The sequence below is a fragment of the Pseudomonas sp. JL23 genome (assembly GCF_056933585.1).
The window spans coordinates 5807672-6730417 of the sequence record NZ_CM167795.1 but is presented as its reverse complement, the minus strand read 5'-3'; the positions used below and the strand labels follow the sequence as shown (position 1 = coordinate 6730417).

Genomic DNA, 922746 nt, shown 5'->3' with positions numbered 1-922746 from the left:
CTGGACCTGTCCCGGGTACTGGCCGGTCCTTGGTCGGGGCAAATCCTCGCTGACCTTGGAGCCGACGTGATCAAGATCGAGCGTCCGGGCAATGGCGATGACACCCGTGCCTGGGGCCCGCCCTTCCTCAAGGACACCAACGAGGCGGCTTACTACCTGTCGGCCAATCGCAACAAGCAATCGGTGACCATCGACTTCACTCAGCCTGAAGGGCAAAGGCTGGTGCGGGAGTTGGCGGCCAAGTCCGACATTCTTATAGAAAACTTCAAGGTTGGCGGGTTGGCGGCTTATGGCCTGGACTACGAGTCGCTGAAGGCGATCAATCCGCAGCTTATATATTGTTCGATCACCGGCTTCGGCCAGTTCGGGCCTTATGCCAAGCGCGCCGGTTATGACTTCATGATCCAGGGGCTGGGCGGGCTGATGAGCCTGACCGGTCGCCCGGAGGGTGAAGAGGGTGCGGGGCCGGTGAAAGTGGGCGTGGCGCTGACCGATATTCTTACCGGGCTGTATTCGACCACGGCCATTCTTGCCGCACTGGCTCATCGCGAGCAAGGCGGCTCCGGGCAGCATATCGATATGGCATTGCTGGATGTGCAGGTGGCCTGCCTGGCCAACCAGGCGATGAACTACCTCACTACGGGAGTGGCGCCGCGTCGCTTGGGTAATGCCCATCCTAATATAGTGCCTTATCAGGACTTTCCGACCGCAGATGGCGATTTCATCCTGACGGTGGGCAACGACAGCCAGTTCAGGCGGTTTGCCGAAGTGGCCGGCCAGCCGCAGTGGGCGGATGATCCGCGCTTCCTTACTAATAAGCTGCGAGTAGCCAATCGTGCGCAGCTGATCCCGCTGATTCGCCAGGCGACTGTGTTCAAGAGCACGGCGCAGTGGGTCACTGAGCTTGAGGGCGCCGGTGTGCCTTGCGGGCCGATCAATGACCTGGCCCAGGTATTCGCCGATCCGCAGGTGTTGGCGCGGGGCCTGGCCGTGACCATGCCGCATTCGCTGGCCGGGAGCCTGCCGCAGGTGGCGAGCCCTATTCGTCTTTCCGAGACCCCCGTCGAGTACCGTATGGCTCCTCCTCTATTAGGGGAGCATACCCAGGGGGTGCTGCAGCGGGTACTGGGGTTGGAGGAAGGGGATGTCGTCAGGTTGCGTGAGGCAGGGGTGTTATAGAAGCAGCTGCAAGCTACAAGCTGCAAGCGGGTGTTCCTGGCCTTTCTCGCAGCTTGTAGCTTGCAGCTCGCAACTTTTTGAAGCTTTCTGAAATAACCTCTTGACGCCCCTCAGAATCTATCTATAATTCGCCCCACTTCCGGCGCAGACGAAACGGAAAACTTCTTGATAATCAAGCAGTTAACCGAAGTAAGCAGCGAGGAAGGGTTTCGGTTTTCAAGGTGAATTCGGAAGCGGTGAAGAAGGTGGTTGACAGCAGGTTGTAACGCTGTAGAATTCGCCTCCCGCTAACGTGAGACGCCAAGTCAAACGAAGCGCAAGTGGTTGAAGTTGATAAGGAAACTTTGAAAACTTCTTAAAATAACCGCTTGACAGATACAGAGGACGCTGTAGAATGCGCGCCTCGGTTGAGACGAAAGAATCAGCCAACCGCTCTTTAACAACTGAATCAAGCAATTCGTGTGGGTGCTTGCGCTGTAAGACTGAAGTCAACTGATTATCAGCATCGCCAGTTACTCCACGAGATATCATGGTTTAACCAACGATTGCTGAGCCAAGTTTATAAGGTTTTCTCAAAACCTAATTGCAGTATTGAACTGAAGAGTTTGATCATGGCTCAGATTGAACGCTGGCGGCAGGCCTAACACATGCAAGTCGAGCGGATGAAGGGAGCTTGCTCCCTGATTCAGCGGCGGACGGGTGAGTAATGCCTAGGAATCTGCCTATTAGTGGGGGACAACGTTTCGAAAGGAACGCTAATACCGCATACGTCCTACGGGAGAAAGCAGGGGACCTTCGGGCCTTGCGCTAATAGATGAGCCTAGGTCGGATTAGCTAGTTGGTGAGGTAATGGCTCACCAAGGCGACGATCCGTAACTGGTCTGAGAGGATGATCAGTCACACTGGAACTGAGACACGGTCCAGACTCCTACGGGAGGCAGCAGTGGGGAATATTGGACAATGGGCGAAAGCCTGATCCAGCCATGCCGCGTGTGTGAAGAAGGTCTTCGGATTGTAAAGCACTTTAAGTTGGGAGGAAGGGCATTAACCTAATACGTTAGTGTTTTGACGTTACCGACAGAATAAGCACCGGCTAACTCTGTGCCAGCAGCCGCGGTAATACAGAGGGTGCAAGCGTTAATCGGAATTACTGGGCGTAAAGCGCGCGTAGGTGGTTTGTTAAGTTGAATGTGAAATCCCCGGGCTCAACCTGGGAACTGCATCCAAAACTGGCAAGCTAGAGTAGGGCAGAGGGTGGTGGAATTTCCTGTGTAGCGGTGAAATGCGTAGATATAGGAAGGAACACCAGTGGCGAAGGCGACCACCTGGGCTCATACTGACACTGAGGTGCGAAAGCGTGGGGAGCAAACAGGATTAGATACCCTGGTAGTCCACGCCGTAAACGATGTCAACTAGCCGTTGGAATCCTTGAGATTTTAGTGGCGCAGCTAACGCATTAAGTTGACCGCCTGGGGAGTACGGCCGCAAGGTTAAAACTCAAATGAATTGACGGGGGCCCGCACAAGCGGTGGAGCATGTGGTTTAATTCGAAGCAACGCGAAGAACCTTACCAGGCCTTGACATCCAATGAACTTTCCAGAGATGGATTGGTGCCTTCGGGAACATTGAGACAGGTGCTGCATGGCTGTCGTCAGCTCGTGTCGTGAGATGTTGGGTTAAGTCCCGTAACGAGCGCAACCCTTGTCCTTAGTTACCAGCACGTTAAGGTGGGCACTCTAAGGAGACTGCCGGTGACAAACCGGAGGAAGGTGGGGATGACGTCAAGTCATCATGGCCCTTACGGCCTGGGCTACACACGTGCTACAATGGTCGGTACAGAGGGTTGCCAAGCCGCGAGGTGGAGCTAATCCCACAAAACCGATCGTAGTCCGGATCGCAGTCTGCAACTCGACTGCGTGAAGTCGGAATCGCTAGTAATCGCGAATCAGAATGTCGCGGTGAATACGTTCCCGGGCCTTGTACACACCGCCCGTCACACCATGGGAGTGGGTTGCACCAGAAGTAGCTAGTCTAACCTTCGGGAGGACGGTTACCACGGTGTGATTCATGACTGGGGTGAAGTCGTAACAAGGTAGCCGTAGGGGAACCTGCGGCTGGATCACCTCCTTAATCGAAGACTCAGCTTCTTCGCAAGTTCCCACACGAATTGCTTGATTCATTGAAGAAGACGATAGAAGCAGCTTAATGCTTTGCACGCCCGAATTCGGGTCTGTAGCTCAGTTGGTTAGAGCGCACCCCTGATAAGGGTGAGGTCGGCAGTTCGAATCTGCCCAGACCCACCAAATACTGGTGAGGTACTTGGCAAGAGCGCACCCCGCCTCCAAGGTAAAGAGCGGTGAGGTCAGATTTTGCAGTTCGAATCTGCCCAGACCCACCCATTTTGTGGAAAAGCCTGTAGCAATACGGGGCCATAGCTCAGCTGGGAGAGCGCCTGCCTTGCACGCAGGAGGTCAACGGTTCGATCCCGTTTGGCTCCACCATTTACTGCTTCTACATCTCGCTAAAGCTTAGAAATGAGCATTCCATCGGTTCGATGGTGAATGTTGATTTCTGGTCTTTGACCAGTTCGTTCTTTAAAAATTTGGGTATGTGATAGAAAGATAGACTGGAGAACACTTTCACTGGTGTTGTTCAGGCTAAGGTAAAATTTGTGAGTTCTCGAAAGAGAAGCAAATTTTCGGCGAATGTCGTCTTCATAGTATAACCAGATTGCTTGGGGTTATATGGTCAAGTGAAGAAGCGCATACGGTGGATGCCTTGGCAGTCAGAGGCGATGAAAGACGTGGTAGCCTGCGAAAAGCTTCGGGGAGTCGGCAAACAGACTTTGATCCGGAGATGTCTGAATGGGGGAACCCAGCCATCATAAGATGGTTACCTTACACTGAATACATAGGTGTATGGAGCGAACCAGGGGAACTGAAACATCTAAGTACCCTGAGGAAAAGAAATCAACCGAGATTCCCTTAGTAGTGGCGAGCGAACGGGGACCAGCCCTTAAGTGGCTTTGAGATTAGCGGAACGCTCTGGAAAGTGCGGCCATAGTGGGTGATAGCCCTGTACGCGAAAATCTCTTAGTCATGAAATCGAGTAGGACGGAGCACGAGAAACTTTGTCTGAATATGGGGGGACCATCCTCCAAGGCTAAATACTACTGACTGACCGATAGTGAACTAGTACCGTGAGGGAAAGGCGAAAAGAACCCCGGAGAGGGGAGTGAAATAGATCCTGAAACCGTATGCGTACAAGCAGTGGGAGCCCACTTTGTTGGGTGACTGCGTACCTTTTGTATAATGGGTCAGCGACTTATTTTCAGTGGCGAGCTTAACCGAATAGGGGAGGCGTAGCGAAAGCGAGTGTTAATAGCGCGTTTAGTCGCTGGGAATAGACCCGAAACCGGGCGATCTATCCATGGGCAGGTTGAAGGTTGGGTAACACTAACTGGAGGACCGAACCGACTACCGTTGAAAAGTTAGCGGATGACCTGTGGATCGGAGTGAAAGGCTAATCAAGCTCGGAGATAGCTGGTTCTCCTCGAAAGCTATTTAGGTAGCGCCTCATGTATCACTGTAGGGGGTAGAGCACTGTTTCGGCTAGGGGGTCATCCCGACTTACCAAACCGATGCAAACTCCGAATACCTACAAGTGCCGAGCATGGGAGACACACGGCGGGTGCTAACGTCCGTCGTGAAAAGGGAAACAACCCAGACCGTCAGCTAAGGTCCCAAAGTCATGGTTAAGTGGGAAACGATGTGGGAAGGCTTAGACAGCTAGGAGGTTGGCTTAGAAGCAGCCACCCTTTAAAGAAAGCGTAATAGCTCACTAGTCGAGTCGGCCTGCGCGGAAGATGTAACGGGGCTCAAACCATGCACCGAAGCTACGGGTATCATCTTTTGATGATGCGGTAGAGGAGCGTTCTGTAAGCCTGTGAAGGTGAGTTGAGAAGCTTGCTGGAGGTATCAGAAGTGCGAATGCTGACATGAGTAACGACAATGGGTGTGAAAAACACCCACGCCGAAAGACCAAGGTTTCCTGCGCAACGTTAATCGACGCAGGGTTAGTCGGTCCCTAAGGCGAGGCTGAAAAGCGTAGTCGATGGAAAACAGGTTAATATTCCTGTACTTCTGGTTATTGCGATGGAGGGACGGAGAAGGCTAGGCCAGCTTGGCGTTGGTTGTCCAAGTTTAAGGTGGTAGGCTGGAATCTTAGGTAAATCCGGGATTCTAAGGCCGAGAGCTGATGACGAGTCATCTTTTAGATGACGAAGTGGTTGATGCCATGCTTCCAAGAAAAGCTTCTAAGCTTCAGGTAACCAGGAACCGTACCCCAAACCGACACAGGTGGTTGGGTAGAGAATACCAAGGCGCTTGAGAGAACTCGGGTGAAGGAACTAGGCAAAATGGCACCGTAACTTCGGGAGAAGGTGCGCCGGTGAGGGTGAAGGACTTGCTCCGTAAGCTCATGCCGGTCGAAGATACCAGGCCGCTGCGACTGTTTATTAAAAACACAGCACTCTGCAAACACGAAAGTGGACGTATAGGGTGTGACGCCTGCCCGGTGCCGGAAGGTTAATTGATGGGGTTAGCTAACGCGAAGCTCTTGATCGAAGCCCCGGTAAACGGCGGCCGTAACTATAACGGTCCTAAGGTAGCGAAATTCCTTGTCGGGTAAGTTCCGACCTGCACGAATGGCGTAACGATGGCGGCGCTGTCTCCACCCGAGACTCAGTGAAATTGAAATCGCTGTGAAGATGCAGTGTATCCGCGGCTAGACGGAAAGACCCCGTGAACCTTTACTATAGCTTTGCACTGGACTTTGAATTTGCTTGTGTAGGATAGGTGGGAGGCTTTGAAGCGTGGACGCCAGTTCGCGTGGAGCCAACCTTGAAATACCACCCTGGCAACTTTGAGGTTCTAACTCAGGTCCGTTATCCGGATCGAGGACAGTGTATGGTGGGTAGTTTGACTGGGGCGGTCTCCTCCTAAAGAGTAACGGAGGAGTACGAAGGTGCGCTCAGACCGGTCGGAAATCGGTCGTAGAGTATAAAGGCAAAAGCGCGCTTGACTGCGAGACAGACACGTCGAGCAGGTACGAAAGTAGGTCTTAGTGATCCGGTGGTTCTGTATGGAAGGGCCATCGCTCAACGGATAAAAGGTACTCCGGGGATAACAGGCTGATACCGCCCAAGAGTTCATATCGACGGCGGTGTTTGGCACCTCGATGTCGGCTCATCACATCCTGGGGCTGAAGCCGGTCCCAAGGGTATGGCTGTTCGCCATTTAAAGTGGTACGCGAGCTGGGTTTAGAACGTCGTGAGACAGTTCGGTCCCTATCTGCCGTGGACGTTTGAGATTTGAGAGGGGCTGCTCCTAGTACGAGAGGACCGGAGTGGACGAACCTCTGGTGTTCCGGTTGTCACGCCAGTGGCATTGCCGGGTAGCTATGTTCGGAAAAGATAACCGCTGAAAGCATCTAAGCGGGAAACTTGCCTCAAGATGAGATCTCACTGGAACCTTGAGTTCCCTGAAGGGCCGTCGAAGACTACGACGTTGATAGGTTGGGTGTGTAAGCGCTGTGAGGCGTTGAGCTAACCAATACTAATTGCCCGTGAGGCTTGACCATATAACACCCAAGCAATTTGCTTAAGAAGCGAGTTGCGGTGTATGAAGACGCACAAACCGAAAGTTTGCGACTCACAAAACACCGATATCACATACCCGATTTGCTGAAGCGAGGCCATCTGGTCACGAGTCAGTACCCGAATTTCTTGACGACCATAGAGCGTTGGAACCACCTGATCCCATCCCGAACTCAGCAGTGAAACGATGCATCGCCGATGGTAGTGTGGGGTTTCCCCATGTGAGAGTAGGTCATCGTCAAGATTAAATTCCGAAACCCCATTTGCGAAAGCAAATGGGGTTTTGTCTTTTAAGTAGAGAACATCAAAATTCGTTGACACGTCACCTGATGACGGATCAGCAACCAGATTTCTTGACGACCATAGAGCGTTGGAACCACCTGATCCCATCCCGAACTCAGCAGTGAAACGATGCATCGCCGATGGTAGTGTGGGGTTTCCCCATGTGAGAGTAGGTCATCGTCAAGATTCAATTAAAAAACCCCGTTTGCGCAAGCAGACGGGGTTTTTGCTTTATGGGCTGCCAGCTATTGGAACAGATTACGCACGTTGTTCATGGCGTCATCAGCAAAGCCCTGCAGAAAGGCCTGAAACTCAGCGGTTGATGTCGGCCATTGCGCCGACGGCTCACCGATGATGCTCCAGGTCGCGCTGCAGTGCTGGTCACCCAGGGCCTCGACGCTCATGGCCGCCCACAAGTTGCCTATCGGCAACGAGGTGTAGATCAGCGTCCAGGTCATGCACAGGGCCTGCTCATCACGGCTATTGAGCTGTTCGATTACCACGTTACCGTCCTTGAACAGCTTCTTGCGTACCGACCGCACGCCTTCCCCCGTCATCTCACAGGACGCCAAGGCCGGAATGAATGCGGGAAAGCCTGCAAAGTTACCGACGATTGCCCACACGCTTTGCGCATCCGCAGCAACGTCCACACGGTATACAACCAGTGGGCCTTGCAGGTCTTTGATCAGGGTGTCGGGTTTCAGAGGGTTGTTCATGGTGTTCTCCTTGGATTTAGATGAATGCGATTTCTTTCAGGTAATCGCAGCCCTTGCGCAGCAGCGCCGGGGTCTTCTGCGGGTAGCGCTCGCCCATGCGCTGTATGCCGGCCTGGGCGTTGTGATGCTCGATCATCGAGATGTCGCCGATATCTTCTTCAAAGCCACCCAGATAGAAGCCCAGCACGCCGAACAGCGCGTTCTGGCTGTCGACCCGTCCCAACTGGCTCTGCCAGTGACTCACGCTGACAATCTCGAATTCGCGCCCGGCCTCACGGAACGCCTCGACATAGCCGTTCCAGCTCAGGGGCTCGGGGTTATGCAGGTTGAAGACGGCGTGATGGGCCTGATAACGGCTGGCATGAAAACCGATGAAGCGTGCGAGGAAGTCCACTGGCATCAGGTCGAAGTTCATGCTGAACTCCGGCACTTGGCCCAGTTGTAGCGAGCCCTTGAGCATCAGCATCAGGCGGTTCTTGTGCGGCTGGCAGACACCGGTGTGGCTGTTGAAGGCGATGTTGCCGGGGCGATAGATATTCACCCAGGCGCCCTGATCCCTGGCCCGTTGCAGGATGCGCTCAGCCACCCATTTGGACAGGTTGTAGCCGTTCTTGATGTAGATCGGCGGAGTAGCGGCCGCCGGTTGTTCCAGGACATTGCCACCGCTGTCGATGGCGCTGGAGGCGGACAGCGTCGAGACGAAGTTGAAGATCTTCTTGCTGCGCCCTTCGCACAGGCGCAGACACTCGAAGATCGGCGCCACGTTATCCCTGACCAGGCTTTCGTAGTCCTGCACATGGTTCACATTGGCGGCGTTGTGTACCAATACGCCAAAGTCCCGATCCAGACGCTCATAGGTTTCGTTGTCCAGACCCAGCTGCGGTTGGGTGATATCGGCCGCATGGACCTTCACCCGACTCAGATCCAGGTGCTCCAGGCGGTTCTCCTTCAAGGCGCGCATAAAGCGTTCTTCTGCGCTTTGCCCCGACCCCGCGCGTACCAGGCAAGCAATCTCGCTACTGCCCCAGTTCAATAGCGCTTCAACGATATGCACACCGAGAAAACCATTGGCTCCGGTGACGATGACCTTATGCACATCCCCCAGCCGGCTGAACGGCAGGATCGGCATCTGCAGATCGGCACTGGCATCAAAGATCGCCTGGGGGCTGATGCTGTAGGCCGCAGGCTCCTCGCTATCGAGCAAACTCGCCAGGGTCAGAATCGTCGGTGCTTCGATAAAACGATTGATCGGTATGCTGCGGCCAAAGCGTTCACGGATACCCAGCAACATCCGTGACAGCAGGATCGAATGACCGCCCAGATTGAAGAAGCTCTCGTCGGTGGAAACATCCCCTTCAGGCAGTTCCAGTAACTCGGCCCATAACTCCAGTAGTTGTTGTTCCTGCGCGGTCTGTGCCGGGCGATGAGGTTGAGCGTCGGTAAAGCTGATCGGTATTTCCAGCAATCGCGCGCGGTCGACTTTGCCGTTATTGGCGAAGGGCATGCTCGCCAGTTCGGTATAGGCCGTCGGCCGCATATAGTCGGGTAACAGACTCTCGACATGAGCCTTGAGCGCATCCCCGGCCTGGGCATCAACAGGCTGTGCCAGGAACGCAAGGATCCGCCGCTGCCCGTCGATCACCACCGCCACTTGCCGATACAGCTGACTGTCGCGCAGGCAATGCTCGATCTCCTCCGGCTCGACCCGGAAGCCGCGGATCTTCACCTGATTGTCACGGCGCCCGCACAGCTCAATACCGTCGTCGGTCCACTTGGCCATATCACCACTGCGATAAGCCGACAGTGACTCGCCGCCAGGCAGTTGCAGCGTCACATAACGTTCGGCGCTCAGGGTTGGGTTATTCAAATAGCCGAGGCAGACACCGGGCCCGGCGATATACAGCTCGCCCTGAGTCTGTTCCGGCACGGGCCGCCCCTGCTCATCGAGAATCAGCACCTGGCTATTGGCAATGGGCCGCCCCAGGTTTCGATTGCTGCTGCCCGGCCGGAACTCGCCTGCGGTGATCAAAACCGTGGCCTCGGTCGGGCCATACAGATTATGGAAGTGGCACTGACGGGTCAGTTGCTCAATGACACAGGGCTCGCAGACGTCGCCGCCAGTCATCAGGTGTTCGAGCCCGGTCAGTTGCTCCAGGGGCAGCACGCTGAGCAAGGCCGGGGGCAGAAAGGCGTGGCTGAGGTTATTGCGGATCAGCTCGACCAGTTGCAGAGGATCGCGCCGCTGATCTTCGCTAGCCACCACCAGTTCGGCACCGCTCAGCCAGGTCGGGAAAATATCGATCAGCGACGAATCGAAACTCAAGGTCGAGAATTGCAGGACCCGGCTGTGCTCTGACAGCGCCACATATTCGGCATACCAGGCGCTGAAGTGGCTGAGATTGCGCTGGCTGAGCAGCACGCCCTTGGGCTTGCCGGTGGTGCCGGAGGTATAGAGCGCCATGCACGGTGCGTCGCTGGGTGGTTGTGCCAGCATCAATGGCCGGAGGCTGGCCAGGGGCTCGATAGCGCTGATATCCAGTGCTGCAAACCCGCTTGCCGCCAAGGGATGTGTACCGTCATGCAGGAGCAGCACGGCCCCGGCGTTTTCCAGAATGTACTGTTGCCGCGCGACGGGCTGGCTCGGGTCCAGCGGCAGATAGATCGCGCCGCTGCCGAGGATTGCCAGGATGCCCGCGAACAACGCCGTCGACTTGGGCAGGCACAGGCCAATCACCGCCTGCTCACCTTCCGGCACCTTGAGCAATGGCAGCAACGCCTGCTGGATCGCCAGACTGTAGCCGTGCAGGTCGCGATAGCTCAGTCGCTGGCCCGCAATGCTCAGGGCAGGTCGCTCGGCGAAAGTCAGCAGACTGTCCTGCAGGCGGGCGATCAGGGGTGTTTCGGCCAGGGTCAGTAAATGGGCTTGCCGGGTCTGGTTGAAGCGGTGGCGCAATAGCAGACGGTCGATGGCGCATAGCTCGTCCTGCCATTCACTGTGCGGTGCCTCTACGGTTGGCGAGTGCTGCAAGTAATCGGCATCCCGTGATCGGCGGCTGACCTGCAGCGCGGCGATCTCGACCAGTGCCATTACTGCTGCATCATGGAGCATGCGGCCGTTGCCGAAGGTCCGGGCATCCAGCCATTGCCGCACGATCAGACGCTGCGCCGTCGCCGAGCCAAGCCAGCACAACAGTTCAAGCCGTGGCAGGCCTTCGACCTGCCCGGCGCCCTGGCCGACGCGCAATCCCAAATGCTCGGGCCGGCCGAATGCCTGCAGGCGCTGCTCCGACAGCTCCAGGCTGCCGTCCTCGATCAGCAGATCGGCGCCGGTGAGCTGCTCGCTTTCAAATGCTGACGCTTGAGAGAAATGATGCACCTGGTGGCCATGATCCAGCAGCTCGTTGCTCAGCTCACCGAGGGTCAGGCTCTGGCCGATCAGGACGATCTCCAGGCGCTTCATTGCAGCACCCCCTGGCCTGGCAGGTAGTCCGCCAGAGCTTGTTGTACGCACGGTGCATCGAGCATCGAGCTGGCCTTGAAGAAGCGGATGATGTTGCCAATCAACGGGTGATGGCGGTTGATCGGAAAGGTCATCGCGCTGGTTTCTTCCTTGAGGGCCTGCTTGACCGCCTCGCTCACGGCCAGGTGTTCGATCAACCTGAAGTCGAAGTCTTTCTGAATGGCATGAGTCAGGTATTGAGCGATAAACACCGGCATGATCCGCGCGATGCACTCGCGGTCGGCGTCCGTCGCGGTGTGCCAGTAGATACGCACCAGCCGCGACCAGAAGCCCGAGTGACGGCCCTCGTCCAGCAGGTGATCAGCCATCAGCCCTTTGACCGATTGCTTGACCGAGTCGTCCTTGGCGAAGGCGGCAACATCGTTGGTCACGGTGTTCTCGGCAATAGCTACGCAGATCAGCTCGACGGCGCTGAGCAGATGCTCCGGAGCCATGGCCAGTGCGGCGGGAATCGCCCGGCTCAGTTCTATTTCGCCGGGCAACTCGATGGGTTCGATACCGGTCATGGCAATGGTCTGCTGCATGAAGTCCATGGCCACCAGCGCGTGGTAGTCCTCATCGACGACCACGGTCATGGCGTCATAGCGGCAGGCGAACGGGAAACGGATGGCAAAGTGGTTCTTGGCGATACTGCGGGCGGTCTTGTCGACGATCTCGGTCTCGAAGATCACCACGTCGTTGATGAACTTGTAGAGGCTCTGCACCAGGGCGAAGTCGCGCAGCTGCGGGCATTCCCGGGTAAAGGTTTCGCTCAGCACCAGAGGCTGACGGCTCAGGGGGTAGATTAGTTTCTGATCATTCTCGACGATGCGGCGCGGGCGCGTACGAATGGTTGCGCGACCCTCCCAGGCATCGACGAACGACACATACTCTTCGCTTTTCATGATTGCGTCCTTTTAGGTCGTGTTCAGAAGCCAACGGCGTCGGATGCGCAGGCCGAAGATTCAGCGCGCATGCTCTGGCGCAGGGTGTCCCACAGCGTGATGCGGCTCTCCACAGCGGCAATGGCCGAGGCATACACCTCGTTCTGCCGCTGCTCGTCACCCTCGATCAGCCGCGCCAGCAGCTCCTCGGCGGCGGGCCCGTGATCTTCAGAGTCCACTTCGATATGGCGCTGCAGGTAATAGCGGAAAGTGGGTGCCTGATTACCGGTAATGCCCCAGTCATCGAGGATGCGTTGGAACATCTGCGGAATGACGCTCTCCCGGCCATGCAGAAAGGCCGCTGCAACGCAGTGCGCAGGTGCATGCAACGCGGTTTCCAGTGTGTGGATCACGAAGCCGCTGGCGGCATGGTCGGCGTCTACGTGATGCAGCGCGGTGCGGTAATGTGTGCCGGCCTGTTGCAGGGCGACGAAGTGTTCGATTTTCGTGGTGTCGGCGCCAATTTCACGCATCGCATCCAGATACAGCTCGAAATGGCTGTAATGTCCGTGCTGCAGTCGATCATCGGACTCTTCTCCCAGTACGATTTCATTGATCAGGCGTGCGGCCTTGGCATCTTTGGGCGGCAGCCAGGGCAGGGTCGTGCAGGTGAGTTCCTGTTGCAGGCGTTTGGTCAATGACATGAAATCCCATACAGCAAAAACATGGGTTTCCATAAAGCGCCGGAGAATAGTCAGTGAGTGTATTTCAGCGAAAACGGGGTGATTGCTGAGTTCGGATTTTTTGCGACTCAATAGCGTTTTTTGGCAATACATGGCGATCCCTCGATAAGTGTATTTTTAAACGGTTTGTTGCTTGGGTGACGCTTCAAGTTGTACGTGTATAAACATCATGATTCCGTCCGGCCGGGCACGGGGCTATTTCCTTGGTCGGAATCCGGAAAGCACGAAGTTTGATGCAGGTATAAATTGTTCGAATGAATATAAGTGGCCCGTTGAAAGATTTCAGGGGTCGCGATACTCGGTTTGTTGTGACGCAAATAAAAGTTAGAACACTTTCAATCCGTGCTGCAAACACTTTTTTATAATTTGTAAGTTGGTTGTTTTTGGGGTGTGAACGAGGGTAATAAAACTTTTATCTCAAGTTTTATTTGGCTGTAGGCAATCCTTCCAATCGATTAGGATCAGAATTATAAATAATGAACGAATGCCTCGTTCAGCATTGCCGTTATATGAGTGAGTCCGGTTTTTGTTTTTTTAAGGGGCGACCTTGAAACCCAGGTCTCAAGGTCTTTTCGCCCGTCAAGAAACTCCTTTTCCTACGCCGGTTGAGTAAAGAAACGTCCTGCTCCGATTCATGGCGAGGATTTTATCCGCGCTAACAGACACAGCAGCGGTCGACACCCGCGCCGACGCTGCCGAGTGTGCCTGATTCAATGAGGGGACCAATCGAGGACGTGTAGCTGAGGGAGGGCGTAGCAAGCAAGCGGGAGGTCATCGGCCTGAGGGCGACAGCCGCGCGTGGCAGCCAGTGTGCCTGGCTACCTGCGCGATTGCCGAGTGATCAGGGCCTGTTCAGGTGCTGGCTTTTTTGCGTGCGCGTACCGGTTTATCGCTGGGGGAGGGGCGGCTGGCAAGGTAGCGTGTGATCGCCTGGACGCCACGTTGCAAGTGATGCTGCAACGCCTGGACGGTTTGCTCGACCTGCTTGTCCCGCGCCAGTTCGAACAGATGCCAGTGATCTTCCTGGGACAGCTTGCCCAGGCCCATGTCCGACAGGTTGAAGCGCAGAAAACGCTCCTCTTCACTCAAGCCTTCGGCGACCAGGGCAAGCAAGCGCTTGTTAGGGGTCTTGGCATAGAGCGACATATGGAACAGCCGGTTGAGACGGCCCATTTCGCTGTAGTCGGTTTCGACTTCCAGCAACTCGATGTAATGACAGGCCTGGGCAAGATCCTGCTCGTCGAGCAGCGGGATCGACTGACGCAGGGCTTCGGATTCAAGCAGGCTGCGCAGGGCATAGGCATCGAACGCATCTTCGCTGATCAGCGGGGCGACGACGGCACCTTTATGGGTTTCGACCCGCAACAGCGACTGCGCTTCTAGCTGGCGCAGGGCTTCGCGCACCGGCATGCGGCTGACGCCGAACAGGGTTGCCAGTTCTTGCTGGCGCAACGCCGTACCACTGGGCAGGCGACCATCGAGAATGGCGCTGCGCAATTTTTCTTCAATGATGCCCCGAGCCAGGTGTGCGGGAGGTTGCTCATTCCCTAGCACCCGACACAGGAAGCTTTCCTTACCGGTTTCGCGCGTTACCATATTTTTCTATCTAGGCCAGGCTAAACATTGGATCCAAGTCACCCTAGGTAGTGCATGACTACTTGTCAAACCAAGGGTAGATGCGAGTTACACCTTCCGCCTCAACACGGTCGCCTTGTCGTCAAGGAACACTTAAAGGTCATTTATTTGACGTCGACAAGGGGGGAGAGGGTCAGAGGGCGCCATCTTAACCTTTTTTGACGCCGCTAACGGTAGGGCAAAAGGACGAGCGGAGGCGTTCGCCAGACTGGCTGGAGATGCGGTGGCTCTGGCACCGCATCCTCAGGGTTGCTCAGCGCTGTAAACGGCCTGAGACAAAATGTTGCAGGTCGTTGAAGCCGGGTGTCGAGGCGTGTCCCGGCGTTACCAGTGAGTCGATGAAGGCTTCATCTTCTGCGTTGATTTTGACTTCCAGCGCCTTGGTGTAGGTGTCCCACTGCTGCTCGGTACGCGGTCCGACAATGGCAGAGGTCACGGCCTGATTGTTCAGTACCCAGGCAATGGCGAACTCGACGATGCCGACGCCCTTGTCGCGGGTGTATTGCTGGATCTGCTGAGCGATCTGCAGTGACTCGGTACGCCACTCGGTTTCCAGGATGCGCTTGTCCTGGCGTCCGGCGCGGCTGTTACTGTCCGGCGTGGCGTCGGGCGCGTATTTGCCGCTGAGCACGCCGCGAGCCAGGGGGCTATAAGGTACGACGCCGAGCCCATGGTAGGCAGCTGCGGTGATCTGCTCGATCTCGGCCTGGCGGTTGACGATGTTGTACAGCGGTTGGCTGATCACCGGCTTATCCACGCCCAGGCGCTGAGCAATGTTGACGATCTCGGCGATGCGCCAGCCGCGATAGTTCGACAGGCCCCAGTAGCGGATCTTGCCCTGGCGGATCAGATCGCCGATGGCCGATACGGTCACCTCCAGTGGCGTGTTGTGATCTTCCTTGTGCAGGTAATAGATATCCACATAGTCGGTGTCCAGGCGCGTCAGGCTGGCATCGATGGCATTGAAGATATGTTTGCGGCTCAGGCCGGCACGATTGGGCACACCGTCCGCCGGGCCGATGGCCACTTTGGTCGCCAGTACCCAGTCACTGCGTCGCGAAGCAATGGCTTCGCCGACGATCTCTTCCGTGCGACCGGCGTTATACACGTCCGCCGTGTCGATGAAATTCACACCCTGGTCCCAGGCCTTGTCGATGATGCGCAGCGACTCTTCAGTACTGGTCTGTTCGCCGAACATCATGGCGCCCAGGGTGAGCGTGGAAACCTTCAGGCCTGATTGGCCCAGCGTGCGATAAATCATGCTCGATATCCTCATGGTCGTGAGTGGGAGAGACAGGACAGACGACATACTGGTCTCTTTGTCCCGGATCGGGAAGGAGCCTAGCCCACAGACGACGGCTCTGCGCCGGGCAGTCTGGCCCGACGTCCGCTGATGAAGCATAAGGCACCGCCCAACAGGGTCAGGCCGCTGAGCACATAAAACATGCTCGCCGGCGGTGTATTGATCAGCAGATAACCGCAGATCACCGGGCTCAGCGCGCCACCGAAGGCCGCCAGATTCTGCGCGCCGTAATAACTGCCGCGCAGGGCCTCCGGGGCAATGGTGTCGACGAACAGATACTCGGCCGGGTAAATGATCATCTCGCCGAGGGTGAAGACAAACATGGCGGCGCACCACGCCACCAGGCTGTGGGCGAAGCTGAAGCCGATCAGCCCGGCGGCGAACAGCACGGTGCCGAGGACGATCAGGTACGGCAGCTGCTCACGCTTGAGAAAGCGGCCGATCTGGTACTGCATCAGGATCACCGTGATGGCGTTGCAGGCGAGCACGGCGGAAAGAATTTTCAGCGCGTTGTCGGCGCTGTCAGTGACCAACAGGAACTGCGACAGGTACAGGGTGTAGCGCCCGTGCACGATGGTGCTGAGCAGGCTGCCGCCGGTGAACAGAATCAACGTGCGGTCGTTTTTCAGCGTGATCAGGGTGGCGAGAAAACTCTGGGGCTTTGCCTGCTCGTCACGTGGGCTCGGCGGGATGCCGATCATCAGGAAGATACTGCCAAAGGCAATGCCGCTGGCGATCAGAAAGGGCGCCAATGGCAGATGCCCGGCAATGATCACGCCCAGCATGGGGCCGGTGGCGTAACCGATATTGGTCAGGGTGTAGCGCAGGGAGAACACCTTGGCGCGCAGGCCGATGGCCAGGTTTTCACTGATGATCGCCTTGGAGCCGATCAGGAACAGCGCCGAAGCGGTTTCGGTGATCACCAGAGTCAGGGTAGTCAGGTACAGGTTGTGGGCAAAGGTCAGCAGGGCGAAGCCGATCGAGCTGGACAGCATGGCCATGATCAGCAGCTTGCGCTTTTCCAGGCGGTCGATGATGTAGCCGCCGTACAGTCCCAGCAGGGTTGCGAGGAACACCGCAATGCCCATCAGCAGTCCGACGTCCTGTTGATCCAGGCCCAGCCGTCTGCTGAGTAACAACGTCAGCAGGGGGCTGGTGATCGCCCGGCTGACCACGATGGTCAGCGAGCAAATCATCAGACGGCGGATGACCAGCGAGTAGGTAGCCACAGTGTTTTGAAGTCCTTGTCGTACGGCAACACCGTAGGACCGGCTTTAGCCGGGAGAGCGCCCTCCCGGCTAAAGCCGGTCCTACAGAACAAAGCGTTTATTTGCCGGGAGCCACCGCAGCAGCCCCGTCACAATCACTGCCCTTTATTCGTCTCGATCTTCGCTACTGCACCATCTTCCAGACCCCACTTCTTCAGGATCTTGCCGTAGGTGCCGTCATCGACCATGGCCTGCAGGGTCTCGGCGATGGCGGTCGCCAGTTCAGGATTGGCCTTGTTGACGCCAAGACCGGTGAACTGTTTGGAGATCGCCAGGCCGATGGGCTTGTAGGTGTCCTTCTCCAGGCTCATCAGGTATGGAATGGTCTCGCTGCCTTGCATGGCTGCGTCCAGACGGCCCTGGCGCAGTTGCGCGCGGGCATCGGCCGAACCTTCTGAACCGATCACTTCGATAGCCGGCTTGCCCACCGCTTCGCAGTTGGCCTTGCTCCACTCGGCGATTTCCGCTGGCCAGGTGGTGCGACGGCTGGTGCCGACTTTCTTGCCGCACAGGTCAGTCAGTTTCTCGATGTCGCTACGCTTGGCCAGGGTGTAGAGCTGCGGGCCGCTGGTGAAATAGTCGACGAAGGTTACGGACTTCTGGCGTTCAGCTGTATCGGTCATGCCCGACAAAATGATGTCGAAACGTTTAGTGACCAGGCCACTGACCATCTGCTCGAAAGCGGTTTCCTGCCAGGCAACCTTGACCCCGAGACGCTCAGCCAGGGTGTTGCCCAGATCGACATCCAGGCCGGTCAGGGTATTGGTGGCGGTGTCCTTGAAATCCATCGGCGGATAGTTAGGCACGATGGCGGCGATGATCACGCCCTTTTCCTTGATGCTGGCGGGCACTGCGGCGAAGGCCGTGGCGCAGCTCATCAGGCCGACGAGCAGGGTAGGGACGATCAGGTGTTTGAAGTTCTTCATGGGGCGTTCCCGTTTATTCTGAAATTTAAGTGCGAACGGCAGAAATGAAGCTTTGCGTACGAGGGTTTTGTGGACTTATTAGAATGTCTTCCGGGCTGCCGGCTTCCACTATCTGGCCGCCGTCCATGAACACCATGCGGTTGGACACTTCGCGAGCGAAGCCCAATTCATGGGTCACGACGATCATGGTCATGCCGCTGTGCGCCAGGTCGCGCATCACCGACAACACTTCGCCAACCAGCTCCGGGTCGAGGGCAGAAGTGGGTTCATCGAACAACATCAGCTTGGGCCGCATCGCCAGCGCGCGGGCAATCGCCACGCGCTGCTGCTGGCCGCCGGACAACTCCACCGGATAGGCGCCGCGCTTGTCGGCCAGGCCGACCCTGGCCAACAACTCCAGCGCATCTTCCTGGGCTTCCTTGGGCGAACGCTTGAGCACCTGGCAGGGGCCTTCGATGATGTTTTGCAGCACGGTCATGTGCGGAAACAGATTGAAACGCTGGAATACCATGCCGGTCGCCAGGCGCTGGCGGGCGACCTGGGCATCGGTCATCTCGTGCAGCTTGTTGCCGACCACGCGATAGCCGACCAGTTCGCCGTCGACCCAGAGGCCGCCCTTGTCGATCTTTTCCAGCTGGTTAACGCAGCGCAGCAAGGTGCTCTTGCCCGAACCGGACGGGCCGATGATGCACAGCACCTCGCCCTGGTCCACTTCCAGGCTGACGTCCTTGAGGGCGTGGAAACTGTCGTAATACTTATGCAGGTTGACGGCCTTGGCGATGCTTCTCATGGGTAAGTCTCCTCGGGCCGTCTTACGAGCGCTTGCCGGCGCCGCGCGCAAAACGCAGCTCCAGACGGCTCTGACCGAATGAAAGAACGGTGACCACGGCCAGGTACCAGATACCGGCGACGATCAGCAGCTCCATCACGCGGGCGTTGGCGTAGTAAATGTTCTGGGCGTTGTGAAGCAGCTCGGAGTACTGGATGACACTGGCCAGGCTGGTCATCTTCACCATGCTGATGAATTCGTTGCCTACCGGCGGCAGGATCACCCGCATGGCCTGGGGCAGGATGATGCGGCGCAGGGCCTGCAGGCGCGGCATGCCGATGGACTTGGCCGCTTCATACTGGCCGGTATCCACCGACAGCAGGCCGGCGCGCACCACTTCGGCGGTGTAGGCGCCCTGGTTGATGCTCAGGCCCAGCAGCGCAGCAACGAAGGGCGTCATCATGCTCACCGTATCGAACTGCAGCATGCCGGGAATGCCGATCACCGGGAAGATCAGCGCCAGGTTGAACCACAGCAGCAGTTGCAGGATCAGCGGCGTGCCGCGAAACAGCCAGGTGTAGGTGATGGCTACATAGCGCAGGATCGGGTTCTGCGACATGCGCATGATCGCTGCAATAACCCCGATCACTACACCCAAGGCCATGGCCAGGATCGACATGATGATGGTGTTGGCCAGGCCCCAGAGGATCGCCTGGGAGGTCAGGAATTCACCGATATACGACCACTCGATCTGCCCTTTGGCAAAGGCCCGGGCCAGGCCGAACAGGGCGATGACGATCAGGGTCGCGAAAAAAATCCGGCCGTAGTAACGACGCGGGACATGCTCGTACTGAGTGATATCGAACTGATCCTCAGTCTTTTTGCGTGCTTGCTGCAAACGCGCGGTTTCGTTTTGGTTCATGGGGTTCTCATCAAGCAAAAATAAAAGACACGCTCGGCCTCGAGGCTCCCACAGTCAGATCCGGAAACCTGAATAGGCCTCGGTCCACTGCTGCTGCCCGTCCAGCGCGGTCTTGAGCCTTTGCAACTGCTCGCGCACCCGCTCCGGGGCCGTGCCGCCGCGTCCGCTGCGGGCGGCGATGGCGGCTTCCAGGGTCAGGCAGTCGCGCACTTCGGGGGTCAGACGTTCGTCGACTTCGGCAAGCATGGCCGGGGTGACCTCCCACAGCTCCAGCTGATGCTGCTCACACAACTGCACCAGGGCGCCGGTGATCTCGTGGGCGACCTTGAACGGCACGCCACGCAGCGACAGCCAGTCCGCTACTTCGGTGGCCAGGGTGAAGCCCAGAGGCGCCTGACGGCGCAGCTCATCGACCTGGACCTGCATGGTCGCGACCATCCCGGCCATGGCGGGGAGCACCAGCAGCAGGGTGTCCACGGTGTCGAGGACGTGATGCTTGTCTTCGCTGAGGTCGCGGTTATACGACAGCGGCAGGGATTTGAGGGTCGAGAGCAAGCCGGTCAGATTGCCGATCAGGCGACCCGCCTTGCCCCGCGCCAGCTCGGCAATGTCCGGATTCTTCTTCTGCGGCATGATCGAGCTGCCGGTGGCGTAGCCGTCGTCCAGTTGCACCCAGCGAAACTGCCGCGAAGACCACAGGCAAAACTCTTCCGCCAGGCGGGAAATATTCACCCCCAGCATGCTCGCGGCAAACAGGAACTCAGCGACATGATCGCGGCTGGCTACGGCATCGATAGAGTTCTCGCAAGTACCGTCGTAGCCCATTTCCCTGGCCGACAATTCCGGCTGGCGGGCAATGGCGGAACCGGCCATGGCCGCAGCACCCAGCGGTGACAGCGCCGTGCGCGCATCCCAGTCGACCAGGCGCTGCACGTCACGCAGCATGGCCTGGGAGTGCGCCAGCAAGTGGTGGGCGAAGACGATGGGTTGAGCCTGCTGCAAATGCGTGAAGCCGGGGCAGATGCTCTCGATATGCTGCTCGGCCTGCATCACCAGGGCCTGTTGCAGGTTCAGTACTTCGCTGGCAATCAGGCGGGCATGGTCACGCAGGAACAGGCGCAGGTCGTTGGCGGTCTGGTCGTTGCGTGAACGCCCGGCGCGCAGCTTGCCACCCAGGGCGCCAAGGCGTTCGGTCAGCACGCGCTCGATAAAGGTATGCACATCTTCGTCGCCCGGCACGGGCTGCAGGCGGCCTTCGCGAAAGTCGTTACCGATGCCGTCCAGCGCTTCGAGCATGGCCTGGGTTTCTGCTTCGTCGAGCAGACCGGCGCGCTGCAATTCACGGGCATGGGCACGGGAGCCAGCGAGGTCGTAGGGCGTCAGGCGGAAGTAATCGTCTGGGCAACGCGACAACGCCGCCAGCGCTTTGGCCGGGCCGCTCTTGAAGCGTGCACCCCAGAGGCGATCGGTAGATTCGGACATTGCAGGTTCCTCTTTCGAAAACACGAATAAATAACAACAGGCCATGGCGGGTATGGCGTTGCCGGTTTCGGAGGGCAGTTGCGAAGGTTCAGGTCCTGATCGATATGTCAGGTTTTAATCTGCTTTACATCGGCGCTGTTCACGCTGATCGGAGAAGTCGATTCAAGGTTGCCAATGGCCATTATCTATGTTCATTATTGCGGCTCGGCTATGTTCTTGTTGTAGGTCAAAGCCTGTTGAATATGGCGAACGAGGTCAATCAGTTTTATGGAAACCCCACTTTCCACTTCTGGAAACTTGCCGCCCCGGCCGGCAAGTCGACCTCCGTTATCGCTCAGCGGGCTGGATTTCAAATTGCTGCGGGTGTTCAAGGCGGTGGTCGAAGCCGGTGGTTTCAGTGCCGCGCAAAACGAGCTGAATGTAGGCCTTGCAGCGATCAGCAAGCAGATTTCCGACCTGGAAATCCGTATCGGCATGCGCCTGTGTACGCGGGGCCGGGAGGGCTTTTGCCTGACCGAGGAAGGCAAACTGGTCTATCAGGCGTCAATTGATTTATTTGCCTCGGTGGACAGTTTTCGTGATCGGCTTAGTTCGGCACAAAACGAACTGATCGGTGATTTGAATATTGGCGTGATTGATAACACCCTGTCCGATGTTCATTCACCGCTTATTGCCGCACTGCGCAAGTTACATGATGAAGCGCCGAAAGTAAGACTGCGCCTGCATGCGGCGCAACTGGATGAAATTGAACGCGGCGTGGTGGAAGGGCGTTTGATTGTCGGCATCGTGCCGGTGTATCAGCGTCGTGAAGAGTTTGATTATTTCCCGTTGTATGAAGAACGATCCCTGGTGTACTGCGCCCGTGGTCATGGGTTATTTGACGTCGCTGCCGATCAGATCGATGGTGAAGTATTACGTCAGTACGAAGTGATCAATCACCGCTACGCCATTCACAACGACAAGGCCCAGTTCGTCAATTACAGCAGCCAGGCGCCTGCGGCTTCCCAGGTCGAGGCGGTGGCCATGCTGATCCTGACCGGACGCTTTATCGGCTTCCTGCCAGAGCACTACGCTGCGCCCCTGATCAGCAACGGCACCTTGCGCGCGCTGTGCCCGCAGACCATCAGCATCAGCACATCCTTGAGCCTGATCCTGCGCCACAACACCCCGCGCAGCCCTCAGGTCAAAGCCTTCGCGGCGGCGTTGGGGGTGGACCTGAAGGCCATCGCCTGAATTGGAATGATCTCTGTGGGACCGGCTTTAGCCGGGAAGGCGGTGTAACAGACAATAAAAATATATCGTTCCTGCCTGCGTCTTCCCGGCTAAAGCCGGTCCCACATCGGTAGTGTTTTTTCCACGTGATGGCGTGCCGCCTACGCCTTCATCCCCGGCAACCCCCAGGCCTGCAACGGAAAATCAGCCAGCGATCCCAGCACCAGATCCGCATGCTCGTACTGCTCAAGCGGCATATGCGAGTCCGGCACCGCCACGGCATACATCCCGGCAGCCTTGGCGGCGGTGACGCCGAAAGGCGAATCTTCGAAGACCAGGCAATCAGCGGGATCAACGCCGAGCTTGCTCGCCGCAACCAGGAAGATATCCGGCGCTGGTTTGGCCGCGCCGACTTCAGGGTGATCCGCCGTGACCACGGTTTCGAACAGTTCGAACCAGGCCTGATGGCGCTCGGTCTTGGCGTGGAAGTAATGGATCGACGAACTGGTGCCGACGGCGATGGGGATGCCACTGGCCGCCAGATGCCGTACCAGTGCTTCAGCGCCAGGCATCGGCAGGGCGAGGGGGAAGCGCTCGTCGAGCATGGGCTGGCGCACTTCGAGGAACTCGTCCACCGAGAGCGGTAGCTCCAGGGCATTGATCACGTATTCAGAGAAATCCCGGGCACCACGGCCGATGGTGTTCTGCTTGAGCGCCCAATCGAAGCTCTTGCCGTAGCGTTTTGCAATCAAATCGGTGACTTCGGTGTAGACACCCTCGGTGTCCAGCAGCAAGCCATCCATATCGAAAATCACCGCTTTGACCGGACCACGCGGGTTTTGCTGTGCGCTCATTATCGAAAATCTCGTGTTGTTTTTTGAAATAGGTCTCAGCCTACAACTTGCATAAAGAAAATGGCTAGCAACTATCCCTTCGTCGCCGCACGAAATGCCATCGCGCAGGTCACAGCTTCCGGAAAAAAGCGCAGTACGCCACACAACGGGCACAAGGCTGGGTGATGGCAAGCCCCAAGTGATAACCTCTCCCCCGATTTGCGGCAGCCCTACGGTTGCCCGGTCACCCCGGCCCACCGAGGGATCAGGGAAGAGTTTCCATCCAACATACGGACACGGTCGAGTTAACACATGAGCAAAACAGCAGGCATCGTAGTAGGCGTCATCGTCGTTGCAGGGGCATTGGCCACTGGCGGAGCGTGGTACACGGGCACACGCCTTGAAGGTGTGCTGCGAGACTCGATCGACAAGACCAACGCACAGATCAATGGCTCTCTGGGCCGCGATAACAAGATGAGCGTCGAGCTGACCTCGCTTGAGCGCGGCACCTTCAGTAGCGTTGCCCACTACAGCCTGAAGATTCATGACGAGAACCTGTCCGAAGGCAACAAAGACGTCGTCTTCCAGTTCGTCGATCATATTGAACACGGGCCGATTCCTTTCTCTCGCCTGAAGAAGCTGAACCTGGTGCCGGTCATGGCCCTGAGCCGGTTCGAGCTGGAAAAAACCGAGATGACCGAGAAGTGGTACGCCGTGACCAAGGGTGTAGCGCCACTGCACGGTGACGTTGTCGTCGGCTACGACCGCGCGGTCGCCGGTAACCTGCAACTGACACCATTGGAGATCAAGGACGCGGGCAACACCGTGAACTTCTCCGGCCTGAATCTCAACTTCGAAGGCACCGCTGAAGCCGAGAAAATCAAGGCTGTCGGCAATCTGGACAACCTGGTGCTGGATATCATCGGCGAAGATCAGCCGATGAAAATCGAATTCAAAGGCATGACCTTCGACACCGGCGGCACCAAGGGTAAATCCGGGTTCTACCTGGGCCACACCAACGTCAAATTCGACAACCTGTCGGTGGAAGCCGCCGGTACGCCGCCTGTTGTCCTCAAGAACTTCGCCAACACCAACCTGATGCAGGAAGAAGGCGGCAATCTGGCCGGGCAGATCAACTACGACATCGGCATGATCAGCTTCAACGGCAATGATATCGGTTCGGCTTCGATGGCCTGGAAGTTCAGCAACTTCGATGTCACCGCAACTCAGGCGCTGTACCAGCTGTACCAGACCAAGATCATGCCTCAACAACAGGCCGCAGCCCTGGCCGAACGCCCATTCGAGCTGAACCTGAGCAAGGCCGATCAGGACTGGCTCAACGCCGAGCTGGAAAAACTCCTGGCCGGCAAGCCTCACGTCGAACTGAGCAAGCTGGGCCTCAAGACCGCCAACGGCGAAAGCCATATGAGCCTGGCTGTCGACCTGGCCGATCCGGGCAAGCTGGATCAACAGGAAAGCTCGGCTGACCTGGGCAAGAACGCCATCTCGCAACTGGACGCCAAACTGGTCCTGTCCAAGCCGATGATGAAAGACCTGTCGATCCTGCAAGCCAAGTTCACCCTGGGTGACCAGCTCGATGCCAAGACCATGAACGAACAGGGCGATGCCGCAGCCGACATGGTCGCTGGCATGGCAACCGCCCTGCAGATCGCCAAGGTCGAAGGCGACAACGTGGTTTCCAGCCTGCATTACGCCGCGAACATTGTGGACTTCAACGGCGAGAAAATGCCGCTTGAGCAGTTCATCAACAATGTGACCAGCAAGGTTGGGCAGTTGGGTGGTAGTGGGGAGGCGGCGGAGTAAGAAGGTTTCTGTTGGAGCGAGGCTTGCCCGCGAAAAATGCGTCGGATGTTCCGGCCTCTTCGCGGGCAAGCCTCGCTCCCACAATCAGATATTCGTTGATCCTTGCTTAAACCCCGCTGATAAACCTCATCGCATCGCGCACCACCATCTGCTCGCGCATCCCGCCCATCTGCTGAACCACCAACTGCTCGATCAGGCGGCTGCCGTCGTCGTGGCTGGTATCGATGCTGTATTCCGGATTCAGCGGCGCTTCGTAAGGGCTATCGATACCCGTGAAGTTCTTGATCCGCCCCTCGCGGACGGCGCGGTACAGACCCTTGGCGTCGCGGCGGGCGCATTCGCTCAAGGGCGTGTTGACGTGGATCTCGATGAACTGATCGTCATTCAGATGCTGCCTGACGGGATCACGGTCGGCGCGAAAGGGCGAGATGGCCGAAACGATCACAATCAGCCCGGCATCGACCATCAACTTCGCGACTTCGGCAATGCGCCGGATGTTCTCGTGACGGTCGCCATCGCTCATGCCCAGGTCCTGGCAGAGCCCCTGGCGCAGGTGATCGCCGTCGAGCATGTAACTGTGCAGGCCGCTGGCTTGCAGAGACTGATCCAGACGATTGCCCAGGGTGGATTTGCCCGCGCCGGACAGCCCGGTCAACCATATACAGCAGGCGCGCTGTTGTTTCATGCCTTCGCGCTGGCTGCGCTCGACCATCATGACAGGCGCTATAAGGGTCGGGCGCCGTTCCGGGAGTTTGATATCAGTCATAGGCGAATAACTCGTAGTCTCGTGCATAGACATCCCGGACACGACGGCGCACGGCCGCGCTGGAGAACGAAGCCGGGTCGTGGGTCGGTGCCGGTGAACGGTTGATGTGGGGCAGTTCGGCCTTGACGTGCAGGTGCTCGCACAAGGTGCGGAAGTCGGCGTCGAGGTTTTCCTGGCGGCCGATGAAGTCAACTTCAATGCTGCCCATGGCGTTTTGCAGGAAGTAATACTGTGGCGCGAAGTGAATCTGTTTAGTCAGGTTTTCCGGGTGCAGCCAGTTATCGATAAAGGCATTGAAACTTGGGTACTTACTCACCAGTTCGTAGGCGGCCTTGTCACGAGTTTGCGGGTTCTGCAACAAGTAACTGTAAGCCGACCAGGCCCGCTGTAGCGGGTCGCGGACAAAGCCGAATTTGAAGTAGTGCTGATAACGATCGTTGAACTGCTTCTCGTACCAATACAGTGGCATGTGCCCGGTCGGCGTACTGCCGAACAGCGCTGTTGCCACGCTACTGCCCGCGCACTTGGGGACGTGGATAAACACGCACTCCAGGTGGTCAAAGGCCGCAGGGAAGCGGTTTCTGCCGGACAGCGTCTTGTTCACGACCTGCCGATCAATGACGGGAAGACGCTCAAGCAATAATTCACGCTGCGTCTTTGGAAGCAACTTCCAGAGTAAGCGATTCATCGGAGTGGCCTGTAGCGGGTGTGGAATAAGATCGAGAGCCTACGCCCTGAAATTAGTGGAGTGACAATCTTTTCATTAAATTTACGTTGGCTTGCCTAACGTAAACTTATGTTCATGTTTGTACGCGGTTAGTTACAGATGCTGTCATATCGCCGTCACTGTAATTGTATAAGGCTGGTACAGGATGGCCATCATCTTATTAAAGAAAGGCAAGGGTCGATTAAGGTGCTTTATATAGGTCGTTCAGTTGGTTGTGAGCGCCATTCAGGTGGCCGCATCCCACGGCACCACTTTTTGACAGGCACAAAAAAACCCGCCGAAGCGGGTTTTTCTCAAGACCATCCCGACATCCTGTCAGAAAGCCGTCCCGGCCATGGTCGATCGTCCCTGATCCTGATGCGCTCCCTGTGCATCAGTCGTTGGATCCAATCTTACTCAAGCCTTGTCGGACATGACAGGGTGAAATGCCGCGATGGCATGTAAGCCTTTCGCTATGGCTGCATCACTTCAGGGGCGATTGCCTACGTACATGGCTGCCTGATCCAGCACGTCATCCAGCAAATCTTCCTCGTCATTCGAGAAATCTTCGTTATGACCTTCATTACGGAACTCGGACAGGCCCTTGGCCGCCCGATTCAGGTCCCCGGTTTCCCGGATTTCGTCGGCTACTTTCTGCAACAGCCCCGCAGGCCCTTGCTTGCCGTCTTGTTTCAGCAAATCGATCAATGCTTCCAGAGCGGTCAACAACTCTTTCTGTGCCATACCGCGTGACTCCTTCGTCGATTACCTTGCCCGAGGGCAACTGATTCGCCCGCGCTGCGCATCATGCCCGATTGACTGCTTGAGTTGATAAATAAGTGTGACCCCGCTGCGGACATTTCGCTCACATCTGAACCGATTTACCCGATTCAGTGTCTCAAAGGCCTGCATGTTGACCCCTGATTGTGGCAAAAGCGAGACGCAGCCCATGCCCTGAGCACCCCGTCGTTGCTTGTTGCGACACGTTGCTCGAAAATTTCGCGCGTCACTCATCTCTATGGAAAGCGAAGCACTGTGGCCCAATACCGAATCCAGGAAGCCGATCTCGATATCCCTGATGCCTGGCAGGATCAGAGCATCAATATCTTCAAGCTGCCTGCGACCGGCAGTGCCAAGGAAGCCAGCTTTGTGATCAGTCGCGATGCCAGTCGTGGCACTACGCTATTTGCCGATTACATCGCCACGCAACTGGATAACGCCGGGCGTCAGTTGCCGGGCTTCCAGCTGATCAAACGCTGGGACTTTGTGCTCCACGGGCATACCGCGACATTGCTCGATTACACCTGGCAACGAGAAGGCCGCGAGCTGATGCTGCGCCAGGTATTTGTCGAGCGTCAGCCAGCGGTGCTGATCACCACTCTGACCACCACCACCGCCGATATTCCGTTCCACGAACCTGCCTGGAAACAGGCCATGCAAAGCCTGGTACCGCAACCTCCCGTCGCCTGATTACCGCTCGGATAAATACAGCTCATGGATCTTCAGGCAGCGGCCCGTCTTGGCGATGAAATAGCCCACGGCTTCGGCGTGGCAGCGATGGTGGCTGGCGCGGTGGCCGGAGCCTTGATCGGTGCGGCTGTAGTGGCTGCGACGGTTGCCACTGGTGGCGTAGCGCTGGCGATCATGGCCGGCTCAATTGCCGCAGGCGGTCTGTCGATGTTCCAGATCATCAAGGGTCTGAGCACCATATTCAGTCTTCCCGAACCCACCACGGGTGTACTGATAAGAGGCAGCTTCGACGTCTATATCAACAGCCGCAATGCCATGCGCGCCGGGGCGGACATCTCGGCAGCGTGCAGCGGCCTGCCACTGAACCATCCGATGTGGCCGTTCCCGGTGTTGATCGCCGAAGGTAGCGCCACCGTCTATATCAATGGCAAGCCTGCCGCGCGCCTGCACAGCAAGATGGTCTGCGGCGCCCATATCAAGACCGGTAGCCCGAATACTTTTATCGGCGGGCCGACCCTCGCCGTGGCCTTTGTGCTGGACATCGAGGGGTGGCTGCATACCGGCCTGGAAGCCCTGGGCCTGCTGGCGGCGGGTGGTGCGCTAGTATTGGCGGCCATGGCCGGGGCGGCGGCGCTGCTGTCGGCCCTGGCGATCGGCGTTGCCACCATGGCAGGCATGGCGCTGTTGGGCGACCTGGGTGACCGGCTGGGGCCGGGCTATCGCGACCTGCTGCAAGGCGTGGCGGGCATGGCGTTGCTGGGGATGGGGCCGAAGCTGGCGAAGTTGGGTAATGCCGCCGAGGTCCCGGTACCGAAATTCAAACCGGGCGTCACCGAGGCTGACATTCTGGCCATGCCCAAGGCTTCGCGACCCGATGCTGCCGAGTATCTTGAACCGGCCTATGTATCGGACCATCTCGCACAATTCGACAAAGGTGCCTCTCGGTTCATGACCAAGGCTAATCTCGATAAGTACGGAATAGGTCAGCGCGATGGCACGTCTTTCATCGTGCCCAAGCATGAAGCGGATCAACTTTTGGCCAGGACCAACGGCGACAAGCGCGCCTTGGAAAAAGCCCTGGGCCTGCCGGACAATGCTCTGGAAACCTCTACATTGGTACGTATCGACATACCGGCCCCACGTGATTTGAACCTGCGCATTCCTTCTGGCAGAGAAGCGGGCGCCAACGAATTCTGGATACCTGGCGGTAAACTCCCCGACGGTAGCAGCGAGGCGGTGATTGATGCAGGGGCCATCAACCCGTCACAGTTCAGCTGGAACCCATTGGTCTTTTAGAGGCAGACATGAAATTCAATGACGTATTCGTAAGCCGCGAGCATATGTTCTCCATTGGTATAGAGGAGACGTCGGGCAAGTTTTATGTCTCGATACCCGTAAGCAATGGCATGGTTGACTATGAGGAGTATTACGAAATTGACCGCGCTACCTTTGAGCTTTTTCAGCGAGATTTGACGATTGCCCTGGAGTTTGTAGAGCGCTGCAGAAGGAGAGAGCTTGACCAGTTGCTTATCGTCCAGCCGGGGACCAATCGTGGTACGGCAATTTAACTGCTGCGTACCGCTTTGATCGTGGCAGACAAACTCGCCGACCCGGACTTCGTGCCCGCCAATGCCTTAGGTGTTTAATGAATATTCTTGATGCTGCCGTTGCCCTCGCTTGCCGCGTTCATGCCGGGCAAGTGGATAAGTCCGGCAAGCCTTACATCCTGCATCCGCTGCGTCTGATGCTGAAATTTGATCAAACAGACGAACAAATCGTCAGCGTCTTGCACGATGTAGTGGAAGACGGTGATGTCACCCTCGACGATCTGCGTGCGCTGGGTATTTCCGAGGCGGCCGTGGCGGCGATTGATTGCCTGTCAAAACGTGATGGCGAGTCGTACGAGGACTTTATCGAGCGCATCAGGCCCAACGCCTTGGCCCGCAAGGTCAAGATCGAAGACATCAAGGACAACCTCGATCTGACCCGTCTTGCCGAGATTCAGGACAAGGACCTGCAGCGGGCGGCGAAGTATCATCGGGCGTTGAGGTATTTGACTGCTGCCGGATGAATCGCTATTGCTGACGCACGGATCACCAGACTCAAGCCGTTTCAATACCCTGTGATGCTTGAGCATCTATACCGTTCAGGCCATAGGCTTGGCAGTCGCGCAAGAATTGCTCTGATACGTAAAGGCGTAACTGGCTCTCTTCGAGCATGAATATATAGGCGTCTTTGACCGCTTCTCGTCGCAAGACGGGCCGGTAAAGTATGCGCGCGCCGTTTTCCAGGTCCCTGTATCTGGACTTTTCCCAGATGACTGCACCGGCCAGTACCGTGGTGACATGGAATCCAAAAAAGCCAGGAGTCGCTGCGCTGGTTACGACAAACTGACCATGGCCGTTGAGCGCCGACTCCATACATTCCTTTGCTTTCGCCGAAAAGATCATCAGCGAATACGAACCCATGGGCACGATGTCTCCCGGTCCTTTTTTGCGCTTTTCGTCAGGGTTCAGGATGAGGTTGAGGGGCACGAGCCGCGTATCAAGGCTTTTGCCAAAGCTACCTGCCAGCAAAGGCGCGTAACTGTCTTCCCAGTCCAGGGCGGGATTCTGGGAGTCGGCAAAAACAAAGCTGCGTAGTTTTTCGTCACCGGCGGGCTGAAAAATGTGGGGCACGATATCACCTAGTTAATTACGGTCGACCACGATGAAGTTCGGGGCGCAGTGCCCAACTCAAGTTTCAGCTGTTTGAGCTCACTGAGTACGCCCTGTTTCCCACCCGCGAGATCTGCATCAATTATTCGGTTGTTCACTGCGTCAAAGTACGTGTTTGGATGTTTCCCGTTGTGCAGGATCCAGGCAGGTTGTCAGTGTTTTTTCTATTTGGCAGCCATACGCCATTTTCGGCAGAGTCTACGTCGATCTTGTGCTTCTTCAATATTTGCCGGGCCACATCGGCTCTTGCTGAGGTATCTCCGACGATGTGGTGGGCGGCTGAGTTTTTGGGTCGGTTTTTCAAGTTTCGACCCAGTCTTTGCGAGCACCACCCCCACGGATCCACCCACCCAATCGGATTCGGCGCATACGCATACAGATTGATCCCGCCCGCCAACCCTATCGGGTCCGGGGTGGTGAAGCGGCCGATATCCGGGTCGTAGAAGCGGAAGGTGTTGAAGCGCAGGCCCGTTTCCCGGTCCAGATATTGGCCTTGAAGGCGCAGGTTCTGTTCTTCGATGAATAGGCTTCGCGTACTCCAGAGTATTGCCCCAGAAGGTTTCGCATTGGTCCCCAAGATCGAAGACATCGAGGACAATCTCGACCTGACGCACCTTGCCGAGGTCTAGGACAAGGACCTGCAGCGGGCGGCGAAGTGTCATCTAGCGCTGGCTTATCTGAGTGTGAGTCCTTGAGTTCAGGCCTGGTGTTTGTAAGGAACAAATCTGCGGTCGACGCTATAGAAACCCAGGCCTTTATCACCTTTGAATCCTGCGATGATGATTTTATCTGCGAGGGTTTGAGAGATCAGCAAATCATGGGACAGCGTATCTCTGGCTACCGTGGGAACCTGCGCTTCGTTGTCTGTGAAGTAAATTTTATTAAAGTAGATGATATCTCCCTCTTCATCCCGTTCGGCGTCAGAGCGCTGCTGATCCACGACACTTGCCTTGGTGATGGCATTTAAAACAAAAAAAGTTTCAGCGACATCAGACCCGGCGGCAAGGATGGCTTTTGGCCGAATCAACTCAAGCTCCTGTGCTGCCTGCTCTTGAAGGAAGCTAGCAAGCCTTGCGCTGATTAGAGGGGCCCCGCCCAGTAACCACAGGCAGTCGAGGCTGGAGAGTTTACTGGCCGGGCAGTTAAAGAAAATGCTCGGTTTATCCATGCTTGCTGGATAGCGCTCGCCCGCTGACAACGACAAATAGTTGAAATTGGAACCTCGGGTTTCATACGAGCCTTTTTCAACATCGTAAGAGCCGATCAGGTTCTCGTTGTAGTCGATGGGTGCCTTCCAGCTTAAAATCATTTCTGTTCCTCTAGTCATAATAAGCCCCCGGTCGGGCTGTCTTATTAAGCTGCCTTTCACCTGAGCGCAGCAGCTGACGCTCATTGGATATTATCTTGTCCAGAGATTGTCGGTATTGCTGCTGGTTCCAGTTTTTGGCCTGACCCATACGCTGTGCAGCGGACATTTTTTCAGACAGGTTCTCGCTCACCCTACCCACGTGCCGCCCTTCATGAATGGATCTGCGTGAATCAACCATCGATTGCGCCTTGTTGGGCAGGAAGATTTTGTTCTGCCTGCTTTGCAGATCGAAGCCCGCCAGTTTCAGCAGCGGATGATTTTTAGTGCTGGCATGCTTGTCACTGATGATGTGATGGTCCTGATAGCCTTTGCCGCGCATGCTCTTGATGCGGCGGTTGATCGAAGAGCTGCAACTCCACCCCCACGGATCCACCCACCCAATCGGATTCGGCGCATACGTATACAAATTTATCCCGCCCGCCAGCCCTATCGGGTCCGGGGTGGTGAAGCGGCCGATATCCGGGTCGTAGAAGCGGAAGGTGTTGAAGTGCAGGCCCGTTTCCCGGTCCAGGTATTGGCCCTGAAAGCGCAGGTTCTGGTCTTCGATGAAATAGGCTTCGCGTACCTCTTCCAGAGTATTGCCCCAGACCTGATAGCGCGCCTGCCAGACGGTGTGGCCGTCGCTTTCGGTGAGTTGTGCGGGCAGGCCGTTGAGGTCGTTGTGGTAGTAGCGAATCTTCTGCTGATCGCCAATGCCGTCGACCCGGGCCAGGGGCTCGTAGTTGTCGTCGGCGTAGAGATACAGGCTGGTTTGGCTGTGGCGGTGTTCCTGCAACAGGCGCAGGCCGTCCCAGGTGAAACGGGTTTCGCCGAGCAGCAGGCCGTTGGCGTCGTATTCGGCCTTGGCGACGCGCCGCCCCAGCGGGTCGTAGGTCATGCGTACGCTGTGGCCGTTCTGATTGCGTACTTCCTTGAGCCGGTGTTCGGCGTCATAGCTGAAATGCTGCAGACCGTGACGGCTGCTGCGTTTTTCGCTCATCCGGCCAAAGCCGTCGTACTCATAGCGTTTGTCCTGCCAGGTCAGCAGGCGGTTGTGCAGCACGCGCCCGGCGCCCAGCGCCGGGCCGTCGAGCAGGTTGGCGGCGGCATCATAGATGAAGGTTTCGCTGTGGCCGGTCAAGCCGTCCAGGCTGGCGATGATGCGACCGGTGGCGTCGTAGCCCATGACCTGACGGCGGTCGTGGGGCGCGCGGTTCTGGCGTTGCAGGCGGGCGATGAGGTTGTCGGCCGGGTCGTATTCGTAATCGCTCTGGGCCTGGGCTGGAAGGGTAGCCGGTTGCCCGATGGGACGGCAAAGACGGGCGCGCAGGCGGCCGCTGCGGTCGTATTGGCTGCGGGTGCCGAGTCGGCCCTGAGTGCGCAGCACTTCGCGATGCAGGCGGTCGCGTTCGAAGTCGCTGATGACCTGGCCGTCGAGATTGATCTGGTGCAGATGGCCGCTGCCGTAATACAGCCGATTCAGCCAGCGGCTATCGGGCAACTGAGTCTGAATCAGATTGCCCAGTTCGTCATAATGGTGGGCCAGGCTGCCCGAAGCGCTTTGTTCCTCACGCAACTGGCCAAGGGCGTCGTAGACAAAGCCCAGTTGCTGCTGTTGACCGTCAGGGGCGATAAAGACCGCTGCGGTCAGTTGGTCCAGCGGGTCGAGTTGGAAATCAGTGCGGCCGTCACCGGTGATTTTGGCCTGCAGCCGACCGACAGCATCGCGCTCCAGCTCATGCACGATAGGGGCGGTAGCTTTGGCATCGGGGGCGGGCAGATGCTCGACCCGTATCACGCCGCCCAGCGGGTCATAGCCATAGTGCCTGGCGCTGCCATCCAGGTCCTGCTGTTCGATCAACTGGTCTGCGACGTCCCAGACGAAGCAATACTGTTCGTTGTTCTCGTTGCTCAAGGCCTGCAAGCGGCCGTAGGCGTCGTAGCTGAATTGCACCTGCCGACCCTGGGCATCGATGCGCTGACGCACCTGGCCGCGGTGGTCGTAGTGATAACCGGTGGTTTGCCCGGCGGGGTCGGTGTAGCCGGTCAGCAGACCGCTGTGATCGCGCTGATAGTGCTCGCTGCGGCCATCGGGCAATTGCCGATACAGCAGGCGGCCCTGAGCGTCGTGCTCATATCGGGTACGTTCGCCCAGAGCGTCGGTGACCACCTGCAAATAACCGTGATGGTCATAGCCGAAGCGCGTCGGGTAGCCCGAACAGTCGAGATGTTCGACCAATTGGCCAGCGTCGTTCCACTTCAGGTGATTACTTTTGCCGCTGGCGTCGATGATCTCCACGACCTGGCCGTGGGCGTCGTAGCGATAGCGGGTGATCTGGCCAAGAGGATCGGTTTCCCTGGTGCAGTTGCCACGCGTGTCGTAGCGGTACTGCCAGCTGTTGCCAGCGGCGTCGGTCTCCATCAAGGGCAGTGCCCAGTGCTCTAGCCACAGGGTCGATTCACGGCGACCCAGCGGGTCAACGGTCTCGCTCAGGTTGCCCGCCTCGTCGTAGGCGAGGGTGTATTGTCCGCCCTGAGGGTCAGTGCTGCCGAGCAATTGGCGTTCGTCGTTCCAGACGAACTGCCAGGTCTGCCCGAGGTTATCGCGGTATTCGGTGATCTGATGCTGTGCATCCCAGCGCCGCGAGCTGAGCCGTTTCAGGCCGTCGGTGATCCACGTAATGCCAGCCTCGAGGTCATAGTCGAAAACGTACTCTTCGCCGTCATCGGTCCAGTGACGGACGACACGCCATTCGAGATTCTCGACCAGTGCCCAGGCATAGAAGCAGCGCAGCCCCGTGGGGAGTTGATGCTCGACCATGCGCCGCCCATGATCATAGGCAAAACGCCGCTGTACCTGACCGCTGGCATCCGCAACCTGGGCCAGATCGCCAACGGCATCGTAGTGATAGCTGCTCAGGACTTCGCGCAGGCCATCGGCATACAGGCGTTCGATACGTTCGACCCGGTTCGGCCAGCGGGCGCTATAGAGCAACTCGGCCTGCACGCTATCGAAGGTGTCACGCAGGCGCAGCAGGCGACCGGTGTCGTCATAATCGAGGTAGATGCGGTTATCGTTGCGATCGCCCAACTGGCTCAGGCGCAACAGCGACGGGTCCAGCGGGCTGACGTCGAACAAGCGATACAGGCCGTCATCGCTCTCGATTAACAGCTGGCCATTGCCGTGACGGCGCACGCTCAGGCCTTCACCTGCACTGAATACGGCGCCTCCCAAAGGGATCGCGCCCATATCGATACGCCGTGCCTGTTCGTCGATATAGATCAGTGATTCGCCGCCCTCGGCATGGGGCCGGATCAGCACCTGCACTTCGTAAGCCACGCTCCAGCCCGCGCCGAACAGCCCGTCCGTGCGTTCGTCACGGCTGTTGTAGAAGCGTTGCCATTCGATGGGCATTACGCCGGGCAGGACGAAATCCAGTTCATCACCGCCACCCAGCACCTTGGCGCCGGTCGCGGCGTGCACCGGGTTGGGCGAGCCGACAATGGCTTGGGTCAGCGCGCCCGTCGCCTGGCCTACGACAAAACCATTCACCATCCCCAGCAGCATGCACGGCAGGTTGGCGATGAATTTGCCTTTGTTGCCTTTGAGCATCATCAGCGCGCTGATTGCCAGGCCCACGCCGGGTGTCTTGCCGCTGCGAATCTCGCGCACCACCACTTTGCCGCCGCCGATGGTCACATCCGGCGAGATCAGCCCTGACGACACCACTTTCGCTTCGCACGTACTGCGGTCGCCGCTGCGCACTGCGGGCTGGCCATTGATTGCGACTTTTTCCGAGCCTTCGGCAAGAAACTGCGGCGGCATCGGCGGGTGTTTCAGGCAGGTGACCAGATCCAGCGGCTTGGGCACGCTGCCCGGCGCCGGTGAGGCTACGGTAGGGCGCCACATCTGGGCGAAAAAACCCTTGGCCATGTCGAGATAGCCGGGTTCTTGCTGTTCGCTCGGCGCAGGTTCCACCGAGTCGTGCGCAGCGGCTGCAGCAGGCGGCGCAGTTCCCGCCGCTCGCGCTGCCGGCGTGGAGTTGATCAGGGTGTCGGTGGAGCCAGTCAGGATCGTTGCCTGTACCGTCGGCGGAAACAGGCCATTGGCTATGTCCTCGCACATCTGGCTCAAGCCCTTGTCGGCGCCGGTCTTGCTCATGACCACACCGACGATCAGGCCGACTACCGCGCCCAGCACACAGGCACCCAGGCCGCCGGTGGCAACCGTGATACCCGTTGCGGCGACCACGGCCATGGTCGCCAGCGTGCCAATGGCCACGTTGGCCGCCACTTCGAGTACGCCGCCGAGGATGTCGGCCATCATCGAGGTGTGTTCGAGCCCGTCGCCCAGGCGGGCGGCCCAGAGTGCGTCAGACACGCGTGGCGCTCATCAGCCGGATGCCCGTCACGCGAGGGTCAGAGTCTGTTTGAGCGTGGCCCAATGAGCGCTTTCGAGATCGCCCAAGGGGTGCGCCTTCACATAACTCAGGGCCAGCATCGTGCGGGTGCCGGGCAAGATAAAGGCCAGCTGAAACTGGAAGACATTCTCCGAGCCTTTGCTGAACTGGCTGCGCAATTCGATGGCCTCGATCGCCTGATCGGCGCCAAGGCGAACGTCCTGGCGGGGTTGATAACGCAAGGCCTGGACTTGCTGCTCCAGACGCTTGATTTGCGCGTCGAAGTTGCTGTGCAGGGTTTCACCGTCCGCCAGCTGGCTGCGGCTGATGATCAGCGAAGTACCCAGAGCCGCGAACTTGAGAATGTTGATCGAGGCGTCCTGCAGTTCGCTGTCGGGCAACTGCAATTGCAGTTCGTTGATACGGTAAGTCATGGTGCTGGCGTCTCGTTACTGGGGCTTGGGAAAGGCGGCGGCGACGCTGGCATCAATGCTTGCCTTGACGCCCTGGCCTTCAGGCGTGGCATCCGGACCGTTGCCGTTGTTCAGATGGAGTACGCCGCCGGTGTTGAACTGCGCGTCACCACTGGCATAGAAGCTGATCTGCACACCGCTCAGATTGATCTGGCCGCTGGCGTTAAGCTCCAGCACGCTCTGCCCACAGACCAGGCGCAGGTTCTCGCCGACTTCGATCAGGTAGCTCTGGCTGATGCTGTCGGTCTTGCTTTTGCCGACCGCCAGCACGTCCTCCATCTTGACCACGCGCACCCGGCTGTTGCCGATGGTGACCCGTTCGTCATGGCCCACGTTTTTGCTGCGGTCATGCCCCACCGAATGGCTTTCATCGACCTCGACCACGATGTCCTGATTGCGCTCGGCGTGGATATACAGCTGCTCGACGCCCTTCTTGTCTTCCATGCGAATCTCGTTGAAATTCGCCGGGCTGCCGCCTTTGCTCGAACGGCTCTTCATGCCGCTCTGGGTCGCATTGGCAGGCAGGTCGTAGGGCACGGTCTGCTCGGCGTTGTAGACCCTGCCGGTGATGATCGGCCGGTCGGGGTCGCCTTCGAGGAAGCTGACAATGACTTCCTGGCCGATACGCGGAATCTGCATCGAGCCCCAGTTCTTGCCCGCCCAGGCCTGTGACACGCGAATCCAGCACGAGCTGTTTTCATTGGACTGGTCGTGACGATCCCAATGGAAATGCACCTTCACCCGGCCAAATTGATCGGTCCATATTTCCTCGCCTTTAGGGCCTACGACCAACGCGGTCTGCGGGCCCTGAACGATGGGCCGTGAAGTGTTGGGCTGAGGGCGGAAGCTTTGTTGCGCGTCGATGCAACTGAGCTGGCTGTTGAATTGCGCGCCGCTGCCAACGTCACCGGTTTCCAGGGACTCCTGAGTGAGGCTGTAGTCGGCACGCACGATCAGGTATTCGCGGTTCTGATCCTCGCGGCCGAAGCCGGTCATGCTGAACAGATGCCCGGCACCGATGCCCCGGGCATTCCCGCTCAGGGCGACGCGTTCGTGTTCGCTGTGCAGGGCTTCGATGCGGGTGCGGGCGTAGTGTTCGCCGTCTTTGTCCTGCACGTAGGTGCCGGGGTAATCGTAGAGCGGATAGTCCGCCGCGCTGTGCGGGCGCGGGATGGCCGAACGCACATTGATCTGCGCCGACGGGCGCTGGAAGTCGTAGTCATTGAGCTCAAGCGAGCCGGGCAACACCTGCTGGGCCAACTGCCAGTTATCGATATGGTCGCGCTCGCGTTGTTGCTCGTCCGGCGGAAAATACGGCACCGAGGCATAGCCGGGGGCGCTGTGATGGGCGCCGTAGGCATCGGCCAGCACCAGTACGTGGCGATCCTGCTCATGGCGGAAGTAGTAGTAGATGCCCTCCTGCTCCATCAGGCGGCTGACGAAGGCGAAGCTGGTCTCGCGATACTGCACGCAGTATTCCCACTCGCGATACGGGCGGCTCAGGGACTCTTCGAAGTCAGAGAAGCCCAGGTCACGGAATACCTGCTTGATGATCTGCGGAATGGTCAGGTTCTGGAAAATCCGGCAATCGGAGGTGCGGCTCAGCAGCCATAGCCATGGCCGCAGCGTTGCCTGATAACTGGCGAACTGACCGCGATTGACGCCCTGGCTGCAGCGGGCGACCAGGCCATGAAAATAACGCTCACTGCCATCGGCCAGCTTCAGCGACAGGCTCATGGGTTTGCCCAGCAACTGATTGAGATCGATGGCGCCATCGGCGGACGTCAGTTGCAGGTCGTACTCGTACAATCGCCCCAGCTCGTCGTGGCCGGTCATGGATTTGAGCAGCAGAACATCCGGGCCCAGGGGGCTGGTTATCTTGGTCTGGCGGGTGGATTGGGTGAAGGCCATGGGGGGTTCTCATTATTTCAATTGTGGGAGCGTGGCTTGCCCGCGAAAAGGGCGGCGCGGTAATTCAGATCCATCGCGTCATCGTTCTTCGCGGGCAAGTCGGATCGCCGCCTGCTCGCTCCCACACCTCAGGCATCAGCAAACTGATAATGAAACTCGCCGTTCTGTTCACCGATGCGCACGCTGGCCATGGCCTTGCCTTCCAGCATGCGGGTCAGGAATTCGCGGCTCATGTCCGGCAGCAGGGTGTTGGTCAGCAGGGTATCGATCATTCGTCCGCCGCTCTCGGTTTCGGTGCAGCGCGAGACGATCAGGTCGAGCACGGCATCGTCGTAGTCGAATGCCACCTTGTGGGTGTTTTCCACGCGCTTCTTGATGCGGTCCAGTTGCAGGCGGGTGATGGCCTTGAGCATGGTGTCGCTGAGCGGGTAATACGGGATCGTTACCAGGCGGCCGAGCAGGGCAGGCGGGAAGATTTCCAGCAGCGGCTGGCGCAGGGCCTTGGCGATGACCTCGGGGTCAGGCACGTTGTGGGCGTCCTGGCACAGTTGAGAAATCAACTCGGTGCCGGCGTTGGTGGTCAGCAGGATCAGGGTGTTCTTGAAGTCGATGACCCGGCCTTCACCATCCTCCATGACGCCCTTGTCGAACACCTGGAAGAAGATTTCATGCACGTCGGGGTGGGCTTTTTCCACTTCGTCGAGCAACACCACGCTGTAGGGTTTGCGCCGCACCGCTTCAGTCAGCACGCCGCCTTCGCCATAACCGACATAACCCGGAGGCGCACCCTTGAGCGTGGAGACGGTATGGGCTTCCTGGAATTCGCTCATATTGATGGTGATGACGTTCTGCTCGCCGCCATACATGGCTTCGGCCAGGGCCAGGGCGGTTTCGGTCTTGCCGACGCCGGAGGTGCCCGCAAGCATGAACACACCAATCGGCTTGTTCGGGTTATCCAGGCCTGCGCGGGAGGTCTGGATGCGCTTGGCGATCATTTGCAGGGCATGATCCTGGCCGATGATGCGTTTCATCAGGTGCTGATCGAGCTTGAGCACGGTTTCCAGTTCGTTGCGCGCCATGCGCCCGACCGGAATCCCGGTCCAGTCGGCGACCACCGAGGCCACGGCCTGATAGTCGACGGTCGGCAGGATCAGCGGCGACTCGCCTTGCAGGGCGCTGAGGCGGGTTTGCAGGTCGACCAGTCGGGTACGCAGCGCCTGGTTTTGCCCGGCCCCGGCATCGCTGTCCACCACACCGACGCTTTCGCGCAGTTGCGCGCGGACGTCGAGCAATTCGTCCACCAGTATGCGTTCCTCGGCCCAGCGGCTTTCCAGATCGATCAGGCGTTCGCGCTCGGCCGCCAGCAGCGCTTCGCTGTTGTTGCGGCGAGCGCCGATATCGATGCCGATGGCGTCTTCGCGAGCAATTATCTGCAGTTCGGTTTCCAGGGCTTCGATACGACGGCGGCTGTCGTCCACTTCAGCAGGGACGGCGTGCAGGCTGATGGCGACACGGGCGCAGGCGGTGTCCAGCAGGCTGACGGATTTGTCCGGCAACTGGCGCGCCGGAATGTAGCGGTGGGACAGCTTCACCGAAGCCTCCAGCGCTTCGTCGAGGACCTGTACCTTGTGATGCTGCTCCATGGTCGATGCCACGCCGCGCATCATCAGCAGGGCTTTGTCTTCGGACGGTTCGGCGACCTGTACGACCTGGAAGCGTCGGGTCAGGGCCGGGTCTTTTTCGATGTGCTTCTTGTACTCGGCCCAAGTGGTGGCGGCGACGGTGCGCAGGGTGCCACGGGCCAGAGCGGGCTTGAGCAGGTTGGCGGCATCGCCGGTCCCGGCCGCGCCACCGGCACCGACCAGGGTATGGGCTTCGTCGATGAACAGAATGATCGGCTTGGGCGAGGCCTGCACGTCTTCGATGACCTGGCGCAGGCGTTGTTCGAACTCGCCTTTCATGCTCGCACCCGCCTGTAAAAGGCCGACATCGAGGCTGCGCAGTTCGACGTCTTTCAGGGCCGGCGGTACGTCGCCTGCGACGATGCGCAGGGCGAAACCTTCGACCACTGCGGTTTTGCCGACACCGGCCTCACCGGTCAGGATCGGGTTGTTCTGGCGGCGGCGCATGAGGATATCCACCAGTTGGCGAATTTCCTCGTCACGCCCGACGATGGGGTCGAGCTTGCCGCTGCGCGCCTGTTCGGTGAGGTCCACGGTGAAGCGTTTGAGGGCTTCCTGCTTGCCCATGGCGCTGGGTGCCATGGCACCACTGGCCTCGCCGGGCACGGCACCGGCGTTGAAACCGTCGCTGGCGCCCAGGGCGTTTTCCGGTGAATCGCCGACGTATTCGTCAAAGCGCTCGCTGAGAGCTTCGACCTTGACCTTGTTGAACTCCGCCGACAGCCCGATCAGCGCATTGCGCAGGCTTGGGGTCTTGAGAATGCCGAGCAGCAGGTAACCGGTGCGCACCTGGCTTTCGCCGAACATCAGGCTGCCGTAGACCCAGCCGCGTTCCACGGCTTCTTCGACATGGGATGACAGGTCGGTGATCGAGGTCGAACCGCGCGGCAGGCGATCCAGCGCTTCGGTCAGGTCCCGGGCCAGGCGCGCAGGCTCGACGTCGAACTGGCGGATGATGCGATGCAGGTCCGAGTCCTGCAACTGCAGCATTTGGTGAAACCAATGGGCCAGTTCGACGTAGGGATTGCCCCGCAGCTTGCAGAACACCGTGGCCGCTTCGATGGCTTTGTAGGCCACGCTGTTGAGTTTGCCGAACAACGCGGCGCGACTGATTTCACCCATGTGCATGACTCCTTGAATGTGTGGCTGACGTGGCTTCTGCGGCCGTCTTTTGATCGGCGTAATGCCTGGCCAGAATCAGATCCCCAGCATCAGTGGCGGGCTGCCCCAGCCAGGTATTGAAACCCAGCCGCTGGCGCCCGTTGAGTTGGAATTTTGGTACTTCAGGTTGTTTCAGAACCAGGTTCAGGTCCCAGTCCAGTTCGTGGCCCAGGTACTCGGCGACCCAGGCCACCAGTTCCTTGAACGGCTCGCCATCGGGCAACAGCCCCATGTAGTCGTCGAGCTTGAGCGGACCGATACGGATACGAAATTTGTGCTGGCGATCCCAGACATGACTGCCCAGGCAAAAATCCACGCCCAACTGATGGGCCACGCGCCCGACCCGGCTGCGCTCGGGTAATTCCAGCCACTGGCCGACGTACTCTTCGATTTCCACCGGCAGGCCGAAGTAATGGCTGAGGATGGCGCGCAAGCCGTCGGGGTAGCGGGTTTGCGCCGCCAGATGGCCGCTGTAGTGCAGCTTGGCGGTATCCGGAATTACGCCGTGCTGGAGCAGGCTGGGCATGCCACGTCCGCTCAGGGCGGCCAGGCGCGCGGACCAGTAATCGTCATCCGGGCGGTCGTGGCTGACGGTCGGCCGAGCTTCGGCCCAGGCCCGGTAGAACAGGCTCAACAGGCGATGGTGGAAGACATCGAGGAAGCGCTTGCTGGTGGTGTCGGCGTTGTTGCGCTGGCGGTCGCGCACATACTCGGTGATGTGCAGCGGTAGCGGGCCGTTGGGGCCGCCGAGGCCAAAAAAGAACTGTTCCAGACGCGCCGGTTTGTCGTCTTCGGCGGGCGTCATCGAGGCCAGTGTCGACGGCGCAAAGGCGCAGTCCGGCTGTTGGCCGAGGCGCAACGGGTCATCGCTCAGGCGCAGCGAATGGCCCAGGCGCGGCAGCTCTGGCGATTCGCACTCGATACGGCGCAGCGCCTGGAAGAAATCATATTCCCAGGGCTGATCCTGCATGGCCGTCAATGTGTCTACAGGGTCGGACGGCGTCCGGGCTTGGCTTTCCATCGCATGATCTCGCCGCGTTCGGTGGTACGTATCACCGTCTCGGTAAAGCTGTTGATCGACACATAACGTGTCAGGAAACGCTCGAACACGGCGCCCAGGAGGAACACTCCGGTGCCACGGAAAGCGTTTTCGTCGAATTCCAGGGTGATCTCCAGGCCACGGCCAAAGACGATCGGGCCGGGCATGGGCAGGCGTCGTGTGCAGGGCTTGCTGCTGACTTCGCGCAGGCCTTCGATCTGCAGTTGCAGGGCCGGATCGTGACTGTCGCCGTACAGGCGCAGCAGTTCACGCAAGGCTGCCGCGCCCTGACCCTGTTCGCTCAGGGACAGGTAGTTCAGCGACAACTGGCTGATCAGGCGCCATGCCTTGTTGTCATGGGCGTGGCTGGCCCTTGGGCGGCTCGGCCCGGCGACGCAGCGCACCGAGGACACCGGCGCACTGTCAGCCAGAGTGAAGTCCGTGGTGCCGCCGCCGATGTTCATGAACAGCGGCAGGTCGCGATTGGTGCACAGGGCGCTGACGCCCAATTGACGCAAGTCGTGGCGGTACGGCGCTTGTTGGCTGTCTACCAGACTGACAAAGGTTTCGCTGCCGACATAAGTCGAGCGCGTGCCGGTGCGGCGTTGCTCGCTGGACAGTACCCGCGGCTCGCGGCGCAAGGTGTAATAGGCCTTGTCGCGGCCATAGCGGGACGGGTCGCGTACCGCGTAGAACGGCAGGAAACTCTGGTCCGGTCCGGTGCCATGACCGGTGATGCCGGTCAGGGAGTGAATCTCGAAATCCATCGGGCGGGTGCGGTCGGCGATCACATGATGCTCGTTGACCCGATCACTCAAGTGGATGCGGTCGACACGGCGCGGGAACAGATTGATCGCCGGGGTGCAGAACGGCAGAAACTGTGCGGCGCCGACGCTGCTTTCCAGACCCTGCTCGAAGCGTTCGAACAGGATGATCAATTCCAGTTCTTGCCCGGTGCAACGCTGGACGGCACGGGACAGTCCGGCGAATTCGACGAATAGAAAACGCTGGGGCAGGGCGAAGTATTCCTGCAACAGGCGATAACCCTGAAAGGCTTGCGGCACTACCGGTAAAGCCGCTTCGCGGTCATCGAACCCGCAGGCACGCAGGGCGTCCGGGGGCAGGCGCTCGACCCAGTCGCTGCCGGGCTGGCGGGCAAATACCGCGCAGGCATTGCCGAGCAGTTGCTCGTACAAACGGAAAGGCTGTTCGTCGTTGCCACTGAGGTAGAACGGCAGGCTGTCCAGGCTCAGGGCGTTGAACGGCAGCTCGGCGCCGGTACGCAGGGTAATGCGTAACCCGGCCTTGGCCTTGGGTTCGCTGGCGGCAAGACGGCCGAGCACGGCGGCGGGGTTGCCGAAATATTCGGCCTGGCTGACCTTCAGCGGCCACAGCGTCACCGGGTGTGCGGTGCGATACTCGCAGGAGGTTTGGGAGTCACGGCCCAGAGTCGCGCGCAACACGCTGTCACGGGGCAGGGTAAAGCCGCTGCTCAGGGAGCCTTCGTCGGTGTCGGCGTGCATCTGCACCACGGTCATCGACGGCGTGGGCGCCAGATAGTGCGGATAAGCGATTTCCAGCAGGTTATGGGTGAAGGTCGGGTACTCGGCGTCGAGCTTGAGCTGCACCCGCGCCGTCAGGTAGGCGAAGCCTTCCAGCAGGCGTTCCACATAGGGGTCGGCGCAGTCCAGCCCCGACAGGGTCAGGCGCCCGGCGATCTTCGGGTATTCCTTGGCAAACTCGGCAGCGCTTTCGCGCACGTGTTGCAGTTCCTGGTTGTACAGCTCCAGCAGGCGCGGATTCACGAGCGCCTCCGTTGCTCGGCAGGCACGACCTGCACATGCCCGGACTCCAGATCCAGATCGGTGCGCAGCAACAGCGGCAGGGCCACCGGCTGCGCCCACAGATCACCTTCGATCTCGAAGCTCAAGGCGTTGTGGTTCATCTCACCCGGCGCTACCCGTGCCCGCACGCGCAGGGTATGCCTCAGGATGCGCGGCTCGAAGGTGGCGATGGCGCGGTGAATCAGGGCTTCCAGCGCATTGATGTCGATACTCGACGCGCTGTTGCCCGCCAGGGCAGGCAGGCCGTAATTGACCACTGAAGTGCCCGCCGGGGTGTTGAGCGTGGCATCGGCGTCGAGCAGGGACGTGGTGTTGAGCAGCCAGGTCAGGTCGCGCAGCACCGAAGCCTTGAGCTGGCTCAGGGAAAGCACGCGCTTCTCGCTGCCTTCCTGCAGATTGCCGGGCTCGTCGTCGGTCAACCGGTCGAGCAGCGACGGTTGCAGACGTTCGCGAGAGGTCAGGTCGGTTACCAATGGAACACGCCTGTGTAATCTTTCTGGTCGCCCGCGCCTTTATTGCAACTAGCATTAGGCGAGACCACCGACAGCTCTAACTGGCCTTTGATCAGGCGGATCGCACGGTAGGCGGAACGGCAGAATTGGCTGTTCTCAGGGTCTACACCTACGTGCAGCGCGATCACGATCGGTACGCTTGCGAAAGTTTCGATATGTGGCTGGCCGTTTTTGTCGACGGCGAACTGGCAGGGCCAGGCCATATCCAGGGGCTGCACGCTCTGATCGGGCTTGCGCAGGATGCATCGTTGCTGGACATTTTCCAGCGTCAGCTTTTGTCCACCCAGAACGACAGTTTGTTCAGGCGCAGCCGGTTGATCTGCGCAGGCATACAGACTCACCAGCATGCCTGCGGCTACGGTCGCGTTGCGCCAGGACCTGATCATGCCAACTCCCAGAACCACACCGCACGAGAGCGGTAGGCCTGGTCGCTGAAGCGACCCACGGTCAGGCCGCGATTCCATAGGTCAATGTGGTCACCAGTGCGGTCTTCAGCGGCCTGACCGGCCTGCTGGAAACAGTCCTTGAAGAAAATCAGGCCGACCTTGTTTTGCAACTTGCGTCGCTCGACTTCGGAGCCGCCGATGATCAACGGGCGACCCAGATGATGTTTCCACAGCCAGTTGGCCAGTGACTCCGCGCCTCTGGCGTGGCCATGAGCACATTTGGGTTCGGTGTAGGTGGACTTGTTGACCTTGACGGTCAGCTCGGCGTTAAGGGCTATGCTCATGCGAATGGCGCATTGGTTTGCCCAAGGGCCGTCACAGGGCTTTGCATCCGGGTGGGCCACCAGCAGATCAGAATAGGCTTTCCACAGGTTGATAAAAGAAGGCTTGGCCATGACTCAGACTCTCTAATACGAAAGGGCGCAAAAAACGCCCCGGCCGTTGACGACCGGGGCGTACGCGAATCAGCGCTTGGTATTGGAGCGGATGTTCCAGCCATATTTGACCGGGCCGCCTTCCTTGGTGCCGTCTGCTTTCTGTGGCTGGTAGTCGACCAGCACCTGAGCGAAGTTCAAGGTGACAGTTTCGGTCAGGCGATCATCGCTACCCGAACCGCCGGTGCTCAGGGAGGTGACCATGACTTCTTCGAGGTTGATCACCAGGTACTCGACCTGGCTTTCGCCACCGGCCTTGCGCACGGTCAGCTTGACCTTGTCGATGTGCTTGCCGCTGCTGCAATGCATCATCAGGTTTGGCGAGGCCTTGTCGACGTACTTGGTGATCGACAGGTCGCGAATCTCGACCTTGCCCGCACCGCCACCGCTGCCGACGTGCATGTTGCCGGACTGGTTCATGCCCCAGCTCCAGTTCAGTACGTCGATTTCGTCCTTGTGGGCCTTGTCCTGGGACTCGCCCTTGATGTCACCGATCTTGATAAAAATATCGACAGCCATGTTCTCTCCTGATGTGGCACGGGCCACTGTGTTTATTTTTCAGAGATGCAATTTGTTGCAGCACACCTTGCGCAAGGGATCTTGTGGGACCGGCTTTAGCCGGGAAGGGGTATTTCCAAACGACAAAATTTGCGTTGGATGTGCCGACCTCTTCCCGGCTGAAGCCGGTCCCACAAATCAGGCGCTCTTCGCCGAAGGCAGCTTGGAAACCAGACGCAGCGACACGGTCAGACCTTCAAGCTGGTAATGCGGACGCAGGAAGAACTTCGAGGTGTAGTAGCCAGGGTTGCCTTCCACGTCCTCGACCACCACTTCGGCGGCGGCCAGCGGGTGCTCGGCCTTGGTGGTTTCGGTGGAGTGGGCCGGGTCGCCGTCGACGTAGTTGAGGATCCAGTCCTGCAACCAGCGCTGCATTTCGTCCTTCTCTTTGAAGGAGCCGATCTTGTCGCGCACGATGCACTTCAAGTAGTGGGCGAAGCGGCAGGTGGCGAACAGGTACGGCAGGCGCGCGGCCAGGTTGGCGTTGGCGGTGGCGTCCGGATCGTCGTATTCGGCAGGTTTCTGCAGCGACTGGGCGCCGATGAACGCGGCGAAGTCGGTATTTTTCTTGTGCAGCAGCGGCATGAAGCCGTTCTTGGCCAGTTCTGCTTCGCGACGGTCGGAGATGGCGATCTCGGTCGGGCACTTCATGTCCACACCGCCGTCATCAGTCGGGAAGGTGTGGGCAGGCAGGTTCTGCACTTCACCACCGGACTCGATGCCGCGAATCCGCGAGCACCAGCCGTAGTGTTTGAACGAGCGGTTGATGTTCACCGCCATGGCGTAGGCCGCGTTGGCCCAGGTGTACTTGGCGCTGTCGGCACCGTCGGTGTCTTCTTCGAAGGCGAAGGCTTCCACCGGATCGGTCTTGGCGCCGTACGGCAGGCGTGCCAGGAAGCGTGGCATGGTCAGGCCGATGTAGCGCGCATCCTCGGACTCGCGCAGGGAGCGCCAGCCGGCGTATTCCGGAGTGGTGAAGATCTTGGTCAGGTCGCGCGGGTTGGACAGTTCCTGCCACGACCCCATACCCATCACCGTCGGTGAGGCCGCGGAAATGAACGGCGCGTGCATGGCCGCGCAGACCTTGGACAGCTCGCCCAGCAGCTCGACATCCGGTGGCGACTGGTCGAAGTAGTAATCGCCAACCAGGCAGCCGTAAGGTTCGCCGCCGAACTGGCCGTATTCCTCTTCGTACATCTTCTTGAAGATCGGGCTCTGATCCCAGGCCGTGCCCTTGAATTTCTTCAGGGTCTTGTGCAGTTCCGGCTTGGAGATGTTCAGCACGCGAATCTTCAGTTGCTCATCGCTTTCGGTGTTGTTGACCAGGTAGTGCAGGCCGCGCCAGGCGCTTTCCAGCTCCTGGAACTGCGGGTGATGGATCACCTGATTGACCTGGGCGGTGAGCTTGGCGTCGATGGCCGCAATGATCGACTCGATGGACTTGATCGCATCGTTGGAGACCAGATTGGTCTGCGCCAGAGCCTGTTCGGCCAGGGTGCGCACGGCGGTCTCGACCGCTTCGCGGGCACGCTCGGTCTTGGGCTTGAACTCCTGCATCAGCAGGGACGCGAATTCGCTGGTCTGTTCGGTGGCGCCCAGAGGCACCTGATTGTCGCGCTGCAACTCGGTCATGATCGTTTGTCCTTAAGCGTTCGGCTCGGCGTCTTTAGGCTTTGGCGCGCTCGCCAGGGCTTGCAGCAACGCGGGGTCCTTGATCGCCTTCATGATGATTTCTTCGGCGCCAGTCTTGCCGTCCATGTAGGTCAGCAGGTTGGCCAGCTGGGTACGGGCTTCGAGCAACTGGTTCAGCGAATCGACCTTGCGCGCCACGGCGGCAGGGCTGAAGTCGTCCATGCTTTCGAAGGTGATATCCAGGCTCAGGTTGCCTTCGCCGGTCAGCTCGTTGGGCACGTTGAACGCTACGCGCGGCTTCATGGCCTTGAGGCGCGAGTCGAAGTTGTCGACGTCCACTTCCAGGAACTTGCGGTCAGCCACGGCGGGCAGCGGCTCGGCAGGCTTGCCGGCCAGATCGGCCAGAACGCCCATGACGAAGGGCAACTGGACCTTTTTCTCGGCACCGTACAGCTCCACGTCGTACTCGATCTGGACCCGTGGCGCACGGTTGCGCGCGATGAATTTCTGAGAACTGCTGTTCGCCACGTTGCTCCTCCTGGTCGCTGCTTGCGACGGTATTGGCGTCATCGGTCGTTGCCGGTAACGATGTGCGTGATCCTTGCCTGAGCCCGCCTTGCGGGTCAGTCAGCGTCAGGACCGCGCAAGTTTTCGAATTGCGACATGCCGTCGGGAATCAGGTTGCGCACGATGGTGGCAAAGTCCGCCTGGACCAGTTGCCGGGCCCGATTCAACAGCACCGGAAGCGGGCTGGAGGGCTCATGGCGGGCGTAATACGCCAGCAGGCGGTCGAGGCTTTGCGTGACGTCATCGCGGTTGCTGATTTCTCCAGACACAACAGGTCCGGAGCTACGGGCTGGCTTGGGAGCCTCGGCGGTGCCGGAAAGTTCTGCCGCACCCCCGATTTCGCTGGATTCTGTGACGGCCGTCTCGCTGCCGGGGGCATACTCGCCGAGGATTTGCAGAGCTTGGCGCAGAGGCTGTTTCAATGCGGTGAGATCGACGCCCTGGGCCGATCCGACCTGCTCGTTAACGAAGCGCTCGATGGCTTCGGCCGATTCCCGGGCTTCGCCAATGGCCGCGCGGACTGCGGCGAGGTGCTCGGCATCGCTGTCCTGCAGGGCTGCGCGCAGGGTGTCGGCGCCCAGGGATTCATCGCTGAAACTCTGCATGCCGCTGGCATTGAGCGCTGCGCGCAGGCTGACCGGACCGAACGCCCTTGAGCGGGTCAGGATGCTTTCGCGCAGCAGGCGCACATTGGTATCGCAGGCCAGGCCGACGAGCGCGTTGACTCGCACGGTGGGGTCGTTGTCGTCATCGGCGTCGAGCAGAGGGTAGAGGTCGGCCCAATAACTGGCGAGCAGTTCGCGGATCAGGGTCAGGCTGCTGGCAAGGCCGGCGAAACCGTCCTGAGCCAGGGCGCTTTGCAACAGGAAATGGGTAATGCGCAGGTCTTTGCTGCGTTGCAGGAGGGCACTGCTGGACTGCTCTATCACGCGCCATTGCGGTGGCTCGGCCGCCTGTACCGAATCGCCCATGGAGCGTTCCGGTTTACCTTGGGCGTCGCGTTCCAACTGCAAGAAATCCGCGTCATATTCCAGGTCTTCGCCGCACGGCAAATTCCCGGAAACAGGGGCGAGCAACAACGACACGTCCACCAACTCAGATCTCCTTATCAGCCTGCGGGTTGGTCAGTTAATACCGGTTAAAGTTCACATAGGAAATTATTATCGGTGTTGAACCAATATTTTTAATTGATGTCAGTGTGGCATCACGAATATAAAAGGGTCAGGCATTTTTGGTTTAGGCGTTGAGCCTTGTCAAGGTAAGCTCTCGGCCCCCGTAACAGTTGTGACGCAGCTAACAGGTTGCGCGACCAACCGGTCAGCGACGGTATTAAATTCACATAAGTGTGGTTAAATCCGCGCATTTTCAGCCAGTTGGCTGGGAAAACCATCTGTTTAAGTGGCGTTTATGCAAACGGGCGCCAGGTCTGGACAGCGCGGCATTTCTGCCCTGTAGACCACGCGCAATGTAAGCAAGGAGGCGCAATGGCGCTGTGTTTGACTATCACTAGTTATCACAAGATCACGCCCGGGCAATGTCCAGAGAAATCAATGGATAGCGGCGTGATGGCAATTGGCCGCAGTCAAGAAAATGACTGGGTATTGCCCGACCCTGAGCGCTTAGTTTCCGCTAAACATTGCGTCATCCAGTATAAAGATGGCCGTTACTATCTGACCGACACCAGCACTAATGGCGTTGAGCTATTACATGCCGGTATTCGCCTGCGTCGCGGTAACAGCGAACCCTTGCAGGACGGGGAAGTTATCCGTATTGGCGAATATGAAATCCAGGCACGTATCGACTTCAATCTGCAAGTGCCCGATTCCGCACTTCCCGGTGCCGATAATGCCAACAGTTTTGAGGCGCTGATGGGCCGCGCCAGCACGCCAATCGTGGCGCCGCCGGTTGTTGCGCAGACCGCGAATTTTCAGGGCGGATCGGCCAATGCGACGATGCCTGATCTGTTCGATTTTCTGACCCCGGCCGCCGTACCGCCGCCGACCCAGCCAGATCATGTGCCCGCCGAGCAGCATGATTTTCGCCCCCCCGCGCCATTCATTCCTGCGCCGCCCGTAGTTGCCCCTCCGGCCTCTACGCCACCGGTTGCACCGCTGTTGATTCCGGATGACTGGGACCTGCTGTCCGACCTGCCCGCGCCATCGGTTGATCTGTCCAAGCCAGTTGCGCCCGCGGAGCCAGTGGTAATGGCGCCGCCGAGCGTCGAGCAGGTGGTTTTCCCGCCTGCAACACCGCCTGCTCCGCCAGTTGTGACGCCCCCTGAACCACCGATTGCTGCGCCGCCTGTACCGCCCGCTGCACAACCTGCTGAAGCCTTGCGCCCTGAGTTGCTGCAAGCCTTCCTGCGCGGCGCCGGGCTCGATCAGTTGCGCATCGATCACGCCCAGGCCCAAGCGCAGATGGAAGCCATCGGCCGCAGTTACCGGCTGATGGTCGAGGGGCTGATCGACGTCCTGCGTGCCCGCAGCAGCCTCAAGGGCGAGTTCCGCATGCAGCAGACCTTGATCCGTCCCGTGGAAAACAACCCGCTGAAGTTCGCCCCCAATGCCGACGAGGCGCTGCTGTTGCTGCTGCGCCACAGCAATCAGGCGTTCATGGCCCCGGACCTGGCGATCAAGGACAGCTTCGACGACTTGCGCGCCCACCAATTGGCGGTGATGGCCGGGGTCGAGGCGGCCATCAAACACCTGCTCAAGCGCTTCGAACCTGCGGCGCTGGAGACGCGCATGGGCAAGCCTGGCGGCCTATCCAACCTGTTCGGTGGCTCGCGTCAGGCCCAGTACTGGCAGCAATTCACCGCGTTGTATTCGCAGATTTCCAGTGAGGCCGAGGACGATTTCCAGGACCTGTTCGGTCGTGAATTCAGCCGTGCCTACGAAGAACACAGTGCCCGGCTGCGCCGCACTTGACCCCCCAGGACCGTTTCGACATGCCATTGAGGCTCAGGATGATTCAACGTTTTTTCTTTTCAGCGCTGCTGGCCGTGCTGCTGAGCGCCTGTGGCAAGGACAAGCCTGCTGCACAAGTGCTGCCGCCCGCAGAGCCGGATAGCGCCACCATTACCCTGCATTTCCAGGCGGTGGCCGGGCTCAACCCTGGCGCTGACGGTCAGGCCGCGCCAGTTCGGGTGCGTCTGTATGAACTCAAGAACAGCGCCACTTTCACCCGCGCTGACTACTTCGCGTTGGCTGATCGCGCCCAGGCGACTCTCGGCGTTGACCTGCTCGATCAGGACGAAGTGCTGGTACGCCCCGGCCAGAGTCTGGATATCCGCCGCACCCTGACTGCGGCGACGCGGCAACTGGGGCTGGTGGTGAGCTATCGCGAGATCGATCAGGCGCGCTGGCGCACGGTCATCAGCGTGTTGCCGCGCCAGAGCACCGAATACACGATCAGCCTTGATGTGCGCGCCCTGCAAAGCACCCCAACCCCCGCCCAATAGGCACACGGAGAAGTCATGTCCTGGAACAATCGCGTGGTCTGGTCGGAAGGCATGTTCATCGGAACGCAGCACTTCCAGCAGCACGACCGTTATCTGGAAAACCTCATCGACGCACGCAGCCGTCCGCTGTCGGCGGGGGCCTGGGGTTTTTCCGAGTTGTCGCTGGATCAGGGCCTGCTGGCCCAGGGCAAGCTGGCGATCGTATCGGCGCGGGGCCTGCTGCCGGACGGCACACCGTTCAACATCCCTCAGGACGATCTGGCGCCCAGCCCGTTGAGCATCGACGACAGCCTGCGCGATGGCCTGGTCTATCTGGCTCTGCCGCTCAAGCGGGCCGGGGCACGGGATACGGTCGATGAAGGCGAAGAATTTGGCGCCGCGCGCTACGTCAGCCAGGTCCGCGAAGTCCGTGACGACAACGCGCCGTTTGAAAACCGCGCGCCGGTTGCCATTGGCGCGCGGGCCTTGCGCCTGCTGACCGCGCAGGACGGCCTCAGCGATTACGCCAGCGTCGGCGTGGTGCGGATCAAGGAAAAGCGCGCCGACCGCGCACTGATCCTCGATGATCGCTATATCCCGCCGTTGCTGGATGTCAGCGCCAGCCAGAGCCTGACGGCCTTTCGCAGCGAGCTGCTGGGCTTGCTGCATCAACGCGGCGAAGCCCTGGCCGGACGCGTAGTTGCATCGGGAGCGGGTGGCGCTTCGGAAATTGCCGACTTCATGCTGCTGCAACTGGTCAACCGCGCGCAGCCGCTGATCAGTCACTTGAATCAGCTCACGCCACTGCATCCGGAGCGCTTCTACAGCGAGCTGGTCAGCCTGGCCGGTGAGTTCGCCACCTTCTCTCGCGACGGGCGCCGCCCGCTGGAGTTTCCACGTTACCAGCACGACGACCTGATCGTCAGCTTCACCCCGGTGATGCAGGCGCTGCGCGAAGCCTTGGCGATGGTGATCGATAGCAAGGCGACGCCGATCCCGTTGGTGGAGAAGGCCTTCAATATCCGCGTCGGCATGCTCGCCGACCGCAGCCTGCTGGAGAGCGCCAGTTTCATCCTTGTGGTGCGCGCCGACATGCCCGGCGAAACCCTGCGCGGGCGCTTCGGCCAGCAGAGCAAAGTCGGCTCGGTCGAGCACATCCGCGACATGGTCAACCTGCAACTGCCGGGCATCGGTCTCATACCGTTGCCGGTGGCGCCACGGCAGATTCCGTTTCATGCCGGGTCCACCTACTTCGAGCTGGATCGCGGTAGCGAGCAATGGCAGAACCTGCAGAAGTCTGGCGGTTTTGCCTTCCACGTCGCGGGTGAATTCCCGGGGTTGAACATGGCCTTCTGGGCGATTCGAGGATAAGCCGCGATGAGTCCCAACGACGATCCGTCGAACCCGTTTGCCTCTGGCGGCGACCGCACCCAATTCATGCCGCGACCTGGTGGTCGTGGGCCGCAGCCTGCTGGCGAACGCCCGGAACAGGCGCCGCCGACGGTGGCCGTCGCGCCTCTGGCGACCGGCCAGGGCCAGGGTCTCAACCCTCTGGAAAACGCTGCCGGGCCTTTGCTGGCCTTGCTCACGCGCCTGCGCAACACCATCGCCCACCCGGCGCCGGCCAGCCTGCGCGCGCAGCTGCTGGCCTACCTGCGCCAGTTCGAAGAACGCGCCGAAGCGGCAGGCATTGTGCGTAACGATGTGTTGCTGGCGCGTTACGTTCTCTGCACCGCCCTCGATGAAGCCGTGCTGAGTACGCCATGGGGCAGTGCCAGCGAGTGGGGCAAACAGAGCCTGCTGATCACCGTGCACAACGAGTCATGGGGCGGCGAGAAAGTCTTTCAGTTGCTCGAGCACTGCCTGCAAAGCCCGCGCGAGCGCCTGTATCTGATGGAGCTGTTGTACCTGTGCATCTGCCTGGGTTTCGAGGGCCGTTACCGGGTCATGAACGATGGCCGCAGTCATCTGGAAGCCCTGCGTGAGCGCACCGCTGCGGCGATTCGCAGCGCCCGTGGTGAACACGAGCGCGAGCTGTCGCCGCACTGGCGCGGCCTGACCCTGGCCCGTGACCGCCTGACCCAATTCATGCCGCCCTGGGTCGGCCTGGCGATTGGTCTGGCCCTGTTACTGATGCTGTTGGTCGGCCTGCGCATGCTGCTGGCGGCCGATGCTGAGCCGGTGTTCAAGAATATCCATGCCCTGGGCGAAATCCCGGTGCAGACCATCGACCGTCCGGCCATCCAGCCCAAGGTTGTCGAGCGGCCGCGTCTGGCCGGTTTCCTTGCCGAAGACATCAAAGCCAACAAGGTCGCGGTGGAAGACGCCGTGGACCGCTCCATCGTGACCATTCGCGGTGACGAGCTGTTCTCCTCCGGCAGCGCCAACATCGTCGATGACTTCCAGCCATTAATGCTGCGCATCGCCGACGCCATCCGCAAGGTCAAGGGCTCGGTGCGGGTCACCGGCCATAGCGACAACCGCCCCATTGCCACAATTCGCTTCCCGTCCAACTGGGCGCTGTCCCAGGCCCGTGCCGAACAGGTTCTGCAAATTCTGGCGGCGAAAACCGGCCAGCCCCAGCGCTTCACGGCTGAAGGGCGCAGCGACACCGAGCCGCTGGCGTCCAACGCGACGGCCGAGGGCCGGGCGAAGAATCGTCGGGTTGAAATCACTGTATTGGCGGAGGGGGTCGAGTGAAGGCGTTTTTCGGTTTTGTCATTCGCTGGGTCATCCCCGTACTGGGCCTGATTGCCCTGAGCCTGATCATCTGGTTCCTCGGCCCGCTGCTGAGCGCGCTGGTGCCGGAAGGGCGGCGCTGGGCGCTGATTATCCTGTTGTTCGCGATCTGGATCGGCTACCGGGTATTCCGGCTGATCCAGGCGCGTCGCCATGCCAATAAAGTCCTCGAAGGGCTGGCTGCCGAAACCGCACCGGACCCTGCCAGCGTCGCCACCGCCGAAGAGCTGGCAACCCTGCGCCAGCGCATGGACGAAGCCCTGGCGCTGTTGAAAAAGGCGCGTCTGGGTGGCGACACCAAACGTAATCTGTACGAGTTGCCGTGGTACGTGATCATCGGCCCGCCGGGTTCGGGCAAAACCACGGCACTGGTCAATTCCGGCCTGCACTTTCCTCTGGCCGCGCAAATGGGCGCCGGGGCGATTCGTGGCGTGGGCGGTACGCGTAACTGCGACTGGTGGTTCACCGACGAAGCCGTGCTGCTCGACACCGCCGGGCGCTACACCACCCAGGACAGCCACGCCCAGGTCGACAAGGCCGCGTGGCTGGGCTTTCTCGATCTGCTGAAAACCCAGCGGGCACGTCGGCCTATCGATGGCGCCTTTATCGCCATCAGCCTGTCGGACTTGCTGCTGGGCACTGATGCCGAACGCGCTGCTCACGCCGCTGCGATCCGCGCGCGCATTCAGGAACTGCACACCCAGTTGGGCGTACGCTTCCCGATCTACGTGATGCTGACCAAGCTCGATCTGGTGCCGGGCTTCATGGAGTTCTACGACGCTCTGAGCAAAGAGGAACGCGCCCAGGTCTGGGGCATGACCTTTGCCCTGGACGACGACAAAAGCGCCGCAGGACCTCTGGCAGATTTCATGCGTGAATTCGACGCCCTCGAGCAACGCCTCAATGAGCGTCTGGTGGAGCGCCTGCAACAGGAGCGCGACCCGGCCCGTCGCGACCTGATCTACGGCTTCCCGCAACAGTTCGGCGCCCTGAGAGCTTCGCTGCAAAGCTTTCTCGACGGCGTATTCAAGCCCAATGCCTATGAAGAACGCACGCTGTTGCGCGGCGTCTACTTCACCAGCGGTACTCAGGAAGGCAGCCCCATCGACCGCCTGATCGGCGCCATGGCCCAGAGCATGAGCCTGGACCGCCAGCACCTGGCGCGGCAGAGCGGCACCGGTCGCAGCTACTTCATCGAGAAACTGTTCACTGCCGTGGCTTTTGCCGAGCAAGGGTTGATGGGGGTTGATCCCAAGGTCGAGCGGCGGCGCAAGTGGATTGCCCGTGGCGTACTGGCGGCGACCGTTGCCCTGGTACTGGTGGTCGGCACTCTGTGGCTGGTCAGCTATCGGGCCAACGAGGCGTATATCGCTCAGGTCGATCACAAAGTTGCGCCACTTGCGCAGAACGTGCAGAACCTCAGCCCGGCCATGCGCGACGTAGTGGCGGTATTGCCGCTGCTCAACGCGGTACGCCAGTTGGCCGGCGACCCGCCGAGCTGGTCGCAAGGCCTGGGGCTGTATCAGGGCGACATGCTTCAAGCCGAGTCGGCCAGCGTCTACCGCAAGCTGCTGATTGCCGTCTTTGCCCCGCGCCTGCTGACGCGTATCGAAGAGCAACTGCACAGCGGCGGCAGTTCCGACTATCTCTACGAGGGCCTGAAGGCCTACCTGATGCTGGCCGACAGCGAGCATTACGACGCCGACTTCATCAAGGCCTGGATCACCCTCGACTGGGATCAGACCCTGCCGCGCGACCTGCCGCCCGATCAGCGTCAGGCCCTGACTGCGCACTTGCAGGCGCTGTTCGACAAACAGCCGCCCAATGCGCGGCTGGATCCGCGTCTGATCGACGACCTGCGCCGCCAGTTGCAGCAATTGCCGGTAGCGCAACGGGTCTATGATCGGGTCAAACGGCAAAAGCTGCCGGAAGGCGTCAGCGATTTTCGCCTGAGCGAAGCGGCCGGGCGTGATGCCGCCTTGGTATTCACACGCAAGAGCGGCAAGCCGTTGGGCGATCCGCTCAGTGGTTTCTTCACCGCCAAGGGTTATCGCCAGGCCTTCCTCGCCACCAGCCTGAGCCAGGCCGGGACCCTGGCCGAAGAGCAATGGGTACTGGGGCGCGATCAGGCCGAGCAGCAGAATGTAGTCAGCCTCGCCGCCGATGTGCGGCGCCTGTATTTCCAGGATTACCTGCGCCAGTGGGATGCCTTGCTCGCCGATATCGACTTCGTGCCGATCACCAGCGTGGCCCAGGCGGCCGATGTGTTGCGGCTGATTTCCGGGCCGACTTCGCCGCTGAAAAAACTGCTGGCCGCAGTAGCCAAGGAAACCGATCTGCAACAGGAAGACAAACTTCTCGCGGCTCAGGGCGCCAAGGTCGATGGCGGCGTCGATCAGCTCAAGCAACGTCTGGGCTCGCTGCTCGGTCAGGAGCAGACGAGCAATAACAGCGCCCCCGTGGTCAGCGATGATCCGGTCACCGCGCACTTCGCCGAACTCAATGCCTTGGTAAACAAGGGCGAAGGCGAACCGGCGGCCATCGATGGTTTGCTGGCAGACATGAACGCTCTGTATGTGCAGGTCAGCGCCATGGTCGGTGCCAGCGGCGATGCCTTGCTCGGTGAGGCGAAGAATCAGGTCAGCGCCACTGCGCAGCGGGTCAGCACCAATGCTGATCGCCAGCCAGCGGTCGTGAAAGGCCTGGTCAAGTCGGTGGTCAATTCCACCACCGGCACGATGATGGGTGGGGTGCGCAATCAATTGAGCGCGGCCTGGACCACTGATGTGGTCAATGTCTATCGCCAGTCTCTCAGCGGCCGTTATCCGCTGACACCGGGCAGCAATCGGGACGCCACCCTCGATGACTTCGCCCGCTTTTTCAGCGTTGGCGGGGTGATGGACAGCTACTTCAACAAGTACCTGCAACCCTACGTCGATACCACTGCCGCCACCTGGCGCTGGCAGTCGGGCGCGGCGCAGAAGCTGGGGATCAACGCTGGCGTGTTGCAGACCTTCCAACGTGCGGCGGCAATTCGTGATGCTTTTTTCCGTCCTGGCAGCCCGCAGCCTTTGGTCCGTTTCGAACTCAAGCCGGTGGCCATGGACGCTTCGGTGACCCAGTTCCTGCTTGAACTCGACGGCCAGCAAATCAGCTATGACCACGGCCCGAGCCGCGCCGTGGCCATGCAATGGCCTAACCCCGGCAGCATTGGTGTGGTGCGCATGTCGATCACACCGCCACTGGCCAACGGTCGCTCCGGCATCACGCTGGACGGTCCGTGGGCGTGGTTCCGCCTGCTCGATCAGTCGGAGTTGGTGGCGGGCAATGGCCCTGACCTGTTCAACCTGCGTCTGCGCGTCGACAGCGCGAGCATTTCCTACGAGTTGCGCGCCAACAGCGCCTTCAACCCCTTCAAGAGCCGCGTGCTGCGTGGCTTCAGCTTGCCGGAGCGGCTATGACGACGCCCGGTTTCTACGGCAAATTGGCCAGCCGTGGCGACTTCGTCAGCCGTGGCCTGCCGCAGAGTTTTATTCAGCCCTGGGATGCCTGGCTGGCGGCGGGCGTGCACGCCAGTCAGCAGCAACTCGGCGGCGCCTGGCTTGATGCCTATCTGATCAGCCCGCTGTGGCGCTTCGCCCTGGCCCCCGGTGTTTGTGGGCCGGACGCGGTCACCGGCGTACTGATGCCAAGCATCGACCGGGTCGGGCGCTACTTTCCGCTCACCGTTGCGCGCCTGCTGGCGCCTGATCAGGCCATCAGCGACGTGGCCGGTGCTGCGGATGACTGGTTTGAACAGGTCGAGGCGTTGCTGCTGGCCAGTCTTGAACCGGGAAGCGTTTTCGAGACGTTTGAGCAGGCTGTACAAAATTTGACCGATTTGTCTGTCGCGGCGTCCACTCCAGTCGCTCAATTCGCCGGTTTGCAGCGCATTCCTGTCACCACCCCAGAGGCGCGTCACGCCGCACTGGCCGCCCTGGCCTGTGAAGGTGTCAGCCTGTGGTGGGGCAAGGGGTCCGAAGCCATCGAGCCGGGTCTGATGCGCTGCGCCGGGTTGCCTGCCGCCAGTGCGTTCGGCAGCTTTCTGCTGGGTCAGGAGGCGTCGAGCTAAATGGTCGCCATTGCCTATCGCTCCGCCAGCTACAGCCATGTCGGCATGGTCCGGCAGATCAACGAAGATGCTTGCCTGGAACTGCCTCGCGACGGCCTGTGGGTCGTGGCCGATGGCATGGGTGGGCATGCGGCGGGGGATTATGTCAGCAGTCTGATCGTCGACACCCTGCGCGGCATAACGCCTGGCTCGACTCTGGATATCTACGTCAGTGCCTTGCGCAGCCGTCTTGAAGAGGTCAACACGGCGGTGCGCGACGAGACCCGCTATCGCGGGGTCAGCCTGATGGGCAGCACCGTGGTTCTGCTGGCGGTGCGCGAAGACCAGGGCATCTGCCTGTGGGCCGGGGACAGCCGCCTGTATCGCCTGCGCGACGGTGTGCTGGACAGCATTTCCCGGGATCACAGCTACGTCCAGGACCTGCAGGACAGCGGCCTGCTCAGCGAGGCCCAAGCCCGTGTGCATCCACGCGCCAACATCGTGACCCGCGCCATTGGCGTCGAAGACCAATTGCAGCTGTCCATTGCCGCGCTGCAGATCCTGCCCGGCGACAGCTACCTGTTATGCAGCGATGGTCTGAACAAGACCGCCGAAGATCGTGAAATTCGCGATGTGCTGTGTCATGCCGACCCTTACACGGTGGTGCGCAGCCTGGTGCACCTGGGCCTGACCCGCGGCGCCCCCGACAACATTACGGCCATCGTCGTCAAAGCCAGTTGAAGAGCCCTGAATGGACATTGTGATTCCTGGATACGACATTGAAGGTGAGATTGGCGAAGGCGCCATGGCCACCGTGTACCTGGCGACCCAGCGTTCTCTCGAACGCAAAGTGGCGCTCAAGGTCATGGCGGCTGCGCTGGCGGCCGACCCGAGTTTTTGCGAGCGCTTCCTGCGCGAAGGCCGCACCCTGGCGCGCTTGTCTCACCCGCATACCGTGACCATCCACGACATCGGCAATGTCGGCCAGTTGTACTACATGGCCATGGAATACCTGCCCAACGGCACCCTCAAGGAACGCATCGCGGCGGGCCTGAGTGCCGAGCAGGGCCTGACTTACATTCGCCATATCGCCTCGGCCCTGGGCTACGCCCACGCTCAAGGGTTGGTACACCGCGATGTAAAACCGGCCAACATCCTGTTCCGCGCCGATGGCACCGCAGTGCTGTCGGACTTCGGCATCGCCAAGTCTCTGGACGACCGCACCCAGTTCACCCAGGCCGGTTTTGCCGTCGGTACGCCCAGCTACATGAGCCCGGAACAGGCCCGTGGCCAGGACATCGACGGTCGCGCCGATCTCTATGCCCTGGGCGTGGTGCTTTATGAAATCCTCGTCGGCGAGCTGCCCTATAGCGGCACCGATGCGCTGTCCACAGCCCTGGCCCACCTGACCCAGCCGCTGCCGGAGCTGCCGATCCATCACGGTCGCTATCAGGACATCCTGCGCAAACTGCTGGCCAAGGACCCCAACGAACGCTTCCCGGATGCCGCAGCCTTGCTCGCCGCCCTCGACAAGCTGCCGTCCGAGGCCTACGACGGCACGGTGGTCATGCCTGCGGCACCGGCCAAGCCTTTGGAGTTCGATCTGGCGGGCATGAAGCCCGAATCGATCAGCATTCCCGCGCCTGTTGCCGAACCGGCGCGCCCGCGGCCCACGCCGGTACTGGATAAGGCGCAAACCTCCGGGCAACGCCGTGGCCCGGTCATGGCCTTGCTCGCGGTGGCAATTGCTGCGGCGATCGGCGTGGGTGTTGGCGGTTACTGGTGGGTGAGCGGCCCGACGCCGGAAGAGAAGGTCAAGCCGACGCCGACGACCCCCGTTGCGACGGCCTCTACTGTGCCCAGTACACAAACCGGCACGCCAACGACTACGCCGACCAACACCACCCCGAGCCAGCCCGGCCAGCCATCGAGCCAGCCGAGTCAGCCCACCGGGCCAACGCCAAACCTGGTTACGCAGATGACGGCCGCCGCGCAGCTCCATCCACAGGTCGGCAAGCCCACGGGCGCCGTCGAGCAGAAGAGCAGCGACTCGCGCCCGCTGCTGATGCCCGGCAAGAAAACCCTGTTCCAGCGCGTGCTGAGCAAGCCTGGCGCGCGTTTCGCCAGTGTGCCGGGTGGTCCGGGGGATAAATCCCTGCCCGCCTTTACCGTGCTCTATGTCTACGAGCGCAAGAATTTCGACGGCAAGTCGTGGCTGCGCCTCGGTGCTGCCACTGACGGGCGTAGCTCCGGCTGGCTGGCCGAGGATCAGGTCAGCGACTGGAAGCAGAGCCTGGTGCTGAAATTCACTGAACGCTCCGGGCGCTCGCCCGTGATGTTCGTGCGTCAGGCCAGCGAGCTGGACAAGCTGCTGGCCAATCCGGCCTCGGCGAAAAATCTGCTGCTGGCGGCGCAGAAAAACCCTCAGGACGACAGTCAGGTGCTGGCCCTTGAGCCCGCCGCCAGCGCCGTGCCGCAAGACAAGTTCTACCTGCTGCCGATTTTCGATTCCCGCGAAAGCTTCGATCAGAACGGCCAGCCGGTGCAGTTGCTCAATATCGCCTCCATCGATCCGGGCGCCACGCCCGGCCAGACCGAAGATCGCAAGACCAAACAGTTCGCCAGCGACGCCTTCCGTACCGGCATCGTGCTGGTGGTGGACACCTCGAAATCGATGCAGCCCTATATCGATCAGGTGCGTGATGTGGTTCATGAGTTGCAAGCCAAAATCGCCCAGCGCGGCGACCTGGACAGCGTCAGCTTCGGTCTGGTCGGCTTTCGCAACAGCGTCACGCGCACGCCGGGCCTGGAGTACCTGAGCAAAACCCTGATCACTCTGGATCAAGGCCGCGATCCAGCGCGTTTCAGCGCCCTGATGGATCAGGTCAAGGCCACCAACGTGTCGAGCCAGTCGTTCAACGAAGATTCGTTCGCCGGGGTCATGCAGGCGGTCAATGGCATGGACTGGTCCGGCTACGGCGGGCGCCTGATCCTGTTGGTCAGCGACGCCGGTTCCCTGCGCAAGAACGACCCCGACAGCAGCACCCAGATGAACGAAGCCGAAGTGCGCCAGGCGGCGCTGGGCAAGCAGATCAAGATCTTCGCCCTGCACCTGCGCACCGATGCCGGCAAAAAAACCCACAGCTTCGCCGAGCAGCAGTACCGCACCCTGACCGCCGACGCCAACCCGCAGATCGGCGACCTGTACATTCCGATCCCCGGTGGCGATGTCGGCAAGTTCGGCGAACGTGTCAGCGAGATCGGTTCGGTGTTCGCCGATATGGTCCATGACGTGCGCAACCGTCCGTACCATCCGGCGCCGTTGCTCGGAGCGGCGCCGACCCTGGCCGACAAATCGGCGGCGGTTGGCTATGCGATGCATATGGATTTCCTCGGCCATAAATCGGCCAGCCAGGCGCCGCAACTGGTCAGTGCCTGGACGGCGGATCGCGACCTGACCAACCCGGCGCTGCCGGCGTTCCAGGTCTGCGTGATGCTGACCAAGTTGCAACTCAACGACCTGCAACAGTCGCTCAAGCTGATCGTCGACGCGGCGCGCAAGACCCAGACCTCGCCCAAGGATTTCTTCCAGGAAATCGCCAGCGCCAGTGCCTACATGAGCCGCGACCCGTCGGCCTTGCGCAAGGGCGCCAACCTGGCCCAGGGCGGCATCCTCGGTGAGTATCTGGAGGGCCTGCCGTATCGCAGCAAGTCGCTGAACATGACCCAGGACCTGTGGCTTTCCCTCAGCGTCGCCGAACAGGAAGACTTTATCGACGAGCTGGAATCGAAAATCCGCCTCTACGAAACCTTCCACAACGATCTGGCCAATTGGGTCCGTTTCGGCGATGCCGAGCCGGGTGATGCCTTGTACCGCGTACCGTTGTCGACCCTGCCATGATCAGCCTTCGTGATGTGCGCAAAAGCCGTGGCGAAGGGCTGCAACGCTACAGCCTGGTGATCCCGCGCCTGGAACTGGCGGCCGGGCAACAGGTTGCTCTGGTCGGTGCCAGCGGCTGTGGCAAGAGCACCTTGCTGGATATGTTGGCGCTGGTATCCAGACCGGATCAGGCCCAGCGTTTTGACTTCTTCCCGTCCCAGGGCGCCGTGGATATCGCCGGATTGTGGCGCGACAACGAACAGGACCGCCTGGCCAGCCTGCGCAGCAAGCATCTGGGCTACGTGCTACAGACCGGCGGCCTGCTGGGTTTTCTCAGTGTGCGCGACAACATCGCTCTGCCGCGCAAGTTGCTGGGGCTGAGCAATGACGGCAGCGTCGAGCGCCTGGCCGAGCAACTGGAGATCGGCGAACAGTTGAACAAGAAACCCCATGCCCTGTCAGTCGGCCAACGCCAGCGGGTCAGTTGTGCACGGGCTTTGGCTCATCGCCCGCAGTTGCTGCTGGCTGATGAACCCACCGCCGCCCTCGACCCGATCAACGCTAACCGTGTCATGCAACTGTTGCTCAGCCGGGCACGGGAACGCAATGTCGGCTGCCTGATCGCCACCCATGACGAGCGCCTGGCGCGCAGTGCCGGTCTGGCGATTTTGAGCATCGCCTGCGAGCGCGATTCCGATGGCGGCGTCACGGCCACCCTGGGCGAGGTGCTCTGATGCGCTTCGGATTGGTCATGAGCCTGGCCTGGCAGGACTACCGCGCTGATGCACGGCTGTCGGCCTGCGCCGTGCTGGCCTTGGTGGCGGTGATCGCGCCGCTGTTGGTGCTGTTCGGCCTCAAGTTCGGCCTGGTCAGCAGCCTGACCGAACGTCTGGAGCGCGACCCGCTGGTGCGGGAAATCATCCCGCTCGGCGGTGGCCGCTTCAATGCCGCCTTTATCAACGAACTGGCCCAACGCCCCGATGTGGCGTTTGCCATCCCGCGCACCCGGCAGATTGCCGCGACCGCCGACCTGTCGGTGCAGGCGCCGCAAGAGGCGCAGCAACAGGCTGCGCGGGTCAACGTGGAAATGATCCCTACCGCCATTCAGGACCCGCTGCTCGGCGCCATGACCGTGCCTGCCGGCCTCGACCAGATCATCCTCAGCCAGACCGCCGCCCATAAGCTCGGCGTCACGCCCGGCGACTGGCTCGACGCCGCGTTCACCCGGCAAATCGCCGGACAGGCCGAGGCTCAGCACACGCGAGTGCAGGTGTCCGGCGTGTTGCCTCTGCAAGCCTTCCCCCGTGATGCGCTGTTTGCGCCACTGGCTTTACTGGAAGCCGCCGAAGATTACCGCGACGGCCGCGCCGTGCCTGCTTTGGGTTGGGCCGGAGACCGCGCGCGGGCCGGTGAGCAGCGGGTTTACCCGGCGTTCCGTCTGTATGCCCAGACCTTGAACGACGTCGAACCGCTGCGCCGTTATTTCGCCGACAGCGACCTGCTGGTCTCGACCCAGGCCGCCGCCATTGCCCAGGTGCAGTCCCTGAGTCGCAACCTGAATATTGTCTTCTGGGTCATCGCCGGGCTGGCCGTGCTCGGCGCCTTCGCTGCCATTGCTGCCGGTGCCCTGGCGGCGGTGGAGCGCAAGCGTCATGAGCTGTCGGTGCTGCGTCTGCTCGGCCTGAGTACCGGGGCGTTGCTGTCTTTCGTCATGTGCCAGGCGCTGTACAGCGGCCTGATCGCTGCGGCGCTGGGCGGCGTCCTGTATGGCCTGGCCGAGCGCGGCCTGAATCTGTTGTTCATGCAGGAGCCCGGCGAATACGCCAGCCAACTGCTGCTGCGCCACTACCTGGTCGCCCTGGCTGCCCTGCTCGGGGCCAGCGCCCTGGCGGCGGCCCTCGGCGGCTGGCGCGTGGCCCATATCGAACCCGCTGAAGGAATCCGAGATGTTTGAGTTGCGCAGGGCCGCCCTGGCAGTGGTCATCGCCGCGTTGTGCGCGGTGTCGCTGGCCCATGCCGATGACACCGACCAACTGGACAACCCCAAGCCCTTGCCCGGCGACGTCGGCCTGCCGTTGCCCTGCGACGGCGAAATGGTTTTCCGCTACGTCTACGTATTGGCTCAGGGCGCTCTCGACGACCGGGAAATCAGCCTCGGCTACCCGTTCAGCGAAGACGAGCCAGGCTACAAGCAGTCGTTTATTTCCGGCTATCGCCGCGACTACATCAACGGCCCGTTCACTCTCAACGACCTGGCCTCGGACTGGACCAAAGTGATCGGCCCGCAACTGCCCAAGACCGACGCCAGTACGCCGCTCAAGCCGATGATGTACTTCATCGGCAAGTACGAAGTCACCGCGCAGCAGTATGCCGCCGTCATGGCTCAGGCCCAGTCTTTGGCCACCGGCGAAGCAGCCCCGGCCTGCGAAGCACCGGCAGGCATGGCCGGGCGCTTGCCCAAGGTCAAGCTGTCGCACTTCGAGGCCGAACGCTTTTCCGCCGTGTACAGCGCCTGGCTGATGAAGTACCACCGCGACTTGCTGCCCGTCAGCGGCAAGGGCAAGAGCGAAGATGACGGCGGCGTCGGCTTCGTGCGCCTGCCCACCGAAGTCGAGTGGGAATTCGCTGCTCGTGGCGGTCATGCGGTCAGTCGTCAGGAGCTGGAGGGGCGCCTGTTTCCGCGTCGGGTCGAAGGCAGCGACAGCGATGGCCCGCTGGGCGATTGGGCAGTATTCAATCAAGTGGCTGGCGGCACCGGCCAGGCCGCACGCCTGATGCCCATTGGCACCAAACGGCCCAACCCCATCGGCATGTTTGATGTGATCGGCAACGCCGCCGAGATGGTTCAGGAGTCGTTCCAGTTGGTCCACGCCGGTCGTCGTCAGGGCACCTACGGCGGCTTTATCACCAAAGGCGGCAACTACCTGGAAGGCGAGGGCACGCTGTTTACCGGCATGCGCCGCGAATACCCGTTGTTCGCCGCCGACGGCACCGAGCAACGCAACGAGACCACCGGTTTTCGTGTCGCCATCGGTGCGCTGTCGGCGCCGCGTTCACGCTACCCGGACCTGTTCACGCAATGGCAGAAAGAAGGCCGCCTGGCCTCCCTGACCGACGCCATCGACGATGTGCAGGACCCGACCAAGCGTCTGGACAGCATCATCGCCGCCAACACCGACCCGCGCGTGCAGGCCGAACTGGGCCTGGTCAACGAAGAGCTCAAGCGCAACGTCTCACTGATCGCCCGCCAGCGCGAAGAAGCCGCCGGCAACCTGATTCAGTCCGCCGCCCTGGTGGCCGAGACCATCAATAACTACAACATCCGCCTGACCAACCTGAAGAAAAGCCAGCAGAGCGCCATCGACGCCAAGGATGCCGCCAGCGCCAAGCTGTTCGGCACGGCGTTGGATAACGGTCGCAGCGCGCTCGACGGCGCCGTGGCGATCTACATCGACAACCTGGCGACCGGCACGCGCTACACCGATGCGGTGATTCAGGCGCAGTTCCAGCGGATCAAAGAAGAACTCAATCGCAAACCGATCATCGGCAAGAGCCTGGTGGCCCGGGCAACGATGTTCGTCAAGCACGTCGGCAGTTATCGCCAGCAACAGCGCGCCGACCCGGAAACCATTTTGAAAGAACTACTCGCCTCGGCCAGTCAACCCTGACTGGCCGAAGTGAGCGCGTGTAGAGGGAACTCGGACGGCGTCGGGCCGTTCCGGGATAGTTAAAACCAAAGAAGAGATCGCAAACATGCAAGTGTCCCGTAAAGCCCTTGTTTCAACTTCCAAGTGCCGTACGTTGTTGTGGGTAGCCGTCGGGTTCAGCACGGTGATGATGACCGGTTGCGTCAGCTCGCCGGTGTCCAAGGTCGCGGCGACGACCAAGGTCGAGTACTACCCGACTTGCTACGAGCCGGTGCAACACCTGCGCAGCACCGATAACGACATGACTAAGTCGGTTGCTACCGGTGCCGCCCTCGGCGCGCTCGGCGGCGCGGCACTGGGCGCCCTGACCGGCAGCTCCGAGCAGCGTGCACGCAACGTTGCCATCGGCGCAGCAGGCGGCGCTCTGGCAGGCGGCGCGGCGGGTTACTACACCGAGCGGCAGAAGCAGATCACCGATGACAACCAGCGCATCGCCTCCTACGGCACTGACATCAACAAGAGCGCTGCCGATATCGACCGCAGCACCTCTTACGCTCGCGCGTCGCAGTCCTGCTACCAGCGTGAATTCGCCAACCTGCTGTCGGGCCGCAAAGCCAAGACCATCAGCGACAGCGAAGGCCGCAAGCGTCTGGCTGAAATCGTTTCCGGCCTGAAAGAGTCCAACGACCTGATCGTCGCCGTGAACGGTCGCGCCAACGAAGACCTGAACAGCTACACCCAGGCCTACGAAAAAGACCTGCAGACCGTTGGCGTTCAACGCACTGACGTTGCCACCGTAGTCGAGGCCGATACCGCTTCCCCGGTTGTCACTACCAGCACCAAAAAAACTGGCGGCAAGGTCAAGCCACCGGCCAAGGCCAAACTGCCTGACGTGCCGAAAGAAGCCGTTGCCACCGAGAAAAACCTGAAAGACGCCAAAGCCAAGCAGGCTGAAAGCGCCCAGGTTGCTGCGGCCGGTCAGAGCTCCGTCAACAGCATGTGCAAAAACCCGGACGTGGGTGACTGGGCACCGGTGCCTTGCCCTAACGCCTGATTCAGGCTTAAAGCACTGGATCACTGTGGGACCGGCTTCAGCCGGGAAGACTACTTTGCAGGCGATAGAGATGTATCGATTCTGCTTGCGCCTTCCCGGCTAAAGCCGGTCCCACAAAAGGCAGTCCCGCATCATTCATCCGACCACCGCCCCTTGCACAAACCCGCCGCTGCGCTATCGTCTGGCCTTTGGCAACAACGCGACCGAACCCGATGGGTTGCTTTAGGCGCTTTCGAGCGATGGCATCTGATCGGGGGATTTGCATGCAAGACGTGAGGCGATATCACGCGCTGGACAGCCTGCGCGGCATCTGCGCGATTGCGGTTGTGCTGTACCACACCCATCTGGTCGGCAGCATCACCGACTGGACCTTCTTCGCCAACGCCGACCTATTCGTCGAATTCTTCTTTGTCCTCAGCGGCTTTGTCATGGCTCATGCCTACGGCAGCAAGCGGCATCTGGACTTCAGCCATTTTCTCGTCTCTCGCACCTTCCGCCTGTTGCCCCTGCATGCCTTCATGCTGGCGGTTTTCATCGCCCTGGAATTCCTCAAGTTTGCCGCCTACAAACAGGGTTTTGGCTTCAATCAAACGCCTTTTACCGGTATGTACGCGCCGTCGCAGATCCTGCCCAACCTTCTGTTGCTGCAAAGCTGGACCCCTCTTACGGAAAACCTGTCGTTCAACACCCCGGCCTGGAGCATCAGCATCGAGTACTGGACCTACATGGTCTTCGCCGCGACCATGCTCATGGCGTCCTCCGGCAGGTACTTGCTGTGGGCGGTGATTGCCCTGGCCGGGTTTACGCTGCTCTACAGCCAGGCCAATGTGCTGACGGTCTACGCGCAAAAAGGCTTGGGCTGCTTCTTCGCCGGAGCCCTGGCCTACGCCTTTTTCAACCGGCTCAGGCACTGGGTTGCGCCGGGTTTTGTCTTGCTCAGCGTACTGGAAGCTCTGGCCGCCATTGCTATCTGGGCGGTGTTGACCAGTGACTTGCCGCAAAAGGTATTGGCCGCCAGCGCGGTGTTCTGCGTGACCATCGTGCTCTTTGCCTTCGATGGCGGGGCGCTGTCGCGCGTGCTCAAACACGAATTCTTCGCCCGCTTGGGGCGCTTGTCCTACTCGATCTACCTGACCCATCTGGCGGTGCTGTTCTTCGTTATCTCGGCTTTTATGGTGGTGCAGAAAAAGACTGGCGCCGAGGTAGCGCCCATGCTTGGGGATATCCGCTATCTGGATACCGGACATGTCTGGCTGAATAACCTGATGGTGCTGCTGATTCTGTTGGTAGTGGTGAGCATTTCCAGCGCGACGTACCACTATGTCGAGCTCAAGGGGCAGGCGTTGGGCAAAGAGCTATTGCGGCGCAGGATGGCGATGCCCGTGAGCTGACCTGTGGGACCGGCTTTAGCCGGGAAGGCGTCCTGACCGAAGAGATGCGTTGGATGTCAGGGCTTTTCCCGGCTAAAGCCGGTCCCACATCAGGCCTGTATGTGTCACGAGAGGTTATGTGCACAGGCAACAAAAAACCCGCCGAAGCGGGTTCTTTTCTACAAGACCATTCCAACATCCTGTCAGTAGCCCTCCGGGCAATGGTCGGGACCGTCCTTGATCCGCTGGTGAACTCCTTGTTCGCCAGTTGTTAGGGGCAGATTACGTGGGAAACATGACAGTAAATAGAGCGAATCCACCTGCTGCGCTGTAGGAAACTAGCTATTGATCGTTTGCGCGAGGGTTGTTGACCAACGCCGCAAGCTTTTCTGCGCGCTCGATGCACTCAAGCGCACGCTCCACCATCAACGTGCCCATCTCCACCATATGCATGACGGTAAAGGCCAACTTGCGTTGCGAGCCTTGCAGGGCATCGCCGACTTCATAGGCCGTGGCGATGGCGCAACGCAGGAACTCGATGGCGTGGACGAGGGTGTCTTGCAGGTCGGCCATGTCCTGGGCCACGTAAATAGCCAGGGCGCGTTCGACCATCGTCGGTTCGCATTCTGTTGAATTGGAGTGGGGTGGATCGGGTGTGATTTTGACCATGGCTTAGCTCTCAAAAATGAGCAGCCACACGATCGCGACTAAACGATCAAAGGTGGCGGCTGTGACTTGCAGGTTAGTCGACCGGCGAGCTAAGAAACCGGCGCACCCGAGGGTGCCCTGCGCACAGCCGCCATAACGTACAACCGTCGAAAACGGTTGCTGATACAGCGGCAAGATGCGCCTTAGTTCGTGAAGCCAGGCGACTAAACCTGATCGCTGATGAGCAGCGACCGGCGCAGACTAGGCTCCCGAATTGACAGGCGCAAGTGGGTGCGGATTCTCTCGGAAATGTCCTTCAAAAGAAAGAGAGCGGGGCTACAACGAGGCTTTTTCAGGCAGTGCGATCACCCGTGGCACGTGCTTCAGCCACCCGATCCGGTCACGCCAAGCGATCTTGTCGGAGCGAGGCTTGCCCGCGAAGAGACCGACCCCGGTACGGCAGGCCCACCGCGTCGAGGCCTTCGCGGGCAAGCTTCGCTCCCACGGATGCTCATTAATTTCGAGCAATAAAAAACCCGCCGAAGCGGGTTCTTTTCTACAAGACCATTCCAACATCCTGTCGACGGCCATCCGGGCCATGGTCGAATCATCCGTAATCCGCTGGTGAACTCCTTGTTCGCCAGTTGTGGATCCAAGATTACGCAGGCCGAGGGTGAGTGAATAGGGCGAATGTACGTGGTGGCGTGTAGGAGATTGGCTATTGATCGTTTGCGCGCGGCCAATCAAAGCTGCGATATCACCACAAAATCGCCGCCCAGCTCGATTCAACTCAACCATTGGCGCGAAACATCACCGGTTTCGCAAAACTCTTTGAACATCTTCAAGACAAGGTTGAAATCTTGAGTCAGGTGCCGGGCGTCCCAGAAATCACCCAGGATATCGACCATTTCAGCCTTTGCGCATGTGTTGGTGTATGACCTGACCCAAGAATCATCTTCGGTCGTCTCAAACAGAGTGACCAGATAGTTTTTGTTCGAGGCGGCGACCTGCATACTGGCAGGTCCGGGGTCGGGGGCATCAATCAGGCCCAGACTCACAGTGCCAGCCCTGACTTTGAGCGCAACCAAAATCGCGCTTACCTCTGCCCAGCTTTGCACATACTTACTGCCACCTGGTGGTGTGTCTCTGATTGAGGTGGCCCACGAGAGAAGCTGGCGCAGCGCCGTATGGGTGTGTGGTGAGTCAGGCATCAGCATTCATTCCTCATATCGTCTGATCTCAGCGAGTACTTCTAAAAACTCACCTTCAGTCATTTCAAATTCAGGACCCTCATCCATGGCGATTAACACCATCAAGTGGTGGTCCAAGCCTTTTGATATTTCAAGGCAGTGATCCTGATAGATGTTGAACGCAACGTTCGCCACCTTTGCAGGGGAATATCCATCCAGAGTCGAATTTTCGAGCTCGGTTGCCATTTTTTGTGATGAGTAGGCCATTCTAGCTAACCTGTTTCTGTGTGTCGTTACATGTGCTGGACAGTGGGCTTGCGACGCTAAAAGTCTTGCAATTATAATTAAGCATACGAATTTTTGAACGGTTGACTAAATGAACGATAAGCAGCTGAATGAAATAAGTAAATTTTTGAGTTACATTTTACGTCATGAACCACATACGATCGGATTGCAGCTCGACACGGATGGCTGGGCAGATATTGAAGCGTTAATAGCGGGTGCTGCAAGCAAAGGGTATGTGATTGATCATCAGATAATTAATTGCATCATAGCCTCTAGTGATAAAAAGCGCTTTGCACTTTCCTGCGATGGCCAGAAAATACGCGCATCGCAGGGGCATTCGACGACAGACGTCAATATCGCTTATGCAGAAAAAGTGCCCGCCGACATACTTTATCATGGTACTGCTTCTCGTTTCCTTGAGAGTATCCTTCGCGTGGGTTTGATTCCGGGGTCTCGCCACCATGTGCATCTTTCAGAAGATATTCAGACGGCTGACGCGGTCGGTAAGCGTTATGGCAAACCCGTAATTTTAAAGGTCGAGTCTCTGCGAATGCATCAGCAAGGGTATAAATTCTTTCAGGCCGAAAATGGTGTTTGGTTGACGGATCATGTACCGGTCTCTTTCATACGCACAGATTAATCTTCATCGTCCATAAGGTCAGCTTTATAGGACGCAGATTCCTTCATGGCGGCTTTGAGCCAATCAGAAAACCCGGGATAGGCGTGATTGTCCCAAGGGCTGGATTTCGCTCTGCCATAATCAAAAATCCTGACACATGAGTCTTTCGCATCAAAGCAAGCGAGTACGACCCAGCCATCGTTGTAATATCCGGACTCATCATGAATGATTGCAAAAGGAATCAGCACGGCTTTCGGAAATTTCAAAAGCATGGCGCCGTAGTAATACAGCGAGGTTGCCATGTCTCTTGAGAGTAGCCGCCAGGGTGCGATATCCAATGATGTGTTTGAGGCAGCATTTAGATAGTCGGCTTGAAATTGAAAGCCTTCGGGTAAAATTGGAAAATCATAAAGAAAAGGCCTCATTTTGTGTTGCCTCCAGAAATGCGCGGTGGTTTTTCTGACCCGTAAGGATTGTTAGCGGCAAAAACACCAGACTGCTTGTTTATTCGAGCCATAATAGCGTCGCCCCAAGTATTATGGTCGGACCAGTTTCGCTTGTCTTGAACGCTCAGAGCAAGTTCTTCGTCGAAATTCCGAACCCGGCCTTTAACATAAATGCCAGCCTCTCTCGCGGCCGTAACTCTAGTATTATCCATGCTGGTCAATTTTCCATCAGGCATTTTAACCAAGTCTATTGGCTCACCCTTCCAGCCATTCATGCGCATACTCTGCACCAAATCATCATATGTATATTCTTTCTCTGTACGACGATCGACCTTCTTATAAGAAACGCTTCTTTGCGAGAACCGTATCTCTTCAGGTGCATGCTGGGTGATCTTGGGCCTACTTAGATTAGCCCCCACCCCCAACAACGCCATCCCCGCCACACCCTGCAACAAATCCCTATAACCCGGCCCCAACCGATCGCCCAGATCACCCAGCAGGACCATCCCTGCCATCCCCGCCAAGCCGATACCCACCGCACCGGCAAGCGTCGCAGCTCCCATCATTGCCGCCAGCACCAGCGCGCCACCTGCCGCTGCCAACCCGAGCGCGCCAAGGCCGTTATGCACCCAGCTTTCTATATCCAGCACAAAAGCCACTGAAACCGTTGGCCCGCCAATAAAGGTATTGGGGCTACCGCTACTGACATGTGCGCCGCATTTCATCTTGCTGTTCAGGCGTGCGGCGGGTTTGCCATTGATGTAAACGCTGGCACTCCCTTCGGCGATCAACACCTGGAACGGCCACATAGGGTGGTTTATGGGCAGGCCGCTACAGGACGAGGCGGTATCAACTCCCGCACGCATGGCGTTGCGGTTGTTGATGTAGACGTTGGCGCTGCCTCCACTCAATTCGCCAGTCGCGGGCAAGTTGAAGAGCGTGCTGAGGCCTTTAACGATCTGAAACATCGACAAGCCGCCCGCCGCAACGGTGCCGGTCATGGCGGCCAGTGCGACGCCGCCAGTCGCCACGGTTGCGCTAATGACTGCCACGCCGATCAGCGCTCCGGCTACGGCGCCAACAATCATCGCGCTCAGGCCGAAACCATGGGCGATTTCATCACCCAGGCGTGCGGCCGCTTGCGGGTTCACTCAGACGGTCTGTTGCTGAGGGACGAAGGACTGCATCACCGCCTTCCAGGCAGGCTCATGGTGATCAAGGTCGTCAGGCGTAGTAGTGAGAGTAACGATCAGTACTGCGGGCGTGAGGTCGATAAACACTTGCCGAAGTGCAATCGCGCGACCTTCGCTTCGCCAGTTGTAATCGAGCAGCGTGGCCACATGGTTGTAATGAACAAAGTCCCAGCGTTTGATCAGCTTGAAATGAGGCAGTTGCTCCGCACCGTTCAGTTGCTTGTCGATGTACTCAGCAAAGGGTGCTTCGCCTTTCGAGGAATCGCGGCTGATAACGAAGCTGGCTTCTTGAGCGGTCCCATTGGCCGGAAGTTTGAAGATATTGATGCTCTGGTCCTGCCAGGCATCGGGGATATGAAAATCGGCTTCCTGAATCTGGTAGTGCGGCATGGTGCAGATCACCCAATTTCCATGTTGGAGAATGTCGCGATGAGCGATGGATCCTCAAACAATGGAAAGGGGTGATAAATCAGGCAGGTCCTGTTCTGCTGTGGGGATAAGTGACGGGCTTTGTAGTATTTGTCTGACCGTTGTTATGTCCTACCTGGAAAGAGGCGATTTCCTCTACTCAGGCGGCTTGATGACTGCGATACATCGCCAACGTCAGGGCCTCACCATCATGAGACAGAAACGTCGCCGCACCCTCGGCTGACGCTTCGGCAGACTCCACCACCCGGACAAACATCAGCCGTTCATACTCGGCCACGGCATCCGCCCAGTGTCCGGCGCCAGCCAGCAAGCGGGCAAGTTCGACGGCGTCGAGCAGGGCGTTATTCACGCCTTCACCGCTGAACGGCGACATGACGTGGGCGGCATCGCCGAGCAGGGTCAGGCCTTTACGATTGCTCCAGCAATGGCCCACGGGCAGGGCGTAGATCGGGCGTACGGCGAATTCGTCGTTGCTGATGCGAAACAGGCTAAGGAACTCGTCGGCAAATCCTGCAAATTCATGTTCCAGTTTCTTACGCACCGCGTCAGGCGAAGAAAAGTCGAAGCGTTGTTCCGTCCAGCCCAGGGGGACGCGAAAGATGGCATAGCCGCGTACATGGGCGTTGCCGTTGCGTTGCAGGATCAGCGCCTTGCCGTCGGCTTCTACGCCGATCTTGCCGCGACCGATCAACTTTGATTGGACCGGATGGCTGCGGTCGATATCGTCGATGCCGAACTCAAGAAAACACACACCGCTGTACTGCGGCTTATAAGGCGACAGCAACGGCCTGACCCGCGACCACGCACCATCGGCACCGACCACCAGGTCGAAAGGGCCTTCCTGACCATGATCAAATATCAGGTTCCAGCGGCCGTCACCGTTGTCCTGCACCTCGCGTAGGGCCGCGCCCCAACGCACGCAGGAAGGTGGCAGCGCATCCAGTAGGAGGGCGCGCAAGGCCGTGCGGTCGACCTCGGGGCGGTTGCCGCTGGTGTCCTGATCATCGAACAGCATTTGCCCGTGTTTGTCGTAGAGGCGCGAGCCCTGGTCCTCATAACGGGCGACGGCATTGAAGGCCTCGAGCAAACCTGCGCGCTCCATTGCCAGCTGGCCGGAGCCTTCATGCAGGTCAAGCGTGCCACCTTGCGGTCGCTCCAGCGCATGGGCATCACGCTCAAACACAGTACTGGCAATGCCATTAAGAGAAAGGATACGGGCCAACGCCAGGCCACCGGGGCCTGCGCCGACAATGGCGATCTTCGGGTTCGCGTTCATACAGGAGATCCATTAAGATAGGTGCCTATGTAAAACAATATAGGCTCCTATATATATGTCAAGCGCGCCCGAAGTCCCTGATGCCAATCGCTCGATGCGTCTGATCGGCCAACTGAACCGGACTTTCGGCCGTTTGGTCGACGCACCCCTGCGCGAATTAGGCTTCGCCATGGGCCAACTGCCGGTGCTGGTTACCCTGAAACACGCTGGCAGTGCCTCTCAGATTGAGCTGGCGCGGATCGCTCAGGTCGAACAACCGAGCATGGCCCAACTGCTGCAACGCATGGAACGCGACGGTCTGGTCCAACGCGTGCCCGACCCTGCGGATGGCCGCAGCCGTCTGATATCCCTCACCGAACAAGCGTCGGAACGGCTACCGAAAAGTCGGGCAGTGATGGACAGAGTGTGTGAGAAAGCGCTGGCGGGGCTGACAGAAGACGAGCGGGGGCAGTTGCTGGGGTTGTTGCTGAAGATTGACGGGAATTTGAGTCGGGCGTTGGAGGAGATGACGGCGCCGCATTGATGAGACCGAACACAGGACTAATGTGGGACCGGCTTCAGCCGGGAAAGCACAGGCGGGATCGATACATTTCTATCGTCTGTCCCGTAGTCTTCCCGGCTGAAGCCGGTCCCACGAAATTGATATAAGCCAACTCGTACTTGAGCTGGCTTATATGGGGTGCTATTTCGAATCAGGAAACCTTACGCTGCGGTGCGCCATGCACCATGGTGTAAGCGTAATCAACACCCATGCCGTAAGCGCCGCTGTGTTCGCGCACCAGGTTCATCACGGCGTCGTAAGTCTCTTTGTGTGCCCAGTCACGTTGGTATTCGAGCAGCACTTGTTGCCAGGTCACCGGTACTGCGCCTGCCTGAATCATGCGCTGTACGGACATGTCGTGAGCTTCTTTGGTGGTGCCGCCCGAGGCGTCGGTGACGATGTACACCTCGTAGCCTTCAGCCAGTGCTTCCAGGGTAGGGAAGTTCAGGCAGACCTCGGTCCAGAGTGCGGCGATCACCAGTTTCTTGCGCCCGGTCGCCTTGACCGCTTCAACCAGTTTCTTGTCTTCCCAGGAGTTCATCGAGGTGCGTTCGATGGGCTGTTGATCCGGGAACACGCCCAGCAGTTCCGGCCAGATATAGCCGCTGAAGCTTTCGGTTTCAACCGACGTCAGGATGGTCGGCACGTTGAAGATCTTCGCGGTTTTGGCCAGGCCGACGGCGTTGTTCTTCAGGGTTTGACGATCAATCGACTGCACGCCGAAAGCCATTTGCGGCTGGTGGTCGATCAGGATCAGAGCGGAGTTGGTTGGGTTCAGCAGTTCGCGGATAGACATGGCATGTTCCTTTAGATGTCGATAACAGAGAGGTCGTAAATTTAGTTAGGCGCTTTGCTCGTTTGAGCTGTTTGCGTCTGGCTTGGGAGTAAATTTACGGGCTTGTGGTTATCGAGACAATTCCCTATAAATCGGATTCATTGTTTCTAAATCGGGGACAACTAGAAAAGTTGGGGTTTCCTGAACCCGTGGTCTGACTTAGGCTCGAATACGCCATCACCTGATCCCCCGCCAACAATGGAGCTGTTGTCATGCGTCATTCCCTCCTCGCTGCTGCTTTGCTCGTCGCCTGTTCCTCCTCTGCCGCCCTCGCCGAAACCAAAAGCTCCCCGGAGTACGACGCCTGCCTTGCCAAGGCCATGGGCGACGCCGCCATGAGCGACTGCACCCGCGCAGAAACCCGCAAGCAGGACGCCCGCCTGAACAAGGCCTACAAAGCCGCCATGGCTGCGCTACCGGCAGAGCAGAAAAAGCAGCTCAAGGACGCCCAGATGCTGTGGGTCAAATTCCGCGATGCCGATTGCGGGATGCAGTCCACCTTTACCGGCGGGACCATGGACATGATCAATGGCGCCAGCTGCGAGCTGAACATGACCCAGACGCGGGCGGATGCATTGGAGTGGTATGCAGAATTTGGAGCGGATGCGGCCCAGTAGACATCCGGCTTAACGACTTCCGGCAGGGGCAATCGAAAATGGCATGAGCTATTTCGATCTGTAGGAGTGAGGCTTGCCCGCGAAGGCTGCGGGACAGGCTCAAAAGATATGTCGGATGTACGGGCCTCTTCGCGGGCAAGCCTTGCTACCGCAAAGCGCGACTTGCACAGCCAAACACACCCACCTATAGTCGCGCCGTCGCTGCACAATCAGCGGCAGGGTTTGGTCACCCTTCAATAGCGCACAGCGCCAATCTACTTATCGCAGCCGCGAGGCTCGCGAGATGTATCTATGGCAGCTGTGTGTGGGACGCCTTCGGGTGTGCCGGTTGCTATTGTCCGGTTGACCAACCTGCGCACAGTTGCCACCCATCGTTTGGTCACGATGGCGGCGGCTTTTACCTACAATAGAGAGTCAAATTTATGCATACCAAAAATCCGTCTGAACCCGTTATCGTCCGCGCTCCCCAGGCCGAACGTACAGACCGCTACATTCCCCTGAGCACCAATTTCAGCAGCTCACCCTCATTGTTTATCGACAGCCACGCAGATAAAAACGACCTGCTGGGATGCGCCAGCATCCGCATTCATGCCGGGACGGAGCTGCTAGAAAGCCTGACGTGCATGAGCATCAGCAATACCTGTGATGAGGACTTTCGGCGGGTGGTGAATGCGGCTTATCTGTTGTTGAAGGATGGGGTGGAGTTGATGGGGGTGGCTAGGGGGTAGGGATCCAGCTCTTGGCTACCCGGCTATTTTATAAGCCGCAGAAAGTCCCGCTTGAAGATTCAGGGCGGGGTTTTTTGAGTGTTGTTGGTGGTAGTTTGTTTGTGCTGCTATCGGCCGATTGTATTTAAAGAATCGGCCATGGTTTCACCGCAAAAAGCGCATTTTCAGCGGTCAGCATGTGGACGGTTTGGAAGAGCCGACTTTTCAACACAATCTGTCGAAAGTGGTCAGTCGACGTCATGCTATTCAAAAGTGGCCCACTATCAGGATTGCTCGACAATGGATCTCGGGGCTATGTCGTTTTTCTCTTTGAGCTACCTTGGAGCGTTGTCGGGTTTAAGCATCTAGCTGGGCACTTGGAGAGTTCCATTTAGTCGTTGACCTCGAAAACATCGGCGCTCATAGTATTTGGACGGTAACTAACCCAGTGGCAACCAGCGTACTTATAAATATCAAATGTCACAGAGGATCGAGTGAGTATCTAAACCAATTTCGGAGTGTCACTAGGATTACCCATACTTGGTTCGCGGGTCAATGCCGGCATATCTATCACGAGCGTAAGCGCTCCATTAACCCCACATTCAAAGCCGCCCTCTGATCCCTGATGCTGTGCTCCAGATTCTCTCTGGAGCCAGCCCGCCATGATGCGACCCGACGCCAAAGTCGAAAAAGTCTATCTCTACCCCAAGCCCGTGGACTTCCGAAAATCCATCGACGGCCTCGCCGCGTTGGTCGAACTGGATATCAAAGTGGCGGTGTTCGATCCGGTGCTTTTCGTCTTTCTCAACAAATCCCGTAATCGGGTGAAGATTTTGTACTGGGAGCGCAACGGCTTCTGCCTTTGGCTCAAGCGCCTCGAATCCGAGCGATTCAAAACATCGCCCGATGCCACGGAAGAGGCGATTATCCTGACCGTCCAGGAACTCAACTGGTTACTGGACGGTTTCGACCTCTAGCGCAATCGTCCTCATCAGGTTTTGACGCCTCGATACGTGGCCTGATTCGGTATAATCCGGGCATGATTTCCGTGCCCGAAAACCTCCCCGACGATCCTGAATTGCTCAAGCAGCTGCTTGCGAAGATGCAGTCCAGAGTCGGTTTCCTCGAAGAAGAAAATGCGCTGCTGCGTCAGCGCCTGTTCGGACGCAAGTCCGAGCAAACGGCTGATCCGACAACGCCGCAGTTGGCCCTGTTCAATGAGGCGGAAAGCGTCGTCGAGCCCATTGATGAAGCCGCTGAAGAAGAGGTTGTTGCGCCAACCCAGCGGCGCGGCAAGCGCAAGCCGCTGCCCGCTGATCTCCCTCGCATCGAAGTCATCCATGAACTGCCCGAACACGAACTGACCTGTGCCTGTGGTTGCCGCAAACATGCCATCGGCGAAGAGGTCAGCGAACAGCTTGAAATCGTGCCGATGCAGATCCACGTGATCAAACATGTTCGCAAGGTCTACGGTTGCCGCGACTGTGAAAGCGCACCGGTCACCGCCGACAAACCGGCTCAGTTGATCGAGAAGAGCATGGCCAGCCCCAGTGTGCTGGCGATGCTGCTGACCACCAAATACGTGGATGGCTTGCCGCTTCATCGATTTGAAAAAGTGTTAGGTCGCCACGGCATCGATATCCCGCGCCAGACATTGGCTCGCTGGGTTATCCAGTGCGGCGAACACTTGCAGCCACTGCTGAATTTAATGCGCGACCGGTTACTGGAAAGCCGTGTCATCCACTGCGATGAAACCCGCGTGCAGGTGTTGAAAGAGCCTGACCGCGAGCCAAGTCGTCAGTCCTGGATGTGGGTGCAAACCGGCGGCCCGCCAGATAAGCCGGTGATCCTGTTCGACTACTCCACCAGCCGCGCGCAGGAGGTGCCGACACGCCTGCTCGATGGCTATCGCGGCTATGTCATGACCGATGATTATGCCGGTTACAACGCGCTAGGCGCTCAGGTCGGAGTAGAGCGTTTAGGCTGCTGGGCACATGCGCGGCGCAAATTCATCGATGCTCAAAAAGTACAGCCCAAAGGCAAGACGGGGCGCGCCGATATCGCGCTGAACCTGATCAACAAGCTTTACGGTATCGAACGCGACTTCAAGACCAGCGGCGATGCGGAACGCAAAGTTGGCCGGCACGAACACAGCCTGCCGGTGCTGGCTCAGTTGAAAAGCTGGATCGAAAAGACGCAGCCTCAGGTCACCGCTCAGAACGCGCTGGGAAAAGCCATCACCTACCTGGCCAATAACTGGAGCAAACTTGAGCGGTATGTCGAGGAGGGCTACTTGCCGATCGACAACAACTCAGCCGAACGAGCCATCAGGCCCTTCGTGATCGGAAGGAAGAACTGGTTGTTCAGTGACACGCCCAAAGGCGCGACGGCCAGTGCTCAACTGTACAGCTTGGTCGAGACTGCCAAAGCCAACGGCCAAGAGCCCTATGCGTGGCTGCGCCACGCACTTGAATGTCTGCCGATGGCTTCGTCGGTTGAGGATTACGAAGCCTTGCTGCCATGGAACTGTTCGCCGGTATCGCGTAGTTAAATACGCTATCCATCTTGATGACTGACAGGGCTTACGGGAAGTTAAAAAGTACGAGTGGAGCAACGATCATGAAATACGACGAAACCTTGATTGAAGAAGCCGTTCTTGCCCTGTTGGTAACCTTCAGTGCGGATAATGGCAATACTTGGAAAGGGTACGATTTCGAGATCACGAACCGATTGCATGAGCATGGATTCATCCGTGATCCGGTAAACAAGAGCAAATCCATCTGGTTGACGCCGGAAGGGATGGAACGAGGCCGACAAATAGCCGATCGGCTATTTGAGGCGAGAACTCAAGCGGAGCATGTCTCCAACTCGGGTACCTGATTCCATATCCTAGGGCATGCGGTAGGTGGGGTTTATGGAGCGCATACTCACGAGCAGTGTGCAAAGGAGAGTTTATTTGGAATGCGTCGGTTACGTGCAATAACCAGTCATCGTAGTGACGGTGGTCTCTAGCTGGTTCATCGGTTCGCAAAAAGCCTGCCTACGCATTATCGCTTTTTGTGATTCATCACAAGCAACGCGTTATGGTTGATCTGGGGATTTCACACTGATGTCTTTGCGCTGATCACCCTTGATTGTATACTTTTGGGGATGAGCGCCTGAGGCTTTAAAAACTTTGCTGGTCACCGTCAGTCCTCACACTGCTCGTTTTCCTTCCCTTTCGAGTTCTTCCTGAGCCCTGAAGGTTCATGAGAAAAAGGCAAACCTGCAAGACAGACGCATAACATATAAGAGAACCAACCAAGTAGTATTATATGGTCAGAGCTAAAATTGATGAGAATTCATAATCCCATCTCGTAAACTAGAAGCATGTGCGGCAATGAAAGGTGGGGGTAGCGCATTTCCTATCATTAAAGCGATTGACTCTTTTCCATGCGAAATATCAAATCGATAGTCAATCGGAAACCCTTGGAGAACTGCTGCCTCACGTAAAGTGATTGTGCGGTTCAGAGACGGATGTAAAAACCTACCTTTAGATGGGTTGAAGCAACCACTTGTGATAGTTGGTGAGACCTCGTCCCAAGACATACGACCGTACACATCAAAAAAGCCATTAACCTTTTTATGGCATTCTAATTGGAACTCGATAGGCAGATCTTTGCGGCTTCCTCCATTTTTTGGAATCCTCTTGATGATATCCATCACCTTTTCTGATCGGCGCTCTGGCATGGTATGCAGCAGATCTTTAGTACTCGACCTCGCACCAATTCCGGATATGGCTTGCCGAACCGTCACACGTTGCGAATTTTTCTCGGCAATAGCTGGCTGATGCACTCGTGACGCGAGAAGAATCAGCCGTTTGCGGCGCTGTGGAACGCTATAGTCGGCGGCGTCCAGAACCTGAACAACGTAGGAATAGCCAAGCTCTGCAATCGAATTGCAGAGATCGTTAAAGCGAGAGTCTGCAGCAAGCGCTGGGACGTTCTCCATCATGATGCTTTTTGGAAGCATTTCTTTAACGAAGCGCAGGAAATCGCTCACCAGATCATTGCGAGCGTCGAAGACAGAAGCTCCTTTATTTTTGGTTCGTAATCGAGAAAATCCTTGGCATGGCGGGCATCCAGCTAATAGATCGAGCTGCCCTTTTTGAAGACCTGTAGCTGACATGACCTCGGAGGCGTCAAGCTTGCGTATATCCTCGGAGAACAGCCTTACCTCTGGGTGATTCAGTGAGTACGTTGCTTGAGCTTTACGGTCTATTTCCACCGCTCCAAGCACATGAAAGCCCGCTTGATGCAAGCCAACGCTCAAACCTCCGCAACCGCTGAATAGGTCAAGCGCAGTGAGTTTCCGATTTTTAGTGGTAGCTAGCGTCATAAATTCACAATATTACGTGGATCAAAGTCATGGTAAGGACGGCTGAGAGGCCTATGCAGCGGTGTCTAGCCAACGTCTCAAGGTGGTTCGTATCGCCGTCAGGTCAGCATTATCATCCGACAGCTGCCCTAATAGATACCTTGCAACGCCAATTGAACCCTCAGGTGTCTGATTAACGCCAATTTTCTTGCGAAGTACCCGTTTGAACTCGACTGAGGTGCTGAGCCCTAGTCGTTCATCATCATTCAGTATTATCGCGTCAGGGCATTTTTGGGGCAAGAACGCCAAACGCTCACGGATCCAGCGCAGATAATCTAGATATTTTTGTATTTTATCAGCTGCCTTTCCTGCCACATCGTTCCCTCCATTGAACGCAAAATTCGGTTTGGAACCCACTTCCTCTTTTACTATTTCCTCTAGTTGCGCATAGTCATTCGGTGAGAGGGCGTCGGGATCCGTAAAAGTCGCAACTTTTTGCTGATCACCATCGAGTAAAACGTAACAGTCAGTTTCTGCTGTCATATGCGTAGGAATCTGATTTGCGAGAATTCCTGGAGCACCTCCGGGTGCCACAACAATTTCGAGAGCACCTCGTTCTCCAGCATCGAATCCCTCTACGGCACGCTCTACTGTCGCCTTAGCTAAGAGGTCTTCTACATATATGCGCTTTTTATTCGGCGCGGGCTTTCCTAAGCGATTGAGCGCCACAAAAGGGGAGCACTCATTTAATATGCGAGACTTACCCTCTCCATTGTCCTCGAAAACCTTAATAGCAGTATTAGACAATCCTTGAAGGAACTCTATTGAGTGTGTCGAAATTACTACCTGTAGGTGCTTTTTCTTTATCTGTGTTAAAAGAAAGAGTAACAATTCACGTTGAGCCCCAGGATGGAGAGAGGTCTCAGGCTCATCGAGCAAAACCAAAGCATAATTCGGTGCCTTATTTATGCTTACCACCAAACTTACTATCGCCACTTCTCCGCTGCCTGCAAATGCCTCGGAGTATTTGAACCCTCGATCAAATATGACGCTCACATCCCCGCCTTTCTGCTCTGGATACAGCGAATGCTTGATGTATTGAGCAGAAATGTATGTGCGGCCGAGAATCTGTGAAACATGTTTCAGCTCTTCTTGTGAAAGTTGGCGATTTTCAAACACACGCTCCGGCCCACCACCGAGCAACCAGCTTGAAGCTTGACGATCCACAACGCTTTTCAGCCTTTTTGCTCCGGTTCGCATCTCCGCGTGCTTAGCTGCAAGCTGTTCACTATCTTTACCAAAGTTAAACGTTCTATCGAAGGCGCCAATAACAACCTTCATATTTTTGTAAATCACGGTGCGCTCAACAGCGTTCCATCGGTCTTTGTCTTTTCGAGCATATGGCTCTTTAGGAATTGCCTGCATACTGTCACCCTTGGTTGCTTTGGTAGGCTCCCAATACTCATAGTCACGTTGTCGGCTATATACCCTTGCTTTACGTGTTTCTACCGATCCATTGAAGGACGTATTCCAATGCCCATATACATATCTAGGGGGATCTTTAACAATAGCCTTAATAGGGTCGAGTGCAGTTGCGAACCAAAACTTTGCAGTGCTTTCCCCCTCTGGCATACCGTGCAGAGCATGTAATATTGAACTTTTGCCAATGCCGTTAGCACCCACTAGTGCTGTAAAAGGGAAAGAGAAATCGATTCTAGCGTTGCGCTCTAGTCCTTTGAAGTTTGGGAATCTTGCATGTGTTATATAGTTGAGTAGAGGGACTCCAGGAGAAAATTTTTTAAGTTCGGTGACAATTTTTTTTATGGATTCTTCCGTCATTGGAGGCTTGCTCTCGAATCTGTATGTTTTTAATTGCTGATAGCTTTGATTATCAGCATTTCTCGTATTCATTGGCGAGACTTTTTCTAATCTTCTCACCAATCCCCCTAAATTGAGTAGGAATACAGTCGCCCAATTTAAGAGGATTTTTTAATGCTTAGTCAATACACCGTAATGTCGTATACACGAGCTTCTCCCACTCCATCAGAAAAACGCGCTTCATCGAATTTTGTGGGACTCAAATACCACGCCTGTGCAACTTTTCGGCGAGCGCTAAGGATAGCTGCTGCAACAGCTTGAATTTTCGATCCTGTTAGGCCTATTTCTATGTTTGCCCCAGCTGTGCCGTATATATCAAGATAGCGGGAATCTAGATACTCCATCATCGCTTTAAGATCGTAGCCTGGAACTCTTGTTACTTTAGAGTTCTGGAAGTTCTGGCACACGAACTCAGCCGCATAGTTGGCAACTCTTGCTCGAGGTTCCTCCCCCATTGGAGCTATAACCTCGACGTAATCAAATTCACGCTGATCGAGAAGGGAGGAGAGGCGTTCATGTTTGGCGGAAGCAAATGCTAAAAGAGCTCTACTTCTGGATAAGTCAACATCCTCGTCTAATAGTTTCATATCTTTATACGGGCCTTCTTCACCTTTTAGTACCTGGCCGAGGCTTTCCAGTAATGCAATTGGATCTTTAGCTTTCTCCGCAGTGAAAATACTTTCTAGGTCGGTCTGTAGCGGATAATGCTGCTGAGCGGACATATGGCAAACTAATACTCTTCCCTTTTCCTGAAGTTCTCGCCTTATCGCGGAAAAGATTAATGGCTTTGATAGCCCAGAAATGTCGATCAGTGCTAGTCCAGGGAACCGTGGTAGAGCTAGCATAGCTGTTCGGTATTCAACTTCGGAAACCTCTAATCCGGCAGTCTGCCAAGCGTTTTTTATCGCGACCGCGTGGCCTATATGGTCGTATCGAATCGTGTATACTAGTCCGCTTTTAACATTTGCCGCTAATAACTCATTTGATGCGAGGGTACGGGCTTCGAAGCCCAGTCCTACCAAAGTCCCGCCTATATTCATCCCCGAAATTACAGATACATCGATCTCTGCTACATTCACATTTATTGGTTTGGCCGCAGAACCGCCTGCTGGCGGCGTAAATAGTTCACTCTGACCGAGTTCGACTCCCTCCTGAAAAAGACTCGCTTGATAATTCGGCTCTGTTGAGATTGACTCTACAGCAGGTTGGATAGAAAGAGGCAATGTAGTTGCTCTGTCTAGCCCACTTTCTACTTCATTCTTAATTTGATTACGCAATAGAATGTCTTTGTCAGGATTTTCGAGCCAATCCCCAAGATCTTCTCCAGACAGCTCAAAACGGTCTCTATCAGCAAGCCCAATAAAAGCAGCCAAGCCATAGATTTTTCTATAGCTAAGCTTAAATTGCTGCATCGGGTTTGAATCTTTCGTTTTCGAACGAGGGGCGCCGCCAGCATACACGAATACGCCAGCGTCTATCAGTTCCCTAAGTTGATCTATTTGCTGTCTCAGGCTTTCTTGATTATCCGTGGTAACTCGTACATATAGCGATGAGTATTGACGCAACCTCGGCGGCGCCTGGTTGTTCTTAACTGCTTCTCTGTAAGATCGAGTCAATAGATCATGCGCTGCTTGCGCAAATGCCAAAGCATGATTTTTATAGTAACCGCCACGTCTATTGAGGTCGTACAGACGCCGCGAGCTTATGGCTTGGAAGCAATCTGCTTGTAAGGCCTCCGATATAGGGAGGGTCATTCGTGTTCTATTAGTTGATGCTCGTTTGATAATTTCTTCATAGAGTTTAATGACGTCCCCTATATCTCCAACACATACGCTAGTTAAACAAGAAAGGCCTCGATATGCTTGTTTTTTCTCTTTTGAAGTGGAGCTTGACGACGCAATCTCTTTCGCGACCTGTTCGAGTGGGACGTCACCTAATAAGTCCCTAGGACTATATTTTGGATGTGATATATGGAAGTTTGCCCGCTGCTGCAAAATTTTCTCGACAAAATCTTCTCCGCGGCCTTTGCCGCTAGAGTTGATTGTGTCGTAAACGTCTGCACCAAGATCAAATACAGCTAAGTCTCGATCTACTCTGATAGGGTGAATTCGACCTGGAGAGCGAAGGCCTAGCTCAATCGTTTGCCATTCTGAAGTAAATTTAAAAGCGCACGCTGGACTTTGAAACAATAGTGCAGACAATATCTCGTCAATGCGTTCTAGCTCAAGATAACGTGTTGATACGTCGTCTAGTAAGAAAAACACAGAAGAGTTGGCTGTTACTGTAGTGCAGCTCTTGAATTGCTCTGCCAAGTGTTGGAAAACATCTGCTGGCGACTGTTTAACCAGAAACTCGGTGCTTCCCCTTGATGTCATTACCGCAATGCGTTCAAGCCGTTGTTCTAAGTCATCAACTGAAGATGCCTCTTTCAGTGATTCAGCGCCCTCTAGAAAATCGGACACTGCGGATGATAGCTTGCTATGAGCATTGGGCAGGACGATTTGTGCATCTAAGTCACGCAAGTGCATTAATGCCCTTGCCGCTTGGAGTGAGTAGTATACAAAAAGTCTTGTCAGTCGATGCTCTAGTTTGGCTGTAGACTGTCTTAGATCCAATAGACGCTGAGCAGATACAAATAGCCCAACAAATCCGTCCTCCTTGATTCTGTCTATGGCTTTAACTGTGTCTTCACTCTTCCCAACAGATGCGCGAGCATGAATATCTAGTGCCCTGAGGAGCATTGTTTTACCGCAACCACGCATTCCTGTTATTATCTGAGGCCCCGGCTTGGTTACCTCTGATAACCATCGCCCTTCTGGATCTACCAACAATTGCGGTACATCCCACGATACGAGAGTTTGCGCATTATAGTGATCTCCGAATCCTTTCAGTTTGAAAGGTGCGCTCCATGGCTTCCATGGCTGGGCTGCGCGAGAAAAAGCGTCTTCTATCTGGCTTATAAGATCATTCGGATTAGGTTGGCGTAAATTTTGAGCATCGGACAGTATGCTGTGGATAATTCCTTGAAGCGCTAACGCAGTACGATAATCACGATCTTCTAGTTCCGCAGGGTTAATCAGTAGTTTATCTAATAGCCCGTCGACATGCTCTGCAATAAAGAGCAAGTCACCCTGACGACCATTACCACTTTTGCTCGCGTCGGATATACTTCCAAGGTCTATCGCTTTCACTCTGATCGAGTCGTCTATTGCATTTTGCCTACGTGCTGTAGGAGCTAGCTCTTCAACAATTAAATTTTCTGCGTGAAGATCGTTATGGTTTAGCTCGTTAGTCTCGAATTCTGCCCTGATTCTTAGAAGGTCTATCGCAATCTGACATATTGTTGCAGCAGTCGGTATTTTGGCTCCATCCAAGTAATCTCGAAGCAGGTCCCCATTCACAAAATCTAATACTGTTACGTGACATAGTAGTTTAGTACCGTCGGCAAAAACTATTTCGTCATCAAATCGATCATCAATCCCGACTACGTGTTCGGCAGCTTGAGAGAGACGTGCATGAAGCTGCGTCTCCTCCTCAAAAGATGTTTTGTTGAAGAAAGTATAAAAATCTACCGGCGCGATTTTTAGTACAAATTTACGTTTGAATGGCCCCCTCTCTGCGACAAATGCTGCGCCGTAGAACCCTCTTCCAAGGTCGCGAGTTACCACGTAATCACGGATCTGCGATGGACGAGAACTCAGAGGAAAACCATATGAGCGGTTACAATGCTTGCATAGGTCTTCTAACTTTTTTTCTGAGTAATCTTTCTCAGGGCAAAAGAAACAACAGTATTTACTCATCCAGCGCTACTCCCTCACCGCTGATGCCAAAAGGCATCGATGATGTTTGGCAAATCCCTAATCGCAGCTCTTGGATTATGGCTTGCGTATGTTGTTGGTCAGCAACGCGCATTGTTGCCAACGGTTGTCCTTTTTTAACCCACTCGCCGGGTCTTTTTATCAAAATAATACCAGCAGGATCTGGAAATGGATTTTCTTTATTCTCTACGAGTGCTTGGGAGGCAGTTAGAGCTTTCCTAATTCGCTCTAATGATATGGTGAAAAAACCATCCTCTTCAGCCGTAATCTCTTGGATATGTAAGGACCGCGTCTCTGCTATTTTTGTTTTGAATGATTTAATCGATCCACCTTGGGCTTTGATATTATCGAAGAAGCATTCTTCGAGTTCAGAGCATTCGGTATTCGCTATTTTTTCGTGTAGGTAGGACGGCGCTGTAGACATAGCTAACAATTTACATTGTTCAATATGTTCGGATAGCCAAGTCGAATCTGAACCTTGAAATACTTCTGATAACGCCAACAATGCTTCGCTTCGTCCTATATAAGGTTGGTAGGGGAATCTTGCATCAGTCAATACAGGAAAAGCTTTAATGTTACATAGCTTAGCAGCGTTAATATAAAGATGGGCATTCTCTTTCGCCGTAGTCCATGACGACCCAAAATTTCCGTGAGGTGCAACCCTGACGTCTAAGCCTGCTCGTGAAACTCCAACTGCAATTTTTTTTGAAATCAGGCTTGCGGCGACCAATGTCGGAACTTGTAGCGCTCCATGGAGTTTTCTTAGCGAAAATAACCTAGCATCAAGTGGAGCATACCTTCCGGCATCCAAAAAGTGAGCATAGCCATTTTTGTCCATTACATCGTGCAGTTCTTCGGTCGTGAGTTCAGTTTTATAACCACTGATTTGTGCTAAGCAGTCGACACCTCCCGCTGGGCGCCCTGGCACCGCTAATTTCGGCACTAGAAGACCTGCTGCTCGTAAGTACAGGGGGCATAGAAGGGTACTGAGGGATGATGGGCCGCCGGTTGAGGCGACGTCAGCGGCCTGTTGGGAGCGGGAGCAGAACGTTAATCCCGAACTGGATAGAGTTTTTGCTAGTTGTGCTGCGACCTCAACGTTCGAAAAAGCATCGTGTTTGATTTCCAGCAGAAATCGTGTGATCTCATCGTCGGTGGACCTAATGTTTATCATCAGCGCCCTACATCCATGTTCAGTTTCGGTGATCGTAACGAAAGACACGGGATTAGATATTCTGCGAAGCCGCGTCTACGGATATCCGGATACTGCCGCTTTGCAGGGGCGACGACAATGCCTAGATTTTAGTAAAGGGCAAAAAAGATGTCTTTTTGCCTTCATTGATGAAGTGGGTGGATGTCCCGAGCCCGAGTTTGTGCCCATTCCGTCCGTTTGAAGGCTGTAAACAGTGTTGACAAGTCTTCCTAGCCGGTTGTTTGTCGATGATCCTGCTGGTACTCGTCGCAGTGACGACCTTTTGCACATCGCGAAACCGGGTTTAATAGGCGATTTGAGCAAGGCGGCCAACTGCGCGCAATTTGTCAGAGGCATTTGATCGAACGTCCGCCACTGGCTGATTCTGTTGAAAAAGCCGGCTTGGGTTATCAGGGCGGAAAAGCTCGTGCCTGAAATTGAAATCTTTGCTTTCGGCAAGAGGTTAAGGGCTTAGATTTGACGTGGCAACGCGCAAAAATAGCTTTTAACCGATCAATGTATAGGCAGCCAGGCTGGGGCGATTTTCTTAACAGAATCGGCCGATTCCTGCTATTCAACAATATTCGAAAGCAATCAGCTGTGTCCTGCTGTACTCAGCCGACCCCTGCCAATTCTGAATGACAGGTTGTGCGCTGGCTCGGTCATCGTCCTCCGACGAATTTAACCTTTGCACAGGGCCTTACTAACATCCAAGCAGCACTCCCAGGCACAGCCAACTCGACCATTCCCATCAGAAACCCACCAGCCTAAAACAACAAAACCCGCACAAGGCGGGTTTCGTTTGACGCTTCAAGACAGTCCAGGACAGCTCAAAACAAGTAGATGGTGCACCAGACGGGATTCGAACCCATGACCCCTGCCTTCGGAGGGCAGTACTCTATCCAGCTGAGCTACTGGTGCAATGCGGGCGCCATGATACCCATGTCGGCCCGAGGCGTCCATGGCGGTTTTTATCCTGGCTTCAGGCTGGGCTAGTGGCCGCTGATGGCACCGTTGGGCGGTAAACGGGGTTGTGGCCTTTCGTGATGGCTTTTGCCGGGCTTACCTTGAGTGGCAGTTTTTTTGAACGTTGCCCACCCACGCCGATCAGAAAAAACTACTGATCTGGTAAAATCCGTTCTTTTTTTCGAACAGGCTATTGTCCTTTACCCCATCAGTCCCTAGGATTCGTTTGAGATTTCAAACGCTCTTGTCTGGTCTTTGCACATCTATATGCGGGCCTGGCGGATGTTTTCCTTGGTGGCAGCCTCGCCCGAGGCGCCTGCGAACCCACAATAAAACGCTGCGCCCATGCGCGGTGATGTTCAGGAGGCCGACATGCAGCTCAAAGATTCCCAGTTGTTCCGCCAACAAGCCTATATCGATGGCAAGTGGCTGGACGCGGACGGCGGTCAGACCATCAAGGTCAATAACCCGGCCACCAACGAGATTCTCGGCACTGTGCCGAAGATGGGTGCGGCCGAGACGCGTCGCGCTATTGAAGCGGCTGACAAGGCGCTGCCGGCCTGGCGTGCACTGACCGCCAAGGAACGTGGCAGCAAGCTGCGTCGCTGGTTTGAGCTGATGATCGAAAACCAGGACGACCTCGGTCGCCTGATGACCCTGGAGCAGGGCAAGCCGCTGGCCGAGGCCAAGGGCGAGATCGCTTACGCGGCTTCCTTTATTGAGTGGTTCTCTGAAGAAGCCAAGCGCATCTATGGCGACGTGATTCCTGGCCATCAGCCGGACAAGCGCCTGATCGTGCTCAAGCAGCCCATCGGTGTGACCGCCGCCATCACGCCGTGGAACTTCCCGGCTGCGATGATCACCCGTAAAGCCGGCCCGGCTCTGGCCGCCGGTTGCACCATGGTGCTCAAGCCTGCTTCGCAAACCCCGTACTCGGCACTAGCCCTGGCTGAACTGGCCGAGCGCGCAGGTATCCCGGCTGGCGTGTTCAGCGTGGTGACCGGCAGCGCTGGCGATATTGGCAGCGAGCTGACCAGCAACCCGATCGTGCGCAAGCTGTCCTTCACCGGCTCGACCGAAATCGGTCGCCAGTTGATGGCCGAATGCGCCAAGGACATCAAGAAGGTCTCCCTGGAGCTGGGCGGTAACGCGCCGTTCATCGTGTTCGACGACGCCGACCTGGATAAGGCCGTCGAAGGCGCGATCATCTCCAAGTACCGCAACAACGGCCAGACCTGCGTCTGCGCCAACCGTATCTACGTGCAGGACGCGGTCTACGATGCGTTCGCCGAGAAGCTGCAGGCCGCAGTGGCCAAGCTCAAGGTCGGCAACGGCATGACCGAAGGCACCACCACTGGCCCGCTGATCGACGAAAAAGCCGTGGCCAAGGTCAAGGAACACATCGCTGACGCCCTGAGCAAAGGCGCGAAAGTGCTGAGTGGCGGTAACGCGCTGGAAGGCAACTTCTTCGAGCCGACTATTCTGGTCAATGTGTCGAAAGACGCAGCCGTGGCCAAGGAAGAGACTTTCGGCCCACTGGCGCCGCTGTTCCGCTTCAAGGACGAGGCCGAAGTGATTGCGATGGCCAACGACACCGAGTTCGGCCTGGCGTCGTACTTCTACGCTCAGAACATGAGCCGCGTGTTCCGCGTGGCCGAAGCGCTGGAGTACGGCATGGTGGGTATCAACACCGGCCTGATCTCCAACGAAGTGGCGCCGTTCGGTGGCATCAAGGCCTCGGGCCTGGGCCGCGAAGGTTCCAAGTACGGCATCGAAGATTATCTGGAAATCAAATACCTCTGCCTGTCGGTCTGACCCGCAGAGGTGTTGCAGCCGCCGGGGCGCGAGAGCGACGTTTCGGCGGCTTTTAGTAGCACCCAAAAACCTTTTTGGTGGCCGGGACGTCCCGACAGTCGATCATCGCATGCTGTCGCGGGCAGACCCCGTCACTCGATCCTTGAGCTACGCCGACCGATGAGCGGCGAATGAGGAATACATGAGCAAAACCAACGCATCCCTGATGAAACGTCGCGAAGCCGCTGTACCCCGCGGTGTTGGCCAGATTCACCCGATCTTCGCCGAATCGGCAAAGAACGCGACGGTCACTGACGTCGAAGGCCGCGAGTTCATCGACTTCGCCGGGGGCATTGCGGTCCTCAACACCGGTCACCTGCACCCGAAAATCGTTGCCGCGGTGCAAGAGCAACTAACCAAGCTGACCCACACCTGCTTCCAGGTACTGGCCTACGAGCCGTACGTTGAGCTGTGCGAGAAAATCAACGCCAAGGTGCCGGGTGATTTCGCCAAGAAAACCTTGCTGGTCACCACCGGTTCCGAAGCGGTCGAGAACGCCGTCAAGATCGCCCGCGCTGCCACTGGCCGTGCTGGCGTTATCGCGTTCACCGGCGCTTACCATGGCCGCACCATGATGACCCTGGGCCTGACCGGTAAAGTCGTGCCTTACTCGGCTGGCATGGGCCTGATGCCAGGCGGCATCTTTCGCGCGCTGTACCCGAACGAGCTGCATGGCGTCAGCGTTGACGACTCCATCGCCAGCATCGAGCGCATCTTCAAGAACGATGCCGAGCCTAAGGACATCGCCGCGATCATCATCGAGCCGGTGCAGGGCGAGGGCGGTTTCTACGTCGCACCGAAGGCCTTCATGGCGCGTCTGCGTGCCCTGTGCGACCAGCACGGCATCCTGCTGATCGCTGACGAAGTACAGACCGGCGCTGGCCGTACTGGCACCTTCTTCGCCATGGAACAGATGGGCGTGACTGCTGACCTGACCACTTTCGCCAAATCCATCGCGGGCGGCTTCCCGCTGGCCGGTGTCTGCGGCAAGGCCGAGTACATGGACGCCATCGCCCCAGGTGGCCTGGGCGGCACCTACGCCGGTAGCCCGATTGCTTGCGCGGCTGCTCTTGCCGTGATGGAAGTGTTTGAAGAAGAGCACCTGCTGGACCGCTGCAAGGCTGTCGGCGAGCGTCTGGTCACCGGTCTGAAAGCGATTCAGGCCAAGTACCCGGTGATTGGCGAAGTGCGTGCCCTGGGCGCGATGATTGCCCTGGAATGCTTCGAAGGCGGCGACACCCACAAGCCTAACGCCGCTGCGGTGGCTCAGGTAGTGGCCAAGGCGCGTGACAAAGGCCTGATCCTGCTGTCCTGCGGCACTTACGGTAACGTGCTGCGCGTGCTGGTGCCGTTGACTTCGCCTGACGAACAACTGGACAAAGGCCTGGCCATCATCGAAGAATGCTTCGCTGAGCTGGCGTAAGGCCGCTATGGTCAGAAATTGACCATTTGCATGAAAAAAACCCGCCATGGCGGGTTTTTTTCGTTTTGAGATGAGCATTTGTCTTTTTATGTCTGTATCCAGAGCGGAGCATTGGCTAAGGTGCATGCAGTGAAGTCGGAGACTCCTGATGACTGTTGTAGACGTGCCCGCCATACCACGAGTTTTGATCGCAGAAGCTGATCCGTGGATTCGCGAAACACTCAGCGATCTGGTGCTGGGGGTTTGTGCCGAGGCCGAGCTCGAGGTCTGCACCGATGGCCGTCAGGCCGTGGAGTGGCTGAAGAAACAATTGCCGGACCTGATCATCGCCGCTAGAGAGCTGCCGATCATCGATGGCTTGAGCTTGCTGCGTGGTGTTCGTCAGTTGCGCCGCTCGCCGCCACTCGCCTTTATTTTGTTAAGCAGCCGCAATGACAGCGCCAGCGTGCGCGAGGTCTTGCCGCTGGCACCTACGGCCTACCTGACCAAGCCGCTGAACCTTGAGGGCCTGCGTCAACGTCTGGAAACCCTGCTGCGTGGTCGTGCTACCCATGCGCCGGGGGAAATTCCGCCCTTGTCCCCCGGCCTGACCCTGACCAAGTTCCTCGACAAGCGCCGCGAAACCGCCGACAACGCGCCGTTGTTCGTCGACGTGCCGTTGGCACTCAAGCGCAGTCAGCGGCCCAATGGCATTGATGTCCACTTGCTCGAGCAAGAGCTGCGCAGCGATCCGCATATCACCGCTGTGCTGATCGCGGCCGCCAATACCGCTGCACAGCATGTCGGCAAACCAATCCAGACCCTGGGCCCGGCACTGGCGATGCTTGGAGGGGTACAGAGCGCGCACATTATTTCGGGGCTGGCGAACAAGCGGGTCGCGGCCTTGAGCGACGATGCGCTGATCTTCCATGCCAATCAGTTCTGGGGGCTGTCCCAGCGCACCGCGGAATACGCCAGCGTGCTGGCGCGCATGCTTGAGCTGGATCAGGATCGCTGCTATTGCGCGGGCTTGTTGCAGAGTCTCGGCGACCTGGCGGTGGTGGCTTGCTTGCAGGAATGGTTGTTGGTGGGCGGCGTGCTGACCGAGGAAGTCATCGCCCAGTCTCTGGAACAGTACTCGGCAGCCTTCGGCTCGGCCTTGCGCACCCGCTGGCGACTGCCGCTGGAACTGCGCGAGCTGGTCGCGGCGGTGTATCAGTACAACACCGGGATCTTCACCCGTGAGGTGCTGGCCATGAACCTGGCCGGGCAAATGGCTTGCCTGGGTGAAAACGAAACCGTGGCGGCGCTGCTCAAGTCCAAGTCGGCCAAGCTGTTGAAGCTGGGTGTTGCCGACCTTGAACGCCTGCGCAAGAAGCTCACCGGCAGCGCCGGGCCGAGCCTGATCACCCCGCCTGCGCCGTCAGTGCCGGTTGAAGCGGGCGTGGCGGATACCGAACTGGATCTCCTCGATCAGATGGACGACGAACTGCCACCGCCGGGTGAGGACAGTTTGCTGATTGATAAGCCGTCTTCGGCGGCGGAGTCTTGAGCAGGCCGGTTCAGATTATTTGAATTGGAATGAGATTGTGTGGGAGCGAGGCTTGCCCGCGAATGCTTTTTTCCAGCCGGAGAGGATGCGGCGATTGCAGCGGCCTCTTCGCGGGCAAGCCACGCTCCCACGGGATTTGTATTGTGCTGCGTTTATTTGAATTGGAATGAGATGTTGTGGGAACGAGGCTTGCCCGCGAATGCGGTTTTTCAGCCGTGGAGGATGCGGCGGCTGCAGCGGCCTCTTCGCGGGCAAGCCACGCTCCCACGGGATTTGTATTGTGCTGCGTTTATTTGAATTGGAATGAGATGTTGCGGGAACGAGGCTTGCCCGCGAATGCGGTTTTTCAGCTGTAGAGGATGCGGCAGATGCAGCGACCTCTTCGCGGGCAAGCCACGCTCCCACGGGATTTGTATTGTGCTGCGTTTATTTGAATTGGAATGAGATGTTGTGGGAACGAGGCTTGCCCGCGAATGCGGTTTTTCAGCCGTGGAGGATGCGGCGGCTGCAGCGGCCTCTTCGCGGGCAAGCCACGCTCCCACGGGATTTGTATTGTGCTGCGTTTATTTGAATTGAAATGAGATGTTGTGGGAGCGAGGCTTGCCCGCGAATGCGGTTTTTCAGCCTTGGAGGATGCGGCGGTTGCACCGGCCTCTTCGCGGGCAAGCCACGCTCCCACGAGTTTTGTGTTTGGGCCGTGAGTATTTGAGTTGGAATGAGATGTTGTGAGCCAGCAAGCTGGCTCCGACATTACCCTTCGGTCACTCGATCAAACCAATACAATCTGATTCTTGCCCTGGCGCTTGGCCTGGTACATCCCGGCATCGGCTCGGGCGTAGAGGGTTTCCAGATTGGTGTCGGCGCTGCCCAGGTTGGTCAGGCCCTGGCTGGCGGTGATGCTGAAGCTGACGTCCTGATGCTGGAAGCTCAGGCGCTGGATTTCCCGCTGCAGCCGTTCAGCAATCTGCATGGCCATTTCCGGAGCGCAGCCGGGGAAGACTGCAGCGAATTCTTCACCGCCAATCCGACCAAACAGATCACCCCGACGCAGCGTCGAGCGGGCGCTTTCGGCCAGGCGTTGCAGCACCACGTCACCTTCCTGGTGGCCGTAGGTGTCGTTGATCAGCTTGAAATCATCGATATCCAGCAACAGAAATGACAGCGGCGTGCCATTCAAACGGGCCTGCTCGAACTCGCGCTGGGCGCATTCGAAGAAGTGGCGGCGGTTGCTGCTTTGGGTCAGCACATCGGTGGTGGCCAAGCGTTGCAGCTCGTCTTCGAGCTGTTTCTTCTCGGTGATGTCTTCCGCTATACCGACCACGATCAGCCGGTGCCCGGCCTCGGCCTGGTGGCTGACAAAGCACTTGTCGCTGAGCCAACGCACTTCGCCGTCGGCACGGATGATCCGGTACTCACGGTCTTCGACAGCGCCTTTCTCGATGACGTCGTTGAGGCTGCGTTCGGCGTAGTTCAGGTCGTCGGGGTAGATGCTGTCACGCCATTCGCTGTAGTCGGCCAACAACAGGCCGGCGGAGCGACCGAAGATGCGTTCATAGGCGGGGCTGACGTAGACCATCTTGCGGGTTTCCCAGTCGAACGCCCATAGCACGGCGTTGACGCTGACCAGCAGCGAGCTGAACAGCTGTTCGCGTTCACTCAAACGGGCGACTTCGGCCTGGGCGTGCATCAGCGCAATCAGCGTTTCGGCGGCGCCAGGGGTGTCGATCAATGGGGTCGTGGGAAGCGTCATAAGATTGTTCACGGCTCTGCGCTCCTGGGAAGTGCGGCGCACAGCCACAGCAAGACCCACTGGAGTGTGGGTCATATTCTGATCGGTTGCAGGGGGTGAAGTTCCAGCGGGCGCGCCCGCGAACGGGGCGCGCCGATCAACGGCATCAGGCGGTAGCGGGGCGCAGCGAGTAGGTTTTGAGCTGGTCGGCGAACTCGCGCAGGGACTGGATACCACTGGCCTCGGCTTCGTGGACCCATTCCTTGATTGCCGCGAGCATGTCGTGGCCGTTGCTGCTGGTCTTGACCCAGATCTGTTGCAGGGCAAGGCGTTTTTCGTAGATCACCTTCAGGGCCTGGCTGTGCTCGAGCATGCCCTGAATGCGCTGATGGTGGCCGTCATCCAGCAGGCTGGTCTCACGGGACAGCAGGCGCTTGGCACGGTGGAACTGGTGGCGTACCGAGGCATCGGCCTTGGCCAGCTCCTGACCCACCAGCGGCGCGATGACCAGCTTGCGGTACTGGGCCATGATCTGGAAACGGTTGTTGAGGATCGCCATGGCGGTGTCCATGTCCAGATGGCCCTTGCCGGCAACCCGGTGGGCAATCGGTGCGACGCGGGCGACCTTGGCCAGACGCAGCGCGCTGAGCACCTTGATCCAGGCCCAGCCCATGTCGAACTCCCAGGCCTTGACCGAGAGCTTGGCCGAATTGGGGTAGGTGTGGTGATTGTTGTGCAGTTCTTCGCCGCCAACCACGATGCCCCAGGGGATCAGGTTGGTTGCCGCGTCGCGGCATTCGAAGTTGCGATAGCCGACGGCATGCCCCAAGCCATTGATGACCCCGGCGGCCCAGAACGGAATCCACATCATCTGCACGGCCCACACGGTCATGCCCAGGGCACCGAACAGCAGCAGGTCGATCACGGCCATGAAGGCTATGCCCAGCAATGGGTAAGGCGTGTACAGCTTGCGCTCGATCCAGTCATCCGGGCAGTTTTTGCCATAAATACGCAGTGTCTCGGGATTTTCTGCTTCTGCGCGGTACAGTTCTGCACCTTTGCGCAGTACCGTGGACAGCCCTTTGATAACCGGGCTGTGCGGGTCATCAACGGTTTCGCATTTGGCGTGGTGCTTGCGGTGGATCGCGGTCCACTCGCGGGTGTTCTGGCCGGTGGTCAGCCACAGCCAGAAACGGAAAAAGTGCTTGAGGCCCGCGTTGAGTTCCAGGGCGCGGTGGGCCGAATAGCGATGCAGGTAAATCGTGACGCTGATGATGGTGACGTGAGTCATCACCAGAGTGATTGCCACTAACTGCCAGACGGAAAGGTCGAGCAAACCGTTGTACCACATAGGCTGTGTTGCCCTCGAAGATGACGCGGGATGAAGGATTTTTTATGAAAAAATCTGCAACGCATTATCTCTGAGTCAACGGATAAAACCAGTCGCGTATTTAGATAAGAGTCGCAGGATGTTTCTTACTCTATAATCCCGCAATTTCGTAAGGTTTTTCGCATTCTTATGTCCGATTCTTCACGTGATGCTCTGCGAACAGCCCTTGTTTATGGGGTGTTGTCCGTTTTATGGCTGGGGCTTTGCGATCTTCTGTTACCTGACCTGATCCCGGACCCGGTGCAATTGCAGCGCTGGCAGCTCCTGGCCGGGTATTTCTGGATGGCGATCAGTGCCGTGATGATCTACATCGCGCGGGCTCACTTGCTCAAGTTCATGGGGGTGGGTGCACGCCTGAGCACGCAGCGCCTGGACCATGAACGCGTGCGCATTGCCACCGCAGTGTTCGACAGTACTCAGGAAGGCGTGCTGGTTACCGACGAGCAGGGGCTGATTGTGCACGTCAACCGCGCCTTTATGGCGATTACCGGTTATCAGCGTGAAGAAGTGCTGGGTGACCGGCCGAACCGCTTCAAGTCCGGCCGCCACGACGCGCAGTTCTACCGCGTGATGTATGAGGCGCTGATGGAGAAAGGCCATTGGAGCGGCGAGATCTGGAACCGTCGTAAAAGTGGGGAAATCTACCCGCAATGGCAAAATATCCGCCGCGTCTGTGACGACGCCGGGCAGACCAGTCATTTTGTTGCAGTGTTCTCTGACCTCACGGCAATCAAGCGCTCCGAGCAGGAGCTGCAACAGCTGGCCCATTACGACCCGCTGACCGGTCTGCCCAATCGCCTGCTATTTACCGACCGTGCGGCCCAGGCGCTGACGTACGCCGGTAGCAGCAAGCGCGGTTGTGCCTTGCTGCTGATCGACCTGGACCACTTCAAGAACATCAACGACAGCCTGGGCCATAACGTTGGCGACCAGGTGCTCAAGGCTGTGGCCGAGCGCCTGCAGGGCCTGTTCGACAGCGGCATGACCCTGGCACGCCTGGGAGGTGACGAGTTCGCCCTGTTGCAGGAGAACTGCCAGCAGGTCATGCAGGCGGCCGGTCTGGCGCAACGCGTGCTCGATGCCATGAAAGAGCCCTTCGTTCTCGACAGCCATCCTTTATTTATTAGTGCCAGCGTCGGCATCAGCCTGTTCCCCAGCGATGCCCAGAGCGCCGAGCAATTGCTGCGTAACGCCGATTCGGCGCTGTTCAAGGCCAAGAGCGACGGCCGCGAAGGCTATGCCTTATATACCGAAGAGCTGACGGCCCATGCCCAGCAGCGGGTCGAATTGGCCAGCGACCTGCGCCGGGCCATCGACCGGCATGAGCTGCGAGTGTTTTATCAGCCGGTGCACGATCTGGAGAGCAGCCGGATTCTCGGCGTCGAGGCGCTGGTGCGCTGGCAACATCCTGAGCGAGGCATGGTGCCGCCGGGCGATTTCATCCCGATTGCCGAGCAGAGCGGTCTTATCGGCGAAATCGATGGTTGGGTGTTGAATACCGCCTGTCGGCAAATGTGCGCCTGGCTGGCGGCGGGTGTGGGGGTGTCGTTTGTTGCGGTGAACGTGTCCAGTCGTCTGTTCAGCCGTGGTGATCTGGATCGGCATGTGGCCGAGGTGCTGCGTGAAACAGGCCTTGATCCGGCCTATCTGGAGCTGGAAGTGACCGAAAGCGCGGTCATGGAAGACCCCGAGCAGGCTATCGAGCAGTTGCATCGCCTGCGCGAGCTGGGCATCAGCCTGGCCATCGACGACTTCGGCACCGGCTATTCCTCGCTGCTGCGGCTCAAGCGCATGCCCGTACAGAAGCTCAAGATCGATCAAGGCTTTGTCGCCGGGCTGCCCAGCGATGAAGATGACATTGCCATTGTGCGGGTGATCATCGCCCTGGCCCAGAGCATGGGCATGAACGTGTTGGCCGAGGGCATCGAGCACGCCGATCAAGCCGATTTTCTGCTGGCCAACGGCTGTGAGCTGGGGCAGGGCTACTGGTTCGCCCGGCCTATGCCTGCCGAGCAGATCGACTGGCTGCGCGCACCGGACTTTCGCCAGCCGGTGATTTGAGCCGGCACATCCCATCTTGATCGAATTGAACACCCTTTGTGGGACCGGCTTTAGCCGGGAAGACGTCGGTACGATCGACAGTTTTCCAGGGGCTGTTCAATGGCCTTCCCGGCTAAAGCCGGTCCCACAAAATAATCAGGCTGTTCCTCTACCGGCTTTTAATGCCTTTCAGTTCTATCTGCATTCTTAAATAGTATTTTTAAGAATATCCGCGTCTCTCTAAGATTGCCTTCACGCCACAAGCAGTTGCCTTGAATCGCCACTGCGGGCCTCTCTATTCGAAGGAGCATGATCATGAGCGCATCTCTACGTAGCGTTGACGGCCAGGACGAAGCAGCCATTCTGCGAGAAATTCAGAGTGCGCTACGTGACCTGCGCTTCGGCGCGGTGGAAATCACTGTGCATAACGCCCAAGTCGTCCAGATCGAACGCAAAGAAAAATTCCGTCTGCAGAACCCGGCAAACAAGACCGGTTAAAACTAAAAAATATAACGCCAACACCGAATTCCCCAGGAGCTTCATTCATGACCATCCGCCGTTATGCGCTGGCCGCACTCACCCTTGCGGTCTTTGCTGGTTCCGTTGTCGCCAAAGATTACACGCTGCTCAACGTCTCCTACGATCCGACCCGTGAGCTGTATCAGGACTACAACGCTGAATTCACTAGTTTCTGGAAGAAGTCCCACCCAGGCGACACGGTCAAGATCAACCAGTCTCACGGTGGTTCGGGCAAGCAGGGCCGTTCGGTGATCGACGGCTCGCCTGCCGACGTAGTGACCCTGGCCCTGGCTGGTGACATCGACGAAATCGCCAAGCTGGGCAAGACCATTCCGGAAAACTGGCAGACCAAGCTGCCGGACGCCAGCACCCCGTACACCTCGACCATCGTGTTCCTGGTGCGCAAGGGCAACCCCAAGGGCATTCACGACTGGGGCGACCTGATCAAGGATGGTGTGTCGGTCATCACGCCCAACCCGAAAACCTCCGGCGGTGCGCGCTGGAACTTCCTGGCGGCCTACGGCTATGGCCTGAAGTCGAATAACGGCGACGAAAAGAAAGCCAACGAGTACATCAGCAAACTGTTCAAACACGTACCTGTGCTGGACACTGGCGCCCGCGGTTCGACCATTACCTTCGTCAACAACGGTCAGGGTGATGTGCTGCTGGCGTGGGAAAACGAAGCCTTCCTGGCACTGAAAGAAGACGGCGGCGCCGACAAGTTCGATATCGTCGTACCTTCCCTGTCGATTCTGGCCGAGCCGCCTGTCGCGGTTGTGGAAAAGAACGCCGAGAAGCATGGCACCACCGAAATCGCCACCGAATACCTGAAACACCTGTACAGCAAGGAAGGCCAGGAAATCGCTGCGAAGAACTTCTATCGCCCGCGTGACACTGAGGTCGCTGCGAAATATGAAAAGCAGTTCCCTAAATTGAACCTGCTGACTATCGACAAGGACTTCGGCGGCTGGAAAACTGCCCAACCGAAATTCTTCAATGACGGCGGGATCTTCGACCAGATCTATATTCCGCAGTAATTGGATGGTGGCACCTGCTCTTTTGCAGGTGCTGCTGGCTTAATTGATGCGTTTTCCTGTGGGACCGGCTTTAGCCGGGAAGGCGCCTTCCCGGCTGAAGCCGGTCCCACATTAATCCTGTATTTGCTGCGCGATAGCGCAGAGTCAGGGACGCAGCGCAGGCTCCTACAGTAGTACTTCGAACCAAGGACTCGTATGTCACGACGCATATCCCCCGTCATACCCGGCTTCGGGCTGACGCTGGGTTACACCCTGGTGTACCTCAGTCTGATTGTGCTGATACCCCTGGCTGTCATGTTCATCCACGCCTCGCAACTGAGCTGGGCGCAGTTCTGGACCATCGTCACCGCACCTCGCGTGCTGGCGGCGTTGAAGCTGAGTTTCCTCACCGCGTTCTATGCCGCCATCATCAACGGCATCATCGGAACGCTGCTGGCCTGGGTGCTGGTGCGCTACACCTTCCCCGGCCGCAAGATCATCGATGCGATGATCGACCTGCCGTTCGCCCTGCCGACCGCCGTGGCCGGTATTGCCCTGACTGCGTTGTATGCACCCAATGGCATGGTCGGGCAGTTTGCAGCGGACCTGGGTTTCAAGATCGCCTATACGCCACTGGGTATCACCCTGGCGCTGACTTTCGTGACCATGCCGTTTGTGGTGCGTACGGTGCAGCCGGTGCTGGCGGACATTCCCCGTGAAGTCGAAGAAGCAGCCGCCTGCCTCGGCGCGCGGCCATTGCAGGTTTTCCGTTACATCCTCGCGCCAGCATTGCTGCCCGCCTGGCTGACCGGTTTTGCCCTGGCCTTTGCCCGGGGTGTCGGTGAGTACGGTTCGGTGATTTTCATTGCCGGCAACATGCCGATGAAGACCGAAATCCTGCCGTTGCTGATCATGGTCAAGCTCGACCAGTACGACTACGCCGGGGCCACGGCCATTGGCGTGATGATGCTGGTGGTGTCTTTCATTCTGCTGCTGCTGATCAACCTGTTGCAGCGCCGCATCGAAACCCCGGCCTGAGGAGCGTACGAGCATGTCCAATTCAACGCTTTCTGCCGCGGCTTCAGCCAATGCGGCCCGTCGTGGCAACGCAGTCTACCGGCGCATCCTGATCGGCCTCGGCTGGCTGGTGTTCGCGCTGTTTCTGCTGTTGCCGCTGTTTATCGTGGTGTCCCAGGGCCTGAAGAACGGTCTGGGCGGCTTCTTTACCGCGATCCTCGAACCTGATGCCTTGTCGGCGCTCAAGCTGACTGTGCTGGCGGTGGTGATTTCGGTACCGCTCAACGTGGTGTTCGGTGTCGCCGCTGCCTGGTGCGTGAGCAAATACTCGTTCCGTGGCAAGAGCTTTCTGGTCACCCTGATCGACCTGCCATTCTCGGTCTCGCCGGTCATTGCCGGTCTGGTCTACGTGCTGATGTTTGGCGCCCGTGGCGTATTCGGGCCGTGGTTGCAGGATCACGATATCCAGATCGTCTTCGCCTTGCCGGGCATCGTCCTGGCGACCATTTTCGTCACTGTGCCGTTCGTTGCCCGAGAGCTGATCCCTCTGATGCAGGAGCAGGGCACTCAGGAGGAAGAAGCGGCGCGCTTGCTCGGCGCCAATGGCTGGCAGATGTTCTGGCACGTCACGGTACCGAACATCAAATGGGGGCTGATCTACGGCGTGGTGCTCTGTACCGCCCGGGCCATGGGTGAATTCGGTGCGGTGTCGGTGGTGTCCGGGCACATTCGTGGTGTGACCAACACCCTGCCGCTGCACGTTGAAATCCTCTACAACGAATACAACCACGTTGCCGCCTTTGCTGTGGCGAGCCTGTTGCTGATCCTGGCGCTGTTCATCCTGCTGCTCAAGCAGTGGAGCGAAGCGCGTATTAACCGTCTGCGCCAAAGTGCGGCGGAGGAATAATCATGTCGATCGAAGTCCGTAACGTCAGCAAGAACTTCAACGCCTTCAAGGCCCTCAACAGCATCAGTCTGGATATCCAGAGTGGCGAGCTGGTGGCTTTGCTCGGCCCGTCCGGCTGCGGCAAGACCACCTTGCTGCGCATTATTGCCGGTCTGGAAACCCCCGATCAGGGCAGCATCGTCTTCCACGGCGAAGACGTCTCCGGCCACGATGTGCGTGATCGCAACGTCGGGTTCGTGTTCCAGCATTACGCGCTGTTCCGCCACATGACCGTGTTCGACAACGTGGCGTTCGGCCTGCGCATGAAGCCCAAGGGCCAGCGCCCTAACGAAACCCAGATCGCCGCCAAGGTTCACGAGTTGCTGAACATGGTGCAGCTGGACTGGTTGTCTGACCGCTATCCGGAGCAACTGTCCGGCGGCCAGCGTCAGCGTATCGCCCTGGCCCGCGCCCTGGCGGTGGAGCCCAAGGTACTGCTGCTCGATGAACCTTTCGGCGCCCTCGACGCCAAGGTGCGCAAGGAACTGCGCCGCTGGCTGGCGCGCCTGCACGAAGATATCAACCTGACCTCGGTATTCGTGACCCACGACCAGGAAGAAGCCATGGAAGTGGCGGACCGTATCGTGGTGATGAACAAGGGCGTGATCGAGCAGATCGGCTCACCGGGCGAGGTCTACGAGAATCCGGCCAGTGATTTCGTCTATCACTTCCTCGGCGACTCCAACCGCCTGCACCTGGGTGAAGACAACCACGTCCTGTTCCGCCCCCACGAAGTGTCGCTGTCGCGCCATGAACTGGAGGATCACCACCCGGCCGAAGTCCGCGATATCCGCCCGCTGGGCGCGACAACGCGGGTGACCTTGAAGGTCGAAGGCCAGAACGATCTGATTGAGGCCGAAGTGGTGAAGGATCACGACAGCCTGACCGGCCTGGCCAAGGGCGAGACGCTGTTCTTCAAACCCAAGGTTTGGCAGAAGGTTGCCAATATCTAAGGTTTGACAGGGTTTGTGGGAGCGAGGCTTGCCCGCGAAGGCGGTGTCGAATGTGCCGACTTCTTCGCGGGCAAGTCTCGCTCCAACGGATCCACTGCGCTTATATAGCAGCCTTGCGCTCGTGCCTCCCCGTCGGCCCCGCCCGCTCTTCGATGGCGTGTTGCAAGGTTTTGCGCAGCCCCAGCAAAAATGCCAGCTCGGCCACAACGAACAGCGGGCCGATGATCAGCCCTGTGACATCGTCGACAAAGGCGGGCTTACGGCCTTCCCAATAATGGCCGATGAACTGGATGATCCAGCCAATCACGAACAGGCCCACCCCGGTACCGAGCCAAGTCAGTGTCGATTGCTGTGCCAGGCTCGCCCCGGCCCAAACACACAGGCCAAGCAAAACGGCCATCAACACACCGAACCCGCGATCCAGACGCAGGTAGAATACGACGCTGGCCAGGCTTACCAGCAGGGCAGGCGAGAGCCATAGCCCGCCCACCGCCCAGCCGGGACGCGACAACAGCACCGCCACGGCGACGACAATCAGCGGGATGCCGATGAAGTGGCTGGCGATATTGCGGGTGTCACGGTGGTAAGCCGCGTATTGACTGAGATGATCGACGAGGTTTTTCATTTTTATGCCTCTGGGTGAATGCTGATCATGCCGCAGAGTCTGTCGGGATGGATCGGCTGAAAATGACAAAACCTGCAACAAAAGGGAGCAACACATGACAAATGGAGCGGGATGGCGTTCGCGTCTGCTTAACGATAGTTGGTTTGGCGCCTTGCCGGCCGGTTTGCAGGACGCCTTGCTGGCAGCAGCGCGGCAGCGGCGGATCACCCCAGGCAAGCTGCTCTTCGCCCGGGGCGATTCACCTTGCGGCCTGTATATCCTGGTCGAAGGCACATTGCGCGTGGGTGCAGTCGATGAGCAATATCCAATTGGCCACTTTGACGAGGTCTCACTGCCTTACTGGTTCGGCGAGGTGTCGCTGTTCGACGGCCTGCCGCGCACTCAGGACCTGTATTCCACAGGGCAAAGCATTCTGTTACAGGTGCCTCAGGCGACCCTGCTGACGCTGCTCGAGCAATATCCCCACTACTGGCGGCCCTTCGCCGAATTGCTCAGCCATAAACTCGGCCTGGCGCTACTGCGCGCTGATGAGCTGGCACGCCTGCCGCCCCGTACCCGCATCGCCCGCCGCCTGCTGTTGCTCAGCGAAGGCTATGGCGAACTCAATCATTCGCGCCGTTTGATTCCGTACGAAGACCTTGCCCTGGGCGATCCTGAGCTGCCGCAGATCCTGCAAACCCTGCATGAGCGCAAGGTGGTTTATCTGCGTCAGGAGCAGTTGCAGGTGATGAATATCAACCGGCTGCGGGAGATGGCCGGGGCGAAGTTTGTGCGGTCAATATCTTGAGCGCTCAGCCGCCCAGCCCATCGCGATACTGACTCGGCGTCACCCCGGTCCAGCGTTTGAACGCGCGGCTGAAGCTGCTGGTGTCGGCAAAGCCCAGCAGGTAGGCGATTTCGCTCAGTGAGCTGCGCGGGTCGCGCATGTGTTGCAGTGCCAGATTCTGTCGGCACTGGTTGAGCAGCAGGTCGAAGCGGCAGCCTTCGTCGGCCAGATGGCGTTGCAGGCTGCGCAGGCTCAGGTGCAGGCTCTGGGCGACGCGCTCGGCGGTGGGTTCGCCTTCGGGCAGTTGCGCCTCGATCACCGAGCGTACGCGGCGTTCCCAGGTCAGGGGCTGCAGTTGTTCCAGGGTGCGGTTGAGCACGGTTTCGTTGTGCTCGGCCAGTTGCGGGTTGCTGTCGTCCAGGTGGCTGTCGAAGTCGGCGCAGGCAAACTCCAGCAGATTCTCGGCCGCGTCGAAGTACAGCGGGGCGCGGAATACTTCCTGCCACGGTTGCGGGTCTTGCGGCGCGGGGCGTTGCAGGTGCACGGCCAGGGGGGCGTAGCTGCGGCCCAGACGGTTGCGGCAGGTGCGTACGTAGATGGCGGCAAAGGCGTCCAGCGCTTCAAAGGCCGGTACGGGCCCGTCGGGCGGGGCGTTGAAGCGGAATTCATAACGATCATCGACCCGCTTGAACTCCAGGGTCAGGGCGTCGCTGACCACCGGGTGATAGCGCACGATGCGTTCGAACACTTCGCGCAACGAGGCGCTGGCGACCAGGGCGTAACCCAGAGCGTGGAAGGTGGTCGGGCTGACGAATCGCGATACGCGCAGGCCCAGCGCCGGATTGCCGCTGGCAGCCACGGCCAGATGCCAAAGGCGCGTACTGGTGCTGACCGGATAGCGTGCGTCGGGATCGTCCATCAACTGTGGGTCTAGTCCCGCAGCCTGGCACAGCGCGATGCTGTCCAGCCCCAGCGCATTGATCTGTTTGCACAAGGCGCGAGTCCAACTGGCGAGAATACTGGGCTCAGTCATGATCATTGGCGCCTGCGGTCAACAGATTGGCGTACTCGGCAGGGCGCGCAGGGAGTGGGCTCATGCACAGTGAGATCCTCTTCACTTACCGTCATGATAGAGGATGTAAGCATGCACGCACCTTCTGCAAGCCCCGCGAGACTGAATGCACAGCAGCGATCAGCGCATATTCGCGCGGTGGTGGGCGCCAGGGGCGACGAGTTGCGTGCGCGCTACCCGATTCTGCGCCATCAGGACGCTATCGGCGTCGGCATCCTGGCCTTCGCCCTGGGCGGCATGCTGCTCAGTGCCGGGCTCTATCTTGCGGGTTACATGGCCTGGTGGGTGTGCCTGTTGCTTAATGCCTTCTTCGCTTCCCTGACCCATGAGCTGGAACATGACCTGATCCACAGCATGTATTTTCGCAAGCAACGTATCCCGCACAATCTGATGCTGGCCCTGGTCTGGCTGGCGCGACCGAGCACGATCAATCCGTGGATTCGCCGCCATCTACACCTCAATCACCACAAGGTCTCCGGCACTGAAGCGGATATGGAAGAGCGTGCCATTACCAATGGCGAACCGTGGGGCATCGCCCGGCTGTTGATGGTCGGCGATAACGTCATGTCGTCGCTGATCCGCATGCTGCGGGCGAAAACCTGGGCGCACAAATTCAGCATCCTCAAGCGCACGCTAAAGGTCTATGCGCCGCTGGCGCTGCTCAATTGGGGCAGTTGGTACGTGTTTCTCGGCTTTCACGCGGCCAACGGGATCGCCGCACTGCTGGGCACGTCGGTTGAGTGGTCAGCGACAACCCTGGAGGTGATGCCGGTGATCGATATTGCCGTGGTGGTGCTGGTCGGGCCTAATGTGCTGCGCACCTTCTGCCTGCATTTCGTCAGCTCGAACATGCATTACTACGGCGATCTGGAAGCGGGCAACGTGATTCAGCAGACCCAGGTGCTCAACCCCTGGTGGATGTGGCCGTTGCAGGCGTTCTGCTTCAACTTCGGCAGCACCCACGGCATCCATCACTTCGTGGTCAAGGAACCCTTTTATATCCGACAGATGACCGCGCCCGTGGCGCATCGGGTCATGGCGCAGATGGGCGTACGCTTTAATGATTTCGGCACTTTCGGCCGGGCCAATCGCTTTGCGGCGAAGGCCGATGAGGTGGTGGCGCCGGCCGAACCGGCGCGGGCCTGAGGCAATCAGGCCAGGCCGCCGTTGGCGCGCAGGACCTGGCCGTTGACCCAACCGGCATCCGGCCCGGCGAGGAAGGCCACCACACCGGCGATATCTTCCGGCTGGCCGAGGCGTTCCAGGGGCGGCATCTTGGCCAACTGCTGGATCTGCTCCTCGCTCTTGCCATTGAAGAACAGTTCGGTGGCCACTGGGCCGGGCGCGACGGCATTGACGGTAATATTGCGTCCGCGCAGCTCCTTGGCAAAGGTATGGGTGAAGGCTTCAACCGCCGCCTTGGTCGCGGTATAGACCGCATAGCCCGGCAGGTTCAGGCTCACCGTGGTGCTGGAAAAATTGATGATGCGCCCGCCGTCGTTGAGGCGCTTGCCCGCTTCACGCAGGGTATTGAAGGTACCCCGCACGTTGATGGCGAAGGTCCGTTCGAACAACTCGTCGCTGGTGTCGACCAGCGGCAGGATTTTCAGGATGCCGGCGTTATTGACCAGCGCATCGACCTTGCCGAGTTTCTGTTCGGTTTCATCAAACAGGCGCTGTACATCAGCGGCACTGGCCACATCGGCCTTGATCGCCAAGGCTTGACCACCAGCGGCGGCAAGCTGCGCGACCAGGGCATCAGCCTCGCTGGCGCTGCTGGCGTAGTTGATGACCACGGCGAAACCATCGGCGGACAGACGTTTGGCGATCTCGGCGCCGATACCACGGGACGCACCGGTGACGATGGCGACTTTACGGGTTGCAGTGTTCATGGCGAACCTCGGTTCTGAATGTGGGTTTACTTTCACATATCGATCTGAGGGGATAAACAGTCCAGAGTTGCCTTTACTGTTCGATAAAACCGAACAATTGGGCGGTATGCTTGGTGGGACCGGCTTTAGCCGGGAAGGCGTCTGTATGACCGATGCATTTCCAGCGTCCGTTATATTGTCTTCCCGGCTAAAGCCGGTCCCACAAGATACCGCCATCGCCTGCAAAACGGCGCCCACCCAATTTGCCGGAGCCGATCTGGTTTACGTCGGCAGGGAGCCGAGCCAGCCGGTCACCGCCGCGACCATTGCGGCGCAACAAGTGACCGCCGATCTGTTCCACGACAACCATCTGTTGCCCAAGCGGGTCGACATCCAGCAAGCCGTTTGGCAGAAGCCGGCGCCCTGACTCTTCACTGGACAACGCAAACGATTGCTACACACTGGTAATCGTCCGACAACATTCAACAAGAGAGGATCCGATGACGTATATCGCTGCCGAAAATCGTTACGAAGCCATGCCCTATCGCCGTACTGGCCGCAGCGGGCTGGTCCTGCCTGCGTTGTCTTTGGGGCTGTGGCATAACTTCGGCGACAGCACGCCGATCGATGTCCAGCGCGCCATGCTGCGCACCGCATTCGACCTGGGTATCAACCACTTTGACCTCGCCAATAACTACGGCCCGCCCTACGGCGCCGCCGAGATCAACTTCGGCCGTCTGCTGCGCGAAGACTTCAAGCACTACCGCGACGAACTGATCATCTCCAGCAAGGCCGGTTGGGACATGTGGCCGGGGCCTTACGGCCAGGGCGGCGGCTCGCGCAAGTACGTGCTGGCTAGCCTTGACCAGAGCCTGCAACGCATGGGCCTGGACTATGTGGATATCTTTTATTCGCACCGCTTCGACCCCGACACCCCGCTGGAAGAAACCGCAGGCGCATTGGCCACTGCTGTACAGCAGGGCAAGGCGCTGTACATCGGTATCTCTTCGTACTCCGGGGCGAAAACCCGTGAGATCGCAGCATTGCTGAAAGAGTGGAAAGTGCCGCTGCTGATTCATCAGCCGGCCTATAACCTGCTCAATCGCTGGGTCGAGAAAGACCTGCTGGACGCCACCGAAGAGCTGGGCGCCGGGGTGATTGCCTTTACCGCGTTGGCCCAGGGCCTGCTGTCGGACAAATACCTGAACGGTATTCCCAAGGATGCCCGGGTCAATCGTCCCGGTGGCGGCTCGCTGCAGGCCTCGCACTTATCGGAAGAGAACATCGCCCATGTGCGTGCACTCAACGAAATTGCCCAGCGTCGCGGCCAGAGCCTGGCGCAAATGGCCCTGGCCTGGACCCTGCGTGACCCACGGGTGACCTCGGCCCTGATTGGCGCCAGCCGCCCGGAGCAGATTGTCGAAAACGTCGGCGCCTTGAGGAATTTGGCGTTCAGCGCTGAAGAACTGGCTGAGATTGACCGTTTTGCGGTGGAAGGCGGGATCAATTTGTGGGAAAAGCCGTCGACGGCTGAATAATCCGCAATTCTCTGAGATTGCACAGAACCTGTGGGAGCCGGCTTGCTGGCGATGGCGTTGGGTCAGTCGACAGGGGTGTCGCCTGCAATACCGCTATCGCCAGCAAGCCGGCTCCCACAAAAGCTCATTTCAATTCAAGTTTGCTGGAAATGAGCCTCAGAACGCCTCCACCCGCAAAATCGCCCCATCCTGCGCCACCACCCGCACCTGGGCGCCCACCGGCGCATCAGGTCCGGTGACGATCCAAACGCCATCCCCCACCTTGATCTTGCCGCGTCCCTCGACAATGGCGGTGTGCACGGCGAAGGTACGACCGATCAGTTCCTGCCCACGCATGTTCAGCCCCGGCTGGTCGGACGGGCGATTGACGCTGCGCTGGCGCCGCCACCAGTACACCGCCGTGAGGATCGACAGCGCGGCAAACAGCAGAAATTGAATCGTCCAGTGCATGGGCAGCAGGAAGGTCAGCACGCCGACCCCCGCCGCCGCGATGCCGACCCACAGCAGATAGCCGCCGGCGCCGAACACTTCAAGAATCAGCAGCACCGTGCCCAGGCCCAGCCAGTCCCAGAACGACAGGTTTTGCAGGTAGTCCCACATCAGACTTTCTTGCTGTCGAAGGTGGCTTTGACGATCTCGCCAATACCGCCCACTGCGCCAATCACCTGGCTGGCTTCCAGTGGCATGAGGATGACCTTGCTGTTGTTGGCCGAGGCCAGTTTGCCCAGGGCGTCGATGTACTTCTGCGCGACAAAATAATTGACCGCCTGCACGTTGCCGTTGGCAATCGCTTGGGATACCACCTGGGTTGCACGAGCTTCGGCTTCGGCCTGGCGTTCACGGGCTTCAGACTCAAGGAAGGCCGCCTGACGACCGCCTTCGGCTTCGAGAATCTGCGCCTGCTTTTTGCCTTCGGCGGTGAGAATCGCAGCGGCGCGCAGGCCTTCGGCTTCAAGGATCTGGGCGCGTTTGATGCGCTCGGCTTTCATCTGCCCGGACATGGCCGCCATCAGGTCGGCGGGCGGGCTGATGTCCTTGATCTCGATACGGGTGATCTTGATGCCCCACGGCGCCGTGGCTTCGTCGACCGTGCGCAGCAGGCGTTCGTTGATGTTGTCGCGCTGGCTGAGCATGGCGTCCAGTTCCATGGAGCCGAGCACGGTGCGGATATTGGTTTGCAGCAGGTTGCGGATCGCATGTTCGAGGTTGTTCACCTCATAGGCCGCCTGGGCGGTGTTGACCACCTGGAAGAAACACACGGCATCGATCTGCACCGTAGCGTTGTCTGCGGTAATGACTTCTTGGGGCGGGATATCCAGCACGCTCTCCATCACGTTGATCTTGCGCCCGATGCGATCCATCACCGGCACGATGATATTCAGGCCCGGCTTGAGCGTGGTGGTGTAGCGGCCAAAACGTTCGACGGTCCATTGATAGCCCTGGGGCACCACTTTGAATCCCATGAACAGAATGACGATCGCCAGAACGACGAACAGCAGGACGACGGTACCTAGTTGCATAAACATTTCCCTGTTTTCATTTGAATCGCAGTGTGTTGTACCTGTGGGACCGGCTTCAGCCGGGAATGCGTCTTCCCGGCTGAAGCCGGTCCCACAGGTCATGCACGGTCTCAAAAATAGCGTTAGCGTTGCTCACTCTGCGGCGTAACCCGCAGCACTTCTTCCAGCGTCGTCAGCCCCGCCGAGACCTTTTGTGCGCCGGACAGGCGCAGGCTGCGCATGCCTTCCTTGAACGCCTGACGGCGCATGGCGGTGAGGTCGAGGTCGGCGCTGATCAGGTCGCGCACGCCATCGGACATCAACATGATCTCGTACACCCCGGCGCGACCGCGATAGCCGGTTTCCCGGCATTCGATGCAACCGACAGCGCGATGGGCGCCAGCCGGTACCGGAGCCTGCCACGGACGGGTGAGGGTCTGCCAGTCCACTTCGTTCAACTCGATGGGCGCCTTGCAATGCGGGCACAGGGTTCGCACCAGGCGCTGGGCCATGACGCCGAGGATGGTGGCCTTGAGCAGGTAGTGCGGCACGCCGAGTTCCAGCAGACGGCTGATGGCACTGGGCGCATCGTTGGTGTGCAGAGTGGACAGCACCAGGTGACCGGTGAGGGCGGCCTGGATGGCCATTTCGGCGGTCTCCAGGTCGCGAATTTCGCCGATCATGATGATATCGGGGTCTTGGCGCATCAGTGCGCGTACGCCGCTGGCGAAGGTCAGGTCAATGTTGTGCTGGACCTGCATCTGATTGAACGCAGGTTCCACCATCTCGATGGGGTCTTCGATGGTGCAGAGGTTGACCTCCGAGGTCGCCAGCTTCTTCAGCGTGGTATAGAGCGTCGTCGTCTTGCCGGAACCGGTGGGACCGGTGACCAGAATGATGCCGTTGGGCTGGCAGGTCATGTCCTGCCAGCGGCGCAGGTCATCGTTGGAAAAACCGAGCTGGTCGAAGTCCTTGAGCAGCACTTCCGGGTCGAAGATCCGCATGACCATTTTTTCGCCGAACGCGGTGGGCAGTGTCGACAGGCGCAACTCGACTTCGCCGCCATCGGGCGTGGTGGTCTTGACCCGGCCGTCCTGGGGTTTGCGTTTTTCGGCGACGTTCATCCGGCCCAGGCTTTTAAGGCGACTGACCACGGCCATGGTTACCTGGGGCGGGAATTGGTAGATGTTGTGCAGCACGCCGTCGATGCGAAAACGCACCGTGCCTTGTTCCCGGCGCGGCTCGATATGGATGTCACTGGCGCGTTGCTGAAAAGCGTACTGGAACAGCCAGTCAACGATATTGACGATATGCGCGTCGTTGGCGTCGGGTTCCTGATCGCTGGAGCCGAGCTTGAGCAACTGTTCGAAGTTGCCGATGTTGTTCATTTTCTGATCAACGGCATTGGCGCCGCTGACCGATTTCGCCAGGCGGAAGAATTCCACCGCCACCCGCTGGATATCTGCCGGGTTGGCCACCACGCGCTTGATCGAGCGCTTGAGGACGTGGGTCAGGTCGGCTTCCCAGGCTTTGACATAGGGCTGGGCGCTGGCGATGGTCACCGATTCGCGGTCCACCGCCACGGCGAGGATCTTGTGGCGCTGGGCGAAGGCGTAGGACATCAGCGGTGTCACCGAGGCGCTGTCGATCTTCAGCGGGTCTATGCGCATGTACGGTTGCCCGGCGCGGGCGGCCAGCCACACTGTGAGGGTCTCAAGGTCCAGTTTGCGCCCCGGACGCTTGAGGTCATCCAGTTGTTGCGCGGCCATGAACTGCAACGGGTGCAGCTGCATGTTGGCGGCACTGCGCCGCTGGGTCATGGCGTGCTCGGCGCTGGCCTGGTCGATGAAACCTTCGGCGACCAGATCGCGCAGCAGCTCGTTCAGATCCAGCCAGCGGTCCTGGGTTGATGATGCGAGGACGGACATGCAGCTTCCTTTGGGCGGTTCAGCTCATAACGATCAGCAAGAGTAGCCCCAAGCGTGCCAGTTGTTGCGCCCTCTGTGTGGTTAAGCGTTGCGATTATTTTCAGCGGTGCTCAGCTGGCGGCCAGGGAGACGGATTGAATTGAGACGTGGGAATGCCCGAGTTGTTCCAGTTCCACTGTACAAACATTGATCAAGTTGCGCATTTTTTCGCCAATCACCTGGGCTCGATGCCACGACAGACGGTCGATCTGCACATCGATCATCAGCATGTCCTCGGCCTGCTGCACGTTCACCTGTTGCGGGATCAGGTACTGCATGGCGAACAGATTGAGCACCCGGCACAACAGGTCGGGCTCGGCCTCGGCAAGAATCCGGTACCGGGCCAGGCAGTGGCTGTTATGGGCTGACCAGGTGTCCGGACGGTGTGGGGCGGTTTCCACGGCTTCGAGGTTGGGCATGGGGCGTCTCCTGTTTCGATTGGGGAAATTCTTGCATGTAGAAAAAGAAATTTCTGATCCATGATCGAATGAATTAGCCTTGTTTCGACTAGTTAATGCGTCAAAACCTAAAAAAGAGAAATAGTTATGTCTATCGAGCTGGATGGCTATGACCGCAAGATCCTCGCGCTGCTGCAAGAGGACGCCTCCTTGTCCAGCGCGCAGATTGCCGAACAGGTCGGGCTGTCGCAGTCGCCGTGCTGGCGACGGATTCAGCGGCTCAAGGATGAAGGGGTGATCCGCCGCCAAGTGTCATTGCTCGACCGCAAGAAAATCGGCCTCAACACGCAGATCTTCGCCGAGGTCAAACTCAACGCTCACGGACGCTCCAATTTCACGGAATTTACCGACTCGATTCGCGGCTTTCCCGAGGTGCTGGAGTGTTATGTGCTGATGGGGGCGGTGGATTTTCTGTTGCGGATTGTCACGCCGGATATCGAAGCCTACGAGCGCTTCTTCTTCGAAAAGCTGTCGATGGTGCCGGGGATTCAGGAAGTGAACTCGATCGTGGCGTTGTCGGAAATCAAATCGACGACGAGTTTGCCGGTGGGGTGACTTGCTCCTCGGGTTCAGCAGGGCGCTTGTGAATGTGGGAGCAGGCTTGCCTGCGAAGACGCCAGCTTTCGCAAGCAAGCTTGCTCCCACATGTTGTATTTGCAGCGCGAGGTTACATTTTCAGCAGCAATTTCCACGCCTTGTTCTGGAGCACGGCAATGGTCTGCTCAACGCGGGCGTCGATTACTTCATCGCTGATCGGCTGATTGGCCAGTTCTTCCAGTTTGTTCAGCTCGCCGTACAGGCGGTCGACTTCCGGCAGGTCCAGGACCTGGCGGGCGTGGTGCATCCAGGCCTGGATGCGTTCGATACGCGGCAGTTGCTCGGCGAGGTCCTCAGGCTGCTGCTGATAGCGATTCAGTTGCAGGGCCGTGGCTTCGTCCGCCAACAAACGTGGTAGCCAACTGGCGAGGAGGGCGGCGCCCTGGCGGTTGCCACGGTTGTTACGCTCGGCGGTCCAGCTACGGGCCAGCAGCCAGCGCGAGGTGTTCAGGGAGAACAGGCCCCAGCGTGGATCCTGCAGTTCTTCGATGAACTGCTCGTGGGCGGCGGCGCGGACGTCACCGTCTTCCTGGCCGGCCTGAACCAGCGGGCGCCAGTCTTCCAGCATGGCGTCGAGGGCGCCGCGCAGTTCGCTGGTAGCGGTGCGCGGGGCGGCCTGGCCGAGGCTGGTGGTCAGGGCACGCAGTTCGGCCAGTTGCTCGACCCAGTCCTGCAGCAGGCGCCAGTGGCCATTAAAGCGATATTGCTCGGCCAGGCGCTGGCTGCTGCCCAGCAGATGCCAGGCCAGGGCGGCGTAGGCGTCGTCCAGTGGCGTTTCGCCGTCGAGCTGCGGTGCTGGCAGGCTCAGGGAGTAGCTGTTGGCGTCGAACAGGCGGTAGCCGCGCTCGGCCTTGCTGATATCGCACGGCATCAAGGCCAGGGTCTGGGCCAGCTCGGCGGCCAGTTCCAGCAGCGCGGCAGGTTCGCCTTCACGCAGTTCCAGCTCCAGCTCGCAGATTTCTTCCTTCTGCTTGCCGACGATGACGTTGCCCAGATCCAGGGCGGCCTCGATCACGACCTTGGTCTTGCCGCGACCCCAGGCGATTTCGGCTTTTTCCCGGACGAAGTCAGTGGTGAACAGTGGCTTGATGGTCTTCTTGTCCAGGTCCGCCAACTGCTCGGGCCAGCATTCGCCGTCGAGCTTCTTGATATCGAGCTTGGCCTTGGCCAAGTCCCAGTTGTATTCGTTGCGCTCGGACAGCCCGGCCACGCTTTGCCCGCGGGTCTTGAGGGTCTGGATAATGGCATCGCCATCACGACGCAGGCGCAGGGCTACCTTGGCGTTGGCCAGGTCGCGCTCGGGGGTGTCGAAGTATTGGTTGAACAGTTCCAGGCGTTCCCAGCCACTTTTGTTGCGCTTTTTCAGCAACGGGTGTTCACGCAGCGCCGCCAGGGTTTCGCGGCTGACGCGCAGTTTGATTTCGGTTTCTTTGTGCATGGCCGGGAGTCCAGACGCTGTAAAGCTGATAACGGGAGGCGCAGCCGGGGGTGGCAGGGCTGCGCGATGGCGTGCAGTGTACAGGACATGCCCGGTAACGGTTTATTCCAGACAGCATCTGGCCCTATGATGAACCGGCGTGTCGCCCCGCCTTGAGGAATGTCTATGCCCGTGCCGTCGATGAAAGACCAGTTCGCCGCCCTGATCGCCGCACCTTCGGTGAGCTGCACCCAGCCGTCGCTGGACCAGTCCAACCGTGGAGTGATCGATCTGCTGGCCGGTTGGCTGGGCGACCTGGGCTTTGCCTGCGATATCCAGCAGGTCTCGCCGGGCAAGTTCAACCTGCTGGCCACCTATGGCACCGGCCCTGGCGGCCTGGTGCTGGCCGGGCACAGCGATACCGTGCCGTTCGACGAGGCATTGTGGAAAACCGATCCGCTCAAGCTGACGGAAGTCGACGGGCGCTGGGTCGGCCTGGGCAGTTGCGACATGAAGGGCTTTTTTGCCCTGGCCATCGAAGCGGTGCGCGGTCTGCTTGATCAACCCTTCAAGCAGCCGTTGCTGATTCTTGCGACTTGCGACGAAGAAAGCTCCATGGCCGGTGCCCGGGCTCTGGCCGAGGCGGGTCGGCCCTTGGGGCGCGCGGCAGTGATCGGCGAGCCGACGGGGCTGCGGCCAATCCGCCTGCACAAGGGCGTGATGATGGAGCGCATCGATATTCTTGGGCGCAGCGGCCATTCCTCCGACCCGAGCCTGGGGCACAGCGCGCTGGAAGCCATGCACGACGCCATCAGTGAGCTGAAAGGCCTGCGTGCGCAGTGGCAGCAGGAGTACCGCAATCCGCAGTTCAGCGTGCCGCAGCCGACCCTTAACTTCGGCTGCATCCATGGCGGCGACAACCCCAACCGGATCTGCGGCCAGTGCTCTCTGGAATTCGACCTGCGCCCGCTGCCGGGCATGGACCCGAACGTGCTGCGCGCGGCGATCCAGCAGAAGCTGCAGCCCCTGGCCGAGCGCCATAAGGTGCAGATCGATTACGCGCCGCTATTCCCTGAAGTGCCGCCCTTCGAACAGCTCGCCGATGCCGAACTGGTGCGGGTGGCGGAACGTTTGACCGGTCATACTGCCGAAGCAGTGGCATTTGGCACCGAAGCGCCTTATCTTCAGCGCCTTGGTTGCGAGACCCTGGTTTTAGGTCCTGGCGATATCGCTTGTGCGCATCAGCCGGGGGAATACCTCGAAATGTCACGCTTGCAGCCTACAGTGACGCTGTTGCGGCAGTTGATTGAGCATTATTGCCTGAGCCCGCAGTGAGCGGATTTGGATGTTGCGATGTAATGTGGGACCGGCTTTAGCCGGGAATGCGTCTTCCCGGCTAAAGCCGGTCCCACAGGAAAAAACCAGAGATAGAAGGAGAGTGCACGTGTTGCCAAGCCTGTTCCGACGATAACGACTACAGAGTTGTGCGTGTTGCTGTCCTTCGTCCAATTTTCTACAGGCTTTTCAGGTTATGCCCGATTACGTGAACTGGCTTCGCCATGCGTCTCCCTATATCAACGCCCACCGGGAACGGACCTTTGTCGTTCTGCTGCCCGGCGACGGTGTGGAACATCCCAATTTCGGCAATATCGTCCACGACCTGGTGCTGCTGCACAGCCTTGGCGTGCGCCTGGTGTTGGTCCATGGTTCGCGCCCGCAGATTGAAAGCCGCCTGAGCGCTCGCGGCCTGACCTCGCATTACCATCGCGACATGCGGATTACCGATGCGCCGACCCTTGAGTGCGTGATCGATGCCGTGGGCGCGCTGCGTATCGCTATCGAAGCGCGCCTGTCCATGGACATGGCCGCCTCGCCGATGCAGGGCTCGCGGCTGCGGGTGACCAGTGGTAACCAGGTCACCGCCCGGCCGATCGGTGTGCTCGAAGGCGTGGATTACCAGCACACCGGTGAAGTCCGTCGCGTCGACCGCAAAGGCATCAATCGCCTGCTGGACGAGCGTCATATCGTCCTGCTGTCGCCTCTGGGTTATTCGCCTACCGGTGAGATTTTCAATTTGGCCTGCGAAGACGTCGCCACCCGCGCCGCCATCGATCTGGGCGCCGACAAGCTGCTGCTGTTCGGTGAAGAAACCGGCTTGCTCGACGAGAACGGCCGACTGGTCCGTGAGCTGCGTCCGCAGCAGGTTCCGGCGCATCTGGCGCGGCTGGGCAACAACTATCAGGCCGAGCTGCTGGATGCGGCGGCCGAAGCCTGCCGCGGTGGCGTGGGCCGCAGCCATATCGTCAGCTACACCGAAGATGGCGCCTTGCTCACCGAGCTGTTCACTCGTGACGGTGGCGGTACTCTCGTCGCTCAGGAGCAGTTCGAACGGGTTCGTGAAGCCGCTATCGAAGATGTCGGCGGCTTGATGGATTTGATCACGCCCCTGGAAGAGCAGGGCATTCTGGTGCGCCGCTCCCGTGAAGTGCTGGAGCGCGAGATCGAGCAGTTCAGTGTGGTCGAGCGCGAAGGCCTGATCATTGCCTGTGCGGCGCTGTATCCGATTGCCGATTCCGAGGCCGGCGAACTGGCTTGCCTGGCGGTCAATCCCGAGTACCGCCATGGCGGTCGCGGTGACGAGCTGCTCGAGCGTATCGAAACACGGGCGCGGGAACTGGGCCTCAAGACCCTGTTCGTCCTCACCACCCGCACCGCGCACTGGTTCCGTGAGCGCGGCTTCGAGCCGAGCAGCGTCGAGCGGCTGCCGGCGGCCCGTGCGTCGCTGTATAACTTCCAGCGTAATTCGAAGATCTTCGAAAAAGCTCTGTAATTGACGGCCGTCGGCGCTGCCAGTCCAGGCGGCGCCGATAGCCTATAGTTTTGCCGTCAGACTCATCACGCGACCCATTCATTGCGATCCTTGTTGTGCAACCTGTTGTCGGGTCCTCAAACAAGGAATATGCCAATGGACCGAAGAGCAAAGCTGCTGTCGGGGTTGACCCTGGAAGGTACGCTTGGCCTGGAGATCGGTGCGCTATGCCGCCCCTTCATCAAGGCTGCCGACCACGCAGTCATCTACGCCGATCACGCCAGTACCCAAGCGCTGCGTGACAAATACCGTCATGACCCGGATGTACAGATCGATGAAATAGTCGAGGTAACGGCTGTTCTCGCTGAAAAGACCCTGGCGCAGGCGGTGGGTCGCAAGGTCGATTATGTCGTCGCCTCCCACGTTATCGAGCATGTACCGGACCTGATCGGCTGGCTCAACGAGCTGACGTCGATCCTGCAGGAGGGCGGGGAGATTCGGCTGGTAGTGCCGGACAAGCGCTTCACCTTTGACTACCTCAGGAACACAACCCGCTTGAGCGATGTGCTGTATGCCCATCTGGTCGAAGCGCGCTGGCCGTTGGCGCATATCGTGATGGATTATGTGCTCAACGTCGTCAAGCTGGATGGCGCCAAGGCGTGGCGCGGGCTGATCGAGCCTGACCAGCTTGAACATCACCATAGCCTCGGCGATGCACAGGGAATTGCACGGCAGATACTGGATTCAGGGGCTTATCACGACGTGCACTGCTGGGTGTTTACCCCGCAGTCTCTGGCGCAGTTGTTCGTCGAGCTGATCGACCATCGCCTGATAGCCCTTGAGTGCGTGAATTTTCACGACACGGCCCAGGACACCATCGAGTTTTTTGTCGGACTGAGACCTACCCAGGATTATGTGCGGGCCAGGCGGAGCTGGTTGGCGATGGCGGATGCGGCGCGGGAAGTGCGTACGAGCAGAAAATCCGATATGGAATGAGGTCCTGTGGGAGCCGGCTTGCTGGCGATGACGTCGGATCAGTCACCGACGCAATTGCGAGTGCTCCGCACTCGATCGCCACCAAGGCGGCTCCCACACCCGGCAAGCCGACGCCTACAGCACGCTAGTTACTGATCGCCAGAATGCTCGCCTGATAGGCACCGACGAAGGTGTCGAAATCGACGGGCTCTTCGGTCTGCTCCAGTTCCGCCTGTTCGGCGATCGAGGTTCTGGCCAGGCTTTCGAAACGGGCCTGTTCCTCGACGCTCAGTGGCTGGCTGCGGAAGTAATCGGCATGAGCCTGGCTCTGGCGGAACGAGAAAGCAGTGAAGCCTTCCTTGTGTTCGGTCATGCTCGCCAGAATCTGTGCCGATGGCGTCAGGGACGAGTCCTTGACCTTGGCCAGTTGAACTTGCAGCGACTTGGCGTGCTCCTCGCCGCCATCCTGAGCCTGATCCAGCAACGCTGCAATCGGCGCGATTTTCTCAAGCAGCTCGGTGGCCCAGACCTTGAGCTCGACGCTGCCGCCTGGCCCTTGCAGCTCCAGACCCGGACGCCGGCCTTCCTTCACGACGGTGAGGAAGTTCGTAGACGCGCCGCTGCATTCGTTGTTCGCCAGTTGCGGGCTTTCCTGCAAGGCGCAGTACAGTACGAAGGCGTCGATGAAGCGGGCTTGCTGCAGGTCGATACCGGTCGGCAGGAACGGGTTGATATCCAGGCAGCGCACTTCCACGTACTGCACACCACGGGACATCAACGCCTGAATCGGCCTCTCGCCCGAGTAGGTCACGCGCTTGGGGCGGATGGTGGAGTAGTACTCGTTTTCAATCTGCAACACGTTGGTGTTGAGCTGAATCCATTCGCCGTCCTTGTGCGTGCCGATCTCGACGTACGGCGCATACGGGGTGGCTACTGCCTTGCGCAGGCTGTCGGTGTAGCTGATCAGGTCGTTGTAGCACGGCGTCAGATCGGCCTGGGCGTTGCTCTGGTAACCCAGGTCGCTCATGCGCAGGCTGGTGGCGTAGGGCAGATACAGGGTATCGGCGTCGAACTGTTCCAACTGATGCGAACGGCCGCGCAGGAAACCGGCGTCCAGCGCAGGCGAAGCACCGAACAGGTACATCAGCAACCAGCTGTAACGACGGAAGTTACGGATCAGCGCGATGTAGGAATGGGACTGGTAGTCCCGGGCATCGCCGTCAAACGTCTCGGTCTGCTTGAGCAGCGGCCAGACGGCCTCGGGCAGGGAGAAGTTGTAGTGGATCCCGGCGATGCACTGCATGGTTTTGCCGTAGCGCAGGGCCAGGCCCTTGCGGTACACGTACTTGAGCTTGCCGATATTCGAAGTGCCGTAATAGGCAATCGGAATGTCTTCCTCGGCAGGCAGCGGGACGGGCATGGACGGGCTCCAGAGGAACTCGTTGCCCAGCTTGCTGTAGGCAAACCTGTGAATCTTGTCGAGGCTGTCCAAGGTCTCGGCCGGGCTGGCCAGGGCCGGAGTGATGAACTCCAGCAGCGACTCGGAATAGTCCGTGGTGATCAGACCGTTGGTCAGTGCCGAGCCCAGGGCTTCCGGGTGTGGGGTCTGGGCCAGACGGGCTTCACCGGTCACGCGCAGGCATTCACGCTCGATACCGTGCAGGCACTGTTCCAACAGGGATAGGTTGGAGCGCTCGCCAAGCAGAGCCAGACGGCGGTTGAGAAGTTCGCTCAAGATGGATTCCTTCACGCATCATTCGCCCCGATATGGGGGTGGAAAAGACGATCTACAAGGGTGAAGAAAGAAACTGGCGTTGTCGCCTGGTCTGGGTCAGAAACGCCGGGTCCGATCACGGGGTCTAATCGCAGCGTCGAGAAGGTTTCGGCACTGCTTTCGTAGTGCCGAAATTACTCCAAATCAAACCGACACGGCTATAGCACTGCGAACGTGCCTTGCGCTTTAGCGACCAGTTTGTCGCCCTGCACGACTTCTGCCTCGACCACCAGCGTGCGCCGCCCGGCGTGCAAGACCTTGGCGATGCACAGCACTTCGCCATCGCCGACCGCGCGCACATAGTTGATCTTGCACTCGACCGTGACACTTTGCTGGTCGAAGCCATGGGCGCAGGAGCAGGCCAGGCCCATGGTGATATCGACGAGGCTGAAGATCGCCCCGCCGTGCATCACATTGCCGCGATTGCGCAAGTGCGGTTCCAGCGCCAGGGCGACTGTGGCAACGCCGCTTTCGTCCAGGCTGCGTACATCGCAGCCAAGGGTGCGGAAGTAGGCGCTATGGGTCAGATTCTCAGGGATATCCATCAGCGTTTCTTCAGTTGTTTGGCGTTGGCGAACAACGAAGCCATGGCGTTGTTGGCCGGGGCTGCAGTCTGGGTTTCCTTGCGTGGTGCTGGCGTCGAGGACTGACGCGGGCTCGAGCCTGGACGCGCACCACGGGCACCGTCGATCTTCTCGCCGGGCGTATCGCTCATACGCATCGACAGGCCGACGCGTTTGCGCGGGATATCGACTTCCATGACTTTGACCTTGACCACGTCACCGGCTTTCACGGCTTCACGCGGGTCCTTGATGAACTTCTCGGACAGCGCCGAGATGTGCACCAGACCGTCCTGGTGGACGCCAATATCGACGAACGCGCCGAAGTTGGTAACGTTCGTGACGACACCTTCGAGGATCATGCCCAGTTGCAGATCCTTGAGGTCTTCCACGCCATCCTGGAATTCAGCGGTCTTGAACTCGGGGCGCGGGTCGCGGCCGGGCTTTTCCAGCTCTTGCAGGATGTCGGTGACGGTCGGCAGGCCGAAAGTCTCGTCGGTGTACTTCTTCGGGTCCAGACGCTTGAGGAAGCTGGCGTCGCCGATCAGCGAGCGGATATCGCGGTCGGTTTCAGCGGCAATACGCTGCACCAGTGGATAGGCTTCCGGGTGCACCGCCGAGGAGTCCAGCGGGTTGTCGCCGTTCATGACGCGCAGGAAGCCGGCGGCCTGCTCGAAGGTCTTCTCGCCCAGACGGCTGACTTTCTTCAGCGCCGCGCGGGTCTTGAAGGCGCCGTTTTCATCACGGTGCGAGACGATGTTCTGCGCCAGGGTGCTGTTGAGGCCGGAAATCCGCGCCAGCAGTGCCACCGAAGCCGTGTTGACGTCGACGCCGACGGCGTTCACGCAGTCTTCCACCACCGCATCCAGGCCACGGGCCAGCTTCAGCTGCGACACATCGTGCTGGTACTGGCCGACACCGATGGATTTCGGGTCGATCTTCACCAGTTCGGCCAGCGGGTCCTGCAGGCGACGGGCGATGGACACGGCGCCGCGGATCGACACGTCCAGGTCCGGGAATTCCTTGGCAGCCAACTCGGAAGCGGAATACACCGAGGCACCGGCTTCGGAGACCATGACCTTGGTCATTTTCAGGCCTGGGTATTTTTTGATCAGGTCGGCGGCCAGTTTGTCCGTCTCGCGGCTGGCAGTGCCGTTGCCGATGGCGATCAGGTCCACCGAGTGTTTGGCGCACAGGGCGGCCAGCACGGCGATGGTCTGGTCCCACTGGTTCTTCGGCACGTGCGGGTAGACGGTGGCGTAGTCCAGCAGCTTGCCGGTGGAGTCGACCACGGCGACCTTGCAGCCGGTGCGCAGGCCCGGGTCCAGACCCAGGGTGGCGCGCGGGCCGGCAGGCGCAGCGAGCAGAAGGTCATGCAGGTTGTGGGCGAACACGTTGATCGCCTCGGTTTCCGCGGCGTCGCGCAGTTCGCCCAGCAGGTCGGTTTCCAGATGGCTGTAAAGCTTGACCTTCCAGGTCCAGCGCACCACTTCGCCCAGCCATTTATCCGCCGGACGGTTCTGATTTTGCAGGCCGAAACGCTCGCTGATCATCATTTCGCATGGGTGCAGGGTGCCCGGCAGTTCTTCGCCGACTTTCAGCGACGAACTGAGGATGCCTTCGTTGCGGCCGCGAAAAATCGCCAGGGCACGGTGCGAGGGCATGCTTTTCAGGGGCTCGTCGTGTTCGAAGTAATCGCGGAACTTGGCGCCTTCCTCTTCCTTGCCCGGCACGACGCGGGCGCTGATCACGGCTTCGTGCTTGAGGAAGCTGCGCAGCTTGTCGAGCAGGCTGGCGTCTTCGGCGAAGCGCTCCATGAGGATGTACTTGGCGCCTTCCAGGGCGGCTTTGGTATCGGTAACGCCTTTGTCGGCATCGACGAAACGCGCGGCTTCGCCTTCCGGGTTCAGGTTCGGATCGTTGAACAGACCGTCGGCCAGCTCGCCAAGGCCGGCTTCCAGGGCGATCTGGCCCTTGGTGCGGCGCTTCTGCTTGTACGGCAGGTAAAGGTCTTCGAGGCGGGTCTTGGTGTCGGCCAGATTGATGTCGCGGGTCAGTTCCGGAGTCAGTTTACCTTGCTCTTCGATGCTGGCCAGGATGCTGGCGCGGCGCTCGTCGAGTTCACGCAGGTAGCGCAGGCGTTCTTCCAGATGACGCAACTGCGTGTCATCCAGGCTGCCGGTGACTTCCTTCCGGTAACGGGAAATGAAGGGTACGGTGGAGCCTTCATCCAGTAGAGCTACGGCCGCTGCGACCTGTTGTGGGCGTACGCCGAGTTCTTCGGCGATGCGGCTGTTAATGCTGTCCATAAAGACCACCTGGCGACGATGTGAGCAAAAAATCCAAGATACTAGCGAACTGCTATTGTCTGGCGTTGCCTGACTTTCGAGGCGGCGCATTATACCCAGCGAAGCCGGGTTAGGGGATTCACCGATGTAACAGCCCCCATTCGAGCAGTGAAAAGGCCGCGAAAGGCGGCTACCGTAAAATCTGCTAACAATGCACACGGTGCGCTTCACATTAGCTACGCCATAATGCGCGCCGAGATTAGAGGAGCATCCAATGAGCAGCACTGCACAAATTGCTGAAGGCGAAAAAATCCTGATCGTTGATGACGATCCGGGTTTGAGCAGCCTGTTAGAGCGTTTTTTCACCAGCAAGGGCTACCGCGCCCGAGCGGTGGCCAACGTTGAGCAAATGGACCGGCTGTTGTCCCGTGAGGTCTTCAACCTGGTGGTGCTGGATCTGATGCTGCCCGGTGAAGATGGCCTGTCTGCCTGCCGTCGTCTGCGCGCCGCGAACAATCAGGTGCCGATCATCATGCTGACCGCCAAGGGCGATGAGCTGAGCCGTATCAAGGGCCTGGAACTGGGCGCCGACGATTATCTGGCCAAACCTTTCAACCCCGATGAGTTGATGGCGCGCGTCAAGGCAGTACTGCGTCGCCAGGCTGCGCCGGTTCCCGGGGCTCCGGCCAGCGAAGACGAGTCGGTGTCCTTCGGTGATTACGAGCTGTCCCTGGCGACCCGCGAACTCAAGCGCGGCGAAGAAGTACATATGCTGACCACCGGCGAGTTTGCCGTACTCAAGGCGTTGGTCATGCACGCTCGCGAGCCGCTGACCCGGGACAAGCTGATGAATCTGGCTCGTGGCCGCGAATGGGATGCTCTGGAGCGCTCTATCGACGTGCAGATTTCCCGTCTGCGCCGCCTGATCGAGCCTGATCCATCCAAGCCGCGCTACATTCAAACCGTCTGGGGTGTGGGTTATGTATTTGTGCCGGATGGCGCCGGCACCAAGCAATAAGGTGCATTCAGGCGTTCAGAGCGCTGTTTTTGCCCAATACGTCGGTAACCCTTTGCGGGGTTATCGACGTTCGTGTATGTGCGATATGCACATTTTTTCGCCGCTCCTGCACAGCTCAAAAGCCCCTCTATGAAGACCCCGCTCTGGTTTCCACAAAGCTTTTTCTCTCGCACGCTCTGGCTGGTGCTGATCGTCGTGCTGTTTTCCAAGGCACTGACCTTCGTCTATCTGCTGATGAACGAAGACGTGCTGGTCGACCGCCAGTACAGCCATGGCGTGGCGCTGACCCTGCGCGCCTATTGGGCGGCCGACGAGCATGATCGCGAAGCCATTGCCGAGGCTGCGGGCTTGATCCGGGTGGTGGGCGGCGGGGTGCCGGAGGGTGAGCAGCACTGGCCCTACAGCGAGATCTATCAGCGGCAGATGCAGGCCGAGCTGGGCGAAGACACCGAAGTTCGCCTGCGCGTGCACGCACCGCCCGCGCTGTGGGTGCGGGCGCCGAGCCTGGGAGAGGGTTGGCTGAAGGTGCCCTTGTATCCGCATCCGTTGCGCGGGCAGAAGATCTGGAGTGTGCTGGGCTGGTTTCTCGCCATCGGCTTTCTGTCGACCGCCAGTGCCTGGATCTTCGTGCGTCAGCTCAATCAGCCGCTCAAGCGGTTGGTGTTCGCCGCCCGGCAACTGGGCCAGGGGCGCAGCGTGCGTCTGCCGGTCAGCGATACGCCCAGCGAAATGACCGAGGTTTACCGCGCCTTCAACCAGATGGCCGAAGATGTCGAGCAAGCCGGTCAGGAGCGCGAGCTAATGCTGGCAGGGGTGTCCCATGATCTGCGCACACCGCTCACGCGCTTGAGGCTGTCACTGGAGTTGATGGTCGACGACAACGAACTGACCCAGGGCATGGTCCGGGATATCGAGGACATGGATGCGATTCTCGACCAGTTCCTGGCGTTTATCCGTGATGGTCGTGATGAGCAGATCGAAGAAGTCGACCTCGGTGATCTGGTGCGTGAAGTCGTCACGCCGTTCAACACGGCGGAAGAACAGATACGCCTGTGCCTGGAGCCCATCCCGCCGTTTCCGTTGCGGCGAGTGTCGATGAAGCGCCTGCTGACCAACCTGATCGGCAATGCCATGCACCATGGCGGCAGCGGTATCGAGGTGGCAGCTTATGTCTCCGGCGACAGCAGCGCGCCTTATGTCGTGCTGAGCGTACTGGACCGCGGCGCAGGCATTGATCCTTCCGAGCTGGACGTGATCTTCAACCCCTTCATTCGCGGCGACCGCGCCCGTAGCGGCAAGGGCACCGGGCTGGGCCTGGCGATCGTCAAGCGCATTGCCTCGATGCATGGCGGGATTGTCGAGCTGCGCAACCGCTCCGGCGGCGGGCTTGAGGCCCGGGTGCGGTTGCCGTTGGGATTGATGCTGCCCAGGGATGCGGTCTGAAAAGCAGCTTCGAGCTTCGAACCGCAAGCTAGAAGCCGTGCCGCACACCTGCTTTTAGCTCGAAGCTTGCAGCTCATAGCTCGCAGCTGCTCTTAGCCCTTCCCCCGCGTACGTGTCATATGCGGCCCGCTGTTCTTCTCCAGATACTCGATGATCATCCCGGCCACGTCCTTGTTGGTCGTGGTCTCGATGCCCTCCAGACCCGGCGAGGAGTTGACCTCCATCACCAGCGGCCCATGGTTGGAGCGCAGGATATCCACACCCGCAACGCTCAGGCCCATGACCTTGGCGGCGCGAATGGCGGTCATGCGTTCTTCCGGGGTGATCTTGATCAGGCTGGCGCTGCCGCCACGGTGCAGGTTGGAGCGGAACTCCCCCGGCTTGGCCTGGCGCTTCATCGAGGCGATAACCTTGTCGCCGACTACGAAGCAGCGAATATCGGCGCCCCCGGCTTCCTTGATGTACTCCTGAACCATGATGTCCTGCTTGAGGCCCATGAACGCCTCGATCACCGATTCGGCCGCTGTGGCCGTTTCGCACAGGACCACGCCGATGCCCTGGGTGCCTTCCAGCACCTTGATCACCAGCGGGGCGCCGTTGACCATCTGGATCAGGTCGGGGATGTCGTCCGGTGAGTGGGCAAAGCCGGTTACCGGCAGGCCGACGCCGCGCCGAGACAGCAACTGCAGCGAGCGCAGCTTGTCCCGGGAGCGGGCAATGGCTACCGATTCGTTAAGTGGGAATACGCCCATCATTTCGAACTGGCGCAACACCGCGCAGCCATAGAACGTTACCGAGGCGCCGATGCGCGGAATCACCGCATCGAAGCCTTCCAGCGGTTTGCCGCGATAGTGGATCTGCGGCTTGTGGCTGGCGATGTTCATGTAGGCGCGCAGGGTGTCGATCACCACCACCTCATGGCCACGTTCAATACCAGCTTCGACCAGTCGACGGGTTGAATACAGACGCGGGTTACGCGAAAGCACAGCGATCTTCATGCAGCACCTGTGGCAGAGGTAGTAGAGGCCGGGAATGCCGGCTTGTCCTGAACATATGTAATGCCCGGATTGACGACCAATTGGCCGTCGATCAAAGCGTTGGAACCCAGCAGCAGGCGATAACGCATGGCCTTGCGACAGGCCAGGGTGAATTCCACGGGCCAGACCCGGTCGCCCATGGCGAGCGTGGTGCGAATGACATAGCGCACCTGGGAATGGCCGTTGGAGCTCTTTATGGTTTTCATGGCGACCAACTGGGCTTCGCAGCGCCGATGGCGCAACTGGACCAGGGTGCCCAGATGGGCGTTGAATCGGACCCACTTCTGGCCTTCGCGTTCAAAGGGTTCGATTTCCGTGGCATGCAGGCTGGATGTGCTGGCCCCGGTGTCGATTTTTGCGCGCAGGCCGGCGACCCCAAGGTCAGGCAGCGCCACCCACTCGCGCAGGCCGATAACTGTCAGATGATCGAATGTTTTCAAGGCGATTCCGTACTTATCACGCTGTCTGCCAGACACCAGGGTCGACCTGGGCCAATGCTTTGAATGCAGGTTTGGCGAACCAGTAGCCTTGCATCAGAAATATCCCGCAATCGGCGAGAAAGTCACGTTCTTCGGCCTGTTCAATGCCTTCGGCGATGACTGTAACCCCCAAGTCCGTACACATTGTGACAACCCCTCGCACGATCGCCTGGCGAGCCCGATCGAGATGAATATCGCGAATCAGGCCCATATCCAGTTTCAACAGGTCGGGCTGAAAATCAGCAAGCAACGCCAAGCCTGAATAGCCGGCACCGAAATCGTCAATGGCGGTCTTGAAACCGAACTCGCGATATTCACGCAGAATGTGCGTCAGATGGCGATAGTTATCTATGTGTTCGCTTTCCAGCGTTTCGAAAATCAGCCTGTCCAACGGGAAGTTGTGCTCTCGCGCGGCTTCCAGAGTGCTGCGGATGCACAGTTCAGGGCGATAGACCGCGTTGGGCATGAAGTTGATCGACAGAAACGAATTCATCCCCAGATGCGACGCGCCTTTGATGGCTTTGGTGCGGCACTGCTGGTCAAAGCGATAGCGGTTGCTGTCGTTGACCTGTTCCAGCACCGAGGCCGCGCCTTCGCCTTTAGTGCCCCGTACCAGTGCTTCATGGGCAAATATCGACCTGTCGCGTAGGTCAATGATCGGTTGATAGGCGAAGTCGAATTCAAATCCGAGCGGGGTATTTTGGCTGCAGCCCTCGCAACTGGCAGAGGGTGAGATTAATGATTCAGGAAATTCAGTCACTTCACGCTCCATGGTCAGGGGGAAAGATGCGGTCATTGCAGTCTAATCGCGAACATCCATTACTGCGTGCCCGATATGACGTAGTACAGTTCCGATAAATTCTGCCGAGGAATCCATATGGCACAAAAACCAGAAGATGACGACAAGGTTCGTCTGGATAAATGGCTGTGGGCTGCGCGGTTCTATAAGACCCGGGCGTTGGCCAAGGCGGCGATTGAAAGTGGCAAGGTGCATTGCCGCGGCGAGCGTTGCAAGCCGGGCAAGGAGCCGCATATAGGCGACGAGTTGCAGATACGTACCGGATTTGACGAGCGCACGGTGGTGATTCAGGCGCTGTCGATCGTTCGTCGTGGAGCCCCTGAGGCGCAGACGCTCTACAGCGAGACGCCGGACAGCATCGCCCGTCGGGAGAACGCCGCAGCCCAGCGCAAGGCAGGCAACCTGGGCGTTACTACCGACGGCAAGCCGACCAAGAAACAGCGTCGGCAGCTATTTCAGTTTCACAGCAGCGACTAACGCCCGCTGACCACGCTCATGCGATTGAGCAGCGGCAAACGCTCCAGCAGCCTGAAGATCGGCGCGGTCACCTTCAGCCAGAAGTTGGTCGCCACGGCCGCGAACGGCGTGTAGTAACCCCAGCCCAGGGCCAGCAGGGCGATCATCACGCCACCGATGTAATCGTCCTGACCCCAATGCGCACCCGCCACCAGGCGCGGCATCATGAACAGCAGGCAGAGTGCCCAGATCACCAGGCGCTGGACGAAGGTGCGGCTGAACACCGTCATGAAGAAGGCCCAGATCAGCAGCACGGAAGCGTGGTCACCGGGGAAGCTCTGGCCGGAACTGTCTTTCAAGGCCCAGCGCTTTTCCAGATGCGGGAAGATATCGCTCAGCCGAATGGCATCCTTGAGCACCAGCGACGGGCTGTCGTGCTGCAACGGGGTGCCGTCGATCAGCTTGGAAAACAGCGTGCGGATGACCAGCAGCAGAAGCAGGATCGAGACGAAGCCGAAGATCGCTGAGCGCACCTGAATAGCCTTGAACACCCAATTCCCCTTGATAAGCAACATCAACAGAATCAGGCCGACGATAGCGTCGAAAGGCCGCATACTGGCGACAGTCCAGACGTTCAACCACATGGCGTTCTGCTCCAGTGGTCGGTTAAGCAGATGGAACAGCCACTCGTCGAATTGAGTGAGCAGCGCGTGCCCCATGGGCCATGCCCAGATCGCCAACAGGGCGAAGGCGATCAAATTGCACAACACAAGCTGGCGGACGTTCCACCTGGCTTGGAAGAGTGCCGGATACTCCATAAACTGCCCCTTAATCCGCACCGCCTCGGTGCCAAACGGCGATTTATAGTCGCTTGAACACATTTTGTCATTATTCAGATGCCCTCTCTTATGCATGAATTCCCGGATATCGATTTCTCCCAGCGTTTTATCTTCGACGACAGCGACACCCGTGGCGAGTTGGTTGCCCTTGAGCGCAGTTACGCCGAAGTGCTGGCCAAACACCCGTACCCCGAGCCGGTCGCGCAATTGCTGGGTGAGCTGATGGCGGCGGCTGCGCTGCTGGTTGGCACCCTCAAGTTCGATGGTCTGCTGATTCTTCAGGCGCGCTCCAGTGGCGCCGTACCGTTGCTGATGGTCGAGTGCTCAAGCGAGCGCGAGCTGCGCGGCATCGCCCGTTACGACGAATCCCTGATTACCCCTGGTGCCGGTCTTCAAGACCTGATGCCCGACGGTTCGCTGGCGCTGACCATCGACCCGCGCCAGGGCAAGCGCTATCAGGGCATCGTGGCCCTGGACGGCGTGGACCTGGCTGCCAGCCTGTCCAGTTACTTCGTCATGTCCGAGCAACTGGGTACGCGCTTCTGGCTTAAAGCCGATGGCAAGCGCGCCCGTGGCCTTCTGCTGCAACAACTGCCCGTTGCGCGCCTCCCTGATCAGGACGAGCGCGCCGCCAGCTGGGAGCATTTGCTGACCCTGGCCGATACCCTCAGCGCCGAAGAAATGCTCAGCCTGGACAACGAAACCATCCTGCATCGGCTATACCACCAGGAAGTGGTGCGGCTGTTCGAAGTGCAGCCGTTGCAGTTCCGTTGCAGTTGTTCGCGCGAGCGTTCGGCCAATGCGCTGGTCAGTCTCGGTCTGGACGACGCTCTGCAGTTGGTGGAGGAGCACAACGGCTCGGTGGAGATCGATTGTCAGTTCTGCAACCAGCGCTATCTGTTCGATGCCGCTGACATCGCCCAGCTGTTCGCCGGTGGCGGCGTCGACTCCCCATCCGATACGCGCCATTGATAACGTCTTGATTGCGCTCGGAGCGGCCCTTGGAAAGCCCAGGGCCTGTTCTGACCGGAGGGTCCTACCTTTTTCAGGCAGTTCTGGCATAATCCGGCCCACTTTTAAGCTGTAGTAGTGGTTGTTTTTTTACTACAAAAACGTTCGGAACACTCGGCCACTGGCCGACGGGGACCCTCATGACGCAAGCAAACAACACCGTGTACACCGATCTGAGCATCGACGAGCTGGTTAAAGAAGCTCTGCAGCGCGAAGAAGGTGAACTGTCTGATACCGGCGCACTGGTTGTGAAAACGGGTCATCGTACTGGCCGTTCGCCAGTCGATCGTTTCATTGTTGAAGAGCCGAGCACTCAGGACGCCATCGCCTGGGGACCGATCAACCGCAAGTTCCCGGCCGACAAGTTCGACGCCCTGTGGGACCGCGTTGCTGCCTATCTGGGCGAGCGCGAGCGTTTCGTTTCCCACGTTCATGTAGGCTCTGACCCGGCGCACTACCTGCCGGTCAAGATGACCACCGAGACCGCCTGGCACAACCTGTTCGGCCGTTGCCTGTTCATCAATCCTGAACAGTACAACCCGGCTGGCAAGGACGAGTGGCAGATCCAGAATGCTCCTTGGTTCGTCTGCGAGCCTGAGCGCGACGGCACCAACTCCGACGGCACCGTAATCATCAATTTCGCCGCCAAAAAAGTCCTGATCGCTGGCATGCGTTACGCCGGTGAGATGAAGAAAGCCCTGTTCTCGGTGCAGAACTTCCTGCTGCCAGCGGTCGACGTTCTGCCGATGCACTGCGCCGCCAACATGGGCGAAGAAGGCGATGTAACGCTGTTCTTCGGCCTGTCCGGCACCGGTAAAACCACCCTGTCGGCCGACGAAAGCCGTTACCTGATCGGTGACGACGAGCACGGCTGGGGCGTTGGCGTGGTGTTCAACATCGAAGGCGGGTGCTATGCCAAGTGCATCGACCTGTCCGAGAAGAACGAGCCTGTTATCTGGAAAGCCATCCAGCACGGCGCCGTCCTGGAGAACGTGGTCCTGGACCCGGTCACCAAGAAAGCCGACTACGCCGATGACAGCCTGACCCAGAACAGCCGTGCCGCTTACCCGCGCGAACTGATCGAAAAACGCGCACCGAAAAACCTCGGTGGCGAGCCAAACGCCGTGATCTTCCTGACCTGCGACCTGACCGGCGTACTGCCGCCAGTGTCGATCCTCAGCGAAGAGCAGGCCGCGTACCACTTCCTGTCGGGCTACACCGCACTGGTTGGCTCCACTGAAATGGGTTCGGGCGCTGGCATCAAGTCGACCTTCTCCACCTGCTTCGGTGCGCCGTTCTTCCCGCGTCCGGCTGGCGAATACGCTGAGCTGCTGATCAAGCGCATCCGCGGCTTCGGTTCCAAGGTCTACCTGGTTAATACCGGTTGGACTGGTGGCGGCTACGGCGTCGGCAAGCGTTTCAACATCCCGACGACTCGCGGCGTGATCGCAGCGATTCAGAGCGGCGCGTTGATCGGTGCTGAAACCGAGCACCTGGACACCATCAACCTGGACGTACCGAAACTGGTTCCAGGCGTAGAAACCGGCTTGCTGAACCCGCGCAACACCTGGGCAGACAAGGCGGCCTACGATGAGTCGGCCAAGGCCCTGGCGACCCTGTTCATCGAGAACTTCAAGAAGTTCGACGTGAGCGACGCGATCAAGGCAGCGGGTCCGAAGCTGTAATCGGACTGGCTGAATGAAAAGAACCGCCCTTCGGGGCGGTTTTTTTTGCCTGGATATCCTGGAAAACATCGAAATGTGGGACCGGCTTTAGCCGGGAATGCGATGTTCAGGGCGCTGGATAGGTATCTGCTGTGACGGCCTCTTCCCGGCTGAAGCCGGTCCCACATTCAAGGTGGTGATCGCCGAACGTTTGGCAAAACGTTGTAAGAAAACAACATTTCTAAAAATCGCCCTTTTTGCCGATTCCCGAAGGGCATCACTAAAACCGCGAAGCATCGGCTTTTTTCGGTTTTTTCTCGGTGATTTGAAAAAATTTTCAGCGATTTAGCCTATTGGGTTGAAGTTGCTCGCTGCGCTGCAAAAACGCTCTTGGGCGACCTTGCTGCCAACGTCTGCGCTCTGGTCCCAGCGCTTGCCCCAGCTCTGGCACTGATCGCGGAAGTACACCTTCGCACCCTTGCGGCACTCGCGATACTCCACTGAGCCGCGTCGGTAATTGCCGCAGACACTGCTGTCATCAATGCGATTGGCTTCTACCAACCATTGGGCAAAGTACGTGCGCTTGCCGTCCCATTGCCAGATAGTCGCCTGCTCTACACTGGCAAGCTCTGTACGATTCTGATGGGGGACGGGGCGATCGGTCTTGAGTCGCGCCATATATTGCGCAGATACCAGACCCGTTCCATTGGTATGGGTTGTTGCCTTGGGAAACTGGCCGTAGTGGCACGTCGCGACAGCCTCATCGATGAGGTTGCCGGGCTTGATGCAGTCGCTCAAGGGGCGCGTCGCCGGGGCGTGAGTGGTGGTGTAGATCGGCGGAACGGGATCGGCCACAACCGGGTATGGGGTCTGGAAAGCAACAGCGTCGGGTTTTACCAGTGGCGGTAAGTCCCTGACAGCGAAAACAACCGCGGCCATGCACAGCGCCAACACCAGGCTGGCCCAACAGACTGCTCGGGTGATACCCGAACGACGCTGGCGGTTGCGCTGCGGCCTGTCCTCGTCGTCCACGCCTAGGGGCTCGTAGCTACCCGGTTTTTCCAGGTCTCGATAATTCCTTGCGCTCATTGCTCATCCTTGATGCGAAGCGTTGTCAGCAAGGGAGGGTAAGGCCAATAAAAGCGCAAGGCCAGTATTAATGGGTAGATTTATCGATACTTTTTCGAACAACTAACGATTCAACCAAACAGAGGTGTTCGTACGCGTTAGATACCCTCGTTAGCGTTGATCAACCCTAGGGTTCGTAACTTCCCATAGCCTCGCAATAACGCTGCTCCATTCTCTTGCTGGCGTCGTCACGGTCGCGTCTGAAGCGTATGCCCCAGTCGTTGCAGGCTTCCTTGAAAAACACTTTGGCGGCCTTGCGGCACTCGCGTCGTTCGACGGATTCGGCGGGGAAGTTGGCGCAGACGCTGGCGTTGTCGACGTGGTTATCGATGCTGCGCCATTTCGCCTCGTAGCGATTGCGGCCGTCCCATTCGCGAATAGCGATGGTCGTATATTCCGCCGCAGATGTGGAGCGCGCTGGCTTGTTGCGGGCCTTTTCAGCCTTTAACTCGGCCATATAGCTGGAAGAGACCATGCCTTGAGCCACCGGCTTGCGCTCCGGGCGCGGCAATTGGCCAAAGCGGCAGTTCAGCACGTTCTCGTCAATGACATTGCCGTCTTTCAGGCAATTATCCAACGGTTGCACCTCGACGGGCTGCGGACGAGTGACGACATTGGGACCGTCGTAAGGCTCCAGCTGAATAGGATTGGCAGCAGAGGGTTGCGGCGTTCTGACAGGTGCAACCGCAGCAGCAACGGGCGCGACAGGCGTGAGCTGGGGCTCTGGCTGGGTATCCGTAACAGGCGCGGCAACAACTTGGTCGATAGCGGGAGTCGGCGCAGGACGGCGTGGCAATAATTGAGCGACCAGCAAAGCGCTGACGATCGCGATCCCCAGGATGATGGCATAGAGTTCATAGGGCGGGCGTCTGCGGGCTGCAGCAGGCTTGCGCTTGCTGGCAGGGCCCAGCACTACGTCGAACTGGTCCGGGGTCAGTCGCTGGATGCGAATGATGCCGTCGTCGGCTTGCTGGTTCTGGGAATCCATTCCGTTTCGCTGGTCTCTTTGGGCGTGACAATAGTCCGTGCGGCGAAGGGTAAACCGCCTTTATAGCTGTTTGCTAGTATTGCGTGTCGATCCCGAAACAAATCTTGCCCGACCCCCTGAACAAGAGGCTGTCCATGCCCGAGCAAACCCCGCAACGCAGTGACTACCGACACTTCCAGCCCATTACCACGCGCTGGCATGACAACGATATCTACGGCCATGTAAATAACGTCACGTACTACAGCTTTTTCGACAGTACAGTGAACACCTACCTGATAGAGCGCGGCGGCCTGGATATCCATGATGGCGCGGTTGTCGGCTTTGTCGTCAGTTCTTCCTGCGATTACTTTGCCTCGATTGCCTACCCGGAAATGATCGAGGTTGGCCTGCGCGTGAGCAAGTTGGGCAACAGTTCGGTGCAGTACGAGTTGGCGGTATTTAAAGTTGGCGAGGAAGAAGCCTGTGCCGCCGGACGTTTCGTGCATGTCTTTGTCGACCGTGCTTCGAATCGTCCGGTAGCCATTCCTGAGGCGTTGCGCCTGGCCATGCAGGTTTTGCTGGTCTGAATTTGAACCAGCCCTTCAGGACTTAGCGATGGCGGTAGTGGCCGCGAGCATGACCGCGGCGGCCGTGGTAGTCGCGGTGGTCATCGCGACCCCGGTAGCGACGGTCATTGCGGCCGTCGTCGCGGCTTTCGTTACCCATGTAATTGCCCAGCGCGCCACCGGCACCACCGCCTGCGGCTGCGCCGATCAGGCTGCCGGTATTACCACCGACACTGCGTCCGATCACGTTGCCGCCTGCAGCGCCCAGGCCGCCGCCAATAGCGGCTTCGGTACGGTTGCGCCGGTCAGCGCCCACCGCGCCGCCTGCTGCACCACCCAGGCCTGCACCAATGGCCGAACCGGTACTGCCGCCCAATTGTTGGCCGACCACCGAGCCGAGTACCCCACCCAATGCTCCGCCTACACCAGCCTCCGTAGTTCCGCCAGCCGAGGCGAAACCACTGGCCAAAGTAAGAGACAACAGCAGAATCGAGGAATACTTCATGTAGTGAATCTCATAGGGATGACGGCGCGATCCTGAGGCGCAACTAACAATCTCTCAACTCGTTTCCGACGAGTAACACGACTGACACACAAATAACTAACTTGTTGTTTTTACTCTGAAACTTAGTTGGTTTTGAGTGGTCTTAAACTACTTGCAAAAAAGGCCCGTTTCACAGGAAACGGGCCTTTTTTGTGTCTGCTGCATTGCTCTGTCCCGGGCCAAGCTCCGACCTGTAGGAGCGAGGCTTGCCCGCGAACTGAACGACTCGGTACGCCAGGCTCACCGTATTAAGGCATTCGCGGGCGAGCCTCGCTCCCACAGGGCGGTAGTTATTCGTTAAGAACGAATCCAGGCGTTAGATAATCCGCGCCGACTCGCTCGCCCGTTCCAGTTTGATCGCCACGAACTTCGAGGTCGGTGTGCTGCTGCCCGCGCCGACGCTCTCCAGCGGCACCAGCGGGTTCACTTCCGGGTAGTAGGCCGCAGCCTGGCCGGCCGGAATATCGAATGGCAGCAGGGTGAAACCTTTGACCCGACGCACATGCTCATCGCCCCAGATAGAACTGATATCGACCTTCTGACCCGGTTGGAAGCCCAGGCGCACGATGTCCGCTTCGTTGACGAACAGTACGTCACGCTGGCCCTTGACTCCGCGATAGCGGTCGTCCAGGCCATAAATAGTGGTGTTGTACTGATCGTGTGAGCGCATGGACTGCATGATCAGGTCCGGGATCTGCCCGGTCGAACGAACGCTCTCGTGGATCAGGTCCAGCGGCAGGGCATTGGCCTTGAAGTTGGCGCGGGTGGTGGCGGTGTTCCAGCGGCGCTCGCCGGCGGCGTTACCCAAGTAGAAGCCGCCGGGATTCTTGACCCGCTCGTTGAAGTCCTTGAAGCCTGGGATGGTGTCGGCGATCAGGTCGCGGATGCGGCTGTAATCTTCCACCAGCCACAGCCAGTCCACCGGTTGCTTGCCCAGGGTCGCGTTGGCGATACCGGCAAGAATGGCCGGTTCCGAGCGCATCTGAGTCGACTGCGGCTTCAACTGGCCGTTGGAGGCGTGGACCATGCTGAACGAGTCTTCCACGGTCACGGCTTGCGGGCCGTTTGCCTGGATATCGATGTCGGTACGGCCAAAGCACGGCAGGATCAGTGCGTCTTTACCGTGGGTCAGGTGGCTGCGGTTGAGCTTGGTGCTGATCTGCACGGTCAGGTCGCAGTTGCGCAGGGCTGCCACAGTGCGGGCGCTGTCCGGCGTCGCCTGGGAGAAGTTGCCGCCCAGGCCGATGAACACCTTGGCGCGGCCTTCGGCCATGGCATGAATCGCCTCGACCACGTTATGGCCGTTTTCGCGAGGGACCTTGAACTGGAAGCGCTTTTCCAAAGCATCAAGGAAGAACACCGGAGGGCGTTCGTTGATGCCCATAGTGCGGTCGCCCTGCACGTTACTGTGGCCGCGCACCGGGCACAGACCTGCGCCCGGGCGGCCAATGTTGCCGCGCAGCAGCATCAGGTTGGTGATTTCCTGAATGGTCGGCACCGAGTGGCGATGCTGGGTAATGCCCATCGCCCAGCACATGATCACGTTCTTGCCTTTGAGGTACATCCGCGCCGACAGCTCGATATCCTGCAGCGTCAGGCCGGACTGCTCGACGATGGACTCCCACGAGGTGTCGTCGATGGCGGCCAGATAGTCCAGCACGCCATGGGTGTGTTCGTTGAGGAACGCGTGGTCGAACACCGAAGGGGCGTTGGCCTGCTGGGCTTCGCGCTCCCATTGCAGAAGGAACTTGGCCATGCCGCGCAGCAACGCCATGTCACCACCCAGGGCCGGACGGAAATACGCGGTGTTGGTCGGTTCCGAGCCGTTGGTGAGCATTTCCAGCGGATGTTGCGGGTGCTGGAAGCGTTCCAGGCCGCGCTCTTTGAGCGGGTTGACGCAAACCACTTGCGCGCCGCGCTTCACCGCTTCGCGCAGCGGTTCAAGCATGCGCGGGTGGTTGGTGCCGGGGTTCTGGCCGAGGACGAAGATCGCGTCGGCATGTTCGAAGTCGTCGAAGGTCACAGTGCCTTTGCCGACGCCGACACTTTGCGACAGGCCCACGCCGCTGGCTTCGTGACACATGTTCGAGCAGTCAGGGAAGTTGTTGGTGCCGTAGGCGCGCACGAATAGCTGGTACAGGTAGGCGGCTTCGTTGCTGGCCCGGCCCGAGGTGTAGAACTCGGCCATATTCGGACTTGGCAGGTTGTTCAGGTGCTTGGCGATCAGGGCGAAGGCGCCGTCCCAACTGATCGGCTTGTAGCGATCAGTCTCGGCATCGTAGACCATCGGCTCGGTCAGGCGGCCCTGATATTCGAGCCAGTAATCGCTTTGCTCAAGCAGGGCACTGACGCTGTAGCGCTCGAAGAACGACGGGCCGACCAGGCGTTTGGTCGCTTCCCAGTTCACCGCCTTGGCGCCGTTCTCGCAGAACTTGACCATGCCGCTTTCCGGCGAGTCGCCCCAGGCGCAACCGGGGCAGTCGAAGCCGCCGTTCTGGTTGGTCTTGAGCATCATGCGCAGGTTTTTCAGCGCGTTGTCGCTGGTCAGCCAGGCCTGGGTCACGCTGATCAGTGCGCCCCAACCGCCAGCCGCACCTTTGTACGGCTTGTAACGTGGGGTAGGGGTCTTGTCGGCTTGATTGTGCATGCTCACGCTTGACTCTCCATCGCAGGGCTATAGACCCGCGGCGCACTGTGTTGCGGCAGGTGAATTAAATTGAGGTTGTGCCGACGCGCCCATTGCAGGGCCAGGCCGGTGGGGGCGGACAGGCTGACCAGGGTCTGGATGCCGGCGCGCAGGACTTTCTGGATCAGCTCAAGGCTGCACCGACTGGTGACAATGGCCGTGCCGCCTGCCAGGGGAATGTCCTGACGGATCAGGCCGCCGATCAGCTTGTCGAGGGCGTTGTGCCGGCCGATATCTTCGCGACCGAGCAGCAATTGGCCCTTGGCGTCCATAAACACGGCGGCATGTACCGCGCCGCAATAACGGCCCAGGGGCTGGAACTCGCCGATGCGCTGACGCAGGCCTTCCAGCCATTGCGCAGGCGGCAGCGGTGCGCCGGGCAATACATTCAGTTCAGGTAAAGCTTGCTCGACCGCTTCCACGCCGCACAGGCCGCAACCGCTGGTGCCGGCCAACTGGCGGCGCTGTTGCTTGAGGTTCCAGAACGCGCGGCTGGCGATTTCCACTTCGGCATGTTGCGCCGAGCCACAGCCGCTGAGCTTGAGGTCGTAGATTTCATCGGGCGAGGCAATGATGCCGCTGCCCAGGCTGAAACCGACGATGAAGTCTTCGAGGTCGGTCGGGGTCACCAGCATGACCGCCTGGCTGATGCCGTTGTAGGCAATGGCCAAAGCGACTTCTTCGGCGAGCGCAGTCTGCGCCGAATCATCGACCGTAAGATTCGAGTAACTGTAGGACTGGCTGGCGGCAGGCGCAGGCGAATACTGTGCGGGCGCCGTGCTGACCGTGCGCTTGGCGTGCATGGTTAAGTACCGGCAGAGTGATAGCTAACAGCCTATGCCTCTTGTCGGATGGCGTCTAATCGGTGGTTCTGATGCACCGATAGATGACGTCGATCAATGTTCTTCGCGCAGTTTTTGGTAAAGGGCGAAGCACGCCTCGGCCAGTGCCGAACGCGGTGCGCTGCGACGCATGATCAGGCCCAGCCCGGCGAGGGTTCGGGCATCTTCGATGGGATGCAGGCGCAGGTGTTCGGTAAGGGTTTCCAGGCCGCCGTCCAGGGGCATGATGGCGCAACACAGGCCGCCATGAACCGCCTGTAATAACTGATGCACGGCATCGGTCTGCAACAGCGGGCGAGGGTGAAGGCCGCGGCTGTGGAAGTTGTAATCGATGGATTGGCGAAAGTGCATGCCGCTGGTGAGCAGGCCAAGGGGCATTTCAATCAACTGCGCCCAACCCAGGGCTGGCTCATCGAAGTTGAAATGGCGCTGATCGTAGAGCAGGCCCATGCGGGTCTCGGCCAGTTCCAGCGAGTCGAAACGCTCGGTGTCGAGGCGTTCGAGATAGGACACGCCCAGGTCGATGCGATTGCTCGCCAGTTGTTCGAGAATCTGTTCGGAACTGAGAGACGACAGCTCGAAATTCAGCTCCGGGTGGATCTCGTGCAAGCGGCGCAGCAGCGGCAGTGGGTCAAAACTCGACAGCGGCACCACGCCCAGGCGCAGGGTCCCGACCAGATTGCCGCGACAAGCGGCGGCTTCGGCCTGCAAGCCATCGTAGGCGGCCAGTACGGTCCGGGCCCAGGCCAGCACCCGTTCGCCGGGGGCAGTAAAGCCCTCGAAGCGCTGGCCGCGGTTGACCAGGGGCAAGTCCAGCTCTTCTTCCAGATTGCGCAGGCGCATGGACAGGGTCGGCTGGGTGATATTGCAGCGCGCGGCGGCCTGACCGAAGTGGCGGGTTTCATCGAGGGCGATCAGGAATTTGAGTTGTTTGATGTCCATCTTCACTCCGGGACGCAAGGCAGGCGCCAGATTCTACGCGCTGATGCGCATCTATGTTGATGCGACGCTGGTCGGAACACTGGGTTAACTATCTGGCTCGAACTAAGATTGATAAGGACAGCAGTTACGATAACAAAGGAAGGAGAACGGTCATGAGCCTGTTCAGCTTCGTTAAAGAGGCAGGCAGGCGAAAAGCTGATCGACCTGCTGACACCCGGGCATGCTAAAGCCGAGGAAACCCTGAAAAAACATATCGCCGATGTCGGGTTGGGCAGTCCGAATGTTCAATTATCCCTGGAGGGTGACAAGGTTATTGCCAGTGGGGAAGTGGTAAGTCAGGAAGAGAAAGAAAAGATCCTGCTGGCCTTGGGCAATATTCAGGGTATCAAAAATGTTGAGGATCGCATGACCCTGCATGCCGCGGCCCCGCAGACTTCGCAAGCACGTTTTGTGACGGTGAAGGCGGGCGATACGCTCAGTTCCATTGCCAAGGCCGAGTACGGCGACCCCGGCAAGTACACCAAGATATTCGAGGCCAACAAACCGCTATTGTCCCATCCCGACAAGATCTATCCAGGGCAGGTGTTGCGGATTCCGGAATAGTTAAGAGATATCAATAAGGTTCGTTGGAGCGAGGCTTGCCCGCGAAAGGTTTGACGCGGTATTCCTGATAATCCGTGCCGACCTCTTCGCGGGCAAGCCTCGCTCCAACGAAATCGCGTTCGATTACAACCCTTCCAGCAACTCCCTATAATCCCCCACTGCTGCAAACTCCTCGGTGTTCTTCGGACCTTTCTGGCTATTGGGTTCTTTCACGGCCAACAAGTGTGCAATACCAAAGCGGCGCGCGCTACGCAGGATCGGCAGGGTGTCGTCGATAAACAGGCTGCGTGCCACATCGAAACCGATATCGGCCTGCAGGGCGTCCCAGAACTGCGCATTTTCCTTGGGGAAGCCGTAGTCATGGGAGCTGATCAGGCGCTCGAAATAGGGCGCCAGTTGCATGCGTTCCATCTTCAGGGACAGCGAGTCGCGATGGGCGTTGGTGATCATGATCACCCGCTTGCCCGCCTTCTGGATCGCCGCCAGAAAGGTCTCGGCATCCGGGCGCAGGGCGATCAGGTGCGCGGTTTCGCGCTTGAGCTCGCGCAACGGCAGGTTCAGCTCGGCGGTCCAGAAGTCCAGGCAGTACCAATTCAGGGTGCCAGCATTCTTCTCGAAGATCGGGCGGATTTCTTCCAGGGCCAGGGCCGCGCTGATGCCATGGCGCTCGGCATAACGCTGGGGCAGGTGTTGCAGCCAGAAGTGGTCGTCGTAATGCAGATCGAGCAGGGTGCCGTCCATGTCGAGCAGGACGGTGTCGATATCACGCCAGGGCAGGGAAGGCATTGGTAAGTCTCTTTGGTCAAATCATAGGCATTTGCGACACAAACAATCGGAAAAGCCACGGTATAGTACCCCGCTTACGCCAAGGAGCTTGCCATGCGCCAGAAACCCACCGTCCTCGCCCGCGAAATCGTCGCCAGCAGTCGCCTGTTCACGGTCGAAGAGTTGCAGCTGCGTTTTTCCAACGGGGTCGAACGGACCTATGAGCGGCTGGTGGGACGTGGCACCGGTTATGGCGCGGTGATGATCGTCGCCATGCTTGACGCTGAGCATGCCGTGCTGGTCGAAGAATATTGCGGCGGCACCGATGAGTATGAATTGTCCCTGCCCAAGGGCCTGATCGAGCCGGGCGAAGACGTGCTGGCTGCCGCCAACCGCGAACTCAAGGAAGAGGCCGGTTTTGGCGCGCATCAATTGGAACATCTGACTGAGCTGTCCCTGTCGCCCGGCTACATGAGCCAGAAAATTCAGGTGGTGCTGGCCACTGATCTTTACGAAGAGAGTCTGCCGGGCGATGAGCCCGAGCCGATGCGCGTGGACAAGATCAACCTTCGCGAGCTGTCGAGCCTGGTCCAGCATCCGCAGTTCAGCGAAGGCCGTGCCCTGGCGGCGCTGTATCTGGCCCGTGACCTGCTGACCCAACGCGGAGTGTTCCTGCCATGACCGACGTTTTTGCCCAACTGCCTCATCCCTTGCTGGCGCCGGTGATCAAGCTGGCGCGCCAGGCCGGTGAGGCGATCTTGCCGTTCTGGCGGGCCAATGTCGCGGTGAATACCAAAAGCGACGATTCCCCGGTCACTGCTGCCGATCTGGCGGCCCATCACGTATTGGTCGATGGTCTGCTGGCCCTGGCGCCGGACATCCACGTGTTGTCCGAAGAGGACGCCGATATCCCTGTCAGTGAGCGGGCGCAATGGCAGCGCTGGTGGCTGGTCGACCCGCTGGATGGCACCAAGGAATTTATCAACGGCAGCGAAGAATTCACCGTCAATGTCGCCCTGATCGAAAACGGTCGCGTGGTGTTCGGTGTGGTGTCGATGCCGACCAACAACCGCGCCTATTTCGGTGGTGACGGTCTGGGTGCCTGGCGCAGTGACGACGAAAATCATTTGGCGCCGATCAGCGTGCGCAATGCCCCGGCCGAAGCCTTCACCGTGGTTGCCAGCCGCCGCCACAGCAGCCCGGAGCAGGAGCGTCTGCTCGGTGGCCTGAAAGAGGCGATGGGTAGCCTGGAACTGGCCAATATCGGCAGTTCGCTGAAGTTCTGCCTGCTGGCCGAAGGCGCCGCCGATTTCTACCCGCGCCTGGCGCCAACTTCGCAATGGGACACCGCCGCCGCCCAAGGCGTACTGGAAGGGGCTGGGGGTGAGGTGCTGGAGTTGTCGGGTGAGGTGTTTACCTATCCGCCCAGGGAGTCGCTGCTTAACCCGTTCTTCCTGGCATTGCCGGCCAAGGCGCAGTGGCGCGAGCAGATGCTGGCGTTGGCGCGGGCCTGATAAAACCCTCGAATTGGCATGATTCTGTGGGACCGGCTTTAGCCGGGAAGGCGTCTTCCCGGCTAAAGCCGGTCCCACATTTGTCCTGTATTTCCAGGGCGACGGAGCTTCAGCTTCTTTAGCGATGCAATACAAACTGCCCGACAAACCGCACCGCGTCCGCCTCACTGCCCTCGGCGACAATCCGCGTATGCAGCGCCAGCCGCGCGCGGCCGCGGCGTTGGTAGGTGGTGATGAATTTGTCCCAGAGTGCCGCATCCGGCGCGTCGCAGATGGCCACAGCATCGCTCTTGACCGGCAGCGGATAGCTGATCTGGCCATCCTGAATGACGATATGCCCGTCCTCGATCCCCGCCTCGCGCAGGCGCACATGCAACCAGCCCCAACCTGCCAGCACCGCGCCGCAATAAAGGCTGCCGCCGAATAGCGTGCTCTTGTGATTGATGTTCGGTGCCAGGGGCAGATGCAGGCGCAGTTGCCCGTTTTTCCAGCTCAGGACCTTGAGATCCATGTCGCGGGTCAGGGGGATGTCGTGGTGCAGGACCTGTTCGAGGTCGCGGGCCATGTCCGTGGGTTTGTACATGTTCATCAATGGTCAATCCAACGCGAAATTAATGTGGGAGCCGCCTTGGTGGCGAGACGTCGGTTCAGTCGCTGAAAATCCTGCGAGCGCTTCGCACTCGATCGCCACCAAGGCGGCTCCCACGATCATTCATGATCATCCTGATTGCTGGCACTATCGGCGAAATTCAGCCCATGTTTGCGCAACTTGTCGTGCAAGGTCTTGCGTGGCAGGCCCAGGGCTTCGGCGAGGCTGCGCATTGAGCTGTGGGAGCGGGTCAGTTCGGCGGCGATCAGGGCGCGTTCGAAATTTTCCACCTGTTCGCTCAAGCCGCCGTTGGCATTGGCAGACACTTCCTTGCCTTCCAGCTCCAATTCCAGGCCAAGGGCAAAGCGTTCGGCAGCGTTTTGCAGTTCGCGTACGTTGCCCGGCCAGTTATGCCGCAATAGCAGGGCGCGCTGGCCCGGCTGCAATTCGTGCTTGCCCAGGCCATGGCGCAGGGCGGCGGCGTCGGCGAAGTGCTGAAACAGCATCAAGGCGTCTTCGCCGCGCTCGCGCAAGGGCGGGATGCGCAGCGGCGCGACGTTGAGGCGGTAATACAGGTCGGCACGAAAACGGCCTTGATCCGCCGCCTGACGCAAATCTTCCTTGGTCGCAGCGATCACGCGGATATCCAGAGGTATCTGTTGATTTCCACCCAGGCGCTCGACCACGCGTTCCTGCAAGAGCCGCAGCAGTTTGACCTGCACGTCCATGCTCATGCTTTCGATTTCATCGAGGAACAGCGTGCCGCCATTGGCGAATTCGAACTTGCCGATGCGGCGTTTCTGCGCCCCGGTAAACGCCCCCGGTTCGTGACCGAACAGCTCGCTTTCCACCACCGACTCGGCCAAAGCCCCGGCGTTGATCGCCACGAACGGGCCGTTGCGGCGGCTCGACAGGTCATGCAGCGCCCGGGCCACCACTTCTTTACCGGCACCGGTTTCGCCGAGGATCAGCACGTCGGCACGAGTCCCGGCCAAGGCACCGATCTGTTCGCGCAGGCGCAGCATCGGCGCCGATTGACCGACCAGGCGAGTGCTCAGTTGCTGACGATCACTCAAGGCCAGGCGCAGGCTGCGGTTATCCAGAACCAGTCGGCGCAGGGCCAGGGCGCGGCGCACACTGTCGAGCAGGGCATCGCTGGCGAAGGGTTTTTCCAGAAAATCGTAGGCCCCGGCGCGCATGGCCTGCACGGCCAGGGGTACGTCGCCGTGACCGGTGATCAGCAGCACCGGCAGCTCCGGGTCTTGTTCATGCAGCTGGTTGAGCAACTCCAGGCCATCGATGCCTGGCATACGGATATCGCTGACGACCACGCCCGGCCAGTCACGCTCGATGCGCGCCGCCACGCCCTGGGCTTCGGCCAGTGACATGACTTTGAGCCCGGCCAGGTCCAGCGTCTGGCTCAGGGCCTGGCGCAGATGGGGGTCGTCGTCGATCAGCAACACCTGGGTCCGGCTGTCGATGGCGGTGTCCGTGCTCATGCGGAAAGATCCTCTGGCGGTTGCAGGTTGACTCCGGAGGCGCCGGCTCGCAGACGCAGGGTCAGCAGGGCGCCGCCATCAGGGTGGTTGGCGAACAGCAATTCGCCGCCCAGGGCGCGCATCAGCGTATCGCAGATGGCCAGGCCCAGCCCCAGACCCTGAGTGCGGGTCTTGGTGGTGAAAAACGGCTCGCGGGCCCGGGCTAACGCTTCAGGGGAAAATCCTGGGCCGTTATCGCGAATGTACAGGTTGACGCCTTCGGCACTGGTTTCGGCACTGAGCCAGAGTTTGCGCGGCGGGCCTTTCTCGGTCAGGGCGTCGAGGGCGTTGGCCAGTAGGTTGCCAAGCACCTGGCGCAGACGGGTTTCCCCGGCCTGTACCCATAGGGTCGCAGCGGGCAGGTCGCGGATCAGTTCCACGTCCATGGCCCGTCGGCGCTTGGCCAGCAATGCCAGGGCGTCGTCCAGGGCCGGTTGCAGGGCGACGCTTTCCGGGGCATGACGGTCGCGGCGGGCGAAGGCGCGCAAATGGGCAATGATCGAAGCCATGCGCCCGGTCAATTCGCTGATCAGTTTGAGGTTGCCACGAGCGTCGTCGGTCCGTTGGTGGTCCAGCAGCACCTCGGCGTTTTCCGCATAACTGCGAATCGCCGCCAGTGGCTGATTGAGTTCATGGCTGATGCTCGCCGACATGGTGCCCAGCGCCGACAGCTTGCCGGCCTGAACCAGTTCGTCCTGAGCGCGGACCAGTTCCTGCTGGGCCTGCTCGCGCTCCAGTACTTCCTGGCGCAGGCGGCTGTTGAGGCCTTCGAGGTCGCTGGTGCGTTCGATCACACGCATCTCCAGCTCGCGCCGGGCCTTGGCTTCGAAGGCGATGCGGTCCAGATAGTGGCGGCGGCGCTGCATCATGATGCCCAGCAGCGAGATCAACACCAGCAAGGCCGCCGCGCCGACTGCGACGACGGTGCGTACCGGGCGGTCGATCAGGGCGCGGGGCGCGAGAATATTTACGCTCCAGCCGATTTCGTCGATCTGCTGGGTCTGGGTCAGCCAGGCCTGTTCGTCCAGGCGCAGGGGCAGGGGATCGTTGGTTGGATACGTCTGCACCGAAACAATCGATTGCTTCTCGGCATTGGTCAGCGGGCGTGTAGCCCGGAAGCGCCAGTCCGGGCGCGAGGTCAGAATCACCACGCCGTTCTGGTCAGTCAGCAACAGCTGTTCCGGCGTCTTGCCCCACAGGGTTTCGGTGTGGTCCAGATCGACCTTGATTACCAGTACGCCAATGACCTGATCGCCATCATGCACGGCCCCGGCGAAGAAATAGCCACGCTTGGCCGAGGTAGTGCCCAGACCGAAGAAACGGCCCAACTTGCCCGCCATGGCTTCGTTGAAATACGGACGGAAAGCGAAGTTGCGTCCGACAAAGCTATCGCGCTGATCCCAGTTGGACGCGGCCAGAGTGCGGCCATTGGTATTCATCAGGTACATGACATCTGCGCCGGTCTGCTGGGCGATATCACGCAACAGGTGGTTGGCCTTATCGACGTTGCTCAGGCTTTGCGGCATCAGCAGGGTGTCGCGCAGCACCGGCAGGTCATTGAGAATCTGCGGCAGGGTCTCGTAACGGTGCAGGGTGCCGAGCAGGTTGGCGACGTAAAGGTCCAGGGTCTGGCGGTTTTGGCTAACCAGCTCGCTGCGGTAATAGTGCTCGGCCAGGTGTTGCAACGGCCACAGCAACGGCGTCAGGCACAGAGCCAGTAACGCAAGACTACGCCAGCGGGGGCGGCGGGGGACGGTGCTAGAAATCATGGTCAGCCATGCAGGTGCCGGACATCGGGTTTTGCATTATGGCTGCGCGTCGCCGTCGATACCACGCTGTCGCGAGGTTGGCGCCAGGTGGTGGGACCGGCTTTAGCCGGGAATACGCCTTCCCGGCTAAAGCCGGTCCCACAGAATGTCGCCGATTCAGCGTTTTTTGAGGAAGCTAATACTCAGCCCTGCGCCGCCAGACACTCCAACAACGCCCCGTGCCAATGCGCCTGATGCACGCCCCATTGGTCCTGCAACCGCCTGCAATCCAGCCGCGAATTGAGCGGGCGTGTGGCCGGGGTGGGGTAGGCGCTGGAGGGAATGGCCTTGAGCGTGGCGCAGCGTTTGCCCTGATTGATCAATTCTTGAGCAATGGCCTCGGCAAAGCCGAACCACGAGGTCTCGCCTTCTGCGGTCAGGTGATAGATGCCCCATTCACCCGCCTGACCGGCCTGCCAGCGCTCGATCAACTGGCGGGTGCTGGCGGCGATGGTGCCTGCCCAGGTCGGTGCACCGATCTGGTCGCTGACCACGGACAGCTCGTCGCGCTCTTGCAGCAGGCGTTGCATGGTCAGCAGGAAGTTTTTGCCGACCGTGGAGTAGACCCAACTGGTGCGCAGGATCAGGTACTGCCCGCCCACCGCCGCGATGGCCTGTTCACCGGCCCACTTGCTGGCGCCGTAAATGCTCTGCGGATTGACCGGGTCGTCCTCGCTATAGCGCCCGACTTTATTGCCGTCGAACACGTAGTCGGTGGAGTAGTGGATCAGCGGGATCGCCAGCATTCTGGCCGCTGTGGCCAAGGCACCGGCGGCCAGACCATTGACCCGCAACGCCGCCAACGCATCGCTTTCGGCCTGATCCACGGCGGTGTAGGCCGCCGCGTTGATGATCAGGTCCGGCTTGAGGGCCAGCACGCGCTCGACGATGGCCGCTGGTTGCGCCAGGTCCAACTCGTCGCGACCCAGTACCACCAACTCGCCCAGATCCGCCAGACTGTGTTGCAAGGCCTGGGAAACCTGGCCGTGGCGGCCGCTGATCAAAATCTTCATGGGCTTCATGGAAACAGATCCGCGTCTTTCAGGTCACTGCCTTGCTGGTCCTTGCCCGACAACAGTGGCGCCTGGTCCAGTTGCCAGTCGATGGCCAACTCGGGGTCATCCCAGCGAATGCAGCGTTCGGCAGCGGGGGTGTAGTAGTCGGTGGTCTTGTAGAGAAACTCGGCGTAGTCACTGAGCACCACGAAACCGTGGGCAAAACCCTGCGGCACCCACAGCTGGCGATGGTTCTGCGCCGACAGGCGCACGCCGACCCACTGGCCGAAGGTTTTGGAGCTGCGGCGGATATCCACGGCGATATCCAGCACTTCGCCTGCGGTGACCCGCACCAGTTTGCCCTGGGCGTTTTCGATCTGGTAATGCAGGCCCCGCAGCACGCCTTTCTGCGAGCGCGAATGGTTGTCCTGAACGAACTCGGTGCTGATCCCGGTAGCCTGGGCAAAGGTCTTGGCATTGAAGCTTTCATAGAAAAAGCCCCGGGCATCACCGAAAACTTTAGGCTCGATGATCAGCACATCAGGCAAATCACTGGCAATCACATTCACGGGTGTTCCCCTGCAAGCTTGAACAGATACTGGCCGTAGCCGGTCTTGCCGAAGTAGGCGGCGCGTTCGAGCAGGTGCTCGCGGTCGATCCACTCGTTCTGATAGGCGATTTCTTCGAGGCAGGCGACCTTCAGGCCCTGACGGTGTTCGATGGTCTGCACGTATTGCGAGGCATCGAGCAGGCTGTCGTGGGTACCGGTGTCGAGCCAGGCGAAGCCGCGGCCAAAGCGCTCGACGCGCAGGTCGCCGCGCTCAAGATAGGCGTTGTTGACGTCGGTGATTTCCAGCTCGCCCCGTGGCGATGGCTTGACGTCCTTGGCGATGCGGATCACTTCGTTATCGTAGAAATACAGGCCGGTCACCGCGTAGCTGGACTTCGGCGCCTTGGGCTTTTCTTCGATGGACAGGGCATTGCCGTTCTCGTCGAAATCGATCACGCCGAAGCGCTCCGGGTCCTTGACCCAGTAGCCGAAGACCGTGGCCCCGGAGGTATGCTCGGCGGCCCGATGCAGCTGCTCGGAGAAGTGCTGGCCGTGGAAGATGTTGTCGCCCAGGATCAGGCACACCGAGTCATCACCGATAAACTCTTCGCCAATCAGAAAGGCTTGCGCCAGGCCATCGGGCTTGGGCTGTTCGGCGTAATGGAAGTGCACGCCGAACTGGCTGCCATCGCCCAACAGGCTGCGGTATTGCGGCAAGTCCTGGGGCGTGGAGATCACCAAGATCTCGCGAATTCCGGCCAGCATCAGCACCGAGATCGGATAGTAGATCATCGGTTTGTCGTAAATCGGCAGCAGTTGCTTGGAAACGCCGAGGGTAATGGGGTGCAGGCGGGTGCCGGAGCCCCCGGCCAGTACGATGCCTTTGGTCATGCGATCAGATCCTTGGGGTCGGTGAAACCCAGTCTTTGTCCTTGGTAACTGCCGTCTTGAACCCGTTGGCACCACTCCAGGTTGTCCAGGTACCACTGCACGGTCTTGCGCAGGCCGGTCTCGAAGGTTTCCTGCGGTTTCCAGCCCAGTTCACGTTCGATTTTGCTGGCGTCGATGGCGTAGCGCTGATCATGGCCGGGGCGATCGACCACGTAGGTGATCAGGTCGGCATAGTGCGCCACGCCCTTGCGTTGTTCCGGGGCCAGCTCTTCGAGCAGGGCGCAGATACCGCGCACCACATCGATATTTTTCTGCTCGTTATGGCCTCCGATATTGTACGTCTCGCCGACGGCGCCCTCGGTCACCACTTTGAGCAGGGCGCGGGCGTGGTCCTCTACGAACAGCCAGTCGCGCACCTGCAGGCCGTTGCCATACACCGGCAGCGGTTTCCCGGCCAGGGCATTGAGAATCACCAGCGGGATAAGCTTTTCCGGGAAATGGAACGGCCCGTAGTTGTTCGAACAGTTGGTGATCACCACCGGCAAGCCATAGGTGCGCTGCCAGGCCCGGACCAAGTGGTCGGACGCCGCCTTGCTGGCCGAGTACGGCGAACTGGGCGCGTAGGGCGTGGTTTCGGTGAACAGATCATCGACGCCGTGCAGGTCGCCATACACCTCGTCGGTGGAGATATGGTGGAAGCGAAACGCCCCACGCTCGTCTTCGGGCAACGTCAGCCAGTAACGGCGCGTGGCTTCGAGCAGGCTGTAGGTGCCGACGATGTTGGTCTGTATAAACTCTGACGGGCCATCGATCGAACGGTCGACATGGGACTCGGCCGCCAGGTGCATGATGGCCTGGGGCTGAAAGCGCGCCAATACCGCACTTACGGTGGCCTGATCGACGATATCGGCCTGGACGAACTCGTAGCGCGTGTTGGTCGCGATGCTGGCCAGGGATTCGAGGTTGCCGGCATAGGTCAGTTTGTCGAAATTGAGAACATCATGGTCCGTATGTTGGATCAGATGACGGATAAGCGCGGAGCCGATAAAGCCCGCGCCGCCGGTAACCAGTATGCGCATTAGGTAGGCCTTCTTCCTTGTTGGACGTAAGAGCTATGGAGCATAGCTTGTGGGGCGAAGCCGGGTCGCGCAAGCAGCATTGACCAGGAAGCCATCGGCGGGTGATGAAATATATTGATTGCGTTCGCGCGGCACGTCATAAAAATGCCGGTTTACGGGCCTGAAAGACTGTCGCCACATTGTGGGACCGGCTTTAGCCGGGAAGACGGTATGGCGGGCGATAAAAATGTATTAATACTGCCTATGCCTTCCCGGCTGAAGCCGGTCCCACAGGGGTAGCCGCTCCTGCAAAACAATACTGTTATTAATTCAGCTTCCGAGGTCCCCATGCCGCTCGCTACATTGATTCGCCGCTCCAGCCTGCCATGCCCCGACGTCAGTGCCGCTCAAGCGTCGCAACTGCTTGCGGAGCATTACGGCCTCAGTGGCGCATTGACCGAGTTGGGCAGCCAGCAGGACCGCAACTTTCTGCTCGATACGGGGCAGGGGCGCTACGTCCTGAAAATCTGCCATGGCGCGTATTCGACCACTGAACTGGCCGCGCAACATGCCGCCCTCGGCCATCTGCACCGGCAATCGGCGGCGCGAGTGCCAGCAGTGGTCGAGGCGAGTAATGGGCAAGAGCTGCTGTCACTGGAAATCGGCAATCAGCCGGTCCATGTTCGGTTGCTGTCGTTTATCGACGGTCAGTCCCTGGCTCATCTGCCGCGTCTGGACCGGCATGTGCTGGTGGGGCTGGGCGAACTCTGCGCTTGGGTGGACCAATCCCTGGCCGGGTTCAGTCATCCCGGCCTTGAGCGCATCCTGCAATGGGACCCACGCCATGCCCAGGCCCTGATCAAGCACCTATTGCCGGTGCTCACCGACTCTGACGCGCGGGACTGCATCGCCGCTGCTGCCGAGCGGGCTCATCAGCGTTTGCTGCCCCTGATCCCGGCGTTGCCGATTCAGGCCGTGCATCTGGATATCACCGAATACAACGTGGTCTGGGCCCGTGATGAACAGCGCCAGTGGCAGCTGCAAGGCCTGATCGATTTCGGCGATCTGGTCAGCACCTGGCGCATTGCCGATCTGTCGGTGACCTGTGCGGCGCTGCTGCACCATGCCGATGGCGATCCGCTGTATATCCTCCCGGCCATTCACGCTTATCACGCGATCAACCCATTGAGCCTGGCAGAGTTGCAGGCCTTATGGCCGCTGATCGTCGCCCGCTCGGCGGTGTTGGTACTGAGCAGCGAACAACAGGCCAGTGTCGAGCCGGGTAACACCTATATCCAGGCCAACCTGGCCAGTGAATGGAATATCTTCGACGTCGCCACCTCGGTGCCGATGGCCCTGATGGAGGCAGCGATTCTGTCGGCACTGGGAATGGTTGCACCCCCGTCGCCCTCGTTGGCTATGACGCCGTTGCTGCCAGGGTTGCAGGGTGCACCCTTCACTCTGGTCGACCTTGGCGTACTCAGTGAGCATTTCAGCGCGGGCAACTGGGAACAGGAGGGCATCGACGAGCGCCTGTTGCAGCAGGCCGCGAAACAGACCGGCCAGGCCAGCAGCCGCTACGGTGAATATCGCTTGTCGCGCACTCGCCCCGACAGCTCCGATGAACCGGACACCTGCGCCCTGCATGTGGAGTTATACCTGCCTGCGGGCACGGCCCTGCATGCACCGTTCGCCGGAACCCTGCGTCAGACCGCCGATGCCGCGCTGCTCTTGAGCAGCGATCAGCTGAGCCTGCGCCTGTGGGGTGCAACCGGCGAGTTGGGCATGGGCCGTGAGGTGGCCGCAGGTGGTGTGCTTGGCCTGGCCAATGGCACGGTACTGGTGCAACTCTGTACGCAACCCGAACTCAGCCCACCGCTGTTTGCCCAACCCGCCTGGGCGGCGGCCTGGCAAACCCTGTGCCCTTCACCTGCGGCACTGCTGGGCTTTGATTGCGACGCCCCGGCCCTGGCCGATTCGGCGCAGTTGCTCGCGCGTCGCGACGCCAGCTTTGCCCGTTCGCAAAAGCATTACTACCAGGCGCCACCGCAGATCGAGCGCGGCTGGCGCAACCACCTGATCGACATGCAGGGGCGCTCCTATCTGGACATGCTCAATAATGTCGCGGTGCTCGGCCATGGTCATCCGCGCATGGCCCAGGTCGCCAGCCGCCAGTGGTCGTTGCTCAATACCAACTCGCGCTTTCACTATGCGTCGATTGCTGAATTCTCCGAGCGTCTGCTGAAACTGGCGCCTGAGGGCATGGACCGGGTTTTTCTGGTCAACAGCGGCAGCGAGGCCGATGACCTGGCCATTCGTCTGGCCTGGGCCTACAGCGGCGGGCGCGACATGCTCAGCGTGCTGGAGGCCTATCACGGCTGGACGGTAGCCACCGACGCGATTTCCACCTCCATCGCCGACAACCCGCAAGCCCTCAGTACCCGCCCGGACTGGGTCCATCCGGTCATGGCGCCGAACACTTGGCGCGGCGAATTCCGTGGCCCGGACAGCGGTCCCGAGTACGTGCGCAGCGTCGATGAGGTGCTGGCAAAACTGGATGCGCAACAGCGTCAGGTCGCCGGGTTTATCTGTGAGCCGGTGTACGGCAATGCCGGAGGGATTTCTCTGCCCAAAGGTTATCTGCAAAGTGTTTATCAGAAGATCCGCGAGCGCGGCGGGGTGTGCATCGCCGATGAAATCCAGGTCGGCTATGGCCGCCTGGGCCACTACTTCTGGGGCTTCGAAGAGCAGGGCGTGGTGCCGGACATCATCACCATGGCCAAGGGCATGGGCAACGGCCATCCGCTGGGCGCGGTGATCACCCGCCGCGAAATCGCCGAAGCTTTGGAAGCTGAAGGCTATTTCTTCTCATCGGCAGGAGGCAGCCCGGTCAGCTGTGCGATCGGCATGGCGGTGCTTGATGTCATGGAGCAGGAAAGCCTGTGGGAAAACGCTCGGGAAACCGGCGACCACTTCAAGGCCCGCCTCGAAGCCCTGGCTGATGACCACCCCTTGGTCGGCGCAGTGCACGGTATGGGCTTCTACCTGGGCCTGGAACTGGTCCGCGACCGCCAGACCCTGGAACCCGCCACCGAAGAAACCGCCGCCCTGTGCGAACGCTTGCGCGAACTGGGCATCTTTATGCAACCGACCGGGGATTACCTGAACATCCTCAAAATCAAACCGCCGATGTGCACGACACGCCAGAGTGTGGATTTTTTTGTGGAGAGGGTTTCCAGGGTGCTCACAGAGCTCACGACCTAAGCCTCGCTCCAACGACACTAATGACAGATTAATATCTGTTTATTTAAGGGTTATTTACGGTATTCCTTGATTTTAATGTTTTAAGACGGATTTATATCGGCTATAAAAGCCGCCAAAGATTGTCACACCCCGCCTGCTATGGTGGTAAGCCGCCCCTGGAGCCTTGATCGATGACCACACTTACAAGCACCCCACGCGCCGATGGCTTCCATATGCCTGCCGAGTGGGCGCCGCAGACCCAGACCTGGATGGTCTGGCCCGAGCGTGCGGACAACTGGCGCCTTGGCGGCAAGCCGGTGCAGAGCGCCCATGTCGCCGTGGCCAAGGCCATTGCGCGTTTCGAGCCGGTGACCGTTGCGGTGTCCGCCGCGCAGTATGACAACGCCTGCGCGCGCCTCGACATGCCGAATATCCGCGTCGTGGAAATCAGTAACAACGACGCCTGGGTCCGCGATACCGGGCCGACGTTCGTCATCAACGATCAGGGTGAAGTGCGCGGCGTCGACTGGGACTTCAACGCCTGGGGCGGTTTTGACGGCGGTCTGTATTCGCCGTGGAACCTCGACTCACAACTGGCGGGCAAGGTCTTGCACATGGAGCGTTGCCAGCGCTATCGCACCGAAGGCTTCGTGCTGGAAGGCGGCTCGATCCATGTCGACGGCGAAGGCACGCTCATCACCACTGAAGAGTGCCTGCTCAATCGCAACCGCAATCCGCACCTGACCCGCGAAGCCATCGAGCAGGTCCTGAGCGACAACCTGGCTGTGGATAAAGTCATCTGGCTGCCCGACGGCCTGTTCAATGACGAAACCGACGGCCATGTGGATAACTTCTGCTGCTACGTACGTCCGGGCGAAGTATTGCTGGCCTGGACCGATGATCCCAAAGACCCCAACTACCCACGTTGCCAGGCAGCAATGGGTATTTTGGAAAACTCCCGTGATGCCAAGGGCCGCCCGTTCATCGTGCACAAGATGCCGATTCCGGGTCCGTTGTTCGCCACCGAAGAAGAATGCGCAGGCGTCGATCAAGTGCACGGCAGCCAGGAGCGCGACCCTTCGGTGCGTTTGGCCGGCTCGTATGTAAACTTTCTGATCGTCAACGGCGGCATCATCGCGCCCAGCTTCGACGACCCTCTCGACGAAACCGCACGAAAAATCCTCCAGCAAATCTTCCCTGAACACGAGGTGGTGATGGTGCCCGGCCGTGAACTGCTGCTGGGTGGCGGCAATATTCACTGCCTGACACAGCAGCAGCCCGCCCCCCATATCGCCTGAAAAGTAACCGGCTCGTAACGTCCCCGTTACGGAGTTGGTCTCGTTCTTGCTGTGGTAAGCCCATCCGACGATGGGCTTTTTTGTGGGTAACGCTTTGCGCGTTTATTCCCGCGATTAGCCGACGGCGGGTATTGCGTCGTTTCGTTTCTCTGTAACAAAACGCACGTACATTTAGCCCCTCACGCACCAAGAGGTTGTCCTATGAACGCAGGTATTGAGTCGCATCGCGCTCGTGGTCTGTCTGCTAGTAGCGAAGCTCGCCAGCTCATGGCGGATTGGTTAAGGACGACGAAAACCTCCAAGCCCCAGCGCCCGGACGTTCGGCAGATGCTGCTGCAACGTTACCCCGCAGGCTTGATCGACGACGTCGAGCTTGAAGCTTTGCTTAATGTGCTCAAGGACTGAGCGCACCCCTTTCCAGCTATTTCGCAAACTGGTTGCAATCTTTCTGTAACCCGCGAAATTGACACCTCCACGACCCACGGCTAGGATTCGCGTCCTCCGCCTGTGGCCGTGTGCCATAAACGTGCATCAGTAGTCCACTGCGATGATTTCGTGCCGCTTGCCCTACCGGCCCCTTGTGCCGCGAGCAAGCATCAGACACCCGAACAGGGCCGTCGCCACAGCGCGCGTGATTAATCTGCCTAAGGAAAACAAGATGTTTAATGCACGTTTCGCTCTGCTCGCCATGAGCATCATGGGCGCTGGCCAGGCAATGGCCGAAGGTCAGGCCGATGCCAAGGGTTTCGTCGAAGACAGCAGCCTGAACCTGTTCCTGCGCAACGCCTACATCAACCGTGACTACAAGAACGGCAAAGACGACCGTAGCGAATGGGGCCAGGGTTTCACTGCCAACTTCAGCTCCGGCTTCACCCAGGGCACCATCGGCGTCGGCGTTGACGCCTTCGGCCTGTATGGCGTGCGTCTGGACGGCGGCAAAGGCCGCAGTGGTGCCGGTGGCATCGACTTCTTCAAGCAAGGCGACAGCGGCGAAGCCGCCGACACTCTGGGTCGCCTGGGCGGCGCGGTGAAGGCACGCTTCTCCAACACCACCATCAAGTACGGCGACCAGATGCCGCAACTGCCGGTGCTGAGCTACGACAACGTGCGCCTGCTGCCGGAAAGCTACACCGGTACCTATATTTCTTCCAAAGAAATCAAGGACCTGGAAATCGTTGCCGGTCGTTTCACCCAGGAAGCCCGCAAGAGCGCCCAAGGCCGTGACAGCGGCGACCTGAAGAGCATCAACGTCTACGGTGCCAGCTACAAGTTCACCGACGCCTTCAGCGCCTCGTTCTACGGCTCCGACGACGAAGACGTGCTGAAAAAGCAGTACCTGAACCTGAACTACGTCTTCGCCCTGCCAGAAAGCCAGTCCCTGACCCTGGACTTCAACGGCTACAAGACCAAGCTGGATCGTGATTTCGCCGTCGACGACGCGCGCGACAACAAGATCTGGAGCCTGGCTGCGACCTGGGCCGTAGGCATCCACTCCTTCACCATCGCGCACCAGCGCAGCACCGGTGAAACCGGCTACAACTACGGCGGCTACCGCAACGCCGGCGGCACGGGCGATGGCGGCAACAGCATCTATCTGGCCAACTCCTACTGGTCCGACTTCAACGGCAAGGACGAGCGCTCCTGGCAGTTGGGCTACGGCATCAACCTGTCCACTCTGGTCACTCCGGGCCTGAGCTACAAGGTTGCGTACGTGCGCGGCGACAACATCGACGATGGCACCAACCGCGGCAACGGCGAAGAGCGCGAACTGTTCAGCCAGCTGAGCTATGTGGTCCAGAGCGGCCCGGCCAAAGACCTGTCGGTGCGCCTGCGTAATTCGTGGCTGCGCGTGTCTGACAACGCCAGTGCTTACAACAGTGAAGGTAACGAAACCCGTATCTTCATTGACTATCCGATCAACGTGTTCTAAAGATCGGCAGCTGAAAAAACGCCTCGACTTGTCGGGGCGTTTTTTTGTCAGTTTGTGCCGTAAAAGGGCGCATGATTGACCGCGATGCCAACTATCTCGCTAACATGTAACAACTCTATTCAAGCCAGATCCGTCATGGCCCTCGCCGCACCCCCTGACCTCAGCGATATCGCCGTCCCCGTGCAGCCCCTGGCGCGGACCTACCCTCGTGGGCGCTTTATCGAGCCCCATGAGCACGTCTGGGGCCAGGTGCTCTACGCCACGTCCGGGGTGATGTGGGTGGAAACGCCTGTAGAGGCGTTTGTCGTGCCGCCGCAGCGGGCGGTGTGGCTGCCGCCTGGGGTGGTTCATGGGATTCGCGTGGTCACCGACCTTGAGATGCGCAATATCTACCTGCGCCCGGCCATTGCCGCGACGATGGAAAAGACCGTGCAGGTGTTCGAGGTGGGCGGGTTGATGCGCGAGCTGATTCTCGGCCTTGTCGCTCTGGATCGGGATCAGGAAGCCGAGTACTACGACGCTTTGGTGGGCCTGGCCCTGCTCGAACTGCAACGGGCCCGGCGCTCGCTGCTGAAAATCCCCCTGCCGGACGATTCCGACAGGCGCCTGAAAAATCTCTGTCAGGCAGTGATGAGCGATCCTTCCCTCGATATCCCCTTCGAACAACATGCGGAAAATGCCGGGGCCAGTGTGCGCACCCTGTCGCGGCTGTTCCAGAGTGCCTTGGGCATGGGCTTCGCCGAGTGGCGCCGTCAGGTGCAACTGGCCACCGCCGTGGCGGAAATCATTCAGGGCGTGCCGGTCAGCGCCATCGCTCGCTCCCTGGGCTATTCGCCGAGCAGCTTCAGCGACATGTTCCGCCGCGAGCTGGGCATGGCGCCTTCGCAGTACCCGGTCAGCCAGGCCTGAGACAAGCTGGCCGAAATTCAGAAGTCCTTGGCCGATAGCTTTTTCGCCCCGTCCTTACACTCTGCGCATACCTGATGCATCGCCACGCGATGCTTATGCACGGAGCCTCTTATGAGCTATCTCATTTCCCTCGCCATCGGCACCGCCGTCGGCCTGCTGTACGGCGTCCTCGACTTCCGCTCGCCCGCGCCACCGGCTGTGGCGCTGGTCGGCCTGCTGGGCATGCAGCTCGGTGAACAACTCTGGCCTATGGGCAAACAGCTGTTCGCCCACTGGTTTGCCTGACCCTTTCTTGTGAATTTTCTGACGTCCGGAGACACCATGAACGCACTGCAATTTTCCCGTACCGGCGACCTCGCAGCGCTGGAGTTCGTTGAAGTGGCCAAGCCTGTGCCTGCCGAAGGTGAAGTGCTGGTCGAGGTCAAGGCAGCGGGCCTGAACCCCAGCGACGTGAAAAACGTCCTCGGTCGTTTCCCCTACACCACCTTGCCGCGCATTCCCGGTCGCGACTTTGCCGGTGTCGTCGTCGAAGGCCCGCAAGACCTGATCGGCCAGGAAGTCTGGGGCACCGGCCGTGACTTGGGCTTCTTCCGCGACGGCTCCCACGCTCAGTACCTGACCCTGTCTGCCAAAGGCGTTGCGCATAAACCCAAGGCTTTGGACTTCGCCCAGGCCGCCAGCCTTGGCGTGCCTTACACCACAGCCTGGGATGCGTTGCAGCGCAGCCTGGTCGACGCAAACACGCGTTTGTTGGTGATCGGGGCCAACGGCGCAGTGGGCAGCGCAACCCTGGCCTTGGCGAAAATCCTCGGGGCCAAGATCCTCGCCGCCGTACGCCGCCCGGAACAACTCAAGGCCCTACAGGCCCAAGGCTATGAAGGCATCCTGCTGGACAAGGCCGAAGACCTGGGTGCCAGCGTCAACGCCGTATTCAAGGGCGGCGCCGACGTGATCTTCGACACCACCGGCTTCTGGCTGCCCGCTGCTGTCAGCGCCCTGGCGCCTTTCGGCCGCATCGCCATCATCGCCGCCCCGGTAGACGGCCACGTGCAACTCCCGGCCCTGGCCCTGTACCGCAAAGGCGGCTGTGTGGTGGGCATCAACTCCCTGCTCTACAACAGCGAAACCTGCGCGGGCATGCTCGAGCAGTTCGGCAAATTCTTCGACCAGGGCCTGCTGCCACTGCCTGACGGCCTGCTGGAAACACCCCTGAGCCAAGGGCTGCAACGCTATGCCGAAGTGAATGAAGGGGCGGGGGATAAGGTGATTTTGATTCCGTGAATTGACCTCGGTTGAAATACCTATCCTGTGGGACCGGCTTCAGCCGGGAAGGCGTACTCTCGTCTGGCGCCGGTCTCACCTGATTTTGCTACATAACCAACCTCATCCCCTCAACCGCCTTGCCCAGTTTCTCCTGCAACGGCGCGAGCAAACAGCGCACCTGCTCGGCATCGAGCTTGCGGTCATACGCGCTGTCCATCATCAGCACCACCAGCGCCAGCGCATCGCTTACATCAGTGGCGCTCTGGAGGGTCTGGCTCAGTGCTTCCAATCCGCTATTTAACGACGACAGCTTATGCAGGATGGGCTCTGCGGCCGTGTGGGGGAGCAGGGAGAGGGTTGTGTGGATTTCTTTCAGATCGAAAAAGGGATTCTTGCTGTGGGTGTGTAGCGTGTAACCGGACATATCGAATTTCCTTCAATGGTTGAACCGTCCCTTTGCTGTCAACCAATGGGTGGCGGCTGTACGCGGGTTGACAGACCGGCCACCCAGCAAACCGGCGCACATACGTGTGCCCCACATACAGCCGCCATAGCGTTGCCTGGCGGGTGTTGCGGCTAAGTGAATCGGTCTGTCAAAACCGGCTGCGAAATGCAGCGAGCCGGGAGATTAGGCCGTGATTTACAAGCGACGCAACACGGCAAAGAGGGTATACGCAAACTTCAGAAGCGTCCTACAGGGCGGGGGTTTTGGGGCTGACGATTGGTTTCTATTTGTTTGCTGATTCGTCAAAAACCGGGCAAATAAAAGGCCCACTAAAAAGTGAGCCTTTTCCCGTTCAACCGTGTGTTACCGGCGATTTACCGCGTCGATGGACTCGGCATCATCGCGATAGCGCCTTTGATCAACTCTTGCGCCTCTTTGAGCAGGCTCAACATCTTGCGCGACTTGTCCTGCGACTCCGCCGGCAAGTAAGCAGCCAGACGAGTCGCCACGGCAATGGCGCAGGTCAGGTAATCAGACGCAAACCCCAGCGAGTCCTGAGGCGTGATACCTCCCTTTTTCTGATTGAACAAATTGACGACATTCGTCGTCGAGTTTGTTGTCTCTTGCATGATCAAATTCCCAAAATGGTTGAGCCGAAACCCGCGAGGGCAACGGCCTTGCATACGGTCGCCAAGTGACCGCGGCGGCAGGTTAGAGGCCGGTTTGGGCCTCGCGCAAGGCGGGAAAACGACGGGACAGAAAGTTCAGATGGATCCTACATGGCGGGGTTTTGTGGTCTTACGGATAGGATGCTGAATGGCTGTCAGAGGGCTTTGATACGAGTCATGCAAGGCAAAAAAGGCCCACGTTGCGGTGAGCCTTTCCGGTGTTGAAGGTCCGACTATTCGTCCATAAAGACATGACCTGTCAGACCCGTTCTTGATGCTTCATTTATGCGTCAGCGCCAGCCGAACACCCATCGCGATAAACGTGGTACCAATCACCCGATCAATCCACTTCCGTATCTGCGGCCGACCACTGACAGCCCCCATGGCCTTGGCAGCCAGCCACGCAACGGCGACGTCATTGATAAACCCCAGGACAACAAAAACTGCACCCAACACCAGAAACGCCGCTGTCTTGTCAGCGCTGTCCGGGGTGACGAATTGCGGAAAGAAGGCCACGTAAAACAGCAGGACCTTGGGATTGGACGCATTGGTCAGAAAGCCGCGAAACAACAGCTTCCGATTACTCAACAGTGGGATATCGGGGCGCAGCTCATCCGTGGAGACTTTCGAAAAAAGCGTCCGCACCCCCAGATAAATCAGATACAGACCACCCAGCCACTTGATCGCAGTAAACGCAGAAGGCGACGTAGCCAACAGCGCTGTCAGCCCGATGGCACAGCAAATCGTATGCAGACAACCGCCCAGGGCTACGCCGGATGCCGAGAGAATCCCCGCGCGTCGACCGTGAACCATGCTTTGGCCTGCTACGTAGGCGATATCGGGCCCTGGGGTTGCGTTGAGGGCGACGACTGCCAGCACGAATAGCGGGAATTGGACGATGCCGAGCATGGGGACCTCCTGGTTGGGGGCGAAGCTACTTGAAACAGATTGTTACCATAGCGCTAATGGCTGGGATCAAGAAGGTGTGACGCGTATTTCTGGCGGGACAGGACAAGGCAAACGAAAAAGGCTCTCCTTTCGGTGAGCCTTTATTGTTACTGCGTATGGTGCGGCACCAGGAGTCGAAAAAAATAATAAATATATGATTTATTTGAGTTACTTATTTGTGCTTTTTACTTCTACCCCTAAAACTATCCTCCCTAGCTCTCTTTTTTATAGTAGAAGTTTTTATTGTGACGTGAGCCGTTATTTAGCTTCATAGCCGGCCACCCAAGCGTGGTGGAGGTTTTTCTAATCGCCGGTCGCGAACAATCAGCACGATTGTTGTGCAGCAAGCTTTGGGGCGATCTTGAATTTTGCAAAGGTATATCTATATACTAAATCCATTCATTGCATAGTAACTAGTTGTTTTTTAAGTATGGGCCAGCCATACTCGCTCACGTCAGCTTCTTTCATTTAAATACAAGAGGTTAGACACGGCTGAATAATTATAGAGGTTCGCATGAGTTACTCTGTACTTAGTATTATGATTGATAAGGCTTCAAAAGAGAATCACGAAAATTCGATCCGGTTTTCAGCGTTAACTGAACTGAGTTGGAACATAGTTAATATTTTAAGCAAGAGAATAAGAAAGCTATGCTCGTTCGAATGTATGGGAAAGCAGAGTGATTTCGGATTTCACATAGAAGTGGATGAGAAGCGTAGAGAATTTGAGGTTCTAGTAGCGTGTTACGTTTCAGGGCTAAGAATATCTGAACTAGCTGTCACTGAAGGGGCTTATTCTCAAGCCTGCTGTTTGCTTAGACAAGAGATCGAATCACTTACTCAACTCATTCACGTATTCAATGACACCCGGAGTAATGATCGCGCACCTAATATTAAGGTGTTGGAGAGGCAGCTTAAAGATATTTATAGTCTGCTCACTGGAGTTGCGCATCTAATATCCAAAGAGGATCTCCAGAATTTTTCTTCTTTAGCGTACCAGCATCACCCAGCGGATCGACTAACATTGCCAATGCTGGCGGATTGCCTTCCGTCTTTCAAGAAAGAATACTGCGACTTATTGCTAGCGATCAGGGCTCTGACAATGATTTGCGTTCTAGGGGTGATCGATAAATACATGGCGCGACATTTTCCTCATTTGGCTATGACCCCGGGCGAAATTGAAGAGCTAAAAGAAATCTACAACCTCCTGTGTCGATCTGTTCCTGAAGTAAGTGAGCATGTTCTGAGGTTTGAGTTTCTGTTTTAATGCCTGCAGTCCAATAGGCTTCAAAACTTTGATGGCGTTGTGCGAGTTGTTACGAATTCGCATAACGCCACGGTTTACGCCTCAATTTGTTCAATTTTTGTGAAACTTATTTATCAGAGCATTGCTCACCGGCTCAGGTAAGTAGTAAGGCATTTCAACTCCCAGATTAAAAAGTCCCACTCGAGTAGACAGGCTTACATTCATAGGGTGTGTTTTTTTATTTAAAGGTTTTTTGTCGTTGCTATTTGAAAGCTCATAGTTGTCACCCTTTTTAAGCACGGAGTACTGAGCGCCGGAAAACTCGTTTGGTAAGTAAAGTGCTGGGATCTCGGAAATCTTGCTTAAATGCCGCGACAAATTTTCATTCAGTGTTTTATTGCTGGCTACTTCGTTAGCTGCTTTTAAGTTTTTTATGTGAGGAATAGCTTTGCTGAGGGCGGATTCAAGACACATTGCGGTAAAATACATATTCACGAGGTGGTTCTGAAGCTCCCAGTTCAAAGAGTAGCCGGTTGCGATAGATCCATGTCGTTTGTGAATTAGTGGGTCTGGTCCGATAAGCCCTTTTTCCACCACTCCTTCAATATAGTATCCGAGAATTATATTCTCACCCCAATCAGCTGAAAGCACTCGAACTCGGCGATGTTTGTGCTTTATTTCATTTATTATCTTGGATACGTGGCTCCTGTAAGGCTCTGTCATTGCGTTAAATTCTTTCGCTGCTTTTCCAGCGGACTTTGTATTGTCATGAATCAGGGTTTTTATTATTGTTTGGCACGCCTCAATGAAGTTTCCACAATGAAAAATCATGCTAAACACATCTAGTCGAATGTTATCCATTCTTACCAAAGTATCCTCAGGCGATTTTTTTCTGTTCCCGGAACGAGCTAACTCCATTTCGTTGGTAATCCTGTCAGCTAGTCGACTTAGGCATTCAACAGCATCTGTGAATGCTAGCAAAAAGGTATCTGCCGGATGGTAGTATTTTGAGTTTGGTTCTAAGTCGTCTACATTTATCCGCTCAAGAATAGCTAGTACCGATGGATAAAAACCTGCTTCCTTACATGGGATTTTGTATCTCATTTTTTCTCCGTTTTCTTTAAGTTTAATCTGGAGTTTATACTAGAATTATCAGTAATTCAAAAGGCTGGATAAGCTTGTTTTCATTGTTGGTTATCTTTGATGTATCTATCATGTTAGAGTCCAGGTCTAATGTTGCAGGTGCTGCTCTAGGGAGCGTATTCAAATGGCTCGCGAATCCATCAAGTACCGCAAGTGTCTGCCCCCCCAGCGCTCTGCAATTTCAGTCTGGATTGTCTTCGGCTGCCGTAAATAGCGACGCTGTGTCGCGTATCTACCAAAGCCATATCAAACACCTGAACTTCTGCTCTCCAGTCCTCGCCCCACGTCATCCCGCCAAGAATGCTGAGTGTTATCAGGGATCAAGGCCCCTGCGACCTGTGGGGAACGTCCTCTACGCGGGACTGGCGGCTCCTTACAACCGGGAGCAAGGGCATCTCATGATCTGGCCTCCTGAGCACCGTTACCGGTGGGCGGGTGGAGGCTGCATTGGCTGACGAGACCAGTGCCGCGAGATCCTGAGTCGGGTGAACGCAGCAATGCGATGACCGGGGCATGCCTGACTGTCAGTCAGGTGCAGTCCATTCCCTGGTCTGCGGCACCATCATCTGCATGGCTGTTGCTGGTGACATCGGTGTTTGTCACGCCAATTGTCACGAGGGGAATTGCGGCTGAGCCATGTGCGATCAGGGCTGCAGCAGTGTCAGGAGCGCCCGTCTCTTTCCAGTGAAAGAGACGGGCGCAGGTTGGCGCACGCGAAATGGCCAAGCGGATAGGTTGCTGCTGAGCAGATGGGTAGGGTGGGTTGCCGCAGGGGCAACGATATTGAGTTGGCATCCATCACATGGGTAGTGACCGTACGAGCTGCCGGATGCGAATCGTACTTGCGGGTGAACCACCGCGGGAGCGGCGTGACCTTAAAGGTTCGGGTCACCTGGGGTGCTGTCATCGACAGCTCTTGCGACTCCCGGTCTACGCTTGTGGACAATATTCGTCAAGCATCGCGATATCAGGGATTTAGCGCCTGTGGATAAAACTATCCCCCGGTGGACATCAGTGGTTTTCCACAGACGTAAGCTGTGCCAGCAGTTTTTTCTTAGGTATGGTCCTTTCAAACGGGGCGGCTTTGCAGCCCCGTTTGAAAGGACCTGCGCGGAGGAGCTTCATGCGGTGCTGTGGGTAACTTCACAGCGAGTTGAGGTGGTGGCGCGGCGGGTTACTCGGTCCTTTTGGCACTGCGAAGGCGCGTTACGTTCTCGCCCGTCTGTTTGGCAAACTCATGCGGCGTCACATGGTCCTCGCGGTTCGCCTCCAGAAACCGGCTCCACCAGGTCATGATCATCCGGCGCTCTTCGAGGAACTCGGCCTTGTGGGTATAAGCGGCCCGCACGTTGTTGCGTTCCTTGTGGCTCATCTGCCGTTCGATGGCCGTCTCTGACCACAGCCCGGACTCGACCAGCGCACTGCACGCCATGGCTCGGAATCCGTGGCCGCAGATATCTAACTTGGTGTCGTAGCCCATCGTCCTGAGCGCGGCATTCACTGTGTTCTCGGACATTGGTTTCCACGGTTTGGCATCTCCCGCGAACACCAGGTCGAACTTGCCGGTGATCGCGTGGATCTGCTCAAGCAAGGCCACTGCTTGCGGCGATAAGGGTACAACGTGGATGTCACCGGCCATCTTCGTACCCCTTGTGGAGAAGGGCACTCCGTCCAGCGCCGGGCGGGTGTCGGGGATCTCCCAGATTCCGCGCTTGAGGTCGAACTCATTCCAACGGGCGAAGCGCAGTTCACTGGAGCGTACGAATACATGCAACGACAGCATCACCGTGAGACGCGTGAGCGGGCGACCTCTGTAGTCCTCAATGCATGCCAGTAGCTCTGGCAGCCGCGATAAGGGTAGTGCGGGCCGGTGAGTTACCCGTGGTGTCTTGATCGAGCCATCGAGGTCGTGAGCAGGGTTCGCCGTGATCAGTCGCAGCCGTTTGGCTTCGCGCATGATGCTTTGCAGGTAATTCTTGATCCTGAGCGCCACGTCGATGGTGCCGCGCTTCGTCACGGCTTCTAGTGGCTGCATGAGGTCGTGGGTGTCCAGCTCAACGATTGCTCTGGCACCGATTAAAGGGAACACGTGGGTCTTCAATCGGCTGAGCACAGTCTTGGCGTGGCCGGGCGCCCACTTCGGCACCATGCTCGCATACCAGTCGAGCGCAACGCTTTCGAAGGTCCGGCCGTTGATCACGGCCTGAGTCTTGGTTTGTTGCTTGTACTGGATGGGGTCTATGCCGTTGGCGAGCTGCTGCTTGATCTCGAAGCGCTTGCGGCGTGCGTCGCCGAGCCCGACCACCGGGTAGCTGCCGAGGGCGGTCAGGCCTTCACGGCCATCGGGTTTCACGTACCTGAGCCGCCAGCCTTTGCGGCCGTTGGGTTGCACAAGCAGGTAAAGACCGTCGCCGTCGAAGAGCTTGTATTCGCGCTCTCTGGGCTTTGCCGTGCGACAGGCGGTGTCTGTAAGCGGGGCAGTGGTGCGGGCCATAAGGGTAGTCTCCGATATCGAAACGGACCTCTATCCTTAAAACTACCCTTATTAGCGCTGGTTACCCTCGGAATCCGACGGAACGCCAAAACGAAAAAACCCGCCAGAAGGCGGGTTTTTCGGGGGTTCCAGAGATTGTGAAAGCTTTCTATGGAACCTTGAATGGTGCCGGCACCAGGAGTCGAACCCGGGACCTACTGATTACAAGTCAGTTGCTCTACCAACTGAGCTATACCGGCGTAATGGGCGCTGAGTATATAGAGTCTTTGCTGCTTGTAAACCCTAGATGACTGATTACGCTCAAAAAAAATCGTTTTGGGTGAGTGATGGTTGGCGGGAGGTGGTGGCCGGTCCCTGATGTACCGTGTCGGGGCTGCTCGCCAACGAGTTGGCGCCTGCCAGGAACAGCCCAAGCAGTTGAGTTTGTGTGGCTTCGTGGGACCGGCTTTAGCCGGGAAGGTGTAGGCAGGGTCAATAGAATTGCTCGCCTGCTATACCGTCTTCCCGACTAAAGCCGATCCCGCCTTGGTTCTGTGGTTATGCGTGGCGGTTGGCTCAGCCCCTTTGCCACAGCGCGTAATACACCTGCCCGGCTTTTTTCTCGCGGTGCAGGCGCCAGTTGCCTGGCAGACCGGTGGTGGAGGGTGGGGTTTCGCTTTCGGTGTAGATCCAGGCGTTGTCCTTGAGCCAGCCGTGGCTTTCCAGCAGGGTGCAGGCGCTGGCCAGCAGGCCCTGGTGGAAGGGCGGGTCGAGGAAGACGACGTCGAAGGCTTCGGCCGGGGCGGTTTCCAGGTGGCGCAGGGCGTCGGTCTGGGCGATCTGGCCGGTGGTGCAGTTGAGCAGGGCCAGGTTCTGTTTCAGGCTGGCGACCGCCGCGCCGCTGTTGTCCAGGGCCAGGCCTTTGCTGGCGCCACGGGACAGGGCTTCGAAGAACAGCGCGCCGCTGCCGGTGAAGACGTCGAGCACGTGGGCGCCTTCGATGTGCGCGGTGAGCCAGTTGAACAGGGTTTCGCGTACGCGATCAGGGGTCGGGCGCAGGCCCGGGGCGTCGGGGAAGGTCAGGCGACGGCTGCCCCATTCGCCTCCGATGATGCGCAGTTGGCCCAGGCCGTTATGGCTCTTTGGGCGTGGATTGGCCATTAGTGCTCCGGAACCCCGAGAGGTTGTTCAGCAGGTCTGTCGGTGGGCGGCGGCAAGGGTTTCTGCGGCACGGTCGGACCGGCCGTGACGATGACCATTTTGTCGGCGCTCAGGTGTTTGTTCATGGCCTCTTTGATCTGCTCGATGGTGACGTCCTGGGACTTGTTCATGAAGTCCTCCAGGTAAGTCAGCGGCAGGTCATAGAAGCCGATGGCGCCCAGTTGCCCGACGATATCGCTGTTGCTGGCGGTGGACAGCGGGAAGCTGCCGGCCAGTTCGCGCTTGGCGTCGTCGAGTTCTTTCTGGGTCGGGCCATTGGCGAGGAAGTCGCGCAGGATGTCCTTGACCAGCTTCAGGGTGCCTTCGCTGACGTCGGCGCGGGTCTGCAGGCTGATCATGAACGGGCCTTGCACGCGCATCGAGGTGAAGCCCGAGGATACGCCGTAGGTCAGGCCGCGTTTTTCCCGCACTTCGGTCATCAGGCGGCTGCCGAAACCGCCGCCGCCGAGGATCGAGTTGCCCATGTTCAGGGCCGGGTAGTCGGGGTCGTTACGCTCGATACCGAGTTGCGCCAGCATCAGGTGAGTCTGCTTGGACGGAAACTCGATATGGCTTTCACCGAAGGCCGGGGTGCCGGGCTCGGCCAGCTTGGCCATGGCCGGGCCTTTAGGCAGGGCGCCGGAGACCTGGGCGGCGATGGCCTGGGCTTCGTCGCGGGACAGGTCGCCGACCAGGGCGATAACCACGTTACCCGCGGCGTATGCCTTGGCGTGGAAGGCCTTGAGCTGGGCCAGGGTGATCGGCGGGATGCTCTTCTCGGTGCCTTCGCTTGGATGGCCATACGGGTGGTTACCGTACAGTTTGCTGAACAGCTCTTTACCGGCCAGGGAGCCGGGGTTTTGCTTCTGGTATTCGAAGCCGGTCAGCAACTGGTTTTTGATCCGCGCCAGGGAGTCGGCCGGGAAGGTGGGTTTGCCGGTGACTTCTTCAAACAGTTTCAGCGCCGGTTCGCGCTTGTCCACGGCACTCAGGCTGCGCAGCGAGGCCACGGCCATGTCGCGATAGGCGCCGTTGCCGAACTCCGCACCGAGGCCTTCGAAGCCTGCGGCGATGGCGCCGACGTCCTTGCCTTTGACACCTTCATTGAGCATGGCGTTGGTCAGCACGGCGATGCCGGGGGCGTTCTGGTCCTGGCTGCTACCAGCGGCGAAGGTCAGGCGCAGGTCGAACATCGGCAGTTCGTGGGCTTCGACGAACAGCACCTTGGCGCCTTCGGCGGTGTTCCAGGTCTGGATATTCAGGCTGCGGCGGGCCGGAGCCTTGCTGTCGAGTTCCTTGAGAGACACCAGGTTGCTGCCGCGCTCGGCTTTTACGGCGGGTGCAGCAGTGGTGGCTTCAGGGGCGGCGGGGGCCGGGGCTTCGTCGGCCAGCAGTGGCTGGGCGATCAGGGCGCCAGTGATCAGCAGGCCCAGTAGCGTGCGCTTACTCATGGGCTTTCTCCTCAGGCAGAACGTGCGCAACGCTGAGGCGCTCACGGGTGAAATAAGTGCGGGCGGCCAGCTGGATATCGGCCGGGGTCACGCTTTGCAGGTCACTCAGTTCGTTGTCGATCTGTTTCCACGACAGGCCGATGGTCTCCAGCTCGCCGATGGTGCTGGCCTGGCTGGTGATGGAGTCACGCTCGTAGACCAGCCCGGAAATCACCTGGGCGCGCACGCGTTCCAGTTCTTCACTGGTCGGCGGCTTGGTTTTCAGCTCATTGAGCAGGCCCCAGATCCCGGCTTCGACATCGGCCAGGGTTTTCTTTTTCTGGGTGTTGGGCGAGGCGCTGATCATGAACAGGCTGTCGCCACGGGTGAAGGCGTCGTAGCTGGACGAGGCGCCGGAGACCACTTCCGAACCGCGCTCCAGGCGGCTGGAGATGCGCGCGCTGTAGCCGCCGTCGAGAATCGCCGAGATCAGGCGCAGGGCGTTGACCGAGCGCGGGTCGGTGGCGGTGGTCAGGCTCGGCACGTTGAAGCCGTAGAGCAGGCTTGGCAGTTGGGTCTTCACATGCACGGTGATGCGCCGCTCGCCCGGCTCAGGCAGTTCCAGGGGCTGTTTCGCAGGCGGCACGGCGCGGCGCGGGATGGCACCGAAGAAGCGCTCGGCCAGGGCCTTGACCTCGTCCGGTTGCACGTCGCCGACCACGACCAGGGTAGCGTTGTTCGGTACGTACCAGGATTCGTACCAGTGGCGCAGCTCCTCTACCTTCATACGGTCGAGGTCGGCCATCCAGCCGATGGTCGGCGTGTGATAGCCGCTGGCCGGGTAGGCCATGGCCTTGAAGCGCTCGTAAGCCTTGGCGCCGGGCTTGTCGTCGGTGCGCAGGCGGCGTTCTTCTTTAATGACTTCGATTTCCCGGCTGAACTCGTCGGCGGGCAGCTTGAGGTGGGCCATGCGGTCGGCCTCCAGCTCAAAGGCTACGCTCAGGCGGTCACGGGCCAGGACCTGGTAGTAGGCGGTGTAGTCATCGCTGGTGAAGGCGTTTTCTTCGGCGCCCAGGTCACGCAGGATCAGCGAGGCTTCGCCGGGGCCGGCTTTCTCGCTGCCCTTGAACATCATGTGCTCAAGGGCGTGGGACAAACCGGTCTGGCCCGGGGTTTCGTAGCTGGAGCCGACCTTGTACCAGATCTGCGAGACCACCACCGGGGCGCGATGGTCTTCACGCACGACCAGCTTGAGGCCGTTGTCCAGGGTGTATTCGTGGGTGGGTTGCGGGTCGGCGGCCCATACGGTCATGGGCAGGCAAAGTGTGCCGAGCAGCAGGCCAGCGGCGCGGCGGGCTAGAGCATTCATTCGTATTTTGAACCTGTAAGGCGGCCTGCTTGAACTTAGCGTCGGCGGGCGCGGGGGTGTTAGGATACTGGTCCGTTCGATCCGGGACCACGGCTGAAATGCCTTGTGATGCCCGATGAACATTAAATTTGCTCGAATTGATGCGAAACACTACAGGCTTGTGCGAACAAGCGGTGCTAAACGCAGTCTGTTTTGCATGTCAGAATTTTCCGAGGCGCCGCTCTGGCGCATCGCTACCGTGAGATAGCCGTCCTCCATGTTTGGTTCCAACGACGACAAGAAGAACCCAGCCCCGGCTGGCGAGAAAAAAGGCCTGTTCGGATGGCTGCGCAAGAAGCCGCAGGACAACGTCGCCGAACAACCCCCGCAAGCTCCCGTTGCCGCCCCTGAGCCGGTTGTCGAGCCGACTGCCCCGGTTGTCGCCGAAGCGCCGGTAGCACCGGTTGCCGCGCCCGAGGCGAGCCCTGTGCCGCCTGTGGCTGAGTCGGTGCAACCCGGTGCGCCCGCCGCGCAACCCTGGCTGACCCTGCCGGTAGCCGAAGAACCGGTGGCCCTGGTCGATGAGCAGGTGGCTCATGTCACGCCGTCTATTCCGGATCAGGCGCCGGCTGTAGTACCTGAGCCTGAGCCTGAGCCAGAGGCTGAACTGCCGCGTATTGATGTTCCGATGGGTGAACCTGAGTCGGCCATCATTCCGCAGCCGGTTGCGCCTGCTTCAGAGCCTGAACCTGAACCGGTCGTTGCTCCGGTTGCTGCCCCGGCCCCGGTTGCCGTTCCGGTAGCGCCTGCACCAGTCGTCGCCGCGCCGCCCGTGACCGCTCCTGTTATTGAAACCGTGCCTGCCGTGGTTGCGCCTGTACCTGTCGCCGAGCCAGGCAAGGCCGGTTTCTTCGCCCGCCTCAAGCAGGGCCTGTCGAAAACCAGCGCCAGCCTTGGCGAGGGTATGGCCAGCCTGTTCCTCGGCAAGAAGCTCATTGATGACGAACTGCTGGAAGAACTGGAAACCCGTTTGCTGACCGCCGACGTTGGTGTCGAGGCCACGGGAGTGATCATCCAGAGCCTGACCCAGAAGGTCGCCCGCAAGCAGTTGGCCGATAGCGACGCGTTGTATGCCTCATTGCAGGCCGAGCTGTCGGCGATGTTGCAACCGGTGGAGCAACCCCTGGTTATCGACACCACGCGTCGGCCGTTCGTGATTCTGGTCGTCGGCGTCAATGGTGCGGGCAAGACCACCACCATCGGCAAGCTGGCCAAGAAGCTGCAACTCGAAGGCAAGAAAGTCATGCTGGCCGCCGGTGATACCTTCCGCGCCGCTGCCGTCGAGCAATTGCAGGTGTGGGGCGAGCGCAACCAGATTCCGGTCATTGCCCAGCACACCGGCGCCGATTCCGCTTCGGTGATCTTCGACGCCGTGCAGGCCGCCAAGGCCCGTGGCATCGATGTGCTGATCGCCGACACTGCTGGTCGTCTGCACACCAAAGACAATCTGATGGAAGAGTTGAAGAAGGTCCGCCGGGTCATCGGCAAGCTCGACGCCGACGCGCCGCACGAAGTGTTGCTGGTGCTGGATGCCGGCACCGGGCAGAACGCTATCAACCAGGCCAAGCAATTCAACCAGACGGTCCAACTGACCGGCCTGGCCCTGACTAAACTTGATGGCACGGCAAAAGGCGGGGTGATTTTCGCCCTGGCCAAGCAGTTTGGTCTGCCGATTCGCTATATCGGGGTGGGAGAGGGTATTGATGACCTGCGCACCTTCGAGGCCCAGCCCTTTGTCCAGGCTCTGTTTGCGGAGCGGGAGCGCCCATGATTCGTTTCGAACAGGTCGGTAAACGCTATCCGAATGGTCATGTCGGTTTGCACGAGCTGAGCTTTCGAGTTCGACGTGGTGAGTTTCTGTTCGTGACCGGTCACTCCGGCGCCGGTAAAAGCACGCTGCTGCGCCTGTTGCTGGCGATGGAGCGCCCGACCACCGGCAAGCTGCTGCTGGCCGGGCAGGACCTGGGCCAGATCAGTAATGCACAGATCCCGTTCCTGCGTCGGCAGATCGGCGTGGTGTTCCAGAACCACCAGTTGCTGTTCGATCGCACGGTGTTCAATAACGTCGCGCTGCCGTTGCAGATCCTCGGACTGTCCAAGACCGAGATCACCAAGCGCGTCGATTCGGCCCTGGAGCGCGTGGCGCTGTCGGACAAGGCCGAGCTGTACCCTGGCGATCTGTCCACCGGTCAGCAACAGCGTGTCGGTATCGCCCGCGCCATCGTGCATCGCCCGGCCTTGCTGCTGGCCGACGAACCTACGGGCAACCTTGACCCGCGCCTGGCGGCGGAAATCATGGGTGTATTCGAAGATATCAACCGTTTGGGCACCAGTGTGCTGATCGCCAGCCACGACCTGGCGCTGATCGCCCGCATGCGTCATCGCATGCTGACCCTGCAACGTGGTCGCCTGATCGGTGACGGGGAGGCCGGGGTATGAGTGCGACACGCAGCAGTCCTAAAGTGTCAGAGCGTGTTGCGGCCAAAGCTGCCGAGCCGACACCACCGAAAAAGAAACGCCACGATCATGACGATGACGGCCCGGATTTCGGCACGCTGGTCGCGGCCTGGCTGGAAAGCCATCGCTCCAGCCTGCTGGACAGCCTGCGGCGCCTGGGCAAGCAGCCCATCGGCAGCTTCTTTACCTGTCTGGTGATGGCCATTGCCTTGAGCCTGCCCATGGGCCTGTCGTTGCTGCTGAGCAATGTCGAGCGCCTGGGTGGCTCCTGGCAGCGTGCGGCGCAGATTTCCCTGTACCTCAAGCTCGACGCCAGCCCTACCGAAGGCGCCAAGCTGCGCGACGATATCAAGGCCATTGCCGGGGTCGCCGATGCTGAATATGTCAGCAGCGACGACGCGCTCAAGGAGTTCCAGCAGCAGTCGGGCCTGGGCGAGGCGCTCAAGGAATTGCCGCAGAACCCGTTGCCGGGTGTCGTGGTCGTCACGCCGAACGAGGTTGACAAGCCCGCGCTAGAGGCGTTACGTACGCGTCTGGCGGAAATGCCCAAGGTGCAGCAGGCACAGCTGGATCTGGTCTGGGTCGAGCGTCTGGCAGCGATTCTCAAGCTGGGCGACCGCTTTGTCTTTGGTCTGACTGTGCTATTGGTTTTGGCGCTTTTGCTGGTGATCGGTAACACGATCCGCCTGCATATCGAAAACCGCCGCGTCGAGATCGAAGTGATCAAGCTGGTCGGCGGTACCGACAGCTATGTGCGCAGGCCTTTCCTTTATATGGGCGCGCTGTATGGCCTGGGGGCGGGATTGCTGTCCTGGGGCGTTCTGGCTTATGGCCTGAACTGGCTCAACGGTGCCGTTGTCGAACTGGCAGGCTTGTACGGCAGCGACTTTGCCCTGGCCGGTGTACCTGCGGCAGATGGTCTCTCGCTCTTGCTTGGGGCGGTACTGTTAGGGTATATCGGTGCATGGATTGCGGTGGCACGCCACCTTAGAGAGCTGGCACCTCGGTAAAAATGCTATTGATACACGTTCAACTATTGACTTTTTCAGCTTAAGGGAACTTGTTTCGCGGTTCCCGGTCAATTTCGCAGTGCTGAACTGCACGAGTCATGTGAGTCGGAGGTTTTTTCGTATGACCACTTCTTTGCAACCTGCTTATGCCTTAGTCCCGGGTGCGAACCTGGAAGCCTATGTGCACACGGTCAACAGCATTCCATTGCTGACACCCGAGCAGGAGCGTGAACTGGCTGAGAGTCTCTATTATGAGCAGGATCTGGGGGCGGCTCGGCAGATGGTTCTCGCCCACCTGCGTTTTGTCGTGCATATCGCACGCAGTTATTCCGGTTACGGCCTGGCTCAGTCTGACCTGATCCAGGAAGGTAACGTTGGCTTGATGAAGGCCGTGAAGCGCTTCAACCCGGAAATGGGCGTGCGCCTGGTTTCCTTCGCGGTCCACTGGATCAAGGCGGAAATCCATGAGTTCATCCTGCGCAACTGGCGCATCGTCAAGGTCGCCACGACCAAGGCCCAGCGCAAGCTGTTCTTCAACCTGCGCAGCCAGAAAAAACGTCTTGCCTGGCTGAACAACGAAGAAGTACATCGTGTGGCCGAAAGCCTCGGTGTCGAGCCCCGTGAAGTGCGCGAGATGGAAAGCCGCCTTACCGGTCAGGACATGGCTTTCGACCCGGCTGCTGAAGCCGACGACGACAGCGCGTTCCAGTCTCCAGCCAACTACCTGGAAGACCACCGCTACGACCCGGCTCGCCAGTTGGAAGATTCCGACTGGACCGACAACTCCACCGCCAATCTGCATCAGGCGCTGGAAGTGCTCGATGAGCGCAGCCGCGACATTCTTTACCAGCGCTGGCTGGCAGAAGAGAAAGCCACGCTGCACGACCTGGCGCAGAAGTACAACGTCTCTGCCGAGCGTATTCGTCAGCTGGAAAAGAGCGCGATGAACAAGCTCAAGTTGTCGATTGCTGCTTAAAAAAACGCCCCGATCTTCGGGGCGTTTTTTTGTTTGGCAATCCCATTGTGGGACCGGCTTTAGCCGGGAAGGCTGCATTACAGGCGATAGAGATGTATCGAGTGTACTGGCTTCTTCCCGGCTAAAGCCGGTCCCACAACTCGCTCCACAGGGTTCGATGCTATGTTCAGAAGTGCCGACTGCTATTGAGCGCCTTCAGATAATCATCCCCGCCCAACTGGCGCATCTGCTGGCGAATCCAGGCGGCGCGATTGGCGACGTAGCTGTCCGGTCGGCTGGCGCTCCATTTGCGCGGGTTAGGCAGTACAGCGGCGAGTTGGCTGGCCTGTTGCGCTGACAACTGACTGGCGTTGATATGGAAGTGATGCTCGGCCGCCGCCTGGGCGCCGAATACGCCGTCGTCCCATTCCACGCTATTGAGGTAGACCTCAAGAATCCGTTGCTTGGACCACAGCGTCTCGATCAACACGGTAAACCAGGCTTCCAGCCCCTTGCGCACGTAGCTGCGCCCGGACCACAGGAACAGGTTCTTCGACACCTGCTGGCTCAAGGTGCTTGCACCGCGGATCGAGCCGCCTTTTTCGTTGTGCAGCACGGCAGCCTGGATCGCATCGACGTCAAAGCCCCAGTGTTCGGAAAACTTCTGGTCTTCCCCGGCAATCACGGCGATTTTCAGCTCGTCGGAGATCTTGTCCCACGGCTGCCAGGTACGTTGCAGATCAATAGGCGTGCCGTCGATCCATGATTCAATCTTGCGCTCGACCATCAGCGCCGAGCCGGGCGGCGGCACCCAGCGCAGGGCCAGGACCAGTACGAAGCTGCCCACGGCGAACCATTTCAGCAGGATGAAGAGACGTCGAAAGAGATTACGCTGCATAAGAGATGGCTTGGCCGAACCCGTTGAGCGGGCCATTATACAGACCGTGTGTGATTGAACGATTTTTGACTGGAGTCCCTGATGCTTCGTAGCTATCTGATGCTGGCCGCTTTCTTCGGCTTTACCGGCGTGGGCCTTGGCGCATTTGCCGCCCATGGCTTGAAAGGCCGCTTGAGCGCGGAGTATCTGGCGATCTTCCAGACCGGCGTGCTCTATCAGCTGATTCACGCCCTGGCGCTGTTCGGCGTGGCCCTGCTGGCGGCGCAGATCCCGGGGCGGCTGGTCAGCTACGCGGGTATCGCCTTTACCCTGGGCATCGTGCTGTTTTCCGGCAGCTTGTACCTGCTGACCCTGACCAGCGTCAGCAAGCTGGGCATCATTACCCCGTTCGGCGGCCTGTGCTTTCTGGTTGGCTGGGCGTTTCTGGGGATCACCGCCTGGCGCCTCGGCGGCGTTTGACCCTCGAGTCACGCCATAGACGAATGGCGTGGCTTTGCCTTGGTCATCCCGACTGATCGGGCTAGAATGCTCGCCCCTTAAAATGATGGCTGCCATTCGCATGCACATTCAGTTGAACGGTGAACCTTTCGAGCTGCCCGAGGGCGAGACTGTCCTGGCCTTGCTGGCCCGCCTGGATCTGACCGGACGTCGGGTCGCAGTCGAGCTGAACCTGGATATCGTGCCGCGCAGCCAGCATGAGTCCACGACACTCAAAGAAGGCGATCAGGTCGAAGTGGTCCACGCCATCGGCGGCGGCTAGCCCCGGCGAGCGGCACCTGGCCCGATGACCGATCCAATCTGCTTGAACCTCAACCCTGAAGAGGATTTCCGATGAGCAACGTTCGCAGCGACAAGCCGTTTACTCTGGCTGGCCGGACTTTTGAGTCGCGCCTGCTGGTAGGCACCGGCAAGTACATCGACATGGAACAGACTCGCCTGGCCATCGAGGCCTCCGGCGCCGAGATCGTTACCGTGGCCGTGCGTCGTACCAACCTGGGTCAGAACCCGGGCGAGCCGAACTTGCTGGACGTCCTGCCGCCGGATCGCTACACCATCCTGCCGAACACCGCCGGCTGCTTCGATGCCATCGAGGCCGTACGCACCTGTCGCCTGGCCCGTGAACTGCTGGACGGCAAGAACCTGGTCAAGCTGGAAGTCCTGGCCGATCAGAAGACCCTGTTCCCCAACGTGATCGAAACCCTCAAGGCCGCCGAAGTGCTGGTCAAGGACGGTTTCGACGTGATGGTCTACACCAGTGATGACCCGATCGTCGCCCGCCAGCTGGCCGAAATCGGCTGTATTGCGATCATGCCCCTGGCCGGCCTGATCGGCAGCGGCCTGGGGATCTGCAACCCGTACAACCTGCAGATCATCCTCGAAGAAACCAAAGTGCCGGTGTTGGTCGATGCCGGTGTCGGCACCGCCTCCGACGCCACCATCGCTATGGAGCTGGGCTGTGAAGCGGTGCTGATGAACTCGGCCATTGCTCACGCGCAGCAGCCAATCATGATGGCTGAAGCCATGAAGCATGCGGTCATTGCCGGTCGCATGGCGTACCTGGCCGGGCGCATGCCGAAAAAACTCTATGCCAGCGCCTCCTCGCCGCTGGATGGTCTGATCCGCTAAACCTGTGGGACCGGCTTCAGCCGGGAAGGCGTATTCCCGGCTGAAGCCGGTCCCACAGAGTTAAAACTTGTTGTTTGATAAGAGCCCGTTGATGACTGATTCGCACGTTCCGCCCCCAGAGTTGCCTGAAGCCGAAGAAGGCCAGGAACGCCAGCACCGCCGCATCAAGAGTTTTGTGATGCGTGCCGGTCGCATGACCGAAGGCCAGCAGCGCGGCCTGGATCAGGGGCGTCCGCTGTTCGTCCTGCCGCTTGCCGATGCGCCGGTGGATTTCGATCAGGTGTTCGGCCGCTCGGCGCCGCGCACCCTGGAAATCGGCTTTGGCATGGGCCATTCGCTGCTGGAAATGGCCGCTGCGGCGCCGGATCAGGACTTTATCGGGGTCGAAGTGCATTACCCAGGCGTCGGCGCGCTGCTCAATGGCGTGCTGACCCAAGGCCTGACCAACGTGCGGGTCTACGATTGCGATGCGATCGAAGTGCTCAATCGCTGCATTGCCGACAACAGCCTCGATCGCCTGATGCTGTTCTTCCCCGACCCATGGCACAAGAGCCGTCACCACAAGCGCCGCATCGTCCAGCCCGAATTCGCTGAGCTGGTGCGTAGCAAGCTCAAGGTCGGCGGCGTGCTGCATATGGCCACCGACTGGGAACCCTATGCCGAGTACATGCTGGAAGTAATGAACGTCGCCCCCGGCTATCGCAACCTGGCCGAAGACGGCAAATGCGTCCCGCGCCCGGCCGAACGGCCGATCACCAAGTTCGAACGCCGCGGTGAGCGGTTGGGGCATGGTGTGTGGGATTTGAAGTTCGAAAAGCAGGATTGAGTAAAGCTGCCCATCCAGGGGCGAACAGGTGGGACCGGCTTTAGCCGGGAAGAGGCCGGTACATTCAATAGATCTCTATCGTCTGTACGACCGCCTTCCCGGCTAAAGCCGGTCCCACAATGTTATTCATCCCGCCGTTTTATTTCCTGTCCGCCACAACCCCGATCAATATCAACACCACCAACAGAACCGGCGCCAGGCTGTAGTTGTTGAACTGGCCCAGCCCGCGCACGATCCAGGGCGTGGCGTAGATCAGCGCCAGGCCGCTGCCGATGGTGCACAGCAAGGCCATGAAGGGGACGCGCAAGGCGCCTGCCAGGCCGCTGATGCGTTGTTCGACCCAACCCTTGAAGTCTGCGCCGAACAACACCAGCAGGCACCCTACCAAAGCCAGGGCGATTTCCGAGAGGTTGCTGCGGCTCCAGCGCGAGACGGTGGCCAGGAGGTCGAGTATGAGATCCATGCAGGGTCCTTAGATCAGAAAGTATTGCAGCAAGTCATTGAGGAATAGCTGACCCTGGGGCGTCGCCACCAGACGGCTCGGGTCGGCCTGCAACAGGCCCCGCTGTTCAGCCTGGCGGCGGGCCTGGGCCAGCGAATCGAGGCTTAGACCGGTGCGTTCGCGAAATAATGCAGCCTCGACACCATTTGTAAGACGTAAAGCGTTCATCAGGAATTCGAACGGCAATTCCTCAAGGGGCAGCAGCTTCTCGCCCGCCTGAAACGCCTTGGCCGGGTTCAGGTAATCCTTGGGCAGACGGGTTTTCCAGGTGCGCAGGATACGGCCGTCCGGGTGGCTGAGCTTGCCATGGGCACCGGCACCGATGCCGATGAAATCGCCGAAGCTCCAGTAATTGAGGTTATGCCGCGCGGGCCTGCCCGATTGGGCGTAGGCCGAGACTTCGTACTGGGCGTAGCCGTTATCGGCCAGCAGTTGCTGACCGGCTTCTTGAATGTCCCAAAGAATGTCGTCTTCGGGCAGGGTCGGCGGCTGGTTCCAGAACACCGTGTTCGGCTCCAGCGTCAGCTGATACCAGGACAGGTGCGTCGGCGCCAGGGCGATGGCCTGGCGCAGATCACCGAGGGCATCGTCTTCGGACTGATCGGGCAGGCCATGCATCAGGTCGAGGTTGAAGTTATCGAAGCCGGCCTGACGCGCCATGTCGGCGGCGCGAATCGCTTCGTCGCCGTTATGAATGCGCCCCAGGGCCTTGAGCTTGGCTTCCTGGAAGCTCTGGATGCCGATGGACAGGCGATTGATACCCAGCCCGCGATAGGCGCGGAATTTCTCTTGCTCGAAGGTCCCTGGGTTGGCTTCCAGGGTGATTTCGATGTCGTGGGCAAAACGGATGCGCTGTTCCACGCCCTTGAGCAGGCGGCCTAATGCCTGGGCGCTGAACAGGCTCGGCGTACCGCCGCCAAAGAAGATCGATTGCAGCTCGCGGCCGTAGACGTGGGGCAGGTCGAGATCGAGGTCGGCCAGCAGCGCGTCAACGTACTCTTCTTCCGGCAGCACGGGGCTGGCGGCATGGGAATTGAAGTCGCAGTACGGGCATTTGCGCACGCACCACGGGATGTGGATATACAGCGACAGCGGCGGCAAAAGAGGCAGCGGCTGGCGCGGCGCCAGAGAAGAGAAGCCGTCGGCGCCGGCGAACAGCGGTTGGGTGTCGGTCATTACAGGCTCAGACGCTGGCGCAGGATCGCCATGGCACGGGCGCGGTGGCTGATCTGGTTCTTCTCTTCCGGGCCGAGTTCGGCGCTGGAGCAGCCACGCTCCGGCACCCAGAACAGCGGGTCATAGCCGAAACCATGCTCGCCGCTGGCGGCGGTGAGGATGCGGCCGTGCCACAGGCCTTCGCAGAGGATCGGCAGTGGGTCATCGGCATGCCGGACCAGGGCCAGGACGCAGACGAACTGGGCGCCACGCTGCTCTTGCGGCACGTCTTTGAGCGCCTCCAGCAACTTGGCGTTGTTGGCTGCATCGCCTTTGCCGTCGGCGTAGCGGGCCGAATAGATGCCCGGCGCACCGCCGAGGAAGTCCACGGCCAGGCCGGAGTCGTCGGCCAAAGCTGGCAGGCCGCAGATGCGCGCGGCATTGCGGGCCTTGAGAATAGCGTTCTCGACGAACGACAGGCCGGTCTCCTCGGGCTCGACCTGGCTGAATTCGCCGATTGAGCGCAGCTGCACGCTGGCGCCGAGCATGGCCTGGAGTTCCTTGAGCTTGCCAGCGTTATGGCTGGCCAGGACGAGCTGAGTGAGGTTGGTCATGTCGTGTGTCGATGTCCTGGTCGAGGCTGGAAGACGGCTCCAGCCTGATCGTAAAGATGAGGTGTCGGGTGTTTCAGATGGCGATCTTATGGTCTTGCAGGCCGGGGCTGCTGACCCGATAGATGCCGATCTCACCCAACAGATTAGGCCACAGTTTACTGGCCCAGCCATGACGATGCTGTTGATCCACGGCCAGCCGGTCAATGACCCTTGCATCGCGTTCGCGGCACAGCTCTTCGAAGTCGCCGAAGGTGCAGAAGTGGATATTCGGCGTGTTGTACCAGGTGTACGGCAGGAACTCGGACACCGGCATGCGGCCCTTGCTCGCCAGGTACCAGCGGCAGCGCCAGTGACCGAAGTTGGGGAAAGTGATGATGCACTGGCGCCCGACCCGCAGCATTTCGTCGAGGATCTTGTCTGGATAGTGCACGGCTTGCAGCGCCTGGGTCATGACCACGACGTCGAAACTGTTGCTGGCAAAGTTGCCCAGACCCTTGTCCAGGTCCTGCTCAATGACATTGACGCCCTTGGCCACACAGCGGGCAATGTTGTCGGCGTCGTTTTCCAGGCCGTAGCCGGTAACTTGCTTGTGGTCGCGCAGCCAGGCCAGCAGTTCGCCGTCGCCGCAGCCGAGGTCGAGTACCCGGCTGCCGGCAGGGATCCAGTCTTGGATGATTTCCAGGTCGGCTCTCATGGTGTCCTCAGAGTGCAATTCGGTTCATGTAGCTGGAGAACGCCTGCAAGTAGCGCGGGATCGGGATCAGGAAGGCGTCGTGGCCCTGGGGCGCGTCGATTTCCAGGTAGCAGACGTTCTTCTTCGCCGCCATCAGCGCGTCCACCAGCTCGCGCGAGCGCGCCGGGGAGAAGCGCCAGTCGGTGGTGAACGACATCACGCAGAAGTTGGCGGTGGCGTTGGCGAAGGTCGCAGCCAGGTTGTCGTTGAACGCGGCAGCCGGGTCGAAGTAGTCCAGGGCCTTGGTCATCAACAGGTAGGTGTTGGCATCGAAGCGCCCGGAGAATTCTTCGCCCTGATAGCGCAGGTAGCTTTCGACCTGGAACTCGACGCTGTGGAAGTCGTAGTTGAGCTTTTCGCTCTTGAGCCCACGGCCGAATTTTTCGCCCATGGAGTCATCGGACAGATAAGTGATATGCCCGACCATTCGCGCCAGCATCAGCCCGCGCTTGGGAATCACGCCGAAGGCCTGGAAGTCGCCGCCGTGAAATTCCGGGTCGGACAGGATCGCCTGGCGCGCCACTTCGTTGAAGGCGATGTTCTGCGCCGACAACTTGGGCGCCGAGGCGATAGCCAGGCAATGGCGCACGCGATCCGGATACGTGATGGTCCATTGCAGGGCCTGCATGCCGCCCAGGCTGCCGCCCACCACGGCGGCCCATTGACCGATGCCCAGGTAGTCGGCCAGACGCGCCTGACTGTGCACCCAGTCTTCCACGGTCAGCACCGGGAAGTTGGCGCCGAAAGGCTTGCCGGTCTCCGGGTCGACGCTGCTCGGGCCGGTGGAACCGTTGCAGCCGCCGAGATTGTTCAGGCTGACCACAAAGAAACGGTTGGTATCCAGCGGCTTGCCGGGGCCGATGCAGCTGTCCCACCAGCCGGGCTTGCGCTCGTCGGCACTGTGGAAGCCAGCGGCATGGTGATGCCCGGACAAGGCGTGGCAGACGAGCACGGCATTGCTGCGCTCGGCGTTGAGCTGGCCGTAGGTTTCATAGATCAGATCGTAGGCTGGCAATGAGCGCCCGCAGGCCAGGGCCAGGGGTTCGCTGAAGTGCGCCAGTTGCGGTGTGACCAGACCAACAGAATCTTTGGGAAAGACCGTGGACATCGACCCTGCTCTCGCTTAAATGAGGCGTAAGTCTAAAGACCGCGGGGGGGAGGGGCAACCAAGGAATAGCGGGAGGGCTGAGGCGTACCAGAGAAACACAATCCTGTGGGAGCGAGGCTTGCCCGCGAAGGCGTCTTTCCATGCCCGGAAGATGTGTCGGATGTACCGATGTCTTCGCGGGCAAGCCTCGCTCCTACAGGCTGTTTGTCAGATCAACAAACGCAACACATCCGGCATACCGGTCATTTCCGCCAGGTTGTTGATGACTAGCATGTCCAACAGCTTGAGCACCATGAATGCCAGGATCGGCGAGATATCCAGGCCGCCCATGCTGGGCAGGATGCGGCGGAACGGCGCCAGGGCCGGTTCGCAGATCTGGTTGACCAGTTCGGCGCCGGGGTTGTGGCTGCCCGGGGCGACCCAGGACAGGATCACGCTGATGATCAGGGCGAAGAAGAAGATTTTGAAGAACAGCGCGGTCACGCCAATGATCGACCAGACCAGCAGTTGCAGCGGGGCACCGGTGGTGTGGTACGCCAGCAGCAGGGTCAGGGCCATCAGGATCAGTTGCACGATGATTGCCAGCACCAGCGAGGACATGTCCAGGCCGAACAGGCTCGGAATGATCCGGCGCAGCGGCTTGAGCAGCGGTTGGGTGGCGCGTACGGCGAACTGGCTCAGGGGGTTGTAGAAGTCGGCGCGCACCAATTGCAGCACGAAGCGCAACAGCACGATCAGCAGATACAGACTGCCCAGGGTTTGCAGGACGTAAATTGCAGCGGTGTTCAGCCCGATCATCGGTCTGCTCCTCTATGGCCTAAGAAATTATTTACCCAGTTGCTCGGCGAGTTCCGCCGAGCGGTGCGCGGCAGCAGCCAGCGCGGTATCGACCAGGGCTTCGAAGCCGCCGGCCTGGAACGCTTTGATCGCAGCTTCCGTGGTGCCGGCCGGTGACGTGACACGACGGCGCAGCTCGGCAGCATCGACATCACTGCCGGTGGCCATCAGCGCCGCGCCCAAAGCGGTTTGCAGCGTGAATTTTTTCGCGACTTCCGGCGGCAGGCCCAGTTTCACGGCGGTCGCGGTCATGGCTTCAATCAGCAGGAAGAAGTACGCCGGGCCGCTGCCGGATACGGCAGTTACGGCATCCAGTTGTTTTTCCTCGTCCAGCCACAGGGCGATACCTACAGCCGACAGCAGGGTTTCAGCCTGCTCGCGTTGGGTCGCTGTGACGCCCGCCGTCGCATACAGGCCGCTTACGCCCTGACGCAGCAGCGAGGGCGTGTTGGGCATGCAGCGCACCAGGGGTTGCTGCTCACCGAGCCAGGTTTTCATGCTGGCGCAGGTGATCCCGGCGGCAATGGACACGATCAGCTGATTCGGTTTCAGCGACGGGGCCAAGGCCAGGCAGACGTCTTTCATCTTCTGCGGCTTGACCGCCAGCACGATGAGATCGGCGCCGTCGATGGCTTCGGCGTTACTGGCGAAGGTGGCAATACCATGGGCGAGGCTGATGCGCTCACGGGTTTCGACGCTCAAGGCGCTGGCGCGGATGGCGGCCGCCTCGACGCCCTCGGCGCGCAACCCGCCGATCAGACTGGCAGCCATGTTTCCGGCGCCGATAAAGGCGATACGCGTAGTGCTCATAAAGGGTTCCTTGGCTCAAAGGTCATGGCTGGCCGTAGTCGCGGGCGCCAAACAAGGCTGTGCCGATACGCACCCAGGTAGCGCCTTGTTCGATGGCGGCTTCCAGGTCGTGGCTCATGCCCATGGAAAGGGTGTCCAACGGCAGATTCAAGCTGTCCTGCAGGTTACGTACGGTGGCAAAAGCCGCGCTCTGGGCGGCGCGGTCTTCGGTCGGTTCGGGAATCGCCATCAGGCCGCGCAATTTGAGATTGGGCAGGGCACTGATGGCATTGGCCAAGGCAGGCAGGTCTTGCGGGGCGCAGCCGGACTTGCTGGCTTCGCCGCTGACATTGACCTGAATGCAGATATTCAGGGGCGCCAGCTCGGCGGGACGCTGCTCGGACAAGCGTTGGGCGATTTTCAGGCGATCCACGGAATGTACCCAGGCGAAGTTCTCGGCGATGGCGCGAGTCTTGTTCGACTGAATGGGGCCGATGAAATGCCAGCACAAGGGCAGGTCACTTAATTGCGCTTGCTTGCCCAGGGCTTCTTGCAGATAGTTCTCGCCAAAATCCCGCAGGCCCGCGGCATAAGCTTCGCGCAGGGCCTCGGCGGGCTTGGTTTTGCTCACGGCCAGCAGGCCGATGGCGGCAGGATCGCATTGCGCCTTCGTGGCGGCTGCGTGAATTCGTGCGCCGAGCGTTGAAATGTTCGCTGCTATCGTGGACATTGATTTGCGCCAGCAGGGCTAAAGTCTGCGGCATTCTATGTGATTGAGGAGCTGTATGGATATTACCGAGCTGCTGGCCTTCAGTGCCAAGCAAGGCGCGTCGGACTTGCACCTCTCGGCCGGCTTGCCGCCCATGATCCGGGTCGATGGCGATGTGCGCAGAATCAACCTGCCACCACTGGACGCCAAGCAGGTCCAGGCGCTGATCTACGACATCATGAACGACAAGCAGCGCAAGGACTTCGAGGAGTTCCTGGAAACGGACTTTTCCTTCGAAGTGCCGAGCGTGGCGCGCTTCCGGGTCAACGCTTTCAACCAGAACCGTGGCGCGGGCGCCGTATTCCGGACCATTCCCTCGAAGATCCTGAACATGGACGAACTGGGCATGGGAAAAGTGTTTCGCAAGATTACCGACGTGCCCCGTGGCCTGGTATTGGTGACCGGCCCGACCGGTTCGGGCAAGTCGACGACCCTTGCGGCCATGATCGACTTCCTCAACTGCAATCGCCATCACCATATCCTGACCATCGAAGACCCCATCGAATTCGTCCACGAGTCGAAGAAGTGCCTGGTCAACCAGCGCGAAGTGCACCGTGACACCCTGGGCTTCTCCGAAGCGCTGCGTTCGGCACTGCGCGAAGACCCGGACGTGATCCTGGTCGGTGAGCTGCGCGACCTGGAGACCATCCGCCTGGCCCTGACGGCGGCGGAAACCGGTCACCTGGTCTTCGGCACCCTGCACACCACGTCGGCGGCCAAGACCATCGACCGGGTGGTGGACGTGTTCCCGGCCCAGGAGAAATCGATGATTCGTTCGATGCTCTCTGAGTCCCTGCACGCGGTGATCTCCCAAACCCTGCTGAAGAAAGTCGGCGGCGGTCGCGTTGCCGCTCACGAGATCATGATGGGGACGGCGGCGATCCGTAACCTGATCCGGGAAGACAAGGTGGCGCAGATGTATTCGGCGATTCAGACCGGGGGTTCGCTGGGCATGCAGACCCTGGATATGTGCCTCAAGGATCTGGTCGTGCAGGGCGTGATTACGCGGGATGTGGCGCGTGAACATGCAAAAAACCCCGACAATTTCTGATCGGGGTTTTTCGTTGTAATGCCGGCGTGTGGGACCGGCTTTAGCCGGGAAGGCGATTTGCTGGCCAATTCCCGGCTAAAGCCGGTCCCACAAAAGCCTGCCCTGCAAAGCCAGTCCGGATTATCAGCGCTGAACGACGCGCATTGTGCTCTTCGGACCTTTCGGCGCCGGTGGCGTTACTCGCTTGGCGACCACGTAGTGGCTGTCCCAGTATGGTTTCTTCAGGGTATCGACGGTTACCGACTTGCCACGGCTCGGGGCGTGGACGAAGCGATCGTTGCCCAGGTAGATGGCAACGTGATCAACCTTGCGACTTTCGATATTGAAGAACAGCAGGTCACCCGGTTTCAGGTCCTTGCGATCGACTTTCTGCCCGTGGCCAGCGGCCATGGCATTGGAAGTACGTGGCAGGTTGGCACCCTTGACGCCAGTGAAGGCGTATTTGACGAGGCCGCTGCAATCCAGGCCTTTCTTCGGATTGGTGCCGCCCCAGCGATAGGGCGTACCGACGGCATCCATGGCCCGGCTGACGACAGTGTCGGTCGGCGCGGCAGGTTTGCCTTTCTTCGAGTCTTTATGGGCGGCAACGGTGGTGGCTGCAGCCTTCTTCGAATCCTTGCTGGCGACCTTGGCGGCGCCTTTTTTCGAACCCTTGTCGGCAACCACGGTAGTGGTGCCTTTTTTGGAGTCCTTGGCAGCGGCTGTGGCGGCTTTCTTCGACTCTTTGGTAGCGACCTTGGAGTTCGGCTTTTTCGAATCCTGGTGGGCTGCTGCTGCGGTTTCAGCCTTCTTTGCCGGTTCCTTGGCCTCTGCCTGGGTGTCGTGCTCGACGACTTTGCTGCCCCGATGTTTTGGCGCGGCGGTTACAGGCGTTGGTTCGGTCTCGGTGTTGGAAGCGGTCACTGGCGAAGAATGACTTTTCGCAGTGTGACCGTTAAAGCTCGCAGGAAGCTGTTGCTCACGATTGGTGGCGTGGGCGGCCAGTGGCATAAATAGGCAGATGGTTAGCCATGTCTTGAAAAATGGACGCATTCGGCAGGGCTCTTTTTGGTCAGCGCGCAACTTTATAACAGCTTTTGGTGAATGTCTTACCCCCCTAATCAATAGTTTTACAGTCGCATCCTTTCAGATTCTGCGACAGACTGTCTCAAATTGTTACGCAATCCCTTTACCCACAAGGGTTTGAGGGCTGTCCGGGTGGTCAGTGCCATACGTCGGACAAAGTCACGAAAGTCACAAAATTTACGCACATTTTTTTCTATGACTGTCAAAGAGGCTCGTTATGAACGGCTATCGTCAAGATGCCCCCCCGCAAAACACCCATAGCATGGTGCTTGGCTATCTATTGTGGATTCTCGGTTTCACCGGCGCCCATCGCTTTTATTTCGGCAAGCCGGTCACCGGCACTATCTGGTTTTTCACCCTCGGGCTGTTCGGCATCGGCTGGTTTATCGACCTGTTCCTGATCCCCGGCATGGACCGTGAGGCCGACATGCGCTTCAACAGCGGCGCGCTGGATTACAGCGTCGGCTGGCTGTTGCTGACGTTCCTCGGGGTTTTCGGAGTGCACCGCATGTACCAGGGCAAATGGATCAGCGGGATCATTTATCTGCTGACCCTTGGTCTGGGCGGGTTTGGCGTGCTGTATGACTTCTGGACGCTGAATGACCAGATATCCATCAGGAATGCGCAGCGGGGCTGAATCAGGGTTTTGCAGGACAAATAATGTGGGACCGGCTTTAGCCGGGAAGGGGACGGTACAGACGATGGAAATGTATCGAATGTGTCGACCTCTTCCCGGCTAAAGCCGGTCCCACAGAGCGTGTTGCAGCCTCAGGCGCTATGGCTGATCCGCCCATCCACCAGGGTGTAGCGCACCGCGCCGGGCAGGCAGTGGCCGATGAACGGGCAGTTCTCGCCACGCGACAGCCATGTCTCGCCAGCCACGGTCGATGCCGCCGGATCGAACAGCACGATATCCGCCGCCGAACCGGCACTAAGCTTGCCGGCAGGCAGACGCAGCGCCGTTGCCGGGCCGCTGCTCAGGCGGGCGAGCAGGGTTGGCAGGTCGAGCAGACCATCCTCTACCAAGGTCATGGCCAGCGGCAGCAGCAGTTCGACACTGCTGATGCCCGGCTCGGTCGCGGCGAACGGTGCCAGCTTGGCGTCGCGTTCGTGGGGCTGGTGATGGCTGGAAATAGCCTGAATCACCCCGGACTTGACGGCGGCGCGCAGACCATCGCGGTCGGCGCGGGTGCGTAGCGGCGGCTGTACGTGATAGAGGCTGGAGAAGTCGATCAGCGCCTCGTCAGTGAGGATCAACTGGTAAAGCGCGACATCGGCAGTCACCGGCAGGCCTCGGGCCTGGGCTTGGGCGATCATCGCGGCGCCGCGGGCGCTGGTCAGTTGGCTGAAGTGGGCGCGCACGCCGCTCTGCTCGACCAGCAACAGGTCGCGGGCCAGCGCTACGGTTTCGGCGGTTTCCGGAATACCGGCGAGGCCAAGGAAAGCAGCGGTCGGGCCTTCATGGGCCAGGCCGCCTTCGGCCAGATCGTGGTCTTGAGAGTTGAAGATCACCGTCAGGTCGAAGGTCGCCGCATATTCCAGTGCCCGGCACAGGGTGCGGGTGTTGTGGAAGGTCTTCAGGCCATTGCTGAAGGCCACGCAACCGGCATCGCGCAAGGCCACCAGCTCGGCCAGTTGCTCGCCGTCCAGGCCCTTGCTCAGGGCGCCAATCGGGAACACTTTACTGTGCCCGGCTTCACGGGCGCGGTCGAGGATCAGTTCGGCGACGGCCGAGGTGTCCAGTACCGGCTTGGTCCGGGGCGGGCAGCACAGGCTGGTCACGCCACCGGCGGCGGCGGCGCGGGTTTCGCTGGCGATGCTGCCTTTGCGGCTATAGCCCGGCTCGCGCAGGGCGACGTTAAGGTCGACCAGGCCAGGGGCGGCGATCAGGCCGGTGGCGTCGATGCTGTCTACCGGGGTGAAACCGGCTGGAGCGGCGCCAATGGCGAGGATCTTGCCCGCCTCCAGATGCAGATCGGTAACTGTGTCCAGGCCGCTGGCCGGATCGATGACGCGAGCGCCGAGGATGCTGAGCTTCACTGGGCGTTCTCCTGTTCGAATTGTCGTTGTGCGGTCTGGCCACTCATGGCCATGGACAGTACGGCCATGCGTACGGCAATGCCGTAGGTCACCTGATTGAGAATCACCGACTGGGCGCCATCGGCCACCGCCGACTCGATCTCTACGCCGCGGTTGATCGGGCCCGGGTGCATGACGATAGCGTCGGGCTTGGCGCCAGCGAGGCGGGCGGTGGTCAGGCCGAACAGGCGGTAGAACTCGCCCTCGCTCGGCAACAGGCCGCCCTGCATGCGTTCGCGTTGCAGGCGCAGCATGATCACCACGTCAACGTCCTTGAGGCCTTCCTTGAGGTCGGTGTAGACCTTCACGCCATACTGCTCGACGCCCACCGGCAGCAGGGTTTTCGGCCCGATGACGCGGATGTCCGGGCAACCCAGGGCCTTGAGGGCGATCATGTTGGAGCGCGCGACCCGCGAGTGCAGGATGTCGCCGACAATGGCCACCGAGAGGTTCTCGAAGCTGCCTTTGTGGCGGCGGATGGTCAGCATGTCGAGCATGCCCTGGGTCGGGTGCGCGTGGCGGCCGTCGCCGCCATTGATGATGGCAACCTCGGGGCTGACGTGCTCGGCGATGAAGTGCGCCGCGCCGGAGTCGCTGTGGCGTACGACGAACATGTCGGCAGCCATGGCTTCCAGGTTGCGCAGGGTGTCGAACAGCGTCTCGCCCTTGCTGGTGGAGGAGGTCGACACGTTGAGGGTAATGACGTCGGCCGACAGGCGCTGGGCCGCCAGTTCAAAGGTGGTGCGGGTGCGCGTGGAGTTCTCGAAGAACACATTGCACACGGTCCTGCCGCGCAGTAGCGGGACCTTTTTCACCGCCCGGGCGCCGACTTCCAGGAAGGAGTCAGCGGTGTCGAGGATTTCGGTCAACAGCTCTCGGGGCAGGCCGTCGAGAGAGAGGAAGTGGCGCAGCTGACCTTGATGGTTGAGTTGCAGCGGGCGCTTGGCGTCGAGAGGCGTCATCGCAAAGGACTCTTAAAGGGCGGCGGAGGCGGTTGAGAGGTCTTGCAGTTCCAGGGCCAGGGGCGCCGGGCCGGTCAGTTTGACCCGCTCGTTCGGCGCCAGGGCCAGGGTGGCGCCGACGACGTCCGGGCTGATCGGCAGTTCGCCGGCGTCCAGGTCCAGCAGGCAGACCAGGGTCACGCTGGCCGGGCGGCCATAGTCGAACAGCTCGTTGAGGGCGGCGCGGATTGTGCGGCCGCTCATCAGCACGTCGTCGATCAGCACCAGGTGCTGGCCTTCGATTTCGAACGGCAGCTCTGAGGGACGTACCTGCGGGTGCAGGCCGTTCTGGCTGAAGTCATCGCGGTAGAAGGAAACATCCAGGGTGCCCAGTGGCGACAGGCTGCTCAGCGCTTGCAGCAACGCCTGCGCGACCCACACGCCACCGGTACGAATGCCGATGAAGCGAGGTTCGCTGATGCCGCGCTTGCCCAGGAGGGCGGTGAGGTCGGTCGCCATCTGGCTGATCAGTCCGGCGGGGTTGGGCAGGCTCATGGTTGCTCCTTGAAGGGCCGGGCGGCGTTTGACGTCGCCCGGGCTGAAACGGGAATCCGGGTATAACAAAGCGATGTTTCAGTCACCGAACAGTTCGGTATTGGCTTCCAACCAGCCCTGCAGCAGCAGTGCGGCGGCGATGGCGTCCACCGGGTTGTCGCGATAACTGCCGCGTTGGCCGCCCCTGGCCAGGCGTTCGCCCTTGGCCTCGAAGGTGGTCAGGCGTTCATCATGGGTGTACACGGGCAGGTTGAAGCGGCCATTGAGACGGCGCGAGAACTTTTCCGCGCGCTCACTCATTTCGCTGGGAGTGCCGTCCATATTCAGCGGCAGGCCGACGACGATGGCGTCGGGCTTCCACTCTTTGATCAGCGCTTCGATCTGGCTCCAGTCCGGCACGCCCTGCTGCGCCTTGAGCGTGCACAGCTCCCGGGCCTGGCCGGTAATGACCTGGCCGACCGCTACGCCGATCTGTTTGGTGCCGTAGTCGAATCCCAATAACAGGCGCAATCCGGCCATCAGGCGTGGCCCGCCTGACTGGTCAACAGGCTGAGATTCACGCCCAAGCGGGCAGCGGCGGCGTTGAGGCGCTGGTCACTGTCCACGTCGAACAGGATTGCCGGGTCGAACGGGCAATTGAGCCAGGCATTGGCAGCCATTTCCGCTTCCAGTTGCCCGGCATCCCAACCGGCATAGCCGAGGGTGATCACATTTTGATCAGGGCCGTAGCCGTCGGCGATGGAAAACAGCACGTCCTGGGAAGTCGACAGGGAGATGCCGCCCAATTCCACCGTGGCCTGGAATATCTGGCCGCTGGGGTGCAGGACAAAGCCACGATCGGTCTGTACCGGGCCGCCGGTATGGATCGGGATGTGCTGGCAACGCACGGGTGGCTCCATTTCCGGTCGCAACTGCTCGAGGATATCGGCCAGCGACAGGCTTTGCGGGCGGTTGATGACCAGACCCATGGCGCCATTGGCGTTGTGCTCGACGATGTAGGTCAAGGTCTGGGCGAAGTTCTGGTCGTGCATGTGGGGCATGGCGATCAGGAACTGATGCTTGAAATAGCTTGGGGAGACGTTTTTCATGAGTCTTAGTGTGGCGCCGGTAAAGAAGGCTGACAACTTTTCACGTCATTTAATTACTGGAGAGCTTGTCACCTTTGGAGAATTTCCAGGTGCGGATGATTTCCAGCCGGTCGATATCCGCCAGATCGCCGGTAAACGGCGCAAACGGCGCGGCCAGGCGCACGATGCGTTGCGCGGCCTGATCCAGCAGCGGTTGCCCGGAAGATTGCAGCACCAGCACCTCATACAGCGAGCCGTCGTGATTGATCGACACCAGCAGGCGCAGGTTGCCGTAGATCTGCTTGCGGCGGGCTTCGTCCGGGTAATTCAGGTTGCCGACCCGCTCGACTTTCTTGCGCCAATCGTCCTTGTACCAGGCGCCCTTGTCGCGCATGGTCGAAGCGGCGTTGAGGCGGTGGATCTTCGGGCGTTTGGCGTAGAGCTGCTGCTCGGCGGACAGTTCGGCTTCGAGGCTGGCGATTTCCGCGCTCATCTGCGTGTTGTCGCTGGCCGGGGCTTCCTTGGCGCTGGGCTCGGGCTTGACCTCGTCACGCTTGGCCACGGCCTTCTGCGGCGAGCGGGCGCTGGTGGTGACGGCGGTCTTGGAGGCTTCCTGCTTTTCCACGGCCTTTGAAGTGGGCGGCGGCGTCACTTTATTGATCTGGGTGTCCTGGTAGGGCGCGACTTCCGTGGTCTTGAGAATTTCGGCCTTGTCCAGGGTGCCGCTGCCTTCCTGATTGTCCTGGGCAAGAAAATCCGCAGCGGCGGGCTTGTTCTCGCTTTTGAAGGTAGCGAGGGTGATTTCCAGGGTCTGGGTGATCTGCTCCGGTTTGACGTAGGTGAAACCCACGCCAAGGATGATGACCAAATGAATCATTGCCGCGATCAGCAGGGTATAGCCCAGCCGGTCAGGCGTGCGCCTGCGCGCATCAGCGAGTTCGGGGGGCAGATCGTTGGCGGCCAGGGAAGTCATGTGGCGGTTCAGCGTCTCGTCAGCCAGTCAGTGTGATGCGGCGGTGTTACAGGCTGCGCATGATAACGCAATGTGGCGGCGCATGATGGTTGGAGCGAGGCTTGCCCGCGAGTCGGGTGGCGCGGTGTTTCAGGTACACCACGTCATCGCTCTTCGCGGGCAAGCCTCGCTCCAACGGCCCTGTTTAACCGCGGGCTGCCAGCTTCTTCTCGATCACATCCATCAGCATGCCGCCGATATTGGTGCCGAAGGCATTATCGATTTCGCGGATGCAGGTCGGGCTGGTGACGTTGATTTCGGTCAGGTGCTCGCCGATCACGTCGAGGCCGACGAACAGCAGGCCTTTTTCGCGCAGGGTCGGGCCGATTTCGGCGGCGATCCAGCGGTCGTGGGCGGTCAGCGGGCGGGCTTCGCCGCGGCCACCGGCGGCCAGGTTGCCACGGGTTTCACCGGCTGCCGGGATACGCGCCAGGCAATACGGCACGGGTTCGCCATCGACCATCAGGATGCGTTTGTCGCCGTCCTTGATCGCGGGCAGGTAACCCTGGGCCATAATTTGCTGGGTGCCGTGGGCGGTCAGGGTTTCCAGGATTACCGACAGGTTCGGATCGCCGACGCGATGACGGAAGATCGAGGCGCCGCCCATGCCGTCCAGCGGCTTGAGGATGACGTCACCGTGCTGCTCGGCGAACTGGCGAATGATGTCCGCGCGGCGGCTGACCAGGGTCGGCGGCGTGCACTGCGGGAACAGCGTGGCGAACAGCTTTTCGTTGCAGTCGCGCAGGCTCTGGGGCCTGTTGACCACCAGTACGCCAGCGGTTTCGGCCTGTTCCAGCAGGTAGGTGGTGTAGACGAATTCCATGTCGAACGGCGGATCCTTGCGCATCAGGATCACGTCCAGATCGGCGAGGTTGGCGTCGATTTCGTCTTCCAGTTCGAACCACTTGGCCGGATCGGCGAACACCTTGAGCGGCTGCATCCGCGCCCGGGCCTGGCCCTCGGCCTGATACAGATCGTGCTGTTCCATGTAGAACAACGACCAGCCGCGTTCCTGGGCGGCCAAGAGCATGGCCAGCGAGCTGTCCTTTTTATAGGAGATGCGCTCAATGGGGTCCATGACAATCCCTAAGCGAACGCTCATGGGCAATATCCTCTGATCGGTAGGGGCCATTGGCGGCCCGAAAACAGGCGTCAGGGTGGCGCTCCGCTTGTCCGGGGTCAAGGGGCAGGCACACCTCTCAGGGCTTTATGGATTGCGTCTGGAGAGTGTGCTAAAAAGGCTCGGCGTCCGACCCGACCCCGGCCTTTGCCTTTATATGGGCAGGCAGGCGGCAGGCGACGGGCCTCCTGTGCCGCGCACGACGCGCCAGACAGTCGCTGCGGCGACGGAAGAGCAGACATGGAACAGCACGCCACAGCCTTGAAAGTCATGATCATCGATGACTCCCGGACCATTCGCCGTACGGCCGAGACGTTGCTCAAGAACGCCGGCTGCGAAGTCATCACTGCGGTGGATGGTTTCGATGCCCTGGCCAAGATTGCCGATAATCATCCGCGTATCATCTTCGTCGACATCATGATGCCGCGCCTGGATGGCTATCAGACCTGCGCGCTGATCAAGAACAACCGGGCGTTCAAGTCCACGCCCGTGATCATGCTGTCGTCCAAGGACGGCCTGTTCGACAAGGCCAAGGGGCGGATCGTGGGCTCCGACCAGTTTTTGACCAAGCCTTTCAGCAAGGAAGAGCTGCTCAGCGCGATCAATGCTCATGTGCCCGGATTCGTTGCAGTGGAACAACACATACCCTGATGCCTGCGATGTGATATCGCGGGCATTCACTCCGTTATGGGGAACAACATGGCTCGAATACTGATCGTCGACGATTCGCCGACTGAAATGTACAAACTGACCGGCATGCTGGAGCGCCACGGCCATGAGGTGCTCAAGGCTGAAAACGGCGCCGACGGCGTGGCCCTGGCCCGCCAGGAAAACCCCGACGCGGTACTGATGGATATCGTCATGCCCGGCCTCAATGGCTTCCAGGCTACGCGCCAGTTGACCAAGGACCCTGCCACTGCCGGGATCCCGGTGATCATGATCACCACCAAGGATCAGGAAACCGACAAGGTCTGGGGCAAGCGCCAGGGCGCGCGCGACTACCTGACCAAGCCGGTGACCGAAGACCTGCTGATCCAGACCCTGAACGCGGTACTGGCCGGCTAAGGCCGGATTGCCATGGCCGAGTCACAGACCGCGTTTCAGCTGCTGCTCGATATCGACCAGCGCTGCCGCTCCCTCGCCGCCGGCTTACCCTCCCAGGAAACCCGGCAGCAGGACTGGAGCGGTATCGGCTTTCGCATGGGCGGTCGCTGTTTTGTCGCACCCATGGGCGAAATCGGTGAAATTCTCCACGAGCCGCGCTACGCCGTCCTGCCGGGGGTCAAGCCGTGGATAAAGGGCGTAGCCAACCTGCGCGGGCGTTTGCTGCCGATCATGGACCTGTGCGCCTTCTTCGGTCATGAATTGTCACCTGTGCGCAAACAACGCCGGGTACTGGTGGTCGAACACCAGGATGTATTCGCCGGGCTGGTTGTCGATGAGGTTCTCGGCATGCAGCATTTCAATCAACGCGCCCTGATGGCTGAGGCCCTGGGCGGTTGCGATGACAAGCTTTCGCCCTTTATCCAGGGCCAGTTCCTGCGCGAGGAGGCCTGGCTGATTTTCAGTCCGCGCCTGTTGGCGCAATGTCCGCAGTTCATGGACGTGGCGTTGTAGGGCATGGGCAAGCCGACAGAGGCTTTGGGTTATATGGACGCAAAACAGCAGTTGGTCCAGGCGGGGGCCTGATTAATGAGCAAGCCAGGCAAGTCGTTGGAAGGTGCACGCAGTCGCTCACAGATTGTCGTGCTGTTCATCGCGTTGATCATTTTCATCATGCTGCTGTTCGTCAACTTCGCCTACCTGAGCACGCAGTCGAACTACGACAAGCAATATATCGGGCATGCCGGCGAGCTGCGCGTGCTGTCCCAACGCATCGCCAAGAACGCCACCGAGGCCGCTGCCGGCAAGGCCCAGGCGTTTCGCCTGCTGACCGACGCGCGCAATGATTTCGACCTGCGCTGGGGCTACTTGAACAAGGGTGACAAATCCACCGGCCTGCCTGCGGCCCCGGTGGCGGTGCGCGATGAGTTGAAAGCGGTGCAGAACGACTGGGAAACCCTGCGCAAAAGCACCGACGTGATCCTCGCCAGCGAACAGACGGTGTTATCGCTGCATCAGGTGGCCGCGACCCTGGCCGAAACCATTCCGCAATTGCAGGTCGAGTACGAAAAGGTCGTCGATATCCTGTTGCAGAACAAAGCCCCGGCCAGCCAGGTCGCGGTGGCTCAGCGCCAATCCCTTTTGGCCGAGCGGATTCTCGGTTCGGTGAATACCGTGCTGTCCGGCGATGAAACCGCCGTGCAGGCCGCCGATGCCTTTGGCCGCGATGCCAGCCAGTTCGGCCGGGTGCTCAACGGCATGCTCGAAGGCAACGCGACCATGAAGATCACCCAGGTCGAAGACCGCGACGCCAGGGCGCGGCTGGCCGAGATTTCCGAGCTGTTCGAGTTCGTCTCTGGTTCGGTCGATGAAATCCTCGAAACCTCCCCCGAGCTGTTCCAGGTCCGCGAAGCGGCGGGCAAAATTTTCAACACTTCCCAGAGCCTGCTCGATCAGGCTTCCGTGCTGACCAACGATCTGGAACACCTGGCCAATGGCCGTTCCACCAACACCTATGGCGGCTACATCCTCGGCCTGCTGGCGCTGATGTCGATCATCCTGATTGGCTTGGTGATGGTCCGCGAGACCAACCGCCAGTTGCGTGAAACCGCCGAAAAAAGCGAGCGCAACCAGACCGCGATCATGCGTCTGCTGGACGAAATCGAGAACCTGGCCGACGGCGACCTGACCGTGGCCGCATCGGTGACTGAAGACTTTACCGGCGCCATTGCCGACTCGATCAACTACTCCATCGACCAGCTGCGCGAGCTGGTGGCGACCATCAACCTGACGGCCGAGCAAGTGGCGTCGGCGGTGGCCGACTCCCAGACCACCGCCATGGAACTGGCCGCTGCGTCCCGCCATCAGGCGCTGCAGATCAGCGCGGCGTCGGATGCGATCAACGACATGGCCCAGTCCATCGATCAGGTGTCGGCCAATGCCTCGGAATCTTCGGCGGTGGCGGAGCGTTCGGTGACCATCGCCAATAAAGGCAACGAGGTGGTGCACAACACCATCAATGGCATGGACAACATTCGCGAACAGATTCAGGACACGTCCAAGCGGATCAAGCGTCTGGGCGAATCTTCTCAGGAAATTGGCGATATTGTCAGCCTGATCGACGACATTGCTGACCAGACCAATATCCTCGCCCTGAACGCGGCGATCCAGGCCTCCATGGCTGGCGATGCCGGGCGTGGCTTTGCCGTGGTAGCCGACGAGGTTCAGCGTTTGGCCGAGCGTTCGTCTTCGGCCACCAAACAGATCGAAACGTTGGTGCGGGCTATTCAAAATGACACCAACGAAGCCGTCATCTCCATGGAGCAGACCACCAGTGAAGTGGTGCGCGGTGCCCGTCTGGCACAGGATGCCGGGGTGGCGCTGGAAGAGATCGAGGGGGTTTCCCGGGTTCTCGCCGAGCTGATCGAAAGTATCACCGACGCCGCCCGGCAGCAGGCGTCGTCGGCGGGGCAGATTTCCCAGACCATGCTGGTGATCCAGCAGACCACCACCCAGACCACCTCGGGCACCACCGCCACCGCCGAAAGCATCGGTAACCTGGCGAAAATGGCCAGCGAGATGCGTCGTTCGGTCTCCGGGTTTACCTTGCCGCCGTCGAAAGGCCGGGCGTGATGTGCAAAAAATGAACAATCTGACGACGGGTCATTCGGTACGACATCATGGCTGACCGGCATGACTATGTGGCCCTGGAATGGGTCAAGGGCGAAATCGCCGATACCCTCAAGCAGGCCCGCCATGCGCTTGAGGTGTTCGTCGACACCACGGATGCGTCGGCGCTCGGTGAGTGTCTGGACTGCGTGCATCAGGTTCACGGCAGCCTGCAAATGGTCGAATTCTACGGCGCGGCCCTGCTCGCCGAAGAGATCGAACAGCTGGCCCTGGCCTTGCAGCAAGGCCGCGTTGCCCAGCGTACCGAAAGCATTCAGCTGTTACTCCAGGCCCTGAGCCAGCTGCCGATTTATCTCGATCGCGTGCATTCTGCGCGCCGCGACCTGCCCCTGGTGGTGTTGCCGCTGCTCAACGACTTGCGCAGCGCCCGGGGCGAAAGCCTGCTCTCGGAAACCAGCCTGTTCGCGCCGCAACTGGCGGTGCTCCCGGAACTGGACGAAGCCGCCCTGGCCGAACGCGACACCCCGGAACTGTCCGCCTTGCTGCGCAAACTGCGCCAGACCCTGCAAGCTGCACTGGTCGGTCTGATGCGCGAGCAGGATGTGCAGACGCAGCTTGGCCTGATGGACAAGGTGTTCTCGCGCCTTGAACTGCTTTGCGAAGACGCGCCGCTCGGGCCGCTCTGGCGGATCGCCTCGGCACTGGTCGAGACCATGGTCAACGGCAACTTCACCAATAGCCCGGCGCTGCGCAGCCTGTTCAAGGATGCCGACAAGGAACTCAAGCGCCTGCTGGAACAGGGCATCGAAGGGATCAATCAGCCGGCGCCGGATGAGCTGCTCAAAAGCCTGCTGTTCTATATCGCCAAGTCCGACAGCCAAGCGCCGAAGATGCTCGACCTCAAGGATCAGTACGCCCTCGCCGAGGCCTTGCCGGACAGCGCCCTGGTCAACGAAGAACGCGCGCGCATGGCCGGGCCGGATCGCGATGCCATGCGCTCGGTGATCGTGGCGTTGTGCGAAGAACTGGTACGGGTCAAGGAACGCCTGGACGTATTTGTCCGTGGTGACCGCCAGCACGTCAGCGAACTCAATGCCTTGTTGCCGCCGCTGCGGCAGATCGCCGATACCCTGGCCGTGCTGGGTTTTGGTCAGCCGCGCAAAGTCATCATCGACCAGTTGAGCGTGGTTCAGGGGCTGGCTCAGGGCCAACGTGAACCCAGTGACGCCGCTTTGATGGACGTCGCCGGGGCGCTGCTCTATGTCGAAGCCACCCTGGCGGGCATGGCCGGTACGGTTGAGCAGGCCAGCCGCGAAGAAAGCCGCCTGCCCACCACCGATCTGACGCAAATTCACCAGTTGGTGATTGGCGAGGCCCGGGTGGTGCTGCAACAGGCCAAGGACGTGATCGTCGACTATATCGACGGTGAGTGGGATCGGGCGCGTCTGGAGCCGCTGTCGGCTCTGTTGGTGCAAGTGCGCGGCGCCCTGGCGATGATCCCCCTGGCGCGGGCGTCCGGCCTGTTGTCGTCGTGCAATGACTACATTCGCGAACACCTGCTGGTGGACGAAACCCGTCCTTCGTGGACCCAGCTCGACAGCCTGGCCGACGCGCTGACCGGGGTTGAGTACTACCTCGAACGCATGGGCGAGGACCACGAAGCGCCGGGCGACCAGATTCTCGACATGGCCCAGGAAAGCCTGGCCCGCCTTGGCTATACGCCGACGCCCAACGCCATGGAAGTGCCGTTGCTCGACGAGGTGATCAGCCACGAAGAACTGCACGAGTTGCAGGAGCGCCAAGCCCTGGTCAGCCCGACCCAGACCATTGCCGAAGTCCTTGCCAGCCCGGTGTCGGCGGTCAACCCGCCAGCGCGGCATATGCCCGCCAGCCTGCTGCCACCGCCCGCCGATGAAGACGGCGTGGATGAGGAGTTGTGCGAGGTCTTCCTCGAAGAGGTTGACGAAGTGCTTGCGGTGCTGCGCCGTGCGATTCCGCGCTGGTGTGTCGATACCACCGATACCCAGGCCCTGACCGAAGTACGCCGGGCCTTCCACACCCTCAAGGGCAGCGGCCGGATGGTGCGGGCACTGATTCTCGGCGAGCTGGCCTGGTCGGTGGAAAACCTGCTCAACCGCGTGCTGGAGCGCAGCGTCGAGCCTTCGATTCATGTGCAACGCCTGCTCAACGACATTCTGGCGCTGCTGCCGGAGGTGATTCAGGATTTCGCCCGCCACGCCCAACGCCAGCGCGATGATGTCGATGTCCTGGCAGCCCGCGCTCATGCGCTGGCCAAAGGTATCGTGCTGCCGGACGTAGTCATCGCCGCCCCGGCCGACGAAGCGCTGGACCCGCAACTGCTGGAGATCTTCCGTCAGGAAGCCCTCGGCCATCTGGAAAACCTGCAGCGCTTTCTGGAAAGTGCGCGCAGCGACACGTCGCCAGCCATCACGGACGACCTGTTGCGCGCGCTGCACACCCTCAAGGGCAGCGCCTATATGGCCGGGGTGCAGCCGATCGCTGAACTGGCCAGCCCGCTGGATCAACTGGTGCGCGAATTCAAGGCTCACCTGATCCCGCTGGAAGTGGCCGATATCAACCTGCTGCGCTCGGCCGAAGCGTTGTTCCACAAGGGCCTGGAGCAACTGGACAGCACGCCGCTGCAAGCCATCCCCGGTGCCGCCAAGGTCATCGAAAGCGCCCAGAGCCTGCTGCAACAGCGTCTCGCCGCAGCGCTCAGCGCCAGCAATAACGGCCTGCGCATCAAGCCCAATCCGCATTTGATCGCGGGCTTTCTCGCTGAAGGCATGGACATTCTGCTCGACGCCGAAAGCCTGTTGCAGCGCTGGCGCCAGCATCCGGGCGAGCGGCTGGAACTGAGCGCGCTGCTGGACGAGCTGACCACCCTGGGTCATGGCGCGCATCTGGCCGATCTGTCTCAGGTCGATGAGTTGTGTGAAGCCTTGCTCGACCTGTATGGCGCCGTCGAAGAAAGCAGTCTGGTCGTCAGCGAGCGCTTTTTCGATGAGGCCGAGCAGGCCCATGAAGCGTTGATCAATATGCTTGATCAGGTGGCCGCCGGGCAGGCGGTCGAGCCGCGGCCGGAGCGGGTCAGCGCGTTGCGCGAGCTGCTCGATGAAGCCCTGGACCCTGCAGCGATGGGCCTGATCAAGAGCGAGGGTGGGCGCACGAGCATTACCGAGCTCGGCAGCGTCACTGAAGCGGCTGCCGGTGCGGTGGATCTGGATGACGAGATCGTCGAGATTTTTCTCGAAGAAGCCGTGGATATCCTCGACAGCGCCAACCAGGCCTTGCAGCGCTGGCTGACCGACCCTGAAAACCCGGCGCCGCTGTCTTCGCTGCAACGCGACCTGCACACCCTCAAGGGTGGCGCACGAATGGCTGAAATTAGCGAAATCGGCAATCTTGGCCATGAACTTGAACATCTCTACGAAAGCCTGATCGACCGCCGTTGCAGCTATTCGCCGGCGCTGGCCGAGCTGTTGCAGAACAGTCATGACCAGTTGGCAGTGATGCTGGAGCAGTTGCAAAGGCATCAGCCGTTCGCTGATCCGCAGCCATTGATCGACGCGATCCAGCAGTTCCGTACGGCTGGCAATCCGGTTGAAGGCGTGAGCAGCGATGTCACTGCACCTGTCGAGAGTGCCGAAACAGCCACGGAAGAGCGCGACCCCGAGCTGCTGGAGATCTTTCTCGAAGAAGGGTTCGATATCAGCGAAAGCTCAGGGGCCGCCCTTGAGCGCTGGCAGGCCGACCCGCAAAACACTCTGGAAGTGGAAAACCTGCTGCGCGACCTGCACACCCTCAAGGGCGGTGCGCGGATGGTTGAAATTGCGCCCATCGGCGATCTGGCCCACGAGCTTGAATCGCTCTATGAAGGTGTCTCGGCCGGCCAGTTGCAGGCCAGCCCAATGATGTTCAGCCTGCTGCAAAGCGGCCATGACCTGCTCGCCGACATGCTCGATGCCGTGCGTGAGCAGAAGCCGCTGCCCAGTGCCGCGCTGCTGATCGACAGTATCCGCCGTGTGGCTGCCGCCAACGGCAGCGCCGATAGCGCGCCGAAACCCTTTGCCGCCCCCGTCGCGCAACCTGTTGCGGGCGAAGCGGAGGGCGAGCGTGCGGCGCCGGAAATGGTCAAGGTCGATGGCGGGCAACTGGAAAACCTGGTCAACCTGGCCGGGGAAACCTCGATTTTCCGTGGCCGCATCGAACAACAGGTCAGCGATTTCAGCGCCACGCTGACGGAAGTGGAAACCACCATTGAGCGCATGCGCGACCAGTTGCGCCGTCTGGATGTCGAGACCCAGGGCCGGGCTCACGGCAGCGACTCGGCTCAGGCCGAGCGCCTTGGCTACGAAGAATTCGATCCGCTGGAAATGGACCGTCACTCGCAATTGCAGCAACTGTCACGAGCGTTGTTCGAATCCGCCTCCGACCTGCTGGACCTCAAGGAAACCCTCGCCGCCCGCGCCCACGACGCGGAAAACCTGCTGATGCTGCAAGCCAGGGTCAACACCCAGTTGCAGGAAGGCCTGATGCGTACGCGCATGGTGCCGTTCGAACGCATGGTGCCCAGGCTGCGCCGGGTGGTGCGGCAGGTGGCCGGTGAGCTGGGCAAGAAAGTCCGTTTCGATGTACTCAACGCCGAAGGCGAGATGGACCGCAACGTACTGGAACGCATGGTCGCGCCGTTGGAGCACATGCTGCGCAATGCCGTCGATCACGGTCTGGAAAGCAGCGAGAAGCGCCTGGCTGCGGGCAAGCCGGAAAGCGGTCATATCACCCTGAGCCTGACCCATGAAGGCGGCGACATCGTCATTGAAATGAGCGACGACGGCGCCGGGGTCGATCTGGCCGCTGTACGCCGCAAGGCCATCAAGCGCGGCCTGATCGACGCCAACAACGAGCTGAGCGACTACGACGTTCTGCAATTCATTCTTCAGGCCGGATTTTCCACCGCCGAGACGATCACCCAGATCTCCGGACGCGGCGTCGGCATGGACGTGGTGCATGCCGAAATCAAGGAACTGGGCGGCAACATGGTCATCGATTCGGTGGCCGGCAAAGGCGTGCGTTTCCGCATCCGCTTGCCGTATTCGGTATCGGTCAACCGGGCGTTGATGGTGCAGTGCGGTGAGGAACAGTACGCCGTGCCGCTGAACACCATCGAAGGCATCGTGCGGGTCATGCCCGGCGAACTGGAAGCCTGTTACCAAACCAACCCGCCGTGCTACCAGTACGGCGGGCGCAGTTATGAATTGCGCTATCTGGGCGAACTGCTCAATAACGGCCTGCGTCCACGCCTGATCGGCCAGTCGCAGCCCGTGCCGGTGCTGTTGGTGCATCTGCATGAGCAGTGGGTTGCGGTGCAGGTCGATAATCTCGCCGGTTCCCGCGAGATTGTGGTCAAGAGCCTCGGGCCGCAGTTCGCCGCCGTGCAGGGGATTACCGGCGCGACCATCCTCGGCGACGGCCATGTGGTGCTGATCCTCGACCTGCCGGGGCATATCCGCGCCATGCAGGGACGTATCTTCAGTCGCCAGCAGGTGTTCCCCGATGCCGAACCGGTGCGCCCATTGCTGATTATGGTGGTGGACGACTCGGTCACCGTGCGCAAGGTCACCAGTCGCCTGCTGGAGCGTCACGGCATGAACGTGCTGACCGCCAAGGACGGTGTGGACGCCATGGCGTTGCTGCAAGAACACACCCCCGACGTGATGCTGCTGGACATTGAAATGCCGCGCATGGACGGCTTCGAAGTGGCCAGCCAGATACGCCACGACGAACGTCTCAAGGACTTGCCGATCATCATGATCACCTCACGCTCCGGGCAGAAACACCGCGACCGGGCCATGGCCATCGGCGTCAATGACTACCTGAGCAAGCCGTATCAGGAGTCGGTACTGCTGGAGAGCATCATTACCCACTGGAGTCAGGTGAATGTCTGAGAGCAGCTTCCAATCCAGCCGCCTCACCACCCTGACCGGCCTGTTGCTGCCATTGAGTGACCGCTATCTGCTGTTGCCCAATGTCGCGGTCGCCGAACTGATCGACTATCAGGACAGCACGCCGGAAGAGGGCGCACCGGAGTGGTTCCTGGGGCCGATCAGCTGGCGCCAGCTGACCCTGCCGCTGCTCAGCTTCGAAGCCGCCTGCGGTGGCCGCACCAAGGTGGGCGGGCGCGCACGTATCGTCGTGCTCAACGCTCTGGGCGGGCGCAACGAGCTGAAATTCATTGCCTTGCTGACGCAAGGGATTCCCCGCTCCTGCAAGCTCGACAGCCAGCTCAGCTACGTCGACGTGCCCCTGACCGAACTCGAATTGGCTGCCGTGCAAGTGGGCGAGACTGTGGCCAAAGTCCCGGATCTGATTGGGCTGGAACAGTGGTTGGTGGATGCCGGGTTGATGTACCCCGCTGCTTGAACTGAAATGCGATCCCTGTAGGCGCTGCGCAATATTGTGGGACCGGCTTTAGCCGGGAATAGGCCGATACAGCCGATGCCTATTCATGGCCTGGAATATCGCCTTCCCGGCTAAAGCCGGTCCCACATGGGTTCTGGACACAAAAAAGTGACGAATCCGAAGGACCGCTCTCTTTCTATTGAGTGAAATTTCCTAAACAATCCCGGCCGCTTGTGCTCGTCGAATTCCGTCTCTAGTCTGCGCGGCGCCACTGCACATCAGTGGCCGGGTGTGGAAACCCGTACCACAGATTCGATGAGCTCCATGCAGCTACTTGCCCTCGGGCAGGTGCTTTATGGCAGCTATGTTCGGGCAGACTTCGGTCTGGCCGAGGGATCCGTGGCTCGGTTTTCCACCCCGTTCATAGCTGCCACCTCTATAGCCGTGTGGAAACGGTGACAGAGATGGCTCCAGTAGCCCACGGAGATACACCATGATTAAAAAGCTCGTCCCCGATCCACCCCACACCACCGAAGAAGCCCTGCTTCGTATCTTCGACCTGCTGCGCAGCGCTGCGGCGGTGATGTATGAATCCGGCGATCAACAAAGCGGCACCAACCGCCACCTGGCGTTTGCGGCGTTGTACCTGGTCGATATGGCCAAGGCACTGGCGGATCATCAGATCCAGTCGCTGCATGAGCAACGCACGGCCTAAACGCTAAACCTGTGGGAGCGTGGCTTGCCCGCGAATCAGGCGGTGCGGTGTATCAGGTGTACCGCGTTATCGTTTTTCGCGGGCAAGCCTCGCTCCCACATGATTGCGCCAACCTGTAGGCGCCGGGCTTGCCCGCGAATCAGGTGATGAGGTGTATCAGGTATACCACGTGATTGTTTTTCGTAAGCAAGTCGGATCGCCGCCCGTTCGTTCCTGGCGCTCCATGCCGAAACCATTACTCCAGCCGTAACAATCACGCACGCTGCTTGATTGATGCCCGACCCCCTTCGCTCCTAAGGTGACTCACGACCGCAAAACTCGTGGAGCGAGCATGACAACAATAACCAACCTGGACCCACGCTGGTCCCGTCGTCGCACTGAGAAACTGCGACGCATCGAGCGTGTGAGTGCCCTGGCTGACGGCGTGGTATTGCCGACCGACAAGATCGTCGCCGCCCTGGAAGCCCTGCTGGCGCCGGGTGATCGCGTGGTACTGGAAGGCAATAACCAGAAGCAGGCGGATTTCCTCTCGCGTGCCCTGGCCAGCGTCGATCCGGCCAAGCTGCATGACCTGCATATGATCATGCCCAGCGTCGGCCGCTCCGAGCACCTGGATCTTTTCGAACGCGGCATCGCCCGTAAGCTGGACTTTTCTTTCGCCGGTACACAAAGCCTGCGTATCAGCCAGTTGCTCGAAGACGGCCAGCTGGAAATCGGTGCGATTCATACCTACATCGAACTGTACTCGCGGCTGCTGGTGGACCTGATCCCCAACGTCGTGCTGTCGGCGGGTTTCATGGCCGACCGCGCGGGCAATATCTACACCGGGCCGAGCACCGAAGACACCCCGGCGCTGATTGAACCGGCGGCGTTCAGCGACGGCATCGTGATCGTGCAGGTCAACCAGTTGGTGGATGACGTCAGCGAGTTGCCTCGGGTGGATATCCCGGCGTCCTGGGTCGATTTCGTCGTAGTGGCCGACCGGCCGTTCTATATCGAGCCGCTGTTTACCCGCGACCCGCGCCATATCAAGCCGGTGCATGTGCTGATGGCGATGATGGCGATTCGCGGCATCTACGAAAAACACAACGTGCAGTCCCTCAACCATGGCATCGGTTTCAATACCGCTGCCATCGAGCTGATCCTGCCGACTTACGGCGAGTCCCTGGGCCTGAAGGGCAAGATCTGCCGCAACTGGACCCTCAACCCGCACCCGACCCTGATTCCGGCGATCGAAAGCGGCTGGGTCGAGAGCGTGCATTGCTTCGGTACCGAACTGGGTATGGAGAACTACATTGCCGCCCGGCCGGATGTGTTCTTTACCGGGCGCGACGGCTCGCTGCGCTCCAACCGCATGATGTGCCAGTTGGCCGGGCAGTACGCCGTGGACCTGTTTATCGGCGCCACCTTGCAGGTCGATGGCGATGGTCATTCTTCCACCGTGACTCGCGGTCGCCTGGCCGGTTTCGGTGGCGCGCCGAACATGGGCCACGATCCGCGCGGGCGCCGTCATGGCACCCCGGCGTGGCTGGATATGCGCCAGCAGACCGGCGATGGCCCCGAGGCGTATCTGGAGCGCGGCAAGAAACTCGTGGTGCAGATGGTCGAGACCTTCCAGGAAGGCGGCAAGCCGACCTTTGTTGAGACCCTGGATGCCGTGGACGTGGCGAAGAAGAGCGGCATGCCCCTCGCTCCGATCATGATCTACGGCGACGACGTCACCCACTTGCTCACCGAAGAAGGCATCGCCTACCTGTACAAGGCCCGCAGCCTGGAAGAGCGTCAGGCAATGATCGCTGCCGTGGCCGGTGTCACCGTCATCGGCCTGCGGCATAACCCCAAGGACACCGCACGCATGCGCCGCGAGGGCCTGATTGCTCTGCCGGAAGATCTGGGCATCCGCCGCACCGACGCCAGCCGTGAGCTGCTGGCGGCCAAGAGCATCGCCGAGCTGGTCGAGTGGTCCGGTGGTTTGTACAACCCGCCTGCAAAATTCAGGAGCTGGTGATGCGCGCGCTCAAACGCCAACCCGAAAGCCTGTCCCTGGCCGATCATCTGGCCGACCTGGCCGTGGAAGCGCTGATCGACGAAGCCGATCTGTCGCCGAAACCTGCGCTGGTCGACCGTCGCGGCAGTGGCGCCCACGACGACCTGCACCTGGGCCTGATGCATGCGTCGGCCTTGTCGCTGTGGCCGATGTTCAAGGCCATGGCCGAGGCGGCTCAGGTCATCGGCGAAATCGGCGTGCCGCTGCGCGAAGCACTTGGTCGTATCGGCCGCGAAGGCGAGGCGGCCATGCTCAACACCACTGCCGGGGTGAATACCCATCGCGGTGCCATCTGGGCCTTGGGTCTGTTGGTCACGGCGGCGGCTTTGGCGCCGCAAGATTGTGCGGCGGCAGCCTTGAGTCTGCGGGCGGCACGGCTGGCGCTGATCGACGATCGCCATGTCCCCAGGCAAGGCGACAGTCATGGTCAGCAGGTCGCCCGTCGTTATGGCGCGCTCGGCGCCCGGGAACAGGCGCAGATGGGCTTTCCTGCCGTGCTGCAATTCGGTTTGCCGCAGTTGCAGCGCAGCCGCGAGGCCGGCACGGGTGAGCAGAACGCCCGCCTCGATGCCCTGCTGGCGATCATGACCACCCTGGGCGATACCTGCGTGCTCTATCGCGCCGGGCCTGAAGGTCTGCACGCCATGCAAGACGGTGCACGCCGGGTATTGGAAACCGGTGGCAGCGCCAGCCTGGCCGGGCGCCGCAGCCTGCATGAACTGGATCAGCAACTGCTGAGCCTCAACGCATCCCCCGGCGGTGCGGCGGACCTGCTCGCCGCCTGCCTGCTTATCGACAGCCTTGAGCCTGCGCTCGGCTATCCATCGAGGAGTGTTTGACCATGGAAACCCTGTCTTTTGAATTCCCCGCCGGGCAACCACCCCTGGGCAAGGCCCTGGTCGGCTGCGTCGGTTCGGGCGACCTGGAAGTGCTGCTGGAGCCGGGTCAGCCGGGCAAGCTGTCGATCAACGTGGTGACGTCGGTCAATGGCGCCGCCGCCCGCTGGCAGCACCTGTTCGAGCGCATGTTCAGCGATCAGCTGCCGCCTGCGTTGGCCATCGAGATCCATGACTTTGGCGCGACGCCGGGCGTGGTACGTCTGCGTCTGGAGCAGGGCTTTGAGGAGCTAGGTAATGACTGACAACGCACGCTTGCTCAAGCAACACAGCTTTATCGAACTGGGTGCCCGCCAGCGTGCCCGTGCCCTGCTCGATGAAGGCAGCTTCCGCGAACTGGTCGGCCCCTTCGACCGGCAGATGTCGCCCTGGCTGGCCCGTCAGGGTGTGGTACCCCAGGCGGACGATGGCGTGGTGGTGGGCAAGGGCACGGTCGGTGGCAAGCCGGTCGTGATTGCCGCCATCGAAGGTGCATTTCAAGGCGGCAGCATGGGTGAGGTCGGCGGCGCAAAAATGGCTGGCGCTCTGGAGCTGGCTGCTGAAGACAACCGCAACGGCATTCCCACAGCAGCGATCCTGCTGTTGGAAACTGGCGGCGTACGTTTGCAGGAAGCCAATCTGGGCCTGGCGGCCATTGCCGAGATCCACGCGGCCATCGTCGATCTGCGTCAGTACCAGCCGGTGATCGGTGTGGTCGCGGGCAGCGTCGGTTGCTTTGGCGGCATGTCCATTGCGGCGGGGTTGTGCAGCTATCTGTTGGTGACCCAGGAAGCACGCCTTGGCCTTAACGGCCCGCAGGTGATCGAGCAGGAAGCGGGCATCGAAGAGTACGACTCCCGCAACCGGCCGTTTATCTGGAGCTTCACCGGGGGCGAGCAGCGTTACGCCAGTGAGCTGGTGGACGGCTATGCGGCCGACGATGTCGCGGCGATTCAGGCGCAAGTCGAGGGCTGGCTCAAACAAGGCCGCCCGGCCAGCGAGCGCAGCGGCCAGTACGCGCTGTTTCTTGAGCGCCTGCTGCAATTGGATACCACCGCCCAGATTGATCCACAGACCGTTCGCCGTCTTTATCGGGGAGAGCCGCAATGACTGCTTCGCAACGAGGTTTGCACTGGTTCAACGCACTGAGCGTGGACGCGGTGACGGTGCCCGGCCTGCCCGCATCGGTGCTGGCCGCCGATACATTGCTGGGCGAGCAGCCGGTGCGGCTGGTCGCTGTGGTGGTTGATCCTGACAACCGTTTCCCTCGGGCCCGCAGTGGCGAAGTCGGCCTGCTCGAAGGCTGGGGTCTGGCCAAGGCCGTGGACGACCTGATCGAAGCGGATCGGCAGAGCCCGCAGAAACGTCCGCTGATTGCCATTATCGACGTGCCGAGCCAAGCCTACGGGCGTCGTGAAGAAGCGCTGGGTATCCATCAGGCCCTGGCCGGTGCGGTGGACAGCTATGCCCGTGCGCGTCTGGCCGGGCATCCGGTGATTGGGTTGTTGGTGGGCAAGGCCATGTCCGGTGCCTTCCTCGCTCACGGCTATCAGGCCAACCGCCTGATCGCTCTGCGCGATCCCGGTGTGATGGTGCATGCCATGGGCAAGGCGTCGGCGGCGCGGGTGACTCTGCGCAGCGTCGAGGAACTGGAAAAACTCGCCGCCAGCATCCCGCCCATGGCCTACGACATCGAAAGCTACGCCAGCCTTGGCCTGCTCTGGGAGAGTCTGTCGGTCAGCCAGATCGACCAGCCGACCGGTGCCGATCTGACGCAGGTGCAGGAGGTGCTGCTCAGCGCGATTGCCGATGTGCGTGCTGGCAGCAGTGATCTGCGCAGTCGTCTGGGCGCGAGCAACCGTGCGGCGTCTTCGCGGGTTCGCGAACTGCTGCGGGCGCAGTGGTAATGAACACCGTGCTGCCTCACGACCTGCTCTGGGGGCTGAGCCCCAGCGCGCTGCCCCTGGACGCCCCGGCGTGGGTGCGCGAGGTCGTGGAGCAAGGTCATCCGGCGGTGGTCCGGCGCGCGCCGGTTGCGCCGGGGTGGGTGGCGGTGGGGGTGCGTGGGGCAGGGCGGGAACAGCGCTTTGCGACCGTCATGAAGACCTCCGATATCACCCGCATCGTGCGCCCTGAACAACTGATTCAACTCAGTAGCGATGGTAAGCGCACGACAAAAAATTGGCCTGCTTTGCGCGCCTTGCAGGGGATCCGTCCGCTGATGATGTCCCTCGGCCTGCCTTGGGGCGTCACCGGCAGCGCCGGGTTTGAACTGGCCAGCGGTATTGCGGCACTGCACGAAGGCAGCGATCTGGACCTCATCCTGCGCACTCCTGCCTTCATCAGCCGTGATTGGGCTGCGCAACTGGTCGAGCGTCTGGAGTCGGCGCCGTGCCGTATCGACGTGCAACTGCAAACCCCGGGCGGTGCGTTGATGCTGCGTGAGTGGGCTGGTTCTGCGCGGCAGGTGTTGCTCAAGAGCGCCACCGGTGCCTGCCTGGTGGATAACCCGTGGCAACTCGCGCAGTTATCGGCATGAGCAGTTTCTGGGTGTTTCCCGGCCAGGGCGCGCAACAGCCAAAGATGCTGCATCAATTGCCCGATGCCGCGCCGGTCAGGGCTTGTATCGACGAGGCCTGTGCGGCGCTGGGCGAGGATGTGCGCTTGCTCGATTCCGTCGAAGCACTGCAATCGACCCGTGCCGTGCAGCTCTGCCTGTTGATCGCCGGAGTGGCCTGCGCCCGCCTGCTGCTGGAGCAGGGGCAGGTGCCGGATCTCGTCGCCGGGTTGTCCATTGGTGCTTATCCGGCAGCGGTGATTGCCGGAGCGCTGAGCTTCGACGATGCGGTGCGCCTGGTGGCCCTGCGCGGCGAGCTGATGCAGCAGGCGTATCCACAGGGCTATGGCATGACCGCCCTGATCGGCCTCGACCAGAGCCAGGTAGAGCGTCTGGTTGCGCAGGTCCATAGCCCGCAGTCGCCGGTGTTCCTGGCCAATATCAATGCCGACAATCAATTTGTGATCGCTGGCAGCGTCGAGGCCATGGCTGCAGTTGCCGCCCTGGCCGGGAGTGACGGTGCCCAGGCCCGGCGACTGGCGGTCAGCGTGCCGTCCCATTGCGCCTTGCTTGACGAGCCGGCACAGCAGTTGGCCGAAGCCTTCGCCAAGGTGCCGATGCAGGCACCGCGCACCCGCTACCTGAGCGGCAGCAGCGCCCGGCCGATCCTCAATGCCGACAAACTCCGCGATGACCTGGCTTTCAATATGAGCCGGGTTGTCGACTGGCGCAGCACCGTGCAGACCGCCTACGAGCGCGGCGCCCGCCTGCAGATCGAATGGCCGCCCGGCGCAGTGCTCACCGGGCTGGCGCGCAAAGTGTTCGAACAAGGTACGGCCGTCGCCTTCCAGGGCGCCCGTCTGGACAGTCTGGTCGCGTTATCGCGTGAGGAGGGCCTGCGCACTCCATAGACCGGGTACCGCTTCGAAGGACAAAAACAACAACTTCGACAACGACATCTGAGGCATAACAACAATGATTATCTACGGCGTGGCATTACTGGCTATCTGCACCCTCGCGGGGGTGATTCTCGGCGACCTGCTGGGTGTTCTACTGGGCGTGAAGTCCAACGTCGGCGGGGTCGGCATCGCCATGATCCTGTTGATCTGCGCGCGCTTGTACATGCAAAAGCGCGGCGGCATGAGCGAAGGCTGCGAAATGGGCGTCGGATTCTGGGGCGCGATGTATATCCCCGTGGTCGTGGCCATGGCGGCGCAACAGAACGTGGTGACCGCGCTCAAGGGCGGGCCGGTGGCGATTCTGGCGGCGATCGGCTCGGTGCTGATCTGCGGCTGCACCATTGCCCTGATCAGCCGGACCAACAAGGGCGAGCCGCTGCCGCCGTTGGAAGAGCCGCTGATCATGCCTGCCACCGCTACTTCGGGAGCGCGCTGATATGTGGGATCTCATTCAGAAAGACCTGGTCAGCCAGGGGTTGGTAACCGCATTTGCCGTGGTCGGCATCGTCATGTGGATTTCCGTCCTGCTGTCCAAGCACCTGACGTTTGGCCGGGTGCATGGTTCGGCGATTGCCATTGTCATCGGCCTGATCCTGGCCTGGGTCGGCGGCACCATGACCGGCGGGCAAAAAGGCCTGGCCGATCTGTCGCTGTTCTCCGGGATCGGCCTGATGGGCGGGGCGATGCTGCGTGACTTCGCTATTGTCGCCACGGCTTTTGAAGTTCAGGCCACCGAAGCGCGCAAGGCCGGGCTGATCGGTGCCTTGTCGCTGCTACTGGGGACTGTGCTGCCGTTTATCGTCGGTTGCTGCATGGCCTATGCCTTCGGCTATCGCGATGCCGTGAGCATGACCACCATCGGTGCTGGCGCGGTGACTTACATCGTCGGCCCGGTGACGGGCGCAGCGATTGGTGCCAGCTCTGATGTCATGGCGTTGTCGATTGCTACCGGGCTGATCAAGGCGATTATCGTGATGGTCTGCACGCCCATGGCGGCGCGCTGGATGGGCCTGGATAACCCGCGCTCGGCCATGGTCTTCGGTGGCTTGGCCGGCACGGTCAGCGGCGTGACCGCAGGGCTTGCTGCTACGGACCGCCGCCTGGTGCCTTACGGCGCCCTGACTGCGACCTTCCATACCGGCCTGGGCTGCCTGTTGGGGCCTTCGATCCTGTTCTTTATCGTGCGCGGGATTATGGGCTGAATGCAGAACTGATGTGGGACCGGCTTTAGCCGGGAAGAGGTCGGTATATTCGATAGACATTCACTGTATTGAATATCGTCTTCCCGGCTAAAGCCGGTTCCACAGGTCGCCTACCTTTCCCTTCGATTATTTGAAACCCTGCTGCCGCCACGCCTCATACACCGCTACCGCCACGGTATTGGACAGATTCAGACTGCGACAGCCCTCGCGCATGGGCAGGCGCAGGCGTTGCTCGCCGGGCAGCGCGTCGAGAATCTCCGCTGGCAGGCCCCGGCTCTCTGGCCCGAAAATGAACGCATCGCCATCCTGATAGCTGACGTCATGAAAAGGTTTGGAGCCTTTTGTGGTAAAAGCAAACAGCCGTGGCTGGCCCAGGCTCGCCAGGCAGCTGGCCAGGTCCGGGTGTGTCTTGAGCGTGGCGTATTCGTGATAATCCAGCCCGGCGCGACGCAGACGCTTGTCGTCCAGCTCGAAGCCCAGTGGCTCGATCAAATGCAGGGTGCTGCCGGTGTTGGCGCACAGCCTGATGACATTGCCGGTATTCGGCGGAATTTCTGGTTGAAAAAGGATGACGTGAAACATGCACGGCTCCGAACTGAAGGACGGCATGCATTCTACCCCTGAAGAGGACCCGCGACTGAAGGCATGGCCGCGGGTTTTGGGGGCTATGGCAATTTTCGGGGTGATGGTGGGCTTGATGATCGGCCGCCTGACCCAGCCCGAGCCATTGGAACTGCTACAGATCGAGGTGCTGCCCGCAGGCCTGGCCTTGTATTTCAACGAAGACCCGCAGATACGTGGCGAGCAGGTCGACGGTACGGTGGCGTTGCATTTCAAGGCGTTCGGCCAGCCGTGGAACGGTCAGCTGAAAATGGACGGCAAGATCGTCAACTGGAAGTTGCAACGCGATAACAAGGGGGAGTGGGTGTTGAGTCTTCTCGCGGCCCGTCCAATACAGGGCGACTGGCGCTCAGTAAAGGTGGACGGGCGCTGGAGACTGGAGGTCAGTCTCCGGGAGGAATAAAAGAGGGGAATCCCCGGCCTGCCTGTACCAAGGTCCCCAAAACTGGTGATGTAATACCTATTGCAGAGGCCGTGCCAGTTTTGCCAGAACTTCGTAAGAAACTTGAGATAAAAGCCAAAAGCCCCACCAGAACGCTTGTCTGGCGGGGCTTTTGAGTTTTCAGAACCGTTCGGGAATGAGCGGTCGGCGAGTAAATGAAGATTTGCGAAGCGGTTTTGCACGCTATTCGCGCATTTTCCGTAGCAAGACTCCCAAAGTGATGCACGAATGCCCGTTAATGCGTCTGCCCGTGCCAGGGCACCAGTTTGCGTTGCAGGGCGCGCAGGCCCATTTCCATGGCGAAGGCAATGATGGCGATGACCAGAATGCCCAGCACGACTACGTCTGTGACCAGAAACTGCGCCGCTGACTGAACCATGAAGCCCAGGCCACTGGTGGCCGCGATCAGTTCGGCGGCAACCAGCGTCGACCAACCGACGCCCAGGCCGATGCGGACACCAGTAAGAATGTCCGGCAGGGCGCTGGGCACAATCACATGGCGAATCAACTGCCAGCGCGTGGCCCCCAGAGACTGCGCAGCCCGCAGCCGGGTAGGGTCAACCGTACGTACGCCGGTAGCGGTGGCGATGGCTACGGGGGCGAAGATCGCCAGGTAGATCAGCAACACCTTGGAGAATTCGCCGATACCGCACCAGATGACGATCAACGGCAGATAGGCCAACGGCGGCACCGGGCGATAGAACTCGATCAGAGGATCGAAAATGCCCCGGGCGATGCGGTTATGGCCGATGGCGATACCCACTGGCACTGCACTGAGGATCGCCGCGCCCAAGGCCAGGCCGATGCGTTGCAGACTCGCCCCCAGATGCTGCCAGAGGGTCGAGTCCATGTAGCCCTTGGTCATCAGCAGCCAGCCTTTCTCCAGAACGGCTGACGGTGGCGGCAGGAACAGTGGGTCGATCCATTGTGCGGCGGTCACCAGCCACCAGGCGCCGAGCAGCGTCGCCAGAGTCAGCAGGCTGATGGTGCGGGTGCTGATATAGCCACGGACGCGTGGTGCGATGGTTGGGGTCTTGCCGGGAGCATCGGTCGTCTGCGGCCATTCATAGCTATTAACAGTCATGCGCGTTGCTCCCGAGTGATTCCGCGTTGCGAGAACACGCTGGACAGCACGTGTTCGCGGGTCTCGATAAAGCGCGGGTCGGATTTGATTGCGCGGGCGGACTCGCCAGCGGCGTAGCGTTGGCCGAAGTCCAGTTGTAGATGCTCGACCACGCGCCCCGGATTGGGGGCCAGCAGCATCAGGTCGGTGGCCAGGAACACCGCTTCTTCGATGTCGTGGGTGATCAGGAATACCGGCTTGGCGGTGCGCTGCCAGACTTGCAGCAGCAACTCCTGCACTTGCTCGCGGGTAAAGGCGTCAAGAGCGCCGAAGGGTTCGTCCATCAGCAGCACGCGCGGGTCGGCGGCCAATGCCCGGGCCAGGCCGACGCGCTGGCGCTGACCGCCGGATAACTGCCAGATACGCCGCGTATCAAAACCGGCCAGATCCACCAGGGCCAGCATCTCCCGCGCCCGGGCTTCGCGCTGCTCGAGGGGCAGGCCCGCCAGCTCCAGGCCAAAGGCAACGTTGGCCAACACATCCTGCCAGGGCAATAGGGCATCGTCCTGAAACACCACGCCGCGTTCGGCGCTCGGCCCGTTGACCGCTATGCCGTCCAGGGTGATGCGCCCGGCACTGGGAGCAACGAAGCCGGCAATCAGGTTAAGCAGTGAGGTCTTGCCGCTGCCTGATGCCCCAAGGGCTACCAGCAATTGGTTCGGGCCCAGAGTCAGGGAAATATCCGACAGTACCGGCTCGGCCGCACCGGGGTACTGTGCGCAGATGCGCTCCAGCTGTAATACCGCCATGACCTGGCCCTCCTTTATTGAGTGATGAACTTGGCGCTGACATAAGGCGAGTAGTCAGCCAGTACGGCGTCGACCTTGCCTTGCTCTTTAAGGAAGGCGGCAGTCTTGGTCACGGCTTCAATGGTTGGTGCGCCCAACAGGGTCTGCTGGTCAGCGGCCAGTGGGTAGACGTTACCCTGCAACAGACCGGGAACGTCGGCTGCCTTGGCGCCGGACAACTGCACCAGCTTGTCAACATTCGACGTATTGGCGATCCAGGCTGCCGGGTCCTTGCGGTACTGGGCGTAGGCATCGAGGGTGACCTTGGCGAAGGCCTTGACGATTTCTGGATGTTTATCGGCAAAGTCCTTGCGCACGATCCAGGCATCGAAGGTCGGTGCGCCAACCTTGGCCAGCTCACCGGAGGTGATCAGCACCTTGCCGGTTTCCTTGGCGACGCCCAGCGCCGGATCCCATACGTAGGTGGCATCGATGTCGCCACGCTTCCAGGCGGCGGCAATGGCCGGTGGTGCGAGGTTGACGATGGTCACCTTGGACGGGTCGATCTTCCAGTACTTCAGCGCCGCCAACAGGCTGTAGTGGCCGGTAGAGACGAAGGGCACGGCGACTTTCTTGCCGATCAGGTCCTGAGGCTTGTCGATGCCGGAGCCGTTACGTGCCACCAGAGCCTCGGCGGCGCCGATCTGGGTAGCAATGAGGAAGGTTTCCACCGGCAGCTTGCGCGTTGCGGCAGCGGTCAGCGGGCTGCTGCCCAGATAACCGATCTGTACGTCGCCTGAAGCAATGGCTGTAATGACATCGGCGCCATTATCAAACTTGCGCCAGGAGATTTTCGAGTCGGTGGCCTTTTCATAGGCGTTATCGGTTTGCGCGACTTTGGCCGGATCAACGGTGGTCTGGTAAGCGACTGTGAAGTCAGCGGCCTGGGCCAGGTACGAAGCGCCGGTCAGTGAAAGTGCGGCCAGTAGACGTAGAGAGAAATGCAGTTTCATCGCGAAGCTCCGAAGCAGGGCAGGTCGGGGAATGCGATGAGACTAAATGATCTAAGAATGCCGAAATAAATAACCTTTTGGCATGAGCTTATGAGGGGAAGCGAAGTGTGTTGTCGAGAATTTTGGTATCGCGGAGCGCCTTTGACAGATTTTTCAGGAAAAGTTCAGCTTGTGTGTTGCCATGATTACAACTGTAACAATCCATGTGAGAGGATTGTTACAGTCCTGTGTCTGGGCTGTTGTGCCGATAAATATGGGCCGTGAGCGACTCAAGGAAAGTGACCGGGCAGTCAGCATCCGGTCGCGCAGTACGTCCAAGCGAATCGATCTGATGAACGGCGCGCAAATATTTTTTGGGAATTAGCCGAATAGGCCGATACACTCCACAACGGCATGGTTGACATGGTTTGACACATATAACCATTTTGCTTGAAAAGCGGACCAATAAGTCTTTTCAGGTTTAAGGGTTTGTTGCATACCGTGGAGGCTACCGGCACACGCGGTCTAGTACTTTAGTCTTAGAGGTGACCAGCACCATTGACTCTCCGAGTCGGGTCTGGCGCTAATCGCGCAACCGCGGGTCAGGGCATTAGCTCGGCACCGTGGATACAAAAAAATTAGATTCAAGAGGAGCGATACAATGAAGAAGTCCACCCTGGCCCTGGCCGTAGCGGTAAGTGCCCTGGCTCAGCAGGCTGGTGCAGCTGGTTTCCTGGAAGACAGCAAGGCAACCATCAGTTCTCGTACCATGTACTTCGAAAACGACCTCCGTGAAGGCCGTCGTGCATCGGACCAACGTGAGACAGCAGAAGGTCTGCTGTTCAACTTCAACTCCGGCTACACCCAAGGCACAGTGGGCTTCGGTCTGGACGTGCAAAGCATGTGGGGTATTCATCTGGGCGGTGGCATCGATCACCACACCACTACCACTGCCAACACTTTCTTCCCAACCGATACCGATGGTTCGTCCGTTGATCAATGGTCCCGTACTGGCGGCAACGTCAAGGCCAAGATCTCCAAGACTGAGCTGAAACTCGGTAACGCTCTGGCACCTAACCTGCCAATCCTCGTTTCCAACGACGGTCGCTTGCTGCCACAAAGCTTCGGCGGCGGTACCATCCAGTCGAAAGAAATCGAAAACGTCACCATCAACGCCGGTAAGCTGACTCAGCAAGCTGCTCGTGCTTCGAGCAACTACTCGGGTCTGTCGGTTAACGGTGCTTCCCAGGATTCCAACAGCTTCGTATTCGCGGGCGCTGACTGGAAAGTCACCAAAGACCTGACCCTGCAGGCTTACCACGCACAGCTGGAAGACTTCTACAAGCAGACGTTCCTGGGCCTGACTCACGTCTTCCAGATCGCTGATGACCAGTCCTTCAAGACTGACCTGCGTTGGTTCGACAGCAGCTCCGATGGCAAGAACGGCGACGTTAACTACCGCTTCAACAACAACGGCGGCTACGCTCGCAACGTTGGTGAAGTCGACAACAAAACCTGGTCGGCCATGTTCACTTACACCCTGGGCGGCCATGCACTCATGGTTGGTCATCAGCGTGTGAACGACGACGGCGGCATGGTCTGGTTGAACCAGGGTAGCGTCACCAAGAACGGTACGTCTTCGACTCACATCGAAGGCGAAGGCGGTTCCAGCTTCTACCTGTTCACCGACAGTATGATCAACCAGTTTGCCCGCGCCGGTGAGAACACCACCTTCGGTCAATACTCGTATGACTTCGCTCGTCTGGGCGTCCCAGGTCTGAAAGCAGCGTTCGCTTACCTGCACGGTACCGACATCAAGGCAGCCAACACTGCTGTTGACAAGAGCGACAGCTCTGAGTGGGAACGTGACGTTCGTCTGGACTACGTTGTTCAGTCCGGCGTGCTGAAAGGCTTCGGTACTTCCCTGCGTCGCGGTACCTATCGTGGCGACAGCGGTACTCCAGCTGACCAGGATCAGACCCGTCTGATCTTCAACTACACCTACGCTTTCAAGTAAGTGTGATGAGCTGAGTCAAAGGAACCCCGCTTCGGCGGGGTTCTTTTTGCCTGTGATTTTTACGCGTCAGTCGTTCGACTAAATCGCTCTATTTTTTATGCATAAATCATCTAATTAAATCGTTATCTATTCTTTTTAATTTTTAGTGATTCGGTGCACAGTGGCTGCCATAACCTGGCAAACCAAGGAGCATCACCATGAGCCTGCGACTGGGCGATATCGCCCCCGACTTCGAACAGGATTCCAGCGAAGGCCGTATCCGTTTTCATGAATGGCTGGGCGACAGCTGGGGCGTACTGTTTTCCCATCCGGCGGACTTCACGCCGGTCTGCACCACGGAGCTGGGCTTTACCGCCAAACTCAAGGATGAATTCAGCAAACGCGGCGTCAAGGCTATTGCCCTGTCGGTGGACCCGGTCGATTCGCATATCCGCTGGATCGACGACATCAACAGCACCCAGAACACTCTCGTCAACTTCCCGATCCTGGCTGATGCCGATCGCAAGGTTTCCGACCTCTACGACCTGATCCACCCCAACGCCAACGACACCCTGACCGTGCGCTCACTGTTTGTGATCGACCCGAACAAGAAGGTGCGCCTGACCATTACCTATCCGGCCAGCACCGGGCGCAATTTCAATGAAATCCTGCGCGTGATCGATTCTCTGCAATTGACCGACAACTACAAAGTCGCGACCCCGGCCAACTGGGTGGATGGCGATGATGTGGTGATCGTGCCGTCTATCAAGGACGAAGAAGAGATCAAACGACGCTTTCCCAAGGGCTATAAGGCCGTCACGCCTTATCTTCGCCTGACGCCGCAACCCAATCGTTAAAATTTCACGTACTCACCAAGCAGAGGATTTTAGGGCCGATTTATCGGCCCTTTTTTATCCGTTTCATTCGCGCCAGGGCAAATCCGTGGGACCGGCTTCAGCCGGGAAGAGGTCGGTGCGGTCGCCGCATCTGCTGCGTCAGGGGCGACGCTTTCCCGGCTGAAGCCGGTCCCACGGTTCCCGCGATTGCATGAATTTTATATATTCGTTTAGGTAATAACCAAATGAATAAATAAGATTTATAGATATAAAAAACTCCTGTTAAGGTCACTGCATATCCGGCGATATCCGCCACTTCACTGATCATTGGAGAGCGCCCATGGGCACTGTCAATTTGCGTCAAGGCCTGGCCGCTCTGTTTATCGCGGCAGCATCCTTCGCAGCCGTCACTCACGCTCAGGCGGACACTCTGCGCATCGGTTATCAGAAATACGGCACTCTGGTGCTGCTCAAGGCCAAGGGCTCGCTGGAGAAGCGCCTCGCTGAGCAGGGCGTGCAGGTGCAGTGGACCGAGTTTCCCGGCGGCCCGCAGTTGCTGGAAGGCTTGAACGTCGGCGCCATCGACTTCGGCGTTACCGGGGAAACCCCGCCGGTGTTCGCCCAGGCTGCCGGTGCTGACCTGCTTTACGTCGCGGCAGAACCGCCGGCGCCGACCAGTGAGGCGATTCTTGTGCCCAAGGATTCACCGATCACTTCGGTCAAGGATCTGAAAGGCAAGAAAGTCGTGCTCAACAAGGGCTCAAACGTCCACTACCTGCTGGTGCGGGCATTGGAAGATGCCGGGCTCAAGTACAGCGATATCCAGACTGTCTTCCTGCCCCCGGCTGACGCCCGTGCCGCTTTCGAGCGCGGCAGTGTGGATGCCTGGGTGATCTGGGACCCATACCAGGCGGCCGCCGAGCAACAATTGCAGGCCCGTACCCTGCGTGACGGCACCGGTATCGTCGATAACAACCAGTTCTACCTCGCCACTAAACCCTACGCGCAACAGCATCCGAAAGTCATCCAGACCCTGGTCGACGAAGTGCGTGCTGTGGGCGAGTGGTCCAAGGCCAACCCGGATGAAGTAACACAGCAGGTCGCGCCACTGCTAGGCCTGCCAGCGGATATCACCAAAATCTCGGTCAAGCGTCAGGGCTACGGCGCTTACTTCATTACCCCGCAAGTGATTGCGGCTCAGCAGAAAATCGCCGACACCTTCTACCAGCTCAAGTTGATCCCCAAGCCGCTGAGCATTGCGGACGTGATCTGGACCCCACCGGCTGCGGTGGCTAAAGCACCGTAACCGTTCAGACCACCAAGGAGACAACTCCATGAGTCAACGCATCATTCACCGGCTGGCGCCCTGGGCGCTGCCCATCCTGTTGTTGCTGGTCTGGCAGCTGTCGGTCAGCGCCGGCTGGCTGTCCACGCGCATCCTGCCGGCACCCAGTGCCGTGGTCGCGGCGGGTGTGCAACTGGTGGTCAGTGGCGATATCTGGGCGCATCTGGCGATCAGCAGCTGGCGCGCGGCAATCGGCTTCGCCATCGGTGGCGGGATCGGTCTGGTACTGGGCTTTATCACCGGCTTGTCGAAGTGGGGCGAGCGCCTGCTGGACAGCTCGGTGCAGATGATTCGTAACGTGCCACACCTGGCGCTGATCCCGTTGGTGATCCTGTGGTTCGGCATCGACGAGAGCGCGAAAATTTTCCTGGTCGCCCTGGGCACGCTGTTCCCGATCTACCTCAACACCTATCACGGTATCCGCAATATCGATCCCGCCCTGGTGGAGATGTCGCGCAGTTATGGCCTGTCCGGTTTTGCGCTGTTCTGGCATGTGATCCTGCCGGGCGCCTTGCCTTCGATTCTGGTCGGCGTGCGCTTTGCCCTGGGCTTCATGTGGCTGACGCTGATCGTTGCGGAGACCATTTCCGCCAGCTCCGGTATCGGTTATCTGGCCATGAATGCTCGTGAATTCCTGCAGACCGATGTGGTGGTTCTGGCGATCGTCCTCTACGCGATCCTCGGCAAGCTGGCTGACCTGGCAGCGCGCGGCCTGGAGCGTGTATGCCTGCGCTGGCATCCGGCCTATCAAGTTCACAAAGGCGGTGCCGCATGAGCAGTCTGAAACAGCAACCGCCGCACTTGCTGCGCGGTATCCCGCTGGCGGTACATGGCCTGAAGAAAACCTTCGGCAACCGCGAAGTGCTCAAGGACATCGACCTGCATATTCCCGCCGGGCAATTCGTGGCCGTGGTCGGTCGTAGCGGCTGCGGCAAGAGCACACTGTTGCGCCTGCTTGCCGGGCTCGACAAGCCGACGACGGGCGAGTTACTGGCCGGTTCCGCACCGCTCAGCGATGCCCGGGAAGACACACGGTTGATGTTCCAGGAGGCACGCCTGCTGCCATGGAAACGCATTATCGACAACGTCGGCCTGGGCCTGAGTGGCGATTGGCGTGGTCAAGCCATGGATGCACTTGAGGCCGTCGGCCTGGCCGAGCGCGCCAATGAATGGCCTGCGGCGCTGTCGGGTGGGCAGAAGCAACGTGTAGCCCTGGCCCGCGCCCTGATTCACAAACCGCGTCTGTTGCTGCTCGACGAACCTCTGGGCGCTCTCGATGCCCTGACCCGCATCGAGATGCAGCAACTGATCGAGAGTCTTTGGCGCAAACATGGCTTCACGGTGCTGTTGGTCACCCACGACGTCAGCGAAGCGGTCGCCATTGCCGACCGGGTGATCCTGATTGAAGAGGGCCGTATTGGCCTGGACCTTGTCGTCGAATTGCCACGCCCGCGGGCCCGGGGTTCACATCGCCTGGCTGCACTGGAAACCGAAGTACTCAATCGCGTGCTCTCGTTGCCGGGAGCGCCACCGGAACCCGAACCGACTTCACCCCTGCCCACGCAATTGCGTTGGGCCAATTAACTCCCTATCGCAAACAGGAAGACGCTCATGACCATCAAAGCCATCAACGTACGCAACCAGTTCAAAGGCACCATCAAGGAAATCGTGACCGGCGACGTACTGTCCGAAATCGACGTACAGACCGCTTCCGGCATCGTCACTTCCGTGATCACCACCCGCTCGGTCAAAGAGCTGGAATTGGTAGTCGGCAGCGAAGTGATTGCCTTCGTGAAATCCACCGAAGTCTCCATCGCCAAGCTGTAAGCGATGGCAATACAGCAACCCCGGACGGTGAAAGCCCTCCGGGGTTTTTCCGCAGGCGAAAAATCAGTCGTGATGCAGAGCGCGTTTAGCTAAAAACGGTGGCAGATACAAGCTCATATAGGCATCAAACACCCGCATTCCATCCTCGTACTCCCTCTCCGCAATATGTCGTAATACCGCCAGTGTCTGAACGCTTATATCGGCGAAGATTGCTTAAAGTAAGGCTAGATGGCTGGCTTGCAGGGCTTCTCAGTAGTCCAATGCTTTAAGTTATGTAGGAATCTTCTGTTTGCTTGGCGTGTCCTTACATTACGCCGGAAACGTGGATAAATTTGTTCTTTTTCATGGATGGAACATTTTCACCATGACTATGCCTGTCGCGCCTCCGGGCGTTTCCATTGAGGCCAATATGAGAACCGCGTATCAGAATGGGCAGCATTTTAGTCGAGGGGGCGGTGCCTTTCGGTTAAGTTGGTTTTATATGCAAGTCAAAAACCGCGGTCCTTGGGACTTCAAGCAAAAAGGTGCGCAATATGAAAGCTTTGGTAACTTTCATTATGGAGCGGTTGGCACTGCAGCGGGATTTTCCCGCGAAACGTTGCTCAGGGCAGCGGGCCTTGCGCAGTCTTTCGCTGGAACCACCAGAGGGGATTTTGGAAAGTGGTGGGCTGATGCACCTTTTGGCGATGATCCAAGAGATCAATACTGGATCGAGCGGGGAATAGAGTATGCGAAGTCGAAGTGCTACTAAAATATTCATGATAGCGCTGTCGATACTGTGCATTGTTCAGGGGGGATGGATCGTTGGTCATTATCCTTTTACTCCTGAGCTTTCTCGTGTCGTGCAGAAATATGCGCTTGAAGGCGGGGGAGTTGTATATGTCATTGAGAGTAATTCTGGAGGAGCAACGGTGCCTTTGACTTATCGTTACTACCTCAATGCAGCGCTGGATGGAGACGAGGTCATTCTCAATGCGTTGGGCGAGAGCGATAACGCGTTTTTGGTAACGCGCGATGCAAATGCCAAGGTCTTGGTAGAGCCGAAGCGTTTGATCATTTCGGTCACGGACAGCGTATATCAATTCACGACCCCAATATCCTGGAACGCTGAGGGCCAGTCTTTTTTTGTTGATGTATGGCTTGATGCCCGACCAGACAGTCGAAATATGTGAAGCGTCGCATCGCAGATAAAAACGCCACGATTCTTATCAATCAATGACGTTTTTTGTTTCACACGTCGTCAGACTGTATGCAGAAAGTGTTGTATTCAGGCCGTTAATGGGTGAAGTCAAGGTAGTGATCGCATCCGGCATCATCACTTTGGTGATCGTCTTCGTGAAATCCACAGAAGTCTCCATCGCCAGGTCGTAAGCGATGGCAGCACAACAACCCCGGATGGTGAAAGCCCTCCGGGGTTTTTGCCGTATCGGGGGTCAGTCTTGTGGCTGAGCGCGGCGGGGCAGAAACGGCGGCAAATACAACCCCATATAAGCATCAAACACGCGCATGCCTTCTTCGGCCATACGCGGTGTGATCTGCTCATGCAGTTGCATCGAGCGCGCGTAGACCCGGTCGCCCAGTTCCATGGCCAGGGCGAATACGTCGACGTCATCGGGCAGGGTGGGGAGCTGGAAGTGCCGGTCGAAGACTTCGAACATCAGGTGGCCCAGTTCGATATCGTGCTGGCGGTCAGCCTGGTTCACTTCGGTCAGGCCGTGCTGCGCGAGGATCAACTGGCGGGCGGCAGCATCGTCGTTGTAGATCTTCAGCATGCGCATTTCGACGATGCGCGACAGGTCGCGCCAGCTGTGCAGGGTGTCGTGATCCACCGGGGCCTGGAGGCTGGCGCGAAAGGCGGCATGGACGTCGGCGGTCAGGGCTTCGAGCATCGCCGGGACACTGGCGAAAAAGTGGTAAACCGACGATGGCGGGATCTGTGCCCGCTCGGCCACGCTGTAGATCGACAGACTGGCCACGCCCTCGGCGGCAAGCAGCTCGCGTGCGGCACCGAGGATCGAGTCGATCCTGGCCTGGCTGCGGGCGCGGGGTTTGCGAGGTGTGGCGGGGCGGGGCATGGCTGCTCTCCATGGAGGGTGGCAGGCATTGTACAGGGTGTCGGATTGAGCGCCTTCTCTAATACGAAATCGGACTGTTGAGTGTGCACAGTCCGACTGCCTCTTTACGAGTAATTAAACTCGTTTGATTTCGGTGAGTTGAGGTTTTCCGTCAAGAGGTACGTAGATTTCAATTATCACTTCCCATGTGTCTTGAGTGGGGGGGACCGTTGCCGAGCACTTGTAGCGATAGTTTGTGCCTGCAACAATTTGAGTGGCAACTTCTCGAGGAGTATATATGACCCCCATGAAGCCATTCAGGGCATCGTTGAATAAAGTTTCGTGGTCCGAAGACAGAACTTGGTAAGGAGTCCAGCCGCCCGGGGTGAATTGAGTTGTCATGTTGTATATCTCCATATATACGTGATTTCCTACTCGTTTGGCTTTTCGGAATACGCCCCGTCTATTGAAATGGTTTCCGGCATCCATGCCATCAGGGCATTCCGACGTACCGGTTGGCCTGATGGGGGAGGATTATGGCGACACAATAGGGGGTAAGGTAATAGAAGAATATATACTGAATATTTTATTTCTGAACGGTCCAGCGTTGGTGTGATGATGGTTTGCATTTGCATGTTTTAAATGGGTGGGCTTTTTGGTTATTAGCCCATAAAAAACGCCGCAACCCTTTCAGGCTGCGGCGTCTTTGTACTGCATCCAGAATCAAACAGTATGCAGATACCAGTTGTACTCAAGGTCGGAGATGGAGTGTTCGAACTCCTCCAGCTCGCTTTCCTTGCAGGCGACAAAGATATCGATATATTTCGGATCGATATACTTGGCCATGACTTCACTGTCGTCCAGCTCGCGCAGGGCATCGCGCAGGTTGTTCGGCAGACTTTGTTCGTTTTGCTCGTAGGAGTTGCCCGAGACCGGCGCGCCTGGCTCGATCTTGTTGGTCAGGCCGTGATGCACGCCTGCCAGCACCGATGCCATCAGCAGATACGGGTTGGCATCGGCACCGGCAACCCGGTGTTCGATACGCACGGCATCGGCTGAACCTGTTGGCACACGTACAGCAACCGTGCGGTTATCCAGGCCCCAGCTTGGCGAATTTGGCACGTAGAACTGAGCACCGAACCGGCGATATGAGTTGACGTTCGGGCAAAGGAACGCCATCTGCGCCGGTAGGGTCTCGAGCACACCGCCGATCGCATGACGTAATGCGGCGTTCTGCTCGGGATCCTCGCTGGTGAAGATGTTCTTGCCATCGCGATCCAGGATCGAGATGTGGACATGCAGACCATTACCTGCCTGACCCGGATAGGGCTTGGCCATAAAGGTCGTGTCCATTTCGTGGTCGTAGGCGATGTTCTTGATCAGGCGCTTGAGCAGGACCGCATAGTCGCAGGCCTTGATCGCATCGGCGACGTGGTGCAGGTTCACTTCGAACTGCGCCGGAGCACTTTCCTTGACGATGGCGTCGGCCGGGATGCCTTGTTCCTTGGCACCTTCCAGAATGTCCTGGAGGCAGTCGACGTATTCGTCGAGGTCGTCGATCAGGTAGACCTGTGTCGAGTGCGGGCGTTTACCGGAGATAGGCGAGCGGGGCGGTTGTGGGCGGCCGTTCACGTTCTCCTGGTCGATCAGGTAGAACTCCAGCTCGAAGGCGGCGCAGATGGTCAGGCCCATGTCATCGAACTTGCTCACCACCTGACGCAGGACTTCACGCGGGTCGGCGAAGAAGGGCGTGCCTTCCAGTTCGTGCATGGTCATCAGCAGTTGCGCGGTTGGGCGTTTCTGCCAGGGTTCGTTGCACAGGGTGTCGGGGATCGGATAACAGATTCGGTCAGCATCACCGATATCCAGGCCCAGACCGGTGCTTTCCACCGTCGAACCGTTGATATCCAGGGCAAATAAAGAGGCCGGCAGGTTGATGCCTTTCTCGTAAACCTTGTGGAGGCTGGTGCGTTCAATGCGCTTGCCGCGCACCACACCATTCATATCCGCAATCAGAAGGTCAACGTACAGAACCTCAGGATGTTCCTTAAGGAACGCGTTCGCTTCGTTGAGCTGAACGGCACGCGGGGGTACCGACATGATGCAACACCTTTGTTGTTGAAAATATCAATCATCGAGTCTTGCGGGTTTCAGTCAATCCGAAAGGTCCGATGAAGTCAAGAGAGCCTCGTTTTGCCCTAAAAGGGCGCCAAAAGGCCGTTTTTGCTGCAAATTAGGGCGATTATGGGCTGTGTTATGGCTTGGGAACTGCGGGCTTGAGCGGGCTGTGTTCTATTTTTTACGGGGGTGTTGTGTAAAAAAATGAACAAGGCTAAGCTCGATTTAGACCCAGAACAGCAATAATGCCGGAGGGGTTTCATGTCTCGCTTGCCATTGATAGGCGTCACTTCATGCACGAAGCAGATCGGTGATCACGCTTATCACATCAGTGGCGACAAGTACGTCCGCGCGGTAGCCGTGGCTGCCGGGGGCCTGCCGCTGATCCTGCCCTCACTGGGCCCGTTGCTCGATCCCTCCGAAATTCTTGCAAGCCTCGATGGACTGTTGTTCACCGGCTCACCTTCCAATGTTGAACCCTATCACTATAGTGGCCCTGCCAGCGCACCGGGAACTGCTCATGATCCTGCACGCGACAGCACCACCTTACCGCTAATTCGTGACGCCGTGGCGGCGGGTGTGCCGGTTTTGGGCATTTGCCGCGGGTTTCAGGAATTAAATGTCGCCTTGGGCGGCAGTCTGCACCAGCGTGTTCATGAAACCGGAACCTTCATGGACCATCGTGAGCCGGACAATGAACCGGTTGAAGTCCAGTACGCACCCAGTCATCCCATGCACATTCAGCCCGGCGGCCTGCTTGAATCCTTTGGCCTGCCCGCTGAAATTGCAGTCAATTCGATCCATGGGCAGGGCATTGAGCGCCTGGCGCCGCCCCTGCGTGTGGAAGCGACTGCGCCTGACGGTCTGATTGAAGCCGTGTCGCTGCAAGGCGGCGCTTTTGTGCTGGGGGTGCAATGGCACCCGGAATGGCAAGTCACCCACAATCCCCACTACCTGGCGATTTTCCAGGCCTTTGGCGATGCCTGCCGAAAGCGGGCAAGACAACGAGACGCCGATGCGTCAAAAAACGCCTGATCCGCGGATCAGGAAATGACCCCCTGAGGTATTTATGAGTACCAACCTCGACCAGCTCACCGATTGGTTGAAAGAACACAAGATCACCGAAGTCGAATGCATGATTGGCGACCTCACCGGGATCACCCGCGGCAAGATTTCCCCGACCAACAAATTCATCGCTGAAAAGGGCATGCGGCTGCCTGAAAGCGTGCTGTTGCAGACGGTGACCGGCGATTACGTCGAAGACGATATCTACTACGACCTGCTGGACCCTGCAGACATCGACATGTTCTGCCGCCCCGACCAGAACGCGGTGTATTTGGTGCCTTGGGCCATTGAGCCGACTGCTCAGGTGATCCACGATACTTACGATAAACAGGGCAACCCTATCGAGCTGTCGCCGCGCAACGTGCTCAAGAAGATCCTGAAACTCTATGCCGACAAAGGCTGGCAGCCTATCGTGGCGCCGGAAATGGAGTTTTACCTGACCAAGCGCAGCGACGATCCGGACTATCCGTTACAGCCGCCGATCGGTCGTTCGGGTCGCCCGGAAACCGGCCGCCAGTCCTTCTCCATCGAAGCCGCCAACGAATTCGACCCTTTGTTCGAAGACGTCTATGACTGGTGCGAGCTGCAGAATCTGGATCTCGATACCCTGATCCACGAAGACGGTACGGCGCAGATGGAGATCAACTTCCGTCACGGCGATGCCCTGTCCCTGGCCGACCAGATTCTGGTGTTCAAGCGCACCATGCGCGAAGCCGCGCTCAAGCATGATGTGGCGGCGACCTTCATGGCCAAGCCCATGACCGGCGAGCCCGGCAGCGCCATGCATTTGCACCAGAGCATTATTGATATCCAGACCGGCAAGAATGTTTTCTCCAACCCCGACGGCACCATGAGCCAGTTGTTCCTGCACCACATCGGTGGCCTGCAGAAGCTGATTCCCGAGCTGTTGCCGCTGTTCGCGCCCAACGTCAACTCGTTCCGCCGCTTCCTGCCGGACACTTCGGCACCGGTGAACGTCGAGTGGGGCGAAGAAAACCGAACTGTCGGCCTGCGCGTGCCGGATGCCGGGCCGCAGAACCGCCGCGTGGAGAACCGTCTGCCCGGTGCCGACGCCAATCCGTATCTGGCGATTGCCGCGAGCCTGTTGTGCGGTTACATCGGTATGACCGAAGGCATCAACCCCAGTGCTCCAGTGGTGGGTCGTGGTTATGAGCGCCGTAACCTGCGCCTGCCGTTGACCATCGAAGATGCCCTGGAGCGCATGGAAAACAGCAAGACCATCGAGAAATACCTCGGTGAGAAATTCATCAAGGGCTACGTCGCGGTCAAACGCGCCGAGCATGAAAACTTCAAGCGCGTGATCAGCTCGTGGGAGCGGGAATTCCTGCTCTTCGCCGTCTGATACGCCCGGCGCCTGGCTGATGCCGGGTGCCCCACCCAAGCATATGGAGTGCTGTATGAGTTCCAATAATCCGCAAACCCGTGAGTGGCAGGCCCTCAGCGCCGAGCACCACCTGGCCCCGTTCAGTGACTACAAACAGTTGAAAGAGAAAGGCCCGCGCATCATCACCAAGGCCCAGGGCGTGCACCTCTGGGACAGCGAAGGCAACAAGATTCTCGACGGCATGGCTGGCCTGTGGTGTGTGGCCATCGGTTATGGCCGCGAGGAACTGGCCGACGCCGCCAGCAAACAGATGCGCGAGCTGCCTTATTACAACCTGTTCTTCCAGACCGCCCACCCGCCGGCGCTGGAACTGGCCAAGGCCATTTCCGATATCGCTCCGGCGGGCATGAACCATGTGTTCTTCACCGGTTCCGGTTCCGAAGGCAACGACACCATGCTGCGTCTGGTCCGCCACTATTGGGCGCTCAAGGGCCAGCCGAACAAAAAGACCATTATCAGCCGGGTCAACGGCTATCACGGCTCGACCGTGGCCGGTGCAAGCCTGGGCGGCATGACGTATATGCATGAGCAGGGCGATCTGCCGATCCCTGGTATCGAACATATCCCGCAGCCGTACTGGTTCGGTGAAGGCGGCGATATGACACCGGACGAGTTCGGCACCTGGGCTGCCGAGCAACTGGAGAAAAAGATTCTCGAGTTGGGCGTGGATAACGTCGGTGCGTTCATTGCCGAGCCGATCCAGGGTGCCGGTGGCGTGATCGTGCCGCCTGCCACCTACTGGCCCAAGATCAAGGAAATCCTCGGTCGCTACGACATTCTGTTCGTCGCCGACGAAGTGATCTGCGGTTTTGGTCGTACCGCTGAGTGGTTCGGTAGCGATTATTTCGACCTCAAACCGGACATGATGACCATCGCCAAGGGCCTGACCTCGGGCTATATCCCCATGGGCGGCCTGATCGTGCGCGACGAGATCGTCAAGGTGATCAACGAAGGCGGCGACTTCAACCACGGCTTCACCTATTCCGGGCATCCGGTCGCAGCTGCTGTGGCACTGGAAAATATCCGCATCATGCGCGACGAAAAAATCGTCGAGAGAGTCAAGAACGAAACGGCACCATACTTGCAAAAGCGTTTGCGTGAGCTGAGCGATCATCCGTTGGTGGGTGAGGTTCGCGGTGTCGGCTTACTGGGGGCCATCGAGCTGGTCAAGGACAAGGCCACGCGTGAGCGTTACGTCGGCCGGGGTGCTGGCATGATCTGCCGGACGTTCTGTTTCGACAACGGTCTGATCATGCGCGCCGTGGGCGATACCATGATCATTTCGCCGCCCCTGGTGATCAGTTTTGCCGAAATCGACGAGCTGGTAGAGAAGGCGCGCAAGTGCCTGGATCTGACACTGAAGGCTCTACAGGGCTGATATAAGCACCGCCGGAACATGAAACTTTCGGCGGTTGCGTAGTACGGCAGGTTTGCCCGCTTGTAAGCCTGCCCAGGAACTTGCCAGACTAACGGTTGTTTGAATCGCCGCTACTCCCAATGGTCAGTCATAAAAAATACTGGAGCTGTACGCATGAAAACATTTGGCAAGACCCTCCTCGCGCTGTCCCTGATGGGCGCAGTGGCCGCCGCTCACGCGGACGACAAGGTACTTCACGTTTACAACTGGTCCGACTACATCGCACCGGACACCATCGAGAAGTTTGAGAAAGAGTCGGGTATCAAGGTCGTCTACGACGTGTACGACAGTAACGAAACCCTGGAAGCCAAATTGCTGGCCGGCAAATCCGGTTATGACGTGGTCGTGCCGTCGAACAACTTCCTGGCCAAGCAAATCAAGGCCGGCGTGTATCAGGAGCTGGACAAGTCCAAGCTGTCGAACTACGGCAACCTGAACAAAACCCTGCTCAAGGCCGTGTCCATCAGCGACCCGGACAACAAGCATGCTTTCCCGTACATGTGGGGCTCGATCGGCATCGGTTTCAACCCGGCCAAAGTCAAGGAAGCGCTGGGTGCCGATGCACCGACCAACTCCTGGGACCTGCTGTTCAAACCTGAAAACGCCGCCAAGTTGAAGAAGTGCGGTATCAGCTTCCTCGATTCGCCAACCGAAATGCTGCCGGTTGCCCTGCATTACCTGGGCCTGCCGACCGACTCGCAGAAGAAGGAAGACATCGACAAGGCTCAGGCTCTGTTCATGAAAGTCCGTCCTTCGATCGCTTACTTTCACTCCTCCAAGTACATCTCGGACCTGGCCAACGGCAACATCTGCGTAGCCGTCGGTTATTCGGGTGACATCCACCAGGCTCAGTCCCGTGCTAAAGAAGCCGGTGGCAAGGTTGAGGTCAGCTACAACATTCCGAAGGAAGGTGCAGGCAGCTTCTACGACATGTTGGCTATCCCGAAAGACGCGGAAAACGTCGAAGGCGCTTACAAGTTCCTGAACTTCATCCTCAAGCCTGAAGTGATGGCGGACATCACCAACTCCGTAGGCTTCCCGAACGGTAACGAGAAGGCCACACCATTGGTGAACAAGGAAATCACTGAAGATCCGGGTGTCTATCCACCGGCTGATGTTGTCGCCAAGTTGTACGCCATTGCTGACTTGCCTGCGGCCACCCAGCGCATCATGACGCGCAGCTGGACCACCATTAAATCGGGTAAATAAACCGGGTTGATGACCCCTGTAGGACCGGCTTCAGCCGGGAGGGCGTCGATACAGTCGATAGATGTCTATTGTTTGTGCCGACATCCTCCCGGCTAAAGCCGGTCCTACAACGCATGCAGGGAATTCAACCCACTGTCACATAAGGTTTTTTTGCGATCCGCAGCTATCAAAGGTAAGTTGCGCGCCGGTCCGACACGGGCACCAGACCCCAAACTGAAAAGGATTGTTCACGTGTCTATTTCTTCGCTTCGCCCTTTCTTTCGCAACACCCTGCTCGCGGGGCTCGGCCTGGCCGTGGCCGTCAGCGTGCAAGCTGCACCTACGGTGCATATTTATAACTGGTCCGATTACATCGGCCTGACCACCCTGGCGGACTTCGAATCCACCACCGGGATCAAGCCGATCTATGACGTGTTCGACTCCAATGAAACCCTTGAGGGCAAGTTGTTGGCCGGGCACACCGGCTACGACGTGGTCGTGCCGTCCAACCATTTCCTCGGCAAGCAGATCAAGGCCGGGGCTTTCCAGAAACTCGACAAGTCGCAGCTGCCCAACTATTCAAACCTCGACCCGGCCCTGCTCAAGCGCCTGGAAAAGAACGATCCGGGCAATCAGTACGCCGTGCCTTACCTGTGGGGCACCAATGGCATCGGCTATAACGTCGACAAGGTCAAGCAAGTGCTGGGCGTCGACAAGATCGATTCCTGGGCCGTGCTGTTCGAGCCGGAAAACATCAAGAAACTGCAAAAGTGCGGCGTCGCGTTTCTTGATTCCGCCGACGAGATGCTCCCGGCGGTGCTCAACTACATGGGCCTGAGCCCGAACAGCACCAATGAAGCCGACTATAAAAAGGCTGAAGAGAAACTGTTGAAAGTGCGGCCTTACGTGACTTACTTCAGTTCGTCCAAATACATCACGGACCTGGCCAACGGTGATATCTGCGTGGCCGCCGGTTTCTCCGGTGATGTATTCCAGGCCAAGAAGCGTGCGTCCGAAGCGGGCAAGGACGTCAATATTGCCTACGTGATTCCCAAGGAAGGCGGCAACCTGTGGTTCGACATGCTGGCGATCCCCAGCGATGCCGCCAACATCAAGGAAGCCCACGCCTTTATCAACTTCCTGCTCAAACCGGACGTGATCGCCAAGGTCAGTGACGAAATCGGCTACGCCAACCCGAACCCGAAATCGGGCGACGACATGGACCAGGCGATTCGTACCGACCCGGCGGTGTATCCGCCGCAGCAAGTGCTCGACAAGTTGTTCGTCAATTCCGAGTTGCCCCCCAAGGTGCAACGCCTGATGACCCGTAGCTGGACCAAGGTCAAGTCGGGCAAATAATTATCCAGCGCCCGGCTTGTGCGGTCGGGCTGCAAAAACCAGTTGGGAGTTTCACCCATGGCAGTTGCCTCAGGCGCCTATAAGAAATCCCTCGATGGCGGTCAGCAACCCAAGCAGGTGCTGGTCAAGATCGACCGGGTCACGAAGAAGTTCGATGAGACGATTGCCGTGGACGATGTGTCCCTGCAAATCAACAAAGGCGAGATCTTTGCCCTGCTCGGCGGTTCGGGCTCGGGCAAGTCGACTTTGCTGCGCATGCTCGCCGGGTTCGAGCGGCCGACCGAAGGCCGGATTTTCCTCGATGGCGTGGACATCACCGATATGCCGCCCTATGAGCGGCCGATCAACATGATGTTCCAGTCCTATGCGCTGTTCCCGCACATGACCGTGGCCGATAACATCGCCTTCGGCCTCAAGCAGGACCGTTTGCCCAAGGCCGAGATCGACGCCCGGGTCATGGAAATGCTCAAGCTGGTGCAGATGACCCAGTACGCCAAGCGCAAGCCGCACCAATTGTCCGGTGGCCAGCGCCAGCGCGTGGCCCTGGCGCGCTCCCTGGCGAAGAAACCCAAGCTGCTGTTGCTCGATGAACCCATGGGCGCACTCGACAAGAAGCTGCGTTCGCAGATGCAGCTGGAACTGGTGGAGATCATCGAGCGCGTCGGCGTGACCTGCGTGATGGTGACCCACGACCAGGAAGAGGCCATGACCATGGCCGAACGCATCGCCATCATGCATCTGGGCTGGATTGCCCAGATCGGCAGTCCGATCGATATCTACGAAACCCCGACCAGCCGCCTGGTCTGTGAATTCATCGGTAACGTCAACCTGTTCGAAGGCGAAGTGATCGAGGACATGGAAGGCCATGCGCTGATTCGCAGCCCTGAACTGGAACACAATATCTACGTCGGCCACGGCGTCACGACGTCGGTGGAAGACAAGCGCATCACCTACGCCCTGCGTCCGGAAAAACTGCTGGTCACCACCGAACAGCCGACCTTCGAGCACAACTGGTCCCGGGGCAAGGTCCACGACATTGCCTATCTGGGCGGCCACTCGGTGTTCTACGTCGAGCTGCCGTGCGGCAAGCTGGTGCAGTCGTTCGTCGCCAACACCGAGCGTCAGGGCGCGCGGCCGACCTGGGGCGATGAAGTCTACGTCTGGTGGGAAGACGACAGCGGCGTGGTCCTGCGCTCATGAAAGTGCGCAAGCTCAAGCGAGCGCTCGACCGTATAACCCCCGGTGGCCGGCAACTGGTGATCGGCGCGCCGTTTCTCTGGCTGTTCCTGTTCTTCGCCTTGCCGTTCCTGATCGTCATCAAGATCAGCTTCGCCGAAGCCGACGTGGCGATCCCGCCCTACACGGAGATCTTCACCTACGCCGAGCAGAAACTGCAGTTGGTGTTCAATTTCGCCAACTACGCCCTGCTCACCGGCGACGACCTGTATATCTCGGCGTACTTCGGTTCGTTGAAGATGGCGTTCTTCAGTACGCTGCTGTGCCTGTTGATCGGTTATCCCATGGCCTATGGCATCTCCATGGCGCGCAAGGAAACCCAGACCGTGCTGTTGCTGCTGATCATGATGCCGACCTGGACGGCGATCCTGATCCGCGTCTACGCCTGGATGGGCATCCTCAGCAATAACGGCCTGCTCAACAGCTTCCTGATGTGGCTGGGGCTGATCAACGAGCCGTTGCAGATCCTCAACACCAACCTGGCGGTGTACATCGGGGTTGTTTACTCGTACCTGCCGTTCATGATCCTGCCGCTGTTCGCCAACCTCGCCAAGCATGACCAGAGCCTGCTGGAAGCAGCGTCGGATCTGGGTTCGAGCACCTTCAACAGCTTCTGGAAAATCACCGTGCCGCTGTCCAAGAACGGCATCATCGCCGGCTGCATGCTGGTATTTATCCCGGTGGTGGGCGAGTTCGTCATTCCTGAGCTGCTTGGCGGCCCGGAAACCCTGATGATCGGCCGCGTGCTCTGGCAAGAGTTCTTCAATAACCGTGACTGGCCGGTGGCGTCTGCCCTGGCGGTGGTCATGCTGCTGATCCTGATCGTGCCGATCATCCTGTTCAACCGCAGTCAGGCCAAAGAGCTGGAGGGCAAGGCATGAGCCGCTTTCGATTCTCGAACATCATGCTGGTGCTGGGCCTGGTGTTTATCTATGCGCCCATGGTCATCCTGGTGATCTACTCGTTCAACGCCTCGAAACTGGTGACGGTGTGGGGCGGCTGGTCGATCAAATGGTATGTGGGCCTGCTGGATAACACCCAGTTGATGGGCTCGGTGATGCGCTCCCTGGAAATCGCCTGCTACACGGCGGTGGCTGCCGTTGCCTTGGGTACCATGGCGGCCTTCGTGCTGACGCGGATCACCCGATTCAGTGGTCGCACGTTCTTCGGTGGCCTGGTCACCGCGCCGCTGGTGATGCCGGAAGTGATTACCGGTCTGTCGCTGTTGCTGCTGTTCGTGGCCATGGCGCAGCTGATCGGCTGGCCCCAGGAGCGTGGCATCGTCACCATCTGGATCGCCCATACCACCTTCTGCTCGGCGTACGTCGCGGTGGTGGTGTCGGCGCGCCTGCGTGAGCTGGACATGTCCATCGAAGAAGCAGCCATGGACCTGGGCGCACGGCCGTGGAAAGTGTTCTTCCTGATCACCATCCCGATGATCGCGCCATCCCTGGCGGCGGGGGCGATGATGTCGTTTGCCCTGTCCCTGGATGACCTGGTGCTGGCCAGCTTCGTCTCCGGGCCTGGCTCGACGACTTTGCCGATGGAAGTGTTCTCGGCGGTGCGCCTGGGCGTGAAGCCGGAGATCAACGCCGTGGCCAGCCTGATTCTGCTGGCGGTGTCGTTCGCGACTTTCCTGGTCTGGTTCTTCAGCCGCCGCGCCGAGGAGCGTCGTCGCAAGGCGATTCAGCTGGCGATCGAAGAGAGTGCGGCCGATTCCTGGAAACAACCGGATAGCCGCAGGGCGCCTGCGCCGTTATAAGTTGAGTGAGTGGCATTCTGTGGGACCGGCTTTAGCCGGGAAGGTGGCTGGTCCGCTCATGCAAATGTAGCGGATGTACTGATCCTTTCCCGGCTAAAGCCGGTCCCACATGTGTGTTTTATGTCAGGCATCGGATCAATTGACTGGTAACAACCGCAACACTCCCTCGTTATGCGCCGCCACATCTGCCTCACTGAAATGCTGTTCGACATAGCCGCCATGGATATAAGTGGCGGCCTGGTCGGCGTAGTGTTTGTCGAACACCACGCCGCTTTGCCCGACCGGGTTGATGCCCAGGCTGTGGGCCGGGTCGGCGAAGTCGATCAGGCGCCGGGTCGAGGGGCCGTAGCTCACTGACCAGGGCGCCGGGCCGATGCGGGCGGACTGGTTATTGGGCACTTCATGGGTCCCTGGCGCGGCAAACGGCCCGACGTTGAACAGACTGTCCAGCGGCTTCTGCACGCCCAGCGGGTGGGCGTGGGTCAGGGTATGGGCCTTGCCCCAGCGCCACTCTTGCGGGTTATTGCCATAGAGCGAACGCAGGTGCTCGACAGCCGAGTGCCAGGCCATCTTGACGATATCGTTGCGGTTTTCCGGTGCAGGCGAATGGCGGTTGTTCCACCAGGGTGAATTGGCGTCGGCCACCACTTGCGGCAAGGCGTCGTCGATTACCCGAGTGGACAGCAGGGTGTCGAAGAAGGCGTCGCCCAGATCATCGTGGAAGATTTTTTCGGTCAGCTCATAGAGAAATTGATTGAACAGCGTGGCCCCCACTGAGTCGATCGGATAATCCCCCGGCCAGGCCGCCAGTTGCTCGACCAGGGCTTTCTCGTCGGCATCCCGGGCGACCTGACGCAGAATCGGCAGCAACGGCTTGAGGATGCGTGCTGCATAGTCGGTCCTGGTGCCCAGTTGCAGTTGTTGGCTGGCAGGAATGTCCCAGCGCACATGGTCATCGCTGAGCTGGCGGTTTAACTGACGACCACGGTCTGCCGGGTTGTAGTAGCCGGGGATTGGCTTGCCGCTTGGCGACACCGGCTGGGTATTGGCCGACAGCACATAGCCCCGCGCCGGGTTCTCTTCATGAGGGTTGTCGCTGAACGGGTAGAAACCGTTCTTGTCAGCCTGTGCTGTACTGCCATCGAGGATATAGCCAGGGTCTACGCCCTCCGGACGCACGGGCAGTTTCGCCGCCGCCCACCACCCGATATCGCCCTGGGCATTGGCCCAGACGATATTCAGGCCGGGGGCCTGGATCTTCTCGGCGGCGCTGCGCATCTTGTCCAGGGTGTCGGCGCGGTTGGCCTCGTAGAAGCCCTGCAGGATCGGGTTGTCGGTTTCCAGGAACGCCCACCACATGGCGATGGGCGCCGTGCCTGCGGTGCTGCCGACCACATCATTGACTATTGGCCCGTGGGGCGACTGGCGCAGGGTCAGGGTGACCGGTGCGGCGCCCTTGACCGCGATCTGCTGCTGGCTGCTGGTCATATCGACCCAGGCGCCGTGATACCAGACCTGATCGGGATTGTCGGGGTTGGTCTTCTCGGCAATCAGGTCCAGATCGTCGTTCTGGAACATGGTCAGGCTCCAGCCGAAATCCAGGTTATGGCCGAGCAGGGCGAAGGGGTTGAGCGCCTGGAAGTGCCCGTACAGCTCAAAGTCGGGCGCGGACAGTTGCGCTTCGTACCAGACGGCCGGGGTCGAGAAGCGAATATGCGGGTCCCCGGCCAGCAAGGGCTTGCCACTGCGGGTGCGGCTACCGGAAATGGCCCAGGCGTTGCTGCCTTCGAACTGCGGCAGCCCGGCCTGCTCCAGTGCCTGATTGCTCAGGCGGGCGAGGTCGTTGAGGCTTTTCCAGTCGGTCGCTGACAATGCAGGGGCCGCGGCCAGTGAACCCTGAGGCTGCCAAGGCATGTCGAACGCTTTCAGGTAGTCCGCGCCGAGCTGGTCGCGAACGTAGGTCAGCAGCGGCTCGGTACGAAATGCCGCCGCGAAGCTGTAGGCCAGGTAGCCGCCGATGCTCAGGGTGTCTTCGGCGGTGAACGGCCGTTTGGGGATGCCCAGCAGGTCGAACTCCACGGGCCTGGCGTGAGTGTCCTGAAACTGGTTGATGCCATCCAGATAGGCTTGCAGGGCCAGCCAGGTCGGGCTTTGCTTGTCCAGTCGGGCGACGTAGGCGTCGGCATGCTCGCGGATGCGCAGGCTGCGGAACAGTTTGTCGGTGTCCACCACCTTTGGTCCCAGCACTTCAGCCAGTTCGCCCCGGGCCAGGCGGCGCAGCATTTCCATCTGGAACAGCCGGTCCTGGGCGTGGACATAACCCAGGGCGCGATACAGGTCGGCCTGATTCTCGGCACGGATATGCGGCACGCCGCGCTCGTCATAGCGCACGGTGACCGGCGCCTGCAGATGCGCTAACGTCATTTGCCCGTCACGTTGCGGCTGTTTGCTGTGCACGTACCAGCCACCTGCGGCGAGCGCGATGACAACAAGGGCGGCGAGGGTGAGCAGACTGCGTTTCATCCAGCGTCTCTGTCAGTGATTCGAGCAAGCTGTGCAGGCTACACCACCCGCGTGTGCATTTCGATTAAGCTCCACGCACTTCAATCCAAGAGTCTTCACGATGCGAATTACTTCCTGGTCGCTGGCGTTGTTACTCAGCCTGGGCACCACTCAGGCTTTTGCTCTGGCTAAAACCGAAGTGGGCAGTGTGGTCGAGGTCAGCCTCGAGCAGTTGCATCCCACTCAAACCGTGGTCGGTTATGACCAGATCTATTTCAACCTCGGCCGCTTCGCCAAGCACCGCGGCAAGCTGTTCAACGAGTATTGCCAGAGTAACGGCCAAGGCGATGCCCACTACGTGCCCAAGAACGCTGATCTGCTGCACCCTGGCAGTTTTGAGTGTGAAGCAAAGGTCGGCACCCATCCCAAGGAAATGAAAACCGTGGTGATCGGGCCGGGCGGGCAGATGTACCTGACCGACGGCCATCACACTTTCACCACGTTCTGGGAGCAGCCGGGAGCGGGCGCGCAGCTGAAAATGTGGGTCAGGGTCACTGCGGACTACAGCGACAGCCCGGACATGGCGACTTTCTGGCAGCGCATGCAGAAGGCCCATAAAGTCTGGCTAAAGGACGGCAACGGTCAGGTCATCAAGCCCGAGCAACTGCCCGAGCATCTGGGCCTGAAGAACCTGCAGAACGACCCGTTCCGCAGCCTGGTCTACTTCGTCCGGGGTGCGGCTTATGGGCGGCCGAGCACCAAGGGTGCGCCGCCGGAGTTTCTGGAGTTCTACTGGGGCGACTGGTTGCGGCCGCAGGTCAATCTGTCCCGCTACGACTTGGGCAAACGCGCTGACTACCATCGCGCGCTGACCAAAGTCGGCAAGCTCATGACCAGCCTGCGCGCCAGCGCCAAGGTCGGCAAAAGCGGCCTGACCGTGCTGCAACTGGGCGGGCAGGGGCTGCTGGATACCGAAGTGCTCGACGAAACCGTCGCGACCAAACTGCCGGTGATGCTGGAGTACAAGGCGCATTTGCGGGCTGAGGCGGTAGCGAACCCCTGACTTGAAATGATTTGGGTGGGACCGGCTTTAGCCGGGAAAGGGCCGCTGGATCCGCTGTATTGGCATGATCATATCGGGCGCCTTCCCGGCTAAAGCCGGTCCCACCGTGATTACTGTGTGGCCTCTGTCCAGTGGCAATAACACCCCACCGCCATGCTATGGGTCGCATCAACCGCCCGACCCGCGCTCAACGCCTGCAGGATCGGCTCGATAAAGCTGTTGCCCGAGTTGCAGGTCAGCCCTTCGCTGTACGGTCCGAAATAGGCGAGCTTGCCGTCGCGGTTCCAGATCGCCACGGCGGGGCTGGCGCTGATGTGTTCGGCGCCGGGCAGGCTGTCGAGGATCTGCATGCGCTTCAGGTTCTGCGGCAACTGTCCGTGACTGCCGGTTTTCTGCAGGGCATAGAAGTCCACGCTGTCGCCGTAGCGTTCGAGCAGCTCGCCCAAGTGCTGCTGGTTGGCGACGTTGCACGGGCAGGCCGGGTCCCAGAAATGCACCAGACGAATTCGCCCCGGCCCGGCCAATGCCGCAGGCAGGCTCAGGCCGTCACCGGCAAACAATGCCGTTTGCTCGCTGAAGACGCGCAGGTAACGGCCCTGAAACCAGTCATAGGCCAGCCACAGGGCACCGGCAAAAATCGCGGCCAGCAGGCTTAGCGCTATAGTTCGTCGGGTTATGTTCATGTCAGACGCTTCTGATTATTGGGACTTGGCTTGCCATGCCCGGTGAGACAGCTGAATATCGCCACACGGCCCGCCTCAACCTGGAAATCCCATGCCTACGACATTCGCCCCCGAAACCCTGCGCCCGCGCCTGCAAGCGTTGGCCACTCGGCAACTGATACCTGCCGAAGGGCTGTCGTACCAGCGTTTCTATGGTTTGTCCTTTGCCAACAGCGGGTTGCTCAGTCGCAGTTGGCTCGGGCGTTTCGAGGCGGCGGGCTATGACATCGTCGGGCAGGTCTGGTTGCCGGAGCAACCCAAGGCAACGTTGTTCCTGATGCATGGTTTCTACGATCACATGGGGCTTTATCGGCATGTGGTCGAATGGGCCGTGACCCAGGGGTTTGCGGTGATTTCCTGCGATCTGCCGGGGCATGGCCTGTCCAGTGGCAGTCGCGCCAGCATCAACGACTTCGCCGAGTATCAGTTGGTGCTGCAAGGTCTGTTCACCGAGGCCGAGGCGCTGCAACTGCCCAAACCGTGGCATCTGTGTGGGCAAAGCACGGGCGGTGCCATTGTCATTGATCATCTGCTCAACCATGGCAACGACAGTCCGGCCCAGGGCCAGGCTATCCTGTTGGCCCCGCTGGTCCGGCCACGCGCCTGGGGTTGGTCAAAGCTCAGCTACTACCTGCTCAAGCCCTTCGTCAAGGATATCGCCCGGCGCTTCAGCGACAACTCCAATGCCCCGGCCTTCCTGCCATTCCTGCTTGCCGACCCGCTGCAACCGCAACGCCTGCCCACGGCCTGGGTCGGCGCCCTGGCACGCTGGATCAGCCGCATCGAAAGCGCACCGCGCAGTACCCGCAGCCCGATGATTATCCAGGGTGAAGCGGACATGACCGTTGACTGGAGTCATAACCTGGCGGTGCTTAACGAGAAATTCACTCAGCCGCAGATTCTCATGCTGCATACCGCACGGCATCACCTGGCCAACGAACTGCCGGAATTGCGTGAGCGTTACTTCGAGTTTGTGCAGCAGCGGATGAGCTAAAGACGCCTGTGGGACCGGCTTTAGCCGGGAAGGCAATAAATCAGACGATAGATATGTGTCGCCCTTGTCTATGCTTTCCCGGCTAAAGCCGGTCCCACCCTTAATCTACTGATTCTGCCCCACCGCCAATCCCGCCCGAATCGCCGCCAGCGCCGCTTGATAGTAGGCCTTGCCGTCAGGTGATTCAGCGAAGTTGGAGAATTCTTCCAGCTCCGGGTCGGACAGATCGCGGTAGACGTACAGCAGGGTGTTGTTGAGGTCGGCGCCGATCTGCGCCATCAGGCGTTCGCGCTGGCCTTCGAGCATGCCCTGGGCCTGGCCGCCGCCGAGCAGGCCGGGGATCATCTGGCTGAGGCTGTCGGCAGCGACACCGGCAATCGCCAGGCTCACTTCGGCACCGGCCTCACGGGCAGGCAGGGCCTGGGCCAGGTGGCCGATCAGCAGTTGCCGGGTCGAGCCCGCTTCGATATGGGGCAGGCCCTGGGCGTTCTTGGCCAACTGATCGGCGCGGGTTGCGGTCAGTTCGGCATTGACGATCTTGCGCCCCAGTGGCGACTGAAAGAATTGCAGGGCCGGTTTCGGGTCGCGCAGGCTTTCACGCAGGCGCTGTTCGGCGCGCTGGTCCATGGTCTGTGGGGCGAAACGCTGGTTGCTGTTATTGACCAGGGCGTCGAACACGGCGGGCGGCAGGCTGTTGCGGTAGCGCAGTTGGGCCGCCTTGAGCGCATCGTTGAAGTGTGCGCGCTGTTCTGGCCAGCCGGCGGCCTTGTACAACTGGTCGTGGCTGTCTGCCCACGCGGGCATGGTGCAGAACATCAACAGCAAAACAAACAAACGGCGCATGAAGGACTCCTGTCGGCAGGCCGCTATTCTCCGGGTGGTAGCGGGGGCTTGTCGAGTTATGACTGTCCTGAATCAATGAAAACTCAAGGTTTACATCCAGGGTCGAACAACGGCTCTGTCGGATTTCGGGGCACATGGATACTATGCGCGACATGCAAATCTCCCCTGATCATCCGCTGCTGCTACGAATCGTTGACGACATAGCCGCACGCGGCTGGTCGCAGCAGAATATTTTCCTGCCCGAGCGTCTGACCCGCGAACTGGCCGCTGAGTGCCGCAAACGTGCGGCTGAAGGCGAGCTGACGCCTGCCGGAGTCGGTCGTGGCTCTGGGCAGGAGGTGCGCGAAGGGATTCGTGGCGATCATATCCAGTGGCTCGAGCCGGGCCAGGCCGAACCCTGCGATGCCTACCTGAACCTGATGGACAGCCTGCGTCAGGCGCTCAATCGCGGCCTGTTTCTGGGGCTGGAAGAGTTCGAAAGCCATTTCGCCCTGTATCCGCCGGGCGCCTTCTATCTCAAGCACGTGGACCGCTTCCGTGACGACGATGCGCGCACGGTGTCGGCGGTGCTCTACCTCAATGATGCCTGGCTGCCCGAGCATGGCGGGCAGTTGCGCATGTACCTCGAGGGTGAAACGAGCTATGACGTGCAGCCTACGGGTGGTTGCCTGGTGGTGTTTCTCTCCGGGGACATGCCCCACGAGGTATTGCCTGCGACGCGTGAGCGGCTGTCGTTGACCGGCTGGTTTCGGCGGCGGGGCAGTGAGTTGTTTTGAATGTGTTGGTGATGTCCTGTGGGACCGGCTTCAGCCGGGAAGGCCTATTCCCGGCTGAAGCCGGTCCCACAGTATTGATTGCGTTTCATAAATGAAATCTTCTACACAAAGGTCCCTCATCCGGAAAAAGTGATATTGCATAAGCCTGACCTACGCTTAGGAAGGCCTTGAACCCAAGCGTCCAGTCCACAGTCAGACGTGCATGTCATAACAATCACTGGAGAGACCATGAAGACCTTACTTGCCAAAACCACTATCGCTGGCCTGCTGCTGGGCGCGTCCTTGCTGGCCCAGGCCGCCGACATCCCGCGCACGCCTTCGCCAGCCGGTGCCGAGGTCTACATTATTTCCCCGAAAGACGGCGCCACCGTGCAGGGTACGTTCAAGGTGCAATTCGGCCTCAAGGGCATGGGCGTCGCGCCCGCCGGTGTTGATGTGCCGGACACCGCGCACCACCACCTGATGGTCGACCTCAAGGAACAGCCTGACCTGAATGCCCCGCTGCCCAACAACGACACCATCCGCCACTTCGGCAAGGGTCAGACCGAGACCGAAATCACCCTCAGCCCGGGCAAGCACACCCTGCAACTGATCATGGGTGACAAGAGCCATATCCCGCTCAATCCTTCGGTTGAGTCGAAGAAGATCACGGTTAACGTCAAGTAAGCGTGTGGGCTGAATGACGGATCTGTAGGAGCTGCCGAAGGCTGCGAATGGTTTACAGCGTTTCGCAGCCTTCGGCAGCTCCTGCAGGATCCCATTCCAAGTCAGATGCGCACCCACAAAAAAGGAGACCCGAAGGTCTCCTTTTTATTTGCAGCAGGGCAATCAGAACAGAACGCGGCTACGGATCGTGCCTTTGATGTGCTGCAGTTTTTCCTGAGCGAGGTCCGAGTACTCGGCATCGACGTCGATGACCACGTAGCCGACTTTCTCGTTGGTCTGCAGGAACTGACCGGAAATGTTGATGCCGTTTTCGGCGAAGACCTTGTTGATCTCCATCAGCACGCCCGGAATGTTCTCGTGGATGTGCAGCAGACGGTGCTTGCCAGGGTGAGCTGGCAGGGCCACTTCAGGGAAGTTGACCGAGGATACCGAGGTACCGTTGTCGCTGTACTTGACCAGTTTCTCGGCGACTTCCAGACCGATGTTGGCTTGCGCCTCGGCAGTGGAACCACCGATGTGCGGGGTCAGGATCACGTTGTCCAGGCCGCGCAGCGGGCTTTCGAAGATGTCGTCGTTGGAGCGCGGTTCGACCGGGAACACGTCGATAGCGGCGCCGATCAGGTGCTTGTCCTTGATTGCGTCAGCCAGGGCGTTCAGTTCCACGACTGTACCGCGGGCGGCGTTGATCAGGATGGCGCCCTTTTTCATCGCGCGGATTTCTTTTTCGCCGATCATCCACTGGGTGGACGGCAGCTCAGGCACATGCAGGGAAACGATATCGGCCAGGCCCAGTAGCTCGGTCAGACTGGCGACCTGGGTCGCGTTGCCCAGTGGCAGCTTGGTCAGCGGATCGAAGAAGAACACTTGCATGCCCAGGCTTTCGGCCAGGACCGACAGTTGGGTGCCGATCGAGCCGTAGCCGATGATGCCCAGTTTCTTGCCGCGGATCTCGAAGGAGTTCGCCGCGCTCTTGATCCAGCCGCCACGGTGGCAGGAGGCGTTTTTCTCAGGGATGCCGCGCAGCAGCAGGATCGCCTCGGCCAGCACCAGTTCGGCAACCGAACGGGTGTTGGAGTAAGGGGCGTTGAATACGGCGATACCGCGTTCGCGCGCTGCGTTCAGGTCAACCTGATTGGTGCCGATGCAGAAGCAGCCGACCGCGACCAGTTTCTTCGCGGAGTCGAACAGCTCTTCGGTCAATTGGGTGCGGGAGCGGATGCCGATGAAATGAGCGTCGGCGATCTTTTCCTTCAGCTCGGCTTCCGGCAGAGACTTGGTGTGGTACTCAATGCTGGTGTAACCGGCGGCCTTGAGGACGTCAACGGCGGATTGGTGGACGCCTTCGAGAAGAAGGAACTTGATCTTGCTCTTGTCGAGGGAAGTCTTGCTCATCTGCGTAAACCTGTGTCCCGAAGAAAATTGGCAGGGGTCCGGAGTGGCGCTGGCTCGACTCACGGGGGGCGTATGCTAGCATAAGCCCCCCGCGAAACCCCATTCCTGAACGTGAGCAGTTCTCAGGACGACCATGAATTATTCGAGAGCGCCGTCGATGATCCAGCCTGCCCTGTTAGATGAGCTGAAGACCCTGGTTGAGCCTGGCAAGGTTCTGACCGATGCCGACTCCCTGGTCTTCTATGGCAAGGATTACACCAAGCATTTCGCGCCTGCGCCGGTCGCCATTGTCTTTCCGAAAACCACCGAGCAGGTCCAGGCCATCGTCCTGTGGGCCAACAAGCACAGGGTTGCCCTGGTGCCGTCCGGTGGCCGGACCGGTCTTTCCGCAGCTGCCGTGGCGGCGAATGGCGAGGTGGTGGTTTCGTTCGACTATATGAATCAGATTCTCGATCTCAACCTCACGGATCGCACCGCTATCTGCCAGCCGGGCGTGGTGACCAAGCAGCTGCAGAACCTCGCTGAGGAAAACGGGCTGTATTACCCGGTGGACTTCGCGTCCTCGGGTTCGAGCCAGATTGGCGGCAATATCGGTACCAATGCCGGCGGGATCAAGGTTATTCGCTACGGCATGACCCGCAACTGGGTCGCCGGTCTGAAAGTGGTCACCGGCAAGGGCGATATCCTCGAGCTGAACAAAGACCTGATCAAGAACGCCACCGGCTACGACATGCGTCAGCTGTTCATCGGCGCCGAAGGCACCCTGGGTTTCGTCGTCGAGGCGACCATGCGCCTGGATCGTGCGCCGAAGAACCTGACCGCCATGGTTCTGGGTGTCGCCGATTTCGACTCCATCATGCCAGTGCTGCATGCCTTCCATGGCAAACTGGACCTGACCGCGTTCGAGTTCTTCTCCGATAAATGCCTGGCCAAGGTCATGGCTCGCGGCGACGTGCCTGCACCGTTCGCCACCGACTGCCCGTTCTACGCCCTGCTGGAGTTCGAGGCGACCACTGAAGAAGTGGCCAACGAAGCGCTGGCGACTTTCGAGCACTGTGTGGAAGAAGGTTGGGTACTGGATGGCGTGATGAGCCAAAGCGAGCAGCAGTTGCACAACCTGTGGAAGCTGCGCGAGTTCATCTCGGAAACCATTTCCCACTTTACTCCGTACAAGAACGATATTTCGGTCACTGTATCGAAAGTCCCGGCGTTTCTCGCCGAAGTGGACGCCATCGTCGGCAAACACTATCCGGACTTCGAAGTGGTCTGGTTCGGCCACATCGGCGACGGCAACCTGCACCTGAACATCCTCAAGCCAGAAAACATGGACAAGGATGAGTTCTTCGGCAAATGCGCCACGGTCAACAAGTGGGTGTTCGAGATCGTACAGAAGTACAACGGCTCGATTTCCGCCGAACATGGCGTCGGCATGACCAAGCGCGACTACCTTGAATACAGCCGTTCGCCGGTTGAAATCGAATACATGAAAGCGGTCAAGGCGGTATTCGATCCAAATGGCATCATGAACCCCGGCAAAATTTTCGCGGTTTGACCCAAAAGGACAGCGCCATGAGCTATCAGCACAAGTACGTCGACGGCACCACCATCCACTTTCCTTTGGGCAAAGTGGTGTGCATTGGCCGCAATTACGCCGAACACGCCAAGGAGCTGGACAATCCGGTGCCGACCGAGCCGATCCTGTTCATCAAGCCGGGCAGCTGCGTGGTGCCACTGGAAGGTGGCTTCAGCATTCCTGCTGACCGGGGTTCGGTGCATTACGAGGCGGAAATCGTCGTGCTGATCGGCAAGCCGCTGAGCAAGCACCCATCCGAAGAAGAAGTGCTCGATGCCATCAGCGGTTACGCACCGGGCCTGGACCTGACCCTGCGTGACCTGCAGTCGAAGCTGAAAGAAAAGGGCCTGCCGTGGGAGCGCTGCAAGTCCTTCGACGGCGCGGCGGTCATTGCTCCGTTCATTTCGGCGGATACCTACCCCGACCTGACCGACATCGCCATTCGCCTGACCATCAACGGCGAAGTGCGCCAGGACGGCAACAGCAGCCACATGCTCAACCCTATCGTGCCGATGATTCAGCACATGGCGGCGAACTTCTCGCTGCAGGCCGGTGACCTGATCATGACCGGTACGCCAGCGGGCGTTGGCCCGTTTGTATCAGGGGACGAGATCGTGCTGGAGCTGCCGGGGCATAGCCGGTTTGAGAGCCGGGTGCTCTGAGGCATCTGATCAACCACAACATAACTAACTGAATTGGAATGATTTGTGGGACCGGCTTTAGCCGGGAAGGCGCAGGTGCAGACGACCGAGATGTATTGGCAGCACCGCCCCTTTCCCGGCTAAAGCCGGTCCCACAGAGCTTATTTCTTAAGGGTCTTCACGCCTTCCGCCGTCCCCAGCAACAGCAAATCCGCCGGACGCGCCGCGAACAGGCCGTTGGTCACCACGCCAACAATGGCGTTGATCTGGCTTTCCAGCTCCACCGGATTGGTGATGTTCATGTTGAACACATCAAGGATGATATTACCGTTGTCGGTGATCACGCCTTCACGATAGACCGGGTCGCCGCCCAGTTTCACCAATTGGCGGGCAACGTGGCTGCGGGCCATGGGGATTACTTCGACCGGCAGCGGGAATGCACCCAGTACTGGCACCAGCTTGCTGCCATCGGCGATGCAGATGAAGGTTTTGGCCACAGCCGCGACGATCTTCTCGCGGGTCAGCGCTGCGCCGCCGCCCTTGATCAGGTTCAGGTTAGAGTCGCTTTCGTCGGCGCCATCGATGTAGAACTCCAGGTCGCTGACCGTATTGAGCTCATACACCGGGATGCCATGGCCTTTGAGGCGGGCGGCAGTAGCTTCGGAGCTGGCCACGGCGCCATCGAACGCACCCTTGTGCTTGGCCAGGGCGTCGATGAAACAGTTGGCGGTGGAGCCGGTACCGACGCCGACGACGCTCTTGTCATCCAGCTTGGGCAGAATGAAGTCCACGGCGGCCTGGGCCACGGCTTGTTTGAGTTGATCCTGATTCATGGGGGCTCCACGGGTGCCGGGGTAGGGCGTGCAAAAAGGGCGGGCATTATAACGACATGACAGGCGCAAAGCCTTGTCATTCGTATGGTCGTCCATCCGGACGCGGGTTAGACTCGCGACCTTGCCCTCTTCGCCAGTGATGCTTTCCAGATGCTCGAACACTACGTCAAGAAAATCCTCACCTCCCGCGTCTATGACGTCGCCGTGGAAACCCCACTGCAAGGCGCCCGCCAATTGTCCGAGCGCCTGGGCAATCAGGTGCTGCTCAAGCGCGAAGACCTGCAACCGGTGTTCTCCTTCAAGATTCGCGGCGCTTATAACAAGCTGGCGCAGTTGAGCCCTGAGGACCTCGCCCGTGGCGTGGTCACGGCATCGGCGGGTAACCACGCGCAAGGTCTGGCGTTGGCGGCCAAGACGTTGGGCGTGAAAGCCACCATCGTGATGCCCAAGACCACCCCTGAGATCAAGGTCGAAGGCGTGCGTTCCCGTGGCGGCATCGTGGTGTTGCATGGCGATTCGTTTCCTGAGGCGCTGGCCTACTCGCTGAAACTGGTCGAGGAACAGGGCTACGTCTATGTCCATCCGTACGACGACCCCGACACCATCGCTGGGCAAGGCACCGTGGCCATGGAAATTCTTCGTCAGCATCAGGGTCGCCTCGACGCGATCTTTGTGCCGGTCGGTGGCGGCGGCCTGATCGCGGGCATTGCGGCGTACGTGAAGTACTTGCGTCCGGAAATCAAAGTGATCGGCGTCGAGCCCGACGACTCCAACTGCCTGCAGCAAGCCATGGCCTATGGCGAGCGCGTGGTATTACAGCAAGTCGGGCTGTTCGCTGACGGCGTCGCGGTGGCGCAGATCGGCAAGCATACCTTTGATATCTGCCAGCACTATGTTGACGAAGTGATCACTGTCAGCACCGACGAGATCTGTGCAGCCATCAAGGATATCTACGACGATACCCGCTCGATCACCGAACCTGCCGGCGCTCTGGGCGTGGCCGGGATCAAGAAGTACACCGAGCAGTACGGTATCAGCGGCCAGACCCTGGTAGCCATCGACTCCGGCGCCAACGTCAACTTCGACCGCCTGCGCCACGTCGCCGAGCGCGCCGAGCTGGGTGAAGGCCGCGAAGCCATCATCGCCGTAACCATCCCCGAACAGCCGGGCAGCTTCAAAGCGTTCTGCGAGGCCATCGGCAAACGCCAGATCACCGAGTTCAACTACCGTTACCACACCGACCGCGAAGCCCACATTTTCGTTGGCGTGCAGACTCATCCAGACACCGACCCACGTAGTGCGCTGATATCAAGCCTGACCGGGCAAGGCTTCCCTGTGGTGGACCTGACCGATAACGAACTGGCCAAACTGCATATCCGCCATATGGTCGGCGGCCATGCCGAGCGTGTCAGTGATGAAGTGGTGCTGCGCTTTGAGTTCCCCGAGCGGCCGGGCGCCTTGTTCAACTTCCTGAATAAACTGGGCGGGCGCTGGACCATCTCGATGTTCCACTATCGCAACCATGGCGCGGCGGATGGCCGTGTGGTGGCAGGCCTGGTGGTGCCGGAAGATGAGCGCGACCTTATCCCGGCGGCATTGGCGGAGATTGGCTACCCGTACTGGGATGAGAGCGAGAATCCGGCGTATCGGTTGTTCCTGGGTTAATACGCGCAGCGGTATTTAGTGTGGGACCGGCTTTAGCCGGGAAGAGGCCGGTACAGCCAATACATATTTGTGATCTTCAATACACCTTCCCGGCTAAAGCCGGTCCCACAGGTCTGTGCGCTGCGGTGAAACCTTCTCAGGCAAGCCTCGCTCCAAAAGGCACCAGTTCCTGGGTTAATACGCGCAGCGGTATTTAGTGTGGGACCGGCTTTAGCCGGGAAGAGGCCGGTACAGCCAATACATATTTGTGATCTTCAATACGCCTTCCCGGCTAAAGCCGGTCCCACAGGTCTGTGCGCTGCGGTGAAACCTTCTCAGGCAAGCCTCGCTCCAACAGGCACTATGCTTAGCCCACGACCTAATGGAATACATCGAAATGGAACACTTCGCTGCGCTAAAAATCCTCCACGTCGTAGCGACCGCGCTTCTGCTGCTCAGCGCGCTGGTTTTGGCCGGTTGGCTGATCAAGGGTCGCCGGGCCGGTGACCTGACCATTCAGAACCGCCTCGTCCTGCGGCCCTGGCTATTCGTCTGGGTTCTGCAGGCACTGTGCCTGGTGATTCTGCCGGTCAGCGGCTGGTATCTGGTGCATGGCGCCGGTTGGTCGTTGGGGCAGACCTGGCTGCTGGCGGCCAGTGTGCTGTATATCTTGGGTGCCTTGAGCTGGACCTGGCTGGTGGTCAGGCTCAATCGCCTGCGCCGTCCGGTGAATGTCGGCAAGCCCAAATTTACCCTGGCGCTGGCGATATTCAGTGCCATCTGTTTTATCGCCATTGCCGGTCTGATGGGGGCCAAGCCCATCTGATTGCCCGACATTCTCGCAAGGAAAGCCATGAAGATAGTGCTGGTCGGCGCTACGGGGTTCGTCGGGCGCAATATCCTCGACGCCTTGAGTGCGGCAGGTCATCGGGTGATCGCCACCAGTCGCAGTCGTCAGGGGCGCTTGCTGCCTAATGTTGAATGGCAGGTGCTGGATCTGGATATCCTCGCCAGCGTGCCGGATCACTTCGCCATGCCTGCCGATGCCGACTTGCTGATCAATGCAGCCGGCCTGTTGAGCGTCGATGAGCAGGCGCTGCGACTGACTCAGGATCAAGGCACTCGGGCGTTGTTTGATCTGGCTGCGGCACAGGGGCTGCGAGTGCTGCATATCTCGGCTCTCGGCGCAGGAGGGCAGCCAGACGTGCCGTTTCTCGCCAGCAAAGCCGCTGCCGACGACTATCTGTTGCAACTGGGTATTGCTGCCGTGGTGCTGCGCCCCTCGTTGCTGCTGGGGGCGGGCGGAGCGAGCAGCACCTGGCTGGCGCGGCTGTCGCCATGGCCGCTGATCCCGCTGCTGGATCGCAGGGCCCAGCTGCAGCCCCTGCATATCGATGACCTCTCCGCCGCGGTACTGGCTCTGCTACGCCATTGGCCGGAGCAATCCATGGTCTTGCCACTGGTGGGCTCGCAGCCCATGACCCTGGCGCAGTTGATCGATCAACTGCGTGCCTCCCAGGGCTGGCCGGTCGGGCGCTATATAAAGGTACCTGCAAGGCTGGCCTCAATGGGCGCGCGGTTGGGCGAGCGCTTTGCCTGGCGGGCCTTGAATCGCCAGAGCCTGCTGATGGCGCAACGCGACAATCTGGCCGACCCCGAGGTAATGGCTTCGGTCTGCGGCTTTCGCTGTGCGCCCATCGAGGATCGTTTGACCGACTGGCCCATCGCCGCCCAGAGCGTACAGCTGGCTATACGCCCGCTTTTGCTGGCAGTCATGGTGTTTATCTGGCTGGGCACCGCGTTTGTCTGCCTGTGGCCCGGTTACGACTGGGGCCTGCGCATCATGCGGGAAACCGGAATCAAAGGCTCCCTGGCTGATCTTGCGGTCATCGGCGGCTCGATCTGCGATGCGGTGCTGGGAGTTGGCCTGCTGCTCGGGCGTTGGCGCCGCCGTGCCTTGCAGGCGCAACTCGGGCTGATAGCCGCCTACACGCTATTTATAACCGTGGTGCTGCCCCACTACTGGTTCGACCCTTATGCGGCCGTCGCCAAGAACCTGGTGTTGATGGTCGCAACTCTCTGGCTTTTATGGACTGAACCGCGTCGATGAGTGCTTATCTGCTGCTGAAAACCCTGCATATCCTGTCGTCCACCGTGCTGTTCGGCCTTGGCGCGGGCTCGGCGTATTACTCGCTGCGGGCCTGGCGTACCGGCAAGGTCGAGGTCATTGCGGTGACGTTCAAGCATCTGGTCTTCGCCGACTGGGCATTTACCACCACCACAGCCATTTTTCAGCCGTTGAGCGGCATCGGCCTGATTTATCTGGCTGGCTGGCCGCCCCAGCAGAGCTGGTTGATGTGGAGTGTCGGACTGTATGTGCTGGCGGGAGTCTGCTGGCTGCCGGTGGTCTGGTTGCAGATCCAGGTGCGCCGCATGGCTGATCAGGCCCTGGCGGCGGGAACACCGATGTCGATCAAGGCCGACCAGTACATGCGCTGGTGGTTTGCGCTGGGCTGGCCGGCCTTTCTGGCGTTTATTGCGATTTTCTATTTGATGGTCGCTAAGCCGACCTGATCAGTCGCGCAGGGAAATCACTGGCCAGCCGCGTTTTTGCGCTTCGGCGCGCAGTTTCGGGTCCGGATCGACGGCCACCGGGTTGGCGACCTGCTCCAACAGTGGCAGGTCGTTCATCGAGTCGCTGTAGAAATAACTGCCTTCGAGGTTAAAACCGTTTTCTTCCAGCCAGCGGTTGAGCCGCGTCACCTTGCCTTCACGGAAGCAAGGTATATCGGTGGTGCGTCCGCTGTAGCGGCCATCGACCAGTTCGCATTCAGTGGCCAGCAGGGTGTCGATGCCGAGTTTTTCGACGATCGGCGCGGTGACGAAGCGGTTGGTGGCGGTGATGACCACCAGTTTGTCGCCCGCCTCGCGGTGTTGGGCGATCAACGCCAGGGCTTTGGGCAGCATCAAGGGGTCGATGCAGTCGCGCATGAAATCGCGGTGCCATTCGTCGAGTTGGGCCATTTCCGTGCGGCCGAGGATTTCCAGGCTGAAATTCAGGTAATCGGTCAGGTTCAGGGTCCCGGCCAGGTAATCTTCATAAAAGGCGTCGTTGCGGGCTTTGTAGGCGTCACCGTCGAGGATGCCGCGCTGGCACAGGTAATCGCCCCAGGCGTGGTCGCTGTCGCCGCCCAAAAGGGTGTTGTCAAGGTCGAATAAGGCCAGGCGCATGAAGTTACTCACTGAAATAGCTGAAAAAAGAGCACAAGAATACGGGGTTTTCGCCAGAACGCACATAAGGCCTATAAGGCTCGTTGCTGGGGTCACGATCTTTGTGGAACAATGCGGCGACATGCGTTTGCGAGGTTGTTGCCGTGATCGACCCCGATGGTTTCCGTCCTAATGTCGGGATTATTCTGACAAACGATGCCGGGCAGGTCTTATGGGCTCGGCGGATCAACCAAGATGCCTGGCAGTTTCCGCAAGGTGGGATCAACCCACAGGAGACGCCGGAAGACGCGCTTTACCGTGAATTGAACGAAGAAGTCGGACTTGAACGGCAAGATGTTGAAATTCTTGCCTGCACTCGTGGCTGGTTGCGCTATCGTCTGCCGCAACGACTGGTCAGGACCCACAGCCAACCGCTGTGTATCGGCCAGAAGCAAAAATGGTTTCTCCTGCGCCTGATCTCCAGCGAGCAGCGGGTGCGGATGGATTTGACCGGTAAACCGGAGTTCGATGGCTGGCGTTGGGTCAGCTATTGGTATCCGTTGGGCCAGGTGGTGACATTCAAGCGCGAGGTGTATCGACGCGCACTCAAAGAGCTTGCCCCGCGCCTTTTAGCGCGCGACTGACACGGAGTTCGACCCCGAGCCATGCTCAATACGCTGCGCAAGATCGTCCAGGAAGTTAACTCCGCCAAGGATCTCAAGGCGGCGTTGGGGATTATTGTGTTACGCGTCAGAGAGGCCATGGGCAGCCAGGTCTGCTCGGTCTATTTGCTCGACCCCGAAAGCAATCGCTTCGTGCTGATGGCCACCGAGGGCCTGAACAAGCGCTCCATCGGCAAGGTCAGCATGGCGCCGAACGAGGGCCTGGTTGGCCTGGTTGGCACCCGCGAAGAACCGCTGAACCTGGAAAACGCCGCTGATCACCCGCGTTATCGCTACTTTGCCGAGACCGGCGAGGAGCGTTTCGCGTCCTTCCTCGGTGCGCCGATCATCCACCACCGTCGCGTGGTGGGGGTTCTGGTCATCCAGCAGAAAGAGCGTCGCCAGTTCGACGAGGGCGAAGAAGCCTTCCTGGTGACTATGAGCGCCCAGTTGGCCGGGGTTATCGCCCACGCCGAAGCCACCGGTTCGATCCGTGGCCTGGGGCGTCAGGGCAAGGGTATTCAGGAAGCCAAGTTCGTCGGTGTCGCCGGTTCGCCCGGTGCTGCTGTCGGGGTGGCCCTGGTCATGCTGCCGCCTGCTGACCTTGAGGTGGTGCCGGACAAGTTCGTTACCGATATCGATGCGGAGCTTGCGCTGTTCCAGAACGCCCTGGAAGGGGTGCGCAACGACATGCGTACCCTGTCGGCAAAGCTTGCCACGCAATTGCGTCCTGAAGAGCGCGCGTTATTCGACGTTTATCTGATGATGCTCGACGATGCCTCCCTGGGCAGCGAAGTGACCAATGTCATCAAGACCGGCCAGTGGGCCCAGGGTGCGCTGCGTTCGGTGGTCACCGAGCACGTCAACCGCTTCGAACTGATGGACGACGCCTACCTGCGCGAGCGAGCCTCCGACGTCAAGGACCTGGGCCGCCGCCTGCTGGCTTATCTGCAGGAAGCCCGGCAGCAGACACTGGTCTACCCCGATAACACCATTCTGGTCAGTGAAGAGCTGTCGCCGGCCATGCTCGGCGAAGTACCGGAAGGCAAGCTGGCCGGTCTGGTTTCGGTGCTGGGTTCCGGTAACTCCCACGTAGCGATTCTGGCTCGGGCCATGGGCATTCCAACGGTCATGGGTGCGGTGGACCTGCCGTATTCCAAGGTCGACGGCATCGAAATGATCGTCGATGGCTATCACGGGGAAGTCTTCACCAACCCCAGCGATGCCATGCGCAAGCAGTTCGCTAATGTGGTCGAGGAAGAGCGGCAACTGTCCCAGGGCCTCGACGCCCTGCGCGAACTGCCGTGCGTGACCCTCGACGGCCACCGCATGCCGCTCTGGGTCAACACCGGCTTGTTGGCGGATATCGCCCGGGCGCAACAGCGCGGCGCCGAGGGTGTCGGCCTGTATCGCACCGAAGTCCCGTTCATGATCAACCAGCGCTTTCCGAGCGAAAAGGAACAGTTGGCGATCTATCGCGAGCAACTGGCCGCCTTCCATCCACTGCCGGTGACCATGCGCAGCCTTGATATTGGCGGTGACAAGGCGCTGTCGTACTTCCCGATCAAGGAAGACAACCCGTTCCTCGGTTGGCGCGGTATCCGTGTGACCCTCGACCACCCGGAAATTTTCCTGGTGCAGACCCGGGCCATGCTCAAGGCCAGCGAAGGCCTGAACAACCTGCGCATCCTGCTGCCGATGATTTCCAGCACCCACGAAGTGGAAGAGGCCCTGCACCTGATCCACCGTGCCTGGGGTGAAGTGCGCGACGAAGGCACCGATGTGCCGATGCCGCCGGTCGGGGTGATGATCGAAGTGCCAGCAGCGGTCTATCAGACCCGTGATCTGGCGCGCCAGGTGGACTTCCTGTCGGTCGGATCCAACGACCTGACCCAATATTTACTGGCCGTGGACCGCAATAACCCACGGGTCGCCGACCTTTATGACTATCTGCACCCGGCCGTGCTGCAAGCCTTGCAGAACGTTGTGCGCGATGCTCACGCCGAAGGCAAACCGGTGAGTATCTGCGGCGAAATGGCCGGTGATCCGGCGGCGGCGGTGCTGCTGATGGCCATGGGCTTCGACAGCCTGTCGATGAACGCCACCAACCTGCCTAAGGTGAAGTGGATGCTGCGCCAGATCAACCTGAGCAAGGCCAAGGAACTGCTGGCCCAGTTGATGACCAACGACAACCCGCAGGTCATCAGCAGCTCGCTGCAACTGGCCCTGCGCAATCTGGGTCTGTCGCGGATGATCAACCCGGCTTCGGTCAAGGGGCACTGATCTGTCTGGATGGGTAACATTCTGTGGAACCGGCTTTAGCCGGGAAGATGCTTTCCCGGCTAAAGCCGGTCCCACAGTGTTCTCTGCCCGCCTTTAGATGTTCAGCTCTACCTCCCCCAATCGCCCGCCATACGGCCCGAAACTGTGCTCGATGATCCGTCGGCTGCCGTCGGCATTGACGATCACCACCGTACTGGCGCGAGTCCCGTAGTTGGGGCTGGCGATAAACACACTCGAAAGCAGGGTTTCCGTGGCCAGGCCGACGCCGGTGTCGGGCAGTTCGGCGATGGGCGCCTGTTGGTGGTCGCCGAGCATGGCCAGCAAGGCTTCGGGCTGCGGGTCATTGAGCTGTGAAACCAGAGCGCTGCGGGCTTTGAGCAGCTTGGGCCAGGGTGTATCGAGGCCGGCATTGGACAGCCCATAAACGCCTTCGCTGAGCTGCCGGGGCAGGGGATCGCTGGCATTGAGGTAATGCAGGGTGTCGGCAGTGCCCACCAGCAGATTGAAGCCGCCGTATTCACTGGCGCGCCCGGCCACTTCCAGGAGAAATTCCGCCACTGGCTGCCCGCCGGTAAGAAACTGCGCCACCAGGTCGCCCCGGGAGCGTCGCCCCAGAGGCTGGCCGGGGTTGCGAATATTGGTCAGCGCGGCAAAGCGTCCGTCACCGCCCAGGCCCAGCCAAGTGCCACCGGCTTCCAGATCGCGTCCGGCATACACCTGCGGGGCATCGATCCATTGCGCCAGAGGCTGGGTCGGGCGCGCATAGAACTCATCACGGTTGGCCGCGACGATCAGGGGCTGGGAATGGGACGGTCGCCAGGCAAAAACGATAAGGCACATGCAGGCTCCTCGATTTTCTACGTTTTTCCCCACTCTACGCACCCTGTTCACAGACATCCATCGCGCGCTGCTAGAGCAGAGGCCGCTGCTCCGGTAACATGCCGGACTGATTTCGGGGACCTTCATGGAATTTCTGCTCTATCTGGTGCTGGGCGGCTTTGCTGGCGTGCTGGCCGGGCTGTTTGGCGTGGGCGGCGGGATCATTATCGTGCCGGTGCTGGTGTTCAGCTTTACCGCGCAGGGTTTTGACGCTGAAGTCCTGACCCACCTGGCCGTCGGCACGTCGCTTGCGACAATAGTCTTCACCTCGATCAATTCGGTGCGCGCCCATCACAGTGTCGGTGCGGTGCGCTGGGCGGTGTTTGCCTGGCTGACCGTTGGCATCGTGTTGGGCAGTGGCCTGGGCACCCTGACGGCCAGTTATATTGCCGGGCCGCACCTGCAGAAGATCATCGGTGTGTTTGCCCTGCTGGTCTCGGCGCAGATGGCCCTGGACCTCAGGCCCAAGGCGCGCCGTGAGATTCCCGGCAAGCCCGGCCTGACCCTGGCGGGGCTGGTGATCGGCTGGGCCTCGGCGATTTTCGGCATCGGCGGCGGCTCGCTGACCGTGCCGTTCCTGACCTGGCGCAGCCTGAGCATGCAACAGGCGGTAGCAACCTCGGCGGCCTGTGGCTTTCCCATCGCCGTGGCAAGTACATTAAGTTTCATGATTCTGGGCTGGCATGATCCTTTGTTGCCCCCGCATAGTTTGGGTTTCGTTTATTTGCCGGCACTGCTCGGCATTGCCCTGACCAGTATGTTTTTCGCCCGTTTCGGCGCTCGCCTGGCACACAAGCTGTCGCCGCGCCTGCTGAAACGGCTGTTCGCCGCGCTGCTGTTCTGCGTGGGTCTCAATTTTCTGCTTTAGGTGCCTTCGGGCGCTTCACATGAGGAGTCGCAATGCTGCCTTACCCGCAGATTGATCCCGTCGCGGTCGCCATTGGCCCGCTGCAAATTCACTGGTACGGCCTGATGTACCTGGTCGGTATCGGCGGTGCATGGCTGCTGGCGTCGCGGCGGCTCAACCGCTTCGATCCGACCTGGACCAAGGAAAAACTCTCCGACCTGATCTTCTGGCTGGCCATGGGCGTGATTGTCGGTGGCCGTCTGGGCTACGTGCTGTTCTACGATCTGCCGGTGTACCTCGCCAACCCGACGCTGATCTTCCAGGTCTGGAAGGGTGGCATGGCCTTCCACGGTGGTTTTGTCGGTGTGATGCTGGCGGCCTGGTGGTTCGGCAAGCGCAACGGCAAGTCGTTCTTCGAGCTGATGGATTTCATCGCGCCAATGGTGCCGATCGGTCTGGGTGCCGGGCGTATCGGCAACTTCATCAACGCCGAGTTGTGGGGCAAGCCGAGCGACGTGCCATGGGCCATGGTCTTCCCGCCCTTCAGCGACCCGGCGCAACTGCCGCGCCATCCGTCGCAGCTCTACCAGTTCGCTCTGGAAGGGGTGGCGCTGTTCGTGATTCTCTGGCTGTTCTCGCGCAAACCACGGCCAACCATGGCGGTGTCCGGCATGTTCGCGATGTTCTACGGGATCTTCCGGTTCATCGTCGAATTCGTCCGTGTACCGGATGCCCAACTGGGTTACCTGGCCTGGGGCTGGGTCACCATGGGTCAGATTCTCAGCCTGCCGATGATCATTGGCGGTGCGGTACTGATCTGGCTGGCCTATCATCGCGCGCCTGCCGCCGGTCAAAAGGCAGCGGTCTAACAGCGAAGCGCCGGGTAGGCTACCCGGCGCGTTCTTCGATGCAGGTGATTTATGAAGCAATATCTGGAACTGGTCGCCCATGTGATCAAGCACGGCTCCGTGCAGACCAACCGCACCGGGGTGAACACCATCAGCTTCCCCGGCGCCATGCTGCGCTACGACTTGCAGGACGGCTTCCCGGCCATCACCACGCGCAAGCTGGCGTTCAAGTCGGCGATCGGTGAGATGGTCGGCTTTCTGCGCGGCAACAACAGCGCGGCAGACTTCCGCGCGCTGGGCTGCAAGGTCTGGGATCAGAACGCCAACGAAAACGCCCAGTGGCTGGACAACCCGTTCCGCAAGGGCGAGGACGACCTGGGCGAGATCTACGGCGTGCAATGGCGCAAGTGGCCCGCCTACAAGCGCATCGACACCAGCAACCCGGCGGCGATTGAACGGGCCATCAGCCAGGGCTACCAGCAGATTGCCCAGTCCGAGGAAGACGGCCAGGCCTACGTGGTGCTGTACAAGGCCATCGACCAGATTCGCCAGTGCGTGGACACTATCATCAAGGACCCGGGCAGCCGCCGGATCCTGTTCCACGGCTGGAACTGCGCGCAGCTCGATGAAATGGCCCTGCCGCCATGCCATCTGCTCTATCAGTTTCACCCGAACCCGCAGACCAAAGAAATTTCGTTGACGCTGTACATCCGCTCCAACGATCTGGGCTTGGGCACGCCGTTCAACCTTACCGAAGGCGCTGCGCTGCTCAGCCTGATCGGCCGCCTGACCGGCTACACGCCGCGCTGGTTCACCTACTTCATCGGCGATGCGCATATCTACGAGAACCATCTGGATATGCTCAACGAACAGCTCAAGCGCGAGCCGTTCCCGTCGCCGAAGCTGGTGATTTCCGATCGTGTACCGGAGTTCGCCAAGACTGGCGTGTATCAGCCGGAGTGGCTGGAGCTGATCGAACCTTCGGACTTCAGTCTGGAAGGCTACGAGCACCATGCGCCGATGACGGCACCGATGGCTGTATAAGCGCTGCGCGAATTTATCGGACACACAGTAAAAATCTGCATTGAAATGAAATTTCGTGGGAGCCGGCTTGCTGGCGATTGCGTCGGGTCAGTCGCCGACGTATACGAGCGCTTCGCACTCGATCGCCACCAGGGCGGCTCCTACATCCGGCAACCGGCTCCCACGAGATCCCCTCAATGCCCGTGACTACGCCCCACATGTGAAGGCTCGCCTTCGGGGGCGCTCACCCCGCCGCTGGCTTCCAGCCGATCCAGAATCCCGCAATGATCCGCCGCGTCGCCGCAACGCTCGCGCAGGTCGAGCAGCTGTTGCTGCAAGGCTTGCAGGCTGGTGATGCGGGCGTTGACGTGTTCGATATGCTCGTCGATCAGCGCATTGATGCTCTCGCATTGATCCTGGGGGCTGTCGCGCAGGTTGAGCAGGCTGCGGATCTCATCCAGGGTCATGTCCAGGCTGCGACAGTTGCGGATAAAAGTCAGGCGCTCGACGTGGGCCTGGGTGTACAGCCGGTAATTGCCTTCGCTGCGCGCTGGGGTCGGGAGCAGGCCTTCTCGCTCGTAATAGCGGATGGTTTCTACCTGGGCGTCGGTCAGTTTTGCCAGTTCACCAATTTTCATAAGCATCAATCTCGTTTGAGTGCTTGACCCTGAAGTGGCTACAGGGTGTTCACTTGACCCCAAGCAAGTCAAGGGGTCCGTTCATGGAACACAAGGCACATACACATTCAACGCATGATCACGCCGGTCACGATCACGATCACGGCAAGCTCACGCCGGTAAAGGCATGTAGCTCCCACGCTCATAGCTGCTGCGCGCCTGAAGCTGCGCCAGCGACTGTGATCTTGAGCGAGCCGGTGGCTGGCGCGCAGTTCAGCCGTTTCCGTATCGAAGCGATGGATTGCCCTACCGAGCAGACGCTGATCCAGAACAAGCTCGGCAAGATGGCGGGCGTGCAGAAGCTCGAATTCAATCTGATCAACCGTATGCTGGGCGTCTGGCACGAACTGCCGTCGCCGACGGTGATCAGTGAGGCCATCGGCACCCTGGGTATGCAGGCCGATCTGCTGGAGGAGGGCGTAGATGCGCCCGATGCGCCTGCGCCGGTTAGTAAGCACTGGTGGCCATTGGCGTTGTCGGGTGTGGCTGCCGTGTCTGCGGAGGTGATTCATTTCACCCAGCTGGCACCTAACTGGATCGTGGCACTGGTTGCCTTGGTGGCGATCCTCAGTGGCGGTCTGAGCACCTATAAAAAGGGCTGGATAGCCCTGAAAAACTTCAATCTGAATATCAATGCCCTGATGAGCATCGCCGTCACCGGCGCCGTGCTGATCGGGCAATGGCCGGAAGCAGCCATGGTGATGTTCCTGTTTACCGTTGCCGAGCTGATCGAAGCCAAGTCCCTGGACCGAGCACGCAATGCTATCAGTGGCCTGATGCAATTGGCGCCGGAACTGGCAACAGTTCGTCAGGCTGACGGCAACTGGTTGGAACGTGAAGTTAAAAGTATCGAACTGGGTGCGATCGTGCGGATTAAGCCCGGTGAGCGCGTCGGTCTCGATGGTGAGGTGGTCGAAGGTCATTCGACTATCGATCAGGCACCGATCACCGGGGAAAGCCTGCCGGTAGAGAAAGGCGTGGGCGACAAGGTATTCGCCGGGACCATCAACCAGTCCGGCTCCCTTGAGTACAAGGTGACGGCGGCGGCCAGCCAGTCGACCCTGGCGCGGATCATTCATGCGGTGGAAGCTGCGCAAGGCGCGCGGGCGCCGACCCAGCGCTTTGTCGACAGCTTCTCGCGGATCTACACCCCGGCGGTGTTCCTGATTGCCCTGGCCATGGCGCTGATTCCGCCGCTGTTCATGGGCGCCGCCTGGTTTGACTGGATCTACCGGGCGCTGGTGCTGCTGGTGGTGGCCTGCCCTTGTGCTCTGGTGATTTCCACGCCTGTGAGTATCGTCAGCGGCCTGGCGGCTGCGGCGCGCAAAGGCATACTGATCAAGGGCGGCGTGTATCTGGAGATGGGTCGCAAGCTCGACTACCTGGCGCTGGACAAGACCGGCACCATCACCCACGGCAAACCGGTGCAGACCGATTTCGTCGTGCTCAACCCGGCCTTTGCCGAGCAAGCGGCGGCGTTGGCGGCAAGCCTGGGTGGGCGTTCCGATCACCCGGTGTCTCTGGCGATTGCCAAGGCCAACGAAGGCGAGGTGGCCCATGAAGTCGCCAACTTCGAAGCGCTGACCGGTCGTGGCGTGCGTGGCGATATCGACGGCGTGACCTATCACCTGGGCAACCATCGCCTGGTGGAAGAGCTGAAGCTGTGTTCACTGGAGCTGGAAGCGCGTCTGGACGTGCTCGAGCGTCAGGGCAAGACCGTGGTGTTGTTGCTGGATGCGTCGGGTCCGTTGGCGCTGTTTGCCGTGGCCGATACGGTCAAGGACAGCAGCCGCGAAGCCATCGAACAGCTGCATGCCATGGGTATCAAGACCTTGATGCTTACTGGTGATAACCCGCACACCGCCAATGCGATTGCCGCCCAGGTGGGTATCGATCAGGCCAAGGGCGATCTGTTGCCGACGGACAAGCTGCAAGCCATCGAAGCGCTGTACGCCCAGGGGCATCGCGTAGGCATGGTGGGTGACGGCATCAACGATGCACCGGCACTCGCTCGGTCCGAGATTGGTTTTGCCATGGCGGCGGCGGGCACCGATACGGCTATCGAAACCGCCGATGTCGCCCTGATGGACGATGATCTTCGCAAAATTCCGGCGTTTATCCGACTGTCCCGCGATACCTCGGCAGTGCTGATGCAGAACATCACTCTGGCGTTGGTGATCAAGGTGGTGTTTCTGGTGATGACCTTTGCTGGCACGGCGACCATGTGGATGGCGGTGTTTGCCGATATGGGCGTGAGTTTGTTGGTGGTGTTTAACGGGTTGCGGTTGTTGAAAAAGTAACGGCGTTTGGGAACCCTGTGGGACCGGCTAAAGCCGGTCCCACAGATTCCACGGGTGCTATCGAGGGTATTTTTCCTGGCCCCACGCAATAAAGGTCTGCAGCAACTTCTTCAGCACCTCCCGAGTTGGCGCGGCCAGGTCCGGGCGGTAGTTGAACGGGGCGAACTCTTCCATGTAGGTGCTTTGCGTCAGCTCCAGTTGCACGGCGTGGATATGGTTGGCCGGGTCGCCGTAGTGGCGGGTGATATGGCCGCCCTTGAAGCGCCCGTTCAGCACATGGCTGTAGGCACTGGCTTGGGCGCAGGTGGCTTCCAGGCGGCGGGCCAGTTCGGCGTCGCAGCTGGCGCCGTTGAAGGTGCCGAGATTGAAGTCGGGCAGGCGACCTTCGAACAGGTGTGGGATATGCCCGCGAATCGAGTGGGCATCGAATAGCAGGGCATAGCCAAACTCATCGCGCAGGCGCGTCAGCTCCTGTTGCAGGGTGTCGTGGTACGGCGTCCAGATCTCGGCCAGATACCGGGCGCGCTCTTCGGCGCTCGGTGCCTGGCCTTCCTTGAACAGCGGGACGCCATCGAACAGGATCGACGGGAACAGCCCGGTAGTGGCTCCGGCATACAGTGGCTTGTCGTCGGACGGGCGATTGAGGTCGATGACAAAGCGCGAGTACTCGGCGGCCAGGGTGCTGGCACCCATATCGGCGGCGAAGTCGTAGAGCTGGGGGATATGCCAGTCGGTATCCGAGAGACCGAGGGCATCGTCGACCAGACCGTCCGCGACCGCCGGGGTCAGGCGCAGGCCGGGGTGGGGCATGCTGATCAACAGCGGCACGCTGCCGCGCTGGAATGTCAGAACGTTATCCACAGGGTTCTCCTTAAATCAGTGATTCAACGCCATGGCGGACGATGCGCTTGTCCAGATCACCGCCCAGCCAGTAGGCCAGATCGGCCGGCCGATCGATATTCCAGGCGACGAAATCGGCGACCTTGCCCGCTTCCAGCGAGCCATGAGTGTGCGCCATGCCCAAGGCCTGCGCTGCATGGAGGGTGACGCCAGCCAGGGCTTCTTCGGGCGTCATGCGGAATAGGGTGCAAGCCATGTTCAGCATCAGGCGCAAAGACAGGCCAGGCGAAGTGCCGGGGTTAAGGTCGGTGGAAATGGCAATCTTCACGCCATGTTTGCGCAGGGCATCCATGGGAGGCAGCTGGGTTTCCCGGAGGAAGTAAAACGCCCCCGGCAGCAACACCGCGACCGTCCCGGCAGCGCCCATGGCGATGGCGTCATCTTCGGTCATGAACTCCAGATGATCTGCCGACAGCGCCTGATAGCGCGCTGCCAGGCTTGACCCTGCCAGCGACGACAGCTGTTCGGCGTGCAGCTTCACCGGCAGCCCCAGCTCATGGGCGCGAATAAACAGCTTCTCGACCTGGGCCGGGGAAAACGCCAGGTACTCGCAGAACGCATCCACGGCATCGACCAGCCCTTCGGCGGCCAGGGCCGGGAGCATTTCGTCGCAGATATGCTGGATATAGTCGTCGGCACGGTTGGCGTATTCCGGCGGCAGGGCGTGGGCCGCCAGGCAGGTGGCGCGCACGCTGACCGGCAGGCTTGCGCCCAGGCGGCGGATGACGCGCAGGGTCTTGCGTTCGTTTTCCAGGTCCAGGCCGTAGCCGGATTTCATCTCCACCGTGGTCACGCCGTCCTTGAGCAACTGCTTGAGGCGGCGTTCGGCGCTGGCGAACAATTGATCTTCAGTGGCGGCGCGGGTAGCGCGCACGGTGCTGGCAATACCACCACCGGCAGCGGCGATCTCGGCATAGCTCACGCCTTGCAGGCGCTGCTCGAACTCGCCGCTGCGATTGCCGCCGAATACCGTGTGAGTGTGGCAGTCGATCAGCCCCGGCGTGACCCAGGCACCGTTCAGGTCAACGATCTGATCGAAGCCCGTGGTGGTCAGTTCCGACTGCGGGCCGATCCACTCGATCAGCGTGCCCGAGGTGACGATGGCCGCGCTCTCGATGATCGAATAAGTGCCCTGCGCCATGGTTGCGGCGTGACAGTTGTGCCAGAGGGTTTTCATTCGCAGGCTCCAGGATGCAGGCAGGATCGGACTGTGGGACCGGCTTCAGCCGGGAAGGCGGTATGACAGACGATAGAAATATATCGGTCCTGCCTGGGTCTTCCCGGCTAAAGCCGGTCCCACAACGATGTCATTACAGGCTCGGCAACACACCCGCCGGCACCAGCTCATTCAGGCACGCCGAAGACAGCAGCTCACTGGCCGCTTCAATATCCGGGGCAAAGAAGCGGTCCTTGTCATAGTGCGCCACCTTGTCGCGCAGGTTAGTGCGGGCTTTTTCCAGTTTGACTGAGGTCTTCAGGCCATTACGCAGGTCCAGGCCCTGGCAGGCTGCCAGCCATTCCACGGCGAGAATACCGCGAGTGTTTTCCGCCATTTCCCACAGACGTTTACCCGCAGCTGGGGCCATGGAGACGTGGTCTTCCTGGTTGGCCGACGTCGGCAGGCTGTCGACGCTGTGCGGATGCGACAGCGCCTTGTTTTCACTGGCCAGGGCCGCAGCCGTAACCTGGGCGATCATGAAGCCGGAGTTGACCCCGCCATTGGCTACCAGGAATGGCGGCAGTTGCGACATGTGCTTGTCCATCATCAGCGAGATACGGCGTTCGCTCAGAGAACCGATTTCCGCCAGGGCCAGGGCCAGGTTGTCGGCAGCCATGGCTACGGGTTCGGCGTGGAAGTTGCCGCCAGAGATCACTTCGTTTTCTGCGGCGAATACCAGTGGGTTGTCCGATACCGCGTTGGCTTCCACCGACAGCACTTCAGCAGCCTGGCGCAACTGGGTCAGGCAGGCGCCCATGACTTGCGGCTGGCAGCGCAGGGAGTAGGGGTCCTGAACCTTGTCGCAATCGCGGTGAGAGTCGGAGACTTCGCTGCTCTCGCCCAGCAGCTCGCGATAGCAGGCGGCGGCATCGATCTGGCCGCGCTGGCCACGGGCGGCATGGATGCGCGCATCGAATGGCGAGCGCGAGCCGAGCACGGCTTCCACAGTCAGGGCGCCGCAGGACAGCGCGGCGGCGAACAGGTCTTCGCCTTCGAACAGGCCGCGCAGGGCGTAGGCGGTGGAGACCTGGGTGCCGTTGAGCAGCGCCAGTCCTTCCTTGGCCGCCAGGGTCAGGGGCTTGAGACCAGCCACAGTGAGGGCATCGACGGCATTCAGCCATTCGCCCTTGTGGCGAGCCTTGCCTTCACCCAGCAGCACCAGCGACATGTGCGCCAATGGCGCGAGGTCGCCGGAAGCGCCCACGGAACCCTTGAGCGGAATGTGCGGATACACCTGGGCATTGATCAGCGCGATCAGAGCGTCGATCACCACCCGGCGAATCCCCGAGAAGCCGCGGCTCAGGCTGTTGACCTTGAGCACCATGATCAGGCGCACCAGCTCATCGCTGATCGGCACGCCGACACCGGCGGCGTGGGACAGCACCAGGGAGCGTTGCAGGTTCTCCAGGTCGGCGCTGGCGATGCGGGTCGATGCCAGCAGGCCGAAGCCGGTGTTGATGCCGTAGGCGGTGCGGTTCTCGGCCAGGATCTGCTCGACGCAGGCCACGCTGTCTTTAATCTGTTGGTCGGCGCTGCCGTCCAGCTTCAGGGTCAGGGGCTGGAGGTAGATATCCCGCAGTTGGCTCAGGGTCAGTTGGCCCGGGATCAGATTCAGTTGGTTCACGTCGATACTCCTTAATGTGTGGCTGAACTCGAACTGTGGGAGCCGCCTTGGTGGCGATGGCGTCAGTGAGACCGCTATCGCCACCAAGGCGGCTCCCACATGGCTCAGAGGCTCCACAGTTGCCGTATAGGGTTAAAGCGTTGCCACCCGGCGCTGGACGAAACGGTCAACGTAATCGTCGGCAGGCGTGTGGAGGATTTCTTTTGGCGTGCCGACCTGGATCAACCGCCCGTCCTTGAGGATCGCAATGCGGTTACCGATGCGCACGGCCTCATCAAGGTCATGGGTAATGAACACGATGGTCTTTTGCAAAGTCTTCTGCAATTCCAGCAACTGGTCCTGCATCTCGGCGCGGATCAGCGGGTCGAGGGCGCTGAAGGCCTCGTCCATCAAGATCACATCGGTGTCGGCAGCCAAGGCACGAGCCAGACCGACCCGCTGGCGCATGCCGCCGGACAGTTGGTGCGGATACTTGTTCTCGTAGCCCTTGAGGCCCACGGTGCTGATCCAGTGCAGGGCACGTTCGGCGCAGAACGCCTTGGTTTCACCGCGCACTTTCAGGCCGTAGGCGACGTTGTCGAGCACGGTTTTGTGGGGCAGCAGGCCGAAGCTCTGAAACACCATGCTGATTTTCTTGCGGCGGAATTGGCGCAGGGCTTCCATGTCGTAGCGCAGGATGTCCTCGCCATCGACCAGGATTTCGCCGCTGGTCGGGTCGATCAGGCGATTGAAGTGGCGCACCAGAGTCGACTTGCCGGAGCCGGAAAGGCCCATGATGACGAAGATTTCGCCGCTGCCGATGGACAGCGACAAATCATTCACGCCCACCACGCAGCCGGTATCTGCCAGGACCTGATCCTTGCTCTTGCCTTGCTTGATCATCGCCAGCGCGTCTTTCTCGCGGCTGCCGAAAATCTTGAATACGTTACGAACTTCGATCTTGTTCATCTGCGCGCCACTCATTTGCTCGCCTCATGCCGGGGCCTGCCGTAGGCCTGGGTAATGCGGTCAATGACTACCGCGAGAATCACAATGGCCAGGCCGGCTTCGAGACCGCGGCCGACGTTAAGGGTCTGGATACCGATCAGTACATCTTCGCCCAGGCCACGGGCACCGATCATCGAGGCAATCACCACCATCGACAGGGCCATCATGGTGGTCTGGTTGATCCCGGCCATGATGCTCGGCAGGGCCAGGGGCAGTTGCACGCCGAACAGTTGCTGCCAGCGGTTGGCACCGAAAGCGTTGATCGCTTCCATGACTTCGCCGTCCACCTGGCGGATGCCCAGATCGGTCAGGCGGATCAGCGGCGGCGCGGCATAGATCACCGTAGCGAAGATCGCCGGGACCTTGCCCAGGCCGAACAGCATCAGCACCGGGATCAGGTAAACGAAGCTGGGCATGGTCTGCATGATGTCCAGCAAGGGCATCAGGATCGAGCGCAGGCGATTGCTGCGTGCCGAAAGAATGCCCAGGGGAATGCCGATCAGCACCGAAATGATCGTGGCCACCATCATCAGCGCCAGGGTCTGCATCAGCTTGTCCCACAGGCCGACCGCGCCGACCAGGAACAGCAGGCCGACGATCGCCACCGTACTGGTGACTTTGCGCGTGGCGTGCCAGGCAATACCGCCGACAATCGCCAGCATCAACCACCAGGGCGCCATGCGCAGCAGGCCTTCCAGATTGACGATGGCCCACAGCAGCGTGTCGGAGATCTGCCGGAACACATCGCCATAATTGGTGACCAGGGAATCGACCCAGCCATTGACCCAGTTGGCGATTGAGAAGGTAAAGCTTTCGGGGAACATAGAGGGCTCTCAGTCAAATAGGCTTGGCGAGCAAAGGCTCCGCCCGCAGAGGCCGTTCGCCCCTTATATAGCGGGGCGAACAGACCCTGGGCTGGCTTACAGCGAAGCGTCTACCTTCTTCGCGGCATCGGCGCTGACCCACTGGTGCCAGACTTCCGGGTGCTCTTTCAGGAAAATCTTCGCCAGCTTAGGCGATTCGATACGGTCTTTGGTCATGCGTGCCAGGTTCTGGTTCAACAGATCAATGGGCAGATTGACCTTTTCCAGTACCGCAACCAGTTCCGGAGCCTGTTCGTGGAAGGCCTTGGACAGACCGACTTTGATGTCGATGGTCTTGTTCACGCCGGCTTTTTCGTCCAGGCGCACCATCTCGACTTCACCCATCAGCGGCGTTGGCGACCAGTAGTAAGCCAGGATCGGCTCGCCACGCTTGTAGCTCGACAGGATGGCGGCATCCAGGGCCGGGCCGGTGCCTGGGCGGAAGTTGGTGTACTTGTCTTCCAGGCCGTAGCTTTTCAGCATCTCGCTGTTTTCCAGCTCGCAGGTCCAGCCGGCCGGGCAGTTATAGAAGCGGCCTTTGCTCGGCTCTTCGGCATCCTTGAACAGGGCCGGGTACTTGGCCAGGTCAGCGATGGACTTGAGATCGGGTGCCTTGGCGGCCAGTTTGCGCTTGGCATCGCCTTCGATCACGTATCGCGGCACGTACCAGCCTTCGATGGCGCCGACAATCGGAGCCCCGACGCCGACGACTTTGCCGGCGGCAGCGGCCTTGTTCCAGACCTCGCTGCGGCCAACCCATTCTTCGGCGAAGATCTGGATGTCATTGGAGCTCAGGGCGTTTTCCATGGTGATGGAGTTGCCGGGCAGCGAATCCACCTTGCAGCCATAACCCTTGTCCAACACGACTTTGAGCACGTCGGTCAGCAGCATGGCGCTTTCCCAGTTCAGTTCGGCGAACTTCACTTCCTTGCCCGATTCGCACCAGCCAGCCGCCTGGCTCGCGCCACTGGCGAGCAGGCCGACTGAAAGCAAAGTCGTCAGCAGGGCCTTTTTCGTTTTCATTGTTTTGACGCTCCTAATCATCTGAAGGTAGTGCGGCAGTCGAAAAGGCATCCAGCCTGTGGATGGGGCTTATGGTTGCCCCCTTCCTGTGTTGTTGGGCGCAGCTGTGGGACCGGCTTCAGCCGGGAAGACAACAGGACAGGCGACAAAAGTGTATCGATCATGCCTGAGCCTTCCCGGCTAAAGCCGGTCCCACATTAATCCGAGGTTTACCGCGCCAGAGTATTAGCCCGTGATCATCGGCAGATTCAGGCCCTGTTCCTTGGCGCAGTCGATCGCGATCTGGTAACCGGCATCGGCGTGGCGCATGACACCGGTCGCCGGGTCGTTGTGCAGCACGCGAGCGATGCGCTCGGCCGCTTCGTCGGTGCCGTCGCAGACGATAACCATGCCCGAGTGCTGCGAGAAGCCCATGCCGACGCCGCCACCGTGGTGCAGGGAAACCCAGGTCGCGCCGCTGGCGGTGTTGAGCAGGGCGTTGAGCAGTGGCCAGTCGGACACTGCATCAGAACCATCGCGCATCGATTCGGTTTCACGGTTCGGGCTGGATACCGAGCCAGAGTCCAGGTGGTCACGGCCGATCACGACCGGTGCCGACAGCTCGCCGCTGCGGACCATTTCGTTGAACGCCAGGCCCAGCTTGGCGCGCTGGCCCAGGCCGACCCAGCAGATACGTGCCGGCAGGCCCTGGAAGCTGATGCGCTCGCGGGCCATGTCCAGCCAGTTGTGCAGGTGAGCGTCGTCCGGGATCAGTTCCTTGACCTTGGCGTCGGTCTTGTAGATGTCTTCCGGGTTGCCCGACAGCGCAGCCCAGCGGAAAGGGCCTACGCCGCGGCAGAACAATGGACGAATGTAGGCGGGAACGAAGCCCGGGAAGTCGAAGGCATTGGCCACGCCTTCTTCCTTGGCCATCTGACGGATGTTGTTGCCGTAGTCGAAGGTCGGCACGCCAGCTTTCTGAAAGGCCAGCATGGCTTCGACGTGCTCGGCCATCGATTGCTTGGCGGCCTTGACCACGGCGGCAGGCTCGGTGATGGCGCGGGCGCGGTACTCGTCCCAGCTCCAGCCTTTTGGCAGGTAGCCGTTGAGCGGGTCATGGGCGCTGGTCTGGTCGGTGACCATGTCCGGGCGCACGCCACGGCGGACCATTTCCGGGAGAATTTCCGCGGCGTTGCCGCACAGGGCGATGGAGATGGCCTTGCCTTCGGCGGTGTATTTGGCGATACGCGCCAGGGCGTCGTCCAGGTCAGTGGCCTGTTCGTCGACGTAACGGGTCTTGAGGCGGAAGTCGATGCGGCTCTGCTGGCATTCGATGTTCAGCGAGCAGGCGCCGGCCATACCGGCGGCCAGCGGTTGTGCGCCACCCATGCCGCCCAGGCCAGCGGTCAGCACCCACTTGCCCTTCAGGCTGCCGTTGTAATGCTGGCGCCCGGCTTCGACGAAGGTTTCGTAGGTGCCCTGAACGATGCCCTGGCTGCCGATGTAGATCCAGCTGCCGGCGGTCATCTGGCCGTACATGGCCAAGCCCTTGGCATCCAGTTCGTTGAAGTGTTCCCAGTTGGCCCAGTGTGGCACCAGGTTGGAGTTGGCGATCAGCACCCGTGGCGCATTGCTGTGGGTCTTGAACACGCCGACCGGCTTGCCGGACTGTACCAGCAGGGTCTCGTCGTCATTCAGGTTGGTCAGGCTTTCGACGATCTTGTCGTAGCATTCCCAGTTGCGCGCGGCACGGCCGATACCGCCGTAGACCACCAGCTCGTTGGGGTTTTCCGCGACTTCCGGGTCAAGGTTGTTCATCAGCATGCGCAGCGGTGCTTCGGTCAACCAGCTCTTGGCGGTCAGCGTGGTGCCACGGGCAGCGCGGACTTCGACGTTACGATGCCGGGTCCATTTTTGATTCAAGTCTTGATTATTCTCAGTCACGAAAAAAACTCCTCAGCGATCGATCCAGAAACCAGCCCGATGATGGGCGAGGACCTGCCTCGCAGGTCCGAATTCGTTGGGGTGGCGCATCGTGCTTCTTTGTAGCTCATGCGCACACATCTTTACTTGTACATACAAGCATATGCAATTGAAAGACCAACTTGGTTTTTTTGCTTTGGACGTGCTTCGATATCCGGCCCAAGGCCTTTGTTAAAAAGGCTTTCAGAGAAGCCAGTTGCGTGCGTCGGGAATGCTTGCAGGAAGGCATCGCTGTTACCGTGACGGGTTTTTGCGTCATTCTGGGGCGTCAGGTAACACAGTGGTGCGTGCTTAGATGACCTTCACCGCGCGACCAATGAACTGGATAGGCCCGGTAGGTTTGCCGATGGGCGAGCCGGTGGATTTTTCCAGGGTCAGCTCGAATAACTGGTTGGGTTGCAGGGGCGGCAGCTTGTCGAGGGGAACGTGCAGGGTCTCGCCCGGCTTGACCAGGCCCAGAGAAACCGGGCCTTGCCAGCCATCGGCCTTGGTCCAGAATTCCAATGCTTTATCCGCCGGAACTTCGGTGACGCCCAGTGGAATCAGTTGGATTTCCTTATTGTTGGCAGCCTGTATTACCCAGCCCGGGGCCATGTCCTGCGGCGCGACCAGGACCACCAGCCAAGACGGTGAGGGCGCAGGGCGAATGGCAAGGTTCACACCCAGAACCAGAGTGGCTGCCAGACCTGCACCAGCCAGACCGCGCCATACTGCCAGGCTATCCCACCAGCGTGTCGCAGCGGTGCCGCCGGGATTGAGATTGTCCAGGCTGCGTTCAAGTCGCGCCCACAGATTGGCCGGTGGCGTGACCGGTGCCGCCAATGCGGTCAGGGGCAGCAGGCGTTCTTCCCAGGCATCGACGGCGGCCCGCAATTGCGGCTCGTTGCTCAGGCGTTGTTCAACCTCAAGGCGCTGACGGGGCGACAGGGTGCCGAGTACGTATTCGCCGGCCAGGCTGTGGATGTCGTCTGTGGGTGTGTTCATCCGATGCACTCGCGCAATGCGCTCAGGCTGCGCTTGATCCAGGCTTTTACCGTGCCCAGTGGCGCGCCGATCTTCTGCGCGATTTCCTGATGGGTGTAACCGTCCACGTAAGCGTGAAACACGCAGTTGCGGCGTACCGGTTCCAGTTGTTCCAGGCAATGCTGCACGCGGCCAGGGTTGGCGCGCCAGTCGAAAGAGTCGGTGGTTTCCTGCCAGCCCTCGAGGGTTGCTTCGCTTTGCTCAAGATCGTCATCGCCGCTGACTTCCCAGGTCTTGTCGCGCAAGACATTCAGGGCCAGGTGGCGGGTCAGGCTGAAGATCCAGCCACGGGCCGAGCCGCGGGTCTGATCGAAGCTCGCGGCACGTGTCCAGATCTTGATGAACGCGTCATGCACGATGTCCTCGGCCATGCCCTTGTCCCGCACCAGGCGAAAGACCACGCCCAACAGGCGCGGGCTTTCCTGTTCGTACAGACGCTGCAAGGCCTGCCGCTCGCCGCGGGCGCAGGCATGCAGGGTGGCTTCGTAGTCAAAGCTGGATTCGTACGAGGACACGTCAATCAGTCATCCATGGCCGGGCGTGCGCAGGAGCATAGCCGAGTTCCTGCGCTGCGCGGTCACTGGCTCAGTTACTGGCCCAGAAGATGTAGTCGGCCTGATACTTGACCACTTCCTTGGCGCCTTTGTTGGCGGCGGCACAGGCCGTGGTCGGCGCTACGCCTCCCTTGAGTGCCACGCGCTGGATGTAAGCAACACCGTGCATGGCGCCCTTGCCTTCGGCAGGGTTGGCCTTGACCAGTTGATACGGCAGATTGCCTGCGCTGGACGGCGCCACGGCGACTTGAGTGCCGGTTACTTTCGAGCCGTCTTTGGCTTCCCAGGTGGCCGGTGGGCCGAAATAGTTGCCGACGGCCTTGCCGCTACGGTCATTGAGCACGGCCTTGGGGCCGACGAAGGTCCACTCCAGCTGACCGGGCATATTGGCCTTGTCGCGGCATTCGTAGGTGATCTCGCCGACGCCGGTGGTTTCCATGCTGATCTTGTGCCCGGCAGGCACGCGCACGGTTTCCGGCAGATCGGTCTGGGCCAGGGCAACCGGGGCCACACAGATCAAGGCGGTCAGGCAGAGCAAGCGTTTTGCGTTCATGCAGAAATCTCCAGATAAGTAACCCGCGCTCAGCAGCCTGAATAGCTGCTGGTGGTACTACACGCGGGGAAGAAATCTGGATGCAGTGCTTTGAAAATATTTTTGAGAGTGCCGGGCTAATGTGGGACCGGCTTTAGCCGGGAAGACAATGTGATAGGCAATAGACATCCATCGGTCACACCTGTGACTTCCCGGCTAAAGCCGGTCCCACAGATGTCATTCCAATTCAGGCGTTGATTTCACTCAGTTCAATCACACAACACCGGCTGGCACTCGGCGCCTGCAATTCGATTTCCAGCAGGCCCTGGTTGTTATCCACCTGCAGGCAGTCATGCTTGCCCAGCATTTCCCACGGGCTGTTACCAACGCCTACCGCCACTTGCTCGGCCACGCTGAACAGCAGCAGGGTATTGGCAGAGCTGAACAGGCGCTGCGGCAGGCGTACGTCGAGCCAATGCAGGCGGGCGCTGTAGCGTTGCGGCGCGTAGATCAGGTTGAAGTCGCGGATCGGGCCGTCGAGCAGGGTGCAACTGACGGTGCTGTCGCCGCTGAAGGCGAACGGGTCCGAGGGCAGCAGTTCGCGGGAGGTCTGGCCGTCCACGTCCAGGGTCATGCCTGCGCCTTGCAACACGGTAATGATCCGCTGGTAACCGGCGAACACCGAGAAGCCACCCGAGGCTTCGATATCGGCAATCGACAGGCGCCAGCCGAAACCGTCCAGACCCTCACCGGCATCCCGGGTGATTTCCTCGGTGCTGCCTCCGCCGTTTTTCCACGGCATGCGGGGGTAGTCGACGGCGCGCAGAACAGTGATAGCGGTCATTTGCTGAAACGTCCTTCAAGGCGATGGCGGGAACCGGGGTGAATCAGCCGCGCGGCGGTCACCGGCTGGCGGCCCGACCAGGTGCGGCGGCGGATCAGCAGGCAAGGCTCGCCGGGCTCGATCTGCAGCAGTTTGCACTCGTCAGCCTCGGCGAGAATGGCCTCGACCACATGCTCGCCCTCGGTCAGCGGTGCGACCTGGGACAGATAGGCGTAAGGCGTCTGTACAGTGAAGTCCTGACGCAGGTAGTCAGGCGCCACCAGGGCGTTGACGAAACGGTCTTCGATCTGCACCGGGATATCGTTTTCGTAATGCACGATGAGCGAATGAAACACCCGCTGGCCCTCGCGCATGTCCAGGGCCAGAGCTCGCTCGGAGCCTGCGGCTTCTTCGGCGAGGATCATCACCTTGCAGGTGTGACGATGGCCGCGTGAGGCGATTTCGTCGGCAATGTTATGCACTTCGAACAGCGCCGACTGGGTCTTGGGTTCTGCCACGAACGTGCCGACACCCTGCATGCGCACCAGCAGCCCTTCGGCGGTCAGCTCGCGCAGAGCGCGGTTGATGGTCATGCGACTGAAGCCCAACTGAGTGACCAGTTCGCTTTCCGATGGCACGCGATGGTGCGGCGGCCAGGTGCCGTTCTGGATCTGCAGGGCGATCATTTGCTTGACGCGGGCGTACAGCGGCGCCGGACTTTCGCCCATCTGGGAGGCCAGCAGGGAAACGGCAGGCGGAGTCGGCACGGGGCAATCCTTGTTCAATGGGGTTCTGGCACGTTGGCAGCATGGCAGAGTGTACAAAAGTGCGCTCACGCTATCCATTAAGCGCAGCGGCGGCAAGCTCGTCAGAGTTTACCGAGCGAGCAAACGTCTGTATATGTACATACAACTTTAACACTGATGAGGTTCAGAGCATGTCCGCCTTCTTCGCCGAGCGCGCCTTGTTAGCCACTGGCTGGGCCAGAAATGTCCGTTTCGAAGTCAGCGACGAGGGGCTGTTGACCCAGGTGCTCAGCGACTCCGATGCCCGGGGCGCCGAAGTGCTCAAGGGGCCGGTGGTGCCGGGCATGCCGAACCTGCATTCCCACGCCTTTCAGCGCGCCATGGCCGGGCTGGCGGAAGTGGCGGGCAACCCCAATGACAGCTTCTGGACCTGGCGCGACCTGATGTATCGCCTGGTCGGCAAGATCAGCCCCGAGCAACTCGGTGTCATCGCCCGCCAGCTCTATATAGAAATGCTCAAGGGTGGTTTCACCTCGGTCGCCGAATTCCATTACGTGCATCAGGACAGTGCCGGCCAGCCCTATGCCAATCCGGCGGAACTGGCCCTGCAGATCAGCCAGGCGGCAACCAGTGCGGGCATCGGCCTGACCCTGTTGCCGGTGCTCTACAGCCATTCCGGTTTTGGCGGTCAGGCACCCAACGAAGGCCAACGGCGTTTTATCCACAGTACCGACAGCTATCTCGCCTTGCAGGCGCAGCTCAAACCGCTGTTGGCCGCGCAACCGGCCCAGGCTCTGGGGCTGTGTTTCCACTCGTTGCGCGCCGTGACGCCGCAGCAGATCAGCGAGGTGCTGACCGCCAGCGACAAGGCTTGCCCGGTGCATATCCATATCGCCGAGCAGCAGAAGGAAGTCGATGACTGCCTGGCCTGGAGCGGGCGTCGGCCGTTGCAGTGGCTGTACGAAAATGTCGAAGTCGATCAGCGCTGGTGCCTGGTCCACGCCACCCACGCCGATGCCGGTGAAGTGGCATCCATGGCGCGCAGTGCGGCGGTGGCGGGCCTGTGCCTGACCACCGAGGCCAATCTGGGCGACGGAATTTTCCCTGCCGTGGACTACATCGCCCAGGGCGGACGCTGGGGCATCGGCTCGGACAGCCATGTTTCGTTGAGCGTGGTCGAAGAGTTGCGTTGGCTCGAATACGGCCAGCGCCTACGCGATCAACGCCGCAATCGCCTGTATCGCAGTGATCAGCCCATGGTCGGGCGTACCTTGTTCGATGCCGCGCTGGTCGGCGGCGCCCAGGCCATGGGGCAGAACATCGGTGCTTTGACTGTCGGCCAGCGCGCCGACTGGCTGGTGCTGGACGGCAACGATCCGTACCTGGCCACGGCCACGGGCGATGGCATTCTCAATCGCTGGCTGTTTGCCGGCGGCGACCGGCAGATCCGTGATGTGCTGGTCAACGGCCGGTGGGTGATTCGCGACGGCCGTCATGCTGGCGAAGAAGAGAGCAGCCAGGCGTTTGCGCAGGTCCTGCGGGAATTACTTGGCTGAGTTGCCGATCGCCGAATCTTCCGTGCGCCAGATCAGCTTCATGGTGTCGTAACCCTGCTGCTGGGCCTTGCTCAGCAGCTCCTGGCGAGTGGTTTCAGACACATGAGCGGTGCGTGACAGCAGCCACAGGTACTTGCGATCCGGAGTACCGACCACAGCGGTCTTGTAGTCATCGTCGATGTAGAGCACCCAATACGCGCCCTTGGTGATGCCCGGCAGCAGGCGCGAGAACCAGTTATCGAACACCACCCACAGGCGGTCGGTCTTGCCGACTTCCTGCGGCGAGGCGGTGCCGTTGATTTCCTGCCACTGCCCATCCTTGTCGCGGCAGCGGTTCAGCACGCTGACATTGCCGTCGTCCTTGAGGCCGTAATGGGCTTCTGATTGCGCGCAGTTACGCTGGAAATACATCGGCAGCCGGGCCAGCTCATACCAGGTGCCCTGGTAGCGCTTGAAGTCGACATGGCCGACGGTCTTGGGCTCCAGATTCTCTTGCGAATGGGCAAAGCCGATGGCCAGGAAACAGGCCATCAGGGCAACGCTGAAACGTAGCAGTAGCTTGAGCATGATTTATTTCAGACCCTGACCCGAGAACAGCACCACTTTGTCGGCGGCGTACTGCACGCTGATAAAGCTCTTCTGATCGCCCCAGGTGCAACTGGTCAGGCCGATGGCGCCGGAGCATTCAGTCGGGCTGCCGAGCAGCGCTTCGACCTGAGTCTTGGGCATCCCGGCGGACAGCTTCGAATAGTTTTCCTGATTGATCTTGCTGCATGCAGCCAGCAATACGCAGAACGACAGTAGGGCGACGTTGCGCAAAGTCATGAGTGAAGCTCCTGAGCCTGGGGAAATGCTGATGCGGGGCAGGCCTGGAACGGCTGCGCGGGCGCAATAGCGCAAGCTTAGAAGGGAAAAGCGGGATCTGGTTCCGTGGTGGAGGAGAATCACCACAGTTTATTCGTTGGAGCGAGGCTTGCCCGCGAACAGCACGCGGGCAAGCTTCGCTCCCACAGGGTCTGATTAGCCCTTATGGTAAGCAGTCACGCGCTCGACTTCTTCTTTCGAACCCAGGTACACCGCAACACGCTGATGCAGGCCTTCAGGCTTGATGTCGAGGATGCGCTGGTGGCCGTCGGTGGAGGCGCCGCCAGCCTGTTCCACCAGGAACGACATCGGGTTGGCTTCGTACATCAGGCGCAGTTTGCCCGGCTTGGACGGCTCACGGCTGTCGCGTGGATACATGAACAGACCGCCACGGGTCAGGATGCGGTGCACGTCGGCAACCATCGCGGCCACCCAACGCATGTTGTAGTTCTTCTCCAGCGGGCCTTCTTCACCGGCCAGCAGCTCGCTGACGTAGCGCTGTACCGGGGCTTCCCAGTGGCGCTGGTTGGACATGTTGATGGCAAATTCCTGAGTGGTTTCCGGGATCGTGATGTCTTCGTGGGTCAGGGCGAAGCTGCCCATTTCACGGTCCAGGGTAAAGCCTTTCACGCCGTCTCCCAGGGTCAGCACCAGCATGGTTTGCGGACCGTAGATGGCGTAACCGGCAGCGACCTGCTCAGTGCCTGGCTGCAGGAAGGCCTTTTCGTTCAGGGCTTCGTTCTGGCTCAGGTATTCGTTCGGGCAACGCAGTACGGAGAAGATCGTACCGACCGGGGCGTTGATGTCGATGTTCGACGAGCCGTCCAACGGGTCGAATACCAACAGGTAGGCGCCTTTCGGATATTTGCCTGGGATCTGGTAGGCGTTGTCCATCTCTTCGGATGCCATGCCGGCCAGGTGACCGCCCCATTCGTTGGCTTCCAGAAGGATTTCGTTGGAAATCACGTCGAGCTTTTTCTGCACTTCGCCCTGCACGTTCTCGGTGCCCATGCTGCCAAGCACACCGCCCAGCGCGCCTTTGGAGACGGCATGGCTGATTTCCTTGCACGCACGAGCCACTACTTCGATAAGGAAGCGCAGATCGGCAGGGGTGTTGTTGCTGCGGGTCTGCTCGATCAGATAGCGACTTAGGGTAACGCGGGACATGGAGTGCTCCGAAAGTATGGGGATGAAAAACCCGCGCAGTTTACCGCGTGTGCGAGCGTAATACTGCCCATCAGACCGGCTTGCAGCGGATTGAGTTCAGGTTTTGCCTGCTGTTTTGGCTCAGATAGACAGCGTAGCCATAAATCGCCCGCGTACGGGCGATGCGGATCAAGATTTTGGCGCGGTGGCGCGCAGGGTGCTCAGGGCCATCCAGCCGAGGAAAATCACCCCCAGAACCAACAAGGCCCACAGGCCAATGCGCTTCCAGTCGATCACCATCGGCGCGGGAGCCAGGGGCGTGAGGCTGATCACCGGTGCTTTGGTCGGCGTGGCGCTGCTTAGGCCGGCGAGCTTCTGCGGGTTGTAGTCGGGAATCAGGGTATTGATCGGCAGATTTACCGCAGGCGCTGTCGCGTTACCGATGGCCAGGGTAAAGGGGCCGTTGCCCCGGGCCAGGAACACCACTTGCGTCGCCGACACGGCAAAGTGCAGTTTCGGCGCTTCGGGGCCGAGGCCGCCGCCGCGTTCGTCCACTTCCAGTTTCAGTTCCCGCACCGGGTAACCCGCCAGCTGGATTTCATTCTGGGTGACGTCCTGGCCATTCTCAGTCAGGCGGTAGAGCAGGCCGCTGCCGATCGCTTGCCAGGGCTTTTTGCTGTCCAGCCGCCCGTACAGCGTGCCGGGCGCCAGGCTGTTGGCCTGGACGATCTCAAAGCGCAGGCGCTCCACCGGCAGGCTGGTGGGTAGTTCCCACAGATATTCGCCGGGCTTGTCGAGCTTGCCGCTCAAGGCGGGCGACCAGCTCAGGGGCGCTGGCGGCGCATCGTTGGCTGCGCCGAGGACCATCGCTGAAGTCAGGGTCGGTACGTTTGGCGTCGTCCACAGCAAGCGCAGGTAACGGGCCTTGTGGCCGGGCAGGGCGACTTCACGCTGTTCGACCAGCTCATCGGAGAACGACAGCCGGGCGACCTGACCACTGCCCCACGACTGCCAGTGCTGCAGGTCGTCGCTGGCCTCGATGCTGAAGTGCTGGAAGCCCTCATGTTCGGTGCTCCAGTCCAGGGTAAGGTGCTCCAGCGGCGCCTTGACCGCGCTGGTGTCGAGCAGCCAGCCGCGCAGGACCTCATCGCCAGCTTCGATATCTTCCTGGGGCGATACTTCGACGACAGTGCCGTTGCTCGAACGTTGTACTCGCACCACCGGCACGGCATCGCGCTTGTCGGTGCTGTTGTACAGCGGGAACATCTTCACCGCGACTTCCGGCTGTTCGGCCGGACGCTGAGGCTGGCTTTGCGCCAGGGCATAGGCCTGGGGCTGGCCTTCGCTGTTGAAGATACGCAAGTCAGCGAGGTCAGCCTGACGGGCCTGCAGTTGCACGGCCAGAGGCAGCTCAAGGCGATACCAGGGGCCTTCGCCGCTGAGGGTCAGGGGCGTCTGGCTGGCAAAGTCAGCGGGAGCTTCCGCGGCCTGGATAAAGTTGGCCGTCAACAAAGCGGCCGCGCACAGCAGGCTTTTCAATAACGCATGGGCACTCAAGTACGGCTTCCTCATGGCAGATCCGGTTCCGGCGTCGGTTCGACTGCGGCTTGGGCTGCACGCTTGGGCGGCAGCGGGGCGAAGTAGCCCACGACCAGCAGCAGGATACCCACGCCGATGAACGAAACAATCCGCGCCATGCCGCCACGGTTGCTCAGTTCGACGAAGAATAGCTTGGCAACCACGACACCGATCAGCACCGCACCGGCAATCCAGATTTCGCGACGTACCCGCAGGTGGCCGCCGATCATCAGGGCCAGGGCCATCAGGGTCCAGACAATCGACAGCCCGGCCTGTACCCGCATGGATTCCAGCAGATCATCCGCCGCCCAAGGCACACCGCTCCAGTGATGGGCGGTACGCATGACCATGGCCGTAACCAGGGCAAACAGCGAAGCCCCGGCGACCAGCCAGGCCAGACGCTGGCATTGATGCGGGCTGACGCCCAGTTGATGGAGGTTGCGGCTGATCCACAGGAACACCCCGGTCAGGGCGAACAGCAGGCCGATTTCCAGTGGGTTAACAAGTGGCACATAGCCCAGTGGATCGGCGTTGCCATCGCTGAAGGTGTTGGCCAGCCAGAACCAGGCGAGCAGCAGGCCAGCCACCGGCAACGCCGCCCAGACCCGGTATTCGCGGCCATGAGTCGCCACCGGCCAAGGCCATTGTCGCGGCGCAGCCATCGCCAGCAGATACAGGCTCGGCACCAGCGCCCAACCCAGCCAGCGCCAGGCGTTATAGGTTTCGGAGAATGCCATCACCACATCCCGTACCTGCAGGGCGACGACGCTGAGGATCAACCAGCAACCCAACACATGGGCGATGCTAGCGGCCTTGGCCGCAAGGATCTGCTCCAGGCTGCGCAGAGAACGCAGATGCACGGCGAACAACACCAGCCAGGCCAGCCAGCCCCAGTTGGCGCTCGGGTGATAGTCCGGGCCGAACTTGTAGGCCAGCAGGATGCCGCTGACCGGAATCAGCGCCAGCCCGAGCAAGGCCAGGCACAGCATCGCCAGACCGGGCCAGCGCAGGCGCACGCTGATCACGGTCCACAGCGCCAGACTGGCGGCGGCCAGGGCCAGCAGCAACACCACGCGCAGGTCCGGTGGCGCCAGGCGCCACGACGCACTGATCAGGCCCACGCCCCACCAGGCGCCGCCCCAGACCAGCAGCAAGGTCGACAGCAGATCGCGATTGAGCAGGCTCGCGGTCCTGATCCGCTCCACGCACAGCGCGCTGATCAGCGCTGCCAGGGACAGAATCATTGGCGTCCAGTAATCGCCATGGGCAAACAGTGGTGAGTACCAGGCGTTCAGTTCATTAATGAAGGAGATCCCGGCGCCGACTTGCAGCAACAGGCCGAAAGCCCGGGCCAACATGCGGTTCTGCCGCAGGCCGAGCCAGAACGCCGCCGCGCCTTCAATGGCCCAGGATACTGAGGTCCATTGTGAATTCAGGCCCAGAGGGATGGCCAGGGTGGCAAACACTACGCCCAGGGCGAGACAGGTTTCGACCAGCAGCAGAGCGCGGCCGGATGTGCGCGATGCCAGGAGGCGGGCGATGCCCATATAGATCAGGCCCAGCACCAGGGCGCTGATCGCTGCGCCGAACTCCAGATGACCGACCAGCGCATATTGCAGACCGAAACCGACGATGGGCGTGCCGAACAACAGGCTGCCATCAACATAACTGCTCTGCCGCGCCGACCAGCGCAACATCGCTGTGCGGCTGTCATCCTCGGGGCCGTTGGCCAGTTCTTCCAGCCTGCGTCGGGCGAACAACAGGCCGATGGCCAGGTACATCAGGAAGAACAGAATCAGGAAACCTTCGGTGCTCCACAGCAGCTCAGGGTTATAGGCCTTCATGCCCCAGGCAGCGCCGATACCGAAGGTGCCGAAGAAACCGATCAGGTTCAGCGGACGCCAGGCCTTGAACCAAGCGATGGCGAAGATCCCGGCGTTGAGCAGGGTGAAGTAGCTGAACAGGGCGATATGGTTGCCGCCCTGGCCGGTGGACGCCAGCAGCGGCGCGGCGAAACCACCGAGGGCACCGGCGCAGGCCAGGGCCAGGGAGTCTTGCTTGACCGCGAGAATCGCAGAGAAGGCAGTCACGGCCACCAACAGGGCGAAGCCCATGGCCGGGTCGATCAAGGCGTTGAGCTTCATCGCTGCAAAGATCGTCAGGTAAATCACCCCGACGCTGGCGCCCTGCAAGGTCAAGGCGTAGGCCGGATTCCGGTCGCGCAGCCACCAACCCAGGCCCAGCAGTGCCAGGGCGCAGACGATCACAGCGGCGTACTTGGCTTCCACCGGGATGACCATGCCTTCAGTGGCATAGCGCAGCAGGAAGGCCAGGCCGAGGAACAGCAGCACCACACCGACGCGCAACACGGTATTGCCGCCCAGTAGCCAGCCTTTGGCAGCGTCCAGGCCGCGGTCCAGCCAGTTGACAGGGGTAGGCGTCGCAGGTGATTGCGCACGGGAAGGGCTGACTGCGTCGATGTTCCAGTCGGAGGCGACGGGCTCTGGGGTAGGCGCAACTGCGACTTCAGCAGGCAGGTCCCAGCTCAGCTCGGGTTCGTCTGCCTTGCTGGCGACCCAGATAGTGTCGGGCAGCGGTGCGCTGTCTTGCACCGGTTGACTGGCGGCTGCCTTATTAAAGGAAGAGGTGGGTGGGTGCTCGAGCATCGACAGCCGTTGCTGCAGGGCTTCGACGGTTTTGTGCATCACTTCCAGTTGCTCGCCCTGGCGGGCGCTTCTGCGGCGCAATTGCCACACATGAATGCTCATGCCCAGCACCCAGCCGACTGCGCCGCCAATGGCAGCACCGCTGAAGGGGTCCAGGGGGTAGTCGCTGCCCATGGCGCCGAGCACCAGGCCAAGCAGCATCAGAATCCATTGCACGGGTTAAGTCCTTGTCTTGCCTGTCTGAAGGGAGCGACATGTATTTTAATAGACAGGGCTCAGACCGGACACAGCACAAATAATTGCGCGGTTTTGCGATTTTGCGAGGGGCATCACAGCTTTAGGAGCTGGACTCGTGGGAGCGCGGCTTACCCGCGAAGAGGCCGGCACAGACGGTGAAAATTTATCGTCCGAGATGGCGCCTTCGCGGGCAAGCCGCGCTCCCACAAGATTTGCAGCTTTATTAATCCAACGCCTTCCAGATTTCCCCGGCATATTCGCGAATGGTCCGGTCCGAAGAGAACCAGCCCATGCGCGCAGTGTTCAGCACTGCCGAGCGCCACCAGGCCTTGGAGTCGTGCCAGCGTTCCTCGACCCGGGCCTGGGCGTCCCAGTACGAATCGAAGTCGGCGCAAACCAGGAAACGGTCATAGGCCAGCAACTGGTCGATCAGCCCGGTATAACGATTCGGATCATCCGGCGAGAACACCCCGCCGCGAATTGCCTGCAATACATCGTTGAGACGCCCGGACGCAGCGACTTCGGCATGGGCGCTGAAATCCCCGGTGCGCTTGCGCGCTTCGACCTGTTGCGAGGTCATGCCGAAGATAAACATGTGCTCCAGCCCGATCTGCTCGCTCATCTCCACGTTGGCGCCGTCGAGAGTGCCGATCGTCAGAGCGCCATTGAGGCCGAACTTCATGTTACTGGTGCCCGATGCCTCGAGCCCGGCGGTAGAGATCTGCTCCGACAGGTCCGCTGCCGGAATGATGCTTTCAGCCAGGCTGACGTTGTAGTTGGGCATGAACACGACCTTGAGCAGGCCGCGCACGGTTGGATCGTTGTTCACGGTACGCGCGATATCGTTGGTCAGCTTGATGATCAGCTTGGCCGAGTGATAACTGGCCGCCGCCTTGCCTGCGAAGATCTTCACCCGCGGCACCCAATCGGTGCCCGGCTCGGCACGAATGGCCTGATACAGCGCCACGGTGTGGAACAGGTTGAGCAACTGGCGTTTGTATTCGTGAATCCGCTTGACCTGCACGTCGAACATCGCCGCCGGATTGACCGCGATACCCAAGCGTTCATGGATGATCGCCGCCAAGGCACGCTTGCTGTGCAGCCGCTGGTCGGCGAACTGCTTGCGGAACGAGCTCTTTTCAGCGAACGGTTCCAGGCCTCGCAGGCCGGTCTCCATGTTGTCCTGGATATCTGTCCCGAGGGCTTCGGTGAGCATTTCGGTCAGGCGTGGGTTGGCCTGGAACAGCCAGCGGCGGAAGGTAATGCCGTTGGTTTTGTTGTTGATCCGCTCCGGATACAGCTTGTGCAGCTCGGCAAACACCGTCTTGCGCATCAGCTGCGTGTGCAGCGCCGATACGCCGTTAACGCTGTGGGAGCCGAGGAACGCCAGGTTACCCATGCGCACACGGCGGCCGTTGTCTTCTTCAATCAGCGATACCGCGCGCAGCACGTCGAAGTCATGGATGCCTTTGGCACGCAGGGTGTCGATGTGCTGGGCGTTGATCAGGTAGATGATCTGCATGTGCCGCGGCAGCATGCGCTCCATCAGGCCCACGGACCAGGTTTCCAGCGCCTCGGGCAGCAGGGTGTGGTTGGTATAGGCGAGGGTGCCGACGGTGATTTTCCACGCGGCGTCCCAGGCGATGCCATGGGTGTCGATCAGCAGACGCATCAGCTCGGCCACAGCGATCGACGGGTGAGTGTCGTTCATCTGGATCGCCGCGTGCTCCGACAGATCCATCAGCGTTGCGTGCATGTTCAGGTGGCGGCGCAGCAGGTCCTGCAACGAAGCCGAGACAAAGAAGTATTCCTGGCGCAGGCGCAGTTCCTGCCCGGCCTCGGTGGCATCGTTGGGGTAGAGCACGCGGGAAATACTTTCGGCTCGCACGACTTCAGCCACAGCGCCGAAGTGGTCACCGGCGTTGAAACGCTCCAGGTGCAAGTCACCCACGGCCCGGGCACGCCACAGGCGCAGGGTGTTCACACTGGCACCGCGCCAGCCGACCACCGGAGTGTCATAGGCAATGGCCCGGACGGTTTCGGCCGGTTTCCAGATCTGATGCGGTTCGCCGGTTTCGCTGAGCAGGGTTTCGACGCTGCCGCTGAAGCCGATGGAGTACACCACTTCTGGACGTTCGAATTCCCATGGATTACCGAAATCCAGCCAGTTTTCCGTTTGCTCCTGTTGCCAGCCATCGACCACGGCCTGACGGAACAGCCCGTGCTCGTAACGGATGCCATAACCGTGACCGGCGATGCCCAGGGTCGACATACTTTCCATGAAGCACGCCGCCAGACGACCGAGGCCACCGTTGCCCAGGGCCGCGTCGGGCTCGAGCAGGCGGATACGTTCGATATCCACGCCCAACTCAGTCATCGCCTCACGGGCGATTTCCAGCAGGCCGAGGTTGCTCAGGCTGTCGTACAGCAGGCGGCCGATGAGAAACTCCAGGGACAGGTAATAAACCCGCTTCTGTACCGTGCGATAGATCTGCCTTGTGTGATCCATCCAGTGCTCGACCATATGGTCGCGCGCTGCGAGGGCCACGGCTTCAAACCAGTCATGCTCGAATGCATGGTCAGGGTCCTTGCCCACGGCATAGGTGAGTTTAGCGAGAACAGCGGCGCGAAAAGCGGCCACTTCAGCGTCACGAACGAGTGGTGGTTCCTGAGACATCAATTACGACCTCAAGCTAGTCAGACGAAGGAAGGGGTTCTTTGACTGTAGGGCGTGTCCCCGGTTATTGCCTGAAAAAATCCTAAAAAACTCAGAGCACGCGCCAGGGTTCGACACAGCGAGATCACATGCGTTCGCCGGGCCGAGTAATTGGCAAAACGCTTGCATTGATCGTTCCAGTCATCATTCATGCGTCACTAGAGAGCATGATGAATCATCGTTTCGGGTTTATGATGGCCCACACTGGCTGTTCGATTTAGAGGCTCGCAGCCACTGCGCCACAATAATAGAAGCCCCTGAACAGGACCTATGGAGCACCTATGCAGACTTTGTACCCGCAGATCAAACCTTACGCCCGGCACGATCTGGCCGTGGAAGAGCCGCATGTGCTGTATGTCGATGAAAGTGGTTCGCCTGAAGGGCTGCCGGTGGTCTTTATCCATGGTGGTCCTGGGGCTGGTTGTGACGCACAGAGTCGCTGCTACTTCGATCCGAACCTCTACCGTATCGTCACTTTCGACCAGCGTGGCTGCGGCCGTTCAACGCCCCACGCCAATCTGGAAAACAACACCACCTGGCATCTGGTCGAAGACCTGGAGCGCATTCGCACGCACTTGGGCATCGATAAATGGGTGCTGTTCGGCGGTTCCTGGGGCTCGACCCTGGCGCTGGCCTACGCCCAGACGCATCCGGACCGCGTGCATGCACTGATCCTGCGCGGGGTGTTCCTGGCGCGCCAGCAGGAAATCGACTGGTTCTACCAGGCCGGTGCCAGCCGCCTGTTCCCCGATTACTGGCAGGATTACGTGGCGCCGATCCCCCTGGACGAGCGCGGCGACCTGCTCACCGCTTTCCACAAGCGTCTGACCGGCAACGACCAGATCGCCCAGATGCACGCCGCCAAGGCGTGGTCCACTTGGGAAGGCCGCACGGCGACCCTGCGCCCGAACTCGACCATGGTCGATCGCTTCTCCGAGCCACAGCGGGCCTTGTCCATCGCCCGGATCGAGTGCCACTACTTCACCAACAAGGCCTTCCTCGAAGACAACCAACTGATCCGCGACATGCCCAAGATCGCCCATTTGCCGGGCATCATCATCCATGGCCGCTACGACGTGATCTGCCCGCTGGACAATGCCTGGGAACTGCATCAGGCCTGGCCCAACAGCGAACTGCAGGTGATCCGCGACGCGGGGCACGCCGCTGCCGAACCGGGGATTACCGATGCGCTGGTGCGGGCTGCCGCTGAAGTTGCCCGGCGCCTGCTGGATCTGCCGCCGGAAGAAGCCTGATTTGATGTGAAGGTCAGGGCGAGACTTGGGCCGTTGGAGCGAGGCTTGCCCGCGAAGGCGATACTCCTGACGCGGAAAATGTGCCGACTGTCCTGGCCTCTTCGCGGGCAAGCCTCGCTCCAACGTCAATGCACTCGGAGTTCTGGATAAGATGAAAGCACTGTTACAACGCGTCCGCAGCGCGCGCGTCGAGGTGGGCGGCGATATTGTCGGGGCCATTGATCAGGGCCTGTTGGTGCTGGTGGGCGTCGAGCCCCAGGACAATCGCGCAAGCGCCGACAAGTTGCTGCACAAGTTGCTCAACTATCGGGTCTTCAGTGATAGCGACGGCAAAATGAATCTGTCGTTGCGCGATGTCGCGGGCGGTCTATTGTTGGTTTCACAATTCACATTGGCTGCCGATACCAAGAGTGGCATGCGCCCGAGTTTCTCCAGGGCCGCGCCGCCCGCCCTGGGTGCCGAGCTGTTCGACTACTTGCTCGACAAGGCGAAAAGCTCGCACGAAGGGGTGCAGGCGGGCCAATTTGGTGCAGATATGCAGGTCCATTTGATCAATGATGGCCCTGTGACATTTTTGTTGGAGAGCTAAACCCGGTCCGCCCGGATTTATTAGGCTTAAAAGCAATAAATACTTCGTTCCCCCTGATGCGTTGTCACGCGCGCTACTAGATAATCGCGCGCTACGGGGATCGCGTGAGTGGGTCCATTTATCTTGGTTTGAGTGTGCTTCGACGCCTCTTGGGGAATTCCCAAGTCTTTTAGGAGTCGGAACATTGCTCGCCAACCCGGCATCTGATAGCTGGCCGTTGGTTATTTCACTGTTTTCGGCGAGGGTTGCTCGTGATTGTTAGTCCCTGTAATGCACCTAAGACACCTGGCAAGCGGCTGCGCAGCGCGCTATTGGCGAGTTCTGCCCTGATCTGCCTGTTCAGCGCTTCCCAGCTTTGGGCTTTCGATCTGGAAGATGTAGCTGCCAAGGCAAAGGATCTGGCCGCGAAGAAGTTTGAAGCGCCGAAGAGCAATCTTCCGGCGGAGTTCCGCGACATGAAGTTCGCGGACTACCAGAAAATCCGTTTCCGTGAGGAAAAGGCCGAGTGGGCCACTGACAAGACCCCGTTCAAGCTGTCCTTCTATCATCAGGGCATGCACTTCGACACGCCGGTCAAAATCAACGAAGTCACCGCGACTGATGTTCACGAGATCAAGTACGACGCCGGTCGTTTCGATTTCGCCGACGTGAAGTTCGACCCCAAGGCCACCGAAAAACTCGGTTACGCCGGTTTTCGCGTCTTGTATCCGATCAACAAGGATGACAAGAACGACGAAGTCATGACCATGCTCGGCGCCAGCTATTTCCGCGTGATCGGCAAAGGCCAGGTGTACGGCTTGTCGGCGCGCGGCATGGCCATCGATACCGCGATGCCGTCGGGTGAAGAGTTCCCGCGCTTTACCGAGTTCTGGATCGAGAAGCCGCAGACCGACGAAAACCACCTGGTGATCTTCGCCCTGCTCGACTCGCCGCGCGCTACCGGTGCTTATCAGCTGACGCTACGTCCGGGCACCAACACCGTGGTCGACGTCAAGTCGCGCATGTTCCTGCGTGATAAAGTCGGCAAGCTGGGCGTTGCGCCACTGACCAGTATGTTCCTGTTCGGTGCCAACCAGCCTTCGCGTGTACCTAACTATCGCCGCGAGCTGCACGACTCCAGCGGTCTGTCGATTCAGGCCGCCAATGGCGAGTGGATCTGGCGTCCGCTGAACAACCCGAAACACCTGTCGGTCAGCAGCTTCTCGGTCGAGAACCCGCGCGGCTTCGGTCTGCTGCAACGTGGCCGCGAGTTCAGCCACTACGAAGACCTCGATGATCGTTACGACAAGCGTCCAAGCGCCTGGATCGAACCGAAAGGCGACTGGGGCAAGGGTACTGTTGATCTGGTCGAAATCCCGACTGCCGATGAAACCAATGACAACATCGTTGCTTTCTGGAAGCCGGAAACCCAGCCAGCGCCGGGCGAACCCGTTGACTTCAACTATCGCCTGCACTGGACCATGGACGAAAAAGCCATCCACTCGCCTGATCTGGGTTGGGTCCGTCAGACCCTGCGCTCCACCGGCGATGTCAAACAGTCCAACCTGATCCGCCAGCCTGACGGCACCGTGGCGTTCCTGGTTGATTTCGTAGGTCCGGTACTGGCCGCCCTGCCTGAAGATCCAACGATCCGCAGCCAGGTCACCACCGATGACAACACCGAGCTGGTCGAAAACAACCTGCGCTACAACCCGGTGACCAAAGGCTACCGCCTGACCCTGCGTCTGAAGGTCAAGGACAACAACAAGCCGATCGAAATGCGTGCTTACCTGCTGCGCGAGCTGCCTGCCGAACCTGGCAAGGAGCCTGCATTGCTGGTCACCGAGAAAGACAAGGCCGAGCAAAAAGCCGCAGCCGCCAAGGCCGCCAAAGAAGCCAAGGACGCGCCGAAAGCCGCCGACAAGGTTGAAGTGGCCAAGGCTGACGCAGCCAAGCCGGAAGCGCCGAAAGCCGAAGCAGGCAAGCCCGCCAAGGCCGACGTAGCCAAGGCCGATGCGGCCAAAGCTGACACGATCAAGCCTGACGCTGCTGCTGCCAAGCCGGAAGCGGTCACTGAAACCGCCAAGACTGATGCTGCTGATCGCCCTGAAGCGGCGCTGGCCGATGCTGCCCGCGTCAAGGACGGTAAAGAGTCTCAGCAGCCTGCTCATGGCCCTGCATCCACCCTTCCAGAATCTGCCAAGACCCTGCAAGTCTTGACCGAGACCTGGAGCTACCAGTTGCCAGCCGATGAGTAATTCCGTACCGGCGCCAGTCTCGCTGAGCGAGTACCTGGCGCACCTGCCAATGAGTGACGAGCAGCGGGCAGAACTTGCCGGCTGCCAGTCTTTCAGTGAGTTGCATGAACGTCTTTCGGCCCAGCCGGGCGTCGACACTACCGAGGCCGCTCAGGTCTCGGTAGGCCGTCGCCTGACCCTGGCCACCGCTGACGAGTTGCAGGAGGCCGAAATGCTCGGTCTCGACGCCAGCGGTAGGGTGTGCCTGAAAGCCACGCCACCGATTCAGCGCACCAAGGTCGTTCCCGAGCCATGGCGCACCAATATTCTGGTGCGTGGCTGGCGACGCCTGACCGGTCGCACCAATGCGCCGGAGCCGGAGAAGCGCGAGTTGCCCAAGGCGCGTTGGCGTACCGTGGGTTCGACCCGTCGCTATATCCTGCTGCTGTTGATGCTGGGTCAGACCATCGTCGCCAGCTGGTACATGAAAGGCATCATGCCGTATCAGGGTTGGTCGCTGGTTTCGTTCGACGAAATCTCCCGGCAGTCGCTGATGCAGACCGCCTTGCAGGTTCTGCCTTATGCCTTGCAGAGCAGCATTCTGTTGCTGTTCGGCATCCTGTTCTGCTGGGTCTCGGCCGGTTTCTGGACCGCGCTGATGGGCTTTCTGGAACTGCTCACCGGGCGCGATAAATACCGCATCTCCGGGGCCAGCGCCGGTAACGAGCCGATCGAAGCCGGTGCCCGCACCGCGCTGGTCATGCCGATCTGTAACGAAGATGTGGCCCGGGTATTTGCCGGTCTGCGCGCGACTTTCGAGTCGGTTGCGGCGACGGGTGACCTTGATCGCTTCGACTTCTTCGTACTCAGCGACAGTAACGAAACCGATATTTGCGTTGCCGAGCAACAGGCCTGGCTGGACGTGTGTCGCGAGACCAAGGGCTTCGGCAAGATATTCTATCGTCGCCGTCGTCGTCGCGTTAAACGCAAAAGCGGCAACCTCGACGACTTCTGCCGTCGCTGGGGCGGCGAATACCGCTACATGGTCGTCCTCGACGCCGACAGCGTAATGAGTGGCGAATGCCTGACCAGTCTGGTGCGCTTGATGGAAGCCACGCCGGACGCCGGTATTATCCAGACCGCGCCACGGGCGTCGGGCATGGACACGCTCTATGCGCGCATGCAGCAGTTCGCTACCCGGGTTTACGGCCCGCTGTTCACCGCTGGCCTGCACTTCTGGCAGTTGGGTGAATCCCACTACTGGGGCCACAACGCGATCATCCGTATGAAGCCGTTTATCGAGCACTGCGCCCTGGCGCCGTTGCCGGGTAAAGGTGCTTTCTCCGGTGCGATTCTGTCCCACGACTTTGTTGAAGCGGCGCTGATGCGTCGTGCCGGCTGGGGCGTGTGGATTGCCTATGATCTGCCAGGCAGCTACGAAGAGCTGCCGCCGAACCTGCTGGACGAACTCAAGCGTGACCGTCGCTGGTGCCACGGTAACCTGATGAACTTCCGTCTGTTCCTGGTCAAGGGTATGCACCCGGTGCACCGTGCGGTGTTCCTGACAGGCGTGATGTCTTATCTGTCTGCGCCTTTGTGGTTCTTCTTCCTCGTGTTGTCGACGGCGTTGCTTGCGGTCAACACACTGATGGAGCCGACCTACTTCATGGAGCCGCGGCAGTTGTATCCGCTGTGGCCGCAGTGGCACCCGGAAAAAGCCGTGGCGCTGTTCTCCACCACCATCGTGCTGTTGTTCCTGCCTAAACTGCTCAGCGTCATTCTGATCTGGGCCAAGGGCGCAATCGGCTTTGGTGGCAAGTTCAAGGTCACGCTGTCGATGTTGATGGAAATGCTGTTCTCGGTGCTGTTGGCTCCGGTGCGTATGCTGTTCCACACTCGCTTCGTACTGGCTGCGTTCCTCGGTTGGGCTGCAACCTGGAACTCGCCACAACGTGACGACGACTCGACGCCATGGCTTGAGGCGGTCAAACGCCACGGTCCGCAAACCCTGCTGGGCGCCTGCTGGGCCCTGCTGGTGGCGTGGCTGAACCCGAGCTTCCTGTGGTGGCTGGCGCCGATCGTCGGTTCGCTGATGCTGTCGATTCCGGTCTCGGTGATTTCCAGCCGTACCGGCCTGGGCCTCAAGGCGCGCGACGAGAAGTTCTTCCTCATTCCAGAGGAATACGCGCCGCCGCAAGAGCTGCTGGCAACCGACCAGTACACCCATGAGAACCGCTGGCACGCGCTGAAGGACGGCTTTGTTCGTTCCGTCGTCGACCCACGGCAGAACGCCTTGGCCTGTGCCCTGGCGACTTCGCGCCACAAGTTCGCCGAGCCCATCGAGCTGATGCGTCAGGAGCGGGTTCGCCATGCGCTGAAAGTCGGTCCGGAAAAGCTCAGCAACCACGAGCGCCTGATGCTGCTCAGCGACCCGGTGGCATTGGGTCGTCTGCACGAGCAGGTCTGGAGCGAAGGTCACGCCGAGTGGCTGGCCGCGTGGCGCGCTTCCATCGAAGCCGATCCGCATTCGCCATTGCTGCCGCTGCAACCGGCGGTGGTAGAGCCGGCGCACGCTTTGGTGCATGCCTGAGCTGAAGCTGTAGCGTAAACAATGTGGGAGCGAATTCATTCGCGAAGAGGCCGGTACATTCGATAGATATTTATCGTCTGACCCGCCACTTTCGCGGATGAATCCGCTCCCACAGTTGTTTCTGGCTCCGCCTAGCTGACCTTGAATTTCCCCACCAGATCACGCAAATGCACGCCCAGGCGCGCCAGTTCAAAGCTGGACGCCGCCGTTTCCTCACTCGCGGCTGCCGTCTGATCGGAAATATCGCGCACGCTCACCACGTTACGGGTGATCTGTTCGGCCACGGCGCTTTGTTGTTCGCCTGCGGTGGCGATCTGCCGGTTCATGTCCTGGATATTGGAGACGCTTCGGGTGATCTGCTCCAGGGCGCTACCGGCGCGGCGACTGAGGCTGACGCTGTTGTCGGTGAGACTGCGGCTGCTGTCCAGCGTAATGGCGACCTGTTGTGTGCCCTGTTGCAGCGCGGCAATCAGTTCCTCGATTTCTTCGGTGGACTCCTGCGTACGCTGTGCCAGGCCGCGTACCTCGTCAGCGACCACGGCAAAGCCACGTCCAGCCTCCCCGGCACGGGCCGCTTCGATGGCGGCGTTCAGGGCCAGCAGATTGGTTTGCTGCGACACCGACTTGATCACATCCAGCACGCCGCCGATTTTCTCGCTTTCCAGCTTGAGCTGATTCATGGCCTTGGTTGATCTGGCCACTTCAGACGCCAGTTGCTCGATCTGCTCAATGGCATCGTTGACCACCTTGTCGCCTTCGCGGGCTTGCTGATCGGCATGGGTCGCCGCTTCGCTGGCCTGCTGGGCATTACGCGCGACGTCGAGCACGGTGTTGGTCATCTGGTTCATGGCGGTGGCCACCTGATCGGTCTCATCGCGCTGGCTGTTGACCCCGGCACTGGTCTGCTCAGTCACGGCGGACAGTTCTTCGGCGGCGCTGGCAAGCTGCGTGACCCCATCGCCGATATTGCCGATCAACTGGCGCAGGCTCAGGGTCATTTCCTGCATGCTGTCCTGTAACTGGCCCATTTCATCGCGGCGGCGGCTCTGCAGGTCGCGACTCAGATCACCCTTGGCGATTCGCCCGGCGGCAGCGAGGGTCTGGCGCAGCGGCACGACGATTTGCAGGGTAATCAGCCATGCCGCGAGCAGGCCGAGAAACAGGGCGAGTGCGGCGACGCTGGTCAATGTGGTGCGCGATAGCGCCGCTTCCTGATCGCGCTGGGCGGTTTGCCTGTCGATCAGGCTGGCAACTGAGTTGAGCATCTGCTCGCTCAAGGTATCCAGATTTTTCTGTGCGCCATCAACCTTGTTCTGCGCGGTCTGAAACTCGGCCAGTTGGCCGCGATAGCGTTGCAGGGCTTCACTGGCGTTTTTCAGGCCCTTGAGGTTGTCATCGGCCTGATCCAGAGCGATTTCCTCGACCTCCTTGATTGCTTCGCCAATGGCCGTGGTGGCTGCGTCCTCATAGGCCTCCTGACCGTTCATTGTGTACGCCTGGACCTGATAGCGGGCCGTCTGGATCTGCTGTTTGAGTTGGGAAATATTGGTGAACTCCTCCAGACGCTCGCCGTTGTCCTGCTCCTGGCTGACGGCCTTGAGCACCTCGCTCTCGACGTCCTGCACCGCTTTAACCGCCCTGGCGGATTGCTCTTCAAGTTGCTCGCGCCGGGCCTCCCGGGCTTTGCGCGCTTCGCTCAGCTCGGCGAAGCTTTTTTTCATCGAACTGACGATCCGGCTTTGCTCGGTGAGCAGTTCCAGGCTGGCTTTGTTATCGGCGTCACCGCGCAGCAGATCCAGTTGTTTGCCGAGTTCGCCGAGCAAGCCCTCGACGGCTGCGGCATTGTCCTGGCTGCCTTCGCTGCGAAACAGAATGCGCGCGCTGCGCAGGTCTTTGTTCAGACCGTTGAGCTGGCCGATGGCTGTAATGGATTCAGCCCGGGCAATGACGGTGTCCAGCCCGTGCCACCCCGTCAGCGTGATAGCCAGGGTCAGGATCAGGACCAGGCCGAAGCCCATGGAAAGTTTGAGTTTGACGCTGGTATTGCCCAGCGCCTGATTGAGCCATCCAAACATGGGTAAATCTCCTGCTGATACGTGTTTCCAGCGCATCGGCAGGGTGTTGGATCGCGCGACCTGAAGAGGTTGTAGGAGATTTCTGAGCGAGGTGAGTGAGTGAAGCCGATCACATTTTCAAAGTGTATTTGCGACTGTGGGACCGGCTTTAGCCGGGAAAGCGTCTTCCCGGCTAAAGCCGGTCCCACATTTTCTACACCTTGAATTTCCCCACCAGCGTCTGCAGGTGATTGCCCAGCCGCGCCAGTTCAACACTGGATGCCGCAGTTTCCTCACTGGCCGACGAGGTCTGCTCCGACACGTCACGCACATTGAGCACGCTGCGGTTGATCTCTTCGGCGGTGGCGCTCTGCTCCTCGGCGGCGGCGGCGATTTGCTGGTTCATGGACTGGATCGCCGACACGGTACGGGTGATGTTTTCCAATGCGCTGCCGGCGCTACGCGTCAGTTCGACGCTGCTGTCAGTCAGGTCGCGGCTGCTGTCCAGAGCGCTGGCGACCTGTTGCGTACCGCCTTGCAGGCCGACGATCAGCTGGGCGATCTCTTCAGTGGACTTCTGCGTGCGCTGGGCCAGGCTGCGCACTTCATCGGCGACCACCGCAAATCCACGTCCGGCCTCACCGGCGCGGGCAGCTTCAATAGCGGCGTTGAGGGCCAGCAGGTTGGTCTGTTCGGCCACGGACTTGATCACGTCCAGCACGCTGCCGATCTTGTCGCTTTCAGTCTTCAGCAGGCCCATGGCCTTGGTCGAATTGCTCACTTCCGTGGCCAGGCGCTCGATCTGGGCGATGGCCTGGTTGACCACGCGATCACCCTCACGGGCCTGCTGATCGGCGACCTTGGCCGCTTCCGAGGCTTCTTCGGCGTTGCGCGCCACTTCCTGCACGGTCGCGGTCATCTGATGCATGGCGGTGGCGACCTGATCGGTTTCCACTTTCTGGCTGTTGACCCCGGCGCTGGTCTGCTCGGTGACAGCGGACAGTTGCTCGGCGGCGCTGGCAATCTGGGTCACGCCCTCGCTGATCCCGCCGATCAGGGTGCGCAGGCCCAGGGTCATCTTCTGGATACTGGCCTGCAACTGGCCCAGCTCGTCCTTGCGATCCACGGCAAGGTTCTGACTCAGGTCGCCGGATGCAACGCGGTCGACCACGGTCAGGGTGTAACGCAGCGGCAGAACGATCTGCCGGGTAATAGCCCAGGCGGCGATGATGCCGAACAGGATCGCCAGTACGGTGACCAGCCCCAGCGTCGACTGGGCTTTCTGGCTGTCGCTGTCACGCTTGCCGTTCTGCGAGGTGATCAGCTCGTCGCTGATATCCAGCAGGTCCTGGCCGACGACAGTCATTTTCTCCAGGGCCTGCATGCTCACCTGCTGGGCGTCGCGGTACTGGCCCACTGCCGCGCGATAGCCTTTTAGGGCGGCTGCGCCGGCCTGCAGTTTGGAAAGGAACTCGGGGGAAATCTCGCCCGCGAGGGTATTGATGCCCACGGTAGCTTCGTCGATGGCAGCGGTCGCGGCGCTTTCGAACTCGGCCTTGCCACTGAAGGTGTAGCCACGGACCTGGAAGCGCGCCTGCTGGATCAGCTTGCTGACACTGACGGAACTGTTGAACTCGAGGATGCTGTCGCCCAGCAGCAGTGACTCTTCGATCTTGTTGACCTCTTCCACGGCGTGATCAGCGGTGACGCCCAGGTTGGTGCGGGCGACTTCGCGAGCGGCAATGGCTTTGACCATGTCGTCGAAGGAACTGCGGTATTTGGCGGCAGCGGTTCGTTGATCGTTCAGGCGTTTGAAGTCATCGCCCGCTTCAATGATCTTGAGTGCGCCATTGATGGTTTCATCAAGCTTGTCCAGGCCGGCATACACCGCCTTGGCGGCTTCAGGGCTGTATTGAGCCTCGTAGCGCAGACGCACCACGCGCAGTTCCAGGGTGGCATCGCTGATATGGCTGATGGCGGCGATCTTGTCGCTGCGGCCGATCAGCGATGTCACGCTGAACCAGCCGGTGCTGGTGATGATCAGGGTCATCAGCAACAGCAAGCCGAAACCGACGGCGAGCTTGCGGCTCACGCTTATATTTCCCAGGCCTTGGGCTATCCCGCGATACATGGCGTCGCTCCTGAAAGCTTATTGTTTTTATGTAAGTGCAACTAATATCGGCAACTTAGTGCGCGAACTGTAGCCATAATGCTGGCAAAACGATACTTAGAAAAGCCGGGCGAGCAGGGCAGTTACGGCAGTTTCAACGCGTAAAATACGTTCGCCCAGTTGTACCGGTTGCAGCCCCGACTGCCTGAGCAGGTCAATTTCGTAGGGAATCCAGCCGCCTTCCGGGCCGATCGCCAGGGTTACCGGCTGTTCCACGGCACGCGGGCAGGCGGGAAAGTCGCCAGGATGACCGACCAGTCCGAGGGTGCCCTCGACCAGTTGCGGCAGGCGATCTTCGACGAACGGTTTAAAGCGCTTCTCGATGATGATCTGCGGCAACATGCTGTCACGGGCCTGTTCCAGGCCGAGGATCAGTTGCTCGCGTATCGCCTCCGGTTGCAGAAAGGGCGTCTGCCAGAAGCTTTTTTCCACGCGATAGCTGTTGACCAGGATGACTCTGGGCACGCCCATGGTCGCCACGGTCTGAAACACCCGGCGCAGCATCTTTGGCCGGGGCAGGGCCAGCAGCAGGGTCAGGGGCAGTTTGGCCGGTGGCGGGCTGTCGAGGCTGATGCGCAGCTCGGCTTCCCGGGGTTCCAGGCGCAACAGCTCGGCACTGCCCAGCAGGCCGCCGATCTGGCCGACCCGCAGGCTGTCGCCGACTTCGATCCGATGCACCTCTTGCATGTGCTTGAGGCGCCGGTCACGCAGCACCACCCGGTCCGCCGCAATGAAGTCGGCGTCTTCGAGTAACAGCAGATTCACGGCCGGGTCGCTGGCGGCTGGTCCTGCGGCTCTTCGGCAGGCTGGTCGTCCGGGTGGTCGCCACGCTTGGTGATCATCGAACTGGCCAATACACCCACTTCAAACAGCAGCCACATCGGCACGGCGAGCAGGGTTTGGGAGAAGATGTCCGGCGGCGTCAGGATCATGCCGACCACGAAGCAGCCGATGATCACGTACGGACGGATCTTCTTCAGGTACTTCACGTCAACGATGCCGATCCACACCAGCAGCACCACGGCCACCGGGATTTCGAAGGCCACGCCGAAGGCGAAGAACAGTGTCATGACGAAGTCCAGGTAACTGGCGATATCCGTCATCATCGATACCCCTTCCGGGGTCACGCTGGCGAAGAAGTGGAAAATCAGCGGGAAGACCAGGAAGTAGGCGAATGCCATCCCCGAGTAGAACAGGATGATGCTCGATACCAGCAGCGGCACGGCAATGCGCTTCTCGTGCTTGTACAGGCCAGGTGCAATGAAGCCCCAGATCTGATGCAGGATCACCGGCATGGCCAGGAACAGCGCGACCATCATGGTCAGCTTGAATGGCGTGATGAACGGCGAGGCGACGTCAGTGGCGATCATCGTCGCGCCTTCGGGCAGGTAGACCCGCAGAGGCGCCGAGACCAGGGTGTAGATCTTCTGGGTGAAGTAGAACAACCCGGCAAAAATCAGAAAGATCGCCAGCACGCAACGCAGCAGGCGTGTGCGCAGTTCGGTCAGGTGTGAGACCAGCGGCATTTGCTGGTCGTCTTCAGGGATTTCAGCGCTCATGGGGCTCGCGGGGGCAATGACGAATCGTTGGCGGAAGGCGCGTGGGCTGCCGCAGTGGTGTGGATCACCGGCGCCGGTTCGACCGTGACCGGTTCCACGGGCGCAGGTACTGGTTCAGCAGGTGCCGCCGGGCCTGGTTCAGCACTCGTGAGTGCGGGTGCATGGGCTGGCGTAGTGGCCGCTACGGCGGGGTTGACGGGCTCCACGCTGGGCGGGACCGGCGGGTTGAAGATTTTGCGCGCCTCCTGCTCCAACGACAGAATGTGTTCGTTGTGCAGTTGGCGGCGGATCTCGTCCGCGCCGATTTCGCGTTCAACTTCCTGTTTTATCGCGTTGAAGCTGCGCTTCAGGCGGCCGATCCAGAGACCTGCGGTACGCGCAGCACCCGGCAGGCGCTCGGGGCCGAGCACGAGCAGGGCGACCAGGCCGACCAGCAGTAATTCAGAGAAGCTGATACCGAACATGGGGCTAGACCTGGTCTTTGCGGATTGGCTCTTCGACTTTGTGCGCCTGGCCGTCGATGGTGTGCGGCTGGTTCAGCGGCGAGCCCTGAGGCGCAGCTTGTGCGGTCTGGGTCGGCTGTACCGGCGGTTGCTCCGGGTTCTTCTCTTCGTCGTTCATGGCCTTGCGAAAGCCCTTGATCGACTCACCCACGTCAGTGCCCAGGTTCTTGAGTTTCTTGGTGCCGAAGACCAGTACCACGACAACCAGAATGATGACCCAGTGTTTCCAGTCAAAAATGCCCATGAAGCGTTCCTCGTAGAAATTTCAAAGCTCGAAAGCGGTGGGTTAGTCGGCTGAACGTGCGGCTTTTTCCGCGTGTCCGGACAGCCCGAAACGGCGATCCAGCTCATCGAGCACGGCTTGTGGGTGCTGACCCAGCGCGGCAAGCATCACCAGGCTATGGAACCACAGGTCAGCGGTTTCGTAGATGACATCGCTGCAATCGCCACTGACGGCGGCGTCCTTGGCGGCGATGATGGTTTCGACCGACTCTTCGCCGACCTTTTCCAGAATCTTGTTCAGACCCTTGTGATAGAGGCTGGCGACATAAGAGCTGTCGGCAGCGGCGCCCTTGCGCTCTTCAAGCACCTGCGCCAGGCGTGACAAGGTATCGCTCATGTTCAGTGTCCTGCGTGATAAATGGCGTCCGGGTCTTTGAGCACCGGATCCACGGTCTTCCAGTCACCGCCTTCATAGACGCGATAGAAGCAGCTTTCGCGGCCGGTATGGCAGGCGATGCCGCCCAGTTGCTCGACCATCAGGATGATCACGTCGGCGTCGCAGTCCAGACGCAGTTCGTGCAGCTTCTGCACATGGCCTGATTCTTCGCCTTTGCGCCAGAGTTTGCCACGGGAACGCGACCAATAGATGCCACGGTTCTCGGCTGCGGTCAGGGCCAGGGCTTCACGATTCATCCAGGCCATCATCAGAATGCGGCCGGTCTTGTGATCCTGAGCGATGGCGGGCACCAGGCCATCGCTGTCCCATTTAATCTCGTCCAACCAGTCTTTCATCATCTACTCCGGCAGCCGGGCTTCAGGCCTCGGCGGGTTGAACAGTGTGCCAGCGCATGATGACGATGGCTATCGGCGAACGACTAGATACAACCCTGAGGTCAACATGACCCACGCAGGCCAGGTGGCAGGGGCGGTCCATTCGCTGCCGGCACCGGCCAGACTCGACGCGATCACCACGCCTGCGGCCAGCAGGGCTGCGCCCAATAACCGCAGGATCCAACTGTCGCCGCGCGCACGCCAGGTCGGCTGCGGGTCGACGGCATGGGGTTGGGACAGACGCTCCAGCAGGTCGCGGGTCATGCCGGCCAGGTGCGGGATCTGTTCGATCTGCGATTGCACATTGCCAAACAACGTCTTGGGGCTGATCCGCTCGCGCATCCAGCGCTCCAGGAACGGCTGGGCGGTGCTCCACAGGTCCAGGTCAGGGTACAACTGACGACCCAGGCCTTCGATATTGAGCAGGGTCTTTTGCAGCAGCACCAGTTGCGGCTGCACTTCCATATTGAAGCGACGCGCGGTCTGGAACAGGCGCATCAGCACCTGACCGAAGGAAATGTCCTTGAGCGGCTTCTCGAAGATCGGTTCGCACACGGTACGAATCGCTGCTTCGAACTCATTGAGCTTGGTGTGGGCCGGAACCCAGCCCGAGTCGATGTGCAACTGGGCGACCCGGCGATAATCGCGCTTGAAGAAGGCAAACAGGTTGCGCGCCAGATAGTCCTGGTCTTCCGGGGTCAGGCTGCCGACGATGCCGCAGTCGATAGCGATGTACTGCGGGCTCCATGGCTGCACAGTGCTGACGAAAATATTGCCGGGGTGCATGTCGGCATGGAAGAAGCTGTCGCGGAACACCTGGGTGAAGAAGATCTCCACACCGCGCTCGGCCAGCATCTTCATGTCGGTGCGCTGGTCGGCCAGGGTTTCCAGATCGGTGACCTGGACGCCGTAGATACGCTCCATGACCAGCACTTTCGGCCGGCACCAGTCCCAATAGACCTGCGGCACATACAGCAGCTGCGAGCCTTCGAAGTTGCGGCGCAACTGGCTGGAGTTGGCCGCTTCGCGCAGCAGGTCCAGCTCGTCGTAGATGGTCTTTTCGTAGTCGCTGACCACATCCACCGGGTGCAACAGGCGCGCGTCAGCGGACAGTTTCTCGGCGGTGCTGGCGAGGATGAACAGCCAGGCCAGATCCTGGGCGATGATCGGCTTGAGGCCGGGCCGTACCACTTTGACCACTACCTCTTCGCCGGTTTTCAGCCGGGCGGCATGCACCTGAGCCACCGAAGCCGAAGCCAGTGGCTCGACATCGAAACGGCTGAACACTTCGCTGATCTTCTTGCCCAACTGCGATTCGATCAGTGCGATGGCTTTCTGCGGGTCGAATGGCGGCACGCGATCCTGTAACAGCATCAGCTCATCGGCGATGTCTTCGGGCAGCAGGTCGCGGCGGGTCGAAAGCAGTTGGCCAAACTTGATGAAAATCGGCCCCAGGTCCTGCAACGCCAGGTGAAAACGCGCGCCACGGCTCAGCTCCGAGGCCTTGCGCGGGAACCAGCGCCACGGCAGGACAAAGCGCACGGCCAACAACCACCAGGGCAGCGGCAGGGCGAACAACAGGTCATCGAGGCGGTAGCGGATCACGACACGCTGGATGCGCAACAGACGGCGGACGGCAAGCAGCTTCATGCGTTATCGCTGGAGTTGAAGGAGAGGGAAAGGCGTTCGAAGCGCGCCTCAAGGCGTTCCAGATCGAGTTTGATCCGGTCTATTTCGGCAAAGCCCGCTTCGGCTTCGCGCAGACCGACCAGTGTGCGGGATTCTTCGCTCAGGTAGTCGGCCAGATTCTGACTGACACTGGTCAGTACATCCTGGGTCCAGCGCGCGCGGCTGCGCAGATGACCGCCGAGCACCTGACTGGCGACCGGGCCGAGCCAGCGTTGCAGCTCGTATTCCCAGTCCAGCTCCAGGTCCTGGAGGATGCCGACCAGTTCCAGCAGCAGGCTGCTGTCACCGTCCAGATCAACCTCGGGGCCGTGCAGTACAGCCGTCTTGTCCTTGCTCAGGGCCAGGCGCAGCAGGCTCGCCGCCGGGGCACGCAGAGTGCAGTCGGCATCGGCTTCCCAGTTTGCCGCCAGCAACAGGCCTTCATCGCTGGGCAGGATAAACAGCCGCAGCGACGGGTTGCGGCAATCCACCGCAATCACCCGCCCGCTCAGGCGACCCAGGCGCGGCAGGGCCGTGCTGTCCATGCGCAAGGCACGGTTGATGCCGTGCTCGACACTGGCGAGCAAGCCACGCAGCAGCATCAGGGCTTGATACCGCGATGCAGGGCGACGATGCCTGCGGTCATGTTGTGATAGGTCACGCGGTCGAAACCGGCCTCGACCATCATCGACTTGAGGGTTTCCTGGTTGGGGTGCATGCGGATCGATTCGGCCAGGTAGCGGTAGCTCTCCGAGTCATTGGTGATCAGCTTGCCCATCAACGGCATGAACGCGAACGAATAGGCGTCGTAGGCCTTGGACATCAGCTTGTTGGTCGGTTTGGAGAACTCCAGCACCAACAGGCGGCCACCCGGCTTGAGCACGCGCAGCATCGAGCGCAGGGCGTCTTCCTTGTGGGTGACGTTGCGCAGGCCGAAGGCGATGGTCACGCAATCGAAGTGGTTGTCCGGGAACGGCAGCTTTTCAGCATCGGCCTGGACGAACTCGACATTACCCGCCACACCCAGGTCCAGCAGGCGATCACGCCCGACCTTGAGCATCGACGCGTTGATATCGGCCAGCACGACCTGACCGGTGGGGCCGACCAGATGGGAAAACTTGCGGGTCAGATCGCCCGTGCCACCGGCGATGTCGAGCACACGGTTGCCCGTACGCACGCCGGACAGCTCAATGGCAAAGCGCTTCCACAGACGGTGCATGCCGCCGGACAGCACGTCATTCATCAAGTCGTACTTGGCGGCTACGGAATGGAAAACCTCAGCGACTTTCTCCGCCTTTTGGCTTTCCGGTACGTTTTTGAAGCCGAAGTGAGTGGTGGGTTCGGCATCGTTGCCTTGGCGCTGATCGTTCATATCGCTGTCACCGGAATAAAGTGCGGCCATTCTAATCGCCGAGGCCCGCTTTGTCTTGACAAGGCTCAGGCGTAAGACAGGAACTGACCGGGAACGCGCGTTTATTCAACGGGTCGCACTGTTATAGTTGCCCGACGAATTACCTCATCAAGGAGCCTTGCAGTGTCCAAGATCACCGTTGAACGCGCCCATACCCTCGGCCACGAAGCTGCCCGGGAAAAAGCTGAACAGTTGGTGCAGAAACTCTCGGAAAAATACGGCCTGGCCCACGAGTGGAAAGGGGACAGCGTATCCCTGGAAGGCAAGGGCGCCAAAGGCCGCGTCGATGTGGAAGCGGCCCTGATCCGTGTGACCATCGAACTCAACTTCATCCTCTCGGCCATGAGTGGCGCGATCAAGACCGAGGTTGAGAAGGTGCTGGATAAGGCGTTGGTCTGAATTCTCTGGGTAGTGAAGACAAAATCTGACCAGATGGGAGCCGGCTTGCAGGCGATAGCGGCAGATAGGGCAATGATGTAATTGCGAGTGCTGCGCACTCGATCGCCAGCAAGCCGGCTCCCACAAAGTCCATTCCAATCCGCATGAAGTTGATTGGCTTGAGCGCTGTTTTAAACCCTAGGGTGAGCATTCTAATTTTTCTCCGTACTTTGTGCCCATGCCCCCAATCCGCGGGGCGCTTCCTCTAATTTTTCGAGCGTGAGGTGCGACATGGCCAAAGTGACTTTGAAGAAAAAAATCGAAGCCGAAGAAACAAAGGCATTCTCCGAAGTACGGCTGTATGCCCGCAAGATCTGGCTGGCGGGCCTGGGGGCTTACGCCAAGGCGGGTCATGAAGGCAGCACTTACGTCAAAGAGCTGATCAAGACCGGCGAAAAAGTTGAGAAAGAAGCCAAGAGCGCCGTCAATGAAAAGCTCGAAGCGGCCAACAGCGAAATTGATTCGCTCAAGGGCGAGGTTACCGGCATCAAAGGCCGCGTTGAAGTGCAGCTCGACAAGATCGAAAGTGCCTTCGACCGCCGCGTTGCCAGTGCCTTGAATCGCATCGGCATTCCATCTAAACATGATGTTGAGACACTCTCTGCTAAGCTCGATGAGCTGACAGCATTGCTGGAACGTGTCGAGCGTAAACAATAAGGAGAGCGGGATGGCTGGCAAAAAGAAAATCGAAAAAGAAGGCAGCTCCTGGATCGGCGAGGTTGAAAAATACTCGCGCCAGATCTGGCTGGCTGGATTGGGTGCTTACTCGAAGATCAGCAATGATGGCAGTAAGCTTTTTGAAACCCTGGTCAAGGACGGCGAGAAAGCCGAGAAACAGACCAAGGCTGAAGTCGATGCACAAGTCGACGCCGCCAAGGACACCGCCAAAAAGGCCAAGTCCCGTGTTGGCGATGTTAAAGACCTGGCATTGGGCAAATGGAGCGAACTGGAAGGTGCGTTCGACAAACGCCTGAACAGCGCCATCTCCCGCCTGGGCGTGCCGAGCCGCAATGAAGTCAAGGCACTGCACAACAAGGTCGATTTGCTGACCAAGCAAATCGAGAAGTTGACCGGTGCCTCGGTCACGCCGGTGTCGAAAACCGCAGCGGCCAAACCCGCCGCTAAAACTGCCGTCAAGCCGCTGGTCAAGCCTGCGCCGAAACCAGCTGCCAAACCGGCTGCTACCAAGGTTGCTGCTGCGGCTAAAACAGCCGTCAAAAGCGCTGCCGCCAAACCGGTTGCCGCCGCGAAAACGGCTGCTGCCAAACCAGCGGCTAAACCTGCCGCTGCGAAGCCAGCAGCCGCCAAACCTGCAGCAGCGAAAAAGCCAGCGGTGAAGAAACCTGCCGCCGCAAAACCGGCAGCGGCCAAACCCGCCGCCAGCGCTGCACCGGCCGCCCCGGCCCCGGCCAGCACCACCGCAGCATCGGCAGCGCCAACACCAAGCGCCGCACCGGCGGCACCGGCGACACCGAGCGGCCAGTCCTGATAAACCGGATGGCGGCATGAAAACCCGACCTGTGAGAGCAGGTCGGGTTTTTTATTGGACCGTTACGGCGTTTCTGCTGCTACCTCGACTAGCGCTCGGCCGACGTCGATGAAATGCAGCGCGGTTCGGGTGAGTTTGCGGCTCAGTTGCAGGTCGGCATCCTCCGCTTCAGTCATCAAGTCGGCGGCGCAGTCGAACATGTTCGTGGCTTGATGAAGGGCTACCTCTCGCGAGATGCCAGGCTGGACCATGAACAGGTTTTTGCCTATCGATAGTTTGCCGAACGGATGGGCGTGTGGAATGTATTTTTGAATCATTCTGTAGATCTCTAGTGAGTAAGTTAGAGCTGCCACATTCGCCGTCAAACGAATTCAGGGTGGCAACTGTGCGCGGGTTGACGGACCGGACACTAGCACCCGGCGCACTCGAAAGTGCCCCACGCACAGTCGCCATAACGCGGGCACGCAAAGTTGCGTTGCATACGATTGGGACGTGCATCGGTACTAGTGATGAAACCAGGCCGTCAAACCTGATCACGGATGGTCCGTGACGGGGCGAGGATAGGCACAGAGGCAGATTGAATCAAGACCTGTGAGAGCGAGCTTGCTCGCGAAAACGGACGACGCTGTATGGCAGGCATACCGAGTTGAGGCCTTCGCGGGCAAGCCACGCTCCCACAGGTACATGCGATTCCGTTGGAGCGCGGCTTGTCCGCGAAAAGGACGACGCGGTGTTTCAGGCATACCGCGTTGAGCCCTTCGCAAGCAAGCTTGCTCCCACGAATTCTCCAGATCAGGCCAGTTGATCCTGCTGGCACTCCAGTGCCTCGTGGTTGCCACCATTGCCCCGATCCAGAAACACAAATACCACCGCCGCCGTCGCCACGGTGATGCTGCTCAGGATCAGCAGCAGCGTGCTGAAGGCGTCGCTATAGCCGTGCACCAGCAAGGCCTGGGCGGTGCCGGGCAGCAGGGACTGGGCGCCGGACAGGTCGCCGGTGACCAAGTGTTGCGCAGCTTCGGTCACGTTCACTCCGTTCAAGTGCTGCGAGGTCAGGGCCGAGAGCAGGGCGGTGACGATGGCTACCGCCACGCCTTCGCCTGCGACGCGGGTGGTGCTGAAGATGCCGGTGGCCATGCCCGCGCGCTCCTTGGGTACGACGCTGACGGCCAGGCCGTCCATCAGGCCCCACGGCAGGCTGATCCCGGCGCCGATCACGAACATCGGCCAGATCAGATCGACGGCCGCGCTGCCGGTCGGGATATGGCTGAGCCAGAACAGCCCGCCAGCCGAGATCAGCAGGCCTATCCCGCAAATGATCGACGCACTGAGCCAGCGGGTCAGCATGCCGGCAGCGATGGGCAGTACCAGCAGCGGTGCAGACAGGGCGATCATCAGTTGGCCCGCCGCCAGTTCGCTCATGCCATCGATGCCAACGAAGCGAATCGGCAGCAGCACCAGTAACACCACGTAGGCATAGGCCGGGGCCGCTGCCAGCAGTTGCACGCCGACGAAGCGCGGATAGCGGAACAGGGTGAGATCAAGCATCGGCTGAGCGACGCGGCGTTCGATGATCACAAAGGCAATAAAGGACAGCAGCGACACGGCCAGCAAGGTCACCACCCACGGATCGCTCCAGCCGCGCTCCGGTGCCATCAGCACCGCGTAGGTGAAAATCCCCAGGGCCCAGGTAAAGCTGATCGCGCCGGGCCAGTCTATGCCGGCGGCGTCAGGGTTGCGCGTCTCGTGCATGTAGCGCAGGCCCAGTACCGAGGCCAGCGCGGCGAGGACGGTGATCATCAGAAAGATCGTGTGCCAGCCAAAGGCCTCGATCATCAGCCCCGAAGCGATCGGGCCAAAGGCCAGGCCGATCCCGAAGCTGCTGCCGACAAAACTGAAGGCCCGCACGGCCGCAGGGCCTTCAAACTCCTGTGCCAGCGCCGACATGCCGCCGGAAAACGCAGCAGCTGCGGCGATGCCCTGAGCGGCGCGCAGCAGGTCGAAACACAGCAGGTTCGGCGCCAGGACCAGGGCGGCGGAGAACAGCGCAAAAGCCGTCACGCCGCTGACGAATACGCGCTTGCGCCCGTAGCTGTCGGCGAGGGCTCCGGCCAGCATCAGGCAACTGCCGAAGGTCAACATGAACGCGTTGGTTACCCAGTTCAGGGCGATGGGGCTGCCGCCGTATGCGCGGCCGATGGCGGGCAGCGCTACGGCGGCAGCGGTGAAATTCAGCGGCATGCTGATGGCGGCAATGCACACCGCCAGCAGGATCAGGTTTCGGTTCATGGGTAATCCTCAAGTTCGGGATGAGCTGCATTGGGTACTGGCGTAATGCAGCCAAGTTGACGAGGATGATAAGAGCGCGTTAATCCGCTTAAAAACGGCAAAAATTCCGTGTATAGCGGAATCAAACGCTTGAATGGGGATAGGGGATGGATCGTTTCAGTGGCCTGATGGCATTTGTACGTACCGCCGAACTGGGTAGCTTCGTGGCCGCCGGGCGGGTGTTGGGTTTGTCGGCTTCGGCGGTGGGCAAGGGCGTGGCGCGGTTGGAGCACCAGTTGGGTGTGCGGCTGTTTCAGCGTTCGACCCGCAGCCTGCGCCTGACCGATGAGGGGCGGCTGTTTCAGGAGCGCTGCCGACGCATCATCGACGAACTGGACGATGCCCGCGCCGCCGTGGCGCAGAGCACCGAAACGCCCCGTGGCAAGCTGCGGGTGACGACCATGACGGTGGGTTACCACTTGCTGCTGCCGATCCTGCCGGAGTTTCTCAAGCGCTACCCGGATATTGAGCTGGATGTGGATTTCAACGACCAGTTCGTCGACCTGATCGAGGAGGGCTACGACGTCGCCCTGCGTGGTGGAGCTGTGGCGGACTCACGCTTCCATATGCGCGCGTTGCCCGAAGTACAGGTGCTGCTGTGCGCCTCGCCCGCTTACCTGAGCCGTCACGGCTGCCCGCAGCATCCCGCTGATTTGCGCGGCCATTGCGGCGTGCGCTTTCGCTTTCACAGCAACGGCAAGTTGCAGGACTGGCCGCTGCCCCGCGAGCCCGGCGAGGTGGAGTGGAGCACGCGCACGGCCTTTACCTGCAACAACATGCAGGCTGTGCTGGGCATGACCCTCAGTGACATGGGGATTGCTTGCATGCCGGACTTCCTGGTCCGGGACGCCCTGGCCAGCGGTGACCTGTGCCAGGTAATGGCCGAGCACACCAACGCACCGTCACCCATGAGCCTGCTGTGGCCGTCGAGTCGGCATCTTTCACCCAAGGTGCGGGTGTTTGTGGATTTTGTCAGTGAGCGGTTGTTTGCGGATTCGCCTGCACTATCGGCGTGTCTCTGATACCTGCAGGAGCTGCCGAAGGCTGCGATCGCGTTCTTCCTGATGCACCGCAATCGCAGCCTTCGTCAGCTCCTACAAGAGCCTATTCCAAGGCAAATCAATCTTCCAGATAGTGCAACGCCAGCTTCTGCGCCGCATGCCGCGAGCCCGGCGTCAGGTGCGGGGCGACCAGCATCATGATCTGGTAAACCACCACCCGCACTTGGCCCTCGCGGCCGAGAATCCGCTGGTAGTCCAGGGAGAACAGCAGGGTCATTGTGATCTGCTCCACCAGTTGCCCCAGGGCCTGGGTTTCGCTGACCACCTGCCCCTCGGCCTTGAGCCGCGCCAGCAGGGAGGCGAGGGTGCGTTTCAGGGCATTGAGCAGATTACGAATACCCCGGGCCAGTTTGGGCAGGCGCCCGGCCAGGTTGGACAGGTCTTGAAACAGAAAACGGTAGTGGGCCAGACGCTCGACGATCAGGTGCAGGAACAGCCAGTAATCCTCGGCGGCCAGTTGCGCGTCGGCGGGAGGGTCGAGCAGTGGCGTCAGCTCGCTCTGGAAGCGTTCGAACAGGCCCAGCACCAGCGGCTCCTTGCCGTGGAAGTGGTAGTACAGGTTGCCGGGGCTGATACCCAGTTCGTTGGCGATCTCCAGGGTTGAAACGTTGGGTTCGCCCTCCTGATTGAACAGGGACAGGGCGCATTCGAGGATACGGTCGCGGGTTTTCATCCGGGCTTCTTGTTTGGGATTCGGGTTCTTGATGGCGCGTTCATAACGGTGGGACCGGCTTTAGCCGGGAAGAGCTCGGTACAGTCGATATTTCTCTACTGCCTGTACCCATGCTTTCCCGGCTAAAGCCGGTCCCACAAAAAGCAGGTCCTACAAAAGATCGCCTCAGCGCACATGCACATAAGTCCCCGGCGCGGCTTCCATCGGTGGATAGGCGGCATTACCCAGGGTCATGTTGGTCTCGCGCTGGGTGCCCGAGCGTTCCTGAATCCAGCTCAGCCAGGTCGGCCACCAACTGCCTTCGGTCTGCTTGGCATCGTAGAACCATGCACGAGGGTCGCCGCTGAGGCGGGCCGCTTCGATGTAGTGGGATTTCGGGTTGCCCGGTGGGTTGAGAATGCTTTGCACGTGGCCGCTGTTGGACAGCAGGAAACGCCGCTCGCCGCCCAGCAGCAGGGTCGAGCGATAGACTGCGTCCCACGGTGTGATGTGGTCGTTGATGCCGGCCACGCTGAAGTTATCCACCGTGACTTTTTCCAGATCGATGGGCGTACCGCAGACTTCCAGGCCTCCGGGGTGGGTCAACGGGTTGTGCTTGAACAGGTCGAGCAGGTCACCATGCAGGGCAGCGGGCAGGCGGGTGCTGTCGTTGTTCCAGTACAGTACGTCGAACGGCGGCGGCGCCTTGCCCAGCAGGTAGTTATTGACCCAGTAGCTCCAGATCAGGTCGTTGGGGCGCATCCAGGCGAAGATCTTGCTCATGTCCCGGCCGTCCAGCACGCCGTTCTGGTAGGAACGCCGCTTGGCCGCTTCCAGGGTCGTCTCATCGACGAACAACGAGGCCGAACTTTCGATGGCGCAGTCGAGCAGGCTGACCAGGTAGGTCGCGCTGGAGACCCGGCGCAGCTGGCGCTTGGTCTGCAAATGGCCCTGCAGGGCGGCGATGGTCAGGCCGCCGGCGCAGGCACCGATCAGGTTTACCTCGCGGCTGGCAGTAATGGTGCGGCAGACATTCATCGCCTGTTCGGTGGCTTCGACATAACTCGACAGCCCCCACTCGCGGTGCCGCACATCGGGGTTGCGCCAACTGATGATGAAGGTCTGCAGGCCATTCTTGAGGGCGTACTGGACGAAGCTGTTTTTCGCGCTCAGGTCGAAGATATAGAACTTGTTGATCTGTGGCGGCACGATCAGCAGGGGCTTGGCGTACTGTTTTTCGCTCATGGGTTTGTACTGGATCAGCTCCAGCATTTCATTGCGAAACACCACGGTGCCGACGGTGGTGGCGACGGTACGGCCGATCTCGAAGGCGTCCCTGGTCACCTGGCTGGGCAGGCCATTGTTGTGCAGCAGATCATCGACCATATGACTCAGGCCCTTGATCACGCTGGTGCCGCCGGAGTTGAAAAGCTCCTTGACCGCCATCGGGTTGAGCAGGGTGTTGGTCGGCGCCAGGGCATCGTTGAGCAGGTTGAACAGAAAATGCGCTCTGGCCCGGTCGTCGGTGGACAGGTTGCTGTCATCGATCCATTTGCGGCTCTGGTGCTGCCAGCTCAGGTAGGCCTGCAAGCCACGTCGGTAGAACGGGTTGAGGGTCCAGGTCGGATCGGCAAAGCGGCTGTCGCGCGGATTTGGTGTGTGCGGGGTATCGCCGAGCAAGACCCGGCCCAACTGGCCGCCCAGGGCGAGGGCATGACGCACGTTATGCAGCGGGTGGCGCAGGCCTTGGGCAGCGACTCGCCGCAGGGTCGAGAGCAGGTCGCGACCGCGCAAACCGGTAATAGCACTTTGGGCGTTGAAGTAAGACTCCGTACTGGGCTCAACGCTCTTTGCAGGTTTATCTTGCATGAGGGCAACACTCCTTCGTCAGGCCATCAATCAATATTCCTACGACGCCTCCGTACGGGGAGGTGGTCGTAGGGCTGCGGCGAAAACACTCCGGTGTCCGGCGCAGCTGCTGGAACGTACAGCGTCCTTGTTACTCAGGGGCTTAGCTCAGCGCACAATCGGCGCAGGTTTGGGGTGCACGACGGCGCGTAGCCGTTCCTGTTGCAGGAATTTCATGATGATGGGGGCCACGGCTTCAGCCCGGGTAATCAGAAACAAATGTCCGTCATCGATTATGTGTAGCTGGGCATTGGGTATACGCCAGGCCAGCAGGCGCATATTGACCAACGGAATCAGCGGATCGTCGTCACCGGCCAGCACCAGGGTCGGCTGGCGGATCTTGTGCAGCCAGTGAATGCTGGTCCAGCCCATGCCGGCAAACAGTTGCCAGTAGTAGCCCAGCTTGCCGGACGAACGGACCTTGGCCGCGTGGTTGGCGGCCAGATGCGGATCGCGACGAAAGGCGCCACCATAGATTTCCGGGGCGATGCGGATCACATGGGAGGGTTGGATATAACGCCGCGGGCTGGCCATCAACCAGAGCACCCGGGGTTTGCCTGGCACCATCACCGCACCGGCTGCGGTTGCTGCCAACACCAGTTTCTTGCAGCGCTCGGGATAGTCGTGGGCGAACTGCTGGGCCAGCGCGCCGCCCCAGGACACGCCAATCGCATTGACCTGGCCGTAGTCCAGGTAGTCAAGCATGCGCGCGGCCAGCTTCGCCAGGCCGGGAAAACGGTACGGCCGCCGCGGCGTCGAGGATCCGCCCACGCCCGGCACGTCGAAGGCAATCACTTCCAGGTCCGGGTCGAGAGCGTCGACAAACGGAAACACCAACTCAAGGTTGGCGCCGATACCGTTGAAGATCAGCAACGGCGTGAGGTGGGGCTTGCCGGGGCGCACTGCGGTACGGATGTTGTGGCCATCCAGATCGATGGTGCGAAATACAAAGGGTTGAGGCATACGCAAAGCCCTGTGGTCGACCGTTGACTGCTCACTAGCGTTCGTGGACATAAGTGCCTGGCGATGCTTCACCCGCCGGATAGGCCTTGCTGCCGAGTGTAGTCGGCGATTTCTTCAGTTTGCCCGCGCGTTCAGCCAGCCAATTCTGCCAGTGCAGCCACCAGGAGTCGGTGTGTTTGGTGCCGTTTTCCTGCCATTCCTTGGGATCAACCGGCATCTCGGGGTTGGTCATGTAGCGCGACTTGGGGTTGCCCGGCGGGTTGAGGATGCTCTGGATATGGCCGCTGCTCGACAGCACGAACTCGGTCTTGCCACCGAACAGGCGGGCCGACTTGTAGCAGGAGGTCCAGGGGGTGATGTGGTCATTGGTCCCGGCCAGGCAGAATACGTCACTGGTGACTTTCTGCAGATCGATGGGTGTGCCGCAGACTTCGAGTGCATTGGGGCGCACCAGCGGGTTGTTCTTGAACATCTCGATCAGGTCGCCGTGGAAGGCGGCGGGCAGGCGGGTGGTGTCGTTGTTCCAGAACAGGATGTCGAACACCGGCGGCTCGTTGCCCAACAGGTAGTTGTTGACCCAGTAATTCCAGATCAAGTCGTTGGGGCGCATCCACGCGAAAACCTTGGCCATGTCGCGCCCTTCCAGCACCCCGGCCTGATAGGAGTGGCGCTTGGCCGATTCCAGGGTCTGCTCGTCGACGAACAGCGCCACGTCGGTGTCCAGGGTGGTGTCGAGCACACTGACCAGGAGAGTCAGGGCGTTGACCTTCTGTTCGCCCAGAGCGGCGTAATGGCCCAGCAGTGCGGTGCAGGTAATGCCGCCTGAGCAGGCGCCGAGCATGTTGACGTCCTTGCTGCCGGTGATGGCGCAGACCACGTCGACCGCTTCCTTGACTGCATCGATGTAGGTGGACAGGCCCCATTCGCGCTGAGCCTTGGTCGGGTTGCGCCAGCTGATGATGAAGGTCTGCACGTTGCTGCGCAGGCAGAAGCGCGCCAGGCTCTTGTCCGGGCTGAGGTCGAAGACGTAGAACTTATTGATCTGCGGCGGCACTACCAGCAGCGGGCGCTCGTAACTCTGTTCGGTGATGGGGCGATACTGGATCAGCTCCAGCACATCGTTGCGGAACACTACCGCGCCTTCGCTGGTGCCCAGGCTCTTGCCGACTTCGAACGCGTCCATATTGACCTGGCTCGGCATGCCGCCGTTATGAACCAGATCCTTCGCCAAATGCGACATGCCGTCGAGGATGCTTTTGCCGCCGGTTTCGAAGAAGCGCTTGATCGCCGCCGGATTGGCCGCGCTGTTGGTCGGCGACATCGCTTCGGTCAGTAGATTGATGACGAAATGGCCGCGGCTGATGTCCTGCGGGGTGAGGTTGCTATCGTCGATCCAGTCGTGCAATTCCTTACGCCAGGCCAGGTAGGTTTGCAGGTAGCGACGGTACAGCGGGTTCTGGCTCCAGGCCGGATCGGCGAAGCGACGGTCATCGGCGGCCGGTTGCAGGGTCGATTTGCCCAGCATCACATTCTTGAGCTCGGCGCCCAGTTGCGCGACGTGCTTGATACTCAGGAACGGCTGTTTGACAGTCAGGCGCAGAACCATGCGTGCGGTGTTCAACAAATCCTTGCGCCTGAGCCCCACCACCGGGTTAAGCCCAAGGGTGTGTTCAGAGGCCTGTTGCTGCAGGTCTTCGCTATTTTTGTTACTCATCCACGACGCTCCATTGTCCTGAGGTGAGTACGGGCCTGGCCGTGATCCAGCGTCACGGGCAATGCCGGTACTGCTGCTCGGTAACCGATGATGTAAACAACCGCATCGACAGAAAGGCGCGCTACCGCACGAGCGCTTGCCCACTGTCTTTCTCTGCGTCAAATCGATGCAGAGAACTTGCCAGAGTCATTGGTTACGCGAGATTTCAAATTTGCGCAAGCGGGGCCAGTCATTGGCCGCTGCGCGGGACATTGAAACAAAACCGATTAGAAAGTGCGTCCTAAACCGGCAAGCGGCGGGCTAGAGCATCAGTTTGATAACTTGCTCGGAAGGGTCACGGGATTTTCCGGCGTTCTTGAGCTCCACCAGATAATCGTCCCACAGCGATTCCTGGCGTTGCGCCAGTTGGTACAGATATTCCCAGGTGAACAATCCGCTGTCATGGCCGTCGTCGAAGGTCAATTTCAGTGCGTATTGCCCGGCCGGTTCCACCTTGCTCAGGCCGACGCCCAGCTTGCCGAATTGCAGGATCGGTTTGCCATGGCCCTGCACCTCGGCGGACGGCGAATGCACCCGCAGAAATTCGGCGGGCAATTGGTATTCCTCGTCGGGCCCGTATTTCAGAGTCAGGGTTTTCGAGGCTTTGTGCAGCTGAATGGCGGAGGGCATTGGAGGCATAGGGGGTCTCAGCTGCGAGTGACGAGCTACGAGCTACGAGTAAAAGCCGATCTGATTTGGCTCGAAGCTCGTAGCTCGCGGCTAGTAGCTGTCTTAGAGAATATAGCGGGACAGATCTTCGTTCTGCGCCAATTCGCCCAGGTGACTGTTGACGTATTCGGCGTTGATCAGGATCGGGCTCGCATCCGGGGCACCGGCCAGGTCGCCGGCACTGAACGACACTTCTTCAAGCAAGCGCTCGAGCAAGGTGTGCAGGCGGCGGGCACCGATGTTTTCGGTCTTCTCGTTGACCTGCCAGGCGATCTCGGCCAGACGCTTGATGCCGTCGGGCTGGAACTCGATGGCCAAGCCTTCAGTCTTGAGCAGCGCGCAGTATTGCTCGGTCAGGGAGGCATGGGGCTCGCTGAGGATACGCTCGAAATCTTCCGGGCTCAGGGCTTTGAGTTCGACGCGGATCGGCAGGCGACCTTGCAACTCCGGCACCAGGTCGCTCGGCTTGCTCAGGTGGAACGCGCCGGACGCGATGAACAGGATATGGTCGGTCTTGACCATGCCCAGCTTGGTGTTGACGGTGCAGCCTTCGATCAGTGGCAGCAGGTCGCGCTGCACGCCTTCACGGGACACATCGGCGCCGCCGACATTGCCGCGCTTGGCGACTTTGTCGATCTCGTCGATGAACACGATGCCGTGTTGCTCGACTGCTTCCAGGGCCTTGGCCTTGAGTTCTTCCTCGTTGACCAGGCGGCCGGCCTCTTCGTCACGCACCAGTTTCAGTGCTTCCTTGACCTTGAGCTTGCGGCTCTTCTTCTTGCCCTTGCCCATGTTGGCGAACAGGCTTTGCAGCTGGTTGGTCATCTCTTCCATGCCCGGTGGCGCGGAAATATCGACGCCCACGGCTTCGCTGACTTCGATCTCGATTTCCTTGTCGTCCAGCTGACCTTCGCGCAAGCGCTTGCGGAACAGCTGGCGGGTGTTGGAATCGCTGGTCGGCGGTTCTTCGTTGAAGCTGCTACGGGCTGGCGGCAGCAGAGCATCGAGGATGCGATCTTCGGCGGCATCTTCGGCACGGTGGCGGACCTTGACCATCTCCTGCTCGCGCAGCAGCTTGATCGCGGCATCCGCCAGATCGCGGATGATCGACTCGACATCGCGACCGACATAGCCGACTTCGGTGAACTTGGTCGCTTCAACCTTGATGAACGGTGCATTGGCCAGCTTGGCCAGGCGCCGGGCGATTTCGGTCTTGCCGACACCGGTCGGGCCGATCATCAGGATGTTCTTGGGGGTCACTTCGACGCGCAGCTCTTCAGGCAGTTGCATGCGCCGCCAGCGGTTGCGCAGGGCAATGGCGACGGCGCGCTTGGCGTCGTCCTGGCCAATGATGTGACGGTTCAGTTCGTGGACGATTTCACGGGGAGTCATGGACATGGTAGTTGACGGTCCTCTGGGACAGGCAAGGGCTGCACGGCCGCCGTCGAGCGGGGCCGGTGCGACGCTTACTCGGCGAGGTCCTGCTCCTCAATGGTGATGTTGTGGTTGGTGAAGACACAGATATCGCCGGCGATATTCAAGGCGGTCTCGGCGATTTCACGGGCGGACAGGTCGGTCTTCTGCAGCAGGGCGCGAGCGGCGGCCTGGGCGTAAGGGCCGCCGGAGCCCATGGCGATCAGCCCGTCTTCGGGCTCGACCACGTCACCGTTGCCGGTAATGATCAGCGAAGCGTCTTTGTTGGCCACGGCCAACATCGCTTCCAGACGGCTGAGGGAGCGGTCGGTGCGCCATTCCTTGGCCAGTTCAACAGCGGCACGAACCAGATGGCCCTGATGTTTTTCAAGCTGGCCTTCGAAGCGTTCGAAAAGCGTGAACGCATCGGCGGTGGCCCCGGCAAAACCGGCAATGACTTCACCGTGGTACAGGCGGCGCACTTTCTTTGCGTTGCCTTTCATCACGGTATTGCCCAAGGAAACCTGGCCGTCGCCGGCCATGACGACTTTGCCTTGGCGGCGCACTGAAACGATGGTGGTCAAGGGGAGAGTCTCCACACAGCGGGGCGAAAATGCCCTGGTGAAAACTCATATGGGGGTGGGGGTGGGTATTTCAACCTTGACCATAGTCGGGGGATGAATGGCCTCATGCGGACGACCTGCTTTGTAGGCGCTGCCGAAGGCTGCGAATGAGGGCTTATCTATTTGTGGGACCGGCTTCAGCCGGGAAAGTATCTTGGATTCAAAGACGCCTTCCCGGCTAAAGCCGGTCCCACAGGTCTGGGGCTGTTTATTTGCTGCGCTGTTGCAACAACAGGTTATTGAAGCCACTGCCCGCCAGTTGTTTCTGCGCGGTGGTCAGTTGTTCGCGGTTGCTGAACGGGCCGACCAGTACGCGATACCAGGTTTCATCCTTGACCGTGCCGGACTCCACGTTGACCGCCTGGCCGAGCAGTATGATCTGTGCACGCACCTTGTCCGCGTCCGCCTGCTTGCGGAACGAGCCGGCCTGCAGGAAGAACTGGGTCACCGGCGCCGGTTTGGCGGTGTTCACCACCGGAGGCGCAGGCGGCGGGGTCAGGCCGCTGAGGGCGGCCTGGGCGCGCACGGTGTCGATCTTCGCCGCCTGTTCAGGTGTGACCGCAGGCAGCGGTGCAACCATGGCAGGCGGGGTTTTCTCCGGCACGGCTTCCTTGGGCACGATGACTTCCGATTCCGGCAGCAGTGTGTAGAAATCGTACTTGGGCTTGACCGGCGCGGTCGGGCTCGGCGGCGTCTTGTTCGCTTCGACGATTTTCGCCGCCTTGGCTTCGGCCTTGACGCGCTTGACGTCCTCGCCACCGGGTTCGAGTTTCATCAGGAAAACGATGAACGCGCCAACAGTGAGCCCGGCAACCATCCACAGCCAACCCGGAATAGGCTTTTTCGCCGGAGCCTGATAGCGGCTTGCACCGCGTTTCGGGGGGGGAGACTTCTTCTTCGCAACGGCCAAATTACATACGCTCCAGAGTTTCCAGACCCAACAGATCCAGGCCTTGCTTGAGAGTGCGACCGGTCAATGCGGCAAGGCGCAGACGGCTCTGTTGTTGTTCAGGGTTCTCGGCACCGAGGATCGGGCAGTTTTCGTAGAAGCTGGAAAACAGCCCGGCCAGGTCGTAGATGTACGCGCACAACACATGTGGCGTGCCTTTCTCTGCGACGTTGTTGAGAATTTCGCCGAACTGGGCCAGACGAGCGGCCAGTTCCTGCTCCTGCGGTGCATCCAGGACGATCTGACCCTTGCTGGCATCAAAGGGTTCGCCCAGTTTGCGGAATACGCCGGCCACGCGGGTGTAGGCGTACAGCAGGTAGGGCGCGGTGTTGCCTTCGAAGCTCAGCATCTGGTCGAAGTTGAAGCTGTAATCGCTGGCGCGGTGCTTGGACAGGTCGGCGTATTTCACCGCACTGATGCCCACGGCCTTGGCGATCTGGCGCAGCTCGTCTTCGGCCAGCTCCGGGTTCTTCTCCTTGACCAGGGTGTAGGCGCGTTCCTCGGCTTCGTCGAGCAGATCGACCAGTTTCACCGTGCCGCCATCGCGGGTCTTGAACGGACGGCCATCGGCGCCGTTCATGGTGCCGAAGCCCATGTGTTCCATGTGCATGCCGTTGGTGACGAAACCGGCGCGGCGGGCCACTTCGAACACTTGCTGGAAGTGCAGGGCCTGACGCTGATCGACGAAGTACAGGGCACGATCGGCTTTCAACACGTTGCTGCGATAGCGCACGGCCGCCAGGTCAGTGGTGGCGTACAGATAACCGCCACCGGCCTTTTGCACGATGACCGGCAGCGGGGTGCCTTCGGCGGTCTTGAACTCTTCGAGGAACACGCACTGGGCGCCGTTGCTCTCGACCAGCAGCCCGGCTTTCTTCAGGTCGCTGACGACATTGGCCAGGTCGTCGTTGTAGGCGCTTTCGCCCATGACATCGGCCGGGGTCAGTTTAACGTTGAGGCGCTCATAGACTTCCTGGCAGTGGGACAGGGAAATGTCCTTGAAGCGGGTCCACAGGCTCAGGCATTCGGCATCACCGGCTTGCAGCTTGACCACCAGGCCACGGGCGCGCTCGGCGAACTCTTCGGACTCGTCGAAGCGGCCCTTGGCGGCGCGGTAGAAGTTTTCCAGGTCTGACAGCTCGTCGCTGGTGGCCGGGGTTTCCTGCAGATAGGCCAGCAGCATGCCGAACTGAGTGCCCCAGTCGCCGACGTGGTTCTGGCGGATCACGGTGTCGCCGAGAAACTCCAGGACACTGGCCACGCCGTCGCCAATGATGGTCGAACGCAGGTGGCCGACGTGCATTTCCTTGGCCAGGTTCGGCGCCGACAGGTCGACGACCACGCGCTGAGCCGCCCCATTCTTGCGTACCGACAGGGTCGCATCGGCCAGCGCGGCATCCAGGCGCGAGGCCAGGGCCTGGGTATTCTGGAAGAAATTGAGGAAGCCGGGTCCGGCGATCTCGACCTTGCTGATCTGCTCGTCGGCAGGCAGGGCGGCGATGAGTTTTTCCGCCAGGTCGCGAGGCTTCATGCCCGCCGGCTTGGCCAGCATCATCGCGATATTGCTGGCGAAGTCGCCGTGGGTCTTGTCCCGGGCGTTTTCCACCTGAATCGCCGGGGTCAGCCCTTCAGGCAAGACGCCTTCGTTGACGAGTCGGGTCAGGGCTTGTTGGATCAACTGGCGAATGGTGTCTTTCATGATGCTCTCTTTCGACCGCAAGCGCGGCGGCGCCTGGATGCGCGGGTGGAAAAACTGGGCATTATCCGTGGCGGGGACGGGCTTGCCAACCGTGTTGGATGGGCGGGGACGTCCACGCGGCAAACATGGAACTCATGTGGGACCGGCTTTAGCCGGGAAGACGTCCTCCCTATCGAGGAAATGCGCCGGATGTACTGGCCCTTTCCCGGCTAAAGCCGGTCCCACATCTATCAATAAAGATCCACCGGATCCACATCCAGCGACCAACGCACCTGGCGGCCGCTGGGCATTTGCTCCAGGGCCAGCATCCAACTGTTGAGCAAGCGGTGCAGCGGCGCCCGGGCGCTGGCCTGGACCAGCAGCTGCGCACGGAAGCGCCCGGCGCGGCGTTCCATGGGCGCTGGCACCGGGCCGAGCAGTTCGATGCCGCCCAGCTGCATTTCGCTGACCAATTGCTCGGCTTCAGCGCAGGCTTCGTCGAGAAAGCCCTCGGCCTGCCCCGGTTTATGGGCCTCGGCACGCAACAGCGCCAGGTGGGCGAACGGCGGCAATCCGGCGGCGCGGCGTTCGCTCAGGGCCTGCTCGGCGAAGGCGAAATAGCCCTGTTCGGTCAGTTGCACCAACAGCGGATGGTCGGCCAGGTGGGTCTGGATGATCACTTTGCCCGGTTCTTCGGCACGCCCGGCCCGGCCTGCGACCTGCACGATCAACTGCGCCATGCGTTCGGCGGCGCGGAAATCGCCGGAAAACAGCCCGCCATCGGCATCGAGGATCGACACCAGGGTCACCCGCGGGAAGTGGTGACCCTTGGCGAGCATCTGCGTGCCGACGAGGATGCACGGCTGACCGCGCTGGACCGTGGCAAACAGCTGGTTCATCGCGTCCTTGCGCGAGGTGCTGTCGCGGTCGACCCGCAGCACCGGGTAATCCGGGAACAGGATGGCCAGGCGATCCTCGGCCCGCTCGGTGCCCGCGCCGACCGGGCGCAGGTCCACCTGATTGCACGACGGGCACTGACGGGGCACGCGTTCGGCATGGCCGCAGTGGTGGCAGCGCAGTTCGCCGGAGCGTTGGTGTACGGTCATGCGCGCATCACAGCGCGGGCAGCCGGACAGCCAGCCGCAGTCATGACACAGCAGCGTCGGGGCGTAGCCACGGCGGTTGAGGAACACCAATACCTGTTGGCCCGCCGCCAGGGTCTGGCCGATGGCCTGCTGCATCGGCCCGGAGATGCCGCTGTCCATGGGCCGGCTTTTCACGTCCAGGCGCAGGAAGCGCGGCTGCTGGGCGCCGCCGGCGCGTTGGGTCAGGCGCAGCAGGCCGTAGCGACCGGTGTAGGCGTTGTGCAGGCTTTCGAGGGACGGCGTAGCCGAGCCCAGTACGATCGGGATGTTCTCCTGGCGGGCGCGGACCAGAGCCAGATCCCGTGCGTGGTAGCGCAGGCCTTCCTGCTGTTTATAGGAGCCGTCGTGTTCTTCGTCGATGATGATCAGGCCCGGATGCTTCATGGGCGTAAACAGCGCCGAGCGAGTACCGATAATAATGTCGGCCTCGCCATCCCGGGCGGCGAGCCAGGCGTCGAGGCGCTCGCGATCGTTGACCGCCGAATGCACCAGGGCGATACGCGCATTGAAGCGCTGCTCGAAACGCGCCAGGGTCTGCGGGCCGAGGTTGATCTCCGGAATCAGCACCAGGGCCTGCTTGCCCGCTTCCAGAGTCTCGCGGATCAGTTGCAGGTAGACCTCGGTCTTGCCGCTGCCCGTGACGCCGGCCAAAAGAAAGGCATGAAAGCTGTCGAAACCGGCACGAATCGCCTGATAAGCCGCGCGCTGCTCGGTATTGAGCGGCAGTTCCGGCTGTGCCAGCCAGCGTTCATGGCGGGCGACCGGGGCATGGCTACGCACTTCGACCTGCACCAGATTCTTTTCCAGCAGCAGGTTGAGGCTGCTTTTATTCAGCTCCAGCTTGTCGAGCAACTGATGGGCGACGCCGTGGGGATGCTGGGCCAGGGTGGTCAGGGCTTCGCGCTGTTTGGGCGCGCGGGCGATACGCGGGTCGTCGATGCTGGCATCGGGCGCCACTTGCCAGAAGCGCTCCTGGCGCGACTCCGCCGGCTCGCCCTGGCGCAGCAGCACCGGCAGGGCCCAACTGAGGGTGTCGCCCAGGCCGTGCTGGTAATACTGCGAGGTCCACAGGCACAGCTTGAACAGTGACGGCGGCATCGGCGATTGCTGATCGAGCAGGGCCAGGGCGGGCTTGAGCTTGTCGGCCGGGACGTCGCTATGATCCACCACCTCAATCAGCACGCCAATCATCTGCCGCGAGCCGAATGGCACCCGCAGGCGCATGCCTGGTTGCAGCGCACTGCGCTCAACGCCAGCAGGCAGGCGATAGTCGAACAGGCGGCGCAGCGGTGAGGGCAGGGCAAGGCGCAGGATGGCGTCGGGCACGCGGGAAATTCCCTGTTGCGGTCGTGAGCGGACGGCGAGCTTAGCAGACGATCGGTGCTGACGTTCACTTGCGTCATTCCAATTGTCTGGTAGTATCCGCAGCCTTATTACGTGCGGTATTCAACAATAGTGTTGGGTGGCGGCACGTCTAGCCCGAGGAAGTATCCATGAAAGCTGATATCCATCCAGTTTACGAAGCCATTGACGCAACCTGCAGCTGCGGCAATGTCATCAAAACTCGTTCCACTCTCGCCAAGCCTCTGAGCCTGGACGTGTGCAACGAATGCCACCCGTTCTACACCGGCAAGCAGAAGACGCTGGATGTGGGCGGTCGTGTTGACCGTTTCAAATCGCGTTTCGGCGCGTTCGGCGCTGCCAAAACCAACTAATCCCTGGTTTTGCTGTGCAAAAAGGCGTCCTTCGGGGCGCCTTTTTTGTGCGTGCGCCAGGCATGGCGCGTTGCGCGTAGCGCAACCAGTTTGGCTGTGGTGGCCATGCTGGTGACTGGGAGGTGAAAGTCCTCTACACACCCGGCAAGGGGAAGTGTTAGCCAGAGGCAAGGGTGTCGCGGGTGACTGCGAATCTGAAGGAAGCCCGAGGCAAAATGCTGGCCTGACGAACAGGAAGCGGATGAGGCGGCACAGCGGGGTAAGGGGGCGTATTTTCCCAAAGCCCGATACTTGCACGGAACGCTGTGACGTAGATCCGACAGGCATAAGCAGGAAGGTCGCGCGAATTACCCTGGGAGATCTGCGCGTTTGCCACTGTGCTACCGAGCGTCGAGAGGCGACGGGATGAGCGTGCAGAAGTCAGCCGAGGCCGTAGTAAGTGGCGAATAACCCCGTCACCAAGGGCCGAACAAGGTATGCCGCCAGTAGGCGTCAAAGTCTCGTTGAATACCGAAATGCAGAAATTTCTCCCAGAGAAGACTGTTACTCCGAGTCCCGGACAGTATCCGAGGATGACGGCTGACAGCGCACAGGTATCGGCGGCGTCTGTGACGTGGACGAACGCGGAGCCGGACACGCTGATGGAACGGGTGCTTGCACCCGCTAACCTTAGGCGTGCTTATCAACGCGTGGTCAGCAACAAGGGCTCGCCGGGTACCGATGGTATGACGGTCGAGCAATTGGCGGGCTACGTGAAACAGTATTGGCCGATCCTCAAGGCTCGGTTGCTGGTCGGCGAGTATCACCCGCAGGGTGTGCGCGCCGTTGACATCCCCAAACCCAAAGGCGGAACACGACAACTGGGTATTCCCAGCGTCGTGGATCGCCTGATCCAGCAGGCACTGCTGCAACAGCTCACGCCGATCTTCGATCCTCTGTTCTCGGACTATAGCTACGGCTTTCGTCCGGGTAGAAGCGCTCATCAAGCCATCGAAAAGGCCCGTGACCACGTAGGAGCGGGCAACCGCTGGTGTGTGGAACTTGATCTTGAAAAGTTCTTTGATCGAGTAAACCACGACGTATTGATGGACAAGATAGAGCGTCACGTCGAAGACAAGCGCGTGCTTAGACTGATCCGTCGTTACCTCGAAGCCGGAGCGATGTCGAGCGGGATCGTCAGCCGACGACAGGAGGGGACGCCGCAAGGCGGCCCGCTCTCGCCGTTGCTGTCGAACATCCTGCTTAACGAACTCGACCGCGAGCTGGAACGACGGGGACATCGTTTCGTGAGGTATGCCGACGATACGAATATTTATGTGCGCACTCGTCGTGCGGGCGAGCGAGTGTTGGCCGGTGTTGAGCGCTTCCTGAATCAGCGCCTAAAACTGACGCTGAATCGGGAAAAGAGCCGTGTGGCACGTCCGTGGTTCTGTGATTACTTGGGCTATGGGATGAGCTGGCATCAGCAGCCGAGATTGAGAGTGGCAACGATGAGTTTGGCTCGCTTGCGCGACCGGCTCATGGAGCTGCTGCGCGGGGCACGGGGCCACAAGATGGCGAATGTCATCGGACGTATAAACCCTGTGCTGCGCGGGTGGTCAGGCTACTTCAAGCTCAGTCAGAGCAAACGGCCACTTGAGGAAATTGACGGCTGGGTGCGGCGCAAGCTCCGCTGCGTCCTTTGGCGTCAATGGAAGCGGCCCTCAACGAGGGCGCGTAACTTGATGCGCCTGGGGCTTAGCGAAGCTCGTGCCTGCAAATCAGCCTTCAATGGCCGAGGCCCATGGTGGAGCTCGGGAGCATCTCATATGAATCAGGCGTTGCCGAAGAGGCTATGGGATCAACTTGGGTTAGTCTCGGTACTGGATACGATAAACCGGTTTAGCCGCATAACTTGAACCGCCGTATACGGAACCGTACGTACGGTGGTGTGAGAGGACGGCGGCTGTAAAGCCGCCTCCTACTCGATCCGCGATTTACTCCATATAGGTTTTCAGTCAGCTCGACAGTGTGCGGCGCAACGCCGCAGGGCGCTGCAAGGATGTGTGCGACGAGAGGGCGTCTGGCAAGGTTGGGTGCGCTGGCTGAACCTGATCGGTCATCCTATGATTGTGCGGCTGCCTGCGGTTTGAACGCTCTGCGGCGGGGTCCCGGAGTCCCGCGTATAAGCGTAAAGTCGTAGCTCGCGCCCCTTGACACAAGTGACCGGGCAGTCTTGTTCGGACTTTCTTACTTGCGTATCCTCGGCGGTCCGTCTGTCCCACAGAAATAAAAAAGCGGAATGCACACATGTCTGATCTGAAAACTGCCGCTCTCGAGTATCACGCCAATCCCCGACCAGGAAAACTGAGCGTTGAACTCACCAAGCCTACTGCAACCGCTCGTGATCTGGCGCTGGCCTACAGCCCGGGTGTTGCTGAACCAGTCCGTGAAATCGCTCGTGACCCTGAGCTGGCCTACCGCTACACCGGTAAGGGCAACCTGGTTGCAGTGATCTCCGACGGCACCGCCATTCTTGGCCTGGGTAACCTGGGTCCATTGGCCTCCAAGCCGGTCATGGAAGGCAAGGGTGTTCTGTTCAAGCGTTTCGCCGGGATCGACGTTTTCGATATCGAAGTGGACTCCGAAAGCCCGCAGGCTTTCATCGACACCGTTAAACGTATCTCCATCACTTTCGGCGGCATCAACCTGGAAGATATCAAGGCACCTGAGTGTTTTGAGATCGAAAAGGCTCTGATCGAGCAGTGCGACATTCCGGTTTTCCATGATGACCAACATGGCACCGCAATCGTTACCGCTGCCGGCATGATCAACGCTCTGGAAATCGTCGGCAAAACCCTGGAAGAGGCGAAAATCGTCTGCCTGGGCGCCGGTGCCGCTGCTATCTCCTGCATGAAGTTGCTGGTGAGCATGGGCGCGAAGATCGAAAACATCTTCATGATCGACCGTAATGGCGTGGTCCACTCCGGCCGTACCGACCTGAACCAGTACAAGGCAGTGTTTGCCCACGCGACGGAAAAACGCACCCTGAGCGATGCCCTCGACGGTGCCGATGTATTCGTTGGCCTGTCCGGTCCGAACCTGCTGAGCGCGGAAAACCTCAAGCTGATGGCCCGTGACCCGATCGTGTTCGCCTGCTCGAACCCTGATCCGGAAATCGCTCCGGCCCTGGCTCACGCCACCCGTGACGACGTGATCATGGCCACCGGTCGTTCGGACTTCCCGAACCAGGTCAATAACGTGCTGGGCTTCCCGTTCATTTTCCGTGGTGCTCTGGACGTTCGCGCCAAGCGCATCAACGAAGAAATGAAAATCGCTGCGGCCAACGCCCTGCGTGAACTGGCCAAGCTGCCGGTTCCACAGGAAGTCTGCGACGCTTACGGTGGTATCAAGCTGGAATTCGGTCGTGAGTACATCATCCCGAAACCAATGGATGCACGCCTGTTGGGCCTGATCGCTGACGCAGTAGCGAAAGCGGCCATCGAGACCGGCGTTGCAACCCTGCCGTATCCGAAGCACTACCCGCTGAAAAGTGTTGATGACGTGTTCAACGGCTGAGGTTGGGCGATAAACAAAAAACCCGCAGCGATGCGGGTTTTTTTGTGGGTGCGATTTGATGGACGGTGAGAGTAGTACCGGCTTTAGCCGGGAGGGCGATCTCGCGGCTGAAGCCGCTCCGACGGACTAGATGCTGGCTTCAGGCTACTATCGACCTGACATTCTGCGTCACATCCAGACGCAGAATGCGGTGCGAGTGCATCAGAACAGGTCGATAGGCGCCGACTCATCCGCTGGCAGCGGGCTGCCTGGCACTACGCCATTGCCCAGTTCATTCACGCTTGGCGGCGTATCTTCGCTTTTGAATAGCTCGAAGAAGGCGTTCGGCGTGCTTGGCGTCGCGGCGCGGCCACTGACCGGGTCGACTCGCAGACTAAGAATGCCATCCGGTTCGGCCTGGGTATGCGGCGGCTTGTCCTTGAGCGCGGCGCTCATGTATTCCATCCAGATCGGCAGGGCGACGGTGCCGCCAAATTCCCGACGGCCAAGGCTTTCCGGTTGGTCGAAGCCTGTCCAGACCGTGGTCACGTAGTCGCCGTTGTAGCCGGTGAACCAGGCGTCCTTGGACTCGTTGGTCGTACCTGTCTTGCCGGCGATATCCGGGCGGCCCATGGACAGCGCGCGGCGGCCTGTACCCAGTTTGATCACGTCCTCGAGCATGCTGTTGAGAATGTACGTAGTGCGGCCGTCGACGATGCGCTCTGCCACAGCCGGGGCCGTAGGGTCCACGGCGGCAGGAGTGACGTTGGTGGTCAAAGCCGGACCATCATTGACAGCATAGATCGACGTGTTGGGCGCGACTTTGCTGTCAACCGCTGGCACGGTCGGCGGATTGGCCGTAAACAGCGTGGAGCCCTCGCGGTTCTCGATCTTCTGGATCAGATACGGCGAGATCTTGTAGCCGCCGTTGGCAAAAGTGCTCCAGCCGGTGACGATTTCCATCGGCGTCAGGGTTGCGGTACCCAGGGCCAGGGACAGGTTACGCGGCAGATCAGCCTTGTTGAAGCCGAAGCGGGTGATGTAATCGATCGTGCTTTCGACACCCAATGCCTGCAGCAGGCGGATCGAAACCAGGTTGCGCGACTTGTACAGCGCTTCGCGCAGGCGGATCGGACCGAGGAAGGTGCCGTTGTCGTTCTTCGGACGCCAGACCTTGTCCAGGTATTCGTCGACGAACACGATGGGTGCGTCGTTGACCAGGCTGGCGGCGGTGTAGCCGTTATCCAGGGCGGCGCTATAAACGAACGGTTTGAAGCTCGAGCCCGGCTGGCGCTTGGCCTGGGTGGCGCGATTGTAATTGCTCTGTTCGAAGGAAAAACCGCCGACCAGTGCCCGGATGGCGCCGTTTTTCGGGTCCAGGGACACCAGTGCGCTCTGGGCGGTCGGGATCTGGCTGAACTTCAGGGTGCCATCAGGCTTGCGCTGCAGGCGAATCAGGTCGCCGACATGAGCCACGTCAGCTGCCGAGCGCGGCGCTCCCCCTATGCTGTTGGTGTTCAGATAAGGACGCGCCCATTTCATGCTGTCCCAGGCAACGGTTTCTTCCTTCTCGCCGTTATGGGTCAGCACGCGCAGGCCGTTCTTGTCGATCAGGGTGACGATGGCCGGTTCAAGGCCGCTGATGGTGCGCTGCTTGACCAATTCCTGAACCCAGGCTTCACGGGTCATGCCGGGGAAGCGACTTTCCGGGCCACGGTAGCCGTGGCGCTGGTCGTATTCGATCAGACCGTCCTGAACGGCGCGGTTGGCGTCTTCCTGGCGATCGCTCGGCACTGTTGTAGTGACGCGGAAGCCTTCGGTGTAAGCATCGCTGCCATAGCGACCGACCATTTCGGCGCGGGCCATTTCGGCGATGTACGGGGCATTCACTTCCGGCGTCGGTACGTGATAGCTGGCGTTGAGCGGCTCGGCCAGCGCGGTCTGGTAGGCCTTCTCGTCAATCTTGCCTAGCTTGAACATGCGCCCCAGGATCCAGTCGCGACGCTCTTTGGCACGCGCCGGGTTGGCCAGGGGGTTGAAGCGCGACGGTGCTTTGGGCAGGCCGGCAATCGTGGCCATCTGGCCCAGGCTGGCATCGCGGATGGATTTGCCGTAATAAACCTGCGACGCGGCCTCGATACCGTAGGCGCGGTTGCCCAGGTAGATCTTGTTGACGTACAGCTCAAGGATCTCGTCCTTGGTCAGTTGGCGCTCGATTTGCAAGGCAAGAAGAATCTCGGTGGCTTTACGTGAAAAACTTCTTTCGCTGGTCAGGAAAAAGTTTTTCGCCACCTGCATGGTGATGGTGCTGCCGCCGGTCTGAATGTGGCCGCTTTTCACCAGTTGTGAAGCCGCGCGCATCAGACTGCTGGGGTCGACGCCGTAATGGTTGGCGAAGTTGTCGTCCTCGGCCGAGAGCAGGGCGTTGATGAAGTTGGGCGGGATCTCGGAGAAGCGGATTGGCGAGCGACGCATTTCGCCAAACTCTGCAATCAATTTGCCGTCACTGCTATAAACTCGCAGCGGGATTTGCAGCTGGATGCTTCTCAGGGCGTCAACGGACGGCAGACTGGGGCTCAGGTAGAGATAGGCACCGCTCAGAACGAGCACGAGCCCACAGACCATGGCGACGAGAGACCACCAGAAAAACTTCAGCAGGCGTATCAAGGCTTTTGGATTTCCAGAAAAAAGAATGGGTTAAGCGCAGGCATCAACAAATGAACACGCCTTGAAGCTTGTTTAAACGAAAAAAACGCTGGGCATTATAAGCATTTTTCGTCTCCGAGCGTTATTTGCGCTACTGTCAAGGCAGCCGCTGGTGGCACTGAACAAAAAATTGTCCGTAAGTGACGGAAACTCATAGGAAATAGGTTGTGTTCGAACTCTTTGGTAAGAAGGCCAATACCCTTCTAGGGATCGATATTAGCTCCACCTCGGTAAAACTCCTTGAATTGAGTCGTTCCGGCACACGCTACAAGGTCGAGTCATACGCGGTTGAACCATTGCCCGCCAATGCTGTGGTCGAGAAGAACATTGCTGAGCTGGAAGGCGTCGGGCATGCCTTGTCGCGTGTGCTCGTCAAGGCCAAGACCAGCGTCAAAAATGCGGCGGTTGCGGTTGCCGGGTCGGCGGTCATCACCAAGACCATCGAGATGGATGCCGGTCTGACCGACGACGATATGGAAAACCAGCTCAAGATCGAAGCTGACCAGTACATTCCCTACCCCCTCGAAGAAGTGTCCATCGACTTTGAAGTCCAGGGCTATTCGCTGCGCAATCCCGAGCGCGTTGAAGTCCTGCTCGCGGCCTGCCGCAAGGAAAACGTCGAAGTCCGTGAAGCGGCCCTGGCTCTGGCGGGACTGACCGCCAAAGTGGTCGACGTTGAAGCCTATGCCCTGGAGCGTTCGTTCGGTCTGTTCTCGGCCCAGTTGGGCAACGGCCACGAAGAGCTCACCGTCGCGGTAGTGGATATCGGCGCAACCATGACCACCCTCAGCGTGCTGCACCGCGGTCGCATCATCTATACCCGCGAACAGCTGTTCGGCGGGCGTCAGCTGACCGAGGAAATCCAGCGTCGCTACGGCCTGTCCATGGAAGAGGCCGGGCTTGCCAAGAAACAGGGCGGCCTGCCCGACGACTACAACCTGGAAGTCCTGGCGCCGTATAAGGACGCCCTGGTTCAGCAGGTTTCCCGCTCATTGCAATTCTTCTTCGCCGCCGGGCAGTACAACTCGGTGGATTACATCATGCTGGCAGGCGGTACGGCTTCCATTGCCGGTCTCGACAGGTTGATCCAGCAACGCATCGGCACTCCGACCCTGGTCGCCAATCCGTTCGCCGACATGGCCCTGAGCGCCAAGGTCAATGCCGGTGCATTGTCCAGTGACGCCCCCGCCCTGATGATTGCCTGCGGCCTGGCCATGAGGAGCTTTGACTGATGGCTCGGATTAACCTTTTACCCTGGCGTGAACAGCTGCGCGAAGAGCGCAAGAAACGCTTCCTCACCGCCCTGGCATGCGTGCTGGTGGTGGCCGTAGCCCTGTTGATGCTTGTCGATCGCTACCTCAGTGCTGAGCTGAGCAACCAACTGGCGCGCAATGCCCTGGTGCAGAAAGAGGTCGCTCAACTGGATCTGCGGATCAAGGAAATCAGCGACCTCAAGGCACGTCGCAAGCAGTTGCTGGAACGGATGAAGATCATTCAGGACCTGCAAGGCAACCGACAGGTCATAGGCCGGGTCTTCGATCAACTGGCCCGCAGTGTTCCGGACGGCGTCTATTACAACGAAGTGACTATGAAGGACAAACTCATCTCCATCAGCGGCATCGCCGAGTCGAACAATCGGGTGTCGGACCTGATGCGTAATCTCGCTGCCTCATCGTGGCTGGAGTCGCCGAACCTGACTGAGGTGAAGGCAGCCGCTGCCGGTGCTGTGGATCAGGCCAACTCTTTCCAACTGACGGTGCGCCAGACGCAGCCTTCGGTTGAGGGAGCCAAGCCATGAGGCCCGCAGAATGGCTGGAGAGCCTGCGCAAGGTTGAAATCAGCGAGCTGGACCTCAACAACCTCGGCTCATGGCCTGTGGTGGTCAAGGTCATTGCTTCGGCACTGTTGACGGTGCTGGTGCTGGGCCTTGGGTATTTCTTCTATATCCAGGATCTTGAAGGCCAGCTCAGCTCCGCGCAGATCGGTGAGACCACGCTCAAGGAGCAGTTCACCACCAAGGCGTTCCAGGCGGCCAACCTTGAGCCGTACAAGCGCCAGATGACCGAAATGGAAAACACGTTCGGCGCCTTGCTGCGGCAGTTGCCCAGCGATACCGAAGTGCCCGGCCTGCTTGAAGATATCACCCGTACCGGCCTGAGCAGCAACCTGGAATTCGAAGAGATCAAGCTGTTGCCCGAGTCGGTCCAGCCGTTCTACATCGAGCTGCCGATCCAGATCACCGTGGTCGGGGCTTACCACGACCTGGCGACCTTCGCCAGCGGCGTCTCCAGCCTGCCGCGGATCGTCACCTTGCATGATTTCGCGATCAAGCCGGCCGACCCGAAGAATCCGCTGAAGTTGCGCATGAGCATCCTGGCCAAGACTTACCGCTACAACGATGAAGGGCTGAAGAAATGAGGGTGGCGCGATTGCTGTGCGTCAGTGCGGCCTTGATGGGGCTGGCCGGTTGTGGCAACGACAACCAGTTTGCCGATTTGACCACGTTCATGAACGAAGCGAAGGCCAAGCCCACCGGAGTCATCGAGCCGCTGCCCAAGTTTCGTCCTTACGAAGCCTTTGCCTACAGCGCCTCGAACCTGCGCAGTCCTTTTCAGCCGCCGATCAAGAACGACACCGTCGCCCGGCAGAAAGGCTCGCGGCAGATCAAGCCGGATGAGACGCGGGTCAAGCAGTTCCTCGAAGGATTCGGCATCGAGACCTTTGAAATGGTCGGCACGATCTCCAACGACACCGGTACTTTTGCCCTGTTGCGCGGCGCTGGTGGCGTGCATCGGGTCAAGGTAGGCGATTATCTGGGGCGTGATAACGGCCGCATCGTATCGGTCAGTGATTCGCAGGTGGATGTCATCGAAATTGTTTCTGATGGGGAGGGAGCCTGGCTGGAACGACCGCGCAGTATCTCCCTTAAAGAACGCTCATGAAGTGGGTTGGAACAAGCATGCAACAACGGAAATTCATCATGACCCGGATTCTCTCGATTATCGGCGTATCGCTATGGATTGCGATGATTTCGCCGGTGACCCAGGCCGCCAGCCTGAAGGCGCTGGATGTCGCTTCATTGCCTGGAGACCGGGTCGAGCTGAAGCTGACGTTTGACACTCCGGTCCCTGAACCGCGTGGCTATACCACTGCGCAACCGGCGCGTATCGCCCTGGATCTGCCGGGCGTAGTAAGTCAGTTGGCCAGCAAGACGCGCGACCTGGGCGCCGGTAACGCCCACAGCGTGACCGTGGTCGAAGCCAAGGACCGTACGCGGGTCATCGTCAATCTGACGACTTTGGCACCGTATTCCACCAGGGTCGAAGGCAATCGCCTGTTCGTCGTTGTGGGTCAGGGGCCGAGCCCTGTTGCTGCAGCGCCTGCCGCACAGCCTGCCGCAGCCCGTCCAGCCATTACCAAGGGCGCCGCCCAGGTTTCGGTGCCGCCGTCGACTGCGGCCAAGGCCTATGTCCCGGTGGGGCGGGTGATCAAGAATGTCGACTTCCAGCGCGGTGAGCTGGGTGAGGGCAACGTGATTATCGACCTGAGCGATCCGACCATGGCGCCGGATATTCAGGAGCAGGGCGGCAAGATCCGCGTCGATTTCGTCAAGACCCAACTGCCGGACAAGCTGCGCCTGCGTCTGGACGTGAAGGACTTCGCCACGCCGGTGCAGTTCGTCAATGCCTCGGTGAGCGGTGACAAATCCAGTATCGAGATCGAGCCTGCCGGTGCCTTCGACTATTCGGCCTACCAGACCGAAAACAAGTTGACCATCAGCGTGCGTCCTTTGACTACCGAAGACGTGGCCCGCCGCGCGGCTGACAAGCCGGTGTACACCGGCGAGAAGCTGTCGCTGAACTTCCAGGACATCGACGTGCGCTCGGTGCTGCAACTGATCGCCGACTTTACCAACCTCAATCTGGTGGCCAGTGACACCGTTCAGGGCGGCATCACCCTGCGCCTGCAGAACGTGCCATGGGATCAGGCGCTGGATCTGGTGCTCAAAACCAAGGGCCTGGACAAGCGCAAGGTCGGCAGCGTACTGCTGATCGCTCCGGCGGACGAAATCGCCGCCCGCGAGCGTCAGGAACTGGAGTCGATGAAGCAGGTAGCCGAACTGGCACCGCTGCGTCGTGAGCTGTTGCAGGTCAACTACGCCAAGGCCAAGGACATTGCCGATCTGTTCAAATCGGTGACCCGTCAACAAGCCGAAGGCGCTGAAGAGAAAGAGCGCGGCTCGGTCACGGTCGATGCCCGCACCAACAGCATCATTGCCTACCAGACCCAGGATCGTCTCGACGAACTGCGTCGCATTGTGGCCCAGCTGGATATCCCGGTACGTCAGGTGATGATCGAAGCGCGTATCGTCGAAGCCAACGTCGGTTATGACAAGGCACTCGGCGTGCGCTGGGGTGGTTCGACCAACCTCAAGGGTAAAAGCAAGTACAGCACTTATGGTCTTGATGACAATGGTGACGAAGCTGGCAATACAGGCACCAATCTGGGCCCTAACACGCCTTTCGTCGACCTGAGCGCGGCCAACGCCACCTCCGGCTTTGGCATCGGCTTCGTCACCGGCAACACCCTGCTGGATCTGGAACTGAGCGCCATGGAGAAGACCGGCAACGGTGAAATCGTTTCCCAGCCCAAAGTCGTGACCTCTGACAAAGAGACCGCGAAGATCCTCAAGGGTACGGAGATTCCTTATCAGGAAGCCAGCTCCAGCGGCGCGACCACGGTCTCGTTCAAGCAGGCCGCGCTGTCTCTGGAAGTAACGCCGCAGATCACTCCGGACAACCGCATCATCATGGAAGTGAAGGTCAACAAGGATGAGCCGGACTACCTGAACACAGTGCTGGGCGTACCGCCGATCAAGAAAAACGAGGTCAACGCCAAGGTGTTGATCTCCGATGGCGAAACCATCGTGATCGGTGGCGTGTTCTCCAATACGCAAAGCAAAGTTGTCGACAAGGTGCCATTTTTGGGCGATGTGCCGTACATTGGCCGCCTTTTCCGACGCGACGTGGTTTCGGAGCAGAAATCCGAGCTGCTGGTATTTCTGACTCCGCGTATCATGAACAACCCGGCGATTGCTGTGAGTCGTTGATTCTGTGCGAAATTTAATACTTGTAGGGCCGATGGGGGCTGGCAAAAGCACCATCGGCCGTTTGCTGGCCAAAGAGCTGCGATTGCCGTTCAAGGATTCCGACAAGGAAATCGAACTGCGCACGGGAGCCAATATCCCGTGGATCTTCGACAAGGAAGGCGAACCCGGATTTCGTGATCGCGAGCAGGCCATGATTGCCGAGCTCTGTGCTGCTGACGGCGTCGTTCTGGCGACCGGTGGCGGCGCGGTCATGCGCGGTGAAAATCGCCAGGCCCTGCATGCCGGGGGGCGCGTGGTGTATCTGCACGCCTCGGTGGAGCAACAGGTAGGCCGCACGGCCCGTGATCGCAATCGCCCGCTGTTGCGTACCGCCAACCCGGAGCAGGTGCTGCGTGACCTGCTGGCCCTGCGCGATCCGCTGTATCGCGAGATTGCCGATATCATCATCGAAACCGACGAGCGGCCGCCGCGAATGGTCGTCCTTGACATCCTCGCGCGCTTGGCAGAGCTTCCTCCCCGTTAAAGCGCAGGCAGAAATGCGCTATCCTCGGCGACCACTGAAGCAGGCATGTGATATGGCCTTATGCCATTTCTGTCCCGCTCGCAGATGCCCAATCGTTATTCAATGTGGGGACACATGCAGACATTAAAGGTCGAGCTTGGCGAACGCAGTTACCCGATCCATATTGGCGAAGGCCTGCTGGACCGGCTTGAGCTGCTGGCGCCGCATATCGTCGGTCGCCAGGTAGCCATCGTTTCCAATGCGACGGTCGCACCTCTTTATCTTGAGCGGCTGACCCGCACCCTGGCCGGATACAGCGTGATCTCGGTGGTGCTGCCTGATGGCGAGGCGTTTAAGAACTGGGAAACCCTGCAAACCATTTTTGATGGCCTGCTGACTGCGCGCCACGATCGCCGGACCACGGTTATCGCCCTGGGTGGCGGTGTGATCGGCGATATGGCCGGTTTTGCCGCAGCCTGCTATCAGCGCGGCGTCAATTTTATCCAGGTGCCGACCACCCTGTTGTCCCAGGTCGATTCGTCCGTGGGCGGCAAGACTGGTATCAACCATCCGCTGGGCAAGAACATGGTCGGCGCCTTCTATCAGCCCAATGTGGTGCTGATCGATACGGCGACCCTGAACACCTTGCCTGAGCGCGAGCTGTCGGCCGGTCTGGCCGAAGTGATCAAATACGGTCTGATTTGCGATGAGCCCTTTCTGGTCTGGCTCGAAGAGCATGTCGACCAATTGCGCAGCCTGGATCAGGTCGCGTTGACCGCTGCCATCGAGCGTTCCTGCCGGGCCAAGGCCCTTGTGGTGGGCGCCGATGAGCGCGAGACCGGCGTGCGTGCCACCCTCAACCTGGGCCACACCTTCGGCCATGCCATCGAAACCCATATGGGTTACGGCGTATGGTTGCACGGTGAAGCCGTGGCGGCGGGTACGGTGATGGCGCTGGAAATGTCCTCGCGCCTGGGCTGGATCACCGCCCAGGAGCGTGATCGTGGTATTCGCCTGTTGCAGCGTGCCGGTCTGCCTGTCGTGCCGCCGCAGGAAATGACTCCGGAACACTTCCTCGAACACATGGCTGTCGACAAGAAAGTGCTTGATGGCCGTATGCGTCTGGTCCTGCTGAGCCGTATGGGTGAAGCGGTGATTACCGACGATTATCCGAAAGAAGTACTTCAGGCCACCCTGGCGACGGATTACCGCGCCTTGGTGGATCAGCTTAGAGGCTAATGATAAATCCATGACGAGTTTGCACGCCGACGAGGCCTTCCTCGGCCATTACCAGTTAAGTCATGACCCTTTTGCACCACGGGTGCCTGGCTTCAAGTTCTTCCCGGCGCAACGCAAGCCGGTGCTGGGGCAGCTTCATCATCTGGCACGTTACAGCCAGCTGCTCCTGCTGGTCACCGGCCCTCAGGGCAGCGGCAAGACGCTGTTGCGCCAGGCGCTGGTTGCCAGTACCAACAAGCAATCGGTGCAGAGCGTGGTAGTTGCCGCGCGAGGCGCCAGTGATGCTGCGGGTGTCATGCAGCAGGTCGCCCAGGCACTGGGGACTTCCCATGCCGACATGCGCACCGTTCAAGCCCAGGTCGTGCAACTGGCCCTGACCGGCCAGGAAGTCTACGTGTTGGTGGACGATGCGGAACAACTCGGCGATTCCGCCCTCGAAGCCCTGTTGGTTTTGGCGGCCGGGACTGCCGAGGGGCGTCCTCATGTGTTCCTGTTTGGTGAGGCTTCGTTGATCGATCGCCTGGAAACGCTGTGCGACAAGGTCTCCGGCGAGACCGAAGGCGAGCGTTTCCATGTCATCGAGTTGCAGCCTTACACCGAGGATGAAACCCGCGAATACCTGGAGCAGCGCCTCGAAGGTGCCGGGCAGGGGATCGGCTTGTTCACGGCCGAACAGATCAGCGATATTCACGAACATTCCAATGGCTGGCCTGGTGCAATCAACCAGGTGGCCCGAGATTCGATGATTGAAGCGATGATCGCCAGTCGTACGGCGGTCAAGCGTCCAAGTATGGGGTTCAAGATGCCGAAGAAACACGTATTGGCTTTAGGAGCCGTGGTAGTGGTCGGGGTACTGGCCGCGTGGCTGATGCCGGGGCGTGGTGGCAACAGCAACTCCACTGCACCCGCAGCACCTGCCGCTCAGGCGCAACTGCCGCTGGGCCAGGGCAAGCCGGTCGCGCAGCAGTCCAATAACGGTGGTCCGGCCATTGAATTCGCGGGCAATACCCAGCCGATGCCGTTGCCATTGGTCGGTAATTCTCAACCCGTGATGCGCGGCCCGTTGGCCGAGGCGGCCGGTTCGGGTGATGGCGACGATGATGGCGTGCCGTCCGCGTCGCCAGGCCAGCCACCGACCGTCACCACCACTGCGCCGCCACAAGGCGCTGTTGCCAGTGCCGTGCCGCAAGGCCCGCGTTCGTCCATTCAGCCACCTGCCGGTGCGGCAGCAGCTGCTGCAGCCGCTGCGGCTCGTCCAGCGCCTGCTCCGGCGGCCAAGCCAGCGCCTGCGCCGACGCCAGCTCCTGTGCAGGTCGCCACGGCCAAGCCAGCGCCCAAACCAGTCGAGAAGCCAGCGGCCGCAGCCAAACCGGCAGCGGGCGGTAACTGGTACAGCAGCCAGGCACCGGGTCACTATGTGGTGCAGATCCTTGGCACCAGTTCCGAAGCGACCGCTCAGGCCTACGTGGCCGAGCAGGGCGGCGAGTACCGTTACTTCAAGAAAACGCTGCAGGGCAAACCCTTGTATGTCGTGACTTACGGTAGTTTTTCCGACCGCGCTGCCGCCCTGGCCGCCATCAAGGTCTTGCCAGCCAAGGTTCAGGCTGGTAAACCTTGGCCTCGTACTGTCGCCAGTATCCAACAGGAACTCGGCGCCACTCGCTGATGTCGCAGCGACCTTACCCAGGTCGCTCACCCAGCTCTCCTGAATTGCCCACGAGCGCGCTGCTTTCCGGTAGCGCGCCTTGTGGTGTCTGCGTTACAGACACACGCCAAATCCAGGACGCGTTAGTCAGAATCACCCAAAAGGACTTTGACTAGCACGGAATCCGCCTGTAAAACTTTCATAAATGCGACACGAATTTGCGACGCTTCGTCGTTTAATTTGTGGGCTTTTGTGTCGCTGTGTACAATGACCTCCCATTTGCCCCCGCAAAGCCGACGAACGTTCGGCGTGGATGGTAACCGGTTGAATTGAAAAGAAATTTGCCTCGCAGAGAGGCAGCCTGGTGAGAAAGTGTCTATGAAAGCAGGTCTGTACCATCCGGATGAATTCAAGGATAACTGTGGTTTCGGCCTCATTGCTCACATGCAAGGCGAGCCCAGTCATCATCTGTTGCAGACGGCTATTGAAGCCCTGACCTGCATGACCCACCGTGGTGGGATCAACGCTGACGGCAAGACCGGCGACGGTTGCGGTCTGTTGATTCAAAAACCCGACATGTTCCTGCGTGCCGTTGCCACTGAGCACTTCGGCAAGGAGTTGCCGCGCCAGTACGCGGTCGGCATGGTCTTCCTCAATCAGGACGACGCCAAGGCTGAAGCCGCACGCGAGAACATGAACCGCGAAATCCTTGCCGAAGGCCTGGATCTGGTCGGCTGGCGCCAAGTGCCGATCGATACCAGCGTCCTCGGCCGCCTGGCCCTGGAGCGTCTGCCGAAAATCGAGCAGGTGTTTATCGGTGGCGAAGGCCTCAGCGATCAGGAGTTCGCGATCAAGCTGTTCAGCGCGCGTCGCCGTTCGTCGGTGTCCAACGCCGCTGATACCGAGCACTACATCTGCAGCTTTTCGCACAAGACCATCATCTACAAAGGTCTGATGATGCCGGCCGATCTGACGGCCTTCTTCCCGGACCTGAGCGACGAGCGTCTGCAAACCGCGATCTGCGTGTTCCACCAGCGCTTCTCCACCAACACCCTGCCGAAATGGCCGTTGGCGCAGCCGTTCCGCTTCCTCGCCCACAACGGCGAGATCAACACCATCACCGGCAACCGCAACTGGGCCCAGGCCCGTCGCACCAAGTTCGCCAACGATCTGATGGAACTCGATGAGCTGGGCCCGCTGGTCAACCGCGTCGGTTCCGACTCATCGAGCATGGACAACATGCTTGAGCTGATGGTCACCGGCGGCATCGACCTGTTCCGTGGCGTGCGCATGATCATTCCGCCAGCGTGGCAGAACGTCGAGACCATGGACCCCGATCTGCGGGCGTTCTATGAGTACAACTCGATGCACATGGAGCCGTGGGACGGCCCGGCCGGCGTCGTGATGACCGAAGGTCGCCACGCGGTGTGCCTGCTCGACCGTAACGGTCTGCGCCCGGCGCGTTGGGTCACCACCACCAACGGCTATATCACCCTGGCGTCGGAAATCGGCGTGTGGAACTACAAGCCTGAAGACGTCATCGCCAAGGGCCGCGTCGGCCCGGGCCAGATCTTCGCCGTGGACACCGAAACCGGCCAGATCCTCGACACCGATGCCATCGACAACCGCCTGAAGTCGCGCCACCCCTACAAGCAGTGGCTACGCAAGAATGCCCTGCGCATCCAGGCCACCATCGACGACCATGACCATGGTTCGGCGTTCTACAGCCCGGATCAGCTCAAGCAGTACATGAAGATGTACCAGGTCACCTTCGAAGAGCGTGATCAGGTCCTGCGTCCGCTGGGCGAGCAAGGTCAGGAAGCGGTCGGTTCCATGGGCGATGACACGCCGATGGCCGTGCTGTCGCGTCGTGTGCGCTCGCCTTACGATTATTTCCGTCAGCAGTTCGCTCAGGTCACCAACCCGCCGATCGACCCGCTGCGTGAAGCGATCGTCATGTCGCTGGAAATCTGCCTCGGTGCCGAGCGCAACATCTTCCAGGAATCGCCTGAGCACGCTTCCCGCGTGATCCTCAGCTCGCCGGTCATTTCCCCGGCCAAGTGGCGCTCGCTGATGAACCTGGAGCGTCCGGGTTTCGAACGCCAGATCATCGACCTCAACTACGAGCAAGGCGTGGGCCTTGAAGCAGCGGTGCGCAACATCGCTGACCAGGCTGAAGAAGCTGTGCGTTCCGGGCGTACCCAGATCGTTCTCAGCGACCGTCATATCGCGCCGGGCAAGCTGCCGGTCCATGCTTCCCTGGCGACCGGTGCCGTGCACCACCGTCTGGTCGAGAAAGGTCTGCGTTGCGACAGTAACATCCTGGTCGAGACCGCTACCGCCCGCGACCCGCATCACTTCGCTGTGCTCATCGGCTTCGGCGCCTCGGCGGTCTATCCGTTCCTGGCCTACGAAGTGCTGGGCGACCTGATCCGTACCGGCGAAGTGCTGGGCGATCTCTACGAAGTGTTCAAGAACTACCGCAAAGGCATCACCAAGGGCCTGCTCAAGATCCTCTCGAAGATGGGTATCTCGACCATCGCTTCGTACCGTGGTGCGCAACTGTTCGAAGCCATCGGCCTGTCCGAGGAAGTCTGTGACCTGAGCTTCCGTGGCGTGCCGAGCCGTATCAAGGGCGCGCGTTTCGTCGATATCGAAGCCGAGCAGAAAGCCCTGGCCGCCGAAGCCTGGAGCCCGCGCAAGCCGATCCAGCAAGGTGGCCTGCTCAAGTTCGTCTACGGCGGTGAATACCACGCCTACAACCCTGATGTGGTCGCGACCCTGCAAGCCGCCGTGCAACAGGGCGACTACAGCAAGTTCAAGGAATACACCGCGCTGGTCGATGAGCGTCCGGTCTCGATGATCCGCGACCTGTTCAAGGTCAAGACCGCCGAGCAGCCGCTGGCCATGGAAGAAGTCGAGCCGCTGGAGCAGATCCTCAAGCGCTTCGACTCCGCCGGTATTTCCCTTGGCGCTCTGTCGCCAGAGGCCCACGAAGCTCTGGCCGAGGCCATGAACCGTCTGGGCGCGCGTTCCAACTCCGGTGAGGGCGGCGAAGATCCTGCACGCTACGGCACCATCCGCAGCTCCAAGATCAAGCAGATCGCTACCGGTCGTTTCGGTGTGACGCCGGAATACCTGGTCAACGCCGATGTGCTGCAGATCAAGGTGGCCCAGGGCGCCAAGCCGGGCGAGGGTGGACAACTGCCTGGCGGCAAGGTCAACGGCCTGATCGCCAAGCTGCGCTATGCGGTGCCGGGCGTGACCCTGATCTCGCCGCCGCCGCACCACGACATCTATTCCATCGAAGACTTGTCGCAGCTGATCTTTGACCTCAAGCAGGTCAACCCGGCCGCACTGGTATCGGTGAAGCTGGTGGCAGAAGCGGGCGTCGGCACCATCGCTGCCGGTGTGGCCAAGGCTTATGCTGACCTGATCACCATTTCCGGCTATGACGGCGGCACCGGCGCGTCGCCACTGTCGTCGATCAAATACGCGGGCGCTCCGTGGGAACTGGGCCTTGCCGAAACCCACCAGACCCTGCGCGGCAACGACCTGCGCGGCAAGGTCCGGGTACAGACCGACGGTGGCCTGAAAACCGGCCTCGACGTGATCAAGGCAGCCATCCTCGGCGCCGAAAGCTTCGGCTTCGGTACTGCGCCGATGATCGCCCTGGGTTGCAAATACCTGCGCATCTGCCACCTGAACAACTGCGCCACCGGCGTAGCGACCCAGAACGACAAGCTGCGCAAGGACCACTACATCGGCACCGTCGACATGGTGATCAACTTCTTCACCTATGTGGCCGAAGAAACCCGCGAGTGGCTGGCCAAGCTGGGCGTGCGCTCCCTGGAAGAGCTGATCGGTCGTACCGATCTGCTGGAAATCCTGCCGGGCGAAACCGACAAACAGAATCACCTGGACCTGACACCGCTGCTGGGCAGTGACCATATCCCTGCCGACAAGCCGCAGTTCAGCCTGGTCGACCGCAACCCGCCGTTCGACAAAGGCCTGCTGGCCGAGAAGATGGTCGAGCTGGCCAAGCCGTCCATCGAAAGCCTGAGTGGTGGCGACTACGCCCTGGATATCTGCAACTGCGACCGCTCCATCGGTGCCCGTATCTCCGGCGAAATCGCCAAGCTGCACGGCAACCAGGGCATGAGCAAGGCGCCGATCACCTTCCGCTTCACCGGTACTGCCGGGCAGAGCTTTGGCGTGTGGAACGCTGGCGGCCTGAACATGTACCTGGAAGGCGACGCCAACGACTACGTCGGCAAGGGCATGACCGGTGGCAAGCTGGTCATCGTTCCGCCTAAAGGCAGCCCGTTCAAGACCCAGGACAGCGCCATCATCGGTAACACCTGCCTGTACGGCGCCACTGGCGGCAAGCTGTTCGCTGCCGGTACTGCGGGCGAGCGTTTCGCCGTGCGTAACTCCGGTGCTCACACCGTTGTTGAAGGCACCGGTGACCACTGCTGCGAATACATGACCGGCGGTTTCGTCTGTGTACTGGGCAAGACCGGCTACAACTTTGGTTCCGGCATGACCGGTGGTTTCGCCTACGTGCTCGACCAGGACAACACCTTCGTTGACCGGGTAAATCACGAACTGGTGGAAATCCAGCGGATCAGCGGCGAGGCGATGGAGGCTTATCGCACTCACCTGGAGGGCGTGCTGGCTGAATACGTCGCGGAAACCGACAGCGAGTGGGGGCGTAATCTCTGGGAAAACCTGGATGACTACCTGCGCCGCTTCTGGATGGTCAAGCCGAAGGCCGCGAGCCTGAAGTCGCTGCTCTCCAGCACTACGGCCAACCCACAGTAAAGCAGCTGCGAGTGGCGAGCTTCGAGCAGCTAGCTTGAAGCGCGCACCTGCAAACCGAATTTGATTTTTTGCAGCTTGAAGCTCGTAGCTCATAGCTCGTAGCTTGAAACTGTCGTGTAGAGGTTCCAGAGTATGGCCGAACGTCTGAGTAACGACTTCCAGTTCATCGAAGTCGGACGTAAAGATCCGAAGAAAAAGCTGCTGCGTCAGCGCAAGAAAGAGTTCGTGGAGATCTACGAACCGTTCAAGCCCCAGCAGTCCGCCGACCAGGCCCACCGTTGCCTGGGCTGCGGTAACCCGTATTGCGAATGGAAGTGCCCGGTGCACAACTTCATTCCCAACTGGCTCAAGCTGGTGTCCGAGGGCAATATCCTCGCCGCCGCCGAGCTGTCCCACCAGACCAACACTCTGCCGGAAGTCTGCGGCCGGGTCTGCCCGCAGGATCGTCTGTGCGAGGGTGCCTGCACCCTGAACGACGGTTTTGGCGCAGTGACCATTGGTTCGGTGGAGAAGTACATCACGGATACCGCGTTCGCCATGGGCTGGCGTCCGGACATGTCCAAGGTCGTGCCGACCGGTAAGCGCGTCGCCATTATTGGTGCCGGTCCTGCTGGCCTGGGCTGCGCTGACGTACTGGTACGTGGCGGCGTGACCCCGGTGGTGTTCGACAAGAACCCGGAAATCGGCGGCCTGCTGACCTTCGGCATCCCCGAGTTCAAGTTGGAAAAAACCGTACTGAGCCATCGCCGTGAAGTCTTCACCGGCATGGGTATCGAGTTCCGCCTCAATACCGAAGTCGGCAAGGACATCAGCGTCGAGCAACTGCTCGCTGAATACGATGCAGTGTTCATGGGCATGGGCACCTACACCTACATGAAAGGCGGCTTTGCCGGTGAAGAATTGCCGGGCGTGCACGATGCCCTGGATTTCCTCATTGCCAACGTCAACCGCAATCTGGGCTTCGAAAAGTCGGCGGACGATTTCGTCGACATGAAAGGCAAGAAGGTCGTGGTCCTGGGTGGCGGCGACACGGCGATGGACTGCAACCGTACCTCGATCCGCCAGGGCGCCAAGTCGGTGACCTGCGCCTATCGTCGCGACGAAGAAAATATGCCGGGCTCGCGCAAGGAAGTGAAGAACGCCAAGGAAGAAGGGGTGAAATTCCTCTACAACCGCCAGCCTATCGCCATTGTCGGTGACGGCAAGGTCGAAGGCGTCAAGGTAGTCGAGACTCGCCTGGGCGAGCCCGATGCCCGTGGCCGTCGCAGCCCTGAGCCGATCCCCGGTTCCGAAGAGATCATCCCGGCCGACGCCGTGGTCATCGCTTTCGGTTTCCGTCCAAGCCCGGCGCCATGGTTCGAGCAGTACAGCATCGAAACCGACAGCCAGGGCCGCGTGATCGCCCCAGAGCAATCGCAGTTCAAGCACCAGACCAGCAACCCGAAAATCTTCGCCGGTGGCGATATGGTTCGCGGTTCTGACCTGGTAGTGACCGCGATCTTCGAAGGCCGTAATGCGGCTGAAGGGATCCTCGACTATCTGGGCGTCTAACGACACCCTGTGGGGCTGGCTCTTGTGGGACCGGCTTTAGCCGGGAAGAGGTCGGTGAATCCGATGCATCTGCTGTGTCAGAAATGCCGTCTTCCCGGCTAAAGCCGGTCCCACAGAGTTGGCATCCTCCGCGACAAATTGACTCCATAGATAAAAGGCACGGTACTTACCGTGCCTTTTGCGTCGCGCTCTGAGAAAATGCCCGCACTTTTTTTCCGGATGCCGACATGACTGCCCTGAAGAACGACCGTTTCCTTCGCGCCCTGCTCAAGCAGCCCGTTGACGTCACGCCGGTATGGATGATGCGCCAGGCCGGTCGTTACCTGCCGGAATACCGCGCCAGCCGTGCCCAGGCCGGCGACTTCATGAGCCTGTGCAAGAACCCGGAGTTCGCCTGCGAAGTTACGTTGCAGCCGCTGGATCGTTACCCGCTGGACGCCGCCATCCTGTTTTCCGACATTCTCACCGTGCCTGACGCCATGGGTCTGGGGCTGTATTTCGAGACCGGCGAAGGTCCGCGCTTCAAGAAAACCGTCACCACCATGGCCGACATCGAGGCCCTGCCGATCCCTGATCCGCAAAAGGACCTGGGCTACGTCATGGACGCAGTCAGCACCATTCGCCGCGAACTCAATGGCCGCGTGCCATTGATCGGCTTCGCTGGCAGCCCGTGGACACTGGCTACCTATATGGTCGAAGGCGGCTCGTCGAAAGACTTCCGCAAGTCCAAGGCCATGCTCTACGACAATCCGCAAGCCATGCACCTGCTGCTCGACAAGCTGGCGCAGTCGGTCACCGCTTACCTCAACGGCCAGATTCTTGCCGGTGCGCAAGCGGTGCAGATTTTCGATAGCTGGGGCGGCAGCCTGTCGTCGGCGGCCTATCAGGAATTTTCACTGGCTTACATGCGCAAGATCGTCAGCGGCCTGATCCGCGAGCATGACGGCCGCAAAGTACCGGTCATCCTGTTCACCAAAGGCGGCGGTCTGTGGCTGGAGAGCATTGCCGATGCCGGTGCCGACGCCCTGGGCCTGGACTGGACCTGCGACATCGGCCAGGCCCGTCAGCGCGTGGGTGCGAAGGTCTCGCTGCAAGGCAACATGGACCCGACGGTGCTCTACGCCAACCCGACCGCTATCCGCCAGGAAGTCGCGCGCATCCTCGCCAGCTACGGCAGCGGCACCGGCCACATCTTCAACCTCGGCCACGGCATCACCCCGGAAGTCGACCCGGCCAATGCGGGCGTCTTTATCGAAGCGGTGCATGAGTTGTCGGCGCAGTATCACCAGTAAGGCGATATTTCCTGAGGCCGGTTTTTGTGGGACCGGCTTTAGCCGGGAAGGGGCCGGTGCCGTTGATATATCTCTATAGTATTTGCTGGCCCTTTCCCGGCTAAAGCCGGTCCCACCGTTAAATCGTTCCATTCGTCGCCAATGGCGGCAGCTTCGCCAGACGCAGCGCCACCACCAACGCCACCACCAGCAATGCACCGATAAACACGCCGATGCCATGCCAGCCCGCGTAGTGCCAGAACACCCCGCCGCCCGTACCCGCCACGCTTGAGCCCACGTAGTAGCTGAACAGATACAGCGACGACGCCTGCCCCTTGGCCTTGACCGCGCGGCGGCCGATCCAGCTGCTGGCCACCGAGTGAGCGCCGAAGAAACCGAAGGTGAAGATCAGTACCCCAATGATCACCACGGCCAGCGGCGTGAACACGCTCAGGGCGACGCCGATCAACATCATCACGATCAACGCCCATAGCACCTTGCGTCGGCCCAGCCGATCAGCAAGGGCACCGGCTTTTGCCGAGCTGTAGATGCCCGACAGGTAGACGATGGAGAACAGGCCGACCACTGCCTGGCTCAGGTTGTAGGGATCGGCCAGCAGGCGATAACCAATGTAATTGAACAGGGTCACGAACGAACCCATCAGCAGGAAACCGATCAGGAACAGCAGCGGCAGACCGGCATCGCGAAACTGCACGACAAAACCATCGAGCAGGCTGCGTGGATGCAGGGAGCGGGCGCGAAAGTTGCGCGACTCGGGCAGCATCTTCCAGAACACCCCGGCTGCGACGAGGGCAATCAGGCCCATGACCGCCAGTGCCACATGCCAGCTGACGTAATCGCTGAGCACCCCGGTAATCAGCCGTCCGCTCATGCCGCCAATGGCGTTGCCGCCAATGTACAGGCCCATGGCCAGGCCGATATGTTGCGGATGAATCTCCTCGCTGAGGTAAGTCATACCCACTGCGGCCAGGCCGCTGAGGGACAACCCGATCAACGCCCGTGTGATCAACACGCCCTCCCAGGTCGGCATAAAGGCGCTGGCAATGGTGAACAGTGCGGCGGAAAACAACGAAAAGACCATCACCGACTTGCGCCCCAGCCGGTCGGAAATCGGCCCGGTGATCAACAGACCCAAGGCCATCATGGCGGTGGAAACAGAGAGGATCAGGCTGCTTTGCGCCGCGTTGATCGAGAACTCACGAGACAGCACCGGCATCATCGGTTGCACGCAGTAGAGCAGGGCGAAGGTGGCAAAGCCGCCGGAAAACAGCGCCAGTACCGTGCGCATGAAAGCAGGGGTGTCTTTCTCGATATAGGTATCGCCCAACGGAATTGCTGACTCGATCCGGACGGTCTCTTCAGCAGGCAGGGTGGGGGCAACAGCAGTTCTCACGGTGGACCTCGAAGTGGTCGGGGGCGGCAATGAGTAAAGAATATAGCTGGCTAATGATTCATTCCAATATATTATTCGACCTGTTTGATAGGTTTAACGACTCAATTATTGGTTTGCTGGTATTGGCAGTGCCCTTGACCCCGCGAAGTCATGCGGCAAATACAAAACTAACGTGGGACCGGCTTTAGCCGGGAATGCGCCAGCAAGGTCGATACATTTCTATCGTGTGTCCCATTGTCTTCCCGGCTAAAGCCGGTCCCACAAAAAACCGCTTTTTAGTGAGTTATGTCATGTTTGATAACAGCGCATTCAAGGAAGGCCCATGGAACTCCGTCACCTGCGTTACTTCATCGCTGTCGCCGAAGAGCTGCATTTCGGCCGTGCCGCGCAACTGCTGGGCATCTCCCAGCCGCCATTGAGCCAGCAAATCCAGGCATTGGAACAGGAACTGGGCGCACGGCTGTTCGAACGCACCAACCGTCGGGTCGAGCTCAGCGAGGCGGGGCGGTTGTTTCTCGTCGAGGCGCGCCTGGTATTGGCGCAAGTCGAGAAGGCGGCGGATGTGGCGCGACGGGCGCAACTGGGTGAAATCGGCGAGCTGAAGATCGGCTTCACCGCGTCGGCGCCTTTCACCTCGCGCATTCCCCAGGCTATCTTTGCCTTCCGCCAGCGCTTCCCGGACGTACATCTGGCGCTGCAGGAAATGAGCAGTCGCGAAGTGGCCGAGGGACTGGAAGATCAGTCGATGCAGGTCGGCATCATGCGCCCGCTGCCGTTGCCGGACACTCTGGTAGCGGTGGAGCTGTTTCGCGAGTCATTGGTGGCGGTATTACGCACCGACCACCCCTTGGCAAAAAACGGGGACGAAGGGCTGTATCTGGAGGCATTGGCGACCGAGCCTTTCGTCTTCTTCCCGCGCTCCTATGGCAGTGGGCTGCGCGGGCAATTGCTTGACCTTGCCCGCCAGGCCGGTTTCACGCCGTTGTTCGCTCAGGAAGCAGTCGAAGCCATGACCCTGATCGGCCTGGTCGCCGCAGGTCTGGGGGTGACGGTATTGCCCGCGTCCTATCAACGCATGCGCATCGACGGTGTGGTCTACCGCACCTTGCTTGACCCAGACGCCACCAGCGCGGTGTGGCTGGTACAGCGCAAGGATCAGCAATCGCCCAGGGCCAGGGCATTTGTTGAGTTGGTTACCCAGCAGGCGGGGTGATATTCATCTGCGTACCTATCATTTCTGACAGTATCGGCAAGTTTTTTTGAGCGTTACCTTTACTGCTCAACTCGCACCTGGCAATAGGCGAGAGCGCAATTAAGGAGATAACCATGAACAGATATATTCTGGGGCTGGGTATTTTTAGCTTCGTATTAACAGCGGGTGCAGAAGAGCGGATTGTTGGCGGGGAGCTAGCGCCGAAAGGGGCGTATCCGTTTTTCAGCACGATAACGCAAGAGGACGGCCGGCATATTTGCGGCGGCGCGCTTATCGCTTCGCAGTGGGTGTTGACGGTGGCTCATTGTATTCGCGGCCAGTTACCCCAATTTGTTCAAATCGGTATGGAGCAATATGATCCAGAGGTGATCAGCCTGGAAAAAATTGCAATCGCTGAAGTTTATATTCCGAAAGACTATAAAGGATGGCAGCTCTATTCAGCCAAAGCGAAGGATGTCTTTAGCAGCGGTCAATACGATATTGCTTTATTGAAGTTAGAAAAAGCTGCCAAAAGTGACCGTTTTTTAAAACTTGATAAAGAGGTAAAGGAGCAGGTTGGAGATTCGGTAATTCTGGCAGGCTTCGGAAATATAGAGTCTGGAGGGCGGCCTGATCAACTTCTTCATGCCAAGGGCAAGATTCCTGAAGACCGACAATGCATTGATGTTCCTGAAGGATTTCCTGATACCAACTTCGATCCGGCGCTTAATGTCTGTGGGCCTGATATCGCCCGGGGGGGAGACTCTGGTGGGCCGTTGCTGTACAGGAAAAATGGTGAGTTTGTCGGCTTGGGGCTGGTGAGCCGCGGATTGATTGACTCCGGACAGTTCACACGCATTTCGTTCTTCCAAGACTGGATGGACGTGATTATGAACAGTGATAAATGTAAGGAGTTCGAACCGCTGTCTAGCGGGGTGCGTCTCTGTTCTGCGGTCCCAGCAATTGTTAAATAGAGGATATTCCGAGCGAAGGCGCTGAGTTAGGGGGGCTTTTGTGGGACCGGCTTTAGCCGGGAAGACTTGGGTATGATCGACACATTTCTGTCGTCTGTCACAGCGTCTTCCCGGCTGAAGCCGGTCCCACAGGGTGAGGCTGGTCGATCAGTTGACCTTGCTCAGATCACCCTTCAACGCCACGCCCGCCATGATCGCGCCCGCATGGCACTCATAGGTCGACGGGTCTTTGCGTTCTACTGATTTGTAGAAACTGACGATATTGGTCACGGCGTTGGCGTTCACTTTCTTCGCCGCTTCCTGCAGTTGCAGGATGGCCGATTGCACGACCCAGTTGCAGGCTTCAGGGTCGGTCTTGTTAAAGGCGTTGGTTTTCTTGTTGGTCACGGCGCCGGGAGTGATGACGGTGACTTTGCCTTTGGGCTGTACGCCCGCCAGGTAGAACTTCACGCTGCCGTCGATTTTGCCCTCTTGGGTCATTTGCGCGATGACGGCGTCGAATGGCAGGTAGTGCGTCGTGTCGCGGGCCTGACTGATCGCAGGCAGTGCAGACAGGGTGATGGCCGCAGCAGCGATCCAGGATTTCAATTTCATAGTGTCTCTCCTTGTTGAATAACGGCTCAGGACCAGCGTCGGAAGATCAGCGATGTATTGACACCGCCGAACGCGAAGTTGTTGTTCATCACGTATTCGTGACTCATCTGCCGCGGCTCGCCGCGCAGGTAGTCCAGCTCGCCACATTGCGGATCGACATGATCCAGATTGAGGGTGTGGATGTAGCGGTCGCGATTGAGCATTTCGATGCAGAACCATGCCTCCAGGGCACCGCAGGCGCCGAGGGTGTGGCCGAGGAAACTCTTCTGCGAGCTGATTGGCATGCGCGGGCCGAACAGGCTGCTGGTGGCCAGGGTTTCGGCGATATCGCCCTGTTCCGTGGCAGTGCCGTGGCCGTTCACGTAGCCGATGGCTTGCGGCGGCAGGTTGGCATCTTCCAGGGCCAACTCCATGGCGCGACGCATGGTCACCTGTTCCGGGCGGGTGCTGTGGGCGCCGTCGGCGTTGCTGCCGAAACCGACCAGCTCGGCATGGATATGCGCGCCGCGGGCCAGGGCGTGCTCCAGTTCTTCCAGGACCAGCATGCCGCCGCCTTCGCCGATCACCAGGCCATCGCGGCCGCTGTCATAGGGGCGCGGGCTGGTCTGGGGAGCGTCGTTCTTCAGGCTGGTGGCGTACAGCGCATCGAACACCATGGCTTCGGTCGGGCACAGCTCTTCCGCGCCACCTGCGAGCATCAACGGCAGGCGGCCGAACTTGATCGACTCGTAGGCGTAGCCGATGCCCTGGCTACCACTGGTGCAGGCGCTGGACGTGGGAATCAGGCGCCCGGTCAGGCCGAAGAAGATGCTGATATTGGCCGCCGTGGTGTGGGGCATCATGCGCACATAGGAGTTGGCGTTGAGGCCCACCGCTACCGAATTGAGCAGCATATTGCCGAAGGCCTTGATCTCGTCAGTGCTGCCGGTGGACGAACCGCAGGCGGTGCCCATGCGGCCGTCGCGGATGATCGGGTCGTTGAGCAGGCCGGCGTCGATCAGCGCCATTTCCGATGCGCCCACCGCGAACCGCGATACCCGGCCCATGCTGCGCAGTTGCTTGCGCGTCCAGTGCGCGGGCACGGCGTAATCATCGATGGGACCGGCCAGGCGGGTGTTCAGCTCAGTGAAGCGGTCCCACTCGTCCATGCGGCGGATACCGCTGCGGTTGGCGTTGAAGTTGGCTTCGATACTGGCCCAGTCGCTGCCCAGGGAAGTGATACCGGCCATGCCGGTGACGACCACACGTTTCATCAGCACAGGCCTCCGTTGACGGCCAGGACCTGGCGGGTGATATAGGCCGCTTCTGCGGACATGAGGAAATTCACCGCCCCGGCGACTTCTTCCGGTGTGCCCATGCGCTGTGCGGGGATCATTTTCATCAGTTCGTCTACCGGTACGTTTTCGTCGAGCATGGCGGTATCGATCAGCCCCGGTGCCACGCAGTTGACGGTGATCTTGCGCTTGCCCAGTTCGATGGCCAGAGCCTTGGCGGCGCCGATCACACCGGCCTTGGAAGCGCTGTAATTGACCTGGCCGCGGTTGCCGATCAGCCCCGAGACCGAAGTGATGCAGACGATGCGCCCGGCTGCGCGACGGCGAATCATCGGCATCATCACCGGATGCAGGACGTTGTAGAAGCCGTCGAGGTTGGTTCTGAGCACTACGTCCCAGTCATCGTCGCTCAGGGCCGGGAAGGCGCCGTCGCGGGTCAAACCGGCGTTGAGTACCACGCCATAGTAGGCGCCGTAAGTTTCCACGTCCTGTTCGAGAATGCTTTTGCAGGCCTCACGGTCGGCGACGTCGAATTGCAGAATGCGCGCCTGACGGCCGAGGGCGATGACTTCGGCCTGCACGGCTTCGGCTTCGCTGCGGCCACTACGGCAATGCAGAATCAGGTCAAAACCTGCCTTGGCCAGGCGCAGGGCGATGGCGCGGCCTATGCCACGGCTGGAGCCGGTGACCAGTATCGAGTCAGTCATGTGCGGGCTCCTTCGTTGAGGTATTCGGCGGCATGGGGTGGACGATAAACGTTGAGGCGGGCAAAGGCTTCGATGCCCGGCCCCGTGAGGCGGCATTCGAACACGCCCATGCCGTTGTCGTCCTGCAGGGAGCGCAGGGCGTGGATCTGCAAAAGGCTGCCGGCAGGAAACTGCTCGACGTTGCATTCGAACTTGCGGCTGCCGAGCAGAAAGCCCAGCTCCACCGGCTCACCCTTGGTACGGGCCTGGCAACCAGCATAGGCGGCGACGCTTTGGGCCATGAGTTCGACCCCGACCCACGCGGGCATGGCGCCGTCGGCCAGGTTGAACAGGCCACCGGGGGTGACGGTCAGGCGGGTATAGATCTGTTCTTCATCGAACGCCACGACCTCATCGATCAGGATCATGTCGCCGGCATGGGGCAGCAGTTCGGCGAGCGGCCAGTCGATCATGGGGCGTCTCCGATAATCAGGCTGATGTTATTGCCCCCGAAGGCAAACGAATTGCTCATCAGGTAGCGGGAAGAGGCCGGTGCAAGCCGGGTATCCGCAGTGGCCCAATTCAGGGCGGGCAGCGCAGGGTCGGGCTGGCCGTCCCAGAGATGCGGCGGCAGCACCTGTGCGGTGTTATCTGCCGCCAGGCTCAGCCAGCAGAACGCCGCTTCCAGTGCACCGGCTGCGCCCAAGGTGTGGCCGGTGAGGGGTTTGGTCGACGAGCAGGGCACGCCGTCGGGGAAGATGGCGTTCACGGCCAGACTTTCCATGGCATCGTTATGGCTGGTCGCGGTGCCGTGCAGGTTCAGGTAGCCGATCTGCTCGGGCTTTATGCCTGCGTTATCCAGGGCCTGTTGCATGGCCTGTTGCGCGCCACGGCCGTTGGGCTCGGGCGCGGAGATATGGTGCGCGTCGCAACTGGCACCGGCACCGAGCAGGGCAATCGAATGTTCGGCGCTTGGCTCGCGGGTCATCAGGAACAGCACGGCAGCTTCGCCGATATTGATGCCGTCGCGGTTCTGCGAGAACGGATTGCAGCGCTGCGCGGATACGGCTTCCAGGGAACAAAAGCCGTTCAGCGTGAGTTTGCACAGGGTATCCACGCCGCCACACAACACCGCGTCACACAGGCCCATATCCAAGGCCCTGCGGGCGCTGAGCAGGGCGCGGGCGCTGGAGGTGCAAGCGGTGGAGATCACATAGGCAGGGCCGCTCAGTTGCAGCCAGTCGGCGAGGAAGTTGGCCGGCGCGCTGAGCACTTGCTGCGGGTACTGGTAGTCAGCGGGAAACGCTTGTTCGCGCAGCCAGATGGCAATACCACGGCCGGCCTCGTCGATACCCGACGTGCTGGTGCCGAGGATCACGCCGATACGGTCGCGGCCATAACGCTGGATCGCCTGCTCGATATCACCGTCGATCTGTTGTGCCGCTGCCAGCAACAGTTGATTGTTGCGACTCTGATGGGCGGCCATATCGGCTGGCAACGGCGGCAACTCGGCCTGCACGGCGCCTACCGGCAGGCTGCGCTCCGGCACCCAGCCGCTGGCCGCGCACATGCCCGAATCGTCGGCGGCGAACAGCTTGCGTGCGACCTCGGCGCGGCCTTCACCCAAGGCGCAAATCAGGCCCACGGCATTGAGATAGGCGGTCATGGGGCGGTCTCGTTATTCAGCGGGCTGACACCATAACTCAATGCCGGGCTGTCTTTGTCGGGGGTAACGTCGAGGTCGAAGACATTGGCGCTGTGGTATTCGACTGTCCAGCGCTCCTCTAAATGACGATGGGTGCCCTGGCGCTGCGCCTCGGGATAGTTATTGCGCAGCTCGGTGTCGGGTGTCAGGGCAAACAGCAGCGCAGCGAACAATTCTCGGGCTTCAGGGTTGGGCGGCAGCAGGCCGTCCGCTTGCCATTGGCCATTGATCAGCAACAGTCGCGCCTGGGGAATACCCAGCGGGTCCATCATCGACCAGCGCAGGCCTTGGGGTTCCTGCTGAATGATCAGCAGCCAGTCCTGGCGCTGCTCGCCCTGATGACGCTGGATGTGCAATTGCAGCGGCGTCTGCAGGTGCGGCAGGATCGTCGGCAGCGGCGCCTGACTGGTTGTACAGGCACTCAGCAGCAGGATGCAGCACAGCAATAAGGCGCGAATCATGGAGCGGCCCCTTCGAGAGGCTTGCGCGCCACCACATTGACCAGTGTCTCTTCGCGCTGGCCGAACGGTTTGGGTTTACGCAGTTTCAGGCGCTCCAGCAGACCGAAGTCCTTGGCCCGGCTCCACCACAAATAGGGGTAGGAAACGTTCTGCGGGCCGAAGGCAAAGCCTTGGTCGCGGATCATCTGCAAATATTGCTCGGCGCTTTTCTGCACATGCATCGGATGGCGGAAAAACCAGCGAATCACCCAGGTATCGATATAGGCCTCGGTGGATTCGGCGAACAGCAGATAACCGCCCGGCTTGAGCACGCGATAGAACTCGGCCAGGGCCTGTTCCTGTTCCACCAGATGATGGAAGGTCTGGTGGCAGAACAGCAGATCAACACTGGCGTCTGGCAATTGCAGGGCGGCGCAGTCGCTGCCGATCAATTCGATATCGATACCCTGAGCGCGGGCTTCGGCGCGACTCATGGTCAGGCTGTCCGGGTCGGCGTCCACGCCCAGCAGGCGTGATGGTGCGAACACTTCACGCAGGCGGCGGAACGACTTGCCCTGGCCGCAACCGGCATCCAGCAACACCGGAGCGCTGGGCAATTCGCTGTCGAACAGGTTGCGCAGATCGTTGATCGCGACCCGCAGCACATGATGCTGCCAGGTGTGGCTGCGCAGGAACCACAGGCCGAAGCGGGTTTCTTCGACGTAGCTGTCGCTCAGGAACGGGCCGCTCATGCCGCACCCCCGGCGCAGTGCTCAGCGAGCATGCGCAGGCGGCGCTTGGATTCGCTGACGAAGGGGTTGCGTTCATCCCAGGCGTAACCGGCGAGGATCGAACTGATCATGCGGCGAATATCGTGGGTGCTGTCGGGGTAGAAAATCACATCCTGGAAGCTGCCGTCGTACCAGCCTTCGACATAGGCGCGGAAGGTATCGACACCACGCTTGAGGGGCACGGCGAATTCGCTTTGCCAGTCCACGGCCTCGCCCTGCAACTGACGATGCAACAGGCCGGCGGCCATGCTCGCCGAGCGCATGGCGATGGTCACGCCTGAGGAGAACACCGGGTCGAGAAACTCCGCAGCGTTGCCCAACAAGGCAAAGCCTGGGCCATGCAGGGTTTTGACGTTGGCCGAGTAGCCACCGATGGTCCGCGCCGGGGTATCCCATACGGCGTTTTCCAGCAGGCTGTTGAGGTGCGGTGTTTCAGCGACGAACTGGCGCAGGCAGGCGTCCAGATCGGCTGGCTTGTCCTTGAAGCGTTCGGCAGCGGCCACCACGCCCAAAGAGCAGCGGCCATTGCTGAACGGGATCGACCAGAACCACACATCGCGGTGCTCGGGGTGGATGCTGACGAGAATTTTTTCGCGGTCGAAGCGGCTGCTGTCGATGCGGTCTTCGATGTGGGTGAATACCGCCTGACGCACCGGGAAATTCGACGGCGCTTCCAGATCCAGCAAACGCGGCAGCACTCGGCCATAGCCGCTGGCATCGAGGACGAATTGCGCCTCGACGTTGTACTCGCTGCCATCCAGACGTCGTACGCTCAGCACGGGTTGGCTGGCGCTGAAGTCGGCGGCAATGATCTCTTGCTGATAGCGGATTTCCACGCCCTGCAACTCGGCCTGGTCGGCCAGCAGCTTGTCGAACTCGCCACGCTGCACCTGAAAGGTAGTGGGCTTGCCGTGGCTGAAGGTGTCGCCGAAATCGAACGCGCTGTAGTGATGCTTCCAGGCAAAGGCGGCGCCATTTTTCTTCTGGAAACCGGCGGCGTTGACCGCATCGAGCATGCCCGCTTCTTCGACGAAATCCAGGCAGTGGGACAGCAGGCTTTCACCGATGGAAAAGCGCGGAAACTGCTGGCGTTCGATGATCAACACATCGTGACCCTTGCGTTTGAGCAGGGCAGCAGCGATGGCCCCGGCCGGGCCTGCGCCGATCACGACGACCGGACGGCTTTCTCTATCCGTGTTTTGTCTGTCAGTTACGGGCACAAGATTTCCCTACCTGTTCGATTGAAATGACGGAAGACGGCGCCCGCCCCATGCCGGCCAGTGCGGGCAGCAGAGTGGCGGTCAGGCTCATCAGCATCAGCGCGAAGTACAGCGCCGGGCTGATCAGCTGTTGTTGCAGCAGCAGATTGAGGAAGACGATTTCACTCAAGCCACGAATATTCAGCAGCAGGCTTTCGCGCCAGCGGCTGGCCCCGACGAACGATGGCGTGGCCCAGCGCAGGCCCAGCCAGTTGCCGAGCATTTTACTGGCGATGGGCAGCAGGATCAGCACGACCAGTTGCAGCCAGCCCAGCTCGGCCATGGCGCTGTGCAGGTCGATCTGGATGATGCCGAAGGTCAGGATCAGCGGGATTGCCAGCAGGTTCTGCAGGCGTTGCAGCCATAGCGGATTGATCGGCGCGACCCACGGCTGTTTCAGGCCAGCCATGCACAGCAGGTAGCCGATGCCGAAGATCAGCGCATTGAGCCGGTAATGCTCGGCCACTACCAGCAAGGCGAAAAAGATCACGCTATAGAGCTTCGGCTGGCGCAATTGCAAGGCGCGCAGCAGCAGGGGCACGCAGGCGCCGAGCAGCGGCAGCAACAGGCTGCTCAAGTGCAGGCTGCCCTGGGCCAGGCCGAACAGGCTCCAGCAGGCCAGGTCGATAAGGATTGCAGTCTGCACCAGACGCTTGATGGCGCTGGGCGGATAGTCGATATGGCGCAGATACAGGTACAGCACCGGAATGGCAGTGATGGCGAAAACCAGACCGATGGCCAGTGAACTGAGCCAGGACTGTTGCGCCAGCAGCCATTGGGCACAGGCCAGTCCGGCGAGGAAGGGCACAATGAAACTGGGCAGGGCGATTTTCAGGCTCTGGCTGTCCAGTTGCAGGTCGATCACGTCGCTGAGAATGTGCCCCAGCACGATGGCAAAACTCAGGCCGTACAGGGTTTTCAGCCAGGTCGGGCTGATCAGTTGCGCGCCACTGAGCTGCCAGTGCGGCTCGACCCACAACAGCATCAACAAAGGCAGGCCCAGACTCGCCAGCAGTAGCTGGCTGACGATGGGAATCAACCCCAGCCGCCGGCCCAGGCGTGTAGCCAGGGCGAACAGCAGCATTGTCATCAGCCAGAACAGCAGGATCATCATGGCAACGCCTCAGCGGTGTGGGCCAGCGGCTTGTGCGCGGCCCAGGGGGCGAGCATGAAGCTGAATGCCAGGCCCAGGCTCACCGACAAGCCGAAGTTGCTGATGGCCGGGGTATTGGACACCGCCAGCAGGCCGAATGACAGCCAGGTGGTCAGGGCTGCCAGCAAGGTGCCCAACAGGCTGACGGCAGCGCCGCCCACTTGCTCGCGCATGAGGATCGCGTAATCGACGCTGATTGCTGTCACCAATAGCAGGCCGAACAGGCTGAACAGGGTCAACGGCTGGCCCATCCAGCCAAGACTGGCCAGGCTGCACAGAGCCGCCAGCAACGGCAGCGCGACGATGCGCAGGGCGCCACCGAAGCCAAATGGCGCGATCAGCAGCAGGACGATCAATACGCAGGACAGCAACTTGAGTTCGGCGGCGCTGACCTGGGTCTTGGCGAACACGCTGTTCAGCTCGCCGAGCCGATCAACCAGCACCACGCCTTCAAGTCCCTCGGCCTGATTGCGCATCAGGGCTGCATCATTGAGCCCTTGCAGGCTGACCATTGCGGCGACACCCTCATCAGTCGCGCCCAGCCACAGCGTGCGCCAGGGTTCACCCAGCGGCCCGGCCAGAACGCTGTCGATATCGGCGGGAGGCAGCGCCTGGAGCTTGTCCAGTTCGGCCTGCAAGGCATCGGCAGGCACGCCCAGATCCAATAGCGGCTGCCAGAACTCCGGCAGCCGTTTGAGGGCCAGACGCGTAGCCTGTTGCTCAGCAGGCGAGGCCACGATCTGGTTGAGGGACAGATAGCCTTGCAGCTTGTCCAGGTCCACCAGTTGGTCAAGACGTTGGCCCAGCGCGGCTTCTCGTTCCAGCAACTGTTGCTGGTCCTTGCCCCGCACCAGGAAAAACTGGCTGGTCGGCTGGAAACCGGTGATGCGCGCAATGCTTTGCGCTTGCTGGGTCAGTTGCGGCGGCGCGGAAATCCATTGGCGAATATCGTTGCGGGTCGTCAGGTGCCACAGGCCACCGACGCAGAACAGCACCAGCAGCGCCAGCAGCCAGGGCGTGCCGACGTGTCGCAACAGAGCTTCGCGACAGGCCAGCATCTGCTGACTGAAACGCAGCGGCCAGTCCGCCGGGCGCAGTTCGACGTTGTTGAACAGCGCAGGCAACAGGCAGACGGCGGTCAGGTAGGCGCCGACCAGACCGGCAGCGGAAAACACCGCGATTTGTGTGAGCGCCGGAAAGGGCGTCCAGGCCAGGGCCAGGTAGCCGATGCAACTGGTCGCCAGGCTAAGGCTCAGGCCGGGCAGGGTCACGCGCAAGGCGGGCCAGCTTTTCCACGGCTTGAGGGTCCAGCTCTTGGACAGATAGTGCAGCGGGTAATCCACGGCCACACCGATCAGGCTGGAGCCCAGCACCAACGTCATCACATGCATATGGCCGAACAGGGCGACGCAGGCCACGGCACCGAACAACATGCCCACCAGCACCGGGACGAAGGCCAGTAATACGCGCCAGCGACGAAAGGCCAGCAGCAGCAAAAGCAGAATGCCCGCAGTGGCGCCGCCACCGACCCAGGTGATTTCCCGGGTGGCCTGGCGTTGGCCGTCGGCGGCATACAGCAGGCCGCTGGCGGCGAGCATTTGGCCGTGATCCTGGGTGACCTGTTGGCGAGCGCTGTCTACCAGGTCTGCAACTCGCAGCGGCAGATGCATATCGAAGGCATCGCCTTGAGTCCGGGCGCGCAGCAGCACCCAACTGATGCCATCGCTGCTGGCGATCAACGCGCCGCTGCCGATATCCGGTTGTACCGAACCGTGCTTGGGCATGCCGTTTTGAATACGTCCGGTCAGGCCCAGCCAGTCATCCTGGCTCGGCACCAGGCTAAAGCCGCCAAAGGGATCGAAGAGGTTTTGCACGCGTTGCTGGATAAAGGCTTGCGGCTGTTCGATCAATTGCGTGCGCTCGGCTGCGGGCAACATCGCCAGACGCCCTTGCAGCAGTTGCGTGCGCAGTGCGGGCAAGTCGGCCTGCAAACTCCACTGGACCTTCTCGAACAACCCGCTGGCCTGCCATTGTCCGGCCAGGGTTTGCGCCAGCTTGATCGCCTGTTCGCGGTCAGCGTGGCCGACCAGCACCAGCATTTCCCGGTTCAGCGGTTCCTGCATGCGTTTTTCCGCGAGCAGTTCCAGAGCATCCGGGGCGGTGCCCGGCACCAGTTCCATGAGATTGGCTGACAGCGGCGCAGCCCCGCGCCATTGCCAGCCTGCGACGGCAAGCACCGCCAGCAGGATGATCAGAAACAGGCGCGGCAGCAGGCGTTCACTTGGCAAAGTCATTACGCTCCGCATCGCTCAGCGCCGGGACGCTCTGGCTGTCGAGCATCTTCAGCACGGTGCTGTCGCCCTGGGTTTCCAGCAGCTCGATGCGTTGCACCAAGGCACCGCCATCGATATTGATCTGCTTGAACACCTGTTGCAGCAGCAGCGAGCGCGGCGTCAGGGTCAGTTGCCAGGCCTGGGCATCGCCCTTGAGTTGCAGGTCGAAATCCCGTTGCAGGCCGCTGCTGTCGCCTTGCAGTACGGCCAGGAACAGACGGTTCTGTTCGGCCCCGGCGCTTTTGTTCGGCAGCAGTTGCCAGCTCTGCCCGTCACGACGTGAGATGCCTGTCGCAACGATGCGGTAGTCCTGCTTGAGTGGGGTGTCGAGTAGCCAGAGCAAGCCGAACTCCTTGGCCAGGACAAACCGGCCCTTGCTGACCAAGGGGTGCGGCAAGGCTCTCAGATGTTTCTCCTGAATGAAGTTCCCGCGCACGACCACGGGTTTGGCCAGTTGCTCGCTTAGCTGTGGCAGGTCGAAAGCATGGGCCAGGGGTGTCAGGGTGAGCAGGGCGAGGAGGCACAGAACACGGCGCAGGATGTTTTTATGAAACAGCGCAAGACCTACTGAATCATCGGAGCTCTGTGGGAGCGAATTCATTCGCGAAAGCGGTGTTTCAGACGATGAAGAGGTGTCGACTGTAATGGCCTCTTCGCGAATGAATTCGCTCCCACAGATTCGCTTGCGGTCTGTCCGGCGCTTGATGAGGGCAAAAATACTCATGACACCACCTTGGCAACCGCATCGGTAAAGGCTTTGGGCGAGACCAGTTGCATCTCCCGGGTCTGCATATCCACGGCCACTTGCACTGTGCAAGCGCGGGTCAGGCGTTCGCCGGTCACGGCATCGCTGATCAGGTAGTTGATCTTCAGACGGTTCTCCCACTCCACCAGATTGGCCCGCACGGTCAGCTTCTGGCCGAACACCGCGCCGCGCACGTAGCGCAGTTGCAGGTCGATCACCGGCCAGGCGTAGCCGGACTCGACCATCTGCGTGTAGTTATGGCCGAGCTGGTCGAGCAGCGCACAGCGCGCCACTTCCAGGTATTTAACGTAGTGACCGTGCCAGACGACGTTCATGGTATCGACGTCGAAAAACGGCACCAGCACTTCGGTGTCGACGTGGAAAAAGCCCTTGCTACGCATGCAGCCTCCAGTGGCGTTCGGCGATCCGTTGCAGGCACAGGCGCAGTTCGCCTTCCAGGGCACGGTCTTCGATGACCGGCGCAAAGTCCGCCGCCAGTTGTTCGTGCATGGCGGCCAGGGCCGGTGGCAGCGGGCGCGCATCGGCGGCCTTGCTGCGCAGCCAGACGCCCTGGTTGGCGGCGATCAGAGTGGCGGCGGCGACCTGTTCGGTCAGCTCAAGTACGCGGATGGCGTCGCGGGCCGCGATGGTGCCCATGCTTACCTTGTCCTGGTTATGGCATTCGGTGGAGCGCGAGAACACGCTGGCGGGCATAGTGTTTTTCAGGGCTTCGGCGGTCCAGGCACTGGTGCCGATCTGCACCGCCTTGAAGCCGTGGTTGATCATCGCCCGGTCGGCCGGGGCGCCGGACAGATTGCTCGGCAGGCCGTGGTTGTAGCGTTCGTCCACCAGCAGCGCCAGTTGCCGGTCGAGCAGGTCGGCGACGTTGGCCACCAGGGTCTTGAGGCTGTCCATGGCAAAGGCGATATGCCCGCCGTAGAAATGCCCGCCGTGCAGCACGCGCTCGGCTTCGGCGTCGATGATCGGGTTGTCGTTGGCGCTGTTCAATTCGATTTCGATGAACGAGCGCAGCCAGTTCAGGCTGTCGGCCAGTACGCCCAGCACATGGGGCGCACAACGCAGGGAGTAGCGATCCTGCAGGCGATGCAGCGGCGCGGTCGGCGCGTCGATGGCCAGGTCCTGGCGCAGCCACGCGGCAACCTGCATCTGCCCCGGATGGGGTTTGGCGGCGAACAGGCGCTCGTCGAAATGCTCGGGGTTACCTTGCAGGGCGACCACGTTCAGCGCGGTGATGCGGGTTGCCAGTTGCAGCAGGTAGTCGGCGCGGGCGAACGCCAGGCAGGCCAGGCCGGTCATCACCGCGGTGCCGTTCATCAGCGCCAGGGCTTCCTTGGGTCGCAGCACCAGCGGCACCCAGCCCAGCTCGCGGTGTACATCAATGGCCTGACGGCGCTCGCCACGGAACATCACTTCACGCTCGCCGGACAGGGTCGCGGCGACGTAGGACAGCGGGGTCAGATCACCGCTGGCGCCCACCGAGCCTTCTTCCGGGATCAACGGCAGGACGTCCTGATCGAGGAAGGCTTGCAGGCGCTCCAGCAACTCGACCCGCACCCCGGACACGCCGTGGCACAGCGACTGCAAACGCGCGGCCAGCACGGCACGCGTTGCCTGGGCGTCGAGCAGCTTGCCCAGGCCGCAGCCGTGGAAGGTGTACAGATGGCGCGGCAGGGCCTCGACATGTTGCAACGGCACGGCCACTACGCAGGAGTCGCCATAGCCGGTGGTGACGCCGTAGATCACGCCTTCCTTGTCCAGCAGCGAATCGAGAAACTGCGCGCCCTTGGCAATGCGCTCGCGGAAGGCACTGTCGCTCTGCAGCGTGGTGGGCACTTGGCGGTTGGCCAGCGCCAGCACGTCTTCAATCTGCAATGCACGCTCGCCGAAGATAACCGGCTCAGGAACTTGATTCGTCATCGGACTTCCAGAAAAGGTAGAAATTGAACCACTGCTGCGGCGCTTGCAGGCAATAGTGGCTAAGACGGTCGGCGTAGCGCTGAGTCCACCGGGCAATCACCTGTTGGCGGTCGCTGCGGCGCCACTCTATGGCCTCGGCGAAGCGTTCCAGAGTCACTTGATAACCCTGCGCGCCCTTGAGGCAGAAAATCAGATTGATCGGGCATTTCAGCAGCCCGGCCAACAGCCATGGGCCCTGAGGGAACGGTGCCTGGCCGCCGAGGAAGTCGACCCGCACATTGCGCCCGCCATGCAGCGGTACGCGATCTCCGGCAATCGCCAGCCATTCGCCATCGTCCAGACGCTGGCTCAGTTGCAGCATGATTGCCGGGTCCAGCTCGCTGACCTGAATCAGCCGCAGATTGGTCGCCCCGGCCTCGCCGAGCAGGCGGTTGAACTGCTCGGCGTGCTTGGTGTGAACCAGCACATTCATCGTGACCTTCTCGCCCAGCTCGGCCAGCGCCCGGCATACCTCAAGGTTGCCCAGGTGGGTGCCTACCAGCATTTGCCCGCGACCACTGCGTAACTCGCTGCGCAGCAGGGTCTGGTCGATGATTTCGATCTGGGAAATCTTCAGCTTGCCGTTCCACAGATCGAGCTTGTCCAACAGCGAATCGGCAAACGCCATGAATTGGCCGAACACCCGCCAGTGGCTGGGGCGCAGCTCTGGGCGCTGGCTCCAGTCGGCCAGGCGTTGCTGATACTCCCAGGCACTTTTACGCGCCGTTCGGCCAAACAGGAAAAAGTACAAAACGATGCCGTGCAACACCGGGCTCAGCACTCGCCGACCCAGACGCCGCGCGGCCCAGGCGGTGAGCTTCATCAGCAGGAAACTGCCGCGCTCCTGATGATTGGCCCAGTGTTGCTTGTCGGGGGCGTCATTTGTCATCGGTACACCTGACCCGTTGGAGCGAGGCTTGCCCGCGAAGAACGTTGACGCGGTTTGTCAGGACAAATGCGGTGAGGCATTCGCGGGCAAGCCTCGCTCCAACGGTGTCGGCATTTGTTGTAGCCGTCATGGCAACCACCGCCGCCACAGAATCAACGGAAAACGCCCGAGCATGCCGAAGAACAGCTTGGTGTGCATTTTCGAGATCAGGACGTTGTCGTGGAACAGGCGGAAATGCGACAGGCCGTCTTCGGGGTAGTGCACCCGGGTCGGCAGCCACTGCATGGGCTGGTTGCGCCAGGACAGGCGCACGAGGATTTCCGAGTCGAAGTCCATACGCTTACCGATCTGTACGTGGTCGATCAGATGCATGACCGGCGCCAGAGGGTACAGGCGAAAGCCGCACATGGAATCCTTGATCTGCAACGACAGGGTGTTGACCCAGACCCAGAAGTGGGTGAGGTAGCGCGCATACAGGCGGCCCTTGGGCACGCTGGCATCGTATTGCGGATAACCGCAGATCACCGCGTCCGGCTGTGCCCGGGAATGTTCGATAAACACGGCGATATCGCCCAGGTCATGCTGGCCGTCGGCATCCACCTGCAAGGCATGGCTGAAGCCCAGGCGCCGGGCCTCGCGAAAACCCGCCATGACGGCGCCGCCCTTGCCCTGATTGACCGGCAGACTGACCAGATAGACGTTCTCGCCCTCGGCCAGTCGCTGCATCACGGCGGCGCAGGCCGGGCTGCTGGCATCGTCCACCAATACACAGGGCAGCCCGGCGGCCAGAACCGCTTGCACCACCTTGGGCAACGGCAGCTCGTGGTCGAATACCGGGATGATTGCGCAGGGGTTATGCATGGTCGCGGCCTGTGGGAGCGAGGCTTGCCCGCGAAGAGGTCGGTACATCCGACGCATTTACTGTGATCGGGACATCGCCTTCGCGGGCAAGCCTCGCTCCAACGGACCCTTCCAACAAAATCCGGCCGCTGGAGCACGGCGCATCGCCGTTACGAAAGGCGAAGTACAGCTTGCCGCGCTCGGCGTCGAAACGCAGGGTCAGGCTGATCCGGTCGCCGGGGCGCACCAGTTGCTGGAATTTCAGCACTTCCATACCGGCGAATGTCGGTGGCAGGTCGAGCAACTGGCGGCCAAGTGCAATGGCCCAGTCCACCTGCACCACCCCCGGCAGCACCGGTACGCTGGGAAAGTGCCCGCTGAAGTAAGCCAGGTCCGGCGGCACGCTCAGTTCCAGCTGCCATTCACCCTCGACCTTCTGCTGGCTGAGTATTTCGGGCTGTTTGCTGCGCGGGGCCATGAGCAGCGCCTGGACCTCGGCTTGCGCCAGCTTGCCCTGAGCGTTGAATGGCAGCTGACGCAGCACACGCCAGCGCCGTGGCAGGGCCAGGGGTTCGCAGTGGGGAATCAGGTGTTGGCGCAGGCTTTGGGTCAGGGCGCGACGGCCACCGTTGCGCAGGGCATGCAGGCCTTTTTCGCTGAGTACGATCAGGGCGCCCAGAGACGCCCGGTTCTCCTGGACCACACCCAGCCGCGCTTCACTGACCCATTCATGAGCAGCCAGAGCCTGCTCCAGCAGAGGCAGGGAGATGCGTTTTTCTTCCAGCTTGACGATGCGGTCCAGCCGGCCGAGCAACTCAAAGCGGCCGTCTGCACTCATGCGCGCGGCATCGGCGCTGTGTTCGACATGGCCCGGCGGCATGTAGGTCGAGCTGATCAGCAGGGCGCCATCGGCATCCCGGCCAAGCTGTACGCCCTTGAAGGGTTGCCACAGGCTGTCGCCCTGACGCCAGGCGATGCCGCCGGTTTCCGAGCTGCCGAGAATCTCGGTCGGCCATTGCCCCAGACGTTGTTGCAAGCTGGCAGCGGCTTCGCCAGGTAGCGCGCCACCGGAAGAAAACACCCGGCGCACGGCACTCAGGCCCGGCCAGTCGAGGTTCTCGCCCATGCGTTTGAGCAGGGCCGGGCTGGCGACCCAGGCGAAGCTTTCGAACTCACGGCTGGCGCGCTGCAGGTCTTCAGGAAACGGTAATTGTCGACGTACGAAGCGGCGCCCGGCGCTCAAGGGCCAAAGCACGCGGAACAGCAGCCCGTAGATATGCTGGGCGGCGACGCTGCCAATGATGCAGGCCGTGCCCAGTTGCGCGCCCCACAGGCGCTCCAGCACTTCGATTTCGTTGACCAACTGGCGCAGGCGCTTTTCGATCAGCTTGGGTTCGCCGCTGGAGCCGGAAGTACACAGGCTCAGGCGGCATTCATCCAGATCAAGCAGGGCGGCGGGCAAAGGCGCGGCCTGCAACTGCTCGAGTCGCAGGTCATCCGGCAGATCAGTCAGCCAGCCATCCACATGGGCCGACCAACGCTCGCGGGTTTGGGCTTGCAAGTCGGCGGGCAGCAACACGTTGACCCCGGCCCGCCACGCGCCAAACAGGGCGATGGCCAATTCACCGGCGTCTTCCAGGTGCACGGCCAGGCGCTTGATGCCCAGGGATTGCAGCCCTGCAGCGATGCTCAGTGCCTGTTCGCAGAACTGCGCGTGGTTCAGTGCCGGCGCCTGGGTCAGCTCGCGGGCCGACTGTGGGGCGAGCAACAGGCGCTCAGAAGGTATCCAGTCAACAGCCATGCGGTTCACGTGTTCCATTTCATGCGCCGCCTCTGACTCGGCGGCGGACTATCCATTCGCCCGCAAACAGCAGGCCCATCACTGCGTAGGACAGCAGACCGGTCCATAGCGTCCACCACGCCAGCGGTGCCCAAAGCGTCAGCGTCGCGGCAATCAGGCCGTTGCCGAGGAAAAACCAGCACCACACTTGCGTCACTTTGCGCGTATAGGCAATCGCCACGTCCGGCAATTGCGGTTCGCGCAAACGTGCCAGGCGTTCGACCATCGGCGGCCCGTAGATCAGGCTCAGGCCGAACAGGCTCAGCATCGACGCGCAGATCAGTACGGGATACCAGCGCAACAGTGCCGGGCTGTCGAACACCCCGAGCAACAGGCAGAAGCCGATGGCGACCACGGCGGTGAGCATTGCGCCGGGACGCTTTTCCACGGTCAGCGCCCGACCCAGCCACAGCAGGCCAAGCGCCAGGGCAAACTGCCAGGGCGCGAAATGGCCCATGCCGTAATACACGGCAAAGGGGTAGAGCACGCCGACCACGATCAGGCCCAGGCTGGTCAGCCGCTTCATGCGGCGTTGTTGACCAGTCGATAGACCGCCTCGACCACGTCATTGACTGTACGCACGGACTTGAACTCTTCGGCAGCGATTTTCTTGCCGGTCTTGCGTTTGATGTGGTCGATCAGGTCCACGGCATCGATGCTGTCGATTTCCAGGTCCTGATACAGGTTGGAATCCAGGCTGATGCGCTCGGGTTCAAGTTCGAACAGCTCGACCAGGGCGGCCCGCAGGGTCTCGAAAATGTCTTCACGGGTTTGCATGATCAGTCCTCAGGCCGCTTGTCGGGCGCTGACGAACGCCGCAAGGCTGTCCACGCTGGCGAAATGGTCACGGGTATCCTTGGCGTCGGCGTCGATCTTGATGCCGTAGCGCTTCTGGATGGCCAGGCCCAGCTCCAGGGCGTCAACCGAATCCAGGCCCAAGCCTTCGCCGAACAGGGTCTGGTCATTGCCAATGTCGTGCACGCTGATGTCCTCGAGGCCCAGGGCGTCGATGATCAACTGCTTGATGTCACGATGTAGATCGCTCATCTGCGGCGAGCTCCTTGATGAAGTAGTGATGCAAGTAATCGTTGAGCTTGCGCGAGGCCACCGGTGGCGGCCCCATTGCAGCGAAGGCGTTTGGATCTATATCGGCACCAACGCGCAAACTGAAATGCACGCGGCGCAACGGAATGCGGTACCAGGGCTCGGCCTTGGTCAGGGTGGTAGGGCTGACTTTGATCACCACCGGGGTGATCAGCGCCGCGCCACGCAGGGCAATGGCTGATGCACCGCGATGAAACTCGGGGGCGTGGTCCGGTCGGGTGCGGGTGCCTTCGGGAAAGACGATCAGGGTCTGGCCGCTGCGCAGCACCTCGGCGGCGTTGTCGAGCATCTCGGCGCTGCCGTCGTTGCTGATGTAGCCGGTGGCGCAGACAGGGCCGCAGGTGAACGGGTTTTCCCAGAGCTTGCGCTTGACCACGCAATTGGCGTCCCGCACCAGGCCGATCAGGAAGACTACGTCTATCAGCGACGGATGGTTGGCGATGATCATCTGGCCGGGGCGACCCAGGCGCTCGGCACCCTGCACCTCATAGGTCAACACGCCGGTGCGGGCCATCAGCCGGATAAACAGCCAGAACAGCCTGCTGATGGTGTGGCGTGCGCGCTGGCGGCGACGTTCGGTATGGCCCGGCAGCAGGTTGAGCAACGGGAAGATCATCAGGCGCAGGCACAGCCCGCCCAACCCGAACAGGAAAAAGCACAGGGCCGTGGCCAGCAGGCGCCAGTAATAGGCGTCGCGGCGCTTGCTCAAAGGCTGCGTTGCCAGTTCCATACTCGTCTCTTCCAGGAGTGGCGGCACGCACCCTGAGCGCTGTTCAGAGTGCGTAGCAGGCTCAGAGCATTTGGCCACTGACCGGGGGGCAGCTCATTGCTGTCGTCGGCGGAGGTGAGTGACAGGCTCCAGTCCGTGCCAGGCGTCAGCAGCAGGCCTACGGCATAGGGAAAGGGCACATCGTCTATCCACTGTGAATAGGCTTGCGGCGGTTGTTCTTCGGTGATGATCAGCAGCACCGCGGCGGCGCCTTCGGCCAGCAGCGCAGCGGCTTCGAACACGCCGTGTTCCAGGCCATCACCATCGGCGGCCAATGCCGTCATTTCGCTGGTCTCGCCGCGCAGGATCGACCACAGGCCAATCACCGCGTTATGCACCGACAGGCTGAACTGGGTCGGCGAAAGCGGTTCGCTGTTGGCGACATCGCAGAGGATTTCAAAGGTGCGCGGGGTTTCCCCGTGACGCGAGACAAACACCAGCGGCAGGCGCTCATAGCCTTCGGCAAGGGGCCAGCCCACGGCAAAGGCCATGCGCGCCAGACGGCCCAGGCGTCTACGCTGCATGGCCGGCAGGAACGACACGTCCGGGGCCTCATCGCTGCTGTGCAGATGCGTCGGCTGCTGGCACCACTGCTGCCAGTGTTCGACGCTCGCCAGACCGGGTGCCCAGGCGCGCCATTGTGCGATGTTGAAGGTGATCAAATTCTCATCCCGCCCCTGTGGGCTACTTCTTGTTGCTACTGCGGTGCTGCCGGGCGGCTGGCCAGTCATCAATCCTGGGTGCGGCAAATTGGCCTGGTGGCGGGAATTATCCCGGTGGCGGCGAATAGTAGCAATTTGTAAAGGTGCAAATGTAGGAAGTAGACGACTGCATCGGTCGGATTATTCGGTATCTGAGCAGGCAAGTGCTCGCCCTTGTCATGTGCATTGCTTAGACTCGGCCTCTTTTATCGTATTCATGCAACAGGGAGGTCGACCCATGCGTCGCGTGGTTTTCAATCAGAAGGGGGGCGTAGGCAAGTCCAGCATCGCCTGCAATCTGGCGGCGGTCAGCGCTCATGAAGGGTATCGCACGCTCTTGATTGATCTTGATGCCCAGGCCAACTCCACCCAGTACCTCACGGGGCTGACGGGTGACGACATTCCCATGGGGATTGCCGAGTTCTTCAAGCAGACCCTATCCACAGGTTTCGGCAAGAAGAACCATGTGGACATCTATGAAACCCCCTACGACAACCTGCATGTGGTAACTGCCACGGCCGAGCTTGCCGACCTGCAACCCAAGCTTGAGGCCAAGCACAAGATCAACAAGCTGCGTAAGTTGCTGGATGAACTGGACGGCGACTACGAACGCATTTACCTGGACACGCCGCCAGCCCTGAACTTCTATGCCGTTTCGGCGTTGATTGCCGCCGATCGTGTATTGATCCCCTTCGATTGCGATAGTTTTTCCCGCCAGGCCCTGTATGGCTTGATCAAGGAAGTCGACGAGCTCAAGGAAGATCACAACGAAGACCTGCAGGTCGAAGGCATTATCGTCAACCAGTTCCAGCCCCGGGCCAGCCTGCCCCAGCAGATGCTCGACGAGTTGATTGCCGAGGGTTTGCCGGTGCTGCCGGTGTACCTCAATGCTTCGGTGAAAATGCGCGAGTCGCATCAGGCCAATACGCCGCTGATTCATTTGGACCCTCGACACAAACTGACCCAGCAGTTTGTGGAGTTGCATCATTGGCTGGAGACCAACGCGCAGCGTTGATATCACCTGGTTCGTTGGCGCGATATCTGTAGGACCGGCTTCAGCCGGGAAATCGCCTTCCCGGCTAAAGCCGGTCCCACAGGGCGCCACCGGTTCAGACGTCCCGCGCAAAGGGTGACAGCGTCCTGGGGTTGAACGTCCCTTCGCGGATATCGCGATTAATCCGCTCAGCTTCCTTTTGCGCCTTTTCGGCCAGGTCTTCGGGGATCTCGATGGTGGCTTCCATGTCGGCGCAAAGGGCTTCTTGTGTCGCGATCACGGTATGGCTGCCCGGCTTGCAGGCGCATTTCACGGCATTGCCGTGGGTGGACACGGCAACGAATTCGTCGACAAAAGTCGGGTTGCCCTGGGCGATGTAACCGACGCTCTGGCACGCCGCGCACCACACCGGATCGCCCATCCGCGCGACCCGTTGCAGATCGACCAGATGGCTGGCTGACGCGCTCATGACAAATCCGCCGGTGCTGGTGGGGTCGCCTTCCCTGACTGCATAAGACATAACGATTGATACCCATGGTTGAGTCGAAAATCGCGATGCTAGGGGCAAATCGGGGCGGCGGGGGCGTCGAAAAGCCGAATAGGACGAGTCCTACAGAAAATTCAGCGATCTCTCTGGTCTTGCTTCCTGTGGGAGCGAGAGGGAGTCAATGAATCCCTTGGCTGCCCAGCCACGCCAGCAACTGTTGCAACGCAAACGCGCCGCTCTGGCGCGCCACTTCCCGGCCGTTCTTGAACAGGATCAGGCTGGGGATCGAGCGGATGCCCAGTTGCGCCGACAGCTGCTGATTGGCTTCGCTGTCCAGCTTGGCCAGTCGGCAGCGCCCGGACAGTTGCTGCGCCGCCTGTTCGAAGGTGGGCGCGAAGGACTTGCACGGCCCGCACCACTCGGCCCAGACATCCACCAACAGCGGCAGATCGCCCTTGATCTGGCTGGCGTAGTCGCCCTGGATCAGGTTGAACGGGGTATTGAGCAGCACCGGCTGCTTGCAGCGCCCGCACTTGGGCTGGTCGGCCAGTCGCTCATTGGGGATGCGATTGAGGCCGTTGCAGTGGGGGCAGGGAATAATCAGAGGATCGGACATGAGCGGCTCCGGTAACGGAAGGGGCAATGCCCTCTATCTGGAGCCGCAGCGGCGGGATATCAACCGTTGAACGCACGCAACGACGCTTCAAGCAGGCCTTCGCCCATCTCCAGTTCACGATGGATCATGGCCACCAGCGAGCGCATCTGACGCAGATCGGCATCCACCGCTTCGGCGCACAGCGCCTGGGTATTGCCCAGTACCTGGGCCAGTTGCTCCAGAGCATCGCGCACGGGGATACCGGATTGCACGGCGAACACATTGCCGAACGGGGTGTGCAGGGTGGTGGGAGATTGATTCATTGGCCTGTCCTTAGTGGCAGCCACCCTTGTTTAAGGGTGGCAGCTATACGCAGGTTGACGGACCGGGAAACCGAAGAGGGAAAAAACCGGCGCACTATTAAAGTGCCCCACGTATAGCCGCCATATCAGGCATTCCTTCTCTTCAATTTCTTTCAGGCCGTCAAACCTGACCACGGGATATCCGTGACGGCGGCGAGGATAGGCAGAGAAGTTGTTGGAAACAATACGCTGAAGAAATATCAGACAATTCCTACGGTGTAAGGTTATTAGATCTTACATGTTGGTTGCGACTTGTAGGGGCGGCTTTAGCCGCGAGAGCGCTCTCCCGGCTAAATCCGGTTCTACAGGTGTTTATCCTTTCGGACTGTCCGTTCGAGGCGTTGTTTACATTTGTTTTGTTGCGATAGCCTTTTTCCATTCTTTAGGTAAAAAGGTGTTAAAAATGAAACTGTGTAATAAATTGAAATGGGCTGCCTGTACCGGGGCTGTACTTGCTTGCGGGATTGCTTGGGCGGGGCCGCAAGTCAATGTGACATTTAAAAATAACGGCAGCGAAAGGGCGTATTACAGTGCAGTGGGCAGTAATGGCACGATGACTTATACCAATGCGAGTCCCAAGCCAGATAGCGAGGTGGAGTCCGCAAGTCAGAGCGCTTATGGCGTGCGCAGCAGTGTGTCCCCGGATATGGGCTACGCGGTCGTGGATTATCGGATGGGCAGCAAGACTTGCCGGTTTTCCACGACCTACACAAAAGCATTTACCAATGGCGTACGCACCCCTAAGTGGAATAAAAGTGCAGTAGCCGGAGGCGGTGCTCGATGTGACGTGAGAATTACCTCTGTCGATTATGCCTCTCACAATTGGTCTGTCGAATTCACCATGCAGTAATGTTATTGCCTGGGCATTCGCAATGAGTGCTCAGGCCTTCTATCCAGGGAGGTCGAAATGACTAATGGTATTCAACTAGATAGATCAATTGGATCTGTCGTAATGACACTTGCCAAAGTTTCCAGTGCTGGCGTTGAAAAAAGTGCAGGTTCCAAGTGCACCGAAGACTTGTCTGCCACCCCAAAGCTTTCCAGCCTTGCCCGCCAATTGAGCGAAAGCGCCGAGCGCGCGCGAATCCGGGACGGCACGTTAAGTCGCCAGCAACTGGGCGATCTGGGGCGTGAGATTGGATATAAAGTGTCAAACGGCTGTGCGCCGGAAATAAAAGCCAGACGCGCTCAGGAAGTGCCTGACACGGACGATCCTGAGCGGCTGGAGCGTGCGATCCAGGCAACTCGCTTTGTAGCCAATAATTATCAAGCCGATTCACGTGTCATCAATCCTTTTGCAGGGCTGTCCCGTGAGCAGTTGACCTTGATTGTTTATGACGAGAATGGCGGCTATACCCTCAACGAGCGGGACGCCGCCAAGGTCAGCATCAAGCAGCTCGAACGGCCATGGCGTGAACGAGTATTGGCCGATGCTCAGCTCGAGAGAAGCCAGACTGGCGGTGCCCCGAACTTCTACAGAGCGTGCGTTGCCCATTACCGGGCCTTGCCAAAGATTGAGCAGGCAATGCATCACCCTGACTACGAGGCCAATAACCTGCGTTTTATTGAAGAGGACCTTGAAGCACAGAGATCCGGCAAGAAAGATCAACCCATGCTGACCCTGATCGAAGTGCTCGCGCGCATAAATAGAAAACTCCCCGTGCCTGTGGCGGGTGGTGAAAATCCATCACCTGCCGTCAGGATCGACAATGCAGAAGAGATCAAGACTTAGGCGCCGGCTGGCTGGCGATAGCGTCAGTTCCGTCACTGACGCTATCGCGAGCGCTTCGCACTCGATCGCCACCAAGGCGGCTCCCACGAAATCTCATTTCAATTCAGATAACTGTTTGCCCCTTACGACGAACAACTGATTTCCAGATGCTTGCCCCAATCCGGCGGCCGCTGTGCGTAGCGGTCCATATCGGCCTGTTCGGTAAAGGGGTTGCACAGCACCCGGTGCAGGCGGCGGACTTCTTCGTAGTCGCCGCTTTCGGCGGCTTCGATGGCCTGTTGGGCCAGGTAGTTGCGCAGGATGTACAGCGGGTTGACCGCGTGCATGCGTGCCCGGCGTTCGGCGTCGCTGCCCTGGTCTTCCTGGGCGCAGCGGCTCTGGTAGTCGTCGGCCCAGATGTCGAAGCCGCGCATGTCGACGAAGTCATCGCGCAGTTTGCCCACGGCATCGGCGGCAGGCTGGTCGCCCAGGCGGCGGAAGAACAGGCTGTAGTCCACACCGCTGTTCTGCATCAGTTTGAGCAGGCGGCTGATCAGCATTTCGTCGCCATCCTGCGCAGTGGTCAGACCGAGGCGGCGGCGCATCAGGTCCATGTAGTGGGCCTGGTAGAGCGGCAGGAACAGGCCGATTGCCTCGCGCAGCGCCTCCACTTCAATGAACGGCGTCAGGGCCTGGGCCAGGGCGCTGAGGTTCCATTGACCGATGGGCACCTGGTTGCTGTAGGAATAGCGGCCTTCGTGGTCGGAGTGGTTGCAGATGAAGTTCTGGTCGAAGTCATCGAGGAAGGCGAACGGGCCGAAGTCGAAGGTGATGCCCAGAATCGACATATTGTCGGTGTTCATCACCCCATGGCAGAAGCCATAGGCCTGCCACTTGGCGATCAGCTCGGCGTTGCGCTCGACAATTTCCTTGTACATCGCCAGATACGGCTCCGGCTGTTCCAGGCAGTGCGGGTAGTGCAGGTTGAGTACGTGATCGACCAGGGTTTTCAGGTGGTCATGCTGTTTGGTGTAGTAGAAGTACTCGAAGCTGCCAAAGCGCACATGGCTGGGGGCCAGGCGCAGGATCATCGCGCCCTGTTCCTGTTTCTCGCGCCAGACCGGGGTGCTGGAGCCGATAACGCAGGCCGCACGGCTGCTCGGTATGCCCAAGGCATGCAGGGCTTCGCTGGCAAGGAATTCACGAATGGACGAGCGCAGTACTGCGCGACCGTCGCCCATGCGCGAGAACGGCGTCTGCCCGGCGCCCTTGAGGTGCAGGTCCCAATGCTCGCCCGCGTCGTTGTAGACCTCGCCCAGCAACAGGCCGCGGCCATCGCCCAGGCGCGGGTTGTAGGAGCCGAACTGATGGCCGGAATAGACCATGGCCCGGGCATCGGCATCGGCCCAGAGCTTGTGGCCGCTGAAAATCTCGGCGAATACGGGATCTTCGGCCTGCGCCGGTTCCAGATCGAGCAACGCCAGGGCCGCATCGCTGGCCACGACAAGACGCGGCTCGGCCAAGGGCTCGGGCAGTACCGATGTGGAGAAAACGTCACCCAGGCGGGCGAAGCGATTGTCGAAGGTCAGTTCGTCGAGGGCTTTCAAAGGCCACCTCCAGCAAAATGTCCGAGCATTTTGCTGGGGTTAACCCTGCCGCGTCCACTGACTAATCAGTCAAGGCGCAGTTCCGGCGGTTCCGGCGCGTCCTTGGGGGCCGGTTTGATCGGCTCATTTTTGCTGACTGGCGTGGCTTCGGGCGTGCCTTCCTTGAGCGGCACCAGCTTGTATTCTTCGCCGTGCAGGTTCTTGAGGTAGACCTCCATCTGCCGGAAGGAGATGTTGATGCGCTCTTTCTTGAACTCACGGTTGATGAACCGGTTGATCTCGTCGATCACCGGGTTGCGGTCGCCCAGGTCACGTACGTGCATGCGCAGTTCGTGGTCCAGGGTACTTTCACCAAAGTTGAGGAAGTACACGATCGGCTCGGGATCTTTCAGCACCCGTGGGTTATCCCGGGCGGCTTTGAGCAGCAGGGTACGTACCAGATCCAGGTCCGAGCCGTAGTCGACACCGACCTTGAGGGTGACGCGGGTGACGGTGTCGGTCAGCGACCAGTTGATCAGTTGTCCGGTAATGAACGTCTTGTTCGGGACGATGATGTCCTTGCGGTCGAAGTCGGTGATGGTGGTGGCGCGGATACGGATCTTGCTCACCGTGCCCGACAGGTTGCCGATGGTGATGGTGTCGCCGATCCGTACCGGACGCTCGAACAGGATCATGATGCCGGAGATGAAGTTGGCGAAGATTTCCTGCATGCCGAAACCCAGCCCGACCGACAGCGCCGCGACCAGCCATTGCAGCTTGTCCCAGCTCACGCCCAGAGTCGACAGGGTCGAGACGAAGCCGATCCCGGCGATGGCGTAGGACAGTAGGGTGGTGGTGGCATAGGCGCTGCCCTGTGCCAGGTTCAGGCGTGACAGCACCAACACTTCCAGCAGGCCGGGCAAGTTGCCGGCCAGCACGAAGGTGATGCCGATGATTACCAGTGCGCCGATCAGGTCGCCGAGGCTGATAGGCACCATGCTCATGGTGGCGCCGGTGCCGCTGGTGTATTCGTAGAGGGTGATGTTGTCCAGGTACGAGAACACCGTGATCAGGTCGGCCCAGACCCAGTACAGCGCGCCGACGAACCCGGCCAGCAGAGCCAGACGGATCAGGCGCAGGGACTGGCTGTTGACTTGTTCGATATCCAGGGTCGGTTCTTCGATCACACCTTCGCCGTCGCCACTTTCCTTGGCAGCCTGGCGTTTGGCCAGGGCGCGCTGATAGGCCAGGCGCCGGGCCGCAACGCCGAGACCACGGACGAAGGTGGCTTCGATGACCAGCCACAGCATGATCAGGTACAGGGTATCGATCAGGCGGTCGCTGAGCTTGAGAGCGGTGTAGTAGTAGCCAAAGCACACGGCCAGGAACAGCGCCACGGGCAGGGCGGTGAACGCCAGGGCCATGGCCTTGCGAAACAGCGAGGCGTTGCGATGGTTGGGGCTGGCCAGCAGCAGGCGGCTGAGCAACCAGGTCATCAGGGCATAGCAGGTCAACACGACGCCGATGCCGATCACATCGTCAGCCAGGGCCGCCGGTTGGTGTTCGGCCACCGCCACCACTGTGACCAGGGCGAGGACGACCAGACCCAGGCGGCGGACCCAGCCGCGCAGGAACTCGACCTGAACCTTCTCCCAGCGAAAGTGCAGCTGCGCTACGCCATCCGGTGCCAGGGTGCGGTACGCGGTGTAGAACACCAGCCAGGCCAGGGCCAGTTGCAGCAGCGCCGCGCCCATATTGGCGTTCTGCCCGCGTGCGTCGACTTGCAGTGCATAAGCGCACAGGGCCAGGCCCAGGGACACCGGCATGGCCAGCGACACGTTGATCAATAGCGCCAAGGGGGTCTGCCACCAGTTATCGCGGCGGAAGTGGCCAATGTTGGCGTGCAGGCGCGTCAGCTTGTGATAGAGCGCATTGCGCTTCCAGGTCAGCACGCCGATCACCAACAGCAACGGCAGGAACAGCAGCGGGCGCTGGATCAGGCCGTCGGCCAGTTCCTTGACGCTGGAGGTCCAGGGCAGGGTAGTGACCTGTTTTTGCAGTCGCGGGCCGATGCCTTGCAGCCACTCAAGGTCCAGCGGCTTGTTGCTGGGGATCCAGAACATCTGCTCGTCGAGGGTGGTGCGCAGGCCGATGGCGGTGCTGACCAGTTGTTTCTGGTTCAGCTGCAAGGTGATGGACTCGTTGAGCAGAGCGCTGAGTTCGCGGTTCAGGCGTTCGAGCAAATCGCTGCGGGTGGTCGCCAGGTCGAGCAGGGTCTTGCGCAGGGCCGGGGTGACATCCTGGGGCGCCTGGGTGGTCAGCAGCTTGTCGACATAGGCGCTTGGGCTGCTCATTTGTTCGCGTTGCTGGTTGATATCGAACTGGTACAGGCGAATATCGGCGATTTCGTCGGCCAGGCCTTTATCCAGCACCAGATGCGGCAGGGCCTGCTTCTGCTTGTAGAGAATCTTGGACAGCAACAGGCTGCCGCGCAGTACGTTGATCTGCTCGTCCAGGGTCTGGTCGCTCTGGGTCAGGGCGTCGAGCTGCTGCTTGGCCTTGAGGTTCTGCTGTGTCAGTTCGTTGAGGCGGTCGGTGCCGCGCAACAGGTAGTCGGAGAGCTTGAGGTTGGCCGCGCTTTCGGTGGCCAGCAGGCTGCTGCCGCCGGATTTTTCTGCTTCCAGGGACAGCTCGGTCACGGTTTTCTGCGACTGCGCCCGGCGCTTGTCGTTGATCAGGGTTTGCAGGTCCTGGATTTCCTGATCCATGCGCGCGGTTTTTTCCGTCAACAGGTCACGCTGGCTGCCACCCAGGTCCTGTAGCTGGCTGTTGCCGGCCAGCTCCTGACGGCGCAACAGGTTCAGGGCGTTGATCGAGGCCAGTTCGGCATTGAGCAGGTTGCGCTGGTCGGCGTTGAGCAGCTTGCCGTTGTCCTTGCCTGCCTTGAGCAGCATGTTGATCTGCTGGATGCGGTTCTGGTTGGCGCTGATCTCGGCCTGGGCCCGTTCGGGGCGGGTCTGGGCGGTGATGGTCAGGCTGTTGGCGTCATTCAGGGCCTTTTGCAGATCGCTCTGCTGGGCGCCGCGCTGGGCCAGCATCTGTTCGAGCTGCGGCACATCGAGGTTGCCGTAGCGCTGGGCTACCGGCGTGGTCTTGGCCTCCTTGAGCTTGGCCAGTTCACGCTGGTTGTCGGTGGTCTGCTTGGGCGCCTGGCTCAACTGCTGCTTGAGGTCGTTAAGCTTTTTCTCGCTGTCCTGTTGGGCATCCATAAAGCTCAGGGTCTGTTCCAGCACCTGCTGCAAGGCTTTCTGATCGGCGTCAGCCAGCTTGCGGTCAGCGATTTTGTCCAGGCTTTGCTGCACGGCGTCGCGAGACGGAGGGTCGGCCGCAAGCGCGGAGAAGGAGGACAGGCAAAATCCGAACAGCAAGGCCGTGAACAGGGTACGCAAGGACAAGATAGACACCGGTCGAGCTAGGCAAGAAAAGGGAGTGTAGGGGGTCAGGATAAATCCTGTCGAACATAGTGTCGTTGGAGCGAGGCTTGCCCGCGAAGGTGTTGTTACAGACCAGGGAAATTCATTGAATGTACTGGCCCTTTCGCTGGCAAGCCTCGCTCCTACACAGGCTACGTATGATCTTTTTAGAGGAACAACCCGGGGCCCGGGCGGCTTCCTTCGGGGAATCTGACACCGACTTTGAGGATTTTGTTTCCTTCCATGACCGCAACTGTCCAGATGGTGCCGTTCCACTCGATCTGGTCGCCGACCACCGGTTCGCCGCGGTTCTTCTGCACGATGAACTGGCTCAGGGGCTGTTGCGGATCGAGGCCGTCGAGTTTCAGGCCGTACAGGGCCGCGACCGCACCCAGTTGCGCGTCGCCTTCGAGGACGAAATCGCCGAAGAAGCGCAAGTCCAGGCCGCGTTGCGGTGCCTGGCTGAACAGTTTGCCCAGAGCGGGCAGGTCATGCTCATGGCCGATGACGCAGAGCAGGTCGTCGACTTCCAGCACCGTACTACCGGACGGGTGCAACAGTTGCTGGCCACGGAACAGTGCGGCGATCCGCGTGCCTTCGGGCATCTTCAATTCGCGCAGGGCGGCGCCAATGCACCATTTCTCGGCACCGAGGCGGTACACAAACAGCTCCCACTCGCTGGTGACGTGCACTTCCAGGGCCGCGCGGGAAATCGGCGCGGGCTCCGGTGGCACCGTGACTTTCAGCAGCTTGGCCACCCATGGCAGGCTCGTGCCCTGTACCAGCAGCGAGACCAGCACGATAAAGAACGCCAGGTTGAAATACAGTTGCGCATGGGGCAGCCCGGCCATCAGCGGGAACACCGCCAGAATGATGGGGACCGCGCCGCGCAGACCGACCCAGGCGATAAAGGCCTTTTCACGACCATGGAAGGCTTTGAAGGGCAGCAGGCCAGCCAGTACCGACAGCGGCCGCGCCACCAGAATCATCCACAGCGCCAGGCCCAATGCCGGGAGGGCGATGGGCAGCAGGTCATGGGGCGTGACCAGCAGGCCCAGCACCAGGAACATGCCGATTTGCGCCAGCCAGGCCATTCCGTCGAGCATATGCAGGATGCCGTGGCGGCTGCGGATCGGTTGGTTGCCCATCACCAGGCCGCACAGGTACACGGCGAGGAAGCCGCTGCCGTGGATGGCGTTGGTCAGGGCGAACACCGCCAGGCCCCCGGCGATCACCAGAATCGGATACAGGCCGGCCGCCAGATTGATGCGGTTGACCAGTTGCAACATCATCCAGCCGCCGCCCAGGCCGATCACCCCGCCGATACCGAACTCGCGCACCAGATGACCGAGCAGGCTCCAGTGCAGGCCGGTTTCGCCGCTGGCGAGCATGTCGATCAAGGTGACGGTGAGAAACACGGCCATGGGGTCGTTGCTGCCGGACTCGATCTCCAGGCTGGCGGTGACCCGTTCGTTCAGGCCCTTGCCGCCGAGCAGGGAGAACACCGCTGCGGCGTCCGTGGAGCCGACGATGGCGCCGATCAGCAGACCCTGGATCAGGCTCAAATCGAACAGCCAGGCCGCGACCAGCCCGGTCAGGCCGGTGGTTATCAGCACGCCGACCGTGGCCAGGGACAACGCAGGCCACAGGGCTACGCGGAAACTCGCCACCCGCGTGCGCAGGCCGCCGTCGAGAAGGATCACGGCAAGTGCGAGGTTGCCCACCAGATAGGCAGTCGGGTAGTTATCAAAGACGATGCCGCCGCCGTCCACGCCCGCAGTCATGCCTACCGCGAGGATGATGACCAGAATCGGGATGCCGAGACGCGAAGACAAGGAGCTGACCAGAATGCTCGCCGCTACCAGCAACGCGCCGATCAGGAACAGGCTGTTGATGGTGGTGGCATCCAAGGGCGGTACTCCATAAACAACGAAAGGGGTTAACGCACACGGATAGACCATGCAGTCAACGTGCCAAGGGATTCTAACCTGTTGAATTGGTTCGCTGTCAAAGCATTGCTAATGATTAATCAGAAGATCGTGCGTCTGTGGGACCGGCTTTAGCCGGGAAGGCGGTATGTCTGAGCGATAAAGATGGGATGAATAGGCCGACCTCTTCCCGGCTGAAGCCGGTCCCACGAATTTTCGCCAGCTGGATATGGATAATTACCGCTTGCCCCCTCGCTCAATCTGCTCACGTGCATGTCTTTCTCTCTACAAAGGAAAGCCCCATGCATCGCCCTCAAATCGAACCCTCGTTCAGCTTCACCCAAGGCATCGCCGACGTGCGTTACATCCGCGATGAGCAGCGCCTCAAACAGATGGCGCGACAGCTCATAGACGACTACCCGGATGTGCACGGTGTGGCCTATGTCGAAGCAGGCAAGTTGCTGCTGCGCCACACTGGCAGGCAACTGGACCCGGAAAAAGTCTATTGGCACCGCTTTCGCAATGCTGCCAGCAGCCCGCGGACTTTCACTGGCTGGCAGCATTGCGGCGAGCCGCTGGAGTCCATGACCTTTGTCGAGCTGATGCTGCAGCGCTTTTCTACCCACGATCAGCAGGCCAGCGACGAGCTTTCCCTCTACGGCGGTTTTTACACCGATGGGCCGCTGCACGGTGCGTACGACGAGCGCAACGAAGTGGCGCTGTTGCCGCAGCAGATCCTGACGGATTTCTGGGCGCTGGATTTCAGTGTTCTTTTCCGGGCTCGCATAGAAAGTTTCTGGGCGACCCACAGCAACAATTTCTGCACCCTGGCCCGCTCGCGATTTCTCGCCGCGGCCGGTCATCAATTGCGCATTGGTGGTCTGACCGTATCGCAGTTCAAGCAACTGACCGGCGCGGTCGTCGGCAAGCTGCAACCGGTCATGACCCTGAATGCACTGCAAGTTACCGTGCATACGGGGCCGGGAATCACCTTGCACAGCTTTGATATTGGCGGTCATGTGTGCAGCGATGGCTTTCGTATCGTTGGCAATGGCTGGCAGGTCTTGTATTTGCCTGGGGATGCCCAGGTGTTCCATATCTTTGCTTCGCAGCGCGAGCTGTATCGCTGGGTGCGTTCGCGCCTGGATTCTGCGGCGGCACGTAACGCTCTCAAGGCCATGTTTCTGCGCACCGACGCGGCCAGGCAGTTGCATGGCGATGCCTTTGACGAAACCCTGCGGCAGATCCGCAACACGCCATGGCACGCTGGACAGACCCTGATCAACTCCGCCGACAGGGTCATCGCCGGGGATGTGTTCGAACACCTGCGTGACGTTGCCCAACAGCAAATGCTCAGCGATGCCCAGGCCCTGATGATGTCTAACGGCGAACTGCGCAAGCGCATGTGGATCGGCTACCTGAGTGCCTTTATCAGCGTGTTTGGTGGCTTTGCCCCGCTGGGCTGGCCGGTGGCGCTGACGTTGGTGGGGGCGGGGGTTGCCAATGTCGCGCTGAATGCCGATCAGGCCATCCACGGCAAAAGCGCCCGAGAGCGCAAGGCCGGGTTGATCGGCGCCATCTTCAGTTCGATTTTTTTGGTCTTCAACCTGCCGATACTGATTGGCCTGAGCCGCGCGGCAACAATCGGCAACGCCACCCCGCCTGCCGTGCCTGCGGCTGACAATCTGAGCGAGCTGACGTTTGAATTCAGCTCAGTCACTGATCTGGCGGGGCTTGAAGGTAATGTCGTGCTGACTGACGAGCCCCTTGAAGCGCTCGGGCATCTGCGCGGTGTACAGCAGTTGGCCAATGGCGAGACCTGGATCAGTCTCGACGACATGCCTTACCGGGTGAGCTACAGCGAGGCTTCGGGTAGCTGGAGCATTGTCGATCCGGATGCGCCGACGTTGAGCGCAGGTCGAGCAGTGCGGCTCAATAGTGTGGACAAGTGGGAGTTGGTGCCCAATCCGGCAGAGTTGGCCGCTGGCACGCTGCCCGGCCAGATCAGGTCGGTTCGCTCGGCGTTCTGGGACGTGTTCATGCAGTTCAATCTGCCGGACGAGACCTTTCAATCGCAGCTGGGCCTGGCCCGTCAGGAAGCGGCTATCAACCTGCCCGAGGTCGAGCCCGGTGGCCGCATTGGTCGGGACGCGAGTCAGGACGAGATCTATATCGATAGCTGGGGCGACGTGCATCGGGTCTTCAAGACCGCGAGCGGGCGTTATGTGGGGGGGCGTATCAGCCTGTATACGAGCGAGGATTCAGCCTTCAACAACTACCTGCGTACCGGGGTGCCTTCAGGTCCGGGGCAGGCCCGGCTGATCGAAGAACTGGCCGACGACCTGCAAGCGGTAGGGCATAACAACAACGTCACTCTGTACCGTGGTGGCAATGGCGCGCGCGGCACCTCCGGCAGCTTTTTCCGCAACAGCGATGTCAGGGCCGGCGACGTGTTGGTCAATACCGATATCAGTTCTTTCAGCGAAAATCCCTACCTGGCCCGGGCGTTCTGCAGCAGCCAGGCGGGCCGCAACTCCCCAGAATTTGCCCTGAGCGGGGAGGCGACCACCTTCGACGACACCTCGGTGGTTTTCGAGCTGCCGGAAAAACACTATTTGGGTGCTACGCCCATTGCGCCGTTTTCCTCGGATCAGGAAGAGGTCGAGTCGATCTTCATGCCCGGCCATTACTTCCTGATTGACGGCATTCAGCAGGTGACGGGTCTCAACTACCGCTTTATCCGGGTGCGCATCACCGAAATCCCGCAGCCCAAGGTCTGGCACAGGCTTTATGACATGCGCACCGGCGAGCCCTTCAGCCGCGAGCAGTACGCGGCAAAACTGGGCGAGGAGGGGCGTGTACTGGTAGAGCGCTTCTTCCCGCTGCAACCGGCTGGCCTGCGCTATTAAAACCAGCTCTCTTGCATGCCCAGGCAGACGTCATCACGGCTTTCGAGAATCGCTAGCTCGTGATGGCAACCTGGGATTTCCCAAGTCAGGAAGTAGCGCGCCGCCTGCAGCTTGCCCTGATAGAAGTCCATGTCTGCCGGGTTGCCTTTGGCGAGGCCCTGCTCGGCATGAATCGCTTGCTCAAGCCAGCGCCAGCCGATCACGGTATGACCGAAGACTTTGAGGTACAGCGCCGAATTGGCCAGGGTTGAGTTGATCTTGCCCTGGCTCAGGTCGCCGAGCAGGCCGAGGGTTACGGCTTGCAGGCGTGCCACCAGTTGTTCCAGTGGCTGGCGCAGGGCATCCAGGCCCGGATAGCCCTGGGCCCGCTTGGCCGTGGTGGCGATCAAACGCAGCAGTTGCTTGAGCCCGGCGCCGCCGTTCTGCGCGAGCTTGCGCCCCAGCAGGTCGAGGGACTGGATGCCGTGGGTGCCTTCATGGATCGGGTTCAGGCGGTTGTCGCGATAGTACTGCTCTACCGGGTATTCCCTGGTGTAGCCGTGACCGGCGAGGATCTGGATCGCCAGCTCGTTGGCCTTGAGGCAAAACTCCGACGGCCAGGATTTGACGATGGGCGTCAGCAGGTCCAGCAGTTCGTGGGCCTGCTGGCGCACTTGCTCGGTCTCACCCGTGGTGGTGTCGTCGAATAGCCGCGCGGCGTATAGCCCAAGGTCAAAGGCGCCTTCTACATAGGCCTTTTGTGTGAGCAACATGCGCTTAACGTCGGCGTGGCGGATGATCGGCACCGGTGCGCTGTCCGGGCTCTTGCTGTCCGGCAGGCGGCCCTGCGGGCGCTCACGGGCGTACTCCAGCGAATACAGGTAACCGGCGTAGCCGAGCATCACCGCGCCCATGCCGACGCCGATGCGCGCCTCGTTCATCATCTGGAACATGCAGCTCAGGCCTTGATGCGGCTTACCCACCAGATAGCCGAAACACTCACCGTTATCGCCGAAATTCAGCGCAGTAGAAGTGGTGCCGCGCCAGCCCATCTTGTGAAACAGCCCGGCAAGGATCACGTCGTTACGCGGGCCGAGGCTGCCGTCTTCGTTGACCAGAAACTTGGGCACGATAAACAGCGATATGCCCTTCACCCCGGCGGGTGCGTCCGGCAGCTTGGCCAGGACCATATGCACGATGTTTTCCGACAGGGGATGGTCGCCGCCGGAGATAAAGATCTTGTTGCCGCGCAGCCGATAAGTGCCGTCCCCGGCCGGTTCGGCGCGGGTGCGGATGTCCGATAGCGACGAGCCGGCATGGGGTTCGGTCAGGGCCATGGTGCCGAAGAAGCGCCCGTCGATCATCGGTTGCAGGAACAGGCGTTTCTGCTCGTCGCTGCCAAAACTCTCGATCAGATTGGCTGCACCCATGGTCAGGAACGGATAAGCCGTGGTCCCGGCATTGGCCGCCTGGAAATGGGCGAAACAGGCCTGTGACAACAGCGTCGGCAACTGCATGCCACCGGCCTCGAAGCTGCGGGCGGCGTTGAGAAAGCCCGCTTCCAGAAAGGCGTCCACCGCCGGCTTGACCTCGGGGATCAACACCGCTGCGCCATTCTCATAACGCGGCTCGTTTTCATCGGCCTTGCGGTTATGCGGTGCGAAATACTTTTCGGCAATGGTGCGGGCCGTGCCGATGGCCGCATCGAAGGTCTCGCGATTGTGTTCGGCGAAACGCTCACGGCGGGTCAAAGACTCGGCGTCCAACACCTCATACAGCTCGAAAGCCAGATTGCGGGAATTGAGCAGCGTCTCGGACATGGCGGCTTACCTTTTGTTGGAATGCTATGAGTCTAGGTCGGTGAATGAAAGGTTAATAGCATGATTGATGAGGGTGATGATTGGCCCCAAATCATCTGCAGTCAGGGTCCTGTAGGAGCTGCCGAAGGTTGCGAAAGCGGTGTTTCAGGTAACCCCCATTCGCCGCCTTCGGCAGCTCCTACAACGACCGTATTCCAATATAAAGACGCCGACACCCATCAAAGAAAGCTGATCAGGGTGGGAGCAAACTTGTTCGCGCGCAGGCCGGTCTACCCGCCGCATCTGTGTCTGTCGTAATTGGCATGCAGCCGCCCATCCATTGATCAAGGCCCGTCGACCACGACGTATAAGCTGATTAATAAAGAAGTCAGGCAAATAATTGATCAGGACGAAGATCATGGCCATTTCGACAGCTGGAGAGCTGGATGCTGATTTCGCCGATCGTGGGCGGTTGTTATTGGGGCGTGATTGTTATGAGGCGCAATTGCGCAAAGTCTATGCACTCGACTCCAATTGCTCGCTCTGCATAGGCAGCGTTCAGCTCAAGAATGAAAAAACTCACCGTTTCGCCGCTGCCCGGACAACGCCCTCAGGAGAGCTGGACCGCTCCTTTGCCGATGGCGGCTACTTGCTCGGCGAACCGGCGCAGGTATCGGTCCATCGATTTTCCGGGTTTGCCAGCAGTGACCATGGTGAGCTGATGCTGGTAGGCAATGTTGCCGACAAATCCAGGGACGAATTGCTGCGCTGCACAGCCCACGGCCAATGCCTGAATCGCTGGCAACTGACTGCCCCCGGCGCCAAATCCAATGCCACCCATCCCATGATCACCACAGGACAAGGCGGTTGCCTGTGGTTGTGCTCAAGCATCATGCGCAATGGCAAATGCGGCGGCGCTTTGTATCGCCGTTTGCCCGGTGGTGAGCGGGACGACGCTTTTGCCGACAATGGCACCCTGGATTTCTGCCTGGATAACACTTACGTGCGTTTCAATGATCTGGCGATCACCGACGAACAGGGCTATCTGGTCGTGGCCGCCGATATTCATCCCTGGACGTCTTCCGATTCGAGCCTGACGCTGTGCTGCTTTGACCGCGATAGCGGCGAGGTGGTGTCGGCATTCGGCGCCAACGGCCGTTTTACTTACCCGCCGAGCCATTCGCTGTATCGCCAGCTGTCGATTCAGCGAGTGATCGCCACTCGTCATGGTTTGCTGGTGATCATTCAGTCCTACGATGGTCAAGGCGCTATCTACTCGTGTTTTATTCGGGTGACGGAGCAGGGCGAACTGGATCTCGGCTTCAACGCGGGCGAGCCGATTATCATTGCTGGCGCGTATTCTGACGTGGCGGTGCAGTCGGATGACCGCATTGTCGTGCTGGCCAGTAATCTTTACCCCGACACTGTGGTGAGGCGTTATCTGGTCAATGGCGAAAAGGACTGGAGTTTCGGTAATCGCGGCGAGGTGCTGCTGGGGCAGCCGGGGGAACGCTTTTACGCCCTGACAGTGCAGGCGGACGACAAGATTCTGGTCAGTGGGGTAGGGCGCAGCAGTGTGCTGTACAGGCTTCAGGGCTGACATACAAACGGGGAAGAGCCTGAGCTTCTTCCCCGTTGTTCGTAGCAGGACGACCCTTAACCGATGGTCATCAGGCTGGCGTTGCCACCCGCCGCTGCGGTGTTGACGCTCAGGGCGCGTTCTATGACCAGGCGCTCCAGGGCAATGTTGCTCTCGCCGTGGGACAGGCCGTTGACGCCGACGATAGCGCCGGCGCGTTGGGCAACCTGCTCGCAGACCGAGCGCAACTGATCCGAGTCGCCGTGATGCAGCACGGCATCAAACATCACCTCATCCTTGGTCCAGTCGGCCACACGCTGAATGCGCGCCTGCACTTCTTTGGGCAGGCGGGCAGCCAGGGTGCGACTCAGTTCGCCTTCCGGCCACACAGCGGTGCTACCTACAGCCAGCACGGCTGCCAGTTGCGCCAGCAGATCGGTTTCATCGTCGGCCAGGCACAGCACGTGTTCGCGCGGCAGGATCGCATAGCTGTTGCGCTCGCCGGTCGGGCCGGTGAGCAGACGGGTGATACCGCTTTGCGACTGGGTTGCGAAGCTGATGCACAGCGCCTTCAAGTCCGTGAGGGTCTGGCTCTCGGCCCAGGCTTGCAGGGCCGCCAATGGCTTGCTCATGGCGTCGCGCAGACGCACATCCGGCGTGCTCAGGGCATCGCTACGGACGAACGATTGCTCGATGGCATCTGCCGGACGGGTAGACAGCAGGCGGTACAGGTACAGCGGGCCACCGGCTTTTGGACCGGTGCCGGACAGGCCTTCACCACCAAAGGGTTGCACCCCGACCACGGCGCCGACGATGTTGCGGTTGACGTAGACGTTACCGGCGTTGACGTTGTCGATCACCTTGGCGATGGTCTCGTCGATGCGGGTGTGTACACCCAGGGTCAGGCCGTAGCCGGAGGCATTGATCTGGCCGATCAGGGCATCCAATTCCTTGCGCTTGTAGCGCACGACGTGCAGCACCGGGCCGAAAATTTCCCGTTGCAGCTCGTCGAAGCTCTCCAGCTCGATCAGGGTTGGCATCACATAGGTGCCGCGCTTGATTTCTTCGCTGTCGGCAATCGCCATCTGATAGACCGTGCGGCCTTTGTCGCGCATGGCCTGAATGTGTTTCTCGATGCCCGCCTTGGCTTCGGCGTCGATCACCGGGCCGATGTCCACGGACAGGCGCTCGGGGTTGCCCAGGCGCGACTCGGCCATGGCGCCCTTGAGCATTTCGATCACGCGGTCTGCCGAATCTTCCTGCAGGCACAGCACGCGCAGGGCCGAGCAACGCTGACCGGCGCTGTCGAAGGCCGAGGATACGACGTCTATGACCACTTGTTCGGTGAGGGCCGAGGAGTCGACGATCATCGCGTTCTGGCCGCCGGTTTCGGCGATCAGCGGGATTGGCCGACCCTGCGTGTCAAGGCGGCCGGCAATGTTGCGTTGCAGCAGGCGGGCGACTTCGGTGGAACCAGTGAACATCACGCCTTTGACCCGATCGTCACCGACCAGACGGGCGCCGACGGTTTCACCGCGGCCCGGCAGCAGTTGCACCACGCCTTCCGGAATACCGGCTTCGAGCAGGATGCGTACCGCTTGCGCAGCAATCAGCGGCGTCTGTTCGGCAGGCTTGGCCAGCACCGGGTTACCGGCGGCCAGCGCCGCAGCCACCTGGCCACTGAAGATCGCCAGCGGGAAGTTCCAAGGGCTGATGCAGACCACCGGACCCAGTGGGCGGTGGGCGTCGTTGCTGAAATCGTTGCGTGCCTGCACCGCGTAGTAGCGCAGGAAGTCCACGGCTTCGCGCACTTCGGCGATGGCGTTGGCGTAGGTCTTGCCGGCTTCACGGGCCAGCAGGCCCATCAGCGGCTGGATCTCGGCCTCCATCAGGTCGGCGGCACGCTCAAGGATGGTGGCGCGCTCGGCCGGCGGCGTGGCTTGCCAGATCGGCCCGGCATTAAGGGCGCTCTGGATGGCGGTATCGACGTCGTCCAGATTGGCTTCCTGAACATGGCCGACTACATCGCGCAGGTCAGACGGGTTGAGCACGGGGGCAGCAGTGCCTTCGCTGGCGCTGCCGCCGAGCATCGGGCCGGCTTTCCAGTCGGTGTGGGCCGTGGCCAACAGCGCCGAAGACAACGACGCCAGACGGTGTTCGTTGGCCATGTCGATGCCGCTGGAGTTGGCGCGGTCCGGGCCGTAGAGGTCGCGCGGCAGCGGAATGCGCGGGTGCGGCAGGCCGAAACCGCCTTCCTGAGTGGCCATGTGCTCGATGCTGCTGACCGGATCGGCCACCAGTTCCTGAATCGAGATGGACTGGTCGGCAATGCGGTTGACGAACGAGGTGTTGGCGCCGTTTTCCAGCAGGCGACGAACCAGATAGGCCAGCAGGGTTTCATGAGTGCCGACCGGTGCGTACACGCGGCACGGACGGTTCAGCTTGCCTTCGGAGACCTTGCCTACAACCTGCTCGTACAGCGGTTCGCCCATGCCGTGGAGGCACTGGAATTCGTACTGGCCGGGGTAATAGTTCTGACCGGCAATATGGTAGATGGCCGACAAGGTATGGGCGTTGTGGGTGGCGAACTGCGGGTAGATGACTTCCGGCACCGACAGCAGTTTGCGTGCACAGGCGATGTAGGAAACGTCGGTGTACACCTTGCGGGTATAGACCGGATAGCCTTCCAGACCCTCGACCTGGGCGCGCTTGATCTCGCTGTCCCAGTACGCGCCTTTGACCAGACGGATCATCAGACGGTGACGGCTGCGGCGCGCCAGATCGATCACGTAGTCGATCACATAAGGGCAACGCTTCTGGTAGGCCTGGATCACGAAGCCGATGCCGTTCCAGCCGCTCAGTTGCGGTTCGAAGCACAGGCGTTCGAGCAGGTCGAGGGACAGCTCCAGGCGGTCAGCCTCTTCGGCGTCGATATTCAGGCCGATGTCGTATTGCTTGGCCAGCAGGGTCAGGGACAGCAGGCGCGGGTACAGCTCGTCCATGACGCGCTCGTACTGGGCGCGGCTGTAACGCGGGTGCAGGGCTGACAGCTTGATGGAGATGCCCGGACCTTCGTAGATGCCGCGACCGTGGGAGGCCTTGCCGATGGAGTGGATGGCCTGCTCGTAGGACGCCAGGTATTTCTGCGCGTCGTGTTCGGTCAGGGCGGCTTCACCGAGCATGTCGTAGGAATAGCGGAAGCCCTTGGCTTCGAAACGGCTGGCGTTGGCCAGGGCTTCGCCGATGGTCTCGCCGGTGACGAACTGCTCGCCCATCAGGCGCATGGCCATGTCCACACCCTTGCGGATCATGGGTTCGCCGCTCTTGCCGATGATGCGGCTCAGGGACGAGGTCAGGCCGGTTTCGTTGTGGGTCGAGACCAGCTTGCCGGTCAGTAGCAGGCCCCATGTCGCTGCGTTGACGAACAGCGACGGGCTGTTGCCCAGGTGAGGCTGCCAGTTGCCGGTGCTGATCTTGTCGCGGATCAGGGCGTCGCGGGTGCCTTTGTCCGGGATGCGCAGCAGCGCTTCGGCGAGGCACATCAGGGCCACGCCCTCCTGGGACGACAAGGAAAATTCCTGCAACAGGCCCTGGACGATCCCGGCGCGGCCACCGGCGCTCTTCTGATTACGCAGTTTTTCTGCAATGGATGCGGCCAGCTTATAGGTGGCATCAGCCATAGGTGCCGGCAGGCGGGCCTGCTCAAGCAGCATCGGCACCACCTCCGGCTCGGGACGGCGGTAGGCGGCGGTAATGGCGGCGCGCAATACCGATTGCGGCAGGATGCTCTCGGCGAAATCGAGGAAGCACTGGTGAACGGCGTCGACCGGTGCGTCGGCCAGGTCATCGCTGTCCTTGCCGCCCGAGCCATTGAGTTCCGACAGGGTTGCACCCGCTTCCAGCTTCTCCAGGTAATTGAAGATCGCCTGCTTGATCAGCCAGTGCGGCGTGCGGTCAATGGAGTGAGCGGCTGCTTTCAAGCGTTCGCGTGTCGGGTCGTCGAGCTTTACACCCAGCGTGGTGGTCGCCATGTCTTGTCCTCAATGTCGGCCACTGTGGGTGTGGCGTCGGCTTTGCCCAAGATTAGCGGCGCATTTGTCGGGGTGCAACCGGGTGCAACCTGTTTTTGGCAGTTTAATTTCCTGCGGATAACCCGAGGGAAATCATGGGCGGCCCTCGTCGCACAAAGCTAGTGCTTTTTATTCTGAAAAAATGGCCTGTTGCTCCGAAAGGGAGCAAGAAAGACCTTGCAGCGATTTATTTGGGGAGTAGGTGCAACTTATCCTCATGAAGGGGTTGCACCTTATTTGTTTTGTTGAATAGGATGCCCCCCTTCAGTGCATGCAGGATCTGAAGCGTTCATTGGCTGTTGTTTTCCTAGGAAAAATCAGTCGCGTCGCCGGTGGCACAGACCCCGGCGCTCTATAAAAACAAGCCAAGGCAAAATCAATGAGTGTCAGCAACCCTACCTTGATCACCTTTGTGATCTACATTGCCGCCATGGTCCTGATCGGACTCATGGCTTATCGCTCGACCAATAACCTCTCCGACTACATTCTCGGCGGACGCAGCCTAGGCAGCGTGGTCACGGCCCTGTCGGCCGGTGCTTCGGACATGAGTGGCTGGCTGTTGATGGGCCTGCCAGGCGCTATCTACATGTCGGGTCTGTCGGAAAGCTGGATCGCCATCGGCCTGATTGCTGGCGCCTACTTGAACTGGCTGTTCGTTGCCGGCCGCCTGCGGGTACAGACCGAGCACAACGGCGATGCGCTGACCCTGCCGGACTACTTCTCCAGTCGTTTCGAGGACACCAGCGGTGTGCTGCGGATCATCTCGGCCGTAGTTATTCTGGTGTTCTTCACCATTTACTGCGCCTCGGGCATCGTCGCTGGTGCACGCCTGTTTGAAAGCACCTTCGGCATGTCCTATGAAACCGCCCTGTGGGCCGGTGCTGCGGCAACCATCGCCTACACCTTTGTCGGTGGTTTCCTGGCCGTTAGCTGGACAGATACCGTGCAGGCCACGCTGATGATCTTCGCGCTGATCCTCACGCCGATCATCGTGCTGCTGGCAACCGGCGGCATCGACACCACCTTCCTGGCCATCGAAGCCAAGGACCCGAACAGCTTCGACATGCTGCGCAACACCAGCTTCATCGGCATCATCTCGCTGCTGGGCTGGGGCCTGGGCTACTTCGGTCAGCCGCATATTCTGGCGCGTTTCATGGCGGCGGATTCGGTAAAGTCGATTGCCAAGGCCCGTCGCATCTCCATGACCTGGATGATTCTGTGCCTGGGCGGCACCGTGGCGGTTGGCTTCTTCGGCATCGCTTACTTCTCGGCGCATCCTGAAGTGGCCGGGCCTGTGACTGAAAACCATGAGCGCGTGTTTATCGAACTGGCCAAGCTGCTGTTCAATCCGTGGATTGCCGGTGTGTTGCTGTCGGCGATTCTCGCTGCGGTGATGAGCACTCTGAGTTGCCAGTTGCTGGTTTGCTCCAGTGCCCTGACCGAAGACTTCTACAAAACCTTTTTCCGCAAGAATGCCTCGCAGAAAGAGCTGGTCTGGGTCGGTCGCGCCATGGTGCTGCTGGTTGCGCTGATTGCCATCGCCCTGGCCGCCAACCCGAATAACCGCGTACTGGGTCTGGTCAGTTATGCCTGGGCCGGTTTCGGCGCGGCGTTCGGGCCGGTGGTGCTGATTTCGGTGTTGTGGAAAGGCATGACCCGTAACGGCGCTCTGGCCGGTGTACTGGTCGGCGCGTTCACAGTGATCGTGTGGAAGCAGCTGAACCTGCTGGGTCTGTACGAAATTATCCCGGGCTTTATCTTCGCCAGCATCGCCATCGTGGTGTTCAGCCTGATCGGCAAGGCGCCCTCGGCAGCCATGCAGGCGCGTTTTGCAGCGGCGGAGAAAGAGTTCAAAAACGCCTAGGGCTGTGGGTGTGGGACCGGCTTTAGCCGGGAAGGCGGCGGGACAAACGATAGAAATATATCGATCATGCCGCAGCCTTCCCGGCTGAAGCCGGTCCCACACATGGCCGGGCCATTCTATTTATTGTGATCAATATCCAGATTATAGAAGGTGGCCTTGCCGCCTTCGCTGGTGTAACCAGTGTTGTCCTGGGTATACACCCCCGCCTTGAAGTACAGCGGCTTGTCACGCCAGGTGGCGCTGATCGGGCTGCTCCAGTTCATGTTCCGCGCGCTGACACTGAGTTCGCCGCCGGGGCTCAAGTGGATGATGTACTTGAACGGCTCGTTCATGGGCACGCCTTCGGCAATCAGGATGATCCGGCTTTTCTTGTCATCGAAGCGATTGCGCACCTTGGCCACAATGTTGCCGGCCCCGGTCGCGTCCTTGAATTGATACTCCACTTTTAATAACGGTTCGGTGCTGTTGTAGGCATGGATCTGGCCGATGACGATGCGCCCGGATGAGGGCACCTGGTTGACTGCTACCGTTGCGTTGAGGAAGTTGTCGGCGTCGGGGTACAGCCAGTTATGCAGCTCGCCGTTGGACCAGGTTTCGCGAAGCTCGCTGCGCGGGTAGATCGCGTTGGCAGTGCGCGAGCCGGTCACCGGCGCCCAGAACCAGATGACGTCCGAGCCTGAGTGGAAGTATTTGCCATCGTAACCCTTCATCAGCTGCGAGGTTTCGACAGTGGCAGGTGGTGAACCGACGGGGATGCTCAGATTCCACGAAGCCATATCAATCATTTGAGTGCCTTATAAACTGTCTCATTGCCAGCAGAAGCGTCTGGCTCAACCCTTTGCGGGGCACTCCTTATACGTTTCAGCAGCCGCTCTGTTAACGTCGATCCGTCGAACGGATGGCGTCAAAGTGCCGCCATTTTTGGCAGAAGCAGCGTATCCGTGGCCTGTGTGCGGGTACCGTTAGTCGGTTAGCGTGAGGTTTAAAGGTGGCTATTCGCTAGCTGACTACAGTTTCCCGTAGAGCGGTCTAGAGTGACATTCACTCGGATGAGGGGCCTGAGAGCGGCTGCGTTAAACAATCCATATAGAGAAGCGGCATGGAATGCGTGCAACCCAAGGCAGTTGAAGGCTGCTCGGTTTTATTAGTCGTGGACGACTACCCGGAAAATCTCGTGACGATGCGTGCGGTCCTGCAACGCAAGGACTGGTGCATCATCACGGCCAGTTCTGGCGTTGAGGCCTTAGGCGTGCTTCTGGAGAAAGACGTCGATCTGGTGCTGCTCGATGTGCAAATGCCCGGCATGGACGGCTTCGAGGTCGCTCGCCTGATGCGCGGCAGTCAGCGAACGCGACTGACGCCGATCATCTTCCTGACCGCCAACGAGCAATCCCAGGACGCTGTGCATAAGGGCTATGCCAGCGGTGCCATCGATTACCTGTTCAAGCCTTTCGACCCCGCTGTGCTCAAGCCTAAAGTCACGGCGCTTCTTGAACAACAGAACAACCAGCGTGCGTTGCGACGTCTCAGTCAGGAGCTGGAACAGGCCCGGGCCTTCAATGCATCGGTGCTGGACAATATCGACGAAGGAATCCTGGTCGTCAGTGAGAAGGGCATCATCACCTTCGCCAACCCGGCGATCTGCCGTCTGCTCAAGGGCACCGTGGAAAGTCTGTGTGGCACCGAGCTGATCGACTACCTCGTCGAACCCAATGTGCCGGATTGGAATGATTCGGGCTTCTATCGCTATTACCGCAGCGCCGATACCTACCGTGTGCACGATGCCATTCTTCGCACCCAAGGCGGCTGCCAGTTGCCTGTGGCACTGTCCTGCGCGCCGCTGCCTCTCGAGCAGAAGGCCATGGTGCTGAGCATTCTCGATATGTCGGTGGTGCGCGACCTCTATCGCCAGCTCGAACATCAGGCCGTGACCGACTCCCTGACCGGCCTGCTCAATCGTCGCGGTTTCTACCAGACCGTCGAAAGCATGCTGCTGCGCAACGACCACGTCGGCAAATACCTGGTGGTGCTCTACCTCGATCTGGATGGGTTCAAACGGATTAATGACTCCTTCGGGCATGACGCCGGGGATCAGGTGCTGCTGTGGGTTGCCGGGCAACTGCGCGACTGTCTGCGCCCCTACGACGTGCTGGCGCGTATGGGGGGCGATGAATTCACTGTAGTGATCGATGGCCTCAATTACCCCGAACAGGCAGCCAAGGTGGCCGAGAAGCTGATCGAGCGGGTCTCCGGGCGTCGGCAGTTCGATGGCGTGGAAGTCAGCCTTGGTGTCAGCATCGGCATCGCTACTTATCCCGATTGCGGTTCCAATCTCGATGGCCTGCTGCGCGCTGCCGATGTCGCCATGTACGAAGCCAAGCGCGCCGGACGCCAGCAATACCGTTTCTATGATCAGGAAATGAACGGTCGCGCCCGCTCGCGGCTGATGCTCGAGGAGAGCGTACGCACGGCCATCGACGGCAAAGACTTCTCCATGGTCTATCAACCCCAGGTGTATATCGCCGATGGGCGTCTGCGCGGCTTCGAGGCGTTGTTGCGCTGGCAGCACCCGAGTGCCGGGGATGTGCCGCCGGGGTTGTTCATTCCGTTGCTGGAAGAGACGCGGCTGATCAACAAGCTGGGTGGCTGGATCTTCGAGCAGGGCGCCACCCAGCGGCAGATCTGGGGTGAAGTGTTTCCGGATGATCTGGTGGTCAGCATCAGCGTCAGTGCCACTCAGTTCAGCATGCCCAACCTTGCCTCGGAATTGCAGCGAGCGGTCAATCGCTGCGGGCTCAAGCCGGGTCAGCTGGAGGTGGAAATCACCGAAAGCTCCCTGGTGCAGAACCTGGTCCACAGCCGCAAGCAACTGCAGATGCTGCATGAGATCGGCGTGCGGGTGGCGCTGGACGACTTTGGCATCGGCGAATGCTCCTTGGCGCATCTACGCAATCTGGAACTGGACACCCTCAAACTCGACCGCCACTTTATCGCCGGCATGCTCGACTCAACGCGGGACAGGGTCGTGGCCCACAGCATCATCGAACTGTGCCGCAACCTGGATGTACTGGTGATTGCCGAGGGCGTGGAAACCTACGAGCAATACCAGTGGTTGGCCGATAATGGTTGTGAGCTGATCCAGGGCTTCCTGGTGGCACACCCGATGGTGGCCGATGACGCGGCGCGGTTTCCCCAGCCGTTCAACTGGGCGGGGCTTAAGCACCATTGAGTGAGCCGCATCGTGCGGTTTTGTGGGACCGGCTTTAGCCGGGAAGGGGCCGGTACATCCGCTCAATTTTCTGTGCCAGAAATACCGCTTTCCCGGCTAAAGCCGGTCCCACAGATTATGTTTCCCGTTAGAGGACCTGTTGCTCAAAAATTGATCATTAGCCCATGTAACGTACTCTGCGCATCGCTCATGTCGTTCACATACACCTGCACCTCGATCCCCGGCTTGCCGGGCACTTCGCCGATATAGCAATCGGTTCGCCCATGGCTGCAATAGAGATAGGCGTGGGCGCCCCGCAGGCCTTCGCGGTCGGCGAGGGTGCGGATGTCCTTGAGGGTGGTTTTGCTGTCGATGCCGACCTGGTCCAGCTCCAGATAACCCGAGAATGGCTTGGCCGGTGTGTCCCCGGCGTCGAGCACGGCTGAGCCGCTGTCGCTCAAGTGCAGATAGACCCAGGTGATGGGCTGGTCCTCGCGCTTGTCCGCCGGGTTGAAGTCGTGAATATGGGGCCATTCGGATTGCACGGTAATACCCAGTGCGTCCCAGATCTGGGTGCCGTTGTAGCCTTTGCGTGAGTTCGGCCCGAGCACGTCCAGGGCACGTTGCAGCGTGTCTCCCGATTTGAGGGTTTGCCCGGCTACGGTGAAGCCATTGGCAAAGCGCGGGTCGCCAAACTCATCGACGCCGCTGCGGCGGATCAGCACTTGCGGCTCGGCGCCATGGGGGGCGCTACGGGCCTGGCTGCGGGCTTTTTCGCGGTCCTCGTCGCCCCACCGATTGAGCTGGTCGCCGGTCCATTGCAGGGCCCGGTCCAACTGTTCGCTGAAGCCGCCGTGGGCCAGGGTGCAAAACAGCAGCAGTGCGCTGGCGAGCGTGGCTTTGTTCATGGCGCATCCCGTTGCATTGGCCGCTTCTGTACACTGGCATCTTTCCATGATTTGTCTTGCGACCCCATGACCGCTCCCGTTCTCAAATATCTGCAAGCCTATCCCCATGACTTGCAGGATCAGGTCCGCCACCTGATTGCCCAGGACAAGCTGGGCGACTATCTACAGCAACGCTATGCCGAGCGCCACGACGTGCAGAGCGACAAGGCCCTCTACGCCTACGCCCTGGCATTGAAGCAGGAGCATCTGCGTAACGCGCCGAACATCGACAAGGTGCTGTTCGACAATCGTTTGGATCTGACCCATCGCGCCCTCGGTCTGCATTCGACCATCTCCCGAGTGCAGGGCGGCAAGCTCAAGTCCAAGAAGGAAATCCGCGTCGCCTCGCTGTTCAAGGAAGCCGCGCCACAATTCCTGAAAATGATCGTGGTGCATGAGCTGGCGCACTTCAAGGAATCCGATCACAACAAGGCGTTCTACCAGTTGTGCGAGCACATGCAGCCGGGTTATCACCAGCTGGAATTCGATCTGCGGGTCTATCTGACCTGGCGTGACCTCAAGGGACAAGACGATGGACGTCAGTAAAACCAAAAGCAGTTTTTACCGCCGTCTGTACGTGGCCTACCTGATCGACAGCCAGTTGGCCAGCAGCGTTCCGGCGCTGACCGAGGTCACCGGTATGCCACGCCGCACGGCCCAGGACACCATCGCCGCCCTGGCCGACCTGGATATCGAATGTGTCTTCGAGCAGGAAGAGGGCGCGCGCAATCACGCCGGGCGTTATCGCATTCTGGATTGGGGCGCCATCGACCGGGACTGGATCACCTTGCATCTTGCCCGGATCAAAACGGTGCTGGGCTACCCCTGAACGCACCGATGTGAATGTGTCACTCCAGATCGCGACGCATGCCGATATGGGGGATTTCGTCTTCCAGGTAAACCTCGCCCACGGGGTTAAAGCCGTAGCGGCTGTAATAGCCCTGCAGATGCGCCTGGGCCGACAGATAGATCGGTTGATCGGGCCATTTTTTCTCGGCCTGTTCCAGCGCCTGGGTCATCAACTGATGACCCATACCCTTGCTGCGCACTGAGGGCGCTGTTACCACGCGGCCAATGGTGACATCGCCGTCCTGCTGAATTGGGTCGATAAGACGCAAATACGCGACCAGTTGATCATCCTGCCAAGCCATCAGGTGGCAGGTGTCGCCTGACAGATCCAGGCCATCGACGTCCTGATACCAGCACTGTTGCTCGACGACAAAGACTTCCGAGCGCAGCTTCAGGATGGCATAGAGCTGTTCCTTGCTCAGATCGGTATGGTGTTTGCAGATCCATTTGATTGACATGTCGCTGACTCGCAGAGGAGAACCTGAACCCGATACTAAACGTATCTGCACGCTTCCCCAACAAACGCTGATACGAGGAAAAATGCAACGCTCGGGATCGCGGTTTTTCTTGATGTACCGCACAAAGGTCACAGTGTTATGAGTTGTGCAATGTCGGTAATGCGTCTTCAATAGAGGCTGATCGCCATTAGCGTGGCGAGAACAAATCAGGCGCTCGCCAGTTGTATGCCGGGCTCAGGCCCGCCTAAGGATCTCGCGCATGTCCCTTTCGCTTCGTGCCATGGGGTTTTTGGCCGCACTGCTGGTCATGCAGCCGACCTCTGCGGAGGTGCTGCGGCTGGCAGGTGATGCATGGGCACCCTATGCCGATACTTCGCTGGTCAACGGCGGGTTGGCAACGGATTTGATCCGTACGGCTCTGGCACGGGCCGGCTACACCACAGAATATGATCAGGTGCCTTGGGCCAGGGGGCTGCTGGGCTTGAGCGACGGGCGTTACGACGTCCTGATCGATACCTGGTACAGCGAAGAGCGCACCCACATCGGCCTGTTTTCCAAGCCGTTTCTGGTCAACCGCCTGGGTTTTCTCAAGCGCAAGGATTCATCCATCAGCTTTTCCCGGCTGTCCGATCTATACCCTTATCCAGTCGCTACCGTGCGCGGTTACGCCTACTCGCCCGAGTTCGACAACAACCCGAGCATGAAGAAAGTGCCCGTGGCCAGCTTCTCCATGGCCTTGCGCATGCTGGCGGCCGGACGAGTGCAGTTGGCCGTTGAAGACGAGTTCGCCGCACGCTTTGCGCTGTCCCGCGAGTCAGCCGAAGTGCGTGACTCCATCGACTTTCTCTCCGTGCCGCTGAGCGAGAACAACCTGCATATCCTGGTCAGCTTCAAGAACCCCCACCATACCGAGATCGTCGCCAGGTTCGACCGTGAGATCGAAGCGATGAAAGCCGATGGCACTTATGAGCGGTTGTTCAAGTTGCATGATCTGTAGCCGCTTGCCGGGTGCGATTTTGTGGGACTGGCTTTAGCCGGGAAGGCGGTATCAGCAGATGCAAAGGCTGTGAAGGTACCGGCCTCTTCCCGGCTAAAGCCGGTCCCACCTGTTATGCCTCCCACAAATCCTAGGCCGTCGCCGCCTCATGCTCCTTGATCAGATGCGCCGCCAGGGTCCGCAGCGGCCCTAGCTGACGGCAGATCAATGCGAGCTGGGTCTGCACCAGACGCTGATTTTCATCCATCTCGTCGGGCATCTGCTCAAGCTCGGTGGCCAGTGCCTCTTCGCTGTCGCTTTGGATTGCCACGGGCTGCTTGTCGGCCAGGCTCTGGGCGATCTCGTTGATGCTTTCTGCCAGTTTGACCCCGGCGCCGTCGATGACGTGCTCGCGCATCTCGGCGGGCAATTCCGTGCCGCGGTGCGCGCCGAGGCCTGACAGGTAGCTGAGCAGGGTGTGGGACAGCACCAGGAAGCGGAAACCGATATCGGCCTCCTTACGGAAGTGCCCCGGCTCCATCAGCATATTGGCCAGGGTGGTCGACAGCGCCGCGTCGGCGTTGTGGGCGTTGCGCCGGGCCAGGCGGTAGGCCAGGTCGTCGCTCTTGCCCGCAGCGTACTGCTGCATGATCTGGCGCAGGTAGATGCTGTTGCAGGTCAGGGTGTTGGCCAGCACCTTGTTCAGGCGCCGACCCTGCCAGTCCGGCAGGAACAGGAATACCGCAAGGCCCGCAATCAGGCTGCCCAGCAGGGTGTCGAACAGCCGTGGCAGGAACAGTCCGTAACTGTCGCCGACCTGATTGAAGCAGAACAGGATCATCACCGTGATCGCCGCCGTGGACAGGGTGTAGCGCGTGGTGCGGTTGACGAAGAACACCACCCCGGCCAGTACCGCACACATCGATTGCAGCAACGGGCTGCTGACCAGATCAAACAGCGCCCAGCCGACCGTCAGGCCGATGGCCGTACCGATGATCCGCTGGCCCAGCTTGCGCCGCGTGGCGCCGTAGCTCGGCTGGCAGACGAACACTGTGGTGAGGATGATCCAGTAGCCCTGTGACGGGTGGATCAAATGCACCATGGCGTAACCCACGCAGACCGCCAGGGGCAGGCGCAGGGCGTGACGGAACACCAGGGAGGTCGGCGTCAGTTGCAGGCGCAGGCGGTTCCAGATGTCCTTGAGGTTCTGTGGCGAGCGATCCAGCAGGCTGCTGTCAGTGGCATCGGCCAGGGCGTCCGGGTTACTGGCATCGCGCAGCAGGCGGTCGAGGGTGCTGAGGTTGCTGGTCAGGGCGCGCAACGAACGCAGCAGGCCGCGCCAGGCGGGGTTGCTCTGGATGCGCAGGTGTTCCAGGGACGCATGCAGGTCTTCCATGGCGTCGGCAAAACTGTCGTCGTAGACGAATGGCTGGCGCAACTGGATCGACTCGGACAGCGCTTTGCACGCCGAGCCCTGCTGACGCAGCAGGCGCTGGCAGCGGAACAGCACGTCGCTGTGGAAAAACGCCTCGGCCAGGGAGTTGTAGGGGTAGTGCGAGGAACTGGCGCGCTCGTGAATGTCCTGGGCAAGAAAGTACAGCTTCAGATAACGGCTGACCTTGGAGCCGGGGCGGTTGCTGCCGACCCGGTGCAGGATGATTTCCTTGGTCGCGTTCAGGGCGGCGACCACCCGGCCATTCTGCTTGGCCAGCTCCAGGCGTCGGGCTTCGACGTCGAGGGTGCGGATCGGTTCGAACAGCGAGGACTTGAGCTTGAGATATTGCCCCAGCTCACGGAACAGCCGGGCCAGGGCCTGCTGCACCGGCTGATTGGAAAACAGCACCTGCCACAGCACCGAGAGCAGGCCATACCAGGCCGCGCCCGCCACCAGCAGCATGGGTTCGTGCCAGAAGTCAGTGACTTCGCCACCGCGCTGGTCGACGCCGATCATGGTGTAGACCGACAGGATCAGGGTGCCATAGGCAATCGCGCCGTAACGCTCGCCCAACGCGCCGAGCATGATCAGGCAGAAGGTCGCCACCGCCAGGGCGACGATGAACAGCCACGGATACGGGAACAGTAGCTCCACCGACAGCGCCGCGACGCTGAAGCACACCAGGGTCACCGCCAGAGCATTGAGCCGGCCTTGCCAGTTATCGTCGGTCTCGGCCAGAGCGCTGGCGATAATCCCCAGGAACAGCGGGATCAGCAGCCCCATCTCATCCTGATACCAGCACAGCGCCATGCTGCCGGTCAGGGCGATAAACACCCGCACGCTGTAACTGAATTTGTCCAGCGCCCACAGGCGGCGGAAGGTTTGACGCAGGGAGGTCGATGCCATAGAGGAACAAAGCAGCCTTGTACGCAATTAATCGATTTCACTGAACGAATATGTACAGCCCGGAAGGCGGGCTGTACATCGGTTAGGCAAAATTTATTCCAGACAGAATGTGCAGGAAGAATGTGGGACCGGCTTTAGCCGGGAATACGGTGTATCTGGCAACACAAATCCGGTGGATGTATCGGCCCCTTCCCGGCTAAAGCCGGTCCCACCAAATCCACATCAATGTGTCAGACGTACTGCGCCGCCGCATAGGCCGATGCCCAGGCCCACTGGAAGTTGAAGCCGCCCAGGTGGCCGCTGACATCCAGCACCTCGCCGATAAAATACAGCCCCGGTGATTTCAGCGACTCCATGGTCTTGGACGACACTTCGCGGGTATCGATCCCGCCCAGGGTCACTTCGGCGGTGCGATAGCCCTCGGTGCCGGCCGGGACCACTTGCCAGCACGCCAGGCGATTGGCGATATCGGCAAGTTCTGCGTGGGTGTACTGCTTCATCGGCCTGGACACGAACCAGTGCTCGGCGATCAGGGTGGCCATCTTTTTGGTGAAGATCTCGCCCAGCAGGGTTTTCAGCTCGCTGTTGGGCCGCTCGCTCTGTTGCTCGGCCAGCCACTGGGCGGCGTCGTGATCGGGCAGCAGATTGATCTCCACGGAATCGCCGGGGTGCCAGAACGAGGAAATCTGCAGAATCGCCGGGCCGCTCAGACCCCGGTGGGTGAACAGAATGTTTTCGCGAAAGCTCATGTCATTGCAGCTGACCAGGCAATCCACCGAAGTACCGGACAGCTCGCCGCACAACTCCTTGAGCTGATCGGTGATGGTGAAAGGCACCAGCCCCGCGCGGGTTGGCAGCAGGGCATGACCGAACTGCTTGCCCACCTGATAGCCGAAGCCGGTGGCGCCCAGAGTCGGAATCGACAGGCCGCCGGTGGCGATGACCAGTGAGGTGCAATCGAGGGTGCCGAGGGTGGTGTTCAGCGAGTAACCGTTTTCGGTTTTTTCGATCTGCTGCACCGAGGTATCCATATGCAGGCTGGCACCGGCCTTCTGACATTCGTCGAGGAGCATTTCCAGAATGTCGCTGGACTTGTTATCGCAGAACAGCTGGCCGAGCTTTTTCTCGTGGTACGGCACACCATGCTTGCCGACCATCTCGATGAAATCCCACTGGGTATAACGGGCCAGGGCGGATTTGCAGAAGTGCGGGTTCTGCGACAGAAAATTGCCCGGCTCGGTGTACATATTGGTGAAATTGCAGCGCCCGCCGCCAGACATGAGGATCTTCTTGCCGGGCTTGTTGGCGTGATCGATCAACATCACCTTGCGCCCGCGATTGGCGGCGGTCAGGGCACACATCAAACCGGCGGCACCGGCGCCGATGATCACTACGTCAGTAACGGGCACAGCTGTTTCCTCAAAAATGCATACATACACATAGTGGGACCGGCTTTAGCCGGGAAGAGGCAGGTACATCCAACAGATTCGTGTCGTCAGATACGCCGTATTCCCGGCTGAAGCCGGTCCCACACTTCAGCACCACATTGGCATTGCGCTGATATCAGAGAATCCGCACGCGCAGCGACTTGCCCTTGATCTTGCCGTTGTTCAAACGCTCCAGCGCCTGTTTGGCGACGCTGCGCTCGACGGCGACATAAGCCTGGAAGTCGAAAATGGCGATCTTGCCGACCTGGGCGCCGGGGATGCCGGCATCACCGGTCAGGGCGCCGAGAATGTCGCCGGGGCGCAGCTTGTCCTTGCGTCCGGAACCGATGCACAGGGTGCTCATGGTCGGCAGCAGCGGGCCACCGCCAGCGTTTTTCAGGTCGTCCAGCTGCTTCCATTGCAGGGCGGCTTTCTGGATTTCTTCGATGGCGCGGGCGCGCTGGCTTTCCGAAGGGGCGACAAGGCTGATGGCAATCCCGGTCTCACCGGCGCGACCGGTACGGCCGACGCGGTGAATGTGCATTTCCGAATCACGGGCCAGCTCGACGTTGATCACCATGTCCAACGCGTCGATGTCCAGACCGCGAGCGGCGACGTCAGTGGCGACCAGTACCGAAGTACTGCGGTTGGCAAACATTGCCAACACCTGGTCACGGTCGCGCTGCTCCAGGTCGCCGTGCAGGCCGACGGCAGAGATGCCCTTGGCGGTCAGGTGATCGACCACTTCCTGGCACTGCTGTTTGGTGAAACAGAACGCCACGCAGGATTGCGGACGGAAATGCGCGAGCACCTTCACGACTGCGTCCATACGGTCTTCGGGAGAAATCTCGTAGAAAATCTGTTCGATCTGGCTGTCGGCATGCAACGCCTCGACCTTGACCGTCTGCGGGTCGCGCATGAACTTGGACGACAGCTGCTTGATGCCCACCGGGTAGGTGGCGGAGAACAGCAGGGTCTGCCGCTTGGCCGGGGTCTGGCTGATGATGTCGGCGATGGCGTCGTAGAAGCCCATGTCGAGCATGCGGTCGGCTTCGTCGAGGATCAGGGTATTCAGGCCGTCGAGGACCAGCGAGCCCTTGCGCAGGTGCTGCTGGATACGACCGGGCGTGCCGACGATGATGTGCGCGCCGTGTTCCAGGGAACCGATCTGCGGGCCAAACGGCACGCCGCCACACAGGGTCAGAACCTTGATATTGTCCTCGGAACGGGCCAGGCGACGGATTTCCTTGGCCACCTGGTCAGCCAGTTCACGGGTCGGGCACAACACCAGCGCCTGACAGCCGAAATAGCGCGGATTGATCGGGTTCAGCAGGCCGATGCCGAATGCAGCGGTCTTGCCGCTACCGGTTTTAGCCTGGGCGATCAGGTCCATGCCCTTGAGAATCACCGGCAGGCTCTGCGCCTGAATCGGCGTCATCTCGGCATAACCAAGGGACTCCAGGTTAGCCAGCATGGCGGCGGACAGGGGCAAAGTATTGAAAGCGGTGTTGGTCACGGTCTGAACCTGCAAAACAAAATGTTGCGCAGTGTATCAGGTCGCAAAGCCATCAGGCTGGCTCCCGCCGGGTGGCCCCGATGAGTTTATAAAACCTGCATGTTCGATCAGTGCTCAACATCCGTCGGCTGCCGCGCAGGCTGGGTCGCTTCCTTTGCGGTGGTCTTGGACGGCAGTTGCAGGAAGATCCCGGCTGCGAACATCGCCAGTACGCCCACCGAGAGGAAGGTCAGCTGGAAGGCGCCGAGAACGCTGCTGACTTCGCCGGTCGCCACCTGGTCGGTAAAGCCGCCGAGCAGGGCGGCGGCACAGGCCACGCCGAAGCTCAGGGACAGTTGCGCGACCACCGACAGCAGGCTGTTGCCGCTGGCGGCGCTGGCGTCGTCGAGGTCGATCAGGGTGACGGTGTTCATTGCCGTGAACTGCAGAGAGTTGACCGCGCCCAGGCAGGCCAGCAGGGTCAGCAGGGCCCAGTACGGCGTGCCGGCGCCGACCAGTGCCACGCTTGCCAGCAGGATGCCCAGCAGCAAGGTGTTACCGGTCAGGATGATGCGGTAGCCCAGTCGCTCGATCAGCCAGCGGGCCAGGGACTTGGCGATCATCGCCGAAGCCGCCAGAGGCAGCATGCTCATCCCCGCTTCAGCAGGCGAATAACCCATGCCCACCTGCAGCAGCAAAGGTACGAGGAAAGGCAGGGCGCCGCTGCCCAGGCGGGCGAACAGGTTGCCGAGGATGCCCACCGCAAAGGTGCGCGTGCGAAACAGCGATGGCGAAAACAACGGCGCATCGGTATGCCCTGCGCGCAGCCAGTAGGCCGCCAGACAGCCCATGCCGCCGAACAGCAGCAGGACCACCCGCAGGTGCGACAGGTGCAGCTCGCCCAGACCTTCCAGGGCGATGGTGATCAGCACCATTGCTGCGCCGAACAGGACGAAGCCGACGCCGTCAAAGCGTGTCCGACCGCCGCCCTGCAAGTCCGGAATGAAGCGCTTGATCGCGTAGCAGCCCGCCAGGCCCACGGGAATATTGATCAGGAAGATCCAGTGCCAGCTCAGGTACTGCACCATCCAGCCGCCCAACGTCGGGCCGAGCAACGGGCCGAGCAGGCCGGGCACGGTGATGAAGCCCATGATCCGCACCAGTTCCGAACGCGGGTAGGCACGCAGCACGATCAGTCGCCCGATAGGTAGCATCAACGCACCACCAAGGCCTTGAATCACTCGGGCACCGACCAGCAGGTTCAGCGACCAGGACAGCGCGCACAGCAGCGAGCCGAAGCTGAACAGCAGCACGGCGCTGAAGAAGATCTGCTTGATGCCGAAACGATCTGCCAGCCAGCCCGATGCCGGGATCAGCAGGGCGATGGTCAGCATGTAGGCGATGATCACCGACTGCATGCGCAGCGGGTCTTCGGACAGCGAGTGAGCCATGGACGGCAGCGCGGTATTGAGGATCGTGCCGTCCAGGCTCTGCATGAAGAAAGCGATGGCGACCACCCAGGGCAGCCAGCGCAGGGTTTGGGCATCCAGAATCGGCGTGGTGGTGGGCATGTAAGGAATGGGTCCTTAAAAGCAGGGCGGAATGCGTTTATGTGGGACCGGCTTCAGCCGGGAAGGCGTATTCCCGGCTGAAGCCGGTCCCACCGTCATGTACTACAAGGTCAAAGTCAGGCGGCTGATCAGCGCCCCCGGCAGATGATTGGAATCGGTCTGACGCTGGCTATAGGTACTGGCCGAGAGCAGGAGTTCCCGCTCTGCGGTCAATTCTTCGAGTGCACCGCCCAGCAGGCTGTACACGCTGTCATCGAAACGCATGGTGCTGACCGGTGCCTGGATCTTGCCGTTCTCCACCCAGAAAGTGGCAAAGCGGGTCATGCCGGTCAGGCGCGCAGCGGGTTGGTCGGAGTAGTTCAGATACCAGAGATTGCTGATATACAGGCCGGTGCCGAGCTTTTGCAGAATGTCCTCGATCGCCAGACTCCCCGGCGCCATGCTCAAGGCACTGGGCGACTCGCCCCATCCGGCGCCGTTGGCTTCCAGGCCGTACTCGGCGGCGCTGCGGGAGCCGACCAGTTGTTCCCTGGCCATGCCGCCTGCGATCAGCGACAGATCCCGGCGCGGATAACCTTCGCCGGAGAACGCCGGTGACAGCGAACCAATGACCTGCTCATCAATGCTCACCAATGGGCTGAGCTGCACGTCGCCGTTGTACAGGCGCTGCAACGGGCTGCTCTTGCTGGCCAGGTCCTGGGCCGAGAAACCGCCCCAGCAGAGCATGCTCATGACTTCTTCCAGCGCCGCCGGGGCCAGGTAGGCGCGGTATTGGCCGGGTGCCAGGGTGCGCAGGGGCTGGCCGAGAAACTCCAGTTGCTCGCGGGCCAGTTGCAGGCGCCGGGCGAAGGCGTCGTCATCCCAGGTATGTCCGGCGTAATTGGCTTTAACCGCCTGGCCGTTGGTGTGAAACAGGCTCCAGTCGAAATTGAAGCTATTGGCCTGATGCCAGCCCAGCGCGCCCCAGGAACTGGCAAAGCCGCGATACAGCGGCCCGGCGGCGTAGAAGCCGACCAGATCCAGGCCCGCAGCCAGGCTGTCGATGCGCTCGACCACATGGGTGGCGTCCGGCAGCGGCTGGCTCTGTACCTGGCTGCTGAACCAGTCCTGGGTATTGGGCAGCAGATACGGATCGCGGGGCAGCAGGATCAGGGTTTCGCGCAACTGCTGCAAGGCATCGTGCAAGCGCTGACGATCCACCTCGGTGTCGCCCGCCAGGGTCAGTTGCAGGTCGGCATGGCGGCCGTCGTCGATCAGCTTGAAACTCAGACTGGCCTGTTGCACCTGCCCGGCCTGGCGCACCTTGGCGTGGTTGAAGCGAATGAAATCCGAGACCTCGGCGCTGTAGGCCAGAGTGAATTGTTCCGTGCCGGTCAGCGCGCCCTTGAGCGTCGCGACCAGATCTTCAAACTGCTGTTGATGGGACATCAGGCATCCCCTCCAAATACATCGACCGAAGAGAATACGCAGGCCGGCGACGCATGCCCGACCCGCACCACCTGGTTGGGTTCGCCCTTGCCGCAGTTGGGCGTGCCCAATACCTTGAAGGTGGTGGCGTCGCCCACGGCATTGAGGTTGCGCCAGAATTGCGCGGAAATCCCCCGGTAGTTGGGGTTCTTGACCACGCCCTTGAGTTCACCGTTCTCGATCAACTGGCCCCACTCGCAGCCGAACTGGAATTTGTTGCGCGCATCGTCGATGGACCACGAGCGGTTGGTCGACATCAGGATGCCGCGCTCGATGCCGCCGATCAGTTGTTCCATCGTCTTGTCGCCGGGCTCGATATTGAGGTTGGCCATGCGATCGATGGGCGGGCGGTTCCAGCTGCAGGCGCGGCTGTTGGCCACGCCCGGCAGCCCGGCGCGGAACTGCGAGAGCGCGCCACCCAATGGCCGCTCCAGCAAGCCGTCGCGGATCAGGAACTGCTTGCTGGCGGCAGTGCCGTCATCGTCGAAGGCATAACTGGCGAGCTGCTCGGGAATCTCCGGGTCGAAGGTCACGTTGAGCAGATTGGAGCCGTATTGCAGATGGCCGAAGTCGCTGGCCTTGACGAAGCTGGTGCCGGCGTAATTGCGCTCGTCGCCGAGGATACGGTCCAGCTCCAGCGGATGGCCGATGGATTCATGGATCTGCAAAGTCATCTGGTCCGGCAGCAACAGAAGGTCTCGCGGACCCTGAGGTGTGTTGGGCGCCATGATCAGTTGCAGCGCCTGATCGGCGACTTTGGCCGCCGCGCCGATCAGTCCGCACTGGGCGATGACCTCGGCGCCGCCCTGCTGGCCGAAATTCTCCCGACCCAGGCTGCGGCTCTGGCTGTCCTGACCGTCGTAAGCGGTAACGCTCATGCCGGGGAAAACAAACCGCTGGGCCTGACGAATCTCGGCGCCTGCGCTGTTCAGGTAGATCTGCTCGACGTTTTCCAGACCCAGGCTGACCTGCCAGTTCACCAGTCGTGAGTCGGCGGGCACTGCGGCTGACTCCTGCGCAAGCAGCGCGTAGCAATCGCTCAGGGACGGGAACAGCAGGTGCTGGTTGGGTGACAGGTAGTCGGCTCGGGCACTCGACACCGCTTGTTCACTCAGGTCGAGCAAGGCATGGGGCGCCAGACGCCGGGCCTGCTCTTCTGCCTGCTCCAAAGCCGCCTGCAAACCGCGCAGGGAAACGTCATTGGTGGCGGCGTAGGCTTCCACGCCATTGAGGCGCACGGTGAGCATCGCGCCTTCGTCGCTGCTCAGATGCGGCGGCTCGGCGACGTTCTTGCGCACCGAAAGGTGTTGGCTGGTCTGTTTGACGTAACGCAGGGAGAAGAACTGGGCTCGGCTGTGCAGGGCGGCAAACCGCTGCTTGAGCTGGGCGGAGAGATCGAACATGCAGGGCAGCTCCGGCGGGGGAGTGAGGTCGGATTCTGGGAGCAGGGCGTTGAAACAATGCGTCTAGAGTAGGCCTCTGGCGAGGCAGCATCAAGCGATGCGCATCCCTGTGGGACCGGTTTCAGCCGGGAAGACTGCAGTACAGGCGATAGAAATGTATCGATCATGCCGCAGCCTTCCCGGCTAAAGCCGGTCCCACGTCATCCTGCTTGTCTGATAGACCGCTCCGATCTCTTCGCGGGCAAGCCTCGCTCCCACATATCTCAGTAGCATCCCTGTGGGACCGGCTTCAGCCGGGAAGACGCCAGTACAATCGGTAGAAATGTATCGATCATGTCGCAGCCTTCCCGGCTAAAGCCGGTCCCACGTCATCAGCTGCCCCGAGCAGGGGTTACTTGATCTCCCGCATCGGCTTGCCCCGCACCGGCCGCTCTCCGGCAACGAAATATGCCGCCGTGCTGCGCGGCAGCGGTTTGCGGCCGCGGATCTTGTCGGCGATTTTCTCGGCGATCATGATCGTCGGTGCATTGAGGTTGCCGGTGGTGATGATCGGCATGATCGAGGCATCGACCACGCGCAGCCCCTGCATGCCATGCACGCGGCCTTCGCTGTCGACCACAGCCATATCGTCGGTGCCCATCTTGCACGAGCAGGACGGGTGGAACGCGGTCTCGGCGTGTTCGCGGACAAACTTGTCGAGCTGTTCGTCGGTCTGCACTTCGATGCCGGGGCTGATCTCGCGGCCACGGTACGGGTCCAGTGCGGGCTGCTGCATGATCTCCCGGGTCAGTCGGATGCCGTCGCGGAATTCCTGCCAGTCCTGTTCGGTGGCCATGTAATTGAACAGGATGCTCGGATACTCGCGCGGGTCTTTGGACTTGATCTGCACCCGGCCACGGCTGGGCGAGCGCATCGAGCCGACGTGGGCCTGAAAGCCGTGCTCTTTCACGCCGTTGCTGCCGTTGTAATTAATCGCCACGGGCAGGAAGTGGTACTGAATATTCGGCCATTCGAATTCCGCACGGGAGCGGATAAAACCACCGGCCTCGAACTGGTTGCTGGCGCCAATGCCCTTGCCGAGGAACATCCATTTCGCGCCGATTGGCGGCTGGTTCCACCACAGCAGCGACGGATACAGCGACACCGGCTGGGTGCAGGCGTATTGCAGGTACATTTCCAGGTGATCCTGCAGGTTCTGGCCGACCCCCGGCAGGTCATGAACCACGGGAATATCGAGTTTCTTCAACACGTCGGCCGGGCCGACGCCGGAGCGTTGCAGCACCTGCGGCGAGGCGATGGCGCCGCTGCACAGCAGTACTTCCTTGCGGGCGCGGGCCTCGGTCGGGGTATTGCTGTCGCCGACCAGATACGTCACGCCGATGGCACGCTTGCCTTCGAAGAGGATGCGATCGGTCAGGGCGTGGGTGACGATGGTCAGGGTCGTGCGCTTTTTCGCTTCATCCAGGTAGCCGCGAGCGGTACTGGCGCGACGGCCCTCCGGGGTCACCGTGCGGTCCATCGGGCCGAAGCCTTCCTGCTGATAACCGTTGAGGTCGTCGGTACGCGGATAACCGGCCTGCACGCCCGCTTCGACCATGGCATGGAAAAGCGGATTATTGCCGGCCTTGGGCGTGGTCACACTGACTGGACCGTCGCCGCCGTGATAATCGTTGGGGCCGATATCGCGGGTTTCCGCCTTGCGGAAATACGGCAGGCAGTCGAGATAGGTCCAGTCTTCCAGGCCCGGCAACTTGGCCCAGCCGTCGTAGTCCATGGCGTTGCCGCGGATGTAACACATGCCGTTGATCAGCGACGAGCCACCCAGACCCTTGCCGCGACCGCACTCCATGCGGCGGTTGTTCATGTGCGGCTCGGGGTCGGTCTCGTAGGCCCAGTTGTAGCGGCGGCCCTGTAGCGGAAAGGCCAGGGCGGCGGGCATCTGGGTACGGAAATCAAACCGATAGTCCGGGCCGCCCGCTTCCAGCAGCAGCACGGTGACGCCCGGGTCTTCGGTGAGACGGGCTGCCAGGGTGTTACCGGCGGAACCGGCGCCGATGATGATGTAGTCGAATTCCTGGGACATCGAAATGCACCCTCTTGAAGGTAATGAGGGAAGGTCTCTGACACCGCGCGATCGCGCAGTGAGCTCGGGACTAATGTGGGACCGGCTTTAGCCGGGAAGACTGATGTGCAGGCGACAGAGATGTATCGGACTGCATCGACGCTTTCCCGGCTAAAGCCGGTCCCACAGGAAAAGTGCGTTAGAAGACCGAGACGTACTCGCCCAACTCAACCTGCACCGACTTGATCCGGGTGAACTGCGCCAGCGAGCTGATGCCGTTTTCACGGCCCACGCCCGATTGCTTGTAGCCGCCGACCGGCATCTTGGCGTCGGACTCGCCCCAGGCGTTGATCCAGCAAATACCGGCTTCGAGCTGATGAATCACGCGGTGAGCGCGGTTCAGGTCGCGGGTGACGATACCGGCGGCCAGGCCGAACTCGGTGTCGTTGGCGCGGCGGATCACTTCTTCTTCGGTTTCGTAGCTGAGGATGCTCATCACCGGGCCGAAGATTTCTTCGCGCACGATGGTCATGTCATCGGTGCAGTCGGTGAACACAGTCGGCGCGACGAAGGCGCCCTTGCCCAGTTCGCCTTCGGTCAGGCGTTCGCCGCCACACAGTACGCGGGCGCCTTCTGTCTTGCCCTTGGCGATGTAGCCGAGCACGCTTTCCATATGGGCAAAGCTGACCAGCGGGCCGAAGTTGGTGTTTTCGTCCTGCGGGTTGCCGACGCGTACGCGCTTGACGCGCTCGACGATCTTGGCTTCGAACGCGGCTTTCATCGAGCTGGGCACGAACACGCGAGTGCCGTTGGTGCAGACTTGGCCGGAGCTGTAGAAGTTGGCCATCATCGCGGTGTCGGCGGCGCGGTCCAGATCGGCGTCGTCGAAAATGATCAGCGGCGATTTGCCGCCCAGTTCCATGGTCACGTCCTTGAGCGACGAACTCGAGGCGCTGGCCATGACTTTCTTGCCGGTGTCGGTGCCGCCGGTGAAGGAGATTTTCTCGATGCGCGGGTGCTCGGTCAGCCAGGTGCCGACTTCGCGACCGCTGCCGGTCAGGACGTTGAACACGCCATTGGGCACGCCCGCAGCGGTGTAGATTTCTGCCAGCTTGAGAGTGGTCAGGGACGTGACTTCGCTGGGCTTGAAGATCATCGCGTTGCCGGCGGCCAGGGCCGGGGCGGATTTCCACAGGGCGATCTGGATCGGGTAGTTCCAGGCGCCGATCCCGGCAACGATGCCCAAGGGCTCGCGACGGGTGTAGATGAACGATGTGGTGCGCAGGGGGATCTGCTCGCCTTCGATGGCGGGCACCAGGCCTGCGTAGTATTCCAGCACGTCGGCACCGGTGACGATATCGACATAGCGGGTTTCCGACACGGCCTTGCCGGTGTCGAGGGTTTCCAGGTCGGCCAGTTCGTCGTTGCGTTCGCGCAGGATCTCAACGGCACGACGCAGGATGCGCGAACGCTCCATGGCGGTCATGGCGGCCCAGATTTTCTGGCCCTTTTCCGCGCTTTCCACGGCACGCTCCACGTCGGCCTGGCTGGCGCGCTGTACCTCTGCGAGGACTTCACCGTTGGCCGGGTTGATGGCTTCGAAGGTCGTGCCACTGGTGGCATCGACGTAGGCGCCATCGATGTAGAGTTTTTGCAGTTCGAAACGGGCCATAGAGTCCTCGCAAGATTCGTTGAGTTGTCGGGCGTGTCAGCGCATCAGTGCAGCGCCTTGGCCAGTTGGAAATCCATATATTCGTAAGCAATTTGCTGCGCCTGCTCGGTGTCGAAGGCATCCCCCGACAGTGCGCCGCGCAGCCATAATCCGTCGATCAATGCCGCCAGGCCCCGGGCCGACATGCGCGCCTGTTCCAGCGGCAGCACGCGGCGGAACTGGCAGCACAGGTTGGAATACAGGCGGTGATCGTTGATCCGCTGCAATCGGTGCAATGTCGGGTGGTGCATGCTGGAGGCCCAGAAGGCCAGCCAGGTTTTCATCGCCGGGCCGTTGACCTGGCTGGCATCGAAGTTGCCCTCGATGATCACTTGCAGATGCGACCTGGGATTGTCATCGCGTAACGCCAGGCGCCGCAGGGTGACGCCCTCACTCAGGGCGCGCATCAGGTAGCTCATGGTCGCCGCGATCAGGCCGTTCTTGTCCTGAAAGTAGTGGCTGATAATGCCGTTGGAGACCCCCGCCAGCCGTGCGATCAAAGCAATGCTGGCATCGCCCATGCCCACCTGATCCACCGCGTTGAGCGTGGCATGGATCAACTGTTGACGACGGATGGGTTGCATTCCGACCTTGGGCATAACGGTGTGTCTCCTTGTGTCCGGAGTAATTGCCTGGCCATTCAAGGCATTGACCAGTCTAGGGTTTTTTTATTGAACGCTCAATCAACAAAAAACCATGGACGTGACAAATAGCAGTTAACTGCGATTTTTCCGGTCAGCATCCGGCTGACTTGGGGGGCTGCATAGTGCTGGTCTTCCCCGGCTACTGTGGGACCGGCTTTAGCCGGGAAGAGGCCAGTACTGCCAATACATCTCTGCCGCTTTTCCCGACGCCTTCCCGGCTAAAGCCGGTCCCACACACCAACAAACTGCCAAATCAACCGTGATTCTTGCCCAGCAACGCGTGATACAGCTCGGTGTCGCCGAGGATGCCCACCACCTGGTTGCCCTCTTGCAGCACCAGCTTGTTACCGGTCTGGTAGCGAATCTGCAACGCGTCACGCATGCCGATATTGGAGTGCACGACGGTTGGACGACGGTCCAGGCCTTCCACCGCCTGGCCCGGTGCCCAGCTTTGCAGATCGAACTGGGTAGCGCCCTGGCGTGCGCCCTGGATGGTATTGCCATCCTTGAGGCTCAGCCACGAATCGCCGCCCGGATCCAGACACAGCTCGCCGTTGACGCGGGTGCAGTTATCCACGGTGCGCATCAGGCTGCGGCCGCACAGTACGTTGAGCGGGTTGGTATGGGCGACGAAGGTACGCACGTACTCGTCGGCCGGGTTGAGCACGATTTCTTCCGGCACGCTGTACTGGATGATCCGGCCGTCCTTCATGATGGCGATGCGGCTGCCCAGCTTGAGGGCCTCGTCCAGGTCGTGGCTCACGAAAACAATGGTCTTGCTCAGCTTGGCTTGCAGGTCCAGCAACTCGTCCTGCAGGCCTTGGCGGATCAGTGGGTCGAGAGCGGAAAACGGTTCGTCCATCAGCAGGATGTCGGCATCCATCGCCAGGGCGCGGGCCAGGCCGACGCGCTGCTGCATGCCACCGGACAGCTCGTCCGGCTTCTTGTTGCGCCATTGTGTCAGGCCAACCAGTTCCAGCTTCTCGTCCACCAGCTTGCGCTGTTCTTTTTCCGGACGACCCTGCATTTCCAGGCCGAAGCTGATGTTCTCGCGAACGGTCAGCCAAGGCATCAGGGCGAACTTCTGGAACACCATGGCGATGCGCTTGGTACGCATCAGTTTCAGTTCTGCCGGGGTGCAGTGGGCGATGTCGATCTGTGCGCCTTCATGCTCGACGAACAGCTTGCCCCGGCTGACGGTGTTCAGACCGTTGATGCAGCGCAGCAGGCTGGACTTGCCCGAACCGGACAGGCCCATCAGCACGCAGATTTCGCCTTTCTCGACTTCCAGCGTGGCTTTTTCCACGCCGACGATCTGGCCGATCTGTTTCAGGATCTGCTCGCGGGTCTTGCCCTGGTCCAGCAGTTTCAGCGCTTCGCGTGGATCCTTGGAGAAGATCACGTCGACGTTGTCGAATTTGATGATGCTCATGCGTCAGACCTCACCTTTGCGTCAGGTTGTTTGCAGATTCGGTCGAGCATGATTGCCAGCAATACGATCGCCAGGCCGGCTTCGAAGCCCAAGGCGATATCAGCGGTGTTCAATGCGTTGACCACGGGTTTGCCCAGACCGTCAGCGCCCACCAGTGCAGCAATAACCACCATCGACAGCGACAGCATGATGCATTGGGTGATACCGGCAGCGATGCTCGGCATGGCGTACGGCAACTCGATGCGGGTCAGCAACTGGCGGCGCGAGGAGCCAAAGGCTTTACCGGCGTCGAGCAGTTCATGGGGCACATCGCGGATGCCCAGGTAGGTCAGGCGGATCGGCGCGGCGATGGCGAACACCACCGTGGAGATCAGGCCGGGTACCACACCCAGACCGAACAGGGTCAGGGTCGGGATCAGGTATACGAAGGTAGGAACGGTTTGCATCAGGTCGAGGACCGGGCGCATCGCCGTGTAGAACATCGGCTTGTGCGCGGCGACGATGCCCAGCGGCACGCCGATCACCACACAGACCAGGGTCGCGAACAGCACCTGGGCCATCGTTTCCATGGTTTCCTGCCAGTACCCCAGGTTGAGGATCAGCAGAAAGGAAATGATGACAAAGGCGGTCAGGCCCCACTTGCGTTGAATGTAATGGGCCAGCAGTGCGATCAAGCCAATCAATACCAGCGGATTGAACCAGGTCAGGGCAAACGTCAGGCCGTGAATCATCGCTTCCAGGGTGGAGGCGATTGCGTCGAAGTAGTTGGCGCCGTGCCGCGTCAACCATTCGACGAAGGCGGCGATGTACTGCCCCAGGGGGAGTTTGTGATCAGTCAGCATGGTATCGATTGTCCACATACGGGAGAAAATTAGGACAGCAGGCGGGCGCACCCGCCTGTCATCCGGATTACTTCAGTTTGGCTTCGACAGCCTCCAGACCAGGCTTGCCGTCGATGGTCGTAACGCCGGCGAGCCAGGTTTTCAGCGTGTTCGGGTTTTGCTTGAGCCAGGCTTTGGCGGCAGCTTCCGGCTTCATCTTGTCGTCCAGGATGTTGCCCATCAGCGAGCTTTCCATGTCGACGTTGAATTCCAGGTTTTTCAAAAGTTGACCAACGTTGCTGCATTCGGTGGTGTAACCCTTGCGGGTGTTGGTCGCCACGGTCGCGGCACCGAAATCGGCACCGAAGAAGTCATCGCCGCCGGTCAGGTATTGAATCTTGAAGCGCTTGTTCATCGGGTGTGGTGCCCAGCCGAGGAAGACCACGTCGGTGTCGCGTTTGGAGGCGCGATCAACCTGGGACAGCATGCCCGCTTCGCTGGACTCGACGACCTTGAAACCGGCGTCTTTGAGGCCGAAGGCGTTCTTGTCGATCATGCTCTGGATCAGGCGGTTGCCGTCGTTGCCAGGCTCGATGCCGTAGATCTTGCCGTCCAGTTCCTTCTTGAACTTGGCGATATCGGCGAAGTCATGCAGACCTTTGTCGTACAGCGCCTGTGGCACTGCGAGGGTGTACTTGGCGCCCGTCAGGTTGGTACGCACGGTTTCCACGGTGCCGGCATCACGGTAAGCCTTGATGTCGTTTTCCATGGTCGGCATCCAGTTCCCCAGGAACACGTCCATGTTCTTGCCGTCGGCCAGGGACTTGTAGGTCACCGGCACGGAAATCATGGTGGTCTTGGTTTTGTAGCCGAGGGATTCAAGGACCACGCTGGTCACTGCGGTAGTGGCCGTGATGTCAGTCCAGCCGACATCGGAAAAGTTAACGGTGCTGCACTGCGCCGGTTCGGCGGCCTGTGCCAGGACTGGCAGGCTGAGGGCTACGGCCAGCAGCAGTGATTGGGAACCTTTCATGGGTGGTGGACTCCTGTGGTGTTTTCTTCTCGTCATCAGCGCAGATGGCTGTGGCGGTTCCAGGTGTGGCAGCTAAGTGGCGACACTTTTTCACGACAGCTCTATCACTGCGCCGGCGATCGAGTCGGACCGATCATGTAACAGGGAAAATCAAACGCCTACAGGGGGAGTCGTAACCAGTACACAGGGGGTCGTATCCAGTGTTGGTGACGTCGCTTACAGATTTTTTCTCCGGGGCAAGGCTGGTTTTCCGGTGCCTTTGAGTCGAAAAGCGGCCCCCGCCTGTCGTAAACCGCTATGGCTTGACGCTCCCTGCTACCTGCGACGTTGCTGGGCATGAGTGAGTCGGTGTGAGACGTCGTGTCGCAGGGCAAAAGCCCGATGATGCGGCCATTCCGACGGACGCGAGGCTCAGCGTAGCAGCTCCGTCGCCGGCTGCTTTGCGCACCGGGAGTTCCGACCACAGAGGTTCATCAGCAATGGCTATCAGCGTTTTCGACCTGTTCAAGATCGGCATCGGCCCCTCCAGCTCGCACACCGTTGGACCCATGCGCGCCGCCGCGCTGTTCGTCCAGGGCCTGCGTGACAGCGGGCGACTGGCATCGGTACGACGGATCGAAGTGCGCCTGTACGGCTCGCTGTCGGCCACCGGTGTCGGTCACGGCAGCGACAGCGCGGTGATCATGGGCCTGATGGGCGAGTGGCCGGATGCCATTGACCCTTCGCAGATCGGCCTGCGCATCGCCACCCTGCGTGAAACCGACACCTTGCTGCTCGACAACCGCCTGCCGATTCCTTTTGTCTGGCAGCGCGACATGTTGCTGCTCGACGAGAACCTGCCATTCCACCCCAACGCCATGACCCTGATTGCCGAAGGCGAGGGCGGTGAAGTGCATCGCGACACTTATTACTCGGTGGGCGGCGGTTTCGTCGTCGATGAAGCCCAGGCCGCCAGCGGTGTACTGGACATGGACACCACCGTGCTGCCTTACGACTTCTCCAGCGCCGAAGAGCTGCTGCGCCTGTGCCAGCAACATGGCCTGCGCGTGTCGGAACTGATGATGGCCAACGAGAAGGTGTGGCGCAGCGAAGATGAAATTCGCAGCGGCCTGATGAAGCTCTGGCATGCGATGCAGGATTGCGTCGAGCAAGGCCTCAAGCATGAAGGCATTTTGCCCGGTGGCCTCAACGTCCGTCGCCGCGCCGCCAAGCTGCACCGCAGCCTGCAGGAGCTGAACAAACCCAACGTGATCGGCTCGACCCTCAGTGCCATGGAGTGGGTCAACCTGTTCGCCCTGGCGGTCAACGAAGAAAACGCCGCCGGTGGCCGTATGGTCACCGCGCCAACCAACGGCGCGGCCGGGATTATCCCGGCAGTGCTGCATTATTTCGTCAAATTCAGCGATGAAGTCAGCGAAGCCAACGTCGTCGACTACTTCCTCGCGGCGGCGGCGGTGGGCATCCTGTGCAAGAAGAACGCGTCCATCTCCGGTGCCGAAGTCGGCTGCCAGGGTGAAGTCGGTTCGGCTTGCGCCATGGCGGCTGCGGGCCTGGCCGATATCCTCGGCGCGACCCCTGAGCAACTGTGCAACGCTGCGGAAATTGGTCTGGAACACAACTTGGGCCTGACCTGCGACCCGGTCGGTGGCCTGGTACAGGTGCCGTGCATCGAGCGTAACGCCATCGCCGCAGTCAAGGCGATCAACGCCGCGCAGATGGCCCTGCGTGGCGACGGCCAGCACTTTATCTCCCTGGACCGGGTGATCCGCACCATGCGCGATACCGGCGCCGACATGCATGACAAGTACAAAGAGACATCCCGCGGTGGCTTGGCCGTCAGTGCGGTGGAGTGCTGATCGTTTGTTGTTTGTGGGGCTATTTTGTGGGACCGGCTTCAGCCGGGAAGGCGGCAGTAAATATTGTAGAGATGCTCGGGATTCACCGGCCTCTTCCCGGCTGAAGCCGGTCCCACAATAGTCGCTGCCGAAATGCGCTCCGTCATCGAACACCGCTGTATCCGCCCGCCACTTTTCGGCGTGTCTTGTGTAATGTCATTTGAAATCAGCGGCCTCGGCTGTTGTGGGACCGGCTTCAGCCGGGAAGGCGGCAGTAAATATTGTAGAGATGCTCGGGATTCACCGGCCTCTTCCCGGCTGAAGCCGGTCCCACAATAGTCGCTGCCGAAATGCGCTCCGTCATCGAACACCGCTGTATCCGCCCGCCACTTTTCGGCGTGTCTTGTGTAATGTCATTTGAAATCAGCGGCCTCGGCTGTTGTGGGACCGGCTTTAGCCGGGAAGGCGGCAGTAAATATTGTAGAGATGCTCGGGATTCACCGGCCTCTTCCCGGCTGAAGCCGGTCCCACAATAGTCGCTGCCGAAATGCGCTCCGTCATCGAACACCGCTGTATCCGCCCGCCACTTTTCGGCGTGTCTTGTGTAATGTCATTTGAAATCAGCGGCCTCGGCTGTTGTGGGACCGGCTTTAGCCGGGAAGGCGGCAGTAAATATTGTAGAGATGCTCGGGATTCACCGGCCTCTTCCCGGCTGAAGCCGGTCCCACAATAGCCGCTGCCGAAATGCGCTCCGTCATCGAACACCGTTGTATCCGCCCGCCACCTTTTGGCGCGCCTTGCGTAATGTCACAGTGAAATCAGCGGCCTCGCCCGACGCCGCTTGTCACCCGTGAACGGCAGTGACACTCCCTTTCGAGTCACTGCTCCCCGCGTCACCCGAGTGCTACCGAAGTGCTCACCCCACAAGCATTTACACGGCTTGTAAATCCCATAGGTCGCTAATGATTGCATCAGGTCGCAGCTGACTAGACGCATCGCGACGTCGTTTTCAGGGTTTATTGAATACACATTCAAGTTTAGGCACGACAATTGCGATGCATTGTGTAAAGCCCTGTTACGAGAAGGGCAATAAAACAAGAGCCCAGCCTGGGGCCTACAACCGCTTTGTGTGAGGAGATACCGTGATGACTTCGTTCAACGCAGGGGCTCAACAGCCTCAGAACCGCGCACCACAATCCATCGGCTTCCTGCTGCTGGATAACTTCACGCTGATCTCCCTCGCATCGGCGGTCGAACCTCTGCGTATGGCCAACCAGTTGTCGGGCCGTGAGTTGTATCGCTGGACCACCCTGAGCGCGGACGGCGGGCAAGTCTGGGCCAGCGACGGCCTGCAGATCACCCCCGACGCTTCGATGCACAAGGCCCCGGCCCTGGACACCGTGATCGTCTGTGGCGGTGTCGGCATCCAGCGCACTGTTACCCGGGAACACGTCAGCTGGCTGCAGAGCCAGGCGCGTCAGTCCCGTCGCCTCGGTGCCGTGTGCACCGGCAGCTGGGCACTGGCCTGTGCTGGTCTGCTCGACGGCTTCGATTGCAGCGTGCACTGGGAATGCCTGGCGTCGATGCAGGAAGCTTTCCCGCGTGTGGCCATGAGCACCCGCCTGTTCACCTTGGACCGTAACCGCTTCACCAGCTCCGGCGGCACCGCGCCACTGGACATGATGCTGCACCTGATCAGTCGCGATCACGGTCGCGAACTGTCGGCTGCAATCTCTGAGATGTTCGTCTACGAGCGCATTCGTAACGAACAGGATCACCAGCGTGTGCCGCTCAAGCACATGCTCGGCACCAACCAGCCGAAACTGCAGGAAATCGTGGCGCTGATGGAAGCCAACCTGGAAGAGCCGATCGACCTCGATGAACTGGCGGTGTACGTCGCCGTCTCGCGTCGTCAGCTCGAGCGCCTGTTCCAGAAATACCTGCACTGCTCGCCGTCGCGCTACTACCTCAAGCTGCGCCTGATCCGTGCACGGCAGTTGCTCAAGCAAACGCCGATGTCGATCATCGAAGTGGCCTCGGTCTGCGGCTTCGTCTCCACGCCGCACTTCTCCAAGTGCTACCGCGAATACTTCGGCATTCCACCGCGTGACGAGCGCGTAGGCTCCAACACCACCCAACAGGTGGCGATGATGCCGATTCCGCAAGCGATGGTTCTGGCGCCGCTGTCCGGGCCGATGTCGGCGCTGAGTCAGGCGCGTAATGAGTCAACGTTTGCGAGTGTGCGTCTGTAAAGACGCGGAGTACCTGATGCAGCTCCGCACCGGTTATGTGTCCGACGCGCTATATCAGGTGCACCGCTAAGCGAGGTAGGAGCCAACTTGTTGGCGAGCCGTTTGACGCGGTGTGTCAGGCCTGACACACCGCGAACAAGTTCGCTCCTACCCTGATATGTGCCTGACGCTACAACCACACTGCATCCCACAATGGATAATCACCCACGCGCTTCACCAATCCGGCTCGCAAGGGGTTGGCGACGATGTAGCGCGCATGTTTGCACAGGTCTTCTTCACGACGTAGCGCGTGGTCATAGAAACCCTTCTGCCAGACCCGACCTTCGTTGCTACATACCTTGTTGACCGCCAAGGCGCTGCGAGCCTTGACCTGCTTCAGCAGCAAATCAAGCGATGCCTTCTTCAATTTGAACAGCCAGTGAAAGTGGTCAGGCATGACAACCCAGGCCATTGACTGTGCCAGACCTTGCCGTTCTGCCCGGCGAAACTCTTGAACGACAAGCCTGCCCAGTTGCCAGTCGGCGAAGATCGGACAGCGTTGGTGGGTAGTGGCGGTGACTATATAGATCTGGTCGATCTCGGAAAAACGACCTTTCCTGAGGCAGTGGGCATGTTCGAGATAAGCCAATTCGTGGCGCTCCTTGCCAATAGCTGAGGAGCGAATTTAACGGCCAGCCAGCAGAGATGCTTTCTTATAAGATGCCGGGATGTTTCGGTTTCAGGCCCGGCGACGAGCAGGACCATCGCGGTATATCAGGTGCAATATATCGCGGGGTAGAAGCCAACTTGTTGGCGAGGCGGCGTCTGAAGTCCACGACGACTTTGAATAGACGAACGCGCTCGGGAATGAGTTCGCTTCTACAACTCGCAGCCCGATCAGCCATGCTGCTGTTTGTAATGCGCCAAAGCCGGCAACAACTCCTTATCAATCGCCTGGCGCACCGCCGGCAGGATCGTCGCACTGCCGGTCAACAACTGCTCGCCCATACGCCGCAGCGCCGTGGCGCGGTCCGCGGTCAGGCCGCAAACGGCCTGGGCGCAAGCCTGTTCAGCGGTGGCGCCGGACGGCATTTCGAAGCCAATGGAGCGCAGTTGGCTGATCAAGTCTTCCTGGTCAATCAAATCCACATGCATCATGAGCGTTGTTCCTTTCAATCGGGCTTGTCTCGATTCTGGTAGTACGACGTCTTGTCAGCAACCCCGAAAACCGCAGATGTCAGAGATGGCTATGAGTATGTCGTTTTCGACTAACTCACCTGCCGGTACAGCGGGCACACTGGCTTCGCTCACCAGGCGCGGGGCATGGTTTGGTCACCTTCTGCACCGCGTGGATTTCTCAGGCAACACCTCCAGCCCCGGTTTTGTGACGGCTTGACCGGGGCTTTTTTCAATTCCCTTCGCTGACATCACTTCCGATGTATGGCTCGAAAACCTAGTATTTCTGACAGTAGGCAGTCCTGCATTTCAGGTTTTCAATCATATCTCGTTCATTGTGTTCTTTGGTACGAGCAAACCTGGAACGTTTGAACAGGGACAGAATTGGCAAGTAAGCCGATTCTTCATGCCTTATATTCGAAAGAGGTAATGGTCATGGCGAATGCAAATCAGAAAAACGAGACTGTGGTCATTGAAAGTGTAATAGATGGTCAAGGAAATGCGGTGCCGAATGGTGGCCAGACGAGCGCCAGGCTTCTGAAATTGTCGGGCAGAGGACCCGCTAACGTTCCTGAAGGTACCGCTGTCAAGATTGAAGATAATCTGCAACCTTTTAAAACTTTTACCACTCAAGGTGGTGGTTTTTTTGTGGATTTATTCGATGTTCAGCCGGGCCGTCATAAATATACTGCTTACATAGAGAGTGTTGGGACCTCATTGGCTTGGCGGGTTACTGTTGTTTGATGAGTGCGCCTTAATGTTCTGAATAAATCAACTGGCAGGGCATGACCTGTTGTTCCGGTAATTCCGGTAATTAAGACGGCGCCCTCATCTGTAACGATTGAGGTGGGGCGTTTTTTTGGAGTCCCCTTCCACCCTTTGCGATGCGGATCAGACGGCTCCGTTACCGACCCGACTAGCGGCCCGAAAACCTATCATTTCTGATAGTAGGCATCCCCTCGGTTTAGGTTCTCAATACCGTCAGCTTTTACATAATCCAGAACAAGGAGTCCTCCATGACTACTTCACTTGCGCTCCCCATCCTGGAAATCCCAGGGAGCACTGGCCCGATACCGACGGGTGAACTGGGCATCAATATCGCTGCGGCGCAGGACAATTTCCCTCACAACGGCTTGCAACTTTTTATCCCCGCATGGAGTGCCATGGGCGCAGGCGATAGTGTGCAGGTATTGCTCGGCGGTAACGTGGTGGCTTCCGATACCATCGATCTGTCGGAAGTGGGCGAGCGCGTCACGCTGTTCATCGCCTCGCAAAGACTGATCGATGGCGCCACAACCGTTGGCTATCGGGTTACGCGGCTTGGGCAGCAGCCTGAACCCTCGGCCGACCTGGATATCTACGTCAAGCTCGACCGGCCTGGTGGCAAGGATCAGAACGGCGATGTACCGGGGCATTCAGAGCTGCATCTGTTCATCGATCCGGAAATTATCAATAACGGCGTGGATAAGGACCTGGCCGAGCAAGGTGTGCCGGTGACTATCGATCCTTACCCCAATATCGCCGAGCACGACGTTATCCGTCTGAGCTGGGGGGGGCAGTTTGTTCGGCATGAAGTGACGGCGCTGCAGGCTGATGGCACTGAACCGATTGAAATGCTGGTCGATGAAACGACGATATTGGCCGCCGGTGATTCCGGGACTGAAGGCCTGGCAGTGACCTTTGAAGTCTATGACATGGTCGACAACCGTTCCGAAGACTGGAGCGCCGAAATACGGATTGTCGTGGATACCGACAATACGCGGTTGGAGGCCATGTTTATCAAGGAGGCGATAAATAATGTCCTTAATCTGGACGCGTTAGAGGGTAGGCCCGCTACGACGCAAGTTGTAAGGGGCAGCAAGTTTGCAATAGGCGATAAAATTGTCGTAAATATCAGGGGGACTCCGGAAGAGGGGGCTCCTGTGGATGTCAACTTACCTGATAAGGAGATCATGCCCACCGATCCGGCGATTATCGAAATCCCGGTCCCGAATGTCTGGATTCGCCAACTGGCCAAGACCCAGGCGATTTTTTCCTACCGGTTGATCAAGAAGGACGGCTCGGCGGATCTGTTATCCAAAGGCCGTTTTATCAACGTCATTGGCGAAGTGCAGCGCCTGGCTGCACCGAACGCCCTGGACAAAAACCAGGGGAGTATCGATCCCGACTTGCCAAACACTACCATCGAGATTCCATGGGATGACTCCATGGCTGAAGGTCAGGTGATCGATCTGAAGTGGCTGGGCGTGCGCCCGAACCAGAGCATTTACTTTCCTGAGCTGGACTTTCACCCCATCACCCACCGCGAGGCCGAGGCGAAAGAGCCGATCCGCATGACGGTGTCGGGCACTCATCTGCAGGCGATCAGGGGCGGGACGCTGGAGCTGTATTACGAATTGCTCAGCGATGCGCGAATCAAGGACGTAGTACGCCGTGAGTCCTTGCATGCCGCTCTGTTGAATGTGGGTGAGCCGCAGGCGGAACTGCCAGTGCCTGTTGTCGATGGCGAACAGGACGGCGTGTTGAATCCCGAGGATGTACCCGGCGGCACTCGGCTGATCGTGCCGATGTACAACGGTATTACGGCGGGTGACGACGTGCATTATGAGTGGCGCGGCTCAGAAACCGGTCTGAGCACTGACTCGATCCGGCTCAACTCTGTCACGGCCACCCGGCCTGTGCCGTTTGATATCGGCTATGCACTGGTCGCGGATAACCTGGGCGGCACAGTAGATGCCTCATATTACGTGGAGAGAAACGATGGCAGGACCAGTACCTCAGACGTGCTGGCGCTGCAAATCGGCGAAGGTCAGCCCGGGCAGTTGCTGTTGACCGTTGAAAATGTCGAAGACGGTCAGCTGAATCTGGATGACGTCGCTGCCGGGGTAAAAGCAGCGGTTGCGGCCTATGACGGTATGGGGTCGGGCGATACGGTGTTTTTATATTGGGCCGATGACAAGGGCTCTGAATACGACACGTCCAAGGGCGTTACCAGCGGCATGGTTGGCTTGCCGGTGCCCTTTACAGTGCCTTATGCCACCGCTGCTGCCAGCTTGAATGCAAATGTCACGATGACCTGCACGGCCATTTTGTTTGACGGCAGCGAGTTGAGCTCACCTGCGACGGTGTTTTTTGTACGGCAAGGTCAGCAAGTCCCGCTCCCGGCGCCCATCATCGTCGAAGCCAATGGCACGACCCTTGACCCCAACGACGTTCTGCAAGGCGCCAATGTGCTGATCGGCAGCCAAGCGCTACTTAAAGCCGGTGACAGAGTGACCTTGACCTGGCAGGGCCAGCCAGGTGATGGCTCGGTTGCACCGACAGTACCTGTCTCCGCCGATGGTGAGTTACGTATACCCATTGCTTACACCACCGTTGTCGCCAACGACGGCCATAGTGTTCGGCTGAGTTACACCATTGATCGCCAGGCGGGTGAGGATGAAGGACCGTCTCCGATCGCAACCTATGAAGTACGCAGCGAGCAGGTCTCGGGCACTCTGAAAGTCATGGGTGCGCGCTACAACCGCAGCAGTTATCGCGCTTCAGGGACTTCCCGGTTATTGCGCGCTTTAAATGCCACGACACTGCAGCCTGTTGCCGCGCAATGGCAGTATGAGGGCGCCCCCGGCTGGACAACGGCTACAAACTGGCGAGACACCGATTGCTGGAAGCCGCTGCACGTCAGAACCAGTGATGATGCAATGACGTTGCATCCGGCCAATATCGTCGGCAACGGGACTGATGCGCAAACGGCGGGCGCCGCGGCTTTTGTCGCCCATCGCGACGAAGGTGATGTCGTTGGCTGGGGCATGGAAGCTTATGGCGCGAAGATTCCCTCGACCATCATTACGATGGATGACATCGTCGAGGTGAGCTGCACGCGCAGTGCCTATGCCGCCAGACGCAAGGACGGCAATGTTGTGGCGTGGGGTACGGCCGCTGATGGCGGGTCGATGGGGGGTATCGATACGCTGGGATTCGAGGCAGTCATCGGCAACAGCTCCGCATTTGCCGGCATTAAAACCACGGGGCGAGTGGTCGCCTGGGGGGCGGAGACTTCGGGCGGCACGGTACCGGCGCCAATCAGTCAGCTCACGGACATCAGGCAGGTATGCGGCTCGGGGACAGCCTTTGCCGCGCTGCGTGGATCAGGTCAGGTCGTGGCCTGGGGGGCCGAAGACATGGGCGGAGCAGTTCCCGGCGATATCGCCGGGCTAACCGATATAGTCGAAATCATCGGTAATTTTGGTGGCTTCGCTGCATGGCGCGGCAATGGCCGGTTGGTAGCGTGGGGAGCCAGTGGCTATGGTCCAACGGTGCCCGATGATATTGCCTCAATGACCGATATCATCGAGTTGAGCGCCGCTACTGCAAGGGCGTATACCGCCAGGCGAGGCGTTGGCCGAGTGGTGGCCTGGGGCCCGGCAGCCTACGGCGGGGAAGTGCCGGACCTGATTGCCGGGCTGACGGATATCCTTTCAATCAGCAGCACCTGGCAGTCATTCGCAGCACTAAGAGGCAATGGTCATGTGGTGGCCTGGGGGCTGGCCGCAACGGGAGGAGAGGTCCCCGATGCAATTGCGGCATTGAACGATATTGTCCAGGTGGCCGGTTCTTCCAAGGCATTCGCCGCGCTACGCAAAAATGGCCAGGTGGTGGCTTGGGGCGATGCTACGTTGGGTGGCGATACGACAGCGGTCGTCGACTCGTTGACCCATATATTGGCGATCTACAGCAATACCAATGGCTTTACGGCGCTGGCTTCCGATGGTCGGGTAGTAACCTGGGGTCACCCTACAGGTGGCGGTGACAGCAGTGCCGTGCAGGACCGGCTGGAAGGTCAAGTCTCTTATAAAACGAGTGCCACCTCACGCGACTCTGAAGTTGTTCCCGTTCAGGTTTTATCAAGTCAATAAGCGCGGACAACGGCAAAACTTCAACGAACGTAACCGTGCTCATTGAAGTGGGCCGGGCAGGCAACTTATTTTCAGGGAGGCTGAAATGACTATTAAAAAATTGGCCCCTGCTTTATTGCTCGCAAGCCCTTCGGTGGATGAAGCCCCGGGCGGAATTCTTGACCCGCAAGATATCCCTGCCGAAGGTGCGACGGTAAGGATCAAGGCTTATGACGGCATGGCCTATCGGGACCGCGTTTATGTGTCTGTGGCCGATTATACCGACGATATACAGATCTCCAGTATTGCCGTCGGCAAGGATGTACTGTTTACGGTTGCACCGGAAGTCTTTGACGTGGGGGCCGGTAATATCATTGATGTCAGTTATGAAGTGCAGTTCTATGAGGGCGAACGCGTCGGATCATCAGTCTTGGAACTGAAGATTGCCGACGATTTTCAAAGCCCGGTGCTTCTTGACTTGGCGGTGCACAATTATGTGGTCATTGCCGATAAGCCGCCGTTATCCATTCCCGCCTATGCGCGAATGTTCAGAGCCGCCAACTGGGGTATTGCACCTTATACCTATAACAGTAGTGCCCCCGAGATCGCTGGTGTTGACCCGCAAACGGGAGAGGCAACGGCCTATCTCAATGGCAGGACCTCTATCACGGCTATCGACAGCAGGCATGAATCGCGTCGCTATCAACTGTCGGTTTCAGGCATCAGGCAACTGCACTTTCTGACGGTCAGTGCGAACTGGGAAGGGATGAAAGCCGTTTGTGTGGTCGCCGGGCTGGAGCCGGTCCCCTTGGCCGATATCCGGCGGCTTTGGGCTTTTTATTACCCCAGCGGCGGGCCGGTAGCCGAATACGCAGGCTGGTTGAACTACCCGTTCTGGACGGCGGATGCGCTGGGGGCAGGGACTGCATGGGCCTATGACCTCAACGGTTCGCAGGTCAATGACAACGCCAGTGGTTTCTCCACGGATACGTACCTGCAAGCATTGGGGATGGACACTCGTTGAGTGCAACAGCCTGGCATAAGGAGGTTTGACTTTAATGGCCATGAAACGTCCGGGAATCCATCTGCTGTTAATGACGCTGCTGATGATCAGCGGCGTTGCCCATGCACTGACGGGCGCCGAAGTCGCGCAACTTCTCAATACGCGATACAACTCGACGGTCGCGACATGCGTCGGCAATCGTCCTGCCTATTTCTGCAGCGGGGTATTGGTCAGGGGCGTGGCAGCGGATCATGCCGGTGGCTTCTGGACCCACAGCCCACAAGCCATTACCCAGGGTGCCGAAAGCTTTGCCTGGCTGCGTGCTGACCTGAGCATCGCCGCGACCGGGGAAAAAAACGGTGTGGTATTTACCGACGCTTTTACGGCGGTCGGTCAGGGTAAAACACTTGAAGTTGTATGTGCCTATCCCTTTGTTGTCGGCGCCGAAAGCACCCGTTCGGACTTCGGTTGCGGCTTGCCGGCGCGCCTGTTCAGGCAAGAGGCGGATGTCAGCTCTTGTGCCGCACTGGGCATCGTTGACGCCGAGCAATGGTTGGCGCATTTCCGGCAACAGGACTTCCAACCGAACCTGCAATGTTCACTCAGCACTCAGGATCCTGCACAGTTCAAGGCCAGCCTGGAGGCCCATGAGCGAATCGATGCGGATTGGTCGAGCAAGCCCAATGAGTTGATGATCAGGAACTGGGACAGTCAGTTGCCCAAGCTTATTCCAATTGAGGCGCTGTTCTATGACAGTACTCAGGCCGACGCACTGCTCGGGGCGCAGTTGGATCAGCGCGACTATTTCGATGCGACAGGGGACTGGTTGCCCATCTTGCGTATGGATTTAAGTGATCCGCAAACGGGTGTTTTCGGGTTCAATCTGCGGGACCAGTTATATATCGGATATACGACAGCCGCAGCGCTCAATGCACGTTATGCCGATACCTCGACAACGTGCCGAGGCGAATATGCCGGGTTCTTCTGTAATGGGGTGCTATTCAGATCAACCGAGGCGACGACGGCTTATCATGCGTGGAATCCCAGCCCTGGTTCTATCGCACACAATGGCGTTTCGTTTTCATATGCCCGGGCTGATGTGACGTTCACCTCGTTGGCTTACAACCGCCCTTTCGGATTCGTCTTCCGGGAGCTTCTTGCTCCCGTCGCGCACCTGCCAACTCTGCGTTGTGCTTACCCCTATGATGCCGCGACAAATGGGTCTACAGACGCATGCACTTTCAGGGGTGTCTGCGAGGATCTGGGAGTGACCAGTGTGGAGATCTGGCAGCAGAAATACTCAGGTACTCCGGGGCGAGGATGCGCATTTTCTGCGACTGCCGCTCAGTTTCAATTAAGCATCGATGTTCGCCATGTCGTGCCGAATATGGCCGACAGGTGGAACGAAATCATCATTGCTCCCTGGCCGCAGAATATTCCCCTGCAACTTCCGCTGGAAGCACTGTTTTATGCCCAGGCCAGTGGCTTGGCTCCTGCCCAGTTTATTCAGCGGGACTTCTACACCCAGACCGGCCACTTTCTGCCCATTGTCGCCATGGATCTGGCCGTCACGGATGGCCGGGTTTTCAGTTACACGCCGCAGGATCAGGTGGCGCCAGGCAGCCCTTCGGCGAGGCGGCAGGTTGTTGAGTCCGGGGCGCAGTAGCCATGGCCAGGGAATGCAGTAACAAGCAGATATCTTCCGACAGGCAGCTGAAATATGCCGGTTATTCTAAAAAAAACCTGTCATTTCTGACAGTAGGCAGCTTCGCGGTTTAAGCATCCAATAACGTGTGCTTCACATTATTCAACACAGGGAGTCTTGCCATGAACACCTTATCTTCCAGTTCCGCTACCAACGATGGCGGACCACTAGCGCTCCCGCCTCTGGAGGTACCGGGAAACACCGGTCCGATACCCTCTGGCGAGTTGGGCATTAACATCGCGGCGGCGCGGGACAATTTCCCTCATAACGGCCTGCAGCTCTTTATTGCGCCATGGAGTTCCATGGGCACGGGCGACAGCGTGCAAGTGCTGCTCGGCGGCAACGTGGTGGCCAGCGATACCGTCGATCAATCGGAGGTGGGCAAGCGCCTCACGCTGTTCATCGACTCGCAAAGACTGATCGATGGCGCCACAACCCTTGGCTATCGGGTTACGCGGCTTGGGCAGCAGCCTGAACCCTCGGAGAACCTGGATATCTACGTCAAACTGGACCGGCCTGGCGGAGAGGATCGCGATGTCGACGAACCGGGGCATTCAGAGCTGCATCTGTTCATCGACCCGGAAATTATCAATAACGGCGTGGATAAGGAACAGGCCGCGCAAGGTGTGCCGGTGACTATCGATCCTTACCCCAATAGTGCCGAGCACGACGTTATCCGTTTGAGCTGGGGTGGTCAGTTTGTTCGGCATGAAGTGACGGCGCTGCAGGCTGATGGCACTGAACCGATTGAAATGCTGGTCGATGAAGCGACGATATTGGCCGCCGGTGATTCCGGGCCTGAAGGCCTGGCAGTGACCTTTGAAGTCTATGACATGGTGGATAACCGTTCTGAAGACTGGAGCGCCGAAGTACGCATTGTGGTGGACACGGGCAATACCCGGCTGGATGGATTGATTGTCAAAGAGGCCCTGCAGAATGTCCTGGATCTGGATGCCCTCGGTGACCAGCCCGTCACGGCGCAGATTATTGCCATGGGCAGTAACTTTGCGCTGGGTGACCAGGTTGTCGTAAGCCTCAAGGGCACTTCGCAAGACGGCACCTCGGTGGACGTCACCTTGCCAGCGCGTGAGATCACCAATATCCCCAGTATTGTCGAAATACTGGTTCCCAACGCCAGTATTCGCCAACTGGCCAAGACTCAGGCGATATTTTCCTACCGTTTGATCAAGAAGGACGGCTCGGGCGAACTGTTATCCAAAGGCCGTTTTATCAACGTCATTGGCGAAGTGCAGCGCCTGGCTGCCCCGAATGCCCTGGACAAGGATCAGGGCAGCATCGATCCGGACCTCGTGCGCACCGCCATCGAAATCCCATGGGATGACTCCATGGCCGAGGGCCAGGTGCTCGACCTGAAGTGGCTGGGTGTTCGTCCCGACTTGAGCATTTACTTTCCCGAACTGGACTTTCACCCCATCACCCACGGTGAGGCCGAGGCGAAAGAGCCGATCCGGATGACGGTCCTGGGCATCCATCTGGTGGCAATCCGGGGCGGGACGCTGGAGCTGTATTACGCCTTGTACAGTGATGCGAGCCGCCAGGAGCTGGTTGGCCGTGAATCCTTGCATGCGGCTGTGTTGAATGTGGGCGAGCCGAGAGCGGAACTGCCCGCGCCGACGGTCGAGGGTGAGCAGGACGGCGTGTTGAATCCCGAGGATGTACCCGGCGGCACTCGGCTGATCGTGCCGATGTACAACGGCATTACGGCGGGCGACGTCGTGCACTACGAGTGGCGAGGTTCAGAAACCGGCCTGGCTACCGACTCGATCCGGCTCAGCAGCATCACCGCCACCCGGCCTGTGCCTTTTGAGATCAATTTCGCCCTGATAACGGATAACCAGGGTGGGACGGTGGACGCTTCGTATTACGTGGAGAGGAATGAGGGCGGGACCAGTGCTTCGGATGTGGTGTCGTTGCGTATTGGTGGGGCGGCGACACGGGAAGACTTTGTTCTAGACCCACTTATAAAAATGGCAAATGGCAGAGAGTACGTAGCACCAAGTGGCATAAAAGTAACGCCTGCTGGGTTTGTTACTTCTATTCTTGGTCCTGAATTTCTTGCGGTCTGGAGTGTCGGGGATCTGAATGTCGTATTTGGTGCGGCGATTTCCGATTTTCGATTGGCTTACACAGATAATCCGTCATCTGAAACGCAAATAAGTTTTTATGATGAGCAGGGCTCGCTGATTAAAGCTCATCCGCTTATTGAAGTACCTGGGAATGATCCATACAAAGAGTTTTTTAGTGGTCAAATCGACAGACCTTGTACTCGCATGGTCCTTCATGCAGTAGCAGATCCTGTACGCCCTATGATGATTGATTTCTTCGAATGGTCCTGGGCTGTCTAGATTTAAAACATTCCAGTCCGTGCGCGCGCCGTACTGATTAGCGTCTGAAGCAGTTTGGTATTGTATTTCCACATGGCGAAGTGGCAAACGCACGACTTTATATTTTGCGCCGTCTATGGCGCAGGTACTTATCATGAACATATTAAATCCATTTTTATTTCCACCTCTCGATCCAGGACCTGCTCCCCTTGCTCTGCGCCCACTATTAGTTGCCGGAATGGTCACGCCCGTTCACGACGGCGATGGGGGTGTGAATATTTCCATGGTTGAAGATGACCCTCAGGGTTTATTAAGTGCGATCGATCCATATCAGAATATGGCCGAAGGCGATAAGCACGACATCGTTTGGAACGGCTTGAATATTGCCAGTCGCGAAGTCGCACCAGGGGAAGAAAATCAACGCTTATTCATGTATTTACCGACGGAAAAGATTGATCCTGACTGGGCAGAGCCCGTGCTCTATCGCCTGACCAGAGTCGGCACGAGCATCCCCGAGGATGCCGCGCCGCTGCGCCTGCGGGTCAAGCTCGACCGGCCAGCGGGGACCGACAAGGACCCGCACTTGCCGGGGCACTCCGAATTGGTCAAGCCCGGGTTGCCGCAGGATGTCATCGACAACGGCGTGGATGCTGAATGGGCGGCGCGGGGCGTGCCTGTGGAAATCCAGCATTATCCGGGACGGGCCGCCTATGACACGATCCATCTGCGATGGGGCAGTGTCAGTCTCTTTCGTGAAGTCACTGCGAGTGAGGCGGGGGGGACGGCCTCCATCAGCATGCTGGTCGACCAGGCGGCGATTCTGGCCGCTGGCGACAGCGACGCGCTGTTGGTGCACTATCAGGTCTTTGATGAAGTCTGGAACTACTCCACTGACTGGTCGCTCAGGACCACGGTCGCCATCGACGCCGGTGCCTGGCGCCTGGATGCGCCCGTCATCAAGGAAGCCGTAAACGGCACGATTGACCTGATTGATCTGGGAAGAAGCGATGTAACCGTGATGATCGTCATGCAAGGTGCGCCCTTCGCTGTGGGTGACGCTATCACCATGACCTGGATTGGTACTCCGGCGACCGGTTTACCGGTGGTACACACTGAAACGGTCACCATCGCAAACGTACCGAGCATTCTTGAACTTAAAGTCCCCAATGCCGATGTACGGGCGATCGCCGGAGGGCTGGCGGATGCTTCCTATGTGCTGAACAAAGCCAACGGTGATCCTGCGCAATCGTCAAAACGGGCCTTCGCCGATGTCGTGGGTGATGTTTCGCTATTGCCGGCGCCGACCATTCGGGAGTTGATCGGCGATGTGCTGGAGCCTGATACCGCCGTTGCAACGGTACTGATTCCCGCCTATCCAGGGATGGCCAATGGCGACCTCATTGACATGGTCTGGCTTGGCAGCATGGCCAACGGTACGCCTTATGTACATGAACAGGCTCATATCGTCATGGCCGGTGAGGTCGGCAGGGCTATCCCGATCAACGTGGTCAACACCCATATCGGCGTACTGGACCGTGGCAGCCTGGATCTCTACTACCGGGTGAGCAACGACAACAGAGCGGTTTATGCGGTAAGTGAGTCGGAGCATAGCTTTATCAGGGTCGAGCAAGTCAGCGCGCAATTACCTGCACCCAAAGTGGTAGAGGCGCCTGATGGCGTACTTGATCCAGTTCTGGTGCCGGATCACGCGACTTTGTTGATCGATTATCTGGGCACCATCGCAGGTGACGAACTGACCTGGTACTGGACGGGCAAACCTGGCGAGGGAACCGGCAGTGACTGGGTGCCGATCACCACGCCCATCGCGGGAAGACCGATCACCTTCCGCATCCTCAGCAGCCTGATCACGCCCAATATCGGCAGCATCGTCAAAGTGCGTTACAGCCTCAAGCGCAAGGCAACCGGCCAATACAGTTATTCCGCGATTCTGGATCTGACCATCGGCTCACTGGTGGGCGAATTACCGGCGCCTGAAGTCCTTGAGGCCCCCGGTGGCGTGCTTGATCCGATGGATGCTACCGCAGGTGTCACGGTTCGCGTCAGTTACGCGAGCATGGACCCGGCACTGGACCGCATCACCTTGAAATGGGTAGGCACACCAGGCGCTGGCAGCTCCATCGATCAAGAGTTGTCGGGCAGCAGTAACGGCTTTGTTGAATTCCCAATCGCGGCCAGTGTTGTAGGGCCCAATATCGGTAAGCCCGTAGACGTGAGTTATGAAGTGCAACGCTATGGCGCAACCTCGCCCTCGCAGGTGTTGAGGTTGACCGTCAGCGACTTCGTCGACCCGGAAAACCAACTGCCGTTGCCGCGTATCACTCAAGCCAACGACAACAGTAAAGAGCTGATCCTGGACTCGTTTACCGGCAATGCCAACGTCACTGTCGGTAAGTGGCCATTTAGCGCCACTGGTCAACGCGCCTGGCTGCGCCTTGTTGGTACGGGCAGTGCAGGGGCCGTGACCATTAACCTGCTGGCTGGCGTGCCGATAACCGCAGGCCAGGTCACTAATGGGCTGAACGAACAAGTGCCCAGGACTGAGCTGCAAAAGCTGACCCATGACACGCCACTGACAGTCGTATGCAAAGTGACATTTGATGGAGCGTCCGTGGAGTCGTCGGCCATCGAGTTCCCTGTTGCGCGATACACCTTTAAAACGTTCGACGATTCGGTGGTGCCGACCCTTGATAGCGTGCGTGATGCCAAAGGTGAAATCACGCAGGGCGGTACGACTTACTTCACCAGTGTGACCCTCAGCGGTACGGCGGCAGCGGGCAGGCAGGTGGAAATTCGTGACGGCACCACCGTGCTCGGCACAGCGACCGCCACAGGGGGCAATTGGACGTATCAAGCCACGGGGCTGACACTCAAGGGCTATAGCATTACGGCCAAAGGCTTGTACGGTGATGAGCCGGTATCGGCGGCGCGCACCTTCACCGTGGCTGCGGCCACTGCGCCGACCATCACTAACGTAACCGATGCCAACGGCGCTATGCCCAATGGCGGTACGACCTACTTCACCAGCGTGACGATTACCGGTACGGCAGTGGCTGGGCAACAGGTGGAAATCCGCGACGGCACAACGGTGTTGGGTACCGCGACCGCAACGGGCGGCAACTGGACGTATCAAGCCACGGGGCTGACACTCAAGGGCTATAACATTACGGCCAAAGGCTTGTACGGTGATGAGCCGGTATCGGCGGCGCACACCTTCACCGTGGCTGCGGCCACTGCGCCGACCATCACTAACGTAACCGATGCCAACGGCGCTGTGCCCAATGGCGGTACGACCTACTTCACCAGCGTGACGATTACCGGTACGGCAGTAGCTGGGAAACAGGTGGAAATCCGCGACGGCACAACGGTGTTGGGTACCGCGACCGCAACGGGTGGCAACTGGACGTATCAAGCCACCGGGCTGACCAATAAGGGCTACAGCATTACGGCCAAAGGCTTGTACGGTGATGAGCCGGTATCGGCGGCGCGCACCTTCACCGTGGCTGCGGCCACTGCGCCGACCATCACTAACGTAACCGATGCCAACGGCGCTGTGCCCAATGGCGGTACGACCTACTTCACCAGCGTGACGATTACCGGTACGGCAGTAGCTGGGAAACAGGTGGAAATCCGCGACGGCACTACGGTGCTGGACACCGTGACCGCAACGGGCGGCAACTGGACGTATCAAGCCACGGGGCTGACACTCAAGGGCTATAGCATTACGGCCAAAGGCTTGTACGGTGATGAGCCGGTATCGGCGGCGCGCACCTTCACCGTGGCTGCGGCCACTGCGCCGACCATCACTAACGTAACCGATGCCAATGGCGCTGTGCCCAATGGCGGTACGACCTACTTCACCAGCGTGACGATTACCGGTACGGCAGTAGCTGGGAAACAGGTGGAAATCCGCGACGGCACTACGGTGCTGGACACCGTGACCGCAACGGGCGGCAACTGGACGTATCAAGCCACGGGGCTGACACTCAAGGGCTATAGCATTACGGCCAAAGGCTTGTACGGTGATGAGCCGGTATCGGCGGCGCGCACCTTCACCGTGGCTGCGGCCACTGCGCCGACCATCACTAACGTAACCGATGCCAACGGCGCTGTGCCCAATGGCGGTACGACCTACTTCACCAGCGTGACGATTACCGGTACGGCAGTAGCTGGGAAACAGGTGGAAATCCGCGACGGCACAACGGTGTTGGGTACCGCGACCGCAACGGGTGGCAACTGGACGTATCAAGCCACCGGGCTGACCAATAAGGGCTACAGCATTACGGCCAAAGGCTTGTACGGTGATGAGCCGGTATCGGCGGCGCGCACCTTCACCGTGGCTGCGGCCACTGCGCCGACCATCACTAACGTAACCGATGCCAATGGCGCTGTGCCCAACAATGGCACCACCTACGACCGTCAGGTAACGCTCACGGGTACCGCGCTTGCCGGACAGCAGGTGCAGATACTTGACGGTGCTAACGTGCTGGGCACCGCGACCGCGACGGGTGGCAACTGGACTTATCAGGCCACTGGATTGACGGTCAAGCAATACAACATCACGGCCAAGGGGCTATACGGCAATCAGCCTGTATCCGCAGTGCGCAGGTTTACTGTGGCGCTGGCAACGGCACCGACCATTACCAGTGTGCGCGATTCCAGGGGTGAAGTGCCCAACGGCGGCACTACCTATGACACCTATGTCGATCTCACCGGCACGGCGGCTTCAGATTCGAGCGTACAGATCTACGATGGCGCGTCTTTGCGCGGCACCGCGTCGGTAACGGGTGGCGCGTGGTCATTCCGGGTGACGGGACTGGCAGTCGGCGGGCATAGCATCACGGCGAGGGGCCAGTATGGGAATTCGCCAGCGCGGGGGTTTACGGTGGCGGTGGCGACTCCGCCTCTCGTGATCGATACTTCGCTGTTGACCCTCAACGGTAGGCTATTCGTTATTGATAGTCATCCAGCTTTACCCATTTCCTGGCCCTCCGGTACTAGTGCTTACCGAAGAGCATCCGGTGGTCGTCCTTCCTATAGTTATAGGACAAGTAACCCCGCTGTTATCACGGTGTCGAATGATGGGTTTGTGGGGGCAAGAGGTAATGGTAGTGCAACTGTGACGGTTAGTGATCTGGACGGGCGGACAGCGAGTTACCCGGTAACTGTATCAAACGTTTCAATTGCGTATGGTTTGGATTATCATAGATATCACGACGGTGTCAGAGTAGCTCAAAACAGGGGGCTGAGAATTCCCAACATGGGAGAGCTCAGAGCTATTTATGCCACTTATGGATCGACATGGCCGCAAGGTAACGATTTTTACTGGTCAACGGATCAAGCGGTAGGAGGTATCAACCCTCATAATTACGTCAAGAACCTTGTTACGGGTGTAGAGGGTATGGGTGACAGTAGTGCTTTACTACCCAATTCGAAATGTTTGGTGACTGCGATCAAATGAAGGCATAGAGGATGGCCGTGCGGTAAATGGCCATCTTCTGTTTGGCGGTAGGCGCGAGCAGGTTCGCAAAGGGGACGCATATTTATCGTCTGAAATCCCTCTCGCGAACAAGTTCGCTCCTACCTCGATTATCCGCAGCACAAAAAAAGCCCTATGATCACTCACGGGGCTTTTCTATTCAGCGTGTTATATCAAAAAAGCTTACCAGCTATAGCGCACCCCCACATTCGCACCAAACGGCTGTTCGATATGCTTGCCATTGGAATAGTCGAAGTCCGCATGGACTTGCAAGCGATCCGTCAACGCAGCGGCCAGGCCTGCGCCCAGTTCACCGCGGCTGCCGGAAAGGTCGTTATTGAAGACGTTGTTATTCACCTGTACTTCATTGTTCTTGGCGAATTCATGGGCCATTGCCACACGCAGATAAGGCTGAACGATGGCACCGCTGGCCAGGGTGAAGTTACGCCCACCGGTTACGCCCACTTTGCCCAGCAGCGAACGGGTGCGATCGCCTTCGGCGTGCATACCGTTGTCCAGGTCAAAATTACGGCCTTGAATGACCGTAGCCGACAGTTGGGTGAACGGCTCTACAAAATAGCCTTGATCAAAGGTGATATGCCGCCCGAACTCCAGGGAGCCGCCCAGGCCCATGCTGTTGTAGTCGCCCTTGGCGCGTGTGCCATCGCTCATGGAGACTTTCGATTCATTCTTGTAACGGTTGAGCTTGAGCACACCGTCGAAGTAGTAGCCGCTGTCCTGATCAAGCCAGGTGGTATAGGCGCCAACATAGGAGCTTTTGACCGTGCCCGAGGTGCCGCGATTCAAGTCCAGGTCCGACTTGCTGTAACCGACCATGGCACCGATCAGCCATTGGCCATCACCCACCGGCAGCGGTGCATCGGCCCCCAGGGAGATACCCTGCTGGTTTTGCTGATAGCCCAGGCCAGACGCCGCCGCGACATTGTATTTATTGCCATAGGTGCGAACCCAACCGCCCGCCTGGCCACCATTGAAGCGCAGCTCACCCATGCGTGTGCGCAGGGAAGTCAGCTCGCCGTACCAGACGGTCGGCGCGGTATTGAACAGCGCCAGGACAGAGCGGGTACCGGGGCTGATGGTTTTTTGCGAAGGGTCGAGGAACCACTCGGTCGCGCCTGAACCATCGGTCCGGGAGGCCAGGCCATAGGACCAGGTACCGACAGCCACCGGGCCATTGAGCAGCGCAAACTTCGCATCACCCGCTGCGGTGCGGACCAGATTCAACTGCTCAGGCGCTAGCGGATCTGTACCCGAGCCTTTGACCAGCAGGTCGTGGCTGCCGGTGGCGGTGCCGGTGACGTTCAGGGTGTCGTGCTGGTTGGTGGCGTAATCGGCATCCATGACGAAAGTGCCGTTGCCCGCCAGATTGCCGACGTTTAACTGATAGAACTGATTGGCCTCCCCAAAAGTGACGCGGCCCTGATTCATATTCAGCGAGCCGATGCTGTTGTTGCCCGCCATCATCCAGTTGGATTGGCTGTTGATTTCCACGCTTGCGACATTGATCAGATTGCCGGTAAACAATGAGTTGTTTTGCAGACGCAGGCTGCCTGTACTGCCAGACTCGACTACGAGATCACCGGTCATCTCGCCCTGATCGAAACTCAGGTTTGCCGTGCTGTTGCCCGTGGCTTGTACGTTACCTTTAAGCGAGCTGCGCAGAACGTTCATGTTCGCGGTGGAAGCTTCCTTGACTTCAAGCAGGTTGCCATTGCCGCCGATCAGGCTGGAGCCGTTGGCGACGTCAATGGTCGTGGTAATGCCCCTTATCACCGATACCGCAGCGCCATTGACGCCCTCGACGCTGGAACCATCCAGCCCCAGGCGTGGAGTGCCCAGGTTTTGGGGGTCATTGCGCAATTGCACGCCGTTGGTCTGGCCTTTGATAATCGTATTGGCATTGGCCTGCACGTCGCCGCCAGAGATGTTCAGGCCGAGACCGCTGGCGCCGGTACCTGTCACCGTCGAGCGGTTCAGCACAAGGGTGCTCAAGCCGGTGACTTGAGCGCCCGCGTCCACGCCGGTGATGATGCTGTTGCTGACCGTTGCGTTGGAGCCGGCCGTTGTGCCGACGACTCGGTTGAGCAACAGCCCGACAAAATCACCCTGGATACTGGCATCGGAGATAGTCGCCGTGCTGTTGGTCACCGAGACCCCGTCATTCCCGACACCATTGACGTGACCGCCCACCATATTCAGATGTGATCCCGACCTTAGTATTAAAAAGCCGGTAGAGGCGCCGTTGTTGTTGAGCGTGCTTCCATTTCGTACGTCATAGTCATCACTGAGCGTACTGCCATCAATCGCCAGTGTTTCGCCATTATCCACAATCACTGCGGCGGTGGCAGGAAGCGCCATTAACAGTACGGGGACAACCAGCAGGGTATTGATTATTCCTGGCACCTGAATAGGCCACTTCGGGACGTTTGTTATATTCATAATGATGAGTTCCTCATGCAAGAACCTTCTCCCCTGGTTGCAGGAGAGGGGGCGGTGAAGTTACAGGTCGCGAGGTGTGCTATCTGTAGGGTAGCTCTTGTTGTTGTGTAGGAAAGGTCCTACATTATTTTTTGGGCTAAATGCGCCCGATGATGGCAGCCTGGATATTTGTCCGATGAGCGGATATATGTGTGAGCGAGGTTTGGCTGAAGAGTGTCATGGTAACTTTACAGGGTGAGGCGCAATTAGCGCCTCGCCTGTCTCATAATTTTTACAATGTTGTTATGGATTAAGCTGGCATGTACCGCCACCGGTGAGCGCCATGTAGACGTCAACCAAATGCCGCTGTGAAGTCGCGGGGAAACCATCCAGAACTGCGGTGTATTCGATGCTGCCCCAGTCCGTTAATGTCGTAAGGATCGGAGGATCATAAGGGACGTGGATAATAAAGCCGCTGTTGGCCTGCTCAGTGGTGGGTGTGAACTTGACCTGATGGAACGTGTTTGGTTTAACGACCGAGCCGGCTGCATCAGTCCACCCCTGATAGGTGAACGTCAGTTCCTGGTCCGCCAGTCTCGGCTCGCCACCGGGAACCCTTACTACTACCGACCAACCTGCAACCGGATCATTAACCAATGAGTTGCAGTTAAGCACATCAAAATCAGGGTCCAGGTTTTGGAATGCCGGGTCAGGAACAGTCAGCGGGTTTACCGATACACTCACCAATTGTGGTCCTGATGTGTCTTCGTTGTCATTGATCGCGGGGTTTTTGATGGTGTAATGCACGGGCAACGCTGAGTCGTTACCGCCTGCATCAATGATGGGCCATGGAATAGTGAAAGGTACTAAGAAGTCTGCCGGTTCTGTACCGTCGACGGTATACACACCTTCTGGAGCGGGCACCGCAACACCTTTCCAATACAACTGCATGACATCGCCTGCTTTGTAGTTGTCGTATATCGTTACCGTTGCGGTAGCGTCTTTCAATCTGTCTACCGGCAGCAGCGTGTTTGGAGGCGTTGTCGTTACTTCGCCTAACACTGTCACTAGATCAAGAGCCGGGTTTACTGGCCCTGGCGGATCATCAGGGTTATCGGGGCCGGGTTTACGGATATCGACGTCAACATCCACACCTGTAGGCTCCGGATAACTGCGATTGCCTCGCACAATGGAGTAACTGACAGGGATAGTTTTCGGGCCTTCATTTGCGTTTTTAACATCCCGGAAAGGCACAGTGACGAATGTCGGGAATCCTGCTATATCGACGGGATTTTGCGCGAGACCGTCCCAGACCACGATCACTTTGTCGCTTCCCGCTACGTAGTTATCATAAGTATCGATTTGTACGCCAACGCCCTCTATAGCATCCTCATAGTCAATACCTGCAGGGTCGGCGGCCTGCGGGACTGTAGGAGGCACGAGTTTGGTGGGGGCCGGTGTAAGGGTCACCTCCAGTACTTTAAATTCCGAGTGGGGTCCGATGTTACCTACCCGGTCTGCCAATGTATAAAAGATGGACTTAGTCCCTTCTGCGCTTCCAATATGTGCTGCGGTCAAGTCTACGGTGATCGCAGTTATTGTATCGACGCGCTCCACGGTAGCGAACAAAACGGCTGTTGGAATATTTTCGCCATAATAGGCGCGAATGACATCGCCTATTTTTGCGTCTCCGTAATCTGGAATCGTTACTTGCACCAGACCACCGTTGGCATCCAGATATTCTCTGGTAATGCCGTCTTGGTCCACCTCTGCCGGAACGGTCACAATACCGCCCTTGGCTCCACCGTTAGGCGGCATAACATCAATATTGACGGACTGAGACTCGGAGTTCTCTGTGTTGCCGCTGATATTGACGACATAAGCAAGATTGAATCGGCCCGGATTGACCGTCAGATTGCCAGGGAGTGCCAGCTCAAATGGAAAAAGAGCAGGGTCAATGGGCGCAGTGAATGACTGACGAAGACCTACCGGCGAGCCATTCCAGAGCAGTTGTACATAGCCTGAGGCTGGTGTCGGATCAGTAGCAAATTGGTAGATCTGGATCTTCAGCGGACGACCATGAAGCGCCAGAGGAAGTTGATCGGTTTCGTCATCGGGTGTATCAGGCAGCAGGGGGTTATCCGAATGAAATATCGGTTTGGCGGGCGCAAACCGGAGGCTGCTCAAACGTAGTTTTTTATAGGCCTCGCGTGCCTGGTCGGCCGTGGGTTTATTTAAGTTTGACATGGTTGCTTCCTCTTTCTAATAGCACGTATTTAACTGATGACGTCTTTTGATGTATCAGTTATGCCTGCGTCAGTTGGCAGCCAACTTGATATGAGTCGACCCTGCGGCTGCGTTACTCAGCCGTCGAGTTCATTTCAAAAGGTTTTTCATCCCCAGTAAAGATGATCTCAGGATGCCGCCCGTTTTCCGGAAACTGCGAAGTTGCGACGTAACAACTTCGCCTGGGTTCACTCATCGCAAATATCGTTGTCCGGCGTACATTCCTCGCCGCTCGGCATGAGCCGGGTAATTTTTACGAAGTCCATCGCCGATCGCCCATAACCGCCATCGGCTTTATACAACTCGTATTGAGCGGTGGCGGAGCCGTTGTCGCGCATCGGCGCAATTAATGTGTCGTACGGCAGAACAACGATATCGAAGCCATTGACGGCGTCGCTGGCGTTCAATGTTCTGGTAAATGTGTCCGTCGCACCGGAGATGGGGTTGGTGCCGTTCAGTGAGTCACAGCCTTGCCATGTCATGACCACCCGATCATTGGCGGCAAATTGAGGGCTGCCTTCTATATGTACGGTGACGCCTTCCCAAAGCCTCGGTACAGCGCAGCAGTTCAGGTAGCCAAAGAGATTCGCATGAGGAAAGCTCGGCTCTTTTAATCCGGCTATCGGTTCAATTTTGACGTTGACGTCCGTAACCCTGGAGAGCTGTTGGTTCACGCCATTGTCGGTGGTGTAGTAAACCGGTAATGCCTGGTTATCCATATCCTGTTCGATGGCTGACCACGGGATTTCAAAAGTGACGATTTTTCCTGTGTTATCACCCGCCGCTACTGTGTAATTGGCAACAGGCTGAGCGATATCGCCCCAATAGACTTCCAGTACCTCAAGAGCCTCGGGGTTGTCATAGAGCGTTAACGTCGCCGTTGCATCAAGGCCGTGATCAAGTGCTGTCAACTGGTTGGGCAGGTCGGATTTTTTGCCGCGAACCTCAAGTTTTGCCAGCGTCATATTCAGCAGGGCTGGAGCATTGGCATGATCCTGCCCGGCGATGGTCAGGTTGACCGGTGCCGTAGCTGTTGACGACGGTGGGGTCAAGGCGTTGCCGTACCGCACTTGATAGCTGACTTGCACATCCAGCGGGCCAAGCCCTTTGGCAGTCAGCGCGGACCAAGGCACATAAGCACGCAGTGGAAAGCCTGCCGGATCCACATCGAGCTCGTTCAATAACGTCCCGTCCCAGTTGATCAGCACTTTCTGCGAACTGTCCGGATTGTCATAAGCATTAATCTGAACCGTTACGCCGGCTTCATCCGTGGCGCCTTCCCGGGCATGTTCGCGATCAATCAAGCCTCGGCTTGAAAGCGGGATATGAGGCGGTTGCAGGTTGCCGGGGGCGGGAATCAACAGAACGTCAATCGCCGCTAAAAGGCTGATAGGCCCTTTATTACCTGCCAAATCTTCCAATTGATAGTAAGCAAAACGTTGGCCCTGGCCTGAGGTGCGAATCACTGACTCCGTCAGGCTGAAGTTCAGATTGCCATTGTCGATGTCGTCCTTGCTAAAACTGTATTCACCCGTTGGCGTTTCATTATTGGGCGGCGGATTCCGGTCCGTCCAAAAATAGATAACCTTGTCTTTTGCGCGCATGTCGGTATATCGCGGTACGCTCATAACGACCTCGCCATGGTCGTTCAGGTATTCATCAGTGATGCTTCCTGCCTGTTCCACTTCGGCTGGAAAACTGGGTGCATCGGGTGTTTGTCCATCATCGGGCGCACGTCTATCGACGGTGACTGTCTTTTTCAGGGATTCAACCTCATTTCCCATCACATTAATTTTGTAGGAAAGTTCATAGGTTCCATGTTCAAGTCTTGAGTAGGGAACATGCATGATCTTTGGCTGTGGGTTGTCAGGATCAAATACAGGATCGTAATAAGTGTACTCATTCACTTCTTCAAATTGTGCGCCTGCCGCGCGCCAACCTACTTTTACTGTGTTGGTATAAGGCTCCGCAGGCCAAGGCGCAACAATCAGTTCCAGATCGCTGTCTAGCGCACTGCGCGGTATCAGCCCGGTCTCATCTTCTTGCCCATTCTCATCTTTGATAATGGCAGGCACCTCAGGCTCGACCAAGTTGGCCTGCAGGCGGTCAGTCCAGTTAAGAGCGCCACGAGGCGGGCGTTTGACAGAGGACATGTTGATCCCTCAACGAATCGAAATTGTCCCGCCTTACTGCATGACCATTGCACAGCAGCGACGGGGTTGGTAGCGATATTGAAGTCCTTTTTGGCCGCCCCCGATACTGTCAGTTCTGACAGGTTTTGCTACCTTCCGTCGCTATTGTGAATGTGTTAGGCCTGCTCTCTATAAGAGGCGCCGCCTTATATTCCCCCACCAACTAAGGCCCGCTTCCTCGCGCCCAGGCAACAGGCTCGGCATATCCCGCAGCCGAATCCACGGCTCATTCTGCCAATGCATTACGTTCAGTTCGCCGTGTTGCCACGCCAGTAAAGCGGGGGCCGGGAGGTTGTTGGGGGTTGGCGTCTGGGCTTCGCGCAATAGCGGGAGGACGGTGTAGGTCAGCCATCGGCGCAGGCGTTGATTGGCCGGGTGGTGGTGATAGATCAGCAGGGAGTAGACCGCCGATTCGCTGACCATCAGGGTTTCGCGCACGTCGCCGTAGTAGTCGATGGGCACGTAACGGTATTCGTCAGGGGCGAGTTTGCGGGTCGCGAGTTCGTTGAGAAATTTGCCCATCAGGCGGCCCAGGTCGCGCAGGCATAACCAGGGTTGGCGGTCGATCAGCAGGGCGTTAAGCCTGAGCTTGTTGTAGGTGAAAAGGGTGGTTTGGTAGTGCTCGTCCATGGTGGTTGTCCGCGTTGGCATTATTGGAGGACCAAAGGTGTCGGGAGCTAAGAACACCACTAAGAAGTGCCGACATATTCCCCCGAAGGGTCTTGTATTAGTCGACTCCCGACATTGCGGACGTGCACAGGCATTTTACGCGGGCGGCACATATATGTACCGCAGGCATAAAAAAACCGCTGTCTGTCGTGGCGGGTAACGCTTAGTCGAGTTCTTAGGCTCAGGGGCGGCATCTTTTCGCGACACCGGGCGAGGGTCAATCCGGGAAATGTTGACGAATGTGTCTGCTCTGCCGCCGCCGGGTTTTGCTAAACTGCCGGGCCTTGCAGGAGTCGCCATGAATTACCGTCACGCCTTCCACGCCGGCAACCACGCCGATGTGTTCAAACACCTGGTTCTGTCCCGCTTGATCGCCCTGATGGCGCGCAAGGAACAGCCGTTCGCTTATATCGACACCCATGCGGGCCTTGGGCTGTATGACCTGCAAGGCGATCAGGCCACGCGCACCGGCGAGTGGATCGAGGGTATCGGTCGCCTGTGGGACGCCGACGACCTGCCTGAACTGGCCGCCGACTACATGAACGTGCTGCGCCGCATGAATCGCAAGGAAGACAGCCTGCGTTATTACCCCGGCTCCCCGGAGCTGGCCCGGCGCCTGACCCGCGCCCAGGACCGTGTGCTGCTCAACGAAAAGCACCCGGAAGACGGGCAGATGCTCAAAGACAATATGAAGGGCGACCGCCGCGTGGCCGTGCATCTGGGCGAAGGCTGGCATGTGCCACGGGCCTTGCTGCCGGTGGCCGAGAAGCGTGCGGTGATGTTGATCGACCCGCCGTTCGAACAGCTCGACGAGATGAAACGCTGCTCCGTGGCGCTGAAAGAAGCTATCGGCCGCATGCGCCAGACCGTCGCGGCGATCTGGTATCCGGTCAAGGATCAGCGCCTGCTCAAGCGTTTCTATCAGGACCTGGCCGAAACCGGCGCGCCGAAGTTGCTGCGGGTCGAGTTGCACGTCCACCCACTCGATACCCCGGCCAGCCTCAACGGCTCAGGCCTGGCCATCGCCAACCCGCCTTGGGGGCTTGAGGAAGAGTTGCGCGTACTGATGCCGTACCTGGCACAGAAACTGGGCCAGACCAAGGGTGGCTGGACGATGGATTGGTTGATTGCTGAATAAGCGCTGACGACTGTGCGTGGGACCGGCTTCAGCCGGGAAGGCATGGTGTGCTGCGCCGCCTGTATTGATGGTTGCCTGTGCTGGCCTCTTCCCGGCTAAAGCCGGTCCCACAGGGTTGGGCATTCAGGTTCGGCAATGGCAAGCAGAAACAGGGTGGGCATTCAGGCTTGGCAATGGCCAGTAGAGACAGGGTGGGACCGGCTTCAGCCGGGAAGGCATGGTGTGCTGCGCCGCCTGTATTGATGGTTGCCTGTGCTGGCCTCTTCCCGGCTAAAGCCGGTCCCACAGGATTGGGCATTCGGGTTCGGTAATGGCCAGTAGAGACAGGGTGGGCATTCAGGTTCGGCAATGGCCAGTAGAGACAGGGTGGGACCGGCTTCAGCCGGGAAGGCATGGTGTGCTGCGCCGCCTGTATTGATGGTTGCCTGTGCTGGCCTCTTCCCGGCTAAAGCCGGTCCCACAGGATTGGGCATTCAGGCTCGGCAATGGCCAGTAGAGATAGGGTGGGACCGGCTTCAGCCGGGAAGGCATGGTGTGCTGCGCCGCCTGTATTGATGGTTGCCTGTGCTGGCCTCTTCCCGGCTAAAGCCGGTCCCACAGGGTTGGGCATTCAGGTTCGGCAATGGCAAGCAGAAACAGGGTGGGCATTCAGGCTTGGCAATGGCCAGTAGAGAGAGGGTGGGACCGGCTTTCACATCAGCCATGCCGCATCCCATAACGAATAGTCACCCACCCTTTCAACCAATCCGGCGCGTATTGAGTTGGCAATGACATAGCGTGCCATCTTCAGCAAATCGCCTTCACCCCTCACAGCCCGGTCGTGATATCCCTTCTGCCATGCAAGCGCTCCACTGCCATATGTTTTGTTGATCTCGAAGGCGCTCCGGCCTTTGAGCGACTGCATGAGCGTCGCAAGCGAGCCGGAACGCAGTTCCATCAACCAATGCAGATGATCGGGCATAACGACCCAAGCCAGTGATCGCACGACGCCGCAGTCATGCAGGCGTCTCATCTCCCTAACTACTATTCGGCCCATATGAAAGTTGGCAAATACGGCTTGGCGATCTCTGACGGCACAGGTCAGGAGATAAAGGTGCCCGGATTTGGAGTATCGACCGATACGAAGAGAATGTTCATGTGAGTGGCCGAGCATTCCATTGCTCCCCTTCTTTGATATGACGGGGAACAATAGAAGCGATGCAGCAGATCAGGCGTTGTTATTGATTGTCGGAGTGTGTCAGTGCCCTATGGGACCGGCTTTAGCCGGGAAGGGGGCATTTGTTACACCGCTGATCTTTGGCGTATGTGTGGACGTCTTCCCGGCTGAAGCCAGTCCTGAAAAATCAGCTCATAAATGCGGCTCAGTTCCCCGCCAGGCTCGGCGGCATGCACACGCCCGTTCCGCCAATACCGCAATAACCCTGAGGGTTCTTGGCCAGGTATTGCTGGTGGTAGGCCTCGGCAAAGAAGACGGTCGGGGCTTGGTCGATTTCGGTGGTGATCTCGCCGAGCCCGGCTTTGCTCAGTTCGGCCTGGTACACCGCGGCGCTGGCCTGGGCGGCGTCGAGTTGTTCCGGGGTGGTGCAGTAGATTACCGAGCGGTACTGGGTGCCGATGTCATTGCCCTGGCGCATGCCTTGGGTCGGGTTGTGCAGTTCCCAAAACATCGCCAGCAGTTCGTTGTAGCTGATGACTTCCGGCTCGTAGACCACCAATACCACTTCGCTATGGCCGGTCAGGCCCGAGCAGACTTCGTCGTAGGTCGGGTTCGGCGTGAAGCCACCGGCATAGCCGACCACGGTGCTGACCACGCCTTCTTTCTGCCAGAAGCGCCGTTCCGCACCCCAGAAGCAGCCGAGGCCGAAGATGGCGAAATCGACGTTGGCAGAGAACGGGCCCAATAGCGGGTTGCCATTGACGAAATGGGTTTCCGGCAAGGACATCGGGGTTTCGCGGCCCGGCAGGGCTTGTTCTTTGGTGGGCAGGACGTTTTTGTTCACAAGAATTTCCGAACGCAGGGCCATGAAGGATTCCTCTGGATGGGAGTCAGGCCTTGTGGGAGCGAGGCTTGCCCGCGAAGAGGCCGGTACATTCACCACATCTTCATGGCATGGGTAACCGCGTTCGCGGGCAAGCCTCGCTCCAACGAGGCTGAAGAGAGAGGGGTAGTTTGCCCGAAATATCCGGATACGGGAAAGCGGTCAGTCCGACGGCCCGCGTGGATAGCGGCGCAGTTTCTCGATCAGCTCTTCGCCGGGGATTGGCCGGTCGAACAGGTAGCCCTGGCCGACATCGCAGCGATGGCGGCGCAGGAAGGCCAGTTGGGCTGCGGTTTCGATGCCTTCGGCAACAACCTTGAGCTTGAGGTTGTGGGCCATGGCGATAACCGCCGAGGTGATTTCCATGTCGTCCTGATCATCCGGAATATCGCGGATGAAGCTGCGGTCGATCTTGATCACGTCGATGGGGAATTTCTTCAGGTAGCTGAACGACGAGTAGCCGGTACCGAAGTCGTCCATGGCCAGAGACAGGCCGAGCTTCTTCAGCGAATCGAGTTGCTGGCGGGTGTCTTCGGTGGCTTCGAGCAGCAGGCCTTCGGTGAGCTCAAGCTCGAGCAGCGACGGGTCGAGTTTTTCTTCCTTGAGGATGGCGGCAATCGAGGCCACCAGTTCCGGGTCGGAGAACTGTTTCGGGGACACGTTGATCGCCACCTGCAGGTTGCCGAAACCGGCGGCAGTCAGGGCCTTGCTCATGCGGCAGGATTCGCGCGCGACCCATTTGCCGATCGGGATGATCAGACCGGTCTCTTCGGCCACGCTGATGAATTGGTCCGGACGGATCATGCCCTTTTCCGGATGGTTCCAGCGCAGCAACGCTTCCATGCCCAGCAGGCGGCCGGTGAGCAGGCACAGCTTGGGCTGATAGAAGACTTCCAGTTCGTTTTGGGTCAGGGCGCGGCGCAGGTTGTTCTCGACGAACAGCTTGTAGCTGGCTTCGGCGTTGAGGGCTTCGGTGAAGACCTGGACCTGATGCTTGCCGTTGGCCTTGGCCTTGTGCAGGGCCAGGCCTGCGTTGCGCATCAGGGTCTGCGGATCGCGGCCATGCAGCGGCGCGCAGGCCAGGCCCACGGAGCCGGTGACGCTGATCAGCTGGTTGTCGACGAACATGGGCTTGTCGAGGGTCATCAGCACCTGGCTGGCGATGCGCTGCCCGGCTTCGGGGCCAGTGTGATCGAGCAATACGGCGAATTCGTTGCTGGCAAAGCGCGCCAGTACGTCGGTGGAACTGAGGCTGTTGCGCAGGCGCCGGGCCAGGCTGATCAGCAGTTTGTCGCCGGTCTGATGGCCGAGGCTGTCGTTGATGCGCTTGAAGTTGTCGATGTCGACCAGCAACAGGCTCATGGGCGTATCCGTATCCCGGGCGAAACGCTCGTCGAGATTGCGGATGAACGCCGGACGGTTGCCCAGGTTGGTCAGGTTATCGGTGTAGGCCAGGCGCTCGATGCGCTGTTGCGCCAGCTTGCTCTGGGTGATGTCTTCATAGATGCCGATGTAGTGGGTCAGCTCGCGATTATCGCCATAGACCTTGGAAATCGACAGCTGGCCCCAGTAGGGTTCCAGGTTCTTGCGGCGGCTCTTGAACTCGCCTTGCCAGCTATTGCTGGTGCTCAGGCTGGAGTTGGCGTCGAGCAGCAGCTCACTGAGGTTTTCCAGGGCCGGCAGCTCGGAGAGCTTGTGGCCGTGGACTTCGTCAGTGCTGTACTGGGTGATCGCGGTAAAGCTTGGGTTGACGTACTCGACCACGCCATCGCAGTTGACCAGCAAAAAGGCGTTGGCGCTTTGCTCGACCGCACGCTGGAACAGGTGCAGGGCGCTGGTTGCGCTGCGCCGGTTGCGGTTGTTGATGACCTGGGCGAAGTGGTCGGCCAGCTCACCGGCAAAGGCGATTTCATCCGAATGCCATGGGCGCGGCAGGCCTTTCTGCTCCAGGCAGAGTACGCCGACCACCTGGCCGTCGATACGAATGCTGGCGTCGAGAATGGCGCTGGTGTCGCTGGGCGTCAGGCCGTGGGCGATTTCCCGGGTGCGCGGGTCGTGCTCGAAATCGTTGGCGTCGATGGCGCGGCTGTTGTGCAGCGCTTCCAGATACGAAGGGTAGTGGCTGACATCAATGGGCTCGGCGACATGGTATTCGCCGCTGGCGAGGCTGAAACCGGCAATCGGCTCCAGCATCTGACCGTTGAGGTTCCAGACCCTGGCGCCGGCAATGTTGTAGATCTGGCAGGCGCTCTTGGTGATCAGTCGCGCGGCTTCCTGCACAGGATCATCAGTGCTGTAGCGATGACGTGCCAGACGCAGGATCAGGCCCTGCTGGGCGCGTACGCGCTCCAGGTGCTCGAGCTGTTCCTGTTGCGCGCGCTGATTGAGTTCCAGGGCGATCTGTAGACGGTTGTTCTGGGTTTCCAGGTCTGGAGCGGCGAGTGCGGCATTGGCATCGAACAATTCATCGACGACGATCAGATAGCCGCGCAGCAGCTCGCGGTTGTGCTGTTTGTAGCCTTCGCCGATTTCCAGGATACCCAGCGGGCCTCTGCCGGTATGCAGGGTGTAGCGGACCAGGTAATAAGGGGCGGTGGCCAGTTGCAGCTGCACGGCGTCGTGCTGGGCGTAGCGAGCTTCGGGTTCCATGAGGCTCGCGTAGGGCGAGCCGACCAGAGCGCAAAGCTCGACGGCAGGCATGCCGAACTGCTTTTCGCAGTTGGGGTCCAGGTACAGCAAGGCCCAATTGGCTTCATTCAGCCGTTCGAAACGCAGCATGCCGAGGCGCGAGGGCACCGGCAGTTGCGTCACTACCTCGGCAGCCGTTCTTCCGGCTGCATCGGGTTGGCTTTTCATGAAGAAACTCGCTTTCGGAATTCTGGTCGCGCGAGGGCGTAAGCCCGTTTCGAGGTCGCGTGTGGCAAGGTTGCATCATGCGGAGCGGGCTGACAAGTCGGCGCAATGGCTCAGTGCTATAAATGTGTCGGCCATTTGCGCCGGATCTAGAGCGCATTTGATCGGAACGCTGATGTCATAAGGCCTCTATGGGCGATGGCGGCGATTTGTCGCGGTAATATTCGAGGCAAAAAAAAGCCCCGCCAGACGGCGGGGTTGAGGTTCGAGCGTGGCAGCTCGGTGAAACAGTGAGGCGCATCCGTAGTCGGCGCAAATCCTGTGGGACCGGATTGATCCGGGAAGGCAGCTTCAAGGGCAATGCAGATGTATCGATCTTGCTGGCCTCTTCCCGGCTGAAGCCGGTCCCACAAAGGGCTGCCACACGGGCAGCCACAGGTATTGCGCTTACAACAGGATCGTACGGATATCAGCCAGCAGGTCGCTCAGACGCTTGGTGAAGCGTGCGGCGGCGGCGCCGTTGATGACGCGGTGATCGTAGGACAGCGACAGCGGCAGCATCAGCTTCGGCTGGAAGGCTTTACCGTCCCAGACTGGCTGCATGGTGGCCTTGGAAACACCCAGGATCGCCACTTCCGGCGCGTTGACGATCGGCGTGAAGCCGGTGCCGCCAATGTGGCCGAGACTGGAAATGGTGAAGCAGGCGCCCTGCATTTCATTGGCCGACAGTTTCTTGGTACGGGCTTTCTCGGCCAGTACAGCGGCTTCGGCGGCCAGTTCCAGCAGGCTTTTCTTGTCGACGTCCTTGATCACCGGGACCAGCAGACCGTCCGGGGTGTCGACGGCGAAGCCGATGTTGACGTATTTCTTGCGGATGACCGCTTTGCCGCTCGGTGCCAGGGAGGCGTTGAAGTCCGGCAGTTCCTTGAGCAGGAAGGCGCAGGATTTCAGCAACAGTGGCAGGATGGTCAGCTTGACGCCGGCTTTTTCGGCAACGACTTTCTGCGCGACGCGGAAGGCTTCCAGGTCGGTGATGTCGGCCTGGTCGAATTGCGTGACGTGCGGAATGTTCAGCCAGCTGCGATGCAGACCGGTAGCGCCCAGTTGCATCAGGCGAGTCATCGGCACTTCTTCGATTTCGCCGAAACGGCTGAAGTCGACTTCCGGAATAGGCTGGATGCCCATGCCGCCGCTGGCGCCGCCAGCGGCTGGAGCTTCCTTGGCCTTGTGCATCATGGCCTTGACGTAAACCTGCACGTCTTCCTTGAGCACACGACCGTGTGGGCCGGTGGCCGTGACTGCGCTCAGCTCAACGCCGAATTCGCGAGCCAGTTGACGTACCGCCGGGCCCGCATGGACCTTGGCGCCGTCTTTGGCCGGTGCAGCAGGTGCTGCAACAGGTGCCGGAGCAGCTGGCGCTTCAGCTTTTGCGGCAGGGGCGGCAGCCGGTGCCGGTGCGGCCGCAGCCGGAGCTGCTGCTGGCGCTGCGCCCGCGACTTTCAGTTGCAGGATCAGGTCGCCAGTGCCGACTTCGTCTTCGAGCTTGACGCTGATGCTCTCGACCACGCCCGCCGCTGGAGACGGAATCTCCATGGAGGCTTTGTCGGATTCCAGGGTGATCAGGGATTGATCGGCTTCGATGCTGTCGCCGACCTTGACCATCAATTCGATGATCTTGGCCTTGCCGGACGAGCCGATATCCGGCACATGGATGTCCTGCACGGTGGCAGCAGCAGGTGCGGCAGCCGGAGCAGGCGCAGCGGCCGGAGCCGGAGCAGCAGCAGGTGCGGCGGCAGCAGGAGCCGGGGCGGCAGCAGCGGCTGGAGCAGCGGCGGCTTCGCCTTCCACTTCCAGTTCGAACAGCTCGTCGCCTTCTTTCAGGCGATCGCCCAGCTTGACCTTCATGGCCTTGATGACACCGGACTTGGGCGCAGGAATTTCCATGCTGGCCTTGTCCGATTCAAGCGTCAGGACGCTCTGGTCAGCTTCGATGCGATCACCGACCTTGACCATCAACTCAATGACTTCACCTTCACCGTTGCCGATGTCGGGTACACGAATCAGTTCACTCACAATGTCTCTCCTTCGGAGAACCTGTTCATTCTCGGCTGCACTGCCTGAGGGTAGTTGCAACAAGACAGCTTGGGATGCTCATGACCCCGTAAAAACCTGGGGAAATTCCGCATCGTTCGGCTGTCTTGCGCCCTTGTGGCCGCGCGTTATGCGATGTTGACCAGACTCTTAGCAGTCCAGTGGGTTGCGTTTTTCCGGGTCGATGCCGAACTTGGTGATGGCTTCCGCCACTACTTTAGGTTCGATGTCGCCACGGTCGGCCAAGGCTTCGAGGGCGGCCAGCACGACGAAGTTGCGGTCCACTTCGAAGAAGTGACGCAGTTTCTTGCGGCTGTCGCTGCGGCCGAAACCGTCAGTGCCCAGGACTTTGTATTCCTTGGTCGGAACCCACTGACGGATCTGGTCAGCGAACAGTTTCATGTAGTCGGTCGATGCAATCACCGGACCTTTACGGCCGTTGAGGCACTCTTCAACGTAGCTCAGCGCTGGCTTCTGGCCAGGGTGCAGGCGGTTGTTGCGCTCTACCGCCAGACCGTCGCGACGCAGTTCGTTGAAGCTGGTAACGCTCCAGACGTCAGCGCCAACGTTGAATTGCTCACGCAGGATCTTCGCCGCTTCGCGAACTTCACGCAGGATGGTGCCCGAGCCCAGCAACTGAACGTGGTGCGCCGCTTCCTTGGTGTCTTCTTCGAGCAGGTACATACCCTTGACGATGGCGGCCTCGACACCGGCCGGCATGGCAGGTTGTACGTAGGACTCGTTCATCACGGTCAGGTAGTAGAAAACGTCCTGTTGCTCTTCGAACATCTTCTTCATGCCGTCCTGGATGATCACCGCCAGCTCATAGCCGTAGGTTGGATCGTAGGTGCGGCAGTTCGGGATGGTCGAGGCCAGCAGGTGGCTGTGACCGTCTTCGTGTTGCAGGCCTTCGCCGTTGAGCGTGGTGCGACCGGCAGTACCGCCGACCAGGAAGCCACGGGTGCGGCTGTCGCCAGCGGCCCAGGCCAGGTCACCGATACGCTGGAACCCGAACATCGAATAGAAGATGTAAAACGGGATCATCGGCTGGTTGTGGCTGCTGTACGAAGTGCCAGCAGCGATGAAGGAGGACATGGCGCCCGCTTCGTTGATGCCTTCTTCGAGGATCTGGCCCTTCTTGTCCTCGCGGTAGAACATCACTTGCTCTTTATCGACTGGCTCGTAGAGCTGGCCGACGGAGGAGTAGATGCCCAGTTGGCGGAACATGCCTTCCATACCGAAGGTACGGGCTTCGTCCGGGATGATCGGAACGATGCGCTGACCGACTTCCTTGTCCTTGACCAGTTGCGAGAGGATCCGCACGAAGGCCATGGTGGTGGAGATTTCGCGATCGCCAGTGCCGTCAAGGATGGCCTTGAGGGTTTCCAGTGGCGGGGTCGGCAGGCTGAAGCTGGAAGCCCGACGCTGTGGCACGAAACCACCCAGGGCGGCACGACGCTCGCTCAGGTAGCGGGCTTCGGCGCTGCCTTCTTCCGGTTTGAAGAACGGCAGTTTTTCCAGGTCGGCTTCGGACACCGGAATGTCGAAACGGTCACGGAAGCTGCGCAGGCTGTCGACGTCGACTTTCTTGGTGTTGTGTGCGGTGTTCTTCGCTTCACCGGCGCCGGTGCCATAACCCTTGATGGTCTTGGCCAGGACAACAGTCGGTTGACCCTTGTGGTTAACGGCCTGGTGGTAGGCCGCGTACATTTTGTACGGGTCGTGGCCACCGCGGTTGAGCTTCCAGATCTCGTCGTCGGACAGATCGGCAACCATCGCCTTGAGTTCAGGCGAGTTGAAGAAGTGTTCACGTACGAACGCGCCGTCTTTGGCTTTGTAGTTCTGGTACTCGCCGTCGATCACTTCGTCCATGCGACGTTGCAGGATGCCGTCGACGTCTTTGGCCAGCAGGGAGTCCCAATGACGGCCCCAGACCACTTTAGTGACGTTCCACTGGGCACCACGGAACACGCCTTCGAGTTCCTGGATGATCTTGCCGTTGCCGCGAACCGGGCCGTCGAGACGCTGCAGGTTGCAGTTGATGACGAAGATCAGGTTGTCGAGTTTTTCACGACCGGCCAGGGCGATGGCGCCCAGGGATTCCGGTTCGTCGGTTTCGCCGTCACCCAGGAAGCACCACACTTTCTGCTTGCCTTCCGGAATGTAGCCGCGATGTTCCAGGTACTTCATGAAGCGCGCCTGGTAGATCGCCTGGATCGGGCCCAGACCCATGGAAACGGTCGGGAACTGCCAGAAATCTTTCATCAGCCACGGGTGTGGGTAAGACGACAGGCCGTTGCCGTCGACTTCCTGACGGAAGTTGTTCATCTGCTCTTCGGTGATGCGGCCTTCCATGAACGCACGGGCGTAGACGCCCGGCGATGCGTGACCCTGGAAGTAGATCAGGTCGCCGCCGTGTTCGTCGGTCGGGGCCTGGAAGAAGTAGTTGAAGCCGATGTCATACAGCGTGGCACTGGAGGCAAAGCTGGAGATGTGGCCGCCCAGATCCGGGTCGTTCAGGTTGGTCTTGACGACCATGGCCAATGCGTTCCAGCGCACCAGCGAGCGAATGCGGCGTTCCATGAACAGGTCGCCAGGCATGCGTGCTTCGTGGGTGACAGGAATCGTATTGCGGTACGGCGTGGTGATGGCGTAAGGGAGTTGCGAGCCACTTCTGGTGGCGAGCTCACCCATACGGGTCATCAGGTAGTGAGCACGGTCTTCGCCTTCTTTGTCGAGAACCGATTCCAGGGCGTCCAGCCATTCCTGGGTTTCGACGGGATCGAGGTCTTGCATGGCTTGCTCCAGGGCGGAAAGGCTTCCAGAATCGGTTGCCTGAGTTTGCGACTGGCCTTGTGGGCAGACGACATAAATTCTTGGATGACCGGAGGTTGTACCGGCGTCGTGTAGTTTTACTACAAATCGTCGACCATTTCAGCCTTTCGAAAACTGTGGTCAGTAGTAAAACTACAGAGAAACGCTGAAAAAGCTCCTGTCCGCTTGTGAAAAAAAACGTTACCGTTGGTTGAAATGGTTCGCAATTAATAAAAAATCAATACTGGGTGCTGCCAAATTCGGTTTTTCAGCAATTTCTGACTTTTGTTCGACAGTCCGTCACGAAGCGTGAAACTTGCCATTGCAGCAGACAGCCCTTTTGCACGCCCATCAAGGATAGACCATGAGCCTACCTTCGCTGGCTGATATTCCAGCCATTCTGCTGCCCGTCGCGTCCCGCGTTCAACAATCGCTACGTACCGCTCTTGTAGCGCTCGAAGATGACAGCCTCGCGCTTTTCGACGCCTGGCCCGCTTCACGTCGCGCCGCCTGGGAGCGGGTCTGCGCGGCCAGTGACTTCGTTGCCGAGCAGTGCATTCGTGATCCGCGCATGCTTATCGAACTGGCTGAATCCGGCGAGCTGGAGCGCTCTTTCGCCGACGGCGAGATGCGCGCGCAGATTGCCAAGGCGACCACGGCCGCCGCTACCGAAGATGAGCTGGGGCGTAATCTACGTCGCCAGCGCACGCGCCAGCAAGTGAGGATTATCTGGCGCGATCTGACGCGTCAGGTTGATTTGGTGCAGACCTGTCGCGAACTGTCGGCCATGGCCGATGCCTCTATCGATCTGGCTTATCAATGGCTGTACGAGCGCCATTGCCAACAGTTCGGCGTGCCCACCGGGCGGCGCAGTGGCGAGCCACAACAGATGGTCATTCTAGGCATGGGCAAGCTCGGTGCAGTGGAACTGAACCTTTCGTCGGATATTGACTTGATCTTCGGTTATCCCGAAGGCGGCGAGACCGTTGGCGTAAAGCGGCCACTGGATAACCAGGAATTCTTCATCCGCTTGGGCCAGCGCCTGATCAAGGCCCTGGATCCGGTCACGGTCGACGGTTTCGTGTTCCGCGTCGATATGCGCCTGCGCCCTTATGGCTCGGCGGGGGCATTGGTGCTGAGCTTCAATGCCTTGGAACAGTACTATCAGGATCAGGGCCGCGACTGGGAACGCTACGCGATGATCAAGGCGCGTGTAGTGGGCGGTGATCAGGTTGCCGGGGCGCAGTTGCTGGAAATGCTGCGGCCCTTCGTCTATCGGCGCTACCTGGACTTTTCCGCCATCGAAGCGCTGCGCACCATGAAGCAGCTGATTCAACAGGAAGTACGGCGCAAGGGCATGGCCGACAATATCAAGCTGGGTTCCGGCGGCATTCGCGAGGTCGAGTTCATCGCCCAGGCCTTCCAGCTGATTCACGGTGGCCGCGACCTGAGCCTGCAACAACGCCCCTTGCTCAAGGTGCTCAAGACCCTCGAAGGCCAGGGTTATCTGCCCGGCGCGGTCACTGACGAACTGCGCGAAGGCTACGAATTCCTGCGCTATACCGAACACGCCATTCAGGCGATTGCCGACCGCCAGACCCAGATGCTGCCCGACGGCGACCGGGATCAGGCGCGCATTGCCTTTATGTTGGGTTTCCCGGACTGGGCCAGCTTCCACGAAAAACTCATGTACTGGCGTGGCCGGGTCGACTGGCACTTCCGCCAGGTCATCGCCGACCCGGATGGCGAAGATGCTGCGCAAGATGAAGCGGAGATCATCGGCGGTGAGTGGTTGCCGCTGTGGGAAGAGTCCCAGGATGAAGAAAGCGCCTGTCGGCAGTTGACCGAGGGTGGCTTTGTCGACGCGGCCAAGGCCCTCAAGCGCCTCACCGATCTGCGCCACAGCCCGCAATTGCGCGCCATGCAGCGCTTGGGGCGAGAGCGCCTGGATGCCTTTATTCCGCGCCTGCTGGCCCAAGCGGTGGAGCACGATAATCCGGACCTTGTGCTTGAACGGGTGCTGCCCCTGGTCGAGGCCGTAGCGCGGCGTTCGGCTTATCTGGTGCTGCTCACGGAAAACCCCAATGCCCTGCGCCGCCTGCTGACGCTATGCGCCGCCAGCCCATGGATTGCCGAACAGATCGCCCGCTTCCCGCTGCTGCTCGACGAACTGCTCAATGAAAGCCGTCTGTTCAGCCCGCCCCAGGCCCTTGAACTGGCGGCGGAGTTGCGCGAGCGTCTGACCCGGATCCCGGAAGACGACCTCGAACAGCAGATGGAAGCCCTGCGCCACTTCAAGCTGGCCCACGGCCTGCGCGTTGCTGCGTCGGAAATCACCGGCAGCCTGCCTTTAATGAAAGTCAGCGACTACCTGACCTGGCTGGCCGAGGCGATTCTGGAGCAGGTGCTGGCCCTGGCCTGGAATCACTCGGTCGCTCGCCACGGCACCCCGGCGCGGCCTGATGGCAGCTTGTGCGACCCCAGTTTCGTGATTGTTGGTTACGGCAAGCTGGGCGGCATCGAACTGGGGCATGGCTCGGACCTGGATCTGGTCTTCATCCACGACGGCGATGCCCAGGCCGAGACCGATGGCGCCAAGCCCATCGATGGCGCGCAGTTCTTTACCCGTCTGGGCCAGCGCATCATTCATATGCTCACCACCCAGACCAACTCCGGGCAACTGTATGACGTCGATATGCGTCTGCGTCCGTCCGGCGCATCGGGCTTGTTGGTAAGTTCCTTGGGCGCATTTTCCCGCTATCAGGAAAACGAAGCCTGGACCTGGGAGCATCAGGCACTGGTGCGGGCGCGGGTCTTGGTCGGCAGCCCGGATGTGCGGGCGGCCTTTGAAGACATTCGCGCGCAGATCCTCGGCCGCGAGCGGGATCTGGCCAAGCTGCTTCAGGAAGTCAGCGAGATGCGCGCCAAGATGCGCGACAACCTCGGCACCAAGGGCACGACAGCCGGGACCGGGGCCAACGCCTTCCTGGCCACTGCGGCCTTTGATCTCAAGCAGGATGCCGGTGGTATCGTCGATATCGAATTTATGGTGCAATACGCGGCTCTGGCGTGGTCCAGGGAACACCCGGCACTGCTGCGTTACACCGATAACATTCGCATTCTGGAGACGCTGGAGCAGCTTGGTTTGATGGCCGAAGCCGATGCCAGCCTGCTGCGCGAGGCCTATAAAGCCTACCGCTCCGCCGCCCACCGCCAGGCCCTGCAGAAAGAGGCCGGCACCGTGCGCGGTGACCAGTTCGAGGTCGAGCGGCGTGAGGTGATGCGGATCTGGGCGGGGATGGGGTTGAGCTGACCTTGCCTTCATTCCTGTGGGACCGGCTTTAGCCGGGAAGGCATTTTTCTGATCAGGAAAATGCGGCGGATGTCCTGGCCCTTTCCCGGCTGAAGCCGGTCCCACAGATATCATTCCAATTCAGATGGTTGTGATTGATAAGAGCCATGTGCATAAAAGGGAGGCTTGAGCCTCCCTGATCGTTTCTGGTCGTTTTTGGATAAAGCATGAGAATTTTGATCATTGGACCCAGCTGGGTCGGTGACATGGTGATGGCGCAAACCTTGTTCCAGTGCCTGAAGCAGCGTCATCCCGAGTGCGAAATCGATGTGCTGGCCCCGGAGTGGAGCCGACCTATCCTTGAGCGCATGCCCGAAGTGCGCGCCGCCTTGAGCTTTCCGCTCGGCCATGGCGCACTGGAGCTGGCAACTCGCCGCCGTATCGGCCGTTCGCTCAAGGGCCAGTATGACCAGGCCATCCTGCTGCCCAATTCCTTGAAGTCGGCACTGGTGCCGTTCTTTGCCGGTATTGCCAAGCGCACCGGCTGGCGTGGTGAGTTCCGCTACGGCCTGCTTAACGATGTGCGTACCCTCGATAAAGCCCGCTATCCGCTGATGATCGAGCGTTTCATGGCCCTGGCCTTTGATCGCGGCGCTGATTTGCCGACGCCCTATCCGCGCCCGAGCCTGCGTATCGACCCGTCGAGCCGCGACGCTGCGCTGGCCAAGTTCGGCCTGAGCCTGGATCGCCCGGTACTGGCGCTGTGCCCCGGCGCCGAGTTTGGCGAGTCCAAGCGCTGGCCCGCCGAGTACTACGCCGAAGTCGCCGAAATGCGCATTCGCCAAGGCTGGCAGGTCTGGCTGTTTGGTTCGAAGAAAGATTTCCCCGTAGGCGAAAGCATCCGCGAGCGGCTGATTCCCGGCCTGCGCGAAGAAGCCAGCAACCTCAGTGGCGATACTTCTCTGGCCGAAGCGATCGACCTGATGTCGTGCGCCGATGCCGTGGTCTCCAACGATTCCGGGCTGATGCACGTCGCCGCCGCGCTGAACCGGCCGCTGGTGGCGGTCTATGGCTCGACGTCGCCGGGCTTTACGCCGCCGCTGGCTGATCAGGTGGAGATCGTCCGCCTGGGCCTGGAATGCAGCCCTTGTTTCGAGCGCACCTGTCGCTTCGGCCACTACAACTGCATGCGCCAACTGGAGCCCGCTCCGGTGCTCGAGGCCTTGCAGCGTGTAGGCGGTCAGCCCGTGGAGGTTGTCTGACTTGCGGGTCCTGCTGATCAAGACCTCGTCCCTGGGCGATGTGATCCACACCTTGCCCGCTCTGACCGATGCCGCACGCGCCGTGCCGGGTATCGAGTTCGACTGGGTGGTGGAGGAAGGCTTTGCCGAGATCCCCAGCTGGCACCCGGCGGTCAATGCAATCATTCCAGTGGCGATTCGCCGCTGGCGCAAAAGTATCTGGCAGACCTGGCGCAGCGGTGAGTGGAAACGCTTCAAGCAACGTTTGCGCGATACCCCCTATGACCTGGTGATCGACGCCCAGGGCCTGCTGAAAAGCGCCTGGCTGACCCGTTACAGCCGCTCGCCGGTGGTGGGCCTGGACCGTGACTCGGCCCGGGAACCCCTGGCCAGCCGCTTTTATAAGCAAAGTTATGCCGTGCCGCGCGGTCAGCATGCGGTGGAGCGGGTGCGCCAACTGTTCGCCCAGGCGCTGGGCTATGAAGTGCCACAGACCACCGGCGATTACGGTTTGCAGCGCAGCCGATTGGTTGATGCGGCAGATGCTGCTCCCTTCGTGCTGTTCCTGCACGGCACCACCTGGGCCACCAAACACTGGCCGGAGCTGTATTGGCGGCAACTGGCCGAGCGCCTGATCGCCCAGGGCCTGCAGGTGCGCCTGCCATGGGGTAATGTCGTCGAACGCGAGCGCGCCGAGCGGATTGCCGAGGGGCTGGAGCAGGCGCAGGTGCTGCCGAAACTGAATCTGGCAGGCGTCGCCAAAGTGCTGGCCCAGGCCCAGGCCTGTGTGGCGGTGGACACCGGCCTGGGTCACTTGGCTGCGGCGTTCGACGTACCGACCCTGTCGCTGTACGGTCCGACCAACCCGGGCCTGAGCGGCGCCTACGGCAAGTCCCAGGTGCATCTGGCCGGCGATTACCCGGCCTGCGCGCCGTGTATGCAGAAGAAATGCACTTACCAACCGACGCCTGATGATCAGGCGCGGCTGGACCTAAAACGCGAGTGGCCGGTGTGCTTCACTCGTTTGAATCCCGAGCGGGTAGCGAGCCAACTGGGCGCGCTGTTGCTGGCAAAGGAAGCAGGCTGATGCAACTGGCTTTTGTGCTGTACAAATATTTCCCCTTCGGTGGCTTGCAGCGTGACTTCATGCGTATTGCCCTGGAGTGTCAGCAGCGCGGGCATCAGATCCGCGTCTATACCCTGATCTGGGAAGGCGATGTGCCGCCCGGTTTCGAGGTGCTGGTGGCACCGGTCAAGGCGCTGTTCAACCATCGGCGCAATGAAAAGCTCACCGACTGGATGAACGCCGATCTGGCCAAGCGCCCCGTGGACCGGCTGGTCGGCTTCAACAAGATGCCGGGCCTGGACGTGTACTACGCCGCCGACGGCTGTTTTGAAGACAAGGCACAGAACCTGCGCCACTCGCTGTATCGCCACTGGGGCCGCTACCGCCACTTCGCCGAATACGAGCGTTCGGTGTTCGGCAAGGACGAGAAAACCCAGGTGTTGATGATCTCCGAGGTGCAGCAACCGCTGTTCATCAAGCATTACGCGACGCCACTGCAACGCTTCCATCTGCTTCCGCCGGGCATCGCCCAGGACCGCCGCGCGCCGAGCGATGCGCCGCAGATCCGCGCCGAATTCCGCAAGGAGTTCGGTCTGGCCGACGATGACCTGTTATTGGTACAGATCGGTTCGGGCTTCAAGACCAAGGGTGTGGATCGCAGCCTCAAGGCCCTGGCCGCCTTGCCTGCGGAACTGAAAAAGCGCACGCGACTGTTTGTAATCGGTCAGGACGACCCCAAAGTATTCCAATTGCAAAGTGCCACATTGGGCCTGGGCGACCACGTCACCTTCATGAAGGGGCGCAGCGATATTCCGCGCTTCCTGTTGGGGGCCGACGTGCTGATCCACCCGGCCTACAACGAAAACACCGGGACCGTGCTGCTTGAAGCCCTGGTGGCAGGGCTCCCTGTGCTGGTCAGCGCCGTATGTGGCTACGCCCATTACATTGCCGAGGCCAGTAGCGGCCTGGTGCTGGATGAGCCGTTCGAGCAACACCAGCTCAATGACTACTTGAGCCGCATGCTCCAAGACAACGCCGCGCGCGTGACCTGGGGGCGCAATGGTCTGGCCTATGCCGAGACGGCAGACCTTTACAGCATGCCGCAGCACGCTGCGGATGTGATTCTGGCGGAGCACTACGGATGAAACTGATCCTTGCTGAACCGTTCAAGAGCCTGTGGCGCGAGCGCGATGCGTTCGAAGCCGTCGAGGCCCTGGACGGCAAGGTCTATCGCGAACTCGATGGTCGGCGCACCCTGCGTACCGAGGTCGACGGGCGCGGTTATTTCGTCAAGATCCATCGCGGCATCGGCTGGGGCGAAATCGCCAAGAACCTGATCACCGCCAAGCTGCCGGTACTGGGCGCGGGCAAGGAGTGGGACGCCGTCGAGCGCCTGCATGAAGTCGGCGTACCGACCATGACCGCCGTGGCCTATGGCGAGCGCGGCAACAATCCGGCCGAGCAGCATTCGTTTATCGTCACCGAAGAGCTGGCGCCGACTGAAAGCCTGGAAGATGTCAGCATCAACTGGCGCAACCAGCCGCCCGAGCCGCGCATGAAGTGGGCGTACATTGCCGAAGTGGCGCGCCTGGTCGGCATGATGCACCGCGCCGGGGTCAACCACCGCGACTGCTATATCTGCCACTTTTTGCTGCATACAGACAAGCCGGTGACCCCCGAAGACTTCAAGCTCTCGGTGATCGATCTGCACCGCGCCCAGACCCGCCGGGTGATTACCCCGCGCTGGCGCAACAAGGACCTGGCCGCGCTGTATTTCTCGGCGCTGGACATCGGCCTGACCAAACGCGACAAACTGCGCTTTCTCAAGGGTTACTTCCAGCAACCGCTGCGGCAGATCCTGGCTGAAGAGGCGAAGCTGCTGAAGTGGCTGGAGGTCAAGGCCGAGAAGCTGTATCAGCGCAAGCTGCGCTATGGGGATGCGTTGTGATGAACAGCCAGAAGACCTCATTCCTTCAGTTAGCGAGGGCCAAATGAGCCACTTCATTGCAGGCACCGACCAGCCCTTGCTTGCCCGCCATGGCCTGGCTGATTTTCAGTCGCTGTGGGATGTCCAGCTCGATGCGGTTGATGAGCCCAACACCGGGCGCGGCGGCTGGAGCAGCGTGTTTCGTCTGGAGCTGGAGGGCAGCGGCTTTTACCTCAAGCGTCAGAGCAACTACCTGACCCACACCTTGCACCACCCGTTTGGCGAGCCGTCGTTCTCCCGGGAATTCCGCAATATCAGCCGCTACCAGAAGCTCGGCATCCCGGCATTGCAGGCGGTGTTCTTTGGCGAGCAGAAGATTAAGGGCGAGCGTCGGGCGATCCTGATGACCCGCGCCCTGGACGGCTGGACCGATCTCGATACCCTGTTGCAGGGCTGGGCCGAGCAGCCGCTGCCTGCACGCCGGGCAATTCTGCAGGCCTGCGGGCAACTGGCGCGCACGCTGCACGGCGCCGGGCAGATCCACGGTTGTTTTTATCCCAAGCATATTTTCCTGCAGGCGGTGGGCAATGCTTACCGTGCGCAACTGATCGATCTGGAGAAGACTCGGCCGATCCTGTTCGGTCAGCGTGACCGCATCAAGGACCTGGAGCCGCTGCTGCGCCGTGCGCCGATGTGGCAGGAGGCGGACGTTCGCGAGTTGCTTGCGGTGTATCTGCATGGCGACAGCAACAGCCCAGAGGCCGATACCTGGTTCCAGCGTCTGGGCCGGCGCGGCAGCCATAAGCGCCGTGAGCAGCACAGTGCCTGACAGCGCAATGGCCGTTGGAGCGAGGCTTGCCCGCGAAAGCAATGGTTCTGAGCATGGAAATGTATTGGGTGTACTGGCCTCTTCGCGGGCAAGCCGCGCTCCAACAAGTATCGATTGTTTGATAAGAGACCCCGCTGATGCGTTTGTCTGAACTCAAGTCGGCCGGGCGCACCCCGGCATTGCCCATCAGCCTGGCCCTGGCTGATGCCGCCGGGCCTGCCGAGCTGCAATTGTTGACGCTGTTGCGGGTGTTGCCGGGCCAGCGTTATGTCGGCGCGGGTGTCTGGCGTGGGCGGCCGGTGTTGGCCAAGTTGCTGGTCGGTAGCAAGGCCGCGCGGCATTTTCAGCGCGAGCGCGATGGTGCGCGATTGCTGGCCGAACAGGGCATGACTACGCCTTTGCTGCTGGCCGATGGCTTGCAGGATGGAGAGGGCGGTTGGCTGTTGTTCGAACTGCTGGAAAATGCCCAGGGCCTGGGCGATGCCTGGGCCGCTGTCGAGAACCTGCCGGCGCTGGCCGACGAGCAAAGCGCAGTGCTCAGTGAGGCGCTGGCAGCCATCGGCCAGTTGCATGCTAAAGGCCTGTGGCAGGCCGATCTGCACCTGGACAACTTGATGCGCGCCAATGGCCAGCTCTACCTCATCGATGGCGGCGGGGTCATGGCCGAGCAGGCCGGGCAGCCGTTGTCGCGGCAGAAGGTGCTGGAAAACCTCGGTGTGTTCTTCGCCCAGTTGCCCCGCGCCCTTGAGCCGTTCACCGAAGAGCTGTTGGTGTATTACCTGCTGAGCAACGGCGAGCACGCGCTGCCGCTGGAAGCCCTGCAGAAGCAGATCGACAAGGTGCGTGACTGGCGCCTCAAGGATTTTCTCGACAAAAGCACCCGCGATTGCAGCCTGTTCAGCGTCAAGGACACGGCCTTCGAACTGCGGGCGATTCGTCGCGAAGAAGAAGCGGCAATGCTGCCGGTGCTGGCTCAGGCTGACGGTCTGCTCGATCAGGGTCATCTGTACAAGACCGGCGGCGCCGCCAGTGTCGCGCGGGTCGAAGTGACGGGTCGGGCGTTGGTGATCAAACGCTACAACATCAAGAATTTCGCCCATTGGCTCAAACGTTTCTGGCGCCCTAGCCGGGCCTGGCATTCCTGGCGCGAAGGCAATCGCCTGGCCTTTCTCGGCATCGCCACGCCCAGGCCGCTGGCCTTGCAGGAGCAGCGTTTTATGGGCCTGCGGCGCAAGGCTTATCTGGTCACCGAATACCTGTCGGGCCCGGACATCATCGAGCGCTTCGCCCCTTATGTTGAGTCGGGCGCGGTGCCGGAAAGCGAGTTGCAGGCACTGGACACGCTGTTCGCGCAATTGCTGCGCGAGCGCATTAGCCACGGCGACTTCAAGGGCCACAACCTGTTCTGGCATGGCGGGCGCTGGTCGATGATCGACCTTGATGCCATGTGCCAGCACCGCTCCCAGGCATCCTTTGCGACGGCCTTCGCCAAGGACCGTGCGCGTTTCATGCGTAATTGGCCGGTTGACAGTGCGCTGCACCAGTTGCTGGAGCAGCGCCTGCCAAAGGTTCCTCTGGCTTGAGCTGAGCGCTTTAACGGATGTGGCTCAGCCCAGCCTGCCTGAGGCTTGTAATCAGGTCGTCAAGGTCGGCGAACGTCCGGCCATTGATAGTCGCCCAGCGGCTTCTTGGCAGCGACACCCGGCCTTGGGCATCGGTCTGTACATGGGTGCGATAAATCGCCAGGTCCCGTGAGCGATGCACGACTTGGTGCTGCCCGTCAGCGCCTTGCTCGATCAGAAACATTCCCGGTCGGGACAGGCGCTGTTCGACTGGACTCGTTTTGGGGCTTGCAGCTTGGGTCTGCACGGTTTCCAGGGTGATCCTGAAGTCGCCCCTGACAAAGTGCTGTTCCATGCTGAGCGCATCCCTGAGCAATTCGCCAGTATCAGCCATCACCGTATTGCCAGCCCCCGGCTTGACGTCGAGCACTCGCACACCGATACCGCCCTGCAATTCGGCAATGCCCGGTACCAGCTTCTTGTAGAGATTGGTATGGGTGTTGCCGACCAGGGCAATCCACTTGTGCTGCCCGGTGACCTCTTGATGCCTGGTGATTTTGCGGGCGGCAAAGTAGCTCAGCATTTGTTGCCGGGAGGTGGGGGCCGGATCGCGCAGCCCCTTGAGGTAATAACTGGCGGCACAGTCGATGGCGCAGATTTCCATGCCGTGCTCTCGCGCCTTGATCACCAGTCTTTCGAAGGTATAGACCTGGGTGGGATCCGTGCGGTGGCCGCGGTCCAATACCTTCAGGTCATGCAATAGGCGCTTGCTCATATGGCCGGTATCGGCAAAGCGGTCCAGGTCGGCCTGATGCAGATCGCTCAGCAGATGTTCCAGATACAGGGTTTTGACGTTCTGCTGCGAGAGCGCGGGCAGGTTGTCGATCAGCAGTTTTTTGCTGGCGATCGAGCTGTGTGATTCGCCTATGACCACGCCATCGGTGTGCAAATACAGGCTGCCGAGGAAGTCCGCCGGACGTGTGTCGGGTTGTACCTCGGGTAGTATCGGACGCGGCGGCAATTCGCGGATGACAATCTGCTGGGCATCCCTATGCAGCGCCGTGCGTCGGGCAAAGAACAGGTCCTGGACCAGTTCCTGTTGATCATTGGCCTGGCGGTAGTCCTGGTCCAGCCCACGCTTTTGAAAGTTCGCCAGATCGTGCAGGGTCTCGCCATGCAGGGCGGGTATCTCGTAGTCCGCATCGATCATCGACAGTTGCAATGGTGTCGGCGCGTTATCGGTTTTCCAGTGCCGGGGATCGACACGCTGCCAGCCGTCGGCATCACTCCATCTGAAGCCCTGATCGCCGGGATAGGGGTTGTCGATGGCGATAACGGGTTGATCGGTCAGGTACTGGTGCAGGGCATCGTCTATTTTGCTGCCAGGGCCGAAGGACGTGACGCTATCAGGCGAAGCGCGCCGGGGAGCCGGGCCGGTCATCTCAAGGCTGAAATCACTGCGAATGGTCACGTCGTCCACCTGCGCTCCATCTATGTCGGGACGGATCACCGGCTTGCCCGAGCCGGGCTTGCCGTGCACGCGCAGACTGATCGCGCCTTCGAGTTCGCTGATGCCCGGCACGCCTCTGTGGGTGTTGGCCAGTTTCTGATCGAGCAAGGCGATCCAACGACGGTCCGGTTGGGCCTGGATATCCCCGGAGATCAGTTGGTGGCCAAAGAAGTTGCTCATTTTTTGCCCGGCAGCATCGTCGCCAGCGGCACCAGGCACCGGATGACTGTTGTGGGGGTAGCTGACGTTGGAACTGGAGGGGCGGACCTCGATGCCGTTGCGGTGTGCGGCCTTGACCAAGTGGTAGTAGTCGAAGTCGCGCGAGGCGTTGTCCAGTGCACCGTCATTGAGCAAGTTAAAGTGCTGCTTGATCTCATGGGAGCCTGCCCGGCTGCTACTGGAGATCTTCCGGTATTTGGCGAGCTTCTTCAGGTGCTGGTCGGTGAACAGATGCTCGATATACAGGATCTTGACGTCATGTTTGGCCAAGGCCGCCATGTTCTCGATCAGCAGGCGCTTGCTCGCGATGGACTTGGGCGCTTCGCTGATGACCAGGCCGTGGGTTTGTTTGAAGCACTCTTGAATAAGTCCTTCGAAATCAGTCTCTGCTGCCAGATCCGGTAAGGCTGGCCGCCTGACCGCTGCAGGGGCGGCGAAGTAAGCCTTGGCGTCGTTATAAAGCTTGTCGCGCATTGCAGAGTATTTGTTACGTATGTCGGCATAAACGACGGCGAAGTAATCTCCCACCACGGGATCATTATCGTATTTGCTGATCACAATGTTATTGGCATGGCGATGCATCTCTTCGGGAAGCTGGTAATCGTTCAGTCGCGTAATTGCAGTTTCCTGTGACGGGATTCGCTCCAGTGGCAGCTGACTATATCTGTCCATGCCGCCGCGCAAGCGCAGGGGCCTGCTGAGTTGCCACTTGCCTTGGGCGTCAAGATGCACCGGTTTCTTGCCATAAAAAGCGTACGGATTGGCCGGGTCGATGATGTTCCAGGTGCGCAAGCGGGCATCGTATTGCACCTGGTAGACCTGCCCGTTGAGGTCGATGCAGGGCTTGTTGTCGACGATGCGCACGCCCTTGGCATGCGGGGGCTGGGCCGGCCAGCCGGCGCTCAGGGAAACCTTGACGGGGACCGGTTGTGGCGGGTTCGTTTCGTGACCCAGCGGACGCCACATACCGTTGGCATCGCGACGTGCGAATTGGCCTGTGGCGTGCAGTTCCTGTGAGCCATCGGACAGGCTGCGGAACAACGGTGCGTAACCTTCGGCGACCGGCTTGCCCAGCCAGAAGCTTTCTTCGGCCAGTATCACTGGATAGAGGTCGATCTTCCTGCCGATTTGCACAGGTTGCCTGATCGATTGCAGTGTCTTTACGCGACCGTGGCTCGGCTTGAGTTTGTGCAACAAGGCACCGAAACCTTTGACGCCGGAGTGCAGGTCGCCAATGGCGCCGAGGCTGTTGAACAGTGAGGTGAGGATGTAGGCGCTGGCCGCCTCGTGATTGCCATTGGTCAGGGCTGTGACAGCACGCAGGCTGTCATGGAAGGCCAGCAGGGCGCCCACGGCAAAACTGGCGGGCGGGAAGGGCAGCGTCATGGCCGTGGCAATCAGCTCGACGCTGGTCCAGACCAATGCGCTCAACATGTCGTGACGACCGGTGGTGGTGTCTTCGACGTCGCGGATTTTGCGCTCCAGCGGACGGTTGTAGCAGATCTCCTGAAGGTTGCCGAACCATTCCCGAGGAATGAACGGCGGCTTGTTGGCCCCGCCTTTTTTCATGTCATTGAGGAAAAACGACAGTGTCCTGCGCGCCGCCAGTCGGCAACGGTCCTTGTAGTAATCAACCATGCCGGACTGTTGCAGCGACGTAACGAAGTCGGCAAACAGGCGGAACTCGACGCCGTCGGGTGCCTGGGGCGTGTACAGCAATGCGGCCTGGCGGATCCGGGTCGGCAGCACCACGAAGCAGCCTTGCACGGTCTCGATGTGAATCAGTACCGGTGCGGGAACTACCAATTGGTCGATCCCCTCCAGACCCGAGCCGATAAAGGGCTTGTCGATGTGCAGTTGCAGCGGGAACAACGGGAAGTCTTCGCGGGTTTGCTTGTCATTCAGGTGCAGTCTGTCCAGGGATGCCCGCAGCCATTGATACTGCGGTGCGTCGATATGGCCTTTGAGCAGGCTGCGCAGGGCGGCGGCCTGCATGTGCAACTGATTGATCAGCAGGCTGGTCTGGCGGCGATACTCGTAGCCGACTGATTCTGGGTCCAGCAGGTTGCTGCGGATCTGCGCGATGTAATCGTCGGCGAGCCATTTGCCATGAACCGACCGGGCTACTTTCTGCGGCGTCAGCGGGCTCAGGTCCACGCCTTCCGGGCCCTTGAAAGTGGCCAGGGTGTCGGCGCCGGCGCTGAGCAGGCCGAGGCTGTCGTCATAACCGTTGCGCAGCATCTGGGTGTAGCTGAGGGTTTCGCGCTCGGAGATGATGATGATCTGATCCGGATCGACCTGACCGTCGGTCAGCCCCAGCAATTGGTTGATCTTCTGGCTGGCGCGTTGATGCACGTAGGCTTCGAATTCTGGCACCTGACTGTGGGATTTGCCGGCGTAGTGCTCTTCGGCGGCCCTGGCAGCCTGCTCAAGGGCGAGCAGCTCCTGAAGTTGCTCGGCGCTGGCCTGGATGAGCCAGTCCGGTGTGTATCGGGTCTGTTCGGCCATGGCGACGCGCAGTTGTTCCGAGACCAGTGCACTCAAACCCTGGCTGTAGTCCCCTGCCGTCAGCAGTTGCATGAAGTTTTCCGGCGGGTAGGGCTTCAGGCGCAACGCTGCGAGCTGGGCCTGCAAGCGCGGTTGGCCGGATGCTTCGACCTGTTGGACCAGGTAGTCGCTCATCGGCGCAAGCGCGCTCCAGCTCACCAATTCGTGCAGCAGTTGTGTTTCGTTGGAGAAACCCTTGAACAGCTGTGCCTGCGGCGCGTCGGCGGCAAACAGCACCAGGCGCTCGGCGCGACCCTGAGCGTCGTCCTTGCGCAGTACCAGCAGTTTGCTCGGGATGTCCTGGCCATTGAGCCTGAGCAGTTGCAGCTTCACAGCCGGGTCGCTGTTCTGGCCGGAAATACTTTCGACGATGCCCAGCTCCTCTTGCGAGATATGGCCCTGCATCCAGGCGGTATAGGCCAGCGCGCCGAGTTGCTTGCGGATCAGTTCGCGAATCAGTTGCTGTTTGTATTTGAGGGCGTAGATGCGGCGCTGGAACTCACCGAACGTCACGCGCAGATTCAGCTCGTCGATCAGGCGGGCGATGTAGGTGGGGGTAAGCAGCGGATAGTCTGCAGCGACGGGGGCATCGTCCACGCTGAGATGGGTCTGGGTCAGGAATACCGAACCCTCGCTGCGATCCTGCGGGTGCAGGCCGTACAGCGCCAGTTGCACGAGCGAATGGCTGACGGTGTAGCTTTCGCCGCTCAGGGGCAGGGTACGTTGGGTGCTGACAATGAGGTCCTGAGGGGCCAAGTCGTAACCCAGGTCGTTGGCCAGGCTGGCACGCAGGCGGATATCGGCGAACTGCTGCGGCGAGGTCGCGCCGTCCATGGCACTGAGCAGCAAGGTGCGGGTCTGGTCGTAGTCCTGCAGGCGCTGCTGGCAGGTCTGTTGATCGGCGCTGTTGGCGTGTCTGAACCAGTGTGGTAGCTGCTTACGCTGCCTGGCTTCGATACTGGCCAGTTCGCGCAGCTCCAGCACGGCGATGGGGCCGAGCAGGCCGCGCATGGCGATGGCCTGATTGACGAGCGTCGCCTTTTTGCCAGTTGTGCAGGCGTGACGCACGTCCTCACGTTGCTTATATCGCTGACGGTCAAGGCTGTAATTGAACGGGTTGCCCATGATTGCCTGCAACTGCACATCGGCCGCCTGGAAGTCGGGCAGGAACAGCTCCGGGTCGGTATCGATGGCCTGGAAGATGTCTTGAAAGTGCTGCTCGGCGTTTCTCAGCACAGTGCTGCGCAGGTTGCTGTCATTCAGCCAGGAGGCGATGGTTTCGCTCATGGCTCTGCGGCTGGCAAAGCCCAGCAGGCCGACACCGGGCAGCCACAGCAAGGTTGAGCCCAGGCCGTGGCACATGACCAGCGCGCCGCTGATTTCGGCGTCGTTGTCGTCGTTGAACTGCACATATAAGGAAAACACCGACACCGGCTCATCGGGTTGCGGTTCGGCGATCGCAGGCAGGCAAACGCGGTAGCGGGCGTCGAGATCGCCTTCGTGGACCTTGAGCGTCATTTCGTCGCGCAGTGCCTGCTCCAGGCTGATTGCCAGCGGGGTGTGACGGCTTTGCCAATAGTCGTCCAACTGCTGCAGCAGCGCGGCGAGATGGCGTTCGACTGCAACGGTGTCGGCGCTTGCCATCGCATCCAGCAGCGCTGTGTCGGCCTGGGGCAATGATTTGAGTTGATCTTCGAAGGTATTGCTCTGTTGATCGAGGCTTGTCAGTGCGGCAGAAGCGGCAGCCAGCTCGGCGCCGCTGCCGGTGGAGATGGGTGTATAGGTTGTCATGGGATCCTGCTTGTCAAAAAACGTGTGGCGGCAGAGGCGCCAAGGCCCCTGGATTCATGAGGGGTAATCAATCAGGAGTGGCGGGGGTGTTGGGAGTAGATAGTTAAGGGCGCAAAGATTTCGTTGCCCGGTGGGACCGGCTTCAGCCGGGAAGGCGCCGGTATGATCGATATATTTCTATCGCCTGGTCTATTGTCTTCCCGGCTAAAGCCGGTCCCACGATTGTCATGGTCCCCGACCATATCCCTTGTCATTAGGCTATAATCCCGCGCTTTAGCTGCTCACCGCGCCCTGTGCGGGAGCACATACTTCCCAGGCGCCTGCCGCCTGCAAGCAGACTCAAGAGGCTAGACCCAGTGGCATTGACGATCCTTGGCCTGTCCGGCGCCCTTAGCCATGATCCTTCCGCAGCCCTGTATATCGACGGCAAGCTGATTGCAGCCGCCGAAGAAGAGCGCTTTGTGCGCGACAAGCACGCGAAGAACCGCATGCCCTACGAATCGGCGAAGTTCTGCCTGGAACAGGCAGGCATCAAGCCATCCGATGTCGATGTCGTGGCAATCCCTTTCGCCCCGATCAGCCTGTTCGGCAAAGCTCGCTGGCACTACGCCAAGCGCTACTGGTATGCACCTGATCGCGCGCTTGACGCGCTGTTGATGGGTAACCGTCGCTACAAGCGCTATCGCAACAAGATTGTCTGGTGTCTCGAGCAATTGGGCTTCGATCCGAAAAAGATCAAGATCGAGCCGGTCGAGCACCACCTTGCCCACGCTTCCAGCGCCTACCACTGCTCCGGTTTCAAAGAGAAAACCGCGATCATGGGCATCGACGGCAAGGGTGAGTACGCCACGACCTTCTTCGGTTATGGCGAAAACGGCCGTATCCACAAGATCAAGGAATTCTTCGACCCGGACTCCCTGGGTGGCCTGTATGGCGCGATCACTGAATTCCTCGGCTTCGAGATGCTCGACGGCGAGTTCAAGGTCATGGGCATGGCGCCGTATGGCGATGCCAGCAAATATGATTTCTCGCGCCTGGCGACTTTCGAGAACGGCGAACTGGTGATCAACACCGAACTGGCCAACGTCATCGGCCTGCGTCGTTACAAAGAGAAGGGCAAGGGCTTCTACTTCTCGCCAAAACTGATCGAGTGGCTGGGCCCGAAACGCGAAGGCGATATCGCTGACGAGCCGTACATCCACTACGCGGCCAGCATGCAGGCGCTGTTCGAGAAACTGGCGCTGCAGATGATGGACCACTACCTGGGGGATATCCTCAAGGAAACCGGCAAGATCGCCTTTGCCGGTGGTTGTGCACTGAACGTCAAGCTCAACCAGCGCATCATCGCCCGCCCTGAGGTCAAAGAGCTGTTCGTTCAGCCTGCCTCCGGCGACGCCGGTACTGCGGTGGGGGCAGCGGCCTATGTGTCCCACGCCCGTGGTGTGCCGGTTGAGAAGATGGAGCACGTCTACCTCGGCCCGGCCTACAGCAACGAAGATGTGATCGCTGCCTGTGCCCGTCACCCGAGCAAGCCGGTGTGGCGCCAGATCGAAAACACGCCTGAGCGCATCGCCAAAATCATGGTCGAAGGCAATCCGGTGGCCTGGTTCCAGGGCCGCATGGAGTTCGGTCCGCGTGCCCTGGGCGGTCGTTCGATCATCGGTTGCCCAAGCGTCGCTGGCGTTGCTGACCGTATCAACCATCAGATCAAGTTCCGTGAGCGCTGGAGGCCTTTCTGCCCGTCGATGCTCGACACCGTGGCGCCGCAGATGATCAAGATCGATCACCCTGCGCCCTTCATGACCTTTACCTTCGAAGTGGCTGAAGAGTGGAAGACCCGCGTGCCGGAAGTGGTCCACGAAGACGGTACGTCCCGTGCCCAGGTGCTCAAGCGCGAGTACAACCCGCGCTACTACGACATGATGAAAGCCCTGGAAAACCTCACCGGCAACGGTGTGTCGCTGAACACCTCGCTGAACCGCCGTGGTGAGCCGATGATCTGCTCGCCGACCGATGCGTTGAACATGTTCTTCGGCTCGGACCTTGAGTACCTGATCATGGAAGACATCCTGGTGGTCAAAGACGGCGTGGAACTCTATGACACGGTCGGCTGAACGCCGAGTCCTGCAGTTCTGCCACGGCTATGACGGGCCGTTTCTCGACTGCGCCCGGCAGTACGCCAGCCTGTTCGCGGGCAAGGGCTACCGGGTTACCACGGTCTTTTTGACCGGTGCAGCCGATTCCGAAGTGGCGACGTCCTGCGCTTCGGATGAAGTACTGTTCATGGAATACAGCTCCCAGGCCATCCGTGGCCTGAAGCTGGGGGCGAGCCGCGATCTGCGGCGGATCGTCGCTTCACGCAATTTCAGTTTCTGCATCGCCCATCGCTTCAAGCCGGTGTACATCGCCTTGCTGGCGACGAGTCTGCCGGTGATCGGCGTGCATCATGCCTTTGGCGATTATCAGCGTCGTTCGCGCAAGTTGTTTGCCCACCTGTTTCGTCAGCGCCTGAGCCTGCTCGGCGTGTCCGATGCGGTGCGCGACGACATGCGCAAAAGCCTGCCGAAGTGGCCGCAAGAGCGCATCGAGACGCTGTACAACCGTATCGATATCCAACCGTTGCAAGCCAGCCAGCTATCCGCCGCGCAGGCCCGTGAAGAAATGGGCCTGGCGCCGTCGGCCTGGGTGGTCGGCAATGTCGGGCGGCTGCACCCGGACAAGGATCAGGCCACGTTGCTGCGCGGATTTGCCAAAGCTCTGCCGGATTTGCCCGCCAACAGCCAGTTGGTGATTCTCGGCAAGGGCCGTCTCGAAGAGCGCCTCAAGCAGCAGGCGCTCGAACTAGGTATTGGCGCTCAGGTGCTATTTCCCGGGCAGATCGCCGACGCTCGCCGCCTGTTCAAGGCATTTGACGTGTTTGCCCTAAGCTCCGATCACGAACCCTTCGGCATGGTCCTGTTGGAAGCCATGGCCGCTGGCGTGCCGCTGATTGCGACGTCCTGTGGTGGCGCCAGGGAAGTGGTCGAGGGCGTTGGCGTGCTGTTCCCGTTGGGCGATGCCGATCGTCTGGCCCAGGGCCTGGTGCATCTGTCGCGCCTCGATGACGCGCAGCGTGAGGCTTGTGCCGAATTGATGGATCTACGCCTGCTCGAGCGCTTCAGTGATCAGGCGGTGCGCGATGTGTTCTGGCACTTGCCGCAAGTCAGCCGCCTGCTCGTGGGGTCTTGATGCTCAACCGACTCCAAGGCTGGCGCGAGCGTGGCTGGGACCTGATTGACGCGACGACCTACGCTCAGGCGTGGCAGCGTTTTGGCGGTAGCGTGGCGACCCATCCGCTGGTAGTGGAACGTCTGGCCGAACTGGCCGGGATTCCCGTGCGTTATCTGGGCTGGCAGCACAACGGCGAGCTGCAGGCTGCGATTCCTGCCTGGGGTCGTTATCTGGCCCTGTCCAAGGACGTGCTCAAGCGCCACGGCAAGAAGGGCCTGTTCGATCTGGGCAACGCGGAGGTGATCCTGCCGGTGGCCGAGAATGCCCAGGTGCCGGTGCGTCACGCCGCGCGTTATCTGTCCGAACTCAATCAGGGGCGTGTCAGCACCCTCAAGCCCCAGACCGAATCCCTGGCCATGGCCCGGACGCCGGAAGACCTGTCGAAGAAGTTTCGTTATAACCAGCGCCGCGAACTGCGCCTGCTGGAAGAGGCGGGCGGCGTGGTGCGGCCGGTCAGCGACTTCACCGGTGTCGAGCTTGCCGCCATCTATTGCGACCTGTTTCAGCGCCGTTGGGGTTTTCCGGCGACGGGCGCCGAGCGTATGGCCGAGGTGGTCGAGTTGCTGCGCGAGCTGCTGATCGGCTCGGTGCTGTTTCTCAATGACGCGCCGATTGCCGTGCAATTGGTCTATCGCGTCGAAGCGCCGAAGTGGATCAGCGTCGAGTATGTCAACGGTGGCGTCGATCCCGAGACCCGCGACTTCAGCCCCGGTAGTGTCTTGAGCTTCCTCAATACGCAAAGCGCCTGGGAACACGCTCGAACCCTGGGCAAGCCCCTGCGTTTCTCCTTCGGCCGCGCCGACCGCGAATACAAAGACCGTTGGTGCAACCCCGTGCCGGTATTTCAGTTATGAGCCGCAAGCAGCAGTTGCTCAAGCGCCACCGCCGTAACAAGCGCGTGGCCCTGCTGGTTGCGCTGTTGCTGCTGATCGCTGCAGGCGTATTGCTGGCGTGGTGGCTGATCCCGCTGCTCGCGGTGTTCGGCTGGGTTGCCCATGAAGCCTGGTTTGCCGATCACCTGTTCTACTCGCCGGGCGATGATTACCAGTACAACCTCCCTGCGGATAACGAGGTGGCAGGTGTCACCCTTGAAGGCGGCCGGTTGCAGGTCGTTGCGCCCCTGTCTTTGCAGGGCGACGAAACTCTGGTGCTGGGGTTGACCGTGAAAAGCTCGTGGCTGGGGCGTTTCTTCGATCCTGTGATCGAACTGAGCGGCAGCGGTGTTGATGATCGGCAGGCGTTTGAGCGTGGGGTCAGCGGGCTGCGCTACCTCAATCTCACCGGCATGGCCGAGTCCCTGAACTCAGGCAGCCTGCAAGTGCGCGGTCGATATTGCCGGGTACAGGGGCCGCTACGTCTGTGGGCTTTTCGCCATGCCGATGCGCGGCAGCAGCGGGTCATGGTCATTGCCCCCCATGCCGACGATGCCGAGCTGGCTGCGTTTGGTCTCTACAGTCAGGCTGCCGATACCTGGATCGTGACCCTGACTGCCGGCGAGATAGAAGCTGAGCATTATCAGCAGATGGGCGTTCCGCGCCCCGAAGCGGCGCGCTTGAAGGGTCGTTTGCGCGCCTGGGACAGCATTGCCGTGCCACGTTGGGGCGGCGTGCCCCAGGGGCAGTGCGTACAGTTGGGTTATTTCTGCCTGCAACTACCGGCCATGCAAGCGGCGCCGGATCAGGTCATTGCCTCGCGAGAGGCGGACTTGAGCGATACCCGCCTGTTCCGTCAGTTCAATTCGATGACCTTGCCGGGGGATGCCGATGGCGCGCCGACCTGGAATAACCTGCTGGCCGATTTACGGGCACTGCTTTTGCAAGCACGCCCGCAGGTTTTGGTCATGCCCCACGCGACTATCGATCCACACCCGGACCATATTTGCGCCCAGGCCGCTGTAATGCAGGCGCTGGAGGGGCTGGAGTGGCAACCGCAAACGGTGCTGGGGTATGCCAATCACTTGCATGACAACGATCGCTGGCCAATGGGAGACGCCTACAGCGGCATCGCCTTGCCGCCGGTGTTCGATCCCGGATTGCCGTTGGTCCCCTATAGCCTGAGCCTCTCTGTCGAGCAACAGCGAGACAAGGCTATGGCCCTGGGCATGATGCACGACCTGCAACCGCCGATGCCGCTCAAGCGTAAGCTGCGGCGCGGCCTGCAACGCCTGTTGGCCGGGCGGCGCTGGCCGGCCGAAGGCGAGAACGAATTCTTCAGAAAGGCCGTACGCCGGCACGAGTTGTTCTGGCGCAGAGATATTTGAATCAGCGGTCTGTGGAGGCCGCGAGGAAAACAATGAAAGTTCTATTGCTGGTCCAGAAAGAGCAGCGGGCCATTCTGGATCGCCTGTACGAAGGTATCGCAGCCCATTGCGAATGCGACCTGCGCTGGCTGACATCGGCTGAGCAACGCAATCTGCGCGGCTATTTCCGGCGTGAAGTGGATGTTACGAAGTACGATCGCATCGTGTTTTTCCTGCGTTTCAAGCAGGAAATCCGTCAGGCCGGCTTCATTCGTACCATTCCCAATCTGGTCATCCTCGAGCACGACGCTTACCAGAACTACATTCCCTGCAAATACACTGGCAAGTTCAGCGAGCATTACCGCAAGTTGCCATGGGCGCGGGTGCTGAGTTCCGGTTTTGTGGTCAGCGAGCGGTTGCGTGAAGAGGGCTTCGACGCGGTGTTCGTGCCCAAGGGTTACGACCAGACGCTGTTGCAGGACCAGGGCATTGAGCGGGATATCGAACTGGCGTTCGTCGGCAGCACCAACAGCGTGGCCTATAGTGGCCGCAAGGCCTTGCTTGATGAGCTGGGCCAGGTCGAGCCGCTGGTGGTGACGCGCACCAAATCCGGCGAAGAGTATTGCCAGACCCTGAATCGCATTCGCTTTTTCGTCAGTGCCGATGTCGGCATGGGCGAGTACATGATCAAGAATTTTGAAGCCATGGCCTGTGGCTGCGTATTGTTGGCCTACGATCAAGGGGGCGCTGAAAATCGCGCACTCGGTCTTCAGGACATGGAGAACGTGGTGTTCTACGGAAATATCCCACAACTCCAGTCGAAATTAGCGACGTTACGCGTCGACCCTGAATTGGCGACTCGTATTGCTGTCAATGGCCGTAATCTGGCAATGTCGCAGTTCAGTTTTGCAACCATTGGTCAGCGCATTGTCAAAGAGCTTGAGCCCGCGCTACGGAAGGCGGCTGCAATAAGTTGGATAGAGCGTTTGCGAGCAGTACTGGGAATCTGACGCTGCTCTCGTGAGCCTACGAGCGTTCAGGGGCTGAAAGATTTGACTATTCAGGGCGGCGCCGGAAGCGGCGAAGCGATTTACCTACTGTTTCGGGCTTCACAGGTGTGTTCCGGCGTGGCGAGCGACAAGGGTCCTCAGCCCCGGAACCATTGAAGACCGGGCCCACGCGGCTGTCTGGAGTGTGCATTGGCTTTACCAACGATTGATTGCGCCTGCGCAGACGCGGTGATTCCGACATCGGGGTTCGATACCCGATGACCATCATTAATATTATGTGGTCCAGTGGTTCGCCGTTTTCATCGGTGCACAAGGTCCACCAGCAAATCGTCTCGCAACTGGATCCGGCCATCGAGATCATGACCTGGTTTCTCCAGGGTGAGGTCAATGGTTGCACCGAGCCGGTGAAGGACGTGCACGAGTGGCGCTTTTCCTCGCGCCTGCTCAAGGAGCGGCATGTCTGGCGCCTGCTCAAGCCCTGGATGCAGGCCCGCCTGCGCAAAGCGTTGATCCAGAGTGGCGCCAAAGGGGTGTTGCTCGACGGTCTAGGCGTTGCCCGGGTGATGTTGCCCATTCTCAGGCAGATGCCGGATATCCGTGCCGTGGTGGTCTTCCATGGCGCCACTCGTCTGCGTGAAGAGCATCTGGCGCTGTTCCGCACCTTTCCCGCCGAGCGTCTGACCCTGGCGGCCGTCTCCCAGACCCTTGCCCTGGCTTTGCAGGAAAAGCTGCATCTGCCGGTGCAGGGGCTGCGCAGTGCTCTGCAGCCCGAGACCTTCCGCGCACGGTTGCTGGAGCGCAAGCAGGCGCGTCGGGTATTCGACCTGCCGCAAAACGGTGGGCGGGTGCTGGGTGCGGTGGGGCGTCTGGTCGCGGACAAGGGCTTCGACTATCTGCTCGACGCCTTCGCCCGCTCCCTGGCAAAGCATCCCGACATCAGCCTGGTAATCATCGGCGAAGGCCCTGACCGTAGCGTGCTCGAGCGCAAGATCAAGCATCTGGGCCTGGGCGGGAAAGTCTTCCTGCCGGGGCACAAGCCTGGTCTGGCCAAGCTGTATCTGGGCTTTGACTGGGTCGTAATTCCCTCGCGGGAAGAGGGCCTGGGGCTGGTGCTTCAGGAAGCGGTCATTGCAGGAGTGCCGGTACTGGTCAGTGACCTGCCGGTATTTCGCGAGCAACTGGGCGGCGCCGGTCATTACGTACCGGTCGGCAACGTCGAGGCCTGGATCGCGGCGCTGGATGAGGTTGCCGGTCAGGATGGCGCTACCGTTGCCAGCTCCCAACACCAGGCTCTGGCGCCGGAACAGGCATGGCAGCGCTTTTGCGAAGATTCACGTACCTTGCTGTCCATCCACTAGGGCTGCGTGTCAGTTCAGCACGCCCTGCTCGAGTGTCTGCAACGGAAAGGCCTCGGTCAGATTCTCGCGAGCTATGTAGCGAGCGAAATGCTGCAGGTTGCGTTTCTTCAGGCTGTTAGACAGCGGTCCCCGGAAGAAGCGCATGTCGGCGACGTCGATCAGGCCCAGGGTGTTCTCCGGGGTAACGACGATATTGCCCAGGTGCAGCGAGCGGAAATAAATCCCCGATTGATGCAGGCTGCGGATCAATTCGATCAGCGCGGGCATCGACTGCTGCCAACTGAAACCCTCATGCCGGGTGATCTGGCGCAGGGTTTCGCCGGGCAGCGGGCGGTACAGCACCGCGGTCATGCCCGGCTGGTCGAGGGTATAGAAGTGGGTAACCTTGAGGGTCGGCACGCCGAGTTTTTCCAGTTTCACGGCGTTATCAATGAAGCGCCGGGAGTACGGACGCAGCAGAGCGGAAGAGAACCAACGCTTGCGACGGAACAGTTTAAGGATTTTGCCATCCTGCAACATGTACACTTTCGCGCCAAAGCTGTCGGCCTCCAGAACTTTGGCACCGACAATCATTTGATTTAAAGCGGCTTTAGAGAGCCGAAAGCATTGCATCAGTAGAAGCCTTGTAAGGAACGCGAGCGGTTTGGCCGGCAATGATGCCGAAAAGTGACGGGTTGCACCACTATAGGACCGGCTTCTTTGGGACCGGATTTAGCCGGGAAGGCCTATTCCCGGCTGAAGCCGGTCCCACAAAAGCGGCTTCAGCCGCGAGTTTGCGTTGCGAATATCGTTTTTCAGAGGAGTCAGGATGTACACGAACCGTTGGGCACAGGCCTGGTTATCGACCGGGTTGCTATGGTTTCTGCTGGCCATTGCTTTCGCGCCGACCAACAAGATCTATCAACAGGGTCTGGTCGCTTTTCTGTGGGTGCCTGCCCTGGCGTTGGGCTGGTCCGCTCGCGAACGTATTGGTGAGTTCTGGCGCGCCCAGCGTTTCCTCTGCGTATCGATGCTGCTGCTGGCGGTGTGGGCCAGCCTCAGTCTGACCTGGGGCCACGCTGAAGAGGCAGACCGCGAATTCAAGCGCATGCTGTATATCGCCGTATTTGTCCTGTTCTTCCCTATCCTGGTCAGTGCCGATCCCGGCCGTGTTGTCCGGCTGATGCAATGGGGCGGCATCGGCATGGCGCTGGCGGCGCTGACGTCGATCGTGCGCTTCTATGGCATGCAGCATAATCCCTGGTTGGCCCGGGTGGAGGGCATCGGTGAGCTGAGTCATCCCATCCTCGGCGCCTATGTCGTCGGTATTGCCGCCGTCTGGACGTTGCTCTGGCCGCCAAAGAATCGCGCAATGTTGCCAGTCTGGGCGCTGACCCTGGCCCTGACCGGCGCCTTCGTGGTGTTGTCCCAGAGTCGCGGGGCGATCCTTGCTTTGTTCCTGACTGTCGTTGCGATGCCGATCTGGTGCCGGGACCGTCGCAGCTATCTGCTCTCGGGGCTGGCCATCGCTGTCGCTGTCGTGGGCTTCTGGTTGCTTGAGCCACTGATGTTGGCGCGGGGATCGTCCTATCGCCCGGAAATTCTCGCCGCCGTGATGAAAATGGTCGCGCTGCATCCATGGACCGGTATCGGCCTGGGCGCGCCTTACGATGTGGTGGTGGCCGATGGCCTGAAGTTCGACCATTCCCATAACCTGTTTACCCATACTGCCATTCAGTTGGGTATCCCCGGCATGCTGCTGTGGGCGTGCGTCTGGCTGGCGGTGCTGGTCCAGGCCTGGCGGGCCCGGCATACGACGCTTGGCCGTGGTTTGATGGGGATCTGGCTGTTTTCTACGCTGGCCATGCAGTTCGATGCGGCGAGTCTTACCGGTTCGCCACGGGCCGAGTGGTTTATCAGCTGGCTGCCGATCGGTCTGACCAGTGCGCTGGTCTGGGCCAAAGCGCAAGTCGGCGGCTGTGATAAAATCCCGCGTTCTTCAACTTCAGCGAGCTTTACGATGAGCGACAAGGCACCCACTGCCGGGCAAAGCTCCAGCCTGAAAATCTATTTCCGACTGCTTAACTACGTAAAACCCTACATCGGCATCTTCCTGCTGAGTATCGTCGGCTTCATCATTTTCGCCTCGACCCAGCCGATGCTGGCAGGGATTCTCAAGTATTTCGTCGACGGCCTGGGCAACCCTGAGGCTGTGCTGTTCCCCAACGTGCCTTACCTGCGCGACCTGCAACTGTTGCAGGCAGTGCCGCTGCTGATCGTGTTGATCGCCGCGTGGCAGGGGCTGGGTTCGTTTCTGAGTAACTACTTCCTGGCCAAGGTCTCCCTGGGCCTGGTGCATGACTTGCGTGTCGAACTGTTCAACAAGCTGCTGGTCCTGCCCAACCGCTATTTTGATACCCATAACTCCGGTCATCTGATTTCCCGCATCACCTTCAACGTGACCATGGTCACCGGTGCTGCGACTGACGCCATCAAGGTGGTGATTCGTGAAGGTCTGACCGTGATATTCCTGTTCATCTACCTGCTGTGGATGAACTGGAAGCTGACCCTGGTGATGCTGGCGATCCTGCCGTTGATCGCCGTAATGGTCAGTCGCACCAGCAAAAAATTCCGCAAGCAGAGCAAGAAGATCCAGGTCGCCATGGGCGATGTCACCCACGTTGCCTCGGAAACCATCCAGGGCTATCGGGTGGTGCGCAGCTTCGGCGGCGAAGGCTACGAACAGGAGCGCTTCGCCGGGGCCAGCAGGAGCAACACCCGCAAACAGCTGACCATGAACAAGACCGGCTCGATCTACACGCCGATGCTGCAACTGGTGATCTACAGCGCAATGGCAGCATTGATGTTCCTCGTGCTGCTGCTGCGTGGCGAAGCGACCCCCGGTGATCTGGTGGCCTATATCACGGCGGCGAGCCTGTTGCCCAAGCCGATTCGCCAGTTGTCGGAAGTCAGCTCGACCATCCAGAAAGGTGTCGCGGGCGCTGAAAGCATCTTTGAGCAGCTGGATGAAGTGCCTGAAGTCGATACCGGTTCGTTTGAGCATGACAGCGTCAGTGGTCATCTCGAAGTACAGAATCTCAGCTTCACCTATCCGGGCACTGAGCGTCAGGTGCTCAATGACATCAGCTTCTCGGCCGCGCCGGGGCAAATGGTGGCGCTGGTCGGCCGCTCCGGGAGTGGTAAATCGACTCTGGCTAACCTGCTGCCGCGTTTTTATCAGCATGAAGTCGGTCACATCCTGCTCGATGGCGTCGATATCAACGAATATCGCCTGCGTAACCTGCGCCGCCATATCGCTCAGGTGACCCAGAGCGTGACCCTGTTCAACGATACCGTGGCCAATAACATTGCCTACGGCGATCTGGCCGGTGCACCACGGGCCGATATCGAGGCGGCTGCGGCTGACGCCTATGCCAAGGAGTTCGTCGACCAGTTGCCCGAGGGCTTCGATACCCAGGTCGGCGAGAACGGTGTGCTGCTCTCCGGCGGCCAGCGCCAGCGTCTGGCGATTGCCCGTGCGCTGCTCAAGAACGCACCGTTGCTGATTCTCGACGAGGCAACCTCGGCCCTGGATACCGAGTCCGAGCGTTACATTCAGGCGGCGCTGGATCATGTGATGAAAGGTCGTACCACCATCGTCATCGCCCACCGCCTGACCACCATTGAGCGCGCTGATCTGATTCTGGTCATGGACCAGGGCCGGATTGTCGAGCGCGGCACCCACCGCGAGTTGCTGGCACAGAACGGTTACTACTCGCGTCTGCATGCCATGGGGCTGGATGAGCCGGCGCCGGTCGGTGCTGTTTAAACAGCTGATCGGGATCGTAACGGGTTCAATGTGGGACCGGCTTTAGCCGGGAAGAGCCGAGTACAACCGATACATATCTATCGTCTGTCCTTGCGCTTTCCCGGCTAAAGCCGGTCCCACATGTTTATTGCAACCTGTCTCGCAGCCACGACAGTCACAAGCCCTGTGCTAACATTGCGCCCCTATTCATTCTTGGTTACGGGTTGTTCGATGAAGTTGTCCATGCCGCGTTTCGATCAGGCACCAGTCTTGGTGGTGGGCGATGTCATGCTCGACCGTTATTGGCATGGCGGCACCTCAAGAATTTCCCCTGAGGCACCGGTGCCGGTGGTCAAGGTCGAGCAGATCGAAGACCGCCCCGGTGGCGCCGCCAACGTCGCGCTGAACATTGCGGCCCTGGGCGCTCCGGCGTCGCTGGTCGGGGTAACGGGTGAAGACGAGGCCGCCGACAGCCTGGCCAACAGCCTCGAGGCCGCCGGAGTGCGTGCGCGTTTCCAGCGCATCGCCCATCAGCCGACCATCGTCAAGCTGCGTGTCATGAGCCGCCATCAGCAACTACTGCGCATCGACTTCGAAGAACCCTTCGCCACCGATGCCCAGGCCCTGAGTGCCGAGGTCGACAGCCTGCTCGACGGCATCAAGGTGCTGGTGCTCTCCGATTACGGCAAGGGCGCCCTGAAAAACCATCAGGCGCTGATCACCGCTGCCCGCGATCGTGGCATTCCGGTGCTGGCCGATCCCAAGGGCAAGGATTTCTCAATCTATCGTGGCGCCAGCCTGATCACGCCGAACCTCAGCGAATTCGAAGCGATCGTCGGTCATTGTGTCGACGAGGCCGAACTGGTCGCTCGGGGCGCCGAGCTGATGGCTGATCTGGAACTCGGCGGCCTGCTGGTGACCCGTGGCGAGCACGGTATGACTCTGCTGCGTCCGGATCAACCGGCCTTGCACCTGCCGGCCCGTGCCCGTGAAGTGTTCGACGTGACCGGTGCCGGCGACACAGTAATTTCTACTCTGGCTGCCGCCATTGCAGCCGGTGAAGACCTGCCCCACGCCGTGGCCCTGGCCAATCTGGCGGCGGGTATCGTCGTCGGCAAGCTGGGTACGGCGGCCATCAGCGCGCCGGAGCTGCGTCGGGCGATTCAGCGCGAGGAAGGTTCCGAGCGTGGTGTGCTGAGCCTGGACCAGTTGATTCAGGCCGTGGGCGATGCCCGTGCGCACAAAGAGAAAATCGTCTTTACCAACGGCTGCTTCGACATTCTCCATGCGGGCCACGTGACCTATCTGGAGCAGGCCCGTGCTCAGGGCGACCGATTGATTGTGGCGGTCAACGATGACGCCTCGGTCAGCCGTCTGAAAGGGCCAGGTCGCCCGATCAACAGCGTCGACCGGCGCATGGCGGTGTTGGCCGGTCTCGGCGCGGTGGACTGGGTGATCAGCTTCCCTGAAGGCACTCCGGAAAACCTGCTGACTCACGTCAAGCCCGATGTGCTGGTCAAGGGCGGCGACTACGGTATCGACCAGGTGGTCGGCGCCAGCATCGTCCAGGCCTACGGTGGCGAAGTGAAGGTGCTGGGGTTGGTCGAGAACAGCTCGACCACGGCTATCGTCGAGAAGATTCGCGGGCAGTAATGCCCGGCTCGCAGCTGCCGAAGGCTGCGAATGGTTGTGTCTGACACTCCGCTATCGCAGCCTTCGGCAGCTCCTACAGGTTTGGGTTCTACTTACTCAGACTGCTGCGCGCCATCTGCAGCAGTTGCCGGGCCTTGCCGGTCAGGTTCTTGATCCCGCTTTTCTTCGGTGGCGTCAGGCCCTGCTGGCGTAGCCAGTCCTTCCAGCGAATCCGCTCGTCCCGCACCACCCAACCTTCCTGAGCCGCGAAGCTTTCCGCCAGATACAGCCCTCGAGTGCTGGCCGGGATCAGCTTGTCGCGTTTGAGGGTGTACAGCTCCGGCAGGGGTACGCCATTTTCCAGAGGCATCAGGTACAGGTCGGGCTTGCTGCGGTTGAGGCGGGCGACCAGTTGATCGTCTTCGAGCATTTCATCGACATGAAACAGGCTCAACGGACGAGCTTCCCTCGGTACTTCCAGGCGCAGATCGTAGATCAGTTGCAACGACGCTGTGGGCAGATGGACGTAGGCCCGTGGGCGCTCGATCAGGGTCATGTTGCCGCAACGCACTGGCCGCGCTGCGCCGGACAGCGGGGTCAGACGAAAGGGCATGGCCTCGCGATAGTGCAGGGCGGCAGCGTAAGGTGCGGGCAGCCAGGTATCGTTGAAGCGGCCGCTGAGCCAGCCCTGGGGTGTCTCGATCAGACACTCTTCGGCAACTTCCTGAATCGCCGTATGCAGCGGCAGCGCCAGTTCCTGGGCCGGGACGTAACCGGAAATCAGCTTGAGCACCACATCGCCGCGGTCCTGACGACGCTGGCGCACCAGTACCCAGTAATCACGGTTCTGCCAGCTCAGGGTCAGGCGTACGGAAACGCCAAGGTTGGCCAGCTCCGTGGAAAAACGCTCGCTGTCAGCTACCTCGATCTTGCGACGACGTTGCAGGGTCTGGGAGAAATTCAGCGGCATGCCGACGCTTTGGTAGCTCAGGCCTTCGGGGGTGGCTTCGACGAATAACGGCAGGGTTTTGAAGTTGCTGGGATTTTTCCGAATCAGGGTTCGCGGCATGTCGGCTCCTTCTTGCGTTGGGGTCGGCCGCCCAAATCAGGCTTGACGGCGAATGACAGCTGCAGCAACGGCTGCATTATGGGCCAGATGCAGCGGGTTGATGGTCCCGACAATAGCACCGGCAACGCCCGGATGTTGAAACAGTAACGTGAAACTTGCTTCGACCCGATCAACGCCTGGAGTCAGGCAAATATGCCCGCTGGCCAGGGCCTTTTTGATCAGGATGCCTTTGTTGTGTTCGCCAGCGTAGTCCAGCACCGGCTTTTCGGCCTGCTCGTTGAGGTTATAAGTGACCATCGCGCAGTCACCGTCGCGCAGGGCGAGCAGGCCGCCTTCTACGGTCTTGCCGGAAAAGCCGAAGCCGCGGATCTTGCCTTCGGCCTTGAGGGCGGCCAGGGTCGGGTAGACGTCGCTGTCGTTGAGAATCGCCAGGTCGTTGCCGTCCGAATGCACCAGCACCAGGTCGAGGAAATCGGTTTCCAGACGTTTCAGGCTGCGCTCCACCGACATGCGCGTGTGGGCGGCGCTGAAGTCGTGGCTCGACTGGCCTTGCTCGAACTCTTCACCGACCTTGCTGACAATCACCCAGTCGTGGCGCTGACCACGCAGCAGCGGGCCCAGGCGCTCTTCGCTGGTGCCGTAGGCCGGTGCGGTGTCGAGCAGGTTGATACCCAGGTCCCGGGCCTGGCCGAGCAGCAGGCGCACGACGTGGTCATCAGGAATGGTGAAGCCGTTGGGGTATTTCACCCCTTGGTCGCGGCCCAGCTTGACCGTACCCAGGCCCAGGGGCGAAATGTTCAGGCCGGTGCTGCCCAGAGGGCGATGCAGGCCGTGCAGGGTTGGCAGAGTCATGGCAGCAGTTGGTCCCAGATCGGTACGGCGCGCGGCGGGCGCGGCAATGTCGGTAGCGACGGCTGTGGCGTCGGGTGGATTTCGTCATGGGCGAGGGCGCCCAGCACCCGGTCGGCGAAGTCCGGCACCAGGGCCAGTTTGGTCGGCCAGCCGACCAGCAGGCGGCCTTGCTGATGGAGGAAGGCGTTGTCGGGGCGGGTAAGGCCGCTTTGTGTCGGCTCGGCGCGGTCGACGCGCAGGGTCGCCCATTGCGCCTGGCTCAGGTCGATCCACGGCAGCAGGCCGGACAGTTCCTTTTGCGCGGCGGCAATCTGCGCCGCTGGCGCGCGCGCCACGCCTTCGGCTTCGGCAACATCACCGCCCAGATACCAGACCCATTGGCCATCGGCCGCCGGATGAGTGGTCACGGTGATACGCGGCTTCGGTCCGCCGCCCAGACAGTGGGCGTAGAGCGGTTTGAGGGTCGGCGCCTTGACCATCACCATGTGCAGCGGACGGCGCTGCATGGTGGGCTGGACCACGCCCAGGGCGCTGAGCAGGTCGGCGGTGCCGGCACCGGCGCTGAATACGATGCGCTGGGCGATGATGTCGCGGCCATCGACGCGCAGGCCGATCAACTCGTCGCCATCACGCAGCGGCTCGATGGTTTGCCCGGCGAGCAGGCTGTCCCCGGCGAGTTCGGCCAGACGATCAAGCAGGCTGGGCACATCGACGACCAGCTCTGCCAGGCGATAGACCTTGCCTTTGAATTTTGGGTTTTGCAGCGCGGGCGGCAGTTCGTCGCCCTTGACCTGATCGACCCGGCCACGCACGGCCTTGCTGGCGAAGAAACTGGTGAGGTTGCCCGCCAGGGTGCCCGGCGACCACAGGTAATGGGCTTCAGAGAGCAGGCGCACGCTGGACAGGTCCAGCTCGCCCTTGCCCGCCAGGGCCTCGCGCCAGCGACGCGGCATGTCGGCGATGGCCTCGGAAGCGCCGGAAAGGGCGCCATGCAAGGCGTATTTGGCGCCGCCGTGGATGATCCCCTGCGACTTCAGGCTTTGTCCGCCACCCAGGCTGGCGCTTTCGACCACGACCGTGGAAAAGCCCTGACGTCGCAGGCGGGCGTTGAGCCAGAGACCGGCGGCACCGGCGCCGACGATCAGGACGTCAGTGGAAATAGCAGAAGGCATGGGCACCTCAATGGCGACAAGAATGCCGCCATTATAGGGGAATGGCCCTTCAATGCCCGGCGGTTTTCGAGAACAGCTGGATAACCAGCACACCTGCGACGATCAGCCCCATGCCGAGCATGGCCGGAATATCGAGCTTCTGCCCATAGATGAACAGCGCGGCGATGCTGACCATGACGATGCCCATGCCCGCCCACACGGCGTAGGCGACCCCCACTGGAATGCTGCGCACCACCAGGGTCAGCATCCAGAACGCGATGGCGTAACCGGCGATTACTAACAGCAGCGGCACAGGCGTACTCAGGCCCTTGACCGCTTTCATCGAAACGGTGGCAATGACTTCACAGCATATGGCAATGGCCAGCAGGTAGTACGCGCTCATGGTGAATCTCCTCTGCGATGGCCCGCATTTTAGTGATTGCCCAGATGGGGTAAAGTCATTACCTATCTGAAATAAATATAGGTTGCCGCTGCCATGCAATGGAATCTTGAGCATATCCGCCTGTTTGTCAGCGTCGCCGAGCAGCGCTCCTTTTCGGCGGTGGCGCGGGATATGAAGCGCGCGCAGTCGGCGGTCAGCAATGCCATCGCCTTGTTGGAGGCGGACCTGGGCGTCAGCCTGTTCGATCGCAGCAGCGGGCGTCAGCCACGCCTGACCGAGGCGGGCAGTGCGTTGCTTGAAGAAGCGCGGGAGGTCTTGCGTCAGTGCGAACGTCTGGATGGCCGTGCCCTGGCTCTGCTGCGCGGAGAGGAAGCGCGCCTGCGCCTGGCCCATGACGAGGCGATGCCTTATCTGCCGGTCCTCGATAGCCTGGAAGCCTTGGCTGAACGTTATCCCAGTGTCGAAGTGCAACTGGCCAGTGCGGCTCAGGGCGACGTGGCACGCAAGTTATTGGAACGGCGGGCCGACCTGGGGCTGCTGTTTCACCATGAGCAAATGCCCGAAGCATTGGAGCGTCAGGTGCTGGGCAGTGTCGAGATGGTCACGGTCTGTGCCGTTGGTCATCCACTGGCATCCGAGCGGCGTATTGGTCGCCAGCAACTGGCTCGTCATCGGCAGATTGCCCCGCAGCAGAGCGGTTATCCCGGCAGTGAGCAGCTCAGCCCGCAAATGTGGCGCGCCGACAGTTTCTACTTCATGGCCGAGCTGCTGATGCGCGGGTTGGGCTGGGCCTGGCTGCCGCGCCATGTGGTGCAGTACCCGGCCTATCAGAACCTGATGGTCGAACTGGTCAGCGACTGGACGCCGCCGTCACTGGTGGTGGAAATGGTCTGGCGCCGCGACCAACCCTTGGGACCGGCCGCGCGTTGGCTGGCCGAATGTTTTGCAAGGCATTTGCGGGCCATTGGCTGATAGACTTCGCGCCCATGAATAGAACGCTATATACCCTGCTGTTTCATCTCGGTCTGCCCCTGGTGGCGCTGCGCCTGTGGTTGCGCGCGCGCAAGGCGCCGGCTTATGCCAAACGTATCGGCGAGCGCTTCGCTATCGGCCTGCCTGTCATGCAGCGCGGCGGTATCTGGGTGCATGCGGTGTCGGTGGGCGAGAGCATCGCCGCAGCGCCGATGATCCGCGCGCTGCTGCAGCGTTATCCACAGCTGCCGATCACCGTGACTTGCATGACGCCGACGGGCTCGGAGCGTATCCAGGCGCTGTTCGCCAACGAGCCGCGCATTCAGCACTGCTATCTGCCTTATGACCTGCCGTGGGCGGCGGGGCGCTTTCTTGAGCGTGTGCAGCCGTGCCTGGGCGTGATCATGGAAACCGAGCTGTGGCCCAACCATATCCATCAGTGTGCCAAGCGCGGGATTGCGGTGGTGCTGGCCAATGCCCGGTTGTCCGAGCGCTCGGCCCGTGGCTATGCCCGTTTTGCCGGGCTGACCCGGCCAATGCTGGCTGAAATGAGCCTGTTCGCCGTACAGACCGAAGCCGAGGCCGAGCGTTTCCGTGCCCTGGGCGCGCGGCCCGAGTGCGTGACGGTGACCGGCTCGATCAAGTTCGACCTGACCATCGACCCGCAGTTGCTCGAACGCGCCAGCGAGTTGCGCGAACAATGGCAGGCCAGCCAGCGTCCCGTGTGGATTGCTGCCAGTACCCATATTGGCGAAGACGAGAGCGTGTTGGCCGCCCATCGTCAACTGCTCGCCAGCCATGCCGATGCGCTGCTGATTCTGGTGCCACGCCACCCTGAACGTTTCGACAGCGTGTTCGCTCTGTGTCAGCAGCAGGGCTTCAGCACCGTGCGCCGCTCCAGCCGGCAGTTGGTGGATATGTCGACCTCGGTGCTGCTCGGCGACAGCATGGGTGAGCTGCTGTTTCTCTATGCCCTGGCTGACAGCGCCTTTGTCGGCGGCAGCCTGGTGCCCAACGGTGGGCATAACCTGTTGGAGCCGGCGGCACTGGCCAAGCCGGTGTTGAGCGGGCCGCATCTGTTCAACTTTCTGGAAATCGCCGCGATGTTGCGCAATGCGCAGGCGCTGGTTGAGGTCTGCGATGGCGTCAGTTTGGGCGCCGCCGTGCAGCGCCTGTTCGAACACCCACAGCAGGCCCGGCAGATGGCCGAGGCAGGGCTGGCGGTGATGAAGGCCAATCAGGGGGCGTTGAATCGGTTGCTGGGGGGGATTGCGCGGTTGATGCCTTAAAGGAGTTGCGCTGAACATTGTGGGACCGGCTTCAGCCGGGAAGAAGAACGCACAGACGATAGACAGGTGTCGTTTGTACAGACCTCTTCCCGGCTGAAGCCGGTCCCACATTTGTCTCTATATCTGCCGGGTAGGTTCGACGATCATCGCTTGCCCGGCTTATCGAAGTTCTTCTGCGCCAGGGTCGCCAGGTCCGGTGGCAGGAAGTCTTTGTCCGGGTTGTAGTCGGCCTTGAGGTAATGCGACAGGTCCTGCAGGTCGCTGGGGCTCAAGGTTCCGGCGGCCTGTTTCAGGCGCAGGTTGTCGATGATGTAGTCGTAGCGGGTGTTGTTGTAATCGCGCACCGAGGCATAGAGCTGACGCTGGGCGTCGAGCACGTCGACGATGTTGCGCGTACCGACCTGATAACCGATCTCCGTGGCCTCCAGAGCGCTCTGGTTGGAAATGATCGACTGCTTGCGCGCCTGCACCTGCTCGACATCGGTATTGACCGCGCGGTGCAGGTTGCGGGTGTTTTCCACCACCTGGCGGCGCAGGCTTTCGCGCTGCTGCTCGCTCTGGCTCAGGCGCGCATAGGCTTCGCGCACTTGCGAGCTGGTCAGGCCACCGCTGTAGAGCGGGATATTCAGTTCCAGGCCGATGCTGCGTTGTTCGACGTCGCCGCCATAGTTCTGCCCGGTGTAGTTGGGGTTGCTGAAGCCCAGGGCGTCGTTGTCGCCGCGCTTGTAACTGACCACCGCATCCACGGTCGGCGCATGCCCGGCCTTGCGCTGGCGCAGGGTTTCTTCGGCGGCGCTGACCGCGTAGTTGCTGGCCTGCAGATTGAGGTTCTGCTGCGAGGCGGTATCGACCCAGGCTTTGGCGTCGTTGGGCGTCGGCGGCAGCACCGGCAGGGTGTGAACGATACCTTCGATGGCGTTGTAATCGCGGTTGGTCAGTGTTACCAGGGCCTGGAAGGCGTCCTCGACCCGCTGCTTGGCCACAATCCGGTTGGCCCGGGAGGTGTCGTAACCAGCCTGAGCCTGGAGCACGTCGGTCTTGTCCGACAGGCCGACGTCGAAGCGTTCGTTGGCCTGGTCCAACTGACGCTTGAACGCCGCTTCTTCGGCCTTGGCCGTCGCCAGGTTGTCCTGGGCGCGCAGCACCGAGAAGTAGTCCGTGGCGCTTTGCAGGATCAGGTTCTGCTCGGTCGCCGACAGCTGCAAGGCGGCCTGTTCATTAACCGCTTTGGCGGCCTTGAGCTGGAACCAGCGGTCGGCGCGGAAAACCGGTTGGGCCAGGGTGGCCTGATAGACCACGCCGCTGCGGGTCGCGGTAACGTCCGGGCGATCGATGCTGGTGCGGGTGTTATTGATGCTGCTGCCGGCGGACAGGTTCGGCAGCAAACCGGCACGGGCCTGGGGCACGACTTCCTTGCGCGCATCGTAGTCGGCGCGGGAGGCTGCCAGGTCGGCGTTGTTGCTCACCGCCTCGTTGTAGACATTGACCAGTCCGGTCTGGATCGGCGCGGGGAGTTCGGCTGCCCAGGCCAGACCGGTGGAGGCACACGACACGGCGACAGCCAATGAAAGTTTGCGCAGCATGGTGCATTCCCTGTTCGTAATTGTTCTGGCCCGCAATAGGCTAGGGAGTGTAGTGGCAGAGCTGTCCTGCAAACAATCCGGCATATCGGCCATTTATCGAAGGATTGAGCATAAGACTGGCGTTTTGGCAGCGGCAAAGTCTAGACTTGCCCCGTTCTTGTCGGGGTGCCTTGCGAAGAGGCTGAGATCGGTTATCCGGATCCCGTTGAACCTGATCAGGTTAGCGCCTGCGTAGGGAACAAGATTTCTCGTCTCCCGGCGAGTCCTCTTGAGTGCCGTCCGGGGTCGATTGTTCAAAAAATGAACAATTCTCCGCTGCTCGTCATTCAGCACTGCTCAAGGTGCGTCCGTCCGTCATTCAGGTTCTCCCTCCGACAAATCAAGCCGCCGCTGATGTCTGGAGAGCCCGTGATGAGTACAAAAGCAAAAAACACAATTCATTTGAGTGAGTCTGCCCAGGTCGACTCGGGATCGGTACAACCGTTTACCCGCTCGCAAAAAATCTATGTCCAGGGTTCGCGCCCGGACATCCGCGTGCCGATGCGCGAAATCACCCTTGATGTCACACCGACCGACTTCGGCGGCGAGATTAACGCGCCGGTTACCGTCTATGACACGTCTGGCCCGTACACCGACCCCAACGTCATGATTGACGTGCGCAAAGGCCTTGCCGACGTGCGCTCGCCGTGGATCGATTCGCGCAACGACACCGAGCGTCTGCCGGGCCTGAGTTCCAACTTCGGCCAGCAGCGCCTGAACGACGCCGAATTGACCGCCCTGCGTTTCGCCCATGTGCACAACCCGCGCCGGGCCAAGGCTGGGGCCAACGTGAGCCAGATGCACTATGCGCGGCAGGGCATCATTACCGCCGAGATGGAATACGTCGCCATCCGCGAAAACATGAAGCTGCAGGAAGCTCGCGCTGCGGGTCTGCTCAAGCAGCAGCATGCCGGTCACAGCTTTGGCGCGAGTATCCCGAAGGAAATCACCGCCGAGTTCGTCCGCGAGGAAATCGCCCGTGGTCGCGCGATCATCCCGGCCAACATCAACCACGTCGAACTGGAACCGATGATCATCGGCCGTAACTTCCTGGTGAAGATCAACGGCAATATCGGTAACAGCGCACTGGGTTCTTCCATCGAAGAAGAAGTGGCCAAGCTGACCTGGGGTATTCGCTGGGGTTCTGACACGGTCATGGACCTGTCCACCGGCAAACACATCCATGAAACCCGCGAGTGGATCATCCGCAACTCGCCGGTGCCGATCGGTACGGTGCCGATCTACCAGGCCCTGGAAAAAGTCGGCGGTGCGGCCGAAGACCTGACCTGGGAGCTGTTCCGTGACACCCTGATCGAACAGGCCGAGCAGGGCGTGGATTACTTCACCATTCACGCCGGCGTGCTGCTGCGCTATGTACCGCTGACCGCCAAGCGTGTGACCGGTATCGTCAGCCGTGGCGGTTCGATCATGGCAAAGTGGTGCCTGGCGCATCATAAGGAAAACTTCCTTTACACCCATTTCGAAGACATCTGCGAAATCATGAAGGCCTACGACGTCAGCTTCTCGCTGGGTGATGGCCTGCGTCCGGGCTCGATTGCCGACGCCAATGATGAAGCACAGTTCGGCGAGCTGGAAACCCTGGGCGAGCTGACCAAGATCGCCTGGAAGCACGACGTGCAGACCATGATCGAAGGCCCGGGCCATGTGCCGATGCAGCTGATCAAGGAGAACATGGACAAGCAGCTGGAGTGCTGCGATGAGGCGCCGTTCTACACCCTCGGCCCGCTGACTACCGATATCGCACCCGGCTACGACCACATTACCTCCGGTATCGGGGCGGCAATGATCGGCTGGTTCGGTTGCGCCATGCTCTGCTACGTCACGCCCAAGGAACACTTGGGCCTGCCGAACAAGGATGACGTCAAGACCGGCATCATCACCTACAAGATCGCCGCCCACGCGGCCGACCTTGCCAAGGGCCACCCCGGTGCGCAGATCCGCGACAACGCGCTGAGCAAGGCGCGTTTCGAGTTCCGTTGGGAAGACCAGTTCAACCTCGGCCTGGATCCGGACACCGCACGCTCGTATCACGACGAGACCCTGCCGAAAGACTCGGCCAAGGTCGCGCATTTCTGCTCCATGTGCGGGCCGAAGTTCTGCTCGATGAAAATCACCCAGGAAGTTCGCGAATACGCGGCCAATCAGAAGATCGAGGCGCTGGACGTGTCGGTGGAAGAGGGCATGCGCGAACAGGCTGAGCGGTTCAAGCAGGAAGGTAGTCAGTTGTACCAAAAAGTCTGATTTGAAATAACTCTGTGGGACCGGCTTCAGCCGGGAAGGCGCCAGTACATTCGATACATATCTATTGTCTGCCCCATTGCCTTCCCGGCTGAAGCCGGTCCCACAAGGTTTGCGTCAACCCAAAGAATTTTGTTCCTCCGAGATAACAACATGAACACACCCGGCACTTATTCCCCCGATATCCCCGTCCCCGCAGGCAAGCGTGTCTTCGGCGGGCGCGATCTGTTTTCCCTGTGGTTCTCCCTCGGCATCGGCCTGATGGTTTTGCAGACCGGGGCCTTGTTGGCGCCGGGCCTGGGGTTGTCCGGCTCGTTGTTGGCGATTGTCCTCGGCACCCTGGTGGGTGTCCTGCTGCTGGCGGCGGTGGGGGTGATCGGCAGCGATACGGGCCTGTCGTCCATGGCCGCGCTCAAGCTCAGCCTGGGCAATCGCGGCGCGGCCTTGCCTGCGGTGCTGAACCTGCTGCAACTGATCGGCTGGGGCGCGTTTGAAATCATCGTCATGCGCGATGCCGCCAGCCTGCTTGGCGCCAAGGCGTTTGCCGAAGGCAGCCTGTGGGCCAATCCGCTGCTGTGGACACTGATCTTCGGTGCCCTCGCGACCTTGCTGGCCGTCAGCGGGCCGCTGACTTTCGTGCGGCAGGTGCTGCGCAAGTGGGGCATCTGGCTGTTGTTGGCGGCGTGCATCTGGCTGACCTGGAACCTGTTCGCCAAGGCTGATTTGGCAGCGCTCTGGGCGCAGGCCGGTGATGGCTCGCTGCCGTTTGCCGTGGGTTTCGACATCGCCATCGCCATGCCGCTGTCGTGGCTGCCGTTGATTGCCGACTACTCACGCTTCGGCAAGCGCGCCGGTGGCGTCTTTGGCGGTACTGCGCTTGGCTTCTTCATCGGTAACTTCTGGCTGATGGGCCTGGGCGTGGCCTACACCCTGGCGTTCGCCCCGAGTGGCGAGACCAATGCCCTGCTGCTGGCTCTGGCCGGTGCCGGGATGGGTATTCCATTGTTGCTGATTTTGCTCGACGAGTCGGAAAACGCCTTTGCCGATATTCACTCGGCGGCGGTGTCCAGCGGGATTCTGTTGAAAGCCAAGGTCGAGCATCTGGCCTTGGCCATTGGCGTGATCTGCACCCTGATCGCCTGCCTGGCGCCATTGGCGCAGTACCAGAATTTCCTGCTGCTGATCGGCTCGGTGTTTGCGCCGCTGTTCGGCGTAGTGCTGGTGGATCACTTCATTCTGCGTCGGCGCAGTGCCCAGGTCCGGGCCGCGGCGTTGAACGGCATGGCCCTGCTGGCCTGGCTGGGCGGTCTGGCGACCTACCATCTGCTGGCCAATCTCTACCCCAACGTGGGTGCAACACTGCCAGCGCTGGTTGTGGCTGGCGTGTTGCAGTTCATGCTGGGTAAAGCCTTCAGCCGCGGCCGGGGAACAGTTCCGGCTTGAGGATGCCATTGAGCTGCGGATAAGGAATCTTCAGCTCGATGTGGCCCATGGAGTAGGGCGCGATGGTGTCGACCTGATACTTGAGGATCAGGCCGCCGTAGGTCAGGGCGATGTGCGGGGTCTTCTTGAACGGCCAGGTTTGCAGGAACTGGCTGTCCTGATCCATTTTCACGCTGATCAGCCACGCCTGATGCGCCAGTTGCGCCTTGTCCCAGAACGCCTGTTCCTGGCCCGGCACCAGCATGTCGGCCAGGGTCAGCACCTTGTGTTGCTGGCGCGAGTAGTTGATGAAAGCGCGGCCTGGCGTGCCGTGGGCGCCGCCGGTGTCCAGATAGCTGGACAGCTCAACCACCACCAGACCGTCATGCTGCTCGCGTACCTTGGCCTGCAAGTAGCTGTTGATATGGCCTTGGCTGTCGCGCAGGAATTGCTCCTGATAAGCCTTGAGGGTCGGCTGCACCGGGCCACCGCTGTCGCTGCGGGTCAGTTGCAGCAGCGTGCGCTCGACGATGGCGTCCAATTGCGGCTCATCGGCAAAGTGCACGGTATCAATATTGACCAACGGGCATTCGGCGCTGGTGCAGCCCGGCTTGATCACTTCGGAGGCATCGCGCTGGACTGCCAGCGGGGTGCGGTAGTTGGGTTGGAAAATGCTCTGGCAGGCGCCCAACACAAGGGCCAGCACAACCAGCGATGTAATCCTCAAAAACGACATTGATGTTCCTTGGCTTTGGCTATGGAGACGGTATCGCGAGGTGGTTTGACTGCGTATCCGGTGATCGGTTCGCCGTCCGGCGGATTAGAGTTCTTTTGTGGCCCCGGCGTCCAGTCCGTGTAATGGCAGGGGGCTGCATACCGAGGCCGATGCGCGTTAGGATGGCGCGAAGTCTACGATCACCGCAGTGAGAAACCCTATGAATGACAGCACCCGTTCGACCCCGACCAAGGTTGAGATCAGCCAGCGTGACAACTGCTTCAAGGGCTTCTACAAGCTGGATCGCCTGGTCCTGCGCCATGAGTTGTTTGCCGGTGGCATGAGCCGGGAAATCAACCGCGAACTGTTCGTGCGCCACGACGCTGTCTGCGTGCTGCCCTACGACGCCCGCCATGACGAAGTGGTGCTGATCGAGCAGTTCCGCGTCGGCGCCCTGGACAAGGCTGCCAACCCGTGGATGGTCGAACTGGTGGCCGGCCTGATCGATAAAAACGGCGAGCCGCCTGAAGAAGTTGCTCGCCGCGAAGCAGAGGAGGAAGCTGGTCTTACGCTGCAAACCTTGTGGCCGATTACCAAATATTTTCCTTCGCCGGGCGGCAGTGACGAGTTCGTGCATCTGTACCTAGGCCGCTGCGAAACCCGCGGCGAAACCGAGGTTGGGGGCCTGCACGGGCTGGAAGCGGAAGCCGAGGATATTCGCGTGACGGTGTGGGCGCTGGACGATGCCCTGCAAGCCGTGCGCGACGGACGAATATGCAATGCCGCCACGATCATTGCCTTGCAATGGCTGGCGTTGAACCGTACTGAAGTCAGGGGGCTATGGTCGTGAATCTCTTGCGTGAACGCTACCGTGTCGATCTCGCTGGCCTGCAGGCTGCCTGCGAGGCCAACTACGCACGTCTGATGCGTCTGTTGCCGGACATGCGCAACGAACAGCGCTCACGCCGCGTGGCCGTTACCCAGGGCGATCAGATGCTCGGCGTGCTGGCCGTCGAAGTGCTGCTCGACTGCCCCTACACCACCACCCTGCAAGTCCGTCAGGAACACAGCTTGCCCTGGCTGCCGGTGCCGCAACTGGAAGTGCAGGTCTACCACGACGCGCGCATGGCCGAAGTCATCGGCGCCGAGCACGCCCGGCGCTTCCGTGGCATCTATCCGTACCCCAACGCCGACATGCACCAGCCGGATGAAAAGGCCCAGTTGAACCTGTTCCTCGGCGAATGGCTGAGCCATTGCCTGGCATGCGGGCATGAGTTTGAGGCGGTGCGTTGATCGCCTGACCGACCGGGAACAACTCTGGGGGACCGGCTTCAGCCGGGAAAGCCATCTACCAGGCAATGCAAATGCATTGATACAGACGGGCCTCCTCCCGGCTAAAGCCGGTCCTGCCCGGTTCGCTGATCGCCGTTGGTTGATATCCACAACTGAGACCTGACGCTCATTCCTGGGTTTGCCGTGCCAGGGCCTTGCAACCATAATCGTTGCACATCGCCCTGGGAGACGGCCATTGTCGAGCGCATCCGCTAAAGACACTTCAGTTCTGTTGGTCCAACTGTCCGACAGCCACCTGTTCGCCGAGGCGGACGGGCGCTTGCTGGGCATGAATACCCGGCAGAGCCTGGAAAAAGTCATTGAGTCGGTGTTGGCCGAACAACCTGCTGTTGATCTGATACTGGCCACTGGCGATTTGTCCCAGGATGGTAGCGTCGAGTCGTACCAGGCGTTTCGCCAATTGAGCGCGCAGATTGCCGCGCCGGTCCGCTGGTTGCCGGGCAATCACGACGAATTGCCGCAGATGGCCGAAGCTGCACAGCAAAGCGACTTTCTTGAGCCGGTGATCGATATTGGGCAATGGCGCATCACCCTGCTGGATTCCGCAGTGCCGGGTTCGGTGCCCGGCTATCTGCAGGATGCTCAGTTGCAACTTCTGGCCCAGGCCTTGAGCGAGGCGCCGCAGCGTCATCACTTGATTTGCCTGCACCATCACCCTGTGTCTATTGATTGCGCCTGGATGGAGCCCATCGGCCTGCGCAATCCTGAAGCGCTGTTTGCCGTGCTGGGTCGTTTCCCTCAGGTCCGGGCGGTGCTGTGGGGGCATATTCACCAGATGTTCGATCAGGTGCGCGAAGGCGTACGCCTGCTGGCATCGCCTTCGACCTGCATCCAGTTCGCGCCGGGCAGCGAGGACTTTCAACTCGATGACCTGCCACCCGGCTATCGTTGGTTGCGTCTGCATGACGACGGACGGCTGGAGACCGGGATTTCCCGGGTGACCGGCTTTGCGTTTGAGGTGGATTTGGGTGGGGAAGGTTACTGATCAGCGTACAAAACTGTGGGACCGGCTTTAGCCGGGAATAAGCCTTCCCGGCTAAAGCCGGTCCCACAGGGCGTACAATTATCCAGCTCACATCGATTCGAAATGTATTAAAGGCAGTCTTGCTCCCTGAGTCCCTGTAAACTGCGTGGTTTTGCGCAAACACAGAACAATTCGGGAGTGCATGGCGTGACCGGCGAAACCCCCACCCTGTTGTATATCCATGGCCTGAACAGTTCGGCCCTGTCGAAAAAAGCCACTCAGCTCACGGCCTTGATGCAGGCCCGAGGCTTGGCTGAGCAGTTGCGGGTCCGGGAACTGCACCATCATCCCCGTCAGGCCATCGCCCAGCTGGACGCCGCAATCGAAGAACTGGGGCGGCCACTGCTGGTCGGCAGCTCGCTCGGCGGCTACTATGCGACTCACTTGGCCCGTCGCCACGGCCTCAAGGCGCTGTTGATCAATCCGGCGGTCAATCCTCACCAGTTATTCGATGGCTTTCTTGGCCCCCAGGAAAACCTCTATACCGGTGAGCGCTGGGAACTGACCCTCGACCACGTCAAGGCCTTGGCCGAGCTGGAAGTACCGGCTCCGCAGGATCCGCAGCGCACTCAGGTATGGCTGCAGACCGGCGACGAAACTTTGGATTACCGGCGCGCCGAAGCCTTTTACCGGGCCTGTGCCCTGCGCATCCAGGCCGGTGGCGATCATAGCTACCAAGGGTTTGCCGAGCAGTTGCCTGCCGTGTTGAGTTTTGCCGGGTTTGCGCCTGAGTTGTAACCGAACCGGTGGGACCGGCTTTAGCCGGGAAGGCGTTATGCCAGACAATGCAGATGCATTGAAGATACTGGCCCCTTCCCGGCTAAAGCCGGTCCCACAGTGCTGAAATTTCACGAACCATTGATGACGAGACCCCATGGCCAATCCCAGCGCTAGCTCTTATAACGCCGACGCCATCGAAGTCCTCTCGGGCCTCGACCCGGTACGCAAACGTCCGGGCATGTATACCGATACCTCGCGGCCCAACCACCTGGCCCAGGAAGTCATCGACAACAGTGTCGACGAAGCCCTGGCCGGTCATGCCAGGTCGGTGCAGGTCATCCTGCATGCCGATAACTCGTTGGAAGTGTCTGACGACGGTCGCGGCATGCCTGTGGATATCCACCCGGAAGAGGGTGTGTCCGGGGTCGAACTGATCCTGACCAAGCTGCACGCGGGCGGCAAGTTTTCCAACAAGAACTACCAGTTCTCCGGCGGCCTGCACGGCGTGGGGATTTCCGTGGTCAACGCGCTCTCGACTCTGGTCCGGGTCCGGGTCAAGCGCGATGGCAACGAATACGAAATGAGCTTTGCCGACGGCTACAAGGCCTCTGAGCTGGCGGTGATCGGCACGGTCGGCAAGCGCAATACCGGCACCAGCGTGTATTTCGCTCCGGATCCCAAGTATTTCGATTCACCGAAGTTCTCGGTCAGCCGCCTCAAGCATGTACTCAAGGCCAAGGCTGTGCTGTGCCCGGGGCTGCTGGTCAGCTTCGAAGACAAGGCCAGCGGCGAGAAGGTCGAGTGGCATTACGAAGACGGCCTGCGCTCCTACTTGCAGGATTCGGTAACCGATTTTCTGCGTCTGCCGGACGAGCCGTTCTGCGGCTCCTTCGCCGGTAATAAAGAAGCCGTCGACTGGGCGCTGCTGTGGCTGCCAGAAGGCGGCGACAGCCTGCAGGAAAGCTACGTCAACCTGATTCCCACGGCCCAGGGCGGGACTCACGTCAACGGCCTGCGCCAGGGCCTGCTTGATGCCATGCGCGAATTCTGCGAATTCCGCAATCTGCTGCCGCGCGGGGTCAAGCTGGCGCCGGAAGACGTCTGGGAGCGGATTGCTTTCGTTCTGTCGATGAAGATGCAAGAGCCGCAGTTCTCCGGCCAGACCAAGGAACGCCTGTCGTCCCGCGAGGCGGCGGCCTTTGTTTCCGGGGTGGTCAAGGATGCTTTCAGCCTGTGGCTCAATGCCAATGCCGAGCTGGGCATGCAACTGGCCGAACTGGCAATCAACAACGCTGGTCGGCGTCTCAAGGCCAGCAAGAAGGTCGAGCGCAAGCGCATCACCCAGGGCCCGGCACTGCCTGGCAAGCTGGCTGACTGCGCCGGGCAGGACCCGATGCGCGCCGAGCTGTTTCTGGTCGAGGGTGACTCCGCCGGTGGTTCCGCCAAGCAAGCGCGGGACAAGGAATTCCAGGCCATCCTGCCGTTGCGCGGCAAGATTCTGAACACCTGGGAAGTTGACGGTGGTGAAGTGCTTGCCAGTCAGGAAGTGCATAACATTGCCGTGGCCATTGGCGTCGATCCGGGGGCCGAGGACGTCAGCCAGTTGCGCTACGGCAAGATCTGCATCCTCGCTGACGCCGACTCCGACGGTCTGCACATCGCCACCCTGCTCTGCGCGCTGTTCGTCCAGCATTTCCGCCCGCTGGTCCTGGCCGGTCACGTATATGTGGCGATGCCGCCGCTCTACCGCATCGACCTGGGCAAGGACATTTATTACGCTCTGGACGAAGCCGAGCGTGATGGCATTCTTGACCGTCTGGTGGCGGAGAAGAAGCGCGGCAAGCCTCAGGTCACACGATTCAAAGGTCTGGGTGAAATGAACCCGCCGCAACTGCGCGAGACCACCATGGACCCGAACACCCGGCGTCTGGTCCAGTTGACTCTGGAAGATATCGAGCAGACCTCGGAAATGATGGACATGCTGTTGGCCAAGAAGCGCGCGCCGGATCGCAAGAGCTGGCTCGAATCCAAGGGCAATCTGGCCGAGGTCCTGGCTTGATGCGAGTCTGGCTGGCAGCGTTGCTGGTCGTCATGGCCCCGGTGTTCGCCGTGCCGATGGTGGTGCAGGAAGAGCTCAAGCTGCTGTCCGAGCATGCCGTCGACGACATGCCCGGCGGCAACCTGTCGGGCCTGTCCTACTGCAACGGCAGCATGTGGACGGTCTCCGATCGAGACGACGAGGTGCTCTACAGCCTCGATATGAGCAAGCCGGTGTGGAAGGCCGTTGCCCATCATCTGGATATTCCAGCGGTGCCGGACAGCGGTTTGCCCCTGACTTTGCGTTCCATGACCAAAGCCTCTTCCTATATGCGTGGCGGGGCGATGGACTTCGAAGGTGTGAGCTGCGATGCCCAGGGCAATCGCTATCTGGTCAGCGAAGGCTACGCCACGGTGCTCAAGGTGCCGGTGGATGGCGCGCCGCAGTGGCTTGACCTGCCCAGAACACTGGTAGAAGAGGCCCGGGCCAAGGGCATGCTGCAACATTTCAATGCAATCTTCGAAGGCATTGCGGTCAACCCGGCGGGCGATCACCTGTGGCTGGCGGCGGAGCGCGAAGAACGCGGCCTGCTGGCGATACGGCATGACGCAAGCGGCTGGCACTGCGATGGCAGTTGCGTGCTGAACACGGATACTGACAAGACTCAACTGCCCAAGCAGTTGGGCGGCAAGCAGGTGTCCCAGGATTATTCCGACCTGATGCTCTACCACGACAAACTGTTCACCCTGGAACGGGCAACCTATCGCATCTGTCGCCGTACACTGCAAACCGGTGTGATCGAGCGCTGCTGGTCATTCGCTGACGAAGCCCTGCAGCCCATGCGTCTTTACGATCAGCCTTACGGCCTGACCGAGGCTCTGGTGATCGACGACAAGGGTGCCTGGATCGGCATCGACAATAATTTCGGTGCCCGCGCCGATGGCGAGAAACGCCCGATCGTCTGGCGTTTCGCCGCCCCCACCGATGGCTGGGATGCGCGTTGATGAGCCCGTTTGAAACCAATCGAACAGACCCGGCGCGGCAGCAGCCTGCCACGCCCGAATACCTACTGATGAGGCCCGCATGAGCGACTCCCTTGACCTCAGCCTGGATGGTGTAGAACGCCGTTCACTGTCTGACTTCACCGAACAGGCCTACCTCAACTACTCCATGTACGTGATCATGGACCGGGCCTTGCCGCATATCGGCGATGGCCTCAAGCCGGTGCAGCGCCGCATCATCTACGCCATGAGCGAGCTGGGCCTGGACGCTGACTCCAAGCACAAGAAGTCGGCGCGTACCGTCGGCGACGTGCTCGGCAAGTTCCACCCCCACGGCGACTCGGCCTGCTATGAAGCCATGGTGCTGATGGCGCAGCCGTTTAGCTACCGCTACACACTGGTCGACGGCCAGGGTAACTGGGGTGCGCCGGATGATCCCAAGTCCTTCGCCGCCATGCGTTACACCGAGGCGCGCCTGTCGCGCTATTCCGAAGTGCTGCTCAGCGAGCTGGGGCAGGGTACGGCGGATTGGGTGCCCAACTTCGACGGCACGCTTGATGAGCCGGCGGTATTGCCTGCGCGCCTGCCCAATATCCTGCTCAACGGCACCACCGGCATCGCCGTGGGTATGGCCACTGACGTTCCGCCGCACAACCTGCGCGAAGTGGCCACCGCCTGTGTGCGCCTGCTCGACGAGCCCAAGGCTACGGTCGAACAACTGGTTGAGCATATCCAGGGCCCGGACTATCCAACCGAAGCGGAGATCATCACCCCGCGTGCCGATCTGCTGAAGATGTACGAAACCGGCAAGGGCTCGGTGCGCATGCGTGCCGTGTACCACGTTGAAGATGGCGACATCATCGTCACCTCGCTGCCGCACCAGGTGTCGGGCGCCAAGGTGCTTGAGCAGATTGCCGCGCTGATGCAGGCCAAACCGTCCAAGGCGCCCCAGGTGGCCGACCTGCGCGACGAGTCTGACCACGAGAACCCCTGCCGTATCGTGATCATTCCGGTGAACAGCCGGGTTGATCACGAAGCGCTGATGCAGCACCTGTTTGCCACGACTGATCTGGAGTCCAGCTACCGGGTCAACATCAATATCATTGGCCTGGACGGCAAGCCGCAGCTGAAAAACCTGCGTGCATTGTTGGTCGAATGGCTGGAATTCCGCGTGCTGACCGTGCGCCGCCGCCTGCAATTCCGCCTCGATAAGGTCGAGCGTCGTCTGCACCTGTTGGACGGCTTGCTGATTGCCTACCTCAACCTGGATGAAGTGATCCATATCATCCGCACCGAGGAGCATCCGCGTGCCCGCCTGATCGAGCGTTTCGAGCTGAGCGAGATCCAGGCCGACTACATCCTCGATACCCGCTTGCGCCAATTGGCCCGTCTCGAAGAGATGAAGCTGCGCAATGAGCAGGACGAGCTGAACAAGGAGCGCGCCAAACTGATGGCACTGCTCGGCAGCGAAGCCAAGCTCAAGAAGCTGGTGCGCACCGAACTGATCAAGGACGCCGAGACTTATGGCGATGATCGCCGTTCGCCTATCGTCGAGCGCGCTGAAGCCAAGGCCATGACCGAACATGACCTGCTGCCTAACGAGAAAGTGACCGTCGTGCTGTCGGAAAAAGGCTGGGTTCGCTCGGCCAAAGGCCACGATATCGACGCGACCGGCCTGTCCTACAAGGCCGGTGATGGCTACAAGACTGCAGCGATGGGGCGTTCCAATCAATTTGCAGTCTTTATCGACTCCACCGGGCGCAGCTATTCCCTGGCGGCCCACACCCTGCCATCGGCGCGGGGGCAAGGCGAGCCGTTAACTGGCAAGCTGCAACCACCGCCGGGCGCCACCTTCGAATGCGTGCTGCTGCCGGACGACGACGCGCTGTACGTGATCGCTTCCGACGCGGGTTATGGCTTTGTGGTCAAGGGCGAGGATCTGCAAGCCAAGAACAAGGCCGGCAAGGCGTTGTTGAGCCTGCCGAACGGTGCCAGGGTCATCCTGCCGCGTCCCGTGGCTGACCGTGAGCAGAACTGGCTGGCCGCGGTGACCACCGAAGGTCGTCTGCTGGTGTTCAAGATCAGTGACTTGCCGCAGTTGGGCAAGGGCAAGGGCAACAAGATCATTGGCATCCCCGGCGAACGCGTGGCCACTCGTGAAGAGTACGTCACCGATCTGGCGGTGATTCCTGATGGCGCGACTCTGGTTCTGCAGGCGGGCAAGCGCAACCTGTCGCTCAAGCCTGACGATCTGGAACATTACAAGGGCGAACGCGGTCGGCGCGGCAATAAACTGCCCCGAGGCTTCCAGCGCGTTGACGCGCTCTTGGTGGAAATCGCCGGATAATTGCAGATTAGAGCTATCGGTCTTCGTTTTCCTACGAAGATCGGTGCTTAATCGCTGGAGTCACGACGCATATTCACGGATGATATGACGTGATGCGGCACTTCAATGGCTGAGTGCCTGTATGTTTTTTATTCAGTATTTATACACGATGATGGCATTTTAATAGCTATCTGGACGGGACGATGAAACTTTTACGCCTTCCTCTTCTCATGCTGCTGACCAGCGTTCTGGGTCTTGCGGGTTGCAGCATGCATCAACCGACCGCCCTTTATCAGCTCGACAGTGGCGATCCTGGTCAACCGAAAAATACAGGGCTGGCCGTAGTGCTGGGCCCTGTTGCCATCGCTGACTACCTGCAACGCGAAACCCTGCTGCAACGCCAGCCCGATGGCAGTCTGACGGCTTCGCCGGATGGCCGCTGGGCGGGTAGCCTGTCTTCGGACATTGATCAATTGCTGCTGCGACAACTGTCGTGGAAGCTGGATAGCCAGCGTGTGGTCATGGCCCCTACTGTCGCCAATTTCACTCCGGATGTGCAGGTTGTCCTGTCCATCACCCGCCTGGACTCCGGTGCGCAACAACCGGCGATCCTCGACGCCCAATGGCGCCTGCTGGACCGCAAGGGCCAGGTTCGCGACAGCCGTCTAGTACACCTGCAGGAAAACCACAACGGTACTTCTGCCTCCCAGGTGAAGGCCCAGGGCATTCTCTTGCAGCGCTTGGCCGATCAGGTCAGCGCCGCGGTCAAGCCGATTGCCTGGCAGCCGGTGGAAGAGCCGAAGAAAGCGCCGATAGCCAAGGCCAAAGAGCCTGAGAAACCAAAGATCCCGATTGCTTCGCCAATTCGTACGGATCTGGAAGTGTTCAGGTTCTAGCGCAACTGTCACAGCTCTTCATGTGGGACCGGCTTTAGCCGGGAAGACGGTATGGCTGGCGATATAAGTGTGTGAGTCCTGCCTACGCCTTCCCGGCTAAAGCCGGTCGCACATTCCAGATTCGATTCGGCGACGTCAAACAAAACACCCTGCCTCGGCAGGGTGTTTTTGTTTGTGGGCTTGGCAGGCGGGGATTATCAGGCCTTGCGTGCTTCGTGCATGCGCGCCAGTTGCCGTTCCAGCATGGACGGGTAGGGCTCCATCAGGCGTTCGACGCAGCAGGCGCCTTCAGGGCTGGCGATGGGGCGGATGCGGGCGCGCTGGCGGATCAGGCTGTCGTCGCTGATCTTGCGCTCGACCAGCAGCAGGTTGCGGCTGTGTTGCGACAAGGCCAGGGCATCCTGGGCGGTTTCGGTCAGCAGCAGGTCGATCTGGCTGAGACCAGACAGACCATCGCCCAGAGTAAGGCCCAGTTGCAGTTGCAGGGTAATGCCGCTGTCAGCGACTTCGATCTGCAAGGCATGGCTCAGGGCCCGCAACAGCTCGCCACAGCAGATGGCGTTGGTCAGGTAGTCGTCGCCGCTGTCCTGGCTGTGGAACAGCATCAGGGTGCTGCCGTCGTTAAGGGTGTGCAGCTCGCTGTCATACAACGATGCGGCCTGGTCGATACAGTCGCGATAGCGTTGCAGCAAATCGGTCAGGCGTGCCCGTGGCAGACGACGTAACTGGTCCTGGGCGCCTAACTGTACGGCCAGTACAGCGCTGTGACGTGGCTGGGTGTCGACCACGGCGGTGCGCTGCGACTGTACGACCGGCGCTGAGTGATCGCGCAGATCGGCAAACGGATCGTGATCGTCTTCTTCTTCATCTTCGTCGGCGACCAGGGCGCGCGGCACCAGAGGCTTTTGTACCGGGCGCGGCGTCGGCGCTTCATCGAAGCCGGGGTCGCGCAAGTCACGGACTTCAAAGGCCGGTTCATCGTGCTCGTCGGCGTGGCCGAAGTGATCGTCCTCTTCTTCCTCGTACTCGGGTTCCGGCTCAGGTACGGGCTCCGGGGCAGGCGGTGCGAAGGAGGTGCGCAGTTGCCGGGCCAGATCACCGATTTCATCCTGGCGGTCAGTGGCCGGTGTATACGGATCGATATCACGCAGCCACAGGCGCAGTTGCAGCAGCGGCGTGGAGATGTGCCGACCCAGACGCAGGCTCAGGGCCAGAGCCAACGCCAGCAGGATACCGGCGAGGATACCCATGCTTTGCAGGCTGATGGTCATCGGCTGCTGGAACTGGCTCATGTCCAGGCTGATGCGCAGATGCCCGGCGATCACGTCCTGGAAGGTGATCTTGATCTCGTATAGCCCCTCGCTTTCGCCCAGCAGGCCGCTTTTCGGGCGCTGTCCGGCTTCGGCAAGGATGCGGTTGTCCACGCTATAGATCGCGGCGTGGGCCACCAGCGGGTTTTTCACCAGGTTACCCAGCAGCACGTTGAGGCTGAGGATGTCGTTGGACACCAGCAGTTCAGTCGCCGAAGTGGCAGTCTGTGTAGTCAGGGCCTGTCCCAGGGCGTCAGCTTGCTCATGCATGGCCTGCTTGAACTGCAGTCCCATGACACCGGCATAGATCACCAGCGCCAGTGCGACGAGGAAGACGTTATGGCTGGCGATACGCAATGCGATCGGCACTCGACGGTGGCGCAACGCACGGAAGATCAGCAGGAAGAAGTTATCGGTTTTGACGGGCGTGGGCCGGTTCACAGAGCACGGCTCTCTTGGAGAAGTTGCCGCGCAGTATAGCGAGCGACCCAGTAGCGGCAAAGCGCTGCCTGTGCCCGATGGTCACTGAAAGTGGGTAGAATGCGGTTTTTTTCCACTGCGGGGGTGCGCCTTGCGCGAAATTGTCCTGATTAACATCACAGGTGAAGACCGTCCCGGCCTCACCGCAGCCATCACCGGGGTACTTGCCCAGGGTGGCGTGAACATTCTCGATATTGGTCAGGCAGTGATTCACGACACCTTGTCGTTCGGCATCCTGGTTGAAATTCCGGGCACCGAGCAAGGTTCTTCGGTGCTCAAGGACATTCTGTTCACCGCCTATAAGCTGGATCAGCAGGTGCGGTTCACGGCAGTGTCCGAAGATGACTATCAGCAATGGGTCGACGGGCAGGGCAAGGCCCGGCATATCGTCACCCTGCTGACCCGCAAAGTGACTGCCGAGCAATTGCAGCGCGTCAGCTCGATCACCGCCAAGTACGGTCTGAATATCGACCAGATCGATCGCCTGTCCGGGCGTATGCCTCTTGATACTCCGGCCGACAAGGGCAAGGGCTGCATCGAGTTTTCCGTGCGCGGCGAGCCGGATGATGCCAAGGCCATGCAGGCCGAATTCCTCAGTGTGGCTCAGGAACTCAATGTCGATATCGCCTTCCAGCAGGATTCGCTGTTCCGTCGCAACCGTCGCCTGGCGGTATTCGACATGGACTCGACCTTGATCGAAGCCGAGGTCATCGACGAGTTGGCCAAGGCTGCTGGCGTGGGCGAGCGGGTTTCGGAGATTACCGAGCGCGCCATGCGTGGCGAGCTGGATTTTCGTGCCAGCTTCAAGGAGCGTCTGGCGCTGCTCAAGGGTCTGGACGTCAGCGTACTCGACGAAATCGGCGCGCAACTACGCCTGACCGAAGGTGCCGAGACGCTGTTCGCCGAACTCAAGCGCCTGGGCTACAAGACCGCCATTCTGTCCGGCGGCTTCACTTACTTCGCCAAACAGTTGCAGGCCAGGCTGGGCATCGACTACGTGTTCGCCAACGAGCTGGAAGTGGTGGATGGCAAGTGCACGGGCGTGGTCATCGAGCCGATCGTCGACGCCAAGCGCAAGGCTGATCTGCTGCGCGAACTGGCGCTCAAGGAAGGCCTGAGCCTGGAGCAGACCATTGCCGTGGGCGACGGTGCCAACGACCTGCCGATGCTGGCGATTGCCGGTCTGGGCGTGGCGTTCCGCGCCAAGCCGCTGGTCAAGCAGTCGGCCAAGCAGGCGATCTCGACCCTGGGCCTGGACGGGATTCTTTATCTGCTGGGGTTCCGCGATCGCGAAGGGCGGGTCTGATAGCCATACAGAATCTGTGGCGTCTGGTTTTTTGTGGGACCGGCTTCAGCCGGGAAGGCAATGTTGCAGACCATACAGATGTATTGATCTCAACTGCGCCTTCCCGGCTAAAGCCGGTCCCACAGAAGCGCATTCATTGAGAAGGGTTTAGAGCGACGTCCACAACGAATCGAATTCCTGTCCCGGACCACTATCGTTGCGCGCTGACTTGGGCGCATCGAAGGTCTGGTATTCGAACTGGTTGTAACTGCCACTGCCTGCGCGACGATGTTGCAGGGCGCCGCGGCGTTCTTCGCCGGCAATATTGATCATCACATGGTTGCCTTCCTGGAAGGGCAGGCAGGGCGCGAGGATCGTCGCCGGTTGGTCGATGGCGCGGACCTCCGGCAGCAGCAGAGCGCGCAGGTACTGGCTGTTCTGGCCTTCACGTACCAGTTGCAGGCCGCACGGCTGAGCAAAGGGGGCGATCAGCTCGACGCCCATCTGCGTGCCGCCACTGCGCACCTGACGCACCCAGCGCACCACAGCAACGCTCCAGCCCTGCGCCACGTCATCCTGAATCCCGATCAGCTCACCGGCCTGCAATTGGTCCGGTACGTCTTTCGGCCAGGCCAGACAGTAGCCGCCAGGGCTGTGGTTGACGATATGCAGATCGTAGTTCTGAAAGCTTTGCTGAGCGTTGGCAGCGGCTTCACTGCCTTCAGCATCGTTCTGGTGGTACTGGATTTCTTCGTACGGCAGCAGCACTTGGGAGGTATTGCCGCGCTGGGTATCGAAGGCGCTCGACCAGGGATCGTCGTCGTGATCCATCAATTCCAGCTTGAATTCGGCTGCCTTGCCTGCTGTAGGCACTTGCAGCATGTCGCTGAAGGATTTCTGCCCGCCGACGTTGTAATGCAGGGCGCTCATGCCGATGCAGACGTTCAGCGTGCCTTGGCCCGGCGTGCGCTGGAACGTGCGCTCGGCGACATCGCCCCAGGCGGCCGCCACATGTTGCAGCAGGTCGGTGGAGAAACCCGGTGGCACCAGCAGCGGTGACTGCGAGCGTTGTTCGGCCGGTAGTTCAAGGTACTGATTGATGGTCGCCGCCAGGGTCAGCGGGTTGAGGCCCAGCAGTTCCGGCCACTGCTCGTCGGGGAACAGCGATTTGTACAGAGGCGGTTTGTCGGCTTTCGGCGACAGCGCAAACAGGCTTTCGCCATCAGCCGGCGATTGCAGCTTGACCATGGCGCTCCAGGGTTCAAGTACATCAGCCAGGCGACCGATGTTGATCTGGCGCATCTGGTTGCAGCGTGAGCAGCCCAGCAGCAGTGCGACGATGTAGGTCTGCTCGATGCTGAGGGTACGGGTATGGCTGGCCAGGTTGTCGCTGACCGGGGTGTTCTGCAGCTGATTCTGCCGGGCGATCTGGTAGATCTGGTGCATTTCCAGCCAAAGGCCGTCCTGCACCGGGCAGTAGAGCTGGCTGGCGCGGATCAGCGGGCCGTTGAGGCAGTGCAGCGCGCGCTGCATGGCGGTGGTCAGGGCCGGAGCCAGCTCTTTATTGAAGTTGGGCGATAGCCGCTCGATGATCTGCTTGTAGCCAATGGCAAGGTGGTTTTGCAGGGCCTGGCAGAGGTTGGCGACCTTGCGTGGTCGCTCGTCGAGGACGATGGCTTGATTGAGGAAGTGACGTTCCAGGTGCTTGCAGACGAAATACACTTCCGGGCGCAGCAACTCGAGCAGTTGCAGGCGGTTTTCGCTGGAGGTCATCAACTGGTTGAGTTCGCTCAGGCCCTGATAAAGCTGACGAGCGGTTTCACCGAGGTTTGCTTTGGGCAGCGTGGAGATCCAGCGTTTCAAGTCGCGGGGTATGGCTTCACAGAACGACAGGCTCGACTGCGTTGGCGTAGGAACACGCAGCAACATAGGGAGGCTCAAATTACTCATGTGACAGGCAAACTCCAACTGCTTACAGGCCCGAACGGCGGCTTCAATCAACCGATTAATAGCATTTCCATGAGCGAGTCGATGGAGTCTACGTCAATTAAAAGCAAAGTGTCCTACTACACCGATGATGTCATTTTAGCATTGTCGGTGTTAGACCGCAGCATTGGTAAGGCTTTTACTGCGGTCGTGTCCTTGTTTCGAGCAAAGGGTAAGCATCCGATAGCTCACCCCTTTCGCATTCAGACTGACTGGCCTCAAGCCAGTTTCGATGATGCCAGCGCCTGACCCATTTGCACAGGCGCGCCCGCCGACAATTCGCTCAGCCAACTGACCTGATTCGGGCCGAACAATACGATGGCAGTGGAACCCAGCTTGAAGCGACCCAACTCTGCGCCTTTTTCCAGATGAATGGGCGTACGGGCGGCTTCGTCGTAGCGCACGCTTTTCAGTTCGCGCTTGGGTGGCGTAACCAGGCCGGCCCAGACAGTTTCAATCGAGGCCACGATCATCGCGCCGACCAGCACCACGGCCATCGGCCCATGCTCGGTATCGAACAGACAGGCGACGCGTTCATTGCGGGCGAACAGTTCGGGAACGTTTTCGGCGGTGGTCTGGTTGACCGAGAACAGGCGGCCCGGCACGTAGACCATTTCCCGCAGGGTCCCGGCGACAGGCATGTGTACCCGATGGTAGTCCTTGGGCGACAGGTAAACCGTGGCGAACTCGCCGCCCATGAACGGCGCGGCCAGTGCGGCATCGCCACCGAGCAGTTCCAGAGCGCTGAAGCTGTGGCCCTTGGCTTGGAAGATGCGGCCCTGGTCGATGCTGCCCAACTGGCTGATGGCACCGTCGGCGGGCGACAGGATTGCGCCGGGCGTCTGGTCCAGCGGCCGCGCGCCAGGCTTCAGGGCGCGGGTGAAGAAGTCATTGAAGTGCTCGTAGGCGGTGAGGTCTTCGACCAGGGCCTGGGACATGTCCACCTGATAGCGCTGGGCAAACCAACTGGTAAAGGCATTCTTGAACCAGCGCACGCGGCACTCGGCAATACAGCCCGCCAGCCGTGACAGCAGGTGATGGGGCAGGACGTACTGGAAGAAAATAAACAAATTTTGTTTCATCAAATTTCCTAGAGCGTATTCGCAGTGAATTCGGTGTGTCCGGGTTACTTCTCGACTGGAGTATCGGGGTGGTTGCCCCATTCGCCCCATGAGCCCGCATAGCCTTTGACGCGCGGGTAGCCCAGTGCCTTCGCCACCAGATAAGTGAAGCCGGAGCGGTGATGAGTCTGGCAGTGCGTGATGACTTCTTTGTCAGGCGTGATGCCCAGTTGTTGCAGAATTTGCGGCATGTCTTTGCGGATGCGCAAGTTGCGCGCCTGATCCATGCCGGCGGTCCATTCGAAATTGACCGCGCCGGGAATGTGGCCGCCCTTGGCTGCGAGGACTTTCTCGCCGGAGTACTCGGTCGGCCCGCGGGCGTCCCAGATTGCCAGGTCGGCGGCGCCCAGGCGCGATTGCAGGTACTCGCGGGTGGCGGTCGGTTCGTCGTGCAGGGTCAGGGCAACCGGGCCGCCGATGGGCACCGGAGTTTCGCTGCTCAGGGGCAGATCCTGGGCCTGCCAGGCCAGCAGGCCGCCGTCCAGATAGTGGTATTTACTGTGGCCGATGACGTCCAGCATCCAGATGAAACGCCCGGCCCAGCCGCCGCCTTCGTCGTCATAGACCACGTAGACCGCATCCGGGTTATGGCCCAGTTCTCCGAATAGTTCCTGCAACTGCGCCAGGGACGGCAGCAGGCCGGGAGCTGGCGGCTGGCCCAGTTGCGTGCGCTTGGGGTCGACGAAACGCGCCCCTGGGAGATGGCCGGCGGCATAGCGGGCGCTGCTGGTCAGGTCTACCAGAATCAGCTCGGGGGCGTGCAGATGTGGCTGCAAGTCGCTGGGTTCGATCACCAACGGCAAGCTGGAGAAGACTGACATGGGTGCCTCCAGATCATCGAAAAGAGGCGAATTGTACACCAAGCCCTCAGATATCAACTCTTGCGATTGGTAAAGCTGGCCAGGGCGCGTTCGATGCACTGAGTGGTCTTGCCAAAGGCCTGCACGCTGATTTCCGAGAACGGCCCACCGCCCTGATCGGCGACGATCAACATGATGACTTTGCCGTTATTGGCCACGGACTTGATCAGCCAGTGGTTGCCGTTGAACAGCGCTTTCAGGGACCCGGGCAACAGCGCCGAGAACTGCGCGTGGTTGGTGGGTGTCAGGCGCAATTGCGTGGGCTGCGCCAGCAGGCGCTGCAGCACGGTACTTTCCTTTATATGCAGCACGGTGCCGCCGACTTCCTTGGGCAGCCCGGCAAACTGATGCACGCGCAGACTGGTGCCGGTCTTTTCCATCATCAAGAGCAGCACGCGTTGCATGCCGCAGGCTTTGAGGGCGTCGCGGGCGCAGATGGTCAGGTGCATGGCGTTAGTGAAGCGGCTCGGCTCGAGCAGCAGCTCGGCGCACAGTTGGCGCCAGTGCTGCAACGCATCGGCGGACGGCGGCGGCGCGGGCAGCAGGCCACGGTGAACGCGGCGGGTGTCCCACGGCCAGATCAGCGCTTCGGCCGGATGCCACAGGCCGGGAGCGGTTTGTTGGCGAGCGCTGCTGGCGGCGTTCTGGTGGACTTGTTGCTGGGTCTCGTCCAGGGGCTGTTGCAGATACAGGCAGGTGAGCAGTTCCCAGCGCATGCAGTGGGGGCTGTTCCATGCCTGTTGTGCCGACAGAGCCAGGCCGTTGCCGAGCAGGACGGTGTTGGCCGGCTGGTTGAACCAGCGGCGCAGGTTGGGATCGGCGTCCATCAACTGTTGTTGCTGCAAGGGATCGTCGTTTTCCCGAGCAATGCGCAGCGCCTTGACCAGTTCCCGACGCTCGCTGATCAGTAGTCGATAGCCCTGGGTCACCCACAGCGGCAGGCGCCAGGTTTCGGCCAGGGTCAGGCACAGGTCGAGCAGGGCGACGCCGAACAGTTCTTTCTCCACCTTGCGCGCCGGTTCACCCTTGTGGATAACCCGCAGTTCCCAGTCTTCCAGCAGCTTCGGATGCGCAAGAGCCATGGGCCAGAGCGGTGCCAGGAACAGCAGGGCGCCCAGGTGAATATCTTGCCACAAGCGCGCCAGGCGGCTGGCGAACAGGCCATTGGCCTGTTGCGTGGCGTGCTGGCTGATCAGTTGCAGTTGCAGGAAGGCCGCCGGGATTTCGGCGATCTCCACCGACGGCAGGCGATTGAGCAGCACTTCGGTGCGGGCCAGGCCCAGGCGGTTGATGGCGATCTCAAGGCTTTCAGCCGGCTCGGTCGTGCCGGTGGTGTGGTGGTTGGCTTCGCGCATGACGCTCAGCACCAGCGCGGGGCTGTCCTGCATCATGTCAGCAATGTCGCGCAGTGACCGCCGACTGTCATTCAGCGCACCCTGTACCTTCTTGTGATTGGCCGCAGGCACGGGTAGCGCAAGGCTATCCAGGTGCTTGACCCAGGCAGTGAGGTTGTTCGGAACGTCTGTCGAATGCGAGGTTTCTGACGGCATGCAGGAGGCCTGTTTGACGAGTTTTTTTGAGCAATCTGACGGTTGGATTTACTGGCCCAGGCTGCGTTGCCTGAGCTTTGGGCCGAGGACCGAACTGGCTTTTCGCCTTAACTGGCTATAGTCTGGCCCAGTTAGGCCGATAAGTAGAAGAAGAGTTTCACGAACTTCCGCATATGTCCCTGAACCCGACTCAGTAAGTACCCTCTACCTATGGCTAAAATAATCGGCATTATTGTGGTTTTCGCGAGTGTGCTCGGCGGCTACGTCCTGTCCCACGGCGCAATCGCAGCATTGGTCCAGCCCTTTGAAGTCCTGATCATCGGCGGTGCGGCGTTCGGCGCATTTCTCCAGGCCAACCCCGGCCACATGACCAAGCTCGTGATCAAGAAGTCGCTGAAAATGTTCAGCAACCGCTTCACTCACGCGTTTTATCTTGAAGTGCTCGGCCTGGTCTACGAGATCCTCAACAAGAGCCGACGCGAAGGTATGATGGCCATCGAAGCGGACATCGAAGATGCTGCGGCCAGCCCGATTTTTGCCAAATACCCTGGCGTGTTGAAAGACGAGCGCATGACGGCGTACATGTGCGATTACCTGCGCATCATGTCCTCGGGCAACATGGCCCCCCACGAGCTGGAAGGCCTGTTCGACATGGAATTGCTGAGCATGAAGGAGGAGCTTGAGCATCCTTCCCATGCCATCACCGGTATTGCCGACGGTATGCCCGGCTTCGGTATCGTTGCGGCGGTACTGGGTATCGTGGTGACCATGGCGTCCCTGGGGTCGGGCGACAAGGCGGCCATCGGTATGCACGTAGGTGCGGCACTGGTGGGTACATTCTTCGGTATTCTCGCGGCGTACGGCTTCTTCGGTCCGCTGGCCAACTGCCTGGCCCACGATGCCAAGGAAGAAGTGAACGTCTATGAGGCGATCAAGGCTTCCCTGGTGGCTTCGGCTTCCGGCATGCCGCCTTCGCTGGCTGTGGAGTTCGGTCGCAAGGTTCTTTATCCCGCGCATCGGCCCAGCTTCAGCGAGCTGGAGCAAGCGGTTCGCGGTCGCTGATTTATGGAAAATAATCAGCCGATAATCATCAAGCGCGTCAAGCGCTTCGGGGGCGGGCACCACGGCGGTGCATGGAAAATCGCCTTCGCCGACTTTGCAACGGCGATGATGGCGTTCTTCCTGGTGTTGTGGCTGATGTCCTCGGCCACACCCGAGCAGTTGATCGCCATTGCCGGTTATTTCAAGGACCCGGTCGGTTTCTCCGACAGCGGCTCGCCCTACGTCATCGACCTGGGCGGTTCGCCGGAGATGTCGCCTGACCAGACCCTGAACCCCGAGATCAAATCCACGCCGACCCCGGACAACGTTCCGATCGAGTCCGATACGGCTGAAGCCAAGGCCGAGGCGCTGGAGCAGGAACGTCTGAAATTGCTGCTGCAGGAATTGCAGAACAAGGTCAACGAGAACCCGCAACTGCAGAAGTTCAAGGACCAGATTCTCTTCGATATCACCACTGATGGCTTACGTATCCAGATTACCGACGCCGATAACCGGCCGATGTTCGACCTGGGCAGCGCGCGCCTGAAGCCGTATTTCGAAGACATCCTGCTGGCCATGGCTGACACCATCAAAGCGGTGCCGAACAAGATCAGCGTCAGCGGCCATACCGATGCCAAGCCTTATGTGGGCAATGGCGATTATGGCAACTGGGAGTTGTCGGCCAACCGGGCCAACGCGGCGCGTCGGGCGCTGGTGGCGGGTGGCTATCCTGAGCCTCAGGTTGCACGGGTCGTCGGTTTCGCCTCGTCGGCGTTGTTCGATCGCGAGCATCCGCTGAACCCGGTCAACCGTCGTATCGATATCATTGTGCTGACCAAGAAGGCCCAGCAGCGCATCGAAGGCAGCCTTGGCGGGGAAACTTCTCCGGAGGCCAAGCCGGCCGGTTCTGCGCCGGGTGCAAGTGCGGCACCGGCGCCGCCGGACCCACAGGCCGGGGCGCAACCCCACGAGCTGCGCGAGAAGCTGAACCTGTTCGAGGATGACCCGACCAAGGTCAAGTAAGCGGACATGAAAAAACGCCCCTCGGGGCGTTTTTTTTGCGCGGGACTCAGCTCAATAGCTGGATTCCGGCAGGCTGGCGATGATCGAGCGATAGCTGTTCATGCGCTGCTGCTGGACGCGGCCGTCTTCCAGGGCCTTGAGCAGGGCGCAACCCGGTTCGCGGTCGTGCTTGCAGTCGCGGAAACGGCAGGTGCCGATCAGGTCGTTGAACTCGATAAAACCGGCTTCGACATCATGACGGCTGACGTGGCCGAGACCGAACTCGCGGATACCCGGTGAGTCGATCAGGTCGCCACCTCGGGGGAAGTGGAACAGCCGCGCCGTGGTCGTGGTGTGAGTACCCTGACCGGACAGCTCGGACAGCGGCCCGACCCGGGTTTCGACTTCCGGCAGCAGGCTGTTGACCAGGGACGACTTACCGACCCCGGATTGCCCGACGAACACGCTGATATGGCCATCGAGCTGGGCTTGCAATTGTTGCATGCCATCGCCCTGATGCGCCGACACTTCCAGCACCGGATAACCCAGTTGCCGATAGACCGCCAGCAGCGCATTGAGCGCCGGGGCGTTCTGTTCGTCGATCAGGTCGGCCTTGTTCAGCAGCAGCAAGGGACGAATCCCGGCGTGCTCGGCGGCCACCAGATAGCGGTCGATGAGGTTGGCGTGGGGCTCAGGCATGGGCGCAAAGACAATCACGATCAGATCGACGTTGGCTGCCACTGGCTTGAGCTGGCCGCGGCTGTCCGGACGGCACAGCTCGGTGCCTCGTGGCAGTTGCGCGACGATCACGCCGATGCCTTGGTTGCCCGCGCGCCAGACCACGCGGTCGCCGGTCACCAGCGCAGGAAGGTTGGCCCGCAGGTGGCAGCGGAAGACCTGGCCTTGCAGCTCGCCTTCCTGGGCCTCGACTTCTACCTGGACGCCGAAGTGGGCGATGACCAGGCCGGTCTGTTCGGGGCCGAGATCGCCACCTTCCAGAGTCTCCAGTGTATGGGACTCGCGTTTGGCGGCGCGGGCAGCGCGTTCGCCCTGGATTTTTTCGATGCGCCAGTTCTGACGACGATTGAGTTGGCGTTTGGCCATGGGTGTTCCGAGTCGATAAAACAGCTAATTGGGTGATGCCGATAAAACGGGTTGAAGTCTACCACGCCGGGGTGAGCTAAACTGCGCGCCTACGTTGAGGAGCCGACACATGCAGAACAAGCAGAACCTGATTTGGATTGATCTGGAAATGACCGGTCTGGATCCGGACACCGATGTCATTATCGAAATGGCCACCATCATCACCGACAGCGAACTCAATACCCTGGCCGAAGGCCCGGTGATCGCCGTGTACCAGAGCGATAAAATCCTCGCGGGTATGGATGAGTGGAACACCCGCCAGCACGGCGGCTCGGGCCTGACCCAGCGCGTGCGCGAGAGCACCATCAGCATGGCTGAGGCCGAGGCGCAGACCCTGGCGTTCATCCAGCAATGGGTGCCGGAGCGCAGTTCGCCGATCTGCGGCAACAGCATTTGCCAGGATCGCCGCTTCCTGTACCGCCACATGCCGACCCTGGAAAACTATTTCCACTACCGCAACCTCGATGTCTCGACGCTCAAGGAACTGGCTGCCCGCTGGTCGCCTGAGCTGAAATTCAAGAAGGGCAGCACCCACCTGGCGCTGGACGATATCCGCGAGTCCATCGCCGAACTGCGTTACTACCGCGAGCATTTCATCAAGTAAGGCGCCTGACTCCGTGCTGCTGACGCTCTATTTGATCGCGATTACCGCAGAAGCCATGACCGGCGCCCTGTCCGCCGGGCGGCGCGGCATGGATTGGTTTGGCGTGGTGTTGATCGCCTGCGTGACGGCGCTGGGCGGCGGCTCGGTGCGCGATGTGTTGCTTGGGCACTATCCGCTGACCTGGGTGCGTCACCCGGAGTATCTGATCCTGACCAGTGTTGCGGCCTTGCTGACAATCTTCATTGCGCCGCTGATGCGTCATCTGCGCTCGCTGTTTCTGGTGCTGGACGCCCTGGGGTTGGTGGCCTTTACCCTGATCGGCTGCACCACGGCGCTGGAAACCGGGCATGGCTTGTTGGTCGCGTCGGTGTGCGGGGTGATTACCGGGGTCTTTGGCGGCATTCTGCGGGATATCTTCTGTAACGATATCCCCCTGGTGTTCCGACGCGAGCTGTACGCCAGCGTCTCGTTCCTTGCCGCCTGGTGCTTTCTGCTGTGCCAGCATCTGGGGCTGTCGACGGAGCAGAGCGTGTTCATCACTCTGTTTGCCGGGTTGCTGCTGCGCTTATTGGCAATTCGCAATCATTGGGAAATGCCGAAGTTTGTCTATAAGGATGAGCAATAAGCCCATTTTCGGACACCCTCCGTAGGAGCGGCTTTAGCCGCGAGAGCGCTTTCCCGGCTAAAGCCGGTCCCACAGGATCTGTGTCAGTGGCGGCTGTTGTGTTGTCTCAACGCCCACTCCACATGTTCGCGCACCAGCTCTGACGGATACTCCCGTCGCGCTTCCAGCGCCTGCAAGACAGGAATGGTCGATGGCGCATTGCCCAAACCCACCGCCAGATTACGCAGCCAGCGTTCATAACCGGCTCGGCGCAGGGGTGATCCCTCCGTATTGCTGAGGAATGTCGCCTCGTCCCACATAAATAGCTGGGCCAGCTCGCTGTTGTCCAGGTTGTGCCGGGGCTGGAAGTCGCTCTGCTCGGTGGGGCGGGCGAAGCGGTTCCAGGGGCAGACAATCTGACAATCGTCGCAACCAAACACCCGGTTACCAATTAAAGGACGCAGCTCTTCCGGAATCGCCGTCTTGAGCTCGATGGTCAGGTAGGAAATGCAGCGCCGGGCGTCCAGTACATAGGGGCCGACAAAGGCCGCCGTTGGGCAGATATCCAGGCAGGCGGTGCAGCGCCCGCAGTGCTCGGTGGTGTGAGGGGCGTCGACGGGCAGGGCCAGGTCGACAAACAGCTCGCCGAGAAAGAAAAAGCTGCCGGCCTTGCGGTTGAGTACCAGGGTGTTCTTGCCGATCCAGCCCAGCCCGGCCTGCTCGGCGATGGCCTTCTCCAGTACCGGCGCGCTGTCGACGAAGGCGCGATAGCCGAACGGACCGATGGCCTGCTGGATACGCTCAGCCAGCTGCTGAACGCGCTTGCGGATCAGCTTGTGATAGTCGCGGCCCAGGGCGTAGCGTGAGACGTAGGCTTTTGCAGGCTCCGTGAGGCGCTGAGTCATCTCGGTGTCGCCGGGCAGGTAGTCCATGCGCAGGGACACCACGCTCAGGGTGCCGGGCACCAACTCGTCCGGATGGGAACGTTTGCTGCCATGGGCAGCCATATAGTCCATCTCGCCATGGTAGCCAGCGTCCAGCCAGCGTTGCAGGTGCTGTTCGTGCTCAGCCAGCTCCAGGCCGCTGATGCCGACCTGCTGGAAGCCCAGCTCACGACCCCAGGTCTTGATCGACTGGGCAAGGGTGGCCAGCTCAGCGCTGCTGAGTGTGAGTGGTTCGGCATTAATAGCGGACATGCAGAGGGGAAACCGATAACAAGATGCGTATAATTCTGCCAGACATCGGAGCCGATAGACGCATGCTCGACACTAAACCGCAATTACCCGACGCACTGTACAACGCCGCCCAGGTCCGCGACCTCGATGCGCGGCTGATTGCAGCGGGTACGCCTGGCCTGGAATTGATGCAGCGCGCCGCTCATGCAACCTGGCGCGCCATTCGTCGGCACTGGCCTGAGGGGCGCGCGCTGACGGTCCTGGCCGGGCATGGTAACAATGCCGGGGACGGTTATCTGGTCGCCCTGTTGGCGCGCAAGGCCGGGTGGCAGGTCGCGGTAATGGCGGTAGGCGATCCCGCTGCGCTGTCCGGTGATGCTGCTACGGCCTACGCCAGTGCCCTGGCCGGTGCCGTCGATATCCAGCCCTGGTCCGGGCAGGCCCTCGATAGTCCTTCAACCATTATTCTCGATGCCCTGCTGGGTACCGGGCTGAACGGCGATGTGCGCTCGCCTTATGCCGAGGTCATCGCTGCGATCAACGCCAGCGACCAGCCGGTCGCTGCTGTGGATATTCCTTCGGGCCTGAGTGCCGATACCGGCCGCGTCCTGGGCGCGGCGGTGCGTGCCGACCTGACGGTGAGTTTTATTGGCCTGAAACTTGGGCTGTTGACGGGCGAAGGCCGGGATTACTGCGGTGAGCTGGTCTTCGATGACTTGCAGGCCGACCCGCAGATTGTCGCCCAGGCGCCAAACAGTGCGACTCGCCTCGACAGTCATAACCTGCCGAAACTGGCACCACGCTCGCCCTCGGCCCATAAAGGTCTGTTCGGCCGGGTGCTGGTACTGGGCGGCGACCATGGTTTCGGCGGTGCGACGCTACTGTCGTCGGAAAGCGCCCTGCGCAGTGGCGCGGGTATGGTCACCCTGGCGACCCGGGAAGAACATGTGGCGGCGGCCTTGAGTCGTTGCCCTGAAGTCATGACCGTGGGCGTACGTTCGGCCAATCAGGTGCAGGGGTTGATCGAAGCCGCCAGCGTGCTGGTGGTGGGGCCTGGTCTGGGTCAGGCCAGTTGGGGCAAGAGCCTGCTGTCGGCGGCGGCCAATGCGTCCAAGGCCCAGGTCTGGGATGCCGATGCCCTGAACCAATTGGCGAACGGTAGTGTCAGTTTGCCTGCAAATTCTGTCATCACCCCGCATCCCGGTGAAGCGGCGCGTCTGTTGGGTATCGAAACCCGTGCAGTGCAGGCCGATCGCCCGGCGGCGGCCATGGCCCTGGCGCGTAAATTCAATACCGTTTGCGTGCTCAAGGGCAGCGGCAGCCTGATTGCCGACAGCAATGGGTGCCTGGCCTTGTGTGATCGCGGTCATCCGGCCATGGCCACCGCCGGGCTGGGTGATGTCCTGGCCGGCTTGGTCGGGGCGCTGCTGGCGCAGAAGATGGAACCGTTCGAAGCTGCTTGCCTGGGTGTCTGGCTGCATGCCCGGGCCGGTGAGCAGGTGGGTCAGGCCGGGCGAGGTCTGGCCGCCAGTGATTTGATTCCCGCTATTCGTCAGCTATTGGAGGAGCTACAACCGTGTCTGAGTTAATCGTCAATCTGGTCGGTGAAGAGGCCATGATGGGCTTCGGCGCGCGCCTTGCCGCCGTCACCGGCGCGGTGGGCGTGATCTTCCTCGAAGGCGATCTGGGGGCGGGCAAGACCACCCTGTCCCGAGGCCTGATTCGCGGCCTGGGCCATGTGGGAGCGGTCAAGAGTCCGACCTTTACCCTGGTCGAACCCTACGAAATCGGCAGCCTGCGTGCCTATCACTTCGACCTCTATCGGCTGGTCGACCCCGAGGAGCTGGAGTACCTGGGGATTCGCGATTATCTGGAAGAGGATGCACTTTGTTTGATCGAGTGGCCCGAACGTGGTGCAGGCTTTTTGCCAAAGCCTGACATGACCATTACCATTAGGCCCCAAGCACAAGGCCGCTCGCTGTTGCTGAGCCCTCAGGGTTCGCGCGGGGAAGCCTGGTGCGCCGCTTTAGCATTGGAATTCAAATAGAAATGGGGTTGTCAGGTATGCGCATGCGCGCGCTGGTTGCTGTGATGGGGCTGCTGTTGATGGCGCTGGCTGTCGACGTATTGGCCGCGACACAGGTCCGAAGTGTTCGCTTATGGCGCGCACCGGATAACACACGGCTGGTTTTCGACCTGTCCGGCACGGTGCAGCACAGCGTGTTCACCCTGACGTCGCCCGATCGTCTGGTTATCGATATCAATGGCGCGACCCTTGGCGGCCCGCTGAATATCGCCACGGCCAATACTCCGATCATCAGCATGCGCTCGGCACAGCGCACGCCGACCGACCTGCGTGTGGTCATCGACTTGAAGAAGGCCGTGACCCCCAAGAGCTTTGTTCTGGCGCCGAACCAGCAATACGGCAACCGGCTGGTCGTGGACCTCTACGACAATGCCGAGGACGCCAATCCGCCGCCCGCGCTGCCGCCGACCACCGTTACCGCAGCGCCGGCCGTGCCGGTCAGCCCGTCCAAGCCTGAAATCAAACTCGCCCCGGTGCCCAACGGCAAGCGCGATATCGTGATTGTCGTGGATGCCGGTCATGGCGGCGAAGACCCCGGCGCCTCTGGCTCCAGCGGGCAGAAAGAGAAAAACGTGGTGCTCTCCATCGCCAAGGAACTGCAACGGCAGATCAACGCTGAGAAGGGCTATCGCGCTGAGCTGACCCGTACCGGTGACTATTTCATCCCGCTGCGCAAACGCACGGAAATCGCCAGGGCCAAAGGCGCTGACCTGTTCGTCTCGATCCATGCCGACGCCGCGCCATCCTCTGCGGCCTTCGGTGCCTCGGTGTTTGCCCTGTCCGAACGTGGCGCGACTTCCGAAACCGCGCGCTGGCTGGCCGACAGTGAAAACCGTTCCGACTTGATCGGTGGTGCCGGAGCCGTAAGCCTGGACGACAAGGATCGCATGCTGGCCGGGGTGCTTCTCGATCTGTCCATGACCGCCTCGTTGTCGTCGAGCCTGAACGTGGGGCAGAAAGTTCTGAGCAACATTGGTCGCGTGACTTCACTGCACAAGCAGAGAGTGGAGCAGGCCGGGTTCATGGTGCTGAAATCTCCTGATATTCCGTCGATCCTCGTGGAAACCGGATTTATCTCGAACAATGCCGAGGCCAACAAACTGCAGGCGGCCTCGCACCAGCAGGCCCTGGCGCGCTCGATCAATGCCGGGGTCAAACAGTTCTTCCAGCAGAACCCGCCGCAGGGCACTTATATCGCCTGGCTGCGCGATAACGGCAAGCTGGCCCAGGGCCCGCGCAATCATGTGGTTCGCTCCGGCGAAACCCTGGCCATGGTTGCGGCTCGTTACGATATGAGCCCGGCAGCCCTGCGCAGCGCCAACGATCTCAAGAGTGATGATTTGCGCGTTGGTCAGGATCTGAAAATCCCGAATACGGAGCTGGCGTCACAGCCATGACAGACCTTCTGATAGACAGCGTCGAGCCGGTTACCGCCAGCCCCGTGGCTGACGTTGCCGAGAATGCTGCACGCATCGAATTGCTCAGCCCGCGCCTGGCCAACCAGATTGCCGCCGGTGAAGTGGTCGAGCGACCAGCCTCGGTGATCAAGGAACTGCTGGAAAACAGTCTGGATTCCGGCGCCCGACGTATCGATGTCGATGTCGAGCAGGCCGGGATCAAGCTGCTGCGAGTGCGGGATGACGGTCGCGGCATCGCCTCCGACGACCTGCCTCTGGCCCTGGCTCGTCACGCTACCAGCAAGATTCGCGAACTCGAAGACCTGGAGCGGGTGATGAGCCTGGGGTTTCGCGGTGAGGCCCTGGCGTCGATCAGCTCGGTGGCCCGCCTGACCCTGACGTCTCGCACCCGTGGCGCCGATCAGGCCTGGCAGGTGGAAACCGAAGGCCGCGACATGGCGTCGCGGGTACAGCCCGCTGCGCACCCGGTCGGCACCTCGGTGGAAGTGCGCGACCTGTTCTTCAATACCCCGGCCCGCCGCAAGTTTCTCAAGGCCGAGAAAACCGAATTCGATCACCTGCAGGAAGTGATCAAACGCATGGCCCTGGCACGCTTCGACGTGGCCTTCCATCTGCGCCATAACGGCAAGACCGTTCTCAGCCTGCACGAAGCCCATGACGACGCCGCCCGCGCGCGGCGTGTATCGGCCATTTGCGGACCGGGCTTCCTGGAGCAGGCGCTGCCGATCGAAATCGAGCGCAATGGCCTGCATCTGTGGGGCTGGGTCGGTTTGCCGACGTTCTCCCGCAGCCAGGCCGACCTGCAATATTTCTTCGTCAATGGCCGTGCGGTGCGCGACAAACTGGTCGCTCACGCGGTGCGCCAGGCCTATCGCGACGTGCTGTTCAATGGCCGTCACCCGACCTTCGTGCTGTTTTTCGAAGTCGATCCGGCCGCCGTAGACGTCAACGTGCACCCGACCAAGCACGAAGTGCGTTTCCGTGACGGGCGCATGGTCCACGACTTTCTTTATGGCACCTTGCACCGCGCCCTGGGCGATGTGCGCCCGGAAGACCAGTTGTCCGGCACGGTGCCTGCGGCAGTGCAGGAGCGGGTCACGGGTATCGATGCCGGTGAATTCGGCCCCCAGGGCGAGATGCGCCTGGCCGCCAACCTGCTGGAACAGCCCCAGGGCGATGCCTATAACCGGCCTGCCGGGTCGGGCGCGGGTAGCGGTTATCAGTATCAGTACACGCCAAGACCTACCTCATCGGTGCCGATTGCTGACGCCCAGGCCGCCTATCGCGAGTTTTTTGCACCGCTGCCGACCGGTAGCGTACCTGCCGGTGCCGTGTCCCTGCCGGAATCTCAGGGCGATATCCCGCCATTGGGCTATGCCCTGGCCCAGCTCAAGGGCATCTATATTCTTGCGGAGAACGCCATCGGCCTGGTGCTGGTGGATATGCACGCGGCCCACGAACGCATTATGTACGAGCGCCTGAAGATCGCCATGGCCAGCGAAGGCCTCAGCGGCCAGCCGCTGCTGGTGCCGGAATCCATCGCGGTCAGCCAACGTGAAGCCGATTGCGCCGAAGAGCACATGGCGACGTTCCAGCAGCTGGGCTTCGAATTACAGCGCCTGGGCCCGGAAAGCCTGGCGATCCGCCAGATCCCGGCGCTGCTCAAGCAGGCCGAGGCCAATCGCCTGGTGCATGACGTACTCGCCGACCTGATGGAATACGGCACCAGCGACCGCGTGCAGGCACATATGAACGAATTGCTCGGCACCATGGCCTGTCATGGTGCGGTGCGGGCCAATCGCCGCCTGGCGATCCCGGAAATGAACGCCTTGCTGCGCGACATGGAAAACACCGAACGCAGCGGCCAGTGCAACCATGGCCGTCCGACCTGGACTCAGATGGGCCTGGACGATCTCGACAAACTTTTCCTGCGTGGTCGCTGATGAGCGCTTTTCCTCCGGCCATTTTTTTGATGGGGCCGACCGCCGCAGGCAAGACCGACCTGGCCATGGAGCTGACCAAGGTGCTGCCCTGCGAGCTGATCAGCGTCGATTCGGCACTGGTCTACCGCGGCATGGATATCGGCACGGCCAAGCCCTCCAAGGCCCAGCTGGCCGAGTTTCCTCATCGTCTGATCGATATTCTCGATCCGTCGCAAAGCTATTCGGCGGCCGACTTTCGCACTGACGCCCTGGCTGCCATGGCCGAAATCACGGCGCGGGGCAATATTCCCCTGCTGGTCGGTGGCACGATGCTGTATTTCAAGACTCTATTGGAAGGCATGGCTGATATGCCGTCTGCCGATGCTCAGGTGCGTGCCGAGTTGGAGGCGCGGGCAGCGGAGCACGGCTGGCAGGCTTTGCATGACGAGCTGGCGCAGGTTGACCCGGTTTCTGCGGCACGTATTCATCCCAATGATCCGCAGCGCCTGATCCGCGCGCTGGAGGTTTATCGGGTCAGTGGCATGAATATGACAGCACACAGGGAACAACAAACTGCGCAAAGTACCGACGCAGCCGCTTCGGGGCGTCGGCAATTGCCCTATACTGTCGCCAGCCTGGCCATCGCTCCGGTGGATCGCAAGGTTTTGCACGAACGTATTGCGCTACGATTTTCACAAATGCTGGAGCAGGGGTTTCTGGACGAAGTACTGGCATTACGCTCAAGAGGCGACCTGCATGCCGGGTTGCCGTCGATACGAGCTGTCGGTTATCGCCAGGTCTGGGATCACCTGGATGGAAAGCTGACTTGGGATGAAATGCGGGAACGGGGCATCATTGCGACGCGCCAGTTGGCCAAACGGCAGTTTACCTGGCTACGCAGCTGGGAGAATCTGCGCTGGCTGGACAGTCTGGATAGCGACAATCTGCCGCGTGCCTTGAAATACTTGGGATCGGTCTCCATATTGGGCTGAGTCTCTGCAATAGCCGTCTATCCTTGGGGGGTGGCCGGTTCAAGCCAATGAATTCGAATTATTATTGATCCTTAAAGGAGTGCGGCACATGTCAAAAGGGCATTCGCTACAAGACCCTTACCTGAACACTTTGCGTAAAGAGAAAGTGGGGGTATCGATCTATCTGGTGAACGGGATCAAGCTGCAGGGCACCATCGAGTCTTTCGATCAGTTTGTCATTTTGCTGAAGAACACCGTCAGCCAAATGGTCTACAAGCACGCCATTTCCACCGTTGTACCGGTTCGCCCAATCCGTCTGCCTAGCGCTTCCGAGTCCGAAACGGGCGACGCTGAGCCAGGTAACGCCTGATAGGAGTCTGCTTTGTTCTTTGAGCGCCACAGTGGTGGTGAACGAGCCATTCTTGTTCATTTGGATGGTCAGGACCCTGAGGCGCGTGAAGATCCGCAGGAGTTTCAGGAGCTGGCCATCTCGGCTGGCGCCGACACCGTCGCGTTTTTCAACGTGCCGCGTCATCGGCCATCGGCTAAATACCTGATCGGTTCCGGCAAAGTCGAGGAGCTGCGTGATCAGGTCAAGGCCGAACAGGCCGATCTGGTGATTTTCAATCACACCCTCACTCCCAGCCAGGAACGTAACCTGGAGCGTGCTTTCGAGTGTCGTGTGATCGACCGTACCGGTCTGATCCTCGATATCTTCGCCCAGCGCGCGCGTACCCATGAAGGTAAGTTGCAGGTCGAACTGGCGCAGCTCGAACACATGAGCACGCGTCTGGTCCGCGGATGGACTCACCTTGAGCGCCAGGGCGGAGGTATCGGTCTGCGCGGGCCGGGTGAAACCCAGCTCGAGACCGACCGCCGCCTGCTGCGTGTGCGTCTGCGCCAGCTCAAGGGGCGTCTGGAGAAGGTCCGCAGTCAGCGTGAACAGGCCCGTCGTGGGCGCAAGCGCGCCGATATTCCTTCGGTTTCACTGGTGGGTTATACCAACGCTGGCAAATCGACGCTGTTCAATGCGGTGACCCAATCCGACGTATTCGCCGCCGACCAGTTGTTCGCCACCCTCGACCCGACCCTGCGCCGTCTGCAATTGGATGACCTGGGGCCAATCGTGCTGGCGGACACCGTGGGCTTCATTCGCCACCTGCCGCACAAGCTGGTCGAGGCCTTTCGGGCTACGCTCGAAGAGTCGAGCAACTCAGACCTGCTGCTGCATATCATCGACTCCCATGAGCCTGAGCGCATGGAGCAGATCGAGCAGGTGATGGCGGTTCTGACCGAGATTGGCGCTCATGAGCTGCCGATTCTTGAGGTGTACAACAAGATCGACCTGCTCGAGGGCGTGGAGCCGCAGATCCAGCGCGATGCCAATGGCAAGCCGCAACGGGTCTGGGTTTCCGCCCGCGACGGTCGAGGGCTGGACCTGCTCAAGCAGGCGGTGGCCGAGCTGCTGGGTGACGATTTGTTCGTCGGCACCTTGCACTTGTCCCAGCGTTTTGCTCGACTGCGCGCTCAGTTTTTCAATGCGGGTGCGGTACAAAGCGAAACCCATGACGAAGAAGGCAGCAGCCTGCTGGCGGTGCGTTTGCCGCGAGTGGAGCTCAATCGACTGGTGAGTCGCGAAGGATTGCAGCCGCTAGAGTTTATTGAACAACACACTTTGCAATAAAAAGCGCGGGAAAGCCGTTACACGGTATTCACGGGCATTCTGTAGCATGGGTCGGCGCGCCGCGGGCGCGTCTTTGCTTTATCAGATGGAGAGCGCTATGGCTTGGAATGAGCCGGGTGGCAACTCGAACAATCAGGATCCCTGGGGTGGCAAACGCCGTGGTGGCGGCGACCGCAAGGGACCGCCCGATCTCGACGAAGCCTTCCGCAAGCTACAGGAAAGCCTGAACGGGTTGTTCGGTGGCGGTAAGAAACGCAGCGGTGATGGCGGCGGCAATGGGCCGCGCAGCGGTGGTGGCGGTGGCTTCGGCCTGCTGGGCATCGGCCTTTTCGTTCTGCTGGCTATCTGGCTGTACAGCGCCATTTATGTAGTGGACGAGCAGGAGCAGGCTGTTGTCCTGCGTTTCGGCAAGTACCACGAGACCGTTGGGCCGGGCCTTAACATCTATTTCCCGCCTTTCGATCGCAAGTATCTGGAAAACGTGACGCGCGAGCGTGCCTACAGCAAGCAGGGGCAGATGCTGACCGAAGACGAGAACATCGTCGAGGTGCCGTTGACCGTGCAGTACAAGATCACCAACCTGCAGGACTTCGTGCTGAACGTTGACCAGCCTGAGGTGAGCCTGCAACACGCCACTGAAAGTGCGCTGCGCCATGTCGTGGGTTCCACGGCCATGGACCAGGTGTTGACCGAGGGTCGTGAAGTGATGGCCAGTGCGATCAAGGAACGTCTGCAACGTTTCCTCGATACCTATCGCACCGGCATTACCGTGACCCAGGTGAACGTGCAGAGCGCTGCCGCGCCGCGTGACGTTCAGGAAGCCTTCGATGACGTGATCCGTGCCCGTGAAGACGAACAGCGTTCGCGCAACCAGGCTGAAACCTACGCCAACGGGGTTATCCCGGAAGCTCGTGGTCAGGCCCAGCGCATCATCGAAGATGCCAACGGTTATCGCGACGAAGTGATCTCACGTGCCAAGGGTGAGGCTGACCGCTTTACCAAGCTGGTGGCCGAGTATCGCAAGGCGCCGGAAGTCACTCGCGAGCGTCTGTATCTGGAAACCATGCAGGATGTGTACAGCAACACCAGCAAGGTCCTGATTACCGGCGACAAGGGGCAGAACAATCTGCTTTACCTGCCATTGGATAAAATGATCGACAACAGCCGCAGCAGTACTCCGCCGACCACGAGCTCCAGCTCTTCCGGTACGGATACGGGCGCGCGTAGCGTGGATCCACAGCAGCGCGAAGTGCGCACCAGGGAGAGTCGCTGATGAGCAATAAATCACTGATCGCCCTGATCCTCTGCGCGGTCCTGGCCGTAGTGGCCTGGAACAGCTTCTATATCGTTGCCCAGACCGAACGCGCAGTCCTGCTGCAATTCGGTCGTGTAGTGCAGTCCGATGTGTCGCCTGGCCTGCATGTGAAGGTTCCGTACGTCAACCAGGTGCGCAAGTTCGACGGCCGCCTGCTGACTCTTGATGCGCCGACCCAGCGGTTCCTGACCCTGGAAAAGAAAGCCGTCATGGTTGATGCCTACGCCAAATGGCGGGTCAAGGACGCCGAGCGCTTCTACACCGCGACCTCGGGTCTGAAGCAGATTGCCGACGAACGTCTGTCGCGTCGTCTGGAATCCGGCCTGCGTGACCAGTTCGGCAAGCGCACCCTGCACGAAGTCGTGTCGGGTGAGCGTGACGCACTGATGGCTGACATCACTGGCTCGTTGAACAAAATGGCCGAGAAAGAACTGGGTATCGAAGTGGTCGATGTCCGGGTCAAGGCCATCGACCTGCCCAAGGAAGTCAACCGCAGCGTGTTCGAGCGCATGAGCACCGAGCGTGAGCGCGAGGCGCGTGAGCATCGGGCCAAGGGTAACGAGCTGGCAGAAGGCATTCGTGCTGACGCCGACCGTCAGCGCCGCGTGCTGCTGGCTGAGGCTTATCGTGAGTCGGAAGAGGCCCGTGGTGATGGCGATGCCCAGGCAGCGTCGATTTACTCCAAGGCCTACGGTCAGGATCAGGAGTTCTACGCGTTCTATCGCAGCCTGCGTGCCTACCGTGAAAGCTTCGCGAACAAAAGCGACGTGATGGTGCTTGATCCAAGTAGCGAGTTCTTCCGCTATATGGGCAAAGCCAAGCCGTGATCGATTCATCCGCCGGGCGGCAAAACTGCCCAGCGGGGTGAATGCACGGTAAAACGTGTGTATGATGCGGCAGCCGGGAAATTCCCGGCTTTTTTGCGTCTGCACGATTGATTGGTCGTAGCCTGCAGGGCTCGCGACAAGATTTTTCGAGGAAAGTGGTCTGCAAGGCCAGTTCCTGGGTATTTGTCGTGCCCGGAATATTGCTTTGACCGCTTTCTGCTTCACACTAGGCTGGCACTGCTGCTGGCCGCCCGGATCATAGGGGAAAGGCGTAATGGCAACGGTTGACCGCTGGCTGCTACCAGATGGCATCGAAGAAGTACTGCCACCGGAAGCGGCGCGTATTGAAGTCGCGCGCCGTCAGGTGCTGGATCTGTTCCAGGGATGGGGCTATGAATTCGTCGTCACTCCGCATATCGAATACCTGGAATCGCTACTGACCGGTGCAGGCTCCGATCTGGATCTGCGCACCTTCAAGGTGGTCGATCCGCAATCGGGTCGGCAAATGGGTTTCCGCGCCGATATCACGCCGCAAGTTGCGCGTATCGATGCGCACACGCTGCGCCGCGAAGGCCCGAGCCGTCTGTGCTACGCCGGTAGCGTGCTGCATGCGCAGCCGCGTGCCCTGTCCACCTCGCGCAGCCCGATCCAACTGGGTGCCGAGTTGTACGGCGATGCCAGCCCGAGCAGCGACGTCGAAGTCATCAGCCTGATGCTGGCCATGCTGCAACTGGCCGATGTGCCGGATGTCCATATGGATCTGGGCCACGTCGGTATCTACCGTGGCCTGGCCCGAGCCGCCGGCCTGTCCGGTCAGGTCGAGCAACAGCTGTTTGATGCTCTGCAGCGCAAGGCCATCGACGAAGTGATCGCGCTGACCGAAGGCTTGCCTGCGGATCTGGCTGGCATGCTGCAGGCCCTGGTTGGTCTGTGTGGCGGTCGTGAAGTCCTGGCTGCGGCCCGTGATCGTCTGGCCAACGCGCCGGCGCCGGTCCTGGCTGCGCTGGACGATCTGCTGACCATCGCCGAGCGTCTGGCCGCACGTTTCCCTGATTTGCCGCTGTATTTTGACCTCGGCGAGTTGCGTGGCTACCACTACCATACGGGTGTGGTGTTTGCGGTATTCGTGCCGGGTGTCGGCCAGTCGATCGCCCAAGGCGGTCGCTATGATGACATTGGTGCCGATTTCGGCCGGGCCCGTCCCGCCACCGGCTTCTCCACCGATTTGAAGACCCTGGTCACCCTGGGTCGTGCAGATATCGAATTACCGTCTGGCGGTATCTGGATGCCGGACAGTACAGATGCGGCACTCTGGCAGCAGGTTTGCCAGTTGCGCAGCGAAGGTCAACGTGTTGTCCAGGCTCTGCCCGGGCAGCAGGTGAGCGCCGCGCGTGAAGCCGACTGTGACCGGCAACTGATTCAGCATGGCGAGCGTTGGCAGGTAGTGCCGCTGGCTTCTTGAGTTTTCCTGCCGGCCGCCGCCGGCATTCAGTTTGCGTGAATGAGGACAAGTGTTATGGGTAAGAATGTCGTAGTCCTGGGCACCCAATGGGGTGATGAGGGCAAAGGCAAGATCGTTGATCTGCTGACCGAACATGCTACCGCCGTGGTTCGCTACCAAGGTGGCCACAACGCCGGTCACACTCTGGTGATCGACGGCGAAAAAACCGTTCTGCACCTGATTCCGTCCGGTGTCCTGCGCGAAGGCGTGCAGTGCCTGATCGGTAACGGTGTGGTCGTGGCGCCTGACGCGCTTATGCGTGAAATCATCAAGCTGGAAGAGAAGGGTATCCCGGTGCGCGAGCGCCTGCGTATCAGCCCGTCCTGCCCGCTGATCCTGTCCTACCACGTGGCGCTGGACCAGGCCCGTGAAAAGGCCCGTGGCGAGCTGAAGATCGGTACTACCGGTCGCGGCATCGGCCCGGCTTACGAAGACAAGGTGGCTCGTCGCGGTCTGCGCATCGGCGACCTGTTCCATCGTGAGCGTTTCGCCGCCAAGCTGGGCGAGTTGCTGGATTACCACAACTTTGTACTGGTCAATTACTACAAAGAGCCAGCCATCGACTTCCAGAAAACTCTTGATGAGTGCATGGAATACGCTGAACTGCTCAAGCCGATGATGCTCGACGTCACCGCTACGCTGCACGAGATGCGTCGCGCCGGCAAAGACATCATGTTCGAAGGCGCACAAGGTTCGCTGCTGGACATCGACCACGGTACCTACCCGTACGTCACCAGCTCCAACACCACGGCCGGCGGCATCGCTACCGGTTCGGGCATGGGGCCGATGTACCTGGATTACATCCTGGGTATCACCAAGGCTTACACCACGCGCGTCGGTTCGGGTCCTTTCCCGACTGAGTTGTTCGACGATGTTGGTGCGTTTCTGGCCAAGCGTGGGCACGAATTTGGTGCAACCACCGGCCGCGCTCGTCGTTGCGGCTGGTTCGACGCCGTGATCCTGCGTCGCGCTATTGAAATCAACAGCATCTCGGGCCTGTGCCTGACCAAGCTGGACGTGCTCGACGGCCTGGAAACCATCAATATCTGCGTGGGTTACCAGAACGAAAACGGTGCAGTCATCGACGCGCCGACCGATGCCGACAGCTACATCGGCCTGGTTCCGGTCTACGAAGAGATGCCGGGCTGGAGCGAATCGACCCTGGGCGCCAAGTCCCTGGACGAACTGCCAGCCGCTGCCCGTGCTTACATCAAGCGCGTCGAAGAGCTGGTCGGTGCACCCATCGACATTATTTCGACCGGTCCTGATCGCAACGAAACTATCGTTCTGCGTCATCCGTTCGCTTGATAAGTCGTTGATGTACATGGAAAGGGCCGCTATTGCGGCCCTTTTCTTTTGGCACTTGATTCCAGTCACTGGAACGGCACGGCCTTTGCTGTTAAAAGTGTCAGAAAAGGTGCCATCATTTTAATGGCGCTTATAGTGGAGGGTTTCTCCCGTGTCAGCTGTCCTCTCTCTGTTACGCAGTCGGCTGTTAAGGCCCGTATTCATTGCCCTCGGAATCGCCCTTTTGGTGCAGGTCCTGGTTGCCGTTGCCCTGACTCGGAGCACGGTGACTGCGCTCGAGGCCGATCTGGCGACGCGCCTGGGTGTAGATTCGCAACACTTGTCTTCGGAACTGGAACAAGCCAGTCAGCAGGTGACAAGCAGCCTGAACAATTTGTCGAGCAGTACCGGGCAGCGTTTGAGCGATGGTTTATCCGTGCGTCTAAAAGACGAGCAGAAGCAATTGCGCGCCACCCTGGAAAAAGATCTTAAGGATTCGGCCACCGATATGGCCGAGTTGTTGGCGGCGGTTGCCCCTCGTGCCATGTGGGATAACGACACGCCGACGCTGTCGGAGTTTGCCCGTCGCGCTCAGCGCAATCCCAATGTGCTGTTCGTGGTCTATGACGACGCAACCGGCGAGCACCTGACGCGTTACCTCAATCGCGAAAACCCGATCATCAAGGCCCTTTTGGCCAAAGGTGAGGGCGAGCGGGCGATGGATAAAGTGCTGAGTGCCGCCAAGAACGATCCTTCCCTGTACTACGTTGAGGCCTCGATCAGCCCTAACGGCGTCGAGATCGGCAAGGTCCGCATGGGGGTTTCCACGGCGTCGATCGACGAAAACGTGGCGGCTCTGGACAAGCGCTTTGCAACTTTGCTCTCCAGTAGCAAGCAACTGGTATCCGACAGTCTCAGCAGTGCCGCAGCCGACAGTTCGGCAGCTTTGCGTACCCGTCTGCAATCGGCGCAGGGCGCAGCATCGGCCATGGCGACCAATACCTCTGCGGCGGTACAGGATGCGGCTGAAACATTGCGCTGGCGTATCGGTGTGGGCCTGGCCTTGGTCGGTCTGGGCGTTCTGTTGTTGCTGGCGGTGGTCCTGGGTCGTCGCGTAGTCAACAAGCTGTTGCTGTTGATTGCCGCTCTGGACGATCTGGCGGCAGGCGAGGGCGATCTCACCAAGCGGGTCAAGCTCGACAGCAATGACGAAATTGGTGATATGGCGGCAGCGGTCAACCGCTTCGTCGACAAACTGCAGCCTATCGTCCGCGAAGCCGGTGATGTTGCGCAGCAGACCGGTGTCGAGATCGGCGCCATGAGTCGCCGCAATGCCGGGGCCGATGCGGCCGCTGAGTTGCAGCGCGACGAAGTGGCGGCCAGTCTTCAGGCCCTTGCGCAGATGGCCGACGAAGCCCAGGCGGAAAGCCACGCCATGCAGGCGGCGCTCAAGCAGGTGGTGGATATTCGCCAGGCCACCGACGAAAACACCCGTACCTCCAATCAGGTTGGCGGTTTGATCGAGGCCCTTGCCGGGCAAGTGGAAAACGGTGCGCAGGTCATCGAGCGTCTGGCCAAGCAGAGCGAGCAGATTGAAGTGGTGCTGGAAGTGATTCATGGCATCGCAGAGCAGACCAACCTGCTGGCCCTTAACGCCGCCATCGAAGCGGCGCGTGCCGGGGAGACCGGTCGAGGGTTCGCGGTAGTTGCCGACGAAGTGCGGGCTTTGGCCAGCAAGACGCAAAGCTCCACCGGCGACATCCAGGAACATATCGCCAAGCTGCAGAGTGGGGCCAAGGAAGCGGTGGCGACCATTGGTCTGGCCGGGCGTCAGGCGAAAGAAGGGCTGGCGGTTCTGCGGGACAGCGCGCGGCTGCAACTGACTGTGCAGGCGTCGGTCGAGCAGGTTCACGCGGCCATTGGTCTGGCTACCAAGGCGGCGGAGCATCAGGCTCAGGGTGCGCAGGCGGTACGCGGTCGCGTCGAGGTCATCCATGCCCAGGCCGAGAAAGCGGCTCAGGCGGTGGTGGAGACCACAGCAAGCGGCAAGGCGCTGGACAAGCTGGCGGCGCAGCTCAAGGCGAGCCTGGGGCAGTTCCGGGCTTAGGACGAGGTTTGCTGGGAGGGGCAGGATCTCGTGGGAGCGAGGCTTGCCCGCGAAGAGGTCGGTAAATCGGGCGCATTGTTTGAGGTCGAAATACCCCCCTTGCGGGCAAGCCTCGCTCCCACAGGATTTGCGGATGCCAGAAAACACAAAACCGAGCACAAGGCTCGGTTTCGTTGAATTGGTGCCCAGAAGAAGACTCGAACTTCCACGACCTTGCGGTCACCAGCACCTGAAGCTGGCGTGTCTACCAATTTCACCATCTGGGCAATGCGCTGATTTAATTAGATTTATCGATTGAATGCAACTAAAAACGTAACTATTTTTGCGATAATATTTTTCAGCTTTCGTAAAACACAAAACCGAGCACAAGGCTCGGTTTCGTTGAATTGGTGCCCAGAAGAAGACTCGAACTTCCACGACCTTGCGGTCACCAGCACCTGAAGCTGGCGTGTCTACCAATTTCACCATCTGGGCAGTTCGTTGATTTCATTCGATAATTCGTTTGATTTCAACTACAACGTGGCGTGTGCCGTCGTTGTGGGGCGCATCTTACGGAGGCAAAACGGGGCTGTAAACCCCCTTTCGTAAAATTTTTTTTGAAATAGCGAAAAGGCGCGGCAAATGGTGTCTTCGCGTTTCAATCGGGTATATGCCAAACTAAATGCATACAGACAAGGTGAACTCATACTAATGGCCGATTGGCAGTCCCTCGATCCCGAGGCCGCTCGTGAAGCGGAAAAATACGAAAACCCTATCCCCAGCCGCGAGCTGATTTTGCAGCACCTGTCCGAGCGTGGATCGCCGGCCAGTCGTGAGCAACTGGTGGAAGAGTTTGGTCTGACCACTGAAGATCAGTTCGAGGCCTTGCGCCGCCGCCTGCGGGCGATGGAGCGCGATGCGCAACTGATCTACACCCGCCGCGGGACCTACGCGCCGGTAGACAAGCTCGACCTGATCCTGGGCCGCATCTCCGGTCACCGTGACGGCTTCGGCTTCCTGTGCCCGGACGACGGCTCGGAAGACCTGTTCATGAGCCCGGCGCAGATGCGTCTGGTGTTCGATGGCGACCGTGCCCTGGCCCGGGTTTCCGGCCTGGACCGTCGTGGCCGTCGCGAAGGGGTGATCGTCGAAGTCATCTCCCGTGCCCACGAAAGCATCGTGGGTCGCTACTTCGAAGAAAGCGGCATCGGTTTCGTCGTGCCGGATAATCCAAAGATTCAGCAGGAAGTACTGGTGACGCCGGGTCGCAACGCCGACGCCAAGGTCGGGCAGTTCGTCGAGGTCAAGATCACGCACTGGCCGACGCCGCGCTTCCAGCCTCAGGGCGATGTGATCGAAGTGGTGGGCAACTACATGGCGCCCGGCATGGAAATCGATGTCGCGCTGCGCACCTACGACATTCCTCACGTCTGGCCAGAGGCCGTGCTCAAGGAAGCGGCCAAGCTCAAGCCGGAAGTCGAAGATAAGGACAAGGAACACCGCGTCGACCTGCGCCATCTGCCGTTCGTCACCATCGACGGCGAAGATGCCCGCGACTTCGACGATGCGGTCTACTGCGAAGCCCGTCCGGGCAAACTGCGCCTGTTCTCCGGCGGCTGGAAGCTCTACGTGGCGATTGCCGACGTCTCCAGCTATGTGAAGATCGGTTCGGCCCTGGATACCGAAGCACAGGTGCGCGGCAACTCGGTGTATTTCCCCGAGCGCGTGGTGCCGATGCTGCCTGAGCAGCTGTCCAACGGCCTGTGTTCGCTGAACCCGCTGGTCGATCGCCTGGCCATGGTCTGTGAAATGACCATCTCCAAGACCGGCGAAATGACCGACTACGTGTTCTACGAGGCGGTCATTCACTCCCATGCGCGCCTGACCTACAACAAGGTCAGCTCGATGCTGGAGCAGCCCAAGACCACCGAAGCGCGGCAATTGCGCGGCGACTACAAGGAAGTCCTGCCGGACCTCAAGCAGTTGTATGCGCTTTACAAAGTGTTGCTGGGCGCGCGGCATGCCCGCGGTGCCATCGACTTCGAAACCCAGGAAACCCGGATCATTTTCGGCTCCGAGCGCAAGATCGCGGAAATCCGCCCGACCACGCGCAACGATGCTCACAAACTGATCGAAGAGTGCATGCTGGCCGCCAACGTCGCCACCGCTGAATTCCTCAAGAAGCACGAGATTCCCGCGCTGTACCGGGTGCACGACGGTCCGCCGCCGGAGCGTCTGGAAAAACTGCGCGCGTTCCTCGGTGAGTTGGGCCTGTCGTTGCACAAAGGCAAGGACGGCCCGACGCCGAAGGACTATCAGGCTCTGCTGGAAACCGTGCGTGAACGCCCGGACTACCATCTGATCCAGACGGTCATGCTGCGTTCGTTGAGCCAGGCGGTTTACACCTCGGACAACAACGGCCACTTCGGCCTGAATTACGAAGCGTACACCCACTTCACCTCGCCGATTCGCCGTTATCCGGACTTGCTGACTCACCGGGCCATCCGCAGCGTCATCCGCTCCAAGCAGGAAACCCCGCACGTACGGCGTGCCGGTGCCGCGACCATTCCGAAAGCGCGCATCTATCCGTACGACGAGGCGGGCCTGGAACAGTTGGGCGAGCAGTGCTCCATGAGCGAGCGCCGTGCCGACGAAGCCACCCGTGACGTGGTCAACTGGCTCAAGTGCGAGTTCATGAAGGATCGCGTTGGCGAATCCTTCCCGGGTGTGATCACTGCCGTGACCGGTTTCGGCCTGTTCGTCGAGCTGACCGATATCTACGTCGAGGGTCTGGTGCACGTCACCGCCTTGCCGGGTGATTACTACCACTTCGATCCTGTGCATCACCGCCTGGCGGGCGAGCGCACCGGTCGCAGCTTCCGTCTGGGCGACACCGTGGAAGTGCGGGTCATGCGCGTTGATCTTGACGAGCGCAAGATCGACTTCGAAATGTCGGAAAAAACCACGACTGCCCCAGTGGGTCGCAAGCGTCGTAGCAGCGAGCCTGCACCGGCTGCTACCCCGGCACCGGCTCCGGCTGCCAAGGAAAAGGCGTCTGCCCCGGCCCGTGCGCCGAGCAAGCGTCCGGCCAAGGCTGCTGGGGCTTCCGACGCCTATCGTCCGAGCGATGCCGCTGCCAAGAATGCCGAAGTACGCAAAAGTCGCGAGCTGAAACAGGCTTTGCTGGCGGAGGCAAAGGGCGGCAGCAAGACCTCATCGGGAAAGTCCGGTAAAGCCGGTTCTGCGCCTGCGTCATCGGGCAAACCGGCTAAACCGAGCAAGCATCGCAAGGGCCCGCCAAAATCGGGCTCGGCATCGGCGGCCGATGGCGGCAGTCTGCGTAAACCTAAGGCCAAGTCATGAGTCAGTTGGAAAAGATCTACGGCGTGCATGCCGTAGAAGCCCTGTTGCGCCACCATCCCAAGCGGGTCAAGCAGATCTGGCTGGCCGAGGGTCGCAGCGATCCGCGCTTCCAGGTCCTGCTGCAACTGGCAGGGGAGAACCGTGTGTCGGTAGGGCAGGCCGAGCGTCGCGAAATGGACGCCTGGGTCGAGGGCGTGCACCAGGGCGTGGTGGCTGAAGTCAGCCCGAGCCAGGTCTGGGGCGAAGCCATGCTTGATGAGCTGCTCGATCGCACCGAAGGCGCACCGCTATTGCTGGTGCTGGACGGCGTGACCGACCCGCACAACCTCGGCGCCTGCATGCGCACCGCCGATGCGGCCGGTGCGTTGGCAGTCCTGGTGCCCAAGGACAAGTCGGCCACTTTGACACCGGTGGTGCGCAAGGTGGCCTGCGGCGCCGCCGAAGTCATACCCCTGGTGGCCGTGACCAACTTGGCGCGCACCCTGGAAAAGCTCCAGCAGCGCGGCCTGTGGGTCGTCGGTACGGCAGGGGAGGCCGAGCAGGAGCTTTACGAGCAGGACCTGACCGGGCCGATCATCATGATCATGGGCGCCGAAGGCAAAGGCATGCGCCGCCTGACCCGCGAGCATTGCGACTACCTGGTGCGCCTGCCGATGGCCGGTAGCGTCAGCAGTCTGAACGTTTCCGTTGCTACAGGTGTGTGCCTGTTTGAAGCGATGCGCCAGCGCAATGCCAAGGCGGCCGCTGCGCGGAAGTAATCGAGCTACGAGCTAAAGCTATAAGCTGCGAGCTACAAGCCGAGCGACAGTTGCTTCGGCTTGTAACTCGAGCCTCGCAGCTGGCAACTGCTCCTGTTCAAATAATCACCAATTGCCTTGCACCTGTGCATCCCCTTCTCTACAATTGCGCCCCTTGCTCTCACGGCAGGCGCTGATGTGCCTGTCCCTGAGCAAGACTCACAGTGTCATTCACTCCTTGTCTGACCGCATTTTGCGGCAGGCTACAACCCGTAAGGAGCATTCATGCGTCATTACGAAATCATCTTCCTGGTCCACCCGGATCAGAGCGAACAAGTCGGCGGCATGGTTGAGCGTTATACCAAGCTGATCGAAGAAGACGGCGGCAAAATCCACCGTCTGGAAGACTGGGGCCGTCGTCAACTGGCCTATGCAATCAACAATGTTCACAAGGCTCACTACGTGATGCTGAACGTTGAGTGCACCGGCAAGGCCCTGGCCGAGCTGGAAGACAACTTCCGTTACAACGATGCCGTGATCCGTAACCTGGTCATCCGTCGCGACGAAGCCGTTACCGGCCAGTCCGAGATGCTCAAGGCTGAAGAGAACCGCAGCGAGCGCCGTGAGCGTCGTGACCGTCCTGAGCACTCCGACAGCGCCGATGGCGTTGATGGTGATGACAGCGACGTTAGCGATAACGCTGACGAGTAATCCACGGACCTTTTGAGGAGCCTATTACATGGCACGTTTCTTCCGTCGTCGTAAATTCTGCCGCTTCACCGCTGAAGACGTGAAAGAGATCGATTACAAAGATCTCAACACTCTGAAAGCCTACGTATCCGAGACCGGCAAAATCGTTCCAAGCCGTATCACTGGTACCAAAGCTCGTTATCAGCGTCAGCTGGCCACCGCTATCAAGCGCGCCCGCTTCCTGGCCCTGCTGGCCTACACCGACAGCCACGGCCGCTGAGACCAGGTCGTCGACAAAAAGTAGCAAAGGATAGAATGCATGCGCGCCATGGCTAATTTCATCATGCGCGGTCGCGTGCAGGCCACTTTGATAGTGGCCGGATGTGCGGCATTGCCGCTGTTGTTCTGGTTGAGTGCTGCCGCAGGATGCCTTGTGCTTCTGCGGCGCGGGTTGAGTGATGCCATGGGTGTCCTCGCCTGGGCTCTGCTGCCGGCCTTGGTCTGGTGGTACTACGGTGATCCTCGCATCTTGATGGTGCTGATCGGCTCACTGGGGTTGGCGACGCTTCTGCGCGCCAGCGAATCCTGGGTCCGCGTGCTGCTGGTCAGCGTAGCAATGGGTCTGGTGTATGCCTTGATCCTGGGTGCGGTTTTCCGCGGACCCATCGAAGCGATGGCGCTGGAGTTGGAAAAACTCCTGCCGCGAATCCTCGAAGGGCTCTACCAACAGTTGTCGGTAGAGGAGCGAGCGCGCCTTGGAGCATTGATTGCACCGGTCCTGAACGGCCTGATAGCGGCTTTGCTGCAAATTGTCAGTGTGCTGTGCCTGATTGTCGGGCGTTACTGGCAAGCGTTGTTGTACAACCCGGGTGGTTTCGGGCGCGAGTTTCGCGCTGTCAGACTGCCTCGAGTAGCGGCGTTGGTACTGTTGGTGTGCATGCTGGTGGGGCCGAATTTTGGTCCGCAGATGGCAATGTTGACACCGTTGTGCAGTGTCCCGCTGGTATTCGCCGGGCTGGCCTTGATGCACGGTCTGGTGGCTGAAAAGCGACTGGCCAGGTTCTGGCTGGTGGGGTTGTACGTCACGCTGCTCATGTTCATGCAGCTGATCTATCCGTTGCTGGTGGCTCTGGCCATTGTCGACAGCCTGATTGATTTTCGCGGTCGCCTGGCGTCGAAGGACGCCGATGATGGCCCTGCGAACGGTGAAGGTTAAAAGTTAAGAGGATTTTCACATGCAACTGATCCTTCTGGAAAAAGTCGCCAACCTGGGCAACCTGGGCGACAAAGTGAACGTTAAGGCCGGTTACGGTCGTAACTTCCTGCTGCCTTACGGCAAAGCCACCGCAGCGACCGCAGCTAACATTGCTGCGTTCGAAGAGCGTCGTGCTGAGCTGGAAAAACTGGCTGCAGACAAGAAAGCTTCTGCCGAAACTCGCGCTGCCCAACTGGCTGAGCTGGAAGTGACTATCACTGCCACCGCTGGCGACGAAGGCAAGCTGTTCGGTTCGATCGGCACCCACGACATCGCTGATGCACTGACCGCCTCTGGCGTTGAAGTTGCGAAAAGCGAAGTTCGTCTGCCGAACGGCACTATCCGTAACGTTGGTGAATTCGATGTCGCTGTGCACCTGCACAGCGACGTTGAAGCAACCGTTCGCGTTGTCGTGGTAGCAGCTTAAGCAGTACGTAATCGTCTGGCGGCCTGGCCGCTGGAGGATTAACATCGGGCACGATCCTGTTTACAGGTCGTGCCCTTTGTCTTTCTGCTATTCCTTTTTGCAAACACCCGAATTCAGGTGGTCATGAACGAACTTTCCGCTCCCGAGCAGTACGATCTGCAAACCGCCGCCCTTAAGGTGCCGCCGCATTCCATCGAGGCCGAACAGGCTGTGCTCGGTGGTCTGATGCTGGACAACAACGCCTGGGAACGCGTGCTGGATCAGGTCTCGGACGGCGATTTCTATCGACATGATCACCGCCTGATCTTCCGTGCCATCGCCAAACTGGCCGACCAGAACAGCCCGATTGACGTGGTGACCCTGGCCGAACAACTGGACAAGGAAGGCCAGACCTCCCAGGTCGGTGGCCTCGGTTACCTCTCGGAGCTGGCGAAAAACACGCCGTCCGTCGCCAACATCAAGGCGTACGCGCAGATCGTCCGGCAGCGCGCGACCCTGCGGCAGTTGATCGGTATCAGCACCGAAATTGCCGACAGCGCGTTCAACCCGGAAGGCCGCACGGCTGAAGAGATTCTCGATGAGGCCGAACGGCAGATCTTCCAGATCGCCGAGGCGCGGCCCAAGACCGGCGGCCCGGTCAGCGTCAACACGCTGCTGACGGCGGCCATTGATCGCATCGACACGCTGTTCAACAGCGACAACGCCATTACCGGCCTGTCCACCGGCTACACCGACCTCGACGAGAAAACCAGCGGCCTGCAACCGGCCGACCTGATCATCGTCGCCGGCCGTCCGTCCATGGGTAAGACCACCTTTGCGATGAACCTGGTGGAAAACGCCGTATTGCGCAGCGACAAGGCGGTACTGGTGTATTCCCTGGAGATGCCAGGTGAATCGCTGATCATGCGTATGCTGTCGTCCCTGGGCCGTATCGACCAGACCAAGGTCCGTGCCGGTCGCCTGGATGACGATGACTGGCCGCGCCTGACCTCGGCGGTCAACCTGCTCAACGACCGCAAACTGTTCATCGATGACACCGCCGGTATCAGCCCCTCGGAAATGCGCGCGCGTACACGGCGCCTGGTACGTGAGCACGGCGATATCGCCATGATCATGATCGACTACCTGCAGTTGATGCAGATCCCCGGTTCCGCTGGCGATAACCGCACTAACGAGATTTCCGAGATCTCTCGCTCGTTGAAAGCCCTGGCCAAGGAATTCAACTGCCCGGTCATCGCCCTGTCCCAGCTAAACCGCTCCCTGGAGCAACGGCCGAACAAGCGCCCGATCAACTCCGACTTGCGCGAATCCGGAGCGATCGAGCAGGACGCCGACGTGATCATGTTCGTCTACCGCGACGAGGTGTATCACCCGGAGACCGAGCACAAGGGCATCGCGGAAATCATCATTGGTAAACAGCGTAACGGCCCTATCGGTACTACGCGCCTGGCGTTTATCGGTAAGTACACGCGCTTTGAGAACCTGGCACCGGGTAGTTATAACTTTGATGATGAGTAATGCTCAGTCGTCTAAGCGATAAGCTTCGTTAGTGAGTACGTTCAACTAGCTTTTTTTTATGAGTCCATATGCTATGTGGGCGAAACGTTGAACCTACTATTTCGAAGGCCAGACGATAGTCGCCCCTGCCACTGGCGGCGCCCGCAAGAGTGATGTCTGTCGTAGGTCCTCCACTTACTCCCGTGTGGGTATGGCGATTTGGATCGTACTTGGCCAACGCCTTGCGTACTGCATCTCCCATTCCAATCCGTTCGTTTTGCTCCAGATAAACTGAAATTGCAGAGTCTTCAAAAAAGCCCTTGGTATCTAAGGTATAAATAGGCGTCCTTGGTCGTGCCACAGCGGGGGCTTCTAATTCGGGTGACGAATGTCTGCGTCCTCCTGGCTGCGGTAGACGTAATAATAAATTGGCTTCTGTTTTTCTTCTTGCTCTTTCATCCGCACTGATAGATGCCCGTGTCGAGCCTTCCCCTATAAGAAACTGATTGATCGTGCTGGTGCTGCTTCTGGCGCTGGTTGATTGTGAGGGGGGGCTGATTTTAATCGCGGGTCGTAGCTCTACAGACATAATGTCTTTTAGCTTGTTCTCCTTATAAAAACCAGGAGAGTGTTTGGTTTCACCAAACCACTGAAAATCCTCGGCCGAACGAATGTCGAATATTCGCAATTGTCCCTGCTTGGTGTTTGCTACTTGTACCCACTCGACGGGGCCCTGAGCTCTTTGCACGTTTTTCACGAGTTTTGCAGCCTCTGTCTCGTTAAGGCTGAACTCTCGCTTTTGTTGATCTACATGGCTCCTTATAGCCTCAACGTGCATGCGCTCGGCGTGTCTCCTTCGCTGCCAAGCAACACCCAGGCCCAAAGCCAGAGACATCATTACCAGCGCGACGCCCGTAAGCGCCGTAGTCATGTCGAAACCTTGTCGTCCCCGCTGATCTGCATGATTGATCGGGCTGTTAGCGACCATGCGGTACAGATTCAGCCCGTCCGCCACTCCGTTCGGATCTGGATTAATCCAACGTTGCAACCAAGGCGCGTAATACCGCAGGCCATAATAATAAAGCCCGCTGGCATCGCGTTCCTTGCCGGAATAACGAATGACCTTGTACTTCGCCTCGACGGCCGAACGCGCCGCCCACCATGCCGTACCGCCAAACGGGTAATAGCCTTCATGGCTGATTAGCCGTGCCTCACTGTCCAGTTCCAGGGTGCAAGAGCCCAGATGATCATCGACGCTATAACGCATTTGATCATTGGCGATGCCGTCGGGCTTGCGCTCGGCCCAGTGCAGGTAACGCACATTGGCACGCCCGGCTTGCAGGGTGATGACTTCAAGGCGTTCGCCGCTGGCGCTGTCAGTGCGGATTTCCAGGCCCGGTAGATAGCGTACTTCACGGCTGTTTTGCACGGTTTTAGCCTGGGCGGTGGTGGTCTTGCGCAAGCGCATGCCGGTGGCGTCGTAGGCATAGCGCTCGCGATCGTTATTGCCGTTGGCCCGGGTCAGCGAATTGGCTTCCAACAACTGATTGCGCGCATCCCAGCGCAAGGCTTGCCCGGCCGTCAGTGTTTGCAAGTTGCCGTTGGCATCGAACTGCGTGGTGAAGTCGGGCGGCGCTTCTCCTTCCCGCCAGGGCAGCGCTCGGTTGCTGTCTTCGGCGACACACATATGGCGCGTATAGGGCTGTGCGCCTTCATGCTTGAGCTCAAGCAGGTTACCGGCTTCGTCGTATTGGTAGTGCTGGGTGTAATTGAGCAACTGGCTGGTATCCAGCGGCAGATCGGCGAGTTCAGGCAGTTTTGGGCCAATATTCGCCCCGGCGATCTCCCGGCCTGTGGCCTCGATCAGCTGATACAGGCTGTCGTGCTGATAATAATTGATCGGGGCGATGCGCTGATTGGCAAAATGCCGGGTTGGCTGCGCCTGATCTTGCACGCTGATCACGTTACCGCCTGGATCGTAGTCATAGAGCAAGTGTTGCAATTTTTCAGTGTTTGCCCGGGTGGTGATCAGTTCCTTCAGGCGCCCATCCGCGTGGTCGAATAGCGCCCGGCTTACAACGCCATTGCCAGCGGTCTGGCCCTCGATCTGGGCAAAGACGTTGTACTGCACTTTATGCAGCAATGTTTGCTCGCTGGCATGCTCTGGAGTCAGGTGGATGGTTGTTAATTGCCCCCAGACGCCGTAGGCAAATTCCTGTCGATTACCCTGTGCATCTGTCTGGCTAAGTAGCTCGTCCGTCGGGCTGTAAGTAAACTGCGTGATCGCGCCTGCGCCGGGCTCCAGCAGCGCTTCGCGAAGCAGCGGATCCGCGGGCCAGTCCGGCAAATCGAGGGCATTGAGAAAGCGCCGGCTTTGCCGCAGGACCTGGCCGGTAATCCCGCAGGCCAGCACCTGTTCGCTGCCCGCGCCATCGTCGTTGCGGATCAAGCGGCCACACAGGTTGTCGGCGGCGGTCTGTTCGGTGTTGTCGGCATAGGTGAAACGTTCCGACGTCCGTAACCCTTGTTCGCCGGATTGCTCGTGCACAGCAGATGGTCGCAGGAATTCGTCGTACTCTGTCAACCAGTGGCTGCCCCGGGCATCCCAGCTTTCAAGTGGCTGCCCGGCTTCACCGAGCAAAGACACCTGCCAACCCGCATCGATACTGTCGACCGCCAGCGCGCTGCCGGACAGGCTGAATACTGTAGCCAGATTGGGGCGTGTTGCAGGGGTGTGATCAAGGCGCGCGGACAGGCGCGCGTCCCAGGTGGCAATGGCTCGGGCTGCCGGATCATAGTGCCGCCTTTCAGTGCGGGCTTGCGCACTGTCAGCCACCTGGGCCCGGTGATAGGCGACGTGACGAACGTCCAGGCCGCGCCCGTCGATGACTTGCAGTGAGGGGGTTTTTGCGTGCAAGGGATGGGGCATGGCAATGCTCCCGATGTGCTGTTATTTGAAACGTAGTGCATTTCCTTATGTGGGAGCGGCTTTGGTCGGGAATACGTTTTCCCGGCTAAAGCCGGTCCCACAGAAAAGCTAAATTAATTCAGTTGATTAAGGCTCCCGGAAGAGGTGTGCCTATACGAACCTTTCCGACAACAGGATCTCGCGCACCTGTGCACTGCCCAGGCTGCCACGATGAATTTCATAGCGGCGCCCGGCCTGGGCTTCCTGTATCTGCACCTGCGCCCCGAGGAATCGCTGATCCGGCCGCTTCAAGTGCGCCGCACCAAAAGCCGGGGCATCGCTGGCCAGCTCTGCGTAGTGCAGATGGGCATAGGCCCAGACCTGATTGCGGTCTTTTATCTTCAGTTCGAATTCGTCGATATAGTCGCGCGTTGCGTGTTGCCGGCTGCTTTTCCTGACTCGCTCCATCGGCATGCGCTCTTCATGGGTCTTGCGCACGCTCAGGTTGTTGCTGTCAGCCAGGTACTGCAGGTCGTTGGCGCTGGGTGCATTGTTGCTGATGATCAGGTCCAGGCGCAGGTTTTGGCCTTTTTGCCTGAGGTAGTGCGCCTGCTCACGCAGCTCTGTGGTTCTTCCTTGGGCCTGGCTGCGATCTTCAGAGTTGACGAACTGCGTCGAAGCGTCCTGGATCTCCTGCGCCAGCTCTTCAAGGCGGTTGGCCTGATATTCCAGCAAACCCTGGGGGGCGGAGGGGGTGGAGTCGTTTTTCCTGCCCAGATAATCCGCCAGCGACTCACTGTGTCGGGCTTCATCGAGCAGCTTGCGGGCAGAGGCGTCGTAGCTTGGCCAGGCCGGCGCTGAAACGGTGTTGCCGCTGGCGGTGCGCTCCCGTGGCTTGCTGTTCTCGACCCAATACTGGCCATTGCTGGACAGCAGATAGGTTGCCTTGCGCTGGCCGCGACTGTCGAGAATGTCGACGATATTCGGATTGTCACTGCGGGGCTTGCCGCTGAGCACCTGATCGTCCTGAGTGCGTATCTCTACTCGATTCTTTGGCGCCGCAGCGGGCGGGGGCGTATTGGCGGCGGATTTTTCCGGTCTTTTCTTCTTGCCTGGAATGGGCCTGCTACGGCTTTCTGGCTCAGGTGGCTCGGGAAACTCATCGAGTTTGGTCAGCAGGCGATCGATCTCATCGTGAGCCAGGCCGCGAAGACGCTCTACTGCCGAGATGATGTATTTATTGGACGTCTGCATCTGTTCGAAGGGTTTCGGATCTCTGAGGTCTACAGAGAGTTTGTCCAGTGCCTGGACTTCCAGCTCGCTGCTGCTCGTGTAGACATCAATGATGGCGCCGTAGTTATGGGAAACGTTATCCAGCAAACAGACCGCGTCGATGAGCGACTCTCGCTTATAGGCGAAAGCAGCCGGGAGCGCGGCGAAGTCTGTTTTCGCGACTTTTGCGTGTTGTATCAACTGATGATGCAGGCTGCCCAGGCTCATATGTTTGAGTTGGTAATAGTCATCCCCGGCAGTGATCAGGTAGGCGGAGGCGTTGGGTTTTTCCAGATGCATCAGCAGTTCATTGGCAGCGGTCGTAAAGTGATGCTTGCCCATCACGTATTGCACTCGTTGCGCCTCGGTTTTTTCGCGAATTTCCTTGAGCCGGTCGACCTTCGGCCCGCCGCTGATCAGCCCGACAATGGTGCCGACCCAGATGCCCTGCTCATTGCGAATGATCGGCTCACTGCGCCCCGGACGGGTGCCCACGTAGATATTGCCGACATCCTTGGCGACCGAATCGTCTGGCCTGACGATGCGCATGACCTTGCGCGTTGGGCTCGAAGCGTCAAGGTCGTGCAGGACCTGATAGAACTCGCCTTCGATCTGCACATAGCGCTTGCCGCTATCGGTGTACAGACCTTCGCTGTCGGGCTGTGCGCTGCTGTGGTATTCGACGGACAGCCGGAACGGCGCGAGGCGCTCGGCACTGAGTGCAAAGGAGGTCGATGGCGGTAACAAATCCTCAAGGGCCGCAGCGTTGAGCCAGGCCTCGCTGAATAGCGCATGCGCCAGTCTGCGTCCGTCATGAATCTGGAAGTCCAAGCTATTGCGCTGACTGTCGTTCAAGGTGCGCAGCAACATCGAAGTCAGCGGGTATTCAGCGTGGGAGGGCTGCAGCATGTCGTCGTTGATTGGGTCGTAGCCCGCGTATTGCCCATCGAGCCTGGCCAGAATCACGGAGCGGGTTGCCGACTCGTTGCCATAAGTGGCGAGCAGTTGGTTGGTTCTGAAAATATCGCCACTGAATCCCTTTGCGCCTTGATACACCTGAATGGACAGCTCGCCAGGCCAGCCGCTCTGCACGGTCAGCAGGTTGCAGGCGATTGCCTCGCCGTCCGGGGCGATCCCTCGACCGACAGGATCGCTCAGGGCATTGAAGGCGCTGATCAGGCGCATGCGCGGTTTGTCTTGAGTCGTGACGGTTTTCGTCGTCAGGACTGCATGTAGTCTGCTCTGGTTGTTTCTCAGGGTAACGGCAAGGCTTTCGGCATCGGTGCGCAAGGGTTCCAGCAGCGGCAATATGCGATCGGCGAAGAGAGGCAGGGGCAAGTGCGGATTTTCCAAAGCCTGTTGCAACTGATCAAGGCCGCGTCGCCATTGCAGGTCGCTGATGGCGTGCTTCAGGGGCGACGGTATCTGGCCATCACCCTGCCAGACTGCCTCGAGCTGCGCCCGTGTCACCTGCGTCAGTTGTTGCAGGTGCTGAATATCCTCACGGTTCAGCGTTGGCATATCAGGGCGCAGCATGGTCTGCAGCAGCTCGGCAAGGGTGAGATTGCTGACATCGACCGGCGCCAGACGCCAGTGGCCGTGGCGTTGGTCATAGCTGAGCACGGGCTGATAACACTGCGGATCGGGATGTTTGAGGCGGTACTGCCTGAGATCGGTGTCGTAGGACAATTCGCCGACTCGCGTCTGATCTTCGACCTGAATCAGTGCGTACAGCCGATTGTGCTTGCTGAAAAGGCCTTCGGGGTTGGCGCTTATGCCATCGAGTAGCCTGGCGTCCACAGAGGTGTAAGGCAGCAGGTCCGCCAGCCACAGGCCGGGTTCGTCATTGTGCCGCTCGACTGCGCGGGGCGTGCCTATGGCCTTGATCAGTTGGCGGGTGCGCCGGGCCGACAGGCGGGCGCCAATGCCTTGGATGCGGCTGCTGATCGCCAGGTCGGCAATATCGCCAAGGGCCTGGACAAAGTCCGCAGACTGGCCGCGGGCCAATGCTTCGCCAGCACTGAGGGTGTTATGAGCAAGCATGCTGAGGGTTGTGCCCAGCATCAGGCGATTGAGACCGGTAACACCGCCGGGTACTGGCAGGGTCAGCAGTTCAAGTATTTCGCTGCCGATGTGCTTCAAGGTTTGCGTGAGCCGATGCCAGTCCCGGCTCGCCGTTGATGTAGCGATGCTCAGCAGGTCTTTGCTGATAAGGCTGCTCTGGCGCAAGGCAATGCTGGTCAGCAGGGAGTGCGCAGTCGGTCTTAGGTTGTCAGGCTCCGCCCGTATATGGATGCGCGTGGCGGGGGATGACTGGTTGCCGAAGGCTCGGTAAAGGTGTTTGGCCAGCCAGTTCAGTTGGTTCTCGTCGACCGTTGTGGATTTGAGTTTGCCGAGCAGGGTGGTCTGATCGGCAAGAGAAAGCCCGCGCAACAACCAATCGATCCGATTGGCCGTGGCATCAGCGCATATCTGTTCGTGCAGCGATTCGATGGCCTCGGCGGCATCTGCGTGATGACGCAAAGCGCCTTGTGGACGATGGGGGAAATAACTGAATACGCCGCTGCCTTGAGGTACGCGGATGACGCAGAACGGCAACGCCAGAGTATCCGGCTGGCCGAGTACCGGGATGCCGAACTGCAAGTGGAAAAATTTCCATTCCAGGCCTGTGCTGTCGGGCTGTGCGTGTAAGCGTCGAGCACTGTCCTGCAATGCCTGTCCGCTGATGCGCTTGCTGCGCAGCGCCTCCAGTACGTCCAGCTCGAAGCTGGCGGTGCGATGGCTGATGATCAGTGAGTTGATCGTGCTCGCCAGTTCTTCGTTAAGGGCCTTGCGCAATCGTGATGCGAAATCGAATTGGCGGCTGACCTCGATAAAACCGGCCACATCGAGGTTGCTGAGTGGGGGGGCGAGTGGGTCATGAGCGGAAGTATTGAGGGTGCTGGCGCGCTGGAAATCCAGGCCGGATTGCAGGCCACTGCCGAGGTTGAAGGCGAAGTTTTCCTTGGTCGCCTGCCATAGCGTTCGCGAGATGACCTGTTCACGGGAAGTGTTATCGGGCAACGCCCGCTTGCTGCGAGCCTCGAACAGGTTGCTCAGCAATTCGATGGGGTCCTGAAAGCCCTTGCGCTCCGGCAGCTCAAGCATGCGGGTATGCAGCCAGCTGTGATGCGGGTCCAGAGTGTGCCCGCACTTCTCGCGTAGCAGCGCGACGAATTCGCGGCAGGCGACTTCATCAAACCGGCTGTTGAAGCGCTGAATGGCCGCGGCCAGTTCGGTGCGTGCCTGGGGCTCGCTGCGGCAAAGCTGCACATAGCGCTGGCGCTGCTCAATACTCAAGTCGGCGAGGTGGGCGCTGAGCCGGGTTTCGATCAGGTTCAGGGCCTGATAGTCGGACCAGGTTTCGCTGGTCATCAAAAGGTCGTCATTATTTTGCGTCATGGTGGCTTTGCCTTTGTATGAAAAAGGCAAGCTAACTGCATGTTTTACGCGCTCGGTCGGTAGATATCTGTCGTGTTGCGCCGCGGGTTGTCGATCCGTTGGTCAGCCCTAGGCATACGATGTGCTTAATCCGACGCTCACCGTCGGATTTGGTTAAATTTTGTGCTATATTCCGCGGCCGCGATTTTCCCTGAACACTATACCGGTCATCGACATGCAAGCAGCCAAGCCGTTATTTGACTATCCCAAGTACTGGGCCGAATGTTTCGGACCAGCGCCTTTCCTGCCCATGAGCCGGGAAGAAATGGATCAGCTTGGCTGGGATTCCTGCGACATCATCATCGTTACCGGTGATGCCTACGTCGATCACCCGTCGTTCGGCATGGCGATCATTGGCCGGCTGCTGGAGTCCCAGGGCTTTCGCGTCGGGATCATCGCCCAGCCGAACTGGCAGTCCAAAGACGACTTCATGAAGCTCGGCGAGCCCAACCTGTTCTTCGGCGTCGCTGCCGGCAACATGGACTCGATGATCAACCGCTACACCGCCGACAAGAAAATCCGCTCCGACGACGCCTACACCCCTGGCGGCATGGCCGGCAAACGCCCGGACCGCGCCAGCCTGGTGTACAGCCAGCGCTGCAAGGAAGCCTACAAGCATGTGCCGATCGTGCTCGGCGGCATTGAGGCTTCGCTGCGCCGCATCGCCCACTACGACTACTGGCAGGACAAGGTGCGCAACTCGATCCTGATCGACGCCAGCGCCGATATCCTGCTGTACGGCAACGCCGAGCGGGCCATTGTCGAAGTCGCCCAGCGCCTGTCGTGGGGCCACAAGATCGAAGACATCACCGACGTGCGCGGCACCGCGTTCATCCGTCGTGATACGCCGCAAGGCTGGTACGAAGTCGACTCCACGCGCATCGACCGTCCAGGCAAGATCGACAAGATCATCAACCCCTACGTCAACACTCAGGACACTCAAGCCTGCGCGATTGAACAAGAGAAAGGGCCGGTTGAAGACCCGAACGAAGCCAAGGTCGTGCAGATCCTGGCGAGCCCGCGCATGACTCGTGACAAGACCGTCATTCGCCTGCCGTCCGTGGAAAAAGTGCGTAACGACGCGGTCCTGTATGCCCACGCCAACCGCGTGCTGCACCTGGAAACCAACCCCGGCAACGCCCGTGCCCTGGTGCAGAGGCATGGCGAAGTGGACGTCTGGTTCAACCCGCCGCCGATTCCCATGACCACTGAAGAAATGGACTACGTGTTCGGTATGCCCTATGCGCGCGTTCCGCATCCGGTCTATGGCAAGGAGAAGATCCCGGCCTACGACATGATCCGTTTCTCGGTGAACATCATGCGCGGCTGCTTTGGCGGCTGTACGTTCTGCTCGATTACCGAGCACGAAGGCCGGATCATCCAGAACCGTTCCGAAGAGTCGATCATTCGCGAGATCGAAGAGATCCGCGACAAGGTGCCAGGCTTTACCGGGGTCATTTCCGACCTCGGCGGCCCGACCGCGAACATGTACCGCATCGCCTGCAAGAGCCCGGAAATCGAATCCGCCTGCCGCAAGCCGTCGTGCGTGTTCCCCGGCATCTGCCCGAACCTGAACACCGACCACTCGTCGCTGATCCAGCTCTATCGCAGCGCCCGGGCATTGCCGGGTGTGAAGAAGATCCTGATCGCCTCCGGTCTGCGCTATGACCTGGCTGTCGAGTCGCCGGAATACGTCAAGGAGCTGGTGACCCACCACGTCGGTGGCTACCTGAAGATCGCCCCGGAACACACCGAGGAAGGTCCGCTCAACCAGATGATGAAACCGGGCATCGGCAGCTATGACAAGTTCAAGCGCATGTTCGAGAAGTACTCGAAAGAGGCGGGCAAGGAGCAGTACCTGATCCCGTACTTTATCGCCGCCCACCCCGGCACCACCGATGAAGACATGATGAACCTGGCGCTGTGGCTCAAGGGCAACGGTTTCCGTGCCGACCAGGTGCAGGCGTTCTACCCGTCGCCCATGGCCTCGGCGACCGCCATGTACCACTCCGGCAAGAACCCGCTGCGCAAGGTCACTTACAAGAGCGACTCGGTCACCATCGTCAAGAGCGAGGAACAGCGTCGTCTGCACAAGGCTTTCCTGCGCTACCACGACCCGAAAGGCTGGCCGATGCTGCGCGAAGCGCTGATCCGCATGGGCCGTGCCGACCTGATCGGCGCGGGCAAGGATCAACTGATCCCTGCGCATCAGCCGACCACCGACAGCTACCAGAGCGCCCGTCGCAAGAACTCGACGCCGGCTGGCAGCCACAAGGTCGCCAAGGAAACCACCACCAGGATACTCACCCAGCACACCGGCCTGCCGCCTCGTGCCAGCGACGGCAGCAAGCCGTGGGACAAGCGCGAGCAAGCCAAGGCCGCCGCCGAAGCCCGCAGCAGGCAGGCTGCCAAAGAGCGCATCGACGCCGCCAAGGGCAAAGGCCCGAAAGCACCGAAGCGCAAACCGGCAGTGCCGCGTTAAGCGTCTTTGAGTGATAAAAAACGCCAGCTTTCGAGCTGGCGTTTTTTTTAGATTTTTTCGTTTTGACGTATGTTCCAGCCGTATTTGACGGGGCCGCCTTCTTTGCTGCCGTCGGCATTTTGCGGTTGATAACTGACCTCTACCTTGGCGAAATTGAGGGCGATGCTTTCCTTGAGGGTTTCGTCACTGGTGCCCGCATCGGTGTCGTAAGACGCCACCATGACCTCTTTCAATGTGATGATCATGTACTCAACCGGGCTGCTACCGCCCGCTTTGCGGATGGTGAGGGTGGCTTGCGGATAATGCTTGCCACTTGAGCAGGCCATCATCAAGTTCGGGGAAGATTTATCCAGCGATTTGCAAAGACTCAGGTTGCCGATATTAACCTTGCCTGCGCCCCCACCACTGCCCTGATGCATCGAGCCGGACTGCGACATGCCCCATTGAAACTTCTCAATATCGATCTCTTCCTTGTGCACGCTGTCCTTGGATTCTCCCTTTATATCGCCCAACTTCAAAAACATATCGATAGCCATGAACGCTCCCTTAAAAACAATGGTCGACGAATTGTCGGTGAGCACTTTTTCTTACTGGGGAGTTGATCGCAAGAGAGTAAGGGCTGAACGAGACCGTTCACACACAGCTAAGAGAGATTTCCTACATCGTTGTAGAAGATGACTGCCTATTCTCGTTCGCTCTGGCTTGGTAAAAAGGGAAAAGGGATGAGTTCCATACAACTTCGGGATGGGTTTTCCGTTGCAAGAAGCTTGGCGAGGGAGCGCATCGAAAACGCTATAGACCTCAAACAGCTGTTTCGCACCATTGATTCGGATCCGGCAATTGTCGGTGCCGGCGTGGTTTATATTGACAGCAATTTCAATGTGATAACGCTCAGAGAGTTTCAGCCGATTTGTAGTGTTGCTGTGAAGCGAGTGATCTTGCGAGAAGCGCCAGGACATATGGGGGCGCAGGAGTTTCACAGAGCGCTGGAGTCGAATGTTCGCGAATCTAAGCTAGTAATGGACGCGGTATCTACTGTGGCCGCGTGCGGCGGAGCTTATCTAAGTTGGACAGTAGTATACGGCGGGATAATGGTTGTACCTGTCACCGCAGGCGTAAGCTTGGTGGTATCGGCAATAGGTGTGGTCTCCGCAGTGGCGGGGTCTGCTCAGTGCGTAGTGGGCGTATTGCGAGTCGCTGCTGAGATTTTGGACCCGAAGGGTCTGGATAAGGTGGATTCCGAGGAGTGGTATCAAACCATGATGGCAGTGCTTGATGGCATAACTCTTACAGGCGCAGCCCTGTCTATGTTCTCAATCATGCGGTACGTAATGGTTACAAGAGCCGCTACTAGAAAGACTTACCGGGAAATACTTCGGGGATTATCTCGTCGGGAGAGGTTGGCACTTACAGCTGAGGTGCACAAATATAGAAAGGATTTTATTGGGCTTCCCAAACGCTATACAAATGCACAAATCCGGCAGCAAACTTATACTCAGCTGAGGGATTTAATAGCTGTAGGGGCAACTGTCGGCGGTAGCCTGGTCTCGGGGAATTTAAAGCCGATAGCGGTTGCGGTGTATGGGGAGTTTTGAAATGTATATGTCTGAAAGTGCCATGGAATTTAGAAGGAGGCATTTTTTAGTGTTTATCGTCTCTATTTTTTTAGGGATGATTTCTTGCGCATTGGTACTGGTGCTGGCAATAGGTACTTATTTTGAGCGTTCAGACTTGAATTTGGTGTCTAGATGGATATTTGCGGTAATATTGATATCGAGTGCGCTCCAGACATTCTTCTGTTTTAGAATTTTGCGAGGCTACACACGCTGGGTCGGTGGGATGGTGTTTTTATTTGCATCATGTTTTTTCATTTCAGCGCCGGCAATTACCTACGATCCGGATTTTGGGTTGTATGCCTTTACGTTGAGTCTGCCGCTCCTTGGTCTGTACTGTTTGAATAGTGAGCGCTATCGGGCGATGCTGGAGGCTGCAAAGAGGATCCGCTTGGAGAGAACGGGGGGGCGTCAGCCTAAATTGAAAACTTCAAGGCGGCAGATGGCCATAAATAACGGGCTCAGAGCAAAGTCAAAAAAGCCTTTCGTGAGGGAGGAAGTCGGCACCACGATCATAAAGTGGATATTTTGGGCTCTCACTATTTTCTTTATTTTCGGGGTGGTGGTGAAGCTATTTTTAATTTACGAAGGGCTGGTGACAGGGGTTGTAGTCAGCGCTAGTCGTTACGGTTCCCCTAAAAGCTATTCGTTTGCAGATGATCCGTGGATGTTTGGAATATCTATGCTGTTGCACTTGCTGGTAATCGGGGTGTGCGGTCTTTTCTTGAAATTGATGTTATTGCTTCGCGAATGATTGGACGTCACGCCACAATTCGATGATGCTCGGTGGCAGCGCCATTTACACAAATAACCCCGCTCGCCCCATATCCGTGCAACCCTTGCACCGTCCCCTTTTGCCTGGCGCGATTTTGGTGCTGTGCTTAGCTGAGCGGGCAGTACTAACGCCGTTGACGCTGGGCTTTGCCGAGTGGCATAAGTCTTGCGCGGTTCGATTACCGTCCAGGCCGCAGGAGGCACGCCGTGTCGATTCATATTGCCTTGCACCATGTCACGCATTACCGCTACGAACGTGCGGTTGAACTGGGTCCGCAGATCGTGCGCCTGCGTCCGGCTGCTCATAGCCGTACCCGAGTGCTGTCTTATTCACTGAAGGTGCTGCCGGAAAACCACTTCATCAACTGGCAACAGGATCCCCAGGGCAATTATCTGGCGCGTCTGGTTTTTCCGGAAAAAACCAAAGAGCTGCGCGTCGAGGTCGATCTGGTCGCCGAGATGGCGGTGTTCAACCCGTTCGACTTTTTCCTCGAGCCCTACGCCGAGAAAATCCCCTTTATCTACGCCAGCGAAGAGCAGCGTGAGCTAGCGCCCTATCTGGAGAAATTGCCGCTGACACCCAAGTTCGCGGCTTATCTGGACAGCATCGACCGCGAGCCGCTGCCGGCCATCGATTTCCTGGTGGCGCTGAACCAGCGCCTGAGTCAGGACATCGAGTACCTGATCCGTATGGAGCCGGGTGTGCAGACCCCGGAGTTCACCCTCAATAACGCCTCCGGTTCCTGCCGCGACTCGGCCTGGCTGCTGGTACAGCTACTGCGTCATATGGGCATGGCCGCGCGTTTCGTCTCGGGCTACCTGATTCAGCTCAAGGCCGACGTCGAAGCGCTCGACGGGCCGTCCGGTACCGATGTGGATTTCACCGACCTGCACGCCTGGTGCGAGGTGTATCTGCCTGGCGCCGGTTGGGTCGGTCTCGATGCCACCTCCGGCTTGTTCGCGGGAGAGGGGCATATTCCCCTGGCCTGTAGCCCGGAGCCGTCTTCGGCGGCACCGATCAGCGGTCTGGTCGAACCGTGTGAAACCGAGTTCAGCCATGAAATGTCCGTTGAGCGGATCTGGGAGGCGCCTCGCGTCACCAAACCGTATACCGACGTGCAGTGGGCAGAGATCCAGGCCCTGGGCCATCAGATAGATGCTGATCTGAAAGCAGAGGACGTGCGCCTGACCATGGGCGGCGAGCCGACGTTCGTGTCCATCGACGACCGCGACGGCGCCGAATGGAACACTGCCGCCCTCGGCCCGCGCAAACGCGCCTTGTCGGCCGATCTGTTCCTGCGCATGCGCAAGCACTACGCGCCCCACAGCATCGTGCATTTCGGCCAGGGCAAATGGTATCCCGGCGAGCAATTGCCGCGTTGGTCGCTCAATTGTTTCTGGCGCAAGGACGGTCAGCCGGTCTGGCGCAATGATGCGCTGATCGCCGATGAAACCCAGGATTACGGTGCTACCGGTGAACTGGCCGGGCGCTTCCTCAGCAGCGTGGCCGAGCGCCTGAAAGTGCCGGCGCGCTTTGTGTTCCCGGCCTACGAAGACAATTTCTATTACCTGTGGCGTGAAGGCGCATTGCCGTCAAACGTCACGGCTGAAGATCCGCGCCTGAGCGACGAGATGGAGCGCGAGCGCCTGCGCAAGGTGTTCAATCAGGGGCTGGACAAGGTCGTCGGCCAGGTCCTGCCGTTGGCGCGTACGGCGGCCGGGGATCGCTGGCAGAGCGGTCGCTGGTACTTGCGTGATACCCATTGTCGTCTGGTGCCGGGTGACTCGGCACTGGGCTATCGTCTGCCACTGGCGTCGCAGCCGTGGGTCAAGGCAGCGGAGTACCCGTACATCCATCCGAACGACCTCAATCAGGAATTCCCCGAGCTGCCTGGCAGTGATTTGGTCAGCACGCGGCTCGATGGTTTACCTGAGCATGTCGAAGGTGCAGCCGAGGCTGTGCCGGTGGTCGACGAATCCGCTGACTGGCTGACCCGCACGGCGCTGTGCTGTGAAGCACGCGATGGCCGCTTGTATCTGTTCATGCCGCCGTTGCAGAAGCTCGAGGAATACCTGGAGCTGGTGGCCGCCATCGAGGCCACCGCGCAAGAGTTGAATTGCCCGATCCTGCTGGAAGGCTACGAGCCGCCACACGACCCGCGTCTGTCCAACTTCCGCGTGACCCCGGATCCGGGCGTCATTGAAGTCAATGTACAGCCGTCCGCCAACTGGGACGAACTGGTCGAGCGCACCGAATTCCTCTACGAGCAGGCCCGTCTCACCCGCCTGACCACCGAGAAGTTCATGATCGACGGGCGCCATACCGGCACCGGCGGCGGCAACCACTTTGTGCTGGGTGGTGCAACGCCTGGAGACTCGCCATTCCTGCGCCGTCCGGACCTGCTGCGCAGCCTGCTCAGTTACTGGCATAACCATCCGTCGCTGTCGTACCTGTTCTCCGGGCTGTTTATCGGCCCGACGTCCCAGGCACCGCGTATCGACGAAGCACGCAACGATTCGCTGTACGAGCTGGAGATCGCCTTCGCCCAGATGCCCAAGGCCGGCGATACCGTTGCGCCATGGCTGGTTGACCGGCTGCTGCGCAACCTGCTGATCGACGTGACGGGTAACACCCACCGTGCCGAGTTCTGCATCGACAAGCTGTATTCGCCGGACGGTGCCACCGGGCGCCTGGGGCTGCTGGAACTGCGTGCGTTCGAAATGCCACCCCATGCCCGCATGAGCCTGGCCCAGCAGTTGCTGCTGCGGGCCCTGGTCGCGCGGTTCTGGCGTGAACCCTATGCGCCGCCGAAACTGGCGCGCTGGGGCACTGAGTTGCACGACCGTTTCATGCTGCCGCACTTCATTCAGCAGGATTTCAACGACGTGATCGTCGAACTCAACGCCGCAGGCTATCCGCTGCGTGCCGACTGGTTCGCCGCGCACCTGGAGTTCCGTTTCCCCAAGGTCGGCGACTATGCCGTCAGTGGTATCGAGCTGGAACTGCGCCAGGCTCTGGAACCCTGGCACGTACTGGGCGAGGAGGGCTCGGCCGGTGGTGCGGTGCGTTATGTGGATTCGTCCCTGGAGCGCTTGCAGGTCAAGCTCAACGGCTTGCCGCCGCAACGTTATGTGCTGACCTGCAATGGTATTCCGGTACCGCTGCAACCGACCGGGCGCACCGGCGAGTTCGTCGCCGGGGTGCGATATCGCGCCTGGCAGCCGGCCAATTGCCTGCAACCGACCATTCCTGTCCACGCACCGCTGGTTTTCGACCTGGTGGACACATGGATGCAGCGCTCACTGGGCGGCTGCGAGTATCATGTCGCCCATCCTGGCGGCCGTAACTACGAAACCCTGCCGGTCAACGCCAATGAAGCAGAAAGTCGGCGTCTGGCGCGGTTTTTCCGTATCGGCCACAGCCCCGGCAAACTGGATGTGCCACCGCTGACCATCAATGATGAGTTGCCTATGACGCTGGATATGCGTCTGCATTAAATAAGTGCAACAGCCGGACGATACTATAGGGAGGGGTGTGATATCACATCGACATCCCTGTAGTGTCGTCCGTGCCTATTTGAAGTCCTTACAGTCTCTGCCGAGCCCTCCATGCCTGACCTGCTTGACCGCTATCCGCTTTCTGCGGGTACTTACCACGAGATGCTCGATGCCAGCGGCGCCGTGCGCCCGCATTGGCTGCGTCTCTATGAGCATTTGCAGCGCAGCACGCCTGCCCAGCTGATTCAGCGCCAGGCCTTGCTGACCCGGCAAATCCAGGAAAACGGTGTTACCTACAACGTCTATGCCGACCCCAAGGGCGCTGATCGTCCGTGGGAGCTGGATCTGCTGCCGCATCTGATTGCTGCGGATGAGTGGAAACAGGTGTCCGCCGGTATCGCCCAGCGCGCGCGCCTGCTCAATGCGGTACTGGCAGACTTGTACGGCCCGCAGACCCTGATTGCCAACGGCTTGCTGCCTGCCGAACTGGTATTCGGTCACAATAATTTCCTCTGGCCGTGTCAGGGTGTGAAGCCGCCGGAAGATATCTTTCTGCATATGTACGCCGTCGACCTGGCGCGCACCCCGGATGGCCGCTGGTGGGTCACTGCCGACCGTACCCAGGCGCCTTCGGGTGCCGGTTATGCCCTGGAAAACCGGCAGATCGTGTCCCGGGCGTTTCCGGATACATATCGCGACTTGCAGGTGCAGCACCTGTCGGGTTTCTTCCGCAGCCTGCAGGAAACCCTGGCCCGCCAGGCGCCGTCGAGCAACGAAGCGCCTCTGATCGTGCTGCTGACGCCGGGGCGCTTCAACGAAAGCTATTTCGAACACCTGTATCTGGCGCGCCAGCTCGGTTATCCGCTGGTTGAAGGCGGTGACCTGACCGTGCGCGACGCCACGGTCTACCTGAAGACTCTCAGTGGCCTGCGCCGTGTCCACGCGATCATGCGTCGCCTGGACGATGACTTCTGCGACCCGCTGGAACTGCGCACCGACTCGGCTCTGGGCGTGCCCGGCCTGCTGGAAGCGGTGCGTCAGGGCCGTGTGCTGGTGGCCAACGCCTTGGGCAGCGGCGTGCTGGAATCGCCGGGCCTGTTGGGCTTCCTGCCGAAAATCAATGAATACCTGTTTGGCGAAGAGTTGATTTTGCCGTCGGTGGCGACCTGGTGGTGCGGTGAGCCGCCGGTGCTGGCCCAGGCGCTGGAGAAGATGCCCGAGCTGCTGATCAAGCCGGCCTTTCCATCCCAGAGTTTCGCTCCGGTGTTCGGTCGCGACCTCAACGAGAAACAGCGCAAGGCCCTGGCCGAGCGCATGCAGGCGCGTCCGTACGCCTATGTCGCCCAGGAACTGGCACAACTGTCCCACGCACCGATCTGGCAGCCTGACGGCGAGCAACTGCAACCTCGGGCCATCGGCATGCGTGTGTATGCGGTCGCCGGTAGCGACGGCAGTTATCGCGTGTTGCCGGGCGGCCTGACCCGAGTCGCCGCCGAGGCCGACGCCGATGTGGTGTCGATGCAGCGTGGCGGTGCGAGCAAGGACACCTGGGTGTTGGGCGAGCAACGTTCCTACGGCGGCGAGCCGTGGAAAAGCCAGCGCACCCTCGGTGTCCATGACCTGATCCGCCGCGATCCGTATCTGCCGTCGCGGGTGGTGGAAAACCTGTTTTGGTTCGGCCGCTACTGCGAACGCTGCGACGACAGTGCGCGGATGCTGCGCATCATGATCGCCCGCTATGTCGATGACGATGATCCGCAAGCCTTGCAGGCTGCGGTGGCATTGGGCGAAAGCCTGGGCCTGCTGCCGGGGATCGACGAAGACGACGAAGAGGGCAGTGAGCTGCATAACCGTCTGCTTGCCGGTCTGCTCGGCGAAGACTGGGCCTTCAGCCTGCGCGCCAACCTGCAACGCCTGCAATGGTCGGCGTCCCAGGTGCGCGGCAAGTTGTCCCGGGAAAACTGGCAGGCCCTGGTGGAATTGCAGCGCGAAGCCACCAGCCTCGACACCAAGGAACCGGATTTCGGCGAACTGCTGGATTTCCTCAACCGTCTTGTGATGTCCCTGGCGGCGCTGTCCGGCTTTGCTCTGGACGACATGACTCGCGACGAAGGCTGGCGTTTCCTGATGATCGGTCGGCGTATCGAGCGCCTGAAATTCCTCAGCAGCAGTCTGGCGGCGTTTATCCGTGGTGCGGCGGCATCGGATCAGGCCGGCCTGGAATGGCTGCTTGAATTGGGCAACAGCAGCATTACCTACCGCTCGCGTTATCTGGCGCTGCCGCAACTGATTCCGGTGCTGGATTTGCTCCTGCTTGACGAGCAGAACCCCCATGCCGTGCTGTTCCAGCTCAAACTGGTGTCGCGTTCGCTCAACCGGCTCAATGACGACTTCGGTGCACCCAAGGACAACAGTTTGAATGTGCAGATCAAGCGCCTGGCGGCATTCGATCTCGGTTGCCTGGAAAACGCCCTGTTCGGCGATAGCGGCATACAGGCCGCCCTCGGTGGCCTGGCCGATCTGCTGCAAGGCATTGCCGAAACCAGTGGCCAGGTATCTGACCGCCTGGCCCTGCGCCATTTTGCCCATGTCGATGATGTCAGCCAGCGCACGGTGTCCGTCTGATGAGCGCCCATTACCAGATTCTTCACGATACCCATTACAAGTACGACAGCCCGGTGTCTCTGGCTCAGCAGCTGGCGCATCTTTGGCCGCGGCGTAACCCCTGGCAGCGCTGCACCGAACAGCAACTGGTGATCAGCCCGGCGCCGACCACGCGCCGCGATGAGCTGGACGTATTCGGCAACCCCCTGACCCGTCTGGCCTTCGAGCGGCCTCATGACGAGTTGCAGGTCAATGCACGGCTGCGGGTCGAGGTGCTGCACAAGCCGTTGTTGGACTTCTATCAGTCGCCTGCCTGGGATTCGACCCGCAGCAGCATGACTTACACCGCCCGGCCGATGTCCGCGGACATTCTGGAAGCCTGTCGTTATCGTTTCGAGTCGCCGTACGTGCACCTCAAACAATCCTTCGTCGACTTCTCCGCCGTCTGCTTCCCGCCGGGGCGGCCGTTGCTGCTCTGCGTGCAGGCGCTGATGGAGAAAATCTTCAAAGAATTCACCTTTGACGACGAAGCGACCCAAGTGGCGACGCCGCTGGTTGAAGTGCTTGAGCGCCGTCGCGGGGTCTGTCAGGACTTCGCCCACCTGATGCTCGCCTGCCTGCGTTCACGGGGTCTCTCGGCGCGCTACGTCAGCGGCTACCTGCTGACCCAGCCTCCACCCGGCCAACCGCGCCTGATCGGCGCAGATGCCTCCCACGCCTGGGTCTCGGTGTTCTGCCCGGTGCTGGGTTGGGTGGATTTCGATCCGACCAACAACGTACAGCCGGCGCTGGAGCATATCTGCCTGGCCTGGGGACGGGATTTCTCCGACGTCTCGCCGTTGCGGGGGGTGATCCTGGGCGGCGGCAACCATGACCCGGAAGTGCGGGTGACGGTGATGCCGGTCAGTGGCTGATTATTGAGCTGCTGCGCACTAGGTGGGACCGGCTTTAGCCGGGAAGAGGCTATGACAGCCGACAGACACATATCGATCATGCCTGCGTCTTCCCGGCTAAAGCCGGTCCCACAGGTAACAGCCCATTCAGACAATCGCATCAATCGCGCAACCGCGCCCCTTCGATCTCATGGGTGTAACTGCCGCTGGCGCCACAGGCGTAGGCGGCAAGCAAACTGCGAAACAGGCTATTGAAGGTCATGATGGCGGGCTCTCTAAGTGGGCATGGCGCGATAGTACGGCGCGGCTACGCTTGAGGCTGGTTGATTGTCTCCATGACCCTGATAGCCCTTTCACTCGGTTCTGTTGATGCAAATCATTGGCAGCAGCGCAGGGATCAGGCAGTCTCGCGGGCAAATGATCGAAACTTCCTGCCTTGGAGACTCCTTATGATTCGCAAGCTTGTCGCTGTATCGCTGCTGACCCTGGCCAGTGGCCAATTGCTGGCTGCCGAATGCTCTATCACGGTCGATTCCACCGACCAGATGTCCTACGACACCAAGGCCATCGAGATCGACAAGAGCTGCAAAGAGTTCACCATCAACCTGAAACACTCCGGCAGCCTGCCAAAAGCGGTCATGGGGCATAACCTGGTGATCAGCAAAGAGGCCGATGCCCAGCCGATTGCCACTGATGGCCTGAGCGCGGGTATCGACAAGAACTACATCAAGGATGGCGACATCCGCGTTATTGCCCATACCAAGGTGATCGGCGCCGGTGAAACAGACTCCCTCAAGCTGGACGTGTCCAAGCTCGATGCAGCTGAAAAATATATGTTTTTCTGCTCCTTCCCTGGCCATATCAGCATGATGAAAGGCGCTGTCACTCTGAAGTAAGTCGGCAGACCGCGCGCGACCTGCTCCAGACTGGATCAGGTCGCCGGTTCGGCCATGCGCAACGTCATGCGAATGGTCTTGCCCGCCAGTTGCTGGCGGCTGACCGCGCCGCCGGGCCGTCGTTGATGCCTGCCATCGCTGGCCACCCTCCAGTCCTTGTCCGCCGCTTCACACTCCAGACGCCTGGTTTCGGCTTGCCCCTGCGCAGCCCAGACGGTCCGCCAACTGCACAGCCCCCGATACTCCTTCGCCCCTGACGCCGGAAACCCCGGAACGCCGTTCTTCTGCCGTGGGCTCATGTCCGGCCGTATGGCAATGACCCCGCCGCTGGTGCTACTGCGCAGTGCGTGCTGCTCGCCATGGAAACCATCGATGACCAGGCTCACTTCGCTGAGCAGCATTTCGCAGTCGGGCAGGCTGTAGCTCAGGGCGATCTCGAAACTGAAGGCTTGTGCGCCGGGCGCGCTGTCGTGTTGCAGTAGCGCAGGCGGGTATTTACATAGGTGGGACGTGTATTGGGCAGTGGCACGCAGGGCGCTGTGAGCAGGCAGTTCGCCGCTCAGGGTGAAGGATTCTGCGCTGCTGTTGGTAAAACTCGGGGACGATTGGCTGGCGGCGGTGGCAATCCAGCAGACCACGGCAAATGCGGCGCACGCCGGAATGAACCACGGACGCTGGACGATGGAGCGTTTTTGAGAGAACACGGTGTAACCCTGAACGACATGTCTGGAAACAGAGTGCCCAGAGGGGCAGGCCGGTTCAAGAGTCCGAGGGAAATTCAGAAATGTCCTACAGATCGATACCTGTGGGAGCGAGGCTTGCCCGCGAAGAGGCCAGTACATTCGATATTTATCTATCGTCAGGTATACCGTATTCGCGGGCAAGCCTCGCTCCCACAGGGGGATGTTGACGTTACCTGGCGGTCATCTTGAAGATGCCCTGGGCATTGCTGCTGTCGAAATTGAGGTCCAGACGATCAGTGTCCGGGTCGATCTTGCGCTGGATGAACTCAACGAACGAGCCCGGCACCTGTTGTTCCCGCACGCGCCCCGAGGTGTCGGCAAAGCCTCGGGTGACGGTGCAGGCGCGGTAGGCGGTCTGCATGACCCGGCCCGAGGTGGACACTTCGATGCTGTCCTTCATGGGCCGCTCGATGCGGTTCTGCTCGGCGACCACGGCTTGCAGATCGATCACACGGTCAGTCAGATGGTTGAAGCTGTTGCCTTCGGTGGAGATCCAGGCCATTTCCGCGCTTTCGGCGAGCAGGGTCTGGTAATCGGCCTGTTGCACCACGCCATGCTGGCGGTCGAAAGCCTGATACAGGGCTGGCAGCAGGGCGCGGGCTTCAGCCAGGCTGCAATGGCGGGTCAGACGCAGGCGCTTGAGGATGCTCAAGTGCTCGCTGGTCAGCGGGTCACGGCTGCTGCTGACTACGCGGGTCACGGCATTCTGGAAGGCTTCGCTGAAGCGGCCCGGATGCAGCTCGGAGACGAAGAACTGGGCGATATCTTCCGGCAGGTCCATCTGGCGATAGGCCCAGCCGGTCATGTTCAGTTTGGTCAGCGGGTAGGTGCGCACATCGGTGAAGCCCAGGGGCTCCAGCAGACGCGAGAACGCCTGGCGGCCGCGCGGCAGCTCGCCGTTTTCCGGCCAGTCGACGGTGCGGATGGCGCCGTGGTCGAACACCACCTTGCGGCCCTGTTGCGCCTGTTCATCGACATAGCTACGGCCCGCTGGCACGGCTTCGGTCAGCTTGTACAGCAAGCTCAGGTTCAGCGCTTCGGCCAGCCAGGCACGGTGCAGGTTGTCTTCGCCCCAGGAGAACTCATGCAGACCCTGCGGGACTTCGACGTGACTTTCCAGCCACTGAGCTGCCGGTTGACCGACGACGGTGGCGACGAGAGAGAAGAGGCCTTGGAACGAGGACATGGGCAGCGGCTCTGACGATGGCAAATGAGGCCATCATCAAAGCCCCTATTGACGATGCGGACAAGCGAAAAAAAACGGCGGGTTCATTCCGTTTTCTATTGCTGGCCACTACATGCTGTGGGAGCGAGGCTTGCCCGCGAAGGCTTCGGCGCGGTATTTCTGAAGCACCCCGCTGTCTTTTTCGCGGGCAAGCCTCGCTCCTACGGACCGCTATAAGGCCCGAATCACGGGGCGTACGGCAGATCCCGCTTGTGCTGGGTCTTGCGGTAGGTGTCGGCAATGATCCTGAACGCTTCTTCGCGCACCGGTTCGCCATGCAGGAAAGCGTCGATTTCGGCGTAGGTCACGCCGTGGCTGGCTTCGTCCGGTTTGCCGGGGACCAGGTCTTCCAGGTCGGCAGTCGGGATTTTCTCCACCAGATTCTGCGGCGCGCCGAAGCTGCGAGCGATGGCGCGGACCTGGTTTTTCACCAGACCGCTCAGAGGCGCCAGGTCGCAGGCGCCGTCACCGAACTTGGTGAAGAAGCCCATGACTGCTTCCGCCGCATGATCCGTACCGATCACGAGACCACCCAGGGCGCCGGCGATGGTGTATTGGGCGACCATGCGCGTACGCGCCTTGATATTGCCTTTGACGAAGTCCACGGCGCTGTCTGGCAGCCCGTCGAACGCCTTGACCTGTTCGGCCAGGGCTTTCACCGACGGGGCGATGTCCACGGTGTGGCGCTCGTCGGGGTTGATGAAGTCCACGGACGCAGTGGCTTCGTGCTCATCGTGCTGAATGTGATACGGCAGGCGCACGGCAACGAAGCGGTAGGCCTGATCACCGGTGCTCTCGCGCAGTTCCTTGACCGCGCGCTGGGCCAGCAGCCCGGCCGTCAGGGAGTCGACGCCGCCGCTGATGCCCAGCACCAGGGTCTTGAGCCGCGAGTTTTGCAGGCAGTCCTTGATGAACTGAATGCGTCGGGCGACCTCGGCCTCAAGGGCCGCCTGGTCGGCGAAAGGTGGCTGGACCTTGAGCTGTTCAGCGATTTCGAGCTGTACGGCTTGCATGATTCACTCCTTGGTTTGAAGGCGTTGGCGGTGGTTGAGTCAGCCGGGCACCTTGAAGACATGGCGCAGGTAGGCGACAAAATTCGGGTCCTTGCACTGGGTCTTGCCGGGTTCGTCGGAGATCTTCGCCACCGGCTGGCCGGCGCAGGCGGTCATCTTCAGGACGATACTCATCGGCTCGACGCCCGGTATGTCGGCGGTCAGGTTGGTGCCGATGCCGAAGCTGACATTGATCCGACCACGCAAGGCGCGGAATATTTCCAGGGCCTTGGGCAAGGTCAGGCCATCGGAGAAGACCAGAGTCTTGCTCATGGGGTCGATGCCCAGGCGCTGGTAATGGGTGATGCATTTTTCGGCCCAGATCACCGGGTCGCCCGAGTCATGGCGCAGACCGTCGAACAGCTTGGCGAAGTACAGATCGAAATCGGTGAGGAAGGCGTCGGTATTGATGCAGTCGGTCAGGGCTATACCCAGCAGGCCGCGGTATTCACGGACCCAGCAGTCCAGGGCGGCGATCTGGCTGTCGATCAGGCGCGGGCCGAGCTGCTGGTGGGCCATGATCCACTCATGGGCCATGGTGCCCAGAGGCTTGAGGTCATTCTGGCGCGCCAGCTGCACATTACTGGTGCCGACGAACTGGCCGGGGAAGTCCTGCTTGAGCACGCGTACGACTTCTTCCTGTACGCGGTAGGAAAAGCGCCGGCGGGTGCCGAAGTCGGCGACTTTCAGCTCGGCCAGCTCATCGGGTCGGGCATTGGCGGTGAGCCAGTCGAACTTGCGGTACAACTGGTCCCGTGCCTCGCTGAGCAGAATCCCCGAGTGACGCGTGCGGTTGCGCACTTCACTGACGATGGCCAGCAGCGGCACTTCAAAGAGAATCACATGCAGCCACGGGCCATGCAGACGGATGCACAACTCACCATCCTCGATGCTGGCCTTGACGTAGCGCATGTTGAAACGGAATAGGCCCAAAAAGCGCAGGAAGTCAGGCTTCATGAACGTGATGCGTTCGAGGAAGGCCAGTTGCTCGTTGCTCATGGACAGCTCGCACAACAGTTCGATTTGCTGGCGAATCTCGTTCAGATACGGGCGCAGGTCCTCGCCATTGCGGCAGCGAAACTCCCACTCGACGTCGACGTTGGGATAGTTGTGCAGCACGGCCTGCATCATGGTCAGCTTGTAGAAATCGGTATCCAGCAAGTTCTGCACGATGCGGTCGGAGAAGGCGCTCTCGCTCATGTTTTATTGGTCTCCAGAGTCGCCGATAAAGTAGGGGCAGGCTGTCAGGCAGGTGATTACAGGGCAGTGCCGACAGGTGCAGAGGCGGCATTGTCGCGCTTAATCCGTCGGGTTATCCAACTGTTCCAGCATCCATTGCACAAAATCACGGACTTTGGGCACCTCGGCGGCATGCTCGGGGTAGGCCAGGTAATAGGCGTCATGGCTGGGCAGGGCGTGAGCCCAGGGGATGATCAGCTTGCCATCCGCCAGCTCCTCTTCGACCAGGAAACGCGGCAGCAGTGCCACGCCGCAACCGACCTGCGCGGCACGGATGCACATATAGAATGTCTCGAAACGCGGCCCGTGGTAGCTGTGTTCGGTGTGATAGCCCTGGCTGTCGAACCATTCGTGCCAGGCCTGGGGCCGGTAGGCGTTTTGCAGCAGGACCATGTCGGTCAATTGCGTCGGATCGGTCAGCGGCGTCGACGGCAGGCTGTCGGGAGAGCACACCGGCACCAGTTCTTCGTCGAACAGGCGCACGCTCTCGGCGCCAGGCAGGGCGCCCTGGCCAAAGTAGAAGGCCAGGTCGCAACGGCCCTGGATCAGGTCGTCCGCGCCCTGTTCGTTGATCAGGTCCAGATGAATGTGCGGATGACGCAGGCGCCAGCCCTTGAGTCGCGGCACCAGCCAGCGGGCGCCGAAGGTCGACGGTGTGGAAACCCGCAGGACTTCGGTTTCACCGCCGTAGGAACGCAGAAAGTGCGTGGACATCTCGACCTGGGTCAAGATCTTGCGTACTTCCGCCAGATACAGTGCTCCGGCGGGCGTCAGTTGCAGGCGGCGACGGACCCGGCGGAACAGCAGGTGTTGCACCAGTTCTTCGAGCTGCGCGACCTGCTTGCTGACCGCGCTCTGGGTCAGGTTCAGCTCTTCGGCCGCGCGGGTGAAGCTCAGGTGCCGGGTCACCGCTTCAAAGCATTGCAGGGCGGTGATCGAGGGCAGGTAGCGCTTGTTCAGCATGGGTGGGGTCGCCTTGACGCTGGATCGCAGGTTGCATGAATAAACGGAATGATATCTCGCCGAATGGTCGTTTGTTGCAATGTATGAACAAGGCTATTACTAGAGCCTGAAGATTTTCCCGAATTCTGCAATCAAAGGAGCCACCATGCTTACCGACCTGCTAACCCGTCTCGGTGTCGATCCAGCCCTGTACCAGAAGGGCGACAAGCCTGTGCACACACCGATCAACGGCGAGCGTATCGGCGCTGTGACCTGGCAAGGCGCGGCTGAAGTCGAGCAACAGGTGACCCGTGCCGACGCAGCGTTTGACGCCTGGCGCAAGGTTCCGGCCCCTCGTCGTGGCGAGCTGATCCGCCTGTTCGGCGAAGCGCTGCGCAAATACAAGGCTGACCTGGGCGAGCTGGTGTCCTGGGAAGCGGGCAAGATCACTCAGGAAGGCCTGGGTGAAGTGCAGGAAATGATCGATATCTGCGACTTCGCGGTCGGTCTGTCCCGCCAGCTGTACGGCTTGACCATCGCTTCCGAGCGCCCTGGCCACCATATGCGTGAAACCTGGCACCCGCTGGGTGTGGTCGGCGTGATCAGTGCGTTCAACTTCCCGGTGGCCGTTTGGTCGTGGAACACCGCACTGGCGCTGGTCTGCGGTAACTCGGTGATCTGGAAACCGTCGGAAAAGACCCCGCTGACCGGCCTGGCATGCCAGGCGCTGTTCGACCGCGTCGCCAAGGACTTCCCGGATGCACCGCCTTATCTCGCCCAAGTGATCATTGGCGGCCGCGATGCCGGTGAAGCCTTGGTCGATGACCCGCGCGTCGCCCTGATCAGCGCTACCGGCAGCACCCGCATGGGCCGTGAAGTGGCGCCGAAGATCGCCGCGCGCTTTGCCCGCAGCATCCTTGAGCTTGGCGGCAACAACGCCATGATCCTCACTCCGAGTGCCGACCTGGACCTGGCCGTGCGCGCAGTATTGTTCAGCGCCGTCGGTACTGCCGGTCAGCGTTGCACCACTTTGCGTCGCCTGATTGCCCACGAATCGGTCAAGGCTGACTTCGTTTCGCGTCTGAAAACCGCGTACTCGAAAGTCCGTATCGGTCACCCGCTGGAAGGCAACCTGATCGGCCCGCTGATCGATCAACAAAGCTTCCAGGGCATGCAGGACGCCCTCGAGCAGGCGCTTAGCGAAGGCGGCAAGGTATTCGGCGGCGAGCGTCAGTTGCAGGACACCTTCCCTAATGCTTACTACGTTTCCCCGGCCATCGTTGAAATGCCTGAGCAAAGCGCGGTGGTGCGCCATGAAACCTTCGCGCCGATCCTTTATGTGATTGGCTACGAAGAGTTCAGCGACGCCGTGCGTTTGAACAACGAAGTACCACAAGGCCTGTCCTCGTGCATCTTCACCACTGACGTGCGTGAAGCCGAGTCGTTTATCTCGGCAGTCGGCAGCGACTGCGGTATCGCCAACGTCAACATCGGCCCGAGCGGCGCGGAAATCGGCGGCGCCTTCGGTGGCGAGAAAGAAACCGGCGGTGGCCGTGAGTCCGGTTCGGATTCGTGGAAAGGCTACATGCGTCGCCAGACCGCGACCGTGAACTACTCCCGCGAACTGCCGTTGGCGCAGGGTATTACCTTCGACTGATTGATGTAGCGCTGGTGTAGGGCTGATGTGGGACCGGCTTTAGCCGGGAAGACGCAGGCAGGATCGATAAGCTTCTGTCGTCTGTGCAATTGTCTTCCCGGCTAAAGCCGGTCCCACCGTATTCAAATGAACCATCGTTGTCTCTTTCCGGGGTTTTGCGATGTCGCTACGCGAAGAATGTCTATGGGAAACGCTGACGCCGCAGAGGCCTGACGCGTCAGCGTTGAAGGGGGAGGTGACGGCGGATGTCTGTGTGATCGGCGCAGGCATCACCGGACTTTCCGCTGCGATACATCTGTTGGAACAGGGCAAGAGCGTCGTCATAGTCGAAGCCCACCGCACCGGCCAGGGCGGCTCGGGGCGCAATGTGGGGCTGGTCAACGCCGGCCTGTGGATCCCGCCGGACGATATCGAAGCAGGGTTTGGCGAAGCCATCGGCAGCCAATTGAACAGCATGCTCGGCGGCGCACCGTCGCTGGTGTTCAGCCTGATCGAAAAATACGGCATCGACTGTCAGGCGCGCCGCGAAGGCACGCTGCACATGGCCCATAACGCCCGTGGCGGCGCTGATCTGCGCAGTCGCGAGGAACAATGGAAGCGCCGTGGTGCGCCCGTTGAGTTGTTGACTGGCAAGGCCTGTGAAGAGGCCACCGGCACCAAACAGATCACCAGCGCCTTGCTCGACCGCCGCGCCGGGACGATCAACCCCATGGCCTACACCAGTGGCCTGGCCAAGGCTGTGGAAACCCTGGGTGGCCGCCGTTACGACCATTCTCCGGTCACGCGTCTTGAGCGTCAGGGCGAGCGTTGGTGTGTGGTCACTGATAACGGCGCGGTGATGGCCAGTCAGGTGGTTATCGCCTCCAATGCCTACACCGAAGGCGAGTGGACCGAGCTGCGCCGCAGCTTTTTCCCCGGCTATTACTATCAGGTCGCCTCGGTGCCGCTCAGCGGTGACGCGGCTGCGCAGATTCTGCCTTTCGGTCAGGGTTCGTGGGATACCCGTCAGGTGCTCAGCAGTATTCGTCGTGATGCCGATGGTCGCCTGTTGCTGGGCAGTCTGGGCAATGGCAATCAAAAGCCGGGCTGGTTTCTCAAGGCCTGGGCCGACCGGGTGCAGCAGCATTACTACCCTTATCTGAAGAATGTCGAGTGGGAGTGCACTTGGACGGGCTGTATTTCCTTCACGCCTGACCACTTATTGCGCATGTTCGAACCGGCTCCCGGCCTGGTTGCGGTCACGGGCTATAACGGTCGCGGCAACACCACGGGGACGGTGGTCGGCAAAGCCTTTGCCGATTACCTGTGTACCGGCAATGCCAAGGTGCTGCCTATACCATTCACGCCGATGGCACCGCTGGTCGGGGTGGGCCTGCGCAGCGCTTTCTACGAAGCCGGTTTCTCGCTTTATCACGCGGGCCAGTGTCTGCGAATCGTCATCTAAGAGGCAGTTCGGACAAGTTGAACGGCACTTTTTTGCACATCCACTAACCTCAAATGGTGCGTCCCGTAGCGGGTGCGCACCGTGGGTGTGCATTTCGGTGACGCACCCTGTTACAGTCCGGTTGTACGCAGAGGGAAGGTCCGGTTGCAATGTTTATTTGGGCGGGTTGCTCTTTTTTCTCGAGAGGTTGCACCTGTCGCATTCCTACAGGTTGTACGTCCCGATAGGAAAGGCACGAAACGCCCAATATCAACAAAATCGCGACTTTTTTCAGAATAAAAAAGTGATGGCACGGCGCTTGCTCTGAGCAATCCCCGTAGTCGCAGTGCTAACTAAAAAACCTCAGGAGCACCAACTCATGTCGCAGACGTTTTACAGGAAAGGTTTTCTGGCAATCGCAGTCGCTACTGCATTGGGCGTGTCGGCGTTTGCCCAGGCAGACGTCAAAATCGGCGTAGCAGGCCCGATGACCGGTGCCAACGCTTCGTTCGGTAAGCAGTACATGAGCGGCGCTCAGGCCGCAGCAGATGCGATCAACGCTGCTGGCGGCGTTAACGGCGAGAAAATCGTGTTGACCGCCTACGACGATGCCTGCGAGCCGAAACAGGCCGTTGCCGTTGCCAACAAGGCAGCATCAGACAAAGTTGCAGGCGTCGTCGGTCACTTCTGCTCCTCGTCTACTATCCCGGCTTCCGAGGTCTATGACGAAGCGGGCATCATCGCGATTACCCCGGGTTCCACCAACCCGACCGTTACCGAGCGTGGTCTGGGTGCCATGTTCCGTATGTGCGGTCGTGACGACCAGCAAGGTATCGTGGCCGGTGACTACATCGTCGATGTGCTCAAAGGCAAGAAAGTCGCGGTCATCAACGACAAAGACACCTACGGTAAGGGCCTGGCTGACGCCACCGCCAAGCAGCTGACCAAGCGCGGCGTCAAGCCAGTGCTGGAAGAAGGTCTGACCCGTGGCGAGAAAGACTTCAGCGCCCTGGTAACCAAAATCCGCGAAAAAGGGGCTGACGTAGTCTACTTCGGCGGCCTGCACCCGGAAGCCGGTCCACTGGTTCGCCAGCTGCGTGAACAAGGCCTCAAAGACGTCAAGTTCATGTCCGATGACGGCATCGTGACTGACGAACTGGTCACCACCGCAGGCGGCGCTCAATACGTCGACGGCGTATACATGACCTTCGGCGCTGACCCGCGTCTGCTGCCAGACAGCAAGGCTGTGGTTGAAACCTTCCGCAAGTCGGGCTACGAGCCTGAGGGCTACACCCTCTACGCTTACGCTTCGGTCCAGGCTCTGGCTGCCGGCTTCAACGGCGCCAAGTCGAACAAGGGCGAAGACGCAGCCAAGTGGCTCAAATCCCATCCGGTCAAAACCGTCATGGGTGAGAAAAACTGGGACTCCAAAGGCGACCTGAAAATCTCCGACTACGTGGTTTACCAGTGGGACAAAGACGGTAAATACCATCAGCTCGAAAAACAGAAGTAAGTTGAACGCTTAAGTCGGACCGGCTGTTGCGTGGCATTGCGCCACGCAACAGTCAGGCCCGGTCATGGGTGCTGCGCCCTGTAGCCCCGGATTTCTTATGTAGTCATTGCCTGCGTCCCGGCACTCCTCACGAGGGAGTCCCAGACCGGTTCCGGCGTGGCCCTTCAAGTTCGTGAGCGTGCGTGATGGATGGTATTTTCCTGCAACAAATGGTCAACGGCCTGACCCTCGGTTCGGTCTACGGCCTGATCGCTATCGGTTACACGATGGTCTACGGCATCATCGGCATGATCAACTTCGCCCACGGCGATGTGTACATGATCTCGGCTTACCTGGCGGCCATCGGCCTGGCAGTCCTGTCATTCTTCGGTATCGAGTCGTTCCCTTTCCTTATTCTCGGCACGCTGATCTTCACCATTGTGGTGACCGGTGTTTACGGCTTTGTCATTGAGCGAGTGGCCTATAAGCCCCTGCGCAACTCGACACGTCTGGCGCCCCTGATCAGTGCCATCGGCATTTCCCTGATCCTGCAAAACTATGCACAGATCGCCCAGGGCCCTCGCCAACAAGGCGTGCCGACCCTGCTCGAAGGTGCCTGGCGTTTTGATATCGGGACAGGTTTTGTCCAGATTACCTACACCAAGATCTTCATCCTGATTGCCGCCTTCATCGGCATGGGCGTACTGACTTACATCATCAAGTACACCAAGCTCGGCCGCATGTGCCGCGCTACCCAGCAGGACCGCAAGATGGCGTCGATCCTGGGGATCAACACCGACCGCGTGATTTCCTACGTTTTCGTTATCGGCGCCGCCATGGCCGCACTGGCCGGTGTGCTGATCACCATGAACTACGGCACGTTCGACTTCTTCGCCGGCTTCGTCATCGGCATCAAGGCTTTCACCGCAGCGGTACTGGGCGGGATCGGTTCGTTGCCGGGTGCGATGCTCGGTGGGTTGATCCTGGGGGTTGCCGAGTCGCAGTTCTCCGGTCTGATCAACTCTGATTACAAGGATGTGTTCAGTTTCGGCCTGCTGGTCGTGATCCTGATCTTCCGTCCTCAAGGCCTGCTGGGTCGCCCACTCGTGGCGAAGGTATAACCATGTCTGCTCCTGTCAAACCCATCGATATCAAACAAAGCCTGATCGACGCGGTGATTGCCGGCCTGCTGGCACTGATCGTGTTCGGCCCGATCGTCGGCATCGTCCTGGACGGTTACGGCTTCAATACTCAACCCACCCGTGTTGCCGCGCTGGTTGGCGTGGTCATGGTCGGGCGCTTCCTGATCAGCCTGTTTCTGCAAACGCCCAAGGGCCGCAACATCACGCAAAGCTTCGAGACCGCCGGATCGGGTGTGCATGTACTGCCCCACGATTACAAAACGCGCCTGCGCTACATCATCCCGTTGATGATCGTGATTGCCGTCATATTCCCGATCTTTGCCGATAAGTACGTGCTGACGGTGGTCATTCTCGGCCTGGTCTACGTGTTGTTGGGCCTGGGCCTGAACATCGTGGTCGGCCTGGCCGGTCTGCTCGACCTTGGCTACGTGGCGTTCTATGCCATCGGCGCCTACGGTCTGGCTCTAGGCTATCAATACCTCGGGCTGGGCTTCTGGTCGGCATTGCCGTTGGCGGCGATTGCTGCCGCGTTGGCAGGTTGCATCCTTGGCTTCCCGGTCCTGCGTATGCACGGCGACTATCTGGCTATCGTGACCCTGGGTTTCGGGGAAATCATTCGACTGATCCTCAATAACTGGCTGTCGTTTACCGGCGGTCCGAACGGCGTGCCGGTGCCTTCGCCGACTTTCTTCGGCCTGGAATTTGGGCGTCGGGCCAAGGACGGCGGCATCCCGATCCACGAGTACTTCGGTTTTGAATATAACCCGGACCTGAAATTCATCTTCATTTACGCCGTGCTGTTCCTGGTTGTGCTCGCGGTGCTGTACATCAAGCATCGCCTGACTCGCATGCCGATAGGCCGTGCCTGGGAAGCGCTGCGTGAAGATGAGATCGCTTGCCGTTCCATGGGCCTGAACCACGTACTGGTCAAGCTCTCGGCATTCACCATCGGCGCCTCCACTGCCGGTCTGGCCGGGGTGTTCTTCGCCTCGTACCAAGGCTTCGTCAACCCGACCTCGTTCACCTTCTTCGAGTCGGCGCTGATCCTGGCCATCGTTGTACTGGGCGGCATGGGGTCGACCATTGGTGTGGTGATCGCAGCCTTCGTACTGACCGTTGCCCCGGAGATGCTGCGTAGCTTCGCCGAATATCGCGTGTTGTTGTTCGGCATCCTGATGGTACTGATGATGATCTGGCGCCCACGCGGCCTGATTCGTATCAGCCGTACCGGCGTGCGCCCACGCAAGGGTGTGCTGGCTAAACCGGAGGGCGTGTAAATGAGTGATGAAATCGTTCTGTCCGTCGAAAACCTGATGATGCATTTCGGCGGCATCAAGGCTCTGAGCGATGTCAGCCTGAAAGTGCGCCGCAACTCGATCTTCGCCCTGATCGGCCCCAACGGCGCGGGCAAGACCACGGTCTTCAACTGCCTGACCGGCTTCTACAAGGCCACGGGCGGGCGCATCCAGCTCAATGCCAAGGGCAAGCAGACCAACGTGATCCAGTTGCTCGGCGAGCAATTCCAGGTCGCGGACTTCCTCTCGCCCAAGCGCTTCATCAACCGCCTGTACTACAAGATGTTTGGCGGTACGCACCTGATCAACCGCGCGGGCATGGCCCGGACCTTCCAGAACATTCGCCTGTTCAAGGAAATGTCGGTGATCGAGAACTTGCTGGTGGCCCAGCACATGTGGGTCAACCGCAGCATGATCGCGGGCATCCTCAATACCAAGGGCTACCGCAAGGCCGAAGACGACGCCATGAATACAGCGTTCTACTGGCTGGAAGTGGTCGATCTGGTGGATTGCGCCAACCGCCTGGCCGGTGAGCTGTCCTACGGCCAGCAGCGCCGCCTGGAAATCGCCCGGGCCATGTGCACGCGGCCTCAGGTGATCTGCCTGGACGAACCGGCAGCAGGCCTCAACCCGCAGGAAACCGAGGCGCTGAGCGGCATGATCCGCCTGCTGCGCGACGAACACGACATGACCATCGTGCTGATTGAGCACGACATGGGCATGGTCATGGGCATCTCTGACGATATTGTGGTGCTCGACCACGGCAACGTGATTGCCATGGGCGGGCCGGAACAGATCCGCAACGATCCAAAAGTGATCGCCGCGTACCTGGGCGCTGATGAAGAGGAATTGGTATGAGCAAGCCGATCCTCGAACTGAAAGAGATCGACGTGTACTACGGGCCTATCCAGGCCCTGAAAAAAGTCTCGATGCACATCAATGAAGGCGAGACCGTGAGCCTGATCGGCTCCAACGGTGCGGGCAAATCCACTTTGCTGATGTCGATCTTTGGCCAGCCGCGTGCGGCTGCGGGGCAGATTATCTATCAGGGTGTCGACATCACCCAAAAGTCGTCCCACTACATCGCCTCCAACGGCATTGCCCAGTCGCCGGAAGGTCGCCGGGTATTCCCTGACATGTCGGTCGAGGAAAATCTGATGATGGGCACCATCCCCATCGGCGACAAACACTCCAGCGAAGACATGCAGCGTATGTTCGAGTTGTTCCCGCGCCTGAAGGAACGTCGTAACCAGCGCGCCATGACGATGTCTGGCGGCGAGCAGCAGATGCTCGCCATCGCCCGTGCCCTGATGAGCCGTCCCAAGCTGTTGCTGCTGGACGAGCCGAGCCTGGGCCTGGCACCGATCATCGTGAAGCAGATCTTCTCGACACTGCGCGAGCTGGCGAAAACCGGCATGACCATCTTTTTGGTCGAGCAGAACGCCAACCACGCGCTCAAGCTGTCTGACCGCGCCTATGTGATGGTCAACGGCGAGATCCGTCTGAGTGGCACGGGGCAGGAATTGCTGGTCAATGAAGAGGTTAGGAACGCCTATCTGGGCGGTCACTGATTTCGTCAAGAAACGCCTGTTTTTACCCGACGCCCCGAGTGCAAAACACTCGGGGCGTTGTTTTTTGCCAATTGTGGAAAACAATTTTGACGCGGGCTGGCAGTGCGACATAAAACCGCTGCAAACAGTTGTTTTGTCACGCTTTTGACTTGTTCAGTATTACTGTGGAGCTGGCTGTGAATAAGATGGTAGTAGCTGTCTGCAGGCCTTGAACTACGTGGCCTGTAGCTTTCTGTTCGTTTTTTGATCAGTGATTTTGGACGGTATTTCGAGGGTCTTTGTCAATGCCTTTTGACCTGGTCGTTCATACAGCTCGGGAGTGAGAAAAGCCTGTGGATAACTCTGTGGGCAAGCGTTGGAAAGAGCCCTGTGAGTGGCGTAATTACTGGTCCGGCAGGCACCTGCCTTTCAGCGGTAACAGGCACAAGGCCATGTGTCTTCACCAAATCGCCAGCCCAGGTCAAGCAAAAATACCGTACAGCCCGCGAAATTCGCTGGCTGTGGGCAAATGCAGTTGCCCACGGTTATTGTGGGCCTGACTGTGGATAAGGTGGGCAAAACCCTATGCAGGCCAGGCGTGGCGTGGCTTTGCCTGGGTTGATCGTTTTTTGATCAGTCATACCCGGCAAATGGTTTTTTTATCCACAGACTTGCCGTGAACCTGTCTGGCCGGGCATTCTGCTGGGCCTTCCCATTTGCGCCCGACGCCACTCGATTGCGTCGTCTTCGCGCCTTTTCAGGAGAATGAAATGACTTCCACCGTATTCATCACTGGTGCCACTTCCGGGTTCGGCGAAGCCTGTGCCCGCCGCTTTGCCGAAGCCGGCTGGTCGCTGATCCTGACCGGGCGCCGTGAAGACCGCCTGAGCGCCCTGAAGGCCGAATTGTCGAAGCAGACCAAGGTGCACACCCTGGTGGTCGACGTACGCGATCGTGGGGCCATGGAGACCGCCATTGCCGGTCTGCCGGAAGAGTTTGCCAAGATCCGCGGCCTGATCAACAACGCCGGCCTGGCCCTGGGTATCGATCCTGCGCCCAAGTGCGATCTGGACGACTGGGACACCATGATCGACACCAACGTCAAAGGCCTGGTCTACGCCACGCGCCTGCTGCTGCCGCGCCTGATTGCCCATGGTCGCGGTGCCAGTATCGTTAACCTCGGTTCGGTGGCGGGCAACTACCCCTATCCGGGCGGTAACGTCTATGGCGGCACCAAGGCGTTCGTCGGCCAGTTCTCCCTGAACCTGCGCAACGACCTGATCGGCACTGGCGTGCGTGTGACCAACCTGGAGCCGGGCCTGTGCGAAAGCGAGTTCTCCCTGGTCCGGTTTGGCGGTGACCAGGCCAAGTACGACGCCACCTACGCCGGTGCCGAGCCGATCCAGCCGCAGGATATCGCTGACACTATCTTCTGGATCCTCAACACCCCGGCCCACGTCAATATCAACAGCCTGGAACTGATGCCGGTCAGCCAGACCTGGGCCGGGTTCTCGATTGATCGTTCGCGGGTTTAATCGATAGTTTGACGCAGCACCGATGTGGGACCGGCTTTAGCCGGGAAGGTCACCGGTACGATCGATACAGCTGTTTCGCCCGTACTATGGCCTTCCCGGCTAAAGCCGGTCCCACAAAGAACTATGGAATTTCAGTTGGATCGTCAGGCTGCAAGATACTCGGCCAGCCCCAGATAGCAGGTCGCCAGGTGATAAGGCGTGGTGGACGGCATGTCACTGCGGCTGACCTGGCCATCGGCGTCCAGGCACTCATGCCAGCCCTTGGCATGCAGGAAGCGCTGTTGCAGGGCCTGCAATAGCTGCGGAACATGCTGATCAGCGTCCGGCCGCAGCGCCAGGGCGCGCAGGTACTCGGCCTGGGCCCAGATGCGCTGGGTCGCATCCCGCACCGTGCCATCAATCTCCAGCATCGCCGTGACCGCACCATTGAGCGGGTCGACGCCCTGTGCCTCGGCAAGCGCGAATGACCGCATCAATGACCCATGCAGCGCACTGCCGCGCAAGTGTCTGGACGACTCCAGCAGATAGAACCACTCAAATTGATGCCCCGGTTCATACCAGTTATCCACAGCACCCTTGGGTTTCTCCAGCATCAACCCCGTAGCCGGGTCGATAAAGCGTTGCTGCATGGCCTCGGCCAACCCGTCCAGTGCCTTTAGGGTGGCAGCATCTTCACGCATCGACACCGTAGCCAGAAATGCCTCGGCGAGATGCATCAGCGGGTTCTGCAGCGGGCCGCTGTCCAGGCTCGACCAGTCCTCGGCCAGCAAGGCATCGTAAAGCCCGGTGCCATCGGCAAAACGCTCGGCGACCACGTTGAGGGCGGCATTGAGCACCGATTCCACCAGCGGCTCACGTACCTTGGCCCAGTAATGGGCGCAGGCAAAGATGATGAATGCATGGGTATAGAGATCCTTGTGCCGATCGAGGGGCGCGCCCTGGGGGTCGATGCTGTAGAACCAGCCGCCGTGCTCGGCATCGTGGAAGTGGCGCTGCAATGAGCGAAACAACGCTGCCGCGCGCACCTCAGCGCCCGGGACCCGCCCGATCAGGCTGGAGAATACAAACAGCTGCCGGGCACAGGCCATGGCCCGATAGCGCTGCGGCGGCAGGGGCGAATGCTGGCCATCGACGGCTTCATAGGGCAGGGCGAGCTGAGTATTCCAGCCGGACTCCTGCCACAGCGGCACGATGACCTGCAGGAAATGCTGCTGCACGGCCGCGAACAGGGCGGTCACTTCAGGCTGGGAGGCGGAGCGAGGGGCATCAGACATTGGCGGGTGTCACGGCAGGGTCGAATTGCGCGACATGGTAGCGCGCTGGCCCGGTGGGTGCGAATTCATTCGTGAAAGGGGAGATTGGCTTGGCCTCTTGGCGGGCAAGCCCGGCTCCTACAGGTGCATAGGGTCCTGTGGGAGCGAGGCTTGCCCGCGAAGACGATGGAGCAGACGACGATGATGTGGCGCCTGTCGCGACTTTTTCGCGGGCAAGCCCGGCTTCTGGAGGTGCGTTTGACTCGCTTACCCCACCATCAACCACACACCCACCGTAGCAGACACCGCGCCCGCGACCCGTACCAGCGGTGCAGCAGCCTGTGGCAGCACACGCACCACGGCGTAGCCGGCGGCATGCAGGGCGGCGGTGGCGGCGACGAAGCCTGCGGCGTAGGCCCATGGGCTGGCCATTTCCGGCAGTTCGTTACCGTGGGCGACGCCGTGGAACAGGGCGAACAACGCGGTTGCGGCCACGGCCATGAACAGCGGCGGGCGAACTGCCAGCGCCACGGCCATGCCCAGGGCCATCACCGAGGCGGCGATGCCGGTTTCCAGGCCCGGCAAGGCCAGGCCTTCGAAACCCAGCACGCCACCCAGGAGCATGGTGCCGACGAAGGCGCACGGCAGGGCCCAGCGGGCGGCGCCTTTCTGTTGGGCGGCCCACAGGCCTACGGCGATCATCGCCAGCAGGTGGTCGATGCCGCTCAAGGGATGGCTGACACCGGCCAGCAGGCCGCTTTCGTCGTGGCCGGGGTGAGCAAAGGCCAGGGCTGGGGCGAGCAGCAGGGCCAGGGCGGCAAGGGCTTTTTTGTAGGTCATGGACAAACTTCCTTGAGAGAGGGAATTCAGGCGGCCTGGGTCAGCAGGCCCTGGCGTTCGATAAAGGCAATGATCTGCTCCAGACCCTGGCCGGTTTTCTGGTTGCTGAAGACAAAGGGCTTGTCGCCGCGCATGCGCTTGGTGTCGCTGTCCATCATCTCCAGGGACGCGCCCACCAGCGGCGCCAGGTCGATCTTGTTGATCACCAGCAGGTCGGACTTGCAGATACCGGGGCCGCCCTTGCGTGGCAGCTTGTCGCCCGCCGACACATCGATCACATAGATGGTCAGGTCGGACAGTTCGGGGCTGAAAGTGGCGGACAGGTTGTCACCGCCGGACTCGACGATGATCAGGTCCAGGCCTTCGAAGCGGCGGTTCAACTGATCCACGGCTTCGAGGTTGATCGAGGCGTCCTCGCGAATTGCGGTGTGCGGGCAGCCGCCGGTTTCCACGCCAATGATGCGTTCCGGTGCCAGGGCTTGGTTACGGACCAGAAAGTCGGCGTCTTCGCGGGTGTAGATATCGTTGGTCACGACCGCCAGGTTATAGCGATCGCGCAGGGCCAGACACAGGGCCAGGGTCAGGGCGGTCTTGCCCGAACCGACCGGGCCGCCGATGCCTACACGCAGGGGTTGGCTGTTCATTGAGTTCTCCATTGAGAGGCTGATCAGGACCGGAACAACCGGCTGTATTGACGTTCATGAGCCATGCTCGCCAGGGACAGGCCAAAGCTGGCGCTGCCGATATGAGATGGGTCGAGAGTGGTGGCGTGTTGCTGCGCCTGCTCAAGCAGAGGCAGCAATTCACTGGTCAGGCGTTGTGCGGCTTGCTGGCCCAGAGGCAGGGTCTTCATCAGCACGGCCAACTGGTTTTCCAGCCAGCTCCACAGCCAGGCGGCCAGGGCGTTATCCGGCGTGATCCGCCAGGCCCGCGCGGCCAGGGCCCAGCCCAGGGCCAGGTGTGGCTCGGTGGTCTGGGCGAGAAAGTCCCGGGCGGCCTGATCCAGCTCCGGCAGACCCAGCAACAACTGTTGCAGGGAATAGCCCATCTGCCGGCTTTCCAGGTGCAGCTCACGGCTTTCCCGACTGGCGCGGTGTTCTTCGCTCAGTTGCAGCAGCTGGCCCCAGTCATCTTCGGCGGCTGCGCGGCAATGGGCGAACAACAAGGGTGCCTCGAAACGAGCCAGGTTGAGCAACAGTTGATCAGCAATCCAGCGTCCGGCACTGGCCGGGTCTTTGACGATGCTTTGCTCTACGGCCATTTCCAGTCCCTGGGAATAGCTGTAGCCGCCAATCGGCAATTGCGGACTGGCAAGGCGCAACAAGGCCCAGGCGTTATTCACTTGCGCACACCAAACTGGTGCAGGCGCGGCGGGTAGTTGAAGTCTTCTTCACCGGCGCGGGAGTGGTGATGGCCGCCGCCGTAGGCGCCGTGCTCCGGCTGGAACGGCGCTTCGATGGACTCGGTATGGGCGCCCAGCTGATCGAGCATGGCCTTGAGCACATAGTCATCGAGCAGACGCAGCCAGCCGTCACCGACTTGCAGGGCTACGTGGCGGTTGCCCAGATGGTAGGCCGCGCGGGTCAGCTCGAAAGCATTGGAGCAAGTGACGTGCATCAGTTGTTCAGGGCGAGCACAGACCCGCACGATGCGACCGTCCTCGGCCTTGAGGAATTCACCGTCGCGCAACGGCTGCTGGCCGCGTTCGAGAAACAGGCCGACATCTTCGCCGTCGGCACTGAAACAGCGCAGGCGGCTCTTGCTGCGCGCCTCGAAGTTCAGGTGCAGCTCGGCAGCCCATTCGGCCTGGGGTTCGATTCTTTGATGAATCACCAACATTGAGGGGCATCCGGCTGATTGCGATGCTTCAAGTTAGAGCAAGGGGCTTGCCAACAGTGCAGAGTGTAGGAAATGGCTGACGGACCGGGAGTCTTGATGACGATCTATGTCAGATATTGGTGCTATGAAAGTTTGTGGGCGCCAATATGGTGCATTCGTGGGCTCACTCGGTACTGCCCAGCCCCTGCCAGTGCTTGGCGCCGATAAAGATAAAGCGCAGCTGCTGGGTGATCTTGGCTTCGGGGGTCAGATGCTGGGGCAGGGAGGCCGGTGGCGGATCGATCAGCTCCGGGAGCATGGAGAACACGCTGCGTACCACCAGGTCGGCAATAATCGACAGCGCGGCGGCGTCCAGGTGTTGCCAGCGGGTCATGTTGCCAAGGTCGGCGGCAAGGTCGGTACTGATGCCCTCGCGCAATGCCGCCAGGGCCTGGCGGACTCGCACCGAACCGCCGTACTGCTCCCTTGCCAGAAACAGGAACTGCGAGCGATTGGCCGCCACCACATCAAGGAAGATACGCACCGAGGCGTCGGTAATACCGCCCAGCAGTACTTCATTGTGGCGCACCATGCGCAGGGTTTCGCGGAAGGTCTGGCCGACTTCGCTGACCAAGGCCAGGCCGAGTTGGTCCATGTCATCGAAGTGGCGATAGAAACCGGTCGGCACGATCCCCGCCGTGCGCGCCACTTCCCGCAGGCTCAGGCTGCCAAACCCGCGCCCGCTCTCCATCAGGCTGCGAGCGGCGTCGAGCAAGGCGTGGCGGGTCTGCTGTTTCTGTTCGGCACGAGGCAGCATGGGGCGGCTGAATTCTGCGAGGAGAGGGTGCGGCACTCTAGCAAATGCGCTGGAAGAGAGTCGATCTATGACTAACGGCGTAAATCTGTGGGACCGGCTTTAGCCGGGAAGAGGCCAGTACTTTCGATACATTCATATCGGCTGTCCCTAAGCCTTCCCGGCTGAAGCCGGTCCCACAGGAATCTCGGAGGTTTCAGACACGCTGATACTGCTGCACCACACGCTCAGGATCATGTTCGGCTACGCGCTTGTATTGACGGCTGATGCAGTCTTCTTGCGCGACGTGTACATGCTCAGCCTGCGAGCCGGCTTTCATTTCGGCGGACGGCGCTTGTTCAGCCACAGGCATGGCGATGGCGCTGGCCGCGAAAATGGAAAGGGACAGGCTGAGCAACAGATGGAGTTTCATAACGGGGTGCTTCTCGATAGGGCATTTAATTGGCTACGAAGGCAATATTACCCGCAATCTGTCGATGCAAAATTACAAAAAATTAATGGTAACAATCGATGAAATTGATTGTTGTACCAAAGCCCCGTGAATCGTGGCGTGCAGGGTTTTGCTTTTGCGCCGCAATGGGGATTTTTTGTCCTGCGGTGCTTCATCATCGCGCTTTTCGTCCTGGTTGCTAAAAACCGGCAATCCAATCAAACCCTTGCCGCTTTAATCAGTCGAACCACAAAGTCGTACGCAAACTGCCGCAGAAGGTAGTTTGTTATTGGGAGAGTCACGCATGACGCGCAGTCGAAAAACTCTTGCCTGGACCGGTGGCATCCTGTTGCTGGTTCTGGTCGTCCTGATCGTCGTTATTGCTACTTTCGATTGGAACAGGCTCAAGCCCACCATCAACGAAAAGGTTACTGCCGAGCTGCATCGGCCTTTCGCCATTAATGGCAACCTGGCAGTGGTCTGGGCCCGGGAGCCGGATGAAGGCGGCTGGCGCGCCTGGGTGCCGTGGCCGCACATGATTGCCGAAGACCTGAGCCTGGGTAATCCGGACTGGTCGAAAACCCCGCAAATGGTCACCCTCAAACGCGTCGAACTGCGCCTGGCGCCTTTGCCTTTACTGATGCAGCGCGTGGTCATCCCGCGCATCGATCTGACCGGCCCCGAGGCACGGCTGGAGCGCCTGGCCGATGGCCGCGCCAACTGGGTCTTTGATTTGCCCAAGGCCGATCCCAATGCCAATCCCTCCAGCTGGGTAGTGGATATCGGTGCGATCAAGTTCGACAAGGGCCTGGTGAGCCTGAACGACCAGATTCTCAAGACTCAGCTGGATCTGGTCATCGATCCGCTGGGCAAGCCGATCCCCTTTGCCGATATCGTCGGCGGCAAGGAGGCGAAAAAGGCCCAGGACAAGGGCGCTACACCTCAGGACTACGCGTTTGGCCTCAGCGTTAAAGGCCAGTATCACGGCCAGGCCTTGCAGGGCACGGGCAAGATCGGCGGTCTGCTGGCGCTCAAGGACGCCGCGCAGCCGTTCCCGGTGCAGGCGGATGTGCAGGTCGGCGATACCCGTATCGCCATTGCCGGCACGCTGACCGACCCGCAGAATCTCGGCGCTCTGGATCTGCGTCTGAAACTGGCAGGTACCAGCCTGGGCAATCTCTATCCACTGACCGGCGTGACCCTGCCTGAGTCGCCGGCATACGCCACCGACGGTCACCTGATCGCCAAGCTGCATGACCCTGCGGGCATGAACTTCAAGTACGAGAACTTCAACGGCAAGATCGGCCAGAGTGACATTCATGGTGACCTGGGTTTCGTCGCCAGCCAGCCTCGGCCGAAACTGACCGGCAAACTGGTCTCTGAACAACTGATGTTTACCGACCTGGCGCCGTTGATTGGTGCCGACTCCAAAGCCGATCAGAAGAAGCGCGGCAGCGACAGTCAGCAACCGGCGGGCAAGGTATTGCCGGTGCAGAAGTTCGAGACTGATCGTTGGGCGGCCATGGATGCCGACGTCGAATTCACCGGCAAGAAAATCGTTAAAAGCCCTGAGCTGCCTTTTACTGACCTCTATACCCACGTCGTGCTCGACGACGGCCAGCTCAAGCTGCAACCCCTGCGCTTTGGTGTGGCCGGGGGCAAGCTCGATGCCGATCTGCAGCTCGATGGCCACGCGCAACCGCTGCAGGCCCAGGTCAAGCTGAGCGCGCGCAACTTCAAGCTCAAGCAACTGTTCCCGACCTTCGAACCGATGAAGACCAGTTTTGGCGAACTCAATGGCGACGCTGATTTCAGCGGGCGCGGTAACTCCGTCGCCGATTTGCTCGGCACGGCCAGCGGTAATGTGAAGTTGCTGGTCAATGACGGCGCGGTCAGTCGCGGCCTGATGGAAATTGCCGGGCTCAACGTCGGCAACTACGTGGTCGGCAAAATGTTTGGTGACAAGGACGTGAAGATCAACTGTGCCGCCTCGGACCTGAGTATCAAGGATGGTCTGGTGACGCCACGCTTGTTCGTCTTCGATACCGAGAACGCGATCATTTATATCGACGGCACGGTGAATATGAAAACCGAGCAACTGGATATGAAAATCAGCCCCGAATCCAAGGGTTTTCGTGTGTTCTCGTTGCGTTCGCCGCTGTATGTGAACGGTCCGTTCGCCAAACCCAATGCCGGTGTCGAGAGCGGGCCGTTGCTGCTGCGTGGTGCGGGGATGGTGGCGTTGGGAGTGGTTGCAGGGCCTGCGGCGGGCTTATTGGCTCTGGTCGCGCCTAGTGGCGGTGAGCCTAATCAGTGTGCGCCGTTGCTGGAGCAGATGCGGGCGGGGAAAGCACCGAAGACGGTGAAATAAAGTCGAGCACAAATTCATGGGACCGGCTTTAGCCGGGAGAGCGATCTCGCGGCTGAAGCCGCTGCTACGACACTGATCGGATTCCAATTCTCAAAGCGTAGAAAACAGCAAAGGCCGCGATCAGATATGAATCCAGTCGCGGCCTTGGTGTGAATCAACGGTCTTACAGGTCTTTCAGAATGTCGGCCATATCGTCGGCATGTTCTTCTTCCTGCGCCAGGATGTCTTCGAAGATGCGGCGGGTGGTCGGGTCCTGGTCACCAATGAACTGGATGATTTCCCGGTAGCTGTCGACCGCGATACGCTCGGCCACCAGGTCCTCGTAGACCATCTCTTTCAAGGTATTGCCCGCGACGTACTGCGCGTGGGAGTTCTTCGACAGGGTGTCGGGGTTGAATTCCGGCTCGCCGCCCAGTTGCACGATGCGCTCGGCCAGCAGGTCGGCGTGCTCGGCTTCCTGCTGCGCGTGCTCAAGAAATTCTGCCGCCGCGACACTGGCCTTCAGGCCGGTGGCCATGTAATGGTGGCGTTTGTAGCGCAGCACGCACACCAATTCAGTGGCCAGTGATTCGTTGAGCAGCCGCAGGATGGTTTCGCGGTCGGCGCTATAGCCTTCGGTCACGGCACCGTTTTGCACATTCTGGCGTGCACGCTGACGAAGGGTGTTTACATCGGACAATTGCTGCACGTTACTCATCAGGTATCTCCATGGCGTGTACGGTTATCCGTCAGGCTCTATGGCTTGAGCGGTCATAAATTGTGAGTCCCGGCGCCATGGAATAGTTCGGTTTAGTTCGACCGCTGATTCTTCTCGTGCTGCTCACAGGTCATGAAGCCTTTGCTGTCGACCTTGCCGATATCGTTGAACGACACGTAGTACACCTGCTTGGCGCCGTCCTTGCTCAGTACATAGTTATTGCAGGTGCCGGGATAGGCCTTGCGCAGCATACGGCTGGACGGTTCGCCGCCGATGGTCAGGACCTGCTGTTCATTCATGCCCAGCTCCACTTGCTTGACCAGCGGCTGGCTGCGGTAGGTCAGGTAATCCACTGGGTTCTGCACCTGGCTGTGGCTACAGCCCGCAAGGGTGGTGAAGACGGCCAGGGCGGCGAGGGTTTGCTTGTACATGGCGATTACTCGTGGGAAAGAGCCTCAGGAAGGGCCCGATACCGGTTTGAGCCATGAAATTGCGCAAGAGTTCGATGTTGGGGTGGCGATAAAGCATTACTTTGCCACGACGCTGGTTTTGTCATCTTCAGCGGTTATTGCTGGACGGATGGTCGCTAAGGAGTGCTCATGGCAGAAGATCAGGCAACCCGTTATCCCTTGTTGCTGGTGCCCGGCATGTTGGGGTTTGTCCGGCTGGGTTTCTATCCGTACTGGTTCGGCATCGTCAAGGCGCTGCGCCGGGGCGGGGCGCAGGTCTACCCGGTGATGGTCTCGGCCATGCACTCCACCGAGGTGCGCGGCGAACAATTGCTGGCGGCTATCGACGAGATCCTGCGTGAGACGGGTGCGCAAAAGGTCAACCTGATCGGCCATAGCCATGGCGCCCTGACCAGCCGTTATGTCGCGGCGCGCCATCCCGAGCGGGTGGCGTCAGTCACCTCGGTGGCCGGGCCCAACCATGGTTCGGAGCTGGCCGACTATCTGGAGCGGCGTTTCCCTCTGGGCAGCTTCGGCAATGGAGTGCTCAACGTGGTGCTGGGTGTTTCGGTATGGTTGCTGGGGTTGCTGGAAACCGGCTATCGCGGCCCGCGCCTGCCCATGGATATCGATGCGTCACATATGTCCCTGACCACCCGTGGCGTCGAACAATTCAATCGCCAGTATCCCCAAGGCCTGCCGCAGACCTGGGGCGGGCAGGGCGAGGAACTGGTCAATGGCGTGCGTTATTACTCCTGGTCAGGGACCTTGCAGACCGGGCGCAGTAATAAGGGTAGTAATCGCTTTGACGGCAGTAACCTGACCTGCCGCCTGTTTGCCCACGCCTTCGCCCATGAACGCGAACAGTGTGACGGCATGGTCGGGCGCTACAGCTCGCACTTGGGCACGGTGATCGGCTCCGACTATCCGCTGGACCACTTCGATATCGTCAACCAGCACTTCGGCATGGTCGGCAAGGGCGCCGACCCGGTCGGGCTGTTCATGCAGCACGCCGGGCGGCTCAAGGCCTCAGGACTGTAGCGCGACCGGGCGCAACGGCGTGCGCCAGCGTTCGGCAAGGATCACCCCGACAAGGGTCAGGCCGCCGCCGAGCAGGTGAAAGGACGCCAGCTGTTCGCCCAGGATCAGCGCCGCTGCCACCACCGTGACGATCGGCAGCAGGTTGAAGAACAGCGTGGTGCGCTCCGGCCCCAGACGGGCGATCGATTGCATCCACAGCAACGGCGCGAGCATTGAGGTCGGGATACCGGCATACAGTACCAGTGCGATATTGTGCATGTTCAGCCCGACCCGTGGCGTCAGCAGGAACATCGGCAGCAGCATGATGGTTGCCGCCACGGCCTGCAGATACAGCAGTTGCAGCGGCGGCAAACGCAGCTGCCATTTGCGCAACAGGATGCTATAGACCGCAAATGCCAAGGCGGCCAACAGCAGCATGGCATCACCCAGATTCAGCCCCTGCTGGGCCAGATTGCCGATTTGCCCGGCTGACACCACTTCCAGTACCCCGGCCACCGAAATCAGCGCGCCGATGACCGCCCCCCAGGTCAGTTGTGAACCGAGCACCACCGAGGCCATTAGCAGCGCCATGATCGGAATCAGCGACGGAATGATGGCCATGTTGGTAGCCGAGGTGATGCCCGCCGCGAAGTAGGCCAGGCTTTGAAAGAGGGCCATGCCCAGGGCGGCCAGGGCTATGACCTTGCCTAGCACCGGCTTGATCGCCGCACGATTGCGCCAGACCGGCAGGATCAGGAAGGGCGTAAACAGCAGCGCCGCCAGCAGCCAGCGATAAAAGCCGATCTCCGACGGCCCGATGGCCCCGGCGCTGGCCTTGGTGACAAGGGTATTGCCGGCCCAGATCAGGACCGTCAACAGCGGAAGCAGATAAGACATGAATGAAGCGTCTCCATAATGAACCCGGAGTATCTGCCTGTCCGGTTGGCTGGCTATACTCCGTTTCAGACAATCAGCTATTCAAGACGGACATCATGGCCACAAAGATCGTCAACATGCCCAGGGTGCCGGTCAGTGGCCTGGAATCTGATCAGCCGCTGTTCATTTATCTGCGTTACGGCGAATTTGGCGCTGACAGCTACAGCGATACCCACAGCCATACCTGGGGCCAGCTCAACTACGCGTCCCGTGGCGTGATGCAGATCGAAGTCGGCAGCCAGCGCTTTCTGTCGCCGCCGCAATATGGCGTGTGGGTGCCGCCGGGCATGGAGCACAGCTGTTACATGCGCGATGCGGTGGTCTATCGCTCGGTGTATATCGCCAGTGAGCAGTGCAGTGATTTCCCCCGCGAGCCTTGCACGCTGGAGATCGGGCCGATCCTGCGGGCCATCTTCGGTGACTTTGCCGAGCGCGATGTGCGCCTTCCCGAAACCCCCGCCGATATCCGCCTGGCCCAGGTGCTGATCGACCAATTGCGCAGCGCGCCGGTGCAGACGCGTTACCTGCCTTATGCGCAGAGCGTCGGCCTGGCCCTGGTGATGCAGGCATTGCAAGCCGATCCCAGTGACAACCGCACCCTGGCCGAGTGGGCGCAGCAGGTGTATGTCAGTGAACGCACCCTGGCCCGGCAATGCCTGCGCGAGTTGGGCATGAGCTTCGGCGACTGGCGCCAGCGCCTGCGCTTCCTGGCTGCCATCGAAGCGCTGGACAGCCGTCAGACCGTGCAGGAAATCGCTTTCGACATGGGCTACAGCAGCGCCTCGGCCTTTATCGCCATGTTCCAGCGCCAGGCCGGTTGCACGCCGGAGCAGTACCGTCGTCAAGGCGGCCATGCCTGACACGTCTAGCAACATTTGTTGGCTACACTTCACGACAGACTGCGCTGACTGGCGCAGCGGTCAGGGAGATGGATCGATGAATATATTGCGTGCTTCTCTGCTGTGCCTGGGCCTGCTCATGAGTACTCAGGGCTTTGCTGCCACGGCGCAACAAAACAAGATGACCACCTGCAACGCCGACGCCACCGCCAAGTCGCTCAAGGGCGATGAACGCAAGGCCTTCATGAGCACTTGCCTCAAGGCCTCCCCGGCTGCTCCGGCCGCAACAGCGCTGACGCCGCAGCAGGAAAAAATGAAGTCCTGCAATGCCGATGCGGCGAGCAAAACGCTCAAGGGCGACGCGCGCAAGACCTTCATGAGCGACTGTCTCAAGAAGAAATAATTCTTCACGCCACGCCCGGCTCGGGGCAAAAACGCGCCAACCCTGATGGCGCCTGGGTTGGCGCGTAAAATCCCCTTTCATTCTCACTCATCAGATGACTGGTTCTCGCCCCGGAACGCTGGCAGACTGCCCACCTCTTTGCGTTGCGGGTTTGAAGGGCTATGCCAACGTTTTCTTCGCGTCAGGTTTTGTTGGCCAGTTGGGTCATTATCATTGGCGGCTTGCTGCTGGTCATGCCGTTGACGCTGTTGCCCAGTCTGCTGGCGGGCCTGCTGGTCTACGAGTTGGTCAACATGCTGACCCCGCTCTTGCAGCGGCTGGTCGCTGGCGAGCGCGCCCGTTGGGTGGCGGTAGCCCTGCTGGGCACCCTGGTGGTGAGCGTACTGGCGCTGATCTTTGCTGCCGCCATCAGCTTTGTCCTGCATGAGGCGGAAAACCCCGGCGCCTTCCTCGACAAATTCATGACTTTGGTGGACCGCGCCCGCGGCCAGTTGCCGCCGATGATCGACAACTACCTGCCCGCCAGCGCCGCCGAGTTCCAGGTGTCCCTGGGCGAGTGGTTGAAACGCCACGTCGGTGAGTTGCAAACCCTGGGCAAGGGGGCGGCGCATACCTTCGTCACTCTGCTGATCGGCATGGTGCTGGGGGCGATCATCGCCTTGCAGAAGATTTCCGAAGTGCACACCCGCAAGCCATTGGCGGCTGCATTGTTCGACCGCCTGAGCCTGCTGAGCAGCGCGTTTCGCAATATTGTCTTCGCCCAGATCAAGATTTCCCTGCTCAACACCGCGTTTACCTCGGTGTTCCTGGCCGTGGTCCTGCCGTTGTGCGGCATCCACCTGCCCCTGACCAAGACCCTGATCGCCCTGACGTTCCTGCTCGGCCTGCTGCCGGTAGTGGGCAATTTGATGTCCAACACCCTGATCTTTATCGTCGGCCTGTCGCTGTCGATCTGGGTGGCGCTGGCGGCGTTGGGCTATCTGATCGTGATCCACAAGGTCGAGTACTTCCTCAACGCGCGGATCGTCGGCGGGCAGATCAATGCCAAGTCGTGGGAGTTGTTGCTGGCGATGCTGATCTTTGAATCAGCGTTCGGCCTGCCGGGGGTGGTGGCAGGGCCGATTTATTACGCTTATCTCAAGAGCGAGTTGCGTAACGCGCAGTTGGTTTGACGCAGATGTAAAACAATGTGGGACCGGCTTTAGCCGGGATTGCGCCTTCCCGGCTGAAGCCGGTCCCACAAGAAGCCATTGAGCAATCAGCCGTACCGCTTCTTCGCCTCGATCGCCAACCCGCTGCCGATACTGCCGAAGATATTGCCTTCCACATGGCGGGCATTGGGCAGCATGGCCGAGATGCTGTTGCGCAGCGCCGGGATGCCGCTGGAACCGCCGGTGAAGAACACCGTATTGACCTGATCGACCCGGGCACCGGCCTTGACCAGCAATTCGGTCACGCTGTTGCGCACCCGCTCCAGCAGCGCGTCGATAGCTTCTTCGAACATTACCCGGCTCAGATCCACGCTCAAGCCCGCTTCGATACGGTCCATCGGCAGATGGCGGCTTTCGTCGTGGGTCAGCTGGATCTTGGTTTCTTCCACTTCCATCGCCAGCCAGTGTCCGGCGCGCTGATCGATCAGCTTGAACAGACGGTCGATGCCCTGGGTGTCTTCGATGTCATAACGCATGCTGCCCAATGCCAGCTGGGATTTTTGCGAGTACACCGAGTTGATCGTGTGCCAGGTCGCCAGGTTGATGTGGGTGCTGGTGGGCATGTAGGCGCCGCTTTTCATGCGGCTGCCATAGCCGAACATCGGCATCACGCCTTGCAGGCTAAGCTGTTTGTCGAAGTCGGTCCCGCCGATGTGCACGCCACCGGTGGCCAGGATGTCTTCATGGCGGTCGTCGTAGAACCGCCGGTCCGGCGACAGGCGTACCAGGGAGAAGTCCGAAGTACCGCCGCCGATGTCGACGATCAGCACCAGTTCCTCACCGGTAATGGTCGACTCGTAGTCGAAGGCGGCAGCGATGGGTTCGTACTGGAACGAGACGTCCTTGAAGCCGATTTTGTGCGCCACGGCAGCCAGGGTGTCTTCGGCGTCCTGGTCGGCGGCGATGTCGTCATCGACGAAATGTACCGGGCGACCCAGCACCACTTCCTCGAATTCACGGCCTGCGGTGGTCTCGGCGCGCTTTTTCAGCTCGCCGATAAACAGCCCCAGCAGGTCCTTGAATGGCATGGCCGTGCCCAGCACGCTGGTGTCATGCTTGATCAGCTTGGAGCCCAGCAGGCTCTTGAGTGAGCGCATCAGGCGCCCTTCGTAGCCTTCCAGGTACTCGTGCAGGGCCAGGCGGCCGTACACCGGGCGACGTTCTTCCATGTTGAAGAACACCACTGACGGCAGGGTGATCTTGTCGTCCTCCAGCGCAATCAGCGATTCCACGCCCGGTCGCAGCCAGCCGACCGTAGAGTTGGACGTGCCGAAGTCGATACCGCAGGCACGGGCCGGGGATTGGTCATTCATGTCTTTTACGTTCCAGTCAAAAAACGGCCGCGCAGTGTATGTCAGCGCAAGCCGGATGCGTAGGGCGAAACATCGGGAATCTAAAGTTATCTGTATTTCATCACCTGACTTGAACTAGGGCCTTTGACCCCCAATCTTCAAGGCATTCCCGGGCAACGAGCGCACGCGGCTTCAAGCCAACGCGTTCGGCTGCCGATACACTTCAACGCCAATTGATCCAGATGCCTTCTTGATAAGGCGGATGCGTCGCGCAAAACACCCGTGCGTCGGGCGCCTGGACAACCGAGGATGGTAACCATTCGATGGATTTCAAAGACTATTACAAGATTCTTGGGGTTGACCCAACGGCGGACGAGAAGGCGATCAAGGCCGCGTACCGCAAGTTGGCCCGCAAGTATCACCCCGATGTGAGCAAAGAAGCCGGGGCCGAAGACAAGTTCAAGGAGGCCGGTGAGGCCTACGACGTGCTGGGCGACGCGGAAAAACGCGCCGAATACGACGAAATCCGCAAATACGGCCAACAGGGCAGGCCGTTCCAGACGCCGCCGGGCTGGCAGAGCCGCACTGGCGCGGGCGCTTATGAGAGCAATGCGGACTTCTCCGAGTTTTTCAGCTCGATCTTTGGTGGTCGCGGCCAAGGCGCGGGCGGCGGTCGGCCACGCAGCCAGGCGCGCAAGGGCCAGGATGTAGAGATGGACCTGGCGATCTTCCTCGAGGAGACCCTGGCCACCGAGTCCAAGCAAGTCAGCTTCAAGGTGCCGCAGCACAACGCGGCGGGCCAGCGCATGGCTGATATCACCAAGACCCTGAACGTGAAGATCCCGGTCGGCGTGGTCGATGGCGAGCGTATCCGCCTCAAGGGCCAAGGGGCGCCTGGGGTTGCCGGTGGCGAAAACGGTGATTTGTACCTGACCATCCGCCTGGCGCCGCATCCGCGCTTCGAGATCGAAGGCCATGACCTGGTCATCACCGTACCATTGGCGCCGTGGGAGGCCGTGCTCGGCACCAAGGTCGCGGTCCCGACCCTGACCGGCAAGATCAACCTGACCATCCGCCCCGACAGCCAGAACGGCCAGCGCCTGCGTGTTAAAGGCAACGGCCTGCAGAACAAGCAGGGCAGCCGTGGCGACCTGCTGGCACAGATCAAGATCGTCATGCCCAAGACCACCGACGACGCCACTCGCGCGATGTGGAAGGCCCTGGCGGACAAGGCCGGGTTTGACCCGCGGGCGCAGTGGAATTGATGGGTGGTCCGGTCTTTTTGTAGGACTGGCCGCTGGATCACTCGTAGGACCGGCTTTAGCCGGGAGCGGGCCGTCACCTGCGCAGCATTTTTCTAAGCAGGAATGCCGCCCTCCCGGCTAAAGCCGGTCCTACAGGGGGCTCGCGGGGTTCGCAGAAAGTCTGGCCTGACGCATGACCAGTTCAGATGAAAGTGCATCGTTTGATATCACCAACAGTCGGCCCGTTCAGTACGTTGATGAACTACTCGCAGAACCTGAATCCTGCCTCTTTCTATCCGATACAGCGCAATCAGCGGATATCGGCTAAACACCAACTGACGTACATCAGGGTCCTGCGAAGGGCGCCCCATCCCACTGAACGTTGTTAGCTGCGTCAGTGCCGCAATGACCTGAGCTATGAGGGCGTCTGCTGCTTTTGTGCCTGCTTGTGCTTCGTAATGCTCATGAATACCTTCCAGATCGCGGTCTGCCTTTTCAGTCAGTGCGATTGTTAGCACGCGCGATCCATTTGGCTTTTACGGTTTCAAGGTCGATAAGGCGACCTGCATCGGCGTCAGCAATGCCCTCCTGAATGGCGCGCAGATACCACGACTCGGTCTCCACGTAGCGTGCCAGCGCGCGTTGCAGGTGATATTGGCGATCTTGATCAGTGGCGAGAGCCAATTGATCCAGTTTTTCTACCAGTCACCGTCAGCACTGAATGAAAGAACGGGCGACTCCATGACGTATCCCCAGAATTGACGGCTGTAGGTGGACGGCTGAAAAGTATAGCGCTGCTGATCAAAACTCGACGAGGGATGTCCTTTTGAATGGATCATGGGTTTTGGCGTCTCGAAAATTGGAAGGTGCATAAAGTTAGCAACGTTACCTGCGCTCCATGCGGTATATGGTTGTTACCTGATGCGTGTTTTCCCATGTCTCGAAAAGCGCTGATAGCAGGACGCTTCCCTTTCTTTTGAGTGAAATTTCCGAGAAAATCCGGACCCCTTGCGCCTGCCGATTCGGCTCTCTAACCTCCTGCCGTCGCTGCAAAATCAGCGATCAGGCCATGGTAGGTCTGGAGTATGTAGGCGCACCGCGCCACCTTTAGCGAGGCGCTTTTTTACGGCCTGAGTTTTGGTGGCCGTATGCAGGACGCCCTCGGGCGAGCCGGGTGCCTACAACCGGACTACCAGCCTGTGTACGGCCGCCACCCAATCGTCTGGTAGCGAGTAAGTGTCGGCTCCTCACAAGTTGTAGGAGTTGTACCCATGAAAGAAATCACCCCCGATTTACTGCTGATCGCCAATCCCGCCCTGACTCCCCAACAGGCGCATGTCCAGGCCTCGGACATGCTGCGCTGCACCCTGGCGGCTACCCATGAATATGGCGAGAGCCTGAGCGGGCGTTCGCGGCATTTGATGTTTGCGGTGTTGCATCAGCTGGAGGGGATCAATGCGATGATTGATCGGTCGCTGGCGATGGAGTGATGGCGCGCGGTTGACGCTTTATTGTGGGACCGGCTTCAGCCGGGAAGGCAATGTGACAGGCGCTAAAGATGCACTGGCTGTACCGGCCGTTTCCCGGCTAAAGCCGGTCCCACAAGGCAGTGTTCCAAGTCATGCCGTCTATGCCTGGCTTCTGGGCAGCACCACGGTAAAGGTGGTGCCGTCGCCGATGGTCGACGTCACGGTGATGCTGCCGCCGTGGGCCATGACCACTTCCTTGACGATAAACAGCCCCAGGCCAAGACTGGTCGAGGGGTTTTGCGGGCCGGAGGTTTCGCTGGCCGCCCGTACCAGCGGGTCGAAGATGCTGCCGATGGCATCTTCGGCAATCGGCTCGCCCTTGTTATGCACGCTCAGGACTACGTGATCTTCTTCACCGATGAGCTTGATATCGATCTCATGGTGATCGGCGCCGTGCTGAATGGCATTGCCGATCAGGTTTTGCAGCAGTTGGTTAAGGCGCCCGTGATCCCACTGGCCCTGGGTGTCGCCGCGCACATTGAGTTGCGGGTTCTGCCCCGGCCGGGCGGCGCAGGCTTCGGCGATGGCTTCGCGGCAGGCCACAGCCAGGTCCATGGGCTTGCAGTCGATGGGCAGGCTGGCGCCCAGGCGGCTGCGGACGAACTCCAGCAGATCACTGACCATGCCACCCATGTGCCGGGTGCCGATCTTGATATGGGAGATATACGCCAGGGCCTTGTCGTCGAGATTGGCGGTAAGGGCCAGGCGCTCGGTGGACATGCTCACCGCCTGCAACGGCGCGCGCAGGTCATGGCCGAGAATGGCCAGGAAGATATCCCGCGAGCGGTCGACCTGTTCGGCATAGGCGGCGGTGGACTCGGCCAAGGCTTCGTCGATGGCTTCGTTGAAACGGATCATGTCCTGGAGGTAGGCGATATCCGGCGAGGTCAGGCTCTCTACCCACAGGCGAATGACCGTAGCGCGCAGATGGCGAAACTCCGAGGTCATCTGCACCAGGTCGAAACCGACGATATGGCGCAGCTCGCCATGACTGGCGGCGGCCTCATCCAGGCTCGGGGTTTTGCCCGGCTCTTCGCCCCTGGCCTTCTCGATTTGCTCACGCTTGCTTTGCGCGGTCTGCATATCCCGTGACGCGGCCAGCAGGATCGATTTGGCATGGTCGCGCAGCTCGACGCGATCCATTGAGTCGGCCGCCGGCTTGAGGGACCTGGCAAAGTCCTCCCACTCGTCGACGATGCGATCTACATGGGCAACGATAAAGTCGGACAGACGCATAACCAGTTACCTCAACGAGAAGCCCGTGATCTTAGCGCCTTTGCGGTTTCCGACAAATAGCCGTTGCGCGGTTATAAAACGGCCTTTACTGAATATCAAGGTCTCGACGGATGGGCCACTGTCGTTTGTCAGTCTTCAGGTTTTTGGCCGAAAACGGATAAGTACGTGGAGGCAGGTGAGCAGAGCGGGAGATCTATCATGTTGAAAGAGGAGTTTTCTGCGTTTGTCGAAACGCAGATCAACCTGGCGGCACAGGGCATCGCCACCAACAAAAGCGCAAAGCGGGATGACGTAGGGTTCGGCCAGCTTGGCTTTACCTGGCGCTGCGCCGATGGCTGCAGGGCAAGTCCAGCGCTGAAGATATCGGCCTTTTTGATGCGGTGAATGACTCATTGCAAGCCTTGCAGTTGCTCAAGAGTGGTGAAGCCTTTTTGGCGCGTCTTGGCAGTAGTCCTGAACAATAGGTCGCGCCCCATTGGCTGGTTTATCGCAGTCTTGCCCATTCAAATTTTCTGAGAGGAAGCCGTTTCACTCAGATAAACGGACTTTACTTGAAGACGCTCCATCACTATCGCGGCCTCTGCACGTTGTCGGCTTACCGGTGCCCTTCCATGTCAGGTTGAGACTAGCCAGGAGCATAACCAACAGGGAGCTGGATCATGAGTGTCATAACCGTTACAGACTCAACCTTCGAAGCAGAAGTACTGCAAAGTCAATTGCCCACCGTGGTTGAATTCACCTCTCGGACAAAGACCAATACAAGTGGTGCTGAGAATTCCTATGCAAAAATGGACAGGACTGTCGACAGCCTGGAGGCCAGCTACGCTGGCACGGTCAGGTTCGTCAGGATCGAGATCGAGCTGAACCCGTTGACTTCGGCGAAATACGAAATCGGCGGACTGACTCTGGTACTGATCACGGATGGGGCTCGGGCGAAAGACAGCAGCGGTGCTCAGGTGGATGATCTGGTGGGGAACAATACCAGTGAGCAGGTCAGCACTTGGGTCAGCCGAATTGGCGGCGGCAAACCTTAACCTGCGAGATGCGCGGGGCCTGGCTGCAAAGCGAGGCCCTTGCTGATTGCGCGTTAGAACAGAAAGTAGCGCTGCGCCATTGGCAGCACATCCGCCGGTTCGCACCATAGCAACACGCCGTCGGCCTTGACCTGGTAGGTCTGTGGGTCGACGTCGATGTCGGGCAGGTAGTCGTTGTGGATCAGGTCTTTCTTCTGCACGCTGCGGCAGCCCTTGACCACGCTGATCTGTTTTTTCAGACCAAGGGTCGCCGGTACGCCTGCGTCGAAGGCCGCCTGGCTGATGAAGGTCAGGCTGGTGGCGTGCAGCGAGCTGCCAAAGCTTGCGAACATCGGGCGGTAGTGCACCGGTTGCGGGGTCGGGATCGAGGCGTTGGCATCGCCCATGAGGCTGGCGGCAATGGCGCCGCCCTTGAGGATCAGCGTCGGCTTGACGCCGAAGAACGCCGGGCGCCAGAGCACCAGGTCGGCCCACTTGCCCACTTCGATCGAGCCCACTTCATGGCTGATGCCGTGGGTGATGGCCGGGTTGATCGTATATTTGGCGATGTAACGCTTGGCGCGGAAGTTGTCGTTGCCCTCGCCATCCTGAGGCAGCGGGCCGCGCTGCTTCTTCATTTTGTCGGCGGTCTGCCAGGTGCGCATGATCACTTCGCCAACCCGGCCCATGGCCTGGCTGTCGGAGCTGAGCATGGAGAACGCCCCCAGGTCGTGCAGGATGTCTTCGGCGGCGATGGTCTCGCGGCGGATACGGCTTTCGGCAAAGGCGACGTCTTCGGCGATGCTTGGGTCCAGGTGATGGCAGACCATCAGCATGTCCAGGTGTTCGTCGATGGTGTTGCGGGTGAACGGCCGCGTCGGGTTGGTCGAGCTGGGCAGCACGTTGGGGAAGCCGCAGGCCTTGATGATGTCCGGGGCATGGCCGCCACCGGCGCCTTCGGTGTGATAGGTGTGGATAGTGCGGTTCTTGAACGCGGCCAGGGTGGTTTCGACGAAGCCGGATTCGTTCAGGGTGTCGGTGTGAATGGCCACCTGTACGTCGTATTCGTCGGCCACGCTCAGGCAGTTGTCGATGGCCGCAGGGGTGGTGCCCCAGTCTTCATGCAGCTTGAGGCCGATGGCCCCGGCCTTGACCTGCTCGACCAGCGGCCCCGGCAGGCTGACGTTGCCTTTGCCGGTGAAGCCGATGTTCATCGGGAACGAGTCGGCGGCCTGGAGCATGCGCGCCATATGCCATGGCCCCGGCGTCACGGTGGTGGCGTTGGTCCCCGTGGCCGGGCCGGTGCCGCCGCCGATCATGGTGGTCACGCCACTCATCAGGGCTTCTTCGATCTGCTGTGGGCAGATGAAGTGAATGTGGGTGTCGACGCCGCCTGCTGTAAGAATCATGCCTTCACCGGCGATGACTTCGGTGGCGGCGCCAATGGCAATGGTCACGTCCGGCTGGATATCCGGGTTACCGGCCTTGCCGATGGCGGCGATGCGGCCGTTTTTGATGCCGACGTCGGCCTTGACGATGCCCCAGTGGTCGATGATCAGGGCGTTGGTGATCAGGGTGTCAACCACTTCGGCGGCCAGCAGTTGGCCCTGGCCCATGCCATCACGAATGACCTTGCCACCGCCGAACTTCACTTCTTCGCCGTAGATGGTGAAGTCCTTCTCGACTTCGATCCACAGCTCGGTGTCCGCCAGGCGAACCTTGTCGCCAACGGTGGGGCCGAACATGTCGGCGTAGGCTTGTCGGCTAATCTTCATCTCTCGTGCCTCGGATTCAGAGCTGCGAGCTTCTAGCTGCAAGCTTCAAGTAAAAGCGGATCACAAGGGCTGGCAGCTGCTGCTTCTTGCAGCTTGTGGCTTGCAGCTTGTGGCTGGATCTGGCATCGCGCCTGGAGTTAAATTCAAAGATCCCCCATCACCCGCCCGGCAAACCCGAACACCCGGCGATGCCCGGCCAGGTCCACCAATTCCACTTCCCGCGACTGCCCAGGCTCAAAGCGTACGGCGGTGCCGGCGGGGATGTTCAGGCGCATGCCGCGGCTGGCGGCGCGGTCGAAGGTCAGGGCGTCGTTGGTTTCGAAAAAGTGAAAATGCGAGCCGACCTGGATCGGCCGGTCGCCGCTGTTGGCGACGCTCACGGTGATCGTGCGGCGCCCGGCATTGAGTTCGATGTCACCGGGCTGGATCTGGTATTGGCCAGGAATCATGCGGGTTGTCCCAAAGTCTTGAAGTAGATGGCGGTCGGCGTGTAGCGGCCGTCCGGGCTTTGACAGTAGTTGGGCAGTTCGCCCACCCGGGTGTAGCCCAGGGCGCGATAGAAGGCTTCGGCGCCAGACCCGGCTTCGGTGTCCAGGTACAGCAGGCCGCGCTTGTGCTGCTGGGCCATCTGTTCGACAGCCTTCATCAGCTGGCTGCCCAGGCCGCGGCCCTTGGCGTTGTCGCGCACCATGAGTTTCTGGATTTCAGCTCGGTTGCGCCCGTTGGCTTTCTGGCACAGAGCCAGTTGGGCGCTGGCCAGGACTTCCTCGTCCTGCACCACCACCCATAACAGCAGGCTGCCGCTGGTGACTTCACTTTTCAGGCTGTCACACCAGGCGTAGGCCTGTTCGCTGTCCAGGTCGGCCATGAACCCCACCGAGGCGCCGTGCTGCACGGCATCCAATAACAGTTCGACCAAACCATGGCGGTAATGCGCAAAGCTTTCAGCGTTCACACGTCGTAACTGGGCAGGGTTCATAGAGGGGCTCTCTAGTGGGATTTCGGGGCTTGTGAGGCCGGGGCCACAGCGCCCGGCGACAGGTCCAGTTGCATGAAGGTCAGGTCCAGCCAACGGCCGAACTTGGTGCCCACCTGGGGCATTTGCCCGGTGGTGATGAAACCGAGGCGTTCGTGCAGGCCTACGGACGCGGCGTTACCACTTTCGATAGCCGCGACCATCATGTGCTTGTCGCACAGGCGCGCGCGTTCGATCAGGGCTTGCATCAGCAGCGGGCCGAGGCCTTTGCCGCGCTGGTCAGCGCGCACATAGACCGAGTGTTCGACGGTGTGACGGAAGCCTTCGAAGGGCCGCCAGTCACCGAACGAGGAATAACCCAGGACCTGGCCGTCGTCCTGGACGGCGACGAGGATCGGATAAGCCTGGGTCTTGCGCGCGTCAAACCATGCCTGGCGGTTGGCCAGCTCCACGGGTTGTTCGTTCCAGATCGCCGTGGTGTTGAGTACGGCGTCGTTGTAGATGTCCAGCACGCCCGGCAGGTCGGCGGGCAGTGCATCGCGAATCAGGAAAGTCATGGGCAGTTCTGCGTCCTTGTTGTGCTCGGCTCAGGCGATCGGCTGGTGCACCGTGACCAGTTTGGTGCCGTCAGGGAAGGTGGCCTCGACCTGAATCTCCGGGATCATTTCCGGGATGCCTTCCATGACTTGCTCACGGCTGAGCAGGGTTGTGCCGAAATGCATCAGCTCGGCGACGGTCTGGCCGTCCCGGGCGCCTTCAAGCAGCGCCGCTGAAATATAGGCCATGGCCTCGGGGTAGTTGAGCTTCACACCCCGGGCCAGGCGCCGTTCGGCGACCAGGCCGGCAGTGAAGATCAGCATTTTGTCTTTTTCGCGTGGGGTCAGGTCCATGTTTGTTCCGTATAAAAAGTGGCAGATCGTTGGAGCGAGGCTTGCCCGCGAACCAAGCGACGCGGTGTATCAGGCAAACGGTGTTGAGGCCTTCGCGGGCAAGCCTCGCTCCCACAAATTAAAATTTCAGGTACTCCAGATCCTCGGTGCCACCGCCTCGCGCCCCAGCAATACCGGGCGCAACAGCTTCCATAATGCAATCAGCCAGGCCCGGGCATGCAGCGCCTCGTCGGCCAGGCAGCGGGCGACCAGCAGCCCCGGCAGTTGGGTCAGGTCGCCGCGCACGTTGTTGTTCAGCGAGCGACAGGTTTCCAGCAGTTCGCTGTCGATCTCGCCAGTAATCAGCAGGGTGGCGAATACGCTCTTGCCGTCCAGGCCCATGGGCGAGTCGAGCAGGCCGTCTCCGCCGATGATGCGTTGCCGTTCGTGCCAGAGCAATTGGCCATCGCGGCGGATATCCAGGTGCGACTGAAAATGCCCCTGGGCGAAACGTTCGTCGCTGGCCGGTCGGCCCAAGGCCACCACATCCCAGTAAAGCAGGCGAGCGTCACCTTGCAGTTCGATACGGGTGGTGAGTTCGGCCTGGGCGGCGCTGAACACGATGGTTTCCTGGGGCAGCCATTCCAGCGTGGCGCCGGGGGCCACCTTCAATTCAAGCTGCTGATAGGCCGGGCCTGCGGCGCGATACCACTTGGCCGCGCCGGGGCTGGTCAGTTGCGCCCAGGCATCGGGGCCGACCGTGGCCGAGATATTCAGCCGGTCACCGCCCGCGATACCCCCGGGGGGGTGGACGATGATGTGCTGGCAGACTTGCGGGCCTTCGGCATACAGGTGTTTCTGCACGCGCAGCGGGCCGATATGGCGCCGTTGCACCGGCCGCGTGCTGTCGCCGAAACGTCCATAGCCCAACTCCAGCTCGGCGTGCCAGCTGGGGGTGAACAGGGCGGTGTGGGCAGGAAGATTCATAGGGTTCGTTGTCGTTCTGTGAAGGTGAGCACCTTAGATCAAATCGTTACCAGGCCGCGAACACCTTCGCTTTCCATATTCTCGCCACGGCCCTGTTGGACGATTTCGCCACGGGACATCACCAGGTATTGATCGGCCAGCTCGGCGGCGAAATCGTAGAACTGCTCCACCAGCAGAATCGCCATGTCGCCGCGCTCGGCGAGCTTCTTGATCACGGCGCCAATCTCCTTGATCACCGACGGCTGGATGCCTTCGGTGGGTTCGTCGAGGATCAGCAAGCGCGGACGACTGGCCAGGGCCCGGCCGATGGCCAACTGCTGTTGCTGGCCGCCGGACAGGTCGCCGCCACGGCGTTGCTTCATTTGCAGCAGCACCGGGAACAATTCGTAGATAAAGGCCGGGACTTCCTTGGCTTCGGAGCCAGGAAAGCGCGACAGGCCCATCAACAGATTTTCTTCAACGGTCAGGCGGCCGAAGATCTCGCGGCCCTGGGGCACGTAAGCGATCCCGGCATGCACGCGTTGATGGGGCTTGAAGCCGGTAATGGCCTTGCCTTCCCACTGCACCGAGCCCTCCTTGGACGGCAACAGGCCCATCAGCACCTTGAGCAGCGTGGTCTTGCCCACGCCGTTACGGCCCAGCAGGCAGGTCACTTCGCCGATCTTCACGTCAAAGGACAGACCGCGCAGGATGTGGCTGCCGCCGTAATACTGGTGAAGCTTTTCAACTTGGAGCATTCGTTCGTTCCTCACAAGCGGCGAGCTACAAGCTTCAGGCCGCAAGAAAAAGCAGTTTCTAGCTTGTCGCTTGCAGCTCGAAGCTCGCAGCTGGGCGCTTTTCAGCGCCCCAGATATACCTCGATCACCCGCTCATCCGCCTGCACTTCTTCCAGCGATCCTTCGGCCAGTACGCTGCCCTGGTGCAGCACTGTGACGTGGTCGGCGATGGTGCCGACGAAGCCCATATCGTGCTCCACCACCATCAGTGAATGCTTGCCCGCCAGGCTCTTGAACAGTTCGGCAGTGAATTCGGTTTCGGCGTCGGTCATGCCCGCTACCGGCTCGTCGAGCAGCAGCAATTGCGGGTCCTGGACCAGCAGCATGCCGATCTCTAGGAATTGTTTCTGACCGTGGGACAGCAAGCCCGCCGGGCGATGCATAGACGTGGTCAGGCGGATGGTGTCGAGCACTTGGGCGATGCGGTCCTGCTGTTCGCCACTCAGGCGCGCGCGCAGGCTGGCCCAGACCGATTTGTCGGTCTTCTGCGCCAGCTCGAGGTTTTCGAACACGCTGAGGGCTTCGAATACCGTGGGTTTCTGGAACTTGCGACCGATCCCGGCCTGGGCGATCTGCACTTCGCTCATTTGGGTCAGGTCCAGGGTTTCGCCGAACCAGGCCTTGCCGTGACTGGGGCGAGTCTTGCCAGTGATCACGTCCATCAGGGTGGTCTTGCCCGCGCCGTTGGGGCCGATGATGCAGCGCAGCTCGCCAACGCCGATGTACAGGTTCAGGTCGTTCAGGGCCTTGAAACCGTCGAAGCTGACGCTGATGTCTTCCAGGGTCAGGATGGTGCCGTGGCGCGTGTTGAGGCCCTGGCCCGCCGCCTGGCCGAGGCCGATGGCGTCACGGCTGGTGCCGGCGTCCTTGTTCGGCGACAGCAGCGGCTCGTAGGCCGGTTCCAGCATGAACGAGGGAGTCGGAGTGGTTTTCATTGTTCGCCCCTTTTCTTGAGCAGACCAATCACACCCTTGGGCAGGTACAGGGTCACGATGATGAACAGTGCGCCGAGGAAGAATAGCCAGTACTCGGGGAAGGCCACGGTGAACCAGCTCTTCATGCCGTTTACCAATCCGGCGCCGAGCAGCGGGCCGATCAGCGTGCCGCGCCCGCCCAGAGCAACCCAGACGGCAGCCTCGATGGAGTTGGTCGGCGACATTTCGCTGGGGTTGATGATGCCGACTTGCGGCACATACAAAGCCCCCGCCAGACCGCATAACACCGCGCTCAACACCCAGACGAACAGTTTGAAGCCGCGCGGATCGTAGCCGCAGAACATCAAGCGGTTTTCGGCGTCGCGCACGGCGGTCAGTACCCGGCCGAACTTGCTCTGGGCCAGGCGCCAGCCAAGGAACAGGCTGGCGACCAGCAGCACCACCGTGGCGATAAACAGCGCCGCCCGGGTGCCCTGGGAGCTGATGCTGAAGCCGAGAATGCTACGGAAGTTGGTGAAGCCGTTATTGCCGCCGAAGCCGGTTTCGTTGCGGAAGAACAGCAGCATGCCGGCGAAGGTCAGGGCCTGGGTCATGATCGAGAAATACACGCCCTTGATCCGCGAACGGAAGGCGAAGAAACCGAAGACCAGCGCCAGCAGCCCTGGCGCCAGTACCACCAGACACATGGCCCAGAGGAAGTGTTGGGTGCCGCTCCAGTACCACGGCAGTTCGGTCCATGACAGGAAGGTCATGAAGGCGGGCAATTCATCTCCCGATGCCTGGCGCATCAGGTACATGCCCATGGCGTAGCCGCCGAGGGCGAAGAACAGGCCGTGGCCCAGGGACAGCAGCCCGGCGTAGCCCCAGACCAGGTCCAGGGCCAGGGCGACGATGGCGTAGCAAAGGATCTTGCCGACCAGGGTCAGGGTATAGGCCGACACTTGCAGGCTGTTGTCGGCAGGCAACAGCGACAGCAGCGGCAGGGCCAGCAATACGGCCAGTACCACGGCGCCAATCGCCAGCGTGCCCTTGGGGCCGACCTTTTGTGCAGCAGTTAGCATCAATGGCTGGCTCATCAGTCGATCACCCGTCCTTTCAGTGCGAAGAGGCCTTGCGGACGTTTCTGGATAAACAGAATGATCAACGCCAGGATGAGGATCTTGCCCAGTACGGCACCGATCTGCGGTTCGAGAATCTTGTTGGCGATGCCCAGGCCGAAGGCTGCGGTGATGCTACCGGCCAACTGGCCGACACCGCCGAGCACCACCACCAGGAACGAGTCGATGATGTAGCTCTGACCAAGGTCCGGGCCGACGTTGCCGATCTGGCTGAGGGCCACGCCGCCGAGTCCGGCGATGCCGGAACCCAGGCCGAAAGCCATCATGTCGATACGCCCGGTGGGCACGCCGCAGCAGGCGGCCATGTTGCGATTCTGGGTCACGGCGCGCACGTTCAGGCCCAGACGGGTCTTGTTCAGCAGCAGCCACGTCAGCAGCACGACGAACAGGGCGAAGGCGATGATGACGATGCGGTTGTATGGCAGCACCAGGTTGGGCAGCACCTGGATCCCGCCAGACAGCCATTCGGGGTTGGCGACTTCGACGTTCTGCGCACCGAAGATCAAGCGCACCGCCTGGATCAGCATCAGGCTGATGCCCCATGTGGCGAGCAGGGTTTCCAGCGGGCGACCGTACAGATGGCGGATTACCGTACGTTCCAGGGCCATGCCGATCAGCGCGGTGATCAGGAAGGCCACCGGCAGCGCCACCAGCGGATAGAACTCCAGCGCCCCCGGTGCATAGCGTTGGAAAAACAGCTGCACCATGTAGGTCGAGTAGGCGCCCAGCATCAGCATCTCGCCGTGGGCCATGTTGATCACGCCCAGCAGGCCGAAGGTGATCGCCAGGCCCAAGGCCGCGAGCAGCAGGATCGAACCGAGGGAAATGCCGCTGAATACCTGACCGAGCACTTCGCCGATCATCAGCTTGCGTTTGACCTGGGCCAGGCTGGTCTCGGCGGCCAGGTGCACGGTGGCATCCGGTTCGACGCCGGGGACGAGCAGGCCTTCAAGGCGGGTACGGGCCAGCGGGTCGCCGGTTTCACCGAGCAGGCGCACGGCAGCCAGGCGAATGGTCGGGCTGCTGTCTACCAGTTGCAGATTGGCCAGCGCCAGGCTGAGGGCGCTGCGCACTGTGGTGTCGTTTTCGTTGGCGACTTCCCGGGTCAGCAAGTCGAGTTGCGCCGGGCGCGCGCTTTTTTGCAGTTGCAGGGCAGCGTTCAGGCGCAATTTGGCGTCGGCGGCCAGCAACTGGTGACTGGCCAGGGCGTTTTCCACCAGGCCGCGCAGGCGGTTGTTCAGGCTGATGGCCTGGGGCTCATCGGGCGTCGGCGCGTCGGCGGCGGCAGGTGCGGCGGGATCGACGGCGGTGAAGCTGTCGCCATTCTGGATATAAGCGCGGTTGCTGCTGTCGGCGGCGACGCGGCCTTCCTGCAAGGCGATGATCAGTTCGACACGAGCCGGGTCGGGCTTGGCCGCCCAGGCTTCGAGCAATTCGGCACGCTCGGCGGACTCACCGGCGACAAAGTCGCTGGCATCGCTGGCGTGGGCTGCCATAGGCAGCAGTAAAGCGAGGGCAAGGATGATGCGGTGCAAGGCATTGGGCATATCGGGTGTCCTGAGAGCCAGTCCCCTCTGCCATGTAGCGCATAGAGGACTGTGGGAGCGTGGCTTGCCCGCGAATCGGTCGGTATACCGACACATTTTCAGGGTTTGAAATACCGCCTTCGCGGGCAAGCCTCGCTCCTACAAATTCAGATGCTTAGTTGCTCTTCACCGCATAGTCAGGCTTCTTGTCGTTGCCAGGGATGAACGGGCTCCACGGCTGGGCGCGGATCGGCTCCTTGGTTTTCCAGACGACGTTGAACTGACCGTCAGCCTTGATCTCGCCGATCATTACCGGCTTGTGCAGGTGGTGATTGGTCTTGTCCATGGTCAGGGTAAAGCCCGACGGCGCGGCGAAGGTCTGGCCGGCCATGGCTTCGCGAACCTTGTCGACATCAGTGGACTTGGCTTTCTCGACCGCCTGGGCCCACATGTGGATGCCCACGTAGGTGGCTTCCATCGGGTCGTTGGTCACCGCCTTGTCGGCGTTCGGCAGGTTGTGCTTCTTGGCGTAGGCTTTCCAGTCGGCGACGAACTTGGTGTTGACCGGGTTTTTCACCGATTCGAAGTAGTTCCAGGCAGCCAGGTTACCCACCAGCGGCTTGGTATCCACGCCACGCAGTTCTTCTTCGCCGACCGAGAAGGCCACGACCGGTACGTCGGTGGCTTTCAGGCCCTGGTTGCCCAGTTCCTTGTAGAACGGCACGTTGGAGTCGCCGTTGACGGTGGAGATTACAGCCGTCTTGCCGCCAGCCGAGAACTTCTTGATGTTGGCCACGATGGTCTGGTAGTCGGCATGGCCGAACGGGGTGTAGACCTCTTCGATGTCCTTGTCCGCTACACCTTTGGAGTGCAGGAACGAGCGCAGGATCTTGTTGGTGGTGCGCGGGTAGACGTAGTCGGTGCCCAGCAGGAAGAAGCGCTTGGCCGCGCCGCCGTCTTCGCTCATCAGGTACTCGACCGCAGGGATGGCCTGCTGGTTAGGCGCTGCACCGGTGTAGAACACGTTCGGCGACATTTCTTCGCCTTCGTACTGCACGGGGTAGAACAGCAGGCCGTTGAGTTCTTCGAACACCGGCAGCACCGATTTGCGCGATACCGAGGTCCAGCAGCCGAACACCACGGCGACCTTGTCCTGGGTCAGCAACTGACGGCCTTTCTCGGCGAACAGCGGCCAGTTGGAGGCCGGATCGACTACCACAGGCTCCAGCATCTTGCCGTTGACGCCACCCTTGGCGTTGATTTCGTCGATGGTCATCAGGGCCATGTCCTTCAGGGACGTCTCGGAGATGGCCATAGTCCCGGAAAGCGAATGCAGAATGCCGACCTTGATGGTCTCGGCAGCTTGAACGGTCCATGTAAGACCCATGGCGGCGATAGATGCGGACAGGGTGAAAGCTTTGATCAGACTGCGACGCTTCATTGGGCTTGCTCCATTCTTGGATTTCGACAAGACGCACGGGAATAAATACCTGTGAAGATCTTTAGCAAAGGCTGGGCCAACGAAGGAAAAGTCGTTGCAGAGCAGGAAGTTGACGAGTTGGACAGGAAATATCGCACCAAGGTGGGACTTGGGTGTGGTGCACGGATGTCAGTGCGCGCCCCGATGGTGCGTCGGGTAGGGGCATATGGGATATGTGGGACCGGCTTCAGCCGGGAAGGCGTATTCCCGGCTAAAGTCGTTCCACAGGATTCGACAATTATTTTTTGCGCATCAACCCAATAAAAAACAACCCGCCAATGGCCGCCGTGGCCACGCCTATGGGCAGGTCTTCCGGGGCGATCAGGGTGCGGGCGGCGACGTCGACCCAGATCAGAAACAGGCTGCCGAGCAACACGCACACCGGCAACAGCCGACGATGCTCGGCCCCGACCAGGCGCCGGGCGATGTGCGGGACCATCAGGCCGACAAAGCCGATGGAGCCGCTGATGGCCACCATGACCCCGGTCATCAGCGAAGCGATCAGGAACACCTTGATGCGCACGTGACGGGCGTTCAGGCCCAGGGTCACGGCGGTCTGCTCGCCTGCCATCAAAGCGTTCAAGGCCCGCGCCATGGCCAGCAGCAGGATCAGGCCGAGCAATACGCTGAGGGCCGGAATACCCAGCAACTCCCAGCGCGCCAGACCGAGGCCGCCGAGCATCCAGAACATCACGGCCGAGCTGGCGCGATGGTCGCCGAGAAACAGCAGCAGGTTGGCCAGGGCCATCATCACGAAGGACACGGCGATACCGCAGAGCAGCAGGCGATCACTGTCCAGCCGGCCGCTGCGACTGGCAATCAGCAGCACCATGAACATGCTCAACATGGCGCCAATGAACGCGGCCAGGGGCAGGGTGAGCACGCCGATGATTTCGCCGACATGCAACACCACGATCACTGCGCCCAGGGTTGCGCCGGAGGTCACGCCCAGCAGATGCGGGTCGGCCAGAGGGTTGCGGGTAACCGCTTGCAGCACCGCACCGGTCAGCGCCAGCCCGGCACCCACCAGTGCACCGAGGAGCATGCGTGGGACGCGGATCAGCCAGACGATGTGCTCCTGTCCGGCGGTCCAGGTCTGATTGACCGGGCCGAGCCCGAACAACTTGTGCAGCAGGATCTGCCCGACCACCTCAGCCGGCACCGGTGCCGGGCCGAAACCCAGGGACAGCACGCAGGACAACAGCAGGGCGGTGAACAATGCCAAGAGCAGCAGGCGGTAGCGGTGAACACCGCTCAGATCAAACACAGCACACCCTTAGGATTTGCAATGAGATTCCTTGTGGGAGCCAGCTTGCTGGCGATAGCGGTGGGTCAGTCATCAACGCTATTGCGAGTGCTACGCACTCGATCGCCACCAAGGCGGCTCCCACACGTTGTGTGCATGACAGTTTCATAACGCCTTGCCGTGAAACCCGGCCGCCAGGGTCTCGATCGCATCGATATTGTCGATCCCCGGCGTCGCCGCCACGTACGGGATGACGATAAAGCGCTTGTTGCGAATCGCGTCCACCGATTGCAGGGCCGGGTTGTTGAGCAGAAATTGCTCCTTCTGCGCGGCAGTCACTTCGCCATAGTCGACAATCACGATCACCTCGGGGTTGCGCTCCACCACAGTTTCCCAGTTGACCCGGGTCCAGCTGGCGTCGATGTCATCCAGCACATTGCGCCCGCCTGCCGCGTCGATCAGGGCCTGGGGCATGGCCAGGCGGCCGGAGGTCATGGCGCGGTCTTCGCCGCTGTCGTAGAGGAACACCCGAGGTCGGGTGGCGGGCAGGGCGGCGGTAATAGTTGCCACGCGCTGCTGCATACCGGCGATCAACTGCACGGCGCGATCCTGTACGTCGAAGATTCGTCCCAGGTTGCGCAGGTCGCCGTACATCATCTCCAGGCTGGCAGGCGGGCGCTTCATGACGAAGGCGCAGGACTCGATCAGCTCAAGGACCTTGATCCCCAGCGGTGCCAGGGTCTGCGGGGTCAGATCGCCGCCGACACGCATGCCGTAGTCCCAGCCGGCGAAGAAGAAATCGACGTTGGCGTTGAGCAGGGTTTCCACCGAGGGGTATTTGCTCGCCAGTTCCGGCAGGCCGTCGAGGTCATGGAGCATTTTCGGCGGCAGGGTTTTCCAGCCGCTGATACCACTGAAGCCGACCATGCGTGAACGCAGCCCCAGGGCCAGCATCATCTGGGTCATGTTGATGTCATGGCTGACGGCGTGGCTGGGCGCCTTGTCGAAGGTCACCTGGCGATCACAGCTTTGCACGGTGACCGGGTAGTGAGTGGCCTCAGCCATGGCGTGGCCGGTCAGGCCCAGCAGGCTGAGAAACAAAACGGTGCGTAATGGTGCAGGCAGAATCATGGGTGGGTAATCCAGGTAATGCGTGGGTAACCGGAAATCGGATGGTCGTCGATCAGTGCCTCGACGCCGAACACATCGCGTAACAGCTCGACGGTGAGCACTTCATGGGGGCTGCCGCTGGCAACGATGCGCCCGTGATCTATGACGTACAGGCGGTCACAAAAAGCCGCGGCCAGATTGAGGTCGTGGATGCTGGCCAGGGTGCCGATGCCCAGGCGCTTGACCTGTTGCAGCAGCTCCAGTTGATAGCGCGGGTCGAGATGGTTGGTCGGCTCGTCGAGAATCAACAATTGCGGTTGCTGGGTCAGGGCTCGGGCCAGAATCACCCGCTGCTTTTCCCCGCCGGACAGGGTGGCGAAGGCATGATCTTCAAAGCCCTGCATACCCACGGCCTGCAACGCCTGGCGGGCAATCTCCCGGTCGGCCTCGGTGTTGCCGTCGAACAGCGCCTTGTGCGGCGTGCGACCCATGGCGACGACTTCATCGACGTTCAGGCCAAATGCATCGGGGAATTCCTGCAGGACGACGGCAATGCGTTGTGCGCTCCAACGCGGTGATTGCGTCCACAGATCGACGTCATCGAGCAGTACCTGCCCTACCGTTGGTCGGGTAAAGCGATAGGCGCAACGCAGCAAACTGGTTTTACCGCTGCCATTGGGGCCGATCAGCCCGACAAATTCCCCCGCTGCCACCCGCAGGCTGACATCGCGCAATTGGAACTGATGATGGCAATGGCCCTTTTCCAGGGGCGACCAGCAGAGATTGGACAGTGTCAGAGAGGTCATTCGAAGGCGTTCGATCAGTCGGAATTAACAGCAGGACAGCATAGAGATGGCTCTATTTCGCGCATCTCGGCGTGTTCATGCTGAGCATGAGGTGGCTTCACGTTGGTCGGCCGGGAGGAGGAGACGGGGCCAGAAGCAAGCCGGGAGAGGAATTCATCACAAAACCAACCCTTAGGCTTCTGGCCCCGCACACGCAATTTAGGCTCGCGCGGGAAATTTAGCAAAGCGCGAAAGGACTAGACGATCGAGTAGTCCCACCGCGATCAGCGACGCGCCAACCAATGGAAACGCCACTGCCAGAGCAAACATGATGCCGATGGCGGTCTTCCAACGAGGTAAATCATGGCGCAGTGGCGGTACGCCCAGGCCACCTTGCGGACGACGCTTCCACCAGATCACCAGGCCGCTGATCGAGCCGAGCAACACCATCAGGCACACCAGCAGGATCAGTAACTGGTTGATCCAGCCGAAAAACTTGCCTTCATGCAGCATCACCCCCAGCTCCGTGGCGCGGGCGACGGTGTTGTAGTCCTGAAAACGCACGTCGGCCAGCACCTTGCCGCTGTATTGATCGATATGCAGAGTGGCGTCGTTGCGCGGGTCGTCGGCGAATACCGAGACGGTGAACACGCCATCAGCGGTTTTCGGCGCGGTAATGCTGTAGCCGGGTTCGATACGCCGCTCTTTGGCGATTTCCACTACCTGTTGCAGCGACAGTTTGGGGGCCGCGGGGGCGGTGGACATATTACCGTGGTGCATGTGCTCGGCGTGATCGCCGCTGGAGACGGGCATCGGCGTGTTTTCCATGGCCCAGGGCACGGTCTGCACGCTGGCGGTGTTCAGCTCGCCAGCCTGCTTGTCGGATTGCGGGACGTTATCCCACATCGCCGCCGGAAAGGTATTCCACACCGCTGCGTACTGCTTGCCCCACATGCCGGTCCAGGTCATGCCGCTGATCAGCATGAACAGCAGCAATGCCGAGCCCCAGAAACCGGTGACGGCGTGCAGATCGCGCCACATCAAGCGGCCACGACTGCTCAAGCGCGGCCAGAGTACGCCTGCCCCGGAGCGACCTCGCGGCCACCACAAGTAGAGACCGGAGACCACCAGCATCACCCCCCAACCGGCGGCCAACTCCACCAGGCGGTCACCGACCGTGCCGATCAGCAGTTCGCCGTGCAGGGCGCGGGCGAGGGCTTGCAGGTTGTTCTTGGCGTCCTGAGTGCCGAGGATCGAGCCGCGATAGGGGTCGAGAAACACATTCACTTCGCGGCCGTCCTGCATCACCACGAACTGCGCGCTGCCTTCGGCATTGATCGGCGGCAGGTATTTTTTCACCGTGGCCTGTGGATAAGCCGTCAGCAAACGGCGTTGCAACTCGTCGGCGCTCAAAGACTGCGCTTGCGACGGCCGTACGCTGAGCAGGTCGCGGTACATCAGGTTGTCGAGCTGGGGCTTGTACAGGTAGATGATCCCGGTAATTGAAAGCAGGATCATGAACGGCGCGACGAACAGCCCGGCATAGAAATGCCAGCGCCAGGCCAGGTTATAAAACGACACAGTGGGTTTGGACACGTAAAACGCTCCCCATCGGGACAACACACGACAGCGCCCGCCCACAGCCGGAGCTGCGGGCGGGGCATGGAATCAATCAGGTTTTATCGCGTGAGGGAGAGCGGCGGGGCACGACTGCGGGCGTTGGCGAACACGCTTTGTCGGGCGTGGCCCTGTTGCGGGACGGCACTGAACAGGTCGGACTGACGCGGCGGTGCCGGAGCAAAAAAGGCCAGGGCCTTGGGCAGCGCCGGGCAACCGAACAACAGGGTGCAATAGCCGCACTTGGCCCACAGCACGTGGTCGGCTTTGACGCCGTCCTGCTGCTCGGCGCTCGCGTGGTGCATATCCATGTCGGCGGACATCGACCTGTCCATGGACATACCGGCGTGCTGATCCATCGGCATCGCCTGGGAGATCAGCGGACCGATAAAGATCATCAACATGGCGAACAGGCTTAGCCACGAGCCTGGGCGATTGCGGGTGTGGGTCAATTCAATGCCTGAGGTTTCTGTCTGTGGGACCGGCTTCAGCCGGGAAATACGCTTTCCCGGCTAAAGCCGGTCCCACGGGAATCGCTATTTCATATTCATCTGCATGGCACCATCCGGCGCCTGCTTGAGCACCTCGACCTGCACAGTCACATCCCCGGCCTTTTCGAAGTGCAGGGTCAGCGCGAAGTGCTGTCCTGCGACCAGTTGCGAGCGGTCGTTAAGCTCCAGCAGCATCACGTGGTAGGCCATGGGGGCGAAGAGTGCATCCTGGCCGGGGGCAATGTCTACCGCCTGTACCTGCTGCATCTTCATCAGACCGTCGACATGTTGGTGTTCATGCAATTGCGCAGCGCCTGCCACGGGGCTTTGCACGCTGAGCAGACGATCTGCAGTCTGTCCGGCATTGTGAATGACGAAGTAAGCGGCGACGGTCGGTGCGTTGGGTGGCAGTTCCAGGGACCAGGGCGCGTTGATCTGCAAAGCACCTGCCTGATAACTCATTTCCTGGGCATGGCTAAAGGCAGCGGGCAACAGCAATGTAGCCAGCATCAGCAGTTTCTTGAACATGACAACTCTCCAGACGATCCATTGATTGCGTAGAAGGCGTAACGCGTCAGGCGTTTGGAGAGGCGCGGGGATTCACACTGGGCCAGTGCAGGCGCGGCGGGTTGAACAGAAGGAAACGCTGCGGCGCGAAGCGTTCCGGCTCGATGTGGACGAACAGGCCACCGTTCAGCCCGCTCGGCAGGATGACCACTACATGGCCGGAGCAGCAGCCGCAATGTTGCATGGCGCCATGTTCATCATGGTTCGACGGGGCCTGATCAACACCCTCGAGGACAATCGCTACCTGCCGGGTGCCGCTACCGGTACAGAAACTGCCCCACAGCACCCGTTCCCCCGAGACCTGGGAGGGCATGGGCGAAAGAGGCATGACCAGCAGGCTGAACAACACTGCAAAGCAGGCTATCCAGACGGCGGTGGTCCGTCGTGACGACATGGGCAATACCGTGATGAAGAATGGGGGTTATTTAGCCTGAACCCGGCGCCGATGTAAAAAGCCCGGGCCGTGGCGGGTTGTCGCGTGGCATCGAAAGATGGCGACAACTGGTGGGACCGGCTTCAGCCGGGAAGACAATATGACAGGCGATAGAGATGTATCGATCATGATTCCATCTTCCCGGCTAAAGCCGGTCCCACAAGGTCGCATTTATTCAGGTCTGGTCGCGCAAGTTCGCCAATAAATCCTCCACCGAAGCAAACTCCCGATCCACTCCAGGCAACTGCGGCCGTTTCAGGATCAGCACCGGTACCCCCCGCTCCCGCGCAACCTGCAGCTTGGGTTCGGTGGCGCCGCTGCCGCTGTTCTTGCTGACCAGCACATCGATCCGCCGTTGCTCGAACAAGGCACGTTCATCTTCGAGATGGAAGGGGCCACGGGCGCCGATCACTTCGCAACGGGCATGGCCCGGATAGCGGTCCAGGGCGCGCAGGGTCCAGAACTGCTGCTCAGGGATTTCCTCCAGGTGCTGCAACGGCTCGCGACCCAAGGTGAACAGTGGGCGCTGGAAGGGCGTCAGGGCGGTGATCAATTGAGCCCAGTCGCTGACTTCACGCCAGTCATCATCCGGCCCGGCCTGCCATGCCGGGCGTCGCAAGGCCCAGCACGGCACGCCGCTCAGTTGCGCGGCACGGGCGGCGTTCTGGCTGATCTGCGCGGCGTAGGGGTGGGTGGCGTCGAGCAGCAGGTCGATGTTCTGCTCGCGAATGAACGCCGCCAATCCCTCGGCGCCGCCATAGCCGCCGACCCGCACTTCACACGTCAGGTCAGTGGGCACCCGACCGACACCGGCGAGGCTGTAGATGTGCTGCGGGCCGAGGGTACGGGCAATGGCCAGGGCTTCGGTGACGCCGCCCAGGAGCAGGATGCGGTTCATGTGTTTTATCCATTAGTGGTTCCGATGCAGTCCTGTGTGGGACCGGCTTTAGCCGGGAAGGCAATAGGACAGCCGACAGCGATGTACCGCTCATGCTGACGTATTCCCGGCTAAAGCCGGTCCCACAGAAGCGCATCAGTGCAGCAGGTTAAGCGCATGACCCACGATCCCGCCCTGCCGATCAATTGCAAACACCTCGACCTCAACCTGCGCCGGAACCACGCTGCGGGCAAAGTCCAGGGCATGCTGACAAACGATATTGCCCAACTCGACGCCCCGAGCTGCACTCAGCGCCAGGGCCTGCTGACTGGTATTGGCTTCGCGGATCGCTTGTTGCAGGGCTTCGTCGGCACCGCCATCGGCGGCCCAGCGCGCCAGTTGTGGCAGGTCGATGCTGGAGTGGCGGCTGTGCAGGTCCATATGCCCGGCCGCCAATTTGCTGATCTTGCCGAAGCCGCCGCACAGGCTGAGCTTGCCCACGGGGACTTTGCGCAGATGCTTGAGCACCGCGCCAACGAAATCGCCCATTTCGATCAGGGCAATTTCCGGCAGGTTGTAGATGCGGCGCATGGTGTCTTCGCTGGCATTTCCGGTGCAGGCGGCGATATGTCTGTAGCCGTTGGTGGTGGCGACGTCGATGCCCTGATGAATCGAGGCGATATAGGCCGCGCAGGAAAAGGGCCGGACGATGCCGCTGGTGCCGAGGATCGACAGGCCGCCCAGAATCCCCAGGCGCGGGTTCATGGTCTTCAGGGCCAGTTCTTCGCCGCCCTCGACGTTGACCGTGACCTCGAAACCCCCGCCATAGCCCTGATCAGCGGCCAGCTTGAGCAGGTGCTCGGTCATCATCCGACGAGGCACCGGGTTGATTGCCGGTTCGCCGACGCTCAGCACCAGGCCGGGGCGGGTAACGGTGCCGACGCCGCGTCCGGCGCTGAAACGCACGCCGGGCTCTTTGTTCAGTTGCACCCTGGAAAACACCAGCGCGCCGTGGGTGACATCGGGGTCGTCACCGGCATCCTTGATGGTCCCGGCTTCGGCACCGCCGTCCTGCAGGCGGCAGAACTCCAGGCGCATCTGCACCTGCTTGCCCTTGGGCAGGGTGATCTCTACCGCGTCGCAGGCGTCACCACCCAGCAACAGCCGCGCCGCCGCCAGGCTGGTAGCAGTCGCGCAGCTGCCGGTGGTCAGGCCACTGCGCAGCGGTGCGGGCTGTTCGGCGGTTTCGTCGCGCATCACGGCTTGATCACTTCCCACAGAGTGATAGGCAATGCCTGACGCCAGGTGTCGAAATCGCCCAGTGGTTTGGCATGGGCGACCTGGATACGGGTCAGTTCGCCGCCGTGCTGTTCGCGCCAGGTCATGAGCATCATTTCGCTTTGCAGGGTCACCGCATTGGCGACCAGGCGGCCGCCAGAACGCAACTGCTGCCAGCAGTGTTCGAGCACGCCGGGACGGGTCACGCCGCCGCCGATAAAGATTGCGTCAGGGGTTTCCAGGCCGGCCAGGGCCTCGGGCGCGCTACCTCGAATGAGTTGCAGGCCCGGTACGCCGAGGGCATCGCGATTGAGTTCGATCAATTGCTGACGACCTTCGTCGGCCTCGATCGCAAGGGCGCGGCAGGTTGGATAGGCGCGCATCCATTCGATACCAATTGACCCGCAGCCGGCGCCGACGTCCCACAGCAACTCGCCGGGCAGTGGGGCCAGGCGCGCGAGAGTGATGGCCCGGACATCGCGCTTGGTCAACTGACCGTCGTGCTTGAAGGCCGCGTCGGGCAGGCCGGAGACGGGCGACAGGCGCAGCGTGTCGGCATCGGCGCGGCAGTCGATGGCGACCAGGTTCAGCGCAGCGATTTCGGCGTCGTTCCAGTCGCGGGCTAAATCTTCTACGCGGCGTTCAGCCGTGCCGCCCAGATGCTCCAGTACGGTCATGGGGCTAGCACCAAAGCCGCGTTCACGCAGCAATTGGGCAATCGCCGCCGGGCTGCTGCCGTCGTTGCTCAGGACCAGCAGGCGTACACCGTGGTGCAGATGCAGATTCAGCGCCGCCAGAGGCCGGGCCACCACCGACAGCATGACCGCCTCCTGCAATGGCCAGCCAAGGCGGGCGGCGGCCAGGGAGTAAGAGGAGGGTGCAGGCAGGATCAGCATCTCGTCGTTGGCCACTACGCGACTGAGGCTGGCGCCTACGCCGAACAGCATCGGATCGCCGCTGGCGAGTACACAAATTTCGCTACCGCGCTGCGCCAGCACCGGCTCCAGGGAAAACGGGCTCGGCCAGGCGCGCCGCTCGGCATTGATGCATGGCGGCAACAACGCCAACTGCCGTGCCCCACCAAACACCTGGCTCGCCCGCAACAGCGCATGCCGGGCATTCCTGCCCAGCCCCTTGAAGCCGTCTTCACCGATTCCCACGACCGTCAGCCAGGGCGACATTTACTTACCTCGATCCGATTCGGGGGATAAAGGCGGCATGATACTGCGCTGTCGTGCAGCAAGCACGGCGCGGCGCTGATTGTGGGAGTGAATTGCGTGGAGACGGATTGTTGGAGCCCATAATTGGCCCCCATCGGTTTGCAGTTCGGCGATCGATTACGCGATCCGACAGAGCGTCTTTTCATGCCCACGGACAAAGCAGGCATAATGCCGTCCCACTACGCTATACATGCCTACCCCGTTGCCCGGTGATTCCTTGAACAAGCCGCTGTCCCCTGCTGTTTCTGTACGCCCCTCGGCCTGTCCGGGGTTGTTGCGTATCGTCCCGGCGCTGGATGGCGGGATCTGTCGGATCAAGCTGGCCGGTGGTGTGATCAGTGCCACGCAGGCGCGGGCGGTGGCGCGGGCGGCGCAGGATTATGCTGGCGGTGTGATCGAGGCGACCAATCGGGCCAATCTGCAGATTCGTGGTATCGGCGCCGAGCAGGGCGCCTTGATCGAGACGCTGTTGGCCGCAGGCCTGGGGCCGAACAATCCCGACAGCGACGACGTGCGCAACCTGATGCTCAGCCCCACTGCCGGGCTTGATCCCCGGATGCTGCTGGACGTACGGCCTCTGGCCGCGCAAATCCTCACAGCCCTGGAAAACACCCCGCGCTTGCACGAACTGTCAGCCAAGTTCGCCCTGTCCCTGGACGGCGGCGAAGGTGTGGTGATGCTCGATCATCCTCATGACCTGTGGTTGTCGGCGCTGGAGGTGGACGGCGAAGTGCTGCTGGCCTTCGGTTTGGCGGGCTGCCCTGCGCGGGATAAACCTCTGGCAGCCGTGCCGCTGGCCTATGGCCTTGAACTGGTGCTCGGGGTGCTGAAGTGGTTTCTCGACACGGCGCGACCCGATCAGTCACGCATGCGTCAGTTATTGGCCGAAGTACCTGCCGAACAACTGCTCAGTGCTTTGGCATCGATGCCGTTGCGTACCGATGCAGATATCAGCCAGTGGCGTCGCCCGGCCACTGTCACCCACGGCCATATCGGTATTTATCCACAGGCTGAAACGGGCAAGGTCGCAGTCGGTGGCGTCACCCCTCTTGGGCGTCTCGATCCGGCAATGCTCAACGCGATTGCCCAGTTGGCGGAGGAGTTCGGCGATGGCAGCCTGCGTCTGACGCCCTGGCAAAGCCTGCTGTTGCCCAATATTGCCGCCTGCGACGCACAGAACGTGCTGGCAGGCCTGAAAGCCGCCGGCCTGCTGTGCTCGGCCGATCAGGCGTTGGCGCAGATCATCGCCTGCACGGGTTCCAGCGATTGCGCCAAGGGCCTGGCCGACACCAAGGCTGATGCGCGCCTGCTGGCCGGGCAGTTGCAGCGCAGCGGCATCAGCCGCGGTGTGCATCTGTCTGCCTGCCAACGTTCCTGCGCAGCGGCGCACCTGGCTTCGGTGACTCTACTGGCAGTATCCCCCGGCCGTTACGACCTTTATTTCCGCGATGCAGCGCAGCCCGGTTTTGGTGCGCTGCAAGCGCGTGACCTCACTATTGAAGCAGCCGGCGCGTATCTGATCGCCGACTCACGGAGCAACACCCATGATTGATTACATCCGCGATGGTCAGGAGATTTATCGCAACTCCTTCTCGATCATTCGCGCCGAAGCGCGTCTGGACACCATCCCGGCGGACCTGGAAAAACTCGCCGTACGGGTGATTCATGCCTGTGGCATGGTCGAGGTCATCGAGGACCTGCGTTTCTCCCCCGGCGCCGGAACCGCCGGGCGCAATGCCCTGGCCGCTGGCGCGCCTATCCTCTGCGATGCGCGGATGGTTTCCGAGGGTGTGACCCGTACCCGCCTGCCCGCCAACAATCAGGTGATCTGCACCCTCAAGGATGACGGCGTGCCGGAGCTGGCCCGCGAACTGGGCAACACCCGCTCCGCTGCTGCGCTTGAGCTGTGGCGGCCGCATCTGGAAGGCAGCGTGGTGGTGATCGGCAACGCGCCGACCGCGCTGTTCTACCTGCTGGAAATGCTCGATGCCGGCGCGCCAAAACCGGCGCTGATCCTCGGCTTCCCGGTGGGCTTCGTCGGCGCGGCCGAGTCCAAGGACATGCTCGCCGCTGACAGCCGCGGCGTGCCTTACGTGATCATGCGCGGTCGTCGTGGCGGCAGCGCCATGGCGGCCGCAGCGGTCAACGCCCTGGCCACGGAGATCGAATGATGCAGGCACGCGGTCGATTGATTGGTCTGGGCGTCGGCCCTGGCGATCCGGAACTGATTACGGTCAAGGCTCTGCGTCTGCTGCGCGAGTCGCCGGTGATCGCCTACTTCGTGGCCAAGGGCAAGAAAGGCAACGCCTTCGGCATCATCGAGGCCCATGTGCAGGCCGCCCAGACCCTGATGCCGCTGATCTACCCGGTGACCACCGAGGCCCTGCCTGCGCCGCTGTCCTACGAGCAGGTGATCAGCGATTTCTACGATGCTTCGAGCGTCGATATCGCCGCACAGCTGGACGCCGGTCGTGATGTGGCGGTGATCTGCGAAGGCGACCCGTTCTTCTACGGCTCCTACATGTACCTGCATGATCGCCTCGCCGAGCGCTACGAAGCCCAAGTGATTCCGGGTGTCTGCTCGATGCTGGGCGGCGCTTCGGTGCTGGGCGCGCCGTTGGTCTATCGCAATCAGAGCCTGTCGGTGCTGTCCGGCGTGCTGCCCCATGACGAACTCAAACGCAAACTGGCCGATGCTGACGCGGCGGTGATCATGAAACTGGGTCGCAACTTTCCCAAGGTCCGCCAGGTGCTCGAAGAACTCGGCCTGGCCGGGCGCGCGCTGTATGTTGAGCGCGCCACCATGAGCAATCAGAAGATCGTCCCCCTGGCGGACGTTGACCCCATGTCGTCGCCGTATTTCTCCCTGATCATCGTCCCCGGTGAAAGGTGGCAAGGCTGATGGCGCAACGTATTCCGGCGATTGTCATCCTCGGCCAGGGCAGCCTGTCGACTGCGCGACGTATCCAGCAGCTGTATCCGCATTCGTTGATTCACGGCCTTGCGGAGCGGGTCGAGGGCGCTGATCGTACCTATCATGCGTTCGGTGCGACCCTGCGTCAGCTGTATCAACAGGACACGCCGATCATCGCCCTGTGCGCGGCCGGTATCGTCATTCGCACCCTGGCGCCTTTGCTGCTGGAAAAGTGCGCGGAGCCTGCGGTGCTGGCCGTGGCCGAGGATGGCAGCGCCGTGGTGCCGTTGCTCGGCGGCCTGGGCGGGGTCAACGTGATGGCCCGGGAAATCGGCGCCGCGCTGAATACCGAGGCGGCCATTACCACTACGGGCGAACTGCGCTTCGGCACCTGCCTGCTCAACCCGCCGTCCGGCTATGCCTTGGGTGACCTGGAACTGGGCAAGCGTTTCGTCTCCGACCTGCTGTCCGGCGAAAGCGTGCGCATCGAAGGGGCTGCGCCATGGCTGGCCGACGCGCAATTGCCCGAGGCCGACGATGCCGCTCTGGCGATTCATGTGGGCTACGCCGAGCGTGATCCCTGCGCCAATGAACTGCTGATCTATCCGCGCAATGTGCTGATGGCGGTCAAGGCCAGCGTGCCCGACCTGGCCAATTGCGTGAAGGTTGCGCTGCATGAGTCGCGCATCGCTGTGCAATCGCTGGCCTGTTTGCTGGCCAGCCATAGCGATATGGCTGATCCGGGCTTGCATGACGCCGCCCAGATGCTGGGTGTGCCGTTGCGCTTTATTGCAGGTGCCTCGGCGGCCGAAATGGCGCAACAGGTCCTGCCGCAACTGTTGCCACCGCTTACGCCAATGGATGGCATTGCCATCGCCGTTGCGCCCGAGCCGTTGGACGTTGAGCGCATAGGCCACAAGCGCGGGCGCCTGGCGGTGATCGGCCTTGGCCCTGGCGCTGCCGAATTTATGATTCCTGCGGTGAAAGCCGAACTGGCCCGGGCCAATGACGTCTTGGGTTACGAAACCTATGTGCGCATGGCCGGGCCGTTCCGCGCTGATCAGGTGTTGCACTGCACCGATAACCGCGAGGAAATGCAGCGTGCCCGTCACGCCTTTGAACTGGCCGCCCAGGGGCGTTCGGTGGTGGTGGTGTCGTCCGGTGATCCGGGTGTCTTCGCCATGGCGTCGGCGGTTTTGGAGGCGCTGCATGAGTCAACCAACGCCGAATGGCATGCCGTCGAACTGGAGATCCTGCCGGGGGTGTCCGCTTCCCTCGCGACTGCGGCTCAGGCAGGTGCGCCGTTGGGCCATGACTTCTGCGTGATGTCCCTGTCGGACAATCTCAAGCCCTGGGAAGTCATCGAGAAACGTCTGGACCTGGCCTGTCAGGCCGACTTGGCCCTGGCTTTCTACAACCCGATCTCCCGTTCGCGCCCGTGGCAACTGGGCCGTGCTTTGGAGATTGTTCGTCAGCACCGTAGTGCGCAGACACCGGTGACTCTGGGCCGGGACATCGGCCGTCCGGGCCAGACCCTTCGTGTGGTTCGTCTGGGAGAACTGACTCCGGAGCAGGTGGATATGCGCACCATGGTACTGATCGGTTCTTCGACAACGTGCACCATCGCCCGGCCCGATGGCAGTGAGTGGGTTTATACGCCGCGCTGGTACGGGCAAAAACCGGGTGCCAGTCGCGACTGAGCCGTTCTCTGCATAACCCTCGCCAACGGTCTGATGGAGTTGACCATCGGATAGCTGGCGAGTGCTTGTAGGAATTATTAAGTCAATTCATCTGAAATGCCGACTTGCCTCTCGGGACATGGCGAATGCCATGCGTGGGTTTAAGAAGCTTGTGTCATGGAGTATTCCTAAAGGTTAGTAAGTTATTGGAATGACGTCTGCGTGAAAGTGCGGTAAAGCTTTTGCTATATGGGTTTTTCATTAGTATTTATTATGTTGATCAAATGTTTGTTTTTAGTTGTTGATGAAGCCGTCGCCGTTTTTAAAGGGTTGTGTCTGGCAAATCCTAAGTCTAGTTTTAACGAGCGGTCGGTCAGACCGCTCATTAAAAATAACTTTCTGCAAGGAATGCGTCATGAGTATCAAAGACACCTTTTCGGAACCTACTGTAGAAGAAGCTGCTGCCTATTTTTCCGGGTTTCCTTCGTTTGAGCCAGATAACGCCATGTTCGACTATCGAGCAAAGGTTATGTCGGACAGTATGGATGGCGAGGGCGATGTCGGTAAAAGCGGTCAGGTCGGTAAAGATTCTCCCACCGTGATTGCGTTTGCCGATGGCGTTAAAGAAGAAGTTCGCGATGCAATCAGGTTGAGTGCAGCGTTCGCCGAGATGGCCGCCACGAAAGAATATAGTCTCAAAGAAAAACCGATCGAATGGCATGAGGAATACGCCAAGGCCCTTTATTATTGTGGCTGGACGATGGCGGGCGGTCATGACTACGGCGAGTACAAGTCGAGCAGTCAATCACTGACCATGGATTCGGTGGTACTCGAACTTATCGGGGCGATAGCCGGACCTAATGCTGCAACCGTTATCAGCCTCTTGGGTTTGACTCTGGAAAAGCTGCAAAAAATGAACCGCTGATGCAATTGTTTGAGCGCAACAGTAAAGAAGGCGTGCGCGGTACCTGCCGTATCATGCCCTGCGTTCAGTCGGCCGGGGGTACCCCGATTACGTACATGGTCTCCCTGGATTGCGAATATTCTGATGATAAGGTCGGTGTACCGTTCTTTAAGTGGGAGGTTCGCAGGCTGAGTATCAAGCGGCTGGTGAGGGGGGTAGAGTTTGATGGGCGCCGTTATAAAGATTACGAAGATAAAATTAAGAAAGTGATGGGGGCGGATGCAGATAAATATTTTGCCGGTTTTGACTGATTAATTTGCAGGGGCTGTTCGAGTGACAGCCTCTTGCTTTTAGTGTTTGATCGTAGGGGGTAATACAATGGATAGTGCTAATTCCAGTACCCTGATTGCAGGGCATCTATTGCTAGATAGTAGTGATTTGGCTTCGGGTGTGATGGGTGATGTGTTTGACACGTTGTTGTACTCGCAACTTTATGCCGATAAAGAAAAGAAAGCACTCGACGGACCTGTTCAGTGGTTTTCTCTGTGTGACAATGCACTGCAAGTAGTCAAGTGGGCGCTGTCTGATAGTGAACGTCATGCGTATGAACCCGATAGCGATGCCGTTATCAGTATCAAAATGTTAATTGAAAACTACTTGCTGTCCCAGTTGCCGGCTTCTCACATCACTGAAGTGAAAAGCATGATTGACCGCGTTGCCAGTCTTTCAGGCAGCGATCCCGTGGCGTTATTATTGCGCCGACATATTTTGAAGTCCGCTTCCGATGCCCAGGGGCGCTCAATCATCGCCTTGCAAGTCAGTACCCTGACACCGAGGGCCCAGTTGTCCTCGCTTTCGGTAACCTTCACGACCACGTCTGTGGTGAACGCTGACTTGCTACGTCAAGAGTTTCCCGGCCGCACTATCGTCGGAAAAGTTGATGTGGGCTATACCCGCCGCATATGGAGTCACGACGATTATTGCAAGAGCGTGCGCAACAAGGTGCTGGGTATTGTGTCGGGCAAGCGCGGCGGGTTGATACTGCCAGTGGGCCGTAAAGAAATTGAGGCGCAAGGCCATGACCAATAGCCGGGGGCGCGCGCTGCTGACGGGTAACAGCCTGGTGTCGTTCTCTGATGGCATGTCCGAGCAGGAGAAGAGCGATATTCTGGACTGCCTGAACTATGCGCAGGCCCAGGCAGACAGCAGATACCGCCGCCGGGATGCCTGGTCAGATTGGATGAGGTCATACCAGGCGGTTTTATACAACAACGGCTTCAAACTCACCGGCGCATTGAGCAATGAGAGCCTGACCATTACCAAGCCTGAGGATCTGCTTTACGTGACCCGTGATGCACTTCAAGCAACCGGCCATCCCGAGTTATCTGAACTGGCCTATTCAGCCTTGCAGAAACTGCTAGGCAGCCAACAGGCGCAGGCGTTTTTTGAGGACTGGTTCAGCGCCAGCCAAAGCGAAAGCTTTCAGATGGTGCCTTGCCGAAAGGAGCCGGCAGGCGGGATTGACGTCTTGATCTGTGGCATCCGCATGCACACAGAAGCTCAGGCGGGCACTTGGTTTCAGCGGCCGACGTCGAGTATGACCATTACCCTGAACGGGGGCGCATTTCTGTATACCAGCCAAGGCTATGAGCCATTTCGTGAAAGCGTCACCAACAACCTGGAAAGATACACTCGCCTTTATTTTGCCAACCTGGCTTAGCACAGGGGCGATCATGGTCGAGGCGAATAAGACCGTTAAAATGCGCCGAAAGGATTCGGCACATATAGTTTCTGGGATGGATGGCCGGGCGTTACTGAACCAGATAACCCCGCACCCCGGTAAAAATGATCTGTGCCGCCAGGGCGCAGACAAATAGCCCCATCAGGCGGCTGACAATCTGTAAGCCCTGATCGCCGAGAATGCGTTCGATACGGTTGGCCAGGTACAGCACCACGCCTACGGTGAAACTGGCCAGGGCGATGCTGACGATAGCGGTGAGTTTGTCATCCCAGTGCGGCTGGCTGACGCCCATGACCAGCAGCGCACCGATGGTGCCGGGGCCTACGGTCAGGGGAATGGTCAGCGGCACGATGGTGACGTCCTGCTGAACGTTGTCGGTCTGCACGGCTGATTTGCCTTGGGCCATGCCCAGTGCCGAGATAAACAGCACGCTGCCCGCGCCAATGCGGAAGGCGTCAACAGTGATGCCGAAGACGCTGAAGATCACTCGGCCAAACAGATACAGCAGCACACTGGAAATCAGTGTCGCCAGGGCGACCTTCCAGGCCAGGCGGCGTTGTTCCTTACGGGAATGGCCGCGGGTGAGGCTGATGAAGCAGGACAGAACGAAGAACGGGCTGTAGAGCACCAACATCTTCAAATAAACGCTGAACAGCACGTGGAGCATGATTTCGGCTCGCGCAGAGAGGCAGACCGGCGGAGTCTACCAGTTGGCTTTGCAGTACCCCTGTCAATTTTGTTGATAGAGATCGGCGCTGGAGGTCAGCTCCTGGATCTGTTTGCGCTGGGCGACCCAGTACTCGATCAGTTCGCGCAGTTGCGACAACTCAACGGGTTTGGCCATATGGCCGTCCATGCCAGCCTGGCGGGCGCGTTCCTTGTGCTCGGTGAGGATATGCGCGGTCAGGGCCACCACCGGGGTGCGTACCCGCTGGTTGCCCACTTCCCAGGCACGCAGCTGTTCGGTGGCGGAGAAACCATCGAGGATCGGCATCTCACAATCCATCAAGACCAGGTCATAACGCTGGGCCTTCATGGCGCGCAGGGCTTCTTCACCGTTGCTGGCGGTATCCGGATTGAGATTGAGTTTGCCCAGCATGCCGCGAATCACTTTGGTCGAAATGCTGTTGTCCTCGGCGACCAGAATGCGGAAATCGCTGGGCACCACCACCGGGATAGTGGGAGGCAGGCTGGCGGTGAAGGGCAGCACGCCGCCGCCCTTGTTCAGTTGCGTCAGCTCGTCGGCCAGGGTGGTTTTCAGGGTATAACCGGCCACGGGCTTGGCCAGGATGCGCTTGATCCCGGCATTACGGGCGATGATCTTGCTCGGCGCGTTGCTGATGCCGGTGAGCATGATCAGCAGGATGTCATGGTTCAGGCTCGGGTCTTCCTTGATCTTGGCCGCCAGTTGCATGCCGGTCATGCCGGGCATGTTCTGGTCGAGCAGGACCACGTCGAAATAGTCCCGTAGATGCGCCTTGGTCCGCAGCAGGGCCAGTGCCTCCTTGCCCGACGGCACGGCGCTGACGTTCAGGCCCCAGGCCGTGCATTGCTGTACCAGCACCTTGCGGCAGGTGTCGTTGTCGTCCACCACCAAGGCCCTGGCGCCCTTGAGCGGGCCGTCGAGGTCGATGGTCGGCTGTTCCAGGCGCGAAGGGTCCAGGGGCAGGCTCAGCCACAGGGTGCTGCCCAGGGTACTGGTCTGGATGCCGAATTCGCCGTCCATCAGGCGGATCAACTGGCGAGCGATGACCAGCCCCAGATGGCCGCCCAGCTTGCTTGCCGCGAGGAAGTTCTTGCTATGCAGCTCGGCGCTGAGCAGGGCGTCGCGCTCTTTGGGCTCCATGGGTTCGCCGCTGTCCTGCACCGAAATGCGCAGGCGTGGCTGCCCGGCGCGGGAGTCGAGGGCGACCACGACCAGGATCTCGCCTTCGTCGGTTTTCTTCAGGGAGTTTTCCAGCAGGCTCAGCAGGGTCTGGCGCAGGCGCGTCGGGTCACCGCTGATGACCTGAGGCACCTGGGGCTGGATAAGACTGATCAGTTCGACGTTCTGCTGTTCGGCCCGGGCCCGGAAGATATTCAGGCAATCCTCGATCAGCGCACTGATATCGAACTGCACATCGTCCAGTTCGATCTGCCCGGATTCAAGCTTGGTAATGTCGAGAATCTCGTTGATCAGGGTCAGCAGCTCGTTACCGGCGCTGTGAATGGTCTGCACGTAGTCGCGTTGCTTGACCGACAGCGGCGTGCCCAGCAGCAGCTCGGTCATGCCCAGCACGCCGTTCATGGGGGTGCGGATTTCGTGGCTGATCTTGGCCAGGAACTCGGCCTTGGCGTTGATCTCCGCCGTGCTGGCCGCCAGGTCACGGCTGATGCTGAAGTTGTCTTCAGTGATGCTGCGATGACGCTCGCTGAGGGCGACACTCATCAACAGGCCGGTGATGCAGGCAAATACCAGCATGCTCATGACCATCCACTGCGGCGGCACCTGGGTCAGCCAGAGCATGGCCGGCAGGATGACCAGACAACCGACATTCAACACCAGCATGCCGGCGATAAACAGGCGTGCGGGCCAGAAACCGCGCTGCCAGTGGCTGACTGAAATCATCAGCATGGTCAGAGTGGCCGGAGCGATCAGGACGTAGGTCATGACGTTCAGCGGCAAGGTATCGACAAACAGCATCAGCAGGCCGCCAAGGGCGATCAGGATGATGTTGGCCAGCAGCAGGCGGTTATGAATCGCAATGCTGCGGTGGGAGAAGAAGCAGCCGGTGTACATCAGCGCGCTGAGCATGGCCAGCAGCAGGGTGAGGTGGGCGCCGGGCGTCTGATTGATATGCCAGTTGACCAGCCAGGGCGCTGGCAGGTTGAGCAGCAGCACAGCGCTCATGACCAGCAGGGCTTCGCTGCCGGCCAGCCATAGATTGCTGCGTGCGCGGGTGTGGGCGTAACGGGTCAGGTTCTGCAGGATCAGCATCACCAGCGCGCCGAAGATCATGCCGAACAGCAGGGGCTGGCGTTCGTCGGCGGCGCTTTGTATCGCGGCCTGCAGGGTGATATTGGGGCGCAGTTGCTGGGTCGAGACCAGGCGCAGGTAGATGTCCTGAGACACATCACTGGCCGGGATGGGCAGCAGGAAATCGCTGCCGGACAGCACCTGATTGTGCCGGGGGACGCTGTTGCCGCTACGAGTGTGATTGACCAGGCTGTCGCCGTTAAGGACATACAGGTCCAGGTTGGCCAGATCGGGAGCGAAGACCCTCAGCAGTTGCTCGTGGTCATCGGGGGGAAGACGGTAGTGCAGCCACAAGGCGCTGTTGCGGCCGGCGGCGGTGACCTTGGCCAGCTCGATGGGGCTGAATTGATTCTGGTAGCGCGCTGAACGGATATCGCTCAGTTGCAGGTCGGCCTGGTCATCGAACAAGGCGGACCAACCCGCACCTTGCTCGGCCTGAGCCGAAAGCATGAAGAGCAGGGTCAGCAGACCCACTGTGGAACCTATGGCAATCCTGAGCCAGCGCACGGCGAAATCCCTTCGTAGATAAATGCCTTTTGCCTCTGTGCGGTGCCGGAGTGGCCAGACCCGACCTTGTGAAAGGCAGAGGTCTGGCCGCCTGACTTACTCCAGGTTTTCACCACGTTCGCGGGCAATGGCACGGTAGCCAATGTCCTCGCGATAGAAGCAGCCTTCCCAATCGACTTTTGCTGCCAGTTCGTAGGCGCTTTGTTGCGCTGCTCCGACGCTTTCGCCCAGTGCTGTTGCACACAATACACGACCGCCACTGGTCACGACCTGACCATTTTGCAGCGCAGTACCGGCATGGAACACCTTGCCTGGCAGTTGTGCTGCGGCGTCCAGACCGTTGATGGTCGCGCCCTTGGCGTAGTCACCAGGATAGCCACCGGCTGCCAGGACAATGCCCAGGCTCGGACGCGGATCCCACTGTGCTTCGACCTTGTCCAGGGCCTGGGCCAGTGCGGCCTCGACCAGCAGAACCAGACTCGATTGCAGGCGCAGCATCACCGGCTGGGTTTCCGGGTCGCCGAAACGGCAGTTGAACTCGATGACTTTCGGGTTCCCGGCCTTGTCGATCATCAAACCAGCATAGAGGAAGCCGGTGTAAACGTTACCTTCGTCGGCCATGCCTCGGACGGTCGGCCAGATCACCAGATCCATGACACGCTGGTGAACGTCGGCGGTGACCACCGGGGCCGGGGAATAGGCACCCATGCCGCCGGTATTCGGGCCGCTGTCGCCGTCGCCGACGCGCTTGTGGTCCTGGCTGGTGGCCATTGGCAATACATTCTTGCCGTCAACCATGACAATAAAGCTGGCCTCTTCGCCATCGAGAAACTCTTCGATGACTACACGGGAGCCGGCTTCGCCAAAAGCGTTGCCCGCCAGCATGTCGCGCACGGCGTCTTCGGCTTCGGTCAGTGTCATGGCGACGATTACGCCCTTACCGGCAGCGAGACCATCGGCCTTGATCACGATCGGCGCGCCTTTTTCGCGCAGATACGCCAGGGCTGGCTCGATTTCGGTGAAGTTCTGATAGTCGGCAGTCGGGATCTTGTGGCGGGCCAGGAAGTCCTTGGTGAAGGCCTTGGAGCCTTCGAGCTGTGCAGCCCCAGCGGTCGGCCCGAAGCAGTCCAGGCCACGGGAGCGGAACAGATCGACGACACCGGCAACCAGTGGCACTTCCGGGCCAACGATGGTCAGCGAGACGTTCTGCTCGGCGAAGTCTGCCAGTTGCTCAAGGGCCAGCACGTCGATGGCGACGTTTTCGCACTTGGCTTCGATGGCGGTCCCGGCATTGCCCGGCGCGACGAAAACCTTTTCGACACGCGGGTCCTGTGCGACTTTCCAGGCCAGGGCGTGTTCACGACCGCCACTGCCGATGATCAATACGTTCAAAGGAGACTCCTTCGGAGAAGCTGCGAGCTACGAGCTGCAAGCTAAAAGCACAATAACGGAGTGCTTACTTGCAGCATGTTGCTCTGAATTATTTGGACTGCAATGGCAAGCAAGATCGATATAGACCTGCTCTTGCTTGCCGCTCGCAGCTTGAAGCTCGTAGCTGCACTCAGTGCCTGAAATGGCGCATACCAGTAAAGACCATGGCAATGCCTGCTTCGTCAGCCGCAGCAATCACTTCTGCATCGCGCATCGAGCCGCCTGGCTGAATCACCGCAGTGATGCCGACCTTGGCCGCGTTGTCGATGCCGTCGCGGAACGGGAAGAAGGCGTCCGAGGCCATGACTGCACCGGCAACCGCAAGGCCTGCATGCTCGGCCTTGATGGCGGCGATACGGGCCGAGTTGACGCGGCTCATCTGGCCGGCGCCGACGCCGATGGTCTGGCGGTTCTTGGCGTAGACGATGGCGTTGGACTTGACGTACTTGGCGACTTTCCAGGCGAAGATCAGGTCATGGATTTCCTGTTCGGTCGGCGCGCGCTGGGTCACGACTTTCAGGTCATCGACGCTGATCATGCCGATATCTCGGCTCTGTACCAGCAGGCCGCCGTTGACGCGCTTGTAGTCCCACGCAGCACCACGTTCGGCAGCCCACTGGCCGGTGCTGAGCAGACGCACGTTGGCTTTGCTGGCGACGATGGCCTGGGCTTCGGCGCTGACGCTCGGGGCAATGATCACTTCGACGAACTGGCGCTCGACGATGGCCTTGGCCGTTTCTGCGTCCAGCTCCCGGTTGAAGGCGATGATGCCGCCGAACGCGGACTCGGTGTCGGTGGCGTAGGCCAGTTCATAGGCCTGGCGGATGCCGCCTTCGCTGTCCGGGCTGACCGCCACGCCGCACGGGTTGGCGTGCTTGACGATGACACAGGCTGGCTTGACGAAGCTCTTCACGCATTCCAGCGCGGCGTCGGTGTCGGCCACGTTGTTGAACGACAGCTCCTTGCCTTGCAGTTGGGTCGCGGTGGCGATGCCCACTTCGGCCGGGTTGGCTTCAACGTAGAACGCCGCGCTCTGGTGCGGGTTCTCGCCGTAGCGCATTTCCTGAGCCTTGACGAACTGGCTGTTGAAGGTGCGCGGGAACTGGCTGCGGCCGGAAGTCGAAAGGGTCTCGGCTTTCTGGTCGATGCTGCCCAGGTAGTTGGCAATCATGCCGTCGTAGGCGGCCGTGTGTTCGAACGCCTTGAGCATCAGGTCGAAACGCTGGGCGTAGGTCAGGCCACCGGCCTTGAGGTTTTCCAGCACCTGGCTGTAGTCACTGGCGTTGACCACGATGGCCACGTCTTTATGGTTCTTTGCGGCCGAGCGGACCATGGTCGGGCCGCCGATGTCGATGTTTTCGATGGCGGTCGGCAGGTCGCAGCCTGGCTTGGCCACGGTGGCTTCGAACGGGTAGAGGTTGACCGCAACCAAGTCGATCGGCTTGATGCCGTGCTCGCTCATGATGGCATCGTCGATGCCGCGACGGCCAAGGATGCCCCCGTGGATTTTCGGGTGCAGGGTCTTGACCCGACCGTCCATCATTTCGGCGAAACCGGTGTAGTCGGCGACTTCCACTGCGGCGACGCCGTTGTCCTTGAGCAGCTTGAAGGTGCCGCCGGTGGAGAGGATCTCGACGCCCAGGGCTTCGAGTTCACGGGCGAATTCAAGGATCCCGGTCTTGTCGGAAACGCTGATCAGGGCGCGGCGGATCGGCAGGCGGGTAGTCTGGTCGGTCATCTCAATTTCCATCAAAAGCAAAAGGAGTCAATCAGCAAAAAAGGCGACCGCGTTCGGCGGGTCGCCTTTTTCTGTCATGGAATGCTTAAAGCAGATCGTACTGCTTGAGTTTCTTGCGCAGAGTGCCGCGATTGAGGCCCAGCAGCTCAGAGGCCTTGGTCTGGTTGCCCTTTACATAACTCATCACGCTTTCGAGCAGCGGCGCCTCGACTTCCGACAACACCAGGTTGTAGACATCCGTGACGGCAGCGCCTTCGAGGTGGGCGAAATAATTGTGCAGCGCCTTCTCGACACTGCCGCGCAGGGTCTGACCCTCTTCGCTCGGCGTGTTGAGGTGCTGTTTCAAATTGACGTTGTCGCTCACGGGTGTTGTTCCACTCACTAAAGTCTCGGTCATCATCGTCATGCGGCCACCTCGTCTCCGTTCGTTACGCCCGGTGTCCTGTCGCCTTGGCTAAAGAACTCGCGAACGTGAGCGCACTGCGCTTGCGTATCCTGCAAAGCATTGAAAAGGGCGCGAAACTCTTTGGCGCCCGGCAATGTTGCGAGATACCAGCCGACGTGCTTGCGGGCGATACGCACGCCCAGCACGTCGCCGTAGAAAAGATGGAGGCTCGCCAGATGCTCTAGCAGGATGCGTTCCACTTCACTGGACGGCAGTGCCGGCAATGTTTCGCCGGTCCGCAGGTAATGCTCTATCTCACGAAAAATCCATGGACGCCCCTGGGCGGCCCGGCCAATCAACAAACCATCGGCACCGGTCGCGGCAAGGACGCGCCGGGCTTTCTCGGGTGAATCGATATCGCCATTGGCAAAGACCGGGATCGACACCGCCTGCTTGATGGCGGCGATGGTGTCGTATTCGGCTTCACCGGTGTACAGGTCGGCGCGGGTCCTGCCATGGACCGCCAGCGCCTGAATGCCTGCCTGTTCGGCGATCTTCGCCACCGTCAAGCCGTTCTTGTTCTCCCGGTCCCAACCGGTACGAATCTTCAGGGTGACCGGCACATCGACCGCAGCGACAACGGCCTGCAGGATCTCGTTCACCAACTGTTCATCCTTGAGCAGCGCAGAACCCGCTGCCTTGTTGCACACCTTCTTGGCCGGGCAACCCATGTTGATGTCGATGATCTGGGCACCCAGTTCGACGTTGGCACGGGCGGCGTCTGCCAGCATCTGCGGGTCCCCACCGGCGATCTGCACCGAGCGCGGCTCGGGATCACCCTCGTGGATCATGCGCAGGCGCGATTTGCGACTGTTCCACAGGCTCATGTCACTGGTGACCATTTCCGAGACCACAAGACCTGCACCCATTTGGCGGCAGAGCTGGCGGAAGGGCTGGTCAGTGACTCCCGCCATCGGGGCGAGGATCAAGCCGTTCTGCAATGTATATGGACCGATGCGTACCGCGGACATAGGTGTGCTCGTTTTGCAGCCTGTGTGTGGCCGAATCATCCGCGGATCGGCTGCGACCGTTGCAATAGTCGCTTCGACCGATCCACCCGGAACCGGCCAGAAAAGTGCTTTCGCGACGTTTCAGACAGGACCCGGAGTATCAAAAAGGGTTGGCATGATACCCGCTCTCGATGACTGGATAAAGGCTGAATTGGATAAAATCTGAACAGCTGCATTGTTATCGCGAACGGTTCTGCCGATAACCCGATGTCATAAAAGTATCGGTGAATGTCGCGCACGTTTTTTGCCGTCGATCATGAGATGGTCAGATCATCGGGCTGCAACCCTTGCCGGATCTGGGTTTCACTCCGGGGAGCGGAAACTCAGGCTGTAATTCACAGCCTTGGCCCCAGGGTCGAGGATGTCCAAAGCGATATGAATCGGCGTTTGCGGCGGCATCTCTTCCTTGCCCGCCATTTCGCCGCTCAGGTATTCGCCCGGCTTGAACCGACGACTGGCAATCAGTTGACCATTGGTATCGGCAAAGCGCAGTTCCAAAAGCGGGAACGGCTGGGAAAACGACGCACGGTTATAGATGATCGCATCGACCACCAGCGCGCCTTTGAAATCGGGATGGCTGCGCACCACCAGGTTGCTGCTCTTGAGCAGAGTGATATCTACCTTTGATGGCACCTTGCAGTTAATTTGCGGGCATATCTGCTGGAACCATGGGCGGTATTGATCCTGCCGTGCCAGCTCGTCGAAGTGATACCAGACGTACTGGCCCAGCAGTCCGGCCAGTGCCAGCAGGCACAGCAAAGCCCAGGCCAGGCGTCTGCCCCAGCGCGGCTTGGGCCGCTGCCAGTCCAGTTGCAACGGATCGTCGGTCAGGTCGAGCAGCGTCTGCTCGCGCACGTCTGGCTCATTGCGACCACGCCGCGTACGGCTGGCGGTGGTGAGGACCGGCTCGCTGTCATGCTCGTCTTCGTCGTCATCCACAGCCGACCAGCGGCTGGGTTTTTCCACGATCTTGCGCGGTGGCGGCAATGGCGGCAGGGGCCGGCCGTGTTCGTCCAGTTCTTCCTCGGGCTCATCAACGGCTGCCAGGGAAAGCGATGGCTCAGTGCGGCCGCTGTGCTCGGCTTCTATCCTGGCGGGCTCGACTATCTCGTCGTCTTCCTCTTCGGGTTCAGGCTCGCGGGCATGCAGTTCCGGAAGGTCGGCGACATCATCGTTGCGCAGGCTGCCGACCCATTCGTCCGGCTCGCTGCGCAGTTGGTCGCGACTGGCGGTCAGGGCCGGGCCATTGAATTTTTCGCCGTAGGGTTCGGCTTGTTTGTTCTCGCGTTTCTCCAGGCGGGCCAGCTCTTCGTCGAGGTCGAGGCTGTCCAGATCCATCTCGGTGATTTGCCATGGATCCTGCTCGGCCTCAGGCTCGATCGGTGCAGGTGCAGGTGCAGGTGCAGGTGCAGGTGCAGGTGCAGGTGCAGGTGCAGGTGCAGGTGCAGGTGCAGGTGCAGGTGCAGGTGCAGGTGCAACAGGCTTGACCGCAGGCAGGACCGGCGGCACGACTGCGGGTGCTGCGGGTGCTGCGGGTGCTGCGGGTTTCGGGATCGGCGCCGGTGGTGGCGCCAGAGTCGGAACCGGAGCTGGGACTGGGATCGGGACTGGGACCGGCAGCGGAGCACCGGCATTGCTGCCGGTCGCGTTCTTGCCGGCGCGTTGTTCCAACAGTTGTTTCGCTGCGTTGAAGACTTGCAGGCAGGCCCCACAACGGACCACGCCGCGGGCCACGCTCAATTGCGCGTGGCTGACTCGGAAACTGGTCTGGCAGTGGGGGCACTGGGTGACAAAACTGTCGGTCATGCGGGTATCCGGTTCAAGCGGCGGTTAGCGACGACGGCCCGTGATGCGTACCCAGCCATCACGGTTGGCGATCGGATCCAGATCGAATGTTTCAGCATAGGCGGCGGCGACTTCTTCGCCCTGTTCAGCGAGGATGCCCGACAGCGCCAGGCGACCACCGGATTTGACCAGTGTTGCCAGCTGAGGTGCCAGTGAAACCAGCGGCCCGGCGAGAATATTTGCCACCAGCACATCAGCGGGTTGTTGCGGCAGGTCTTCAGGCAGGTACAGCGCAAAGCTTTCGGCGGCGATATTATTGCGTCCGGCGTTGTCGCGAGAGGCTTCCAGGGCTTGTACGTCGATATCGGTGCCGACGGCGGTCTTGGCGCCCAACAGCAGGGCGGCAATGGCGAGGATCCCCGAGCCGCAACCGAAATCGAGGACTTCATAGCCCTTGAGGTCCTGACCGTCCAGCCATTCCAGGCACAGGGCGGTGGTCGGGTGAGTGCCGGTGCCAAAGGCCAGGCCCGGGTCCAGCAGCAGGTTGACCGCATCCGGCTCCGGGGCGGCATGCCAGCTTGGCACGATCCACAGGCGTTGGCCGAAACGCATCGGCTGGAAGTTGTCCATCCAGCTGCGTTCCCAGTCCTGGTCGGCGATTACTTCATGCATGTGCTCGGGCAGTTCGGTATCGGTCAGCAGGCGCAGGTGGGCCAGTACCAGATCGGCGTCGGTATCAGCCTCGAACAGCGCCAGCAAGTGGGTGTGCGACCACAGCGGCGTGGTGTTGAGTTCCGGCTCGAAAATCGGCTGATCTTCCGCGTCCATGAACGTGACCGATACGGCGCCCACTTCAAGCAGGGCATCTTCGTAGGTTTCGGCTTGTTCTGGACTGATGGCGAGACGGACTTGCAGCCATGGCATGGCGTGTTACCTATGCAGAGAGCAGGAAAGCGGCGAAGTTTACTTCAGGTTCGCCGCAAATGCTCGCGGGCCGACGTCGCAGGCTGCCAACGAGCATCCGCTACCGCTATAGGGTCATTACTCAACCCGTTCCAGCGTCAGGTTGAAGGTGCCATTTCCATGCAGGTGAAACTCAGGGTTATGCGTGGCGTATTCGAACTGGCCTTTGAACTCACCCTTGCGAGGATGGATGTATACCTCCACTTTGCCTTCAAGGCTGAGTGTCCGCGGCCAGTAATTTTGCTGGTCCCGGACGATGAAGGTGTGCTGGAAGGTTCTGAGTTTAGTGTGAGGAAACTCCAGGTCGATAATGTCCCGGGGCGATTCGGCTGGAATGATGATTGAAAATGCCTGGTGGCTCGATGAGCTGGCAGGTGCCAGAGTGGCGTAAACGACCCATGCCCCTTCACTCCAGTGACACACGATGCCATCAGCGGTGTAGGCCGTTCCGTTTTTGTCCCAAGTGAAGCTGCCTTCAGCCTGACGACTCTTCTCCGATTTGTTAGTCATGATCTTTCTCCATTGGATATGCGCTTGTGCGCAAACCGGATTATTAGCAGGGGATAGATCGCTCGCTACTGTCAGAAATGACAGGTATGTGCAGCGAAAACGAAGAAGCCCCGACAAGTCGGGGCTTCCAGGCTTAGAGCATTTAGCTACCAGAAGTTACTTTTCTTCTGCCAACTTGTGTTCCAGGTAGTGGATGTTGACCGCGCCAGCGCAGAAGCCTTCATCACGGGTCAGGTCGCGGTGCAGCGGGATATTGGTCTTGATCCCGTCAACCACGATTTCGTCCAGGGCATTGCGCATGCGTGCCATGGCTTCGTCGCGGGTCGCGCCCCAAGTGATCAGCTTGCCGATCAGCGAGTCGTAGTTCGAAGGAACCTTGTAGCCGCTGTACAGGTGCGAATCAACCCGCACGCCGTTGCCGCCTGGAGCATGGAAATGCTTGACCAGGCCAGGGCTCGGAATGAAGGTCTTCGGGTCTTCGGCGTTGATCCGGCATTCCAGCGCATGCCCGTGAATGACCACGTCATCCTGGGTGTACGACAATTTGTTGCCGGCGGCGATGCTGAGCATCTCCTTGACGATGTCGATACCGGTGACCATTTCCGAAACCGGGTGCTCCACCTGAACACGGGTGTTCATTTCGATGAAGTAGAAACGACCGTTCTCGTACAGGAACTCGAAGGTGCCGGCGCCACGGTAGCCGATGTCGATACAGGCCTTGACGCAACTGGCCAGGACTTCCTTGCGCGCATCTTCGTCGATGTACGGTGCCGGTGCTTCTTCGAGAACCTTCTGGTGCCGACGCTGCAGCGAGCAGTCGCGGTCGCCCAGATGGATCGCATGGCCCTGGCCGTCGGAAATCACCTGGACTTCCACGTGACGTGGGTTGGTCAGGTATTTTTCCAGGTAGACCATCGGGTTGCTGAACCAGGCAGCCGCTTCGGCGCGGGTCTGCTTGGCGGCTTCGATCAGTTCTTCTTCCTTGTGCACTACGCGCATGCCGCGACCACCACCGCCACCGGCGGCCTTGATGATCACCGGGTAGCCGACTTCACGGCCAATGCGCAGTGCGGTTTCTTCGTCTTCCGGCAGCGGGCCGTCGGAGCCAGGTACGGTCGGTACCTTGGCGCGCTTCATGGCGTCCTTGGCAGAAACCTTGTCGCCCATCAGGCGAATGGTTTCGGCTTTCGGGCCGATGAAGGCGAAGCCGGATTTTTCCACCTGTTCGGCGAAGTCGGCGTTTTCCGCGAGGAAGCCGTAGCCAGGGTGGATGGCCGTTGCGCCGGTCAACTCGGCCGCCGAAATGATGGCCGGGATGTTCAGGTACGACAGGTTGGCGGGCGCCGGGCCGATGCAGACGGTTTCGTCGGCCAGACCCAGGTGCATCAACTCGCGGTCAGCCGTGGAATGCACGGCGACGGTCTTGATGCCCAGTTCTTTACAGGCACGCAGGATTCGCAAGGCGATTTCGCCACGGTTGGCGATCAGGACTTTTTCCAGCATCGCAGGCTCTCCCCGGTTCAAACGATGGTGAACAGCGGCTGGTCATACTCAACCGGCTGACCGTTTTCTACCAGGATGGATTCGATCACACCGCCGACTTCGGCTTCGATGTGGTTCATCATTTTCATCGCTTCAACGATGCAGATGGTGTCGCCTTTCTTGACGGTCTTGCCGACTTCGACGAACGCTGGCGAACCAGGCGCCGGGGTGCGGTAGAAGGTGCCGACCATCGGCGATTTGATCACGGTGCCATTGTGCTTCGGCGCAGCGGCCGGAGCTTCGGCAGCCGGGGCGGCGGCGACTGGCGCGGCAACCGGTGCGGCGACTGGCGCCGGAGCGTAGTACTGCTGTGCTGGGGTCTTGCTGTGACGGCTGATCCGTACGGATTCTTCACCTTCACGGATTTCCAATTCGTCGATGCCGGACTCTTCCAGCAGCTCGATCAGTTTCTTGACTTTACGGATATCCATTAATTCTCAACTCCCAAGGGTCGGTCAGGGGTATATCGACAGCCGGTCAGGGCCATGGGGCTCAGCTTCAGGCTGCGCCGATCATGGTTGGGTACTGACGGCCAATTGTTCCAGGGCGGCCTCCAGGGCCAGTCGGTAACCGCTGGCGCCAAGGCCGCAGATCACTCCGACAGCAACATCGGAAAAGTAGGAGTGATGGCGGAAAGGTTCGCGTTTGTGCACGTTCGACAGGTGCACTTCGATGAATGGGATGCTCACTCCCAGCAGCGCGTCACGTATTGCAACGCTGGTGTGCGTAAAAGCAGCCGGATTGATGATGATGAAATCCACGCCTTCATCGCGTGCCGCGTGGATCCGGTCGATCAATTCGTATTCGGCATTGCTTTGCAGGTACATCAGATGGTGACCGGCTTCACGGGCGCGGCGCTCCAGATCCAGGTTGATCTGGGGCAGGGTGATCGCGCCATAGATGCCAGGTTCGCGGGTGCCAAGCAGGTTCAGGTTGGGTCCGTGAAGAACCAGGAGAGTCGCCATCATGTATCCCTTGTTGTTTCTGTGAGCCACAGTGCGGCGACTATGCCGCAAGGTCGACGGACTGTCCAGTTAACAACAGTAGCCAGCACGATGACCGATATTCACGCAAAATTTGTGACTCAGGCACTAAATTTGGTCATTTGCTCTAATCAGCCACCCGGCAAGGCCCCGGGCGTCGATTTCGCCGACGATGGGGTGATAAGCCGGTTCGATGCCGTTCTTACTGTAGAACACTGACGCGGGAGGGCCGAACAATGGGTATCGATTGAGCTGGGCGCGCTGTTCGGTGGTGCTTCGTCAGGGCCCGGCCCAGGATGATGTAGGGCGAGCTCGTAGTGGGACCGGCTTCAGCCGGGAAGAGGTCGGTATATCTAATGCAGTTCTTTGATCAGAAGGGCGCTTTCCCGGCTGAAGCCGGTCCCACACTGCAGCGCGCCATTGCGATCAGAAATGGCGTGCACGTCTAGACCGTCGTCTCCGGCAACACAATCATGTAACTGGTCCCCGGCTTGCTGTCGCGGTTGGAGTGCACCTGGTTACGTCCGGCGTGCTTGGCGCGGTACAGGGCGTTGTCGGCCATGGCGGCCAGGCTCAGGCTGTCATCGCTGTCGCCCAGTTCGACCACCCCGGCACTGAAGGTGCAGAACAGATCGGCCGGTTCTGCCGGGTAGTGGATCTCGGCAAATCGCCGGCGGATCTCGTCGAGTACATGGTGGGCATTGAACAGGTCGGTATCGGGCATGACGATAGCGAACTCCTCACCGCCGTAACGGCCGATGAAGTCGCTCTTGCGCAGACGTTGCTTGAGAAACAGCGCCAGGCTCTTGATCACCCGGTCGCCCATGGGGTGGCCGTGGCTGTCGTTGACCTTCTTGAAGTGGTCGATATCCAGCATCGCAAAACACAGTTGCTTGCTCTCGCGGCGGCTGCGCAGGCAGCAGTCCTCCAGTAGTTGCAGGATATGGGTGTGGTTATACAGCCCGGTGAGGCTGTCGCGGATCATCCGCGCCTTGAGGTTGCGCGCACGCCCGGCGCGATTGCGCACGGTGGTGATCAAGTGACGCGGCTGGATCGGCTTGGTCAGGAAGTCGTCGCCGCCTTCGCTCATGGCATCCAGTTGCTTGTCCAGATCGTCCTCGGCGGACAGGTAAATGATCGGTACGCTGACATAACGGTCGTTGTGGCGAATCACCTTGGCCAGTTCCGTGCCGGTGCAGCCGGGCATGTACATGTCGAGGATGATCAGGTCCGGCTGGAAATCAGCCAGTTCGGCCATGGCCTGGATCGGGTCCAGCAGCACACGAGTAACGATCCCGGCGCTGTTGAGCAGGCGTTCGGTGTGGGTCGCCTGGGCACGGGAGTCGTCGATGACCAGCACTTTGTAAGGTTCGTACTGCGCCACGCGAATCAACACTTCGAGTTTTTCAAGCAGGCTCGAGGCTTCCAGGGTGCCGGTGAGGAATTCTTCGCCGCCCGCGCGTACGGCCGCCAGGCGGGTCGGCGTATCGGTTTCCTGTTGACTGAAGAACAGCAGGGGTAGTTTCTGTTCCAGGCTGGCCTGGACCTGGGCGGCGATTTTCAGGCCTTCGCCTGGGCCGGCGAAATCCACATCCATGACGATAGCGGCCGGATGGCGCTCGATCATGGCCGCATTGAAGGCTTCGGTATCGGCCAGCGACATGGCCTGTAAGCCGAAGAACTCCAACTGTTTAGCCAGGCGTTCAGCGCGTTCGCTGTCATGCAGCACTATATAGATAGGCTTGCGCAGCGGTGGCAGGGCCATCTGGTCGAGTCGGTCACCCTGACGCAGGCCGGTGCGGGACAGGCGCTGCATGAGACGGTTGAGCTCGGTGATCGAGGCGCTGCTCAGGCGACCGCGATTGGCCTCCACCGTTTCCAGGGCGCCGGTCAGCAGGCGTGCCAGGTCGGCATGCTCGACCTGCTCGAAACGTTCGGCGAAACGCAGCAGGCGTTGGGTCGACTCCTTCAACTCTTCCAATTCCGCGACCGACCATTCAAATTGCTGCAAACGCTGCCACACCTCCAGAATCTGGCGGGCTTGATGAATAACGCGTTGGGCAAAATGGTGCTTGAGACGATCACGGCTGGGGTCTTCTGGTTCGGCCATTATCCTGACTACTGTTATTTTTCGCTGAGGACGAGTGCTGGCTCTATGCTACCACCTCTGCTTCGAATCAAGAGTGCCGTAAGTCAAATAATTGGCAACAAGTTCCCGTCTTTTGTTGCGTTTTAATGACCAAAAGGCCGATTTACAGGGGGTAATGGCGTCATCGGCGTATTTGCCCGACGGGCGGCAGATATGTCATGCCTTTAACTCACTGGCGCTTGCGAGCGCTTCGCGCTCGATCGTCACCAAGTGGTTTTGCGGGTCGCAATTTATCCCGCCAGCACATCCCGGAAGACATCAGGGCGAATGGCTGCGATATGCAGCAGCGAGCGGGCGGCACCCGACGGTGAGCGGCGGCCTTGCTCCCATTCCTGAAGCGTACGTACCGACACGCCCAATAGCTCAGCAAATCGAGGTTGTGACAATCCGGTCTTGCTGCGCGCTTCAGCGGCTTCGGTCGCTTTCACCTGGCGAACATCGCCGTAGCGCCCTGCTTTCACTTCCTGGATCGTAGCCAGTAGCTCTTCGCCGATATTGCGTTTGGAGTCGCGCTCCATGAGCTCTTTTTCAGTCAGGGGCATGATTAAATTCCTTGGCGATTTTGCGCAGGATATGCGCGGGTATATTTTCGGTCGCCCCTTTACCGTAAATCAGTAGTGCGAGCAGTACACCACTGGCTAGCTGGGCGGTATAGATGACTCGTACCGAGCCGTATTTGCACAGGGTTGCAATGGTCAAAGCGGGGGAGATCGGGGTCAATGCGCGGGGTTGTAGGGCTTTTCTGATTCTTTTGTGGGATGCCTTAATGCGCCCTATTCCATGAATAGGAATGCAATTTTGTGGGCCGGCTTGCTGGCGATGGTGTCTGTGCGGTCACTGACGCCGTTGCGAGCGCTGCACACTTGATCGCCATCAGAGCGGCTCCCACGGCTTTCACGGTCCCAAGGGCGACACCTGGGGAACAAAACCTCGCGCATCGCGTGCCTGTACAAGGCACCTTGCTGTAAGGTTGCGGTCCAACCGACTCACGCTCCGGGATTGAAAGGACAACGCCATGCTGGATTGGAAGAACCGCGCGGGCAGCGCAAGTGAACCTGCGGCTGCTACCGCACCGGTCAAGGAACGCGGGTACTTCGGTGGTCTGTTTTTCAGTCGCGCCGTGGGGACTCTGGTCGGCATCTATCTGCTGGTGACCATCGCCATCGGTTGGTACTGGAGCCAGGAGCCTGCGTTGTTCCCGGTTCAGCAGAACGCCCAGGCCGCCGCCGAGCGTCAGGGCCGGCAGATGGTGATCGGCTTTACCACCATCGAAACCCTCAAGACCGTCGCCCAGACCCTGCTCGACAAGCCTGGCGGCTATCTGTCCAACGACCGCATGCCGCCTGGCCTGTGGCTCGATAACATCCCAAGCTGGGAGTACGGCGTGCTGGTCCAGGTGCGCGACCTGAGCCGTGCCCTGCGTAAAGATTTCGCCCGTTCCCAGTCGCAGTCGGCCGAAGACAGCGATCTGGCCCGTGCCGAGCCGCTGTTCAACTTCGACAACAAGAGCTGGATCCTGCCTTCCAGCGAATCGCAGTATCGCGAAGGCATCGCTGCCCTGAGCCGTTACCAGGCACGCCTGTCCGCTCCGGATCAGAAGAACGCCCTGTTCTACGCCCGCGCCGACAACCTGAACAATTGGTTGGGCGACGTCGGCACGCGCCTGGGTTCGCTGTCGCAACGGCTTTCGGCCAGTGTCGGTCGGGTCAAGCTCAACAGCACTCTGAAAACCGAGACCCTGGTCAGCGTCAAGCCGGGCGAAGTGCCACAGGTTGACGAAGAGATTGTCGAGACGCCGTGGCTGCAGATCGATAACGTGTTCTACGAAGCCCGCGGCCAGGCCTGGGCCTTGTCTCATCTGCTGCGCGCCATCGAAGTGGATTTCGCCGATGTCTTGGCGAAGAAGAACGCCACGGTCAGCGTGCGCCAGATCATTCGAGAACTGGAAGCGTCCCAGGAGCCGATGTGGAGCCCGATGGTGCTCAACGGCGGTGCCTTTGGCGTGCTGGCCAACCACTCGCTGGTCATGGCGAACTACATTTCCCGGGCCAACGCGGCGATCATCGACCTGCGTCAACTACTCTCCCAGGGCTGATGGATGTCCATTTCCTCCAATGAAGTCGCGCACCGCGCGGCTTCCGATGCCGAACAGATCGCCTGGGCCGACGAGCAGGACCAGCTACTGGGCGCCATGCGCCGTTCAGAGCTGCGCGAGCAGGGCCTGATCGGTCGTGGCACCTATATCCTGCTATTCAATTCGGCGGGCGAGTTGTGTGTGCATCGACGCACCTTGAGCAAGGCCATTTACCCTGGCTACTGGGATGTGGCGGCGGGCGGCATGGTTCAAGCCGATGAAAGCTATGTCGAGTCAGCGACCCGGGAGTTGGAAGAAGAACTGGGTGTCAGCGGCGTGCCGTTGTCCGACCATGAGCGGTTTTTCTTCGATCAGCCGGGCAATCGCCTGTGGTGTGCGGTGTTTTCCGCCGTCTGGGATGGGCCGTTGGTCCTCCAGCCGGAAGAGGTGCTGGAAGCACACTTTCTGCCTGTTGCCGAGGTGCTGCGCCAGACCCACGAAATGCCCTATTGCCCGGACTCCCTGGCTGCCCTGAAGCGTTATTTGGCGCAAGTCGCAAAAGTTGATTGATTTGGCGCAATTTGACGCTTAGCAACAGGGAAATTTGCCGTTACACTGCGCGGCCTTTTCACGCTGGGCCGGTTCGCCGGCCCAGTTGCGCTGCCCCTGCCTGAGTGGGGCTTCGCGGTCGGTGTTCACCGGCCAATCTTCAGTCCTCAACAAGAGGATTTCCCGTGGCCAAGAAAGCCGCATCCTTTGCCGCCCTGGGCGGTCTGGTGTTTTCCACCGACGCAGGCAGGCATTGCCCTGACTGTCGTCAGCCCGTCGACGCCTGCACCTGCAAGCAAAGCCTGATTCCCGAAGGGGATGGCATCGCCCGTGTGCGCCGCGAGAGCAAGGGTCGTGGTGGCAAGACCGTAACGACCATAACTGGCGTGCCTTTACCCGAAGACGGGCTCAAGGACCTGGCCAAGACGCTCAAGCAGCGCTGCGGCACCGGTGGTTCACTCAAGGACGGGGTAATCGAGATTCAGGGCGATCATGTCGAGCTGCTGCTGGCTGAGCTGGTCAAGCAGGGGTTCAAGGCGAAAAAGTCCGGCGGCTGAGCGCTTGCGGGATTTTGCGCAAACTCTGTGCTATCCCTTGGGTCTACTGACCACAGGGTTCTGGCACCAAACCGTCATTTGCACTCTTTACACTGCGCCCAGCCCGGTCACGGCTGGGGCTATCTGACTTCTTTATAGGGGACTTCGATGTCCGTACGACGCACACGCAAAGACGATGGCAGTCAATGGACAGCTGCGGACAGCCGCAGTGTTTATGGGATTCGTCATTGGGGCGCCGGTTATTTTGCAATCAGCGACGCCGGTCGGGTTGAAGTCCGCCCCAACGGGCCGAACAGCAAACCCATCGACCTCTACGCGCAAGTGGAAAACCTGCGCAAGAGCGGCTTGTCCTTGCCGCTGTTGGTTCGTTTCCCCGATATCCTGCAGGACCGCGTCCGCCAACTGACCGGTGCCTTCGACAGCAACATCGCGCGCCTGGAATACCAGAGCAAATACACCGCGCTGTATCCGATCAAGGTTAACCAGCAGGAAGCGGTGATCGAGAACATCATCGCCACCCAAGACGTTTCCATCGGCCTGGAAGCCGGTTCCAAGCCCGAGCTGATGGCCGTGCTGGCCCTGGCGCCCAAGGGCGGCACCATCGTCTGCAACGGTTACAAGGACCGCGAGTTCATCCGCCTGGCGCTTATGGGCCAGAAGCTGGGTCACAACGTCTTTATCGTGATCGAGAAAGAATCCGAAGTTGAGCTGGTTATCGAGGAAGCCGCCGAACTCAAGGTCGCGCCGCAGATTGGCCTGCGCGTGCGCCTGTCCTCCCTGGCCTCGAGCAAGTGGGCCGACACCGGTGGTGAGAAGTCCAAGTTCGGCCTGTCGGCGGCGCAACTGCTGTCCGTGGTCGAGCGCTTCCGCAAGGCTGGCCTGGATCAAGGCATCCGCTTGCTGCACTTCCACATGGGTTCGCAGATCGCCAATCTTGCGGATTACCAGCACGGTTTCCGTGAAGCGATCCGTTACTACGGAGAGCTGCGCAACCTCGGTCTGCCGGTGGATCACATCGACGTCGGCGGCGGCCTGGGGGTCGACTACGACGGCACCCACTCGCGTAACGCCAGCTCGATCAACTACGACATGGACGATTACGCCGGTGTCGTGGTTGGCATGCTCAAGGAATTCTGCGACGCCCAAGGCCTGCCGCATCCGAACATCTTCTCGGAAAGCGGTCGCTCCCTGACCGCGCACCACGCCATGCTGGTGGTGCAGGTCACTGACGTCGAGCGTCACAACGACGAAGTGCCGGTGATCGACGACAAGGAAAGCCTGCCGGAAACCGTGCAATGGCTGGTGGACCTGCTCGGTCCGACCGATATCGAAATGGTTACCGAGACCTACTGGCGCGCCACGCACTACATGAGCGACATCGCTACCCAGTACTCCGAAGGCAAGATCAGCCTGGCGCAGAAAGCCCTGGGCGAGCAGTGCTACTTCGCCGTGTGCCGTCGCCTGCACAACTCGCTGAAGGCACGCCAGCGCTCCCATCGCCAGGTACTGGACGAACTCAACGACAAACTGGCCGACAAGTACATCTGCAACTTTTCGGTATTCCAGAGCCTGCCCGATACCTGGGCCATCGGCCAGGTCCTGCCGATCATTCCGCTGCATCGCCTGGACGAAGAGCCGGTGCGCCGCGCCGTGCTGCAAGACCTGACCTGCGACTCCGACGGCAAGATCAAGCAATACGTCGACGAGCAGAGTATCGAGACCAGCATGCCGGTGCATGCCCTGAAAGACGGCGAGGACTACCTGCTGGGGATCTTCCTGGTCGGCGCCTATCAGGAAATTCTCGGCGACATGCACAACCTGTTCGGCGACACCGACTCGGTGAACATCTACCAGAACCCGGACGGCAGCGTGTACCACGCCGGTATCGAGACCCACGACACCATCGAAGACATGCTGCGCTATGTGCACTTGTCGCCGGAGGAGTTGATGACTCACTACCGTGACAAGGTCGCCAGCGCCAAGATCACTGCCCGTGAGCGCACGTACTTCCTCGATGCCTTGCGGTTAGGGCTGACGCGGTCTTCGTACTTGTCTTCGTAAGCAAAATACTGTGGGACCGGCTTCAGCCGGGAAGAGGACGCTAGAGTCGATGCATCTTTGCCGTCTGTACGATTGTCTTCCCGGCTAAAGCCGGTCCCACCGGTCCTACGCCGATTTCTGCATGTTGCGTAGGCAACTTCCGAATCTGCTTTTCCCCCCTCTACTCCCCCAGGTTTCTCGGCCAGAATTTCCGGCCCGTCAGAGGAACCTGTCATGCCTACTCCTGCCTTCAAACTGCGCATCGTCCGCGCACCTGTTGCATTCACCGTGCAGTCATTCACCGGCTTCGAAGCGATCAGCCAGCCCTTTGTCTTTGAAGTGGACGTTACATGCCGTGATAACTCACTGGATATGCGCGGCCTGATGTACCAGATGGCCTACCTGGCATTCGGCAACGGCAAGGGCGGTTTCCACGGGCAGGTTCAAGGTGTCGAGCGCCGTCATTTTCTGCCCGGCCCTGCCTGTTATCGGCTGACCCTCGGGCCGCGCATGGCTTGTCTGGCGCAGCGGCACAATCAACGCGTTTTTCAGGACTGCACGGCGCTGGAGATCATCCGCCGCCTGTTGCTGGAGCATGGCATCCGCAAAGACCATTATCGCTTCGACCTCAAGACCGAATGCCAGCCGCGTCGATACTGCGCGCAGTACCGCGAAACCGATCTGCAGTTGCTTCAGCGGCTGTGTGCCGAGGAGGGCATTCACTATCATTTTCGCCATTCGCGGCGGGACCACGTACTGGTGTTCGGTGATGGCCTGCGCAGCTTTCGCCGGGCCCCCGAAGCGCCGTTCCAGAGTCTGCCAGGCGTCGACGGCGTGCGGCGTTTTGCCGTCAGCCATGAGCAGGCCCAAACCCCGGGTTCGCGCCTGCAGCAAGTTGCTGAAGGCGAAAGCACTCTGCCGTTCCTGGGGGCGGGGCAGTTGCTGCCCCTGACCGGGCACCCGCAGCAGGCGTGGAATCATTTATGGCTGGTAACCGAGGTGCGACATCAGGGTTCTAGCCACTATCGCAATCAGTGGCAGGCAGCGCCTTGGGAAGTCGGCTTTCGCACACATGAGGCGCCGCGTCCGGAGCGACTGCTGGATATGCAGCGGGCGCGGGTGGTTGACGCCGTTGCCGACACTGACGGGCGGGTGCGAGTGCAGTTCGAATGGGCGTGCCAGGGCCATGAATGCTGGCTGCCGGTGGCGGATCATCTGCAAGGGCGAGGGCCTTGGCGCGTGGGTGCGCTTGTGGTGGTGAGCTTTCTTGAAGGGGACGCGGATCGGCCTTTGATCACCGGTCGTATGCCGACTGGGCCAATGTCCGTGCCGGTTGCTGAATTGCCTGCGCCGATTGAGGCCGGAGAGGGCCTTGAGGTCTGGCTTGATGCGCCGCGGCTGCTTGGGGACGAGCGCTGCCTGCAGATCAATGACGACCTGAAAGTCAGTTTCGAGGAGGGCTGCCAACTGCTATTTCGCGTGGGCGGCAGCACTGTGGAACTGGATCGCCGCTCCCTGAGGTTGACTGCACCTGCGCTGGATCTTTCGTACGAGCCCGATAAATCGCCTCGCGGCTAGCCGCTCCTGCGAAAAATACGGTGTTCTGCAGGACCGGCTTCAGCCGGGAGCCAGCCAGTACGTTCGATGAAAATTGCCCATTCAATTCGAAAACCATCCGCCACTGCGATTCAACCGCCACGCAATTACTCCCAGGCTGACACTGCGCAACACCATGAACAGCATGAAACTCAGCCACAGCGCGTGATTGCCCATGCCCTGGGCCAACCACGCCACCGGCGCGATCAGCAGCACGCTGAGCAGCATGGCATTGCGCATTTCCCGGGCGCGGGTGGCACCGATGAACAGGCCATCGAGCAGGTAGCTCCAGACCGCCACCAATGGCAGCGCTGCCAGGTACGGCAGGTATTCGAAGGCGATCGTGCGCACCTCGGCAATATCGGTCTGCATGGCGATAAACCCGTGCCCGGCAAACAGGAACAGCAAAGCAAAGGCGACGCTACAGATGAGCGACCAGCCCCCCGCCACTGTGAGGGCACGACGTAGGGCCGTGCGGTCTCGCGCGCCAATGGCATGGCCGCACAGGGCTTCCACGGCATGGGCCAGGCCATCCAGGGCGTGGGCGGTCAGCAGCAGGCCGTTGAGTAGCAGGGCATTGGCCGCCACCGTCGCATCGCCCAATCGCGCACCCTGTACGGTGATCAGGAAGAACACCGATTGCAGGGCCAGGCTGCGAATGAAGATATCGCGATTGACCGTCAGCAGCGGTCGCCAATTGTTCCAGCGTTGCAACGCCACCCAGCAAACCTGGCCGGGATAGGCCAGCAGGCCCTTGCGGGTCAGCGCCAGGCCCAATAGCGCCCCGAACCATTCGGCCATTACCGAGGCCCGCGCCGCGCCGACCACGCCCCAATCCAGGCCGAGCACGAACCACAGGTTGAGGGCGATATTGCTCAGGTTGGTCGCCAGCAGAATCGCCAACGGCGCTCGGGCATTCTGCAAACCAAGGAACCAGCCCACCAGAGCATAACTGGCCAGGGTCGCGGGCAGGCCGAGCAGGCGGGTATGGAAGAAGTCCTGAGTCAGCTGATTGAGATCCGCCGAAGGCTGCATCATCGCCAACGCCAGATGGCTGAAGGGCAGGGCAATCGCTGCCAGGAAAAACGCCAGCAATAGCGACAGCAACAAGCCCTGCACCAGTATCTGCCGCAACGCCGCGCCATCACTGCGTCCGGCCGCCTGGGCGGCAAAGCCGGTGGTGCCCATGCGCAGAAAACCCATGGCCCAGGCCAGGAACGTATACAGCGTCGAACCCACCGCCACGGCACCGAGCTGATGGGCATGGGGCAGATGGCCGATCACACTGCTGTCGACCAGCGCCACCAGGGGCACGGAGATATTCGACAGAATCATCGGCGCAGCCAGTGCCCAGACCCGGTGGTGGGTGAGGCGGTGCTGCCAGTCGTTGAGCAGGTTGGACAAGTGGGGGCCCCTTGAAAGGCGGGCATTGTAGCCGTGTGCCTCGCCGACACAGCAGCCCCTGGTGAAAAACGGGTCAGGCGATAAATCTCGCGACTGATTGGTCGCCTGGCAACCCTGTGGTCAACAGTATCTTTGTACCATTCTGGATAGAGGCAGGGGAAAAGCGGAGCATGTCCTGGCGAATGGCGAGTCCATTGACACCGAAGTCAGCATCGCGTGTTCCATTGGGCAGAAGTCTTGCCAAAAAGCCACGGTTATTCATTGGTCCATCGTCTACATAGCCCGATAGCATGATTCGGTTTCCAGCATCCAGAGTCATGCCGACGGCCATAAGTCTGGCATCGGGGGCAATATCATCTAACTTTAGTGGATCACCGTTATTGAAGGTGGGGTCACGGCGGCCATCGCGCAGGAGTTTTATGACAGCGGGATAGAAATAGGGATAGGGAGGATCTTCTTTCAAACCATCAAATTGGAAGACAATGAGTATCGCCCCATCGTCCACCGCTTTTATAGCGATGGCTCTGCCACCCAGAACCGAGTCATCTATCACTACAATTCCGCCGTTACCAAAGCTTTGATCAAGGCTTCCTTCGGCGTCATACCTGAGCACTATGCCGGTATCACGACGATCAGCGAAAACCACCATTCCTCCACGTCTATCAATATCGTAAATTCGAGCATCTATTAAGAAGTCTGGATCCGCCGGGTCTTCGATTTTAACAAAGCCGTTTTGACCAAACGTTTCGTCGGGCATGCCGTCCAGGTGGATCCTGGCCTGGTAAACGCCTGCCCCGTAGCCGTTAGGGTACTGTCTATAACGGGCAAGGAACAACATTTTCCCATTCGGCTGGATATTCAATTGCGGTGTGATATTGGCTTCTACAAGCACTCTGAAGTTAAGCCATGGTGTATTGTCAACGTCAGCTTTTTCGTTATTGGTCGTTGCTTTGTCTGATTTGAGCAGCCAAGGTGGCGGGAAATGTCTATAGCCACTAAATGAAAAACTCCTATCGAGCGAACCTGAGGGTTTGAAGCGGGTCGCGCCTGGCACCCACCAACTATTAGTGAAAAGTATTTCTGAAATGCCGGTTATGGCGCCACTGCCACTGAAAAAGATCAACTCTCTCAGTCGTGCCGGAGTTGTGAGAATCGTGGGAATGGTGGCGTACCCATTGTCGCCAAAGCTTCTGTCAATTTCACCGTTCTCTAACAAGCGGACGAGATAGAAAAGTGCGTCTAAACTTGCGTTCCAACAGACAACATATATAAGTTGGTTTGTGCTTGTGTTCGGGGCTGCTACCACGTAGAGGGCGTCAAGCATTAATGGTGGTTTCATCGGGTTGGGTATATAGACTATGCCTCCGGTGCCGAAACTTGGGTCTGGTTCGGGGGTTGAGTTAGTGGGTTGGTATTCGGATGATTTATTTTTTTTCATGAAGTTCACCGGCTCTATTTTTATTGCTGGTAAGTTGATGGTAGTTGGTGTAAAGCTACGGGTCAAAAGCAGCGGGCAAGAGGAGCACTATCTTTTGGTCGTAAAAACAATAAGTTGAGATGTTATATTGCGTTTCGCGATAGAGATTATTGATAAATGGTATAAAGTTAAAGTTTTGAAGCACCGGTCAATGTCGATACAGCATGATTTACAATTCAAAAGTCAATATAGTGAGCGATGATTCGCAGCACCCGACGCAGCCTTTAAAAGGCTATAAAAATCTGCTCCCGCAAGCGTTTTAGGGGTTGAGAGAGCAGGCAAAACGCCATCATTCAGCCTGAGAACAAAGTCTCATTCCCGCTGTCCTATCGCTTGGTCCCTGCCATGTGGGCCAATGACTGCTATATAGTCAGCACCCTCCCCAACCCGTTGCCAATTGAGTGCCCCATGTTCAACAAAGGATTGTTTCTGGCTTGCGCGCTTGCGCTGCTCAGTGCCTGCGATTCCTCCACCCCCGATAAACCCGCTGCTGCTGCGACGCCGAACACTCAGGCAACGGTCGCTACGGCGAGCAAACCCAAGCCCGCGGTCGATCTGCCAGCGCTGGCCAAGCGTTATGCCGGCCGCGAGTTGAGTGTGATCGATGTTTCGGAAATTCAGGTCGACGGCGCCAGCACCCTGTCGGTGAGTTTCTCCGCGCCTCTGGATCCGGAGCAGAAATTCGCCGAGAAGCTGCATCTGGTGGACAGCAAGGACGGCAAGGTCGACGGTGCCTGGGAGCTGTCGGATAACCTCATGGAGCTACGCCTGCGTCATCTGGAGCCCCAGCGCAAACTGGTGCTGACCGTTGATGCCGGGCTGGTCTCGGTGAACAAGTCCAAGCTGGCCGCCGAGTACATCAGCCGCCTGGAAACCAAGGACCTGCAAGCCACCGTAGGCTTTGCCAGCCGTGGCAGCCTGCTGCCGACCCGTCTGGCCGAAGGCCTGCCGGTGATTGCGCTGAACGTCGACAAAGTTGAAGTCGAGTTTTTCCGCATCAAGTCGGACGAGCTGCCAGCGTTCCTCAATCAGTGGGAAGGCTCGTCGAGCATTTCCAGCTACGCCTCCGAAGACCTGCTGACCATGGCCGAGCTGGTCTACAGCGGCCGCTTCGACCTCAAGCCGGCGCGCAATACCCGCGAAACCGTGCTGCTGCCCATCGGCGGGATCAAGCCCCTGCAAGAGCCGGGCGTTTACCTGGCGGTGATGCGCGTGGCCGGTGGTTATACCTATACCTATCCGGCGACCCTGTTCACCCTCAGTGATATCGGTATGTCGGTGCACCGCTATGCCAATCGCCTGGACGTCTTCACCCAGGCGCTGGAAGGCGGCAAGGCCATGAGCGGCGTTGACGTCGATCTTTACAACAACGCCGGTGCCGTGGTTGGTCAGGCCAAGACCGACAGCACCGGTCATGCACAACTGCCCGTTGTCGCCAACACCGCGCTGATCCTGGCCCATACCGGTGACCAGACCACCATGCAGCGCCTAGATGGTTCGGCGCTGGACCTGGCCGAGTTTGATATCACCGGCCCGCAATCCCATCCGCTGCAATTCTTTATCTTCGGCCCGCGCGACCTCTATCGCCCCGGCGAAACCGTGCTGCTCAACGGTCTGCTGCGTGACAACGATGGCCGTGATGTGAAGCCGCAGCCAATCACCGTCGAAGTGCGCCGCCCGGATGATCAGGTCAGCCGCAAGTTCGTCTGGGAAGCCGACAAGTCGGGCTTCTATCAGTATCAGCTGCAACTGGCCGACGAATCGCCGACCGGCCGCTGGCAGTTGGTGTTCGACCTGGGTGACGGCAAGCCGCAAATCTATGAGTTCAAGGTCGAGGACTTCCTCCCTGAACGCATGGCTCTGGACATCAAGGGCAGCGATACCCCGGTAGCACCTGCTGATTCTCCGGTTTTCGAAATCAAGGGTCGCTACCTCTACGGCGCCCCGGCCTCGGGCAATACCCTGACTGGCCAGCTGTACCTGCGTCCGCTGCGTGAAGCCGTAGCCAGCCTGCCGGGCTATCAGTTCGGTTCGATCACCGAGGAAGACCTCAAGCAGGACCTGGAGATCGACGCCAGCACTCTGGATGCCAACGGTGAGCTGGAACTGTCCCTGGAAAGCACCTGGGGCAAGGCCAAGTCGCCGCTGCAACTGATTCTGCAAGCCAGCCTGCAAGAGTCCGGTGGCCGTCCGGTCACCCGTCGTGTGGTGCAGCCGGTATGGCCGGCCGAGCAACTGCCGGGCCTGCGTCCGCTGTTCGGCAAGAGCGCTGATGATGACGACGATTACTCCGGTTCGGCCAAGGGCGAAGCCCAGACCGATGGCGACGGCCCGGCCGAGTTTGAAGTGCTGGTGGCCGACGCCGCCGGTAACAAGCTGGCTGCCGACAACGTCAAGGTGCGCCTGGTACGTGAGCGTCGCGACTACTACTGGAACTACTCGGAGAGCGATGGCTGGAGCTATCACTACAACGAGAAGTACCTGAACCTCGATGAGCAAACCGTTTCGATCAAGAAAGACTCCACCGTCAAGGTCAGCTTCCCGGTCGAATGGGGCCCATACCGCGTCGAAGTGGAAGACCCGCAGACTGGTCTGGTCAGCAGCCTGCGCTTCTGGGCCGGCTACCGCTGGCAGGACAACACCGACGGCGGCGCTGTGCGCCCCGATCAGGTCAAGCTGGCACTGGACAAGAAGTCTTATGCCGATGGCGACACTGCCAAGGTCACCGTCACCCCGCCTGCCGCGGGCAAGGGTTACCTGCTGATCGAGTCGAGCGAAGGCCCGTTGTGGTGGCAGGAAATCGACGTGCCTGCCGAAGGCAAGACCTACGATATTCCGCTGGACAAGAAGTGGGCCCGTCATGACCTCTACGTCAGCGCACTGGTGATTCGTCCGGGCGAGCGCAAAGCCAATGTCACGCCGAAACGCGCCGTGGGCCTGCTGCACCTGCCGTTGGACCGCGATCAGCGCAAACTGGCGGTGAGCGTTACCGCACCTGGGAAAATGCGTCCCAAGCAGCCGCTGAAAATCAAGGTGGCGGCGAAGAACGCCGATGGCAGCATCCCGAAAGACGTGCATGTACTGGTTTCGGCCGTGGACGTGGGCATTCTCAATATCACCAGCTATCCGACGCCGGACCCGTTCAACGCCATGTTCGGCCGCAAGGAATACGGCGTCGACCAACTGGACGTCTACGGTCAACTGATCGAAGCCGGTCGCAACCGCATTGCGACCCTGGCTTTCGGTGGTGACGCTGCGCTGGCCAAGGGCGGTAAAAAGCCCGACACCAGCGTGACCATCGTTGCTCAACAGGCCTTGCCGGTAACCCTCAATGAGCAGGGTGAAGGCGAAGTCAGCGTCGACATTCCGGACTTCAACGGTGAAGTGCGGATCATGGCCCAGGCCTGGACCGGTGATCACTTCGGCGTGGCCGAAGGCAAGACCGTGATTGCCGCGCCGATTGTGGCCGAGCTGTCGGCACCGCGCTTCCTTGCTGGTGGCGACCAGACCTCCGTCGCCCTGGACCTGTCGAACCTGACGGACAAGGCGCAGAAACTCGTGGTGAGCGTCAGCGCCGAAGGCCAGTTGGCCATTCCCAACGGCAACCAGTCCCGCGTCGTGCAATTGAACAAAGGCCAGCGCACCACCTTGAAGGTGCCGGTGCAGGCCCTGGGCGGTTTCGGCCAGGGTTCGGTCAAGGTGCTGGTGGAAGGTCTGGTTCTGCCGGGCGAGACACTGCCACCGTTCAACCGCGAATGGAAAATCGGCGTGCGTCCGGCGTATCCGGCGATGCTCAAGCACTACCGCGCTGCGCTCAAGGATGATGTCTGGAGCCTGCCCGACGGTGCCCTGGATGTGTTCGAACCGGCCGGTCGCGAGGCGATGTTCTCGGTTTCCAGCCGTCCGCCACTGAACCTGGGCGAGCAGATCCGTGCCCTGAAAGCCTATCCGTACGGTTGCCTGGAGCAGACCGCCAGTGGTCTGTATCCGTCCCTGTATGCCGATGCCGCGACCCTCAAGCGTCTGGGCATCAAGGGCGAGCCGGATAACGAGCGCAAGCGCAAGGTCGAACTGGGCATCGAACGCCTGCTGGGCATGCAGCGCAGCAACGGCAGCTTCGGCCTGTGGGGTTCTGACAGCGAAGAGGAATACTGGCTGACCGCATACGTCACCGACTTCCTCATGCGTGCCCGTGATCAGGGTTATGCCGTGCCGCCGGATTCCCTGAAGAAAGCCAACGAACGCCTGCTGCGTTACCTGCAGGACGCCAATCAGGTGCAGATCAACTACAGCCGTAACGTCGAGCACAGTCGTTTCGCCGTGCAGGCCTACGCCGCGCTGGTCCTGTCGCGTAGCCAGCAGGCGCCGCTGGGTGCCCTGCGCAGCCTGTTCGACCGTCGTACCGACGCACGCTCCGGCCTGCCACTGGTGCAGCTGTCGATTGCTCTGGACAAGATGGGTGACAAGCCGCGTGCCGATCAGGCGCTGTTGGCAGGGCTTGCCGTACAGCGCAAATCCGGCGAGTGGCTGGCCGACTACGGCAGTTCCTTGCGTGATCAGGCGCTGATCCTGGCCCTGCTCAATGAAAACAACCTGGCTGCAGACAAACGCGACGACCGTCTGTTTGCCCTGGCGGACGAGGTGGCGGCCAACCGTTATCTCTCCACTCAGGAAAGCAACGCGCTGTTCCTCGCCGGTCGTGACTTGCTGAACAAGCCTGAGAAGGCTTGGGCGGCGAAACTGGTCAGCGGCGCGCAGAGCTTCGATCTGAGCAACAATCAGACAGCGGTCAAGCTCGACGGCGACAGCCTGGCGGCGCCGATGACCCTGCAGAATCAGGGCGGCGACACGCTCTATCAGCAGATGACCATTTCCGGCTATCCAGTGCAGGCGCCAGCGCCTGGCGGCGAGAACCTGGAAATCAGCCGCGAGTACCTGAGCGTCGATGGCCAGCCGCTGAACCTCAATGCGCTCAAGAGCGGTCAGCTGGTGCTGATCCATACCGCGATTCGTGCCAAGGAGCGGGTGCCGGATGCCTTGGTGGTTGACCTGTTGCCGGCCGGTCTTGAGCTGGAAAACCAGAACCTGGCGCAGAGTTCGGCCAGCCTGGAAGACGCCAGCGAGTCGGTGAAGAACTGGCGCGAGTCGATGGAGAACGCCAACATCAAGCACCAGGAATACCGTGGCGACCGTTATGTCGCAGCCCTGGACTTGAACGGCAGCACCACGGTGAACCTGGTCTACCTGGCCCGTGCGGTGACGCCGGGCGTCTACCGCGTGCCGCCACCGCAGGTGGAGTCCATGTACCGGCCGAACTGGCAGGCACTGGGTGCGACGCCGCCGCAGTTGGTGGTCAAGGCTAAGTAGTCTGAAGCGATGATCGATCCCGCATGATGTGGGATCGGTTGATTTGTTGGAGCGAGGCTTGCCCGCGAAGAGGTCGGTACATCCGATACATCTTTTGCGTCGGACAAATCCTCTTCGCGGGCAAGCCTCGCTCCCACAGTCGTTTATCTACAGTATCAATGCACCACCCAACTCATGACCCACAACCCCAGTGCCAGCCAGATGATGCCCATGATGATCGAGGCGCGCATGAACGCGCGGATGGCCGAATAGAGCAGAATCAAGCCGATGATCAGCGCGCCGATGCTGATCAGTGAGGTGTCCATGCCCAGAGTCCGGGACAGGCCCTCGATAAAGTTGCTGCCGGCATGGGTGAACCCATTGAACAACCAATCCAGCCCATCGACCACGAAGCGGATCACCGCACCGATGGCCTGGCCAAGCCCTTCGAAAAAGCCTTCTACCTGCATATGTGCGTCCTGATCAGTGTCATGAAAAAGCGAGTCTCCAGGCTTTGGCTATCACGTGCCATCACGAGTTCCGTGGAGCATAGAGGTTCTGTGTGTTGATTCGCGGATTTGTTGTGCGCGGACTGCCGTTGGTGCGTCGTTTTGCTCGTCGTTTATGGGGCCGGCGCCTTGAACCGAAGACCTGGCACCAGGGCCTGACCCTATTGCTGCGTCGGGCCGTGCTCGGCCTTTTGCTGCTGATTGCCCTGTTATGGCTGGCCGACCGTATCTGGCCGCTGCCGCTGCCCAAGGACGATCTGGCGCGAGTGGTGCTGGCTGAGGATGGCACGCCGTTATGGCGCTTTGCCGATGCCAATGGCGTATGGCGCTATCCGGTCAGCCGCGATCAGGTCTCGCCCTATTATCTTGAAGCGTTGCTGACCTACGAGGATCGCTGGTTCTACAGCCATCCGGGGGTTAACCCGCTGGCGCTGCTGCGGGCGACCTGGCAGAACATGCACGGTGCGCGGGTGGTGTCCGGCGGCAGCACGCTGTCGATGCAGGTGGCGCGCTTGCTCGACCCGCACGCCCGCACCTTGCCCGGCAAGCTGCGCCAGCTGTGGCGCACCCTGCAGTTGGAGTGGCATCTGTCCAAGGATGAGATTCTCGGCATCTACCTCGACCGCGCCCCGTTTGGCGGCACCCTGCAAGGTGTTGCTGCGGCCAGTTGGGCGTATCTGGGCAAGTCCCCGGCGCAAATGACCCGTGCCGAAGCCGCGTTGCTCGCGGTATTGCCTCAGGCGCCGAGCCGCCTGCGTCCTGACCGTCACCCCAAGCTGGCCCAGGCGGCACGGGACAAGGTGCTCAAGCGTCTGGCCGAGTTCAAGGTGTGGCCGCAAGAGGCGGTCGACGATGCCTTGGAGGAGCCGTTGCTGCTGGCGCCGCGTCAGGAGCCGAGTCTGGCGCCGCTGCTGGCCCGACGCCTGAACCGACCCCGCAGCCCGACCCTGATCCGTACCACCCTGGATGCGGTGCTGCAACGGCGCATGGAAGACCTGATCCTCGGCTGGCGCGCGCGTCTGCCGGAGCGCACATCGGCGGCGATTCTGGTGGTCGAGGCAGAGAATATGGCGGTGCGCGCCTATGTCGGCTCGGTGGATATCAACGACGTCAAACGCTTCGGCCATGTCGACATGGTCAGCGCCCTGCGTTCACCCGGCTCGACCCTCAAGCCATTCCTTTATGGCAAGGCCATGGATGCCGGGCTGATCCACTCCGAGTCGCTGTTGCAGGACGTGCCCCGACGTTTCGGCGACTATCGCCCCGGCAACTTCTCGGCGGGCTTCAGCGGGCCGGTGGCGGCCAGTGCGGCGTTGTCCCAGTCCCTCAACCTGCCCGCCGTGCAACTGTTGGAAGCCTACGGGCCGAAACGCTTTGCCGGTGAACTGCGCACTGGCGGCGTGCCCCTGACCCTGCCGCCGTTGGCGCAGCCGAGCCTGGCGTTGATCCTCGGTGGCGGCGGCAGTCGTCTGGAGGATCTGGTCGGCGGCTACAGCGCCTTTGCCCGTGGCGGGCGCAGCGCCGACATCCGCCTGCAGCCGGATGATCCCCTGCGTGATCGGCCGATGATGTCGCCGGGCGCGGCGTGGATCATTCGGCGGATTCTCAGCGGCCAGTCGCGTCCGGATCTGGACACCCACGCCGACCTGGTACAGCGCCCACAACTGGCCTGGAAGACCGGCACCAGTTATGGTTTCCGCGATGCCTGGGCGATTGGCGTCGGGCCGCGCTTTATCGTCGGCGTATGGATCGGTCGACCGGACGGCACGCCGGTGCCGGGGCAGTTCGGCCTGGCCTCGGCGGCGCCGTTGATGATGCAGGTTCACGATGTACTGGTGAACCGCGACAGTCAGCGCAATATTCTCGCGCCGATCCAGCCGATGCCGATGAACGTCGGTGTCGCGGCGATCTGCTGGCCGTTGGGGCAGACTATGAGCAAGACCGACCCCAACTGCCGTCGTCAGCGCTTCGCCTGGACCTTGGACGGCACTACGCCGCCGACCCTGATGCCGCCCGAACAACCCTTGGGTCTGGGCCTTGAAGAGAAGGTCTGGATCAATGAAAAGGGCCTGCGCGTGGCCTCGGATTGCCCCGGTGCACAATTACGTGACGTTGCTCTGTGGCCGTCGGCGCTGGAGCCTTGGCTACCGCGTGGCGAACGCCGCGATGCCCGCTTGCCCGCCAACGACCCGGACTGCCCGCCACAGGCATTGGGGCTGGCGGCGCCATTGGTAATTGTCGGCGTGCGTGATGGCGATAACCTGCGCCTGCCGGTGGGCAGCCGCCAGGCCCTGCGCCTGAAGTTATCCGCCTTGGGCGGCAGCGGTCGGCGCTGGTGGTTTATCGACGGCAGCCCCATGGCCGATACCGCCAACCAGGACTTCTTCAGCCCGACGCTCAACCGCCTCGGTCGCTATCAGTTGAGCGTGCTCGACGAAAGCGGGCAGACGGCGCGGGTGGAGTTCAACGTGATCGATTGAGGTGGGGCTGGCGCGGCATAAAAATGTGGGACCGGCTTTAGCCGGGAAGACGCATTCCCGGCTGAAGCCGGTCCCACATATATGCAGTCAATCAGGCTGCGCGCGCTTCTTCCAGTGCAACTGCGGACAACTGGCGCTTATGCCGCGCTGCATAGTTTTCCGCCATCACCGAGCAGACGATCAACTGCATCGGGTGGTAGATCATGATCGGCAGCAGGATCAGGCCCAGCCCCGGGTTATTGCCGAAGATCAGCGCCGCCATGGGCGCCCCGGCCGCGAGGGATTTCTTGCTGGCGCAGAACACCGCAGCAACGCTGTCGGCATGATTGAAATGCAGGGCGCCGGCGGTGCGGGTGGTCATGAACAGGATCACGGCAAGCAGGATCGCGCTGCCGATAAACGCGGTGAGGATCACGCTATTGCCCTGGGTCTGCCACATGCCTGACACCATCGAGTTGCAGAACGCCGCGTAAACCAGCAGCAGGATCACTACCTTGTCGATGATATTGGTGTAGCGCTTGTGCCGGGCGAAGAACTTGCCCAGCAGCGGCCGCAGCAGCTGCCCCAGCACCAGAGGCAGCAGCAGCATGCCGCACAGGTCGAGCAGCGTTGAGCCCAGGTCTATACCGCCCGCGCCGGTGCCCACCACCAGGCTGCACAGCCATGGCGTGATAAAGATGCCGAAGACGCTGGACAGGCTGGCATTGAGAATCGCCGCGGGCACGTTGCCGCCTGCGCTGCCGGTCAGGGCCACGGACGAAGAAATGGTCGAGGGCAGGGCACACAGGTAGAGGAAGCCGAGCATCAACAGCGCTGGAATCTGATTGCCGAACAACTTGTCGCAGGCCAGCCAGATCAACGGGAACACTGCAAAAGTGAAGCTCTGGACCATGATGTGCAGGCGCCAGTTCTTCAGACCGTGACTGATTTGTTCGCTGGACAGATTGACCCCGTGCAGGAAGAACACCAGGAACACCCCGCCATTGATCACGTATTCGGCATGCATGCCGCCGCCGCTGGCGCCGAAGCCGGGGAAGAAGTACGCCAGCACGGTTGCCAGCAGCATGCCGCAGAGGAACCAGTCTGTGACGACGCGCTTGAGGTGTTTGAGTGCTTGCATAGAAAGACCGGGTGCTTGTTTGTAAAGAAAGGTGTCCACAGGCTAACCTGTCTGACGATTTCCGTCTTGCGACATAAGGCCAAGCGATGCCGACTAACGGACAACCTGACTTGCGGCGTGCCGGTGCAGAACGGCAAATCCCGGCCCTCAGCGAGCTGCCGCGCCCGCTGTATGCCCGAGCCGAAAGCCTGGGGATCGGCTCGTGGACGCCGCCGCATCGCCACGATTGGGGGCAGTTTTCCTACGCGATCAGTGGGGTACTGGGCGTACACACCGCCGAGGGCAGTTTTTTTGCGCCGCCGCAGTGGGGCGTATGGATTCCGCCGGGGCTGGAGCACCAGGTGGTCACCTCAATGCAAGCCGAGATGCGCAGCCTGTATGTGCGCGAAGAAGACGCCGCCTGGGCCGCGCCGGGCTGTCAGGTGCTGGAAGTCACGCCCCTGGCCCGTGAGCTGATCAAGACCTTCTGCCTGCTGCCGGTCGATTACCCGCTGGGCGACAGCCATGAAGCGCGACTGGTGCAGGTGCTGCTCGATCAACTGGCGCGCCTGCCCCAGGTCGGTTTCTCCCTGCCGCTGCCGCGCCATGCGCGCTTGCTCGGCCTGTGCAACGAACTGATCGAAAGCCCCGGCATGCGCATCAACCTGCAGGACTGGGCCGAACGCCTGGGTATGTCGGAAAAAACCCTGATGCGACTTTTTCAGCGCGAAACCGGTCTGAGCTTTCGCGGCTGGCGGCAACGGGCGCGATTGTTGTCGTCGCTGGGCGCCCTGGAAAATGGCGAGAGCGTCACTAACACGGCGCTGAGCTGCGGTTACGATTCCACCTCGGCGTTTATCGTCGCTTTCAAAGGCTTGTTTGGCTATACCCCCGGCGAGTTGTTTCGCCAATGAAGTGTCATGAATGGGCACGAAAGCTGCTTTATAGGTTGTTACAGTGACTTTACTGACGTAATCCGGGCTGATCGATAATCAACCACTACTCGCTGGCATTGGATTGCCGTATAACGAGCAACGATCGCGTGTTTGGCAACGAAGGACCCACAATAAAAGCTGATGAAGACTCCTAAACGCATTGAACCCCTGATCGAGGACGGTCTGGTTGACGAGGTGCTGCGCCCGCTCATGAGCGGTAAAGAGGCAGCTGTTTATGTGGTGCGCTGCGGTAAAGAGCTGCGGTGCGCCAAGGTTTACAAGGAGGCGAACAAACGTAGTTTCCGTCAGGCGTCGGAGTATCAGGAAGGCCGCAAGGTCCGTAACAGCCGGCAGGCCCGGGCCATGGCCAAGGGGTCCAAATTTGGTCGCAAAGAGACCGAAGATGCCTGGCAGAACGCCGAGGTCGCGGCGTTGTTCCGCCTGGCCGGTGCCGGTGTACGGGTGCCCAAGCCGTACGACTTCCTTGAAGGCGTATTGCTAATGGAGATGATTGCCGATGAAGACGGCGATGCCGCGCCGCGTCTGAATGACGTGGTGCTGGAGCCGGATCAGGCCCGGGAATATCACGCGTTCCTGATCCAGCAGATCGTGCTGATGCTGTGTGCCGGTTTGGTGCACGGTGACTTGTCCGAGTTCAACGTGCTGCTGGCCCCGAGCGGGCCGGTGATCATCGACCTGCCCCAGGCAGTGGACGCGGCGGGTAACAACCATGCGTTTACCATGCTGGAGCGTGACGTCGGCAACATGGCGTCTTACTTCGGTCGCTTTGCGCCGGAGTTGAAGGCCACGCGGTACGCCAAGGAAATGTGGGCGTTCTTCGAGGCCGGGACGCTGTCGCCGACGACTGTCCTGACCGGCCTGTTCGATGATCCGGAAGAGACTGCCGATGTCGGTGGCGTATTGCGGGAAATCGAAGCGGCGCGCCGCGACGAAGAGCGCCGTCAGGCCGCTCGTGCTGCCGACGACGAGCCCGCCAATAAAATGGCCGAAGAACCGCCTCCGCCCTGGATGCAGTGATCTTCACCGTCATCACGCCGGGTTTTCATTAATCGGCGTGATGACCGTTCGTCGGTCTGGCGGCACCTCTCGAGCAGGCGCCCGGACCAATGTGTATCGACTCCATCAAGAGGATGCACATCATGATCAAGACCAAACTGACTGCCCTGACCCTTGCTGGCCTGCTGGCTGCTGCCAGTGTTCATGCGGCCGACTCCACTGGCCCCACCGACCCGGTAGACACCAACGGCCCGCGTTCGGGCAGCTCGAGCATGGGCCAGAACACCGACGGCTCGACCCCCGCACCCAAGACTTCAACACCCGGCACCAAAGGCATGACCAATAGCGGCACTGATGGCAGTACCAGCACAGGGCCATCGACCAAGGGCGGTTCGAGTGCCGGGACCAGTAATTCCAGTGATGGTAAATGATCCTGTGGGACCGGCTTTAGCCGGGAAGGCGTCGGCATGAACGATACACGTCTGTCGTCTGCCCGATGGGCTTCCCGGCTAAAGCCGGTCCCACGTGAAATACCATCGCTCTATGAACAACACCCACCCGACGCCAGATCCTTGAGGATCGGGCAGTCCGGTCGGTGATCGCCGTGACAATGCTCGACCAGATCCTGCAAGGTGTCACGCAATGCGGCCAGTTCGCTGATCTTCAGGTTCAGCTCGACGATATGTTCCCGGGCCAAAGCTTTGACATCGGCACTGGCGCGCTGGCGGTCTTGCCACAGGGCCAGCAGCTTGCCGACTTCCTCCAATGAAAAGCCCAGGTCACGCGAGCGTTTGATGAACGCCAGGGTGTGCAGGTCATCGGCGCCGTACAGGCGATAGCCGCTGTCTGTGCGATGAGCCGGTTGCAACAGCCCGGTAGACTCGTAGTAGCGGATCATCTTGGCGCTCAGGCCACTGCTTTTTGCTGCTTGGCCGATATTCATGACAGTTCTCCTTGATCTGCGGGCTTCCAGGTCTTGAGCAGCAGGGCATTGCTCACCACGCTGACGCTGGACAGGGCCATCGCGGCTCCTGCCAAGACCGGATTGAGAAAACCAAAGGCTGCCAGGGGAATACCGATCAGGTTATAGACGAAGGCCCAGAACAGGTTCTGGCGGATCTTGGCATAGGTGCGTCGGCTGATATCCAGCGCCGCCGGGATCAGCCGTGGATCGCCGCGCATCAGGGTGATCCCCGCTGCGTGCATGGCCACGTCGGTGCCGCCGCCCATGGCGATGCCGATATCGGCGGCGGCCAGTGCAGGGGCATCGTTGATGCCATCGCCGACCATGGCCACGACGTTATTGGCCTTGAGGGCCAGTACTGCGGCGGACTTGTCGGCGGGCAACACCTCGGCGTGCACGTCTTCAATGCCCAAGGCTTGCGCGACGACGCGGGCACTGCCCTGATTGTCGCCGGTGAGCAGATGGCTGCTGATATTTCGCTCGGTCAGTTGCCTGACCGCTTCGGCAGCGCCGGGCTTGAGCGTGTCGCCAAAGGCAAACAGCCCAAGCACACGGGGCTCGCTGCCTTGCTCGATCAGCCAGGACAGGGTGCGGCCTTCTGCTTCCCAGGTTTTCGCCGAGTCGGCCAGTGAGGCCATGGTCAGACCGCTTTCGTCCAGCATCCGTCGATTGCCCAACGCCAGCGAGCGCCCGTTCACCGAGCCTGCGATACCGCGTCCGACCAGGGCCTGACTGTTTTGCACCCTGGCCAGTGGCAGTTGGCGTTCCTTGCAGGCATCCAGTACCGCCTTGGCCAAGGGATGCTCGCTGCCGCTTTGCAGGGCTCCTGCCAGTTGCAGGAGCAGGTTTTCTTCACCATCCAGCGCAGCGAAATGGGCGATGCGCGCAGTGCCCGAGGTCAGGGTGCCGGTCTTGTCGAATACCACGGCCGTGACTTCGTGGGCGCGTTCCAGGGCCTCGGCGTCTTTGATCAGAATGCCGAATTTGGCGGCAACGCCGGTCCCGGCCATGATCGCGGTCGGCGTCGCCAGACCCAGTGCGCAAGGGCAGGCGATGACCAGTACGGCCACCGCATTGATGATCGCGCTCTCCAGAGAGGCGCCAACCGTCAGCCAGCCGATCAGGGTGATCAGCGCCAGCACCAGTACGGTCGGCACGAACACCTGGCTGACTTTATCCACAAGCTTCTGGATCGGCGCCTTGCCCGCCTGGGCATCCTCGACCAGACGAATGATCCGCGCCAGCACGGTTTCGGCGCCTAAGGCCAGAGTCCTGACCAGCAGACGACCTTCGCCATTGATAGCGCCGCCGGTGACCTTGTCGCCGGGCAGTTTGGGCACGGGCAGGCTTTCGCCACTGATCAAGGCTTCATCGGCATGGCTCTGGCCATCCACCACTTCGCCGTCCACCGGGAAGCGTTCGCCGGGTTTGACCAGCACCAGATCATTGAGGCGCAGGGCGCTGATGGCGACGTCGTGTTCCTGGCCGTCGATCACCTGAATGGCCCGTTCCGGGCGCAAGGCTTCGAGGGCGCGGATGGCGCTGGCGGTCTGGCGTTTGGCCCGGCTTTCCAGGTATTTGCCCAGCAGAACCAGGGCGATGACCACCGCCGAGGCTTCGAAATACAGATGAGGCATGCTGCCCGGCGCGGCCATGGCCCACTCGTATAGGCTCAGGCCGTAACCGGCGCTGGTGCCGAGGGCGACCAGCAGGTCCATATTGCCTTCGCCTGCGCGCACCGCCTTCCACGCAGCGACATAGAAGCGCGCGCCAAGGATGAATTGCACAGGCGTCGCCAGAGAAAACTGCAGCCAGGACGGCAGCATCCAGTGCAGGCCGAAAGGCTGCAGCAGCATTGGAATGACCAGCGGTACGGCCAGCAGCAAGGCGAGGATCAGGGCGTAGCGTTCGTGGGTGAGGCGCCGGTGCTGATCGTCGGCGCTGGTCTTGGCGTCCTGCAGCAAGGTGGCGCCGTAACCGGCCTTTTCCACCGCACCGATCAGTAGCGTTGAATCGACATAGCCCTGAGTCTCGACGTGGGCACGTTCATTGGCCAGGTTGACGCTGACGCTTTTGACGCCGGGGACTTTATTCAATGCGCGTTCGACCCGGCCTGCGCAACTGGCGCAGGTCATGCCGCTGATGGGCAGGTCGAAAGTGGCGGGCTTGAGCATGCGGGGGTACTCCCTGAAGGCTTGATACCTACAGGATCAACCTTACCATTCTGGTAAGGTCAAGCGAGTTCTCTACGATTGGCAGGTAGTTGTGGGACCGGCTTCAGCCGGGAAGGCGTCGGTATGATCGATACATCTCTATCGTCTGCCACATGATGTATCGGATGTACTGACCTCTTCCCGGCTGAAGCCGGTCCCACAATGGTTCTCATACCGCCAGCTTAATAGCCCAATGAGGCCGGTTTCAGGTACAGGCCATTGAGGTTCTGGGCGATGCGGAATTTCTGGATATCGCCGGCCTTCATGTGCACCACGCTGCGTTGCTGCGCTTCAAGGCCCTGGCCGCAGCCCGGAGCCTGCCCCGGCAGTAGACGCAGACGCACCGAGATATCCCCGGCTGGCAGGTTGAACGAGGTGGACTGTTCCTGGAACAGGCGAGCGGCCAGTTCATCCTGAATGTAGATACCGATTTCGCATGAGGTCGGTACTTCCAGACGCTCGCGGGAAATGATCAGGACACCGTAATCCTGATCCGCCTGTGCCCAGGCGCTGCTGACCAATAACCCGAGGATGCCGACGACGCGCAATGCTGACCAGCGCATGGCTGATACTCCTGCTTTAGACCGTAAAGATGCAGCTTGGCGCAGCAACGTGACGAATGCCAGCCCGGCAGCTAAAAGAGAAACTTGACCTTGCCACGATGGCAAGGATGAAGATGCCGATCGTCCCCTTTATTACCTGAATGGAAGGAGTAGCACATGCAACGTTTCAATGTTCAAGGCATGACCTGCGGCCACTGCGTCAAGTCCGTGACCCAGGCGATCAAGAATGACGACTCGGCAGCCGAGGTGCAGGTTGATCTGGCCAGTGGGGTGGTGCAGGTCGAGAGTTCGCTGACGGCGCAGCAGGTCAGCGAGCTGATTCGTGAAGAGGGTTATCAGGTGCAGGTTGCCTGAACACCGTCAATTCGGTAGGAGCCAACATGTTGGCTAGAATTGGTGGGAGCGAATTCATTCCCGAAAGAGCCGGTGCATTCGATGGATTTCATCGTCTTGAGTCCCTTCTTCGCGAATGAATTCGCACACATAGTTTGCGCCGATCTTGACAGCTGTCCGCTGTGAGTTTTGGATAGCTGGCTAATTAATTTTCAAGAAATTCCCGGAAACAACTCTCCAGGGCATTAAACTATCCAACTGCCCGCAAAGACTGTCCTGGATACCCGATGAACCTGCGAACGATCCTGATCCTTGGTGCCCTGAGCGCCTTCGGCCCTTTGGCCATCGATTTCTACCTGCCCGGTTTTCCGGCTATGGCCCTGGCCTTTGGCACCGATGAAAAACATGTGCAGTTGACCCTGGCGTCGTACTTTCTTGGTTTGTCTCTGGGGCAATTGGCCTATGGGCCGGTGGCGGATCGCTTCGGGCGACGGGTACCTTTATTGGTGGGGGTTACGCTGTTTACCCTGGCGTCCCTGGGCTGTGCCTTTGCGCCGAATCTGGACTGGCTGATCGCTGCGCGTTTCGTTCAGGCGCTGGGTGGATGCGCCGGCATGGTGTTGTCCCGGGCGATTGTCAGCGACAAATGCGATGCCGTGCAGTCGGCCAAAGTGTTCTCCCAGTTGATGCTGGTGATGGGCCTGGCGCCGATCCTGGCACCGATGCTGGGTGGTGTGCTGGTCAACAGTTATGGCTGGCAGATGATCTTCCTGTCCCTGACCGGTTTCAGCGCCCTGTGCCTGCTGGCGGTGGCCCTGGGGCTGCCGGAGAGCATGCCGGCCAGTCACCCGCGCCAGCCTCTGTCGGGCGCGTTGGGGCAGTATAAGCAGTTGCTCAGTGACCGGATTTTCCTCGGCCATGCCCTGACCGGCGGGATCGCCATTGCCGGAATGTTCTCCTACATCGCTGGCTCGCCTTTTGTCTTTATCAAGCTGTACGGCGTGCCGCCTGAGCATTACGGCTGGTTCTTCGGCAGCAATGCGGCGGGCTTCATTCTGGTGGCCCAGGTCAATGCGCGGCTGCTGGGCAAGCGTGGCCCGGCGTTGCTGTTATCCCGTGCAGTGTGGGTCTATGTGCTGGCGGCGCTGGCGTTGTGGGCCGTGGCGAGTGTGCATACGCAATCGTTGTGGCCGCTGCTGGTGCCGTTGTTTATCTGCATCGCCAGCCTGGGCTGCATCATCCCCAACTCTTCGGCCTGCGCCATGAACGGCCAGGGCAAACGCGCGGGCAGCGCTTCGGCCTTGCTCGGTTGTCTGCAGTTCAGTGTGGCGGCGGGGGCGGCGGCGTTGGTCGGCGTGCTGCACGACGGTACGGCGGTACCCATGGCCATGGTTATCAGCCTGTGCGGCGTGCTGACCGTGACCATCAGCGTGTTGACCCGGCGCTTGCAGGGCAGGCGGGATGAGAAGGTGGCAGAGGTGACGTTGTAAAGGCGCCGCGTTAACTAAAGTGGGACCGGCTTTAGCCGGGAAGGCATAGGTAAGATCGATACATTTCCAGCGTTTGTCTTAATGTCTTCCCGGCTAAAGCCGGTCCCACAAAACTGCCTTAGAAGCCTTCGAGCACAATCTTGCCCTTGGCCTTGCCGCTCTCCAGCAAGGTATGGGCGCGGCGCAGGTTTTCGGCGTTGATGGTGCCGAAGTGCTCACCGAATGTGGTCTTGAGCACGCCCGCATCGATCAATTCTGCAACCCGGTTGAGCAGGTTGTGTTGCTCGATCATGTCGTCGGTCTCGAACATCGAACGGGTGTACATGAACTCCCAGTGCAGCGACAGGCTCTTGCGCTTGAGCTTGCGCACGTCCAGAGCGTCCGGGTCATCGATCAGGCCGAGCTTGCCCTGGGGCTTGAGGGCTTCGACCAGTTGGTCGAGGTGATCCTGAGTGTTGGTCAGGCTGGCGACGTGGGTGACGTGGCTCAGGCCGCTGCGCTTGAGTTCTTCGCACAGTGGTTTGCTGTGATCGAGGACCTCGTGGGCGCCCAGTTCGCGTACCCAGGCGGCGGTTTCCGGGCGTGAAGCGGTGCCGATGACTTTCAATGCAGTCAGCTGCCGGGCCAGTTGGGTCAGGATCGAACCGACGCCACCTGCCGCGCCGACGATCATCAGGCTCTGCGCCTGATCGACATCACCCTCGGCAACCTGCAGGCGCTCGAACAGCAATTCCCAGGCAGTGATCGCCGTCAGCGGCAGGGCGGCGGCGTGGGCGAAGCTCAGGGACTTGGGCATATGGCCGACGATGCGTTCGTCCACCACATGCAGCTCGCTGTTGGCGCCGGGGCGGGTCAGGGAACCGGCGTAAAACACCTTGTCGCCCGGCTGGAACAGACTGACTTCGCTACCCACCGCCTTGACGATCCCGGCGACGTCCCAGCCCAGCACCTTGGCCTGGCCGCCTTCGGGCTGCACGTTCTTGCGGATCTTGGTGTCGACCGGGTTGACGGAGATGGCCTTGACCTCTACCAGCAGGTCACGGGGGCCGGCGACGGGCTCGGGCAGTTCGATATCTTGCAGCGCGGCGCTGTCGCTGATGGGCAGGGCGTTGTAATAGGCAACGGCTTTCATGACGGTTCCTCTGAATTCAATGGTGTCGGGCGATCAGGCGACGAGGTTCAGGCGCTTGATTTCGAAGTGAGCGAGCAGGTCGCCTGCGGCGGTGCGGAAGGCCTGGATATGTTCAGTACCGTCATGGCTTTGCAGAGCCGCAGCATCGACCCAGCGCTCGAACATATAGAAGCCTTCGGCGCTTTCCAGGTCCTGATGCAGTTCGTAGGTAATGCAACCGGGCTCCTGGCGTGTCGCCTGGACCAGGGTTTCCAGGTGTTTCTGCAGCGCAGCGGCCTGACCTGGCTTGGCGATGAGGGTGGCAATGACAACGAGAGGCTGGGACATATGAACTCCTGAGGCACAAAGACATGGGATTCGATGGACAGCATGATTAGCTATTTCTCTGGCAGATAAAACCGGCTAAAACGGCAGGCTCTTTCAATGCTTTTTTGATAATCGGCTGACCCATGCTGCGTTTTGATGATTTGCAATTGTTCGTACGGGCGGCGGACCTGGGCAGTCTGTCCGCCGCTGCGCGGGTCATGGACCTGTCGCCGGCCGTGGCCAGTGCCGCGCTCAAGCGCCTGGAGCAGCAACTGGGCTCGCGCCTGCTGACCCGTTCCACTCGCAGCCTGCGCCTTACTGTCGAAGGCGAAGGCTTTCTGCAGTATGCCCGTGCGTCCCTGGGCAGCCTCGACGAAGGCCGACGTCTGCTGGCCAGCAATCAAGATCAGTATCAGGGGGTGTTGCAACTCTCGGCGCCTTCGGATTTCGGGCGCAATGTACTGCTGCCTTGGCTAGATGAGTTTCAGCAGCAGTATCCGCAACTGAGCGTGCGTCTGCTGTTGGGCGACCAGAATGCCGACCTGTTCCGCCAGCCGGTGGATATCGCCCTGCGCTACGGCGAGCCGGAAGACTCAAGCCTGGTGGCCTTGCCAGTGGCACCGGACAATCGCCGGGTGCTGTGTGCCTCGCCCGACTATCTGGCCCGGCACGGTGAGCCGCAGCACCTGGAGCAACTGGCGCAGCACAACTGCTTGCTGTACCGCCTCGGTAATCGGGTGCATGACCACTGGTTGTTCCATGACGGCAAACGTGAGGTAGGCCTGTCGGTGCAAGGCAATCGCTTCAGTGACGATGCCGACGTGGTCCGGCGCTGGGCGGTGGCGGGGGAGGGGCTGGCTTACAAGTCGTGGCTCGATGTGGCGGCGGACGTACAGGCCGGACGCTTGAAAATAGTCTTGCCGCAGCTACAGGGCGAGCGCTCGCCGCTGAATATCCTTTGTGCCCATCGTGCTCAGTTGAGTCAGCCGGTCAATGCCTTGCGGGACCTGTTGAAGACGCGCTGCGAGGTAGTGGCGCGCGATTATCCCGGTCGGATTCACAAGGAAAGCTGAGTATTTGCAGGGATTGTGTTGAAGAATCAGCCTACAGATACGTCGGAAAAACACCTGCAAAAGCGTCTTTATTGATGACGAAAAGGCACGCTTGATGTGCGGTTTTGTCGACTTTAATCCGTTGTTTTCGGTTTTTCGTCGGCAGGCGCTCTCCTTCTCGCTGACTGAGTTTTTTCTGGGGTGGGCGTCAAGGCAGCAAATAGCGCGGTTTCGCCTGACTCAAGCCCTATTGGCGCGAGCTAAGGAGCGAAGGTCGGGCCGCCGGAATTTATTCATTGCGCCGACTCGCAGCGTCGTTTCGTCTATTTGTTTATCCGGGAACCAAAGGGCGCAAAGCTTATACTGGCCGCCTAAAATTGGATCCACATTAGCCAGTCCGCTTGCCCCAATGGCTCGTCGATAGGCTGGCTGAGCTGGAGTCCAGCTCGATCAATGCATGACCGCCCGCTTACGCGCGCGCTAGTCATTGCACTGGGACGATTGATTCAACAGGGAGTGAATACATGGAATATGCACCTGGCATCAGCCAGATCGCGACGCTGCTGGCTGACCCCAAGCGCAGTGCGATGATCTGGGCGTTGATGGATGGCACTGCACGACCCTCTGACGAACTGGCCTTGCTGGCGGGACTCTCCACGGCATCGGCGGGTGCTCATCTGGCGCGCCTGGCATCGGGCGGTCTGCTCAAGCAGGAAGCTCGCGGGCGCAAGCGTTTCTTCCGTCTGGCGGCACCGGAAGTCGGTGCGGCCGTGGAGGCCCTGGCCAGTGCTTCGCTGGTGCGGGCCGATCAGATCAGCCGCAGTGTCGCCCACCCATTACCGCCCTTGCCACTGCGGCGCGTCGGCGTGTGCTGTGATCATTTGGGCGGTGAGATGGCGATGGAGTTGTATCAGCGCCTGTTGGGCGCAGGCTGGATCGAGCAACAGGAATCCGGGCTGGGCGTCACCAGCATCGGCGTTGCGCGCTTTGCCGAGCGCGGGATTTACATTCCGGCGCTGGCCCACCGCAAGGTGGAAACCGTGTGCGTCTGCCCTGAAGCCAACGATATCGGCCTGCACCTGGGGGGCGCCCTGGGTGCCGGATTGTTGCAGCTGTTCATGCAGATGGGCTGGCTGCGGGCCACGGAAGATTTTGGGCAGTTGCAGGTGTCTTCCAGTGGCCAGCGGGAAATCAGCAAGATCGCCTCGGCGGCCTGAGCCGAGGCGCGTACTCAGGGCTTGACCAGGCGCGCGTCCAGGCTGTTCTGGGCCAGGCGCCGGGCCTGATCCTGAGTCATGCCCAGGTGGGTGTGCAGGGCATGGAAGTTCTCGGTGACATAGCCGCCGAAGTAGGCCGGATCATCCGAGTTCACCGTGACCTTCACCCCACGCTCGAGCATGTCGAGGATGTTGTGCCGGGCCATGTCGTCGAACACACAGAGCTTGGTATTGGACAGCGGGCAGACGGTCAGCGGGATCTGCTCGTCGATGATCCGCTGCATCAGACGCTCGTCTTCAATAGCGCGCACGCCATGGTCGATGCGCTGGATCTTGAGCAGGTCCAGGGCTTGCCAGATGTACTCCGGCGGGCCTTCTTCTCCGGCGTGGGCCACGGTGAGGAAGCCTTCGTCGCGAGCGCGGTCGAAGACTCGCTGGAATTTGCTCGGCGGGTGGCCCATCTCCGAGCTGTCCAGGCCCACGGCGACAAAGGCGTCGCGGAACGGCAGGGCCTGGTCCAGGGTTTTCTCGGCTTCTTCTTCGCTCAGGTGGCGCAGGAAGCTGAGGATCAGGCCGCTGCCGATACCCAGTTGCTCACGGCCATCGGCCAGGGCACGGGAAATGCCATTGAGTACAACCTCGAAGGGAATGCCACGGTCGGTGTGGGTCTGCGGGTCGAAGAACGGCTCGGTGTGAATGACGTTCTGTGCCTTGCAGCGTTGCAGATAGGCCCAGGTCAGGTCGTAGAAGTCCTGCTCGGTGCGCAGGACATCCGCGCCCTGGTAATACAGGTCGAGAAACTCTTGCAGGTTATTGAAGGCATAGGCCCGACGCAGGGTCTCAACGTCGCTCCAGGGCAGGGCGATCTTGTTGCGCTCGGCCAGGGCAAACAGCAGCTCGGGCTCCAGTGAGCCTTCCAGATGCAGGTGCAATTCGGCCTTGGGCAGGGCATTCAACCAGTCGTACATGTAAGTTTTCTCATCAGGTGCAGTGTTCGGCATTCTACAGAGTGCCGTGCGCGAGCGCATGAAACCTGACCGGACGGTTCAGACTTCGGCCTCTTGCTCGCGTCGATAGGCGTAGGTATCGGCGAAGCGCGACAGCAGGAATTCAGCGCAGGTGGTCACAGGATAGCGGGCCGGATGACTTTCGCTCTGGCAGCCCGGCAGGCATTCGATCAGCGTATCGGGATGGGGTTCGGCGAAGAACGGCATCGAGTAGCGATCCATGCCCAAGGGGCTGATCACCCGGTGTGGCGTTGAGACATAACGATCGTTGCTCCAGCGCGCCATCATGTCGCCGATATTGACCACGAAGGTCCCGGCAATCGGTGGCGCGTCGATCCATTGCCCACGCACATCGCGCACTTGCAGGCCACCGGCGGCATCCTGATAAAGCAGGGTCACGCAGCCGTAATCGGTATGGGCACCGGCGCCTTGCTGCTCGGCCGAGCTGGCGGTAGCGCGGGGCGGGTAGTGAATCATGCGCAGGACGCTGACCGGGTCTTTGAAACGTTGGTCGAAGAAGTCGCGTTCGATGCCCAAAGCCAGGGTCATGGACCGCAGCAGCGTCTGGGCCAGGGCCTGCATGTCCTGATAATGCTGCTCCATCAGGGCCTGCCAGCCGGGCAGTTCGGGATGTCGATTAGGCCCGCGCAGAGGTTTGCCGGCGATCACGTCGGGGTGATCGGCGGGCAGGTGCAGGCCCATGTCGAAGGTTTCTTTCAGGTCGCTGGGCAGGCTGGGGTCCAGCTGTTCGGTAGCGACGGCGCCGTATCCGCGATGGTGGCGACTCTGGGTGATATCGATCTTGAGCTTTTGCGCAGGCGCCTGAGCAAAGAATGCGCGCGCCTGGCTTTGCACGGCCTCAATGCGCTCGGCACTGATCGGATGACCCTTGATATAGAAAAAGCCCCACTCGCGACAGGCACTGTCGATTTGCCCGGCGACGCTTTGCCAGGCCTGCTTGTCCGTGCTGTAGAGCGGGGTAATGTCGATGATGGGGAGTTGGTTCATGCTGCGCTCGTTCATTTTCGGGGCTGATGTGGGACCGGCGTTAGCCGGGAATAAGCCTTCCCGGCTAAAACCGGTCCCACAGATGAAACACGAAGAGTGCCTTTATCTACTTCGGCAGATCTGCAGTGATGCCTTTGTGGGAGCGAGGCTTGCCCGCGAATATGCCAGTCGATCCAACACATTGTCTGTGGCAGAAAGATCCTGTTCGCGGGCAAGCCTTGCTCCAACGGAGTTCTGTTTACTTCGGCAGATCTGCGGTGATGCCTTCGACGTAATAATTCATCGAAGCCAGTTCAGCATTGGTTGCCGTCGTTCCCGCCGGGATTTTCACAGCGCCGGTCTGGTCCTTGATCGGGCCGGTGAAGGGGTGCATTTCGCCACTTTTGATGCTGGCGATGATTTTCTCGGCTTCGCTCTTCACGTCAGCAGGCACGACGTCGCTGATCGGCAGTTCGACCGTGCCGTCGCTTAGGCCGCCCCAGAAATCCTGGGATTTCCAGGTGCCGTCGATCACGCTCTGGGTCGCCTTGATGTAATGCGGGCCCCAGTTGTTGACGATGGACGTCAGTACCGACTTGGGCCCGAAGTGCGCCATGTCCGAGGCGTAGCCCACGGAATAGACGCCACGGCGTTCAGCGGTCTGGATCGGTGCCGGGCTGTCGGTGTGCTGGAAGATCACGTCCACGCCCTGGTCGATCAGTGCGTTGGCGGCGTCGGCTTCCTTGCCCGGATCGAACCAGGAGTTGACCCAGACCACCTTGATTTCGGTTCCGGGGTTGTACTTGTTCAGGGCCAGCTGGATTGCGTCGATGTCGCGGATCACTTCCGGGATCGGGAAAGAAGCGACGTAGCCGATCTTCTTGGTCTTGGTCATCTTTGCTGCGAGGAAGCCGCCGACGTAGCGACCTTCATAGGTCTTGGCCAGGTAAGTACCGAGGTTCTTGTCCTGCTTGTAGCCCGTGGCGTGTTCGAAGGTCACCTTGGGGAATTGCTTGGCGACTTTCAGTGTCGGGTTCATGTAGCCGAACGAGGTGGTGAAGACCAGGTTGTAGCCGTCCTTGGCCATATTGCGGATTACCCGCTCGGCATCGGCACCCTCGGGCACGTTCTCGACATAGTTGGTGGTCACCTTGTCGCCCAGGGCGGCGGCCATGGCCTTGCGACCCTGCTCATGCTGGTAGGTCCAGCCGTGGTCACCGATAGGGCCGATGTAGACGAAGCCGACTTTCAGCGGATCGGCGGCAACAGCCATCAGGCTGGAACCCAGGCCGATCACGGCAGCCATTGCACACAACAGCTTCTTCAGCGGACGACGTGGGTGAGAGGTGGAATGCATCGGGTCGAGCTCCTTCTGGTCTTGTTGGTATCGGGTTGGCGGCACCGGCAAATCGGGCTGTGCAACCAATGCAAAAAACTGACCAACAGGACAAGTAATGGAGTTTGACGCTCTGCCGCTCCTTACAGCGATCGGTCCGCGACACCGGACAGTGCATGCCCGGGTGTTCCTGCTGTGAACTGGTGCAGCATTACCGACGTTTGAAACCTTTAGACTACCCTGCGCTCTACAGGCGCTGGATGTACAACACATGGACCGGAAAAGGCAGGCAATGGGCTCTCTACTCAAGCAAGAAAAGTTTCTGCTGTTGGCGATTGTCACCGCCTTCGTCGCATACCCTCTCGAACACACCTTGTTGTCCCACGGCCAGGGTGTCGCCCTGATTTCGGGACTGATCCTGGTGGTTGCGATCATCTGCGCATCGATGCGTGTGGCTCACCATGCCGAGTTGCTGGCGGAAAAATTCGGCGATCCCTACGGCACCATGATCCTGACCCTGTCAGCGGTGTTGGTGGAAGTAGTGATCTTGGCGATCATGATGAGCAACGAGGCCTCGCCGACCCTGGTGCGCGACACCATCTATTCGGCGGTCATGCTCGATATCAACGGCATCCTCGGCCTGGCGGCACTGATGGGCGGCTTCAAGCACGGTGAGCAACCGTACAACGACGACTCGGCGCGCACCTACAGCGTGATGATCCTGACGGCAGTGGCGGTGTCCATGGTGGTACCGGAGTTTGTGCCCGAGGCCAAGTGGAAGCTGTATTCGATGTTCACCATCGGCGCCATGGTGCTGCTGTATACGGTGTTCCTGCGCATGCAGGTCGGCCCGCACAGTTATTTTTTCAGCTACAGCTACCCGCAGAAGCACCACGGCGAACAGTCGGGGCATGACGAGGAAGCGATCAACCTCAAGCTGTCCATCGGCATGCTGGTGCTGGGTATCGTAGTGATCGGCGCTCTGGCCGAGGTCATGGCCAAGACCATCGACCTGGGCCTGGAAGGCAGCGGCGCTCCGCCGGTGCTGACGGCGGTGCTGGTCGCGACCATTTCCGCTGCCCCGGAGATCCTTACCGCACTGCGCGCAGCCCTGGCCAACCGCATGCAATCGGTGGTCAATATTGCCCTCGGCGCTTCGCTGTCGACGGTGATCCTGACGGTGCCGGTGATGGAAGCCATGGCCCTCTACACCGGCCAGCCCTTCCAGATGGCCATGACCCCGGTGCAGACCGTGATGATCTTCGTCACCCTGCTGGTCAGCGCGATCAACCTCAATGACGGGCAGACCAATGCCATCGAAGGTATGACCCATTTTGTGCTGTTTGCGACCTTTATCATGTTGTCGTTGATCGGGCTCTGATTGCCTGTTCTGTGGGACCGGCTTTAGCCGGGAAGGCGTATTCCCGGCTAAAGCCGGTCCCACATTGGTTCCCGCATTTCAATTCATTGGCTGCGCCACGGCGCCAACGCCGCCGCATCCAACGCCTGCCACAACGGCTCCCAATGCACATGGGTGTGTTGCAGCCAGATGCCGTTCTGCGCAACCAGCGCCACGCTGTCCAGGGCCAGTAATTCGTCGAGGGTGATGGTCAGGGTCCGGAACGGATCGGGCTGGTCTACGGGTTCCCAGTCCTGTTCAAAGAGCTTGATGCGCAATTTGTCGTGATCGAAACCGAGGAACTCCGGGCGCGAATCGAGATAGCTGGGGTAGTAGCGCAGGCTGCGTTCCTGCACGTCGAGGAGCAGCAGGCGCCAGGTGTCCTGGCCAAGGGTGTAGGGGTCGTAGTTATCCGGGATAAAACTGGTCAGGGCCAGGTAGCGCCCGGCCGGGGACCAGGCCATGGACGGCGACAGCCCTTGCACTGCACAGCCCGAAGCAGTCAGCAGAAAACCGTTCAGGCGCAATGACTGGGCGCGCAGCCAACTGGTGGCGTACTCGGTTTCGCAGCCGAACAGCCAGGCCGCGTCGCGATTACCCGGCGCCACCTGGACAAAATCGCCATCAGCCACCGCCGCCTGAGGCTGTTCGACCCTGCGCCATGGCGGCAACTGACGCAGATAACCGGCCTCGACCTGCAACTCCACACTCTGGTAGTACAGCTGTGAGTCATCCCGATAGCGGCAGAACCCGGCGGCGTTGGCTGCGTCAGGTGCAGGCTGATCGAAACGGCGCAGGGGAGAGGTGGCGCAGTCGCGGCTGAGGCGTCCGCGTATTGCCGCAACGGTCAGTTTGCCCGCGCGAAAATCCAGTATCCGGGCGACCAACAGCGGCGCACTTTGCAGCAGGGTCCGCGCATGCAGATCCACCACCACGGCATGCCCGGTCACCGCTGGCGGTTCGCTGAATGGCAGCAGCGCAAGGAAGCCGCCGCAATCACTGACCCGATGATCGAGCAGCCATAACCCCGGCAACTGCCAGTCGCCGATGCGACAGCAATAGGCGCCCACGCCTTCGCTATTGTCGGACTGCCATTCGAGCCAGGCGCGCTGCTGACTCTTTAACGGCAGGGATTCGACCCGACTGCCGCCGCGCTCGAGCCTTGCGTGCAAGGGCATGGCCAGGCGCACGTGGGTCAATGGCCGTTCGCCCACCACTACCTGCCCACGGGGTGTATGACCGATTTCAGTCTCGGTATCGCTGTGGATGCTGTACAGGCCGTAGCCATAGCGGCCGTTGTCCGGTTGCGGGTAGTCGAGGTAGGCGTCGATCCACAGGTGCTGATCGTCCAGTGCCAGGGGCTCATGCCAGTTCAGCGAGGGTTCGTTATCGTGCTTGATCCAGGCATCGGGCAGCTTGCGCCAGCCCTGGTCGTTGCCAAATAGCCAGTAGCCGCCGCTGTCCGCTTCGTCGCTGTGGGCGATGCAGGCGAATTGGCTGCCGTCCGGGTGCCAGATTAGTGGCGAGTCGGCGCGGACCAACATCGGGCTCGGCACGCCATCAATGCCCAGGCGGTACTCGGGGTAGCGCAGGGGGGCGACGGGGTCTGGCAACGCGCGCAGGTCGGGCGGCAGGAAGATATGTCCTTCGACTTTCAGCTCGCCACGGGGTGGCGGATATTCGACATGCTCCCTGGCCATCTGCTCCTGCCAGCTGCCGGGCTCCAGCCACAGGTCGCCGATGGCGATCAGGTCCACGGCCTCGGCGCCTTGCAGCAGTTCTTCCAGAGGCGTTTTGCGCGGGCTGTTTTCCACCAGCGGGCTGACCCGGCCACTGAGGCCCTGCTCGTCGAATTCATCCAGTTCCCAGAACTGGTCGTTGTCGCAGATATAAATGCGCCGCGCCGTGCGGTCGAAGATCATCAGCTTCCAGCTGCTGCGCGAGGGGATAGGCGCGGCGAAATAACGGCCGTCGCTGGAGAAGCGCGCCGACGAGCCAAGGCCTTGCAGCAACACGCCGTCGCTGAACAGGTAATCGCAGTAAGTCGGCCCGCCCATGGCGATTTCGCTATGGTTGAAAGTGCGGATCGGCTGACCTTCGGGGGTAACGCTCGGCTCATCGCCGCCCCAGGCACTGCCGCCGCCGGAGGATTTGACGGGCTCCGCTTTGGCCAGGCCCAGGCGTTTTTCCCACATGGCCACGCAGGCCAGGCCTGCGGCCATGGTGAGCATCGCCGCTAAAATGCCCCAATAGCCCGGCAATGCCCGGCCGACACTGAAACCCAGACCGAACGCTGCGCCGCACATCAAGCGGGCGATAAACCGGCCACTGTCTGGCGAGCCCAGTTTAGCCGCCAGCCACATGGCCCCGGCACAGGCCAGCACCACCAGCAACGCGGCAAAGGGCGGCAGGATCGTGACCAGAAATACCGGCACCAGCAGCACAATGAGCTGCCACAGCAACTCCAGCAGCAGGCGGCCCAGGCTTTTACCTTCATCCGTGGGGGTAGGTGTAGTCACAAGGGCTCGATAGGTGGCAGAAGAGGCCGATCACTCTAGCGGATCGGCCTTGTGTCTCGCTATCGACTCAGTCACAGCCCGGCGCTGCCAATCAGCCTGCGATCAATTGCGCGGCGGCCTGGCGGTGGTCGGCGATCAAACCCTTGAGGTCCAGACCTTCCACCTGCCCGTCGATCACCCGCCACTGGCCGCCGATCATGACCCGGTCGGCACGGTCGGCGCCGCACAGCAGCAGGGCTGACAGCGGGTCGTGGCTGCCGGAGAAGCGCAGTTCATCGAGTTTGAACAGCGCCAGGTCAGCCTGCTTGCCCACCGCCAATTCGCCGATGTCGGTGCGCCCGAGCAACTGCGCCGAGCCCTTGGTTGCCCAGCCCAGGACTTTTTCCGGGGTGATGCGTTGCGCGCCATAACGCAGGCGTTGCAGGTACAGGGCTTGGCGGGCTTCGAGGATCATGTTCGAGGCGTCGTTGGAGGCCGAGCCGTCGACGCCCAGGCCTAATGGCGCGCCGGCTTCGAGCAGATCCAGCGTCGGGCAGATGCCAGAGGCCAGGCGCATGTTCGAGCTCGGGCAATGGCAGATGCCGGTGCCCGCAGCGCCGAGACGCTGGATCTCATCCGGATTGAAGTGAATGCCATGGGCCAGCCAGGTGCGTGGGCCGAGCCAGCCGACGCTGTCCAGATAGTCGACGGTGCGCAGGCCGAAGCGTTGCAGGCAGAAATCCTCTTCATCAAGGGTTTCGGCCAGATGGGTATGCAGGCGCACATCGAGTTTTTCCGCCAGGGCGGCGCTCTCGCTCATGATCTGCGGCGTCACCGAGAACGGTGAGCAGGGTGCCAGGGCGATCTGGATTCGCGCACCGTTACCACGTTCGTGATAGGTCTCGATCAAGCGCTGACTGTCGGCAAGAATCACCTCGCCCTGCTGCACCGTCTGCTGCGGCGGCAAGCCACCATCGGCTTCGCCCAGGCTCATGGAGCCGCGGGTGAGCATGGCGCGCATGCCCAGTTCGCGTACGCTTTGCACCTGGATATCAATGGCGTTTTCCAGGCCATCAGGGAACAGATAGTGATGATCCGCCGCCGTGGTACAGCCCGACAACAACAGCTCGGTCAGCGCCACTTTACTGGCCAGGGCCAGTTTCTCCGGGGTCAGGCGCGCCCACACCGGGTAGAGGGTCTTCAGCCAGGGAAACAGCGGCTGATTGACCACCGGCGCCCAGGCCCGGGTCAGGGTCTGATAGAAGTGATGATGGGTATTGATCAGGCCCGGCAGCAGCACATGCTCGCGGGCGTCAAAGAACTGATCGCAGGGCACGGCAGGTTGCTGGTCGAGGCCGAGGACTTCAACGATGACGCCGTCTTCGATCACCAGCCCGCCTCGGGCGTCGAGGTCATTGGCGGTAAAGATGGCGAGTGGATTTTTCAACCAGATACGGATCGCGGGCATGGGCCGGCTCCTCTGAAAGTGGGTTCAGGTTTGCCAGCTCAGTGATGCCCTGTCTGCTGATCCAGGGTCGCCGCTGCTTGGGCAGCATGGGCGAGGGCGCGATTCTAGGGGGTTGGACGGCGCGTGGGCAAGTGCGCGTTGACTTTGTGGGAGCCGCCTTGGTGGCGATGGCGTCCGTTCAGTCGATGAAGTTCGTGGACTGTTGCGAGCGCTTCGCACTCGATCGCCAGCAAGCCGGCTCCCACAAAGTAATGCCCAGTCGAGCGGCTTTGACGGTGTCGCTGCCGGGCCATTGCTTGATGGATTCGTTGAGCTCGATCATCAGGGCCGAACGGACCTTGAAGCGGGCGGCGTCCTGGTGGAGTAAAGCGTCCCAGACGCTTGAGAATGACGATGCTTCTTCCATCTTTTTCTTCCTGTAAGCATTTCGACAGAGAGCATGAAACGGGTGGGAGCGAGGCTTGCCCGCGAAGAAGTAGGTACATCCAATACATTATGTATGTCTGGAATATTGCGTTCGCGGGCAAGCCCGGCTCCCACATATATTTCTATTCCAATTGAAACTGAGGATTATATTTCCTCACCAAGCAATCACCTCCCCCCGATAATCAATGAAATGATGCCCGCCCTGGCCCGCATAGGCATTGAGCTGCTCCACCAGGCCGCGAGTGCTGGTCTCGACATCCAGTGGTGCGTTGTCGCCGCCCATGGCGGTTTTTACCCACCCCGGATGCATCGACAGCACGGTCGGGCGCTGTTCGCCCAATTGTGTGACGAAGGTGTTGGTCATGGAGTTAAGTGCGGCCTTGCTGGCTTTATACAGTGCGGCGTCTGCGCCATCCGGGCAGGTGACGCTGCCATACCGGGAACTCATGAAAGCCAGTACGCCAGTGCCCGGACGGATCTGTTGGACGAAGCGTTCGGCCAGGCGAATCGGCGCGATAGCGTTGGTGAGGAACAGTTGGCCGAGTTCGGCGGCCGAAGTCAGTTCGGCGCTTTGCGGCCGGGGAAGCATCAGCCCGGCGTTGACAAACAGCACGTCGAAGATTTGGCCTTGCAGGCTCTGCTTCAAAGCATCCAATGACGCGATGCTGTCCATGTCCAGGGTTTCGATACGTACGCCGGGCACGGTTTTGAGATCGTTGGCTTTTTGCGGGTCGCGCACTGTCGCGGTGACCGTCCAGCCCTGTTCGGTCAGACGCTGGACCAAGCCGAGGCCCAGGCCCCGAGAGGCACCGATGATCAGTGCGGTTTTATTGGCAGACATGCAATTTCTCCTGAGGGGCAAAAAGGGTAGTCAAGGACTGAGCGGGCAACTCTGGCCCAGGCGCTGGCGGATCTCTGTGCGCAATTGGCCAAGTTCGGCGATGCGGGTTTCGATCAGGACCAGTTTGTCCTCGAGCAGTTGCGCAATCGCCAGATCCGGCGACGGTGCATTCCATAGTTCGGCAACACTCTGGCCGATTTCGTTCAGGCTGAAACCCAGGCGCTGTGCAGTCTTGATGAACTGCACCAGTTGCACCATTTCTACCGGGTAATGACGATAGCCATTGGCACTGCGTTGCGCAGCGATCAGCCCGCGTTGCTCGTAGAAGCGCAGGGTATCGCGGCTGACGGCGGCGGCCTGGGTCAATTCACCAATGCGCATGGATTCAGTCCTCGGTGCTTGACCCTGGAGCGTACTCCAGGCTTTAGCCTCTTGAAACTTTAAATCCGCAGGAGTGCGTTATGTGGCAACCCGAGCACTACCGTCGAGTGGTAAGAGCCAGTGGCTGGTACGACCTGATCGTCACCGCCGCCTTCACTACGCCGTGGAGTTTCATGGCGTTGCACGGCTTTCTAGCGACGTTGAGCCAGGCCTTGAATCTGCCCGGTGAACTGCCATCGTTCGAAGCCACCCATATGCTGATGGCCAACCAGCTCGGGTCGATTGTCTGCGTGTGGGCGGTGCTGCGGATTCGTGATCCACAGGTGCAATTCGGGCGTTATGACGCGTTCGGGCGATTGCTGTTTGCTGCTTGGCAGGGCTATGCCCTGATGCATGGGGCGACGACGTTGCTGGTGGGTTTTCTGGTGCTGGAGCTGGCCTGGGCGGTGGTGCAGTTGTGGCCGGTGCGAGCACCTATTGAATGAGTGTGTTTTTTCTGTGGGACCGGCTTTAGCCGGGAAGGCGTATTCCCGGCTAAAGCCGGTCCCACAAGAATCACACCATCAATGCCCCGCCTGCCAAGGCTGCCCCAGCGAAACCGGCGCATACAACCGTGTGCGCAGCGCATCCCGTGACAGCAGCACCAACACCACGATAGTCGCCACGTAAGGCAGCATCGCCAGCAGATTGGACGGGATCGCCAGGCCGATACCCTGCGCCACCAGGTGCAGGATACTGGCCAGGCCGAACAGGTAGGCGCCCAGCAGCAGGCGCCATACCCGCCAGCTGGCGAATACCACCAGAGCCAGGGCGATCCAGCCGCGGCCGGCGCTCATGTTTTCCGCCCACATCGGCGTGTAGGCCAGGGACAGATAGGCCCCGGCCAATCCGGCCATGGCGCCACCGAACAGCACCGCCAGGGTTCTGACTCGCAGCACCGGCAGGCCCATGGCACTGGCGGCGTCGGGGTTTTCGCCGACGGCCTGAATGATCAGGCCGATTCGGCTCTTGAGCAGCGCCCAGGCGACCAAGGCAAACAAGGCGAAGGACAGGTAGACCAGAATGTCCTGGGCAAACAGCATGCGCCCGATCAGCGGAATATGGCTGAGAAAGGGTATGACAACCGGCTCGAAACCTTGCAGCGGCTTGCCGACCCAGGCCGCGCCAACGAAGGTCGAAAGGCCCACGCCAAAGATGGTCAGGGCCAGCCCCGTAGCGACCTGATTGGCGTTGAAGACCAAGGCAACGAGCGCAAACAGCGCCGACAGCAGCACCCCGGCGCACATCGCCAGCAACACGCCCAGCCACAGGTTGCCGGTGCTGAAGGCGACGATAAAACCGATCACCGCGCCAAACAGCATCATGCCTTCCTGGCCGAGGTTGAGGACGCCGCTTTTTTCGGAGATCAGTTCGCCCAGCGCCACCAACAAGAGGGGCGTGCCGCAGCGGACCATGGCGAAGAAAATATTGCTCAGCAGATCGATATCCATCACACGGCTCCTGCGACTGGCGCCATCTGGCGTTTGGCCCAGCGGCCCTTGAGCCGTGGGCGGTAAAGAATCAAAACGTCACAGGCCAGCAGGAAGAACAGCATCATGCCCTGGAACAGTTGGGTGATGGCCTGAGGCAGATTCATCGACATCTGCGCACTTTCCCCGCCCAGGTAGAGCAGGGCCATCAACAGGCTGGAAAACAGGATACCCAGTGGATTGAGGCGCCCCAGAAAAGCCACGGTGATCGCCGCATAACCGTAGCCCGGTGACACCTGCGGCACCAGTTGGCCGATAGGCCCGGTGGCTTCGCAGACCCCGGCAAGCCCCGCCAATGCACCGCTGATCAGCAGTGCCAGCCAGACCAGCCGCTTCTCGCGAAAGCCGACAAAACCCGCTGCGCGCTTGTCCAGGCCAAGCACCTTGATCTGAAAACCGATAAAACTGCGTTGCAACAGAACCCAGACCGCAACCAATGCCAGCAGGGCGAAATACACCCCGGCATGAATCCGTCCGTCTTCCATCAATAGCGGCAGGCGGCTGGCGTCGCCGAACATGGCCGATTCGGGGAAGTTCATGCCGGCCGGGTCCTTGAGCGGGCCGTGGACAAAGTACAGCAGCAGGTTCAGGGCGATGTAATTGAGCATGATGCTGGTAAGGATTTCATTGGCGTTGAAGTGGGTACGCAGCCAGGCGGTAAGCCCGGCCCACGCCGCGCCCGCGAGGGTGCCGACCAGCAGGATCAGTACCAGCGCCCAGCGGCTCTCGATGTCGATGACATTCACCGCCACTGCGCTACCGGCCAGGGCGCCCAGCAGCAACTGGCCTTCGGCGCCGATGTTCCAGATCCGCGCCTGATAGGCCACGGCCAGGCCCAGAGCGCAGAGCAGGATCGGCAACGCCTTGACCATCAGTTCGGACAGGCCGTAGAGGTCGCTGACCGGCGCGATCAACAGGGTATGCAGGGTTTTCAGCGGGTTCAGGCCCAGGGCCATAAACAGCAGTGAGCCGCAGAGCAGCGTCAGCACGGCAGCCAGCAGGGGCGAGAACCACAGCATGGCGCGGGATTGTTGCCCGCGCGGTTCCAGGGAAAGCAGCATCGCAGGCTCCTTAATTAATGACGGTAGCGGGAAGTGGGGTGGCAGCGGCGGCGGGCGCGTCGTCGAACTGACCGGCCATCCAGCCACCGACCTGCACGGCGCTGGTCTGCTCCACCGGCTTGAGTGCCGAGAGCCGACCGCTGCTGAGGGCGGCGATGCGGTCGCTGATCTGGAACAGCTCGTCCAGGTCTTCGGAGATCACCAGAATCGCCGCCCCGGCATCGCGCAGGGCGATCAAGGCGCGGTGAATTGCCGCCGCCGCGCCCACGTCCACGCCCCAGGTCGGGTGCGCGGCCACCAGCAGTTTCGGTTTTTGCAGGATCTCGCGACCGAGAATGAATTTCTGCAGGTTGCCCCCCGAGAGGCTGCGGGCGGCGGTCTGGGTGTTCGGCGTCTTGACCGCAAAGCGGCGGATGATGTCTTCGGCCAACGCCTGCACCTTGCCGCGCTGGATCAGACCCTTACTGACCAGGCCCTGTTGGAACGCGGTGAGCAGCGCGTTATCACTCAGGCTCAATTCCGGCACGGCGCCATGACCCAGGCGTTCGGCCGGGACAAAGGCCAGGCCCAGGCGGCGACGTACATCCGGGCGCAAGTGGGCCACGTGTTTGTCGGCAAAGCGTATCTGCCCTGAGTCACGCGAGGACAGGGGCTGCTCGCCGCTGAGCAGGTCCAGCAGCTCGTCCTGACCATTACCCGCGACGCCGGCGATGCCGACGATTTCGCCGCTGCGCACCTGCAGGTTGATATCCACCAGTGAGCAGCCAAACGGATCAGGGTTGCTCCAGGAGAGTTTCTCCACACGCAGGAACGACGTGTTGCCGGTGACTTTTGGATACTGCGCGACCAGGCCTTCGGCATCGCCGACCATCAACCTCGCCAGTTCCAGGTCGCTGCATTGCGCCGGGCTGCAATGCCCCGACACCTTGCCGCCGCGCAACACCGTGGCGCTGTGGCACAGCGAGCGGACTTCGCCGAGCTTGTGGCTGATAAACAGAATGCTGCACCCTTCATGGGCCAGGCGGCGCAGGGTGACGAACAGTTCCTCGGCTTCCTGGGGTGTCAGCACCGAAGTCGGCTCGTCGAGAATCAGCAGGCGGATGTTCTGCATCAGGCAGCGAATGATCTCGACCTTTTGCCGCTCGCCAATCGACAGGCTATGCACCAGTCGTTGGGGTTCCAGCGCCATGCCATAACGCTGGGAGACCTCGCGGATGCGTGGTTCCAGCTGTTTGGGTGTACCTGCTGAGGCGCCCATGGCCAGGGCGATGTTCTGCGCTACAGTCAACGTCTCGAACAACGAGAAATGCTGAAATACCATGCCGATACCCAGGCTGCGTGCCTGAGCCGGGTTGCGCATGGTCAGGTCGCTGCCCTGCCAGATGATCGAACCGGAATCGGGTTGAGTCACGCCGTAGATAATCTTCATCAACGTGCTCTTGCCCGCCCCGTTTTCCCCCAGCAAGGCATGGATCTCACCGGGCTGGATGCTCAGGTCAATGGCGTCATTGGCCAGGCAGCCCGGGTATTGCTTGCTGATTTTGCGCAGTTGCAGGCGCGGGTTTGTCCCAAGGTTTGACATGACAGGCTCTGATCGTGAATGGGTCGCGGCAGGGATAAAGCAAAAAGCTGGCCAGTGGGTCAGGTTTTTTGATTTAAACGCATCGTCTATGGCGCAATCCTGTGGGGCCGGCTTTAGCCGGGAATACGTCTTCCCGGCTAAAGCCGGTCCCACCGGTTTCACCGCGCCTGGCAGGCACCAGATCAGGGCGAAAACCCCAGCAAAAGACTCAAGATGGATCATCGGCCTGTACAAAAAATGTACAGCAATAGCCGAGCGAGTTACCTCAAGCGCTGCCGCCACCCTTGCACCTGTTATCCACAGGTTGCTCCACAGTAATTGTGCGCAAGGGCAAAAGCCCGGCATAAGCAGGCTGCGCTTTGGATCTATAGGCAATAACGGCGTTTAACACACTGTTTTGACGGCGGTTTATCAGTCCGTATGGAAATTTGAACGAAAAGTGATCAATGTCCGGTGAGCCATGCCTGGCAAGGGCTGCAGCCCGATGTGCTCAGCTTATCCACAGTCGGGTGCACAGCAGGTGTGGGCAATTCAGTCCGCGGTGGATTCGTGCAGGATAATCCTGCCGCGGCTCAGATCGGCGAGTTGCCGTTGCAAGACTTCGACCTGCTCCGGGCCAATGGCAATCGACAGCTCGACACCGTTGGAAGTGAAGTTCTCCGCCTGAATCAGGCCATTGATTTCAGCGACGCGCAGCTTGACCAGGGCCAGCTCGCTGAAGCTGCATTCCAGCTCCCGCGTTACGCGATTGATCAGCGGGCGGCCCTCGGCCTGTTGCAGACATTTATTCGCGCCACCGCCATAGGCCCGGGCCAGGCCGCCGGTGCCCAGTTGAATGCCGCCGTACCAACGGATGACCAGCACCACCACCTGATCGAAATCCTGGGCCTCGATGGCTGCCAGAATCGGTCGCCCCGCTGTACCGCCCGGTTCGCCGTCATCGTTGCTGCGGTATTGCGCGCCCAGTTTCCAGGCCCAGCAGTTGTGCGTGGCATCGAGGTCACTGTGTTGCTCGATAAAGGCCTGGGCGTCTGCCGGGCTATTGATCGGCGCGGCCAGGGTGATGAAACGGCTCTTGCGGATTTCTTCACGAAATTCGCAAGGGCCGAGCAGGGTAAACGGCATCTTCGCTTCCAGCTGGGGTTACGCGGCTGTTGGTGTCAGCCCGCAGCCCTTGAGAATGATACGGATCAGGTTGTCGCCTGCCACTTCCATGTCCTGCTTGGTCAGGCGCGTACGCCCGGTGACCTGGCAGATCTGTGTGGCGAAATCAGCATAATGCTGGGTGCTGCCCCACAACAGGAAGATCAGGTGCACGGGGTCGACCGGGTCCATTTTGCCTGCGTCGATCCAACCCTGGAACACCGCAGCGCGGCCCTGAAACCAGGCGCGATAATCCTGGCTGAAATATTCGTTCAGGCATTCACCGCCGCTGATGATCTCCATGGCGAAGATTCGCGAAGCCTGGGGCTGGCGACGGGAGAATTCCATTTTGGCGCGAATGTAGCGGCTCAGGGCTTCAGCCGGATCGTCTTCCACGCTCAGGTGGTTGAAGGTGCTGTCCCACAATTCGATGATGTTGCTCAGCACGGCGATATACAGCCCGAGCTTGTTGGTGAAGTAGTAATGCAGGTTGGCCTTCGGCAGCCCGGCGTTCTGCGCGATGGTGTTCATGCTGGTGCCTTTGAAACCATGGCGGGCGAATTCGTCTTCAGCAGCTTTTATGATCGCTTGCTCGTTCTTTTGACGAATGCGGCTGGCGGGCTTGGCGGATTGATTGCTGTGCGCTGGGACTTCGAGGGTCATGGGCAATTCCGGACAGATCATAGGGTGCGACGGATGCACTGATAGCGCACCCGCAACAATCCGACAAGCGTTGCTTGTGTTATTTAGCGTTTACATCAACCTCGGAAATTTCTTCCGCTACTGTCGACTTTTCCTTCGGCAGCAGTAGCGACATCAGCAGGGCTGTGATGCCGCCGCTGGTGATGGCCGAGTCGAACAGATTCTGTACCAGTTTGGGCATGTGATGCAGCAGGGCCGGTTGCGCTGCAATGCCCAGGCCGACACCGAAGGAGGTGGCGATGATCAGCATGCTGCGCCGGTCCAGTGGTGCCCGGGACAGGATGCGTACGCCGGCTGCGGCAACGCTGCCGAACATCACCAGGGTGGCGCCGCCCAGTACCGGTTTGGGAATCTGCTGGACGATGGCGCCGATCATGGGAAACAGCCCGAGAATGATCAGTACCGCGCCTATATAGAGGCCGACATAGCGGCTGGCCACGCCGGTCAGCTGAATCACTCCATTGTTCTGGGCGAAAGTGGTGTTGGGGAAGGCACTGAAAGTGGCGGCGAGCATGCAACTGACGCCATCGCCAATCACGCCGCCCTTGAGCCGGTCGATATAGCTCGGGCCGCTGATGGGCTGGCGCGAGAGCATGCAGTTGGCGGTCAGGTCGCCGACGGTTTCGATGGTGCTGATCAGATAAATCAGCGCGACCGGCAGGAAAGCGCCCCAGTCAAAACTGAAGCCGAACTTGAACGGCACCGGCACGCTGATCAAGGGCAGGCTGTTGATGGACTGCGGCACCAGCTTGCCGCTGAACCAGGCCGCCAGGCTGCCCAGCAGCAGGCCGATAATGATCGCCGACAGACGTATCCACGGGGTATTGGAGCGGTTGAGCAAGATGATTACTAACAGCACGAATCCGCCCAGCGCCAGGTTGACCGGCTCGCCGAAATCCGGGGCATTGAAGCCGCCGCCGAGGTCGGTGACACCGACTTTGATCAGACTGACGCCGATCAGTGTAATCACAATGCCGGTCACCAACGGCGTGATGACTTTCTGCAGTTGACCGATGAAGCGGCTGAGGACGATCTGCACCACGGCGCCGAAAAAGCACACGCCGAAAATCATCGCCATGATGTCTTCCGGGCTGCCGCCGCGCTGCTTGACCATGAAGCCTGCCGACAGCACCGCGCCGAGAAAGGCGAAACTGGTGCCTTGCAGGCAGATCATCCCGGCGCCTATGCCGAACGGCCGACGCGCCTGGATGAACGTTCCTACGCCAGAAACCAGCAACGCCATGCTGATCAGGTAGGGCAGGTAAGCCCCAAGCCCGAGCGCAGAACCGATCACCAGGGGCGGGGTAATAATGCCGACGAAACTGGCGAGCACATGCTGCAGGGCGGCCAAGAGGGCCGGGGCAGGTTTCGGGCGATCGTTCAGTCCGTAGATCAGATCGCTTTCGGGTGAGGCGTCGGGTTGCATGTCGTGCTCTCGAGGGTGAGGTCGGCGGGAATTACCCGGAGCAATTGCAAAAAGCTGTCCATGTGCTCAGGTTATTTTTCCGTCTATAATAAAATTTCCATTAGAAACATATGGATAAGATTATTAAATTTATTTTTGTGGTGGGTCAGCGTGTTGCCGCCAACGCATCCAGAAAGCTTTCCAGCACCAAATGAGGGCGACGGCCCTTGCGAGTGACCGAGACCAGGCTCAGGTCATAGAACCGCGACGCCGGCTTCAGCGCCCGCAGGCGCCCTTGCTGCACCCAGAAGGTCGCGTAGTGATCCGGCAGATAACCAATATAGCGTCCGGTCAGGATCAGAAACGCCATGCCTTCACGGTCCGAAGCGCTGGCCGTGCAACGCAGCGCCTGATAATGCGCCTGGATCTCCCCCGGCAGGCGAAAGGTCGGGGCAATGGCGTCCTGATCGGCCAAGCGCTTGTCGTCCAGTTGCGCGTCATCAACGTAGAACAACGGATGACCCACGGCGCAATACAGCAGCGAACGCTCGCTGTACAACGGCTGATACTCCAGCCCCGACAGTGCGCTGGCCTGGGGCACCACGCCGACATGCAGGCGGCCGTCGAGCACGCCTTGTTCCACTTCATTGGGCGCGATCATGCGGATATTGATATGCACATCCGGGCCGCGCTCTTTCAGCTGCGACAAGGCATGGGTGATGCGCATGTGGGGCAGGGTGACCAGGTTATCGGTCAGGCCGATGTTCAACTCGCCACGCAAGTGTTGGTGCAGGCCGTTGACCTCTGTACGAAAACTCTCCAAAGCACTGAGCAACTGCAAGGCCGAGTGGTAAACCTCGCGACCTTCCTCGGTCAGAGAAAACCCGGCGCGCCCGCGTTGGCACAAACGCAGGCCCAGGCGCTGCTCAAGATCACTCATCTGCTGGCTGATGGCCGAGCGGCCGATGCCCAATGCGCTTTCGGCGGCGGAAAAGCCCCCGGCCTCCACCACGCTGCGAAAAATGCGCAGCAGGCGGATATCAAAATCGCTGACTTGTGCCAGTGGATCGGGACGACGGCTATTCATTGTTTAGTGATTGTCTGACTGAGGATCATAAAAGTTGGGTTTTACGGACTTTATTCCCGTGGCAACTTGGCTGCAATCAGGCTTTATTCAATGAACCGCTTACATCCTGCGAGGATCGCTCCGATGAACATGCCCGAATCGTCCGATATGTCTTTGGCCAGCCAGCTGAAACTCGATGCGCACTGGATGCCTTACACCGCCAATCGCAGTTTCCAGCGTGATCCGCGCCTGATCGTTGCCGCCCACGGCAGCTATCTGACAGACGATAAGGGCCGCAAGATCTACGATTCGCTGTCCGGGCTGTGGACATGTGGCGCCGGGCATACCCGCACGGAAATCCAGCAGGCAGTCGCCAAACAACTGAGCGTTCTTGATTATTCGCCTGCCTTCCAGTACGGCCATCCGCTGTCCTTTCAATTGGCGGAAAAAATCACCGAGCTGACCCCTGGCAATCTCAATCACGTCTTCTATACCGACTCCGGCTCCGAGTGCGCCGATACCGCAGTGAAGATGGTGCGGGCCTACTGGCGCCTGAAGGGCCAGGCGACCAAGACCAAGATGATCGGCCGCGCCCGTGGCTATCACGGTGTGAACATCGCGGGCACCAGCCTGGGTGGGGTCAACGGCAACCGCAAGATGTTCGGCCAGTTGATGGACGTCGACCATCTGCCCCACACCCTGCTCGCCAGCAACGCCTATTCCAAAGGCATGCCGGAACAGGGTGGCATCGCGCTGGCCGATGAAATGCTCAAGCTGATCGAACTGCACGATGCGTCGAACATCGCCGCCGTGATCGTCGAGCCCATGGCCGGTTCTGCGGGTGTGCTGGTGCCGCCTCAGGGGTATCTGAAGCGTCTGCGCGAGATCTGTGATCAGCACAATATCCTGCTGATCTTCGACGAGGTCATTACCGGCTTCGGGCGTACCGGTGCCATGTTCGGTGCCGACAGCTTCGGCGTGACCCCGGACCTGATGTGCATCGCCAAGCAAGTCACCAATGGCGCCATCCCCATGGGTGCGGTGATTGCCAGCAGCGAGATCTACCAGACCTTCATGAATCAGCCGACGCCGGAATACGCCGTCGAATTCCCCCATGGCTACACCTATTCCGCTCACCCGGTGGCGTGTGCGGCCGGTCTGGCGGCTCTGGAGTTGCTGCAGCGGGAAAACCTCGTGCAGCAAGTGGCGGAAATCGCCCCGCACTTCGAGAAGTCGCTGCATGGCGTGAAGGGTGCCAAACACATCGTGGATATCCGCAACTTCGGCCTGGCCGGCGCGATTCAGCTCGCACCTCGTGATGGCGATGCCATCGTGCGTCCTTACGAGATCGGCCTGAAGCTGTGGAAGGCTGGCTTCTATGTGCGCTTCGGTGGCGACACCCTGCAGTTCGGGCCAACCTTCAACAGCAAGGCCGAGGATCTGGACCGTCTGTTCGACGCCGTGGGTGAAGCGATCAATCAGGTCGACTGACCGATCCCAACCTTATCGATTAAGCCAGGCGCGATGAATGTCGCGCCTTTTGGAGTTCTATTCATGAGCAACATCCAGCACCTGATCGACGGCCAACTGGTCAGCGACAATGACCGTACCGCCGACGTGTTCAATCCGTCCACCGGTCAGGCGATCCATAAAGTGCCATTGGCCAGCCGGGAAACCGTGCAACAGGCCATCGATTCGGCCAAGGCCGCCTTCCCGGCCTGGCGCAATACACCAGCGGCCAAGCGTGCCCAGGTCATGTTTCGCTTCAAGCAACTGTTGGAGCAGAACGAAGGGCGCATTGCCCAGTTGATCAGCGAAGAGCACGGCAAGACCCTCGAAGACGCTGCCGGTGAACTCAAGCGCGGTATCGAGAACGTCGAGTACGCCAGTGCGGCGCCGGAAATTCTCAAGGGCGAGTACAGCCGCAATGTCGGGCCAAATATCGATGCCTGGTCCGATTTCCAGCCTCTGGGCGTTGTTGCCGGTATCACGCCGTTCAACTTCCCGGCCATGGTGCCGCTGTGGATGTATCCGCTGGCGATTGCCTGTGGCAACTGCTTCATCCTTAAACCGTCTGAGCGTGATCCGAGTTCGACGCTGCTGATCGCTCAGTTGATGCACGAAGCCGGTCTGCCCAAGGGCGTGCTGAACGTGGTGCATGGCGACAAGACGGCGGTGGATGCACTGATCGAGGCGCCGGAGGTCAAGGCACTGAGTTTTGTCGGCTCTACGCCGATTGCCGAGTACATCTATAAAGAAGGTGCTGCCCGTGGCAAGCGCGTCCAGGCACTGGGCGGGGCGAAGAACCATGCGGTGCTGATGCCGGATGCCGATCTGGATAACGCGGTCAGTGCCTTGATGGGCGCGGCCTATGGTTCGTGTGGCGAGCGCTGTATGGCGATTTCGGTTGCTGTCTGTGTGGGCGATCAGATTGCCGACGCATTGGTGGCCAAGCTGGTGCCGCAGATCAAGTCGCTGAAGATTGGTGCAGGCACCACCTGCGGCCTGGACATGGGGCCATTGGTTACCGGTCAGCATCGCGACAAGGTCAGTGGCTATATAGAAGACGGCGTGCAGGCGGGAGCGACCCTGGTGGTCGACGGTCGTGGCCTGAGCGTGGCCGGTAACGAAGAAGGCTTCTTCCTGGGGGGCTGCCTGTTCGATCGGGTTACGCCCGAGATGCGTATCTATAAAGAAGAGATCTTCGGCCCGGTGCTGTGCATCGTCCGTGTCGACAGTCTCGAACAGGCCATGCAACTGATCAACGATCACGAGTACGGCAACGGCACCTGCATCTTCACCCGTGATGGCGAAGCGGCGCGGCTGTTCTGCGATGAGATCGAAGTGGGCATGGTTGGCGTCAACGTACCTCTGCCGGTGCCGGTGGCGTATCACAGCTTCGGCGGTTGGAAGCGTTCGCTGTTCGGCGACCTGCATGCTTACGGCCCGGATGGCGTGCGCTTCTATACCCGGCGCAAGGCGATTACCCAGCGCTGGCCGCAGCGGGCGAGTCATGAGGCATCGCAGTTTGCGTTTCCGAGTCTCTGAGGGAAGCAGCTGCAAGCCTCAAGCTATAAGCTATAAGCTATAAGCTACGAGCTACGAGCTACGAGCTTCTAGCTACGAGCTACGAGCTGCGAGCTAGAAACAGATAGTGGGTGTTCCCGGCCCAGCTCGTGGCTCGAAGCTCGCAGCTCGTAACTTTTCTGAAATAAGTATTGACGCCCCTCAGAATCTATCTATAATTCGCCCCACTTCCGGCGCAGACGAAACGGAAAACTTCTTGATAATCAAGCAGTTAACCGAAGTAAGCAGCGAGGAAGGGTTTCGGTTTTCAAGGTGAATTCGGAAGCGGTGAAGAAGGTGGTTGACAGCAGGTTGTAACGCTGTAGAATTCGCCTCCCGCTAACGTGAGACGCCAAGTCAAACGAAGCGCAAGTGGTTGAAGTTGATAAGGAAACTTTGAAAACTTCTTAAAATAACCGCTTGACAGATACAGAGGACGCTGTAGAATGCGCGCCTCGGTTGAGACGAAAGAATCAGCCAACCGCTCTTTAACAACTGAATCAAGCAATTCGTGTGGGTGCTTGCGCTGTAAGACTGAAGTCAACTGATTATCAGCATCGCCAGTTACTCCACGAGATATCATGGTTTAACCAACGATTGCTGAGCCAAGTTTATAAGGTTTTCTCAAAACCTAATTGCAGTATTGAACTGAAGAGTTTGATCATGGCTCAGATTGAACGCTGGCGGCAGGCCTAACACATGCAAGTCGAGCGGATGAAGGGAGCTTGCTCCCTGATTCAGCGGCGGACGGGTGAGTAATGCCTAGGAATCTGCCTATTAGTGGGGGACAACGTTTCGAAAGGAACGCTAATACCGCATACGTCCTACGGGAGAAAGCAGGGGACCTTCGGGCCTTGCGCTAATAGATGAGCCTAGGTCGGATTAGCTAGTTGGTGAGGTAATGGCTCACCAAGGCGACGATCCGTAACTGGTCTGAGAGGATGATCAGTCACACTGGAACTGAGACACGGTCCAGACTCCTACGGGAGGCAGCAGTGGGGAATATTGGACAATGGGCGAAAGCCTGATCCAGCCATGCCGCGTGTGTGAAGAAGGTCTTCGGATTGTAAAGCACTTTAAGTTGGGAGGAAGGGCATTAACCTAATACGTTAGTGTTTTGACGTTACCGACAGAATAAGCACCGGCTAACTCTGTGCCAGCAGCCGCGGTAATACAGAGGGTGCAAGCGTTAATCGGAATTACTGGGCGTAAAGCGCGCGTAGGTGGTTTGTTAAGTTGAATGTGAAATCCCCGGGCTCAACCTGGGAACTGCATCCAAAACTGGCAAGCTAGAGTAGGGCAGAGGGTGGTGGAATTTCCTGTGTAGCGGTGAAATGCGTAGATATAGGAAGGAACACCAGTGGCGAAGGCGACCACCTGGGCTCATACTGACACTGAGGTGCGAAAGCGTGGGGAGCAAACAGGATTAGATACCCTGGTAGTCCACGCCGTAAACGATGTCAACTAGCCGTTGGAATCCTTGAGATTTTAGTGGCGCAGCTAACGCATTAAGTTGACCGCCTGGGGAGTACGGCCGCAAGGTTAAAACTCAAATGAATTGACGGGGGCCCGCACAAGCGGTGGAGCATGTGGTTTAATTCGAAGCAACGCGAAGAACCTTACCAGGCCTTGACATCCAATGAACTTTCCAGAGATGGATTGGTGCCTTCGGGAACATTGAGACAGGTGCTGCATGGCTGTCGTCAGCTCGTGTCGTGAGATGTTGGGTTAAGTCCCGTAACGAGCGCAACCCTTGTCCTTAGTTACCAGCACGTTAAGGTGGGCACTCTAAGGAGACTGCCGGTGACAAACCGGAGGAAGGTGGGGATGACGTCAAGTCATCATGGCCCTTACGGCCTGGGCTACACACGTGCTACAATGGTCGGTACAGAGGGTTGCCAAGCCGCGAGGTGGAGCTAATCCCACAAAACCGATCGTAGTCCGGATCGCAGTCTGCAACTCGACTGCGTGAAGTCGGAATCGCTAGTAATCGCGAATCAGAATGTCGCGGTGAATACGTTCCCGGGCCTTGTACACACCGCCCGTCACACCATGGGAGTGGGTTGCACCAGAAGTAGCTAGTCTAACCTTCGGGAGGACGGTTACCACGGTGTGATTCATGACTGGGGTGAAGTCGTAACAAGGTAGCCGTAGGGGAACCTGCGGCTGGATCACCTCCTTAATCGAAGACTCAGCTTCTTCGCAAGTTCCCACACGAATTGCTTGATTCATTGAAGAAGACGATAGAAGCAGCTTAATGCTTTGCACGCCCGAATTCGGGTCTGTAGCTCAGTTGGTTAGAGCGCACCCCTGATAAGGGTGAGGTCGGCAGTTCGAATCTGCCCAGACCCACCAAATACTGGTGAGGTACTTGGCAAGAGCGCACCCCGCCTCCAAGGTAAAGAGCGGTGAGGTCAGATTTTGCAGTTCGAATCTGCCCAGACCCACCCATTTTGTGGAAAAGCCTGTAGCAATACGGGGCCATAGCTCAGCTGGGAGAGCGCCTGCCTTGCACGCAGGAGGTCAACGGTTCGATCCCGTTTGGCTCCACCATTTACTGCTTCTACATCTCGCTAAAGCTTAGAAATGAGCATTCCATCGGTTCGATGGTGAATGTTGATTTCTGGTCTTTGACCAGTTCGTTCTTTAAAAATTTGGGTATGTGATAGAAAGATAGACTGGAGAACACTTTCACTGGTGTTGTTCAGGCTAAGGTAAAATTTGTGAGTTCTCGAAAGAGAAGCAAATTTTCGGCGAATGTCGTCTTCATAGTATAACCAGATTGCTTGGGGTTATATGGTCAAGTGAAGAAGCGCATACGGTGGATGCCTTGGCAGTCAGAGGCGATGAAAGACGTGGTAGCCTGCGAAAAGCTTCGGGGAGTCGGCAAACAGACTTTGATCCGGAGATGTCTGAATGGGGGAACCCAGCCATCATAAGATGGTTACCTTACACTGAATACATAGGTGTATGGAGCGAACCAGGGGAACTGAAACATCTAAGTACCCTGAGGAAAAGAAATCAACCGAGATTCCCTTAGTAGTGGCGAGCGAACGGGGACCAGCCCTTAAGTGGCTTTGAGATTAGCGGAACGCTCTGGAAAGTGCGGCCATAGTGGGTGATAGCCCTGTACGCGAAAATCTCTTAGTCATGAAATCGAGTAGGACGGAGCACGAGAAACTTTGTCTGAATATGGGGGGACCATCCTCCAAGGCTAAATACTACTGACTGACCGATAGTGAACTAGTACCGTGAGGGAAAGGCGAAAAGAACCCCGGAGAGGGGAGTGAAATAGATCCTGAAACCGTATGCGTACAAGCAGTGGGAGCCCACTTTGTTGGGTGACTGCGTACCTTTTGTATAATGGGTCAGCGACTTATTTTCAGTGGCGAGCTTAACCGAATAGGGGAGGCGTAGCGAAAGCGAGTGTTAATAGCGCGTTTAGTCGCTGGGAATAGACCCGAAACCGGGCGATCTATCCATGGGCAGGTTGAAGGTTGGGTAACACTAACTGGAGGACCGAACCGACTACCGTTGAAAAGTTAGCGGATGACCTGTGGATCGGAGTGAAAGGCTAATCAAGCTCGGAGATAGCTGGTTCTCCTCGAAAGCTATTTAGGTAGCGCCTCATGTATCACTGTAGGGGGTAGAGCACTGTTTCGGCTAGGGGGTCATCCCGACTTACCAAACCGATGCAAACTCCGAATACCTACAAGTGCCGAGCATGGGAGACACACGGCGGGTGCTAACGTCCGTCGTGAAAAGGGAAACAACCCAGACCGTCAGCTAAGGTCCCAAAGTCATGGTTAAGTGGGAAACGATGTGGGAAGGCTTAGACAGCTAGGAGGTTGGCTTAGAAGCAGCCACCCTTTAAAGAAAGCGTAATAGCTCACTAGTCGAGTCGGCCTGCGCGGAAGATGTAACGGGGCTCAAACCATGCACCGAAGCTACGGGTATCATCTTTTGATGATGCGGTAGAGGAGCGTTCTGTAAGCCTGTGAAGGTGAGTTGAGAAGCTTGCTGGAGGTATCAGAAGTGCGAATGCTGACATGAGTAACGACAATGGGTGTGAAAAACACCCACGCCGAAAGACCAAGGTTTCCTGCGCAACGTTAATCGACGCAGGGTTAGTCGGTCCCTAAGGCGAGGCTGAAAAGCGTAGTCGATGGAAAACAGGTTAATATTCCTGTACTTCTGGTTATTGCGATGGAGGGACGGAGAAGGCTAGGCCAGCTTGGCGTTGGTTGTCCAAGTTTAAGGTGGTAGGCTGGAATCTTAGGTAAATCCGGGATTCTAAGGCCGAGAGCTGATGACGAGTCATCTTTTAGATGACGAAGTGGTTGATGCCATGCTTCCAAGAAAAGCTTCTAAGCTTCAGGTAACCAGGAACCGTACCCCAAACCGACACAGGTGGTTGGGTAGAGAATACCAAGGCGCTTGAGAGAACTCGGGTGAAGGAACTAGGCAAAATGGCACCGTAACTTCGGGAGAAGGTGCGCCGGTGAGGGTGAAGGACTTGCTCCGTAAGCTCATGCCGGTCGAAGATACCAGGCCGCTGCGACTGTTTATTAAAAACACAGCACTCTGCAAACACGAAAGTGGACGTATAGGGTGTGACGCCTGCCCGGTGCCGGAAGGTTAATTGATGGGGTTAGCTAACGCGAAGCTCTTGATCGAAGCCCCGGTAAACGGCGGCCGTAACTATAACGGTCCTAAGGTAGCGAAATTCCTTGTCGGGTAAGTTCCGACCTGCACGAATGGCGTAACGATGGCGGCGCTGTCTCCACCCGAGACTCAGTGAAATTGAAATCGCTGTGAAGATGCAGTGTATCCGCGGCTAGACGGAAAGACCCCGTGAACCTTTACTATAGCTTTGCACTGGACTTTGAATTTGCTTGTGTAGGATAGGTGGGAGGCTTTGAAGCGTGGACGCCAGTTCGCGTGGAGCCAACCTTGAAATACCACCCTGGCAACTTTGAGGTTCTAACTCAGGTCCGTTATCCGGATCGAGGACAGTGTATGGTGGGTAGTTTGACTGGGGCGGTCTCCTCCTAAAGAGTAACGGAGGAGTACGAAGGTGCGCTCAGACCGGTCGGAAATCGGTCGTAGAGTATAAAGGCAAAAGCGCGCTTGACTGCGAGACAGACACGTCGAGCAGGTACGAAAGTAGGTCTTAGTGATCCGGTGGTTCTGTATGGAAGGGCCATCGCTCAACGGATAAAAGGTACTCCGGGGATAACAGGCTGATACCGCCCAAGAGTTCATATCGACGGCGGTGTTTGGCACCTCGATGTCGGCTCATCACATCCTGGGGCTGAAGCCGGTCCCAAGGGTATGGCTGTTCGCCATTTAAAGTGGTACGCGAGCTGGGTTTAGAACGTCGTGAGACAGTTCGGTCCCTATCTGCCGTGGACGTTTGAGATTTGAGAGGGGCTGCTCCTAGTACGAGAGGACCGGAGTGGACGAACCTCTGGTGTTCCGGTTGTCACGCCAGTGGCATTGCCGGGTAGCTATGTTCGGAAAAGATAACCGCTGAAAGCATCTAAGCGGGAAACTTGCCTCAAGATGAGATCTCACTGGAACCTTGAGTTCCCTGAAGGGCCGTCGAAGACTACGACGTTGATAGGTTGGGTGTGTAAGCGCTGTGAGGCGTTGAGCTAACCAATACTAATTGCCCGTGAGGCTTGACCATATAACACCCAAGCAATTTGCTTAAGAAGCGAGTTGCGGTGTATGAAGACGCACAAACCGAAAGTTTGCGACTCACAAAACACCGATATCACATACCCGATTTGCTGAAGCGAGGCCATCTGGTCACGAGTCAGTACCCGAATTTCTTGACGACCATAGAGCGTTGGAACCACCTGATCCCATCCCGAACTCAGCAGTGAAACGATGCATCGCCGATGGTAGTGTGGGGTTTCCCCATGTGAGAGTAGGTCATCGTCAAGATTAAATTCCGAAACCCCATTTGCGAAAGCAAATGGGGTTTTGTTTTTGCGCGGGAAAAATGCTGTCAGATCTGCGACAGCTTCTACACAGATTGTCGGTGGCAATCATCCCCTGTTGCCCTTAAGGTTCGGGCTTAGATATTTGCATCATTAGCCAAGGAAGCAGCCATGTCCGTCAAAACCTCTCTGAGCCCCGGTTTCATGGTGGTGCATGGCAACCGCCCGGATGAGCTGCGCAGTCTGGTTGTGTCCTGGATGCGACGTTATTCCCTGGCGCCGCTGGAAAACGAGATTGCCCTGGTACAAAGCAACGGCATCGCCCAATGGCTCAAACTGGCCCTGGCCGAAGATGCCTTGCAGGACGATCAGGGTGGTTGCGGAATTGCCGCAGCCATCGACGTTCAGCTCCCCGGCAGTTTCATGTGGAAGCTGTATCGGCAGGTGCTGGGCCGCGAGGAAATCCCGGAAATCTCCCTGCTGGATAAAGCACCGCTGACCTGGCGCCTGATGCGCCTGCTTCCCGCTTTGATCGACCAGCCACACTTTGAGCCGCTGCAACGCTTCCTCACTGCCGACACCGATCTGCGCAAGCGCTATCAACTGTCCGAACGCCTGGCTGATCTGTTCGACCAATATCAGGTGTATCGCGCCGACTGGCTGGAAGACTGGGCCTGCGGCCGTCATGAATTGCGCAGCGTCCGTGGTGAGGTCAAACCCCTGGCCCCGGCCAATATCTGGCAGGCCGAGCTCTGGCGTGCCTTGTTGCTGGATGTCGGTGAACAAGGCATGGCCCAGAGCCGCGCCGGGGTGCACCAGCGTTTTATCGAGCACATGAGCCAACTCAAAGACGCGCCAAACGGCCTGCCTGCACGAGTGATTGTCTTCGGCATTTCTTCACTGCCCGCCCAGGCGCTGGAAGCCCTGGCCGCTCTGTCAAAGTTCAGCCAGGTGCTTCTCTGTGTGCATAACCCTTGTCGCCATCACTGGGCCGATATCGTTGCCGACAAGGACCTGCTGCGCCATCAGTACAAGCGCCAGACCCGCAAGAGCGGCATGCCGCAGATACTCGATGCCGAAGCCATGCACCAGCACGCTCACCCGCTGCTTGCGGCCTGGGGCAAACAGGGTCGTGATTACATCAATCTGCTGGACACCCACGACGAGCCAAACAGCTACCGTTCATGGTTCAAGGACGAGCGTATCGACCTGTTCAGCGAGAGTGAACCGACCACGCTGCTCAGCCAGTTGCAGGACGATATTCTCGAGCTGCGCCCCCTGGAAGAAACCCGTTCGCTATGGCCCGCTGTCGCGCCCCTGGAAGACCGCTCTATCCGTTTCCATGTCGCCCACAGCGCCCAGCGTGAAGTGGAGGTGCTGCACGACCAGTTGCTCGCCCGCTTCAGCAAGGACCCGAGTCTGCGGCCCCGGGACATCATCGTCATGGTCCCGGATATCGACAGCTACGCGCCGCATATCCGCGCCGTGTTCGGTCAGCTTGATCGTCATGACAACCGCTTTATTCCCTTCACCCTGTCGGACCAGAGCCAGCGGGGGCGTGATCCGTTACTGATCGCCGTCGAGCACTTGCTGAAGATCCCCGATAGCCGTTTCCCGGTCAGCGAGATCCTTGACCTGTTGGATGTCCCGGCACTGCGCGCGCGCTTCAAGATTCAGGAACGTGACTTGCCAACGCTGCACCGCTGGATCGAAGGCGCAGGCGTGCGCTGGGGCCTGAGCGCCGGGCAACGTGCAGGGCTCGGCCTGCCCGAAGGACTTGAACAGAACAGCTGGCATTTCGGCTTGCGGCGAATGCTGCTCGGTTACGCGGTAGGTGCCGGTGTGGCCTATGAAGGTATAGAGCCCTACGACGAAATCGGTGGCCTTGATGCGGCCCTGATCGGCCCTTTGGTGGCCTTGATCGATGCCCTGGAAGTCGCTCATCGCGAGTTCTCCCAGACCGCGACACCCGAAGCCTGGGGGATGCGTCTGCAAGCGTTGATTCAGGTGTTTTTTCGCGCCGACAGCGAGCACGACGACTACCTGCTCAGCCAGCTGGAGCAATTGCGTGAGACCTGGATGCAGACCTGCGAGGCCGTCGGCCTGACTGACGAGCTACCGCTCACGGTGGTCCGCGAAGCCTGGTTGGCCGGGCTTGATCAGGGGCGTCTGTCCCAGCGCTTTCTCGCCGGCTCGGTGAACTTCTGCACCCTGATGCCGATGCGTGCCATCCCCTTCAAGCTGGTCTGCCTGCTGGGCATGAACGATGGTGATTACCCGCGTGCGCAACCGCCACTGGACTTCGACCTGATGGGGGGCGACTACCGCCCCGGTGATCGTTCGCGCCGTGAAGACGACCGTTATCTGCTGCTCGAAGCACTGCTGTCGGCCCGTGAGCAGTTGTACATCAGTTGGGTTGGCCACAGCATTCGCGACAACAGCGAGCGCCCGGCATCGGTACTGATTGGTCAACTGCGCGATCACCTGGCCAGCGGCTGGAAACCGGCCGGTGCCGAGCAGGCGGATGATGCCGGACAGCGGCTGCTTGAGGCGCTGACCCTGCATCATCCGTTGCAACCCTTCAGCGGCAAATACTTCCACGAAGGCAACACCGCACTGTTCAGCTTCGCCCGCGAATGGCAGGTGTTGCATGGTCCACTTGAACAACCGACACCACTGCTCAGCCTGCCCAAACACGAGCAGGACGAACCCCTGAGCCTGATGCAGTTGCAGGATTTCCTGCGCAATCCGGTCAAGCATTTCTTCAGTCAGCGCCTGAAGATCTATTTTGAAGTCGCGCAAGCCCCGCTGGCCGATGAAGAGCCCTTCGTGCTTGACGCTCTAGAGCGCTACAGTTTGAGCGAAAGCCTGCTCAGTGCCGCCCTGGTTGAAACGGCGGGCAGCGACGATGCCCTGCAAGCTCAGGCCCGCCGCCTGCAAGCCAGTGGCCTGCTGCCCATGGCCGGTTTCGGCACTAGCCTGCAACAGGAGTTGATCGAGCCGCTACCCGAGCTGCTGCAACGCTATCAGGCGCTGCTGCAACTTTGGCCGCAGGCGTTGGAAAGCGCGCTGCCCATGACCTTCAGCCATCAGGGTGTCACGGTGGATGGCTGGCTTGGCGGGCTGCGGCAGAATGCGCAGAACCACTACCTGCTGATCCATATAATCCCTAACTCCATCGGTTCGAAAAAGACCCGCAAATGGCACCGCCTGGTACGCCCTTGGGTGACCCATCTGGTGGCCTGCGCCTGTGGCCTGCCCTTGAGCACGGCACTGGTGGCCAGCGATGAAACCCTGTTGCTCGAACCTCTGCCGCTGGATCACGCCCGTACTACTCTGGAGCACCTGCTCACGGCCTGGCTCAAGGGCATGGGCCAACCGCTGCCGGTGGCGGTGAAGACCGCCTTTGCCTGGCTCGGCCAGACTGATCCGGCGAAGGCCGAAGCAGCAGCCTGCAAGGCCTACGAAGGTGATGGCGTGAACAGCGATGGCGAGCGCCGCGAAAGCACTGCCCTGGCCCGGCAGTTTCCGGACTTCGCTGCGTTGATCGACAGCGAAGAATTCCAGGGGTGGTGCGAAACCCTGTATCGACCGATTCTCAATGCGCCCTGGCAGTCCCTGTCCGGCGCGGAGGCCAACGCATGACTCTTGCTAACGCGTCCCTGCCCCTGGCCCTGCGCTTTCCCCTGCACGGCAGCCAGTTGATCGAGGCCAGCGCCGGTACGGGCAAGACCTTTACCATTTCCGCGCTTTACCTGCGCTTGATCCTTGGCCACGGCGATAGTACGTCCGCTTTTGGCCGCGAGTTGCTGCCGCCGCAGATTCTCGTCGTGACCTTCACCGATGCCGCCACCAAGGAACTGCGCGACCGCATCCGCACGCGTCTGGCCGAAGCGGCGCGGTTCTTCCGTGACGAGATTCCCGCCCCCGATGCCCTGCTCGCCGATTTGCGTGATCAGTACGCCACCGAGCAATGGGCGTCCTGTGCCAGCCGCCTGGATATCGCCGCGCAATGGATGGACGAAGCGGCCGTCTCGACTATCCACGGCTGGTGCCAGCGCATGTTGCGTGAGCATGCCTTCGACAGTGGCAGCCTGTTTACCCAGAGCCTGGAAACCGACCACAGCGAGTTATTGGGTGAAGTGCTGCGCGATTACTGGCGGCGTTTTTGCTACCCGATGAGTGCCGACGCCCTGGACTGGGTGCGCGCTAACTGGGGTGGGCCGGCAGCCTTGCTCTCGCGGGTTCGCGGGCTGTTCGGCAGTGAGCGTAAGGTGCCGCAGCAAGCGCCTGCCGAGCTGATCCTGGCGGCCTTGCAGGAGCGTCGCGAGGCCCTGAAAACCCTCAAGGCTCCCTGGATCGAGTGGTCTGCGCAGCTGTACCGCATCTGCCTCGATGGTGTGGCGAACAAGGCCGTCGACGGGCGCAAGATGCAGGAGCGCTACTTCAAGCCGTGGTTCGACAAGATTACTGACTGGGCCAGCGACGACACTCAAGAGGTGCTGGATATCGGCACCGGCTTCACCCGCCTGACCCCCGAGGGCATGGCCGAAGCCTGGAAGGGCAGTGCGCCTGACCATCCTGCTCTGGACGCGATGCTCGAACTCAAGGCCGCCCTCGACCGCCTGCCCACCCCTGACGCCGCCGTGCTCGAGCATGCCGCGTACTGGGTCGGCCTGCGCTTCGAGGAAGAGAAACGCCGTCGTGCCGAAATGGGTTTCGATGACATGCTGCTCAGGCTCGACGCCGCGCTTGGCGCCGATGGTGGCGAGCGTCTGGCCAGCTTGATTCGCGAGCAGTTTCCGGTGGCCCTGATTGACGAGTTTCAGGACACCGACCCGGTGCAGTACCGGATTTTCGAGCGCATCTATCGCCTGGAAGAAAATCAGCGCGAGACGGGCCTGTTCCTCATTGGCGACCCCAAGCAGGCGATCTATGCCTTCCGCGGCGCCGATATCTACACCTACCTGCGCGCCCGCACCGCTACCGCCGGGCGCTGGCATAACCTGGACACCAACTTCCGCTCCAGCCATGCGATGGTTGCAACGGTCAATCATCTGTTCCTGCGCGCCGAGCAGCGTGATATCGGCCGCGGCGCCTTTCTGTTCCGCGACGGTGAGGACAATCAGGTGCCGTTCCTGCCGGCGCTGTCCCAAGGCCGTAAGGAAGTGCTGCAGATTGATGGCGAACCGGGTGCGGCCCTGACCCTCTGGCAGATGGCAAGCGATCAACCGGTGTCCGGTGTGGGTTATCGGCAGCAATTGGCGGCCAGCTGTGCCAGCGAGATCGTCCGGCTGCTCAATGGTGGCCAGCAGGGGCGTACCGGCTTTGCCAAGACTGACGGCGCCCTGCGCGGCCTGCTGCCTGCCGATATCGCGATCCTGGTGCGCGACGGCAAGGAGGCTCAGGCCATACGCGGTGAGCTGACCGCCCGCGGTGTGCGCAGCGTGTATCTGTCGGACAAGGACTCGGTGTTCGCCGCCCAGGAAGCCCATGATGTACTCGCCTGGCTGCGTGCCTGTGCCGAGCCGGATGTCGAGCGCACCCTGCGTTCGGCGCTGGCCTGCATCACCCTGAACCTGCCCTTGGCCGAGTTGGAGCGCCTTAATCAGGACGAACTGGCCTGGGAAGCGCGGGTCATGCAGTTCCGCAAATATCGAGATGTCTGGCGTAGCCAAGGCGTGCTGCCGATGCTGCGCCGCCTGCTCCACGATTTTGAATTACCCCAGGCGCTGATCTTGCGCAACGACGGCGAGCGGGTGCTGACCAACCTGCTGCATCTGTCCGAATTGCTGCAGCAGGCCGCCGCCGAGCTGGATGGCGAACAGGCGTTGATTCGTCATCTGGGCGAGCACCTGGCCTTGTCCGGGCTGGCCGGGGAAGAGCAGATCCTGCGCCTGGAAAGCGACGAGCAACTGGTCAAGGTGGTGACCATCCACAAGTCCAAGGGGCTGCAATATCCCTTGGTGTTCCTGCCTTTTATCTGCTCGTCGAAGCCAGTGGACGGCAGCCGTCTGCCTTTGCATTTCCACGATGAACAGGGTCATGCGCAGATCAGCCTCATGCCCACCGAAGAACTGATCGAGCGCTCGGACAACGAACGCCTGGCGGAAGATCTGCGCCTGCTCTACGTCGCCCTGACCCGCTCCGAACACGCCTGCTGGCTCGGCGTAGCTGACCTCAAGCGCGGGACCTCCAGCAGCTCGATGCTGCACCGCTCGGCATTGGGTTACCTGCTCGGCGGTGGCCTGCCATTGGCCGATGCCAGTACCCTGGCGAGCTGGCTGCGGGATCTGGCCGAAGGCTGCGACGGCTTGCAGGTGCGGGACGTGCCTGAAGTCACCACTGACACCTTCAGCCCGCCGGTCAATCTGGCAGCCCTGCGCAAGCCGCGCCTGCCCCGGCGCAGCGCCGCGGAAAACTGGTGGATCGCCTCCTACAGTGCCCTGCGCATCGGTGACACCCTGGTCGCCGGCAGCGATGAATCGCCGGATACACCACAGCAGCAAAAGCTGTTCGATGACGAGCGCCTTGATCCAGAGGCTCCCCGTGAGGTGCCATCCAGTGGCGGCGATATTCACCGTTTCCCCCGTGGCTCCAACCCCGGCACCTTCCTCCATGGCTTGCTGGAATGGGCCGGTGAAGAAGGCTTCGCCCAGGTTGCTGCCGACCCGCAGCGTCTCGAGGACGCGGTGGCCCGTCGCTGCAACCGGCGTGGCTGGACCCGCTGGATCACCACCCTGCGTGACTGGCTGCAACACCTGCTCAATATGCCCTTGGCATTGGGCGCTGATGTCGCGCCGGTGGCCCTCGCAGGTCTGGATGAGCCCAACCAGTACCGTATCGAGATGGAGTTCTGGTTCGCCTGCCACAAGGTCGACGTCGCGCAGATGGATGCCCTGGTGCGCCGCTACACCCATAACAACGCGCCACGGGCAGCGACCCAGACCGTATCGATCAATGGCATGTTCAAGGGGTTTATCGACCTGACCTTCGAGCACGAAGGGCGCTATTACGTGGCTGATTACAAATCCAACTGGCTAGGCCTGGATAATCAGGCCTACACCGAACAGGCCATGCTCGATTCCATGCTGGAAAACCGCTATGACCTGCAATACGTGCTCTATCTGCTGGCCCTGCATCGCCAGCTCAAGGCGCGTCTGGCCGACTATGACTACGACCGGCAAATGGGCGGCGCGCTCTATGTGTTCCTGCGCGGCATCGACTCCCCCGGCCAGGGGCTGTTCTTCACCCGGCCGCCCCGCGAACTGATCGAACGCCTGGACCTGCTGTTCCAGGGCCAGCCTGACCTGCTTGCCGGAGAACCCGCATGAGCCGCTCCTTCGCCGATCTGCTGCCGACGCCCTTGGGTGACCAGAGCCTGAGTGACCTGGCTCCCCTGAGCCGGGTCGATGACTTGCTGTTGCTGCTGGAACGCTGGGTCGAGCGCGGCTGGCTACGGGCTTTGGACCGGGCCTTTGTCGGCTTTCTCAGCGGACTGGATGCCGAGGCCGATCCTTTGGTGCTGCTGGCGGCGGCCCTGACCAGTCACCAGTTGGGTCACGGCCATGTCTGCCTGGACCTGCACGAAACCCTCAAGGCGCCGGACTTTGCCCTGTCCCTGCCGCCCGAGGGCGATGTGCAGAACACGCCGATGCTGCTGCCGTCGCAACTGTTGGTGGCACTGGATGGCGATGCCTGGTGCCGAGCGTTGGCCGCTAGTCTGTTGGTAGCCCAGGCCGATGACTTCAGTGATGCAGGCATGAGCAAGCCCCTGGTGCTGTCCGGCGAGCGTCTGTACCTGCGCCGTTACTGGACCTACGAGCGGCGCATCGATGCCGCCCTGCGTCAGCGCCTGGCGCAACAGGAAGCCGCTCCCGAGGATCTGGCGCAACGTCTCGACAGCCTGTTCGGCAAGGCCGGCAGCAACCTGCAAATCGACTGGCAGAAACTGGCCTGTGCCATCGCCACCCGCGGTGCATTCAGCATCATCACCGGCGGCCCCGGCACCGGCAAGACCACCACCGTGGTGCGCCTGTTGGCGCTGTTACAGGCGCCGGCGGTGAAGAGCGGCACACCATTGCGCATCCGCCTGGCGGCTCCGACCGGCAAGGCCGCTGCGCGTCTGACCGAGTCCATCAGCCAGCAGGTGTTGAGCCTGGATGTCAGCGAAGAGGTGCGGCAGAAGATCCCCAGCGAAGTGACCACCGTGCATCGTCTGTTGGGCAGTCGTCCGGGCACCCGGCATTTCCGTCATCACGCGGGCAATCCGTTGCCGCTGGACGTACTGGTGGTGGACGAAGCCTCGATGATCGACCTGGAAATGATGGCCAATCTGCTCGATGCCTTGCCGCCCCACGCACGCATGGTACTGCTGGGTGACAAGGACCAGTTGGCCTCGGTGGAAGCCGGCGCAGTGTTGGGTGATCTGTGCCGCGACGCCGAAGTCGGGCGCTACAGCCCGCAAACCCAGGCCTGGTTGCAGGTGGTGGGTGGCGAAGACTTGAGTCAAAGCGATTTGCAGACCGGCGATCAGGCCCGCGAGCCGCTGGCGCAACAGGTGGTGATGCTGCGTTATTCCCGACGTTTTGGTGAGGGCAGTGGTATCGGCCAGTTATCGCGTCTGGTCAACAGCCAGCAGCACAGCCAGGCTCGTGCGCTGTTGAATGCGCGCAGTCACGACGACCTGTTTGCCCTGGCGCTCAAGGGCGAGCAGGACAAGGCGCTGGAGCGTCTGCTGCTCGACGGTCATGGTAGCGGCGGCCCGCAAGGCTATCGCTATTACCTGGGTGTACTGGCGCAGGAGCGTCCGCAAGCCAGTGCGCCGTTGGAAGATCCGTGCTGGAGCCAGTGGGGGCGCAAGGTGCTGGAAGCTTTCGATGCCTTCCAGTTGCTCTGTGCCGTGCGCAAGGGCGCCTGGGGCGTGGAGGGGCTGAATCTGCGGATCACTGCGGCGTTGGATCAGGCCGGGCTGATCAACAGCGAGCAACCCTGGTACGAAGGCCGCCCGGTGCTGATGACCCGCAACGACTACGGCCTGGGTCTGATGAATGGCGATATCGGCATCACCCTCAGCCTGCCGGAGCTCGACTACGCCAGGAGTGGCAAGCACGTACTGCGCGTGGCCTTCCCGCGCAACGACGGCAGTGGCGGGGTGCGTTTCGTTTTGCCGAGTCGGCTCAATGATGTGGAAACGGTATACGCCATGACCGTGCACAAATCCCAGGGCTCGGAATTCGCCCATACCGCATTGATCCTGCCCGAGGCGCTGAACCCGGTACTGACCAAAGAGCTGATCTACACCGGCATCACCCGGGCCAAGCACTGGTTCAGCCTGATCGAACCGCGCCAGGGCGTGTTCGAAGAAGCGCTGCAGCGCAAGGTCAAACGCTTGAGTGGGTTGATGTTGGGGTTGTCCAAACCCTGACACCCTATTCCCTGCACAACTCGTTGGTGTTGCAGCGCTTTAGCCCATCTGCTCCATCAACCCCGCAGCACTATCAAACTCCATCGCTGCCGCCCGCTCCAACCCCATAAATTGCAACACCCGTTCGCCAGCCTTGCCGGCACGAATGGTCTGCGGTCCGGCGTCGGCTTGCACCACGCCGTCTTCCATGAAAATCACCCGATCGGAGATGGACATGGCGAAGTCCATTTCATGGGTGACGATCAACATGGTCATACCTTCCTTGGCCAGGTCGCTTATCACCTTGAGCACCTCGGAGACCAACTCCGGGTCCAGCGCCGAGGTGGGTTCGTCGAACAGCATGATCTGCGGGTCCATCGCCAATGCGCGGGCAATGGCTACCCGTTGTTGCTGGCCGCCGGACAGCTGATGCGGATACTTCAGCGCGTGAGCCAGCAAGCCGACCTTATCCAGCAAGGCATAGGCCCGTTCTTCGCTGATGGCTTCGTCGCGGCCGTGGTAGACCGGTGCCATCGTCACGTTGTCGAGGATGGTGCGGTGCGGGAACAGGTTGAAGTTCTGGAACACCATGCCGATGCGCTGCACGCCCCGGCGGATCTGCGGGTTATTCGGTTTGTCGCCGGCATGGATAAAGCTTTCGCCGAACAGGATGATTTCGCCCTTGTCGATGCTTTCCAGGCCATTGACCGTGCGGATCAGCGAGGTCTTGCCCGAGCCCGACGGGCCAATGATAGAGATCACCTGCCCACTGTTGACGTCCAGGTCGATGCCCTTGAGCACCTGATGATGGCCGTAGCTCTTGTGAATATTCTTGAGTTGCAGCGCGGGAGCCGCACCACTGTTGACCTGGGTTTCGTTGCGCAGGGCAACCTTGCCCAGACGTGCGCGCAGGTTTTCCACGTCGCTGTGTTCCAGGGTCTGCGGCTTGCGGTTGTTCAGCTCCAGATGCTGCTCCAGGCGCTGGAACAGCCAGCCGAACACGGTGACGATCAGCACGTAGTACACCGCCACCGCCGACAGGGTTTCCATCACCAGGAAGTTGGTCGCATACAGGCGCTGGCCGACGGTCAGCAGCTCGGTCAGGGAAATCACCGAGACCAGGGAGGTCAGCTTGACCACCGTGATGTATTCGTTGATCAGGGTCGGCAGGGAGATGCGGAATGCCTGGGGAATCACGATCAAGCGTTGCAGGCCGATCACGCCGATACCCAGGGCACGACCCGCTTCTTTCTGGCCCTTGGCCACGGAAATCAGACCGCCGCGATGAATCTCCGCCATATAGGCCGCTTCCGTCACCACCAGCGCCAGCAGGCCGGAGTAGAACGGGTTGGACAGCACTTCACGGGTAAAGGGAAACATCTGTGGCAGGTTGTAGACGAATACCACCAGCACCAGCAGCGGCACGCTACGGAAGAACCAGATATAAATCGACGCCGGAATGCTCAACCAGCGGGCGCTCGACAACTTCGCCGACGCCAGCAGAAAGCCCAGCAACATACCGATGAACCAACCCAGCGCGCTGAGTTCGATCACGGTGATGCAGGACTCCCAGAAATCCGAAATCGAGAACAGGGAAAAAAAGTAAGGCCAATCGAATTCCATGGGCACCTCAAGCTGTCGGCCCCGTGGGAGGCCGACAGGTCAAACAGAGAGAAGAATCAGTTGCTTGGTTCTTCGAGATTGTATTTCTTCAGCAGGGCTGCATATTCGCCGGACTTCTTGGTTTCTTCGAAGGCCTTGAGCAGCGCGTCATGCAGCTCGGTGTTGCCCTTCTTCACGTAGATACCCAAGGTCTGCTGATAGATCGAATGCTCGGTGCTGACCACAACACGGCCCTTGGTGCGCTCGGCGATCAAACCGGCCGCGCCGTCGATTTCCACTTGGGCCTGGACGTTGCCCGACAGCAGCGCCTGAGTCACTTCCGGCGCGGACGGGAACTCGCTGACGGTGATGGCGCCCTTGCTGTTCGGCACGCAGTAGTCAGTGGACAGCTTGTTGAACTGGGCGACCCAGGTGGTGCCCTTTTCCAGGCCGACTTTCAGGCCGCAGAGGTCTTCCGGCACTTTCGGGCTCAGGGGGCTGCCCTTGAGCACCATGATCGCCGCGCCGGTCTTGGCGTAAGGAATGGCATCGGCTTTCAGTTTGCGCTCATCGGTCACGTACATGCCGGAGATGATCGCGTCGTAGTGGCCGGAGTCCAGGCTGGTGATCAGAGTCGAGAACTTGGTATCGGTAAATTCGGTCTTCAGGCCCATGTGCTTGGCCAGCAGACGGGACAGATCCGGGTCGGCGCCGACCACGTTTTTCTTCTCGTCATAGGACTCGAACGGCGGATAGGTGATTTCCATCCCTACCTTGAAGACACCCGGGCTTACGGTCGCGGCCGCATGGGCCAGGTTGGCACCGAGCACGGCGGCGGCAAGCAGGGTCAAGCGGACAGCAGTGTTCTGGTTGTTGCGCATCGTCGGTGACTCCGGATCAGGAAAGGTTAAGCACGGTTTGGTTGGCAAAGCGGTATTTCTATTCTGTTCAGCAGGCCTCAGGCCGGGTCTGCCGCCTGGTTTTTCAGGTGACCGAAACTCGACGGCTTGCGTGCCTTTTCGTAGAGCTTGAGTTCGCCGCTCGCCACTTTCTTGCGCAGGTACTGATAGGTCTGCAAGGCCTGGCCGAACATGTGTTCGCCGATGGTGATCTCCTCGTAATCCTTGCCGTCCTGGGCGAATTGCGGCAGCGGTTTGATCTGGGTGTGGAAGTCACAGGCGTAAAACAACGGGAAGGAATAACGCTCCTCGCTGACGGTGCGCACGCGGTGAGCGGTTGCAACGAACGTACCAGCGGTCATCACTTCAAGCATGTCGCCGATATTCACCACGAAGGCGCCTTCCACCGGCGGCGCGTCGATCCACTGGCCCTGATCGTTCATCACTTCCAGGCCCGGCTTGTCGGCGAGCAGGATGGTGAAGCACTCGTAATCGGTGTGTGCACCAATACCGGGCGCATCCTGGGCGGCGCCGTCGAACGGGTAGTGAATCAGGCGCAGCTTGGACGGCGGGCGGGTGACCATGGCATCGAAGTAGCCTTCTTCCAGGCCCAGGGCCAGGGCGAAGCCGTCGAACAGGCGGCGGCCGAGGGCGAAGATCGCTGCGTAATAAGCTTCCACTGCCGGACGGAAGCCGGGCAGGTCCGGCCACTCGTTGGCGCCGATCAGCGGGGTCTTGGCGATCACCAGCGGGTCTTCGTCACCCACTTCGAAGCCAATATCGAAGGCTTCCTTGTGATCCGGCTTGCCCTTGGCGTACACCTCTTCACCTTCCGGCACGAAGCCCTTGTGGCTGCGCGAGGTGCCGATGTAGTGCTGCATCTTGTATTCCAGGGACTGGGCGAACAGGTCCTTGGCGGCCTGGCGCAGGCCGTCGATCAGGCCTTGCTCGATGCCGTGGTTCTTGATGTACAGAAAGCCCACGGCGCGTGCTGCGGCGCCGAGGTCTTCGGCCACGAGCTTGCGCTGTGCGATATCGGCACTGAACAGCCCGGCGATATCCACCACCGGGATGCTTCTGAAATTGGCGGTCGCCGAAACGGCGGCGGCTGAAGGTTCGGACATGACGAAACGCTCCTTATCGGCTGGAGGAATGAGTGAAGCGTTGAAAGTGTTCGCGCTCGGTCTGACCCATCCACACATTGAGCGACCACAGATCGGCCACCGGGACATTGGTGAAGGGGAGGTGATGCAAGTAACCGTCGGCGCCGAACTCCGGAGTCAGGGTCGTGACCTGATAGCCGCGAGCCTGCTGCGAGCGCCAGATGGCTTCCCAGTGTTGTTGGTGGAAGGCCAGCTCTTTGGCGTATTCCGGCGCGCCAGGGTGCGGCACTTGCGGACCCTGGTCATAACCGACCCTGGCCTGAATGTGATGGACGCGCTCGACAAAGGCGCTGAGGTCGTCTTCCGGGTCATTGAGCAGGCGCTCGCAAGTGACGACCCAGTGGCTGATATCACTGGTGAAGCGCATGTCCGGCAACTGGCGGATCAACTCAAGCGTGACCCACGGGTTGAACAGTGAACGCGCGCGATGGCTTTCGAAGGTGCACATCTGCCCGTGCTTGCGCGCCAGTTCCATGGCCTGGCCGAAGAACTCGACCTGTTGGGCCAGTGACCAGCGATCATTGCCGGCCAGCAGATTGACGAAGCGCGGAGCCATTTCGCCGGCCCAGCCGAGCTTTTTGTCCAGATCGGCGAGGTGCTCGGCGACAGTGGCCGACTGTTCAGGCAATACGTCGTAGGCGGTGAAGACGGTGGCGATATAGCCGACCTGATTGCTGCGTAAAAAGGCCGCGAACTCGGCGCGCTCCACGGCGGACAGCGGCAGGCGCGCTTCCATGCCGCTGAAACCGGCGGCAAGCAATTCTTCCAGAGCCTGGGTCTTGCTGGCGGTGTAGCCCCACAGCGTGCGGAATATTTCCAGTTTCATCGAGCGACCCCAAAGCTTGCACTAATGATTGAACGAGTTGCGCCTCGACCAAAGGTCAGGAGCAGGCGACAACGGGCAGTAACCATTTGCAAGACAGGCGCTGGTCGCATCTCGATGGAACGACTCGTTATGGGGGCTGATCTTATTGGCGCCCGACGAGCGGGAAGAATAGGAAAGCTTAAATCCATAGTTCAGAGATTTCTAAACTATGTGGATCCCAGTCAACCTGGCCTAAAGGTTACTAACTATTTCTGTATTATTGAGTAGACTAGTCATCTATGAGCGAAGCCTGTGTCGTTTGAGCCGGGCTTGCCCGCGAATCAGACGGCGTGCATTTCCAGGCAAACCGTAGTGAGGCTTTCGCGGGCAAGCCTCGCTCCAACAGGATGACCAACTGTGGTCGCTGTATTTGCTTCTATATAACGAATACGCCTAAAAGCTATTCAATAGCTCTATACCGCATCATCCCTATAAACCCGGCAGCCATGTTCTACCGGGATGCAGCAAAAAACCGAAGCCTTCGCGCACTGCCATTCACGGGCCATGACCCGGACGATTCGTGCGCGTGAACCGTGATTTAAGCCCGAGGTTGCGATGCAAAAACTGACGATCAATGGCCAGGAGCACGAGCTGGATGTCCCCGATGACATGCCGTTGCTCTGGGCCCTGCGCGATGTAATGGGCCTGACCGGCACCAAATATGGCTGCGGTATCGCCCAGTGCGGCGTGTGTACCGTGCATCTGGATGGCCATGCCGTGCGCTCTTGCGTGTTGCCGGTCAGCGCCGTGGCGGGGCGCAAAGTCACCACCATCGAAGCCATCGGCGAGCAGCCGATCGGTCAGGCTGTGCAGAAGGCCTGGCTTGAGCACGAAGTGGTGCAGTGCGGTTACTGCCAGTCGGGCCAGATCATGTCGGCGGTGGCGCTGCTGCAGGAACACCCCAAGGCCAACGACGAACAGATCGTCAACGCCATGTCGGGCAACCTGTGCCGCTGTGCCACCTATACCCGTGTTCGCGCCGCTATCAAAAGCGTCAGCCAGGCCTGAGGAAGTCGTCATGTCCGATACAACACAAACCGCCGCGATGGTTTCGCGTCGCGGGCTGCTCAAGGGTGGCGCATTGTTGGGTGGTCTGGTGGTCAGTACCTGGCTGCCGCCATTGATGTCCCGTGGTTTTGCCGCTGACGCCATTCAAGGCGCGCGCCTGGGGGATGCCGCCGAGAAGGGCTACGGCGCCTTCGTGCGCATCGACCATGCCGGCCAGGTCACTGTGATTTCGCCGAAGATCGAAATGGGCCAGGGCGTGCAGACCGGCATTGCCATGATGGTCGCCGAAGAACTCGAAGTGCCCCTGAGCCAGGTAACCATTGCCGAAGCGCCGCCCAATGCGGCGTTGTACACCGACACCCTGCTGCAATTCCAGGCCACCGGCGGTTCATCTTCGACGCGCTACACCTGGGAGCCGCTGCGCAAGGCCGGTGCCGGGGCGCGCATTGTGCTGACCCAGGCTGCCGCGCTGCGCTGGAACGTCGCGCCGAGCCAGTGCCATGCCGAAAATGGCCGGATCATCGGCCCCAATGGCCAGAGCGCCGGTTACGGTGAACTGGTCGATGCCGCCGCCGCACTGCCGTTGCCTACGGATATCCCGCTCAAGGCCATCGCCGACTTCAAGCTGCTGGGCAAGCCCGTGCAACGCCTGGACACCCCGCATAAGGTCAATGGCAGCGCCAAGTTCACCATCGACCTGCAAGTCCCCGACATGCTCATCGCCTCGTCCCTGACCTGCCCGGTCCGTGGCGGCACCCTGCGCAGCGTCAAGGATGAAGCCGCGCGCAAAGTGCCCGGCGTGCGTGACGTGATCCGTCTGAGCAATGCCGTGGCCGTTACCGCGACCAACTTCTGGGCCTGCCAGCAGGCGCTCAAGGCCCTGGAAATCGAATGGGACCTGGGGCCGCACGCCAGCACCGATTCGGCGCAACTGGACAAGGCCCTGCTCGACGCCAGCTCGAAAGACGGCGTGTTCGCCAAGCAGGCCGGTGATATCGCCGGTGCCCTGAAAAGCGCGCCGAGCCATTTCGAAGCCGTCTACGAACAACCTTTCCTGTCCCACTCGCCGCTTGAGCCCATGACTTGCGTGGCCCATGTGCGCCCTGATGCCTGCGAACTGTGGGTCGGTTGCCAGGCGCCGGGTTTCGCCCAAATGGGCGCGGCCAAGGTCTGCGGCATGCCGGTGGAAAAAGTCGTGATCCACAACCAGCTCATCGGCGGCGGCTTCGGTCGCCGTCTGGAGTCGGACTTTATCTTTCAGGCCGTGGATATCGCCCGTCAGGTCAGCTACCCGATCAAGCTGATCTGGAGCCGCGAAGAGGACATGACCCACGACCTCTATCGCCCGCACTACGTCGACCGCCTCAACGCGGCACTGGACAAGGACCTGCGTCCGGTCGGCTGGGAGCACCGCATTGCCGGCGCTTCGGTCATGGCTGCCTACCTGGGGGCGCTGCCTCCCAATGGCGTGGATGGCGATGCCGTGGAAGTGGCCATCGACCCGATCTACACCTTGCCTCACCTGCAAGTGCGCTACATCCGCCAGGACCCGGAAGCGATTGCCGTGTCCTGGTGGCGTGGCGTGGGGCCGCTGCGCAGCACTTACGCGGTGGAAAGCTTTATCGACGAACTGGCCCATAACGCCAAGGCCGATCCGGTGGAATATCGCCTGAGCCTGATGCAGTCGCAACCCCGCGCTCAGGCCGTGCTGAAAAAGGCCGCTGAACTGGCCGACTGGAAGACTCCGCTGCCTGCAGGTAGCGGCCGTGGCGTTGCCGTTTCGGCGGTGTTCGGCAGCTTCGTCGCCACCGTGGTCGAGATTGAAAAACAGGGCGACAAGGGCCTGCATATCAAGCGCCTGATCACCGTGGTCGATTGCGGCTTCGTCAACAACCCGACCTCGGTGCTTTCGCAGATGGAAGGCGGCACTTTGTTCGGCCTGTCGGCAGCGCTGTTCAACGAGGTCCTGGTCGAAAAAGGCCAGGTGCAGCAGACCAACTTCCACACCTATCGGCAGATCCGCATGAGCGACGCGCCGCCGGTGGAGGTGCACCTGATGCCGAGCCTGGAAAGCCCTGGCGGTGTCGGCGAAACCGGTGCAGTGCCCGCAGCGGCCGCTCTGGTCAATGCCGTGCATGCCGCCACCGGCGTACGCGAGCGTCGTCTGCCCCTGAGCCGTTTCGGCTATTTCACTGTTTAAGGAGCGCACCATGAAATTATTCAAGCATGCGCTCGGCCTGCTGGCAGGCGCGTTTGTGCTGACATCCCAGGCTGCCGACCCGACGCTGGTCAGCAAGGGCGAATACCTGACCCGCGCCGCCGACTGCCTGGCCTGCCACGTCATTCCCGGCGGCAAGCCCTATGCCGGTGGCCTGGAATTCAAGCTGCCGTTTGGCAGCCTGTACTCGCCCAACATCACCCCGGACAAAGAAACCGGCATCGGCAACTGGAGCGATGACGACTTCGTCAGTGCCCTGCAAAAAGGCGTGGGCAAGGACGGCAAGCATTACTATCCGGCCTTCCCGTACACCTCCTATACGCTGATGTCCCGCGATGAGCTGTTGGCGATCAAGGCCTATCTGTTCAGCCTGGAACCCGTGAAGCAGGCGCCGCCGGAAAATACCCTGTCGTTCCCGTTCAACCAGCGTTGGGGCATGACCTTCTGGAACCTGATCTTCGCTTCCGACGAACGCTTTGTGCCGGACAGCAAGCAGACTGCCGAATGGAACCGTGGCGCTTATCTGGTCCAGGGCCCGGGCCACTGCGGCGAATGCCACACCCCGCGCAATCTGTTCCAGGCCCTGAGCAGCGGCAAGGCCCTGGCCGGTGCCGAGATCGGCAACTGGCGCGCCTATAACATCAGCGGTGACGCCCAGCACGGTATCGGTGCCTGGCCGCAGGAAGCGCTGATCAGCTACCTGTCCACCGGTTATGCGCCGGGCTACGGCGGGGCGGGCGGACCGATGGCAGATGCGGTCGAGCACAGCCTGCGCTTCCTCGATCCGGCCGATATCAAGGCCATTGCCGTCTACCTCAAGTCCACCCCGGCGCAGACCGACGGTGTGCCGCGACCGACTGCCAACGTCAACGACGCTGCGCTGCAGGCAGGCCTGGGCATGAAGTTGTTCAACGACAACTGCGTGGCCTGCCACCGCCTCGATGGCAGCGGCAACCAGTCGCCAGTGGCGGGCCTGGCCGGGCTGAAAACCGTCAACGACCCGACCGGCAAAAACCTCGTCGCCACGCTGTTGGAAGGCCACACGCCGGGCGCCGTTCGCGTCGACCAGCGCATGCCCAACTTCGCCCACAGCTACAGCGATGCGGAAATGGCGGCGGTCAGCACTTTCGTTCTGCGACGCTTTGGTCAGAGTAATGGTCAGGTCAAGCCGGAGGATGTAACGAGCAGCAGGGCGGGGGCGCTGCATTAATCCAACGGTGAATTCATTCTTCTGTGAATGAACATCTTTGTGGGACCGGCTTCAGCCGGGAAGGCGGCGGTGGGGGTGATAGAGATATTGCTCATGCCGACGTCTTCCCGGCTGAAGCCGGTCCCACAGGTGTTTTTTGTAGAAACATCTTGCAACATCCTTCGGTCATTATGGGATCCAACTTTCTCAAGCTTTCCCCCCACCTGCCGCTAACCCGCAAAGGAGATACAAACTCGATACAAAGACGCTAACCAGCCAGGAAGCTCCATGACTTCTATATCCGCAGTGAACCCAACGTTGCAGGCGACGCTTATGCCCGTCAGCACGACCCCTCCGGTGCAAAGTGATACAGGGGCTTCCACCACGCCGGGTACGCCGACGCCTGCTTCGGTCGTCATCCTTGGCGAAAACACCTCAATTGGTTATGCCGAAACCTACACCTCGCGCGGCATCGTGCCCGGCGGCGATGTGAAAGTCGTGCAGGAAAGTGAAGGCTACAACAAGGTGACATACGCCATGTTGGGCAATCTTGACTCGTCCTCGACCAACACCCGTTTCCGCGGCGTGGGTGCCGCCCTGATGCAGCAACTGGCGGAGGGCAAGAGCACGTCGATTTCGCAGTCACTGCTCAAGGCGGGCAATTCGTCCAGTACCGATGCCATCAGCTCGGCGCAGAATGACCTGCACAGCAAGTCTGCCAACACCTTCTCCCTGACCCTGAAAATGGCCAGCGGGGCTACCGTGACCCTGAGCCTGGCCGGTGGCAGCCGTGGCCTGGCAGTATCTGCTGATGTGTCCGGCGGCAAACTCAGCGCCGAAGAACTGAACGCCCTGGGCGACCTGGCCGATTCATTCCAGGGCGCCATCGACGGCCTGACCGCCGTGCCGCCAAGCCTGAAGCTGGGTGATCTGGCCAAGCTCGACCCGAACATGTTTTCCTCGATAGACCTGAGCTCCACGCTCAAGCTCGATGCAGACCATACGCAGACTTTCAGCTTCCATGCCGACAGTGCGTCCAAGTCTCTGAGCCTGGTCGGGCCAAATGGCAACATTGCCCTGACCGTGGATACCAAGAACGCCGCCATCCTCGGTAACGCCGAGCAACAGGCCAAGGCCTTGACTGCTTACCTCGACCAGTTCGAGGACGCGCGCAAGCGCGGCGAGGGCGACGATAACCTGATGTCGATGTTCAAAAGCGCCTTTACTGACCTCAACGGCTATAACAGCCCGGTCACTTCGGCCGGCGGCGCACCCCAGCGTCTCAATGCGATCACCCTGAACGATGTTGATCACGGCATGCTGACGGGCCTTGCCGACTTCAGCGCATCCATCGAGCAAGCAGCGAGCCGTCCGAACCCGATGCAGCCAAGCGAAATCGACAAGTTCACCTACAACGTGTCGCAGAACTCCGTGACCAAGGGCAATAGCCAACAGAACCGCTCGGTGGAACAGAATCAGCAATCAGACCTGAGCGCGGCGTTCCACAAGAACCTCTACCCAGGTTCAGCGCTGGACCTGACCAGCGATAAAAAGACTCAGAACTACTACTACACCGAGATCGAGGACAAGGCGAGCAGCACCACCAAGCTGGCCTACGACAAGGGTTCGCTGGTCGAAGCCAGCCTCAGCCAGAGCGCCACCCAGACCACCCGCACGCGTAAATACGTGCTGGGCGAGCTGGAATCGGATATCTACACGCCCAAGGAAGTGAGCAAGTCCAAGAACATGCTCAGCCTCATCCAGGCAGCCGTGCAGCGTGATACCGAATCGCGACGCATGAGTGGCAAATCCACGCTGCAGGACGACATGAAAGACTTCCACAGCAAGATCCTGCTGCAACCCAATCCGTCGATGATTCGTAACTGACACCCGCCAATCTGTCGTAGACGCGAGCAGGTGGGAGCGAACTGTGTGGGAGCGAATTTATTCGCGAAGGGGCCAGTCCAGACGCTGCATCTCTATCGTCTGAACCAACGCCTTCGCGGATAAATCCGCTCCCACAGTTCGTTTGGCCTGCACTCTGGCTTCTGGCTGATGTCTGTTCCTGTAACAGGAATATTCCCTCAGCAGGCACGCTATGAACCCGTGGTGGCAAGAAGTCGTCGACACCCTCGAAGCAGAATTCTCTGACCTCACCGATGCCTCGGAATTGACCCGCATTACCGTGCGCCTGATCATCGCCGCCGTATTGGGCGGGGTACTGGGTTTCGAGCGTGAGCATCAAGGCAAGGCCGCCGGCATGCGCACCCACATGCTGGTGGCCATGGGCGCGGCGTTGTTCGTGCTGGTGCCGAGCATGGCTGGCTCCGATGCCCAGGCGCTGAGTCGGGTGGTGCAGGGAATCGTCGCCGGTATCGGCTTTCTCGGCGCCGGGACCATTCTCAAGGGCAACGGCCACGACACCAGCCACGTCAAAGGCCTGACCACCGCCGCCGGCCTGTGGATGACCGCCGCCATCGGCACCGCCGCAGGCATGGGCCGTGAAGCCACGGCGGTCCTCAGTACCTTGCTGGCCCTGGGCATCCTCAGCCTGATGCCGTCGATCGCCGAACGCATCGTCCCGATCAAGAAAAAGCCCCAGGATCAGGAGCAGCCCTGAGCCTTACTCGAAGAACTCATCCTCAAGCGTGGCAGGCGGCTCTTCGCTCGGCGGGTCACCTTTGGGAATCACCGGTGGCATCGTAGTGGGTGGATCTTCAGCTGGCGGCACGGGTAATACAGGCTTGTCGATATTGGGATCAGGGGTTTCTGCCGGGATCGGAATGCTCATCGGTTTCACCTTCCAGTCATGGGTTTTCGACGCTTGAAACGTTTCGACCGCAGCGTGGGCGCATTGATTCAAAGCGATGCTCGGGCGGCCTATATGATGGCGTATGGCCTGGTTTTGTCTCATCAAAAGTGACGAATGTGCAGGACCGCTCCCTTTCTTTTGAGGGAAATTTCCTTAACAATTCCGGCCCCTTGTTTCTACGAATTTCAGGGTCTAGCCTGCGTCCCGCCACTGAAAGGTTCGGTGGTCGGGTGTGAGAGCCTGAGTTCATGTGTTAGCAAGGCGTCCAGATTTTTTACCGAGCTATTGTCGGTAGATGCTCTATGACGGCTGTTACGGGCAGACTTCGGTCTGACCGGGTTTGCATGTGGCTCGGCTTCTCACCCCGTTAACAGCCGTCACCTCTTCATCGTGTGAGAACGATAAAGAGGCGTTTTTGGAGTTATCACGTGCTAGACAAATTGATCCCCGATCCACCCCACACCCCCGAAGAAACCCTGATCCGCATATTCGAGATCCTGCGTTGCGCCGCAGCGGTCGTTTACGAATCCGGCGATCAGCTCAATGGCACCAAGCGCGACCTGCCGTTTGCCGCGATGTACCTGATCGATATGGCCAAGGCCTTGGCCAATCATCAGATTGAGCAGCTGCAGGCACAGCGAGCGACGTGACCCTTGTTTAATGTGGGACCGGCTTTAGCCGGGAAGGCATGGGTAGGGTCGATACATTTCTATCGCCTGCCTAATGGTCTTCCCGGCTAAAGCCGGTCCCACAAAAAGCTCATCCATTCAACTCGATTACAACGTCTGCCAATTCTGCACACTGCTGCGCTCGAGCATGCGCCCGTGCCAGGCCAGCAGCGCGGTGCATTCCGGCGGCACTTGCAGATCCACCAACCCGGCAAAGATCAAACCGCCAATCACCGTAATGTCGGCCATCGAGAATGTGTCCCCGGCGATAAACGCCTGCTTTCTCAGCACACCATCAAAGTAATGCATGCCTCGCACCGCCTTGTCGCGCTGGCGAAAGCCCCACTCGGCGTTCTGATACAGCTCCACCTCAGGGCCAAGCCCCGGCGTACCGTGGTGGAAGTAAGTACTGATGGCATCGAGCAATTCCAATTCAGCGCGCTTGCTCATCATATGGATCACACCCTGCTCGCGCGGCGTGCTGCCGGTGAGGGTCGGCGTGCCTTGCAGGTGATCGAGGTACTGGGTGATGGCGGTGCATTCGGCAATCAAGGTGCCGTCATCAAGCTCCAGCACCGGCAGAGTGCCGGAGTAATTCAGGGCCAGGAACGCGGGCTTCTTGTGCTCGCCTTTCCACAGGTCCACCGAGACAAAACTCACCTGCGCCTGCAGGTTCTTTTCAGCCAGGGCAATACGTACGCGGGCCGGATAAGGGCCGGTGTGCCAGTCATAAATCTTCATTGAGCAAAGCCTTTGCAAGGGTTCAAGGGAAAGGCGAGAGGCGTCATAAATTTGCCTGCCTGCCAGTTGGCAGGTAAAACGATAGGCGTTAATTTTTTATCGGTCAAGCCCCGCTGTCGCTTAATATGCCCAGCCATTGCAGAGGGGCGGGAGGCAAGACAGTGAGTTCGAATTATCGGGAAGCCATACTGATGGCCGCCAAATGCGCGGCCCAGGCCCATGGCTACAGCGGCCTGAATTTCCGTGATCTGGGCGAAGAAGTCGGGATCAAGAGCGCGAGCATCTACTACCACTTCCGCAGCAAGGCCGAGCTGGGCGCAGCGGTTGCCCGGCGTTACTGGGAAGACACTTCAGCCAACATGGAAGCCCTGCTGGCCGAGTCCGCCGAGCCCTTGCACGCCCTGCGCGAATACCCCGGTCTGTTCCGCAAATCACTGGCCAACGACAACCGCCTGTGCCTGGGCAGCTTCCTCGGCGCCGAATTCGACGACCTGCCGGATGAAGTCAAAACCGAAGTACAGACCTTCGCCGATATCAACGTCGCCTGGCTGAGCAAAGTCCTCCTCGCCGCCAATGCGGTGCCCGCCGCTAACCGTGAACAACGCGCCCGCGCCATCTACGCCGCCGTCGCCGGCGCGCAGCTAATGGCCCGCAGCCGCGCGGATATCGCGCTGTATGACGAGTTGATCGACAGCTATCGCGAGGCAGGGTTGTTGCCGGGGTAGGTGTACTGGCGTGGCGACGGACTGAATTGGAATGCAATCTGTAGGACCGGCTTTAGCCGGGAGGGCTCCGTTGAAGCTGATAGTGCGCTCCCGGCTAAAGCCGGTCCTACAGTCGAGTGTTTGCAGGCGGCAGCGCGGTGTCAGAGGATATCGCTGCGAATGGATCTCCCTGATACACCGCTTTCGCAGCCTTCGGCAACTCCACAGGATGTGCTTTCACCCCTGCTGGCCTATCAATCGATAAACCCCACCACCTTGCTCTCGCCCAATAAAAACGCCCGATTCAACTCGGTCGTCTCCCTGATGTAATCCCACAGCAAGGTAATGCGCTTCAACTTGCGCAAATCCTCGCGGCAGTACATCCAGAATTGGCGGGTGATGTTCACTTCTTCCGCCAACACTGGCAGCAGGCGTGGGTCTTGCGCGGCAAGGAAGCACGGCAGTATCGCCAGTGCGCGGCCTTGCAGGGCGGCGACGTATTGGGCGATGACGCTGGTGCTGCGCAGGTGGGCCTGAGCACCGGGGAGCAGGTTGGCCAGATAGAGCAATTCGGAGCTGAAGGCCAGGTCGTCGACGTAGCTGATGAAGCGGTGTTCGGCCAGGTCCGCAGTGGTGTGGATTGGCGGGTGTTGCTCCAGGTAATCCCGGGTCGCGTAGAGGCGCAGGTTGTAGTCGCACAGCTTGCAGCACACGTAAGGGCCGTGTTCCGGGCGCTCCAGAGCGATGACGATATCGGCTTCGCGCTTGGACAGGCTGATGAAGTGCGGCAGCGGCAGGATATCCACCGAAATGGCCGGATAGGTATCGAGGAAGTGGCTCAGCTGCGGGGTGATGAAGAAGCTGCCGAAACCTTCGGTGCAGCCCATGCGGATATGCCCCGACAGCGCCACACCCGACCCTGAAACCTGCTCGCACGCCAGGTGCAACGTGCTCTCGATGGACTCGGCGTAGCCCAGCAAACGCTGGCCCTCGGCGGTGAGGATAAAGCCGTTATTACGCGACTTTTCAAACAGCAACGTCCCCAGCGCCGTCTCCAGCGCATTGATCCGCCGCGACACCGTGGTGTAGTCCACCGCCAGGCGCTTGGCCGCCGAACTGGCTTTGCGCGTGCGCGCCACTTCGAGGAAAAACTTCAGGTCATCCCAGTTCAGAGCGCTCAGGGAGGTGAGGTTTTTTTGCATGTTGAACCTGCTTTTATGTGCGTTCTTATTAGAAGTTTGCACATCTATACTCCGAAGCACGCCCACAACCAATACCCGTCCTGATGCTATTCCCGGCTAAAGCCGGTCCCACAAAAAACACATCCCAAACACCCTGCACAAAAATAAATAAAGCGGAGGAGTTTATGAAAAACGCCATTACGGCTGACGCTGGCGCGCTCGATGCCAGTGCTGCAAAGAAAACCCGTTCCTATCGTCTTGCCGGGATGGCAAGCATGGCCGGCACCACCATCGAGTGGTACGACTTTTTCCTCTACGGCACGGCTGCCGCCCTGATCTTCAGCAAAATCTTTTTCCCCGCACTGGACCCGATCACCGGCGTGCTGGCGTCGTTCGCCACCTACGCCGTGGGCTTCCTCGGTCGGCCGTTGGGCGGGGTGATTTTCGGTCACTTTGGCGACAAGATCGGCCGTAAATCGATGCTGTTGCTCACGCTGATGCTGATGGGGATTCCGACCATCATCATCGGCCTGATTCCCACCTACGAGCAGATCGGCTACTGGGCCGCGCTGATTCTTGTGGCGATGCGCTTCCTGCAAGGCATGGCCGTCGGTGGCGAGTGGGGCGGGGCGGTATTGATGGCCGTCGAGCATGCACCGGAAGGCAAGAAAGGCTTCTATGGCAGCCTGCCGCAAACCGGCGTGGGGGCCGGGTTGGTGCTGGCGTCCCTGGCCATGGGCCTGGTGGCGAAACTGCCGGAAGCCGACATGCTCAGCTGGGGCTGGCGTCTGCCGTTCATTGCCAGTGTGGTGCTGCTTGGGGTCGGTTGGCTGATTCGTCTGAAAGTGCCCGAGTCGCCGGATTTCGAGCGCATCAAGAAAGAAAACGCCGCCGTCAAAATGCCGCTGTTCAAGGTCCTGCGCGAACACCCGCGTGAAACGCTGACCATCATCGGTGCCCGTACCGCCGAGAACGCCTGGTTCTACATGTCGGTGACGTTCGCCCTGGCCTACGCCGCCAACCAGTTGCATATCCCACGCGCCGATGTGCTCAACGCCATCACGGCCGGTGCGGCGCTGTCGCTGTTCACCATGCCGTTCTGCGGGCATCTGTCGGACAAGGTCGGCCAGCGCCGACTGTATTTCGCCGGCTTGCTGCTGCTCTGCGCCTTCGTCTATCCGTTCTTCGCCATGCTCGAAACCCGTGAGCCGACCCTGGTCTGGTGGGCGATGGTGCTGGCAGTGGGCGTGATCTTCCCGATTCTTTATGCGCCGGAATCCCTGCTGTTTGCCCGGCAGTTCCCGGCGCAGATCCGCTACAGCGGCATCTCCGTCTCGGTGCAACTGGCCGGCGTTCTGGGCGGCGGATTCGCGCCGATGATCGCCACCAAACTGCTCGAATCCGCCGACGGAAGCCCAAAATACGTCATCGTTTACCTGATCGGCATGGGGGTCGTGGCGCTGTTCTGCACCGCCCTGATGAAACGCGATCCGAAGCGCGTCGCCTGACCGAACTTACTTGAGGAAACTGCCAAATGAATGCCCATAACAACAACACCAGCGTCGCCCGGGTCAAACTGCTGATCGACGGCGAGTGGGTTGAATCCCAGAGCAACGAGTGGCGCGATATCGTCAATCCGGCCACTCAGCAAGTCCTGGCCCAAGTGCCTTTCGCCACCCAGGGCGAACTGGACGCCGCCGTCGCTGCCGCGCAAAAGGCCTTCCTGACCTGGCGCCACACTCCGGTGGGTGCGCGCATGCGCATCATGCTCAAGTTGCAGGCGTTGATTCGCGAGCATTCCAAGCGCATCGCCGCCGTGCTCAGTGCCGAGCAGGGCAAGACCATTGCCGATGCCGAGGGCGATATCTTCCGCGGCCTGGAAGTGGTCGAACACGCTTGTTCCATCGGCACCCTGCAAATGGGTGAATTCAGCGAGAACGTCGCCGGTGGCGTCGATACCTACACCCTGCGCCAGCCAATCGGTGTCTGTGCGGGCATCACGCCTTTCAACTTCCCGGCGATGATTCCGCTGTGGATGTTCCCCATGGCCATCGCCTGCGGCAATACCTTCGTACTCAAGCCGTCGGAGCAGGACCCGATGTCGACCATGCTGCTGGTTGAGCTGGCGGTGGAGGCGGGCGTGCCTGCCGGTGTACTCAACGTGGTGCATGGCGGCAAGGACGTGGTCGATGGTATTTGCACCCACAAGGACATCAAGGCGGTGTCGTTCGTCGGTTCGACGGCGGTGGGCACTCACGTCTACAACCTCGCCGGGCAACACGGCAAGCGCGTGCAATCGATGATGGGCGCAAAAAACCACGCCGTGGTGCTGCCTGACGCCAACCGCACGCAGACCCTCAACGCCCTGGTCGGTGCCGGTTTCGGTGCGGCCGGTCAGCGTTGCATGGCGACCTCGGTGGTGGTGCTGGTCGGCGCGGCCAAGCAATGGCTGCCGGACCTCAAGGCCCTGGCGCAAAAGCTCAAGGTCAATGCCGGTTCAGAGGCGGGGACAGACGTCGGCCCGGTGATCTCGCGGCAGGCGAAAAAACGCATTCTCGACCTGATCGAAAGTGGCGTGCGCGAAGGCGCCAAACTGGAGCTGGACGGCCGCGACATCAAGGTGCCGGGCTTCGAGGACGGCAATTTTGTCGGCCCGACGCTGTTCTCCGGCGTGACCACCGAGATGCAGATTTACGCCCAGGAAATCTTCGGCCCGGTACTGGTGGTGCTGGAAGTCGACACCCTCGATCAGGCCATCGCCCTGGTCAACGCCAACCCTTACGGCAACGGCACCGGTCTGTTCACTCAGAGCGGCGCGGCGGCGCGCAAATTCCAGAGTGAAATCGACGTCGGCCAGGTGGGCATCAATATCCCGATTCCAGTGCCGGTGCCGTTCTTCAGCTTTACCGGTTCGCGTGGTTCCAAGCTCGGCGACCTCGGTCCGTACGGCAAGCAGGTGGTGCAGTTCTACACTCAGACCAAGACCGTCACCAGTCGCTGGTTCGATGACGACAGCGTCAACGATGGCGTGAATACGACGATCAACCTGCGTTAGGGAGAACTGCCATGAAAATCGCATTTATCGGCCTGGGCAATATGGGCGCCCCGATGGCGCGCAACCTGCTCAAGGCCGGCTACCAGTTGCACCTGTTCGACTTGAACACCGCCGTGCTGGCGGAACTGGCCGCCCTCGGCGGGCGCATCAGCGAATCACCGAAACACGCGGCTCAGGGCAGCGATATGGTTATCACCATGCTGCCCGCCGCCGCCCATGTGCGCAGCGTGTACCTGGGCGAAGACGGCGTACTCGCCGGGATCGCCGCCGGAGTGCCTGCGGTGGATTGCAGCACCATTGACCCGCAGACCATTCGTGACGTCGCTGCTGCGGCGGCCAAACAGGGAGTGGTACTGGGTGACGCGCCGGTCTCGGGCGGCACCGGCGGCGCTCAGGCCGGGACCCTGACCTTTATGGTCGGCGCCAGTGCCGAACACTTCGAAGTGCTCAAGCCGGTGCTGGCGCGCATGGGCAAGAACATCGTGCACTGCGGCGATATCGGCACCGGGCAGATCGCCAAAATCTGCAACAACATGCTGCTGGGCATCTCCATGATCGGCGTCGCCGAAGCCATGGCCCTGGGCAATTCGTTGGGTATCGATACCGGGATTCTGGCCAATATCATCAACAGCTCCACCGGCCGTTGCTGGAGTTCGGAAATCTACAACCCCTGGCCCGGCGTGGTCGAAACCGCCCCGGCTTCACGCGGCTATACCGGTGGCTTCGGCGCCGACCTGATGCTCAAGGACCTGGGCCTGGCCACCGAAGCGGCGCGGGCCGCCCATCAACCGGTGATCCTCGGCGCACTGGCCCAGCAGCTCTATCAAGCGATGAGCCAGCGTGGCGAGGGAGGCAAGGATTTCTCGGCGATTATTGAGGGGTATCGCAAGGCTGAGTAACACGCCTCGCTCCAACAGAATCACACTGATGCCGTTGGAGCCGGGCTTGTCCGCAAAGGATCCAGCGCGGTTTTCCTGAGAAACGCATTTTGTGCGGCGTTTATGGAATAAACCCCGCGCTCGGCACGGATTTCATCCGTTGGGGCTGCATACAGGTGGGACCGGCTTCAGCCGGGAAGGCGTAGGCAGGATCGATACGTTTCTATCGTCTGCCCCCAGCCTCTTCCCGGCTAAAGCCGGTCCCACAAAATCAACATCGCCCGCTTGCTCTTGGTGGGTCGGTTCAGCCCGCCAACAGGGCGTTCAACTCGCCCTTGCGTTCCAGCGCTGCCAAATCATCAAACCCGCCCACATGCAGGTCGTTGATGAAAATCTGCGGCACGCTGCGGCGGCCGCTGCGGCTCATCATTTCCAGCATTTTCTCGTTCGAGCCGGCGACGTTGATTTCGATCGGCTTGATCCCTTTACCCGCCAGCAGGCTTTTCGCAGCGACGCAGTAGGGGCAGGTATTGGTGGTGTAGACGGTGACTTCGCTCATGGCGGACTCCGATGCGAGTAAGGACATGGACCTATCCTAGGGCGATGGGTGTATCGTTCGGCTGCTAAAAGTCGAAGAAATGCAACCGATCGTCCAAACCCGAGGTGTCCATGGATCGCCTGTCCACGTTGCTCAATCACTTCGGTGTCAGTGCCGGGACCTTTCACAGCGGTGAGTTCTGCAACGCAGCAGCCTTCGACGAGGGCGGGCGTCATGGTCATCTGCATGTGCTGCGCAGCGGCGTGCTTGGGCTGCGCCTGGCCGATAATCGCGAGCTGACCCTGAGCGAGCCGACGCTGATTTTCTTCCCGCGACCTTATGCCCATCGCCTCATTCCTGATGGCGTGGAACCGGCGCAAGTCGTTTGTGCGAGCCTGGATTTCGCCGCCGGGTCGGGCAATCCGATTGCTGCTGCTCTGCCCGATTACTTGCTGCTGCCGCTGTCTTCCAGCGCGCTATTGGGGCCGACGCTGGAGTGGCTGTTTGCCGAGGCTTTCGGTGATATGTGCGGGCGCGAGGCAGTGATGGATCGGCTGTTCGAGCTGTTGGTGATCCAGCTGTTGCGCTATTTGCTCAACGAAGAGCAACTGGGCAGCGGCATGCTTGCGGGGTTGGCGGACGTGCGTCTGGCCAAGGCGCTGAACCTGATGCACGCCATGCCGCAACAAGCCTGGACGGTAGGTGAGCTGGCCGAAGCGGCGGGGATGTCGCGCGCCAGTTTTGCCGCGCATTTTCATGAAGTCGTCGGGCAACCGCCTGCGGAATATCTGCTCAGCTGGCGGGTGAGCCTGGCGCAGAAACGCCTGCGCGAGGGCCGCCCCATCGCCTTGATCGCCGATGAGGTCGGTTATAAAAGTCCGTCAGCACTGGCCCGGGCCTTTCGCCGCAGAACCGGCTCAAGCCCCCGCCAGTGGTTGCAGGCCACTCAGAACGGTTTGTAAGGCAGGAACTTGCCATCCAGGGTAATGACCGCACGGGAACCGCCTTCCGGGTCGTCCACTTTCTTCACGTCGAGCTTGAAGTTGATGGCGCTGATAATGCCGTCGCCGAACTGCTCATGGACGATGGCTTTGAGGGTGGTGCCGTAGACCTGAATCATCTCGTAGAAGCGATAGATGGTCGGATCAGTCGGGATCCCATTGGGCAGGCTGCCGCGCAGGGGAATTGTCTGCAGTTGAGCGACGGTGTTGTCGTCCAGGTCCAGGTGCTTGCCAATGACTTTCGCGGCATCGGCCGGCAGTGGATGTTGGCCGAGCAGGGCGGCGGTGACGTAGGCAAGGCTCAGACCGGTGCCTTCAGTCAACTGAGCGAAGGACAAGTCCTTGCGGGCTTTGAGTTCCAGCACTTTGCTGGTCAGGGCCTGGGAGGGATCCTGGAAAGCATGGGACTGTTGCATGGAGGTATTCCTGTAAGCGAGGGAAGGGCGGCAGTGGCCCATACTCATCGCCTCTGCGCGATAGCGTCCAAGACCGATATGCAATAGTTTCTATTGCTCCTGCCTATAGCTTCTGCGGAGATCCCCATGCTGCTGCGCCATATCCGTTACCTGCTGGCCGTGGCCGAACAGGGCAACTTCAGCCGTGCTGCCGAGGTGTTGCATGTTTCGCAACCGACTCTGTCCCAGCAGATCAAACAATTGGAAGAAGAACTCGGCGCCGAACTGCTCGACCGCTCGGGCCGCAGCGTCCGGCCTACGGCAGCGGGGGCGGCCTATATCGAACATGCGCGCAAGATGCTGCTGGAGCTTGCGGCTGGCAAGCGGGCCATTCACGATGTGCAGGACCTGTCACGGGGCACCTTGCGCCTTGCCCTGACCCCGACCTTTATCCCTTATCTGGCTGGCCCGTTGATCCGCAACTTCACGGCCCGGTATCCCGATATCCACCTGACCGTTCTCGAACGCTCGCTGAACGACATCGAGAGCGAGCTGGCCGAGGACAGCATCGATATCGCCATCGCCTTCGACACCGTGCGCAATCCGGATATCGAGTGCCTGCCGTTGTTGGTGGAGACGCTGGGCCTGATGGTGGGCAAGCATCATCCGTTCTATGCCCGCAACAAGACCTGGGTGGCGCCGCCACAGTTGTCCGAGCAGCCTCTGGTCCTGCTGACCAAAGACTTCATCACGCGCTCCTGCGTCGAGGAGTACTTCCGTGAGCATGAGGTCAAGCCCAAAGTGGTGATGGAGACCAACTCGGTGGGGGCGATTCTTGAGATCCTGCGTCACGCGCCCATGGCCACCATCCTGCCCGAGGCCATCGCCAGTGAAGAGCGCGGTCTGCGCTGCTATCAGCTCAAAGGCTATCCGCCCCAGCGTACGGCGGCATTGTTGCGGCGGCGTCATGGCTACCAGAGCGCGGCGGCGTTGGCGTTTACCCAGATGGCTGAGGCGTGGTGTGTCGATAATCTTGATGGGCGGGAGGTCTAGATCTCAGTAGCGGACACTGTGGGACCGAACCGGTAATACGCCTTCCCGGCTGAAGCCGGTCCCACGACAAACCGTGTTCGAATCTTAAGTTTGTGTTGTGCCAGGTAGGCGGGGTTCGACGTAGCTCAGGGACAGGTTGACTTCGTCCTTGATCACATCGAGCAGGTGGACGGCGGAGAAGGCCAGGTCGCGGTCTGTCCCTGTTCGGTTTTCGCCGCTCTCATAAGCAACGGCTGCGGTGCAGCGCAACAGATCAGAAATCCGCAGCAGTGATTTTTCGAGTAAAGCTTGAGTTTCAACGGTGATCATTAAGGGGATACCTTTAAGCAAGGCCACCGCATTTGCGCTGCTAAACGGAATGGGTGGCGACTTTGACGCGGGTTAGCAGACCGGTTGTACCCCCAGTACCGGCGCACTCGAAGGTGCCCCACGCAAAGTCGCCATGACGCGGCTTACACGCAGGGGGTACAAGTCAGGCTGCTAAACCCGATCACTGATTTTCAGCGACCGGCGCAGACTAGAGAGCGAAATTCCTCCGCGCAATGCGTTCGGGATTCTTTCGGAAAGTTCATACGAAAAATACCGAAACTTCTTTCGGGAGAGCATTTTATTGTGAGAGAAAGTAAACTTTCCTTTATTTCTGTAGGAAAGCTTAACTTCGGTTTGTAGGTAGTGTCTGGAAATTCTAAAGTCTCGATTGTGTTCTAGCTATCCCATGACTGCACTCAATACTCTCGCGCTTCCAGTTACAGGGAGTTCAAGAGATGAGCAAGGCTTACGTATTTATTAATGATCGGATGCAAGGCGACAATGCTATAAAGGCAGCGCTGGGAGCGGACAAAAAATTCGACAAGTCGTTCTACCGGGGCAAATCGTTATTGTCCCCGACAGCAGTACCCAGTCATGCACTATCGAAGAGGCCGAGCTCATGCGCATGGCTCAGCATGTCAGCCATCAGATTCACCATAATTCCCTTGGTTCCGATGGCCTGATGCTGAAGAACTACGATGTGCTGCAAGATGTGCTTGGCTACGGTTCACTGGGTATCGGCGCCGTCTCAGGTAGTTGGAGCAACCACCTCAGCGCGATTGAAAAGACCCTCGCGGATATCGAGAAGCTGCACAAGCTTGCCCTCCTGCGCGGTACGCCGATTGCCCGGCAAGAATTCATCAATCAACGCCAGGTGTTGTTCACCAAGCTGGATGGCCAGCTCAAAGGTATCGCCCGCTGGGGCTCGGGGCTGAGGAACAGAGGTTCGATCAAGAAGATGCTGGGTATCTCGACGAAAAGCTATCTGCATACTGGCGAGATACGGGATTACGCAAAACGCATGAGCGGCGTGGCCAGAGCGGCGAAGGTGCTTAAATCCGGGACCTATGTGGGGATTACATTGAACGCGGTTTCGGCGGGGTTGGAGATTGAGGAGGCTTGCGCTGTCGGGCGGGAGGAAGCGTGCGAGAAGGCTCAATATGTGGAAGGAAGCAAGTTGGTGGCGGGTGTCGGTGGCGGATTATTTGGAGGTGCAGTGGGAGGGATGGCAGCTAAATCGGTATGCGTCGCCGTTGCGGTACCTACGGGAGGATGGGGCGCTTTGGCTTGTGGAATCATTGTCGGGCTCGCAGGCGGATATGCAGGAGGAGCCATTGGAGAGAAAGGTGGCGCGGTTGCTGGGGAGCTGCTTTATAAATGGAGATCGCTGTGATGGATATTGATCCAGGATTGTGGGCAATCGCCGTCTTCTTCAACGTCTTTATATGTGTAGGCCTTTTGTTGTTTTTCTATTACCGAAGGCTGGAAGTGCTGGAGAGCTATCTTGAAGGGATTAAGTCTGTCGAGTGGAATCGATCCGTGTGTGGAGACAGCTATCTCGGTCGTCAGTTGAGGTTCTCTAACATCATGCTGATCGTGCTCATGCCAAATCTTCTTTTTAAGCGCGGGCAGATTCCAAAGGGTGCAGACAAACGCATACCTGGAAAACTGCGACGACAGATGAAGGCCGCGACGGTGTACATGGTGCTTACGGCGGTGGCCATGGTGGTGTTTTATTTCGCACTACCCGACAACCCAGACACTTGATATCGCTCTTTTAGAACTGGCTTGCCGGTTAATGTATTTATCAACTGCTGGCGATGGATTGGTCTGCTGCCTGGTTGCGAGCGTTGCGCACTCGATCGCTACCAAGGCGGCTCCTACAGATCTCATTGCAGATACAGGCAAGGCGGAAAAAGCTAGGATAGGATCCCTTCCCTGACCCTTTATGGAGCCCCCCGCATGGCCTTGCATATCAATACGCCGCTGCTCGAATCCCGCGCCCTGAGCGAGCGCGCCGGTTTTTCCGTGTGGCTGAAACTCGATGCCCTGCAGCCGCCCGGCTCGTTCAAGATTCGCGGTGTGGGGCATGCCTGTGAGGTTCATCATGCTCGCGGCGCCAAACGCTTCATTTCGTCTTCGGGCGGTAATGCCGGGTTGGCGGTGGCGTATGCCGGGCGGGTGTTGGCTGTGCCGGTGACAGTGGTGGTGCCGCAAACCACTACGCAGCGCGCGCAGGATTTGTTGCGTCTCGAACAGGCCGAGGTGATCGTGCACGGCGCGTCCTGGCAGGAGGCCAATGCCCTGGCCCAGACTCTGGTGACGGATGCCGATGCCTTTATCCACCCTTTCGACGATCCACTGTTGTGGACCGGCCATGCCACGCTGATAGACGAAGTCGCGGCGGCCGGGCTCAAGCCGGATGCGGTGGTCTTGTCGGTGGGCGGCGGCGGCCTGTTGTCGGGGATGATCGAGGGGCTGCACCGCAATGGCTGGCAGGATGTGCCGGTGTATGCGGTGGAAACCACGGGCGCGGCGTCCTTTCACGCGGCGGTGCAGGCCGGGGAGGCGGTGGAGATTGCGGCGATTACTTCGGTGGCAACTTCCCTTGGCGCCAAACGGGTCTGCAAGCAGGCGGTGGCGAGCCTGAAGAATCACCCAATCCACAACATCGTGGTATCGGATGCCGAGGCTCTTGATGCGTGTGAGCAATTCCTCAGCGACCACCGTGTGCTGGTCGAACCTGCCTGCGGCGCGGCGCTGGCCCTGGCCTATCACCCGCAAAAGCTTCAGGTCCAGGGTAAAGTGCTGTTTATCGTCTGCGGTGGTGCGACGGCAACCCTTGAGCAGATTCGGGCCTGGGCCAAAGCCTGATCATCGCTGGCTGAGCCAGGGTGTTTGCGGGCTCCAGAAGATGATGTCGACGCCCAGATAATCCTCGGCAAAACGAACGAACTCTTCGCGGGTGAAGGGCACGCCGGTCTTTGGGTCGGTGTAGGTCAGGGTCGGTTCCTGCACCGCCATGGCCACCACTTCAAGTCGCTGCTTGTAGCGATTGAAGAAGGGGTAGGCATTGTTCATATGGGCCTTTCTGTAGGGCACGATATCCGGGCCGCCGAGGCCGATACGGTTGCTTGCCGCGAACTCGAACAGCCGCGACATGTAGCGTTGGTCGTCATTCCATTCGCAGGGGAAGAAGTTGACGTACTGCACCACAGGGGACTGTTTGAAGGCGTTGCGGGCGAAGCGGATGTTGTCCAGCGTCGCGGCGAAGTAGCCCTCGCAGGTGAAGCCGGAAGACGCGTCGTTGACATCGACACCAATGGCGGTTTCCGGCAGGTTGATCCCGGCGATGCGACCGTCGAATCTGCTCGCCAGAGCGCCCAGCAACGCCTGGAAATGCTCCCTGACTGCTGGCTGCCATTGCATCGCGACCCAGCCCTGAGCTTCGGGCACGCCTTCCCCGGGATTGTCGGATTGGGTCATCAGCCCGCCGTGATAGGCCGGCTCTTGTTGCAGATAAAGCGGGATATTGCGGGCTTCTGGTTCGAAGAAACGATCCTGGATCTGGATGAACAGTTTCTTGTCGAGTTTGGTCAGGTGGGCGAGGTCTTTTTCGATGGCGGAAAAGTCGTACTGGCCTTTAGTTCTTTCCAGCCGTTTCCATGAATAGACAATCTGCACCCCGTCGATATCGGGGCGCGCCAGCAGTGCGTCGAGTTGTTCAAGTTCACCGGACGAGGTGTAGAGATAGTGCTTTGGCGGGGCGGCCAAGACGTTGCCGGTGCCGATGATCAGCAGGGCAATGAGGGTGATGAGGTTGCGCATTTTTCACATCCCTGGCAGTGGGTAAGGGATGTTTTATAGGTGATTGTGCGGTGGAATGTGCGGTATGGGGATATTGCAGGCAGCGCAGCAAGGTCACCTTTGCAGCCTCTGTGGGACCGGCTTTAGCCGGGAAGGTGTAGGCAGGATCGATACCCGTATATCGTCTGCCCCATTGTCTTCCCGGCTGAAGCCGGTCCCACAGAAAAGCCGGATCAGGCAAAAACGAAATACTTGCGCACAGTCTCGACCACTTCCCAAGTTCCTTTGAAGCCTGGCTCGATGATGAACTTGTCGCCGGCTTTCAGATGGATCGGGTCTTTACCTTCCGGGGTCAGGACGCAGTAGCCTTCCTGGAAGTCGCAGTATTCCCACTTGGTGTATTCCACGTACCACTTGCCTGGGGTGCAGATCCAGGTGCCCATGATCTTTTCGCCGTCAGCGGAGGTATAGCAGTTGAGGTTGACGGTGTGCGGGTCGCCCGCGAGTTTTTCCCACTTGCAGGCATCGACGACGGGTAGTGGGTGGGTATCGCGCAGGACGGTAATCAGGTTAGACATGACAGCTCCAGATCAGTGGCGCAAATTGCGTGCGCCCACCATAGGCCGGATAGGGTAGGGTCAGTTGTCTGAACTCGACATCGGGTTGTCCATAAACGCTGGTTTTCAGCCTTGTTTCAGTGCGTCCAGCAAGACCCTGGCATAACCCGGCAAGGCGTTGAAGTCGCGGGCGCACAGCAGCAATCGGCGCTGCGCCCAGGTATCGTTCAATGCCACGCTATGGAACGGGCGCGGCGTTTGCCAGCGCTGTAACACGATCTGCGGCACCACACTCAAGCCGACACCCCTGGCAACCATGCGCATGGCCGCGTCGAAGCCTTCGGCGCGCACGCGGATTTTCAGGCGGCGGCCGACGTGCAGTGACTGTTCTTCCAGGTACAGGGCCAATGCGCTATTGGCGCTCATGCCGACGAATTCGTGGTCCAGGGCCTGGCTGAAACTCAGGGTTTCTTCGCAGGCCAAGGGGTGGTCGAGAGGCATCAACAGCGCCAGTGGATCGTCACGAAATGGCAGGGTCTGCAGGTCGCTGGCGTCTAAGGCGTCGGAAATTATCCCGATGTCCGCCGCGCCTTGGCGTAGAGCGTGAAGGATGCGCAGGCTGGGGTGCTCTTCCAGTTCGACATCAATCGACGGGTTTCTGACCAGAAAGTCCGCCAGCAACTCCGGCAGGTGTTCACTCAGGGCTGAACTGTTGCCCAGCAGGCGCACCCGGCCCTTGAAGCCCTTGGCGTAGTCGCCCAGATCCGATTGCATGCGCTCGACCTGTTGCAGGATCAACCGCGCATGCTGAGCCATGGCCTGGCCCGCCGGCGTTGGCGTAACACCGCGGCGGCCACGCTCGAACAGCGGGGTATTGAGTGAGGCTTCCAACGCGCGGACCCTGGCGCTGGCCGAGGCCAGGGAGAGGTGGCTGCGATTGGCGGCGGCGGTGATATTGCCGCTTTCCACGACTTTGAGGATCAGGCGCAGGTCGGTCAGGTCGAAGTGCATGTCAATCAGCCTATGGTAGAAACTGAGGCTGGCTCAGTATATGGCAGATTTTCAAGGCGCGTCGTCGTCGCCATCATGAGGCCATGAACGCACTGATCGAACACTATCAAATACTGGGTTGGGGTCTTTCGGCACTTGTGCTGGGCACCTTTCTGCTGGCCGGCACGGTCAAGGGTGTGATCGGCCTCGGCCTGCCGACAGTGGCCATGGGCTTGTTGGGCCTGGCTATGCTTCCGGCTCAGGCAGCGGCTCTGTTGATCATTCCATCGACGGTGACCAATGTCTGGCAGTTGGCGATCGGCGGGCAGTTGCGGCCGTTGCTCAAGCGCCTGTGGCCGCTGCTGACGATGGTTGCACTGGGCACAGGCTTGGGCTCTTGGCTGTTGGGCATGAGCGCGGGGCCGACCATGAGCCGGGCGCTGGGAGCAGCGTTGCTGTTGTATGCGCTGTCTGCGCTGTGTCTGCCGCAACTGTATGTGCCCCAGCGGCATGAGCGCTGGCTGGGACCGTTATGTGGTTTTTTGACCGGCTTGATCAGTTCGGCCACGGGCGTGTTCGCCATTCCCGTTGTGCCTTATCTGCAGTCCTTGGGGCTTGCGCGCAACCAGTTGGTTCAGGCTCTGGGCCTGGCCTTCACTGTCGGCACCCTGGCCCTGGCGGCAGGCCTGTTCAGCAATGGCGCATTGGGCAGCGGCGAGCTGGCTGCTTCACTGCTGGCGCTGATCCCGGCGTTACTGGGTATGTGGCTGGGGCAGTCGCTGCGCCAGCGCATCAGCGCCCAATTGTTCAAGCGCTTGTTCCTGCTTGGCGTCGCCGGTCTGGGCCTGCATTTAATGATTAGCGGATGACGGGCTGATCATGTCGATCAGGCGAATTTCGAAGTCCCGCTCCAGGTAATACATGCGATTTTCAAAGAAACGCGCCATGTGTGGCAGCGAGGAGTGCACATCCAGGTGCGCCCTGGATTGCCAGACTTCATAGAAGATAAACAGTGCAGGATTCTCGCGGTCGCGCAGCATGTGGTACTCGATGCAGCCATCTTCTTCGCGACTCTGCTCCACGTATTGACTGAACAGCGCCAGGAACGCGTCCGACTTTTCCGGTTTGGTGTAGGCGTGCAGGATAAAGCCGTGCAAGGCGTTCATGGGACGGGTTCCTGAAGGAAGAAAGTCGTTGAATGCTAATTCAAGAGTCTTCTGATTATTTGTGCTTTTAAAGCAAATATCATTTGCTCCGTCTCTGCTTAATCAGCCGCTATTGCATCGTTATCCTGCCGTCACTTTCCCTTACTGACTTCCCGATCCGGCCCCGAGGGTTTGCGGGATAGCGACGAGATCACGATGAAAAAAATCCTGTTTTTGAATGGCGGCAAGCAGTTCGCACACTCCGAAGGTCGTTACAACGCCACTCTGCAAGAAGCCGCCGTGGCCTTTATGGACCACGCCGGTTTTGACGTGAAAGAAACCTTTATCGACGGCGGTTACGACGTTGCCGAAGAAGTGCAGAAGTTTCTCTGGGCCGACGTCATCGTCTGGCAGATGCCGGGCTGGTGGATGGGCGCGCCGTGGACGGTCAAGAAGTACATCGACGAAGTCTTCACCGAAGGCTATGGCAGCCTGTATGCCAACGACGGCCGAACGCGTTCCGACGCGTCGCAGAAATACGGCAGCGGTGGTTTGCTGCAAGGTCGCCAGTACATGATTTCCGCGACCTGGAACGCCCCGCAACAAGCCTTCGATGATCCGACCGACTTCTTCGAAGCCAAGGGCGTTGACGCCGTGTACTTCCCATTCCACAAGGCCAATCAGTTCCTTGGCCTGACCGGCTTGCCGACTTTCCTGGCAGTGGACGTGATGAAAGTGCCGAATATCGAAGCCGATGTGCAGCGCTATCAGGCGCACTTGGCACAGGTTTTCAATATCAGCGCCTGAGTAGCCCTGCGATAGTCGGATGTTCTTTGCTTCAAACACGGCTAACATCCAGCGTGTTTTGAGCGGAGAACAATAATGAAAGCCAGATCCGACGAGCTACAAGTCTTTATTTCTGTTATCGAAAGCGGCTCTATTTCGGCGGCTGCCGAGCAATTTGGCCAGACGCCTTCGGCCGTGAGTCGCACCTTGTCGCGGCTTGAAGCCAAGCTGGAAACCACCCTGATCAACCGCACCACCCGGCGCATGGATTTGACCGAGGAGGGCAAGTTCTTCCTCGAGCGTGCGCGGCAGATTCTGGCGCAGATGGAAGACCTCGAAGAGCGTCTGTCCCTGCGTCAGCAACACCCGGCCGGACGCTTGCGGATCAATGCGGCATTTCCCTTCATGCTGCATTCGGTGGTGCCCTATGTCGCCGAGTTTCGCCTGCTGTATCCCGATATCCAGTTGGAACTGAACAGCAACGATCTGATCATCGACCTGCTGGAACAGAGCACCGACGTCGCCATTCGTATCGGCAGCCTGGCCGACTCGACCCTGCATGCCCGCTCGTTGGGCAGCAGCCCGCTGAATATCCTCGCCAGCCCGGCTTATCTTGAGCTGCACGGTACACCGCGCCGGGTTCAGGACCTGAGCAGTCATACGCTGCTGGGCTTTACCCAGACCGAAACCCTTAACCACTGGCCCCTGCGCCATGCCGAGGGCGATCGCCTGTTCATTCAGCCGGCGGTCTCGGCCTCGAGCGGCGAAACGCTGCGCCAACTGGCTATCGCCGGGGAGGGGATTGTCTGCCTGTCGCACTTCATGACCCACGACGACATCCGCAAGGGTCGCCTGAAAGTGTTGTTGCCCGAGGCGAACAGCGGCTATCGCCAGCCGATTCATGCGGTGTACTACCGCAACTCGCAACTGGCCCTGAGGATTCAGTGCTTTCTGGATTTCATTCAGCAGAAGATGGCGGGGTATGCCGCCTGAGTGGCGACCTGATGATTGTGGGACCGGCTTTACCGGGAAGACTTCGAGACAGACGACAGCGATGCATGGGTTCACTGGCCTCTTCCCGGCTAAAGCCGGTCCCACAAGGCAGTAGGCGCTCATATCAAAACATCTGCCCTGGAATGCTAATGGTGGGACCGGCTTTAGCCGGGAAGAGGCCGGGACATCCGCCGCATTTCCTTCATCGGGAACGACGCCTTCCCGGCTAAAGCCGGTCCCACAGTCAGCGCATCACCTGCCTTTACCGATTATTTACCCTCTGAGCCCCTTGCCGTTCAGCTTGCTGCGGTTAGGCTGGCGCATTGCTTGTCCCGACCTTTTATCGAGATATCCCTGTGAAGTTCATTCCTGTTCATTACCGCCTGGCCATGGCTGTCCTGCTGGGGACTCTGGGCCTGTTGTCCGCCTGCTCCAGTACGCCTACCGATCCGCGTATCAAGTTCAACGAGCAGCTCGATGAGGACCTCGGCACCGCCTATAAATCGCCTCGCCAGCAGGTGACCGGTTGGGCGGCAGACTGGGATTTGGCCGGGCAATCGGTCGAGGTGGCCTTGCAGGCTCCGGCGACGGCGGGCCCTGTGCCGCTGATCATCTATCTGCCGGGGCTGGGTGAGGCGGCTACGGCCGGTGAACAGTGGCGGCGGGCCTGGGCGCAGGCCGGTTATGCAGTGTTGTCGATTCAGGATCAGAACGACGGACCGGATATCTACGCCAGTGGTCTGGCTCTGGCCGGTGACTTCCATAGCCTGGCGGCCTATCGCTATGCCGACTCGGCATTGCAGCGGCGCCTGGTTACGGTGCAGAAAGTGATCAGCGAAGCGCGCAGCCGCGCCGCCAAGGGTGATGCGCAACTGGCGGCCATCGACTGGAATCAGGTGGTCTTCGCCGGTTTTGACCTCGGCGCGCAAACCGCCGTCGCCATGGCGATGAACCCGGCGGCCGTGCAAGTGCAGCCCAAGGCGCTGCTCTTGCTCAGCCCTTATGCCGAAGCCGGGGCCGATCCGGCGCAGTTCGCCAAGGTAACGGTGCCGGTGTTGTCGATGACCGGCCAGAATGACGAAGATCCGTTCAACTGGGTCAACACTTACCACCTGCGTCAGGTGGTCGGCGACTCGGTGAATGTCGCCGGGAGTTATCAGGTGGACCTGAACCGGGCCACTCACAAAACCCTTTCCGGCACTGAACTGGTGAGTGCGCCGAAGCCGGATAGCAAGACCGCCAGGCTGCCCGAGGCTACTGATAGCGGCAGCAAACAAGCTCATGGCGGCGGCAAGGGCCGCAGCCGCGGCGCACCTTCGCGAGGGGCCAATGGTCCGTCGGCCGGTGAGCCACCGACTGATCCGAAGCAGGTTGCCGCGATTCAGGCGATTAGCCTGGCGTTTCTCGACAGCCAGCTCAAGCGTGCGCCGGGGGCGGCGGACTGGTTGCACAAGGGGGCAACGGGCTGGCTTGGCGATGCCGGTCGGTTGAAGGAAAAAGCCGGGCGCTGATAAGACGGGATAGTGGGATGTGGGACCGGCTTTAGCCGGGAAGGCGTCAGATCTGACCCTGCAATTGTGGCGAATGTGCCGGCGCTTTCCCGGCTAAAGCCGGTCCCACATAGTTTGTGTTTTCAAGGCTATTCGTGATCTATAAGCAACATTCATTTGGCTCAACATGACTTTTTCAGAAGTAATGCCTGCTTGATACTGGGGGCAACAGTTACTCACCCCTGAGGAGTCATTCCATGAAAATTTTCATTACGGGCGCTGCCGGTTTTATCGGCGGCTCCATCGCCACCGCCCTGGTCAAGCAGGGGCATCAAGTCACCGGTCTGGTGCGCAATGCCGAGCAGGAAGCTGAAATGCTGAACCTGGGCATCACGCCGATCACCGGCACTCTCGACGACAGCGGCTTGCTCTCCGAGCAGGCGCGGCAGGCCGATGCGGTGATCAATGCCGCCAGCAGCGATCATCGCGGCGCAGTAGAGGCGTTGATCGCCGGTTTGCAAGGCTCGGACAAGGTGTTCCTGCATACCAGCGGTTCGAGCATCGTCGGTGATGCGTCGGGAGGTAAAGGCAGCGACGTTATCTATTACGAAGACCAGTTGCCCGAACCGACTGCCGACAAGGCCGCGCGGGTCGCCATCGACAATTTAGTGCTCGATGCCGCGAAGCAGGGCGTACGTTCGGCGGTGGTCTGCAACACCCTGATCTACGGCCATAGCCTGGGCGTTAAACGCGACAGCGTGCAGTTGCCACGCTTGCTCAAGCAGGCGCAGAAAAGCGGCATCGTTCGTCACGTCGGCAGCGGCCAGAATATCTGGTCCAACGTGCATATCGAAGATGTGGCGGCGCTCTATAGCCTGGCGCTTGAGAAGAACCCGGCGGGTACCTTCTATTTCGTCGAAAGTGGCGAGGCGGCGTTTGCCGATATGAGCAATGCCATTGCCAAGGCCCTGAACCTCGGCCCGGCCCAGGACTGGCCGCTCAAGGATGCTGAAGCGGAATGGGGCTACGAGATGGCCAATTACGGCCTGGGCTCCAACAGCCGGGTGCGCGGCAAGAATGCCCGGGAGCTGCTGGGGTGGGTGCCCAAGCGTACCGATGTGACAGAGTGGATTCTCAACGAGATGGTGTAACCGGAAAATTCGCGGATTGTCTGTGGGACCGGCTTTAGCCGGGAAGGCGTCTTCCCGGCTAAAGCCGGTCCCACAGGTTCAGCGCCCTGCCTTAGTGATGCTCACGCGTCGCGCGGAAGCTCACGTCTTTCCAGCGTTCTTCCATCAGCGCCAGGTTGACCCGGGTTGGCGCCAGGTAGGTCAGGTGACCGCCGCCGTCCAGTGCCAGGTTTTCCACAGCCTTGTTTTCAAACTCTTCGAGCTTCTTTTTGTCCGCGCATTCGATCCAGCGGGCCGACCAGACGGTGATCGGCTCGTAGGCGCATTCGACCTTGTATTCTTCCTTCAGGCGGCTGGCGACCACATCGAACTGCAGCACACCGACGGCGCCGAGGATGATGTCGTTGCTGCGCTGCGGGAAGAACACCTGGGTGGCGCCTTCTTCGGCCAACTGCTGCAGGCCCTGTCGCAGTTGCTTGGACTTGAGCGGGTCTTTCAGGCGTACGCGGCGGAACAGTTCCGGGGCGAAGTGCGGGATGCCGGTGAAGCCCAGGGCTTCGCCTTCGCTGAAGGTGTCGCCGATCTGAATGGTGCCGTGGTTGTGCAGGCCGATGATGTCGCCGGCGTAGGCCTCTTCCAGTTGCTCGCGCTCGGAGGAGAAGAACGTCAGGGCGTCACCGATACGCACGTCCTTGCCCAAGCGTACGTGGCGCATTTTCATGCCCTTTTCGTAACGGCCCGAACAGATACGCATGAAGGCGATACGGTCGCGGTGCTTGGGGTCCATGTTCGCCTGAATCTTGAACACGAAGCCGCTGAATTTCTCTTCCACCGGCTCCACGGTGCGCTCGTTGGCGACCCGGGCCAAGGGTTTTGGTGCCCAGTTGACCACGGCGTCGAGGACGTGATCGACACCGAAGTTGCCCAGCGCTGTACCGAAGAACACCGGGGTCAATTGACCGTCGAGGAATTCCTGCTGGTTGAACTCGTGGCAGGCACCCTGCACCAGTTCCAGCTGTTCGATGAAACGGTCGTACTCGTCGCCCAGGTGGGCGCGGGCTTCGTCCGAGTCCAGTTTCTCGATGATCTTGACGTCGGTGCGCTCATGACCGTGACCGGCGGTGTAGACGATGATGTAGTCGTCGGCCAGGTGGTAGACACCCTTGAAGTCGCGGTAGCAGCCAATCGGCCAGGTGATCGGCGCCGCCTTGATCTTGAGGACCGCTTCGATTTCATCCAGCAGCTCGATGGGGTCGCGGATATCGCGGTCGAGTTTGTTGATGAAGCTGACGATGGGCGTGTCGCGCAGGCGGCAGACGTCCATCAGGGCGATGGTGCGTGGCTCTACACCCTTACCGCCGTCGAGGACCATCAGCGCCGAGTCAACCGCCGTCAGGGTGCGGTAGGTGTCTTCTGAGAAGTCTTCGTGGCCCGGGGTGTCGAGCAGGTTGATCATGTGATCGCGATACGGGAACTGCATGACCGAGGTGGTGATGGAGATGCCGCGTTGCTTCTCCATTTCCATCCAGTCGGACGTCGCATGGCGATCGGACTTGCGTGATTTCACCGTACCAGCAACGGCAATGGCCTTACCCATCAACAGCAACTTTTCAGTGATGGTGGTTTTACCCGCATCCGGGTGAGAAATGATGGCGAAGGTGCGGCGTTTCGCGACTTCGGCGGCCTGTTGGGTCATGGGAAATCGCCTGGCAGGTGAGTCAAAAAAGGGCAGCGATTATAGCCTAAGTCAAGGCAATAACCGAACCGTTCAGTCGATTAGGGGTGGCAATTTGCTGCTTCAGATGGGAACCTTTTAAAACGTGGAGACGTCCATTCCCCTGCAACACGCACCGTCAGGGTCTGCAATATCAGCAAGTTAGCTTGACGAAGCTGCGCTCATGGCTTGTGTTTTCGCCGAGGTAAAAACCTCAACGGCGACCCACCCGCTGCTCTTCGCGAACGCTGTGACAGACCATCCGCAAGGGTTGGCCCTGGCATCCGTTCGCCGACTGAAATAAGGAGTCCGCCCGTGGCTAATCGCTATGGCAAGGGGCTGTTGGGAGGTACGGTGACTATCGTACTCCTGGCCCTGCTGGTCCATTGGATCGGCATCGATACAATCAGGCAGTATCAGGATGATCTGCTGTTTTACCTGCAAGCACACGTGATACTGGTTCTGGTGTCCATGTGCGCCGCCCTTGTGGTGGGCATCCCGGCGGGCATCGCCCTGAGCCGCCCGCAGCGCATCGGCAGCGCCGAACGCTTCATGCAGATCTTCAACGTCGGTAACACCGTGCCGCCTCTCGCGGTTCTGGCCATCGCCCTGGGTATCCTCGGCATCGGCAGTGGTCCGGCCATCTTCGCCCTGTTCCTCGCCTCGCTGCTGCCCATCGTGCGCAACACCTTCGAAGGCCTGAAGAACGTACAGGGTTCGCTCAAGGAAGCCGCCACCGGCATCGGCATGACCCCGCGCCAGGTGCTCTGGCAGGTGGAATTGCCCAATGCCGTGCCGATCATTGTCGGCGGTGTGCGGGTTGCCCTGGCGATCAACGTCGGCACCGCGCCACTGGTGTTCCTGATCGGCGCCAACAGCCTTGGCAGCCTGATCTTCCCCGGCATTGCCTTGAACAATCAGCCACAGCTGATCCTGGGCGCAGCCTGTACGGCGCTGCTGGCGCTGTTGCTCGACGGCCTGGTGACCCTCGCCAGTCGTATCTGGCTGGAACGTGGCCTGGCTCGCTGAGCCCGCCGAGAGAAGGAAACAACTCATGAAAAAGACAGGCTTGTTTTTAGCCTTTGCCTTGCTGTTCGCCGGATTTGCCCAGGCGGCGGATAAACCGCTGTTGCGCATCGGTGCCCGGGTGTTCACCGAGCAGACCTTGCTCGCCGAACTGACCGCGCAATACCTGCGCACCAAGAACTATGACGTGCAGATCACCGGCGGCCTGGGCAGTACCCTGGCCCGCAGCGCCCAGGAAACCGGGCAGCTGGATCTGGTCTGGGAATACACCGGTGTCTCGCTGGTGTCCTACAACCATATCGATGAGAAACTCGACAGCCAGCAGACCTACGACCGGGTCAAGGAGCTGGACGCGAAGAAGGGGCTGGCCTGGTTGTCGCCGTCCAAGTTCAACAACACCTACGCCCTGGCCCTGCCGCAGAAGATCGCCGATCAGTACCCGCAGATCAACACCATGTCGGACCTGAGCCAGGTGCTCAAGGACGAGGCCAAGGAAGGTCACATCGTCGCCCTCGACACCGAGTTCGCCAACCGTTCCGACGGCCTGGTGGGCATGGTCAAGCACTACGACATGAATCTGGGCCGCGAGAACACCCGGCAGATGGATGCCGGGCTGGTCTACACCGCATTGCGCAACGGCCAGGTGTTCGCCGGGCTGGTCTACACCACCGACGGGCGCCTGAATGCCTTCCGCCTGAAAGTGTTGCAGGACGACAAGCATTACTTCCCGGACTACACCGCCGCGCCGGTGATTCGCCAGGCGTATCTGGATCAGCACCCGGACCTCACCGCGCTGCTCAAGCCCCTGGCCGACCTGCTGGATAACGCCACCATGCGCGAGCTCAATGCCCGGGTCGATGTCGATCACGACAGCCCATCCACCGTTGCCGCCGATTTCCTGCGCGCGCATCCACTGAACTGAACAGGAGAAGATCATGAGCTTTCTTAACGCCTTCTCCCATCTGGACTGGGCCCAGGTCCTGCACCTGACCTGGCAGCACATCACCCTGGTCGGCATCGCTGTGACGTTGGCGATTGTCATCGGCGTGCCTCTTGGCATTCTGATGACCCGCTTCCCGAGCCTGGCCGGTCCCCTGCAAGCCAGCGCCACCGTATTGCTGACCGTGCCGTCGATTGCCCTGTTCGGCCTGCTGCTGCCGTTCTACTCCAAGTTCGGCCAAGGCCTGGGGCCGATGCCGGCCATCACCGCCGTGTTTCTTTATTCACTGCTGCCGATCATGCGCAACACCTACCTGGCCCTGACCAGCGTCGAACCGGGTATCCGTGAAGCCGCCAAGGGCATCGGCATGACCTTCGGCCAGCGCCTGCGCATGGTCGAGCTGCCCATCGCCGTGCCGGTGATCCTCGCCGGTGTACGCACCGCCGTGGTGATGAATATCGGTGTCATGACCATCGCCGCCACCATCGGCGCCGGTGGCCTGGGCGTCCTTATTCTCGCTTCCATCAGCCGCAGCGACATGTCGATGCTGATCGTCGGCGCCTTGCTGGTCAGCCTCCTGGCCATCTTCGCCGACCTGCTTCTGCAATGGCTGCAACGCACGCTGACTCCAAAAGGATTACTGAAATGATCGAACTCCAGAACCTGAGCAAAACATTCCAGAGCAATGGCAAAGCAGTCAAAGCCGTTGACTCCGTCAGCCTGACCGTCAATGAAGGCGAGATCTGTGTGTTCCTCGGCCCGTCGGGCTGCGGCAAGAGCACCACGCTGAAAATGATCAACCGCCTGATCATGCCGACCTCCGGCAAGGTGCTGATCAATGGCGAAGACACCACGGGCCTGGATGAAGTGACCCTGCGTCGCAATATCGGCTATGTGATTCAGCAGATCGGCCTGTTCCCGAACATGACCATCGAAGAAAACATCACCGTGGTGCCGCGCTTGCTCGGCTGGGACAAGCAGAAATGCCACGACCGCGCGCGCGAGCTGATGAGCATGATCAAACTTGAGCCCAAGCAATATCTGCATCGCTATCCCCGTGAACTGTCCGGTGGTCAGCAGCAGCGTATCGGCGTGATCCGTGCCCTGGCTGCCGATGCGCCGGTCTTGCTGATGGATGAACCCTTCGGCGCAGTCGATCCGATCAACCGCGAGATGATCCAGAACGAGTTCTTCGAGATGCAGCGGGCGCTGAACAAGACCGTGATCATGGTCAGCCACGATATCGACGAAGCCATCAAACTGGGCGACAAGATCGCCATCTTCCGTGCGGGCAAGCTGTTGCAGATCGATCATCCGGACACGCTGCTGGCGCACCCGGCCGATGAGTTCGTCTCCAACTTCGTCGGTCAGGACAGCACCCTCAAGCGCCTGCTGCTGGTCAAGGCCGAAGACGCGGCCGACAACGCCCCCTCGGTCAGCCCGGAAACCCCGGTGGCCGACGCCCTGGAAGTCATGGACGAAAACGACCGCCGCTATGTCGTGGTCACCGATGGCGAGAACAAGGCCATGGGCTACGTACGCCGCCGCGACCTGCACCGCCAGACCGGCACCTGCGTACAGTTCCTCCGTGAATTCAACGCCACCGCCGCCTACGACGAACACCTGCGCATCCTGCTGTCGCGCATGTACGAGTTCAACCGCTCGTGGTTGCCGGTGATGGACGCCGAGCGGGTGTTCCTCGGTGAAGTGACTCAGGAGTCGATTGCCGCTTACCTGAGTTCCGGGCGTTCGCGGGGGATGAAGACCAGTATCGTGTCGCCGGCTGAGGTGGCCTGACGCAAGCCCATTGCCGCACCACGATGATGTGGCGCGGCAACGTGTTTTCAGAAGGCGTTGCACCCGGCCTTGAGCGCCTCATCCTGGGTTACATAAGGGCGGAAAGGTTCCAGGTTCCAAACAGGCTTTTCGCGGGTGCTGATGGGTTTTCCGTTGGTATCGGTGCCGGTCCAGGCCAGATGGCAGACAAACTGCCGGAGCATGCTGCCGTTATCCGGCGTCCAGCGTGAGTCGCTGCCGTATTTGTTGAACAGCTCGGCATAGGCGGCTTCGGTCTGGGCGGGGGTGAGTTTGCGGCCGCAGTCGGTTGGTTTCACTGCGAGAGTCCAGGCATTCTTTTTGATGCCTGGATCGTAGCGCTCCGTCCATGTGGCATCAGCGATATAGCTGGTGCAGGGGTTGTCCGCCTTGGGCTCGGGGACGCTCTGGTCCGCCGGATTGTAAGTGAAGCGGGCGTTCTGTGCCGAGGTGCGCGGCAGGTCGGCCTTGATCACGGGCAGCCATATAGCTTTACCTTTGGCAGCGGTGGCTTTGTAGTATTTCTGCTGATCGGCCCTGGCACCGGCCAGGCCCTTGGCGTCGGTATAGATGAAGGCCATGATCGGCAGGTTGGCATCCAGGTTCTGTGGCCAGGTTTCCACCCGTACCTCGGTCTGGGTCTCCATGGACTCGTCCTTGATCATCTGCCGGGCGCGAATGCCTTGATAAAAAGCGTAAGCGTCGTCCGGGCGGTTCCTGATCTCAAAGCCACACTGGCGTTCATGGTTGTTGCGCTGGCTGCGGTAGTCCTTGAGCCACTCTTCGGCGGTCTTGATGTTGGCGTCCTGGCAGATCTTTTCCACACGATCCGTCGTGCGTGAATTGTCGGCGCAACCGGCGTCGGTCCTGAAGTCGGTCCAGGCATCAATCGGGTAAAAACACAGGACATTGGTCTTGCGTTGGCCTGGTTCGATAAAGTCATTGGGCTTCAGAACAAAGCCATTGGAGTACCCTAAACCCAGATCCTGATATTCCGAATCCTTGCGCAAGTAAGACATAGAGACGCCACCACTTTCTTGTGAGGCCGGGCTGGGGTTCCATGCATTGAATTTATCGGAGTTTTTCGTGCCCCTGAGCAGCAGGCCAGAGCACACGAAGGCCGGTCGGCCGACGCCGCAATCGTCAAGGGTGCGGTTGTAGTAATAGTTCATCAGGTGGGCGGTATCGGTCCCGACGCCGGCCCAAGCGATGCTGCTGGCGAGAAAAAGCGCGGGCAATGACAGCGACGCATGCAGGACTGTTCTTGTTCTAACGTCCATGACAAATACCTCGGTTCATATAAGCGAGTAGGTGTGTTTACGACGCGGGGAATGCGGATTTACGAGGAAATGCTATGGAGTCGGCAATCGCACTACCACTATCAGAACTGCTAGTAATCCAGTCCTTTTTGCAGTGAAAGCCGACCTTTTAATGACCATTTGATTGTCTGTGTCACTGCGCAGGGCAGCGTCGTCGTGGATCGATCAAAAGCACATCGCGCGGAACATCACGCTGTCATGTCGGTCGGTTACATAGGGGGGAGTGGGTGACTGGTTCCCCCACGGGTGAAAACAGGCAGAAAAGCGACATTTTTTGTTGATCTCGAGCCCTTCAGGTCCTAAAGTTCGCGCCGAACGTCCATGCTGGAAACGATCCATCCGGCTCAAGTACTGACGACGAGACAGCAAGGCCAAGGGCAGCGTCGCTCCCATGGCCTTTTTGCTTTCGGCGACATGCCTTGGGAAGTAGGCGAACCAAAGTGGGGATACGGAGGACGTTCGGTAGGGTCTGTCAGTGACGACGGGCCCTCGCACCCATTTATTCATTTGTTTGCCATTGGAGTCCCTGAGCATGCCGATCAAGGTTGAAGACTATTTCGAAAAAAACACCTTCGATAAAATGAAGGCGTTCGCCGACAAGCAGGAAACCCCGTTTGTCGTGATCGACACCCAGATGATCAGCCAGGCCTACGACGACCTGCGCGCAGGCTTCGAATTCGCCAAGGTCTACTACGCGGTCAAGGCCAACCCGGCTGTCGAGATCATCGACCTGCTGAACAAAAAGGGTTCGAGCTTCGACATCGCGTCCATCTACGAGCTGGACAAGGTCTTGAACCAGGGCGTCAGCGCCGACCGTATCAGCTACGGCAACACCATCAAGAAATCCAAGGATATCCGCTACTTCTACGACAAGGGCGTACGTCTGTACTCCACCGACTCGGAAGCCGACCTGCGCAACATCGCCAAGGCCGCACCGGGTTCGAAAGTCTATGTGCGGATCCTCACCGAAGGCTCGACCACCGCTGACTGGCCTCTGTCGCGCAAATTCGGTTGCCAGACCGACATGGCCATGGACCTGCTGATCCTCGCCCGTGACCTGGGCCTGGTGCCTTACGGCGTGTCCTTTCACGTTGGTTCGCAACAGCGCGACATCAGCGTCTGGGACGCCGCCATCGCCAAGGTCAAGGTGATCTTCGAACGCCTGAAAGAAGAAGACGGCATCGTACTCAAGCTGATCAACATGGGTGGCGGTTTCCCGGCCAACTACATCACCCGTACCAACAGCCTGGAAACCTACGCTGAAGAAATCATCCGCTTCCTTAAGGAAGACTTCGGTGACGACCTGCCGGAAATCATCCTGGAGCCGGGCCGTTCGCTGATCGCCAACGCCGGTATCCTGGTCAGCGAAGTGGTGCTGGTTGCGCGTAAATCCCGTACCGCCGTCGAGCGTTGGGTGTACACGGATGTGGGCAAGTTCTCCGGCCTGATCGAAACCATGGACGAAGCCATCAAGTTTCCGATCTGGACCGAGAAGAAAGGCGAGATGGAAGAAGTGGTCATCGCCGGTCCTACCTGCGACAGCGCCGACATCATGTACGAAAACTACAAGTACGGCCTGCCCCTGAACCTGGCCATTGGTGACCGCCTGTACTGGCTGTCCACCGGTGCCTACACCACCAGTTACAGCGCCGTAGAGTTCAATGGTTTCCCACCGCTGAAGTCCTATTACGTGTAATGCCGTAACCCGATACGAAAAAACCCATGAGCGATCATGGGTTTTTTTATGGCCGTGGCGGTGGCGAAAACCTATGGTCGTCAACATGTCATTGTTTGGTGGTGGGGTGGCTTATTGATTTAGGCGGCGCTTTAGTAGGTTGTTTTGGATCCGTAAAATAAAAAGGGATACTTGCAGGAAAATCATTGGCGCTTGTTGTCGTATTCCTACAATTCAGGTCGGTGGTCGGGCCTGTTTAATCGTTAAATCCTTTGCTAGTTTTTAAAGCGCCACTTTACTGAAGGTGGCAATTTAAACAATAAGGATATTAATGATGAGTATGATGGATCCGAACCCTGATCTCCCCGAAGTTCGTGGATTCGATGAGGTCAGTGAGGCCACTAAAAATTATCTCGATGTGTTGAGCGGTAAAGACTCCGAGTCCCAGCGCGATCCGGGATTATTGATCACCAACGAAGATGTAAGGCGTATTCGTCGCTATGTAAAAACCGGCCTCGAATTGCCGACGGAGCTCGATGAAGTCCGACAACTACTGAATAACCAGAGCAGTAATATCAAGGGCGTCGAGGCCGAGGATATTCAAACGCTCTATAAAACTATCAATACCCACGCGAGAAGCTGGGGGCCAATTGAGTCCGATATGAAAGAGGTCGGCAGCGACCTTCATGTGTTTGCCGGTAACCTGATCACCACTGGCCGGGAAATGACCCAGTTCATAACCAGCCTCGAGTCTTACCAACAACGACAGGTGGGTGATCTGACGCCGGAGGAGATTGACGCCCTGCCGCCAGTGGAAATGCTCCCGGAGGACCGCCAGAAACTCCCGGCGCTGTTGAGCCTGGTCGATGAACTTAAAGGCTATGTTCAGGAACACAGAGGCAGTACCCGGCGAGTAAAAACCAGCGTTACCACCTTCAAAGACATGTTGAAAAACGATATTGCGCCGAGTGTTAATCTGAAGATGCAGCTGCTCGCCAGCGAAAATACCAATGAGGTAATTAAGCAAATTAATAGAGATATTGTTTTGCTGAATGAGCGTATCCAGCAGAAATTCACAGAATATAAAAAATATTCAGAACTCAATTTGATGGGTGTCCCGCTGGGGGGGTTAGGTCAGAAATTTACATATTCAATTTGGGGGTCGAAGGCCGTCCAGGCATATCAGGAGCACATCAGTCTGCAGACGCAAAAGCTCCAGTTTGAACAACAGATTGAGCAGGTCAACCGTCTTTCGGCAGCATTGTTGAAGCTTGAGACTATCTTCCAGGATTTACAGATCAGAATGGAAGGTGCGGCGAGTAGCGTATCCAATCTAGAAAGTTTGTGGGTGCTTTTGGATGAGCTGGTCAATTCGTCTTATCGCCGCTTTGACGGTATCGACAACGCGATGTATCTGGTGAGCTTTGTTTCCCGCTTCAAGACCGTGATTGCCAATTGGGAAGATATCAAGAAACAGTCTTGGGATCTGCTCACTGCTTTCAATAATGCGCTAGATGAACCTGTCGCCTGATGGGCGTCGTGTTAAGTCTTTTAATAGAGTGAACCAAACCGATGAATATTCATGTACTGGATACACCCTTTCAATTACCACGCCCTGATATCGATATCGTCAATGACAGTCGGCAGGAGTTCATTCATCAGGCGGGAGCGCTGAGCGATATTTATCTGCCTGTACTCAAAGAGAAATTGTTGGACCTGCAAAAAGAGTTCGGTGGTGTCGATAAGCAGGCGCTCAATGTATTGACCCTGATCCCGTCCATGCTGGAAAACGGTGGATTGAAGGACTTGCAGCAAGCGATTGTCGCGTTGCGTGGCAAAGAGCCCGACGAAAAAGTGACACAAGCCATTGCCGGTCTGAGTGCCGACTTGAGTGAGCAGATTGCCCAGGGGCTGCTTGATATCCGCAAACACGCTCGTGACTTTGACGACAGCCTGCTCAACCTCAAGGCTGTGAGCCTGGATGAAGCCAAGTTCGCGATGCTACGTTTGCAGACTGAGGTCGACGAATTGAAGGACTCGCTGACCGATCAGGAAAAACCCCTTGCCGATCTGGAGGAGCGGGAGGCTCAGGTAAATAAACTGATCGCAGATGTCGAGTCGATCAGCTTTCTGGATCGACTCAAACCCTTGATAAGCTCTCTGGAAAAACTGGCGGAAATCGATCCCAAGAATCCCTTGATCGGCTCCGTGAGGGCGGGGCTTGAGGCGTTCAAGAATATCCTTGACCTGGCCAGCGATGAAATCAAATACTTTGATTTGATCAGCTTACGCAAGACCGTACAGGAGCAGTTGGATAGCCTGCGTTCCAGGCTCAGCGATATGCGTGAGCGCCAGAATGCGGCAGCTAAAAAGCTCAGCCAGCTGCAGGCTGTCCTGGATCTCGACGTACCCCGGAAACTATACGTGACCGAGCTTGGCAAGCTGCTGGAAGCCCTGAACCGCTTTATTGAGCATAACGACGTGGCTGGCGAGGAGATCGTTGAATATGCCTCGCAATTCATCAATCACTCGCAAGTGCTGGTCAGTTACTTGAACGAGTTGCGCCGCGAATGGCGCAGTTGAAATCAGCTGTCTGACGCTTGGGGGTGAAGATCGGTCTGCAATTTCCGCAGTTCCATAGTGTCGGACTCATCCCCCAGCTCAACCGCGCGTTGGTGATAATCCATCGCCAACGCGCGTAGCTCCAACTGATTGGCCTGCAACAGGGTCTTGCGGCTGACCCTGAGGAAATTCAGATTCCCGCCCGCCAGTGCGGTCTTGAGCCAGGCCACGGCCTGTTCAATATGGCCCTGATCAGCCAGCACGGCGGCGTAACTGAATTGCCCGCGAAAGTCCCCGGCCTCGGCTGAGCGGCGATACCACTCGTAGGCGGCGGGCAGGTCGGCCTGGCAGCAATAACCTTCTTCGAGATAACGCCCCAGCAGGTTCATGGACTTGGCGTGGCCCATGTTGGCCGCCTGGCGGTAGCAGTTAAGGGCGCGGCGTGGGTCTTGTTGAATACCGCGGCCGGTGGACAGCAGATTGCCCAGGTTATACAGACCCCAGTCCAGGCCGTGTTCGGCGGCGATCAGATAATGCCCCGCGGCTTTGGCGGCATCCGGTTCGCAGCCCCAGCCATGCTCATGACAGCGCCCCAGCATATTGCGCGCCATGCTGTGGCCTCTTTGCGCGGCAATGGTGAACCATTGCAGGGCCAGCACCGGGTCTTGTTCGATACCGTTACCGTCGAGCAGGATCTGCCCCAGCAGCGCCTGAGCGTCGACGATGTTCTCCCGGGCCGCGATCAGGATCGCCTGGGCGGCGCGGGCGGGGTTTTCCTCCAGCATCCGGGCCAATTGCTCGCCATCGAGGCGCTCTTCGCGTTGCAGGTTCCAGTTCAAGAATCAGACCTCGACCCAGCGGCGCAGCAGGTTGTGGTAGGTGCCCGTCAACTGGATCAGCGAAGGGTGATCGGGTACGTCCATGGTCAGTTTCTGAATGGCGTTGTCCATCTCGAACAGCAGCGCGCGCTGGCTGTCTTCGCGCACCAGGCTCTGGGTCCAGAAGAACGAGGCAATGCGCGCGCCGCGGGTCACCGGGGTGACCTTGTGCAGGCTGGTGCTCGGGTAGAGCACCATGTCTCCGGCGGGCAGCTTGACCCGTTGCACGCCGTAAGTGTCCTGGATTTCCAGTTCGCCACCGTCGTAGTCATCCGGGTCGCTGAAGAACACCGTGGTCGAGACGTCCGTGCGTACCCGCTCCGGGCTGCCCTTGACGTAACGCACGGCGTTGTCGATGTGGTAATCGAAGCTGCCGCCGCCGGTGTAGCAGTTGAACAGCGGCGGGAAAATCTTGCGCGGCAGGGCGGCCGACATGAACAGCGGGTTGCTCCACAGGCGTTCGACAATCGCTGCGCCAATCTCCCTGGCCAAGGGGTGATCTTCCGGCAGCTGCAGGTTGTGCTTGGCCTTGGCCGACTGATAGCCGGCCGTGACCTTGCCATCGGCCCACTCCGCCTGCTCCAGCGCCTGGCGGATACGCAACACTTCATCACGATTAAACAAGCCAGGGACGTGTAGCAGCATGGTGGTGGGACTCGGTCGTTAAGCAGAAGAGGTAGCGAATGGTAGTGATTCTTATTGTCTGTGTAAAACCCGTAACGATGACCAACATCAATGGCCGTTAAAATTTCGTCAATCGAGAATGTAAAGAACGTAAATTTTTCCCAAATAGCAATGTATCTCAATTGTTACTCAGATTCGTTTCCCCTATATTCCGCCGCCTTAACTCCTTGGGGAAGGAACCAACCATGTCGCGCGAACACTTGTTCTCAGCACCTTATTCACCGCGTTCGATTGCCTCGGCAATCGGCGTGGCTGTAGCCGCAATGTCCGCAGGGCATATGGCTCAGGCCGCCGAAACCGGTGAAGACAAAGCCATCAGCCTGGGGGCCACCAGCATCACGGGTGAGCAAGACGCTACTTACAAGACCGACGAGTCGGCCTCGAAAAAGTACACCGCGCCACTGCGCGAAACGCCCAAAAGCGTGACCGTCATCCCGCAGCAGGTTATCCGCGACACCGCCGCCACCAGCCTGGTCGATGCCTTGCGCACTACACCGGGTATTACCTTCGGTGCAGGCGAGGGCGGTAACCCGAACGCTGACCGGCCGATCATTCGTGGTTTCAATGCCGAGAGCGACGTGTTCATCGATGGCATGCGTGATGTCGCTGCGCAAAGTCGCGAGATCTTCAACATTGAGTCGGTGGAAATCAGCAAGGGTCCGGGCTCGGCCTTTACCGGTGCTGGTTCCACGGGCGGCAGCCTGAACCTGATTACCAAGCAAGCGCACCTGGGCAATGCCTACAACGGTGGCTACACCTTCGGTTCCGACCAGACCCAGCGCTACACCCTGGACGTCAATCAGCAGATGACTGATAGCTCGGCCGTGCGCCTGAATCTGATGAAGCACGATGCCAACGTGGCCGGGCGTAATGACGTCGATGTCAGCCGTTGGGGCTTCGCGCCGTCGTTCGCGTTTGGTCTGGGCACTGACACCCGCGTGAAGGTCGACTATTACCACCTGGAAACCGACGATATGCCCGACTACGGCATTCCGCTGGCTTACAGCGGTACGGCGCGCAGTAAGTACAACGTCGACAAGCCGGTCGACGTCAACAAGAACAACTTCTATGGCCTGACCGACCGCGACTACCGCAAGAGCAAGAACGACAGCGGCACCCTGCGTATCGAGCATGACCTGAACGATGCCGTCACGGTTTCCAACAGCTTGCGTATGTCGCGTTCGACCCTGGACTACATCGTTACCAACCCTGATGACAGCCGCGGCAACGTTAACAGCGGCACGGTTTCGCGTTCGGCCAAGAGCCGTAACTCGACGTCCAGCGGTTTCGTCAACCAGACCGACCTGAGTGCCAAGTTCGATACCGGCTTTATCAACCACAGCCTCAATACCGGCGTGGAGTTCAGCTATCAGGACACCCATAACCGCGCCTACAACGTGCTGACTGCAACGGGTGGCACCATCGGTACGGTCTGTACAGCGGCGGTCATCCGCTCCGGTGATTGCACCAGCCTGTACGACCCGACGCCCAAAGACGCGTGGAACGGCCAGATCACTGACAGCGCGGCCTATACCGATACCGACACCAAGACCTCTGCGGCCTATGTGTTCGATACGCTGAAGTTCAACGAGCAGTGGTCCCTGAACCTGGGCCTGCGCTACGACAACTACGATGTGCGCTCCAGCGGTTACGCCACGGCCGGTCGCGGTACGGTGGCGGGCAACTTCGATCGCCAGAAGACCAGTAACCTGTGGAACTACCAGGTCGGTGTGGTCTACAAACCACTGCCTAATGGCAGCGTGTATGCGGCCTGGTCGACCTCGAGCAACCCGTCGGGTGAAACCAGTGGTAACGGTGGCCAGGAAGTCACTGCGGCCAACGGCGATCTCGATCCGGAAAAGAACCGCAACTACGAGCTGGGCACCAAATGGGACTTCTTCGGTGATGACCTGTCCCTGACCGCCGCGCTGTTCCGCACCGAAAAAACCAACGCCCGTATCACCGATCCGGACAACAGTACCTATCAGGTACTGGACGGCGAGCAACGCGTTGACGGCTTCGAGTTCACTTACACCGGCAAGCTCACCAGCAAGTGGAAGGTCTACGGTGGCTACACCTATATGGAAAGCGAACTGGTCAAGACCACGCTGGCAGCGGACAAGGGCAATCACATGCCAAGCACCCCGCGTAACAACTTCAACCTGTGGTCCACCTACGAGCTGATTCCGAAGCTGACCATCGGTGCCGGTGCCACCTTCGTCGACTCACGTTTCGGCAACGAAGCCAACTCCATCGAGGTGCCGTCCTACTGGCGCTACGACGCGATGGCCAGCTATGCCCTGACCAAGAACATCGACCTGCAACTGAACGTGCAGAACCTGACCGACAAGCGTTATTTCGACCAGGTATTCCAGACCCACTACGCCCACGTAGCGGCGGGCCGTACCGCGTTGATGAGCGCCAGCTTCCACTTCTAGATTGAAGTAGCGGTTAAAGCCCTGCTTGCCTTCGGGTGAGCGGGGCTTTTGTTTGTATACACCTATGGCGGTGTTGTGGGACCGGCTTTAGCCGGGAAGAGGCCAAGACAATCGACACATCTCTATCGTCTGCCAATACGTCTTCCCGGCTAAAGCCGGTCCCACCGAATCCTGGACGCGTTGTAAATAATTGATACAAATCGATAACGCTAATGAGAATGCATTCCGTTCAGTTCATACTATGCGGCATGGCTGATGAGTGGGGTAATCCAGGGTGTTGAAGAAAGTTTTGTTTCAAGTGCATTGGTTCTTCGGAATCACGGCCGGGTTAGTCCTGGCCTTGATGGGGATTACCGGTGCGCTGTATTCGTTTGAAGACGAAGTCACCGAGTTACTGAACCCGAGCGTTGTGCTGGTTCAGCCGCAGAGCGTGCAGATGACGCCTGCTGCGCTGGCGAGCAAGATCGAGGCAGATACCGGCAAGAAGATCTCGATGTTCCGCATCGAAGTCGATGGTAACCGTGCCGCTCAGGTTTACTACACGCCGCCGCCGGGCGAACGCCGCGGCATGATGCAGTACTTCAACCCTTATACCGGCGACATCACCGGCACCACCGGCAGCGACCAGGTCTTCGGCTTTATCCTGACCCTGCACCGCTTCCTCGCCGCCGGCGAAACGGGCAAGCAAATCACCGCCGCCTGCACCTTGATCCTGGTGTTCTTCTGTTTGTCCGGACTGTATCTGCGCTGGCCGCGCCAAGCCCTCAACTGGCGGGTGTGGCTGACCCTGGATTGGGCCAAGAAGGGCCGCAGCTTCAACTGGGACCTGCACTCGGTGTTCGGCACCTGGTGCCTGATCGTTTACCTGCTGCTGGCCATCACTGGGTTGAATTGGTCCTACCAGTGGTTCAATGAAGGCCTGACCCGTTTGATCGGTGACTCGGCCAGCCTTGAGCAACGCAAAGCGGGCGGTGGCGGTGGGCAGCAGCGTCCGGGCGGCGGCCGTGGTGGGCAGGAACAGGCCCCGCCAGCAGTGCCGACCATCGATTACGGGGCGATCTGGGACAGCATTCAAAAGACTGCCGGGCCGGATCTGCGCAGCTATAACCTGCGCCTGCCAAACGCTGCCGGGCAACCGGCGACGGTGTTCTATCTGCTGAAAACCGCACCCCATGAGCGCGCCCTGAATCAGATGAGTCTTGATCCGGCCACGGGCAAGGTCTTCAACGTGGCCCGCTATGCCGAGAAGGGGGCCGGCAGCCAGTTGCTGGCCAGTAACTACGCGTTACACGTCGGCAGTTACTTTGGCCTGACCGGTCGCCTGATCATCACCTTTGCCGCGCTGTTGATGCCGCTGTTCTTTATTACCGGCTGGCTGCTGTATCTGGATCGTCGGCGCAAGAAGCGCCAGGTCAAGGCGGCGCGCGGGGCGTTGGCTCCAGTGGCGGGTAGCACCGGTGAAGGCGCGCCATGGCTGATCGGCTTTGCCAGCCAGAGCGGTTTCGCCGAGCAACTGGCCTGGCAGGCCGCCGGGCAACTGCAGACCGCCGGTTGGCCGGTGCAGGTGCAGCGCCTGGCCGATGTCACCGAGCAGGACCTCAAGCAGCGGCAGAATGCGCTGTTTGTGGTCAGCACTTTCGGTGACGGCGAGGCGCCGGACAGCGCCCGCGGTTTCGAGCGCAAGGTGCTCGGTCAGCCCCTGGCCCTGGAAAATCTCAACTACGCGGTACTGGGCCTGGGCGACCGTCAGTATGCGGATTTCTGCGGCTTTGCCCGACGCCTGAATGGCTGGCTCAACGAGCGCGGCGGCAACAGGCTGTTCGCCCCGGTTGAGGTGGACAGCGGCGATGCCACGACCTTGCAACATTGGCAACAGCAACTGGGGCAACTGACCGGTACGCAACCGACCACCACCTGGCAGGCCCCGGCGTTCGACAACTGGACCCTGGGCAAGCGTCAGCTCCTTAATCCGGGCAGCAGCGGTTCGCAAGTGTTCCTGCTGAATCTGGAACCGCCCGCCGGGCAAACCTGGCAGGCCGGTGATCTGGTAGAAGTCATGCCGCGCAATAGGCAGGCGGCAGTGGCGCAGTTCATCAGCGGCCTGGGCATCGCTGCCGACACTTCGGTGAAGGTAGACGGTTTGCAGGAGAGCATCAGTCAGGCTCTGGAAAGTCGTCAGTTGCCGATGCATCGCGCTCATCTGGTTGGCTTGCATGCTCAGGCGCTGATCGATGCGCTGGTGCCGATTGCCGTGCGCGAATATTCCATCGCTTCGATTCCGGCCGATGGCTCGCTGCAACTGATCGTGCGTCAGGAGCTGCACGCCGACGGCAGTCTCGGGCTTGGCTCTGGCTGGCTGACCGAGCATGTTGCACCGGGTGATTCGGTGAGCCTGCGCCTGCGCCGCAACAGCGCCTTCCATATGCCGCTCGAACCGGTGCCGCTGATCATGATCGGCAACGGCACGGGCCTGGCCGGATTGCGCAGCCTGCTCAAGGCCCGCATCGAGCAAGGGCACGCGCGTAACTGGCTGATTTTTGGCGAGCGCAATATCGCCCATGACTTCCACTGCGGCGAAGAGCTGCAAGGCGCGCTGGCCAGCGGTGGTCTGGCTCGCCTGGATCTGGCGTTCTCCCGTGATCAGGCCGAGAAAATCTACGTTCAGGATCGCCTGCGCGAAGCGGCGGACGAGCTGCGTGAGTGGCTGGCGCAAGGCGCGGCGATCTATATCTGCGGCAGTCTGCAGGGCATGGCGGCGGGGGTTGATCTGGCGTTGAGCGAGATACTCGGTGCCGAGGAACTGGAGAGGCTGGTTGAGCAGGGACGTTACAGAAGGGATGTCTACTGACAAAGCACGGTTTTGTGGCACCGGCTTTAGCCGGGAAAAGGTCGCTACATTCGAAACATATTCATCGCCTTGAATAGCGCCTTCCCGGCTGAAGCCGGTCCCACAATCCGCTCCTACAGGTTGAGCATATTCCCCTGCTAAAAAGGTGGTGTGTCGAACAGGCACACCACCTTTTTTATGTACGCAACTGTCAAAACTGACAGTAGATCCGCTCTGGAAAGCACCTTAGTTTGCCCGCGTTATCTCATCAAAAGCGGAAGGGCAGAGTGGATAAACTGGACAGGCTTGTTATCGATCACATCGACGTTGATGTAAGAGAACTAGTGCTCAGCCGTGGAACTATCAGTGAGCTTGATGCAGTCGATGCAATCGACTATCTGCTGATCTCCAGTCGGAGCAAGGACTATGACCCCGCTCAGGGCGGTTGGGTAGCGGAGCTATATGAGGCAGGTATTTCTGTCGTGGCGCTTGAGCGTGAACCTGCACTGGATCTGCGCCCATTGTTGCCTTGCTGGATTTCCAAAGAAATTATCCGGCAGCCCGGGCATTATTTTAAACGGCTCGTGGTATTTGAACCGATTGATCCCGCCGAGTCTGCGGCGAAGGACGTTTGGGTTGCCTTTCAGGCATTGCGATTGTTTGCCGGTGAAAGCGCGGGTGCCGATGCGGATATCCGGGTGGCTGCCCCGGTATTGAGTTCTTTCGCGGGAGAAGAAGACTTCTCGGTGATGCTGAGAATGATCTTCTTTGCCGCCGCCGGCCTGGCAGCACGAGGGCGCTGGGGGTACATCAATATCATCGTGCCTGATGAGCGCGCCGATCAGGCGAGAGTCGAGTTCGCCTCGCTCAAGAGCAGTTACTTGTCACCTCCCTTTGAGCCTGAACATATCAAGGCATTGGTTGCACCGATCAAGGCCCAATATGCGCATGCGCATTGGGTCGAGCGTTTGGCGCACGCGGCAGAGCTGGGTCTGACGGAGCGTCAGGCTATTGCCATTTATTACTACACTGTTCAATCCTACTTATTCGTTAACAGGGCACTGCGCCGGGAGGATGTCACGGATCCTGAGTTCGTGTTTTTCCAATCCTTCATAGAAGCATTGAGCTCGGGTTTGGCGACGTTGATTAATCATCCTTCCGGTACTCGAGTGTCGCGAAATATAGTTGCTTTTCCGGGCGTAGAGGATCTCTATAAGGTTTCCAATATTGTGCGAGAGGCTGCCTACACCAGTACTACCCTGAATGAGATGCCGGTTGTCCAAGACTATAAAATCATGCTGAAAGGGCAGATTGGTAAAAATATCGAAGTGCTGTCGCATTATCCTCAAGAAAGAGAAGTGTTGTTTGATCGCACAATGCTTCATTTGATAAGTCATATCGAAGAGGTGCATTGGGAACCGGCCCCAGGCATTCCAGCCTCATTCAGAGCAGTTACAACCGATGAAATGCTGGCCAATACTTCAAATATTCATTTCTCCTGTTTGTAAGAGGATGATGCCATGACTGTTTTACCTCTACCTTCAAGAAAGACTATCGAAATCATTCTCGACCATGCGCTTGATTTTCTCAGACTAAAAGCCCTGTCAGATGAAGAGCAACAGCGCGAATTGAGCATCTTCCTTGCGGTTATCTATGCGACGGACTTTATGGCTCCGTTCGACTGGATGGCAGAGCTTGCCGGAAAACACCACGAGTTGACCGATGTCGCGTTGTTAAACAACGCTGATGCCAGTCGTGTGAGGAAGCTGCTGATTGCCAATTTTCGGCTTGATCGCTTCAGTACCGGGCATCTTGAATACCTGTTGCACTCAGGGTATCTGGAGGCGGCTCTGGATCGGTTGCGGGTTCTGTTCGCCGCACCTTGAGCCAGGGGCAGGAGCGGCTTTGAGAGTCAATTGTTTGAGAGCGAGGCTTGCCCGCTAATACGGTTTTCAGCCACAGAGGACGCGGCGAATGTACCGGCCTATTCGCGGGCAAGCCACGCTCCCACAGGATCTGTGTTGTCCAGCGTATATTTGAGTTGAGGCGATTTGTGGGAGCGAATTCATTCGCGAAGAGGCCGTTACATTCAATGCATTTGCATCGTCTCGCCTGTGTATTGCCCTGATAAAAAGGCGGTGTGTCGACCAGACACACCGCCTTTTTATTACCTGTATTACGCCGCCACAAACTGCTCGGCATGGTGGCAAGCCACCTGGCGATTGTCGATCAGGCGCAGTTCCGGCAGTTCATTCACGCAGCGCTCGGTCGCGTACGGGCAGCGCTTGTGGAAGGCGCAGCCGGTTGGCGGGTTGAGCGGGTTGGGCAGCTCGCCGACGATCTTGATCTTCGGCTTGAGCGGGTCCGGGTGAATGGTCGGGGTCGCCGACAGCAAGGCCTGGGTGTAAGGGTGCAGCGGACGGTTGTAGATCTCGTCCTTGGGACCCATCTCCGCCGGGCGGCCGAGGTACATCACCAACACCGTATCGGCGACGTGACGCACCACCGACAGGTTGTGGGAGATGAACACGTAGGCGGTCTGGAATTGTTGCTGCAAATCCATGAACAGGTTCAACACCTGAGCCTGGATGGACACGTCCAGTGCCGAAGTCGGTTCATCCGCCACCAGCACCTTGGGTTGCAGCATCATGGCCCGGGCCAGGGCGATCCGCTGGCGCTGACCACCGGAAAACATGTGCGGGTAACGATGGTAGTGCTCAGGACGCAGACCGACCTGAGCCATCATTGCCTGAACCTTTTCCCGACGTTCTTCCTTGGACAGGTTGGTGTTGATCAGCAGGGGCTCGCCCAACTGGTCACCGATTTTCTGCCGCGGGTTGAGCGAAGCGTAAGGGCTCTGGAACACCATCTGCACGTCGCGGCGCAGTTGCTTGCGCTCGGCCTTGCTGGCGCCAGTGACTTCCTGCCCGGCGATCTTCAGCGAGCCGGACGAGGGCTCTTCGATCAGAGTCAGGGCCCGGGCCAGGGTCGACTTGCCGCAGCCGGATTCACCAACCACAGCCAGCGTCTTGCCGGCTTCCAGTTCGAACGACACACCGTTGAGGGCGCGCACCAGGGCGTGGCCCTTGAACATGCCACGGGAGACTTCGTAGTGACGGGTAAGGTCGCGGGCGGTAAGAACGACGCTCATTACGCCACCTCCTGATTCAACGGATAGAAACAGCGTGCGAGGCTATGGGCTTTGGGGTCCAGGCCCGGGCGCTGGGTGCGGCAGTTGTCCTGCACGTACGGGCAGCGCGGCGACAGCAGGCAACCTTGTGGGCGGTCATAGCGACCGGGGACCATGCCTGGCAATGTCGCCAGACGCTCGGCGCCCATGCTGTGCTCGGGAATCGCTGCCAGCAAGGCTTCGGCGTAAGGGTGCGCGGGGATGTCGAACAGCTCGGGGACCTGACCGACTTCCACCGCTTGCCCGGCGTACATCACGCAGACGCGCTGAGCGGTTTCGGCGACGACGGCGAGGTCGTGAGTGATCAGCACCAGCGCCATGTTCTGCTCTTTCTGCAGGCTCAGCAGCAGCTCCATGATCTGCGCCTGAATGGTCACGTCCAGGGCCGTGGTCGGTTCGTCGGCGATCAGCAGTTTGGGCTCACCGGCAATGGCCATGGCGATTGCAACGCGCTGGCTCATGCCGCCGGACAACTGGTGCGGGTAGGCATTGAGACGCTGGGCGGCGCCGGGGATTTCGACTTTTTCCAGCAGCTCGAGGGCACGTTGACGCGCCGCCTTGCCGGACAGATTGAGGTGCTGGCGCAGCACTTCTTCGATCTGGAAACCGACGGTGTAGCTGGGGTTGAGCGCGGTCATCGGGTCCTGGAACACCATGGCCAGGTCCTTGCCGACGATGCGGCGACGCTGGCGGTTGCTCAGCTTGAGCAGTTCCTGGCCATCGAAGTTGACCGAGTCGGCGGTGATGATGCCGGGGTGATCGATCAGGCCCATCAGCGCCATCATGGTCACCGATTTGCCGGAACCCGATTCGCCGACGATGGCCAGGACTTCGCCCTTTTCCACTTCCAGGGACAGGCCGTCGACAACAGGAACGGCGTTGCTGTCGCCGAAGCGGACATTGAGATTCTTGATGCTTAAAAGTGACATGTGAACCTCCTCAGGCGGCGTTCTTGAGTTTCGGGTCCAGCGCATCGCGCAGGCCGTCGCCCATCAGGTTGATTGCCAGCACGCTGAGCAAGATGGTCAGGCCGGGCAGGCTCACCACCCACCAGGCGCGTTCGATGTAGTCCCGTGCCGAGGCGAGCATGGTGCCCCACTCGGGCGTTGGCGGTTGTACGCCCAGACCGAGGAAGCCCAGTGCCGCGGCATCGAGGATTGCCGAGGAGAAACTCAGGGTCGCTTGCACGATCAGCGGTGCCATGCAGTTGGGCAGCACGGTGATGAACATCAGGCGCGGCAGGGTGGCACCGGCCAGGCGGGCGGCGGTCACGTAGTCGCGGTTCAGTTCACCCATCACGGCGGCACGGGTCAGGCGCACGTAGGACGGCAGCGAGACGATGGCGATGGCGATCACGGTGTTGATCAGGCCAGGGCCGAGGATCGCGACGATGGCGACGGCCAGCAGCAGCGATGGCAGGGCCAGCATGATGTCCATCAGGCGCATGATCGACGGGCCGAGAATGCGCGGAAAGAACCCGGCGAGCAGGCCCATGAAGATGCCCGGAATCAGCGACATCACCACCGAAGACAGGCCGATCAGCAGCGACAGGCGCGAGCCCTGGATCAGGCGCGACAGCAGATCGCGACCCAACTCGTCGGTGCCGAGCAGAAAGCGCATTTGCCCGCCTTCCAGCCAAGCCGGCGGCGTCAGCAGGAAGTCGCGGAATTGCTCGCTCGGATCATGGGGGGCCACCCACGGCGCGAACAATGCGCAGAAGATGATCAACAGCATGAACGCAAGGCCCGCGACGGCGCCTTTGTTCTTGGCAAAGGCTTGCCAGAACTCTTTGTACGGGGATGGATACAGCAGGCTTTGATCGACTGCTGCCACAGGGGTAGGTGTGCTCATGGTCGTGGTCTCAGCGCTGATGACGGATGCGTGGGTTGGCCAGGCCGTAGAGGATATCCACGACGAAGTTGACCAGGATCACCAGGCAGGCGATCAGCAGAATGCCGTTCTGTACGACAGGGTAGTCACGGGCGCCGATGGCCTCGATCAGCCACTTGCCGATACCCGGCCAGGAGAAGATCGTTTCGGTCAGCACCGCACCGGCGAGCAGCGTGCCGACCTGCAGGCCGAACACTGTCAGTACCGGGATCAGCGCGTTGCGCAGGCCGTGGACGAATATCACGCGCGCAGGCGACAGGCCCTTGGCCCGTGCGGTACGCACATAATCTTCACGCAGCACTTCGAGCATCGAGGAGCGGGTCATCCGGGCAATTACTGCCAGCGGGATGGTGCCCAGCACGATGGCCGGCAGGATCAGGTGATGCAGGGCATCGAGGAACGAGCCTTGCTCATCGCTGAGCAGGGTGTCGATCAGCATGAAACCGGTGCGCGGCGGGATGTCGTAGAGCAGGTCGATACGCCCCGACACCGGGGTCCAGCCCAGGGATACCGAGAAGAACATGATCAGGATCAGGCCCCACCAGAAGATCGGCATCGAGTATCCCGCAAGCGAGATACCCATGACCCCATGGTCGAACAGGGATCCTCGCTTCAAAGCCGCGATCACCCCGGCCAACAGCCCCAGGATGCCAGCGAAGATCAGGGCGGCAATCGACAGTTCCAGCGTGGCCGGAAACAACGATGTGAACTCGCTCCACACGCTTTCGCGGGTGCGCAACGACTCGCCGAGATCGCCATGGGCGAGCTTGCCGACGTAGTCGATATATTGCGCATACAGGGGCTTGTTCAGGCCAAGACGTTCCATGGCTTGGGCGTGCATTACGGGGTCTACCCGGCGTTCGCCCATCATGACTTCGACCGGGTCACCTGGAATCAGGCGAATCAGGGCGAAGGTCAGCAGGGTGATGCCGAAGAAGGTGGGTATCAACAACCCCACCCGGCGGGCAATAAAACTCAACATCTTCTGGTGTACCTCATCAGCCGGTTAGGCATACCCGTCGTCTCTCGGATTGATCGACGACGGGCGTTTCTTCTTTTACTTCACGCCGGTAGTGGTGAAGTTGTTATTGGTCAGGGGACTAATGTGATAGCCCTCGACGTTCTTGCGCATTGCAGTGAACAGCTTGGGGTAAGCCAGGCTGATCCACGGTTGCTCCTGGTTGAACACTTGCTGGGCCTTCTGGTAAAGCGCGGCGCGCTCTGCCGGATCGGTCTTGGCCCGTGCTGCGCTGATGGCGTCTTCGAACGCCTTGTTGCACCAGCGAGCGTAGTTCTCACCGTTCTTCGCTGCATCACAGCTCAGGTTCGGTGTGACGAAATTGTCCGGGTCGCCGTTGTCGCCGGCCCAGCCTGCAAAGACCATGTCGTGTTCGCCGTTCTTGGCGCGCTTGAGCATTTCGCCCCATTCCATGACGCGAATATCTACCTTGATACCCACTTGCGCCAGATCCGACTGCAACATCTGTGCCCCCAGCATCGGGTTGGGGTTGGTCACGGCCCCGCCATTGCGAGCGAACAGGGTAAACACCGTGCCTTCCGGCACTCCAGCGGCCTTGAGCAGGGCACGGGCCTTGGCCGGGTCGTGGGCAGCATTCTTGATCGATGTGTCATAGCCGAGCATGGTCGGCGGGTACGGCCCGACACCTTCGGTCGCCTTGCCTTCGCCGAACAGCGCCTTGATGTAGGCCTGCTTGTCGAACGCCAGGTTGATCGCCTGACGCACCCGCGCATCGCCCAGGTACTTGTGCGAGGTGTTAAGGGCGACGTAGCTGACCATCATGGCTTCCATCTCGTCGAGCTTGAGATTGGGATCCTTCTTGATGCTGTCGATGTCGTCAGGTTTTGGGTAGAGGGCGACCTGGCACTCGTTGGCCTTGAGTTTTTGCAGGCGCGTATTGTTGTCGAGCGTGATGGCAAACACCAGTACTTCGCTCGGAACCGGACCTTTCCAGTAATCGGGGTTGGCTTTATAGCGGACCTGCGCATCCTTGGCATAGCGCGTCAGGATGAACGGACCGGTGCCGACGGGTCTGCTGTTCAAGTCGGCGGTTTTGCCGCTTTTAAGCAACTGGTCACCGTACTCGGCCGAGTAGATCGAGGTGAAGGGCATGGCCAGGTCGCGCAGGAACGGCGACTCAGGGCGCGACAGGGTGAACTTGACGGTGTAGTCGTCGACCTTGTCGACGCCTTTGAGCAGGTTGTTGAAGTCCATGCTCTCGAAATAGGGGAAGCCGGTCAGGGACTTGTCATGCCACGGATGCTTGGGGTCCATCTGGCGATGGAAGCTCCACAGCACGTCATCGGCATTCATGTCACGGGTCGGCTTGAAGCCATCGATGGTCTGGAACTTGACCCCGTGGCGCAGCTTGAAGGTGTAAGTCAGGCCGTCCGGGCTGATCTCCCAGCTTTCGGCCAGGCCTGGCACGGTGTCGGTGGTGCCGGGTTTGAACGCGACCAGACGTTCGAGAATGGTTTCCGCCGAAGCATCGGCCGTTACCGCAGTGGTGTATTGGACGATATCGAAGCCTTCAGGGCTCGCTTCGGTGCAGACCACCAGGGGCTTGGCCGACACGCCGATTGCGACGCTGAACAAGGCCAGGGCAATCGAGTTGCGTAATGAGATCAGTTTCAAAATAAACCCTCCATCAGAGACCTGTAGGAGACCTGTGGGAGCGCGGCTAGCCCGCGATGAACGATAACGCGGTACATCTGAAGTACTGCGCTGACTTCATCGCGGCGATCCGACAAGCCTCGCTCCCACAAATCCAAATCCAATTCAGTTCATTACAGAATGTTGAAAGGAATCGTCGTCACGACCCGCAGTTCATTCAGGTTGCCATCGGCCTGGAACTCGCTGGCACGGTGGGTGGTGTAGGTCGCACGGATGGTCGAGGCCTTGAGCGGGCCGCTTTGCATGGTGTACGAAGTACCGACCCCGTATTCATAGTGATGTTCACCGTCCATGTTCTTCACGTCGTAGGCAGTGCCTTTGTAGTGAGTACCGTCGATGCCCCAGCCGCGGGCCTTGTAGACGTTGAACTTGAGGCCTGGCACGCCGTAGTCGGCCATGTTCAGCACGTAGCCGATCTGCAGCGACTTCTCGTTCGGGCCGTTGAAGTCCGAGAGCAGGGAGTTGGCCAGGAAGATCGCGTTGGTTTCGTGGGCGTAGTCGAAGTACTCGTCGCCGATGACTTGCTGGTACGCCAGGGTCAGGCTGTGGGCCTGGTGGGTGCCGGTAAACGACAGGCTGTAGGTGTCGTTGTCGATCGGGCCGAGCTTGCGCTCCCCGGAATCCTTGGTCTTGTAGTAGTTCAGGTTAGTGCTCAGAGCCAGGGTATCGGTGTTGCCGATATCGTGGGTAAAGGCGAAGTAGTACTGCTTCCAGAAGTCTTCGACATTCGAAGCATAGAAGCTGGTGGTCAGGGCTGCGGACGGTTTGTAGTCCATGCCGAACATGTCGATGCGGTCAGCGAAGGCGCGAGTGCTGGCGTATTCGGAGCGGAACTTGGTCAGGCTCTGCTCGGTACGCGGCGAGACGCGGTCGAAGCTGCCGGCCTGGAACGACAGGTTGCTCAGCTCGTCGCTCTTGAGGCTGAAGCCCTGGAAGCTCGACGGCAGAGCGCGGTTGCCGATGTAGGCGATCACCGGGGTGTTGACCGACTGGCGGCCGGCGGTGAGGGTGGTGTTGGAGACCCGGGCCTTGATATTGCCCAGGCCCAGCTTGCTCCACTGGCCGACGGCGTCGCCGTCGTTTTCGGTCAGGGTACGGTTGGAACCACCGGCCATGTCCTTGCGGTCACGGTCCAGGGCTACGGCGTTGTAGACCGCCAGTTCCGTGGCGAAACCTATAGTGCCTTGGGTGAAACCCGAGGTGTAGTTGAGGATGCTGCCTTCTACCCAGTTGATCCGGCGCGGGGTCGGAGTCGGGGTGTCGCCGCCTTTCCTGTAGGAAAAACTGGTGTCGCGACGGGCCAGTTCATTGGCGTACCAGTTGCGGGTCGAACCGGTCAGGTGCTGGTCTTCGATAAAGCCTTTGGCATCTGCCTGGGCGTTGTCCGTGCTGACGGTAGTCGGGACGAATGCCTGGCTGATTTCCTCGGCCTGAGCCATGCCCGCGATGGAGGCGATGGACAGGGCCAGTAGTGTTTTACTCACGGTTTTCACTATTTGAAGCTCCCTTATTACTTTTTATAAAGCGCCAGTTTTATGGTCTGGCTTTGGTGAAGCAGGGCTTGTGGCCCTGCTTTGCACGGTTTGGATCAGTCGTTGTGTACGCTTGATCACTCGGCGAGGCTGACGCCGGAAAAGTTGTTGCGACCGAACGGGCTGACACGGAAGCCCTGCACACTGGCACGCAACGGTTGGTTGACCGTGGAGTGAGCAATGGGGGTGATCGGTACTTGCTGTTTGAGGTAGTGCTGCGCCTGCTTGTACAGCTCGCTGCGCTGGCTGCGGTCGCTGCTGGCGACGGCGGCCTTGATCAGGGCGTCGTATTTCTCGTCGCACCACATGGAATAGTTGTTACCGCCAATCGAGGCGCAGCTGTACAGGGTCCCCAGCCAGTTGTCCGGGTCGCCGTTGTCGCCGGTCCAGCCGATCAGCGAGATATCGTGCTCGCCGTTCTTGCTGCGCTTGAGGTATTCGCCCCATTCGTAGCTGACGATGCGCGCCTTGATACCGACCTTGGCCCAGTCGGACTGAAGCATTTCGGCCATCAACTTGGCGTTGGGGTTGTAGGGACGCTGTACCGGCATGGCCCACAGGGTCAGCTCCGTGCCCTCCTTGACGCCTGCGTCGCGCAGCATCTGCCGGGCTTTATCCGGGTTGTAGGGGGCGTCCTTGATGCTGTCGTCGTAGGACCACTGGGTCGGCGGCATGCTGTTGATGGCCAACTGCCCCGCGCCTTGATAGACCGCATCGACGATGGCTTTCTTGTCCACGGCCATGTCCAGGGCCTGGCGCACCTGCAGGTTATCCAACGGTTTTTTGCGCACGTTGTAGGTGATGTAGCCGAGGTTGAAACCGGCCTGTTCGATCACTTGCAGCTGCTTGTCGGCCTTGAGCGCGGGCAGGTCGGCGGGGCGCGGATTGAGGGTGACCTGGCATTCGTTCTTGCGCAGTTTCTGGATGCGCACCGAGGCGTCGGTATTGATGGAGAAGATCAACTGATCGATCTTCACACGCTCCGGCGCCCAGAAATCCTTGTTGCCTTTGTAGCGAATCTGCGCATCTTTCTGATAACGCTGGAATACAAACGGGCCGGTGCCGATGGGTTGCATATTGATATCGCGCACAGTGCCTGATGCCAGCAGTTGTTCAGCGTATTCGGCGGAAAGAATCGAAGCGAAGTTCATCGCGATATTCTGGATAAACGCCGCATCGACTTTGTTCAGAGTAAAGACCACGGTCAGTGGGTCGATTTTTTCCACGGACTTGATGTTCTGGTCCAGGCCCATACTGGTGAAGTAGGGGAATTCTGTCGGATAAGCGACGCGAAATGGATGCGCTTTATCAAGCATGCGGTTAAAAGTAAACAGGACGTCATCGGCATTGAAGTTGCGACTGGGCGTAAATGCCTTATTGCTGTGAAATTTCACGCCCTCACGCAAGTGAAAGGTGTAAGTGAGGCCATCCGGGGATACCTCCCAGCGCGTGGCCAGGGCCGGAACCACTGCGGTGCCGCCTGCTTCGAACTCGGTCAGGCGGTTATAAATGGGCTCGGCAGCGTCGTTGTCAGTGCCGGAGGTGTACTGGGCAATATCAAAGCCTGCCGGGCTGCCTTCGGCGCAGAACACCAGATTGCTGGCGGCCTGACCAATGGGAGTTTGAGCCAATAGGGCCAGCCCCATTAGCGATGAAATGGCGAGTTGATTACGCATGGTTTTCCTGTTCCTTCGATAATGATCTTTCACGCGCAACATGCCGGTATACAGGCATGGAATAGCCTTCGGTCCGGAAGTATTCTCGATTGCACGGTTAGAACTGCCATGACAAGCGCAGTTGCCCTCGAAGGTATATCCGTCGGGCGGTACAGTAGATAGTCAGGGTATTGGTAAGTATGTAGGAAACTTCCGCGTGCTATGTAGGTGATTGCTTTTTGCAATCATTTTCCAGGCATCGAGTCGAGTTTTCCTGACAAGACAAAAAGCAACTGCGCTGAATGAACAGCGCAGTTGCCACAGTCTTACTTGACGCTTACACCGTAGAAGGAGTTCAAGCCGAATGGGCTGATCTTGAAGTCCTGTACTTTGACACTCATCGGTTGGTACACCGTGGAGTGGGCGATAGGAGTCATTGGCACGGCAGCCTTGAGCAGGTGCTGGGCCTGTTTATACAGTTCGGTGCGCTTGGCCTGGTCAGTGGTTTCCTTGGCCTGGTGGATCAGCGTGTCGAACGGCTTGTCACACCATTTGGCGAAGTTGTTACCGTTGACCGCGTCGCAACCGAACAGGGTGCCCAGCCAGTTGTCCGGGTCACCGTTGTCGCCGCTCCAGCCAATCAGCATCGCGCCGTTTTCACCGGCTTTGGCGCGCTTGATGTACTCGCCCCACTCGTAGCTGACGATCTTGGCGTTGATACCGATTTTCTTCCAGTCGTTCTGGAGCATCTCGGCCATCAGTTTGGCGTTAGGGTTGTACGGACGCTGAACCGGCATCGCCCATAGGGTGATTTCGGTGCCTTCGGCCACGCCTGCTTTCTTCAGCAGTTCCTTGGCCTTGGCGACGTCGTACGGCGCATCTTTGATAGTCGTGTCATAGGACCACTGGGTCGGTGGCATGGCGTTGACCGCCAGCTGACCTGCGCCCTGGTACACGGCATCAATGATGGCTTTCTTGTCGACGGCCATGTCCAGTGCCTGACGCACTTCCAGTTTGGCCAACGGGTTAGGTTTGCTGTCGCCCTTGATTTGTGGCATCACGTTGTACGCGATGTAGCCCAGGTTGAAGCCAGCCTGGTCAGGCATTTTCAGCTCTTTATCCGCCTTGAGCGGGGCCAGGTCGGCCGGACGCGGGTAGGCAGTGATCTGGCATTCGCCTTTCTTGAGCTTCTGCGCACGTACCGAAGCGTCGGTGGTGATGGCGAAGATCAGGTTGTCGATCTTGACGTCTTCAGGCTTCCAGTAATCCTTGTTGCCGGTGTAACGGATGTTGGAGTCTTTCTGATAGCTCTTGAACACGAACGGACCAGTGCCGATAGGCTTCTGGTTGATGTCTTCAGGCTTGCCTTCCTTGAGCAACTGGGCGGCGTATTCAGCGGACTGAATGGACGCGAAGCTCATCGCCAGGTTCTGGATGAAGGCGGCATCGACGGTCGCCAGGGTGAACTTGACCGTGTGGTCGTCAACCTTGTCGATCTTGGTGATGTTGGTGTCCATCGCCATGTCGGTGAAGTAAGGGAACTCGGTCGGATACGCCTTACGGTACGGATCGTCCTTGTTGATCATGCGGTTGAACGTGAACAGCACGTCATCGGCATTGAAGGTACGGGTTGGCTTGAAGTAAGGCGTGGTGTGGAACTTGACGCCCTCACGCAGGTGGAACACATAGGTCAGGCCATCAGGGCTGACGTCCCAGCTGGTTGCCAGGCCCGGAATAACTGCGGTGCCGCCACGTTCGAACTGGCTAAGACGGTTGAAAATGGTTTCAGCCGCAGCGTCGAAGTCGGTGCCGGTGGTGTATTGGCCTGGGTCGAAACCGGCCGGGCTGCCTTCAGAGCAGAACACCAGGTTGGATGCTGCCTGGGCGAACGGTGCACCAGCGAGCAGACCTGCGCTGAGTACAAACGGGATGACCGCTTTTTTAAGCATGGTGGCCTCAGTTGTTGTGTTTTTTGAATTAGAGGGAGGGCCTTGTGGGCCAATCCTGCCGATACTTATGCAGGGGGCATACCCAAAGCAAGATATTGACGTCAAGGAAGGCACAAAGAGTGGCACGGGCGTACACGAATGTCGCAAAAGTATAATTTTCGGCGCATTTAAACGTTTGCGCGTCGGAATCAGGAATGTTTCTCGCACTATTGTGGCGCGAGAAAATGTGGGAAATGCACCCGCGCAGAGCGCGGGTGTTACTTAAGCTGACCAAAAATTCAGGTTATTTACCCAGGCTCACCCCATAAAAAGGCGTCAGGCCGAAGGGGCTGATCTTGAAGTCCTGAACTTCCTTGCGCATCGGCTGGAAGACCTTGGAGTTGGCGATCGGGGTGATCGGCACCTGCTCCTTGAGGATGTGCTGTGCCTGTTGATAAAGCTTGATGCGCTCATCGCGATTGGGTGTAAGGCGGGCCTGTTGCACCAGCTTGTCGTAGGCCGGGTCGCACCATTTGGCGTAGTTACTGCCCTTGACCGCCGCGCAGCTGTAGAGCACGCCGAGCCAGTTGTCCGGGTCACCGTTGTCGCCGGTCCAGCCATAAATCATCACGTCGTGCTCGCCGGCTTTGGCGCGCTTGATGTACTCGCCCCATTCATAGCTGACGATATTGGCCTTGATCCCGACCTTGGCCCAGTCAGACTGAATCATCTGCGCCGACATCCGTGCATTGGGATTGGACGCGCGCTGCACTGTCATGGCCCACAGATTGATCTGCGTGCCCGGCGCGACACCGGCTTCCTTGAGCAGGGCCTTGGCTTTGTCGGGGTTGTAGGGCGCATCCTTGATGCTCGGGTCGTAGCTCCATTGCCCTGGTGGCAGGGCATTCTCGGCCAGTTGCCCGGCGCTCTGGTACACCGCCTTGATGATCGCGGGCTTGTCGATGGCCATGTCCAGGGCCTGGCGCACCTTGAGCTGGTCCAGCGGCGCGTGGGTGACGTTATAGGCCAGGAAGCCCAGGTTGAAGCCGGCCTGGCTGAGCACCTTGAGATTCGGGTCCTTTTCGGCCTGCTCGATGTCCTGTGGACGTGGGTAGCCGCTGACCTGGCATTCGCCGGTCTTGAGCTTCTGCAGACGCACGGCGGCATCGGTGTTGATGGAGAAGATCAGGTTGTCGAGTTTGACGTCCTCGGGCTTCCAGTAATTCTTGTTGGCGCTGTAGCGGATCTGCGAATCCTTCTGGTAGCGCTTGAACACGAACGGCCCGGTGCCGACCGGCTTCTGATTGATGTCTTCGGCCTTGCCCTGTTTGAGCAACTGGTCGGTGTATTCGGCAGACTGAATCGAGGCGAAGCTCATGGCCAGGTTCTGGATGAAGGCCGCGTCGATAGTGTTCAGGTTGAAGCGTACGGTCTTGTCGTCGATTTTTTCGACGCTCTTGATCGTGCTGTTCATGTCCATGTCGTTGAAGTAAGGCGACTCGGACGGGTAGGCCTTACGGAATGGCTGGTTGGGGTCAAGCAGACGATTGAAGGTAAACAGCACGTCGTCGGCGTTGAAGTCCCGGGTCGGGGTGAAGTAGTCGGTGGTGTGGAATTTCACGCCCTGACGCAGATGGAAGGTGTAGGTCAAACCATCGGCAGCGACATCCCAACGGGTCGCCAGCCCCGGCTCGACTTCGGTGCCGCCCCGCTTGAACTGGGTCAGGCGGTTGAACACGGTTTCCGCAGAGGCATCGAAGTCGGTACCGCTGGTGTACTGGCTCGGATCAAAGCCCGCAGGGCTGGCTTCAGAGCAATACACCAGGGTTCCGGCGGCGTGGGCCAACGGCGCGCAGGCCAGCATTGCCGCCAGCAGCAATGGTTTGAATGGCACTGTTCTTGTGGAGCGTGGATTCATGGGGGACCTCAAGCGTGCGGCAAGGGAAGCGTCGCAGGGCGACGAACGGGCAGACTTCCGAGCATGCCGCAGCCGAGACTTTTCACACAAGAATCAAATCGTTATATCAACTGATCTGAATGACATGCTTGCCGAAGTCCTTGGTATTGAATTTGTCGTCTTTGCCGGGCACCGCGTTCTTGTCGAGCAGGTCACCTATGCCCAGAAGCTCCTGAATGGTGCTGAATACGTACTGCCAGGAGGTCATGCCATCTTGCCCGAGTCTGGTCAGTTCAGCTGTCATCGAGTCACGCAGTTGCTGATGCACTTTGTCCAGTTCGCTTTTCAGGCCGCCTCGTCTGATGGCTTCTGAGTGAGTTTCTGCCCATTGCCTGACCGTTTCATCCTGCCACTGACTGTCGTTGGGGTGAGCAAAATACGCACTGGCAACGCTGAGCGGATCATCTCCAGGCACGCCGTTCCAGTGGTCGACCACAGCCTTCACGACGTCGATAACGGCCATGCCCGCCAGATTCGCCGCCAACTCGTGGAAGGGATGTTCGGCGTGATCCTTGGCCAGCTGTGAGTGGGTCGGATCGGTCGAGCCATTGCTGTTGGGGTCGCCAAACTCAGACTGGACGTCGCCGATGCTGTTGCCGACCATCTTGAACAGGGCCTGGAAAACCGTGCCATAGACATTTTTAATCTGCTGCAGCGGCAGCTTGGTGAACTTCCAGTAGAGCTGCAGGTATTTGCCCACGGCGGTCTGGCTCATCACATCGCGAAACTCCAGGTAGGCCGTATAGGCAAGAAGCCATTCCGGGTTCTGATGCTCTTCGAGAAGAATCAGCGTCATCTTTTCGTTATCGGAGAGCTCGCCGGGGACTCGCAGGCTGATATCCGGGGCTTGCACCGGCGCAATCAGCTTCGCCAGCGGATAGGCCAGGCTGCCAATCACATCGGCGCCGCTGAAGGTTCCCGTCACCAAGGGAAATTGATGCCTGCACTCGGCCTTGGACGTCCAGGGCAGGACCTTATAGCCCTGCTTGATCAAGCTCAGCTCGACGTAGTTGGAGTGGGCGAAAAGATCCTCCAGCACGTGCAGGGCAGCGCCCAGTCGTTGCAGCCCTTCAGTGGTGCGGCCCAGGCGCATGACATGGCCCAGCTCCTGGCGCATATAGTCCAGAGAGCGCTGCAGGTAACGTTTCATCGAGCTCTGGTGAACCACTTCCAACAGGGCGTTATCGGGCAGTACCCAAGGTTCGAAATCCGCATCGCGGCTCTTGGGATCCTGCGGTTTGGGATTGCTGACCCTGGGGTTATCGACATGCTCGCTGGGGCGGTACACCCCCAGTTTTGCCTCGGTCACGGTGAAGTCGGCGGAGCTTTTTTTACGCAGGCCGTTGAATTTGCGCGCGGCCAGTACGTCGACGATCCGGGTCAGGGCGGTGCGTGACAGCACGTCAGGAAAGTCCTTGGGCATATCGGCGCCGCGCACTATTTTCGGGTCAAGCAACTGCGAATAATCGCGCAGCCAGTTGCCGAAATAGACGGTCTGACGCTCATCTTCGGTAAAGCCCAGTTCTGCCAGGCCTGCCTCGATGGCTTCGTGGCTGAAGTGACCCTTCTGATGATCGTCACTGCTGCCTGCCTCGAAGCCTTCGCGCTGATTCGCGCCTTTGCCAACATCCATGCCACTGCCGCCCTGAAAGCGGGCGATGGCCTGCATGGCGTCAGGGTAGTCGACGATAATTTCTGCTTCGTCCGCATCCGCCAGCGTGTAGCAAGCGATGCAGATTGCACCTTCTTGGGGGATCACGCAGTCAGCCATGGCACGGGCATAGCGCAAGCCTTCTTCCCCTTGGGCATCACCGGTACGAACGATGTCGTCGGCCAGGTCCTGGCGCAGCACGTTATCCACATGATGGCCGAACTCATGCAGCAGCAGCGCCAGCAGCTCCCAGGCGCGCTCGGGTGCTAGCAGCAACTGATCGAAGGCCTGGGAATTGATGCTGATGGTGCGACTGGTGTTGTCGTAGTCGGCCGGGTCGCTGGCCTCATGACTGATCCGGTGCACAGGCGCCTTAAAGGTGCCCTGACGCAGGGACTCGCGCAGCTTTATATAAACGTGCGGTGGCAGGTCGAAGCCGAAGATCGATGCCATCAGCATGATGAACTGTGGTGTAGCGCTGCGCGTTGCCAGCTCGGTCAACTGCTCGAGGGCGAAGTTGCTGTGCAGGTGCGCCGAAGGCACGGCCATGCGCAGGGTCTGGGTTTTGGTCGGGCGCAGCAGGGCGCGGATATGGCAGGTGTTTTTACGGTCGGGACTCATCCGTGATTCCTTTTGAAAGCAGGCGCAATGCTACCTTGCCTGTCAGATGGCGGGCGGCGGTTGCGCAAAGAGTGTTTTTGGGTGTTGCGAGGCCCGAGTGTACGGTTGTTACAGATCGTGCAAATCAGCCAAGGGAGGGGCGCGATGTAGGACTACGGAGATGTTCCAGCGGAATACGGCGGCAGTCTGGCTGCCGCCGTATTGTTCAGGTTATTGCGGCATCTGCACTTCGATCATGCCTTCAGCGATGACATTGACTTGGCTGGTGCCCGCTTCGACCTCCGGTGCCGGTGCGGAATCGCGCGGCGCCGCTTTCATCATCATGACTGGCGCGCGCATATAGGGCTGTGGATAACCCGAGGTGTTGAGATTCAGGTTGACCACTTTGTAACCGTTGCCGCCCATGGCGTCGGTGACCAGTTGCGCGCGCTTCTTGAAGTTGAGCACGGCCTCCTTGAGGAGGGTGTCTTCGCTGGCCATGCGCGCCGGTTTGGAAATCGAGAAGTCCATACCGGCAATTTTCAGGTCTGTGAGCAATTCGCCGGTGAGCTTGGACAGCGCGGCAAAATCGGCGCTTTCCAGGCGCAGCTCGGCATGTTCGCTCCAGCCGATGATCTTCTGGCTCTTGTCATCGTAGATCGGCGTGCTGTTGCGGCTGCCCTGGCGCGTGGTGATGTCCTTGACCTCGCGGGCCTGGGTCACGGCCTTGTTCAGGGTTTCGGTGATCTGCGCGGCCAGTTTGGCCGGGTCCTTGTTCTGGGCCTCGCTGTACAGGGTGACCTGCATCAGGTCGCGGGGCACTTCCTGGCTGGCCTCGGCGCGCACTGAAACCAGGTTGTAGCGTGGCTCGTCCGCCAGGGCCGAAAAGCTGGCCAGGGTCAGGGTAGACAGGGCGAAGAGGGCGGCTGCGGGGCGTAGGCTGAACATGAAAACTCCTTGTTGATGAACTGCCCGGACGAAGGCTGTACAGGCACAAGAGCATCAGACTCTCTGCGCCGATTCTTGTTCCGCCCAGCCAAATCGGGCATCTGATTTAACACCCTGCTGCGGTGCTTTGACGCAGTTTCACTGTATTTGATGACGCATTGGGTATACTCGCGCGATTCGCCTGGAGCACTCATCAGGAGAGCTCATGCTCGCCCCCGTTCAATTGCTTTCAGCCACTCGCCAGAACCTCTGGCGTCTGACATTCATACGTACCCTGGTATTGGGTGCCCAAGCCGGGTCGGTGGGTTTTGCCTGGTTGTTCGACCTGCTGCCATTGCCCTGGCTGCAACTGGCTATCACCCTCGGCTGCTCCATGGTCCTGTGCGCCCTGACGGCCGTGCGCCTGGGCGCATCCTGGCCGGTCACCGAGCTGGAATATGCGGTACAGCTGGCCTGCGACCTGTATATCCACAGTGCGCTGCTGTATTTCTCCGGCGGCTCGACCAACCCCTTCGTTTCCTATTACCTGGTGCCCCTGACCATCGCCGCCGTGACGCTGCCCTGGCGTTACTCGCTGATCCTGTCCGGGATTGCCCTGGCTCTGTATACCTTGCTGTTGGCGCAGTTCTACCCGTTGGTGACCTACCCGATTGCCCGGGAAAAGATGCAGATCTACGGCATGTGGCTGAGTTTTGCCCTGGCCGCAGCGGTGATTACCTTTTTTGCGGCGAAGATGGCCGAAGAGCTGCGGCGCCAGGAGCAGCTGCGTGCCGAGCGTCGCGAAGAGAGTCTGCGTGATGAGCAACTGTTGGCCGTTGCGACTCAGGCCGCCGGAGCCGCCCATGAACTGGGCACGCCACTGGCGACCATGAGTGTATTGCTCAAGGAGATGCGCCAGGATCACAAGGACCCGGCCTTGCAGGACGACCTCGAAGTGCTGCAGGAGCAGGTCAAGCAGTGCAAGACCACCTTGCAGCATCTGGTCCGCGCCGCCGAGGCCAACCGCCGCCTGGATGTGCGGTTGCAGCCGGTGACCGAGTGGCTGGACGAATCCCTGAATCGCTGGCACCTGATGCGCCCCGAAGCCAGTTATCGCTTCCAGTTGCTGGGCGAGGGCGCCGCGCCGCAACTGGCGCCGCCGCCGGACCTGACCCAGGCTCTGCTCAATCTGCTGAACAACGCCGCCGATGCCTGCGCCGAAGGCCTGGAAGTCATGCTGAATTGGGACAGCGAGGAAATCTGCGTCAGTATCCGTGATCATGGGCCCGGCGTGCCGCCAGCGATTGCCGAACAGATCGGCAAGCCGTTTTATACCACCAAGGGCAAAGGCTTCGGCCTGGGCCTGTTTTTGAGCAAGGCCAGCGTGACCCGCGCCGGTGGCTCGGTAAAACTCTACAGCCATGAAGAAGGCGGCACGCTCACAGAGCTGCGTCTGCCCCAGGGCACCCGAGGAGACGAAGTATGAGTGACGAGATCCAGGTTGAAGGCGAAGAACTCCCGCATTTATTGCTGGTAGATGACGACGCCACGTTCACCCGCGTGATGGCCCGAGCCATGAGCCGTCGCGGTTTCCGGGTCAGCACCGCTGGCTCCGCCGAAGAGGGACTGGCCCTGGCCCAGCAGGATCTGCCTGAATACGCAGCCCTCGATCTGAAGATGGAAGGGGACTCTGGCCTGGTGCTGCTGCCCAAGCTGTTGGAACTGGATCCGGAAATGCGCGTCGTAATCCTGACCGGTTATTCGAGCATTGCCACGGCCGTGGAAGCGATCAAGCGCGGCGCGGCCAACTACCTGTGCAAGCCGGCCGACGCCGACGACGTGCTGGCGGCGCTGCTGTCCGAGCATGCCGACCTCGACACCCTGGTGCCGGAAAACCCGATGTCGGTGGACCGCCTGCAGTGGGAACACATTCAGCGCGTGTTGACCGAGCACGAAGGCAATATTTCCGCCACCGCCCGCGCGCTGGGCATGCACCGGCGCACGTTGCAGCGCAAATTGCAGAAGCGTCCGGTACGTCGATAACCGCTCTTTCATGGATGAGCCTGTAGGGCGCCCGGCTTTTTAGCGAAAGGGCGCCGATGTTCAATTTTTGCCGAGCCTTGCCCATGAATCCGAATGCCGAACACTCCGCGGTCAATGACACCGTGCGAGGCAACTTTTTTCCCCGAGTCTGGAAGCTGGTCACGCCGTACTGGCGCAGCGAAGAAAAGACCGTCGCCTGGGTCTTGTTGATTGCCGTGATCGCGCTGTCGCTGTTCAGCGTGGCGATTTCGGTACTGGTCAACAGTTGGTATCGCGACTTCTACAACGCCCTGGAAAAGAAAGACCTGGCGGCGTTTACCCACTTGATTCTGTACTTTTGCGGCATTGCCGCCATCGCCATTCTCGGCGCAGTGTATCGCCTGTACCTGACGCAAATGCTCACCATCCGCTGGCGCCGCTGGCTGACCGAGCAGCATTTCGCCAAGTGGTTGAGCCACAAGAATTACTACCAGCTGGAAAAGAACGGCTCGACCGACAACCCCGACCAACGTCTGTCCCAGGACCTCGATCAGTTCACCACCAGTACCCTGAGCCTGGCCTTGGGCCTGATTCGCACCGTGGTCAGCCTGGTGTCGTTCTCCATTATTTTGTGGGGCGTGTCCGGCAGCATCGAATTGTTCGGCATTACCATTCCCGGTTACATGTTCTGGGCCGCATTGCTCTACGCCGCAGTCGGCAGCTGGCTGACCCACCTGATCGGCCGGCGCCTGATCCTGCTCAGCAACCAACAGGAACGTTACGAAGCCGATCTGCGCTTCGGCCTGGTACGGGTGCGGGAAAATGCCGAGAGCATTGCCCTGTCCGATGGCGAGCCCAACGAAAATCAGCGCCTGACCGCGCGCTTCGGCATGGTCTGGAACAACTTCTGGACCATCATGAAAGTGCAGAAGCGCCTGACCTTCTTCACCGCCGGTTACTCGCAGATCGCCATTGTCTTCGCCTTCGTCGTCGCCGCGCCGCGCTACTTCGCCGGCAAGATCGAATTGGGCGGTCTGATGCAGATCAACTCCGCGTTCGGCAACGTGCAGGAGAACTTCAGTTGGTTCATCGACGCTTACACCACGTTGGCATCGTGGCGGGCGACCTGTGATCGTCTGCTGAGCTTCCGCCAGGGCATGGACGAGAACGAGCAGCGCAGCTCGGCCATCAAGATCGCTCACCAAGGCAATGCCCTGCGCGTTGACGATCTGGACCTGGCATTGGCTGGCGGCCGTCAATTGCTGAACCACTCCAGCATGAGCATCGCCGCAGGTGAGCGGGTCATGCTCAGTGGTCGCTCCGGCAGCGGCAAAAGTACGCTGCTGCGGGCCTTGGGTGGCTTGTGGAACGACGGCAAGGGCCATATCCACCTTCCTGCCGAGCGCTACCTGTTCCTGCCGCAGCGCCCCTATCTGCCCATCGGCACCCTGCGTGAAGTACTGAGTTATCCACAAGCGCCCGAGGTCTATCCGGCCGGACGCTTCGCACAACTGCTGGAAACCTGCCGTCTGGATCATCTGATCCCGCGCCTGGACGAAGGCAATCACTGGCAGCGCCTGCTGTCGCCGGGCGAGCAACAGCGCGTGGCCTTTGCCCGGGCGCTGCTGTATGCACCGAGCTGGCTGTATCTGGATGAGGCGACCTCGGCCATGGACGAAGAGGACGAAGCGGTGCTGTATCAGGCCCTGATCGACGAGCTGCCGGGCGTGACGCTGCTCAGCATTGGTCATCGCAGCAGCCTCAAACGCTTCCATTCGCGTCATCTGCGCATTGAAGATGGCCACTTGCACGAGCAGTCCCTCGTGCAGGCACTGGTGTGATTCCGCGGCCCCTGTGAGGAATCGTAGGGGCCGCAGGTCGTTTTAGTACATGTGATCAGATATCCGCTGAGCTATCATTCATCTTTTTCACTGCCACGAGATTGACGTTGGATATGGAAAATCAAAGCGCTCTTCCTCGCGCTCGTAGAAAGCACCGCAGCCTCGCGCAGGAACTGGTGACAGAACTGTCCGAGCGTATCCGCAGCGGGCAGCTCAAGCGCGGCGACAAATTGCCTACCGAGTCGGCAATCATGGAAGAGCAGGGCGTGAGCCGTACGGTGGTACGTGAAGCGATTTCCCGCTTGCAGGCCTCAGGTTTAGTGGAGACCCGCCACGGTATCGGTACTTTTGTGCTCGATACCCCGAGCCCGAGCGGTTTCCGTATCGACCCGGCAACCATCGTCACCCTGCGTGATGTGCTGGCGATTCTCGAATTGCGCATCAGCCTGGAAGTGGAGTCGGCCGGCCTTGCGGCGCAACGTCGTACCGACGAGCAACTGCTGGCCATGCGCAAGGCGCTGGATGCGCTTAACGAAAGCGCGTCCCACGCCAGTGATGCGGTGTCGTCTGACTTCCAGTTCCACCTGCAGATTGCCCTGTCCACGGGCAATCGCTATTTCACTGACATCATGACTCACCTGGGCACCAGCATCATTCCACGTACCCGCGTGAACTCGGCGCGCCTGGCCCATGATGATCATCAGCGTTACATGACTCGCCTGAGCCGTGAGCACGAAGAGATCTACGACGCCATTGCGCGTCAGGACTCCGACGCCGCCCGCGCGGCCATGCGCCTGCATCTGACAAATAGCCGCGAACGCCTGCGCCATGCCCATGAAGAGGCGGAGTCGCAGCAGGCCTGACGTCAGACCTCCTTTGACGACATGGAGTCGTTGGAGCGAGGCTTGCCCGCGCACGCTATTTTTCAGATCAGAAAGATGCGCCGCACGTAACGGCCTCTTCGCGGGCAAGCCTCGCTCCAACGAGTCTTTCCCCCGCGCCGCCATTGCGCGCTGGCACCGCCCATCCTGTTTTTCTCCCGTTAAACCCCCATCTATCAAGGGCTTACCCGCCCGCGTCCGCCTTCTTTTGAAAAAACCTGCAAATCCCTGTTGAGGGTTTTAATTTCTAGTTGTACGATGACTTACGACATCAGCGAAGGCCGATGATCCATTCACTTTTTTGCTTCCTCCAGGGTGTTCGAATAATGAATCCACAAGAACTGAAGTCCATCCTCTCTGCTGGTTTGCTGTCTTTTCCAGTTACCGATTTCAATGCCCAAGGCGACTTCAATCGCGCTGGCTACATCAAGCGTCTCGAGTGGCTGGCCCCTTACGGCGCCAGCGCTCTGTTCGCCGCAGGCGGCACCGGTGAGTTCTTCTCCCTGGCCGCCAGCGAATACTCCGAAGTGATCAAGACTGCGGTCGATACTTGCGCCACCAGCGTACCGATCCTTGCCGGTGTCGGCGGCGCAACCCGCCAAGCCATCGAATACGCTCAAGAAGCCGAGCGCCTGGGTGCCAAGGGCCTGCTGCTGCTGCCGCACTACCTGACTGAAGCCAGCCAGGACGGCGTAGCCGCCCACGTTGAAGCCGTGTGCAAGTCGGTCAAGATCGGCGTTATCGTCTACAACCGTAACGTCTGCCGCCTGACCGCTCCGCTGCTGGAAAAACTGGCCGAGCGCTGCCCGAACCTGATCGGCTACAAAGATGGCCTGGGCGATATCGAACTGATGGTTTCGATCCGTCGTCGCCTGGGTGACCGCTTCTCGTACCTGGGTGGTCTGCCGACCGCTGAAGTCTACGCCGCTGCCTACAAGGCCCTGGGCGTTCCGGTCTACTCGTCTGCTGTCTTCAACTTCGTACCCAAGCTGGCCATGGATTTCTACCACGCCATCGCCAAGGACGATCACGTTGCCGTTGGCAAAATGATCGACGACTTCTTCCTGCCATACCTGGACATCCGTAACCGTAAGTCCGGCTACGCAGTCAGCATCGTCAAGGCCGGCGCGAAAATCGCCGGTTACGACGCAGGCCCGGTGCGTACTCCGCTGACCGACCTGACTGCTGAAGAGTACGAAATGCTCGCCGCTCTGATGGACAAGCAAGGCGCCCAGTAAGGCGATTGCAGGATGCTGGACCGCTGAGTGATCAGCGGTCTTTTGCCATCCACGTATTACCCGGCGATAAGGTGCAGACCTTATCGCCAAAAGCTGTCCGCGCTGAAGGTAGGGCGTTGTCATCAGACAACCCCTAAGGGGCCAGCAGCGTTAGCAAGACCTACATGTTCTACCCGCGCAAAAAAATAATTAGTGGGAGTCACCGTATATGCAAAATTCCAAGCCGACCCACGTCCGCTATTTGATCCTGCTCATGCTGTTCCTGGTGACCACGATTAACTACGCAGACCGTGCCACCATCGCAATCGCCGGTTCCAGCCTGCAAAAAAGCCTGGGCATCGACGCTGTCACACTCGGTTATATCTTCTCTGCATTCGGTTGGGCCTATGTGGCCGGCCAGATCCCCGGCGGCTGGTTGCTCGACCGCTTCGGCTCGAAAAAAGTCTATGCCCTGAGCATCTTCACCTGGTCGCTGTTCACCGTGCTGCAAGGCTATGTCGGTGAGTTCGGTCTCTCTACCGCCATCGTCGCGTTGTTCATGCTGCGTTTCCTGGTCGGTCTGGCTGAAGCACCTTCCTTCCCTGGCAACGCCCGTATTGTTGCGGCCTGGTTTCCGACGGCCGAACGCGGCACTGCATCGGCGATCTTCAACTCCGCGCAATACTTCGCCACGGTGCTGTTTGCGCCGATCATGGGCTGGATCGTTTACACCTTCGGCTGGCAGCATGTGTTCGTCGTCATGGGTGGCGTCGGTATCGTCTTCTCGCTGATCTGGCTGAAAGTCATCCATAGCCCGCGTAACCATCCGAAGATCAACGCCGCAGAGCTTGAGCACATCGCCAGCAACGGCGGTATGGTCGACATGGACCAGGACAAAGGCAAAAGCGCTGCCGGTGGCCCGAAATGGGACTACGTACGTCAGTTGCTGACCAACCGCATGATGCTCGGCATCTACCTGAGCCAGTACTGCATCAACGGCATCACCTACTTCTTCCTGACCTGGTTTCCGGTGTACCTGGTGCAGGAACGCGGCATGACCATCCTCAAGGCTGGTTTCATTGCCTCGCTGCCGGCCATTTGTGGCTTTATCGGCGGTGTATTGGGTGGCGTCATTTCCGACTACCTGCTGCGTCGCGGCCATTCGCTGACCTTCTCGCGCAAGGCGCCGATCATTGGCGGTCTGCTGCTGTCGACCTCCATCGTCACCTGTAACTATGTTGACGTTGAGTGGGTTGTGGTCGGCTTCATGGCCCTGGCGTTCTTCGGCAAGGGTGTAGGTGCACTGGGCTGGGCGGTGATGTCCGACGCTTCGCCGAAACAGATCGCCGGTTTGAGCGGTGGCCTGTTCAACATGTTCGGTAATATCGCGTCGATCACCACGCCAATCGTCATCGGCTACATCATCAGCAACACCGGCTCGTTCAAATGGGCTCTGGTGTTCGTCGGCGCCAACGCGTTGGTCGCGGTGATCAGCTATGTGTTCATTGTGGGTGAGATCAAACGTGTCGAATTGAAAGAGCCGCCAAGCAAGGGGCCTTCGCTGAACAGCGACCTTTCTCAAGCAAAATCCTGAGGAAAACCGTGATGGACTTGATTCAACATGCCGATTCGCCGCGTTACATCCTGCTCAACGAGCTGGATAACGTGGTTGTGGTGGTCAACGACCAGGGTGTACCGGCCGGTACTGAGTTCGATAATGGTGTCGTGACCATCGATAACGTGCCGCAAAGCCACAAGGTCAACCTGGTGGATATCCCTGAAGGTGGCCCGGTGATTCGTTACGGGCAGACCATTGGTTATGCACTGCGGCCGATCCCACGCGGCAGTTGGGTCAAGGAAGATCTGTTGCGCATGCCTACCGCGCCATCGTTGGACAGCCTGCCGCTGTCCACTGATGTGCCGGGCAAGGGGGAGCCGCTGGAAGGCTTCACCTTCGAGGGTTATCGTAATGCCGACGGCACCGTCGGCACGCGCAACATCCTCGGTATCACCACCACCGTGCAATGCGTCACCGGTGTGCTCGACTTCGCGGTCAAGCGCATCCGTGAGGAGCTGTTGCCCAAATACCCCAACGTCGATGACGTCGTGGCCCTGACCCACAGCTACGGCTGCGGTGTGGCCATTACCGCCACCGACGCGTATATCCCCATCCGCACCGTGCGCAACCTGGCGCGCAACCCGAACCTGGGCGGCGAAGCGCTGGTAATCAGCCTGGGCTGCGAGAAATTGCAGGCCGGGCAGGTCATGCACGAAGGCGATGCCTCGGTGGATCTCAGCGATCCATGGCTGTACCGCCTGCAGGACTCCAGCCACGGCTTCCACGAAATGATCGAACAGATCATGGAACTGGCCGAGACCCGCCTGAAGAAACTCGACCTGCGTCGTCGCGAGACCGTTCCGGCCTCCGAACTGATCCTCGGCATGCAATGCGGCGGCAGCGATGCCTTCTCCGGCATCACCGCCAACCCGGCCCTGGGCTACGCCTCGGACCTGTTGCTGCGTGCTGGCGCCACCGTGATGTTCTCGGAAGTGACGGAAGTGCGGGACGCCATCTACCTGCTGACGTCCCGTGCCGAAACCAAGACCGTCGCCGAAGAACTGGTGCGGGAAATGGACTGGTACGACCGTTACCTGGCCAAGGGCGAGGCCGATCGCAGCGCCAACACTACGCCGGGCAACAAGAAGGGCGGTTTGTCGAACATTGTCGAGAAATCCCTGGGTTCCATCGTCAAGTCCGGCAGCAGCGCCATCAACGGCGTGCTGGGCCCTGGCGAGCGGGTGAACCGCAAAGGATTGATCTTCTGCGCGACACCGGCCAGCGACTTCGTCTGCGGCACGCTGCAACTGGCGGCCGGCATGAACCTGCATGTGTTCACCACCGGACGTGGCACGCCGTATGGCCTGGCCATGGCGCCAGTGGTCAAGGTCTCGACCCGTACCGAGCTGGCTCACCGTTGGCCGGATCTGATCGATATCGACGCCGGGCGCATCGCTACCGGTCGTGCCAGCATCGAGGACCTGGGCTGGGAGCTGTTCCACTTCTACCTGGATGTGGCCAGCGGCAAGAAGAAAACCTGGACCGAGCACTATCGCCTGCACAACGACATCACTTTGTTCAATCCGGCGCCGATTACCTGATTGAAGAGCCACACCTAGCTTTGTTGTAATTTTGTGGGACCGGCTTTAGCCGGGAAAGCGTAAGGGACAAACGATAGATATGCATCGTATGTACCGACCTCTTCCCGGCTGAAGCCGGTCCCACATGTTGTGCATTGCAACTTGAAAACTCTTCCCCACGCCGGTTTCTTTCCCACCTAGACTTCAACCCATGGCACACATCGCTGCGGGTCGCGATTGCCATCCTATTGCAACAGTCAGGTGTTTAGATCCGCGCATAGAAACCGAACGGGGAGAACCATCATGTCGGTGATTGCAAAGTGGGCGATGCAGGCTGTAACGGTATTTTTCTTTGCCTGGCTGGCGACGGTGGCGTCCAGTTGGAACAGTTCGATGGTCAGCGGCACCGGCAGTGATCGCCTGGCCGATCTGACCCGCAGCCCTGCTGTAATCAGCAGTTTTGCCAGCAAAAATGCAGCTGAACAGACCGCGGTGACCGGCTTGTCCGGCAACGGCGAATAATCCGCCAGACCTTTCTCCCGTTGAACTCAACAGAACCCACTTCGGCGGGTTCTTGCGTCTGGGGCACTTTCCAGCGGGCAAAAAGAAGCCCGCAGTGTGAGCGGGCCAAGTGGGATCTATTACAAGGAGTGAGTTCACCATAAGTGCAGTCAGGTGAAAATCTTGTGAAAGCTTCTCATTTAACGCTTTGTGCAACCTCTATCACCCGATCACGCAACCATTGCTGGGCCTGGTGAATGGCGTTGCGTCGATGCCAGAGCAGATGGAATTCGATGACCGGTAGCGCCAGAGGGGGCGTGAACAGTTTCAATAGGGGCCTCTCGGCAGACTTCAGCACCACGCGTTTCATCAGCGTGGCCACATGATCGCTGTGGGCCACCAGCGTCGGTGCAGCGAACATATGCGCCAGGGTCAGGGCGATGCGGCGCTGTCGGCCAACTTGCGCCAGGACCTGATCGACCACCCCATAACGATCACCCTCCGGCGAGACCAGGACATGGGAAAGGCCCAGGAAGCGCTCCAGATCCATCTCTCGCCCGGCTGAAGGGTGATCGTGGCGCAGCAGGGTCACGAACTCGTCGCGCAGCAGAGGGCGACTGAGGATCCGGCTTTCGGTCTGGCTGGGCAGAATGCCGATGGCCATATCGATGGTGCCAGCATCAAGCAGTTCCACCGCGCTGTCGCGACCATTGAAGCCGTGCACGTTGAGGGTAATGCCCGGCGCCAGGGTTCCCAATGCCTGAACCAGCTGTGGCAACAGCACATAAGCCGGGTAGTCGGTCATGCCCAGATTGAAGGTGGTAGTGGCCTGGGCCGGATCGAAGTTCGGCCGGGCCAACAGCGCCGTTTCGATGGTGTGCAGGGCGCTGGCGACCGGTTCGGCCATCTCCCGTGCTCTGGCAGTGGGCAGCAGACCTTCTGCGCTACGCAGGAACAACGGATCAGCGAACAGCGTACGCAAGCGGCCCAGGGCCGCACTCATGGCCGGCTGGCTGACACCGACCCGGGCGGCGGCACGGGTGACATTGCGTTCGAGCATCAGGGCGTCGAATGCAGCGAGTAGATTAAGGTCCAGGCCTTTGAAATCCATAATTCGTATATCGCTATATACCTACCATTTGTTGGACGGATATTAGGTGTTTTCTGCAAGCTCTGCGTTACTACTTCCCGGCACAGCAGAGGCCCGCATGAGCGATATGTCTTCGAACACCCTTGATACCCAGCGCCTGGCACGCGAGCGCACGGCGGTTGAAACCCTCTACCGCGCTTTCAATGAGCAAAATCCTGATCTGGTTGATCTGGCGGTCACCGCCGACTGGGACGATATTCCTCTGGCGCCGGGGCAGGGGCCGGGAGCTGAGGGGATCAAGCCGATCATTCGCGAGTTCGTTATGGCGATGCCCGATGTGCAGATCATCGTCCATGACCTGCTTCAACTACCCGGCCGAATCGCCGTACGCGCAGAGATTCGCGGCACGCATCAGGGCGTGCTGATGGGCATAGCACCTACCGGCAAGCAGATCAGCTTCAGCATTCATGAATTTCATGAACTGGATGGCGAACGCGTTACCCGTACCTGGCATCTGGAGGACTGGTTCGGAGCGTTCATGCAGATGGGGCGTTTTCCAGCGATGTAAGCGTAAACCCTGTGAGGCCGGCTTTAGCCGGGAAGGCGTCTTCCCGGCTAAAGCCGGTCTCACAGATGTTCGATTAAGTGGCTTATTGATTCATCAACGCCGGCCGTTCTGCCCTGGCGCTGGTCTTGGCGTTTTTGGGTAGCTCATGGGGCGCATCGAGCCGGGACTTCATCTTGTCGGCAAAGTCCCGGGCTTCGTGCCAGGTGCTGCATTTCACCGGGTAACTGTCCAGCATCACTACCCAATTGGCACCGTGAGTACCTTCTTCTATCTGGATAAGCATGAGCGAGCATCTCCGTAAGTGAGTTGTGTTTCACCGATATTCGGCATGAAAAAACAACGAGCGAAACTCTGCGCCCAAAGGCAATCGATGGGCTACAGCAAATCCACGATTCCCGATGAACGTCACCCGAACTTATCGGGTTGATGTGACCAGTTGAGCATCAGTCGCAGACGCAGATTTGACCAAGGTCAAGCAGGCTGCTGTTTTGCGCTACAAAGCAGATGGCCAGTATCCGTTCGTCGTTTTCTTGCCAGTCTCGATCAACTCACTCGGCGATCCCCTCAACCTCCGTGCAATGCAGGCGGATTTCATTGCGTACGACCTGGCCGCCGATCTGATGCAGGATCACGGAAATATCCTGGATCTCGAAATGGGTCTTGCGGGTGCGGTGGTATTCGTCCGACTCGAGATCGATGCGCACACCTTTCTGCAAATGGGGCATGGCACCTTCGGACTCGATATAGCCGATTTCTTCATCGGCGCCGAGGAGGAAGCGGTAGCTGTGTTTCATGGATAACTCCTGGTCTTCATGAACGCGCGGCAGGCGCTTTGCTGGCGCGTTTAGGCTTGGCTGTTGTACTCCCTGTGGCCTTGCGCTTGCCAGTCTTGCGTGATTTTTTCCATGGGGTGCTGCCGGCCGGGGCCGGGCCGCTGATGGTCATGCGCAAGCCGACGCAGCGGCTGACCTGCTTGCTCATCCACGCCGCCTGCTTGGCGACGAATTCTTCCAGGCTCATCTCGCCGCTTTGCACCATGTCCAGCGCCTGTTCCCAGATGGCTGTGGTGCCGGGGTCGGCAATGGCTCTGGGCACGGCGTCGATCGGGCTGAAGGCGGCCGGAGTGGCGTAGAGGGCCTTGCCGTTCTTGTTCAGGTAACCGCGATCAAGCAGGCCCTGAATGATCCCCGCCCGCGTGGCTTCGGTGCCGATGCCGGTGGTGTCCTTGAGCTTCTGTTTCAGGCGCGGGTCCTCGACCAGTTTGGCGACGTTCTTCATCGCCTTGATCAGGTCGCCCTCGGTGAAGGGCTTGGGCGGCTGGGTCCAGAGGTCCTTGAGGCGCACATCCATCACCGGATAGTCATGGCCTTCGCTGAGCCGCGGCAGGTTCTGCGGCGCTACAGGCTCTCGACCTTTAGCCGGGGCAAGCGCCTCGGGCAGGGCGCGTTTCCAGCCGGGTTCGACAATCTGTTTGCCGACCGCACGCAGGTCCTGCCCGGCGCAATCGAAGTCGGCCTGGGTGCGATCGTATTCGTGATTGGGCAGGAACTGCGCCAGATAGCGCGCACGAATCAGGCTATAGACGGCGCGAGGTTTGCTCGCCAGGCGCTCGAGGTCGCGCACTGCGGCAGTGGGAATGATGCCGTGGTGGGCGCTGACCTTGGCATCGTTCCAGGCCCGGGAGCGGCGCTTGGGGTCAAGGTGTGCTTGCAGCACTTGGAGGCTGGCATCGGCCCGCGCCAACGCGGCGAGAATCGACGGCGCCTCGCTGTGCTGGCTCAGGGGCAGGAAGCCGCAATCGCTGCGCGGGTAGGTGATCAGCTTATGGGTTTCGTAGAGCGCCTGGGCAATGTCCAGCGTCTCCTGGGCGCCGAGGCCGAGCCTCTTCGAGCACACCTCTTGCAAGGTGCCGAGGTCGAAGGGCAGCGGTGCGGCTTCGCGGATGCGTTCGGTGCGCAGTTTGACCAGCTTCGCGCTGCCAGCCTGTTGCATGGCCTCGGCGGCCTGTTGCGCCAGGGGCTGATTGAGGCAGCGATCCTGATCATCACAGACGTCCGATTTGGCTCGCCACTGGGCAACGAAGGTCTGCCGCTCGGACTGCAACTCGACGTCGATGGCCCAATACGGCACCGGGACGAAGTCGGCGATGCTGCGATCGCGATCCACCACCAGACGCAGGGTTGGCGTCTGCACACGGCCCACAGGCAGTACGCCCTGATAACCAGACTGGCGACCGAGCAGGGTAAACAGGCGGCTCATGTTCATGCCGATCAGCCAGTCGGCGCGGGAGCGGCCCAGCGCCGAATGATACAGGTTGAAGGTTTCGCTGCCGGGCTTGAGAGCCGCCAGGGCCTTGCGGATCGAGGCGTCGTCCAGAGCCGACAGCCACAGGCGCTGGATCGGCCCGCGATAGCGACAGTGCTCCACCAATTCACGGGCGATCATCTCGCCTTCACGGTCGGCGTCGGTGGCGATCACCAGTTCCTGCGCTTCGCCGAGCAGACGCTTGACCGCCTTGTACTGGCTGGCGGTCTTGGGCTTGACCTGCATTTTCCAGCGCTCGGGAACGATGGGCAGGTCGGCCAGTACCCAGCGTTTGTAACGCGCGTCGTAGGCGTCCGGCGGTGCGGTTTCCAGCAGATGGCCGATGCACCAGGTCACCGTCGCGTTGGCGCCGACCCAGCACCCGTCACCCCGGCGTGTAGCACCGAGCACAGCGGCAATATCCTTGGCCTGGGAAGGCTTTTCGCAGAGAAACAGGCGCATGCAGATCGTCGTTTTTCGAGGAGGGCAGTGCTACAGCATGGACAGTGATGTGACAGAGGGCAAGGTTTTTATCTGTATAAATGTACAGCTATGGCTGTATGAGCGATGATCGCCGCACCCCTGATAATCAAGGCTCAATGCCATGTCCCGTGCCCAGCGTCTCCTAACTCTGTTGCAGGTCCTGCGTCGCTACCGTTTCCCAGTGGCGGGCGCGGTATTGGCGCAGGAGCTGGATATCAGCTTGCGCACCTTGTATCGGGATATCGGCGCGCTCAAGGAACAGGGTGCCGATATCGAAGGCGAGGCGGGCATGGGCTTCCTGCTGCGACCGGGTTTCATGCTGCCGCCGCTGATGTTCGGCGACGATGAAATCGAAGCCCTGGTGCTGGGTGCGCGCTGGGTTGCGTCACGGGCCGACGATGAACTCGGCAAGGCCGCCCGCAGTGCCCTGGACAAGATCGCTGCCGTGCTGCCCCCGGAACTGCGTCATGAGCTGGACGCCTCGGCGTTGTTGGTGCCGCCCAATGGCTTGCCAGTCATCACGCCCATGATCAGCCCACAGGTCATTCGCCAGGCCATCCGTTGCGAGCACAAGGCCGAGATCTACTATCAGGACGTCAAGGATACCCAGACCGCCCGGACCATCTGGCCGTTTGCTCTGGCCTATTTCGATGGTGTGCAACTGTTGGTGGCATGGTGTGAGCTGCGCGAAGGCTTTCGCCATTTTCGCGTCGACCGTATTCATGAGCTGAACATCTCCCCGGAGCGCTACCCGCGTCGGCGCCAGGCGCTGTTGAAGGCGTGGCAGGAGAGTCAGGGGATTGATTCGCTTTAGATGACCAGCAACGAATTGGAGTGAAACTCCTTCGCTGATTCAATGAAAATCACTGCTGACAAAAACGTGTAGCGGCGCCCCTTAGGCTTTTTCGAACTGGACGGACATACAGTCAATCGCCAGTTTCATGAACCAGCTATCAGGGAGCCACCCCATGCTCGACCCCAACTTTCTTATCCTGTACGTCAACGATCCCCTGGCCAGCGCCCAGTTTTACGGGCACTTGTTGGGTCGCACACCCATCGAGTCTTCTGCAACCTTTGCGCTGTTCGCCACCGATACCGGCTTGATGCTCGGCCTGTGGGCGCGACATGCCGTGGAGCCTGGCGTGGAGTCGCTGGGAGTGGGCGGCGAAGTGGCGTTTGCCGTGGCCGGTATCGGTCTGGTCAATGCGGCCTATCAGATGTGCCGTACCTTCGACATCCCGATCATCCAGACACCCTGCACCATGGACTTCGGCTACACCTTCGTCGCGGTCGATCCGGACGGTCATCGGTTGCGGGTGTTTTCGGCGTCCTGACCGTCTGGCCGAAATGTATCAGGGATGACACATTTCCCCGGTTCCTTGCTCAAGGTCAGAGGTGCCGGGCCGATATTGCAGGCAATCGCATGGAGGCCTGTATGGAATTCAGCCTGACATTAAGTAACAGCCCGTCGCCCCAGAGCCTGATCGTCGACGCCTTGTCGGCCGCTTTATCAGCCAAGGCCGTGCCTGCCCACGAAGAGACTCCGGCCAAGCCGGGCGTCGAGGTGCTGCTCTCTGACAAAGGCCTGAGCAAGGCTCGCTACGACCGGCAATTTGCTGATATCGATGCGAGCAAGCTGCCAACCACGGTCAAGGAGCAGCTCAAGACCATCCGCCGCATTCAGTTGCAGATCGCCGAGAAAAAAGCCGAACTCAAGGCGGTGATGAAAAACCATCTGCTGACGCCCAAGGAGCGCGAGGTCAAGGCACGGCTGCTGCAGTTGGAGATGACCAACCTGAGCAACACCATGACCGTGGCGACCAACAGTATCGGCAAGACCATGGGCGAAATGACCTTGCCCCTGGATCAGATTGGTGAAGCCAACAAGCTGATGGACAAGGAACCGTCCTGACCCGGACGCCTGGAGGCTGCCATGCAATTCAGTTTGACCTTGCGCAATAACCCCTCGACGACGCGGACGCCGTCTGTGGAGTTGCCTTTGCCCGTCGCGCCGACCAGTGACAAGGCCGCCACCGCCGAGGCACAAACTCCGGCTCGCCTGGGTGTGCAAGTAACGTTGTCGAGTCAGGCCAAGACGGTCAACAAGGACGCCGATATCGACGCCAGCAACCTGCCGACGGTGGTCAAGGATCAGTTGAAGATGATTCGCCGGATCCAGGAGCAGATCACCAAGAAGATGGACGAGCTGCAAGCCGTGGCCAAGGATCCCTCCCTCTCGCCCAAGGCACGGGAGATCAAGACCCGCCAGCTGCAAATGGAGCTGACGGTCCTGAATCAATCACTGATGAGCGCGACTCGCGAGATGAACAAGACCATGAGCGACATGAAACTGCCTGCGGAACAGGTCACCAAGGCGGCGGGGTTGATTGGCTTCGGGCATGCCTGACAGCTGCATGATCGGCTGTGCAATGTGGGACCGGCTTTAGCCGGGAAGACGCTCTGACCGACGACAGAGATGTATCGATCATGCCTACGCCTTCCCGGCTAAAGCCGGTCCCACAGTGGTTGTGTGTCAGCCTTGGGATTGATTAACGCTTGGCCACCACAAACAACCGCGGAAACGGAAACAACACCGTACCGTTAGGCAGCAACGGATAAGCCTGGCTGATGGCTTGCAGATATTTCGCCAGATACGCTTCTTTTTCCGCTTCATCCAACGGCGTCAGATAGGGCCGTAGCGCCGTGGCCTTGACCCATTCAACAACCGCCTGATGACCGCCCGCCAACGGATGATGATAGGTCGTGCGCCAGACATCCACTGAGCTACAGTGTTCGTGCAGCAGTTCGTAGTAATAACTGGCGTTGTGCCTCGGTGGGTGCTTGACCGTGCCGATCTTGCTTGCCCACGGCCCGCTGGCTGCGACTTCCCGGGCCAGGCGATGTGAAGGTTCTTCCATATTGTCCGGGGTCTGCACCGCCAGGCTGCCGCCGGGGTTGAGCTTGCTCAGCAGGTGCGGATAGAGGCTGGCATGGTCAGGCACCCATTGCAGCGAAGCGTTGGCGAGTATCACGTCGAATGTCTGCGCCGGGTCCCAGCTGGCAATGTCGGCCAGCTCGAAATTCAACGCGGGCAGACGTTCACGGGCGTTGACCAGCATGTCCTCGGAGCTGTCCATGCCACTGATGCTGGCGTCGGCAAAGCGCTGGGCCAGCACTTCGGTGGAATTGCCGGGGCCGCAGCCCAGGTCGACGGCGGTCTGCACGTCGGAGGTGGCAATAGCGGCCACCAAGTCGCGCACCGGGCGGGTACGTTCTTGCTCAAACGTCGAATACAGCTTGGCTGACCAGGTCATCGGCTTTCCTCATCTTTTTATGCAGTGCTTTCACGTCGGTACAACGAAGGCTAAGCCTTGCCCGGCATGTTTACAAATGCTAGAAATGACGTTTATCAATACTTAAAAGGTATGAGTTTGCTCGAGCTTCGTCGTTTGCATGCCTTCATCGCCATCGCCGAAGAAGGCCACATCACCCGTGCCGCCGAGCGCCTGGGCATGCAGCAGCCGCCTCTGACCCGGCTGTTGCAGAGCCTTGAGGCGGAGCTGGGCGTGACCCTGATGGAGCGTCTGCCCCGTGGTGTGCGGCCGACCCCGGCGGGGTTGGCCCTGCTTGAGGAGGCTCGCGTTCTGCTGGCCCGGGCCGAAGAAGTGACCCGCGTGGTGCAGCGCGCGGCCCGGGGTGAGCAGGGGCGGCTGGCCGTGGGCTTTACCAGTTCGGCGTCCTTGCATCCGTTGGTGCCGGACGTGCTGCGGGGTTTTCGCGAAGCGTTACCGGGTGTGACGGTGTTGCTGGAAGAAGCGGGGACCGGCGAGTTGATGGACGCGCTGTTGCACGAGCGCCTTGACGCTGCCTTCGTGCGCTCGAGCCTGAGCGGCATGCCGACCTTGCAGAGTGAGCCGATCCTGACTGAACCGATGCTGTTGGCGATGCCGTTGCATCATCCATTGTCGCTGTCCGGTGATGCGCCGTTGCCCCTTTCAGCATTGGCCGACGAGGCTTTTGTCCTGTATCGGCGACGGGCCGGGCAGGGCCTCTACGATGTGATCCTCGCCGCCTGCCGTGCTGCAGGATTCAGCCCGTTGGTGGTTCAGGAAGCGCCGCGCCTGACCTCAACCTTGAGCCTGGTTGCTGCGGGCCTTGGCCTGTCCATCGTGCCCGCCTCGATGCGGCGATTGCGCGGCGACGGCATTGCCTATCGCGGCCTCAGCGATTGCCCCGGCCTGACTGCGCCCTTGCATCTGGCGACGCGCATTGGTGATCAGTCCGCCGTGTTGCAGCGCTTTCGCCAGAGCCTGATGCAAGCGGTGCAACTCGAGGCCCAGAGCCTGATGGTCACGACAGAGTGAAGCGTTCATGCTGTGCCTTGCCGCGCTGGCCCGTCAAGGAATCGAGTCGCTATGGCTGACGACTATTACGCCTTCAATACCCCGGACCCGAGGATCGGCCCTCGCGAGAAGGCGCCGATGAGCCCCGAGGAACAGGCCTGGGCCCATGAGCGCGCCGCCGTGCATCAGACCGGCTGGCTACAGATCCTGCTATTTCCACTGGCCGTCGGCAGCTTTGTGCCAGCGCTGATTTTTTTCATCGGCCTGGCGGTATGGCGGGGCGTCGCCGACGACTTCAATCCAGATGACGCGATGGCCGGGTCAGTCGGCTGGCTGATTGTCGCCACACTGCTGTTTGTCGGCGGCTGGGCGCTGTACAACGGACTACATGGCAAATACTCCCGGCTCAAACGCTACTGGCCCGAGATGCCGGTGCAGGGTGTGGTCGAGCTGGAGCACCACAGGTTGCTGTCGGGGATCAGCTTGTGGTCCAACGACTACGACCCGGATATCAGTACCATCAGCCTGTGGATTGACGGGCGTATGCAGGTGGTGCCGGACAGCGGCATATCGGAATGGATGCTCGCCCGTACTGCTGCCGGCCACTGGCTGGTATTGCGGCAGAATTACCAGGGCAATTTCAGCTACGACACACCGCGCCTGCCCGACCCGGCGAAACGCTTGAAGCCCAGTCAAGCGCTGTCCATCGCCTTTGCTCCGGGCACTAATCTGGCCCTTGCCCGGCGCTATTCGGGTGAGCCGCTGCCGTTGGTGCAAACCCTCTATTGGCTGACCCGCGCGGAAGAACAACGGCTCAACGAAATCGCTCACCTCTGGGCGTTTTGCTACCCGAATCGCTATGGCGTAGTGAATGCGCAGGATGCCGAGTGGATCGAGGGATTGGTGACCAGGGCACAGCTGACAACGCAGCTTTCTTGATCGCGCGCACTGTAGGAGCTGCCGAAGGCTGCGAATGGATTTAGCTGGCACAGCGCTTTCGCAGCCTTCGGCAGCTCCTATAACCTCTCATTCGAAATCAAAGATCCCTACAACTTCCCCCAAAACGCCTCGGCAAAATCACTCAGCGGTGTACGGGCGCGGAACAGGCGGATCTGCACGGGTATATCCCACTGCTCATCCAGTGCCCGCACCAGACGCTGTTGCTGCATCTCGCTTTCGGCCAGGGTCGCGGGCAGCCAGGCCATGCCTTTGCCTTCCAGAGCCATGGACAGCAGCACTGCCGCCAAGTGCGAGTTGAAACGACTCTCCAGATGTTGCTCAGGCTGGGAACGATTCAGGCGCCAGTTGACGATGCGGCCCAGCCCGGAGTCGGCGGTGTAGCCCAGATAAGGCCGGGTGTCGGCAGTTACCTCGCTGATGGCCTGAGGCGCGCAAAGGGGGATCAGGCGGTCGCTGCCGATGGTCTTGCCAAGGAATTGCTCGCTGGGAAAACGCGGCGGTACGTCCGCATGATGATGGCAGAGCAGAAACTGCACCTCGCCATTGAGCAGCATCTGCTCGCACACACGCATGTTGTCCGAGTGCAGGCGCACCGCCTCTATGGGCGCCTCGCGTTCGGTGCTTCTTATCCAGCCGGGAAAGAAGTTGAAGGACAGCGAATGGGTCGCGGCGAAGTACAGCGTGCGTAACTGCTTGCCCGCCAATTCCCGGGCGTCCAGGCGCATCTGATGCAGGCGTCGAGTCATGTCCTGGGCGTTGCCGAGCATCTGTCGGCCGACATCGGTGAGGGTCGCGCCCTGGGTCGTGCGTTCGAACAGATCGACCCCCATCCAGTTTTCCAGCGCACGAATACGTCGGCTGAACGCCGGTTGCGTGACATGCCGCGCATCCGCCGCCCGGGAAAAGTTTTCCAGTTCGGCGAGTGCGACGAAGTCTTCCAGCCAGGCGAGTTCCATGGGCGCTGCTACCGCTATGTGAGTCGGCCGATTCTAGCCCAGGTGTGACCCTGCGCGGGCATGACATTCCGGCAAAGAATAGAAGCTATGCCCCCGGCCCTTCTACCGGGGGCATGGCGCGACTGTGACCATGGCCTGGCGATTTAGACACTTACTCACTCAGCCAGACAGGTAACGATCATGACCCTTCAAGCCAAACTCGATGCATTCAAGGCCGACTTCCAGAGCGGCAAACCACCTTACAACGCTCCGCCTCAAGTACACGCGACCATGAAGAAGGCCACCGATGCCCTGATCGCCAGCGGCCAGGCCGAGCGCGCGCTGAAGGCGGGCGACAAGGCACCGGAATTTACCCTGCAGGATCCTGACGGCAATCCGGTTTCGTCCGCCGAGCTGCTGGCCAAGGGGCCATTGGTGCTGAGTTTCTACCGTGGCGTGTGGTGCCCGTACTGCAACATGGAATTGCAGGCGCTTGAAGCGGCACTGCCGGCCATTCGCAACCTGGGCGCCAGCCTTGTCGCCATCTCCCCACAGATCAAGGCCAACAGCCGCAAGTCGGTGCGCCAGAACGAGTTAAGCTTCCCGATCCTCAGCGACAGCAAGAACGACGTGGCCGCCGCGTTCGGCCTGCGCTTTACCCTGCCGGACTACCTGATCGAACTGTACAAAAACTTCGGCAACGACCTGCCGAAAATCAATGATGACCCGAGCTGGACGCTGCCCATGCCTGCCCGTTTTGTCATCGGTACGGACGGGATCATCACCTACGCGGAAGTGAACCCGGACTACACCCTGCGTCCTGATCCGTCGGAGTTGCTGCCTGCATTGCGTGGCTGACAAGCAGAGGTAAATGTGGGACCGGCTTTAGCCGGGAGAGGACAGGTATGATCGATATCAATCCGTCTCCTGCAACAGGGTCTGCCGGGCTAAAGCCAGTCCCACAAACACCGCCTTACTTCAACAACTGCTCCACATACTCAACAAACGCCCGGGCCTTGGCGCTGGCCATGCGCCCGGTCGGAAAAACCGCCCACAGGTCCAGTACGGGCAGTTGCCATTCCTGCAGCACCTGACGAATTTCGCCACTGGCCAGTTCCGGAGAGAACATCCATTGCGATGACAAGGTGATACCCAGATGGGACAACACGGTGGTTCGCACGCCTTCTGCCGCCGTGACCCGCACCCGCCCCGATACAGTGACCGATTGCTCGGTGCTGCCCTTCTTGAACTGCCAATGTGCGCCACCGCCATGCTGCGAATAAATCACTGCCTGATGCCCCGCCAGATCGGCCGGTGAACAAGGCACGCCGTGCTGCTCAAAATAGGTGGGCGTGCCCAGCACCATGCGCGGGCATTCGCCGATCTTGCGTGCCGTCAGCCCCGAATCGGGCAGCTCACCCATGCGCAGGGCGACATCGATACCTTCTTCGATCAGATTGACGTTGCGGTCATCGAGTATCACATCGATATCGAGGTCCGGATGCTGTTCCAGAAAGCCACTCAAATGCGGAAGGATATGCAGCCGCGAAAAGGTCACTGCGGCGCAGATGCGCAGCGTTCCGCGCAACCCTGAGCCTGCGCCCCGTGCTGCCAGATCGGCTTCGTCGGCCTCTTCGATGGCGCGCTTGGCCCGCTCGAAAAATGCCACCCCGGCTTCGGTCGGGCTCAGGCCCCGGGTCGAACGCAGCAACAGACGCACGCCCAGGCGCTCTTCCAATTGCGCGACAACCTTGGAAACCGCAGGCTGGCCGACCTTGAGCCGCCGCGCCGCTGCCGAGAACGATCCCGTCTCGACCACGCAGACAAAGGTTTCCATTGCTGACAGCCGGTCCATTTTATTCCTCCACGGAATGAGTCTTAAGCGCCGACAAGACTACCCTCTTCGGTCAGACGGCGCCTCTATTGACCTGAGTCGCGAGGCGGCTGACGCACCGGTCGTAGAATCGCCGGGCGACGTTATCCAGGGTCAGGAAATGAACAGTCAGGAACACACACAGAATCACGACGCAATGCTCAAGCGACTGGCCCGGGTCGAGGGGCAGATTCGCGGCATTCAGGCGATGATCAAACGCGGAGTTGAATGCGAGGCCGTGGCCGTGCAGTTCCGCGCAGCGCGCAAGGCGCTGGACAAGGCGTATCAGGAATTGCTGATGTGCCTGGTGGAAGATGCCATGGTCGATGATGGGCAGAGCGTTGAAGAAAAGCTGACGCAGGTGCGGGGGATTTTTACCAAATACACCTAACAGGGTGGGACCAGCTTTAGCCGGGAAGGCGGCATTTATGGCGCTGAAGATGCGTTGAAGTGACCGGCCCCTTCCCGGCTGAAGCCGGTCCCACAGTCATGTGATCATGCTGCACCCTGCACCCTGGCCTGCCACAACAGCCCATATCCCAACCCCATCCACACCCAGCCCAGCAGCGGATGAAACACCGTCCGCCACAGCCGGCCGTGCGGGTCGAAACCCACGCCATGAATGAAGCCCGTGGACATGCCGAGCATGCTCAGGGAAATCAGGCCGTGGCTGTAGTGGCCGTTGGCGTCGAGCAGGGCCGCCGGATGCACCAGAAAAATCAGTGACAACGGCCCCGCCAACAGCAGGGAAACAACGCGGGTGTACCCGCGTTGCAGCCAGGGGCGGGCGTTACTGTTCACCCGACACCTCTTCATCGAGGTTCTGCCGGGTCTCCAGCCACAGGGCGTTGATGATGCCGAAACTGCAGGCCAGCAGGACGCCGAGTATCCAGGCGAAATACCACATGATGTGCTCCTTGCCCCTCGGGGCGGATAGTGAGGCGATCAGTACAGCCCGTGGGGGTTGGCTTCGATGTGTTTGTCGCCCAGGCGACCCCACATGCGGGTGTAGCACCACAGCGTGTAGCCGAGGATCAACGGCACGAATACGCAGGCCACGACAAACAGGATGCCCAGGGTCTTGTGGCTGGATACCGCGTCCCACAGGGTCAGGCTCGAGGCCAGATCAAGGCTCGACGGGAACACGAACGGGAACAGCGCAAAGCCCGCCGTGCAGATCGTGCCGACAATCGCCAGGCTGCTGCCGAGGAAGGCCAGGCCTGCGCGGTTGATCTGCGCACCAAGCAGTGCCAGCAGGCCACCGGCCAGGCCGAGGATCGGCGCGATGCGGGTCAACGGGTAGGCGCTGTAGTTGGCCAGCCAGCCGTGGTTATCGGCCAGCACCTGCTTGCTCAGGGGATTGAGTGCCGCATTGGTATCCAGACTCGACACCAGGCTCAGCCCGGTAATCGACGACACCAGCCAGACACCGGCCCCGGCAAAGGCAATCAGGTAAATCAGCGCACACAGGCGAGTCGCGATACGGGAGCGGGCATGCAGCTCGGCATCGGTGCGCAGCATCAGCCAGGCGCCGCCGTGGGCGCTGAGCATGCTCAGGCTGACCACGCCCGCGAGCAGAGCGAAAGGGTGCAGCAGGCCAAAGAATGAGCCTTCATAAGACGAGCGCATGAATTCGTCGAGATGAAAAGGCAGGCCGAGGAACAGATTGCCGAACGCCACGCCAAACAACAGGGCCGGCACCGCGCCGCCGACAAACAGCGCCCAGTCCCACGCCGTGCGCCAGGTCTTGTTCTCAAGCTTGCTGCGGTAGTCGAACCCTACCGGGCGGCAGAACAGGGCAAACAGCACCAGCAGCATCGCCCAGTACAGACCGGAGAAGGCCACGGCGTAGACCATCGGCCAGGCCGCGAACAGCGCGCCGCCGGCGGTGATGAACCACACCTGATTGCCATCCCAGTGCGGGGCGATGGTGTTGATCGCCACGCGCCGCTCATTGTCGGTGCGGCCCACGAACGGCATCAACGCCATGGCGCCCATGTCAAAACCATCGGTCAGGGCAAAGCCGATCAGCAGAACGCCGATCAGCACCCACCACATCACTTTCAGTGTCTCGTAATCAAACATGACGAACTCCTCAGGCCTGTGCGGTGTGCGCGACGGCGTCACGCTCGAAGTGGTAACGGCCGGTGTGCAGGCTCGACGGGCCAAGGCGGGCAAACTTGATCATCAGGTACATCTCGATCACCAACAGCACGGTGTAGAACGCCACCAGAGCCAACAGCGAGCCCAATACATCGCCCGCCGCCAGTGACGAAGCGGACAGATGCACCGGCAGCACTTCGGCAATCGACCACGGCTGACGGCCATGCTCGGCGACGATCCAGCCGGTCTGGGTCGCGATCCACGGCAGCGGCAGGGCACAGACGGCAAAGCGCAGCAGCCACGGCTTGCTCTCGGCGTTGCGCTTGATCGACGCCCAGGCCGCCAGCACGAACAGCACCAAGGTCAGGAAGCCTGAGAGCACCATGAGGCGGAAGGTCCAGAACATGGTGAAGACATTGGGGATGGTATCCAGGGACGCTTTCTTGATATTCGCTTCGCTGGCATCGACCACATTCGGTGTGTATTTCTTCAGCAGCAGGCCGTAGCCCAGGTCCTGTTTCACCGCGTTGAAGGCGTCGATATTGGCCGGGCTCTTGTCTCCGTGACGGAGTTTTTCCAGCAGGCCGTAGGCGTGCATGCCGTTGCGGATGCGCACTTCGTGCTGGGCGATCAGATCCTTGATGCCGGTGACCTGCTTGTCCACCGAGCGGGTGGCGATGATGCCCATGAGATAGGGAATCTTCACCGCGTAGTCGGTGCGTTGCTCCGCCTGATTGGGCAGGCCGAACAGGGTGAACGCGGCAGGGGCGGGCTCGGTGTTCCACTCGGCTTCGATGGCCGCCAGTTTGGTGGTCTGCACGTCGCCGATTTCGTAGCCGGACTCGTCACCCAGCAGGATTACCGACAGGGTCGAGGCCAGGCCGAACACCGCGGCAATGGCGAAAGAGCGCCGGGCGAACGCCAGATCACGTTTCTTCAGCAGGTAGTAGCTGGAAATCGCCAGGACAAACACTGCGCCGGTTACATACCCCGCCGATACGGTGTGCACGAACTTCACCTGGGCCACCGGGTTGAACAGCAGGGCACCGAAGCTGCTCAGTTCCATGCGCATGGTTTCAAAGTTGAACTCGGCGCCCACCGGATTCTGCATCCAGCCGTTGGCAATCAGGATCCACAGCGCCGACATGTTCGAGCCAATCGCCACCAGCCAGGTCACCGCCAGATGCTGAACGCGGGTCAGGCGATCCCAGCCAAAGAAGAACAGGCCGATAAAGGTTGACTCCAGAAAGAACGCCATCAACCCTTCAATCGCCAGGGGCGCACCAAAGATATCGCCGACGTAATGGCTGTAATAAGCCCAGTTAGTGCCGAATTGAAACTCCATGGTCAAACCGGTTGTTACGCCCAGGGCAAAGTTGATGCCGAATAACTTGCCCCAGAACTTGACCATGTCCTTGTAGACCTGTTTGCCGGTCATCACATAGACCGACTCCATGATCGCCAACAGAAAGGTCATGCCCAGCGTTAATGGCACAAACAGGAAGTGATACAGCGCGGTGACTGCAAATTGCAGGCGCGACAGGTCGACAACGGATTCCGAGATCATCTCGGTTTCTCCTCGGTAAGTTGCGAAACAGGTGGGGTATCGAGTAAATGCGCGGCTACGCCTGCCTGGTTATCCACGGGGATGGCGGGTTCACTGAACCAGAGGGCTTTGATGCTGAAGAGAATAACTAATTTGATAACCAGGATAATGCCAATATCCCGCGCCAGTGGAATTCGCCATATCGACTTGGGCCTGTCTTTGGACATGATAAGGCGACTCCGATATTAATCAGCAGCCAGGGCATTACAGTGACGCTCGCAGTTAAACTGCCGCCATTTAGCAATGTCCGTTGGGAGTAGGGAGAGTGATCTTTATATTCTGAACACTCATTGCATAATGCTACTCCATACCCGTGCGGGTATGTAAGCCGGGCTTTATTGACGTACATCAAGGTTGTTGCTGTATTAGCCGAGGGGCTGTGGCGGGGTGTCGCAGTTTGGTATTGATACTTTCTTGAATTTGAAAATCATGCCTCTATGGGAGCGAATTCATTCGCGAAGACAGTATTTCAGGTGGTGAAGGTGTATCGCCTGGCCCGACCTTCGCGAATAAATTCGCTCCCACAATGTTTACCGGCAGAGCCCTACGCTCTGCTCCATCCAGCGTTGTCGCAGGCAATGCCACCCGTGCATGACCTCCTCGATTTTAAGCATTGGCCCCGGCAGCAGCGACCGCCCTAGAGTTCTCTGGCACCGCCTAATAATCAGAGAGGACTCCCCATGCGTATCGTGGAAATTCGCGAGAAAACCGTCTCCATCGCGTCGCCCATTGCCAATGCCTATATCGACTTTTCCAAGATGACCTGTTCGGTCGTGGCGGTGATCACGGATGTTATCCGTGATGGCAAGCCGGTGATCGGCTATGGCTTCAACTCCAATGGTCGTTATGGGCAGGGCGCTTTGATGCGTGATCGCTTTCTGGCGCGGATCAGCGAAGCCGACCCCGAGACTCTGATCGACAAGGAAAACAACAACCTCGACCCGTTCGCCATCTGGAAAACCCTGATGACCAACGAAAAGCCGGGCGGCCATGGCGAGCGCTCTGTGGCGGTGGGCACCATCGACATGGCGATCTGGGATGCCGTGGCCAAGATCGAAGGCAAGCCCCTCTACCGCCTGCTTGCCGACCGTTATCGCGGTGGCGTGGCCGATGACAAGGTCTGGGTCTACGCGGCTGGCGGTTACTACTATCCCGGCAAGGACCAGACCAAGCTGCAGGCCGAAATGCAGAGCTATCTGGACCGCGGCTATGACGTGGTGAAAATGAAGATCGGCGCCGCATCGCTCGACGAAGACATCCGCCGCATCGAAGCCGTGCTGGAAGTGGTCGGCGATGGCCGTCGCCTGGCGGTTGATGCCAATGGCCGCTTTGATATCAAGACCGCCATTGCCTACGCCGAAGCGATCAAACCCTACAACCTGTTCTGGTACGAGGAAGTGGGCGACCCGCTGGACTACGCCCTGCAAGCCGAACTGGCCAACCATTATGAGCTGCCCATGGCCACCGGCGAGAACCTGTTCTCCCATCAGGACGCACGCAACCTGCTGCGCCACGGCGGCATGCGTCCGGATCGTGATTTCGTACAGTTCGACTGTGCGCTGTCCTACGGTCTGGTCGAGTACATGCGTACCCTGGACGTGATGAAAGACCTCGGTTGGTCCTCGCGTCGCGTCGTGCCCCACGGCGGTCACCAGATGTCTCTGAATATCGCGGCGGGCCTGCATCTGGGCGGCAACGAGTCCTACCCTGACGTGTTCCAACCCTTTGGTGGCTTTGCCGACGGTATCAAGGTCGAGAACAGCTACGTCGGTCTGCCGGACATTCCGGGGGTGGGCTTCGAAGCCAAGTCGGCGCTGTATGCGGTGATGCGCGAACTCGGTGAGGGCGTCTGATCTCGATCGTTTGACCCTCTCTGCCGGGGCGGCTTGATCAGGCCGCCCCGGTTCGCTCTACCTCCTACAAAAACAAAATGAGGTCACTATGAGCACTACGTCCCCACGCTGGTACGGCCAGCTCTACGTACAGGTCCTGATTGGCATCGTTATCGGTGGTGCCATCGGTTTTGTTTTTCCCGACATCGGCGCCAAGCTGCAACCCTTGGCGGATGGCTTTATCAAGCTGATCAAAATGCTGCTGGCGCCGATCATTTTCGGCACAGTCGTCGTAGGTATCGCCAAGATGGGCAGCGTCAAGGAAGTCGGGCGCATCGGCGGCAAGGCCCTGATCTACTTTGAGGTGGTGTCGACCCTGGCGCTGGTTATCGGCCTGGTTGTCGTCAACGTCCTCAAGCCGGGCGTCGGCATGAACATCGACATCGGCAGCCTCAACGGCAGTGCGGTCAATGGTTATGCCCAGGCTGCTGCGGCCCAGGGCGGTATCGTCGAGTTCTTTCTCAACATTATTCCGTCCACCCTGTTTGACGCCTTCGCCAAAGGCATGATGCTTCAGGTCATTCTGGTGTCGGTGCTGATGGGTGTGGCGCTGGTACAGCTGGGTGAGACCGGCAAGCCGTTGGTCAGCGTGATCGACCTGCTGTTGCAGAGTCTGTTTCGCATCGTCGCCATGGTCATGAAGCTGGCGCCGCTGGGGGCTGGTGCCGGCATGGCCTTCACCATTGGCAAGTACGGAATCGGTACCCTGATGTCCCTGGGGCAGTTGCTGATCGCGCTGTACGTCACCACACTGCTGTTCATCGTGGTTGTGCTGGGCAGTGTGGCGCGCTGGTCTGGCCTGCCGCTATTGCAGTTCCTGCGTTACTTCAAGGACGAGATCCTGGTGACCCTCGGCACCTGCTCTACCGAAGCGGTGTTGCCGCGGATGATGATCAAGCTGGAGAAACTGGGTTGCAAGAAATCGGTGGTGGGGATGGTTTTGCCTACGGGCTATACCTTCAATTCCGACGGCACCTGTATCTACCTGACCATGGCGGCGATCTTCGTCGCCCAGGCCACCAACACACCCATGACCCTCATGGACCAGATGGTCGTGCTGGGCGTGCTGCTGCTCACTTCGAAAGGTTCGGCGGGTGTGGCGGGGGCGGGATTTGTTACGCTGGCCGCGACCCTGTCGGTGATCCATGGCATTCCGCTGGTCGGTCTGGTCTTGCTGCTGGGTGTCGATCGTTTTCTCAATGAAGCGCGGGCGGTAACGAACCTGATCGGCAATGGTATCGGCACCATCGCGATTGCCAAGTGGGACGGTTCTTTCGACCAGGCCCAGGCTGCGCGGGAAATCGCGGCCATGAATGCACAGAGGGCCAAGGGCAAGAAGGAGGTCAGAGAAGTATCAGGTCACGTGTAGGACGAACCTGTGGCGGGCAGCGTCAGGCGTGTGGATTCGTGACGCTGCCAGCGGTCTCTTTCATCGATAGTGCTGAGTTCACACCGAGGCATTCCAACGCACCTTGGTCACCCCGATTTTCTCGGCTCTCTGCGTTGCCACTTCCCATGACGAGCCCAGGGCAATCCAGCCCTTCAGGCTTTCTGAGGCGTGCATCGCCGCCAGGCGAATTGCATTGCTGTCATCCAGGTGCGCGGCGCGGGCATAGAAGTGCTTAACCACTCCATCTAAAAGATAGTGAATGGTATAGAGGGTATCGATCGTCATTTTGGAGCCTCTTGGCCGAAGCCGTACCCGAAAGGGGTAAATCCATGGTGCCTGGAATTCAGAGAGGTCTGCCGGGAGGTGAGGCCGAGAGAAATGGGAAGCCTGAACTGCGTTTGAAGCCTTGTAAGGGAGTAGTCGTTAAATTATGACTAGGCCATATGCCATTCGTTCGTTGTGTTTATCCCCGTCGGTCCGATTCAAATGGAATGTCGCTTATCGCGGGCAAACCCGAATTGCCACGGGACGAGGAGGGCGGCTCAAATACAATGAGCGTATCTGGGTTGGAATGAATTTCTGTAGGCGCTGCCGAAGGCTGCGAACAGATTTACCGGATACACCGTTTTCGCAGCCTTCGGCAGCACCTACAGTGAACAAGGTGAGCAAACCCGGCTAGGCGCCACTTCTGGGATCCAGATGATCATGGCGACTGGTTCCAGACCCTCCATACGGTAACGCCATGTCAACCAAAGCGGCCTACGCCAAACGTTTCGACGCTGTCCTTGCCTACATTGATGTAAATCTCGAAGGCGATCTGTCGGTGAAGACGCTGAGCCAGGTCGCACACTTTTCGGCGTTTCATTTTCATCGGCAATTCACCGGCTATGTCGGCGTTCCCGTTGCACGTTATGTGCAATTGATGCGTTTGCGTCGGGCGGCTCATCGTCTGGTTTCCCAGGCAGATTGCTCGGTGCTGGACGCGGCCCTTGATGCCGGTTTCGAGAGTCCGGAGGCTTTCAGCCGGGCGTTCCGGCGTTCGTTTGGCATGGCGCCGGGGCTGTTCAGCCGGCAGCCGAATTGGCAGGTCTGGAATGAGTCGTTCGTCATTCCCCACCATTCCAGGAGCATCATCATGCAGGTACAAATCGTCGAGTTCGCCGAAGTCAGGGTTGCCATGCTGGAGCACCATGGCGCCCCCGCGAAGGTCAATGAAAGCGTGCGCAGGTTCATCGACTGGCGCATGGCAAGCGGGCAATCGCCGGTGGCCTCCAGCCGTACCTTCGGCATTCCCTACAACAATCCCGATACCACGCCGCCGGACGAATTTCGCTTTGCCATCTGTGGTGAGATTCACGAAGACGTGAGGGAAAATTCCGCTGGTGTCGGCGAGATGATCATCCCCGCTGGTCGCTGTGTGGTCGTACGGCATGTCGGCTCGCCCGACCATATCGGCGAAACCATCTACCCGATCTACCGCGACTGGCTGCCCACCAGTGGGGAGGAGTTGCGGGATCATCCGTTGTTCTTTCACTACCTGAGCGTTTACCCCGAGACGCCGCAGGATCAGTGGTTGACGGATATTTATATACCGCTGGTTTAAGGAATGACGGGGGTATTCTGCGCCCCCTTTCTACAGGTATTGATGCGGTGAAAGGTCTTCAGGCAAATAAAGGCAAGCGACTCACCTGTCGTTGACGGCTTACCAGATCGCCCAAAAAGCCTGCAAGATGTGACGAATCTCGTCCGATATCAGGCTTCGCGCCAGCGCAAGGGAGGATTCGACTACTGGTGCGCTATCGCATCAATAGTATGACAAACTGTGCATTGTCGATTATTCCTTTGAGGACAAGTCATGGGGACTGTGCGCAAAACCATTACCGTTACTGATCAGCAGGAAAGCTGGATCAAGGCGCAGATTGATGCGGGCCGCTACACAAATGACAGCGAATATATTCGCGATCTGATCCGGCGAGAACAGGAGCGTAGCGTTGAGATTGAGGCCATTCGCGCTGCCCTATTAGAGGGAGAGTCCAGTGGTGAGCCTCGGCCCTTTGACGCCGCAGGCTTCAAGCAAAGAATGTCGAGAATGCATGGCTGAATATCGTCTTACTCCTGCCGCTGAGCGCGACCTGGAGGCAATCTGGTTATATACCTTCAGCGAGTGGGATGAAGAGCAGGCCAATCGTTATATTGACCTGATGGCATCAGCGTTCTCTGAGCTGGCTCAGTTCCCAAAGATAGCGCCTTCCTGTGATCACATACATCCAGGCTATCGGCGGCTTAGTGTAGAGCGGCATGTCATCTACTATCGAGTCACCGCTTACGGTGGGGCGATCATTCGGATCCTGCATGATCGTATGGATGCCTTGAGACATATCTGACTGCTCGCTCGACTAATCCCTGCCTCGAAAAAACGCCCGAATATCCCGTGCCAACGCCTCTGGCTGTTCAATCGCCGCAAAGTGCCCGCCATGCTCCATCTCGGTCCAGCGCTCGACGTCATAGCCGCGTTCCACCCAGCTTCTCGGCGGCATCGGCAGTTCCTTGGGAAACAGGGCGACGCCCAACGGTGGCTTTACCCGTTCTTTGCCGGTGAGTCGTAAAGGCCGTTTGCTGCCCTCGACGTACTGGCGAAATGACGAGCCGATGCAGTGAGTCAGCCAGTACAGCGTCACGTTGGTCAGCAGCCAGTCGCGGTCGATGGCGGGTTGGCCGTCGTGGGTATCACACCAGGACAGGATCTTTTCGCCCATCCACGCCAACAGCCCGGCAGGGGAGTCGTTCAGGCCGACGGCCAGGCTCTGGGGTTTGCTTCGCTGGATTTGCGCATAGGCGCCTTCGCTGGCGAAAAAATCGGCGGCGCGTTGCAGGAAGGCTTGTTCGTCTGCGGTCTTCGGTGGCGCGCTCGCATCGAGGTTCGGGCTGTAGGAGCCGGGTATGAAGTTGAGATGAATACCGCTGACGCGCTCGGGGAAGCGCAGCCCCAGCCAGGTCGATACGCCCGCACCAATATCTCCGCCTTGGGCGGCAAAGCGCCCGTAGCCTAGCCCCGTCATCAGCTCAGCCCACAGCCCGGCGATTTCATAAGGCCCATGGCCGGGCTGGTTGAAGGGCGCGGAAAAGGTGTAGCCCGGCAACGACGGCACCACGACATGAAAGGCATCCGCCGGATCACCGCCGTGGCTGCCAGGGTCGGTCAATAGCGGGATGATGCGCTGCATCTCGATAAATGAACCCGGCCAGCCATGACTCAGAATCAGCGGCATCGGCTTGGGCCCGACACCCTGCTGATGGATGAAGTGCACCCGTTGCCCGCCGACCTCAGCCATGAACTGCGGCAGGCTGTTGAGCTGTGCTTCCTGCGCGCGCCAGTCGAAGGTCGTTGACCAATGAGCGATGAGTTCCTGCAGCACACCGATATCGATACCTTCGCTCCAACCCTGTCCGGCCAAGGGCTGCGGCAGCCGGGTGCGCTGCAAGCGTTCGCACAGGTCAGCCAGTTGGCTTTCAGGGATGTCGATGTGGAAGGGTTCGATATGCATGCCGGGTCTCCCGATCAGGCGATGAAGGCGCTTTGAAATATCTTGCAACATTTGTGGCTTGGCCGAGGTCGGAGGTTTTACCTTGTCGAAGAATTCCTCATGAAAACACCTCGCCCCTCCGCCCGCACCAAACCTCTCGATGAACTGCGCAACCTGAAAATGGCCCGGTCTGCCCATGCCTATGTGCGTGGCAGTACCGTGCAATTCTATGAGTGGCTGCACAGCCAGCCTGGGCGCCGACTGCCAAGCGGGCCGCCGGTGTGGATCTGTGGCGATTGCCACGCCGGTAATCTTGGACCGACCGGCGACCTGAAAGGTCGTATCGATATTCATATTCGCGACCTCGATCAGACCGTCGTCGGCAATCCTGTGCATGACCTGGTGCGCTTGGGACTGTCTCTCGCCACCGCCGCCCGCGGCTCGGATCTGCCCGGCGTGGCCACGGCGCGGATGCTCGAAGAAATGATGCGCGGTTATGAGCAGGCCTTCGAGTCCAGTAATGACGAAGAGGAGCCGCCGCGACCTGCCCAGGTGAAAGCCGGCATGCGCAGTGCCGTGCAACGCACCTGGAAACATCTGGCCCAAGAGCGCATCGAGGACACCAAACCGACCATTCCCCTGGGCAAGCATTTCTGGTCATTGTCGCGCGCCGAGCGCAGTGCCTTGAAAGCCCTGTGTGCCACGGATGATATCCACACCCTGGTCACCTCGCTCAAAGGCCGATCCCGTGACGACAGAGTGGAAATGCTCGACTCGGCTTACTGGGTAAAAGGTTGCAGCTCGCTGGGCTTGCAGCGTTACGCGGTGCTGCTAGGCGTCGGTGATGGCGATGAGCAAGAGTTCTGCCTGCTCGATATCAAACAAGCCGTGGCCGCCGCCGCACCACATGCGGCGCGGGCGGCAATGCCCAGAGACAACGGCAAGCGCGTCGTCGAAGGCGCGCGATCCTTGTCCCCCGGCTTGGGCAATCGGATGCTCGCCACCCGCATTCTCGACAATGGTTTCTTCGTGCGTGAGCTGTTGCCACAGGACATGAAGCTGGAACTGGATCAACTGAGTCAGACCGAAGCCAAGCGTGCCGCAGGATACCTTGCCGGCGTTGTAGGACGCGCCCACGCGCGGCAGATGGACCTATCAACGCGGGCCTCATGGATCAAGGATTTGCAAGCCAATCGCTCGCACATATTCGACGCGCCGTCGTGGCTATGGACCAGTGTCGTGGAACTGGTCGGCAGCCATGAGAAGGGTTATCTGGAGCATTGTCGGTTGTATGCGTTGCAGCACTGAGCCAGGTATTTCAAAGTGATCGCAATGTGCCAATAGGCGGGTTTCTTCTGCAAACCCGTATGGCTGAAACGTTTCTCTAGTGCTTGCGTAAGAAAATATTTGTGTCTAGAGTCGAGCGCAGTCAGACCAGTCGGCATCGTTTTGTCGAGATGGCCTACATACAAAAATAATAAATACCGAGGTCTTCATGCACCTTGAAACCCATGCCATTCCTCTGCTCGAAATGCGCGGCATATCCAAGACCTTCAATGGTCTGCGCGTGCTGAAAAATGTTGGCCTGAAAGTCTTCCCCGGTGAAATTCACGCGTTGATGGGGGAGAACGGTGCTGGCAAATCGACCCTTATGAAGATCCTCTCGGGCGCCTACCAGGCCGACGATGGCGGGGAAATCCGCATCAACGATCAGCCCGTCGCCAGTTATCACCCCGGCACAGCAAAAGACCTCGGTATTGCCGTCATCTATCAGGAACTGAGCCTGTGCCCGAACCTGACGGTGGCGGAAAACATTTACCTGGGGCGTGAGCTGCGCCGTGGCTGGACCGTCGACCGCAAGGGCATGGAGGCCGGCTGCATCGAGGTCCTGGCGCGCCTGGGGGCTGAGTTCAAACCGGCCACCGTGGTCGCCACCCTGTCCATTGCCGAGCGCCAACTGGTGGAAATCGCCCGCGCCTTGCATGCCCACGCCAAGATTCTGGTGATGGACGAACCCACGACGCCGCTATCGTCCCGCGAGACGGATCGCTTGTTCAGCCTGATCAAGCAACTGCGCAGTCAGGGGCTGGCGATTATCTACATCAGCCATCGCATGGCCGAGATCTATGAGCTGTCGGACCGGGTCTCGGTACTGCGTGATGGCGAGTATGTCGGCGAGTTGGCCCGGGACGGGCTGTCCGCCGAGGTGCTGGTCAAGATGATGGTGGGCCGTGACCTTTCCGGCTTCTACAAGAAAGAGCATGCCGCTTATGACCCCGGCGCCGTGGTGATGCGGGTACGTGACATGGCCGATGGCAAGCGTGTGCGGGGCTGCAGTTTCGATTTGCACGTCGGCGAGGTGCTGGGTATCGCCGGGCTCGTCGGTGCAGGACGTACCGAATTGGCCCGGCTGATCTTTGCTGCCGACCCTCGTACCGGCGGCACCCTCGAGGTGGCTGGCAAGCCCGTGACGCTGTTGCGTAATCCGGCCGATGCAATTGCCGCCGGCATCGTTTACCTCACTGAAGATCGCAAGGCCCAGGGACTGTTTCTGGACATGAGCGTGGCCGACAACATCAATGTCTGCGCCTGTGTTCCCGACGCGCGTGCGGGCGGAATACTTGACCGCAAGCACGCTGCGCAAAGGGCTACCGATGCCATCCGCTCGCTGTCCATCCGTGTCGCTTCAGGCAAGGTCAATGTCGGCGCGCTGTCCGGGGGCAATCAGCAAAAAGTCCTGCTGGCGAGGCTGTTGGAGGTCAAGCCTCACGTGCTGATCCTCGACGAGCCCACCCGTGGCGTGGATATCGGTTCCAAATCGGAAATCTATCGCATCATCAATCAGCTGGCGAAAGCGGGCGTGGGCATTGTGGTGATCTCCAGTGAGCTGCCGGAAATCATCGGCACCTGCGACCGCGTGCTGGTCATGCGCGAAGGTCGGTTGGTTGCTCAGGTAGGCGGCGCGTCCGGGCATGAAATATCCCAGGAAGCCATTATCGACTTCGCCACCGGTGGCGAGCAGGTGGCCGCTCATGGCTGATTCAAACAGGATGGAGAATAACGTGATGAGCATGGCAACCCCCGCAACCCCTGAAACCGTCGCCAGGCGCGAGCGTATTCGTGAACTGATGCGCAGTGTCGGCATGCTGCCGGTATTGATCCTGTTGCTGGTGGGTTTCGCCCTGGCCAGCGAGAACTTTCTCACGGTACAAAACCTGTCGATCATCACCCAGCAAGCCTCGGTGAACGTGGTGCTGGCGGCAGGGATGACCTTTGTCATTCTGACTGCCGGCATCGACTTATCGGTCGGCGCGATTCTCGCCGCGTCGGCCGTGGTTGCCCTGCAGGCCTCCATGTCGCCGCAGTTCGGCATGCTGGGGATTTTTGCCGGTATCGCCTTTGGCCTGTTGCTGGGGCTGGTCAATGGTGGCCTGATCGCCTTCCTGCGTTTGCCGCCATTTATCGTCACCCTCGGCGCCTTGACCGCCATGCGTGGCCTGGCGCGGTTACTGGCGGACGACAAAACCGTGTTCAATCCGGATCTACCTTTCGCTTTTATCGGCAATGACTCGATCCTTGGCGTGCCCTGGCTGGTGGTCATCGCCATAGCCGTGGTCGTGCTGTCGTGGTTCATCCTGCGCCGCACCGTGATGGGCGTGCAGATCTACTCGGTGGGCGGTAATCCCGAGGCGGCGCGGCTGTCCGGGATCAAGGTGTGGAAGGTGCTGCTGTTCGTCTATGCCATGTCCGGCGCTTTGGCGGGTCTGGGCGCGGTGATGAGTGCCTCGCGCCTGTTCGCCGCCAATGGCCTGCAACTGGGCCAGTCCTATGAGCTGGATGCTATTGCTGCGGTGATCCTGGGCGGCACCAGTTTTGTCGGCGGCGTCGGCACCATCGGCGGCACCTTGATTGGCGCCCTGATCATCGCCGTGCTGACCAATGGTCTGGTGTTGCTGGGGGTGTCTGATATCTGGCAGTACATCATCAAGGGCATCGTGATCATCGGTGCCGTGGCGCTGGATCGCTATCGCCAGTCCGGCACGCGAACCTGATTTCCTAACAATAATCACAAGAGAATCGTCATGAACGTCAAACGTATCTTTCCTGCTGTCGTCTCCCTGAGCCTGGCCTTGCTGATGTCGCAAGCGGTGCAGGCCCGCGAACTCAAAGCCCTGGGCATCAGCATGGGCTCTTTGGGCAACCCGTATTTCGTCACCCTGGCCGACGGCGCCACGGCCCAGGCCAAGGCACTCAATCCGACGGTCAAGGTCACCTCAGTGTCGGCTGACTACGACCTGAGCAAGCAGTTCTCGCAGATCGATAACTTCATCTCGTCCAAGGTCGATCTGATCCTGCTCAACGCCGTAGACCCCTCCGCCATGGCGTCGGCCATCAAGAAAGCCCGGGATGCCGGGATAGTGGTGGTGGCGGTGGATGTCGATGCCAAGGGCGTCAACGCCACCGTGCAGACCGACAACGTCGAGGCAGGCAAACTGGCCTGCCAGTTCATCGTCGACAAGCTGGCCGGCAAAGGCAACGTGATCATCCAGAACGGCCCGCAAGTGACGGCGGTCACCGACCGGGTCAAAGGCTGCAAGGCCGCACTGGCTGGCGCGCCTGACATCAAGGTGCTGTCCGACGACCAGGACGGCAAGGGTTCCCGTGAAGGCGGCTTGAACGTGATGCAGGGCTACCTGACACGTTTCCCTAAAATCGACGGCCTGTTTGCAATCAACGACCCCCAAGCCATCGGCAGCGACCTGGCCGCCCGCCAACTGAAACGCAGCGGCATCGTCATCACCTCGGTGGACGGCGCACCGGATATCGAGAATGCGCTCAAGACCGAGTCGTCAATCCAGGCCAGCGCCAGCCAGGACCCTTGGGCCATGGCCCAGACCGCAGTGAAAATCGGCAATGACCTGCTCAATGAGAAAGCACCGAGCGAAGCCGTGACCCTGCTCGCGCCGAAGCTGATCACACGGGACAACGTTGCGGGTTATAGCGGGTGGTCGAGTAAACATTGATGGCTTGATCGCTTGGGTACTGCAAACGGGTGGGCACGGAGGTGTCCGCCTTCTGCGGTCCTACGGCAAATTTTCCAGTCTCGCTTCTACTGCGTCATCGAAGATGATGTACAGCGCTTCGGCGTCGGCCGAGCGCAGTTTTCGCGTGCTTTCCAGGGCTTGGATCGACTCGATCTGAAGGGCTCGTTCGGCCTCCAGGTCTTCGCGGGTGCTGGCGGCGTTGAGGGCGCGCAGGAGGTCGTTCATCTCGTCGCGGATGGGCTTTTGCAGGCGTAACAGATCAAGCTTTTCTTGCGGCATGTTTCGTATCCTCATGGTCGCGCACCGGGCGCGAGCGGTTTGGTATTGTCGCTGAAAAGCTGCTGTGAACCAGAAATAATGGGCATTCAGGCACAAAAAAAGCACTTCTGATATCAGCCAAGTGCCTTTTTGACTCGCCGTGGTAACCGGTGATCACTTACATCCTCAGCCGGTTACTCTGCCGGGAAAGCTCAAGCGATTAAAAAAACGCCGCCGTCGTGCGGCTTCAACTCCTCAGGTTTTGAAGCGTAAAACCAGATCGTTCAGGTTGACGGCGAGGCGCGACAGCTCATTACTGGCGATCAATGTCTGGCGAGTCCCTTCACTGCTCTGGATTGCCAGATCACGGATGCTGATCAGGCTGCGATCAACGTCGCGAGCCACATGTGCCTGTTCTTCCGATGCTGTAGCGATCTGAAGATTGCGATCATTGATTTCCAGCACCGAGTCGTTGATTTGTTGCAAGGATGCACCCGCTTGCTCTGCGGTCTGGCGAGTGCTGTAGACCTCGGATGTGCTTTTTTGCATGGATTCGACAGCAGCGGAAGAGCCCGCCTGAATTGTCGCAATCATTTCCTCGATTTCCTGTGTCGAGGTTTGTGTCCGATGCGCGAGTGCCCGTACTTCGTCTGCAACGACTGCAAACCCGCGTCCCTGTTCACCTGCCCGTGCGGCCTCAATGGCCGCGTTCAATGCCAGTAGATTGGTTTGCTCGGCGATTGATCTGATGACACTGAGCACCTTGCTGATGTCTTGCGCCTGGTTGGCCAGCGCTTGTACCTGGCCTGAAGAAACCTCCACCAGACCGGTAAGACTTTGCATTGCACTCAACGTCTCTGCGACTCGTTTGTTACCCAGCTCTGCCGACAGGCTGGACTGCTGCGCTGCTTCAGAAGTGGAGGTGGCATTACGTGCAACTTCTTCAACCGCCGCGCTCATCTCGTTGACTGCCGTGGCAGCCTGTTCGATTTCACTGTTCTGCTTCTGCAGGGTGCGGTCTGCACTTTCGGTAATTGAGGTCATCTCCACTGCCGCCGTGCTCAGTTGGTCGGATGCTCCAGAGATTTCCCTGATGGTGCCACGCAGATTATTCAGCATCGTATTAAGCGCATGCATAAGGCGAGCGGCTTCATCTGTTCCAGTGACTTCGAGCTGGCGCGTCAGGTCTCCCGTAGCGATATCTTCCGCCAGTTTTAACGAGGCGCTCATCGGCCTCACAATGCTGCGAGTAAAAGCGATTGCCATAAATACTGTAAGCGCAGACGCTATAACAAGTACCGATATCAAAACATTAATACTGTGGTCGTAGATGTTTCCAGCTTCTATACCTGATTTTACTGCTGCGCTGGCATTTTGCTCTCGTATAACATTAAGTTTTTCCTGGTAATTACTGGCTCTTTTTGCCTGTTCAGCGTTAGAAAAGCCAATTGCTTTTAGGTGGTCCGAGGCGTCAAGTTCAAACAGCTGATTGAGGCCGTCGATGTAATCATTCATCGCGATATTGGCCTGGCCAAACTGAGCTTGATCTTGCGCTCCGGATATCAAGTTTTGCCGATAATACTCGCTGCGATCTTTAAGTGCCTTGATTGCATCCCTGACCTTGGTTTCGGCGGCCCTGTGGCTCTCGGGGTCAGTGCTGTTAAGCATCCGGACGCTTTCAAGGCGCGCGTGGAGCAGGGCGATCTGGATGTCATCGACGACCTGAATGCTGGGAAGCGAATTGGTCTCGATATCTTGCTCTGCGCTCCTGAGGTGCAAGATTTGGACATAAGAAAAGGCCCCGAGGCCAATCAGCAAGGTGGTGATAACGCCGAAACAGATAGCCGCTCTAGGAGCGAGATTGATCGATCTAAGGTTCATACAGGCCTCCGGTGGCCGAGTTTCGTGGAGGTGACTTCCCTTTCAAGACGGTGAATCCAGCGGATTGCCGTTATTTTTAATGACAAACGCTCTGTAATGTCATTTGGCTATTCCAGAGGTACTATTTTTGTCAAAAGCATGTCAAAGCATCGGATGATGTAGCTCGACAAGATGATAGGTCACCCAGGCGTCACGAAATCGCCAAGATGAAAAAATCACACACAGCTCGGCCCAGAACCGGGCTTATTTCTGATCACGAAATTTTCACAAAACTCCAACTCCATGGCACCAAGCCGCTATCCTGAGGCGGTACCCTGACGAAGACACGGAGAGTCACATGGAGCATGGCAAGCACGTAAAAGGGACTGATGACATCAGAATCAACGTCCTGGACAACTTTGAGCTTGGTTTTTGGGCTGCTCAGCTGGGAGTTTCCAAGGCTGAGATCAAGTCGGCAGTCAAAGAAGTCGGAGATTCAGTTACCGCAGTCAAGCGACACTTAAAGCTCATGCACCACGCGTGAGCAGCAAGCCCGGCCTGGTGCCGGGCTTTTTCATTTTATCTGGATGTGCGGGCTCGATTTCGTTGTTCGAGAGGAGGGGCTCAACGGGCTTGTCTGGGGCTGCCGGATTGGAACAGTCCGGCATCATCCTCTGAGCGGCCCAACTCATAATGACCTGAACTAACCCTCAAGCCTTTTTCCATAATGATTGTGCACTCAGCCCCATGGAATTCGTCCCGGAGTGTTTGATAACCCAACGCGGCGTAAAACTTCTGCGCTGTAATCGACGATGGCACTCGCAAAGCTCCAACACCGGCGCTGACAGCAGTAGCTTGAATGACGTCCATCAATGACCGGCCGATACCTTCACCCTGGTACGCAGGATCAACGAAAACGCTTCTAACTACATCACCGTCGAGGCTTGCAGTGCCGGTAATATTCTCGCCTCGCAAGGCTACGAAAACCTCACGTTTATCGAGCAGTGCGCTCACGGCTTCAGGAGCAAAGCTGCGTTCAACCCGAGCGATAACGTCAGGTGAGTAATCACGTGCATTTGTGTCGCGCAGAGCTGCGATCACTACACGGCTAATCGCTGCTGAGTCGCCCCTGGTTGCGGGGCGAACCTGACATTCCATATTGAAAACCTCAATCGTTAACGATTACAGCGTAGCCCACCGCAATGTGCCTTCACCGAACGATTGATCGCTTTCTGCGTTCGTTGTTTTACGGCATCTGAGCCCCTGCCACCGCTACATGAATCATGTACAGCGAGGTATTGGCGGTGATGAACAAGCGGTTGCGGCGCGGCCCGCCGAACGTCAGGTTGGCGACTTTCTCCGGCAACAGAATCTTGCCCAGCAACGTCCCATCGGCAGCAAAGCATTGAATGCCATCTCCTGCGCTGGTCCAGACATTCCCTTGCACATCGACACGAAACCCGTCGGGAATCCCGGGTTCGATCTCTGCGAATATCCGCGAGCGACCCAGTCGGCAATTGTCGAGTACGTCCAGCGCACGGATGTGGTGGGGGGCTGAGGCGCAGTGGGAGCGCGCGGAGTCGGCCACGTACAGGGTGTTGCCGTCTGGCGAAAACGCCAACCCGTTGGGTTGAACGAAATCCGCAGCCACGCAGCGAATTTCAGCCGTATCCGGATCGACCCGATAGACGTTTCGCCCCGCCTGTTCCGGCTCGGCCTTGAAGCCTTCGTAATCGCTCATGATTCCGTAGGTCGGGTCGGTGAACCAGATGGCACCATCGCGGTGAACCACTACGTCGTTCGGTGAGTTCAGACGCTTACCCTCGAAGCTATCCGCTATCACCGTGATCGACCCGTCCGGTTCAGTGCGGGTCACGCGTCGCGTACCGTGCTCACAGGTGACGAGTCTTCCCTGCATATCGCGGGTATTGCCGTTGGCGAAGTTGGAGTCGGGACGAAACACCGAGACGCCTTGCTCTGGGGTCCAGCGCAAAATGCGTTGATTGGGAATGTCACTCCACAACAGGTAACCACCGTCGTTGAACCAGACCGGTCCCTCGGCCCAGCGGCATTGGTTGTACAGCCGCTCAAGCTGGGTGTTGGGCAGGGTCAGCGCCCGAAAGCGCTCATCAATGTATTCATACTGAGGTTCAAACATGGAAATACCCCTGCTTCAGGCAGTGCGTGCCGTTTTGCGGCCACTGACGGCGGTGATGACCGCAATGATGATCAGGCCAGTGAGTATCAGGCGCACCCCGGCGCTGGCGCCAAAGGTGTTGAGCATGCTCACCAGCAGGTAGAGAAACAGCGCCGCGCCCCAGATGCCAGGCACGTTGGAAAAACCGCCCGCCACCGACGTCCCGCCGATCACCACCACGGCAATCGACGCCAGCAGGTACTCCTCGCCCATGCTCAACGACGCACCACCGGAAAAACCGGCCAGTAGCAGGCCGCAGACACTGGCGAAGACCGCACTGAGTACGTAGGTCGCGAAGCGGATACGGTTGACGCGTCCCCCTGCGAGTTCTGCTGCACGGGCGTTCTGGCCAATGGCGATGGTCCAGCGACCGTAAAGGCTGCGCGTCAGCACGTAGCCCATGACCACGGCCAACAACACGACACTGATTGCCAGATAAGGCACGCCCAAAATGTGACCTGTGCAGAACTGATAGAAAATCTCTGGCGGCTGGATACGCACGCTACGGCCGTAGGCAATCGCCATGGATTGCAACAGGAAACTGGCCGACAACGTGGCAATAATGGGCGGGATGCGCAGCAGCCGGATCAGCGCGTAGTTGGCGCAACCAATCAATACACCCGCGCCTAAAACGCCCAGCACGCCTAGCCAGATCAAACCGGCCTGGCTGTCCATCAACTTCATCCCGATGGCCCCGCTCAGGGCAATGTTGGCCGGTATCGACAAATCAATGTTGCCGGGGCCTGTCGTGATCACAAACATCTGACCGATGCCGACGATAACGAAGAACGCCGAGAAACTGAGTGCGCCTGATAACAGCGAACCGGCGCCTTCGCCGCCGGTGAAGGCGATGGTGGCGATCCAAATCAGTAACGCCGCTAAAAACGACCATAACCAGGGCTTGCCCATGACTGTATTCAAGAAAGGAGCAGTCTTCATAGTGGGTGCGCCTCAAGACGGTTGACGGACGTGCGCAGCGCCAGGACCAGAATCAGGATCGCGCCTTGCGCGCCGATCTGCCAGTCCGGGGAAATGCGCATGAAAGACAGCAATGACCCGGCCAGCACTAACGTCAGCGCCCCGAGCACGGCACCCGTGGGCGAAACCCTGCCACCGACAAACTCACCGCCGCCAAGGATTACGCCAGCGATGGACAGCAGGGTGTAGCGCAGCGCAATGCTGGCGTCGGCGGAGGTGGTCAGGCCCACCAGAAAAAGACCGGAGAACACCCCGAACGTACCGGCCAGCGCGTACATCGTCACTTTGATGCGCAGCAGTGACCAACCCGCCTTGGCAATTGCCAGCGGGTTGCCGCCCGCGCCTCGCAATACGACGCCCAGCGTGGAACGCATCAAAAAGACGTGCACCGCAATCGCCAGGACCACACAGACGATGATCGCGAAGGGCAGCAACGGCGTCTTGATGCGTACCAGGCTTTGCAGCCATTGCGGCGCACTGCCGCCTGGCGCCGGCAACAGCAGCACAGCACCGCCCATCCAGATGAACGACATGCCCAGGGTCACGACGATGGAGGGCAAGCTGCGTATGTGGATCAGCGCACCCAGCAAGGCATACACCGCGATGCAGCCCAGCAACACCAGGCAGCCGAGTACCGGTTGCTGGTTGAGCAACGTTGCCGAAACGCAGGCCACGAAGCTGATGAAGCTGCCCATCGACAGATCAAGGTCGTTGACTGTGATGATCAGCATCTGCGCGATAGTCGCCAAGGCTATCGGTACTGCCAGATTGAGCATCAGGTTCATGCCCATGTAACTCATCGCCCTGGGCTGCATGATGAAAATGGTGATGAGCAGGACCGTTAGCGAGACCCCCGGCAATGCGCTACGCAACAGGCGTGCGCGGTTTAATCCGGGGGGCTTTGCGGGGACTGTCTTCGACGGGAGAGAGGTGGATGCATTCATGCCATTTGCTCCTTGAAGGAGCAGCGCAGGATCTGCTCCTCGCTCAGTTCACTGCGTGGCAGGTCCAGCACAGCCTGGCCATCACGAAAAACATAGATGTGGTTGCAGTAATCGAGCTCTTCCAACTCAGTGGTGTACCAGATGAAGGTGCGGCCTTTGGCAGCCTCCTCGGTGATGATCGAATAAACCTCACGCTTGGTGCCGACATCGACGCCACGCATGGGGTCGTCCATCAGGATCAAATCGCTACGGGACGCCAGTGCACGGGCGAACAGCGCTTTTTGCTGATTGCCCCCGGACAGCGACAAAATCGGGTTAGCCATGTCGGGTGTGCGGATAGCCATGCGTTTTTGCCATTCTTGCGCCATGGCCTGCTCTGCGTCCGGGTCGATCAGGGTGCCGCGTTTCAGATGGCTCAGTGAGCTGATCGTGATGTTTTGCGCAATCGACCACATTGGAAATATGCCGTCACTTTGCCGATCCCCCGCGACTAGCGCGGCCCCTTGCCCGCTGGCAATACGTTGGCGCAGCACCTGAATAAGCAACTGGCTTTGACCATGCCCGGCAAGCCCGGCCAAGCCAACGATTTCGCCGGGATGCGCGTTGACGGTGAGCGCGTTGGTCTGACGGGCCGGGCGCTGAGCGACCACAGGGGGCGTGTGGGTACGTCGCGAGACAAAGACCTCCTGCTGGGCGGTTTCCTTGACAGCACTGCCCATGCACTCCACAAGCGAGGCATGGGTAAAGTCTTTCGCTGCACGAGTCTCCACCACGCTGCCATCACGCATCACCGCGATACGGTCACAGGTGTCGAGCATTTCCCCAAGGATATGGCTGATCAGGACGATACTGCCGCCAGCCCCGACGAAGCGCCGGACGAAATGCAGCAATTGTTCGGCAACGCGCGAGTCCAGTGACGATGTGGGCTCGTCGAGGATCACCAGGTCAAGGCGCTCATCGACCCGCACGAAGGCCCGAGCGATCTCGACCATTTGGCGTTTGCCAATCGGTAACTGCGCGACGATATCGTCGGCCTGAATATCGTGACCCGGAAAAATCTCATCAAGCTGCGTGTCGATCAGTGCCTTGGCTTTGCGTCGCCAGCCCCATCCACGAATGGCCGGTGACATCAGCCGGGTATTTTCGGCGACGCTGAGGTTGGGGCACAACGACAGCTCCTGAAACACACAGCGAATACCGTGCAGGCGCGCCGCCTGCACGCTATAGCTGGAACGCACGTCTTCATCGCCGATCAGCAGTACCCCACAGTCAGCCTCAAGAGTGCCCGCCAGAACCTGCATCAGGGTCGATTTGCCTGCACCATTGTGACCGATCAACCCCAGGCACTCACCGGCCTGCACACTCAGGTTGACGTTACTCAGGGCACGCACGGCGCCAAACGATTTGCTGGCATCCTTGAAGGTCACCAGCGCACGTGGAAAGGTAGTCATGACTTCTCCTCGGCATTGCCGCGCACGCAGGCGCGGCATGCGTTGGTCATTGAGCGGATGGGCTTTTCAGCTTGGCGACGTCATCGACGCTGTACACCTGGCTGACGATCCCGCCCTTTTCAAGACCCTTGAGCGAGGCTTCGAGGGTGTCCTGGGTCACGCTGACCGCTGGCGATAGCAAGTCATGAGGCATTTGTTTGCCATCGAGCAGTTGCTGGGCAACCCAGAACGCAAGGCTGGAGATGCTCGGCGCGCTGGAAATCGAAAAACTCTGATAACCGTTGGCGTCTTTTTGCTTCTTCCACCACGACAACTCTTCTTCGCGGTTACCGAAGATAATCGTCGGCGTCGGCCGCCCTGCAGCGGCGAAGGCCTGGGCCGCGCCATAACCGTCATCACCCTGAGTCACCAGAGCATCGACCTTGGGCAGGCTGGGCAAGATACCCGCCACTGCTTTTTGCGCGGCTGTCTGTGACCAGTTGCCGTTGACTGCACCGACGATCTTCAGGTTCGGGTGTTTTTTCGCCCCGGCAATGATCCCGGAATGGATCAGCTCATCCACAGAGACGCCCGCCAGCCCCCGAACTTCGAGGACGTTCGCGCCGTCAGGGAAGCGCTTGGCCAGATAGTCCATCTGGTCGATGCCGCTTTGCTTGAAGTCCATGGAAATACGATAGGCGCAGGGTTCGGTGACCACGCCGTCGAACGAAACGACGATGATGCCCGCGTCGCAGGCTTGCTTGATGGCGCCGTTCAGGGCAGTAGGGGAGGCCGCGTTGACGACGATAGCGTTGTAGCCCTGCAGGATCAGGTTCTGGATTTGTGCCGCTTGCTCGGTCGGCTGGTTCTCACCGGTGGTGAAGGAGTCTGCCGAGGCGATAATGCCTTTTTTGACAGCATCCTCGGTGGTCTGCTTCCAACTGCCGAGCATGTTCTGACGCCAGGAGTTACCGGCGTAGTTATTGGATAAGGCGATGGTTTTATCGGCCGTATCGGCCTGAGCCTGCATGAAGGGAGACAGTAACAGCGCACTCGATAGAAGCACGCACCGCAACGGGTGAGTTTTCATGGATTGACCTTTGTTATTGTTTTTGGGTGTCTGGCGGCCCGATTGATCAGTGCTCGCCGGTTTACTGCATGCTCGCGGTTCAGTCTGCGCTGTCTTGTCGTCAGCGTCTGTGTCCATCAGTGCAGACATTACGCGCAACGCCGCACTTAATGTGCGTGATCCCGCAACACAAGTACGGGGTCTCGTAGCTCTTCACGCGGGCACCTGTTTACCGTTGCGTAGAGCGTGCCAGCGCTCATCGATAGCGCGTATGGTGGGGCTTACAAGAATAAAAGGTGCATGACCGTGCAACGACCAAAGTTTCAGCCCGAGGATGTGCTCCATCACTTTCTCGGCATCTCCAGAGCCTTGGCCGGGCAGCTGGATTTTCAATCGATGATTGACGCGATTTCCGAGGAAATACGCATCATCCTGCCCCACGACCACCTGGACGTCAGCTTGCTGCTGCTCGATGGGGAAAACCATCTGCATGCCTATGAAACCGGGATGCATACCGCATGGAGCGACTTCGTCAATCACCCGCTACCGATAGCGCAAAGCCCTCTGCGTACGGTATTGCTGGGGGAAGAGCCGTTTATCCTCAGCAAGGACGCGATGACCGATCCACGCTTTCGGTTTGCCGACGCCTTCAATCACCCGATTTTTGATGCCCAGCTTCGCAGCCGACTCCACGTACCATTGCGCGCGCGGGGTGAAATCATCGGCGCATTGAGCTGCTCCAAGCATGCCGCCGATTACTACACCCTGGACGACGTACACCATACCCAGCATGTCGCTGACCTGCTGGCGTCCTACCTCTACGCACTGCGTCAGACCGATCAGGCAAAAAAACTGGCAATTGCCGAGACCCAAATCCGTGCCCGGGAAGAAGGCCTTCGCCTGGGGGCTCTGCGGTTGACCGAAGAATTGGAAAGCGAACGGCAGCGCATTGGTATGGATCTTCACGATCAGACGCTGGCCGACATGACACGCCTGCATCGCCGCATCGCTCGCCTTACGTTGGTCGATACGCTGTCAGGGCGCGATTTACAGCCCGTCAGCGAGGCCTTGCAAGAGAGCATGCAGGAGCTGCGCCTGATCATCGACGCGGTCAAACCCACCGTGCTCCAGCTGTTCGGTTTCGAGGAAGGACTGGAGGACCTGTTACTACGCAGCGTGCGCAACAGTGGTTTGAACATTGCCACACACTTGCGCGACAACACCGACGGGCAAGCCAACAAACTGGCGGAACCACAAAAAATTGCGCTGTTCCGCATCATCCAGGAAGCGGTTAATAACGCAATCAAACACGCTTATCCAGAGTCCATCGACATTGACATCAGCCGCGTGGATGGCCACCTGCTGTTGTCCATTATTGATGATGGCCTGGGGCTTGAACGCGACAATCTGCTGGATACCGGCGGTATCAAGAACATGCAGATACGCGCCCAGTTGCTTGACGCCGATCTACAGATTGACTCTGGCCCACAGGGCAAGGGCACCCACGTTCGCCTCAGCCTGCCATTGCCTGACCGCCACATCGACCCGGAGCACGCCTTATGATGGATGTCTTGTTAATAGAAGATGACCCCGTGCATCGCGCATTCCTTAAGGAGGTGATTGAGCAGGCGTTGCCTGAATGCACCCGCTTGCTGGAAGCCGAGGACGGCCAAATAGGTGAGCGTCTGGCCCATGAGCATAGCGTCGCGGCAGTAGTCATGGATTTGCAGATGCCGAGACGCACCGGCGTAGAGGCCGCCAAGACGATCTGGAAAGACCGGCCCGATACGTCGATTCTGTTCTGGTCCAACTACGCCGATGAAGCCTATGTGCGGGGAATCTCGCGCATCGTTCCAGAGGGCGCGGCCTATGGTTATGTGCTCAAGACCGCCTCTGAGGAGCGCTTGCGGCTGGCATTGCGCAGCCTGTTTATCGAACAGCAATGCGTTATTGATCGCGAGATACGCGGTGTGCAGCAAAAGTCGCAGGACCAGGTGCTGGGTTTATCCGACGCCGAGTATGAAGTTCTACAAGACATCGCATTAGGGCTGACAGACCGCGCCATTGCCAGCCGCCGCAGCCTGTCGCTGCGCAGCGTGCAAAACCGCTTGCAGCAGTTGTACGAAAAGCTGGGCGTCTACCAACCCACCGACCCCCAATGCAGTAGCCACGCGTTCAACCTCAGAGCACGGGCCGTCAGCATCGCGCTGCTGCGCAAACTGCTCAATCGCAACGCCCTGGAACAGGCCGAGGCCGAGTTACAGCAGTGGATCAATGATCCTCGGCATGGCTACTCTCCAATGGTGGGTAGTGGGGGAGGGGGGGCGTAATTCAGTGGGTTGTGGCCATTGGCTGTGGTTATCTATTTATTTATTAGCGCGATGCCATGGCTGTTAATACACGAATTGCAGGATGAGCTCGGATGCCATGGACCCGGTCGGAGCTGAAACCCTTGTATTTGCTGGATTTCGGGCACAAGAAAAGACGTCCTTGGATGTCTTTAGATGATGAAATGGTGGGCCGGGGGGAGCTGAAAATATGCCGTAGTTGTCTGTTTTTGTTGGGCAATAATCAATCAGATAAATGGCTTGGAATACCAAATGGAATGCTAGTGGATCTGGCTTTCGATGGAATGGTGCTTTTTGAACTCAGCCGAGCGACTCGTCAAAGTAATCGCTGTCGAGCCTGGGGACTTTGTAAATCTGCGAGCTAATGCCCACATCGTGGTCGAGCATCAGATTGACTAAGCGTTTGCCATCGACCAGTACCAGCCCCTCGACCGATCGTGCGAAGTCAACGGCCTGGGCGGTGAAGCCGGAAGTGGTGATGAATACACCGCGTTTGGCTTTCTGCCCGGCCAGGGCGCCATAAAACGCCTGCAGGTCGGGGCGGCCGACGGTGCTCTGCCAGCGCTTTGCCTGCACGTAGACCTTCTCCAGCCCCAGCGCGTCCAGCGAGATCACTCCGTCAATGCCGCCATCGCCACCGCCGCCGACTTGTTGCAGCGCCTGACGGTTTGCACCGTAGCCAAGGCTGTGCAGCACGTCGAGTACGATGTGCTCGAAGCGCGTCGGGCTCGCTTGCAGCAGGCTGTCCAGCAGGTCGCCCGCAACGCTGGTACGCAGTTCGAGTATGGCTTGGTTCAGCCTCTCCTGCGGGCTGCTAGTGGCGAGGTCGGTCTGGACAATCGGCGTTGACGTGTCGTTGTTTTCATCCAGCGAGGCGGCGTCCGGCGCTGTCTTCAGCTTCACGCTCATGAAGTTCACAGCTAGATGCTCGACCTGTTCTGCGCTCAACGGGGCAGGGTTGGCCTGAGCGAATGCGCGGCCGGTGTCGGTCAGCTGCCAGTAGCCACGCTTTGCGCTGCTGGAATAACCGGCGCGCTTCAGCCGATCATGCGCCCAGCCTGAACGGTTCTTGTAGGTGGCCTGGCCACTGGCGATGGTCTCCTGCCGCTGCTCCTCGCTTAGACCAAGCATCACGGAGGCCGCTTCATGGGCCTCGCCCGCGGTGGCACCCTCCGCGTGGGCGGCGAGAAAACGCAGGATGGGCTCGATGAACTGGTCGTAGGTCGGAACTGTCATGGCTTTTTCTATTCCTGATAAAGGCTTAGTCCAACGTAGCAGCTCGGCGACCACGCTTTGCCTTGGGCGCGGTGGCACGTTGGGCCTTGATGCGCTCCAGCAGCACGCCAGCTGGTTCGTCGTTAGGGGCCTGTGGCACCAGCTCGCCGCGGAAGGCTTTGGCAAGGATGCTTTGGGTTAGGCGGTCGATACGTGCCTGGGCTGCTTTGACGCGGGCTTCGAGTTGGTCGGCGAAGGTGAAAAGTTGCTCGACGCGGTGGATAATTTCGGTTTGTTCGTCGGCCACCGGTATTGGAAGTTTCAAAGCTGAAACCTTCGAGATGCTCAGCGTATGCAGACCCGTAGTGGATTTTGCAACCTCTACTAGTTGCTTACGCCCTTGAGGTGAAAGCAATTGATATAGAGCGAACTTAGGGTGCACTCCGTTATTTGCGCGCCATCTAATTAAGTGGTTTTGATGACAGCAGTCTGGAATTTCATTGTTCCATATGGCGGCTCGCCCGATATGATCGAGACTGCCATTACCTTCAACGATCAGGACGTCACCAGAAACAAGCCGGGTTTTTTCGAATTCTTTCTCGGTAAGGCCGATTTGCGTGACGTCATCGAGATTTAGATTATTTGCATGTACGTTGGCTACTCGTAGATAAGGTTTTGCTAAAGGAAGTGCTCTTCGTTTTGAGTTCTTAGTTAAGCCTCCAGAAACCTCCCCGGCATCCCCAAATGTAAGTTGCTTCCATTCAGCTTTCGAGTGTTGAACCCGCCACTCCTCCGTTAGCCTCCCAGAAACAGCGGCAGCGAGTACGGATTGGCGGAAGCGCTTAAGTAGTGCGGGGATGCCATCGATGCGGGCTTTCAGGGTATCGACTTGGGCCAGCAGTTCGTCGAGCTTGACGGCGATGCGGGTTTGTTCGGCGAGCGGTGGAAGACTGATTTCATGTGCTTTTATGACCGCTTGCGAAATATTCGGCTGAGCTCCACCTTTACCTTTCTCAATGAAAGCCGCCTTTTCATTTTGAAGAAGCCTATACAGGTATTCTTTTCCCATAAGACCTTTGACTGGCACACCAACGGCACAAGCTTGGTTGGTAGACGCATCGATGCCGAGGATGGCCGTTTTACCGATAGTTGCCCCATACATGGCGATGGCCACGGAACCTGCGGGGAAAATCTTCGCACTTGAGGATTTGATAGCTTCTTCTGTAATGCTTTCCTCAGTCGTCTTTATGTAACGGCTATTGAGTTCTCCGCTTTTTATCCATGGAATCTTTCCGCCGTAAAAGTTTGGCTCGCTGCGAGACGGAGTTCCTCCTGCTCCCCAATCGGCAACGGTTCCTAAAGTTGTGCGTGCCCATCCACTTGGCAGCTCACTCATTGCCATTCTCCTCAACTATAGCCAAGCCCATCACCTCAGCCATCAACTGCTTCTGCGCCACCACTTCATCCCCCGCCCCCAGCGCCTTCATCAGCTCTTCCAGCTCACGCAGCGCTTCGGTCAATTCAGCCATCGCCTCACCGGCCAGTACTTCTGGAGCGGGCAGGTCGGCGGCATCCAGGCTGCTGTCGTCCTTTAGCCAACTGATATCCAGCGAGTCACTACGCTCGTTGCGGATGTAATCGCGGGTAAAGCTGCGGAAGCGGCTGGCTTCACCAATACCCTCGACGTTCTCCGCGCGAAGGCTTCCGCCGTTGAGATCATCGCCATAGGCCTCTTCAAACGGCTTGAGGTGGGCAGGGCCGAAGGGTGTACGCTTGCCAAAACTAGGCATATTGCTGCGCAGGTCATAGATCCACACGCGCTTGGTGCAACCTTCCTCCTGGCGTGGGTTTTCCATGGTGCCCTTCTGAAAGAACAGTACGTTGGTCTTCACGCCCTGGGCGTAGAAGATGCCGGTTGGCAGACGCAGGATGGTGTGCAGGTTGCACTTGTCCATCAGGTCGCGACGCACGTCGGTGCCAACGCCGGCCTCGAACAGCACGTTATCCGGCAGCACCACGGCGGCGCGGCCGCCCGGCTTGAGGCCACGGTAGATGTGTTGGAGAAAGGCCAACTGCTTGTTACTGGTGCGGTACGTAAGGTCATCACGAGTCGGGCCACCGCCACCCTTGGCAGTGCCGAACGGTGGGTTGGAGAGGATGACGTCGACCTTGGGTAAGTTGGCCCCGGTCTGACCTAGGGCGTTGCCCAGGTGCACCACGCCTTCCTCGTCGCCTTCCATGCCATGCAGCAAGGTGTTCATTAGCGCCAGACGGCGAGTGCCGGGCACCAGTTCTACGCCAACAAAGGCGCGATTGCGCTGGAAGGCCTGGGCTTTGGCGTCGAGGTCGTAGTAATCGTCGGTTTGACTTTTGATATAGGCGTCAGCAGCGATCAAAAAGCCCGCAGTACCGGCGGCCGGGTCTTGGATGGTCTCGCCCGGCTGCGGCTTGATGCAGCGGATGATGCTGTCGATCAGCGGGCGCGGGGTGAAGTACTGGCCGGCGCCGGACTTGGTCTCGCTGGCGTTCTTTTCCAACAGGCCTTCATAAAGATCGCCGAGGCCGTCTTGGCGGGCGCTGAACCAGTCGATGCCGTCGAGGCTCTTGATCAACTGCTCAAGGTGGCGCGGTTCCTTGAGGCGAGTCTGAGCGTCGGCGTAGATGGCGGCAATCAGCGGGTCAGGGTTTTTGCCAAGGTCCAGCAGCATCTGCCGGTAGTGGTCGAGCAGGTTAACGCCGGACTTGCCAGCCAGGTCTGGCCAGCGCGCGCCTTCGGGCAGCTTGTGGCCGAAGCTGTCGTTATTCTGCACCTGTTCGTATTCCATCTTGATGAACAGCAGAAGCACGAGTTCGGTGACGTAGTCGCTGTAGTTGATGCCATCGTCGCGCAGGACGTCGCAGAGGTTCCAGAGTTTCTGGACAATATCGGAGTTGGTCATGGGGTACCTGTGACGAAGTGTGTAAAGCGCCAGATTGCGCTGGCGCAAAGAAGTGGTTGTCTGGGCTCAGTCGTCTGAGGAGCGTTGTTCGGCTTTTAACGCTCGGCCGGCCGCAGTCAGGCGATAGCGTTGCTTGCTGCTGTTGGGCTTGTCTGGAATGGTCATCTCGACCACGCCAAGCACCAGTAGTGGGGTCAAAACCTGCTCGCGGAACTTGCTGCGGTTGCTGCGCCCGACGAAGGTCATTAGCTCTGGCGCAGTGTGATCACCTGTCATTTTGCACAGCAGCGTTACCTGCTCTTGCTGCAAAGACAGGCGAGTTTCGGCTTGTTCTCCTTCGGCAGCGGACTCAGTCCCTACTTGGTCCCCACTTGGTCCCGACTTAGTCCCTACTTGGTCCCCACTTGGGCCCGAAAGAGGCCCTTTTACAACGGCGCGCTGAATCACCACCTTGAACTGATTACTCTGCCGGTCGTCCTCCAACCGGATCATTGGCCAAGCATCGATAGCGCGCGGGATGCCGGTGCCCAAACCGCGATAGGGGAGAATGTGCACAGCATGGGAGGTGAGCGTCGGGTTACGACGGTTGGACAGGCCGAATCGAATTTTCTCGGTATCGAGCACGTCAGGCAGGTGCCCGGGGCTGATCAGTTCGATGCGATCGGCGAAGATCATGATCCGGATGGAGGCGCTGACAAAGTAGTCGCGGTGGATCAGGGCATTGACCAGCAGTTCTTCAAACACCTCCTCCGGCACTTCCAGCTGGCCGAGGGTATTGAAGCCCTGCTGGCGCTGCACGTGGTGTAGGTTGCGCTTTATGAAGGCAAGGCTGCGTCGGTACTGTTCCTGCAGATTGCCGTCGATATCTTCGCTGTCTAGATAGTGGCGGTCATGCAGAACCGTGCCCGGAAACGCCACGGCCTTGATATCGAACGCCGGGCACAGGCGTTGTGGCGTTTGGCAGAAGAGCAGCAAACCGGCCAAATTGGGTGTGTCGCCACTGGCGAGGCCAAGATTTTCCAGGATGCGGGTGGTTTCCAAACCTGTCTGTTCGGGGTTCTGCCGAAAGCGTCTTTGGAAGTACTCGCCAAGCGCTTTGGCGTCGATATCCGCTACGCTGCTGCCCGCGACCGGTACCGCATCGGCGCACACCAGTCCGGCCTGCTGGAACAACCGCTGCAGTTCTTCACGGGCCGTGACCCGACGCTTATCGGCGCCGTTCTTTACCCATATGCGACCCTGGTTGTCGACATAGGGTTTATTCAGCCCTTGTTCGACTGTCACCACCATGACCAGCCCGTGCTCGGTCTGAAGGTTGCTGGACAATGGATTGATCGCCGGACGGACATTCTGTGAGGCTGCGTTGGAGAGCAGTTGATTGAGTCGCGAAATGTCTGCGCTACTCAACCCGCTCACCGCGCCGGAGTCGTCTACGCCAATCAGCAAATAGCCACCGGACGTATTGGCGAACGCCACCAACTCGGCTGCCAAGGCATCGATATTGCTGAAATCGCGCTTGAACTGATGGCGGCTGTCCTCACCACGGTCAAGGATTTGATGAAGCTCGGCAAGGGTCATTAAGCGTCTCTAGGTGTTGCAGTCGATAACTCGTGCAATAGGAGGGCATTATCCCTCATGAACGAGTACGGTGGCCAACCCAGCGTTCAGGATCGGCCTCATCCCGTCTGTGCCCACAGGTTGTCATTCAGGGCGTCCAGTACCACGCTCAGGTTGCCGCCGAGCATCTTGTCCAGCCGCGTGCTGCCGCCATCGCTCTTGAACGCCTCACCAATCTGCTTCTTGTCAATAACGACCTCGTGCACCAGTTGCTTGGCCAGGCGGTCAAGCCACTTACGCTGAATTTGAGTCCAAGGCTGCAGGGTATAAATCGTCTCCATCGCCTTGGTTACGCGCTGCTCAAAAGGTAGCAAAGCCTCTCCGAGGGCGGCGCGGCGGATGAAGCCGACGATACTGGCAGCGATTTCCTGGTTGGTTTGGTTGCGCCAGGCGCTTTGCAGGTTCACCTCACTGTAGCCATGCCCGTCGAGCAGCAGGCGCACTTCGCGCAATTGTTCACGGGTCAGGTCTTGCGGGCGGTTGACCACTACGCCGAGGGCCACTGACTGGTTCAACTGATTCTTAATGAAGTCGTTGAAGCTTTCCAAATAGTCCGCGGGCTTTTGGTAATCGCCGTAGTTCTGCTCACGCACCATCAGTTCGTCCATGTGAGTGGAGATCACCGGGTAGTTCAGCGATCCCAGCAGGGCATTAACCGTGGCGAGTTGATCGAGCAGTTGGGCATGCTGTTGGATGAACTGGGCAGCTTGCTGTGGGCCGAGCTGGTGCAGGTACTGATGCAGTTTGTCCGGGGCTACGCCCCAGGTGTTCTCCAGTTCGGCGAGCTTGGCCTTTAGGGTTGGCTTTTGCTCGGCCTTATGGCTGGCCTTGCGCAGAATACGCATGATCCGCTGGCTGAGCTGGTCCAGGACGTCGTGGGCATGACTAGTGTCTGGCTGGTTACCAGGAGCATCGAGGCTGGCTGGGTTGCTTAGCTCGCTGACCAGCTGTTCGAGGCTGATGCTTGGGTCTTTCACTAGCGGCTTCATTGTATCTACTGGTTCGAGGGCCGCGTACAGGTCAACTGGGTCGTAGATCTTGAATACCGTCTTGCCGATTTCATCGCAGCGGCGAGTCGCGCGGCCCTTCATCTGTTCGTAGAGGATGCGCGAACGCACCCGGCGCATGAACACCAAGTGGCAAATGCGCGGTACGTCGATACCGGTGGTCAACAGGTCGACCGTGATGGCAATGCTCGGGTAGCGCTCGTTCTTGTACTGGCGGATCAGTTGTTTGACCTTGTCACTTTGCCCGGTGATGATCTGTACAGCCGCCTGATTGTAATCCTCGCCGTGAACGTCCTTGAAGGCTTCGTCGAGAAGATTTTTGACCCTCTCGGCATGGGCTTGGTTTACGCAAAAAATCATCGTTTTTTCGTCGCCCGACGGGTCGAGCTCTTGTGCCAGTTGCTCGCAGATGACCTTGTCGAAACCGGGCGTAATCACGCGGCGATTGAAGGACTCGATTTCGAAGTCGAGTTCGTCCTCAAGCTCGGCGACATCCACTTCGCCGGTACTCGTATCGATGACGCTGACGCTCTCGCCCTTGGCAAAGTGGATGCCGTTTTGGCTCAGCAGGGTCTGGTAGCGGATTGGAGGTTCGTGATCGATCAGCCAGTCGTCAGCCACGGCCTCACGGTAGCTGTAGGTGTATATCGGAGCCCCGAAGACTTCACTGGTGTGCTTGGCTGGCGTAGCGGTGAGCCCGACGCGGCAGGCGTCGAAATAGTCGAGCACGCGACGATACTGCGATAGGTACTGGTTGAAGTCGCGCACTGCCAGCTCGCCCTCAGTCATTTCCTGATCGAGGGTGTAACCGCGGTGGGCTTCGTCGACGATGATGCAGTCGAAGGCATCGATGGGCGGCGGAGTGTCCGATTGGAAGATGCGCTTGACCATGGCCTGCACAGTGGCGACCTGAACTCGTGTTTCAGCTTCGGCAGCCATGTCACCTAGTTCTTTGACGTCGTAGATCTGCGCCAGCGTGTGGTTCTGTTCCAGCGTCGCCTCATTGAAGGCTTCGATGGCCTGTTCCCCCAAGGCGCTGCGATCGACCAGGAAAAGAATACGGCGAAAGCGCTCGGCCTTCAGCAGGCGGTACATCAAGCCAATGATAGTGCGCGTTTTTCCGGTTCCGGTCGCCATGGCCAGCAGACAGTTGCGGCGATTGGCGGCTAGGGCCAGTTCGACGGCGCGGATGGCGTTTTCCTGATAGTCACGCAGCTTGAGATAGGCGAAGCCTTCCTGCTGTAGTTTCGCCTCGGCGTCCTCACGGCTGCGTTTGAGCAGGTCGAGTAGGCCGCCCGGCGTGTGGAAGTCCTGCAGCGGCCGGCGCAGGTTGGCCGGGCTGCGCAAGTCACGAAACCAGATGCCAGATAGCTCGGCGAGCTGCTTAATGAAGGGCCGGCCATTGCAGGCAAAGGCAAACGGGACTTTGAAGTGGCTGCCCTGGCCATCGGCCCAGCCCGTGTTCTGCCCGGCCGGTTGCAGATTGTCGGTAACGATCAGTTGGCGTGAATAGCGCTCGGCTTGGGGAATGCGGTCCGCTATGTTGACGCGCTTGCGCTTGGCTTCGACTATGGCGACTGGGATGAGGCCGGCGAATAGCACGTAATCAGCGTTTTCTTTCGGCTTGCTGGTTGGCCATTCGGCGATGGCCTTGTTCTTGCCCTTTTCGGGCCGAGCGCCCTTGCTGTAGGTAAGATCGAGCGAATCGGCTTCCCAGCCGGTATCGTTCAACTGTTGATCGATGAGAATACGGGTGAGGTCTTCATTGAGGTCGAACTGGCTGCTTGCCTGCTGAGTTTTACGCGTGACCTGCTGGGCAGCTTGCGGCTGATCTTCAAGCTGTTGTTGCAGCACTTTCAGCCGTGCCTCGAAATCGACTCGGGCCTTCGATAGTTCGGCCTCGCGTTCAAGGGCAATCTGCTCGTAGACGCGAGCTTCCTCGTTCATCTGCCCAACAAGACTGGCTTGCTCATGCTTTTCTTGCGCCAGTAGCTCGGCTAATTGGTGGTTGTTCTCCAATTGCTGGCGACTGTCGCCCAGCTCTGCGCGAAGTTTTTCGATCTGCCCCTGCAGCTCACGTAGAGGCTCACTCGGATCGGCCGGAACCATGAAAGGCCCAGGTTTGAAGGTGCTGCCGCCCGTGCCAAATGACTGGTGATACCAGATCGCCAAGGCGCGTGCGACCCTCAGTCCGTCCAGTGCCTCACGATGCTGGGTGCGGAATTCGTGGGTAGCCTTATTGCCTTCGATGCGCAGCGTATGGAGCAGGTTGCGGATGTTGCCGTCGAGCTGGATTTCACGGCTTAGGCGGAATAGCAGATCAGCTTGGGAAGTGGTGGCGTCGAACTCAATGCCTGCTCTTACCGCCAGATCCTGGGCGAGCGCTTCGCCCAACTGGCGCAGTTTGATCAGCGTCGTGTTGGGGTCGCTGGAAAATACTCGCTCGGCCGCATTGGCAAGTTGGAAAAAAACCGGATCGTGTTCTTTGAAAAAGGCGAAGTTGCTGTTCTCTGCCATGTTCCATCCCTTGAGTTCGTCACCAGCCATCCCGAGAATGGTGGCGCTATAAGGGCATAATGCCAGACGAAGCGTGGTGCGTGTATAACCATATGCCGTCGGTCCAGCGTGATCAGCTACTGGCCGAGGGCGAGACGTTACGCTTGTATGCGGCGCGATTTGCGCATAACCGGGCTGACTTTAAAAGTCATGATTTCCTCAGCACTGAGGAGGTTGCTAATAGGCGCGTCGACGCCGTGATTTTCCGAGGCGGTGGCGATTACCGATGGTTAGGAACGGGAGCTCCACTCAACGCTTAAAAACCCATGGCCTTTCCAGGCGTCGTGCGAGCAGTTGGACAGTAAGCAAATAGTAATACTGTGTTGCCTCACTGCGGCCGGTGAGGGAATGTTCAAGAAACCAAACCAAATGCTTTCGCTGCCAGGCCCAAGGAGTTGAACGCTGCCAGCGTTTTGCGATTTCAGATTGGATGATTCTCGCCTGCCGCAAATGCCGGTGCCGCGTCGCATGCGACCCTGTCAGCACGGCACTCAAGAACAACTCCATATCAAACGCCTTAGTCATACCCTCCCCCTATGTAGGCAGCGACCACCTCAATCCGTCCATGCCCCAGCTCATTGCTGATCTGCATGCGAGCCTCAAGATCTAGGCGCCGGTCTATGGCGTAGCACTGACCACCATTTACAGGCGCACAGTGATGTGTGATCTGTTCATAGCGCTCACATGCAAACGCCGCCCGAAGTTCGTGAAAGCCTTTGAGGTCGTGTGCTTTCAGGACCTCTCTCGCTGGCCGGGCTATTTCCTGCAGAACGTTCAGATAGCTCTCGTTTGGAGCAATCAGGTTGCGGCTATCCGCGGGGGATACTTGCAATGCAAATCTAAGTGCGCCACGAATATGGTCATCCACCTTAATCCAGCGGGGTGCAGATGTACCGGCGCGCCCGCCTTTGGTGCCATCCTGGATATTGATTTTGCCGTAGAGCGCGGCTTCACGGCTCAGCCGTGACAGGTCAGCCAGGATGGCCTCGCGCAAACGCATCCCCGTGGCTCGCGTCAACTGAACTATCGCTGCTGCCCGCATCTGATCACGGCTACAAAGCGTCTCGACGATCTGCTGTACCTGTTCGCGGTCTTGGCCTTGCGGCACCGATTGACGGACCCCGGTGCGCTGCATACCTAACGCCTTGCTCGGACTTGGCAATTTCACATATTGATCACCGCGAAGCGCTGCCATGGTTCTGTTAACGCTGGATAGCCGGTTTTGTGCAGTGCTGATTGCTAGGTCTCCGTGCTCAACCAGGCCGCGAAGGTATGCGGCATAGTCCGACAGCACCTCGCGATCAATCTGCCGCGCATCATTGACCCCGGGCCCCGCTTCAGACCGACACCACTTCACGAATGCCAACCACCGATCAGAGTGCGCCTTGACCGTGCCGTAGTGGCCTCCGCCGAACATGTCTTTCAGCGCCTGCGGCCCTGCGTAGCTCAATTGCCTGCCGTAGCCAAAATTGCGGCCTTCTCGCCTGCCTACTAATACCATTTCGCTTCCCTCGCCTAATTCACTAGGTCTTCGTCCCACGTCATCCCGCCAAGAATGCTGAGTGTTATCAGGGATCAAGGCCCCTGCGGCCTGTGGGATGTCCACTTACGCGGGACTGGCGGCTCCTTACGGCCGAGAGCTTGGGCATCTCATGATCTGGCCCCCTGAGCACCGAAACCGGTGGGCGGGTGGAGGCTGCGTTGGGTGACGAAACCATCGCCGCGAGATCCTGAGTCGGTTGAAGACAACGACGCGATGACAGGGCGTGCCTGGCTGTCAGCCAGGCGCAGTCCAGTTAAGGTCTGCGGCACCATCATCTACATCGTTGTTGTAGGTGGCTTCGGCGTTTGTCACGCCGATTGTCACGAGGAGGATTGCGGCAAAGCCACGTATTACCTTGCCGGCAGCGGTGGTATGTGCGCCCGTCTCTTTCCTTAGAAAGAGACGGGCAAAGGGATGGCGCATATGAAATGGCCATGCGAATGGGTTGCTACAAGGCAGCAAGAGGGTAGGGTGGTTGCCGCATGGGCAACGAAGTGAAGTGGGCATCCATCACGAGGGTAGTGACCGTACGAGCTGCCGGACGCGAATCGTACTTAGGTTGAGCCACCGCGTTAGCGGCATGACCTTGAAGGCTCTGGCCATCTGGGGTGCTGCCAACGGCAGCGTTTGGAAGCTTCGTTTTAATGGCGATGGGGGTATGGGTCAATGGCGAAACGCGCCTGGAATTGCGCCAATTGAAAGCGTTGGCGTGGAGTGGAAATCGGTGGCATTCAGTAGCGGCGCGGCCGCTCGTCGCTTTTATAGTGTTAGCCCCTGGGTATGGGGATGCGAAGCCTCCCCATACCCAGGGGCTGGGCCGGAGAGGCTTAGAGCAAAGTGAGTTGGCCACTGCCGCCGGTGAGTCTGACGGCGCGCTTTCTGCCACCGATGCCGCAGCGCTACCGGATCGGCACCACGATGCGATCACGCGTCACGTTGATCGCGGTTGCCGAAAGGTTGCCCGTCGCCGCTTTCTGAATGTATTCACTCCACCACGCCATCATCGGCCGTCGGCGCTCGATATAATCCGCACGGTTGTACGCACTGCGCACTTCATCCTTGTCCACATGCGCCAGCGCGACCTCGATCAACTCGGGGTCCCAGCCATGCTCGTTAAGAATGGTGCTGGCCATCGAGCGCAGACCGTGGCTGACCAGGCGGTCTTGGAAGCCCATCCTCTTGAGCGCCATATTCGCGGTCTGGCTATTGGCGTGGGTGCGGGGATTGCGGTCAGAGGGAAATACATATTCACGATTGCCGCTGTGCGGCCTAACCGTGGCAAGCAGTGCGAGCGCCTGCTCGGTGAGGGGGACCGCGTGGGGGCGGCGCTTCTTCATGCGCTCGGCGGGGATCACCCATAACGCTTTATCGAAGTCGATATCGACCCATCGAGTGGTGGCCGCTTCGGCGGGGCGGGTCATGGTGTGCAGTTGCCATTCGAGCAGGCAGCGGGTGATGCGCTTAATACTGGCGTTGGCGATTTCCATCATAAGCTCGGGAAGCTCTTCGGGCGGAAGCGCGGCCATGTTTTCTTTCTTGGGCTTTTTGAACACAGCGCGAATGCCACTGAGCGGGTTGGCGAAGATCAGCCCGGAGTTAACGCCGTAGGTCATGATCTCGTTGAGCCGCTGGGTCAAGCGTTTCACCGTTTCCAAGCTGCCTTTGGCTTCGAGCGGGCGAAGCAGCTCGATCACCATCGGGGCAGTGATCTTCACCAGTGGCGTGATTCTCATACTCGGCAGCACGTGCAGCGTGAGCGAGCGCCAAATATCTTCGGCGTAGGCCGGGGTGACCGAGTCTTTTTTGAGCTCGAACCAGGCGAGAGCGACGTTCTCGAAGGTGTGTTCAGTTTCGGCTCGCCTGGTTTCATTTAGCATGTTGCGCTGCACTTTGGGGTCGATGCCTTGCGCGAGCAGTTCGCGCGCTTCGACAGCCTTCTTTCGTGCATTCGCTAGTGACAGCTCGGGGTAGGTCCCGAAGCCCATGTTGATGCGTTTTTTGGTCACCGGTTCGCGGTAATTGAAATTCCACAGCAACGAGCCGTTGCTGCGTACGCGGAGCTGCAAACCGTCGCCGTCGGTGAGGACGTAATCCTTGGACGCCGGTTTGACTCCCTTGAGTTGTCGGTCGGAGAGACGGAGGGCTGGAGCAGGCATGAGATCTACCTCAGGCGCTGTTTGGGTATTCCAGAGATTAACCCCGGAGGGGCTGGAATACCACTTGGAATACCTGAACGGTCAGAACTCGGCGGGTGCCAAAAAACCTAAGAAGCGCTGAAACCCTTGATTTCACTAAGTTTCAGGCACAAAAAAAGACGTCCGTGGACGTCTTTAGATGATGAAGTGGTGGAGCCGGGGGGATTTGAACCCCCGTCCGCCAGTACTCCGCTGTCGGTCCTACATGCTTAGCCGTGTCTATTAAGTTAACCCTCAGCGACCCGACGGGCAGGGTGCTTTGGGCGAGTTGTGTAAGTTTTAGCCGCTTCGTCCACAACGTACTGCACGGCGATTCTGTTCTATATGACAATCACTTCGGGTTTACAGACATCCCCTAGTGATTGCTGGACCCGAAGGTACCAGGAGGAAGGCTAGCGCCGCTTACGCAGCGAGAGCTTGTTCCCCGTAATGGTCGTCATTGGCAACTATAAGTAGTTGCAACAGTGGATTTACGACTTCTGTTACCAAGTCGGCATGCACCTAAAGTTTCATCACCGGCGTCGAATCCTAATCGGCCCCAGTGGCTGCCAGAAGCAGCCAGGTCGTGGAGTCTACGCCAATCAATGGCTTGCGTCGACCCGTGTTGCGTGTTGCCCGGCACGAAAGGGGCTCGCCATGAACCCCTTTCGGCCGATGGAGCCGCATTTACTTGGCGGTGCCGCCATCAGTGCCGGAGCCGGTATTTTTCAGCTCGGTGATTTCCTTGGTGGTCAACGCGATGCATTTTTCGGTGTCATTTGCGCTTTGTGCAGCCTTCGCATCTTTGACTGTCTTGGCCATCTCGTCCTTGGTTTCTTTACTCAGATTGGCGCTAGACGATACCTGGGCATTTTCAAGGGTCTTGATATTGGCGCCGCACAGATCGTCTGCTGCGAAAACCGGGGAAGCCAACAGTGCGGTAGTAAGGAACAATCCAGCGAATACGGTACGTTTCATGTGTATCTCCTTGGCCTGTGGACCTGGTTTGACCGGTCTATGAGGGCCGAATCCAAAGTCATTAATAAGCCCCGTCTGATTGAGGGGCTTAAATAGATGACTGTGGTGATTCGCAGGGGTTCTATTTATTTTGCGCTGGGTGTGAAAGGTGTCGCTTCATTGCGAGCGCTTCGCACTCGATCGCCAGCAAGCCGACTCCCGCGGAATCTCTTTTTGATTCATAGGGTTGTGTTGTGTCTGACAGGGCCAGCCACATCCAGTACACAGATCTCGTTACAAATCATGTCGTGCGCGGCTGGGTCACTCGGTCCACCAGGTAGACCAGCCCGTGGTAGTCGATGCCGCCGTGGCGGGTCAGGCCGATTTCGCAGGTGCGGCTGGTGGAGATGCCTTCTTCGCAGTACTGCACGGCGTCCTTGAGGGTGCGCAGTGAGTGGGCGTTGAGTTCGGGCTGGGTGAAGCCTTTGTCTCCGGCGAAGCCGCAGCAGTGGATGCCTTCGGGAATGACCACGTTGACGCTGCACAGCCGCGCCAGTTCGATCAGTGCCTGGCTTTCGCCCAGGTGCTGGGTGCTGCAGGTGACGTGGACGGCGATGGGTTGTTGCTGGGGGGTGAAGGTCAGTTTGTCCAACAGGTGCGTGCGGATGAAACGCACTGGATCATAGAGGTCGAGGCGGGTGTCCTTGAGCTCCTGGACCAAGCGCAGGGTGCACGGGCTGGTGTCGCAGTAGATCGGGTCGAGGCCGCCGCGGCTGGCTTTGCTCAGGGCGGCGAGCAGTTCATCGCGCTTGGCGTCGGCCTGTTCGTTGTAGCCCTTGGAGGCGAACGGCTGGCCGCAGCAGAGGCTGTCCTGATTGTCCGGGAACACTACCTGGTAACCGGCTTTTTCCAGCAGGCCGCGGGTTTTTTCCAGTAGCGACATTTGCTCGCGATCAGCCGCTGCGGGGCCCATGACCCGCGATACGCAGGCTGCCAGATACACAACCCTTGGGCGTTGATCGTCCACTACTGGCGTGATGCGAATGGCCTGTTCGGCCTGGGGCATGGCCGGGGTCCATTGCGGTACGCGGCCGGCTGAGGCTTTGCTCAGGGCGGCGGAGATTTTTGCCAGGCGTGGCGCGCCCAGCAGCATGCGTGCGCCATTGGCGGCGTGCAGGGTGAAGCGTGCGCCTTGCAGGGCGGTTTTGAAGTGGTCGGCCAGCCAGGTGGCGGTTTTGTCGTGATGGGCTTCGCGGCTGCGCAGTTTTTTCACCAGCTCGCCGGTATTGATGCCCACCGGGCAGCGCTGCGAGCACAGGCCAGTGGCGGCGCAGGTGTCGATGCCTTGGTAGTGGTAGTCGCGCTCCAGTTCGCTGGTGTCGATGCCGGCGCGTTTTTTTGCCTGGATATCGCGCCAGATAACGATGCGCTGGCGTGGGGTCAGGGTCAGGCCGTTGGAGGGGCAGACCGGTTCGCAGAAGCCACACTCGATGCACTTGTCGACGATTTCGTCGGCGGCGGGCAGGGGCTTGAGATTTTTCAGGTGGATCTGCGGGTCGGTGCTCAGCACTACATCGGGGTTGAGGATGCCGTTGGGGTCGAGCAGGCGCTTGAGCTGCCACATCAACTGGTAGGCGTCGCGGCCCCATTCCAGTTCGACGAAGGGCGCCATGTTACGGCCGGTGCCGTGTTCGGCCTTGAGCGAGCCGCCGAATTCCACCGCCACCAGTTGCGTGACATCTTCCATGAAGGCGCTGTAGCGAGCCACTTGCTCGGGATCGTCGAAGCCCTGGGTGAAGACGAAGTGCAGGTTGCCCTCGAGGGCATGGCCGAACAGGATCGCTTCGTCGTAGTGGTGCTTGTCGAACAGCTCGATCAGGCGACGTACGCCGATGGCCAGTTGTTCCACGGGGAATGTGACGTCTTCGATGATCACTGTGGTGCCGGTCTGGCGTACGGCGCCGACGGCGGGGAAGGTGTCCTTGCGGATGGCCCAGAGGCGGGCGTTTTCCTGCGGATCTTCGGTGAAGTCGACCTGTTTTTCCACGGCGAAGGGCGCGAGCGAGGCCATGATCTGCGCCAGTTGCTCGTGCAGGAGTGCCTGGGATGCAGCGCGGGCTTCGATCAGCAGGGCGCAGGCGTTGTCCGACAATTCGCGGACGAAGGCGGGCATGCCGGGTTTGTCCTGGACCGAGCGCATGCTGCGGCGGTCGAGCAGTTCGACGGCGGAGACTGGCTGGGTTTTCAGGACGGTCACGGCGTTGCAGCAGATTTCCACGTCGGGGAAGACGATCAGCGCCGAGGCTTTGTGCGGGTGATCGGGCACAGTGTCGTAGGTCACGGCGCTGATAAAACCGAGGGTGCCTTCGGAACCGACCAGCAGGTGGCTGAGGATATCCAGCGGTTCATCGAAATCGATGAGGGCATTGAGTGACAGGCCGGTGGTGTTTTTCAGGCGGTATTTGTGCCGGATTTTTGCTGCAAGTTCAGTGTTGGCGCGGGTCTCGCGACCCAGACGGGCCAGTTGCTCAAGCAGTTCGCCATGGCTGGCGCGAAAGGCCGCGACACTGGTCGGATCTTCGCTGTCCAGGCGCGTGCCGTCGGCCAGCACCACGCGGATACCGGCCAGTGTGTGATAGCTGTTCTGGGCCGTGCCACAGCACATGCCACTGGAATTGTTGGCGACGATGCCGCCGATTTTGCAGGCGTTGATTGAAGCCGGGTCGGGTCCGATCTTGCGCCCGAACGGGGCCAGCCAGGCGTTGGCCTGGGCGCCGATCACGCCGGGTTGCAGACGAATCTGCGCGCCTTGCTGGCGCACTTCACGACCGTTCCAGTTATCCCCCAGCACCAGCAGTACCGAGTCAGTGATGGCCTGGCCGGACAGGCTGGTGCCCGCTGCGCGGAAGGTCACCGGGACTTTTTCGGTCTGGGCCAGTTGCAGCAGGGCGACCACTTCATCCTCGGATTCGACGCGGATCACCAGCTTGGGGATCAGTCGATAGAAGCTGGCATCGGTGCCGAAGGCCAGGGTCGAGAGCGGGTCATCGAAGCGCCGTTGCGCCGGGATCAGGCGTTGGGCTTCGCGGATAAAGGCGGCGGGCAGGCTCATGGCTACTCCAGGATCATCAGGATCTACTCCGGGTGTTCCCGGTTATCAGTAATAAGGACGCCGCAGGCGGGCTGCGGCGCCTTGGGTGAGGCTATCAGTGCACCAGCATGCCCGTCAGCCAGTACGCCTGTGCATAAGTAATGCAGCCGACGATGGTGGCGAAGAACAGGCTGTGCTTGAGGGTGAAGCGGAACAGGTCCGACTCCTTGCCGACCAGGCCGGTGGCGGCGCAGGCGACGGCGATGGATTGCGGTGAGATCATCTTGCCGGTCACGCCGCCGCTGGAGTTGGCGGCGACGGTCAGCACATCACTGATGCCGAGCTGGTGTGCGGTGGTGGCTTGCAGTGAGCCGAACAGGGCGTTGGCCGAGGTGTCGGAGCCGGTCAGGAACACGCCCAGCCAGCCGAGGAACGGCGAGAAGAACGGGAAGGCCGCGCCGGTGCCCGCCAATACCAGGGCCAGGGTCGACGACATGCCCGAGTAGTTCATGACGAAGGCGAAGGCTAGCACCATGCCGATGGAGACGATGGCCCAGCGCAGCTCGATCAGGGTTTCCTTAAAAGTGGTAAGACCAGTTTTTGCGCTGATGCGCAGTACCAGCATCGTCAGGATCGCCGAAAGCAGGATAGCGGTGCCGGACGCGGCGATGATGTCGAACTTGTAGATCGCTGGCATTGCCGTTGGTGTAGCGACGATGGGCGCGGCTTTCATCACCAGTTGATCGAGGTGCGGGACTACAAAGCTGATAGTGAAGTCTTTCAGCGCGCCGCCTGCGGCGAACAGGGCTTTGAAGGGTTTCAAGGTCCAGATGGTCACGATCACGGTAAGAATCAGGAACGGTGACCAGGCCTTGAAGATCTGCCCGCCGGTATAAGGCGAGGCAACGCGGTTGCGTGGCGCGCTGAAGTTGCCGCCAGGGCCACCGGCCAGTGCTGCGCCGCCGCTGCCGACCACGACTGCGTCGGATTCCCGCGCCGGTTGCCAGACTTTCAGGAACAGGGTCAGGGACACCAGGCTGACCAGCGCCGAGGTGATGTCCGGCAGCTCAGGGCCAATGAAGTTGGAGGTCAGGTACTGGGTCACGGCAAAGCTGGCGCCAGCTACCAGAGCGGCTGGCCAGGTTTCCCTGACGCCGCGCAGGCCGTCCATCATGAACATCAACCAGAAAGGTACGAACAGCGACAGCAGCGGCAATTGCCGGCCGGCCATGGCGCCGATCTTGAACGCGTCGATGCCCGAGACTTGCCCGGCAACGATGATCGGAATACCCAGCGCGCCGAAAGCGACCGGTGCTGTGTTGGCAATCAGGCACAGGCCTGCTGCGTACAGCGGATTCAGGCCGAGGCCGACCAACAATGCAGCGGTAATCGCCACCGGTGCGCCAAAGCCTGCCGCACCTTCAAGGAAGGCGCCGAAGCAGAAGCCGATCAGCAACACTTGCAGGCGCTGGTCATCGGTAATGGACATGACCGAACTGCGGATGATCTCGAACTGGCCGCTCTTGACCGTCAGTTTGTAGAGGAACACCGCCGCGACAATGATCCAGGCGATTGGCCATAAGCCATAGGCGAAGCCGTAACCGGCCGCTGCGAAGGCCATGTCGGCAGGCATCTTGAAGGCGAAGATCGCCACCAGGATCGACAGTGCCAGGGTGATGGTGCCGGCGATATGACCTTTGAGCCGGAACACGGCCAGGGCCAGGAAGAAGAAAACGATAGGGATCAACGCCGCGAGTGCGGAGAGACCGAGACTGCCGAGAGGTGCGTAGATCTGCTGCCAGGTTTGCATATGGGGTGGCCCCTAATTGTTTTTGGTTAGGCCCGGTGTCCGCCTTGGGCGTCGACCAGTTAAAGCCTTTCATTGTGTGAAAGGTCTTGCAGTGCCCGTCCCCCGAACACTGGCATTGGATAATTGGTAATACCAATTTACAATCGCTGGTCGCTAGGTTAAAAGCCTTGTCTGTGGTGTGTCAATTTGTCTCTCTCAAACTTTGGTCGAGGTTGCCCGTCGATATGCGTCTGATGGGGCGTCTATGGCGATATCTGGAGGGTGCTTGCGCGCCGCCAATCAGCCAGAATAGGCGGTCCCGGCAATTCTTCGGGGATGTGGAGTGAGGGTTATGGGGTTTGATCAGGTGCGTCAGCGCCGTTTGTCTGACGATATTGTCGAGCAGCTGGAAAGAATGATCCTGGAAGGAACGCTGAAATCGGGCGGCCGACTGCCTGCCGAGCGCGCACTGGCCGAGCAATTCGGCGTGTCGCGTCCCTCGCTGCGCGAGGCGATTCAGAAATTGACGGCCAAGGGGCTGTTGATCAGTCGCCAGGGTGGCGGCAACTATGTCGTGGAAAACCTCGGCTCGACCTTCAGTGATCCGCTGCTGCATCTGCTGGAAAGCAGCCCCGATGCCCAGCGCGATCTGTTGGAGTTTCGCCAGACCCTTGAGGTGTCCTGCGCCTACTACGCGGCCATCCGAGCGACGGATGTGGATCGCGAACGCTTAAAGGCGGCCTTCGAAACCCTGCAGGATTGTTACACCCGGGTTGATGAAGTCAGCCGGGCGGAAGAGGGCGCGGCCGATGCCAATTTCCATCTGGCGATTGCCGAGGCCAGTCACAACGCGGTGTTGCTGCACACCATTCGCGGTCTGTTCGATCTGCTCAAACGCAACGTGGTGACCAATATCGGCGGCATGTACAAGCAGCGCACAGAAACCCGCGACATGCTGATCGATCAGCATCGGGAGCTGTACTCGGCGATTATCGAAGGGCGGGCGCAGGACGCGCGGGAAGTGTCGGCACGGCATCTGCTGTATGTGCAGGAAGTGCTGGAAGAGGTGCGTCAGCAGGTACAGCGCGCGGCCCGGGCGGAGCGGCGTAACGGCATGTAGAGCCAGGCCCGACAGTGTGGGACCGGCTTTAGCCGGGAAGGCGGTCTATCCGCTCAAGGAAATGCAGCGGATGTACCGGCCCTGTCCCGGCTAAAGCCGGTCCCACAGTTCTCATTCCAATTCAGGTGATTGGTGAGAGTCGCTACTCGTCCTTGCCCTTATTGCGCACGGCGCGTTGTAGCTCGCGATTGGAGTCGCGTTCGCGCTCGGTATCGCGCTTGTCGTATTCCTTCTTGCCTTTGCCCAGAGCGATCTCGCACTTGATCAAGTGCGCTTTCCAGTAAAGGGAGAGGGCCACGCAGGCATAGCCTTTCTGCGACACCGAGGTGATCAGCTTTTCCAGCTCGCGCTGGTTGAGCAGCAGTTTGCGGGTGCGTGTCGGGTCAGCGATGACGTGTGTGCTGGCAGTCGTCAGCGGCGAGATATGGCTACCCATCAGCCAGGCCTCGCCATCCTTGAGCAGCACATAACTGTCGACCAGCTGTACCTTGTTGGCACGCAGGCTTTTTACTTCCCAGCCAGCCAGGACCAGACCGGCCTCGAACTTGTGTTCGATGAAGTAATCGTGTCGCGCCTTCTTGTTTTGCGCGATGGTCCCTGTGGGATGTTTCTTGAGCTTAGCCATAGGGGACGCATTATAGGGAGTCGCGGCATTGTCGGCTACGGGTAACCTGCGTGCTTGAGCAGGTTGATTGAATCCCGGACAATGCGCGCTCTTTTTTGGTTGGGCGTGTTGCGATGTCGACGGATAAGGTTTCGGTCCATGGAAGTTGGGCCAGTCGCTGGGTGTTCATTCTGGCGGCAACGGGTTCGGCGGTAGGGCTGGGCAGTATCTGGAAATTTCCGTACATGGTCGGCGTCTATGGCGGCGGCGCATTCGTGCTGATGTTCCTGGCCTGCATCGCGCTGATTGGTATCCCGGTGATGATGGCCGAGACCCTGATCGGTCGCCGCGCCCGCCTGAGCCCGGCCAATGCCCTGAAGGTGCTGGCGCTGGAAGCCGGACATTCGGCGCGCTGGTCGTGGGGCGCCTTTGCCGGGATGATCACGGCGCTGCTGATCCTGTCCTTTTATAGCGTGGTGGGCGGCTGGTCCCTGGATTACATCATCGATATGGGCCGTGGCGATTTCCAGGGCGTAACTCCGGACCAGGTCGGCGCCTATTTTGGCGCGGTGATTGCCGACCCCTGGCGGCTGACCGCTTGGCACACGGCGTTCATGCTGCTGTCGGCAGTGGTGATCGCCAAGGGTGTGGTCGCCGGCCTTGAGCGCAGCCTGCGCATCATGATGCCGCTGCTGTTCCTGCTCATCCTGATTCTGCTGGGCTACAGCCTGACCACCGGGCACTTTATGGAAGGCGTGCACTTCATGTTCGACTTCAATCCGGACAAGGTCATGGATGGCTTGCTGCCAGCCATGGGCCACGCGTTCTTTTCCCTGAGCGTCGGCGTGGGGTCGATCATGATCTACGGCGCCTACATGACCAAGGGCGCTTCGATCAGCTCGACCGTGGTCGGCGTGGCCCTGCTCGATACCTTTGTCTCATTGCTGGCCGGCCTGGCGTTGTTCCCTATCGTGTTTCAGGCCGGGTTGAACCCCAGCGAAGGCCCTGGCCTGATGTTCGTCACCTTGCCTTATGCGTTCGGTAACGTAGCCTTTGGCCAGGTGATGGGGGTAGTGTTCTTTGTGCTGGTGGCCATTGCCGCCTGGAGCTCGGCGATTTCCCTGCTGGAGCCGATGGTGGCTTATCTGGTCGAGCGGACAAAGGTCAGCCGCGCCTGGGTGACCTTCTGGCTGGCCTTCAGCTGCTGGTTTGTTGGTTTGGGCACGGTGTTCTCGTTCAACATCTGGCAGAAGGCCAAGTTTTTCGTGAGCGATGCCAGCGGCTTTCATCTCTACCAGTGGGGTGCGGAAAAAGGCCTGGATTTCTTCGGGGTCATTGATTTCTTCACCTCGCGGATCATGCTGCCGCTGGGTGGGCTGTGTTTTGTACTGTTCGCAGGTTGGGTGATGGGCACGAAGGCGGTACGCGACGAGTTGTCGATCCGCAGCCCCGTGCTGTTCGCCACAACGTTCTTTTTGATGCGCTATGTTGCGCCGATCGGCATTCTGGTTGTCTTTGCCGCTCAGCTTTGGAAATGACGCTGACATGACTACACATATTCAACGCTCGGCCCTGCTGCCTTATCCGGCGCGTGCGCTCTACGACCTGGTCAATGATGTCGCGAGATACTCCGAGTTCCTGCCCTGGTGCTCCTCGGCGGTGGTGCTTGAGGCCAGTGACGAGCACATGCGCGCCAGCCTGGAAATCGCCAAGGGCGGCCTGAGCCAGCGTTTCGAGACACGCAATACTTTGGTGCCTGGTGAGTCCATCGTGATGGACTTGGTCGAAGGCCCATTCAATCAGTTGCATGGCGTCTGGACCTTCAAGGCCCTGGGCGACAAAGCCTGCAAGATCAGCCTTGACCTGTCCTTCGACTATGCGGGGCCGATTGTCCGGGCAACCCTGGGGCCGCTGTTCAATCAGGCCGCCAATACCCTGGTGGATGCTTTTTGCCAGCGGGCGAAAGAACTCAATGCCTGAGGCGCTGATCGAGGTCGAGGTGGTGTATGCCGCCGTTGACCGTCAGGTGTTGCTCAGCCTCGAACTGCCGAGTGGTTCTACCGCTGGTCAGGCGATTCAGGCTTCGGGAATTCAGCGGCAGTTTCCTTCGGTGGATTTCTCGCAGTGCGCTGTAGGGATTTTCGGAAAGGTGATCGGGAATCCGCAGCAGCGGGTGTTGGAGGCTGGAGATCGTGTGGAGGTCTATCGGCCTTTGCTGGCAGACCCCAAGGAAATCCGCCGGTTACGTGCGGCCAAGGCGGCGAAAGTCCGTGCCGACGCAGGTTCTTCCTGATCTCACGAAGCGCGCAGACACAAAAAAGCCCGGCATGCCGGGCTTTTTGCTGTACACCGCAAGATCAGCGCGGGTTGGTATCCAGTGGTTCCTGAACGGGGACCGGAACGGTTTCCACTTTGTCCACGTCGTTCTGGATCTGTTGCAGCAGCGAACCAGGTTTGGCCGGTGCATCCGGTTTTGCTGGTGCTGGCTTGTCGCTTGGCGCAACAGTTGTATCAGTGCTCTTGCCGAGGATGGCTTCATCGCGGCTTACGCCGGGCATGAAGTCGCCGTTCAGGCTGACCAGTTGATCGTTGCTATTAAAGATCAGCGTCATGCGTTCCTGTTGGCGTTCACCGCCGCCAGGTTGCAAGCTGTAGAGGTAATCCCACCGATCCGCATGGAACGTATCGGTCAGCAGGGGATTGCCCATGATAAACCGTACTTGTCGGCGGGTCATTCCCGGCCGTAACTGGTCTATCATGTCTTGCGTGACGACATTGCCCTGCTGGATGTCGATTTTATAAACCCCGGGGAATGAACAACCGGCGAGTGCGAGCAGTCCCACGAGGGTGAAACTGGTTAGCAGGAGCTTGGTGTTTTGCATCGGTGGGCGACTTCCACTATCTTGGCTGGGACAACGTAAACCCCGATCATACCTGCATTAAGAGAAGCTGCGAAGCAGCGTCTGCGAGAAAGCTGACCATGGTTGAAAATAGCGAACTCCGTAAAGCCGGATTAAAAGTGACCCTGCCAAGGGTCAAGATTCTACAGATGCTCGATTCCGCCGAGCAGCGTCACATGAGCGCAGAAGATGTTTACAAGGCGCTCATGGAAGCTAGCGAGGACGTTGGCCTGGCCACGGTCTACCGTGTCCTGACTCAATTCGAAGCTGCCGGACTGGTGGTTCGCCACAATTTCGACGGCGGCCATGCGGTATTCGAATTGGCTGACGGCGGCCACCACGACCATATGGTCAACGTGGAGTCTGGTGAAGTGATCGAATTCTTCGACGAAGAAATCGAGAAGCTTCAGAAGGCAATCGTCGAGAAGCACGGTTACGAGTTGGTTGATCACAACCTCGTGCTCTACGTGCGTAAAAAGAAGGCGTAAGTCTTTTTTATAGCGACAGCGAAGGCGGCCCTCGGGTCGCCTTTGTGTTTTCTGGTGTTTGCAGCAGGAGGCTTGGCAGCAGATGACTGTGGGACCGGCTTCAGCCGGGAAGAGGGGGGTCTACCTAAGGAAATGCAGCGGATGCTCCGGCCCTTTCCCGGCTAAAGCCGGTCCCACAAAAATGCATTGATCCAGTCCTGCGGGCCCGGCGCTCATTAAACCTTGGTGGCCATCACCATTTTCTTCGCGTGGGCCAGGGATTCCTTGGTCAGGTCGATACCGCCCAGCATGCGCGCCACTTCCTCAATGCGTTCGGTCTTGCTGAGCTTGGATACCGCCGTGCGGGTCGCTTCGCTGTCCCGGGCCTTGTGCACGAACAGATGCTGATGGCCCTGGGCGGCGACTTGCGGCAGGTGGGTCACCGTCATGACCTGGCCGCGTTCACCGAGGCGGCGCAGCAACTGGCCGACGATTTCTGCGGTAGGGCCGCCGATACCGACGTCCACTTCGTCGAAGACCAGGGTCGGCACTCGCGAGGTCTGGGCGGTGATCACCTGGATCGCCAGGCTGATGCGCGACAGTTCACCGCCGGACGCCACCTTGGCCAGGGCCTTGAGGGGCTGGCCGGGGTTGGCGCTGACCAGCAGTTCCACCTGTTCCAGGCCGTTGGGCAGCAGATCCTTGCCGGTGTTGGGGCGCAATTCGATGTTGAAGCGGCCGCCCGGCATGCCCAGGCGCTGGATCTCAAGTTCCACGGCGCTGGCCAGCCCGGTCGCCGCCTGATGACGCCGGTCACTGAGCTCCAGGGCCCTTTCCTGATAATGCCGGGCAAAGGACGCCAGTTCGTGTTCAAGGCGTTCGATGGTTTCGTCGTTGGCGTTCAGGGTTTCGATTTCATCCAGCAGCTTCTGTTGCAGCGTGGCGACTTCGGTCGGCTGGATGCGGTGCTTGCGCGCCAGGGTGTAGATGGCGTCGAGGCGCTCCTCAAGCTGCTGCAGGCGTGCCGGATCGGCGTCGAAGTGGTCGAGGAAGCGATTGAGTTCGCCGACGGCTTCTTCCACCTGGATCTGCGCGCTGGCCAACAGGTTGGTGGCTTCGTTCAGTGCGGTCGGCGAATTACTCACGCCGCTGAGTCGGTGCAGGCTGGCGGTCAGGGCATTGAGTACATTGCCCGAATCGCTCTCGCTGCATTGCTCGACGACTTGCCGGCAGATGCTCAGCAGGCTTTCGGCGTTGGTCAGGTTTTTGTGTTCCTGCTCCAGCTCCTGCAGCTCATTTTCGCCCAGGCTCAGGCTTTCCAGTTCTTCCAGTTGATAGCTGAGCAACTGGTGGCGCGAGCGCTGTTCGTCACCGGAGTTGGACAGACGCTCCAGCTCCTGGCGGGTCTGGCGCCAGCGCTGGGCGGCCAGATGTACCTGGCGTGCAAGGTCGGTGGCCCCGGCGTATTCGTCGAGCAGGCGGCGATGGGTGTCGGTCTTGAGCAGGGACTGGTGTTCATGCTGGCTGTGGATATCGATCAGCAGCTCGCCCAGGGCCTTGAGGTCGCCCTGGGGGCAGGGCGTGCCATTGATATAGGCGCGCGAACGCCCTTCGGCGGTGATGACCCGGCGCAGGATGCACGGGCCGTCGCTGTCCAGGTCGCGTTCCGCGAGCCAGTCCCGGGCTTCGGGGATGTCGGCCAGGTCGAAGGTGGCCAGGATATCGGCCTTGTCGGCGCCGGGGCGGACCACTCCGCTGTCTGCGCGATCGCCCAGGGTCAGGCCCAGGGCGTCGAGCATGATCGATTTGCCTGCGCCGGTTTCGCCGGTAATGACGCTCATACCGCGATCCAGTTCGAGATCGAGGTGTTCGACGATGGCGTAGTTGTGTACGGAAAGGTGCACCAGCATGGAGTGGCTCCCATGGATTTATCTGGTTATTTATACAGTGCTTTGTTCGCCGTTGACAATGCCCGGCCTTAGCTCGATTTGCTTGAGCGGCGCTGCTTTTTAGTCCGTTGGGTAATTTTGTTCGTTCCGGCCCCCGGCGGGCATGGCCGGAAATATTGTGAGGATATGTTGGCCTTCAACCGTATCAGGCCCTTGAAGCTGAAAAAACCGCTCCCATATAGGGGGGCAGAAGCGCGAGTTGAGCTCGCGGACGTATTGAAAGGAGAAAATCGATGGCTGACGAACAGAATCTGGATGCGCAGGCTCAAGACCAAACTAACGAGGCGGCGTCCGGAGAAGAGTTGGTAACCCGTGTGCAGGTGCTGGAAGAGCAATTGGCTACCGCACAGGACCAGGCTCTGCGCGTCGCTGCGGATTTGCAGAACATCCGTCGCCGTGCCGAGCAGGACGTCGAGAAAGCGCACAAGTTTGCTCTGGAGAAATTTGCCGGTGACTTGCTGCCGATCATCGACAGCCTGGAGCGCGGTCTGGATCTGTCCAACCCGGATGACGAAAGCATCCGCCCGATGCGCGAAGGCATCGAGCTGACGCTGAAGATGTTCCAGGACACCCTCAAGCGCTTCCAGCTTGAAGCCATCGATCCTCATGGTCAGCCGTTCAACGCTGAAATGCATCAGGCCATGGCCATGCAGGAAAGCGCTGACGTCGAGCCTAACAGTGTCCTCAAAGTGTTCCAGAAGGGTTATCAGCTCAATGGTCGCCTGTTGCGCCCGGCCATGGTTGTGGTCAGCAAGGCACCGTCGCCTGCTACGCCGTCAATTGACGAGAAGGCTTGAAATCAGCTGATTGGCCCCCATTAACAGGCCATGCGTTTAAAGAGCTACCGCAATTTGTAAACGCAGTTGCGGCAACCAAATTCAAAGTTTCGGGAGAGTAATCAAGATGGGCAAGATTATCGGCATCGACCTGGGGACCACCAACTCCTGCGTCTCTATTCTGGAAAACGGCAAAGCCAAAGTTATCGAGAACGCCGAAGGCGCGCGCACCACGCCTTCGATCATTGCTTACGCCAACGACGGCGAAATCCTCGTCGGTCAGTCGGCCAAGCGTCAGGCAGTGACCAACCCGCACAACACCCTGTACGCGGTGAAGCGTCTGATCGGCCGTCGTTTCGACGAAGAAGTGGTACAGAAAGACATCCAGATGGTCCCTTACAAGATCGTCAAGGCTGATAACAGCGACGCCTGGGTTGAAGTGAACGGCCAGAAAATGGCTCCGCCACAGATCTCGGCTGAAATCCTGAAAAAGATGAAGAAAACCGCCGAGGATTACTTGGGCGAGGCTGTGACTGAAGCGGTCATCACCGTTCCGGCCTACTTCAACGATAGCCAGCGTCAGGCGACCAAAGACGCCGGCCGTATCGCTGGCCTGGACGTCAAACGCATCATCAACGAACCCACCGCAGCCGCACTGGCCTACGGTATGGACAAAGCCAAGGGCGACCACACTGTCATCGTTTATGACCTGGGTGGCGGTACCTTCGACGTTTCGGTTATCGAAATCGCCGAAGTCGATGGCGAGCATCAGTTCGAAGTTCTGGCCACCAACGGTGACACGTTCCTCGGTGGTGAAGACTTCGACATTCGTCTGATCGACTACCTCGTTGACGAATTCAAGAAAGAAAGCGGCATGAACCTCAAGGGCGACCCGCTGGCCATGCAGCGCCTGAAAGAAGCCGCTGAGAAAGCCAAGATCGAGCTGTCGTCTTCGCAGCAGACCGACGTCAACCTGCCGTACATCACTGCAGATGCGACCGGTCCTAAGCACTTGAACGTGAAGATCTCCCGCGCCAAGCTGGAATCGCTGGTTGAAGACCTGGTTCAGCGTACTGTCGAGCCTTGCCGTATCGCGCTGAAAGACGCCGGTATCGACATCGACAAGATCAACGACGTGATCCTGGTCGGTGGTCAGACCCGTATGCCGCTGGTGCAGAAGACTGTTACCGAGTTCTTCGGCAAAGAAGCGCGTAAAGACGTCAACCCTGACGAAGCTGTTGCCATGGGTGCTGCGATTCAAGGCGCAGTACTGGCCGGTGACGTCAAGGACGTCCTGCTGCTGGACGTCAGCCCGCTGACCCTGGGTATCGAAACCATGGGTGGCGTGATGACTGCGCTGATCGAGAAAAACACCACGATTCCTACCAAGAAATCCCAAGTGTTCTCGACTGCCGACGACAATCAGGGCGCTGTGACCATCCACGTACTGCAAGGTGAGCGCAAGCAAGCCGGTCAGAACAAGTCCCTGGGCAAGTTCGACCTGGCCGAGATTCCACCGGCTCCACGTGGCGTGCCGCAGATCGAAGTGACCTTCGACATCGACGCCAACGGCATCCTGCACGTAGGCGCCAAGGACAAAGCGACCGGCAAGCAACAGTCGATCGTGATCAAGGCCAACTCCGGTCTGTCCGAGGAAGAAATCCAGCAGATGGTGCGCGACGCCGAAGTCAACGCTGAAGAAGACCGCAAGTTCGAAGAGCTGGCCTCTGCCCGTAACCAGGGCGACGCACTGGTTCACTCGACTCGCAAAATGGTCAGCGATGCCGGTGACAAGGTAACCGCCGAAGAGAAAGCTGCGATTGAGACCGCAGTTGTTGCCCTGGAAGCCGCTGTAAAAGGCGACGACAAGGCGACTATCGAAGCCAAGATCGAAGAGCTGTCCAAGGTCTCGGCACCGGTTGCCCAGAAGATGTACGCGGACGCGGCCGAGAAACCTGAAGCCGGTGCCCAGCAACCCGCTCAGGAAGAAGCCAAGCACGCCGACGACGTCGTTGATGCCGAGTTCGAAGAAGTCAAAGACCACAAGTAAGCGCAGGCTCACTTGAAAGCCAGTTCGCCGCAGTCATGTGGTGGCTGGTAGGATGTCGCCGCGCGGGAGCTTGCTCCCGCGTTGGCGTGTCTGGAACATCAGAATTTTTTTGGTGCATGGATCACCTCCATGTGCCCTCAGGAGCGTTGGCCGGACGTCCTCAAGAGTGCAAATGAATTATGTCGAAGCGTGACTTTTATGAAGTGCTGGGAGTGGAGCGCGGCTCCAGTGAAGCAGACCTGAAGAAGGCTTATCGTCGTCTGGCGATGAAGCATCACCCTGACCGCAACCCTGGCGACAAGGCGTCGGAGGATCTCTTCAAAGAGGCCAACGAAGCTTACGAAGTGCTTTCCGATGCCAGCAAGCGAGCTGCCTATGACCAATACGGTCATGCCGGTGTCGACCCGAGCATGGGTGGCGGCGGTGGTGGGTTCGGTGCCGGTGGCGCGAACTTCTCCGATATCTTTGGTGATGTGTTCAGCGATTTCTTCGGCGGTGGCCGGGGTCAGGGCGGTGGTCGTGGCGGCGCTCAGCGTGGCAGCGACTTGCGCTACACCCTTGAGCTGAATCTCGAAGAAGCGGTGCGCGGCACGACCGTGAATATCCGTGTACCGACGCTGGTCAACTGCAAGCCATGTGATGGCAGCGGTGCGAAGAAAGGCTCGTCGCCAGTGACGTGCCCGACCTGCGGCGGTATCGGTCAGGTGCGCATGCAGCAGGGCTTCTTCTCGGTGCAGCAGACCTGCCCGCGTTGCCATGGCCACGGCAAGATCATTTCCGATCCGTGCGATTCGTGTAACGGCGAAGGCCGTGTCGAAGAGTACAAGACCCTGTCGGTCAAGGTGCCGCCTGGTGTCGATACCGGCGACCGTATTCGTCTGTCCGGCGAAGGCGAGGCGGGGGCCCAGGGTGGTCCGACCGGCGACCTGTATGTGGTGATCAACGTGCGTGAGCACGCGATCTTCCAGCGCGATGGCAAGCATCTGTACTGCGAAGTGCCGATCAGCTTCACCGACGCTGCCCTGGGTGGCGAACTGGAAGTGCCGACTCTCGATGGTCGGGTCAAACTGAAAATCCCTGAAGGTACTCAGACCGGCAAGCAGTTCCGTCTGCGCGGCAAGGGCGTTGCCCCTGTGCGTGGCGGTGGTGCGGGCGACCTGATGTGCCGTGTTGCCGTCGAAACCCCGGTCAACCTGGGTCGTCGTCAGCGCGAGCTGCTCGAAGAGTTCCGTACCTCCCTCGAGGGCGATAACACTCACTCCCCGAAAGCCAGTGGCTGGTTCGAGGGTGTGAAGCGTTTCTTCGGCGATTTGTAAGGGGCAGGTTATGCGACGTATTGCTGTAATGGGCGCCGCCGGGCGCATGGGCAAGGCTTTGATCGAAGCCGTGCAGAAGGCGCCTGGTGCAGGTCTGACCGCTGCCGTGCACAAGCCGGACAGCACGTTGATCGGCGCTGATGCCGGTGAGCTGGCGGGTCTGGGGCGTATTGGTGTGCAGCTGTCGGGCGACCTGGCCCATGTGGCTGACGAGTTCGACGTGCTGATCGACTTCACGCACCCGTCGGTGACCCTGAAGAACCTGGCTTTCTGCCGCAAGGCGGGCAAGTCCATGATCATCGGCACCACGGGTTTCAGTGCGGAAGAGAAGCAGCGCCTGGTTGATGCCGGCAAGGACATTCCGATTGTCTTCGCCGCCAACTTCAGCGTCGGGGTCAACCTGTGTCTTAAGCTGCTCGACACCGCATCGCGGGTGTTGGGCGATGACGTGGATATCGAGATCAGCGAAGCGCATCACCGGCACAAGGTCGATGCGCCTTCGGGTACGGCGTTGCGCATGGGTGAGGTGGTTGCCAAGGCCCTGGGTCGTGACTTGAGTGAAGTCGCGGTCTACGGCCGCGAAGGCCAGACTGGCGCGCGTGATCGTCAGACTATCGGTTTCGCCACTGTGCGGGCCGGGGATATTGTCGGTGATCATACGGTGCTGTTCGCGGCCGATGGCGAGCGCGTCGAGATCACCCACAAGGCATCTAGCCGCATGACTTTTGCCAAGGGCGCCGTTCGCGCGGCCCTGTGGCTCGATGGTCAGGCGCCGGGTCTGTACGACATGCAGGATGTGCTGGATCTGCGTTGAACCCTGTGTGGCTGGACGCCCTGTAGGAGCTGCCGGAGGCTGCGAGCGATGTGAAGCCATTCGCAGCCTTCGGCAGCTCTTACAGGGTCTATGCCGTAACAATCGCCTCTCTGTCGCATTCCCCCGCCTTTCAGACTCTTTTCCGGTAGACCAAAACAGGCTTTTTCTGTAAGCTACAGCTTTAGTGTGTCCACTAAAAGCGCGCAGATGATTCTATAAGAAAGCGGGGTGACGTATTACGTCATTCCGCTTTTTTGCAACCTGCGAATGCCCTTTCAGGCTTTAACTACGGGAGGTCTTCTTGACTAAGCCAGCCATACTTGCCCTTGCTGATGGCAGCATTTTTCGCGGCGAAGCCATTGGAGCCGACGGTCAAACCGTTGGTGAGGTGGTGTTCAACACCGCAATGACAGGCTATCAGGAAATCCTTACCGATCCTTCCTATGCCCAGCAAATCGTTACCCTGACTTACCCGCACATCGGCAACACCGGCACCACGCCGGAAGACGCCGAGTCCGATCGTGTCTGGTCTGCCGGCCTGGTCATCCGTGACCTGCCCCTGGTAGCCAGCAACTGGCGCAACAAGATGTCCCTCGGGGACTACTTGAAGGCAAACAAGGTTGTTGCCATCGCCGGTATCGACACCCGTCGCCTGACCCGCATCCTGCGTGAGAAAGGCGCACAGAACGGCTGCATTCTGGCCGGTGACAACATTTCCGAAGAAGCGGCCATCGCCGCAGCGCGCGGCTTCCCGGGCCTCAAGGGCATGGACCTGGCCAAGGAAGTCAGCACCAAGAAGAGTTACCAGTGGCGCTCCAGCGTCTGGAGCCTGAAAACCGACAGCCATCCTGACATCGCCGATGCAGAGCTGCCGTACCACGTCGTTGCCTACGATTACGGCGTCAAGCTGAACATCCTGCGCATGCTGGTAGAGCGCGGCTGCCGTCTGACCGTGGTCCCGGCGCAAACGCCTGCGGCCGACGTGCTGGCCCTCAAGCCGGACGGCGTGTTCCTGTCCAACGGCCCTGGCGACCCTGAGCCGTGCGACTACGCGATCAAGGCGATCCAGGAAGTCCTGGAAACCGAGATCCCGGTGTTCGGCATCTGCCTGGGCCACCAGCTGCTGGCCCTGGCCTCTGGTGCCAAGACCGTGAAGATGGGTCATGGTCACCACGGTGCCAACCACCCGGTGCAGGACCTGGACACAGGTGTCGTCATGATTACCAGCCAGAACCACGGTTTTGCGGTGGACGAGTCCACCCTGCCGAGCAACGTGCGCGCCATTCACAAGTCGCTGTTCGACGGCACCCTGCAGGGTATCGAGCGCACCGACAAGAGCGCGTTCAGCTTCCAGGGTCACCCTGAAGCGAGCCCGGGCCCGAACGACGTTGCGCCACTGTTTGATCGCTTTATCGAAGCCATGGCCAAGCGCCGCTGACGGTTGCCTTGAAAATGTAGCGCGAAGATGGCCGGGCCCGAACGACACGCTGTTCGGTGATGAACAACCCGGCCACCTCAGAAGAAAATTCAAGACGGCTTGCCGACTGACTTGCGGATTTGAGTGACAACCCATGCCAAAACGTACAGATATTAAAAGCATCCTGATTCTCGGCGCCGGCCCCATCGTGATCGGCCAGGCCTGTGAATTCGACTACTCCGGCGCCCAGGCTTGTAAAGCCCTGCGCGAAGAGGGTTACCGCGTCATCCTGGTGAACTCCAACCCGGCGACCATCATGACGGACCCGTCGATGGCCGACGCCACCTACATCGAGCCGATCAAGTGGCAGACCGTTGCCAAGATCATCGAGAAAGAGCGTCCGGACGCGCTGCTGCCGACCATGGGCGGCCAGACCGCGCTGAACTGCGCCCTGGACCTGGAGCGCGAAGGCGTTCTGGAGAAGTTCGGTGTGGAAATGATCGGCGCCAATGCCGACACCATCGACAAGGCCGAAGACCGCTCGCGTTTCGACAAGGCCATGAAATCCATCGGCCTGGACTGCCCGCGCTCGGGTATCGCCCACACCATGGAAGAGTCCTACGCGGTTCTCGAGAAGCTGGGCTTCCCGTGCATCATCCGTCCGTCCTTCACCATGGGCGGTACCGGTGGCGGCATCGCGTACAACCGTGAAGAATTCGAAGAAATCTGCACCCGTGGTCTGGACCTGTCGCCGACGAAGGAACTGCTGATCGACGAATCCCTGATCGGCTGGAAAGAGTACGAAATGGAAGTTGTCCGCGACAAAAAAGACAACTGCATCATCGTCTGCTCCATCGAGAACTTCGACCCGATGGGCGTCCACACCGGCGACTCCATCACTGTTGCGCCAGCCCAGACGCTGACCGACAAGGAATACCAGATCATGCGTAACGCCTCCCTGGCGGTACTGCGTGAAATCGGCGTCGAAACCGGCGGTTCCAACGTTCAGTTCGGCATCTGCCCGGACACCGGCCGTATGGTCGTGATCGAGATGAACCCGCGCGTATCGCGTTCGTCGGCCCTGGCATCGAAAGCCACCGGCTTCCCGATCGCCCGCGTTGCCGCCAAGCTGGCAATCGGCTACACCCTCGACGAGCTGCAAAACGAAATCACCGGCGGCAAGACCCCGGCGTCCTTCGAGCCGTCCATCGACTACGTCGTGACCAAGCTGCCACGTTTCGCCTTCGAGAAGTTCTCCAAGGCTGACGCGCGCCTGACCACCCAGATGAAGTCGGTCGGCGAGGTCATGGCCATCGGCCGGACCTTCCAGGAGTCCCTGCAGAAAGCCCTGCGCGGCCTGGAAGTGGGCGTTTGCGGCCTGGATCCGAAGCTGGACCTGAGCAATCCGGAAAGCATGAGCGTACTCAAGCGCGAACTGACCGTACCGGGCGCCGAGCGTATCTGGTACGTGGCTGACGCCTTCCGTGCCGGTATGACCGTCGAGCAGATCTTCGGCATGAACATGATCGACCCTTGGTTCCTGGTACAGATCGAAGATCTGATCAAGGACGAAGAGAAGGTCAAGACCCTCGGTCTGTCGGCCATTGACCGCGACCTGATGTATCGTCTCAAGCGCAAAGGCTTCTCCGACGCGCGTCTGGCCAAGCTGCTGGGCGTCACCGAGAAGAACCTGCGCACTCATCGCCACAAGCTCGAAGTGTTCCCGGTGTACAAGCGTGTCGACACCTGCGCCGCCGAGTTCGCCACTGACACCGCCTACCTGTACTCGACCTACGAGGAAGAGTGCGAAGCCGCGCCGTCGGATCGCAAGAAAATCATGATCCTCGGTGGCGGTCCTAACCGTATCGGCCAGGGTATCGAGTTCGACTACTGCTGCGTCCATGCTGCCCTCGCCCTGCGCGAAGACGGCTACGAGACCATCATGGTCAACTGCAACCCGGAAACCGTTTCCACCGACTACGACACCTCTGATCGCCTGTACTTCGAGCCAGTGACCCTGGAAGACGTGCTGGAAATCGTCCGCGTCGAGAAGCCACACGGCGTGATCGTCCAGTACGGCGGCCAGACCCCGCTGAAACTGGCTCGCGCCCTGGAAGCGGCTGGCGTGCCGATCATCGGCACCAGCCCTGATGCCATCGACCGTGCCGAAGACCGCGAGCGCTTCCAGCAGATGGTCGAGCGCCTGAACCTGCGTCAGCCGCCAAACGCTACCGTGCGCAGCGAAGACGAAGCGATTCGTGCTGCCAGCAAGATCGGCTACCCGCTGGTCGTGCGGCCGTCCTACGTACTGGGCGGCCGGGCGATGGAAATCGTCTACGAAGAAGAAGAACTCAAGCGCTACCTGCGTGAAGCGGTGCAAGTGTCCAACGACAGCCCGGTGCTGCTGGATCACTTCCTCAACTGCGCCATCGAGATGGACGTGGACGCGGTCAGCGACGGCACCGACGTAGTCATCGGCGCGATCATGCAGCACATTGAGCAGGCGGGCGTTCACTCCGGTGACTCCGCGTGCTCGCTGCCGCCGTACTCGCTGCCAGCGCACATCCAGGACGAGATGCGCGAGCAGGTCAAGAAGATGGCGCTGGAGCTGGGCGTGGTTGGCCTGATGAACGTACAGCTGGCCCTGCAGGGCGAGGATATCTACGTCATCGAAGTCAACCCGCGCGCTTCCCGGACCGTACCGTTCGTGTCCAAGTGCATCGGTGTCTCCCTGGCGATGGTTGCCGCTCGTGTCATGGCCGGCAAGACCTTGAAAGAGCTGAACTTCACCAAGGAAATCATCCCGAACTTCTACAGCGTCAAAGAAGCGGTGTTCCCGTTCGCCAAGTTCCCGGGCGTCGACCCGATTCTCGGCCCAGAGATGAAGTCCACCGGTGAAGTCATGGGCGTGGGCGACAGCTTCGGCGAAGCCTTTGCCAAGGCGCAGATGGGCGCCAGCGAAGTGCTGCCGACCGGCGGTACTGCGTTCATCAGCGTGCGTGACGATGACAAGCCACTGGTTGCCGGTGTCGCTCGCGACCTGATCAGCCTGGGCTTCGAAATTGTCGCCACTGCCGGTACTGCGCGCCTGATCGAAGAGGCGGGCCTCAAGGTTCGTCGCGTGAACAAGGTGACAGAAGGCCGTCCGCACGTGGTCGACATGATCAAGAATGACGAAGTCACCCTGATCATCAACACTACCGAAGGTCGCCAGTCGATCGCGGACTCTTACTCCATCCGTCGTAATGCCCTGCAGCACAAGATCTACTGCACCACTACCATTGCTGCGGGCGAGGCCATCTGCGAAGCGCTCAAGTTCGGTCCGGAAAAGACCGTGCGTCGCTTGCAGGATCTACATGCAGGATTGAAGGCATGATCAAATACCCAATGACCGTCCAGGGCGCCAAAGCCCTGGAAGAAGAACACACTCACCTGACCAAGGTCGTGCGTCCCAAGCTCAGTTCCGATATCGGTACTGCGCGGGAGCTGGGCGACCTCAAGGAAAACGCTGAATACCATGCTGCCCGCGAGCAGCAGGGTATGGTCGAGGCGCGGATTCGTGACATCGAAGGTCGCATGCAGAACGCTGTGATCATCGATGTGACGACCATCCCTCACACCGGCAAGGTGATCTTCGGTACGACTGTAGAAATCGCCAACGTCGAAACCGACGAAAGTGTGACCTACCAGATCGTTGGTGAGGACGAGGCTGATATCAAGCTCGGCAAGATCTCGGTAGGTTCGCCTATCGCCCGTGCCCTCATCGCCAAGGAAGAAGGCGACGTGGTTGCCGTCAAGACACCGAGCGGTGTGATCGAGTACGAGATTGTCGAAGTCCGCCACATTTGACCTTGGCCGCCCGTTTCCAGCGGGCGCCATTATCTGGCAGCTCACCCAGACACTTTGGGTGGGTGGCCTGGTCTTGCTGCATCTGGCGACTTTGGCGGTAATGGATCAGACAGGCCTGGCGCCGTTGTTGATCGACGAGTTCGCCGATCTGTCCGGTGGTCTGCTGGTAGGGTTTGCAGCCGCTTGTGTGCTGCTGCAGATTGTCGTGTTGATCAAGGTCGAACGGTTGTCGAGCCTGTGGCGTGATCTGCGCGGCCAGCTATTGTCTATCGCATTGCTGGCTGCTGCGGGTTATTACACGCTCAAACACTGGCTGCCGGATGCGGTGCACTGGCAGTTATTGAGTTATCTGGTATTGGGGCTGGCCGGTTTGTTGCTGGTCGTGCAGCCGGTACCGGGAAGGAATGGCAGGGCGCGCTGAAGGCGGCCCTGTTCTTCACGTATATCAGTTGAAGCGGTGGATGTTGGACAGTTGCTTGTTGACCTTCGGGTTCTTGCGGTAAATCAACGCCATCTTGCCGATGACTTGCACCAGATCCGCCTTGCCCGCCTTGCACAGCTCCGCGATGGTTTCCAGGCGGCTTTCGCGGTCGAGGATGTTGAGCTTGATCTTGATCAGCTCGTGATCGCCCAGTGCGCGTTCAAGTTCGGCCAAGACACCTTCAGTCAAACCATTGTCCGCCACGATCAATACCGGTTTCAGATGGTGACCAATGGATTTGTACTGTTTCTTCTGCTCCGGAGTGAGCGGCATAATCTGACCTCTGCGTCTGATCTTGTAAAAAATGGCGGCCAGTTTACCCGAGCGAGTCCGGGACCGCCCAAGTTAATCACGACTCGTTATTTTCGAGGTGCCCTGTGGCCCGATCCAAGACAAGCCATAACTGGCTCAAAGAACACTTCGACGACCCGTACGTCAAAATGGCGCAAAAAGACGGGTATCGCTCCCGCGCCAGCTACAAGCTGCTGGAGATCCAGGAAAAGGACAAGATCATCCGTCCTGGCATGACAGTGATCGACCTCGGCGCCGCGCCGGGTGGCTGGTCCCAGGTGACCAGTCGTCTGATTGGCGGTCAGGGTCGGCTGATTGCGTCCGATATCCTGGATATGGACAGTATCCCTGATGTGACCTTCATCAAGGGCGATTTCACCGAGGACGCCGTGCTTGCACAAATCCTCGACGCGGTCGGTAATACACAGGTAGACCTTGTGATTTCCGATATGGCCCCCAATATGAGTGGATTGAGCGCTGTGGATATGCCACGCGCAATGTTCCTGTGTGAATTGGCACTGGACCTCGCAGGCCGCGTTCTGCGCCCAGGTGGTGATTTTCTGATCAAGGTCTTCCAGGGTGAAGGCTTTGATGTCTATCACAAGGACATTCGCAAGCTGTTCGACAAGGTTCAGATGCGCAAGCCGTTGTCTTCGCGCGATCGCTCTCGGGAGCAGTATTTGCTGGCCCGTGGCTTCCGTGGAGTAGAGGGTTCGGAGAGTATCGAGCGTTTTTGAAACAGGGTGATAGGTATAATCTAATAGCCCTTTGGATAGCACTTGTACGAGCATCTTGCGGTCAAATGTTTCACAAAGGGTTACAGACGGTGCCTGCCACATCTGTGGGTTCTGTAGTAAGTTAGGCCGGTGAATATCATGCGAGGCACGCTTGCTGCGTGGAGCTTGCTTCAGAGGGTAGCTAATTGAACGACATGGCAAAGAACTTGATCCTGTGGTTGATCATCGCAGCCGTCCTGGTGACGGTGATGAACAACTTCTCCAGCCCTAACGAGCCGCAGACCCTCAACTATTCCGAATTCATCCAGCAGGTCAAGGATGGCAAGGTCGAGAAAGTTGCCGTGGACGGCTACGTCATTACGGGCAAACGCAACGACGGCGACACCTTCAAGACTATTCGTCCGGCAATCCAGGACAACGGCCTGATCGGTGACCTGGTCGACAACAACGTCGTGATCGAAGGCAAGCAACCAGAGCAGCAAAGCATCTGGACGCAACTGCTGGTCGCCAGTTTCCCAATTCTGGTCATCATCGCCGTGTTCATGTTTTTCATGCGCCAGATGCAAGGCGGTGCGGGAGGCAAGGGCGGGCCGATGAGCTTTGGCAAGAGCAAGGCACGCCTGCTTTCCGAAGATCAGGTCAAGACCACGCTGGCTGACGTTGCCGGGTGCGACGAAGCCAAGGAAGAAGTCGGCGAACTGGTCGAATTCCTCCGTGATCCGGGAAAATTCCAGCGCCTGGGCGGTCGTATTCCCCGTGGCGTGCTCATGGTTGGCCCACCGGGTACTGGTAAAACCCTTATCGCGAAGGCGATCGCTGGTGAAGCCAAGGTGCCGTTCTTCACCATCTCCGGTTCCGACTTCGTCGAGATGTTCGTGGGTGTCGGTGCCAGCCGCGTCCGTGACATGTTCGAACAAGCCAAGAAACATGCTCCCTGCATTATCTTCATCGACGAAATCGATGCCGTCGGTCGCCATCGTGGCAACGGCATGGGTGGCGGTCATGATGAGCGCGAACAGACCCTCAACCAGTTGCTGGTAGAGATGGACGGTTTCGAAATGAATGACGGCATCATCGTCATTGCTGCGACTAACCGTCCGGACGTCCTCGACCCTGCGCTGCTGCGGCCGGGCCGTTTCGACCGTCAGGTTGTTGTTGGTCTGCCGGATATCCGTGGCCGTGAGCAGATTCTCAAGGTCCACATGCGCAAAGTGCCTATGGGCGAAGACGTCAACCCGGGTGTTATTGCCCGCGGTACGCCGGGCTTCTCCGGCGCCGACCTGGCCAACCTGGTCAACGAGGCATCGCTGTTCGCCGCTCGTTCCGGCAAGCGCATTGTTGAAATGAAGGAATTCGAGCTCGCTAAAGACAAGATCATGATGGGCGCAGAGCGCAAATCCATGGTCATGTCCGATAAAGAGAAGCGCAACACCGCTTATCACGAAGCTGGCCATGCCATCGTGGGGCGTGTCGTGCCTGAGCATGATCCGGTCTACAAGGTGTCGATCATCCCGCGCGGTCGTGCTCTGGGCGTGACCATGTTCCTGCCGGAAGAAGATCGTTACAGCCTGTCCAAGCGTGCGCTGATCAGCCAGATCTGTTCGCTGTATGGCGGCCGTATCGCCGAAGAAATGACCTTGGGCTTCGACGGTGTTACCACCGGCGCCTCCAACGACATCATGCGTGCCAGCCAGATTGCGCGGAACATGGTGACCAAATGGGGTCTGTCGGAAAAACTCGGTCCGCTGATGTATGCCGAAGATGAGGACTCGGGCTTCCTGGGTCGCGGCGGCAGCCAGAACTCCAGCTTCTCCGGCGAAACAGCCAAGTTGATCGACTCGGAAGTGCGCCTGATCATCGATCAGTGCTACGGCACCGCCAAGCAGATCCTGACGGACAGCCGCGACAAGCTCGATGCCATGGCTGATGCCCTGATGAAGTACGAAACCATCGATGCCGATCAAATCGACGACATCATGGCTGGCCGTCCTCCACGTGAGCCGCGTGACTGGGAAGGCGGTGGTTCGGGCACTTCCGGTACACCGCTGCCTCCAGTGGATCCGCGCCCTGAAACGCCTATCGGTGGCCCTGCCGCTGAACATTAAGGTCTGACATGACTTCAGTGTTTCACCCAACCCGGTTGCCTTGCGGCAACCGGGTTCTTGATTTGTCCCGCACCCATGTGATGGGCATCCTCAACGCCACGCCTGACTCCTTTTCCGATGGTGGCCGCTTCAATCAGCTTGATGTGGCTCTGCGCCATGCTGAAGCTATGGTTGCTGCCGGCGCCACGCTGATCGATGTTGGTGGTGAGTCGACTCGCCCGGGCGCTCGTGTCGTATCGCCACTGGAAGAGCTGGAGCGGGTGGCTCCGGTGGTCGAGGCATTGAATCGCGAGCTGGATGTGATTATCTCTGTCGATACTTCCACGCCAGCGGTGATTCGCGAGTCCGCGCGCCTGGGAGCCGGGTTGATCAATGACGTGCGCTCCCTGCGTCGCGACGGCGCGCTTGATGCCGCCGCCGCCACCGGTTTGCCGGTGTGTCTGATGCATATGCTCGGTGAGCCGGGGAATATGCAGGATGATCCGCACTACCAGGATCTGCTCGGTGAGGTCAGCGCCTTTCTCGTCGAGCGCATGGATGCCTGTGCGAAGGTGGGCATACCTGCCGAGCGCATTATCCTCGATCCCGGCTTTGGCTTTGCCAAGAGCCTGGATCACAACCTGAGCCTGTTCAAGCATATGGAGGCCCTCCACGCGTTGGGGCGGCCTCTGCTGGTCGGTGTCTCGCGTAAAAGCATGATCGGCGGGGTTCTGGGGCGTGCAGTCGGTGAGCGTCTGTACGGTGGCCTGGCACTCGCTGCATTGGCGATGGTCAAGGGCGCGCGGATCCTGCGCGTGCATGATGTCGCCGAAACGATTGACGTTGTGCGGATGATTGCCGCTGTCGAGTCAGCTGAATAGAAAGATGGAGCATCCATGACAACTAAAAAATATTTCGGGACCGACGGTATTCGCGGTCGCGTCGGGCAATTTCCTATCACGCCTGATTTCATGCTGCGCCTCGGTTGGGCTGCTGGCATGGCATTTCGTCATCTTGGCGCCTGCCGCATTCTGGTCGGCAAGGACACTCGGATTTCCGGCTATATGTTCGAATCCGCTCTGGAAGCCGGCCTGTCTGCCGCTGGTGCCGACGTCATGCTGCTGGGACCGATGCCGACACCGGCCATCGCCTATTTGACCCGGACCTTCCATGCCGAAGCCGGCATCGTGATCAGTGCTTCGCACAATCCGCACTACGATAACGGCATCAAGTTCTTCTCCGGCCAGGGCACCAAGCTGCCGGACGAGATCGAAATGATGATCGAAGAGCTGCTCGACACGCCCATGACCGTGGTCGAGTCGGACAAGCTGGGCAAGGTCTCGCGGATCAACGACGCCGCAGGCCGCTATATCGAATTCTGCAAGAGCAGTGTGCCGACCAGCACCGACTTCGCCGGGCTGCGGCTGGTCATCGACTGCGCCCACGGCGCGACCTACAAGGTGGCGCCCAATGTCTTCCGTGAGCTGGGCGCCCAGGTCACCGTACTGTCGGCGCAACCCAACGGCCTGAACATCAACGAGAACTGTGGTTCGACCCACATGGAGTCGTTGCAGGCGGCGGTGCTGGCTGAGGGGGCGGATCTGGGGATCGGTTTCGACGGCGACGGCGACCGGGTACTGATGGTTGATCATACGGGTGCCATCGTCGATGGTGACGATCTGCTGTTCATCATCGCTCGTGATCTGCAAGAGCGTGGGCGTCTGCAGGGCGGGGTAGTCGGCACGCTGATGAGCAACCTCGGCCTGGAGCTGGCCTTGGCTGAACTGAATATCCCATTTGTGCGCGCCAATGTCGGCGACCGCTACGTGATCGCCGAGTTGCTGGAACGTAACTGGCAGATCGGTGGAGAGAACTCCGGCCACGTGGTGTGCCTGCAGAATACGACCACAGGCGATGCGATCATCGCCGCGTTGCAGGTGATCCTTGCTTTGCGCCGTCGCCAGGAAAGCCTGGCGCAGGCTCGTCAGGCGCTGCGCAAGTGCCCGCAGGTACTGATCAATGTGCGTTTTGCCGGGGGTATCGATCCGGTCAGTCATCCTGCGGTTACTGAAGCCTGTGCACGCGTTACAGCGGCCATGGGCGGTCGTGGTCGGGTGCTGCTGCGCAAGTCTGGCACCGAGCCGCTGGTGCGGGTCATGGTCGAGGGCGAGGACGAAGCGCAGGTTACCGGCTACGCCGAAGAGCTGGCAAAACTGGTTACAGAAGTTTGCGCCTGATTTCGGCTTGCCAGTGTTGAAACTGTTGGGTAACATCTGCGCCCACTTTGACTGACGGGGTGCAGCATGCGTCGCCCAATGGTAGCTGGTAACTGGAAAATGCACGGTACCCGCTCCAGCGTCGCTGAGCTGATACAGGGCCTGAGTGCTCAGGCGCTGCCCGGTGATGTTGAAGTAGCGGTTTTTCCGCCGAGCTTGTACGTCACTCAGGTGATCGATGCTCTGCAAGGTACGTCGATTGCCGTGGGTGCGCAGAACTCTGCAACCCAGGCTGCGCAAGGTGCCTTGACCGGCGAAGTTTCGCCGGCGCAGTTCGCTGAAGTTGGTTGCAAGCTGGTTCTCGTAGGTCACTCGGAGCGTCGTCAGCTTCTGGGTGAGCATGATGAGGTCCTTGGCCGCAAGTTCGCGGCAGCTCAGGCTAGTGGCCTGACGCCTGTGCTCTGTGTAGGGGAGACCCTTCAGGAGCGCGAAGCAGGCAAGACACTCGAGATCGTCGGGCGTCAGCTGGACAGCATCATTGAAGAACTGGGCGTTGATGCATTTGTAAATGCAGTGATTGCTTATGAACCAGTCTGGGCCATTGGCACCGGACTGACGGCTTCGCCGCAACAAGCGCAGGATGTGCACGCAGCTATTCGTGCGCAGTTGGCGAAAGAGAATGCCGAAGTCGCACAAGGCGTGCGCCTTCTTTATGGCGGCAGCGTGAAGGCGGCCAATGCGGCCGAACTGTTCAGCATGCCGGATATCGATGGGGGGCTCATTGGTGGAGCTTCCCTGAATGCAGATGAGTTCGGTGCGATTTGTCGCGCCGCGGGAAACTGAAAAAATGCTGGAAACAGTCGTAGTCGTTTTTCATCTGTTGGGCGCTCTGGGCGTTGTTGTTCTGGTGTTGCTGCAACAGGGTAAAGGTGCGGACGCCGGTGCGTCTTTCGGAGCAGGTGCATCAAATACTGTCTTCGGAAGCCAAGGTTCCTCTACCTTTCTTAGTAAACTTACTGCTATACTAGCCGCCTGTTTCTTCATAACCAGCTTGGGGTTAGGTTACTTTGCTAAAGAGAAAGCTCACCAGCTGACTCAAGTAGGTTTGCCAGATCCAGCAGTATTGGAAGTGAAGAAAAAACCGGCAGCAGACGATGTGCCAGTGCTCGAAGGGCAACAAAAGCCAGCGGTAACTCCGGCTGATGTACCTCAAGCTCCAGAGCAGAAGTAACAAGCAGGATCAGGCAGTGTTGTAGAGGCTGCCAAAAGAGTTGTATTGCCGAGGTGGTGGAATTGGTAGACACGCAACCTTGAGGTGGTTGTGCCCATAGGGTGTAGGGGTTCGAGTCCCCTTCTCGGTACCAATTATCAGGAGAGCCCGCATTAGCGGGCTTTCTTGTAGGTGGGATGTTCGATTGACCCTGAAAGGGATCAGCCGTATACTTCCGCCCCAGCTTTGTCGCGGGGTGGAGCAGTCTGGTAGCTCGTCGGGCTCATAACCCGAAGGTCGTTGGTTCAAATCCAGCCCCCGCAACCAGTTTTAGCGGAGCCCCTTTCTAAAGGGGCTTTTTGTTAGCTGGACAGTCTATAACGCTGCTTTGACAGCGTTCTCATGGATGGGCGTTTCGCCCATTTTTTTATTTTTAAAGCATGCACGAGGGGGTTCAAGTGTCGAGCAAGCTAGAAGAGTTGCAGGCCTTGCTGGCCCCGGTGGTCGTGGCCCTGGGCTATGAATGCTGGGGTATCGAGTTCACGGCCCAGGGTCGTCACTCGATGTTGCGTATTTATATCGATAAAGAAGGCGGCGTCCTGGTTGATGACTGTGCAATTGTCAGTCGCCAGGTCAGCGGGATTCTCGATGTTGAAGACCCGATCGCTGTTGAATACACGCTCGAAGTGTCTTCACCTGGCATGGAACGCCCACTGTTCACCATCGAACAGTTTGCTGCGCACGCCGGGGAACAAGTGAAGATAAAGTTGCGCTCGCCATTTGAAGGTCGACGCAATTTTCAGGGCCTTCTCCGCGGGGTGGAGGAGCAGGACATCGTGGTGCAGGTAGATGACCATGAGTTCCTGTTGCCGATCGACGGGATCGACAAAGCCAACATTATTCCCAAGTTTGACTGAGGCGTGCCAGATACTGCGGATCCCGCGGATCCAATGGCTTGCGAAAGGCGAGGCGTACGATGAGCAAAGAAGTACTGCTGGTTGTTGAGTCGGTATCCAATGAAAAGGGCGTACCGGCCGGTGTGATTTTCGAAGCGCTGGAGCTGGCTTTGGCCACGGCTACCAAGAAACGCTTTGAAGATGAAGTAGAACTGCGTGTGGAAATCAATCGCCAGACCGGTAACTACGAGACGTTCCGTCTGTGGACCGTCGTTGAAGAAGACGACCTTGATGATCCGGCCATCGAAACCTGGCCGAGCAAGGTTGCACTGACTCATCCCGGCGCGAAAGTCGGTGATGTAGTAGAAGAGAAAATCGAATCCATCGAGTTCGGCCGTATCGCTGCGCAGACTGCCAAGCAAGTCATCGTGCAGAAAGTGCGTGAAGCCGAGCGAGCCCAGGTCGTGGACGCCTATCGCGAGCGTCTGGGTGAAATCATTTCCGGTACGGTCAAAAAGGTTACCCGCGACAACGTTATCGTTGACCTGGGCAACAACGCCGAAGCCCTGCTGGCACGTGAAGACATTATTTCGCGGGAGACTTTCCGCGTCGGTGTACGCGTGCGTGCCCTGCTCAAGGAGATCCGCACCGAGAACCGTGGTCCTCAGTTGATCCTCTCGCGTACGGCTCCGGAAATGCTCATCGAGCTGTTCCGCATTGAAGTACCGGAAATCGCCGAAGGCCTGATCGAGGTGATGGCTGCCTCCCGTGATCCGGGCTCTCGTGCAAAAATCGCTGTCCGCTCCAAGGACAAGCGTATCGATCCGCAAGGTGCCTGTATCGGCATGCGCGGTTCGCGTGTTCAGGCTGTATCGGGCGAGCTGGGTGGCGAGCGTGTGGACATCGTTCTTTGGGACGATAACCCTGCACAGTTCGTCATCAACGCCATGTCGCCCGCTGAAGTCGCGGCAATCATCGTTGATGAGGATGCCCATGCAATGGACATCGCCGTCGGCGCGGACAATCTGGCCCAGGCGATCGGCCGTGGCGGTCAGAACGTGCGTCTGGCCAGTCAGTTGACCGGCTGGACCCTGAACGTGATGACCGAATCGGACATCCAGGCTAAGCAACAAGCGGAAACCGGCGACATCCTGCGCAACTTCATCGACGAGCTGGAAGTCGACGAAGATCTGGCACAGGTGCTGGTCGACGAAGGCTTCACCAGCCTGGAAGAGATTGCCTACGTACCGGTGGAAGAGATGCTCAACATCGACGGCTTTGACGAGGAAACCGTCAACGAGCTTCGTGCTCGTGCCAAGGATCGTTTGTTGACCAAAGCTATCGCTACTGAGGAAAAGCTGGCAGACGCCCATCCGGCCGAAGACCTGCTCTCGCTTGAGGGTATGGACAAGGATTTGGCGATGGAACTGGCGGTGCGCGGCGTAATTACCCGCGAAGACCTGGCCGAGCAGTCTATTGATGACCTGCTCGACATCGACGGCATTGACGATGATCGTGCCGGCAAGTTGATCATGGCCGCCCGAGCCCACTGGTTCGAGTAAGTGGCGCGGCCTGAGGAGAGAAGTGCATGACGCAAGTCACGGTGAAAGAACTGGCCAAAGTGGTCGACACACCGGTAGAGCGCCTGTTACAGCAGATGCGTGAGGCAGGTCTGCCGCACACCGCCGCCGAGCAAGTTGTGACCGATAACGAGAAACAAGCCCTGTTGACGCATTTGAAAAGCGGTCACAAGGCCAAGGTGGAAGAGCCTCGCAAGATTACCTTGCAGCGCAAGACCACCAGCACCCTGCGCGTTGCTGGCAGCAAGAGCATTAGCGTTGAAGTGCGCAAGAAGAAAGTGTTCGTACAGCGCAGCCCCGAAGAAATCGAAGCTGAGCGCAAGCGCGAGCAGGACGAGCGTCGTGCAGTAGAGAATGCTGCGCGTCAGAAGGCTGAAGAAGAAAGCAAGCGTCGCGCCGAAGAAGAAGCGCGTCGCCAGCCGGCTGCTGCTCAGGATTCGTCTGCTGCGGCTGCTGCTCCTGCTCAGGAAGCGGCGCCTGCTGTATCGGCTGCTCCGGTTCTTGAAGCGATCGCCAATTCGGCCATCGACGCACCTGCAGCACCTGCTGCCGATGCGCGCAAGCGTGACGAACCGCGTCGCCCTGACAAGCCGCGTGCCGACGACAACCGTCGTGGCAGCAGCGACGGCGATCGCAAGAACGCCCCGCACCGCGCCTCCGTCAAGGAAAAGGCTCCGGCCCCGCGTGTTGCTCCTCGTACCACCGATGAAGAAAGCGATAGCTTCCGTCGCGGCGGTCGTGGCAAGGCCAAGCTGAAGAAACGCAACGCCCACGGTTTCCAGAGCCCAACCGGCCCTGTCGTGCGCGAAGTGAAGATCGGCGAGACCATCACTGTGGGCGATCTGGCCCAGCAGATGTCGGTCAAGGCTGCTGAAATCATCAAGTTCATGTTCAAACTGGGTACGCCAGCGACCATCAACCAGGTACTTGATCAGGAAACTGCTCAACTGGTTGCCGAGGAGCTGGGCCACAAAGTGACCCTGGTCAGCGACACCGCCCTGGAAGATTCCCTGGCCGAGTCCCTGAAGTTTGAAGGTGAGGCAGTTTCCCGTGCTCCAGTCGTGACCGTAATGGGCCACGTTGACCACGGTAAGACTTCCCTGCTCGACTACATCCGTCGTGCCAAGGTAGCTGCTGGCGAAGCCGGTGGTATCACCCAGCACATCGGCGCATACCACGTTGAAACCGACCGTGGCATGGTGACGTTCCTCGACACCCCTGGTCACGCCGCGTTTACCGCAATGCGTGCCCGTGGTGCCAAGGCGACCGACATCGTGATCCTGGTGGTTGCGGCGGACGACGGCGTAATGCCGCAGACCATCGAAGCTGTTCAACATGCCAAGGCCGCCGGTGTTCCGCTGGTCGTGGCAGTGAACAAGATCGACAAGCCGGGCGCCGATCTCGATCGCATCCGCAGCGAACTGTCGGTCCACGGCGTGACGTCGGAAGAGTGGGGTGGCGACACACCATTCGTACCGGTCTCGGCGAAGATGGGTACTGGCGTCGACGAATTGCTCGAAGCCGTACTGCTGCAAGCCGAAGTTCTGGAACTGACGGCTACTCCGTCGGCTCCTGGCCGTGGTGTGGTCGTTGAATCGCGCCTGGACAAGGGCCGTGGCCCGGTGGCCACCGTGCTGGTTCAGGACGGTACGCTGCGTCAAGGCGACATGGTCCTGGTCGGTTCGAACTACGGCCGTGTACGTGCCATGCTCGACGAGAACGGCAAGTCCATCAAGGAAGCCGGTCCTTCCATCCCTGTCGAGATCCTCGGCCTGGACGGTACCCCGGACGCTGGCGACGAGATGAGCGTTGTGGCTGACGAGAAGAAAGCCCGTGAAGTGGCTCTGTTCCGTCAAGGCAAGTTCCGCGAAGTTAAACTGGCTCGTGCTCACGCCGGCAAGCTGGAAAACATCTTCGAGAACATGGGTCAGGAAGAGAAGAAGACGCTCAACATCGTCCTCAAATCCGACGTCCGCGGTTCCCTCGAAGCGTTGAACGGCGCCTTGAACGGCTTGGGTAACGACGAAGTGCAAGTGCGCGTTGTCGGTGGCGGTGTCGGTGGTATCACCGAGTCCGACGCCAACCTGGCACTGGCTTCCAACGCTGTACTGTTCGGCTTCAACGTGCGTGCCGATGCCGGCGCTCGCAAGATCGTCGAGCAGGAAGGCCTGGATATGCGTTACTACAACGTGATCTACGACATCATCGAAGACGTCAAGAAGGCCCTCACCGGCATGCTTGGCAGCGACGTCCGGGAGAACATCCTGGGTATCGCCGAAGTGCGTGACGTGTTCCGTTCGCCTAAGTTCGGTGCGATCGCAGGTTGCATGGTTATCGAAGGTGTTGTTCACCGTAACCGTCCAATCCGTGTACTGCGCGAAGACATCGTTATCTTCGAAGGCGAGCTGGAATCCCTGCGCCGCTTCAAGGATGACGCTTCCGAAGTACGTGCCGGCATGGAATGCGGTATCGGCGTCAAGAGCTACAACGACGTCAAGGTCGGTGACAAGATCGAAGTCTTCGAGAAGGTCCAAGTGGCTCGCAGCCTTTAAGTCGCGAGCTGTAGGAGCCATGGTGGGGCGTCGCATGAAAATGCCTGCGCCCGCCCTGGACTCTAAACGCAACGCCCGGTCCGGCTTCTGCCAGGCCGGGCGTTTGCCGCTTTCAGACCATGCGGTAGTGCCGCAGGTCAGTGACAGGTAACAAGACATGGCAAAAGAATACAGCCGTACCCAACGTATCGGCGATCAGATGCAGCGCGAGCTGGCCCAACTGATCCGTCGCGAAGTAAAAGACCCGCGCGTAGGCCTGGTCACCATTACCGCCGTCGACGTCAGCCGTGACGTTGGCCACGCCAAGATCTTCATCACCGTGATGGGGCAGGACAGCGCCGAAGATATCGCCCAGTCGATCAAGGTACTGAACTCTGCCGCCGGCTTCCTGCGCATGCAGCTGGCCCGTGAGATGAAGCTGCGCAGCGTGCCTCAATTGCACTTTCACTACGACGAAAGCGTCGTGCGTGGCGCGCACCTGTCGGCGTTGATCGAGCGTGCGGTAGCCGAAGACGGTCAGCACCCGCAGGCTGAAAAGCCAGACGGTACCGAGGAGTAAGGCGTGGCTCAGGTCAAGCGTATACGCCGCAACGTCAGCGGAATCATCCTGCTCGACAAGCCACTGGGCTTCACTTCCAACGCTGCCTTGCAGAAGGTGCGCTGGCTGCTCAATGCAGAGAAGGCCGGGCATACCGGTAGCCTCGATCCACTGGCCACGGGCGTACTGCCCCTGTGCTTCGGTGAGGCGACCAAGTTCTCGCAATACCTGCTCGATTCCGACAAAGGCTACGAGACCCTGATGCAGCTGGGCAAGACCACCACCACCGCCGACGCGGAAGGTGATGTTTTGCAGGTGCGTCCGGTGACCGTTGGTCGTACCGATATCGAAGCGGCATTGCCGGCTTTTCGTGGCGAAATCAGTCAGATACCACCGATGTACTCGGCCCTCAAGCGTGATGGCCAGCCCCTGTACAAGCTGGCCCGTGCCGGGGAAGTGGTGGAGCGCGAGGCGCGTTCTGTTACTATTGCGCGCCTGGAATTGCTTGCCTGCGAAGGCGAGACCGCCCGTTTGGCTGTCGATTGCAGCAAAGGCACCTATATCCGCACGCTGGTCGAAGATATTGGTGAAAAACTGGGTTGTGGTGCATATGTAGCGCAGTTGCGCCGCACACAAGCGGGACCATTCAACCTGGCCCAGACCGTGACCCTGGAAGAGCTGGAACGTGTGCATGCTGAGGGTGGCAATGAAGCCATTGACCAATTTCTCATGCCTTCCGACAGCGGGTTGCTACACTGGCCGCTGTTGCAGTTTTCCGAGCACAGTTCGTTCTACTGGCTGCATGGTCAGCCAGTAAGAGCACCGGACGCGCCGCAGTCAGGCATGGTTCGGGTGCAAGATCATGAAGGACGCTTCATCGGTATCGGTGAAGTGAGTGAAGACGGGCGCATCGCGCCGCGTCGCTTGATTCGGTCAGAATGACCGGACCCCGGGCCATGTGAATGGCCTGGGTACGAGGATGGCTGTCAACAGGCACGGTCATTTCTCATTTTTTAATACGAGGGTTTGCCCTCGGCCTGTTGAAACCGTCTCCCTGGAGCGGTTTCTTGATAAAGGAATGCCCAAATGGCACTCAGCGTTGAAGAAAAAGCTCAAATCGTAACCGACTACCAGCAAGCTGTTGGTGACACTGGTTCGCCAGAAGTGCAAGTTGCACTGCTGACCGCCAACATCAACAAACTGCAAGGCCACTTCAAGGCCAACGGTAAGGACCACCACTCGCGTCGTGGTCTGATCCGTATGGTAAACCAGCGTCGCAAGCTGCTGGATTACCTGAAAGGTAAGGACGTTAGCCGTTACAGCTCCCTGATTGCTCGTCTGGGTCTGCGTCGCTAATAACGATGCGGTAAGAGGTTGGTTGTCTGTCATGAGCCGTCGGTTTATCCGGTGGTTCTGGCAGGCTCCCAGCCTCTAGTTTTATCTGGACTGCCGAAGGGTCCGATTCCCCTCGCTGCCCAAGAATTCGCAAGAAACCAGTTCCCCCAAGAGCCACAAAGAAGGTAGGAAACCGTGAACCCGGTAATCAAAAAGTTTCAATTCGGTCAATCGACCGTAACCCTCGAGACTGGCCGTATTGCCCGTCAAGCCTCTGGTGCTGTATTGGTCACCGTTGACGACGACGTCACCGTTCTCGTGACTGTGGTCGGCGCCAAGACTGCTGACCCAAGCAAAGGCTTCTTCCCCCTTTCCGTGCACTACCAGGAAAAAACCTACGCCGCCGGCAAGATCCCTGGTGGTTTCTTCAAGCGCGAAGGCCGTCCTTCCGAGAAAGAGACCCTGACCTCGCGTCTGATCGATCGTCCGATCCGCCCGCTGTTCCCTGAAGGCTTCATGAACGAAGTGCAGGTTGTCTGCACAGTCGTTTCCACCAGCAAGAAAACCGATCCGGACGTCGCTGCGATGATCGGTACTTCGGCTGCCCTGGCCATCTCCGGCATTCCTTTCGACGGTCCGATCGGCGCTGCTCGCGTGGCTTTCCACGAAAGCACCGGCTACCTGCTGAACCCGACTTACGAGCAGCTCAAGGCTTCGAGCCTGGACATGGTCGTTGCCGGTACCGAAGAGGCGGTGCTGATGGTTGAATCGGAAGCCAAAGAGCTGACCGAAGACCAGATGCTGGGCGCTGTACTGTTCGCCCACGATGAATTCCAGTCGGTGATCAAGGCTGTCAAAGAGCTGGCCGCTGAAGCTGCCAAGCCTACCTGGGCCTGGGAAGCCAAGCCGGAAGCCACTGCGCTGCTGGGCGCCATCCGTGCCGAATTCGGCGACGCGATCTCCCAGGCCTACACCATCACTGTCAAGGCCGACCGTTATGCTCGCCTGGGCGAGCTGAAAGACCAGATCGTCGCCAAGTTGTCCGGTGAAGAAGGCCAGCCGACTTCCAGCGAAGTCAAAGCCGCTTTCGGCGAAATCGAATACCGCACCGTTCGCGAAAACATCGTCAACGGCAAGCCACGTATCGACGGTCGCGACACCAAAACCGTACGTCCGCTGAACATCGAAGTCGGCGTTCTGCCGAAGACTCACGGTTCGGCGCTGTTCACCCGTGGCGAAACTCAGGCACTGGTCGTTGCCACCTTGGGTACCGCGCGTGACGCACAGCTGCTCGACACCCTCGAAGGCGAGAAAAAAGACCCCTTCATGCTGCACTACAACTTCCCTCCGTTCTCGGTGGGCGAGTGTGGTCGCATGGGCGGCGCGGGTCGTCGTGAAATCGGTCACGGCCGTCTGGCTCGTCGTTCGGTCCAGGCCATGCTGCCTGCTGCCGACGTGTTCCCGTACACCATCCGTGTAGTGTCGGAAATCACCGAGTCCAACGGTTCCAGCTCCATGGCTTCGGTCTGCGGCGCTTCCCTGGCTCTGATGGACGCTGGCGTACCGATGAAGGCACCTGTTGCCGGTATCGCCATGGGTCTGGTCAAAGAAGGCGAGAAGTTCGCCATCCTGACCGACATCCTGGGTGACGAAGATCACCTGGGCGACATGGACTTCAAAGTAGCCGGTACCGCAAAAGGTGTTACCGCGCTGCAGATGGACATCAAGATCAAAGGCATCACCGAAGAAATCATGGAGATCGCCTTGGGCCAGGCCCTGGAAGCTCGCCTGAACATCCTCGGTCAGATGAACCAGATCATCGGTCAGTCCCGTAGCGAACTGTCGGAAAATGCTCCGACCATGATCGCGATGAAGATCGACACCGACAAGATCCGTGACGTCATCGGTAAAGGCGGCGCCACCATCCGTGCCATCTGTGAAGAGACCAAGGCTTCGATCGATATCGAAGACGACGGCTCCATCAAGATCTTCGGCGAATCCAAGGAAGCGGCTGAGGCAGCACGTCAGCGCGTTCTGGGTATCACCGCTGAGGCCGAGATCGGCAAGATCTACGTCGGCAAGGTTGAGCGCATCGTCGACTTCGGCGCATTCGTCAACATCCTGCCTGGCAAGGACGGTCTGGTGCACATCTCGATGCTGAGCGACGCTCGCGTAGAGAAAGTCACCGACATCCTGAAAGAAGGCCAGGAAGTTGAAGTACTGGTACTGGACGTGGACAACCGCGGCCGTATCAAGCTGTCGATCAAAGACGTCGCGGCGGCCAAGGCATCGGGCGTTTAATCACCCCGTAGCATGGTGTTACGAGAGGGGCCCTTCGGGGCCCTTTTTCGTGGGCGGGTGAAAAACCGGCAGGGAACTTTTTGTTGTTTTTGATACACATGCAACTTGCATGTGCGATCAGGGGAGAACGGGCAATCTGCACGATCGGGTGAATGGGTGTATTTTTCAAGCTATTGATTTTAAAGGATTAAATTTTAAAATCGGGTTGGCACAGCGATTGCGATAGTAATGGTAACCCTGCTGCCACGATTGATACTGGCGCAGATCTTGAAGAAAAACAGGAGTTACCCCATGAAGAAGTTCGCTATCGCTGCTGCTACTGCCACCGCCCTGACGCTGACCCTGGCAAACGCTGCGTTTGCCGATACGACTGCTCCGTCCCAAAAGCCGATGGTGATTGCTGCCGGTGAAGTGGCCAAGGCCAAGGAAGAGACTTCGGATACCTGGATCACCACCAAGGTCAAATCCGACCTGGTAACCGAAAAAGGCATCCCTGGCACCGACATCAAGGTCGAAACCAACAAAGGCGTGGTTTCCCTGTCGTCGACAGTAGCTATTACTGCAGCCCAGAAAACTACCGCAGTCGCTATCGCCAAGAAAATCAAAGGCGTACGTGCTGTTTCGGCTGATGGCCTGAAAGCCGAGTAAGGTTCAAGCATTTGCCCTGAGTCCTGGATAAGGGCATTGCTGGCCCCGACCTTGTGTCGGGGCCTTTTTATATGTGCAGGTTGTGCTTAACCGTTCTCTGTTATGGCGCACACTTGTAGGACCGGCTTTAGCCGGGAGGGCGCTCTCGCGGCTGAAGCCGCTCCTACGTGGGATAGGCGCGTAGTTAGATGTGGTGGTCAGGAGCCCAGCGGGTTTTCAATCCCCACGCCGACTATCAATACGCACCAACCGCCCACCCTCGAAGCGCAGATACTGATACATGCCGTTATTGGGCCCGTAGATCCATTCTTCGACCTTCACTTCATCACGCTGGCGGTAATGGCTGAAGGTGGACTTGGTGCCGATCAGGTCCTGGCTTACCGGCGTGCCGCATTTCTGCTGCACCTCGAAGGCCCTGTCCCCCACGCTGATCAACTGGCTGGCGCAACGCAAGGTGTCGGCATGGGCGAGGTGGCACAGGCTTGCAGAGGCGACCAGCAGTACGGCGCGCCAATAGGTCGTGCAGGTCAAGTCGGATTACTCACTGTCCAGATGCAGGGGAGTGACCACGCGCTTGTCGGATTCAGCCTCGCCCAGACGCGCGTCGATGAAGTAGACGCGATCATCCGCCAGTTTGCCCTTGTCGACCAGATAGTCCTTGATGCTGCTGGCGCGATCCTGACCCAGCTTGCGCAATAGCACTTCGTTGCTGCTCCAGAACTTGAGCACGGCGGCGCGTAGCTGGTTCTGCCGTTCTTCCTTGCCCAGATCGACCCATTGCGCCGGCGGCTGTTGCTTGAGCAGGTCGCGGTAGATGCCGTCGAGCATCGGTGCTTTTTCGTCATCCGGCACTTTCAGCAGGCCAGCCCTGGCCGGAACCTTGTCGCCGCGTCGTTGCAGGATCTTGTAGTAGGTGAACTGGTATTCCCGCTCCAGGCGATCTTGGGCCAATAACGGGCCATCTGTGCTGGCGGCGCTGGTGCCTTCGATCTCCAGGCGCAGGGTCGGGCGCTCCTTCAAGGCTGCCGAGAGCTTGTCCAGAGCGTCATGTGCCTGTGGGCTCAGTTCGCTGGAGCCTGCGGCGAACGACACGCTGCTGAGATCTTCCGAGCCGCCACCGCTGACCAGCCCGCCAATGAACTTGAACGGCGCCTGGGCGGCGCGCAGGACCAGATTGCGCAGGGTCTGCCAGACAATCGGCATCACGCTGAACTGCGGATTATTGAGGTCGCCGGAGATCGGCAGCTCGATGGAGATTTTGCCGTCGGTGTCCTTGAGCAAGGCGATGGCCAAGCGAATCGGCAGGTCCACGGCGTCCGGGCTGTCGACTTTCTCACCCAGTTGCAGCTGTTCGACCACGACCTTGTTCTCGGCCTTGAGCTGGCCCTTGGTCACCATGTAGTGCAGGTCAAGATCCAGCCGGCCCTTGCGTATCCGGTAGCCAGCGAACTTTCCGGAGTAGGGCGTCAGGGTGGTCAGCTCGACACGCTTGAAGCTGGTGGCAATATCCAGACTGGACAGGGGGTCGAAGGGGTTCAGGCTGCCTTTGATGGTCACCGGTGCATAGCGATCGACCTTGCCCTTGATATCCACCGCCGCCGGTGCCGACTGGCGGTTGTCCAGGGTGCCGATCTGGCCGTTGAGTTGCTGCACAGCGGTGGCGAAGTTCGGCGTCAGGCTGAAGTCGGCGAAGTTGGCCGAGCCGTCATTGATACTGATTGCACCGATCTTGATACCCAAGGGCTTGGCGTTGCTGGTTGGCGCTGCGGCCTTGGGCGCGCTTTTGCTTTCCGGTGGCTGCGGGATCAGCAGATCATCGACGTTGGTGGTGCGATCGTTGTTGATCATGAAGCGGGCGTAGGGCTGCTCCAGACTGACCTTGGCGATGCTCAGGCTGTCGCCGTGCTGATAGTTCAGACCCTCCAGATTGAGCTGCTGCCATTTGAGGAAGTCGCGTTGCTTGAGGGTGTCCAGGGTATGTAGCTGATTGACCTGGGCTTTGCCGGTAATGCCGAAAGCCAAAGGCTCGGTGCTTTTCAGGTCAACCGCCAGATCGCTGCCGAGCATGCCGCTGCGCAGCTCAAGGCGAATGAACGGGCTGATGTAGGCCTGGGCCACACGCAAGTCGATGTCCTGGGTGGTGACCTGCAATCTGGCCGTCACCGGGTTCAGATTGACCTCGCCTGCGGCAGTGATTTTTCCTTGCTTGCCCAGCCCGGTGTCGAGCTTGAGGGTGAAAGGCGATTTGTTCAGGCTGTCGAAGTCTTTCAGGTCCAGGTTAAGCGGGCCGACGTCCAGAGCGACCGGCTCTTTGGGCACGCGGTCGGCCAGATGAACCTGATAGTCACGCAACTGCACATCGCGCAGCAACACCTGCCAGGGCTTGCTCGGTTGTGCCGGTGCCGGTGCAGGTGCCGAGGCTTGCGCTTCGCCGGCTTTCTCATCGACAGGCGGCTTGCTCGGCGCCGGTTTGCCTGGTTGGCTGGCGAACAGCTTCTGCCAGTCGAGCTGGCCATCGGCCTCCCGAGCTGCCCAGGTTTCCAGTTTATTGCTGCGAATCTTGCCGACGGTGACCAGTTGCTTGACCAGGTCCACCGAGGTGTCGCTGACATCCAGGCTCTGCAGGCGCACCAATGGTCGGCCATCAGGTGTTTTTAGGGCCAGGGAGGCAACGCCGAGGTGGGTGTCGGTCAGCTTCAGTTCAGTGCCCTTGGACAGGTTGAGGGAGTAAGCGGTGCTGAAATTCAACACCCCGTCTTCCAGGGCCAGTGGCAATGCATCGCGAACATACGGCCACCACAGCTTCATCTTGTTGCCAGTGATCTTTAGGGTGCCTTCGGAGCTAATGGGAATCAGGCCGATGCGTCCGACCCAGTCGATCTGCCCACCGTCCGGCCCCGCCGCGACCAGGGTCATGTCGGCATTGTCTTCAGGCAGGGTGCTGAGGTGTTTGAGCTCAAAATTGAGTTTGTCGTAGAGGAATTCGATAGGTTCGCTGGGGCGCTGATCCTGAAAACGGACGTAGCCATCAGCCAACTTGATCGTGTCGACGCGGACCGGGAACGGCTTGCTGGCCGGTTGCTCCGGAGTCGGCTCGCTGGGTGGCAGCTTGAACAGCTGCGCCAGGTTCATCTTGCCCTGCTTGTCGAACAGCAGTTCGGTCTTGGGTTTGACCAGTTCCACGTCGGCCAGGTGCAGGGCGCCGGTCCAGAGGCTGTCCACCTGCAGGTTTGCATAGAGCTTGGCAAAACCCACCTGCTCCTTGCCGGGCATGCCGATATTCAGGCCCCACAGGGTCAGCTCAAGGCTGTAGGGGTTGAGCTCCAGGCGCTCGAGCCGGGCCGGAACCGTGGAATATTTGGCCAGTTGCTGATTGACCACGCGCAAGGCGATGCCTGGCAGAACCAAAAAGCCCAGAAGTGTGTAGAGCGCGACGGCAGTCAGCAGGACAGCAAGGCTGCGTTTCAATCCTTTGGGCATGTGCGGCGTCAACTCTCTCGGTTCGGAGGTCCTTGGAGTATGGCACGGCAATGTGGTTCCAGATGTGACGTCTGCAAAGCTTGTAGGAAGATTCCCGCGAAGCCGAGCGACATCACAGTTGCAGAATCAAGGTCTTGAGTGGCGGCTGCTGGTCCTGTGACGGAAAATCGGCAGCGGGAGTCATGATTTGCCAGTCGCGCACCGGTCTGCCCAGTTTGGTTGCGCAACGCAGAACCTGCTCACGCAAGTCCTCCATGCTGACCTTCGCCAGGTTGTTGCAGCAGATCAGCACGCCATTGTCGGCGGTGGCCAGCAACGCGGGCTTGAGCAGGCTCTGGTAGTCGCGCAGCAGGTCCACGGTGCCAAAGGCGCTCTTGGCCCAGGCCGGTGGGTCGAGCAGCACCAGATCGTACTGACGCTGCTCCAGACGCACGTAGGGGGGCAATTTATGCCCACGGCGCTGGGTGATCGGCAGCCCGGCCAGTTGGCGTATTGCCGGGAAGTAGTCGGACTGGATGAATTGCATGGTCGGCAGTTCGGGGTTGAGCGCGCCGTTTTCCTTGCCCACTGCCAGATTGCCCTCGGCGAAGTCCAAATTGCAGACCTCTTTCGCTCCTCCTGCTGCAGCACTGAGGCCGACGCCGCAGGTATACGCGAACAGGTTCAGTACGCTTTTGCCCTGGCTGTGCTGTTTGACCCAGCCGCGGGTGTTGCGCAGGTCGAGGAACAGCAACGGATCCTGACCCGCATGACGACCGCGTACCCGGTAGTTCAGGCCCCATTCATGGCCGATCAGGTCTTGCAGTGCCTCGGCGTCGGCCTTGTACACCGTGTCTTCGCGGTCGATACGTGAGTTGCCCTGGGAACGGTCGTTGTAGACCAGCAGCAGGTCCAGGCCCAGATGCGCTGTGATATGGGCATGCAGCGCCAGCAGATCATCACGTTCCAGCCGGGTATGGAAGCTCTGCACCAATAGTTGCGGGCCATAGCGATCGATAGTCAGGCCGCTGGCGCCTTCCTGGCTGCCGTGGAACAACCGATAGCAATCCGTACCCTGCTGATGCAGTTCGGCAAGCAGGGCCTGGCGGTTATCGAGGGCGACGCTGAGCGCCTGGATCAGGGAGGACATGCTAAGCGCCTTGGGCTGGAAATGGGCGCGGCAGTTTAGCAGTTAAGGGGTAGCGCTGTGTTCGGGACACACCGCTGTATTGCGGCTAATAGAGAACCAATGTGGGACCGGCTTTAGCCGGGAAGGCGTATTCCCGGCTAAAGCCGGTCCCACAATTGTATTTGCAGCGCAAGCGCGCTGTAGGTGTTAGCGAGCCAACGCCAACGCCACACCCTGACCACCACCGATGCACAGGGTCGCCAGACCCTTCTTGGCATCGCGCTTGATCATTTCGTGCAGCAGGGTCACCAGTACGCGGCAGCCCGACGCGCCGATCGGGTGGCCAATGGCGATGGCGCCGCCGTTGACGTTGACCTTGGCCTGGTCCCAGCCCAGCTCCTTGCCTACCGACAGCGATTGTGCGGCAAAGGCTTCGTTGGCTTCGATCAGGTCCAGTTGCTCAATAGTCCAGCCGGCCTTGTCCAGGCAGCGACGGGTAGCGCTGACCGGGCCAATGCCCATGATGGCCGGGTCGACACCGGCGTTGGCATAGGCGGCGATGCGCGCCAGTACTGGCAGGCCCAGTTGTTCGGCCTTGGTCGCACTCATCAGGATTACTGCGGCAGCGCCGTCATTGAGTGACGAAGCGTTACCCGCAGTCACGGTGCCGTCTTTCTTGAAGGCTGGCTTGAGCTTGCTCAGGGATTCAGCGGTAGTGCCTGCGCGAGGCTGTTCATCGGTGGCGAAGGACACCGGATCGCCTTTGCGCTGCGGGATCAGGATCGGGGTGATTTCGTCGACGAAGCGCCCGGCTTCGATGGCGGCACTGGCTTTCTGCTGAGACGCAGCGGCGAAAGCATCTTGCGCCTCACGGCTGATGTCGAACTTTTCCGACAAGTTCTCGGCAGTAATACCCATGTGATAGTCGTTGAAGGCGTCCCACAGACCGTCGCTGATCATGGTGTCGATCACAGTGCTGTGGCCCATGCGCAGGCCCGTGCGGGCGCCGGGTATAACGTAGTTGGACAGGCTCATGTTTTCCTGGCCACCGGCAATGATCACCTCGGCATCGCCACAGCGGATCGCCTGGGCGCCCAGATGCAGGGCCTTGAGGCCCGAGCCGCAGACCTTGTTCAGGGTCATGGCCGGTACGGAGAATGGCAGCCCGGCCTTGATCGCGGCCTGACGTGCAGGGTTTTGCCCGGCGCCGGCGGTCAGCACCTGGCCCATGATCACTTCATCGACCTGCGCACCGTCGAGGCCGGTCTGGGCGAGCAACTGGCGGATCACCGCAGCGCCCAGATCAACGGCCGGAATGTTTGCCAGAGAGCCCTGGAAACTACCGACTGCGGTACGGGAGGCGGCAACAATAACAACGTCTTGCATGGCACGGTTCCTCATTGTTCTTGGGGGAGGCGACGGGCAACAGGCAACCGGCCCTGATCGCAGGAAACGAAGGAGCGCATGTTGGCACAGATGGGCGACGAGGTTCCAATCGACCGTTACAACAGGCCCATGCGCCGTTTGGCCCGGTGGACCGAGGCATTGCGTACCGACCAGCGCAACACGGGCGCGACGGTATGCACGGCGCTGCGGATCAGGCGGCGTTGCAGGGCGCTCTGCTGGATGCCGAACATCTCCCGCGCCCAGTCCGGCAGCAGGTCGATGCCGCCCTGCATCATCAGGTTACCCACGGGTTTGGCCAGGCGGCTCGGGGCAGGGGCGTCGAGGAGCAGGCTCAGTACCGTATGACTGCGCTCATTGCACAGCAATTGCGGGCGCATGTGTTGCAGGTACTCGGCCACGGCTTCGCTCGAGCGGGGAATGTCCCGTGCACCCAAGCGTTCGGCGACCAGTGCGGTCTCGGCGTAGTAGCGATCCTGATCGGCCATGGACAGATGCGGGTTGAGATAGCGCAGATGGGCGGCGAGAAAGTTACTGACTTCGGCCACATGCACCCAGGTCAGCAGGTCAGGATCGCTGGCGGCATAGGCCCGGCCATCCGGCGCGGTGCCGACCACTTGCAGATGGATGGTGCGCACCTTGTCGATCAGCCAGTTGGCGTCGTGAGTCGAGCCGAAGGTGGTGCCGGAAATGAACTGACCGGTGCGGCGCAGGCGACCGAGCATGTCCTGACGAAAATTCGAATGGTCCCAGACCCCGGCCAGGGCCAGGGGGTGAAGCATTTGCAGGAGTAGGGCGCTGATGCCGCCGGTCAGCATGCTGGGAAAGTCGCCATGGACCTGCCAGCAGATGGCGTCAGGGCCATAGAGGCCTGGGTCGCCCTTGGGGTTTTCCATGTCCAACTGGCCCAAGGCCAGACCGGTCAGGCTCATGACCTGGGCTTCAATGCGGCGACGAATGAATTCCATGGATTCTCAGTTTTGTAACGGCGGACACCGCTCGACCATGCCCCGCTTGGTGCATTGAATCAAGCTCTTCAAACAATAAAATCGCATGATGATGACCTCCGAAAATAAAGCACCGCATCACCACCTGAATTAATGACATCCCGTGGGATCGGCTTTAACCGGGGAGGCGTCGGCGCAGACGACAGAGAGGTATCTAGCTCACCGCCCCTTTCCCGGCTAAAGCTGGTCCCACATGAGTGCTGTGTTTGCTATGAGACGGGCGATATTTTATGGATCGGCTATTTGGCCAGTGGTTTTTTGTTGGGCGGATTGGCGCAGTTGTTTGCGTTTTATTGCCTTGGACGATACAAATGCCACGAATGCACCGTTAATGGGTAATGCCAGGGCAAGCGTTATCCCCATAAAAATTCCGCCCCATACAACGTCGTCACATGACATTCCCTCATGACCCGTAATTAACCGATGGAGCCAAGCCTCTGGTAAAACAAGGTGCAATAAGAAGTCTATCACTATGAACGGCACAAGAAATGCGCACCACATTGCAAATAGCTTTATTCTTTTTTTTGTCCTGCTTCCATTCTGCCACCCTGAAGTCGCTGTGAAAGAGTAAGCATATTTTGCCGTGATCCAAATGAACATACAGGTCAGGATTGACGATAGGGACAGTATAGTTTTGAGTTCTATCCATCCTACGTCTTTTTTGCTGATCGATAGCACCTCAAGGATCTGCTCCTCCGATATATAAGCATCTAGCGACTCGGCCAGAGCAAAAAAAACGACCGTATACGCACACCAAGCAATTGCCAACCTGATTGGGTTCATTTAATAGACCTGTACAGTTCCATACGCCGTTAGCGAAGCACTGACTTTTATCCGTGCAGTTCCCAATAGCGCATCTCTTAATATTTTGTAGTGCGAATGATTGGGCAGGGTGATACAGCCTTCGCTGACACCGGAGTAGCCAGCTGGGTGCAATCTGAACGCGCCTCGTTTTACTTGATCGATGAAGGTAATGTCATCCACCTCGCTATCCTCACGATATAATCCGAACCATAGATCTCGATCGGAACCGCTTATTAAGGATGCATAACCAGCTTCCATTTTAGTCCTGATGCCGCCCAGGGGCCTATCGACGATATAATATTTGCCCGGCGGCAACGGCCCGATATTTACAACCGCTACCGAATCCGGATTATTCCGATGCACCCCGGCATAGCCCGAATAGGCAGGAAAGAACCCAACCCCCGGAACGCTCAACGTCGATAACCCATAATTATTCAGCAGGTAGGTACACCGAATCATCGCTCGCTCCATGAGTCGGAAAACTCGATATTTCCATCGCAGTGCTTCCAGGTTATTTTTTCATAGCAAAACGACACCGACTCCATGTGATTATGCTTAGCCATTGATGCATTTTTGCAGTCATGCATCACAGGGCACACGGCGACAACTTTCACGTTTTCAAGGAGTATGTTGAAATACTACTCTTCCTGGCCTGAGTCATTGATGGTGTACCACTTGAATTCCGCCGACGTGAGTGTCTGACCTTTTGCAACAGCCTTATAGAGATAGGGGCTGGCCGAATCGAACTCTTTTTCAAAAGTCATCGGCGCGTGAGCGCGTGAGCGCGTGGGCCGGTAATTTTACCGTTGCTATCATCCGTCGGTAGAAACAGCCCGTGACCAAAGCCCAGGACTTCAATACTCCTTTCCCGTCCTTGTACTCTGACAGAACCTTTGATGTCTGCGCCGCCATCATCTTTCAGCCATAGGTATGCTGGAATCGCCATTGTGTTATATCCCTTTACACGGTGTATGAAGTTTCGGCGAGATAATAATGCAAGCCTGTTGCGTGTACATGCCGGATTTGTAACGGGCGAGGAGTAATTATATTTCTTTATATTGCGTTTAAATATCGAAAGTCAGAGGGGCTCACTAGTTTGCAGCCGGATCACCCCTCGCAAATGAACTTGATGTTTATATTCTTAAAGTGTATCCGATCTCCGCTACACACCTTCGCAGAAACCCTGATCCGCATATTCGACCTGCTGCGTTGCGCCGCAGCGGTGGTCTATGAGTCCGGCGATCAGCAAAGTGGCTCCCAGCGCGATCTGCCGTTTGCAGCGATGTATCTGATCGACATGGCCAAGGCCCTGGCCAATGAGCTGCTGAGCCAGCTTCAGGAACTTCGAGCGACGTGAGGATCGAGTAGGAGGCGGCTTTACAGCCGCCGTCCTCTCACACCACCGTACGTACGATTCCGTATACGGCGGTTCAAGTTATGCGGCTAAGCCGGTTTATCGTATCCAGTACCGAGACTAACCCAAGTTGATCCCATAGCCTCTTCGGCAACGCCTGATTCATATGAGATGCTCCCGAGCTCCACCATGGGCCTCGGCCATTGAAGGCTGATTTGCAGGCACGAGCTTCGCTAAGCCCCAGGCGCATCAAGTTACGCGCCCTCGTTGAGGGCCGCTTCCATTGACGCCAAAGGACGCAGCGGAGTTTGCGCCGCACCCAGCCGTCAATTTCCTCAAGTGGCCGTTTGCTCTGACTGAGCTTGAAGTAGCCTGACCACCCGCGCAGCACAGGGTTTATACGTCCGATGACATTCGCCATCTTGTGGCCCCGTGCCCCGCGCAGCAGCTCCATGAGCCGGTCGCGCAAGCGAGCCAAACTCATCGTTGCCACTCTCAATCTCGGCTGCTGATGCCAGCTCATCCCATAGCCCAAGTAATCACAGAACCACGGACGTGCCACACGGCTCTTTTCCCGATTCAGCGTCAGTTTTAGGCGCTGATTCAGGAAGCGCTCAACACCGGCCAACACTCGCTCGCCCGCACGACGAGTGCGCACATAAATGTTCGTATCGTCGGCATACCTCACGAAACGATGTCCCCGTCGTTCCAGCTCGCGGTCGAGTTCGTTAAGCAGGATGTTCGACAGCAACGGCGAGAGCGGGCCGCCTTGCGGCGTCCCCTCCTGTCGTCGGCTGACGATCCCGCTCGACATCGCTCCGGCTTCGAGGTAACGACGGATCAGTCTAAGCACGCGCTTGTCTTCGACGTGACGCTCTATCTTGTCCATCAATACGTCGTGGTTTACTCGATCAAAGAACTTTTCAAGATCAAGTTCCACACACCAGCGGTTGCCCGCTCCTACGTGGTCACGGGCCTTTTCGATGGCTTGATGAGCGCTTCTACCCGGACGAAAGCCGTAGCTATAGTCCGAGAACAGAGGATCGAAGATCGGCGTGAGCTGTTGCAGCAGTGCCTGCTGGATCAGGCGATCCACGACGCTGGGAATACCCAGTTGTCGTGTTCCGCCTTTGGGTTTGGGGATGTCAACGGCGCGTACACCCTGCGGGTGATACTCGCCGACCAGCAACCGAGCCTTGAGGATCGGCCAATACTGTTTCACGTAGCCCGCCAATTGCTCGACCGTCATGCCATCGGTACCCGGCGAGCCCTTGTTGCTGACCACGCGTTGATAAGCACGCCTAAGGTTAGCGGGTGCAAGCACCCGTTCCATCAGCGTGTCCGGCTCCGCGTTCGTCCACGTCACAGACGCCGCCGATACCTGTGCGCTGTCAGCCGTCATCCTCGGATACTGTCCCGGACTCGGAGTAACAGTCTTCTCTGGGAGAAATTTCTGCATTTCGGTATTCAACGAGACTTTGACGCCTACTGGCGGCATACCTTGTTCGGCCCTTGGTGACGGGGTTATTCGCCACTTACTACGGCCTCGGCTGACTTCTGCACGCTCATCCCGTCGCCTCTCGACGCTCGGTAGCACAGTGGCAAACGCGCAGATCTCCCAGGGTAATTCGCGCGACCTTCCTGCTTATGCCTGTCGGATCTACGTCACAGCGTTCCGTGCAAGTATCGGGCTTTGGGAAAATACGCCCCCTTACCCCGCTGTGCCGCCTCATCCGCTTCCTGTTCGTCAGGCCAGCATTTTGCCTCGGGCTTCCTTCAGATTCGCAGTCACCCGCGACACCCTTGCCTCTGGCTAACACTTCCCCTTGCCGGGTGTGTAGAGGACTTTCACCTCCCAGTCACCAGCATGGCCACCACAGCCAAACTGGTTGCGCTACGCGCAACGCGCCATGCCTGGCGCACGCATAAAAAAACCGCCTGCTAGCAGGCGGTTTTTATTGAAGCGAAGGTCAGGATCAGCCGCGATGACGACCGCGGAAATAATTGATCAGGCCCTGGGTGGAGGCATCGTCGGCAGGTTCTTCGATGCCGCCTGTCAGGCGCTGATAGACGCCCTTGCCCAGTTCCTTGCCCAACTCCACGCCCCACTGGTCGAAGGCGTTGATGCCCCAGACCACGCTCTGGACGAAGACCTTGTGTTCGTACATCGCCACCAACGCGCCGAGGCGACGCGGGCTAATGCGTTCGACCACCAGGGTGTTGCTCGGACGGTTGCCGGGGATGACCTTGTGTACCGCCAGCTTCTGCACCTGATCTTCCGGCAGGCCCTTGTCGCGCAGCTCGGTTTCGGCCTCGGCGCGGGTCTTGCCGAGCATCAGTGCCTGGCTTTGCGACAGGCAGTTGGCGTACAGCCACTGGTGATGGTCGGAGACCGGGTTGAAGCTGACGATCGGCACGATGAAGTCGGCCGGGATCAGTTGGGTGCCCTGATGCAGCAGTTGGTGATAAGCATGCTGACCGTTGCAACCAACGCCACCCCAGATGACCGGGCCGGTGTCGGTGGACACCGGCGTGCCGTCCTGGCGCACGCTCTTGCCGTTGGACTCCATGTCCAATTGCTGCAAGTGCTTGGTGATGTTGCGCAGGTAGTGGTCGTACGGCAGGATCGCGTGGCTCTGCGCGCCCCAGAAGTTGCCGTACCAGACGCCAAGCAGGGCCAGCAGCACCGGCATGTTCTGTTCGAACGGCGCGCTCTGGAAGTGCTGGTCCATGGTGTAGGCACCGGACAGCAGTTCTTTGAAGTTGGACATGCCGATGGCCAGGGCAATCGGCAAACCGATGGCCGACCACAGCGAGTAACGACCGCCGACCCAGTCCCACATCGGGAAGATGTTCTCTTCACGGATACCGAAGGCCACGGCAGCGGCGTTGTTGCTCGACACGGCAATGAAGTGCTTGTACAGCTCGGCCTCGGAACCGCCCTGGGCCAGATACCAGGCGCGAGCGGCCGTGGCGTTCTTCAAGGTTTCCAGGGTGCTGAAGGTTTTCGACGAAACGATGAACAGCGTCGTCTCGGCGCGCAGCTTCATGGTCAGCTCGTGGAATTCACTGCCGTCGATATTGGCCAGGTAATGACAGCGCACGCCTTTCTGGGCGTAGGACAACAGCGCTTCGGAGACCAGCTCAGGACCCAGGAACGAGCCACCGATGCCGATATTCACCACGTCAGTGATCGGCTTCTCGGTGTAGCCACGCCACAGGCCATCGTGAATGCGCCCGACCAGATCGGTCATCTGGTTCAGCACTTTGTGGACTTCGGGCATCACATCGACGCCTTTGACCAGCAGCTTGTCGCCCACCGGGCGGCGCAGTGCGGTGTGCAGGGCCGGGCGGCCTTCGGAAGCGTTGACCAGTTCGCCGTCGTACTGCGCCTTGATGGCGTCCTTGAGGCCCACTTCATTGGCCAGGTTTACCAGCAATGCGCGGGTTTCGGCGTTGATCAGGTTTTTCGAATAGTCGAGGAACAGCCCGCAGCTACTGAGGGTGAATTGACTGAAACGCTGCGGATCTGCGTTGAAGGCCTCGCGCATGCTGAAGTTCTGCATGCTGTCGCGGTGTTGGAGCAACGCCTGCCAGGCTGGCAGAGCGGTAACGTCGGAAGGAGTGCGGTAGTACGCCATCGCTGCGGGTTTCCTTGTACGGGGAACTGCCTTGGACATTGAAGCGAGTCGGGCCAATCAGGCACACGCAGCAGCCTAAACCCTGCGTGTCCTTCTGTCTGCGCCTCGCTTTACCTGGGCTCGGTACTATTTCACACAATGATGTGATCCGAGTCTTACGCAAACTGTACCGGTATGGCATTGCTGGTATGGCTAAGTTCATTTCCCGGCGACATGTACAGCATGCGCGGTTTGAAATCGACCAGCTCGGCGTCGGAGTACTGAGCATAGGCACAGATGATTACCCGATCACCGACTTTTGCTTTATGAGCCGCCGCGCCATTGACCGAGATCATTCGCGAACCGGCTTCACCTCGAATAGCGTAGGTGGTAAAGCGCTCGCCGTTGTCGACGTTGTAGATCTGGATCTGTTCGTACTCGCGAATGCCTGACAGGTCCAGCCAGTCGCCGTCGATGGCGCAAGAGCCTTCGTAGTCGAGCACCGCGTGTGTAACCTCGGCACGGTGCAGCTTGGCTTTGAGCATGATGGTGTGCATGGATCGTGTTAGTCCTTGGTCAGGTGCAGATTGTCGATCAGACGCGTAGTGCCCAGGAAAGCGGCGGCGAGGATCACCAGGTCGGTGTCTTCGGCGGTGGCCGGGCGCAATTGCACGGCTTCGCGGACTTCCAGGTAGTCCGGGCGGAACCCCTTGGCTGTAAGGTCGCGCTTGCCGGTCTCGAGCAGTTGGGCAAAATCGCGGTCGCCGCCGCGAATGGCAGCGCCAATACGAGTGATGACCTGATACAGGGTTGGCGCGATGGCGCGTTGCTCCGGTGTCAGGTAGCCATTGCGCGACGACAACGCCAGACCGTCGGTATCACGCACGGTCGGTTCGCCAATGATCTGGATCGGCATGTTCAGGTCCCGCACCAGGGCGCGGATCACCGTCAGTTGTTGGAAATCTTTCTCGCCGAACACTGCCAGGTCAGGCTGGACCATATTGAACAGCTTGCTGACCACCGTGGCCACGCCGTCGAAATGGCCAGGGCGGCTGGCGCCACACAGGCCTTCGGAGAGCACTGGCACGCTGACCAGGGTCTGGTCGCTCATGCCGTGGGGATACATTTCCTCCACGGTGGGCGTGAACAGCAGGTGACAGCCGGCCTGTAGCAGTTTTTCCTGATCCGCAGCGAGGGTGCGCGGATAGGTCGCCAAGTCTTCGTTGGCACCGAATTGCAGCGGGTTGACGAAGATAGTCGCCACGACGAAGTCGGCGCGCTGAGCGGCCTTGGTGATCAGTGCCGCGTGGCCGCTGTGCAGGTTGCCCATGGTCGGCGCCAGGCCGATGCGTTTGCCTTCGCTGCGAGCGCGGGCGACGGCGGCGCGCAGCTCGCGGACCGTTTTGACTGTGTTCATGCCGAGAATCCATGTTCAGGGGCCGGGAAGCTGACGTCTTTGACCGCAGCAACATAAGCCTGGAGGGCCGACTGGATGTCCGTCTGGCCAGTCATGAAGTTTCTGACGAACTTGGGCACGCGGCCGCTGATCGACAGGCCCAGCATGTCGTGCAGCACCAGTACCTGACCGTCGGTGGCGCTGCCGGCACCGATGCCGATCACCGGGATTTTCACCGCATGGGTGATTTCCTCGGCCAGTTCGCTGGGTACACATTCCAGCAGAATCATGGCGGCGCCCGCCTGCTCGATGGAGATGGCGTCGGCGCGCATCTGCCGAGCTTGGGCTTCGACGCGCCCCTGGACTTTGTAGCCACCGAGGACATTCACCGACTGCGGGGTCAGGCCCATATGGGCGCAGACCGGGATGCCACGCTCGGCGAGCAGACGGATCGATTCCGTCAGCCAGGCCGCGCCTTCAACTTTGACCATGTGCGCACCGGCCTGCATCAAGGCGGCGCTGTTGGCGAAGGTCTGTTCAAGGGTGGCGTAAGCCATGAACGGCAGGTCGGCGAGGATCATGGCGCCCTGATTGCCGCGCTTGACGCTGGCAACGTGGTAGGCCATCTCGGCGGTGGTAACGGGCAGGGTGCTGTCATGGCCTTGCAGCACCATGCCCAGCGAATCGCCGACCAACAACACCTCGACCCCGGCCTGGCTGGCGGCGTGGGCGAATGTTGCGTCGTAGCAGGTCAGCATGGTGATTTTCTCACCTTTGTGCTTGAGGGCCTGCAACGACGTAACGGTTATCTCTGGCATGGAAAAAGTCCTCGGTCAGGCGCTGTGAACTGTAGATTCATTCTGTCTGAGGCAGGCACGCCGTCGTTGTGCGGTGTTAATTACAGCCTGCTTTGCGCCCATTTACTCGTCATAAGCAACGGGACGCCTATCTTCGTGAGGAGGGGGCATGAAGTCAATTGCAGGTGTTACCAGATATACACGAGTGTTACGGCCGACGTGTTACGGGTGACACCCGGCAATCACACGCTGGCGGGCAGGCGTTCGAGACCTTCGAACGGGCAGGCGGCGAGCAACTGCTCTAGCGTGCGGCCGTCGGCCAGTTGCAGGTCGGGGGCGAGTTCGGCGAGGGGGTAGAGCACGAAGGCGCGGGCCTGCATGTGATAGTGGGGCACTTTCAGGCGTGGCTCGTCGATCAGGCGCTCGCCGAATATCAGGATATCCAGATCCAGAGTGCGCGGGCCCCAGCGTTCATGGCGCTCACGGCCCTGGTCCCGCTCGATGCTTTGCAAGGCGTCGAGCAGGGCCAGCGGCGCCAGTGTCGTGTCCAATGCGGCCACGGCATTGGTGTAACGGGGCTGACCTGGCAGCAGTGAGTCACTGATATAGAAGGACGAGACCCCGGCCACTTGTGTGCCCGGCAATTGCGCCATGGCCTTGAGGGCATTGCGCAGTTGCTCGGCAGGCTCGGTCAGGTTGCTGCCCAAGCCTATATAGACTCGTTCCATTACCGTCACTCGCCTGCGACGTTCGACGCTTCACCGCTGCCCTTGCGCTTGCCCGGGCTGCGGCGACGCTTGCGCGGTGCCGGGCCGGTACCTTCGGGCTTGTTGCTCAGGTCGCGGATCATGTTGCGGCGTTCACTGTCGTTGGCGTCCTGATACTCGGTCCACCAGTCGCCCAGGCCGTCGGTCTGTTCGCCAGCGGCTTCGCGCAGCAGCAGGAAATCGTAACCGGCGCGGAAGCGCGAGTTGTCCAGCAGCAGGTCGGCACGTTTGCCGGAGCGGCGTGGCAGACGCTCTTGCATGTCCCAGATTTCCCGGATCGGCAGGGTGAAGCGCTTCGGAATCGCGATGCGCTGGCACTGCTCGATGATCAGGTCGTGGGCGGCTTCCTGCATGGCCGCAATTGGCGGCATGCCGCGCTCCTGCAGACGCAAGACCTTGACCGGCAGTGCCGGCCACAGCAAGGCAGCAAACAGGAACGCCGGAGTCACCGGTTTGTTCTGCTTGATGCGCAGATCAGTGTTGATCAACGCCTGGCTGATCAGCGTGTGGGTGTAGGTCGGGTTGTATTCCAGGGCCTTGGAGCTGGCCGGGAACAGCGGTTCGAACAACTCGAGGTCGACCAGCATCTCGAACACCGGCTCCGCGTAACCGGAGAGGAACAGCTTGAGCACTTCTTCGAACAGGCGCGCCGCCGGGATATCGCGCAGCATGGGTGCCAGCGGACGGATCGGCGTGGTGCTGTGTTTCTCGATGCCGAAATCCAGCTTGGCGGCAAAGCGCACGGCACGCAGCATACGCACCGGGTCTTCTTTATAGCGCTGCTGAGGATCGCCGATCAGGCGGATCAGACGATTGCGGATGTCATGTACGCCATTGGCGTAATCGAGTACGCGTTCGGTGACCGGATCGTAATACAGGGCGTTGATGGTGAAGTCGCGGCGTTGCGCGTCTTCTTCCAGGGTGCCGTAGACATTGTCGCGCAGGATGCGTCCGCTTTCATTGCGCGAGGACTGGTTGCTGTCCTCTTCTTCGTCATCCTGGGGATGATTGGCGCGAAAGGTCGCCACTTCGATGATCTCGCGACCGAAGTGGATATGGACCAGTTTGAAGCGGCGACCGATGATCCGCGCGTTGCGGAATTCGGCGCGAACCTGTTCCGGCGTGGCGCTGGTGGCGACGTCGAAGTCCTTAGGTTCAATGTTCAGCATCAGGTCGCGGACACAGCCGCCAACCAGATAGGCCTGATAGCCGGCGGTTTGCAGGCGCTCGACGATATTGACCGCGTAACGGCTGAACTGGCCTCGTTGCAGCGAATGCTGGCTGCTGTTGAGCACTTCAGGCGTGGTACGGAAGTGTTGCTGCGGTGGACGCAGAGGAGAACGTAATGACTGGAACAGCTTCTTCAGCATGGGATGCACTGTTTGAAGGAATATTCGACCAAAAATGGAGAATGGCCGCACGATGGGCGGGGATTCTAGCATTTAGTCGAAGGATGGTGTAGGACGCGACGTGAAGTGGCAAGAATGCGTCTGGAGGGAGAAGCTACTGGGGGAGCCGAAGCTCCCCCAAAGTGCGTGCTCTTATTTTTATTGTGGTTGTGGGCTTTTTGTTTTTGTTGAGTGCCCATTCACAAGGCTTTCGCCTGTGAAACCTCCCAATCGGGAGTCAAGAGCAAACGGATTGCTTTGGTACGCTGTGTTGCAATGATCAATCGATCCAACCAGTTCAGGCGCTACCTTAGGGTAGTTTTTTGTTGTTCTCGGCCTGGTTGCGGGGCAAGCCCCAAATACAACGCCTCTCCAAAAGAATCAGTTAGCTGCGCCTCCGCCGTGTTGTTCTTGTTATGCGTGAGTCGATTCGTCTTGTTTTTATTATCGGTTTTGCATTTTGCTTTTTGTTGTTCTTGTACTAGAGATATAGCAGGACCTGTGCCAACTTTTGAAAATCCCCGGAAACCGGGGCTTTCAGCGGGATGGCGTTTTTTGCGGAGATAAAAAAGCCGGGATTTCGTTACCGTAAACCCCGGCTTTTGTTACGTGTTTTGCGTGCGGTAACAGTTTTTTCACAAACCCTGCAGCCCGCACGCTAGAGCCTTTTCATTGCTGAAACGTATCAGTCATCAGGTCTCGCTGGCCACGCCCTTGCGCCGTGGAATGCCCAGACGCTGACGACGCTCCCACAGGCACTTGCGGCTGACGCCGAGTTTGCGTGCCAGCTCGGTCTCGGTCATGTGGTCCTGATGCTCGAGAACGAAGTGCTGGAAGTAGTCTTCCAGGGACAGATCTTCGGTCGGTTCGTGGCTGGTGGGATTGGCCGGGCTCTGCTGTGGCGCCAGACCGATGAACTCGTCGTCTTCCAGATCGCTCAGCTCGATATCGATGCCCAGCAGCTCGGCGGAGATTTCCGGGCTTTCACACAGGATGACCGCGCGCTCGACGGCGTTTTCCAGTTCACGCACGTTACCTGGCCAGCTGTAGTGGCGGATGGCCTGTTCGGCGTCAGCGGCAAAGCGCAGATCGCTGCGGCCGGCCTTGGCACTTTGCCGTGCCAGGAACGCCCGGGCGATTTCATTGACGTCGGCGCCGCGTTCACGCAGGGCAGGTAGTTTCAGGGCGATGACGTGCAGGCGGTAATAAAGGTCTTCGCGGAACTGGCCGATCTTGGCCAGGCTCTTGAGGTCGCGGTGGGTCGCGGCGATCAGGCGCACATCGACCTTCTGCGACTGCACCGAGCCGACCCGGCGAATCTCGCCTTCCTGCAGTACGCGCAGCAGGCGGGCCTGGGCTTCCAGGGGCAGTTCGCCGATTTCGTCGAGGAACAGGGTGCCGCCGTCGGCAGCTTCCACCAGACCGGCACGCCCGGCGCTGGCGCCGGTAAACGCGCCCTTCTCGTGGCCGAACAGTTCGGACTCGATCAGGCTTTCCGGAATGGCCGCACAGTTCACCGAAATCATCGGGGCCTTGGCCCGGCGCGACAGGTTGTGCAGGGCGCGGGCAACCAGTTCCTTGCCAGTGCCGGACTCGCCCTGCACCAGTACGTTGGAATCACTCGGGGCGACCTTGCGAATCTTGCTGTAGAGGTCTTGCATCGGCGGGCAGGAACCGATGATGCCGATCTCGCCATTGCTGTTATCCACCACACCGGCCTTGTCGCCGGCAGCGGGTTTGCTCGCCGCGCGCTCGGCCTGCATGCCTTGCAGGGTCTGGCGGTCGCGCAGGATGCGAGCGACGGCCTGGAGCATTTCGTCGTGGTCGAAGGGCTTGGCGATGTAGTCCACCGCGCCCATTTTCATCGAGTCCACGGCAGAACGCAGGCTGGCATAGCTGGTCATGATCAGCACCGGCTTGCCCTGGCCGAGCTTGATCAATTCGGTGCCGGGGGCGCCAGGCAGGCGCAGGTCACTGACTATCAAATCAAACGAGGGAATGCTGAACCGTTCCTGGGCTTCCTGCACCGAACCGGCTTCGCTGACCTCGTACTGGTTGCGCTCCAGCAACCGACGCAGGGCTGAACGGATAATGGTTTCGTCTTCGACGATCAAAATATGCGGCATTGATTCGGTTCTCTCGACGGTCTCAGTTCACGGCGGACGTCGCTTCGACATGGCGCGGCAGGGTCACCCGAATACGGGTCCCGCGCTGGTGCTCGGCGTCTGCCGGGCTGTCGATGGTGATTTGTCCATAATGCTCTTCAACGATGGAATAGACCAGTGCGAGGCCCAGTCCGGTTCCTTCCCCGGGCTCCTTGGTGGTGAAGAACGGTTCGAACAATCGATCCATGATTGCCTTGGGTATGCCACTGCCTTCGTCTTCGACTATGAGGTCGACGGTGTGTTCGCAGGCTTCACTCTTTACCCGCACCGCACTGCCCGCAGGCGATGCGTCGCGGGCGTTGGAGAGCAGGTTGATCAACACCTGTGCCAAGCGTTGCGGGTCACCATCGACCCAATGCTCGGGATTGCACAGATTGTAGAATTGCACTTCGAAGTTGCGCCGGTTCAGTGCCAGCAGACCAATGGCATCCTGGGCGACTTCAGCCAGACAGACGGCTTCGTCACTGTGCTGGTGGCTGCCAGCGTGGGCAAAGCTCATCAGCGACTGGACGATGCGCGAGACCCGTTTGGTCTGTTCGAGAATCTGGCTGCTGATCTCGGTCAGCTCGCCATCTTCTTCGCGCTCTTCGCGCAGGTTCTGCGCCAGGCAGGCGATACCGGTGATCGGGTTGCCGATTTCGTGGGCTACCCCGGCGGCGAGGCGACCGATGCTGGCCAGACGCTCGGAATGCACCAGCTTGTCTTCGAGCATCTGCGTGTCGGTGAGGTCTTCGACCAGCAATACCAGGCCGCTGTTACCCGGCGCCAGGGGCTCGTCGATGGCGGCCTTGTGCAGGTTCAGCCAGCGGGTCTGGCCGTCATGGGTCAGGCGATGCTTGTGCAGGTGTTCGTCGGGAATATTGATGAAGCCCAGCAGCAGCTCTTTCCACGGCTCGCCGATGGTCGGCAGGCGCGAGCCGACCACACGCTGGGCTGGCACGCCGGTGAGTTCTTCCATGGCTTTGTTCCACATCAGGATCTCCTGATCCTTGGCCAGGGAGCAGACGCCCATGGGCAGTTCCTGCAGAGTCTGGCGGTGGTAACGGCGCAGGGCATCGAGTTCGGCAGCCAGCCCTGTCAGGCGTGAGTGGTAATCCTCGAGGCGGCTTTCGATGAAATGAATGTCTTCGGTGACGTAGTTCTCGCCACCGGATTTGTAGGGCAGGAAGGTTTCCACCATGTCCTGGGCCACGCTGGGACCCATCAGGCCAGACAGGTTGGCTTCGATCCGGTCGCGCAGGCGCCGCAGGGCATAAGGGCGGCGCTCATCGAAGGGCAGATAGAGATCGCGCAGCGCCTGTTCGACTTCTTTCTGCGCCGCCTTGGCGCCCAGAGGCTTGGCCAGTTGTGTGGCGAACTCCTGGGGCGAGGCAGCATGCAGTTCGCGGCGTTGCGGGCGACGCACGTTGTCCACGGCACAGGCTTCGGCGGCGCTGGCCTCTTCGGGGCTGGCGTTGCTGAACAGTGAAATCAGGGTGAAGAACAGTACGTTGGCGGCCAGGGAGGCGATGGCCGCCATGTGCCAACTGGTGTCGTCGAGCACATAAATCATGTTCAACAGGGGGATGTAGAAACCCTGGAAGTGGCCGATCAGCGGCAGCAGCATACTGATCACCCAGACCGTCATGCCCGCCAGCAGCCCGGCGATGAAACCGCGCCGGTTGGCCGTGGGCCAGTACAGCACCGACAGCACGCCGGGAAGGAATTGCAGGGTGGCGACGAAGGCGACAATGCCCAGGTTGGCCAGGTCTTGCTGTGCACCGAGGAGCAGGTAAAAGCCGTAGCCAAGCATGATAATGGCGACGATCAGGCCGCGCCGCGTCCACTTCAGCCAGCGGTAGATATTGCCTTCAGCCGGTGGCTGGTAAAGCGGTAGCACCAAATGGTTGAGGGCCATGCCCGACAGCGCCAGGGTGGTGACGATGATCAGGCCGCTGGCCGCCGACAGACCGCCGACATAAGCGAGCAGGGCCAGGGCCTGATTGTTGGTGGCCATGCCGATGCCGAGGATGAAGTATTCGGGGCTGGTACTGGCGCCCAGTTTCAGCCCGGCCCAGAGAATCAGCGGCACCGCCAGGCTGATCAGCAGCAGGAACAGCGGCAGGCCCCAACTGGCACTGACCAGGGAGCGGGGGCTGAGGTTCTCGGTGAAGGTCATGTGGTACATGTGCGGCATGACGATGGCCGAGGCGAAGAACACCAGCAGCAGGGTGCGCCATGGGCCTTCCTGCAGCGGGGTATGCAGCGCGGCCAGGGCGCTTTGGTTCTGCAACAGCCACACTTCCAGCTGTTGCGGGCCGTCGAACACGCCGTACAGGGCATAGAGGCCGACGCCGCCGATGGCCGCCAGCTTGATCACCGATTCGAAAGCGATGGCAAATACCAGGCCCTCGTGTTTCTCCCGGGTGGCGATATGCCGGGAGCCGAAGAAAATCGTGAACAGGGTGATCAGTGCGCAGAAGGCCACGGCCACTCGATGCTGCACCGGCTCCTGGGTGAGGATGCCGATGGAGTCGGCCACCGCCTGAATCTGCAGGGCCAGTAACGGCAACACGCCGATCAGCATGAAAATGGTGGTCAGGGCGCCGGCCCAGGTGCTGCGAAAGCGGAAGGCGAACAGGTCGGCCAGGGACGACAACTGATAGGTACGGGTGATGCGCAGGATCGGATACAGCAGCACCGGCGCCAGCAGAAAGGCACCGGAGACTCCCAGGTAACTGGAGAGGAAACCGTAGCCGTATTCGTAGGCCAGGCCCACCGTGCCATAGAACGCCCAGGCACTGGCGTAGACCCCGAGCGACAGGGTGTAGGTCAGTGGGTGGCGGATGATCCAGCGCGGGATGACACCGCGCTCGCTGATCCACGCCACCCCGAACAGCGCCAACAGGTAGGCCGCGCTGACCAGGATCATCTGGGTCAGGCTAAAGCTCATCGGCATCTCGCTGGCTTTGCAGGATGAAGGTCACGGCAATGAGTATCAGCCATAACAGGTAAGGCCGGTACCAGGCCCCTGTGGCGTCGATCCACCAGTCCATGATCGCGGGTGAAAACAGGTAGATGCCTACAACCAGAAGCAGGACCAAGCGGTAGATATACATCGGGCCTCCTTATTTCTGGGGTGAACACGGTGCGGCATGGTAAACGATGGCGAACAAGCTGCAAGCGGCGTTTCTGCCGTGTCTTGGCCGAAGGCTCTAGATCGGTCTATGCAGATTTCATCATCAGTCTATACAGGCCTCATCAACCGTGCGCAGGGCCGGGATCAACTCTGCATTCCAGCGCGGTATCGTCCATTTGAGAACTTCGGCCGGGGTTGCGTCGTGCAGTTCTGCCGCCGTTGGCTGGCCCAGTGCGCGCAGTGCCCGCAGTAACAAAGGCGTGGCCTGATCCGCAGGCAGCGGCGCCGAGCGATAGGACTTGCCCAGTTTATTCCCATCGGGCTGGGTGATGAGCGGTATATGTAGATAGCGTGGCTGCGGCAGGCCGAGCAGTTCCTGCAAATACAACTGGCGCGGTGTCGAGTCGAGCAGATCGGCACCCCGGACGATATCGGTAACGCCCTGCCAGGCATCGTCCAGTACCACCGCCAGTTGATAGGCGTAAAAGCCGTCACGACGACGAATGACGAAATCGCCGACATCGCGACCCAGATGCTGCGCAAACTCGCCCTGGACCCGGTCCTGGAAGCGGTAGGTCAATTCCGGCACGCGAATACGAATGGCGGCGTTCTCCGGTTCATGGCCGGCATTGCGACACAGCCCCGGATAGATCCCCTGATAATCCTCAAGTTGCTTGCGCGAACAGGTGCAGGCGTAGGCCAGACCGTAGCTGAACCAGCGATTCAGTACTTCGGCGTAGGCGTCATGCCGGTCGCTCTGGCGGATGCATTCGCCATCCCATTCGAAGCCATAATTTTCCAGGGTGTCGAGGATGGCTTTCTGCGCACCGGGTACTTCACGGGGCGGATCAAGGTCTTCCATGCGCATCAGCCATTTCCCACCTGCGGCGCGGGCGTCCAGATAGGAGGCGAGGGCGGCGACCAGCGAACCGAAGTGCAGGAAACCGCTGGGGGTCGGGGCAAAGCGCCCGATGTAAGCTGCAGAGGTCATGGGTGGTGAAGATCCTGGGCTGGGAAGGAGAAAGCCACAACGCAAAAGAGACGCCGAAGCGTCTCTTTGTTCAAGGCACCAGGCAGCTTATTTGCCGACCTGTTTTTCCTTGATTTCTGCCAGGGTCTTGCAGTCGATGCACAGATCCGCAGTCGGGCGGGCTTCAAGACGGCGCAGGCCGATCTCGATGCCGCAGGACTCGCACCAGCCATACTCTTCGTCTTCGATGAGTTGCAGGGTCTTGTCGATTTTCTTGATCAGCTTGCGCTCGCGGTCGCGGGCACGAAGCTCCAGGGCGAATTCCTCTTCCTGGCTGGCGCGGTCGGCCGGGTCAGGGAAGTTGGCCGCCTCGTCTTTCATGTGATCCACGGTGCGATCCACTTCATGCATCAAGTCCTGTTTCCACTTGTTCAGGATCTTGGTGAAGTGCTTGCGCATGGGCTCGCCCATGTACTCTTCGCCCTTCGTTTCTACGTAGGGTTCGAAACCGCTGATCTGCTGGCTTTTCTGCTTTTCTTCGGTGGGCATGGAATGGACCGCCTCTCACTCTTTAATCCATTTGCGCAGGATAGGTCCTTCACCGACACCCGTCGGCCCTGCGACTGCAAGCGGGCGAACTTACCAGATCAAATCAGAGTGCGCTACTCCCGGTTGTCGAGCCTGTCTTGACGGGGCTGCACGTTTATGAAGTTCGTCAAAGTTCCGCGTTCCAGTGAACTAGCTGCGATTTATTTTAGTTGCTGCCGGGGATCGCGCCGGGAGTTTTTCTTGCGGGTGCAGTACCCGACGAGTATTTGCCGTAGCGCCGGACCAAGGCTTGGGTAGAATCAGCGCCCTGAGTTGTCAGTTTCGTTCCCCAGTTGCAGAAGGAAAGGCCCATGGCTTCCCCCTACAGTGCGCGCAGTCGCGACATCGAACCTTTCCATGTGATGGCGCTGCTGGCGCGGGCCAATGAGCTGCAGGCGGCGGGTTTTGATGTAATTCACCTGGAAATCGGTGAGCCGGACTTCACCACCGCCGCACCGATTATTGCCGCCGGGCAGGCCGCGCTGGCCGCCGGGCAGACGCGCTACACCGCCGCCCGTGGCTTGCCGCAATTGCGCGAGGCCATCAGCGGCTTCTATGCCCAGCGTTATCAGGTCGATATCGATCCGCAGCGCATCCTCATCACCCCGGGTGGCTCGGGTGCGCTGTTGCTCGCCAGCAGCCTGCTGGTCGATCCGGGCAAGCATTGGTTGCTGGCCGATCCGGGTTACCCGTGCAACCGGCATTTCCTGCGTCTGGTCGAAGGCGCCGCGCAACTGGTGCCGTCGGGCCCCGAGACGCGCTATCAACTGACCCCTGAACTGGTGGCGCAATACTGGAACGGCGACAGTGTGGGCGCATTGGTCGCATCCCCGGCCAATCCCACGGGCACGCTGCTGCATCGCGATGAACTGGCGGCGCTGTCTGCGGCCTTGAGGCAACGTAACGGCCATCTGGTGGTGGACGAGATCTATCACGGCCTCACCTACGGCGTCGATGCGGCGAGCGTGCTGGAAGTCGATAACGATGCATTTGTCCTTAATAGTTTTTCCAAATATTTCGGCATGACCGGCTGGCGCCTCGGTTGGCTGGTGGCGCCGCCAGAAGCTGTGGCGGACCTGGAAAAGCTGGCGCAGAACCTGTACATCAGCGCGCCGAGCATGGCCCAGTACGCAGCGCTGGCGTGTTTCGAACCGCAGACGCTGGAGATTCTCGAAGAGCGTCGCGGCGAGTTTGCCCGACGCCGCGACTTCTTCCTGCCTGCCCTGCGTGAGCTGGGCTTCGGCATTGCCGTCGAGCCGGAGGGGGCGTTCTATCTGTATGCCGATATCAGCGCCTTTGGCGGCGATGCCTTTGCCTTCTGCCATCACATTCTGGAAACCGAACATGTGGCGATCACCCCGGGCCTGGATTTCGGTCGCTTCAAGGCGGGTCACCATGTGCGCTTTGCCTACACCCAGAGCCTGCCGCGCCTGCAAGAGGCGGTCGAGCGTATTCAACGTGGATTGCAGAGCTGGCAAGGCTGATGGAATTTTCTCCGGCACTTGAAGAAGGGCGGTTGATCCAGCGCTACAAGCGCTTCCTGGCCGATATCGAAACCGCCAGCGGCGAACTCCTGACCATTCATTGCCCCAATACCGGGTCGATGTTCAATTGCATGCTGCCCGGCGGCAAGGTCTGGTTCAGTCGCTCCAACGATCCCAAGCGCAAGCTGCCCGGTACCTGGGAAATCAGCGAAACGCCCCAGGGGCGCCTGGCCTGTATTAATACAGCACGGGCCAATCCACTGGTCGAGGAGGCGCTGCGTGCCGGGGTCATCACCGAGCTGAACGGTTTTGTCGCCCTCAAGCGTGAAGTGCCCTACGGCCTGGAAAAGAGCCGTGTGGACTTTCGCCTGGATTACCCTGACGGCCCGGCTTACGTTGAGGTCAAGAGCGTCACCCTGGGTTTTGCTGATTCGACGGTGGCCGCTTTTCCCGATGCCGTGACCCAGCGCGGCGCCCGTCATCTGCGTGAACTGGCGACGCTGGCCCGTGACGGTGTGCGGGCGGTGCTGTTGTATTGCGTCAACCTGACCGGTGTCGATGCCGTGCGCCCGGCCGAAGAGGTCGACCCTGGCTATGCGGCGGCCTTGCGCGAAGCCGTCGCTGCCGGAGTGCTGGTATTGGCTTATGGGGTGCAATTGACGCCGCAGTCTATCCGTATGGATCGTCGCCTCGACATCCAGCTGCCGTCAGTCGTCCTCGGGAAGGCTGACCCAGATGCCGTTGCCGTTCTCGCGGCAGGCAAGGGCCTGTAGCGACTCGCCTTCGCAAGGCCCGGCCACGCACTCGCCGCTTTCGATGAGAAAGAGAGCGCCGTGGGTGGCGCAGCGGATCAGGCTGGCGCTGTCATCGAGGAATTGATCCTCTTGCCATTCCAGCCTGACTCGCCGATGCGGACAGCGGTTGCGATAGACGAAGACCTCGCCTGCCCGGCGCACGGCCAGCAAGGCCTGGCCCTGGCGTTCGAAACCGCGGCTATGAGCTTCCGGCAGTTGGTCCGAGGTGCAGAGAAATTCCAGAGTGTGTCTCCCGCAGGCGGACGGTGGGTGATGCGTAATGATGACAGGTAGCACTGACATCTGTCGGTGCCTTGCAATATCGTTGCAGGCTGTGTCGGTGCTTGCCAAGCACCACGTTGGTTGCTGAAACTAGCTGTTTTGTACGCCGCTCTCCCAAGGGACGAGCTTTGGATTTGGGCATGATTCGTGACATCAAGAACGGGCAGGATCTGAGTGCCCGAGAACTGGCCGAACGTCTGGCCACGGCTGTACATGTGCTGGTGGGTGCCAGGCATGACGACCCTGATCACCTCGCCTTGCAATTGTGGCTGTTGCAGAGTCTGACCGATGTGCGCGCCCAGGGCAGTTTACTGCTGCCCATGCTGACTCCTTGCCAGCAGGAAAAGGCAGCGGCGGTTCAGGCCGGTATTGCCCGTGGCGAATTCCCGCAGGATCTGTCGACAGCCCTGGATTGGCAGGCGCAATGGGACTGGTCATTGTATGGCCCGCTCATGCGCTATGCCATGGCCCAGCCCTTTCCCTTGCTGGCGGTAGACCTGAGCCTCGACGAAGCCCGTGCGATCCAGCAGCGGCCGCAACGCCTCAGCGGTTCACACTCGACGAGCGCTGATGTACGGCATCGTCTGTTGGAGCGAATCAGCCTGTTGCACCCGGCGCAATCCGCACCGTCGATGCTCGCGGTCCATCAACAGCGCGACCGGCGCATGGCGCAATGCTTGATGGCGGCGCCGCTGCCGACACTGCTATTCGCCGCTGCGGACCATGTGCGCAAGGATATGGGCGTGCCCCTGCATATGGCCGATCTGGGCGAAAGCACGCCGCCTGTTGTGCTGATCTTCGCTCATGGCGATATGCCAGTGGAACCTGTGGCAGCGGACTATGTCTGGTACACCTCACCGCCAGCACGGCAGGCGTTGTGATCGCGCTGGCTGTCCGTTGGAGCGAGGCTTGCCCGCGAACGCCTCGACGCGGTATGGCTGGAATACCCGGTTGCTCTTTTCGCGGGCAAGCCCGGCTCCAACGAGATCAGTCACGGGCGTGAGCCTGGGGCTCGGTACTTTTGCAGGACATTTCCTTTTCTTCTGTCGTCCCCCTCTCTGATTGGCCTCAGGGGGCATATGTCCGTCGCTGTCTCGTTTACTGTCACCGGCTTCAGGCTGAGTGGCTTTTCGAGAGCGTGACATGACGAGACAGATGACAGCAGAAGATGAACAGCAGGCGCGGCTGATGTTGGGGTTGCTTGAGCTGAGCGCCCTGAATGCGGACGAGACCGAGGGGCGCGTGCTCGCCTTGTGTGAACGGGCGCTGACGCCATTGGGCAATGTCGCGGCCGTCTGCGTACCCCTGCGTTTTACCCTGTTGGCCAGAGTCACCCTCGATCGCCTGGGCGCCAGGGATGTGCGGGTGGTCTCGGTAGCCAATTTTCCCTACGGCGGTTCGCCTATCGAGCCGGTGGTGTCCCAGGTGCAGGCGGCGCTGGTCGCTGGCGCCGACGAGATCGATATGGTCTATCCGTTCCGTGCGTTGCTGTCCGGAGACAGCCGCACGGGCTTTGAAATGATCATGGCCTGCAAGCAATGCTGCCCGGACCAGAGGATGCTGGTGGTGACCCTGGAAACCGGCGACCTGCGTGACCCGCAGCTTATTCGCCAGGCTTGCCAGGGAGCGATTATGGCCGGGGCTGACTTTATCAAGACCAGCACCGGCAAGACCGCGATCAACGCCACACCCCAGGCCATGCGGATCATGATCGAAGCCATTGCCGAAGTCGGCGGCATGACCGGCATCAAGGCGGCGGGAGGGATTCGTACTTTTGATGAGGCGCTGGTGTATCTGAAGATGACCCAGACCCGTTTTGGCAATGCCTGGGTCACATCCGAGCATGTACGCCTGAGTGCGTCGAGCCTGCTTGATGATGTGCTGATTGCCCTGGGTATGCTGCCGTCGAGCGGATATTGATTTTCTGCGGGCAAAAAAAGACCCGGCAAAAGTGCCGGGTCAAAAACCGTGATTAGCCTGATGAGGAGATAATCTGAGAGTCCGAACCAAGGTCTTTCAAATCATCACTGGCCTCGCGACCAGATGCGCCAATCATAACGATTCTCATTTGTATGTCAACTACGCTTCCGCAAATGTTTTCGCCTTTGCGTCAAACGGTCTTGCCGACTCTCGCGCAGTAACTATCGAGGTTCTTCTTGCGCTCGGCGGGTAGATCGCTCCAATGGATATCCATCAGCGCGGCATCGATTGCGTAGAGCAATACCTTAGACGCGCGAAATCCACGTTTTCGTACCGCCCAATAGGCATCTACCGCGCCCAGTCGGCGTAAATCAGCGCAATTATGAATGCCTGCGGCGTGCAACCACTGCGCCGAGGTTTTGCCAACGTTTTTCAGGTTAATCAGGTCGTCGTTCATCATGCCTCCTTGCGATGCTGAGCTGCTCACTGCGTTACAACTCAATGAGTCTAGCGTTGCGAGAGGGCTTTGTTACGGGTGTCCGGACATATGGATGCAGGCCAGAAGACATCAACTGCGGCATGGCGGGGAGGTGGTTCAAGGTGCAACGACCGCAACCCCGAAGCCTGGGCATCGGGGGCGGGAGGGGGAACAGCTAGCGGGTGTTGTAACGCAGACGAGTGCCGAAATTCACCGACATGAGAATTTCGTCAGCGGTGAGTTCGCGTGGAAAGTACGCGCCGGAGATCTGCGCATGGGCGATGCTGGCGCCTTCCATGGGAACGTCGCGCAGATCCAGGCCGCGCAAGTCTGCTGAGCGGAAGTAGGCATCGGTAAAGACGATACCTGTGGTATCCAGCTCGCGCAGGTCCAGCCCCCGGAAATCCCCCCCGGTCATATCGATGGTGCCGCTGCGTGGCTTCTCTTGGTTGAAGCCGACCACATCATCCTGACGCAACATGACGTAGAGGGGGGAGTCGAGTTGTTTCGGCTGGCTCATGGACCGTCTCCGTTGGAATTATGGCGCCAGTATATCGCCACTATTTTCAAGCCGTGAAGCGATAAGTGCTAAACGGCTTGAACATTCGTTTAAAGGCCTGGCAAACGTTGGCGGATGCCCGCGACGAGGTTATCCATATCCTCACCTTTGTGGGTTTCAACCCGCTTGCTGCAAAGGATTTCTTCGGCAGTCAGCGGCTCGCGATTGGCTTGCTGGGCCTTGATGACCTCAAGCGTAGCGTCGGATGGATCGACATTCTCTGCCTGACGCTCGCTCAGCCAGGTTTCGATCACGGCCTGGGGGGCTTCGCAGTCGAGGATCAGGAATGGCGCGCCCTTGGTTTGAGCAACCTTGGCCGCCGCTTCGCGCTGTTCGTGCTTGAGGTAGGTGGCGTCGATCACGACCGGGAAACCGGCATGCAGTACGGTTGCTGCCAGTTCATGCAGGCGCTGGTAGGTCGCCGCGCTGACGTTGGCGTCGTAGAGGTCGCTGCTTTCGCTGAACAGGCGCTTGCGCTCGACATCCGAACGCAGGCGGATGGCGCCCAGGGACTCGACCAGACGCATCGCCACATGGCTCTTGCCGACGGCCGATACGCCATGGGTGATGACCAGAAAGCGCGAAGGGATGGCGCTATAGCTTTCCGCCAGGTTGGCGTAGTTGCGGTACTGGCGCATGGTGGTGCCACGTTGAACGGCGTCGGCGTCGGCGGGCAGGCCGAACAGGGCCACCTTGGCCCGGACCAGGGCACGGTAGGCCTTGTAGAAATTCAGCACTTCCAGGCCCTGGTAGTCGCCGGTCAATTCCAGGTACTGGCTGACCAGGCGTCGCGACAGCGACTTGAGGCCGCGGTCTTCCAGATCCATCGCCAGGAAGCCGATATCGGCGTAGACGTCGGTCTTGCGGAACGGTTCGTTGAATTCGATGCAGTCAAAAATCACCACTTTGCCGTCGATCAGCGTGGCGTTGCCCAGATGAATGTCGCCGTGGCATTCGCGGATGAAGCCCTGGGCCTTGCGCTCGCTCAACAAAGGCTTGAGGCGTTCGAAGCTCGACTCGGCCCAGGCTTTCAGTGCCTCAAGCTGAACCAGGTCGGCTTTTTCGCTAAGGAAGGGGAGAATCTGCTCAAAATTCTGTAGGACTGGAGCCATTACGCTGTCAGGCGAACCCAATTCGGTCTCGCTACCAACTTGTGGTGCCTGGAGATGGAACTCTGCTATCTGTTTTGCCATCTCATCGATCTGGGAAACCGTGAGTTCACCGTTGGCCTGTAAGGTGCTCAGCAGACCGTCCTGCGGGAACTGACGCATTTTCAGGGCGTACTCGATGACTTCGCCTTCGCCACCCAGTTGCGGCGCTTCGGCACTGCCGGTAATCGGCAGGACTTCCAGGTACAGATCCTGGGTCAGGCGCTGGTTCAGGCGCAGCTCTTCATTGCAGAAGTGCTCGCGTGATTCCAAGGTAGTGAAGTCGAGGAAACCGAAGTTGACCGGTTTCTTGAATTTGTAGACATAAGGCCCCGTGAGCAAAACCCACGAAATGTGCGTCTCGATGACCTGGAAGCCTTCTACCGGATGCGGGAAGAGGGCCGGGTTCTGCAGGGCTGCAATCAGTGACTGGCTCACGGACGATCCTTAAAGGCTGAAATTCGAAATATGTACATTCAAGCCGTCCATTATGGATGGTTGAGTCACCGCTGCAAACCGCCTTCTGGGCGCCTGTCGATCACCTCTAAAGTGCGTATAATCCGCGGCCATGACCCGAACCCGTACCCCCCGTAATAGCAAAAAACCGCCCTCCAACCGCCTGCGCAGCCTGCTGGGCTGGGCCTTGAAGCTCAGTCTCGTCGGTCTTGTGATCCTCGGTTGCTTCGCGGTTTATCTCGATTCCATCGTCCAGGAAAAGTTTTCCGGCAAGCGCTGGACAATTCCGGCCAAGGTCTATGCCCGGCCGCTGGAACTGTTCGTCGGCCAGAAGCTAACCCGTGATGACTTCCTCACCGAACTCGACGCTCTGGGCTATCGCCGCGAGGCCGTTGCCAATGGTCCCGGCGCTGCTGCGGTGAATGGCAATACCGTGGATCTGAACACCCGCGGCTTCCAGTTCTATGAAGGGACTGATCCGGCGCAGCAGATTCGCGTGCGCTTCTCGGCCGACTCCGTGGCCGAGCTGAGTTCCGGTGCTGGCGCCAAACTGGCCGTGGCCCGGCTCGAGCCGCTGTTGATTGGCGGCTTGTATCCGAAGAATCTTGAAGACCGCATCCTGATCAAGATCGATCAGGTTCCGCCTTATCTGCTCGACACCCTGGTCACGGTCGAGGATCGCGACTTCTATCACCACTGGGGCGTGTCGCCCAAGTCCATCGCCCGGGCCTTCCTGGTCAACGCTTCGGCCGGGCAAATGCGCCAGGGTGGCAGCACCCTGACCCAGCAGTTGGTGAAGAACTTCTACCTGACCAGCGAGCGCAGCCTCAGCCGCAAACTCACCGAAGTGATGATGGCGATGCTGCTGGAGCTGCACTACAGCAAGCAGGAAATCCTTGAGGCTTACCTCAATGAGGTGTTCATCGGCCAGGATGGTCAACGCGCCGTGCATGGCTTCGGTCTGGCCAGTCAGTACTTCTTCAGCCAGCCCTTGTCCGAGCTGAAGCTGCATCAGGTGGCGTTGCTGGTGGCGATGGTCAAGGGGCCGTCCTACTACAACCCGCGACGCAACCCGGAACGCGCCCTTGAGCGGCGTAATCTGGTGCTTGACCTGCTGGAGCAGCAAGGTGTGGCTACGGCCGATGTAGTCGCCGCTGCTAAGAAAATGCCACTGGGCGTGTCCAAGACCGGCAGTCTGGCGGACAGCTCTTTCCCCGGCTTCCTTGATCTGGTCAAACGCCAGTTGCGCGAGGATTATCGCGACGAAGACCTGACCGAAGAAGGTCTGCGTATCTTCACCAGTTTCGATCCGATCCTGCAGATGAAGGCTGAAGCCTCGATGAACGATACGTTCAAAAAGCTGGCCGGACGCAAGGGCGCTGAAGACGTGGAAGCGGCGATGGTCATCACCAACCCGGAAACCGGTGAGGTGCAGGGCCTGCTGGGCAGTCGTCAGGCCGGGTTTGCCGGGTTCAACCGCGCGATCGATGCCGTGCGGCCGATCGGCTCGCTGGTCAAGCCGTCTGTTTATCTGACTGCGCTGGAACGCCCAAGCCAGTACACCCTGACCAGTTGGGTGGTGGACGCGCCGTTCGAGGTCAAGGGCGCGGATGGGCAGATCTGGAAACCGCAGAACTTTGAACATCGCTCTTTCGGCAATATTTTCCTGTATCAAGGGTTGGCGCATTCCTACAACCTCACCACGGCCAAGCTGGGGATGGATCTGGGCTTGCCGAATGTGTTCAAGACACTGGCCAAGCTGGGCGTCAATCGCGAATGGCCGCAATACCCGTCGATGTTGTTGGGCGCAGGTGGCCTGAGCCCGATGGAAGTGGCGACTATGTACCAGACCATTGCCAACGGCGGCTTCAATACGCCGATGCGGGCCATTCGCAGTGTGCTGACCGCTGAAGGCGAGCCGCTCAAACGCTACCCATTCCAGGTCGAGCAGCGCTTCGATCCGGGCGCCATTTATCTACTGCAGAACGCCATGCAGCGGGTGCTACGCGAGGGTACTGGCAAGTCGGTTTATAACGTCATTCCAAGCAATGTGAACCTGGCAGGCAAGACCGGTACCAGTAACGATTCCCGTGACAGCTGGTTCGCCGGCTTCGGTCAGGATCTGCTGGCGGTGGTGTGGATCGGCCGCGACGACAATGGTCAGACACCTTTTACCGGCGCAACGGGTGCCTTGCAGGTCTGGACCTCGTTCATGCGCAAGGCCAACCCGCAATCTCTGGAGATGCAGGTGCCGGACAACATTACCAAGGTCTGGATCAATTCCCAGACCGGACAGGGTTCCGATGTGAACTGCCCGAATGCCGTACAGATGCCGTATATTCGCGGCAGTGAGCCAGCACCCGGCGCTGCCTGTGGTGGCAGCTCGGCCCCGGCCGATTCGGTGATGGATTGGGTCAAGGGCTGGTTGAATTAAGTGGAGAGGGTGTGACGTGAACAAGTGTTGGATTCCTGTTTTAAGCGCCCTGGCGTTGCTGACCGGCTGTGCCAGTGTGCAGCCCGGCTCGATTCCGGTAGTCGATTCAAGCTCCCGGGTATCGAACAGTGAGCGTGTTTCGGCGCAGAAGACTGGCGGTTATCGCCAGACCACGACCCAGGTTCGTCAGCAGGCGCAAGCCGTGCCGCAGGACTCGGGGGTGACGGTCATGGTGCCTGGCGGTAACAACGCACCGATCCAGAGTTTCGTGCCGCCTAGCGATTCGGCGCCGATCAGCGTCGATAATGCGCCGATCAATACGACTTCCATGGTGCAGCCACAGACCACCTACAGCGCGCAACCGCCGGTCAATACCGCCTACAACACGCCGCCGGTTCCGGTCGTGCCAAGTGGTGTGCCGTCGAGCAGCAGCGGTGGCGGCTTGTCGGCTGACGAGCAACTGGATGGCCCGGTACTGGCGCTGCTGACAACGGCTCAACAGCAGCAGAACGGCGGCGACCTCAACGGTGCGTCGTCCAGCCTGGAGCGTGCCCAACGGGTTGCGCCGCGCGAGCCGCAGGTGCTTTATCGTCTGGCCCAGGTGCGTCTGGCGCAAGGTGATGCGGCCCAGGCCGAGCAGCTTGCCCGTCGCGGCCTGACCTACGCCAATGGTCGCGCGAGCCTTCAGGCCAGTCTGTGGGAGTTGATCGCGCAGTCCCGTGAGAAACAGGGCGATGCCTCCGGCGCTGCCCTGGCTCGCCAGAAAGCCAAGGTCGGTGCTTGATGGATCGGCGTTTACCCGAAGTGGCTGATCAATTGTTGCTGATTGAGCGCGAGCTTCGTGTCCTGGGGTGGTGGAGCGATCTGCCACCCAGCGCCGAAGCACTGGCCAGCGTCGAGCCGTTCAGCGTCGATACCCTGGATTTCCACCAGTGGCTGCAATGGATTTTCCTGCCTCGGATGAAACAGATCCTCGAGCATGATCTGCCATTGCCCAATGCCTCGGGCATTCTGGAAATGGCCGAGATGGTCTATGCCGGTCGCCAGGACACCTTGGCGTTGCAGGCGTCCCTGGCGCGTTTTGACCGGTTGATTGCCAAGGCTGTCTAAAAGCTACCGGTCGAGTTGAAATGCGATTCTTGTAGGGGCTGCCGAAGGCTGCGAAAGCGGTGTGTCTGACAGGCCCATTCGCAGCCTTCGGCAGCTCCTACAGTCACCATATTCAGGTCTGCTAATCCTTACAGGACTCATCCAGCGATTTCTGCGTCTGGGTGAGTTGCTGCTGGCGTTCTTCTTCGGTCATGCGCCGGACTTCCGAACCTACCTGCAGGCGAACCCGGGAATTGATCTGCAACTGCGCAAGATTGTTGCGCAGGGTTTCGCAGATCTCCTTGCGCTTGGCTTCCTGTGCGGCCACCTGCTTTCTGACCTTGTCGTCGATGGCCTTCTGGCTCGCTGCAGGGTCTGGCAAGGGTTTCGCCACTGTGGCGGGAGCGGGCGGGGGTGGTGGCGGCTTCTGCACGTCGATCTGCTGAACCTGCTGACCGGCCGGCGGCTGGGCGTCGAAGTGCGTTACGCCCTGGGCGTCGACCCATTTATAGATTTGTGCGGCCTGGCTGGCTGTGCTCAGTGCCAGCGTCAATGCGGCCACGAGAATCTTGCAACCCATCGATCTTCCTTAGAGGTATGTGCGCAGGCAACCTACCACAAGCGCGTCCGGGCGACCTCATTCAGTGCGTTTTCATGCACATGCACAGAATAAAACTGAACGATGACTTGACTTGGGGTGGCCTAATCACAACAATTCAAAGTTCGCTGTGGAAGGACTGCCAGAAGCAGGCCATCTCGGTAGATCATGAGGCGCACACCCGCGCCGACCTGTTACACCCGCAACGCGTTACCTCGCGCTGGGTGGGAAAGCCCCGCAACACTCAGGGGTCATCCCAATACTTGCTCAGTCAGTGCTGACGTAGTCGGCGACCACCGTCGCTCATGCTCTGCTTGGCAGTAAACCTATTAAGACCCGTTCTCGTTTGTGGACGGTATTCTGGCGTTTTAGAGGTGAACAACGTGGAGCTCTTATCCGGCGCTGAAATGGTCGTCCGCTTTTTGCGTGACGAAGGCGTTAAGCATATCTATGGGTACCCTGGTGGCGCCCTCCTGCATATTTACGATGCGCTGTTCAAAGAACCTGCCGTAAGCCACATTCTTGTGCGTCACGAGCAGGCTGCCACGCACATGGCCGATGGTTATGCGCGCGCTACCGGCAAAGCCGGCGTGGTACTGGTGACTTCAGGTCCCGGTGCAACCAACGCCATCACCGGTATCGCCACTGCCTACATGGACTCCATTCCGATGGTCGTCCTGTCCGGTCAGGTTCCGAGCACGCTGGTCGGCACCGATGCTTTCCAGGAAACCGACATGATCGGTATCTCCCGGCCGATCGTGAAACACAGCTTCATGATCAAGCATCCGTCGGAAATCCCGGAAGTCCTGAAAAAGGCTTTCTATCTGGCGCAGTCCGGCCGTCCTGGCCCGGTCGTGGTCGACATCCCGAAAGACATGACCAACCCGGCTGAAAAGTTCGAGTACGTGTTCCCCAAGAAAGCCAAGCTGCGCTCCTACAGCCCGGCCGTTCGCGGGCACTCGGGTCAAATCCGCAAAGCCGTCGAGATGCTGTTGGCCGCCAAGCGTCCGATCATCTATGCCGGTGGTGGCGTGGTCATGGGCAACGGTTCGGAGCAGCTGACCGAACTGGGCAAACTGCTCAACGCGCCGGTCACCAACACGCTGATGGGCCTGGGTGCCTATCCGGGTACTGATCGTCAGTTCGTCGGCATGCTCGGTATGCATGGCAGCTACACCGCCAACCTGGCGATGCACCACGCCGACGTGATCCTGGCTGTGGGCGCGCGCTTCGATGACCGTGTCATCAACGGTCCGAGCAAATTCTGCCCGAACGCCAAGGTCATTCATGTCGATATCGACCCGGCTTCGATTTCCAAGACCATCAAGGCAGACGTGCCTATCGTGGGTCCGGTTGAAAGCGTGCTGACTGAAATGGTCGCCACCTTCAAGGAAATCGGCGAGACCCCGAACAAGGAGTCCGTTGCCAGTTGGTGGAAGCAGATCGACGAATGGCGTGGCGAGCGCGACCTGTTCCCGTACAACCACGGTGATGGCAGCGTCATCAAGCCGCAGAAAGTCATCGAAGTCCTGCACGAAGTGACCAAGGGCGATGCCTACGTCACCTCCGACGTGGGTCAGCACCAGATGTTCGCGGCTCAGTACTACCGCTTCGACAAGCCTAATCGCTGGATCAACTCCGGTGGTCTGGGCACCATGGGCTTCGGTTTCCCGGCGGCCATGGGTGTCAAGCTGAGCTTCCCGGATGCCGACGTTGCCTGTGTGACGGGCGAAGGCAGCATCCAGATGAATATCCAGGAGCTGTCGACCTGCCTGCAGTACGACTTGCCGGTGAAGATTATCCTGCTCAACAACGGCGTGCTCGGCATGGTCCGTCAATGGCAGGACATGAGCTACAGCGGTCGTCACTCGCACTCTTATATGGAGTCGCTGCCTGACTTCGTGAAGCTGGTCGAAGCCTATGGTCACGTCGGCATGAAGATCACTGATCTGAAAGACTTGAAGCCGAAGATGGAAGAAGCATTCGCCATGAAGGATCGGCTGGTGTTCATCGACATTCAGGTCGATGTCTCCGAGCACGTCTACCCGATGCAGATCCGGGACGGCGCCATGCGCGATATGTGGCTGAGCAAGACGGAGCGGACTTAATCATGCGGCATATCATTTCGCTATTGCTGGAAAACGAACCGGGCGCGCTGTCTCGCGTGGTCGGCCTGTTTTCCCAACGCAACTACAACATCGAAAGCCTGACCGTGGCGCCGACCGAAGACCCGACTCTGTCGCGTCTGACGCTGACCACCGTTGGCCATGATGAGGTGATCGAGCAGATCACCAAAAACCTCAACAAGCTGATTGAAGTGGTCAAGCTGGTTGATCTTTCGGAGAGTGCTCACATCGAGCGCGAACTGATGCTGATCAAGGTCAAGGCCACCGGCGCCCAGCGCGCCGAGATCAAGCGCACCACGGATATCTTCCGCGGGCAGATCGTCGACGTCTCGGCCAGCGTCTATACCGTGCAACTGACCGGCACAAGCGACAAGCTGGACAGCTTCATTCAGGCCATCGGCACTGCCGCTATCCTGGAAACAGTACGCAGTGGCGTGACGGGCATTGCCCGTGGCGACAAAGTGCTGAGCATCTAACTCATTTAGCAAATGGCCTGAACGGCCAAGATAACAGGGGAATTTCATGAAAGTTTATTACGACAAAGACTGCGACCTTTCGATCATCCAGGGCAAAAAAGTTGCCATCATCGGTTACGGTTCCCAAGGCCACGCTCAAGCGTGCAACCTGAAAGACTCCGGCGTTGATGTCACTGTTGGCCTGCGCAAAGGTTCGGCTACTGTCGCCAAGGCTGAAGCTCACGGCTTGAAAGTGACTGACGTTGCTACCGCCGTTGCTGCTGCTGACCTGGTCATGATCCTGACCCCGGACGAGTTCCAGTCCGCGCTGTACAAGAACGAAGTCGAGCCTAACCTGAAGAAGGGCGCAACCCTGGCCTTCTCCCACGGCTTCGCTATCCATTACAACCAGGTCGTGCCGCGCGCTGACCTGGACGTGATCATGATCGCTCCTAAAGCGCCAGGTCACACTGTACGTACCGAGTTCGTCAAAGGCGGCGGTATTCCTGACCTGATCGCTGTTTACCAGGACGCTTCCGGCAACGCCAAGAACGTTGCCCTGTCTTACGCTTCGGGCGTGGGCGGCGGCCGTACCGGCATCATCGAAACCACCTTCAAGGACGAGACTGAAACCGACCTGTTCGGCGAACAAGCCGTTCTGTGCGGCGGTACCGTTGAGCTGGTTAAAGCCGGTTTCGAAACTCTGGTTGAAGCTGGCTACGCGCCAGAAATGGCCTACTTCGAGTGCCTGCACGAACTGAAACTGATCGTTGACCTCATGTACGAAGGCGGTATCGCCAACATGAACTACTCGATCTCCAACAACGCCGAATACGGCGAGTACGTGACCGGCCCGGAAGTCATCAACGCCGAATCCCGTCAGGCCATGCGCAATGCTCTCAAGCGCATCCAGGACGGCGAATACGCGAAGATGTTCATCAGCGAAGGTGCTACCGGCTACCCATCGATGACCGCCAAGCGTCGTAACAACGCTGCTCACGGCATCGAAATCATCGGCGAGCAACTGCGCTCGATGATGCCTTGGATCGCGGCGAACAAAATCGTCGACAAAGCCAAGAACTAATCGGCTTTGGCTTCACGAAGAACGCGACCCTCGGGTCGCGTTTTTTCGTTATGGGGGGATCTGGTATAAGCTGCGTCGATTGCCGCGACGAATTTTCGTCGAAGGCCCCTGTCGAATTTTTTCAAACCGTTGCAAGGTAAAATCAATGAGCGAACGTCCTGAAGAGCCAAACAAGGCCTCTGACGCCGAAAGCCTGCTACCGATCTATGAGCATATAGAAGAAGGTCACGATGCCGAGGGACGCAAAGTCCGGCACCGCGGCATCTATCTGCTGCCCAACCTGTTCACCACGGCGAATCTGTTTGCCGGCTTCTACTCCATCATCAGTTCGATGAGCGCGCAAAGTGCTCTGGCCGCCGGGGATCTGGCCGGGGCGAGCAAGTACTTTTCCTTTGCCGCCGCCGCCATCTTCATCGCCATGGTGCTTGATGGCCTGGATGGCCGCGTGGCGCGTATGACCAATACGCAAAGCGCATTCGGCGCCGAGTACGACTCGTTGTCGGATATGGTCGCCTTCGGTGTGGCGCCGGCTCTGCTGGCCTTTGGCTGGGCGCTGGGGGATATCGGCAAGGTCGGCTGGATGGTCGCCTTCATCTATGTGGCCGGTGCGGCGCTGCGCCTGGCACGTTTCAATACCCAGGTCGGCAAGAGCGACAAGCGTTACTTCATCGGCCTGGCCAGTCCGGCGGCAGCGGGGGTGGTGGCCGGTACTGTGTGGGCATTCGCCGATCACGGTTTCGAAGGCTCGAGCTGGTCGTTCCTGGTGGCCTTGCTGGTGGCTGCGGCCGGGATGCTGATGGTCAGTAATATCAAGTACAACAGCTTCAAGGAGCTGGACCTGCGCGGGCGAGTGCCTTTCGTGGCGATCCTGGTCGTGGTGCTGGTGTTTGCCGTGGTGTTCAGCGACCCGCCGCGCATCCTGCTGCTGATTTTCCTTGGTTATGCTGCTTCCGGTCCGATCCAGTTCCTGCTGCACCGGGGCAAGAAGCCACAGTAAGGACGACGTCCACGGCTGCTCCCCGCGGGGCAGCCGTTATAAAAACGTTAAGTTTGGGCTACAGCAATAACGCGGGATTGTCCTCATACTCCACGGCAGACGATGCGTAAATTCCTCATCGCTGTGGAGTCCTCATGCTGATCAAATTACCTCGTACGTCCGCCTGCAAAGAATCTGACGTCACCCCTGAAGGTTTCTATCTCTCCCGTCGCGCGCTGTTGGGCGGTTCCCTGGCCGGTCTGGCTGTGGGCTCGCTGCCGGGCGTTGCCTTGGGCGCAGACCCTTCCCGCTATGCGGATGTCGAGCCTGGCAACGCGCCGGCCTGGCTCAACGAAAAGCTGACCTCGACCCAATGGCAGGCGGTCAACGTCAAGAACGAAGCGATAACGCCGTTCAAGGATGCGACCCACTACAACAACTTCTACGAGTTCGGCACCGAGAAGAGCGACCCGGCGAAAAACTCCGGCGCGTTCAAAACCGAGCCGTGGAAGGTGGTCGTCGACGGTGAGGTTGGCAAGCCGGGCAGCTATGCCCTCGAAGACTTCATGAAGCCGTACCAGCTGGAGGAGCGCATCTACCGTTTGCGCTGTGTAGAGGCCTGGTCGATGGTCATCCCCTGGATCGGCTTTCCGATCTCGGCGCTGCTCAAGCAGGTCGAGCCGACCTCGAAGGCCAAGTACATTCGTTTCGAAACGCTGCAGGACCCCAAGAGCATGCCGGGCCAGCGTTCGGGTTTCGCCCTGATCGACTGGCCGTATGTAGAAGGCCTGCGTCTGGATGAGGCGATGAATCCTTTGGCGATTCTTGCCGTCGGTATGTATGGCCGCGAACTGGCCAATCAGAACGGTGCGCCGTTGCGTCTGGTGGTGCCGTGGAAGTACGGCTTCAAGAGCGTGAAGTCGATTGTGCGGATCAGCCTGGTCAGCGAGCAGCCGAAAACCACCTGGCAAAGCATCGCGGCCAGTGAGTACGGTTTCTACGCCAACGTTAACCCGACGGTCGACCATCCGCGCTGGACTCAGGCTCATGAACGGCGTTTGCCGGGCAGCCTGTTCAGCCCGAACATTCGTCAGACCGAGATGTTCAATGGCTATGGGGAGGAGGTCGCCTCCTTATATACAGGCCTGGATCTGCGGAAGAACTACTGATGCGTTATTGGCAATGGCGGTTGAGTGTCTTTTTTGCAGCATGCGCCGTTCCGGCCTACTGGCTGTATCAGGCCTGGATTTTCGCTCTCGGGCCGGATCCGGGCAAAGTCCTGGTTGATCGGCTGGGGCTTGGTACCCTGGTATTGCTGCTGATCACTCTGGCGATGACGCCATTGCAACGCATGAGCGGCTGGCCGGGGTTCATCTCCGTTCGCCGTCAGTTGGGGCTTTGGTGCTTTAGCTACGTGGCCCTGCATATGCTGGCCTACAGCTTCTTTATTCTGGGCTTCGACTGGGCGCAGTTGGGCGTGGAACTGGTCAAGCGCCCGTACATCATTGTCGGCGCCCTGGGTTTTGTCGGTCTGCTGATGTTGGCAGTGACCTCCAACCGTTATAGCCAGCGCCGCCTTGGCAGTCGCTGGAAGAAACTGCACCGCTTGGTCTACGTGATTCTCGGCCTTGGTTTGTTGCATATGTTGTGGATTGTCAGGGCAGACCTAAAGGAATGGGCGGTCTATGCGTCTATAGGTGTGGTGCTGTTGGGATTGCGGGTGCCTTTCGTTGCTCAGCGCATTAAGCGCACAAAGGCAGCTGCGAGCGGCAAGCTACAAGCTGCAAGCCAGAAGCAGTAAGTGGCGCACTCAGGCTTTCTTGCCGCTTGTAGCTTGAAGCTGGTAACTTTTTTGAAATATGTATTGACGCCCCTCAGAATCTATCTATAATTCGCCCCACTTCCGGCGCAGACGAAACGGAAAACTTCTTGATAATCAAGCAGTTAACCGAAGTAAGCAGCGAGGAAGGGTTTCGGTTTTCAAGGTGAATTCGGAAGCGGTGAAGAAGGTGGTTGACAGCAGGTTGTAACGCTGTAGAATTCGCCTCCCGCTAACGTGAGACGCCAAGTCAAACGAAGCGCAAGTGGTTGAAGTTGATAAGGAAACTTTGAAAACTTCTTAAAATAACCGCTTGACAGATACAGAGGACGCTGTAGAATGCGCGCCTCGGTTGAGACGAAAGAATCAGCCAACCGCTCTTTAACAACTGAATCAAGCAATTCGTGTGGGTGCTTGCGCTGTAAGACTGAAGTCAACTGATTATCAGCATCGCCAGTTACTCCACGAGATATCATGGTTTAACCAACGATTGCTGAGCCAAGTTTATAAGGTTTTCTCAAAACCTAATTGCAGTATTGAACTGAAGAGTTTGATCATGGCTCAGATTGAACGCTGGCGGCAGGCCTAACACATGCAAGTCGAGCGGATGAAGGGAGCTTGCTCCCTGATTCAGCGGCGGACGGGTGAGTAATGCCTAGGAATCTGCCTATTAGTGGGGGACAACGTTTCGAAAGGAACGCTAATACCGCATACGTCCTACGGGAGAAAGCAGGGGACCTTCGGGCCTTGCGCTAATAGATGAGCCTAGGTCGGATTAGCTAGTTGGTGAGGTAATGGCTCACCAAGGCGACGATCCGTAACTGGTCTGAGAGGATGATCAGTCACACTGGAACTGAGACACGGTCCAGACTCCTACGGGAGGCAGCAGTGGGGAATATTGGACAATGGGCGAAAGCCTGATCCAGCCATGCCGCGTGTGTGAAGAAGGTCTTCGGATTGTAAAGCACTTTAAGTTGGGAGGAAGGGCATTAACCTAATACGTTAGTGTTTTGACGTTACCGACAGAATAAGCACCGGCTAACTCTGTGCCAGCAGCCGCGGTAATACAGAGGGTGCAAGCGTTAATCGGAATTACTGGGCGTAAAGCGCGCGTAGGTGGTTTGTTAAGTTGAATGTGAAATCCCCGGGCTCAACCTGGGAACTGCATCCAAAACTGGCAAGCTAGAGTAGGGCAGAGGGTGGTGGAATTTCCTGTGTAGCGGTGAAATGCGTAGATATAGGAAGGAACACCAGTGGCGAAGGCGACCACCTGGGCTCATACTGACACTGAGGTGCGAAAGCGTGGGGAGCAAACAGGATTAGATACCCTGGTAGTCCACGCCGTAAACGATGTCAACTAGCCGTTGGAATCCTTGAGATTTTAGTGGCGCAGCTAACGCATTAAGTTGACCGCCTGGGGAGTACGGCCGCAAGGTTAAAACTCAAATGAATTGACGGGGGCCCGCACAAGCGGTGGAGCATGTGGTTTAATTCGAAGCAACGCGAAGAACCTTACCAGGCCTTGACATCCAATGAACTTTCCAGAGATGGATTGGTGCCTTCGGGAACATTGAGACAGGTGCTGCATGGCTGTCGTCAGCTCGTGTCGTGAGATGTTGGGTTAAGTCCCGTAACGAGCGCAACCCTTGTCCTTAGTTACCAGCACGTTAAGGTGGGCACTCTAAGGAGACTGCCGGTGACAAACCGGAGGAAGGTGGGGATGACGTCAAGTCATCATGGCCCTTACGGCCTGGGCTACACACGTGCTACAATGGTCGGTACAGAGGGTTGCCAAGCCGCGAGGTGGAGCTAATCCCACAAAACCGATCGTAGTCCGGATCGCAGTCTGCAACTCGACTGCGTGAAGTCGGAATCGCTAGTAATCGCGAATCAGAATGTCGCGGTGAATACGTTCCCGGGCCTTGTACACACCGCCCGTCACACCATGGGAGTGGGTTGCACCAGAAGTAGCTAGTCTAACCTTCGGGAGGACGGTTACCACGGTGTGATTCATGACTGGGGTGAAGTCGTAACAAGGTAGCCGTAGGGGAACCTGCGGCTGGATCACCTCCTTAATCGAAGACTCAGCTTCTTCGCAAGTTCCCACACGAATTGCTTGATTCATTGAAGAAGACGATAGAAGCAGCTTAATGCTTTGCACGCCCGAATTCGGGTCTGTAGCTCAGTTGGTTAGAGCGCACCCCTGATAAGGGTGAGGTCGGCAGTTCGAATCTGCCCAGACCCACCAAATACTGGTGAGGTACTTGGCAAGAGCGCACCCCGCCTCCAAGGTAAAGAGCGGTGAGGTCAGATTTTGCAGTTCGAATCTGCCCAGACCCACCCATTTTGTGGAAAAGCCTGTAGCAATACGGGGCCATAGCTCAGCTGGGAGAGCGCCTGCCTTGCACGCAGGAGGTCAACGGTTCGATCCCGTTTGGCTCCACCATTTACTGCTTCTACATCTCGCTAAAGCTTAGAAATGAGCATTCCATCGGTTCGATGGTGAATGTTGATTTCTGGTCTTTGACCAGTTCGTTCTTTAAAAATTTGGGTATGTGATAGAAAGATAGACTGGAGAACACTTTCACTGGTGTTGTTCAGGCTAAGGTAAAATTTGTGAGTTCTCGAAAGAGAAGCAAATTTTCGGCGAATGTCGTCTTCATAGTATAACCAGATTGCTTGGGGTTATATGGTCAAGTGAAGAAGCGCATACGGTGGATGCCTTGGCAGTCAGAGGCGATGAAAGACGTGGTAGCCTGCGAAAAGCTTCGGGGAGTCGGCAAACAGACTTTGATCCGGAGATGTCTGAATGGGGGAACCCAGCCATCATAAGATGGTTACCTTACACTGAATACATAGGTGTATGGAGCGAACCAGGGGAACTGAAACATCTAAGTACCCTGAGGAAAAGAAATCAACCGAGATTCCCTTAGTAGTGGCGAGCGAACGGGGACCAGCCCTTAAGTGGCTTTGAGATTAGCGGAACGCTCTGGAAAGTGCGGCCATAGTGGGTGATAGCCCTGTACGCGAAAATCTCTTAGTCATGAAATCGAGTAGGACGGAGCACGAGAAACTTTGTCTGAATATGGGGGGACCATCCTCCAAGGCTAAATACTACTGACTGACCGATAGTGAACTAGTACCGTGAGGGAAAGGCGAAAAGAACCCCGGAGAGGGGAGTGAAATAGATCCTGAAACCGTATGCGTACAAGCAGTGGGAGCCCACTTTGTTGGGTGACTGCGTACCTTTTGTATAATGGGTCAGCGACTTATTTTCAGTGGCGAGCTTAACCGAATAGGGGAGGCGTAGCGAAAGCGAGTGTTAATAGCGCGTTTAGTCGCTGGGAATAGACCCGAAACCGGGCGATCTATCCATGGGCAGGTTGAAGGTTGGGTAACACTAACTGGAGGACCGAACCGACTACCGTTGAAAAGTTAGCGGATGACCTGTGGATCGGAGTGAAAGGCTAATCAAGCTCGGAGATAGCTGGTTCTCCTCGAAAGCTATTTAGGTAGCGCCTCATGTATCACTGTAGGGGGTAGAGCACTGTTTCGGCTAGGGGGTCATCCCGACTTACCAAACCGATGCAA

Annotated in this window: 763 protein-coding genes, 12 tRNA genes, 9 rRNA genes, 1 other RNA gene, 10 pseudogenes and 1 riboswitch (2 of these 796 only partly in view); of the genes and pseudogenes, 387 read left to right on the top strand and 408 right to left on the bottom strand. The window is 59.9% G+C overall.

Annotated elements, in window-relative coordinates; genetic code table 11:
• The 7 genes from AC1Z24_RS30770 to rrf (AC1Z24_RS30740) form a co-directional block, all read left to right on the top strand.
• Positions 1–1179, top strand: partial view of a CaiB/BaiF CoA transferase family protein gene (locus AC1Z24_RS30770; protein WP_483743979.1) — the 3' portion only. 27 nt of this gene lie to the left of the window's left edge; only the last 1179 of its 1206 coding nucleotides appear in the window; the start codon falls outside the window, past its left edge; its stop codon occupies positions 1177–1179.
• 593 nt (positions 1180–1772) lie between these two features.
• Positions 1773–3309 (top strand): 16S ribosomal RNA (locus AC1Z24_RS30765).
• Between the two features lie 96 nt (positions 3310–3405).
• A tRNA-Ile gene (locus tag AC1Z24_RS30760) sits at positions 3406–3482 on the top strand.
• A gap of 122 nt (positions 3483–3604) precedes the next feature.
• Positions 3605–3680 (top strand) — tRNA-Ala (locus AC1Z24_RS30755).
• Between the two features lie 245 nt (positions 3681–3925).
• Positions 3926–6819, top strand: a 23S ribosomal RNA gene (locus AC1Z24_RS30750).
• 144 nt (positions 6820–6963) lie between these two features.
• Positions 6964–7079 (top strand): 5S ribosomal RNA (rrf, locus tag AC1Z24_RS30745).
• A 108-nt stretch (positions 7080–7187) separates the two neighbouring features.
• Positions 7188–7303 (top strand): 5S ribosomal RNA (gene rrf, locus AC1Z24_RS30740).
• Together the 16S, 23S and 5S rRNA genes with 2 tRNA genes alongside form the textbook arrangement of a ribosomal RNA operon.
• Before the next feature lie 59 nt (positions 7304–7362).
• Here the strand turns inward: rrf (AC1Z24_RS30740) and AC1Z24_RS30735 are convergent.
• From AC1Z24_RS30735 to argH, 11 genes are all read right to left on the bottom strand, one after another.
• Entirely contained in the window at positions 7363–7833 is a 471-nt protein-coding gene (locus tag AC1Z24_RS30735; RefSeq protein WP_483743978.1) for an SRPBCC family protein, read from the bottom strand.
• A 16-nt stretch (positions 7834–7849) separates the two neighbouring features.
• Entirely contained in the window at positions 7850–11293 is a 3444-nt protein-coding gene (locus tag AC1Z24_RS30730; protein ID WP_483743977.1) for a non-ribosomal peptide synthetase, read from the bottom strand.
• A complete protein-coding gene (locus AC1Z24_RS30725; protein WP_483743976.1) occupies positions 11290–12237 on the bottom strand; it encodes a diiron oxygenase in 948 nt (315 codons plus the stop codon). Before AC1Z24_RS30725 ends, AC1Z24_RS30730 begins: the two co-directional genes overlap by 4 nt.
• A gap of 23 nt (positions 12238–12260) precedes the next feature.
• The gene (locus AC1Z24_RS30720; protein WP_483743975.1) at positions 12261–13052 is read right to left on the bottom strand and encodes a DUF3050 domain-containing protein; all 792 of its coding nucleotides are present in this window, start codon (positions 13050–13052) and stop codon (positions 12261–12263) included.
• 759 nt (positions 13053–13811) lie between these two features.
• Positions 13812–14555, bottom strand: coding sequence for a GntR family transcriptional regulator (locus tag AC1Z24_RS30715; protein WP_483743974.1), 744 nt, complete (start codon positions 14553–14555; stop codon positions 13812–13814).
• Positions 14556–14847: 292 nt separating this feature from the next.
• Positions 14848–15855: an aldo/keto reductase gene (locus tag AC1Z24_RS30710; RefSeq protein WP_483743973.1), complete on the bottom strand. Its 1008-nt coding sequence runs from the start codon at positions 15853–15855 to the stop codon at positions 14848–14850.
• An 80-nt stretch (positions 15856–15935) separates the two neighbouring features.
• Positions 15936–17126: an MFS transporter gene (locus tag AC1Z24_RS30705; RefSeq protein WP_483743972.1), complete on the bottom strand. Its 1191-nt coding sequence runs from the start codon at positions 17124–17126 to the stop codon at positions 15936–15938.
• Positions 17127–17260: 134 nt separating this feature from the next.
• On the bottom strand, positions 17261–18091 hold the full coding sequence (locus tag AC1Z24_RS30700; protein WP_483743971.1) for an ABC transporter substrate-binding protein: 831 nt from the start codon (positions 18089–18091) through the stop codon (positions 17261–17263).
• A 25-nt stretch (positions 18092–18116) separates the two neighbouring features.
• Positions 18117–18881: an amino acid ABC transporter ATP-binding protein gene (locus AC1Z24_RS30695; protein WP_483743970.1), complete on the bottom strand. Its 765-nt coding sequence runs from the start codon at positions 18879–18881 to the stop codon at positions 18117–18119.
• A 22-nt stretch (positions 18882–18903) separates the two neighbouring features.
• Positions 18904–19782 carry an amino acid ABC transporter permease gene (locus tag AC1Z24_RS30690; protein ID WP_483743969.1) on the bottom strand — a complete coding sequence of 293 codons (879 nt, stop codon included), beginning with the start codon at positions 19780–19782 and terminating at the stop codon, positions 18904–18906.
• A 54-nt stretch (positions 19783–19836) separates the two neighbouring features.
• Positions 19837–21264: an argininosuccinate lyase gene (gene argH / locus AC1Z24_RS30685; protein WP_483743968.1), complete on the bottom strand. Its 1428-nt coding sequence runs from the start codon at positions 21262–21264 to the stop codon at positions 19837–19839.
• 267 nt (positions 21265–21531) lie between these two features.
• Here argH and AC1Z24_RS30680 point away from each other — a divergent pair, with 267 nt between their 5' ends.
• Positions 21532–22497 carry a LysR family transcriptional regulator gene (locus AC1Z24_RS30680; RefSeq protein WP_483743967.1) on the top strand — a complete coding sequence of 322 codons (966 nt, stop codon included), beginning with the start codon at positions 21532–21534 and terminating at the stop codon, positions 22495–22497.
• Between the two features lie 140 nt (positions 22498–22637).
• On the opposite strand, the gene AC1Z24_RS30675 is transcribed toward AC1Z24_RS30680, so the two are convergent.
• Positions 22638–23330 carry an HAD-IA family hydrolase gene (locus tag AC1Z24_RS30675; protein WP_259111098.1) on the bottom strand — a complete coding sequence of 231 codons (693 nt, stop codon included), beginning with the start codon at positions 23328–23330 and terminating at the stop codon, positions 22638–22640.
• 291 nt (positions 23331–23621) lie between these two features.
• Between AC1Z24_RS30675 and AC1Z24_RS30670 the strand changes: the two genes are divergently transcribed.
• Positions 23622–25133 carry a YdgA family protein gene (locus AC1Z24_RS30670; protein ID WP_483743966.1) on the top strand — a complete coding sequence of 504 codons (1512 nt, stop codon included), beginning with the start codon at positions 23622–23624 and terminating at the stop codon, positions 25131–25133.
• 106 nt (positions 25134–25239) lie between these two features.
• On the opposite strand, the gene cysC is transcribed toward AC1Z24_RS30670, so the two are convergent.
• From cysC to AC1Z24_RS30655, 3 genes are all read right to left on the bottom strand, one after another.
• Positions 25240–25899, bottom strand: coding sequence for an adenylyl-sulfate kinase (gene cysC / locus AC1Z24_RS30665; protein WP_483743965.1), 660 nt, complete (start codon positions 25897–25899; stop codon positions 25240–25242).
• Entirely contained in the window at positions 25892–26587 is a 696-nt protein-coding gene (locus AC1Z24_RS30660) for a sulfotransferase family protein (RefSeq protein WP_259111095.1), read from the bottom strand. The genes cysC and AC1Z24_RS30660 overlap by 8 nt, the downstream gene beginning before the upstream one ends.
• A gap of 507 nt (positions 26588–27094) precedes the next feature.
• On the bottom strand, positions 27095–27349 hold the full coding sequence (locus AC1Z24_RS30655) for a hypothetical protein (protein WP_483743964.1): 255 nt from the start codon (positions 27347–27349) through the stop codon (positions 27095–27097).
• Positions 27350–27640: 291 nt separating this feature from the next.
• Between AC1Z24_RS30655 and AC1Z24_RS30650 the strand changes: the two genes are divergently transcribed.
• The 4 genes from AC1Z24_RS30650 to AC1Z24_RS30635 all read left to right on the top strand — a co-directional run bounded on the left by AC1Z24_RS30650 (position 27641) and on the right by AC1Z24_RS30635 (position 30146).
• A complete protein-coding gene (locus AC1Z24_RS30650; RefSeq protein ID WP_483743963.1) occupies positions 27641–28075 on the top strand; it encodes a DcrB-related protein in 435 nt (144 codons plus the stop codon).
• A 24-nt stretch (positions 28076–28099) separates the two neighbouring features.
• The gene (locus tag AC1Z24_RS30645; RefSeq protein ID WP_483743962.1) at positions 28100–29371 is read left to right on the top strand and encodes a PAAR domain-containing protein; all 1272 of its coding nucleotides are present in this window, start codon (positions 28100–28102) and stop codon (positions 29369–29371) included.
• 8 nt (positions 29372–29379) lie between these two features.
• Positions 29380–29643, top strand: coding sequence for a hypothetical protein (locus tag AC1Z24_RS30640; RefSeq protein WP_483743961.1), 264 nt, complete (start codon positions 29380–29382; stop codon positions 29641–29643).
• A 77-nt stretch (positions 29644–29720) separates the two neighbouring features.
• Positions 29721–30146, top strand: coding sequence for a GTP pyrophosphokinase (locus tag AC1Z24_RS30635; RefSeq protein ID WP_483743960.1), 426 nt, complete (start codon positions 29721–29723; stop codon positions 30144–30146).
• A gap of 31 nt (positions 30147–30177) precedes the next feature.
• Here the strand turns inward: AC1Z24_RS30635 and AC1Z24_RS30630 are convergent, their stop codons facing one another.
• The 16 genes and pseudogenes from AC1Z24_RS30630 to tssA all read right to left on the bottom strand — a co-directional run bounded on the left by AC1Z24_RS30630 (position 30178) and on the right by tssA (position 49890).
• Positions 30178–30753, bottom strand: coding sequence for a hypothetical protein (locus AC1Z24_RS30630; protein WP_483743959.1), 576 nt, complete (start codon positions 30751–30753; stop codon positions 30178–30180).
• Positions 30754–31006: 253 nt separating this feature from the next.
• A pseudogene (locus tag AC1Z24_RS30625) lies at positions 31007–31346 on the bottom strand (RHS repeat-associated core domain-containing protein); the annotation flags it as partial.
• A gap of 143 nt (positions 31347–31489) precedes the next feature.
• A complete protein-coding gene (locus tag AC1Z24_RS30620) occupies positions 31490–32101 on the bottom strand; it encodes a hypothetical protein (RefSeq protein ID WP_483743958.1) in 612 nt (203 codons plus the stop codon).
• A gap of 10 nt (positions 32102–32111) precedes the next feature.
• Entirely contained in the window at positions 32112–36521 is a 4410-nt protein-coding gene (locus tag AC1Z24_RS30615; protein ID WP_483743957.1) for an RHS repeat-associated core domain-containing protein, read from the bottom strand.
• A gap of 27 nt (positions 36522–36548) precedes the next feature.
• Complete coding sequence (locus AC1Z24_RS30610) at positions 36549–36974, bottom strand: DcrB-related protein (protein ID WP_483743956.1); 426 nt, start codon at positions 36972–36974, stop codon at positions 36549–36551.
• A gap of 15 nt (positions 36975–36989) precedes the next feature.
• A complete protein-coding gene (locus AC1Z24_RS30605) occupies positions 36990–38924 on the bottom strand; it encodes a type VI secretion system Vgr family protein (RefSeq protein ID WP_483743955.1) in 1935 nt (644 codons plus the stop codon).
• A 128-nt stretch (positions 38925–39052) separates the two neighbouring features.
• Positions 39053–41728, bottom strand: a complete 2676-nt coding sequence (gene tssH, locus AC1Z24_RS30600) for a type VI secretion system ATPase TssH (protein WP_483743954.1) — start codon at positions 41726–41728, stop codon at positions 39053–39055.
• Positions 41721–42788 (bottom strand): type VI secretion system baseplate subunit TssG, encoded by a 1068-nt coding sequence (gene tssG / locus AC1Z24_RS30595; protein WP_483743953.1) that lies wholly within the window; start codon positions 42786–42788, stop codon positions 41721–41723. The genes tssH and tssG overlap by 8 nt, the downstream gene beginning before the upstream one ends.
• Positions 42752–44611: a type VI secretion system baseplate subunit TssF gene (gene tssF / locus AC1Z24_RS30590; protein WP_483743952.1), complete on the bottom strand. Its 1860-nt coding sequence runs from the start codon at positions 44609–44611 to the stop codon at positions 42752–42754. Before tssF ends, tssG begins: the two co-directional genes overlap by 37 nt.
• Positions 44608–45123 (bottom strand): type VI secretion system baseplate subunit TssE, encoded by a 516-nt coding sequence (tssE, locus tag AC1Z24_RS30585; protein ID WP_483743951.1) that lies wholly within the window; start codon positions 45121–45123, stop codon positions 44608–44610. Before tssE ends, tssF begins: the two co-directional genes overlap by 4 nt.
• A complete protein-coding gene (locus tag AC1Z24_RS30580; protein ID WP_483743950.1) occupies positions 45117–45509 on the bottom strand; it encodes a hypothetical protein in 393 nt (130 codons plus the stop codon). The genes tssE and AC1Z24_RS30580 overlap by 7 nt, the downstream gene beginning before the upstream one ends.
• 35 nt (positions 45510–45544) lie before the next feature.
• Complete coding sequence (locus AC1Z24_RS30575; RefSeq protein WP_483743949.1) at positions 45545–46003, bottom strand: type VI secretion system amidase effector protein Tae4; 459 nt, start codon at positions 46001–46003, stop codon at positions 45545–45547.
• 69 nt (positions 46004–46072) lie between these two features.
• Complete coding sequence (locus tag AC1Z24_RS30570; protein ID WP_483743948.1) at positions 46073–46561, bottom strand: Hcp family type VI secretion system effector; 489 nt, start codon at positions 46559–46561, stop codon at positions 46073–46075.
• Positions 46562–46738: 177 nt separating this feature from the next.
• Positions 46739–48232 (bottom strand): type VI secretion system contractile sheath large subunit, encoded by a 1494-nt coding sequence (tssC, locus tag AC1Z24_RS30565; RefSeq protein WP_483743947.1) that lies wholly within the window; start codon positions 48230–48232, stop codon positions 46739–46741.
• Positions 48233–48244: 12 nt separating this feature from the next.
• Complete coding sequence (gene tssB, locus AC1Z24_RS30560) at positions 48245–48802, bottom strand: type VI secretion system contractile sheath small subunit (protein ID WP_259111061.1); 558 nt, start codon at positions 48800–48802, stop codon at positions 48245–48247.
• 53 nt (positions 48803–48855) lie between these two features.
• Entirely contained in the window at positions 48856–49890 is a 1035-nt protein-coding gene (tssA, locus tag AC1Z24_RS30555) for a type VI secretion system protein TssA (protein WP_483743946.1), read from the bottom strand.
• Positions 49891–50283: 393 nt separating this feature from the next.
• Between tssA and tagH the strand changes: the two genes are divergently transcribed.
• From tagH to AC1Z24_RS30490, 13 genes are all read left to right on the top strand, one after another.
• A complete protein-coding gene (gene tagH, locus AC1Z24_RS30550) occupies positions 50284–51726 on the top strand; it encodes a type VI secretion system-associated FHA domain protein TagH (protein ID WP_483743945.1) in 1443 nt (480 codons plus the stop codon).
• Between the two features lie 38 nt (positions 51727–51764).
• A complete protein-coding gene (tssJ, locus tag AC1Z24_RS30545) occupies positions 51765–52259 on the top strand; it encodes a type VI secretion system lipoprotein TssJ (RefSeq protein WP_483743944.1) in 495 nt (164 codons plus the stop codon).
• 15 nt (positions 52260–52274) lie between these two features.
• Positions 52275–53609 (top strand): type VI secretion system baseplate subunit TssK, encoded by a 1335-nt coding sequence (gene tssK / locus AC1Z24_RS30540; RefSeq protein ID WP_483743943.1) that lies wholly within the window; start codon positions 52275–52277, stop codon positions 53607–53609.
• A gap of 6 nt (positions 53610–53615) precedes the next feature.
• Positions 53616–54938: a DotU family type VI secretion system protein gene (locus AC1Z24_RS30535; RefSeq protein WP_483743942.1), complete on the top strand. Its 1323-nt coding sequence runs from the start codon at positions 53616–53618 to the stop codon at positions 54936–54938.
• Positions 54935–58438, top strand: coding sequence for a type VI secretion system membrane subunit TssM (tssM, locus tag AC1Z24_RS30530; RefSeq protein WP_483743941.1), 3504 nt, complete (start codon positions 54935–54937; stop codon positions 58436–58438). Before AC1Z24_RS30535 ends, tssM begins: the two co-directional genes overlap by 4 nt.
• A complete protein-coding gene (gene tagF / locus AC1Z24_RS30525; RefSeq protein ID WP_483743940.1) occupies positions 58435–59088 on the top strand; it encodes a type VI secretion system-associated protein TagF in 654 nt (217 codons plus the stop codon). Before tssM ends, tagF begins: the two co-directional genes overlap by 4 nt.
• Positions 59089–59808, top strand: coding sequence for a PP2C family protein-serine/threonine phosphatase (locus tag AC1Z24_RS30520; RefSeq protein WP_483743939.1), 720 nt, complete (start codon positions 59089–59091; stop codon positions 59806–59808). It begins immediately after the preceding gene.
• A gap of 10 nt (positions 59809–59818) precedes the next feature.
• Positions 59819–62968: a serine/threonine-protein kinase gene (locus tag AC1Z24_RS30515; protein WP_483743938.1), complete on the top strand. Its 3150-nt coding sequence runs from the start codon at positions 59819–59821 to the stop codon at positions 62966–62968.
• Positions 62965–63681, top strand: a complete 717-nt coding sequence (locus tag AC1Z24_RS30510) for an ABC transporter ATP-binding protein (protein ID WP_483743937.1) — start codon at positions 62965–62967, stop codon at positions 63679–63681. The genes AC1Z24_RS30515 and AC1Z24_RS30510 overlap by 4 nt, the downstream gene beginning before the upstream one ends.
• Positions 63681–64901 (top strand): ABC transporter permease, encoded by a 1221-nt coding sequence (locus tag AC1Z24_RS30505; RefSeq protein ID WP_483743936.1) that lies wholly within the window; start codon positions 63681–63683, stop codon positions 64899–64901. Before AC1Z24_RS30510 ends, AC1Z24_RS30505 begins: the two co-directional genes overlap by 1 nt.
• Positions 64894–66615: a formylglycine-generating enzyme family protein gene (locus AC1Z24_RS30500; protein WP_483743935.1), complete on the top strand. Its 1722-nt coding sequence runs from the start codon at positions 64894–64896 to the stop codon at positions 66613–66615. The genes AC1Z24_RS30505 and AC1Z24_RS30500 overlap by 8 nt, the downstream gene beginning before the upstream one ends.
• Before the next feature lie 85 nt (positions 66616–66700).
• The gene (gene tagQ, locus AC1Z24_RS30495) at positions 66701–67648 is read left to right on the top strand and encodes a type VI secretion system-associated lipoprotein TagQ (RefSeq protein WP_483743934.1); all 948 of its coding nucleotides are present in this window, start codon (positions 66701–66703) and stop codon (positions 67646–67648) included.
• A 263-nt stretch (positions 67649–67911) separates the two neighbouring features.
• On the top strand, positions 67912–69039 hold the full coding sequence (locus tag AC1Z24_RS30490; RefSeq protein ID WP_483743933.1) for an acyltransferase family protein: 1128 nt from the start codon (positions 67912–67914) through the stop codon (positions 69037–69039).
• A 321-nt stretch (positions 69040–69360) separates the two neighbouring features.
• On the opposite strand, the gene AC1Z24_RS30485 is transcribed toward AC1Z24_RS30490, so the two are convergent.
• The 4 genes from AC1Z24_RS30485 to AC1Z24_RS30470 form a co-directional block, all read right to left on the bottom strand.
• Positions 69361–69687 carry a DUF6124 family protein gene (locus tag AC1Z24_RS30485; protein ID WP_483743932.1) on the bottom strand — a complete coding sequence of 109 codons (327 nt, stop codon included), beginning with the start codon at positions 69685–69687 and terminating at the stop codon, positions 69361–69363.
• A gap of 315 nt (positions 69688–70002) precedes the next feature.
• Entirely contained in the window at positions 70003–70266 is a 264-nt protein-coding gene (locus AC1Z24_RS30480; RefSeq protein ID WP_483743931.1) for a hypothetical protein, read from the bottom strand.
• A gap of 185 nt (positions 70267–70451) precedes the next feature.
• A complete protein-coding gene (locus AC1Z24_RS30475; RefSeq protein ID WP_483743930.1) occupies positions 70452–70883 on the bottom strand; it encodes a DUF6911 family protein in 432 nt (143 codons plus the stop codon).
• Positions 70884–71123: a hypothetical protein gene (locus AC1Z24_RS30470; protein WP_483743929.1), complete on the bottom strand. Its 240-nt coding sequence runs from the start codon at positions 71121–71123 to the stop codon at positions 70884–70886.
• Positions 71124–71232: 109 nt separating this feature from the next.
• On the opposite strand from AC1Z24_RS30470, the gene AC1Z24_RS30465 reads away from it, so the two are divergent.
• Positions 71233–71781, top strand: a complete 549-nt coding sequence (locus AC1Z24_RS30465; protein ID WP_483743928.1) for an RNA 2'-phosphotransferase — start codon at positions 71233–71235, stop codon at positions 71779–71781.
• Here AC1Z24_RS30465 and AC1Z24_RS30460 read toward each other — a convergent pair.
• From AC1Z24_RS30460 to AC1Z24_RS30445, 4 genes are all read right to left on the bottom strand, one after another.
• Positions 71778–72185 (bottom strand): hypothetical protein, encoded by a 408-nt coding sequence (locus AC1Z24_RS30460; protein ID WP_483743927.1) that lies wholly within the window; start codon positions 72183–72185, stop codon positions 71778–71780. The two genes, AC1Z24_RS30465 and AC1Z24_RS30460, sit on opposite strands and share 4 nt — an antisense overlap.
• On the bottom strand, positions 72182–73357 hold the full coding sequence (locus AC1Z24_RS30455; protein WP_483743926.1) for a PAAR domain-containing protein: 1176 nt from the start codon (positions 73355–73357) through the stop codon (positions 72182–72184). Before AC1Z24_RS30455 ends, AC1Z24_RS30460 begins: the two co-directional genes overlap by 4 nt.
• Positions 73358–73789: a DcrB-related protein gene (locus tag AC1Z24_RS30450; protein WP_483746750.1), complete on the bottom strand. Its 432-nt coding sequence runs from the start codon at positions 73787–73789 to the stop codon at positions 73358–73360.
• Between the two features lie 178 nt (positions 73790–73967).
• Entirely contained in the window at positions 73968–75104 is a 1137-nt protein-coding gene (locus AC1Z24_RS30445; RefSeq protein WP_483743925.1) for an FAD-dependent oxidoreductase, read from the bottom strand.
• Between the two features lie 55 nt (positions 75105–75159).
• On the opposite strand from AC1Z24_RS30445, the gene AC1Z24_RS30440 reads away from it, so the two are divergent.
• Positions 75160–75627: a MarR family winged helix-turn-helix transcriptional regulator gene (locus AC1Z24_RS30440; RefSeq protein ID WP_483743924.1), complete on the top strand. Its 468-nt coding sequence runs from the start codon at positions 75160–75162 to the stop codon at positions 75625–75627.
• 169 nt (positions 75628–75796) lie between these two features.
• Here AC1Z24_RS30440 and AC1Z24_RS30435 read toward each other — a convergent pair whose 3' ends face one another.
• Complete coding sequence (locus AC1Z24_RS30435) at positions 75797–76441, bottom strand: hydrolase (protein ID WP_483743923.1); 645 nt, start codon at positions 76439–76441, stop codon at positions 75797–75799.
• A gap of 251 nt (positions 76442–76692) precedes the next feature.
• Between AC1Z24_RS30435 and AC1Z24_RS30430 the strand changes: the two genes are divergently transcribed.
• From AC1Z24_RS30430 to AC1Z24_RS30410, 5 genes are all read left to right on the top strand, one after another.
• Entirely contained in the window at positions 76693–77097 is a 405-nt protein-coding gene (locus AC1Z24_RS30430; protein WP_483743922.1) for a lysozyme inhibitor LprI family protein, read from the top strand.
• Between the two features lie 422 nt (positions 77098–77519).
• On the top strand, positions 77520–77825 hold the full coding sequence (locus tag AC1Z24_RS30425; protein WP_483743921.1) for a hypothetical protein: 306 nt from the start codon (positions 77520–77522) through the stop codon (positions 77823–77825).
• A gap of 641 nt (positions 77826–78466) precedes the next feature.
• The gene (gene tnpB, locus AC1Z24_RS30420) at positions 78467–78781 is read left to right on the top strand and encodes an IS66 family insertion sequence element accessory protein TnpB (RefSeq protein WP_483741807.1); all 315 of its coding nucleotides are present in this window, start codon (positions 78467–78469) and stop codon (positions 78779–78781) included.
• A 62-nt stretch (positions 78782–78843) separates the two neighbouring features.
• Complete coding sequence (gene tnpC, locus AC1Z24_RS30415; protein ID WP_483746644.1) at positions 78844–80355, top strand: IS66 family transposase; 1512 nt, start codon at positions 78844–78846, stop codon at positions 80353–80355.
• 68 nt (positions 80356–80423) lie between these two features.
• Complete coding sequence (locus AC1Z24_RS30410; RefSeq protein ID WP_159908505.1) at positions 80424–80684, top strand: DUF6429 family protein; 261 nt, start codon at positions 80424–80426, stop codon at positions 80682–80684.
• 444 nt (positions 80685–81128) lie between these two features.
• Here the strand turns inward: AC1Z24_RS30410 and AC1Z24_RS30405 are convergent, their stop codons facing one another.
• From AC1Z24_RS30405 to AC1Z24_RS30385, 5 genes are all read right to left on the bottom strand, one after another.
• Positions 81129–82181, bottom strand: coding sequence for a DNA cytosine methyltransferase (locus AC1Z24_RS30405; RefSeq protein WP_483743920.1), 1053 nt, complete (start codon positions 82179–82181; stop codon positions 81129–81131).
• Positions 82182–82232: 51 nt separating this feature from the next.
• Positions 82233–84098 carry an ATP-dependent nuclease gene (locus AC1Z24_RS30400; RefSeq protein ID WP_483743919.1) on the bottom strand — a complete coding sequence of 622 codons (1866 nt, stop codon included), beginning with the start codon at positions 84096–84098 and terminating at the stop codon, positions 82233–82235.
• Positions 84099–84160: 62 nt separating this feature from the next.
• Positions 84161–87838 carry an ORC-CDC6 family AAA ATPase gene (locus AC1Z24_RS30395; RefSeq protein ID WP_483743918.1) on the bottom strand — a complete coding sequence of 1226 codons (3678 nt, stop codon included), beginning with the start codon at positions 87836–87838 and terminating at the stop codon, positions 84161–84163.
• Entirely contained in the window at positions 87831–88799 is a 969-nt protein-coding gene (locus AC1Z24_RS30390) for a hypothetical protein (protein ID WP_483743917.1), read from the bottom strand. Before AC1Z24_RS30390 ends, AC1Z24_RS30395 begins: the two co-directional genes overlap by 8 nt.
• A 1093-nt stretch (positions 88800–89892) precedes the next feature.
• Positions 89893–89969 (bottom strand) — tRNA-Arg (locus AC1Z24_RS30385).
• A 417-nt stretch (positions 89970–90386) separates the two neighbouring features.
• Between AC1Z24_RS30385 and gabD the strand changes: the two genes are divergently transcribed.
• The 3 genes from gabD (at position 90387) to AC1Z24_RS30370 (ending at position 94822) form a co-directional block, all read left to right on the top strand.
• Positions 90387–91829, top strand: coding sequence for an NADP-dependent succinate-semialdehyde dehydrogenase (gabD, locus tag AC1Z24_RS30380; protein WP_483743916.1), 1443 nt, complete (start codon positions 90387–90389; stop codon positions 91827–91829).
• A 181-nt stretch (positions 91830–92010) separates the two neighbouring features.
• Entirely contained in the window at positions 92011–93291 is a 1281-nt protein-coding gene (gabT, locus tag AC1Z24_RS30375) for a 4-aminobutyrate--2-oxoglutarate transaminase (protein WP_483743915.1), read from the top strand.
• Positions 93292–93439: 148 nt separating this feature from the next.
• On the top strand, positions 93440–94822 hold the full coding sequence (locus tag AC1Z24_RS30370; protein WP_483743914.1) for an HDOD domain-containing protein: 1383 nt from the start codon (positions 93440–93442) through the stop codon (positions 94820–94822).
• A gap of 769 nt (positions 94823–95591) precedes the next feature.
• Here the strand turns inward: AC1Z24_RS30370 and AC1Z24_RS30365 are convergent.
• Together AC1Z24_RS30365 and desA are read right to left on the bottom strand one after the other, a co-directional pair.
• Positions 95592–96572 carry a GGDEF domain-containing protein gene (locus AC1Z24_RS30365; protein WP_483746749.1) on the bottom strand — a complete coding sequence of 327 codons (981 nt, stop codon included), beginning with the start codon at positions 96570–96572 and terminating at the stop codon, positions 95592–95594.
• Positions 96573–96717: 145 nt separating this feature from the next.
• Positions 96718–97902: a delta-9 fatty acid desaturase DesA gene (desA, locus tag AC1Z24_RS30360; protein WP_259111440.1), complete on the bottom strand. Its 1185-nt coding sequence runs from the start codon at positions 97900–97902 to the stop codon at positions 96718–96720.
• Positions 97903–98070: 168 nt separating this feature from the next.
• Between desA and dibA the strand changes: the two genes are divergently transcribed.
• From dibA to AC1Z24_RS30330, 6 genes are all read left to right on the top strand, one after another.
• Positions 98071–100002 (top strand): phosphodiesterase DibA, encoded by a 1932-nt coding sequence (gene dibA / locus AC1Z24_RS30355; protein WP_483743913.1) that lies wholly within the window; start codon positions 98071–98073, stop codon positions 100000–100002.
• Positions 100003–100296: 294 nt separating this feature from the next.
• Positions 100297–100479: a sulfur starvation response protein OscA gene (oscA, locus tag AC1Z24_RS30350; protein WP_259111445.1), complete on the top strand. Its 183-nt coding sequence runs from the start codon at positions 100297–100299 to the stop codon at positions 100477–100479.
• Between the two features lie 47 nt (positions 100480–100526).
• Positions 100527–101537, top strand: a complete 1011-nt coding sequence (locus tag AC1Z24_RS30345) for a sulfate ABC transporter substrate-binding protein (protein ID WP_483743912.1) — start codon at positions 100527–100529, stop codon at positions 101535–101537.
• Between the two features lie 195 nt (positions 101538–101732).
• Entirely contained in the window at positions 101733–102554 is an 822-nt protein-coding gene (gene cysT / locus AC1Z24_RS30340) for a sulfate ABC transporter permease subunit CysT (protein WP_259111450.1), read from the top strand.
• 13 nt (positions 102555–102567) lie between these two features.
• Positions 102568–103440 carry a sulfate ABC transporter permease subunit CysW gene (gene cysW / locus AC1Z24_RS30335; RefSeq protein WP_259111453.1) on the top strand — a complete coding sequence of 291 codons (873 nt, stop codon included), beginning with the start codon at positions 102568–102570 and terminating at the stop codon, positions 103438–103440.
• A gap of 2 nt (positions 103441–103442) precedes the next feature.
• On the top strand, positions 103443–104432 hold the full coding sequence (locus AC1Z24_RS30330) for a sulfate/molybdate ABC transporter ATP-binding protein (protein WP_259111457.1): 990 nt from the start codon (positions 103443–103445) through the stop codon (positions 104430–104432).
• Positions 104433–104532: 100 nt separating this feature from the next.
• Here AC1Z24_RS30330 and AC1Z24_RS30325 read toward each other — a convergent pair whose 3' ends face one another.
• Positions 104533–105057 carry an Mpo1 family 2-hydroxy fatty acid dioxygenase gene (locus AC1Z24_RS30325; protein ID WP_483743911.1) on the bottom strand — a complete coding sequence of 175 codons (525 nt, stop codon included), beginning with the start codon at positions 105055–105057 and terminating at the stop codon, positions 104533–104535.
• Positions 105058–105151: 94 nt separating this feature from the next.
• Between AC1Z24_RS30325 and AC1Z24_RS30320 the strand changes: the two genes are divergently transcribed.
• Complete coding sequence (locus AC1Z24_RS30320) at positions 105152–105844, top strand: Crp/Fnr family transcriptional regulator (RefSeq protein ID WP_483743910.1); 693 nt, start codon at positions 105152–105154, stop codon at positions 105842–105844.
• A 4-nt stretch (positions 105845–105848) separates the two neighbouring features.
• On the opposite strand, the gene AC1Z24_RS30315 is transcribed toward AC1Z24_RS30320, so the two are convergent.
• A complete protein-coding gene (locus AC1Z24_RS30315; RefSeq protein WP_483743909.1) occupies positions 105849–106856 on the bottom strand; it encodes an AraC family transcriptional regulator in 1008 nt (335 codons plus the stop codon).
• Between the two features lie 111 nt (positions 106857–106967).
• On the opposite strand from AC1Z24_RS30315, the gene AC1Z24_RS30310 reads away from it, so the two are divergent.
• On the top strand, positions 106968–108041 hold the full coding sequence (locus tag AC1Z24_RS30310) for a fatty acid desaturase (RefSeq protein WP_483743908.1): 1074 nt from the start codon (positions 106968–106970) through the stop codon (positions 108039–108041).
• A 5-nt stretch (positions 108042–108046) separates the two neighbouring features.
• Here AC1Z24_RS30310 and AC1Z24_RS30305 read toward each other — a convergent pair whose 3' ends face one another.
• Positions 108047–108787, bottom strand: a complete 741-nt coding sequence (locus tag AC1Z24_RS30305) for an SDR family oxidoreductase (protein WP_483743907.1) — start codon at positions 108785–108787, stop codon at positions 108047–108049.
• Positions 108788–109064: 277 nt separating this feature from the next.
• On the opposite strand from AC1Z24_RS30305, the pseudogene AC1Z24_RS30300 reads away from it, so the two are divergent.
• Both AC1Z24_RS30300 and mgrA read left to right on the top strand, forming a co-directional pair.
• Positions 109065–109193: pseudogene (locus AC1Z24_RS30300) on the top strand (aliphatic sulfonate ABC transporter substrate-binding protein); the annotation flags it as partial.
• A gap of 73 nt (positions 109194–109266) precedes the next feature.
• Complete coding sequence (mgrA, locus tag AC1Z24_RS30295; protein ID WP_483743906.1) at positions 109267–110304, top strand: L-glyceraldehyde 3-phosphate reductase; 1038 nt, start codon at positions 109267–109269, stop codon at positions 110302–110304.
• A gap of 156 nt (positions 110305–110460) precedes the next feature.
• Here the strand turns inward: mgrA and AC1Z24_RS30290 are convergent, their stop codons facing one another.
• The 4 genes from AC1Z24_RS30290 to AC1Z24_RS30275 form a co-directional block, all read right to left on the bottom strand.
• The gene (locus AC1Z24_RS30290) at positions 110461–110904 is read right to left on the bottom strand and encodes an NfeD family protein (RefSeq protein ID WP_483743905.1); all 444 of its coding nucleotides are present in this window, start codon (positions 110902–110904) and stop codon (positions 110461–110463) included.
• Positions 110904–111824 carry an SPFH domain-containing protein gene (locus tag AC1Z24_RS30285; protein ID WP_483743904.1) on the bottom strand — a complete coding sequence of 307 codons (921 nt, stop codon included), beginning with the start codon at positions 111822–111824 and terminating at the stop codon, positions 110904–110906. Before AC1Z24_RS30285 ends, AC1Z24_RS30290 begins: the two co-directional genes overlap by 1 nt.
• 122 nt (positions 111825–111946) lie before the next feature.
• Entirely contained in the window at positions 111947–113731 is a 1785-nt protein-coding gene (gene tfpB, locus AC1Z24_RS30280; protein ID WP_483743903.1) for a type IV pilus assembly ATPase TfpB, read from the bottom strand.
• 110 nt (positions 113732–113841) lie between these two features.
• Entirely contained in the window at positions 113842–114189 is a 348-nt protein-coding gene (locus AC1Z24_RS30275) for a hypothetical protein (RefSeq protein WP_483743902.1), read from the bottom strand.
• A gap of 126 nt (positions 114190–114315) precedes the next feature.
• Between AC1Z24_RS30275 and AC1Z24_RS30270 the strand changes: the two genes are divergently transcribed.
• Positions 114316–114783: an Lrp/AsnC family transcriptional regulator gene (locus AC1Z24_RS30270; protein ID WP_483743901.1), complete on the top strand. Its 468-nt coding sequence runs from the start codon at positions 114316–114318 to the stop codon at positions 114781–114783.
• Between the two features lie 112 nt (positions 114784–114895).
• Here AC1Z24_RS30270 and AC1Z24_RS30265 read toward each other — a convergent pair whose 3' ends face one another.
• Positions 114896–116263, bottom strand: coding sequence for a CYTH domain-containing protein (locus AC1Z24_RS30265; RefSeq protein ID WP_483743900.1), 1368 nt, complete (start codon positions 116261–116263; stop codon positions 114896–114898).
• 165 nt (positions 116264–116428) lie between these two features.
• On the opposite strand from AC1Z24_RS30265, the gene argE reads away from it, so the two are divergent.
• From argE to AC1Z24_RS30250, 3 genes are all read left to right on the top strand, one after another.
• Positions 116429–117577 carry an acetylornithine deacetylase gene (gene argE, locus AC1Z24_RS30260; RefSeq protein ID WP_483743899.1) on the top strand — a complete coding sequence of 383 codons (1149 nt, stop codon included), beginning with the start codon at positions 116429–116431 and terminating at the stop codon, positions 117575–117577.
• A 196-nt stretch (positions 117578–117773) separates the two neighbouring features.
• Complete coding sequence (argA, locus tag AC1Z24_RS30255; protein WP_259103996.1) at positions 117774–119072, top strand: amino-acid N-acetyltransferase; 1299 nt, start codon at positions 117774–117776, stop codon at positions 119070–119072.
• A 135-nt stretch (positions 119073–119207) separates the two neighbouring features.
• The gene (locus tag AC1Z24_RS30250; protein WP_483743898.1) at positions 119208–120047 is read left to right on the top strand and encodes a class I SAM-dependent methyltransferase; all 840 of its coding nucleotides are present in this window, start codon (positions 119208–119210) and stop codon (positions 120045–120047) included.
• Positions 120048–120171: 124 nt separating this feature from the next.
• Here AC1Z24_RS30250 and gshA read toward each other — a convergent pair whose 3' ends face one another.
• The 3 genes from gshA to AC1Z24_RS30235 form a co-directional block, all read right to left on the bottom strand.
• Positions 120172–121761, bottom strand: coding sequence for a glutamate--cysteine ligase (gene gshA, locus AC1Z24_RS30245; protein ID WP_483743897.1), 1590 nt, complete (start codon positions 121759–121761; stop codon positions 120172–120174).
• A 197-nt stretch (positions 121762–121958) separates the two neighbouring features.
• Positions 121959–122345, bottom strand: coding sequence for a PaaI family thioesterase (locus AC1Z24_RS30240; RefSeq protein WP_259104001.1), 387 nt, complete (start codon positions 122343–122345; stop codon positions 121959–121961).
• Complete coding sequence (locus tag AC1Z24_RS30235) at positions 122345–124669, bottom strand: Tex family protein (RefSeq protein ID WP_483743896.1); 2325 nt, start codon at positions 124667–124669, stop codon at positions 122345–122347. Before AC1Z24_RS30235 ends, AC1Z24_RS30240 begins: the two co-directional genes overlap by 1 nt.
• 253 nt (positions 124670–124922) lie before the next feature.
• Here AC1Z24_RS30235 and ompR point away from each other — a divergent pair, with 253 nt between their 5' ends.
• A complete protein-coding gene (gene ompR / locus AC1Z24_RS30230) occupies positions 124923–125666 on the top strand; it encodes an osmolarity response regulator transcription factor OmpR (protein WP_259104009.1) in 744 nt (247 codons plus the stop codon).
• A 129-nt stretch (positions 125667–125795) separates the two neighbouring features.
• Positions 125796–127109, top strand: coding sequence for an ATP-binding protein (locus AC1Z24_RS30225; protein WP_483743895.1), 1314 nt, complete (start codon positions 125796–125798; stop codon positions 127107–127109).
• Between the two features lie 92 nt (positions 127110–127201).
• Here the strand turns inward: AC1Z24_RS30225 and rimK are convergent, their stop codons facing one another.
• From rimK to rimA, 3 genes are read right to left on the bottom strand one after another with little or no spacing between them, the layout of a single operon-like run.
• Positions 127202–128107: a 30S ribosomal protein S6--L-glutamate ligase gene (rimK, locus tag AC1Z24_RS30220; RefSeq protein ID WP_259104012.1), complete on the bottom strand. Its 906-nt coding sequence runs from the start codon at positions 128105–128107 to the stop codon at positions 127202–127204.
• The gene (gene rimB / locus AC1Z24_RS30215) at positions 128104–128586 is read right to left on the bottom strand and encodes a retropepsin-like aspartic endopeptidase RimB (protein WP_483743894.1); all 483 of its coding nucleotides are present in this window, start codon (positions 128584–128586) and stop codon (positions 128104–128106) included. The genes rimK and rimB overlap by 4 nt, the downstream gene beginning before the upstream one ends.
• Positions 128587–128602: 16 nt before the next feature.
• Positions 128603–129385: a S6 modification regulatory phosphodiesterase RimA gene (rimA, locus tag AC1Z24_RS30210; protein ID WP_483746748.1), complete on the bottom strand. Its 783-nt coding sequence runs from the start codon at positions 129383–129385 to the stop codon at positions 128603–128605.
• Positions 129386–129502: 117 nt separating this feature from the next.
• Between rimA and AC1Z24_RS30205 the strand changes: the two genes are divergently transcribed.
• The gene (locus AC1Z24_RS30205) at positions 129503–129901 is read left to right on the top strand and encodes an RNA-binding S4 domain-containing protein (protein WP_483743893.1); all 399 of its coding nucleotides are present in this window, start codon (positions 129503–129505) and stop codon (positions 129899–129901) included.
• Here AC1Z24_RS30205 and AC1Z24_RS30200 read toward each other — a convergent pair.
• Positions 129898–130698, bottom strand: coding sequence for a phosphatase PAP2 family protein (locus AC1Z24_RS30200; protein ID WP_259104016.1), 801 nt, complete (start codon positions 130696–130698; stop codon positions 129898–129900). The two genes, AC1Z24_RS30205 and AC1Z24_RS30200, sit on opposite strands and share 4 nt — an antisense overlap.
• Before the next feature lie 90 nt (positions 130699–130788).
• On the opposite strand from AC1Z24_RS30200, the gene hslO reads away from it, so the two are divergent.
• Positions 130789–131691 carry an Hsp33 family molecular chaperone HslO gene (gene hslO / locus AC1Z24_RS30195; protein ID WP_483743892.1) on the top strand — a complete coding sequence of 301 codons (903 nt, stop codon included), beginning with the start codon at positions 130789–130791 and terminating at the stop codon, positions 131689–131691.
• A 179-nt stretch (positions 131692–131870) separates the two neighbouring features.
• Positions 131871–133415: a phosphoenolpyruvate carboxykinase gene (locus AC1Z24_RS30190; protein WP_483743891.1), complete on the top strand. Its 1545-nt coding sequence runs from the start codon at positions 131871–131873 to the stop codon at positions 133413–133415.
• Positions 133416–133739: 324 nt separating this feature from the next.
• Here AC1Z24_RS30190 and AC1Z24_RS30185 read toward each other — a convergent pair whose 3' ends face one another.
• Together AC1Z24_RS30185 and AC1Z24_RS30180 are read right to left on the bottom strand one after the other, a co-directional pair.
• A complete protein-coding gene (locus tag AC1Z24_RS30185; RefSeq protein WP_483743890.1) occupies positions 133740–134483 on the bottom strand; it encodes a hypothetical protein in 744 nt (247 codons plus the stop codon).
• A gap of 166 nt (positions 134484–134649) precedes the next feature.
• Complete coding sequence (locus AC1Z24_RS30180; RefSeq protein WP_483743889.1) at positions 134650–135510, bottom strand: hypothetical protein; 861 nt, start codon at positions 135508–135510, stop codon at positions 134650–134652.
• A 134-nt stretch (positions 135511–135644) separates the two neighbouring features.
• Between AC1Z24_RS30180 and AC1Z24_RS30175 the strand changes: the two genes are divergently transcribed.
• Entirely contained in the window at positions 135645–136076 is a 432-nt protein-coding gene (locus tag AC1Z24_RS30175) for an acyl-CoA thioesterase (protein ID WP_483743888.1), read from the top strand.
• A gap of 22 nt (positions 136077–136098) precedes the next feature.
• Here the strand turns inward: AC1Z24_RS30175 and AC1Z24_RS30170 are convergent, their stop codons facing one another.
• From AC1Z24_RS30170 to AC1Z24_RS30155, 4 genes are all read right to left on the bottom strand, one after another.
• Positions 136099–136560, bottom strand: coding sequence for a YMGG-like glycine zipper-containing protein (locus tag AC1Z24_RS30170; protein ID WP_483743887.1), 462 nt, complete (start codon positions 136558–136560; stop codon positions 136099–136101).
• Between the two features lie 355 nt (positions 136561–136915).
• Positions 136916–139246, bottom strand: coding sequence for an FdhF/YdeP family oxidoreductase (locus AC1Z24_RS30165; protein ID WP_483746747.1), 2331 nt, complete (start codon positions 139244–139246; stop codon positions 136916–136918).
• A 2-nt stretch (positions 139247–139248) separates the two neighbouring features.
• On the bottom strand, positions 139249–140088 hold the full coding sequence (fdhD, locus tag AC1Z24_RS30160) for a formate dehydrogenase accessory sulfurtransferase FdhD (RefSeq protein WP_483743886.1): 840 nt from the start codon (positions 140086–140088) through the stop codon (positions 139249–139251).
• Positions 140089–140181: 93 nt separating this feature from the next.
• Positions 140182–141069 carry a LysR family transcriptional regulator gene (locus tag AC1Z24_RS30155; RefSeq protein WP_259104025.1) on the bottom strand — a complete coding sequence of 296 codons (888 nt, stop codon included), beginning with the start codon at positions 141067–141069 and terminating at the stop codon, positions 140182–140184.
• A 195-nt stretch (positions 141070–141264) separates the two neighbouring features.
• Between AC1Z24_RS30155 and lysM the strand changes: the two genes are divergently transcribed.
• The gene (gene lysM / locus AC1Z24_RS30150; RefSeq protein WP_483746746.1) at positions 141265–141672 is read left to right on the top strand and encodes a peptidoglycan-binding protein LysM; all 408 of its coding nucleotides are present in this window, start codon (positions 141265–141267) and stop codon (positions 141670–141672) included.
• A 123-nt stretch (positions 141673–141795) separates the two neighbouring features.
• On the opposite strand, the gene yrfG is transcribed toward lysM, so the two are convergent.
• A complete protein-coding gene (yrfG, locus tag AC1Z24_RS30145) occupies positions 141796–142458 on the bottom strand; it encodes a GMP/IMP nucleotidase (protein WP_483743885.1) in 663 nt (220 codons plus the stop codon).
• A 93-nt stretch (positions 142459–142551) separates the two neighbouring features.
• Between yrfG and nudE the strand changes: the two genes are divergently transcribed.
• Entirely contained in the window at positions 142552–143118 is a 567-nt protein-coding gene (nudE, locus tag AC1Z24_RS30140) for an ADP compounds hydrolase NudE (RefSeq protein WP_483743884.1), read from the top strand.
• Positions 143115–143951: a 3'(2'),5'-bisphosphate nucleotidase CysQ gene (cysQ, locus tag AC1Z24_RS30135; protein ID WP_483743883.1), complete on the top strand. Its 837-nt coding sequence runs from the start codon at positions 143115–143117 to the stop codon at positions 143949–143951. Before nudE ends, cysQ begins: the two co-directional genes overlap by 4 nt.
• Before the next feature lie 118 nt (positions 143952–144069).
• Here the strand turns inward: cysQ and AC1Z24_RS30130 are convergent, their stop codons facing one another.
• The 7 genes from AC1Z24_RS30130 to rfbB form a co-directional block, all read right to left on the bottom strand.
• Positions 144070–144540 (bottom strand): thioesterase domain-containing protein, encoded by a 471-nt coding sequence (locus AC1Z24_RS30130; RefSeq protein ID WP_483743882.1) that lies wholly within the window; start codon positions 144538–144540, stop codon positions 144070–144072.
• Positions 144541–144659: 119 nt separating this feature from the next.
• A complete protein-coding gene (locus tag AC1Z24_RS30125; RefSeq protein ID WP_483743881.1) occupies positions 144660–146039 on the bottom strand; it encodes a sigma-54-dependent transcriptional regulator in 1380 nt (459 codons plus the stop codon).
• Complete coding sequence (locus AC1Z24_RS30120; protein WP_483743880.1) at positions 146036–147847, bottom strand: sensor histidine kinase; 1812 nt, start codon at positions 147845–147847, stop codon at positions 146036–146038. Before AC1Z24_RS30120 ends, AC1Z24_RS30125 begins: the two co-directional genes overlap by 4 nt.
• A 182-nt stretch (positions 147848–148029) precedes the next feature.
• A complete protein-coding gene (rfbD, locus tag AC1Z24_RS30115; protein WP_483743879.1) occupies positions 148030–148899 on the bottom strand; it encodes a dTDP-4-dehydrorhamnose reductase in 870 nt (289 codons plus the stop codon).
• Positions 148900–148904: 5 nt separating this feature from the next.
• Complete coding sequence (rfbC, locus tag AC1Z24_RS30110; protein WP_483743878.1) at positions 148905–149450, bottom strand: dTDP-4-dehydrorhamnose 3,5-epimerase; 546 nt, start codon at positions 149448–149450, stop codon at positions 148905–148907.
• The gene (gene rfbA, locus AC1Z24_RS30105; protein ID WP_259104036.1) at positions 149447–150322 is read right to left on the bottom strand and encodes a glucose-1-phosphate thymidylyltransferase RfbA; all 876 of its coding nucleotides are present in this window, start codon (positions 150320–150322) and stop codon (positions 149447–149449) included. The genes rfbC and rfbA overlap by 4 nt, the downstream gene beginning before the upstream one ends.
• Positions 150319–151401, bottom strand: coding sequence for a dTDP-glucose 4,6-dehydratase (gene rfbB, locus AC1Z24_RS30100; protein WP_483743877.1), 1083 nt, complete (start codon positions 151399–151401; stop codon positions 150319–150321). Before rfbB ends, rfbA begins: the two co-directional genes overlap by 4 nt.
• A gap of 327 nt (positions 151402–151728) precedes the next feature.
• Between rfbB and AC1Z24_RS30095 the strand changes: the two genes are divergently transcribed.
• The 7 genes from AC1Z24_RS30095 (at position 151729) to AC1Z24_RS30065 (ending at position 160041) form a co-directional block, all read left to right on the top strand.
• A complete protein-coding gene (locus tag AC1Z24_RS30095; protein WP_483743876.1) occupies positions 151729–154644 on the top strand; it encodes an aminotransferase in 2916 nt (971 codons plus the stop codon).
• Positions 154645–154814: 170 nt separating this feature from the next.
• Entirely contained in the window at positions 154815–155921 is a 1107-nt protein-coding gene (gene aguA / locus AC1Z24_RS30090) for an agmatine deiminase (protein ID WP_483743875.1), read from the top strand.
• 201 nt (positions 155922–156122) lie between these two features.
• Positions 156123–156326: a hypothetical protein gene (locus AC1Z24_RS30085; RefSeq protein ID WP_259104042.1), complete on the top strand. Its 204-nt coding sequence runs from the start codon at positions 156123–156125 to the stop codon at positions 156324–156326.
• Between the two features lie 253 nt (positions 156327–156579).
• The gene (locus AC1Z24_RS30080; RefSeq protein ID WP_483743874.1) at positions 156580–157851 is read left to right on the top strand and encodes an OprD family porin; all 1272 of its coding nucleotides are present in this window, start codon (positions 156580–156582) and stop codon (positions 157849–157851) included.
• 135 nt (positions 157852–157986) lie between these two features.
• Positions 157987–158760 (top strand): AraC family transcriptional regulator, encoded by a 774-nt coding sequence (locus AC1Z24_RS30075; protein WP_483743873.1) that lies wholly within the window; start codon positions 157987–157989, stop codon positions 158758–158760.
• 111 nt (positions 158761–158871) lie between these two features.
• Positions 158872–159045 (top strand): DUF1427 family protein, encoded by a 174-nt coding sequence (locus AC1Z24_RS30070; protein WP_259104047.1) that lies wholly within the window; start codon positions 158872–158874, stop codon positions 159043–159045.
• A 36-nt stretch (positions 159046–159081) separates the two neighbouring features.
• Positions 159082–160041, top strand: a complete 960-nt coding sequence (locus AC1Z24_RS30065; protein ID WP_483743872.1) for a quinone oxidoreductase family protein — start codon at positions 159082–159084, stop codon at positions 160039–160041.
• Between the two features lie 88 nt (positions 160042–160129).
• Here AC1Z24_RS30065 and AC1Z24_RS30060 read toward each other — a convergent pair whose 3' ends face one another.
• The 3 genes from AC1Z24_RS30060 to AC1Z24_RS30050 form a co-directional block, all read right to left on the bottom strand.
• Positions 160130–160447: a hypothetical protein gene (locus AC1Z24_RS30060; protein WP_483743871.1), complete on the bottom strand. Its 318-nt coding sequence runs from the start codon at positions 160445–160447 to the stop codon at positions 160130–160132.
• Between the two features lie 395 nt (positions 160448–160842).
• Positions 160843–161097, bottom strand: a complete 255-nt coding sequence (locus tag AC1Z24_RS30055) for a hypothetical protein (protein WP_483743870.1) — start codon at positions 161095–161097, stop codon at positions 160843–160845.
• Positions 161098–161415: 318 nt separating this feature from the next.
• Positions 161416–162045, bottom strand: a complete 630-nt coding sequence (locus AC1Z24_RS30050) for a LysE family translocator (protein WP_483743869.1) — start codon at positions 162043–162045, stop codon at positions 161416–161418.
• Between the two features lie 553 nt (positions 162046–162598).
• On the opposite strand from AC1Z24_RS30050, the gene AC1Z24_RS30045 reads away from it, so the two are divergent.
• Positions 162599–163348: a hypothetical protein gene (locus AC1Z24_RS30045; RefSeq protein WP_483743868.1), complete on the top strand. Its 750-nt coding sequence runs from the start codon at positions 162599–162601 to the stop codon at positions 163346–163348.
• Positions 163349–163438: 90 nt separating this feature from the next.
• On the opposite strand, the gene AC1Z24_RS30040 is transcribed toward AC1Z24_RS30045, so the two are convergent.
• The 6 genes from AC1Z24_RS30040 to AC1Z24_RS30015 form a co-directional block, all read right to left on the bottom strand.
• The gene (locus AC1Z24_RS30040) at positions 163439–164431 is read right to left on the bottom strand and encodes a hypothetical protein (RefSeq protein WP_483743867.1); all 993 of its coding nucleotides are present in this window, start codon (positions 164429–164431) and stop codon (positions 163439–163441) included.
• A 1213-nt stretch (positions 164432–165644) separates the two neighbouring features.
• On the bottom strand, positions 165645–166964 hold the full coding sequence (locus AC1Z24_RS30035; protein ID WP_483743866.1) for a tyrosine-type recombinase/integrase: 1320 nt from the start codon (positions 166962–166964) through the stop codon (positions 165645–165647).
• Between the two features lie 163 nt (positions 166965–167127).
• Positions 167128–167203 (bottom strand) — tRNA-Thr (locus AC1Z24_RS30030).
• Positions 167204–167519: 316 nt separating this feature from the next.
• Positions 167520–168104, bottom strand: coding sequence for a 16S rRNA (guanine(966)-N(2))-methyltransferase RsmD (gene rsmD, locus AC1Z24_RS30025; protein WP_483743865.1), 585 nt, complete (start codon positions 168102–168104; stop codon positions 167520–167522).
• Positions 168104–169594, bottom strand: coding sequence for a M16 family metallopeptidase (locus tag AC1Z24_RS30020; RefSeq protein ID WP_483743864.1), 1491 nt, complete (start codon positions 169592–169594; stop codon positions 168104–168106). The genes rsmD and AC1Z24_RS30020 overlap by 1 nt, the downstream gene beginning before the upstream one ends.
• Positions 169587–170942, bottom strand: a complete 1356-nt coding sequence (locus tag AC1Z24_RS30015; RefSeq protein WP_259104078.1) for a M16 family metallopeptidase — start codon at positions 170940–170942, stop codon at positions 169587–169589. The genes AC1Z24_RS30020 and AC1Z24_RS30015 overlap by 8 nt, the downstream gene beginning before the upstream one ends.
• Positions 170943–171198: 256 nt before the next feature.
• Between AC1Z24_RS30015 and ftsY the strand changes: the two genes are divergently transcribed.
• The 4 genes from ftsY (at position 171199) to rpoH (ending at position 175424) form a co-directional block, all read left to right on the top strand.
• Complete coding sequence (ftsY, locus tag AC1Z24_RS30010) at positions 171199–172752, top strand: signal recognition particle-docking protein FtsY (protein ID WP_483743863.1); 1554 nt, start codon at positions 171199–171201, stop codon at positions 172750–172752.
• Positions 172749–173420 (top strand): cell division ATP-binding protein FtsE, encoded by a 672-nt coding sequence (gene ftsE, locus AC1Z24_RS30005; protein ID WP_259104081.1) that lies wholly within the window; start codon positions 172749–172751, stop codon positions 173418–173420. Before ftsY ends, ftsE begins: the two co-directional genes overlap by 4 nt.
• Positions 173417–174448 carry a permease-like cell division protein FtsX gene (gene ftsX / locus AC1Z24_RS30000; protein ID WP_483743862.1) on the top strand — a complete coding sequence of 344 codons (1032 nt, stop codon included), beginning with the start codon at positions 173417–173419 and terminating at the stop codon, positions 174446–174448. Before ftsE ends, ftsX begins: the two co-directional genes overlap by 4 nt.
• A gap of 121 nt (positions 174449–174569) precedes the next feature.
• Positions 174570–175424 (top strand): RNA polymerase sigma factor RpoH, encoded by an 855-nt coding sequence (rpoH, locus tag AC1Z24_RS29995; RefSeq protein WP_259104083.1) that lies wholly within the window; start codon positions 174570–174572, stop codon positions 175422–175424.
• 166 nt (positions 175425–175590) lie between these two features.
• Here rpoH and mtgA read toward each other — a convergent pair whose 3' ends face one another.
• Positions 175591–176301 (bottom strand): monofunctional biosynthetic peptidoglycan transglycosylase, encoded by a 711-nt coding sequence (gene mtgA, locus AC1Z24_RS29990; RefSeq protein WP_483743861.1) that lies wholly within the window; start codon positions 176299–176301, stop codon positions 175591–175593.
• Between the two features lie 81 nt (positions 176302–176382).
• Here mtgA and AC1Z24_RS29985 point away from each other — a divergent pair, with 81 nt between their 5' ends.
• From AC1Z24_RS29985 to trmB, 4 genes are all read left to right on the top strand, one after another.
• Positions 176383–176760, top strand: coding sequence for a DUF423 domain-containing protein (locus tag AC1Z24_RS29985; RefSeq protein WP_483743860.1), 378 nt, complete (start codon positions 176383–176385; stop codon positions 176758–176760).
• Positions 176761–176860: 100 nt separating this feature from the next.
• Positions 176861–177061: a sulfur carrier protein ThiS gene (gene thiS, locus AC1Z24_RS29980; RefSeq protein ID WP_259104086.1), complete on the top strand. Its 201-nt coding sequence runs from the start codon at positions 176861–176863 to the stop codon at positions 177059–177061.
• Positions 177062–177132: 71 nt separating this feature from the next.
• Entirely contained in the window at positions 177133–177927 is a 795-nt protein-coding gene (locus AC1Z24_RS29975; RefSeq protein WP_483743859.1) for a thiazole synthase, read from the top strand.
• Positions 177928–178105: 178 nt separating this feature from the next.
• On the top strand, positions 178106–178753 hold the full coding sequence (trmB, locus tag AC1Z24_RS29970; RefSeq protein ID WP_483746745.1) for a tRNA (guanosine(46)-N7)-methyltransferase TrmB: 648 nt from the start codon (positions 178106–178108) through the stop codon (positions 178751–178753).
• A gap of 139 nt (positions 178754–178892) precedes the next feature.
• Here the strand turns inward: trmB and AC1Z24_RS29965 are convergent, their stop codons facing one another.
• The 8 genes from AC1Z24_RS29965 to AC1Z24_RS29930 form a co-directional block, all read right to left on the bottom strand.
• On the bottom strand, positions 178893–179216 hold the full coding sequence (locus AC1Z24_RS29965) for a DUF3392 domain-containing protein (protein WP_483743858.1): 324 nt from the start codon (positions 179214–179216) through the stop codon (positions 178893–178895).
• Between the two features lie 9 nt (positions 179217–179225).
• Positions 179226–180431, bottom strand: coding sequence for a radical SAM family heme chaperone HemW (hemW, locus tag AC1Z24_RS29960; protein WP_483743857.1), 1206 nt, complete (start codon positions 180429–180431; stop codon positions 179226–179228).
• Positions 180431–181024 carry an RdgB/HAM1 family non-canonical purine NTP pyrophosphatase gene (rdgB, locus tag AC1Z24_RS29955; RefSeq protein ID WP_483743856.1) on the bottom strand — a complete coding sequence of 198 codons (594 nt, stop codon included), beginning with the start codon at positions 181022–181024 and terminating at the stop codon, positions 180431–180433. Before rdgB ends, hemW begins: the two co-directional genes overlap by 1 nt.
• Before the next feature lie 73 nt (positions 181025–181097).
• Positions 181098–181718 (bottom strand): methionine biosynthesis protein MetW, encoded by a 621-nt coding sequence (gene metW / locus AC1Z24_RS29950; RefSeq protein WP_259104094.1) that lies wholly within the window; start codon positions 181716–181718, stop codon positions 181098–181100.
• A gap of 7 nt (positions 181719–181725) precedes the next feature.
• On the bottom strand, positions 181726–182865 hold the full coding sequence (gene metX, locus AC1Z24_RS29945; protein ID WP_413302982.1) for a homoserine O-succinyltransferase MetX: 1140 nt from the start codon (positions 182863–182865) through the stop codon (positions 181726–181728).
• A gap of 207 nt (positions 182866–183072) precedes the next feature.
• Complete coding sequence (locus AC1Z24_RS29940; RefSeq protein ID WP_483743855.1) at positions 183073–183663, bottom strand: YggT family protein; 591 nt, start codon at positions 183661–183663, stop codon at positions 183073–183075.
• 27 nt (positions 183664–183690) lie between these two features.
• A complete protein-coding gene (proC, locus tag AC1Z24_RS29935; protein ID WP_483743854.1) occupies positions 183691–184512 on the bottom strand; it encodes a pyrroline-5-carboxylate reductase in 822 nt (273 codons plus the stop codon).
• A 22-nt stretch (positions 184513–184534) separates the two neighbouring features.
• A complete protein-coding gene (locus AC1Z24_RS29930; RefSeq protein WP_483743853.1) occupies positions 184535–185221 on the bottom strand; it encodes a YggS family pyridoxal phosphate-dependent enzyme in 687 nt (228 codons plus the stop codon).
• A gap of 55 nt (positions 185222–185276) precedes the next feature.
• On the opposite strand from AC1Z24_RS29930, the gene AC1Z24_RS29925 reads away from it, so the two are divergent.
• Complete coding sequence (locus tag AC1Z24_RS29925; protein WP_483743852.1) at positions 185277–186311, top strand: type IV pilus twitching motility protein PilT; 1035 nt, start codon at positions 185277–185279, stop codon at positions 186309–186311.
• A gap of 123 nt (positions 186312–186434) precedes the next feature.
• Here AC1Z24_RS29925 and AC1Z24_RS29920 read toward each other — a convergent pair whose 3' ends face one another.
• Together AC1Z24_RS29920 and AC1Z24_RS29915 are read right to left on the bottom strand one after the other, a co-directional pair.
• The gene (locus AC1Z24_RS29920; protein WP_483746744.1) at positions 186435–187214 is read right to left on the bottom strand and encodes a C40 family peptidase; all 780 of its coding nucleotides are present in this window, start codon (positions 187212–187214) and stop codon (positions 186435–186437) included.
• Positions 187212–187343: pseudogene (locus AC1Z24_RS29915) on the bottom strand (C40 family peptidase); the annotation flags it as partial. The pseudogene AC1Z24_RS29915 and the gene AC1Z24_RS29920, both read right to left, overlap by 3 nt.
• Before the next feature lie 250 nt (positions 187344–187593).
• Here AC1Z24_RS29915 and AC1Z24_RS29910 point away from each other — a divergent pair.
• The gene (locus AC1Z24_RS29910; protein ID WP_259104106.1) at positions 187594–188013 is read left to right on the top strand and encodes a TM2 domain-containing protein; all 420 of its coding nucleotides are present in this window, start codon (positions 187594–187596) and stop codon (positions 188011–188013) included.
• Between the two features lie 131 nt (positions 188014–188144).
• Here AC1Z24_RS29910 and AC1Z24_RS29905 read toward each other — a convergent pair whose 3' ends face one another.
• From AC1Z24_RS29905 to gshB, 7 genes are all read right to left on the bottom strand, one after another.
• Positions 188145–189416, bottom strand: a complete 1272-nt coding sequence (locus AC1Z24_RS29905; RefSeq protein ID WP_483743851.1) for a dihydroorotase — start codon at positions 189414–189416, stop codon at positions 188145–188147.
• Entirely contained in the window at positions 189413–190417 is a 1005-nt protein-coding gene (locus AC1Z24_RS29900; protein ID WP_259104108.1) for an aspartate carbamoyltransferase catalytic subunit, read from the bottom strand. The genes AC1Z24_RS29905 and AC1Z24_RS29900 overlap by 4 nt, the downstream gene beginning before the upstream one ends.
• A 12-nt stretch (positions 190418–190429) precedes the next feature.
• On the bottom strand, positions 190430–190951 hold the full coding sequence (pyrR, locus tag AC1Z24_RS29895) for a bifunctional pyr operon transcriptional regulator/uracil phosphoribosyltransferase PyrR (RefSeq protein WP_483743850.1): 522 nt from the start codon (positions 190949–190951) through the stop codon (positions 190430–190432).
• Between the two features lie 78 nt (positions 190952–191029).
• Positions 191030–191470, bottom strand: coding sequence for a Holliday junction resolvase RuvX (gene ruvX, locus AC1Z24_RS29890; protein ID WP_413303007.1), 441 nt, complete (start codon positions 191468–191470; stop codon positions 191030–191032).
• Positions 191470–192039 (bottom strand): YqgE/AlgH family protein, encoded by a 570-nt coding sequence (locus AC1Z24_RS29885; RefSeq protein ID WP_259104111.1) that lies wholly within the window; start codon positions 192037–192039, stop codon positions 191470–191472. The genes ruvX and AC1Z24_RS29885 overlap by 1 nt, the downstream gene beginning before the upstream one ends.
• 49 nt (positions 192040–192088) lie before the next feature.
• Positions 192089–192991: an energy transducer TonB gene (locus AC1Z24_RS29880; RefSeq protein ID WP_259104113.1), complete on the bottom strand. Its 903-nt coding sequence runs from the start codon at positions 192989–192991 to the stop codon at positions 192089–192091.
• Between the two features lie 184 nt (positions 192992–193175).
• Positions 193176–194132, bottom strand: a complete 957-nt coding sequence (gshB, locus tag AC1Z24_RS29875) for a glutathione synthase (protein ID WP_259104129.1) — start codon at positions 194130–194132, stop codon at positions 193176–193178.
• 258 nt (positions 194133–194390) lie between these two features.
• Between gshB and pilG the strand changes: the two genes are divergently transcribed.
• The 16 genes from pilG (at position 194391) to madM (ending at position 212660) form a co-directional block, all read left to right on the top strand.
• Positions 194391–194801: a twitching motility response regulator PilG gene (pilG, locus tag AC1Z24_RS29870; protein WP_483743849.1), complete on the top strand. Its 411-nt coding sequence runs from the start codon at positions 194391–194393 to the stop codon at positions 194799–194801.
• A gap of 48 nt (positions 194802–194849) precedes the next feature.
• Positions 194850–195215: a twitching motility response regulator PilH gene (pilH, locus tag AC1Z24_RS29865; RefSeq protein ID WP_483743848.1), complete on the top strand. Its 366-nt coding sequence runs from the start codon at positions 194850–194852 to the stop codon at positions 195213–195215.
• Positions 195216–195227: 12 nt separating this feature from the next.
• Complete coding sequence (locus tag AC1Z24_RS29860) at positions 195228–195767, top strand: chemotaxis protein CheW (RefSeq protein WP_483743847.1); 540 nt, start codon at positions 195228–195230, stop codon at positions 195765–195767.
• 75 nt (positions 195768–195842) lie between these two features.
• On the top strand, positions 195843–197885 hold the full coding sequence (locus AC1Z24_RS29855; RefSeq protein ID WP_259104135.1) for a methyl-accepting chemotaxis protein: 2043 nt from the start codon (positions 195843–195845) through the stop codon (positions 197883–197885).
• Positions 197886–197932: 47 nt separating this feature from the next.
• The gene (locus AC1Z24_RS29850) at positions 197933–203851 is read left to right on the top strand and encodes an Hpt domain-containing protein (protein ID WP_483743846.1); all 5919 of its coding nucleotides are present in this window, start codon (positions 197933–197935) and stop codon (positions 203849–203851) included.
• A complete protein-coding gene (locus AC1Z24_RS29845; RefSeq protein ID WP_483743845.1) occupies positions 203844–204326 on the top strand; it encodes a chemotaxis protein CheW in 483 nt (160 codons plus the stop codon). The genes AC1Z24_RS29850 and AC1Z24_RS29845 overlap by 8 nt, the downstream gene beginning before the upstream one ends.
• Positions 204327–204798: 472 nt before the next feature.
• Positions 204799–205020, top strand: a complete 222-nt coding sequence (locus AC1Z24_RS29840; RefSeq protein WP_483743844.1) for a DUF6124 family protein — start codon at positions 204799–204801, stop codon at positions 205018–205020.
• A 331-nt stretch (positions 205021–205351) separates the two neighbouring features.
• The gene (gene mdcA / locus AC1Z24_RS29835; protein WP_483743843.1) at positions 205352–207028 is read left to right on the top strand and encodes a malonate decarboxylase subunit alpha; all 1677 of its coding nucleotides are present in this window, start codon (positions 205352–205354) and stop codon (positions 207026–207028) included.
• The gene (locus AC1Z24_RS29830; protein ID WP_483743842.1) at positions 207028–207906 is read left to right on the top strand and encodes a triphosphoribosyl-dephospho-CoA synthase; all 879 of its coding nucleotides are present in this window, start codon (positions 207028–207030) and stop codon (positions 207904–207906) included. Before mdcA ends, AC1Z24_RS29830 begins: the two co-directional genes overlap by 1 nt.
• A 2-nt stretch (positions 207907–207908) precedes the next feature.
• Positions 207909–208208 carry a malonate decarboxylase subunit delta gene (locus tag AC1Z24_RS29825; RefSeq protein WP_483743841.1) on the top strand — a complete coding sequence of 100 codons (300 nt, stop codon included), beginning with the start codon at positions 207909–207911 and terminating at the stop codon, positions 208206–208208.
• Positions 208201–209052 (top strand): biotin-independent malonate decarboxylase subunit beta, encoded by an 852-nt coding sequence (locus AC1Z24_RS29820; protein ID WP_483743840.1) that lies wholly within the window; start codon positions 208201–208203, stop codon positions 209050–209052. The genes AC1Z24_RS29825 and AC1Z24_RS29820 overlap by 8 nt, the downstream gene beginning before the upstream one ends.
• Positions 209049–209849, top strand: coding sequence for a biotin-independent malonate decarboxylase subunit gamma (gene mdcE, locus AC1Z24_RS29815; RefSeq protein ID WP_483743839.1), 801 nt, complete (start codon positions 209049–209051; stop codon positions 209847–209849). Before AC1Z24_RS29820 ends, mdcE begins: the two co-directional genes overlap by 4 nt.
• Positions 209849–210481 carry a malonate decarboxylase holo-ACP synthase gene (locus AC1Z24_RS29810; protein ID WP_483743838.1) on the top strand — a complete coding sequence of 211 codons (633 nt, stop codon included), beginning with the start codon at positions 209849–209851 and terminating at the stop codon, positions 210479–210481. Before mdcE ends, AC1Z24_RS29810 begins: the two co-directional genes overlap by 1 nt.
• Complete coding sequence (gene mdcH / locus AC1Z24_RS29805) at positions 210478–211410, top strand: malonate decarboxylase subunit epsilon (protein WP_483746743.1); 933 nt, start codon at positions 210478–210480, stop codon at positions 211408–211410. The genes AC1Z24_RS29810 and mdcH overlap by 4 nt, the downstream gene beginning before the upstream one ends.
• A 64-nt stretch (positions 211411–211474) precedes the next feature.
• The gene (madL, locus tag AC1Z24_RS29800) at positions 211475–211894 is read left to right on the top strand and encodes a malonate transporter subunit MadL (protein ID WP_259104149.1); all 420 of its coding nucleotides are present in this window, start codon (positions 211475–211477) and stop codon (positions 211892–211894) included.
• 1 nt (position 211895) lies between these two features.
• Entirely contained in the window at positions 211896–212660 is a 765-nt protein-coding gene (gene madM / locus AC1Z24_RS29795) for a malonate transporter subunit MadM (protein WP_259104151.1), read from the top strand.
• A gap of 126 nt (positions 212661–212786) precedes the next feature.
• On the opposite strand, the gene trmL is transcribed toward madM, so the two are convergent.
• Positions 212787–213242, bottom strand: a complete 456-nt coding sequence (gene trmL / locus AC1Z24_RS29790) for a tRNA (uridine(34)/cytosine(34)/5-carboxymethylaminomethyluridine(34)-2'-O)-methyltransferase TrmL (protein WP_259104153.1) — start codon at positions 213240–213242, stop codon at positions 212787–212789.
• Between trmL and AC1Z24_RS29785 the strand changes: the two genes are divergently transcribed.
• Positions 213241–213684 carry a hypothetical protein gene (locus AC1Z24_RS29785; protein WP_483743837.1) on the top strand — a complete coding sequence of 148 codons (444 nt, stop codon included), beginning with the start codon at positions 213241–213243 and terminating at the stop codon, positions 213682–213684. The genes trmL and AC1Z24_RS29785 overlap by 2 nt on opposite strands.
• A 274-nt stretch (positions 213685–213958) precedes the next feature.
• On the opposite strand, the gene tauC is transcribed toward AC1Z24_RS29785, so the two are convergent.
• The 3 genes from tauC to tauA are packed head-to-tail and all read right to left on the bottom strand — an operon-like array spanning position 213959 to position 216587.
• Positions 213959–214807, bottom strand: coding sequence for a taurine ABC transporter permease TauC (gene tauC / locus AC1Z24_RS29780; RefSeq protein WP_483743836.1), 849 nt, complete (start codon positions 214805–214807; stop codon positions 213959–213961).
• Entirely contained in the window at positions 214804–215595 is a 792-nt protein-coding gene (gene tauB / locus AC1Z24_RS29775) for a taurine ABC transporter ATP-binding subunit (protein WP_483743835.1), read from the bottom strand. The genes tauC and tauB overlap by 4 nt, the downstream gene beginning before the upstream one ends.
• Positions 215596–215609: 14 nt before the next feature.
• Positions 215610–216587, bottom strand: coding sequence for a taurine ABC transporter substrate-binding protein (gene tauA / locus AC1Z24_RS29770; RefSeq protein WP_483743834.1), 978 nt, complete (start codon positions 216585–216587; stop codon positions 215610–215612).
• Positions 216588–217227: 640 nt separating this feature from the next.
• Here tauA and AC1Z24_RS29765 point away from each other — a divergent pair.
• The 6 genes from AC1Z24_RS29765 to AC1Z24_RS29740 all read left to right on the top strand — a co-directional run bounded on the left by AC1Z24_RS29765 (position 217228) and on the right by AC1Z24_RS29740 (position 222570).
• Positions 217228–218583 (top strand): OprD family outer membrane porin, encoded by a 1356-nt coding sequence (locus AC1Z24_RS29765; protein WP_483743833.1) that lies wholly within the window; start codon positions 217228–217230, stop codon positions 218581–218583.
• A gap of 197 nt (positions 218584–218780) precedes the next feature.
• Complete coding sequence (locus AC1Z24_RS29760; protein WP_483743832.1) at positions 218781–219419, top strand: peroxiredoxin; 639 nt, start codon at positions 218781–218783, stop codon at positions 219417–219419.
• Positions 219420–219738: 319 nt separating this feature from the next.
• Positions 219739–220704 carry a sulfonate ABC transporter substrate-binding protein gene (locus tag AC1Z24_RS29755; RefSeq protein ID WP_483743831.1) on the top strand — a complete coding sequence of 322 codons (966 nt, stop codon included), beginning with the start codon at positions 219739–219741 and terminating at the stop codon, positions 220702–220704.
• A gap of 28 nt (positions 220705–220732) precedes the next feature.
• A complete protein-coding gene (gene ssuC / locus AC1Z24_RS29750) occupies positions 220733–221518 on the top strand; it encodes an aliphatic sulfonate ABC transporter permease SsuC (RefSeq protein ID WP_259104163.1) in 786 nt (261 codons plus the stop codon).
• The gene (gene ssuB, locus AC1Z24_RS29745; protein WP_259104164.1) at positions 221515–222327 is read left to right on the top strand and encodes an aliphatic sulfonates ABC transporter ATP-binding protein; all 813 of its coding nucleotides are present in this window, start codon (positions 221515–221517) and stop codon (positions 222325–222327) included. Before ssuC ends, ssuB begins: the two co-directional genes overlap by 4 nt.
• 27 nt (positions 222328–222354) lie before the next feature.
• A complete protein-coding gene (locus AC1Z24_RS29740; RefSeq protein ID WP_062379390.1) occupies positions 222355–222570 on the top strand; it encodes a TOBE domain-containing protein in 216 nt (71 codons plus the stop codon).
• 63 nt (positions 222571–222633) lie between these two features.
• Here the strand turns inward: AC1Z24_RS29740 and AC1Z24_RS29735 are convergent.
• Positions 222634–222735: pseudogene (locus tag AC1Z24_RS29735) on the bottom strand (TetR/AcrR family transcriptional regulator); the annotation flags it as partial.
• 205 nt (positions 222736–222940) lie between these two features.
• On the opposite strand from AC1Z24_RS29735, the gene AC1Z24_RS29730 reads away from it, so the two are divergent.
• The gene (locus tag AC1Z24_RS29730) at positions 222941–223321 is read left to right on the top strand and encodes a polymorphic toxin type 44 domain-containing protein (protein ID WP_483746742.1); all 381 of its coding nucleotides are present in this window, start codon (positions 222941–222943) and stop codon (positions 223319–223321) included.
• Complete coding sequence (locus tag AC1Z24_RS29725) at positions 223299–223742, top strand: hypothetical protein (protein ID WP_483743830.1); 444 nt, start codon at positions 223299–223301, stop codon at positions 223740–223742. Before AC1Z24_RS29730 ends, AC1Z24_RS29725 begins: the two co-directional genes overlap by 23 nt.
• A 261-nt stretch (positions 223743–224003) precedes the next feature.
• Here AC1Z24_RS29725 and AC1Z24_RS29720 read toward each other — a convergent pair whose 3' ends face one another.
• The 3 genes from AC1Z24_RS29720 to AC1Z24_RS29710 all read right to left on the bottom strand — a co-directional run bounded on the left by AC1Z24_RS29720 (position 224004) and on the right by AC1Z24_RS29710 (position 226724).
• Positions 224004–224645 carry a TetR/AcrR family transcriptional regulator gene (locus AC1Z24_RS29720; protein WP_483743829.1) on the bottom strand — a complete coding sequence of 214 codons (642 nt, stop codon included), beginning with the start codon at positions 224643–224645 and terminating at the stop codon, positions 224004–224006.
• A 114-nt stretch (positions 224646–224759) separates the two neighbouring features.
• A complete protein-coding gene (locus AC1Z24_RS29715) occupies positions 224760–225026 on the bottom strand; it encodes a hypothetical protein (RefSeq protein WP_483743828.1) in 267 nt (88 codons plus the stop codon).
• Between the two features lie 321 nt (positions 225027–225347).
• Positions 225348–226724, bottom strand: a complete 1377-nt coding sequence (locus AC1Z24_RS29710; RefSeq protein WP_259104167.1) for a glutamine synthetase family protein — start codon at positions 226722–226724, stop codon at positions 225348–225350.
• Positions 226725–227003: 279 nt separating this feature from the next.
• Between AC1Z24_RS29710 and AC1Z24_RS29705 the strand changes: the two genes are divergently transcribed.
• The 8 genes from AC1Z24_RS29705 (at position 227004) to AC1Z24_RS29670 (ending at position 236174) form a co-directional block, all read left to right on the top strand.
• On the top strand, positions 227004–227777 hold the full coding sequence (locus AC1Z24_RS29705) for a gamma-glutamyl-gamma-aminobutyrate hydrolase family protein (RefSeq protein ID WP_483743827.1): 774 nt from the start codon (positions 227004–227006) through the stop codon (positions 227775–227777).
• Positions 227778–227811: 34 nt separating this feature from the next.
• A complete protein-coding gene (locus AC1Z24_RS29700) occupies positions 227812–229170 on the top strand; it encodes a glutamine synthetase family protein (protein WP_483743826.1) in 1359 nt (452 codons plus the stop codon).
• Positions 229171–229225: 55 nt separating this feature from the next.
• Entirely contained in the window at positions 229226–230590 is a 1365-nt protein-coding gene (locus AC1Z24_RS29695) for an aspartate aminotransferase family protein (RefSeq protein WP_483743825.1), read from the top strand.
• 153 nt (positions 230591–230743) lie between these two features.
• Complete coding sequence (locus AC1Z24_RS29690) at positions 230744–231838, top strand: polyamine ABC transporter substrate-binding protein (protein ID WP_259104173.1); 1095 nt, start codon at positions 230744–230746, stop codon at positions 231836–231838.
• 237 nt (positions 231839–232075) lie between these two features.
• Complete coding sequence (locus tag AC1Z24_RS29685) at positions 232076–233176, top strand: polyamine ABC transporter substrate-binding protein (RefSeq protein ID WP_483746741.1); 1101 nt, start codon at positions 232076–232078, stop codon at positions 233174–233176.
• A 57-nt stretch (positions 233177–233233) separates the two neighbouring features.
• Entirely contained in the window at positions 233234–234376 is a 1143-nt protein-coding gene (gene potA / locus AC1Z24_RS29680) for a polyamine ABC transporter ATP-binding protein (protein ID WP_483743824.1), read from the top strand.
• Complete coding sequence (locus AC1Z24_RS29675; protein ID WP_259104177.1) at positions 234373–235293, top strand: ABC transporter permease subunit; 921 nt, start codon at positions 234373–234375, stop codon at positions 235291–235293. The genes potA and AC1Z24_RS29675 overlap by 4 nt, the downstream gene beginning before the upstream one ends.
• Complete coding sequence (locus AC1Z24_RS29670; protein ID WP_483743823.1) at positions 235290–236174, top strand: ABC transporter permease subunit; 885 nt, start codon at positions 235290–235292, stop codon at positions 236172–236174. The genes AC1Z24_RS29675 and AC1Z24_RS29670 overlap by 4 nt, the downstream gene beginning before the upstream one ends.
• Before the next feature lie 135 nt (positions 236175–236309).
• On the opposite strand, the gene AC1Z24_RS29665 is transcribed toward AC1Z24_RS29670, so the two are convergent.
• Complete coding sequence (locus AC1Z24_RS29665) at positions 236310–238697, bottom strand: penicillin acylase family protein (protein ID WP_483743822.1); 2388 nt, start codon at positions 238695–238697, stop codon at positions 236310–236312.
• A gap of 100 nt (positions 238698–238797) precedes the next feature.
• Between AC1Z24_RS29665 and AC1Z24_RS29660 the strand changes: the two genes are divergently transcribed.
• On the top strand, positions 238798–239739 hold the full coding sequence (locus tag AC1Z24_RS29660) for a ParB/Srx family N-terminal domain-containing protein (RefSeq protein ID WP_483743821.1): 942 nt from the start codon (positions 238798–238800) through the stop codon (positions 239737–239739).
• Between the two features lie 110 nt (positions 239740–239849).
• Here AC1Z24_RS29660 and AC1Z24_RS29655 read toward each other — a convergent pair whose 3' ends face one another.
• Positions 239850–240422, bottom strand: a complete 573-nt coding sequence (locus tag AC1Z24_RS29655) for a DUF6436 domain-containing protein (protein WP_483743820.1) — start codon at positions 240420–240422, stop codon at positions 239850–239852.
• 91 nt (positions 240423–240513) lie between these two features.
• Between AC1Z24_RS29655 and bipL the strand changes: the two genes are divergently transcribed.
• Entirely contained in the window at positions 240514–241455 is a 942-nt protein-coding gene (gene bipL / locus AC1Z24_RS29650; RefSeq protein ID WP_483743819.1) for a phospholipase BipL, read from the top strand.
• Between the two features lie 105 nt (positions 241456–241560).
• Here the strand turns inward: bipL and AC1Z24_RS29645 are convergent, their stop codons facing one another.
• On the bottom strand, positions 241561–242298 hold the full coding sequence (locus AC1Z24_RS29645) for a DUF2059 domain-containing protein (protein WP_483743818.1): 738 nt from the start codon (positions 242296–242298) through the stop codon (positions 241561–241563).
• A gap of 143 nt (positions 242299–242441) precedes the next feature.
• On the opposite strand from AC1Z24_RS29645, the gene AC1Z24_RS29640 reads away from it, so the two are divergent.
• Both AC1Z24_RS29640 and AC1Z24_RS29635 read left to right on the top strand, forming a co-directional pair.
• On the top strand, positions 242442–243074 hold the full coding sequence (locus tag AC1Z24_RS29640) for a 2OG-Fe(II) oxygenase (RefSeq protein ID WP_483746740.1): 633 nt from the start codon (positions 242442–242444) through the stop codon (positions 243072–243074).
• A 228-nt stretch (positions 243075–243302) separates the two neighbouring features.
• Positions 243303–243740, top strand: coding sequence for a DUF4399 domain-containing protein (locus tag AC1Z24_RS29635; RefSeq protein ID WP_483743817.1), 438 nt, complete (start codon positions 243303–243305; stop codon positions 243738–243740).
• Positions 243741–243902: 162 nt separating this feature from the next.
• Here AC1Z24_RS29635 and serA read toward each other — a convergent pair whose 3' ends face one another.
• A complete protein-coding gene (gene serA, locus AC1Z24_RS29630) occupies positions 243903–245132 on the bottom strand; it encodes a phosphoglycerate dehydrogenase (protein WP_483743816.1) in 1230 nt (409 codons plus the stop codon).
• Between the two features lie 157 nt (positions 245133–245289).
• Here serA and AC1Z24_RS29625 point away from each other — a divergent pair, with 157 nt between their 5' ends.
• Entirely contained in the window at positions 245290–246684 is a 1395-nt protein-coding gene (locus AC1Z24_RS29625; protein ID WP_483746739.1) for an FAD-binding oxidoreductase, read from the top strand.
• 17 nt (positions 246685–246701) lie between these two features.
• Positions 246702–247367 carry a fumarylacetoacetate hydrolase family protein gene (locus tag AC1Z24_RS29620; RefSeq protein ID WP_483743815.1) on the top strand — a complete coding sequence of 222 codons (666 nt, stop codon included), beginning with the start codon at positions 246702–246704 and terminating at the stop codon, positions 247365–247367.
• Positions 247368–247507: 140 nt separating this feature from the next.
• Here AC1Z24_RS29620 and rpiA read toward each other — a convergent pair whose 3' ends face one another.
• Complete coding sequence (gene rpiA / locus AC1Z24_RS29615; protein ID WP_483743814.1) at positions 247508–248179, bottom strand: ribose-5-phosphate isomerase RpiA; 672 nt, start codon at positions 248177–248179, stop codon at positions 247508–247510.
• A 150-nt stretch (positions 248180–248329) separates the two neighbouring features.
• On the opposite strand from rpiA, the gene ilvA reads away from it, so the two are divergent.
• The 4 genes from ilvA (at position 248330) to AC1Z24_RS29595 (ending at position 252397) form a co-directional block, all read left to right on the top strand.
• Positions 248330–249844 (top strand): threonine ammonia-lyase, biosynthetic, encoded by a 1515-nt coding sequence (ilvA, locus tag AC1Z24_RS29610; RefSeq protein WP_483743813.1) that lies wholly within the window; start codon positions 248330–248332, stop codon positions 249842–249844.
• A 376-nt stretch (positions 249845–250220) separates the two neighbouring features.
• On the top strand, positions 250221–250649 hold the full coding sequence (locus AC1Z24_RS29605) for a DUF2269 family protein (protein ID WP_483743812.1): 429 nt from the start codon (positions 250221–250223) through the stop codon (positions 250647–250649).
• A gap of 27 nt (positions 250650–250676) precedes the next feature.
• A complete protein-coding gene (locus AC1Z24_RS29600) occupies positions 250677–251933 on the top strand; it encodes an SDR family oxidoreductase (RefSeq protein WP_483743811.1) in 1257 nt (418 codons plus the stop codon).
• Positions 251930–252397: a DUF2269 family protein gene (locus AC1Z24_RS29595; RefSeq protein ID WP_483743810.1), complete on the top strand. Its 468-nt coding sequence runs from the start codon at positions 251930–251932 to the stop codon at positions 252395–252397. Before AC1Z24_RS29600 ends, AC1Z24_RS29595 begins: the two co-directional genes overlap by 4 nt.
• On the opposite strand, the gene AC1Z24_RS29590 is transcribed toward AC1Z24_RS29595, so the two are convergent.
• The gene (locus AC1Z24_RS29590) at positions 252398–253054 is read right to left on the bottom strand and encodes a histidinol-phosphatase (RefSeq protein WP_483743809.1); all 657 of its coding nucleotides are present in this window, start codon (positions 253052–253054) and stop codon (positions 252398–252400) included.
• Between the two features lie 143 nt (positions 253055–253197).
• On the opposite strand from AC1Z24_RS29590, the gene AC1Z24_RS29585 reads away from it, so the two are divergent.
• Complete coding sequence (locus tag AC1Z24_RS29585; protein WP_259104200.1) at positions 253198–253677, top strand: RNA pyrophosphohydrolase; 480 nt, start codon at positions 253198–253200, stop codon at positions 253675–253677.
• 21 nt (positions 253678–253698) lie between these two features.
• The gene (gene ptsP / locus AC1Z24_RS29580) at positions 253699–255978 is read left to right on the top strand and encodes a phosphoenolpyruvate--protein phosphotransferase (RefSeq protein ID WP_483743808.1); all 2280 of its coding nucleotides are present in this window, start codon (positions 253699–253701) and stop codon (positions 255976–255978) included.
• A 93-nt stretch (positions 255979–256071) separates the two neighbouring features.
• Here ptsP and AC1Z24_RS29575 read toward each other — a convergent pair whose 3' ends face one another.
• Complete coding sequence (locus AC1Z24_RS29575; protein WP_483743807.1) at positions 256072–256818, bottom strand: NRDE family protein; 747 nt, start codon at positions 256816–256818, stop codon at positions 256072–256074.
• A gap of 124 nt (positions 256819–256942) precedes the next feature.
• On the opposite strand from AC1Z24_RS29575, the gene AC1Z24_RS29570 reads away from it, so the two are divergent.
• Genes AC1Z24_RS29570 through AC1Z24_RS29560 form a run of 3 tightly spaced genes read left to right on the top strand, consistent with a single transcriptional unit; the run spans position 256943 to position 259596 of the window.
• Positions 256943–257725 carry a sulfite exporter TauE/SafE family protein gene (locus AC1Z24_RS29570; protein WP_483743806.1) on the top strand — a complete coding sequence of 261 codons (783 nt, stop codon included), beginning with the start codon at positions 256943–256945 and terminating at the stop codon, positions 257723–257725.
• 32 nt (positions 257726–257757) lie between these two features.
• Positions 257758–258573, top strand: a complete 816-nt coding sequence (gene lgt, locus AC1Z24_RS29565) for a prolipoprotein diacylglyceryl transferase (protein WP_483743805.1) — start codon at positions 257758–257760, stop codon at positions 258571–258573.
• A 51-nt stretch (positions 258574–258624) separates the two neighbouring features.
• Positions 258625–259596, top strand: a complete 972-nt coding sequence (locus tag AC1Z24_RS29560; RefSeq protein WP_483743804.1) for a thymidylate synthase — start codon at positions 258625–258627, stop codon at positions 259594–259596.
• Between the two features lie 173 nt (positions 259597–259769).
• Here AC1Z24_RS29560 and cadR read toward each other — a convergent pair whose 3' ends face one another.
• Positions 259770–260213 (bottom strand): Cd(II)/Pb(II)-responsive transcriptional regulator, encoded by a 444-nt coding sequence (gene cadR / locus AC1Z24_RS29555; protein WP_483743803.1) that lies wholly within the window; start codon positions 260211–260213, stop codon positions 259770–259772.
• A gap of 83 nt (positions 260214–260296) precedes the next feature.
• On the opposite strand from cadR, the gene AC1Z24_RS29550 reads away from it, so the two are divergent.
• Entirely contained in the window at positions 260297–262552 is a 2256-nt protein-coding gene (locus AC1Z24_RS29550; protein WP_483743802.1) for a heavy metal translocating P-type ATPase, read from the top strand.
• A gap of 57 nt (positions 262553–262609) precedes the next feature.
• On the opposite strand, the gene hutG is transcribed toward AC1Z24_RS29550, so the two are convergent.
• The 12 genes from hutG to hutC all read right to left on the bottom strand — a co-directional run bounded on the left by hutG (position 262610) and on the right by hutC (position 274790).
• Positions 262610–263413: an N-formylglutamate deformylase gene (gene hutG / locus AC1Z24_RS29545; RefSeq protein ID WP_483743801.1), complete on the bottom strand. Its 804-nt coding sequence runs from the start codon at positions 263411–263413 to the stop codon at positions 262610–262612.
• 10 nt (positions 263414–263423) lie between these two features.
• Positions 263424–264629 (bottom strand): imidazolonepropionase, encoded by a 1206-nt coding sequence (gene hutI, locus AC1Z24_RS29540; RefSeq protein ID WP_483743800.1) that lies wholly within the window; start codon positions 264627–264629, stop codon positions 263424–263426.
• Positions 264630–264762: 133 nt separating this feature from the next.
• A complete protein-coding gene (gene hutH / locus AC1Z24_RS29535) occupies positions 264763–266295 on the bottom strand; it encodes a histidine ammonia-lyase (RefSeq protein ID WP_483743799.1) in 1533 nt (510 codons plus the stop codon).
• Positions 266296–266427: 132 nt separating this feature from the next.
• Positions 266428–267258 (bottom strand): quaternary amine ABC transporter ATP-binding protein, encoded by an 831-nt coding sequence (locus AC1Z24_RS29530; protein WP_483743798.1) that lies wholly within the window; start codon positions 267256–267258, stop codon positions 266428–266430.
• Positions 267255–268106, bottom strand: a complete 852-nt coding sequence (locus AC1Z24_RS29525; protein WP_259104212.1) for an ABC transporter permease — start codon at positions 268104–268106, stop codon at positions 267255–267257. Before AC1Z24_RS29525 ends, AC1Z24_RS29530 begins: the two co-directional genes overlap by 4 nt.
• A gap of 96 nt (positions 268107–268202) precedes the next feature.
• Positions 268203–269168 (bottom strand): ABC transporter substrate-binding protein, encoded by a 966-nt coding sequence (locus AC1Z24_RS29520; protein ID WP_483743797.1) that lies wholly within the window; start codon positions 269166–269168, stop codon positions 268203–268205.
• Between the two features lie 225 nt (positions 269169–269393).
• Entirely contained in the window at positions 269394–271091 is a 1698-nt protein-coding gene (gene hutU / locus AC1Z24_RS29515) for a urocanate hydratase (protein ID WP_483743796.1), read from the bottom strand.
• A gap of 330 nt (positions 271092–271421) precedes the next feature.
• Entirely contained in the window at positions 271422–272114 is a 693-nt protein-coding gene (locus AC1Z24_RS29510) for an anti-sigma factor (RefSeq protein WP_483743795.1), read from the bottom strand.
• The gene (locus tag AC1Z24_RS29505; protein WP_483743794.1) at positions 272111–272668 is read right to left on the bottom strand and encodes a sigma-70 family RNA polymerase sigma factor; all 558 of its coding nucleotides are present in this window, start codon (positions 272666–272668) and stop codon (positions 272111–272113) included. Before AC1Z24_RS29505 ends, AC1Z24_RS29510 begins: the two co-directional genes overlap by 4 nt.
• A 70-nt stretch (positions 272669–272738) precedes the next feature.
• On the bottom strand, positions 272739–273260 hold the full coding sequence (locus AC1Z24_RS29500; RefSeq protein WP_259104217.1) for a DUF3455 domain-containing protein: 522 nt from the start codon (positions 273258–273260) through the stop codon (positions 272739–272741).
• 226 nt (positions 273261–273486) lie between these two features.
• Entirely contained in the window at positions 273487–274083 is a 597-nt protein-coding gene (locus tag AC1Z24_RS29495) for a HutD/Ves family protein (protein WP_483743793.1), read from the bottom strand.
• Positions 274080–274790: a histidine utilization repressor gene (gene hutC, locus AC1Z24_RS29490; RefSeq protein ID WP_259104481.1), complete on the bottom strand. Its 711-nt coding sequence runs from the start codon at positions 274788–274790 to the stop codon at positions 274080–274082. Before hutC ends, AC1Z24_RS29495 begins: the two co-directional genes overlap by 4 nt.
• Positions 274791–274999: 209 nt before the next feature.
• Here hutC and AC1Z24_RS29485 point away from each other — a divergent pair, with 209 nt between their 5' ends.
• A complete protein-coding gene (locus AC1Z24_RS29485; RefSeq protein WP_483743792.1) occupies positions 275000–276364 on the top strand; it encodes a formimidoylglutamate deiminase in 1365 nt (454 codons plus the stop codon).
• Here the strand turns inward: AC1Z24_RS29485 and AC1Z24_RS29480 are convergent.
• The 6 genes from AC1Z24_RS29480 to AC1Z24_RS29455 form a co-directional block, all read right to left on the bottom strand.
• Positions 276353–276931 (bottom strand): lipocalin family protein, encoded by a 579-nt coding sequence (locus AC1Z24_RS29480; protein ID WP_483743791.1) that lies wholly within the window; start codon positions 276929–276931, stop codon positions 276353–276355. The two genes, AC1Z24_RS29485 and AC1Z24_RS29480, sit on opposite strands and share 12 nt — an antisense overlap.
• Before the next feature lie 3 nt (positions 276932–276934).
• Positions 276935–277189 carry an outer membrane protein assembly factor BamE domain-containing protein gene (bamE, locus tag AC1Z24_RS29475; RefSeq protein ID WP_259104221.1) on the bottom strand — a complete coding sequence of 85 codons (255 nt, stop codon included), beginning with the start codon at positions 277187–277189 and terminating at the stop codon, positions 276935–276937.
• Positions 277190–277384: 195 nt separating this feature from the next.
• Positions 277385–278395: a class 1 fructose-bisphosphatase gene (locus AC1Z24_RS29470; RefSeq protein WP_259104223.1), complete on the bottom strand. Its 1011-nt coding sequence runs from the start codon at positions 278393–278395 to the stop codon at positions 277385–277387.
• Positions 278396–278563: 168 nt separating this feature from the next.
• Positions 278564–279913 carry a DUF3999 domain-containing protein gene (locus tag AC1Z24_RS29465; RefSeq protein WP_483746738.1) on the bottom strand — a complete coding sequence of 450 codons (1350 nt, stop codon included), beginning with the start codon at positions 279911–279913 and terminating at the stop codon, positions 278564–278566.
• Between the two features lie 29 nt (positions 279914–279942).
• A complete protein-coding gene (locus AC1Z24_RS29460; protein WP_483743790.1) occupies positions 279943–282834 on the bottom strand; it encodes a DUF2339 domain-containing protein in 2892 nt (963 codons plus the stop codon).
• A 244-nt stretch (positions 282835–283078) separates the two neighbouring features.
• Entirely contained in the window at positions 283079–285532 is a 2454-nt protein-coding gene (locus AC1Z24_RS29455; protein WP_483743789.1) for a glycogen/starch/alpha-glucan phosphorylase, read from the bottom strand.
• A gap of 320 nt (positions 285533–285852) precedes the next feature.
• On the opposite strand from AC1Z24_RS29455, the gene pip reads away from it, so the two are divergent.
• From pip to mdoH, 4 genes are all read left to right on the top strand, one after another.
• The gene (pip, locus tag AC1Z24_RS29450; RefSeq protein ID WP_483743788.1) at positions 285853–286824 is read left to right on the top strand and encodes a prolyl aminopeptidase; all 972 of its coding nucleotides are present in this window, start codon (positions 285853–285855) and stop codon (positions 286822–286824) included.
• A 151-nt stretch (positions 286825–286975) separates the two neighbouring features.
• On the top strand, positions 286976–287413 hold the full coding sequence (gene dtd, locus AC1Z24_RS29445; protein WP_483743787.1) for a D-aminoacyl-tRNA deacylase: 438 nt from the start codon (positions 286976–286978) through the stop codon (positions 287411–287413).
• Between the two features lie 251 nt (positions 287414–287664).
• Complete coding sequence (locus AC1Z24_RS29440) at positions 287665–289650, top strand: glucan biosynthesis protein G (protein WP_483743786.1); 1986 nt, start codon at positions 287665–287667, stop codon at positions 289648–289650.
• The gene (gene mdoH, locus AC1Z24_RS29435) at positions 289643–292219 is read left to right on the top strand and encodes a glucans biosynthesis glucosyltransferase MdoH (protein ID WP_259104233.1); all 2577 of its coding nucleotides are present in this window, start codon (positions 289643–289645) and stop codon (positions 292217–292219) included. The genes AC1Z24_RS29440 and mdoH overlap by 8 nt, the downstream gene beginning before the upstream one ends.
• A 131-nt stretch (positions 292220–292350) precedes the next feature.
• On the opposite strand, the gene AC1Z24_RS29430 is transcribed toward mdoH, so the two are convergent.
• The 12 genes and pseudogenes from AC1Z24_RS29430 to ubiE form a co-directional block, all read right to left on the bottom strand.
• Complete coding sequence (locus AC1Z24_RS29430) at positions 292351–293058, bottom strand: methyl-accepting chemotaxis protein (RefSeq protein WP_483746737.1); 708 nt, start codon at positions 293056–293058, stop codon at positions 292351–292353.
• 198 nt (positions 293059–293256) lie between these two features.
• Positions 293257–294237, bottom strand: a pseudogene (locus AC1Z24_RS29425) (methyl-accepting chemotaxis protein); the annotation flags it as partial.
• A gap of 250 nt (positions 294238–294487) precedes the next feature.
• On the bottom strand, positions 294488–296404 hold the full coding sequence (locus AC1Z24_RS29420) for a methyl-accepting chemotaxis protein (protein ID WP_483743785.1): 1917 nt from the start codon (positions 296402–296404) through the stop codon (positions 294488–294490).
• 96 nt (positions 296405–296500) lie between these two features.
• Positions 296501–297208 carry a 16S rRNA (uracil(1498)-N(3))-methyltransferase gene (locus tag AC1Z24_RS29415; RefSeq protein WP_483743784.1) on the bottom strand — a complete coding sequence of 236 codons (708 nt, stop codon included), beginning with the start codon at positions 297206–297208 and terminating at the stop codon, positions 296501–296503.
• Positions 297205–298002: a twin-arginine translocase subunit TatC gene (tatC, locus tag AC1Z24_RS29410; RefSeq protein ID WP_259104237.1), complete on the bottom strand. Its 798-nt coding sequence runs from the start codon at positions 298000–298002 to the stop codon at positions 297205–297207. The genes AC1Z24_RS29415 and tatC overlap by 4 nt, the downstream gene beginning before the upstream one ends.
• On the bottom strand, positions 297999–298466 hold the full coding sequence (gene tatB / locus AC1Z24_RS29405) for a Sec-independent protein translocase protein TatB (protein WP_483743783.1): 468 nt from the start codon (positions 298464–298466) through the stop codon (positions 297999–298001). The genes tatC and tatB overlap by 4 nt, the downstream gene beginning before the upstream one ends.
• 4 nt (positions 298467–298470) lie before the next feature.
• Complete coding sequence (locus AC1Z24_RS29400) at positions 298471–298749, bottom strand: twin-arginine translocase TatA/TatE family subunit (RefSeq protein ID WP_259104239.1); 279 nt, start codon at positions 298747–298749, stop codon at positions 298471–298473.
• 42 nt (positions 298750–298791) lie between these two features.
• Positions 298792–299124 carry a phosphoribosyl-ATP diphosphatase gene (locus tag AC1Z24_RS29395; RefSeq protein WP_259104241.1) on the bottom strand — a complete coding sequence of 111 codons (333 nt, stop codon included), beginning with the start codon at positions 299122–299124 and terminating at the stop codon, positions 298792–298794.
• A gap of 2 nt (positions 299125–299126) precedes the next feature.
• The gene (gene hisI, locus AC1Z24_RS29390; RefSeq protein ID WP_259104242.1) at positions 299127–299519 is read right to left on the bottom strand and encodes a phosphoribosyl-AMP cyclohydrolase; all 393 of its coding nucleotides are present in this window, start codon (positions 299517–299519) and stop codon (positions 299127–299129) included.
• 69 nt (positions 299520–299588) lie between these two features.
• Entirely contained in the window at positions 299589–301208 is a 1620-nt protein-coding gene (gene ubiB / locus AC1Z24_RS29385; protein ID WP_483743782.1) for a ubiquinone biosynthesis regulatory protein kinase UbiB, read from the bottom strand.
• Positions 301205–301828, bottom strand: coding sequence for a ubiquinone biosynthesis accessory factor UbiJ (locus AC1Z24_RS29380; RefSeq protein ID WP_483743781.1), 624 nt, complete (start codon positions 301826–301828; stop codon positions 301205–301207). Before AC1Z24_RS29380 ends, ubiB begins: the two co-directional genes overlap by 4 nt.
• Positions 301828–302598, bottom strand: coding sequence for a bifunctional demethylmenaquinone methyltransferase/2-methoxy-6-polyprenyl-1,4-benzoquinol methylase UbiE (gene ubiE / locus AC1Z24_RS29375; protein ID WP_259104482.1), 771 nt, complete (start codon positions 302596–302598; stop codon positions 301828–301830). Before ubiE ends, AC1Z24_RS29380 begins: the two co-directional genes overlap by 1 nt.
• Before the next feature lie 162 nt (positions 302599–302760).
• On the opposite strand from ubiE, the gene AC1Z24_RS29370 reads away from it, so the two are divergent.
• The 3 genes from AC1Z24_RS29370 (at position 302761) to AC1Z24_RS29360 (ending at position 304564) form a co-directional block, all read left to right on the top strand.
• Entirely contained in the window at positions 302761–303036 is a 276-nt protein-coding gene (locus AC1Z24_RS29370; protein ID WP_259104246.1) for a polyhydroxyalkanoic acid system family protein, read from the top strand.
• A gap of 270 nt (positions 303037–303306) precedes the next feature.
• Positions 303307–303732, top strand: a complete 426-nt coding sequence (locus tag AC1Z24_RS29365; protein ID WP_483743780.1) for a phasin family protein — start codon at positions 303307–303309, stop codon at positions 303730–303732.
• 10 nt (positions 303733–303742) lie between these two features.
• Positions 303743–304564 (top strand): phasin family protein, encoded by an 822-nt coding sequence (locus tag AC1Z24_RS29360; protein WP_483743779.1) that lies wholly within the window; start codon positions 303743–303745, stop codon positions 304562–304564.
• A 62-nt stretch (positions 304565–304626) separates the two neighbouring features.
• Here AC1Z24_RS29360 and AC1Z24_RS29355 read toward each other — a convergent pair whose 3' ends face one another.
• Positions 304627–304881, bottom strand: coding sequence for a hypothetical protein (locus AC1Z24_RS29355; RefSeq protein ID WP_483743778.1), 255 nt, complete (start codon positions 304879–304881; stop codon positions 304627–304629).
• Positions 304882–305356: 475 nt separating this feature from the next.
• Positions 305357–306853: an MFS transporter gene (locus AC1Z24_RS29350; RefSeq protein ID WP_483743777.1), complete on the bottom strand. Its 1497-nt coding sequence runs from the start codon at positions 306851–306853 to the stop codon at positions 305357–305359.
• A gap of 146 nt (positions 306854–306999) precedes the next feature.
• On the opposite strand from AC1Z24_RS29350, the gene AC1Z24_RS29345 reads away from it, so the two are divergent.
• Complete coding sequence (locus AC1Z24_RS29345) at positions 307000–307914, top strand: LysR family transcriptional regulator (RefSeq protein ID WP_483743776.1); 915 nt, start codon at positions 307000–307002, stop codon at positions 307912–307914.
• A 97-nt stretch (positions 307915–308011) separates the two neighbouring features.
• On the opposite strand, the gene AC1Z24_RS29340 is transcribed toward AC1Z24_RS29345, so the two are convergent.
• The 10 genes from AC1Z24_RS29340 to AC1Z24_RS29295 form a co-directional block, all read right to left on the bottom strand.
• Positions 308012–308626, bottom strand: coding sequence for a TetR/AcrR family transcriptional regulator (locus tag AC1Z24_RS29340; protein ID WP_483743775.1), 615 nt, complete (start codon positions 308624–308626; stop codon positions 308012–308014).
• 165 nt (positions 308627–308791) lie between these two features.
• Positions 308792–310474, bottom strand: a complete 1683-nt coding sequence (gene phaC / locus AC1Z24_RS29335) for a class II poly(R)-hydroxyalkanoic acid synthase (RefSeq protein ID WP_483743774.1) — start codon at positions 310472–310474, stop codon at positions 308792–308794.
• Between the two features lie 147 nt (positions 310475–310621).
• Complete coding sequence (gene phaZ / locus AC1Z24_RS29330; RefSeq protein WP_483743773.1) at positions 310622–311476, bottom strand: poly(3-hydroxyalkanoate) depolymerase; 855 nt, start codon at positions 311474–311476, stop codon at positions 310622–310624.
• 34 nt (positions 311477–311510) lie between these two features.
• Positions 311511–313190, bottom strand: a complete 1680-nt coding sequence (gene phaC, locus AC1Z24_RS29325; RefSeq protein ID WP_483743772.1) for a class II poly(R)-hydroxyalkanoic acid synthase — start codon at positions 313188–313190, stop codon at positions 311511–311513.
• A gap of 300 nt (positions 313191–313490) precedes the next feature.
• Positions 313491–313868, bottom strand: a complete 378-nt coding sequence (locus AC1Z24_RS29320) for a gamma-butyrobetaine hydroxylase family protein (RefSeq protein WP_483743771.1) — start codon at positions 313866–313868, stop codon at positions 313491–313493.
• 93 nt (positions 313869–313961) lie between these two features.
• On the bottom strand, positions 313962–315296 hold the full coding sequence (gene hslU / locus AC1Z24_RS29315) for an ATP-dependent protease ATPase subunit HslU (RefSeq protein WP_483743770.1): 1335 nt from the start codon (positions 315294–315296) through the stop codon (positions 313962–313964).
• Between the two features lie 68 nt (positions 315297–315364).
• Positions 315365–315895, bottom strand: coding sequence for an ATP-dependent protease subunit HslV (gene hslV / locus AC1Z24_RS29310; RefSeq protein ID WP_259104273.1), 531 nt, complete (start codon positions 315893–315895; stop codon positions 315365–315367).
• A 247-nt stretch (positions 315896–316142) separates the two neighbouring features.
• Positions 316143–316844 (bottom strand): SPOR domain-containing protein, encoded by a 702-nt coding sequence (locus AC1Z24_RS29305; RefSeq protein WP_259104274.1) that lies wholly within the window; start codon positions 316842–316844, stop codon positions 316143–316145.
• Between the two features lies 1 nt (position 316845).
• Positions 316846–318582: an arginine--tRNA ligase gene (gene argS / locus AC1Z24_RS29300; RefSeq protein WP_483743769.1), complete on the bottom strand. Its 1737-nt coding sequence runs from the start codon at positions 318580–318582 to the stop codon at positions 316846–316848.
• Between the two features lie 230 nt (positions 318583–318812).
• Positions 318813–321032 (bottom strand): primosomal protein N', encoded by a 2220-nt coding sequence (locus AC1Z24_RS29295; RefSeq protein ID WP_483743768.1) that lies wholly within the window; start codon positions 321030–321032, stop codon positions 318813–318815.
• Positions 321033–321199: 167 nt separating this feature from the next.
• Here AC1Z24_RS29295 and rpmE point away from each other — a divergent pair, with 167 nt between their 5' ends.
• The 3 genes from rpmE (at position 321200) to AC1Z24_RS29280 (ending at position 324979) form a co-directional block, all read left to right on the top strand.
• Positions 321200–321421: a 50S ribosomal protein L31 gene (gene rpmE / locus AC1Z24_RS29290; RefSeq protein WP_259104279.1), complete on the top strand. Its 222-nt coding sequence runs from the start codon at positions 321200–321202 to the stop codon at positions 321419–321421.
• Between the two features lie 476 nt (positions 321422–321897).
• On the top strand, positions 321898–323319 hold the full coding sequence (gene ltrA / locus AC1Z24_RS29285) for a group II intron reverse transcriptase/maturase (RefSeq protein WP_483743767.1): 1422 nt from the start codon (positions 321898–321900) through the stop codon (positions 323317–323319).
• Between the two features lie 391 nt (positions 323320–323710).
• On the top strand, positions 323711–324979 hold the full coding sequence (locus AC1Z24_RS29280) for a malic enzyme-like NAD(P)-binding protein (protein ID WP_259104281.1): 1269 nt from the start codon (positions 323711–323713) through the stop codon (positions 324977–324979).
• Between the two features lie 201 nt (positions 324980–325180).
• On the opposite strand, the gene AC1Z24_RS29275 is transcribed toward AC1Z24_RS29280, so the two are convergent.
• Positions 325181–327622 carry a penicillin-binding protein 1A gene (locus AC1Z24_RS29275; protein WP_483746736.1) on the bottom strand — a complete coding sequence of 814 codons (2442 nt, stop codon included), beginning with the start codon at positions 327620–327622 and terminating at the stop codon, positions 325181–325183.
• Between the two features lie 209 nt (positions 327623–327831).
• On the opposite strand from AC1Z24_RS29275, the gene AC1Z24_RS29270 reads away from it, so the two are divergent.
• From AC1Z24_RS29270 to hemE, 11 genes are all read left to right on the top strand, one after another.
• The gene (locus AC1Z24_RS29270; RefSeq protein ID WP_483743766.1) at positions 327832–328896 is read left to right on the top strand and encodes a pilus assembly protein PilM; all 1065 of its coding nucleotides are present in this window, start codon (positions 327832–327834) and stop codon (positions 328894–328896) included.
• Positions 328896–329462, top strand: a complete 567-nt coding sequence (locus AC1Z24_RS29265; RefSeq protein WP_259104285.1) for a PilN domain-containing protein — start codon at positions 328896–328898, stop codon at positions 329460–329462. Before AC1Z24_RS29270 ends, AC1Z24_RS29265 begins: the two co-directional genes overlap by 1 nt.
• Complete coding sequence (pilO, locus tag AC1Z24_RS29260; RefSeq protein ID WP_483743765.1) at positions 329459–330082, top strand: type 4a pilus biogenesis protein PilO; 624 nt, start codon at positions 329459–329461, stop codon at positions 330080–330082. The genes AC1Z24_RS29265 and pilO overlap by 4 nt, the downstream gene beginning before the upstream one ends.
• Positions 330079–330606: a pilus assembly protein PilP gene (locus tag AC1Z24_RS29255; RefSeq protein WP_259104289.1), complete on the top strand. Its 528-nt coding sequence runs from the start codon at positions 330079–330081 to the stop codon at positions 330604–330606. Before pilO ends, AC1Z24_RS29255 begins: the two co-directional genes overlap by 4 nt.
• Before the next feature lie 38 nt (positions 330607–330644).
• Positions 330645–332774, top strand: coding sequence for a type IV pilus secretin PilQ (locus AC1Z24_RS29250; RefSeq protein ID WP_483746735.1), 2130 nt, complete (start codon positions 330645–330647; stop codon positions 332772–332774).
• Between the two features lie 4 nt (positions 332775–332778).
• Positions 332779–333297, top strand: a complete 519-nt coding sequence (gene aroK, locus AC1Z24_RS29245; RefSeq protein WP_259104291.1) for a shikimate kinase AroK — start codon at positions 332779–332781, stop codon at positions 333295–333297.
• 114 nt (positions 333298–333411) lie between these two features.
• Positions 333412–334515: a 3-dehydroquinate synthase gene (gene aroB, locus AC1Z24_RS29240; RefSeq protein WP_483743764.1), complete on the top strand. Its 1104-nt coding sequence runs from the start codon at positions 333412–333414 to the stop codon at positions 334513–334515.
• A 10-nt stretch (positions 334516–334525) separates the two neighbouring features.
• Positions 334526–336181, top strand: a complete 1656-nt coding sequence (locus tag AC1Z24_RS29235; RefSeq protein ID WP_483743763.1) for an AAA family ATPase — start codon at positions 334526–334528, stop codon at positions 336179–336181.
• 357 nt (positions 336182–336538) lie between these two features.
• Complete coding sequence (gene gltB, locus AC1Z24_RS29230) at positions 336539–340984, top strand: glutamate synthase large subunit (RefSeq protein WP_483743762.1); 4446 nt, start codon at positions 336539–336541, stop codon at positions 340982–340984.
• A 132-nt stretch (positions 340985–341116) separates the two neighbouring features.
• Positions 341117–342535 (top strand): FAD-dependent oxidoreductase, encoded by a 1419-nt coding sequence (locus AC1Z24_RS29225; protein ID WP_483743761.1) that lies wholly within the window; start codon positions 341117–341119, stop codon positions 342533–342535.
• 227 nt (positions 342536–342762) lie between these two features.
• Positions 342763–343827, top strand: a complete 1065-nt coding sequence (gene hemE / locus AC1Z24_RS29220; RefSeq protein ID WP_483743760.1) for a uroporphyrinogen decarboxylase — start codon at positions 342763–342765, stop codon at positions 343825–343827.
• 118 nt (positions 343828–343945) lie between these two features.
• Here hemE and AC1Z24_RS29215 read toward each other — a convergent pair whose 3' ends face one another.
• A complete protein-coding gene (locus AC1Z24_RS29215) occupies positions 343946–345196 on the bottom strand; it encodes an MFS transporter (RefSeq protein WP_483746734.1) in 1251 nt (416 codons plus the stop codon).
• A 346-nt stretch (positions 345197–345542) separates the two neighbouring features.
• Here AC1Z24_RS29215 and AC1Z24_RS29210 point away from each other — a divergent pair, with 346 nt between their 5' ends.
• Both AC1Z24_RS29210 and AC1Z24_RS29205 read left to right on the top strand, forming a co-directional pair.
• Positions 345543–346433 (top strand): LysR family transcriptional regulator, encoded by an 891-nt coding sequence (locus AC1Z24_RS29210; protein ID WP_483743759.1) that lies wholly within the window; start codon positions 345543–345545, stop codon positions 346431–346433.
• Between the two features lie 113 nt (positions 346434–346546).
• Complete coding sequence (locus tag AC1Z24_RS29205) at positions 346547–347386, top strand: S1 family peptidase (RefSeq protein WP_483743758.1); 840 nt, start codon at positions 346547–346549, stop codon at positions 347384–347386.
• 147 nt (positions 347387–347533) lie between these two features.
• On the opposite strand, the gene AC1Z24_RS29200 is transcribed toward AC1Z24_RS29205, so the two are convergent.
• The 21 genes and pseudogenes from AC1Z24_RS29200 to AC1Z24_RS29100 form a co-directional block, all read right to left on the bottom strand.
• Positions 347534–347980, bottom strand: coding sequence for an excinuclease (locus AC1Z24_RS29200; RefSeq protein WP_483743757.1), 447 nt, complete (start codon positions 347978–347980; stop codon positions 347534–347536).
• A 26-nt stretch (positions 347981–348006) separates the two neighbouring features.
• Entirely contained in the window at positions 348007–349233 is a 1227-nt protein-coding gene (locus tag AC1Z24_RS29195) for a beta-ketoacyl-ACP synthase (protein WP_483743756.1), read from the bottom strand.
• Positions 349233–349961 carry a 3-oxoacyl-ACP reductase FabG gene (gene fabG, locus AC1Z24_RS29190; RefSeq protein ID WP_483743755.1) on the bottom strand — a complete coding sequence of 243 codons (729 nt, stop codon included), beginning with the start codon at positions 349959–349961 and terminating at the stop codon, positions 349233–349235. The genes AC1Z24_RS29195 and fabG overlap by 1 nt, the downstream gene beginning before the upstream one ends.
• Entirely contained in the window at positions 349958–350413 is a 456-nt protein-coding gene (locus tag AC1Z24_RS29185) for a hotdog family protein (RefSeq protein WP_483743754.1), read from the bottom strand. The genes fabG and AC1Z24_RS29185 overlap by 4 nt, the downstream gene beginning before the upstream one ends.
• A complete protein-coding gene (locus AC1Z24_RS29180; RefSeq protein WP_483743753.1) occupies positions 350410–351606 on the bottom strand; it encodes a beta-ketoacyl-[acyl-carrier-protein] synthase family protein in 1197 nt (398 codons plus the stop codon). Before AC1Z24_RS29180 ends, AC1Z24_RS29185 begins: the two co-directional genes overlap by 4 nt.
• A complete protein-coding gene (locus tag AC1Z24_RS29175) occupies positions 351603–352106 on the bottom strand; it encodes a hypothetical protein (protein WP_483743752.1) in 504 nt (167 codons plus the stop codon). Before AC1Z24_RS29175 ends, AC1Z24_RS29180 begins: the two co-directional genes overlap by 4 nt.
• Positions 352103–352837, bottom strand: a complete 735-nt coding sequence (locus AC1Z24_RS29170; protein WP_483743751.1) for a class I SAM-dependent methyltransferase — start codon at positions 352835–352837, stop codon at positions 352103–352105. The genes AC1Z24_RS29175 and AC1Z24_RS29170 overlap by 4 nt, the downstream gene beginning before the upstream one ends.
• On the bottom strand, positions 352834–354096 hold the full coding sequence (locus AC1Z24_RS29165; RefSeq protein ID WP_483743750.1) for an NAD(P)/FAD-dependent oxidoreductase: 1263 nt from the start codon (positions 354094–354096) through the stop codon (positions 352834–352836). Before AC1Z24_RS29165 ends, AC1Z24_RS29170 begins: the two co-directional genes overlap by 4 nt.
• Positions 354083–355249, bottom strand: coding sequence for a sodium:proton antiporter (locus AC1Z24_RS29160; protein WP_483743749.1), 1167 nt, complete (start codon positions 355247–355249; stop codon positions 354083–354085). Before AC1Z24_RS29160 ends, AC1Z24_RS29165 begins: the two co-directional genes overlap by 14 nt.
• The gene (locus AC1Z24_RS29155; RefSeq protein WP_483746733.1) at positions 355246–357576 is read right to left on the bottom strand and encodes an MMPL family transporter; all 2331 of its coding nucleotides are present in this window, start codon (positions 357574–357576) and stop codon (positions 355246–355248) included. The genes AC1Z24_RS29160 and AC1Z24_RS29155 overlap by 4 nt, the downstream gene beginning before the upstream one ends.
• Positions 357566–358222: an outer membrane lipoprotein carrier protein LolA gene (locus AC1Z24_RS29150; protein ID WP_483743748.1), complete on the bottom strand. Its 657-nt coding sequence runs from the start codon at positions 358220–358222 to the stop codon at positions 357566–357568. The genes AC1Z24_RS29155 and AC1Z24_RS29150 overlap by 11 nt, the downstream gene beginning before the upstream one ends.
• 119 nt (positions 358223–358341) lie before the next feature.
• The gene (locus tag AC1Z24_RS29145; protein ID WP_483743747.1) at positions 358342–358767 is read right to left on the bottom strand and encodes an acyl-CoA thioesterase; all 426 of its coding nucleotides are present in this window, start codon (positions 358765–358767) and stop codon (positions 358342–358344) included.
• Positions 358760–360304 (bottom strand): HAL/PAL/TAL family ammonia-lyase, encoded by a 1545-nt coding sequence (locus tag AC1Z24_RS29140; RefSeq protein ID WP_483743746.1) that lies wholly within the window; start codon positions 360302–360304, stop codon positions 358760–358762. Before AC1Z24_RS29140 ends, AC1Z24_RS29145 begins: the two co-directional genes overlap by 8 nt.
• Entirely contained in the window at positions 360285–361232 is a 948-nt protein-coding gene (locus AC1Z24_RS29135; protein WP_483743745.1) for an LpxL/LpxP family acyltransferase, read from the bottom strand. Before AC1Z24_RS29135 ends, AC1Z24_RS29140 begins: the two co-directional genes overlap by 20 nt.
• A 126-nt stretch (positions 361233–361358) precedes the next feature.
• Positions 361359–362093 (bottom strand): glycosyltransferase family 2 protein, encoded by a 735-nt coding sequence (locus AC1Z24_RS29130; protein ID WP_483743744.1) that lies wholly within the window; start codon positions 362091–362093, stop codon positions 361359–361361.
• 97 nt (positions 362094–362190) lie between these two features.
• Positions 362191–363891, bottom strand: a pseudogene (locus AC1Z24_RS29125) (ApeI family dehydratase); the annotation flags it as partial.
• A gap of 1 nt (position 363892) precedes the next feature.
• The gene (locus tag AC1Z24_RS29120; protein ID WP_259104325.1) at positions 363893–364438 is read right to left on the bottom strand and encodes a COG4648 family protein; all 546 of its coding nucleotides are present in this window, start codon (positions 364436–364438) and stop codon (positions 363893–363895) included.
• Positions 364435–364689: an acyl carrier protein gene (locus AC1Z24_RS29115; RefSeq protein WP_483743743.1), complete on the bottom strand. Its 255-nt coding sequence runs from the start codon at positions 364687–364689 to the stop codon at positions 364435–364437. The genes AC1Z24_RS29120 and AC1Z24_RS29115 overlap by 4 nt, the downstream gene beginning before the upstream one ends.
• Before the next feature lie 9 nt (positions 364690–364698).
• Entirely contained in the window at positions 364699–364959 is a 261-nt protein-coding gene (locus AC1Z24_RS29110) for a phosphopantetheine-binding protein (RefSeq protein ID WP_259104327.1), read from the bottom strand.
• Entirely contained in the window at positions 364940–365746 is an 807-nt protein-coding gene (locus tag AC1Z24_RS29105; RefSeq protein WP_483743742.1) for a lysophospholipid acyltransferase family protein, read from the bottom strand. Before AC1Z24_RS29105 ends, AC1Z24_RS29110 begins: the two co-directional genes overlap by 20 nt.
• Positions 365722–366447 (bottom strand): beta-ketoacyl synthase chain length factor, encoded by a 726-nt coding sequence (locus tag AC1Z24_RS29100; RefSeq protein WP_483743741.1) that lies wholly within the window; start codon positions 366445–366447, stop codon positions 365722–365724. Before AC1Z24_RS29100 ends, AC1Z24_RS29105 begins: the two co-directional genes overlap by 25 nt.
• Before the next feature lie 277 nt (positions 366448–366724).
• Here AC1Z24_RS29100 and AC1Z24_RS29095 point away from each other — a divergent pair, with 277 nt between their 5' ends.
• Positions 366725–367501: a ParA family protein gene (locus AC1Z24_RS29095; protein ID WP_483743740.1), complete on the top strand. Its 777-nt coding sequence runs from the start codon at positions 366725–366727 to the stop codon at positions 367499–367501.
• Positions 367502–367595: 94 nt separating this feature from the next.
• Here the strand turns inward: AC1Z24_RS29095 and AC1Z24_RS29090 are convergent, their stop codons facing one another.
• From AC1Z24_RS29090 to AC1Z24_RS29080, 3 genes are all read right to left on the bottom strand, one after another.
• Complete coding sequence (locus tag AC1Z24_RS29090) at positions 367596–368000, bottom strand: PAAR domain-containing protein (protein ID WP_483743739.1); 405 nt, start codon at positions 367998–368000, stop codon at positions 367596–367598.
• Between the two features lie 145 nt (positions 368001–368145).
• Positions 368146–368583: a thioredoxin TrxC gene (gene trxC, locus AC1Z24_RS29085; protein ID WP_483743738.1), complete on the bottom strand. Its 438-nt coding sequence runs from the start codon at positions 368581–368583 to the stop codon at positions 368146–368148.
• 59 nt (positions 368584–368642) lie between these two features.
• Entirely contained in the window at positions 368643–368885 is a 243-nt protein-coding gene (locus AC1Z24_RS29080; protein WP_483743737.1) for a hypothetical protein, read from the bottom strand.
• Positions 368886–369162: 277 nt separating this feature from the next.
• On the opposite strand from AC1Z24_RS29080, the gene AC1Z24_RS29075 reads away from it, so the two are divergent.
• Both AC1Z24_RS29075 and AC1Z24_RS29070 read left to right on the top strand, forming a co-directional pair.
• Positions 369163–369774, top strand: a complete 612-nt coding sequence (locus AC1Z24_RS29075; RefSeq protein ID WP_483743736.1) for a hypothetical protein — start codon at positions 369163–369165, stop codon at positions 369772–369774.
• 57 nt (positions 369775–369831) lie between these two features.
• Positions 369832–370656, top strand: coding sequence for a hypothetical protein (locus AC1Z24_RS29070; protein WP_483743735.1), 825 nt, complete (start codon positions 369832–369834; stop codon positions 370654–370656).
• A 122-nt stretch (positions 370657–370778) separates the two neighbouring features.
• Here the strand turns inward: AC1Z24_RS29070 and selO are convergent, their stop codons facing one another.
• The 3 genes from selO to AC1Z24_RS29055 form a co-directional block, all read right to left on the bottom strand.
• Positions 370779–372242 carry a protein adenylyltransferase SelO gene (selO, locus tag AC1Z24_RS29065; protein WP_483743734.1) on the bottom strand — a complete coding sequence of 488 codons (1464 nt, stop codon included), beginning with the start codon at positions 372240–372242 and terminating at the stop codon, positions 370779–370781.
• Positions 372243–372307: 65 nt separating this feature from the next.
• Entirely contained in the window at positions 372308–375679 is a 3372-nt protein-coding gene (gene mscK / locus AC1Z24_RS29060; protein ID WP_483746732.1) for a mechanosensitive channel MscK, read from the bottom strand.
• 182 nt (positions 375680–375861) lie between these two features.
• A complete protein-coding gene (locus AC1Z24_RS29055) occupies positions 375862–377604 on the bottom strand; it encodes a potassium/proton antiporter (RefSeq protein WP_483743733.1) in 1743 nt (580 codons plus the stop codon).
• Positions 377605–377924: 320 nt separating this feature from the next.
• On the opposite strand from AC1Z24_RS29055, the gene AC1Z24_RS29050 reads away from it, so the two are divergent.
• Positions 377925–380531, top strand: a complete 2607-nt coding sequence (locus tag AC1Z24_RS29050) for a dermonecrotic toxin domain-containing protein (RefSeq protein ID WP_483743732.1) — start codon at positions 377925–377927, stop codon at positions 380529–380531.
• Here the strand turns inward: AC1Z24_RS29050 and AC1Z24_RS29045 are convergent.
• Positions 380528–382330, bottom strand: coding sequence for an acyl-CoA dehydrogenase (locus AC1Z24_RS29045; protein WP_483743731.1), 1803 nt, complete (start codon positions 382328–382330; stop codon positions 380528–380530). The two genes, AC1Z24_RS29050 and AC1Z24_RS29045, sit on opposite strands and share 4 nt — an antisense overlap.
• 397 nt (positions 382331–382727) lie before the next feature.
• Between AC1Z24_RS29045 and AC1Z24_RS29040 the strand changes: the two genes are divergently transcribed.
• A complete protein-coding gene (locus AC1Z24_RS29040; protein WP_483743730.1) occupies positions 382728–383909 on the top strand; it encodes a hypothetical protein in 1182 nt (393 codons plus the stop codon).
• A 56-nt stretch (positions 383910–383965) separates the two neighbouring features.
• Here the strand turns inward: AC1Z24_RS29040 and putA are convergent, their stop codons facing one another.
• Positions 383966–387919 carry a trifunctional transcriptional regulator/proline dehydrogenase/L-glutamate gamma-semialdehyde dehydrogenase gene (gene putA / locus AC1Z24_RS29035; protein ID WP_483743729.1) on the bottom strand — a complete coding sequence of 1318 codons (3954 nt, stop codon included), beginning with the start codon at positions 387917–387919 and terminating at the stop codon, positions 383966–383968.
• 418 nt (positions 387920–388337) lie between these two features.
• Here putA and putP point away from each other — a divergent pair, with 418 nt between their 5' ends.
• Positions 388338–389822, top strand: coding sequence for a sodium/proline symporter PutP (gene putP / locus AC1Z24_RS29030; protein ID WP_483743728.1), 1485 nt, complete (start codon positions 388338–388340; stop codon positions 389820–389822).
• A 116-nt stretch (positions 389823–389938) separates the two neighbouring features.
• On the opposite strand, the gene AC1Z24_RS29025 is transcribed toward putP, so the two are convergent.
• Entirely contained in the window at positions 389939–390607 is a 669-nt protein-coding gene (locus AC1Z24_RS29025; protein ID WP_483743727.1) for a polysaccharide lyase family 7 protein, read from the bottom strand.
• Positions 390608–390921: 314 nt separating this feature from the next.
• Between AC1Z24_RS29025 and AC1Z24_RS29020 the strand changes: the two genes are divergently transcribed.
• Positions 390922–393051 (top strand): two-component system response regulator, encoded by a 2130-nt coding sequence (locus tag AC1Z24_RS29020; RefSeq protein WP_483743726.1) that lies wholly within the window; start codon positions 390922–390924, stop codon positions 393049–393051.
• A gap of 143 nt (positions 393052–393194) precedes the next feature.
• Here the strand turns inward: AC1Z24_RS29020 and AC1Z24_RS29015 are convergent, their stop codons facing one another.
• The gene (locus tag AC1Z24_RS29015; protein ID WP_483743725.1) at positions 393195–393938 is read right to left on the bottom strand and encodes a DUF7738 domain-containing protein; all 744 of its coding nucleotides are present in this window, start codon (positions 393936–393938) and stop codon (positions 393195–393197) included.
• A gap of 66 nt (positions 393939–394004) precedes the next feature.
• On the opposite strand from AC1Z24_RS29015, the gene AC1Z24_RS29010 reads away from it, so the two are divergent.
• Complete coding sequence (locus AC1Z24_RS29010; protein WP_483743724.1) at positions 394005–394523, top strand: YgjP-like metallopeptidase domain-containing protein; 519 nt, start codon at positions 394005–394007, stop codon at positions 394521–394523.
• On the top strand, positions 394510–394806 hold the full coding sequence (locus AC1Z24_RS29005) for a winged helix-turn-helix domain-containing protein (protein ID WP_259104351.1): 297 nt from the start codon (positions 394510–394512) through the stop codon (positions 394804–394806). Before AC1Z24_RS29010 ends, AC1Z24_RS29005 begins: the two co-directional genes overlap by 14 nt.
• Positions 394807–394825: 19 nt before the next feature.
• On the opposite strand, the gene AC1Z24_RS29000 is transcribed toward AC1Z24_RS29005, so the two are convergent.
• The gene (locus AC1Z24_RS29000) at positions 394826–395284 is read right to left on the bottom strand and encodes a GNAT family N-acetyltransferase (RefSeq protein WP_259104353.1); all 459 of its coding nucleotides are present in this window, start codon (positions 395282–395284) and stop codon (positions 394826–394828) included.
• Positions 395285–395543: 259 nt separating this feature from the next.
• Between AC1Z24_RS29000 and AC1Z24_RS28995 the strand changes: the two genes are divergently transcribed.
• A complete protein-coding gene (locus AC1Z24_RS28995) occupies positions 395544–396281 on the top strand; it encodes a substrate-binding periplasmic protein (RefSeq protein WP_483743723.1) in 738 nt (245 codons plus the stop codon).
• Positions 396282–396411: 130 nt separating this feature from the next.
• Here the strand turns inward: AC1Z24_RS28995 and yccS are convergent, their stop codons facing one another.
• The 12 genes from yccS to AC1Z24_RS28935 form a co-directional block, all read right to left on the bottom strand.
• Positions 396412–398601: a YccS family putative transporter gene (gene yccS / locus AC1Z24_RS28990; protein ID WP_259104355.1), complete on the bottom strand. Its 2190-nt coding sequence runs from the start codon at positions 398599–398601 to the stop codon at positions 396412–396414.
• A gap of 230 nt (positions 398602–398831) precedes the next feature.
• Complete coding sequence (locus tag AC1Z24_RS28985; protein WP_483743722.1) at positions 398832–400010, bottom strand: BaiN/RdsA family NAD(P)/FAD-dependent oxidoreductase; 1179 nt, start codon at positions 400008–400010, stop codon at positions 398832–398834.
• Between the two features lie 154 nt (positions 400011–400164).
• Positions 400165–401544, bottom strand: coding sequence for an ATP-dependent RNA helicase DbpA (dbpA, locus tag AC1Z24_RS28980; protein WP_259104357.1), 1380 nt, complete (start codon positions 401542–401544; stop codon positions 400165–400167).
• A 107-nt stretch (positions 401545–401651) separates the two neighbouring features.
• Positions 401652–403094 carry a multidrug transporter subunit MdtD gene (gene mdtD / locus AC1Z24_RS28975; RefSeq protein WP_483743721.1) on the bottom strand — a complete coding sequence of 481 codons (1443 nt, stop codon included), beginning with the start codon at positions 403092–403094 and terminating at the stop codon, positions 401652–401654.
• Positions 403095–403196: 102 nt separating this feature from the next.
• The gene (locus tag AC1Z24_RS28970; RefSeq protein WP_483743720.1) at positions 403197–404522 is read right to left on the bottom strand and encodes a TldD/PmbA family protein; all 1326 of its coding nucleotides are present in this window, start codon (positions 404520–404522) and stop codon (positions 403197–403199) included.
• Positions 404522–405964 (bottom strand): TldD/PmbA family protein, encoded by a 1443-nt coding sequence (locus AC1Z24_RS28965; RefSeq protein WP_483743719.1) that lies wholly within the window; start codon positions 405962–405964, stop codon positions 404522–404524. Before AC1Z24_RS28965 ends, AC1Z24_RS28970 begins: the two co-directional genes overlap by 1 nt.
• 391 nt (positions 405965–406355) lie before the next feature.
• Positions 406356–408047 (bottom strand): choline dehydrogenase, encoded by a 1692-nt coding sequence (gene betA, locus AC1Z24_RS28960; protein ID WP_483743718.1) that lies wholly within the window; start codon positions 408045–408047, stop codon positions 406356–406358.
• Positions 408048–408225: 178 nt separating this feature from the next.
• Positions 408226–409698 (bottom strand): betaine-aldehyde dehydrogenase, encoded by a 1473-nt coding sequence (betB, locus tag AC1Z24_RS28955; protein WP_483743717.1) that lies wholly within the window; start codon positions 409696–409698, stop codon positions 408226–408228.
• A 44-nt stretch (positions 409699–409742) separates the two neighbouring features.
• On the bottom strand, positions 409743–410336 hold the full coding sequence (betI, locus tag AC1Z24_RS28950) for a transcriptional regulator BetI (RefSeq protein WP_483743716.1): 594 nt from the start codon (positions 410334–410336) through the stop codon (positions 409743–409745).
• A gap of 298 nt (positions 410337–410634) precedes the next feature.
• Entirely contained in the window at positions 410635–411813 is a 1179-nt protein-coding gene (gene choV, locus AC1Z24_RS28945; RefSeq protein ID WP_483743715.1) for a choline ABC transporter ATP-binding protein, read from the bottom strand.
• Entirely contained in the window at positions 411810–412655 is an 846-nt protein-coding gene (gene choW, locus AC1Z24_RS28940) for a choline ABC transporter permease subunit (RefSeq protein ID WP_483743714.1), read from the bottom strand. Before choW ends, choV begins: the two co-directional genes overlap by 4 nt.
• Before the next feature lie 67 nt (positions 412656–412722).
• Positions 412723–413667, bottom strand: a complete 945-nt coding sequence (locus AC1Z24_RS28935; protein ID WP_259104369.1) for a choline ABC transporter substrate-binding protein — start codon at positions 413665–413667, stop codon at positions 412723–412725.
• A 479-nt stretch (positions 413668–414146) separates the two neighbouring features.
• Between AC1Z24_RS28935 and AC1Z24_RS28930 the strand changes: the two genes are divergently transcribed.
• Both AC1Z24_RS28930 and gbdR read left to right on the top strand, forming a co-directional pair.
• Complete coding sequence (locus AC1Z24_RS28930) at positions 414147–415523, top strand: L-serine ammonia-lyase (protein ID WP_259104371.1); 1377 nt, start codon at positions 414147–414149, stop codon at positions 415521–415523.
• 1124 nt (positions 415524–416647) lie between these two features.
• On the top strand, positions 416648–417754 hold the full coding sequence (gene gbdR, locus AC1Z24_RS28925; protein WP_483743713.1) for a choline metabolism transcriptional regulator GbdR: 1107 nt from the start codon (positions 416648–416650) through the stop codon (positions 417752–417754).
• A 169-nt stretch (positions 417755–417923) separates the two neighbouring features.
• Here gbdR and AC1Z24_RS28920 read toward each other — a convergent pair whose 3' ends face one another.
• Complete coding sequence (locus AC1Z24_RS28920; protein WP_483743712.1) at positions 417924–418382, bottom strand: REP-associated tyrosine transposase; 459 nt, start codon at positions 418380–418382, stop codon at positions 417924–417926.
• A 248-nt stretch (positions 418383–418630) separates the two neighbouring features.
• Positions 418631–418891 carry a hypothetical protein gene (locus AC1Z24_RS28915; protein WP_483743711.1) on the bottom strand — a complete coding sequence of 87 codons (261 nt, stop codon included), beginning with the start codon at positions 418889–418891 and terminating at the stop codon, positions 418631–418633.
• A 453-nt stretch (positions 418892–419344) separates the two neighbouring features.
• Here AC1Z24_RS28915 and AC1Z24_RS28910 point away from each other — a divergent pair, with 453 nt between their 5' ends.
• From AC1Z24_RS28910 to AC1Z24_RS28885, 6 genes are all read left to right on the top strand, one after another.
• Complete coding sequence (locus tag AC1Z24_RS28910; RefSeq protein WP_483743710.1) at positions 419345–419653, top strand: hypothetical protein; 309 nt, start codon at positions 419345–419347, stop codon at positions 419651–419653.
• 272 nt (positions 419654–419925) lie between these two features.
• Positions 419926–423825 (top strand): RCC1 domain-containing protein, encoded by a 3900-nt coding sequence (locus AC1Z24_RS28905; RefSeq protein WP_483743709.1) that lies wholly within the window; start codon positions 419926–419928, stop codon positions 423823–423825.
• 85 nt (positions 423826–423910) lie between these two features.
• Complete coding sequence (locus AC1Z24_RS28900; RefSeq protein ID WP_483743708.1) at positions 423911–424828, top strand: Ig-like domain-containing protein; 918 nt, start codon at positions 423911–423913, stop codon at positions 424826–424828.
• A gap of 34 nt (positions 424829–424862) precedes the next feature.
• On the top strand, positions 424863–426473 hold the full coding sequence (locus AC1Z24_RS28895) for a hypothetical protein (RefSeq protein ID WP_483743707.1): 1611 nt from the start codon (positions 424863–424865) through the stop codon (positions 426471–426473).
• 161 nt (positions 426474–426634) lie between these two features.
• Positions 426635–428878: a hypothetical protein gene (locus tag AC1Z24_RS28890; protein WP_483743706.1), complete on the top strand. Its 2244-nt coding sequence runs from the start codon at positions 426635–426637 to the stop codon at positions 428876–428878.
• A gap of 250 nt (positions 428879–429128) precedes the next feature.
• Positions 429129–434336, top strand: coding sequence for a beta strand repeat-containing protein (locus AC1Z24_RS28885; protein ID WP_483743705.1), 5208 nt, complete (start codon positions 429129–429131; stop codon positions 434334–434336).
• 201 nt (positions 434337–434537) lie between these two features.
• On the opposite strand, the gene AC1Z24_RS28880 is transcribed toward AC1Z24_RS28885, so the two are convergent.
• The 4 genes from AC1Z24_RS28880 to AC1Z24_RS28865 form a co-directional block, all read right to left on the bottom strand.
• The gene (locus AC1Z24_RS28880; RefSeq protein ID WP_483743704.1) at positions 434538–436814 is read right to left on the bottom strand and encodes an autotransporter outer membrane beta-barrel domain-containing protein; all 2277 of its coding nucleotides are present in this window, start codon (positions 436812–436814) and stop codon (positions 434538–434540) included.
• Positions 436815–437096: 282 nt separating this feature from the next.
• Positions 437097–439040, bottom strand: coding sequence for a hypothetical protein (locus tag AC1Z24_RS28875; protein ID WP_483743703.1), 1944 nt, complete (start codon positions 439038–439040; stop codon positions 437097–437099).
• A gap of 227 nt (positions 439041–439267) precedes the next feature.
• Positions 439268–441232 (bottom strand): hypothetical protein, encoded by a 1965-nt coding sequence (locus AC1Z24_RS28870; protein WP_483743702.1) that lies wholly within the window; start codon positions 441230–441232, stop codon positions 439268–439270.
• Positions 441233–441400: 168 nt separating this feature from the next.
• Entirely contained in the window at positions 441401–441901 is a 501-nt protein-coding gene (locus AC1Z24_RS28865) for a BRO-N domain-containing protein (RefSeq protein WP_483743701.1), read from the bottom strand.
• A gap of 337 nt (positions 441902–442238) precedes the next feature.
• Here AC1Z24_RS28865 and AC1Z24_RS28860 point away from each other — a divergent pair, with 337 nt between their 5' ends.
• Positions 442239–443078 (top strand): 23S rRNA (adenine(2030)-N(6))-methyltransferase RlmJ, encoded by an 840-nt coding sequence (locus AC1Z24_RS28860; protein WP_483743700.1) that lies wholly within the window; start codon positions 442239–442241, stop codon positions 443076–443078.
• Between the two features lie 691 nt (positions 443079–443769).
• Here the strand turns inward: AC1Z24_RS28860 and AC1Z24_RS28855 are convergent.
• The 5 genes from AC1Z24_RS28855 to aceE all read right to left on the bottom strand — a co-directional run bounded on the left by AC1Z24_RS28855 (position 443770) and on the right by aceE (position 452857).
• Entirely contained in the window at positions 443770–444231 is a 462-nt protein-coding gene (locus AC1Z24_RS28855) for an REP-associated tyrosine transposase (RefSeq protein WP_483743699.1), read from the bottom strand.
• Between the two features lie 208 nt (positions 444232–444439).
• Complete coding sequence (gene msrA, locus AC1Z24_RS28850; RefSeq protein ID WP_483743698.1) at positions 444440–445102, bottom strand: peptide-methionine (S)-S-oxide reductase MsrA; 663 nt, start codon at positions 445100–445102, stop codon at positions 444440–444442.
• Positions 445103–445279: 177 nt separating this feature from the next.
• On the bottom strand, positions 445280–447973 hold the full coding sequence (locus AC1Z24_RS28845) for a sensor domain-containing phosphodiesterase (protein ID WP_483743697.1): 2694 nt from the start codon (positions 447971–447973) through the stop codon (positions 445280–445282).
• A 444-nt stretch (positions 447974–448417) separates the two neighbouring features.
• Positions 448418–450043 (bottom strand): dihydrolipoyllysine-residue acetyltransferase, encoded by a 1626-nt coding sequence (aceF, locus tag AC1Z24_RS28840; RefSeq protein WP_483743696.1) that lies wholly within the window; start codon positions 450041–450043, stop codon positions 448418–448420.
• A 168-nt stretch (positions 450044–450211) separates the two neighbouring features.
• Positions 450212–452857: a pyruvate dehydrogenase (acetyl-transferring), homodimeric type gene (aceE, locus tag AC1Z24_RS28835; protein WP_483743695.1), complete on the bottom strand. Its 2646-nt coding sequence runs from the start codon at positions 452855–452857 to the stop codon at positions 450212–450214.
• 382 nt (positions 452858–453239) lie between these two features.
• Between aceE and glnE the strand changes: the two genes are divergently transcribed.
• The 7 genes from glnE (at position 453240) to AC1Z24_RS28800 (ending at position 462813) form a co-directional block, all read left to right on the top strand.
• Complete coding sequence (gene glnE / locus AC1Z24_RS28830) at positions 453240–456188, top strand: bifunctional [glutamate--ammonia ligase]-adenylyl-L-tyrosine phosphorylase/[glutamate--ammonia-ligase] adenylyltransferase (RefSeq protein ID WP_483743694.1); 2949 nt, start codon at positions 453240–453242, stop codon at positions 456186–456188.
• A 206-nt stretch (positions 456189–456394) separates the two neighbouring features.
• On the top strand, positions 456395–457429 hold the full coding sequence (gene waaF / locus AC1Z24_RS28825) for a lipopolysaccharide heptosyltransferase II (RefSeq protein WP_483743693.1): 1035 nt from the start codon (positions 456395–456397) through the stop codon (positions 457427–457429).
• A 1-nt stretch (position 457430) separates the two neighbouring features.
• The gene (gene waaC, locus AC1Z24_RS28820; RefSeq protein ID WP_483743692.1) at positions 457431–458495 is read left to right on the top strand and encodes a lipopolysaccharide heptosyltransferase I; all 1065 of its coding nucleotides are present in this window, start codon (positions 457431–457433) and stop codon (positions 458493–458495) included.
• On the top strand, positions 458495–459619 hold the full coding sequence (locus AC1Z24_RS28815; protein WP_483743691.1) for a glycosyltransferase family 4 protein: 1125 nt from the start codon (positions 458495–458497) through the stop codon (positions 459617–459619). Before waaC ends, AC1Z24_RS28815 begins: the two co-directional genes overlap by 1 nt.
• The gene (rfaP, locus tag AC1Z24_RS28810; RefSeq protein ID WP_483743690.1) at positions 459616–460422 is read left to right on the top strand and encodes a lipopolysaccharide core heptose(I) kinase RfaP; all 807 of its coding nucleotides are present in this window, start codon (positions 459616–459618) and stop codon (positions 460420–460422) included. The genes AC1Z24_RS28815 and rfaP overlap by 4 nt, the downstream gene beginning before the upstream one ends.
• A gap of 43 nt (positions 460423–460465) precedes the next feature.
• The gene (locus tag AC1Z24_RS28805; RefSeq protein WP_483743689.1) at positions 460466–461230 is read left to right on the top strand and encodes a lipopolysaccharide kinase InaA family protein; all 765 of its coding nucleotides are present in this window, start codon (positions 460466–460468) and stop codon (positions 461228–461230) included.
• Between the two features lie 137 nt (positions 461231–461367).
• Positions 461368–462813, top strand: a complete 1446-nt coding sequence (locus AC1Z24_RS28800) for a lipopolysaccharide kinase InaA family protein (protein WP_483743688.1) — start codon at positions 461368–461370, stop codon at positions 462811–462813.
• Between the two features lie 10 nt (positions 462814–462823).
• Here the strand turns inward: AC1Z24_RS28800 and AC1Z24_RS28795 are convergent, their stop codons facing one another.
• Positions 462824–468859 carry a dermonecrotic toxin domain-containing protein gene (locus tag AC1Z24_RS28795; RefSeq protein ID WP_483743687.1) on the bottom strand — a complete coding sequence of 2012 codons (6036 nt, stop codon included), beginning with the start codon at positions 468857–468859 and terminating at the stop codon, positions 462824–462826.
• A 356-nt stretch (positions 468860–469215) separates the two neighbouring features.
• On the opposite strand from AC1Z24_RS28795, the gene AC1Z24_RS28790 reads away from it, so the two are divergent.
• From AC1Z24_RS28790 to AC1Z24_RS28765, 6 genes are all read left to right on the top strand, one after another.
• Entirely contained in the window at positions 469216–470973 is a 1758-nt protein-coding gene (locus AC1Z24_RS28790; protein WP_259104395.1) for a carbamoyltransferase family protein, read from the top strand.
• Positions 470957–472087: a glycosyltransferase gene (locus AC1Z24_RS28785; RefSeq protein WP_483743686.1), complete on the top strand. Its 1131-nt coding sequence runs from the start codon at positions 470957–470959 to the stop codon at positions 472085–472087. Before AC1Z24_RS28790 ends, AC1Z24_RS28785 begins: the two co-directional genes overlap by 17 nt.
• Positions 472087–472983, top strand: a complete 897-nt coding sequence (locus AC1Z24_RS28780) for an antimicrobial resistance protein Mig-14 (RefSeq protein WP_483743685.1) — start codon at positions 472087–472089, stop codon at positions 472981–472983. The genes AC1Z24_RS28785 and AC1Z24_RS28780 overlap by 1 nt, the downstream gene beginning before the upstream one ends.
• Entirely contained in the window at positions 472980–474389 is a 1410-nt protein-coding gene (locus tag AC1Z24_RS28775) for a PIG-L deacetylase family protein (RefSeq protein ID WP_483743684.1), read from the top strand. Before AC1Z24_RS28780 ends, AC1Z24_RS28775 begins: the two co-directional genes overlap by 4 nt.
• A 32-nt stretch (positions 474390–474421) precedes the next feature.
• Positions 474422–475378, top strand: coding sequence for a glycosyltransferase family protein (locus AC1Z24_RS28770; protein WP_483743683.1), 957 nt, complete (start codon positions 474422–474424; stop codon positions 475376–475378).
• Between the two features lie 257 nt (positions 475379–475635).
• Complete coding sequence (locus AC1Z24_RS28765; protein WP_483743682.1) at positions 475636–476736, top strand: glycosyltransferase; 1101 nt, start codon at positions 475636–475638, stop codon at positions 476734–476736.
• A gap of 9 nt (positions 476737–476745) precedes the next feature.
• On the opposite strand, the gene AC1Z24_RS28760 is transcribed toward AC1Z24_RS28765, so the two are convergent.
• Positions 476746–477309 carry a BUD32 family EKC/KEOPS complex subunit gene (locus AC1Z24_RS28760; protein ID WP_483743681.1) on the bottom strand — a complete coding sequence of 188 codons (564 nt, stop codon included), beginning with the start codon at positions 477307–477309 and terminating at the stop codon, positions 476746–476748.
• A 235-nt stretch (positions 477310–477544) separates the two neighbouring features.
• Between AC1Z24_RS28760 and AC1Z24_RS28755 the strand changes: the two are divergent.
• The 3 genes and pseudogenes from AC1Z24_RS28755 to hldE all read left to right on the top strand — a co-directional run.
• Positions 477545–478423: pseudogene (locus AC1Z24_RS28755) on the top strand (O-antigen ligase family protein); the annotation flags it as partial.
• Between the two features lie 312 nt (positions 478424–478735).
• Positions 478736–480544 carry a lipid A export permease/ATP-binding protein MsbA gene (gene msbA / locus AC1Z24_RS28750; RefSeq protein ID WP_483746731.1) on the top strand — a complete coding sequence of 603 codons (1809 nt, stop codon included), beginning with the start codon at positions 478736–478738 and terminating at the stop codon, positions 480542–480544.
• 210 nt (positions 480545–480754) lie between these two features.
• Positions 480755–482176, top strand: a complete 1422-nt coding sequence (gene hldE / locus AC1Z24_RS28745) for a bifunctional D-glycero-beta-D-manno-heptose-7-phosphate kinase/D-glycero-beta-D-manno-heptose 1-phosphate adenylyltransferase HldE (protein ID WP_483743680.1) — start codon at positions 480755–480757, stop codon at positions 482174–482176.
• Positions 482177–482264: 88 nt separating this feature from the next.
• Here the strand turns inward: hldE and AC1Z24_RS28740 are convergent, their stop codons facing one another.
• The 4 genes from AC1Z24_RS28740 to AC1Z24_RS28725 are packed head-to-tail and all read right to left on the bottom strand — an operon-like array spanning position 482265 to position 485630.
• Positions 482265–483224: a metal ABC transporter ATPase gene (locus tag AC1Z24_RS28740; RefSeq protein WP_483743679.1), complete on the bottom strand. Its 960-nt coding sequence runs from the start codon at positions 483222–483224 to the stop codon at positions 482265–482267.
• Between the two features lie 36 nt (positions 483225–483260).
• Positions 483261–484076 (bottom strand): aldo/keto reductase, encoded by an 816-nt coding sequence (locus AC1Z24_RS28735; protein WP_483743678.1) that lies wholly within the window; start codon positions 484074–484076, stop codon positions 483261–483263.
• Positions 484073–485248, bottom strand: coding sequence for an NAD(P)/FAD-dependent oxidoreductase (locus AC1Z24_RS28730; RefSeq protein ID WP_483743677.1), 1176 nt, complete (start codon positions 485246–485248; stop codon positions 484073–484075). Before AC1Z24_RS28730 ends, AC1Z24_RS28735 begins: the two co-directional genes overlap by 4 nt.
• 49 nt (positions 485249–485297) lie before the next feature.
• Positions 485298–485630, bottom strand: a complete 333-nt coding sequence (locus AC1Z24_RS28725) for a DMT family transporter (protein ID WP_483743676.1) — start codon at positions 485628–485630, stop codon at positions 485298–485300.
• Positions 485631–485723: 93 nt separating this feature from the next.
• On the opposite strand from AC1Z24_RS28725, the gene AC1Z24_RS28720 reads away from it, so the two are divergent.
• Together AC1Z24_RS28720 and waaA are read left to right on the top strand one after the other, a co-directional pair.
• On the top strand, positions 485724–486602 hold the full coding sequence (locus AC1Z24_RS28720; protein WP_259104409.1) for a LysR family transcriptional regulator: 879 nt from the start codon (positions 485724–485726) through the stop codon (positions 486600–486602).
• A gap of 14 nt (positions 486603–486616) precedes the next feature.
• The gene (gene waaA / locus AC1Z24_RS28715) at positions 486617–487891 is read left to right on the top strand and encodes a lipid IV(A) 3-deoxy-D-manno-octulosonic acid transferase (protein WP_483743675.1); all 1275 of its coding nucleotides are present in this window, start codon (positions 486617–486619) and stop codon (positions 487889–487891) included.
• Between the two features lie 143 nt (positions 487892–488034).
• On the opposite strand, the gene AC1Z24_RS28710 is transcribed toward waaA, so the two are convergent.
• Positions 488035–489474 (bottom strand): TolC family outer membrane protein, encoded by a 1440-nt coding sequence (locus AC1Z24_RS28710; protein WP_483743674.1) that lies wholly within the window; start codon positions 489472–489474, stop codon positions 488035–488037.
• 151 nt (positions 489475–489625) lie between these two features.
• Positions 489626–489729: riboswitch (TPP riboswitch) on the top strand.
• A 156-nt stretch (positions 489730–489885) separates the two neighbouring features.
• Here AC1Z24_RS28710 and thiC point away from each other — a divergent pair.
• Positions 489886–491775 (top strand): phosphomethylpyrimidine synthase ThiC, encoded by a 1890-nt coding sequence (gene thiC / locus AC1Z24_RS28705; RefSeq protein ID WP_483743673.1) that lies wholly within the window; start codon positions 489886–489888, stop codon positions 491773–491775.
• Positions 491776–491925: 150 nt separating this feature from the next.
• Positions 491926–493215, top strand: a complete 1290-nt coding sequence (cytX, locus tag AC1Z24_RS28700) for a putative hydroxymethylpyrimidine transporter CytX (RefSeq protein ID WP_483743672.1) — start codon at positions 491926–491928, stop codon at positions 493213–493215.
• Here the strand turns inward: cytX and AC1Z24_RS28695 are convergent.
• Positions 493184–493930, bottom strand: a complete 747-nt coding sequence (locus AC1Z24_RS28695) for an RsiV family protein (RefSeq protein WP_483743671.1) — start codon at positions 493928–493930, stop codon at positions 493184–493186. The two genes, cytX and AC1Z24_RS28695, sit on opposite strands and share 32 nt — an antisense overlap.
• Positions 493931–494129: 199 nt before the next feature.
• Between AC1Z24_RS28695 and AC1Z24_RS28690 the strand changes: the two genes are divergently transcribed.
• The 8 genes from AC1Z24_RS28690 to AC1Z24_RS28655 all read left to right on the top strand — a co-directional run bounded on the left by AC1Z24_RS28690 (position 494130) and on the right by AC1Z24_RS28655 (position 503267).
• Entirely contained in the window at positions 494130–494759 is a 630-nt protein-coding gene (locus AC1Z24_RS28690) for an NUDIX domain-containing protein (RefSeq protein ID WP_259104419.1), read from the top strand.
• A complete protein-coding gene (locus tag AC1Z24_RS28685) occupies positions 494750–495202 on the top strand; it encodes a DUF1249 domain-containing protein (RefSeq protein ID WP_259104420.1) in 453 nt (150 codons plus the stop codon). The genes AC1Z24_RS28690 and AC1Z24_RS28685 overlap by 10 nt, the downstream gene beginning before the upstream one ends.
• Before the next feature lie 235 nt (positions 495203–495437).
• Positions 495438–496247 (top strand): 3',5'-cyclic-AMP phosphodiesterase, encoded by an 810-nt coding sequence (gene cpdA, locus AC1Z24_RS28680; protein WP_483743670.1) that lies wholly within the window; start codon positions 495438–495440, stop codon positions 496245–496247.
• Between the two features lie 186 nt (positions 496248–496433).
• Entirely contained in the window at positions 496434–497024 is a 591-nt protein-coding gene (locus AC1Z24_RS28675; protein ID WP_483743669.1) for a YqiA/YcfP family alpha/beta fold hydrolase, read from the top strand.
• A 136-nt stretch (positions 497025–497160) separates the two neighbouring features.
• Entirely contained in the window at positions 497161–499065 is a 1905-nt protein-coding gene (gene parE / locus AC1Z24_RS28670; RefSeq protein WP_259104425.1) for a DNA topoisomerase IV subunit B, read from the top strand.
• Positions 499065–500048, top strand: coding sequence for an esterase-like activity of phytase family protein (locus AC1Z24_RS28665; RefSeq protein WP_483743668.1), 984 nt, complete (start codon positions 499065–499067; stop codon positions 500046–500048). Before parE ends, AC1Z24_RS28665 begins: the two co-directional genes overlap by 1 nt.
• Before the next feature lie 79 nt (positions 500049–500127).
• A complete protein-coding gene (parC, locus tag AC1Z24_RS28660; protein WP_483743667.1) occupies positions 500128–502392 on the top strand; it encodes a DNA topoisomerase IV subunit A in 2265 nt (754 codons plus the stop codon).
• Positions 502393–502574: 182 nt separating this feature from the next.
• Complete coding sequence (locus AC1Z24_RS28655) at positions 502575–503267, top strand: PqiC family protein (RefSeq protein WP_483743666.1); 693 nt, start codon at positions 502575–502577, stop codon at positions 503265–503267.
• Between the two features lie 197 nt (positions 503268–503464).
• Here AC1Z24_RS28655 and AC1Z24_RS28650 read toward each other — a convergent pair whose 3' ends face one another.
• Positions 503465–505018 carry a histidine kinase gene (locus AC1Z24_RS28650; protein WP_483743665.1) on the bottom strand — a complete coding sequence of 518 codons (1554 nt, stop codon included), beginning with the start codon at positions 505016–505018 and terminating at the stop codon, positions 503465–503467.
• Positions 505019–505148: 130 nt separating this feature from the next.
• On the opposite strand from AC1Z24_RS28650, the gene serB reads away from it, so the two are divergent.
• On the top strand, positions 505149–506363 hold the full coding sequence (serB, locus tag AC1Z24_RS28645) for a phosphoserine phosphatase SerB (RefSeq protein ID WP_483743664.1): 1215 nt from the start codon (positions 505149–505151) through the stop codon (positions 506361–506363).
• A gap of 147 nt (positions 506364–506510) precedes the next feature.
• On the opposite strand, the gene AC1Z24_RS28640 is transcribed toward serB, so the two are convergent.
• From AC1Z24_RS28640 to AC1Z24_RS28625, 4 genes are all read right to left on the bottom strand, one after another.
• On the bottom strand, positions 506511–508292 hold the full coding sequence (locus AC1Z24_RS28640) for a molecular chaperone (protein WP_483743663.1): 1782 nt from the start codon (positions 508290–508292) through the stop codon (positions 506511–506513).
• Between the two features lie 254 nt (positions 508293–508546).
• Positions 508547–509410: an archaetidylserine decarboxylase gene (gene asd, locus AC1Z24_RS28635; RefSeq protein WP_483743662.1), complete on the bottom strand. Its 864-nt coding sequence runs from the start codon at positions 509408–509410 to the stop codon at positions 508547–508549.
• A gap of 44 nt (positions 509411–509454) precedes the next feature.
• Positions 509455–510270: a thiosulfate sulfurtransferase gene (rhdA, locus tag AC1Z24_RS28630; protein WP_483743661.1), complete on the bottom strand. Its 816-nt coding sequence runs from the start codon at positions 510268–510270 to the stop codon at positions 509455–509457.
• Between the two features lie 53 nt (positions 510271–510323).
• Positions 510324–511859: an HDOD domain-containing protein gene (locus tag AC1Z24_RS28625; protein WP_483743660.1), complete on the bottom strand. Its 1536-nt coding sequence runs from the start codon at positions 511857–511859 to the stop codon at positions 510324–510326.
• Between the two features lie 210 nt (positions 511860–512069).
• On the opposite strand from AC1Z24_RS28625, the gene motA reads away from it, so the two are divergent.
• Positions 512070–512921, top strand: a complete 852-nt coding sequence (gene motA / locus AC1Z24_RS28620; protein ID WP_259104441.1) for a flagellar motor stator protein MotA — start codon at positions 512070–512072, stop codon at positions 512919–512921.
• 3 nt (positions 512922–512924) lie between these two features.
• Positions 512925–513923 (top strand): flagellar motor protein MotB, encoded by a 999-nt coding sequence (motB, locus tag AC1Z24_RS28615; protein WP_483743659.1) that lies wholly within the window; start codon positions 512925–512927, stop codon positions 513921–513923.
• Positions 513924–513974: 51 nt separating this feature from the next.
• Here the strand turns inward: motB and rsgA are convergent, their stop codons facing one another.
• Positions 513975–515006, bottom strand: a complete 1032-nt coding sequence (gene rsgA, locus AC1Z24_RS28610; protein ID WP_259104444.1) for a small ribosomal subunit biogenesis GTPase RsgA — start codon at positions 515004–515006, stop codon at positions 513975–513977.
• 109 nt (positions 515007–515115) lie between these two features.
• Between rsgA and orn the strand changes: the two genes are divergently transcribed.
• Positions 515116–515649, top strand: a complete 534-nt coding sequence (orn, locus tag AC1Z24_RS28605) for an oligoribonuclease (protein WP_483743658.1) — start codon at positions 515116–515118, stop codon at positions 515647–515649.
• Positions 515650–515704: 55 nt separating this feature from the next.
• Entirely contained in the window at positions 515705–516274 is a 570-nt protein-coding gene (locus AC1Z24_RS28600) for a trimeric intracellular cation channel family protein (RefSeq protein ID WP_483746730.1), read from the top strand.
• 83 nt (positions 516275–516357) lie between these two features.
• On the opposite strand, the gene queG is transcribed toward AC1Z24_RS28600, so the two are convergent.
• Positions 516358–517449, bottom strand: coding sequence for a tRNA epoxyqueuosine(34) reductase QueG (gene queG, locus AC1Z24_RS28595; RefSeq protein ID WP_483743657.1), 1092 nt, complete (start codon positions 517447–517449; stop codon positions 516358–516360).
• A gap of 62 nt (positions 517450–517511) precedes the next feature.
• On the opposite strand from queG, the gene AC1Z24_RS28590 reads away from it, so the two are divergent.
• The 12 genes from AC1Z24_RS28590 to AC1Z24_RS28535 all read left to right on the top strand — a co-directional run bounded on the left by AC1Z24_RS28590 (position 517512) and on the right by AC1Z24_RS28535 (position 532546).
• The gene (locus AC1Z24_RS28590; protein ID WP_483743656.1) at positions 517512–519017 is read left to right on the top strand and encodes an NAD(P)H-hydrate dehydratase; all 1506 of its coding nucleotides are present in this window, start codon (positions 517512–517514) and stop codon (positions 519015–519017) included.
• Positions 519018–519043: 26 nt separating this feature from the next.
• On the top strand, positions 519044–519475 hold the full coding sequence (gene tsaE / locus AC1Z24_RS28585; RefSeq protein WP_483746729.1) for a tRNA (adenosine(37)-N6)-threonylcarbamoyltransferase complex ATPase subunit type 1 TsaE: 432 nt from the start codon (positions 519044–519046) through the stop codon (positions 519473–519475).
• Positions 519476–519492: 17 nt separating this feature from the next.
• Positions 519493–520911 (top strand): N-acetylmuramoyl-L-alanine amidase, encoded by a 1419-nt coding sequence (locus AC1Z24_RS28580; protein WP_483743655.1) that lies wholly within the window; start codon positions 519493–519495, stop codon positions 520909–520911.
• Positions 520908–522875, top strand: a complete 1968-nt coding sequence (mutL, locus tag AC1Z24_RS28575) for a DNA mismatch repair endonuclease MutL (protein ID WP_483743654.1) — start codon at positions 520908–520910, stop codon at positions 522873–522875. Before AC1Z24_RS28580 ends, mutL begins: the two co-directional genes overlap by 4 nt.
• Positions 522875–523846, top strand: coding sequence for a tRNA (adenosine(37)-N6)-dimethylallyltransferase MiaA (miaA, locus tag AC1Z24_RS28570; protein ID WP_483743653.1), 972 nt, complete (start codon positions 522875–522877; stop codon positions 523844–523846). Before mutL ends, miaA begins: the two co-directional genes overlap by 1 nt.
• A gap of 88 nt (positions 523847–523934) precedes the next feature.
• Positions 523935–524195 carry an RNA chaperone Hfq gene (hfq, locus tag AC1Z24_RS28565; protein ID WP_120127775.1) on the top strand — a complete coding sequence of 87 codons (261 nt, stop codon included), beginning with the start codon at positions 523935–523937 and terminating at the stop codon, positions 524193–524195.
• A 12-nt stretch (positions 524196–524207) separates the two neighbouring features.
• A complete protein-coding gene (hflX, locus tag AC1Z24_RS28560; protein ID WP_259104458.1) occupies positions 524208–525509 on the top strand; it encodes a ribosome rescue GTPase HflX in 1302 nt (433 codons plus the stop codon).
• A gap of 97 nt (positions 525510–525606) precedes the next feature.
• Positions 525607–526782, top strand: coding sequence for an FtsH protease activity modulator HflK (gene hflK / locus AC1Z24_RS28555; protein ID WP_259104460.1), 1176 nt, complete (start codon positions 525607–525609; stop codon positions 526780–526782).
• Positions 526782–527651, top strand: coding sequence for a protease modulator HflC (gene hflC, locus AC1Z24_RS28550; protein ID WP_259104462.1), 870 nt, complete (start codon positions 526782–526784; stop codon positions 527649–527651). The genes hflK and hflC overlap by 1 nt, the downstream gene beginning before the upstream one ends.
• 274 nt (positions 527652–527925) lie before the next feature.
• A complete protein-coding gene (locus AC1Z24_RS28545) occupies positions 527926–529113 on the top strand; it encodes an ATP phosphoribosyltransferase regulatory subunit (protein WP_259104463.1) in 1188 nt (395 codons plus the stop codon).
• 54 nt (positions 529114–529167) lie between these two features.
• Entirely contained in the window at positions 529168–530460 is a 1293-nt protein-coding gene (locus AC1Z24_RS28540; protein ID WP_483743652.1) for an adenylosuccinate synthase, read from the top strand.
• A gap of 151 nt (positions 530461–530611) precedes the next feature.
• A complete protein-coding gene (locus AC1Z24_RS28535; protein WP_483743651.1) occupies positions 530612–532546 on the top strand; it encodes a methyl-accepting chemotaxis protein in 1935 nt (644 codons plus the stop codon).
• A gap of 179 nt (positions 532547–532725) precedes the next feature.
• On the opposite strand, the gene AC1Z24_RS28530 is transcribed toward AC1Z24_RS28535, so the two are convergent.
• Both AC1Z24_RS28530 and AC1Z24_RS28525 read right to left on the bottom strand, forming a co-directional pair.
• A tRNA-Leu gene (locus AC1Z24_RS28530) sits at positions 532726–532812 on the bottom strand.
• Between the two features lie 121 nt (positions 532813–532933).
• Positions 532934–533020, bottom strand: a tRNA-Leu gene (locus AC1Z24_RS28525).
• Between the two features lie 216 nt (positions 533021–533236).
• Here AC1Z24_RS28525 and rnr point away from each other — a divergent pair.
• The 7 genes from rnr (at position 533237) to dnaB (ending at position 540515) form a co-directional block, all read left to right on the top strand.
• Positions 533237–535888: a ribonuclease R gene (gene rnr, locus AC1Z24_RS28520; protein ID WP_483743650.1), complete on the top strand. Its 2652-nt coding sequence runs from the start codon at positions 533237–533239 to the stop codon at positions 535886–535888.
• Positions 535885–536646 (top strand): 23S rRNA (guanosine(2251)-2'-O)-methyltransferase RlmB, encoded by a 762-nt coding sequence (gene rlmB, locus AC1Z24_RS28515; protein WP_259110412.1) that lies wholly within the window; start codon positions 535885–535887, stop codon positions 536644–536646. Before rnr ends, rlmB begins: the two co-directional genes overlap by 4 nt.
• A 264-nt stretch (positions 536647–536910) precedes the next feature.
• Complete coding sequence (gene rpsF, locus AC1Z24_RS28510) at positions 536911–537336, top strand: 30S ribosomal protein S6 (protein WP_259110413.1); 426 nt, start codon at positions 536911–536913, stop codon at positions 537334–537336.
• 28 nt (positions 537337–537364) lie between these two features.
• Positions 537365–537595 carry a 30S ribosomal protein S18 gene (gene rpsR, locus AC1Z24_RS28505; RefSeq protein ID WP_002551829.1) on the top strand — a complete coding sequence of 77 codons (231 nt, stop codon included), beginning with the start codon at positions 537365–537367 and terminating at the stop codon, positions 537593–537595.
• Positions 537596–537634: 39 nt separating this feature from the next.
• Positions 537635–538531 (top strand): hypothetical protein, encoded by an 897-nt coding sequence (locus tag AC1Z24_RS28500; protein WP_483743649.1) that lies wholly within the window; start codon positions 537635–537637, stop codon positions 538529–538531.
• Positions 538532–538550: 19 nt separating this feature from the next.
• On the top strand, positions 538551–538997 hold the full coding sequence (rplI, locus tag AC1Z24_RS28495; RefSeq protein WP_259110731.1) for a 50S ribosomal protein L9: 447 nt from the start codon (positions 538551–538553) through the stop codon (positions 538995–538997).
• Between the two features lie 123 nt (positions 538998–539120).
• The gene (gene dnaB, locus AC1Z24_RS28490; protein ID WP_259110734.1) at positions 539121–540515 is read left to right on the top strand and encodes a replicative DNA helicase; all 1395 of its coding nucleotides are present in this window, start codon (positions 539121–539123) and stop codon (positions 540513–540515) included.
• A 28-nt stretch (positions 540516–540543) separates the two neighbouring features.
• Here the strand turns inward: dnaB and AC1Z24_RS28485 are convergent, their stop codons facing one another.
• A complete protein-coding gene (locus tag AC1Z24_RS28485) occupies positions 540544–543423 on the bottom strand; it encodes an RHS repeat domain-containing protein (protein ID WP_483743648.1) in 2880 nt (959 codons plus the stop codon).
• Positions 543424–543573: 150 nt separating this feature from the next.
• Positions 543574–548115: a hypothetical protein gene (locus AC1Z24_RS28480; RefSeq protein ID WP_483743647.1), complete on the bottom strand. Its 4542-nt coding sequence runs from the start codon at positions 548113–548115 to the stop codon at positions 543574–543576.
• Positions 548116–548329: 214 nt separating this feature from the next.
• On the opposite strand from AC1Z24_RS28480, the gene AC1Z24_RS28475 reads away from it, so the two are divergent.
• Positions 548330–550636, top strand: a complete 2307-nt coding sequence (locus AC1Z24_RS28475) for a YgiQ family radical SAM protein (protein WP_483743646.1) — start codon at positions 548330–548332, stop codon at positions 550634–550636.
• 47 nt (positions 550637–550683) lie between these two features.
• On the opposite strand, the gene AC1Z24_RS28470 is transcribed toward AC1Z24_RS28475, so the two are convergent.
• Entirely contained in the window at positions 550684–551172 is a 489-nt protein-coding gene (locus AC1Z24_RS28470) for an Hcp family type VI secretion system effector (protein ID WP_259110746.1), read from the bottom strand.
• Positions 551173–551358: 186 nt separating this feature from the next.
• Here AC1Z24_RS28470 and AC1Z24_RS28465 point away from each other — a divergent pair, with 186 nt between their 5' ends.
• From AC1Z24_RS28465 to azu, 6 genes are all read left to right on the top strand, one after another.
• Positions 551359–552231: an NAD synthetase gene (locus AC1Z24_RS28465; protein WP_483743645.1), complete on the top strand. Its 873-nt coding sequence runs from the start codon at positions 551359–551361 to the stop codon at positions 552229–552231.
• A gap of 1 nt (position 552232) precedes the next feature.
• The gene (locus AC1Z24_RS28460; RefSeq protein ID WP_483743644.1) at positions 552233–553003 is read left to right on the top strand and encodes a hypothetical protein; all 771 of its coding nucleotides are present in this window, start codon (positions 552233–552235) and stop codon (positions 553001–553003) included.
• Between the two features lie 227 nt (positions 553004–553230).
• Positions 553231–556521: a transglutaminase family protein gene (locus tag AC1Z24_RS28455; protein WP_483743643.1), complete on the top strand. Its 3291-nt coding sequence runs from the start codon at positions 553231–553233 to the stop codon at positions 556519–556521.
• 111 nt (positions 556522–556632) lie between these two features.
• Positions 556633–559146 carry a circularly permuted type 2 ATP-grasp protein gene (locus AC1Z24_RS28450; protein ID WP_483743642.1) on the top strand — a complete coding sequence of 838 codons (2514 nt, stop codon included), beginning with the start codon at positions 556633–556635 and terminating at the stop codon, positions 559144–559146.
• Complete coding sequence (locus AC1Z24_RS28445) at positions 559146–560039, top strand: transglutaminase family protein (RefSeq protein ID WP_259110758.1); 894 nt, start codon at positions 559146–559148, stop codon at positions 560037–560039. The genes AC1Z24_RS28450 and AC1Z24_RS28445 overlap by 1 nt, the downstream gene beginning before the upstream one ends.
• Positions 560040–560467: 428 nt before the next feature.
• On the top strand, positions 560468–560914 hold the full coding sequence (azu, locus tag AC1Z24_RS28440) for an azurin (protein WP_483743641.1): 447 nt from the start codon (positions 560468–560470) through the stop codon (positions 560912–560914).
• A 35-nt stretch (positions 560915–560949) separates the two neighbouring features.
• On the opposite strand, the gene AC1Z24_RS28435 is transcribed toward azu, so the two are convergent.
• The 5 genes from AC1Z24_RS28435 to AC1Z24_RS28415 all read right to left on the bottom strand — a co-directional run bounded on the left by AC1Z24_RS28435 (position 560950) and on the right by AC1Z24_RS28415 (position 566136).
• On the bottom strand, positions 560950–561618 hold the full coding sequence (locus AC1Z24_RS28435; RefSeq protein WP_483743640.1) for a hypothetical protein: 669 nt from the start codon (positions 561616–561618) through the stop codon (positions 560950–560952).
• Between the two features lie 208 nt (positions 561619–561826).
• Positions 561827–562843 carry a 2-oxoadipate dioxygenase/decarboxylase family protein gene (locus AC1Z24_RS28430; RefSeq protein WP_483743639.1) on the bottom strand — a complete coding sequence of 339 codons (1017 nt, stop codon included), beginning with the start codon at positions 562841–562843 and terminating at the stop codon, positions 561827–561829.
• A gap of 224 nt (positions 562844–563067) precedes the next feature.
• Complete coding sequence (nadE, locus tag AC1Z24_RS28425; protein WP_483743638.1) at positions 563068–563895, bottom strand: ammonia-dependent NAD(+) synthetase; 828 nt, start codon at positions 563893–563895, stop codon at positions 563068–563070.
• A gap of 39 nt (positions 563896–563934) precedes the next feature.
• Complete coding sequence (pncB, locus tag AC1Z24_RS28420) at positions 563935–565134, bottom strand: nicotinate phosphoribosyltransferase (protein ID WP_483743637.1); 1200 nt, start codon at positions 565132–565134, stop codon at positions 563935–563937.
• A gap of 99 nt (positions 565135–565233) precedes the next feature.
• Positions 565234–566136 carry a LysR family transcriptional regulator gene (locus tag AC1Z24_RS28415; protein WP_259110771.1) on the bottom strand — a complete coding sequence of 301 codons (903 nt, stop codon included), beginning with the start codon at positions 566134–566136 and terminating at the stop codon, positions 565234–565236.
• Between the two features lie 145 nt (positions 566137–566281).
• Here AC1Z24_RS28415 and amaB point away from each other — a divergent pair, with 145 nt between their 5' ends.
• From amaB to AC1Z24_RS28375, 8 genes are all read left to right on the top strand, one after another.
• The gene (gene amaB, locus AC1Z24_RS28410; protein WP_310504170.1) at positions 566282–567772 is read left to right on the top strand and encodes an L-piperidine-6-carboxylate dehydrogenase; all 1491 of its coding nucleotides are present in this window, start codon (positions 566282–566284) and stop codon (positions 567770–567772) included.
• Between the two features lie 160 nt (positions 567773–567932).
• On the top strand, positions 567933–569216 hold the full coding sequence (gene amaA, locus AC1Z24_RS28405) for an L-pipecolate oxidase (RefSeq protein WP_483743636.1): 1284 nt from the start codon (positions 567933–567935) through the stop codon (positions 569214–569216).
• 358 nt (positions 569217–569574) lie between these two features.
• Positions 569575–570708, top strand: a complete 1134-nt coding sequence (locus tag AC1Z24_RS28400; protein WP_483743635.1) for an ABC transporter substrate-binding protein — start codon at positions 569575–569577, stop codon at positions 570706–570708.
• Positions 570709–570893: 185 nt separating this feature from the next.
• The gene (locus AC1Z24_RS28395; RefSeq protein ID WP_483743634.1) at positions 570894–571808 is read left to right on the top strand and encodes an ABC transporter permease subunit; all 915 of its coding nucleotides are present in this window, start codon (positions 570894–570896) and stop codon (positions 571806–571808) included.
• Between the two features lie 2 nt (positions 571809–571810).
• A complete protein-coding gene (gene livM, locus AC1Z24_RS28390; protein ID WP_259110780.1) occupies positions 571811–573106 on the top strand; it encodes a high-affinity branched-chain amino acid ABC transporter permease LivM in 1296 nt (431 codons plus the stop codon).
• Complete coding sequence (locus AC1Z24_RS28385; protein ID WP_259110783.1) at positions 573107–573982, top strand: ABC transporter ATP-binding protein; 876 nt, start codon at positions 573107–573109, stop codon at positions 573980–573982. It abuts the gene before it with no gap.
• On the top strand, positions 573979–574695 hold the full coding sequence (locus tag AC1Z24_RS28380; RefSeq protein WP_413306385.1) for an ABC transporter ATP-binding protein: 717 nt from the start codon (positions 573979–573981) through the stop codon (positions 574693–574695). Before AC1Z24_RS28385 ends, AC1Z24_RS28380 begins: the two co-directional genes overlap by 4 nt.
• 749 nt (positions 574696–575444) lie before the next feature.
• Positions 575445–576209 (top strand): SDR family oxidoreductase, encoded by a 765-nt coding sequence (locus tag AC1Z24_RS28375; RefSeq protein WP_483743633.1) that lies wholly within the window; start codon positions 575445–575447, stop codon positions 576207–576209.
• Positions 576210–576352: 143 nt separating this feature from the next.
• Here AC1Z24_RS28375 and AC1Z24_RS28370 read toward each other — a convergent pair whose 3' ends face one another.
• The 7 genes from AC1Z24_RS28370 to AC1Z24_RS28340 all read right to left on the bottom strand — a co-directional run bounded on the left by AC1Z24_RS28370 (position 576353) and on the right by AC1Z24_RS28340 (position 581346).
• Positions 576353–577483 carry an AGE family epimerase/isomerase gene (locus tag AC1Z24_RS28370; RefSeq protein ID WP_483743632.1) on the bottom strand — a complete coding sequence of 377 codons (1131 nt, stop codon included), beginning with the start codon at positions 577481–577483 and terminating at the stop codon, positions 576353–576355.
• Between the two features lie 246 nt (positions 577484–577729).
• Complete coding sequence (locus tag AC1Z24_RS28365; protein WP_483743631.1) at positions 577730–578302, bottom strand: HupE/UreJ family protein; 573 nt, start codon at positions 578300–578302, stop codon at positions 577730–577732.
• 26 nt (positions 578303–578328) lie between these two features.
• Positions 578329–578946 (bottom strand): urease accessory protein UreG, encoded by a 618-nt coding sequence (gene ureG / locus AC1Z24_RS28360; protein WP_483743630.1) that lies wholly within the window; start codon positions 578944–578946, stop codon positions 578329–578331.
• Positions 578947–578969: 23 nt separating this feature from the next.
• Positions 578970–579644, bottom strand: coding sequence for an urease accessory protein UreF (locus AC1Z24_RS28355; protein ID WP_483743629.1), 675 nt, complete (start codon positions 579642–579644; stop codon positions 578970–578972).
• Positions 579641–580141 (bottom strand): urease accessory protein UreE, encoded by a 501-nt coding sequence (ureE, locus tag AC1Z24_RS28350; RefSeq protein ID WP_259110803.1) that lies wholly within the window; start codon positions 580139–580141, stop codon positions 579641–579643. Before ureE ends, AC1Z24_RS28355 begins: the two co-directional genes overlap by 4 nt.
• A 163-nt stretch (positions 580142–580304) precedes the next feature.
• A complete protein-coding gene (locus AC1Z24_RS28345; protein WP_483743628.1) occupies positions 580305–580937 on the bottom strand; it encodes a TetR family transcriptional regulator in 633 nt (210 codons plus the stop codon).
• A 193-nt stretch (positions 580938–581130) separates the two neighbouring features.
• Positions 581131–581346, bottom strand: coding sequence for a hypothetical protein (locus AC1Z24_RS28340; RefSeq protein ID WP_483743627.1), 216 nt, complete (start codon positions 581344–581346; stop codon positions 581131–581133).
• A 322-nt stretch (positions 581347–581668) separates the two neighbouring features.
• Here AC1Z24_RS28340 and AC1Z24_RS28335 point away from each other — a divergent pair, with 322 nt between their 5' ends.
• Complete coding sequence (locus AC1Z24_RS28335) at positions 581669–583735, top strand: AsmA family protein (RefSeq protein WP_483743626.1); 2067 nt, start codon at positions 581669–581671, stop codon at positions 583733–583735.
• A 163-nt stretch (positions 583736–583898) separates the two neighbouring features.
• Here AC1Z24_RS28335 and AC1Z24_RS28330 read toward each other — a convergent pair whose 3' ends face one another.
• Positions 583899–584432 (bottom strand): ferritin-like domain-containing protein, encoded by a 534-nt coding sequence (locus AC1Z24_RS28330; protein WP_259110812.1) that lies wholly within the window; start codon positions 584430–584432, stop codon positions 583899–583901.
• 92 nt (positions 584433–584524) lie between these two features.
• Positions 584525–584863: an osmotically-inducible lipoprotein OsmE gene (osmE, locus tag AC1Z24_RS28325; RefSeq protein WP_259110814.1), complete on the bottom strand. Its 339-nt coding sequence runs from the start codon at positions 584861–584863 to the stop codon at positions 584525–584527.
• A 168-nt stretch (positions 584864–585031) separates the two neighbouring features.
• Between osmE and AC1Z24_RS28320 the strand changes: the two genes are divergently transcribed.
• Positions 585032–585922, top strand: coding sequence for an esterase/lipase family protein (locus AC1Z24_RS28320; RefSeq protein WP_483743625.1), 891 nt, complete (start codon positions 585032–585034; stop codon positions 585920–585922).
• Here the strand turns inward: AC1Z24_RS28320 and AC1Z24_RS28315 are convergent.
• Complete coding sequence (locus AC1Z24_RS28315) at positions 585911–586798, bottom strand: DMT family transporter (RefSeq protein WP_483743624.1); 888 nt, start codon at positions 586796–586798, stop codon at positions 585911–585913. The genes AC1Z24_RS28320 and AC1Z24_RS28315 overlap by 12 nt on opposite strands.
• A gap of 95 nt (positions 586799–586893) precedes the next feature.
• Between AC1Z24_RS28315 and AC1Z24_RS28310 the strand changes: the two genes are divergently transcribed.
• From AC1Z24_RS28310 to AC1Z24_RS28300, 3 genes are all read left to right on the top strand, one after another.
• Positions 586894–587697, top strand: coding sequence for an AraC family transcriptional regulator (locus AC1Z24_RS28310; RefSeq protein WP_483743623.1), 804 nt, complete (start codon positions 586894–586896; stop codon positions 587695–587697).
• Between the two features lie 76 nt (positions 587698–587773).
• On the top strand, positions 587774–588079 hold the full coding sequence (locus AC1Z24_RS28305) for a PsiF family protein (RefSeq protein ID WP_483743622.1): 306 nt from the start codon (positions 587774–587776) through the stop codon (positions 588077–588079).
• 161 nt (positions 588080–588240) lie between these two features.
• Positions 588241–589251, top strand: a complete 1011-nt coding sequence (locus tag AC1Z24_RS28300; RefSeq protein ID WP_483743621.1) for an AI-2E family transporter — start codon at positions 588241–588243, stop codon at positions 589249–589251.
• Between the two features lie 86 nt (positions 589252–589337).
• Here AC1Z24_RS28300 and AC1Z24_RS28295 read toward each other — a convergent pair whose 3' ends face one another.
• Entirely contained in the window at positions 589338–590603 is a 1266-nt protein-coding gene (locus tag AC1Z24_RS28295) for an Hsp70 family protein (RefSeq protein ID WP_483743620.1), read from the bottom strand.
• Positions 590604–590905: 302 nt separating this feature from the next.
• On the opposite strand from AC1Z24_RS28295, the gene cbpA reads away from it, so the two are divergent.
• Positions 590906–591847, top strand: coding sequence for a curved DNA-binding protein (cbpA, locus tag AC1Z24_RS28290; protein ID WP_483743619.1), 942 nt, complete (start codon positions 590906–590908; stop codon positions 591845–591847).
• 206 nt (positions 591848–592053) lie between these two features.
• On the opposite strand, the gene AC1Z24_RS28285 is transcribed toward cbpA, so the two are convergent.
• Both AC1Z24_RS28285 and AC1Z24_RS28280 read right to left on the bottom strand, forming a co-directional pair.
• Positions 592054–592344, bottom strand: a complete 291-nt coding sequence (locus tag AC1Z24_RS28285; protein WP_483743618.1) for a type II toxin-antitoxin system RelE/ParE family toxin — start codon at positions 592342–592344, stop codon at positions 592054–592056.
• Positions 592322–592569, bottom strand: a pseudogene (locus AC1Z24_RS28280) (CopG family ribbon-helix-helix protein). Before AC1Z24_RS28280 ends, AC1Z24_RS28285 begins: the two are co-directional and overlap by 23 nt.
• A gap of 528 nt (positions 592570–593097) precedes the next feature.
• Between AC1Z24_RS28280 and AC1Z24_RS28275 the strand changes: the two are divergent.
• On the top strand, positions 593098–593316 hold the full coding sequence (locus AC1Z24_RS28275) for a DUF6124 family protein (protein WP_483743617.1): 219 nt from the start codon (positions 593098–593100) through the stop codon (positions 593314–593316).
• A gap of 138 nt (positions 593317–593454) precedes the next feature.
• Here AC1Z24_RS28275 and AC1Z24_RS28270 read toward each other — a convergent pair whose 3' ends face one another.
• The gene (locus tag AC1Z24_RS28270; protein ID WP_483743616.1) at positions 593455–594591 is read right to left on the bottom strand and encodes a sensor histidine kinase; all 1137 of its coding nucleotides are present in this window, start codon (positions 594589–594591) and stop codon (positions 593455–593457) included.
• Positions 594592–594789: 198 nt separating this feature from the next.
• On the opposite strand from AC1Z24_RS28270, the gene AC1Z24_RS28265 reads away from it, so the two are divergent.
• Positions 594790–594975 carry a hypothetical protein gene (locus tag AC1Z24_RS28265; RefSeq protein WP_483743615.1) on the top strand — a complete coding sequence of 62 codons (186 nt, stop codon included), beginning with the start codon at positions 594790–594792 and terminating at the stop codon, positions 594973–594975.
• Between the two features lie 275 nt (positions 594976–595250).
• Complete coding sequence (locus AC1Z24_RS28260; protein WP_483743614.1) at positions 595251–595625, top strand: thioredoxin family protein; 375 nt, start codon at positions 595251–595253, stop codon at positions 595623–595625.
• A gap of 53 nt (positions 595626–595678) precedes the next feature.
• Here the strand turns inward: AC1Z24_RS28260 and ureC are convergent, their stop codons facing one another.
• From ureC to cbiE, 21 genes are all read right to left on the bottom strand, one after another.
• Positions 595679–597379, bottom strand: a complete 1701-nt coding sequence (gene ureC, locus AC1Z24_RS28255; protein ID WP_483743613.1) for an urease subunit alpha — start codon at positions 597377–597379, stop codon at positions 595679–595681.
• Positions 597380–597522: 143 nt separating this feature from the next.
• Complete coding sequence (locus tag AC1Z24_RS28250) at positions 597523–597828, bottom strand: urease subunit beta (RefSeq protein ID WP_483743612.1); 306 nt, start codon at positions 597826–597828, stop codon at positions 597523–597525.
• On the bottom strand, positions 597825–598358 hold the full coding sequence (locus tag AC1Z24_RS28245; RefSeq protein WP_483743611.1) for an N-acetyltransferase family protein: 534 nt from the start codon (positions 598356–598358) through the stop codon (positions 597825–597827). The genes AC1Z24_RS28250 and AC1Z24_RS28245 overlap by 4 nt, the downstream gene beginning before the upstream one ends.
• Before the next feature lie 11 nt (positions 598359–598369).
• Positions 598370–598912, bottom strand: a complete 543-nt coding sequence (locus AC1Z24_RS28240; protein ID WP_483743610.1) for an N-acetyltransferase family protein — start codon at positions 598910–598912, stop codon at positions 598370–598372.
• Positions 598913–598942: 30 nt separating this feature from the next.
• Positions 598943–599245, bottom strand: coding sequence for an urease subunit gamma (gene ureA, locus AC1Z24_RS28235; protein ID WP_218227681.1), 303 nt, complete (start codon positions 599243–599245; stop codon positions 598943–598945).
• 126 nt (positions 599246–599371) lie between these two features.
• Complete coding sequence (locus tag AC1Z24_RS28230; protein WP_483743609.1) at positions 599372–600211, bottom strand: urease accessory protein UreD; 840 nt, start codon at positions 600209–600211, stop codon at positions 599372–599374.
• A gap of 38 nt (positions 600212–600249) precedes the next feature.
• Positions 600250–600948: an urea ABC transporter ATP-binding subunit UrtE gene (urtE, locus tag AC1Z24_RS28225; protein ID WP_259110856.1), complete on the bottom strand. Its 699-nt coding sequence runs from the start codon at positions 600946–600948 to the stop codon at positions 600250–600252.
• A 101-nt stretch (positions 600949–601049) separates the two neighbouring features.
• The gene (gene urtD, locus AC1Z24_RS28220; protein ID WP_259110858.1) at positions 601050–601922 is read right to left on the bottom strand and encodes an urea ABC transporter ATP-binding protein UrtD; all 873 of its coding nucleotides are present in this window, start codon (positions 601920–601922) and stop codon (positions 601050–601052) included.
• Positions 601919–602998 (bottom strand): urea ABC transporter permease subunit UrtC, encoded by a 1080-nt coding sequence (gene urtC / locus AC1Z24_RS28215; RefSeq protein ID WP_483743608.1) that lies wholly within the window; start codon positions 602996–602998, stop codon positions 601919–601921. The genes urtD and urtC overlap by 4 nt, the downstream gene beginning before the upstream one ends.
• Positions 602998–604587, bottom strand: coding sequence for an urea ABC transporter permease subunit UrtB (gene urtB / locus AC1Z24_RS28210; protein WP_483743607.1), 1590 nt, complete (start codon positions 604585–604587; stop codon positions 602998–603000). The genes urtC and urtB overlap by 1 nt, the downstream gene beginning before the upstream one ends.
• Before the next feature lie 154 nt (positions 604588–604741).
• Entirely contained in the window at positions 604742–606007 is a 1266-nt protein-coding gene (gene urtA / locus AC1Z24_RS28205) for an urea ABC transporter substrate-binding protein (RefSeq protein ID WP_259110862.1), read from the bottom strand.
• A 277-nt stretch (positions 606008–606284) separates the two neighbouring features.
• On the bottom strand, positions 606285–607304 hold the full coding sequence (locus AC1Z24_RS28200; RefSeq protein WP_483746728.1) for a FecCD family ABC transporter permease: 1020 nt from the start codon (positions 607302–607304) through the stop codon (positions 606285–606287).
• Between the two features lie 153 nt (positions 607305–607457).
• On the bottom strand, positions 607458–608423 hold the full coding sequence (locus AC1Z24_RS28195; RefSeq protein WP_483743606.1) for an ABC transporter substrate-binding protein: 966 nt from the start codon (positions 608421–608423) through the stop codon (positions 607458–607460).
• A complete protein-coding gene (locus AC1Z24_RS28190) occupies positions 608420–609208 on the bottom strand; it encodes an ABC transporter ATP-binding protein (protein WP_259110865.1) in 789 nt (262 codons plus the stop codon). Before AC1Z24_RS28190 ends, AC1Z24_RS28195 begins: the two co-directional genes overlap by 4 nt.
• Before the next feature lie 198 nt (positions 609209–609406).
• The gene (locus AC1Z24_RS28185) at positions 609407–610783 is read right to left on the bottom strand and encodes a PepSY-associated TM helix domain-containing protein (RefSeq protein WP_483743605.1); all 1377 of its coding nucleotides are present in this window, start codon (positions 610781–610783) and stop codon (positions 609407–609409) included.
• 83 nt (positions 610784–610866) lie between these two features.
• A complete protein-coding gene (locus AC1Z24_RS28180) occupies positions 610867–611208 on the bottom strand; it encodes a DUF2946 domain-containing protein (protein ID WP_483746727.1) in 342 nt (113 codons plus the stop codon).
• Between the two features lie 132 nt (positions 611209–611340).
• Positions 611341–611823 carry a copper chaperone PCu(A)C gene (locus tag AC1Z24_RS28175; protein ID WP_483743604.1) on the bottom strand — a complete coding sequence of 161 codons (483 nt, stop codon included), beginning with the start codon at positions 611821–611823 and terminating at the stop codon, positions 611341–611343.
• A gap of 46 nt (positions 611824–611869) precedes the next feature.
• Entirely contained in the window at positions 611870–612256 is a 387-nt protein-coding gene (locus AC1Z24_RS28170; protein ID WP_483743603.1) for a DUF2946 domain-containing protein, read from the bottom strand.
• A gap of 214 nt (positions 612257–612470) precedes the next feature.
• Positions 612471–613193: a cobalt-precorrin-6A reductase gene (locus AC1Z24_RS28165; protein WP_483743602.1), complete on the bottom strand. Its 723-nt coding sequence runs from the start codon at positions 613191–613193 to the stop codon at positions 612471–612473.
• A 135-nt stretch (positions 613194–613328) separates the two neighbouring features.
• Positions 613329–614429: a cobalt-precorrin-5B (C(1))-methyltransferase gene (locus AC1Z24_RS28160; protein WP_483743601.1), complete on the bottom strand. Its 1101-nt coding sequence runs from the start codon at positions 614427–614429 to the stop codon at positions 613329–613331.
• Positions 614429–615631, bottom strand: a complete 1203-nt coding sequence (gene cbiE / locus AC1Z24_RS28155) for a precorrin-6y C5,15-methyltransferase (decarboxylating) subunit CbiE (RefSeq protein WP_483743600.1) — start codon at positions 615629–615631, stop codon at positions 614429–614431. Before cbiE ends, AC1Z24_RS28160 begins: the two co-directional genes overlap by 1 nt.
• Positions 615632–615860: 229 nt before the next feature.
• Between cbiE and cobG the strand changes: the two genes are divergently transcribed.
• From cobG to AC1Z24_RS28115, 8 genes are all read left to right on the top strand, one after another.
• A complete protein-coding gene (gene cobG, locus AC1Z24_RS28150) occupies positions 615861–617222 on the top strand; it encodes a precorrin-3B synthase (protein WP_483743599.1) in 1362 nt (453 codons plus the stop codon).
• Complete coding sequence (locus tag AC1Z24_RS28145; RefSeq protein ID WP_483743598.1) at positions 617215–617841, top strand: precorrin-8X methylmutase; 627 nt, start codon at positions 617215–617217, stop codon at positions 617839–617841. The genes cobG and AC1Z24_RS28145 overlap by 8 nt, the downstream gene beginning before the upstream one ends.
• On the top strand, positions 617838–618572 hold the full coding sequence (locus AC1Z24_RS28140) for a precorrin-2 C(20)-methyltransferase (protein ID WP_483743597.1): 735 nt from the start codon (positions 617838–617840) through the stop codon (positions 618570–618572). The genes AC1Z24_RS28145 and AC1Z24_RS28140 overlap by 4 nt, the downstream gene beginning before the upstream one ends.
• On the top strand, positions 618572–620284 hold the full coding sequence (gene cobJ / locus AC1Z24_RS28135; RefSeq protein ID WP_483743596.1) for a precorrin-3B C(17)-methyltransferase: 1713 nt from the start codon (positions 618572–618574) through the stop codon (positions 620282–620284). The genes AC1Z24_RS28140 and cobJ overlap by 1 nt, the downstream gene beginning before the upstream one ends.
• Before the next feature lie 394 nt (positions 620285–620678).
• Entirely contained in the window at positions 620679–621188 is a 510-nt protein-coding gene (locus AC1Z24_RS28130) for a hypothetical protein (RefSeq protein ID WP_483743595.1), read from the top strand.
• Complete coding sequence (locus tag AC1Z24_RS28125) at positions 621188–621478, top strand: hypothetical protein (RefSeq protein WP_483743594.1); 291 nt, start codon at positions 621188–621190, stop codon at positions 621476–621478. The genes AC1Z24_RS28130 and AC1Z24_RS28125 overlap by 1 nt, the downstream gene beginning before the upstream one ends.
• A 67-nt stretch (positions 621479–621545) precedes the next feature.
• Positions 621546–622256, top strand: a complete 711-nt coding sequence (locus AC1Z24_RS28120; RefSeq protein ID WP_483743593.1) for a hypothetical protein — start codon at positions 621546–621548, stop codon at positions 622254–622256.
• A complete protein-coding gene (locus AC1Z24_RS28115; RefSeq protein WP_483743592.1) occupies positions 622246–622887 on the top strand; it encodes a hypothetical protein in 642 nt (213 codons plus the stop codon). Before AC1Z24_RS28120 ends, AC1Z24_RS28115 begins: the two co-directional genes overlap by 11 nt.
• Before the next feature lie 91 nt (positions 622888–622978).
• Here the strand turns inward: AC1Z24_RS28115 and AC1Z24_RS28110 are convergent, their stop codons facing one another.
• The 14 genes from AC1Z24_RS28110 to AC1Z24_RS28045 all read right to left on the bottom strand — a co-directional run bounded on the left by AC1Z24_RS28110 (position 622979) and on the right by AC1Z24_RS28045 (position 639529).
• A complete protein-coding gene (locus AC1Z24_RS28110; protein WP_413306512.1) occupies positions 622979–623575 on the bottom strand; it encodes a MarC family protein in 597 nt (198 codons plus the stop codon).
• Positions 623576–623638: 63 nt separating this feature from the next.
• Positions 623639–626431: a response regulator gene (locus tag AC1Z24_RS28105; protein ID WP_483743591.1), complete on the bottom strand. Its 2793-nt coding sequence runs from the start codon at positions 626429–626431 to the stop codon at positions 623639–623641.
• A 96-nt stretch (positions 626432–626527) separates the two neighbouring features.
• The gene (gene purD / locus AC1Z24_RS28100) at positions 626528–627823 is read right to left on the bottom strand and encodes a phosphoribosylamine--glycine ligase (RefSeq protein ID WP_483743590.1); all 1296 of its coding nucleotides are present in this window, start codon (positions 627821–627823) and stop codon (positions 626528–626530) included.
• Positions 627824–627992: 169 nt separating this feature from the next.
• Complete coding sequence (gene purH, locus AC1Z24_RS28095) at positions 627993–629600, bottom strand: bifunctional phosphoribosylaminoimidazolecarboxamide formyltransferase/IMP cyclohydrolase (RefSeq protein ID WP_483743589.1); 1608 nt, start codon at positions 629598–629600, stop codon at positions 627993–627995.
• Positions 629601–629685: 85 nt separating this feature from the next.
• A complete protein-coding gene (fis, locus tag AC1Z24_RS28090; RefSeq protein WP_259110901.1) occupies positions 629686–630006 on the bottom strand; it encodes a DNA-binding transcriptional regulator Fis in 321 nt (106 codons plus the stop codon).
• Complete coding sequence (gene dusB, locus AC1Z24_RS28085; protein WP_483743588.1) at positions 630003–631016, bottom strand: tRNA dihydrouridine synthase DusB; 1014 nt, start codon at positions 631014–631016, stop codon at positions 630003–630005. Before dusB ends, fis begins: the two co-directional genes overlap by 4 nt.
• Before the next feature lie 342 nt (positions 631017–631358).
• Complete coding sequence (locus tag AC1Z24_RS28080; RefSeq protein WP_483743587.1) at positions 631359–632861, bottom strand: DUF3426 domain-containing protein; 1503 nt, start codon at positions 632859–632861, stop codon at positions 631359–631361.
• 24 nt (positions 632862–632885) lie between these two features.
• The gene (prmA, locus tag AC1Z24_RS28075; protein ID WP_483743586.1) at positions 632886–633764 is read right to left on the bottom strand and encodes a 50S ribosomal protein L11 methyltransferase; all 879 of its coding nucleotides are present in this window, start codon (positions 633762–633764) and stop codon (positions 632886–632888) included.
• A gap of 117 nt (positions 633765–633881) precedes the next feature.
• Positions 633882–634313, bottom strand: coding sequence for a hypothetical protein (locus tag AC1Z24_RS28070; protein WP_483743585.1), 432 nt, complete (start codon positions 634311–634313; stop codon positions 633882–633884).
• A 156-nt stretch (positions 634314–634469) separates the two neighbouring features.
• Entirely contained in the window at positions 634470–635816 is a 1347-nt protein-coding gene (gene accC, locus AC1Z24_RS28065; RefSeq protein ID WP_259110914.1) for an acetyl-CoA carboxylase biotin carboxylase subunit, read from the bottom strand.
• 17 nt (positions 635817–635833) lie between these two features.
• Positions 635834–636286: an acetyl-CoA carboxylase biotin carboxyl carrier protein gene (gene accB, locus AC1Z24_RS28060; RefSeq protein ID WP_259110917.1), complete on the bottom strand. Its 453-nt coding sequence runs from the start codon at positions 636284–636286 to the stop codon at positions 635834–635836.
• Positions 636287–636367: 81 nt separating this feature from the next.
• Complete coding sequence (aroQ, locus tag AC1Z24_RS28055; RefSeq protein ID WP_259110919.1) at positions 636368–636820, bottom strand: type II 3-dehydroquinate dehydratase; 453 nt, start codon at positions 636818–636820, stop codon at positions 636368–636370.
• 463 nt (positions 636821–637283) lie between these two features.
• Positions 637284–638948: a diguanylate cyclase gene (locus AC1Z24_RS28050; protein ID WP_483743584.1), complete on the bottom strand. Its 1665-nt coding sequence runs from the start codon at positions 638946–638948 to the stop codon at positions 637284–637286.
• A gap of 269 nt (positions 638949–639217) precedes the next feature.
• The gene (locus tag AC1Z24_RS28045; RefSeq protein ID WP_483743583.1) at positions 639218–639529 is read right to left on the bottom strand and encodes a helix-turn-helix domain-containing protein; all 312 of its coding nucleotides are present in this window, start codon (positions 639527–639529) and stop codon (positions 639218–639220) included.
• Between the two features lie 473 nt (positions 639530–640002).
• Between AC1Z24_RS28045 and AC1Z24_RS28040 the strand changes: the two genes are divergently transcribed.
• The 5 genes from AC1Z24_RS28040 (at position 640003) to AC1Z24_RS28020 (ending at position 645785) form a co-directional block, all read left to right on the top strand.
• Positions 640003–641082: a DUF2333 family protein gene (locus AC1Z24_RS28040; RefSeq protein ID WP_483743582.1), complete on the top strand. Its 1080-nt coding sequence runs from the start codon at positions 640003–640005 to the stop codon at positions 641080–641082.
• A 3-nt stretch (positions 641083–641085) separates the two neighbouring features.
• A complete protein-coding gene (locus tag AC1Z24_RS28035) occupies positions 641086–641631 on the top strand; it encodes an NUDIX hydrolase (protein ID WP_483743581.1) in 546 nt (181 codons plus the stop codon).
• Positions 641632–641795: 164 nt separating this feature from the next.
• The gene (locus AC1Z24_RS28030) at positions 641796–642167 is read left to right on the top strand and encodes a translation initiation factor Sui1 (RefSeq protein ID WP_413306557.1); all 372 of its coding nucleotides are present in this window, start codon (positions 641796–641798) and stop codon (positions 642165–642167) included.
• 147 nt (positions 642168–642314) lie between these two features.
• A complete protein-coding gene (speA, locus tag AC1Z24_RS28025) occupies positions 642315–644228 on the top strand; it encodes an arginine decarboxylase (RefSeq protein ID WP_259110937.1) in 1914 nt (637 codons plus the stop codon).
• A gap of 213 nt (positions 644229–644441) precedes the next feature.
• The gene (locus AC1Z24_RS28020) at positions 644442–645785 is read left to right on the top strand and encodes a contractile injection system protein, VgrG/Pvc8 family (RefSeq protein ID WP_483743580.1); all 1344 of its coding nucleotides are present in this window, start codon (positions 644442–644444) and stop codon (positions 645783–645785) included.
• 81 nt (positions 645786–645866) lie between these two features.
• On the opposite strand, the gene AC1Z24_RS28015 is transcribed toward AC1Z24_RS28020, so the two are convergent.
• Both AC1Z24_RS28015 and AC1Z24_RS28010 read right to left on the bottom strand, forming a co-directional pair.
• Positions 645867–647207, bottom strand: a complete 1341-nt coding sequence (locus AC1Z24_RS28015; protein ID WP_483743579.1) for an MATE family efflux transporter — start codon at positions 647205–647207, stop codon at positions 645867–645869.
• A gap of 73 nt (positions 647208–647280) precedes the next feature.
• Positions 647281–648645, bottom strand: coding sequence for an NHL repeat-containing protein (locus AC1Z24_RS28010; protein ID WP_483743578.1), 1365 nt, complete (start codon positions 648643–648645; stop codon positions 647281–647283).
• Between the two features lie 447 nt (positions 648646–649092).
• Between AC1Z24_RS28010 and AC1Z24_RS28005 the strand changes: the two genes are divergently transcribed.
• Positions 649093–654051: an alpha-2-macroglobulin family protein gene (locus AC1Z24_RS28005; protein WP_483743577.1), complete on the top strand. Its 4959-nt coding sequence runs from the start codon at positions 649093–649095 to the stop codon at positions 654049–654051.
• A 155-nt stretch (positions 654052–654206) separates the two neighbouring features.
• Here AC1Z24_RS28005 and AC1Z24_RS28000 read toward each other — a convergent pair whose 3' ends face one another.
• The gene (locus AC1Z24_RS28000; RefSeq protein WP_483743576.1) at positions 654207–654500 is read right to left on the bottom strand and encodes a hypothetical protein; all 294 of its coding nucleotides are present in this window, start codon (positions 654498–654500) and stop codon (positions 654207–654209) included.
• Between the two features lie 194 nt (positions 654501–654694).
• On the opposite strand from AC1Z24_RS28000, the gene pbpC reads away from it, so the two are divergent.
• Positions 654695–657019 carry a peptidoglycan glycosyltransferase PbpC gene (gene pbpC / locus AC1Z24_RS27995; RefSeq protein WP_483746726.1) on the top strand — a complete coding sequence of 775 codons (2325 nt, stop codon included), beginning with the start codon at positions 654695–654697 and terminating at the stop codon, positions 657017–657019.
• A gap of 91 nt (positions 657020–657110) precedes the next feature.
• On the opposite strand, the gene AC1Z24_RS27990 is transcribed toward pbpC, so the two are convergent.
• Positions 657111–658139 (bottom strand): bile acid:sodium symporter family protein, encoded by a 1029-nt coding sequence (locus AC1Z24_RS27990; protein ID WP_483743575.1) that lies wholly within the window; start codon positions 658137–658139, stop codon positions 657111–657113.
• Positions 658140–658225: 86 nt separating this feature from the next.
• Here AC1Z24_RS27990 and AC1Z24_RS27985 point away from each other — a divergent pair, with 86 nt between their 5' ends.
• The 3 genes from AC1Z24_RS27985 (at position 658226) to AC1Z24_RS27975 (ending at position 660501) form a co-directional block, all read left to right on the top strand.
• A complete protein-coding gene (locus AC1Z24_RS27985) occupies positions 658226–659032 on the top strand; it encodes an AraC family transcriptional regulator (protein ID WP_483743574.1) in 807 nt (268 codons plus the stop codon).
• 162 nt (positions 659033–659194) lie between these two features.
• Positions 659195–660091 carry a PA4780 family RIO1-like protein kinase gene (locus tag AC1Z24_RS27980; protein ID WP_483743573.1) on the top strand — a complete coding sequence of 299 codons (897 nt, stop codon included), beginning with the start codon at positions 659195–659197 and terminating at the stop codon, positions 660089–660091.
• A 122-nt stretch (positions 660092–660213) separates the two neighbouring features.
• Positions 660214–660501, top strand: coding sequence for a hypothetical protein (locus AC1Z24_RS27975; protein WP_259110952.1), 288 nt, complete (start codon positions 660214–660216; stop codon positions 660499–660501).
• A gap of 110 nt (positions 660502–660611) precedes the next feature.
• On the opposite strand, the gene cueR is transcribed toward AC1Z24_RS27975, so the two are convergent.
• From cueR to AC1Z24_RS27960, 3 genes are all read right to left on the bottom strand, one after another.
• Positions 660612–661013, bottom strand: coding sequence for a Cu(I)-responsive transcriptional regulator (cueR, locus tag AC1Z24_RS27970; RefSeq protein WP_483743572.1), 402 nt, complete (start codon positions 661011–661013; stop codon positions 660612–660614).
• Positions 661010–663208, bottom strand: a complete 2199-nt coding sequence (locus AC1Z24_RS27965) for a heavy metal translocating P-type ATPase (RefSeq protein ID WP_483743571.1) — start codon at positions 663206–663208, stop codon at positions 661010–661012. The genes cueR and AC1Z24_RS27965 overlap by 4 nt, the downstream gene beginning before the upstream one ends.
• Before the next feature lie 221 nt (positions 663209–663429).
• Positions 663430–663810, bottom strand: coding sequence for a hypothetical protein (locus AC1Z24_RS27960; RefSeq protein WP_483743570.1), 381 nt, complete (start codon positions 663808–663810; stop codon positions 663430–663432).
• 156 nt (positions 663811–663966) lie between these two features.
• Here AC1Z24_RS27960 and AC1Z24_RS27955 point away from each other — a divergent pair, with 156 nt between their 5' ends.
• Positions 663967–664164: a heavy-metal-associated domain-containing protein gene (locus tag AC1Z24_RS27955; RefSeq protein WP_483743569.1), complete on the top strand. Its 198-nt coding sequence runs from the start codon at positions 663967–663969 to the stop codon at positions 664162–664164.
• 266 nt (positions 664165–664430) lie between these two features.
• On the top strand, positions 664431–665633 hold the full coding sequence (locus tag AC1Z24_RS27950; protein WP_483743568.1) for a multidrug effflux MFS transporter: 1203 nt from the start codon (positions 664431–664433) through the stop codon (positions 665631–665633).
• Positions 665634–665751: 118 nt separating this feature from the next.
• Here AC1Z24_RS27950 and AC1Z24_RS27945 read toward each other — a convergent pair whose 3' ends face one another.
• On the bottom strand, positions 665752–666765 hold the full coding sequence (locus AC1Z24_RS27945; RefSeq protein ID WP_483743567.1) for a zinc-binding alcohol dehydrogenase family protein: 1014 nt from the start codon (positions 666763–666765) through the stop codon (positions 665752–665754).
• A gap of 33 nt (positions 666766–666798) precedes the next feature.
• Positions 666799–667092, bottom strand: a complete 294-nt coding sequence (locus tag AC1Z24_RS27940) for a putative quinol monooxygenase (RefSeq protein WP_483743566.1) — start codon at positions 667090–667092, stop codon at positions 666799–666801.
• A gap of 122 nt (positions 667093–667214) precedes the next feature.
• On the opposite strand from AC1Z24_RS27940, the gene AC1Z24_RS27935 reads away from it, so the two are divergent.
• The gene (locus tag AC1Z24_RS27935; protein ID WP_483743565.1) at positions 667215–668144 is read left to right on the top strand and encodes a LysR family transcriptional regulator; all 930 of its coding nucleotides are present in this window, start codon (positions 667215–667217) and stop codon (positions 668142–668144) included.
• A 503-nt stretch (positions 668145–668647) separates the two neighbouring features.
• Positions 668648–669340, top strand: a complete 693-nt coding sequence (locus AC1Z24_RS27930; RefSeq protein ID WP_483743564.1) for an ArsR/SmtB family transcription factor — start codon at positions 668648–668650, stop codon at positions 669338–669340.
• A 14-nt stretch (positions 669341–669354) separates the two neighbouring features.
• On the opposite strand, the gene AC1Z24_RS27925 is transcribed toward AC1Z24_RS27930, so the two are convergent.
• From AC1Z24_RS27925 to AC1Z24_RS27915, 3 genes are all read right to left on the bottom strand, one after another.
• Complete coding sequence (locus AC1Z24_RS27925) at positions 669355–670308, bottom strand: adenosine deaminase (protein ID WP_483743563.1); 954 nt, start codon at positions 670306–670308, stop codon at positions 669355–669357.
• 78 nt (positions 670309–670386) lie between these two features.
• The gene (locus AC1Z24_RS27920; RefSeq protein ID WP_483743562.1) at positions 670387–671355 is read right to left on the bottom strand and encodes an isopenicillin N synthase family dioxygenase; all 969 of its coding nucleotides are present in this window, start codon (positions 671353–671355) and stop codon (positions 670387–670389) included.
• A 238-nt stretch (positions 671356–671593) separates the two neighbouring features.
• Positions 671594–672691 carry a BMP family ABC transporter substrate-binding protein gene (locus AC1Z24_RS27915; RefSeq protein WP_483743561.1) on the bottom strand — a complete coding sequence of 366 codons (1098 nt, stop codon included), beginning with the start codon at positions 672689–672691 and terminating at the stop codon, positions 671594–671596.
• A 271-nt stretch (positions 672692–672962) separates the two neighbouring features.
• Here AC1Z24_RS27915 and AC1Z24_RS27910 point away from each other — a divergent pair, with 271 nt between their 5' ends.
• Complete coding sequence (locus AC1Z24_RS27910) at positions 672963–674051, top strand: calcium:cation antiporter (RefSeq protein ID WP_483743560.1); 1089 nt, start codon at positions 672963–672965, stop codon at positions 674049–674051.
• A gap of 83 nt (positions 674052–674134) precedes the next feature.
• Here AC1Z24_RS27910 and AC1Z24_RS27905 read toward each other — a convergent pair whose 3' ends face one another.
• From AC1Z24_RS27905 to AC1Z24_RS27885, 5 genes are all read right to left on the bottom strand, one after another.
• On the bottom strand, positions 674135–676588 hold the full coding sequence (locus AC1Z24_RS27905) for a hypothetical protein (RefSeq protein WP_483743559.1): 2454 nt from the start codon (positions 676586–676588) through the stop codon (positions 674135–674137).
• Between the two features lie 91 nt (positions 676589–676679).
• Positions 676680–678035 (bottom strand): 8-oxoguanine deaminase, encoded by a 1356-nt coding sequence (locus AC1Z24_RS27900; RefSeq protein ID WP_483743558.1) that lies wholly within the window; start codon positions 678033–678035, stop codon positions 676680–676682.
• Between the two features lie 178 nt (positions 678036–678213).
• A complete protein-coding gene (locus tag AC1Z24_RS27895) occupies positions 678214–678441 on the bottom strand; it encodes a hypothetical protein (protein ID WP_483743557.1) in 228 nt (75 codons plus the stop codon).
• A gap of 174 nt (positions 678442–678615) precedes the next feature.
• Positions 678616–679302 carry an SDR family oxidoreductase gene (locus tag AC1Z24_RS27890; RefSeq protein ID WP_483743556.1) on the bottom strand — a complete coding sequence of 229 codons (687 nt, stop codon included), beginning with the start codon at positions 679300–679302 and terminating at the stop codon, positions 678616–678618.
• A 30-nt stretch (positions 679303–679332) separates the two neighbouring features.
• The gene (locus AC1Z24_RS27885) at positions 679333–679683 is read right to left on the bottom strand and encodes a MerR family transcriptional regulator (RefSeq protein WP_483743555.1); all 351 of its coding nucleotides are present in this window, start codon (positions 679681–679683) and stop codon (positions 679333–679335) included.
• 80 nt (positions 679684–679763) lie between these two features.
• Between AC1Z24_RS27885 and AC1Z24_RS27880 the strand changes: the two genes are divergently transcribed.
• Positions 679764–680168 (top strand): hypothetical protein, encoded by a 405-nt coding sequence (locus tag AC1Z24_RS27880; RefSeq protein ID WP_483743554.1) that lies wholly within the window; start codon positions 679764–679766, stop codon positions 680166–680168.
• Between the two features lie 78 nt (positions 680169–680246).
• Here AC1Z24_RS27880 and AC1Z24_RS27875 read toward each other — a convergent pair whose 3' ends face one another.
• The 7 genes from AC1Z24_RS27875 to AC1Z24_RS27845 form a co-directional block, all read right to left on the bottom strand.
• The gene (locus AC1Z24_RS27875) at positions 680247–681173 is read right to left on the bottom strand and encodes an ABC transporter permease (RefSeq protein WP_483743553.1); all 927 of its coding nucleotides are present in this window, start codon (positions 681171–681173) and stop codon (positions 680247–680249) included.
• The gene (locus tag AC1Z24_RS27870) at positions 681173–682273 is read right to left on the bottom strand and encodes an ABC transporter permease (RefSeq protein ID WP_483743552.1); all 1101 of its coding nucleotides are present in this window, start codon (positions 682271–682273) and stop codon (positions 681173–681175) included. Before AC1Z24_RS27870 ends, AC1Z24_RS27875 begins: the two co-directional genes overlap by 1 nt.
• A 10-nt stretch (positions 682274–682283) precedes the next feature.
• Complete coding sequence (locus tag AC1Z24_RS27865; protein WP_483743551.1) at positions 682284–683855, bottom strand: ABC transporter ATP-binding protein; 1572 nt, start codon at positions 683853–683855, stop codon at positions 682284–682286.
• A 531-nt stretch (positions 683856–684386) separates the two neighbouring features.
• Complete coding sequence (locus tag AC1Z24_RS27860; RefSeq protein ID WP_483743550.1) at positions 684387–684980, bottom strand: IMPACT family protein; 594 nt, start codon at positions 684978–684980, stop codon at positions 684387–684389.
• Between the two features lie 18 nt (positions 684981–684998).
• Positions 684999–685661, bottom strand: a complete 663-nt coding sequence (locus AC1Z24_RS27855) for a TetR/AcrR family transcriptional regulator (RefSeq protein WP_259110996.1) — start codon at positions 685659–685661, stop codon at positions 684999–685001.
• Positions 685662–685740: 79 nt separating this feature from the next.
• Positions 685741–687126 (bottom strand): uracil-xanthine permease family protein, encoded by a 1386-nt coding sequence (locus AC1Z24_RS27850; protein ID WP_483743549.1) that lies wholly within the window; start codon positions 687124–687126, stop codon positions 685741–685743.
• A gap of 145 nt (positions 687127–687271) precedes the next feature.
• Positions 687272–688192 carry a LysR family transcriptional regulator gene (locus AC1Z24_RS27845; protein WP_483743548.1) on the bottom strand — a complete coding sequence of 307 codons (921 nt, stop codon included), beginning with the start codon at positions 688190–688192 and terminating at the stop codon, positions 687272–687274.
• Between the two features lie 123 nt (positions 688193–688315).
• Here AC1Z24_RS27845 and aptA point away from each other — a divergent pair, with 123 nt between their 5' ends.
• The 10 genes from aptA to recD all read left to right on the top strand — a co-directional run bounded on the left by aptA (position 688316) and on the right by recD (position 706612).
• The gene (aptA, locus tag AC1Z24_RS27840; protein ID WP_483743547.1) at positions 688316–689662 is read left to right on the top strand and encodes an omega-aminotransferase AptA; all 1347 of its coding nucleotides are present in this window, start codon (positions 688316–688318) and stop codon (positions 689660–689662) included.
• A gap of 63 nt (positions 689663–689725) precedes the next feature.
• Positions 689726–691219: a CoA-acylating methylmalonate-semialdehyde dehydrogenase gene (locus AC1Z24_RS27835; protein WP_483743546.1), complete on the top strand. Its 1494-nt coding sequence runs from the start codon at positions 689726–689728 to the stop codon at positions 691217–691219.
• Between the two features lie 663 nt (positions 691220–691882).
• A 16S ribosomal RNA gene (locus tag AC1Z24_RS27830) occupies positions 691883–693419 on the top strand.
• Positions 693420–693515: 96 nt separating this feature from the next.
• A tRNA-Ile gene (locus AC1Z24_RS27825) sits at positions 693516–693592 on the top strand.
• Positions 693593–693714: 122 nt separating this feature from the next.
• Positions 693715–693790, top strand: a tRNA-Ala gene (locus AC1Z24_RS27820).
• A gap of 245 nt (positions 693791–694035) precedes the next feature.
• Positions 694036–696929, top strand: a 23S ribosomal RNA gene (locus tag AC1Z24_RS27815).
• Between the two features lie 144 nt (positions 696930–697073).
• Positions 697074–697189, top strand: a 5S ribosomal RNA gene (gene rrf / locus AC1Z24_RS27810).
• Between the two features lie 167 nt (positions 697190–697356).
• Positions 697357–700830 (top strand): exodeoxyribonuclease V subunit gamma, encoded by a 3474-nt coding sequence (gene recC / locus AC1Z24_RS27805; RefSeq protein WP_483743545.1) that lies wholly within the window; start codon positions 697357–697359, stop codon positions 700828–700830.
• On the top strand, positions 700827–704519 hold the full coding sequence (gene recB / locus AC1Z24_RS27800) for an exodeoxyribonuclease V subunit beta (RefSeq protein WP_483743544.1): 3693 nt from the start codon (positions 700827–700829) through the stop codon (positions 704517–704519). Before recC ends, recB begins: the two co-directional genes overlap by 4 nt.
• The gene (gene recD, locus AC1Z24_RS27795; protein ID WP_483743543.1) at positions 704516–706612 is read left to right on the top strand and encodes an exodeoxyribonuclease V subunit alpha; all 2097 of its coding nucleotides are present in this window, start codon (positions 704516–704518) and stop codon (positions 706610–706612) included. Before recB ends, recD begins: the two co-directional genes overlap by 4 nt.
• Before the next feature lie 39 nt (positions 706613–706651).
• Here the strand turns inward: recD and AC1Z24_RS27790 are convergent, their stop codons facing one another.
• The 4 genes from AC1Z24_RS27790 to AC1Z24_RS27775 all read right to left on the bottom strand — a co-directional run bounded on the left by AC1Z24_RS27790 (position 706652) and on the right by AC1Z24_RS27775 (position 711081).
• On the bottom strand, positions 706652–708214 hold the full coding sequence (locus AC1Z24_RS27790; RefSeq protein WP_483743542.1) for an amino acid ABC transporter permease/ATP-binding protein: 1563 nt from the start codon (positions 708212–708214) through the stop codon (positions 706652–706654).
• 56 nt (positions 708215–708270) lie between these two features.
• Positions 708271–709074: an ABC transporter substrate-binding protein gene (locus AC1Z24_RS27785; protein WP_259106320.1), complete on the bottom strand. Its 804-nt coding sequence runs from the start codon at positions 709072–709074 to the stop codon at positions 708271–708273.
• Between the two features lie 77 nt (positions 709075–709151).
• Positions 709152–710216 carry an isopenicillin N synthase family dioxygenase gene (locus AC1Z24_RS27780; RefSeq protein WP_483743541.1) on the bottom strand — a complete coding sequence of 355 codons (1065 nt, stop codon included), beginning with the start codon at positions 710214–710216 and terminating at the stop codon, positions 709152–709154.
• Positions 710217–710229: 13 nt separating this feature from the next.
• The gene (locus tag AC1Z24_RS27775) at positions 710230–711081 is read right to left on the bottom strand and encodes a sugar phosphate isomerase/epimerase family protein (protein ID WP_483743540.1); all 852 of its coding nucleotides are present in this window, start codon (positions 711079–711081) and stop codon (positions 710230–710232) included.
• A gap of 594 nt (positions 711082–711675) precedes the next feature.
• Between AC1Z24_RS27775 and AC1Z24_RS27770 the strand changes: the two genes are divergently transcribed.
• From AC1Z24_RS27770 to AC1Z24_RS27750, 5 genes are all read left to right on the top strand, one after another.
• Positions 711676–712128, top strand: coding sequence for a (2Fe-2S)-binding protein (locus tag AC1Z24_RS27770; protein ID WP_413310317.1), 453 nt, complete (start codon positions 711676–711678; stop codon positions 712126–712128).
• A 10-nt stretch (positions 712129–712138) separates the two neighbouring features.
• Positions 712139–714328: a xanthine dehydrogenase family protein molybdopterin-binding subunit gene (locus AC1Z24_RS27765; RefSeq protein WP_483743539.1), complete on the top strand. Its 2190-nt coding sequence runs from the start codon at positions 712139–712141 to the stop codon at positions 714326–714328.
• Positions 714329–714338: 10 nt separating this feature from the next.
• Complete coding sequence (locus AC1Z24_RS27760) at positions 714339–715556, top strand: cytochrome c (RefSeq protein ID WP_259106339.1); 1218 nt, start codon at positions 714339–714341, stop codon at positions 715554–715556.
• Positions 715557–715823: 267 nt separating this feature from the next.
• Positions 715824–717422 carry a lactate dehydrogenase gene (locus AC1Z24_RS27755; protein ID WP_483743538.1) on the top strand — a complete coding sequence of 533 codons (1599 nt, stop codon included), beginning with the start codon at positions 715824–715826 and terminating at the stop codon, positions 717420–717422.
• A 211-nt stretch (positions 717423–717633) separates the two neighbouring features.
• Positions 717634–718155: an MgtC/SapB family protein gene (locus tag AC1Z24_RS27750; RefSeq protein WP_483743537.1), complete on the top strand. Its 522-nt coding sequence runs from the start codon at positions 717634–717636 to the stop codon at positions 718153–718155.
• Positions 718156–718158: 3 nt separating this feature from the next.
• Here AC1Z24_RS27750 and AC1Z24_RS27745 read toward each other — a convergent pair whose 3' ends face one another.
• On the bottom strand, positions 718159–718326 hold the full coding sequence (locus tag AC1Z24_RS27745; RefSeq protein WP_259106344.1) for a hypothetical protein: 168 nt from the start codon (positions 718324–718326) through the stop codon (positions 718159–718161).
• Positions 718327–718775: 449 nt separating this feature from the next.
• Between AC1Z24_RS27745 and AC1Z24_RS27740 the strand changes: the two genes are divergently transcribed.
• Complete coding sequence (locus AC1Z24_RS27740; protein WP_259106355.1) at positions 718776–718997, top strand: DUF6124 family protein; 222 nt, start codon at positions 718776–718778, stop codon at positions 718995–718997.
• Positions 718998–719123: 126 nt separating this feature from the next.
• On the opposite strand, the gene AC1Z24_RS27735 is transcribed toward AC1Z24_RS27740, so the two are convergent.
• On the bottom strand, positions 719124–719756 hold the full coding sequence (locus tag AC1Z24_RS27735) for a glutathione S-transferase (protein ID WP_483743536.1): 633 nt from the start codon (positions 719754–719756) through the stop codon (positions 719124–719126).
• Positions 719757–719917: 161 nt separating this feature from the next.
• Between AC1Z24_RS27735 and AC1Z24_RS27730 the strand changes: the two genes are divergently transcribed.
• On the top strand, positions 719918–720481 hold the full coding sequence (locus AC1Z24_RS27730) for a TetR/AcrR family transcriptional regulator (protein WP_483743535.1): 564 nt from the start codon (positions 719918–719920) through the stop codon (positions 720479–720481).
• 233 nt (positions 720482–720714) lie between these two features.
• Here the strand turns inward: AC1Z24_RS27730 and AC1Z24_RS27725 are convergent, their stop codons facing one another.
• Positions 720715–721662 carry a LysR family transcriptional regulator gene (locus AC1Z24_RS27725; protein WP_483743534.1) on the bottom strand — a complete coding sequence of 316 codons (948 nt, stop codon included), beginning with the start codon at positions 721660–721662 and terminating at the stop codon, positions 720715–720717.
• Between the two features lie 164 nt (positions 721663–721826).
• On the opposite strand from AC1Z24_RS27725, the gene AC1Z24_RS27720 reads away from it, so the two are divergent.
• The 3 genes from AC1Z24_RS27720 to mmsB are packed head-to-tail and all read left to right on the top strand — an operon-like array spanning position 721827 to position 725595.
• On the top strand, positions 721827–723149 hold the full coding sequence (locus AC1Z24_RS27720) for an MFS transporter (protein WP_483743533.1): 1323 nt from the start codon (positions 721827–721829) through the stop codon (positions 723147–723149).
• 26 nt (positions 723150–723175) lie between these two features.
• Positions 723176–724696 (top strand): CoA-acylating methylmalonate-semialdehyde dehydrogenase, encoded by a 1521-nt coding sequence (locus tag AC1Z24_RS27715; protein ID WP_483743532.1) that lies wholly within the window; start codon positions 723176–723178, stop codon positions 724694–724696.
• Between the two features lie 11 nt (positions 724697–724707).
• Positions 724708–725595, top strand: coding sequence for a 3-hydroxyisobutyrate dehydrogenase (gene mmsB, locus AC1Z24_RS27710; RefSeq protein WP_483743531.1), 888 nt, complete (start codon positions 724708–724710; stop codon positions 725593–725595).
• Between the two features lie 283 nt (positions 725596–725878).
• Here mmsB and grxC read toward each other — a convergent pair whose 3' ends face one another.
• Positions 725879–726133 carry a glutaredoxin 3 gene (gene grxC / locus AC1Z24_RS27705; protein WP_483746725.1) on the bottom strand — a complete coding sequence of 85 codons (255 nt, stop codon included), beginning with the start codon at positions 726131–726133 and terminating at the stop codon, positions 725879–725881.
• A gap of 110 nt (positions 726134–726243) precedes the next feature.
• On the opposite strand from grxC, the gene AC1Z24_RS27700 reads away from it, so the two are divergent.
• Positions 726244–727074 carry a helix-turn-helix domain-containing protein gene (locus tag AC1Z24_RS27700; RefSeq protein WP_483743530.1) on the top strand — a complete coding sequence of 277 codons (831 nt, stop codon included), beginning with the start codon at positions 726244–726246 and terminating at the stop codon, positions 727072–727074.
• Here AC1Z24_RS27700 and cynS read toward each other — a convergent pair.
• On the bottom strand, positions 727059–727529 hold the full coding sequence (gene cynS, locus AC1Z24_RS27695) for a cyanase (RefSeq protein ID WP_483743529.1): 471 nt from the start codon (positions 727527–727529) through the stop codon (positions 727059–727061). The two genes, AC1Z24_RS27700 and cynS, sit on opposite strands and share 16 nt — an antisense overlap.
• Positions 727530–727655: 126 nt before the next feature.
• Here cynS and cynR point away from each other — a divergent pair, with 126 nt between their 5' ends.
• Entirely contained in the window at positions 727656–728561 is a 906-nt protein-coding gene (gene cynR, locus AC1Z24_RS27690) for a transcriptional regulator CynR (protein ID WP_483743528.1), read from the top strand.
• 84 nt (positions 728562–728645) lie between these two features.
• On the opposite strand, the gene AC1Z24_RS27685 is transcribed toward cynR, so the two are convergent.
• Positions 728646–728870, bottom strand: coding sequence for a DUF6124 family protein (locus AC1Z24_RS27685; protein WP_483743527.1), 225 nt, complete (start codon positions 728868–728870; stop codon positions 728646–728648).
• Between the two features lie 619 nt (positions 728871–729489).
• Between AC1Z24_RS27685 and AC1Z24_RS27680 the strand changes: the two genes are divergently transcribed.
• From AC1Z24_RS27680 to AC1Z24_RS27670, 3 genes are all read left to right on the top strand, one after another.
• Positions 729490–730263 (top strand): hypothetical protein, encoded by a 774-nt coding sequence (locus AC1Z24_RS27680; RefSeq protein WP_483743526.1) that lies wholly within the window; start codon positions 729490–729492, stop codon positions 730261–730263.
• Complete coding sequence (locus tag AC1Z24_RS27675; protein WP_483743525.1) at positions 730263–730637, top strand: hypothetical protein; 375 nt, start codon at positions 730263–730265, stop codon at positions 730635–730637. The genes AC1Z24_RS27680 and AC1Z24_RS27675 overlap by 1 nt, the downstream gene beginning before the upstream one ends.
• A 195-nt stretch (positions 730638–730832) precedes the next feature.
• Positions 730833–731744 (top strand): pyridoxal-phosphate dependent enzyme, encoded by a 912-nt coding sequence (locus AC1Z24_RS27670; protein ID WP_483743524.1) that lies wholly within the window; start codon positions 730833–730835, stop codon positions 731742–731744.
• Here the strand turns inward: AC1Z24_RS27670 and AC1Z24_RS27665 are convergent, their stop codons facing one another.
• From AC1Z24_RS27665 to AC1Z24_RS27655, 3 genes are all read right to left on the bottom strand, one after another.
• Positions 731745–732698 carry a hypothetical protein gene (locus tag AC1Z24_RS27665; protein WP_483743523.1) on the bottom strand — a complete coding sequence of 318 codons (954 nt, stop codon included), beginning with the start codon at positions 732696–732698 and terminating at the stop codon, positions 731745–731747.
• A gap of 212 nt (positions 732699–732910) precedes the next feature.
• Positions 732911–733255, bottom strand: a complete 345-nt coding sequence (locus tag AC1Z24_RS27660; RefSeq protein WP_483743522.1) for a cupin domain-containing protein — start codon at positions 733253–733255, stop codon at positions 732911–732913.
• A 105-nt stretch (positions 733256–733360) separates the two neighbouring features.
• Positions 733361–734245: a LysR family transcriptional regulator gene (locus AC1Z24_RS27655; protein WP_483743521.1), complete on the bottom strand. Its 885-nt coding sequence runs from the start codon at positions 734243–734245 to the stop codon at positions 733361–733363.
• Positions 734246–734328: 83 nt separating this feature from the next.
• On the opposite strand from AC1Z24_RS27655, the gene AC1Z24_RS27650 reads away from it, so the two are divergent.
• On the top strand, positions 734329–735093 hold the full coding sequence (locus AC1Z24_RS27650; protein WP_483743520.1) for a sulfite exporter TauE/SafE family protein: 765 nt from the start codon (positions 734329–734331) through the stop codon (positions 735091–735093).
• Here AC1Z24_RS27650 and AC1Z24_RS27645 read toward each other — a convergent pair.
• Positions 735076–735390, bottom strand: coding sequence for a putative quinol monooxygenase (locus AC1Z24_RS27645; RefSeq protein WP_259106404.1), 315 nt, complete (start codon positions 735388–735390; stop codon positions 735076–735078). The two genes, AC1Z24_RS27650 and AC1Z24_RS27645, sit on opposite strands and share 18 nt — an antisense overlap.
• 195 nt (positions 735391–735585) lie before the next feature.
• Between AC1Z24_RS27645 and mdaB the strand changes: the two genes are divergently transcribed.
• From mdaB to AC1Z24_RS27625, 4 genes are all read left to right on the top strand, one after another.
• Positions 735586–736176 (top strand): NADPH:quinone oxidoreductase MdaB, encoded by a 591-nt coding sequence (mdaB, locus tag AC1Z24_RS27640; RefSeq protein WP_259106406.1) that lies wholly within the window; start codon positions 735586–735588, stop codon positions 736174–736176.
• Positions 736177–736251: 75 nt separating this feature from the next.
• A complete protein-coding gene (locus tag AC1Z24_RS27635; RefSeq protein ID WP_483743519.1) occupies positions 736252–737148 on the top strand; it encodes a LysR substrate-binding domain-containing protein in 897 nt (298 codons plus the stop codon).
• Positions 737149–737504: 356 nt separating this feature from the next.
• Positions 737505–738659: an alpha/beta hydrolase gene (locus AC1Z24_RS27630; RefSeq protein ID WP_483743518.1), complete on the top strand. Its 1155-nt coding sequence runs from the start codon at positions 737505–737507 to the stop codon at positions 738657–738659.
• 236 nt (positions 738660–738895) lie between these two features.
• Positions 738896–739789 (top strand): NAD-dependent epimerase/dehydratase family protein, encoded by an 894-nt coding sequence (locus AC1Z24_RS27625; protein WP_483743517.1) that lies wholly within the window; start codon positions 738896–738898, stop codon positions 739787–739789.
• A gap of 91 nt (positions 739790–739880) precedes the next feature.
• On the opposite strand, the gene AC1Z24_RS27620 is transcribed toward AC1Z24_RS27625, so the two are convergent.
• Positions 739881–741464, bottom strand: coding sequence for a peptide chain release factor 3 (locus AC1Z24_RS27620; protein ID WP_483743516.1), 1584 nt, complete (start codon positions 741462–741464; stop codon positions 739881–739883).
• 333 nt (positions 741465–741797) lie between these two features.
• On the opposite strand from AC1Z24_RS27620, the gene AC1Z24_RS27615 reads away from it, so the two are divergent.
• Genes AC1Z24_RS27615 through AC1Z24_RS27600 form a run of 4 tightly spaced genes read left to right on the top strand, consistent with a single transcriptional unit; the run spans position 741798 to position 745245 of the window.
• Positions 741798–742511 (top strand): ABC transporter permease, encoded by a 714-nt coding sequence (locus AC1Z24_RS27615; RefSeq protein ID WP_259106414.1) that lies wholly within the window; start codon positions 741798–741800, stop codon positions 742509–742511.
• A gap of 25 nt (positions 742512–742536) precedes the next feature.
• Positions 742537–743430, top strand: a complete 894-nt coding sequence (locus AC1Z24_RS27610; protein ID WP_483743515.1) for a glycine betaine ABC transporter substrate-binding protein — start codon at positions 742537–742539, stop codon at positions 743428–743430.
• Positions 743431–743443: 13 nt separating this feature from the next.
• Complete coding sequence (locus AC1Z24_RS27605; RefSeq protein WP_259106418.1) at positions 743444–744097, top strand: ABC transporter permease; 654 nt, start codon at positions 743444–743446, stop codon at positions 744095–744097.
• Positions 744094–745245 (top strand): osmoprotectant ABC transporter ATP-binding protein OsmV, encoded by a 1152-nt coding sequence (locus AC1Z24_RS27600; RefSeq protein WP_483743514.1) that lies wholly within the window; start codon positions 744094–744096, stop codon positions 745243–745245. The genes AC1Z24_RS27605 and AC1Z24_RS27600 overlap by 4 nt, the downstream gene beginning before the upstream one ends.
• Positions 745246–745292: 47 nt before the next feature.
• Here AC1Z24_RS27600 and AC1Z24_RS27595 read toward each other — a convergent pair whose 3' ends face one another.
• Positions 745293–746543 carry a DUF2599 domain-containing protein gene (locus AC1Z24_RS27595; protein ID WP_483743513.1) on the bottom strand — a complete coding sequence of 417 codons (1251 nt, stop codon included), beginning with the start codon at positions 746541–746543 and terminating at the stop codon, positions 745293–745295.
• Positions 746544–747114: 571 nt separating this feature from the next.
• On the opposite strand from AC1Z24_RS27595, the gene AC1Z24_RS27590 reads away from it, so the two are divergent.
• From AC1Z24_RS27590 to AC1Z24_RS27580, 3 genes are all read left to right on the top strand, one after another.
• Positions 747115–748278 carry a type III PLP-dependent enzyme gene (locus AC1Z24_RS27590; protein WP_483743512.1) on the top strand — a complete coding sequence of 388 codons (1164 nt, stop codon included), beginning with the start codon at positions 747115–747117 and terminating at the stop codon, positions 748276–748278.
• Between the two features lie 313 nt (positions 748279–748591).
• Positions 748592–749788, top strand: coding sequence for an alpha-xenorhabdolysin family binary toxin subunit A (locus AC1Z24_RS27585; protein ID WP_483743511.1), 1197 nt, complete (start codon positions 748592–748594; stop codon positions 749786–749788).
• Between the two features lie 41 nt (positions 749789–749829).
• Entirely contained in the window at positions 749830–750840 is a 1011-nt protein-coding gene (locus tag AC1Z24_RS27580; protein ID WP_483743510.1) for an alpha-xenorhabdolysin family binary toxin subunit B, read from the top strand.
• Between the two features lie 2 nt (positions 750841–750842).
• On the opposite strand, the gene AC1Z24_RS27575 is transcribed toward AC1Z24_RS27580, so the two are convergent.
• Complete coding sequence (locus tag AC1Z24_RS27575; protein WP_483743509.1) at positions 750843–751658, bottom strand: tetratricopeptide repeat protein; 816 nt, start codon at positions 751656–751658, stop codon at positions 750843–750845.
• Between the two features lie 3 nt (positions 751659–751661).
• Positions 751662–752342, bottom strand: coding sequence for a Fe2+-dependent dioxygenase (locus AC1Z24_RS27570; RefSeq protein WP_483743508.1), 681 nt, complete (start codon positions 752340–752342; stop codon positions 751662–751664).
• A 224-nt stretch (positions 752343–752566) separates the two neighbouring features.
• Between AC1Z24_RS27570 and AC1Z24_RS27565 the strand changes: the two genes are divergently transcribed.
• The 4 genes from AC1Z24_RS27565 to AC1Z24_RS27550 all read left to right on the top strand — a co-directional run bounded on the left by AC1Z24_RS27565 (position 752567) and on the right by AC1Z24_RS27550 (position 759532).
• Positions 752567–754819 (top strand): TonB-dependent receptor, encoded by a 2253-nt coding sequence (locus AC1Z24_RS27565; protein WP_483743507.1) that lies wholly within the window; start codon positions 752567–752569, stop codon positions 754817–754819.
• A gap of 274 nt (positions 754820–755093) precedes the next feature.
• A complete protein-coding gene (locus AC1Z24_RS27560) occupies positions 755094–757667 on the top strand; it encodes a PepSY domain-containing protein (protein WP_483743506.1) in 2574 nt (857 codons plus the stop codon).
• 266 nt (positions 757668–757933) lie between these two features.
• Entirely contained in the window at positions 757934–759154 is a 1221-nt protein-coding gene (locus AC1Z24_RS27555) for an ADP-ribosyltransferase domain-containing protein (RefSeq protein WP_483743505.1), read from the top strand.
• A 12-nt stretch (positions 759155–759166) separates the two neighbouring features.
• Positions 759167–759532 (top strand): DUF6508 domain-containing protein, encoded by a 366-nt coding sequence (locus AC1Z24_RS27550; protein ID WP_483743504.1) that lies wholly within the window; start codon positions 759167–759169, stop codon positions 759530–759532.
• Positions 759533–759822: 290 nt separating this feature from the next.
• Here AC1Z24_RS27550 and AC1Z24_RS27545 read toward each other — a convergent pair whose 3' ends face one another.
• The 11 genes from AC1Z24_RS27545 to AC1Z24_RS27495 all read right to left on the bottom strand — a co-directional run bounded on the left by AC1Z24_RS27545 (position 759823) and on the right by AC1Z24_RS27495 (position 775689).
• Entirely contained in the window at positions 759823–760797 is a 975-nt protein-coding gene (locus AC1Z24_RS27545; RefSeq protein ID WP_413309391.1) for a peptide ABC transporter ATP-binding protein, read from the bottom strand.
• Entirely contained in the window at positions 760797–761765 is a 969-nt protein-coding gene (locus AC1Z24_RS27540; protein ID WP_259106450.1) for an ABC transporter ATP-binding protein, read from the bottom strand. The genes AC1Z24_RS27545 and AC1Z24_RS27540 overlap by 1 nt, the downstream gene beginning before the upstream one ends.
• A gap of 10 nt (positions 761766–761775) precedes the next feature.
• Complete coding sequence (locus tag AC1Z24_RS27535; RefSeq protein WP_259106452.1) at positions 761776–762687, bottom strand: ABC transporter permease subunit; 912 nt, start codon at positions 762685–762687, stop codon at positions 761776–761778.
• Between the two features lie 10 nt (positions 762688–762697).
• Positions 762698–763708, bottom strand: coding sequence for an ABC transporter permease subunit (locus AC1Z24_RS27530; protein WP_483743503.1), 1011 nt, complete (start codon positions 763706–763708; stop codon positions 762698–762700).
• A 75-nt stretch (positions 763709–763783) separates the two neighbouring features.
• Entirely contained in the window at positions 763784–765379 is a 1596-nt protein-coding gene (locus tag AC1Z24_RS27525) for an ABC transporter substrate-binding protein (RefSeq protein ID WP_483743502.1), read from the bottom strand.
• Between the two features lie 152 nt (positions 765380–765531).
• Positions 765532–766911, bottom strand: coding sequence for an OprD family porin (locus AC1Z24_RS27520; protein ID WP_483743501.1), 1380 nt, complete (start codon positions 766909–766911; stop codon positions 765532–765534).
• Between the two features lie 116 nt (positions 766912–767027).
• Positions 767028–768626: an ABC transporter substrate-binding protein gene (locus tag AC1Z24_RS27515; RefSeq protein WP_483743500.1), complete on the bottom strand. Its 1599-nt coding sequence runs from the start codon at positions 768624–768626 to the stop codon at positions 767028–767030.
• 305 nt (positions 768627–768931) lie between these two features.
• Complete coding sequence (locus AC1Z24_RS27510) at positions 768932–770554, bottom strand: ABC transporter substrate-binding protein (protein ID WP_483743499.1); 1623 nt, start codon at positions 770552–770554, stop codon at positions 768932–768934.
• A 283-nt stretch (positions 770555–770837) separates the two neighbouring features.
• Positions 770838–772451 (bottom strand): ABC transporter substrate-binding protein, encoded by a 1614-nt coding sequence (locus tag AC1Z24_RS27505; RefSeq protein ID WP_483743498.1) that lies wholly within the window; start codon positions 772449–772451, stop codon positions 770838–770840.
• A gap of 106 nt (positions 772452–772557) precedes the next feature.
• Entirely contained in the window at positions 772558–774762 is a 2205-nt protein-coding gene (locus tag AC1Z24_RS27500; protein ID WP_483743497.1) for an HET-C-related protein, read from the bottom strand.
• A gap of 210 nt (positions 774763–774972) precedes the next feature.
• Positions 774973–775689, bottom strand: coding sequence for an SIMPL domain-containing protein (locus tag AC1Z24_RS27495; protein WP_259106473.1), 717 nt, complete (start codon positions 775687–775689; stop codon positions 774973–774975).
• Between the two features lie 205 nt (positions 775690–775894).
• Here AC1Z24_RS27495 and AC1Z24_RS27490 point away from each other — a divergent pair, with 205 nt between their 5' ends.
• The 8 genes from AC1Z24_RS27490 to AC1Z24_RS27455 all read left to right on the top strand — a co-directional run bounded on the left by AC1Z24_RS27490 (position 775895) and on the right by AC1Z24_RS27455 (position 785289).
• A complete protein-coding gene (locus AC1Z24_RS27490; protein ID WP_483743496.1) occupies positions 775895–777154 on the top strand; it encodes an ATP-binding protein in 1260 nt (419 codons plus the stop codon).
• Positions 777151–777711, top strand: a complete 561-nt coding sequence (locus tag AC1Z24_RS27485; protein WP_413303841.1) for a response regulator transcription factor — start codon at positions 777151–777153, stop codon at positions 777709–777711. The genes AC1Z24_RS27490 and AC1Z24_RS27485 overlap by 4 nt, the downstream gene beginning before the upstream one ends.
• 83 nt (positions 777712–777794) lie before the next feature.
• Positions 777795–779531 (top strand): ABC transporter ATP-binding protein/permease, encoded by a 1737-nt coding sequence (locus AC1Z24_RS27480; protein WP_483743495.1) that lies wholly within the window; start codon positions 777795–777797, stop codon positions 779529–779531.
• Positions 779532–779644: 113 nt separating this feature from the next.
• Positions 779645–780394: a FadR/GntR family transcriptional regulator gene (locus tag AC1Z24_RS27475; protein WP_259106481.1), complete on the top strand. Its 750-nt coding sequence runs from the start codon at positions 779645–779647 to the stop codon at positions 780392–780394.
• A gap of 344 nt (positions 780395–780738) precedes the next feature.
• The gene (gene kdgD, locus AC1Z24_RS27470; RefSeq protein WP_413303846.1) at positions 780739–781650 is read left to right on the top strand and encodes a 5-dehydro-4-deoxyglucarate dehydratase; all 912 of its coding nucleotides are present in this window, start codon (positions 780739–780741) and stop codon (positions 781648–781650) included.
• A gap of 208 nt (positions 781651–781858) precedes the next feature.
• On the top strand, positions 781859–783223 hold the full coding sequence (locus tag AC1Z24_RS27465; RefSeq protein ID WP_259106484.1) for an MFS transporter: 1365 nt from the start codon (positions 781859–781861) through the stop codon (positions 783221–783223).
• Between the two features lie 11 nt (positions 783224–783234).
• Positions 783235–784788, top strand: a complete 1554-nt coding sequence (garD, locus tag AC1Z24_RS27460) for a galactarate dehydratase (RefSeq protein ID WP_259106486.1) — start codon at positions 783235–783237, stop codon at positions 784786–784788.
• 282 nt (positions 784789–785070) lie between these two features.
• Positions 785071–785289 (top strand): hypothetical protein, encoded by a 219-nt coding sequence (locus AC1Z24_RS27455; RefSeq protein ID WP_259106488.1) that lies wholly within the window; start codon positions 785071–785073, stop codon positions 785287–785289.
• 175 nt (positions 785290–785464) lie between these two features.
• Here the strand turns inward: AC1Z24_RS27455 and AC1Z24_RS27450 are convergent, their stop codons facing one another.
• Positions 785465–786379, bottom strand: coding sequence for a LysR family transcriptional regulator (locus tag AC1Z24_RS27450; RefSeq protein WP_483743494.1), 915 nt, complete (start codon positions 786377–786379; stop codon positions 785465–785467).
• A 97-nt stretch (positions 786380–786476) separates the two neighbouring features.
• Between AC1Z24_RS27450 and AC1Z24_RS27445 the strand changes: the two genes are divergently transcribed.
• The gene (locus AC1Z24_RS27445; RefSeq protein WP_483743493.1) at positions 786477–786926 is read left to right on the top strand and encodes an ester cyclase; all 450 of its coding nucleotides are present in this window, start codon (positions 786477–786479) and stop codon (positions 786924–786926) included.
• 82 nt (positions 786927–787008) lie between these two features.
• Here the strand turns inward: AC1Z24_RS27445 and AC1Z24_RS27440 are convergent, their stop codons facing one another.
• From AC1Z24_RS27440 to AC1Z24_RS27430, 3 genes are all read right to left on the bottom strand, one after another.
• Positions 787009–787209: a hypothetical protein gene (locus tag AC1Z24_RS27440; protein WP_483743492.1), complete on the bottom strand. Its 201-nt coding sequence runs from the start codon at positions 787207–787209 to the stop codon at positions 787009–787011.
• A 265-nt stretch (positions 787210–787474) separates the two neighbouring features.
• The gene (locus tag AC1Z24_RS27435; protein WP_259106495.1) at positions 787475–787720 is read right to left on the bottom strand and encodes a hypothetical protein; all 246 of its coding nucleotides are present in this window, start codon (positions 787718–787720) and stop codon (positions 787475–787477) included.
• A 16-nt stretch (positions 787721–787736) separates the two neighbouring features.
• Positions 787737–789692, bottom strand: a complete 1956-nt coding sequence (locus AC1Z24_RS27430; protein ID WP_483743491.1) for a DNA topoisomerase III — start codon at positions 789690–789692, stop codon at positions 787737–787739.
• 142 nt (positions 789693–789834) lie between these two features.
• Between AC1Z24_RS27430 and AC1Z24_RS27425 the strand changes: the two genes are divergently transcribed.
• The 4 genes from AC1Z24_RS27425 to AC1Z24_RS27410 all read left to right on the top strand — a co-directional run bounded on the left by AC1Z24_RS27425 (position 789835) and on the right by AC1Z24_RS27410 (position 792120).
• A complete protein-coding gene (locus tag AC1Z24_RS27425; RefSeq protein ID WP_483743490.1) occupies positions 789835–790527 on the top strand; it encodes a helix-turn-helix transcriptional regulator in 693 nt (230 codons plus the stop codon).
• A 154-nt stretch (positions 790528–790681) separates the two neighbouring features.
• Positions 790682–791047 carry a VOC family protein gene (locus AC1Z24_RS27420; RefSeq protein WP_483743489.1) on the top strand — a complete coding sequence of 122 codons (366 nt, stop codon included), beginning with the start codon at positions 790682–790684 and terminating at the stop codon, positions 791045–791047.
• Between the two features lie 101 nt (positions 791048–791148).
• Complete coding sequence (locus tag AC1Z24_RS27415) at positions 791149–791625, top strand: hypothetical protein (protein WP_483743488.1); 477 nt, start codon at positions 791149–791151, stop codon at positions 791623–791625.
• 21 nt (positions 791626–791646) lie between these two features.
• Positions 791647–792120, top strand: coding sequence for a hypothetical protein (locus AC1Z24_RS27410; protein WP_483743487.1), 474 nt, complete (start codon positions 791647–791649; stop codon positions 792118–792120).
• 142 nt (positions 792121–792262) lie between these two features.
• On the opposite strand, the gene tam is transcribed toward AC1Z24_RS27410, so the two are convergent.
• Positions 792263–793027 carry a trans-aconitate 2-methyltransferase gene (tam, locus tag AC1Z24_RS27405; protein ID WP_483743486.1) on the bottom strand — a complete coding sequence of 255 codons (765 nt, stop codon included), beginning with the start codon at positions 793025–793027 and terminating at the stop codon, positions 792263–792265.
• Between the two features lie 117 nt (positions 793028–793144).
• On the opposite strand from tam, the gene AC1Z24_RS27400 reads away from it, so the two are divergent.
• Positions 793145–794077: a LysR family transcriptional regulator gene (locus tag AC1Z24_RS27400; RefSeq protein WP_483743485.1), complete on the top strand. Its 933-nt coding sequence runs from the start codon at positions 793145–793147 to the stop codon at positions 794075–794077.
• Between the two features lie 51 nt (positions 794078–794128).
• A complete protein-coding gene (locus AC1Z24_RS27395; protein ID WP_483743484.1) occupies positions 794129–794995 on the top strand; it encodes a hypothetical protein in 867 nt (288 codons plus the stop codon).
• A gap of 107 nt (positions 794996–795102) precedes the next feature.
• Here AC1Z24_RS27395 and AC1Z24_RS27390 read toward each other — a convergent pair whose 3' ends face one another.
• Positions 795103–795972 (bottom strand): LysR family transcriptional regulator, encoded by an 870-nt coding sequence (locus AC1Z24_RS27390; protein WP_483743483.1) that lies wholly within the window; start codon positions 795970–795972, stop codon positions 795103–795105.
• 180 nt (positions 795973–796152) lie between these two features.
• On the opposite strand from AC1Z24_RS27390, the gene AC1Z24_RS27385 reads away from it, so the two are divergent.
• Complete coding sequence (locus tag AC1Z24_RS27385; RefSeq protein ID WP_483743482.1) at positions 796153–796809, top strand: peroxiredoxin-like family protein; 657 nt, start codon at positions 796153–796155, stop codon at positions 796807–796809.
• A 115-nt stretch (positions 796810–796924) separates the two neighbouring features.
• Here AC1Z24_RS27385 and AC1Z24_RS27380 read toward each other — a convergent pair whose 3' ends face one another.
• Positions 796925–797806, bottom strand: coding sequence for a LysR family transcriptional regulator (locus tag AC1Z24_RS27380; RefSeq protein WP_483743481.1), 882 nt, complete (start codon positions 797804–797806; stop codon positions 796925–796927).
• 139 nt (positions 797807–797945) lie between these two features.
• Between AC1Z24_RS27380 and AC1Z24_RS27375 the strand changes: the two genes are divergently transcribed.
• A complete protein-coding gene (locus tag AC1Z24_RS27375) occupies positions 797946–798215 on the top strand; it encodes a metal-sensing transcriptional repressor (protein WP_483743480.1) in 270 nt (89 codons plus the stop codon).
• A 104-nt stretch (positions 798216–798319) separates the two neighbouring features.
• On the opposite strand, the gene AC1Z24_RS27370 is transcribed toward AC1Z24_RS27375, so the two are convergent.
• From AC1Z24_RS27370 to cydP, 5 genes are read right to left on the bottom strand one after another with little or no spacing between them, the layout of a single operon-like run.
• Entirely contained in the window at positions 798320–798625 is a 306-nt protein-coding gene (locus AC1Z24_RS27370; RefSeq protein ID WP_483743479.1) for a cyd operon YbgE family protein, read from the bottom strand.
• Entirely contained in the window at positions 798615–798731 is a 117-nt protein-coding gene (cydX, locus tag AC1Z24_RS27365) for a cytochrome bd-I oxidase subunit CydX (protein WP_483743478.1), read from the bottom strand. Before cydX ends, AC1Z24_RS27370 begins: the two co-directional genes overlap by 11 nt.
• 38 nt (positions 798732–798769) lie before the next feature.
• Positions 798770–799909, bottom strand: a complete 1140-nt coding sequence (gene cydB / locus AC1Z24_RS27360; protein WP_483743477.1) for a cytochrome d ubiquinol oxidase subunit II — start codon at positions 799907–799909, stop codon at positions 798770–798772.
• A 10-nt stretch (positions 799910–799919) separates the two neighbouring features.
• A complete protein-coding gene (locus AC1Z24_RS27355) occupies positions 799920–801494 on the bottom strand; it encodes a cytochrome ubiquinol oxidase subunit I (protein ID WP_483743476.1) in 1575 nt (524 codons plus the stop codon).
• Positions 801491–801700, bottom strand: coding sequence for a cytochrome oxidase putative small subunit CydP (gene cydP, locus AC1Z24_RS27350; RefSeq protein ID WP_483743475.1), 210 nt, complete (start codon positions 801698–801700; stop codon positions 801491–801493). Before cydP ends, AC1Z24_RS27355 begins: the two co-directional genes overlap by 4 nt.
• Positions 801701–802213: 513 nt before the next feature.
• On the opposite strand from cydP, the gene AC1Z24_RS27345 reads away from it, so the two are divergent.
• Both AC1Z24_RS27345 and dctA read left to right on the top strand, forming a co-directional pair.
• Positions 802214–803386 (top strand): mandelate racemase/muconate lactonizing enzyme family protein, encoded by a 1173-nt coding sequence (locus AC1Z24_RS27345; protein ID WP_483743474.1) that lies wholly within the window; start codon positions 802214–802216, stop codon positions 803384–803386.
• 88 nt (positions 803387–803474) lie between these two features.
• A complete protein-coding gene (gene dctA, locus AC1Z24_RS27340; RefSeq protein WP_483743473.1) occupies positions 803475–804794 on the top strand; it encodes a C4-dicarboxylate transporter DctA in 1320 nt (439 codons plus the stop codon).
• 78 nt (positions 804795–804872) lie between these two features.
• On the opposite strand, the gene AC1Z24_RS27335 is transcribed toward dctA, so the two are convergent.
• On the bottom strand, positions 804873–805100 hold the full coding sequence (locus tag AC1Z24_RS27335) for a DUF6555 family protein (RefSeq protein WP_259106579.1): 228 nt from the start codon (positions 805098–805100) through the stop codon (positions 804873–804875).
• A gap of 457 nt (positions 805101–805557) precedes the next feature.
• Between AC1Z24_RS27335 and AC1Z24_RS27330 the strand changes: the two genes are divergently transcribed.
• The 3 genes from AC1Z24_RS27330 to AC1Z24_RS27320 all read left to right on the top strand — a co-directional run bounded on the left by AC1Z24_RS27330 (position 805558) and on the right by AC1Z24_RS27320 (position 807199).
• Positions 805558–806418 (top strand): AraC family transcriptional regulator, encoded by an 861-nt coding sequence (locus tag AC1Z24_RS27330; RefSeq protein ID WP_483743472.1) that lies wholly within the window; start codon positions 805558–805560, stop codon positions 806416–806418.
• Positions 806419–806670: 252 nt separating this feature from the next.
• On the top strand, positions 806671–806916 hold the full coding sequence (locus AC1Z24_RS27325) for a type II toxin-antitoxin system ParD family antitoxin (protein WP_483743471.1): 246 nt from the start codon (positions 806671–806673) through the stop codon (positions 806914–806916).
• A complete protein-coding gene (locus AC1Z24_RS27320) occupies positions 806909–807199 on the top strand; it encodes a type II toxin-antitoxin system RelE/ParE family toxin (protein ID WP_483743470.1) in 291 nt (96 codons plus the stop codon). Before AC1Z24_RS27325 ends, AC1Z24_RS27320 begins: the two co-directional genes overlap by 8 nt.
• A 12-nt stretch (positions 807200–807211) precedes the next feature.
• On the opposite strand, the gene AC1Z24_RS27315 is transcribed toward AC1Z24_RS27320, so the two are convergent.
• Complete coding sequence (locus tag AC1Z24_RS27315; protein ID WP_483743469.1) at positions 807212–808360, bottom strand: epoxide hydrolase family protein; 1149 nt, start codon at positions 808358–808360, stop codon at positions 807212–807214.
• Between the two features lie 99 nt (positions 808361–808459).
• Here AC1Z24_RS27315 and AC1Z24_RS27310 point away from each other — a divergent pair, with 99 nt between their 5' ends.
• The 4 genes from AC1Z24_RS27310 (at position 808460) to AC1Z24_RS27295 (ending at position 813363) form a co-directional block, all read left to right on the top strand.
• Positions 808460–809647, top strand: a complete 1188-nt coding sequence (locus AC1Z24_RS27310; RefSeq protein ID WP_483743468.1) for a DUF2252 family protein — start codon at positions 808460–808462, stop codon at positions 809645–809647.
• A gap of 187 nt (positions 809648–809834) precedes the next feature.
• Complete coding sequence (locus AC1Z24_RS27305; protein WP_483743467.1) at positions 809835–811379, top strand: sugar ABC transporter ATP-binding protein; 1545 nt, start codon at positions 809835–809837, stop codon at positions 811377–811379.
• A 31-nt stretch (positions 811380–811410) separates the two neighbouring features.
• On the top strand, positions 811411–812391 hold the full coding sequence (locus tag AC1Z24_RS27300; protein WP_483746724.1) for an ABC transporter permease subunit: 981 nt from the start codon (positions 811411–811413) through the stop codon (positions 812389–812391).
• A 30-nt stretch (positions 812392–812421) separates the two neighbouring features.
• Positions 812422–813363 (top strand): ABC transporter substrate-binding protein, encoded by a 942-nt coding sequence (locus AC1Z24_RS27295; RefSeq protein WP_483743466.1) that lies wholly within the window; start codon positions 812422–812424, stop codon positions 813361–813363.
• 60 nt (positions 813364–813423) lie between these two features.
• Here the strand turns inward: AC1Z24_RS27295 and AC1Z24_RS27290 are convergent, their stop codons facing one another.
• Both AC1Z24_RS27290 and AC1Z24_RS27285 read right to left on the bottom strand, forming a co-directional pair.
• Complete coding sequence (locus AC1Z24_RS27290; protein ID WP_483743465.1) at positions 813424–813663, bottom strand: hypothetical protein; 240 nt, start codon at positions 813661–813663, stop codon at positions 813424–813426.
• A 234-nt stretch (positions 813664–813897) separates the two neighbouring features.
• Positions 813898–815523, bottom strand: a complete 1626-nt coding sequence (locus AC1Z24_RS27285; RefSeq protein WP_483743464.1) for a methyl-accepting chemotaxis protein — start codon at positions 815521–815523, stop codon at positions 813898–813900.
• Between the two features lie 337 nt (positions 815524–815860).
• Between AC1Z24_RS27285 and AC1Z24_RS27280 the strand changes: the two genes are divergently transcribed.
• Complete coding sequence (locus tag AC1Z24_RS27280; RefSeq protein ID WP_483743463.1) at positions 815861–816046, top strand: DUF3606 domain-containing protein; 186 nt, start codon at positions 815861–815863, stop codon at positions 816044–816046.
• A gap of 167 nt (positions 816047–816213) precedes the next feature.
• Here AC1Z24_RS27280 and AC1Z24_RS27275 read toward each other — a convergent pair.
• The 6 genes and pseudogenes from AC1Z24_RS27275 to AC1Z24_RS27250 all read right to left on the bottom strand — a co-directional run.
• Positions 816214–816660, bottom strand: a pseudogene (locus AC1Z24_RS27275) (N-acetyltransferase family protein); the annotation flags it as partial.
• Between the two features lie 88 nt (positions 816661–816748).
• Entirely contained in the window at positions 816749–817660 is a 912-nt protein-coding gene (locus tag AC1Z24_RS27270; protein WP_483743462.1) for an SMP-30/gluconolactonase/LRE family protein, read from the bottom strand.
• Positions 817661–817675: 15 nt separating this feature from the next.
• A complete protein-coding gene (locus AC1Z24_RS27265; protein WP_483743461.1) occupies positions 817676–818638 on the bottom strand; it encodes an ABC transporter permease in 963 nt (320 codons plus the stop codon).
• Positions 818635–819621 (bottom strand): ABC transporter permease, encoded by a 987-nt coding sequence (locus AC1Z24_RS27260; protein ID WP_483743460.1) that lies wholly within the window; start codon positions 819619–819621, stop codon positions 818635–818637. Before AC1Z24_RS27260 ends, AC1Z24_RS27265 begins: the two co-directional genes overlap by 4 nt.
• Positions 819618–821072 (bottom strand): sugar ABC transporter ATP-binding protein, encoded by a 1455-nt coding sequence (locus AC1Z24_RS27255; protein ID WP_483743459.1) that lies wholly within the window; start codon positions 821070–821072, stop codon positions 819618–819620. The genes AC1Z24_RS27260 and AC1Z24_RS27255 overlap by 4 nt, the downstream gene beginning before the upstream one ends.
• Positions 821073–821118: 46 nt before the next feature.
• A complete protein-coding gene (locus AC1Z24_RS27250; protein WP_483743458.1) occupies positions 821119–822141 on the bottom strand; it encodes a substrate-binding domain-containing protein in 1023 nt (340 codons plus the stop codon).
• Between the two features lie 279 nt (positions 822142–822420).
• Here AC1Z24_RS27250 and AC1Z24_RS27245 point away from each other — a divergent pair, with 279 nt between their 5' ends.
• Together AC1Z24_RS27245 and AC1Z24_RS27240 are read left to right on the top strand one after the other, a co-directional pair.
• A complete protein-coding gene (locus AC1Z24_RS27245) occupies positions 822421–823683 on the top strand; it encodes a GAF domain-containing sensor histidine kinase (RefSeq protein WP_483743457.1) in 1263 nt (420 codons plus the stop codon).
• A complete protein-coding gene (locus tag AC1Z24_RS27240; RefSeq protein WP_483743456.1) occupies positions 823680–824450 on the top strand; it encodes a response regulator transcription factor in 771 nt (256 codons plus the stop codon). The genes AC1Z24_RS27245 and AC1Z24_RS27240 overlap by 4 nt, the downstream gene beginning before the upstream one ends.
• A 318-nt stretch (positions 824451–824768) precedes the next feature.
• Here AC1Z24_RS27240 and AC1Z24_RS27235 read toward each other — a convergent pair whose 3' ends face one another.
• The 12 genes from AC1Z24_RS27235 to AC1Z24_RS27180 form a co-directional block, all read right to left on the bottom strand.
• Positions 824769–825704 carry a restriction endonuclease gene (locus AC1Z24_RS27235; RefSeq protein ID WP_336347151.1) on the bottom strand — a complete coding sequence of 312 codons (936 nt, stop codon included), beginning with the start codon at positions 825702–825704 and terminating at the stop codon, positions 824769–824771.
• 25 nt (positions 825705–825729) lie between these two features.
• A complete protein-coding gene (locus AC1Z24_RS27230; protein ID WP_483743455.1) occupies positions 825730–827079 on the bottom strand; it encodes a restriction endonuclease subunit S in 1350 nt (449 codons plus the stop codon).
• The gene (locus tag AC1Z24_RS27225) at positions 827072–828622 is read right to left on the bottom strand and encodes a class I SAM-dependent DNA methyltransferase (RefSeq protein WP_336347149.1); all 1551 of its coding nucleotides are present in this window, start codon (positions 828620–828622) and stop codon (positions 827072–827074) included. The genes AC1Z24_RS27230 and AC1Z24_RS27225 overlap by 8 nt, the downstream gene beginning before the upstream one ends.
• Positions 828623–828688: 66 nt before the next feature.
• Positions 828689–830200 carry an RNA-binding domain-containing protein gene (locus tag AC1Z24_RS27220; RefSeq protein ID WP_336347148.1) on the bottom strand — a complete coding sequence of 504 codons (1512 nt, stop codon included), beginning with the start codon at positions 830198–830200 and terminating at the stop codon, positions 828689–828691.
• A gap of 98 nt (positions 830201–830298) precedes the next feature.
• Positions 830299–833763, bottom strand: coding sequence for a type I restriction-modification system endonuclease (hsdR, locus tag AC1Z24_RS27215; protein ID WP_336347147.1), 3465 nt, complete (start codon positions 833761–833763; stop codon positions 830299–830301).
• A 288-nt stretch (positions 833764–834051) separates the two neighbouring features.
• Positions 834052–834327: a hypothetical protein gene (locus AC1Z24_RS27210; protein ID WP_336347146.1), complete on the bottom strand. Its 276-nt coding sequence runs from the start codon at positions 834325–834327 to the stop codon at positions 834052–834054.
• Positions 834320–835303, bottom strand: a complete 984-nt coding sequence (locus AC1Z24_RS27205) for an integrase domain-containing protein (protein WP_336347145.1) — start codon at positions 835301–835303, stop codon at positions 834320–834322. The genes AC1Z24_RS27210 and AC1Z24_RS27205 overlap by 8 nt, the downstream gene beginning before the upstream one ends.
• A 941-nt stretch (positions 835304–836244) precedes the next feature.
• Entirely contained in the window at positions 836245–837501 is a 1257-nt protein-coding gene (locus AC1Z24_RS27200) for an integrase domain-containing protein (protein WP_336347144.1), read from the bottom strand.
• A 187-nt stretch (positions 837502–837688) separates the two neighbouring features.
• Positions 837689–838080: a transfer-messenger RNA gene (ssrA, locus tag AC1Z24_RS27195) on the bottom strand.
• Positions 838081–838206: 126 nt separating this feature from the next.
• A complete protein-coding gene (locus AC1Z24_RS27190) occupies positions 838207–838497 on the bottom strand; it encodes a hypothetical protein (protein WP_483743454.1) in 291 nt (96 codons plus the stop codon).
• Between the two features lie 280 nt (positions 838498–838777).
• Positions 838778–841588 (bottom strand): FAD-binding and (Fe-S)-binding domain-containing protein, encoded by a 2811-nt coding sequence (locus AC1Z24_RS27185; protein ID WP_483743453.1) that lies wholly within the window; start codon positions 841586–841588, stop codon positions 838778–838780.
• A 94-nt stretch (positions 841589–841682) separates the two neighbouring features.
• Positions 841683–843377: a lactate permease LctP family transporter gene (locus tag AC1Z24_RS27180; protein ID WP_483743452.1), complete on the bottom strand. Its 1695-nt coding sequence runs from the start codon at positions 843375–843377 to the stop codon at positions 841683–841685.
• Between the two features lie 331 nt (positions 843378–843708).
• Here AC1Z24_RS27180 and AC1Z24_RS27175 point away from each other — a divergent pair, with 331 nt between their 5' ends.
• Positions 843709–844476 carry a GntR family transcriptional regulator gene (locus AC1Z24_RS27175; protein ID WP_483743451.1) on the top strand — a complete coding sequence of 256 codons (768 nt, stop codon included), beginning with the start codon at positions 843709–843711 and terminating at the stop codon, positions 844474–844476.
• A gap of 142 nt (positions 844477–844618) precedes the next feature.
• Here the strand turns inward: AC1Z24_RS27175 and smpB are convergent, their stop codons facing one another.
• On the bottom strand, positions 844619–845101 hold the full coding sequence (smpB, locus tag AC1Z24_RS27170; protein ID WP_413304003.1) for an SsrA-binding protein SmpB: 483 nt from the start codon (positions 845099–845101) through the stop codon (positions 844619–844621).
• A 113-nt stretch (positions 845102–845214) separates the two neighbouring features.
• Here smpB and AC1Z24_RS27165 point away from each other — a divergent pair, with 113 nt between their 5' ends.
• From AC1Z24_RS27165 to AC1Z24_RS27155, 3 genes are read left to right on the top strand one after another with little or no spacing between them, the layout of a single operon-like run.
• Positions 845215–846618 carry a sodium-dependent transporter gene (locus tag AC1Z24_RS27165; RefSeq protein WP_483743450.1) on the top strand — a complete coding sequence of 468 codons (1404 nt, stop codon included), beginning with the start codon at positions 845215–845217 and terminating at the stop codon, positions 846616–846618.
• 7 nt (positions 846619–846625) lie between these two features.
• Positions 846626–847060: a type II toxin-antitoxin system RatA family toxin gene (locus tag AC1Z24_RS27160; RefSeq protein WP_483743449.1), complete on the top strand. Its 435-nt coding sequence runs from the start codon at positions 846626–846628 to the stop codon at positions 847058–847060.
• Positions 847053–847373 (top strand): RnfH family protein, encoded by a 321-nt coding sequence (locus tag AC1Z24_RS27155; protein WP_483743448.1) that lies wholly within the window; start codon positions 847053–847055, stop codon positions 847371–847373. Before AC1Z24_RS27160 ends, AC1Z24_RS27155 begins: the two co-directional genes overlap by 8 nt.
• A gap of 64 nt (positions 847374–847437) precedes the next feature.
• Here the strand turns inward: AC1Z24_RS27155 and AC1Z24_RS27150 are convergent, their stop codons facing one another.
• Positions 847438–847962: an outer membrane protein assembly factor BamE gene (locus AC1Z24_RS27150; RefSeq protein WP_259106649.1), complete on the bottom strand. Its 525-nt coding sequence runs from the start codon at positions 847960–847962 to the stop codon at positions 847438–847440.
• A 98-nt stretch (positions 847963–848060) separates the two neighbouring features.
• Here AC1Z24_RS27150 and fur point away from each other — a divergent pair, with 98 nt between their 5' ends.
• Positions 848061–848468 carry a ferric iron uptake transcriptional regulator gene (fur, locus tag AC1Z24_RS27145; RefSeq protein WP_259106651.1) on the top strand — a complete coding sequence of 136 codons (408 nt, stop codon included), beginning with the start codon at positions 848061–848063 and terminating at the stop codon, positions 848466–848468.
• Between the two features lie 215 nt (positions 848469–848683).
• On the opposite strand, the gene recN is transcribed toward fur, so the two are convergent.
• Complete coding sequence (recN, locus tag AC1Z24_RS27140; RefSeq protein WP_483743447.1) at positions 848684–850357, bottom strand: DNA repair protein RecN; 1674 nt, start codon at positions 850355–850357, stop codon at positions 848684–848686.
• A gap of 272 nt (positions 850358–850629) precedes the next feature.
• Here recN and grpE point away from each other — a divergent pair, with 272 nt between their 5' ends.
• The 8 genes from grpE (at position 850630) to AC1Z24_RS27100 (ending at position 861039) form a co-directional block, all read left to right on the top strand.
• Positions 850630–851193, top strand: a complete 564-nt coding sequence (gene grpE, locus AC1Z24_RS27135) for a nucleotide exchange factor GrpE (protein ID WP_259106654.1) — start codon at positions 850630–850632, stop codon at positions 851191–851193.
• Between the two features lie 106 nt (positions 851194–851299).
• Positions 851300–853222: a molecular chaperone DnaK gene (gene dnaK / locus AC1Z24_RS27130; protein ID WP_259106656.1), complete on the top strand. Its 1923-nt coding sequence runs from the start codon at positions 851300–851302 to the stop codon at positions 853220–853222.
• A 179-nt stretch (positions 853223–853401) separates the two neighbouring features.
• Positions 853402–854538: a molecular chaperone DnaJ gene (dnaJ, locus tag AC1Z24_RS27125; protein WP_259106658.1), complete on the top strand. Its 1137-nt coding sequence runs from the start codon at positions 853402–853404 to the stop codon at positions 854536–854538.
• A 10-nt stretch (positions 854539–854548) separates the two neighbouring features.
• Positions 854549–855352 carry a 4-hydroxy-tetrahydrodipicolinate reductase gene (gene dapB / locus AC1Z24_RS27120; protein WP_483743446.1) on the top strand — a complete coding sequence of 268 codons (804 nt, stop codon included), beginning with the start codon at positions 854549–854551 and terminating at the stop codon, positions 855350–855352.
• A gap of 301 nt (positions 855353–855653) precedes the next feature.
• Positions 855654–856790, top strand: coding sequence for a glutamine-hydrolyzing carbamoyl-phosphate synthase small subunit (gene carA / locus AC1Z24_RS27115; RefSeq protein ID WP_483743445.1), 1137 nt, complete (start codon positions 855654–855656; stop codon positions 856788–856790).
• A 133-nt stretch (positions 856791–856923) separates the two neighbouring features.
• Positions 856924–860145 (top strand): carbamoyl-phosphate synthase large subunit, encoded by a 3222-nt coding sequence (carB, locus tag AC1Z24_RS27110; protein WP_483743444.1) that lies wholly within the window; start codon positions 856924–856926, stop codon positions 860143–860145.
• Positions 860142–860618, top strand: a complete 477-nt coding sequence (gene greA / locus AC1Z24_RS27105; protein ID WP_483743443.1) for a transcription elongation factor GreA — start codon at positions 860142–860144, stop codon at positions 860616–860618. Before carB ends, greA begins: the two co-directional genes overlap by 4 nt.
• Complete coding sequence (locus tag AC1Z24_RS27100; RefSeq protein ID WP_483743442.1) at positions 860596–861039, top strand: MFS transporter; 444 nt, start codon at positions 860596–860598, stop codon at positions 861037–861039. The genes greA and AC1Z24_RS27100 overlap by 23 nt, the downstream gene beginning before the upstream one ends.
• A gap of 24 nt (positions 861040–861063) precedes the next feature.
• On the opposite strand, the gene AC1Z24_RS27095 is transcribed toward AC1Z24_RS27100, so the two are convergent.
• Positions 861064–861372, bottom strand: coding sequence for a YhbY family RNA-binding protein (locus AC1Z24_RS27095; RefSeq protein ID WP_483743441.1), 309 nt, complete (start codon positions 861370–861372; stop codon positions 861064–861066).
• Between the two features lie 104 nt (positions 861373–861476).
• On the opposite strand from AC1Z24_RS27095, the gene rlmE reads away from it, so the two are divergent.
• The 16 genes from rlmE (at position 861477) to AC1Z24_RS27015 (ending at position 877487) form a co-directional block, all read left to right on the top strand.
• Entirely contained in the window at positions 861477–862127 is a 651-nt protein-coding gene (gene rlmE / locus AC1Z24_RS27090; protein ID WP_259106672.1) for a 23S rRNA (uridine(2552)-2'-O)-methyltransferase RlmE, read from the top strand.
• 194 nt (positions 862128–862321) lie between these two features.
• On the top strand, positions 862322–864232 hold the full coding sequence (gene ftsH, locus AC1Z24_RS27085) for an ATP-dependent zinc metalloprotease FtsH (RefSeq protein ID WP_259106674.1): 1911 nt from the start codon (positions 862322–862324) through the stop codon (positions 864230–864232).
• 8 nt (positions 864233–864240) lie between these two features.
• Positions 864241–865092 (top strand): dihydropteroate synthase, encoded by an 852-nt coding sequence (gene folP, locus AC1Z24_RS27080; protein WP_483743440.1) that lies wholly within the window; start codon positions 864241–864243, stop codon positions 865090–865092.
• A 15-nt stretch (positions 865093–865107) separates the two neighbouring features.
• Positions 865108–866448 carry a phosphoglucosamine mutase gene (gene glmM, locus AC1Z24_RS27075; RefSeq protein ID WP_483743439.1) on the top strand — a complete coding sequence of 447 codons (1341 nt, stop codon included), beginning with the start codon at positions 865108–865110 and terminating at the stop codon, positions 866446–866448.
• 66 nt (positions 866449–866514) lie between these two features.
• Positions 866515–867270, top strand: a complete 756-nt coding sequence (tpiA, locus tag AC1Z24_RS27070; RefSeq protein ID WP_483743438.1) for a triose-phosphate isomerase — start codon at positions 866515–866517, stop codon at positions 867268–867270.
• A gap of 4 nt (positions 867271–867274) precedes the next feature.
• Positions 867275–867658, top strand: a complete 384-nt coding sequence (gene secG, locus AC1Z24_RS27065; protein WP_413304161.1) for a preprotein translocase subunit SecG — start codon at positions 867275–867277, stop codon at positions 867656–867658.
• A gap of 47 nt (positions 867659–867705) precedes the next feature.
• Positions 867706–867791 (top strand) — tRNA-Leu (locus AC1Z24_RS27060).
• 96 nt (positions 867792–867887) lie between these two features.
• Positions 867888–867964, top strand: a tRNA-Met gene (locus tag AC1Z24_RS27055).
• Positions 867965–868095: 131 nt separating this feature from the next.
• Entirely contained in the window at positions 868096–868554 is a 459-nt protein-coding gene (gene rimP / locus AC1Z24_RS27050) for a ribosome maturation factor RimP (RefSeq protein WP_483743437.1), read from the top strand.
• 59 nt (positions 868555–868613) lie between these two features.
• A complete protein-coding gene (gene nusA, locus AC1Z24_RS27045; RefSeq protein WP_259106683.1) occupies positions 868614–870095 on the top strand; it encodes a transcription termination factor NusA in 1482 nt (493 codons plus the stop codon).
• A 26-nt stretch (positions 870096–870121) separates the two neighbouring features.
• Positions 870122–872665, top strand: a complete 2544-nt coding sequence (gene infB / locus AC1Z24_RS27040) for a translation initiation factor IF-2 (RefSeq protein ID WP_483743436.1) — start codon at positions 870122–870124, stop codon at positions 872663–872665.
• A 157-nt stretch (positions 872666–872822) separates the two neighbouring features.
• Positions 872823–873224 (top strand): 30S ribosome-binding factor RbfA, encoded by a 402-nt coding sequence (gene rbfA / locus AC1Z24_RS27035; RefSeq protein WP_259106687.1) that lies wholly within the window; start codon positions 872823–872825, stop codon positions 873222–873224.
• A 3-nt stretch (positions 873225–873227) separates the two neighbouring features.
• Positions 873228–874145 (top strand): tRNA pseudouridine(55) synthase TruB, encoded by a 918-nt coding sequence (truB, locus tag AC1Z24_RS27030; RefSeq protein WP_483743435.1) that lies wholly within the window; start codon positions 873228–873230, stop codon positions 874143–874145.
• Positions 874146–874289: 144 nt separating this feature from the next.
• Positions 874290–874559, top strand: coding sequence for a 30S ribosomal protein S15 (gene rpsO / locus AC1Z24_RS27025; protein WP_483743434.1), 270 nt, complete (start codon positions 874290–874292; stop codon positions 874557–874559).
• Between the two features lie 174 nt (positions 874560–874733).
• Positions 874734–876839, top strand: coding sequence for a polyribonucleotide nucleotidyltransferase (gene pnp, locus AC1Z24_RS27020; protein WP_259106693.1), 2106 nt, complete (start codon positions 874734–874736; stop codon positions 876837–876839).
• Between the two features lie 291 nt (positions 876840–877130).
• Positions 877131–877487 carry a BON domain-containing protein gene (locus tag AC1Z24_RS27015; protein WP_259106695.1) on the top strand — a complete coding sequence of 119 codons (357 nt, stop codon included), beginning with the start codon at positions 877131–877133 and terminating at the stop codon, positions 877485–877487.
• A 216-nt stretch (positions 877488–877703) separates the two neighbouring features.
• Here AC1Z24_RS27015 and AC1Z24_RS27010 read toward each other — a convergent pair whose 3' ends face one another.
• The 8 genes and pseudogenes from AC1Z24_RS27010 to AC1Z24_RS26975 all read right to left on the bottom strand — a co-directional run bounded on the left by AC1Z24_RS27010 (position 877704) and on the right by AC1Z24_RS26975 (position 886236).
• On the bottom strand, positions 877704–877988 hold the full coding sequence (locus tag AC1Z24_RS27010) for a DUF2845 domain-containing protein (protein ID WP_483746723.1): 285 nt from the start codon (positions 877986–877988) through the stop codon (positions 877704–877706).
• Positions 877989–878024: 36 nt separating this feature from the next.
• Positions 878025–880967, bottom strand: a complete 2943-nt coding sequence (locus AC1Z24_RS27005; RefSeq protein WP_483743433.1) for a DUF748 domain-containing protein — start codon at positions 880965–880967, stop codon at positions 878025–878027.
• Positions 880968–881079: 112 nt separating this feature from the next.
• A complete protein-coding gene (locus AC1Z24_RS27000) occupies positions 881080–882096 on the bottom strand; it encodes a class I SAM-dependent rRNA methyltransferase (RefSeq protein WP_483743432.1) in 1017 nt (338 codons plus the stop codon).
• Positions 882097–882282: 186 nt separating this feature from the next.
• Complete coding sequence (locus AC1Z24_RS26995) at positions 882283–883461, bottom strand: acetyl-CoA C-acetyltransferase (RefSeq protein WP_483743431.1); 1179 nt, start codon at positions 883459–883461, stop codon at positions 882283–882285.
• Between the two features lie 116 nt (positions 883462–883577).
• Positions 883578–884447: an oxygenase MpaB family protein gene (locus AC1Z24_RS26990; RefSeq protein WP_483743430.1), complete on the bottom strand. Its 870-nt coding sequence runs from the start codon at positions 884445–884447 to the stop codon at positions 883578–883580.
• Positions 884448–884714: 267 nt separating this feature from the next.
• Positions 884715–885269, bottom strand: coding sequence for a hypothetical protein (locus tag AC1Z24_RS26985; protein ID WP_483743429.1), 555 nt, complete (start codon positions 885267–885269; stop codon positions 884715–884717).
• A complete protein-coding gene (locus AC1Z24_RS26980; protein WP_483743428.1) occupies positions 885270–885749 on the bottom strand; it encodes a DUF2778 domain-containing protein in 480 nt (159 codons plus the stop codon).
• A pseudogene (locus AC1Z24_RS26975) lies at positions 885746–886236 on the bottom strand (Hcp family type VI secretion system effector). Before AC1Z24_RS26975 ends, AC1Z24_RS26980 begins: the two are co-directional and overlap by 4 nt.
• Before the next feature lie 174 nt (positions 886237–886410).
• On the opposite strand from AC1Z24_RS26975, the gene AC1Z24_RS26970 reads away from it, so the two are divergent.
• Positions 886411–886647, top strand: coding sequence for a DUF6124 family protein (locus AC1Z24_RS26970; RefSeq protein ID WP_483743427.1), 237 nt, complete (start codon positions 886411–886413; stop codon positions 886645–886647).
• A 73-nt stretch (positions 886648–886720) separates the two neighbouring features.
• Here AC1Z24_RS26970 and ltrA (AC1Z24_RS26965) read toward each other — a convergent pair whose 3' ends face one another.
• The 12 genes from ltrA (AC1Z24_RS26965) to dksA form a co-directional block, all read right to left on the bottom strand.
• The gene (gene ltrA, locus AC1Z24_RS26965; protein WP_483743426.1) at positions 886721–888142 is read right to left on the bottom strand and encodes a group II intron reverse transcriptase/maturase; all 1422 of its coding nucleotides are present in this window, start codon (positions 888140–888142) and stop codon (positions 886721–886723) included.
• A gap of 478 nt (positions 888143–888620) precedes the next feature.
• Positions 888621–890285, bottom strand: coding sequence for a glucose-6-phosphate isomerase (pgi, locus tag AC1Z24_RS26960; protein ID WP_483743425.1), 1665 nt, complete (start codon positions 890283–890285; stop codon positions 888621–888623).
• A 155-nt stretch (positions 890286–890440) separates the two neighbouring features.
• Positions 890441–890821, bottom strand: coding sequence for an aspartate 1-decarboxylase (gene panD, locus AC1Z24_RS26955; protein ID WP_259106727.1), 381 nt, complete (start codon positions 890819–890821; stop codon positions 890441–890443).
• An 8-nt stretch (positions 890822–890829) separates the two neighbouring features.
• Complete coding sequence (gene panC, locus AC1Z24_RS26950) at positions 890830–891681, bottom strand: pantoate--beta-alanine ligase (protein WP_483743424.1); 852 nt, start codon at positions 891679–891681, stop codon at positions 890830–890832.
• The gene (gene panB, locus AC1Z24_RS26945) at positions 891678–892478 is read right to left on the bottom strand and encodes a 3-methyl-2-oxobutanoate hydroxymethyltransferase (RefSeq protein ID WP_483743423.1); all 801 of its coding nucleotides are present in this window, start codon (positions 892476–892478) and stop codon (positions 891678–891680) included. The genes panC and panB overlap by 4 nt, the downstream gene beginning before the upstream one ends.
• Before the next feature lie 221 nt (positions 892479–892699).
• On the bottom strand, positions 892700–893185 hold the full coding sequence (gene folK / locus AC1Z24_RS26940) for a 2-amino-4-hydroxy-6-hydroxymethyldihydropteridine diphosphokinase (RefSeq protein ID WP_483743422.1): 486 nt from the start codon (positions 893183–893185) through the stop codon (positions 892700–892702).
• A gap of 5 nt (positions 893186–893190) precedes the next feature.
• A complete protein-coding gene (locus AC1Z24_RS26935) occupies positions 893191–894594 on the bottom strand; it encodes a polynucleotide adenylyltransferase PcnB (RefSeq protein ID WP_483743421.1) in 1404 nt (467 codons plus the stop codon).
• A 710-nt stretch (positions 894595–895304) separates the two neighbouring features.
• Positions 895305–896738 carry a sigma-54-dependent transcriptional regulator gene (locus tag AC1Z24_RS26930; protein WP_483743420.1) on the bottom strand — a complete coding sequence of 478 codons (1434 nt, stop codon included), beginning with the start codon at positions 896736–896738 and terminating at the stop codon, positions 895305–895307.
• Between the two features lie 22 nt (positions 896739–896760).
• On the bottom strand, positions 896761–899715 hold the full coding sequence (locus AC1Z24_RS26925) for a sensor histidine kinase (protein ID WP_483743419.1): 2955 nt from the start codon (positions 899713–899715) through the stop codon (positions 896761–896763).
• On the bottom strand, positions 899699–899875 hold the full coding sequence (locus AC1Z24_RS26920) for a hypothetical protein (RefSeq protein ID WP_259106756.1): 177 nt from the start codon (positions 899873–899875) through the stop codon (positions 899699–899701). The genes AC1Z24_RS26925 and AC1Z24_RS26920 overlap by 17 nt, the downstream gene beginning before the upstream one ends.
• Positions 899876–899998: 123 nt before the next feature.
• Positions 899999–900886, bottom strand: a complete 888-nt coding sequence (gluQRS, locus tag AC1Z24_RS26915) for a tRNA glutamyl-Q(34) synthetase GluQRS (RefSeq protein ID WP_483743418.1) — start codon at positions 900884–900886, stop codon at positions 899999–900001.
• Between the two features lie 87 nt (positions 900887–900973).
• Positions 900974–901414: an RNA polymerase-binding protein DksA gene (dksA, locus tag AC1Z24_RS26910; protein ID WP_483743417.1), complete on the bottom strand. Its 441-nt coding sequence runs from the start codon at positions 901412–901414 to the stop codon at positions 900974–900976.
• Between the two features lie 350 nt (positions 901415–901764).
• Here dksA and AC1Z24_RS26905 point away from each other — a divergent pair, with 350 nt between their 5' ends.
• Positions 901765–902937 (top strand): pyridoxal phosphate-dependent aminotransferase, encoded by a 1173-nt coding sequence (locus AC1Z24_RS26905; RefSeq protein ID WP_483743416.1) that lies wholly within the window; start codon positions 901765–901767, stop codon positions 902935–902937.
• Positions 902937–903710: a DNA/RNA nuclease SfsA gene (sfsA, locus tag AC1Z24_RS26900; RefSeq protein ID WP_483743415.1), complete on the top strand. Its 774-nt coding sequence runs from the start codon at positions 902937–902939 to the stop codon at positions 903708–903710. The genes AC1Z24_RS26905 and sfsA overlap by 1 nt, the downstream gene beginning before the upstream one ends.
• Here the strand turns inward: sfsA and AC1Z24_RS26895 are convergent.
• A complete protein-coding gene (locus AC1Z24_RS26895; protein WP_483746722.1) occupies positions 903645–903974 on the bottom strand; it encodes a Rieske (2Fe-2S) protein in 330 nt (109 codons plus the stop codon). The genes sfsA and AC1Z24_RS26895 overlap by 66 nt on opposite strands.
• A gap of 179 nt (positions 903975–904153) precedes the next feature.
• Here AC1Z24_RS26895 and AC1Z24_RS26890 point away from each other — a divergent pair, with 179 nt between their 5' ends.
• Positions 904154–904894: a ChaN family lipoprotein gene (locus AC1Z24_RS26890; protein ID WP_483743414.1), complete on the top strand. Its 741-nt coding sequence runs from the start codon at positions 904154–904156 to the stop codon at positions 904892–904894.
• 262 nt (positions 904895–905156) lie between these two features.
• On the top strand, positions 905157–905933 hold the full coding sequence (deoC, locus tag AC1Z24_RS26885) for a deoxyribose-phosphate aldolase (RefSeq protein ID WP_483743413.1): 777 nt from the start codon (positions 905157–905159) through the stop codon (positions 905931–905933).
• 190 nt (positions 905934–906123) lie between these two features.
• Here the strand turns inward: deoC and AC1Z24_RS26880 are convergent, their stop codons facing one another.
• The 3 genes from AC1Z24_RS26880 to AC1Z24_RS26870 form a co-directional block, all read right to left on the bottom strand.
• Positions 906124–906390 (bottom strand): TfoX/Sxy family protein, encoded by a 267-nt coding sequence (locus AC1Z24_RS26880; RefSeq protein WP_259106773.1) that lies wholly within the window; start codon positions 906388–906390, stop codon positions 906124–906126.
• Between the two features lie 196 nt (positions 906391–906586).
• Positions 906587–906931 carry a pentapeptide repeat-containing protein gene (locus AC1Z24_RS26875; RefSeq protein WP_259106775.1) on the bottom strand — a complete coding sequence of 115 codons (345 nt, stop codon included), beginning with the start codon at positions 906929–906931 and terminating at the stop codon, positions 906587–906589.
• A gap of 89 nt (positions 906932–907020) precedes the next feature.
• On the bottom strand, positions 907021–908556 hold the full coding sequence (locus tag AC1Z24_RS26870) for a bifunctional aminoglycoside phosphotransferase/ATP-binding protein (protein WP_483743412.1): 1536 nt from the start codon (positions 908554–908556) through the stop codon (positions 907021–907023).
• Positions 908557–908686: 130 nt separating this feature from the next.
• Here AC1Z24_RS26870 and mrcB point away from each other — a divergent pair, with 130 nt between their 5' ends.
• From mrcB to AC1Z24_RS26855, 3 genes are read left to right on the top strand one after another with little or no spacing between them, the layout of a single operon-like run.
• Entirely contained in the window at positions 908687–911008 is a 2322-nt protein-coding gene (gene mrcB, locus AC1Z24_RS26865; RefSeq protein ID WP_483743411.1) for a penicillin-binding protein 1B, read from the top strand.
• Positions 911009–911024: 16 nt separating this feature from the next.
• Positions 911025–911792 (top strand): hypothetical protein, encoded by a 768-nt coding sequence (locus tag AC1Z24_RS26860; protein ID WP_483743410.1) that lies wholly within the window; start codon positions 911025–911027, stop codon positions 911790–911792.
• Positions 911792–912118, top strand: coding sequence for a YqcC family protein (locus AC1Z24_RS26855; protein WP_483743409.1), 327 nt, complete (start codon positions 911792–911794; stop codon positions 912116–912118). Before AC1Z24_RS26860 ends, AC1Z24_RS26855 begins: the two co-directional genes overlap by 1 nt.
• Before the next feature lie 121 nt (positions 912119–912239).
• Here AC1Z24_RS26855 and AC1Z24_RS26850 read toward each other — a convergent pair whose 3' ends face one another.
• Positions 912240–912677: a DUF4124 domain-containing protein gene (locus AC1Z24_RS26850; RefSeq protein WP_483743408.1), complete on the bottom strand. Its 438-nt coding sequence runs from the start codon at positions 912675–912677 to the stop codon at positions 912240–912242.
• A 401-nt stretch (positions 912678–913078) separates the two neighbouring features.
• On the opposite strand from AC1Z24_RS26850, the gene AC1Z24_RS26845 reads away from it, so the two are divergent.
• The 10 genes from AC1Z24_RS26845 to AC1Z24_RS26800 all read left to right on the top strand — a co-directional run.
• Positions 913079–914803 (top strand): acetolactate synthase 3 large subunit, encoded by a 1725-nt coding sequence (locus AC1Z24_RS26845; protein ID WP_483743407.1) that lies wholly within the window; start codon positions 913079–913081, stop codon positions 914801–914803.
• A 2-nt stretch (positions 914804–914805) separates the two neighbouring features.
• Positions 914806–915297 (top strand): acetolactate synthase small subunit, encoded by a 492-nt coding sequence (gene ilvN / locus AC1Z24_RS26840; RefSeq protein ID WP_259106810.1) that lies wholly within the window; start codon positions 914806–914808, stop codon positions 915295–915297.
• Positions 915298–915343: 46 nt separating this feature from the next.
• A complete protein-coding gene (gene ilvC, locus AC1Z24_RS26835) occupies positions 915344–916360 on the top strand; it encodes a ketol-acid reductoisomerase (RefSeq protein ID WP_259106813.1) in 1017 nt (338 codons plus the stop codon).
• A gap of 145 nt (positions 916361–916505) precedes the next feature.
• A complete protein-coding gene (pssA, locus tag AC1Z24_RS26830; RefSeq protein ID WP_483743406.1) occupies positions 916506–917357 on the top strand; it encodes a CDP-diacylglycerol--serine O-phosphatidyltransferase in 852 nt (283 codons plus the stop codon).
• A 134-nt stretch (positions 917358–917491) separates the two neighbouring features.
• Positions 917492–918505, top strand: a complete 1014-nt coding sequence (msrP, locus tag AC1Z24_RS26825) for a protein-methionine-sulfoxide reductase catalytic subunit MsrP (RefSeq protein WP_483743405.1) — start codon at positions 917492–917494, stop codon at positions 918503–918505.
• Entirely contained in the window at positions 918505–919137 is a 633-nt protein-coding gene (msrQ, locus tag AC1Z24_RS26820; RefSeq protein ID WP_483743404.1) for a protein-methionine-sulfoxide reductase heme-binding subunit MsrQ, read from the top strand. The genes msrP and msrQ overlap by 1 nt, the downstream gene beginning before the upstream one ends.
• A 556-nt stretch (positions 919138–919693) precedes the next feature.
• Positions 919694–921230, top strand: a 16S ribosomal RNA gene (locus tag AC1Z24_RS26815).
• Between the two features lie 96 nt (positions 921231–921326).
• Positions 921327–921403, top strand: a tRNA-Ile gene (locus AC1Z24_RS26810).
• A gap of 122 nt (positions 921404–921525) precedes the next feature.
• A tRNA-Ala gene (locus AC1Z24_RS26805) sits at positions 921526–921601 on the top strand.
• Between the two features lie 245 nt (positions 921602–921846).
• Positions 921847–922746 (top strand): 23S ribosomal RNA (locus AC1Z24_RS26800); it runs 1994 nt beyond the window's last position.

Coding starts and splice junctions, on each gene's coding strand:
- AC1Z24_RS30695 (WP_483743970.1), bottom strand. CDS start 18,881: ATGAGAAGCATCGCCAAGGCCGTCAACCTGCATAAGTATTACGACAGT.
- AC1Z24_RS29480 (WP_483743791.1), bottom strand. CDS start 276,931: ATGCTCAAGCTACTGCTACGTTTCAGCGTTGCCCTGATGGCCTGTTTC.
- AC1Z24_RS28110 (WP_413306512.1), bottom strand. CDS start 623,575: ATGCTCCACGTGCTGTTCAGCGTTTATTTGAAGATGTTGGTGCTCTAC.
- AC1Z24_RS29210 (WP_483743759.1), top strand. CDS start 345,543: ATGGAACTCCGTCACCTGCGTTACTTCATCGCTGTCGCCGAAGAGCTG.
- cynS (WP_483743529.1), bottom strand. CDS start 727,529: ATGCAACAGTCCCATGCTTTCCAGGATCCCTCCCAGGCCCTGACCAGC.
- AC1Z24_RS29690 (WP_259104173.1), top strand. CDS start 230,744: ATGAAAACATTTGGCAAGACCCTCCTCGCGCTGTCCCTGATGGGCGCA.
- AC1Z24_RS27380 (WP_483743481.1), bottom strand. CDS start 797,806: ATGGACCGGCTGTCAGCAATGGAAACCTTTGTCTGCGTGGTCGAGACG.
- gltB (WP_483743762.1), top strand. CDS start 336,539: ATGAAAGCAGGTCTGTACCATCCGGATGAATTCAAGGATAACTGTGGT.
- AC1Z24_RS29695 (WP_483743825.1), top strand. CDS start 229,226: ATGAGTTCCAATAATCCGCAAACCCGTGAGTGGCAGGCCCTCAGCGCC.
- AC1Z24_RS30165 (WP_483746747.1), bottom strand. CDS start 139,246: ATGCACAATCAAGCCGACAAGACCCCTACCCCACGTTACAAGCCGTAC.
- AC1Z24_RS29320 (WP_483743771.1), bottom strand. CDS start 313,868: ATGCCTCCAATGCCCTCCGCCATTCAGCTGCACAAAGCCTCGAAAACC.
- rsmD (WP_483743865.1), bottom strand. CDS start 168,104: ATGGCCAATCCACGCCCAAAGAGCCATAACGGCCTGGGCCAACTGCGC.
- AC1Z24_RS29965 (WP_483743858.1), bottom strand. CDS start 179,216: ATGGATCTCATACTCGACCTCCTGGCCACCGTCTCGCGCTGGAGCCGC.
- AC1Z24_RS26905 (WP_483743416.1), top strand. CDS start 901,765: ATGGCTTCCCCCTACAGTGCGCGCAGTCGCGACATCGAACCTTTCCAT.
- hemW (WP_483743857.1), bottom strand. CDS start 180,431: ATGACCGACACCCAACCGCTGTTCGCCGGCGCCGACGGCTTCTCTTCT.
- AC1Z24_RS30370 (WP_483743914.1), top strand. CDS start 93,440: ATGACTGTTGTAGACGTGCCCGCCATACCACGAGTTTTGATCGCAGAA.
- AC1Z24_RS28430 (WP_483743639.1), bottom strand. CDS start 562,843: ATGTCCTCGTTCCAAGGCCTCTTCTCTCTCGTCGCCACCGTCGTCGGT.
- pilG (WP_483743849.1), top strand. CDS start 194,391: ATGGAACAGCACGCCACAGCCTTGAAAGTCATGATCATCGATGACTCC.
- AC1Z24_RS28265 (WP_483743615.1), top strand. CDS start 594,790: ATGTTGAAAGAGGAGTTTTCTGCGTTTGTCGAAACGCAGATCAACCTG.
- AC1Z24_RS29755 (WP_483743831.1), top strand. CDS start 219,739: ATGGGCACTGTCAATTTGCGTCAAGGCCTGGCCGCTCTGTTTATCGCG.
- dnaJ (WP_259106658.1), top strand. CDS start 853,402: ATGTCGAAGCGTGACTTTTATGAAGTGCTGGGAGTGGAGCGCGGCTCC.
- AC1Z24_RS27230 (WP_483743455.1), bottom strand. CDS start 827,079: ATGAGTGAGCTGCCAAGTGGATGGGCACGCACAACTTTAGGAACCGTT.
- trxC (WP_483743738.1), bottom strand. CDS start 368,583: ATGTCCGATCCTCTGATTATTCCCTGCCCCCACTGCAACGGCCTCAAT.
- AC1Z24_RS29110 (WP_259104327.1), bottom strand. CDS start 364,959: ATGAGCGATCTACATCGTGACATCAAGCAGTTGATCATCGACGCCCTG.
- AC1Z24_RS29400 (WP_259104239.1), bottom strand. CDS start 298,749: ATGGGCATTTTTGACTGGAAACACTGGGTCATCATTCTGGTTGTCGTG.
- AC1Z24_RS28795 (WP_483743687.1), bottom strand. CDS start 468,859: ATGACAACCTATACACCCATCTCCACCGGCAGCGGCGCCGAGCTGGCT.
- AC1Z24_RS28590 (WP_483743656.1), top strand. CDS start 517,512: ATGCTCGACACTAAACCGCAATTACCCGACGCACTGTACAACGCCGCC.
- AC1Z24_RS27870 (WP_483743552.1), bottom strand. CDS start 682,273: ATGCTGCTTTCCCTGGAACCGCGCGGGCAACAATCCCGCGCCATGCTG.
- AC1Z24_RS30480 (WP_483743931.1), bottom strand. CDS start 70,266: ATGGCCCGGATGGCCGTCGACAGGATGTTGGAATGGTCTTGTAGAAAA.
- AC1Z24_RS29655 (WP_483743820.1), bottom strand. CDS start 240,422: ATGAACATAACCCGACGAACTATAGCGCTAAGCCTGCTGGCCGCGATT.
- AC1Z24_RS29205 (WP_483743758.1), top strand. CDS start 346,547: ATGAACAGATATATTCTGGGGCTGGGTATTTTTAGCTTCGTATTAACA.
- AC1Z24_RS27865 (WP_483743551.1), bottom strand. CDS start 683,855: ATGTCAAACCTTGGGACAAACCCGCGCCTGCAACTGCGCAAAATCAGC.
- AC1Z24_RS28380 (WP_413306385.1), top strand. CDS start 573,979: ATGAGCAAGCCGATCCTCGAACTGAAAGAGATCGACGTGTACTACGGG.
- AC1Z24_RS28450 (WP_483743642.1), top strand. CDS start 556,633: ATGCCTGACCTGCTTGACCGCTATCCGCTTTCTGCGGGTACTTACCAC.
- AC1Z24_RS28935 (WP_259104369.1), bottom strand. CDS start 413,667: ATGAAAGGTTCCCAATCACTGCTGCTGGCCGTAGCCCTCAGCCTGCCA.
- AC1Z24_RS29180 (WP_483743753.1), bottom strand. CDS start 351,606: ATGACCGCCTATCTCAATGCCGTGGGCCTGATTTGCGCCTTGGGTGAA.
- ssuC (WP_259104163.1), top strand. CDS start 220,733: ATGAGTCAACGCATCATTCACCGGCTGGCGCCCTGGGCGCTGCCCATC.
- fdhD (WP_483743886.1), bottom strand. CDS start 140,088: ATGCACGCCAAGCGCACGGTCAGCACGGCGCCCGCACAGTATTCGCCT.
- kdgD (WP_413303846.1), top strand. CDS start 780,739: ATGAATCCACAAGAACTGAAGTCCATCCTCTCTGCTGGTTTGCTGTCT.
- AC1Z24_RS27345 (WP_483743474.1), top strand. CDS start 802,214: ATGCGTATCGTGGAAATTCGCGAGAAAACCGTCTCCATCGCGTCGCCC.
- AC1Z24_RS29265 (WP_259104285.1), top strand. CDS start 328,896: ATGGCTCGGATTAACCTTTTACCCTGGCGTGAACAGCTGCGCGAAGAG.
- tssB (WP_259111061.1), bottom strand. CDS start 48,802: ATGACGCCAATACCGTCGCAAGCAGCGACCAGGAGGAGCAACGTGGCG.
- AC1Z24_RS26855 (WP_483743409.1), top strand. CDS start 911,792: ATGGATCGGCGTTTACCCGAAGTGGCTGATCAATTGTTGCTGATTGAG.
- AC1Z24_RS27425 (WP_483743490.1), top strand. CDS start 789,835: ATGTCCCGTGCCCAGCGTCTCCTAACTCTGTTGCAGGTCCTGCGTCGC.
- AC1Z24_RS30155 (WP_259104025.1), bottom strand. CDS start 141,069: ATGGACATCAAACAACTCAAATTCCTGATCGCCCTCGATGAAACCCGC.
- AC1Z24_RS29235 (WP_483743763.1), top strand. CDS start 334,526: ATGACGAGTTTGCACGCCGACGAGGCCTTCCTCGGCCATTACCAGTTA.
- AC1Z24_RS27310 (WP_483743468.1), top strand. CDS start 808,460: ATGAAAACACCTCGCCCCTCCGCCCGCACCAAACCTCTCGATGAACTG.
- AC1Z24_RS29470 (WP_259104223.1), bottom strand. CDS start 278,395: ATGTCCCGCGTTACCCTAAGTCGCTATCTGATCGAGCAGACCCGCAGC.
- AC1Z24_RS27880 (WP_483743554.1), top strand. CDS start 679,764: ATGTGGCAACCCGAGCACTACCGTCGAGTGGTAAGAGCCAGTGGCTGG.
- ilvA (WP_483743813.1), top strand. CDS start 248,330: ATGCTCGAACACTACGTCAAGAAAATCCTCACCTCCCGCGTCTATGAC.
- AC1Z24_RS30170 (WP_483743887.1), bottom strand. CDS start 136,560: ATGAAGTATTCCTCGATTCTGCTGTTGTCTCTTACTTTGGCCAGTGGT.
- ureG (WP_483743630.1), bottom strand. CDS start 578,946: ATGAACAGCCAACCCCTGCGTGTAGGCATCGGCGGCCCGGTCGGTTCG.
- cysW (WP_259111453.1), top strand. CDS start 102,568: ATGTCCAATTCAACGCTTTCTGCCGCGGCTTCAGCCAATGCGGCCCGT.
- AC1Z24_RS27945 (WP_483743567.1), bottom strand. CDS start 666,765: ATGAAAGCCGTTGCCTATTACAACGCCCTGCCCATCAGCGACAGCGCC.
- hutC (WP_259104481.1), bottom strand. CDS start 274,790: ATGGGCGAAAGTCCGGCGCCGCTGTACGCCCGCGTCAAGCAAATGATC.
- AC1Z24_RS28445 (WP_259110758.1), top strand. CDS start 559,146: ATGAGCGCCCATTACCAGATTCTTCACGATACCCATTACAAGTACGAC.
- AC1Z24_RS30535 (WP_483743942.1), top strand. CDS start 53,616: ATGAGTCCCAACGACGATCCGTCGAACCCGTTTGCCTCTGGCGGCGAC.
- AC1Z24_RS29600 (WP_483743811.1), top strand. CDS start 250,677: ATGAAGATAGTGCTGGTCGGCGCTACGGGGTTCGTCGGGCGCAATATC.
- gshB (WP_259104129.1), bottom strand. CDS start 194,132: ATGAGCGTTCGCTTAGGGATTGTCATGGACCCCATTGAGCGCATCTCC.
- aroQ (WP_259110919.1), bottom strand. CDS start 636,820: ATGGCGACTCTCCTGGTTCTTCACGGACCCAACCTGAACCTGCTTGGC.
- AC1Z24_RS30450 (WP_483746750.1), bottom strand. CDS start 73,789: ATGCCGCACTACCAGATTCAGGAAGCCGATTTTCATATCCCCGATGCC.
- AC1Z24_RS29225 (WP_483743761.1), top strand. CDS start 341,117: ATGGCCGAACGTCTGAGTAACGACTTCCAGTTCATCGAAGTCGGACGT.
- tauA (WP_483743834.1), bottom strand. CDS start 216,587: ATGAAACTGCATTTCTCTCTACGTCTACTGGCCGCACTTTCACTGACC.
- AC1Z24_RS28905 (WP_483743709.1), top strand. CDS start 419,926: ATGACTACTTCACTTGCGCTCCCCATCCTGGAAATCCCAGGGAGCACT.
- AC1Z24_RS28305 (WP_483743622.1), top strand. CDS start 587,774: ATGAATATATTGCGTGCTTCTCTGCTGTGCCTGGGCCTGCTCATGAGT.
- AC1Z24_RS27960 (WP_483743570.1), bottom strand. CDS start 663,810: ATGCGCTGGTCAGCATTGCGCGTCGTCGGCATCCTCGGGTTATTGGTC.
- speA (WP_259110937.1), top strand. CDS start 642,315: ATGTCCGTACGACGCACACGCAAAGACGATGGCAGTCAATGGACAGCT.
- AC1Z24_RS27855 (WP_259110996.1), bottom strand. CDS start 685,661: ATGACCCTCGAAGTCCCAGCGCACAGCAATCAATCCGCCAAGCCCGCC.
- AC1Z24_RS29095 (WP_483743740.1), top strand. CDS start 366,725: ATGCGTCGCGTGGTTTTCAATCAGAAGGGGGGCGTAGGCAAGTCCAGC.
- AC1Z24_RS28910 (WP_483743710.1), top strand. CDS start 419,345: ATGGCGAATGCAAATCAGAAAAACGAGACTGTGGTCATTGAAAGTGTA.
- tssG (WP_483743953.1), bottom strand. CDS start 42,788: ATGGAAAGCCAAGCCCGGACGCCGTCCGACCCTGTAGACACATTGACG.
- AC1Z24_RS29350 (WP_483743777.1), bottom strand. CDS start 306,853: ATGAACCGAAACCTGATCCTGCTGGCGGTGTGCATTGCCGCCATCAGC.
- rfbD (WP_483743879.1), bottom strand. CDS start 148,899: ATGAAGATTTTGATCAGCGGCCGCCACGGCCAGGTTTCCCAGGCCTTG.
- glmM (WP_483743439.1), top strand. CDS start 865,108: ATGACAACTAAAAAATATTTCGGGACCGACGGTATTCGCGGTCGCGTC.
- AC1Z24_RS27950 (WP_483743568.1), top strand. CDS start 664,431: ATGAACCTGCGAACGATCCTGATCCTTGGTGCCCTGAGCGCCTTCGGC.
- AC1Z24_RS30475 (WP_483743930.1), bottom strand. CDS start 70,883: ATGCTGATGCCTGACTCACCACACACCCATACGGCGCTGCGCCAGCTT.
- AC1Z24_RS30325 (WP_483743911.1), bottom strand. CDS start 105,057: ATGAAAAACCTCGTCGATCATCTCAGTCAATACGCGGCTTACCACCGT.
- AC1Z24_RS29925 (WP_483743852.1), top strand. CDS start 185,277: ATGGATATTACCGAGCTGCTGGCCTTCAGTGCCAAGCAAGGCGCGTCG.
- ilvC (WP_259106813.1), top strand. CDS start 915,344: ATGAAAGTTTATTACGACAAAGACTGCGACCTTTCGATCATCCAGGGC.
- AC1Z24_RS29570 (WP_483743806.1), top strand. CDS start 256,943: ATGGAATTTCTGCTCTATCTGGTGCTGGGCGGCTTTGCTGGCGTGCTG.
- betI (WP_483743716.1), bottom strand. CDS start 410,336: ATGCCCAAGGTCGGAATGCAACCCATCCGTCGTCAACAGTTGATCCAT.
- rsgA (WP_259104444.1), bottom strand. CDS start 515,006: ATGGCCAAACGCCAACTCAATCGTCGTCAGAACTGGCGCATCGAAAAA.
- aceE (WP_483743695.1), bottom strand. CDS start 452,857: ATGCAAGACCTCGATCCCGTCGAAACCCAGGAATGGCTGGACGCCCTG.
- AC1Z24_RS28020 (WP_483743580.1), top strand. CDS start 644,442: ATGCCTACTCCTGCCTTCAAACTGCGCATCGTCCGCGCACCTGTTGCA.
- AC1Z24_RS27650 (WP_483743520.1), top strand. CDS start 734,329: ATGAACGCACTGATCGAACACTATCAAATACTGGGTTGGGGTCTTTCG.
- AC1Z24_RS27780 (WP_483743541.1), bottom strand. CDS start 710,216: ATGTCCGAACCTTCAGCCGCCGCCGTTTCGGCGACCGCCAATTTCAGA.
- AC1Z24_RS29975 (WP_483743859.1), top strand. CDS start 177,133: ATGAGCAACGTTCGCAGCGACAAGCCGTTTACTCTGGCTGGCCGGACT.
- AC1Z24_RS28500 (WP_483743649.1), top strand. CDS start 537,635: ATGCGCGCCATGGCTAATTTCATCATGCGCGGTCGCGTGCAGGCCACT.
- AC1Z24_RS28320 (WP_483743625.1), top strand. CDS start 585,032: ATGGCAGAAGATCAGGCAACCCGTTATCCCTTGTTGCTGGTGCCCGGC.
- AC1Z24_RS29885 (WP_259104111.1), bottom strand. CDS start 192,039: ATGAAAAACGTCTCCCCAAGCTATTTCAAGCATCAGTTCCTGATCGCC.
- tssC (WP_483743947.1), bottom strand. CDS start 48,232: ATGACCGAGTTGCAGCGCGACAATCAGGTGCCTCTGGGCGCCACCGAA.
- rimK (WP_259104012.1), bottom strand. CDS start 128,107: ATGAAGATCGCTGTGCTTTCGCGTAACCCGCGTCTGTATTCAACCCGT.
- AC1Z24_RS28725 (WP_483743676.1), bottom strand. CDS start 485,630: ATGAGCGCGTACTACCTGCTGGCCATTGCCATATGCTGTGAAGTCATT.
- AC1Z24_RS29825 (WP_483743841.1), top strand. CDS start 207,909: ATGGAAACCCTGTCTTTTGAATTCCCCGCCGGGCAACCACCCCTGGGC.
- mrcB (WP_483743411.1), top strand. CDS start 908,687: ATGACCCGAACCCGTACCCCCCGTAATAGCAAAAAACCGCCCTCCAAC.
- tssH (WP_483743954.1), bottom strand. CDS start 41,728: ATGGGTGAAATCAGTCGCGCCGCGTTGTTCGGCAAACTCAACAGCGTG.
- mmsB (WP_483743531.1), top strand. CDS start 724,708: ATGAAAATCGCATTTATCGGCCTGGGCAATATGGGCGCCCCGATGGCG.
- AC1Z24_RS30430 (WP_483743922.1), top strand. CDS start 76,693: ATGCGTCATTCCCTCCTCGCTGCTGCTTTGCTCGTCGCCTGTTCCTCC.
- AC1Z24_RS30520 (WP_483743939.1), top strand. CDS start 59,089: ATGGTCGCCATTGCCTATCGCTCCGCCAGCTACAGCCATGTCGGCATG.
- AC1Z24_RS29005 (WP_259104351.1), top strand. CDS start 394,510: ATGGACGTCAGTAAAACCAAAAGCAGTTTTTACCGCCGTCTGTACGTG.
- AC1Z24_RS28160 (WP_483743601.1), bottom strand. CDS start 614,429: ATGCGCGACGAAACCGCCGAACAGCCCGCACCGCTGCGCAGTGGCCTG.
- AC1Z24_RS27565 (WP_483743507.1), top strand. CDS start 752,567: ATGTCGCGCGAACACTTGTTCTCAGCACCTTATTCACCGCGTTCGATT.
- AC1Z24_RS27500 (WP_483743497.1), bottom strand. CDS start 774,762: ATGAGTCCCGACCGTAAAAACACCTGCCATATCCGCGCCCTGCTGCGC.
- AC1Z24_RS27290 (WP_483743465.1), bottom strand. CDS start 813,663: ATGCCGCAAGAAAAGCTTGATCTGTTACGCCTGCAAAAGCCCATCCGC.
- AC1Z24_RS28665 (WP_483743668.1), top strand. CDS start 499,065: ATGCGAGTCTGGCTGGCAGCGTTGCTGGTCGTCATGGCCCCGGTGTTC.
- AC1Z24_RS30445 (WP_483743925.1), bottom strand. CDS start 75,104: ATGAACGCGAACCCGAAGATCGCCATTGTCGGCGCAGGCCCCGGTGGC.
- AC1Z24_RS28370 (WP_483743632.1), bottom strand. CDS start 577,483: ATGTCTGATGCCCCTCGCTCCGCCTCCCAGCCTGAAGTGACCGCCCTG.
- phaC (WP_483743774.1), bottom strand. CDS start 310,474: ATGCAAGATAAACCTGCAAAGAGCGTTGAGCCCAGTACGGAGTCTTAC.
- AC1Z24_RS27175 (WP_483743451.1), top strand. CDS start 843,709: ATGGGGTTTGATCAGGTGCGTCAGCGCCGTTTGTCTGACGATATTGTC.
- folP (WP_483743440.1), top strand. CDS start 864,241: ATGACTTCAGTGTTTCACCCAACCCGGTTGCCTTGCGGCAACCGGGTT.
- potA (WP_483743824.1), top strand. CDS start 233,234: ATGGCAGTTGCCTCAGGCGCCTATAAGAAATCCCTCGATGGCGGTCAG.
- aguA (WP_483743875.1), top strand. CDS start 154,815: ATGACCACACTTACAAGCACCCCACGCGCCGATGGCTTCCATATGCCT.
- AC1Z24_RS30465 (WP_483743928.1), top strand. CDS start 71,233: ATGAACGATAAGCAGCTGAATGAAATAAGTAAATTTTTGAGTTACATT.
- AC1Z24_RS30075 (WP_483743873.1), top strand. CDS start 157,987: ATGGCCCTCGCCGCACCCCCTGACCTCAGCGATATCGCCGTCCCCGTG.
- AC1Z24_RS30405 (WP_483743920.1), bottom strand. CDS start 82,181: ATGACGCTAGCTACCACTAAAAATCGGAAACTCACTGCGCTTGACCTA.
- AC1Z24_RS27790 (WP_483743542.1), bottom strand. CDS start 708,214: ATGGAATTCGATTGGCCTTACTTTTTTTCCCTGTTCTCGATTTCGGAT.
- AC1Z24_RS29000 (WP_259104353.1), bottom strand. CDS start 395,284: ATGTCAATCAAATGGATCTGCAAACACCATACCGATCTGAGCAAGGAA.
- AC1Z24_RS28330 (WP_259110812.1), bottom strand. CDS start 584,432: ATGAGTAACGTGCAGCAATTGTCCGATGTAAACACCCTTCGTCAGCGT.
- panD (WP_259106727.1), bottom strand. CDS start 890,821: ATGCACACCATCATGCTCAAAGCCAAGCTGCACCGTGCCGAGGTTACA.
- AC1Z24_RS29360 (WP_483743779.1), top strand. CDS start 303,743: ATGGCTGGCAAAAAGAAAATCGAAAAAGAAGGCAGCTCCTGGATCGGC.
- AC1Z24_RS29900 (WP_259104108.1), bottom strand. CDS start 190,417: ATGACGCCTCTCGACGCCAAGCGCCCGCTGCAACTCAACCATCAAGGT.
- AC1Z24_RS27475 (WP_259106481.1), top strand. CDS start 779,645: ATGGAAAATCAAAGCGCTCTTCCTCGCGCTCGTAGAAAGCACCGCAGC.
- AC1Z24_RS28270 (WP_483743616.1), bottom strand. CDS start 594,591: ATGCGTCTGTCCGACTTTATCGTTGCCCATGTAGATCGCATCGTCGAC.
- AC1Z24_RS28315 (WP_483743624.1), bottom strand. CDS start 586,798: ATGTCTTATCTGCTTCCGCTGTTGACGGTCCTGATCTGGGCCGGCAAT.
- AC1Z24_RS29595 (WP_483743810.1), top strand. CDS start 251,930: ATGAGTGCTTATCTGCTGCTGAAAACCCTGCATATCCTGTCGTCCACC.
- AC1Z24_RS27925 (WP_483743563.1), bottom strand. CDS start 670,308: ATGTACGACTGGTTGAATGCCCTGCCCAAGGCCGAATTGCACCTGCAT.
- AC1Z24_RS26995 (WP_483743431.1), bottom strand. CDS start 883,461: ATGCAAGACGTTGTTATTGTTGCCGCCTCCCGTACCGCAGTCGGTAGT.
- hsdR (WP_336347147.1), bottom strand. CDS start 833,763: ATGGCAGAGAACAGCAACTTCGCCTTTTTCAAAGAACACGATCCGGTT.
- AC1Z24_RS27860 (WP_483743550.1), bottom strand. CDS start 684,980: ATGCCGTTTACCCTGCTCGGCCCTTGCGAATTTCGTGAAGAAATCCGC.
- waaA (WP_483743675.1), top strand. CDS start 486,617: ATGAATAGAACGCTATATACCCTGCTGTTTCATCTCGGTCTGCCCCTG.
- gbdR (WP_483743713.1), top strand. CDS start 416,648: ATGACTTCGTTCAACGCAGGGGCTCAACAGCCTCAGAACCGCGCACCA.
- pncB (WP_483743637.1), bottom strand. CDS start 565,134: ATGAGCGAGAGCGCCTTCTCCGACCGCATCGTGCAGAACTTGCTGGAT.
- AC1Z24_RS30580 (WP_483743950.1), bottom strand. CDS start 45,509: ATGCTGGTGAGTCTGTATGCCTGCGCAGATCAACCGGCTGCGCCTGAA.
- AC1Z24_RS30305 (WP_483743907.1), bottom strand. CDS start 108,787: ATGAACACTGCAACCCGTAAAGTCGCCATCGTCACCGGTGCGTCCCGT.
- AC1Z24_RS30095 (WP_483743876.1), top strand. CDS start 151,729: ATGCCGCTCGCTACATTGATTCGCCGCTCCAGCCTGCCATGCCCCGAC.
- AC1Z24_RS29130 (WP_483743744.1), bottom strand. CDS start 362,093: ATGCATAACCCCTGCGCAATCATCCCGGTATTCGACCACGAGCTGCCG.
- AC1Z24_RS30435 (WP_483743923.1), bottom strand. CDS start 76,441: ATGTCTATCCGCGAACTGCTGAACCCAACCAACTCCGCTCTGATCCTG.
- AC1Z24_RS29345 (WP_483743776.1), top strand. CDS start 307,000: ATGGATCGTTTCAGTGGCCTGATGGCATTTGTACGTACCGCCGAACTG.
- AC1Z24_RS27845 (WP_483743548.1), bottom strand. CDS start 688,192: ATGAATAGCCGTCGTCCCGATCCACTGGCACAAGTCAGCGATTTTGAT.
- AC1Z24_RS28690 (WP_259104419.1), top strand. CDS start 494,130: ATGAATGACAGCACCCGTTCGACCCCGACCAAGGTTGAGATCAGCCAG.
- AC1Z24_RS27385 (WP_483743482.1), top strand. CDS start 796,153: ATGACCCTTCAAGCCAAACTCGATGCATTCAAGGCCGACTTCCAGAGC.
- AC1Z24_RS27715 (WP_483743532.1), top strand. CDS start 723,176: ATGAATGCCCATAACAACAACACCAGCGTCGCCCGGGTCAAACTGCTG.
- urtC (WP_483743608.1), bottom strand. CDS start 602,998: ATGAGCCAGCCATTGATGCTAACTGCTGCACAAAAGGTCGGCCCCAAG.
- garD (WP_259106486.1), top strand. CDS start 783,235: ATGGACTTGATTCAACATGCCGATTCGCCGCGTTACATCCTGCTCAAC.
- urtB (WP_483743607.1), bottom strand. CDS start 604,587: ATGCCCAATGCCTTGCACCGCATCATCCTTGCCCTCGCTTTACTGCTG.
- gabD (WP_483743916.1), top strand. CDS start 90,387: ATGCAGCTCAAAGATTCCCAGTTGTTCCGCCAACAAGCCTATATCGAT.
- AC1Z24_RS27625 (WP_483743517.1), top strand. CDS start 738,896: ATGAAAATTTTCATTACGGGCGCTGCCGGTTTTATCGGCGGCTCCATC.
- AC1Z24_RS27015 (WP_259106695.1), top strand. CDS start 877,131: ATGAAGAAGTTCGCTATCGCTGCTGCTACTGCCACCGCCCTGACGCTG.
- AC1Z24_RS29605 (WP_483743812.1), top strand. CDS start 250,221: ATGGAACACTTCGCTGCGCTAAAAATCCTCCACGTCGTAGCGACCGCG.
- AC1Z24_RS28915 (WP_483743711.1), bottom strand. CDS start 418,891: ATGATGCATGTGGATTTGATTGACCAGGAAGACTTGATCAGCCAACTG.
- AC1Z24_RS29090 (WP_483743739.1), bottom strand. CDS start 368,000: ATGTCTTATGCAGTCAGGGAAGGCGACCCCACCAGCACCGGCGGATTT.
- madM (WP_259104151.1), top strand. CDS start 211,896: ATGTGGGATCTCATTCAGAAAGACCTGGTCAGCCAGGGGTTGGTAACC.
- cueR (WP_483743572.1), bottom strand. CDS start 661,013: ATGAATATCGGCCAAGCAGCAAAAAGCAGTGGCCTGAGCGCCAAGATG.
- folK (WP_483743422.1), bottom strand. CDS start 893,185: ATGGAACGAGTCTATATAGGCTTGGGCAGCAACCTGACCGAGCCTGCC.
- phaC (WP_483743772.1), bottom strand. CDS start 313,190: ATGAGTAACAAAAATAGCGAAGACCTGCAGCAACAGGCCTCTGAACAC.
- AC1Z24_RS27390 (WP_483743483.1), bottom strand. CDS start 795,972: ATGGAACTCGCCTGGCTGGAAGACTTCGTCGCACTCGCCGAACTGGAA.
- ubiE (WP_259104482.1), bottom strand. CDS start 302,598: ATGAACGATCAGCGCCAAGGCAACGATGCCGAACCCACCACTCACTTC.
- argA (WP_259103996.1), top strand. CDS start 117,774: ATGCCCGATTACGTGAACTGGCTTCGCCATGCGTCTCCCTATATCAAC.
- AC1Z24_RS30285 (WP_483743904.1), bottom strand. CDS start 111,824: ATGCAACTAGGTACCGTCGTCCTGCTGTTCGTCGTTCTGGCGATCGTC.
- AC1Z24_RS27725 (WP_483743534.1), bottom strand. CDS start 721,662: ATGCAAAAAAACCTCACCTCCCTGAGCGCTCTGAACTGGGATGACCTG.
- AC1Z24_RS28930 (WP_259104371.1), top strand. CDS start 414,147: ATGGCTATCAGCGTTTTCGACCTGTTCAAGATCGGCATCGGCCCCTCC.
- parE (WP_259104425.1), top strand. CDS start 497,161: ATGGCCAATCCCAGCGCTAGCTCTTATAACGCCGACGCCATCGAAGTC.
- pilH (WP_483743848.1), top strand. CDS start 194,850: ATGGCTCGAATACTGATCGTCGACGATTCGCCGACTGAAATGTACAAA.
- AC1Z24_RS30610 (WP_483743956.1), bottom strand. CDS start 36,974: ATGACTTACCGTATCAACGAACTGCAATTGCAGTTGCCCGACAGCGAA.
- smpB (WP_413304003.1), bottom strand. CDS start 845,101: ATGGCTAAGCTCAAGAAACATCCCACAGGGACCATCGCGCAAAACAAG.
- AC1Z24_RS29645 (WP_483743818.1), bottom strand. CDS start 242,298: ATGCGCCGTTTGTTTGTTTTGCTGTTGATGTTCTGCACCATGCCCGCG.
- tam (WP_483743486.1), bottom strand. CDS start 793,027: ATGACCTGGTCAGCCAAGCTGTATTCGACGTTTGAGCAAGAACGTACC.
- AC1Z24_RS26850 (WP_483743408.1), bottom strand. CDS start 912,677: ATGGGTTGCAAGATTCTCGTGGCCGCATTGACGCTGGCACTGAGCACA.
- AC1Z24_RS27645 (WP_259106404.1), bottom strand. CDS start 735,390: ATGAACGCCTTGCACGGCTTTATCCTGCACGCCTACACCAAACCGGAA.
- AC1Z24_RS29145 (WP_483743747.1), bottom strand. CDS start 358,767: ATGCGTAGCAAGGGCTTTTTCCACGTCGACACCGAAGTGCTGGTGCCG.
- AC1Z24_RS28460 (WP_483743644.1), top strand. CDS start 552,233: ATGTATATGTCTGAAAGTGCCATGGAATTTAGAAGGAGGCATTTTTTA.
- AC1Z24_RS29455 (WP_483743789.1), bottom strand. CDS start 285,532: ATGTCTCAGGAACCACCACTCGTTCGTGACGCTGAAGTGGCCGCTTTT.
- AC1Z24_RS30225 (WP_483743895.1), top strand. CDS start 125,796: ATGAAGACCCCGCTCTGGTTTCCACAAAGCTTTTTCTCTCGCACGCTC.
- AC1Z24_RS28000 (WP_483743576.1), bottom strand. CDS start 654,500: ATGCAGGTAGAAGGCTTTTTCGAAGGGCTTGGCCAGGCCATCGGTGCG.
- prmA (WP_483743586.1), bottom strand. CDS start 633,764: ATGCCATGGCTGCAAGTCCGTCTCGCCATCAGTCCAGAACAAGCCGAA.
- AC1Z24_RS27000 (WP_483743432.1), bottom strand. CDS start 882,096: ATGTCCTCCCTGATCCAGGCGCTCAGCGTCGCCCTCGATAACCGCCAG.
- queG (WP_483743657.1), bottom strand. CDS start 517,449: ATGTCCGCTATTAATGCCGAACCACTCACACTCAGCAGCGCTGAGCTG.
- AC1Z24_RS30500 (WP_483743935.1), top strand. CDS start 64,894: ATGTTTGAGTTGCGCAGGGCCGCCCTGGCAGTGGTCATCGCCGCGTTG.
- AC1Z24_RS27900 (WP_483743558.1), bottom strand. CDS start 678,035: ATGCCCGCGATCCGTATCTGGTTGAAAAATCCACTCGCCATCTTTACC.
- serA (WP_483743816.1), bottom strand. CDS start 245,132: ATGAGCAAGACTTCCCTCGACAAGAGCAAGATCAAGTTCCTTCTTCTC.
- AC1Z24_RS29045 (WP_483743731.1), bottom strand. CDS start 382,330: ATGTCCGAGACGCTGCTCAATTCCCGCAATCTGGCTTTCGAGCTGTAT.
- AC1Z24_RS30655 (WP_483743964.1), bottom strand. CDS start 27,349: ATGGCACAGAAAGAGTTGTTGACCGCTCTGGAAGCATTGATCGATTTG.
- motB (WP_483743659.1), top strand. CDS start 512,925: ATGGAAAATAATCAGCCGATAATCATCAAGCGCGTCAAGCGCTTCGGG.
- AC1Z24_RS30250 (WP_483743898.1), top strand. CDS start 119,208: ATGGACCGAAGAGCAAAGCTGCTGTCGGGGTTGACCCTGGAAGGTACG.
- AC1Z24_RS28880 (WP_483743704.1), bottom strand. CDS start 436,814: ATGAATATAACAAACGTCCCGAAGTGGCCTATTCAGGTGCCAGGAATA.
- AC1Z24_RS30730 (WP_483743977.1), bottom strand. CDS start 11,293: ATGAAGCGCCTGGAGATCGTCCTGATCGGCCAGAGCCTGACCCTCGGT.
- AC1Z24_RS30410 (WP_159908505.1), top strand. CDS start 80,424: ATGAAATACGACGAAACCTTGATTGAAGAAGCCGTTCTTGCCCTGTTG.
- AC1Z24_RS27935 (WP_483743565.1), top strand. CDS start 667,215: ATGCTGCGTTTTGATGATTTGCAATTGTTCGTACGGGCGGCGGACCTG.
- AC1Z24_RS29115 (WP_483743743.1), bottom strand. CDS start 364,689: ATGCAAACCCGTGAAGACATTTTCGAGACCCTGCGGGCCGCCCTGGTC.
- AC1Z24_RS28345 (WP_483743628.1), bottom strand. CDS start 580,937: ATGCTGCCTCGTGCCGAACAGAAACAGCAGACCCGCCACGCCTTGCTC.
- AC1Z24_RS28400 (WP_483743635.1), top strand. CDS start 569,575: ATGTCGCAGACGTTTTACAGGAAAGGTTTTCTGGCAATCGCAGTCGCT.
- AC1Z24_RS28580 (WP_483743655.1), top strand. CDS start 519,493: ATGCGCATGCGCGCGCTGGTTGCTGTGATGGGGCTGCTGTTGATGGCG.
- AC1Z24_RS27670 (WP_483743524.1), top strand. CDS start 730,833: ATGGCCTTGCATATCAATACGCCGCTGCTCGAATCCCGCGCCCTGAGC.
- AC1Z24_RS27720 (WP_483743533.1), top strand. CDS start 721,827: ATGAAAAACGCCATTACGGCTGACGCTGGCGCGCTCGATGCCAGTGCT.
- AC1Z24_RS30365 (WP_483746749.1), bottom strand. CDS start 96,572: ATGACGCTTCCCACGACCCCATTGATCGACACCCCTGGCGCCGCCGAA.
- AC1Z24_RS30670 (WP_483743966.1), top strand. CDS start 23,622: ATGAGCAAAACAGCAGGCATCGTAGTAGGCGTCATCGTCGTTGCAGGG.
- msrP (WP_483743405.1), top strand. CDS start 917,492: ATGCTGATCAAATTACCTCGTACGTCCGCCTGCAAAGAATCTGACGTC.
- AC1Z24_RS27545 (WP_413309391.1), bottom strand. CDS start 760,797: ATGAGCGTCGTTCTTACCGCCCGCGACCTTACCCGTCACTACGAAGTC.
- desA (WP_259111440.1), bottom strand. CDS start 97,902: ATGTGGTACAACGGTTTGCTCGACCTTTCCGTCTGGCAGTTAGTGGCA.
- AC1Z24_RS30680 (WP_483743967.1), top strand. CDS start 21,532: ATGGAAACCCCACTTTCCACTTCTGGAAACTTGCCGCCCCGGCCGGCA.
- ruvX (WP_413303007.1), bottom strand. CDS start 191,470: ATGGCCGGATTGCGCCTGTTATTGGGATTCGACTACGGCACCAAACAG.
- AC1Z24_RS27685 (WP_483743527.1), bottom strand. CDS start 728,870: ATGATCACCGTTGAAACTCAAGCTTTACTCGAAAAATCACTGCTGCGG.
- AC1Z24_RS28900 (WP_483743708.1), top strand. CDS start 423,911: ATGACTATTAAAAAATTGGCCCCTGCTTTATTGCTCGCAAGCCCTTCG.
- rpsR (WP_002551829.1), top strand. CDS start 537,365: ATGGCACGTTTCTTCCGTCGTCGTAAATTCTGCCGCTTCACCGCTGAA.
- AC1Z24_RS27635 (WP_483743519.1), top strand. CDS start 736,252: ATGAAAGCCAGATCCGACGAGCTACAAGTCTTTATTTCTGTTATCGAA.
- ftsH (WP_259106674.1), top strand. CDS start 862,322: ATGGCAAAGAACTTGATCCTGTGGTTGATCATCGCAGCCGTCCTGGTG.
- AC1Z24_RS28375 (WP_483743633.1), top strand. CDS start 575,445: ATGACTTCCACCGTATTCATCACTGGTGCCACTTCCGGGTTCGGCGAA.
- AC1Z24_RS27530 (WP_483743503.1), bottom strand. CDS start 763,708: ATGTTGAGTTTTATTGCCCGCCGGGTGGGGTTGTTGATACCCACCTTC.
- infB (WP_483743436.1), top strand. CDS start 870,122: ATGACGCAAGTCACGGTGAAAGAACTGGCCAAAGTGGTCGACACACCG.
- AC1Z24_RS28125 (WP_483743594.1), top strand. CDS start 621,188: ATGCAATTGTTTGAGCGCAACAGTAAAGAAGGCGTGCGCGGTACCTGC.
- AC1Z24_RS27250 (WP_483743458.1), bottom strand. CDS start 822,141: ATGAAAACTCACCCGTTGCGGTGCGTGCTTCTATCGAGTGCGCTGTTA.
- rfaP (WP_483743690.1), top strand. CDS start 459,616: ATGAAACTGATCCTTGCTGAACCGTTCAAGAGCCTGTGGCGCGAGCGC.
- ftsX (WP_483743862.1), top strand. CDS start 173,417: ATGAGTGCGACACGCAGCAGTCCTAAAGTGTCAGAGCGTGTTGCGGCC.
- greA (WP_483743443.1), top strand. CDS start 860,142: ATGATCAAATACCCAATGACCGTCCAGGGCGCCAAAGCCCTGGAAGAA.
- AC1Z24_RS26970 (WP_483743427.1), top strand. CDS start 886,411: ATGAACTTGATGTTTATATTCTTAAAGTGTATCCGATCTCCGCTACAC.
- AC1Z24_RS29105 (WP_483743742.1), bottom strand. CDS start 365,746: ATGGAACTGGCAACGCAGCCTTTGAGCAAGCGCCGCGACGCCTATTAC.
- urtA (WP_259110862.1), bottom strand. CDS start 606,007: ATGAAGCGTCGCAGTCTGATCAAAGCTTTCACCCTGTCCGCATCTATC.
- AC1Z24_RS27700 (WP_483743530.1), top strand. CDS start 726,244: ATGGATCGCCTGTCCACGTTGCTCAATCACTTCGGTGTCAGTGCCGGG.
- bamE (WP_259104221.1), bottom strand. CDS start 277,189: ATGACTTTGCGCAACGTCGCCCTACTGTCGTTCTGCGTATTGCTGGCT.
- tnpC (WP_483746644.1), top strand. CDS start 78,844: ATGATTTCCGTGCCCGAAAACCTCCCCGACGATCCTGAATTGCTCAAG.
- AC1Z24_RS28115 (WP_483743592.1), top strand. CDS start 622,246: ATGACCAATAGCCGGGGGCGCGCGCTGCTGACGGGTAACAGCCTGGTG.
- aptA (WP_483743547.1), top strand. CDS start 688,316: ATGAACATGCCCGAATCGTCCGATATGTCTTTGGCCAGCCAGCTGAAA.
- AC1Z24_RS30460 (WP_483743927.1), bottom strand. CDS start 72,185: ATGAGGCCTTTTCTTTATGATTTTCCAATTTTACCCGAAGGCTTTCAA.
- AC1Z24_RS27305 (WP_483743467.1), top strand. CDS start 809,835: ATGCACCTTGAAACCCATGCCATTCCTCTGCTCGAAATGCGCGGCATA.
- AC1Z24_RS27165 (WP_483743450.1), top strand. CDS start 845,215: ATGTCGACGGATAAGGTTTCGGTCCATGGAAGTTGGGCCAGTCGCTGG.
- AC1Z24_RS28970 (WP_483743720.1), bottom strand. CDS start 404,522: ATGTCCCATCAACAGCAGTTTGAAGATCTGGTCGCGACGCTCAAGGGC.
- dctA (WP_483743473.1), top strand. CDS start 803,475: ATGAGCACTACGTCCCCACGCTGGTACGGCCAGCTCTACGTACAGGTC.
- pip (WP_483743788.1), top strand. CDS start 285,853: ATGCAGACTTTGTACCCGCAGATCAAACCTTACGCCCGGCACGATCTG.
- AC1Z24_RS30080 (WP_483743874.1), top strand. CDS start 156,580: ATGTTTAATGCACGTTTCGCTCTGCTCGCCATGAGCATCATGGGCGCT.
- AC1Z24_RS30120 (WP_483743880.1), bottom strand. CDS start 147,847: ATGATTTCTAGCACCGTCCCCCGCCGCCCCCGCTGGCGTAGTCTTGCG.
- AC1Z24_RS28540 (WP_483743652.1), top strand. CDS start 529,168: ATGGGTAAGAATGTCGTAGTCCTGGGCACCCAATGGGGTGATGAGGGC.
- tnpB (WP_483741807.1), top strand. CDS start 78,467: ATGATGCGACCCGACGCCAAAGTCGAAAAAGTCTATCTCTACCCCAAG.
- AC1Z24_RS29560 (WP_483743804.1), top strand. CDS start 258,625: ATGAAGCAATATCTGGAACTGGTCGCCCATGTGATCAAGCACGGCTCC.
- cbpA (WP_483743619.1), top strand. CDS start 590,906: ATGGATTTCAAAGACTATTACAAGATTCTTGGGGTTGACCCAACGGCG.
- AC1Z24_RS28685 (WP_259104420.1), top strand. CDS start 494,750: ATGGTCGTGAATCTCTTGCGTGAACGCTACCGTGTCGATCTCGCTGGC.
- dnaB (WP_259110734.1), top strand. CDS start 539,121: ATGAACGAACTTTCCGCTCCCGAGCAGTACGATCTGCAAACCGCCGCC.
- AC1Z24_RS29785 (WP_483743837.1), top strand. CDS start 213,241: ATGCACGGCTCCGAACTGAAGGACGGCATGCATTCTACCCCTGAAGAG.
- AC1Z24_RS28655 (WP_483743666.1), top strand. CDS start 502,575: ATGAAACTTTTACGCCTTCCTCTTCTCATGCTGCTGACCAGCGTTCTG.
- AC1Z24_RS27200 (WP_336347144.1), bottom strand. CDS start 837,501: ATGCCTGCTCCAGCCCTCCGTCTCTCCGACCGACAACTCAAGGGAGTC.
- rpoH (WP_259104083.1), top strand. CDS start 174,570: ATGACCACTTCTTTGCAACCTGCTTATGCCTTAGTCCCGGGTGCGAAC.
- urtD (WP_259110858.1), bottom strand. CDS start 601,922: ATGAAAACCACTCCGACTCCCTCGTTCATGCTGGAACCGGCCTACGAG.
- AC1Z24_RS29160 (WP_483743749.1), bottom strand. CDS start 355,249: ATGATGATCCTGCTGTTCTGGCTGATGACAATGCTGCTGTTCGCCCTG.
- AC1Z24_RS27160 (WP_483743449.1), top strand. CDS start 846,626: ATGACTACACATATTCAACGCTCGGCCCTGCTGCCTTATCCGGCGCGT.
- AC1Z24_RS29195 (WP_483743756.1), bottom strand. CDS start 349,233: ATGAAACGTGTGGTCGTCACCGGCATGGCCGGTATCACTTCCCTGGGC.
- AC1Z24_RS29080 (WP_483743737.1), bottom strand. CDS start 368,885: ATGAATCAATCTCCCACCACCCTGCACACCCCGTTCGGCAATGTGTTC.
- AC1Z24_RS27300 (WP_483746724.1), top strand. CDS start 811,411: ATGGCAACCCCCGCAACCCCTGAAACCGTCGCCAGGCGCGAGCGTATT.
- AC1Z24_RS30710 (WP_483743973.1), bottom strand. CDS start 15,855: ATGATTTATCGCACGCTGGGCCAATCAGGCCTGAAGGTTTCCACGCTC.
- AC1Z24_RS27415 (WP_483743488.1), top strand. CDS start 791,149: ATGGAATTCAGCCTGACATTAAGTAACAGCCCGTCGCCCCAGAGCCTG.
- AC1Z24_RS30190 (WP_483743891.1), top strand. CDS start 131,871: ATGACGCAAGCAAACAACACCGTGTACACCGATCTGAGCATCGACGAG.
- azu (WP_483743641.1), top strand. CDS start 560,468: ATGATTCGCAAGCTTGTCGCTGTATCGCTGCTGACCCTGGCCAGTGGC.
- AC1Z24_RS29810 (WP_483743838.1), top strand. CDS start 209,849: ATGAACACCGTGCTGCCTCACGACCTGCTCTGGGGGCTGAGCCCCAGC.
- AC1Z24_RS29575 (WP_483743807.1), bottom strand. CDS start 256,818: ATGTGCCTTATCGTTTTTGCCTGGCGACCGTCCCATTCCCAGCCCCTG.
- AC1Z24_RS28855 (WP_483743699.1), bottom strand. CDS start 444,231: ATGCTCGGCCACTCACATGAACATTCTCTTCGTATCGGTCGATACTCC.
- AC1Z24_RS26875 (WP_259106775.1), bottom strand. CDS start 906,931: ATGAGCCAGCCGAAACAACTCGACTCCCCCCTCTACGTCATGTTGCGT.
- AC1Z24_RS29985 (WP_483743860.1), top strand. CDS start 176,383: ATGCTTCGTAGCTATCTGATGCTGGCCGCTTTCTTCGGCTTTACCGGC.
- AC1Z24_RS29930 (WP_483743853.1), bottom strand. CDS start 185,221: ATGTCCACGATAGCAGCGAACATTTCAACGCTCGGCGCACGAATTCAC.
- AC1Z24_RS27505 (WP_483743498.1), bottom strand. CDS start 772,451: ATGAATCCACGCTCCACAAGAACAGTGCCATTCAAACCATTGCTGCTG.
- betB (WP_483743717.1), bottom strand. CDS start 409,698: ATGGCCCGTTTCGAACTGCAAAAACTCTACATCGATGGCGCCTACGTC.
- betA (WP_483743718.1), bottom strand. CDS start 408,047: ATGTCCCAGGAATTCGACTACATCATCATCGGCGCCGGTTCCGCCGGT.
- recD (WP_483743543.1), top strand. CDS start 704,516: ATGAGCCGCTCCTTCGCCGATCTGCTGCCGACGCCCTTGGGTGACCAG.
- AC1Z24_RS27445 (WP_483743493.1), top strand. CDS start 786,477: ATGAGCGATATGTCTTCGAACACCCTTGATACCCAGCGCCTGGCACGC.
- AC1Z24_RS28005 (WP_483743577.1), top strand. CDS start 649,093: ATGTTCAACAAAGGATTGTTTCTGGCTTGCGCGCTTGCGCTGCTCAGT.
- AC1Z24_RS28770 (WP_483743683.1), top strand. CDS start 474,422: ATGAAAGTTCTATTGCTGGTCCAGAAAGAGCAGCGGGCCATTCTGGAT.
- accB (WP_259110917.1), bottom strand. CDS start 636,286: ATGGATATCCGTAAAGTCAAGAAACTGATCGAGCTGCTGGAAGAGTCC.
- rpsF (WP_259110413.1), top strand. CDS start 536,911: ATGCGTCATTACGAAATCATCTTCCTGGTCCACCCGGATCAGAGCGAA.
- AC1Z24_RS27245 (WP_483743457.1), top strand. CDS start 822,421: ATGACCGTGCAACGACCAAAGTTTCAGCCCGAGGATGTGCTCCATCAC.
- argE (WP_483743899.1), top strand. CDS start 116,429: ATGCCCGTGCCGTCGATGAAAGACCAGTTCGCCGCCCTGATCGCCGCA.
- AC1Z24_RS30570 (WP_483743948.1), bottom strand. CDS start 46,561: ATGGCTGTCGATATTTTTATCAAGATCGGTGACATCAAGGGCGAGTCC.
- AC1Z24_RS29520 (WP_483743797.1), bottom strand. CDS start 269,168: ATGAAAACGAAAAAGGCCCTGCTGACGACTTTGCTTTCAGTCGGCCTG.
- AC1Z24_RS28870 (WP_483743702.1), bottom strand. CDS start 441,232: ATGTCCTCTGTCAAACGCCCGCCTCGTGGCGCTCTTAACTGGACTGAC.
- hslO (WP_483743892.1), top strand. CDS start 130,789: ATGCATGAATTCCCGGATATCGATTTCTCCCAGCGTTTTATCTTCGAC.
- AC1Z24_RS28175 (WP_483743604.1), bottom strand. CDS start 611,823: ATGTTCAAGAAACTGCTGATGCTGGCTACATTGCTGTTGCCCGCTGCC.
- AC1Z24_RS27985 (WP_483743574.1), top strand. CDS start 658,226: ATGCCGACTAACGGACAACCTGACTTGCGGCGTGCCGGTGCAGAACGG.
- AC1Z24_RS27240 (WP_483743456.1), top strand. CDS start 823,680: ATGATGGATGTCTTGTTAATAGAAGATGACCCCGTGCATCGCGCATTC.
- hisI (WP_259104242.1), bottom strand. CDS start 299,519: ATGAAAGACTGGTTGGACGAGATTAAATGGGACAGCGATGGCCTGGTG.
- AC1Z24_RS28145 (WP_483743598.1), top strand. CDS start 617,215: ATGATTGATTACATCCGCGATGGTCAGGAGATTTATCGCAACTCCTTC.
- mdtD (WP_483743721.1), bottom strand. CDS start 403,094: ATGCCCACCACCACGCCGATTCTGGATGCCCAAACCCTGCGCTGGCTG.
- recB (WP_483743544.1), top strand. CDS start 700,827: ATGACTCTTGCTAACGCGTCCCTGCCCCTGGCCCTGCGCTTTCCCCTG.
- AC1Z24_RS29250 (WP_483746735.1), top strand. CDS start 330,645: ATGACCCGGATTCTCTCGATTATCGGCGTATCGCTATGGATTGCGATG.
- AC1Z24_RS29640 (WP_483746740.1), top strand. CDS start 242,442: ATGCGCGACATGCAAATCTCCCCTGATCATCCGCTGCTGCTACGAATC.
- AC1Z24_RS28805 (WP_483743689.1), top strand. CDS start 460,466: ATGAGCCACTTCATTGCAGGCACCGACCAGCCCTTGCTTGCCCGCCAT.
- AC1Z24_RS30240 (WP_259104001.1), bottom strand. CDS start 122,345: ATGGATATCCCTGAGAATCTGACCCATAGCGCCTACTTCCGCACCCTT.
- AC1Z24_RS28845 (WP_483743697.1), bottom strand. CDS start 447,973: ATGAAAAGCCAACCCGATGCAGCCGGAAGAACGGCTGCCGAGGTAGTG.
- AC1Z24_RS27750 (WP_483743537.1), top strand. CDS start 717,634: ATGAACCCGTGGTGGCAAGAAGTCGTCGACACCCTCGAAGCAGAATTC.
- tauB (WP_483743835.1), bottom strand. CDS start 215,595: ATGGCGGTATTACAGCTGGAGCGCATCTGCGCACAGTACCCCGGTGCG.
- AC1Z24_RS29855 (WP_259104135.1), top strand. CDS start 195,843: ATGAGCAAGCCAGGCAAGTCGTTGGAAGGTGCACGCAGTCGCTCACAG.
- AC1Z24_RS28275 (WP_483743617.1), top strand. CDS start 593,098: ATGAAAGAAATCACCCCCGATTTACTGCTGATCGCCAATCCCGCCCTG.
- AC1Z24_RS30640 (WP_483743961.1), top strand. CDS start 29,380: ATGAAATTCAATGACGTATTCGTAAGCCGCGAGCATATGTTCTCCATT.
- AC1Z24_RS30330 (WP_259111457.1), top strand. CDS start 103,443: ATGTCGATCGAAGTCCGTAACGTCAGCAAGAACTTCAACGCCTTCAAG.
- AC1Z24_RS27420 (WP_483743489.1), top strand. CDS start 790,682: ATGCTCGACCCCAACTTTCTTATCCTGTACGTCAACGATCCCCTGGCC.
- AC1Z24_RS29850 (WP_483743846.1), top strand. CDS start 197,933: ATGGCTGACCGGCATGACTATGTGGCCCTGGAATGGGTCAAGGGCGAA.
- AC1Z24_RS26880 (WP_259106773.1), bottom strand. CDS start 906,390: ATGAACGACGACCTGATTAACCTGAAAAACGTTGGCAAAACCTCGGCG.
- AC1Z24_RS30720 (WP_483743975.1), bottom strand. CDS start 13,052: ATGTATTGCCAAAAAACGCTATTGAGTCGCAAAAAATCCGAACTCAGC.
- argS (WP_483743769.1), bottom strand. CDS start 318,582: ATGAAAGACACCATTCGCCAGTTGATCCAACAAGCCCTGACCCGACTC.
- AC1Z24_RS27765 (WP_483743539.1), top strand. CDS start 712,139: ATGTCCGATACAACACAAACCGCCGCGATGGTTTCGCGTCGCGGGCTG.
- AC1Z24_RS28395 (WP_483743634.1), top strand. CDS start 570,894: ATGGATGGTATTTTCCTGCAACAAATGGTCAACGGCCTGACCCTCGGT.
- AC1Z24_RS27605 (WP_259106418.1), top strand. CDS start 743,444: ATGAGCTTTCTTAACGCCTTCTCCCATCTGGACTGGGCCCAGGTCCTG.
- AC1Z24_RS27915 (WP_483743561.1), bottom strand. CDS start 672,691: ATGCATTCCACCTCTCACCCACGTCGTCCGCTGAAGAAGCTGTTGTGT.
- recC (WP_483743545.1), top strand. CDS start 697,357: ATGTCCGTCAAAACCTCTCTGAGCCCCGGTTTCATGGTGGTGCATGGC.
- AC1Z24_RS26935 (WP_483743421.1), bottom strand. CDS start 894,594: ATGCTGAAGAAGCTGTTCCAGTCATTACGTTCTCCTCTGCGTCCACCG.
- AC1Z24_RS27185 (WP_483743453.1), bottom strand. CDS start 841,588: ATGAGCCTGCCCGCCGCCTTTATCCGCGAAGCCCAACGCCTGATCCCG.
- AC1Z24_RS28170 (WP_483743603.1), bottom strand. CDS start 612,256: ATGTCGTCACGACGGACCACCGCCGTCTGGATAGCCTGCTTTGCAGTG.
- AC1Z24_RS30235 (WP_483743896.1), bottom strand. CDS start 124,669: ATGGACAGCATTAACAGCCGCATCGCCGAAGAACTCGGCGTACGCCCA.
- AC1Z24_RS27930 (WP_483743564.1), top strand. CDS start 668,648: ATGGAATATGCACCTGGCATCAGCCAGATCGCGACGCTGCTGGCTGAC.
- choW (WP_483743714.1), bottom strand. CDS start 412,655: ATGCTGACTGATCACAAACTCCCCCTGGGGCAGTACATCGCCGCCTTC.
- AC1Z24_RS29135 (WP_483743745.1), bottom strand. CDS start 361,232: ATGACAAATGACGCCCCCGACAAGCAACACTGGGCCAATCATCAGGAG.
- AC1Z24_RS28640 (WP_483743663.1), bottom strand. CDS start 508,292: ATGAGTAATTTGAGCCTCCCTATGTTGCTGCGTGTTCCTACGCCAACG.
- AC1Z24_RS27335 (WP_259106579.1), bottom strand. CDS start 805,100: ATGACGATCGATACCCTCTATACCATTCACTATCTTTTAGATGGAGTG.
- AC1Z24_RS28720 (WP_259104409.1), top strand. CDS start 485,724: ATGCAATGGAATCTTGAGCATATCCGCCTGTTTGTCAGCGTCGCCGAG.
- AC1Z24_RS29525 (WP_259104212.1), bottom strand. CDS start 268,106: ATGTTCCCCGAAAGCTTTACCTTCTCAATCGCCAACTGGGTCAATGGC.
- AC1Z24_RS29620 (WP_483743815.1), top strand. CDS start 246,702: ATGAGCTATCAGCACAAGTACGTCGACGGCACCACCATCCACTTTCCT.
- AC1Z24_RS29355 (WP_483743778.1), bottom strand. CDS start 304,881: ATGATTCAAAAATACATTCCACACGCCCATCCGTTCGGCAAACTATCG.
- AC1Z24_RS30270 (WP_483743901.1), top strand. CDS start 114,316: ATGTCTATCGAGCTGGATGGCTATGACCGCAAGATCCTCGCGCTGCTG.
- dnaK (WP_259106656.1), top strand. CDS start 851,300: ATGGGCAAGATTATCGGCATCGACCTGGGGACCACCAACTCCTGCGTC.
- pilO (WP_483743765.1), top strand. CDS start 329,459: ATGAGGCCCGCAGAATGGCTGGAGAGCCTGCGCAAGGTTGAAATCAGC.
- mtgA (WP_483743861.1), bottom strand. CDS start 176,301: ATGCAGCGTAATCTCTTTCGACGTCTCTTCATCCTGCTGAAATGGTTC.
- tatB (WP_483743783.1), bottom strand. CDS start 298,466: ATGTTCGGTATCAGCTTCTCTGAATTACTGCTGGTCGGCCTGGTCGCC.
- mutL (WP_483743654.1), top strand. CDS start 520,908: ATGACAGACCTTCTGATAGACAGCGTCGAGCCGGTTACCGCCAGCCCC.
- AC1Z24_RS30395 (WP_483743918.1), bottom strand. CDS start 87,838: ATGAGTAAATACTGTTGTTTCTTTTGCCCTGAGAAAGATTACTCAGAA.
- tfpB (WP_483743903.1), bottom strand. CDS start 113,731: ATGTCCGTCCTCGCATCATCAACCCAGGACCGCTGGCTGGATCTGAAC.
- AC1Z24_RS30675 (WP_259111098.1), bottom strand. CDS start 23,330: ATGAGCGCACAGCAAAACCCGCGTGGTCCGGTCAAAGCGGTGATTTTC.
- aroB (WP_483743764.1), top strand. CDS start 333,412: ATGCAGACATTAAAGGTCGAGCTTGGCGAACGCAGTTACCCGATCCAT.
- AC1Z24_RS27610 (WP_483743515.1), top strand. CDS start 742,537: ATGAAAAAGACAGGCTTGTTTTTAGCCTTTGCCTTGCTGTTCGCCGGA.
- AC1Z24_RS30055 (WP_483743870.1), bottom strand. CDS start 161,097: ATGCAAGAGACAACAAACTCGACGACGAATGTCGTCAATTTGTTCAAT.
- AC1Z24_RS28765 (WP_483743682.1), top strand. CDS start 475,636: ATGACCATCATTAATATTATGTGGTCCAGTGGTTCGCCGTTTTCATCG.
- cydX (WP_483743478.1), bottom strand. CDS start 798,731: ATGTGGTATTTCGCCTGGATACTCGGCGTCCTGCTGGCCTGCAGTTTC.
- AC1Z24_RS27225 (WP_336347149.1), bottom strand. CDS start 828,622: ATGACCAACTCCGATATTGTCCAGAAACTCTGGAACCTCTGCGACGTC.
- AC1Z24_RS27395 (WP_483743484.1), top strand. CDS start 794,129: ATGGCTGACGACTATTACGCCTTCAATACCCCGGACCCGAGGATCGGC.
- osmE (WP_259110814.1), bottom strand. CDS start 584,863: ATGTACAAGCAAACCCTCGCCGCCCTGGCCGTCTTCACCACCCTTGCG.
- AC1Z24_RS29200 (WP_483743757.1), bottom strand. CDS start 347,980: ATGAAATTGAAATCCTGGATCGCTGCTGCGGCCATCACCCTGTCTGCA.
- fur (WP_259106651.1), top strand. CDS start 848,061: ATGGTTGAAAATAGCGAACTCCGTAAAGCCGGATTAAAAGTGACCCTG.
- AC1Z24_RS28865 (WP_483743701.1), bottom strand. CDS start 441,901: ATGGACGAGCACTACCAAACCACCCTTTTCACCTACAACAAGCTCAGG.
- AC1Z24_RS27095 (WP_483743441.1), bottom strand. CDS start 861,372: ATGCCGCTCACTCCGGAGCAGAAGAAACAGTACAAATCCATTGGTCAC.
- pssA (WP_483743406.1), top strand. CDS start 916,506: ATGAGCGAACGTCCTGAAGAGCCAAACAAGGCCTCTGACGCCGAAAGC.
- AC1Z24_RS27265 (WP_483743461.1), bottom strand. CDS start 818,638: ATGAAGACTGCTCCTTTCTTGAATACAGTCATGGGCAAGCCCTGGTTA.
- AC1Z24_RS27355 (WP_483743476.1), bottom strand. CDS start 801,494: ATGATCTCGGAATCCGTTGTCGACCTGTCGCGCCTGCAATTTGCAGTC.
- AC1Z24_RS28385 (WP_259110783.1), top strand. CDS start 573,107: ATGAGTGATGAAATCGTTCTGTCCGTCGAAAACCTGATGATGCATTTC.
- AC1Z24_RS30265 (WP_483743900.1), bottom strand. CDS start 116,263: ATGCACAAAGAAACCGAAATCAAACTGCGCGTCAGCCGCGAAACCCTG.
- AC1Z24_RS30015 (WP_259104078.1), bottom strand. CDS start 170,942: ATGAATGCTCTAGCCCGCCGCGCCGCTGGCCTGCTGCTCGGCACACTT.
- AC1Z24_RS30690 (WP_483743969.1), bottom strand. CDS start 19,782: ATGAACCAAAACGAAACCGCGCGTTTGCAGCAAGCACGCAAAAAGACT.
- lgt (WP_483743805.1), top strand. CDS start 257,758: ATGCTGCCTTACCCGCAGATTGATCCCGTCGCGGTCGCCATTGGCCCG.
- AC1Z24_RS30200 (WP_259104016.1), bottom strand. CDS start 130,698: ATGGAGTATCCGGCACTCTTCCAAGCCAGGTGGAACGTCCGCCAGCTT.
- AC1Z24_RS29530 (WP_483743798.1), bottom strand. CDS start 267,258: ATGAGTGGCGCGCAGATGAACAAGATCGAAGTTCGTAACGTATTCAAG.
- AC1Z24_RS30700 (WP_483743971.1), bottom strand. CDS start 18,091: ATGAAGAACTTCAAACACCTGATCGTCCCTACCCTGCTCGTCGGCCTG.
- dtd (WP_483743787.1), top strand. CDS start 286,976: ATGAAAGCACTGTTACAACGCGTCCGCAGCGCGCGCGTCGAGGTGGGC.
- tssK (WP_483743943.1), top strand. CDS start 52,275: ATGTCCTGGAACAATCGCGTGGTCTGGTCGGAAGGCATGTTCATCGGA.
- nadE (WP_483743638.1), bottom strand. CDS start 563,895: ATGCAAGCCGTACAGCTCGAAATCGCTGAACAGCTCAAGGTCCAGCCA.
- AC1Z24_RS27940 (WP_483743566.1), bottom strand. CDS start 667,092: ATGTCCCAGCCTCTCGTTGTCATTGCCACCCTCATCGCCAAGCCAGGT.
- AC1Z24_RS27770 (WP_413310317.1), top strand. CDS start 711,676: ATGCAAAAACTGACGATCAATGGCCAGGAGCACGAGCTGGATGTCCCC.
- AC1Z24_RS29940 (WP_483743855.1), bottom strand. CDS start 183,663: ATGATCGGGCTGAACACCGCTGCAATTTACGTCCTGCAAACCCTGGGC.
- AC1Z24_RS29365 (WP_483743780.1), top strand. CDS start 303,307: ATGGCCAAAGTGACTTTGAAGAAAAAAATCGAAGCCGAAGAAACAAAG.
- AC1Z24_RS27665 (WP_483743523.1), bottom strand. CDS start 732,698: ATGCGCAACCTCATCACCCTCATTGCCCTGCTGATCATCGGCACCGGC.
- AC1Z24_RS27990 (WP_483743575.1), bottom strand. CDS start 658,139: ATGCAAGCACTCAAACACCTCAAGCGCGTCGTCACAGACTGGTTCCTC.
- orn (WP_483743658.1), top strand. CDS start 515,116: ATGCAGAACAAGCAGAACCTGATTTGGATTGATCTGGAAATGACCGGT.
- AC1Z24_RS29665 (WP_483743822.1), bottom strand. CDS start 238,697: ATGAAACGCAGTCTGCTCACCCTCGCCGCCCTTGTTGTCATCGCGCTC.
- rplI (WP_259110731.1), top strand. CDS start 538,551: ATGCAACTGATCCTTCTGGAAAAAGTCGCCAACCTGGGCAACCTGGGC.
- AC1Z24_RS27835 (WP_483743546.1), top strand. CDS start 689,726: ATGAGCAACATCCAGCACCTGATCGACGGCCAACTGGTCAGCGACAAT.
- rpmE (WP_259104279.1), top strand. CDS start 321,200: ATGAAAGCTGATATCCATCCAGTTTACGAAGCCATTGACGCAACCTGC.
- AC1Z24_RS28480 (WP_483743647.1), bottom strand. CDS start 548,115: ATGACGCAAAATAATGACGACCTTTTGATGACCAGCGAAACCTGGTCC.
- AC1Z24_RS27325 (WP_483743471.1), top strand. CDS start 806,671: ATGGGGACTGTGCGCAAAACCATTACCGTTACTGATCAGCAGGAAAGC.
- accC (WP_259110914.1), bottom strand. CDS start 635,816: ATGCTGGAAAAAGTCCTGATCGCCAACCGTGGCGAAATCGCCTTGCGA.
- AC1Z24_RS26985 (WP_483743429.1), bottom strand. CDS start 885,269: ATGAACCCAATCAGGTTGGCAATTGCTTGGTGTGCGTATACGGTCGTT.
- AC1Z24_RS28120 (WP_483743593.1), top strand. CDS start 621,546: ATGGATAGTGCTAATTCCAGTACCCTGATTGCAGGGCATCTATTGCTA.
- pyrR (WP_483743850.1), bottom strand. CDS start 190,951: ATGAGCCTGCCCAACCCCGCCGGACTGATCAGCCAGATGGCGACCGAC.
- AC1Z24_RS30345 (WP_483743912.1), top strand. CDS start 100,527: ATGACCATCCGCCGTTATGCGCTGGCCGCACTCACCCTTGCGGTCTTT.
- AC1Z24_RS27895 (WP_483743557.1), bottom strand. CDS start 678,441: ATGGAAGAAGCATCGTCATTCTCAAGCGTCTGGGACGCTTTACTCCAC.
- AC1Z24_RS29170 (WP_483743751.1), bottom strand. CDS start 352,837: ATGAGCGGCCCGTTCCTGAGCGACAGCTACGTCGAAGAAACCCGCTTC.
- AC1Z24_RS28735 (WP_483743678.1), bottom strand. CDS start 484,076: ATGACTCTGCCAACCCTGCACGGCCTGCATCGCCCTCTGGGCAGCACC.
- ureC (WP_483743613.1), bottom strand. CDS start 597,379: ATGAAGATTAGCCGACAAGCCTACGCCGACATGTTCGGCCCCACCGTT.
- AC1Z24_RS28035 (WP_483743581.1), top strand. CDS start 641,086: ATGTCCATTTCCTCCAATGAAGTCGCGCACCGCGCGGCTTCCGATGCC.
- AC1Z24_RS29705 (WP_483743827.1), top strand. CDS start 227,004: ATGTCTCGCTTGCCATTGATAGGCGTCACTTCATGCACGAAGCAGATC.
- AC1Z24_RS29040 (WP_483743730.1), top strand. CDS start 382,728: ATGGCCATTTCGACAGCTGGAGAGCTGGATGCTGATTTCGCCGATCGT.
- argH (WP_483743968.1), bottom strand. CDS start 21,264: ATGTCCGAATCTACCGATCGCCTCTGGGGTGCACGCTTCAAGAGCGGC.
- AC1Z24_RS28485 (WP_483743648.1), bottom strand. CDS start 543,423: ATGCCCCATCCCTTGCACGCAAAAACCCCCTCACTGCAAGTCATCGAC.
- AC1Z24_RS29500 (WP_259104217.1), bottom strand. CDS start 273,260: ATGAACGCAAAACGCTTGCTCTGCCTGACCGCCTTGATCTGTGTGGCC.
- putP (WP_483743728.1), top strand. CDS start 388,338: ATGAGTGTCAGCAACCCTACCTTGATCACCTTTGTGATCTACATTGCC.
- AC1Z24_RS28295 (WP_483743620.1), bottom strand. CDS start 590,603: ATGAATGACCAATCCCCGGCCCGTGCCTGCGGTATCGACTTCGGCACG.
- AC1Z24_RS29700 (WP_483743826.1), top strand. CDS start 227,812: ATGAGTACCAACCTCGACCAGCTCACCGATTGGTTGAAAGAACACAAG.
- fabG (WP_483743755.1), bottom strand. CDS start 349,961: ATGACTGACTCGATACTGGTCACCGGCTCCAGCCGTGGCATAGGCCGC.
- AC1Z24_RS27580 (WP_483743510.1), top strand. CDS start 749,830: ATGAATATTCATGTACTGGATACACCCTTTCAATTACCACGCCCTGAT.
- AC1Z24_RS27260 (WP_483743460.1), bottom strand. CDS start 819,621: ATGAATGCATCCACCTCTCTCCCGTCGAAGACAGTCCCCGCAAAGCCC.
- AC1Z24_RS28890 (WP_483743706.1), top strand. CDS start 426,635: ATGAACACCTTATCTTCCAGTTCCGCTACCAACGATGGCGGACCACTA.
- ureA (WP_218227681.1), bottom strand. CDS start 599,245: ATGGACCTGACCCCACGCGAAAAAGACAAAATGCTGATCTTCACTGCC.
- urtE (WP_259110856.1), bottom strand. CDS start 600,948: ATGCTCCAAGTTGAAAAGCTTCACCAGTATTACGGCGGCAGCCACATC.
- AC1Z24_RS30175 (WP_483743888.1), top strand. CDS start 135,645: ATGCCCGAGCAAACCCCGCAACGCAGTGACTACCGACACTTCCAGCCC.
- ptsP (WP_483743808.1), top strand. CDS start 253,699: ATGCTCAATACGCTGCGCAAGATCGTCCAGGAAGTTAACTCCGCCAAG.
- AC1Z24_RS27490 (WP_483743496.1), top strand. CDS start 775,895: ATGCTCGCCCCCGTTCAATTGCTTTCAGCCACTCGCCAGAACCTCTGG.
- AC1Z24_RS28260 (WP_483743614.1), top strand. CDS start 595,251: ATGAGTGTCATAACCGTTACAGACTCAACCTTCGAAGCAGAAGTACTG.
- AC1Z24_RS27435 (WP_259106495.1), bottom strand. CDS start 787,720: ATGAAACACAGCTACCGCTTCCTCCTCGGCGCCGATGAAGAAATCGGC.
- AC1Z24_RS29860 (WP_483743847.1), top strand. CDS start 195,228: ATGGCCGAGTCACAGACCGCGTTTCAGCTGCTGCTCGATATCGACCAG.
- AC1Z24_RS29485 (WP_483743792.1), top strand. CDS start 275,000: ATGTCCGCCTTCTTCGCCGAGCGCGCCTTGTTAGCCACTGGCTGGGCC.
- glnE (WP_483743694.1), top strand. CDS start 453,240: ATGAGCCTACCTTCGCTGGCTGATATTCCAGCCATTCTGCTGCCCGTC.
- miaA (WP_483743653.1), top strand. CDS start 522,875: ATGAGCGCTTTTCCTCCGGCCATTTTTTTGATGGGGCCGACCGCCGCA.
- sfsA (WP_483743415.1), top strand. CDS start 902,937: ATGGAATTTTCTCCGGCACTTGAAGAAGGGCGGTTGATCCAGCGCTAC.
- AC1Z24_RS30040 (WP_483743867.1), bottom strand. CDS start 164,431: ATGAGATACAAAATCCCATGTAAGGAAGCAGGTTTTTATCCATCGGTA.
- AC1Z24_RS28545 (WP_259104463.1), top strand. CDS start 527,926: ATGGCAACGGTTGACCGCTGGCTGCTACCAGATGGCATCGAAGAAGTA.
- parC (WP_483743667.1), top strand. CDS start 500,128: ATGAGCGACTCCCTTGACCTCAGCCTGGATGGTGTAGAACGCCGTTCA.
- AC1Z24_RS29625 (WP_483746739.1), top strand. CDS start 245,290: ATGATCCAGCCTGCCCTGTTAGATGAGCTGAAGACCCTGGTTGAGCCT.
- AC1Z24_RS29635 (WP_483743817.1), top strand. CDS start 243,303: ATGAAGACCTTACTTGCCAAAACCACTATCGCTGGCCTGCTGCTGGGC.
- livM (WP_259110780.1), top strand. CDS start 571,811: ATGTCTGCTCCTGTCAAACCCATCGATATCAAACAAAGCCTGATCGAC.
- AC1Z24_RS27180 (WP_483743452.1), bottom strand. CDS start 843,377: ATGCAAACCTGGCAGCAGATCTACGCACCTCTCGGCAGTCTCGGTCTC.
- oscA (WP_259111445.1), top strand. CDS start 100,297: ATGAGCGCATCTCTACGTAGCGTTGACGGCCAGGACGAAGCAGCCATT.
- cadR (WP_483743803.1), bottom strand. CDS start 260,213: ATGAAAATTGGTGAACTGGCAAAACTGACCGACGCCCAGGTAGAAACC.
- AC1Z24_RS27660 (WP_483743522.1), bottom strand. CDS start 733,255: ATGTCTAACCTGATTACCGTCCTGCGCGATACCCACCCACTACCCGTC.
- AC1Z24_RS30035 (WP_483743866.1), bottom strand. CDS start 166,964: ATGGCCCGCACCACTGCCCCGCTTACAGACACCGCCTGTCGCACGGCA.
- AC1Z24_RS30425 (WP_483743921.1), top strand. CDS start 77,520: ATGCATACCAAAAATCCGTCTGAACCCGTTATCGTCCGCGCTCCCCAG.
- AC1Z24_RS28190 (WP_259110865.1), bottom strand. CDS start 609,208: ATGACCTCTCTGACACTGTCCAATCTCTGCTGGTCGCCCCTGGAAAAG.
- AC1Z24_RS29280 (WP_259104281.1), top strand. CDS start 323,711: ATGTCTGATCTGAAAACTGCCGCTCTCGAGTATCACGCCAATCCCCGA.
- AC1Z24_RS29740 (WP_062379390.1), top strand. CDS start 222,355: ATGACCATCAAAGCCATCAACGTACGCAACCAGTTCAAAGGCACCATC.
- AC1Z24_RS30060 (WP_483743871.1), bottom strand. CDS start 160,447: ATGTCCGGTTACACGCTACACACCCACAGCAAGAATCCCTTTTTCGAT.
- AC1Z24_RS30485 (WP_483743932.1), bottom strand. CDS start 69,687: ATGGTCAAAATCACACCCGATCCACCCCACTCCAATTCAACAGAATGC.
- AC1Z24_RS30645 (WP_483743962.1), top strand. CDS start 28,100: ATGGATCTTCAGGCAGCGGCCCGTCTTGGCGATGAAATAGCCCACGGC.
- tagH (WP_483743945.1), top strand. CDS start 50,284: ATGGCGCTGTGTTTGACTATCACTAGTTATCACAAGATCACGCCCGGG.
- choV (WP_483743715.1), bottom strand. CDS start 411,813: ATGAGCATCATCAAATTCGACAACGTCGACGTGATCTTCTCCAAGGAT.
- AC1Z24_RS30515 (WP_483743938.1), top strand. CDS start 59,819: ATGGACATTGTGATTCCTGGATACGACATTGAAGGTGAGATTGGCGAA.
- rfbB (WP_483743877.1), bottom strand. CDS start 151,401: ATGCGCATACTGGTTACCGGCGGCGCGGGCTTTATCGGCTCCGCGCTT.
- AC1Z24_RS28310 (WP_483743623.1), top strand. CDS start 586,894: ATGGCCACAAAGATCGTCAACATGCCCAGGGTGCCGGTCAGTGGCCTG.
- msbA (WP_483746731.1), top strand. CDS start 478,736: ATGAGCGACAAGGCACCCACTGCCGGGCAAAGCTCCAGCCTGAAAATC.
- hslU (WP_483743770.1), bottom strand. CDS start 315,296: ATGTCCATGACTCCCCGTGAAATCGTCCACGAACTGAACCGTCACATC.
- AC1Z24_RS29175 (WP_483743752.1), bottom strand. CDS start 352,106: ATGATTCGCGCCTTATTGCTGTGCTGCATCCTGCTGCTGAGTGCCTGT.
- AC1Z24_RS28895 (WP_483743707.1), top strand. CDS start 424,863: ATGGCCATGAAACGTCCGGGAATCCATCTGCTGTTAATGACGCTGCTG.
- deoC (WP_483743413.1), top strand. CDS start 905,157: ATGACGAGACAGATGACAGCAGAAGATGAACAGCAGGCGCGGCTGATG.
- AC1Z24_RS30125 (WP_483743881.1), bottom strand. CDS start 146,039: ATGAGCACGGACACCGCCATCGACAGCCGGACCCAGGTGTTGCTGATC.
- tssJ (WP_483743944.1), top strand. CDS start 51,765: ATGATTCAACGTTTTTTCTTTTCAGCGCTGCTGGCCGTGCTGCTGAGC.
- AC1Z24_RS26925 (WP_483743419.1), bottom strand. CDS start 899,715: ATGCCGATGAGCTTTAGCCTGACCCAGATGATCCTGGTCAGCGCGGCC.
- AC1Z24_RS27570 (WP_483743508.1), bottom strand. CDS start 752,342: ATGCTGCTACACGTCCCTGGCTTGTTTAATCGTGATGAAGTGTTGCGT.
- AC1Z24_RS29675 (WP_259104177.1), top strand. CDS start 234,373: ATGAAAGTGCGCAAGCTCAAGCGAGCGCTCGACCGTATAACCCCCGGT.
- AC1Z24_RS28625 (WP_483743660.1), bottom strand. CDS start 511,859: ATGCCGTCAGAAACCTCGCATTCGACAGACGTTCCGAACAACCTCACT.
- AC1Z24_RS28800 (WP_483743688.1), top strand. CDS start 461,368: ATGCGTTTGTCTGAACTCAAGTCGGCCGGGCGCACCCCGGCATTGCCC.
- tsaE (WP_483746729.1), top strand. CDS start 519,044: ATGATGGGCTTCGGCGCGCGCCTTGCCGCCGTCACCGGCGCGGTGGGC.
- AC1Z24_RS27920 (WP_483743562.1), bottom strand. CDS start 671,355: ATGAACCAACTCCCCATCATCGACATTACCCCGCTCTACAGCACGGAC.
- fis (WP_259110901.1), bottom strand. CDS start 630,006: ATGACGATGATGACCGAGACTTTAGTGAGTGGAACAACACCCGTGAGC.
- phaZ (WP_483743773.1), bottom strand. CDS start 311,476: ATGCCTCAACCCTTTGTATTTCGCACCATCGATCTGGATGGCCACAAC.
- AC1Z24_RS28730 (WP_483743677.1), bottom strand. CDS start 485,248: ATGCCTTCTGCTATTTCCACTGACGTCCTGATCGTCGGCGCCGGTGCC.
- AC1Z24_RS27540 (WP_259106450.1), bottom strand. CDS start 761,765: ATGTCACTTTTAAGCATCAAGAATCTCAATGTCCGCTTCGGCGACAGC.
- cydB (WP_483743477.1), bottom strand. CDS start 799,909: ATGTTTGATTACGAGACACTGAAAGTGATGTGGTGGGTGCTGATCGGC.
- AC1Z24_RS28465 (WP_483743645.1), top strand. CDS start 551,359: ATGAGTTCCATACAACTTCGGGATGGGTTTTCCGTTGCAAGAAGCTTG.
- ftsE (WP_259104081.1), top strand. CDS start 172,749: ATGATTCGTTTCGAACAGGTCGGTAAACGCTATCCGAATGGTCATGTC.
- AC1Z24_RS28470 (WP_259110746.1), bottom strand. CDS start 551,172: ATGGCTATCGATATGTTTTTGAAGTTGGGCGATATAAAGGGAGAATCC.
- AC1Z24_RS27295 (WP_483743466.1), top strand. CDS start 812,422: ATGAACGTCAAACGTATCTTTCCTGCTGTCGTCTCCCTGAGCCTGGCC.
- AC1Z24_RS29840 (WP_483743844.1), top strand. CDS start 204,799: ATGATTAAAAAGCTCGTCCCCGATCCACCCCACACCACCGAAGAAGCC.
- AC1Z24_RS28775 (WP_483743684.1), top strand. CDS start 472,980: ATGAGCCGCAAGCAGCAGTTGCTCAAGCGCCACCGCCGTAACAAGCGC.
- AC1Z24_RS27465 (WP_259106484.1), top strand. CDS start 781,859: ATGCAAAATTCCAAGCCGACCCACGTCCGCTATTTGATCCTGCTCATG.
- rpsO (WP_483743434.1), top strand. CDS start 874,290: ATGGCACTCAGCGTTGAAGAAAAAGCTCAAATCGTAACCGACTACCAG.
- gluQRS (WP_483743418.1), bottom strand. CDS start 900,886: ATGACCTCTGCAGCTTACATCGGGCGCTTTGCCCCGACCCCCAGCGGT.
- AC1Z24_RS27430 (WP_483743491.1), bottom strand. CDS start 789,692: ATGCGCCTGTTTCTCTGCGAAAAGCCTTCCCAGGCCAAGGATATTGCC.
- AC1Z24_RS30065 (WP_483743872.1), top strand. CDS start 159,082: ATGAACGCACTGCAATTTTCCCGTACCGGCGACCTCGCAGCGCTGGAG.
- AC1Z24_RS27875 (WP_483743553.1), bottom strand. CDS start 681,173: ATGGATATCGATCTGCTGAGCAATATTTTCTTCGCCATGGTCCGCTGC.
- ubiB (WP_483743782.1), bottom strand. CDS start 301,208: ATGAAGCTGCTTGCCGTCCGCCGTCTGTTGCGCATCCAGCGTGTCGTG.
- ompR (WP_259104009.1), top strand. CDS start 124,923: ATGAGCAGCACTGCACAAATTGCTGAAGGCGAAAAAATCCTGATCGTT.
- AC1Z24_RS29715 (WP_483743828.1), bottom strand. CDS start 225,026: ATGACAACTCAATTCACCCCGGGCGGCTGGACTCCTTACCAAGTTCTG.
- hemE (WP_483743760.1), top strand. CDS start 342,763: ATGACTGCCCTGAAGAACGACCGTTTCCTTCGCGCCCTGCTCAAGCAG.
- AC1Z24_RS26990 (WP_483743430.1), bottom strand. CDS start 884,447: ATGGAATTCATTCGTCGCCGCATTGAAGCCCAGGTCATGAGCCTGACC.
- AC1Z24_RS30185 (WP_483743890.1), bottom strand. CDS start 134,483: ATGAGCGCAAGGAATTATCGAGACCTGGAAAAACCGGGTAGCTACGAG.
- nusA (WP_259106683.1), top strand. CDS start 868,614: ATGAGCAAAGAAGTACTGCTGGTTGTTGAGTCGGTATCCAATGAAAAG.
- purH (WP_483743589.1), bottom strand. CDS start 629,600: ATGACCGACCAGACTACCCGCCTGCCGATCCGCCGCGCCCTGATCAGC.
- AC1Z24_RS28180 (WP_483746727.1), bottom strand. CDS start 611,208: ATGTTGATGATCTTTATCGGTCCGCTGATCTCCCAGGCGATGCCGATG.
- mdcE (WP_483743839.1), top strand. CDS start 209,049: ATGACTGCTTCGCAACGAGGTTTGCACTGGTTCAACGCACTGAGCGTG.
- AC1Z24_RS27890 (WP_483743556.1), bottom strand. CDS start 679,302: ATGTCTGCCAATAAAACCGCACTGATCATCGGTGCCTCTCGGGGCCTG.
- pgi (WP_483743425.1), bottom strand. CDS start 890,285: ATGGCGTACTACCGCACTCCTTCCGACGTTACCGCTCTGCCAGCCTGG.
- AC1Z24_RS27595 (WP_483743513.1), bottom strand. CDS start 746,543: ATGGACGTTAGAACAAGAACAGTCCTGCATGCGTCGCTGTCATTGCCC.
- AC1Z24_RS29730 (WP_483746742.1), top strand. CDS start 222,941: ATGCCTGTCGCGCCTCCGGGCGTTTCCATTGAGGCCAATATGAGAACC.
- grxC (WP_483746725.1), bottom strand. CDS start 726,133: ATGAGCGAAGTCACCGTCTACACCACCAATACCTGCCCCTACTGCGTC.
- AC1Z24_RS29025 (WP_483743727.1), bottom strand. CDS start 390,607: ATGATTGATATGGCTTCGTGGAATCTGAGCATCCCCGTCGGTTCACCA.
- AC1Z24_RS27485 (WP_413303841.1), top strand. CDS start 777,151: ATGAGTGACGAGATCCAGGTTGAAGGCGAAGAACTCCCGCATTTATTG.
- msrA (WP_483743698.1), bottom strand. CDS start 445,102: ATGGCCCTGCGTTCGGAAATTCTTGTGAACAAAAACGTCCTGCCCACC.
- AC1Z24_RS26930 (WP_483743420.1), bottom strand. CDS start 896,738: ATGCCGCATATTTTGATCGTCGAAGACGAAACCATTATCCGTTCAGCC.
- AC1Z24_RS27280 (WP_483743463.1), top strand. CDS start 815,861: ATGGAGCATGGCAAGCACGTAAAAGGGACTGATGACATCAGAATCAAC.
- AC1Z24_RS30320 (WP_483743910.1), top strand. CDS start 105,152: ATGACAAATGGAGCGGGATGGCGTTCGCGTCTGCTTAACGATAGTTGG.
- AC1Z24_RS27480 (WP_483743495.1), top strand. CDS start 777,795: ATGAATCCGAATGCCGAACACTCCGCGGTCAATGACACCGTGCGAGGC.
- AC1Z24_RS27975 (WP_259110952.1), top strand. CDS start 660,214: ATGATCAAGACCAAACTGACTGCCCTGACCCTTGCTGGCCTGCTGGCT.
- cobJ (WP_483743596.1), top strand. CDS start 618,572: ATGGCGCAACGTATTCCGGCGATTGTCATCCTCGGCCAGGGCAGCCTG.
- carB (WP_483743444.1), top strand. CDS start 856,924: ATGCCAAAACGTACAGATATTAAAAGCATCCTGATTCTCGGCGCCGGC.
- AC1Z24_RS29015 (WP_483743725.1), bottom strand. CDS start 393,938: ATGAACAAAGCCACGCTCGCCAGCGCACTGCTGCTGTTTTGCACCCTG.
- rlmB (WP_259110412.1), top strand. CDS start 535,885: ATGAGTCAGTTGGAAAAGATCTACGGCGTGCATGCCGTAGAAGCCCTG.
- madL (WP_259104149.1), top strand. CDS start 211,475: ATGATTATCTACGGCGTGGCATTACTGGCTATCTGCACCCTCGCGGGG.
- AC1Z24_RS27585 (WP_483743511.1), top strand. CDS start 748,592: ATGAGTATGATGGATCCGAACCCTGATCTCCCCGAAGTTCGTGGATTC.
- AC1Z24_RS27455 (WP_259106488.1), top strand. CDS start 785,071: ATGTCGGTGATTGCAAAGTGGGCGATGCAGGCTGTAACGGTATTTTTC.
- AC1Z24_RS29830 (WP_483743842.1), top strand. CDS start 207,028: ATGCGCGCGCTCAAACGCCAACCCGAAAGCCTGTCCCTGGCCGATCAT.
- waaF (WP_483743693.1), top strand. CDS start 456,395: ATGAGAATTTTGATCATTGGACCCAGCTGGGTCGGTGACATGGTGATG.
- putA (WP_483743729.1), bottom strand. CDS start 387,919: ATGGCGACCACCACGCTGGGTGTAAAGCTCGACGACCCGACACGCGAA.
- AC1Z24_RS28195 (WP_483743606.1), bottom strand. CDS start 608,423: ATGATTCTGCCTGCACCATTACGCACCGTTTTGTTTCTCAGCCTGCTG.
- AC1Z24_RS30725 (WP_483743976.1), bottom strand. CDS start 12,237: ATGAAAAGCGAAGAGTATGTGTCGTTCGTCGATGCCTGGGAGGGTCGC.
- AC1Z24_RS27515 (WP_483743500.1), bottom strand. CDS start 768,626: ATGCGTAATCAACTCGCCATTTCATCGCTAATGGGGCTGGCCCTATTG.
- ftsY (WP_483743863.1), top strand. CDS start 171,199: ATGTTTGGTTCCAACGACGACAAGAAGAACCCAGCCCCGGCTGGCGAG.
- AC1Z24_RS27680 (WP_483743526.1), top strand. CDS start 729,490: ATGCGCATGGCTCAGCATGTCAGCCATCAGATTCACCATAATTCCCTT.
- AC1Z24_RS28600 (WP_483746730.1), top strand. CDS start 515,705: ATGACCGGCGCCCTGTCCGCCGGGCGGCGCGGCATGGATTGGTTTGGC.
- AC1Z24_RS28340 (WP_483743627.1), bottom strand. CDS start 581,346: ATGAAACTCCATCTGTTGCTCAGCCTGTCCCTTTCCATTTTCGCGGCC.
- AC1Z24_RS28130 (WP_483743595.1), top strand. CDS start 620,679: ATGAGTATCAAAGACACCTTTTCGGAACCTACTGTAGAAGAAGCTGCT.
- AC1Z24_RS30575 (WP_483743949.1), bottom strand. CDS start 46,003: ATGGCCAAGCCTTCTTTTATCAACCTGTGGAAAGCCTATTCTGATCTG.
- trmL (WP_259104153.1), bottom strand. CDS start 213,242: ATGTTTCACGTCATCCTTTTTCAACCAGAAATTCCGCCGAATACCGGC.
- AC1Z24_RS29845 (WP_483743845.1), top strand. CDS start 203,844: ATGTCTGAGAGCAGCTTCCAATCCAGCCGCCTCACCACCCTGACCGGC.
- AC1Z24_RS29765 (WP_483743833.1), top strand. CDS start 217,228: ATGAAGAAGTCCACCCTGGCCCTGGCCGTAGCGGTAAGTGCCCTGGCT.
- AC1Z24_RS26920 (WP_259106756.1), bottom strand. CDS start 899,875: ATGTATATCTACCGCTTGGTCCTGCTTCTGGTTGTAGGCATCTACCTG.
- AC1Z24_RS27600 (WP_483743514.1), top strand. CDS start 744,094: ATGATCGAACTCCAGAACCTGAGCAAAACATTCCAGAGCAATGGCAAA.
- rfbA (WP_259104036.1), bottom strand. CDS start 150,322: ATGACCAAAGGCATCGTACTGGCCGGGGGCTCCGGCACCCGCCTGCAC.
- AC1Z24_RS28760 (WP_483743681.1), bottom strand. CDS start 477,309: ATGATTGTCGGTGCCAAAGTTCTGGAGGCCGACAGCTTTGGCGCGAAA.
- AC1Z24_RS28050 (WP_483743584.1), bottom strand. CDS start 638,948: ATGGCCGAACCAGAAGACCCCAGCCGTGATCGTCTCAAGCACCATTTT.
- AC1Z24_RS27285 (WP_483743464.1), bottom strand. CDS start 815,523: ATGAACCTTAGATCGATCAATCTCGCTCCTAGAGCGGCTATCTGTTTC.
- AC1Z24_RS29550 (WP_483743802.1), top strand. CDS start 260,297: ATGGAACACAAGGCACATACACATTCAACGCATGATCACGCCGGTCAC.
- AC1Z24_RS30020 (WP_483743864.1), bottom strand. CDS start 169,594: ATGAGTAAGCGCACGCTACTGGGCCTGCTGATCACTGGCGCCCTGATC.
- AC1Z24_RS30045 (WP_483743868.1), top strand. CDS start 162,599: ATGAGTTACTCTGTACTTAGTATTATGATTGATAAGGCTTCAAAAGAG.
- AC1Z24_RS27155 (WP_483743448.1), top strand. CDS start 847,053: ATGCCTGAGGCGCTGATCGAGGTCGAGGTGGTGTATGCCGCCGTTGAC.
- AC1Z24_RS29380 (WP_483743781.1), bottom strand. CDS start 301,828: ATGCTGCTGCGTGGCTTGCTCGCCAGTGTCGAGCACGGCATCAACCGT.
- AC1Z24_RS27005 (WP_483743433.1), bottom strand. CDS start 880,967: ATGCCCAAAGGATTGAAACGCAGCCTTGCTGTCCTGCTGACTGCCGTC.
- AC1Z24_RS30050 (WP_483743869.1), bottom strand. CDS start 162,045: ATGCTCGGCATCGTCCAATTCCCGCTATTCGTGCTGGCAGTCGTCGCC.
- rdgB (WP_483743856.1), bottom strand. CDS start 181,024: ATGACCAACCTCACTCAGCTCGTCCTGGCCAGCCATAACGCTGGCAAG.
- AC1Z24_RS27330 (WP_483743472.1), top strand. CDS start 805,558: ATGTCAACCAAAGCGGCCTACGCCAAACGTTTCGACGCTGTCCTTGCC.
- AC1Z24_RS30505 (WP_483743936.1), top strand. CDS start 63,681: ATGCGCTTCGGATTGGTCATGAGCCTGGCCTGGCAGGACTACCGCGCT.
- tatC (WP_259104237.1), bottom strand. CDS start 298,002: ATGAGCGCTGAAATCCCTGAAGACGACCAGCAAATGCCGCTGGTCTCA.
- AC1Z24_RS29120 (WP_259104325.1), bottom strand. CDS start 364,438: ATGAAGCGGCTGACCAGCCTGGGCCTGATCGTGGTCGGCGTGCTCTAC.
- AC1Z24_RS27235 (WP_336347151.1), bottom strand. CDS start 825,704: ATGACAGTTCCGACCTACGACCAGTTCATCGAGCCCATCCTGCGTTTT.
- amaA (WP_483743636.1), top strand. CDS start 567,933: ATGTCGCTACGCGAAGAATGTCTATGGGAAACGCTGACGCCGCAGAGG.
- hldE (WP_483743680.1), top strand. CDS start 480,755: ATGAAGTTGTCCATGCCGCGTTTCGATCAGGCACCAGTCTTGGTGGTG.
- AC1Z24_RS29495 (WP_483743793.1), bottom strand. CDS start 274,083: ATGACCGCTATCACTGTTCTGCGCGCCGTCGACTACCCCCGCATGCCG.
- ureE (WP_259110803.1), bottom strand. CDS start 580,141: ATGTTGGTGATTCATCAAAGAATCGAACCCCAGGCCGAATGGGCTGCC.
- AC1Z24_RS29075 (WP_483743736.1), top strand. CDS start 369,163: ATGTTGGTTGCGACTTGTAGGGGCGGCTTTAGCCGCGAGAGCGCTCTC.
- AC1Z24_RS29910 (WP_259104106.1), top strand. CDS start 187,594: ATGAACGGCTATCGTCAAGATGCCCCCCCGCAAAACACCCATAGCATG.
- bipL (WP_483743819.1), top strand. CDS start 240,514: ATGCCTACGACATTCGCCCCCGAAACCCTGCGCCCGCGCCTGCAAGCG.
- AC1Z24_RS27745 (WP_259106344.1), bottom strand. CDS start 718,326: ATGAGCATTCCGATCCCGGCAGAAACCCCTGATCCCAATATCGACAAG.
- gabT (WP_483743915.1), top strand. CDS start 92,011: ATGAGCAAAACCAACGCATCCCTGATGAAACGTCGCGAAGCCGCTGTA.
- AC1Z24_RS27760 (WP_259106339.1), top strand. CDS start 714,339: ATGAAATTATTCAAGCATGCGCTCGGCCTGCTGGCAGGCGCGTTTGTG.
- AC1Z24_RS28415 (WP_259110771.1), bottom strand. CDS start 566,136: ATGCTGAACAAGCGCTACCTGCCCTCGATCACCGCCCTGCAATGCTTT.
- AC1Z24_RS28080 (WP_483743587.1), bottom strand. CDS start 632,861: ATGACCGACAGTTTTGTCACCCAGTGCCCCCACTGCCAGACCAGTTTC.
- AC1Z24_RS28785 (WP_483743686.1), top strand. CDS start 470,957: ATGACACGGTCGGCTGAACGCCGAGTCCTGCAGTTCTGCCACGGCTAT.
- tauC (WP_483743836.1), bottom strand. CDS start 214,807: ATGACTGTTAATAGCTATGAATGGCCGCAGACGACCGATGCTCCCGGC.
- AC1Z24_RS29510 (WP_483743795.1), bottom strand. CDS start 272,114: ATGAACACACCCACAGACGACATCCACAGCCTGGCCGGCGAATACGTA.
- AC1Z24_RS30510 (WP_483743937.1), top strand. CDS start 62,965: ATGATCAGCCTTCGTGATGTGCGCAAAAGCCGTGGCGAAGGGCTGCAA.
- AC1Z24_RS29395 (WP_259104241.1), bottom strand. CDS start 299,124: ATGAGCGATACCTTGTCACGCCTGGCGCAGGTGCTTGAAGAGCGCAAG.
- AC1Z24_RS29255 (WP_259104289.1), top strand. CDS start 330,079: ATGAGGGTGGCGCGATTGCTGTGCGTCAGTGCGGCCTTGATGGGGCTG.
- cysT (WP_259111450.1), top strand. CDS start 101,733: ATGTCACGACGCATATCCCCCGTCATACCCGGCTTCGGGCTGACGCTG.
- AC1Z24_RS28365 (WP_483743631.1), bottom strand. CDS start 578,302: ATGACCTACAAAAAAGCCCTTGCCGCCCTGGCCCTGCTGCTCGCCCCA.
- mdcA (WP_483743843.1), top strand. CDS start 205,352: ATGACAACAATAACCAACCTGGACCCACGCTGGTCCCGTCGTCGCACT.
- AC1Z24_RS28240 (WP_483743610.1), bottom strand. CDS start 598,912: ATGACTTTCCTGATTCGCGATGCACTGCCCGCCGACCTGCCGGGCGTG.
- AC1Z24_RS27315 (WP_483743469.1), bottom strand. CDS start 808,360: ATGCATATCGAACCCTTCCACATCGACATCCCTGAAAGCCAACTGGCT.
- tagQ (WP_483743934.1), top strand. CDS start 66,701: ATGCAAGTGTCCCGTAAAGCCCTTGTTTCAACTTCCAAGTGCCGTACG.
- AC1Z24_RS29670 (WP_483743823.1), top strand. CDS start 235,290: ATGAGCCGCTTTCGATTCTCGAACATCATGCTGGTGCTGGGCCTGGTG.
- cobG (WP_483743599.1), top strand. CDS start 615,861: ATGCCTACCCCGTTGCCCGGTGATTCCTTGAACAAGCCGCTGTCCCCT.
- hflK (WP_259104460.1), top strand. CDS start 525,607: ATGGCTTGGAATGAGCCGGGTGGCAACTCGAACAATCAGGATCCCTGG.
- mdaB (WP_259106406.1), top strand. CDS start 735,586: ATGAAAAAAATCCTGTTTTTGAATGGCGGCAAGCAGTTCGCACACTCC.
- AC1Z24_RS29880 (WP_259104113.1), bottom strand. CDS start 192,991: ATGACTTCCCTGGCCGCCAACGATCTGCCCCCCGAACTCGCTGATGCG.
- AC1Z24_RS29420 (WP_483743785.1), bottom strand. CDS start 296,404: ATGTATCGCGGGATAGCCCAAGGCCTGGGAAATATAAGCGTGAGCCGC.
- AC1Z24_RS30315 (WP_483743909.1), bottom strand. CDS start 106,856: ATGACTGAGCCCAGTATTCTCGCCAGTTGGACTCGCGCCTTGTGCAAA.
- proC (WP_483743854.1), bottom strand. CDS start 184,512: ATGAGCACTACGCGTATCGCCTTTATCGGCGCCGGAAACATGGCTGCC.
- secG (WP_413304161.1), top strand. CDS start 867,275: ATGCTGGAAACAGTCGTAGTCGTTTTTCATCTGTTGGGCGCTCTGGGC.
- AC1Z24_RS27965 (WP_483743571.1), bottom strand. CDS start 663,208: ATGCTCAAGCCCGCCACTTTCGACCTGCCCATCAGCGGCATGACCTGC.
- AC1Z24_RS27775 (WP_483743540.1), bottom strand. CDS start 711,081: ATGAAACTGGAAATATTCCGCACGCTGTGGGGCTACACCGCCAGCAAG.
- metW (WP_259104094.1), bottom strand. CDS start 181,718: ATGAGAGCCGACCTGGAAATCATCCAAGACTGGATCCCTGCCGGCAGC.
- rhdA (WP_483743661.1), bottom strand. CDS start 510,270: ATGTCAGTCTTCTCCAGCTTGCCGTTGGTGATCGAACCCAGCGACTTG.
- thiC (WP_483743673.1), top strand. CDS start 489,886: ATGAGTACAAAAGCAAAAAACACAATTCATTTGAGTGAGTCTGCCCAG.
- AC1Z24_RS27150 (WP_259106649.1), bottom strand. CDS start 847,962: ATGCAAAACACCAAGCTCCTGCTAACCAGTTTCACCCTCGTGGGACTG.
- AC1Z24_RS27850 (WP_483743549.1), bottom strand. CDS start 687,126: ATGCAACCCGACGCCTCACCCGAAAGCGATCTGATCTACGGACTGAAC.
- thiS (WP_259104086.1), top strand. CDS start 176,861: ATGCACATTCAGTTGAACGGTGAACCTTTCGAGCTGCCCGAGGGCGAG.
- cynR (WP_483743528.1), top strand. CDS start 727,656: ATGCTGCTGCGCCATATCCGTTACCTGCTGGCCGTGGCCGAACAGGGC.
- hutI (WP_483743800.1), bottom strand. CDS start 264,629: ATGAAAACCCTCTGGCACAACTGTCACGCCGCAACCATGGCGCAGGGC.
- AC1Z24_RS30735 (WP_483743978.1), bottom strand. CDS start 7,833: ATGAACAACCCTCTGAAACCCGACACCCTGATCAAAGACCTGCAAGGC.
- trmB (WP_483746745.1), top strand. CDS start 178,106: ATGCGTGCCGGTCGCATGACCGAAGGCCAGCAGCGCGGCCTGGATCAG.
- AC1Z24_RS27910 (WP_483743560.1), top strand. CDS start 672,963: ATGGGCTCTCTACTCAAGCAAGAAAAGTTTCTGCTGTTGGCGATTGTC.
- recN (WP_483743447.1), bottom strand. CDS start 850,357: ATGCTGGTGCACCTTTCCGTACACAACTACGCCATCGTCGAACACCTC.
- amaB (WP_310504170.1), top strand. CDS start 566,282: ATGCTTACCGACCTGCTAACCCGTCTCGGTGTCGATCCAGCCCTGTAC.
- AC1Z24_RS28070 (WP_483743585.1), bottom strand. CDS start 634,313: ATGACTAACAAATCGGAGAAGAGTCGTCAGGCTGAAGGCAGCTTCACT.
- panC (WP_483743424.1), bottom strand. CDS start 891,681: ATGAACACAGTCAAAACGGTCCGCGAGCTGCGCGCCGCCGTCGCCCGC.
- hflC (WP_259104462.1), top strand. CDS start 526,782: ATGAGCAATAAATCACTGATCGCCCTGATCCTCTGCGCGGTCCTGGCC.
- AC1Z24_RS27440 (WP_483743492.1), bottom strand. CDS start 787,209: ATGCTTATCCAGATAGAAGAAGGTACTCACGGTGCCAATTGGGTAGTG.
- AC1Z24_RS27590 (WP_483743512.1), top strand. CDS start 747,115: ATGCCGATCAAGGTTGAAGACTATTTCGAAAAAAACACCTTCGATAAA.
- AC1Z24_RS28710 (WP_483743674.1), bottom strand. CDS start 489,474: ATGCTGCGCAAACTTTCATTGGCTGTCGCCGTGTCGTGTGCCTCCACC.
- cysC (WP_483743965.1), bottom strand. CDS start 25,899: ATGACTGATATCAAACTCCCGGAACGGCGCCCGACCCTTATAGCGCCT.
- AC1Z24_RS27535 (WP_259106452.1), bottom strand. CDS start 762,687: ATGAGCACACCTACCCCTGTGGCAGCAGTCGATCAAAGCCTGCTGTAT.
- AC1Z24_RS27450 (WP_483743494.1), bottom strand. CDS start 786,379: ATGGATTTCAAAGGCCTGGACCTTAATCTACTCGCTGCATTCGACGCC.
- AC1Z24_RS29725 (WP_483743830.1), top strand. CDS start 223,299: ATGCGAAGTCGAAGTGCTACTAAAATATTCATGATAGCGCTGTCGATA.
- cbiE (WP_483743600.1), bottom strand. CDS start 615,631: ATGTCGCCCTGGCTGACGGTCGTGGGAATCGGTGAAGACGGCTTCAAG.
- AC1Z24_RS27375 (WP_483743480.1), top strand. CDS start 797,946: ATGAACAGTCAGGAACACACACAGAATCACGACGCAATGCTCAAGCGA.
- AC1Z24_RS27510 (WP_483743499.1), bottom strand. CDS start 770,554: ATGCTTAAAAAAGCGGTCATCCCGTTTGTACTCAGCGCAGGTCTGCTC.
- AC1Z24_RS27255 (WP_483743459.1), bottom strand. CDS start 821,072: ATGACTACCTTTCCACGTGCGCTGGTGACCTTCAAGGATGCCAGCAAA.
- AC1Z24_RS28475 (WP_483743646.1), top strand. CDS start 548,330: ATGCAAGCAGCCAAGCCGTTATTTGACTATCCCAAGTACTGGGCCGAA.
- AC1Z24_RS30470 (WP_483743929.1), bottom strand. CDS start 71,123: ATGGCCTACTCATCACAAAAAATGGCAACCGAGCTCGAAAATTCGACT.
- AC1Z24_RS29150 (WP_483743748.1), bottom strand. CDS start 358,222: ATGAATTCGCTCCCACAGAGCTCCGATGATTCAGTAGGTCTTGCGCTG.
- AC1Z24_RS27495 (WP_259106473.1), bottom strand. CDS start 775,689: ATGTTCAGCCTACGCCCCGCAGCCGCCCTCTTCGCCCTGTCTACCCTG.
- AC1Z24_RS27655 (WP_483743521.1), bottom strand. CDS start 734,245: ATGCACTTCGACCTGACCGACCTGCGCCTGATCCTCAAAGTCGTGGAA.
- dksA (WP_483743417.1), bottom strand. CDS start 901,414: ATGCCCACCGAAGAAAAGCAGAAAAGCCAGCAGATCAGCGGTTTCGAA.
- AC1Z24_RS29710 (WP_259104167.1), bottom strand. CDS start 226,724: ATGTCGGTACCCCCGCGTGCCGTTCAGCTCAACGAAGCGAACGCGTTC.
- rpiA (WP_483743814.1), bottom strand. CDS start 248,179: ATGAATCAGGATCAACTCAAACAAGCCGTGGCCCAGGCCGCCGTGGAC.
- AC1Z24_RS28250 (WP_483743612.1), bottom strand. CDS start 597,828: ATGATTCCTGGCCAATACCAGATCCAGCCCGGTGACATCGAACTCAAT.
- cysQ (WP_483743883.1), top strand. CDS start 143,115: ATGACCGACGTTTTTGCCCAACTGCCTCATCCCTTGCTGGCGCCGGTG.
- AC1Z24_RS29590 (WP_483743809.1), bottom strand. CDS start 253,054: ATGCGCCTGGCCTTATTCGACCTTGACAACACCCTTTTGGGCGGCGAC.
- AC1Z24_RS27620 (WP_483743516.1), bottom strand. CDS start 741,464: ATGACCCAACAGGCCGCCGAAGTCGCGAAACGCCGCACCTTCGCCATC.
- AC1Z24_RS27980 (WP_483743573.1), top strand. CDS start 659,195: ATGAAGACTCCTAAACGCATTGAACCCCTGATCGAGGACGGTCTGGTT.
- AC1Z24_RS30715 (WP_483743974.1), bottom strand. CDS start 14,555: ATGGTAACGCGCGAAACCGGTAAGGAAAGCTTCCTGTGTCGGGTGCTA.
- yccS (WP_259104355.1), bottom strand. CDS start 398,601: ATGGCATCGACCTCCCTGCGTCAAACCTTCCGCCGCCTGTGGGCGCTG.
- AC1Z24_RS28045 (WP_483743583.1), bottom strand. CDS start 639,529: ATGCCCCTGACTGAAAAAGAGCTCATGGAGCGCGACTCCAAACGCAAT.
- AC1Z24_RS29140 (WP_483743746.1), bottom strand. CDS start 360,304: ATGACGAATCAAGTTCCTGAGCCGGTTATCTTCGGCGAGCGTGCATTG.
- AC1Z24_RS28780 (WP_483743685.1), top strand. CDS start 472,087: ATGCTCAACCGACTCCAAGGCTGGCGCGAGCGTGGCTGGGACCTGATT.
- dibA (WP_483743913.1), top strand. CDS start 98,071: ATGTCCGATTCTTCACGTGATGCTCTGCGAACAGCCCTTGTTTATGGG.
- AC1Z24_RS29070 (WP_483743735.1), top strand. CDS start 369,832: ATGACTAATGGTATTCAACTAGATAGATCAATTGGATCTGTCGTAATG.
- AC1Z24_RS27785 (WP_259106320.1), bottom strand. CDS start 709,074: ATGCGCAACAACCAGAACACTGCTGTCCGCTTGACCCTGCTTGCCGCC.
- AC1Z24_RS28040 (WP_483743582.1), top strand. CDS start 640,003: ATGCTGGATTGGAAGAACCGCGCGGGCAGCGCAAGTGAACCTGCGGCT.
- dapB (WP_483743446.1), top strand. CDS start 854,549: ATGCGACGTATTGCTGTAATGGGCGCCGCCGGGCGCATGGGCAAGGCT.
- AC1Z24_RS27320 (WP_483743470.1), top strand. CDS start 806,909: ATGGCTGAATATCGTCTTACTCCTGCCGCTGAGCGCGACCTGGAGGCA.
- AC1Z24_RS30085 (WP_259104042.1), top strand. CDS start 156,123: ATGAACGCAGGTATTGAGTCGCATCGCGCTCGTGGTCTGTCTGCTAGT.
- ltrA (WP_483743426.1), bottom strand. CDS start 888,142: ATGCCGCCAGTAGGCGTCAAAGTCTCGTTGAATACCGAAATGCAGAAA.
- cytX (WP_483743672.1), top strand. CDS start 491,926: ATGAACACACCCGGCACTTATTCCCCCGATATCCCCGTCCCCGCAGGC.
- AC1Z24_RS29820 (WP_483743840.1), top strand. CDS start 208,201: ATGACTGACAACGCACGCTTGCTCAAGCAACACAGCTTTATCGAACTG.
- mgrA (WP_483743906.1), top strand. CDS start 109,267: ATGACGTATATCGCTGCCGAAAATCGTTACGAAGCCATGCCCTATCGC.
- metX (WP_413302982.1), bottom strand. CDS start 182,865: ATGTCCACGGTCTTTCCCAAAGATTCTGTTGGTCTGGTCACACCGCAA.
- AC1Z24_RS30275 (WP_483743902.1), bottom strand. CDS start 114,189: ATGCCCAACCTCGAAGCCGTGGAAACCGCCCCACACCGTCCGGACACC.
- AC1Z24_RS28995 (WP_483743723.1), top strand. CDS start 395,544: ATGTCCCTTTCGCTTCGTGCCATGGGGTTTTTGGCCGCACTGCTGGTC.
- nudE (WP_483743884.1), top strand. CDS start 142,552: ATGCGCCAGAAACCCACCGTCCTCGCCCGCGAAATCGTCGCCAGCAGT.
- AC1Z24_RS30070 (WP_259104047.1), top strand. CDS start 158,872: ATGAGCTATCTCATTTCCCTCGCCATCGGCACCGCCGTCGGCCTGCTG.
- AC1Z24_RS29010 (WP_483743724.1), top strand. CDS start 394,005: ATGACCGCTCCCGTTCTCAAATATCTGCAAGCCTATCCCCATGACTTG.
- AC1Z24_RS29050 (WP_483743732.1), top strand. CDS start 377,925: ATGCATCGCCCTCAAATCGAACCCTCGTTCAGCTTCACCCAAGGCATC.
- AC1Z24_RS30490 (WP_483743933.1), top strand. CDS start 67,912: ATGCAAGACGTGAGGCGATATCACGCGCTGGACAGCCTGCGCGGCATC.
- AC1Z24_RS26980 (WP_483743428.1), bottom strand. CDS start 885,749: ATGATTCGGTGTACCTACCTGCTGAATAATTATGGGTTATCGACGTTG.
- AC1Z24_RS27550 (WP_483743504.1), top strand. CDS start 759,167: ATGACTGTTTTACCTCTACCTTCAAGAAAGACTATCGAAATCATTCTC.
- tagF (WP_483743940.1), top strand. CDS start 58,435: ATGACGACGCCCGGTTTCTACGGCAAATTGGCCAGCCGTGGCGACTTC.
- AC1Z24_RS29760 (WP_483743832.1), top strand. CDS start 218,781: ATGAGCCTGCGACTGGGCGATATCGCCCCCGACTTCGAACAGGATTCC.
- ssuB (WP_259104164.1), top strand. CDS start 221,515: ATGAGCAGTCTGAAACAGCAACCGCCGCACTTGCTGCGCGGTATCCCG.
- AC1Z24_RS30440 (WP_483743924.1), top strand. CDS start 75,160: ATGTCAAGCGCGCCCGAAGTCCCTGATGCCAATCGCTCGATGCGTCTG.
- hfq (WP_120127775.1), top strand. CDS start 523,935: ATGTCAAAAGGGCATTCGCTACAAGACCCTTACCTGAACACTTTGCGT.
- motA (WP_259104441.1), top strand. CDS start 512,070: ATGGCTAAAATAATCGGCATTATTGTGGTTTTCGCGAGTGTGCTCGGC.
- AC1Z24_RS27270 (WP_483743462.1), bottom strand. CDS start 817,660: ATGTTTGAACCTCAGTATGAATACATTGATGAGCGCTTTCGGGCGCTG.
- AC1Z24_RS30290 (WP_483743905.1), bottom strand. CDS start 110,904: ATGTGGGACTACCTGCAAAACCTGTCGTTCTGGGACTGGCTGGGCCTG.
- AC1Z24_RS30310 (WP_483743908.1), top strand. CDS start 106,968: ATGCACGCACCTTCTGCAAGCCCCGCGAGACTGAATGCACAGCAGCGA.
- AC1Z24_RS28860 (WP_483743700.1), top strand. CDS start 442,239: ATGAATTACCGTCACGCCTTCCACGCCGGCAACCACGCCGATGTGTTC.
- mdoH (WP_259104233.1), top strand. CDS start 289,643: ATGAGTAATTCCGTACCGGCGCCAGTCTCGCTGAGCGAGTACCTGGCG.
- msrQ (WP_483743404.1), top strand. CDS start 918,505: ATGCGTTATTGGCAATGGCGGTTGAGTGTCTTTTTTGCAGCATGCGCC.
- AC1Z24_RS30660 (WP_259111095.1), bottom strand. CDS start 26,587: ATGAATCGCTTACTCTGGAAGTTGCTTCCAAAGACGCAGCGTGAATTA.
- AC1Z24_RS29720 (WP_483743829.1), bottom strand. CDS start 224,645: ATGCCCCGCCCCGCCACACCTCGCAAACCCCGCGCCCGCAGCCAGGCC.
- dusB (WP_483743588.1), bottom strand. CDS start 631,016: ATGTCCGCGGTACGCATCGGTCCATATACATTGCAGAACGGCTTGATC.
- yrfG (WP_483743885.1), bottom strand. CDS start 142,458: ATGCCTTCCCTGCCCTGGCGTGATATCGACACCGTCCTGCTCGACATG.
- AC1Z24_RS29185 (WP_483743754.1), bottom strand. CDS start 350,413: ATGATCGACTGGCCGCTCGCCGAACTGCTGCCCCATGCCGGCGACATG.
- AC1Z24_RS27220 (WP_336347148.1), bottom strand. CDS start 830,200: ATGACCCTTGCCGAGCTTCATCAAATCCTTGACCGTGGTGAGGACAGC.
- AC1Z24_RS28230 (WP_483743609.1), bottom strand. CDS start 600,211: ATGAATCTTCCTGCCCACACCGCCCTGTTCACCCCCAGCTGGCACGCC.
- AC1Z24_RS27755 (WP_483743538.1), top strand. CDS start 715,824: ATGACTTCTATATCCGCAGTGAACCCAACGTTGCAGGCGACGCTTATG.
- AC1Z24_RS30205 (WP_483743893.1), top strand. CDS start 129,503: ATGGCACAAAAACCAGAAGATGACGACAAGGTTCGTCTGGATAAATGG.
- AC1Z24_RS28140 (WP_483743597.1), top strand. CDS start 617,838: ATGATGCAGGCACGCGGTCGATTGATTGGTCTGGGCGTCGGCCCTGGC.
- AC1Z24_RS28815 (WP_483743691.1), top strand. CDS start 458,495: ATGCAACTGGCTTTTGTGCTGTACAAATATTTCCCCTTCGGTGGCTTG.
- AC1Z24_RS28875 (WP_483743703.1), bottom strand. CDS start 439,040: ATGTCAAACTTAAATAAACCCACGGCCGACCAGGCACGCGAGGCCTAT.
- AC1Z24_RS30180 (WP_483743889.1), bottom strand. CDS start 135,510: ATGGATTCCCAGAACCAGCAAGCCGACGACGGCATCATTCGCATCCAG.
- AC1Z24_RS28300 (WP_483743621.1), top strand. CDS start 588,241: ATGCCAACGTTTTCTTCGCGTCAGGTTTTGTTGGCCAGTTGGGTCATT.
- AC1Z24_RS29430 (WP_483746737.1), bottom strand. CDS start 293,058: ATGACCAACACCGTGCTCGACGTCGCGCGTAATGCCCAGCAGGCCAGC.
- tpiA (WP_483743438.1), top strand. CDS start 866,515: ATGCGTCGCCCAATGGTAGCTGGTAACTGGAAAATGCACGGTACCCGC.
- AC1Z24_RS30620 (WP_483743958.1), bottom strand. CDS start 32,101: ATGATTTTAAGCTGGAAGGCACCCATCGACTACAACGAGAACCTGATC.
- AC1Z24_RS27885 (WP_483743555.1), bottom strand. CDS start 679,683: ATGCGCATTGGTGAATTGACCCAGGCCGCCGCCGTCAGCCGCGATACC.
- AC1Z24_RS27205 (WP_336347145.1), bottom strand. CDS start 835,303: ATGGTATTAGTAGGCAGGCGAGAAGGCCGCAATTTTGGCTACGGCAGG.
- AC1Z24_RS30130 (WP_483743882.1), bottom strand. CDS start 144,540: ATGAACATGTACAAACCCACGGACATGGCCCGCGACCTCGAACAGGTC.
- cydP (WP_483743475.1), bottom strand. CDS start 801,700: ATGTCCAAAGACAGGCCCAAGTCGATATGGCGAATTCCACTGGCGCGG.
- AC1Z24_RS27210 (WP_336347146.1), bottom strand. CDS start 834,327: ATGACTAAGGCGTTTGATATGGAGTTGTTCTTGAGTGCCGTGCTGACA.
- AC1Z24_RS26890 (WP_483743414.1), top strand. CDS start 904,154: ATGATTCGTGACATCAAGAACGGGCAGGATCTGAGTGCCCGAGAACTG.
- AC1Z24_RS29660 (WP_483743821.1), top strand. CDS start 238,798: ATGCGAATTACTTCCTGGTCGCTGGCGTTGTTACTCAGCCTGGGCACC.
- AC1Z24_RS28245 (WP_483743611.1), bottom strand. CDS start 598,358: ATGAACCCTGCCCAGTTACGACGTGTGAACGCTGAAAGCTTTGCGCAT.
- AC1Z24_RS29340 (WP_483743775.1), bottom strand. CDS start 308,626: ATGAAAACCCGCGACCGTATCCTCGAATGCGCCCTGTCCCTGTTCAAT.
- rbfA (WP_259106687.1), top strand. CDS start 872,823: ATGGCAAAAGAATACAGCCGTACCCAACGTATCGGCGATCAGATGCAG.
- asd (WP_483743662.1), bottom strand. CDS start 509,410: ATGAAACAAAATTTGTTTATTTTCTTCCAGTACGTCCTGCCCCATCAC.
- AC1Z24_RS29020 (WP_483743726.1), top strand. CDS start 390,922: ATGGAATGCGTGCAACCCAAGGCAGTTGAAGGCTGCTCGGTTTTATTA.
- AC1Z24_RS28165 (WP_483743602.1), bottom strand. CDS start 613,193: ATGAACCGCATCCTGCTCCTGGGCGGCGTCACCGAAGCCCTGGCCATT.
- mdcH (WP_483746743.1), top strand. CDS start 210,478: ATGAGCAGTTTCTGGGTGTTTCCCGGCCAGGGCGCGCAACAGCCAAAG.
- ltrA (WP_483743767.1), top strand. CDS start 321,898: ATGCCGCCAGTAGGCGTCAAAGTCTCGTTGAATACCGAAATGCAGAAA.
- AC1Z24_RS27410 (WP_483743487.1), top strand. CDS start 791,647: ATGCAATTCAGTTTGACCTTGCGCAATAACCCCTCGACGACGCGGACG.
- AC1Z24_RS28740 (WP_483743679.1), bottom strand. CDS start 483,224: ATGCCGCGAACCCTGATTCGGAAAAATCCCAGCAACTTCAAAACCCTG.
- ilvN (WP_259106810.1), top strand. CDS start 914,806: ATGCGGCATATCATTTCGCTATTGCTGGAAAACGAACCGGGCGCGCTG.
- AC1Z24_RS28965 (WP_483743719.1), bottom strand. CDS start 405,964: ATGTTCGATCTCTCCGCCCAGCTCAAGCAGCGGTTTGCCGCCCTGCAC.
- AC1Z24_RS28335 (WP_483743626.1), top strand. CDS start 581,669: ATGACGCGCAGTCGAAAAACTCTTGCCTGGACCGGTGGCATCCTGTTG.
- rnr (WP_483743650.1), top strand. CDS start 533,237: ATGGCCGATTGGCAGTCCCTCGATCCCGAGGCCGCTCGTGAAGCGGAA.
- AC1Z24_RS27675 (WP_483743525.1), top strand. CDS start 730,263: ATGGATATTGATCCAGGATTGTGGGCAATCGCCGTCTTCTTCAACGTC.
- AC1Z24_RS27955 (WP_483743569.1), top strand. CDS start 663,967: ATGCAACGTTTCAATGTTCAAGGCATGACCTGCGGCCACTGCGTCAAG.
- AC1Z24_RS27735 (WP_483743536.1), bottom strand. CDS start 719,756: ATGAAGATTTATGACTGGCACACCGGCCCTTATCCGGCCCGCGTACGT.
- AC1Z24_RS27190 (WP_483743454.1), bottom strand. CDS start 838,497: ATGAAACGTACCGTATTCGCTGGATTGTTCCTTACTACCGCACTGTTG.
- AC1Z24_RS30635 (WP_483743960.1), top strand. CDS start 29,721: ATGAATATTCTTGATGCTGCCGTTGCCCTCGCTTGCCGCGTTCATGCC.
- grpE (WP_259106654.1), top strand. CDS start 850,630: ATGGCTGACGAACAGAATCTGGATGCGCAGGCTCAAGACCAAACTAAC.
- panB (WP_483743423.1), bottom strand. CDS start 892,478: ATGCCAGAGATAACCGTTACGTCGTTGCAGGCCCTCAAGCACAAAGGT.
- AC1Z24_RS30605 (WP_483743955.1), bottom strand. CDS start 38,924: ATGGCCTTCACCCAATCCACCCGCCAGACCAAGATAACCAGCCCCCTG.
- AC1Z24_RS28695 (WP_483743671.1), bottom strand. CDS start 493,930: ATGTCGTTTTTGAGGATTACATCGCTGGTTGTGCTGGCCCTTGTGTTG.
- AC1Z24_RS28010 (WP_483743578.1), bottom strand. CDS start 648,645: ATGAAAAAAAATAAATCATCCGAATACCAACCCACTAACTCAACCCCC.